The organism is Burkholderia sp. MSHR3999 (assembly GCF_000833595.1).
GTDB lineage: Bacteria > Pseudomonadota > Gammaproteobacteria > Burkholderiales > Burkholderiaceae > Burkholderia > Burkholderia ubonensis.
The window spans coordinates 1,413,575-2,336,320 of record NZ_JRFO01000001.1; the positions used below are offsets into that span (position 1 = coordinate 1,413,575).

The following is a 922,746-nucleotide window of genomic DNA, read 5'->3' on the forward strand; positions in this document are numbered from 1 at the left end:
GGACGATCATGACCATCACCCACGAAAAAAACGAACTCGCCCGTCGCAGAGCACGCACGAAGGTGCTGGGTAAAGCCGCGGAACTCTTCGGCCGCTATGGCTTTCATGCGGTCAGCGTGCGTCAGATTACGCGGGAGGCCGGGGTAGCCTTCCAGTCGATGTACAACAATTTCGAGGGAAGGGAAAGGTTGGCGAAGGAAGTGCTCGAATGGAGGCACCGTGGGGTGATCGAGGAACTCACTGCGCGCATCGCCGCCGAGGACGGTGTCGATACCAAACTGAAGGCGCTTTTCGACTGGCATGAAGAGTGGTTTACGAGCGAGGTCTTCACGGGATGCCTGTTCGAGCGTGCGATCGGCGAATACGGCCTGAGCGAGCCGGAGTTGTCGGAGGTCGCGGTGCGTCACAAGAAGGCGCTTCTCGCCTTGATCGAAGGTGTCTTGCAAGACGAGTTTGACGCCGGTGAAACGAAGCGGCTCGCCGGCGTGATCCTCATGCTGATCGATGGTGCGACAGCTCATGCGCGGGCGTTTCGCGATCCACGTACGGCGCGCCATGCGTGGCGAGCCACGCAAGCGCTATTGGCCGAGGCCCGTCAGCGCTCCGCACATTGAGAGGGGGTGGTGTTCGTTGCCCCTCACAGCGCGCGCAGGAATTCGGCAAGGTCGAGCCGTTCTTCCACGCTCAGATTCAACGGTCGACCGGCCTGCAGGCTGCGGTAATAGACTTCACGATCGATGGCATCTTCGAGCGTCGGCACGCTGCCATCGTGCATGTAGGGTGCTGTGCGCGACACGCCACGTAACGAGGGTGTGCGAAACAGCCCGATATCCGCGGGCTCCAGCGTAACGTTGAAACGTCCAAGCTGTGCTTCGTCGGCATGCGTCGCTACGCGATCCCCGATCGCACCGCCTTGCAGCGAACGTGCGATCACACCTTCGGTGAGCGTGGGGAGATTCGCAGCGATGCCGTCCATGCCGACGCCGGAGCGGTGATAGGCGTGATCGGTGAATGTTGGCGACGCGCCTTCGAGCCGATGGCATTCGGCGCAACCGGCCTTGCCTTGGAAGAGGGCCAGTCCGAGTTGTGCGCGCGGATTCAAAGCGGTGCGATCACCACGACGATAGCGATCGAAGGCGCTTTCAGCCGAGGTCAGCGAATGGACATAGGCAGCGAGCGCGGTGCCAACCTCGTTGGGCGTGAGCGAATCGCCTCCACCGGGAAAGGCTTGCGCGAAGGCTGTGCGGTACACCCTATTGTGAATGATCCGCTGCAACAGTTCAGTTTGATCGTGAAGGCCCATCTCCACGGGATTGGTAAGGGGATCGAGTACCGCTTGTTCGAGCACGGTACGGCGTCCGTCCCAAAAGAAGGTGGATTCGTTCGCGGCGGCGATGTTGAGCAGGCTCGGTGTGTTGCGTGTACCGGCACGCCTGTATGCGCCGACTGCTACCGCTCGCCCATCGGTATAGCTCTTTTCCGGCATGTGGCAAGACGCGCAGCGCACAGTGCCATCGGCGCTCAGCGACGGATCGTTGAAGAGCTGTTTGCCCAACGCGATGCGTTGCGCAAGCAACGACGCATCCGGTGATTCGTGCGCCGTCGGGCGCAACGCGAAAACCGCGAGCGTGCTCGCCAACACACCAATACCGAGCCACCCGAACCAGCGTATACGCGACATCCTGCGCCAAGCTCCTCACACGCTCTGAAGTTACATGGTTACAACGCGCACGGTCGCGCCGCTGGCCTTGAGCGTGCGGGTCACTGCTGCCTGTTCGGATGCATCGCTCACCACCATCACCACGATGCCCTTCAACGCATCCGCTTTCAGTTGCTTGGCGACATCGCTCAGGAAGGCAGAGGTCTGTTTGGGATCGGGGCCGCCCACGATCAGCATGCCGCCGGGCATGAGAATCGGCCCGATGCTGTGCACGACCGAATCAGTTTCGTTTTGGCGACGCGCATTCGCCGCGACGCTATCGCCCGCCGGAATCACGTAGATGTACGGGCGCATCGCCACGTCTTTGCCGTGCAGCTTGCCTTGTTCAGCGAGGTAGTTGCCCCAGGTGTTTTCGTCGGCCGTCACGGCGGGCTTGGCGGGGCCACTTGCTGCCGCTGTGTTGGAGCCGGTCGTGGCGGTCGGCGTGGAAGGGGTGCAGGCAGCGAGCAGTGCTCCCAGCGTGACGGCGAGCGTCAGACGTCCTAAGCGGTACATGGTCCCCTCGTGATGCGATGGATGCGAAGCGCATCGCGTCGACGGAGCTGACCACCGCCGCGAAGCCGCGTCATCAGACCACAACGAAGGGACGTTTGCCTACCGGGAGTTTCTTCACAGACTCTTCACGTCGACTCTGGTGCGATCAGCGCGTGGTTTCACGCCTCGTTCACGCAATGAAAGAGGTGACTGAGTCCAGGGGTTCACACGTCGAGATCAGGCTGGCCGTTTCCCAAGGAGCGGCAGAAAGGACTGTGCAATGGAGTCGCTGGGGAAGGGCGAGGTGGTAGGTGGTGGTGACCAGGATGGATCGGGCGAAAGGAGGCATGTTCAACGCTCGCTCGATCGATGGTTTCGCGCAAGTCTCATTAGACTACTTTGCCTCGTGCTGCTGGCAGGGGGCTTCGTGCATGCGCAGTCCACGCGCTATGTGTACGACGCCAACGGCCGTGTCGTCGCGGTGACCGCGAACAACGGCGCTAGTGTCCAGTACGGGTATGACACGCTGGGCCAGGCTAGCCAGATCAGTGCTCCGCTTTCGTCGGGGCAACTTGCGATCTTCTCCTTCATGCCCACGCATGGCGCAGCCGGCACGCAGGTCATCCTCCAGGGGCAAGGCTTCAGCAGCACGCTGGCCAACAACCGTGTGAGCTTCAACGGTACGCCGGCCACGGTGGTGTCCGCGACGGCGACGCAGCTTGTCACTAGCGTGCCTACAGGTGCCACGACCGGTCCGATCAGTGTGACGGTGGGCACTCAAACGGCAACGAGTGCATCCGCGTTTGTCGTTGATGACGGCAGCCTGCCACCCACGATCTCTCAGGTGAGTCCTGTTGTCGTAGCCGCGGGTAACACAGTGACGGTTGCCGGCACCCATCTCGAACCGTTGCCAGGTCAAACGACGGTCGCTCTCGGTGCGACCCAGTCATCGTTGTCTACCGCGTCAGATACGCAACTGCAATTTGCAGTGCCTAGCAACGCCAGCAGCGGTCCTGTCGTTGTGCAAACCCCGTATGGGCAGGCGATCAGTTCAAGCACGGTGTTGGTGGTGCCCAATGGCATTACGCCCGCCAACGTTGTGAGTACAGGCGTTGCCACGATCGATAGCGCGCCGGTGTCCTTAGCGATAGGCGCGGCGGGGCAGTCAGGTGCGGTGCTGTTCACTGCTTCGGGTAACAGCTGGGTAAGTTTGCAGGCGAGCGGCATCACCACCACGGCCAGCAATCTCAATTACAGCATTTATGCGCCAGGCAATCTTTTGATCGCAAAGGGCTCCGTTTCCGCAACGACGCCCTCCATCCATTTACCGAGGCTGCCGTCCTTTGGCACGTACCTGGCGATATTTACGCCCGACACGGCCGGGGCGCAGTTGACGGTGGGCGTACAGTCGAATGCCACGGTAACGATGAGTGGACCGACCACCGTTACGACGACAACACCCAGTCAGAGTAATCGGGTGGTATTCAACGCCACAGCGGGTCAAACGCTGGCGTTTGACATTCTGAGTACCAGTACGGCGCCTGCCGGCCAAACCGTCAGCTATACCGTTTATCAACCCGAGGGAGGCATTTTCACAAGTGGTGCTGCTTCCACGACGGGATTGATCAATCTGGCCAACCTTCCTGTTTCGGGTACGTATCAGGTCGTGATGGCGCCTGGAACCGGCGTGACGGGAACCGTGCAGGTGCAGATGCGGCCGGGAGAGATTGGCGCGATCACCGTTGGTGGAGCGGCGGTGCCCTATGCGGCTAAAGCCGCGGGCCAGAATATCTATCTATCCTTCGCTGCGAACTCAGGTGCCAATCTGGAGTTGACGTTCAACAACATCAGCATTGCCGGCGCGTCCTACAGTCGATTTGACGTATCGGTTTACACCGCCTCCGGATTGCAGGTGGCGAGCTACTCGTGCTACGGCACCAACCCAGGCGCGAGCTGCACACAACATCTGTGGTCGCTGGCGGGCGGCAACTACACCGTGGTGGCGACGCCTACCTACGGCGGCACGATCAGCTTCAACGCGCTGCTTACACTTGATGTCACGGGGCCGACAGTGGCCGAAGGTGGTACCGCGAACGTGAGCTTGAATGCAGGCCAAGTAGAGCGATTGACCTTCCAAGCAAATGCCGGCGATAACGTGGCGTTGCAGTCATCGGGCATAGCAACCACACCCACCGGGCAAGGCGTGACCTTCCTGGTCTATCGACCCGATGCGGGACCGATCTCGTCGAGTTCCTCGCCGTACACATCGTTCCGTGTGACCGGTACGCAGTTGTTGAATTTGTCGAACCTGCCGGTCAGTGGAACGTACACGGTGATCGCGGCTCCGGACTACGGATTACCGGCCAGTGGGCAGCTCAGCGTGGTCGCAGGCGCTACCGGAACCCTGACGTCAGGAGGGGCGTCGCAAAGCTATGCGGCGAATGCACCTGGCGAGAACATCTATTTATCGTTCACCGCCACGCAAGGCGCGAACCTGGAACTGACGTTCAATAACCTCAACGTAGCCGGTGCGCCATATAACCAGTTTAACGTCTACGTTTACGCCGCGAACGGAACGCAAGTAGCAGGTTTCGCATGCTATGGCACCAACCCCGGAGCGAGCTGCACACAGCACCTGTGGTATCTGACGGCAGGCACGTACACCGCGGTGGCGACCCCCAGCTACGGTGGCACGATCAGCTTCGGCGCGCTGCTTGCACCCGATGTAATAGGTCCGAGCGTGGCCACCGGCGGCACGTCGAGCTTGAGCTTAAATGCAGGTCAGGTAGAGCGGTTGAGCTTCAACGCCAACGCTGGCGATACGGTGGCGTTGCAGATGTCGTCCATAACGACCACGCCGGCGGGGCAGGGCGTGACCTTCCTGGTCTATCGACCGGACGCGGGTGCAATCACATCGAACACCACGGTATACGCGTCGTTCCACATGAGTGGTACGCAGGTGTTGAATTTGTCGAACCTGCCGGTCAGTGGCGTCTATACGGTGATCGCGGCTCCCGATTATGGATTGCCCGTCAGCGGGCAGTTCAGTGTGGTCGCTGGTGCGGCGGGAACGATGACCTCGGGAGGGGCGTCGCAAACCTACGCGGCTAATGCCGCTGGTGAAAACATCTATTTGTCATTCACCGCCACGCAAGGCGCCAACCTGGAACTGACGCTCAACAACATCAACATAACTGGTGCGACGTCCAATCAGTTCTACGTCTATGTTTACACCGCCAACGGCACGCAGGTCGCGGGTTTCTCATGCTACGGCACGAACCCTGGAGCGAGCTGCACACAGCAGCTGTGGTATCTGACGGCGGGCACGTACACCGTCATGGTGAACCCGAATTACGGCGGCACGATTCGCTTCAGCGCGCTGCTCGAACCCGATGTGATGGGACCCACCGTGACCACCGGTGGTGCGGCGAGCCTGAACTTGAGTGCGGGTCAGGTAGAACGGTTGAGTTTCAATGCGAGTGCCGGTGACACCGTAGCGTTGCAGTCGTCAGGAACAGCGACTACACCAGCGGGGCAAGGCGTGACCTTCCTGGTCTATCGGCCGGATGTAGGGGCGATCACGTCGAACACCACGGCCTACACGTCGTTCCACGCGACCGGCACACAGTCGTGGAATGTGTCGAACCTGCCGATCAGCGGTACCTATACGGTGATCGCGGCGCCGGATTACGGATTGCCGGCCAGCGCGCAATTCAGTGTGGTCTCGGACACGGTCGGCCTACCGCCGACCTATGGCACAGCGACATTGCCGTCCAACGGTGTCGCTCAAAACGAAGGCACCACGACAGCGGGTAAGAACGTCACGCTGACGTTCAACGCCGATGCAGGGGATAACCTCGAGCTGACGCTGAGCAATGTCAGTGTGGCCGGGTCCGGCAATAACTATGTCACGGTCAATGCCTACAGCCCGACGGGAGCGGCGGTAATCGCGACCACGTATTGCTACGTGACCACCACGAGCAGTTGCAGAGTGCCGCTCTGGAACTTGGTGGCAGGTACCTACTCCGTGGTCGTCGCACCGCCGGATAACAGCAGCACCATCAGCTTCAATGCCGTGCTGCAACCGGACGTCATCGGGTCCGCGTTGGCGGCGAACTCACCGACGACCGTCACGCTTGGAAGCGGTCAAGTGGAACGGTTGACCTTCAACGCGAACGCGGGCGATACGGTGGCCTTGCAGTTGTCAGGAGTGAGCACGACGCCGACAGGACAGGCCGTGTACGTCAACGTCTACCGTCCTGACACGGGTGCGATCGTCACGACCAACTACTACACATATCTGAATACCACCACGTCGACGATACTGAATCTGCCCAACTTGCCGGCGACAGGTGCCTACACGTTGGTGATGTACACCATCGCGGGTGTGCCAGCGAGCGCGCAGATCACCGAGTTGGTGGGCGTCACGGGTACGATGCCTGCAGATGGCACGACGCAAACCTACAGCGTTCCGGCCAAAGGACAGAATGCCTACCTGACGTTCAACGCCCATACGGGGGACAACCTCGAGCTGACGCTGAGCCATGTCAGCGTGACCGGCTCGGGCAGCAACTATGTCACCGTCAATGCCTACAGCCCGACGGGGGCGGCGGTGGTCGCGACCACGTACTGTTACATCAATACCGCAAGCAGTTGCAGATTACCTCTCTGGAACTTGGCGGCGGGAACTTATTCCGTTGTCATCGCGCCACCGGATAGCAGCAGCACGATGAGCTTCAACACCCTATTGCAACCGGACGTCATCGGTTCCGCGTTGGTGGCGAACACGCCGACGACCGTCACGCTGGGAACCGGTCAAGTGGAACGGTTGAGCTTCAACGCGAACGCAGGTGACACGGTGGCCCTGCAGCTGTCAGGAGTGAGCACGACGCCGGCGGGACAGGCCGTGTACGTCAACGTGTATCGCCCGGACACGGGCGCGATCCTCACGAACAACTACTACACGTATCTGAATGCCACCACGTCGGCCATCGTGAATCTGCCGAATCTACCGGCGACAGGCGCCTACACGCTGGTGATGTACACCATTGCAGGCGTGCCAGCGAACGCGCAGATTACCGCGTTGACGGGCGTCACAGGGACGGTGCCCACCAACGGCACTGCGCAAAGCTACAGCGTTCCGGCTGCAGGCCAGAATGCCTACCTGACGTTCAACGCTCATGCAGGAGACAACCTCGAATTGACGTTGAGCAATGTCAGCGTTAATGGGGCGAGCAGCAACGGCAACTATGTAACGGTGTATGCCTATGACCCGACAGGTGTCGCTGTCCTGGGGAATACCACCTGCTTCGTTGGCACAGCGGCAGGTTGCAGAGCAGCGCTCTGGAACCTGAAAGCAGGCACGTACTCGATCGTGGTGGTGCCGCCCGATACGAACAGCGCCATGAGCTTCAACGTGATGCTGCAGCCGGATGTCATCGGTCCCGCGCTGGCGCTGAATACACCGGCGAACGTCACACTGGGCACAGGTCAGGTGGAGCGGTTGACCTTCAACGCGAGTGCGGGGGACACCGTGGCCTTGCAACTGTCGGGCGTGAGCACGACGCCGACAGGACAGGCTGTCGGCGTCGCGATTTACACCCCGGCGAGTCAAATCGTTCCCAGCACGAGCTACACGTCCCTGTCGACGACAACGTCAACGGTACTGAACGTATCCAACCTGCCGTTGACGGGAACCTACACCGTGGTGGTCTACACGGGGTCGGGTGCGCCTGCGAGCGCACAGGTCACGTTGGTGCCCGCGGCATCCGGCAACGTTTCGACGACGGGCTCCCCAGGCAATTTTGCCGCGTCCGTCGCGGGCCAGAATGTGGCCTTCAACTTCAACGCCAACCCCGGCGATAACCTGGAACTGTCTTTGAATAACGTCAGTGCGGTGGGCGCGAGTACGAATGGTTTTGAAGTGATGGTCTACGGCCCCAATGGCAGCTACGTGACGAGCTTTGCCTGCTACGCCGCCAGCCCTGGATCGAGTTGCTCCCAGCCGTTGTGGAATCTCGCGGGCGGCGGCTACACCGCCATCGCGATACCCACGTGGGGTGGAACGATCAGCTTCACCGCGCAGATCCAACCGGATTTGACCGGCCCTGCCTTGGTGGCCAATACGCCTGCGACCGTGACCCTGGGGGCGGGTCAAGCCGAGCGTTTGACGTTCAACGCGACGGTGGGCGCGAACCTGACATTGCAGCTCTCGAACGTGAGCACGACACCCTCCGGCCAAGCGATGTCGGTAAGAGTGTATCGGCCCGATGTCGGCACCATCACGCCGGCGAACGACTATGCGCAATTCAGCGCTACGGGTTCAAACGCGCTGAGCCTAACGAACCTGCCTGTCACGGGGAGCTACACCGTGGTTGTAAGTATCAGTAACGGGTTGCCCGGTAGCGGACAGCTCACGTTAGTGCAGTAGTGAGCGCACCAAACACGATTTGGCGTTGCAGTGGATCGGCGTAAGCAAGCCTGGACTGTTCAAGGAGTCTGTAATGAAAGCGGGACGGATGGCGTTGGGACGAGTAGGAATGATCGCTCTGATAGGCATGGCTGCATTGAGTGCAGTGGCCTTGTCGTTGTCCCGCATTCCGGTATCCGAGACAGTGACCGTTGCGGGCCATCGTTGGGTCCTTCCTTCCTCGTCGGAAGTCAATCGCACGCTGCTGCCCGACGGTCGTCTTTTTGAGATCCATGGCGCGGATGGCTTTGCCTACGTGATCGACGACACCACGCGCCGGGCGATTCAGCTTCCTGAGATCCGCCGATTTGCATCGGTGACTGTCATGCCGACGGGCCAGGTGTTGCTATGGGGCGGTGTCGACGCACGGGGCGACGTATTGAATACCGGTGAATGGTTTGAGCCGACAACCGAGCGTTTCGTGCGCGCCAACGCACTGGGTTTGCCCGCGCGTGCCGGCCACACACTGACGGTGCTGACGGATGGCCAACTGCTCATGACAGGCGGCTGGTCCGCCAACGGAATACCTGCAACGACGGCGATGCTATGGCAACCGCAGTCGCGTCAGATCACGGTGTTGTCGGGCGAGCCAGATCAGCCGCGCTTGGCAGCAAACGCAGGACTGCTCGCGGATGGCACTGTGCGCATTGATGGCGGTGTGGATGCCAAAGGCCAGTCCGCGCATGCCTCGTGGTACTTCGATCCGACGACCAGTGTGCTGAATACCGGCAAGCCACCGGCATCGATGCACGCCGGCGCCGCGATCAGCGCTACGTTTCCATCCGCCGACGTGACGGCCGCGCCGATTCAAGGGCCGTTCGTGGTGCGTTTCGCCTCGCCCGTAGACATTCACCAGTTGCGTGCACACACAATCACGTTATTGGGACCGGAAGGTGCCGTGCCGGTGCACGTGGTGGGTGCGGAGGGTGGCCGATTGGCCTTTGTGCAGCTACCGGATGATCTCTTTCCCGGTTCGCGTTACACACTATTTGTGCAGGGTCTGCATACGGCAGCGGGCGCCGCCATCCCTTATACGGCGGTCGGTTTCACCACGGCGGGCCTCAGTCAAACGGGTGTGGCGGTGGCGGGTCGAGGGCATCGCCCGACGCCGGATGCAAACGCCGATCAAGCCTCGACATTGCCGCCGCTTTACCTGACGGCAGGCGGCGGTGATGTCGATTGTGCGAATCACAGCGGTCATACGTTATGTCGCGATCGTAGTTTTGTTCGCGAGGGTGCCTGGTATCCCGGTCAGAACAACGTGCCCAACGCTTCCGGCGCACATTGGCGCCTTTACCAGTCGCATCAGAGTCTGCCCGATACGCGCGAACTGGAAGCGAAGCTGACCAAGGGCACCACGGCCTTGATCGGTCAGGTACGCCAAATCGATGAGACGCCCGTTGCCAACGTCGATGTAAGCGTAGGCAACCTTAAAGTGAAAACCGATGCACAGGGCGTGTTTGTGCTCAGCGGGTTGCCGGCCGGAAGGCAGGAGGTGTTCGTCGATGGCCGCTCTGCCAGTCACGGCAATGTCCAGTATGGCCGTTTCCTGGTGGGGTCCGACATCAAAGCCAACACCATCGATCACATGCCCTTCGTGATGTATCTGCCGCGGGTACTTCCACGCGACGAAATTGCGTTGCCGTCACCGACGACACGCGAACTCGTACTGACGCATCCGGAGATGCCCGGTCTTGAATTGCACATTCCCGCAGGCACCGTGTTCAAGGATCACGAAGGGCATGTGTTGACGCATATTGCCATCGTGCCCACGCCCGTCGATCACGCACCGTTCCCGTTGCCCGATAACTTCCCGATGTACTTCACCATTCAGCCCGGTGACGCGGTGGTGCAGGGGCTGACTCCGGAAGCGTCGAAGGGCATACGCGTGGTGTACCCCAACTACGGGCATGAAAAAGCGAACACGCCCGGCAACTTTTGGGTTTACGACATCCAGAAAGGTTGGCAAATGTACGGCGGCGGTCATGTCACCGCCGATGCGCAACACTTGGTGCCTGATCCGGGGGTATCTCTGGTGTGGGCGATCGGTGCAGGAGCCTCGCTCGCAAGCGGCAATGGTTCCAATGACATGACGCTCTGCAATGAATCGCGATCGCAACCTGTCGATTTGCAGACCGGCACTTTTTTTCACGAATGGGACGATTTCTCCATTCGCGATGTTATGCCATTGACATTGGTGCGCGCTTATAACTCGGCGGATGCGAATTCGCATATGTTTGGCGTGGGTGGCAACACCAATTACGGCATTCACCTCTATAGCGCCAATGGATTCATCACCCCGCAACTGGTGCTGCCTTGCGGTCAGGGTGTCGCCTTCAATCTGGCGAGCGGCATCCCGAACAACCTCAACGGCGATGTTTGGGTGCATACCGGTACGAACTCGGCTTTCTTTGGGGCGACGTTGCAGCACTTCAGTACCTCGATCGGTGAATACTGGCAGATCACACGGAAGGACGGCACAGCGTACGGCTTCCAGAGCGATTCACCGAACTTTCTCCTGTGGGTACAGGATCATTTTGGCAACCAGATGCAGATGACCTACAACGGTGGTCTGCTTGAACGGGTGACGTCACCCAGCGGCCGTTCCATCACGTTCAATTATGGCAGCGGCAACAGCGTCACCAGCGCCGTGGACAACACGGGCCGCACGATCAGTTACGCCTACAACAGCACCGGAACGCTGAGCACGGTGACCTATCCTGATCAGACGACCGAACACTACACCTACGACAGCGCTAACCGACTGCTGACCATGCAGGACCGGCGTGGCCATGTATGGGTCACCAACCAGTACGACGCCAATGGTCGCGTGACCAAGCAGACCCTCGCGGATCAGAGCTACTACCAGTTCGCCTATACGACGGATAGCGGGAACAACGTAACGGCCGCGACCGTGACTGATCCGAATGGTAATCAGGAGCGTATGGCGTTCGATCCAGTCAGCAAGTATCCATCCAGCGATACTTACGCCTACGGCACTTCGCTGGCACAAACCACGACGTATGTTCGTGAGCCGTCGGGATTGGTCGATTCGCAATCGGATGCTCTGGGGCGTACCACGGCCTACACCCATGATGCGTTGGGTAATGTCACGAGCGTCACTCGCCTGTCCGGCACGTCCAATGCCGTCACGACGCAATTCACCTACACCAGCGACTATAACCAGCTCGCGTCGGTGACCGATCCGCTGGGGCATGTCACCAGTTTAAGTTACACCAATGGCTGTCTGACCCAGGTCACCGATCCTTTAGGCCATAGCACCGCGATTCAGTGCAACGCGGCCGGCCAGCCGATCGCTGTGCAGGATGCCTTGAGCAACACCGTGAGCTTCGCCTATCAAGGTTACGACCTGCAAAGCATCACCGATCCGCTCAGTCGCACCACCAACTATGTAGTGGATACACTCGGCCGCCGTATCGCCACGCGCGACGCGCTGGGCAACGTCACGCTCACCCAGTACGACACCAACGATCGCGTGGTTTCCGCCACCGATGCGTTCAACCAGACCACCACCCTCAACTATGACGGCAACGGCAACCTGCTGAGCGTGGCGCTGCCCAACAAGGGCGTGATCAATTACACCTACGACAACCGTAACCGGCTGATTACCCGCACAGACGCAATGAATCAGAGTGAGTCGTGGACGTATAACGGCATGGGTCAGGTGCTCACCCATGCCGATCGCAAAGGGCAGGTGATCGACGTCAGCTACGACGCGCTCAACCGGCGCAGCCTAGTGTCTTATGCAGATGGTTCCGGCATCCAGGCCAGCTACGACGCTGGCAACCGCATCACGAGCTTGGTGGACTCCACCAGCGGCACACTGAGTTGGGGCTACGATGGTCTCGACAGAGTGACGAGCACGAGCACTCCACAAGGCAACGTTAGCTACACCTATGACGCGGCAGGGCGGCGCACCAGTATGACCGCGGCTGCCCAGGCGACTGTCAATTACACCTTCGACAATACGAACCGGCTCACGGCAATCACGCAAGGCAGCGAGACGGTGCAACTGGCGTATGACGCCGACAACCGTCGGACCACACTCACGTTGCCCAATGGCATTTCGGTTAACTACGGCTATGACAACGCGAGTGAGCTGACGGGGCTGACTTACACGCGGAGCAATGGCAATGCGCTAGGCAACCTGGCTTACGGTTACGACGCCGACGGCCGGATCATCAGCAAGAGCGGAACCTTCGCGACGGATGTGTTGCCGACCGCCACCACGCAGCCGGCGACGTTCGACCTCAATGATAGAAAGACGAGCTTCAATGGTCAGGCATTGACGTATGACGCGAATGGCAACCTGACCGACGATGGCACGAACACGTACACGTGGAATGCCAGGAACCAGCTCACTCAAGTGAGCCAGAACGGTGTGGCTCAGCTCAGTTATACCTATGACGCGCTTGGTCGTAGAACGAGTAAGACGGTGCAAGGCGGAACACCGACGCAGTATCTCTACGATCGCTTTAATGCGGTGCAGGAGACACAGGGCAGTGGGATTAACCCGATCCTCAATGGTCTCGCTATCGATGAACGTTTTGCACGCAATGACGTGACGGGAAGGACGTATTTCCTCGCGGATGGATTAGGAAGCACGATTGCGCTGACCGATCCGACAGGTGCGATCCGGGAGCAATACAGCTATGACCCGTATGGCAATGTAACGCCGAGTGACACCACAACAGGGTTCACGAATCCGTACCAGTACACAGGGCGAGAGGCGGACACGGCAGGTCTCTACTACTACCGTGCGCGCTACTACAGCCCAATGATGGCTGGCTTTATTAGTGAAGATCCGATCGGATTTGGCGGTGGTCAGTTGAGTTTTTACGCCGGCTTCGGTGGGGATCCGATCATGTATCGTGATCCGCAGGGACGCGAACTTGGCTTGGCACTCATAGGCGGAGTGATAGGTGGTGCTTGGGGGCTTTATAACGGGTACGTATCTGGTGATAGTGACTGGAAAACACTCGGGCTTGATTTCCTAGCTGGAGCAGGCACAGGAGCTTTGGCTGGACTAACCAATGGAGCATCGCTCCTCGAAACAGAGGGTGGAGCGATGGCAGCACGTGCAATCTTGAGCGCGGGTATTGAAGCCACTCACCAAATTGTGAACGCATCCTTGCCTTGCCATCACTGGGATGAAATTAATTACGTTGATATCGCTGCTGCCGGCGCAGGTAGTGTGTTTGGAGATGGATTGTCGGGCGGTGCAGAGGGAGCAGGTCTAAACAAGTACGTTTCCGGTGCGCTGGGAAGTGCGTTTGGGGGCTCGTGGGGGTTGCCAAACTCTGAAGTAAAAGGTGGGCAAGGGGCTGATGATGAGAGCTGCGGGTGTCAGGCCCAATAGGACATAAAAGGTGAAAGTTCTGAAGAGGCTGGCTAAGGGTGTCCCTCTGAAGCATATTTAGGGTAGTTGGAAGGGTATAAGTGCCCTCCAACCCTTACAAAAGTTGGGTGTGCACTGATATAGGCGGTGACTGATGAAAACGGCTTTTGTTTACATTATGACGTCGTTGACGCTTGGGATCATTCTCGCGGTGGCACGTTCAAAAGGGCACGAAGTCAGTAAAGGAATTGATGTTTTTAGATATCAGCCAGGTTTGTTATGGGTGTTGTTTGGGTGTTCATTCATACCAATTTTGGCGGCGTTTTTTATCTATCAGGTGGCTGTTCCGAGGCCGGATGGAAGCGCTCAGATCGTTCTTTTTTCGATCGGATTTTTAATGTCAGTTGGTGTGATGGCTGCGTATGCTCATCTGCGTAGTGTTCGCTATGAGATTGGCGACAATTTTATTGCCTTTGTGAAAAAGCGAGGCAGTTTGAAAGTGAGGTGCGAGGACATCGGGAGAGTTAAATACTCAACAGCTGGACGTGATAGCGGATCAATTAGAATCTACGCGACCGATGGAAAACAACTGATGTACGTACCAGGGACTTTTCAAGATCTGGACGTAATGGCGTCTCTTTTAAGAGCGCGATCGATGAAATACGGATTTAGTTATGTTGACGGTTGAAGGTAGCCAAAGCCTTTGCTGGAGGCGCGGCAGCCGCTAGCGCTGCGGAAGCGGCCGGAGAACTGACGACCGTAGACCTAGGTGTTCTTCAGGGAACAGGAACGGCAGCGAGTCAAGCAATGAAGCGCGCAATAAAGGATAAAGGTATGACAATAGGAAGTGAGTGCGAGTGTGCTTATGAGGCTCAATATGAAAAAAATACTGTTTCCGTTAGCGGTCTGTCTCTTGGCGGCTGTCTTCGGTAGTGCGCTCACAATGGTCTATCTGCGTCCAAATGATCGCTGGTGGGAAACTTTGTTTGGGGGTTTAGTTGGGCTGTTCGTATCGCTTTCATTTTTCGTTGATAACTGGACACGCAGCCCGGTTAAACGAACGTTGGTCAATGCTCTGCTGGGTATTTTTGCTGGTATCGGAGTGTTTTTTATTTCAAGATTTCCGGGGCATGCAATTTATTATTTTGCTGTATTTGGCATGATTCTTGGTGTTCTAATTGGTCGCTACAAAAATCATGTGAGTTTTTAGAGGCGTTGTCTAATTTCCAGATGGCGTAGCAAGGTTGGTGGAAATTTGAAGGAGGCGTAGTCTTCCTGCTCGGAAAAGCACCAACAAGCCGGGGTAGTCAGCAAGCTGCATTCCAGCTAGCAACCGGGATAGGCGCAGTGCCGGGTGCAGTGCAGTTAACACCTCATATGAACGGACACAGCCAGAGCAGCAGTGTCAGTGCCAGAATTAGTCGGGGATATTCATGAATCTGTTTGTATTAGGGCCTCTGGCGATCGGTTTGATTTTAACTTTATTGAGGATGGTGATTCCAAGCGGTTCATCTGCCGCATCGGCTAATTATCGATACGACCCAGTAATAGCTTCGATGATATTGGTAATGTCGCTCATATTGCTTTCTTTGCCGATGTGGCTTCCGTACGCTCAACCCGGCAAAGACAACGAGATCGTCTATGCGGGTGCTGGCTCAATAGCTGCGGTCGGTTTCATAGGGTGCGTTTGGTTATTTAGCTTTCGTGTAATAGTCACGGAGCAATTCATTGAGTACGGTGCAGTGATGCGAAAGAGGTTGTGCTTTACCAAAATACGGCGCATCAAAGTGGGAGGGAGCGATGTAAAAGGTTCGATTGCGGTCTATCCGGATCGGGGGTTAAGGATTGTCTTTACCTGCACGCTACAAAATTATCCAGCCTTGAAATTGGATATCCTGAATAGAGTGCCGCCTACCGTCCGAATTGAATATTGGTGAATGGTAATGATGGGCGAAGTCAAAAAGGCTGAGATGTTGTCCGGCAATTAAAAACCGATGGTAGCCCCAATCGATGCTCCCGTCTTCGCACCATCGCCAACTCCTTGCGAAAGGTGAGCGTTAAGAAGAATCTGTTTCGACACCCAGTAGTTGGCGCCGACGGCCAAAGCCGTCGCGCCGCCGTATGTACCGGCCGCTGCGGCCAACTGAAACTTCCCCTCGGCCCGCGCGTTCGGAATCAATGACGTTGCAGCCATCGCTGTCGCACCCAATGCATCCAGACGTCTATCGAGCATGTTGAATTGCCGATCGGTGTAAGCATTGGCTTGGCTGAGCACCTGCTGATTGTTGGTCCAGACCTGACCGACTGTCGCTGCATCATTCGCTGCCACACCGGGCGCCAGCCCTGTCAACGTGCGTGCACCGTCGGGCCCGGTGATGTCGATGCGCGTCGCGGCATCGCTCTTGCCGATCGTGATCGTCGTGCCAGTCGTTTGCACAAGCCCGGCGTGGCCCGCGACCACGTTGTTGACCGTGGCGTTGGCAGTGATTGCCGTCGTCATCGCACTGTTGGCGACATTCTGTGCTTGGCTCACCGTCTGATTGGTTGCATAAAGCTGGCTGCCGTTGACAGCATCCATGCTGGTCGCTGATAGCGTACCCGCCGCGACGTTGTGAAGAGGTGCGGGTGCTCCACCCGGGTTGAGCGTGACGCTGTCATGCGCGGCAGTGTCGTATTGCACCGCGTTGGCGCTACCGGCGCTGAGGGCCGCCGTCAATTGGCCGACCGTCGCCGCGTCCGTGGCGGCCACGCCAGGCGCGACGTTGTGCAGCACATTGCCGCCGATGTTCACGGCGGAATCGGGAGAGAGTGTCAGGCCCGACGTCGTCACGGACGCGAACGTTGGCGTCGTGCTGGTGGCAATCGTGATCTGCGAGCCGCTTTGCGTGAGGGATACGTTGTGGCCGGCGGTGAGCGTCACGGTCCCGCCGGCTGCCACGTTCTGGGATGCGGCGCCGATGACCTGGCCGTTCCCTGTAGCGGAGGTCGCCAGATTCCAGCCAGCGCCGGCTGTTTGCGTGGCGGCATAGAGTTGCGCGCCAGTCACGGCATCGGTGCTGGTGGCTGACACCGAGCCGGGGGATAGACCTGTCAGCTGACGTGTACCGGCCGTCCCCGCGATATTCACTGCCGTACCGCCGGTCTGTGCGCCCAGTGTCAGTGTCCCATTGCCAGGTGCGCCGCCGGTCTGCTGCAGAAGGCCGATCGTGCCGTCGGCGATGCCAGTCGTGAGATCGACCAACTGCGTACGATTGGTGGTGATCGCGGTATCGGCTGCGGCGAATGCATCGCTGACGGTTGCGTAAGGGGTGCCCTGAACCACGAACGACATGCCAGTGATTTGGCCGTTGGCCGCGTTGTAAATCGTCGATCCACCCAACACGCTCGCCACAGATTGGCCGAGGTTGTCGACGCCTCCCGCAACGGCGTACAACTGGCTCCCGTTGATCGCATCCGTGCTGCTGGCGCTGATGACGCCCGGCGCGACGTTCTGGATTTGCCGCTGAAAGATCATGGAACCACTGGCGGCGCCGACCGAGACGACGCCCGTCGATGTTCCGGCCGCGGTGATGCCGAACAAGGTCGTCGTGCCGGTGTTTGGGGCCGCGGTGATGGCGTTCGCACCGAGCGCCACGTCGAACGGATTCATGGCCTGTGCAAGATGGCCCAGGGCCGTGGAGGCATTGGCTGTCGCAAACGCGTCAATCGCCACGGTGCCGTTGCCACGGGCCGACCCGTTGCCGAGCATGATGGCACTGTCGCCGTTCGCATAGGCGTTGCCACCGATCGCCACGGCCGCGGTGCCCTGCGCAAACGCCGTGCCGATGGCCACCGCGCCCGCACCTGCGCCGGCCGGCGACGAGTTGGCGATGGCGCCGGGGCCGACAGCGACATCGTTGTTGTACGTCGCGACGGCATTGGCACCGATCGCCGTGGCGCCGCTGTTGCTGGCGGTGGCGCCATAACCCAACGCTGTCGCGTCGCCGTTCTGTGGATTCGTGCCATGAGCCACCGCACCGCTGCCGCACGCCGTATCCGTCGCGTAGGTGGCGGAGGCACCGCGGGGCGTGCCACTCGTATCGGTGCACGTGAATTGCGCGAACGCAGGGTGGGCGAGCGGCAAGAGCGCGAGGTTGAGGGCGAGGACCCTGTGCCGGTGGAAAAGCCGCGGCAGACGTGTGCGGCTATGCGCGACGCACGGCGAACGGTGGGCGTGAACCATCATGGCATGCACTCCGGGATCAGGCAGACGAACATCACCGCGTCGCATGCGCGGACGCGTCATGCGGCGGTGGAAGATGCTTCCCAGTACGCCAAAAAGACACCGCTGTTGCGGCGAGAAAACCGCATGCCGTCGCCACCGGCTTTTCGGCACGGCCAGGGTGTGGATCGGATCACCGAGCATTCATGCCGATGTGGCAAGGCCATGCGCTTCGCAGAAAGGCTGCACATGGGGAGATGGCGAAAGAGGGCGCCCCGTGAGGGGCGCTTGAGGAGTTAGAGCAGGCCCGCTTGGGCAAAGGAAAAGGGCTCGCCCTGACCGATGACGAAATGGTCGAGCAACCGGATATCGACCCGTCGGAGCAGGGCCGTCAGTTCGGTGGTCAACGCACGGTCTGCGTCGCTCGGCACCGTAGCGCCCGACGGATGATTGTGGGCCGCGATGAGGGCGGCGCTGTTGAGAAGCAGCGCACGATGCAGGATGACGCGGGGTGCGATCTGCGCGCCATCGATGGTGCCGAAGAACAGCGGCTCCACGGCGATCACGCGATGGCGCGTGTCGAGAAAGACCACCGTGAAAACCTCGCGATCTTCTCGCGTCAGGGTGAGCCGCAGGTAATCGACCACCTCCTGCGGGCGGGTGAGCGCCGGTCCGCGCTGGAACAGACGCCGTTCCAGCACCGCGATGGCATCCTGGATGAGTTGGTGTTCCGCTGACGTCAGGGTGGGTGAGGTCAGCGATGGACGATCGACAAGCGAGAGGGGAGCAAGCATGAGAAACCTCCTGAAGGCAAAGAACGCAGGAGGCCTCGCCCGCATGGGAGAGGAACTCTCCCGCGGTGTGGGACAACAACCATGCTCCGATCGGAGCGATGAAGACCATGCATCGCTCGTTGACCAACGAGTGCCCGCCAGGACGATGCACGCGGGCTGGTGCGGTCACACGGTGCACGCCGTGCGTAGCCTGGAAGACCGCTGGCTACGGGGTATCCGATGAACGGTCGATTCGCGTTCGAGGGCTGACGGTGGCGGACGTGGGCGGCGCTTGGGTGTGTGACGCGTCGGCCAGCCCATCCATCGCCGACAGCAACGCGTCCCCCTCGATGACGCCTTCGAGCACGATGGCCTTGCCTGACGCGTGATCCAGCAGTTTTACCGTCGGTGTCGCCTCAATACCCGCTCGGTGGGCCGCTTCCGCTTGGGCTTGAATGGCTTTGCCGACGTCAGCGTTTGCGAGACATGCCTTGAGTTTCGGCGAGGTCGGGAAGGTCGCCGATGCCGGCAAACCTTCACCGTTCCCGCGTGTGTTCGCATAAATCCACGCCACGGCCTGCCAGAATCCCTCGTTGCCTTTCGTTCGTCCGGCACACTCGGCCCACCACGCGTCACGCGTCGCCGCCGGCTCATGGAGGGCAAGCGGACGGTGTTGCCACTGCCAGTTCACCTCGGGATGCGCATCGATCCATGCTTTCAGCACCGGGAAATACGCCTTGCAATACGGGCATTCGAGATCGGCATACTCGATGAGGGTGTAACGCGCGTGCAGGTTGCCATAGACCCATGGCGGCGTGGCGGTGGAGGGCGATGGCGAACGATGTCGCACGCCGACGAGCGTCACGATCACTGTCAATAAGGCGATCCCCACGACGGTGCTGAGGACGACGCGTCGACGAACGCGCGACGCGTCGTGGCTAGTGTGTGAAAGGGCATGCCAGGGCTTCATGGTGTGAAATCCGCCAGCGTCGGCATGACGATGCCCCGCGCGCGATCGATGCGTTCGGCGACCCGGATCGCGGCGTCCAGCTCGCTGATGCCGTAGTGCTGCATCAGTTGGTAGCGCTCGTTCTTTTCTTCCGGCTCCGTCATCGCGAGCGCGAGATACAGGCTTGGCGGCACCACGCGAAACAACAGCTCCATCGAACGCGAGAGGATGACACCCTCGGTGTACTTGCCTGCTTCCTTGCGCGCCGAGAGCATCAGCGCCTTCTGCGCGGGACTCAGTTCGCGGAAGCGCGCGATCTTTTCCACTTCGTCCGGTGGCATCGACAGGCAGATCCACCACTCGATCATGTTGAGCATCGGCTCGGCGGCCTTCGGCAGGTCGTCGAGGTTTTGCGTCGCCAGCCAGAACCAGGCGCCGAGCTTGCGCCACATCTTGGTGATCTTGACCACGTACGGCGCGAGCAGCGGATTCTTGGTGATGATGTGGCCTTCGTCCGTCACGTTGATGATCGGCCGCCCGCGAAACTGATCGCGCTCGGCGAGGTTGTTGACGGTGTTGATCAGCGAGATATAGGCGATGGAAAGCTGCGCGTTATAACCTTCCCGCGCGAAGGTGGCGAGATCGACGATGGTGATGTCGGCTTCGGGCCAGGGCGTGCCCGGCCGGTCGAACATCTCGCCGTCCACGCCTTGGCAGAACATGTCCATCGCATCGGCCATTTCCAGGAGGCGCGCACGTCGCACCTCGGGCAGCAAGGCATCGCGGCTGCGTTCGCGCAAGGCATCGCGCACGTCGTGTGTGAGCACGGAGCGCTGGTTCTGCGCACAGCGATGCGCCGCATCGAGAATGCACTGGCGGATCAGACTTCGATCGGCGCGCGTCATCCGCGCTTCTTCCTTGTCTTCGCCGCCGGTGATCATCAGCCTCGCGGTGATTTCCAGTTCCCCCAGCACGTCGCGTTGCTCGTCGCCGTCCGGCGCACCCGCCGCGGGTTCGTCCAGCGCATCGACATCGAGCGTCTGCACGTCGCTCGGCGTGTCGACCAGACGGTGCGCATCCGCAAACGGGGCGAGACTCACGCTTGAGCCAGGCGACAGCCGCACCCGATGCACGGTCAAGCCGAGCCGCTGCGCAAAATCGCCGAACAGGCCGAACGAGTTGCCGGCTTCCACGATGAACAGCCGTGGCCGGTAGATCGCCGTGATCTGGACGAGGAGGTTGTTGAGCGTCGCCGACTTGCCCGAACCCGTGGGTCCAAACAGGAACAGGTGCGCGTTCATTTGCCGGTCGAGGCGATTGAGCGGGTCGAAGGTAATCGTGCCGCCGCCGCGATGAAACAGGGTGATGCCGGGATGGCCGGTCCCCTGGCTCCGTCCCCACACCGGTGCCACGTTCGCGAGGTGTTGCGCGAACGTCAGTTGCGTGTACCACTGCCGCCGATCCTTCGCCGGGTCGTAGTTGCACGGCAGCCAGCGTAGGTAGCTATTGAGCGGCGCGACCTCGTCGTCCTCGCGCACCGGCTGCAAGCCGGCACCCAGCATCACGTTGGTGAGTTGCAGGGTGCGTGCATCGAGTTCGGCACGATCGCGTCCGCGCAGGTAGAACGCCACCGCGCCGCGATAGAGCTTGTGGGCGCTGCCGATCAGCGTGCGCGCCTGCTGCACGTCCTGGCGCGTCTGTTCGGACGCGAGCGTTTCGCCGACTGATTTCTTGCTCAGGTAATTGAGATGCGCTTCGAGCGTGTCTTGCGGCGTGACGACCAGCGTCATCGCCATCACCGTGTCTTCCGGCATCTGATCGAACAGCGCGTTGATCGCATCGCCGCTCTTGCGTGTCTCGCCGGTGAGATGGCCGGTCGCGGGCGGCGTGCGCAGCCGGTCGAGCACGATCACGCGGTGTGGCATGCCATCGAACGACCACAGTCCGCTTTGGACGTCCGAACGGGGCGGCGTGAAAAACAGCCGTTGTGCGAAGTCAGTGCCGCTGGCCAGTTCCAGCTCACCATCATCACTATCGTCGGGATAGGCGGCGAGTTGATAGAACCGCTCGCGATCCTCGGCGGTGTCACCGAGCAGCGTGGGATGCGGATGGAACCAACGCAGCAGCCAGGCGTGAATCGCGGCGGCGGACAGGCGTCGCGCTTTCACACCGGCGTTGGCCAGCCCGCCGGTCAGGCGATCGCATACTGACGTGAGCGCGTGTTCGGGCGAGAGACCGCGGCGTGCCGTGCCGTCGGCATCCCGCCGGTACACCACCATGCGCACACGCCGTGACTGTCCGCGCCACGGCAGTTGCGTGACGGTCGTGTCCTGAAACAGCCCGCCGGGTGTTGCGATGGCGCGCAGATGATGCGCGAAGAAGCGCAGGTAGAAGCGGGTGAAGGCGGTCTCTCGTGCGCGAGGTTGCACGTAGGTATCGAGCGTGTCGAGGTACGCCTCCCACGCGGTTTCGTCCTGCGCGTAGAACTGCACCACCCACGGGTGATCGTCCAGCTCATCGAAGGCATCCTGCAACGCGTTTTCCACCGCATCGCGGACCTGCATCAGCCACGCCGGTTCGCGCCCCTCCGTGCCCACTGGTGTGAGCTCAAAAAACGCGGCGACCGACACGCCATCCTCGAGCAGCATGCTCTGCGAGTCGGGCAGATATTCCACCCAGGGCAGCAGTTCGACGAAGGACGGCGCGACGTCGTAGAACGCCTGTTCGTCGGCGACCGTGGCCGGGCGTCGGCCGGTCGATGCGCCCGGTAGGGGAATGCTGTGTGCGCGCAAGCGCGACGCGTAGGTTTCCCACGCATCCGCACTGTCATCGTCGATGCCTGCATGTGGATCGCGACGGGGCAGCAAGCGCTCGCGCAGCGCAGCCAAGCGTGGCAGCCAGCCCATCAGTACGACTCCGTCCGTTCGCCGGGCATCGCGTAATGCACGCGCTCGTAGAACGGAAACACGGTGCTGTATCCGGGTACTGGTGTGGGATGCGTACCCGCCAGATGCGGAAATACGTACATCACCATGTCCGGGTTGGGCAGGCGATGAAAGAGCGACTGGATTTCGTTTTCGGCGGTACGCGTGTAGCTTGCGTTATCACCGGCTGCGGTCGCTTGGTCCGCGGGTGTCAGCGGTCGACGTAGCGCTTCGCGTGCATCCATCACCTGTCGTGTCGCCTCAGCGGCGTTCGCGCCGCCGCCGGTCTGCTGATTCCAGATGTCCAGCATCGTGGCGTCGCCGTGCGGCAACACTTTGTCTTTCGTGGTCGCGCAGCCAGCGAGCAGCACGAGGCAGGCGGCGATCAGGGCGCTAGTCGAGATCTGGCGCATGCGAAGCTCCCGTTCGGTAGTTGACCTTGCGGCCTTTCGGGTCGTAGTCGAGGGTGAGCGGTTGATCGATGTGGACGGCCACCTTGGCGCCGGGCTTCACGTAGATCGCGGCGAAGGCTTGGCCGTAGAGCTTGTTGACCCATTGCGACATCTCCTGCACGCCACCGGCGAGAATGCGGCCCATGGCTTCGTTGCCGGAGATGCCGACGGTGCCGAGCGTGTTGCCGTTGCTCGACACGTAGGAGACGTTGTCGCTGCCCTTGGGAATGAGCGATGCGGCACCGGCGCCCGCCGCGGTGATCAGCGCTTGCGAACCCAGGTATTGCTCGGCGTTGCTGCGCCGCTCGCCTGCGACGCACGGAATGCCATAGGGATCGCTGATCCAGCCCAGGCCGCCTTGCGTAGTTGCGGCGCCGTTGGTGGCGGTGTTTGTGTTGCCTGCCGTGTCGTTATTCGACCCGTGATCGCTCGCGGGCAGCGTGCGAATCGTGCCGTCGCGGAACACGAAGGTGATCGAGCGGATCTGTCCGCGCACGCACGAGAGTGTCCAGTCGCCCGATGCCGAACCGCTCACCACGGCGCCCGCGACATCCGGCAGATCGATACCGTTGGCGGTGAGGTTGTCGGGGCCGATCAGCACCTTGAACGGATACGGATCGTTGACCGTGCCATCGACGGGCACGCGCCCGATCAGTGCGGTCATCGCGATCGAACCGATCAAGGTGGCATTGGCGGGCACGGTGTAGACCGGACGCAGGTGCGGTTTATCAGTCGCTCCATCGCCCGGGTTCGTCGTGTCGTTCGACGGCAGCGTCTGTTGCGCGGGCGCCGTGTCGGCCGCTCCAAAACCGCCGACCGCGCTGGTCGAGGGGGCGGATGATGCACCGTTACGTTTCGTGCCTTGCGGCGTCTTGTCGGCCGGCTCCGTCCATTGCATCTCACCGCCCGCGAAGCCAGCGCCATCGCCCTCGCGCAATCCCAAACCCACCGGCAGATCGGTGCCGTTCTTGTGATCGAGCGTGTCGAGGCGGTGTTCGAGATCCTGCAGCAGACTTTGCGTCTGTTGCTGGTCGCTTTGCGCCTGATTGCGTTCGTCGTGCAGGCGGTCGCGCTCGGCGTTCACCGCGTTCTGGATGCGCTGGTCGATGTCGCTTTCACGCTGATGCAGACGCTCGTTCTCGGCGCGCTGCGCCTGGTTGTCGTTGACCGCCGCCTGGACTTCGCCGCGCAGTGCTTTCACCTGACCGACCAGCGTGGCAACCGTGTCGTGCGGCGTATCGCCTTCGATGCCGAGGGCCTTGAGCTCGGCGGGTGTCAGCGTATCGGACGCGACGTTCGACGCCGCACGCGGCGCGCGGTGTGCTGTCCACGTCTTGATCAGCCCCCATACCGCGAGCACCAATATCGGGATGACCAGCCATTTGAGCAGGCCGTTACTTTTCATCGCCGGCTCCTTCGGTCGTGGACAGTGTCGTCGGATGCACGTCGACCGGGCGGATCGCAGGAAGCAACGAGGCCGCCAGCCCATGACCGCGTGTGACCAGATAGACGACCGTCGTATCGGTGTCGTCGCCGGCCGGCCCCAAGTCGGGATGCTGGAAGGTCGCGGCCACGAAATCGCCCTGCAACGCGCGCGGATCGAGATCGAGGTGGTGCGCGGAGGTGTTGGTCAGTCGGACCGCCGTCACCCATGCGTCATCGAGCCGCCACGCAGCCCAGACCGACGCGCGTACCGGCACGGTGGGGAGCAGACTGTCCAACGGCAGCGTGCGATCGACGGGCACCGATGCGATACCGTCGACCGGTTCCACGGTGCGCAGCGGGGCATACAGGCTTTGCGCAGCGTAGCGCGTGAGCAGGACGGGGACCGGGGTGTCGAGCACCTTGGACGCGTCATCGTTATCGGTATCGTCGTGCGTCGACGTTTGTGCCGGCTTGCTGGATGGTGGATGGTCCACGACGATGAGTACCGGCTCCAGCGGCGCCTCCTTGGGCGCAGCAGGATGGGCGGCGATATCGAGCAGGATCAGCGTGCCGTTGGCGACGTCCTGCAACTGCAGGCGGGTGGGTTCGATCGGTGCGCTGGCGCGCAGGTAGATCGCACCATCGGCACTCTGCACGCGCAGATGATCGGCGATCGCGGCTGGCACGCCGACGCGTACGTCGCGATCGATGAAGACCACACGCTCCTGGCCGACGATCAGTGGCACGGCCAGCGGCAGGCGCTCCCACGGCATCACGTCCACCGCGTGCGCGGGCGCGGTGATCAGACGGGCGAGAACCAGGAGCAGGCCCAGTGAGCGAAACAGTCGTCGTGTCATGGCAGAACTCCGCTGGCGCCCGATGCGGCGGCCGGTGGGGTGGGCGTCGGCAGCGCGAGCCGTTCGGGTGGCGAGGCGTAGCAGTCGAGGCCGAGCCCGAACGGGTTTTTCTCCGGATCGATGTCCATGCGCACGACCTTCAGCCGGTAGCGCACGAGGGCACGTTTGACTTGCTCGGCGCCGTAATACTCATCCGCCGCCAGATCGAGCGTGGCGAGCCAGGCATCGTTCGAAAGCACCTTCACATGAAAGCTGGGATCGTCGCCGTAGCCGTGGCCGGGAATCTCGTAGATGCCGCGTACCCGGTTGCGCAACTCGCCGCTATCGCGCCGGTACGCCACATCGCTGTCCAGAAACGCCTTGCACGAGGGCGTGAGATACGCGGTGAGCGCGCGGAGGTTGCGCGGGTAATCCTCTTCGCCGTTGGTCGGCCAGCGGTTGAGCTGCTGGAACACATAGAAGGCGAACGCGTAAACGGACGAGGGCGGCACTTCCCACCATTTGCGCGTGCTACCTGAGCGCAGGTCCGGTGGAATGTGGATGGTGAGCTGGCGGGGCGCGTTCCACCAGCCGATCGCGAGGGCCAGCATCAGCACGAACAGACCGATGATGACGCGACGCAGGGTGGTCACGTGCGCATCCAGTCGCGCCACTTCGTTACGAAAGCGACTCATCGCACGCCTCCGCGGGTCGTGGGCGTGGTACGGCGAACGGTCCAGGCACCGGAGCGCACGATCAGCGGTCGCGCACCGATCCAGCGCGACACGAACGGCGCATGGCAGTGCAGCCACCATTGCCACTGCCGGTACAGCCACGTATCCGGGCGCCCGCGTTTCTGCCGGCGCAGCAGCGTGCCGCCCGCGACGATGCCGGTCGCGATGCTCGCCATGATCGTCGTCGGCGCCATGGCGATGCTGCGTGTGAGCCACGCGAGTGGAAGGCCGAGCACGATGCCCGCGATCGCGGACAGGCCGACGGTGATCCAGAGTTCGTCAGCGGTGAGTCCCCGCACGATGACGGGCTGCCGGTTCAGGCGATGTGGCAGGAAGGCCACGGTGCCGTCCCGAAGGGTGTCGATCTCGTTCGGCATCGGCGACTCACAAAATGCCGGTGGCCTTGGTGAGCAGCCAGATGCCCACCACCAGCAACAGCGCGCCGACGGCTACCGTCAAACCGAACTGGCCCCAGGTTTTGCGGCCGGTGTGAATCTCCGAATAGGTGCTGTAGGCGTGGTAACACACGCCAATGAACATCGAGGCGATGATGAGTAGCGCCACCAGCATCACGATGTCGTAGCCGTAGTTCTGCAGGGTTTGCAGGATGCCGTTACCGGCACCACGCGAAGGATCTTCGAGCGTGGGCAATCCCGGATAGGCCAGCAAGGGCATCGTGACGAAGGCGGAAACAGCGCCCGTGCACGTGCCACGGACGAGGCGACGTACGAGGGTGCAAGAACGGAGACGCGAATCCATGGGGAACGTCCGAGGTCAGGAAAGCAGAAGGAAGGTCAGCACGACATACATCGCCGCGAAGCGCGCGGCGACACCGAGGAACTGCGCGTTGGAGAGTCGCCGTGCAGCCCAGCCCGCATACGCGGTGCGTAGCGCCCACACGCCCCAGATCAGCACCACGACGAAGACGACGCTGACGAGCAGCACCGAGCAGTCGGTGGGCGAGAAACCACCGTTGCTCTGGAATGCGGTCAATTGATCGCCAGTAAGATTCATGGCGCATCCGTCCTCACGCGGTAATGGCCGACGAGCGTGGACGGATCACGCGGTAGCGGGCGGCGGGGACTCAGGTAGTCCTGGATGCCCTCGCGGACACGGGCGATGTCGGCGTGCAGGCGTGCGTAGTCGAAGTGCTCGTGTGTGGTGCCGCTATCGGGGAGCTGTTCGCTTTGCGTCGCGAGACGGTCGATGGTGTCGAGCTGGCGTTCGATGGCGGCGAGGTGTGCGGATTCGGATGCGGTATCGGCCGCGTAGGCATGCACAACGCGGCCACAGAGGCATATGGCGACGGCAAATGCCAATGCCACTCGCCGCGTTGTCGTGGATGTCGGTCGGGGTGCCATCCCTGTCGTCCTGAGAGTCGAGGATGGCCGCAGGTTGGGGCTTTCGGCTCATGGCGTCAGTCGACAATCCGTGCTGAGCGCGCACCGTTTTTTTAGAGAGCGACTCAGGCTTTGATACCCTTGCGTCGTAAGTCGACTCGCTGGGTCGAGCTTTCACGTTCACGACGACAATCCAAGGAGGAGAAGTGAAGAAAGGCACTGACTGGGAAGACTACGTGCACTATGTCTACAGCACGCTTCTCAATCTGAAAGGCGAACGAATCCAGGTATCGAAACGAACCACCTTCGTTCTCCCGTCGGGGGAAACCTACGAGGTTGACGTGTACTACGAGTTCTGGAAAGCGGGCGTCCGCCATCGTGTCGCGATCGAGTGCAAGGACTGGAAGAGTCCTGTCAGTCAAGGGCAGATCCTTGAGTTCCACCAGAAGATCAAGAACATCGGGAACGATCTCGTCGGAGTCGTTGTTTCACGCAACGGCTATCAGGATGGCGCCGTAAAGGTCGCGGAGCGGCACGGGATGCTGGCGCTGACCGAAGCCACGTTTCCCACCATTCCACAATTGCTCGCCCGGCACATCACGACCAGCTTCATCCATGAACCCGATCTCATCGGTGAGCCCTTCTGGTGCATTGCGGAGCTTCACGCAGGCTCTGATGGGGAGAGCAACGGAACCTACTACGCATTTCCGTGTGGATTCCCATTCAATCTCCCCGTCTTTATCTCCAAGAAGCATGCGGAAGCGTTTCGGCGTTCGTTGCCGGATGGCGATAGGTTTGGTGTGTTTGGCCTGCCGCAGTACAAGCTTCGCGCGTTGATCGCCTTCGCGTACAAGGCCAAGCTCAAACTGGCGATCGTCTACGGTGCACCACTCGTGCCGGGGAGCGTCAAGGCGCTTCCCCTGATCCTGGATGCAAAAACGCTCAAAGAGGACTTCCTGCTCATGGACTTTCCTGCAGAACTGGAGACGTGAGCGATCAAGGCCAAGGACCGCCCATCCATCAAGCCGGCCATGCATCGGATGAGAGAGCCTGCATGGATGCTCTGATCAACGGGGACGCGTTCTCATCGCTGCACTGTGTTCGCCGGCATGCGGCCAAGCGAGGCACAGACGTTGACGCTTACGCTTCATCTGTTTCTTGAACGACAACCGCATCAAAACCAATCGCCGCGAGGAGGGACGCGATGAATTGCTCGGCTTTCGCCTCGGTGGCATCCGGGTACGATTTGGTGTCGATGCGGACGTGTAGTAGCCACGCATGATCTTGGAATGCCGGAAAGAAAAACTCACCCCGGGTGTCTTGATTGGGATAAATATCGAACCAAGTCCCCGCGTCCTTGTTCAAGTTCCAATAGAAGTGCTTGATCACAAAGGGTGCATAGCGTTGCAGGAGCGACGGCTGCTTGGCTTTGGAGGTGGTTCGATGCAACGTTTCCAAGTAGGCGTTGACGCGCCCGATGAGAACCTTTTCATCCTTGGGTGCGCAACGTAGGGCGTAGTAGGTGACTGGTTTCATGCTGGAAAATCCCGGCTTGTGTAGAGGAATCGATTGCCAAGGCACCCACGTGTTTTAGTTTTCCCACAGGATCATGACGGCATGACCGTGGAGGCAGGCGTCCCGCAGGAAAACGCAAAGCGGCTCGTACAGCCAAGCATGTCCGATACCGTGCGGCCCATCGTGAGGAAACAGGTCGATGAAGAAGCGTTCGCCGAGTTGCTCAAGTTGCGAAAGAAACGCGCGCACCGATTCGCTGCTGAGGAAGCAGACGTTCGGATCACCGGTTTCGTCGTACTCGGCATGCCAATCACCGGCGAAGAACTTCGCGGCGGGGTGAGCGATGCTGTCAAGCTTCGATGCCCAGAAGCGAATCTCGTCCTCGGCGTCGAGTTGCGGCGCGCTCTCGATACCCAGCGTGTTCATTGCTTCGTACCAGTCGGCTTTCGCTCGGCACGTGCTCAGCAACTGGCTGGCGCTTTCACTCACTGCGTAGAGCCTTCCCCATCCCATGCCTTGCCTCCTTGTGCCATCCTGTGCGCGTCCATTGAGACTTTCCTCTTTTCGCGACGCTGGATTCAACCTGCCGTCGTGCCGTGCAGGCCGGAATCCAGCGTCTTTGACGTCAGTGGGTCCTCGCGTTGCGGAGCGGAAAACGTCAGTACCGTCTTGCATTTGGAACGCGTCAGTGAAGCGTTTGCTCGAAATGTACCATGTGCCGTTCCTTGCCTCTTGGGCGAGGGGTGGCGCTATGGGGGCTAGAGGTATTTCTTGAATGTGCCCATGGTCACATCGATCGACATGCCGAGCAGCGCGGCGCAGGGAAGAAGCACAAGCAATGGGTTCGCGCTGATCGGCAGCGCGAGATAGACGGTCCACGGAAACACCGCCAGGGGCATCATGGTCGCCTTCGCGCGATGGTGCAGGAAGCCGGATTCGCGCCCCGCACCGAAGCGCCGGATGTCCCGCCGCACCAGTCCATCGACGAATCCGGTGAACGCGGCAACGACGAAGAGCGGCAGCACCATGATCAGCACCAGCAGTCGCACGAGAAACGTTAGGCCCGTGTAGAGCGCGGCGAGCAGATAGGCCTCGAGGTGCACGGCAACGAGGCCCAGGTAGTGACGCAGATCGGTGCCCTTCATGCTGTTGGCATGCGTCTGCGCATCGGCGTCGCGTATCCACGCAAGGAGTCCCGTTTTGACGATAATCATCTGGTAAGCGCCCTCAAGCCAAACTTGCGCCGTATGCGCGGGCTCGTGCACCAGCAGGCTGTCGAAGAAATCCGCGGCGAGCTGCTCCGTCTCGTGATGCAGCATCGCCTGCGCGTGATGCCAGCCCTGATCGTGCCACAGCACTAGCATGCCTACCCATTCGATCAGCACCGCGAGAAAGAGTGAACCAATCAGCACACCAAGAAAGCGAAAGGGCAGCGTGACGATCTGCGCAATTAGACCTTGCTGGTGTACCTGCTGGCGTTGGGCGGTGGTGGCGGGATCGGTCATGGCAGTGATATCGGAACCGTCACGCGGCCGCGTCGACGTCGTTGGCGGTCATCTGCCGGAAATCGTCGACCAGATCGGCCGGGAGCGTGGGTTGTTGCAGGTGCTCGATACCGGTGCTTTCCCACCAGTCGCCCGCATCCGTGTAGTGCTGACGCATCGCACGCGCCATGGCCTGCAGATTCTCCGGCATCGCGTCGTCCGGGTCGGGCACGGGCAACGGCATGCGAATCTTCCAGAGGTTGCCGCCTTCCAACAGCGCGAAACATTGCCCCTTGGGCAACGAAACCACATGCGCTGGTTCGATCATCGGCACAGAGGTAGCGCTGACGCGATCGACCGTGTTGGAGGTGAAGGCGGTTTTCGCCTTCGGATCGGAGCTGTCGGTGGCGCCGCTCACGACCGAAGCCGTATAGACGTCCACCTTCGGTAACTGGCGGGTGAGCAGTTCGGCGGTGGCGGTTTCGCGCACGCGCAGCATGAAGAGGTTGTTGAAGTTGCCGATCACCTGGCCGGCCTTGGCACGGTTGCCGATACGTGCTTCGATGTCCGAGAGGGTTTGCGTGTAGGCCGTCACCTGCACGCCGGCGCCGCCGCCCTTGTTGATCATCGGAATGAATTCGTCGCCCATCAGTTCGTTGAATTCGTCCGCATGCACGTTGATTGGAATCGTGGCGCCGGCCATCGCACTCGGCAGACCATCATCGACCCCGAACTTGTAGATGTGCCCAGCGACCGACACGAGGTCCGAGAACATCGAGTTGCCGACCGCGGCGGCGACTTCGGCATCGGAGAGCGCATCCAGACCCACGTACACGATCGCGCGTTTGCGAATCACCTGCATCCAGTCGAAGATCGGGCGTGGATCGGCGAGGTCGCGATAGTCGGGCGCAAGCAGTTGCGCGATCTTGCCAGTGGTGAGCTTTTCCAGGAGCGGCAGCAGGCTCGCCACGATCTTGTCGAAGTAGGTGCGGTCGTAGCGCACCGCCGAACGCAAGCCATCCAGCACCGGATCGAATACGCGGGCCTGCGACAGATACTGCTCGATCGCGACCACGCGCTTCTCGCGCCCGACCATGTGCCGCGGGATGGTTTTCTCGTTGAGCCGGGCTTCCAGTTGCACGATCACGTCCCACGCCTTGGGCTCGGCCTTGGCGAAGAGGTGCTGGGCATACTCGATGAAGAGCGCATCGATGTTGATCACGTGCCGCTGGATCAGGAGGTAGTCGGGCCGCTGTCCCAGTTCCACCAATGCACGCGCGATGATGTTCACGAAGCGCCAGGCGAACTCACGGAATGCGGCCGAGTTGCCTTCCCCGGACAATTGCCCGGCCACGCGCGTGGCGACTTCCGAGATCCGCCCGAAGCGGCCGATCGCGTTGTAGCGGGCCGAGATATCCGGCCAGCCGAGATGAAAGACGTAGAACTCGCCGTCGCGTCCGGCGCGCTTCGCTTCCACATACATGCGTTTCAACAGATCGGCGTCGCCCTTCGGATCGAACACGATCACGACCTCGTGCTGGCCGTTGCGCACGCGCCGGATGTCTTGCGTGATGAAGAGTTCGGCCAGACGCGTCTTGCCGACGCGGGTGGTGCCGAGCACCAGCGAATGGCCCACGCGTTCGCCCAGTGGCAGCGTGACGTCGATTTCGACCGGCTCGATGCCGTGCAGACGCGGCAGGCCACCGACAGGTGGCAACGGGCGGACAGGATTGAGTGGATGATCCCAGGCGGTGGCGCGTGCGAGCGCCGACAGCGGCAACGGCACGAATTCGCGTTTCGCTTCGAGCCGACGCGCGAGCCGCCAGGCCCGTGTGGGTTCGACGTACTGGCGAAACTCCGGTCGATACGTCTGTGCCAGGCGGTGCGTGTGGTGCGGTTCCCACCGAAAGCCCTTGCCGATGAAGAGCCACTGCTGGCTCACCGGCACATCGCGGCTCGCCATCACGTAACGCGGCAAGCGGCGGATGTGACGGCGGTAGCGCAGGATCACGCGCGCCTGTCGCCAGCGGCGATAACCCAACGCACCGAAGGCGAGCGCCGAGACGAGACCGAAGCGTGGCGTCAGCGCGAGTGACCAGGGTGCCGCCAGGCATAGCGTTGCGCCGAGCGCGCACACGGCCACAGTGTAAAGCTCCACGGCGGGCCGCAACAGTACTTCGACGGCGTGTTCCTGCGCCATGTCATGGTTCGATGCCGGTGGCGGTGACGAGCACGGGGTAGTGCGAGAGGCCCAGGCGAATCGCGATGTCGTCGCCGGAGGTGGGGACCAGCGTGAGACCCGGCGCATCGCGTCGCAGGGCGGCGAGCCCTTCGGCCGAACCGACGTTCACGACCAGACCGATGGCGCCCATCGCACGCAGCGTGTCACTGCGGGCATGCAGCCAGGCGCGCGATGGGCGGTCGTCGCCGATCAGAAAGAAGGGTGGCAGACCCGGCGCGCGAAGCGTGCGAGGTGTCACTCGCCCCGGTGTCAGGCGCGCCGAATGCACGGGCAACAGATCGGCTTCGCGATACGGCGCGTGCGGTGCTGCTGGTACAACCGGTGGCGCAGCCGACACATCGGGCAACAGATTGAGCGCACGGTAATACGGCAGCGCCGACACGCCGCCGTCGTCGCCGACGACGATCAGGTCTTGCGCGGATGCGATGCGTACCAGTCCCAGTAGCGCGACACACACAAAGCGATGAGCAAGCTTCATGATCGACTCCCCATCACGGATAAGCGGCATCGAGCACGCGCGCTAGACGAACAGCCACTTGGCGTCGATAGTGCGAGGCCAATGCACCGCCCGCGGGTCGGTGATACCGCCCCACGGCGACGAGCCAGTCTTCGCCCGCGATGTGTTGTTCGCGCAGGATCGATGCGGCGGCGTCGAGATTGCGATACGGATCGAGGGCGTCGCACGGATCGGCGAAGCGCTCGCGTTGAAAGCCGAGGTTGATCTGCGCGAGTCCAACGTCGACATGCGTGGCGTCCACCATCAGCAACGCCACGCGCAGCGCACGGCACGCGGAAGCACGCGTACGGTAGCGATACGCGCTGCCCGCGATGTTCAAGGTCCACGGCCAGGGGATGAGGCGTCCTTGCAGGCGCGTGCCGCTTTCTTGCAGCGCGACGGCGAACAGTACCACCGATGGCACCCCGGCATCGTGGGCCGCGAGCTGATAGGCGGGGGGCGGCAGCGTGACGGCCGCGGTGGGCATGCTGAGCCAACCGAGCAGGCTGAGCCACGCATGTCGGCGCATCCTACGGGCCAGTGCCCCTCTCATGGCGACCCCGTATCGGACAGCACCGCGGGCAAAGTGCCTTGACCGCCGAGCATCAGCCAACGTCCGGCATCGTGATTCAAGGTGATGGTGCGTGCGCGGACTTTGGCCGGATCGATGCCGATGCGCTGCGCCCATGCACGAATACGCGCATCGTCGCCGCGACTGCCGACCATATAGATGTCGAACGCCGCACCGGATGTTTGAAGTTGTCGCACGCGGGCATCGCAGGTCGGGCAGTCGTCCTTCACGAAGACGGCCAACCGTCCCGTGTGTGCAAGGGATACATCAGGGCGGGAGGGCGACGTCAGCGCATGCACCGGCACCTGATCGGGATACAGCCGTTTCCACGCGGCGTCATAGGCGCGTTGGTACATGAGTTCCTTCTGCACCCGCTGCGATTCGGCGCGCACCTGTAATTCGGCGTAGTGCTGCCGCTCGGCGTCCGAACGGGCCTCGATGCCCAGTGCGGTGAGCGGATCGAGATTCGGTGAGTAGATGCCAAGCGGGCCCTGCATCAACTGCTGGTAGCGGCTCCATTCGGCGGCATCGAGTCCCCACGCATGGGCGCGGGCTTCATCCGATGCGGCCATGGGCGAGGCGCGTTCGATAGCCGTTGCGGAAGAGCTCGCAGCGATGCGGGTTTGCGCCGTCGCTGCGGCTGCGACGCTCATTAGGCATGCGGCGATGCAGGCGAAGCGCCGTGAAACGACACAGGTCATGGCACAGCCTCACCGAACCGGCAACTGCTGGACACGGCCGTCGACCCGGAACATGGCCGTATAGCCGTCCAGCGTTTCGAGCTGCCAGTCGCCCTCGCTGTCACCGGGTTGCAGAAGGTGTACGTCGCCGAGCGCATGCCAGTGCGGTGGCGCGATAGACAAAAATGTCTGACCACCACGCCGTTCTTCGCCCAGGATGGCGAAGGGTGGCATACGTGGCGCGGGCAGTGCGACGGGATGGTGCCGGGAGGTCGCTGCCTTGCTCGCAGCCTGAACCGAGGCGGCCTGGTGCGTTTCAAGCTGATGGACGCGCGCATCGAGCGCGTTGACGGCATCCGCGGTCGCCGTTGTGGCGGAAAGCTGCTCCAGTTTGCTCACTCGTGCGTCGACCGTCTGACGCGTGGCATCGAACGTCGTCTGCGTGACGCTCGCTGGAGCGTGTTGCAAGCGCGTTAGCGCAGCATCGAACGCGTCGAGTCGTTGCTGAAGTACGCGCACATCGGTGTGCGACGCATAGCTCGGCGACGTGCGGGCGAGATGAGCCAGTCGCTGATGATCGACGATCACGAGCGTGGCGATGGCCGCAGTGCTGATCGCCGCGACCATGCAAAACAAGCGCCGTCCGCGGGGTGACACGATCATTGCGGGCCTCCCGAGGGATCGTTGATCGGATCGACATCCATCAGCGGCACCGGATCATCGGGTGATGAGGCGGACGGCGCCGGCGAGGTGGGATGATCGTCCGGCTGCGGCGCGAAGCACACCTCGCGCGTTTCGTCATCGACGAGTAAGGTCCAGCGTGGCCCGGCGAGGCGTTGCAGGGCGTCGCGCAACGTGATGGGTCCCAGATGTTCGTGCGCAGCGGGCAGGGGCAGGGCGTATAGCACGGCGGTGGTGTCTGCGCGCTCGTCGCAGAGTCGATAGCCCGAGTGCCGCAGCACATAGTGAAGGGCATCGCCAACCGTGGCGTTGGCGGCGAAGGGGATGGTGAGATCGATCACCTGCTGCATCAGATCGCGCTGACCGTCGTCCGGCATCAGCTCGATCAGTGTGTAGCGACTGTAGCGGACGACAGGGATGGCCGGAGATGACGCCGGCTCACGTGCCGTGATCGGTGTCGACGGCGGAAGCGTGGTCGGTGGCGCCGACGTGGCGCATGCGGTGACGCATGTCGTCGCGGTGGCGACGGCGATAGCACAAAGCGCATTGCGTGTCACACGGCGGTGAGAGGGTGACGGCATACGATGACCTCGGCATGGCGATGCCGTGACAGTCGTCGTTTACGTGACTGGGTGCACGTGTCAAAACGGATCGATCGAACGCCCGATTGTGTGGGCGAGTCGTATCGATGTGCAGGTTGTTCCGTGCCTGGGCGGTTATTCGTGATGGCGGGAGCGTGCGTGGCGGACGATGACCGGAGGATGCGAGGATGATGCATTTGCCGCGGCGCGCTTCTCCGCCTGAATGCGCCGATAGATTTCATCGCGATGGACGCCGACGTGGGCAGGGGCCTGGATGCCGAGGCGAACCTGATGGCCGTGAATGCTAAGGACGGTGACAGTGATCTCGTCGCCAATGTGCAGCGTTTCTTGCGGATGGCGGTACAAGATAAGCATGCCGCGTGGTGTTCCGGACGATGGCTGCATGAGACCTTCCCTGGACGTTGGTAGGCACGAGGGTATAGAAGGTGCCCGCTCCCGATCAAGGCGCCAAGGGTTCGGTCGCACCCCCCAAGTGGGGATTCGTTTCGATGGTGCACAGGCGGCGTCACCGGCGATGGGCGTACTGACGGGGTCTTCAGATTTACGCGAACGAGCCGTTATACCCAATGGGCGCACAGGCGGGATGTGTGCATCTCCGCCCTGGGCGTATGGCAGACCATCGTGTCGGCCGCGAGGGGCCGGGTGTGCAAGCCATGTATGCAGGCCCCGACCAACAGCTGGGTACCCGCCAACGATGGCGTCACGCGAGCGAGTCGTCACACCGTGCATAAGGAGAAGTGATGTTCAGATGGTTGAAGTGGATCAATGATCGAACCAAGAGGAATGCCGTCGAAGAGTTCTGCAACAAATGGCGATTCCATCTCTACGACGAGTACGGGTTCGTGGTGGATGGATTGCTTGTTTCGGAGTTCGGGTATTTGCTTCGCTACGTAACCTCCGGAAAGCACGACTCCTTCAAGAACTTTGAGGCGATAGCCGATGACTACGCAGCCATCGACGGGGCCATTTTCAAGGAAATGTCGAAAGCCGTACCCAAAGAGGCCGAGGTGAATTTCACGTCGCCGGATGGCGCTCGCAGGAATCTGGAGAACATGCGTTACATCGTCAAAGCGATTACGGAATACGTCGCTCTGGCAAAGACACTTGAGCTTCCGATCAACCCGTTATTGAGTGACGCTTGACCCCAACGCTTTGTACCGTCGGATTGCTCAAAACAGCGCTCTGGTCATGACACCAGGCACGTCCGCCGTGGCAATGCCGTTGCATCCGCGCGGAGCCACCAAGCGACTTTCATGTTGCAACTCATCGACGCGGAGCAAAAAAATGGCCCCACGGTAATGTGGGGCCACAAGTGGACGGACAGCGGTTAGTGTACCAACTGGCGGGCGAGCGCGACTTCCACCGAGTCCCCGTCCTGATTGAGCACATCCAGGCCGGAATCCGGTACGTCACCCGAGGTGCTTTGTGAGACCGCAATCTTCTTCGCCATCAACGCCAAGCAATGCATCTGCGAGGTGTCGGCATAGCCAAGGTAGATCACTTTGACCGGCTGCTTCTGACCGATGCGCCAGGAGCGACGTGCGGCCTGTTGCAGCGTGTAGACGTTATACCCGGACTGCATGAAGACGATGGTCGGGAATTCAAGCAAATCCAGGCCGGTTTTCACGAGATCCGGGTTGGTGATCAGTACGTCGATCCCGCGATCGAGTTGCTCGGCGATCCAGTCTTCGCGGCGGGAGGCGTCCACGCTTGCGCGCAGCACTGCCACCTTGAAGCCTTCCTGCTCGAGCAACGTCTTCAGCCGGGATGTCGTGTCGCGCGTACCCGTATAAACGCTATAGACCAGGGTCTTGCGACCGGCGGTTTTTTCCTGCCGGCAGATGTCGATGAGTTCCCGCTCTTTCGGCATGACGTCCAGATCGCCGAATTGCGCTGACGTGAACGCCAGCATCGCGTGCGTGCGCGGATGCTTCACCGTCTCGGACCGAAAACACGTATCGGGCCAGGCGAGCAGCACGTTGAGGACCACGCCGAGCAAAGTCGTATCGCGTTTGGCGAGCGCCTGCTTGAGATGCATCGTCAACGTGCCCGACAACTGCCGGTAGGCCGAGGCTTGTTCGGGCGTCATCGCGACGTCGCGAAATGCCTCGTCGTACGGTGGCAGGACGTTGCCGCCGATGTCTTTGAGCTTCAGGAACACCGTGAACGGCAGCACGCATCGCAGCACGCCCTTCGGGCCAAACCCCGGTGCTTTGACCGTGCGCACCGTGATCTTCGAGCCCTTGGCCGTCTTGTGCGACGAGCCGGTGCTTTCCGAGTAGATATCTTTCAACACGCCGTGATCGCGCATGAAAGCCATCGCGGCGGATGTCAGACTGCCTTGGCGGTTCGGCCGATACCCATCTTCGATCATGCGTCCGGGCAACGACCGGAACAAAAGATGAAAGAGGTCATCGGCGTAGCCACCCATCAACGTGCCGGTGAGCAACAGCGTCTTGCGCGTCTTCGCAGCGAGCACGCCCATGGCCTGACCTTGTGCGGAGCCCGCGTTCTTGTACTCATGCGCTTCGTCCGCAATCAGCAGGTCGAACGTGCCTTGCGGCAAATAGCGCTTGATGTACTCGGACGGTTGATAGCCACCTTCCCCGAATCCGAACTCCATGTTCGCCATCGCGCGTTCCATGCGCTGGGCCTGACGGTCGGAAAACACCAGCTCACCGTGCTCGTCCATCAGGTTGATGAACTCGAACACGTTGTCGCCGAGCATGGACGCGAGAAACGCCTCACCGAATTGCTTCATCAGCTTCTGTGCGGTCACTTCACCGATGGTCGGAATACGCTTGAGTGCTTTGAGCACGGCGGCCGACTGGTCGTTGGCAGACACCGTACGTGGACGCATCAACGTCCAGAGCGGTGATGCGCAGTGCGCGCACTTGCGACGGATGTCCTCAGCATCGAGTTCGATCGGGTTGATCGGTTCGCCATCGAGGTCGGTGATGATGTCGCCACAGTGCGGACAGGCACCGATGGAGCTATGCACGGTGCGGCGACGCACGAACGCAGGCTTCCAATGGAAACCCATGCGCATGCGCACGCGGCCCAGCACGAAAAACTCTTGGCCCTGTGCCGGCACATGTAGCGCCTCACGCAGCTTCATCAGCTTGACGAGCGTGTCCGGGCCGTTGAGCACCCAGACCTTGGCACCCGCGACCGTTTCGAGAATTTCGCGACGCCACTTGTAGACGAGATGCGGCGGTGAAAGCACGAGCGTGCGGCGATAGCCTTCCGCATGCAGCACCGCTGCGGTGGCGATGCCGACGGTCGTTTTGCCACAGCCCATTTCGCCATTGACGATGGCCGCACGCTCGTTGCGTTCGATCAGGAGTTCCGTGACCGCATGGACGACATCGGCTTGGGCAGGAAACAACTTGCGCTTGAGACCGGCGAGGACCAGCTGGCGGTGAGCGCGAGGCTGGCCGGCGTAGACCGGCGGATTGGCGTGGTTGAGAGCCTCCAGCAGCTCGTCACCGAAATCAGTGACGAAATCCTGCAGAGACAGCGTAAGCGACGAGGCCGCGGCTTCGAGCAGATCACCCTGTTCGGGCGCATCGGAACGTGTATCGAGCGACATGGTGCAGACTCCTTGGAAAAGAAAGGGGCATGCACCGTCCCGGTGGGGCGATGACATGCCCCAGGAGGAACGAAGAGGAACTCAGTATTCCGACGGCAATAGCAGTGTGGTGACGCTGCGATCCCATTCGGTGATGATCCACAGCGTCAGGTCAGGCGTGACCTGATAGGACGACAGCAAACGGTCGCCGTGCGCGAGCGCGGTGTCATTTCTGCGGCGATCGGCGTCGCAAAGTTCGCCCCAGTCAGCACGAAGATGACGACGCAAGTAGGGCAGGGGATTGAGCCGGCCCTGATGGATCAGCGTATCGACGCCGGCCGTCATGGTCAGACGACCGGGAGTGAAGCGCGCGGGCGATAAGGGTTCGAGTGCCATGGAGACCTCCTGTTGCTGAAAGAGGTCACGGCACCCCGGCGGGGTACGGTGACCCCGGTGGGTGGATGAAATCGACGTGTCGTTGGTGGATGACGATCAGCGAATGGTGAGCACGTCGCCGCGCGTCGGCGAGCCCGGTGTCATGTCCCAGGCGCGGATGACCGGCACGAACTTGTCGGTGAGGATGCGTGTTTCGGCGATGGAGCCGTCGTCACGCTCGGTAAACTCCGTCTGCAGCGTCTTCTCCTTGTGGGTATCGCCTTTGACGACCAGCACCTTGCCGGTCCGCGAAGTCACCACGCCAGAGACCGCGCCAGCCGCAAGGGCCAACGCGAGATGCCACTGCGACAACGCCCGTGCCGGCGGACGCAGTGTTTGCTGCGTGGCACCCAGATGCGTCTCGACGGAAGGCCACAACCCTTGCAGGCGCTGCACCTCGTCTTCGAATTGCGCCGGATCGAGCGTGACCCGGTAGAAATGCTCCGGTTCGGCGGACGATAACGGCACGGTGTACGGCGCGAAGGGCCATGCCTCCGGCAGTTCGTCCGCGTCGACATCGCCATGACCGATCGATAGCAGATGGCTGCGTATCGCCTTGTCGCTGTCGGCGGTCTGGTCGCGCTGTCGCACGCGACGACCGAGGATCACCACCTGCTTGAATTGCGTGTCCACTGCACGGTAGATACGCAGATCCGCGAAGTGACGTGTCAACCAACCGACCAGCTCGGCATCGAGGATAGTCTGGGGGACGATGAAGACGAGCACGCCGTCGTATTGCAGCAGCGGTAGCGTACGTTGATAGAACAGTTTCTCGAGGCGCGCACGACCTTGACCCTGGTAGCCCAGGTTGCCGTTCGCATCGCGACTCAAATCACCATAAGGCGGATTGAGCCAGAGCAAGCCGAAGGATTGGCGGCTGATGATGGTGTCCATCAGGTCGCCATGCAGGCAGCGATCGACCAGTTGCCGGGCATGGATGGCGCGTTCGGCGTCGTACTCGACGGCATACGCACGGACCCCGTCACGTCCGAGCGCATGGGCAGCTTCCGCGATGGCGACGCCTTCGCCGGCGCACGGATCGAGGATGCACATCGGTCCCGTCGAGGGAGCCAGTGCCAAGAGCACGCGTTCGAGCGTGCCTTCGTCGGTGGGAAAGTACCCGTTTTTGATGAAATTGCGTGCGAGACGCGGAAACATGAGAGCCATGGGGAAACTCCTGAACAGAAGGATCGATGGGGCACGCCACGGTGCATGCCCGTGGGAGATCAGGCCGCGCACCCCAGCGGTGTCGTGATGGCTGGTTCGGAGGGCGATGCCGTGAGGCGGCCGTCGCGAATGCGCTCGCCGAGCGCTGCGGTCAGCGCGGGCACGTCGATCGCCAGCCGGTAACCGTCGAGCGGTCCGAGGACCAGCGGCAGACGCGTCAGCATGTCGCCGTGTGTGAGCAGTTCGAGCACGATGTCGTGCCAGTGTTCGAGCAGCGGCAAGGGACAGGTATCGCGCACCAGCGACCAGAGCCGTTGGGTGCGTGACTCCGCAGTGCGTGGCAGCAACGCCAGCGCCGTCGCGTTCGCCTTGTCGGGCTTCACGCAACGCCTGTCGAACAGCCACAGGTTCACGAGCGAGCCGAATAGGGTGCGGCGAAATGCGCGCGTGCTGCGCTTGTCCAGTCGTTCGACGTTGCCGACGATGACGGGCACCGATGCGTCCTCTGTGACGAGATGGAAGCGGTCGAGACCCTGTTCGCTTGGGCCGAGCGTGAGACGGGCGAGGAAGGCCTGGATGGCGGTGTCGCGCGCCCAGACAGACAGAAAGACGAGTTCGCCGTGATCGTCACCGACGCAGGCGTCAGCCATCAGATCGGGGCACTCGTCGATGGGGTAAAGCGTGCGCGAAGCAAGAGAGGTGGGCATGGTGATGTCCTTGAGAGGAAAAAAGAGGGGCAACGTCGCCGGGGGGAGCGAGCGGTTGCCCCAAATGGGGAGGAGCGGAACGGGGAAAAGCGATCAGGCGGCGAGGCGGTGCCAATCCTGCGAGAGTGGTGCGAATTCGTAACCCAGCGCGCCGAGGCGATCGCGCTGTTGACGCAGCAGGCGCCGGTCGACGGTGGCATCAAGCTTGACGATGTCAGCGAGTGGCCAGAGTGCGCCGAACAACGTTTCGTCGTCGGCATTGCCGGCACTCGCAGTGTGCTGCGCGGCTGGCGCTTCCGTGCCAAACGGCGTCGTATCGATGAGCGGATCGTGCGCCGCGCCGGCCGAACCCGTGGTGGATACAGCTGGCTTGGCGGACGTTTCCTCGTCGATCGGATCGACTTCCTGCGGACTCAATGCGCTCGCTTCGTCGCGGCTCAATGCGTCCGCGGCGGACAGCGTCATGCCACCGAGTCGTGCACGGATTTCGATGACCATGCGGCCACCGGTGGGATAGGTCCACGGGAAAATCTCCGTGACGAGAAAATCGCCGTCGTACTTGCCTTCGGCGTATTGATCGAGTTCGGCGTTCTTGATGACGAACTCGCCAATGGAGGTCGCAAGGCGTCCGACATTGAAATCGCCGTTGCGTCCGTGGATGGTCTTGATGGCCAACTGGCCGGAGAGCGTGATCATGGGAGGCATCCTCATGAAACGGCGTCGCCATCGATGGCACGATGACGACACCGGGCGGTAAGAGAAGACCCCGGAAATGGACGGGGCCATGCGGTCAGAACGAGGCAGCCATGGCGGGTGCAGAGACGTTCGCGTCGTCGGTGGCAGGGGAATCCACGTTCGGCGTGTCATCCTGCGAGGCGGGAGTGTCCTCACGAGAAGCGTGGTTCGCCGGCTTGGCTTCGGCCTTGTAGACGAGCTGGCCGTCGACCTTGATCCAGCTTACGAAGAGCAGGCGCGCTTTCAGACTCACTCCCGGTTTGCCCTCGTTTTTCCCCTTCGTGTACGTGAAGAGGTCGGACCACAGGTCGCCAAGGCGAAAGCCGATCAGTACCTTGCGTTCGGCCTTGACGGCCTTTTCGCAGCGGCGGATCAGATGTTGCGCATCGGCACCCGAGACGCGCACGTCGAAGTAGCGGTACTCGGGCTCGTTGCTGGGACCGTTGAGCGCGGCAATGTCGCAGGCGAGAAACGCATCGCCTTTGCGCGGTTTGACCTCACGGATGCGGTTGACGTAGCCGAGGCCGGTCACGTGCAGATCGAAGTAGGTCTTGTCGTTGGACGACGTGGTCATGGTGAATCTCCTGATGATTGATGCGGAGACACACCATCCCGCGGGAGGTGTGGTACCCCCGCGTGGGTGAAGGATTGGGATCGCAAGATCCGGATGGACTACCGAGGCATCACCATCGAGGCCGATGGATGTTCGCGCGGGGATGCCGAGAGCGAACGGGCTCGATCAACGGAGTGGAAACCTCCGGTGTCGCCTTGAAGATCGGGGCGACCTGGGCATGTTGCTGACGAAGCAGCGGAACATGTGCGAAGCCTGCGTACAGGCGTAAGCTGTGGCGAGCGAAAAACCGACACGACGCTACTTCGCATTGGGCCATGCGATGAACCATGCGACATCGGAGCGTCCGTATCGGGATCACAACGCGCACGGAGCGCACTCGCCGTGCTATCGCCTACGTTGGCTTTCACATGCATCCGGATAGCAACGATCGCGCATCGGGCCGATGTGATCGACTCATGCATCGTGAGGAGAGCGACATGCCACACGACAAGGTGGATTGGAGACAGGCCCCGAAGTCGGCGGTCTGGTGGGCCATGGATGAAAAGCGGTGCCGCGCATTGGTATTGCGCCCCCGATGTGGCGGCGTTTACGAACTTCTGGTACGCCGACCAGCAGCCCGCGCCATCGTTCGACTACCACGGCGACTACCGCGCAAGCCTGACAGTGCGGTTTGCCGTGCCGTTCAAACCTTCAAGCGTGGGTCGGAGCGGTTAGCGGATCGATGTTGTGCGACCCGCGGACTGCGATCGAGCCGCGTTCCGGTAACGCCGATGTCGCATGGACCCATAACGACGGGAGCAGTTGGGGAAATTCGCCAGAGCCGCAAGACGATGGATGTCTGCGTTCGGCCAGGAAGCGTCATCCGCCGGTACCGTCGCTCAGACGTTCAGATGTCCGCTACGCCCAGCAAATAGCCGTTTCCTGCGAAGCTCGTGCCTGCGCCTGGCTGACACCATATCCAGAACGGGCTTGTCGAAGGTATTCAATTCCGTAGCCACAAGAGGGTCATGCTGCGGGTGGTGCTGGCACTGCGTCACTCGGACAACCTTCTGTTTGGCCTGTATAAGCCATTGGAAACCACAACCACATTAGCAAAAGCCCTCCGCCATTGGGGCCCTGCGCCGTATGTCACACGCACCGCTCCCGATTACAGTCTGCGGCGCAATGGCGCTGGCGGTTCGCGCACGATGATCGACAGTGGCCGGTGTGGTTCGTCGCGCTCGGCCCAGACCGTGATGCGCAGGCGCTCGCGCCACACGCGTTCAGCCAGCCCCGCCAGGTCCTTCTCGCGGCTGGAGAAGCGGCGCTCGCCGTCCTCGGTATCCAGCAGGAAGCCCTCGAAGTCGCCGAAGCAATCGAACACCAGCCCGGCGATCTTGCCCGTGAACGCCCGGCGTGCCTCGGGCCCGCCTTCCTTGCCAGGCAGGTGCCTGCCCTCCCCGGTGGGCGACGGCAGGATGTGCGCCGGATTGCCACCGAATGCACTCACGCGGCCGGCGATGCGCTGCAGGTAGCGGCTAAATACCGGATGCCAGCGGTTGTGATGGGGGATCGCCTCGGCGATCCACAGCAGCACCGAGTAGTCCCGCTCCTCCCGCTTCAGCAGCGTTGCCTTGGCCTTGACCGGGATGGTCAGTTGGAACGCGCCGACCACACGTCGCCATTCGATCTGCGCCGGCTCCACCACGGCCGTCCGGCGGCGTTCGGTGATCGCGGGCGGCGGCGGGGGCGGCGGCGTGCGCCGGCCAAAGGCGTTGGTCACCTGCCTGACGGCAACGGTGTAGGTGTTGCCGTGCGGTAAGTGCTCGGGCACCACCACCGACAGCAGGCCGGCGTAGTTGATGTTGCCGCCCGGCGGCACCGGTACGTAGGTGATGCCACCGGTCTTGCACTGCAGGGTGTGCTCGTCGAGGCGCGTCAGTCGGTGCGAGGTGTACATCTTCGTCGCCATGGCCAGCACGTCGGCCGCCTTCACCGCGGGCAGATAGATCTGGGCCGTGCTGCCCGGCGGCGTGCTGCCCCAGTCGATCATCAACTCGTCGGGCGTCTGCCCCGCGGGCAGGCCCATGGGGGTAGGTCGAATCTCGAACGTGGTCACCGCCTGCGCGGAGCCCACGTCGCTCCACGCGATGTTGCGCTGTGCAAGCTTGTCCCAGTTGGACGGATCCTTGCCAAGCGGGATGGGCGTCGGATCGAAATCGATCTCGGCAATCAGGCACAAATGCAGGTTGCGCGCCAGGGCCTGTTTGAGCGAAACGGGCCGGAAGTTCGGGTTGGGGTCGCCCGGGTCGAACGGCCCGTCTTGCTGCGGCGGCACTTCTACGGGCAGGCGCAGGTCGGGCTGATTGATGTCGAGCCAGCAGCCGTAGAAGTTGTCCACCTCCGGACCGCCAATGGCGGTGAAGCTCTGGATGTTATGGCCATCGGTCTGCTGGTCCATGCTGCTCGTTGTCGAATCGATGCGCCCGTTCGCAAAGCAGGGAACGGTGACGTATTCGTTGCCCTGGATGCCGGCCAGAGCAATCGGCTGGCCATCAGGATTGCTCGACGCGCGCCGGTACTGGCCGCCCGGCGGATAGTCGAAGCCCGCGTACGTGACCTGGGTCTGGCGCAGCCGGAAGAACACCCGCACGTTGGACGCGCCGATCAGGCCGATATAGTGCACCTTGGCCAGCGCGAAGTTGAACACCGGGACGTTGTGCTCATCGTTGGGCTGCAGGTAGAGCTTGGACTTGTCCTCATCGGGTGATAAGACCGCGGGGTCGTCGAATGACTGCCCTCCGGCGGTTCCCTTGCCCGCTGTCAGGTTGTGCATCACCTGCTGGATGAAGCCCGGCGCAGCCGACGCATCCGCGCCCATCGTCGCGCCGAACCACGTCTCGTGGGGCCGCACCGCAAACACGCGCAGATCGATGCTCAACCACGCCGGATCGCCGTGCAGCAGGAACGGGTCGGGCTGCTTGATCAGCGTGAGCAGGGCCGAGGCCGGTACGCCTCCTGCCGTCACGTTTAGGGTGAGATCCTCGGTTGCTCCTGCAAAACCGAACGCACTGTCATCCGGGAAATCGATCGAGTAGTCAAAGGTGAAGCGCTGGATTTGCGTGCCGTAACTGCCGGTGTCCGAAGTGTTGCCGGTGCAGGTGATGGTCATGCCCGCCACGGGCGACGCCACGTTCAGCGTCGAGCCCGGTCCGGCCAGGCCCAGCTCCGCGGCGGTAAAGCCGTCGACCACGACCCGGAATGCGTCCTGCATCGGCAAGTCACCTGTCGTCCGCCGCGCATCGACCTCGTCCTGACCGATCGGGTTGCGGTTGAGAATGAACGCGCAGTGCTCGATGCGCTTTCGTACTGAGAGACAGAACGCAAGGAGACCACACGTGATTTCCTGGATGATGTTCTGCATTTCGCTGTAGGGCGGATGAAACTCCGCTCCCCACTCGAGCGTGTAGGAAATCACCTTCCCCGTGTTGCCATCGGTGAAGTGCCGGCTGTAAGCATAGTCGTCGGATGTTCCCGCTGTCGGATAGAGGTCGAACGCCGACTTGACCGTATAGGCGGTCCCCCGGACTGCCTGAATGCCATCGCGAAAGGTGTTGGCAAGTTGTACGGCGGTCGTCAGATCATCAGACGGAATGTATTCCTTGTACGCATCGCCCGCTACGCCACGCTGCCCGTCATAGGCAGGGTTATGAAAGTTCATGGTCGGGTCGGACGTCTGGTCCTGATCATCGCCCCAGCTATACAGGATGTCCTGGCCGTAGCTGTGCAGGTCGATGAAGAAGCCCACATTCGGGAAGTTGTCGAATATCCATTTCGCGTTGCTGCTCTCCGGCTCGGAAAACGCACTGGGGCCGTGATAAAGCTGGTAATCGCACGGATCGGTGGAATCAACGATCGCAGCACTGGGGCTGAAGTACTCTGGATAGTTCCACAGAAAATCGTAGTTGCGATTAACATCGACTCCCGTGCAAGCTGCTGAATTCGGCGCTGCCGTGCGCCGGTTCTTTCGCCACATGGCATCGACCGTCATGCTGTAGTTGCGGCCGTCGGGATTGGCTTGCGGAAAGACAATGATGTCGAGTGTGTCGACGATGGTCTTGATGTCGGCTGCCGAGAATGTCCTGCTGCCGAAGGTCAAACCCATGCCGCCGTGATACGCCTGTTCGAGTTGTTCGACGAAGTTAATGAGGATGTCCGGGCTGCCCCATTCACGCGAGTGAACACCGCCAAGGAGATAGACGCCCGGGCGGCTCGCGCCGCTGCCGTTGGCAATCTTGATCGCGTGGCACTGGCGGCCTTCCCAGGTGAGGTTCGGCAACGCAATGAGCTGGGTGAAAGTGTCATATGGCGCGGCGGTCGCGGCGGCAAGCGCGGACTCAACTTCGGTCACGTTCAGGTAGGGCATGGCAACTCCAGTTCTTGTTGTTGCGGCAGCGTTCAATGCGGTTCTGAAGGCTTACGCTTGTAGCGGTCTCCTTGCCCGACCTCCTTCTGTCGCTCTTTGCCCAGTTCGTCGACATCTTCGTGCTGTTCGACCTGATAGCCGGCCTGCTTGAGTCTTTCGATGTCCACAGGCTCGGCAAGCGCATCGATGCTGTATCCGGTGGATTCGGAGTAGCGGCTGCCGTGATCGAACACCTGGATCTTGTGTTTGCGGACGAGATCCAGGATGGCCTCCCGGTCCTTGCTCGTGATCGTGATGCGATAACGGGACATCGCAGACTCCCCTTCGTTTGGCGGTTACGCGCGGCCATGTGGTCTGCCCGCACGTAACCGGTCAGTCTTCAAATGGCGTTGGCGGTTCACGCACGATGATCGACAGTGGCCGGTGTGGTTCGTCGCGCTCGGCCCAGACCGTGATGCGCAGGCGCTCGCGCCACACGCGTTCAGCCAGCCCCGCCAGGTCCTTCTCGCGGCTGGAGAAGCGGCGCTCGCCGTCCTCGGTATCCAGCAGGAAGCCCTCGAAGTCGCCGAAGCAATCGAACACCAGCCCGGCGATCTTGCCCGTGAACGCCCGGCGTGCCTCGGGCCCGCCTTCCTTGCCAGGCAGGTGCCTGCCCTCCCCGGTGGGCGACGGCAGGATGTGCGCCGGATTGCCACCGAATGCACTCACGCGGCCGGCGATGCGCTGCAGGTAGCGGCTAAATACCGGATGCCAGCGGTTGTGATGGGGGATCGCCTCGGCGATCCACAGCAGCACCGAGTAGTCCCGCTCCTCCCGCTTCAGCAGCGTTGCCTTGGCCTTGACCGGGATGGTCAGTTGGAACGCGCCGACCACACGTCGCCATTCGATCTGCGCCGGCTCCACCACGGCCGTCCGGCGGCGTTCGGTGATCGCGGGCGGCGGCGGGGGCGGCGGCGTGCGCCGGCCAAAGGCGTTGGTCACCTGCCTGACGGCAACGGTGTAGGTGTTGCCGTGCGGTAAGTGCTCGGGCACCACCACCGACAGCAGGCCGGCGTAGTTGATGTTGCCGCCCGGCGGCACCGGTACGTAGGTGATGCCACCGGTCTTGCACTGCAGGGTGTGCTCGTCGAGGCGCGTCAGTCGGTGCGAGGTGTACATCTTCGTCGCCATGGCCAGCACGTCGGCCGCCTTCACCGCGGGCAGATAGATCTGGGCCGTGCTGCCCGGCGGCGTGCTGCCCCAGTCGATCATCAACTCGTCGGGCGTCTGCCCCGCGGGCAGGCCCATGGGGGTAGGTCGAATCTCGAACGTGGTCACCGCCTGCGCGGAGCCCACGTCGCTCCACGCGATGTTGCGCTGTGCAAGCTTGTCCCAGTTGGACGGATCCTTGCCAAGCGGGATGGGCGTCGGATCGAAATCGATCTCGGCAATCAGGCACAAATGCAGGTTGCGCGCCAGGGCCTGTTTGAGCGAAACGGGCCGGAAGTTCGGGTTGGGGTCGCCCGGGTCGAACGGCCCGTCTTGCTGCGGCGGCACTTCTACGGGCAGGCGCAGGTCGGGCTGATTGATGTCGAGCCAGCAGCCGTAGAAGTTGTCCACCTCCGGACCGCCAATGGCGGTGAAGCTCTGGATGTTATGGCCATCGGTCTGCTGGTCCATGCTGCTCGTTGTCGAATCGATGCGCCCGTTCGCAAAGCAGGGAACGGTGACGTATTCGTTGCCCTGGATGCCGGCCAGAGCAATCGGCTGGCCATCAGGATTGCTCGACGCGCGCCGGTACTGGCCGCCCGGCGGATAGTCGAAGCCCGCGTACGTGACCTGGGTCTGGCGCAGCCGGAAGAACACCCGCACGTTGGACGCGCCGATCAGGCCGATATAGTGCACCTTGGCCAGCGCGAAGTTGAACACCGGGACGTTGTGCTCATCGTTGGGCTGCAGGTAGAGCTTGGACTTGTCCTCATCGGGTGATAAGACCGCGGGGTCGTCGAATGACTGCCCTCCGGCGGTTCCCTTGCCCGCTGTCAGGTTGTGCATCACCTGCTGGATGAAGCCCGGCGCAGCCGACGCATCCGCGCCCATCGTCGCGCCGAACCACGTCTCGTGGGGCCGCACCGCAAACACGCGCAGATCGATGCTCAACCACGCCGGATCGCCGTGCAGCAGGAACGGGTCGGGCTGCTTGATCAGCGTGAGCAGGGCCGAGGCCGGTACGCCTCCTGCCGTCACGTTTAGGGTGAGATCCTCGGTTGCTCCTGCAAAACCGAACGCACTGTCATCCGGGAAATCGATCGAGTAGTCAAAGGTGAAGCGCTGGATTTGCGTGCCGTAACTGCCGGTGTCCGAAGTGTTGCCGGTGCAGGTGATGGTCATGCCCGCCACGGGCGACGCCACGTTCAGCGTCGAGCCCGGTCCGGCCAGGCCCAGCTCCGCGGCGGTAAAGCCGTCGACCACGACCCGGAATGCGTCCTGCATCGGCAAGTCACCTGTCGTCCGCCGCGCATCGACCTCGTCCTGACCGATCGGGTTGCGGTTGAGAATGAACGCGACGTCCTTCTCCTCCACCTTAAAGAAGAACGGGTCCACAGAAGCCTGGATGACGGTTGCACCATCGTTGCCAATCAGCGACGTGCCGCTGGTGTTGCGCTGATACCTGAACGTGCCTCCCCCATTAGGGAAAAAGTTCGCTGGATCCGGCGTGTTCATTGCCGGAAACACGCCATAGAAGTGTGGACCCAGTGCGACCATTCGCGCATAGTCACCGGTGAATGCGGGGCTCGTTGCGGTCCTCGCCAAAAGCGTGTCGTCCCACATCACCCCATCGCTCGTACTCCGGAAATGCGTCTCCATCCGGCCTGCGACGAGTTGCTGATAGAAGAGACCAACCGTACCTTGGCTGTTTATTGCCAAGGTGGCAAGAGCCGCATTATCGGCGACAAGAAGGTCGCCAGACCAGTCGGCACCGCGATTCAGTGAACGCCGCACCCTTAATGTGTATGAGGGCCCGGCGTTGTCACACCAGACGATATAAACGATGTCGCTATTGGTGGGATCAACCGCAACGTTCAGGTCGTTGTCAAGCCGTATACCGCCAAGATTGCCTGGGTCATTGATAACTACGCCGGTCGCAACCAATCTGCCTGCCTTCTCATCACTGGGATCCTTGAGATCGTTGAAGTTGTTTGATCCCCAGTTGTCGTCGCGCGCGACTACGATGTTCGCCGTGACGGATGTCGAGTTCGACGAAGTCCAGCTCTTGTATGCGACGTACACCGTGCCACTGCGGTGAACCGTTGGCCGGATTTCGTAGCTATCTTGCGGGGAGGGTGATCTGGGATCCAGCCGGACTTGTGTAAACGTCGGCGAGCCCGCTGATGCGTCAAGGCAAACATCGACCGTAGCTGATTGCGGAGTGTGTCCGAGGTCGTTATACCCAACGTAAATTCGGTCCTTGCCGTCGTCAGGTCCGCCGACGACACTGGTCGCTTCCATCCACGGTTGATCGATTGATCCGCGCGCATCAAACGAAGAGAACGTGCCTGCTGTTGAGGGATCTGCGGCGCGCAACACATTCATATTGCCGTTATCGCCGCGCAATATTCCCATGTAGAGTTCGCTCGACGTTCTGGCGAAAGCCGGCGATTGATCACTGGTCGTCCCGCCCGGAATGTCGAACCTCAGGCCCCAGTTCTCACCACCGTCGGTGGAAAAGAACAAAGGACCGTTAGAATTACCCGCTTCCGTGGGCGTAAACGCGGTGATCACCATCTCATGGGGATTCACGGGATTGACGGCGATACTGGGCTCTGAGTCGTTGTTCCGCTCGTTGCTGTGATCGTTCGGAACGACGTTCACGATTCGAAAGATCCTCATGGCATCCTCCTGTTCTTATTGGATGCTGGCGAGCAATTTCTTCACTTGCTGCAATTGCGACTCAGGCTGGAAGTCCGTTGGGTCGACCGCTACCAGGCTGCCCGCTTCGAGCATTGCCTCGCTCCTTGTCTTCGCATCCGAACGCGAACGGAGGATAAAGACGCCGCGTTGGCCTTGTTCGAGACGAAGTGCGTTTGTCCACGGCGGCCAATCGGCAGTTGCGAAGTACACCACCGCAGATTTGATTGGCGCTCCTCGAAGCACCGTGTGGATCTTCAACTCGGCAGGCGCCCACCAAGCAGCCTTGCGGTCGTGAATGACCTTATCGGCGGAGCCGACTTTCGTTACTTCAGCGTCGACTACAAGTTCGGCACCCCGAAGCCGTTCAATGAGATGATCTTCAGGCAGCTTCGCGACTGCTTCAGCCACTGTATCGGTTTGCGCTATATCCACATGCATCATCTCGCGCACTGCGATTCCTCGACCGTGTATCCAGCTGTTCGTGAAGAAGACGGCCTGCTGGCCTACGCTAAGGCTCTCCGGGGCCGACGCTACGACCGTGATGAGCTTTCCGCCAAGCTCTCCCAGCACAGGATCCGCGCGTAGCGCTCGATCAACGCGGACAACAACCAGCTTGTCATTCGGCTTGACGGTAGGTACCGAGGACGTACCACGCTCGACAACCGTCCCACTGAAAATCAGGCTGGACGATCGAGTCAGATCAGGTACAGATGGCATACACCGCTCCTTTTGAAAGTGGTTTTGCAGCCTTTCTACACCAAGACGAGCACGCAACTTGATAAACGACGCACTGGAGGGTCAACATCGACACGGCTGCACCCATAGCGCGGTCCGCAGACAGCGAAATCGGCGGGAAAACAAGGTCCGGCGGATATCGACGTTGGATGCGGGCAGCCTGGCAACCTGCGCATTCAACGAAACCGATTCGAAGGAGGCCACCACAGATGCGGCTTTTCCAAAGAGAGCGCGGCAGGGCATAGTCCTCCTCCTTGAACTGGCGCGCTCAGGCGCGGAGTGGTTCCCGCCAGCGCAACATGCAACCACGTCACACAGTCTCGAAAACTTTTTGCTATGAGAGCGTGCCGGTCATTGTCTCGCCAAATCTGTGGCGGGTTGCCGAACGCGAAGAAGGCGAGAAACGTCGCCTGAAGCCCACACTGCGTTACCTTGAGCGCCTAGAGCTGCCGAAGTGCCGGGGCGCTTTTCTTGCAGAACGCTTTGGATTGATCTTTGATTTTTTCACATCCTACCAATTGCAAATCATTCAATAAGGCTAGTAACTGGATGCGGCCAATACATTCAGCACTTTCCCGAGTAACGCCCCCGCTCTGTATGGCATTGATTTTGCCGGCGACTCTTGTCACGATTTTGAAACATTATCGATTGCCGATGCGAAATACGCTTGCCTTAACATGTTCACCGCGCTTCAGTAGTCGCGATAAGAGTCACGTCTGCAAATTGGACACCACCCGCTGTGTGCTTGGCGTGAAGTGGTCATTCCCCAATCGGGACGTTCCATCGGCTGCGAATGATCACAATGACCGATCACTCGTCGTCCGATGCGCCTAGGCGAATGACTCTTGGACCTTGTAAACCGCCGTAGTGTTCGCGCTGGGTCAAAGGGCCGGTTCGGGTCGCCAAGTGCCGGTCGCAGGCGTGCAGACTCCGATGAAAGTGAGGTGGGATGCCGCGATATGCGGCAGGGAACGGAGAGCGGGCTTTCGTCATTCGATGAGAGCCCGCCAGAGTGATGGCCTAGCTGACGCGTCAATCACGCACACCGCTTGCGCGAGGGCTTGGCCAGGATATCGATGCGAATCGCTCTCCAATGTCCGTCATCGATCAGCCGTTCGAGCACTCCGCCGAGCATGTCGACATAGACTTCGTCGACCCGCTCGACCACGGTGCCGTCCCGGCGTAGCTCGATGACGTAAGCGTCGAGCCCGCGGTCGTAGAGCACGGTGACTCGCCCGTCGAATTTCGTCGTGGTGACTGAAAACGCGATCGACGGTGGCGTGGTGTCGTCCGGCGCAGGATCGACGCAGACGAAGTCGCGCGCGCCGGCATCGACCAGCAAATGACTGATACGGCGAAAGCGATCCGGTGCAGGCCATTGCTCCAGTTGTTCGATCAATGCCACCAGTTCCACACAGCGCGGCTTTGGAAGGGGCAACTTAGTCGTCGCGCCACCGAGGATGACGGACTGGACGGTGTAGGTTTGGCCGTCTGTCGTTTGACGGGCTTCTTCGACGGGAGCATCCAGGCGCGTACCGTCGAAGTGATGCCGTGTATACGGCGTGACCGCGACCTTGGCGCCTTCCTCCGGATCGTGGCTCGCCAGTTGGCGATCGACGACGGCGAACTGGGCACGTGCGGTTTGCACGATGATGGCGTGGTCGGTCTTGGCAATGACCTTGCCTTCGAACGGCTGCGGATCGATCAACAAACCCAGCGCGGAAACGGCGGGTTGATTGTCGTAGATGCGAAAGTTGAACGACCGCACGTTGCGAGGAAGGAAGGGGCCGACGAGTGCCGGCAATTGGGTACGAAGGGCAGCATGGTCCATGGGGAAGCTCCTTGAACAAGGGGGAGAAAACCCAGGGACGCCGCCCCGTCGGGGCAGAACGCCCCCAGGCGAGAAACGACGCGAACGCGTCGGGAAAGAAATATGTGTTAAACGCCGTTCAGAAGCCGAACAACGGCAGACCGTCGAGCGGACGCGCTTCGGCATCGAAGATCAGGATGCGCACGTCAGCCTCGCCGGCCTGATGCAACAGATCGATCAGCGTGTCGGGCATGCGCGCTTCACGATGTTCCTTGCGCAGTTCGGCGGCCGTTTGCACGTCCACCGCGCGCAGGTGTTCATCGGTCCACGGTGTCGCGATCAGTTTGCAGCCGATGGCGTGGCTGGCGGGTACGCGAAACGCTTCGAACAGCAAGCCGCTGGGCTGACTGGCATCGGCCAGGCGAGTGAGATAGCGCCAGCCGTCCTCGCTCAGGTGACGGCTGCTGATTTCCCAGCAGCGACTGAAGACGCCGGTGTCGAAACGGATCTGTTCGATCGTGCGCTGTGCTGCTTCGAGTGAATAGACATCGCCGACATGCGCCAGCGCGTCACCGAATCGTCCGGTGATTTCGTAGACGACGTTGCGGGCGATGCCGAATCGCCGACACGGGGTTTCCAGCGCTTCAGCTACCGGGAGCTTATCGGCAACGAGACCATAGTCGTCGCAGAAAATGCAAAGGTTGCCTTGCACATCATCGTCGGACAGGTGCGCCTGCGAAGCATGCAAGGGACGATAGCAGGGCGGACGGTCGTGATCGTCTTCGGTGATGCAAAGCACGCGGCGAATCGTGAGTGCGTGGTAGCCGCGAAGAAAGGGATTGCCGTGATGGGCCATGGGAACCTCCAGGGTGAAAGGTGGATTCCCATCCCCGCATCGGGCACGGAAACCCGACGAGGGAAGAAAGGCCTGCGATCGTCCGCGTGGACGGGCAGGCCGGGGGATGACACGCCACGAGAAGCGGCGCGAAAGCGCCTTACCAGCCGGCGTAATGCAGAAGCAGCGAAGCGATCACCTCACGCCGCTCGGCATCCAGGCCGCCGAGATCGGACAGACCCTGGACACCGACGCGACGCAGCATGGCGCCGCCATCGTGAGCGTCGTAGAAACTCACCAACGCAGCGAGAAAGACTTTTTCGCCAGAACTCATCGGACCGATCGCTTTCTTGATCAGGCCAACGTTGGGGCACAGATCCCACTTGGTGCGGGCGAGATCGAACGCCTCGCGTGTGCCCTGGCCGAAGAACCGCACACCAGCCAGCGCCACGCCGTGCTTCCAGGCGTCGAAGAACGCCTCAGTGGCATGACGTTCACGAACTTCGGCTTCCGCGAGCGTACGAAAGACATCGTGATGGTTCGGATGCATGGATCACCTTGATGGGATGTCAGGGAACAAAGCGCTGGGTCCAGCAACCGGCGACCAGCGCGCGTTCGGCGAGATCGCGTGTCGGGAAATACTCGACGGACTCGCGCGAGATGGGACCTTCGTCATTGGCGGTGCCGATGTAGTAGCCGGCGACGCTGCGAAGGACATGCAGCGGCAATCGCTTGCCGGTGTATCGCCAGGCGAGTGCACCGAAGTGCGGATTCGTCAGCGGGGTGGAGCACGGTGAAACACACGGGGTAGCCATGAAGCACTCCTATCAAGGGGTTGCGGACAGCCACCCATCCCGACGGGATGCAGTGACATCCGGTCGAGGGAACACGAGCATCGTCATCCGGTGGGGATGAGCGTCCGCGGCGAGCGATGCGAAGCGGACTGGCGCAGTCACTGCGATGACACGCAGCGCAGCCTTGAAGACCATCGGCTGCCTGGGCACCGGTCGAGGAATCGACCATGTACGGGTGCACCATGACGCAGGCGCGGCGTTCGCGCGTGGAGGAAACGGCATCGGCGCTTGACCGATTGATAGAGTCCATCCCGTCAGCGATGGCTCGCATGCAATGCGCGCAAAAGCCGTTCGCCGATCCAGCGCACGCACGGCACCGCCATGCTGTTGCCGATCGCGCGGTAGCGCGGAGCGTCGGCCGCGGGTTTGCCGCGATACGACACAAGGGTGTAGTGATCGGGAAAACCTTGCAGCCGTTCGCATTCGATCGGCATCAAGCGACGCACGCGCCAGATCACGTCGCCGTACGCGCTTTGGCCGTCGGCGTCGTAGCGCAGATGGGTGGCGAGTTCCGGCAGCAGGACATGCGGTTTGTCGCTGCCGCCGCCACTCGCGCGCAAGGCATGCGCCGTCTCGCCACCGATTTCCGCTGTCGCGCCGGCTTCGCGTCCGCGCAACGCAACACTGAGCACGGCGGGTTGTCCCTGGCCGGGTTTGCCGCCACCCGTCGACAGTGCGCCCGCGATGCGACCGTCGCCGTTCTCCATGCGCAGTTCGCCGCGACTGTTCTGCGCGATCGCCATCGCCGTGTGCGCAATGATCGGTACGCCGCGCCCGGTGCCATCTTCGCTGCAGCCCTTACCGCCGTTGGCGGTGTTGAGCGCATGACTGATGTGGCCGGTGACGGCCTGGACCGCAAACGTCTCGACATCGAAGTCGCATTTGTGCCCGCGTGCGGTGAGGCAGGCCGCATGGTCGATAGCGCCTTGCGTGTTGCCGCCATCGTAACAGCGCGGCGTAAGCACACCCGGCGCCAGCTGCTGACGCACGGGACCGCCGCTGGAACCGGTGTACAGCGTCGGACTTACGTCGGTAAGTCCGCTGCCATGAGCGCCGATAGCAATGCCTCGGGCAAGGCTTTGTGGCGCTTCGCCGCGCGCCGCAGGATGCCGGCGCATGCTGTCGAACTCAAAAAGTACCGTGGCGGGATCGACGTCGTTTCGAGCACTTGCGACAACGAACACACGTTTGCGTCGTTGGGCGAGACCGAAATATTGAGCGTCCAGTACCCGCCAGGCGATGCGTCGCGCGGGTCCATCGACACAACCAGCGTGCGTCCACCTCGCCCCTGGCGGCTCCAGCGGACGTGTTTCCCCAGCCAGCGCGCCAAGAAAGCATCCAAAGGCGTTGTGCCGGTCCGAGAGCACGCCCGGGACATTTTCCCAGACGAGGATGGCCGCTGGCTGGCGACGCGCGAGACGTGTTTGATCGATGACATGGGCGATCTCCACATAGTGCAGGGTGAGCGCGCCGCGCGGATCGGCAAGACCCTGGCGGCGGCCGGCGATGCTGAAGGACTGGCACGGCGTGCCGCCCACCAGGATGTCAGGAGTGTCCACCGTGCCGGCCCGGATGCGCGGCGCGATGCCGGTCATGTCGCCGAGGTTGGGCACGTGGGGGTAGTGGTGGTCGAGTACGGCGTTGGCGAACGGATCGATCTCGGCGAACCACGCGGGTGCGAGATCGAGCGGTTGCCAGGCGACGCTGACGGCTTCGATGCCGCTGCAGACGCTGCCGTACCGCAAAGCAGGGGTGTTCATGGTCGGGGTGTCCTGTTCAAAGGGGAAGTCGCATGCGCAAGCGCGGCGGTTGAAGCGGGAACAGGAAGCCGGACGCGGATGCATCCGGCGTGGACCAGGCGACCACGATGTCGCGCAACGAGGGCGTGGCTGCCGTAAGCCTGCCGTCATCACCGCGATACACCCGGCTCGTGTCGTGGCGAGAGCCGGTACGTGCTGGCGCACATCCGCGCACAAAGGGAGCCCGTTGGTTCGCCGGTGGGCGCCGGCGGCGATCAGACGCGACCACGACGGGTCGCCTCACGGCACGCTCGGCATGCGGTCAGGGGACCCGTCGACGGGCGAGCCGGAAACAGGATCAACGTCATCCGAGGGATGTCAGACGTGCGTACCTCCGCACGCGAACGGCGTGCGCACACCTTGCGGGAGGTCGGTGGCTAGGGGGAATGCGTGTCAGTCGTCGTGACCGAACGCGCGGCCACGGCGGGATGGACGTGCGGCACGACGTTTCGTCTTGGATGGTTCGACGGGCAAGGTGCCCTTGCAATCGGGATAACGCGTGCAAGACCAGAACGCGCCGTGCTGACTGGTGCGCTGACGCATCGCCGTGCCGCAAAGCGGGCAGGGCGGCGACGGCGGCAACGTGATCGACAGCGTCGTCTGCGCGTACTGCTGCACGAGCTGCGTCACCCACGTCGCTTGACGTGTGACGAACGCATCGAGCGTCATGTCGCCCGCTTCGATGCGCTCGAGCGCCTGTTCCCACACCGCGGTGGTACCGGGATCGGCGATTGCGGCCGGGATCGCGTCGATCAGCGTGAACGCCGTGTCCGACGCACGTACGGCGCGGCCCTTCTTGATCAGATAACGGCGGGCGATGAGGCCCTGGATGATGCTGGCGCGCGTGGCCTCGGTGCCGATACCGGTGGTGTCCTTGAGGATCTGTTTCAAGCGCGGATCGCTGACGAGTTTCGCAACACCCTTCATGGCCTTGATCAGCTCGCCTTGCGTGTAGGGGCGCGGCGGTTGGGTGGTGAGCGCCTTGAGCTCGACCTGTTCGATCGCGCAACGTGTCCCGCTTTCCAGCGGCGGCAAGGTTTGGCTGCGCGGCGGCTCGCTGTCGTCGCCAGTACCCTCGTTCGATGCCGGTTCGTTCAACACGCTGTGCCAGCCGATCACGACGATCTGCTTGCCGGTCGCGTTCAGCCGTTCCGGTCCGCTCGCGAAGTGCGCGACGGTGCGGTCGAATTCATGATGCGGCAGGAACTGCGCCAGATAATGGGCACGGATCAACCGGTAGACGGCCTGTTCCTTCTCGGACATGGCGGTGAGGTTCGCCGGTTCCAGCGTCGGGATGATGCCGTGGTGCGCGGTGATCTTGCCGTCGTTCCACGCGCGCGAACGCTGTGTTGGATCGAGCGTGGCGACTAACGGACGCAACGACGGATCGGTGGCCACCAGTGTGGCGAGGACGGTTGGTACATCCGCCAGCATGCTTTCGGGAAGATAGCCGCAATCGGTGCGGGGGTAGGTCGTCGCCTTGTGCGTCTCGTAGAGGGCTTGGGCGATGTCGAGCGTTTCCTGCACGTCGAGTCCAAGCTGCCGCGAACACGTTTCCTGCAATGTGCCGAGATCGAACGGCAGCGGCGGCGCTTCGCGCACGCGTTCGGTGTCGACGGCGATGACTTCGACATCGCGCGCGTTCCGAAGCGTCGCGAGGGCGCTTTGCGCCACGTGCTGCTGCAGGCAACGTCCGGTGTCATCGGTGCTGCCGTCCGGCGCCTGCCAGTGCGCGGTGAAGCGCTGACCGCTCGAGGCAAGCGTCAGTTCGATGGCCCAGAACGGCACCGGTACGAAGCGCGCGATCTCGCGATCGCGATCGACGACCAGGCGCAAGGTTGGCGTTTGCACGCGGCCGACCGACAGCACGCCGTCGTAACCGGCCTGCCGCCCCAGCACGGTGAAGAGGCGGCTGAGATTCATGCCGACGAGCCAGTCGGCGCGCGAGCGGGCCAGCGCGGCGTGATAGAGCGGCATCGTCTCGGAACCGGGCCGCAGCGCGCCGAGGGCTTGCCGGATCGATGCGTCATTCAATGCCGACAGCCACAAGCGCTGAATGGAACCGCGATAGCGACACAACTCGATGAGTTCGCGAGCGATCATTTCGCCTTCGCGATCGGCATCGGTCGCGATGACGAGTTCGTCGGCCTTCGCGATCAGTGCCTTGACGATCTTGAACTGGGCCGCCGTCTTTGGCTTGATCTCGATGCGCCACGGATTAGGGATGATCGGCAGTGAGTCGAGGGACCAGTGCTTGTACTGCTCGCCGTACGCGTTGGGTTCGGCGGCTTCGATGAGATGCCCGATGCACCAAGTGACCGTGACGCCGTTGCCCTGATAGCAGCCATCGCCTTGTTGCCTGGCGCCGAGGACGCGAGCGATATCTTTGCCCTGGGAGGGCTTTTCACACAGAAAGAGGCGCACTGCGACACCTGTGGAATCGTCATCATGACGGCCATGACGATGGCAGCACAGTGTCCGAGAACGAGGTGGGAATGCATATCGGGCGATGGCCGGATTTAAGCAGAGGTCAGAACGACTGCCCAATTAGTCGATCATCCCTATAGTCAGTCGGCGATCCGCTGTATCCGTCGCCTGCCGAAATTGCCGAGATGGCCGCGCGAGACTTGGAGGGCAATGCCGTGCTTGGGTGCAATGACAAAAGCGCAGCCTTGACTGACCGGTTCATTTCTTATCCACTCCTTCCACCAAGGCATAGGCAGCAGCGCCTGTCCCCGCCGTTGCACACGCCCCGATCACGAAGTAAGAAGCGTGGAACCGGACGTTTGCCTCATAGTCGAGCTTCCTTACATATGCAACCAAATCGGCAAGAGATACATCGGCAGGAGCCTTGTGTCGAAGCCAGACATCAATTTGCTGCGTAATCCAGACTCCTTCGGGTAAGGTCAATTCCCGGGACACTCCGACTGATCCGTCGCGCAGATGATCTTGAGACCTGCATGATACGAAGACACATGTTTTGCCTGCCCTTGCGCAGTCTTCGCCAAGCAAGGGTAGCTCAACTTTTTCACCACCGATGAAGGAGAACTGTCCTAGTTCGTTGTGGCCCGCAATGATGATGAACTGGCTGTGCTCGTGCTTCAAATAACTCTGGAACTCGGCTCGATTCAAAATTCCATGGGTCGTTTTCAAGGCAGCCTGCTTCGCAAGACGTGCGGCCGACTCCAACTCTCGATTGTCAGCGTACGATATTTGATCGGGCGATGTCCCAAAGACTGCGTGATACTCGTCATCACGCAATGGGATTGCCATGATCACGGCACTGGAGGGGGTATGGTGTGCCGTGGTCAGAGGTAGCACTTCAGCCGGCGCTTTCTCAAAGATCATGCCTTCTGTAAAAGGCTCCGCGTGGCTGCCGGACAATGCGCGAAGATTGCCAATGATGCTTGCCGTGCAAGGTCCTCGAAGTTGACTGCCGGATGATTCGTCGGCGGAGGCCAAGTTGCCGGGTAGTAATGTCACGCCTCCGATTAGCACCAACGCAGTACTGATGCGGCGGGCGATGTGCATGGCATCACCTCATCTGGAGGTAGGTTTCAACGATACCCCATCGCGTTTCACTCTTCGGCCCTAGCTTGCGACGGGCGTCGCTTGCTGCATCGGCCGCATGCTTGAAGATGAGAGGGAACGCTGCGCCAAAGACCAGGTAATCTCTAGCGGCGCCGGCATGATCACCGAACCAGACTACCGTCCCGCTGGCTGAGCCAAATATCATCACGAGAACCAGTGCCCAATAAATGGGCGAGCGCATCTGATCTTGGTATTTCTTCTGGTTTAACTTGAATCGTAATTGCCACCAGTACAGTGTTTCTTGCATCGCCGCACCCAGAGCGGCAGGAAGAAAGACGTCAGCTAGCGTACTCATGGCGATCCTCTTTACATAGTCGATTACGGGCGCTTTTCACTCGCGATTGTCGGATGGCATCAACCCGAGAGAGCCTTTTCGATTGCTCCCGGATGTAATCAGAATAGGTGACAGTTTAGTGGGCGACAAGATTGCGGAAGCGCGAAGCGTGCGCTGCGATCAAAATCGAGATACTGGGGGAGCCGCCTGGACAGCATTCTGCACGGTATGGCGGAAATGAGGCGGAGCGTGGCGCTGAGGAGACTGGCGCACGATGAGCGCCGGTGTTTTGGCACGGGCGCTCATGCACGGGGCTATGCGAGTGGCATCAATGCAGTGCGGCGTTAGTCGCCGGTAGGATCGTTAGCGTCGGTGACGCCCCCAGGTTTGGGACTCAGGGTGATCGATTCGATGCGATACGGCAGAACCGCGACACTGCGCGCCTCGATCACGAAGGTCACGCGTGGGTTGTCGTCCTTGTCGGTCCACTTGTCCTGCACGATGCGGCCGTCGACCAGCACGCGCATGCCTTTCTGATAGAGCGTCGCCCAATGCTCGGCCTCGTCGTGCCACAGTTGCACCGGTGCCCAGAAGCCGCCGCGATCCTCGTAACCGTCTTTCACGGGAACGGGGTTGTCGAAATACACGTTCAGGCGCAGCAGACGATCGGGATCGTCATTGCCGTGCGGAAATTCACGAAACTCCGGCGCAGAGCCGATGTTGCCTTCGCCGATAAAGCGGATGCTCATGATGGGTACTCCTTCGAGTGGGTGTGTCGGGCGACACGGTGGTGGTAGTGGTCATCGGCGTGTGCCATCGCGGCGACGCCGGCATGTGCCTGGCGGGCGAGGGTGTGCAGCAGGCTGATCTGCATGTTGAGTGCGATGCGCTGCAGCTCCATCGCGTAGAGATCGTCGATCAGCGCAGCCGGTGTACGCAGATCGTCGAGCAGCGCCTCCCACAGGGCGACGCCCATCGCGGAACGGTCGAGGTTGCGCCAGCGCAGAAAGGTCGTGCCTGCGCCAGTCGTCTGCTGGGCCAGGTAGACCGGCAGTCGATCGAACGGTGGGCGACGCGCCTGCGGCAGAAGGGTGCGTTCGGCCAGTGTGATGAGCGCATCGCGCAGTGCCTCGCATTGGCTGGCCCAGACGTCCAGATCCCCCTTACCTTTAAAAGGTTTTAAAAGGCCTTTTAGGTAGGCCGCGTGTTCCAGCCGCTGGAAGGCTGTCTGTTCCAGCGGCACAAAGCGACGCGTTGCGCCAACGCCCTCGTGCATGGTGCTCACGATGCCTCCGCGTCGCCGGCATGATTGTCATCGTCGGCGGGCATCGCGGACGATGCGTCTGCGGTTGCCGCAGCCGGTTCCGTTGTGATCGCGGTGGATGCCGGACGCTGCGCCAGACTACTGCGACGCACGATCGGTGGTGCAAAGCGCGAGCGGCGCGTGCCTTCGAGCACGTCCTGCGGCAACTCGCCGAACTTTTCCCGCGCGGCGCGCGCTGCGGCATTATTCGCCGCAAAGTCGTCGCGCCGCGTGCCGGAGTAGCGGTATTGCTGGGCCACGCTGAAAAGACTGCGCAGCGCGTGCGCGCCCTCGTTGAGCCAGCGCTCCAGCGTGCGACGATCGATCATCGCGGTGTGGTGCGCCAGGATCAGGCGCCGCGCGAGATCGTCATAATCGGCGAGCAGATACACGGCCATGAAGCCGAGTTGCGCGTTGATGAAAAGCGGCAGCCGTACCGGCTGGATGTTGAGGTTGTCGCCGAGCGTCAACGCCGGCGGCACGTCGGCCAGCGCCTGATCGACCTGTTCGCGCAGGCTTTGCAAGGTGGCCTTGGTCTGCGCGAGCTTGTCCTCGATGCGCAGCATCCAGGCGTCGGAATACGGATCGTCCTGTTCGGCGCCACGCTTCATCTTGTTCATGATGGCGACGAAGCCGTTGAGCCCGATGATGCCGGGCCGTCCTTCGGCAGCGACGCGTCCATGCCAGATACGCGCGGCGTGGTGCGTGTGCAGCGTCAGTTGCATCGCGCTGCGCAGCGCTCCGAGATTCAGTTGCAGGGAGGAGGGTTCGTTCGCCATGGGGACACTCGTCGCGAGGAAGGACGGGTGTCACGATGACGATCGAGGGGAAGGCCGTCAGTGAACAAAGGGCATGGCGCAACGGCCGGATTACGGCGTCCGATGCGAGCGATGGAACGAGCTATACCACTGGTATAGCTCGCGGCCACTATCGATGGATGCGTGCAACGCGCGTTACGCGTCGAAGAGGGAGGGCGTGTCTTCCGCCGGCGTGGAGGGTTGCGTGCTGGACGGTAGACGCACCACCGGCAGTGCGGCGTACAGCTCGCTGACATAGTCGAGTCCGCCCCACTGTTGCGTGTCGCCGATCACGTACAGGCGGCACTTGGCGCGGGTGATGGCGACGTTGAGCAGATTCGGCGCACCGGTTGCCCACGCGCGAGCGCCTGCGCCTTGCTGGCCGGGCGCCGTGCCCAGCACGAGGAAGACGATCGCGGCCTCCTTGCCCTGAAACGTGTGGACGGTGCCGACATCGATGCCGTCGAATTTGCCACGTCGCACGAGATTGCTGCAGGCGTTCGCCACCTTGCGGAACGGTGAGATCACGTAGACGCCGGCCGGCTTGTTGTCCTCACCGCGCGCCGGTTCCCGTCGTAAGGCGGTCAGGCACTGGCGCAGCACGTCCAGCTCGTCCTCCGACACCGGATGGCGCACGCGCGTGGACGCCACGTCGAACCAGGCGCTGTCGCCCAGCACACAGGAAAACGGCGTGGGAAGTGGTTGTCCTGCATCATCGACGCGCCCCTGCACCATCTGTCCGGCGTAGGCGATGCGGTTGGCGACCGAGAACATGGGATCGTCGCAGCGTCGATGCGTGCGCAGCGGCATGCCGGTCCAGATGCGCGTATCGCCCCCGGTGTCGTCGGCCGACGTGCTGACCCAGGAGCCAAACGGCGTGATACGGTCGGTGAGCGTTTGCACCGACTCGTCAGCGGGCGACCAGGCTGAATCGACCTGATGGCGGCGACGCAACGCTTCAGTGAGGCGCAACGGTACGGTGAAGACCGGCTCGACTTGCAGTGGATCGCCGACGATTACCGCGCGACGGCTACGCCAGATCGCGCCGGCCGCCGATTGCGGTGTGGCCTGGCCCGCTTCGTCGATCAGTAGCCAGCCGATGCTGTCCTGTCCCATACCGACGAATAGCCGATCGAACGAGGCGAGCGTCGTGGACACGACGGGCACCACGAAAAAGAGCACGTCCCACAACCGCGGCCGTTGATCGGCGGGCAACTTGTCCTGCAGCGTGTTGGTGAGCATCCCGTTCACGACGCGGAGGTTGCCGATGAACTTGCCGGCGTTGGCGAGGATCGTGGCGCGATGCAGTTCGACGGCAGCAAGAAACAGCCGCGCGCGCAGGTGATCGAGTGCGGCGCTGACCGCGATGCTGGCACGATGACGGATGTCGGAGGGCAAGGACCAGAACGCATCATTCGGAAAGTGTTTCGCACCGGTCGCATAGCCGGCATCGAGCGCCTGCTGGTGGGCGTGACACTGCCGCATCAAGGCGGCGAGTTCACGGGATAGCGCCTGATGCCGTTCACGCTCGCGCCGAAGGGCGGCTTCGGACTGCACGATCTCGCGGCTGAGTGCGCTGAGGGTTGCGGTGGTTTCGCTCAGTGCACGCGTGGGGACCTCGAGTGCCTGGCGTCGCGCGATCATGCGGGGCGTTTCGCGGCCGAGCCATCGCATCAGGCGATCCCAGAGCGAGGGTAGATAGGCTGCTTCGCACTGCGCGAGGACTGCCTGATGGCTCTGCATCAGCGCACGCAGGTCGGTCTGCTGTGCGCGCGACGCGGCCAAGTCCTGTTCACCCGCTGCGATCGTATCCGCGATCGTTTGGATGGATGCTTCAAGTGTTTCCCGCTGTACGCGGCTGCGATCCAGCTCGCGCGCGGCGTGCTCCGCAGCCACCAACACGGCGCGCTGCTTGTCGACCTCGGCGTGCGCATCGAGGAACGCGCGTTTCGCGGCTTTCCATTCGGCCTGATAGCGCGGGTAATTCTCGTTGGCGTTCTCCAGGATCTGCTTCATCGTCGGCGGACGTTCGTCGCGCGGTTCGGCAGGCGGGATCGGATCGTTCGTCGTGGTCGCTTCCGCCGCGTCATCGCCGTCATCGTCCGGCGCATCGGTCGCCGGGGTGGTAGCGTCTGTCGACTGTTTGGCCTTGCGTTCATCACGAAAGAAACCCGTGGCAAACGATCGCCGATTGCCGACATTACCCAGTGCGGCGGCGATGATGCCCCAGCCGTCGATGGGCTGCTTTTCGTCGTCGAGCACTTTCTGTGCGCGGAAGATTTCGCGGATCACCTCGTCGAAGTAAGCGACCGGTTCGAATTCGCGGCTGATCTTGGCACGGGCCGGCAATTCCTGCGTGATGTTCTTGACGGCATTGTTGTTGTTGCTGGTGACGACGATGGAGGTGCCGTCGATCACGGCGCGCTTGAGCGGCGAAAACTTCATACCGGCCATCTGCACCGGCTCTTCGAACAGGGCCGCGGGTTTGTCGAGTGTGGCAATCCGCCTGGCGCGCTCGGTGACGATCTCGGCGATCACGTCGCAGAGCAGTGTGGTTTTGCCGGTGCCTGGCGGGCCGTTTACGCCGAGGATGCCGCTGTCCGGGCTCAGCGTGCGCAACACCTCCGCGACGGCGGCCTGTTGGGCGAGCACCAACGGGTACTTGGAAGGCGCCGGCCAGCGCGCGGACGGCAGGCGCACGGCGCTGACCAACTGCGCCATGGTGGCGTGTTCGGTGAGGATGTCGATCCGTCCTTCGGGCTTGATGGCCGCGCCAAGGTAGCGGGTCAGGGCGGCGCCGAAGGGCAGCTGCTTTTCGGCGCGATCGATCAGGCGGTCGAGATCGTCCAGATAGAACGAATTGAGGAATTCGGTGGCTGCTTCCTGATTGTCCTTGAGCTTGCTGCGCTTGATCCGGATGGTGCGCACGACGACACGCCAGTCGAGCGTGGCTTTTTTCGCGCCCTCGCCGAGCAGTGCGCAGACCACGTCACGCTCGGCCTCGAGGTCCTCCCATCGCAGCGCCGTGCCCGACGAGGATGCCGCGGGGTCGTCACTGCCATTGGCCGGCGCAAGGCGATGGCAGCGCTGCGCGAACTCTTCCTGCGCACGCTGCAGGCGCGCGTTGACGTTCTCCAGCGTACCGGTCTCGCGAAACGCGTCGACGCCGTGCGCGTAGCTCGCCGCCAAGTAGCTGCTGGGCAGCGGCACACCGTGCTCGTTGACGACGAAGGCGGCCAGCCACCCCTGGCCGCTCACGCGCTGAATTTCGCGTTCGCTGAGATCATCGTTGGGCAGGATGCCGCGCAACACCAGGCGGGCCAGGTCCTCCACATCGGCCACGCCCACGTAGACGACATGCAGGAAAGCATGTGGCTCGGTCGGTGCGAATTCTTCGCGATGCCACGGCAGCGTGCTTTGCGGGCCGCGGCGCCGCAGCGTGGTGACCTTGATTTGCGGCGTATTGTCCTTCGCCGTCGGAGTGGTCGGGATATTGAAGATTTCCAGGTCGCGCCAAAACCGCAGGACGCGCAGAGGTTCGTCGTTCGTGTTGTTCAAGGCCTGCCTCGCGAAAATCCGGGGTGGGGCGCGTGGTGACGACAGGCATGAAGACGGAGAGCGCGAAGCGATGTCATGGTGCCTGCCATGGCAACCGGGGCGTCCCCGCTGACGGGGGCATTATGCCAGTACCGGCGAGCGCGCCGACTGGTTTGCGCGGGCAACGTGCGAACGCGTACCGGAACACGCATGGGACGGCAGGGACTGCCTAGCTATACCAGTGGTATAGCCTCTGGCGGATCACGATGGAATGGGCGTTGCGCTGATAGAACGTCGGTGGCGCGAAGGGGCCATGCCGAGCCATCGGCATGGGTGTGCCTCGTCACCCGCAAAGCTATACCAGTGGTATAGCCTCCCATGGTCCGTTATGGAACCCCTGCGAGACGCGACGATCATCCAGCATCGTCCGGCGGCAAACGCAAGAGCGCACGAAGGTGCGCGAGGTGTTGCTGCACGATGTCGGCATCGGCCGGACGCGCGGCCTGCGTTGTGATGGCCGGTGGTGCAGAGGCCGGTGAATGGCTTGATGGTGCGCACCACGCCTGAAACTCGCCACGCAGCGCCTTGCCGATAATGCCGAACAGATAGCCGGCGGGCTTGCGCACGGCGTGTGTATCGAGCCGCGCCTGCCATTCGTCGAGCACCGCTTGGCGTAGTGACGGATCGACCTGTTGCAGCGCCGCCAGCGCGCCGTTTTGCTGCTCGGCGCGCAATGTCGCGAAGCGCGCTGGCAGGCGCAGCGCGTCACGCGCGCGCGGTACAGGAGTAAGTACATCAGAAGAGGGTTTTATACGTACTGTACGGTCCGCGTTCGGATTCCGAAGACGGTCTTTGGGCGCGGGTTTTCGACCGTGTTCGGAATCCGAAGGCCGGTCATCGAGAATCCGAAGACGGCGTGCGTCACCGTCTTCGGATGCGTGCTGTGGATAACTGCGCGCTTGCGGCGCTGTGTCGTTGGCATCGTCGTGCAGACCCTGTTGCGTCAATCGTTGCGTGATGATCTGCAACCGCGTCGGCAGGACGCAACCGGATAGCAGCGGGTCGGTCGTCACTTCTTCGAGAACGTGGTAGCCGACTGATCGGATCGCCTTGCTCGCATGAGTGAGCGCGCGGCCGATGAGGTCGAGGTATTCCACATCGAGCTGGATGGCTTCGAAGGACGAGAGCGGCTCGTCGTGCAGCACGTACAGATTGCCCTGATGGCGCCCGGTCGGTTTGTCGCGGCGACGCTGGACGAGGCTCAGCCATCGCGTCAGTCGCAGGATGGTCAAGGCGCGGGCGACCGTCTCTGACGACGCCTTGGTCGTGCAGGGCATCGACGCGAGATACGGTGCAAGTTCGTCGTAGGTGGGAAACGCGGTGATGCCGTCGCGTTGCAGTTGCAAGCGGATCACCTGCCACGCGTTGCGTTCGAGCGGCGTCAGCCGGCGATCGAGAAAGAGCGCGCGCGGCACGGTCTCATGCCGGTTGCCGCTGAACAGAACGGCGTCACCCAACCGTGCCGCTGGTTCGCCAGACGGGTCGGAGGGGCGTGCCACCATGGTTTATACGAGCCCTTCGGCAATCCATCCCTGCATCACGTTCCAGAGGACCGCCATGGGTAGGCTCAGGGCTTCGGCGGTGTCCATGCACAGGTCCAGCATCGTCCTATCGTCACGCGGATCAACGCCGTCGGCCTCGATGCGCGGTTGCCAGTGTTCCCACACCGCTTTCTCTTGTATCTCACTGAGGACGGGCCAGCGGCCCTTGCGCTTGGGCATGCCGAGCATGTCGCGACGCAGGGCGACTTCCTGATGCGTGAGACCGTAGAATTGACTCACCATCTCTGTGCTCGCGCCGAGCCGGAGCATGCGGTCGACGGTTTCGATTTCCTGTTCGACGTCGCGAGCCTGATGCAGCAGACGGCGTAGCACGTCGCCATTGACCTGGACCTTGCACCAGGCCACCGACGCATTGACCAGGAGACTTACCATCTCCGGGTGCTTCAGCGCTTCGAGCGCGTCGTCGCCAAAGCCCATGGCTTTGCAGCGGCGCAGTTGACCGTGGCGAAGATCATGCAGGGCCTGGGCGATCACGGCCTGGTTCAACGGGTGGGGTGCCGACATCAGGATGCTCCATGCGTGCCTTCCGCTGCGCCGGGTGGAGCGTTGAGATGATCGCGCAGGCGGCGGGCGAGACGTACCAGTCGATACAGTTTCACGAGGGCGGCATCGCTCAGACGCGTCAGCGGATGCGCGACGGTGCCGCCCAGTAGCAAGGGAGCCAGATCGTCGGCCAGGCGCAGACTGGCCAAGGCCGATTCCGCCGAGGTGGTGGGAACGTCCGGGGCCACCACCGTGAGGGCGAGCAGCAGTCCGCGCACCGCGCGTGCGAAGAACGGCAAGGGTGACGTGCGGTGCGCGTGCGTCTCGTCGATGCGGTAGCCGATGCCCTGGTCGGTCGCGACCACACAGGCATCCATGTCGGCTTCGGCGGCGATCTCGCGCGCGAGTTGTGCGATGTGGGTGCGTAAGGGCAGCGGATCGTCGAGCGTGGGCGCGATCGCCCATACGTCCGAAATCGGATAGAGCCCGCCTGCTTGCACGGGCACAGCCTGAATCACCGTCGTGGCGAAATCGGAAGGCGTGTCGTCGCCGGTATGCTCGGCGACCAGTTGTCGGAGCGCTTGCAATCGTCCCGTGTCGGGTGCCGGCGATACCACGTGCTGCTGCACAGACCCGGCATCGTCGTTTGGCACGGACGATGGCTGTGTGTTGGTGGGCGTCGAAGGCGATGGCGCCATCGGTGGTGGCGCGGCAGCATCGCCCGTAGAGGAAACGGCCGTCGTTGAAGGGGGGCTCGCGTCGGGCGACGGTGAGGCTTTTCGGGCGTGGGGCGAAGCGGTGTCCGGTGGTGCGGCCGGTTCCCGGGCGAGGGCACGCTGCCGTGTCTCGAATTCCTCGAGGTCCAGGCTCAGCGCGTCGTAATCCACGCCGAGCCGTTCGGCCATCTGCCCGATCAATTCATCCTGCATGCGCTGCACGGCAAAGCTGCCGACGTCGCCGTCGAAGAGTGCGAGCACCTCCTGGAACACCGCGGCGAACTCCGCGCCCTCGCCGCCGCGCTGCTCCCACGTGCGTGCCGCCGCGCGACGCAAAGCGACGAGCCTTTCGACGTGCGGTCGGCCGAGACCGCCATAGAGCAACGTCGGGATGGCCGGCAGCAGATGACGCACGGCTTCCTGCATGCGGCTAATGTGAGGCTGTGGCGTGGGATAACCATCGCCGGTAAGCCGCCGGGCCAGTTCCGATTGCGAGAGCGGCGTGCCGCTTTCCTGCTCGTACAACTCGCGGGCCTTTTCCACCGCGAGCGCACGTTCGATGAACGTGAGCGCACCGTGCAATTCATTCTCGGCGAGGTGGCCGGTAAGCGCGACGATCTCGCCGCGCGGTGACCACGGACGAAACAGGCACGGGATGCGGAAGAAACGTTCGTCGTGCGTGTCGGTCCACAGCTCGTTCAAGATCGCGAGGCGTGTATTGCCGCCGTTGCGAATGATGTAATGGGCCTCGCCCGGCCGGCGCGTAATCGCCGGTGGCGCATCCAGTCCGCGTTCACGGATCGACGCCTTCAGATCGTCGTAGCGCGGATTGCGCGTCACGCGCGGATTGAGTTCGTAGGGCCGCAACTGCTCCAGCGTCACGATCATGGGTGTGTCCGCGATCGGATCGGTCAACGCGGACGCCACAGGGCCGCTGCGCTCAAAGCCGTCGGCGAGCAGCTTCGCGGCCATGTCGTCGGGCGTGAGCGCGGCCATGGACGTCAGTCCTTGTCCGTGGCGGATTGCGCCAGCCGATTCGCGAGCTGATGGAAGCGCTCGCGCCAGGCAGGAAAGAGCTCGTCGCTCACCGCGTGCATCGTAGCGAGTGCGGAGGACGCGACACGGCCGGACGGTGCGCGATATTCGACACGATGGGCGGGCAGCGCCAGCGTGGACGCGCGCGGATACGCTTCGAGCGCGGGAACGCAGGTGGCGAGCACGCGCACGTCAGTCCGTGCCACGAAGAGGTCGCGCAGCGTTTGCCGGATGAGGCGTGCGTTGCGCGACACGGCCGGCATGCGATTGATCAAGAGATGCAACGGCGGCGGCATGATACCCAGGTGTCGGTACGGCGCGATGTCCTCCAGCAATCGCAGCGTGCCGCGCCGGAATTCGCGGGCGGACAGGAGTTCCGGTGTGACGGGCGACAGCGCGAGGTCCGACGCGAGCAGGGCAGCTTCGAGCAGCACGCTGCGTGCGCCTTGCGTGTCGATCAACATCAAGTCGTAGTGCGGACGGAACGCCGGCAGCAGATGGCGCAGGCGAAGCCGTCCGTCGGCCGCATGTAGCAGCAGCGAACTCAACTGGCCGCGGTCGTCATTGGACAGGATAAGATCGAGCCCAGTGATGGCCGTGCGCGAAATGAGCTGGTCGGTATCCGTTTCGTTGAACGCGAGTAATTCGTAGGCGCCGGCCTCGGCGCGCGCCTTCACGGCGAAGTAGCTCGATAGCGTGGGTTGCACGTCCAGATCGAGCAGCAGCACCCGCAGCCCCGCGTCGGCGGCGAAGCCGCCCAGATTGGCGGCCGTCGTCGTTTTACCGACCCCGCCCTTGGTGGAAATCAGGGAGACGACAAGCATGGCCTATCACCTTGTGCGCGTCGTCAAGCGCGTTGCTGCTTGCGTTCTTCGATCCATTGATCGATTTCCCTCGAGTCCCAGCCGACGGCACGGGCGCCCAGCGGAATCGCTCGGGGAAACTTGCCCTGATGCATGAGGTTGTAGATGTGCGAACGCTTGAAGCCGGTACGGCGTTCGACGTCCTTGCGGCGGAGGATGCAGTGTTCGACGAGTTCGTCGGCGGGCGCATTGGGCTCGATGAGACGCGGCATAGCAGTCACTCCTTGGCGCTCGGTGGCGCGGGTTGGGGGTGACTGGTATGGGAAGGCAAACCGATGCGCGATACCGTCACCAATCCGGAGCGCGGCACGACCCTATAGTGCTGCCGCCGAACGGGAGCACGTGGAGAGGTCCGCAGAGGGATGTGGAGTGGCTATGGATCGATGCGCTGTCGCTCGTAGGCCGGGAGCGAATCATAGCGGGTGCCTGATCTCGCGCGTGACACTGCGGAAATCGGTGGCTCGCTCGTTTGCGCAAGAACGGGGTTCGAATCGATGCGCTTGCCCACACTGTGGGATATGAGCCGGTTAGGAATGCGCGGTCTGATGATCACTGGGACCGCGAGATTGAAAGCCCTCGTATGCTCATGTTTGGTCTTATCCATTTTTCTACCTTCTTGACTTCAGCGATGCACAGATACTCCTTGCCCGACAGGTACGACGCTCATCGAACCCTAGGTATTGCGCGATGCCGACACGGAATGAAGGAAGCGTTTCCAGAGTGGATCATTCTATCTAATTCGCCGATGTTGCGTGCACTGTGAGCGAGTTCAAAGAACGATGACGGAAGACGGCGAAATGCGCGCGAATGGATGTCGAGATGCCATGCATTTCGCTTGGCCTGCACAAGACGTTCACCTGCAATAAACGTAGTGAGGATGACTTGACGAGTATTCGTACTCATGGATCACTCTAGATCCAATGCTCCAATTCTGAGCATCTGGCGTGGGGTACCGAGATGTCGCGGAACGGCCAATGGGTTCCCTTGAGCAATCAATGAGGCCGGTCATTTAAGCGGCCGCTCGCCTTCATCAGCGGCGAGTTGATCACTATTTTCAGGCCCCATCTGTCCGTGCCTGCTCGCGTTTCGGCATGGTCGGACCGAGTGCGGACACTTTCGGCCATTCGACCCCCATGCCGAAAAGTGCTGCACAATCGTGGCTGGCTCCGTTGATGGACTGTCGAAAACAAGCGATGAATTTCACGCCAGACTTTCTTTCCTTCGTGACTCGGTGCGGGGCGTCCGCCCGATACTATGAGATCTGTGTTGAGCATCCGTTGCGGCTTGAGGAGCGCCCGTTGGCAGTGCGAGCCCCAGAAATCGTCGCAGCAGCGGGTGGCCGGATGAACCTTTCCAAGCTCCCAGGACCAGGTACGGTTTTGCAATTGCATGAACTAATGCCTGGCGTGACGCTCCGATTCATCCTTCAGGGGCGACGCAGCGTTGAAACGGACTTCAGCGTTACTTTCGGCGCCGGAACCGAACGAGGAACACTTGCCGTACTGTCGCATGCGGCTGCGTTGTATTCGGGCGCTGAGCCACATCGACCGCCATATCCGCGTCCCGAATTTCATTCAATGGACGAGCTTCTCGCAATTTTCCAGAAGTTGGGAATTCTCGTGAATGACATTGCCAAGCTTCAAGGGATGGAAAGTTGATGGTTGGTTCGCGTTCCCGGACTCGACTCGAGTGACCGCTTTTCGGAAATGCCGGTGCCCCTTGTGGGGCAAACGCGTCCGCCGAGCAACACACGATTTTAGCGTGCCCAACTTTTGCGATGTGGCAGAGAACGTCGGTATCAACCGCCTATACGGATACTTTTTTCAATCTATGCCGCATCGAATCATCGGCCGAGATCCAGCGGAACGTGACCCTCGAATGAAGCGTCTTTGCTTGAGTGCTTGCGATAGCCATTCTCAAATTTTGACAAAACCGCGTTGTGTACCAATCGTCTGAGGTAAAGTAGCAACCCCTCTCATTCAATGGAGTGAATCGATGGGGTTCGCATTTATCCGGGAAGGCGACCGCACATCGCACGGTGGCGTCGTGCAGAAGTGCTCGCGTAACGACATGATGGACGGAAAGCCGATGGCGATGCTGGGGGACATGGTTTCGTGTCCGCGCTGCGGTGGCGTCTTTCCGATTGTCAGCACTAAACCGCTAGGAATGACCTTCGACGGACGTCCGCCGGCGACCGAGGGTGATAAAACGGCATGCGGTGCTCAGCTGATCGCCTCACAGCACAATTCGACGGCCGAGATCACAGGCGGCGCCGGCATTCCAATGGGTGGTACGACGGCGGTCTATGAAAAAGATCCATCGTCGCGCGCGTTTCGTGGCCGTTTTCAAGTGCTGGATTCGGCCACTGGCGCTCCGGCGAAGGGCCATGCCTACACGTTGCGCACATCGAGCGGCGAGATGATGTCCGGTGTGACGGACAGCAATGGCTACACGCAATGGCACCAAGCTGACGAGCCGGCTTCGCTGCTCTTCGGGCACGGCCCGTCGGCATCGTGAGCGATTACGGTAGTGGCGGGGTGTCCGGTGGTATGGCACCGGGCGAAGGCCAGACCACGATCGTTCAACTCGACAACGATCTCACTCCGAAGGATCGGGCCGTTTTGTGTGGGGCCATCTGTCAGTGCAACGACGAGCCCGATGTCGGGCTGAAGGGCCAATCGCTCAAGCAGCAATGCGTGCGTCGCAAGCTCAAGGAGCGCGACGCGGCGATGAACTTTCAAAGCCCCTACAAGCCGGAGATCAACTACAACATGGACGACTCGCCGCCGTCGCCGATTATGAGTTCGTCCAACGCGCTCGAACCGCACGGTTACCTGGCAGGCTGGATCGAGAAATATTGGCCGGGCGGGCGCAAGGGCTACGAGCCGGGTGTTGGCAACATCCGTCGTCCCGATGTGGTGATCGTCAAGGACCCGATGAAGCCGCCGACGCAGGATAATCTTCGATCGGTCGTCGAGATGAAGTTCCCGCCCGATCCGCGCGATGCGGCACAATTGAGGGACTACCGCCGGATCGCGGGACGCAACGCCACGGTGACCGTGCTCGACCCGGCGACGTGCGGATGCAGCAGGAAGCGGGCAGGGGAGGAGGAACCGGCGACGAGTCCGATGTCCGACATGCTGGATTCGCTTGAGCGTCAGATGAAGACGCTCCTGAATCAGCGGCCCGCGCCGGGCACCCCGGGATGGGGCTTGCCGGTGCCACCTATCCCTATCGTTCCCTGACTGACATGGCTGATCCACATTTCATCGAATGGGCACGTGCTCACCAGAAGGATGCGCTCATACAGGGCGCATTGCTGGAGCCGCGCATGCCGCACGACTACATCGGCGCTGTGCTGGTGATCCGCGCCGCATTGTTTTTCCCACATGCGGCCGATCCTGCTGTTCGGAACGAGATCGCACAGTGTTTCGAGGCCTACTCAGCGGTGGCCGGCGATCGACTCACCTGGTTATGGCAGGACGGAAAACGGGAGATGGCGCTCAAGAACGGCAAACTCGATCCCAAGGTGTTCACGGTTGGCAAACCGAATGAGGGGCTGGGCGTCTATGTGACGTCGGGCGAGAAGGCCATCGACGCCAGCTTTTGGGAGTTTCGGGTAAGCGGCTTGACCGCTCGGCAGGAGCAGCATCCCGATTACGGCACGAACGCGCTGACGTTCTCCATGCCGGTGTTGCACGTCGCCGAGCATCCCGCGGTGTTCCAGCAGCTCTTTGTGGAATGTGCGCGGCGCTTGAAGGTTTCAAGCGGATACGCCGGTTACGCGGCGAATCTCAGCTACGCGCAGCCGGAACCCAATACACCGACCGAATATTGGTTATCCACGCGCTTCAGCGGTCTGGATGTGGGGGACCCGATCCAGAATGCCCTGCATCTGCGCGACAAATTGAAGACCGTCAGTTGGCTGACCGCGATCAACCAGCAGATGCTCGAGAAAGTGGGGGGCATCGCAGCGCTGCGCAATGAATTGCCACGCGATTGGTTTGCGTTCTACGACCTGGACGGCGGTGTTGCAATTCAGGCCGGCCCGCGGCCGGAGTCGGGCGCGTCCGTCGAGGAGAAGGGGGCGCCCGTGTTGCCGGCGAACTACGTGATCGCCAACCATGCGCTGAAAGACGTTCGCGTCGATTCGCTATGGCAATTGCAGATTGGTCTCGGCGGTACGCAAGCCGCGCTGTACAAGAGTCCTGCTGCTGGCGACCGCTGGCTGCGTCGATACGATGTGCCATCGGATCAGCTCTTGGCCTACAAGGCCGCAGTGTTGGACCTTCCTGTGTTGACACCGGAAAGTGTGCTTGCGGACCGCCTCTGATCGATGTCATCCATCGCTGCCGTGATTTATTTCGTCGCTCGTATTACCGCCGACGTGGAAGTCGGCGGTAGTTTTCACGATCACGAAACAGCCAATGCTGCGGGCTCGGGAGCAACGGAGTGAAGCGCCACATGACCTGTCACGTAGTCGGCCCAATCTTGCATGAGGTTGGCTCGCTTCATGAACAGATCTCCCCGGGCATACGCGGCTTCGGTCTGGTCTCCGATGACGTGTGCCAAGGCCGCCTCGGATACTTCCCGTGGATAGTCAGTGGTTTCGCGCGCCCAATCCTTGAACGTGGAGCGGAACCCATGCACCGTCAGATCCTCACGTTCCATCCGCTTGAGGAGCTGGAGCATGGCCATGTTCGATAGGTGTGTGCCAGCCCTGCTGGCCGGAAACACGAACTCACCCATACCAGCTTCGAGCAAAGGCCTGATCAGCTTCACTGACTCGGTGGAGAGCGGCACGCGATGTTCCCGCTTCGCCTTCATACGTTCGGCAGGGATGGTCCAGATGCTTGCCGCAAGATCGAATTCCGCGCGACGTGCGCCGATAACTTCGTTCGTGTGACTCGTCTTCGGAATGACCAATTGCAACGCCATGGCCGCGTTCCCTTCAGAAAGTTCGAGAACGTGAAGCACGCTAGACGGGAAACGTCCCTCGATCAAAGGCACTATTTGGTAACACTGGGGTTGCCATGATGGCGAACGTAGACATTGACTCGTTTCGCGAACTTTGCCGCTAAGTCGGCAGATAGCGGGCCACCTTTTAGAGCGTCTAGGTAGTCAGCGTACCATTGCATCATTGCCTTGCGTTGCGGCAGATACATGGCATGGTTGTAATCGCCGGCCACGCCGCCCTCGAGGTGGGAAAGTTGCGTTTCTACGTGGTCGCGGTTCCAGCCGTGTTCTCGCAGCAGCGTGCTTGCGGTATGCCGCGCTCCATGCCCGACCATGCGGCCCTTGTACCCGATTTTTGAAAAAACGAGGTTGATAGTGTTTTCGCTGATGATCTCGTTTTTGGTACCGATGCCGGGGAACAGGTAGCGATGACTGCCTGTGACCCTCTGAAGTTCTTTGAGAGCCTTGATCAATTGTTTGGGAAGGGGCGCGACATGGGCGCGGCGCATCTTCATCTTGGCGGCATTGATGGTCCAAAGACCTCCGTCGAGATCAAGCTCAGTCCATTCGGCGTAACGCACCATACCGGGACGACTCGCGGTCAAGATCGTCATCCACGCTGCAACGCGGGCGACCACCCGGCTAGTGGATAGGTCGAGCGCTTTCAAGAAATTGGGCAGCTCGGGTTCCAGTAGATGAGGATAGGGCTTGGCTTTGGGCGCTTCCTTGGCGATGACTTTCAATTCCGATGCAGGGTTGTACTCGCACTGCCCACGGGCGATGGCTTGACTGAAAATTTCGCGCAACCAACCACGAGCCTTCTTGGCGACGTTGAGCGCGTCTCGTCTCTCGAAGCGCTCTTGAACGCGTACGCAGTCCGCGCGCGTAATGTCGGGCACTCGGTTTTTACCCAGTTCTGGCAGGATGTCCTTGTCGAGATAGGTGCGCATTTTGTCGAGTGTGGAGGCGGAGCGTCCCGCGTCCTGTTTGCCCTTAAACCAGCGCTCGGCTGCAGTGCTGAATGTGTCGTCGTCCGCTGCGCGGTTACTGCCATCACGTGGTCGCTGTACGGAAGGGTCGATGCCGTTTGCAACTTGTGTTCGTGCTGCTCCGGTAAGTTCGCGTGCGCGTTGCAGTGATATATCAGGATACGTACCGAACGAAATGCGTCGCTGCTTCTTGGCGAAGCTGTAGCGGAAGTGCCAACTCTTGATGCCGGTCTGGGCAACGAAGAGGAACAGGCCGTCGCGATCCTTGAGTGTGTACTCTCTGGTCGACGGCTTTGCAGCGTCGACTTCCTTGACGGTTAGCGGCATGCCAGCGCTCCTAGTACATTGGGAACGAACTCGAACTTTCAATGTACTGGCTAATGTACTACTTGGAGGCTGGCTAGAGGTGGTTCTCAGTGGATGCCAGAAAACAGAAGACCCCGGAAACTCGGGGGTTTTCGGGGTTTCTTTGGACTTCAGTGGATCGCGTTGGACCCTATGTTGGTGCCCAGGAGAGGACTCGAACCTCCACGATGTTGCCACCGCTAGGACCTGAACCTAGTGCGTCTACCAATTCCGCCACCTGGGCACGTTTCGCTTGGTGCTGCATCGCGAAAGAATGCAATTATAGCGGGTCCGCAGGGGCTGTCAATACCATTTCGGTGTCGGTGAAAAATATCTGTGCGTGGTTCGAGGATTCGGTGTCGGCCATCGCAACCATCGGGAAGCTGGGCTGGGGCGTTGAGGTGCGATCTCCGTGGAGTCCGGCGCTAAGATGGGGGCTACTACGACGGTGATTACATTCCTGCGTCGACGTTCGAGGCCGGCCTGATCTCCTGAGTCTGAAGGTGGTGGCCGGTAACCAGCAGAACGCTGCGGCGCGAGCGTTGCTCGGCAAGGACTACGTAACGCTCGTCGACATGATCGACGTCCGGGGTAAGGGTGGCGACGAAGACGCGCTGGGTGCAAACGTGAACGAGTACTTCGTGCGTGATATTGCGAACACAGGGCACGGAAATGAAAAAGGCCGGCATATAGCCGGCCTTTCAAAAAACAGATGGTGCCCAGGAGAGGACTCGGTCACGCGGGCGCGACCCCGGCTGCGCTTGCAAGCGCAGCCTTTCGAGTCCTCACGCAAAGCGCGCAGGCGCTTTGCTTCCTGGGCCAGAAATGAAAAAGGCCGGCTAGAAGCCGACCTTTTTGAAAACAGATGGTGCCCAGGAGAGGACTCGAACCTCCACGATGTTGCCACCGCTAGGACCTGAACCTAGTGCGTCTACCAATTCCGCCACCTGGGCACGTTTCGCTTGGTGCTGCATCGCGAAAGAACGCAATTATAGCGCCCCATTTATTCATGTCAACACTTTTTTGCAATGCATCGAACCGGCCCGGCCGGCGGGCGAACGCGACGCGTCCGCATCGTTCGCGACACGGCCGGGTGTTAGAATGGCCGCCAACAATATAGACATGCCTAAATCGGCATGGTCGTATTGATGCCGCGCACCATCAGCCATCGCAACGAGAACAACCATCGACAAGCCCTTGAGCAAATATCCGTACCCCATCCCGAGCCGTGAAGAGATTCTCGGCGTGCTGCGTACGAGCGACGCGCCTCTCGCCGCGAACGACATCGCCGAGGCACTGTCGATCAAGCGCCAGGAGCGCGAAGGGTTCTTCCGGCGCGTCGCCGCGATGGAGCGCGACGGCCAGATCCGGCTCGACAAACGCGGCCATTACCAGTTGACCCATCCGTCGAACTTCGTCGCCGGGCGCGTGCAGGGCCATCGCGACGGCTACGGGTTCGTGATCCGCGACGACGGCCAGGACGACCTGTTCCTGCCGAACGGCGAGATGCAGAAGGTGATGCACAACGACCGCGTGCTCGCGCGGATCGTCGGCTACGACCGGCGCGGCCGGCCGGAAGGCCATGTCGTCGAGGTCACCGACCGCGCGAACAAGCGCGTGATCGGCCGCCTGCTCAACGAGAACGGCGCGCTGATCGTCGCGCCCGAAGACAAGCGCATCGGCCACGACATCCTGATCACGCAGAACGTGAAGAAGGCGAAGGTCGGGCAGGTCGTCGTCGTCGAGCTGACCGACTTCCCGAGCCGGCATTCGCAGCCGCTCGGCCGCGTGGTCGAAGTGCTCGGCGACATCGACGATCCCGGCATGGAGATCGAGATCGCGGTGCGCAAGTACGGCGTGCCGCATGAATTCAGCCAGCCCGCGCTCGACGACGCGGCCGCGCTGCCGGACAAGGTGCGGCCCGCCGACCTGCGGTTCCGCGTCGACCTGCGCGACGTGCCGCTCGTCACGATCGACGGCGAGGACGCGCGCGACTTCGACGATGCGGTCTACTGCGAGCCGGTCAAGGTCGGCCGCGGCGACGGCTTCCGCCTGATCGTCGCGATCGCCGACGTGTCGCATTACGTGCAGCCGGGCAGCGGGCTCGACGGCGACGCGGTCGAGCGCAGCACGTCGGTGTATTTCCCGCGCCGAGTGATTCCGATGCTGCCGGAGAAACTGTCGAACGGGCTGTGCTCGCTGAATCCGCAGGTCGATCGCTGCGTGCTCGCGTGCGATATCGTGATCACCGCGCGCGGCGAGATCAAGGCCTATCAGTTCTACCCGGCCGTGATCCATTCGGCCGCGCGCCTCACGTACACGGAAGTCGCGGCGGTGCTCGCGAACACGAAGGGGCCGGAGGCCGCGCGCCGCGCCGAGCTGCTGCCGCACCTGCAGAACCTGTACGGCGTCTACAAGGCGCTGTTCGCCGCGCGGCAAAAGCGTGGCGCGATCGACTTCGATACGACCGAGACGTACATCGTCTGCAATACGCAGGGCAAGATCGAGCAGATCCTGCCGCGCCAGCGCAACGACGCGCACCGGCTGATCGAGGAGTGCATGCTGGCCGCGAACGTGTGCGCGGCCGACTTCCTGAAGCGCAACAAGCATCCGGGCCTGTACCGCGTGCACGCGGGGCCGACCGCGGAGAAGCTCGAGAACCTGCGCGCGTTCCTGCGCGGCATGGGGCTGACGCTCGGCGGCGGCGACACGCCGCACGCGAGCGACTATGCGGCGCTGATGGCGCATATCCGCGACCGGCCCGATGCGCAGATGCTGCAGCCGATGCTGCTGCGCTCGATGCAGCAGGCGGTCTACAGCCCGGACAACATCGGCCACTTCGGTCTCGCGTACGAAGCCTATGCGCACTTCACGAGCCCGATCCGCCGCTATCCTGACCTGCTCACGCACCGCGCGATCTACGCGATCCTGTCCGGCAAGAAGTACGTGCCGAAGGCGCCGGACGGCGTCGCGCTGAACACCGCGCTGTCGCCGCGCGCCCGCGCGATGCAGCAGGCCGACGACGAGGCGCGCAATCGCTCGCGCACGACGAACACCGCGATCTGGGAAGAGCTCGGGCTGCACTGCTCGGCGAACGAGCGGCGCGCGGACGAGGCGTCGCGCGACGTCGAGGCGTGGCTCAAGTGCTACTTCATGCGCGACAAGCTCGGCGAGGAATACGGCGGGATGGTGAACGGCGTCACGTCGTTCGGCATCTTCGTGCAGCTCGACACGCTGTTCATCGAAGGCCTCGTGCACGTCACGGAGCTCGGCTCGGACTACTTCCAGTACGACGAGATCAAGAACGAGCTGCGCGGCGAGCGCACCGGCATCCGCTATCGCCTGTCGGACCGGGTGCGCGTGCAGGTGAGCCGCGTCGACCTCGACGCGCGCAAGATCGATTTCCGGCTGGTGCGCGACACGCCGGTGAAGGCGCCGCGTCCGGCGGCGGCACCCGTGGCCGCCGGCGCGGATCGCGGCGGCCCGCGCGTGCGCGCGCTGCCGCCGGCCGACGAGCCGGCGCGCGGCAAGAAGGCCGCGAGCGCGCCGAGCGTGGCCGTCAAGGAAGTGCGGGCGGCGCGCGCCGCCGCGAAGAAGAAGGGCGCATCGGCGAAGCCGGCCGCGAAGAAGGCGCGCGCCCGCAAGAAGTACTGAACGACGGGCGGCGCGCGAGCGCCGCCCCGGCGGCATCGAGAGACGCCGCGTGACCGGTCGTGGGCCGGGCGCGCGGCGCTTTCCTTTTCCATGGATTGCGGCCGTGCGCGTCGCGCGGCCGCGCGTTTGATCGAAGGTTGTTCCAGTCATGTCACGTCTGAAGGTTCTTTACGGTTTTCATGCGGTGACCGCACGCTTGCGGCACGATGCGTCGACGGTTGCGGAGGTGCTGTACGACCAGACGCGCCGCGACCGCCGCATGCAGGATTTCCTGCACGCCGCGAAGGAAGCGGGCGTGCGGCTGATCGCGGCCGACGAGACGCGCCTGTGGGGGCTCGCGCACACCGAGCGCCATCAGGGCGTCGTCGCACGCGTCGAGGACATTCCGCTCGCGCAGAACCTGTCCGAGCTGCTCGACGGCATCCAGGGCCCGGCGCTGCTGCTCGTGCTCGACGGCGTCACCGATCCGCACAACCTCGGCGCGTGCCTGCGCGTGGCCGATGCGGCCGGCGCGCACGCGGTGATCGCGCCGCGCGACCGCGCGGTCGGCCTGAACGCGACGGCGGCGAAGGTCGCGAGCGGCGCGGCCGACACGGTGCCGTACATCACGGTGACGAACCTTGCGCGCGCGCTGCGCGAGCTGAAGGAGGCCGGCGTGTGGATCATCGGCACGTCGGACGAAGCGTCGGCAACGCTCTACGATACGAAACTCGACGGCCCGGTCGCGCTCGTGATGGGTGCGGAAGGCGAGGGCATGCGCCGGCTCACGCGCGATACCTGCGACGAAGTGATGAGCATTCCGATGGCCGGCAGCGTCGAAAGCCTGAACGTGTCGGTCGCGAGCGGTGTGTGTTTGTATGAAGCGGTGCGGCAGCGGCGCGTGAAGGCGTGACGTGCTGACGTCCTCGCGTCGACCGCCGGTCGACCCGGCCGGACGACGGGCCTGAAGCGGGCGGCATCGGTGACGATGCCGCCTTTTTTGATGGTCATCCGAAAGGGCCGGTCCGTGTCCGGAGCGGGCCCCTGCGCAATTACGCAGTCTGACCGTGCTCGTCCCGCAGCTCCCGCCGCAGGATCTTGCCGATATTGGACTTCGGCAAGCTGTCGCGGAACTCGATGTACTTCGGCTTCTTGTAGCCCGTGAATTCCTTCTTGCAATAAGCCATCAATGATTCCGTGGTGAGCGCCGGATCGCGTCGCACGACGAACAGCTTCACCGCTTCGCCCGAATTCGAATCCGGCACGCCGACGCACGCGCATTCGACCACGCCCGGATGCGCGGCGACGACGCCTTCGATCTCGTTCGGATACACGTTGAAGCCCGACACGAGGATCATGTCCTTCTTGCGATCGACGATGCGCACGAAGCCGTGCTCGTCCATCACGCCGACGTCGCCCGACTTGAAGAAGCCGTCGGGCGTCATCACTTTCGCGGTTTCGTCGGGGCGGTTCCAGTAGCCGGCCATCACCTGCGGGCCGCGGATCGCGATCTCGCCGGGCTGCCCTTGCGCAACGGGTTCGTCGTTCTCGCCGAGGAGCGCGATGTCGGTCGACGGCACCGGCAGGCCGATCGTGCCGGTGAACGCGTCGAGCGTCGGGGGACTCAGCGTCACGCTGGGCGACGTCTCCGACAGGCCGTAGCCTTCGAGGATCGGGCAGCCGGTCGTCTTCATCCAGCGCGTGCTGACGACCTCCTGCACGGCCATCCCGCCGCCGAGCGTGATTCGCAGTCCGGAAAAATCGAGCGAGGCGAACCCGGGATGATTGAGCAGCGCGTTGAACAGCGTGTTCACGCCCGGGAAGAAATTCACGCGATATCGCGACAGTTCCTTGACGAACCCGTCGACGTCGCGCGGATTCGGAATCAGCAGGTTCATCGCGCCCCAGCGCGCGCCCATCAGCATGCACGCGTTCAGCGCGAGGATGTGATAGAGCGGCAGCGCGCAGACGGTCACGAGCGCGTCGATCTGCGGCGCCTTGCGCAGCGCCGGCTGGCTCCACGCGTCGTTCTGCAGGATGTTCGCGATCACGTTGCGATGCGTGAGCGTCGCGCCTTTCGACACGCCGGTCGTGCCGCCCGTGTATTGCAGGAACGCGACGTCGTCGTGATTCAGCGCGGCGGGCTGGAACGGCTGCCGTGCGCCGTCCCGCAGCGCCGTGCGAAACGGCGTCGCGCCGGGCAGGCGGTACGGCGGCACCAGCTTCTTCACGCGGCGGGCGACGAAGTTGACGGCCATGCCCCGGACCGGGCCGAGCAGGTCGCCCAGCGACGCGACGACGACGTGCCGGACGTCGGTTCGCGCGATCACCTGCTGCAGCGTCGTCGCGAAGTTCTCGAGCACGACGATCGCCTCCGCGCCCGAATCGCGGAGCTGATGCTCGAGTTCGCGCGGCGTATAGAGCGGATTGACGTTGACGACGGTAAAGCCTGCGCGCAGCGCCGCGGCGACCGCGACCGGATACTGCAGCACGTTCGGCATCATCACCGCGACACGCGCGCCTTTGCGCAGCCCGCGCTGTTGAAGCCATGCGCCGAGATGGCGCGAGTACGTGTCGAGTTCCGCGTAGGTCATCGTGCGCCCCATGCACGCATACGCGTTGCGCGCCGCGAACGTCGCGAACGACTCGTCGAGCAGGTGCGCGAGCGATGGGTAGCGATCGGGATCGACGGTCGCGGGAACGCCCTCGGGGTAGGACTTCAGCCAGATTCTTTCCATCGTGGTTCTCTCAGTGTCGCGACGCTCGCGCGTATCGCTTTGTCGGTGTCGGTGTCGGTGTCGGTGTCGGGAGCGCGTCGCTGCGCGTCGGCGGACGCCGATTGTCGCGGGAACGCCTGCCTATGACAAGTCGATGACCTGATCCGGTTCCGTTGACGGGACGCGGCGCGTCTCGTCCGGGACGGCGACTGTGCGCGGCGGACTCGATAGAATGGCGCACGCCGTTCCTCCGGATGCCGATCCATGAGACTTTTCATTCGCGGCGCATTCTGCGCCGGCCTCTGCATGCTGGCCGCGTGCACGTCCCCGTCGCTCGTCGGGCGCGGCACGTACTTCGCCGATACGAGCCATCACGCGCAGGGCGCCGATGCGCGCATCCGCTTTCTCGTGATGCACTACACCGAGAGCGGAGAAGTACAATCGCTGCGCACGCTGACGGGCGACGCGGTCAGCGCGCACTACGTCGTGCCGGCGCAGCCGCGCATCGAATGGGGCAAGCCGGTCGTCTATCAGCTCGTTCCGGAAGCGCAGCGCGCGTGGCATGCGGGCGTCAGCGCATGGCAGGGCGCGACGGAGCTGAATGCGGCGTCGATCGGCATCGAGAACGTCAACGGCGGCCCGATCGACACGCCGCAGGGCCGCACCTGGCAGCCGTATCCGCCCGAGCAGGTCGATGCGCTGATCCGCCTGTCGCAAGACATCGTCGCGCGCTACGCGATTGCGCCGACGCGCGTCGTCGGGCACAGCGACATTGCGCCGCAACGCAAGATCGACCCGGGGCCGGCGTTCCCGTGGCGCGCGCTCGCGCAGGCCGGCGTCGGCGCATGGCCGGACGACGCGACGGTCGCCGCGCGTCTGGCCGGCCGCGATCCGCATGCGGCGGTCGACGTGCGCGGGCTGCAGCTCAAGCTGGCGCGCTACGGCTACGACGTGCCGACGGACGGCGTGCTCGACGAGCGTACGCGCCGCGTGTTCGCCGCGTTCCAGATGCATTTCCGGCCGTCCGACCATGCAGGCAACCCGGACTCGGAGAGCGACGCGATCGCGCAGGCGCTGCTCGACAAGTACTTTCCGGGCCAGGCGCCGGCGGAAGACGGCGCGGCTTCCGGCGCACCCTGAGCGCGTCGCGGCCCGAAACGCGCGAATAGGCGCCCGACTCCGGTAAACTGGCGGTTTTCCGCAATCCAGCAGCATTTTTCTCCCATGACTCAAGACGAACTCAAACGCCTCGTCGGCCAGGCCGCGGCCGATTACGTGATCCAGAACGTGCCGGAGGGTGCGGTGATCGGCGTCGGCACCGGCTCGACCGCCAACTGCTTCATCGACGCGCTGGCCGCCGTCAAGTCGCGCTATCGCGGCGCGGTGTCCAGCTCGGTCGCGACGACCGAGCGCCTGAAGGCGCTCGGCATCACGGTGTTCGACCTGAACGACGTCGAATCGCTGCAGGTGTACGTCGACGGCGCGGACGAGATCGACGCGAGCGGCGCGATGATCAAGGGCGGCGGCGGCGCGCTGACGCGCGAGAAGATCGTCGCGTCGGTGGCCGACACGTTCGTGTGCATCGCCGACGCGAGCAAGCGCGTGCCGGTGCTCGGCGCATTCCCGCTGCCGATCGAAGTGGTGCCGATGGCGCGCACCGCGATCGGCCGGCGCGTGACGGCGGCCGGCGGCGTGCCGGTGCTGCGCGTGACGAAGGACGGCGCGCCGTACGTCACCGACAACGGCAACGAGATCATCGACGTGAAGGGCCTGCAGATCACCGATCCGCGCGGCTTCGAAGCGGAGGTCAACGCATGGCCGGGCGTCGTGACGGTCGGCCTGTTCGCGGCGCGCGGCGCGAACCTGTGCCTGCTCGGCACGGAGAACGGCGTCGAGACTATCGTTTATCCCGACGTTTGTAAGAAATGAAAAGCAGTGCGTAATGCACTGCATGTTCAAATCTTGTTTAAAATCGCGGCCCGGCAAGCGCAGAGCGCTTCCCGGGCTTTTTTGGATGCCTTATAAATCCCCGCCGAAACTAAGAGGGATAACCCTGTCAGGTGTTTACCAGATAGCGTAACGGCCTCGAAACTCATCAACTTATAGATCATAAGAACAGTCGTAACCAGGGCCGGCGGAACTGCGGAGCAGGTATTCGCAAATCGACGCACGGGGAGGTGTCATGGAGCAGGGCAAAGACCGGTCACTGGTCGCCAAAGTGATGGATGGACTTGTCGCGGGCATCGTCGAGGACAAGTACGGCGGCATTTTGCCGCCGCAGGATGTGCTGTCGAAGGAATTCGACGTGAGCCGCACGGTCATGCGTGAGGCATTGTCGATGTTGCTGGCGCGCGACATGCTCGACGTCCGTCCGAAAGTCGGTACGCGCGTTCGGCCCATGCGCGACTGGCGCATGATCGACGAGGACGTCGTGAGCTGGCGGTTTCGGGCGAAACCCGATCCGCAGTTCATGCGCGACGTCATCGAATTCAGGATGCTGATCGAGCCGCGCGCGACCGCGCAGGCGGCCGTGCGCGCGAGCGCGGCCGAGGTCGCCGGCATTCGCGAGGCGTTCGAGGCATTCAAGGTGCTGCAGCCGGGCGACCCCGGCTACGACGCGGCCGACGAACTGCTGCATACGCGGATCGTCCACGCGAGCGGCAATCAGTTCTTTCAGCAAATGGCGGCGATCGTGCGCGGCGCGGTGCGGCTCGTGAATCCGCGGGTCGTGCAGAAGGAGGGCGCGCACGACGTGGCGCTCAAGGCGCACGCGCGCGTGGTCGACGCGATCGAGCGCCGCGATCCGCGCGAGGCCGAGGCGGCGTCGCTCGCGCTGATCGACTTCAGCGCCGACGAAATCTCCCGGGACTTCTCCGTCGACGTGCCGGTGCGAGCCTGACCCGGCGCATTCCGTTCATCCGGTCGGCGGCTTGCCGTTTATCATGACGCCCGGCCGGCATGACGTCGGCCATCGTCTCACGACCGACACGGATGATCCGGATGAAAGACCTCGAATCACGCGCGGTGCGCTTCGGCATCGTCGGCGCAGGCAGCATCGCGCGCCGCTTCGCGCAGAGCCTTGCGCACGTACCGGGCGCCGCGCTGGCAGGCGTCTGGGCGCGTCGCGCCGACGCCGCGGCGGCCTTCTGCGCCACCCATGGCGGCACGCCCGCCGCCAGTCTCGACGCGCTCCTCGCGAGCGATGTCGATGCGATCTACATCGCAACGCTCCATGACAGTCATGCCGAATACGCGCTGGCGTCGCTTGCGGCCGGCAAGGCCGTGCTGTGCGAAAAGCCCGCGACGCTCAATGCCGCGCAGCTCGAGACCGTGCTGCGTGCGGCGCGCGACGCCGGCCGGCTGTTCATGGAGGCGATGAAGCCGCCGTTTTTCCCGCTGTACCGCAAGCTGCGCGCGCATCTGCGCGATGACCCGATCGGCGAGATCCGCCTCGTGAGGGCCGGCTGCGCGTCATCGAGCGTGCCCGGCGACCATCCGGTCTATCGCCTTGAGCAGGCGGGCGGCGCGCTGCTCGACATCGGCATCTACGAGACGTTTCTCGCGGTCGACTGGCTCGGCGCGCCACTCGACGTGCAGACGCTGGGGCGGGTCGGCGCGACGGGCGTCGACGTGTTCGCGAGCCTCAACAGCCGCCACGCGAACGGCGGCATCGCGCAGCTCTTCTGCGGGCTCGACGTGATGGGGCGCGGCGACGCGCTGCTGGCCGCGGCGGGCGGGCACGTGACGATCCACGAGAAATGGTGGAATCCGGCGCGCGCGACGATCTGCTATGCGGACGGCCGGGTGGTCGAGCTCGACGCGCCGTTCGACGGCGGCGGCCTCAACTACGAGACCGCGCATTTCTGCGACCTGCTGCGCGCGGGGCAGACCGAAAGCCCGGTGATGACGCACGATCATTCGCGGCGGATGATCGCGATGACCGATGCGGCGCGCGCCGCGCTCGGCGTACGTTACCCGGGGGAGTAAGGCGGCGGTCCGGCGCGTGATGCGTCAGTGCCGCGCCGGCAGCGACAGCCGCTTTTCGTACCAGCGCTGCACCCATTCGAGGATCTGGCACAGCACCCAGTACACGGCGGCGGCGGCCAGGTACAGCGGCAGCGGCTGGTAGGTCGCGGCGATCACTTCCTGCGCGCTGCGCAGCAGCTCGGTGACGGTGATCACCGACACGAGCGACGTGTCCTTGATCAGGCTGATGAGGCTGTTCGACAGGCTCGGCACGGCGATGCGCAGCGCCTGCGGGCCGATCACGTAGCGCAGCGTCTGCCCCCACGACAGCCCGAGGCTGTACGCGGCGAGCCACTGGCCGCGGTGGATGCCGTTGATCGCGCCGCGCATGCTTTCGGACATGTAGGCGGCGACGTTGGCGGACAGCGCGATGACGCCCGCGGGCGTCGGATCGAGCGAGATGCCGAGGCTCGGCAGCCCGTAATAGATCACGAAGATCTGCACGAGCAGCGGCGTGCCGCGCATCACGCTGACGTAGGCGCGCGCGAGCGCCGCGAGCGTGTTCACGACCACGCGTTCGAAGCCGGAGGTGATGCCGTCGCTTTGCCGGATGCCCATCATCGCCAGCACGACGGCGCCCATCAGGCCGAACACCATCGACAGGACGGCGAACTTGACGGTCAGCACGGCCCCTTGGGCAAGTACCGGCAGCGATTGGACGAGCAGGGAAGTGGTCGACATGGAGTGCTAGGGCCTGTTCCCGTGATTAAAAAAATTCATTCCAGGGGCTGGCCGCCAGAAGGGCCGATCGCCGCGTCATGCTCCTTGCGAATACGTTGAGTATTCGCTGCGTCCCATTCCTCGCGCTCGGCCCTTCTGGCGGCCAGCGCAAGCCCGTTATTAGCGGGAACGGGCCCTAAGCGGGGGCATGCGCGAAAGCGCAATCATAAACCGGGCGAAAAGACAAAGGGCGGCATCGTCGAGGATGCCGCCCTTTCGACCCGCCTTCCGGCGGATATGCTGGCGAGCTTGCCTGGGGGCTTACTTGATCGGCTTCGTCACGTCGATGCCGAACCACTTGTCCGAGATCTTCGTGAAGGTGCCGTCGGCTTCGAGCTGCGCCATCGCGTCGCCGATCGCCTTCTGGAACTTCGGGTTGCCCTTCTTGAACGGAATGCCCGACGGGTTCGCCGAGCCGACGTTCGCGCCCGGGCGCAGCGGCAGCTGCGAATTCTTCGTCAGGTACGCGAGCATCAGGCGGTCGTTGAGCGCCGCGTCGAGACGGCCTGCCGCGAGATCGCGCAGGTATTCGGGCGCGCCCGGGTACGTCTTCACGTCGATGCCCGGCACCGACTTCGCCATGTCCATGTAGTTCGTGCCGAGCGCGACGCCCAGCTTCTTGCCCTTGAGGTCCTCGAGCGACTTGAACTGGCGGGTGTCGTCCTTGCGCTGGATCAGCTGCGCGGACGAGTAGGTGTACGCCGGCGAGAAGTCGAGCGTTTCCTTGCGCTTGTCGGTAATGCCGACCTGGTTGGCGATCACGTCGAACTTGCCCGCCTGCAGGCCCGCGATGATGCCGCTCCATTCGGTCGTGACGAATTCCGGCTTCACGCCGAGCTTGGCCGCGACGGCCTTCGCGATGTCGACGTCGAAACCGACCAGCTCGCCCTGCGGGCTCTTCGAGTTGAACGGCGGGAACGTGCCTTCGAGGCCGACCCGCAGCGTGCCGCGCTGTTTCACTTCGTCGAGGAGGTCGGCCGCGTGCGCGGTCGCGGCGGTGAACGACGCGCCGATCAGGCCGGCGACCAGCAGTTTCTTCAGCAGCGCAATTTTCATCGTGTGTTTCCTTACCCGGTCCGGGTCAATGATTCGGATCGATGATAGCGATAACGCTATCAATGGCGAAATTTAGTTTGCTTATGCCTATATTACGACGCTCGAGCGCCGGCCACTGCCTTCACGCATTCGGCGACGAGCGACGGGCCGCGGTAGATGAAGCCGGTGTAGAGCTGGACGAGCGACGCGCCGGCCGCGAGCTTCGCCTGCGCGTCCGCGCCGGAGAAGATGCCGCCGACCCCGATGATCGGCACCGCGCTGCCGAGTTCGGCGTGCAGCTTGCGAATCACCTCGTTCGACGCCTCGAACACCGGCCGCCCGGACAGGCCGCCGGCTTCGTCCGCGTGCGGCAGGCCCTGCACCGCGGCGCGCGACAGCGTCGTGTTGGTCGCGATCACCGCCTCGATCTTGTGGCGCAGCAGCGTGTCGGCGATCTCCTTGACCTGTTCGTCGTCGAGGTCCGGCGCGATCTTCAGCGCGAGCGGCACGAGCTTGCCGTGCAGGTCGGCGAGGCGCTGCTGCTTGTCCTTGAGCGCCGCGAGCAGGGCGTCCAGCTCGCCCGCGCCCTGCAGCTGGCGCAGGTTCTTCGTGTTCGGCGACGAGATGTTGATCGTCACGTAGCTCGCGAACGGATAGACGCGCTCGAGGCAGTAGAGGTAGTCGTCGGCGGCGCGCTCGATCGGCGTATCGGCGTTCTTGCCGATGTTCAGCCCGAGGATGCCGCGGTAGCGGGCCGCCTGCACGTTCTTCACGAACTGGTCGACGCCGCTGTTGTTGAAGCCCATCCGGTTGATCAGCGCATCGGCCTGCGGCAGCCGGAACATGCGCGGGCGCGGGTTGCCGGGCTGCGGGCGCGGCGTGACCGTGCCGACCTCGATGAAGCCGAAGCCGAGCGCCGCGAGGCCGTCGATCGCCGCGCCGTCCTTGTCGAGGCCGGCCGCGAGGCCGACCGGGTTGCGGAACGTGAGTCCCATCACGGTGCGCGGCGCGTCGGGCACGCGGGCCGACAGCGCGCAGGCGAGGCCGGTGCGGCCGGCCGCGCCGAGCGCGCGCAGCGTGAGGTGGTGAGCATCTTCCGCATCCATCTTGAACAGGGATGCGCGGGCCAGCGGATAGAGGGAACTGAACACGGGAATGGGCGACAGCCGAAAATATGACAACCGGCTATTTTACCGGGAGTTGCGCGTCCGGGGCGGCCTTCGCCTGACGCGCGCCGTGACGGCCGGATCGCGTGACGCGGCGGCGGCGCGGGTGGCGCACGGCGCTGCGCCGCACGCGCGTGTCAGATCGAGCCGGAATGCCCGCCGGGGAGCGGCGCGCGCGCGAGCGCCGCGTCGACGGGCGGCAGGTCGAGCCGTTCCGGATCGAGCACCTTCCAGCGCCCGTCGATCAGCCCTTCGAGCGGATGGAAATTCGCCTTGTACGCCATCTTCGGGCTTTCGCGGATCCAGTAGCCGAGATACACGTAGGGCAGGCCGAGGCTTTTCGCCTGCTCGATCTGCCAGAGGATGTTGTAGGTGCCGTAGCTGGTATGCGGGTCGTCCGGCTCGAAGAACGTGTATACGGACGAGAGTCCGTCGCCGAGGATGTCGATCATGCTGACCATGCGCAGCTGGCCGGGCTCGCCGCCCGGCGCATCGAGGTCGCGGAATTCGACGAGGCGCGAATTGATCCGGCTCTGCAGCAGGAACTGCTCGTACTGGTCGCGGCTGTCGCGGTCCATTCCGCCGCCCGCGTGGCGCGCGGACTGGTAGCGCATGTACAGCGCGTAATGCTCTTCGTCGTAATGCAGCGGCGACACCGTCGCGATCAGCGCGCGGTGCCGTTTCCACATCCGCCGCTGCGTGCGGCTCGGCGTGAACGCCGCGACCGGCACGCGCACCGGCACGCACGCGCGGCAGCCGTCGCAGTACGGCCGGTAGGTGAAGACGCCAGATCGCCGGAAGCCGGCCTTGACGAGTTCGGTGTAGATGTCGGAATTGATCAGGTGGCTCGGCGTCGCGACCTGCGAGCGCGCGACGCGGCCGTCCAGGTAACTGCACGGGTAGGGCGCCGTTGCATAGAATTGCAGCGCCGAAAGCGGTGAAAGCGGCAGCTCAGTCGGGTGAGTCATGGGCAGCTCTCGTGGCAAGGAGGGAGTGCCGCGCTAGCGCTCGCTTCCGGCACGGGCCGCCGGTTCGCCGCGGCCCGCCAGCGTGGCGAGCACGCGCTTGTCGAACTGCCACGGAATCGGCGGTTCGGCCACCGCGCGGCGCACGTGAGCGACGAAGGCCTTGCGTGCGATCTCGCGGCCGCCGAGCGACGCTAGATGCGACGTATTCTGCTGGCAGTCTATCATCTCCAGCCCGTGCTCGCGAAGGTGCGCGACCAGCGTGGCCAGCGCGATCTTCGACGCGTCGGTGACGTCGGCGAACATCGATTCGCCGAAGAACATCCGCCCGAACGCGACGCCGTAGAGCCCGCCGACGCGCCGTCCGTCGTGCCAGGTCTCGATGCTGTGCGCGTTGCCGGTGCGATGGAGCGACGTGTACGCGTCGATGATCTCCGCAGTGATCCAGGTGCCGCGCTGGCCGCGTCGCGGCGCCTGCGCGCAGGCGCGCATCACGCCGGCGAAATCGTGGTCGACCCGCACTTCCCATGTCGGCTCGCGCAGCACGCGCCGCAGCGTCTTCTTCAGCGACGGCGACACCTTGAACTCGGCCGGCACGAGGATCATCCGCGGGTCGGGGCTCCACCACAGCACCGGCTGGCCGTCCGAATACCACGGGAAGATGCCGCGCTGGTAGGCCTCGATGAGGCGCGACGGCAGCAGGTCGGCGCTGGCGGCGAGCAGCCCCGGTGCGCCGGTTGCCGGACCGAGCGCCCGTTCGACGGGCGGAAACGGATCGTCTGGGCCGAGCCAGGGGACCATGGGCGGCGCTCAGCCGTTGCGCAGCGAGCGGAAGATGTCGCCGGTGTGGACGCCGTAGTCGCCGGCGGCACGGTCGGCAAAGAAGAATCGCAGGGTCTGGCTGACGGTCGGGAACGCGATTTCGTCCCACGGAATGTCGGCCTCGTCGAACAGCTTGACCTCGAGGCTTTCCTCGCCGGCCTCGAACGCCGAATCGACCAGACGCGCCAGATAGAAAAGGTGCACCTGATGCACGTGCGGCACGTTGAGCAGCGTAAAGAGATTCTGCACCTCGACCCGCGCGCCGGCTTCCTCCAGCGTTTCGCGCGCGGCGGCCTCGGCGGTCGTCTCGCCCATTTCCATGAAGCCCGCCGGCAGCGTCCAGAAGCCGTAGCGCGGCTCGATCGCACGGCGGCACAGCAGCACCTGCTCGCCCCACACGGGGACCGTGCCGACGACGTTGCGCGGATTCTGGTAGTGGATCGTGCCGCATTGATCGCAGACGAAGCGCTCGCGGTTGTCGCCCGGAGGAATGCGCGCGATGACTTCGTGACCGCAGACGGAGCAGAATTTCATGTCGTGTGGAAGGGACGAGGTGATGCGAGTGTATCACCGGGGCGGCGCATTCTCGAACGGCCGAGTCGAGCGGAGGCCGGCGCGCGGGCGTGGCGCAAAGCGCGCGCGGAAAACAAAAAGCCCGGCGCTTGGGCCGGGCTTCCTGCATGAATCGGGACGCTTGGTTGCGGGGGTAGGATTTGAACCTACGACCTTCGGGTTATGAGCCCGACGAGCTGCCAGACTGCTCCACCCCGCGTCCGTCGAAAGGTTGAATTATAAGGAAGTGTTTCCGGCTGCGCAAGCACTTTCTGACAATCGGCTTATAGGGGCTTCCGGGGCCGGTACGGCGGGCTGTGCGCTAGAATCGAGCGGTTTGTGTCGACTCCCCGGCAGCGGCGCCGCATGCGATGGCAGCGGTCCTGGCTGCGCCTCCTTTTCGCTTTGACGGATTCATGGATATTCCTCTCGATCTGCAGTCGATCGGCGCGCAGGAACAGGCGCTCGTCTTTCCCCGTTTCGACGCTGCCCGCGCATGGGCGCTCGGCAGCCGGCTGCATGCGCTCGCCGCGTCGCGCGGCCATGCGGTCGCGATCGACATCGCCACGTTCGGCCAGACGCTGTTCTTTGCCGCGCTGGCCGGCGCGACGCCCGACAACGCCGACTGGGTGCGCCGCAAGCGCAACGTCGTCGCGCATTTCCGCCGCAGCTCGTATGCGATCGGCCTGCGCATGCAGCAGGCCGGCACGACGCTCGCGGACAAGCACGGGCTGCCGGTGACCGAGTATTCGCCGCACGGCGGCGCGTTTCCGCTGACGGTCGACGGCGCCGGCGTGATCGGCTCGGTGACCGTGTCGGGGCTGCGGCAGCGCGCGGACCACGAGCTGGTCGTCGAGGCGCTCTGCGCGGAACTGGGGCAGGACTACGCGGCGCTCGCGCTGGCGAGGAGCTGAGCAATGCAGCTTCCCGGTTACGCGTGGCTCGCGATCGCGATCGTCGCGGAGGTGATCGGCACGTCCGCGCTGCGCGCGGCGGACGGCTTCACCCGTTTCTGGCCGTCCCTGCTCGTCGTGGCGGGCTACGCCACCGCGTTCTACTGCCTGTCGCTGACGCTCAGGACGATGCCCGTCGGCATCATCTATGCGGTGTGGTCGGGCGCGGGCATCGTGCTGATCACGCTCGTCGCGATGCTGCTTTATCGCCAGGTGCCGGACGTGCCGGCGGTGATCGGCCTGTCGCTGATCGTCGCGGGCGTCGTCGTGCTGAACCTGTTCTCGAAGATGCAGGCGCACTGACCGCGCCTGCGACCAGCCGGATTGCTTTCATGACCGATTCCATCCCCGTCGCTTCCGACCAGCCCGACGTGCGCGCCTATGTGGCGAACCGCATCGGCTTTCTCGAACTGAACCGGCCGAAGGCGCTCAACGCGCTGTCGGTCGGGATGATCCGCACGCTGCACGCGGCACTGGACACCTGGCGCGACGATCCCGAGGTCGTCGCGGTCGTCGTATACAGCCCGCACGCGCGCGCGTTCTGCGCGGGCGGCGACGTGCGCTTCTTCCACGACGCGTGGCAACGCGGCGACCGCGACGCGGTCGACACGTTCTTCATCGACGAATACTCGCTGAACCATGCGATCTTCACCTATCCGAAGCCGTACATCGCGCTGATGCACGGCGTCGTGATGGGCGGCGGCATGGGCATTTCGCAGGCGGCGCGACACACGGGCGGGCTGCGCGTCGTCACCGATTCGACGAAGATGGCGATGCCGGAAACGCGCATCGGCCTGTTCCCCGACGTCGGGATGAGCTGGTTCCTCGCGCGCACGCCCGGCGCGATCGGCCGCTATCTCGCGGTGACCGGCGCGACGCTCGATGCGGCGGGGGCGCTGTACGCGCAGCTCGCCGACGTCTATGTGCCCGACGCGGCGCTGCCGGCATTGCTCGACGCGTTGCGCCACGAACGCTTCGACAGCGGTGCGCAGGCGGTCGAGTGCGTGGCCGCGGCGGCCGCGGCGCACAAGGTCGTGCCGACGCCCGATACGTCGGCGCTTGCGGACGCGCGCGCCGGAATCGATCGCCATTTCGCGCAGCCCGATCTCGTCGCGACGCTCGCGTCGCTCGACGCCGAGCAGGATTGCGCGGCGGTGGAGGGCTGGGTCGAGAAGGCTGCGCACGCGATGCGCAGCCAGCTGTCGCCGCTGTCGATGGCGGTCTCGCTGGAAGTGGTCGAGCGCGCGCGCGGCGCGACGATGGCCGATTGCCTGCGGCGCGACCTCGACCTGACGCGCTCGACGTTCGCGCGCGGTGACGTAATCGAAGGCGTGCGCGCGCTGATCGTCGACAAGGACCAGCAGCCGGCCTGGCGCTTCAAGTCGATTGCGGACGTCGACCGCGCGGACGTGCTGGCGATGTTCGACAGCCCGTGGACGCCCGACACGCATCCGCTGCGGAATCTGCGCGACTGACGGCCGCTTGCGCCATCGGATGAAATAAAACGGCCGCCTGCACATGCAGGCGGCCGCTCGTTTTCAGGCTCGATGCGGGCGAGTGCTTCGGCTTGTCATTCCTCTCGCGCGGCGTCCGACATGAACGCGCGCATGAACACGAGCGCGCCCCAGCCCCACAGCGCATTCGCAGCGAAGCCGACCGCGAGCACTGGCAGCATGTTGCCGGACGGCCAGATGCCGCGCAGCGGATCGATCGCGAACACGCGGGCGGCGGTCAGCACGATCCCGCCGAACACCAGTGCGCCGATCCATGGCGCCTCGCGCTCCGGCGACACGCGCAGCAGCCACGCCATCGGGATGGCACAGCACGCACTGATCAGCGCGTTTGCGACAAATTCAGGAATGCCGAGCGGCGCGAACGGCGCTGTGGAGAAGCCGGCCGCGGCGATCAAGTCCGCGGTGTGAAGCAGCGCGAGCGTCGCCTCACGGAAGAACAGGGCGGCCAGGAAGCCGGACAGGAACGGCAGGATGACTTTCTGCATCGTAAGTGCACCGCGGGCGCGTACGGCCGGGGCCGTCCCCGCGGATTTGTTCGAAATGGTCCGCCATTATAGGGGGTGCCCGGGCGGATATTCGCTCCAGCGTCATGCTAATCACGAAAGCGGAAAACCTAAGCTCAAAAAAATCGTTCCAAAGCCCACCCCCCGTCCCTAGACTGATTTCCCAGAACCCGCCGCGCAACCGCGTACTCGCCCGCCGCGCGGCTGGCCGGCGAGCCATCCCGATTCGAACGCACGCGATGCATGCGCCGCCCGTCCGCGGCGCGAGCAGGGCGGTGCTTTATCTCAATTCTGGCAAGGACAGTCACGCAGGAGCAGCAGATGAATGTGTTCTGGTTTATCCCCACGCATGGCGACAGCCGCTATCTCGGCACCGCTGAAGGCGCGCGCGCCGCGGATTACGACTACTTCAAGCAGGTCGCCGTCGCGGCCGACACACTCGGCTACGAGGGCGTGCTGCTGCCGACCGGCCGCTCCTGCGAGGATGCGTGGGTCGTCGCGTCGAGCCTGATTCCGGCGACGCAGCGGCTGAAGTTCCTCGTCGCGGTGCGGCCCGGCATTGCGTCGCCGGGGCTCGCTGCGCGCATGGCGGCGACGTTCGACCGCCTGTCCGGCGGGCGTCTGCTGATCAACGTCGTGACGGGCGGCGATGCCGCCGAACTCGAAGGCGACGGCCTGTTCGCCGATCACGACACGCGTTATGCGATCACCGACGATTTCCTGCACATCTGGCGCGGCCTGCTCACCGCGTCGCATGACAACGGCGGCTTCGACTATATCGGCAAGCATCTGCAGTCGAAGGGCGGCAAGGCGCTCTATCCGCCGGTGCAGCATCCGCATCCGCCGCTGTGGTTCGGTGGTTCGTCGCCGGCCGCGCATGCGATTGCCGCCGATCACATCGACACCTATCTGACCTGGGGCGAGCCGCCCGAAGCGGTCGCGAAGAAGATCGCCGACGTGCGCGCACGGGCGGCGGAGCGCGGCCGCGAGATCAAGTTCGGCATCCGCCTGCACGTGATCGTGCGCGAGACCGAGGACGAAGCGTGGCGCGACGCCGAGCGCCTGATCAGCCGCCTCGACGACGACACGATCGCGCGTGCGCAGCAGGCGTTCGCGAACATGGATTCGGAAGGCCAGCGCCGCATGGCCGCGCTGCACGGCGGCAAGCGCGGCGGCCGCGAGGCGCTCGAGGTGTACCCGAACCTGTGGGCCGGCGTCGGCCTCGTGCGCGGCGGCGCGGGCACCGCGCTCGTCGGCAATCCGGAACAGGTCGCGGAACGCATGCGCGAATACGCCGAGCTCGGCATCGAGACCTTCATCCTGTCCGGCTATCCGCACCTCGAGGAATCGTATCGCTTCGCCGAACTCGTGTTCCCGCTGATCAAGGGGCCGCGCGCGTCGAAGGCCACCGGCCCGCTGTCCGGCCCGTTCGGCGAGGTCGTCGGCAACAACTATCTGCCGAAGGCGAGCCAGAGCTGAGCGAACGGAGGGCTGCAATGACAACGAAACCGTCGACGGCGGGCGGCGGCATCGCCGCCCGCGCGTGGCGCGGCGCGGCGCCGTGGCTCGTGCCGCTCGCGCTCCTGATCGTCTGGGAAGCCGGCGCGCGCATCGGCTGGCTGTCGACCCGCGTGCTGCCGGAGCCGGTCGCCGTCGTGCGCGCCGCGTGGTCGCTCGTCGCGTCCGGCGAGCTGTGGGCGAACGTGAAGGTCAGCACCTGGCGCGCGCTGCTCGGCTTCGCGCTCGGCGGCGGCGTCGGCCTCGCGCTGGGGCTCGCGACCGGCCTGTCGAAAGCCGCCGAGGTCGCGCTCGATTCGACGATCCAGATGATCCGCAACATCCCCGCGCTCGCGATGATCCCGCTCGTGATCCTGTGGTTCGGCATCGACGAGAAGGCGAAGCTGTTCCTCGTCGCGCTCGGCGTGTTCTTTCCGATCTACATCAACACGTATCACGGGATCCGCTCGGTCGACGCGAACCTGATCGAGATGGCGAAAAGCTACGGCGTGCGCGGCTTCGCGCTCTATCGCGACGTGATCCTGCCCGGCGCGCTGCCGTCGATCCTCGTCGGCGTGCGCTTCGCGCTCGGGCTGATGTGGGTGATGCTGATCGTCGCGGAAACGATTTCCGCGCAGTCCGGCATCGGCTACATGACGATGAACGCGCGCGAATTCCTGCAGACCGATGTCGTGGTGGTCGGCATCCTGCTGTACGCGGTGCTCGGCAAGGTCGCCGACGTGTTCGCGAAGTGGCTCGAGCGCGCGACGCTGCGCTGGCACCCCGCCTATCAATCAGGAGCACAGACATGAATGCGACGATTTCGGCGGCCGGATTCGGGCCGCTTGCCGCCGCGGACCTCGAGGCGGAATTCACACAGGCGCGCATCGCGGACGGCGACGCCCGCGATGCCGCGGTGCTCGAGCGCGACAGCGGCGCCTCGGTCGTGCCGCTCGCGCGACGTCATCGAGGCGGCGCGGCAGGCTCCGCGGCAGACGATGCGGTCACGCTGAGCGGCGTCGGCAAGCGCTTCGGCGCGCGCACCGTCCTCGACAACGTCGATCTCGGCATCGCGCGCGGCAGCTTTGTCGCGATCGTCGGCCGCAGCGGCTGCGGCAAGTCGACGCTGCTGCGGCTCGTCGCGGGCCTCGAGCAGCCGAGCACCGGCGTGCTCACGGCGCGCGGCGAGGGCGGCGGCGCGCTCGACACGCGGATCATGTACCAGGACGCGCGCCTGCTGCCGTGGAAGACCGTGCTGCAGAACGTGATGCTCGGGCTCGGGCGCGGCGCCCGCGACGATGCGCGCGCGGTGCTCGACGAGGTCGGCTTGCTCGAACGCGCCAACGACTGGCCCGCGCAGTTGTCGGGCGGGCAGCGGCAGCGCGTCGCGCTCGCGCGCGCACTCGTGCATCGGCCGCAACTGCTGCTGCTCGACGAACCGCTCGGCGCGCTCGACGCGCTGACCCGCATCGAGATGCATGCGCTGATCGAGCGCCTGTGGCGCGAGCACCGGTTTACGGCGCTGCTCGTCACGCACGACGTGCAGGAAGCCATCGCGCTCGGCGACCGGATCCTGCTGATCGAGCAGGGGCGTGTCGCGCTCGACCAGCCGGTGCCGCTCGACCGGCCGCGCGAGCGCGCGTCGGCCGCGTTCGCGGCGCTCGAGGATCGCGTGCTGAGGCGCGTGCTGGCGGGCGGGCCGGCCGCGCAGCCTGCCCGCGACGCGCAGGGCGCCCGGCCCGCCGGGCGGATTCGCTGGGCCGTCTAACCGGGGCGGCGTCGGCCGCCCGTCTTGAAACTTTTTCTTCGGAGCGATCATCCCGATGAGCATTACTGCAATCAACGTGCGCAACCAGTTCAAAGGCAAGGTGAAGGAGATCATCCGCGGGCCCGTGGTGTCCGAGGTCGACGTCGAAACGCCTTTCGGCATCGTCACGTCGGTGATCACGACCCGCTCGGTCGACGAACTCGAACTGAAGGTCGGCGCGGAAGTCGTTGCGCTCGTGAAGTCCACGGAAGTGTCGATCGCACGGCTCTGAGCGCGACTGAAGGTGCGGAGGCCGTCGGCGGGCACGGCAGCCCGCCGCGGTGTCCGGCGCTGCCCGCTGCGTGATCGCATCGGTGTTCGCCGTCTGGGCGAAGTGCTAGGATGGAACGACACCGACGCGGAGGCAGCGCATGATCCCCATCCTTTCTCCCGAAGCCATCGAGGCGCTGAAATGGATCGACCAGTTCGGCGACAGCCGGCCGGTGCCGGCGGCGTTCAGCGACATCGTCTACGTGCTGCTGAACGAAGGGCTGATCTATCAGGCGGCCGCCGACCGGGTCGATCTCACCGCTGACGGCAAGGCCGTCTTGTCCGACGAATACGACTGAGCGCCCCGTACGGGGCCTCGAGCATCGACGGGGGCGCGATGGAACTGAAAGGCAGCGATCTCGGCGACTACAGCGAGCCGTACCGCGGCTTCGAGATCGAAGTGAAGACCGAGCAGGTGTGGGACGGCGAGCACGTGCACTACCGCGTGCTGCAAGGCGACGCGGTGCGGATCGACTGGCGGCTCGTGAAGGTCGACGGGCTGCTGCTGACCGAGCGCCGGGTGATCGAGCGCGTGCTGAACGAGGCGCGGCGCGCGGTCGATGCGGAGCTTGCCGGCGACGCGGATGCATAGCGCCGGGCGGGCAGGGCGCCGGTTGCGGTAAAATGGCAGGTTGCTTCCTGCGCCGCTCGTTGCCCGAATTCCATGCCCGTTTCGTCTTCGCTTCCTCCCCGCCGCGTGTCCGTGGCGCCCATGCTGGACTGGACCGACCGTCATTGCCGGTCGTTCCACCGGACGCTCACGCGCCATACGTGGCTCTATACGGAAATGATCACGACCGGCGCGCTGCTGTTCGGCGACGCGCAGCGCCACCTCGCGTTCACGCCGAGCGAATCGCCGGTCGCGCTGCAGCTCGGCGGCAGCGAACGGGACGATCTCGCGCGCGCCGCGAAGCTCGGCGAACAGTGGGGCTACGACGAAATCAACCTGAACTGCGGGTGCCCGTCGGAACGGGTGCAGCGCGGCGCGTTCGGCGCGTGCCTGATGAACGAGCCGCAACTCGTCGCGGATTGCGTGAAGGCGATGCGCGACGCCGTGTCGGTGCCGGTGACCGTCAAGCACCGGATCGGCGTCGATGCGGTCGAAGAGTATGCGTTCGTGCGGGATTTCGTCGGCACGGTTGCTGAGGCGGGCTGCGAAGTGTTCGTCGTGCATGCACGCAACGCGATCCTGAAAGGGCTGTCGCCGAAGGAAAACCGCGAGATTCCGCCGCTCAAGTACGACTATGCATATCGGCTGAAACGCGACTTCCCGTCGCTGGAGATCGTGATCAACGGCGGCATCAAGACGCTGGACGAGGTTGCGCAGCATCTCGAACACGTTGACGGCGTGATGCTCGGCCGCGAGGCGTATCACAATCCTTATGTGCTGGCGGGCGTCGATGCGCGGTTCTATGGCGCGAACGACGCGGCGCCGACGCGCGAGGAAGCGGAAGCGCGGTTGATCGAATACTGCGCGGCGGAGCTGAAGCGCGGCACGTACCTCGGTGCGGTCGTGCGCCACGCGCTCGGGCTGTATCGCGGCGTTGCGGGCGCGCGCGGCTGGCGGCGCGTGCTGTCGGACAACAAGAAGCTCGCGCGCGGCGATCTGGCCGTGTTCGACGAGGCGCGGGCGCATCTTTACGCGGCCGAAGAAATTTTTGAAAAAAACGCTTGGCAAGAATAAAAAAGCTCCATATAATTTCACTTCTTCGCTGCTGAACAACAAAGCGACGCAGCAAAGAAGCAAGCGGTATCAGTGGTGGCTGTAGCTCAGTTGGTAGAGTCCAGGATTGTGATTCCTGTTGTCGTGGGTTCGAGTCCCATCAGCCACCCCACAGAATTCCCAGCGGTATCAAAGCTTTAGCGAACGGCACTGAGATTTTATCCAGTGCCGTTTTTGCTTTGGAATTCCCGAAATGGGCATTACATGCCCCTGCGCCTCACGATCTTCGCGCGATCGTAGACGCGCGCGGTCGTCGCCGGATTCGCATGCAGATCCGGCAGTGCACCGCGTTCCGCCTTGTGTCTGGTGACGTAATAGGCGCGCAGGTCGTGGAGCGCGAACCGCTTTCGATCTTCTTCAGCACGAGCGCTTTGCTGATCACCGTCGACCACTCGGTCTTGAAGCCGGCCGGTCTGTGGTGGGTCGCCTACCGGGTCGAGAACATATCCGGCACTCATCCTTGCGGGCGGCGCGCAGGCGCGCGCGAGCAGCTCCGACATCGCCAGCGTGATTTCGATGTGCTCGATACCTCACCGCGCTTCTTTGCACGTTTGACGTGGATCACGCCAGCATCGGACACCAGGCGCTCTGCACCGGCGACGCGCTGCTGCAGTACCTGCTCGACGCGACGAACGGGAAGACCTTCGCGCAGCTCGACGTCGACCGGACGGTAACGCGGCGAACCTTCCGACAAAGCGCGAGCTCCAGTTCTCGAAGGAGGCGACGCCGGACGTGCCGATCGCGCTGGCAGCGCGCGCGAGCGCATCGATCTCGATCGTGTTCGCACCCGTCGCGGTGGCCGGCGGCTCGATGGTCGACGGTGGCACGTGCAACAACATGCCGGTCAACGACCTGCCTGCGCTCGACAGCCTCAGCGGTGCATCGATCGTACGCGTTCCGGCCGGCTACGCGAGCTCATTCGACCGGCATATGCCGGTCGCGACACGCCAGCGCCTCTGCGGCGATGGATAAGCAAAGACGACGGCGGCTCTGCCTGTGGTGGTCGCGCCTTCTCATCAATCCGCCGCTGTTCCGGTCGGCGCGGGCGCCTGAAATGCCGCTGCCGACCATGCGTTGAATCTCCTCCGGAACGGGATCTCGACTATCTGGTTCATTCGATACGCGAGGGCGAACGAGGCCATCAAGAACAATGTTCCTTCGACAAGGTGTGCGGATGGGCTGGTCAGGATGTTGGACGCTGCGCTTAGGAGTGGCCGAAAAATTGCGTGTCCGAGGTATAGGGAATAGGAGAGGGCGCCGAGATATTGCGCGAAGCGCGTCTGAAATAGCCGCGCGACTGGCCCGGTATCTCGACCTAGGGATGCGATCAACACGCCGAACACGATGGGTGCCAGAAACGCCGATCCGCGCACGAGATCAGCGAACATGATGAGCAGCACTGCGGCAACGAACGCGATGGTTTGAACTGACGTGCGCGCCGCGGCGACAACCCAGCAGCGGTCACGGTATTCCGCGATGAGCGCTCCGATGAAGAAGCCAGCGATGCAGCGCGCCCAGCCGTAATCGAACGTCAGATCAAGGCAAAGACGGTGCTCGATGCAGAGTTGCGAGTTCAGCGATGACCAGATCGCGATCGCATATCCCGTCAGGGCGAGGGAGATGAAAGCGGCGATGCGCTGGCGGTTCCGAAGAGCTAGGCAAACGACCCCGAACATCAAGTAGACGTAAAACTCGTCGCTGCTACTCCAACTTACGGCCGTGCCGATGTCGTGGTCGAATAGATGCAGCCCCTGCGTCATGAAAACTATCCCGAGCACTTCGCCGACCGTGGGGAGTGTCGGTTGCGGGATATCCGCATGCATGCTCGTAAGCGCCGCATAAATTGCACTGGGAACCAGGTAGCACAGCACGCTCGCAGTCATATGCGTAGGCCATAGGCGACCGACTCGCCTGACGATGAAACTCGTCAACTGGTTCGGGTTATCGATGCGAGCGCTGTATGCGTTCGCGATCACGAACCCGCTGAGAACGAAAAATAAGTCGACAGCCAGATAGCCGTTACGGGTCACTTCCAGTCCCGGCAGGCTGAAATGCATATGGAATAAAACAACGAATACGGCGGCCGCGCCGCGCAGCCCCTCAAGGCTGAGATTGGTCTTCCGCATCGTTGCTCCCCGACCGCTTTGTTTTTTGGATACGTGCCCTGAGTTATAGGGGGAAACCGCGCCGGGCTCAATGAATCATAGGGAAAGTCGTTACGTCGGTCTCACGGCGTTTCGCCGGCTTCGCATGGCGGGGCGCAGTTCAGAAAGCGGGCTATTTCGATTGCATCGGCGAACCTGTTCGCCTACAATCTCGGCCGCGGGGTGGAGCAGTCTGGCAGCTCGTCGGGCTCATAACCCGAAGGTCATAGGTTCAAATCCTATCCCCGCAACCAACATTGAAGCCCGCTCTGCGAACGCAAGCGGGCTTTTTGCATTGAGCGATCGATATGGGATTCCGCATCCTCGAATCCCGAATGTACAGAGACCCGATATCCGATCAATGCGACGGTCATCCAGCCATCACGACCGAACGTCACACATCGCCAATCCGAACGCCGACATCATTCGCCCGACTTCCCCCACGACTCCGGATCGCCCCCCTGCTGATCATCCGGAGGAGGCAGGTCGAGAACGAGTTTGACGGCGCTCGTGTTGGCCTTGAGCGAAAACACCCGGCCGATGACGAGAAACGTCTGTTGCAAATTCTCGAGCTCGACGAAGTCGCCCGGTTGCGGGAGATGCGCACCCTGGTCGTACGAAAAGCTGGTGCCGGTTTGATCGCCGACCGCGTGCGCGGCCAGTTCGGTGAATTCGATCGTGATGTGCGTGGTCATGCGAAACCTGCCGTGTGTGGGATGAAGTGGTCAGAGGCTTCAATTCTCGCATAGCGGAGCTTAGCCTCTTGGAGTATCAGCAGGATGAACGTCGTGACGCGCCGTAGCCGCATCTCTCCGCGGGTTGTTGACGTCCCCGTGGACCCAGAGGCCACGGGGACCTTTTTCGCTGTGCGGCCGAAACCAATCAGGATCCCGGCCATGCGAACTGTGATGGTTCAACGCAAGCGAAAATGTGCATCCGGCTGCAATCCCCGGACCAGTAAACTTCGAGACGTCTGACCTTACCCGAATGCGTCAAGACCTTCGGTCAGGCACCGTGTCTCTCAACGGTTTTTCACATCCCCACGGTTTCAAGGCCCGTGGGGATTTTTTTCGCGCGAATGCGAAGCCGGGCGGTTCTTCGGCAGCCGCTTCGCTCACGCGCCCTCGACCAGCACCGCGCGATAGCGCCCACCCTTGAAGCGATGCTGGGCGACAGACTGGTATTCGGGGCTGTCATACCATGCGTGCGCCGCCGCCTTCGACGGAAACTCGACGATCACGACGCCTTCCGGGCCTTCGCCCTCGAGCGTCTCCTGATCGCCGTACGCAGCGAGCACCTTCAACGGATGGCCGGCGAGCGTCGCGCCGACCTTGCTCTGGTAGATGTCGAGTTCCTGCTGATCCTGCGTGCTTTCAAGGGTGAAGACGATATAGGTCGCCAAGATGACACTCCTCATGCGGTTCGGAAACGACCCGACGACCGCGGGGCCATCGGGCTGCCTGATGTGATGTTGCGCGACTCGCGACGCGATCGCGGCATCGATCGTACACCGCAGCCGCAGTTGCCGCTCGCACCCGGCACGACCAGTCCTTATTGCGACAGATAGCGCACCTTCCGCTGCCACTTGCCGTTGACCAGGCGCTCGTCGGTGATCGCCATCCTGCCGTCGCCGCGCATGCCATCCTCGATATGCCGTTCCACCGCGACCGGCAGATTCCGCTCGACGCGATAGACGGTCGTCTCGTGATAGCAGCATCCGCTCTTGCCGAGCGTCCGGAGCCGCTTGTTTTTGGTGTCGACGTCGAAGAAACCGAGCGAGGAGCGGGTCAGCTCACTCATCGCGTCATTGAGGATGAACTTGCCGCCGTTCGGATCGAACACGTAGACGTCGTAGCTCGGCCCGCCATAGCTGCCCTCGTTGCCGGTCTGGACGCCGAAATCGTCGTGACCGTCGAAGTTGAAGTCGCCGACATTGATAACGCCCTGATAGTCGTAAAGCCGGGCGGAATTGGCGAGCGGCTTGCCGGATGCCATCAGCGTCGCGAAGATCATCGGCATGTCGATCGTCTGCAGCGGCTTTGCCGCGCCTTTCCGGTAGACGGATATTTGCCCGGGCGCATTGCAGGTCTCGCTGTCCTTGCCCTTCGGGGTCGGGCAATCGGCGTACATCCGCACATTGAAGTCGAACTGCGTGGAGACATCGTCGAGCCGGAATCGGCTGCCGCCCCCGTTTTTCACGGCATCGGGGAAGTCCGGCAAGTCCTGCAGTTCGTCGATCCGCCGTCGATACGCGTCTTTCAGTACGCGCACGTCGATGCGCGCGTTGGGCTGCAGCGATTTCAGCCACGCACGCTGCGTCGTGCGCACGCCGTTTCGCGTTTCGCCGTCGGTCAGGCTGAGCGCAACGCGATAAGTATCGTCGAGCTGTTCATCGAGCCGGGACAATTCCGCGTCGCCGCAGATGGCGCGCTCGACGTCGGTGCGCGCCGCGCGGCAATCGAAACTGGCCGCGACGGCGTGGACGGGCAGCCACGACAAGGCGGCGACGCACAGCGAAGCGGCGAGGCGATGAAGCATGCGCTTCGCGCGCGCTCGACGCCAGCCGGAAATATAGCGCCGACCGGGCCGGCGCGGGCCGGCGAAACCGTCGGCAGATCGCAGCGCCACTGCGCCGAAAAAATTTCAGCCCGGTCTGTCGATTTCGCGTTTGCTCGCCCGTCGTATGGTCGCAGGCGTGCGCATCGCGCGCTGCATTCCGTTTTCCGATCCGACAACCGACTCAAGGAGCCCGCTCATGTCCACGTCCGTCAAACCGATCCCCGAAGGGATGCGCACGCTTACGCCGCACCTGATCTGCGCCGGCGCCGCCGATGCGATCGAGTTCTACCGGCAGGCGTTCAACGCGGTCGAGCGGGTGCGCCTGCCAGCCCCGAACGGCAAGCTGATGCACGCCTGCCTGACGATCGGCGATTCGTCGCTGATGCTCGTCGACGAAATGCCCGAGCACGGCGCGCTCGGACCGAAGGCATTGAAAGGAACGCCCGTGTGCCTGCATCTGTTCGTGCCGGACGTCGACGCGGCGATCGCGCAGGCCGTCGCGGCCGGCGCGAAGGTCACGATGCCGGCGGCCGACATGTTCTGGGGCGATCGCTATGGCCAGGTCGAGGATCCGTTCGGGCATCGCTGGTCGCTCGCAACGCATCAGCGCGACCTGACGCCGGAGCAGATCCGCGACGCAATGGCCAGCGCGCCCGGCTGCGGAGGCTGAGCGGTTCCGGCCAGCCGGGCATGCACGTGTCGGGCGAGGGTCTCGAAGCCACGGCGGTCGATCAACTGCGTGAGATCGTCGGTGGTTGCGAGATGCCGCGCGGCGATCTCGCGTTCGGGCATGCGGGCGAAGTCTTCGAGCGGCGACGGTTCGTCGTGGTCGAGCGAAGGCGGATGTGTGCCGCCCCGTGCGCCGTCCGTCGCGCGTGTACGCGTCGCAGTCCGACTAAAGTCGTTCATTGCGATGCCGTAAACAAAGCGAAGCTATTGTTCAAGATAACGCAACATGGTCCGTCTCCTGTACGCTGGGTATCTCGCTTTTGCGCTCTACATCATCTATCCGATGGTCCAGAACTACCTCGCGGCCGACGAGGCGTGCCTTCGCGGCGCATCGTCGATGAGCGTCGCCGCCGCGGTCACGCCTGCGGCCAGCGACGCACACGCGCGCAAGCGCAACTGCGCGCTGGAGGCGCAGATCAACGTCGTTGCCGGGCGGTCAGGCGAGAGCCATTGAGCGCATCGGCGCAGCGAATCGTTGGCCGTTCGGCAGAGTTGAGCAACGTTCGCCGGTCGCCGATCATCGATCCATGTCGTGCGCGGCGAATCGCGCGGCGGCGCAGTCAGTATGCGGAGCGATACGGCGTGGCTTGGTCGAAGCGGCTTTGCCAGTGCGTGAGATAGCGCGACGCCAGCTGCGGGTTGTTCCACACGACGATGACGTTCTCGGAGTTGCGCGCCGCCGCCGACGCGCTGTAGTTGAACGATCCGGTCTCGACGTGTTCGGCGTCGATCACGAGGTATTTGTCGTGATGGATCGCATACACGTCGATCGTGCGCGTCGGGATGCCCGCATTGACGAGCAGGTTCAGCGCCTGCTTGCTGCTTTTCGCGCGATTGCCCTTGTCGTCGACGACGACCGCCACGTTGACGCCGCGCCGCTTCGCGGCGAGCAGTGCGCGCGTGACGGCGGGCGACGTGAACGAGTAGGCCGCGACACGGATCGAGCTGCGTGCGGCGCCGATTGCCTTCAGCACGAGCGCTTCGGCGCCTGCGTCGGGCGAGAACGCCGACTCGACGACCTGGGTGGCCGGCGCTTCGTGCGTCGGGGCCGGCAACAGGCGCGACACGAAATCGATCGCCTGCTGCAGCAGCGACTCGGTCTGCGTCTTTCCGAATGCCGCGTACGGCGTGACGAGCAAGGAAGAGGCAACGCAAACGGCGGCAAGGCGATTTCGCGACAACATCGTGGACAACGCAGGATTTTGAGACAAAGGGCCGTGAGTGTAACGCAGACGCGCGGTCGCGGCCATGTCCGTGTCCGTGCGGATTGCGTACGATCGTAGCGAGCAGGGGCGTGCCGGCGTGTGCGAGTGCGGCGCGTCGGTGCGCGTCGCGATTCAGCGCGACCGGCTTGCGCCGAAGCAGGCCGGCGCGGCGCGTGCCGGTGCAACCGCGCGCGCGGCGGCAGCCGATTGCATCCGTGCAAGCGGCGCGTGACGCACGGGCTTGCCGCCGCCGTCGCGGGGAATCATTCGCCGGACGCTTCCGTTTCGTGCGACGGCGCCACCCAGCCGGGGCCGGCCTCGGGCTGCACGTCGCGCGGGTCGAGCGGCTCGCCGCAGGCCGAGCACACCGCAACCGCATGCATCAGCTGGCCGCAGGTGCGGTGGCGCAGTTGCAGCGGCGGCCCGGCGCCGTCGTCCTTCCAGCGGTCGCCCCAGGCCATCAGCGCGAGCAGCGCAGGGTACAGGTCGCGGCCCTTCTCGGTCAGCCGGTATTCGAAGCGCGGCGGACGTTCCTGGTATGCGCGCTTGACGAGCACGCCGTCGTCGACGAGGCGCGCGAGACGCTCGGCGAGCACGTGGCGGGTCAGTCCGAGCTGGGCCTGGAACGCATCGAAGCGGCGGCAGCCGAGGAACGCGTTGCGCAGGATCAGCATGGTCCAGCGGTCGCCGAGCACGGCGAGCGTGCGGGCAACCGAACAGTTCAGCGTGCCGATGTCATCCCATTTCATCGTCGAGTCTCGTCAGTCGGTTCAGCGTATTGGCGGGTTCGATTATAGAACTCACCCTCGGAAGGATGGGGCGGACCGGCGTTGACAGCAGGGTTCTCGCCATGAATAATCAGTTCCAATTTGGAACTTACTCGCGCGGCGACGCGCTTTCCATCAGGAGACGAACCGATGAATCCGCTTTCGATGTCCGGTATCGAGTTGTTGCGCGCCGCCGCAGTGGGCGACGTGCCGCTCGCGTCGATTTCCGAGACCATGCCGATGCGGCCGCTCGAGGTCGAACTCGGCTACGTGAAGATGGCGGCGCGCGCGGACGGCCGGCACCTGAACCCGCTCGGCGGCGTGCACGGCGGCTTCGCGGCGACGGTGCTCGATTCGGTCACCGGCTGCGCGGTGCACTCGATGCTCGACGCGGGCGTCGGCTACGGAACCGTCGACCTGCACGTAAAGATGCTGCGGCCGGTGCCGCGCGACGTCGAACTGATCGCGGAAGGGCGTGTGATCCATCTGTCGCGCTCGCTCGGCGTCGCCGAAGGCACGCTGAAGACGCCGGACGACAAGATCGTCGCGCACGCGTCGGCGACCTGCTTCATTCAGCGGCCGCAATGATGCTGCGGCAGCCGTCACCGAAACCTGCCGCGCAGGCCGGATGTAAGCCGCCGCGCGGCCCGTCTGAAGCGAACATTTCAATGTGATAGCGTTCCTGCTTTCCACCGACGCGACAGGAACAGCATGGAATACCGCACACTTGGCGATTCGGGCATCGAAGTCAGCCTGATCGGTCTCGGCACGATGACGTGGGGCGAGCAGAACACGGAGCGCGACGCGCACGCGCAGCTCGACTACGCGATTGCGCAGGGCGTCACGCTGATCGATGCCGCGGAAATGTATCCGGTGCCGCCGAAGCCCGAAACGCAGGGGCGCACCGAGCAGTACATCGGCACGTGGCTCGCGCAGCATCGCGCGCTGCGCGACAGGCTCGTGCTCGCGACGAAGATCGCCGGCCCGGCGCGGCAGCCGCACAATCCGCGTCATATCCGCGGCGAGGGCAACCAGTTCGACCGCAAGAACCTGACCGAGGCGCTCGACGGCAGCCTCAAGCGCTTGCGGACGGATTACGTCGATCTGTACCAGCTCCACTGGCCGGATCGCAGCACGACGACGTTCGGCCGTCCCGCGTATCCGTGGATCGATGACGCATATACGGTGCCGATCGAGGAGACGCTCGCGGTGCTCGCGGATTTCGTGAAAGCGGGCAAGGTGCGCGCGATCGGCGTGTCGAACGAGACGCCGTGGGGCGTCGCGCAATTCCTGCGCGCGGCCGAGCGGCTCGGGCTGCCGCGCATCGCCAGCATCCAGAACCCGTACAGCCTGCTGAACCGGACCTTCGAGAACGGGCTGTCGGAATTCACGCATCGCGAAGGCGTCGGCCTGCTCGCGTATTCGCCGCTCGCGTTCGGCTGGCTGTCCGGCAAATACGAGAACGGCGCCCGTCCGGCCGGCGCGCGCATCACGCTGTTCGAGCGCTTCCAGCGCTACAGCAAGCCGGAGGCGGTCGAGGCGACGTCTCGCTATGTCGCGCTCGCGAAGCGGCACGGCCTGTCGCCGGCGCAGTTCGCGCTCGCGTTCGTCAACAGCCGGCCGTTCCTGACCAGCAACCTCATCGGCGCGACGTCGCTCGAGCAGTTGAAGGAGAACATCGGCAGCGTCGACGTCAAGCTGTCCGACGAGATGCTCGCCGAGATCGACGCGCTGCACGAACGGCAGCCGAACCCCGCGCCGTAAACGACGGACGGCCCGCGCGGCGTGCGCCGCCGCAGCGGGCCGCGAGCGCGTGCAGAGCGTGCAGCGCGTGCCGGTCAGCGCATCCGCAGGCGCGTGCGCGCGACGAACAGCGCCGTGAGGCTCAGCAACGCGCAGCCCATCAGGTAGAGCGCCGGCGACAGGCGATTGCCGGTCGCGCTGATGAGCCACGTGATCACGAACGGCGCGAAGCCGCCGAACAGCGTGACGCCCGTGTTGTAGCTGACCGCGAGGCCGGTCGCGCGCGTCTGCGCGGGGAACAGCTCCGCCATCAGCGCGGGCAGCGCGCCGCAGTACATCGCCTTCAGCAAGCCGATCCAGATCAGCGCGGCGAGGATCGTCGCGAACGACGCGTAACGCGTGAGCCACGCGAACGTCGGCCAGACCGTGACGAGCATCAGCAGCGCCGCGGCCGTCATCACGCGGATGCGCCCCACGCGATCGGACCAGTGGCCGACGAGCGGCGTGAAGAGCGTGAGGATGAAGCCGGTGGCGAGCGTCGCCGCGAAGCCGGTCGACGCGGGGAGGCCGAGCTGCTTGATCGCGTAGGTCGGCATGTACAGCACCATGTAGTTCACCGCGGTCGAGATCACGAGCACGCCGATCGCGAGCAGGACGCGTGTCTTCTGGCCGGCGAACAGCTCGCGCACGGGCGCCTCCGAACGCGCCTGCGTCCGGAACTCGACGCCTTCGTCGACGTAGCGGCGGATGTACAGCCCGACCGGCCCGATCGCGAGCCCGAACAGGAACGGCACGCGCCAGCCCCAGCTCTCGAGCTGCGCGGGCGTCAGCGTGCCCGTCAGCAGCGCGCCGAAACCCGACGCGAGCAGCGTCGCAAGCCCCTGGCTCGCGAACTGCCAGCTCGACATGAAGCCGCGCCGCTGCGGCGCGTGCTCGACGAGGAACGCGGTCGAGCTTGCGAATTCGCCGCCCGCGGAGAAGCCCTGCATCAGCCTCGACAGCATGATCCCGAGCGGCGCGAGCAGGCCGATTGACGCGTAGGTCGGCATCGTCGCGATCAGCAGCGTGCCGCCCATCATCATTCCGATCGACAGCAGCAGCGACGCCTTGCGCCCGGCGCGGTCCGCGTACGCGCCGAGCACGAGGCCGCCGATCGGCCGGATCAGGTACGACAGCCCGAAGGTGCCGAGCGTGAGCAGCAGCGACGTCGCCTCGCTCGTCGCGGGGAAGAACAGCTTCGCGATCGTCACCGCGAAGAAGCCGTAGACGATCAGGTCGAACCATTCGAGCGCATTGCCGATCGACGCCGCGAGGATGAGGCGGCGCATTTTCGCGGCGCCGGGATGAACGGCTTCCGGCGTGGTGAGGGTGGTGGTGTTCATCAGACTTTGCTCCGAGAAACCCTGTCATTGATGGTGGGGAGGAAAGGAGCGCTCTTGACAGGCCGCTTCTTCCACCGGTTAGGATGGTCGACATGATTCTTGTCTACCGATACCGGGTGAAGTCGCTCAACGGACTCCTGAACCAGCAGAGCCGTGCGGTGAACTACGTGTGGAACTTCTGCAACGACACGCAGAAGCACGCGCTCAAGTGGGGCAAGAAGTGGCCGACGGGGTTCGACCTGAACGTGCTCACGACCGGCAGCAGCAAGGCACTCGACATCCACTCCGGCACGGTCAACGCGACGTGCGAGCAATACGCGAAGTCGCGCAGCCAGCACCGCCGACCTTACCTGCGCTATCGCGGCCGAAAGTCGCTGGGCTGGGTGCCGCTGAAGGGCCGCGACCTGAAGCGCGACGGCGACGCGTTTCGCTTTGCCGGCCACACGTTCCGCGTATTCAACAGCCGGCCGCTTCCCGAAGGCAAGATCAAGGACGGCACCAACTTCGCGCAGGATGCGCGCGGCAACTGGTTTCTCAATATCGTGATCGAGATGCCCGAGGTTCCGGCGCGCCCGATCCGTTCCGGCGTCGGCATCGATCTCGGCCTGAAAGACTTCGCCACACTTTCGACCGGCGAGAAGCTGCCCAATGACCAGTTCGGCCGGCGCGCGGCCAATAAGCTGGCAAAGGCGCAACGGGCGCGCAAGCACAAGCGGCATATCGCAAAGCTGCACGCCAAGGTGGCCAATGCCCGTGCCGATTTCCAGCACAAGCTCGCACTCGATCTGGTGCGACGTTTCGATTACATCGTGGTCGGCAACGTGTCGGCCGCGAAACTCGCCAGAACCAGGATGGCGAAAAGCGTCTACGACGCAGCCTGGTCGTCCTTCCGGGACAAGCTCCGTTACAAGGCGATCGCGCACGGAGCCACATTCGAGGAAGTGGACGAAAGCGGTTCGACCCAGTCCTGTTCGTCGTGCGGGTCGAAAGACAGCACGACGCGGCCGAAAGGTATCGCGGGACTGCGAATAAGAGAGTGGGCCTGCAGTGGCTGTGGTGTCGTGCATGATCGAGATACCAACGCTGCGTTGAACATTCTCCGATGCGGACGTGCATCGCCAGTGGTGGGAATCCTTCGCCTTTAGGCGGAGGAGGACGTCAACGTGTGAGCGTGTCCGTTGAAGGTGGGAACGACAGGCGATGCGTGAAGGTTGCGCCGCAGGCGGTGTCGGGCGCCTTGCGGCGCACGGGCGGGGCGGCGTCGCCGAGATCCCAGAACAGCCCGGCCATCATCTGGAGTCCTTCGCGCACGACGCTGGCGAGCAGGTGCTCGTCGGGTGCATGCTGCGCACACGCCGGATACGAGTGCGGCACCCACAGCGTCGGCAAGCCGAGCGTGTCGGCAAACACTTCGTTCGGCAGCGTGCCGCCGAGGTTCGGCAGGATCGCCGGCTTCTTGCCGGTCGTGCGCGCGAGCGACGCGACCGCCCAGCGCACCCACGGGTCGTCGGGCGGCAGCCGTGTCGCGGGCGCGCCGCGCTCGACGTCGATCCCGACGTCGGCGAAGCCGTGCGCGTCGAGGTGCGCGCGCAGGTGGGCGTGCAGCGCTTGCCAGTCGGTGCCGACGACGAAGCGCAACTGGCAGTGCGCATATGCGGCAGGCGGGATCGCGTTGACCGGATGCTCGGGGTTGCCGGCCTTGAACGAGAGGATCTCGAGCGTATTCCAGCCGTACACGCGCTCGGCGGGGCTGAGGCCCGGTTCGCCCCAGTTGGCGTCGAGCGCCGGATCGCCGGGGCCGCCGCCGACGGCGAGATCGGCGAGCGCGTCGCGCACGGCGGCGGGGATCGGCGGTGGGCGCAGGCCGTCGACGCGGATCGCGCCGCGCGCGTCGACGAGGCTCGCGAGCGCATGCGCGATCACGATCGCCGGATTGCGCAGCAGCCCGCCCCAGTTGCCCGAATGATGGGCGCGGTCGCGCGCGCGCAGGCTCAGCTTGAAGTTGACCGCGCCGCGCGAGCCGAGAAATACCGTCGGCCGCTCGGCGGCGATGCGCGGCCCGTCGGATGCGATCAGCACGTCGGCCGCGAGCGCGTCGCGTTCGCGGCGGCACAGCGCGTCGAGACCGGGCGAGCCGGTTTCCTCGCCCATCTCGATCAGCAGCTTCGCGTTGAAGCCGAGCCGGCCGCCGCGCGCGGCCAGCACGCTCGCGAGCGCGGCGAGGTTGATCGAATGCTGCCCCTTGTTGTCGGCGCTGCCGCGACCGTACCAGCGGTCGCCGTCGACGGTCAGCGCCCACGGCGACAGCGGCGCACGCCATTGCGCGTCGTAGCCGCGCACGACGTCGCCGTGGCCGTAGATCAGCACGGTCGGCAGCGCGTCGTCCTCGTGTCGCGACGCGAGCAGGAACGGCCCGCCGCCGTCGACCGGGTTGTCGGCGATGCGGGTGGCGAAGCCGAGGCGCCGGGCCTCGGGCGCGATCTCGTCGGTCAGGTACGCGCGCAGCGCGGCGGCCGAGCTGCTGTCCTGGCTTTCGGTGCGCAGCTCGATGCGGCGGCTCAGTGTGGCGAAGAACGCGCCGGATTCGAACTGGTTCAGCGCGTGCTGGATGGCGGCGGTACGGCTCAAGGCGGGTCTCCTCTGGTCCGATGCAAAGCGGTCGGGCGGCGGGGCGCGCGTACAGGCGACCCGAAGTGCGATCGATTCTAGGAAGCCGATTTTTTTGTCACAATGATCGAATTTCGAACCTTTCTTTGCCAGAAAGGCAAGGCAGAACGGCCGGGATCAGGCCCTGGAGGACCAAACGATGGCGGCGTTCCTGCATGGCCTCGCGCTGCGGTATTTCGTCGAGGTGGCGCGCACCGGCTCGCTCAGTGACGCGGCCGCGCGGCTGCACGTCGCCGTGTCCGCCGTCAGCCGGCAGATCGCGAAGCTCGAGGGCGAGCTGGGTGCGCCGCTGTTCGAGCGCCGTCCGCGCGGGATGGCGCTGTCGGAGGCGGGCGAGCGGCTCCTGAGCTTCGCGCAGCGCAGCCTGCTCGAGGCGGAACACGTGATGAAGGAGATCGGCGGCCTCGACGCGCTGCACGGCAGCCTGCTGAAGATTGCGTGCACGGAAGGCTTCGCGATCGATTTCCTGCCGGGCGTGCTGGCGAGCTTCAAGGCGCGCCACCCGGGCGTCGACTTCTCGCTGTGGGTCGTGTCGCCGGCCGACGCGACACGGCGCGTGCGCGACGGCGATGCGGATCTCGCGCTGACCTTCAGCCTCGCGCCGGAGAAGGGCGTGCGCGTCGAGCACACCGAACGGGCGCCGATCTACGCGCTGGTGCGGCGCGACCACCCGCTCGCGGCGCGCGAAGCGGTGTCGCTTGCCGACGTCGCGCGCCATCCGCACGTGCTGCCCGCGGCGGGCACCACCGTGCGCCAGCTGATCGACATCGCGTGCGCGCTCGACGGGCTGCTGCTCGAGCCCGAGCTGACGAGCAACAACACCGCGGCGATGTACCGCTACGCGCAGCATACGGGCGCGGTGATGTTCGCCGGCCTGCTGTCGGTGCGCGACCGCTGCGAGGCGGACGGCTTCGTCGTCATCCCGCTGACGGACCCTCAACTGGGCGAGCGGAGCATCCAGATCCAGACGATGGCGGGGCGCGACCTGCCGGTGTCGGTGCGCGCGTTTCGCGATCATCTGGTCGACGCGATCACGGCGACGCGCGCCGCGCCGTCTCCCGCGCGACGCCCGCGAAGCCGCCGCGTGAGATAATCGCCCGATCCACCCATCCGCACCGCTGCGGCCCGCCACGCCGGGCCGGGTCGCTTGACGCCAAATTGAAGAACCTGATTGTCACCCTCGATCGCGCCGGCGAGTTCGACGAGATCATCGACGTGCGCACGCCGCTCGAGTTTGCCGAGGACCATATCCCCGGCGCGCTCAACGCGCCCGTGCTCAGCAACGAAGAGCGCGTGCTCGTCGGCACGATGTACCGCCAGGTGTCGCCGTACGAGGCGACGCGCGTCGGCGCGGCGATGGCCGCGCGCAACATCGCGCGCCACCTCGACACGACGTTCGCCGACCGGCCGCGCAACTGGCGGCCGCTGGTTTATTGCTGGCGCGGCGGCAAGCGCTCGGGGTCGATGACCGTGATGTTCAACATGATCGGCTGGCAGGCGCGCCAGCTCGACGGAGGCTACAAGTCGTACCGCCGCGCGGTGTGCGAGGCGCTCGACACGCTGCCGACGCGTTTCGGCTATATCGCGCTCGTCGGCCATACCGGCTGCGGCAAGACGCGTCTGTTGCAGGCGCTGGCCGATGTTGGCGCGCAGACGCTCGATCTCGAGGCGCTCGCGTGCCACCGCGGTTCGCTGCTCGGCGCGCTGCCGGGCGTTCCGCAGCCGTCGCAGAAGATGTTCGACACGCGGCTCGTCGAGACGCTCCGGCGCTTCGATCCGGCGCGGCCTGTCTTCGTCGAATCCGAGAGCCGCAAGATCGGGCTCGTGCAATTGCCGCTCGCGCTGCTGCAGGCATTCCACGCGGGGCCGTGGGTGCAGGTCGACGCGGCGCGCAACGAGCGCATCGCGTTCCTGCTCGACGATTACGGCCATCTGTTCGACACGCCTGACGCGTTCAAGGCGCAGCTCACGCGACTGATCGGCCTGCACAGCCGAGAGCAGGTCGCGCGCTGGGGCGAACTGATCGACGCGAATGCACGTGCCGAATTGTCTGGCGAACTGATCGACCGGCATTACGATCCGGCGTATGCGCGGACCTACGGCGAGCGTTTCGGCAAGCCCGGCCGCGTGCTGACGTTCCGGTTCCGGCCGAACGCCGCCGATGTGCGCGAACAGGCGCATACGTTGCTTGCACGGCTCGCTGAGGCAGGGCTGCCGGCGACAGCTGCCGACACGACCTCCACAACATAACTTCAGACCAGAACATGACAACCACACGCACTCAACCGAATCCGGCGCTCGGCTGGATGACCTTCCTGCTGATCGCGGTCGCGGGCCTGTTCTATGTGAAATGGTTTCCGTACTACAACAAGGCGTTCCTGGCCGCCGAGCATCATTCGATCGGCCAGTCGATCCTGATGGGGGCGGCGTCGGCGCCGCCCGAGCCGTCGCTGAAGGCCGCGCTCGACTACGCGTGGGCGTACGGCAAGGCGATCTGGCAGGCGATGGTGCTCGGCCTGCTGCTCGGCTCGGCGGTGCAGGCGCTGCTGCCCGCGCACTGGGTCGCGCGCGTGCTCGGCAAGACGGGCTTCGGCAGCGTCGCCGCGGGCGGCCTGCTGTCGCTGCCGGGCATGATGTGCACCTGCTGCGCGGCGCCCGTCGTCGCGGGCCTGCGCGAGCGGCATGCGTCGCCGGGCGGCGCGGTGGCGTTCTGGCTCGGCAATACCGTGCTGAACCCGGCCGCGCTGGTGTTCATGGGCTTCGTGCTTGGCTGGCACTGGAGCGCGCTGCGGCTCGTGCTCGGCATCGCGATGGTGTTCGGGATCGGCTATCTGCTGAACCGGCTCGCGCGCCCGGAGGACCGCGGCATCGACGACACGCGGCTCGCCGCGCTGGTGGCCGAGCAGGCCGCGGCCGGCAGCGCGTTCGCGCGCTGGATGAAAATCCTCGCGCGGATGACCGTGCGGCTCGTGCCCGAATATCTCGTGCTCGTGCTGCTGCTCGGCGCGGCGCGTGCATGGCTGTTCCCGCACATCGGCCCGGACATCGGCAACCATGTCGGCTGGATCGTCGCGTTCGCGGTCGCGGGCACGCTGTTCGTGATTCCGACGGCGGGCGAGGTGCCGATCATCCAGGCGATGCTGTCGCTCGGCATGGGCGTCGGCCCGGCCGCCGCGCTGCTGATGACGCTGCCGCCGATCAGCGTGCCGTCGCTTGCGATGCTCGCGCGCTCGTTCCGGCCGGCCACGCTCGCGCTCGTCACGGCGCTCGTCGTCGCGTTCGGCATCGCGAGCGGGCTGCTCGCGATCGCGCTGGGGTTCTGACGGCGCGCCACGCGGGGAGCGCGTGATCGCGCGCACCGCGGGCCTCGCGGGGGCGAAGACGTCCGGCGGCCCTGGCAGTGCGAAGGCGTCGTTCGGTGTCGCGCGCCGGCCCGCATAATCACCTTATTCATCCGGCGTCGCCGCTTCGCGCGGGCGGCGCCATTCACAAGAAGCAATCAGGAACTCGCATGACCCAACCCAAGATTCATCCTCGGCTCGAAAAGGCGCTGACGCGCGGCGATCTCGCGATTCGCCAGGCCAATTCGGCGCGCGCGACCGCCGTGCTGTCCGCGCTCGGCGCGATGATCGTCGAGGCATCCGCCACGATCGGCGTCGAGGCTAGCGTCGACATTCCGCAGGGCGAGCGCATCTACGATCCGATCAACGGCCTGTGGCCGCAGAAGTTGCTCGTGTCGTTCGACGGCCCCGTCGACGAAGCGGACCCGGAAGAGCTGCGCTCGGTCTATCTGCTGGCCGACGATCCGGGCACGCAGTTCCGGGTCGAATGGCATCGCGCGGACGGCAAGCTTGGCCGTCACGAGGGCGGCCCGCTCGCGACCGTCGCATTCCTGACCGACGTCGAGATTCCGTGGAGCGACGAAGACGAGTGACGTCAGTCGCCGCGGCGCGCGACGCGGCGCGCAAGCGCGATTGCCGTGGGGCGGTCGCGCCCCGTGCGTGCGCGGCGTCGCGCGTTCAGCGCATCATCCGCCGGCGGAACAGCCGCGCGGACAGCAGGAAGCTGCCGATCGCATAGGCGGCCAGCACCGCGACGTGCAGGCCGACGTGCGACGCGGGCCGGCCGAGCATCGCGGGCCGGATCAGTTCGACCGCGTGCGCGAGCGGCAGCGCATGCGCCGCGCGCTGCGCGATCTCCGGCAACTGTGTGAGCGGGAAGAACACGCCGGACAGCAGCAGCATCGGCGTCAGTACGAGCGTCTGATAAAACATGAAGAAATCGTATGACGGCGCGAGCGCGGTGACGACCATCGCGGCGCTCGCGAACGCGAGGCCGGCGAGCGCGATCACCGGCAGCGCGGCGAGCATCGACGGAAAGCTCGCATAGCCGAGCAGGCCCGCGACGATCATGATCGCGGAACCCGACAGCATCGCCTTGCTGGCCGCCCAGACGATCTCGCCGAGCACGATGTCGCCGAGCACGAGCGGCGTGTGCATGATCGCTTCCCAGGTGCGCTGCACATGCATCCGCGAGAAGCCCGAATACATCGACTCGAAGCTCGCGGACATCATCACGCTCGACCCGACCGTGCCCGCCGCGAGGAACGCGATGTACGACACGCCGTCGACGCGGCCGACCATCAGCCCCAGCCCGAATCCGAGCCCGAACAGGTAGATCATCGGATCCGCCAGATTGCCGATCATCGAAGCCACCGCGAGCTTGCGCCACACGAGGTAGTTGCGGCGCCACACGGCGGCCCAGTTGGTCGCGTTCGCGGGCATCGCGATCGCAAAGCGCGATTCGCGCGGCGGCGCGGGCGTGGCGGAGGCGGAATAGTTGCGTACGTCCATGAGCGCTCAGTCCTGCATCTCGCGGCCGGTCAGCCGCAGGAACACGTCTTCCAGATTGGCGGGGCGATGCAGATAGCGCAATCCGGCGCGGCCCTTGAGTCGCGCATTGAGCGCATCGGGGTCGCTCACGTAGCAGAACAGCGTCTCACCGCTGATCTCGGTGCGTTCCGCGAAAGCCGCCAGTTCGTCGCGCAGCGCGGCCGGATCGGCGCCGTAGATCTCGATCACGTCGCAGCCGATTTCCGATTCGATCAGCGCATGCGGCGCGCCTTCGGCGATCTTGCGGCCTTCCTCGATCACGCACAGGCGGTCGCACAGGCGCTCGGCTTCTTCCATGAAATGGGTGGTGATCAGGATCGTCTTGCCGTGCGCGAGCAGCGAGCGCAGCCGCTCCCACATCAAGTGCCGCGCCTGCGGGTCGAGGCCGGTCGTCGGCTCGTCGAGCACCAGCACGTCGGGGTCGTTGACGAGTGCGCGCGCGAGCGTCAGCCGCCGCTTCATGCCGCCCGACAGCTCGCTGACCTTCGCGTCCGCCTTGTTCTCGAGCTTCGCGAACGCGAGCAGCGACGGCACCAGCGCGCGGGCGTCGTGCGCCGACACGCCGAAATAGCGGCTGAACACCAGCAAATTCTCGCGGACCGTGAAATCCGGGTCGAGATTGTCGAATTGCGGCACGACGCCGACCCGCTGGCGCGCCCGGCGCGCGCGTGCCGGAACCGGTTCGCCGCATAGCGAGATCGCACCGGCGTCCGGATACGTGACGCCGAGCAGCATTTTCAGCGTCGTGGTCTTGCCGGCGCCGTTCGGCCCGAGCAGGCCGTAGCATTCGCCGGCATGGACGCGAAAGGACAGGCCGTCAACGACGAGCTTGCCGCCATAGCGCTTTTCGACGTTCTGGAAATCGATCGGTGCGACGGACATGGGCAATGTTGTCATTGGATGCGGCGTGGCGGACACGTCCGGCGACCGTGCGCGCCGAAGCCGGGGCGCGAACCGATGCGCCGGTCAATGGTCACGCCGGCATGACGGGAATGCGCAATTCGCGCGCAACCCGCGCGTGACGCGAATGGGCGGCACGACCGGGCCATTCTAGTGCATTGCCTGCACGCCTTCAGCGCGTGTGCGCGCAGCGCGGTGCCGGCGCATGCCGATCATGCACCGCATCATCGCGGATCGGCCCCACGGGGCGAATCAGCGTTTTCCATCCCTTGCGTCCCGAATTGCGGCGCACCATGATGAATGCGTAGGGTTCGATGTCTCGTATGGGAGGGCTCATGGCTAGCTACAACAAGATTCTGCTGTGTTATGACGGCACGCTCGAGGGACGCAAGGCATTGCGTTGCGGCGCCAATCTCGCGCTGGACCTGAAGGCCGAGACGCACCTGCTGTCCGTCGTCGACATGCGTTCGAGCATTGCGCAAAGCGCCGGATTGTTGACCGACGTCGCGTGCGGCCGCTTCGAGGAAACGGCGCGCGAAATCCTGCAGGAAGGCGTGGACTGGCTGCGCGAACGCGGCTTGCAGGCGGAAGGGCATTTCGCGTTCGGCTACCCGATCGACGAGATCGCCAACCTCGCCGCGGAACTGAAGGTGGACCTGATCGTGGTCGGGCACCGCTGCCGCAGCGGATTGTCGAGATGGTGGATGGGCTCGGGCAATACGCAACTGCTCGACCGCGTGAACTGCAGCATCCTGGTTGCGTGCTCGTCCGCCGAAGAGCAGAAGGCCGAAATCGCTCGAGAACGCGACGCGGCTGCCGCCACCGCCAGATAACTGCCTGACTGTCTTATAGCCTGACCGGCGCCGCCTTGTGCGGTGCGCCGGTCGTCCGCCGGCCGCGCACGGCGCCGCCCCGTCGGTTCAGCCGTGCAGGTCGATCGCGGACAGCTTCCACGAAAACAGCCCGACGCGGTGGAGAATCGCCGCGTAGCGCGTCCCATCCGCGTTGCGCTGGTATGTCACGACGAATTCGTCGATGTTCCGGTAGCCGGCGCTCGTTTGTTGCTGCCGCGGCGCGCCGGCCTGCGTCGAAGTGGCTGACGACGGTGCGGCCGGCGCGGGCGTTGCAGCCGGCGCGCTGCCGGCGGCCGCGTTCGGCCCATTCGTCGGCGCGGCGCTGCCGGCCGAATCGGCCGGCAGCGCCGGCCACTCGGGCGGCCGCTCGCCCGGATTGCCCTGTGGCGGCAATCCGCTCATCAGCGCCGCGACGCCTTCGGGAGTCGCGTAGGCGTCAACCAGCGGCCCGATCAACGCTGAACCGATCAACGCGCCGATCACGGCGAACGGATTGTTCTGCCGTTTCGCGTCGATCCGGCGCATCAACTCGTCGGTGACCTGCTGCTTCAGGCTGATGCGCAGCGACGGGAAATCCACATACTCGCTGACCGCCTGCGCATCGCGCGCGTCGATCGCCGACTTCAGGCGGCCGAGCGCGACGTAGGGCGACGCATACGCGTAGCCGATCGCCGCGATGACGACGGCGGCCAGCACGACGATCAACAGGGGTTTGAGCCGCCTGGGGCGGCCCGGTGCGTGATTCACGATGCCTCCGGTGCGGGAATGTTCCGCAATCAGAGACCGCCTTGCGCGAGCGAACGTTCCTCGGCGATGCAGCGATCGATCATCCGGCACACTGCGTCGATCGTCCCGACCATGATCAGGCGCGACGAACCATGATAGACGCGCACCGGCGCGCGACGCGCCGGTTCCGCGTGATTCAGGCCGGCGTTCAGCGATACCCGCGCGAATGCGGGCAGCGCCGACGGCAGCAACGACGCTTGCCGTTCGACTGCTTCTTCTTGACCGGTGGGCGCCGCGGTGGTCAGCGGCGCGCACGGCGTGCGGCCGCGCAGGTGACGCAGGCGACCGAATTGGCGGAAAGGCAGCAGGCGGGCAAGGCGTTCCATGGTGTTCTCCTGAGCGAGACGGATTGTCAGAATTCGCCCGAGCGAATCAGCCCGACGGCGATGCCTTCCAGCGCGAATTCCGCGCTGCCGGCCTTGACGAAGATGTTTTCGTAATCAGGGTTCTCCGCGATCAGCTCGAGGCCGCCGGGCCGGCGCTTCAGGCGCTTGACGGTGACGTCGTCGCCCAGACGCGCGACGATGATCTGGCCGTCCTTCGCTTCCGTGCGCTTCTGCACGGCGAGCAGGTCGCCGTCGAGGATGCCGGCGTCGCGCATCGACAGGCCGCGGACCTTCAGCAGGTAGTCCGGCTTGCTGGAGAACAGCGCGGGATCGCACGCGAAATGCTGCGAGATGTGCTCCTGCGCGAGGATCGGGCTACCTGCCGCAACCCGGCCGACGAGCGGCAGCGACAGCTGCATCAGGGCCGCGTGCGGCAGCGTGAACTGGTGCGGCGCGTCGTCGCCGCCGAGCAGGCGGATGCCGCGCGACGCGCCGGCCGCCAGCTCGATCACGCCCTTGCGCGCCAGCGCGCGCAGGTGCTCCTCGGCCGCATTCGGCGAGCTGAAGCCCAGTTCGGCCGCGATCTCGGCGCGGGTGGGCGGGAAGCCGGAGCGCTCGATCGCGCGGCGGATCAAGTCGAACACTTGCTGCTGGCGTGCGGTGAGTTTGGTCATGGCTCAACTGTATGGATAGACAGTGAGCTGTATTTTTATACAGTACCCCGGGAATTTCAAGTGTTACCTGAGGTTCGTCGCGATCGCGTCGATTCCGGCGCGATCCGGCGACGTCCGGACGACGGTTCGTCCGCTGTAACCGTCGATCCCGTCTGCTTTAGCACTTTTCAATATTAAAAAATGAGGAACGATTATTTTTAATCATGTAACCCGTTCGATAGACTGGCTCGCATCTCGCAATACCGACAACATGACCGACAACACGGGAGAAGCACCGATGGTGAAGCGCAATACGGGGCTGGCGAGCAGGGCGCGCCGCTTGATCGCAACCTTCGCGCTGGGCGCGGCCGCGGCGCTGGGCGTCGTCGCGCAGGCGCACGCAGACGCGACTTTCCTGAACGTGTCGTACGACCCGACGCGCGAGCTGTATCAGGACTTCAACCAGGCGTTCGGCAAGGAATGGAAGGCGAAGACGGGCGAGACCGTCAACTTCAAGCAGTCGCACGGCGGCTCTGGCGCGCAGGCGCGCTCGGTGCTCGACGGGCTGCAGGCGGACGTCGTGACGCTCGCGCTCGCGTACGACATCGACGCGCTCGCGAACAAGGGGCTCGTCAGCAAGGACTGGCAGAAGCGTCTGCCCGACAACGCGTCGCCGTACACGTCGACGATCGTGTTCCTGGTGCGCAAGGGCAATCCGAAGGGCATCAAGGACTGGGACGACCTGACGAAGCCGGGCGTGTCGATCGTCACGCCGAACCCGAAGACCTCGGGCGGCGCGCGCTGGAACTATCTCGCCGCGTGGGCGTACGCGGTGCACAAGCCGGGCGGCAGCGAGCAGGCCGCGAAGGACTTCGTCACGAAGCTCTACAAGAACGCGGGCGTGCTCGACTCGGGCGCGCGAGGCGCGACGACGAGCTTCGTGCAGCGCGGCATCGGCGACGTGCTGATCGCATGGGAGAACGAGGCGTTCCTGTCGATCAAGGAATTCGGCGCCGACAAGTTCGAGATCGTCGTGCCGTCGGTGAGCATCCTGGCCGAGCCGCCGGTCGCGATCGTCGACAAGGTGGTCGACAAGAAGGGCTCGCGCAAGCTCGCCGAGGCGTACCTGAACTACCTGTACAGCCCGCAGGGCCAGGAGATCGCGGCGCGCAACTACTACCGGCCGCGCTCGAAGAACGTGCCGGCGGAGCTGACGAAGCAGTTCCCGAAGCTGAAGCTGTACACGGTCGACGACACGTTCGGCGGCTGGACGAATGCGCAGAAGACGCATTTCGCCGACGGCGGCGTGTTCGATTCGATCTACAAGCCGCAGTGACGACATAACGACAGCGGCGCGCGACAGCAGCGCGCCGCACCCCCGGCGTTCGCGCCGGACCCATGTGATTCGACCCAGCAAGAGCATCCGATGACGACGTACACCTTTCGCAAGCCGAGCGCGCTGCCCGGCTTCGGCGTGACGCTCGGCATCACGGTGGCCTATTTGAGCCTCGTGGTGCTGATTCCGCTTGCCGCCACGTTCCTGAAGACCGCGACGCTCTCGTGGGACCAGTTCATCGCGGCCGTCGCGTCGCCGCGCGTGCTCGCGTCGTACCGGCTGACGTTCTCGGCGGCGCTGGGCGGCGCGCTGATCAACGCGGTGTTCGGCTTTCTCGTCGCGTGGGTGCTCGTGCGCTACACGTTCCCGTTCAAGCGCGTCGTCGATGCGATCGTCGACCTGCCGTTCGCGCTGCCGACGTCGGTCGCCGGCATTTCGCTCGCCGCCGTCTACGCGGCCAACGGCTGGGTCGGCCAGTATCTCGCGCCGTTCGGCATCAAGATCGCGTTCACGCCGCTCGGCGTGCTGGTCGCGCTGACCTTCATCGGGCTGCCGTTCGTCGTGCGCACCGTGCAGCCGGTGCTCGAGGATTTCGAGCGCGAGCAGGAGGAGGCCGCCGCGTGCCTCGGCGCGTCGCGCTGGCTGACGTTCCGCCGCGTCGTGCTGCCGGCCGTGCTGCCGGCGCTCCTGACCGGTTTCGCGCTCGCGTTCGCGCGCGCGCTCGGCGAATACGGCTCGGTGATCTTCATCGCCGGCAACGTGCCGATGAAGTCCGAGATCACGTCGCTCCTGATCATCACGAAGCTCGAGCAGTACGACTACGCGGGCGCGACCGCGCTCGCGGTCGTGATGCTCGTCGTGTCGTTCGTGATGCTGCTGCTGATCAACACGCTGCAGTGGTATCTGCAGCGCCGCACGAGCCGCGCCGCATCGTCCGGCCGCGCCGCGAGCGCGCCCGCGACCGCCGCCACCGCCGCCGCAGGAGGCCAACGATGAGCCAGGAGGCCACCGCCGTGCTGAAACCCCCGTCCACCGCCGCGCGGGCGCGCGCCGCGAAGCGGCTCGACCCGGTCAGCGAGCCGCGCGCCGTGCGCTGGCTGCTCACCGGCATCGCGCTCGCGTTCCTCGCGTTCTTCCTCGTCGTGCCGCTTGCGGCCGTGTTCTTCGAGGCGTTGAGAAAGGGCGCCGGCTTCTATCTCGAATCGCTCGCCGATCCGGACGCATGGTCGGCGATCAAGCTGACGCTGACCGTCGCGGTGATCGCCGTGCCGCTCAACCTCGTATTCGGCGTGTGCGCGTCGTGGGCGATCGCGAAGTTCGAATTCCGCGGCAAGGCGCTGCTGACGACGCTGATCGACCTGCCGTTCTCGGTGTCGCCGGTGATCTCGGGCCTCATCTACGTGCTGCTGTTCGGCGCGCAGGGCTGGCTCGGGCCGTGGCTGCAGGCGCACGACGTGCAGATCATCTTCGCGGTGCCCGGCATCGTGCTCGCGACGATCTTCGTCACGTTCCCGTTCGTCGCGCGCGAGCTGATCCCGCTGATGCAGGCGCAGGGCAGCGACGAGGAGGAGGCCGCGCGCGTGCTCGGCGCGTCGGGCTGGCAGATCTTCCGTCGCGTGACGCTGCCGAACGTGAAGTGGGGCCTGCTGTACGGCGTGATCCTGTGCAACGCGCGCGCGATGGGCGAGTTCGGCGCGGTGTCGGTCGTGTCCGGCCACATCCGCGGCGTGACCGACACGATGCCGCTGCACGTCGAGATCCTGTACAACGAGTACAACTTCGCGGCCGCGTTCGCGGTGGCGTCGGTGCTCGCGCTGCTCGCGCTCGTCACGCTCGCGCTGAAGCTGCTCGCGGAGCGCCATCTCGCGGCCGATCTGGCCGGCGCGCGCGACGCGGTTCCCGCGCATGCCGGCCCCGCCGTCACTTCGTCGAATTCGTAAAGAGGCAACCAGAATGGGCATCACCGTCAGTCATCTGCACAAGCGCTTCGGCGATTTCACGGCGCTCGACAACGTCTCGCTCGACTTTCCGGCGGGCGAGCTCGTCGCGCTGCTCGGGCCGTCGGGCTGCGGCAAGACCACGCTGCTGCGCGTGATCGCGGGCCTCGAGCACGCGGACGCGGGGCAGGTCGTGCTGCAGGGCCAGGACGTCGCGTCGGTCGGCGCGCGCGAGCGCCAGGTCGGCTTCGTGTTCCAGCACTACGCGCTGTTCCGCCACATGACCGTGTTCGAGAACGTCGCGTTCGGGCTGCGCGTGAAGCCGCGCCGCGAGCGGCCGTCGGAGGCCGTGATCCGCGACAAGGTGCACGAGCTGCTGAAGCTCGTGCAGCTCGACTGGCTCGCGCAGCGCTATCCGTCGGAGCTGTCGGGCGGCCAGCGGCAGCGCATCGCGCTCGCCCGCGCGCTCGCGGTCGAGCCGAAGGTGCTGCTGCTCGACGAGCCGTTCGGCGCGCTCGACGCGAAAGTCCGCAAGGAGCTGCGCGGCTGGCTGCGCCGCCTGCACGACGACTTGCACATTTCGACGATCTTCGTCACGCACGACCAGGAGGAGGCGCTGGAAGTCGCGGACCGCATCGTCGTGCTGAACCACGGCCGCGTCGAGCAGGTCGGCAGCCCGCAGGACGTCTACGATCATCCGCAGAGCGCCTTCGTCTACGAATTCCTCGGCGCGGCGAACCGGCTGCCGGGCACGGTCGCCGATCGCGGCTTCGTCGCCGAGGGCGCGGCCGCGCCGATCGCGGTCGACGCCGATTTCGCCGGGCCGGCGCATGCGTACGTGCGCCCGCACGACCTGCAGCTGCGGCCGGCCGGAGACCGGCAGAGCGGCATCGCGGTGGACGTGCGCCGCGTCGTGCCGCTCGGCGGCTCGGTGCGCGTCGAGCTGGAGGCGCGCGCGGGCGGCACGCTCGAGGCGGAACTCGATCGCGACGCGTGGCAGGCGCTCGCGCTGCGGGTGGGTGACGGCGCGACGGCCGTGCCGCGCGCGGTGCGCGTGTTTCCCGCGCGCTGACGCGCGCGTGCAGGGCAGGGGCGGCAACTGTTTCGATTCGACGATTAAACAAAAGACAGCCTAAGAGGCATACCCATGAACTTTCAGCAATTGCGTTTCGTGCGCGAGGCCGTGCGCCAGAACATGAACCTGACCGAAGTCGCCAACGTGCTGTACACGTCGCAGTCGGGCGTATCGAAGCAGATCAAGGATCTCGAGGACGAGCTGGGCGTCGACATCTTCATCCGGCGCGGCAAGCGGCTGACCGGGCTCACCGAGCCCGGCAAGGCGGTGCACCAGCTGATCGAGCGGATGCTGCTCGATGCGGAGAACCTGCGCCGCGTCGCGCGCCAGTTCGCCGACCAGGACAGCGGCCACCTGGTCGTCGCGACCACCCACACGCAGGCGCGCTACGCACTGCCGAAGGTGGTTCGGCAGTTCACCGAAGTGTTTCCGAAGGTGCATCTCGCGCTGCGCCAGGGCAGCCCGCAGCAGATCGCGCAGATGATCCTGAACGGCGAGGCCGATCTCGGCATCTCGACCGAGGCGCTCGACCGCTATCCGGACATCGTCACGTTCCCGTGCTATTCGTGGCATCACACGGTGGTCGTGCCGAAGGGCCATCCGCTCGTCGGCCGCGAGAACCTGTCGCTCGACGACGTCGCCGAGTATCCGATCATCACCTACGACCAGGACTTCACCGGCCGCTCGCATATCGACCAGGCGTTCGCGCAGGCGGGCGCGGTGCCGGACGTCGTGCTGACCGCGATCGACGCGGACGTGATCAAGACCTACGTCGAGCTGGGGATGGGCATCGGCGTCGTCGCGGCGATGGCGTATGACCCGCAGCGCGACACGGGGCTCGTCGCGCTCGACACGCAGCACCTGTTCGAGGCGAGCACGACGCGGGTCGGCCTGCGCAAGGGCGCGTTCCTGCGCGCCTATGCATACCGGCTGATCGAGATGTTCGCGCCGCATCTGAGCGAGGCCGAGATCGCCGGACAACTGCGCGAGCCGGCCTGACGGGCCGCTTCCGGGACGCCCCGTGCGGCGTCCCGTTCCAACCGCGCCGCAATCGCACGCGCGTTCTCGCGCCGGCGGCCGGCGCGCTCCGCATAAACCCTTAAATATTGATCAGACGGGTTGCGCGCGGACAAGAAACGGTCCAGCATACCTCTCACTCCGCCGGCAGCCTGCCGGCGGTTGCGCGTGAACGCATCGCCCGCGCTCCGGCAGTCGGCCCTCTGCCTCGCACCCATTCCGTGGTACCGACAGCTTCGATGGCCATTGCCCGGCTAGTGCGCCGCAAACGTTTGCTCGCATTAAAACAACAGATGCCCCGCGGGGCCCAACGCCAGGAGATGTGTATGAATGTCCGCTTTCGCCGTCGCTTCCTGACCGCCGCCGTTGCCGCGGTCGCGCTCGCCGCCGCGCCGTTCGCCCATGCGGAGACGGCCGGCAAGCCGAAAGTCGCGCTCGTGATGAAGTCGCTCGCCAACGAGTTCTTCCTGACGATGGAAAACGGCGCAAAGGAATACCAGAAGCACAACGCGGCCCAGTTCGATCTCGTCACCAACGGCATCAAGGATGAAACCGACACCGCGAGCCAGATCCGCATCGTCGAGCAAATGATCGTGTCGAAGGTCGACGCGATCGTGCTCGCGCCGGCCGATTCGAAAGCGCTGGTGCCGGTCGTGAAGAAGGCGGTCGACGCCGGCATCGTCGTCGTCAACATCGACAACCGGCTCGATCCGGACGTGCTGAAGGCCAAGCACCTGAACGTGCCGTTCGTCGGCCCCGACAACCGCAAGGGCGCGCGCAAGGTCGGCGACCTGCTCGCGAAGAAGCTGAAGGCGGGCGACCAGGTCGGGATCGTCGAGGGCGTGTCGACGACGACCAACGCGCAGCAGCGCACGGCCGGCTTCCAGGACGCGATGAAGGCGGGCGGGATGAAGGTCGTGTCGGTGCAGTCGGGCGAATGGGAGATCGACAAGGGCAACGCGGTCGCGTCCGCGATGCTCAACGAGTACCCGAACCTGAAGGCGCTCTTGTGCGGCAACGACAACATGGCGATCGGCGCGGTGTCGGCCGTGCGCGCGGCCGGCAAGCAGGGCAAGGTCTACGTGGTCGGCTACGACAACATCAACGCGATCAAGCCGATGCTGAAGGACGGCCGCGTGCTCGCGACCGCCGACCAGTATGCGGCGAAGCAGGCGGTGTTCGGCATCGACACGGCGCTCAAGGCGATCGCCGAGCATCGCAAGCAGGCCGACATGTCCGGCGTGGTCGAGACGCCGGTGGATCTCGTGACGAAGTGACGCCGCCCGGATCACGGCCGCCGCCCTCAAGAATCGGGAGCGGCGGCCGTTATCCGGTGTGAGCGCGATCACGGCCACTGCGTGCCACTTGTGAGCGTCAATGCCGCGTGCCGTCCGCTGCGCGCGGCCGCAACCAGGATCGCGATGGAATCGACCTTCCAACCCTCCCGTACTGCCATCCCCGTGCTGGCCGTCTCCGGCATCGGCAAGACCTATGCCGAGCCGGTGCTCGCGGACGTCTCGCTGACGCTCGCGTCCGGCGAGGCGCTGGCGCTCACCGGCGAGAACGGCGCCGGCAAGAGCACGCTGTCGAAGATCATCGGCGGGCTCGTCGCGCCGACGGCCGGCACGCTGCAGCTCGACGCTCGCGCGTATGCGCCCGCGAGCCGCAAGGACGCCGAAGCACTCGGCGTGCGGATGGTGATGCAGGAGCTGAACCTGCTGCCGACGCTGTCGGTCGCCGAAAACCTGTTCCTGAACCGGCTGCCGCGCCGCTTCGGCATCATCGACCGCCAGCGCCTGCGCGACGACGCGCGCGCCGCGATGGCGCAGGTCGGGCTCGACGACGTCGATCCGGACACGCCCGTCGGCGCGCTCGGCATCGGCCACCAGCAGATGGTCGAGATCGCGCGCAACCTGATCGGCGACTGCCGCGTGCTGATCCTCGACGAGCCGACCGCGATGCTGACCGCGCGCGAGGTCGAGCTGCTGTTCGAGCAGATCGACCGGCTCAAGGCGCGCGGCGTCGCGATCGTCTACATCTCGCACCGGCTCGAGGAGCTCGCGCGGGTTGCCGAGCGGGTCGCCGTGCTGCGCGACGGACGGCTCGTGCATCACGGCGACATGGCCGCGACGACGACCGACCGTCTCGTCACGCTGATGGTCGGGCGCGAGGTCGGGGAGCACATCGACTTCGGCGCACGCAGCTTCGGCGCGCCGCGGCTGGTCGTGTCGGGCATGACGCGCATGCCGGCCGTGCAGGACGTGTCGCTCGAAGTGCGCGCGGGCGAGATCTTCGGCATCTCGGGGCTGATCGGCGCGGGGCGCACGGAGCTGCTGCGGCTGATCTACGGCGCCGACACGCCGGACTCGGGCGTGATCGCGGTCGGCCAGCCGCCCAGGCCGGCCGAGATCCGCTCGCCGGTCGACGCGGTGCGGTACGGCATCGCGCTGATCACCGAGGATCGCAAGGGCGAGGGCCTGCTGCTGTCGCAATCGGTCACGGCGAACGTGTCGCTCGGCCAGCTCGACCGGCTCGCGCGCGCGGGCGTCGTCGACGCGACGCGCGAGACGGCGCTCGCCGAGCGCCAGATCGATGCGCTGCGCATCCGCACGCACGGCGCGTCGCAGCCGGTCGGCGAACTGTCGGGCGGCAACCAGCAGAAGGTCGTGATCGGCCGCTGGCTCGCGCGCGACATGGGCGTGCTGCTGTTCGACGAGCCGACGCGCGGCATCGACGTCGGCGCCAAATTCGAGATCTACACGCTGATGGGCGCGCTCGCGCGGGAAGGGCGCGCGCTCGTCGTCGTGTCGAGCGACCTGCGCGAGCTGATGCTCATTTGCGACCGGATCGGCGTGATGTCGGCCGGCCGCATGACTGCCGTGTTCGAGCGCGGCAACTGGACCCAGGATGCGCTGCTGGCGGCGGCGTTCGCCGGCTTCGGCCGCGACGAGGCCGCGCGCCATCCGGCAGCCGGAGCGGCGCCGCGCGCCGCGTCCGGCGCTTCGACGACAGGACCTTCGCCATGACCCAGCCCCCCGTTACCCCGACCGACGCCAACCCGCCGCAGCCCGTCACGGGGCGCCGCGTGCGCACGCTGTCCGGCACGCGGCTCGGCATCTCGAACTACCTCGGGCTCGCCGGCGCGCTCGCCGCGATGATCGCGCTGTTTTCGGCGCTGAGCTCGCATTTCCTGACCTACGACACGTTCAGCACGATCGCGAACCAGATTCCCGATCTCGTGGTGATGTCGGTCGGCATGACCTTCGTGCTGATCATCGCCGGGATCGACCTGTCGGTCGGCTCGGTGCTCGCGCTCGCCGCGTCGATGGTCAGCGTCGCCGCGCTCAAGTGGCAGTGGGGGCCGCTGCCCGCCGCGCTGATCGGCATCGCGGCCGCGACCGTGACGGGCACGCTGACGGGCGCGGTCACGGTCGGCTGGCGGATTCCGTCGTTCATCGTGTCGCTCGGCGTGCTCGAGGCCGCGCGCGGGCTCGCGTACCAGCTGACGAATTCGCGCACCGCCTACATCGGCGACGCGTTCGACTTCCTGTCGAACCCGCTCGCGCTCGGCATTTCGCCGGCGTTCCTGATAGCGGTCGCGGTGATGATCGTCGCGCAGTTCGTGCTGACGCGCACCGTGTTCGGCCGCTATCTCGTCGGCATCGGCACGAACGAGGAGGCGGTCCGGCTTGCCGGGGTAAACCCTCGGCCGTATAAAATCCTCGTATTCGCGCTGATGGGCGCGCTTGCCGGGCTCGCGTCGCTGTTCCAGATCTCGCGGCTCGAAGCGGCGGACCCGAACGCGGGCAGCGGCCTCGAGCTGCAGGTGATCGCGGCCGTCGTGATCGGCGGCACGAGCCTGATGGGCGGGCGCGGCTCGGTGATCAGCACGTTCTTCGGCGTATTGATCATCTCCGTGCTGGCCGCCGGGCTCGCGCAGATCGGCGCGAACGAGCCGACGAAGCGGATCATCACCGGGGCGGTGATCGTGGTGGCTGTCGTGCTCGACACTTACCGCAGCCGGCGCGCGCGCGCCCGGTAGGAACCGCGCACGGCAAGAACAACAGAGAACGGACCAGAGAGAAACGGGAAATGGCGACGATCAAGGATGTAGCGGCCATGGCGGGCGTATCGTTTACGACCGTGTCGCACGTGGTGAACAATTCGCGGCCGGTGTCCGCGGACGTGCGCGCGAAAGTCGAAGGGGCGATCCGCGAGCTGAATTACGTGCCGTCGGCGGTCGCGCGCTCGCTGAAGGCGCGCGCGACGGCGACCATCGGGCTCGTCGTGCCGAACAGCACGAATCCGTATTTTGCCGAGCTCGCGCGCGGCATCGAGGACCAGTGCGCCGCCAATGGCTACTGCGTGTTCTTCTGCAACTCGGACGACGATCCGGTCAAGCAGCGCAACTACCTGCGCGTGCTGCAGGAAAAGCGCATCGACGGGCTGATCGTTGCATCGGCCGGCGAGGACACGGTGCTCGCGCAGACGCTCGCCGACGCGCATGCGCCGCTCGTGGTCGTCGACCGCAACATCGAGGGGCTCGCCGCCGATCTCGTGCAGATCGACCACGAACGCGGCGCATATCTGGCGACCCGCCACCTGCTGGAGCTCGGGCACGCGAAGATCGGCTGCATCACCGGGCCGACGGACACGGCCGTCAGCGCGATGCGCGTGCACGGCTTCATCCGCGCGATGGCCGAGCGCAGCATCGACATCGTGCCGGGCGCGATCGCGGAAAGCGACTTCTCGTGCCTCGGCGGCTACCACGCGGCGTCGCGGCTGTTCGAATCGGTGCGGCCGAGCGCGATCTTCGCCGGCAACGACCTGATGGGCGTCGGCGCGCTGCGCGCGGCGGCCGAGCGCGGGCTGCGCGTGCCGGACGACTGCTCGATCATCGGCTTCGACGACATCGAATTCTCCCGCTACACGTATCCGGCCTTGTCGACGGTCGGCCAGTCGGTGCGCGCGCTCGGCGAGATGGCCGCGCAAACGCTGATCGAACGGATCGGCGGCGGGGCGAGCGCCGCGCCGAGCCGGCGGCGCGTCGTGTCGCCGCGCCTCGTGCTGCGCGAATCGACCGCCATCTACCGCGAACCGGCGCCGGCCGGCAACCGCGCATGACGGCGCACGTCACATCCGGCGCGCCGCAAGCGGGGCGCGTGACGGTCATCGGCAGTCTCAACATGGATCTCGTCGTGCGCGCGCCGCGGCTGCCGCTGCCCGGCGAAACGCTCGCCGGCCATGCGTTCGCGCAGGCCGCGGGCGGAAAGGGCGGCAATCAGGCGGTCGCTGCCGCGCGGCTCGGCGCGCAGGTCGCGATGATCGGCTGCGTCGGCGCGGATGCGCACGGCGCCGCGCTGCGCGCCGGTCTCGAAGCCGAGGGGATCGACTGCGCGGGGCTCGCGACGAGCGCGACGGCGTCGACCGGGGTCGCGCTGATCGTCGTCGACGACGCGAGCCAGAACGCGATCGTGATCGTCGCCGGCGGCAACGGCGAGGTGACGCCGGACACGATTGCACACCATGACGCAGCAATCGCCGCGGCCGACGTGCTGATCTGCCAGCTCGAGACGCCGGCGGACGCGGTCTTCGCGGCGCTGTCCGCCGGGCGCAAGCTCGGCCGTACGGTCGTGCTCAACCCGGCGCCCGCGATTGCGCCGCTGCCGGCCGGCTGGCTGCCGCTCGTCGATTACCTGATTCCGAACGAGGTCGAGGCGGCCGCGCTGACGGGCCTGCCGATCCGCGACCCCGCCGACGCCGAGGCCGCCGCGCGCGCGCTGCAGGCGGGCGGCGCGCGCAACGTGCTGGTCACGCTCGGCGCGCGCGGCGTGCTGGCGCTGACGGCTGACGGCGCGGCGCGCCACTACCCGGCGAGCGCGGTGCAGGCGGTCGACACGACCGCCGCCGGCGACACCTTCATCGGCGGCTTCGCCGCGCGGCTCGCGGGCGGCGCGGACGTCGACGCCGCGATCCGCTTCGCGCAACGCGCGGCGGCGCTCTCCGTAACGCGCGCAGGCGCTCAGCCGTCGATCCCGACGCTGGCCGAACTGGCCGATTGACTACTCGGCCCGATGTTTCCGGGCCGTTTTCGCGTCATTGCTGACTGATTCGAAATTGACTGACGAATTGTTTGGGAAATTTCGGTAAACACCATCAAGTCGTGCGAATTGTTGTCGTAATTGCATCGAGGGAAGCCCATGCTTCCGGGCGATGGGCGTGGCCCGTCAACGACGACGCAAGACAGGAAAAATGATGGTGTTCAAAGACCTGACGATCCGCGCGCGCATCGGCATCACGATCGCGTTTCTGGCCGGGCTGCTGTGCCTGATCGGTGTGCTGGGGTTGTTCGGCATGGGGCGCGCGAACGATTCGAACCGCGAAATCTTCACGAACCAGATGCCGAGCGCGGTCAACCTGGGGCTCGCCGAGATGTACGCCGCGCGCGAACGCCTCGCGCTCGATCGCGCCGCGCTGCTGGCCGGCACGCCGGAAGCGGCGGCGGCGGTCGAACGCAGCCGCGCGATGCGCGCGCAGTCCGATGCGTGGTGGCAGAAATACCTCGCGCTGCCGCGCGACGGCGAAGAGGACAAGCTCGCGCAGGACGTCGCCGCGAAGCGTCAGGCATTGCAGCGCGAGTGCGACGGCTTCGCGGGCGTCGTGGCGGCGAACGAGCATGACCGGATCGCCGACGGCGCGAAGCAGCTTCAGGTGCGCTACAACGACCTCACGGTATCGGGCGAGGCGCTGCGCAATTTCCAGTTCACCGCCGGGCAGGCCGCGTTCGAGCGGGCCGAGTCGACCTACGCGACGGTGCGGATCGTGTCGATCGTCGCGCTCGTGGCCGGGCTCGTCGCCGCGCTGGTGTCGTACGTGACGCTCAGCCGCGCGATCGGCCGCCCGCTCGCCGACGCGCTCGCGCACTTCGACGCGATCGCCGCGGGCGATCTGCGCCGCCGCATCGTCGTGACGCGCCGCGATGAAATGGGCCAGTTGCTGGAGGGCCTCGGCAAGATGCAGGTCGGGCTCGTCGAAACCGTCAGCACGGTGCGCGGCGGCAGCGAATCGATCGCGACGGCGGCCAAGCAGATCGCTGCCGGCAACATCGACCTGTCGTCGCGCACCGAGGAGCAGGCGTCGGCGCTGCAGGAAACCGCGTCGAGCATGGAGCAGCTGACCGGCACCGTGAAACAGAACGCGGACAATGCGCGCCAGGCGAGCGCGCTGGCCGCGAATGCGTCGGAGATCGCGAACAAGGGCAACGTCGTCGTCGGGCAGGTGGTCGGCACGATGGGCGAAATCAACCAGAGTTCCGCAAAGATCGCGGACATCATCGCGATCATCGAAGGGATCGCGTTCCAGACCAACATTCTTGCGCTGAATGCCGCCGTCGAGGCCGCGCGGGCCGGCGAGGAAGGCCGCGGCTTCGCGGTGGTCGCGGGCGAGGTGCGCAGCCTCGCGCAGCGCTCGTCGGCGGCCGCCAAGGAGATCAAGACGCTGATCGACGCGTCGGTCGAGCGCATCCGTTCCGGCTCGGCGCTCGTCGACGAAGCCGGGCGCACGATGACGGAAGTGATCGGCGCGGTGCAGCGCGTGACCGACATCATGGGCGAGATCGCGGCCGCGTCGGAGGAGCAGAGCGGCGGCATCGACCAGGTCGCGCGCGCGGTCACGCAGATGGACGAGGTGACGCAGCAGAACGCGGCGCTCGTCGAGGAAGCGGCCGCCGCCGCGCAATCGCTCGACGAGCAGGCCGCGCGGCTGCGCGAGACGGTCGCGGTGTTCCAGCTCGACGACGGCGCGGCACAGCGGCGCGCAACCGTGCCGGCCGTGGCGCGTCGCGTGACGCCGGCGCCAGCGCCGGCAGCGCGCGACAGCCACGACGCGCCCGCGCCGCGCGCGGCCGTCGCGCCGCCGGCTCGCCGCGCCGCTCCCGCGCCGTCGCCTGCCGCACCGGCGCCGGTCGCTGCCGGCAACGACGACTGGGAGACCTTCTGATTCCCGGGAATGCGGCATACGTCGCGCATCTATCCCCATTTGCGTGATCCCGAACGCCCGCCTCGCGCGGGCGTTTTTGCATCCGCGGCCGGCGCGGCATGCTCGTGCGCAACCGTCATACGGGTATGTCCGTAAGGGTCGTGCGAAAAAAATTTTGTAACTGCGCGTCGCGCATGTCGTCCGGAACGCGTACTCGAACGTATAGGGATGAAGGGGAGGCGGTGTGGACTTCGCGGCGTCCGGCACGTCCAACGCGCAAGACGTTCCGGTGCTCGACGAGACGCGGCGGATGCTGTTTCGTCGGCTCGGGACATCGATTGTAGAGCGACGAAATGCGTTGTCCAAGTCATGTGTCGTCGATGACGAAAGTTCACACAACGAGTTCGTGAAAAAAAATAAGAAAGGGTTTAGGATGAATTCGAACGCGCTTGCTTCTGCGCAGTCACATGAAGAAGGCAGGCACGTCTTCAGACATAGGCGAGGGAGGTAGCATGGATATTTACAGCAGCTTCGCGAACCGCTTCGAAAAAACGCGAGAGGAAGAGTTCTCGCTGGAGGAGTATCTCGCGCTCTGCAAAAACGATCCATCCGCGTATGCCACGGCCGGCGAACGCATGCTGGCTGCGATCGGGGAACCAGAACACATCGATACCCGCAACGAACCGCGCCTGTCGCGGATCTTTGCGAACAAGGTCATCAAGGTCTATCCCGCGTTCCGCGAGTTCTACGGAATGGAGGAAGTGATCGAGCAGGTGGTCGCGTATTTCCGCCACGCTGCGCAAGGGCTCGAAGAGAAGAAGCAGATTCTCTATCTGCTCGGTCCGGTGGGCGGCGGCAAGTCGTCGATCGCCGAGCGTCTCAAGCAGCTGATGGAGCGCGTGCCGTTCTATGCGCTGAAGGGCTCGCCCGTCAACGAATCGCCGCTCGGGCTGTTCGACTACGACGAGGACGGGCCGATTCTCGAGGAGCAGTACGGCATTCCACGGCGCTATCTGAAGAGCATCCTGAGCCCGTGGGCGGTCAAGCGCCTGCATGAATACAACGGCGACATCCGCCAGTTCCGCGTCGTGCGCCGCTATCCGTCGATCCTGCGGCAGATCGCGATCTCGAAGACCGAGCCGGGCGACGAGAACAACCAGGACATCTCGTCGCTCGTCGGCAAGGTCGACATCCGCAAGCTCGAGCAGTACGCGCAGGACGACGCCGACGCGTACAGCTACTCCGGCGGCCTGTGCCTCGCGAACCAGGGCCTGCTCGAATTCGTCGAAATGTTCAAGGCGCCGATCAAGGTGCTGCACCCGCTGCTGACCGCGACGCAGGAAGGCAACTTCAAGGGCACCGAGGGCTTCGGCGCGATCCCGTTCGACGGGATCATCCTCGCGCACTCGAACGAGTCGGAGTGGAAGGCGTTCAAGAACAACCGCAACAACGAAGCGCTGCTCGACCGGATCTTCGTCGTGAAGGTGCCGTACTGCCTGCGCGTGTCGGAAGAGATCAAGATCTACGAGAAGCTGATCCGCAACTCGTCGCTCGCCGAGGCCGTGTGCGCGCCGGGCACGCTGAAGATGATGTCGCAGTTCTCGGTGCTGTCGCGCCTGCACGAGCCGGAAAACTCGAGCCTGTTCTCGAAGATGCAGGTGTACGACGGCGAGAACCTGAAGGACACTGACCCGAAGGCGAAGTCGTACCAGGAGTATCGCGACTACGCGGGCGTCGACGAGGGCATGACCGGCGTGTCGACGCGCTTCGCGTTCAAGATCCTGTCGCGCGTGTTCAACTTCGATTCGAGCGAAGTGGCGGCGAACCCGGTGCACCTGATGTACGTGCTCGAGCAGCAGATCGAGCGCGAGCAGTTCCCGCCGGAAACCGAGCAGAAGTACCTGTCGTTCGTGAAGGACGTGCTCGCGTCGCGCTACGCGGAATTCATCGGCAAGGAGATCCAGACGGCCTACCTCGAATCGTATTCGGAGTACGGGCAGAACATCTTCGATCGCTACGTCACGTATGCGGACTTCTGGATCCAGGATCAGGAATTCCGCGATCACGACACCGGCGAGAGCTTCGACCGCGCCGCGCTGAACGCGGAGCTGGAGAAGATCGAGAAGCCGGCGGGCATCAGCAATCCGAAGGATTTCCGCAACGAGATCGTGAACTTCGTGTTGCGCGCACGGGCCGCGAACGCCGGCAAGAACCCGGTGTGGACGAGCTACGAGAAGTTGCGCGTCGTGATCGAGAAGAAGATGTTCTCGAATACGGAAGAGCTGCTGCCGGTCATTTCGTTCAACGCGAAGGGGTCGGCGGAGGAGCAGCGCAAGCACGAGGACTTTGTGAACCGGATGGTCGCGAAGGGCTATACGCCGAAGCAGGTCAGGCTGCTTTGCGACTGGTACCTGCGTGTGCGCAAGTCGTCATGACCTGCATCGCGCAGCGCCCGTGCGGCCTGGCCGCACGGGCAACTTCAGAGACGCCGCCCGCATGACGGGAGACGGCATGCGGCGAGCGTCCCGGCATATCGACATTCGAGCGGGAGACCGGGTGTGCTTCATCAAATCATCGACCGCAGGCTAGCCGGCAAGAACAAGAGCATTGCCAACCGCGAACGCTTTCTGCGTCGCGTCAAGAACTACATTCGTCGTGCCGTGTCGGACGCGGTGCGCGATCGTAGCATCAAGGACATCCAGAGCACGCAGAGCATCACGATTCCGCGCAAGGACATCGCGGAACCGACGTTCCGCCACGGCCCGGGCGGGCGCCGCGAGTACGTGCATCCGGGCAACGAGGACTACGTGCGCGGCGACAAGATCCCGCGTCCGCAAGGCGGCGCGGGCGGCGGCGGCAGCCAGGCGAGCAACGAGGGCGAGGGGCAGGACGACTTCGTGTTCGAGCTGTCGCGCGACGAGTTCATGCAGTACTTCTTCGACGATCTCGAACTGCCGCGCCTCGTGAAGACGCACCTGCTGACGGTGCCGAGCTGGAAGAACGTGCGCGCGGGCTGGGCGGCGGAAGGCACGCCGAACAACATCGACATCGTGCGTTCGCTCAGAAGCGCGCTCGGCCGCCGCATCGCGCTCGGCTCGCCGCTCGTCAACGAGCTGCACGAGCTCGAGGCGCAGCTCGAAGCGCTGAAGAGCGATTCCGAAGACCGCCGCGCGGAGATCGCGACGCTGGAAGACCAGATCCACCATCTGAAGGGCCGCATCTGGCGCATCCCGTTCATCGATCCGTTCGACCTGCGCTACATCAATCGCGTGAAGCAGCCGCAGCCGTCGAGCCAGGCCGTGATGTTCTGCCTGATGGACGTGTCCGGCTCGATGGACGAGCAGCGCAAGGATCTCGCGAAGCGTTTCTTCATCCTGCTGTACCTGTTCCTCAAGCGCAACTACGAGCGCATCGAGGTGGTGTTCATCCGCCACCACACGCGCGCGGAGGAAGTCGACGAGGATACGTTCTTCCATTCGACCGAAAGCGGCGGCACGGTCGTGTCGAGCGCGCTCGAGCTGATGCGCAAGGTGATGAACGAGCGCTACTCGCCGACCGAATGGAACATCTACGGCGCACAGGCGTCCGACGGCGACAACTGGACCGACGATTCGCCGAAGTGTCGCAAAATCCTGGAAGAGGATATCCTCACGAAGACGCGTTACTTCGCGTACATCCAGGTCGCGCCCGAAGAGCAGAATCTGTGGCTGGAGTATGCGCAGCTGATGCAGTCGCAACCGCATCTCGCGATGAAAAAAGTGGAATCGGCTGCCGATATCTACCCGGTGTTTCGCGAATTGTTCGAAAAGCAGGTGGAAATGTCATGACGAGCCGCCACCTGCACAGCGAATCGCGCGGCTACCAGCCGCGCCGATCCGGCGACGACACCGCAGGCCATGCCGCGACGCAGCAACGCGGCCACGCCGAACCGTCGACGCCGCCAGCCGACATGCCCGGTGCCGGGCAGAAGGAAGCGCGTATGAACGTTGCCGAACGCAAGCCGCTGCCGTGCCCGTCCGACTGGACCTTCGAACTGCTCGAGGAATACGACACGCACATCGCGCAGGTCGCCGAGCAGTATGAGCTCGACATCTACCCGATCCAGCTCGAGCTGATCAGCGCCGAGCAGATGATGGACGCGTACGCGTCGGTCGGGATGCCGGTCAACTACCGGCACTGGTCGTTCGGCAAGCACTTCCTGTCCACCGAGAAGAGCTACCGCCGCGGCCAGATGGGCCTCGCGTACGAGATCGTCATCAACTCGAATCCGTGCATCGCGTACCTGATGGAAGAGAACACGATGACGATGCAGGCGCTCGTCATCGCGCACGCGGCGTACGGTCACAACTCGTTCTTCAAGGGCAACTACCTGTTCCGGTTGTGGACCGATGCGCACGCGATCATCGACTACCTCGTCTACGCGAAGAACTACGTCGCGGAATGCGAGGAGCGCTACGGCCTCGACCGCGTCGAGGAGCTGCTCGACTCGTGCCACGCGCTGATGAACTACGGCGTCGACCGCTACAAGCGGCCGCAGAAGCCGTCGCTGTCGAAAGAGGCGGCGCTGCGCCGCGAGCGCGAGGCGTACCTGCAGTCGCAGATCAACGAACTGTGGCGCACGCTGCCGCAGAAGAAGCCCGAGCTGGCCGAGGAGCAGGAGGAGCGCTATCCGCCGGAGCCGCAGGAGAACCTGCTGTATTTCGCGGAGAAGAACGCGCCGCTGCTCGAGCCGTGGGAGCGGGAAGTGATCCGCATCGTGCGCAAGATCGGCCAGTACTTCTATCCGCAGCGGCAGACGCAGGTGATGAACGAAGGCTGGGCGTGTTTCTGGCATTACACGCTGCTCAACACGCTGTACAACCAGGGGAAGCTCGCCGACGGCTTCATGATGGAGTTCCTGCATTCGCACAGCAACGTGATCTACCAGCCGCCCGTCACGAAGCCGTACTACAGCGGGATCAACCCGTATGCGCTCGGCTTCTCGATGATGAGCGACATCCGGCGGATCTGCGAAGCGCCGACGGACGAGGACTACAAGTGGTTCCCCGAGCTCGCGGGCAGCCCGTGGCTGCCGGCCATGCACTACGCGATGCGCAACTTCAAGGACGAGAGCTTCATCGCGCAGTACCTGTCGCCGCACCTGATCCGCGAGATGCGCCTGTTCTCGGTGCTCGACGACGACATGCGCGACGCGCTCGAGGTGTCGGCGATCCACGACGACTCCGGCTACCAGTACGTGCGGCAGTCGCTGTCGCGGCAATATGACATCCACCATCGCGAGCCGAACATCCAGGTGTGGTCGGTCAACACGCGCGGCGACCGCAGCCTCACGCTGCGCCATTTCATGACCGACAACCGGCACCTGTCGAACGACAGCGACGAGGTGCTCAAGCACATGGCGCGGCTGTGGCAGTTCGACGTGTACCTGGAAAGCGTCGACGAGGCGGGCACCGTGCGCAAGCGCTACGAGTGCCGCTACACGCCGCCCGAAGTGCGCCTCTGAGCGCGCCCCGTTGCCTTGCATCCGACGCCAGCCTGCGGGCTGGCGTTTTCATTGGATGACCGGGAAACGGGAGAAAAATTTTCTACATCCGGACGAACCCGGACAGTCCCTATCTTTACATTTCGCTAAAATCCGGTTGAGCATCGCGCCGGAACCGGTGCCATGCATGTCCGCTCGCGGCGGTCCTGCGGCCGCCACGCCCAAAAGCACTACAAAGGAACAGACCAACCCATGGACGTCCAGACCGACCAAGCCGTGCCGTCCGCGCACGACACCCGGCGGCGCGTGTTCGCCATTGTCGGCGCCTCGTCGGGCAACCTCGTCGAGTGGTTCGATTTCTACATCTACTCGTTCTGCGCGCTGTACTTCGCGCCGGCGTTCTTCCCGAGCGGCAACACGACGACGCAACTGCTGAACACCGCGGGCGTGTTCGCGGCCGGCTTCCTGATGCGTCCGATCGGCGGCTGGCTGTTCGGCCGCATCGCCGACCGGCACGGCCGCCGTGCCGCGATGATGATCTCGGTGCTGATGATGTGCGGCGGCTCCCTCGTGATCGCGGTGCTGCCGACCTATGCGCAGATCGGCGCATTCGCGCCGCTGCTGCTGCTGATCGCGCGGCTGTTCCAGGGGCTGTCGGTGGGCGGCGAGTACGGCACGAGCGCGACCTACATGAGCGAAGTCGCGCTGAAGGGCCGGCGCGGCTTCTTCGCGTCGTTCCAGTACGTGACGCTGATCGGCGGCCAGCTGTGCGCGCTGCTCGTGCTCGTGATCCTGCAGCAGACGTTGTCGGCCGCCGAGCTGAAGGCGTGGGGCTGGCGCATTCCGTTCGTGGTCGGCGCGGCCGCCGCGCTGATCTCGCTGTACCTGCGCAAGTCGCTCGACGAGACGTCGACGAGCGAGTCGCGCGACAAGAAGGACGCCGGCACGATCCGCGGCGTGTGGCAGCACAAGGGCGCGTTCCTGACGGTGGTCGGCTTCACCGCGGGCGGCTCGCTGATCTTCTACACGTTCACGACGTACATGCAGAAGTACCTCGTGAACACGGCCGGCATGCACGCGAAGACCGCCAGCAACGTGATGACGGTCGCGCTGCTCGTCTACATGCTGCTGCAGCCGGTGTTCGGCGCGCTGTCCGACCGGATCGGCCGCCGCATGTCGATGATCCTGTTCGGTGCATGCTCGGTGATCGGCACGGTGCCGCTGATGCACGCGCTGAAGGACGTGCAGAGCCCCGTCGCGGCGTTCGTGCTGATCACGGTCGCGCTCGCGATCGTCAGCTTCTACACGTCGATCAGCGGCCTCATCAAGGCCGAGATGTTCCCGCCGGAAGTACGCGCGATGGGCGTCGGCCTGTCGTACGCGGTCGCGAACGCGCTGTTCGGCGGCACGGCCGAGTACGTCGCGCTGTGGTTCAAGTCGATCGGCAGCGAGGAGACGTTCTACTGGTACGTGACCGCGCTGTGCGCGGTCTCGCTGATCGTGTCGTACCGGATGCGCGATCCGAGCAAGGAAGGGTATCTGCGTCACGAGCCGTGATCGCGCCGCGCGCGATAAGGATATCGGAATCGCTTCGTTGCCGGCGACGGGCGATCCGCTTAATCTGAACCCGTAGTTCGTGTGACACCTCCTTGACTGGGATTCACGCCCGCTGCTTGCAGCGGGCGTTTTTTTTCGCCGCACCGGACGCACCGTTGCCTCTCCTCATCACGAAACCCGCAGAGCAAAGCAGCATTTGTTGGTTCGAACTCGCACGGCCCGCTGATACGTTAGCGGCTTCACGGCACCACCCGCCGTGGATTTCCTCGAACCGGGCCGTCGCGCGATCCGCGGCGGCCTTCACAACAAATCAGGTCGTGCTCTTGAAAATCCACACTCTCGCTACATGGCTCGTCGGAGTTGCGCTCGTGACGGCGGGCACCGCCGCGCACGCGGACCGCCTCGACGACATCAGGAAGGCCGGCGTGCTGCGCGTCGCGACGTTCGACAGCAACCCGCCGTTCGGCTTCGTCGACGCGAAGACCAATCACATCGTCGGCCTCGACGTCGACTACGCGAAAGCGCTCGCCGACAAGCTCGGCGTGAAGCTGCAACTGCAGCCGACGAACCCGGCGAACCGCATTCCGTTCCTGACGTCCGGCAAGGTCGACCTCGTGCTCGCGAACTTCACGATCACCGACGAGCGCGCGAAGCAGGTCGATTTCAGCATTCCGTATTTCTCGTCGGGCCAGCAGTTCCTCGCGAAGAAGGGCGTGCTGAAGTCCGCCGAGCAGCTGAACGGGCTGCGGGTCGGCGCGGACAAGGGCACGACCAACGAGATCACGCTGCGCGAGAAATATCCGAAGGCGACGATCGTCGCGTACGACGACACGCCGTTCGCGTTCGCCGCGCTGCGCGCCGGCAACGTGCAGGCGATCACGCAGGACGGGCCGAAGCTGATCGGCCTGCTCGCGAACGTGCCCGACAAGCAGAACTACGAGATCCCGGCGTTCGCGATCTCGAACGACTACATGGGCGTCGGCGTGCCGAAGGGCGAGACGCGCCTGCTCGGCTTCGTCAACGACACGCTGAAGGGGCTCGAGGCGAGCGGCCGCGCGACGCAGATCTACGACGCGTGGTTCGGGCCAACGACGAAGACGCCGCTCACGCGCATCTTCCGCATCGGCGACAAGACCTGAGCGCGCGACACGACCCATGACACGCGCGCCGCGATGCGCCGCCGGGCCTGACCGGCGCGTGCATCGCGGCGCATTTCGTTGACTTCCGATCGCGGGCGCCACGCGTTCGCGCCACACGCATGCTCGGGCTGGCTCCCAAATACCTGTCCTGGCTCTGCCAGGGCTTCCTGCTGACGCTCGGCCTGTCGGCCGCGTCGGCGCTCGCCGCGATCGTTGGCGGTCTTGCGCTGTCGATCCTGCGCCATGCGCGCCACCGGGTGCTGCGCGCCGCGGTGGCGGCCTACGTCGTCACGTTCCGCAACACGCCGCTGCTCGTGCAATTGCTGTTCTGGTACTTCGGCGTCGCATCGCTGCTGCCCGACACCTGGGTCGCGTGGCTGAACGCGGGCCATGCATGGCATGCGGGCCCGTTCACGCTCGCGTGGCCGTCGTTCGAGTTCGTCGCCGGCTGGGTCGGGCTGAGCGCGTATACGGCCGCGTTCGTCGCGCAAGAGTGCGAAGCAGGCCTGCGCGGCGTGCCGCTTGCGCAGCGCGACGCGGCCGCGGCGCTCGGCCTCACGCCGCTGCAGGCGCTGCGCTACGTCATCCTGCCGCAGGCGGTGCGCATCGCGTTGCCGCCGCTGTTCGGGCAGACGATGAATCTCGTGAAGAACTCGTCGCTGGCGATGGCGATCGGCGTCGCCGAGCTGTCGTATGCATCGCGGCAGGTCGAGACCGAGACTTTCAAGACCTTCGCCGCGTTCGGCGTCGCGACCGTGCTGTACGTCGCCGCGGCGGCCGCGATCGAGGCGGCCGCGTATGCGGCCGCGCAATGGCGCGACCGGCTAGGTGCGGGGCATTGACGATGGAATTCTCGTTGTTCGCCAACAATCTTCCATACCTGCTCGTCGGCGCGTGCCCGGACGGGCCGCTCGGCGGCGCCGCGCTGTCGCTGGTGCTCGCGATCGCGTCCGCGTGCGCGTCGGCGGTGCTGGGCGTCGCGCTCGGCGTCGCGATGGCGCTCGCGGGCGGCTGGGCGCGCGTGCTGCTGCTCGCGTTCATCGGTTTTTTTCGCGCGATTCCGGTGCTGATGCTGATCTTCTGGACGTATTTCCTGATGCCGATGCTGCTGCACACCGACGTGCCGGGGCTTGCGACGGTCGTGTGCGCGCTCGCGCTGATCGGCGGCGCGTATCTCGCGCACGCGGTGCATGCGGGGATCGTCGCGGCCGGCGCGGGGCAATGGCAGGCAGGGCTGTCGCTCGGCCTCACGCGCTGGCAGACCGTGCGCTACGTGCTGCTGCCGCAGGCGATCCGGATCATGACGCCGTCGTTCGTGAACCAGTGGGTGTCGCTCGTGAAGGACACGTCGCTCGCGTACATCGTCGGCGTGCCGGAGCTGTCGTTCGTCGCGACGCAGGTGAACAACCGGCTGATGGTGTATCCGGCGCCGATCTTCCTGTTCGTCGCCGCGATCTACCTCGTGCTGTGCACGTCGCTCGACGGCGTCGCGCGCTGGCTGCTGTCGCGTCGTCCGCGCGCGGAACGCCACGCGCGCACGGCGGCCGGGCGCGCGCAGCCGGCGCGCGGCGCGACGCGTTGACGCCAGCCGGCGCCGTGCGCGTCAGGACGCGGTGTAGTGCGTGTTGAAGACCGCGCGCAGCGTCGATTTGTCGCTGGCGAAGTCGGCCCACAGCGGGCCGTCGGTCTGTGCGAACGCGAACGGCGCGGTGTTGATCGACGCGAGGCGGAAGCGCCATTCCGCGGCTTCCTGGCGGAACGCGGTGCGCTGCATGTCGGAGAGGCCCGTTTGCGCCTCGGCGAGCGTGACGAGCGGGTCGACCGGCTGGTCGGCGATCCGCACCTCGAAGTGCAGGTGCGGGCCCGTCGCCGCGCCGGTCATGCCGACCGACCCGATGCGCTCGCCCTGCCTGACCCGCTCGCCGACCTTCAGCCCGTGCGCGAACGCGGACAGGTGCGCGTAGTAGGTCGAATAACCGTCGGCGTGATCGACGATCACGTAGCGGCCGTAGCCGCCCGGATCGGTGCCGACGAACGACACGGTGCCGTCGGCCGCCGCGTCGACGCGCGTGCCGGACGGCGCGGCGAGATCGACGCCGGTGTGGAACGCCATCGCCTGCGACAGCGGATGGACACGCTCGCCGAAGAACGAGCTGATGCGGGTCCACTTGACGGGCATCGTGAACGCGGCGGCTTCGAGCGGCGCGCCGTCGAGCGTGTAATACGCGCCCTTGTCGGCGCCCGGCGGCTTGAACCACAGCGCGCCGAACGTGCGGCCCGCGACGCGCAGCTCGAGCGCGGTGAGGCGGGGCGCGCCCTGGGTCGTGTCGAACGCGAGGCGGTAGTAGTCGCCGCGATGCGCGCTTTCGCGCATCGGCACCTTGCCGCTGACGATGTCGCCGAGCTGGATCCGCACTTCCGGCGGCAGGTCGAGACGGTTCAGCGTATCGGACAGCGTCAGCTCGATGTCGCCGGCGCGCAGCCCGTGCTCGGGCTCGGGCGGCGCGAGCGTGAACAGGTTCGCATAGCCGAGCATGTCGTTGCGGTGCGCGCTGAGCGGCGCGAACAGGCCTGGCTGCGCGTTGCGCTCGCCGATCGCCTGGACGAGCTCGTTCGTGATGAAATGCTGCGCGGTGGGGAACGGGGTGTCCGACAGCACGCGTTGCGGCATCGCGGCCGTGTCGGTGTCGACGGCGCCCGGCAATTGCGAGACGGCCGGCAGCGTGACGGCGAGGCCGAGCGTGGCGAGGGCGCCGAGCACGGCGGCCGGCAGCATCGCGCGTACGAGCTGCCACGCGCGCGCGGCACGCGGCGCGGATGAATCAGGAATTGCGGCAGACTTGACCAAGGGTGTCCACATCCAGGAAAACGGTTCGAGGAAAGGGTGTGGGCTGGGGCCGCCGAAAGGAGGGGAGGCGGGCGTGCAACAAAACAGGCCCCGTCAGGGGCCCGTGTCGTTTCCGTCCGACCCAACAGCGCGGGAGGCAACCCGCTTCGAACGGCGGCGCGATTGCCGGGTCAGGACCCGGTTATCACGAAGACGCTAAAAATAGATGACAGCGCCAGTCTACCGATGTTCCGCAAAATGCAGAAAATTTTAAACAGGGTCGGGAATGTTGTTTCGCAGAGCGGAAAATTGGGATGACTTCGGTGTTTTTTGCGTATCCGGACCTCATTCAGGCAATTTTTGCGCGTGTCGCCGGAGCGCGGCGGACGTACGTACTGCGTCGAAGCCGGCATCGAGGATCGCCTCGGCGTCGTTCCACAGATTGCCGCGCAGGCGGTTGGTCCAGATCATCGATGCGAACACGCCTTCGAGCAGCGACACGAGATAGACGGCCGCGAGATGCACGTCGAGCTCGGCCGCGACTTCGCCGCCCGCGGCCGCGCGGCGCAGCAGCGCCTTCGTGATCCGCAGCATCTGCAATTCGAGCAGCAGGCGGCGGCGCAGCAGCGCGCCGTTCTCGTCGCACTGTTCGCATTTCGTATACAGGATCACGAGCACGCGCTGCATCGAGCCCGGCTCGCCGCATTGCTCAAGATAGTGCGACGCGGCGCGCCGCAGCGTGTCGAGCGCGGGTTGCCCGTCGCCGGCCTCGAAGCCCTCGGACGTGCGCGCGAACGCGCGGTCGCACATCGCCAGGCACACCTCCATCTTGTTCTTGTAGTGCCCGTAGACGGCGCCCCGGGACATGCCGGCGGCCTCCGCGAGGTCCGCCATCGCAGTTTGGGCGACGCCTTTCTCGAGCAGCACGAGCTCGGCGGCATCGAGGATCCGGTGCTTGATGGCGAGAGATTCTTCCCGGGTCTTGCGGGCCATGTTGCGAGATTCCTTACGTTTTGCTGTCGCTTTATTGAGACAATGTGGCGGTAAATTTAAATCTGCGTGTATTTAATCAGACATGACTGATTATAATCAGCCACCCTGAGCCGCCGCATTTTACTGGCGGCACACGATCCGAGGTCCACATGAAGAACAACAATCGCTCCCTGACGCGCCGCCGCCGGCTGGCGCCGTTCGCGCTGGCGGCCGCGCTGGCCGTCGCCGGGTGCGGAAAGGGCGAGCGCGACGCCGCGCCGGAGGCCGCGCAGCGCGCGACGGTGGTGACCGTGCGGCCGACCGAGATGCCGCTCTCCGTCGAGCTGCCGGGCCGGCTCGAAGCCTACCGGCAGGCGGAGGTGCGCGCGCGGGTCGCGGGCATCGTCACCGCGCGCACCTACGAGGAAGGGCAGGAGGTGAAGCAGGGCGCGGTGCTGTTCCGCATCGATCCCGCGCCGCTGAAGGCCGCGCGCGACGCGGCGCAGGGCACGCTCGCGAAGGCGCAGGCCGCGGCGCTCGCGGCGACCGACAAGCGCCGCCGCTACGACGATCTCGTGCGCGACCGCGCGGTCAGCGAGCGCGACCACACCGAGGCGGTTGCCGCCGATGCGCAGGCGAAGGCCGAGGTCGCGTCGGCGAAGGCCGAGCTCGCGCGCGCGCAGCTCCAGCTCGACTACGCGACCGTCACCGCGCCGATCGCGGGCCGCGCGCGGCGCGCGCTCGTCACCGAGGGCGCGCTGGTCGGCCAGAACGAGGCGACGCCGCTCACGACCGTCGAGCAGCTCGATCCGATCTACGTGAACTTCTCGCAGCCGGCCGCGGACGTCGACGCGCTGCGCCGCGCGGTGACGAGCGGCCGCGCGACGGGGATCGCGCAGCAGGACATCGCCGTGACGCTGCTGCGCCCGGACGGCACCGCGTATCCGCTGAAGGGCAAGCTGCTGTTCCGCGATCTCGCGGTCGATCCGACCACCGACACCGTCGCGATGCGCGCGCTGTTCCCGAATCCGGATCGCGAGCTGCTGCCCGGCGCGTACGTGAAGATCGCGCTCGACAACGCGGTCGACCGCCAGGCGATCCTCGTGCCGCGCGACGCTTTGCTGCGCACGGCCGACCGCGCGTCGGTGCGGGTGGTCGGCGCCGACGGCAAGGTCAAGGACGTCGAGGTCGCGGCCGACCAGATGAGCGGCCGCGACTGGCGCATCACGCGCGGCCTGAAGGGCGGCGAGCGCGTGATCGTCGACAACGCCGCGCAATTCTCGCCCGATACCGCGGTGCAGCCCGTCGAGCGGGCAGGGCCGGCCAAGGCGGGGCAACCCGCGGCCGCCTCCGCTCCCGGCGCCACCGCCCGCCAAACCTGACCGGTTCGAACCAACATGGCACGTTTCTTCATCGATCGCCCCGTGTTCGCGTGGGTGATCGCCATCTTCATCATGCTGGGCGGCGTGTTCGCGATCCGCGCACTGCCCGTCGCGCAGTACCCGGACATCGCGCCGCCCGTCGTCAGCATCTACGCGACCTATCCGGGCGCGTCCGCGCAGGTCGTCGAGGAGTCCGTCACCGCGCTGATCGAGCGCGAGATGAACGGCGCGCCCGGGCTGTTGTATACGTCCGCGACGAGCAGCGTCGGCATGGCGTCGCTGTACCTGACGTTCAAGCAGGGCGTGAATGCCGATCTCGCCGCGGTCGAGGTGCAGAACCGCCTGAAGACGGTCGAGGCGCGGCTGCCCGAGCCCGTGCGGCGCGACGGCATCCAGGTCGAGAAGGCCGCCGACAACATCCAGCTCGTCGTGTCGCTGACGTCCGAGGACGGCCGGATGAACGCCGTGCAGCTCGGCGAATACGCGTCGGCGAACGTCGTGCAGGCGCTGCGGCGCGTCGAGGGTGTCGGCCGGGTGCAGTTCTGGGGCTCGGAATACGCGATGCGGATCTGGCCCGACCCGGTCAAGATGGCCGGCGACGGGCTCACCGCGTCGGACATCGCGGCGGCCGTGCGCGCGCACAACGCGCGCGTGACGGTGGGCGACATCGGCCGCAGCGCGGTGCCGGACAGCGCGCCGATCGCGGCGACCGTGTTCGCCGACGCGCCGCTGAAGACGCCCGCCGATTTCGGCGCGATCGCGCTGCGCGCGCGGCCGGACGGCTCGGCGCTGTTCCTGCGCGACGTCGCGCGCATCGAGTTCGGCGGCAACGACTACAACTACCCGTCCTACGTGAACGGCAAGGTCGCGACCGGCATGGGCATCAAGCTCGCGCCGGGCTCGAACGCGGTTGCCACCGAGCAGCGCGTGCGCGCGACGATGGACGAGCTGTCGAAGTTCTTCCCGCCGGGCGTCAAGTACCAGATTCCGTACGAGACGTCGTCGTTCGTGCGCGTGTCGATGAACAAGGTCGTCACGACGCTGATCGAGGCGGGCGTGCTGGTGTTCCTCGTGATGTTCCTGTTCATGCAGAACCTGCGCGCGACGCTGATCCCGACGCTCGTCGTGCCGGTCGCGCTCGCGGGCACGTTCGGCGTGATGTTCGCGGCGGGCTTCTCGATCAACGTGCTGACGATGTTCGGGATGGTGCTCGCGATCGGCATCCTCGTCGACGACGCAATCGTCGTCGTCGAGAACGTCGAGCGGCTGATGGTCGAGGAAGGGCTCGCGCCGTACGAGGCGACCGTCAAGGCGATGACGCAGATCAGCGGCGCGATCGTCGGCATCACCGTGGTGCTGACGTCGGTGTTCGTGCCGATGGCGTTCTTCGGCGGCGCGGTCGGCAACATCTACCGGCAGTTCGCGCTGTCGCTCGCGGTGTCGATCGGCTTCTCGGCGTTCCTCGCGCTGTCGCTGACGCCCGCGCTGTGCGCGACGCTGCTCAAGCCGGTCGCCGACGGCCATCACGAGAAGGGCGGCTTCTTCGGCTGGTTCAACCGGTTCGTCGCGCGGGCGACGCAGCGCTATGCGCTGCGCGTCGGCGGCATGCTGAAGAAGCCGGTGCGCTGGCTCGTCGTGTACGGCGCGCTGACCGCGGCCGCCGCGCTGATGCTCACGCAGCTGCCGACCGCGTTCCTGCCGGACGAGGACCAGGGCAACTTCATGGTGATGGTGATCCGGCCGCAGGGCACGCCGCTCGCGGAAACGATGCAGAGCGTGCGCGAGGTCGAGACCTACGTGCGCACGCAGGAGCCGGCCGCGTATACGTTCGCGCTCGGCGGCTTCAACCTGTACGGCGAAGGGCCGAACGGCGGGATGATCTTCGTGACGCTGAAGAACTGGAAGGAGCGCCAGCGCGCGCACGACCAGGTGCAGGCGATCGTCGCGCGCATCAACGCGCGCTTCGCGGCGACGCCGAACACGACGGTGTTCGCGATGAACGCGCCGGCGCTGCCGGATCTCGGCTCGTCGAGCGGCTTCGACTTCCGGCTGCAGAACCGCGGCGGGCTCGACTACGCGGGGTTCGCCGCCGCGCGCGAGCGGCTGCTCGCCGAAGGCGGCAAGCATCCGGCGCTCACCGACCTGATGTTCGCGGGCACGCAGGACGCGCCGCAGCTCAGGCTCGACATCGATCGCGCGAAGGCGTCCGCGCTCGGCGTGTCGATGGAAGAGATCAACACGACGCTCGCGGTGATGTTCGGCTCCGACTACATCGGCGACTTCATGCACGGCACGCAGGTGCGGCGCGTGATCGTGCAGGCGGACGGCCGGCACCGGCTCGATCCGGACGACGTGAAGAAGCTGCGGGTGCGCAATGCGCGCGGCGAGATGGTGCCGCTCGCCGCGTTCGCGACGCTGCACTGGACGCTCGGCCCGCCGCAGCTCACGCGCTACAACGGCTTCCCGTCGTTCACGATCAACGGCTCGGCCGCGCACGGCCACAGCAGCGGCGAGGCGATGGCGGCGATCGAGCGGATCGCGGGCGAGCTGCCGGCCGGCATCGGCTACGCGTGGTCGGGGCAGTCGTTCGAGGAGCGGCTGTCGGGCGCGCAGGCGCCGATGCTGTTCGCGCTGTCGGTGCTCGTCGTGTTCCTTGCGCTCGCGGCGCTGTACGAGAGCTGGTCGATTCCGTTCGCGGTGATGCTGGTCGTGCCGCTCGGCGTGATCGGCGCGGTGCTCGGCGTGACGCTGCGGACGATGCCGAACGACATCTATTTCAAGGTGGGGCTGATCGCGACGATCGGGCTGTCCGCGAAGAACGCGATCCTGATCGTCGAGGTTGCGAAGGATCTCGTCGCGCAGGGGATGTCGCTCGTCGACGCGGCGCTCGAGGCCGCGCGGCTGCGGCTGCGGCCGATCGTGATGACGTCGCTCGCGTTCGGCGTCGGCGTGCTGCCGCTCGCGTTCGCGTCGGGCGCGGCGTCCGGCGCGCAGATGGCGATCGGCACCGGCGTGCTCGGCGGCGTGATCTCGGCGACCGTGCTCGCGGTGTTCCTCGTCCCGCTGTTTTTCGTGATCGTCGGCCGGCTGTTCAACGTCGGCGCGCGCCGCCGCGGCGGTTCGCAACCGGTGACGATGGAGGGTACGTCCTGATGTTTCGCATGACTACACGCTCGGGGCTGAATGCACCGGTCGCATTCGCCGCCGCGCTCGCGCTCGCGGGCTGCTCGCTCGCGCCGCGCTACGAGCGCCCGGCGGCGCCGGTGCCGTCGAGCTATGCGCCGGCCGACGGCGCGCCGTCGGCCGCGCAGCCGTCCAGCCCCGCGCTGCTCGACGACTGGCGCGCGTATTTCACCGATCCGGCGCTGCAGGCGTGGATCGATGCGGCGCTTGCGAACAACCGCGACCTGCGGGTCGCGGCGGGCCGCGTCGAGGAAGCGCGCGCGCTGTACGGCGTGCAGCGCGCGGACCGCCTGCCGTCGCTCGACGCGAACCTCGGCTACGAGCGCACGCGCGTGTACGACCCGGTCGTGCGCCAGAGCGCGGTGAGCGGGCTGTATCGCGCGGGCGTCGGTGTCAGCGCCTACGAACTCGACCTGTTCGGCCGCGTGAAGAGCCTGTCGGACGCGGCGCTCGCCGAGTACTTCGCGACCGCCGAAGCGCAGCGCACGGTGCGGATCGGCGTGATTGCCGAAGTCGCGAACGCGTATGTGGCGGAGCGCTCGCTGCATGAGCAGCTCGCGCTGGCGCAGCGCACGCTCGACGCGCGCGAGCGGATCGCGTCGCTGACACGGCGCCGCTATGCGGCGGGCACGAGCGACGCGATCGAACTGCGCTCCGCCGAGATGCTGGTGGCGGCCGCGCGCGCGTCGCAGGCCGCGCTGCAGCGCGAGCATGCGCAGGCGGTGCGCGCGCTGCAGCTGCTCGCGGGCGATTTCGCGCGCGTGGCGCCCGGCGACGGGCTGACGCTCGACACGCTCGCGATCGCGCCCGTCGCGCCGGGCGCGCCGAGCGCGCTGCTCGAACGGCGGCCGGACATCCGGCAGGCCGAGGCGCGCCTGAAGGCCGCGAACGCGCAGATCGGCGCGGCGCGCGCGGCGTTCTTCCCGCGCATCACGCTGACGACCGACATCGGCTCGGTCAGCGACGCGTTCTCGGGCCTGTTCGCGAGCGGCACCGGCGTGTGGACGTTCGCGCCGCGACTCACGCTGCCGATCTTCGCGGGCGGGCGCAATCGCGCGAACCTTGACGTCGCGACGGCGCGCAAGCACATCGCGGTCGCCGAATACGAGAAGAGCGTGCAGGTCGCGTTCCGCGAAGTGGCGGACGCGTTCGCCGCGCGCGACTGGATCGACGCGCAGCTCGCCGCGCAGCAGGCAGTTTACGAAGCGGACGGCGCGCGGCTGAAGCTCGCCGAGCGCCGCTACGGCAGCGGCGTCGCGACCTATCTCGAACTGCTCGACGCGCAGCGCAGCACGTTCGAATCCGGGCAGGAGCTGATCCGGCTGAAGCAGCTCAGGCTCGGCAACGCGATCACGCTGTACCGTGCGCTCGGCGGCGGCTGGTCGCCGGCGGAAGCCGACGCGTGACGGTGCCGTCCCGCATGCGTGATATCCGGTAATGTGACCGCTGTCGGCGCGCGGTCGTGGCCGCGCGTTGGATACGCTTGTCGACACGACGCAGCGGAGCACGTATGGGAATCGATCCAGCACGGCTGGGAGTGGCGTTCGCCGCCGGCATGGCGTTCGTGGCGGCGCAAGCGGCGCACGCGCAGGTGGCTGACGTCGCGGCAACAAGCCAGCCCGCGCACGCGCAAGCCGACGCGGCGACGATTCCCCCCGGGCCGGCCGCCGCGATGGTGAACGTCGCGGGCGTCGCACTGCCGGTCTTCACCTATCGCCCCGCGCATTGCGCGCCGGCGACGCTGCTCGTCGTATTCCACGGCGTGCAGCGCGACGGCGCCGCCTACCGCGACCACGCGACGCCGCTCGCCGAGCGCATCTGCGCGATCGTCGTCGCGCCGCAGTTCGACGCGGCGCGCTTTCCACGCAACGTTTATCAATATGGCGGCGCGAGCGCCGCGCACGGGTTGTCGCGCGACCCGCGCCAGCCGCGCGCGCTGGTCGCGCCGCTCATCGACTGGGCGCGGCGCGCGTCGGGGATCGCCGCACCCCGCGTCGTGCTGCTCGGCCATTCGGCGGGCGCGCAGTTCCTCGATCGCGTTGCCGCGTACGGCGGCGTGCCCGGCGTCGCGCGCATCGTGATCGCGAATCCGTCGACCTGGGTCATGCCGAGCGTGACCGACGCCGCACCGTTCGGCTTCGGCGGCCTCGGCCCGGCTCATGGCGGGGACGATGCGCTGCGCGCGTATCTCGCGCAACCGGTGACCGTGCTGCTCGGCACCGACGACACCGGCGGCACGCACCTCGTCCATGGCAGCGAAGCGGACGGGCAGGGGGCCAGCCGCTACGCGCGCGGCCTCAATGCCTTTCGCGCCGCCCGGGCCGTGGCCGCGCAACGCGGCTGGACGTTCAACTGGCGCCTCGTCGAGGCGCCCGGCATCGGCCACGACGCCGCCCGCCTGTTCGCATCGCCGGCCGCGCGCCGCGCGGTGCAGGACGACCGCTGATTCCTCTCCTTCTTCCCGCTTTTCAGACCGAGCGCGTGACGGTACGACGCCGTCGCGCGTGCATCGGCCTGGTTCTTCAATTGTCAAATGCGAATTTCAATTCGATTACGTGATTTTGATTATTCGGCGACAAAGTGACGCATGTAAAACGTTAAACTCGATCGCGCAAACGATTGCGCAGAATATGGGTTGAGAGCGAGCCGAAAGTTAATTTCTTGTGGATTGAAAATCGCGGCGCGTTGTCGTTGTGAATCGGCAACGAATGGCGGATTGGTACAGGATTATGGCCTTGCGGTATCGGATCGCCTGAAGCCAGTGCCAGCATGCCTCAGGCGGGTTTTTGGAGGGTGCGCCGGGAAATGTTCTTTATCTTCATACGTTTTTAAAATGTCAATCAGGATTGCAGATCAAGGTAAAAGGATTGTGAACTGATGGGAAACAATCATATGAATGTCGGTAAATCGGACATTGTCAGATTGCATTTAACAATGATTTACAAAAAACTTTCTGATTTATCTCAATAATGCCGCCTCGTGACGGACGGGGCGAGCCAAGCGCTACCGGTTGTGTCCGCCACGTCGTCCCATTCTTTTGCCATTCATACGGAATCGATCATGAAGAAATCCCTCCTGTCCGCCGTCGCCTTCGCAGCGCTGTCCTCGTCGGCCTTCGCTGCCGGCACCGGCACGATCAACTTCACGGGCGAGATCGTCGCGGGCGCATGCGGCATCGACGCGGGCTCGGTCGACCAGACCGTGCGTCTCGGCTTCGTGCCGACGAACGTGTTCAAGCAGGCCGGCGACAAGTCCACGCCGACCAACTTCGACATCAAGCTGACCGACTGCGACACCAGCATCGCGAAGAACGCGTTCTTCACGTTCACGGGCTCGTCGAACGCGAAGCAGCCGAAGCTGATCGCGACCGTCGGCTCGGCGACCAACGTCGGCATCCGCCTGCAAGCCTCGTCGGGCGAATACCTCGACAACGGCGCCGAGCAGAAGGCGCCGGTCGTGCTGCAGAACGGCACGAACGTCGCGCGCTTCGCGGCGATGTACGAAGCGACGGCAGCCGGCGTGACGCCGGGCACCGCCGACGGCGTCGCGAACTTCACGGTCCGCTACCAGTAAGCATCCGCCCCTCGGGGAAGGGTGCGCGCACCCTTCCTCGTATCTTTTTCGTTTCCCGCCCTGTCCAGGAACCCCGGTAGCCTCTCGTGCGAATCAGACATTCCATCCTTTGCGTCTCCGTGCTGGCCGTCGGCAGCCAGAGCCATGCGACGGAATTCAATTCGTCGTTCCTGAGTATCGACGGCGCGAGCAACGTCGACCTGTCGCAGTTCTCGCAGGCCGATTTCACGCTGCCGGGCGAGTACCTGCTCGAAGTGCAGGTCAACGACGTCTTCTTCGGCCTGCAGACGATCGAGTTCGTCGCCGGGGACGCGTCGGGCGCGGGGCGGCCCTGCCTGCCGCCGGAGCTCGTCGCGCAGTTCGGCCTGAAGCCGTCGCTCGCGAAGGACCTGCCGCGCTTCCAGGGCGGCCGCTGCGTCGATCTCGCCGCGATCGAAGGCGTGACCGTGCGCTACCTGAAGGGCGACGGACGCCTCAAGATCTCGATTCCGCAGGCGGCGCTCGAATACACCGACGCGTACTACCTGCCGCCGGAGCGCTGGACCGAGGGCATTCCGGGCGCGCTGCTCGACTACCGCGTGATCGCGAACACCAACCGCAACTTCGGCTCGGCGGGCAGCCAGACGAATTCCGTGCAGGCGTACGGGACGGTCGGCGCGAACTGGGGCGCGTGGCGCTTTCGCGGCGACTACCAGGCGCAATCGAACGCCGGCAACACGGTCTATGCGGACCGCACGTTCCGCTTCAGCCGGCTCTACGCGTTTCGTGCGCTGCCGTCGATCGAATCGACGGTGTCGTTCGGCGACGACTACCTGACCTCGGACATCTTCGACACGTTCGCGCTGACGGGCGCGACGATCCGCAGCGACGACCGCATGCTGCCGCCGTCGATGCGCGGCTATGCGCCGCTGATCTCGGGCGTCGCGCGCACCAACGCGACCGTGACGGTGTCGCAGCAGGGCCGCGTGCTGTACGTGACGCGCGTGTCGCCGGGCGCGTTCGCACTGCAGAACATCAACACGAGCGTGCAGGGCACGCTCGACGTCGCGGTCGAGGAAGAGGACGGCTCGGTGCAGCGCTTCCAGGTGACGACCGCGTCGGTGCCGTTCCTCGCGCGCCAGGGGCAGCTGCGCTACAAGGCTGCGGTCGGCAAGCCGCGCCTGTTCGGCGGCGCCGGCATCACGCCGTTCTTCGGTTTTGCCGAGGCGGCGTACGGCCTGCCGTTCGACGTGACTGTGTATGGCGGCTTCATCGCCGCGTCCGGCTATACGTCGGTCGCGTTCGGCGTCGGCCGCGACCTCGGCCGGTTCGGCGCGGTGTCCGCCGACGTCACGCATGCGAGCGCGCGGCTGTGGTGGAACGGCACGACCCGCAACGGCAACTCGTACCGCTTCAACTATTCGAAGCACTTCGATTCGCTCGACGCGGACGTGCGCTTCTTCGGCTATCGCTTCTCCGAGCGCGACTACACGAACTTCTCGCAGTTCTCGGGCGACCCGACCGCGTACGGCCTCGCGAACAGCAAGCAGCGCTATTCGGCGACGCTGTCGAAGCGCTTCGGCGAAACCTCGACCTATTTCTCGTACGACCAGACGACCTATTGGGCGCGGTCGTCCGACCAGCGCGTCGGCCTCACGCTGACGCGCGCGTTCTCGCTCGGCGCGCTGCGCCGCGTGAACGTCAGCCTGTCCGCGTTCCGCACGCTCGGCGCGGGCGGCAGCGGCAACCAGTTCTCGGTGACGGCGACGCTGCCGATCGGCGACCGCCAGACCGTCACGTCGAGCGTGACGACGGGCGGCGGCAGCACGAGCGCGAGCGCCGGCTACATCTACGACGATCCGGCCGGGCGCACCTACCAGGTTTCCGCCGGCTCGACCGCGGGCCGCGCGTCGGCGAACGCGAGCTTCCGCCAGCGTACGTCGTCGTACCAGCTCACCGCGCAGGCGTCGACGGTCGCGAATTCGTATGCGGCCGCGTCGCTCGAAGTCGACGGCTCGCTGGTCGCGACGCAATACGGCGTCGCCGCGCACGCGAACGGCAACGCGGGCGACGCGCGCCTGCTGGTGTCGACCGACGGCGTGCCGGACGTGCCGCTGTCCGGCTCGCTGTCGCGCACCAACGCGCGGGGCTACGCGGTGCTCGACAGCATCTCGCCGTACAACGTGTACGACGCGACGGTCAACGTCGAGAAGCTGCCGCTCGAAACCCAGGTGTCGAACCCGATCCAGCGGCTGGTGCTGACCGACGGCGCGATCGGCTTCGTCAAGTTCTCCGCCGCGCACGGCCGCAACCTGTTCCTGACGCTGTCGGACACGGGCGGCAAGGCGCTGCCGTTCGGCGCGTCGGTGCAGGATGCGGCGAACGGCAAGGAGCTCGGCATCGTCGGCGAGGACGGCGCCGCGTACCTGACCCAGGTCCAGCCGAAATCGTCGCTGGTGGTGCGCGCGGGCGAACGCACGCTGTGCACGCTCGACGTGCTGCCGGACCAGCTCCAACTCGAAGGCACGCCGATTCCGGTGACGTGCCAGCCGCCCGGCGCGTCGCATGCGGCGACCGGCCGGACCGAACGATGAATCAACGGACATTGCGATGAAACTTCTTTCTTCTCTTTTCCTGCGGCGCGCGACCTGCGCGCTCGCAGCCTTCGGCACGCTGCTGGCGGGCGCCGCGCACGCGTCGATCGTGCCGGACCGCACGCGCGTGATCTTCAACGAAGGCGAGCAGGCGGCGATCGTGACGATCACGAACAAGAGCGCGACCTATCCGTACCTCGTGCAGTCGTGGATCGAGGACGCGAAGGGCAACCGCATCACGTCGCCGCTGATGGTCGTGCCGCCGCTGCAGCGCGTCGAGGCGAACGAGCGCAACGTGCTGCGGATCGCGAAGCTGCCGGGCGCCGCGCTGCCGGCCGATCGCGAGACGGTGTTTTACCTGAACATCCGCGAGGTGCCGCCGAAGACCGACACGCCGAACGCGCTGCAGATCGCGCTGCACACGCAGATGAAGCTGTTCTACCGGCCGAAGGGCGTGCAGCCGTCGCGCGACGAGGACCCGACGCTGCCGATGACGCTGCGCGTCGACGCCGCCGCGCACAAGCTCGTGTTCGACAACCCGACGCCGTTCCATGTGACGGTGGTCGACGTGGCGGCGGGCGCGCAGAAGACGCCGGTGCTGCCCGATCCGGTGATGGTGAGCCCGATGAGCACCGCGGACGTGCCGTTCAAGGGCGCGGCGAGCGCGACGCTGTTCGTCACGCATATCGATGACTACGGCGGTCAAGTCGCGGTGGAGTATGCGTGCGAGGCGGGTGTTTGCAAGAGTGTCAGGAAATGAGGGGGGCGCGACGACAACCGGTGTCGCCGGTGGCGGCGTGGCTGAGGTGGGTCGTGCTCGCGATGCTGGTTGCGGCGGTGCAGCCGGCGTGGGCGCTGCGTTGCCTGACCAACGGCGGGGCCACGTCATTGACCGAGCCGATCGGTGGTGTTGCGTCGTATCCGACCGATGCGCCGGACGGGTACGTGATCTGGATATCGCCGCCGCGGACAACGACCGGGTATTGCTACAAGGACCTTGGCGACGACAAGAGCCTGAGCGTCATCGACAACATTTATTTCTATGCCAATCCGACTCGTACGGACCCGGCTGCGTGGGGGCTCCAGATCGGCATCCGTTACAGGGGCGTCGATTATTTCGACAGGACCAGCAACCCCGGCGGCGGCGTGCCGACCGGGTTGGCCGTGGAGCCCTGCAAGAGATCGGACTTCCTCAGCGGAAATTGCAAGCGGACGCAGATCAGCCTCGACTATCAGGTCGTGGTACGCAAGAAGGGCAAATGGGTGCAGCCGCCGAACGACGTCTATACGGTGTTTCAGTTCGACGGCGAGGGCGGCCTGAATGCGTACAACACGAGCTTCCAGTACCGTCTGAGCGGTCTGCAGAACCTGAAGCCGACACCGTGCCTCGTCGACGTGCTGGTCACGCCCGAGCCGGGCATCGTGAATTTCGGGCAGGTGCAGACGTCCGGCAACGGCTTCTTGCCGGCCGTGCCGCGCAAGCGGTTCTCGATGTCGCTGACGAAGAAATGCAGCATCCCGGTGCGCGTCGACGGCTACTTCGAGGCGACGAAGGGCACCGTGCAGAACGGCTTGCTGGTGCCTGAAAGCAAGAGCAACTTCGGCATCGGCATCGAGGACAGCCAGGGCAGGGCGATCGAATTCAACAAGCAATTCACGCTCACGCAGTTTCCGGCCAACGTCGCCAACCAGAGCGTGATGCTCGACGCGGTGCTGAAGTCGTTCGGACCACCGAAGATCGGGCCGTTCAACGCGTCGGCGACGATCCGGATTTTCCTTTACTGAGTTCGAGACGGTGCGAGCGGCGTGCGTTGCGGCGCAAGCCGCTCGCACCGAATTTCATTGACGGTGTTTCGGGGGAGACGAGATGCAGTTGAGAAGCAGTGTGGTTGCGGCAGTGCTGGCCGCTTCGGCAATGAGCGCGGTTCACGCGCAGACGGTATCGGCGGGTGGATATTCGCTGACCGTGTTCGGCGATCTGGGCGGGCCGCGCGAGGGCCGGAACCATGGTTATGCCGTTAGCGCGGACGGCAAGACGATCGTCGGCGCCAACTCGAACGACGCGCAGCCGGGTCGCAGCACTGCCTTCTCATGGTCGGCCGCGACGGGCTGGCAGCGGCTGGCCGCGCCGGCGAATGCCTACGACTCTTTCGCACAGACGGTGTCGGCCGATGGCCGGGTCGTCGGCGGTTCGATCAGCGCGCTCCAGGCGGACGGCAACCTTGATCGATGGGCGGTGCGCTGGCCCGGCGACGGTCGTGCGCAGGAAATCGTTCCGCGTTCGGCGGGCTGGGGGAGTACGGTCGAAGTCGCGAATCGCGACGGCTCCAGGATGACCGGCAGCTTCGTCACGACCGACGGCCGGAACGCGCGGTTCTTCTGGGACCAGCGCACCGGCTTGCGCGAGTTGCCGCCGGGCGGCAATTACGCCGTTCAATTGTTCGCAATGAACCAGGCCGGCAACGCGGCCGTGGGATACGCCGGCAATGTCGACGGCGTATATGGCTCGCGTGCATTCCTCTGGACGGAGAAATCAGGCGACCGGCTGTTGCCGACGAGCAGCGCGGGCGAGCCGAGGATGGACATGGCCTGGGGCGTGACCGAAGACGGCCAGACGATCGTCGGGAGCATCGGCACTTTGCTGTCCACGCCGGACGGACAGCGGGTCGATTCGGAAGCCGTGCGATGGACGAATGGCGGCAGCAGCATCGAGCGGCTCGGGTTTCTCGAAGGCGACGACACCAGCAGCGCATCGTCGATCAGCGCCGACGGACGCGTCGTGACCGGCGAGTCGAGCAATAGCCGAAGCGGCGAGTCGCGCGTCTACGTCTGGACACGGCAAAGCGGCATGCGCAGTCTCGCCGCGCTGCTCGAAGCCGCCGGCATTTCGGTCGGCACGCTGGACCTGATGCGCGTGATCGGCGTCAGCCCCGACGGACAGACCATCACCGGGCAGGGCTATCGCGTAGACGACCCCAACGGGACGCCACAGTTCTGGCAAGTGCACATCGATGCAGCGACATTGCGCTCGCTGCCGCCGGCGAGCCCGGGTTCCGACACACTGCGCGTGCGGACGTCCCAGTCGAAGCTTGCGTCGCTCAAGTTGTCGTCGAAACAACGCGCGCCGCTGCGCGGCAACGCGTGCGGCACGGGTGCCGGCCGTGCGTGGCTCGTGCAATGCCGGATGCCGATGCAAGCAGCACATTGACCGATACACGCGCCGGGCGGCACTGTCGGCCGCCCGGCGCCTCGTCGCCTTCATCGCACCGGTGATGAGGGCGATCGAAGCGACGTTCGCGATGCGGCTGCGCTTCACCGATCCATCTCCCCAAAAAGCCGGGAACGACTCGTCGGCCCAGGCCCGCAAGCCATCCGTCCATCGGACGCCTCCGCACACCCCGTGCAACGCCGCCTTTATTCATACAAATCCGACCAATCCGAAGGGGTATTTAAGAATCGTATTGAGAATGATTTGCGTTTACGTTAAATTTTGCGGTATCTCAAAATTGGACGGAGCGAATCGATGGCAATGGCGGAAGTGCTCGAACGACCGGTCACGGCGGCGGCGAACCCGTTCCGCGGCAGCCCGTCCGATCGGCCGTCCAGGCCCGCGCCGCAGGCGCGCCGCGCGGCGAGGCCGAGCGCGCAGGGCGCGCTGCTCGACGTGCTCATCGCCCACCGCGCGATGCTCGTCAACGTCGCGCGCAGCTTCGTCGGCTGCGCGAGCCGGGCCGAGGACGTCGTGCACGACGTGTTCGTGAAGCTCGTCGATTTCCCGAACCAGGATGCGGTGCGCCAGCCGGTCGCGTACGTGACGCGGATGGTGCGCAACGCGTCGATCGACGCGTGCCGCCGCCAGAACCTCGAGAGCCTCTATCACGCGGACGAGGACGACGGCTTCGACGTGCCGTCGCCGGCGCCGACGCCCGAAGCGGCGCTGATGACGCGCGACACGCTGCGGCGCGTGTCGGCCGCGCTCGACGACCTGCCGGCGCGCAGCCGCGCGGCGTTCGAGATGGTGCGGCTGCGCGACGAGACGCTGCAGAGCGCGGCGCGCGCGCTGAACGTGTCGCAGACGCTCGTGCATTTCATGGTCCGCGACGCCGAGCGCCATTGCGCCGAGTGCCTCGATGCGTGCCATCGCGGCGTCGCGTGCCCGGTGTTCTGCGGCGGCCGCGCGCGGCGCCGGTAAAAAAGCGCGCCGCCCGATCGTCTATCCGACAGGGGTGGCCGAACCGCTCCGCTTCCTTCAACCGCCTTCAGCGATTTCCGACCGAGTTTCGACCATGACGCAAGCCACGACGCCTTCCGCCGACACCGACGACCTCGTCTACACGGTCGTCATCAACGACGAAGAACAGTATTCGATCTGGCCGACGTTCCGCGCCGTGCCGGCCGGCTGGCGCGAAGTGGGCGTGCGCGGCCCGAAGGCCGACTGTCTCGCGCACATCGAGACCGTCTGGACCGACATGCGGCCCGCGAGCCTGCGCCGCGCGATGGACGGCGAAACCGCGCGGCGCGCGTCGTGAGCGGCGCCGAGGGCCCATCTGAAGAGGACCTTGCATGACCCTGCTTGCCTTGCCGACGCTCGACGACCTGCGGATCGAGCCGGGGCTGCCCACCGTCGTATCCCCGAAGGGCGGGGACGGGATGTCGATCGACGCGCTCGCGCCGCTCGCTCGCGCGATCGCCGCCGACACGCTCGAGCGTGCGGGCGGCGTGCTGTTCACCGGTTTCCACGTGCCGTCGATCGATGCGTTCCAGCAGTTCGCGGCCGCGTTCGGCGATCCGCTGATCGGCTATGAATACGCGTCGACGCCGCGCAGCCAGGTCGAAGGCGCGGTGTATACGTCGACCGAATACCCGCCGCACCGCGCGATCCCGCTGCACAACGAGCAGTCGTACACGCGCGAATGGCCGATGCGGATCTGGTTCCACTGCGCGCTCGCGGCGCCGAAGGGCGGCGCGACGCCGATCGCCGACAGCCGCGCGGTGTATCGCGCGCTCGACCCGGCGCTCGTCGCGCGCTTCGCGCAGCGCGAGCTGCTGTACGTGCGCAATTTCGGGCAGGGGCTCGACCTGCCGTGGCAGCAGGCGTTCGGCACCGACGACGCGCGCGAGGTCGAGCGGATGTGCGCGGCGCGCGGCATCGACTGCGCGTGGCGCACCGGCGACGACGGCGAGCTGCTGCTGCGCACCCGCGAGCGCTGCCAGGCGGTCGCGCGGCATCCGCGCACGGGCGATAAGGTCTGGTTCAACCAAGCGAACCTGTTCCATCTGTCCGCGCTCGACGAGGACATGCAGGAAGCGCTCGTCGACGCGGTCGGGGTCGACAACGTGCCGCGCAACGTCTACTACGGCGACGGCGCGCCGCTCGAAGCCGACGCGCTCGCCGAGATTCGCGCGGTGCTCGACCGGCAGCGGATCATGTTCCCGTGGCAGACCGGCGACGTGCTGATGCTCGACAACATGCTGACCGCGCACGCGCGCGACCCGTTCGAAGGGCCGCGCAAGGTCGTCGTCGCGATGGCGCAGAGCTACACGGTCCCGCGCGGCCGAACGGAGGATCGATGACGCGTCGTACCGCCGCGCTTGCCGCGCGGGGGCTGACGGTGGGCTATCGCGACCATGTCGTGATCGACGGTTTGAACCTGTCGATCACGGCCGGTCGCGTGACCGCGCTGTGCGGCCCGAACGGCTGCGGAAAAAGCACGCTGCTGCGCACGCTCGCGGGCCTGCAGCCGGCGCTGGCCGGCCACGTCGACGTCAACGGCAAGCCGCTCGCGTCGTTCAAGCGGCGCGCGCTCGCGCGCGAGCTGACGATGCTCGCGCAGTTCAACCAGATTCCGTCCGGCCTGACCGTGCGCGAGCTCGTCGCGTACGGGCGCTATGCATACGGCGGCTTCCTGCGCGGCTTGTCGCGCGCCGATCACGTCGCGATCGACGAAGCGCTCGAGACGAGCGGGCTCGCCGGCGACGCGGGCCGCGACGTCGGCGCGCTGTCCGGCGGCGAGCGGCAGCGCGCGTGGATCGCGATGGCGCTCGCGCAGCAGGCGCCGATCGTGCTGCTCGACGAGCCGACCACCTATCTCGACATCCATCACCAGCTCGACATCCTCGACGCGCTGCGCGCGCTGAACCGCGCGCGCGGGCTGACGATCGTGTGGGTGCTGCACGACCTGAACCAGGCCGCCGCGTACAGCGACGAGATCGTGCTGATGCGCGCGGGCCGCGTCGTCGCGCAGGGCGACCCCGACGCGATGCTCGACCCGGCGCGCCTGCGCGCGGCGTTCGGCGTCGAGATGCTGAAGTTCGCGCATCCGCAGACGGGCGCGCCGATGTGCGTGCCGGCGTACGGGCCGTCCGTCGTCCACGCGTCGCCGTCGGCCGCCGTGTTCGACCGGGATCTCGCCACATGACGACATTCGCGATGCGCAGACGCCGCACGGCAACCGTCGGCGGCAACGTAGCGCAGCGAAGCCGCGCCGGCGCGCTGGCGATCGGCATGCTGCTGCTGATCGCGTGCGTCGCCGCGCTGCGCGCCGCGCCCGACCTGCCCGCGTGGTGGGGCGCCGCGCCCGGCAGCGACGCCGACGCGCTCGCGCGCGTGTTCCTGTTCGACCTGAACCTGCCGCGCGTCGCGGCCGCGCTCGTCGCGGGCGGCTGCCTCGGCATCGCCGGCGCGCTGTTCCAGTCGGCGACCCGCAATCCGCTCGCGTCGCCGGACCTGCTCGGCGTGACGGGCGGCGCGCAGCTCGGCCTGCTCGCGGCGATGCTCGTGCCGGCGCTCGCGGGCGTTGCGTCGGTGCCGCTGCTGTTCGTCTGCGGGCTGGCCGCCGCCGCGTGCGCGATGCTCGCGGCGGGCGGCTGGCGCGCGACGCCGCTGCGGCTCGTGCTCGCGGGCAGCGTCTGCATGCTGCTGTTCGCCGCGCTGTCGACGCTGCTGCTCGCGTGCTTCGAGCAGAACATCGCGGGCGCCGCGCTGTGGGCGAACGGCAGCCTCTATCAACCGGGCGCAACCGGCCTGAAGCTCGCGGCGAGCTGGCTCGTGCTGCCGCTCGCCGCGCTGCCGTTCGTGATCCGGCCGCTCGATCCGCTCGCGCTCGGCGACGACGCGGCGGCCGCGGCCGGCGTGCGCGTCGATGCGGCGCGGCTCGCCGCGACGGTCGTCGCGGTCGCGTTCACGAGCGTCGCGGTCAGCATCGCGGGGCCGCTGTCGTATGTCGGCCTCGTCGCGCCGAACCTGCTGCGCCAGATCCGCGGCGCGCGCGCCGCGCGGCTCGCCGCGCTGGTGCCGCTGTCCGCGCTGGCGGGCGGCGCGCTCGTGCTCGTGACCGACAGCGCGGTGCTCGCGTCGGGCCTCGACACGACGCTGTCGACCGGCGTCGCGATCGCGCTCGTCGGCACGCCGCTGATGCTCGCGCTGATCCGTCGCGGCGCCGCGTGGTCCGGCGTGCTGCACGCGGGCCCCGAGCGCGCGGCGTCCGGGCGCGCGACGCGCGTGGTCGGCTGGCTCGACGGGCTGCGCTGGCCATCGCGCACGGTGCTGTTCGCGCTGGCGGGCGCGCTCGTGCTGCTCGCGGGCGCGTCGGCCGGCCCCGAATGGCTGACGCCCGCGCGCTGGCAGGCGGCGCTGTCGGGCGCCGACCCGGTCGCGCGGATGCTGATCGACCTGCGCCTGCCGCGGCTCCTGTGCGCGATGCTGGCCGGCGCGCTGCTTGCCGCGAGCGGCGTCGCGATGCAGAGCGTCGTGCGCAATCCGCTGGCGGGCCCGGAAGTGCTCGGCGTCACGCAGGGCGCAGCGCTCGTCACGCTGTTCGCGCTCACGCGCTGGCCGCTCGCGGGCGGCGGCGTGCTCGCCGGCGCGGCGCTGGCAGGCGGCGGGATCTCGCTGGCGATCACGCTGGCCCTCAATCACCGTCATCGCTACGCGCCGCTTGCGGTCGCGCTCACCGGGATCGTGATCGGCACGCTGTGGACGACGCTGTCCGAATGGCTGATCACGCAGGAAAGCGTGCAGCCCGCGCGCTTCGTCGTGTGGCTCGTCGGCGGCACCTACGGACGCAGTTGGCGCGAAGTCGCGATGCTGCTGCCGTGGTGCGTGCTCGCGGTGCCGGTGTTCGCGTGGCTCGCGCAGCCGCTCGACATGCTCGCGCTCGGCGACGACCAGGCGGCCGCGCTCGGCCTGCCGATCGCCGCGCTGCGGCCGCTCGCGCTCGTGATCGCGACGCTCGCCGCATGCGCGGCGGTCGCGGCGGTCGGGCCGGTCGGCTTCATCGGGCTGATGGCGCCGCATGTCGCGACGATGCTCGGCGCGCGACGGCATCGCACGCGCCTGTGGCTCGCGGCCGCGTGCGGCGCGCTGATCCTCGGGCTCGCGGACGTCGCGGCCCGCACCGCCGTCGCGCCGCGCGAAGTGCCGGCCGGCGTGCTGACCGCGCTGATCGGCGCGCCGTACCTGCTCGGCCTGCTGATCGTCGAGGCGCGCCGCGCGCGGCGCGTGGGGCGATGACGCCGCCGGCCCCCGGCGTGCACCACGCGCGCGCGACGTGCTTCGCGTCGTTCGCGCCGGCTGAATTCGCGCCGTATCTCGACGCGGTGTGGCTCGGCATGCCTGAAGACGCCTGTGCGGCAAGCGCGGCGCTCGTACCCGTGACCGCGCTGCGCGACCATCGCGACGCGCTGCTCGACGCGATGGTCCGCCACTACGGCGGCGATCCGGCCGTGCATGCGCGCGCGCTGCTGTCGCAATGGAGCAAGTACTACTTCGGCCGCGCGGCGCCCGCGGGCGTCGTCGCCGCGCTGCTGCTCGGCCGGCCGCTCGACATGGCGCCCGAACGCACGTTCGTCGTGCTCGACGACGGGATGCCCGCGGGGCTGGTCTTCGCGCACGACGCGCTCGGCGAACCGTGCGACGATCCGGCGCCGCGCTACGCGGGGCTCGTCGCGCATCTCGGCGCGGTGATCGACCTGCTGGCCGGGATGGGCCGCGTCACGCCGCGCGTGCTGTGGAGCAACGCCGGCAATCTGCTCGACTACCTGCTCGACGTCTGCGGCGCGCAGCCGTGCGCGGCCGACCCCGGGCGCGACGCCGCGTGGCTGTTCCGGTCGGCGTGCGTCGACGGCGAATCGAATCCGCTGCGCACGCCGGTGCGCGACGCCGTGCCGCGCTCGCCGCTGCTGCCGACGCCGTTCCGCGCGCGCCGCGTGTGCTGCCTGCGCTACGAAATCCCTGGAGAAACGCAACTGTGTGGAAGCTGCCCCTTGCTATTGACGATGGACGACGCGGCGCTGGCCGGGCAGGACGCGATTCGCTGACGGCGCCCGGCCGGCGGCGGGCGCTTGCGCAGCTCGCCGCGCTTTGCGCGGGCTGGCCGCTGGCCGCGCAGGCCGCAGCGAGTGGCGCCGTGCGCGGACCAGGCGGCGGCATGCCGGCCGGTGCGTCGCTGGCCGGCAATCCGGTCGTCTCGCAGGCGAGCGCGACGATGCCGGCGCGGGCGCAGCGCGTCGTCGCGCTCGAATTCATGTTCGCGGAAACGCTCGCGGCGCTCGACATCACGCCGGCCGGGATGGTCGATACCGCGTTCTATCCGGGCTGGCTCGGCTACGACAATGCGCGCTTCGCGCATGTGGCGGACGTCGGTTCGCGGCAGGAGCCGGGGCTCGAGGCGATTGCGGCGGTCAAGCCCGACCTGATCATCGGCGTCGGCTTCCGGCATGCGCCGATTTTCGCGGCGCTCGACCGGATCGCGCCGACGATCCTGTTCCAGTTCAGCCCGAACGTGAACGAAGGCGGCGTGCCCGTGACCCAGCTCGACTGGACCCGGCAGATCTTCCGCACGATCGGCGCGGTGACGGGGCGCAGCGCGCGTGCGCAGGCGGTCGAAGCGCAGCTCGACGCCGGCATCGCGCGCAACGCGAAACGGCTCGCGGCGGCCGGCAGGCAGCATGAACGCGTCGCGCTGCTGCAGGACCTCGGGCTGCCCGACCGCTACTGGGCGTATACGGGCAACAGCACGGCGGCCGGGCTCGCACGCGCGCTCGGCCTCGATCTGTGGCCGAAGAAGCCGACCCGCGAGGGCACGCTCTACGTGACGTCGGCGGACCTGCTGACGCAGCGCGACCTGGCGGTGCTGTTCGTGACCGCGACCGGGATGGACGTGCCGCTCGACGCGAAACTTGATTCGCCAGTCTGGCAATACGTGCCCGCGCGCAAGGCAAAACGGATCGCGCTCGTCGAGCGCAACATCTGGGGCTTCGGCGGCCCGATGTCGGCGCTGAAGCTGGCGGACGTGATGACCGATACGCTGCTCGGGCTGCCGCGGGTGCGGTGACGCATCCATCTTGCGTGCCGGCCGCGCATCCCGGCGGGTAGGGCGCGTTGCCCGGCACCTTCCCGCGCGCATCCGGCAATGCGCCGGCGCTTCGGCAAGCCGCCGCGCCGGCGCATGACGATTACGCATTCACCTCGTTCACCGCATCGGCCCGCTGCCGCGCGGGCGTCGTATCGCTGACGATCCGCCCGTTGTCGAGCTTCAGCACGCGGTCGGCGAGATCGAAGTAGCGGTCGTCGTGCGTGATCACGACCACCGCCTTGCCGCGCGCGCGCAGCTCGGGCAGCAGTTGTTCGTAGAACACCGCCTTGAACGTCGGGTCCTGGTCGGCGGCCCATTCGTCGAACAGGTAGAACGGCCGGTCTTCCAGATACGCGACGACGAGCGCGAGCCGCTTGCGCTGCCCGGTGGACAGCGCGCGGGTCGAGAACGCGCCGTCGACGACCTTCACCTTGTGGTCGAGCGCGAGCTTCGCGACCAGCGCGTTCGCGCGCGCGTCGGCCTGCGCGCGCGCCGGATCGTCCGGGTCGACGATGCCGAGCAGCGCGTCGAACAGGTGGAAATCGTTGAACACCGCGCTGAAGCGCTGCCGGTACGCGGCGCGCTCGCGCCAGCCGACCGGCCGGCCGTCGACCTCGATCGCGCCTTCCTCGGGTTCGTAGAGCCCCGTGAGCACCTTCGCGAGCGTGGTCTTGCCGCTGCCGTTGCCGCCGACGATGAACACGAGCTCGCCGGGCTTCAGCGTCAGGTCGATCGGCCCGATGCGGAACATCCGCTCGTCGCGCTCGTGGAAATACGAATGCGTGACGCCGCGCAGCGTGACCGCGCCGGCGGGCGCGATGGCGGACACGGCGGCCGGCGCGTCGCTCGCGGGCGGCGCGGTGCGCAGCGCGCCGAATTCGGCCATCACGTCCTCGATGCGCGCGAGCGACACGCGTGCCGCGTTGACGGTCGGCAGATTGTTCAGCAGGCCGTCGAGCGGCACCAGCATGAACAGGAACACGACGACGTAGCCGGCCGTCGCGCCCGGGTCCGCGTGCACGCCGAGCCGCGGCCAGAACGCGGCCGCGCCGAGGAACGCATAGAACAGGAAGATGATCCAGCCGACGCCGACCGCATACGCGCTGAACGCGCGGCGGCGGTGGTCACGCACTTCGCCGATCGCCGCGCCCAACTGGCCGTCGACGAACTGGCGCGCGCGCGCGTCGTGCAGCTTCAGTTCCTTCGCGCCGGAGAACAGCGCGCCGAGATAGCCGAACAGCTTGTCCTGCGCGCGGCCGGCCGCTTCGAGCGACGCGATCGCGCGGCGGTCGCCGGTGTGATAGCCGAGCGAGCCCGCGACGATCGCCGTGAGCGCGAGCACGCACACGGGCCACGACAGCCACGCGAGATAGCCGAGGCAGCCGAACACGATCGAGCCGTGCATCACGAGGTTCGGCAGCGCGAAGAACAGCATCGACACGTTGGTCGCGTCGTCGGTCAGCACCGACTGCACGGGCGCCGCGCCGATGCGCTCGACGTCGCGCAGCTCGGCCGCGCCGACGCGGCGCGCGAGATGCGCGCGCAGCCGCGCCATCGTGTCCTGCGACAGCCGCGCGAACAGCACGCCCGACACGATCCGCGTGACGAGCGCGACCACCGCGCACAGCGCGAAGCGCCACGCGAGCGCGGCGTCGGCCGCGACCGGCTGCGCGAGCGCGCGGTTCAGCGTCGCGACGAGCAGCACGCTCGCGACGCCGTTCAGCACGCAGGCGACGAGCGCGAGCGCGAGCGCGGCGCGGCTTTCGCGCAGCAGCGCGAGGATCAGGCGCGCCGCCGGGCGCGCGGGCGGCGCGGCGTCGGCGGCAGGCGGGCGGGAGGGCGGAGAAGAGGGCTCGTGGGCGGCGGTCATCGGCAACGTCAATTGAGTGAGAACGAACAGCGGAGAACGAACAACGGAGAAACGAACGGCGCGCGGTGCGCCTCCTGCCGAATAGACGAACGAGCCGCCGAAATATTTAGTCATCGGCGGATTGAGCGCAAAACGGTAAAAAACCGGCCGCGCCGTTCGTCACACCAGTGAAGCCGCCCAGCGCGGCGCCGTGAGTTGGCCGTAGCGGCCGGACCTGAAGGACTTCACGCCCATGACGAGTTTCCCGACTGCGTTGCATCACCGAATTCGCGAGCTGGCGCGCCGCGCGCCCGACGCGCCCGCGCTCGCCGTCTCCTTTCCGACCGAAATCCGCCTGACGCGCGGCGCGCTCGATGCGCGCGCGTCGCAGCTCGCGCGGCGGCTGCGCGCGGCGGGCGTCGGCGCCGAGGTGCGGGTCGGCGTGTGCGTCGAGCGCTCGTGCGAGCTGTTCGTCGCGCTGCTGGCCGTGCTGAAGGCGGGCGGCGTGTTCGTGCCGCTCGATCCGCGCCATCCGGCCGCGCGCCTCGACTGGATCGTGCGCGACGCGAACCTGCGCCACGGCATCGTCGACGCGGCGGGGCGCGCGGCGCTCGGCGCGCCGTTCGCGCACGCGTTCGACGTCGCGGAAATCGATGCCGATGCAACGGACGCGTGCGTCGATGAAGGCGATGCGCCGGTCCATCCGCGCGCGGCCGCCTACATGATCTATACGTCCGGCTCGACCGGCACGCCGAAGGCGGTCGTCGTCGAGCACGGGCCGCTCGCCGCGCATTGCGATGCGCTCGCGGCCGCGCTGCCGATCGAGGCCGGCGACCGGCTGCTGCATTTCGCGTCGGTCAATTTCGACGCCGCGCACGAATGCTGGCTCGCGCCGCTCGCGGTCGGCGCGAGCCTCGCGGTCGCGCCGCCGCAGCCGTTTGCGCCGGACGCCGCGCATGCGCTGATGGTGCGCGAGCAGGTCAGTGTCGCCGCGTTTCCGCCCGCCTACCTGCGCGAGTTCGCGGCGCTCGCCGCGCGCGACGGCGTGCCGCCCGCGCTGCGCGTGCTCGCGTTCGGCGGCGAGGCGCTGCCGCAGCAGGCGTTCGAGTTCGTGCGCGACACTTTCCCGGCGGTGCGGCTCGTCAACGGCTACGGGCCGACCGAAGCGGTGATCTCGCCGATGCTGTGGCCGGTCGAGCCGGGCGAGACGCCCGCGCTCGCCGTGGACGACGCGTTCGCGGCGCTGCCGATCGGCCGGCCGATCGGCCCGCGCGTTGCCCGCGTCGACGGTGGCGACGGTGCAGCGGCCGGCGAGTTGCTGCTCGGCGGCGTCTGCCTCGCGCGCGGCTATCACGGCCGCCCGGCGCTGACCGCCGAGCGCTTCGTGCCCGATCCGGAAGGCGCGCCCGGCGCGCGCGTCTATCGCACCGGCGATCTCGCGCGGGTGCGCGGCGACGGCGCGTTCGATTACCTCGGCCGCCTCGACGATCAGGTGCAGGTGCGCGGCGTGCGCGTCGAGCCGGCGGAAATCGCCGCGTGCCTGCGCGCGCATCCGGCCGTCGCCGACGCGGCCGTGATCGCGGAAACCGACGGCGGCCCGACGCGGCTCGTCGCGTGCGTCGCGCTGCGCACGGAGGCCGACGACGCGGCGCTGAAGGCGCACGTCGCCGCGCAGTTGCCGGCCGCCTGGCAGCCGCACCGGTACGTGCGCTGCGACGCGCTGCCGTACACGCTGAACGGCAAGCTCGACCGCGCGGCGCTGCGCGAGCGGATCGCCGCCGACCGTACCGACCGCGCGGACCGCGCAGCCGGCGACGCGCCGCGCACGGACACCGAGCGGCGCACTGCTGAAATCTGGCAGACGCTGCTCGGCCTCGACGCGCCGCCGTCGCGCGACGACCGGTTCCTCTCGCTGGGCGGCGATTCGCTCGCGGCGATGCAATTGCAGGCGGCGATTCGTGCCGAATGGCGCGTCAACCTGCGGCTCGACATGCTGTTCGCGGACCCGGCGCTCGCCGCGCTGGCGGACGCGATCGACCGCGCGGAGCGCGAAACCGGCGCGCCGCTCGTCGCGATCGCGGCGCGCGCCGGCGCGCCGGCCGGCGCACCGTATGCGGAGCGTGCGGCGTCGCTGGCGCAGCAGCGCTTCTGGGTGCTCGCGCAGACGCGCGACGCGAGCGCGGCCTATCACATCGCCGCGCACTGGACGATCGACGGCGCGCTCGACCGCGCCGCGCTGCAGCGCGCGCTCGATCACGTGATCGGCCGGCACGACGCATGGCGCACGACGCTCGTCGAAAACGACGACGGCGTCGTGATGCAGCGGATCCACGCGCGCCTGCCGGTGGCGATCGCCGAAGTCGACCTGCGCGGCCTGCCGCCGGCCGGCCGCGACGCGCAGGCGGCGATCCTCGCCGAGCGGGACGCCGGCGCGCCGTTCGACCTCGCCGAAGGGCCGCTCGTGCGCGCGACGCTCGTCGCGCTCGCCGACGACCGCCACCGGCTGCTGCTGACCGCCCATCACGCGATCACCGACGGCTGGAGCTCGCGCTGCGCATTCGACGAGCTGACGGCGGCCTATTGCGCGTATGCGAACGGCGTCGCGCCGGCGCTGCCCGCGCTGCCGATCCAGTACGCGGACTATGCGGACTGGCAGCGCGACATGCTCGCGGGCGGCGAGGGCGAGCGGCAACTGAACTACTGGCGCGCCGCGCTGCAGGACGCGCCGGGCCCGCTCGCGCTGCCGGTCGACCGGCAGCCGGGCGCGACGCGCACGCTGCACGGCGCGCGCACGTCGCTGCGCCTGCCCGACGCGGTCGCGGCCGACGTGCGCCGGCTCGCGCGCGACGCGCACGCGACGGTCTTCACGGTGCTGATGGCCGCGCTCGACGCGTGGCTGTCGCGGCTGACCGGCGCGACCGACGTCGTGGTCGCGGTGCCGGTCGCGCACCGGCAGCGCCCGGAAACGCGCGCGCTGCTCGGACTGTTCCTGAACACCGTCGCGCTGCGCGTGCGCGTCGCGCCGACGCAGCCGTTCGCCGCGCTGGTCGATGCGGTGCGCGCGGCGGCGCTCGATGCGTATGCGCATCAGGACGTGCCGTTCGAGCGCGTCGTCGACGCGGTGAAGCCGCCGGTGCGGCGCGGCGACGAATGGCTGCGCGTCAAGTTCGCGCAGCAGTTCGACGCGCGGCTCGACAGCGCGCTGCCGGGCGCGACCGCGGTCGCGACGCCGGGGCCGGATCTCGCCGCGCGCTTCGATTTCGCGCTGGATTTCACCGACGATGCGAGCGGCATCGAACTGGTCGCCGCGTATGCGACCGACTGCATCGACGCCGACACCGCGCGCGCGTGGCTCGCCAGCTACGCGGCGCTCGTCGCGGCCGCCGCGCGCGATCCGCAGCGCGTGGTCACGGCGCTGCCGTGCGACGGCGCGCATGGCAAACATGAAGCGGGGCAGCCGCGCGACGGCCGCGTGTTCACACCCGAGCACGCGGATATCGTCGCGGCATTCGCGCGGCAGGCTGCCGCGTATCCGCATCGCGTCGCGCTGGCCGATGCGGCGGCGTCGCTGACGTTCGCGGAACTCGACGACGCGTCGGATCGCGTCGCTCGCGCGCTGCAACGGCGCGGCACGGCGGCCGAGGAACCGGTCGTCGTCTGCATCGAGCGCTCGGCGCGCTTCGTCGTCGGCCTGCTCGGCGCGCTGAAGGCGGGCGCGCTGGCCGTGCTGCTCGATCCGGCGCAGCCGGCCGAGCGGCTCGCGGCGGCCGCCGCCGATTGCCGCGCGCGCTCGGCGCTCGTCGCCGGCGACGCCGCATGGCCGGCCGGCACGCTCGCGCAGGCGCTCGACGTCGACGCGCTCGCGGCCGACGCGACGCTCGCGCAGGCGGGCGCCGCGCGCATCGCGCCGCACCCGGACCAGGGGGCATACCTGATCTATACGTCCGGCTCGACCGGCACGCCGAAAGGCGTCGTCGTGTCGCATCGCGCGCTCGCCGACTACGTGCAGGGCATGCTCGACGAACTCGCGTTCGCGCCGGATGCGTCGTTCGCGATGGTGTCGACGGTTGCCGCCGACCTCGGCCATACGACGCTGTTCGGCGCGCTGTGCGCGGGCCGCACGCTGCATCTGCTGCCGGCGTCGTGCGCGTTCGATCCGGACGCATTCGCCGACGAGATGCGCCGCCGCGACGTCGGCGTGCTGAAGATCGTGCCGAGCCATCTGCAGGCGCTGCTCGAAGCCCGCGCGCCGGCCGACGTGCTGCCGAGCCATGCGCTCGTGACGGGCGGCGAAACGCTCACGTGGGCGCTGGTCGCGCGCATCGCCGCGCTCAAGCCCGCGTGCCGCGTGATCAATCACTACGGCCCGACCGAGGCGACCGTGGGCGCGCTCGCGTGCGACACGGCGTCGATGGCCGACGATGGGCGCGACGGGGCGCGCGGTGTGCCGCTTGGCGGGCCGCTGCCGAACGCGCGCGCGGCCGTGCTCGACGCGTTCGGCGCGTGCGTGCCGGCGGGCGCGACCGGCGAGCTGTATCTCGGCGGGCCGGGCGTCGCGCGCGGCTACTGGGGCCGGCCGGCGGCGACCGCCGAGCGCTTCCTGCCCGATCCGTTCACGCCGGGCGCGCGCGTGTACCGCACCGGCGACCGCGTGCGGCTGCGCACGGACGGCCGCATCGATTTCCTCGGGCGGATCGACGACCAGGTCAAGATCCGCGGCTATCGCGTCGAGCCGGGCGAGGTGAGCGCGGCCGTGCGCGCGGCTGACGGCATCGCGCAGGCGGAAACGCTGGCGGTCGAGCACGACGGCCGGCTGCGGCTCGCCGCGTTCGTCGTCGCGCGCGACGGCGCGGCGTTCGACGAGGCCGCGCTGCGCGCACGGCTCGCGGCGGCGCTGCCGGACTACATGGTGCCGGCGCAGATCGTCGCGCTGCCGCGCCTGCCGGTGACGGCGAACGGCAAGGTCGATCGCGCGGCGCTGCGCGCGCTGGCCGCCGCGCCGGCCGCGAGCACGCAAGGCGACGCGCCGCGAGGCGCGGTCGAGACGACGCTCGCGGAAATCTGGCAGGCGGTGCTGAAGGCGCCGCGCGTGGGCCGCGACGACAACTTCTTCGAACTCGGCGGCGACTCGATCCTCGTGCTGCAGGTGATCGCCCGCGCGCGCAAGCGCGGCGTGCGCTTCACGCCGAAACAGTTGTTCGACGGCCCGACGCTCGCCGAGCTGGCGCGCGTCGCGAAGACGGAAGACGTCGCACAGCCCGCCCCGGTCGCACAGGCCGCGACGACGGCGGCCGCCGCGCGCGTGCTGACGCCCGCGCAGCAGCGTTTCTTCGCGCTCGACGTGCCGCATCCGGGCCACTGGAACCAGGCGGTCGCGTTCGACGTGCGCGGGTCGTTCGACCCCGCCGCGTTCGCGCGCGCGTTCGACGCGCTGCTCACGCATCACGAATCGTTCCGCCGGCGCTTCACGCGCGACGCGCACGGCGCGTGGCAGGCCGACGACGCCCGGCGCCCATACGACGCGCTGCCGTTCGCCGAAGTCACCGCGCGCGACGACGCCGACGCGCTCGCGCGCTTCGATGCGCTGCAGCGCCGCCTCGATCTCGGCCGCGGGCCGCTCGCCTGCGCGTGCGCGGCGCGGCTGCCGGACGGCGCGACGCGGCTGTTCGTCGCGATCCACCACGCGATCGTCGACGGCGTGTCGTGGCGAATCCTGCTCGACGATCTCGACACCGCGTACCGCGCCGCCTGCGAGCAACGGCCGATCCGGCTCGCGCTGCAGGGCCTGTGCGCCGACGCGTGGGCCGCGCGGCTCGCGCGCGCGGCGACCGATCCGGGCTCGCCGTTCGCGAACGAGACCGCGTACTGGACCGGCATGGCGCATGGCGACGACGTCGCACCCGACCATCCGGACGCGCCGGCGACCAACGCGGACGCGGCCGTCGTCGTGCAGACGATCGACGCCGCGCTGACCCGCGCGGCGCTCGCCGACGCGCACGCCGCGTACCGCACGCAGACGATCGAGCTGCTCGCCGCCGCGCTTGCCATGGCGCTGACCGACGGGCGCGACGCGGCGTCGTGCCGCGTCGAACTGGAAGGGCACGGCCGCGAGGCGTTGTTCGACGATGCGGATGCGAGCCGCACGATCGGCTGGCTGACGAGCCATTACCCGGTGTCGCTGCCGGTCGCGGCGAGCGCGCGCGACACGCTGTGCGCGGTCAAGGACGCGCTGCGCGCGGTGCCGCACAAGGGGCTCGGCTTCGGCGTGCTCGCGCACTACGGCGATGCGGCGACGCGCGCGGCGCTGGCCGCGGTGCCGCGTCCGCGCTTGACCTTCAACTATCTCGGCCAGTTCGACGCGCCGCGCGACGCGACGCTCGTGCCGCGCTTCGGCGGCGCCGGCGTCGAGCGCGATCCGCAGGGGCCGCTCGGCAACACGCTCGCGATTCACGCGTATATCGACGAAATGCACGACGAAATGCGCGACGAAAACCACGAAGGCGGACGCACGCTGAAGCTGCACTGGGTGTACGGCGCGCCGCAGTTCGAGCGCGCGACGATCGACGCGTTCGCCGCGCGGTTCGCGGCGGCGCTGCGTGCGCTCGTCGACGCGTGCGCGGCGCGCATCGCCCAGCGCGGCGGCGGCGCGACGCCGGGCGACTTCCCGCTCGCGCACGCGGCGGGCCTCACGCAGGCGGCGATCGAGCGCGCGCCGCTCGACTGGCGCACGATCGACGACGTGTATCCACTGTCGCCGATGCAGCAGGGCATCCTGTTCCACGCGCTGTTCGCGCCGGGCCATGCGAGCTACGTGAACCAGCTCGTCGCGACCGCGACGGCGCTCGACGCCGACCGGCTCGCGGCCGCGTTCGACGCATCGATCGCGCGGCACGACATCCTGCGCACCAGCATCATGCCGGACGAAGCGGCGCCGCTGCAGCGCGTGCACCGGCAGGCGGCGCTGCCGGTCGAGCAGCTCGACTGGCGCACGCGCGGCGCGACGCTCGACGCCGACTTCGACGCTTGGCTCGCGGCCGACCGCGCGCGCGGCTTCGACTGGAACGAGCCGCCGCTGATGCGGCTCACGCTGATCCGCGTGACGGACGACGCGTGGCGCATCGTGTGGACCCGCCATCACGTGCTGCTCGACGGCTGGAGCACCGCGCGGCTGCTCGCCGACGTGCTGCGCGACTACCGCGACCCGGACGCCGTGTCGCCGTTCGCGAGCCGCCCGGCGCTGCGCTACCGCGATTTCATCGCGTGGCTCGGCACGCGCGATCGCGACGCGGACGAACGCTTCTGGACCGGGCGCCTCGCGCGGCTCGACGCGCCGACGCTGATCGCCGAGCGCACCGCCGACCGCGCGGACGCGGCGATGCGCACATGGCGCGCCCGCATCGATGCGGACGCATTCGCACGCGTCGCGCACACGGCGCGCGCGCTGAAGCTGACCGTCAACACGCTGGTGCAGGGCGCGTGGGCGCTCGCGCTGCAGCGGATGACGCACCAGCCGGCGGTCGCGTTCGGCGCGACCGTCGCGGGCCGTCCGGACGCGCTGCCGGACGTCGACGCGGTGCTCGGCCTGTTCATCAACACGGTGCCGGTGATCACCGCGCCCGCGCCGCAGCAGCGCGCGGCCGACTGGCTGCAGGCGCTGCAGCGCGACAACGCGGCGGCGGCCGAGCACGCGCATGCGCCGCTCGCCGACATCCAGCGCTGGGCGCGCGGCGCCGGCGGCGCGCTGTTCGACACGCTGGTCGTGTTCGAGAACTATCCGGTCGACGACACCGCGCACGACGCGGACCCGCGCGCGCTCGCGCTGCGCGACGTGCGCAGCATCGAGGCGACCGATTTCGCGCTGACGCTCGTGATCGAGAGCGGCGCGGCCCTGACGATCGACTACGGCTACGACACCGCGCGCATCGATGCGCGGCAGGTCGAGACCTGGCATCGCGCGTTCGCGTGCGCGCTCGACGCGCTGGCGAGCACGCCCGATGCGCTGCTCGGCGCACTGTCGATCGGCGACGACGCGGCGCGCGACGCGCTCGCCCGGCGCGAAGCGACCGCCCGCGCGTGGCCGGCACATCAGCAATTGCCGCTGCACGCGCAATTCGAAGCGGCGGCCCGCGCGACGCCCGACGCAGTCGCGCTCGAATACGCGGACGCGCACGGCAGCCTGCACCGGATGACCTACGCCGAGCTCGACGCGTGCACGTCGCGGATCGCCGCCGCGTTGCGCCGGCAGGGCGTGCAGCCGGACACGCCGGTCGCGCTGTGCGTCGAGCGCTCGTTCGACATGGTGAGCGCGCTCGTCGGCGTGCTGAAGGCCGGCGCGGCGTATCTGCCGGTCGATCCCGACTATCCGGCCGAGCGCATCGCGTACCTGCTGCGCGATGCGCGGCCCGCGGTCGTGCTGACGCAGGCGCACCTGCGCGCGCAGGTCGAAGCCGCGCTCGGCGACGCCGCCGGCACGCGGCTGCTGACGGTGGCGGAGCTGCTCGCGCAGGACATCGCACCGGACGCGACCGAGCCGGTCGCGGCCGCCGACGCGCAGCTCGCGTACCTGATCTACACGTCCGGCTCGACCGGCAAGCCGAAGGGCGCGGGCAACACGCACGGCGCGCTCGCGAACCGGATCGCGTGGATGCAGCACGCGTACCGGCTCACGCGCGACGACGTCGTGCTGCACAAGACGCCGTTCGGCTTCGACGTGTCGGTGTGGGAGTTCGTCTGGCCGCTGTCGCAGGGCGCGAAGCTCGCGATCGCCGCGCCCGGCGACCATCGCGACCCGGCGCGCCTCGCCGCCGCGATCCTCGCGCACCGCGTGACGGTGCTGCATTTCGTGCCGTCGATGCTGGCCGCGTTCGCCGCGCATCTCGACGATTTCGGCGCGGCCGCGCAATGCGACAGCGTGCGGCTGATCGTCGCGAGCGGCGAGGCGCTTGCGCCCGAACTGGTCGCGAAGGTCGCGCGCCTGTTGCCGCGCGCGACGCTCGTCAACCTGTACGGGCCGACCGAGGCGGCGATCGACGTGTCGCACTGGACTTGCGGCCCGGCCGATGCGCACGCGCACGCGGTGCCGATCGGCCATCCGATCGCGAACCTGCAGCTGCACGTGCTCGACGCCGCCTGGCAGCCGGTGCCGGCGGGCGCGACCGGCGAGCTGTATCTGGCCGGCGCGGGCCTCGCGCGCGGCTACCTCGGCCGGCCGGGGCTGACGGCCGAGCGCTTCGTGCCCGATCCGTTCGTGCCGGGCGCGCGCATGTACCGCACCGGCGATCTCGCACGGCGCCGCGACGATGGGGCACTCGACTACCTCGGCCGCGTCGACGCGCAGGTGAAGCTGCGCGGCCAGCGGATCGAGCCGGGCGAGATCGAGGCGCTGCTGCGCGCGGCGCCGGGCGTGCACGACGCGGTCGTCGTGGTGCGCGACGAGCAGCTGATCGGCTACGTCGCGCGCGGCGACGCGGCCGCGCTCGACCCGGCCGCGCTCCTCGACGCGCTGCGCGCGCAGCTGCCGGCCTACATGGTGCCGTCGCAGCTGATCGCGCTCGACGCGCTGCCGGTCACGCCGAACGGCAAGTGCGACCGCCATGCGCTGCCGGCGCCGGTGCGCGACGCGGCGGCCGCGGCCGAGCTCGCGACCGAAACGGAGCGCGCGCTCGCGGCGATCTGGCAGCGCGTGCTGCGCATCGACGCGATCGGCCGCGACGACGACTTCTTCCTGCTCGGCGGCCATTCGCTGCTCGCGACGCAGGCTCATGCGCAGGCGAACCTGCACTGGGGCCTTGCGCTGCCGCTGCGCACGCTGTTCGACGCCCGCACGCTCGCGCGCTGCGCGCAGGCGCTCGACGCGGCGTGCGCGGCGCGCGGCGCGACCGACGCGGCGAGCGCGATCGACGCCTTGCTCGGCGAACTGGAAATTCAATAAGGACGACGGATGACGACGGTTCAACCCGACTGGCTGGCGCTCGCGACGCGTTTCGCGCAACTGCCCGACGCGCAGCGCGCGGTGTTCATCGACAAGCTCGGCGCGGCCGGCATCGATTTCCGCGTGCTGCCGATTCCGCCGCGCACGCCGCGCAGCGAGTGCGTGCCGGCATCGTTCGCGCAGACGCGGCTGTGGCTCCATCAGCGGCTGATCGACGCGAGCGACGCGTACCACATCACCGAGCGGCTCGCGCTGACGGGCCCGCTCGACGCGCATGCGCTGCGGCTCGCGTGCGACGCGCTGATCGCGCGCCACGAGGCGCTGCGCACGACCTTCGACGAAGCCGCCGACGGCGTCATGCAGACGATCCATCCGCCGCTGCGCTGCCCGTGGCGCGAAACGGACCTGGCCTCGCTCGCCGAGCCGCAGCGCGGCGAGCGCGCCGACGAAGTCGCGGCGGCGGACGAGGCGCAAGCGTTCGACCTCGGCGTCGCGCCGCTGGTGCGCGCGCATCTGATCCGGCTCGACGCGACCCATCACCGGCTCGCGCTGACCGTGCATCACATCGTGTCGGACGGCTGGTCGTCGGGCGTGATGCTCGACGAACTCGCGGCGTTCTATCGCGCGTACGCGACCGACACGCCGGTGCCGCTCGCGCCGCTGCCGATCCAGTACGCGGACTACGCGCTGTGGCAGCGCCGCTGGCTCGACGCCGGCGAGCGCGACCGGCAGCTCGCGTTCTGGCGCGAACGGCTCGACCCGCAGCGCGGCGTGCTGGCGCTGCCCGGCGCCGCCGCGCGGCCGGCCCGGCGCAGCGCGCGCGGCGCGCGCCACGTGTTCGCGCTCGACGCGCCGCTCGCCGCGCGGCTGCGCGCGTTCGCCGCGGCTACCGGCGCCACGCCGTTCGCGGTGCTGCTCGCCGCGCTCGACGCGCTGCTCGCGCGCGCGAGCGGCGACGCGCGAATCTGCGTCGGCGTGCCGGCCGCGAACCGCGAGCGCGCGGAAACGGCCGGGCTGATCGGGTTCTTCGTCAACACGCTGGCGATCGACGTCGACGTGACGCCGGGCGACGGCTTCGCGGCGCTCGTCGCGCGCACGCAGCGCGCGCTCGTCGACGCGCAGATGCACCAGGACGTGCCGTTCGAGCAGGTGGTCGACGCGCTCGGCGTGCCGCGCAGCGCGAGCCACCATCCGCTGTTCCAGGTGATGGCTGCCTACGGCGAGCGCCGCGCGCTGCCGCCGCTCGGCGCACCCGGCAACACGTTGGAAGTGGCCGTGCTGCCGTCCGGCACGCCGTCCGCGAAATTCGACCTGACGCTCGGCGTCGAGGCGACGCCGTCCGGCACGTTCGACGCGGCGTTCGTTTATGCGCTGGACCTGTTCGACGCCGACGCGATCGCGCGGCTCGCGCAGCGCTTCGTCACGCTGCTGGCAGACGCGCTCGCGCGGCCCGACGTGCCGGTCGGCGATCTCGACTGGCTGCCTGAAGCGGAGCGCGCGCAGCTGTTCGCGTGGAACGCATCGCCCGACGCCGGCGACGACGAACCGTTCATTCCCGTGCATGCGCGCATCGCCGCGCATGCGCTGGCGCGGCCGGATGCGCGCGGCGTGGCCGACATCGATCGCGCCCTGACGCGCGGCGAGGTCGATGCGCGCGCGGCGCGGCTCGCGCGCCGGCTGGTCGCGTCCGGCGTGCGCCCGGAAATGCGGGTCGGCGTCGCGCTGCAGCGCTCGGTCGACCTGCTCGTCGCGCTGATCGCGGTGCTGAAGTCCGGCGCGGCATTCGTGCCGCTCGATCCCGCGCATCCGCGCGAGCGGCTCGCGCAGATCGTCGGCGATGCGCGCATCGAACACGTGCTGACCGACGCGCACAGCGCAGCCGCGCTCCCCGAATTGCCGTCGCTGCGGGTGTGGCGCGCGGATGCGATCGACGCGCTCGACGACGCTGCGCACGTCGCGCTGCCGGACGTGCTGCCGGGCCATGCGGCGTATGCGATCTACACGTCCGGCTCGACCGGCGCGCCGAAGGGCGTGATCGTCGACCACGCGTCGTTCGCGCGGCACTGCGCGGCGATCGCCGAACGCTACGGCGCGGGCGAGGACGACGTGTTCCTGCTGTTCCAGTCGGTCAACTTCGACGGCGCGCACGAAGGCTGGTTTTCGCAATACATGTCGGGCGCGGCCGTGTCGGTGACGGCCGACGTGCTGTGGCCGCCCGCGCAGACCTGCGCGATGATGGTGCGCGACGGCGTGACGATGACCTACGTGCCGCCCGGCTGCGCGGCGCAGCTCGCCGAATGGGCGCTCGCGCACGGCGCGCCGCCGACGCTGCGCTCGCTGACGGTGGGCGGCGAGGCGACGTCGCGCGAGGCGTTCGCGATGCTGCGCCGCGCGCTGCCGAACGTGCGGGTGGTCAACGGCTACGGCCCGACCGAGACGGTCGTCACGCCGACGCTGTGGATGTTCCGCCCGGGCGACGACCTCGCGAAGCTCGGCGACGCCGCGTATCTGCCGATCGGCACGCTGGTCGGCGCACGCACCGCGCACGTGCTCGACGCGCGGCTGCATCCGCTGCCGGTCGGCGTGATCGGCGAGCTGTATCTTGGCGGCGAGGGGATCGGCGTCGCGCGCGGCTACCTCGACCGGCCGGCGCTGACCGCCGAGCGCTTCGTGCCCGATCCGTACGGCGCGCCCGGCGCGCGCCTGTATCGCACGGGCGACCTCGTGCGGCGCCGCGCGGACGGCGTGTTCGACTTCATCGGCCGCGTCGATCACCAGGTGAAGCTGCGCGGGTTGCGGATCGAGCTCGGCGAGATCGAGGCGCAGCTTGCCGCGCACGACGCGGTGCGCGAAGCCTGCGCGGTCGTGCACGGGCAGCGCGGCGACGCGCAGCTCGTCGCCTACGTCGAGCTGACCGACGATGCGCGCGCGGCCGCGCAGCCGGTCGATGCGGCGACGCTCGACGCGCACCTGCGCCGCACGTTGCCGGACTACATGGTGCCCGCGCAGATCATCGTGCTCGATGCGCTGCCGCGCAACGCGAACAGCAAGGTCGACCGCGCGCGATTGCCCGCGCCGGTGCGCGTCGAGCGCGCGTATGAGGCGCCGCGCGACGGCGACGAGGCCGCGCTCGTGGCGATCTGGCAGGACGTGCTGAACGTCGCGCGGGTCGGCCGCGGCGACCACTTCTTCGAGCTCGGCGGCCACTCGCTCGCCGCGGTGCGGGTCGCGACGCGCGTCGCCGAGCGGCTCGGCCGCGACGTGCCGGTGCGCGCGCTGTTCGAGGCGCCGGTGCTCGCGCAGTATGCGCGGCAGGTCGCCGACGCGCCGCGCGCGGCGCACGTCGGCGCACGCGCGCCCGGCGCGGCGGCGCTGCGGCCCGACGCGCACGGCGTGTGGCCGCTATCGCCGGCGCAGCTCGGCCTGTGGTTCCTGTGGCGCGCGCAGCCGGACAGCGCCGCCTACGTGATTCCGGTCGCGCTGCGCATGCGCGGCCCGCTCGACGCCGATGCGCTGCGCGCCGCGTTCGCGGACGTGGCGGCGGCCCATCCGGCGCTGCGCACGCGGCTCGTCGCGCGCGACGGCGCGCTGCCCGGGCAGCGGATCGACGCGCCGGCGCCGGTCGCGCTGCCGGTTGTGGACCTGTCGGCTTCGCCCGACGCGCTGGCGCGCGCGACCGCGCTGACCGACGACGACGCGCTGACGCCGTTCGACCTCGGCGCCGCCGCGCCGTTGTGGCGCGCGCGCGTGCTGCGGCTCGCCGCCGACGATCATGTGCTGTCGATTGCGATCCATCACATCGTGTCGGACGGCGAATCGATCGAGCTGTGGCTGGATGCGATCCGGCGGCGCTATGTCGCACGCGTGCGGGGCGACGACATCACGCCGCCAGCCGGCGCGCCGCTCGTGCTGCCGGCGCCGGGCGCGCCCGCGCGGGTCGCGTACTGGCGCGACGCGCTGGCCAACCTGCCGCGGCGCGTGCTGCCCGAGCGCGCCGACGCACCTTCGATTCCGCAATGGCGCGCGACGCGCACCGCGTTCGCATTCGATGCGACGCTGATCCGCGCCGCGCGCGACGCCGCGTCCGCCGCGCACGCGACGCTGCCGATGCTGCTGCACGCGGCGCTCAACGCCGCGCTGTTCCGCGCGACGGGCGCGGCCGACCAGCCGGTCGGCGTGCTCGCGTCGACGCGCGAGCTGACCGGCGACGCCGCGCGCGACGCGCTCGGCCTGTTCATCAATGCGGTGGTCGTGCGCACGCGCCTCGACGCGGCCGACCGCCGCGCGGACGTGCTGGCCCGCGTGCGCGACGCGGCGCTGGCCGCCTATGCGCATGCGGACGTGCCGTTCGCGGACGTCGTCGCCGCGCTCGGCGCGCCGCGCGCGGCGGCCGCGAATCCGCTGTTCCAGGTGATGTTCAACTACCTGCGCCCGACCGGCGCGGCCGCGCGCGACTGGGCGGGCCTGTCGCTCGCCGGATTCGACGACGTGCGGCACCGCGTGGTGTTCACGCTCGAGCTCGACGTCGTCGAGCATCCGGACGGCCGCGTGAGCGCAGCGTTCTCGTATGCGAACGAGCTGCTCGACGGCCGTTTCGTCGATGCGCTCGTCGATACGTACCGCGACGAGGTCGAGCGCTTCGCCGTGGCGGGCGGGATGGCGCTCGGCGGCCCCGACGCGCCGTCCGTCACCGAAGCGGCCCGCGCGCCGGTCCAGGTTTGCGCTTCTCGAACGGCCGGCACGCTCGCGGCGCTGTGGTCCGACACGTTCGCATCGGCCGCACCGGCGGCGGACGTGGACCTGTTCGAAGCCGGCGCGACGTCGTTCGACGTGGTGCGCTTCGTCGATGCCGCGTGCCGCGCCGGTCACGCGCTGACGGTGGCCGACGTGTTCGCCGCGCCGACGCTCGCCGCGCTCGGCGCGCGACTCGACGCACCGGCGGATGCGGGCACGGAGGCGCGCCATGCTGGCTGAAGTGCGCCCGGACGCGCCGCGCGACCACGACCGCGGGCTGCGGATGCTGGTTGGCGAGCCGCGCTGGCGCGGCCCGCACCGCGTCGCCGGCTGGCTGCCGTCGGTCGTCCATTACCTGTTTCTCGACGATCCGCGCACCGAGGCGGTCGGCTGCGCCGTGCCGGCCGGCCATGCGCGCGTCGTCGACCACCTCGCGCGCCACGGCTTCGCGCGGCAGCGCCGGCTGACGCAGGCCGCCGCGCAGCCGCTGTGGATGCGCACGCTGCGCGAGGCGTTCTTCGCCGGCCGTCACATCTGACGCGCCGGTTTCACCGACAAGGGAGCTGAGAGACATGCAGAGAGAAACCGTATTCGACCTGATCGGCGTCGGCTTCGGGCCGTCGAACCTGGCGCTTGCCGTGCGGCTCGCGGAGCGCAGCGGCACGCGCGCGCTCGCGCATTGCTTCGTCGAGCGGCAGCCGGCGTTCGGCTGGCATCGCGGCATGCTGCTCGACGACTGCCGGATGCAGATCTCGTTTCTGAAGGATCTGGTCACGATGCGCGACCCGACGAGCCGCTACACGTTCATCAACTACCTGTTCCAGCGCGGCCGGCTGAACGAGTTCATCAACCTGAAGAACTTCTATCCGACCCGCGTCGAGTTTCACGACTACCTGAGCTGGGTGGCCGACGCGTTCGACGAGCACGTCCATTACGGCGAGACCGTGACCGGCATCGAGCCGGTGCGCGGCGGCGGCGCGCGCGTCGACGCGCTGCGCGTGCTGTCGCGCGATGCCGCCGGACGCGAGCGCCAGCGCGTCACGCGCGCGCTGTCGGTCGGCGTCGGCGGCGCGCCGGCGATCCCCGACGCGTTCGCCGCGCTCGGCCAGGACCGCGTGATCCATTCGTCGACGTACCTGTCCGACATCGGCCGGCTCGCGGACGCGGGCGCCGGCGAGCGCCGCCGCATCGCGGTGATCGGCGCGGGCCAGAGCGCGGCCGAGGTGTTCATCGACCTCGCGCGGCGCTTCCCGCACGTCGACGCGAGCCTCGTGATGCGCGCAGGCGCGCTGAAGCCGGCCGACGACAGCCCGTTCGTCAACGAGATCTTCAGCCCGGCGTTCACCGACGTCGTCTACGCGCAGCCGCAGGACGCGCGCCGCGCGCTGCTCGAACGCTACCGCGACACGAACTACGCGGTGGTCGACCGGCCGCTGATCGAGCAGATCTACGAAATGCTGTACCTGCAGCGCGTCGACGGCGCGCCGCGCCACGCGCTGCTCGCGAACCGCGCGATCGAGGCCGCCGCGCGCACCGCGACCGGCCAGATCGAGCTGACGCTGCGCGACCGCCTGAGCGGCGCCGCGCACACCGAGCGCTTCGACGGCCTCGTGCTCGCGACCGGCTACCGGCGCGACACGCACACGGCGCTGCTCGACGGGCTCGCGCCGCATCTGGGCGACGCGCTCGAGCGCGGCGACGTGACGCGCGACTACCGGCTCGACACGCCGGAGCACTTCGCGCCGCGCATCTATCTGCAGGGCTACTGCGAAGGCAGCCACGGCTTGTCCGACACGCTGCTGTCGGTGCTCGCGCGCCGCGCGGACGAAATCTGCGCGTCGCTCGAAAGCGGGCGCGCGCAGCCGGACGACGACGTCCGGCCGCCACAGACACGACAGGAAATCGGGGTGAGCGCGGGCCGGCTGGCCGTAGCGCTTTGACAAAAAGGGCGGCCGAAAGGCCGCCAAACAAGTGGAGCAACGAAAGATGGAGTGGGTAACAGGGACACGTCGAGGCACGCGTCGAGGCACACATCGGCGTGCGATCGCAGCCGCGGCAGGCGTGGCGTTTTATGCGGCGGCAGGCCAGGCGATGGCCCAGGCGGCGCCGAACCCTGCGGTGAAGGCGGACCCCGCCGCGCAGGCGAACGGCGCGGCGCCGGGCACGCTGCCGGCGATCAGCGTCAACGCGGCGTCGGAAGGCAACGGCACGGTCGGGCTCGTCGCGCGGCGCAGCCGGACCGGCACGAAGACCGACACGCCGATCAGCGAAATCCCGCAGACGATCAACGTCGTCACCGCGCAGCAGATCGAGATGACGGGCGCGACCGACGTGAACCAGGCGCTGCGCTATATCCCGGGTTTCTCGTCGTACGGCTCGGACAACCGTTCCGACTGGTACGCGGCGCTGCGCGGCTTCACGCCGACCGCCTACGTGAACGGGCTGCAGGTGCCGAATACGATCAACCTCGCGAGCTGGCGCGTCGATCCGTACATGATCGACAGCATCACCGTGCTGCGCGGGCCGACGTCGGTGCTGTACGGCGCGGGCGACCCGGGCGCGATCGTCGACGTGCAGACCAAGCTCGCCGACGGCGAGCGCGTGCGTGAAGCCGGCGTCGAGATCGGCAACTATGCGCGCAAGCAGTTCATGTTCGACGTCGGCGACAAGCTCGACGCCGACGGCAAGTACGCGTACCGCTTCGTCGGCGTCGCGCGCGACGGCAACGCGCTGACCGGCACGAACAACGACCAGCGCGTCGCGCTCGCGCCGTCGTTCCGCTGGCGGCCGAACGCGGACACGTCGCTGACGGTCTCCGCGACCTACCTGCAGGACTGGGGCGACATCTCGTCGAACTTCCTGCCCGCGCAGGGCACGGTGCTGGGCAACCCGAACGGGCAACTGTCGAAGGACGTGTACCTGGGCGACCCGGGCTTCAACCATTACCGCAAGAAGCAGTGGTCGCTCGGCTACCAGTTCGAGCACAACCTGAACTCGATCTGGACGGTGCGCCAGAACGTGCGCTGGATGCACCTGTCGCTCGACAACGGCTCGGTGTGGGGCGCGGGCTTCGTCGACGGCAGCACGACCGACGTGTCGCGCTGGGCGGGCCTGTTCCAGATGAACTACAGCCGCTTCGACATCGACAACAACGCACAGGCGCGCTTCGCCACCGGGCCGCTCGAGCACACGCTGCTGCTCGGCTTCCAGTACAACCGGCAGACCTCGACCGACAGCGAATGGATCGCGGCGGCGCCGCCCGTGAATCTCTACAACACCGTGTCGCCGCCGGTGACGACCGCGGTGTTCGCGGATCCGAGCACCACGGGGCGCACCGACACGTACACGACGATGAATACGTTCGGCGTATACGCGCAGGACCAGGTCAAGTGGAACCGCTGGGTGCTGACGCTCGGCGGCCGCGAGGACTGGGTGAACATGCGGCAGGACGACCGCGCGGGCGGCACGCAGTCGAAGGCGGACGTCACCGCGTTCAGCGGGCGCGTGGGCCTCGCGTTCCAGGGCGACTACGGGCTGTCGCCGTACGTCAGCTACGCGACGTCGTTCAACCCGCTGATCGGCGTGAACCTGTTCGGCGGCGGGCTGGCCAAGCCGACGCGCGGCAAGCAGATCGAGCTGGGCCTGCGCTGGCAGCCGCCCGGCAAGAACCTGATGCTGAACGCGGCGATCTACCAGATCAACCAGACCAACGTGATCACGCCGACGCCGACGAATCTCGATCCGGCCGGCACGACGTCGGTGCAGACGGGCGAGGTGCGCTCGCGCGGCATCGAGCTGAGCGCGACCGGCAAGGTGAGCCCGAACCTGTCGATCATCGCGTCGTACGTGTACCAGGACGTGAAGAACATCAAGGCGAACGACGCGTCGCTGAACAACTGGCCGGTCGACATCCCGCGGCCGCGCCAGATGGCGTCGCTGTGGGCCGACTGGACGTGGCACACGGGGCCGCTCGCCGGCTTCGGGCTCGGCGGCGGCGTGCGCTACCAGAGCGCGTCGGCCGGCGCGGCCGACAACTCGCTGTCGGTCGCGAGCTACACGGTGTACGACGCGGCGATCCACTACGACGTGCGCAACTGGCGCTTCGCGGTGAACGCGACGAACCTGTTCAACCGCCACTACATCAGCGGCTGCCAGTCGTATTCGGTCTGCATGTTCGGCAACGAGCGCACCGTGGTCGCCACCGCGAAATACAACTGGTGACGGCGCGCGCCGCGGCGTGCGGGCCGGCCTTCGCGGGCCGGTGCCTGCGCGTCGCGGCGGGCGGCGTCCTTTTCCCATCACGACCCATGCCGAAGAAAAATCTCGTCTACATCCAGTCGCTGCGCAACGGCGCGGCCGATCGCGCCGGACAGCCGGTCGCTTACAAGGGCGGCACGCGCTACATGAAGGCGCCGCTCGAATTCCTCGTCGAGCGGCTCAACGGCTCGGCGCTCGGCGAGCGCTACACGCTCGCGGGCGTGATCGTCGACGACGACGACGGTTCGCCCGCCGACCGCGCGAAGCTCGCCGACTACGGCTTCGCGCGCACGCCCGGGCGGCCGTGGCTGCTGCCGGACGGCCTCACGGTGCAGGGCCGGCCGGTCGACGAACTGTTCTGCGCGATTCCGTCGACGTACCGCCGGCTGCCGCGGGATGTGCACGACGTGCACGCCGTGCGCGAGCGCGCGGCGGGCAAGGCGGCGTTCGAGCGCCGGCTGCTCGAGCGGCTGCTCGAACTGAACGCCGACGTCGTCGTGCTCGACGGGCTGCTCGTGATCCTCGACGAGCTGGTGCGGCCCGGCGCGCGTTTTCACCGGCGCATCGCGAACATCCACCCGGGCATCACCGAGGACGGCTCGCCGTTCCAGCGGCGCGGCGCGTACGCGACGCTCGATGCGCTGCACGGTGCGCGCGGCGAGCGGGTCGACTGGGCGAGCGGCGCGACGTCGGCGATCGAGCCGGTGACGATGACGGGCGCGTCGTTCCACTACGTCGACAACGGCATCGATTCCGGCGAAGTGATCTGCGACGTGCTCGACACGCCGATCGCGCCGGACGACACGATTCTCGAACTGCGCTGGAACAACTTCCAGCGCAGCCTGTTTCCGGCGCTCGAGCGGGGGCTTGGCATCCTCGCGGACCGCCACGACGCGGGGGCCTTGTGATGACCGACACGCTGACGAACCCTGCCGGTCCGGCGGATGCCGTCGATTTCGCCGCGCCTGCGCGCGAGGCGGCATCCGCATCCGCATCCGCGGCGCACGACGCCGATCGCGTCCTCGACGCATGGCGGCCCGACGATCAGCCGGCCGCGCTGCTCGCCGAATTCGCCGCGCTGTTCAACACGGAGACGCCGCGCGCGTCGGCGACGCTCGCCGTGCCGCTCGCGGGCGCCGATCCCGCGGCGGTCGCGGCGTATGTCGGGCGCGCGGTGCGCGAGGGCGTGATCGACGACGCGCGGCCCGTGGACGGCCGGCTGCACCTGAGCGCGTCGCGCGCGACGTTCTGGCAGCATCCGCAGCCGTGGCTGAAGGCGCCGGGCTCGGGCGGCATGCCGCTGCGCTATACGGTGACGAACGAGCGACGCCATCCGGTGCGCGCGCCGAGCGTGCCCGGCGAGATCTACGCGCGCTACATGCCGCAGGTCGGCATGACCTTCAGCCTGCGCACGGTCGACGTCGACGCGCACGCGGACCTGTTCAGCGGCTGGATGAACCTCGATCGCGTCGCGCAGTTCTGGGACCAGCGCGGCACGCGCGACGAGCACGCCGCGTATCTCGCGGAACGGCTCGCCGATCCGCACATGCACCCGATGATCGGCTACTTCGACGACACGCCGTTCGGCTATTTCGAGTTCTACTGGGCGAAGGAGGACCGCCTTGCGCCGTTCTACGACGCGCACGACTACGATCGCGGGCTGCATCTGCTGATCGGCGATTCGCGCTTCCAGAGCGCGGGCAAGCTGCACGCGTGGTGGAGCGGGGTGCTGCATTACATGTTCGTCGACGAGCCGCGCACGCAACGGCTCGTCGGCGAGCCGCGCGTCGATCACGTGCGGCATATCGCGTACATGCACCGGCTCGGCTTCCATACGCTGAAGGAGTTCGATTTCCCGCACAAGCGCGCGGCGCTGGTGATGATCGACCGGGAGACGTTCTTCGAGACGTTCCGGTTGCCGTGACGGGGCGGGGTGCCCGCGTTGGCCGTTCGGCGTATGGACCGCGCGCAGGCAGGCGTGAAAAATGGGGCCTTTCACATGACGAGGGCTGCAGGCTCATGGACAAGGCACTCATTGCGACAGGCTGGCGCACGGCGTCCCGGACGCGGGCATCGATATTGACATATGCTCGCATATGTCTAAAATGGTCGCATCGTTCGCTTCCGGAGTGGATCATGCGCACCGTTTCCATTTTCAAGAATGCCCGCAATCAGGCGATCCGCATCCCGAAGGACATGGAGTTCGAAGGCGTGACGGAACTCGAGATCCGCCGCGAGGGCGACACCTTGCTGCTTCGCCCCGTGCGTCCCACGTGGACGTCGCTCGCGCACGAGCCGCTGGCGGATGCCGATTTCCTCGTCGAGCGCCCGGCCGTCGTCGAATCCGGCCGTTTCGACCTGTCCGGCCCCGACGATGCGCAAACGGAGTCCGGCCGGTGACGAAGCTCTACATGCTCGATACGAACATCTGCTCGTACATCATGCGGGAGCGGCCGCCGGTCGTCCTGTCGCGGCTGCAGTCGTGCGTCGGCGCGCAGCACCGGATCGTCGTGTCGGCCGTGACCTATGCGGAGATGCGCTTCGGCGCGATCGGCCGGAAGGCGTCGCCGAAGCATGCCGACCTCGTGACCGCATTCGTCGCGCGGCTGGACGGCGTGCTGCCGTGGGATGCGGCGGCCGTCGACGCGACGACCGCCGTGCGCGCCGAGCTCGCGGCGCGCGGCACGCCGATCGGCGCGAACGATGCGTCGATCGCGGGGCACGCGATCGCGGCCGGCGCGGTGCTGGTGACCCACAACACGCGCGAATTCGGCCGCGTCGACGGGTTGTCGTTCGAGGATTGGGCCGATTGAGCGGCGACGCCCGCGGACGATGCTTGCATCGTGATAGCCGGCAACCATCGGTTGCCGGGCTGACGACATTTCGTCTATCCGGTTGACGTTCGGCGGACTATCCTTGCCGCACATTCGACACAGGAGACGAACCGTGACGCACAGCGTGATTCCCGCAGGCCTCGCCGACGAAATGACCGCCATCCGGCATCGTATCCATGCCCATCCCGAGCTGGGCTTCGAGGAATTCGCGACGAGCGATCTCGTCGCCGAGCGGCTGCAGGCGTGGGGCTACGCCGTGCATCGCGGGCTCGGCGGCACGGGCGTCGTCGCGCAACTGAAGGTCGGCGATGGCGCGAAGCGTCTCGGCCTGCGCGCGGACATGGACGCGCTGCCGATCCAAGAGGCGACCGGCCTGCCGTACCAGAGCACGATTCCCGGGAAGATGCACGCGTGCGGCCACGACGGCCACACCGCGATGCTGCTCGCGGCGGCGAAGCATCTCGCGCGCGAGCGGTGCTTCTCGGGCACGCTGAACCTGATCTTCCAGCCGGCCGAGGAAGGGCTCGGCGGCGCGAAGAAGATGCTCGACGACGGCCTGTTCGAGCAATTCCCGTGCGATGCGATCTTCGCGATGCACAACATGCCCGGCTTTCCGACGGGCAAGTTCGGCTTCCTGCCGGGGCCGTTCATGGCGTCGTCGGACACCGTGATCGTCGACGTGCAGGGGCGCGGTGGCCACGGCGCGGTGCCGCACAAGGCGATCGATCCGGTCGTCGTGTGCGCGCAGATCGTCGTCGCGCTGCAGACGATCGTGTCGCGCAACGTGTCGCCGCTCGACATGGCGATCGTCACGGTCGGCGCGATTCACGCGGGCGACGCGCCGAACGTGATTCCCGAGCACGCGCAGATGCGCCTGTCGGTGCGCGCGCTGAAGCCGGACGTGCGCGACCTGCTGCAGGCGCGCATCACCGAAGTGATCCACGCGCAGGCCGCGGTGTTCGGCGCGAGCGCGACGATCGACTACCGGCGCCGCTACCCGGTGCTCGTCAACGATGCGCAGATGACCGCGTTCGCGCAGCAGGTCGCGCGCGAGTGGGTCGGCGACGCGAACCTGATCGACGACATGGTGCCGCTGACCGGCAGCGAGGATTTCGCGTTCCTGCTCGAGCAGCGTCCGGGCTGCTACCTGATCATCGGCAACGGCGACGGAGAGGGCGGCTGCATGGTGCACAACCCCGGCTATGACTTCAACGACGCGGTGCTGCCGACGGGGGCGTCGTACTGGGTGAAGCTGACCGAGGCGTTTCTGGTCTGACGGGATGGCGCGGCGCAGGGTGTACCAAATCTTGGTACATGACGGGTATGTTGAAGAGGAGGTCGGTCATGTCGAGCAATACGCCCATTTCGCTTGGCGACCACTTTGCCGAATTCGTCGATGCACAGGTGCGAGCGGGACGGTATGGCTCGGCGAGCGACGTGGTGCGAGCCGGTCTGAGACTGCTCGAATCGCATGAAACGCAGGTCCGTGCATTGCAAGAGGCGCTAAAGGCCGGCGAAACGTCGGGCGCATCCGCGCCATTCAATAGCGACGCTTTCCTGGCGCGGATGCGGGCGAAACATGGCGGTTGAAGGGCGGCCACTCTGGCTGACATGGTGTGACGTGCAGCCGACGACGTTGTCGCCGTCAACGCCCGATCGTGATCGCCGAAATCAGCGCTCAGGTCAAATTGTTCCGCCGCTGAACAGCGCCGCCGCCGCCGCCGGATTCGACGGCCAGTACATGTGCATGTACGTCGCGACGATCGAGCCGGCCCGATACACGGCCTCGCCGCTGCCCGCGCCGCCATCCGGCCGGACTGCGGCCGCGACCGGCTCGAGCGGCGTGTCGAGCCGCGAATAGTGGAACGTATGCCCGCGCATCGGCCCGGTGCGCGTATCGAGCTGCTGCATGCCCAGCGCGGCGAAGCGCCGCTGCATCGTCGCGCGGCCCGGCAGCAGGCCGAGCATCGGCGTCGTCGCGCCGTCGACGTCCGTCAGCGCATCGCACAGATACACCATCCCTCCGCATTCGGCGACGATCGGCTTGCCGGCCGCCGCATGCGCGCGGATCGCGCCCGCGCTCGTCGCGTTCGCCGCGAGCGCCGCCGCATGCAGCTCCGGATAGCCGCCCGGCAGGAACAGCGCGTCGCAGTCGCCGGGCACCGGCTCGTCGGCGAGCGGCGAGAAGAACCGCAACTGCGCGCCGAGCGCGTCGAGCAGCGCGAGATTCGCCGGATAGATGAACGAGAACGCGGCGTCGCGCGCAATCGCGATCCGCTTGCCGGCGAGCGCGCGCGGCAGCGGCCCGGCGGCGTCAGGCTCCGCGAACGCGACCGCAGGCGGCAATTCCGCAAGGGCGGTATTCGCAAGCACGTCGGCCGCGCGATCGAGCCGCGCGTCGAGATCGTCGATGTCGTTCGGCTGATGCAGGCCGAGATGGCGCTCCGGCAGCGCGATGCCGGCGTCGGCGGGCACGTGCCCGAGCCAGCGCAAGTCGCCGGGCAGCGCCTGCCGCAGCAATTCCGCGTGACGCGCGGAGCCGACCCGGTTCGCGAGCACGCCGTGAAACGGCAGGTCCGCGCGAAACCGCGCAAGGCCGAACGCGATCGCGGCGAAGGTCTGCGCCATCGATTTCGCGGAGATCACCGCGACGACCGGCACGCCGAACGCGACGGCCAGATCCGCGCTGCTCGGCGTGCCGTCGAACAGCCCCATCACGCCTTCGATCAGGATCAGGTCGGCGTCGCGCGCGGCGTCGGCGAGCAGCGCGCGGCAGCCGGCTTCACCGACCATGCCGAGATCGAGCGCGTTCACGGGTGCGCCGCTCGCGCGTTCGAGCAGCATCGGATCAAGAAAATCCGGGCCGGTCTTGAACACGCGCACGCGACGGCCGAGCCGGCGGTGCAGCCGCGCGAGGCCGGCCGTCACCGAGGTCTTGCCCTGGCCGGACGCGGGCGCGCTGACGAACAGCGCGGGGCAGGCGGGCATCGTTCAGAACTCCACGCCGCGCTGCGCCTTCACGCCTTGCTCCTTGTACGGATGCTTGACGAGCCGCATCTCGGTGACGAGATCGGCCGCGTCGATCAGCGCGTCGGGCGCGTGGCGGCCCGTCACCACGACGTGCAGCGACGCGGGGCGCGCGGCCAGCGTCGCGAGCACCTCGTCGAGCGGCAGGTATTCGTACTTGAGCACGGTGTTCAGCTCGTCGAGGATCACCATCTGGTAATCGCCGCTCTCGATCATCCGGCGCGCCTCGTCCCAGCCCTTGCGGGCGGTCGCGATGTCGGCGTCGCGGTTCTGCGTGTTCCACGTATAGCCGTCGCCCATCGTCACGAAATCGCAGTGCGCGACCGCGCCGAGGAAATCGCGCTCGGACGTGTGCAGCGCGCCCTTGATGAACTGCACGACGCCGAGCCGCATCCCGTGGCCGAGCACGCGCACGGCCATGCCGAACGCGGCGGTGCTCTTGCCCTTGCCGTTGCCGGTGTGGACCATCAGCAGGCCCTTTTCGTTGACGGCGGCGGCCTGCTTCTTCTCGTGGCCGGCGCGGCGGCGCTCGGTCATCCGCTGATGCGCTTCGGGATCGGTTTTCATCGGGAGTCGTCCTGTCGAAAGAATGGGTTCAAAGCGGGCCGGCGAGCGCAACCGTCACACCGTCCCGCGCGAGTTTCGGGCCGAGCAGCCGGCCGCGCGGCGCGGCGAGCCGCGCGCACGGCTCGGCGACGCCGGCCACGCCGAAGCGGGCGAGCGCGGCGGGTGACGGCGCGCTCTCCGCCAGTTCGGGGTGGGCGGCGAGCTGCGCCGCGTCGAAGGCGACGAGCGGCCAGCCGCGCCGCGCGCAGAGCGTGCGCAGCGCGCGTGCGCGCGATTTGCCGGCGAGCGTCGCGACCACGGCCGGCTGCGCGTGCGGGTGCCGCGCGAGCGCCGCGCGGACCGCGGCGTCGAGCTGTGCGGCGGTGACGCCCGCGCGAAAGCCGAGACCGAGCGCGACCCGCATCATGCGGGCTCCGGCGGCGCAGGTTCGGCCGGCGCGGCCAGCGCGGCCTGTACCGCGGGATCGGCGGCCAGCGCCGCGACACGGCCGACCACGACGATCGCGGGCGAGCCGATGCCGGCCGCGCCGACGCGCTCGACGAGGGTCGCGAGTGTCGCCAGCACGTGCCGCTGCTCGGGCCGCGTCGCCGATTCGATCGCCGCGCACGGCGTGTCGTCCGGCAGGCCGCCCGCGCGCAGCGCGGCGGCGATCGCGGCGAGGCGGCGGATGCCCATGTAGATCACGAGCGTCATGCGGGTCGCGGCGAGCGCGCGCCAGTCGGGCTCGTCATCGCCCGCGCCGTGCCCGGTGACGAAGATCACGCCCTGCGCGTCGCCGCGATGCGTGACCGGGATGCCGAGGGCGGCCGGCGCGGCGATGCCGGCCGTGATGCCGTGCACGACCTCGACCGGAAAGCCCGCCGCGCCGAGCGCGATCAGCTCTTCGCCGCCGCGGCCGAACACGAACGGATCGCCGCCTTTCAGGCGCGCGACGCTGCGGCCCGCGCGCAGGTGCGCGAGCATCGCGGCGACGATCGCGTCCTGCGGCGTCGACGCGTGGCCGCCGCGCTTGCCGACGTGCTCGATGCGCGCATCGGCGCGCGCGTGCCGCAGCACCTCGGGATTCACGAGATCGTCGACGAGCAGCACGTCGGCCGCGCCGATCGCGCGCGCGGCCTTGAGCGTCAGCAGGTCGGCATCGCCGGGGCCCGCGCCGATCAGCCAGGCGCGGCTCATCGGGGGCGGCACGGCGCGAACCGTGGCGAAGACCGGAAAAGCGGCGAACGGGCGGCGCGAAGCCGGCCTGCGGAATGGCGATGCATAGCGGAATGAAAGCAGCCCGCTCGAAGCGGGCATGAGCACACAACACGCGCACGCAGTCCGTCCCCCGCGGACCGGGCGTTCGGCGAGCGCATCGCTCGCCCCTTGCGTCGGCCGGTATCCGGGCTGGCCGCTTGCCAGGCCGCGGCCTTCCCACCCGAAGCAGGCGGGCAGTGGCATCGTGGGCGGCATGGGCGCGCGCGCTGAAAGCGCGTCGCGCGGGCGGCGTACCGTTGCGGGGACAGCACAGGCCGGGCGGATGTCCGCCTCCTGTTTCCCGTTTAACTGCGCCTGCCGGCGGGCAGGCGCGAGCACCGAACGCGGCGCATACGATAGCACAGCGCGACGGCGCAAACGCATGCGGGACGCCTTGGCCGGCCGGCGGCGGCGCGCGGTGCGCGAGCCGTAGAGAATGCCGGTGTCATGCCCCCGAAGCGGGCTGATCCATGCTCGCCCGTTTCCTTCGGCACGCCGCCGCCGTTCCCAGCGCCAAGGCTGCGCAAAGCACGCCTGCCGAGGCCACGCCGCTCCATCCGAAGCGTCCCGCCATGGCCGTGCCCAGCGCCGATCCGGCAGCGCCCCCCAGGAAATAGCAGGTCATGAACACCGTGTTGAGCCGCCCGCGTGCGTGGGGCAGCGCCGCATACAGTCGTGTCTGATTGGCCACGAGGCTGGCGCGGCTGCCCAGGTCGAGGATCACCACGCCCGCGATCAGAAAGCCGATCCCCTGCATCGAACCGGCGACCAACGCGAAAGCCAGCATCACCAGCGCTGCCGCCGATGCCACGACCCGGCGGCCTCCCCAGTGGTCGGTCAACCGGCCGATGGTGGGGGAGGCAAGCATGCCCATCACGCCCACCATCCCGAACAACCCAGCCACCTCGCTGCCGTAGCCGTAGGGCGGCCGCGCCAGCATCAGCGCCAACGAGCCCCATAGGACGTTGAACGCGGCGAACAGCAGGAACCCGGCCAGGCAGGCTTCGCGCAGCAGCGGCTGCTGTTTGAGCAATTGCCCCAGCGAGGCCAGCAACTTCGGATACGACAGGTCGCTGTCCGGTCGGGTGTGCGGCAGGTGGCGCCAGACCAGGGCGATCAGCGCCGCGTCGAGCACGGCAGCCAGCATGAACATGGCGCGCCAGCCTGCGTGCGCCCCGACATAACCGCTGGCCGTGCGTGCCAGCAACGTGCCGGCGAACAAGCCGCTCATCAGCCGCCCGACGGTCTGCCCGCGCAGGGCCGGATCGGCCAGGCCCGAAACCGCCGGGATGATGATCTGTGCGCCGACCGCCGTCAGGCCGACCACGACGCACGCGGCCAGCAACCCGTCCAGGTTGGCCGCTGTTGCGCATAGCGCCAAGCCGACCATGTTCGTCAACAGCAGCGCGGTGATCAACCGGCGGCGGTCGATTCGGTCGCCCAGCGGGCCGAACAGCAGCAAGCCCGCAGCGTAGCCGGCCTGGGTCAGCATGGCGATGGCGCCCTGGGCCGATGCATCCGAGCCGAAGGTTGCCGCCATCTGCGGCAGCAGCGGTTGGCTGTAATACAGGTTGGCGACGGCAAAGCCACAGGCCGCCGACAGTGCTGCCACACTGCGCCCGGACAAGGATGCGGCGGCGCGGAAAGGATGGGACATCGTGCGAACTCCGTTCGTGTGGCCCTATTGCCACACATCCGCGGGGAATGCTAGGCGTGCCGGCATGGCGACAGAACGCCTCGGCGTCGCACAATGGTTTTGCATAAAATGCGGAAATGACGCCCATTCCTTATGCCGAACACTTGCCGGTCTTTGTCGCGGTCGCGCGCGCAGGCAGCTTTTCCGCCGTTGCCGCCCGACAGGGTGTGGCGCCGTCGTCGGTCGTGCGCCAGATCGATGGCCTGGAGGCCGCGCTGGGTGTACGGCTGTTTGCGCGCTCCACGCGCGGACTTGCACTGACCGACGCGGGCGAACTGCTGCTGGCCCGCGTTCCCGCATTGATCGACGAACTGGTGGACTTGCGCGCCGAGGTCGCGTCGCTGGGCGACGAGCCGCGAGGCGTACTCCGTGTGGCCTGCCTGCCGACATTCGGCCGCCACCATGTCCTGCCGCTTCTCCCGGACTTGCTCGCGCGCTACCCGGCGCTGCGCATCGAGCTGGAATTCACCGAGCGGCTGGCCGACCCGGTACGCGAACGCCTCGACGCGGTGATCCGCATCGGTCCGCTCAAGGACAGCCGGCTCTATGCTCAGCGCCTGGCCACGCAGCGTTGGTCCATCTGCGCCAGCCGTGCTTACCTGGACCGGCATGGGCATCCGGCCACCCTGGCCGAGCTGGCCGGCCATCGCTTGCTGGACAAGCGCCATGACCCCGAAGGCCTGGGCTGGCGCGGCCTGCGTGCCGCCGGCCTGATACCCGGAGATGCCGCCGACAGCGTCCTTGCCTGCGACGACTTCGAGGCGCTGCTTCTGGCCGCCATCGCCGGCTTGGGTTTGGCGTACCTGCCCACCTGGGCGACGGAGCAGGCCACTTCCAGCGGACAGTTGGTCACGGTATTCGACAACCCCGCCCAGCGCGAGGACGACGTCCACCTGTTGCGTGCATTGCCGCGGCCGTCCGCCAAGCTGGCTGTTTTTGCCCAGGCACTGCTGGCCGCTCTCGACGCAGGCCAAAACCGGCTTCCCTTGCCGTCCGTCGACAGCCGGCCGCCTCGGCCCGGCACGGCTCGCGCGAACGTACCCGCCGTGAACGGACTGCCCTGATCCGCGGCCCCGCCGTTCGCCTTGACGCTCCCGCCCGCGCCGCCTACACTCGCACGCGTTTCGGTGCTCGCGCGCGCCCGCCGGCGTGCGCAGTTAAACGGGAAACAGGGAGCCTGACTGCACCGCAGTCGCGCCAACCTGTGCTGCCCCCGCAACGGTAAGCGAACGCATTGCGCCCGCCGCGATGCAGCGCCGCTTCGCCGCATGCCTGCCGCGCATGCGGACGACCGCCACTGGACGCGTGATGCGTCCGGGAAGGCGAAGCGGCGTGTTCGTCAGCCCGGATACCGGCCGAGACGAGGGGTTCAGCGCCGCGGGGATGCGGCGCATCGTCCACGGCCGCAGCGGCGGTGCGTCCGGCGCCCGAGCGTCTCCCGTGTCCCGATCCGCCGCGCGCTTCGCGCAGGCCGGCGCGGCATCCGGCGGCGCGCGGGCCCGCGCATCCGGCGCCGGTCGTGTTGGCATTCATCATGTCGACCGTTCGCCAGGGAGCACCATGCTCGACTCGCTTTTCCGCCTGTTCAACGACAGCCCTTCCGGGCTGCGCGGCAAGATCATCGCCATCTATTCACTGCTGATCGCCTTCAACGTCGGCGCGTGGATCTGGGCGTTCATCGCGTTCCACGGCCAGCCGGTGCTGCTCGGCACCGCGCTGCTCGCGTACGTGTTCGGCTTGCGCCACGCGGTCGACGCCGACCACATCGCGGCCATCGACAACGTCACCCGCAAGCTGATGCAGGAAGGCCGCAGCCCGCTCGGCGCCGGCCTGTTCTTCTCGCTCGGCCATTCGACGGTCGTGATCGTGATGTCCGTCGTGGTCGCGCTGACGGCGGCGTCGCTCGCGCGCTTCGAGAGCATGAAGGCGTGGGGCGGCGTCGTCAGCACGTGCGTATCGGCCTTCTTCCTGCTGCTGCTCGCGACCGCGAACCTGCTGATCCTGATCTCCGTGTACCGCACCTTCCGCGCGGCGCGCCGCGGCGAAGCGATCGTCGACGCGGATCTCGACATGCTGCTGAACCAGCGCGGCGTGCTCGCGCGCCTGTTCCGGCCGCTGTTCCGCCTCGTGTCGCGCAGCTGGCACCTGTATCCTGTCGGCTTTCTGTTCGGCTTCGGCTTCGACACCGCGACCGAGATCGCGCTGTTCGGCATCTCCGCGACGCAGGTGCAGGGCGGGCTGTCGTTCTGGTCGGTGATGGCGCTGCCGGCGCTGTTCACCGCGGGCATGACGCTCGTCGACACGACCGACGGCATCCTGATGATGGGCGCGTACCGCTGGGCGTACGTGCGGCCGATCCGCAAGATCTACTACAACATGACGATCACGTTCGTGTCGGTGCTGGTCGCCGCGCTGATCGGCGGCATCGAGGTGCTCGCGCTGCTCGCCGACAAGCTGTCGCTGCAGGGCCCCGTGTGGGCCTTTGCGTCGATGGTGGCGTCGCACTTCGGCATGCTCGGCTACGTCGTGATCGGCCTGTTCATCGCGTGCTGGGTCGTGTCGGCCGCGATCTACCGCCTGAAGCGCTACGACGAGATCGACGTGACGATCTCCGCCTGACTCCCTTTCTCGATACAGGACCTTTCATGACCATGCGCAAGCTGCCCGTCACCATCGTCACGGGCTTTCTCGGCAGCGGCAAGACGACGCTGATGCGCCACATGCTGCAACACGCACAAGGCCGCCGCATCGCGGTGATCGTCAACGAATTCGGCGAGCTCGGCATCGACGGCGAAATCCTCAAGGGCTGCGGCATCGGCTGCGACGACGCGCAGGGCGAGGCGTCCGGCCAGCTCTACGAGCTCGCGAACGGCTGCCTTTGCTGCACCGTGCAGGAGGAGTTCTATCCGGTGATGGAGGCGCTCGTCGAGCGCCGCGCCGACATCGATCACGTGCTGATCGAGACGTCCGGCCTCGCGCTGCCGAAGCCGCTCGTGCAGGCGTTCAACTGGCCGACGATCCGCAACAGCTTCACGGTCGACGCGGTCGTGACCGTCGTCGACGGCCCGGCCGCCGCGAGCGGCCAGTTCGCGGAGAATCCGCAGGCGGTCGACGCGCAGCGCCGCGCCGATCCGAACCTCGACCACGAATCGCCGCTGCACGAGCTGTTCGCCGACCAGCTGTCGGCGGCCGATCTCGTGATCGTCAACAAGGCCGACCTCGTCGACGATACGCAGCTCGCGCAGGTCGAGGCGGCGATCCGCGAGGAAATCCCGCCGCAGGTGAAGATCGTGCGCGCGACGCGCGGCGAGCTGGATCTGGCGATGCTGCTCGGGCTCGAATCGGCGTCCGAGGAAACCATTCACCTGCGCCACGACCACCACGGCTCGGCCGACGACGAGGATCACGATCACCATCACGACGATTTCGACTCGGTCGTCGTCAGCGGCGACGCCGGCTCGCGGGAAGCGACGATCGCGGCGCTCCAGCGCGTCGTCGAGACGCACACGATCTATCGCGCGAAGGGCTTCGCCGCGCTGCCGGACGCGCCGATGCGGCTCGTGATCCAGGGCGTCGGCCGCCGCTTCGACAGCTATTTCGACCGCCGCTGGCAGGACGGCGAAGCGCGCGCGAGCCGCTTCGTGCTGATCGGCGAGGATCTCGACGCGGCCGCGCTGCAGCGCGCGTTCGACGCGGCGCTCGCGGCCGAGCTGCAACAGGCGTAACCGGCGATGCATCTGCTGCGCACCACGCCGGGCGGCTTCGTCGACGATACGCAGGGCGTCGTCCGGATCGACCAGCAGCCCGCCGAGATCGTGATCCTGAGCTCGGCGGACACGACGCTGTCGCTGCTCGCGAGCGTCGTGCCGCGTCTGCCGGCGGGCTTCCCGAGCGTGCGGCTCGCGAACGTGACGTTCCTGCGCCAGCCGGCGTCGGTCGATTTCTACGTCGACGACGTGCTGCAGCATGCGAAGACGGTCGTGATCGACCATCTCGGCGGCGAGGCGTACTGGCCGTACGGGATCGAACAGGCGATGTCGCTCGCGTCGCGTCGCGGGCAGCGGCTCGCGATGTTCTCGGGCGACCTGCAGGAAGATCCGAACCTGATCGCGAAGAGCACGGTTGCGCCCGGGTTGTGCCGCCTGTGGTGGCGCTATCTGCGCGAGGGCGGCGCGCACAACGCCGAGGCGCTCTTGCGCAGCATCGCGTTTCACACGCTCGGCTTCGGCGACGAACCGGCGCCGCCGCGCCCGCTGCCGGCCGCCGCGCTGTATCACCCGGCGCGCGACCCGGCGAGCATCGACGACTGGCTGCCGCGCTGGACGCCCGGCGCGAGCGTCGTCGCGATCCTGTTCTACAAGGCGCACTGGCAGGCCGCGAACACCGCGGTGTTCGACGCGCTCGCCGACGCACTGATCCGCGAAGGGCTGAATCCGCTGCCGATCGCGGTGACGTCGCTGAAGGACGCGGTGAGCCGCGAGGTGATCGCGCGGCTTTGCGACGCGCACGACGTCGCGCTGGTGCTGAACACGACCGCGTTCGCGGCCGGCGCGATCGACGGCCCCGAGCCCGACATCCTCGCGGGCGATGCGCCGGTGCTGCAGGTGATCCTGTCCGGCGGCAACCGCGACGCATGGGTCGCGGACAACCAGGGCCTGCATGCGCGCGACATCGCGATGCACGTCGCGCTGCCCGAGGTCGACGGGCGCATCGTCACGCGCGCGGTGAGCTTCAAGGGGCTCGCGTACCGCTGCGCGCATACCGAGGTCGACGTGGTGCGCTACCAGCCCGACGCGGAGCGCATCGGCTTCGTCGCGGCGCTCGCGCGCGGCTGGTGCCGGCTGCGCACGCTCGACGATGCGGACAAACGCGTCGCGCTGATCCTCGCGAACTATCCGCAAAGCGAAGGCCGGATCGGCAACGGCGTCGGGCTCGACACGCCCGCGTCGGCGCTCGGCGTGCTCGCGATGCTGCGCGACGCGGGCTACCGGGTCGCGGGCCTGCCGGACGACGGCGACGCGCTGATCGCGCGGCTCACCGAAGGCGTGACCAACGACCCGGCGATGCACGCGCTGCGGCCCGCGTTCCAGAGCTTCGCGCTCGCCGATTACCGTACGCATTTCGACCGGCTGCCGGCCGCCGTGCGCGATGCGATGAACGAACGCTGGGGGCCGCCCGAAGCGGACCCGACGCTGCGCCAGGGGCGCTTCACGATCGCGGGCTGGCGCGCGGGCAACGTGTTCGTCGGCATCCAGCCGTCGCGCTCGCGCGGCGAGAACGACTACGCGAGCTATCACGACGCGGACCTCGTGCCGCCGCATGCATATCTCGCGTTCTACTTCTGGCTGCGTCACGCGTTCCGCGTCGACGCGGTGATTCACCTCGGCAAGCACGGCAACCTCGAATGGCTGCCGGGCAAGAGCGTCGCGCTGTCCGATGCATGCTGGCCGGACCTCACGCTCGGGCCGCTGCCGCACCTGTATCCGTTCATCGTCAACGATCCGGGCGAGGGCAGCCAGGCGAAACGGCGCGCGCAGGCGGTGATCGTCGATCACCTGATGCCGCCGCTCACGCGTGCCGAGAACTACGGCCCGCTGCAGGACCTCGAGCGGCAGGTCGACGAATACTACGAAGCGCTGATGGTCGATGCGCGGCGCGCGAAGCTGCTGCGCAAGACCATCCTCGCGACGATCGCCGAGCACCGGCTGCACGACGAGCTGAGCGTCGCGCCGCCGCGCGACGCGAGCGACGAGGATGCATTGCTGACGCGCGTCGACGCGTGGCTGTGCGAGCTGAAGGAAGCGCAGATCCGCGACGGGCTGCACGTGTTCGGCGTGTCGCCGGTCGCGCGCCAGCGGCGCGACACGCTGCTCGCGCTCGCGCGCTTTCCGGTCGGCGACGGCCAGCAGGCGCGCGCCGGGCTGATCGGCGCGCTCGCGCGCGATCTCGCGCTCGGCGACGATTTCGATCCGCTCGCCGCCGACTGGGCCGCGCCGTGGCAGGGGCCGCGCCCGGCGCTGCTGCAGGCGGTCGATGAATCGCCGTGGCGTCATGCGGGCGATACGCGCGAACGGCTCGAACGGTTCGCGCAGGCATGGCTCGATCGTTTGTGCGCGACGGCGCCCGGCGACGCATGCGCGCCGCCGCCCGGCGAGTGGACGCACACGCTGCCGGTGATCGAGCGCATTCGCGCGACGCTGATGCCCGCGCTCGATGCATGCGGCGGCGAGGAATTGCGCCAGCTGCTGCGCGGGCTCGACGGCCGCTTCGTGCCGCCGGGGCCGAGCGGCTCGCCGTCGCGCGGCCGCCCCGACGTGCTGCCGACCGGCCGCAACTTCTACTCGGTCGACACGCGCGCGGTGCCGACGCAGGCCGCGTGGTCGCTCGGCCTGAAATCCGCGCAGCAGCTGATCGAACGGCATCTGCAGGATCACGGCGACTATCCGCGCGCGATCGGCCTGTCGGTGTGGGGCACCGCGACGATGCGCACCGGCGGCGACGACATCGCACAGGCGTTCGCGCTGATCGGCGTGCGGCCGAAATGGGCGCACGGCAGCCACCGCGTGACCGACTTCGAGATCCTGCCGATCGAGATCTTCGAGCGGCCGCGCATCGACGTGACGCTGCGCGTGTCCGGCTTCTTCCGCGACGCGTTCCCGAACCTGATGCATCTGTTCGACGCGGCCGTGCAGGCGGTCGCGGCGCTCGACGAGCCCGAGCATCTGAACCCGATCCGCGCGCGCGTCGAGCGCGAGCGCGCGAAGTGGATCGAGCAAGGCGTGCCGGCCGACGAAGCGCGGCGCCGCGCCGGCTGGCGGGTGTTCGGCGCGCGGCCCGGCAGCTACGGCGCGGGCCTGCAGGACCTGATCGACCAGCGGCGCTGGCAGACCGACGCGGATCTGGCCGACGCCTATCGGCAATGGGGCGGCTACGCATATGCGCAGAACAGCGCGGGCGACGCCGCGCCCGACGTGTTCGGCGAGCGGCTCGCGGCGATCGACGTCGTCGTGCAGAACCAGGACAGCCGCGAGCACGACATCCTCGATTCGAACGACTACTACCAGTTCCAGGGCGGCATGACCGCGGCGGTGCGGCATCTGTCGGGCCGCCAGCCGAGCCTGTATCACGGCGACCACGCGAACCCGGCCGCGCCGAAGATGCGCACGCTGCGCGAGGAAATCGCGCGGGTGATCCGCTCGCGCGTCGTGAACCCGAAATGGCTCGACGGCGTGAAGCGCCACGGCTACAAGGGCGCGGCGGAAATGGCCGCGACGGTCGACTACCTGTACGGCTACGACGCGACCGCGCGCGTGCTCGCCGATCATCAATACGCGCTCGTCGCCGACGCGTACCTGTTCGACGATGCCACGCGCGCATTCCTCGAACGGCACAATCCGCGTGCGCTGCAGGGCATCTGCGAGCGCTTCGTCGAGGCGATGCAGCGCGGCCTGTGGCAGCAGCCGGGCGACTATCGTGAGCGGATCGAGGCGCTCTGGCTCGCGAGCGAACATCATCTGGAAGGAGGTCGGCGATGACCGATCCGACGCACCGCCTGCGCGCGGTGTTTCCGTTCACCGCGCTCGTCGGGCAGGCGGCGCTGCAACAGGCGCTGCTGCTCGCGGCGATCGACCCGTCGCTCGGCGGCGTGCTCGTCAGCGGGCCGCGCGGCACCGCGAAATCCACCGCCGCGCGCGCGCTCGCGGCGCTGCTGCCGGAAGGGCAGTTCGTGACGCTGCCGCTGTCGGCGAGCGACGAGCAGGTGACCGGCTCGCTCGATCTCGCGCATGCGCTCGCGGAGAACGGCGTGCGCTTCCGGCCGGGGCTGCTCGCGCGCGCGCATCGCGGCGTGCTGTACGTCGACGAGGTGAACCTGCTGGCCGACGGGCTCGTCGATACGCTGCTCGACGTCGCCGCGAGCGGCGTCAACATCGTCGAGCGCGATGGCGTGTCGCACGCGCATGACGCGCGCTTCGTGCTGGTCGGCACGATGAATCCGGAGGAAGGCGAGCTGCGGCCGCAACTGCTCGATCGCTTCGGGCTGATGGTCGAGCTCGTGAATTGCTTCGACGCCGCGCAGCGCGAGCAGATCGTGAAGGCGCGGCTCGCGTTCGATCTCGATCCCGAAGCGTTCCGCGCGCGTCACGACGACGCGCAGCGCGCGCTGGCCGGGCGGATTCGCGCGGCGCGTGAGCGCCTGCCGGCGCTGACGTTCGGCGATGCGGTGCATGCGCGGGTCAGCGCGCTGTGCATCGACGCGGCCGTCGACGGCCTGCGCGCCGATCTCGTGATGCTGCGCGCGGCGCGCGCGCTCACGGCGCTCGAAGGCGCGGACGCGGTGACGGTCGAGCATGTCGAACGGGTCGCGGAAGCGGTGCTGCGGCATCGCCGTTCAGCGCATGCGGCGCCGCCTGCGGCGTCGGGGGCGCGCGACGCGGAGCGTGCGCCGTCGCAATCGAATGCGGGCGGTTCGTCCGCCACGCCGCCTGACACGGCGCGGCCGCGCGATGAGGATGCACAAGGCGACTGGGGCTACCTGCCGCCCGAACCCGCCGGCTTGCAGGCGGTGAAGGGCGTGGTGCCGCTGCCGCTAAAAAAACGCTGAGCCATCGAGCAGGCGCCGCCGCGACTTCGCTTCGCGGTCCTCGATGGCAGCAGGGCGCGACCGGGCATACGCCGGGCGTGACACGCGCCGGCGTGGCGGTCGCATGGCCGGCGACGTTCGCGGTCAAGCGCGCCGGGCGATTGCAGGCCGAGCATCTGCGGTTCCGGAAACAGGCGGGCGCGCCGCGCGCGCTGCATTGCTTCGTGCTCGACTGCTCGGCGTCGATGCTGTCGTTCGAGCGGCTCGCGATCGCGAAGGGGCTGATCGTCGCGTACTTCGATCACGCAGCGCGCGCGCGGGCGGAGACGGCGCTGATCTGTTTCGGCGGGACCGGCGCGGAACGCCGGTTCGGGCCGGCGGTGCCGAGGTGGTGGAACGCGCGCTGGCTGGAGCCGGTGGGCGGCGGCGGCGGCACGCCGTTCGCGGACGGGATCGATGCCGCCGCGCGGCTGCTCGCGCGGGAGGCGCGCCGCGAGCCGGACAAGCAGCGGTGGCTGTGGGTGTTGTCGGATGGGCGCACGCGCGAGATGCCGGCGCGGCCGAAGGCGGCGGATCATGTCGTGTTCGTCGACTTTGACGATGCCGCCGTGAGGGTCGGGCGCGGGGCAAGGATCGCGGCCGAGTGGGGCGCGGAGTGGGTGACGGCGGAGGGGGTGGTGGCCTGACCGACGACAGGATCGATCCCATGCTCGCAGGTTGATCGTCGTCGTTTGCCCCAATCCTCCCGCGCTGCTATCGTTACGCGACCCGTAGCCATCGGAGGATTTCGTGTCGCTGACCCAGCTTCTCGTCCCGACCTTCACCCAGTTTCTGCGTGGCCTGTCGTCGTGGCTCGACAAGGCCGCAGCCCATCGGCAGGTGATAGACGCCGAGCCGGATGCGCTGCTGTCGGAGCGGCTTGCGGCGGACATGTTTCCGCTCGCGGCGCAGATCCGCTTCGCCTGCTTTCAAGCGCTTGAGCCCGTCTGCCGGCTGCGCGGCGAACCGCTTCCGGAAGCGCTGCTGGCGGTGCGGCAGGAAGGATGGAATGCCAACGCGCAGCCGGGCACGTGGTCCGATGCGAAGGCGCGCATCGACGACGCGCTTGCGTTGCTCGACGGCCTGTCGCCTAACGCGCTCGACGCAGGCGGCGCACTGCCAATTGCGCTCGAACTGCCCAACGGCGCCGTCTTCGACATGACGGGCGAGCAGTACGCGCGCGACTGGGCGCTGCCGCAGTTCTACTTTCACGTGGTCACCGCGTACGCGATCCTGCGCAACCGGGGCGTCGAACTCGGCAAGGCGGACTACGTGTCGTACATGCTCGCGTATCTGCGGCCCGGCACGATGCCGCAAGGCTGATCGCATCCGGCATGACGCGGGCACTCTTCGTCTGCAGCAGGAACCGGCTGCGAAGCCCGACGGCGGAAGAATGGTTCGCCGCCTGGCCGGGCATCGAAACGGATTCGGCCGGCATCGCGCCCGATGCGGAGTCGATCGTGTCGCGCGAGCAGATCGCGTGGGCCGACATCATCTTCGTGATGGAGCGCTCGCACAAGGCAAAGCTGTCGAAGCAATTCGGCGCGGACTTACGCAACAAGAAGATCATCTGCCTCGACATTCCCGACAAGTACGCGTTCATGCAGCCGGAACTGATCGCGCTGCTCGAGCGCAGGGCCGGGAAATTCCTGCGATCGTGAGCGGCGGGGCATCAGCGATCGTCGTCATGCCATGTATGAGCCTGCTTGCCATCCTTCCGAAGTAGCGCCGACCTCAGCAAGCCGAACCCTTTAAGCCGGAAGAACAGCGCGAAGTAGGCCTGCTCCAGCGCTTCCCAGGTGTCGTAGGATTCCGCGGCGCCCTCCGCGCCGTCGCAATAGAGGTCGCCGTTGGGCTGGCCCGCGAACGGTTTGGATGTCCACGCACCGATCAACGGCGCCTTCCAGAGGTCGCCCTTGATCGACCTGAGCACGGGTTGCGTTCCGGTCGTCTCCGGGGCGAACGCAATCAGTTGGCGCGCGTTGTCGTCGACGTGCAGCCTGGCGCATGACGGGCATTGATAGCAGATGCGCGCATACGAGCGATCGACGTAGCCGCGCGACTGGCTCGCATCGGCAAAGTCCTCCCAATCCTGATTCGCTGTTGGCGTTCGAAGTTTCTGCTAACAGTGTCCGCAGATACCGCTAACGCGTAAACCCACGGCAGCGCCGTCAGCAAAGGCCGAGAGCAATATTCTCCTCGTGTCCGCCGCGATGCGTTCGTGCTGACCTGCCCCCGCGTTTAGTACGGTGACGTTGACGGGCAGCACCTGGACACCGCGGCGTTTCGCATCCTGCAGCAGCTGCGACGGCGTGTAGAAGCCCATCGGCTGGCTGTTGAGCAGCGCGGTCAGGAACACGGCCGGCTCGTGCGGGCGCAGGCAAACGCCCGTGTTTACCCCTGACTGGCTAGCTTGTGAATAATTAAATAACCCCATAAATGCAGACGAATCAGCTGCCGCAAGAAATACCAACAGTCGCAAACGTTAAAAGACAAAAAAACATCTCCGATCACGCGGTGATCAAAATACCAATTCCTCCGCACACACACTTTCAAAATCATTAATCCAGGCAATATTGGGTTAACACGCCCTTGAATACTTACAAATCAGAATATTCAATTGTGAAACGTGATAAAAAATGACCAATGCGATGCCTCGGCCGTGACGAGGCCAATGGGGGTTGACTGATTAACATTGTCGATGTCTGAGCATTGATAGAAGAACAAGTGAGCGGCACCATTCTGCTGCCATGCCATTTAAATAAACGCAGGCGATTGCAAAAATTGATGCACGGGGTTTCAGAATGAGAAAGGTATTTTTGAGTGCCGCCGACGCAATAATGGTCGCGTCCATTATTGGGTATTTTTACTTTAGGGCATTCGAGAGATCCAGTCCAGCGCTCCAACATCATGCCGATCTAAAAACCATACTTTTTTGGCTCACCCTAGCCGGCATGGTGATGCTTCCATTTCGGATTCAACACCATCCGTCGCTCATGCGATTCATATTATTCAATGGTGCCGGGGAAAAGAGAAAAACAATATATATTCCATTGGCATGCTTGATTTTTTTGGTATTCGCGATATTGATTTTTTTTAAGAATCGTTGCAATCGGCTTTGAATCCATCGGGGTGACGAAATGAACTATCTGGAGATGTCCGCTGCGGCCGCAGGATGGTGGGGGGCTAACGATGTGTTGAATGGATCGACTGGCGCCGACACCTTCGATGGGAAGGGGGGCAACGACGTTGAGGTAGGCAATACGGGGGCCGATGCCGCGCTTCAACGCCATTGTTTGGAACTCGGCGCACTTCGGTGAAACGCCTCGCCGGTGGTCCGCCGCTACTCACTTGCGCGACTTGATCTTCGCCGCCCCGCATTAGCGGAATGAACGGACACGATTAGCGCTCTAACGGACGCCATTAGCAGGATCTACGAACTTCAACATCCGCGATCAGATGCGCCTTGCTGGCGAGGAAATCGGTTTGGTCGAAGATGACGGCCCCACAGATGCAGGCGAATTTCACGAGTAGTATCGGTAATGGCTTCGGAAATCGCTTCGGTTGACCGACGTACAGCCCGAACAGCCGGACCGGATGATAGCAGCGCGGTCCCGCGTCGCGCCGAAACGACACCTCACGCACGCATCGCCGGGAAAATCGTCGGCCCATTTATGGCCGGATATAGTCGAGCACCGGAAGGCGGCGATGCGCGGGTTCATGCGCCCCGCGCGTCGCGCCTGACCAGAACAATATTGGCTACGGGTGTAACGACATGAGCGACTTTGACAAGACCACTTCCGGATCGATCGGAGGACTGATCGCGGGCATCGCGATGATTGCCGCCGGCATCGGCGTCGGCGTGTATCCGGCGTTGCGCCAAGCCCCGGCCCGGCTGAGCGAGTTCGTGGCCGTCGGCATCATGATGCTCGGCGCCTTCGTCGTCGTGTATCAAGGCCACGAACTTCGGCGCAAACGATTGCGCTGACGAGCGCCTTCGCGTTTCTCACCGGTGTCGGCGCGCCCGGGCTGCGTCAATACGAGCCGGCGCTCGACAGCAGGTCGTCGACGATGATCTCGCCGGCCGTGCGGCCCGCGCTGAGCGCGTCCAGGCTGTCGGCGAACGGTTGCCCGCGATCGTCCGCGAGCCGCACTGGCGAGAAGAAGATCGACGACGTATGGCCCGCCCGCACCTGGACCACGGCGACGTAGCCGGGGGCCGGCGCGGCCATGTCGGCTGCCTCGGCCGGCTGATGCTCGCAGCGCACTTCGATCGTGTATCCGCGGTAGGTGTACAGGCTCGTCATGTCGGGCTCGCAAAAAGTGACGCGGCGTCACGCGCGCGTCGTGGGTGCAACCGGCTTCCTGCGCACGGCGTCGTCGGGAATCGCGACGCCGGTCGCCGCCGTCCGCGTGCCGGCGGACGGCGTTCGATGAGGGTCCTGGCGGCCGCGCACGTGCGCGGTGTTCCGCACCTGTCGCACGCGAGCCGCTTGCAACAGGCCAATGACGGGCAACCGTCTTTCATCTGACAAATTCGGCATGCCGCTGCCGATGTGGCGATCAATGGCCGCTCTTGCCGGGACGCACGAACACACGTCCGACCGAGCGCTCACCGACCAGCGTTGCCGAAAGAATAGGTTAACTCGTGCGAAATGGTGAGCAAAAGATGCATCGCCATCCGAAACAATGGATGGCGTGCCGCCGCCGCTTCACGAATACCGGTAGATTCCATGTCGCGTCGGCCTGGCATGCCGAACGTGGTGGCGATGCCGCTTGACTGCTGCGTGGCGGTGATGCCGGTGCGGCCTCGCGTGCGGCCGCCGCGGCGCGGGCCGCGACGTCGGCACCGCGCCCTGCGGCAGCGGCGGGGTCTGTACCGCGCCCGGCAGCGGCGCGGGTTGCGCCGGTTGCGCCGCGCCCTGCGGCTGCGTCCCGCCTTCGCCGAATGGATAGGTCTGGGTCTGCGCGTGCGTGACGCTCAGCGTCGCCGCGATCGTCACGGCGGCCAGCAGCAAGCGTTTCATGAAAGCTCCGGATTCGGGACCGTCGGAATGCCAGCTTAGCGAACGGCAGTGCGGCGCGGCAACCGGATCGCGTCTGTCCTCCTCGAGGCTCGGGCAGGGGCGTCGAACCGCGCTCGCTAGCGGCCGGGCCGCGCCGGCGCAGACTGATGCCGACGCGGCCCGGTTCGGGGCACGGGAGCGCCGTTAGCGGCCCGTGCCGACGGCCCGCATGCGCGCCGTCATGACTTCACCCACACGCCGCCCGCGCTCGGCGTATCGCCCTGGGTCCACCATTTCGCGCAGTATTTCGCGCCCTGGTACATCACGCACGCGCCGGCCTGATAGGCGGTGGTCGCCGACCACGCGGGCGTGCCGCCGTTCACGGCCTTCCACACCGACGACTGGCCGGGGATGTCGCCCTTGGTCCACCATTGCGCCTGGTAGGTGACGCCCTGGTACGTGACCGTCGCGCCCGCGTTGTACACCTGGCTCGCGGACCACGGTGCGCCCGGCTGCGGCGTGCCGCCGCCGTCCGAGCCGCCGCCGTAGTTCGGGTCCTGCGTGACGCCGGCGCCCCACTTGCCGTCGAGCTTCTTGAAGATCGACGCGAACGCGTACGGCTGCTGCGTGACGCCCGAGCAGATCGGCGACGCATAGCCGCTGTTGCTGTCGCACTGCTTGTCGCGGGTCGCCGACCAGTAGCTGATGAACCCGTAGCCGTTGTTGACGCCCGCGTTCAGCACGCTTTGCGCATTGTCGAGCGTGAACGTCTCGCCCTGCGTGTCGTTCACGCCGATCATCGGCGTGACGCCCACCATCTGCCACAGCTGCGAGCTGCTCAACGACCGGCCGGCGGACTTGTACGCGGTGTCGAGCTGCGAGTAGAGCCCCTGCGCCGCGCTGATCGCGGCCGCGCCCATGTCGATGCCGGCGGGGCCGTAGTCCATCGTCATCACGTTCACCGCGTCGAGGTTGACCTTGCTCGCGATCGCCGCGTTGAGGACGTTCAGGCCGTCCTGGATGAGCCCGGTCGGCATCACCGGCAGCGTCAGCGTGACGTGCAGCGGCTTGCCCTTCGCCGCATAGTCGGCCTGCAGCTGCGCGACCGCCTGGAAGTTGCGGGCGACGGCCGCCGCGTCCTGCTGCGACGCACCCTCGATGTCGAAGTCGACGTGCGTGAGGCTGTACGTGTCGATCACGGTCTGGAGCGCGGTCTTCAGCGCGGGGACGCTCGTGCACGCCTGCATCAGCGGCGTGCCGCTCGCGCCGCCGAACGACACGGCGACTTCGCCGCCCTTCGCGCGATAGTTCGTGACGGCGGTGCCGATCGACGTGAGCAGGTCGCCGGTCGCGCCGTTGCCGATGGCCTGCACGCCGCCCCACGACGGCGTACAGCCGTTGCCCGCGACGACGAACGCGAGCGTGAATTGCTGGATGCCTTGCTGAACGCCGATGCGATCCACGAGCGGCGTCGGGTAGAGCGTCACGTCGACGTAAGGCGCAAAGGCGCCCGCCGCCTGCGACACGCTCGCGCCGGCGAGCAGGCAGCCCGCGGCGATCGCGCGCGGGACGAGATGCGACAACACGCTGTTTTGCATTGTGTTCTCCATGGTGATGAGCGCTACGCTGGTGTGCGTATCACCGCCGTAATCGGACCGGGCATGGGTTGGACCCGGGCGGCGGCGTGCTCATCTTGGAGGATTGCAGATCAATCGGGAATCCTTGACTGCGCTTTTATTTCGTTTGAATCGAGGTGCGAAATAATTGCGTGCATTCGATACGGCGCCGGGCGCGCGGCCCGGCGCGCATTCAGCGATACCAGCGCGGCGTGTACACCCAATCCCGACCATTGTTGACGGAAAAGCGCCGCGTGGTGGACGAGCCGACGATCACCATCGTGCGCATGTCGACCTGCTCGGCGCGCAACGCGCCGAGCGTCGTGTTGACGAGCGTCGCGCCGGGCCGGCCGATGTCGCGGCCGAGCACGACGACGGTGTCCGGCGCGCGATGCGCGCGCACCACGTCGAGCGCGCGATCGAGCTGCCACGGCCGCGCGCGCGAGATCGGGTTGTAGAACGCCATCACGAGATCGGCCTCGGCCGCGTGCGCGAGGCGCGTCTCGATCACGTCCCACGGCTTCAGGTTGTCCGACAGCGAGATCACGCAGAAGTCGTGGCCGAGCGGCGCGCCGGCCTGCGCGGCGGTCGCGAGCGACGCGGACACGCCGGGCTCGACGCGCAGGTCGACCGCGGCCCAGCGCGGATCGCGCGCATCGTCGAGCGCTTCGAGCACGGCCGCGGCCATCGCGAACACGCCCGGGTCGCCCGACGACACGACCGCGACGCGCCGGCCCTCGGCCGCCAGCTCGAACGCGTGGCGCGCACGCTGCATTTCCTCGCGGTTGTCGGTGCCGTGCACGCGCTGGTCCGCACGGAACGGGCCGGCCATGTTCACGTAGGTCGTGTAGCCGAGGATGTCGGTCGCGTCGGCCAGCGCCGCGCGCGCGGCGGGCGTTAGCCATGCGGCGGCCCCGGGCCCGAGGCCGAGCACGGTGAGGCGGCCGCGCGCGCGGCCGAGCGTCGCCGGATCGACCGGGTGCGCGGCGACCGCGCAGGCGAGCCCGTCGAGCGGCGTGTGCCGCGTGTGCGGCACGCGCAGTGCGCGTTCGAGCACGTCGGACGCCGCCGCATCGGGATCGGCATCGACGAAGCGCAGCGGCGCGCCCAGCGCATCGGCGGCCGCTTCGAGCGCCGCGTCGCCGATCATCGCCGCCGGCGCGACGAGCGCAGCCAGCGCTTGCGGCGCGAGGCCCTGTGCGTCGAGCAACGCGCCGATGCGCGCGTCGAGCGGGGCGGCCTCGCTGGCCGATGACGGCAGACGCGCGCCGATGCCGATCACCACGCTGCGCGGATGGATCACGAGTTCGTCGCGCGCGCCGCGCCATGCAAACGGCGTGACGCGGATCGCATGCGCGGCCGCGTCGTCGCGCGGCAGCGCGACGTCGTCGAGCCACGGCGCGGCGCCGTCGATGCGCGTCGCCGCGCCCGCGAGCAGGTCGGACACGAAGCGCTTGCCTTGCGCGAGATTCGCGAGCGCGTAGCCGTCGGGCGGATTGAGCACGCACGCGCCGAAGCGCAGCTCGCCGCTCGTCGTGATCGCGGGCGCGACGCCGAGCCAGTCGGCCAGCTCGCGCGCGATCAGGTTCACGCCGGTCAGGCCGCCGAGCAGCGGCACGACGGCCGAGCCGTCTTCCGCGACCGCCAGCACCGGCGGCTCGACGCCCTTGTCGGCGAGCGCGGGCGCGATGCAGCGGATCACGATGCCGGCCGCGCACAGCGCGACGATCGGCAGGCCGCGCGCATACAGCTCGCGCAGGTGCGCGCCGAGCTCGTCGAACGGCACGTCGGCGGCGACGCGCGACGCGAGGCCGTGCACCTGCGCGCCCGGATAGCGCGCCTGGATGCGCCGCGCGGTGTCGAGCGCGCCGGCGCCGAGCACCACGATCGCGGGCGGGGTCGTCATCCTTGCCATTTTTCCCCCGGCACGACGAGCAGCGAAAAATACGGCGACGCCATCGGATCGACTGCGTCGAGCGGCACGATGCGCTGGTTCGCCATCGTCGCGCGCTCGACGTACAGCGCGCGCTTCGCGAGGCCGAGTTCGTCGAGCACGCGCCGCACCTTGTCGAAGTTGCGGCCGAGCTTCATGATCACGGCCGCGTCGGCCTGCGCGAGCCGCGCGCGCAGCTCGTCCTCCGGCAGCACGCCGGACAGCACCGACAGGCTCTGGTTGCGATACACGAGCGGCTGGCCGAGCACGGCCGTGCCGCCGAGCATCGAGCACACGCCGGGCACGACCTCGGTGTCGTAGCGCGGCGCGAGGCGGTCGTGCAGATACATGTACGAGCCGTAGAAGAACGGATCGCCTTCGCAGATCACCGCGACGTCGCGGCCCGCGTCGAGATGCGCGGCGACGACGTCGGCGGCCGTGTCGTAGAAGTCGGCGATCACGGTTTCGTAGCAGAGCGGCGGCGGCAGCGCTTCGGTCGTCACCGGATAGACGAGCGGCAACTGCACCTGAGAGTCGAGCAGATGCGCTTCGACGATGCCGAACGCATTGCCTTTCTTGCCCTTCGCGACGAAATACGCGACCACCGGCGCGGCCTGCAGCAGGCGCACCGCCTTCAGCGTCATCAGTTCGGGGTCGCCCGGGCCGACGCCGAGGCCGAACAGGCGTCCGCGCGCGGCCGTCATTCGACCTCCGTCGCGAGCGCGTTGACCGCGGCGGCCGCCATCGCGCTGCCGCCGCGCCGGCCGAGCAGCGCGACGTACGGCACGCCGCGGCTGTCGGCGGCGAGCAGCGCCTTCGATTCGGCCGCGCCGATGAAGCCGACCGGGAAGCCGAGAATCAGCGCGGGGCGCGGCGCGCCCGCGTCGAGCATGTCGAGCAGGTGGAACAGCGCGGTCGGCGCATTGCCGATCACGACGACGCTGCCCGCCAGGTTCGGCCGCCACAGTTCGAGCGCCGCGGCCGAGCGCGTGTTGCCGAGCTGCCGCGCGAGGTCGGGCACCTCGGGCTCGCCGAGCGTGCAGAGCACGCGATTGCCGGCCGGCAGCCGTGCGCGCGTGATGCCTTGCGCGACCATCATCGCGTCGCAGAGGATCGGCGCGCCGGCGGCCAGCGCCGCGCGGCCCGCCGCGCCCGCGCCGGGAGAGAAGCGCAGATCGTCGACGACGTCGACCATCCCGCACGCGTGGATCACGCGCACCGCGAGTTTTTCGAGGTCGGCCGGGATGCGCGACAAGTCGGCCTCGGCGCGGATCGTCGCGAACGACTGGCGGTAGATTTCCTGCCCGTCGCGTATGTAGTCAAGCATCGGTGGTGTCCTGGCTTTGCCGCGGGTTGCCCAGTCGGGCCGCGGCCTGGTCGATCGTCAAGTGGCGCGCGAGCGGGGCGCCGAGGCCTGCTGCGCCTGCTGCATCATCGCGCCGGTAAAGGTCGTAGCGCGCCGGCGCGACCGCGACGAGCGTGTGCGCCGCCGGGTGCGGCAGCGCGCAGTGGCGCTCGCAGCCGGTCAGGTGCGCATCGAGCGCATGGCCGACGCGCGCGGCGAGCGCGAGCGCGTCGTGCTTCGTGTCGGCGCGCGCTTTCGCGCAGCCGGCGCTGCCCGCGCACGCGACGAGCTGCGCGAGCGGATGCGTCGGCTCGCACACGAGGCCGAGCGCGGCGAGCGCGTCGCGCAGCGCGGGCGCGTCGCCGGTAGCGACGCCGTGGACGAACACGCCTTGCCACGGCGTCATCGACAGCGTGCCGTCGCCGTGCGCGTCCGCGAGCGCGGCCAGCTGGTCGAGGCGTTCGGCGTCGAGACGGCCGAGCGCGAATTGCGCGCCGACGCTGCAGCGCGCGGCATCGCGTGATGCGCGCGCGCCGAAGCGCAGCGCGGGCGCGGACGGCGCGCGCCGCCATGCGGCGAGCGCGGGATCGGCGGCAAGCGGAAACGGCAGATACGCCTGCGCGCGTTCGAGCAGCGCGCGTTCGCCGTGCGTCGCGAGCAGCGCGCGCATGCGCGTCGCGTCGGCCGGCGCGAGATCGAGGAACGCGAGCATCAGTGCGCGCACGAGCGCAGCGGCATCGCCGGGCGCGACGTCGGCGCACGCCGGCGCATCGCCGGGGGCGACGGGCGGACAGCCGGCCAGCCCGGCCGCGACGCGCACGGCGCCGTCGCCGCGCCGCCATGCGGAGAGCCAGATGTCGTGCGGATGATCGAGCGCCGCGACGGCCTCGCCGCCGTCGAGCTGGATCGAGAATTTCGGCGACAGCTCGAACCGGCGCGACTCGCGCGCGAGCATGCCGAAGATCGGCGCGGCGAGCGCCGCGCTGTCGATGAGCGCGGCGGGGTCGCGTCCCGCGAGCGGGCTCAGCATCAGATTGCGGACGTCGTCGCTGGCGGCCAGCGCGTCGCCGTCGGCGTCGACGAGCGGGCCGAGGCCGGCGCCGAGCAGCGCGGCGGTGAGCGCGGCCGCTTCGCCGTCGCGGATGCCGCGCAATTGCAGGTTCGCGCGATTGGTCGCTTCGATCACGCCCGAGCCGCGCGCGCGGGCGACGGCGGCGATCGCGCGCGCCTGCCGCGCGTCGAGACGGCCGCCCGGCAGCTTGATCCGGCACAGGCCGCCGTCGGCGGCGGGGACGACACGCACGAGCCCCGGGCAGGCCGATGGGCGCACGACGGGTGAAGCAGACGGAACGGGGACGGAATTCAACGGGGCACCGACGCAGTGTCGCGCCGCGGCCAACGCATCGGTACACCCCGCCCGATGCCGGCTGGCACGCACGCACTTTCAAGCCGGCAGGTCTCCTGGCTGACAGGTCGACGCCCGCTCCAGGCCTTCCCGGACAAGCCAGTGGCGCGAGATGGAGGCGGGCTCGCTGCCTACAGTTGCGGGGGCAGCCACAGCGGCGCGGCACGCGCCCTGTGTTCCCTCTTCGGCCCCGAGGGGCGCCGGCGAACGAACGCTGTATTATGCCTTTTTTCGCAACACAGACATACGCGCGGCCCGCAGGCCGCTTGCGGCAACACTACGGAACGAACGATGGGGAAGGGTGCATGACGGCGTGGCTGACGGTGGTGGGCATCGGCGACGACGGTTACACGGGGCTCGGGCGCGCCGCGCGCCGCGCATTGCTCGACGCGACGCTCGTGGTCGGCGCGCCGCGGCACCTCGACATGCTGCCCGCGCGGCTCGCGGCCGCGCGCGAGGCATGGCCGTCGCCGTTCGATCTCGCGGGCGTGCTCGCGCGTCGCGGGTCGCCCGTCTGCGTGCTCGCGAGCGGCGATCCGATGCTGTTCGGCGTCGGCGCGACGCTCGCGCGCCAGCTTGCGCCCGGCGAATGGCGCGTGCTGCCCGCGCCGTCGTCGCTGTCGCTGGCCGCGGCCCGTCTCGGCTGGGCGTTGCAGGACGTCGGCGCGGTGTCGCTGGTCGGCCGGCCGCTCGCGGCGCTCGCCCGCCATCTATTGCCGGGGCGGCGCCTGTTCGTGCTGAGCGCGGACGGCCGCACGCCCGCCGTCGTCGCGGCCGAGCTGAGCGCGCGTGGCTTCGGGCCGACTCGCATCAGCGTGTTCGAACATCTCGGCGGCCCGCTCGAGCGGCGCATCGATGCGCTCGCGCACGACTGGGCGGTCGACGAGACCGCGGCGCTGAATCTCGTCGCGCTCGACTGCCGCGCGGCGCCCGACGCACCGCGCCGCGCGCTGACGCCCGGCCTGCCGGACGACGCCTACCGCCACGACGGGCAGCTCACCAAGCGCGACATGCGCGCGCTGACGCTCGCGCGGCTCGCGCCCGCGCCGGACGAACTGCTGTGGGACGTCGGCGCGGGCTGCGGGTCGATCGGCATCGAATGGATGCGCGCGCACCCGTCGTGCCGGGCGATCGCGATCGAATCGCACGCGGAACGGCAGCGCTACATCGAACACAATCGCGACGCGCTCGGCGTGCCGGGCCTGCAGCTCGTCGCGGGGCGCGCGCCCGATGCGCTCGCGGGGCTCGCCGCGCCCGACGCGATCTTCATCGGCGGCGGCGCGACCGTGCCGGGCGTGCTCGACGCCTGCTGGTCGGCGCTGAAGCCGGGCGGCCGGCTCGTCGCGAACGCGGTGACGCTGCAGGGCGAGATCGCGCTGGCCGCGTGGCGCGATGCGCACGGCGGCACGCTCACGCGCGTGTCGCTCGCGCACGCGGAGCCGCTCGGCCGCTTCGACACCTGGCGGCAGCCGTTGCCCGTCACGCTGTACGACGTGTGCAAGCCGGCGCAGATGCACGCAACGGCGGCCGCGTGATGCGCGACGAAACCCCCGAGCAACCCGCGCCGCTGCGCTTCGGCTACACGACCGGCAGTTGCGCGACCGCGACGTCGCTGGCCGCCGCGCGGCTGCTGCTGACCGGCGAAGCGGGCGACGCGGTCGAGATCGTGCTGCCGAAGGGGCAGCGCGTCGTGATGCGCGTCGAATTCTGCAGGTTGATAGCCGATGGGCCCGATGGAACCGGCGGCGCGGAGGCCGGCACGATCAAGGACGCCGGCGACGATCCGGACGTCACGCACGGCGCGCTCGTGTTCGCGCGCGTCGCGCTCGCGGCGGCGCCCGGCGTGCGTTTTCATGCAGGGCCGGGCGTCGGCACGGTCACGCGCGCGGGGCTCACGCTGCCGGTCGGCGAGCCGGCGATCAATCCCGTGCCGCGCCAGATGATGACGACGCACCTGAACGCGCTCGCGGCCGAACACGGCCATGCGGGCGGCTTCGACGTGACGATCGGCGTCGAGGGCGGCGAGGCGCTGGCGCTGAAGACGATGAACCCGCGCCTCGGCATCGTCGGCGGGCTGTCGATCCTCGGCACGACCGGGATCGTGCGGCCGTTCTCGTGCTCCGCGTACATCGCGTCGATCCACCAGGGCATCGACGTCGCGCGCGCGAACGGCGTCGCGCACATCGCCGCGTGCACCGGCAACGCCAGCGAGGACGCGATGCGCGCGCACTACCGTCTGCCCGACATGGCGCTGATCGAGATGGGCGATTTCGCGGGCGCGGTGCTGAAGCATCTGCGGCGCGCGCCGGTCGCGCGGCTGTCGATGTGCGGCGGCTTCGGCAAGCTCAGCAAGCTGGCGGCCGGCCATCTCGACCTGCACAGCCGCCATTCGAGCATCGACCTGCCGCTGCTCGCGCAATGGGCCGCGCAAGCGGGCGCGAGCGACGCGCTGCAGGCGGCGATGCTGGCCGCGAATACGAGCCAGGAAGCGCTGAAGCTCGCACAGGCGGACGGCGTGCCGCTCGGCGACATCGTCTGCGCGCACGCGCTCGCCGTCGCGCGCGACATCGTGCCCGCGTCGGTCGCGGTCGAGATGTTCGCGATCGACCGGCAGGGCCGTTTCGTCGGGTGCGCGCGATGAGCCCGCGCATCCTGCTGCTCGGCGGCACCGGCGACGCGTTGAAGATCGCGCGCGCGCTCGGCACGCACCACGTGTACAGTCTCGCGGGGCTCGGCAAGGTGCCCGGCGATCTCGCGTGCGAGGTGCGCGTCGGCGGCTTCGGCGGCGCGCAGGGGCTGGCCGCGTACCTGCGCGAAGCCGGCATCGGCCTCGTGATCGACGCGACCCATCCCTATGCCGCGCGGATCAGCGCGAACGCGGTGGCCGCCGCACACGACGCGGGCGTGCCGGTCTGGGCGCTGCGCCGCGCGCCGTGGCAGCCGCAGCCGGGCGACGACTGGCGGATGGTCGACGACTGGGCCGGCATCGAGGCCGCGCTGGCGCCGTTCCGCCGGCCGCTGTTCACGCTCGGCCGCGAGCCGCTCGCGCATCTCGACGCGATTCCGGTGCACCAGTTCTGGCTCGTGCGCTGCCTCGATCCGCATCCGGGCAACGCGCGCGCGCAGATCGTCGCCGCGCGCGGGCCGTTTACGCTCGACGGCGAACGCGCGCTGTTCGCGCTCGCGGGCATCGACGTCGTCGTCAGCAAGAACAGCGGCGGCGCGGCGACCGAAGCGAAGCTCGACGTCGCGCGCGAACGCCGGCTGCCGGTCGTGATGCTGCGCCGGCCGCCGCTGCCCGACGCCGACCGCGCGTTCGACTCGGCCGCCGCGCTGCTCGACGCGCTCGATCCGGCCGCGCGCGCGTGACGCCGGACGGCGGGTCGTCCCCATGAACTGACGGAGTGTTATCGATGACGGTGTATTTCATCGGCGCGGGTCCCGGCGACCCGGAGCTGATCACGGTGAAGGGCCAGCGCCTCGTGCGCACGTGCCCGGTGATCCTGTATGCGGGGTCGCTCGTGCCCGCGGCGGTGCTCGACGGGCATCGCGCGGAGCAGGTCGTCAACACGGCGGAGCTCGACCTCGACGCGATCGTCGCGCTGCTCGCCGACGCCCATGCGAAAGGGCAGGACGTCGCGCGCGTGCACTCGGGCGACCCGTCGCTATACGGCGCGATCGGCGAGCAGATCCGCCGGCTGAAGGCGCTCGGGATTCCGTATGAAATCGTGCCGGGCGTGACCGCCGCCGCCGCGTGCGCGGCGACCCTCGGCTGCGAGCTGACGCTGCCCGGCATCGCGCAGACGGTGATCCTCACGCGCTTCGCGGGCAAGACGACGATGCCCGAAGGCGAGTCGCTCGGCTCGCTGGCCGCGCACCGCGCGACGCTCGCGATCCACCTCGGCGTGCGGCATCTCGCGCGCATCGTCGACGAGGTGCTGCCGCACTACGGGCCGGATTGCCCGGTCGCGGTGATCTACCGCGCGAGCTGGCCGGACGAGGAACGCGTGACGGGCACGCTCGCGGATATCGTCGCGAAGGTGCAGGGCACGCGCATCGAACGCACCGCGCTGATCCTGATCGGCCGCGTGCTCGATGCGCAAGGGTTCGCCGATTCGACGCTGTACGCGAGCGCGGACTGACGGTGCTTTTCGTTGCGGTTGCTACCTGCCGCTCCCGCGCCTGCGCTCACGCGCGCGCGACGCGACGCGCAACGTGCGGCGCGAAGCCGGACGCCAGCGCGCACAGCACGACGCACAGGCACGCCATCGCGATCCACGCCGGCGTCAGGTCCGCGAGATGCTGGCGCACGATGCCGGCCGCGAACGGGAACAGCCCCGCGATCAGGTAGCCGATGCCCTGCACGAAACCAGTCAGCGACGCGGCATCGGCCGGCGTCGCCGCATGGTCGACCGTGACGATCAGCGACAGCGGGAACAGCGCGCCGATGCCCGCGCCCATCAGCAGCGCGACGGGCAGCGCGAGCCCCTCCGGCGACGCGAGCATCAGCACGAGGCCGACGAACAGCGCCGCGATCGCCGCGAACAGCGCCGCCCGGCGATCGGGCATGCGGTCGATCGTCGCGGACACCGCCAGCCCGGCCACGACTTCCGCGAGCGTCACGCCGCCGAGCAGGCCGCCGGCCGCCGTGGGCGACCAGCCGAGCCGCATGTAGAACGGCGGCAGCCACGCGAGCACGAGCGTGTACGCGCCGGTCGCGATCCCGAAGAACAGCGCGAGCCGCCATGCGCGTGGCGAGCGCGACGGCCGCGCGAGCACCGGCGACGCGGCGGCGACCGGCGCGCCGCCACGGCTCGCGAACGGCCACACGGCCGCCGCGACGACGGCCGGCAGCGTCCAGCACGCGAGCGCCGCGAGCCAGCCCCAGCGCGCGGCGGCCAGCGGCGCCGCGACGCTCGCGAGTACCGCGCCGCCCATGATCGACGTCGAGTAGACGCCCATCACGCCGCCGATGCGCGTCGCGAAGTTGGCCTTCACGAAACCGGGCAGCAGCGCCTGCACCATTGCGATGCCGATGCCCGCGCAGCACGCGCTCGCAAGCAGCAGCCACGCATGCTGCGCGCCGACGCGCGCCGCGCACGCGAGGCCGATCAGCACGATGCCGATTCCGACGCCGCCCGCGATCCCGGGCGAGCGCTGCAGGCGGCGCGCGCGCAGCGCGCCGAGGCCCATCAGCACGATCGGGATCGTCGTCAGCAGGCTGGCGGTGCTGTCGTCGATGCCGGTCGCGCGCTGGATCATGTCGAGCAGCGGGCCGACCGCGGCGAGCGCCGGGCGCAGGTTCAGCCCGACGAGGACGATGGCGGCAAGCCGCCATCCGGGGGAAGTGAAGCGATTCATCGTGTAGCCCTCGGTGACGTGCGCGGCGTCGAGGCGGACGCCGCGCGTTTTTCAGGTAAATTATCTTGACGTCAAGATAAATGCTGATTTATCTCGACGTCAAGATAACTTGTTTGCGAAGGAGGGTTAATGGATCGAAGGGATCGAGCCGCGCACGCGGTCGCGCAATGGCGCGACGAACGCCCGGATCTCGACGCGTCGTCGATGCTCGTGATGGGCAGGCTGCAGGAAGCGGCGCTCGCGATCGGGCGCGACCGTCTCAATCCGCTGTTTGCGCGCTACGGGATGCAGCCGGGCGAATTCGACGTGCTGGCGACACTGCGCCGCGGCGGCGCGCCGTTCGCGCTGACGCCGACGGCGCTGTATGACGCGCTGATGATGTCGTCGGGCGGGATGACCGCGCGCATCGACCGGCTGCAGAAGGCCGGCTGGGTCGAGCGCCGCCCGAATCCGGCCGACGGGCGCGGCACGCTCGTCGCGCTGACGGAGGCCGGCCGCGCGTTGATCGACGAGGCCGTCGTCGCGCACGTCGAGAACCAGCGCGCGATACTGGACGCGCTGTCGGCGTCGGAGCAGGCGCAGCTCGCGCGGCTGCTCGGCAAGCTGCTGGCGGGGTTGGGTGAGGCTGGCGGCGGGGGCGGTTAGTCTCGTCGCACGGCTGGGCGCCGCGCGGCCGCATCGGCCCGCCGCGCGAGGCGGCGGGCTGTCGGGTTGCCGGCGCGATGGAAACGCGCCGGCTGCGCGGATCAGCCGCGGGCCGGGATGTTGAGCCCGCGCGCGACGGCCGGGCGGGCGACGAACGCGTCGAGCGCGCGCGCGACGTGGCGGAATTCGCTGAAGCCGACGAGCTCGCCTGCCTCATAGAAGCCGATCAGGTTGCGCACCCACGGGAAGATCGCGATGTCGGCGATCGTGTAGGTGTCGCCCATCACCCACTTGCGCTCGGCGAGGCGCGCGTCGAGCACGGCGAGCAGCCGCTTCGATTCGGCGACGTAGCGGTCGCGCGGACGCTTGTCCTCGTAGTCGCGGCCGGCGAACTTGTGGAAGAAGCCGACCTGGCCGAACATCGGGCCGATGCCGCCCATCTGGAACATCACCCACTGGATCGTCTCGTAGCGGCCCGCGAGATCCTTCGGGATCAGCTGGCCGGTCTTGTCGGCGAGATAGATCAGGATCGCGCCGGATTCGAACAGCGGCAGCGGCTTGCCGTCCGGGCCGTTCGGATCGATGATCGCCGGAATCTTGTTGTTCGGATTCAGCGACAGGAACGCGGGCGAGAGCTGGTCGTCCGTGTCGAAGCGCACGAGATGCGGCTCGTACGGCAGGCCGGTTTCCTCGAGCATGATCGACACCTTGACGCCGTTCGGCGTCGGCAGCGAGTAGAGCTGGAGGCGGTCGGGATGCTGGGCCGGCCACTTTTGCGTGATCGGGAAGGCGGACAGATCGGGCATGGAGGGGTTCGCTCGTCGAGGTGGGTCATCTGCGGCTCGCTGCGCCGCCGCGCGCGGCCGGCCGTTCACGGCTCGGGAACGGCAGGGCTACGCGGAAGCGGGCGTGGCCGGCCGCGCCAAAGCGCCCACTGTAGCCGATCTGACAAATCGGTGCTGTGGGTGCCCCGGCAGGCTTGCGGAAAGCTTGCCGCCGGGGGCTTCCAGCCAGGCTCCCCGAGCTGGGCGCCCCCAGCTACGCGCCCCGAGCTAGGCGCCCCCCTCAAAAGCTATGCCGCAACCCGATCATCGCCGCCGTCGTCCCGACGCCCGGCGCGACCGGCTGCCCGTAGACGAGCATCTGGTCCATCGTGCCGCGGTTGTTCACATGCCCGACCTGCGCGTAAACCATCGTGCGCTTCGACAGGCTGTAGTCGGCCGCGAGCACGACCGACGTCGATTTGTTCGCCGACCGGTTGCGGTCCTTCAGGTAGTACACGGCCGACGTGACCTGCAGCGCGGGCGTGAAGCGATAGCCGGCGCCCGCCGACATCATGTCGAAATTCGCCTGGTTCGAATGTGCGGGGTTCTTGCCGTTCCCATACGAAGCCGACACCGAGAAATCGTGAATCGTGTACTTCGCGCCGACGTACACGAACCGGTTGTTGTTCACGCCGGTCGGCGTCGAGCCGGGCGCCGGATTCGCGTCATGGCCGTTGTAGTAAACGGCCGCCACGTTCAGCCCATGGTTCGAGTACTTGAGCACGACCGATTCGCGCGTGCCGCCCTGGATCTGCCCGGCGACGCCGCCCGGCGCATATTCGAGCGCGACCGACACGCCGCCGAACGTCGGCGACTGGTAGACGAGCGCATTGCTGTCGTACAGCGCGCCGATCGCGCCGTTGGTGCTCGTGCCGGGCCAGCCCGCCGCGGTGTTGATGCCGAGCCACGCGGTCAGGATGCTGCCGAAGAACTGCGCGTTGCGCACGTCGGTGTCGGCCATCGCGTAGATCATCGGCACGATCTGGCGGCCCGCCGTGACGCTGCCGAACGGGCCCGACACGCCGACCGACGCGATCTGGTTGAAGATCGCGACCGCGCCCGGCGTGTCGCTCAGCTGGAACCGGCCGGTGCCGCTGTCGAACGAGCCCTGCAGCTTGAAGTTGACCTTGTAGCCGCCGCCGATGTCCTCGCTGCCCTTGATCCCCCAGAAGCTCGAATAGATCCCGCCGTCCTTCATCCGGAACACCTTGCCGGTGTTCGGCGCGCTCGGGCTGAACGATGCGGCCGACGTGCTCTGGTACAGCATGCCGGTGTCGATCACGCCGTACAGCGTGACGGAGGATTGCGCGTGCGCGAGCGCCGACCAGGCGGCAAGCGCGGCGAGCGCGGCCAGTTTCGTCTTCATCCGAGTCTCCGGGATCGTGTTGTTCCCGGGCGGGATCGAGCCTGCCCGGGTGATGCGCAAAGACTACGCAACGACGCGCGGCCGCTCCCCCCCACGCGCGGGGGGCAGGGTTGCGGAGAATCGACGGGACGAAGGCGTGCTGCTGCGGCGCGCTACGGCGCGTTTTCAAGCAGGCCGAGCACCAGCGCGCGGCGCACCGCGTGCTTGCGCGAGCTGGCGTCGAGCTTGCCGAACAGGTTCTTCAGGTGCCATTTCACGGTTTCCTCGCCGACGGCGAGCGCGACCGCGATTTCCTTGTTCGACAGGTTGCGCGCGAGCAGCTCGAGGATCGCGCGCTCCTTCGGCGTCAGCACGACGCTCGGCACCGCGCGCGGCCCGGCCGCGCTGCGCGGCGCGGGCGGCACGACGCGCGGCTGCGGCAGCGCGTGGCGGGCCTGGCCCGTCTGGCTCGCGCTCGCGGCGGCCTCGTCGCCGACCCGGCGCGCCCAGTCCGCGACGGCCGGATGCGCGTCGGCGAGCGTGCGCGTGAGGCCGAACACGTCCGCGAGGTTCATCGCCTCGACGAGCCGCGCGCGGCCGCCCTGGCCCGACTGCTCGAGCGCGAACGCGCCGAGCGCCATGATCTCGATGCGCGCGCGGCCGACGTTCATTTCGCGGGCGAGCGCCGCCGCCTCGTCGAGCGCCGCGCACGCGTCCTCCCAGCGGCGCGCGGCCAGCGCCGCGCCGGCATGCGCGGTCGCCTGCAGCAGCACGACGGGGCGCCGCCACAGCGGCCCGTGGGCCGGGAACTCGGCGGCTGCGATCGCATCGATCCGCTCGACCAGCGCATGGCAGGTCGCCTCGCGGTAGCGCGCGGCGTGGATGCGCACCTGTTCGGCGAGGCTCGCGACCGACAGGCGCGGCAGCCGCCGCGCGACGCCCATCGCGTCCAGCGCTTCGAGCAGGTCGATCGCGCGGTGCTCGAGGCCGCGCAGCAACGCGATGCGCGCCGCGGTGCAGTAGCCGAGCAGCACCGTGTCGGGGATGCCCGCGTGCTCGAGCACATCGAGCCGGTTCGCGAGCAGCGCGGCCGCCTGGTCGACGCGATCGGCCTCGTACGCGAGCGCCGCGCACAGCGCCGCGAACATGCAGGTCAGCGGATGGCGGCGGCCGAGATCGGCTTCCGCGCGGGCCAGCGCGGGCGACAGCACGTCGTCCGCGAGCTGCCGCTGCCCCTCGCACAGATAGCTGAAGCCCGTGATCAGCTCGCCCCAGCGCGCGACGTAGCCGAAACCGGCCGCCGTCTCACCTCGCGGCGCGGCCTGCTGGAAGCGGCGCGCCTGCGCCGGCTCGCCGAGGATGATCGCGCGCGCCGACAGCCGGTTCGCGTGCATCTGCGCGAGCCAGGTCGCGGGCGGCGGCGCGAAATCGGCCCACGGTTCGAACAGCTCGACGAAGCGGTCGATCTCGTCCGCGTAATACGCGGCCGCGCTCAGGATCAGCGCGCATTCGTAACGCATCGCGGGCGGCGTGTCGGGCGCGGCGAGGATGCCCGCGATCTGGCGGCGCGCCTCGACGTGCCGCTCGCCGAGCGCGAGCGCCCATGCGACCGCGATCCGTAGCGCCGGGCGCTTGTCGAGCTCCGCGTCGGGCAGGCGCGCGAGCCAGTCGAGCACGTCGTCGATGCGGCCTTCCTTGATCGCGTTCTCCAGGCAGCGCTGCGCGAGCGCATAGGCGAGCTCGAGCTGGCCGGCCGCATACGCGTGGCGGGCCGCTTCGTCCGTCATCCCGTGCGCGTCGAGCCAGCCGGCCGCGCGCGCGTGCAGGACGCCGCGCGCGGCGTCGGGGCCGGCCGCGAGGCGGTCGCGCAGCGCGTCGCGCACGAGCGGATGCAGCCGGCACCAGTCGGAATCGTCCGACGCGATGAAGAGCGGCGTGTCGCGCGCGAGGCGCGCAAGGCGCGCGGACGCGCCGGCGTCGTCGAGCAGCGCGCCGCACAGCGACGGATGGAGGCGATCGACGACGCTCACCCGCGTGAGAAACGCGGTGTCGTCGGCGGACAGGTTCGCGAGCAGCAATTCGACGAGCCGGTCGCGGGTGCCGCCCGCGCGCGCGGCGAGCGCATCGACGGCCTGGCGCGGATCGGCCGCGCGCGCCATCGCGGCCATCGCGAGCTGCAGCCCGAGCGGCCAGCCGTCGACGCGCTCGAACAGCCGCGCGCACGCATCGGCGTCGACGCGCTGCGCGAAGCGCGCGCCGACGAGCGCGATCGTCTCGTCGAGCGTGAAGCGCAGCCAGTCGGGGCCGACCAGCAGGCATTGGCCGCCGGCGAGCAGGTCGGCCGCCGCGTGGTCGAGCCCGCGCCGCGCGGCGACGACGACGCGCAGGTTCGGCGGCGCGTTGTGCAGCACGTAGGTCAGCGCGTCGAGGCCGGCGGCGGGCAGCCGCTCCGCGTCGTCGACGATCAGCAGCGCGTCGATCGACAGTTGCGCGACTTCGGCGAGCCACGCGGTCATTCCTTCGAGCGCGCGTGCCGCATCGGGCGCGCCGCGCGCGATCAGGCGGCCGAAGCCTGGCCTGGCGCACCCGGTCCGCACGGCCTGCACGAGCCCCAGAAGCAGCCGCGGCGCGTCGTCGCGCTCGTCGGCCGACAGCCAGATGACCGCGCGGCCGAGCGCCAGGCATTCGCGGCGCCATTGCGCGAGCAGCGACGTCTTGCCGTAGCCGGCCGGCGCCTGCACGAGCGTGATCGGGCGTTCGTCGAAGCCCGGCGCGGCGAGGCTCAGCCGCGCGCGGGCGAGCAGCTGCGCCGGCACGCGCGGCGCGGTGGTCTTCAGCACCAGCTCGGTGGGGGCAGCGTCGGCGCGATCGGGTGGGTGGGCCATCGGGGGAGCAGGTCGGAATCCCGGCGGTGCCTTGCAGGCCGGCGTCCGGTATGGAACGTGCGGGAAGGATCAGCCGAACACCGTGCGGGCGTCAATCCCCCCCGTCACGAGTGGGGCCGCAACGACCCCGCGTCGATAGCATGGGTGCCGATGAATCACGAATGCGACGAGGAGAGCGCCCATGACGACTGCATCGACCGGCACGCCCGCCAGCGCGTCGCTCGCCGGATAAGCGGAGCCGCGCGATGTATCGCCATCTGCTCGTGACGGTCGACGGCGCGCCCGGCGGCATCGACGCGGTCGGCCATGCGCTGGAGCTCGCGCGGGCCGTGAGCGCGCGGGTCACGTTCGTGCTGTCCGGCACGTCGCCGCACGCGTATTTACCCGGAGCGCGGATGTCGGAGCACGGTGCGAAAGTGGAAGCGGCCGCGCGGGCGCAGGGCGTGTCGTATGCGATTGCGCCCGCCGGCGGCACGCCGCTGCCGGACCTGGCCCGCGTGCTCGGCTGCGACCTGATCTGCGTCGCGGCGCTGCCGCACGGCGCGCCCGCCGGCGCAGGCGCGCAGCGGCGGCGCCTGTTCGCGGCAAGCGGCGTGCCGGTGCTCGTGTGCGCGGCTTCGCACTCGCCGGCCGCGGCGCGCGTGATCGCCCGCTGTCTCGACGCGCATCGCGCGGTGGCCGCGCTGCTGCATGCGTTGCTGCGGCATGCGGCGCACGCGGGCGAACCGGGGCCGGATGCCGTTGCGTGCCGCCGCGTGCTCGCGGATCTCGCCGGCCTGCAGGCGCAGCGTTTCGGCGCGGGCGCGCAAGCGCGGCTGTTCGCGACGCTGCGCGCACGCACCGAGAGCGTCGAGGCCGAGCTGGACGAACTCGAGCGCCAGCATCGGCGCGATGCGCAAGCGCTCGACGCGCTGGCCCGGATGGCCGGCGACGCGCAGTCGGGCGCCGCGTTCGATGCGGCGCTCGCCCGCTACGCACGCGGCGTGTTCGAGCAGATGGGGCGCGAGGAAGGCGTGATTTTCCCGGCGGCGCGGCGCTACCTGAGCGACGCCGACTGGACGGAACTGGATGAAGGCCCGGCGGCGCACGCAGCCGCGACGCAGGGCGCGGACGAACCCGAGGATGCGCGGCGCGCATCCGACTGACTTACCACGGAGAAACACATGGCACATGCAGTGCGATTCCATCAGACCGGCGGCCCGGACGTGCTGCGCTGGGAGACCGTCGAGGTCGGCGACCCGGGGCCCGGCGAAGTGCGCGTGAAGCACGCGGCGGTCGGCCTGAACTTCGCGGACACCTATTTCCGCAGCGGGCTCTACCCGGTGCCGCTGCCGTCCGGCATCGGCGTGGAAGCGGCCGGCGTGGTCGAAGCCGTCGGCGACGGCGTGACGCATGTCGCGGTCGGCGATCGCGTGACCTATACGGGCTTCATCAACACGCTGGGCGCGTACAGCACCGAGCGCCTCGTGCCGGCCGCGCCGCTCATCAAGCTGCCCGACGCGATCGCCTGCGACACCGCGGCCGCGATGACGATGCGCGGCCTCACGTCCGCGTACCTGCTGCGCCGCATCCATGCGTTCAACGCGGGCGACAGCATTCTGCTGCATGCGGCGGCGGGCGGCGTGGGCCTGATCGTGTCGCAGTGGGCGAAGCTGCTCGGGCTGACCGTGATCGGCACGGTGTCGAGCGAAGCGAAGGCGGAAGTCGCGCGGGCGCACGGCTGCGATCACGTGATCCTGTACCGGCACGAAGACATCGCCGGCCGCGTGCGCGAGCTGACGGACGGCAAGGGCGTCGACGCCGTGTTCGACAGCATCGGCAAGGACACCTTCGACGCGTCGCTGGATTCGCTCAAGCGCCGCGGCCTGATGGTGTGCGTAGGCACCGCGTCGGGCCCGATCCCGCCGTTCAATCCGCAACTGCTCGCGATGAAGGGCTCGCTGTACCTGACGCGCCCGGCGCTCGCCGACTACATCGCCGACCCGGCCGAGAAGGCGGCGCTCGCGGGCGAGCTGTTCGATCACGTCGCCGCGGGCCGCATCCGGATCAAGATCCACCAGCGCTACGCGCTCGAGGACGCGGTGCGCGCGCATCGCGACCTGGAAGCGGGCAAGACCACGGGTTCGTCGGTATTCGACGTCTGAGGAGCCGGCCATGCGAGTCGAACCGCTCACCTGCGCGATCGGCGCGGAACTGTCCGGCGTGAGCCTCGCCGACGCCGTGCACGACGACGGCCTGTTCGCCGAGATCCGCGCACTGCTGCTGAAGCACCGCGTGCTGTTCCTGCGTGACCAGGACATCACGCGCGCCGAGCACGTCGCGTTCGCGCGGCGCTTCGGCGAGCTCGAGGACCATCCGGTCGCGGGCAGCGATCCCGAGCATCCGGGCCTCGTGCGGATCTACAAGTCGCCGGATCAGCCGAACGACCGCTACGAGAACGCGTGGCACAGCGACGCGAGCTGGCGCGTGGCGCCGCCATTCGGTTGCGTGCTGCGCTGCGTCGAGTGCCCGCCGGTCGGCGGCGACACGATGTGGGCGAACATGGTGCTCGCGTACGAGAACCTCCCCGAGCACGTGAAGCGGCAGATCGACGGGCTGCGCGCGCGCCACAGCATCGAGGCGAGCTTCGGCGCGGCGATGCCGATCGACAAGCGGCTCGCGCTGAGGGCTCAGTACCCGGACGCCGAGCATCCGGTCGTGCGCACGCATCCGGAGACGGGCGAGAAGATCCTGTACGTGAACGCGTTCACGACGCACTTCACGAACTTCCACACGCCGCAGCGCGTGCGCTTCGGGCAGGACGCGAATCCGGGCGCGGGGCAACTGCTGCAGTACCTGATCAGCCAGGCGTACATCCCCGAATACCAGGTGCGCTGGCGCTGGGCGAAGCACAGCGTCGCGATCTGGGACAACCGCAGCACCCAGCATTACGCGGTGATGGATTACCCGCCGTGCGTGCGCAAGATGGAACGCGCGGGGATCGTCGGCGACGTGCCGTTCTGAGCCCGCATCGACACGAAACACCAGCACAACGATTCAATCTGGAGGACGACATGCAATTTCTCGACGATTCGCTGCACCCGGAGAACCAGGACAAGGTGGTCATCACGGTCGCGCCGTACGGCCCCGAATGGATGCCGGCGGATTTCCCGGAGGACATTCCGGTGACGATGGACGAGCACGTGCAGAAGGCGGTGGACTGCTACAACGCGGGCGCGACGGTGCTGCACCTGCACGTGCGCGAGCCCGACGGCAAGGGCAGCAAGCGGCTGTCGAAATTCAACGAGCTGCTCGGCCGGCTGCGCGACGCGGTGCCCGACATGATCCTGCAGGTCGGCGGCTCGATCTCGTTCGCGCCGGAAGGCGAGGGCGCCGAAGCGAAATGGCTGTCCGACGATACGCGCCACATGCTCGCCGAGCTGAGCCCGAAGCCCGACCAGGTGACGGTTGCGATCAACACGGTGCAGATGAACATCACCGAGCTGATGGATCGCCGGGACATCGCCGGCACGTCGCTGAACGACGCCGCGTACTGGGAAGCGTATCGCGAGATGACCGTGCCGGCCGGGCCCGGCTGGGCCGACGAGCACTTGCGCCGGCTGCAGGCGGCCGGCATCCAGCCGCACTTCCAGCTCACCGGCATGCATGCGCTGGAAACGCTCGAACGGATGATCCGCCGCGGCGTGTACCGCGGCCCGCTGAACGTCACGTGGGTCGGCATCGGCGGCGGCTTCGACGGCCCGAACCCGTACAACTTCATGGAATTCGTGCGGCGCTGCCCGGACGGCGCGTGCATCACGCTCGAATCGCTGATGAAGAACGTGCTGCCGATCAACACGATCGCGATGGCGATGGGCCTGCATCCGCGCTGCGGAATCGAGGACACGATCATCGACCAGAAGGGCAACCGGATGACGTCGGTGCAGCAGGTCGAGCAGTGCGTGCGGATCGCGCGCGAGCTGGGGCGCGAGGTCGCGACCGGCAAGGAGGCGAAGGCGATCTACCGGATCGGCGTGCAGTACGACGGCGTCGACGAGACGCTCGCGCAGCTCGGGATGGCGCCGAACCGCCGGCCGGGCCAGGTGAACGTGCCGCTGCGCGCGGCCTGACGCGGCGCGCCGCCGCTCGCCGATCGCAGATCGCTGTAGCGCGGCGCCCACCCTTGCGCGCGGCGCAAGGCGGATTCCGGGAAGCGGAGCGGGGCCGCGCAAACCGTGCCGACGCGCGATGGCGCGCGGCGCCGGAGGAGACACGCATGCTGATTCATCACGTCGAGCCGTCGATGCAGGACCTGAGCGTGGGCCGCCGCCGCGCGCCCGCGTTCGCATGGCTCGTGTTCGGGCTGACCGTCGGCCTGCTGCTGTCCGACTACATGTCGCGGCAGGTGCTCAATGCGGTGTTTCCGCTGCTGAAACACGCGTGGGGCCTGTCCGACACGCAGCTCGGCTCGCTCAGCGGGATCGTCGCGCTGCTGGTCGGCGTGCTGACGTTCCCGCTGTCGGTGCTCGCCGACCGCTTCGGCCGCGTGCGCAGCATCGTGCTGATGGCCGCGCTGTGGAGCCTCGCGACGCTCGGCTGCGCGCTGTCGACCAATTACGCGGAAATGCTCGCGGCGCGCGGGCTGGTCGGGCTCGGCGAGGCCGCGTACGGCAGCGTCGGCGTCGCGCTGATCCTGAGCATCTTCCCCGCGCACCTGCGCGCGACGCTGACCGGCGCGTTCATGGCCGGCGGCGCGTTCGGCTCGGTGTTCGGGATGGCGCTCGGCGGCCTGGTCGGCGCGCATCTCGGCTGGCGCTGGTCGTTCGGCGTGATGGCCGCGCTCGGGCTCGTGCTGCTCGTCGCGTACCGCTGCGTCGTCACCGAGCGGCGGCTCGCCGCGTATCGGCCGGAACCATGCCGGCGCGACGGCGGCGCGCCGCGCGGGATGCGCGGCAGCCTGCGCGCGCTGATGGCGGGGCTGTTTGCGTCGCGCTCGGTGATCTGCGCGTACGTCGGCAGCGGGCTGCACCTGTTCGTGCCGGGCGCGCTGTTCGCGTGGCTGCCGAGCTACCTGAACCGCGACTACGCGATGGCGCCCGACCGGGCCGCCGTGCTCGCGGCGGGATTCGTGCTGCTCGCCGGCATCGGGATGGTCGGCTGCGGGATCGTCACGGACCGGCTCGGCAAGGCCGATGGGTCGCGCAAATGGCTGACCGCGATCGCCTATTGCCTGCTGACGTGCGGCAGCCTCGCTATCGCGTTCCGGCTGCCGCCCGGGCCGCTGCAGCTCGCGCTGATCGGCGTCGGGATGCTGGTCGGCGCGGGGGCGTCCGGCGCGTCGGGCGCGATGGTCGCGAACCTCACGCCCGCCGCGATCCACGCGTCGGCGTTCGCGACGCTCACGCTCGCGAACAACCTGCTCGGCATGGCGCCCGGGCCGCTGTTGACCGGCTGGGTCGCCGATCACGTCGGGCTCGGCGCGGCGCTGCAATGGATTCCCGTCGTGCCGCTCGCGGCGGCGGCGACGTTCGCGATCGGGCGCGCGAGTTACGCGGCCGATCTCGCGCGCCTCGAACGCGGGCAGCGTGTGCCTGCGCGTTCCTGAACCTTTGTTGGAGACTGCATGACCTTGGCGAACCCACCCACCATCCTGATCGTGCCCGGCTTGCGCGATCACGTCGAAGACCACTGGCAGACGCATCTCGAACGGCGCCTGCCGAATGCGCGCTCGGTCGCGCCGCTGGAGCACGACAAGCTGAGCCGCGCCGCGCGGGTCGCGGCGCTCGACGCGGCGCTGGCGGCGATCGACGGCCCGGTGATCCTCGTCGCGCACAGCGCGGGCGTGATGATCACCGTGCACTGGGCGCGGCAGGCGACGCGCCCGATCCTCGGCGCGGTGCTCGCGACGCCGGCGGATCTCGAAACGCCGATGCCCGCGCAATATCCGTCGATTGACGCGATTCGAGACAACGGCTGGCTGCCGGTTCCGCGCGAACGCCTGCCGTTTCCGAGTCTTGTCGCGGCGAGCCGCAACGATCCGCTCGCGCGCTTCGAGCGCGTCGAGGCAATGGCCGCGCAGTGGGGCAGCCGGTTCGTCGACCTGGGGGAGGTCGGGCATCTGAATCCGGCGTCGGGGTTTGGCGAGTGGCCGGGGGCGCTGGCGCTGATCGGCGAGGTTCAGGCGCTTGGGGCGGGGTGAGTGCTGGTTGCGACGCGATGCGCGCCGCCGGCGCGCCGAACCGGTTCCATCTCTCTATTTATCGATGTCTGATGTCATAACACATCGAATCCTTCTGCCAGACCCCGCGCAAACCGCGCTCTACACATGGATCGATGTACGGCGAACGAGTTTTTGTTAGGGAAACTCCCGCCCTGTTCGCCGTGCTTTTTTGTTGACCGACATCGTATAACAAAGTCATGATTTCCCGAAAGAAAGGTCCCATCCACCCGACCGCAAGAGAGAGGAGACATGAACTCATCCAGGATCGCGCGCCGCGTCCGCCGCATCGCGTTGGCGCTGGGCTTCACGCTGTCGGCCACGGCCGCGGTTGCCGCGCCGGTGTCGATCAACGTCGTCGACGTCGCGGGCAACCTGCAGCTCACGCAGAAGGCGATCGAGGCGTTCAGGGAGAAGAACCCGAACCTCGTCGCGAACTTCACCTTCACCAACGCGCCCGCACCGCAGCTGCCGGGCAAGATCAAGGCGATGCAGGCGGCCGGCCGCTCCGACATCGACCTCGTGCTGACCGGCACCGACGCGCTCGCGGCCGGCATCGAGCAGAACCTGTGGCTCAAGCTCCTGCCCGACAACGCGGGCGCGCTCCCCGGCGTGCTCGACAAATACGCGCCCGGCCCGCGCAAGATGCAGGATCTCGCGCAAGGGTTCGGCCTCGAAGTCACGTACATGCCGGCCGGGCCGCTGCTCGAATACAACCCGGCGAAGGTCGCCGATCCGCCGAAGACGCCCGCGCAGCTGCTCGCGTGGTGCAAAGCACATCCGAACAAGCTGATCTACGCGCGTCCGGCGAACTCGGGCCCGGGCCGCACGTTCCTGATGGGGTTGCCGTACGTGCTCGGCGACAAGAATCCGCAAGACCCGATCAACGGCTGGGACAAGACCTGGGCGTTCCTCAAGCAACTGAACGACTGCGTCCCGTACTACCCGGGCGGCACGTCGGCCGTGATGAAGGAGCTCGGCGAGGGCACGCGCGACATGACGGTGACCGTCACCGGCTGGGACCTGAACCCGCGCGCGCTCGGCATCGTGCCGGCCGATTTCAAAATCCAGGCGTTCGACGACATGACGTGGGTCAACGACGCGCACTACATGGTGATTCCGAAGGGCGTGCCGAAAGAGAAGCTCGACGTGCTGTTCAAGCTGATGAACTTCCTGCTCGAACCCGCGCAGCAGGCGATGACCTACGACGACGGCTACTTCTATCCGGGCCCGTCCGTGAAGGGCGTGACGCTGGAGATGGCGCCCGCGCACAGCCAGGACGTCGTCAGGAAATTCGGCCGCCCCGAGTACGCGAAGCTGCTGGCCGAGCGTCCGCACGTGCAGCCGCTCGGTGCGCAGGCGATGGTCGCCGCGTTCCAGAAGTGGGACCGCGAGATCGGCTCGCAGAAGTCGAAGTAGCCCGCCATCCCGCATGACCCGGCGGGCGCCGCGGCGCCCGCGCCATCGGAGGCCGTCAGGAAGATCGCGATGAAGCACACTTTCGAACAGCTGCGCCTCGACGCGGTATGCCGCAGCTTCACCAATGCGGAAGGCGCGCAGGTCGCCGCGCTGAGCGGGCTCGACCTCGACATCCGGCGCGGCGAGTTCATCGCGCTGCTCGGCCCGTCCGGCTGCGGCAAGTCGACCGCGCTGAACTGCATCGCGGGCCTGCAGCCGCTCACGAGCGGCGGCATCTGGCTCGACGACGAACGCATCGACGTGCTGCCGCCCGAGCGCCGCGGCTTCGGCATGGTGTTCCAAAACTACGCGCTGTTTCCGCACATGTCGGTGCTCGACAACGTCGGCTTCGGCCTCAAGATGCGCGGCGTGCCGAGGCAGGAAACCCGCAAGCGCGCACAGGAAGCGCTCGAGCTCGTGCAGCTCGTCGGCCACGAGGGCAAGCTGCCCGGCCAGCTGTCGGGCGGCCAGCAGCAGCGCGTCGCGATCGCGCGCGCGATCGTGATCGAGCCGCCGCTCGTGCTGATGGACGAGCCGCTGTCGAACCTCGACACCAAGCTGCGCATCGAGATGCGCGCGGAAATCCGCCGCATCCACACGCAGCTCGAACGCGCGACGATCTACGTGACGCACGACCAGGACGAGGCGCTGTCGATGGCCGACCGGATCGTCGTGATGAAGGAGGGCGTCGTCCAGCAGGTCGCGTCGCCGAAGGAAGTCTACACGCGGCCGCGCAACCTGCACGTCGCGCGCTTCATGGGCTATCGCAACGTGCTGCCGTTCACGCTCGAAGGGATGGCGGGCGAGCGCGTGGCGGTCGCCGCTTCAGGTGTGCGGCTCACCGGCGTGCCGATGGCCGGCTTCGATCGCAAGGACGTCGCGGTCGCGCTGCGCCCCGACGATTTCGCGCGCGCCGGCGCCGCCGACGACAATGCGTTCGACGCGACGGTCGAGACCGTCGAGTACGGCGGCCGCGATTCGCTGATCCGCGCGGCCGCGCCGTTCGGCAAGATCTGGGCGCGCGTGGCCGGCGAATTCGGCGAAGGCGAGCGCCTGCGTCTTCGTATCGCCCCGGAGCGCACGCTGGTCTACGCGGGAGAAGCAGCATGAGCACGCTCGTCGCGCCCGGCGCGCCGCGCGACGCGAAAGGCTGGCTCGTCACGCCCGCGCTCGGCTTCATCGTCGCGCTGTTCATCTATCCGTTCGCGTACGGCGTCGTGCTGTCGTTCCAGCCGATGAACGGCGGCGCGCTCGCGAACTACGCGCAGTTCTTCACCGACACCGCGATGTGGCCGACCGTGATCGTCACGCTGAAGCTCGCCGTGCCGGCGACGCTGATCAACGTCGGCGTGTCGCTGCCGGTCGCGTTCGCGCTGCGCCGCCATTCGCCGTACCAGAAGCTCGTGACGACGCTGCTCGTGATTCCGGTCACGCTCGGCACGGTGCTCGTCGCGGACGGGATGCTCACGTACTTCGGCCCGAACGGCTGGTTCCCGCAGGCGCTGCAGGGGCTGCACCTGTACACGGACGAGGTGCGCCTCACGCACAACTACTGGGGCGTGCTGCTGTCGCTGATCGTGTCGGGCTTTCCGTTCGCATTCCTGCTGATGCTGTCGTACGTGAGCGGCATCGACCCGACGCTCGCGCGCGCGGCCGCGACGCTCGGCGCGAACCCGTGGCAGCAGTTCCGGCAGATCTACCTGCCGCTCCTCGTGCCGGGCCTGACGATGGCCGCGTGCCTGTCGTTCGTGCAGGCGTTCTCGGTGTTCCCGTCGGCCGTGCTGCTCGGCGCGCCGGCCGGGCCGACGCGCGTGATCTCGATCGCCGCGGCCGAGGCCGCGTTCGAGAGCTACGACTATTCGCTCGCGTCGGCGATCGCGATCGTGATGGGTTTCGTGCAGCTGGTGGTGGTCGCGTCGATGCTCGGCGCGCGCCGTTTCTTCTATACGGGGCCGGTGACGGGAGGCAAGGGCTGATGGCGACCGACAATCATGCCGCGCGGACGTGGCCGTCGCAGTCCGGCCCGCACGACGCGCGACGCGACGACGGCGCGCGGCCCGTCAACACGATGAAACCGCAGAAGGCGCGCCGCGGCGTGGCCGCCCGCGCATGGCAGGCGCTGGTCTGGGGCGTGATGACGTTCTTCCTGCTGAACGTGATGCTGCTGATCGCAACCGTCGCGGTGAACTCCGTCGCGACGCGCTGGTTCGGCACGCCGCTGCCGCAGGGCTTCACGCTGCACTGGTACGCGAAGGCGTGGGAAGACTTCCAGCTCGCGAGCGTGCTGTGGGTGACGGTCGAGGTGGTCGGCGCGGTCGTGCTGCTGTCGATCGCGCTCGGCGTGCCGGCCGCCTACGCGCTCGCGCGCGCGCGGTTTCCGGGCAAGCGTTTCGCGCTGCTGGTGTTCCTGCTGCCGCTGATGGTGCCGCCCGTCACCTACGGGATTCCGATGGCGACCGTGATGTACAAGGTCGGGCTCGCGGGCACGCTGTCCGGCGTGATCCTCGCGAACCTCGTGCCGGCGCTGCCGTTCGTGATCCTCGTGATGACGCCGTTCATCGAGCAGATCGACCCGAACCTCGAAGCGGCCGCGCGCATCTTCGGCGCGAACACGTGGCGCTATTTCCGCTACGTGCTGCTGCCGCTGCTGGTGCCGGGCATGCTCGCGGCGGGGCTGCTCGTGCTGGTGCGCACGATCGGGATGTTCGAGCTGACCTTCTTCACCGCCGGGCCGAGCACGCAGACGCTCGTCGTCGCGCTGTACTACGCAGTGTTCTCGACCGGCGTGCGCGCGCCGCAGTCGATCGACGCGATGGCGATGATCTACATGGCGATCACGCTCGCGTGGGTCGTGATCGCGCTGCAGTTCGTGAGCCCGACGCAACTCGTGAGCCGCGTGAAGCAGGAGCGGCCGTAGCACGCCGCGCGGGCGCGCCGTGCAATTGGTTACAAATGGATACCGCATACGGGGCGCGAACGTTGCAGACTACGCGGCATACCGGCGCGCGACCGGCGTCCTGCGGGGCGCGGGCTCGGCGCGCTTCCCGTTGCTCACCGGATCACGAATCACATGAAGTTTCACACGCTGCTGACGCTCGGCGTCTCGACGATGCTCGTCGCCGCCTGCAACCTGTTTCACGAGGGCCCCGGCGCGCGCGACATCGACGCGGCCGTGCGGCGTTCGCTCGAAGCCGAAAACCACGGCGGCCTCAACGCGCTGCTCGGCCAGCCGCTGCCGGTGTCGGCCGACGTCGTGTCGGTCAAGCCCGACGGCGACTGCAAGAAGGCCAGCGAGCGCACCTACACGTGCAACGTCGTGTTCACGTGGCGCAACCCCGACAACGCGCCGACGCGCGCGGAGCTGACCTTCGTGCAGGGCGCCGACGGCGCGTGGCAGACGTCGAACGTCGACGCGGCGCTCGCGACCGGCGCGGCGAAATCGATGATCGACCGGATCGGCAAGGCGTGGCCGGGCAGCCCGGCGAGCGCGGCGTCGGACGCGCATTGACGCGTCAACGTGTATTGCGGGTCAGTGGTGGCTGATCAGCATGTCGGCGCCATGCGCCGGCGTCACGCGCGTGCCCGACTGGGCAGCCGCGCCGGCTTCGCTGCCGACGCCCGAGGTTTGCGCGACGCGGGCCTCGGCGGCCTGGATGTCGGCAGGATACTGATTGCGTGACGGCTTGTAGCCGGCTTGTTCGAGTTGCTGCAATTGCGACACGACTTCGGAGCGCGTAACCGGCTCGCCGGCCGGTTGCGATTGCGCGAACGAAGCAACAGGGGCCGCGAACGCGGCGGCAACGAGCAGAGATAGGGCGGATTTCATGATTGGAGCCTCCGAAAGAGATAGCCGGCAGGAGCAAACACACCCGCAACCGACATTTCCATCCTGACGATCCGCACTTAAGCGAATGTTAACGGCGGCCACATGTGCGGGCGGCCCAAGCAGGGACGGACACCACCGTGCACGCGTGCCTCATCCTAGGGAAAACCCTTATTTGAGATATAATATCGACCTCGAAGAAAGGTCGAATCATGCCTGAACGTTTACAAGCCCTTGAAAGAATTGCCTTTTCGCTGGTCTGCATGTCCGCGGTCGTGTGTTCCGCATTCCTCGCCTACGCGCAGCATCCCGAAATCAAGGATGCGCTCCGCCAGGGCGAAGCCCTGATGCGCGAAAGCGCCAAGTACTCGGCGATCTGCTCGCCGAGCAAGGTCGATCCCTGCGCCGAAATGTCCGCGTATTGAACCGGACGGCGTGATGCCTGCGCACGGGGCCTCGAACCCGTCGCGCGTTAGATCCGCCGTTTCCCCTGCGGCGCCGTTCCGGGCGCCCAATCCTCCTCCAGCCCCCGCTTCCCCGAGCCGCTGCCGCACCGCTCAACCCGCGGTCACGACCGAGCGCGCGGGTCGAGGCTGTGCGTGGTGAAGCTCGATGACGCGTGGGCGACGCGCACGCTGTGGGTCGGCGTGAAGGCGGGCAGCGTGCTGACGAGCGATATCGCGAAGCTGTTCGACTTCATGTCGGCGCGCTGACAGGGCGGCGACCGAAGGTCGTCGCCCCAAGTGCTCACTGCAATCCCGAGATCTTGCGGGTGAATTCGGCCGTCACGTTGTGACCCGTCGCGATGCCGAACACCGGATACACGGTCGTCGGCCCGCTCGCGGTCAGGCCCATGTAATCGCCGAGGAAATGGCCACGCGCCACGGGAGCGTCAAGTATGTTGAACGAGGCCGTGGTCAGTCGCTGCTCGTTGCCCCAGTTGGCAGGGTTCGTGCATGCGGTCGCGGTCGAGCAGAAGAGCGCGAAATAGTCGGTGCCCTCGAAGCCGACAGGCGTGTTCGTGTCGTTACGAAAGTCGTAGTAGGTCACCACGACCGTCTTGCCGTCGCCCGACGCCACCACGGCAGGAATGAACGCCTGCTGCCGGCACCGGTTCGCGGCGTTCGCCGGCGTCTTGTTGATCATCACCGGCTTCGACCAGGTCGCCCCGCCGTCATCCGACTCGCTGAAAGCGATCCCGTCGACCGGGATCGAGCCGGTGGGCGTGGTGCAGGCGGCGGTCGAAAAACGATCGTCCTGCCACGCGAGATAGATTGCTCCCGTCGCCGGGTTCACTGCGACGCTGTAGAGAATGGCGGCATCGCGTATCCGCTGGCCGGAGTCCGGCGTGACCACGCCGACCACCCGAATATCGCTGGCGAACGCCGGCCCCGTCCAGCTTCCGCCCTTGTCCGTCGACTTGATATAGCCGATGTTGAGCACTTGCGGCGTGACGTTGATCGCCGTGAAGAAATCGAGCAGGGTGCCATCGGGCAATGCGCGGACGATATTGTCGATCGTCTGCTTGTTCGTCCCCGGCTGGTAGATCGGGGCGGCCGTGCTCCAGGTCACGCCGTTGTCGGTGGACCGTGAGAAGAAGGTCGGGCCGGTAAAGTTGAACTTGAAGGACGGGGCGCCGCCCTTGCACGGCGGACTCGTGAACGGCTCGCATACCGACGATGCGCCCGCCGTGGAATTGAGCAGTTGGCGCGCGATCGCGACGCCGTCGTTGCCCGCGAGCAGCTGTGCAGCGTCTTTGCTCGGCGGGAAAACGCTCAACTGATCCCACACCGCATAGACGTAGCCGTTCGCGGTCGGATCGGCGGTGAGCGAGTTCTTGTCGTTCAGCACGTGCGACGAGCTGTTGTGGATCAACTCGACGGGAGCCTGCCACGTTGCGCCGTGATCGACGGAGCGGCTGACCAGCATCGCGCTGCTTCGTGCGCCGAATGGGGTCGTCGGCTGCATGGGGTCCAGCACCAGCGAGAAGAAGAAGGCCGTGCCGTCTTGCGCAAAGTCGACCCAGGGGTCGGAGGCGCGACGGAATTTGCCGCCGGTGCACTCGCTCACGCCGGTCGGGATCGAATTGGCCCAGCTGCTGCCCGCATCGCTGGAGACGACGCCGACGAGCCCGCGTGAGCCGCCGTCGCTCCAGCGGTCCTGCTGGTGGCCGGCGAGAAGGCGGGATGCGTTGGTCGGGTCGGCCGCCACCCACGGCTCGATCGACGTCGCGGGATAAAGGACGCTCCCGAGCGAGGTCTCTTGCGCATGCACCTGGTCGGCGGTGCATCCGCTGAATGGGTCGCCCGCGGCCACCTGGACGAGTGGGCCGAGCACCTGCGCGTGCACGCCCGGGCCGAGCGTGGATGCGAGCGCGATGACGCCGCCGGCCGCGAGACTATGGGAAACGGAGCGGGACAGGCGTCTGCAAATGGAATTCATCTTGTACCTCCGATAAGCCGTACAACGCCTTTGCACTGCCGGCCGTACCTGGCCGGCATCCTGACTCTCGCACGTGAAATCCATCCAGGTGCGAAAGCGACTTCCCCCGACAAAACCAACGCTTGCGGCGCAAATATGTCCGATGGCAGGATTCGCCGCTTCAGAGCCAGCGGCAACGACATTCAGCGTCGCAAACGCATCTCACGCGTCGAGCGCGTGATCAGTCTCGTTTGATACGTGCAATGTGGCGGGAGATGTCCCTGACAACCGTCAACCTCGGAGCCGGCCGGGCGATCGGGCGCGAAACCGTCGCTTCAGGATTCGAGACCAATTCCAGATGGAACGTGGTGAGCGTCATATGCAGCGGCACGTCACCGAGTGCAGCGGCGATGTCGGCCGTGCGCAGCAGGCCGGATTCCACGATGTCGACGTTCATCGACTCGATCCCCGTGTCGAGATCGACATCGATCCGCACGCGGCGAACTTTCGCGCCGCGATTTGCCAGGCAGCGCCATATCGACGGTGCCTGAAGCTTGCCCAAGGCAGCCAGGATCGAGAGCCTTTGTACGACCATTTTGGTTACCTGTCGTCGTGTCCGCCTTGGCCAAGAGAAGACAGTACCAAGCATATGTCGGAAAGGTGGAAACGTACATGAGCGAGCGTGTTCGTATATTCAGCTTTGCGAACAGGAACGGTGCTTGCAGGGGGCCTGCGATATCGTCGGACTCTTCGCTTTCGAGAGACGTTGACAGCGCATCGAACTGGACGAGTCAACGACGTCGCGACGGATCGCGTCAGACGATTCGGCGGACAGGTTGCCGGGCGCGTTCATATAAGAGCCGACAAAAGCGGGGCGCTCGCGCAGCGCGTACCGCTGCGCCGCCGAGCGCCCCTGATCCAAATCGAATCAAATCGGATTGATCTCATCCTGACCCGGGAATGCCCGTCGCGGCCCCTCATGCGGCGTGAGCACCCGCGCTCAGCCCGACGGCGTGAACGCGGCGCCATGAAACACCCGCACCGGATTACCGCGTTCCAGCGCGAAATGCTGCATGCGCCGCTGCTCGCGCGCATGCCCGGCTTCCCGGTCGGCCTGCTCCCGCAGGCGCGCGTGCAGCAGTTGCAGCGCCAGCCGCTTGTTCGCGTGCTGGCTGCGTTCGCTTTCCACGCGCACCGACGTGCCGGTCGCGAGATGCGTCGCACGAATCGCCGAGCTGGTCTTGTTGACGTGCTGCCCGCCGGGGCCGCGCGCACGCATCGCTTCGAATTTCACTGCGCCGTCCGGCAATGGCGGTGCGTCGGCGCAGCGGGTGACGCCCACGAACCAGTTCTTGCGCGGATGACGCAACCGGTAAGGGCTCGCGCAGATCCACTGCAGCGTGCCGGCCCAGCGGTCCGCGAGCGCGGTGGCGTCGGCCCCGTCGAGATCGAGCAGCACGGAGCGCACCGTGCCCGGGCGCTCGCCCGGTTGCACGTCCAGCACCGTCAGCGCGACGCGGCACGCGTCGGCTTCGGCCTGCAGGCGCTGCAGCGCCTTCGCCGCGGCGAGCTGGCACTCCGCCGGGCCGTGTGCGGAAGAAATCTGGAGCAGCATCAGCAACACTCCCCGGACGTCTTGTAGGTCAGCACCGGCGTGAGCCGCGCGAGCTTGCGCAGCAGGCCCGCCGCTTCGAGCGCATCGACGACGCTGTCGATCGGCTTGTACGCCTGCGGCGCCTCCTCGTACAGCAGCTCGCGATTCTCGCAGACGACCTGGCTGCCGAGCCGCGTGCGGATCAGCTGCCACGGCGCGAAGCGCCGTTCGAGCCGGCCCTTGCAGTCGGCGCGCGACCACTTGCGCCCGGCGCCGTGCGCGAGCGACGCGAGACTCGCCGCGTCGTCGCGCGGCAGCGGCTCGACGAGATAGCTGTAGTCGCCGCGCGAGCCCGGAATCACGACCGGCCCCGCGTCGGCGGGCGTCGCGCCCTTGCGATGCAGCCAGCCCGGCACGCCGTCGACGACGGCGCGGCTGACCAGGTTGTGATTCACGTCGAGCACGCGCTGGCCGCTGCTGCGCCATCGCGCGAGCATGCGGCGCGCGATCAGGTCGCGATTGGCGACCGCATAGCGCAGCGCTTCGTCGTGACGCTGCAGGTAGGCCGCGCACTCGGCGTGCGTGTCGTCGAGGGCGTTGTAGCCGTGCGCGGCCATGTGCCGCTCGAGGATCGACTGGCCGAAGCCGCGCGAGCCGCTGTGCACGAGCAACTGCAGCCGGCCGCGATCGAGGCCGAGCGCCTGCACGGCCTCGGCGTCGTACACGGTGTCGAGCTTCTGCAGTTCGGCGAAGTGATTGCCGCTGCCGATCGTGCCGAGCGACGCAGCGAACGCGTGCCCGGCCAGCCCGGCGTCGGCGATCGACGCTTGCCAGCTGTCGTCGAGACGCGCGTCGATCGAGCCGAGCTGGCCGACGAGCCGCACCGCGCTCGCGCGCCGCGCGTCGAGCGCGGTTTGCCACAGCGCCATCCCGCAGCCGATGTCGCCGCCGATCAGCGCCGGATACAGGCAGCCGGTCGAGAAGAACGCGGCGCCGACCGGATAGCCGCGCCCGGGGTGAAGATCCGGCATGCCGGCGACGCGCCGCATGCCGGGAAGGGTGGCAGCCAGTTGCAGCTGCCGGATCGCTTCACCTTCGATCCAGGTGTCGGCGGATGCGCACAGCGTGACGCGGTCCGCCAGATATTGCAGGGAATTGCCCATGGAATAGTCCGTTCAATGCAGAAAGGGAACGGCGGGCCATGGCACGGGCAGCGCGCGCGAATGCACTGCCTGACATCGGATGTCGGGAGAACGGCAGACCGAATCGGGTCAGGACGACCCGCAGCATCGCCGGAACGACGATGCAATCGACTGCGATGCGTGAACGATGAAACGAACGGACGCGATGAACCCGAACTACGACCCGCGACGGGAGGAGAGCTGGCGTGACGTCATGTTTTTTTCTCCTTGCGGTGAGTGGGTGAATCGGAATGGCGGCGACTCTAGCATGCGGCGAACGGAATTCGCAAGAGGGCGGTGTTGCGTGTCGGCACGGATGCGACAGCGGTGGCTCCGGCCGGCCGCATTTCCGTTCCATGCGTCATCACGCGCGAAAGCAGGAATCCTGAGCATTTGCGATGCGGCAGCCGGGTCGCCGCAATCGCTTGACAATGTCGAACGCCTTTCGTAGCATCCGCCTCGTTTGCCTCCCAACCCTCATCGAACCGGTGATCCAAGTGCCCGTAGTCATTCGTCAATTCGCCTGATACGCCGACGACTGTCGTCCTGGTCGCGCGCCGTCCTGCCCGTTTCCGCCATTCGCTCATGCGAGCCGGCGACGCATCGCGCAGGTCCGCGTCCGGGAACGCACTGCACACCGCAACGCTTTTCATATCGTTCGTTCACGTCGTCGGCTCTTCCCACCTTGCTGGAGAAAGACCATGACGCTGGATTTCCGCGCCTACGCGCAATCGCTCGACCTCGCCCGTTATCCCCGCACGCCGCATCTCGAAGGCTCGCGGTTGCAGGACGGAGACGAGGGCGACGCCCACATTCCGTATCGCGCCCTTGCGGGCACGCATATCGTCGTCGAGGAAAAACTCGACGGTGCGAACACGGGCATCAGTTTCAGCGCGGCCGGTGAACTGCTGCTGCAGTCGCGCGGCCACTACCTGGCCGGCGGCGGCCGCGAACGCCAGTTCAGCTTCGTGAAGGCGTGGGCGTCCGCGCACGCGGACTGGCTGCTCGAACGCCTCGGGGATCGCTACGTGATGTACGGCGAGACGATGAGCAAGAAGCATGCGGTCTTCTACGACGCGCTGCCGCATCACTTCTTCGAATTCGACGTGCTGGACCGCGTCACCGGCCGATTCCTGTCGACGCCGGCCCGCCGCGCGTTGCTCGCGGGCGGCCCGGTGCTGTCGGTGCCGGTCCTGTACGAAGGCGTCGCGCCGGTCAGGCTGGCGGATCTGAAGGCGCTGCTCAAGCCGTCGCTCGCGAAGACGCCGGACTGGCGGCATGCGTTCGAGCAGACCGTGCGGCGGCAGGGCCTCGATCTCACGCGCGCGTGGCGGCAGTGCGACAAGTCGAACCTGTCGGAAGGGCTCTACGTGAAGATCGAAGCCGATGACGCGACGACCGGACGCCTGAAATGGGTCCGCCGCGACTTCGTGCAGGCGATCATCGAATCGGACCGGCATCACTCGGAGCAGCCGTTCATCCCGAACCTGCTGGCGCCCGGCGTGGATATGTATGCACCGCAGCCGGCAGTCACGTGGGCGACGCTCGGCACGCAGGACAACGCGGCCAGCCGCTGATGAATGCCGCGGGGCGCAGGAAGGCAAGACGACGCATCCGCGCCGCCGCTCGAAAGAGGAACGAATATGAAATACGAACAGTTGCAGGCGCTGGTGCCTGCGCCCGGCCAAGCGCCGGATTATCAAGCGTGCCTGGCGGCTTTTCCGGCACTCGAGCATGCGAAGACGACGCCGCAGGCGCCGGCGCATCACGGCGAAGGCGACGTCTGGACGCACACGACGATGGTCGTGGACGCGCTGCTCGCGCTGCCGGACTATCAGGCCGCGTCACGTGCCGATCAGGAGATCGTGTTCCTGGCCGCGCTGCTGCACGACATCGCGAAGTACAGCACGACGACGATCGATCCCGAAACCGGCGCGATCGGCCATCCCGGGCATTCGCGCAAGGGCGCGATCGACGCGCGGATCGCGTTGTGGGACGCGGGCGTGCCGTTCGACACCCGCGAGGCGATCTGCCGCCTCATCGGCGTCCACCAGGTGCCGTTCTTCGCGATCCGCGGGGCGCGCCGGGGATCGCCCGAATTCCTCGCGCGCGAGCTGTCGTGGCAGGTGAGCCTTCCGCTGCTGTGCCTGCTCGCGGAGGCCGACATGCGCGGCCGCATCTGCGACGACGCGCCCCGCGTGCTCGACGACATCGAGCTGTTCCGGGAGCTCGCGAGGGAGGAGGGCTGTTACGGCCGGCCACGCGCGTTTGCCGATGCGCACACGGCGCTCAGCTACTTCCGCGGCGCGGACGTGCATCCGGACTACCCGTTGTTCCAGCCGCCCGGCTCGAAGGTCATCGTGATGTCGGGGCTGCCGGCGTCGGGCAAGAACACGTGGGTCGCGCAACACCACCCGGACCTGCCGGTCGTTTCGTTCGACGATGCGCGCGACGCGCTCGGATTGCGCCACGGCCAGAACGAGGGGCGCGTCGCGCATCGCGCGATCGACAGCGCGAAGGCGCTGCTGCGCGACGGCAGGCCGTTCGTCTGGAATGCGACGAATCTTTCGGCGCTGATGCGCAAGAAGACGCTGGACCTGCTGTTCGCGTACCACGCGGAAGTCACGCTCGTCTATCTGGAGCAGCCGCGCGCGACGCTGCTGCGCCGCAACGCCCGGCGCGACACGTCGCTGTCGAACCGGGCGCTCGAAGGGATGCTGCTGCGCTGGGATCTGCCGCTGCCGACCGAAGCGCACGCGGTGATCTACGGCGGCTGACCCGAAGACGGCCACGCTTCGCAAGAGGGCGCCATGGCGCGAGCCGGGGCAAGCCGTCTCGCGCGCATCGACCGGCATCAATGACCGCGATAGAGCGCGTTGCGGCTGCCGGGAATCGCGGGGCGGCCGGATTCGGTTGCGGCGCGCGCACCGCCGCCGAACAACGTGTCGCGGTCGTGCGGCGCGAGCGCGGTGCCCACGCGCAGGCGTTCGGGCAGGTCGGGGTTCGCGACGAACGGGCGGCCGAATGCAATCAGGTCGGCCCAGCCGGCGGCGATCGCTTCGCGCGCGCGTTCCGCGGTGTACTTGCCCGCATAGATCAGCACGCCGGGGTAGGCGGTGCGCAGCTTCTGCTTGAATTCGACCGGCATCAGCGGCGCATCGTCCCAGTCCGCTTCCGCGATGTGCAGGTAGCCGACGCCGAGATCGGCGATCAGTCCCACTCCGGCGCGAGGCCGGCGGGGTCGACTTCGCGGCCGTTGCGCTCGAGTGCGGCGATCTGCGTCATGTCTTCGTCGGTCAGGCGCAGCGTCTGCGCGAGCAGGTTGCTCGCGAGGTTCTCGCGCTTCGTCGACGACGGAATCACCGAGTAGCCGAGTTGCAGCGCCCACGCGAGCGCGACCTGGGCCGGCGTGGCCTGGTGTTTCTGCGCGATCGCGCCGATCACCGCGTTGCCGAGCACCTTGCCGTACGCGAGCGTCATGTACGACGTGACGTGGATGTTCTCGCGCTGCAGGAAAGCGACCAGCTTGCGGTTCTGCAGGTACGGGCTCAGCTCGATCTGGTTGGTCGCGATCTCGCCCTTGCCGACGGCGGCGATCGCCTGCTTCGTCAGCGCGATGTTGAAGTTCGAGATGCCGATCTGGCGCGTCAGGCCCTTCGCCTTCGCGTCGGCGAGCGCGGTCATGAATGCCTCGATCGACACGTCGTTGCCGGGCGCCGGCCAGTGAATCAGCGTCAGGTCGACGTAGTCGGTGCGCAGCTTGTCGAGGCTTTCCTGAAGGCTCGGCACGAGCTTGTCCTTCGCGTAGTGGTCGACCCAGATCTTCGTGGTCAGGAACAGCGCGTCGCGGCGCACGCCGGATGCGGCGATCGCTTCGCCCACTTGCGCTTCGTTGCCGTAGATCTGCGCGGTGTCGATCGCGCGGTAGCCGAGCTCGAGGCCGTTGCGGACCGAATCGATGGCGATCTGGTCTTGCAGGCGGAACGTGCCGAGGCCGAAAGCGGGGATCTTGCTCATGATGGGCTTCCTTGAGTGTATGTGGACCGGGTGGGCCCGAGAGGCATTCTGGCGCCTGCCACTGATGAAATAAACGCCTCTAGAGGACAAAAATATTTGATTTGAAATCAAATACGGTTCATGCGACGGACGCGTCCGCCTGCGCAAGGAATGCCGGCAGGACCTCCGCGGCGATCTCGGCCTGCGTCTCGTCGAGCGGGCGGCGGTTGCGGCGCAAATGCAGGCCGATGTGCTGCACGCCAGCGTCGCGCATCGCCGCCAGCGCCTCGATCAGCGCGATGCGTCCCGCGTGCGCCGTCGCGCAACAGCGCGATCTGGTCAGCGCGGTGAGCAGCGGCGCGCCGATCGCAACGATGAGCGCATAGAGGCTGACGAGCAGGCCCGCGGAGGGCAGGGTGACGGCGAGATCGGCGGCGATCGTCGGGATCAGCCCGACGATCACGAATTCGGTCGTGCCGATGGCGAATGCGCTGATCGTCAGCGCGAGCAGGGCAACGGGCATGATGGGCGCTCCGGGTTCCAGTAACGACGCAGCGCAGCGTGCCCGGCTTATTTTTGCGGAAAAACCGGTCGATTCGCCAAATCGTTTTGATTTGAAGTCAAGAATCGAGGTGGCGCCCGGCCGCCTGCTGCCGCAAGATGACCGCCGGCGGTGAGATATGATCGCTTCTTCTGTTCTGTGTATTGGAAATGCCGCCATGCAAGTGCTGGTCGATGCCGACGCGTGTCCCGTCGTAGTCAAGGACATGTTGTTTCGGGCCGCGCGTCGTGCCGAAGTCCACGTGACGCTGGTCGCGAACCAGTATTTGCGCACGCCGCCGTCCCCCTTCATCAAGGCGCTTCAAGTACCGGCGGGTTTCGATGCCGCCGATGCCCGCATCGTCGAGCTGGTCACTGCCGGCGACCTCGTGATCACCGCGGACATACCGCTTGCGGCCGCCGTCCTCGACAAGGGCGGTCATGCGCTCGACCCGCGCGGCAACTGGTTCAGCCGCGAGAATATCGAGGAGCGCCTCTCGACGCGCGCAATGCTGGATCAACTTCGCAGCACGGGCATCGACACGGGAGGGCCGGCGCCTTACGGCGCGCGGGACGGCAAGGCGTTCGCGGCACAGCTCGACCGGTTCCTAGCGCGTCGCGGCGCGCTGCCCGGCGGAGCCGTTTGAAATCCGCAAGCGACCGCGCCGAAACCACGGGCCGCCGACAGGGAGGCGGATGCCAAGGGTCGCCCCTTGGCATCCGTTGCTTCAACTGCGGACAAACGCGAGCAAATCGGCGTTGATCGTTTCGGCGTTGGACGTGGGCATGCCGTGCGGGAAGCCCTGATAGGTCTTCAGCGTGCCGTTCCTGAGCAGCTTCGCGGACAGCGGGCCGGAGTCCGCGTAAGGCACGATCTGGTCGTCGTCGCCGTGCATCACCAGCACAGGGAGCGAGATCGCCTCGAGGTCCTCGGTGAAGTCGGTCTGCGAGAAAGCGACGATGCCGTCGTAATGGGCCTTCGCGCTGCCCATCATGCCCTGCCGCCACCAGTTCCGGATGACGCCTTCGGACGGCTTGGCGCCGGGACGGTTGTACCCATAGAACGGTCCCGCCGGAATGTCGTGGTAGAACTGCGCCCGGTTCGCCGCAAGCTGCGCCTGCAGATCGTCGAACACTTCCTTGGGCAGGCCGCCCGGATTGCGCTCCGTCTTCACCATGATCGGCGGCACGGCGCTGATGAGGACCGCCTTGGAAACGCGATCCTCGCCGTGGCGGGCGATGTAGCGCGCGACTTCGCCGCCGCCGGTGGAATGGCCGACATGCACGGCGCCCTGGACACCGAGGTGGTTCACGACCGCGGCGACGTCGTCGGCATAGTGATCCATGTCGTGGCCGTCCCAGACCTGGCTGGATCGTCCGTGGCCTCGACGGTCGTGCGCGATGACGCGGTAACCGTGAGCCAGGAAGAAGAGCATCTGGGCATCCCAGTCGTCGGCGCTGAGCGGCCAGCCGTGATGAAAGAAGATGACCGGTGCGTCGCGCGGGCCCCAGTCCTTGTAGAAGATGTCGACACCATCTTTCGTTGTGACGTATCCCATGTCTGCTCCTGTTGGCGGGTTGATCGAAGGGCAATGCGGCCGCCGCGCATTCGTCGGCGACGAACCGAGTCTAGGATTAAAGCCAGGTTTAGTGTCAATCAGGAGACGAGGCAAGCATGAAAACAAGGGCGGTCGCTCGGGCGCCGAATGATTCGAGGATATAACGACGATCGACGTGTTCCTCTATCCGGGCCCTTGACCTTCAAGTCGAGTTCAACCTTAAAGTGCTTGCTGACGGCAGTGAGTCAGCAGGCTTCGGGCGTTGCCTGCCGCGGTCGATCGTCGAGGATGGGCAACGAGCATGGACAGGCGGTTTACACGGGTCGAATTTGGGCCGCACAAGGTCGACGTGCCTGAAGGCGGATACTACGACCGATGTTCGCCCAGCGCCTGTTGCCGCGAGACGTCAAGCTGATGCGGCATGGCGGTCCGCTGAGCCAGTTGCTCGACGGACTCGGCGCATCCACCATCGTGCGCGTCGACGTGGTCAAGGACGCGCAACTGGTCCTGAACCTGCCGACGCCTTTGAAGGCCTTCGATGCACCCGGAAAGCCAAGTCAACGTCGCTGATGACCCTGCCACGCCCGCTCCGAAGGAATCGTCCATGACCACGCCGACCCATGATCTCGTCGTATTTGGCGCCACCAGCTTTGTCGGGCAAATCCTGACCCGCTACCTGTCCGAACACCTGTCGGGCGGCGACGAGACGCTGCGCTGGGCCATCGCCGGCCGCTCGGAAGCGAAGCTCAGGCAGGTCAGGGATTCGCTGGGCGCGGCGGGGCAGTCGTTGCCGATCATCGTCGCCGACGCGGCCGACGAAGCGCAGCTGCAAGCGCTATGTGCGCAAACGCGGGTGGTCGTGTCCACCGTCGGACCCTATGCGCTTTACGGGGAGCCGCTGGTCAGGACGTGCGCGGAAAGCGGCACGGACTACTGCGATCTCACCGGCGAGACCCAGTGGATCAAGCGGATGATCGACAAGTACGAGCCCGCGGCCCGGCAATCGGGGGCGCGCATCGTCCATTGCTGCGGCTTCGATTCGGTTCCGTCGGACATGGGCGTCTTTTTCCTGCAGCAACAGGCAAGGCGGCAGTGGGGCGTGCCGGCCGAGCAGGTGAAGATGCGCGTCAGGACGCTGAAGGGCGGGGCGTCGGGCGGAACGGTGGCGAGCGTGATCAACGTCGTTCGGGAAGCCGCGGCCGACCCTGCGTTGCGCAGGACGCTGCTCGATCCTTATTCGCTGTGCCCGAAAGGCCACGGATTCACGGTGCGGCAGCATGCCGTCAGATCGGCCGAATTCGATCGCGACTGCGATGCGTGGATCGCCCCGTTCGTGATGGCGGCCGTCAACGAGCGTGTCGTGCATCGCTCCAATGCGCTTGCGGGCAACGCCTATGGCGGCCGGTTCACCTATGACGAAGCCGTCATGACGGGCACGGGCCTCAAAGGCCGCCTGGCTGCCCTGACGATCGTGGCCGGCCTGGGTGCGTTCATGGCGGGCGTCGTCATCAAGCCGGTGCGCATCGTGATGGAGCGGTTCCTGCTGCCGAAGCCCGGCGAGGGTCCGAGCGTCGAGGCCCAACTGGCCGGCCGCTACGATCTGCGTTTCTTCGGCCGCACCGGCGACGGGCAGACCTTGCGCGTGAAAGTCACCGGAGATCGCGATCCGGGTTACGGCTCCACCGGCAAGATGCTGGGCCAGGCGGCGATCAGTCTCGCGCTGGATTGCCGCCGGGACGGCGAGAAGACGGGGCGCGGCGGCGGCTTCTGGACGCCCGCCACGATGTTCGGCGAGCGTTTTGTCGAGCGTCTGGTTCGCCATGCCGGGTTGCGTTTCGAGCTGATTTGAGCGCGAGTCGTATCCGAAAGGAATCCGTAGGAAAGTCCGCCGCGTCAAAGGCGTGCGACGACCTGCTCGGCCGTCGCCTTCGACGATTGCGGATTCTGGCCGGTCACCCGATGACCGTCGACGACATTCGACGTGAATGAAGTACGGAATCGTTGCGCCCATGAATTGAATCGCTTTGTATCGGCGGGCGGAGTCGATACATCGCGATACAAGGCAACCGCCCGCGTGCGCTATAACGCAAGGCATGACCTTGATATGGAGCGCCACATGCAACAAGCTCAACAAGCTGCCCGGCACAAAGGGGCCTGCCATTGCGGGGCCGTGAAATTCGAAGTCCGCACCGCCATCACGCCGGCGGCCCGCTGCAACTGCAGCCTGTGCCGCCGCAAGGGCGCGCTGATGAGCCCGATGTTCGACGGCCACGCGCTAAGAATCCTGGCGGGCCGGGATGCGCTGACGGTCTATCAGTTCAACACGCGCGTCGCGAAACACTACTTCTGCAAGCACTGCGGCATCTATCCGTTCCATCAGACGCGCAAGGACCCTGCATGCTGGCGCGTCAACCTCGGCTGTCTCGACGGCGTCGATGCATACGCGCTCGACGCCACCGTCTCCGACGGCGCCAGCCTGTCCGTGGTGGAGGACGCATGAAGCGCTGGCTGACGATCCTCCTGTTCGCCGCGGGCGGATTCGCGACCGAACTCGTTCATCCCGTGCAGTGCTCGCTGCTGACGGAAAGCCGGCTGCGGGCCGACAGGAAAGCGGACCGGCACGGCGACCGGCGGCGGTGAGCGCCGGGGTGCAACGGGTATCGTCCACATCGTTGCGCAACAGCCGGCCCCGGCATGCGACGCGGGTCGGCAATCCAGGTTGCTTCCGATAAGATCGCACGCGATATATAATGCGTGCATTCGCGCGCGATCTTTGCCAAGGAGGCAGCTGATGAAACCGACCCAGACAGCGCCCAGGCTGTCCGACTTCCTGTGCTTCGCCGTCTATTCGGCGAACCTGGCCTTCGGCAAGGCCTACAAGCCCATTCTCGAGGAGCTTGGCCTCACGTACACGCAATACATCACGATCATTGCGCTGTGGGAGGAGGACAACCAGACGGTCGGCAGCCTCGGCGAAAAGCTGTTCCTCGAATCCAATACGCTCACTCCGATCCTGAAAAAGCTCGAAGCGATGGGCTATCTGCAGCGTCAGCGCGATCCCGCCGACGAGCGCCAGGTGCTCGTCAGCCTGACGAAGAGCGGCCGGCGCCTGCGCGAGAAGGGGCTGGGCATGGATCTTGTCGAGGCGACCGGGCTGAAGCCCGACGAGTTCGCGAAGATGCAGAAGGCGATCGTGACGCTGCGCAATAACCTGATCCGTTCGACCGAGGAGCAGGAACAGGCGTGACGGCGGGCAGGCAGGCGGAAGCAGGGAATGCCTCCGCTTTTTTTTTTTCGTGATAAGAAGCGCATACGATTAAATCGCATGCGCTTCTTATTTGAAAATGTAATGGCGTCGATGCGATCGACTCCGGCCGCTTGTTCATTCAATGACCGAAGTAGATCGAACGCTCGGCGCTGCGGATCACGTTGCGGCGACCGGCCTGCGTGGCGGCGTCGGCGTTGCCGCCGTAGCCGGCCGCCGACGTGCCGCCTGCGGCTGCGTCGTTCGCGTGAATGCGTGTCAGGGCCGCCTGCAGGTCGTCCGGGTAGTGCGGGTCGTTGGCGCGGCCGGGCTGGAAGCCCGCCTTCTGCAATTCGGCCAGCTCCGCCCGCACTTGCGCGCGGGTGACAACCGCGCCGGACGGCGAAGTGTCGACGCCGGCGAACGCGGGCGCGGTGAAGGCGGCTGAAACGGCGACGAGCAGGGCAGCGATCAGAGGGGTTTTCATGGTTGGCCTCAAGAAAGGATGTTCAACACGGTTAGGGGCCGATTTCGGGCCGACAGGCCGCAGACATCGGCTGATGCAAAGGCATGCTCAGACCAGATTGATGGCGACGTCGATGTTGCCGCGCGTCGCTTTCGAATACGGGCAGGTCTGGTGCGCGGCATCGACGATGCGTTGCGCGACGTCGCGCTCGAGGCCGGGCACGCTGACGTTCAGCCGCGCCTGAAGGAAATACGCATTGCCGGACGTGCCCAGATCCACTTCGGCGTCGACCGCGAGATCCGCCGGCAGCGTGATCTTCGATGCGCGTGCCGCGAGCTGCATCGCACCGATGAAACACGCCGACCAGCCCGCGGCGAACAGCTGCTCCGGATTGGTGCCGCTGCCCGCGCTGCCCGGCGACGAAAGCTGGAGGTCCAGGCGGCCGTCGGAACTGCGCACCGCGCCGTCGCGGCCGCCGGACGAGGTGTGAGTTTTCCCGGTGTACAGCACTTTTTCGATCTTGCTCATCTTGAACTCCTGATGTGGTGAAGTGGGTGTCTGCTCATGCGATTCGATCGCATGCGATGCATTCTGCGACTGGAATTTCGCCATGTCAAGCGGTATCGATTAAATCGCGTGCGATGTATTCCAATGTATTCGGAGCGATGGGAGACGTATCGCGGAACCGTGTGGCGGCATTTCCCCGCCGCGGGGCGGCGGGGCTCAGGCCGGCGGAATCTGCGCGATCATCACGCAGACCCCATGACGTCACGGCCGGGCACCAGATGGGTCAGGAAAAGATGCGCGTTGCCTTGCTGAAACGTGAAACGTTCGCGCAACACGCGCAGTACCGGCTCGGAACGCTCGCGTTCGTCGACGAGCCCGCGCCACGCGACCACACGCGGCACGAGGAAACGGCGGCGTTCGCGGCGGGCGCCGGGCCACGTCGCGCCGAGCGGCGAGCGCGCAACCGCGCGTTCAGCCCCGCTTGCCCTGCAGCGTCGGAATCTGCTCGAACAGGCTGGAGAGCCAGTCGACGAAAAGCTTGAGCTTGGCCGGCACGTGCCGATTCGGCGGATACAGCACCGAAATCGGCCGCGCCGGTGTATTGAAGCCGGTCAGGACTTCGCGCAATTCGCCCGACTTCAGATAAGGATCGACCAGATACAGCGACGTCTTGATCAGGCCGATTCCCGCGACGCCGCACGCGATATAGGTATCCGCATCGTTGACGGCCACCGTGCCGCACATCTGCATCACGCGCGGTTCGCCGTCGACGACGTATTCCCACGCCCGCGGCCGCCCCGTATCGGCGGAGATGTGGCTGACCGCGACGTGCTGCGCGAGATCCTCCACCGTTTCGGGTTCGCCGAACCGTTCGAGATAGGCGGGGGACGCGCAGGTGCAGGTCGTCAGGCTGCCGATCCGCTTCGCGATCAGGCCGGAGTCGTCGAGCGCGCCGACGCGCACGACGCAATCGACGCCCTCGCCGACGAGATCGATCTGGCGATCGGTCACGCCGAGCTCGATCGTGATGCTCGGGTGCGCGGCCAGGAACGCCGGCAGCGCCGGCACCATGATCTGTTTCGCCATGGCCGGCGGCAGATTCACCTTCAGGCGGCCGCGCGGCGCATTGCGCGCCTGGGACACCGACGCTTCCATGTCGTCGATCTCGCGCAGCACCGCGACGCAGCGTTCGTAGTAGGCCCGCCCGTCCTCGGTCAGCGCGATCCGGCGCGTCGTGCGGTTCAGCAGCCGGCAGCCGAGGTGTTGTTCGAGCGTGCTCAGCAGCGCGGATACGCGCGGCGTCGTGAGCCCTGTCGTGTCCGATGCGCGCGTGAAGCTGCCCGTCTCGACGATGCGCGTAAACACGCGCATCGAAAGCAGTGTATCCATCGTTCGATCCTCTCCAACCCGTGAGTCGTCGGCGCCGGTGCGTGCCGGCGCGCTGTCGTATGTGTGTGTGTGCGCCGCTATGCGTCGATGCGCTTGCGGAGCCCGTCGCCGGCGAACGGCATTTCCCGCATGCGCTGGCCGGTCGCATCGAAGATCGCGTTGGCCAGCGCGCCGGCGGTCGGCCCCATCGACGCCTCCGCCGCGCCGAGGAAGGGCGCGCCGGGACGATTGATCAGATGGACCTTCATGCTCTGCGGCGCTGCCGAGAAGCGCAGGATCGGATAGCTGCTCCAGTCGAAGCTGCGAATGCGCTGTGTATCGTATTGCAGCGCCTCGTACAGCGTCCAGCTCGCGGCCTGCACGATGCCGCCCTCGATCTGGTTGCGAATGCCGTCCGGCGACACGATCTGGCCTGCGTCGACCGCGGCTTCCGCGTGTTCGAGCGTCACGTGGCCCGTTTCCGGCACGACCGAAATCTCGACCGCGAGCGCGACATAGGCCATCAGGTTCTTGTACTTGCCGAACGCGAAGCCGACCCCGCGGTTGCGCGCGCGCGGCGGCCGCGGCCAGCCGAAGCGCGTCGCGACGAGCTGGATCACGTGACGCGCGCGGGGGTCCTGCATGTGACGCAGCCGGAACTCGACCGGATCGACGCCGGCCGCTTGCGCGAGCTCGTCCATGAAGCTCTCGATCGCCCACACGTTCGTGTGCGCGCCGAGCGAGCGCATCGCCGAGGTCTGCAGCGGCATCGTCGGCGAGAAGTGGTTGACGACGTGCAGGTTGGGCAGCGCATACAGCGGGATCGCGTTGCGGTCGCCGCCGCCCTCGGGCTGCAGCATCGGCGTCGACGGCGCAGGCGCGAACGGCGGCTCGAGCATGCGCGCGGGCAGCAGCCGGCCGGCGTTGACGATCCGCTCGTTGTGCGAACTGCTCCACAGCGCGTAGTTCCAGTCGACGATGTGGCCGCTCGCATCGAGCGACGCGCTGAGTTCGGTCACCATCGCCGGCGTGAAGTGGTCCCACGTATGTTCCTGCTCGCGCATCCACTGCACGCGAATCGGCTTGCCGGGCATCGCGGCCGCGATCAGCGCCGCATGCGCGGCCGCGTCGTCCGCGCCGTTGTGCCCGTAGCAGCCCGACCCTTCGGTGTGGATGCACCGCACGCTCGCCTTCGGCATCGACAGCATCTCGGCGAGCGCGTCGCGCAGCGGGTAGACGCCCTGCGAGTGGGTCCACACGGTCAGCATGCCGTTCTCGAGATGGGCGACCGCGCACGACGGCCCGATCGAGCCGTGCAGCAGGTAGTTCTTCAGGAACGTCGCGGTGAGCGTTTTCGTGGCCGGCACGGTCGTCGCATGCGTATTGGCGATCTCGATGCGCTGCGTCGCGATCCGCTTCAGGTCGTCGTGAACCGTCTTGCGATCGGGCAGCGGCCGGCCGGGCGACCAGCGGCAGCCGGCGGCCAGCGCGCGCTGCGCGACGACGGCCTGCCATTCGCCGCGCGCGACGACCGCGAGCATGCTGCCGTTGCGCACGATCCGCACGACGCCGGGCAGCTTCAGGATCGCGGCCTCGTCGAACGCGAGCAGCTTCGCGTCGTAGACGGGCGGCATCACGACGCGCGCATGCAGCATGTCCGGCAGCGTCATGTCCTGCACGTAGCTGGCGCCGCCCGTGACCTTGTTCGGAATGTCGACGCGCGGCAGCGACGTGCCGATCACGGCGAACGTGGCCGGATTCTTCAGCGGCGACGTCGGCGTCGCGCTGCGATGCAGGTCGACGCTGCGCACCGCGTCGCCGTAGCGCATCGTGCGGCCGTCCGGCGCCTTGATCACGGCGTCGGCGGTCGTCAGCAGGCGCGCGTCGACGCCGAACTGCTGCGCCGCCGCGTCGACCAGCAGCCCGCGCACCTGCGCGGCGGCATTCAGCAGCGCGGAGCCGCTGTCCGCCATCGTGTGGCTGCCGGCGGTCAAGCCCTCGTCGGGCGACGCGCCCGTATCGGCGGTCAGGAAGGTGATCAGCGCGGGCTTCATCCCGAGCTCCTCGGCGGCGACCTGCAGCAGCGCGGTGCGCACGCCGGTGCCGAGCTCGACCTTGCCCGTGAACACGGTGACCTTGCCGTCTGGCGTGATCTTGATCCACGCGTCGAGCAGCGGGTTGGTCTTCAGGCTGCCGGCGAGCGTTGCCGTGGCTTTCGACACGTGCACGGCGGCGCCTTCGTCCGCGATCACGACCTGGGCGACGGCGCGGGCGGCCGGCGCGAGGCTGAACGCGACGAACAGCGCGCCGGAAACCATGAAGTGCCTGCGGCTTTCGTCGATGTCGTCGTGAGCGTTCATTACAGTGCCTTGTTGATCATGACAGGGGCGGAGCCGGGCTCCGGCTCGGGCAGGCCCGCGACCTGGCGCACGGCTGCCAGGATCCGCATGTGGGTGCCGCAACGGCACAGATTGGGTTCCATATGCGTGCGCAGCTCGTGCTCGGTCGGCTTCGGATTGCGCTCGAGCAGCGCCTGCGCGCGCATGATCATCCCCGCGATGCAGTAGCCGCACTGCGCGGCCTGGTGATCGATGAACGCGCGCTGCAGCGGGCCCGGATGGTCGGCGGTGCCGAGGCTCTCGATGGTCCTGACGCGGCGCGCGCCGACGGCGGCGACCGGGAGCAGGCACGAGAACATCGGCTTGTCGTCGACGATCACGGTGCAGGCGCCGCATTGTCCAAGGCCGCAGCCGAATTTCGCGCCGTACAGATGCAGGTCGTTGCGCAATGCATAGAGCAGCGGCGTGGACGGATCGATGTCGAGCGTGTGCTGCACGCCGTTCACGTTGAGGGTGATCATCGCGCGCTGTCCTCCTTCCTGAGCTTCGCGGCCATCGCTTCGACGCCGGTCCACGCGGGCCGGTCGGAGTAGGCCGCGCGAATGTACGCGGCAAGGTCCGCGATCTGGGCGTCGTCGTACTGGTCGAGATACGACGGCATGTAATTCAGCGAGTCCTCGCCATGCCAGCCGATCCCGTTGAACATCATCTGGATCGCGTTGCGCGGCGTATCGGCGTTGACGGCCGTGCTGAACGCGAGCGTCGGCCGTTCGCCGATCGCCTGCATCGGCGAGGCGGGCCCGTGGCACTGCGCGCATGACGCCTGGAACAGCACCGCGCCGCGATGTTCGTCGGGCGTCGTCGCGTTGCGCGCGGCGCCGGGAGTCGCGGGCCGTGCGCCGGCCGGTTTCTGGATCGACAGGATGTAGGTGGCGATCGCCTCGACGTCCTCGACCGGCACCGTCGCGAGATCGCGCGTGACGGGGAGCATCGGCCCGGCCGCCGCGCCGTGCTCGCTCGCGCGGCCGGTGCGCAGGTACGTGACGAGCTGCGCCTGCGTCCACGGGCGCGTCGCATGGCCGAGCGTATTGAGCGGCGGCGCTTCCCAGCCGTCGACGAGGCCGCCGTCGAACGCCTTGCCGGCCTGTTCGCCGCCGATCGCGTTCAGCGGCGAATGGCAGGACGCGCAGTGGCCGAGGCCGTCGACGAGCAGCTTGCCGCGGTTCCATTGCGCGGATTGCGACGGATCGGGCTGGTACGAGCCCTTGCGCAGGAACAGGATGTTCCAGAACGCCAGCGGCGGACGGAAGTTGAGCGGGAAGATCAGGTCGTTCGCCGGCGCGGCCGCGCGCACGGGCTCGCGGGTCATCAGGTACGCATAGGCGGCCGCGATGTCGTCGTCGGTCATCCGCGTGAAATGAATATACGGAAATGCCGGGTAGAGCAGGTGGCCGTCGCGGGCGATCCCGCTGCGCAGCGCGCGCGCGAACGCGTCGCGCGACCAGCGGCCGATGCCGGTGTCGGGGTCCGGCGTGATGTTGGTCGCGTAGATCGTGCCGAACGGCGTCGCGAGCGGCAGCCCGCCGGCGAACGGCTGGCCGTCCTTCGCCGTGTGGCAGACGACGCAGTCGCCGAGCGCGACGACGCGCGCGCCCGCGCGCACGAGCTGCGGATCGAACGACGTGCGCGCGGGCGGGTCGATCGGTGCGATCGACGGCTGCACCATGATGCCGATCGCGATCGCCAGGCCGGCGATCGCGATGCCGGCCGCGCCGAACCAGCGTTTTTTGTGCTTCATGCGGGCTCCACGCGGCGGCGGCGATTCGCAATGGGAATCATGTCGTCACTCCAAGGAAGGAGGCCGCGCGCAGGCGATGGCCGGCGCGGCGTTGGGTGCAGGCAGTCTATGCCTGCGCCGACGTCGGATCTTGAAGCGAGGCTGAAACGTTCTGAATCAGGCCGACAGGCCGGGCTACGCCAATCAATCGTCGTGAATCGATGTGCCGAGCCCGAACGATGCGGCGAGCTGCGGCCCTTTCGCGAGCAGCGCCGTCACTTCCGTGCGCCGCTGCGCCGACCAGCGCGCGAGGCGCTCGACGACATCGGCCGCACCGGGCGGCAGCGCTTCGGCGAGCGACACGGCGTCCTGGGCCGCCTTCGACGTGCCCGACGCCGTATGCGGGCGCACGGTGCACGCGGCGTCGCCGACCAGCGCGACGCGGCCGCCGACGAAGTCGGGGCTCATCGCGTCGAAAATCGCCTGGACGAACGGCGCGCGCGTCGCGAGCACCAATTGCGACAGCACGGCCGGCAGCCGCTCGGCGGCCAGTTGCCGCAGCGACGCGGCGCTGTCGTCGGCCAGCCGCCCCGGATGGACCGACGCGTGGTGCACGCGTCCGTCACGATCGGTCAGGTGGCGGCGCAGCGCATCGAGGTCCGTTTCGTTGCGATACCAGAGCCAGTTGAAGCGGCGCGCACCGGGTTCGAGCGAACCGTCGAGCGCGGGAATCAGGAACGCCATGAACAGTTCGCCCGGCGCCTTGTGCAGCGTCATGTTCTCGACCAGCGACGCGATCGCGTCCGCGTCGAACGCGGCTTCGTCGACGATGCCGCGCCACGCGACATAGCCGGCGAACGACGGCACGCAGCCGGGGAAGAGGCGCGTGCGCAGGCTCGATCCCGCGCCGTCGGCCGCGATCAGGAGATCCGCGCGGATGCGTTCGTCTTCGACGTGCACGTCGATGCCGTCGGCGTGCGGGTCGAAACCGGTGATCGCGCGGCCGTAGCGGATCCGTCCCGGCGGCAGCGTATCGCACAGCGAGCGGTAGACGGCGTCCCACGACGAGAACGGCAACATCTCGGGTTCGTCGCGCGTGACGGCGCCTTGACGATCGATCCATCGCCGCCGATGCGTCGGCACGCTGATCATGCGGCGGCAATGCCGGCCATGCCGTTCGAGAAACGCCATCATGCGCCGCAGCACGGCCACACCGCCGCCCTGGCCGCGCAGCGGGTTGGGCGAGCGCTCGTAGACGGCCACGTCGTGCCCGATGCAATCGAGCGTCAGCGCGGCCGCGAGGCCCGCGATCGAGCCTCCTGCAATGACTATCTTCATCGTGCCTGGCCTCGGTTCTTGCGCGCGTTCGATTGTGCACGATCGCTTTGCGGCCGGGCCTTAATTCTTATTAATGGCGATGACGCGACACGTCGGCGTGCGCGAACGAGCCGGCGTGCCGGCCGGTCGCGTCAGCGCACCGTCGCGGCGGATTGCCCGAACAGGATGCTGCGCGATTGCTCGTCGACGACGGGCGTCACGTTGATTTCCTTCGCGCGCTCGTACGCGCGGATCGTCGCCGGCCGCGCGCCGATCCGCTCGAACCACCGAGCCAGATGCGGGAAATCGTCGAGACGCTGACGCTGGCGCTCGTGCGGCACGATCCACGGATAGCACGCGATGTCGGCGATCGAGTAATCGCCCGCGATGTAGTCGCGGCCGTCCGCCAACTGCTTGTCGAGCACGCCGTACAGCCGCGACGTCTCCTTCACGTAGCGATCGATCGCATACGGCAGCGGTTCGGGCGCGTACTGCGCGAAATGATGGTTCTGCCCGGCCATCGGCCCGAGCCCGCCCATCTGCCAGAACAGCCACTGCAGCACGAGATTGCGGCCGCGCAGGTCCTGCGGAATGAAGCGGCGGGTCTTGTCCGCGAGGTACAGCAGGATCGCGCCCGATTCGAAGATCGACAGCGGCTCGCCGCCGTCGGCCGGCGCCCGGTCGACGAGCGCGGGAATCCGATTGTTCGGCGCGATGCGCAGGAAGTCGGGCGCGAACTGCTCGCCGCGGCCGATGTTCACCGGGACGATCCGGTACGGCAGCCCGGCTTCCTCGAGCAACATCGTCACCTTGTGCCCGTTGGGCGTCGTCCAGTAGTAGAGGTCGAGCATGTCACGCTCCGGTTGCTGCGCCGGCCTCGAGCCGCGCGTTCTGCGGCAACATCGCGCGGCGGGCCTCGTCGTCCATCTCGATCTTGAACGCGTGGCGCGCCTTCAGCGCTTCGGCGCGCTGCGCGGCCGGCCGCGCATTGATTTCGTCGAGCAGGCGCTCCACGTGCGGCAACTGTTCCCAGGCGGTTTCGCCGAGCACGAACGGCACCGCGCGCGCCCAGCCCCACACCGCCATGTCGACCAGCGTGTACGTGTCGCCGAGCATGTAGCGCGACGTCGCGAGACGTTCGTCGACGATGCGCCAGTGCCGCCACGCCTCGAAGTCATAACGGTTGATCGCGTACGCGTTCGGCTCCGGCGCGTGATGCTTGAAGTGCACCGCCTGTCCCGCATACGGGCCGATGCCGGTCGCGACGAACATCAGCCACGACAGCATCTCGCCGCGCGCGGCCGGCGTGTCGCCGGGGAGGAACCGGCCGGTCTTTTCCGCGAGGTACAGCAGGATCGCGTTGCTGTCGAACACCGTGGCGTCGCCGTCGACGATCGCGGGCGTCTTCGCGTTCGGGTTGATCGCCCTGAACGCAGCCGAGTGCTGTTCGCCCTTGCGCGGATCGACCGGCACCAACTCGTACGGTAGCCCGGCTTCTTCCAGGAACAGCGCGACCTTGGCGGGATTCGGGGAAGGGTTGTAGTGGAACTGGATCATCGGCGTGATTCCTTCGTTGAAATGGGGTTGAACCAAGGGCTCCAATCTACCGAAATCGATGGGATTGAAAGTTACAATAAGTCCGAAAATCACAACCAATCGTCCCATGCCAGACCGACTCTCCAATCTCATCAGCCGCTTCGACCTGCAAGCGCGCGTGTTCTCCGACCCCAGCGCGTGCGGCGTCGACGATGCCGTCAGCCACGACGGCGCCGGCCATCTGCACCTGTTGCGCGCCGGAAGGATCGTCGTGACCGGGGGCGCGATCGGACGCCAGACGATCGACGCGCCGAGCATGCTGTTCCTGCCGCGCCCCCAGTCCTGCAGGGTTGACGTGGGAGCGCACAACCCTGCCGAACTCGTCTCCGCGAGCATCGCCTTCGGGTCTCGCGACGAGAATCCGTTGCTGCGCAGCATGCCCGACCTGCTGGTCACGCCGCTGAACTGCGTGCCGTCGCTCGACGCGGTCCAGCAACTGCTGTTCGCCGAAGCGCTCGAGCCCGCCTGCGGTCATCACGCGATGGTCAACCGGCTCGTCGAAGTGCTGATGGTCCAGATGCTCCGCCATGCGATGCGCAAGCAGCTCGTCGACACCGGCTCGCTCGCCGGCCTTGCCGATCCGCGGCTCGGCAAGGCGCTGACCGCGCTCCATTCGGACCCGTCGCGCAGCTGGACGCTCGAGGACATGGCCGGGACGGCCGGCATGTCCCGGTCGCGGTTTGCCGCGCATTTCGCGGACATCGTCGGCGTGCCGCCGGGCGAATACCTGCTGCAGTGGCGGATCGGGCTCGCGAAGTCGCTGCTGCGCCGCGGCCGGCCTGTCAAGCTGGTTGCCGCCGAAGTCGGCTACGGCAGCGCCAGCGCGCTCGCGCGGGCGTTTGCGCAAGGCGTCGGGCTGACGCCGACGCAGTGGCTCGCGCAGCAGCGCGGGTAGGCCGACGAGCTGTGGTTATCGAGGCGAGGCGCGACGCGAAGTAGTCAGGCGCGTTTTCGTGGCGATCAGTTTTGCTACAAAATGCACTCGTTAAGATAAGAAAACTTATCCTGACCGCGCCACAAAAATGCAAACCGGATGCATCCGAAATTCACTTTTGGTCGTATTCCGGGATCGCTATCCGGGGCAGGGCGGGGGGACGACGCCGACGCGTGCGCCTGGCGCAGCCCTCGAGAATGCGAGTAGCCGACAGCCGGGCAAGGGCAGTGCATGGTCCGGACAGCCGCCTGGCGCGGCTTCCTCGCCAGGCCGGCGCGCGCGCCGAATGCGAGTTGTTGGGGGCGGGCTACCGCTTATATTCTGATGTCCTCAGGCGGTAACGGCATCGGGCCACCGCCACTGCACGAGAGATCGAACATGACAGACGTCACCCGAACCATGAAGCTCAATCACCTGAGCTTCCCCTCCGCCGACACGCTCGCGACCGCCAGGTTCTTCGAGCGGTATCTGGGTTTCACGATCGCGGGAACCTGGCAACAGTCCTACGTCCTCAAGCGCGCCGGCTTCGACGTGGTCATCGATCACGCCGGCGACGGTGTGCCCGCCTGGCCGAAGGCGTTCCATGCCGGGTTCGAGCTGCCGAGCCTCGATGCCGTTCGCGAGCTGCATCAGCGCTTCAAGGAAGAGGGCGTCGAGATGGAAACGGAGATCTTCAACAACGGACGCGGTTCGCGCTTCTTCTGCCGCGCGCCGGGCGGCGTGATGTTCGAATTGAACACGCGCTCGGACGCCGCACCGGAATACCGCGGCACGTTCGACGACTGAAGTCCGTTATCCGTGCGTTCATCGGCCGATTCCGAACCCGGATGATCAGTTCTACTGCTGATTCCGTGCGGCGGCATGTCATGGCGCGGTTGACACTGCCGCCCCGCGACCGTTACATTCGCGTCGCGGGGCGGTGGGTCAAGCACACCCCCGGAGCAGGTAGTGCATGTTCCAGGACTACGGGGCTACCCCGTGGATGAGATCGACTCCCCGATGCGTCGCAAGAGCCGCGATTGCGCGTTGCGCAAGACCGCTCTCGCAGCACTAGGCACGTTGGCTCATCGTCCCGCCCATCCCTATTCATGCGTTCATCCGTATACGACACCGCGCACACGATCGCCGACGCGATGCTGGCCGGGCCGCCGGACCCCGGCGGCGTGGCCGCCCGCATGGCGGCCGTGCTCGGCGATGCGCCGCCGTGGTTGCACGACGTTGCGCGCGACGCGATCGCGCGCTTCGGCGCGCGCTGGGCCGCCGTCGAGCCCGGCGACCTGACGCGGCTCGTCGCCGAAGCGCCGGGATTTGTCGCAGCGTGGCGCAGCGACAGTCCGCCCGCGATCGTCCGCATCCTGCCGCGCCCCGCGGTGCAGCGGCCGCTGCCGGCGGCGCTCGGCGCGCTCGATTTGCCGCAGTGGCCGACGCCCGGCGCGCTCGCCGGCTGGCTCGGCGTCGCCGTGCCCGACCTCGAATGGCTGGCGGACCGGTGGCGCGTTGCCGCACGCGGCAGCGAGACGCCGCTGCATCACTACACGTACCACGCGTTCGACAAGCGCGACGGCGGGTGCCGCCTGATCGAGATTCCGAAGGGACGCCTGCGCGAAGCGCAACGCAGCATCCTGCACGGGCTGCTCGATCGCGTTCCGCCGCACGATGCCGCACACGGCTTCCGCAAGGGGCGCGGCATCGTGTCGTTCGCCGCGCCGCACGCGGATCGCGCAGTCGTGATCCGGTTCGACCTCGCCGACTTCTTCGCGTCGGTCAGCGCGGCAAAAGTCCATGCGCTGTTCGATACGCTCGGCTATCCGGTCGAGGTCGTCAGGACGCTGACCGCGCTTTGCACCAACCGCGTGCCGTCGGCGCGGCTCCTTGCGCCCGACCTGCGCGACCGGCTCGACTGGTCCGGCCGCCAGCGCTACCGCAACCGGCACCTGCCGCAGGGCGCACCGACGTCGCCCGCGCTGGCCAACCTGTGCGCGTTCCGGCTCGACACGCGGCTTGCCGCGCTCGCGCGCTCGCTCGACGCGACCTACACGCGTTATGCCGACGATCTCGCATTCTCCGGCGGCGCCGTGTTGACGCGCGCGACGGAATGGATGACGGTCAGGGTCGCCGCGATTGCGCTCGAGGAGGGCTTCGCGCTGCAGCTGCGCAAGACACGGGTGATGCGGCGCGGCGTGCGGCAGCGGCTTGCGGGCGTGGTCGTCAATCGGCACCCGAATCTCGCGCGACGAATTCGACACGCTGAAGGCGATACTGACCAACTGCGTGCGACACGGGCCGGCGTCGCAGAATCGGGCCGCGCATCCGGATTTCCGCGGCTATCTCGCCGGGCGCGTCGCGCACGCGACGATGCTGAACGCGGCGCGCGGGATGAAGCTGCAGGCGATCTTCGACGGGATCGCGTGGGACGCGGGCGATAGCGGCGCCTGAGATCCGTCGACGACGGAACAGGAAACTAGCGGGTTCTCCTTGCTCGGAAAGAAATGATGGAGCGCCCCCACCGATGCGCCTGCATGGTGTGCGATCCCGCTCGCATTTTGCGTGATTAAGGTCAACCCGCAATCGCGGTGTTTTTGCGATTGTGTGAATGCCGGGCGTATCGTCCGTCGACTTGAATCCGCGTTCAACGGCTTCGTCATGCGGCGCAGCGCAGCATCACGCTTTCGACCGGCTGATCGATCAGCCGAAGTGTCGTCTGCTTCGTCCGAAGTTCCTCAAACAGGAGTTGCAGCATGTCCGACGTCAACCACGCGGTACCATCCCCGGTTCAGTGCGCGCACGACGCGATCGAATACGGGATCGATGCCTGGCAACGCAGCGTATTGCTGCTGGACGTGCTGCGTGAGCGCGGCAACATCTATCTCGATCATGCGCGGTCCGGCCAGCCTCCTGTTCTGGCGTTCGAGTACGAAGTCATCATGGACGGCCGAGCGCTGCCGCAGCCGGCAAATTATGCACTGGCGCGCATCGTCCCTCCGGACGGATCGCCCGAGACCGATCCGAAGAAACGGCCGTTCATCGTCATCGATCCCCGCGCCGGTCACGGGCCGGGCATCGGCGGCTTCAAGATGGACAGCGAGATCGGCATCGCATTGAAGCAGGGACACCCGTGCTATTTCGTCTTCTTCTTTCCCCACCCGGAACCGAGCCAGACGATCGAATCGGTCACGCGCGCGGAGATCGCCTTTCTCGAATGCGTGGCGCAGCGGCACCCCGACGCCGAAGACAAGCCGTTCCTGATCGGCAACTGCCAAGGCGGATGGGCAGCGCTGATCCTTGCCGCCGCCGCGCCCGAAATGGCCGGGCCGCTGCTGCTCGCGGGCTCGCCGGTGTCCTACTGGGCCGGCGTGGCCGGCAAGAATCCGATGCGCTACACGGGCGGCCTGCTCGGCGGGACATGGCTCGCGTCGTTTGCCGGCGACTGCGGGAATGGAACCTTCGACGGCGCCAACCTGGTCAACAACTTCGAGCAGATGAATCCGTCCAATACGTATTGGACGAAGCTCTACAACGTCTACGCGAACATCGACACCGAGCCTGCCCGCTTCCTGGAATTCGAGCGCTGGTGGGGCGGCCATTTCCTGATGAACAAGGAGGAAATGGAATGGATCACGCAGAACCTCTTTGTCGGCAATCGCCTGTCCGCGGGCGAGGTGGTATCGGCTGACGGCAGCACGCGCATCGATCTGCGCAACATCCGTTCGCCGATCGTCGTCTTCGCATCGTGGGGCGACAACATCACGCCTCCGCAGCAGGCGCTTTACTGGATTCCGGATCTGTACGACAGCGTCGACGCGATCCGCTACAACGAGCAGACGATCGTCTATTGCCTGAACGACAGGATCGGGCATCTGGGGATTTTCGTGTCGGCCGGCGTCGCGAAGAAGGAGCATGCCGAACTCATCAGCGCGCTCGACCTGATCGACGTGTTGCCGCCGGGCTTGTACGAAGCGGTGATCGAGGATACGCACCCCGACCTGCCCGGTCTCGAGTTCGTCGCGGGGCGCTATCTGATTCGCTTCGAGGCCCGGGAGATCAGCGACATTCTCGCGCTCGGCGACGGGCGCGACGGAGAGCGCGCGTTCGAAGTCGTCAAGCGCGTCGCCGAAATCAACCAGGGCGCTTACGACAAGTTCGTTTCGCCGTGGGTGAGGGCTGCATCGAATCCGTGGACTGCGGCATGGGCACGGCTGATGAACCCGGCACGCGTCGAGCGGTGGGCGATTTCGAATCTGAATCCGTGGGCGTTGCCCGTCAAGCTGACCGCGGATGCGGTACGGACCTGGCGGCAGGCGACATCGCCCGAGAACCCGCTGGTCAAAGGCGAAAACCAGGTATCGCGGGCGATCGTGCGAGGTCTGGAAGGCTATCAGGCATGGCGCGACGGCGCCGTCGAGATCCTGTTCAGGACGATCTACGAGTCGCCGTGGCTCGCCTCTCTGGTCGGCCTGAAGGAGGGGTCCGTCCAGCGACGCACGAACGAAACGGCGAGTTGGTTCGAAGAGGAATTCAAGCGGCTCAAGCGACTTGAGCTTGAAACGTGGTTCGAGAACGGCACGCTGCTCGACGGCGCGATGCGCCTGATCATCTACTGCGGACGCGATCTTCGTGTCGTGGATGAGCGCCCGTTCAACGCGATGCGCGAGCTGATGCGCGAATCCGGACTCGATGCGCAGATCCGGCTCTCCGACCTCAAGCAAGTGACCAAGCGTCAGACCTTTCTGGTGCTGCTGGACGAGGAGCGCGCGCTGGCGGGGCTTCCCAAGCTGCTGGTGCGTGAATCCGACCGCCGTCGCGCGCTCGACGTCGCCTATGCGTTGGCGGCCACCGTTGGCGAGATCGCGCCGTTGGAACGGGCTCGATTCGACCGTGTCGCCGAGGTGCTCGGCCTGGCGCCGTGCGCGCGTCGCGCGACGAAGTCGACGGAATCCGCGTGAGGGCCAGTCATGGAACACAAGGGTGAAAAGTACGAGCGCCTGATCGTGCCGATTCTGGTCGGGCCGTCGGCGAGGATCGTTTCGGTCGAGGAAGAGGGCGGCATGCGGCCGCTGTGCGCGAGCGCGGCTGTCGTGCGGCGGCATGGCTCGGCGTGTCGCTCGATCCGTCCTCGAATGCGCGCCATGGGCCACGTATCAGCACGCGCGACAGCCTGGTCTCGGTGCGGGTCATCCCGACCGATGAAGAATGGATGATCGCGTCGCATACCCTTGATCTACTGGGAGCCTGAATGGAGAAGATCCCGAACTTGCCGCTCGAGGGGCGCAAGGCGCTGATCCTCGGCATCGCGAACGAGCATTCGATCGCCTATGGATGCGCGCGAGCATTTCGCGAGCTGGGTGCGGAACTGGCGATCACCTATGCGAATGACAAGACCCGTCCGTATGTCGAGCCGCTTGCGCGTGAACTCGGAGCGGCACTCGTGATGCCGCTCGACGTGTCGAAGCAGGGGGAAATGGACGCATTGTTCGACGCGATTCGCCGGACGTGGGGGCGACTCGACACGGCGGTACATTCGATTGCATTTGCGCCCAAGGCGGATCTCCAGGGCGGTTTGATCAACAGCTCGGCGGAGGGGTTCGCAACGGCCATGGATGTGTCGTGCCACTCGTTCATTCGCATGGCGCGACTCGCCGTACCGTTGATGGATCAGGGCGGAACGCTGTTCGCGATGAGCTATCTGGGTGCCTCCAGGGTCGTGCCGAACTACGATCTGATGGGGCCGGTCAAGGCGGCGCTCGAGGCGACGTGCCGATATCTCGCGCACGAGCTTGGTCCGCGCGGCATTCGCGTTCATCCGATTTCGCCGGGGCCGCTCAAGACGCGTGCCGCGTCGGGGCTCAAGGATTTCGATTTGCTGCTCAATGAAGCGGTTGAGCGGGCGCCGCTTGGCGAACTGGTCGACATCATGGATGTCGGTTTCAGTTGCGCCTATCTCGCCACGCCGTACGCGCGGCGAATTACAGGAAACACCATGTTCATCGACGGCGGCGTCAGCATCATGGGCTAGGTGTCGCGTGCGGCGATCCTGGACACACATAAGATTGCTGGCTAGGTGTTTCGGTACTGCGTTGAAATAAAAGGGAAATTAACTAGGGTCGAATCTGATGGGCTCCGCGATTTGTCAAAGCCATTCTCAAATGTCCGCTTCCTGGCTATTTAGAAATGTCCGGTTTTACGGTTGGTTTGGCTGCCTGTTGTTCCTCGGTTTGAGCGTTACGCCGTGTCGAAGGACGGCGTCTGAACGGGCAGGGCGCTCACGTCTGTGCCACGGTCCTTCGCAGACCGACGGCCTGGTTTGTTCGGTTGCTGCTGTGTCTGTCTGCGTTGAGCCAGATCCACAATCACCTGTTCGACGTCAGCCTGAGTAAACTCACGTTGCTTCTTCTTGCCCGGCTGAGGTTTGTTGCGATCGGTCCTGGTCGAGTCGCCCCGATTTGCTCGGGATGGAGCTTTACCGATTCGGCTGTTATCGCGTTGCGCCTGGATCGCTTGCGCGACTTGCAGCACGTGACTCAAGCGCTTGTGATCGACGACTGCGGCTTGATCGATCTCGGCCAGTCGGTCGTATTGCCTGTAGGGCAACACACGGCCATCGGCCCGTAGTTCGATGCGTCCGTCCGGATACTCCCAGACCTCGATCACTCGATCGATCAGCTTCCGATTCTCCGGCGTGTCGTCCAACAGGTACATGACGCGGTCGTATTGCACCGTCAGCGACTTCGTCACTTTCCGCGGCTCACGCCACGTGAGCACCAGATCCAGGCTCTCGTCAGTCCGCAGCGGCCGGTGCGCGTCAAAGTCGCTCTTCGGCGGCTTCGCGAACCGGGCGTTGTAGGCCGCCATGAAGGAGGGCGCATACGCATTTGCGTCCGCCACCGTGCTGATGCCGCGCAGTCGCAGTTCCTTCACCAACCGGTCCTGCAGCGTCAGATGGGCACGCTCGACGCGCCCCTTGGCCGGGCTGCTGTTCGCGCAGAACGTGTCGATGTTCAGCTCGTACATCGCGCGGCCGAATGGCGTCACGCGATTGCCCGTCTTGCCTGGCGTCGTGACGCGGAACACGCTGGCCTTGTCGCTGTAAAACGCACCGGGCTTGCCGTGGCATTCGATGTACGCGCGCGTCGCCTCGAAGTAGCTGAAGGTCGATTCGGTCGCCGTGAAGTGCAACATCATCAGCCGACTGGTCGCGTCATCGACGTACACCAGCAGCGTGCATTGCGGCGCCCGCTCCTCGAACCATCGATGTTCGCTGCCGTCGATCTGGATCAGCTCGCCCAGGCACGCCCGGCGCGCCCGCGGCTGATAGACCTTCGGCGGGCGCTGCCGGCGCGGCACCCACAAGCCGGCATCCGTCATCAGCCGCCGCACCGTCTCCTTGGCCAGCCGAATGTCGTGGCATTCGTATAGCTTCTCGCAGGCCAGCGTCGGCCCGAAATCGGCGTAGCGATCGCGGATGATCGAGAGTGCCCGGTCGGCTGTCACCGGGTCCAATCGGTTGTTGCTGGGCTTCGCGCGCCGCTGCGACACGAGACCTTGCGGTCCGTGCTCCCGCAGTCGGCCGACCAGTCGCCGAATCTGCCGCGTCGTCAGCCCCAGTCGCTCAGCCGCGCGCCACGGCTTGAGCTTGCCGTCCGCCACGTCCTGAATGACTTTGAATCTGTCCAGCTCGCGCATCGTCATCGTGATCCGTTCTGTCGCAGCCATCGAAGCTCCCGGCGCCGGACAACCGGCGGCCGAATAGCTTACGCGGCACGAAAGCGGACATTTGAACTTAGCCAGAAACGGACATTACAACTTAGCCGCTACACGATTTAATGTTGATAATTGAGATTATGTTAAATCTTGTACACAGGACTGCGGCGAACATAACGAAAGCCTGGCGCACCGCTCTGTGCCGCAGCCAGTGCGCCCGCCACCCGTACCGCATCAATCAATCGTCCGTTCAAGTGCCCCGCATCATCTGCCAGACGCAAGATCGCTGGCGAACCGGTTCGTATAACCAAGGGTGCCAACGCCGCCGATGGAGTTGCACGTCGACGATGCGGCACCGGGTGGACAATCGACGTCACGGTCAAACGACCAGAAGTGGACACCCACGAGCCCGTTCTGTTTCACAAACGCGGCCGTAGTGTCAGCATCCGCAGGCGTGAAAGTTTCACCGGCCACATCGTTGCCGCCAATCATCGGAGTCAGCTCCATCTGACTGTACGGTACGCCCCAGTGATCGTGCAGGTTCATGGCCGCCTGAATGGCCGACTGTCCCATCTGGCAGGTACCGTTCGCGACCACGCAGTTCCCCGGCCCCGCCGAACCGTAGTCCATCGTCATCAGGTTGATCATGTAGTTCTTCAGGCCGTACGTCTGGATAGCCTGCATCACCCAATCACCGTAGATGTTGAAGCTGTCCGGTGCGCTTGCGCCCCACGAACTGGCCATAACCGCTCCCGGCTGCGAAGGGGCAAGTGTCGCCAGCGTGAAGCTGAAACGCAGATTGGGATAATTCTGCTGGGCCACGACCACGCGCTGCACCAGATCGTTAATCACCTGTTGCGTCTGCCCTGCCTCGATATCGAAATCGATTCCGACGAGGTTATTTGATGCGTAACGATTGATGAAAGTCGCCATGCCGGCATCGCTACCGCACGTGAACGAACCCGCTGCGCCGCCTGTCGAAATCACATAATTCACATTGGCCGCGGTGAACAGCGGCACATTTGCGGCGGCCAGCGCGCCACCGTCGACGCCCGCCCAGTTCTCGCTGCCGCATTCGCCGGTTGCAAACGCGAGCGTCAGCGCGCGAACGTTGCTCGGAAGCACCGACAGCACCGGGCTCATCTGGCCCGTGACGTTCGACGAGATGACGTTCGTGTTCCAGTTCATCGAAATCGTCGCGTCCTTGTACGGGCTATACAGGAATGCTGGAGCCACGCCAGTATGTTATTTTTCTTGGCGATTGTTTTAAAATACAAAAACGCCTGCGAGCAACACAAATCGCCGATTTTTTATTCATTAAGATCCGCAACCAGCGTCCGCGCCACGCTACCGCCCACCCGGCGCATCATCGGCCTCATCCGCCTCGGCAGGATACCGATGCTGCCCGAACCGCAGAATCAGCACGCCCACGGCAAGCAGCACGATGCCGAGCGTCGTCATCAGCATGTGTTCCGGGCTGTCCGTCACGCCGCGCAGGATCAGGTCCCGCGCGAGCGACGTCATCGCGATATAGAGCGGGAAGCGCACCGGCAACCGCCCCAGACGCAGGTAGCGCACGGTCATCGCGAGCACTTCCAGATACAGGAACATCAGCAGCAGGTCCGTCAACGAAACCGCGCCGGCCACGACGACCTTCCAGGCTTCCTGCCCCATCGCGAACGAAGTCGCGAGACCGATCACCACGAGCCCGGCAAGTTCGGCCGCATGAAGAAAGCGGTCGAAACGCCGGCGAATGCGGTCTGCCGCGGTGGCCAGCGGCCGAGAGGTATTCAGTGTATTCAAGGTGTTGAACTGCGTAAAAAGTGAATCGGCATCCTTACTTTCCCTATCGGCGACGACATAATCATCGATTCGTTATCCGGATCAACCTGCGCGCCAGCCCGACAGGCTGCCTTGCCCGACCACCGCGACATAACCGCGCATCGCTTCCGGCCGCTTCGTCGTCGCGCCCGTTGCCTGATGGCAGCGGCCCTAATCTACTTCACGCGACGCGCTGCCATCAAGAGCACAGCTGCCGCCGGTCTGTACTCCAATCCGGCGGCAATCAAGCATTCGAATAACAGATCGGCGATTCGTGTTCCAAAGTCGCACCGAAGCTGATAGATTGCTTTCGCATCGATATCCTGCGATGCGGCGCTCGCGCATGTCGCAATCGAGAACAGACGCCTGTCACACTTCTCCGATACGCTTTCGCAAAGCAGCATTTCAACAACCCGCGTATCGTATCGGCACCAATAACACCGACACACCCGATGCAGACAAACCCTCCCTCCCCTCAGAACGTCCACAGCCCGCCGACCCGCAACGCGATCTTCCTCGTCGCGACCCTCCATCCCGGCGCCGACCACGCGGACACGATCCGCGCGTGGTGCGGCGACATCGCCGCCCTCGTCCGCTCGGTCGGCAAGCGCGTGCCGTCCGGCAACCTGTCGTGCGTGTGCGGCTTCGGCGCCGACGCCTGGGATGCGCTGTTCGGCGCGCCGCGGCCCGCGTCGCTGCATCGGTTTCGCGAATTCGGCGCGGGGCAGCGCGTCGCCGTCTCGACGCCCGGCGACATCCTGCTGCACATCCGGGCCGACGCGATGGATCTGTGCTTCGAACTCGCGACCCAGCTGGTCGGGCGCCTCGGCGACGCGGTGCAGTTCGTCGACGAAGTGCACGGCTTCCGCAATTTCGACCAGCGCGCGATGATCGGCTTCGTCGACGGCACCGAAAACCCGGACGGGCGCGAAGCGGTCGACTTCACGGTGATCGGCGACGAGGACCCCGAATTCGCCGGCGGCAGCTACGTGATCGTGCAGAAGTACCTGCACGACATGGCCGGATGGAATGCGCTTCCGGTCGAAACGCAGGAGCGCATCATCGGCCGCACCAAGCTGTCGGACATCGAGCTCGATGCCGCGGTCAAACCGTCGTCGTCGCACAGCTCGCTGACGACGCTGGTCGAGAACGGCGAGGAGGTGAAGATCCTGCGCGACAACATGCCGTTCGGCCGTCCCGGCGCGGGCGAGTTCGGCACCTACTTCATCGGCTATGCGCGCTCGCCCGCTCCGATCGAACAGATGCTCGAGAACATGTTCGTCGGCCGACCGCCCGGCAACTACGACCGGCTGCTCGATTACAGCCGCGCGGTGACGGGGTCGCTGTTCTTCGTGCCGTCGGCCGACCTGCTCGACGCGCTCGCAACGCGCGCCGCACCGGCCGCCGATGCCGTTCCGCCGGCCACCTCCCCGTCGACCGAGCCGGCTTCCAACGGCTCGCTGAAAATCGGATCGCTCAAAGGAACCCACCCGCATGAATAACCTGCACCGCGAACTCGCGCCCATCTCCGCAGCCGCCTGGGCGCAAATCGAAGAGGAAGTGGCCCGCACCTTCAAGCGCTCGGTCGCCGGCCGGCGCGTCGTCGACGTCGAGGAGCCGGGCGGCGTCGAGCTGTCGGGCGTGGGCACGGGCCACCTGCACACCATCGCCGCACCGCGCGAGCGCGTCGGCGCGAAGCTGCGCGAGGTCAAGGCGCTCGTCGAATTCACCGTGCCGTTCGAACTGCGGCGCGATGCAATCGACGCCGTCGAGCGCGGCGCGCGCGACGCCGACTGGCAGCCGGCGAAGGACGCCGCGCAGCGCCTCGCATTCGTCGAGGACAGCGCGATCTTCGACGGCTATTCGGCCGCGGGCATCGTCGGCATCCGCGAAGCGACGTCGAACCGCAAGATCGCGCTGCCGAGCGACGTCGGCGCATACCCGGGCGCGATCGGCGACGCACTCGAGGCGCTGCGGCTCGCGGGCGTCGACGGCCCCTATTCCGTGCTGCTCGGCGCGGACGCGTACACGGCGCTCGCCGAGGCGCGCGAGCATGGCTATCCGGTCCTCGATCACATCAAGCGGATCGTCAGCGGCGAGATCGTGTGGGCGCCCGCGCTCAGCGGCGGCTGCGTGCTGTCGACGCGCGGCGGCGACTTTGCGCTGCATCTCGGTGAAGACGTGTCGATCGGCTACCGTAGCCACAACGACGAAGTCGTGCATCTGTACTTGCGCGAAACGTTCACGTTCCTGATGCTGACGAGCGAAGCATCGGTGGCGGTGGAGCCGCAGCAAGCGGCCGTTTGACGATCAACGGATCGCGCCAGCGGCTCGGCATGAACCGCTGACGCCGACGCCCCCTTCCCGTCCCGCGTTGCCCGGCGTCTCGCCACGGCATCGCGGGCGCGTCCCGGGCCGGGCGGTTGCCCGAGTATCACCGCTTCCCGATGCGGCTGCCGGATCGCCTCCGGACTCGCCCCCTTCCACCCGAGCGCATTCGTCTGTACTCCCATTCAGTGAGGCCGCCCCTTGCACAGGGGTGCAATTCGCGCGCCACGACACTGCCAACTGTGTCTTGGATGGCATCCGTCGATCCGCTATTTTTTGACGCAATCAACGTGATGCAGTGGGCTCCCCGAAGCACTGCCCTGCACTGCACCGTGCCAGAACACGGCGCGCGCGCCCGCACGCGCCGCTGGCGCCGCCCCGCCCTCGCGCGGCGGCGCCGAACCCGGCCGCCACGCGGCCTAACCCGAGCCGCGATCCGGCCTGCCCGGAACGGCTCACGGAGCATTCACATGACAAATCGACGCGAAGTGCCAGGTATCAGGAAGTACGACGGGCCCGCGGGCGGTTGGGGCGCGCTTCGCGCCACGGCCGATGCCGTACGGACGCAGATGGACGCCATCGAGGCGCCGATCATCCTGATGCGGACCAACCAGCCCGACGGCTTCGACTGCCCGGGCTGCGCGTGGCCCGACAAGGAACACAAGTCCACGTTCCAGTTCTGCGAGAACGGCGCGAAGGCCGTCACGTGGGAAGCGACGAGCAAGCGCGTGACGCCCGAGTTCTTCGCGGCGAACACCGTGTCGTCGCTGTTGCGCATGTCGGACTACGAGCTGGAGAACATGGGCCGGCTCACCCATCCGCTCGTCTACGATCGCGCGACCGACACGTTCCGCGCGGTCGAATGGGACGCCGCGTTCGCGCGCATCGGCGAGGTGCTGCGCGGCCTGCCGCCCGAGCAGGTCGAGTTCTATACGTCCGGCCGCGCATCGAACGAGGCGGCGTATCTGTACCAGCTGTTCGCGCGCGAGCTCGGCACCAACAACTTCCCCGACTGCTCGAACATGTGCCACGAGCCGACCAGCGTCGGCCTGCCGCAATCGATCGGGATCGGCAAGGGCACGGTGTCGCTGGAGGACTTCGACAAGTGCGAGCTGATCATCTCGATCGGCCACAATCCCGGCACCAACCACCCGCGGATGATGGGCACGCTGCACGAGTGCTCGCGGCGCAACGTGCCGATCATCGTGTTCAATCCGCTGCGCGAGCGCGCGCTCGAACGCTTCGCGGACCCGCAGGACATGATCGAGATGGCGTCGTTCGGCTCGACCCGGATCGCGTCGACGTACTTCCAGGTCGACGCGGGCGGCGACGCGGCCGCGCTCAAGGGGATCATGAAGGCGCTGCTCGCGCTGGAGGCCGAACGGGGCAACGTGCTGGACCACGCGTTCATCGCCGAGCATACCGAAGGGTTCGACGCGTTCGCGGCGGACCTGGAAGCGACGCCGTGGGACGACATCGAGCGGGCCAGCGGCCTCAGCCAGGCGCAGCTCGAACAGGTCGCGCTCGCGTATGCGAAATCGAACGCGACGATCGTCACGTACGGGATGGGCGTCACCCAGCACAACAAGGGCACGGCCAACGTGCGCCTGATCGCCGACCTGCTGCTGCTGCGCGGCAACTTCGGCAAGCCCGGCGCGGGCATCTGCCCGCTGCGCGGCCACTCGAACGTGCAGGGCAACCGCACCGTCGGCATCACCGAAAAGCCGTCCGAGGAATTCCTGAAGAAGCTCGAGGAGGTGTTCGGCTTCACCCCGCCGCAACACCACGGGCACGATGCGGTCCAGGCGATGCAGTCGATGATCGACGGCACGTCCAAGGCGCTGCTGTGCCTCGGCGGCAATTTCGCGGTGGCGCTGCCCGATCCGGAGCAGTCGTTCCCCGCAATGGGCAAGCTCGACCTGAGCGTCCACGTCGGCACCAAGCTCAACCGCTCGCACCTGCTGGTCGCGAAGGAAACCTACGTGTTCCCGTGCCTCGGCCGCACCGAACTGGACGTCCAGGCGAGCGGCCCGCAATCGGTGACGGTCGAGGATTCGATGTCGATGGTGCATGCGTCGGCCGGCAAGCTGAAGCCTGCGTCCGAGCAGCTGCGCTCGGAACCTGCGATCGTCGCGGGAATCGCGCATGCGACGCTGCCCGACAGCAAGGTCCAGTGGCTCGACGCGATCGCCGACTACGACCGCATCCGCGACATGATCGACCGGACGATTCCGGGCTTCGAGGCGTTCAACGAACGCATCCGCACGCCGGGCGGCTTCCGCATGCCGCTGCCGCCGACCGAGCGCGTGTGGCCGACGCCGACCGGCAAGGCGATGTTCTCGGTGTACAAGGGCGTGAAGGAAGACGCGGACGTGCTCGGCGCCGAGCAGGTGCTGCGGCTGATCACGCTGCGCAGCCACGACCAGTACAACACGACGATCTACGGGCTGGACGATCGATATCGCGGCGTGTTCGGGCGTCGCGACGTGCTGTTCATGAACCCGGCGGACTTCGCGAAGTACGGGCTCGAGCACGGCGACCTGGTCGACATCGAGACGGTCACGCCGTCGGGCCGGACGCGGCGCCTCGAGAAGATCACCGCGATCGAGTACGACATCGCGCCGGGGTCGGTCGGCGCGTACTATCCGGAAGCGAACGTGCTGGTGCCGCTCGACTACATCGACAAGGAAAGCGGCACGCCGTCGTACAAGTCGGTGCCGGTGCGCGTGACGCGCTCGGCTACCGTCTGACGGCGGACGGCTCGCGGCGAGGGTTCATGCCGCGGGCCGCGGACATGATAAATGGCGCGTCAGGTCAGTTCTGACGCGCCATTTTTTCCTTTCGCACACCGCGGGCGGCGATCGCCGCGCGTCAGGTCAGCTGGTAGGCATCCGTCGGCGCGACCTCCTTCGGCAGCTCGGCGCCGCACAGCTCGAGCACCGAGCGCTCGATCGTCCTGGCCATCGCGTCGAGCGCCAGCGCGTTGGGCGCGGTGCTGAACGGCTCGGCGACCTCGTTGGCGATCGCCTCCAGCGCGATCAGCGTATAGGCGATGAACACGCAGATCAGCGGCGTGAAGAATTCCGTCGAATCGACGAGACCGAACGGCAGCAGCACGCAATACGCATAGACGGTGCGGTGCAGCAGCACGCTGTACGCGAACGGGATCGGCGTCGACGCGATCCGCTCGCAGCCGCCGACCGCGTTGCCGAGCCGGTTGATCTGCTCGTCGACCATCCAGCGCGTCGTGCCGGCGTCCGGCGCGCGCGCCAGCATCCGCGCCAGGTTGCCGCGAATCTCGTCGAGCAGCGCAACCGGCTTGTAGACCTTGCCGCTCAGCGCTTCGGTGCGCGCGCGCCCGAGGACGCGCGTCAGGTCGTCGGCCGGATCGGTGTTGCGCAGCTGATGCTTCAATGCATAGACGAATGCGATCAGCAGGTCGATCGTCTGGTTGCGCTCGGCCACGTCGACGTGGTCGGGCAGATAGCGCCGCATCTGCGAGGTCAGCGTGCGCGACGCGATCAGCACGTCGCCCCACAGGTGCCGTGCTTCCTTGAAGCGCTCGAAGCTCGCGTTGTTGCGGAAGGCGAGGAAGATCGCCAGCGCGAGCCCGAACAGCGTGAATGGCGCCGTGTTGAGCGGAATCTTCTCGCCGAAGATGCGGCCGTTCGTGAACACCGCCAGCGTGCTGACGATCGCCATGAAGACGAGCTGCGGAATGATCGATTGCAATACCGAGCCGTTCCACACGAACAGCATCTGCAACCAGTTTTGTCTCGGTCTGACGATCATGATGGTGCCTCTTCGGGTCGCGGTGCGGCCGCGTTGCCCCTGCGTAACGAAAACGGCCCCGCGAGGCGGGGCCGGAGTGCGAGTGTCGCGCGGCCCGGCCGTTGCGACGCGGGTCCCCGTGGCAGTACCTGCGCCTGCCGGGCGTCAGTGGTGGTAGCCGTCCCCTTCCCGCACCTTGCCGCGGAACACGCGGTACTGCAGCCCGTTGTAGACGAGGATGACCGGCAGCACGATCACCGTGCCGACCAGCGCGAACAGTTGGCTCGAATGGCTCGACGACGCGTCCCAGATCGTCAGCGACGGCGGCACGATGTTCGGCCAGATGCTGATGATGAGGCCCGTGTAGCCGAGGAAGCACAGCGCGAGCGTCAGCAGGAACGGCGTCGCCTCGTGCTTGCGGCGCACGGTGTGGAAGATGCCCCACACGCAGACGAGCACCAGCACCGGCACCGGCAGGAACCACACCAGGTCGCCGCTGCCGAACCAGCGATGCGCGACGGCCGGCAGGCCGATCACGGTCCAGAGGCTGACGACGGCCATCGCGCCGAGCAGCACGATCGTCAGCGGCTTCATCAGCACGCGCATCTTGCGCTGCAGCTCGCCGTCGACCTTCAGGATCAGCCAGCCGCAGCCGAGCGCCGCATAGGTCGCGACCACGCCGAGCCCGCAGAACAGGCTGAACGGCGACAGCCAGTCGAACGGGCCGCCGACGAACGTGCCGTTGGCGATCTTGATGCCCTGCAGCAGCGAGCCGAGCACGACGCCCTGGCAGAACGCCGCGAGCGCCGAGCCGCCGATGAACGCGAGATCCCACAGATGCCGGGTGCGCGTTGCCTTCGCGCGCAACTCGAAAGCCGCGCCGCGAAAGATCAGCCCGACGACCATCAGGATCAGCGGCAGGTAATTCGCCGGCAGCAGCGTCGAGTACACGACCGGGAACGCGCCGTACAGCCCCGCTCCGCCGAGCACGAGGAACGTCTCGTTGCCGTCCCACACCGGCGCGACGGTGTCGAGCATCACCTGCCGCTCGGCTTTCGCGTCGAAGAACGGAAACAGCAGGCCGATGCCGAGATCGAAGCCGTCCAGCACCACGTAGATGAACACGCCGAGCCCGATGATCGCGGCCCATACGACAGGAAGATCGATGTGCATCGCTTACTCCGCTTCGGTGACGTTGAGCGGCGTGGACAGCGCGCTCTTGCGCAGCCCGGGATGCCGGTGCAGTTCGATGTACCCGGCGTTCGCGGCCGGCCCGTGCTTCATCAGTTTCAACATGTAGTAGACACCCGTTCCGAATACGAGGAAGTACACCACCACGAAGATCAGCAGCGACACGCCGACCTGCTGCGCGCTGAGCGGCGCGACCGAATCCACGGTTCGCAGCACGCCGTACACCGTCCACGGCTGCCGGCCGACCTCGGTCGTGATCCAGCCGGCGAGCAGCGCGACGATGCCCGACGGCCCCATGCACAACACGAACCACTGGAACCAGCGCGTTTCATAGAGACGGCCCCCCTTTCTGAGCAGCAGGCCGAGCAGCGCGGTGAGCAGCATCAGCATGCCGAGGCCGGCCATGATCCGGAACGTCCAGAAGATGATCGTCGAGTTCGGGCGGTTCTGCGGGGGGAATTCCTTCAACCCGCGGATCTCGCCGCTCCAGCTGTGCGTGAGGATCAGGCTGCCGAGGTGCGGCACCTGTACCGCGTAGCGCGTGACTTCCGCCTTCATGTCGGGCAGGCCGAACAGGTTGAGCGCGGTGCCGCCCTTCTCGGTTTCCCACAGCCCTTCGATCGCCGCGATCTTCGCCGGCTGGTATTCGCGCGTGTTGAGGCCGTGCGCGTCGCCGACGACGATCTGCACCGGCGCGAGCAGCAGGAGCATCCACAGCGCCATCGAGAAGCTGCGCTTGACCGGCTCGTCGCGGCGGCCGCGCAGCAGATGCCACGCGCCGCAGGCGGCCACGATGAAGCCCGCGACGATGAACGCCGCGATCGTCATGTGCGCGAGGCGGTACGGGAACGACGGATTGAACACCACCTTCATCCAGTCGACCGGGACGACGATGCCGTCCCGGATCGCGTAGCCCTGCGGCGTCTGCATGAAGCTGTTCGACGACAGGATCCAGAACGTCGAGATCAGCGTGCCGACCGCGACCATCAGCGTCGCGAAGAAGTGCGCGCGCGGGCTCACGCGGTTCCAGCCGAACAGCATCACGCCGAGGAAGCCGGCTTCGAGGAAGAACGCCGTCAATACCTCGTACGTCAGCAGCGGCCCGGTGATGTTGCCGGCGATCCGGGAAAACCCGCTCCAGTTGGTGCCGAACTCGTAGGCCATCACGACGCCGGACACGACGCCCATCCCGAAGCCGACCGCGAAGATCTTCGACCAGAACTGGAACATCGATTTGTAGGCGGCGTCGCCCGTGGCCAGCCAGCGCCATTCGAGCACGGCGAGAAAGCTCGCCATGCCGATGCTGATCGCGGGGAACACGATATGAAAGGACACCGTGAACGCGAACTGCAGCCGCGCCAGGTGGAATGCATCGAAGATTTCCATGATCGTTGTGTGGTCGTGATTGTGAAGACGTCCGCCCGAAGCAGGAAATCCCCGCGAGGCCCGACAGCCGCCCCTGTGGCCGGCCCGGCGATCGCATGTGAATCGCAGGTGCCGGCATCGAGGCGAAACGACGATATCGCGTTTCGAATGCCGCTCGCAATCACTCACTCGCTGTTGCGAACTGTGCTCGTTGCCCCCTTCGTGAGGTGTGCATGTAAAACCGGGGCGCCTCGCGTCGCGCCCGCCATCTGTACTGCTTTTTCGGTCGCCGGGCTGTGCACGCGCGCCCCGGCCGAACGCCCGTAAGCTGGCAGCGGATTCGGGTTCCGGGCGCTCGGCGCGCTTGCGCGACGGCCGTCGCGGGTCTCGTCATCCATCGGCGCGTCGATCGTTCGGCCGCCTGTCGAAATTCAGGGGATCTTTCATGCAGCCATGCGCCCTTCCAGTCGAGCCGGTCGGCAGCGTCGCGTGCGACGTGACGCGCCATCGTCACGGCGACCTTGCACAGGTCGTCGACCGCGTCGTCGAGGAGTGCCCGGTCGCCCTCGTGTTCAACGATATTTCGCACGCCGTGATGATGGCCACGCCGATCGACCTCGACGTGTTCGGCCTCGGCTTCGCGCTGAGCGAAGGCATCGTCGAGCGCGCGTCGGACGTCTTCGACATCGAGAGCGCGTGCACGGCAAGCGGCGCCGTGGTGCGCCTCACCGTCGCCCAGCAGGCGTTCATGGCGCTGAAGGCGCGACGGCGCGCGCTGGCCGGCCGCACCGGCTGCGGCGTGTGCGGCATCGAGAGCATCGAGCAACTGGACCTGCATCCGTCACGGATCCGTCACGCGGGCGCCGCGGCCGGCATCGGCGCCGACGCGGTCGAGCGCGCGTCTCGCGCGCTGCCTGCGCACCAGGTGCTGATGCGCGACACCGGCGGGATTCACGCGGCCGCGTGGTGCAGCCGCGACGGCGCGGTCATCGACGTCTTCGAGGACGTCGGCCGGCACAACGCGCTCGACAAGCTGATCGGCCAGCTCGCGAAGCGCCGCGCGGACACGCGCGACGGCTTCGTGTTCCTGTCGAGCCGCGCCAGCTACGAGCTCGTCCGCAAGGCCGCGCGCCTCGACATCCCGATGGTCGCGACGATCTCCGCGCCGACCTCGCTCGCGATCGCCGTCGCGCGCGAAGCTGGCATCCGCCTGCTCGGCTTCTGCCGCGGCGACGGCTTCGTCGAATACACCGCCCCGGCCGCTCAGGCCCACTCTCCGGCAGCCCTTGAACAGTAACGCCACGATGACCCGACCGATCGACTTCGAAACCGCCCAGCAACAGTTCGCGCACGCGTTCGCGCGGCCGCTCGCCGCGACGTCCGTGCCGACCGCCGACGCAGCGGGCCGCGTGCTGGCCGCGCCGCTCGTCGCCGTGCTCGACCAGCCGAGCGCCGACCAGAGCGCGATGGACGGTTACGCCGTGCGTCACGCCGAACTCGCGAACGGCACGCCCTTGCCCGTCGCGCAGCGCTGCTATGCGGGCGATGCGCCGTTGCCGCTCGCGCCGCGCACCGCGGCGCGCATCTTCACCGGCAGCCTGATTCCGCCCGGCGCGGATACGGTCGTCATGCAGGAAGACGCGCAGGAACGCGACGGGCACGTGACGTTCGATGCGGACGTGCGTGGCGGCACGCACATCCGCCGCCGCGGCGAGGAACTGCAGGCGGGCCGCGTGCTGATTCCCGCCGGCGTGCGGCTGCGGCCCGCGCATGTCGGGATGATCGCCGCGCAGGGCATCGGTTGCGTCGACGTTCATCCGGCGCTGCGCATCGGCATCCTGACGACCGGCGACGAGCTCGTCGCGTGCGGCCAGCCCCGGCTGCCGCAGCAGATCTACAACAGCAACGCGCCGATGCTGGCCGCGCTGGTCGCGGGCGCCGGCGCGATCGTCGCGGCGAGCACGCATGCGCGCGATACGGCGGACGCGATCGACCGCGCGCTGCGCGACCTGCACGCGCGCTGCGACCTGATCGTGTGCGTCGGCGGCGCGTCCGTCGGCGACCGGGATCTCGTGCGCCCCGCGCTGACCGCGCTCGGCGCGTCGTTCGTGCTGTCCGGCGTGCGCATGAAGCCCGGCAAGCCCGTCGCGCTCGCGCGGCTCGACGGCAAGCCGGTGGTGCTGCTGCCCGGCAATCCGGGCGCCGCGCTGACGGCGTTCGCGCTGCTCGTCACGCCGCTGATCCGCTGCCTGCAGGGGCGCGACGAGCGCCTGCCGCTCGCGCCGTCGCTGCCGATCGGCGCCGACATCGAAGCGGACGACGCGCGCGAGCGCTTCATCCGCGTGCGATGCGGCGTTGCATCGAACGGGCTGCCGATGCTCGATACGCTGCGCCAGCAAGGCGCCGGCACGCTGTGCTCGCTCGCGGACGCGGGCGGCATCGCCCGGCTGCCGGCCGGCCGCGCGATCGCGCGCGGCGACGCGGTGCCGTACTACGATTTCGCGCAATGGCTCGCATGATGGCCGCGGCGCGCATCGTCATGCTGCGGCGCGGCGGCGAACTGTATTCCTGCGATTCGGCCGGGATTGTGTCTCTGCACGGCCATTGCGGCGGACTATCCTCCGGCTTGGCGCCTGTCACGGCCGCCGCGGCGTCGTGTCGACAAGCCGCGCGGGCCGCCGACGGCCCGCCGTTTCCTCTCATCCTGCGCAGGCCAACGGACAGATCGTGAACGTCATCGACTCCGTCACGCCGCCCCTCACCGCGCCGAGCCGCGGCGCGGCGGCGAGCGACCCACCCGGCACCGTCGACACGCTTGCCCGCCCGCTGCGCGACCTGCGGCTGTCCGTGATCGATCAGTGCAATTTCCGCTGCACGTACTGCATGCCGCGCGAAAGCTTCGACGCCGGCTACGCGTTCATGCCGTCGTCGGCGCGCCTGTCGTTCGCGCAGCTGACCCGCATCGCACGCGCGTTCGTCGCGCTCGGCGTCGAGAAGATCCGCCTGACCGGCGGCGAGCCGCTGCTGCGGCGCGGGATCGAAACGCTGATCGAGTCGCTTGCGGCGCTGACGACCCTCGACGGCAAGCCGGTCGAGATCGCGCTGACGACGAACGGGTCGCTGCTCGCCGCGAAGGCGCGCGCGCTGCGCGACGCCGGCCTCGGGCGCGCGACCGTGAGCCTCGATGCGATCGACGACGCGGTGTTCCGCAAGATGAGCGACGTCGACATGCCGGTGTCGCGCATCCTGGCCGGCATCGAGGCCGCGCAGGCGGCCGGGCTCGCACCCGTCAAGGTCAATGCGGTGATCGAGCGCGGCGTCAACGACGGCCAGCTGCTGCCGCTCGTGCGCGCGTTCCGGCACACCGGCGTCGCCGTGCGCTTCATCGAATACATGGACGTCGGCGGCGCGCAATTCTGGTCGACCGACAAGGTCGTCACGACCGCGCAGATGCGCGGGATCATCGAATCCGCATATCCGCTGCTCGCGGACGCCGCCGACGACGACGCGCACGCCGGCACCGCGCTGCGCTATCGGCACGCCGACGGCGCGGGCGAAGTCGGTTTCATCGCAAGCGTCTCGCATCCGTTTTGCGGCACGTGCTCGCGCGCACGCGTGTCGGCCGATGGCCAGCTGTACACCTGCCTGTTCGCGACGCACGGCACGGACCTGCGGCCGTGGCTCGGCGACGCGGCGCCGCTCGATCAGCTCGTCACCGCGATCCGCGGCCGCTGGCTGCGCCGCGACGACCGCTACTCGGAGCTGCGCGCGGCGCACCGCGCCCGGCGGACCGGCAAGACCTACCCGACGGTACGCATGTCGCTCGTCGGCGGCTGATGAACGGCTGACCGCTGCCGCGCGATGCGAGACGAACCGCCCCCCTGGAGAACAGTCATGACGTCACTCATCGATCCGCAAGCCGAGCCGGACCACCCGGCACGTTCCGGCCGCCCTCCCGGCGACGAGCCCGTCGGGCCGCCCCCGCATTCGCCGCCCGCGATCTCCGGCGGCATCGAGGTCCGGGTCCAGTACGAACCGATCGACGTCGACGCGGAGATCACGCCGATCGTGCGCAACCCGCGCGTCGGCGCGGTCGTGAATTTCCTCGGCGTCGTGCGGCAGTCGGGCGACGTCGACGACGTCGTCGCGCTCGACATCGAGCACTATCCGGGCATGACCGAACGGTCGCTGTGGAGCATCGTCGAGGAAGCGTCCGCGCGCTGGCCGCTCGAGGCGGTCAGGATCGTGCACCGCATCGGCCGGATCGCGCTCGGCCATCCGGTCGTGCTGATGGTCGTGGCCGCGCCGCATCGGGCAGCGGCCTTCGACGCGTGCGAGTTCATGATGGATTTCCTGAAGACCCATGCGCCGTTCTGGAAGAAGGAAATCCGCCACGACGGCGTGGCCGAATGGGTCGAGGCCAAGACGCACGACGATCACGCAATGAAGCGCTGGGGCTGACCCGCCCGCCGCACCCTCACTTCCCGCCAACGACCCATCATGAGACTGACGATCAAATATTTCGCGAGCATTCGCGAACAACTCCGCATCGACGAGGAAACCCTGGAGATCGACGCGCCCGAGCTCACCGTGGACGCATTGCGCGGCACGCTCGCCGCGCGCGACGAACGCAGCGCGCAGGCGCTGCGCGACGAGCGGCCGGTGCGCACCGCCGTCAATCACGAGATGGTGACCGGCTCGTTCGTGTTGCGCGAGGATTGTGAAATCGCGTTCTTCCCGCCCGTCACCGGAGGCTGACGCACGGCGCGGCGAACCCGCCGCGCCGTACGCTCCGCCCCGCTCAGCTCAACTCAGCGCGCGCAGATCGCCGCCAGCTTGCCGACCGTGATGACCGCCTGTTCGATCTGGCTCGACCACGGGCTGCTGTAGTTCAGCCGGATGAAGTTCTTGTAGTTGTCCGAAATCGAGAACATGTAGCCGGGGCCGATGGTGATCCCCTGCTCCAGCGCAAGCTGGTACAGCCGCATCGCGTCCACCTTCGCGGGCAGCTCGACCCACAGCACGTAGCCGCCCGCCGGGCTCGAGATGCGCGTGCCTTCGGGGAAGAACCGCGACACGATCGCCCGCATCAGGTTCGCCTGCTGCGCATACGCCTTGCGGACCCGCCGCAGGTGATGCTCGTAGCCGTCGCGTTCGAGGAATTCCGCGATCGCGAGCTGCGGCAGGAGCGGCGTCGTCAGCGTGTTCAGGAACTTCAGCTTCTCGACCTGATCGCGGTAGCGGCCCGGCAGCGCCCAGCCGATCCGGTACGCGGCCGTGAGGCTCTTCGAGAACGACGCGCAGTGCAGCACGAGCCCCTTCCTGTCGAACGATTTCAGCGTGCTCGGATGCGTGTCGCCGAAGTACAGCTCGTTGTACACGCCGTTCTCGATGATCGGCAGCTCCGCCTTCGCCGCGAATTCGACCAGTTCGCGCTTGCGCTCGTCCGGCATCTGGAAGCCGAGCGGATTCTGGAAGTTCGGCATCACCATGCACGCGGCGATCGGCTGCGATTTCATGATCGCCGCGAGCGCGCCGATGTCGATGCCGTATTCCGGATGCGTCGACACCTCGATCGCCTTCATCCCCATCCGCTCGATCGCGTGCAGCATCGCATAGAAGGTCGGCGACTCGACCGCGATCACGTCGCCCGGCTTCGCGACCGCCTGCAGGCACAGGTTGATCGCCTCCGTTGCGCCGACCGTGACGATGATCTCGTTCGGGTCGACCGACATGCCGTTCTCCAGGTAGCGCCGCGCGATCTGCCGCACGAGACGCGGGCTGCCGGGCGGCAGCCCGTCCGTCACGCCCCACAGCGACTTGTCGCGGCCGGCCGCATACGCGTAGCGGTTCAGCTTCTCGAACGGAAACAGGCCCGGATCAGGGTACGGCGAGCCGAGCGGCACCGCGTCGTCGGCGTCGATCGAGCGCAGTGTCGACAGCACGAGCCGGCTGACGTCGACCGACGACGAGATCGCGATCGGCTTCGACGGGCGCAGCTCGTGCACCTGGCCGTTGCCGTCGTCGCGCCGCAGGTTCACGAAGTAGCCGGACTGCGGGCGGCTCTCCAGCAGGCCGCGGCTTTCCAGCAGCAGATACGCGTGCAGGACCGTCGTGATGCTGAGCCGGTGCTGCTGGCTCGCCTGCCGCACCGACGGGATCCGGTCGCCGTGCCGGTACACGCCCTGGCGGACCAGGCGCTCGATGTCGTCCGCGAGCTTCTCGTACAGTTTCATCGTGCGCCTCCCGCCGGGGCGCCGCCCGGGTCGTGATGCGTCGCGCGCTTTCCGTTCGACCTTGCCTTTTCCATCGCTTGACTCTCTGGTGGGGGCATCCGCAGCGTCCCCAAACCTCGGGCGCCGCGGTGCTGTGCTTTTGATGATGGAAGAGTAAAAGGAGAACAGTCAGCCGCGAGCACACACATTCATCGCGCACGCAAGAGTACAGTTCGGGCAATCAGGGTTACTGTGCGCGAACTGTATGTCTTACGAATTCGTGACGGGGAAGTGTCGGGAAGAGCAATCGAATCGCGGAAAGTCAGGGAGCACGAACGGTCCCCGAAGGCAATTCACTGGCGCACGCCCGCTCCTCAGGCGCGCAGCCTGAAAAGGTGCGTCGTGTCGCGCCCGCCGTCGGCCGCCATGACGGCCGACGACGATCGCCCGCGCCGGCTGCCGCTCAAGACGCCATGCCCTGCATCTTGTGCGAGAAATGCGCGCGCTCGGCGGTTTCCATCAGCGACAGGAACTCGTCCTGCGTCATGTGGATCAGCGCTTCGTGGTCGCCGGCCTCGAAATAGACTTCCGGCTGCATCGCCAGATGTTCCTCGAGGAACGTCTGCATGCCGTAGGCCATGCAGACCGGCGGCAGCGCGCCCGCATCGCAGTCCTTGAACAGCTCGCGCAGCTCGAGCTCCTTCGCGAGCACGAGATGCCGGCCGGTCTTCGCCCAAAGATCGGACAGGCGCACCGCGTGCGTCGTCGGCAGCACGGCCGCGACATAGCCGTCGTCGTCTTCGAGCAGCACGGTTTTCGCGAGGCGATCGCCGGGGATATGCGCGGCGGCGGCGGTCTCCATGCTCGTATGGCTATAGGGGTGGTACACGACTTCGTACCGCGAGGACTTCTGCCGCAGGCAGTCCTGCAGGGTCGCAGACATGGACATGGCACACCTCGTCTGAACGAATCGGGCGAACGGCGTTCGCACCGGATTCGTTCAGCATAGGTCGCAATCGCGCGAATGGAAAATCCCGTTGCACCCCATCGTCACGCCGGCTCCAGACCCTTCTCGCGCAGCCATGCGCGGTTGAACAGCCGCGCGCGATAGATGTCGCCGCGATCGCACAGCAGCGTCACGATCGTGTGCCCCGGGCCCATCCGGCGGGCGAGCCAGACCGCCGCCGCGACGTTGATGCCGCTCGATCCGCCGACGTACAGTCCCTCCTCGCGCAGCAGCCGGTAGACCATCGTCACGCACTGCACGTCGTCGATGCGCACCGCATCGTCGATCGGCGCGCCGGCGAGATTCGCGGTGATGCGCGTCGAGCCGATGCCTTCGGTGATCGAGCTGCCTTCCGCCTTGATCTCGCCCGTTTTCACGTGGCTGTACAGGCCGCTGCCGTGCGGATCGGCGAGCACGATCCGGATCTCCGGGTCCTGCTCCTTCAGGTAGCGGCTCACGCCGGCCAGCGTGCCGCCCGTGCCGGTCGCGCACACGAACGCATCGACCGTGCCCGCCGTGTCGCGCCAGATTTCCGGCCCGGTCGTCTCGTAGTGCGCCTGGCGGTTGACGACGTTGTCGAACTGGTTGGCCCACACCGCGTTGTCGAGCTCGTCCGCGAGCCGGCCGGCAATCTTCTGATAATTGTTCGGGTCGCGGTACGGCACCGCCGGCACCGGCCGCACTTCCGCGCCGAGCGTGCGCAGGATTTCCATCTTCTCCGGCGATTGCGTTTCCGGTATCACGATCACGCAGCGATAGCCGCGCGCCGCGCAGATGTGCGCGAGCCCGATGCCGGTGTTGCCCGCCGTCCCTTCGACGACGGTGCCGCCCGGCGTCAGCACGCCGCGCTGCTCGGCGTCGCGGATGATGTAGAGCGCCGCGCGGTCCTTCACGGAGCCGCCCGGATTCATGAATTCCGCCTTGCCCAGGATCTCGCAGCCGGTCTCCGCGCTGAGCTTCGCCAGCCGGATCAGCGGCGTGCGCCCCACGCAGTCGACGAAACCTTGTCGCACGTCCATATCCGCCTCCCGTCGCGCGCCCAACCCGCACACAACGAAGGATAGGACGCCGCGCCGCCGCCCGCTTTCGCCGCCGGCGATCGCGTACTAAGCTTGGAGAGCCCATCCGCGACGCCCGCGCCGCATCGCCCCAGACGAGGTCCGCCATGCTGCAATTGCACACCGTGACCATCCACAAGCCCGAGACGATGAACTTCATTCTCGGCCAGACGCATTTCATCAAGTCCGTCGAGGACATCCACGAGGCGCTCGTCGGCACCGTGCCCGGCATCCGCTTCGGCCTTGCGTTCTGCGAGGCGTCGGGCAAGCGGCTCGTGCGGCGCTCCGGCACCGATGCGGAGCTGGTCGAGCTCGCGTCCCGCAACGCTACCGCGATCGGCGCCGGTCACGCCTTCATCGTGCTGCTCGGCGACGGCTTCTACCCGGTCAACGTGCTGAACGCGATCAAGGCCGTGCCGGAGGTCTGCCGGATCTATTGCGCGAGCGCGAACCCGACCGAGGTGATCGTCGCGGAAACCGCGCAGGGCCGCGGCATCGTCGGCGTCGTCGACGGCTTTGCGCCGCTCGGCGTCGAAAACGACGACGACGTGCGCTGGCGCAAGGAGCTGCTGCGCACCATCGGATACAAGGCGTAGGCGGGATTCGCCGCGAACCCGCGCCGGGCCTGTTGGCTTTGCCGGGCAGGTTCCACGATGACGCGTCAGGATTCGGCGGCGGTGAAAAAGCTCGACCGTTAGTTGCGATTCGTCGGGATGTGCAGTGCGTGTGCCCTATACTTCCCCGCAGGCCGATACCGGGAGCGACGCATGTATTACCAGCTGATCTACGAACTCGTCGACGACTACCTGTCGCGGCGCGAGCCCTTCCGCGCCGAGCATCTCGCGCTCGCGCACGCCGCCACCGAGCGCGGCGAACTGGTGCTCGCGGGCGCGTTCTCAGACCCGGCCGACCAGGCCGTGCTCGTCTTCGAGGGAGACTCGGCCGAAGTGGCCGAATCGTTCGCGCGCGCCGATCCTTACGTGCAGAACGGCCTCGTCAAGTCGTGGCGCGTGCGTCCGTGGCGCGTCGTGGTCGGCAAGCACGCGCCACGCTAGGGCCTGTTCACCAGGCTACAGCCACCCTGCCCGCTTGAAGCGCCACCACAGCGCGAGATCGGCCACGGCCATCACGCCGATGCAGCCGTAGAAGCCATAGGTCCAGTGCAGCTCGGGAATGTTGTTGAAGTTCATCCCGTAGATGCCGGCGATCATCGTCGGAATCGCGAACAGCGCGGCGAACGAGCCGAGCCGCTTGGTCACCTCGTTCTCCGCGAGCGAGATCATCCCGAGATTGACCTGGACGGCCGTCACGACCATCTCGCGCCGCCCCTCGATCGTCCTCACGATCCGCTGCAGGTGGTCGTACACGTCGCGGAAGTAATGCTCCATCCCGCTGCAGACCTGCGGGATGCGCCCGCCCGTCAGCTTCGCGAGCGGCTCGAGCAGCGGCGCCGTGTGCTGATGCAGCATCACGAGCCGGCGCTTCAGCGAATACAGGTCCTCGATGATCGCGCGCGACGCCGCCGGCGTCGCTTTCGCGAAGATGCGGTCCTCGAGCTCCTCGAGCTCGTTGCCGAGCGTTTCGAGGACCGGGAAATAGCGGTCGACGACCTGGTCCATCAGCGCGTAGAACACGAACGCCGAGCCTTCCTGCAGCAGATGCGGCTCGCGCTCGCAGCGCGTGCGCACCGCGCGGAAATCCCGCTCGGTGTGGTTGCGCACCGACAGCACGTAGTTCGGCCCGACGAACACGTTCAGCTCGCCGACGTTGAATTCGCCGTCGCCGTCGAACTCCACCGTGTGCAGCACCGCGAACAGCGAGTCGCCGTATTCCTCGATCTTCGGCCGCTGATGGCCCTTGCGGGCGTCCTCGAGCGCGAGCTCGTGCAGCCCGAACTCCTCGCCCATCAGCTCGAGCTCGGCGGGCGTCGGGTCCTTCAACGCGACCCACACGAAGCACTCGGGCTTCGACACGTAATCGCTGATGGCGTCGATGTCGATGTCGGCCAGCTTGCGGCCGTCCTGGTATGCAGCGCAGTTGATCAGCATGGTGTCCATCATGTTGCGGTTTCATTCGCCAGTTTACCGGTTTGCCGCAGATCCGGTCCGGCTTCGGCGCGGCTTGCGCGGCGCGCCGTTATTGGTCATGATCGGGCTGCGTGCGCCGCAGCATGCGCGGGTACGCACCCGCACGCCCGCCCGCGGCCCGCCTGCGCGGCTTCATTACTTCAGCGTCAAGGAGACGGACCCATGTGGTATTTCTCGTGGATACTCGGCATCGGCGTTGCGCTCGGCTTCGGCATCATCAACGCGATGTGGCTGGAAGCGGAAGTGTATCCGCGCGACCCGAAGCTCAACGGCGCCAACCGGCCCGGATCGGGGAGCACGCCCTCGTGACGCATCTGGTGTTCTTCTGCGGCCACGCCGGCACCGGCAAAACCACGCTCGCGAAACGGCTCATCGGGCCGCTGATGCGCGCAACCGGCGAGGCCTTCTGCCTGCTCGACAAGGATACGCTGTACGGCCGCTACAGCTCGGCGGCGATGGGCGCCCTCACCCACGACCCGAACGACCGCGACAGCCCGCTCTACCTGAAGCATCTGCGCGATCCCGAATACCAGGGCCTGCTCGACACCGCGCGCGAGAACCTCGCGCTCGGCATCGGCGCGCTCGTCGTCGGCCCGCTGTCGCGCGAAGTGCGCGACCGGCGCATCTTCGACCGCGCGTGGCTCGGCATCGGCCCCGAGGTCACGCTGACGGTCGTCTGGGTGCATGTGCCGGAAGACGTCGCGCACCAGCGGATCGTCGCGCGCGGCAACCCGAACGACGCGTACAAGCTCGCGCACTGGGACGAATACCGGCAGCGCCGCTTCGTGCCGACCGGCGCCGAATGCGAAGGGCTCGTGATGTTCGACAACACCGCGCCGACCGACGCGGACGTCGCTGCGCTGCTGGCGCGGATCGTGCCGCCGCCGCGGGCGCCGCTCGTCCCGCCGCTGCCCGCCTGAACTTTCCCGCCGCATGGAAAAAACGCCGGGCGGCGCATCGCGCCCCCGGCGTCGTCATGGCGTCGTGCATCGACGCCAGGCAATTTACATTCAGGCCAGCGCGTGCACGCGCTCCATCGTGCCGCCGTCGTACAGCTTGCCGAAGCGGTTAGCGAGGAACGCCTTCAGCGACACCTTCTCCTGCGGGATGAAGCCGTGCTGCGGCAGCTTCTTCTCGCGGAACAGGTCCAGCACCGCGCACATCGCGCCGGCCGTCGTGATCTGGATCGCGCTCATGTGCATCCCGCACACGTCCTTCGCGAAGATCTTGCGCGTGAACACGTCCTGCACCAGCTGGCCGTCCTTCACGCCCGTCACCGTGACGAACACGAGCACGACGTCCTGCTTGGTCGAGGGCACCGCGCGGCGCATGATCGACTTCAGCGTGTCGCGGTCGGTCGACAGGCGCAGGTCCTCGAGCAGGAACTGCACGAGGTCGCGGTGGCCCGGGTAGCGCACCGACTTGTAGTCGAGCGTCTCGACCTTGCCCGACAGCGTCTCGCACAGCGTGCCGAGGCCGCCCGATGTGTTGAACGCTTCGTATTCGGTGCCGTCGAGCGAGAAGTGCTCGAGGCCTTCGAGCGGCTGCACCCACTGCTTGCGGCCGTCGCGGATCGCCTCGCACGGCTGGCAGTATTCGTTGATCAGGCCGTCGACGCTCCACGTCAGGTTGTACTTCAGCGCGTTGGTCGGGTACTCGGGCAACGCGCCGACGCGCATCTTCACGTCGCGCACCTCGCTGAAGCCGTTCACGAGCTCGTGCGCGGCGATGCCGATGAAGCCCGGCGCGAGGCCGCACTGCGGCATGAACGCGCGATCGGAGCCTTCGGCCAGCTCGCGGATCGCGTGCGTCGCGCGCACGTCCTCGGTCAGGTCGAAGTAATGGACGCCCGCCGCCTTCGCGGCGGCCGCGACGTTGACCGCGAGGTAGTACGGCAGCGCGTTGACGAGCGCATCGAAGCCCTTGACCGCTTCGCGGATCGCATTCGCGTCGGCCGAATCGACACGCTGCGTCGCGATGCCTTCGCGCGACAGCTTCGCGAGCGCATCCGCGTCGCGATCGAACGCGATGACTTCGTAGTCGCCGGTTTCACGCAGCATGTGAGCAATGGTGTGGCCGATCAGACCTGCGCCGACGATGGCGATTTTCATGCGCTTATCTCCTGATGATGGGTTGTGTTGTGTACGGCGTTGAGCCATGCACACAGTCTAGGGATGCGCAAAATCAGTTCCAAGACGAAGAATGATGCGAAACGACGGGTATCTTCGACGTTATGACGATACTTTTCGTCGAAACGACGGAACGACATCCGAAAGCCCCGATCGCCGGCCCGAACCGGGGCATCGGCGTGACGAAAAAATCCGACGCCGGGAAGCCGGCAAGGCAGACGCGACGAATGCGCGCGATGCGCCGGGACATACCCGGTGCGCGCAGCGCAAAGGAATGAAAAGACGGAAGGCCGCACTGCCGGCGTCACCGCGCGCGCAGCGCGGAACCGGCCGTTTCGCTTAGCCGGGCGCGACGGCCGATGCCGCCGCACGACGTCACAGGCGACGCATCACCCGCCGATCGTGCCGCGGTCGATCTTGCGCGACAGGATGATCGACGTCGTCGTGCGCTCGACGCCTTCGAGCGCGCCGATCTGGTCGAGCAGGTCGTTGAGCCGCTCCGGCGAATCGGCGCGCAGCCATGCGACGTAATCGTATTCGCCGCTCACCGCGCACAGCAGCTGCACTTCGGGCATTCGGTCGAGCTTCTTCAGCACGTCCTTGCCGTACTTCGGCGCGAGGATGATGCCGACATACGCGTAGATGCTCGCGTCGAGCACGTCCTGCCCGAGCCGCACGCTGTAGCCCGCGATCACGTTGGTGCGTTCGAGCCGCGCAATGCGCGCGACGACCGTCGTGCGCGCGACGTCGAGCTGGCGCGCGAGATCCGCGACGCTCGCGCGCGCATCGGCTTGCAGCAGCGCGACGAGTTGCCGGTCGAGGTCGTCGAGTTGGTCGAGGCGAGGTGGACGCATGAGGCTTGAGGCACGCGAGCGGAGCGCGTTTCGGATTGGAAGGTGACGGGATGATAGCGCCGAACGCCTGCCCGCCCAACCGGCGCGTCCATCGGCTGCGGCGCACGGCCTCGCCGATTGGTTACGCAACGATATCGATTCGTATCGGATGTAAGCAAGTGTCGCCTTGGCTGAACGCGCGGCGCGCGCCGTGCTACTAATACGTTGCGACGCGAAACCCGCGTGCGCCGCAGAAGCGCCCGCGCCCGCTCGCACGACACTATCCGGAGAGCCACCATGAAGAATATTTCGCTCACCCTCGCTACGCTCATGCTCGCGACCAGCGCATTCGCGCAGACGCAAACGCCGCAACCACCGCAAGCGCCTGCGCAGCCGGCTGCCGCCGCGGCGTCGGCCCCGGCCGCCGCCCGTCACGAAACGCGCCTCGAGGAGCGCATCACGTACCTGCACAGCCAGTTGAAGATCACGCCGGCGCAGGAGCCGCAGTGGAAGACCTTCGCCGACGCGATGCGCGCGAATGGCGAAACGATGGGCCGCCTGTACCGTCAGCGGATGGAAAACCGCAACGCATCGGCGATCGACGACATGAAGCAGTACGCGGAGCTCGCGCAGGCCAACGCCGACGGCGCGAAGAAGCTGGCCGACGCGTTCGGGCCGCTCTATGCGAGCTTCCCGGCCGACCAGAAGGCGCTGGCCGACACGACGTTCCGCAGTTGGCTGCACCACGGCGGCGAGCCCCGCGGCAAGGCCAAGGCGGCGCCCGGCGCGGCCGCGAGCGCGCCCGCGAAGCCCTGACCCGTGACGCGCAGCCGCCCCGCCCTCGCCGGGCCGGACGGCTGCGCGGCTTCCGCCGGCGACCGGCGCCGATTTCACAGCGCGCCGATTTCGGGATAAGCTCCACGCTTTTCCCGCATTTCTTCGCCATGCTAGAACTCAAGCAACTCGATCTCGGCACCGATCCGCAGGCCCGGCGCGTCGTCAAGGACGAGACCGTCGCGGTCGCCTTCGCGGCCGGGGACGGCGAACTGATGAGCCTCGAAGGCCCGAACCGCTACGTGGCCGGCGACGCGCTGATCACCGGCTCGACCGGCGACCGCTGGGTCGTGTCGCGCGCGCGCTTCGACGCGAAATACCTGCCGGCCGATCCGGCGCTCGCGCACGGCGAGCCCGGCGCGTACCGGAACCGGCCGGCGGTCGTCCTTGCGAAACGCATGGACGAGCCGTTCACGATCGCGCGCTCCGCGAACGGCGACACGCTGCGCGGCGTCGCGGGCGACTGGGTGATGCAGTACGCGCCCGGTGACTACGGCGTCGTGCAGGCGCAGCGCTTCGCGCAGGTCTACCGCGACGCCGGCTGACATCCTCAAGGCGCCGGCGACGACACTGCGCTCAAGCGAACTCGTCGTCGAGCGCAATCTCCGCGTCGCGCGACACCGCTTCGCCCGCCGCATGGCGCTCTTCGAGCGAACCCAGCATCGCTTCCACATACGCATGCAGCACCGCGTGGCTGCGCGCGCGCTGCATCGGCCGCATCGCCAGATAGCGCGCGAGCGCGGCCGGCGCGATGCGCACGTCGAGCGTCATCCGTTTCGGCGTCGCGCCGAAACGCATCGCGAGCCAGTGCACGGACAGGAAGCGGCCGCGTTCGTCGCGGCTTTCAACGAAACGGGTCTGCTCCGGGAACAGCTCGCAGATCACGCGCGCGAGCGCGGCGAATTCCGCGCTGTCGCATTCGATCAGATAGTCTTCCATCTCGCGCCTCCCGTCAGGCCGCCGCGCGCGCAGGCCGGCACGTCTTCACCAGTACGCCGATGAGCACCGCGGCCAGCACGAAATACGTGGCCTCGACCCATGCGGCCGACAGCGTGCGGACCTGATACAGCATCGCCGGCACGTCGGCGAGCGCGTGCAGCGCGATCGCGAGCGGCAGCACGCCGCGCCAGCCGGCGCGCATGCCCCGCCACATCAGCACCGACAGCGAGACTTGCAGCACGAACGCCGCGCAGCGCTCGAGCAGCAGCATCGCGATCGACGGCCCCGACAACGTCGCCAGCATCACGTGCAGGCGCAGCACGGCATCGCCCGGCAGCCCCGCGAGCTGCGCGTCGAGCTGGCCGTAATTCGCGAGCCATGCGAGATAGATCCACTGCCCCCAGACGAGCACGCCGACGAACCATGCTTCCGCGCCGCCGTGGCCGAGCCCGTAGCCGATCGCGCGGCCGTCGCCGGCCGTCGCGCCGTAGCGGCGGCTCAGGTAGCGCATCCCGAGATAGCGCCCCACTTCCTCGAACACGCCGGCCGTGAGCGCGCCGTACGCGACGAACGCGAGCGGCTGCGTGAGCCAGCCGCCGGCGGACGCCTGGCTCAGCACGATCCCGTGAAATGCGCGTTCGACGACCATCGCGAACAGCGTGAACGCGGCGACGCCGACGATCGCGTCACGCCTGTCGAGCGACAGCGGCTTGCGCAGGATGCGGTAAAGGACGAGCGGCAGCAGTGCGAGGATCAGCGTGGCGGCGATCAGCAGCGCCAGCGTGAAAGGGGAAACAGTCATGTAAATCCTTGTTCGGGGCAGCGCACCTGACGCGCTGCGTGCCCCGAATGATACTCAGCTTGCGGTCGACGCGCGCGCGATCAGCTCGCCGGGCAGCAGCGCGACGCGCGCGTCGCCCGCCGCGCCATCGATCCGCTCGTGGACGAATTCCACCGCCTTGTAGCCGATCTCGTAGGTCGGCTGACGAATCGTCGTGATGCCGATCAGCTCCGCCCACTCCGGATCGTCGATCGACACCAGCGCCGCCTGCGTCTGCCACGCGGAGCCGAAGCGGGCGCGCAGATGCCGTGCGATCGCGAGCGCGACCGGCGCGTTCGCCGCGAACAGCGCCGCGCGCGTGCCCCGCTGCGCGGCCGCGTCGATCCGCGCATCGACATCGGCGAGCGCGGCGGCCGCGGCCTCGGGTGCATTCAGGTCGAGCACGACGGTCCGGGGCACCGGCCGGCCGTGCGCGGCGAGCGTCGCGCGGAATGCCGCCTCGCGCAGGCGCCGCGAGCTGACCTGCTCGAACGGCTGCACGACGAAGTGGATGGCGTCGAAACCGCGCTCGATCAGGTGCCGCACGCCCATCTCGATCGCGTCGCCGTTGTCGAGGCCGATCAGGTCGGCGTCGAAGCCCTCGACCGTCCGGTCGACCAGCACCGCCGGAATCCCGCCGCCGCGCAGCGGGCGCAGCACGTCCTCCTCGGCGCCGAGCGCGTTGACGATCAGCCCTTCGACGCGATACGTGGTGAGCAGCTGCAGGAAGCGGCGCTCCATCTCGACCTCGTTCGCCGCGTGGCAGATGAGCGGCATGTAGCCGAGCGCGTGGCACGCGGCCTCGACGCCCAGCAGCACCTCGACGGTATAGGGATTGGTCAGGTCGGCCGCGAGCATGCCGAGCAGCCGATTGCGGCCGCGCTTGAGGCCGCGCGCCATCTGGTTCGGCCGGTAGTTCAGCCGCGCGATGGCCGCTTCGATCCGCTGGCGCAGATCCGCGGACAGCACATGGGTCTCGCCGTTCAGGTAGCGCGAGACGCTGGTCTTGCCGGTACCGGCCTCGCGGGCGACGTCGCTGATCGTCGCGGGACGCTGGCTGGTGGGGTGCGATTCGGTCACTGTCGTGCCTCGCGACGTGCGATCCGCTCTGCGACATACGCGGGCGGACGTTTGTTGTTGGATAGGTAAGCCAACTGACGGACTCTCCTGTCGGTCAGCCGCGCCGGACCCGGCGCGGATACGGGTCGCCCGAAGCGGGCGGCAACGGCGCCGGCTTCGAGGCGACGAGCGGGCGATCATAACGCAGCCGACGGGACGGCTCCAAGTCCATCGACTCTAAACGATCGACGCGAAAAACGCCCATCGTGTGCGGCCCCTCCCGGCCGCGCCCGCGCGCTCAGCCGGCGCGTGCGCGGGTCAGCGCGTCCGGATTGACCAGATTGACGCGCAACGTGCCCGCCAGCGCGCCGACCAGGTTTTCCGCCGCGCAGCGCGCCATCGCGTGCCGCGTTTCGTGGGTCGCCGAGCCGATGTGCGGCAGCGCGACGACGTTGTTCATCCGCAGCAGCGGCGAATCGGCCGCGAGCGGCTCCCGCTCGAACACGTCGAGGCCCGCGCCGCGGATCGTGCCCGCGCGCAGCGCGTCGATCAGCGCCGCCTCGTCGACGACCGGCCCGCGCGACGCGTTGATCAGGATCGCGCCGCGCTTCATCTTCGCGAATTCGGCCGCGCCGATCAGGTGGCGCGTCTCGTCCGACAGCGGCACCTGCAGGCACACGAAATCGGACTCGGCGAGCAGCTCGTCGAGCGTCACGCGGCGCGCGCCGTACTGCGCCTCGGCGTCCGGCTGCGCGGAGCGGTTCGTGTACAGCACCCGCATCCGGAAGCCGAGCGCCGCGCGGCGCGCCACCGCCGCGCCGATCCGCCCGAGCCCGACGATGCCGATCGTCTTGCCCTGCACGTCGGTGCCGTACAGGTCCGGGCCGATGCTGTGATGCCAGCGGCCGGCCTTCACCCACTCCGCCAGCTCGACGACGCGCCGGGCCGACGCGAGGATCAGCGAGAACACCGTGTCGGCGGTCGACTCGGTCAGCACGTCCGGCGTGTGCGCGAGCACGATGCCGCGCCGGGTCAGGTCGGCGACGTCGAAATTGTCGTAGCCGACCGAGATCGTCGACCACGCCTTCAGCCGCGGCGCGCGCTCGAGCATCGTCGGCGGGATCTTCAGGCTCGCGCCGATCGCGCCGTTGGCGTCGCCGAGCGCCGCGGCGAGCGCGTCGGCGCCGTCGGCCTGCACGACTTCCGCATGCTCGCGCAGATATGCGAGGACGTCGTCGGGCAGCGGCTTGTAGGCGACGATACGAGGCTTCATTGAGGCATTTTTCCTTGCAGCGGCGCGCCGAGCGGCTGCGCATCGCGCGCCTGGGGTTTGACGGACAGCGTGAGGATCACCGCGGCGACCAGCGCGGCGCTCATGAACGCGTACGACGCGACGGGCGAGCCGGTCGCGCCGTTCAGGTAGCCGACGAAATACGAGCCGACGAACGAGCCGAGCGCGCCCATGCTGTTGATCAGCGCCATCGCGCCGCCCGCGACGTTCTTCGGCAGCAGCTCCGGCACGATCGCGAAGAACGGGCCGTACGGCGCGTACATCGCGGCGCCGGCGACGACGAGCAGCGCATACGAGATCCAGAAGTGCGTCGAGCCGAGCGCATACGATGCGGCGAACGCGGCCGCGCCGATCAGCAGGAACGGCCACACGAAGCCGCGGCGCGAGCCGAGCCGGTCGGACGCCCACGACGCCGCGAGCATCGCGATCGTCGCCGCCAGGTACGGCAGCGCGGACAGCCAGCCGGTCGCGACCATCCCGAGCGCGGACCCGTTCTTGACGATCGACGGCAGCCACAGCACGAAGCCGTACACGCCGATGCTCCAGCAGAAGTACTGCGCGCACAGCTTGATCACGGCCGGCGAGCGGAACGCCTCGCCGTAGTTGCGCATCGGCTTGATCGCCGCCTGCTCGGCCGCGAGCGCGGCGTCGAGGTCGCGCTTTTCCTGCGCGGTGAGCCAGTTGGCCTGCGCGGGCTTGTCCTGCACGAGGAACCACCAGCACACGGCCCAGAGGATCGCCGGCACGCCTTCGGCGATGAACATGTGGCGCCAGCCGAATTCGTGGACGAGATAGCCCGACACCACCGACATCCACAGCACCGTGACCGGGTTGCCGAGGATCAGGAACGTGTTCGCGCGCGAGCGTTCGCGCTTCGTGAACCAGTTGCTGATGTAGATCAGCATCGCCGGCATCACGGCCGCCTCGACGACGCCGAGCAAGAAGCGGATCGCCATCAGCGACGGGATGTTGCTGACGACGCCCGTGAGCGCCGCGCACGCGCCCCACAGCACGAGGCTCCAGAACACCAGCGTCTTGACGCTGCGGCGTTCCGCGTAGATCGCGCCGGGGATCTGGAAGAAGAAGTAGCCGAGGAAGAACAGCGCGCCGATCAGCGACGACAAGCCCTTGCTGATGCCGAGGTCCTGGTTGATGCCGGCCGCCGCCGCGAACCCGTAGTTCGCGCGGTCGAGATAGGCGAGGCTGTAGGTGATGAAGATGATCGGCATGATCATCCACCAGCGTCGAGCGGCGAGATTGGCAGTCATGGATGTGTCTCCTGAGTCGACCGGGGTGCTTCGGCACCGGCTACGGTCCCATGCAAAGCGATGAAATAGCCCGCGATTGTGCCGTGCACGGCATCTCATTGCGCGGCGAAGTTTTCCTCTAAGCGATCGGCCGGATTGCTGACGTTTTCGAGACAGTCGAGCTGCCCGCGGGTCGGCAGCCCTTCCGAGTCGCCGATCACCTGGATCGCCAGCGCACCGATCCGGTTGCCGCGCGCGACCGCCTGCTCGACGCCGCGGCCTTCGAGCAGCGCGCTCACGACGCCGACCGCGAAGCCGTCGCCCGCGCCGACCGTGTCGACGACGCGCTCGACGCGCACGCCGTCGACCGTGCCTTCGCGGCCGTCGGCGGTCAGATAGTACGCGCCTTGCGCGCCCAGCTTGATCACGACGCCGCGCGCGCCCTGCGCGAGATAGAAGCGCGCGATATCGGCCGGCGCGTCGTGCCCGGTCAGCTGCCGCCCTTCCGCGAGGCCCGGCAGCACCCAGTCGGCGAGCGCCGCGAGCGCGTTCAGCGTGCTCGCCATCGCTTCGGCGGACGGCCACAGCGTCGGGCGCAGGTTCGGATCGAACGAGATCGTCTTGCCGGCCGCACGCATCTCGCGGGCCAGGTGGAACGCGAGTTCGCACGACGTCGCCGAAATCGCCGGCGCGACGCCCGTCAGGTGCAGGTGGCGCGCGCCGAGCACGTAGTCGGCCACGTAGTCGTCGCACGACAGGTGGCTCGCCGCCGAGCCCTTGCGGAAATACTCGACGGTCGGATCGCTGCCGTCGTCGTTGCGCGACTTCAACTGGAAGCCGGTCGGGTAGCGGTCGTCGACCGTCACGCACGACGCGTCGATGCGCTCGCGCGCGAGCGTGTCGAGCACGTAGCCGCCGAACGAATCACGCCCGACCCGGCTCACGTAGCCCACGCGGAAGCCGAGCCGGGACAGGCCGATCGCGACGTTCAGGTCGGCGCCCGCGATCCGCTTCGTGAATTGCGACGCGTGCGCGAGGTGGCCGGTCTCGGCGGCGACGAACATCGCCATCGCTTCGCCGTAGGTGACGACATCGAGTTGCTGGTGCATCAGTGAATTCCTCCGGGTCCTTTACGCATTCGTGCGCGCTTCAAGGGGCATCAAGCGGCATCAAGCGGCCTCGAGCCACGCGACGCGATGGCGCGCGTCGCGCCCCAGGTCGGCGGCGTCGAACGGAAACTCGATGCCGCGCGGCGCGTGCCGCGGCAGCGCCGCCAGCACGGCCGTGACGAGCGGGTCGCGCGGCGCCGGCGCGACCGCGAAACGGCGCGCGCCCTCGCCTTCGACCGCCTTGCAGTGAATGTATTCGACATGCGGCGCGAGCGCATCCGCGCACGCGAGCGGCGCTTCGCCCGGCCATTGCCAGTTGCCGATGTCGAAGGTCATGCCGAGCGCGCGCGGCGCGCCGGCCGCGTCGAGCGCGGCGAACAGGCCGCGGAACTGCGCGAGCGAGCCGCCGACCGGCAACTGGCCGTTCTCGACCACGACCCGGGCGCGCGCACCTTGCGACAGCGCGACGATGTCGGCCGCCTGCGCGTTGCCGGCAAAGCCGCCGAGCTGGAATTTCACGAAGCGCGCGCCGAGCGCGTCGGCTTCGGCGAGCGTGTCGCGCAGCGCGTCGGCGTCGAGCGCGCCTGCGTCGGTGTACAGGTTGGCGGGCGTCGAGTAGACCGACCACAAGCCGTGCGCCGCGAGCTGCGCGCCGAGCGCGGCCAGCGCGTCATGCGCCGCGTCCGCGTCGGACGCGAACAGCTCGCGCCGCACCTCGAACCCGGCCGCGCCCGCCTGCGCCACGGTCGCGACGAATGCCCGGTGGCCCTCCTGTCGCACCCGGTCCATGCCGAATGCGCTCGCCACGATCACGATGTCTGCCATGTTTCCCTTTATCACCGGAATGGAACCGGTTCCATTTGCGTGAGACGGATGGTGCGCCTCGTGCCGGGGGCACGCCATAGAGGAAATCCCTAGGATTTTCTCCGTGCGCGCGTCAAACCCCGTTTTGCGCAAGGCTCAACGCCAGGAACTGCGCCGCGACCCGCGACGGCGCGCCGCCGTGCGGCACGAGGATCGAGAAATGACGCGTGAGCGGCGCGGGCGCGAACGAGCGCATCACGAGCGCGGCATCGTCATGCCGCAGCGACATCGCGGACACGAAGCCGACGCCCATTCCCGCCCGCACCGCCTCCTTCACGGCCTCGACGCCGGCGATCTCGAGCGCGACGCGCATCAGCGCGCCCGTGTGCGCGAACGCGCGCTCGACGAGCTGCCGCACGCCCGAGCCCGCCTCGCGCAGCACCAGCGGATGCGCGGCCAGCGCGTCGAGCGACACGCCGCCCACGTGCGCGGGCCCCGCCAGCGGATGCCCGGCGGGCACGATCGCGACGATCTCGTCCTCGTGCCACGCATGCACGGTCGTGCCGGGCGGCAGCGCCTCGCCCGGCGGGCCTTCGATCAGCGCGATGTCGAGCGACGGCAGCGCCGCCACCACTTCGGACGTGTTGCCGCTCATCGTCTGGATCGCGACGCGCGGCGCCGTCTGCTGGAATGCGGCCATCAGGTACGGCAGCAGGTAGCTCGCGGGCGTCGTGCTCGCGCCGATCCGCAGCGTGCCGGCGTCGAGCCCGCGCACCGCGTCGCGAAACGCGCGCGCCTGCGCGAACGTGTCGCGCAGCGCGTTCGCATACTGCGCAAGCTGCTCGCCGGCCGGCGTCAGCCGGATGCCGCGGCCGTCGCGCTGGTACAGCGGCTCGCCGAACTCGTCCTGCAGCAGGCGCAGCTGGCCGGACACCGCCGGCTGCGACAGATGCAGCGCCAGCGCGGCGCGGCTGATGTTCAGGTGCTCAGCGACGGCCGCGAACGTTATCAGTTGATCCGGGGTCATGGAGATGAATTATCGGTTTTCCGGATAGTTTACGTCACAAATCACAATTTTTCATATCGATATAACCAAACTAGGATTAGGGCATTGAAATGACGATCCGATCCGGGTTCCATCATGTCTACTGCTCCGACTCCCCCTCTCAGCCACGCCGCGCCGTCGATGCGCGGCCAATTGAACGGCATCCTGTTCGTCGCGCTGTTTGCCGCGGCCGTGACGAGCCTGTCCGAACTGCCCGCGATCGCCGGGCTCGGCCTCTCCCCGCTGATCGTCGGCATCGTCGCAGGCGCGTTATACGGCAACGCGCTGCGCGACGGCATGCCGGCCAGCTGGGCGGCGGGCGTCAACTTCTCGGCGCGCAAGCTGCTGCGCATCGCGGTCGCGTTCTTCGGGCTGCGCGTGAGCCTGCAGGAAATCGCGCAGGTCGGCCTGCCGGGCCTGACCGTGTCGGTGCTGGTCGTCGTCAGCACGCTCGCGATCGGCACCTGGGCCGGCATGAAGCTGATGAAGCTCGACCGCGATTCCGCGCTGCTGACCGCGGCCGGCAGCGCGATCTGCGGCGCGGCCGCGGTGCTCGCGTTCGAATCCACGCTGCAGTCGAAGCCGCACCAGAGCGCGATGGCGGTCGGCAGCGTCGTGCTGTTCGGCACGCTGTCGATGTTCGTGTACCCGCTCGCGTATCACGCCGGGCTGCTGAACCTCGACGCGGCCGGCCTCGGCCTGTTCTTCGGCGGCACGATCCACGAGGTCGCGCAGGTGGTCGGCGCGGCGAGCGACGTCAGCCCGCAGGTCGCGCACATCGCGACGATCGTCAAGATGACCCGCGTGATGCTGCTCGTGCCGGTGCTGCTCGCGCTCGGCTGGTGGCTCGCCCGCTCGGCCAGCGCCTCGGCCGGCGGCGCGCACGGCAAGCGCGGGATCGCGGTGCCGTGGTTCGCGCTCGGCTTCCTCGGCTTCGTGATCGTCAATTCGCTGAACGTGCTGCCGGCCGACGTCACCCATACGCTCAACGTGCTCGACACGTTCGCGCTGACGATGGCGATGACTGCGCTCGGCATCGAGACCCGCGTGTCGCAGATCCGCGAAGCCGGCCCCCGCGCATTGACGACCGGCCTGATCCTGTACGTGTGGCTGATCGCCGGCGGCTACGGGATCACCTGGGCGGTCCAGCACTGGCTTGGCTGAGCCGCACGCCCGCTCCGCCTCGCGCGCCGCGCCCGCCGGGAAGGTCCCGCGGGCGCGGCGCAGTGCTATGCTTCGCGTCGTTTTCCACGGTCCTCGCTCAGTCGTGCTTTCCTTCCTGCTGAAGCTGCGCACCCGCGCCCAAACGCTGTTCCGCCTGTCGGACGCCCATACGATGCTGATCTGGTCGGTGATCGTCGGGATCGGCGGCGCGTTCGCGACGATCGCGTTCCGTGAAGGCATCGAGCTGGTGCAGCGCGTGGTCTCGGGCGGCAGCGGCAGCTTCGTCGAAATGGCGAAACGCCTGCCGTGGTACGTGCGCTTCTGGCTCCCCGCCGCGGGCGGCTTCCTCGCCGGCTGCGTGCTGCTGCTCGCGACCCGCGGCGGCGCGAAAACGCGCAAGACCGACTACATGGAAGCGGTCGCGCTCGGCAGCGGCGTCGTGCCGGTGCGGCAGAGCCTGTGGCGCAGCGCGTCGTCGCTGCTGACGATCGGCACCGGCGGCTCGATCGGCCGCGAAGGCCCGATGGTGCAGCTCGCCGCGCTCGCCGCGTCGCTCGTCGGCCGCTTCGCGCACTTCGACCCGCCGCGGCTGCGCCTGCTCGTCGCGTGCGGCGCGGCGGCCGGCATCACGTCCGCGTACAACGCGCCGATCGCCGGCGCGTTCTTCGTGTCGGAGATCGTGCTCGGCGCGATCGCGATGGAAAGCTTCGGCCCGATGGTGGTCGCATCGGTCGTCGCGAACATCGTGATGCGCGAATTCGCCGGCTACCGGCCGCCGTACGAGATGCCGGTGTTCCCGGCCGTCGCGGGCCCCGAGGTGCTGCCGTTCGTCGTGCTCGGCCTGCTGTGCGGGGTGCTCGCGCCGCAGTTCCTGCACCTGCTCGACGCGTCGAAGCACCAGTTCAAGCGGTTGCCCGTGCCGCTGCCGGTGCGGCTCGCGCTCGGCGGCCTGATCGTCGGCGTGATCTCGGTGTGGATTCCGGACGTCTGGGGCAACGGCTACAGCGTCGTGAACCAGATCCTGCATTCGCCGTGGACCTGGCAGGCGCTCGTCGCGGTGCTGGTGTTCAAGGTGCTCGCGACGGCGGCCACCGCCGGCTCCGGCGCGATCGGCGGGGTCTTCACGCCGACGCTGTTCGTCGGCGCGGTGCTCGGCTCGCTGTTCGGGCTCGGCATGCAGGCGCTGTGGCCGGGGCACACGTCCGCGTACTTCGCGTACGCGATGGTCGGGATGGGCGCGTTCCTGGCAGGCGCGACGCAGGCGCCGCTGATGGCGATCCTGATGATCTTCGAGATGACGCTCAGCTACCAGGTCGTGCTGCCGCTGATGGTGTCGTGCGTCGTCGCGTATTTCGTCGCGCGCGCGACCGGCACGACGTCGATGTACGAGATCACGCTGCGCCACCACCAGGACGCGCAGGAGCGCCTGCGGATCCGCACCACGCAGATGCGCGAGCTGATCCAGCCCGCGCAGACGGTCGTGCCGCTCACCGCGAGCGTCGCCGACATGACGCGCGTGTTCCTCGAATACCCGGTGAAATACCTGTACGTGACCGACGACGCGGGGCGCTTTCGCGGCGCGGTCGCGCTCAAGGACATCACGTGCGACCTGCTCGACAAGCGCGACACCACCGACAAGACGGCCGCGCACTACGCGCACACGCCGTTTCCGCTCCTCACGCCCGACATGCCGCTCGGCACCGCGCTCGAGCTGTTCATGGGCTTCCAGGGCGAGCGGCTGCCGGTGATCGAGAGCGCGGCGGAGCCGACGCTCGCGGGCGTCGTCTACAAGACGTCGCTGCTCGACGCGTACCGGCGGATGACGGGCGAGCGCTGATTCAGTCCGGCGCGCGCCCCAGCACCGCCCACGAGAAGAACCCCGCGAGCACGGCCTCGGCCGCCTCGGCCGACACGTGCTGCGGGTCGGCCGTGTAGTACGACTGCACGCCGTCGCACAGGCTCATCAGCCCGAGCGCGAGCGTCTCGGCCGGCAGCCGCAGCGGCGTGCCCGAGTGCTCCGAGAACGCACGGATGATGTCGGCCATCCGCGTGCGCGATTCCTGCAGGAACTGGTTGAAGCGCACGCGGAACTTCGCGTCGCGCGCCGCCTGCAGCTTCGCCTCGACCCAGAGCAGGTGGCACCGGTCGTCGATATGCATCCGCCGGTAGTAGGCGAGCGCGGTCGCCTCCATCTGCTCGCGCGAGCCGCCGCCCTCGAAGATCTGCCGCAACTCGGCCTGCACCGACGCGTGATCCCGCTCGAGCAGCTCGAACAGCAGCTCCGCCTTGCTGCGGAAATTCGAGTAGAACGCGCCCCGCGTATAGCCGGCGGCCGCGGCGATGTCCTCGACGCTCGCGGCGACGAAGCCTTTCTCCAGAAAAATCGACTGCGCAGCACTCAGCAGACGCTCGCGCGTCTGGTCCTTGCTCTGCTCCCGGGTCAAGCGCGTTGGTTGTTTCATGCCGCGAAGTCTAGCACCAACCTGGCGCCAACTGGCTTTCAGATTCATCTTTGCATTCAGATACAGCACTGTATTAGAATCCGCAACAGTATCCGAAAGATCTTGTCCGCGCGCATCGTTGCGCGCCGCTCGGGGCAAGCGCCCGCCGCTTGCCGGTTTCGCTCCGTTCTTACCGCCTCTGGGGGTTTCGTGAATCGCTCCGGTTCCCGTGCTGCGCTGCTGGTCGGCGCCGCGCTCGTCGTCGCCGCCTGTCACCCGAAAGAATCCGCACCACCCGCACCCCGCCCCGTCGTTGCCCAGCCGGCCCGCGCCGACGGCGTCGCGGTGTCGCGCACGCTGCCCGGCGAGATCCAGCCGCGCTACGCGACGCCGCTGTCGTTCCGCATTGCCGGCAAGATCGTCGAGCGCAAGGTGCGGCTCGGCGACACCGTGAAGGCCGGCCAGGTCGTGGCGCTGCTCGATCCTTCGGACGTCGAGAAGAACGCCGCGAGCGCGCAGGCGCAGCTCGACGCCGCGTCGCACCGCCTCGCGTTCGCGAAGCAGCAGCTCGACCGCGATCGCGCGCAGGCCCGCGAGAACCTGATCGCGACCGCGCAGCTCGAGCAGACCGAGGACGCGTACACGTCGGCGCTCGCGCAGCGCGACCAGGCGCAGCAGCAGCTCGCGCTCGCGAGGAACCAGCTGCGCTACGCGACGCTCGTCGCCGACCACGCCGGCTACATCACCGCCGAACAGGCCGACACGGGCCAGAACGTGTCCGCCGGGCAGCCCGTCTACCAGCTCGCGTGGGCGGGCGACGTCGACGTCGTCAGCGACGTGCCGGAAGCGGCGCTCGCGGCGCTCGCGCCGGGCCACACGGCAAGCGTCACGCTGCCGTCGCTGCCGGGCCGGCAGTTCGCCGCGAAGGTGCGCGAGGTCGCGCCGGCCGCCGATCCGCAAAGCCGCACCTACCGCGTGAAGCTGTCGCTCGAACGGCCCGACCCGGTGATCCGCCTCGGCATGACGGCCGACGTCGCGTTCGACGGCCTGACGGCCGGCAGCGACGCCGCGACCATCACGCTGCCCGCGACCGCGCTGTTCCATGACGGCCAGCATCCGGCCGTGTGGGTCGTGCGCGCGCAGAACGACACGCTGGAGCTGCGCCGCGTCGACGTCGCGCGCTTCAACGAGCGCACCGTGACCGTGTCGCGCGGGCTGCAGCCGGGCGAGCGCGTCGTGCTGCAGGGCGTGCACACGGTCAGCGCGGGCGAGAAGGTGCGCGCGATCGCGCCGCTGCATCCGGAGGACTTCGCGTCATGAGTTCGTTTCGCGAAGAAAGCCGCTTCAACCTGTCCGCGTGGGCGCTGCGCCACCAGGCGCTGGTCGTCTACCTGATCGTGCTGGCGACGGTCGCGGGCATCCTCGCGTACACGCGCCTCGCGCAATCCGAAGACCCGCCGTTCACGTTCCGCGTGATGGTGATCCGCACGTTCTGGCCGGGCGCGACCGCGCGCCAGGTGCAGGAGCAGGTGACCGACCGGATCGGCCGCAAGCTGCAGGAAACCCCGGCGATCGACTTCCTGCGCAGCTATTCGCGCCCCGGCGAATCGCTGATCTTCTTCACGATGAAGGACTCGGCGCCCGTGAAGGACGTGCCGGAAACCTGGTACCAGATCCGCAAGAAGGTCGGCGACATCGGCTACACGCTGCCGCCCGGCGTGCAGGGCCCGTTCTTCAACGACGAGTTCGGCGACGTCTACACCAACATCTACACGCTCGAAGGCGACGGCTTCTCGCCCGCGCAGTTGCACGACTACGCGGACCAGCTGCGCACGGTGCTGCTGCGCGTGCCGGGCGTCGCCAAGGTCGACTATTTCGGCGATCCGGACCAGCGGATCTTCATCGAGGTCAACAACGCGCAGCTCACGCGCGTCGGCATTTCGCCGCAGCAGCTCGGCCAGGCGCTCAACGCGCAGAACAGCGTGGCGTCGGCCGGCGTGCTGACGACCGCCGACGACCGCGTGTTCATCCGGCCGAGCGGCCAGTACGACAACGTCGCCGCGCTCGCCGACACGCTATTGCGCATCAACGGCCGCACGTTCCGCCTCGGCGACCTCGCGACGGTGAAGCGCGGCTACGACGATCCGCCCGTCACGCAGATGCGCAGCGCCGATGCAGGGCCGAACGGCAAAGGCGCGGCAGGCAAGGCCGTGCTCGGCATCGGCATCACGATGCAGCCGGGCGGCGACGTGATCCGGCTCGGCAAGGCGCTCGACGCGACGTCGCAGGCACTGCGCGCGCAATTGCCCGCCGGCCTCAAGCTGACCGAGGTGTCGAGCATGCCCGATGCGGTGTCGCGCTCGGTCGACGACTTCCTCGAGGCGGTCGCCGAAGCGGTCGCGATCGTGCTGGTCGTGAGCCTCGTGTCGCTCGGGCTGCGTACCGGGATGGTCGTCGTGATCTCGATTCCGGTCGTGCTCGCGGTCACCGCCCTCTTCATGTACCTGTTCGACATCGGCCTGCACAAGGTGTCGCTCGGCACGCTGGTGCTCGCGCTCGGCCTGCTCGTCGACGACGCGATCATCGCGGTCGAGATGATGGCCGTGAAGCTCGAGCAGGGCTACAGCCGCGCGCGCGCCGCCGCGTTCGCGTACACCAGCACCGCGTTCCCGATGCTGACGGGCACGCTCGTCACGGTGTCCGGCTTCCTGCCGATCGCGCTCGCAAAGTCGAGCACCGGCGAATACACGCGCTCGATCTTCGAGGTGTCGGCGATCGCGCTGATCGCGTCGTGGTTCGCGGCCGTCGTGCTGATCCCGCTGCTCGGCTTCCACATGCTGCCCGAGCGCAAGAAGCACGCGCACGAAGCGCACCTGCCCGACGATCACGAGCACGACATCTACGACACGCGCTTCTACACGCGGCTGCGCGGCTGGATCCACTGGTGCATCGAGCGGCGCTTCGTCGTGCTGGCGATCACGGTGGCCCTGTTCGTCGTGTCGCTGCTGGGCTTCTCGCTCGTGCCGCAGCAGTTCTTCCCGAGCTCCGACCGGCCCGAGCTGCTCGTCGACCTGCGCCTGCCCGAAGGCGCGTCGTTCGCGGCGACGCTGCGCGAAACCGAGCGCCTCGAGCAGGCGATCGCCGGGCGCCCCGAGATCGACCACGCGGTCAATTTCGTCGGCAGCGGCGCGCCGCGCTTCTACCTGCCGCTCGACCAACAGCTGCAGCTGCCGAACTTCGCGCAGTTCGTGATCACCGCGAAATCGGTCGAGGATCGCGAAAAGCTCGCGCGCTGGCTCGAAACCACGCTGCGCGAACGGTTTCCGGCGGTGCGCTGGCGGCTGTCGCGGCTCGAGAACGGGCCGCCGGTCGGCTATCCGGTGCAGTTCCGCGTCAGCGGCGACACCATCGCGACCGTGCGCGGCATCGCCGAGCAGGTCGCGGCCACGATGCGCGGCGACGCGCGCACCGTGAACGTGCAGTTCGACTGGGACGAGCCGGCCGAGCGCTCGGTGCGCTTCGAGCTCGACCAGAACAAGGCGCGCGCGCTGAACGTCACGTCGCAGGACGTGTCGAGCTTCCTCGCGATGACGCTGTCGGGCACGACCGTCACGCAATACCGCGAGCGCGACAAGCTGATCGCGGTCGACCTGCGCGCGCCGCGGGCCGACCGCGTCGATCCCGCGAAGCTCGCGGGCCTCGCGCTGCCGACGCCGAACGGCCCCGTGCCGCTCGGCTCGCTCGGCCGCTTCACGCCGTCGCTCGAATACGGCGTGATCTGGGAGCGCGACCGCCAGCCGACCATCACCGTGCAGTCGGACGTGCGCGCCGGCGCCCAGGGCATCGACGTCACGCATGCGATCGACGGCAAGCTGAATGCGCTGCGCGCGCAATTGCCGGTCGGCTACCGGATCGACATCGGCGGGTCGGTCGAGGAAAGCGCGAAAGCGCAGAAGTCGATCAACGCGCAGATGCCGCTGATGGCGATCGCCGTGTTCACGCTTCTGATGATCCAGCTGCAGAGCTTCTCGCGCGTGCTGATGGTCGTGCTGACCGCGCCGCTCGGGCTGATCGGCGTGGTGTCGACGCTGCTGCTGTTCGGCCAGCCGTTCGGCTTCGTCGCGATGCTCGGCGTGATCGCGATGTTCGGGATCATCATGCGCAACTCGGTGATCCTCGTCGACCAGATCGAGCAGGACATCGCGGCCGGCCACGGGCGCTTCGACGCGATCATCGGCGCGACCGTTCGGCGCTTCCGGCCGATCACGCTGACGGCCGCCGCCGCGGTGCTCGCGCTGATCCCGCTGTTGCGCTCGAACTTCTTCGGGCCGATGGCGACCGCGCTGATGGGCGGCATCACGAGCGCGACCGTGCTGACGCTGTTCTACCTGCCGGCGCTGTACGCCGCGTGGTTCCGCGTAAGGAACGACGAGCGCGACCCGCAGGGGGGCCCTTCGCAGGGTGGCCACGCTTCCGGCGACGCCGCGCCGTCGGGAGCCTGATCATGGAGCTGTCGATGAATCTGATGACGAACACCGCGCGCGCGCTCGCGGCCGCGGGCCTCGCCGGCGCGCTCGCGGGCTGCGCGTGGTTCGCGCCGAGCGGCGAGCCGCCGGCGATGCCGTCGCCCGCGCACTACGGCGCGACGCCGCAAGCCGAGCAGACGGTGGCGGCGCAAGGCGTCGCGCAGCATTTCGAAGTCGGCGCGCAGCCGGTGCCCGACTGGTGGACGCAGTACCGCTCCGACGCGCTGAACGCGCTCGTCGACGAAGGGCTGCGCAACAGCCCGACGCTCGGCGCCGCCGTGCACACGCTGAACGCCGCGCGCGAGCAGCTGCGCGCGCAGATCGGCAGCTCGATGCTGCCGTCGATCGACGCGGGCGGCCAGGCCGCGCGCCAGCGCGCGCTCGGCGTGCCGATTCCCGCGCTCGGCGCGCCGACGCTGCTGTACGACACGTTCGTCGGCCAGCTCCAGGCGCGCTACACGATCGACCTGTTCGGCGCGTCGCGCTTCGCGAACCGGGCGCTCGCCAAGCGCGTCGACGTCAGCGCGTTCCAGCTCGAATCCGCACGCCGCGCGCTCGCCGCGAACATCGTCGTCGCGTCGGTCACGAGCTCGGTGCTCGGCGCGCAGATCGACACGACCGAACGGCTCGTCGCGCTCGCCGATGCGCAGGCGCGCGACGCGGAGCGCCGCTATGCGCTCGGCGCCGCGTCGCGCGGCGATGCGCTCAACGCGCGGCAAAGCGCGGAGACGGTTGCGGCCGGCCTGCCCGCGCTGCGCCAGCAGCGCGACTCGGCACGCCATGCGCTCGCGGTGCTGGTCGGTCGCACGCCGGACCAGCCGCCCCCCGACCTCGCGCTCGCCGACCTGCATCTGCCCGCGCAGGTGCCGGTCGTGGTGCCGTCCGACCTGCTGAGGAGCCGCCCCGACATCCGCGCGGCCGACGCGGCGCTGCAGGCCGCCGCGGCCGAGGTCGGCGTCGCGACCGCGCAGCTGTTCCCGCAGCTGTCGCTGTCGGCGTCGATGGGGCAAGGCGGCTTCAACTGGCCGACGATGCTGTCCGGCGCGGGCGCGATCTGGAGCATCGGCGCGTCGCTCAGCCAGCCGATCTTCCACGGCGGCGCGCTGCTCGCGCAGCGCCGCGCGGCGAAGGAAAGCTACGCGGCCGCCGTCGACCAGTACAAGCAGACCGTGCTCACCGCGTTCCAGGACGTCGCCGACTCGCTCGCGGCGCTCGAGCACGACGCGCAGGCGCTCGACGCGTCGGGCCGCGCCGCGCTCGCCGCGCGCGGCGCGTATGACGATGCGGCCGCGCGCGTGCGGCTCGGCGCGCTGCCGCCGTCGGCGTCGCGCGCGAGCGAGCTGCAGTACCGCAACGCGCGGCTCGACGAGATCCGCGCGACGGGCGCGCGGCTCGCGGACACCGCGCGGCTGTATCAGGCGATGGGCACGCCGCCCGTCGAGACGGCGGCCGGCCAGCAGGCCCGCGCCGCCGTGCCGAACGCGCCGCCATCGCCGCAATGAGCCGGCCCGGGCGTCGGGTTCCGCGCCCGACGCCCACTCTTCCGCTTGACCCTCACGTAGCGTAACGTTCGAGACTCCAGCGTGCGCACCAAACGGAGGAACGAATGCGGCTGAAAGTGGGAGAACTGGCGAAACGCAGCGGGCTGACCGTCCGCACGCTTCATCACTATCACGCGATCGGTCTGCTGACGCCTTCGGCGCGCGCCGACAACGGCTACCGGCTGTACGACCGCGACGACATCGCCCGGCTCCACCAGATCCAGGCCCTGCGTCGCTTCGGACTGTCGCTTGCCGAAATCGGCGACTACCTGAACCAGCCCGGCGCCCCGCTCGTCGACCTCGTCGCGAAGCAGATCACGCTGCTCGACCGTCAGATCGAACAGAGCGCGCAGTTGCGCGAGCGGCTCGTGCGCCTGCACGCGCAGCTCGCCGAAGGCACGGAGCCGGAACTGGCCGATTGGCTCACCACACTGGAGTTGATGACCGTGTACGACAAATATTTCTCCGAGGAAGAACTCGCGCGCATGCCGATGTACCGCAAGAGCCAGACCGGCGACGCGGAATGGATCGCGCTCGTTGCCGACGTGCGTGCGCTATACGACGCGGGCGTGCCGCCCGAGGACGAGCGCGTGCGCGCGCTCGCCGACCGCTGGATGACGCTGCTCGTGCGCGACACGAACAACGACCCGCGCCTGCTGGCGAAACTGAACCTGATGCACGAGCGCGAGCCGTCGCTGCAGGCGCAGATCGGCATTTCGACTGCGTTGCGCGACTACGTGCTGCGCGCGGTGGCCGAAACGAAGATGCGGATCTTCGAAAAGTACCTCGCGCCGGACGAAATCCGCTTCATGCGCGCACACTACGGCGAGCGTGCGATGGAATGGCCGCAGCTGATGGCCGACGTGCGCGATGCGATCGACGCGGGCGCGCGGCCCGATTCGCCCGAGGCCCGCGCGCTCGCGCGGCGCTGGCTCGACCTGTTCCGCAGCTATGCGGGCGACGATCCGGCCACGCACGCGAAATTCCGCCGCGCGATGATGAACGAGCCGGCGCTGACGAAGGACGCGTGGGCCGACGAGACGCTGCTCGGCTTCATGCGGCAGACGATGGCGCAGTTGAATCCGCAGCATTGAGCGACGCTCGGCCGGGCCGCATGCGCACCGCATGCGGCCCGGCCGCCTGACAGCCTGACGGAATGCGCGCGATTACGGATAGGCGCGCAGGCTGACGCCGCGCCAATGCTTCGTCATGTAGCGGAGAAACGCGGGATTGGCCTTCAGGTCCGCGTTCGGCACGGGCGGCGCACCGCCGTCCATCACCTTGCCGTTCAGCGTGATGGTTTCCTCGCCGCGCAGCACGTATTTCCTGCCCTGATCGATCAGGAAATACTTGACCTCGTCGGGGCTGACGTCGCCGCGGCAGCCGATCTTGTACGCGAACAGGAACTGCTTGCGGCCGTTGCCGAGCAGGTCGAGCATTTCGACCGATGACGGCACGACGGCGAGAACCTTGTCCAGATCGCATTGCGTCACGTCGTCGCGCACCTTCCAGTCCGGCTGTCCGTTCAGCGTCCCGACGATCCTCAGCTGCGCGCCGTCCGGACGCGGGGTCTCCGTGAACGTGACCGCGTGCGCGCCGGCCGTGTCGGTCCACGTGTACTCGGCCGCATGAACGGCGTGACTGAACAGCATGGCGGCGATCGCGGGCCACGCGTGGCGGAAGCTTGTTTTCATTTTCATTGTGATGGCGAACCTCGGAAAGGACGCGCCATTATCCCGAAGGGCGCACGCCGCCGCCATGCCATCGCGCCGACTCACCACTTGCAGCCGGCATCGCGCACCGCGTCGATCGCGAGCGCCGGAATCGCGAGCAGCCCCATCCCCGCATACGCATTGCGGCAGTCGGCGCGGCGCGCCTCCGACATCCCGCGCGCGAGCGTGGCGTCCGTCGTCGCCCGCCGCGACACGCCCGCGACCGCGCCGGACGAAACCCCCAACCCGCTGATGGTCGCGGCCGCCGGACTGCGCCCGACCGTTCGCGGCGCGCCGATCGCATCCAGCTCGCCCCGCCAGTCGACGCCGGGCGCCGGCGCGTCGGCCGGGCTGCTTTCGGGGGCGCTCACGGCGTCCGCTTTCGGCATTCGGGTCGCCGCTGCGGACGAACGCGCCGGCACGCGTGTCGTCATGCTCGCGTCCCGATCGCGCAACGGGCGTGCACCGCCGGACCCGGCCGCATCCGTCCGGCCACGAACCGGCGCGATCGTCGCCGGCGCGCGCCGCGGCTGCGCCGGCGTCTGCAACGGAATCAGCTCGACGCTCAACGCCCGCCTGGCCGTGTCCGCGGCCGGCAGTCTTGCGGCGCGCTCGGCTATCGACGCCGACCGCAGCGCCAGCCAGCCGAGCAGATGGAGCGACAACGCCACGACGAACGCCAGCACGCCAACGCCCAGCCGCCGCGCATCGATCTTGCCGACTGCGATGCTCCCCGTCATGCCCGAGCCGCGCGTTTGCGCGACGCGTCAGCCCGCGTCGGCGACATCGTCGTCGCTGAATGCGAGCAGATCGCCGGGCTGGCAATCCAGATGACGGCAGATCGCGTCGAGCGTCGCGAAGCGAATCCCCTTGACCTTCCCCTGCTTGAGCAGCGACAGGTTCTGTTCGGTGATGCCGACGGCCGCCGCGAGGTCCTTCGAGCGGACCTTGCGGGTCGCGAGCATCACGTCGAGCTTGACGATGATCGGCATCGCGCGCGCCTCACACGAATTGCCGGTGCTCGGCGTCGAGCGCGCTCGCCTGCCGCAGGATGTGCGCGATCACGAGGATGCAGGCCGCGGTGAACAGCGCGACGACATACGGCATGCCGATGCTGATCGTGACGACACGGTGTCCGGCCGGCTCGCGCATCGTCGCCCACATGCTCAGGAGCGGCTCGCACACGATGCTCAGCAGGACCCACAGACCGACCGCGCGCCCCATCTTGCCGAGGTGCCGGGCGGCGTCCGCCGAGAAATAGTCGCCGCCCGCATAGCGGCGGAACAGCAGGCGCAGATGCCGCAGGCCGCTCGCCAGCGCGACGAGCGGCACGCTCGACAGCACGACGCCGCCGACCTTCTGCCACCACGGAAACGCGGCGACGTCGACGCCGAGCCCGGTGATCAGCGAATCGGTCAGGCCGAAGCCGAGACCCGCGCCGGACGGCGTCGCGTTCAGCGACGGCGCCACCCAGCATGCGGCGTTGAGCAGCATCATCGCGACGATGAACCAGAGCGTGACGGCAGCCATCCGCTGGCTGACACGGGCAATGCGATCGGCAGGCATGCGAATTCCTCGCGGTAGGGAGAACATGCCCGGATTCTAGGTGATCAATTATCGTAAAACAACCATTAATGATTGTCCGAGTTTGAATATTTGTCGCAATGCATGCATGTGCGGCGACGGGATGCCGTCACGCGTCCCGCGTCGCGAGCCCGAGCGCGCGCAGCCGCCGGTACAGCGTGCGCTCGCTCAGCCCGACGCGTTCGGCGAGCGCGCGTCGCGTGCCGCGGAACGTGCGCGCGATGCGCACGAGTTCGTCGTCGGACGGCGCGCGCGACGCGTCCGGCAGCCGCGACGCCGCATCCGCACATGCGATCTCATCAGGCAGGTGCTCGCTGCGGATCGTGCCGTCGTCCGCGAACAGGCAGGCGCGTTCGAGCACGTTGCGCAATTCGCGGATGTTGCCGGGCCATGCATAGGCGTCGAGGCACGCGCGCGCGGCGTCGGTCAGCGTGTGCGGCGCGGCGAGCGCGTCGCCGGCCCCGGCGCGCGCGTTCGCGATCCGCCGCAGGATCGACGCGGCCAGCAGCGCGACGTCGCCGTGCCGCTCGCGCAAGGCCGGCAGGTGGATCGGAAACGCGTTGATCCGGTAATAGAGATCCTGCCGGAACCGGCCGTCGTCGATCATCGCGCGCAGCGGCTTGTGGGTGGCGGCGACCAGCCGGAAATCCGCGCGCAGCGTCTCGACGCCGCCGACGCGCCGGAACGTGCCCGACTCGATCAGCCGCAGCAGCTTCACCTGCATCGGCAGCGGCACGTCGCCGATCTCGTCGAGAAACAACGTGCCGCCCTGCGCGGTTTCGACGAGGCCCGGCTTGCGCGCCGCCGCGCCCGTAAACGCGCCCTTCTCGTAGCCGAACAGTTCGCTTTCGAACAGCGTCTCGGCGATCCCCGAGCAATCGACCACGACGAACGGCCCCATCGCCCGCGCGCTCGCCTCGTGCAGCGCCCGCGCGAACAGTTCCTTGCCGGTGCCCGACTCGCCGAGCAGCAGCACCGGCAGCAGCGACGGCGCGACGCGCTGCAGCGCGCCGAGCGCCGCGTTGAACGCGTCCGAGCCGCCGACGAGCCCTTGCGCGCTCGGCTGCGCGGACGCGCTCTTCAGCGTCGTCAGCCGCTCGACGTACGCGATCACGTCGCCCGCCGCATCGAAGATCGGGCGCAGCTCGACGTCGACGTGCTCGGGGCCGCGCGGCGTGTGATGGATGTGCAGCACGCGGTCGGCGCCGCGCGACTCGAGCGCCTGCTTCATCGGGCAGTGCTCGCCCGCCTGGTCGCACGGCACGTCGTAGTGATGCGACACGCGGTAGCAATGCCGGCCCACGTGCTCGACGCCCGCCACGCCGAACTGCCGCCGGTACGCGCCGTTCGCCGCGAGGATCCGGTAGTCGGGGTCGACCACGATCATCGGCTGCGGATCGTGTTCCAGGTAGGAAACGAGCGCGCCCACGTCGGGCGCGGCGCCGCGCGGCTGGGCGGGAACGATCGGGATGACGTCGTGCTGGCTCATGGTCGGGTTCGGCGGGGTCTGTCATGTGGACTGCCGATTCTGCCATGACACTGCCAAAACTGGCAGCATGCGCGCGCCGGCAGGTTGCGCGCGTCGCCGCCCGCCGCATGCCCGCCGGTAAAAACCCGAACTGAATCAAGCCCCTGGCGCGTTCCCCGGCGCGTCAAGGCCGCCTGGCACGGTTTTTGTAATACCGGACGTCGATTGCAGAACCTGAATGAGGACGATCCCGTGAGCAACCTGCCCGTCATGTCGGTCGAAGGCTTCTTCGACCCGGCGACCAGCACCATCAGTTACCTGCTGCTCGATACGACGAGCCGCGAATGCGCGCTGATCGACAGCGTGCTCGACTACGACCCGAAGTCGGGGTGCACGCGCACCGCCAGCGCCGACCGGCTGCTCGCGCGCGTCGCCGAGCTCGGCGCGACGGTGCGCTGGCTGCTGGAGACGCACGTGCACGCCGACCACCTGTCGGCGGCGCCGTACCTGAAGGCGCGCGTCGGCGGCGCGATCGCGATCGGCGCGCAGGTGCGGCGCGTGCAGCATGTGTTCGGCCGGCTGTTCAATGCGGGCGCCGGCTTCGCGAGCGACGGCAGCCAGTTCGACCGGCTGCTCGACGACGGCGACGTGCTGCCGCTCGGCGCGCTGTCGATCCGCGCGCTGCACACGCCCGGCCACACGCCGGCGTGCATGACCTACTGCGTCGACGACGGTGCGCAACGCGCCGCATTCGTCGGCGACACGCTGTTCATGCCCGACTACGGCACCGCGCGCTGCGACTTCCCCGGCGGCGACGCGCGAACGCTGTACCGGTCGATCGCGCGCGTGCTCGGCCTGCCCGCCGACACGCACCTCTACATGTGCCACGACTACCCGCCCGGCGGCCGCGACGTGCAGTACGTGAGCACCGTCGCCGAGCAGCGGCGCGCGAACGTGCACGTGCGCGACGGCGTGACCGAGGACGACTTCGCCGCGATGCGCACCGCGCGCGACGCGACGCTCGACATGCCGGTGCTGATGCTGCCGTCGGTGCAGGTCAACATGCGCGCGGGCCACCTGCCCGAGCCCGAAGACAACGGCGTGCGCTACCTGAAGATCCCGCTCGACGCGATCTGAGCGCCTCGCCGCCGCCCCAACCGAAGGACCCACACAATGAACATCCGCAAGCTGACCGACACGCTGTCGGTCTCGCCCCAGATCACGGCGGCCGACCTGCCCGCGCTCTCCGCCGCGGGCTTCCGTGCGATCGTCTGCAACCGCCCGGACGGCGAAGGCCCGGACCAGCCGACCGTCGCCGAGATTCGCGCGGCCGCCGCGCCGCTCGGCATCGCCGTGCACGACCTGCCGGTCGATTCCGGCAAGGTCACCGACGATCAGGCCGTGCGCTTCGGCGCGCTCATCGCGTCGCTCGATGCGCCGGTGCTCGCGTACTGCCGCACCGGCACGCGCTCGGCGACGCTGTGGGCGCTGTCGCAGGCGGGCCTGCGGCCGCTGGACGACATCGTCGCGACGGCCGCCGCGGCCGGCTACGACCTGGCCGGCGTCGCGGCGCGCGGCCAGCGCGCGGCGCAGGCCGTCGACGCCAGCCACGACATCGTGATCGTCGGCGCGGGCGCGGCCGGCCTCGCGGTCGCATCGAGCCTGCTCGCGCGCGACCGGTCGCTCGACATCGTCGTGATCGATCCGGCCGACGTGCATTACTACCAGCCCGGCTGGACGATGGTCGGCGCGGGCGTGTTCCGGCCGGAGACGACCGCGCGCCGGATGTCCGACGTGCTGCCGCGCGGCGTGCGCTGGATCCAGGCGGCCGTGGCCGGCTTCGAGCCGGAAGCGCATGCGGTCGTGCTCGACGGCTGCCGGCGGATCGGCTACCGGCAGCTCGTCGTCTGTCCCGGCCTCAAGCTCGACTGGCACGCGATCGACGGCCTCACCGACACGCTCGGCCGCAACGGCGTCACGTCGAACTACCGCTACGATCTCGCGCCGTACACGTGGCAACTCGTCCGCGAATTCCAGGGCGGCCGCGCGCTGTTCACGCAGCCGCCGATGCCGATCAAGTGCGCGGGCGCGCCGCAGAAGGCGATGTATCTCGCGTGCGACCACTGGCTGCGCTCAGGCCGGCTCGGCGCGGCGAACGTCGAGTTCTGCAATGCGGGCGCCGCGCTGTTCGGCGTCGCCGACTACGTGCCCGCGCTGATGGAATACGTGAAGCGCTACGACATCGGGCTGTCGTTCGGCCACGACCTCGTCGCGATCGACGGGCCCGCGCGCCGCGCGACGTTTCGGCGCACGCTGCCCGACGGCGGCGCGGAAACCGTCGAGCGCGAGTTCGACATGATCCACGTCGTGCCGCCGCAGAAGGCGCCCGATTTCGTGCGCGCGAGCCCGCTCGCCGACCCGGCCGGCTGGATCGATGTCGATCCGGCGACACTGCGACACAAGCGCTTTCCGGACGTGTTCGCGCTCGGCGACGCGACCAACACCACCAACGCGAAAACGGCCGCCGCCGCGCGCAAGCAGGCGCCCGTCGTCGCGCACAACGTGCTCGCGGCGCTCGGCAAGGCGCAGGGCGACGCGGCCTACGACGGCTATGGCTCGTGCCCGCTGACCGTCGAGCGCGGCCGGATCGTGCTCGCCGAGTTCCTGTACGGCGGCAAGGTCGCGCCGACCTTTCCCGCGTGGCTGATCGACGGCCGGCGTCCGTCGCGGCTCGCGTGGCTGCTGAAGGAGCGGCTGCTGCCGCCGCTCTACTGGAAGGCGATGCTCAAGGGCCGCGAATGGCTCGCGAAGCCGACCATCGCCGACTGATTGCGCCCGACCGGATGACATCATGCTGATCTCTCTCGTGCTGGGCGGCATCGTCGGCGCCGTGCTCGGGCTCACGGGCGCGGGCGGCGGCATTCTCGCCGTGCCCGCGCTCGTCGTCGGGATGGGCTGGCCGATGCAGCAGGCGACCCCGGTCGCGCTCGTCGCGGTGGCCGGCAGCGCCGCGCTCGGCGCGCTCGAAGGCTTTCGCCGCGGCCTCGTGCGCTATCGCGCGGCGTTCCTGATGGCCGCGGCCGGCGTGCCGCTCACGGCGCTCGGCGTGCGGCTCGCGCACGTGCTGCCGCAACGCGTGCTGCTCGCGCTGTTCGCGGCGACGATGCTGGTCGTCGCCGGCCGGCTGCTGCGGCAGGCGCTGCGCACGCCTGGCGACGCCGTGCAGGCTTCGCCGCTGTGCGTCGGCCGCGTGAACCCCGACACCGGCCGGCTCGTCTGGTCGTGGCCGGCCGGTGTCGCGCTCGCGTCGACCGGCGCGGTGACCGGCCTGATGACGGGCCTGCTCGGCGTCGGCGGCGGCTTTGTGATCGTGCCGATGCTGCGCAAGTTCACCGACGTGTCGATGCATGGGATCGTCGCGACGTCGCTGATGGTGATCGCGCTGGTCGGCACGGGCGGCGTGATCGCGACGCTCGCCGCCGGCACGCACGCGCCGCTCGACGTGACGCTGTGGTTCACCGCGACCACCGCGCTCGGGATGGCGGCCGGCCGCGGCGTGTCGCGCCTCCTGTCCGCGCGGCATGTGCAGGTCGGGTTCGCGGCCGCGCTCGTGTGTGTCGCGCTTGGGTTGCTTGTGAAGGCGGGGTTGGGTGGGTGAGCGGAGGCGGCGGCATCGCGAACGTCGCGGTGCCGCCTCACTGTCCGTCGAAGTGACAACCTCCCTGCGGACATATCGGCCCTACCCGATCTAATACTTGGTCGCGTCGACCTTTACCTCGATCCTCGTATATTCCGGTCCTAGCCACCGCGGCCACGGCCGTCTGGGCGACGCCGGGCAAAAGCTTCGCGTACTGACCTGACCGGCGCGCGTCGCGACGGCGCAATAGAAAACGCCCGGCCCGACTCGTCGTCGGCACCGGGCGTCTTGCGTGGCGTCGGGCGAAACGGCGTCAGGCCATCGCCGCCGCTGCGGCCGTCATCCTGCGCCGCTCCTGGCGCAGCATCACGAAGTTCGCGATCACGACGCCGGCCGTCACCGCGAAGATGAGCAGCGTCGCGAGCGCGTTCATCTCCGGATTCAGGCCGAGCCGCACGCGCGAGAACACGACGAGCGGCAGCGTCGTCGAGCCGGGGCCCGACAGGAATGCCGACAGCACGAGGTCGTCGATCGACAGCGTAAACGACAGCAGCCAGCCGGCGATCAGCGCCTGCGAGATCAGCGGCAGCGTCACAGCGAAGAACACCTTGAGCGGCGTCGCGCCGAGATCGAGCGCAGCCTCCTCGAGCGACGGGTCCAGCTCGCGCACGCGCGACTGCACGATGATCGCGACGTACGAGATGCACAGCATCACGTGGCCGAGCCAGATCGTGAAGATGCCGCGCTCGGCCGGCCAGCCGATCCACTTGCCGAGCTCGATGAACAGCAGCAGCAGCGAGATCCCCTGGATCACTTCCGGAATCACGAGCGGCGCGTTGATCATTCCGCTGAACAGCGCAAAGCCGCGAAAGCGCCCCATCCGCGCGAGCACGAAGCCGGCCCACGTGCCGATCACGACCGACGCGGTGGCGGTCATGAGGCCGATCTTCAGCGACAGCCACGCGGCGGTCAGCAGTTCGTCGTCGTCGACGAGCGCCGAGTACCAGCGGAACGAAAAGCCGGACCAGACCGTGACGAGCTTCGACTCGTTGAATGAATAGACGATCAGGCTGACGATCGGGATGTACAGGAACGCAAAACCGGCAAGGAGCACCGCGAACTGCAGGAAACGATTCGGCTTCATTGACGGCGGCCCTCCTGCTCCTTGGCCTGGAAACGCTGGAACATCGCCATCGGCACGAGCAGCAGCAGCACCATCGCGCAGGTGACCGCGGAAGCCATCGGCCAGTCGGCGTTGTTGAAGAACTCGTTCCACATCACGCGGCCGATCATCAGCGTATTCGCGCCGCCGAGCAACTCCGGAATCACGTATTCGCCGACCGCCGGGATGAACACCAGCAGGCAGCCCGCGATGATCCCGTTCTTCGACAGCGGCAGCGTGATCTGCACGAACGCCTTCCACGGCTTGGCGCCGAGGTCGTACGCGGCCTCGAGCAGGCGCAGGTCCATCTTCACGAGGTGCGCATAGAGCGGCATCACGAGGAATGGCAGGTACGAATACACCATCCCGATGTAGACCGCGTAGTTCGTGCGGTACAGCTCGATCGGCGTATGGATCAGGCCGATCGCCATCAGGAAGTTGTTCAGGAGGCCGTTGTTCTTCAGGATGCCGATCCACGCATACACGCGGATCAGGAACGACGTCCAGAACGGCAGCATCACGCCCATCATCAGGACGTTGCGGGTCGCCGGGTTCGAACGCGCGATGTAGTACGCCATCGGATAGCCGATCAGCAGGCACAGCAGCGTCGTGATCGCGGCGACCAGCACCGAGTTCACGTAGGTCGCGAAGTACAGGCTGTCGGTCAGCAGGAACGCGTAGTGCGACAGGTTCAGCGCGATGTGCACGACGCCGTCGGTGTACGTCGCGAGCTCCGAGTACGGCGGGATGCCGAGCTGCAGCTCCGCGAAGCTGATCTTGACGACCAGCACGAACGGCACGAGGAAGAACAGCACGAGCCACGTGAACGGGCCGGCGACGACCGCGGTGCGGCCGGTGAGGTTGAAGCGCCTCACCGGCCAGTTGAGCAGGGACTTGAACGCGGTCATGACGTCAGCACCACGCCCGCCGATGCGCTCCAGCGCACGTAGATCTCGTCGCCGAGCGACGGCGTCTCGAGCTCCGAGATCGCGAGGCTCGACACGTTCGCGATCACGGTCTTGCCGCCGTCGAGCTTCACGTGATACAGCGAATACCCGCCCATGTACGCGACGTTCGAGATCCGGCCGTGCGCCCAGTTGAACGCGCCTTCGGGCGGCTTGCGCGTCAGCGCGATGCGCTCGGGGCGCACCGACACCGAGACCGGCATGCCGAGCGGGCCGGTGATGCCGTGGTTCACGTACAGCCGGCACGGCAGGCCCGGCGACTCGATGAACACGTGGTCGGGCTCGTCCTCGACGGTGACGCCGTCGAACAGGTTGGTCGAGCCGATGAACTCGGCCGAGAAGCGGGTGTTCGGATACTCGTAGACCTCGTTCGGCGAGCCGATCTGGACGATCTGGCCTTCGCTCATCACCGCGAGCCGGTTCGCCATCGTCATCGCCTCTTCCTGGTCGTGCGTGACCATGATGCAGGTGACGCCGACCTTGTTGAGGATGTTGACGAGCTCGATCTGCGTGCGCTGGCGGATCTGCTTGTCGAGCGCCGACATCGGCTCGTCGAGCAGCAGCAGCTTCGGGCGCTTGACGAGCGAGCGCGCGAGCGCGACGCGCTGCTGCTGGCCGCCCGACAACTGGTGCGGCTTGCGCTTCGCGAACTTGCCCATCTGCACGAGCTCGAGCGCCGCATGCACGCGCTCCTTCAGCTCGGCCTTCGGCACGCCTTCCTGCTTCAGGCCGAACGCGACGTTCGCCTCGACCGTCATGTGCGGGAACAGTGCATACGACTGGAACATCATGTTCACGGGCCGTTTGTACGGCGGCATCTGCGCGAGGTCCTCGCCGTCGATCAGGATCTTGCCCGACGTGATCGTCTCGAGGCCGGCAAGCATCCGCAACAGCGTCGACTTGCCGCAGCCCGAGCTGCCGAGCAGCGCGAACAGCTCGCCTTTGCGCACCGTCAGGTTGACGCTGCGCACCGCTTCGGTCTCGCCGAATTTCTTGACGACGTCGATGATCTGGACAAAGTTTTCGGCGCGCGAACCGGCGCCGGACGAGGAAACGAAGGACGGCGCGCTCGCAACCGGCGCACTCGACTGGCTATTCATGATGTGCTGCTTCTCTCCTGCGTTTGACGAACAAAGCCCCCGGGGGCACCAGGGGCTTCATGACTGCATGTGCGACTCCGGCTCGCTTTGCGTCAGCGTCCCGATTTCAGCTCGGTCCACAGACGCGTCTGCAGACGCTGGATCTCCGGCGGCAGCGGCTTGAGCAGGAACAGCGTCTTCACGACGTCGGCCGGCGGGTAGACGGCCGGATCGTTCGCGACGTCAGGCCGCACGTACTTGCGCGCCTCGGCGTTCGCGCTCGGGTAGTACACCGCGTTCGTGATCGCCGCGTGGACCTTCGGGTCCTCGATGTAGTTGATCCACTGCAGCGCAGCTTCCTTGTTCTTCGCATCCTTCGGGATCGCCATCACGTCGAACCAGACCGGCGCGCCGCCCTTCGGGATGTAGTACTCGACCTTGTAAGGCTTCTTCGCTTCCATCGCGCGATGCTTCGCGATCACGACGTCGCCCGACCAGCCGAACGCGAAGCACAGGTCGCCGCCGACCAGGTCGTTGATGTAGCCCGACGAGTTGAACTGCGTGATGTACGGGCGGATCTTCTTCAGCACCTGCATCGCGGCCTGGTAGTCGGCCGGGTTCGTGCTCATCGGATCCTTGCCGATGTAGTGCAGCGTCGCCGCGAACATCTGGTCGGGTGCGTCGAGCACCGACACGCCGCACGCCTTCAGCTTCGAGATGTTCTCCGGCTTGAACAGGATGTCCCAGTTGTCGAGCGGCACCTTGCCGAGGATCTGCTGGGCCTTGTTCACGTTGTACCCGAGGCCGGTCGTGCCGTACGCCCAGGGCACCGCGAACTTGTTGCCCGGGTCCGCGCCCGCGACGAGCGCCATCAGTTGCGGATCGAGATACTTGAGGTTCGGCAGCTTCGACTTGTCGAGCGGCGTGAAGATGCCGGCCGCGATCTGCTTGCCCGCGTAGTTGCTGGTCGGCACGACGATGTCGTAGCCCGAGCTGCCGGTCAGCAGCTTCGCCTGCAGCGTGTCGTCGCTGTCGTAGTTGTCGTAGCGGACCTTGACGCCGGTCTGCTTCTCGAAGTTCGGGATCGTGTCCTTCGCAATGTAGTCCGACCAGTTGTAGACATTGAGCTGCGTATCCTTCGCCGCTGCCGCCGATGCGCCCACGCACAGCGCCAGCGCTGCGAACCGGCACGCCACCTTTGCTTTCATCCCGTTCTCCCGTCCGGCCGGACGCATGTCCGGCTGTCGCCTGCCTCGCCATGACGGCGCGTGAAAATCCGCGCCGTCCCTTGAAAACCCCGAAAGCTACCATTATTCGCCGCCCGTCACAAAAAAATCGTGCCGGTGTCGCGCAAACGGAACAGATTCCTGTCGCAAACCGGCATCCCGGCGCGCGCAGCGGGGTAATCCGGAGGAAATTCTATCGGGTAATTTCCGTCTGTCCATCCTGAAAATGGACAGGCGAAAGCGTTCGGCCGACAGGCGGCCTCGCCCGGCGTCGCGCCGGGTGCCGGGAGCGGCCGCGCCCGATGCATTAAAATGCCCGCTGACGTTTTCCCCGTGCGAACCTTCCGATGGCCTCCAATCTCCACGACCTGCCCGACAGCCCCTGCATCGGCGTCTGCTCGACCCTCTTCGACGAAGTCTGCAAGGGCTGCGGCCGCACGGCCGCCGAGGTCTCGAACTGGGTGTTCCTGAGCGACGACGAGAAGCGCGCGGTGTGGGAGCGCATTTCGCGCGAAGGCACCGCGATGCGCTTCCAGTACGACAAGCTCTGACGCGACGGCGCGCAAACAAAAAAAAAGCGGCACGCATACCGCCGTGCCGCCAACCCCAACTCTGTTCTTGTTGCGTCTGTTGCGCGTGCTGCGTGATCAGAACTTCATCCCGACGCCCACGCCGACGATCAGCGGATCGATGTGCAGCGTGCCGATCGGCTTGTCGCCGAGCGTCGCGTCGGTGCTCATCCAGATCTTCTTCACGTCGACGTTGACGAACACCTTCTTCGTCACCTGCACGTCGACGCCGAACTGCAGCGCCGGGCCGAAGCTGCTCTTTTCGATCGACACGCCCTGCCCGCCGACGTTGAGTCCGTTGTTGTAGAAGTACGTGTAGTTCAGGCCCGCACCGACATACGGACGCACCTTGCCGGCATGGTTGAAGTGGTACTGCAGCAACAGCGTCGGCGGCAGCACGTTCACGCCGCCGAGGTTGCCGAGGTTCGACGTCATCTGGTGCCGCGACGTGCCGAGAATCAGCTCGACGCCCAGATAGTCGCGGATCATGTACGTGAAATCGAGCTCCGGCACGATCGCGTTCTTCACGCCGACGTTGATCGCGCCCAGCGTGTCGCTGCCGCGCTCGTTCGGCTGAATGCTGATCGCGCGCAGGCGGGCCAGAAAATCGCCCTGGTAAATGCCGTCGCCCTGCGATGCCGCGTGCGACACCGCCGGCATCGCGGCAAGACCCGCAGCGCATGCCGCGGCGGCAACAAATTTTTGAATCGTTTTATGCATCTGTATGGACCCCCAAAGAACGGAATCCATTCTGCCGGCAGGGTCTTGGGTGCGTTTTGATGTTCGTCAAGCCAGCGTAAACGCTGGACGGTTTGTCGCAGGCTCGCCCGCGCTGCCCGTGAGCAGCAGGTCGAGCAGATCGCGCACGCTGCGGATCGCACGGCCGAACGGCAGCGCTTCGCGGCCGCGGAAGAACAGCCCGTTCGCGACGTCGCCGCGCAACGCGGCCGCGAGGCGCGTATCGATGCAGAAGTGCCCGAACTTCTCGATGCCGTCGCGCAGCCCGCACACGCTCAGGCATTCGAGCGCGGCCGGGCAGCGCAGCTTCAGCGCGCCGAGCTTCTCGCGTATGCGCGCCTCGTTGCGCAGGTAGCGCTCGAGCCACGGCGTCTTCACCGCGCGCGCCGGCAGGCCCGTCACGCTGACGAACTCGACGATGTCGTCGGGGCGCGCGTCGGCGAGCACGCGCTTGAAATTCGGATGCGCGTCGCCTTCCGCGGTGACCGCGAACGGCGTGCCGATCTGCACGCCGTTCGCGCCGGCGGCCAGCGCGTCGCGCACCGCGTCGTGGCTGTTGATCCCGCCGGCGACGATCAGCGGAATTTGCTCGCGCTCGAGGCCGAGCGACGCGATCACCTGCGTGGTCTCGTCGAGCACGCGCGCGAAATCGAAGCGCGCGTCGTGCATGTCGTCGAGCTGCGTGACGCCGAGATGGCCGCCCGCGTGCGCGGGATGCTCGATCACGATCGCATCCGGCAGCCGGCCCTTCCTCATCCACTTCTTCAGCACGAGCGCGATGCCGCGGCTGTCCGACAGGATCGGAACCAGCGCGATGTCGCGGCCGTGCGTCAGGTCCGGCAGGTCGAGCGGCAGGCCCGCGCCCATCACGATCGCGTCCGCGCCTTCGTCGCAGGCGACGCGCACGTAGTCCGCATGCGCGCGGACCGCCTTCATCACGTTGACGGCGATCATCCCGCGCCCTTCGCCATAGGTTTTCGCGAGACGGATCTCGCGCGCGAGCGCCTCGAGATTCGCGGCCTCGAGCGTGGCGCGGTCCGGTTGCGCGCGGCAGCGCGCGAGCAGGTCCGCATGATGATGCCGCAGGTCGATGCTCGCGATCGTGCCGAGCGCGCCTTCGCGCGCGACGCTGCCGGCGAGGCGATGCGCGGACACGCCGACGCCCATGCCGCCTTGCACGATCGGCAGCAGCGAACGGCCGCGAATCACGAGCGGCGGGAAGGAAGTGCGTGCGGACATCGGGTACCTCGTCGAACATCGGGAAATGCGATGATCGGCGCGTCCGCCGACGCGCACCTTGAGCCGCGTCAAGAAAAAACGGCACGCGCGGTGCGTGCCGTTTTCAGAAATCGCGCGTCGTGCCGTTCAGGCGGGCTTCGCCGGCTTCAGCTGCATCGACTTGTATTCGAGGTATTCCTCGAGTCCGTAGACGCCGTTCTCGCGCCCGTGGCCCGACTGCTTGAAGCCGCCGAACGGCGCGGCCATGTTCCACGTGCCGCCGTTGATGTCGACCTGCCCGGTGCGCATGCGCCGCGCGACGCGCAGCGCGCGCTCGTCGCTGCCCGCCCAAACCGCGCCGCCGAGGCCGTACGGCGAGTCGTTCGCGATGCGGACCGCTTCCTCCTCGTCGCGATACGTGATGATCGACAGCACGGGCCCGAAGATTTCCTCCTGCGCGATCGTCGATTTCGGATCGACGCGGCCGAACACGGTCGGCTTCACGAAGAAGCCCTTCTCGATGCCGTCCGGCAGGCCGACGCCGCCCGTCACGAGCTCGGCGCCTTCGTCGATGCCGCGCTGGATGTACGACTGCACGCGCTGCTGCTGCGCCGCCGACGCGAGCGCGCCGAGGCGCGTCGACTCCTGCCGCGGGTCGCCGGCGACGTACGCTTCGGCCGCGGTCTTCGCCAGCGCCCGCGCCTCGTCGTAACGCGCCTGCGGCACGAGCATCCGCGTGTGTGCCGAACAGGTCTGCCCGGCGTTCAGGTAGCACGCGTTGACCGTGCCCTTCACCGCCGCCGCGAAGTCGGCGTCGTCGAGGATCACCGACGCCGACTTGCCGCCCAGCTCGAGCGCGACGCGCTTGACGCTCGCGGCGGCCAGCTCGGCCACGCGCTTGCCCGCGCGCGTCGAGCCGGTGAACGACACCATGTCGACGTCGGGGTCGGTCGCGAGCACTTCGCCGACGACGGGCCCGTAGCCGCACACGAGGTTGAATACGCCGGCCGGCAGCCCCGCGGCATCGATCGCCTCGGCGAGCATGAACGCGTTGAGCGGCGCGATTTCGGACGGCTTGAGGACCACCGTGCAGCCGGCCGCGAGCGCCGGCGCGACCTTCAGCGTGATCTGGTTGAGCGGGTAGTTCCACGGCGTGATCGCCGCGACGACGCCGACCGGCTCGCGCACGACGAGCGAATTGCCCACTCGCGCGTCGAACTCGAACGACTCCGCGAGCTTCGCATACGCGTTCCAGTTGTAGATCGGCCCGCCGACCTGGATCGCGCGCGACAGCTTGATCGGCATCCCGACTTCGCCCGTGATCGACTGCGCCAGCTCCTCGCTGCGCGCCTGCAGATGCTCGGCGATCTTGCGCAGGTATGCGGCGCGGGTCGCGGGCGGGGTCGCGGCCCAACCGTCGAACGCGGCGCGCGCGGCGCGGACCGCCGCCTGCGCGTCGGCCGGCTGCCCTTCCGGAATCCGGCCGATCACGGCCTCGGTGCCCGAGTCGATCACGTCGATCGTGCCGGCGCCCGCCGGTTGGCGCCAGGCGCCGTCGATATAGAACTGGTCGTAGGTTTTCATCGTCGTGTTCCGTCTCCGTGGAAACGATCATTTTAGCGAGCGCGGGACGCGCGTGACGGCACGCGGCGCCGGCACGGCGACCGGCGGTGCGCGATGACGTCCCGCCCGCCATGCGCCCCCATCCGCACCAGTCCGGGTGCGCGGCATGGTCCGCATCGTGCTATGTTTTTACTATCGGCACCGGTGCCTTGCGCCCGGCCGCCACCCGGAATCGACGCCTTTCGTGAGCGCTGCCATGACCGACGCCCGCCCCACCCTCGGCTCGCACGACCGCCTGGAGCTCCTCTGCTGGCTCACCTGCGGCAATCTCGGCGCGTACTACCTCAATGAGGCATGGCCGGATTCCGCGTTCCAGGTACAGGCCGCGCACCGCTGGCTCGACCGCCACCACCGCATGGCCGACTGGCTGGCGATCGCGAAGCTGTCCGCGCTCGCGCAGGACATCGCGAAACGCCATGCCGGCTTCGTCGACGCGGCCTGGGCGCGCGACGCGGTCGAGGAGATCGTCGACACCGACGACCTGAACTATCAGGCGCGGCTCGTGCAATGGGTGTACGACGACTGCTGCAAGGCGCTCGCGGACCAGCGGCTGGCGGATTGACGACGAGGCGGACATGCGGCGCACGGATCGATGCTCGGGCGCCGTGCCCGCGGACCCACTGAACCTCGAACTTGCACGGATGATCGCGTGACACGCGCATACCGATTTCTGCTGACCGCCGGCGCCTTCGCCGTGCTTGCCGCCTCGGCCGGCGCGGCCACCCCGGCGGCACCCGCCAGCGCATGCCCGTCGCCATCGTTCGACCGGTACCCGGCTCGCACCGTGCGCGCGCCGCGCGCGCTGCCCGACGCACCCCGGCTGCGCAGCAAGGAAGCCCGCCTCTACCGTACCGTCATTCGAGGCGAATTCACGGAACCCGCCAATTTTGCCGGTCACTATCGCGTCGCCGTGTGGGGTTGCGGAACGGACTGCCGGAATTTCGCGATCGTCGACAAGTACACGGGAACGACCTACACGATGCCCGGCGTGCAGGAGATCTCGGGGGTGATGGGCAACGGCGACGAGCGGCTCGATTTCCGTGCCGGCAGCACGTTGCTGATCGTATCCGGCTGCTTCAACGACGACTGCGGCCACGGCAACGCGAAGGCGGCCCGGTTCTTTTACGAATGGACCGGCACGCGGTTGCGCCTTGCCGGCACGTGCCCGCTGGACATCGAGCCGGCCGAGTGACGTCGGCCCGGGCCTCGCGCCGTCGCCCATCGCGGTCGAACCTCTGCAGTTCGCCGCCTTTCTCCCCTCGGATACCTCCACTTGGCGTTACGGCCCGCGCAACGCCGAAGCGCATTGTTGCAGCGTCGTCCATGCGCGCCTTTTCCCGAGCGCCCAAATCTTTTGCTCGGGGGGAAATTTTTGATATTCCGCAGATCAATGCGATCTGATATTCTGCGCGGCATCCGGCGATACCGCGTCGCGCCTCGTCACCGGGGTGCCGCATGCGCCGCTGCAGCGCAGCGATTCGGGCCAGGCAGAACAATCGTGAGAAGTCGGTAAATCAGACCGGTCGCGTAGAACGCGAATTGACACAGCGACCGAAAGACAATCGAAAGCTTGATGTCGGATCGCAATCCGCAACGCCTGCACGTATCCACCATGCTGCCCCGACCATCCGCACTTGCCGACGCGCACATTCTTGTCGTCGACGACCAGCCGGACCAGCTTCACCTGTTGATCGCCATCCTGCGCCGTGCCGGCTTCCGGATCAGCATCGCATTCGATGGATCACAGGCGTATCAGCGGGCGCTGGCGATCTCGCCCGACCTGATCCTGATGGACGTCCGGATGCCGCGCATGGATGGCTTCGCGGCCTGCCGACTGCTTGCCGAAACGCCCGGCACGTGCGCGATTCCAATCATTTTCCTGACGGTGGCCGGCGACCTCGACGAGCGTCTCGAGGGGCTGGGGATCGGCGGCGTCGACTACGTGCTGAAGCCGTTCGAACCTGCCGAGGTCCTTGCGCGGATTCGCGTCCACCTCGGCCGCGCGAAAGGCGGCCGGCATGCCGAAGCCGATCCGGCTGAGTCGGATCCCACCGGCAACGACGCCATCGTTCGCGCGGCCATTCGGCATCTTTCGCAAAGACTGAGCGACCCGCCCACGGTCGAACGGCTCGCCCGCCTGGTCGGCACCCATGAAAAGCGGCTGACGCGCGCATTCCGGGACACCCTCGGCCAGACCGTATTCGAGTATCTGCGCAACGAACGCTTGCGGATTGCTCAAGGCCTGCTGAGCCGCACGCCGTTGAGCATCGCGCAGATTGCCGAAGAAATCGGCTTTTCGAGCCCCGCGAATTTCGCCACGGCGTTTCGCGAGCGATTTGGCGTCACGCCGTCGGCTTACCGGGACGAATGTCGCACGTGCCGCTTGCAGGAGCCGGCCGGCATCCTGGAGCCCGATCTTGATCTCGGCTAGCGCCGCGACAACGATCGTCATGTGGCGCCGGTTGTTCTTGCTGTTCCTGTGCCTCTGCGGGTGGGCGTCGTGCGCCTTTGCCGTGCTGCCCGATGTGGCCGCCCAACCGATCCCGCAGCGTGCTTCGCTGGACCGGATTCAGGTATTCGAAGACGTGTCGGGCCGGATGCGGCTGGACGACGTGCTCGCGCTGCCGACCGAACGCCCGGGCGGGTTTCGCTCCGTCCGGCAGGACGGCTTGAAGCCCGGCTTCTCGCATTCGGCGTGGTGGCTGCGCGTGACCGTGACCAACCGCGGCACGACGGAATCGTCGCTCGTCCTTGCGCTCATGGAGCCGCGCCTCGTGCACGTGGACTTCCATATCGGACGCGACGGCCATCGTACACCTGACGGCATCGATTCCACCGCGGCGCCGGCAGCGCGGCCATCGGTATCCCGCAATCCATTGACGCGATTCACCCTCGGTCCCGGCGAGCAGGCCGTCATCCTGATTCGCGTGGCGGGCGATACCGCGCTCGCGCTCGAGCCGAAGCTGTATGCGGCGGCGGAGTATGAAGCGCTCGAGAAGCGCGCGGCGCTTTGGGGCGGCGGCCTGATCGGCGGCGTCCTGGCGCTCGGATGGTGCGCGCTGCTGATCGCCTGTTTCTCGCGCAGCGTCTCGTTCCTCGTGCTCGCGGCCGTCTGTTTCATGACGGCATCGTATGAAGCCGCCTTGCGCGGTTATACGAAAGTCTATCTATGGCCGCACGCAGTCGAATGGAGCGCCCGCAGCGTTTCGGTGTTCGGCTGCGTCAGCGTGCTGCTGTTCATCGTCTTCATCCTGCGCATCGCCTACGGCGAGCGAACCATGCTCCCCGCGCGCCGCGTGCTGTCCGGATTCGCGGTACTGGAGTGCGTCACCGCGGCAGGCGCCGCGTTCGGGAATCTGTACGTTTTCGCCCAGGTCAGCCTGGCCGTCAACGGAGTGTTCGGCATCGTCGAAGTGGGCGTTGCCGCCGTGCTCTCGCGCCAGGCGACGCCCACCGCGCGGATCATGCTGATCACGGTCGGCTTCGGGTTGTTCAACTTTGCGTTGCACCTGGTCGAGACGCTCGGCTTCCTGCCGGCCGGCCTGGGATGGCTGAATGCCGACATTCGTCCGAACCCCGTCATCGCCGTGATTGGCTTGGCCACCCATCTCGTCGTGCTCGCCGCATGGATCAACCATGTCGGGAAACAGCGGCAGGAGGCGCGGGAGGAACTTGCCGACTGGCAGCGAAGCGAGCACGAACGGCTGCGGCACGAGGTTGCGCAGCGCACGGCGGCATTGAACGCGGCCTTGCTCGACGCGGAAGAGAAAAACCAGCAGAAGATCGAAACCCTCGGCTATGTGAGTCACGACCTTCGCGCGCCGCTTGCGACGATTGCCGGCTATGCCGGACTGCTGCTGGACGCGGCCGATTCGAAGCAGGCACACCTGATCCGCGCGATCGAGCGCAGCGTGAGCTATCAACTCGGCCTGATCGACGAGCTGATCGGGTATGCGAAAGCCGAGCTGCAGCCGCTGGACATCGCCCCGGCGCCAACGGACCTGCTCGCGCTGCTGAACGACATCGCCGAATACGCGATCGCACTCTGTACGCCACTGAACAACCAGTTCCACCATCAGGCGCTGACGTCATTGCCTCGCCGGGTGGCGATCGATGGCCGCCGGCTGCAGCAGGTGCTGCTCAACCTGCTGTCCAACGCGTCCAAATTCACCCGTGACGGCATCGTCATGATGACCGTGCGAGCGCGCCGGCAGGACGACCGCTGGCTGATCGGATTCGACGTCGCGGATACCGGCATCGGGATCGGCATCGAGCAACAGTCGAGCCTCTTTTCGGCATTCCGCCAGATGCAGTCGATGAACGGCACCACGGGCCTCGGGCTGTTCATTGCGCAGCGCATCGTCGCCACGATGGGCGGCGATCTGCGCGTGTCGAGCGCGCCTGCTCGCGGCACCTCGTTTTCGTTCGAGATCGTCGTGGACGCCGCGGAGGCTGGCGCTGCGGCGACGTCGAACGTCATCCCCTATTCGTCCTTCGGTTCCGCCGACATACACGTGCGACGCGATCGCCACACGGCGATTGCCGTTCCGCCCGAAAGCGACCGCCGGGAACTGGCGGTTCTCGCGAAAGACGGACGCCTGACCGATATCGAGCAATGGATCGACAGCGCGAGCCGCGTTCATCCCGCGGCCACGGCGTTTTTGGCTGAGATCCGGCTCAGTCTCGACGCACTGGATTTCTCGGGCATCGAAGCGCTCGCGCTGGCGCCTCATGATCATCCGGTATATTGAAAAAACCGAAGGCCCGCTACCGGCAAATTGCCGATGCGGGCCTTGGGGGGATTCCGATGGCGTCGGCCTACGCGCTCGACCCCAAGTTTCTCGACGACATTACTGGCACGACAACACCACAACGCCGCCAACTCCCGACTTAGACTGCGAAGTCGAGTAGCCGAGGGCCACCAACGGCTGCTTCGCGTCATGGCCGACGACAACCGTTTGTACGGACAGGCTCCCTTCGGTCGAAACGCCATCCAACGGCGTCTGTGCCTTCGTCAACGTATATTGACCATTCAAGTCGTGAATCGTCATGCTCAGGTTGTTCAGCGTATGCGTACCGAGATCCAGCGTAGCCGAAGCCGTTCCAAGCGTGCCGGTCGGGCCACTGAAATCGTTTGCGACCGAATCCGCGATCAGTTGCGTGCAGGCAAGCGTTCCGCTCGCCACGGGTAACGAAAGGGGCGTGCCCACCGCGTAGTGAAGGCCCTGGTCCATGGTATAGGTATTGCCATCCGTGTCCTTGGCCATGTTCCAGCGGCCAATCGCGACATCGCTGCCGACGCCCTGGATTTCCGACACCATTCCGTGATCGAGTCCCAGGCAGTCGGTCGCGGAATCCGAAGAAGCCAGCGTTGTAAACGCGCCGCTCGCTTGTTGCAACAGGCTCGACGCGGGTACAGCCGAGGCGGTGAAATTCCGGTTCAACTGATATTCCTTGGGCATACTGGGCACGACCACCACGGCCAGCTTGCCGTTATTGTCCTTGACCTGAGAGGCTGAACCGGAATAGGTGAAATTACCGTTCGGCCGGCACGCTGCCTGAACGGCCGGCTGTGGGGATGAGGGCGTGGCGGATGATGCCGGAGGCGCGGATGTTCCTGTGCCGGACGTATTGACATCGTCTCCACCGCCACATGCCGAAAGCGCTGTCGTGATGAGTGCAACTGCGAAGAGGCAGGACGAGCGGGAAGATTGTTTCATTGGATTGGTCTCCAGATTTTCCCAATATTGTTGGGAGATGGTTTTCGGACGAGTTGCTTTACCTCGTGGGTGATTGGGCGAGCGCGATGTGCGCTGCGATGACGTGCCGGATATGCCTGAAATTCTCCTGCCAATTGAACACTCAAAACTGCCCCGTCAACTGAAATCCGACCGTCACGCATGCGGTCGGAAATCCGGACGGCTTGTAGACCGGCGTGCCCGCGAACAGGTCATAGCCGTACGCGCCCAAGCGCGTGCCGATACTGCCCTTGATGCCGATCACCGCGCCGGCCAGTTGCGTGCCGACCAGCGCAACCGGCTGCGGTCCCCATACATGGCCGTAGTCGAGTCCCGCGTAAAGGGCCTGCCCCGTCTGCCCGATCGGCATCTGCAATTCGTTGCGCCAGTAGAAGCCGCGCGCCGCCGCCAGCATCGTTTCGCCGTCGAAGCCGCGTACCGTGTACCGGCTGCCGATCGTCAGATCATCGATGTAGTACAGCGTGTTGCCGGTGTACTGACCATGGAATGTGGTCACGTAACGGAACGGCTGCTGCGCGATTGCAAAAGGTACCGACAGGTTCGCATCGACCACGGCCATCTTGTAGCGGTACGTCGGACCGCCGCCGGCCGCGAGCACGTCGTCTTGCGCGCCGAATCCACCAATGCCCTGCCGGTACGCGAGAGAACCGTCGAACTGCGCGCCACCGAAATAATGCCGATCGGTCAGGCCGAGTTCGATCAGCGTGTTGTTACGGCGCTGCTGCGAGATTTCCGTATCTTCGATGAAGCTCTGACCGAAGCGGCGCGACAAGCGGACATAGCCGCCGAATACATCGTTCTGGCTACGCGCGAGCACACGGGCGAGCTTGAAATCGATCGTCTTTGAATTACCGCTTGCGACGAACGTTTAATTAACGCCTGCGATCTGCTGGTAGTAGGTGTTCGTGTACGCCGAAAGGGTCGCAGTCCAGTAGCCCCACGGAATGGAATAGAACGCATTCCAGCCGTGTGAACCGAGGCGCTTGTCGCCAAATTCAAGGTCTTGACTCGCGCCAACGTTGAACACGTCGTTCAGCCCAAACGGATTGTCGATCCCGAGCGAAATATTGCCCTGCAATTTGCCGGTCGCGCGCGTGCCCGAATTGTCGATCGACGCGACGACGGTCCAAGGCTTGCCGCGCTTCACGTCAAGTACAACGTCGCTGTCGCCCGGCACGTCGCCGGGCACGATCTGCATCGATACGTCCTGACTCGATACGCGCTTCGTCTGTTCCAGACCTTGCTCAAGGTCACGCAGATTCAACAGTTCACCATCGCGCGTCGGAAACGCGGTTTTCCATGTGCCCCGCAGCTTTTCGTCAGCGAAATGCACGCGGCGAATCACGCCGGGAATCAACGACACTTTCAACGCGCCAGACGACAAATCCTGTTCGGGCAGCAGCACACGCGTCGTGATATAGCCACGCGACAGAATGTCTTGCGACAGCGCCTTGACGAGTACATCAAGCCCTTGCTTGCCGACACACTGCCCCGTGTAGTGTTCGAGCCATTCACGCGCGAATGCGAAGCGATCCATCGGCAGCGCGGACGCGCCCTTTGCTTTCACGCCATCCGGCAATGAGTCTGGAACGTCGACCACGAAATGATCAACGCGGAAGCATGGTGTTTCGGTTGGAAGCGTCGGATAGCCTGCACTTGCCGCAACGCTCGAACGCACCCCCGGCGCGGAAACGGTTCGTTCACGCTCACGGGTTTCTTCCTGCTGTCGAACCTGTTGGTCATTACCAACCGATTGAACCGACTGTGCCATCGCGCAGGTCGATGCAAAAAGCAACGATCCGGCGATAAAGCTACCCCCTCGGATTTTCTTCTTCATGTATTTGATTCTCGATTACACATGCCCTGCGACCATCCGAAATCAAAGCAGGATAACAATCGCACCGACCGCATGCACTAGTCGAAAAAGATGTTTGTGCAGCGCCGTGAACGGTAAAATCACATTTATGAAGATCGCCGCCACTTTCACTGATCCAACAGTAGCAGCGATCGGATTAAGAAATGTCGCCAACCTCTTGATCAACTACGCACACTTCCGCAACTCATCTCTCGCGGAATTAACTGCCCCCATAAAATCATCGAGACTGAATTTCATTTTTACACTGTCTGGCAGGATGTACAAATCAACCAAAAACTCAATCTGCATACTGTCATTTCCGCCCTCCCTGTCGATAACGCACAGTCTTTGCCCCTCAAAGCTGAGTTCCGCCATAAGGTGCTCGCGACCCATTTCACCAACAAAATCAATATTAAATTTCGTCACACCATTCACCTTATTACGTACTCGTACTTACAAGCAAATTTTGCCATCATCACCCACATCCGACCTGGCAATTAAATCGAAACATCCGCCCTTTAGCGAATTTACTCCCAACCCACTCCCTTAGCCAGTCGAATTTTCATTGACATATTTTTTAATCCCACAATCCAAAACTCCGAGTGCACCCACACTTGGCCAGCGCTCAAATTCATCCGGATATGAACTATATATTTTCCACCAAAGAACTGAGTCAGCGCCCAATTTTCAATCCCTACCAAAAACATTAAATACACAAACTCAACTTCACCACATCATTCACCACTACCTTCTCGCACATAGGTCACAAATTTATTCCTCCCCGCCTCCTCTAAGTGCAACCTACCGCATGACGGGCAGCGATACACTGTAATCTCCTTCCCTCTTAATTTTTCATAAAATGCCTCACCATCAATCGCCTGACCACCGTCCAATAAATCCACGATATCTTCCAGAGCTTTTTCCGGAATCAGCCTCCATTCGTCCTTACTCGGAGAAACAATCAAATTTATAACATGTCCGCACTTACAAGAAAATTTTGCCATTATCACCCACCTCCAACCGGACGATCAAACCGAAATATCCGCCCTTTAGAATTCTGAAAGAATATAGTATTAAATCCACAGCCATTGGGCTTACCCCACGTCCGCGCAGCAATAGAGACCATATCAGCATTGGACAAATCCGCCTGCACAATAACACCGTTGGCTTGATCGAATTTTCCTTCAATGTTACGAACAATGCTATTCGGATTAATGTTTTCAGGCGTATACACGTCAATTTGACCAACGCCCTTCACTGACAAGTCCGCAGTTCGAACACCGTCGACACCCTTCTGTGAAGCAGTAGGCTGATGACTTACATCATATCCCGCGTTCGCCAAACCTCGCCCTGCGCTAGTTTCGTTCGAATCCGGTGTGGCACCGGGCTCAACGGAAACTTTACCCTTAACGCTATCACTGTTATTAAGCGTCGCATTACCGGGAGCATATAAAGGAACGCCAGCTCCGGTTATCGAAGTAGCAACTTGACCGGCCGACGAGTCTACCAGCACCTGCCCCGGACTCGCCGCCGGCGGCTTACCGCCGCCCAACCCGATAACCGCGTTCAGCCCGTTGGCTATACCCTGCAATACCAGATCGAGCGCTGTCGTCTTCTTCCGGGGCGTGCCTTGTCCACTGGCCTCTTCAAGCGTGTCCGTATCCGTGTGGTTCCATTGGTTATACAGATTCACATTCGAAGCTGTAGCTGCGCCCGCTGTTCCGCCAACGAGCCAACCTAGCGCACCGACGAGCACATTGCCTGACACCTTCCCGGCAAGCGTCGAATCCGTCGCGCCAGCCACCTCCTTTGCAGCCTGCGCTGTCTGATCGGCCAGCAATGCTGCCAATCCCGCTCCAGCCGCCCCCTGCGCCGCGCTCCCGACTCCACCGCCGCCCAAGCCGCCGATGAGCGCTCCACCCGCAATATGCAGATAAACTCGGTTAGTTCCGCCTTCGGCCCACGAATCGGCCTCGGCTTGATAGGCGGCCTGCGCCGTCGTGTCGCCCGACGCCTTGGCGGCATCGGCTGCGCGTTGAGCCTCTTTTTGCTTCGTATCGGCATAAGCCCCGATGCCTTGCGCAACGACCTGACCTGCCGCCTGCGTCGCATTCATCAGGTCAGCCTGCTGATCCAGCAGGTGTTGCACGTCCGGCGTCTTCGAAACGCTTCCGTTCAGATTCGACGTGTCGCGGCTCAGGTTCGCCACGTCCTGCGTTTGACCCGCCGCGTTCGTGATATTGATCGCGCCCGCGCTGACACCACTACGCGTGGTCGCATGCTCGTTGCCGCTGTCCGATTGCGAAATCATCGGCGTCACGCCACCCGAACCGCTGACCGATCCTGGCCCGATTGCCTTGCCGGTGACGCCGACGCCGGCACCTGCGCTAAGGCCGCTGCTGTCCGCGTTGTAGGTCGAATGGTTTTCGATATCGCGATACGTCAGCGTGCCTGTCGTCAGCGTGTTCTTCGACGGATCGGCCGTGCTGGCGATCGCCGCGCCCGTCAGGTCGGTATTACCCTTGACGTTCACGTTGAAGCCGCCTTCACCAGCCTGAATTCCGGCCTGTTCGTTCACCCCTGCGTAATCGCCGTTTGCGTTGCCGTGGGACGAACTGAAGCTGGCGCTGCCACCGCCCATCGTACTGACACTGATACCGCCGCCAACACTGCTTTGATGCGCGCTGCTGACGGTCGTGTCCTGCACGCTGCGCATGTTCAGGTTGCCGCCGACGTCAGCGGTAACATTGCGGCCGGATACGTTCGAGCCGATCACATTCGTATCGCCGCCGCTGATCATCGTGACGCTGTTCGCGCCGGTCACGTGCGAATTGTTCTGCATCGCCGCGTCGCTGTTGCCGTCACCGTGTGCACGCGACATCGACGCCGAAACCCCGATGCCATTCGTGCCGATCGAGACACCGACGCTGCTGCCCGACGACGAATTCGAACTGCGCGTCGAATCGGTGTTCGTCGTGTTTTGCAGATCAATCTGATTCTTCGCAGCCAACAGCACATCGTTGCCAGATACGTTCGAACCAGCAACCGTAATATTGCCGCTGCCCGGTGTTCCGTTACCCGTCGCAATCAACGCAGTCGTACCACCAGCCGTCACACTCGATCCGCGCTGCGTCGTCTGGTTTTCCGACGTGTCAAGACGGCTATGGCTCGATCCGACGCTGACTTGAACGCCGATGCTCGGCGTACCGCCGCCGGCCAACGCGCCGCCGGTCAGTCCAGCCACACCCATCGCAGCATTACCAGCCGCCGCAATCGCGTGCAGGGCTGTCGCACGGCTATCGCCGGCACCGCTCTTTGCCGCCTGCGCCTGTTGATACGCGCCATTAATGGCATCGCCGATGCTGCCCGACAAACCAAGCGTGACACCACTGCTGCTTGTCGTCTGGCTATGCGTCCTGTTTCCAGTATCGGTTGCGGAATCGATGACGACATTTGCAGCCTTGCCCGTCAGGTCTTTTCCTGCAACCAGATCGCTTCCTGTCACGTGCAGGGTATTTCCGGTGCTGATACTCAGGTTGCCGTTGATCGAGCCGACTGCGCTTGCATTGTTCGTGACGCTCGATGCCTGATCCGTGGTCGCGAGTTTGTTGTTGCCGAACGAAACCGTCAGACCGCTCGTCATCAAGCCCGATTGCTGCTTCTGATAGTAGCTGGACGATTGCGTTGTATCTTGCGAGGTCTTGATATTGACATCGTGCGCCGCATTCAGCGCTACGTCGTTGGTACCGACGATCGTGCTGCCCGCGACGTTGATGTCTTTCCCGCTGGCGATATTTACACCATCGGCCGAGATCGTACTGCCGCTGCTGATCGTCGTAGTCTGGTCGATTCCGCTTGCGATCTTCGTTCCGCTCAACACGCCGCTACGGCTATGCGTTTCGTGCGAACTGTATTCGTGCGTCTCCGTCGCCGCGCCGACGTTCACATCGTCGGCCGCCAGCAGATTCGCGTTGCCCTTGTCGAGACTGATCGTGCTACCGGAAAGCGTAATGTCCTTGCCCGACACGATATTGACCGTGTCACCGCCTTTCAACGTCGTGCCGGTCACACTTTCATTCACGGCATGCAAAGTCGCCGCGGAACTGCGACCACGACTGCTGCTGGAACTATTGCTGTCGATGGTGGACGTTGCGCTCGCTGCACCAAGCGACACATCGCCCTTTACGGCCACCGTGCCACCTTGCCCAAGATCGATCTGCGTGCCCTTCGCCGTCAGGTCGCCGCCGACACCGATTTGCGACACGCCGCCGACCTTCACCGAACTGCCGACCGCCTGATTGACGTCCACGTCCGACACACCATTTGCGCGATGCACGACCGTGTGCTCGCCGGTTCGCTGCGCACCGAGATTCCAGTTGCCCCTGACCTGCATCCCCAAATTGCCGCCGACGTTCAGGTCTCCCGCGTTCTGCTGGAAATTCCCTCCAGTCACGATCGCCGCATTGCCCGCGACATCGATTTTCGCCTGCGGCCCGAGCGTCGTCGTGATGCGCGTTGCGCCCGTGTCGTTGACCTGTTTGACGGTTTTCGTTGCGGTATCGAGAATCAGGTCTTTCCCGGCGTCCAGCTGCAAGCTACCGGCCTTCACGTTCGCGGATGTCAGATCGACGTCGCCCGTCGTCGTCAGCTTCATCAAGCCGCCGCTTTGCAGCGCGCCGAATGCGTTGTCGATCTGCTTGCCTTCCACCGACAGCGTATTCGCCGCCTTCATCGTGCCGCTGTTCGTGAACGTTTGTGCGTTCTTGAGATCGATGTCGTTCGCCGCGATCAGCGGACCATTCCAGTTTTCCTGACTGGCTTTTGCCAGATAGACGACCGGCACCAAGACCGACTGTCCGCCAACGACGCGCGTCTCCATCAGGATCACGTTGCTCGTCAGTTGCGAAACCTGTTCAGGCGACAGGCTCATGCCGAGCGGAAGCTCGAGCGACTTCGACAGCGATGCACCGGCCGCCATCAGCGATTCGTACATCGACTGCGTATCCGTGTACGGTCCCAACACGGCCTTGCCCGTCAACGACGTAATTTCGTTGCGTACCAACTGCTGTTCGTAAAAGCCGTCGCCGAGCCGCTTCGGAATGTGCGTCAGGTCAACGCCGATCTGCTGGAAGAAATAATCGCTCGAAATGAAATTCTTTTGGTTCGTGAACGCCGGATTGGTCTCGATGACATACGGTGCATTCGGCGTAATGGTCGGCTTGAACAGCCCGCCTTGCGCAAGGGTGAGATTGTTCAGGACGTTGAGCGCAGTCGCGCTCGCGATGATCGGATTGACCATCGTCGGCGTGGTGCCGTGCACCGCGCCGGAATTGACGGGCAACGACTGACCGGCCACCAGTCCAAGCGACGGAATCGACGCGTTGCCTGCGGTGTTGTTGATGCTCGCGCCCGTACCTGACAACGTGCCATTCGTGACGAGCGTCGATTGATAATCGGGAATCTTGAATTCCTTCACGTCGGCCGGACCATTACATCATTTATCGCAGAATGAATATGTCCAGTCGTGTTCACTGTTGTCGTAGTTGTTGTAGTGATAATGCCCCGAATAGGTGACTGTCAGACCTGGTGCTTGCTGCCCCGATGCTTTCCAGCCGTCCGCATCGTAATTCGCCGGCATTTGGATGCCATTGACAGCGGCAATATTGCTCCAATAGTTTTGAAGCGTGCCAACCGACGATGCTCCGAGTTTGCCGCCCGAAACAATTTGGCCAGCAGGACTGATGTCTTTTACCGTATTCGCAGTCGCGACACCTGTATAGGTCGTGCGTTGATACCTGCTATTCCATTGGCCTTCATGGGGCGGATCAATAAAGATGCCGCCGATTTGCTTCCTCAATTGTTCGATGACGGAAGGATCAGCCTTTGCAAGATCAATCCCCGGAACATCATATGCGCCGTTGCATGCGTCCGTGAAATAGGCGGCGCAACCGGACATGCTGATCCCAAGCTGTTGCAACCACGCCGGATCGACGTTGCTGGTATAGCCGGTCGTCGTCATCACGCGACGCGTGTTCGTCACCTGATCGGCATGCAATTCCATGTCACCACCGGACTGGATCAATGCCGACTGGTTACGGATCAGTGCTGCATTCGTGTAATTCCCGTTCGCATCCTTGCCACCTGCCAGCACGACCTTGCCCAATCCGTAAATCGCCGTCTGCGCCATCGTGTCCGTCGCAGTCGTATCGTCCCGGTTTTCGATATCCCGCGATAGCAGTTCGAGCGTGCCGTTGCTATCCGATGCGCCAATCAGCGCAGTCGGACCGAGGTTCGACAATGTGCTGTCGGCAACGAGCGAAGCACTGCCACCGACCATCACGCCGGTATTAGTCAGCGTATTCGAATGCGTTTTCAGCAGATTCCCGGCCGCGATTGCGCCGCTGTTCACGATGTCGCCTGCGTGGATGGACAGGTTGTTGACCGATTGCAGGCCCGCACTGTTGGTGAACGTGCCGGGCAACGTGAACGCAAGATCATGACCCGCGCTGAATTGGTATGCGGGCGTGCTCGAAAAATCGCCCTGCAGATTCAGCGACGCATCATGCGCCGCACGGTACGCGCCGCCGCCAAGCAGCGTGCCAGCCGATACCGACAAGTCGTGCGTCGCACCGATTTGCCCGTTCGTGTTCGTAATCGCGCCGGTCGTTGCAACGTCGACATTGCCATCGGCGACGTTGCCGATTTTGCTATCGGTGTTGTCGAGCGTGTCGCTACGCACCTGAACGTTCGCCCCGCTCAGCTGCGCTCCATTCGTATTGACGATCGAAGCAGCTTGCGCGGTCACGTCGCCGTTACCGGTGATCGTGCCTGCGTCATTGACCAGTAGACTGCCGCCCTGGACCGATGTCGCGCCGGTGCCAAAATCCGCAATCAGCCCGCCCGAATTCTGAATCGATGCTGCGTGTACATTCAGCGTGCTCGTATCCGGACGAGCATCGGTGCCCGCTGCAATTTTCCCGTTCCGGTTGTCCAGCCTGCCGCCGCTCGTCAACGACATACCCGCTTGCGAGCGAATCAAGCCTTGCGAGTTCGCCAGATCGCCCGCGATGTTCGCGACAATGCCGTGACGCGCCGCGAAAGTCCCTTGCGCGTTGTTCCATGAACCCGCTTGAACAGCGGCCTGCCCATTGGTAACGACGGAGCCACCGACATTGCTGAAAGCACCTGTGCGGTTGCCCGGCTTCACCATCAGCGTGCCTGATCCGCCATGTGTGATCGTGCCGCCGTCGTTCAGCAATGTAGCCGATGCGAGCGTCAAGTCCGTGCTGTTGGTCTGCAGCGTGCCGCCTTGCGAATTATCGAGCGTGCCGGACACGTTGACCGCGATCGGACCGGTTCCGGTCTGCGTGATGACGCCGTTGTGATTGACAAGATCGGTGCCGTTCAACGCGACCTGTGTCGCCTGTACAGTGCCACCGCTGTTGTCGATCGTGGTGCCGTTCACGGTCGCCGACTGACCGACGATCGTGCCGTTCGCGTTCGACAAACGCGTGCCCGCATCGACCGTCACGGACTGTGCTGCCTTCAGCGAGCCGCCCGAGTTGTCAACGGCTTGCCCGGTCACGTGCAGGTCCGTATTGGCCGTGATGACACCTTGGTTGTCGACAGTACCGCCTTGTACGTTGACGCCACCGTTACCGCCGATCACCCCGCCCTGCGCGCCGGTTGCGGTCGTCCCGGCTGCATTGATCAATTGCCCGGTCGTCGTGATCGACAGGCCGTCGCCGTTCAACGACGTGACGCGCCCCGCACTATTGTCCAACGACGTTCCGGAAATATTCACTCCGCCTGCGCTTTGTATCGTCCCTTGGTTATTCGCGATCGCGCCGCCGTGCACCTGCATCGAGTCTTCCGATACGAGCGTGCCGCCCCGATTGTCGAATTGGCCGGACGACTGCACAGTCAGCGGACCTTGCGTCGATACCTTGCCGCCTTGGTTCGAAATGCTGCGCGCAGCGAGCGTTGCATGACTGCCGCTTGACAGGCTGCCGTGATCATTGATCAACGCACCCGCCGCATTGGCATTGACCGCCCCCTGTGCGCTCGTCGTCGCATTGGAAAGGTTCAGGTCGCCCGCGTTCGCCCTCAGCGAGAGATGGCCGTTTGCAGCCGTTTGACTGCCGGAAAGATTGACGGCGCCACCCGAAATCGACGCGTTGCCGCCTGCGACGTTCCGACCGGTCGCCGTCAGCTGGCCCGTGCTCGACACATTCAGGTCGCCGCCCTTTCCGACAGAACCGTCGTTATTGACGCCTGCGCCGAGCGTTCCCGTCGAATCGATGCTGCCCGCATTGACCGTCGTACTTTCCTGCGCCGCAAGCGTGCCACTGTTCGACATCGCGCCGCCGGTCGATACATTGACGTTCTGCTGTGCATACGTCGTGCCGGTGTTTTGAATACTGTTCGCGGTGGCGATCAGGTTACCGCTCGCAGTCGTCTTGCCGGTCAATACCAGTTGGCCATTCGACTGCAGCGTCAGATCGCCCGCTTGTGCGGCAATCGTTCCGGCGTTTGCGACACCCACGCCGTTCTCGTTCGATACGAGGAGGATGCGGTTGCTATACATCCCGCCGAGTTGGCTCACGTCGATCGCAATGGCGGGTGCAGCGCCCTCGCCGGCGATCGGCGTGGCGGCCAGCGTGTCGTGATTGACCTGATTCGCACCCGCGACGACGTTCAGGTTTTTCGCATACATTGCCGCGTTCGCCTGCACGGCACGGGAAATCAGGTCGACCTGATCGACATTCGCGGCATTGAGGCCCGCCCCTTGCACGGAAATCAGGCCACGGGTTACGTTGAACCCGCCGAGCGAACCATCGGCGCCATAGTACGGCTGGCCCGTCGTCAACGTCGCGCGGCTTGTATTGATGAATCCCCCGCCATCGACGACGATGCCGGACGGGTTCGCCAGGATGACTTCCGCGCGGCTACCCGCGACCTCGACATACCCTCGCAATTGGGACGGGTTCGCGCTGTTGACCTGGTTGACGATGATTCGCGCAGACTGGCCCGGACCAAAGTTCGGGTTGCCGTTGATGTAGCCCGCCTGCTGCGTCTGAACGATCGTAGGCGAGTTGTTCAGAATCGCGCCGTTTTTCTGGACGTCGAACTGGTTGTACGTATTCACGGACACGCCAGCCCCCGAAGGCGCAGCGATATTCACCTGCGGCAGGCCATTTTGCGTCTGGATGACGTGTGTGTTGGTGCCCGGCGTCGGCGCGATTTGCGCGCTACTCGGCAGCGGCACACCAAACAGCAACGCAGCGGCCATCGCGATGGGCCCACATACGACGCGAAATCGTCGCGATTCGAGCAAGGCGATCGATCCATGCGCAATTCCGGCCGCATGTGCCGCATTACCGTTTTCCTGAACGACAATCATCGCGCCCCGCGCGCGATTGAACACCACCCGATAGCGATTCTTGTTCATTCTTCATCCGACGCGGGTCGCGCCTCTGCTTCAGATTGCGATTGAATTCAATGTCCTCTCGGTCGTACGCCGTTAATCTGGACTGCAATGAGAATTAGGAGGACGATATTTTTCCTCATGCATGTCGTCATTGCACGCTTCAGACGCACCGCGTGCAATTGATCTCCTACTTCCATGAAGCGATCGTAGCAGACGCAACGTACTGCGCATTGTCAGAGATGATCAAATCGATGAGCGCAGTCTCGACTTTCCCTGCCTAATCCAGGACGTATACGCAGAAATATTCACGAATTAACTTTTTAAGAAACGTTTTCTAATTGTTAATTCTGAATAGACGTTGGTTTGGCAACCAGCGCCAACGACAAAATTCGGTTCCGAATACAAAAAAGCCCGCTAGGAATAAACCTGGCGGGCTTCTCGGGTACATCAGGATGGATACATCGGGAGGACCGTTACGCCTGCCCCTGGCTCGCGAGGAAGTCCTCGTAATTCCCGCCGAAGTCGGTCAGCGTGCCATGCGTGGTCACTTCGATGATCCGGTTCGCGAGGCCGCTGACGAATTCACGGTCGTGCGACACGAAGATCAGCGTGCCTTCGAACTTCTCGAGCGCGATCTGCAGCGACTCGATCGATTCCATGTCCATGTGGTTGGTCGGCTCGTCCATCAGCAGCACGTTGTGGCGGCCGAGCATCAGCTTGCCCCAGATCATGCGGCCCTTCTCGCCGCCCGACAGCACCTTCACCGACTTCTTGATGTCGTCCGCCGAGAACAGCAGGCGGCCGAGCGTGCCGCGCACCATCGTCTCGTCGTCGCCGTCCTTGCGGTACTGGTCGATCCAGTCCATCAGCGTGACGTCGTTCGGGAACTCTTCGTACGTGTCCTGCGGCATGTAGCCGACGTTCGCGTTCTCAGCCCACTTCACCGTGCCGTGATCGAGCGTCAGGTTGCCGAGCAGCGAACGCAGCAGCGTCGTCTTGCCCGCGCCGTTCTCGCCGATGATCGCGATCCGCTCGCCCGGCTGCACCGACAGGTTGAAGTTCTGGAAGATCGTGCGCTCGTACTTCTTCGTGATCTCTTCCGCGACGACCGCGACGTTGTGCAGCTTCTTCTCGTACTCGAAGCGGATGAACGGGTTCTGGCGCGACGACGGCTTGAATTCCTCGATCTTGATCTTGTCGATCTGCTTCGCACGGCTCGTCGCCTGGCGGGCCTTCGACTTGTTCGCCGAGAAGCGGCGCACGAAGTCCTGCAGTTCGGCCACGCGCTCCTTCGCGCGCGCGTTCGCGGCAGCCTGGCGCTCGCGAGCCTGCGCGGACGCGAGCATGTAGTCGTCATAGTTGCCCGGCCAGACCTTCAGCGTGCCGTAGTCCATGTCGGCCATGTGCGTGCACACCGAGTTCAGGAAGTGACGATCGTGCGAGATGATGATCATCGTCGAGTTGTACTCGTTGAGCGTGTCTTCGAGCCAACGGATCGAGTTGATGTCGAGGTTGTTGGTCGGTTCGTCGAGCAGCAGCACGTCCGGCTTCGAGAACAGCGCCTGCGCGAGCAGCACGCGCAGCTTCCAGCCCGGCGCGACGTCGCTCATCGTGCCGTTGTGGAACTTCTCGTCGATGCCGATGCCGAGCAGCAGCGCGCCCGCGCGCGCCTCGGCGTCATAGCCGCCGTACTCGGCGAACTTGGCCTCGAGCTCGGCCGCATGCATGTAGTCGTCGTCGGTCGCGTCCGGGTTCGCGTAGATCGCGTCGCGCTCGGTCATCGCGGCCCACATCTCGGTGTGGCCCATCATCACGACGTCGAGCACGCGTACGTCCTCGTACGCGAACTGGTCCTGGCGCAGCTTGCCGAGGCGCACGTTCGGCTCGAGCGCGACGTTGCCGCCGCTCGGCTCGAGGTCGCCGCCGAGGATCTTCATGAACGTCGACTTGCCGCAGCCGTTCGCGCCGATCAGGCCATAGCGGTTGCCCTCGCCGAACTTGACCGAGATGTTCTCGAACAGGGGCTTCGGCCCGAATTGCATCGTGATATTGGCAGTAGAAAGCACGGCAGATCCCGTTAGGAGGTAATCGACGGAAAACCGTGTATTTTAGCAGGAGTCGGTGAATCGCTGAGTCACACCGCGTTCGGCTGCCGGATAAACAGGGGCGTGTCGCAATTTTCGCGAGTGCGGCAGCCGGCGTCGCAGGCATCCCGGCCGCCGTGCGCGCCCGTCATTTGCCGACCTTCGCCGACACCTTCGTCGGCGTCTTCAGCTGCGCGAACAGCTCGCTGCACGGCACGTCCTTGTTGTTGCTCGGCGCGATCAGCGGGATCAGCGCGGCCAGCGGATTGATCAGCCCGAGGCCGACCATCGCGCCGGCGCGCAACGCGAGCGCGCCCGCATCGACGCCGACGTCCGGATTCTTGAACGTGCCCTTCACGTACAGCGGCGAGCGCAGCGAGAAGATCCGGAAGCCCTTCGTGTGCGGATGGACCTTCAGGTTCATCGATTCGTCGCGCAGGCTGATCGGGCCGTCGACGTTGATCAGCGCGTCGTCGGTGTCGAGCGCGAACACCTTCGTGTCGAGCACGCCGTTGGTCGCCTGGAAATCGACCGCCGCGCAGTTGATCTTCACGTCGCGGCCGCCGAACAGCTTCTCGTAGACGACGTTCGCGACGTTCAGGCCGGCCGCTTCCATCAGCAGCCGGCTGATCGCGCCGTTGGTCACGATCGCCTTCACCTCGCCGTTCGACGTCGCGGCGAGCGCGGCCGGCGAGTTGCCGGTCGCGGACAACGACGCATCGCCGTTGATCTCGCCGAGCGCCGACTGCATCACCTTCTGGGTCGGGAACAGCTGCTTGAGCTTCAGGTGCCGCGCGGCGACCGTGAAGCGGCCCTTGAGCGGCGCGCCGCTGCCGTCGAGATGCGCGGTCGTCGCGAGCGAGCCGCCCGCGACACCGAACTTCAGCGGCTCGAACGACAGCACGCCGTCCTGCATCACGACGTGCGTGTACAGGTCGGTGATCGGCAGGTCCGCGCTCTTGATCAGCTTGCGGCCGGTGAACTTGACGTCCGCGTCGAGCGCGCGCCAGCGGTCGGTGCGGAACGCCTCGACCGGCAGCACGCGGCCTGCCGGCTGGCGCGTCGTGTCGCCGCGCTGCGCCTTGCTCGCGGCGGTGTCCGCGCCGATCACCGGCGCGAGGTCGGAGAAGCGCAACAGGTTCGACACCAGCTCGCCCGACAGCTGCGGACGCGGCTCGCGCTGCGCGTAGGCGAGCGTGCCGCTCAGGTCGCTGCCACCGACCCGGCCGTTGAAGTTCTCGTAGCGGAACGTGCTCGCGTGCGGCTTGAAATTGCCGATCAGGCGCCCTTCGGTCGCATAGGGCGGCGTGTCAGGCAGCGTGATGCCGGTCAGCGCATACAGGTGCGACATCGTCGTGCCCTGCAGCCACAGACGCAGGTCGATCGCGGCAAGTTGTCTCGGATCGGTCAGCGTGCCGACGATCGCGAGGCGCGTGTCGCCCGCCTTCACGTCGGCCTGCAGCGGGAACGGCCGCGACGCGTCCTCGAGCGCGAGCACGCCGCCGAGCTTGCCGGTGCCGCTGATCGGCACGCCCTTGTAGCGGCCGTCGACCTTCACGCCGAATGCGTACGCGGGGCCGGCCGCCTTGGCGGTCGCGCGGGCGTCGCTCGCGCCGGAAGCCGAGGCGACCGCCGCGGCGGACGAAGCAACCGGCGTGAACGACGCGGCCGCCGCACTCGCCGCGTGCGCAGCAGACGCGCCCGACGCCGCCTCGGCGCTCGCCTTCGCGCTCAACTGCGCGGCGCCATGCTTGCCGACGCGCTGCGCCGACGCCGCACGCGACGTTTGCTCCTGCTCCTTCATCACGTCGCCGAGCGGAATCGGCTGGCCGAGCGTGTCGATCGCGATCGTCAGGTCGGCCTTCGTGATCGCGTCGCGATACGTGACCTTGCCCTTCGCGAAGCCGAAGCTGTCGAGCCGCACCTTCCACGGCGACGGCTGATTCGATTGCTTGAACTGGAAGGTCCACGTGTTGCGGCCGTCGGCGAGCCGTTCGAGATCCACCGCGGGATTGACGACGTCGATCGACGGAATGACGATTTCATGCGCAAGCAGCGGCAGGATCGCGAGATCGAAGCGCGCGGCGTCGAGCGTGACGAACTTCGGCGCCTTCGCCCAGTCGGGGTTGCCGATTTCGATCCGTGTCGCGGAGAGGCTCGGCCACGGCACCCACGCGCGCCAGCCGGTTTCGCCGTCGGGGCGGCGCCAGTCGACCTTGAGATCGCCGTTGATCGCGAATGGGCGGCCGAGCGCCGCGCTCACCTGTTCGTTGACCCACGGTTTCACGTGGTTCCAGTCGAACGTGAAGACGAACACGCCGGCCGCCGCGATCACGACCGCGACGATGCCGGCGATCCATGCAGCCGATTTGCCGATGGCTCGAGTAAGCGTCATGGCGGTTCCGTTGTTGTTCTCGATGCATGTCGCGCCATGCCGGGCCGCTTGCGTGTTGCGTGGACGAACGGCGCACGACACCCGCGCGAGCTTTTCGCTGGGTATTATGACGCACGCCTTCGCGCCGCTTCGGCGCCATTAACGCTTTTTTTCATTTGTGACATGACAGCCATCGGCCTCATCGACGCGCTGGGTGTGACCCGGCGGGACGCCAGAAGCGGCAAGATCCTGCTTGCCCCCACCGATTTCAGCCTGCCCGCGGGCGCGCGCGTTGCGATCACCGGGCCTTCGGGCTCGGGAAAGAGCGTGCTGCTGCGCGCGCTCGCGCTGCTCGACCCGCTCGACGGCGGCCGCGTGCTGTGGCGCGGCAGGCCGATCCGCCGCAGTGCGATTCCGCGCTATCGGCGCAGCGTCGCGTATCTGCGCCAGCGTCCCGCGCAGACGGACGGCACGGTCGAATCGCAATTGCGCTATCCGTATTCGCTCGCGGTCTATCGCGACCTGACGTTCGATCGCGCGCGTGCGGAGCAGCTCGCCGCGCGCGCGGGCCGCGGCGCGGACTTCCTCGACAAGCGCGCGAGCGAGCTGTCGGGCGGCGAGGCGCAGATCGCGGCGCTGCTGCGCGTGCTGCAACTCGATCCCGACGTGCTGCTGCTCGACGAGCCGACCTCCGCGCTCGACCCGGACTCGACGCGCGCGATCGAGGCGCTCGTCGGCGCGTGGTTCGATGCGGCGCCCGACGCACGCGCCTACCTGTGGATCTCGCACGATCCCGCGCAGGCCGCGCGGATCGGCACGCTGCGGGTGACGATGCAGGCGGGCGTGCTGAGCGCCGCACAAGCCATGGAGGTCGCGCGATGAATTCCGTCCTGCAGGATCTGAGCCTCGTCGACGTCGGCATCGCGGCGGCGCTCGTCGCGGTCAACGGCGCGATCTCGGCCGCGCTGTCGCTCGGGCTCGGGCGCCAGCTCGCGCTCGCCGCGGTGCGCACCGTCGTGCAGCTGCTCGCGATCGGCTACGTGCTCGGCTGGGTGTTCGGCCATGCGCACTGGTACGTCGTGCTGCCGCTCACTGCGCTGATGACGCTGATCGCCGGCTTCGCGGGCGCCGGCCGCGGCAAGCGCACCTATCGCGGGCAGCGCGTCGACAGCATCCTGTCGATCTGGGCCAGCAGTTGGATCGTCGCGGCGATCGGCCTGTTCGTCGTGATCCGCATTCATCCGTGGTATGCGCCGCAGTATGCGATCCCGATCCTCGGGATGATCCTCGGCAATACGCTGACCGGCGTGTCGCTCGGCGTCGAGCGGATGACCGAGGAGCTCACCGCGCGCCGCGACCGCGTGGAAACGGCGCTCGCGCTAGGCGCGACGCGCTGGGAAGCCGCGCAGGACGCCGCGCGGCAGGCCGTGCGCGCCGGCATGCTGCCGACGCTGAACCAGATGGCCGTCGTCGGCGTCGTCAGCCTGCCGGGCATGATGACCGGCCAGGTGCTGGCCGGCCAGTCGCCGCTGCAGGCCGTGCGCTATCAGATCGTCATCATGTTCCTGATCGCCGCGGCGTCCGCGCTCGGCACGGTCGGCGCGGTGCTACTGACCTATCGGCGGCTGTTCTCCGCCGATCATCGCTTCCTCGCCGCGCGGCTCGAAGAACGCGCGCATTGACATGCATCGGCGCGCCGCCGCTAACGCGCGCGCCGCTTGCCGAGTGCCTGCCGCAGCGCGGCGAGCACGTCGGCGTCGGGCGCCAGGGCGTCGACCGACGCAACGAGCCGCACCGCGCGCGGCGTCGTCACGTAGGCCTGCGCGCCGACATAGCTGCCGCTGCCGGCCGAGCGCGTCGTCACGACGAGCGCCTGCGGCGCCCGCGCGCCGAGGTCGGCCGTGAACGCGTCGGCGATCGTGCCGTCGCGCGGATGCAGCATGCCTGCCACGTAGTCGTCGGTGTCGAAGCCGGGCGCGGCGTGCGCGCTCGAATACACGCGCACCGCGTAGCTGCCCGTCGAGCACGGCTCGAGCGCGCCGCTCGACACGACGGCCGTCTGTTGCCGCGACGGCAAAGCGACCTTCTTCACGAAGCTGCAGTCGTCGGCCGCATGCGCGGGCGCGGCGACGAGCGCAGCGGAGGCGAGCAGCGCGCGCATTGGGTCTTTCATCGGGATTCCGTTCGGAGGCTGGGGGCATGCCGGGGAGGATAACGTGAAGTCCGCGTGACGTCACGCTGGCGGTCACAAGCGCAGCGTCATGCAACCGTTCCGTGTCACGCCGCGCTGCGCCCACGCACCGTTCAGCGCTTGATCGACACCGCCACCTTCGTGCCGTCGCTCATCGTGACGGTTTTCGATCCGCCGTTGGACGAGATCGTCAACCACTTCACCTGGCTCACCGACACGACGTTCGGGCACAGCAGCGACTTGCCGCCGACCGTCACGCTGCGCGTGCCTTTCGGCGCGGCCGCCTGGAAGCTCATCTGCACGTTCGCCATCCCCTTCGCGTCGATCGACGGCGCGAGCCGGACCTGCGTCTGCCGGACCATCGCGCCGTTCGCGTCGCGCGGCAGGTTGGCGGAATTCGGGCACTCGTCCGGCATCGCGACCGCGCCATCGGGCGGCACCGATTTCCAGTTGAAGTCGTCCGTCTCGCCCGAGCGGATCTTGCGCGTCTCCTGCGTGTTGCCGAACGCCTTCGAATCGACCTTGACGGTGTACTCGAGCTGTCCGGTACCGCCGCCCTTCAGGCTGCCCTTGACCGGCGGCGCCGCGAACACGCTGGCGCTGACGCACGCCGCCGCGATCGCGACCGACCACGATGCGGCGACCGACACACTGCGTTGGCTCATGCTGACCTCCTTGTTTTGCGGCGCTGGCGCGCGCCTCGCGGTTTTCGATGCATGATGCGCTGCCAGTCTACCGCCAAGCGGCCCGCCATGCGCCCCGATCGCATCGGGTGTTACCCCGCTTGCGCTCGCCGCGCGTGCCGTGCGTTCGATGCTGCGCTCAGAAGCCGCTCAGCACCAGCTTGCCGATCGCGCGCCCCGCTTCCAGCAGCCGATGCGCGCGCCGCACGTTGTCCGCGTTGATCGCGCCGAGGTGCTCGCCGAGCGTCGTGCGCAGCACGCCGTCGTCGACGAGCCGCGCGACCTCGGTCAGCAGCTTGTGCTGCTCGATCATGTCCGGCGTCTCGAACATCGCGCGCGTGAACATGAATTCCCAGTGAAACGCGGCGCTCTTCGCCTTCAGCAGCTCGACCGGAATCGGCTTCGCATTCTCGACGATCGTGCAGATGCCGCCCTGCGGCCGGATCACCTCGGCCGCCGCCGGGAAGTGCCGGTCGGTGTCATTGAAGATCAGCACGTAGTCGACCTGCGGGTGGCCCGCGTCGCGCAGCTGCGCGGGCAAGTCGCCGAAGTGGTCGACGGCCTGGTCGGCGCCGAGCGCGCGCACCCACTGCGCCGATTCAGGCCGCGACGCGGTCGCGATCACGTGCAGCTTGCCCAGCGTCTTCGCAAGCTGGATCGCGATCGAGCCGACCCCGCCCGCGCCGCCGATGATCAGCACCGACTTGCCCGCGTCCGCGCCCTGCGGCGACACGCGCAGGCGGTCGAACAGCGCTTCCCACGCGGTCAGCGCGGTAAGCGGCAGCGCGGCAGCCGCCGCGAAGTCGAGCGTGCGCGGCTTCAGCGCGGCGATGCGCTCATCGACCGCGTGGTATTCGCTGTTCGCGCCCGGCCGCGTGATGCTGCCCGCGTAGAACACCTCGTCGCCCGGCCGGAACAGCGTCACGTCCGCGCCGACCGCGACGACCGTGCCGGCGGCGTCCCAGCCGAGCACGCGCGGCGCGGCTTCGACCTGCGGCTTCGGCGCGCGCACCTTGGTGTCGACCGGATTCACGGAAATCGCCTCGACCTTCACGAGCAGGTCGCGCGGGCCCGGAACGGGCTGCGGCAGCTCGACGTCGAGCAACGCCTGCGGATCGTCGATCGGCAGGTAACGGGTCAGTCCAACGGCTTTCATCATGCGGCTCCTTGCAGAGGGGATCGATCGGGCCGCGACGGCGGCCCTGTGACACCGCATCGTAGGCCGCGCGATCCTTCGTGAAAACCGCTATATTTCCTGAAACATTTTCCTGATTTCCCGAAGAATGACATCGGCCCCGACATCAGCCCCCATTCCCGCCCCCGACAAGCCGCTCGACCTGCTCGACGTCGGCCTGTTCGTGCGCGCGGCGCTGCTCGCGAACGTGACCGCCGCCGGCCGCGAATTCGGCGTGTCCGCCGCGGTCGCGAGCGCACGCATCGCGCAACTCGAACGCCAGCTCGGCGCCCGCCTGCTGCATCGCACCACGCGCCGCATCAGCCTCACGCAGGACGGCGAAGTCTTCATGGCGCGCGCCGAGGCGCTGCTCGCCGCCGCCGACGCCGCGCGCGCGTCGGTCGGCCACGGCCGCACCGAGCCGTACGGGCGCCTGAAGGTGTCGATGTCGTCGTCGTTCGGCCGCCAGCACGTCGCGCCGGTGATCCCCGCCTTCCTGCGCCGCTACCCATCGGTGTCGCTCGACCTGCGGCTGTCCGACGAGATCGTCGACCTGGTCGACGAAGGAATCGACGTCGCGATCCGGCTCGGCGCGCTGAAGGATTCGACGCTGGTCGCGCGCAAGCTCGCCGTGAACCGCCGCGTCGTGTGCTGCTCGCCCGCGTATCTCGCCGAGCACGGCGCGCCGCGCCATCCGGCCGATCTCGCGCAGCACGAATGCGTGATCCTCGGCGACCAGCGCGACTGGTCGTTCGTCACGCCGCAGGGGCCGCTCACGGTGCGCGTCGGCGGCCGGCTCGTCGCGAGCAACGGCGAGGCGATCCGCGAAGCGCTCGTCGACGGCTTCGGGATCGCGATCAAGTCGACCTGGGACGTCGCGCCCCAATTGGCGCGCGGCGCGCTCGTCACCGTGCTCGACGACTATCCGCTCGCCGACGAAGTCGCGATCTGGGCCGTCTACCCGAGCCGCGCGCACGTGCCGCTGAAGACGCTCGCGTTCATCTCATTCCTCGCCGGGCATTTCGGCGATCCGCCTTACTGGGATCGGGCGGATGCACGATAGACGGCGCGCGTAGCCGGTGCGGGCCGGCTCCGGGCGCGCGCGTGAATGAGCCCGACTGCCCGCCCGCGATCGCCGCGCGCCGCCGTCCGGCACCCGAGCCGCACCGACCGGCTACAATGTTGCGTTTGCGGCTCAGCCGCCCGCCGCCGGCATCGGGCGGGCCGGTTAGGCGTCGGCAGGCGGCCACAGCCGCCCACGCATTCCATTCGCATTCCAACCCATCCGTCATGATTCAGAATCTCGTCATCCAGAGCGTCGCGCCGTTGTCGGACGCGCATCACAAACCGTTGCTCGCGCTGGCGCGCGGCACCCGCGTCGTGCAGGTCGACGAGCACGCGCTGCGCATCGAGGGCGCCGATCCGGCGCAGCGGCCCGACATCGACGTGTATTGCGGCACGCACGCGCTCGACTTCGCGTTCGTCGATGCCGGCCGCACGCTGCGCGACTTCGGGCTCGTCGTGATGGACATGGATTCAACGCTGATCACGATCGAGTGCATCGACGAAATCGCGGATTTCTGCGGCCTGAAGGCGGAGGTGGCGGCGATCACCGAGGCGTCGATGCGCGGCGAGATCCGCGATTTCAACGAAAGCCTGATGCGCCGCGTCGCGCTGCTCGCCGGCCTCGACGCGCAGGCGCTCGAGCGCGTGTACGACGAGCGGCTGCGGCTGTCGCCGGGAGCGGAAACGATGCTCGCCGGCGCGAAGGCCGCCGGCCTGAAGACGCTGCTCGTGTCGGGCGGCTTCACGTTCTTCACCGAGCGCCTGAAGACGCGGCTCGGCCTCGACTTCGCGCACGCGAACACGCTCGAGATCGTCGACGGCAAGCTGACCGGGAAAGTGATCGGCGAGATCGTCAACGCCGACGTGAAGGCGCGCATGCTGCGCGACACGTGCGCGACGCTCGGCATCGCGCCGAGCCGCGCGATCGCGATGGGCGACGGCTCGAACGACCTCAAGATGATGGCGGAAGCCGGCCTGTCGGTCGCCTTCCGCGCGAAGCCGATCGTGCGCAGCGCGGCGACGGTCGCGTTCGATCACGTCGGCCTCGACGGCCTGCTGCGCCTGTTCTGAAATCAAAACGCCGGCGCGACCTCAGGTCACGCCGGCGCCTAGAGCCTGTTATGAACCTATATGAATGAGGTCGATGATTTTGGGCAGCATTAGACAGGCGAAGGCGAGGAAATGGAATCCGGCCAGCGTGTGAGGTAAGCGTTCATAGTCGCGCGCGAGGCGTCGAAAGCGCGCGGCCCATGCGAAGCTGCGCTCGACCACCCAGCGTCTGGGCAGCAACACGAAACCGCGTTTGGCCTCGGTGTGCTTGACCACCTCCAACTCAATGCCGTGGCTTTGTGCTGCCTGACGAGCCGCTTCGCCGGTATAGCCCTGATCCACGTACGCAAGCGCCACGCTCTGGCCGGTCAATTCTTGTACCGCATGCGCCAATTGCTCGACCTGTTCGCGATCCTGCTCATTGGCCGGTGTCACATGCAGTGCCAGCAACTGACCCAGAGTATCGACCGCCAGATGCACTTTCGAACCCTTGCGGCGCTTCGCGCCGTCGTAGCCGGCGCGTGCACCGGATTCCGGTGTCGATTGCAATGTGCGGCTGTCCAGGATCATGGCACTGGGTTGCGCTTTGCGTCCATCGCACACGCGCAACAGTTCTCGCAGATCATGCACGATCGCCTCGAAACAGCCCGCTCGCATCCAGCGCTGCGTCTGTTGATAGACCGCTTCCCACGGGGGCAGGTCATTAGGCAACATGCGCCACGGCGCGCCGCTTCTGATCAGCCAGCGCAGCGCATTGAAGACCTCGCGAAGCTCGTGGCGGCGTTGTTCACTGTCTTCTCGCACCAGCGCCAGATACGGCACTACGAACGACCATTCTTCGTCGCTTACATCGCTCGGATAAGGCTTGCGGGTTTTCATCCCGACATATTGCCTTATCAGCGGCAAAGTTCATAACATCCTCTAGGGCCTGTCCTGCCTGCCCGCGCGCCGCTCAGCCGAGCGTCGCCTGCATCGCGCGCTCGATGTCCGCGCGCAGGTCGGCCTCGTCCTCGAGGCCGACGTAGAAGCGCACCAGCGTGCCGCGATGCGGCCACGCCGGCCGCATCGACGCGACGTCGTACGGCATCGCGAGGCTGCACGCGCCGCCCCAGCTCCAGCCGATCGCGAACAGCTCCAGCGCCTCGACGAAGCGGTCGACCTGCTCCGCGCTGTAGCGCGCGTCGAAGATCACCGAGAACAGGCCGCCCGCCGCCGGAGCGCCGCCCGCGGTGAAATCGCGAACGAACGACGCATGGCCCGGACAATCCGGCAGTTGCGGATGCAGCACGGTCGCGATTTCGGGCCGCGCCTTCAGCCAGTGCGCGAGCGCGAGCGCGCTCTTGCTGTGCGCGTCGAAGCGCGCCTTCATGCTCGGCAGGCTGCGCAGCACGAGCGAGCAGTCGTCGACCGACACGCCGATCCCGCAGCGCATCCGCGCAAGCTTCAGATGCGCGTGCAGCGCCGCGTCCGCGGTGATCGTCGCGCCCATCAGCAGGTCGCTGCCGCCCGACTGGTATTTGGTCAGCGCTTGCACCGAGATGTCGACGCCGTGCTCGAACGGCTTGAACGCGAGCCCCGCCGAATACGTGTTGTCGATCGCGGTGACGACGCCGCGCTGCTTCGCGACCGCCGTGATCGCCCGGACGTCCGGCACTTCCATCGTCACCGAGCCGGGCGCCTCGAGCCAGATCAGGCGCGTGTTCGGCCGGATCAGGTCCGCAATGCCGGCGCCGACGAGCGGATCATAGAAACGCGCGGTGATGCCGAAATCCTTGGCGAGCCAGTTGCCGAAATCGGCGTTCGGGCCGTAGACGTTGTGCGGGATCAGCACGTCGTCGCCTGCCTTCACCAGGCCGAAGTAGACATTCACGATCGATGCGAGACCCGACGGCTGCAGCAGCGCGTGCGTGCCGCCCTCGATCTCCGCGAGCCGTTGCGCGAGCGCGAGCGAGGTCGGCGTCGCGTGCAGGCCGTAGCGCCACTGGCTGTCCTGGCGCCAGTCGAGGTTGCGCATCGTCGCGAGGTCGGGAAACACGACCGTCGACGCGCGCGCGACCGGCGCGACGAACGAACGGAAGCCTTCCGGAATCACGTCGTCCGGTTGAACGATGCGGGTTTGCAGCGCGCGCTTGGAAGTGGATGCAGTCATGGCGATGAGGCCGGGAGAAAGCCGAACGGTTGCTAAACGGACCGTCAGCATAGTCAAAACGGCCGCGTTTGGCCCGGTACAATGCGCGCCGCGCACACCGAGCCAGCGCGGGACTCAGTCGTCGGCGCGCAGGTCGACGACGCCGCCAACCGTCTCGATCTCCTGCACGCGGCCATCGCGCACCTGCAGCGCCGCGCGCGACCCGCGCGCCGGCCGCAGCACGACCGGCTGCGGGTCCGATTCATCCGAGTTCATCCGGTCCGCCTTCAGGCCGCCCGACGCATCGAAGCGGCCGATCCACACGCCGGTGATGTTGGTGCCGTCGTTCGATTCCTCGATTTCGAGCGTATCGCCGTCGCGGTCGCCGGCCAGCAGGATCACTTCGCCCGTGTCGGCGAACTGGTACTCGCCGTGCACGCCCTCTTCGTTCTCCTTCGGACCGAGACGCACGACGATCGGCCGGCCGCCGAGCGTGCCTTCGTAGCGCGGCAGGCGGGCGAACTCGGGGTTCGGCTTGAGCGGCCGCGCGGGGGCCGAGTCGTCCCGCTGCAGGTCCTGTTGCGGGTCCTGCTGCGCGTCCGGCGCGATGACGTGCGCCGCGAATGCGTGCGGCGTCGCGATGCCCGCCGCCAGCGCGCATGCGACGACGAGTGCCCGTTGCCATCCCGAATATCGACCCACCTTGTGTTGCTCCTTGCTCTCAGATCCGCTCGAAAATCGCGGCGATGCCCTGCCCGCCGCCGATACACATCGTCACGAGCGCGTAACGGCCGCCGATGCGCTGCAGTTCGTACAGCGCCTTCACGGCAATCAACGCGCCCGTCGCGCCGATCGGGTGACCGAGCGAAATGCCCGACCCGTTCGGATTCACCTTCGCCGGGTCCAGCCCCAGCGCCTTCGTCACCGCGCAGGCCTGCGCGGCGAATGCCTCGTTTGCCTCGATCACGTCGAGATCCGCGACCGTCAGCCCTGCGCGCTCGAGCACCTTGCGCGTCGCCGGCACCGGGCCGATTCCCATGTACGCGGGATCGACGCCTGCGTGCGCATATGCGACGAGACGCGCGAGCGGCCGCGCGCCGCGCTGCTCGGCCACGCCGCGCTCCATCAGCAGCACCGCGGCGGCCGCGTCGTTGATGCCCGACGCATTGCCGGCCGTCACCGTGCCGTTTTCCTTGACGAACACCGGGCGCAGCTTCGTGAAGTCATCGGCGCTCGCGTCGTGCCGCACATGCTCGTCGCGGTCGAACATGACCGGCGTGCCCTTCTTCGACCCGATCAGCTCGACCGGCAGGATCTGGTCCTTGAAATAGCCGGCCTGCGCCGCATGCGACGCGCGCCGGTGCGATTCGAGCGCCAGCGCGTCCTGCTCGTCGCGCGAGATCCCGTATTTCGCCGCGACGTTCTCCGCCGTCACGCCCATGTGGATCGACTGGAACGGATCGTTCAGCGCGCCGACCATCATGTCGACGACGCGCATGTCGCCCATCCGCTGGCCGAACCGCGCGGCCTGCATCGAATACGGCGCGCGGCTCATGTTTTCCGCGCCGCCGGCGATCGCGATGTCCGCATCGCCGAGCAGCACGCCCTGCGCGGCCGACACGATCGCCTGCAGGCCCGAGCCGCACAGTCGGTTGACGGTGAACGCGGGTGCGTGCTGCGCGACGCCGCCGTCGATCGCGGCGACCCGCGCGAGGTACATGTCCTTCGGCTCGGTATGCACGACGTTGCCGAACACCACGTGGCCGACCTCGTCGCCCGACACCTGCGCGCGCTGCAGCACTTCGCGCACGACCTTCGCGCCCAGCTCAGTCGGCGGGACATCCTTCAGGCTGCCGCCGAAATCACCGATCGCGGTCCGCACGCCGCTCACCACCACCACTTCACGCTGCATGTTGCCTCCTCATCCTCTATCCGAATGAAACAACCACGTGGACCGGCCGGCGTGCGGCATGCGCGTCAGCCCTGCATCAAGCGCTCCACCGCGTCCCGCCGCGGAATCGGCGCGACCGCGCCGTAGCCCGTCGTCGACAGCGCCGCCGCCGCGTTCGCGTAGCGCGCCGCCGTGAACGGATCGTCGCCCGCGACGATCCGCGCGACGAACGCGCCGCCGAAGCAGTCGCCCGCGCCCGTCGCGTCGATCGCCTCGACCGTGAAGCCCGGCACGACGCGCCGTTCGTGCGGCGTCGCGACATACGCGCCGTCCTTGCCGAGCTTCAGCGCGACGACCTGCGGCCCGAGCTCGAGCATCGCGTCGACGATCGCATCGCGATCGTCCGCGCCCGTGATCGCCGTGACGTCTTCCCAGCTCGGCAGGCAGATGTCCGTCTGGCGCAGCGCTTCGCGCATCACCGCGCGGGCGCGCGGCAGCGGCCACAGCTTCAGGCGCAGGTTCGTGTCGAAGCTGACCTTCGCGCCGTTGCGGCGCGCATGCTCCATCGCCGCGAACGCGGCGTCGCACGCGGCCGTGCCGATCGCGAGGCTGATGCCCGACAGGTGCACGGCCTTCGCGGCGGCGAGCGCGTCGAGCGGCAGGTCGCCGGTCGCGTAGCGGCTCGCGGCCGAGCCGGCGCGCAGGTAGTCGAACTGATGGCCGTTCGGGCCGTGCGTGACGAAGTACACGCCGGTCGGCGCCGCATGGTCGATGCGCACGTACGTCGTGTCGACGCCTTCACTGCGCCACAGGTCGCTCAGCAGCCGGCCGAACGGGTCGTCGCCGACCGCCGACACGAAGCCCGCCGACGCGCCCTGGCGCGCGGCCGCGATGCAGAAGTTCGACGTGTCGCCGCCGAAGCCCTGCAGGAATTCGGGGCGGCCCGGCTGCGACTGGTTGAATTCGACCATCGCCTCGCCGAGCGCGAGGATCTCCGGAAACGGCGCCGCCATTGCTTACACCTCGCCCCACAGATCGTGACCGTCGGCGCCCGTGATCTTCACGGACACGAAATCGCCGACCTTGTAGCGCTTCGACGCCTTCTGCGCCGGCTCGACGTAGACGACGCCGTCGATTTCCGGCGCGTCCGCCGCCGTGCGGCCGATGCCGCCTTCGTCGCTCACTTCGTCGATCAGCACCTTCAGCGTCTTGCCGACCTTGCGCTCGATGCGCTTCGCCGACACCTCCTCGGCCACTTCCATGAAGCGCGCGCGGCGCGCCTCGCGCACGTCGTCGGGCAGCGCGCCGTCCAGTTCGTTCGCGGTCGCGCCTTCGACCGGCGAATACGCGAAGCAGCCGACGCGGTCGAGCTCCGCCTCGCGGATGAAGTCGAGCAGCGTCTCGAACTGCGCCTCGGTCTCGCCGGGGAAGCCCGCGATGAACGTGCTGCGGATCGTCAGGTCCGGGCAGATCTCGCGCCACTTCTGCACGCGCTCGAGCACCTTCTCGGCGTTCGCCGGGCGCTTCATGCGCTTGAGCACTTCCGGATGCGCGTGCTGGAACGGCACGTCGAGGTACGGCAGCACGTGGCCCTTGAACGGACCTTCGGCCATCAGCGGAATGACTTCATCGACGCTCGGATACGGATACACGTAGTGCAGGCGCACCCACGCGCCGTACTGCGCCGCGAGCTCGCCGAGCGCGGCCACCAGGTCGGTCATGCGCGTCTTGATCGGCTTGCCGCTCCAGAAGCCCGTGCGGTATTTGACGTCGACGCCGTAGGCGCTCGTGTCCTGCGAGATCACGAGCAGCTCCTTGACGCCGGACTTGAACAGGTTCTCCGCTTCGAGCATCACTTCGGCGACCGGGCGCGACACGAGGTCGCCGCGCATCGACGGGATGATGCAGAACGTGCAGCGGTGGTTGCAGCCTTCGGAAATCTTCAGGTATGCGTAGTGGCGCGGCGTGAGCTTGATGCCGGCCGCGGGCACGAGGTCGACGAACGGATCGTGCGGCTTCGGCAGGTGCGAATGGACCGCCTGCATCACCTCGCCGACCGCGTGCGGGCCGGTGACCGCGAGCACCTTCGGATGCACTTCCTCGATCAGGCCCGAGCCGCTTGCGCTCTTTTTCGCGCCGAGGCAGCCGGTGACGATCACCTTGCCGTTTTCGGTCAGCGCCTCACCGATCGCGTCGAGGCTCTCCTGCACGGCTTCGTCGATGAAGCCGCAGGTGTTGACGACGACGAGGTCGGCGCCGTCGTAGGTGCCGGAGATTTCATAGCCCTCGGCGCGCAGCTGGGTGATGATTTGTTCGGAGTCGACTAGCGCCTTCGGGCAGCCAAGCGAAACGAAGCCTACTTTCGGGGATTGGGACATCTTGAATGTGGGGGCGTGGCGGCAAAAACGTGAGTTTACAGCCATTTAGGGTTCGGCGAGCCAAAATGAGCGGGCGGAATTCGCGAGCCAAGGGCGACCTGCGTATCGCCCCTTGTTCTTTCATCTGATGTATCGTGGCGCGATGCGCGCGCCGAACAACGGCCGTTGCGTCGCCGCATGCGGCCGGCAAACGGCGCGCCCGCCTCCAAAAACACGAAAGCGAAGGTCGTCCGACACGCAAGCGCGCTCGGCCAAGCCCCTGTCACCTACCCTGAAACCACCGCCATGAAGAAGCTTGTCAACCGCCCGTCCGACGTCGTGCGCGAAATGCTGGAAGGCATCGCGCGGCAGTCGCCGCATCTCGCGATCCTCGGCGACGATCACGTGCTCGTCCGCAAGACGCTTCCCGAACCGTCGCAGCGCGCGGTCGCGGTCCTTTCCGGCGGCGGCAGCGGCCACGAGCCCGCGCACGGTGGCTACGTCGGCGACGGGATGCTGAGCGCGGCCGTCTGCGGCGAGGTGTTCACGTCGCCATCCACCGACGCCGTGCTGGCCGCGATCCGCGCGACCGCCGGCCCGAACGGCGCGTTGCTCGTCGTCAAGAACTACACGGGCGACCGGCTCAATTTCGGGCTCGCCGCCGAACTCGCGCGCGCGGAAGGCATTCCGGTCGAGACGGTCGTCGTCGCCGACGACGTGTCGCTGCGCGAGCGCGTCGAGCGCGGGCAGCGACGCGGGATCGCGGGCACCGTCCTGATCCACAAGCTCGCCGGTGCCGCCGCCGCACGCGGGCTGCCGCTCGCCCGCGTCGCCGCGATCGCGCGCGAGGCCGCGGCCGATCTCGGCACGATGGGCGTCGCGCTCGACGGCTGCACGATTCCGGGCGCCGACAAGTCGGGCTTCCGCCTCGCCGACCACGAAATCGAGCTCGGCCTCGGCATCCATGGCGAAAAAGGCGTCGAACGCACTGCGCCGCTGCCGGCCGACGCGCTGGTCGACACGCTGCTGTCGAGCATCGTCGGCGATCTCGTCCTCGCCGGCGGCGAACGGGTCGCACTGCTCGTCAACGGTCTCGGCGCGACGCCCGACATGGAGCTGGCGATCGTGCTGCGCGCCGCGTACGACAACCTGAGCCGGCGCGGCATCGCCGTCGAACGCGCATGGGCCGGCACGTTCCTGTCGGCGCTCGACATGCCCGGCTGCTCGATTTCCGTGCTGCGGCTGAACGACGAGCGTGCGGCGTTGCTCGACGCGCCGACGCAGGCGCGCGCGTGGCCGGGCGGCGGCGCTGTCAACCCGCAGATCCGGGTGGCCGCCGCGGAAACCCGCGATGCGCCACCCGCAGCGCTCGACGCAACCGGCCGCGCATGGGCCGCGCGCCTGCGGCCGGCACTGCACGCGGTCGCGCGCACGCTGATCGACAACGAAGCGACGCTGGCGGAACTCGACGCGGCGGCCGGCGATGGCGATCTCGGCGCGAGCATGCATCGGGCCGCGCAGGCGATTCTCGAATTGCCCGACGCCGCGTACGGCACGCCGGCCGGCGCGCTCGCGGCGCTGGGCGCCACGTTGCGTCGCGCGATCGCGGGCAGTTCGGGGCCGTTCTATGCGACCGCGCTGCTGCGTGCGTCGCGCCGCCTTGCCGACGTCGCCGAACCATCGGCGCGCGACTGGGCCACGGCGTTCCGCTGTGCGGTGGAGTCGATCGGTGAGCTGGGCGGTGCGCGCGCCGGCGACCGGACGATGCTCGATGCGCTCGTGCCGGCCGTCGACGCGTTCGGCCGTGCGCTTGAAGACGATCGGAACGGCGCCGCCGCATGGGCGGCAGCCGTCGAAGCCGCCGAACGCGGCGCGCAGGAAACGGCCCGCATGACGCCGCGCGCGGGGCGTGCGAGCTATCTGGGCGAACGCGCGATCGGCACGCCCGACGGAGGCGCCGTCGCGGTCGCGCTCTGGTTGCGGGCGTTGCTGCCGCACGTGCAGTGAGCGGCGACTCGGCCGGGCTCGCCAATTGAAGTGGTGTTGCAATAATCAAGTGCGTCGCAGTCGTTGCGCTACTCGACAGCCCCTTCGACCATTGCGTACCGGACAACGATAGAAGCACGGTCTTCGCCACGCTGGACGAACGCAAGGATGACTGACCGCTATCTGTCCGGGCGCACGGTCGCGAAGATGCGTTCGCCCCCTTCTCGCCGGCCACTCAGGCCGGCGTCTAACCCTCCGCAATCATCCTGCCGAAACGAAAGGACGACTCCATGTCATTACGACGTTTGATACGCACAGGGCTCTCGCTATGCCTGTTGATCGCAGGCACGGCGATGGCCCAACCGGTCGAAGTCCCGGGTTTTACCCACGTGCGCTCCCTGGGCGGTATCGACGAATACCGCCTGGACGCCAACGGCCTCACCGTGCTGGCCATGCCCGACCCTGCCGCGACGGTAGTCAGTCTCCAGGTGTTGTACAAGGTGGGTTCACGCAACGAGGTCACCGGCACCACCGGCGGCACCCACCTGCTGGAGCACCTGATGTTCAAGGGAAGCCGGCACTACAACAGGGAACAAGGCAACTCGCTGAACGTCTACATGGAGCGGGTAGGCGCCAGTTTCAACGCCACCACCTCGATGGACCGCACCAACTACTTCGGCACCCTCGGGCGCGATGCGTTGGAAGGCTATATCGCCATCGAGGCCGACCGCATGCGCAACCTGCTGCTGCGCCCGGAAGACCTGGCCAGCGAAATGACGGTGGTGCGCAACGAGTACGAGCAGGGCGAGAACAATCCTTTCCGCGCCTTGTTCCAGCAGGTGCTGGCCACCGCTTACCAGGCGCACCCCTACCATCATCCCACCATCGGCTGGCGTACCGACATCGAGCATGCCAGCGTGAACAAGCTGCGAGCCTTCTACGACACCTACTACTGGCCGGACAATGCGGTGGTCATCCTGGTCGGAGACTTCCGGCCTGAGCAGGCGCTCGGCTGGGTGAAGCAGTACTACGGCGACATCCCGCGCGCACCCACGGCGATCCCGGCGTTGACTACCGAGGAACCGCCGCAGCAGGGGCCGCGACGGCTGGTGCTCAAGCGGGCCGGTGCAACGGGCAATCTGATCATAGCGTTCAAGGCGCCTAACGCGCTGCATCCCGATGCGGCGGCGCTGACCGTGCTGGGCCTCGTATTGAGCCAGGGCAAGAGCAGCCCGCTGTATCGCACGCTGGTGGACACCGCGGTTGCCACGAATGCCGGAGCCAGCTTCTTTGCACTGCGCGATCCCGGTCCGTTTCTGGTCACGATCAGCCTGTCGCCCAACGCCAGACATGCGGACGCCGAGAAAATCGCGTGGGCCGAACTGGAGCGTATCAAGACCCACGGGGTGACCCGCGAGGATATCCAGCGGGTGTTGGGACCTTACCGGGCCGAGCAGATCTACAAGCGCGACGGTGTCAGCATGACCTCCGCTCTGCTGGGCGAGGCGGTCGCGCAGGGTGATTGGACCCGGTTCGTCACCGAGCTGGAACAGTTGGAAAAAGTCACGCCCGCCGATGTGCAGCGAGTGGCCCGCAAGTACCTCGATGAAGACCAGAGCACCACCGGCTGGTTCGTACCGGAGAAATCCACATGATGCGCGTTCGTTTCAACTCCCTGCGGCCGTGGTTGGTGCTGTTCGCCGCGCTGTGGTTGCCTGTCGCGGCTCAGGCGGGCATCGCCGATCGCGTCGTGCGCTCGCGGGCCGGCAGCATCGACCTGTTGGTCTATCCCATGGCGCCGCAGGAGATGGTGTCCGTGTCCGGCGTGATGCCGCTCGGCGATGCCGATGCGGCCAGTAAGGCGGCCAATCCCGCCGTGCCCTTGCTGACCGGCATGTTGCTGCAGGAAGGCAGCGCCCGCCGCGACAAGGTGGCCATCTCCGCGCTGCTGGACAGCCTGGGCGCGCACTTGTCGTTCCGGACCGAGGGAGGCTACGTCGGCATACGCGGGCAAAGCCTGACCAAGGATTTGCCTACGCTGATCGAGTTGATGGCCGAGCAGTTGCGCCTGCCGGCCTTCAAGGCGGAGGAACTCGGCAAGGCCAAGACCCGGCTGGAGGCTCAAGTCCGCCAGAGAGGGGAAAATCCGTCCGCGCAGGCCGCCGAGGCGCTGTATCGAGCCATCTACCCCGACGCGCACCTCAACGCCCCGGTGCCGCGTGAGCGGATGCTCCAGGCCATCGCCTCCGCCACGCTGGACGATATCAAGGCGTTTCATCGGGCCTACTATGGTCCGGCGCATATGACCCTGGTCGTGGTGGGCGGCGCGGACCCTCGCCGCCTGCAGTCCTGGGTGGCCGACGCTTTCGCCGGCTGGAGCGGTGGCATGGCTCTCGTGCGGCAGGGGCCGCCACGCAAGGCGAACCAGGCCGACACGCAGCGCATCGCGATGAAGGACAAGGCGTCCATCAGCGTGATGCTGGGTCAAGCCATCGACGTGCGTGCCAACGACGCCGACTTCCTGCCCTTGAGCGCGGCCGTCAACATCCTCGGCAGCGGCTTCACCGGCCGGCTGATGGCGAGCGTCCGCGACAAGGAAGGCCTGACCTACGGCATCCGTGCCAGCCTGTCGGGCCTCTCCCTCATGGACGGAGGATTCCTCGTCAACACCAGCTTCGCCCCGCCCCTGCTGGACAAGGGCGTCGCAAGCACCCGCCGCGTACTGGAAGCCTGGTGGAAACAGGGCATCACCCAGGCGGAACTGGATGCGCGCAAGGACGGCATGATCGGCCGCCATCAAGTCGCCATGGAAACCACGGGACAGATGGCCGCCATGCTCACTCAGACGGTGCTCCAGGACCGCCCTCTGAGCGACCTGGATACCTATCCCGAGCGCATCCGCGCGCTGACCGTGGACCAGGTCAACGCCGCCATCCGCAAGCATCTGGACCCCAGCAAGATGGTGCTGGTCGAGGCGGGGACGTTTGCGGAGAAATAGCACGCCTGCCGCTTGATCGCTTCACTCCGACCCGGCTTCGCCCGGGTCGTCGCTTTTCGCCAAGATCCGCGCCGCGCTCCCCGGTAATCCGCGACGAACCCGAAAATATGGGGTTCACGAAGAAGTTGAAGCTCAGGCTCGCACGACCTGCCATGTTCCGCTACCGGCATCACGATTGTAAAAATATGAAGCCGAGACGTTAAACAGGAAACCGGAGCCAGGACTGGCGTGGTTGCGGGTGTCCAGAAAGCCGGCGCCGTTATTGAAATCATTTAAAAGATGCAACCGATCTCCGGCGACGAGACTCGGGTTATCGTTGGCATTTGAGTCAATTAAAATGTGCCAGACAGCCGACCCATTACCTGTCGCCACACCGAAATCACCATTGGGCAAAAATGTGTTGCCGAACAGCACCAAACCTGCCTCATTCTTGATAGCCAGAATGGCCACCCGATCGCAGCTTCTAATTATATTCCCATTATCCGTGGCGCCACCGAGCGAAAAAATCACCCATTGCGTTACAGCGTCATAGCCATTTATGGACGAATATGTTCCGACATCGTCGACGGCACCGGCAATGGTCGACCCGCCCCTGCGCCGAGATAGCTACCGCCCTGATAGCCGTTAATGAAACGAACTACATCGCCATATCTAATGTAATCTTCCATTTTCACTCTCTGTGTCGTGACGCATTGGTCAGCGCAGCCATGCAAGGATGGGAACGCACTGAAAACATACCCTTCGCCAAACATCACATCAACCATACCCGGTTACACGGCAGCAAAACAATCAGCCTAATAACAGCAAGAAACAAACACGTCACTCAACAAAATCATGCACCATTCAACAAACGCAAATATCCCGTGCAACTTGCGCAAAGGCCGCCGAGTAGCGTCTTGCCGCGCACCTCCAATGCTCACCTCATCGCGATCTCGCCATTAACTGCCCAGCTCAATATCGCCGACCATTATTCACGACATCCACAACTACCACCAACACACTGAACAATACCTGCCACAATATCGAGAGATCAAATCAATCCGGCCGCTTATCAATCCAGAGAAACGATAAATTAATTTAATTGGAATTGTTCAATGCCAAACCATAATCTCTGTTGCGCACCGCAGCACGGGAACTCTGCAACCGAATTACCAAGCAACACGAAACCCCAGACAACCTTTCAAGACAGATAACCCACATCGGGAAGCCGCAGAACCAAAACGAACTACAAGGTCACAGACGCCGTTTCTCATAAAAACAAACGCCACCTCACCGAGCATCAACCGCGTCAAAAACTACATCATCGATTCACTCATAAAGGAAAAATCGTGAAAAAGATTGCACCGATGCTTTTTACTGCCATGATGCTCGCCTCTTCCTATGCGTCTGCTGATACGCTGTGCAAAGCCGGCAAGATCGACAAGGTCGAAACGGATACCAGCGGCAATCTGGTGGTCGTCATTGCCGACGGCTCCTACGCGTTCAGCACGAAGGAATTTTTCCCGATCATCTATTCCGCCTATAACGACAACCGGAATTTCTTCGTCTACGGCAATGGATGCGCTAACGGAACGGTAGCAACTCGTTTCGCGATTCGATAAGCGCACCTCGCGGTTAGTCGACGGCAACGGCGATTAACTTTTATTTTCATGTCGGCCGCCGGCATTCGCCGGTCGGCCTCTCTTGCGGTTGCCTGACGCCACTTTTTTTCGGCGCACGAAATCCACCCGCATCTGTCGTGCGCGGAAGATCGGGAAACCGGGAGCAACACGCTACGGCAGCGATTCAGGCTTGCTCCGCGCATCGGAGAGCCACGAACCCCGCAGGCGCCGATGCGAACGACCGGCCCCTGGCATCGAACGGCGCCGCCGTCGCAGCGGACCACGAGTCCGCACGACATGCGGCGACCTTGGCGCAATACGACAGACTTGCGTCCATCCCGCGCGACCCCGGCGCGGCGCGTTGCGCGCCCGCACCGCCTATCCGCTTACTTCTTCTCCGGCTCCGAGCCAGGCGGCTTGAACGGAAACGAGCTGAACATCGACTTCGCCTGATTCTGCATCTGCTCCTGCATCTGGACGAACATGTTCTTCGATTGCTCGATGTAGCTCGTCATCATGCCCTGCATCATCGGCGCCTGCATGTTCATGAACTGCGACCAGATCTCCGGATTCATCGCATTGTTCTCATACAGGTTCTTCGACTGGTCCGCGAGCTTGTTCTGGATGTCGATGAACGCCTGGATGTTCTTCTCCAGGTAGGTGCCCATCATCCCCTGCATCGCATGCCCGTAGAAGCGAATGATCTGCGACAGCATCGATGACGAGAACATCGGCACGCCGCCGCTTTCCTCTTCAAGGATGATCTGCAGCAGGATGCTGCGGGTCAGGTCTTCGCTCGATTTCGCGTCGACGACCTTGAAATCCTCCTGGTCCAGCACGAGCTGTTTCACGTCGGTAAGCGTGATGTACGTGCTTGTCTCGGTATCGTAGAGCCGGCGGTTCGGATATTTCTTGATGAGCCGTTCAGCCGTTTTCTTTGTAGTAGTCATGTAACGCCTTTAAGTGCCAGCGCAGCGCAGTGACGATCCCCCGCCGCCCGCAATACGGGCGGCGGGGCCCCTTTGCAAACGCCGAGCCGCGCGGCCACCCGGCCCGCGCGGCTCGGGGGCTCAGCCCATGTGCAGGCCGCCGTTCAGCGAGAAGTCGGCGCCCGTCGCGAAGCCCGAATCGTTCGACGCGAGCCACGCGACGATCGAGCCGATCTCCTCGGGTGCGCCGAGCCGACGCACCGGAATCGTCGCGACGATCTTCTCGAGCACGTCCGGACGGATCGCCTTGACCATGTCGGTGCCGATGTAGCCCGGCGACACGGTGTTGACCGTCACGCCCTTCGTCGCGACTTCCTGCGCGAGCGCCATCGTGAAGCCGTGAATGCCGGCCTTCGCGGTCGAGTAGTTGGTCTGGCCGAACTGGCCCTTCTGGCCGTTCACCGACGAGATGTTGATGATCCGGCCCCAGCCGCGCTCGACCATGCCGTCGATCACCTGTTTCGTCACGTTGAACAGGCTCGTCAGGTTCGTGTCGATGACGGCGGTCCAGTCCTCGCGCGTCATCTTGCGGAACACGACGTCGCGCGTGATGCCCGCGTTGTTGACCAGCACGTCGATCTCGCCGACCTCGGCCTTGACCTTGTCGAACGCTTCCTTGGTCGAGTCCCAGTCGCCGACATTGCCTTCCGATGCGATGAAGTCGAACCCGAGCGCCTTCTGGTCCTCGAGCCACTTCACGCGACGCGGCGAGTTCGGGCCGCAGCCCGCGACCACCTTGAAACCGTCCTTCGACAGGCGCTGGCAGATGCTGGTGCCGATGCCGCCCATGCCGCCCGTTACGTAAGCAATTCGCTGAGACATAAATCCCACTCCATTTTTTTGGTTTCGGGAGCCGCCGGGGCCCCTCTGACTTCACGCGGCGCCGGCCGGACCTCACGGCCGGCGCCGAGAACCGGACAGCGGGATTACGGACGCTCGACCGCGAGCGCGACGCCCATCCCGCCACCGATGCACAGCGACGCCAGCCCGCGCTTCGCGTCGCGCTTGACCATCTCGTGCAGCAGCGTCACCAGGATCCGGCAGCCCGATGCCCCGATCGGATGACCGATCGCGATCGCCCCGCCGTTCACGTTCACCTTCGACGTGTCCCAGCCCATCTGCTTGTGCACCGCCAGCGCCTGCGCCGCGAACGCCTCGTTGATCTCCATCAGGTCCAGGTCGCCCGGCGTCCAGCCCGCGCGCTCCAGACACCGGCGCGACGCCGGCACCGGACCCATCCCCATCACGCTCGGGTCCACCCCCGCGTTCGCGTACGCCTTGATCCGCGCCAGCGGCGTCAGACCCAGCGCCGCCGCCTTCTGCGCCGACATCACCAGCACCGCCGCCGCGCCGTCGTTGATCCCCGACGCGTTCGCCGCCGTCACCGTGCCGTCCTTCGCGAACGCCGGCTTCAGCCCCGCCAGCGCGTCCGCCGTCACGCCGTGACGCACGAACTCGTCGGTCGCGAACTGCAGCGGCTCGCCCTTCTTCTGCGGGATCGCCACCGGCACGATCTCGGCGTCGAAACGCCCGGCCTTCTGCGCCGCTTCCGCCTTGTTCTGCGACAGCGCCGCGAATGCGTCCTGCTCCGCGCGCGTGATCCCGTATTCCTTCGCGACGTTCTCCGCCGTGATCCCCATGTGGTACTGGTTGTACACGTCCCACAGCCCGTCGACGATCATCGTGTCGACCAGCTTCGCGTCGCCCATCCGGAACCCGTCGCGCGAGCCCGGCAGCACGTGCGGCGCCGCGCTCATGTTCTCCTGCCCGCCCGCGACCACGATCTCCGCGTCGCCGGCGATGATCGCGTTCGCCGCCAGCATCACCGCCTTCAGGCCCGAGCCGCACACCTTGTTGATCGTCATCCCCGGCACCGCGCTCGGCAGCCCGGCCTTGATCAGCGACTGCCGCGCCGGGTTCTGGCCCGAGCCGGCCGCCAGCACCTGGCCCATGATCACTTCGCTCACCTGCTCCGGCTTCACGCCGGCGCGCTCCAGCACCGCGCGAATCACCGTCGCGCCCAGCTCCGGCGCCGCGATCTTCGCGAGCGTGCCGCCGAATTTGCCGACCGCGGTCCGCGCGGCCGATACGATCACTACGTCCGTCATTTCCATTTCCTCCGGGCCGGCGCGACACGGCGCATCGCTCCCCGCCCTGTTAAAAAAACTGCGGCGCATTGGACAGCGTGCGCCGCCGTCCGGTTTTCGTCAATCGCGCTGCAACACGTAGCGGCCCGGCGCCGGCTCGATCACCGGGAACTGTGGCGAGCCGAGCTGCGCGCGCGGCGCCACCTTGCGGCCGCCGTACTGATCGAGCCATTCGATCCAGGCCGGCCACCAGCTGCCGGGCTGCTCGGTCGCGCCGGCGAACCAGTCGTCGGCCGATTCGGGCAGGCTGTCGTCGTTGACCCAGTAACTGCGCTTCTTTTTCGCGGGCGGATTGACCACGCCGGCGATATGGCCCGACGCGCCCAGCACGAACTTCAACGGCCCCGTGAGGATCGACGTCGACGCGTAGGCCGTCTGCCACGGCACGATGTGATCCTCGCGCGAGCCGTAGATGAACGTCGGCACGTCGATGCGCGACAGGTCGACCGCTTCGCCGCACACGGTCAGCGCGCCCGGCACGCGCAGCCGGTTCTCGAGATAGGTATTGCGCAGGTACCACGCGTACATCGGGCCGGGCAGGTTCGTCGAGTCGCTGTTCCAGTACAGCAGGTCGAACGGCGCCGGCGTGCGGCCCTTCAGGTAGTTGTCGACGACGTAGTTCCACACGAGATCGTTCGGGCGCAGGAACGAGAACGTATTCGCGAACTCGACGCCGCGCATCAGCCCGGGCGGCGTGCCGTTCTTGCCGCCGATCGTCTGTTCGCGCATCTGCACGTGCGCCTCGTCGACGAACACGTCGACGACGCCCGTATCGGAGAAGTCGAGCATCGCCGTGAGCAGCGTCATCGACGCGGCCGGGTGCTCGCCGCGCGCCGCGAGCACCGCGAGCGCGGTCGCCAGCATCGTGCCGCCGACGCAGAAGCCGAGCGTGTTGATCTGCTCGCGGCCGCTGATCTGCTGCACCGCATCGATCGCGGCCAGCATGCCTTCGTTCATGTAGTCGTCCCAGGTCTTGTGAGCGACCGACGCGTCAGCGTTGCGCCACGACACGAGAAACACCTGGTGGCCGCACGACAGCGCGTGCGCGACGAGCGAATTCTCGGGCTGCAGATCGAGGATGTAGAACTTGTTGATGCACGGCGGCACGATGAGGAGCGGCCTTTCGAACACCGTCTCCGTCGTCGGCTTGTACTGGATCAGCTGGATCAGGTCGTTCTCGTAGACGACCGCGCCCTCGGTGCAGCCGAGGTTCCTGCCGACCACGAACTGCGATTCGTCGGTCTGCGAAATCTTGCCGCGCTGCAAATCGCCGAGCAGGTTCATCATCCCCTGGCGCAGGCTCTCGCCCTGGGTCTCGATGATCGACTTCTGCGCGTCCGGATTGAGCGCGAGGAAGTTGCTCGGCGCGGCGGCGGCCGTCCACTGCTGGACCGTGAAGCGAATCCGCTCGCGCGTCTTCGGATCGGTCTCGAGCGCGTCGGCAAGCTCCTGCAGGTAGCGCGCGTTGAGCAGGTACCACGCCGCGGCGAACGCGTGCGCGGGCGACGCCTTCCATGCGTCGCCGCTGAAGCGGCGATCCTTCAGTTCGGGCGCCTCGGGCTTCGCGGCGCTCGCCTGCTGCATCAGCGTCACGCAGTCGCGCGCATAGTCGGCCTGCAGCTTCTGCAGGCGCTCCGGGGCAATCGCGGCGACCGGCAGCTTCAGGCCCGCGAACGGCGACGCCGCGCCGCCGAAATCGGGCATCGACGGCACCTGGAACGGAAACGACTTGGGAAACTGGAACGTCGCGAACGGATTCGTCGCGGCCGACGCCGTTGCCGCGCGCGCCGGGTCCGCGAAGCCCCGCCACGCGCTCAACCACGCCTCGAACATCTGCTGCATCGGCTGGACTGCCTGATCGAATGCCTGGCGGCCCGTGGAAGTGTCCGCCTGTGCGGACGTCGACGAGTTTTTCGATGCTGTCATTACCTGCCTTACCGGTGATTCCTGAGCGTCAATCGTAGAAATCCTGCTCGCGGCGCGGCGTGCCGGCCGATCGAGCCGGGCCGTCATGCACTGGAGAGGCGCCTCCAGATTCTGCCGCAGTGCGGTATTTTTATCATTATCGTTTTCCCCATGTGAAGCGTTGGATCAAAGCAGCGTCCCGCTCACCGTTATACATCGAGATAATCCGCGCAAAACAGACAGGACAAGGCTTTCGACGAACCCGGAGCATTTTGATTCGCTTGACTTCACATATTTTCTTTTGACTGCGGACGCCGCGGCGCAATGCCGCGCAAATATCGGGATAAACCGATTCCGCATTGCATCAAGTCCGTGCGCGCACCGTGTCAGTCGGCCAGCCAGATCGCCGCGGCCATGCGGCCCGTCACGCGATTGCGCCGGTACGAATAGAAGCGCGAACGCTCGGCGACCGTGCACGCGCCGCCGCCGCTCACGCGCACGACGCCCGCTCGCGCCAGGCGCAAGCGCGCCAGCGCGTACAGATCGGCGAGATACTTGCCGGGCGCGCCTTCGATCGCGACGAATGCGCGGCCGGTTTCATCATGCTCCGACTGCGGGGTCGTGTCGAGAAATGCGTCGCGCACGTCCGCGCCGACCTCGAACGCATCCGGGCCGATCGCCGGCCCGAGGAACGCGTGCAGGCCATCCGTCGCGCCGCCGGCAAGCGCTGCGACGCGCGCGGCGGTCTGCTCGACGATGCCGGCCGCGAGCCCGCGCCAGCCCGCGTGCGCCGCGCCGACTGCGCGCCCCTGCGCATCGCACAGCAGCACCGGCAGACAATCGGCGACCATCACGACGCATACCGCATTCGCGCGATCGGTCACGCTCGCGTCGGCCTGCGCCGGCGCCGCGGATCCGGAATCGGCTGTGATCACCTCGTCGGCACGCACGATCCGCGCGCCGTGAACCTGATCGAGCCATGCGGCGCGCGGCTGGCCCGCGAGCGCGAGCAGTCGTGCGCGGTTCTCGGCGACATGGGCCGGGGCGTCGCCGGTATGCAGGCCGAGATTCATCCCGCCCGGCAGCGCGACGCCGTCCAGCCAGCGCCCGTAAGGGCCCTCGCTGACACCGCCGTTGCGCGTCGTGACCAGCGCACGCACGCGCGGCGACACCTGCCAGTCGGGCTGCACGCAGTCCTGCCACGTCAACGGCGCCAGGTTCGTCATCGCCACTCACTCCTCCTCGTCGTCCAGGTACGGCTCATCGTCGTGATAGTCGCCGCCGAAATCATCGTCGTAGACACCGTCGTCGTCGTCGAATTCCCCATCGTCCTGCCCGAACCCGAGCGCCGCGACGAGCACGTTCATGTCGTCCGGCAGCGGGCAGCGCCATTGCATCGTCTTGCCGCTCACCGGATGCACGAGACCAAGCCGCCACGCATGCAGCGCCTGCCGCGCGAAACCGTCCGGCAGCGGCGTCACCGAGCGCTTGCCGCGCGCGCGCCCGTACACGGGATCGCCGAGCAGCGGATGCCCGGCGTGCGCGCAATGCACGCGGATCTGGTGCGTGCGGCCCGTCTCGAGATCGCACTGGATCGCGGAAACCGGCTGACGTTGCCACAGACATGTGTCAACCGTGCGGAAATGCGTGCGCGCCGGCTTGCCGGACGCACCGGTCACGACCGCCATCCGGGTGCGCTCGCGCGGATCGCGGCCGATCGGCGCGTCGATCGTGCCTTCGTCGGGCATCGTGCCCCAGACGAGCGCGAAATAGCGGCGCTTCACGGTGCGGGCCTGCAGCTGGCGAATCAGGTCGGTCTGCGCGGCAAGCGTGCGCGCGACGACCATCAGGCCCGAGGTTTCCTTGTCGAGGCGGTGGACGATCCCCGCGCGCGGCAGGCCGGCCGCCGCGTCGCCGTAGCGATGCAGCAGGCCGTTGAGGATCGTGCCGCTCCAGTTGCCGGCGGCGGGATGGACGACGAGGCCGGCCGGCTTGTTGATCACGACCAGCGCGTCGTCCTCGTAGACGATGTCGAGCGGCACCGGCTCCGGCGTGAACGCGAGCTGCTCCGGCAGCAGGTCGGGCACGAGCTCGATCGTCGCGCCGAGCGGCACCGGCTGGCGAATCTTCGCGGGCGCGCCGTCGACGCGCACGCGCTGCGCGTCGATCCAGCTCTGCAGCCGGCTGCGCGAGAATTCGGGGAACAGTTGCGCGAGCGCCTTGTCGAGGCGTTCGCCGGCGAGCGACGGCGGGACTTCGACGACACGCGGCGCATCGTCGGCCGTGGTGGACGGCGCGACAGACGACGGCAGCGCATCGCCGATGAGGTCGTCATCGAGCGAATCGCCGGGAGCGGCGTCGGCGGGCCGATCGCTTGGGCTATAATCTTCGCGATTTGACTTGCCCTTCCGGGCATTCAGCGAATTAGAACGGGTCATTTAGACTGGGTCACCGAGACTTGAAGCTAGGACATGCGAGCATGATGAATTCGACCAAACGCGCGGCAATAACCGTCGCCGCCCGGGCAACGGCGGTTGCGGCCGCAGCCCTCATCGCGGGTTGCCACGGCTTGCCGCAGAAGCAGGACGAGACCGCGACCTGGTCGAACAACAAATTATACTCAGAGGCTCAGGATGCCCTGACCGGCGGCGACTGGGGCAAGTGCGCGAAGTACTTCGAAGCGCTGCAGGGCCGCGACCCGTTCGGCCATTTCGCACAGCAGGCGCAGATCAACGTCGCGTACTGCAACTGGAAGGACAACGAACCGGCTGCCGCCGACCAGGCCGTCGACCGCTTCATCCAGCTCCACCCGGATCATCCCGACATCCCGTACGCGTACTACCTGAAGGGCATGATCCACTTCAACGACGATCTCGGTCTGTTCGGCCGCTTCTCCGGCCAGGACATGAGCGAGCGCGACCCGCAGGCGCTGCGCGAATCGTATGACGCATTCAAGGTCGTCGTCGACCGCTTTCCGAAGAGCAAGTACGCGCCCGACGCGGCAGCCCGAATGCGCTACATCGTCAACGCGCTCGCGTCGCACGAAGTGCACGCCGCCGACTACTACTACCGTCGCGGCGCCTATGTCGCGGCGATCAACCGCGCGCAGCTCGCGATCAAGGAATACAAGGGTGCGCCGGCGATCGAGGACGCGCTGCACATCATGATCCTGTCGTACGACAAGCTGCAGCAGCCGCAACTCGCCGAGGACACGAAACGCGTGCTCGCGGGCACGTTCCCGGACAGCCCGTACGTGACGGGCAAGGCCCGCCCCGGCGCGAAGAAGTCGTGGTGGCAGTTCTAAGCCGCCGCTGCGCATGAAGCGACAAAAAAACCCGGCCGATTGGCCGGGTTTTTCATTGGCGTCGCGCCGCTATGCCCGCTTCGCCGCACGCTGCTCGTCGAAGAACTCCTCGACGACTTCGATCTCGCGGGTCCGCTTGAACGGCGGCAGGCTCTGCCAGATCCGCCGCCCATAAGGCTTGTCGACGAGGCGCGTGTCGCAGATCATCAGCACGCCGCGATCGGTTTCCGCGCGAATCAGCCGGCCCGCGCCCTGCTTCAGCGTAATCACCGCCTGCGGCAGCTGGTGCGCGGCGAACGGACTCAAGCCCTTCTTTGCGAGCGCGTCGAGCCGCGCGGCCAGCACCGGATCGTCGGGCGGCGCGAACGGAAGCTTGTCGATCACGACGAGCGACAGCGCGTCGCCGCGCACGTCGACGCCTTCCCAGAAGCTCTGGCTGCCGACGAGGATCGCGTTGCCGTACGCGCGGAACCGATCGAGCAGCTCGGTGCGGCTCGCATCGCCCTGCACGAGAAGCGGCGTGTTCCACCCGCGCGACTCGATCACGTCGCGCAGCTTCGCGGCGATCCGGTCGACAGCGCGCAGCGTCGTGCACAGCATGAACACGCCGCCGCCCGATGCCTCGATGGCAGGCAGCGCGGCGTCGAACACCGCATCCGTGAAGGCGGGCGACGACGGCTGCGGCAGATTGCGCGGCACGTACAGCAGCCCCTGCGCCTGGTAGTCGAACGGGCTCGCGAGCGTCATCGAGCGGCGCGAGCTGAGCCCCATTTGTGCCGCGTAGTGCGTGAAATCGCCGCGCACCGACAGCGTCGCCGACGTGAACACCCAGGCGCGCGGCACGCCCGCGCGCTGCTTCGCGAAGATCGGCGCGACGGACAACGGCGTCTCGTGCAGCTGGACCGTGTGCGAGAACACTTCGACCCAGCGCACCTTCTCGCCGGCGTCGCCGCCCTCGCCGGCCTTAGATTCCACCGTCTCCGCGCTGGCGGCCGCCTGCGCGGCGCCGGGCGCGACCCAGCCGGCGAGCAGGTCCTGCAGCTCGCGCGCGCGCCGCAGGCATGCGCCGAGCGATTCCGCCCGTTCGGCCTGGCTCGCGAGCGCCGATGCAAGCGCGTCGAGCGCCGCCTCCAGCTCGTCGAGTGCGCCGAACAGCGGATGGTCGTCGCCGAGCTGCGCGAGCGACATGCGCACGATCGTGTCGTCCGCGAACGCGAGCCGCAGGTCCCGCGCCGCGCGCTCGAGCGCGCCGCCGAGCTTCACCCATTCGACCGCATCGCGCGCATGGCTCAAGCCCTCCGCGACCGTATCGCGCGCAAGCTCGAGGATCTGCGTCGTCGACAGCGTTTCGCCGAAGAACAGCGTCGCCGTCTCCGGCAACTGGTGCGCTTCGTCGAAGATGATCGTGTTCGCGTTCGGCAGCAGCTCGGCCATGCCGGTGTCGCGCAGCATGATGTCCGCGAAGAACAGGTGATGGTTGACGACGACGATGTCGGCCTGTTGGGCCTCGCGCCGCGCCTGCATCACGAAGCAGTCCTTGTAGTGCGGACACTCCTGGCCGAGGCAGTTGTCGCGCGTCGACGTGACCATCGACCATACGGGCGCGTTCTCCGGCACGCTCGCCAGCTCGGCCTTGTCGCCGCTTCGCGTGACTTTCGCGAAACGGACGATCTCCTGCAGGTACGCGGTGTCCTGCCGCGACGGCAGCCTGCCGTTGTCGGCGGTGCGCTGCAGGTAGTAGTGGCACAGATAGTTCGCGCGACCCTTGAGCATCGCGACCGTGACCGGCACCGCGAGCGCGTCGCGCACGGTCGGGAGATCGCGCAGGAACAGCTGGTCCTGCAGGTGCTTGGTGCCGGTCGACACGATGACCTTGCCGCCCCACAGCATCGCCGGCACGAGATAGGCGTAGGTCTTGCCGGTGCCCGTGCCCGCCTCGACGATCAGCGTATTGTCGCCCGCGTCGCTGTCGGCCTCCGCGGCCGCGGCGCCATCCGCGCCGGGTTCGGCCGCGTTCTCCGCATCGTTCTGCAGACGCCGCGCCGGGCGCTTGCGGGTCTCAAATATCTCGGGTTCGGGCATCCGGCGCGCGGACGCCTCCATCGCGGCCGCGACCGCACGCGCCATCTCGATCTGCGATGCACGGGGTCGGTAGCCGTCGAGCGCTCGCGCGAACAGCCCGCCGTCGCCGAAGATCGCGTCGAGCTCGTCGACGCGCTTGCGGCTCAGCTCAAAGGCGGCTTCAGGCGCACGGGCGCGCCCGGCCGACGAGGTGTCTCGCCGGGCATCGGGGGTGGCATCAAGCGGTGAATTCAAGGCAAGCGTTCCTGTGTCCAGCGCCCGGGCGGCGCCGGCGCTTGCCAGGCCGCGCTCAGGCGCGCTTATCCGGTTCCAGCTGCGATTGCAGCATGATGATTTTGTCTTTGGCCGCCAGCTTCTCTTTCTTCAGTCTGTGCAGCGTAATGTCGTCGATGTCGGACCGCCCTTCCTTCTGCTCGATCTCCCGAGCAAGCTGAGCGTGGAGCTCCTGCAATGAAGCCAACCGGTTGTGCAATTCCTGCTGCTGTTCCGCATGACGGCTTTGCATATGCGCCTCCTCATCGAAGCGGCGCGCCGGCCTGCGCGCCGGTGCGCTCGAGACTGCTTTCCGGATCAACCCAACACGTTACTGCCCCTGCATTTGCTGCTGTTGCTGCCTGGCCTTCTCGGCCGCTTCCTTCTGTCGCTGCTCCACGTCGGCCTTGTGCTGCGCGGCCTCCTTCTGCTTCTGCTCGTAGCGCGCGGCGTTGTCCGCCCGTTCCTGCGCCTTCTGGGCCGCCTGCTGGTGCGCTTCGTCGAGCTTGCGCTGGAAATCGGCCTGCTTCTGGTCGTAGGCCTGCTTGTTCGCCGCGCGCTGCGGGCCTTCCGCGCCGCGCTGCGCCTGCTTCAGCGCATTCTGCTCCTGCTTGTCGCGGAACGCAGCCGCGTTCGCCGCTTCGTTCGCCGCGCGCTGCGGCGCCTCCGCCGCATTCTGCGCCTGTTTCAGCGCGGCTTGCTGGTCACGCTGCTGCGCCCGCACCGCGCGCTGCTCGTCGTCGAGCGCGAGCTGCTCCTGCCGGATGCTCGCGCGCTCCTCGCGCATCTGGTCGCGCGCCTTGCCGAGACAGTAGTTGACGAAGAACTTGCTGTAGCAGTCGTGTTCGGCCACCGCATAACGATAATCGTTTTTGGCCGTGCGTTGATCGAGCACTTTTTGACGTGCGTCGAAGTCGTGCGTGGTCGAGGCCGGGACGGGCGCGGCCGCGTCGGCGGCCGATGCCGCGATGGCGGACGCCTGCGCATGCGCGCCGGCCGCCCCGAAGGACAAAGCCGCGGCAAGCGCTGCGCCGAGCGCGACGAGAGGAAAGCGGGAGGTTGGCAACGTCGTAGGAAAGCTGCGGGACATGTGTCAAATTCTATCACCCCGCGGATGGACGCTCTGCCATTTATGGCAAAATGCCCCGCTTCATTCACCCGCGGCGTCTGGTTCGGCGGGCTCGCCGCGAGCGGCCCGCCAGGCGGGCCTCACCGGCCCGCGCCGCGATTTCAGCAGGCAGAGATCATCCACGACATGACGGAAACCGTAGCACTCAAGATCGTACAGCGCATCGCCACCGAACTGACCGTCCAGCCGCGCCAGGTTGCGGCGGCAGTGCAACTCCTCGACGAAGGCGCCACCGTTCCGTTCATTGCCCGGTATCGCAAGGAAGTGACCGGCAACCTGGACGACACGCAGCTGCGCCAGCTCGAGGAGCGCCTGCTGTACCTGCGCGAGCTCGAGGAGCGCCGCGCCACGATCCTCGCGAGCATCGACGAGCAAGGCAAGCTGACCGACGAACTGCGCGCCGCGATCGACGCCGCCGACAGCAAGCAGGTGCTCGAAGACCTTTATCTGCCGTACAAGCCGAAGCGCCACACGCGCGCGCAGATCGCCCGCGAAGCCGGCCTCGAGCCGCTCGCGCAGGCGCTGCTCGGCAACCCGCTGCTCGACCCGCAGGCCGAAGCGGCCGCCTACGTCGACGCCGACAAGGGCGTCGCCGACGTGAAGGCCGCGCTCGACGGCGCCCGCGACATTCTGTCCGAGCAGTTCGGCGAAACGGCCGAGCTGCTCGGCAAGCTGCGCGACTACCTGCACAACCAGGGCGTCGTGTCGTCGGCGGTCGTCGAAGGCAAGGAGAACGAAGAAGGCGAGAAATTCCGCGATTACTACGACTACGCGGAAACGATCAAGACCGTGCCGTCGCACCGCGCGCTCGCGCTGTTCCGCGGCCGCAACGCCGGCGTGCTGACGGTCAAGCTCGGCCTCGGCGAGGAACTCGACGCGCAGGTGCCGCATCCCGGCGAGGCGATGATCGCGCGCCATTTCGGCATCGCGAACCAGAACCGGCCGGCCGACAAGTGGCTGTCCGACGTCTGCCGCTGGTGCTGGCGCGTGAAGGTGCAGCCGCACATCGAGAACGAATTGCTGACGCAGTTGCGCGAGGACGCCGAGCACGAGGCGATCCGCGTGTTCGCGCGCAACCTGAAGGACCTGCTGCTCGCGGCGCCGGCCGGCCCGAAGGCCGTGATCGGCCTCGACCCCGGCCTGCGCACCGGCGTGAAGGTCGCGGTCGTCGACCGCACCGGCAAGCTGCTCGCGACCGACACGATCTACCCGCACGAGCCGCGCCGCGACTGGGACGGCTCGCTCGCGAAGCTCGCGCGCATTGCCGCGCAAACCCAGGCGGAGCTCGTCAGCATCGGCAACGGCACCGCATCGCGTGAAACCGACAAGCTCGCGAGCGAGCTGATCGCGAAGCACCCCGAACTGCGCCTGCAGAAGATCGTCGTGTCGGAGGCCGGCGCGTCGGTGTACTCGGCGTCCGAACTCGCGGCGAAGGAATTCCCCGAGCTCGACGTGTCGCTGCGCGGCGCCGTGTCGATCGCGCGCCGCCTGCAGGACCCGCTCGCCGAACTCGTCAAGATCGAGCCGAAGGCGATCGGCGTCGGTCAGTATCAGCACGACGTGAACCAGCGCGAACTCGCGCGTTCGCTCGACGCGGTCGTCGAGGATTGCGTGAACGCGGTCGGCGTCGACGCGAACACCGCGTCGGCCGCACTGCTCGCGCGCGTGTCGGGCCTGAACGCGACGCTCGCCCGCAACATCGTCGACTACCGCGACGCGAATGGCCCGTTCCCATCCCGCGAGCACCTGCGCAAGGTGCCGCGCCTCGGCGACAAGACCTTCGAGCAGGCAGCCGGCTTCCTGCGCATCAACGGCGGCGAGAATCCGCTCGACCGCTCGTCGGTGCACCCGGAAGCGTATCCGGTCGTCGAACGCATTCTCGCGAAGATCAGCAAGCGCATCGACGACGTGCTCGGCAGCCGCGAAGCGCTCGCGGGCCTGTCGCCCGCCGAGTTCGTCGACGAGCGCTTCGGCCTGCCGACCGTGCGCGACATCCTGTCGGAACTGGAAAAACCGGGCCGCGACCCGCGTCCGGAATTCAAGACCGCGACGTTCCGCGAAGGCGTCGAGAAGGTGTCGGACCTGGTGCCGGGCATGGTCCTCGAAGGCGTCGTGACGAACGTCGCCGCGTTCGGCGCGTTCGTCGACGTCGGCGTGCACCAGGACGGCCTCGTCCACGTGTCCGCGCTGTCGACGAAGTTCATCAAGGACCCGCACGAAGTCGTGAAGGCCGGCCAGGTGGTCAAGGTCAAGGTGCTCGACGTCGACGTCAAGCGCCAGCGCATCTCGCTGACGATGCGCCTCGACGACGATGCGACCCCGGGCACGGCGGCGCGCGGCGGCCAGGAACGCGGCGGCGCAAGCCGGGGCGGCCAGGCGCGTCCGCCCCGTTCGCGCGAGCCGGAACCGTCCGGCGCGATGGCCGCGGCGTTCGCGAAGCTCAAGCAGCGCTGAGCGCGAGCGTTCCGGAAAAAGGAAAAGCCCCGCCGAATAAGCGGGGCTTTTTTCGTTCCGGTGCAGCCATCGCGGGGCGCGCGCCCCGCAGCCGTCAGATCTCGATCTTCGTGCCGAGCTCGACCACGCGGTTCGCCGGAATCGCGAAGAAATCGGTCGGCTTCGCTGCGTTCTGGTGCATCCACGCGAACACGCGTTCGCGCCAGATCGACATGCCCGGCAGCTGCGTCGGCACGACCGTTTCGCGCGCGAGGAAGAACGACGTGTCCATCAGCTCGAACGTCATGTCGTGGGTGCGGCCGAACTCTTCCAGCACCGCCTTCACGTCCGGCGTTTCGTTGAAGCCGTATTCCGCCGTCACCATGTACAGCCCGCCGCCCGCGTCGCGCGCGGCCAGCCGCTTGTCGTCGCGCACGTACGGGATATCGCGCGTGACGAACGTCAGGAAAATGGTCCGCTCGTGCAGCACCTTGTTGTGCTTCAGGTTGTGCAGCAGGCTGACGGGCACGAGCTTGTCGTTGCCGGTCAGGTAGATCGCCGTGCCCGACACGCGATGCGGCGGATGCGCGAGCAGCCCCTGCAGGAACGGCTCGAGCGGGATGCCGTCGGCCGCCGTGCGCTCCTTCACGATGTGCCGGCCCTTGTACCAGGTCATCAGCAGGAAGAACAGCAGCGCGCCGATCCCGAGCGGCAGCCAGCCGCCCTGCGCGACCTTCAGCAGGTTCGCGCCGAAGAAGCCGAGGTCGACCGCGAGGAAGACCGCGATGATCGCGCCCACCAGCAGCCGGTTCCAGTTCCACACCTTCACCATCACGACCGCGGCGAGCACGGTCGTGATGACCATCGTCGCCGTCACCGCGATACCGTACGCGGCGGCGAGGTTGTCCGAGCTCTTGAAGCCGATCACGATGCAGAGGATCACGAACAGCAGCAGCCAGTTCACGACCGGCACGTAGATCTGGCCGATCGCCAGTTCGGACGTGTGCAGCACCTTCATGCGCGGCACGTAGCCGAGCTGGATCGCCTGCGAGGTCAGCGAATACGCACCCGAGATCACCGCCTGCGACGCGATCACGGTCGCGACCGTCGACAGCACGACGAGCGGCAGCAGCGCCCAGTCGGGCGCGAGCAGGAAGAACGGGTTCTCGATCGCCTTCGGGTTCTGGATCAGCAGCGCGCCCTGCCCGAAGTAGTTGAGCACGAGCGACGGCATCACGAGCCCGTACGCTGCGATCCGGATCGGCTTCGCGCCGAAATGGCCCATGTCCGCGTAGAGCGCTTCGGCGCCCGTCAGCACCAGCACGACCGAGCCGAGCACGACGTAGGCCTGCAGCAGGTGGTCCGACATGAACGACACCGCGTAGTATGGGTTGATCGCCGCGACGATGCCCGGCACGCGCACGATGTGATACACGCCGAGCGCTGCGATCGCGACGAACCACAGCACCATGATCGGGCCGAACAACTTGCCGACCGTCGCGGTGCCGTGGCGCTGGATCCAGAACAGCGCGATCAGGATCACGATCGTGATCGGCAGCACGAGATGCGAAAGATGCGGGGTCGCGATTTCGAGGCCTTCGACCGCCGACATCACCGAGATCGCCGGCGTGATCACCGCGTCGCCGTAGAACATGCACGCGCCGAAGATCCCGAGCGCCATCAGCGCGCCCGTCACGCGGCTCTTCGAATTGAGCGGCCGCAGCGACAGCGCCATCAGCGCCAGCACGCCACCCTCGCCGTTGTTGTCGGCGCGCATCACGAACAGCAGGTATTTGATGCCGACCACGAGAATGATCGCCCAGAACAACAGCGAGATCACGCCGAGGATCGAGCCTTCCGTGAGCGGAATGCCGTGTGCGGGGCTGAACGCCTCCTTGAGCGAATACAGCGGACTCGTGCCGATGTCGCCGAACACCACACCGATCGCGGCGATTGCGAGCGCCTGCAGCGAATGTTGTTGCGTCGACGAATGCGGCGCGTGAATCGCGTCGGTCGCGTGAGTCGTATCGTTCATATGCAGCGAAATAATCGAGTCCGGAGTCGAACAAAACGAGCGCTATTCTACTCGCGCGGGGGTCGAATGCCGTCCTGTCCTGTTGCCGCGAAGCCACGAGGCCCACTGCGCCGATGCAACGCGGCGCGAGCTGTGGCAGGGAGGCCATCATAGCCGTGGCGTCGGCGGTTGCCTACCCGGGTCGCGACGCGCCAATGAAAAGCGGCGCCGCAAGCGGCGCCGTCAGAGAGCGGTTTGGCGATCGGCCGGCAGGCGCTTACGCGCGTGCGGCGTCGCGCTGCGCGTCGCCGCGCTTGATCCAGGCCTCGAGATTGTGCGGACGAACCGTATCCCATTCCTCGAACGGCTGATGGATCCACGGATTCGTCGGCAGGAACTGCGTGTGGTAGTCGGGCTTCACCTTCGAGCAGCCCTTGTACCAGAGCACGGCCGAGCGCACCGCCGTGACGGCCGGATAGCGCTCCTTCAGGTGCTCCTGCACGCGCGCGAGCGTGACGCCGGAGTCGACGAGGTCGTCGACCAGCAGCACGTTGCCGGCGAGATTGCCGCGCGTCATCGTGATGTACTGCGCGATGTCGAGGTTCCCCTGCTCGCGGCCGGCCGCTTCGCGATACGAGCTGGTCGCGAGGATCGCGAGCGGCACGTCGTAGATGCGCGACAGCTGGTCGCCGACGCGCAGGCCGCCGCGCGCGAGGCACAGGATCTGGTCGAACTTCCAGCCGGACTCATGCACCTGGAGCGCGAGCATCTCGATCAGGCGGTGATATTCGTCCCAGCCCACCCACAGGTTCTTGTCGTCGTTGCGCGGATCGGTCATCGCAAGCGTCATCGTGTTCTGCTGCGTCATCGTGCGTTACACCTTGAACGGATGACGGAGCAGGATCGTCTCGTCGCGGTCCGGGCCGGTCGACACCATGTCGATCGGCACGCCGGCCACTTCCTGGACACGGGTCAGGTACGCACGGGCGTTTTCCGGCAGCGCATCCCACGCGTTGATGCCGACGGTGCTTTCCTTCCAGCCGACGAACGTCTCGTACACGGGCTCGCAGCGCGCGACATCGGCCGCGCCGCGCGGCAGGATGTCCGCATCCTTGCCGTCGATCTTGTAGCCGACGCACAGCTTGACCTCGTCGAGGCCGTCGAGCACGTCGAGCTTCGTCATGCACAGGCCCGACACGCCGTTGATCTGGATCGAGCGGCGCAGCGCGGCCGCGTCGAGCCAACCGGTGCGGCGCGGGCGACCCGTGACCGAACCGAACTCCTTGCCGACGTTCGCGAGCGTGACGCCGACCTGATCCTGACGCTTCGGGTTGTCGGCGTCGTACAGCTCGCTCGGGAACGGGCCCGAGCCGACGCGCGTGCAATACGCCTTCGTGATGCCGAGGATGTAGTTGAGCTTCTGCGGACCGACGCCCGCGCCCGCCGCCGCCGCACCGGCAACGCAGTTGCTCGACGTGACGAACGGATAGGTGCCGTGGTCGATGTCGAGCAGCGTGCCTTGCGCGCCTTCGAACAGCAGGTTCTGGCCCGCGTTGTTCGCGTCGTACAGGCGGCGCGACACGTCGGCCACCATCGGCTTCAGGCGGTCCGCATAGCCGAGCATCGTGTCGAGCGTGGCCTGGAAGTCGACTGCCGCGCCGCCCAGGTACTGGGTCAGCACGAAGTTGTGGAAGTCGAGGTTTTCGCGCAGGCGGTCGGCGAAGGTCTTTGCGTCAAACAGGTCCTGCACGCGCAGCGCGCGGCGGCCGACCTTGTCCTCGTACGCCGGGCCGATGCCGCGGCCGGTCGTGCCGATCTTGCCCGCGCCCTTGCGCGCTTCGCGCGCCTGGTCGATCGCGATGTGATACGGCAGGATCAGCGTGGTCGCTTCGGAAATGAACAGTCGGTCGCGGACGTTCAGGCCGGCCTCTTCGAGCTCGCCGATTTCCTTGAACAGTGCCTCGGGGGACAGGACGACGCCGTTGCCGATGTAGCAAGCGACGCCTTCACGCATGATGCCCGACGGAATGAGGCGCAAGATGGTCTTCTTGCCGCCGATGATGAGGGTGTGGCCGGCATTGTGGCCGCCCTGGAAACGCACGACGCCCTGAGCGTGGTCCGTCAGCCAGTCGACGATCTTGCCCTTGCCTTCATCACCCCATTGAGTCCCCACGACGACGACATTTCGCCCGGGAGTCACATTCACTGCGCTGGCAGACATGTTGATTCGTTAGCTGGTTAAAAACGTATTCTACCTAGGTTCGCGGGCGATTCCGAATTTTTCCGTTTCGCTTCAACGATGTGGCACGCCAAAACGCGGCCCGCGAACGCCTTTTAGCGGGGCTCGACCACCCACGCGCCGTTGCGCTCGACGAGCGATCGGTCGCAGGCGAACTCGTCGAGCACATGATCGTGCCCCGGCAGCGCCTGGATCACGACCTCGCCTGCATCGCGCAGCGCCGCGACGGCCGCGCGCAGCGCATCGTCCTGCGCCCACGGCGCGAGGATCGCGGTGCCGCGCGCCTCGACCGGCGAAATTCGCGCGAGCTCGCGCAGGTCGAGCGAGAAGCCCGTCGCCGGGCGGGCGCGGCCGTACGCCTGGCCGACGTGATCGTAGCGGCCGCCGCGCGCGATCGCGTTCGGCACGCCATCGATGTAGGCCGTCAGCATCGCGCCGCTGTGATACGCGTAGCCGCGCAGGTCGGCGAGATCGATCGCGACTTCGACGCCCTTCGCCTGCGCCGCGAGCTGTGCGAGATCGTCGAGCGCCCGCGTGATCTCCGGCAGCGCGGGCAGCCGTGCGCGCGCCTCGTCGAGCACGCTCGCGTCGCCGTACAGATGCGGCAGCGCGCGCAGTGCGGCGCGCGTGTCGGCGCCGAGATCGTCGGTCAGTTCGTTCAGCAGCGGCACGTCCTTGCCCGACAGCGCGTCGTACAGCGCCTCGCCGCGCTCGGCTGCCCGCGCGTCGCGCGCGAGCAGCGCCGCGAGCACGCCCGCGTGGCACAGGTCGAGCCGAATGCGCGACAGGCCCGCGAGATGCAGCGCGTCGAGCATCAGCTGCTGGATTTCGAGATCGGCTTCCAGCCCGGCGTGACCGTAGATTTCGGCGCCGATCTGGATCTGCTCACGGGTGGCGTGCAGGCCGCGCGGGCGCGTGTGCATCACGTGGCCCGCATAGCAAAGGCGCGTCACGCCCTGGCGGTTCAGCAGGTGCGCGTCGATGCGCGCAACCTGCGGCGTGATGTCCGCGCGCAGGCCGAGCGTGCGCCCCGACAGTTGGTCGACCAGCTTGAAGGTGCGCAGGCGCAGATCGTTGCCGCCGCTCGTCAGCAGCGACTCGAGATATTCGAGCAACGGCGGCATCACCATTTCGTAGCCGTACGAACGGAAGCGGTCGAGCAGCCTGCGGCGCAGCTCCTCGATCTTGCGCGCTTCCGACGGCAGCACGTCGGCGATATTCTCGGGAAGTAACCAGGTCGACATCGGTACGGTCCTACGACGGGAAACACGGCGCGCGACACGCGCACCGCGGTGTGAATCGGAATCGGGTTCAGGCAGACGGCCGGATGCGCCGTCCGGATCAGGTGGCGAGCAGCAGCAGTGCGAGCCCGAGCGCCATCACGATCAGCCCGCCGATCCGGATATGATGCGGCGGCCGCTCCGCTATTCTACGAAACGTGTCCCGCCATGCGGACGGAAACACGAAGGGAAATGCGCCCTCGATAATCAGCATCAGCGCAACTGCGAGCAACAACGAGCCAGCCAGATCCATGCGAGCGACGGCGCCGCATGACGCGGCGCCCCAAGGTCAGTGTTTGCGGGGAGCGGGCGCCGCCGGTGCGGCACCGCCCGTCGGGCTGCGCATGAAGCGGAAAAACTCGCTGTCGGGGTCGACGACGATGATGTCGTTGCGCTTGAACGTATTGCGATACGCCTGCAGGCTCGCATAGAACTGGTAGAACTGCGGATCGCGGCCGAACGCGTCGGCGGCGATCGTCGCGGTCTTCGCGTCACCCTCGCCCTTGAGCGTCTGCGCCGACTTGTATGCGTTCGCCAGCACCGCCTGCTGCTCGCGCTCGGCGTCGGCCTTGATCTGCTCGACGTCCGCCGCGCCTTCGGCGCGCACCCGCGCAGCCTGCTCGCGCAGCGCGGCGATCATCCGCTGGTACGCGGCGTCGGTCTGCGCGGCCGGCAGGTCGACGCGCGTGAGCTGCACGTCGACCACGTCCACGCCGAACCCGGATGCCGTCGCCAGCACCGCGCCGCGGGCGGCGTCGGCGATCGCGCGCTGGCCGCCGATCACATCGTCGCGCTCACGCTTGCCGATCGCGTCGCCGAGCGCGCCCTTCAGCGCGACGCTCAGGCGGTCGCCGGCCGCGGCCGGCTCGCCGCCCGTCGCGGCGAAATACTTCATCGGATCGGCAATCCGGTACTTGACCATGTAGCCGACGAGCAGGTCATGCTTGTCCGCGGTCGCGAACTGCAGCGGATCCGCCGATTCGAGCGACTGCAGGCGGGTGTCGATCAGCGTCGCCGTCTGCAACGGCGGCGGCAGCTTGAAATGCACGCCGGGGCCGGCCAGCGTCGGGTCGGCGCCCGAACGGCCCGACAACACGGCCGCATGGCGCGGGTCGACGGTCAGGACGGTCGACGACGCAGCGAAGGCAACGATCACGATTGCGACGACGAGCGCAATGATTCGATTCATGACACGCGCTCCCGTTACTTCAGATCGTCTTCGCGCGACCGGCTGCGAAAAGCTTCGCGCGATCGCAGCACGTCGCTGCCGGATGCCGGTGCGGCCGCCGACGCAGGCACGCTTGCCGACGGCGTCGATGCCGCGGCCGGCGCCGGCACTTCAGCCGCCGATGCGCCGGCGGGTGCAGCGGCCCCCGCCGCACTTTGCCGGCCCTGCTCGACCAGCTTGTCGAGCGGGAGATACAGCACGTTGTTGCCGCCCTTGCTGCCGACGAAGATCTTCGTCGAGTTCGAATAGATTTCCTGCATGGTCTCCAGGTACATCCGTTCGCGGATCACGGCCGGCGCTTTCGAATACTGCGCGTAGACCTGCTTGAAGCGCTCCGCGTCGCCTTCGGCCTGCGTGACGACGCGATCCGCATACGCCTTCGCCTCGTCGATCAGTTTCGCGGCATCGCCCTGCGCCTTCGGCAGCAGGTCGCTCGCATAGGCCTGCGCGGCGCGCTTCGCGGCTTCGCGCTCGTCGCGCGCCTTCGCCACTTCGCCATAGGCGGCCTGCGTCTGCTCGGGCGCCGCGACGCTTTGCATCGTCACGGACGTGACTTCGAGCCCCGCGTGATAACGGTCGAGATCGCGCTGGATCGCTTCGCTCACCTGCTGCCGCAACGCGTCGCGATCCTGATTGAGGATGTCCGCCGCGCTGCGCGTGCCGACGATCGCGCGCACCGCGGCCTGTGCGGCCTGCGTGACGCTGCGCTCCGGATCGACGCTGCGGAACAGGTAATCGGTCGCCGAACGGATCCGGTACTGCACCGCGAAGCGCACGTCGACGATGTCGGCGTCGCGCGTCAGCATCGCGGATTCCTTCACGTTCGCGAGACGCACGACGTTGTTGCGGCCGACCTCGACCGAGCGGCTCTGCGACGTATCGACGATCTCGTGCGTTGCGAACGGATACGGCGCGCGCCAGTGCACGCCCTGCTCGACGGTGCCGGTAAGCCGGCCCATCTGCAGCACGACGCCCGTCTGGCCTTCCGGCACGACGAACAGGCCGCTGCCGGCATAGACCGCGACCAGCACGCCGATCACGATGCCGACGCCGACGCGCGCGGCCCGGCCGTTGTCCGGGCGGAACCCGTTGCCGCCCTTGCCGCCGAACAGGCCGCTCAGGCGCCGGTTGAAATTGCGCCACATTTCGTCGAGATCGGGCGGGCCTTCGCCGTCACCGCCTGGCGGGCGCTTCGATTCGTTCGCGCGGGGCTGCGTCCCGCCATTGCCTTCGCCACGTCCCCAGCGGGGATCGTTGATCGACAGCAAGGCGTGCTTGCGCCGCCCGTTACTCCGCTCGTTGTATTCGTTCACCAGAGTTTGTTCACCAGATTAGACGCCGGCAAACCGGCCGGGACCGGCTAGCGCCCGTGTTCGGAAAGCGTTTGGTCTTCGTGTGATTCCGCGGGCGCGCCGTCGAGCGGCATCGCGCCGTCAAGGTGTTCCGCAGAGGCGATTTCGGCGATGGCGGCGCGCAGCGCGTCCAGCCCTTGACCGGTGCGCGCGCTCAAAAAGACGCGCGAAATATTACCATACTCGTCCCGCTCGACCGCGTCGCCGCGGGCCGCCAGCTCAGGCACGGCGTCGATCTTGTTGAATACCAGGACCTGCCGGATCGTGTCCGCGCCGATCTCGTGCAGCACACCGTTGACCTGCTCGATCTGCTCGAGCCGCACCGCGCTCGACGCATCGACGACATGCAGCAGCAGGTCCGCGTGAATCGTTTCCTCAAGCGTCGCGCGGAACGCCGCGACCAGCTGGTGCGGCAGCTCGCGGATGAACCCGACCGTGTCCGACACGACGATCTGGCCGATCTCGTCGCCGAGATACACACGCCGCGACGTCGTGTCGAGCGTCGCGAACAGCTGGTCGGCCGCATACGCCTGCGCTTTCGTCAGCGCATTGAACAGCGTCGACTTGCCGGCGTTCGTGTAGCCGACGAGCGAGACCGACATCGTGCCGCTGCGCGCCCGCTGGCGACGCTGCGTACTGTGCTGGCGGCGCAGCCGGTCGAGGCGCGACTTCAGCATCTTGATGCGATCGCCGATCAGCCGGCGGTCGGTTTCGAGCTGGGTTTCGCCGGGGCCGCGCAGGCCGATACCGCCCTTTTGCCGCTCGAGGTGGGTCCACGCGCGGATCAGCCGGGTCGACAAATATTGCAGTTGAGCGAGTTCGACCTGCAGCTTGCCTTCGTGGCTGCGTGCGCGCTGCGCGAAGATGTCAAGGATGAGGCTCGTGCGGTCGACGACCCGCCTGTTAAGCGCACGCTCCAGATTGCGTTGCTGGGCCGGCGCCAACGCGTGATTGAAGATGACGATGTCGACGTCGTTGGCTTCGCAGGCGAGCCGCAATTCTTCGGCTTTGCCGCTGCCGACGAACATCGCGGCATCGGGACTGGAGCGGCGGCCGGTCAGGGTGACGGCGGGATGCGCACCCGCGCTGGATGCGAGAAGACTGAGTTCTTCGAGACTGGCCTCGAAATCGGTCTTGCCGAAATCGATGCCGACGAGCGCTGCGTTGGTCAAATTATCAGGTGTCAAGATTTGGCGGCTGGCATCGGTCGCACGCGGCGACCGGATGCCGGCCGCTGCGATAGGTTAGGACGAGGCTTCCGCGTCCGGGTGGAAGTTCACCGGGCGCGCCGGGACGACCGTCGAGATGGCGTGCTTGTAGACCATCTGGGTCACCGTATTACGGAGCAACACGACGTACTGGTCGAACGATTCGATGTTCCCTTGGAGCTTGATGCCGTTGACGAGATAGATCGAAACGGGAACGTGCTCCTTGCGCAGTGCGTTCAAAAACGGGTCTTGTAACAATTGCCCTTTGTTGCTCATGGCGTACTCCATCTTGTTTTGCAGGTTGATCTGGATTGGCGACGAAGAAAAAGAGATCCGCCGCCAATCGCTACACTATAGCCGATTTTGCGTGCCCCGCCCGGGCGTCGGCCATGCGGCCTACCCTTGCGGGACGTGCGTTCAGCTCTTGTCCGCGTACGGGTTGTGCGACGAACGGAACTCTATGCGCAATGGAGTCCCGGCCAGGGAGAAAGTTTCGCGGAAGCGGTTCTCCAGGTAGCGCTTGTAGGTGTCGGTCACCGCATCGAGCGCATTGCCGTGGATCACGATGACCGGCGGATTCTGGCCGCCCTGGTGCGCGTAGCGCAGCTTCGGGCGCACCGGGCCGCGACGGCGCGGCTGCTGGAACTCGACCGCCTCGATCAGCGCACGCGTGAGCTTCGGCGTCGGCAGCTTCGCCATCGCCGCGCCGTACGCGTCGTCGACCGAGCGCATCAGCGGGCCGATGCCGGTCTTTTCCGCTGCGGAAATGAAGTGGAATTTCGCGAATTCGAGGAATTTCAGCTTGCGGGTCAAATCCGCCTTGGTGCGTTCACGCACGTGCGGATCGAGACCGTCCCACTTGTTCACGCCGACCACCAGCGCCCGCCCTTGCTCGACCACGAACCCGGCGATGTGCGCGTCCTGGTCCGAAATGTCCTGCCGCGCATCCAGCAGAAGAATGACGACATTCGCGTCGGCAATCGACTGCAGCGTTTTCACGACCGAGAATTTCTCGATCGCCTCGAACACCTTGCCGCGGCGTCGCAGGCCGGCCGTGTCGATCAGCGTATAAGGCTTGCCGTTGCGCTCGAAATCGACGTAGATCGAATCGCGCGTCGTGCCCGGCATGTCGAACGCGATCACGCGGTCCTCGCCGATCAGCGTGTTAACGAGAGTCGACTTGCCGACGTTCGGCCGGCCGACGATCGCGATCTTGGTGCCGCGCGACGCCTTGTCCTCGTCTTCCTCTTCCGGCTGGCCCGCGTAAGCGACCCCGAGCGCCTCGTTGATCATCTCGGTCACGCCGTCGCCGTGCGCGGCCGAAATCGCGCGCGGATCGCCGAGCCCGAGCTCGTAGAAGTCCGACGCGACGGCCGTGTACTTCATCCCCTCGGACTTGTTGACGACGAGGAAGATCGGCCGGCCCGTCTTGCGCAGGTAGTCGGCGATCGACTTGTCCTGCGGCGCGAGCCCGTTGCGGCCGTCGACGATGAACACGACGACGTCGGCCTCCTCGACCGCCTGCCGCGTCTGGCGCGCCATCTCGTGCAGGATGCCGTCCTTCGCGACCGGCTCGAAGCCGCCCGTGTCGACGACGAGGTACGGCCGCTCGCCGACCCGCCCTTCGCCATAGTGGCGATCGCGCGTCAGGCCCGGCAAGTCGGCTACCAGCGCATCGCGCGAACGCGTGAGCCGGTTGAACAGCGTGGATTTCCCCACATTGGGGCGCCCAACAAGGGCAATGACCGGTTTCATCTGTGTAGTCTACGGTGAGGCGCAGCAGCGGGAGGCCCGCTGCTGCGGGCGGCTGCGCTGAATGAAAATATCACGAATTCGCGCCGCGCCGGATGCGCGCGCCCGGCGCGCGACGCGCGCCGTCCATCTTTCGTCTCGTACTGCCTTCCAAATACCGAACGGCCGGGAGCACCCGGCCGCCTTCAAGTGATGCGCGGCGCGCCGTGCGGCGAACCGCCACGCCCGGCGAGCGCGCCGTCGCGTCGTCAGCGCGGACGGAAGCCGTACAGCCCGCCGTCGTTCGTCTGCACGACGAGCGTGTTGCCCGCGAGGACCGGCGCCGCCGTGATCGGGCTGCCGTCGGTCTTCATCCGTGCGATGAACGAGCCGTCCTCGCGCGACAGGAAATGCACGTAACCCTTGTAGTCGCCCATCACGACCGCATGACCGAGCAGGTACGGCACGCCGACGTCGCGGCTCTTCAGCTTGGTGTTGCGCCACAGCTCGTTGCCGCTCGCCGCGTCATACGCAGTGACGACCGACCAGTCGTCGCCGCCCGCGACCACCGAGTCGTCCTGCGCGATGCCGCTGCGGCTCGAGAACGCCTTCTCCCACACCGGGCGGCCCGAGTTCGCATCGAAGCAGCCGAGCTGCCCCTGGAACGTCACTGCGCACGCTTGCGCGCCGACGAGCGTCGGCGGACCGCTGACGTCGTTGATCCGCTCGACTTCCGTCACGCCTTTCGGAAACGACACCGGCGTCTGCCAGTACGGTTCGCCCGTCTGCAGGTTGATCGCGACGAGGCCGCCGCCCGGGAAGCCCGCGAGCACCGCGGCGTCGCCCGCGAACGTCATGCCCGCCGACACGCGCAGGTTCAGCGGCACCGCGCGGTTGCGGTAGTTCCACTTCTGTTCGCCGGTTTGCGCGGAGAACGCGATCACCTGGCCGTCGATCGTGCGGACGATCACGAGGCCGTTGCCGACGAGCGGCGGCGAAAAGATTTCGCCCTGCACGCTCGTCTTCCACAGCAGCTTGCCGTCCGGGCCGAGCACGAACACGCCGCCCTTCAGCGCGCCGACCGCGGTCAGGTTGCCGTCGCTGCCGACGCCCGCCGACAGGTCCGAGTCGAGCTTGGTGCGCCAGATCCGCTGACCGGTCTTTGCATCGATCTTCTCGACCGAGCCGTTTTCGCCGGCCGCGAAGACCGCGTCGCCCACCGCCACCGGCGAGAACAGGTAGCGGCCGCCCTTGCCGACGCTCGACGACCAGACCTGTTGCACGTCGAGGGCGGGTTTGAACTCGGTCAGCGGCGTCGGCACGCGACGCGCGTCCTTCGTCGACGAGCAGGCCCCCAGTGCCAGGACGGCCGCCGCGCAGGCAACGGGCACAGCGTAACGTTTCAGCAAATTCATCGGTTAGCGAAGCAAAGTTAAGAGGTTGAGGAAGCCGTGGCTCAGCTGCCCAGCGCGTCCAGCTTGAACTGCACGAGCTGGCGCGCCGACATGTCTTCCTTCGGCAGGCTGTCGAGCGCGAGCTTGTACGCGGCGCGCGCATCGTCCGCCTTGCCTTGCGCGGCGAGCAGATCGCCGCGGCGATCGGCCACGAGGCCCTTGAATGCATCGATCGGCGTGCCGGACAGCAGCGCGAGCCCCGCGTCGTACGCCTTCTCGTCGAGCAGCAGCGACGCGAGGCGCAGCTTCGCGATCTGCCTGTACTCGTCGTCCTTCGCGTGATCGACCGCCCATTGCAGCTGCGTCTTCGCGCCCGCGGCGTCGCCCGCCGCGTACAGCACCTTCGCGGCCGCGAGCGCCGTCATCTGCGCATACGGCGTGCCGCCGTACTTGTCTTCCATGTCGGCGGCAGCGCGGGCCATCGTTGCCTTGTCGTTCGACGCGGCGGCCTTCTGCACCTGCTCGTACAGCCCCGATGCCTGCGCGGCCTGGCGACGCTGCCAGAAATTCCAGCCGTTGAAGCCGGCCGCGACAACGAGCGCCGCGAGGACGATCCACGTGGTGAGGTTGCCCCAGCGGGCCCACCACGCCTTGAGGCTTTCAATCGATTCTTGTTCGTCGTGGTAACTCATCGGCGAGCGATTCCTTCCTGTTCAGGCCTTTCTTGTCGAGCGAATGCCAGCGCGATCAGTCGTCGCCGTCTTCGGCGGATGCAACCATCGCATTGATTAGGAATTCGGTCAAGCTTTCGACCGGTACGGTCTGCTGAGCGTTCTTTTCCCCTTCCTCGCCCGTGCCGCGCAGCGCTTTCACGCCCGCCGTGCCGTTCGCGATCTCTTCTTCGCCGAAGATCACCGCGAACGCGGCGCCGCTCGCGTCGGCACGCTTCATCTGCGACTTGAAGCTCGCCGGCGCGCCGTCGGCGCTGCAGTGGAAGATCACGTCGAGGCCCGTGTCGCGCAGACGCTCGGCGGCGATGAACGCCTGCTCGCGCGCCGCCTCGCCCTGGTGCACGACGTACACGTCGACACCGTCCTGCTCGGGTACGAGCTGCTCTTCCTTCAGCAGCTCGAGAATGCGCTCGACGCCCATCGCCCAGCCGCACGCGGCGGTCGGCTTGCCGCCGAGCTGCTCGATCAGCGGATCGTAGCGGCCGCCGGCGGCGACCGTGCCCTGCGCGCCGAGCTTGTCGGTGACCCACTCGAACACGGTCAGGTTGTAGTAGTCGAGGCCGCGCACGAGACGCGGGTTGATCGTGAACGGAATGTTGTTCGCCTTCAGCAGGCGCTGCAGCCCGTCGAAGTGCGCGCGCGAGTGGTCGCCGAGGAAGTCGATCAGCTTCGGCGCGTTCCGCACGATTTCCTGCAGCGCCGGGTTCTTCGTGTCGAGCACGCGCAGCGGGTTCGTATACAGGCGGCGCTGCGCATCGGCGTCGAGCGCGTCGACGTGCTGCTCGAGATACTTGATCAGCTCGACGCGGTGCGCCGCGCGCTCTTCCGCGAGGCCCAGTGAGTTGATCTCGAGCTTGATGCCGGTCAGGCCGAGGTCGTCCCACAGGCGCTGGCACATCATGATGATTTCCGCGTCCGCGTCCGGGCCCGCGAAGCCGAGGGCCTCGACGCCGACCTGGTGGAACTGGCGATAGCGGCCGCGCTGCGGACGCTCGTGACGGAACATCGGGCCGATGTACCACAGGCGCTTCGGGCCGTCGTACAGCATGTTGTGCTCGATCGCCGCGCGCACGACGGCGGCGGTGTTCTCCGGACGCATCGTCAGGTGCTCGCCGTTCAGCGCGTCGGTGAAGCTGTACATCTCCTTCTCGACGATGTCCGTGACTTCGCCGATGCCGCGCGTGAAGAGCTGCGTGTGCTCGACGATCGGCGTGCGGATGTTCTGGTAGCCGTAAGCGCGCAGCAGCGACTTCACGGTGGCTTCGAAGAACTCCCAAAGGCCGGCATCCTGCGGGAGGATGTCGTTCATGCCCTTGACGCCCGCGAGCTTCTCGATCTTGCGTTTCTGTTCAGTCATCGTGTCTGTTACGAATTAGTTCTGGACGGCCGCACGGCCGTAATTGCGTTCGACGTAGTCGCTGACGATCTGCTGGAATTCCTCGGCGATGCGCTCGCCGCGCAGCGTCCTGACCTTCTCGCCGTCGATGAAGACGGGCGCGGCCGGGTTCTCGCCCGAGCCCGGCAGGCTGATGCCGATGTTCGCGTGCTTCGATTCGCCCGGGCCGTTGACGATGCAGCCCATCACCGCGACGTTCATCGTCTCGACGCCCGGATATTCCTTGCGCCAGACCGGCATCTGCTCGCGCAGGTAGGTCTGGATCTGCATCGCGAGCTCCTGGAACAGCGTGCTCGTCGTGCGGCCGCAGCCAGGGCACGCGATCACCATCGGTGCGAACGAGCGCAGGCCCATCGTCTGCAGGATTTCCTGGCCGACGACCACTTCGCCCGTGCGCGATGCGCCCGGCTCCGGCGTCAGCGAAATGCGGATCGTGTCTCCGATCCCTTCCTGCAGCAGCACGCCGAGCGCCGCCGTCGACGCGACGATGCCCTTCGAGCCCATGCCCGCCTCGGTCAGCCCGAGGTGCAGCGCGAAGCCGCAGCGGCGCGCGAGCTCGCGGTAGACGGCGATCAGGTCCTGCACGCCGCTGACCTTGCACGACAGCACGATGCGGTCGCGGCCGAGGCCCAGTTCGACCGCGCGCTCCGCCGAGCCGATCGCGGACTGGATCAGCGCTTCGTACATCACGCTCTGCGCATCCCACGGCTGCGCGCGCGCGCCGTTCTCGTCCATCATGCGCGCGAGCAGGTCCTGGTCGAGGCTGCCCCAGTTCACGCCGATCCGCACCGGCTTGTCGTACTTGATCGCCGCCTCGATCATCTGCGCGAACTGCGTGTCGCGCTTCGCGCCCTGGCCGACGTTGCCGGGGTTGATCCGGTACTTCGACAGCGCCTCCGCGCAGCCCGGATGGTCGCGCAGCAGCAGGTGGCCGTTGTAATGGAAGTCGCCGACGAGCGGCACCGTCACGCCCATCCGGTCGAGCTGCTCGCGGATCGCCGGCACGGCCGCCGCCGCCTCGGCCGTGTTGACCGTAATGCGCACGAGTTCGGAACCCGCGTTCGCGAGCTCCTTGATCTGGATGGCCGTGCCGATCGCGTCCGCGGTGTCGGTATTCGTCATCGACTGCACGCGCACCGGCGAATCACCGCCGATCGTCACCAGCGTTCCGCCCCAGCGGACGTTCACCGCATGCGATACGCGGCGCGGCGCATGCCCGCCGAACACCGGCTCGGTTGAACAAATCTGGCTGCTGCGTGGGGATTGAGCTTCGGATTGCATCGATAGATCCATTTACGCCGAATGCGCCGCGTTGCGGCGCATGAATTGAAAAAGCGCCGTGCCTTCAGGGTCTGTCGACGCACGTCACAGACCCTCGCCACGGCGCTTGCCGTCAGGGCAACGTGAACCGTGCCACGTTACCCCGCGCTGCCGAATATTTTGCCGGATCGACCGGTTTGCCTTCGAACGCGATCGCATCGAGGCCCGCCTTGTTGCCGATCGTGACCTTGAACGGACCGTCACCCGCGACCTGCTTCGTCTCGCCGCCGCGCACCAGCCCCGAGAACAGCTCCTTGCCGCTCTTGTCGCGCACGCTGAACCAGCTGTCCTGCTTGACCTTCAGCTCGACCATCGACTGGCCGGCCGCAACCACGACGCTCGCCGGCTGGGCCGCGGCCGCCACGACCGCGCTTGCCGCAGGCGCTACCGCCGCGGGCTGCGACACCGGCTCGGCCGCGGCCGGCACGGCGGAAGCCACGACTTGCGGCGCGGCTGCCGATGCGACCACCTGCGGCGCCGCTGCCGTCACGGCCGGCGCCGACGCCTCGACTGCGGCCGAGACCGATGCACCGCCCGCGCTCGCCGCGTCGGCGCCCGCCGCCGACGCGACCGGCGCCGATGCGGCGGACGCGCCGCCCTGCACCGCGCCGCTCTTGAAGCGCGCGAGCCAGTTCGACGAATCGCCGCCAGTGTGCCACATCGCCGCCGCGATCAGCACGGCCGCCGCCGCCGCAGTGCCCCACAGCCACGGCCGATGACGCGACGAGCCGCCGAGCGGAATCGACACGCGGCCGCGCGGCAGATCCGTCCCCGACGACGCGGGCATCGACAGATCCACCTCCGGCTCGCCGCGCTCGCGGCGCAGCGCCTGCGCAAACGGTTCCGGATCGACGCCGAGCATCTTCGCGTAGCTGCGCACGACTCCGATCGCGAACGTCACGCCGGGCAAATGGCTGATGTCGCCCGACTCGAGCGCCCGCAGCTTCTGCGGCGCGACCTTGAGCCGCGCCGACACGTCGTCGACCGTCCAGCCCTTCGCCTCCCGAAGCTGCGCCAGCCGTCCCCCGACGGCCGTCAGCGATTCCAGTCCAGCCGTTGCCGGCTTCGCGGCATTCGTCTCTGCGCCGTTTGACGGCTGCGGCTCACTCATCCTATTCCTCGCGTCGATTCTTCTTCACTGGCGGGCGCATCCGGCTCCTGCCGGCGCGGCGCCCGCGCGTCGTCCATACCATGCGCGGCGCACGAGGCGCCGCGTCCGATCGCTATTCGCGTGTTGTACCGCCAAATAGTCCGGGCATTCCGCCTAGGCGGCCCCGTCAAACCGCCCGGACCTCGATTATTTTTCCTGCTGCGCCCGTGCGCTCGGCAAGGCGCGTGCGATCCTTCACCGCACCGGCCAGCTGGCCGCACGCGGCGTCGATATCGTCGCCGCGCGTCTTGCGCACCGTCGTGACGACGCCCGCGTCGATGAGGATCTGTGCGAAGCGCTTGATCTGCTCCGGCTTCGAACGGATGAGCCCCGACTCCGGAAACGGATTGAACGGGATCAGGTTGAACTTGCACGGGACGTCGCGCGTCACCGCCAGCAGTTCGCGCGCATGCGCTTCGGTGTCGTTGACGCCGTCGAGCATGCAGTATTCGAATGTGATGAAGTCGCGCGGCGCCACCTTCAGATAGCGCTGGCACGCGGCCATCAGTTCGCGAAGCGGGTGCTTCTTGTTGAGCGGCACGAGCATGTCGCGCAGCGCATCGTTCGGCGCGTGCAGCGACACGGCGAGCGCCACCGGCAGCTCGGCGCCGAGGCGGTCCATCATCGGCACCACGCCGGACGTCGACAGCGTGACGCGGCGGCGCGACAGCCCGTACGCGTTGTCGTCGAGCATCAGCCGCATCGCCGGCACGACCGCGCTGTAATTCAGCAGCGGCTCGCCCATGCCCATCATCACCACGTTGGTGACCACTCGTTCGGCCTTGCCGTTCGGGCCCGGCGCGCGGCCGAGCGAAGCGCGCAGCGCGAATTCGGCCATGCGCAGCTGGCCGATGATTTCAGCCGTCGACAGGTTGCGGGAGAAACCCTGCTTGCCCGTCGAGCAGAAGCGGCAGTTCACCGCACACCCGGCCTGCGACGACACGCACAGCGTGCCGCGCGTCTCTTCCGGGATGAACACGGTTTCGACCGCATTGCCATTTCCGACGTCGATCAGCCACTTGCGCGTGCCGTCGGTGGAAACGTGGTCGCTGACGATATCCGGCATCACGATCGATGCGCGGCCCTTGAGCTTTTCCCTCAGGGACTTCGCGAGATCGGTCATGCCGTCGAAATCGCCGGCGTTGTATTGGTGGATCCAGCGCTGCAACTGCTTGGCGCGGAACGGCTTCTCGCCGAGGCTGCCGCAATACGCGACAAGGCCCTCGGCGTCGAAGTCGAGAAGATTGACGGAAGTTTCGCTCGTCATGATGTGCTGCCTTGCCGCGTGCGCTGAATCCTGCCTGCCTGAATGCTCAGTCAGTGCTTAACGCGAGTAGACGTTCATTTCCGGGAAGAAGAACGCGATTTCGACGCTTGCCGTTTCCGGTGCGTCCGAGCCGTGCACGGCGTTCGCGTCGATGCTGTCGGCGAAGTCGGCGCGGATCGTGCCCTTTTCCGCCTTCTTCGGGTCCGTCGCGCCCATCAGGTCGCGGTTCTTCAGGATCGCGCCTTCACCTTCCAGAACCTGGATCATCACCGGGCCCGAGATCATGAAATCGACGAGGTCCTTGAAGAACGGACGCGCCGCGTGGACTGCGTAGAACTTCTCTGCATCAGCGCGCGACAGGTGTGCCATGCGCGCTGCGATGACCTTCAGGCCGGCGCCTTCGAAACGGCTGTAGATCTGGCCGATCACGTTCTTTGCCACCGCATCCGGCTTGATGATCGACAGGGTGCGCTCGATTGCCATAAAAACTCCAAGAAATTAAGAAGTTACACTTCCAAATGAATCCGCTATTGTAGCACGATCCCGTGTATCATTGCGATTGAACCCTTACACACGCGAAAGGTTCCAAATCCATGTGTTTTGCGCCGCTCGGCCATTGAAACCTCCCGGCGCGGAACATATCTTAGCCATAGCTGTTCCGGTTTGCTGCGCCGCACACCGCGCGCGCCGAACCGGCCCCGGACGCCCACGCGTTCAATGTTAGGAGAAACCATGAACGACTATCCGTACAATTTCGGCCGCGGTGGCTCCGTCAGCACCGCCGAGGTTCGCAACCGCGTGCTGCGGAACACGTACTGGCTGCTCGCGCTGTCGATGGTGCCGACGGTGCTGGGGGCCTGGGTCGGCGTCGCGACCGGCTTCTCGCTGTTCGCGGCCACCAGCCCGATGATGAGCCTCCTCGCATTCTTCGCGATCGCATTCGGCTTCATGTTCGCGATCGAACGCACGAAGAACAGCGCGGCCGGCGTGTTCGTGCTGCTCGGCTTCACGTTCTTCATGGGCCTGATGCTGTCGCGCCTGCTCAGCTTCATCCTCGGTTTCTCGAACGGCCCGTCGCTGATCATGCTGGCATTCGGCGGCACCGGCATCATCTTCGCGGCAATGGCGACGATCGCCACGGTCAGCAAGCGCGATTTCTCCGGTCTCGGCAAGTGGCTGTTCATGGGCGTGATCGTGATCCTGCTGGCGTCGGTCGCGAACATCTTCCTGCAACTGCCGGCGCTGATGCTGACCGTGTCGGTGCTCGCGATCGCGATCTTCTCCGCGTACATGCTGTTCGACGTCCAGCGCGTCGTGAACGGCGGCGAGACGAACTACATCAGCGCAACGCTCGCGATCTACCTCGACCTGTACAACGTGTTCACGAACCTGCTCGCGCTGCTCGGCATCTTTGGCGGCAACCGCAACTGACGTTCGCCGCGCACCGGCAAAAAACCGGCCCTCGGGCCGGTTTTTTTACGTCCGCCTCCGGCGCGCTCAGTCGCGCTCGAACAGCGCGATCGATTCGACGTGTGACGTATGCGGGAACATGTTGACGACGCCCGCACCCTTCAGCCGGTAGCCGGCCTCGTGCACGAGCAGGCCCGCGTCGCGCGCGAGCGTCGACGGGTTGCACGACACGTAGACGATCCGGCGCGGCAGCGGACCTTCGCCGCTCTGCGCGATGTCCGCGAGCGCCTTCGACACCGCGAGCGCGCCTTCGCGCGGCGGATCGATCAGGAACTTGTCGAACGCGCCCAGCGCGCGGATGTCGTCGGCGCTCACTTCGAACAGGTTCCGGCACGCGAACGTCGTATGGCCGTCGACGCCGTTCTCGCGCGCGTTCGCAAGCGCGCGCGCGTCGTCAGCGTTTCGCTGCCCTCGATGCCCATCACCTCGCGCGCAAGGCGCGCGAGCGGCAGCGTGAAATTGCCGATCCCGCAGAACAGGTCGAGCACGCGATCGTCGCGCGACGGCGCGAGCAGGCGCAGCGCGCGGCCCACCAGCACGCGGTTGATCTGATGGTTGACCTGCGTGAAATCGGTCGGCTTGAACGGCATGCGGATGCCGAACTCGGGCAGCGTATAGTCGAGCGGCACGTCGAGCGGATAGAACGGCGTCACCGTATCCGGGCCCTTCGGCTGCAGCCAGAACTGCACCTTGTGCTCGTCGGCGAACGCGCGCAGCAGCGCTTCGTCGGCCGCGTTGATCGGCTCCAGCACGCGCAGCACGAGCGCCGTGACCTGTGAGCCGACCGCGAGCTCGATCTGCGGCATGCGATCGCGGATCGACAGCCCCTCGACCAGCCGGCGCAGCGGCACGAGCATCGCCGACACGTGCGGCGGCAGCACCTCGCAGCTCGTCATGTCGGCCACATAGCTGCTCTTCCTTTCGTGGAAACCGACCAGCACGCCGCCCTTCTTCACGACGTTGCGCACGGTCAGGCGCGCGCGCGGTAGCGGTAGCCCCACGACGGACCATGGATCGGTGCGAACATCGTCTCCGCGCGCAGCTTCGCGAGATGCAACAGGTTGTCCTCGAGCACGCGCTGCTTGATCGCCACTTGCGCGCGCATGTCGAGATGCTGCATCGAGCAGCCGCCGCAGGTGCCGAAGAACTTGCATTTCGGCTCCGTGCGCATCACGCTCGGGCGCAGAATATCGACAACCAGCGCCTGCTCGTAGCTCGGCTTGCGGCGGTAGCTCGAATAGGTCACGCGCTCGCCGGGCAGCGCGCCCTCGACGAAGATGACCTTGCCGGGCTCGCCATTCTCGGTCGTCATGCGGCCGACACCGCGCGCTTCCATGTCGAGCGATTCGATCTCGAGAACCGGGGCGCTATCGGGCGCGGCGGGCACGCTTTTCAATTTGCGCGCAGAAGTGGGGGCGGCTTCAGACACCAGCTTTTCCTGACAAACGTTGAAAGGCGAGATTGTAGACGAAGCACCGCCTCACCATGGAGATTCGACCATGCGACTGATCGATTGGAACATTCAATGGGGTCGGGACGCGGATGGCGTCGTCGACCTCCCCCGCACCATCGCCGCCGCCCGCGGGCTCGGCGATTTCGACGTGCTGTGCCTGCAGGAAGTCACGCGCGGGTTCGGCGCGCTGGCTGGCCATCCCGGGCCGGACCAGTTCGCGGAGCTCGCCGCGCTGCTGCCCGGCTTCACGGTCGTCGAGGCGATCGGCGCCGACCTGCCGCCCACCGCGCCCGGCGCACCGCGCCGCCAGTTCGGCAACGCGATCGCCAGCCGCCTGCCGGTCGGGCGCGTGATGCGCCGGCTGCTGCCGTGGCCGGCCGACGATGCCGCGCCGTCGATGCCGCGCGTTGCGCTCGAAGTCGAATTGGCAACCGCGTCGGGCCCGCTGCGCGTGACCACCACTCATCTCGAATATTATTCCGCCCGGCAGCGGCTCGCGCAGGTCGATGCGCTGCACGACCGGCATCGGGAAGCGTGCGCGCATGCGGACCGCCCCGCGCGCGCAGAGCATGCGGACAGCCCGTTCAGCGCGACCGCGCAGCCGCGCGACGCGATCGTCTGCGGCGACTTCAACAGCGCATACGACAGCGACGCGTATCGGCGCTTTCTCGAACCGGTCGAAGGCGCGCCGCGCTTCGTCGACGCGTGGGCGGCGCTGCATCCGGGCGTCGCGCCGCCGCCGACGGCCGGCGTCTACGACACCGTGCAATGGTCGGAGGGGCCGCTTGCGTGCGACTTCGTGTTCGTCACCGACACGCTGCTGCCGCGCGTCGCGCGCTGCGAGATCGACGGCGACCTGCGCGCATCCGATCACCAGCCGATCGTGCTCGAGCTGAATTGACGGCGTGCGCTACGCGTCGAAGGCGGCGAGATACTCGGCCCAGTGTGGCGCAAGCTCCTGGGCGAGCGCGTTCTTGACGAGCAGGATCTCGTTCGCGTACTCGTCCGGCGTCAGGCCGCCGCGCATCAGCTGGAACCGGCAGTAGAGCAGATAGGTATTGACGACGTCGGTTTCGCAATAGTTGCGGATCTCCTCGATCCGCCCTTCACGGAACGCGGTCCAGACCTGGCTGCCGTCCATCCCGAGCTTGCCCGGGAAGCCGCACAGCTTCGCGAGCGCGTCGAGCGGCGCGTTCGCGCGCGCCTGATACATCGCGAGCAGATCCATCAGGTCGGTGTGCCGCGAGTGATAGCGCGAGATGTAGTTGTTCCACTTGAAATCGCGGTCGTCCTCGCCGAGATCCCAGTAGCGCGTCGCGGGAATGCCGTGCACGAGCGCGCGGTAATGGAGCACCGGCAGGTCGAAGCCGCCGCCGTTCCACGACACGAGCTGCGGCGTATATTTCTCGATCACGCGGTAGAACGACTGGATCAGCGTTGCTTCGCCGTCCTGCGGCGTGCCGAGCGAGCGCACGCGAAAGCCGTTGGCGTCGCGGAACACGCACGAGATCGCCGCGACGCGCTGCAGATGGTGCGGCAGGAAATCGCTGCCGGTCTTCTCGCGGCGGGCGGCAAACGCGTGTTCGGCTACCGCGGCGTCGTCGAGCGTCGCGGGCAGATCGTCGAGACGGCGAATGCCGTCGACATCGGGAATCGTCTCGATGTCAAAAACCAGAATCGGAGTCATTTACAGAACGGCGTCCTTGCGAACGCCATTGGAGGCGAAGAACCGCTTGAGGCGCACCAGCGCTTCCTGCTGGATCTGCCGCACGCGCTCGCGCGTGAGCCCCATTTCGTCGGCGAGTTCCTCGAGCGTCGCCGGTTCGATGTGGTTCAGGCCGAAGCGACGCTCGATCACGTGCCGGTGCTTGTCGGACAGCCGCGACAGCCACGCGCGCGTGAGCGTCTCGAGCTCGCGGTGCTGCACTTCGGCGTCCGGTGACTGGCTCTGGTCGTCCGGCAGCAGATCGAGCAGGCTGCTCGCCGGATCGAGATCGAGCGGCGCGTCGAGCGACGCGGTGTGCTCGTTCAGCGCAAGGATGTCGGTGACTTCCTCGGCGGTCTTGCCGGTCAGGTAGGCGATGTCGTCGATGCTGGCTTCGCGGCGCTCGGCCGCCTCGCCCGTCGACATCGAGTTCTTTTCGAGGTGGCGCTTCGCGCGCAGCACCTGGTTGAGTTCGCGGATCACGTGCACCGGCAGGCGCACGGTGCGGGCCTGATTCATGATCGCCCGCTCGATGCTCTGCCGGATCCACCACGTCGCATAGGTCGAGAAACGAAAGCCGCGCGTCGGGTCGAACTTCTCGATCGCGTGCATCAGGCCGAGATTGCCTTCCTCGATCAGGTCGAGCAGCGGCACGCCGCGATTCAGGTAACCCTTCGCGATGCTGACGACGAGCCGCAGATTGCGCTCGATCATCACCTGCCGCGCCTCGAATTCGCCGGCCTTCGCGAGGCGCGAATAGCGCTGCTCTTCCTCAACGGTCAACAGCGGCTTGACGCTGATGCGGTTCAGGTAATGCTGGATCGTGTCGGCGGTCAGCTCCGCCTGCAGCATCGCCCGGAAATCGTCCAGTTCGGGCGACGCTTCCGCGCTGCCTTCACGCTCGTCGTCGCCGCCGTCCGCGTCGGCGTCGCGCGACTCGAACTCGCGCTCGTTGTCCGCGACGTCCTCTTCGTCGTCCGTCGAAGCGCCAGTGCGCCCCACCGATGCTTGCGTGGCGCGACTGAGGTTCTCAGACTCGGCTTGCGGCTCGTGGCGCTTCGATTTCGGCATGGTCGTCTCGGTTATTGAGGCGGCAAATACTTCAGCGGATCGACAGGTTTACCCTGACGGCGAACCTCGAAATGCAGCATCACGCGGTCGGCATCGCTATTACCCATCTCGGCGATCTTCTGCCCCTTCGTCACCGCGTCCCCCTCTTTTACCATCAAAGCGCGATTGTGTGCATATGCCGTGAGGTAAGTTGTGTCGTGCTTGATGATAATGAGGTTGCCGTAGCCGCGCAGGCCGTTGCCCGCGTAGACGACGCGACCGTCCGCCGCCGCCTTCACGGTCTCGCCGGACGCGCCGCCGATGTTGACGCCCTTGTTCTTCGCGTCGTCGAAATTGTTCAGCACCGGGCCGCGCGCGGGCCATGCGAACGTGACGGGGCCGCTCGGCGTCGCCGACGTGTCGCTCGACGCCGCCGCGGCAGCGGGCGACGCAGCGGTGGCTGCCGACGCGCCGCGGGCCGGCGTGGCCGGGCCGCTGCTCAGCGGCGCGGTCGCGACGGCGCCGCCCGTGATGGGCGCGGCGCCCGGCGCAACAGCGGCGGCTGCCGCGCCGCCCGGCGGCGCGACGCGCAACAGCTGGTCGACTTCGATCTGATTCGGATTCGCCAGGTTGTTCCACGCGGCGATGTCGCGATAGTTCTGTCCGTTCTCCAGTGCAATCCGGTACAGCGTATCGCCCGGCTTCACACGGTAGTAACCCGGAGGAGGCGGGCCGAGCGGAACCGCCGGCTGCGCAGCGGGCGCCGTGCCGAGCGAGCCGGAGCGGTCGACGACGGGCGCGTTGTCGAGCCGCGTCGCACAGGCGGCCAGTAGCGTGGTGAACGCGGCCACACAGATCGCGCGCTGGGCGAGCGTGAGCGGTTCCTTGGAACGTTTGTTTTGCATCGCGCGCAACATACTCATCGGTTTCAAATTACTCCGGATTTTAAAGGGACAAAGAAAACGCGATCAAGCCGCGACTCCCGCCACTGTGCGGGCGCGACGCGCTCGACGAGCGTGAGCACCTGGGGCTGCCCGCTCTGCCCGCCGACCGGCGCGACGAGCCGCCCGCCGATCGCCAGCTGCTCGAGCAGCGCCTGCGGCACATCGAGCCCGGCCGCGGCGATCACGATCGCGTCGAACGGCGCCGCGGACGGCAGGCCCACACGCCCGTCGCCGTAGTGGAGACGGATGTTCGGCACGCGCAGCGGCCGCAGGTTCAGCTTCGCGCGCTCGTAGAGCGGCTTGATGCGTTCAATCGAATACACGTCGCGCGCCACATGGCTCAGCACGGCGGCCTGGTAGCCGCAGCCGGTGCCGATTTCCAGCACGCGCTCGAGGGTGCGGCCGGCCATCGCGAGTTCAATCATCCGCGCGACGACCGACGGCTTCGAGATCGTCTGCTGGTGGCCGATCGGCAACGCGGAATCCTCGTAGGCCTGCGTCGCGAGCCCGGGATCCACGAACAGGTGGCGCGGCACCGCGGCCATGGCCTCCAGCACGCGGGCGTCAGCGACGCCGTTTGCGCGTAGCCGTTCGACCATCCGTTCGCGCACGCGTTCAGACGTCAGCGCATGCGCGCCGGCGAGCGCGGCATTCTGCATTTGCATCGCGGGCCTGGAGGCAGCCTTCGGCGCAGCAGCCGGCTTGGGCGCAGGCGCCGCGCCCGGCCTGGACGCGCCGGGCGGCTCGGACGCCCGCGGCGTCGCCACCGTCCCGCCTCGCGCGGACGCGCCGGCCGACAACCGCTGGCGCGTGCCGTCGCCCGCAGCATGGCGCTCGCCCGCCCGGCCCTCGGCCTTGCGCGGCGCCCGCTTGAGGTCTTCGAGCGCGAGCGGGAACCGCTTCGCGCGCTCGCCGCTCATGAAGCGCGCCCCCCGGCGCGCACCCAGTCGTGCGTCGCGGGCAGCATGTGCGTATGCGTGAGATCGAGCTGCAGCGGCGTGATCGATACGAAACCGTTTGCGACCGCATGGAAATCGGTGCCTTCGCTCGCATCCAGCGCCGCCCCTGCCGGCCCGATCCAGTAGATCGGCTCGCCGCGCGGGTTGGTCTGGCGGATCACCGGCTGCGACGGATGACGCTTGCCGAGGCGCGTGACCTTCCAGCCTTTCAGCTCGTCGTAAGGCAGGTTCGGGATGTTGACGTTCAGCAACGGCTGGCCCGGCAGCGGATGCGCGAGATAGTGCTGCACGATCTCGGCGGCGACGCGCGCGGCGTCGGCAAGATGCGCCCAGTCCTTGTCGACCAGCGAGAACGCGATCGCGGGCACACCGAACATGATGCCTTCGGTCGCCGCCGCAACTGTCCCCGAATAGAGCGTGTCCTCGCCCATGTTCTGGCCGTTGTTGATCCCCGACACGACGAGGTCCGGTTTCGTATCGAGCATGCCGGTCAGCGCGATGTGCACCGAATCGGTCGGCGTGCCGTTCACATAGAAGAAACCCGTACTCGCGGAGCGCTGGATCGACAGCGGTCGCGACAAGGTCAGGGAATTCGATGCGCCGCTGCAGTTCTGCTCGGGCGCCGTCACCGTGAGTTCGGCCAGCGGCTGCAGCGCGTCGTGAAGCGCCGCGAGACCGGGGGCGAGATAGCCGTCGTCGTTGCTGAGTAGGATTCGCATGCGGCGATTGTAACCGAGGAAAGATGGCGCGAGAGCGACAGTCCGGCCCGCGCAGACGCGTGCTCGCGCGCCATGCGCCGCCGCGTTGCGCGGCGGCCTTCCCGGTCAGATCGCGCCGGCTTCGCGCAGCGCCGCAATCGCCTGCGCGTCATAGCCAAGACCGCGCAGCACCTCGTCGGTATGCTCGCCGAGCTCGGGCCCGAGCCAGCGCGTTTCGCCCGGCGTGCCGGACAGTTTCGGCGTGACGTTCGGCAGCGGAATGTCGGTGCCGTCGGCGAGCTTGAAGCGCTGGATCATCTGCCGCGCAACGAACTGCGGATCGGTGAACATGTCGGCTACGCTGTAGATCCGCCCGGCCGGCACGTCCGCCGCGTTGAGCACCGCGAGCGCTTCGTCGATCGTGCGCGGCGCGAGCCACGCGGCGATCGCGTCGTCGATCTCCTGTGTGCGCGGCACGCGCCCGTCGTTGCGCGCGAGCGCCGGATCGTCGGCGAGGTCGTCGCGCTCGATCGCCTTCATCAGCCGCTTGAAGATCGGGTCGCTGTTGCCGCCGATCACGATGCTGCCGTCGCGGCACGCGTAGGTGTTCGACGGCACGATGCCCGGCAGCGACGCGCCGGTGCGCTCGCGCACCATCCCGTACACGCCGTATTCCGGCACGACGCTTTCCATCATGTTGAACACCGCTTCGTACAGCGCGACGTCGACCACCTGCCCCGCGCCGCCGTTCATGTTGCGATGATGCAGCGCCATCATCGCGCCGATCACGCCATGCAGCGCGGCGATCGAATCGCCGATCGAGATGCCGATGCGCGGCGGCGGCAAGTCGGGGTAGCCGGTGATGTGGCGCAGTCCGCCCATCGATTCGGCGATCGCGCCGAAGCCGGGCCGGTCGCGATACGGGCCGGTCTGCCCGTAGCCGGACAGGCGCACCATCACGAGGCCGGGGTTTTCGGCCGACAGCACGTCGTAGCCGAGCCCGAGCTTCTCGAGCAAGCCCGGGCGGAAATTCTCGATCACGATGTCCGCGTCGCGCGCGAGCTGACGCGCGATCGTCTTGCCGGCGTCCGATTTCAGATTGAGCGTGACCGATTTCTTGTTGCGCGCCTGGACCGACCACCACAGCGACGTGCCGCCCGTCTCCGGATGCAGCTTGCGCCACTTGCGCAGCGGATCGCCGCCGTTCGGATCCTCGATCTTGATGACTTCCGCGCCGAATTCGGCAAAGAGCCGCGACGCGAACGGCCCGGCGATCAGCGTACCGAATTCGAGCACTTTGACGCCCGCGAGCGGGCCCTGGCTGGTGCTCATGTGTCTCCCTGGCATGAGGAACGGCGCCGCCAGATCGGCGGCGGCCGTAGCGTTACATCGTGCGGCGGTCGAGCATCGCGCGCGCGATCGTGCCCGCGTCGACGTATTCCAGCTCCCCGCCGACCGGCACGCCGCGCGCGAGACGCGTCACCGCGAGCCCGCGCGCCTTCAGCGTCTGGCCGAGATAGTGGGCGGTGGCCTCGCCTTCGTTCGTGAAGTTGGTCGCGAGCACGACCTCCTTGACGATGCCGTCGGACGCGCGCCGCACCAGCCGGTCGAAATGGATTTCCTTCGGGCCGATGCCGTCGAGGGGGCTCAACCGCCCCATCAGAACGAAATACAGCCCGCGATAGGTCATCGTCTGTTCGAGCATGATCTGGTCGGCCGGCGTCTCGACGACGCACAGTAGCGTCGGATCACGCTCCGTATCGCTGCAGACCTCGCAGATCTGCGCCTCCGTGAACGTATTGCACTTTTCGCAGTGCTGCAGGTGCTCGGTCGCGAACAGCAGCGAACGGCCGAGCCGCTCCGCCCCCTCCCGATCGTGCTGCATCAGGTGGTACGCCATGCGTTGCGCGGATTTCGGCCCGACGCCGGGCAGCACGCGCAGCGCTTCGACGAGGGCGGACAAGGCGGACGGCTGTTTCATACGTCGACGGATGCCTGGACGGAAGCGCCGCTCAGAACGGCAGCTTGAAGCCCGGCGGCAGCGGCAGGCCGGCCGTCATGCCGCTCATCTTTTCCTGCGACGTCGCTTCGGCCTTGCGCACGGCGTCGTTGAACGCGGCAGCCACGAGATCCTCGAGCATGTCCTTGTCGTCCGCGAGCAGGCTCGGGTCGATCGCCACGCGGCGCACTTCGTTGCGGCAGGTCATCGTCACCTTGACGAGGCCCGCGCCCGACTGCCCTTCGACCTCGATCTGCGCAAGCTGCTCCTGCATCTTCTTCATGTTTTCCTGCATTTGCTGCGCTTGCTTCATCAGTCCGGCGATGTTGCCTTTCAACATGGGAATACTCCTTCTTGATCGTGTGAAAACCGGCACGCGGCGCGTGCCGGCAATGTGCATGGGCGTGATTGTGCCCGTCGCCGCACGGTCCGTTCAATGCAGCGTCGGCGACGCGCCGTCCGCCGATGCGGCGGCATCCGCGAGCGGACGCACCGAGCCGTCGACGATGCGTGCGTCGAAGTCACGCACGAGCTGCTGGACGAACGGATCCGCGTGAATCTCCTGCTCCGCCTCGCGCTGGCGCGCCGCGCGCGCGGCCGCGTCGAGCGCCGCCGCGGTGCGCCGCGCGGGCCCGACCTCGACGGCGACGTCGACCGGCTTGCCGAGCGCATCCGCGAGCGCAGCCTTCAGTTTCGCGACCTGCGCCGCATCCGCGTACTGCGGCACCGGCACGGACAGCTTGAGCGTCGTCGCGTCGACCGCCGTCAGCTCGCTGTTGAACGCGAGCTGGTACGCGACGCCCTTCAGCGGCAGCCGCGCGGCCAGCGCCGGCCACTCGCCGTCGAAACCGATCGGATCGAGCGCGATCGCAGGCGGCAACGGGCGCGTATCGACCGGCGCGGACACGGCCGGCTTCGGCGCGACGCGCACGTCGTCCGACCCGCTGTCGAACACCGGCACGAAGCCGTCGTCGGGCGGACCGCCGAACATCTCGTCCGCGCTGAGCGGCACGTACTCGTCCGGCGGAATGTCTTCCCAAGGCGGCGGCGACTGACGCGTATCAGGCTGCGGTGCGCGAGCCGCGGCGCGCGGCGTCGGCACCTGCACCGCGGGACGCGGCGCAGCCGGTTTCGCTGCGGCCGGCGCGGCCGGTTTCGCCGCCGCGCCGGCGCGCGAGCGATCGGTCGACACGCGCATGCCGGCATTGCGCAGCACATCGAGCGCCGCGGCGGCGCCACCCGAGCGTGCAGCAGAACGCGGGGCGGCGTCCGTCGACGCGGCGCGCGGCGCGGATTCGGCCGGCGCAGCATCCGCCGCATCGGTACGGAATTCGGATTTCGCCGGCGGCGCGGGCGGGTCGTTCTTCACGGCTGCGGCGGGCGCGGCCGCGGACGCATCGGCTGCCGCGACCGGCTGAGCCGCTGCGGTCGGGGCGGGCGTCTCGGTTGTCGCGGGAACGGCCGGCGGCTCGCTCGCGCGTTCGCCGGGTTGGGCAGGCACATCGGCGGCTGGTCGCGCGACCGGCGCGGCAGACGCCGTCGGCGCCGCGGCTGCCGCCGGCTTGCGCGTCGCCTCGGCGGGTGCCGCCGGCTTCGCGGCCGACACGGCCGCACGCGGCCCCGGCACGGCGCGCGGCGCCGAAGCCTGGCCGACCGGCGCACCGCCGGCAGCGCCGGCCGCCGGCTCGAACGCGAGCATCCGCAGCAGCGTCATCGTGAAGCCCGCGTACTCGTCGGGCGCGAGGCCCAGTTCCGCACGACCAACCGTCGCGATCTGGTAGAACAGCTGCACCTGCTCGGGGCTGAGCGTCTGCGCGAACCGGCGCAGGTCGGCCGCTTCCGGCCACTCGTCGAGCACCGAGCCCGGCGCGAACTGCGCCCACGCGATCCGGTGCAGCAGGCTGGCGAGATCCTGCAAGGCGGTCGAGAACGACAGGCTGCGCAGCGACATTTCGTCGGCGATCGCGAGAATCCCGGTGCCGTCGCCGGCCGCGAGCGCGTCGAGCAGGCGCACCATGTAGGTCTGGTCGAGCGCGCCGAGCATCCCCGACACGGCCGTTTCCGTCACTTCGTTCGCCGAATAGGCGATCGCCTGGTCGGTCAGCGACAGCGCATCGCGCATGCTGCCCTGCGCCGCGCGCGCGAGCAGGCGCAGCGCCTGCGGCTCGAACGTGATCCGCTCTTCGCCGAGGATCCGTTCGAGATGCGACACGATGTGCCCGGCCGGCATCTGCTTCAGGTTGAACTGCAGGCAGCGCGACAGCACGGTGACGGGAATCTTCTGCGGGTCGGTGGTCGCGAGGATGAACTTGACGTGCGGCGGCGGCTCCTCGAGCGTCTTCAGCATCGCGTTGAACGCGTGGTTCGTCAGCATGTGCACTTCGTCGATCATATAGACCTTGAAGCGCGCATCGACGGGCGCGTACACCGCGCGCTCGAGCAGCGCGGCCATTTCGTCGACGCCGCGGTTGCTCGCGGCGTCCATTTCGACGTAGTCGACGAAGCGGCCTTCGTCGATCTCGCGGCACGCGCGGCACACGCCGCACGGCTGCGACGTCACGCCGGTTTCACAGTTGAGCGCCTTCGCGAAGATCCGCGACAGCGTCGTCTTGCCGACGCCGCGGGTGCCCGTAAACAGATAGGCGTGATGCAAACGCCCGCCGTCGAGCGCGTGCGTGAGCGCCCTGACGACGTGCTCCTGGCCGACGAGCGAAGCGAAATCCTTCGGACGCCACTTGCGTGCGAGAACTTGATAGGTCATCAGGAAATTGTATCAGCAACGCTGCGTCGCGCCGACACGCGAAACGGTACGGAACACGGATGCGAAAACGTGAAAAGCGCGTGGAGAGCGGAAATAAAAAACGCCCTGCGAACGGGGCGAGAAGGAAGGTGACGAGCCCGACCCTCGGCACTGGCGGAAAACGGCTGTGGCTGCTTCGTTCCCGACCTGACCAGGTTCACCGGCCCACCATGCGAGGAGGCCCGTCACGGCGCATTCTATCACCGCTTTGCGCCGAATGCGATCGTTATTCGAACGAATATGCGAAAGCAGGCGCGTGCAACAGGCGCGACCGCCCTCTTGTATTTTGCGCGCCGGCCTCCACATCCGTGACGCAACGGTCTTCGGCGTACGTGCCCCTACTCGCGAAGCGGCTACTATCGCCGTCAACAGCGGATAGCAATTTAGGCTAATATGACGCCCGAATGACCCGCGAGCCGCGGTACGCAGCGCTTACGCCCTTCTTTTCCGGAGTGCGGAGCTACCTGCCGCAGCGGCCTGCCGCCCGCCGGGCGGCAGGCGCGCCGAGAAGGCGCCATGCAGGCAGTCCCCGAACCGAAAGAGGTATTGACCAAATGAGCGAACAGATCAAACACATCAGCGACGCATCGTTCGAACAGGACGTCGTCAAATCCGACAAGCCGGTGCTCGTCGATTTCTGGGCCGAATGGTGCGGCCCGTGCAAGATGATTGCCCCGATCCTCGACGAAGTCGCGAAGGATTACGGCGACAAGCTGCAGATCGCGAAGATCAACGTCGACGACAACCAGGCGACGCCGGCGAAGTTCGGCGTGCGCGGCATCCCGACGCTGATCCTCTTCAAGAACGGCGCGGCCGCCGCGCAGAAGGTCGGCGCGCTGTCGAAGTCGCAACTGACCGCGTTCCTGGACAGCCACCTGTAAAAGCACCCGCAGGTTCGCGGACGTGTTGTCAACCGGCAACACGTCCGCCGCCAAGCCGCCGATCGGCCGCTCAAGCGCGAATCGGCCTATGCTAGAATTAAAAAACGTCTACAAGACGCATTTAAGCCTCTGAGCGATTCCGCTCGCCCTCCTCCCTTTTTTCTTTCGTCGCTTCTCTTCCCTGGCGGGATTCCCGTATGCATTTATCCGAGCTCAAGTCTCTGCACGTGTCCGAATTGATCGAGATGGCCAACGGCCTGGAGATCGAAAACGCGAACCGCCTGCGCAAGCAGGAGTTGATGTTCGCCATTCTCAAAAAGCGCGCCAAGACGGGAGAGACGATCTTCGGCGACGGCACGCTCGAAGTGCTGCCGGACGGCTTCGGCTTCCTGCGCTCGCCGGAAATGTCGTACCTCGCGAGCACCGACGACATCTACATCAGCCCGTCGCAGATCCGCCGCTTCAACCTGCACACCGGCGACACGATCGAAGGCGAAGTCCGCACGCCGAAGGACGGCGAGCGCTACTTCGCGCTCGTCAAGGTCGACAAAGTCAACGGGCAGCCGCCCGAGGCCTCGAAACACAAGATCATGTTCGAGAACCTCACGCCGCTGCACCCGAACAAGCCGCTGTCGCTCGAGCGCGAAATGCGCGGCGAAGAGAACGTCACGGGCCGCATCATCGACATGATCGCGCCGATCGGCAAGGGCCAGCGCGGCCTGCTCGTTGCGTCGCCGAAGTCGGGCAAGACCGTGATGCTCCAGCACATCGCGCACGCGATCAAGCAGAACCACCCGGACGTGATCCTGTTCGTGCTGCTGATCGACGAGCGCCCTGAAGAAGTGACCGAAATGCAGCGCTCCGTCGCGGGCGAGGTGATCGCGTCGACGTTCGACGAACCGGCCACGCGCCACGTCCAGGTCGCCGAAATGGTGATCGAGAAGGCCAAGCGCCTCGTCGAAATGAAGCACGACGTCGTGATCCTGCTCGACTCGATCACGCGTCTCGCACGCGCGTACAACACCGTGATCCCGGCGTCGGGCAAGGTGCTGACGGGCGGTGTCGACGCGAACGCGCTGCAGCGCCCGAAGCGCTTCTTCGGCGCGGCGCGCAACATCGAGGAAGGCGGCTCGCTGACGATCATCGGCACCGCGCTGATCGAAACCGGCAGCCGCATGGACGACGTGATCTACGAAGAGTTCAAGGGCACCGGCAACATGGAAGTGCACCTCGAGCGCCGCCTCGCGGAAAAGCGCGTCTACCCGTCGATCAACCTGAACAAGTCGGGCACGCGCCGCGAGGAAATGCTGATCAAGCCCGAGATCCTGCAGAAGATCTGGGTGCTGCGCAAATTCATCCACGACATGGACGAAGTCGAGGCAATGGAATTCCTGCTCGACAAGATCCGCCAGACGAAGAGCAACTCCGAGTTCTTCGACCTGATGCGCCGCGGCGGCTGATCGCCCCGGCAGCGGATACGACGGCCGCCCGCGCGTTACGCCCGGCGGCCGTTTTTTCGCGCCAACATGAACGTGAACGTACACGTTGATCTATAATTCTTTCCGCCTCCCCAACCCGCCGACCCCGCCCCGATGACGACCGACACCCCCGCCCTGCTGCTGACCGTGAGCGACGCCGCCGCGCGGCTCGGCGTCACGCCGCGCACGCTGAAGTACTACGAGGAGCGCGGGCTCGTCACGCCGTCGCGCAGCGAAGGCCGCTATCGTCTCTACGACGAAGCCGACCTCGAGCGCTTCGCGCGAATCCTGCGCCTGCGCGCGCTCGGCTTCTCGCTGCAGGGCATCACCGAAATGCTCAAGCGTCCGCTGGAAGAGACGGACGACGGCCGGCGCCGCTACTCGGACGCGTCGCTGCGGGACATCCGCACCGGTCTCGCGGAACAGATCGGCACGCTGGACCGGCGCATCGCGGCGGTCCAGCGCGAGCTGAAGGAAGCGGTGGCGCTGCGCAAGGAACTGCAGCGCGACATCGACTACGTCGAGCGGCGCCTCGCCGGCGAAAGCGCGGATGCGCTGATTGCGCAGCGGCGGGCCGAGGCAAGCGAGCGCCGGTCGCGCAAGAGCCGCGCATGAACGCGACGCCGGGCCGCCCGCCACTGTGGAGCCGCGCAAGCCTGCGCGCCGACCTGTTCCCGTGGGCGCTCGCGCTCGTCACCGGCATCGACTATTTCGACAACGCGACGTTCTCGTTCTTCGCCAGCTACATCGCGGGCGGCATCAACGCGTCGCCGGACGAGCTCGTGTGGTCGTCGAGCGCGTACGCGGTCGCGGCCGTGCTCGGCATCCTCCAGCAGCAATGGTGGATCGACCGCCTCGGGCATCGCCGCTACGTCGCCGGCTGCATGCTGATGTTCTCGCTCGGCGCGATCGCGTCCGCGCTCGCCGATACGTCGCTGGAACTCGCGTTCGCGCGCGGCTTCCAGGGCTATTTCATCGGGCCGATGATGGGTGCATGCCGGATACTGATCCAGATCAGCTTCACGCCGCAGGAACGGCCACCCGCGACGCGCGCGTTCCTGATCATGATCCTGCTCGGCAGTGCGCTCGCGCCGATCGCCGGCGGCCTGCTCGTCGCGCATTCGACGTGGCGCGCGCTGTTCGCGTGCACGGCACCCGCAGGCGTCGCGTTCGCGATCCTCGCGCTGCTGACGCTGCCCGACACCGGCAACCTGCCCGACGACGAACGCGGCACCGGGCATTTCTGGCCATACGTCGTGTTCGCGCTCGCGCAGGGCGCGCTGCAAATCGTGATGCAGCAGGTGCGGTACCAGCTCTACAGCGGCTCGCCGATGCTGATCCTGCTGACGGTCGCGGGCCTCGGCGCGCTCGCGTGGTTCGCGCACCACCAGTGGCACCACCCGACGCCGCTCGTGCGCCTGCACGCGTTCCGCCAGCGGACCTTCCAGGTCGGGCTCCTGCTCTACATGTTCTATTACTACGAGTCGACCGGCTTCAGCTACCTGACCTCCCGCCTTCTCGAATCGGGGCTCGGCTATCCGGTCGAGAACGCCGGGCGCCTGGTCGGCACGATGTCCCTGATCTCCGCGACCGCGCTGTTCGCGTACCTGCGTTACGCGAAGCTGATCACGCACAAGAAATGGATCATCGTGCCGGGCTTCGCGGTCGCCGCGTTCGCCGCGCTGTGGATGACCCGCATGACGCCGCAGGTCGGCGAAGCGGCGCTGATCGTGCCGCTGCTGCTGCGCGGCCTGCTGCTGCTGTTCATCGTGCTGCCGGTCGCGAACCTGACGTTCCGGATCTTCGCGATCGACGAATACACGCACGGCTACCGGCTCAAGAACATCGTCCGCCAACTGACGATCTCGTTCGCAACCGCGTCGGTGATCATCGTCGAACAGCATCGGCAGGCCGTGCACCAGACGCGGCTCGTCGAGCGCGCGAACGTGTTCGACCCGCTGTTCCAGCAGACGGTCGACGCGCTGGCCCGCAGCTACGCGGCCGCCGGCCATGCGCCCGGCGATGCGCACGCGCTCGCAATCTCGTCGATCGCGCGGATGGTCGCGCAGCAGGCGTCGTTCCTGTCGTCGCTCGACGGGTTCTATTTCCTCGCCGGCGTCGCGATATGCGGCGGGATCTTCGCCGCATGGCAAAAAGACATCGATTGAGTTAAAAGTCAGGCTTTGGGATTCACGTTGCCGTTTCCATGCTTTCGAAACTCACCCGCTGGCTCGACCATCGCCGCCGCGACCGCGCGCTGCGCAGCCACCCGATCCCCGACGCGCTGTGGCAGGACACCGTCGCGCGGCTGCCGTTCCTCGACTACCTGCCGCCTGACGACCTCGGCCGGCTGCGCGAGCTGACGAGCCTGTTTATCGCGCACAAGTCGTTTTCGACCGCGCACGGCCTCGAGCTGACCGACGAGATGATCGTCGGCATCGCCGTGCAGGCCTGCGTGCCGGTGCTGAATCTCGATCTGTCGCTTTACGACGGCTGGGTCGGCGTCGTCGTGTATCCAGGCGAATTCGTGATCCGCAAGACCGTGCAGGACGAGGACGGCGTCGTCCACGAGGTCGAGCAGGACGCGAGCGGCGAAGCCTGGGAAGGCGGACCGGTGATCCTGTCGTGGGAAGACGCGCAGATGACCGACGGCCGCGACGCGTACAACGTCGTGATCCACGAGTTCGCGCACAAGATCGACATGATCAACGGCGCGGCCGACGGCTATCCGCCCCTCTTTCGCCGCTGGCATGCGCCGCACCTCGACGCGCAGGCGTGGGCCGACGTGTTCGAGAACGCTTACGACCAGTTCTGCGCGCGCGTCGATGCGGTGCCGGATCGCGCCTGGGCGCGCTTCGAGCGGGAGTCGCTGATCGATCCCTATGCGGCCGACCACCCGTCGGAATTCTTTGCCGTATGCAGCGAGGCGCTGTTCGTGCGGCCGCGTGCGTTCGAGGCCGAGTTCCCCGAGCTCTACCGGCTGCTCGCCCGCTATTACCGGCAGGATCCGGCCCAAACCGGCGCGCTCGACGCGCGCTGAAAATTAATCGCCAACCGTCTGATTTTCTGGCATAATCGCCGTTTTTCGACCTTAGGCAAGTGGCTCGCGCCGGGCTTGACGCCAGCCGACACGCGCAATTCGCGCGGTTCGGAGCGGCAAGCGGCGGGTTGGCTACCGCTCTCACCAAGGAAAATCATGAAACCTGGCATTCACCCGGATTACCGCGAAGTCGTCTTCCAAGACATGTCGAACGGCTTCAAGTTCATCACGCGCTCGACGATCCAGACGCGTGAAACCATCGACTTCGAAGGCAAGACCTACCCGCTCGCCAAGATCGAAGTGTCGTCGGAGTCGCACTCGTTCTACACCGGCCAGCAGAAGATCATGGACACGGCAGGCCGCGTCGAGAAGTTCAAGAACAAGTTCGGTTCGCGCGCCAGCGGCAAGGTCGCGAAGTAAGCTTCGCGACGCATCCGGTGACCGCAACGCACCGGTACCGCACCAAAGGGCAGCCCAGGCTGCCCTTTTTCGTCTCTGCTCGCCCCAGCGCCGTCGGCCGGCGCCCGGGCGCAACCGCTGACGCGCAACGGCCGGCGCGTCTACAATGCCGGATGCTCAAAACCGGCGCGCCGCGCGGCATCGCGCGAGCCGCGCCCAGAACAATTCGCCCATCTGCATGAAGCCTGTCGTTCGCCTCACCGCCTCCGCCACGCGCGCGCTGCCGCGCTGGCTGCTGCTCACGCTCTGCCTCGTCTATGCGGCATTCGGCCTGTTCGGCCGCGACCCGTGGAAAAACGAGGACGCGGCGGGCTTCGGCGTCATGTGGACGATGGCCAAGGGCGGCTGGCACGACTGGCTGCTGCCGAATCTGGTCGGCAAGTTCATCACGACCGACGGACCGCTCGGCTACTGGCTCGGCGCGCTGTCGATCCGCTCGCTCGAGCCGTGGGTCGACGCGAGCAACGCGTCGCGGCTCTCCACCGGCATCCTGTTCTGCATCGCCTGCGCGTTCGTCTGGTACGCCGCGTATCTGCTCGGCCGGCGCGCCGAAGTCCAGCCGTTCAAGTACGCGTTCGGCGGCGAGCCCGAGCCGCGCGACTACGGCCGCACGCTCGCCGACGGCGCCCTGCTGATCCTGCTCGCCTGCTTCGGCCTCGCGGAGCGCGGACACGAAACGACGCCGCAGCTCGCGCAGTTCGCATGGATCGCGATGCTCGTCTACGGGCTCGTGCGCGGCATCGACAAGCCGCTGCAGGGCGCGCTGTGGTGGGGCGCGGCAATCGGCCTCGTCTGCCTGTCCGGCAACCCGGTGCTCGTCGGCGCGCTCGTCGTCGGCACCGCCGTGCTGTGGCTCGTCACGCCCGAGATGCGCAACCTACACCTGCCCGCGATCGGCGTGCCCCTCGCCGCCGCGATCATCGCGCTGTGGGTGTTCGCCGCGCTCGCCGCGGCGCCGGACGACGCCGCGTGGTTCTTCGATCAATGGGTGCGCGGCAGCCTGATGCGCTTTTCCGGCCCGCCGACCGCCGTGCTGATGTACGCGGCGAAGAACCTGCCGATCTTCGCGTGGCCCGCGTGGCCGCTCGCGATCTGGGCGTGGTGGAGCTGGGCCGGCCTGCGCCGGCGCACGCACATCGCGATCCCGCTGTCGGTCGTCGTGCCGCTCGTCGCGCTCGTGATCCTGCAGAGTCAGCAGTCGAACCGCATGTACATGCTGCTGCTGCCGCCGCTCGCGGTGCTCGCGACGTTCGCGCTGCCGACGCTGAAGCGCGGCGCGATCAACGCGATCGACTGGTTCGCGGTGCTGAGCTTCACGATCCTCGGCAGCTTCGTGTGGCTCGTCTGGCTGGCGTCGATGACCGGCTTCCCACACCCGCTCGCGCGCAACCTCGCGCGTCTCCTGCCGGGCTACGAGCCGCACTTCAAGGTGCTGTCGTTCGTCTGCGCGGTCGCGGTGACGGTCTGCTGGTTCCTGCTCGCGAGGTGGCGCGTGTCGCGTCAGCCGAAGGTGCTGTGGCGCAGCGTGGTGCTGTCAGGCGCCGGCACCACGCTGATGTGGGTGCTGCTGATGACGCTGTGGCTGCCGATCGTCAACTACGGCCGGACCTATCGCGACGTCGCGCAGCAGATCGCCGCGCACCTGCCGTCCGATTACGAATGCATTTCGCCGGTGCGGCTCGGCGACGCGCAGATCGCGACGTTCGCCTATTTCGGCAACATGCACTTCGATTACTCCGGCGACTGCGACGTGATCCTGCGCCAGGACCGTGCCGATTTCGGCGAACCGAGCTCGATGTCGCAGTACGTGTGGCGTCTCGTCTGGGAGGGCCGCCGCGTCGCCGACCGCGACGAGCGTTTCCGCCTGTACGAGCGCATCGAGCGGCCGAAGACGCCGGTCAAGCGCCGGCCGCCGCGCCGCAAGGCGGACGATTGACGATGCTGGCCGATATCCGTCGGATCATCGGCCTCGCGTGGCCGGTGCTCGTCGGCCAGCTCGCGATCATTGCGTTCGGCGTGACCGACACCGCGATGGTCGGCCGCTTCTCCGCCACCGATCTCGCCGCGCTCGGGCTCGGCGCATCGATCTACCTGTCGGTCTTCATCGGCCTGACAGGCATCCTGTCCGCGCTGCAGCCGATCACCGGCCAGCTGTACGGTGCGCGGCGCTACGCCGAGATCGGCGAGGAAGTCCGCCAGGCGCTGTGGCTCGCCGCGCTGCTCGCGGTGCCCGGCTTCCTGCTGCTGCATTTCCCCGAACCGCTGCTGCGTCTCGCGCACGCGCCCGCCGCGCTGCACGAGCGCACCGTCGCCTATCTGCGCCTCCTGTCGTTCGGGCTGCCGGCGAGCCTCGTGTTCCGGATCTACGGCGCGCTCACCAACGCGGCCGGCAAGCCGCGCCTCGCGATGATCCTGCAGATCGGCGCGCTCGCGCTCAAGTTTCCGCTGAACGTCTGGTTCATCTTCGGCGGGTTCGGCGTGCCGGCGCTCGGCGGTCCGGGATGCGGGCTCGCGAGCACGGTGATCAACTGGGCGCTCGCGCTGGTCGGCTTCACGTTGCTCGCGAAGCTCGACGTGTTCGCGCCGCTCGCGATCTTCTCGCGCTTCTGCTGGCCGGTCTGGGCGCGCCAGAAGGCGATCCTGAAGCTCGGCGTGCCGATGGGCCTGTCGTACCTGATCGAGGTCACGTCGTTCACCTGCATGGCGCTCTTCATCGCGCAATTCGGCACGACGACGCTCGCCGGGCACCAGATCGCCGCCAACATCAGCGGCGTGCTGTACATGACGCCACTGTCGATCGGCGTCGCGACGTCGACGCTCGTCGCCCGCGCGCTCGGCGCCGGGCAGCCCGACGAAGCCCGGCTGCTCGGCCGCCACGGCGTGACGCTCGCGGGCGGGATCGCCGCGCTGTATGGCCTGCTGGTGTTCGCGCTGCGCCCACTGATCGTCGGCGGCTACACGCCGAACCCGGCAGTCGCCGCGGCCGCGATGCCGCTCGTCGCGATCGTCACCTGCTATCACTTCTTCGACGCGCTGCAGGTCACGTCCGCGTTCGCGCTGCGCGCGTACAAGGTCGCGGCCGTGCCGACCATCATCTACGCGGTCGCGCTGTGGGGCGTCGGGCTCGGCGGCGGCTACCTGCTCGGCTTCGACGTCGGCGGCTACTCGCCCGCCTGGCTGACCGGCGCGCGCGGCTTCTGGTTCGCGAACACGATGAGCCTGATGCTGGCGGGCGCCGGGCTCGCGCTGTACCTGCGGCATGTGAGCCGCGCCGTGAGCCGCGCGCCGGCGCCCTCGCCCGAGCCCGCCTGAAAGCGCGCATGACGGGCACGCGCCGCCCGCGTCAGGCGGCCACCCGAGCTGCCTATGCCGCCACCTCGCCGTCGCGCTGCCGGAACACCTCGTGCGCGGCGAACAGCGCATTCAGCGCGGCCGGAAACCCCGCATAGACGGCCATCTGCATGAACACTTCGACGATCTCGTCGCGCGTGCAGCCGACGTTCAGCGCCGCCTCGATATGCACCTTGAGTTGCGGCTGCGCGTTGCCCAGCGCGGCGAGCGCGGCAATCGTCGCGATCTCGCGCGCCCTCAGGTCGAGCTGCGGCCGGCTGTAGATGTCGCCGAAGCCGAATTCGACCAGCAGCCGGCCGAAATCCGGCGCGATCGGCGCGAGCGCCGCGATCACGCGTTCGCCCACGTCGCCGTCGATTTCCTTCAGTTTGTTCCAGCCGCGCGTGTAGCGGTCGTCAGCGAGTCGTTCCATTGTGCGTGTCCTGTTCCGGTTGTGGGGATGTCGCCTGTCGCCCCGCGTCGCGCTCCGCCGTCTCGTAATAGGCGATCTTCTCGCCGATCACGTCGAGGCTCGCCTGCAGCTCCGCGATATGCGCGCGCACCGCATCGCGATGCGCGACCAGCAGTTCGCGGCGCGCGCCGAGCGTCGGCTCGCCGCGCGCACGCAATGCGGCGAACCGCTGCATCTGCGCGATCGGCATGCCGGTCGCCTTCAGTCGCATCACGAAGCGCAGCCAGTCGAGGTCGGCCGGCGCGTACAGCCGGTGCCCGGCCGGCGTGCGCGCGATCGCGCGCAGCAGGCCCGCCTGCTCGTAGTAGCGCAGCGTGTGCGTCGATACGCCCATCAGTTCGGCAACCAGACCGATCGTCAGGGCGCGTGCGGCGGAAGTCTTCGATACGGGTGACATGACAGACAGGCTCAAGGTTAGGACTTAGAGTTCACTCTAAGTCAACACCCTGTCGACGGCCAGTGCGACGTGAGCGGCGATTCCGTCAAACATCGTCAAAACCGCGGTCCGGCGGGGCCTGCGCCCTTTACAGCAGCGCAAGCGTTCAGCAAGATTCCGGCAGCCTGTCTTAAAAAGGGCACGCACTTGTCCTATGCTTAACGGCGACGCCCGGCCCCGTGCCGCGTGCCGGCCGTTGCAACAGCCATTCATCCGTTCGATCCAGGGAGCCCTTGCCATGCTGAAAAAGCTGCTGATGCTGTTCGTCGCGCTATCGCTGTCGCTGACCGCGGCCTTCGCCGCGGCGGTCGAGGTCAACACGGCCGACCAGGCCGCGCTCGAATCCGTCAAGGGTCTCGGGCCCGTGAAGTCGAAGGCGATCATCGACGAACGCACCAAGAACGGCCCGTTCAAGGATGCTGACGATCTCGCGAACCGCGTGAAGGGCCTCGGCACGAAGTCGGTCGCGCATCTCGAGGAAAACGGCCTGACGATCGGCGGTTCGGCGACGCCGCCGAAAGGCGTGAAGGCGTCGAAGCCCGCCGCGGCGACGGGTACGACGGCTCCGGCGACGAAGCCGGCCGCAACGCCGGCCACGACGGCTCCGGCCACGACGGGCGCCGCGACGACCACCGCGCCCGCGCCGGCCGCAAGCGTGCCGGAAGCGGCGTCGAAGCCGGCCAAGACCAAGCGCGCATCGAAGAAGGACAAGGCCGCCGCGGCCGCCGGCGCATCGGCGCCGGCCTCGGATGCAAGCGCGCCGGCCGACGCGTCGTCCGCGAAGGGTTCGAAAAAGAAGGGCAAGAAAGACAAGGCTGCCTCCGCCGCCGCGGCGTCGGGCGCCTGATGCGCGCCGCGTGCGCAGCAATGCGCGCGCGGCTTCGTTCCACGGGCGCCGCCGTCGCGGCGCCGTTTCATTGAAGGTGAAGAATCATGGGTCTACTCGACATCGTCGGCGGTCTGCTCGGCGGCCAGGCCGGCGGCAATTCGCAAAGCGCGCTGCTGTCGGCCGCGCTCGAATTCATCAACAACCAGCCGGGCGGCCTGAATGGCCTGATCGAGAAGTTCAAGGCCGGCGGCGCCGGCGACATCATCGGCTCGTGGGTCGGCACCGGCGAGAACCAGCCGATCTCGGCCGACACGCTGCAGAACGTGCTCGGCTCCGACGCCATCGGCGCGCTGGCGAGCAAGTTCGGCGTCGATCCGGCGCAGGCATCGGGCATCCTCGCGCAGGTGCTGCCGCACGTCGTCAACCATGCGACGCCGAACGGCGAAGTGCCGGCCGACGGCCAGGTCGACACGTCGAACGTGCTCGGCACGCTGACGCAGCTCGCGGGCCTGTTCGGCGGCAACAAGCAGGCGTGAGCCTCAGCCGGCAGTTGCACGCCGGATGAAAAAAACACCCCGCCTCGCGGCGGGGTGTTTGCTTTTGGCGACCCGGCTTCGCGCTCCGGGCCCGGCGCCGAGGCGCGCTCAGTGAACGACGCGGTCGAACACGAACGTGCCGTCCCGGACGTCGACCGGAATCACGTCCTTCGGACCGAAGCGGCCCGCGAGGATCAGCTTCGCGACCGGGTTCTCGATCTCCTGCTGGATCGCGCGCTTGAGCGGCCGCGCGCCGAACAGCGGATCGTAGCCGACCTTGCCGATCTGCTCGAGCGCCGCTTCCGACACGTCGAGCGCCATGTCGAGCTTCGCGAGCCGGTCGTGCAGGCGGGCGAGCTGGATCTTCGCGATCGACTGGATGTTGGCGCGGTCGAGCGCATGGAACACGACGACGTCGTCGATCCGGTTCAGGAACTCGGGGCGGAAATGCTGCTTCACCTCGAGCCACACCGCGTCCTTGATCTCTTCCTGCGGCGAACCCGCCATCGCCTGGATCACCTGCGAGCCGAGGTTCGACGTCATCACGATCACCGTGTTCTTGAAGTCGACCGTACGCCCCTGCCCGTCCGTCATCCGGCCGTCATCGAGCACCTGCAGCAGCACGTTGAACACGTCCGGATGCGCCTTCTCGATCTCGTCGAGCAGGATCACGCTGTACGGCTTGCGGCGCACGGCTTCCGTCAGGTAGCCGCCTTCCTCGTAGCCGACATAGCCCGGCGGCGCGCCGATCAGCCGCGCGACGCTGTGCTTCTCCATGAACTCGCTCATGTCGATGCGGATCAGGTGCTCTTCCGAGTCGAACAGGAACGCCGCGAGCGCCTTGCACAGTTCGGTCTTGCCGACGCCCGTCGGACCGAGGAACAGGAACGAGCCGTACGGACGGTTCGGATCGGCGAGACCCGCGCGCGAACGGCGGATCGCATCGGCGACCGCGTCGATCGCCTCGTTCTGGCCGACCACGCGCTCGTGCAGCTTCTCCTCGATGTGCAGCAGCTTCTCGCGCTCGCCCTGCATCATCCGCGACACCGGAATGCCGGTGGCGCGCGACACGACTTCCGCGATTTCCTCCGCGCCGACCTGCGTGCGGAGCAACCGCGGACGCGTCGGGTTGTGCTGCTCCCGCTCTTCGGCCTGCGTGACCTGCTTCAACTGCGCATCGAGCTGCGGCAGCTTGCCGTACTGCAGTTCCGCGACCTTCTCGAGCTTGCCTTCGCGCTGCAGGCGCGCGATGTCGGCACGCACCTTCTCGATCTCTTCCTTGAGCTGCGCGCTGCCTTGCACCGCGGCCTTCTCGGCGGTCCAGATCTCCTCGAGGTCCGAGTACTCGCGGCCGAGCCGTTCGATTTCTTCCTCGATCAGCTGCAGGCGCTTCTGCGACGCTTCGTCCTGCTCCTTCTTCACGGCCTCGCGCTCGATCTTCAGCTGGATCAGCCGGCGGTCGAGCTTGTCCATCTCTTCGGGCTTCGAATCGATTTCCATCTTGATCTTCGACGCCGCCTCGTCGATCAGGTCGATCGCCTTGTCCGGCAGGAAGCGGTCCGTGATGTAGCGATGCGACAGCTCGGCCGCGGCGACGATCGCCGGGTCGGTGATGTCGACGCCGTGGTGCAGCTCGTACTTCTCCTGCAGCCCGCGCAGGATCGCGATCGTCGCCTCGACGCTCGGCTCGTCGACGAGCACCTTCTGGAAGCGACGCTCGAGCGCGGCGTCCTTCTCGATGTACTTGCGGTATTCGTCGAGCGTGGTCGCGCCGATGCAGTGCAGCTCGCCGCGCGACAGCGCCGGCTTCAGCATGTTGCCCGCGTCCATTGCGCCTTCGGCCTTGCCCGCGCCGACCATCGTGTGGATTTCGTCGATGAAGACGATCGTCTGCCCTTCGTCCTTCGCGATGTCGTTGAGCACCGCCTTCAGGCGCTCCTCGAATTCGCCGCGATACTTCGCGCCGGCGAGCAGCGCCGCCATGTCGAGCGACAGCACGCGCTTGCCCTTCAGCGTCTCCGGCACCTCGCCGTTGACGATCCGCTGCGCGAGCCCTTCGACGATCGCGGTCTTGCCGACGCCCGGCTCGCCAATCAGCACCGGGTTGTTCTTGGTGCGGCGCTGCAGGATCTGGATCGAGCGGCGGATTTCGTCGTCGCGGCCGATCACCGGATCGAGCTTGCCCGCGCGGGCGCGCTCGGTCAGGTCGATCGTATATTTCTTCAGCGCCTCGCGCTGGCTTTCCGCGTCCTGGCTGTGCACCTGCGAGCCGCCGCGCACCGCGGCGATCGCGGCTTCGAGCGCCTTGCGCGTCAGGCCGTGCTGGCGCGCGAGCCGGCCAACCTCGCCCTTGTCGTCGGCGGCCGCGAGCAGGAACATCTCGCTCGCGATGAACGTGTCGTTGAGCTTCTGTGCTTCCTTGTCCGCCTGGTTCAGCAGGCCGATCAGCTCGCGGCCGAGCTGGATGTCGCCGCCCGTGTCCGTCACTTGCGGCAGGCGCGAGATCGCCTCGTTCAGCGCGCCTTGCAGCGCCTGCACGTGAACGCCCGCGCGCGACATCAGCGAGCGTGCCGAGCCGTCCTGCTGCGCGATCAGCGCGGCCAGTACGTGAACCGGTTCGATGTATTGATTGTCGCGGCCTGCCGCGAGGCTTTGCGCATCCGCCAGCGCTTCCTGGAATTTGGTGGTGAGCTTGTCGATTCTCATTTGGTAGAGACCTCCAATTTTCGATTAACACCAAAATGAGGATGGTTATGCGGCTTTCAAGCGGATTCCTGTTGATTCGGCGCAAAAGTGCTCGCGGACCGTCGCAATCTGCGAACGGGCGGCCGTCAGTGCGCGGCGCGCGCGTCAGTTGGCGAGCGGCGACGGCTCGGCGGGCGCTGCCGCGTCCCGCACGAAGGCGATCGGCTTGATGCCGAGCAGCGCCGCGAGCGGCGACGCAGGCTGCGCGAGCTCGCCGAGCGTGTGCCGGTCGAGTTCCGCGAAGAACGCGTCGCGCGCCGCCGCCAGCACGCCCTTCAGGCGGCAGTGCGGCTCGATGACGCACGCGCGCTGCGACTCTCCGCCGGCAAAGCAGCCGACCAGCGCGAAATCGTTCTCGGTCTCGCGCACGACCTGGCCGACCGTCAGCCGCATCGAGTGCGGGAACAGCCGCAGCCCGCCGTTGCGGCCGCGGACGGTATCGACCCAGCCAAGCTCGCCGAGGCGCTGCACCACCTTCATCAGATGATTCTTCGAGATGCCGTAGGCGTCCGAAATCTCCTGGATCGTCGCGAGCCCGTCGCCGCGCACGGCAAGGTACAGCATGACTCTCAGCGAGTAGTCGGTGTAGTCGGTCAGTCTCATGGATGAAAGCGGTGTTTGATGATCGTGCGCTGATTACGCGCGCCCCCCGGTTGCCGGGACCGCCTGCGCGCAATAAGATGCGGGGCATCAGCACGTTTATCGAGGGGTTGGCCGACGTTATTGTGCGTCAAAATCATGCCGGCGTCCCACCCTTCGCCCGGCCCCTTTATCGTCATGACCGCCACGCCTACCCCGCCCGACGCCGCGCCGAACCGGCCCCGCGACGCGGAACCCACTGAAGACAACATCCGCGCGCTCGTCTACGCGTTCTACGACCGCGTGCGCGCCGATCCGCTGCTCGGGCCCGTGTTCGACGGCAAGCTGGCCGGCCGCTGGGACGCGCACCTGCCGAAGATGGTGACCTTCTGGTCGAGCCTCGTGCTCGGCACCAAGGGCTATCGCGGCAACGTGCAGCAGGCGCACCAGCCGCTCGACGGCCTCGAGCCCACGCATTTCAGCCGCTGGCTGGCGCTGTTCCTGAAGACGGTCGAAGCACGCTACACGCCGCCCGCGGCGGTCCGCTTCATGGAGCCGGCGCTGCGGATCGCGCAAAGCCTGCAGTTGAGCCGCTTCGGCTGGGATTACCGGATTCCGCCCGAACAGCAGGCGCTGCTCGACGCGGTCGCACCGCGCCGCCGCGACGATCCGGATCACCTGCCGTCGCGCACGCGCGGCGAGCCGTTCCCGGCGAAGATCATCGGGCGCGGTTCGTCGGAGGATTGAGCCGCGCGGAGCAGTCGCGCGACGCTTTGACGCAGGCTCCGTCCCGCCGCGACGCAATGACGCGGCCCCTTGGCCCTTACCCTTGGCCGCGCTCAGCGCGGGGCGTTGCCCGATTCGACGCCCCAGCGCGCAAGCGCTGCGTCGTCGGTGCTGCGGGCATCCACCCAGCGCTCGCCGTCGGGCGTCGTTTCCTTCTTCCAGAACGGCGCCTGGGTCTTCAGGTAGTCCATCACGAACTCGCACGACGCGAATGCGTCGCCGCGGTGCGCGGCGACCGTCGCGACCAGCACGATCTGGTCGAGCGGGTAAAGCTTGCCGACCCGGTGCACGATCGCGACGTCGATGCCCGGCCAGCGGCGGCACGCATCGGCGGCGATCTGCTCGAGCGCCTTCTCGGTCATCCCCGGATAGTGCTCGAGCTCCATCGCGGCGACCGAATCGCCGTCGTTCAGGTCGCGCACCGTGCCGACGAAGCAGGCGATCGCGCCGATCTTCGGATTGCGCGCGCGCAGCGCCGCCACCTCGGCATTCAGGTCGAAATCGTCGGCCTGGACTCGCACCGTTGCCATCGCGCCTCCTCAGCCGCCCGTCACCGGCGGAAAGAATGCGACCTCGCAGCCGTCGGTGATCCGCGTGCCGGCGTCTGTCATTTCGTGATTGCAGGCCATGCGCAGCGCGCGGCCTTCCGCGAGCGTGTCGGCCCACGCGCCGCCACGCATGCGCAGCCACGCGCGCACGTCGCCGACGGTCGTCACGCCGTCCGGCACGTCGGCCTGCTCGTCGGAAACGCCCAGCGCCTCGCGGACGCTCGCAAAGAATTTCAGTTGAATCTTCATGTCGAAAGGCGCCGCCCCGTCAGGACAGCAGTTCGGAAAACGGCAGGAAGCGGACGGTCTCGCCCGCGCTGATCGCATGGTGCGGCGGATTGTCGATCAGGCCGTCGCCCCACACCGTCGACGTCAGCACCGCCGAGCTCTGGTTCGGGAACAGGTCGAGGCCGCCCGCCGAGTTGATGCGCGCGCGCAGGAACTCGTTGCGCCGGTCGGACTTGCCCTGCGTGAAGTCGGCGCGCAGCGACAGCGCCCGCGGCGCGACGTCGCGCACGCCGGACAGGCGCAGCAGGAACGGCCGGACGAACAGCAGAAACGTGACGAAGCTCGACACCGGATTGCCGGGCAGCCCGATGAAATGCGCGTCGGGCCGGCTGTCGCCGCGCCGGATCGCACCGAACGCGAGCGGCTTGCCGGGCTTCATCGCGATCTGCCACAGCGCGAGCCGGCCTTCGGCTTCGACCGCGGGCTTCACGTGGTCCTCGTCGCCCACCGACACGCCGCCGCTCGTGAGGATCACGTCGTGGTCGCGCGCGGCCTCGCGCAGCGTGTCGCGGGTCGCGGCGAGCGAATCGGGCACGATCCCGTAATCGGTCACGTGGCAGCCGAGCCGCTCCAGCAGCCCGCGCAGCGTGAAGCGGTTCGAGTTGTAGATCGCGCCAGGCTTGAGCGGCTCGCCGGGCATCGTCAGCTCGTCGCCGGTGAAGAACACCGCGACCTTGATCCGCCGCGCGACCGACAACTGCGCGCAGCCGACCGACGCGGCAAGGCCCAGCGCCTGCGGCGTCAGCCGGGTGCCGGCGGGCAGGATCACCGCGCCGCGCCGGATGTCGGCGCCTTGCGCGGTGATCCATTCACCGGGCTTCGGCGTATGCAGGATCTCGACCGCGTCGGCGTCGGCTTCGGTCTGCTCCTGCATCACGACCGCGTCGGCGCCGGGCGGCACCGTCGCGCCGGTGAAGATGCGCGCCGCGGTGCCGGCCGCGAGGGGCGCTGCCGGATGGCCGGCGGGAATGCGCTGCGACACCGGCAGGCGCCGGTCGCCGTGCATCAGATCGGCAACGCGCACCGCATAGCCGTCCATCGCGCTGGTGTGCATCGGCGGCACGTCGAGCGTCGACTCGACGTCGGCGGCCAGCACGCGCCCGAGCGCATCGAGGGTGGCGACGGATTCGGCGCCTGCCAGCGGCGTCGCGGCGTCGAGCAGCGCGCCGAGCGCTTCGGCGGTCGACAGCATCGGCGCGCGCGGCGCCTCGGGATTCGGATTCGACATCGATTGAATCGGGGATCGTTGGGTGCAATACACCATTGTAGCGACGCCGCCGCATGGGCGCGCGATATGGCGGGCATGCGGGAACTGTGATCGGCGCGGATGCGTGGCGCTGGCGCTTGTTTCGCGCGGCGCCTGGCGGCAGGCACGGCCGGGCGCCGCCAAGCAAAACGGCCGGAACCCCGATCCGTTCGACGAATCGGCGTTCCGGCCGTCCGGCATTGCCGGGCGCTCGGCCCGGCAATGTATTACGCGCCCGTATGCGCGGCGATGAAATCCTTGACCTGCTGCGCGTCGGCCTTCACGACCTCGAAGCGCTGCGGCAGCGCCTCCAGCCCATCGAACGCGGCCGGCCGCTCCGGCTCGCGATCGAGCGCTTCGCGGATCGTCTCGCCGAACTTGATCGGCTGCGCCGTCTCGAGCACCACCATCGGCACGCCCGCATCGAGATGCTCGCGTGCGACCTTCACGCCGTCGGCGGTATGCGTATCGATCGTCGTCGCATAGCGCGCGAACACGTCGCGGATCGTCGCGATCCGGTCCGCATGGTTGCTGCTGCCCGACACGAACCCGAATTCCGCGACGCGCGCGAAATCGCCGCTCGCCGTCAGGTCGAAGCCGCCCTTTTCCTCGACGTCGCGGAACAGCTGCATCACGCGCGCCGGATCGCGGCCGAGCAGGTCGAACACGAAGCGCTCGAAGTTCGACGCCTTCGAGATGTCCATGCTCGGGCTGCTCGTGTGATACGTCTGCTCGGCGCTGCGCACGCGGTATGCGCCGGTGCGGAAGAACTCGTCGAGCACGTCGTTCTCGTTGGTCGCGACGACGAGCTTTGCGATCGGCAGGCCCATCATCCGCGCGATGTGGCCCGCGCATACGTTGCCGAAGTTGCCCGACGGCACCGTGAACGACACGCGCTCGTCGTTGCTCGTCGTCGCGGCGAAGTAGCCCTTGAAGTAGTAGACGACCTGCGCGACGACGCGCGCCCAGTTGATCGAGTTGACCGTGCCGATCTTGTGCTGCGCCTTGAACGCGTGATCGTTGGACACGGCCTTCACGATGTCCTGGCAGTCGTCGAACACGCCTTCGACCGCGAGGTTGAAGATGTTCGGATCCTGCAGGCTGAACATCTGGGCCGTCTGGAACGCGCTCATCTTCCTGTGCGGCGACAGCATGAACACGCGCACGCCGGCCTTGCCGCGCATCGCGTACTCGGCCGCGCTGCCGGTGTCGCCCGACGTCGCGCCGAGGATGTTCAGCGCCTGGCCGTGCTTCGCGAGCGTGTACTCGAACAGGTTGCCGAGCAGCTGCATCGCCATGTCCTTGAACGCGAGCGTCGGGCCGTTCGACAGCTCGAGCAGCGAGATCGGCGCGCCGTTCTCGGTGCCGAGCGTCTTCAGCGGCGTGATGTCGGCTGCGTTCTCGCCGTGGCGCGTATTGCGATAGACATCGGCCGTGTAGGTGCGGCGCGTGATCGCGCGCAGGTCGTCGGCCGGAATGTCGTCGCTGAACTTCGACAGGATCTCGAACGCGAGATCCGCATACGGCAGCGTGCGCCAGCGCGCGAGCTCGTCGGCGGACACCTGCGGATACTCGGCCGGCAGGTAGAGCCCGCCGTCCTTCGCGAGGCCGCCGAGCAGGATGTCGGAGAACGTGTGGCGCTCGCCGATGCCGGCGCCGCGCGTGGAGATGTAGTTCATGTCGCCCTCGATCCTCAGTTCAGCGCTTCCATGCGCAGCTTCGTCACCTTCGACACGACCGTCGCGAGATCCTCGATCCGCGCGATCGCCGCGTTGACGTTCTTCTCGACCGTCACGTGCGTGATCAGGATGATGTCGGTCTCGCCGTTCGCGTCGTCGACCTGCTCCGACTCCTTCTGCAGCAGCGCGTCGATCGAGATGCCCGAATCGGCGAGGATGCGCGTGATGTCCGCGAGCACGCCGGTCTGGTCGGCGACGCGCAGGCGCAGGTAGTAGCCGCTCGTCACTTCGTCGATCGGCAGGATCGGCGTGTTCGACAGGCTGTCCGGCTGGAACGCGAGATGCGGCACGCGATGCTCGGGGTCGGCCGTGTGCAGGCGCGTGACGTCGACGAGATCCGCGACGACCGCCGACGCGGTCGGCTCCGCGCCCGCGCCCTTGCCGTAGTACAGCGTCGTGCCGACCGCGTCGCCGTGCACGACGACCGCGTTCATCGCGCCCTCGACGTTCGCGAGCAGGCGCTTCTCCGGGATCAGCGTCGGGTGCACGCGCAGCTCGATGCCGTTTTCGGCGCGGCGCGTGATGCCGAGCAGCTTGATCCGGTAGCCGAGCTCTTCCGCGTAGCGGATGTCGGTCGCGTCGAGCTTGCTGATGCCCTCGACATACGCGCGGTCGAACTGCACCGGCACGCCGAACGCGATCGCGCTCATGATCGTCGCCTTGTGCGCGGCGTCGACGCCTTCGATGTCGAAGGTCGGGTCGGCTTCCGCATAGCCGAGCTCCTGCGCGGCCTTCAGCGCGGTCGCGAAGTCGAGGCCGCGGTCGCGCATTTCCGACAGGATGTAGTTGGTCGTGCCGTTGATGATGCCGGCGATGTACTGGATGCGGTTCGCGGTCAGGCCTTCGCGCAGCGCCTTGATGATCGGGATGCCGCCGGCGACGGCCGCCTCGAACGCGACCATCACGCCCTTCTCGCGCGCCGCCTCGAAGATCTCGGTGCCGTGCACCGCGAGGAGCGCCTTGTTCGCGGTCACGACGTGCTTGCCGTTCGCGATCGCGCGCAGCACGAGCTCGCGCGCGACGCCGGTGCCGCCGATCATCTCGGCGACGATCGCGATCGACGGATCGTCGACGACCGCGTTGAAGTCATCGGTGATCTGCGCGCTGCCGGCGTCGCCGCCGAGCGCGGCCTGGGCCTTGGCCGGGTTGCGCACCGCGATGCGGACCACCTCGATGCCGCGCCCCGCGCGTCGCTTGATTTCTTCCTGGTTGCGGCGCAGCACCTTGAAGGTGCCGCTGCCTACCGTGCCGAAGCCCAACAGGCCAACTTTGATCGGTTCCATGCTGCGTGTGATCGTGAGTAAAAGTTAAAAACGGATGGCGCGGTGTCGCCCGGCTCAGACCGAATGACGCTTGCGATAGCCGTCGAGGAAGCGCGCGATCCGGTCGATCGAATCGGTCAGGTCGTCGAGATTCGGCAGGAACACGACGCGGAAGTGATCCGGCGTCGGCCAGTTGAAGCCGGTGCCCTGCACGAGCAGCACGCGCTCCTCGAGCAGCAGGTCGAGAATGAACTGCTGGTCGTTCTGGATCGGATAGAGCTTCGGGTCGAGCCGCGGGAACATGTAGAGCGCGGCCTGCGGCTTCACGCAGGTCACGCCCGGAATCGACGTGAGCATGTCGTACGCGAGCTCGCGCTGCTTGTAGAGGCGCCCCGACGGCACGATCAGCTCGTTGATGCTCTGGTAGCCGCCGAGCGCCGTCTGGATCGCGAACTGCCCCGGCACGTTCGCGCACAGCCGCATCGACGACAGGATGCCGAGCCCCTCGAGATAGTCCTTCGCGCGCCGGCGGTTGTCGCCGCCCAGGCCCGACACGGCCATCCAGCCCGCGCGGTAGCCGCACGAGCGGTAGCTCTTCGACAGGCTGTTGAACGTGACGGTGATCACGTCCTCCGACAGCGCGCCCATCGCCGTGTGCTCGCGGCCGTCGTAGACGATCTTGTCGTAGACCTCGTCGGCGAACACGATCAGCCCGTGCCGGCGCGCGATCTCGAGCAGTTCGAGCAGCAATTCGTCCGAATAAAGCGCGCCCGTCGGGTTGTTCGGGTTGATCACGACGATCGCCTTCGTATTCGGCGTGATCTTGCGGCGGATGTCGTCGAGATCGGGCATCCAGTCGTTCTGCTCGTCGCAGACGTAGTGGACCGGCGTGCCGCCCGACAGGCTGACCGCGGCCGTCCACAGCGGGTAGTCGGGCGCCGGCAGCAGCACCTCGTCGCCGTCGTTCAGCAGCGCCTGGGTCGCCATCACGATCAGCTCGGACGCGCCGTTGCCGATGTAGATGTCGTCGAGGCCGACTCCGACCACGCCCTTCTGCTGCGTGTAGTGCATCACCGCCTTGCGCGCCGAGAACACGCCCTTCGAGTCCGAATAGCCCGACGACGTCGGCAGGTTGCGGATCATGTCCTGGATGATCTCGTCCGGCGCGTCGAAGCCGAACGGCGCAAGGTTGCCGATGTTCAGCTTGATGATGCGGTGGCCTTCTTCCTCGAGGCGCTTCGCATGCTCGAGCACCGGGCCACGGATGTCGTAGCAGACGTTGAGCAGCTTGTTCGATTTCTGGATCGGTTTCACGACGACACGGTTCCTGGATAATGCCTGGCGGCCTGGGGACGGGAATCGAAACTGGAGAGCGGCCGGTTTGTGCGCGCTGTCTAGGCTGGACGATTTGCGGCGGCCGGGCGCGGCTTGTGGCGACGCACGACGCGGATGCCGCCCGGGGGCGGCCAAAAAGTTATAATTTAGCGGATTTTGGCCGACTTTCGCAATGCACAAAGCCGCGCCGGGCCCGCGCCGTCGGGCGTCCCGCGCGCGCCGCGCTCGAAATCGGCCTGCCGGGCCCGCGCGGCCCGTCCGGGCCGCCTGATCCGGGAAGCCCCATCCAGGCGGCCCATCTGGACGGCCCCATCGAACACCTATCGGAACTGCGGACATACTGATTTGAAACTGCACCAGGACGCGAGCGGCGCGCTCAACACCGTTACCGGCTATGGCCCCGATTATGTCGACGTGAATCTCGAACGTCACGAACAAAGCGTCATCGTGCTGCCCGGCGGGCCGGTGCTCGCGTGGCCGGTGTCGTCGTTCGACGCGCTCGCGCCCGAGCATTTCGCGATGCTGCTCGAACCGGCGCCCGAGGTCGTGATCTTCGGCAGCGGCGCCCGCCTGCGCTTCCCGCATCCGCGCCTCGTCGCGGCGCTCACCGCGCGGCGCATCGGCGTCGAGACGATGGACTTCCAGGCCGCCTGCCGCACCTACAACATCCTGATGGCCGAAGGCCGCAAAGTCGCCGCCGCGCTCTTAATTGAACGTTAATCCCCGATGCGGTAAAACTCTCGCCGGCGTTCCGGGCCACGCCAGGCCGGGTCCGATCCCCGGTCCGGCGCATGCCCCGTCGCAAGCCGCCAGCGGCACATCACAACAACCAACAGGCTGAAACTTCCATGAACGATACGCCGTCGAGGCTACCGCTCAATCGCACCGCGCTCGCCCTCCTGATCCTCGCGCTCGCCGTCGTCTGGTTCGCGCCGCTCGGCCTGCGCCACCTGATTCCCAGCGACGAAGGCCGCTACGCCGAGATGGCGCGCGAGATGTTCGTCACCGGCGACTGGATCACGCCGCGCTACAACGGCTACAAGTACTTCGAGAAGCCGCCGCTGCAGACCTGGCTCAACGCGCTCACGTTCGCGTGGTTCGGCATCGGCGAGTGGCAGGCGCGCCTCTATACCGCGCTCGCGAGCTTCGCGGGCGTGCTGGTCGTCGGCTTCACCGGCGCGCGCCTGTTCAACCCGCTGTCCGGCTTCCTCGCGGCCGTCGTGCTCGCGAGCTCGCCGTACTGGAACCTGATGGGTCATTTCAACGCGCTCGACATGGGCCTGGCGCTCTGGATGACCATCACGCTCTGCGCGCTGCTGCTCGCGCAGCGACCCGGGCTGCGGCCCGCCGCCGCGCGCGGCTGGATGTGGGCGTGCTGGGCGTCGATGGCGCTCGCGGTGCTGTCCAAGGGCCTCGTCGGCCTGATCCTGCCCGGCGCCGTGCTGGTGCTCTATACGCTGATCGCGCGCGACTGGGCGTTGTGGAAGCGCCTGTACCTCGTCAGCGGGCTCGTGATCTTCTTCGCGATCGTCACGCCGTGGTTCGTGCTGGTCCAGCAGCGCAACCCGGAATTCTTCAATTTCTTCTTCATCGTCCAGCAGTTCCGCCGGTATCTGACCCCGGAACAGAATCGTCCCGGCCCCTTCTACTACTTCGTGCCGGTGCTGCTGGTCGGCTTCCTGCCGTGGCTGTCGGTCGCGTGGCAGAGCCTGCGCCATGCGCTGCGCATGCCGCGCCAGCCGAACGGCTTCGCGCCGATGCTCGTGCTGATGATCTGGAGCGCGTTCATTTTCCTGTTCTTCAGCGCGTCGCATTCGAAGCTGATCTCGTACGTGCTGCCGGTCGCGCCGGCGCTCGCGCTCATGATCGGCGCGTACCTGCCGCTCGTGCCGGCCGAGCGCTTTCGCCGCCACCTGCTCGGCTACCTCGTGTTCCTGGTCGTCGCGGCGTTCGGCATCATCTTCCTCGCCTACCAGGGCGATGCGCGCACGCCGAACGCGCAGTACCGCGCATTCCAGCTGTGGCTGTACGCGGGCCTCGCGGTCGCGGCCGCGCTGACGCTCGCCGCCGCGTGGCTCAACCGCCATGCGCGCGCCGGCGTCGCCGCCGCGATCACCGCGTTCGGCGCCGCGTGGCTTGCGTTCGGCACGATCGGCGGCACCGGCCACGACGAGTTCGGCCGCTACAGCTCGGGCGCGCTGCTCGCGCCCGCGGTGCGCGCCGAACTGGCGAAGCTGCCGGCCGACACGCCGTTCTACTCGATCGAAATGCTCGACCACACGTTCCCGTTCTACGTCGGCCACACGACGATCATGGTCGCGCGCACGGACGAGCTCGCATTCGGCATCTCGGTCGAGCCGGACAAGTGGATCCCGACCGTCGACGAGTGGATCGCCCGCTGGAACAAGGAGCGCTACGCGCTCGCGATCATGCCGGTGAACCGCTACGACGATCTCGCCAAGGCCGGCCTGCCGATGCGCGTGGTCGCGCGCGACAACCGCCGCGTGATCGTCGAAAAGCCGCAATCGTAAGGACGCCGCCCCATGAACCCGATCTCGCTCGTCTGCATCGTCACCGGCGTCATGCTCAACGCCTGCGCGCAACTGCTGCTCAAGGCCGGCGTCAACGCCGTTGGACACTTCGAATTCACCCGTGCGAACATCGTGCCCGTCGGCCTGAAGATCGCGACCCAGTTGCCGATCATCGGCGGCCTCGGGTGCTACGTGCTCAGCGTCGTCGTGTGGATCGTCGGGCTGTCGCGGGTCGACGTGTCGATCGCGTACCCGATGCTGTCGCTCGGCTACGTCGTCAACGCGTTCGCCGCGTGGTACCTGTTCGGCGAGGTGCTGTCCGTCCAGCGGCTCGTCGGCATCGGCATCATCCTGGTCGGGGTGTTCGTGCTCGCGCGCAGCTGAGCCGCCCGGCCGTTAAGCGCCTGCCTACAAAAAATCACGGTACGAATCCGTCAACCGGTGTTTAATGCCGGTTTCGGGCAAGCGCCCGACCCTTTTCACACGCCATTACGAGTCATGCGTTCATGAGCCAGACTACCGTTCCGTTCCTGCCGTTCACGCGCCCGGAAATCGACGAGGAAACGATCCAGGGCGTCGTCGAGGTGCTGCGCTCGGGCTGGATCACCACCGGCCCGCAGAACCAGCGCTTCGAGGCCGCGCTGTCCGAGTACTTCGGCGGCCGCCCGGTGCGCGCGTTCAATTCGGGCACCTGCACGCTCGAGATCGGCCTGCGCATCGCCGGCGTCGGCCCCGGCGACGAGGTGATCACGTCGCCCGCGTCCTGGGTGTCGACCAGCAACGTGATCCTCGAGACCGGCGCGACGCCGGTGTTCGCCGACATCGACCCGGCCACCCGCAACATCGACCTCGACCTGCTCGAAAAGGCGATCACGCCGCGCACGAAGGCGATCATCCCGGTCTACCTGGCCGGCCTGCCGGTCGACATGGACCGCCTGTACGCGATCGCGCGCGCGCACAAGCTGCGCGTGATCGAGGACGCCGCGCAGGCGCTCGGCTCGACGTGGCGCGGCCAGCGCATCGGCGCGATCGGCGACATCGTGTCGTTCAGCTTCCATGCGAACAAGAACCTGACGACGATCGAAGGCGGCGCGCTCGTGCTCAACAACGAGGACGAGGCCATCCTCGCGCAGAAGTACCGGCTGCAGGGCATCACGCGCACCGGCTTCGACGGGATGGACTGCGACGTGCTCGGCGGCAAGTACAACCTGACCGACGTCGCCGCACGCGTCGGCCTCGGCCAGCTGCCGCACCTCGCGCGCTTCACCGCGCAGCGCCATGCGCTCGCCCGCGCGTACTTCGCCGCCTTCGAAGGCGGCGCGGCCGCGAAGCTCGGCCTCGGCCTGCCGCTCGCCGAATTCGAGCACGGCAACTGGCACATGTTCCTCGTCACGCTGCCGCTCGAGCGGCTGACGATCACCCGCGCCGAGTTCATGGCGCAGATGAAGGAGCGCGGCATCGGCACCGGGATCCACTACCCGGCCATCCATCTTTTCTCGCTGTACCGCGCGCGCGGCTTCAAGGAGGGCATGTTCCCCCATGCCGAACGGTACGGCGCGTCGACCGTCACGCTGCCCCTCTTCACGCAGATGACGGAAGGCGACGTGCGTCGCGTCGTCGACGCGATCAACCAGATTTGCGAACAATACGGAAAGTAAGCCTACATGAGTCACCTTGAAGCACGCGCCGGGCATCCGGGCGCCGGACGTCCGGGCGCAGCCAACCCGGAAGTATCGGTCGTCATTCCCGTGTACAACGAGGAAGACGGCCTCGCGGCGCTCTTCGCGCGGCTGTATCCGGCGCTCGACGCGCTCGGCACGTCGTACGAAGTGATCCTGATCAACGACGGCAGCCGCGACCGCTCGGCCGCCATGCTCGCGGACCAGTTCCACGTGCGCCCCGACACGACGCGCGTCGTGCTGCTGAACGGCAACTACGGCCAGCACATGGCGATCCTGGCCGGCTTCGCGCAGTCGCGCGGCGAGATCGTCGTCACGCTCGACGCCGACCTGCAGAACCCGCCGGAGGAAATCGGCAAGCTGATCGCGAAGATGCACGAGGGCTACGACTACGTCGGCTCGATCCGCCAGCAGCGCCAGGACAGCCTGTGGCGACGCAAGGCGTCGGCGATGATGAACCGGCTGCGCGAGCGCATCACGCGCATCAAGATGACCGACCAGGGCTGCATGCTGCGCGCGTACAGCCGCCGCATCATCGACACGATCAACGTGTGCGGCGAGGTCAACACGTTCATTCCGGCGCTCGCCTACACGTTCGCGCAGAAGCCGACCGAAGTCGAGGTCGCGCACGAGGAGCGCTTCGCGGGCGAATCGAAGTACTCGCTGTACAGCCTGATCCGCCTGAATTTCGACCTCGTGACCGGCTTCTCGGTCGTGCCGCTGCAATGGCTGTCGTTCATCGGCGTGATCCTGTCGCTCGGCTCCGCCGCGCTGTTCGTGCTGCTGCTCGTGCGGCGCTTCATCGTCGGCGCGGAAGTGCAAGGCGTGTTCACGCTGTTCGCGATCACGTTCTTCCTGCTCGGCGTGATCATCTTCGCGCTCGGCCTGCTCGGCGAGTACATCGGCCGCATCTACCAGCAGGTGCGCGCGCGGCCGCGCTACCTGATCCAGACCGTGCTCGAGCGGCACGGCAACGTGCAGGATGCGCCGGCCGGCGAAGGCCGCCAGGAGGTCGCGCGATGAAGCCGCGCGCCGTCGTCTTCGCCTATCACAACGTCGGCGTGCGCTGCCTGCAGGTGCTGCTCGCGCGCGGCGTCGACGTCGCGCTGGTCGTCACGCACGAGGACAACCCGAACGAGAACATCTGGTTCGGCAGCGTCGCGTCGGTCGCGGCCGCGCACGGCATCCCGGTCGTCACGCCGGCCGACCCGGCGGACCCCGCGTTGCGCCGCGCGCTCGCCGATGCGCGGCCGGACTTCATCTTCTCGTTCTATTACCGGCACATGCTGCCCGTCGACCTGCTCGCCGTCGCGCCGCGCGGCGCGTACAACATGCACGGGTCGCTGCTGCCGAAATACCGGGGTCGGGTGCCGACCAACTGGGCGGTGCTCAACGGCGAGACCGAAACCGGCGCGACGCTGCACGAAATGGCCGCGAAGCCCGACGCGGGCGCGATCATCGGCCAGACCGCGGTGCCGATCCTGCCGGACGACACGGCCGCGCAGGTGTTCGACAAGGTCACGGTGGCCGCCGAGCAGACGCTCTGGCGCGTGCTCCCCGCGCTGCTCGCGGGCGAGGCGCCGCACCTGCCGAACGATCTCGCGGCCGGCAGCTACTTCGGCGGGCGCAAGCCCGAGGACGGCCGGATCGACTGGTCGAAGCCCGCCGCGCAAGTCTATAACCTGATCCGCGCGGTCGCGCCCCCGTATCCGGGCGCGTTCACCGACCTGAACGGCGCGCGCTTCGTGGTCGCGCGCGCGCGCGTCGCGGCGCCCGGCAGCCCGGCCGCCGCGGCGGCGGCGGATTTGCCGCCCGGCCTGCACGTAAGCGATAATGCGCTATTCGGCGTCTGCGGCGACAGCCGCGCCATATCCATTCTCGAGCTGTGGCAACAGCGCGACGGCAGCGAAACCGTCGTGACGCCCGCGGAATTCGCGCAGTTCATTCATTCTTCCCGTCATTCATGAAAGCAAAAAAAGTCCTGATCCTGGGTGTGAACGGCTTCATCGGCCATCACCTGTCGAAACGCATTCTTGAAACCACCGATTGGGAAGTGTTCGGCATGGACATGCAGACCGATCGGCTCGGCGATCTCGTCAACCACGAGCGGATGCATTTCTTCGAGGGCGACATCACGATCAACAAGGAGTGGGTCGAGTATCACGTGAAGAAGTGCGACGTGATCCTGCCGCTCGTCGCGATCGCGACGCCCGCGACCTACGTGCAGCAGCCGCTGCGCGTGTTCGAGCTCGACTTCGAGGCGAACCTGCCGATCGTGCGTTCGGCCGTGAAGTACGGCAAGCACCTCGTGTTCCCGTCGACCTCCGAGGTCTACGGGATGTGCACGGACGAGCAGTTCGACCCGGACAACTCGGCCCTCACCTACGGCCCGATCAACAAGCCGCGCTGGATCTACGCGTGCTCGAAGCAGCTGATGGACCGCGTGATCTGGGGCTACGGGATGGAAGGCCTGAACTTCACGCTGTTCCGCCCGTTCAACTGGATCGGCCCGGGCCTCGACTCGATCTACACGCCGAAGGAAGGCAGCTCGCGCGTCGTCACGCAGTTCCTCGGCCACATCGTGCGCGGCGAGAACATCAGCCTCGTCGACGGCGGCTCGCAGAAGCGCGCGTTCACCGACATCGACGACGGCATCAGCGCGCTGATGAAGATCATCGAGAACCCGAACGGCGTTGCGTCGGGCAAGATCTACAACATCGGGAATCCGAAGAATAACTTCTCGGTGCGCGAACTCGCGCACAAGATGCTCGAGCTCGCCGCCGAGTTCCCCGAGTACGCCGATTCCGCGAAGAACGTGAATCTCGTCGAGACCACGTCGGGCGCGTACTACGGCAAGGGCTACCAGGACGTGCAGAACCGCGTGCCGAAGATCGACAACACGATGCAGGAGCTCGGCTGGGCGCCGCAATCGACGTTCGACGAAGCGCTGCGCAAGATCTTCGAGGCGTACCGCGGCCACGTCGCCGACGCACGCGCGCTCGTCGAGCAGCAAGGCTGAAGCGGGACGCACGCTTGGCTCGCATCGTCCTCAAGATCGACGTCGACACGCTGCGCGGCACGCGCGAAGGCGTGCCGAACCTCGCGCGCATCTTCGACCGCTTCAGCGCGCGCGCGACCTTCCTCTTCAGCCTCGGGCCCGACCATACCGGCTGGGCGCTGCGGCGCGTGTTCCGCCCCGGGTTCCTGAAGAAGGTGTCGCGCACGTCGGTGGTCGAGCATTACGGCGTGAAGCAGCTGATGTACGGCGTGCTGCTGCCGGGCCCCGACATCGGCCGCCGCGCGATCGCCGACATGCGCGCGATCCACGAGGCCGGCTTCGAATGCGGGATCCACACGTGGGATCACGTGTACTGGCAGGACAACGTGCGCGTGCGCGACCGCGACTGGACTGCGCGTGAGATGCAGAAAAGCCACGCGCGCTTCGTCGAGATCTTCGGCGCGCCGCCCGTCACGCACGGCGCGGCGGGCTGGCAGATGAACGACGCGGCATTCGAGCAGATCGACGCGTGGGGCATGCGCTATGCGTCCGACGGCCGCGGCCATTCGCCGTACCTGCCGGTCGTCGGCGGCAGGACGCTCGCGCACGTGCAGATGCCGACGACGCTGCCGACGCTCGACGAAGTGCTCGGCATCGACGGCGTCGATACGCACAACGTCGCCGCGCATATCCTCAAGTTCACCGAAACCAATCCGCACGACCAGGTCTTCACGCTGCATGCGGAGCTGGAAGGCCAGAAGCTTGCGCCGGTGTTCGAGCAGCTGCTCGCCGGCTGGCGTGCGCAAGGCCATACGTTCGCGACGATGGGCGACTATCACGCGACGCTGGACCGCGACACGCTGCCATCGTACCCTGTCACGTGGGGCGAGATTCCGGGCCGGTCGGGCGAGCTGATCGTCCAGCCCGACTGACCCACGCGGGCAGGCGACGCCATGCGCCTGCCCGTCGGCGCGTCCTTCCCTGCGCGCCGACGCAATCGCGTCGGCGCATAACGCGCCGTCACCCACGCGCGCCGTTGCCAAGGCGCCCTCCCATAACAACAGGAGAAACACGTGTCCGTCGAAGTTGACCGTCAAGTTCCCGATTTCACCGCACCGGCCACCGGCGGCGATCTTTCGCTGTCCGACCTGCGGGGCAAGAAGCTCGTGCTGTATTTCTATCCGAAGGACAACACGCCCGGCTGCACGACCGAGGGGCTGCAGTTCCGCGATCTCTATCCGAAGTTCAAGAAGGCCGGCGCGGAAATCGTCGGCGTGTCGCGCGACAGCCTGCGCTCGCATGACAATTTCAAGGCAAAGCTCGAGCTGCCGTTCGCATTGATTTCCGATGCCGACGAAGCGCTGTGCACGCTGTTCGATGTCATCAAGATGAAGAAAATGTATGGCAAGGAAGTGCGCGGCATCGAGCGCTCGACGTTCCTGATCGACGCCGACGGCGTGCTTCGCCAGGCATGGCGCGGCATCAAGGTGCCGGGTCACGTGGACGACGTGCTAGGTGCTGTACAAGCGCTTTGAGGCGCGTTATATTGGGCCGCAATGAATGCCAGTCCGCCCCATATTTCTCGTAGCTGCGCCGGTGCTCGTAGCAATGCTTTCCGGCACCTGACGCGCATCACGACGGTATCAGCCGAGCCGCATGTCCCGGTCGACGGGGCAGCGGCTTTTTTTATGGTCTGCGCGCCGGCACTCGGTCCGGCCCTTCACCCGTCAAGGAGTTGACCGACACTTAGGCGAACCGGCTAAACGAAATTCATGTGCGCCACCGCGCGCAAACCGCACGCGTGTTCGTCACGCAGCAGGATGCGATCAGCGGCGCACCCCAGCGACACGATTCCTCCCGAGGGACACCATGCCTTTGCCTACCCCCCCCAGCAAGCTCGGCAGCCTGCTGCCGCCCGACGAATACAAGGCGAAAGCGCGGCCGACGAAAGCCGCAAAGAAATCCGCCGAAGGGGACGTTTCCACGGCCGCTGACTACGGCCCGGCTAGCGTGGCCCAACCGATGACGCCAGCCGCCAACACCGCCGCACAGCTGCGTGCGGTCGCGTCGGCGCCGGAAGCCGCGAGCGCGCCCGCGCGCAGCCGCAAGACCAAGCAGACGGCCGCGCTGCTGCAGCCCGTGCCGGCGCCCGCGGAGCCCGCCGCGCCGCTCGCGCGCGCAGAGAAACCCGCCGCCGCAAAACCGGCCGCGGCCGCCGCGAGAGAAGCCGGCGCGGCAACCAGGTCGCGCGGCCGCAAGGCCGCCGAGGCCGAGATGCAGAAGCTGTTCGTGCTCGACACGAACGTGCTGATGCACGACCCGAGCAGCCTCTTCCGCTTCGAGGAACACGACGTCTATCTGCCGATGATGACGCTCGAGGAACTCGACAATCACAAGAAGGGGATGTCGGAAGTCGCGCGCAACGCGCGCCAGGTGAGCCGCACGCTCGATGCGCTCGTCGCCGACGCGGGCCCGATCACGAACGGCATTCCGCTGGCGCGCCTCGGCAGCCGCGAAGCGCTCGGCCGCCTGTACTTCCAGACGACGCTCACCAACATTCCGCCCGTCGAAGGCCTGCCGCAAGGCAAGGCCGACAACCAGATCCTCGGCGTCGTGCGCGCGCTGCAGCGCGACCGGCCGGACCGCCAGGTCGTGCTGGTGTCGAAAGACATCAACATGCGGATCAAGGCGCATGCGCTCGGCCTGCCCGCGGAAGACTACTTCAACGACCAGGTGCTCGAGGACAAGGATCTCCTCTACACCGGCGTGCGCGAGCTGCCGCAGGATTTCTGGACCCGGCACGCGAAGGGCATGGAAAGCTGGCAGGACACGAAGACGGGCACCACGTACTACCGCGTGACCGGCCCGCTCGTCACGTCGATGCTGGTCAACGAGTTCGTCTATCTCGAGCCGCAGAACGGCGAGCCGACGTTCCATGCGCTGGTGCGCGAACTGAACGGCAAGACGGCGCTCCTGCAGACGCTGCGCGACTACAGCCACCACAAGAACAACGTGTGGGGGATCACCGCGCGCAACCGCGAGCAGAACTTCGCGCTGAACCTGCTGATGAATCCGGAGATCGACTTCGTCACGCTGCTCGGCCAGGCCGGCACCGGCAAGACGCTCGTCGCGCTCGCGGCGGGCCTTGCGCAGGTGCTCGACGACAAGCGCTACAACGAGATCATCGTGACGCGCGCGACCGTGCCGGTCGGCGAGGACATCGGCTTCCTGCCCGGCACCGAGGAAGAGAAGATGCAGCCGTGGATGGGCGCATTCGACGACAACCTCGAGGTGCTGCAGAAGACCGACGACGCAGCCGGCGAATGGGGCCGCGCGGCGACGCAGGAACTGATCCGCTCGCGCCTGAAGGTCAAGAGCATGAACTTCATGCGCGGCCGCACGTTCGTCGACAAGTACCTGATCATCGACGAGGCGCAGAACCTGACGCCGAAGCAGATGAAGACGCTCGTCACGCGCGCGGGCCCCGGCACGAAGATCGTCTGCCTCGGCAACATCGCGCAGATCGATACGCCGTACCTGACGGAAGGCAGCTCGGGCCTCACCTATGTCGTCGACCGCTTCAAGGGCTGGGGACACAGCGGCCACGTGACGCTCGCGCGCGGCGAACGCTCGCGGCTCGCCGACTACGCGTCCGACATCCTGTAACGCAGCCTGCCGGCCGATTCAGGCCGGTTCGCGAAAGCACACGGCGCTCCCGAAACGGAGCGCCGTTTTTCTTTTTGGGGTCGAAGCCAGTGCTTGACTGTGTCACGCAACCACGACGCATTACGCGCGAAACTTCAAGTAAATTCTCAAGAATTGTTGCCTAAGCCCCGTCGGAGCGACTACCATCGGGTCTGTCTGTTGTCATACGATTGTCGAGCGCGCCGCGCTCGCCCGCCTGTCATGCTTCGAATCTGGCTTCCCGTCGCCGTCGTCTCGCTGCTTGCGGCCTGTTCCAGCGTGCCGCCGCAGTCGGCTTCGCGCTCGTCGGGCATGAAGATCACGACGCCCCGCGCCTTCGCCCCGCCCGCCAATTTCCCGAAATTCGTCGACCACAGCGTCGGCCAGGAAGAAATCTCGATCCAGGCGATGAGCCTCGTCGGCGTCCCGTACCGCTGGGGCGGCAATACGCCGGACAGCGGCTTCGACTGCAGCGGGCTCGTGCGCTACGTGGTCGGTCGCGCAGTGGACGTGAACCTGCCGCGCACGACCGCCGACATGAGCAGCCGCGGCATGTCGATCGACCCCGAACAGGTCGCGCCGGGCGACCTGATCTTCTTCAACACGACCGGCCGGCCGCACTCGCACGTCGGCATCTATGTCGGCAAGCTGCGCTTCGTCAACGCGCCGTCGACCGGCGGCACCGTGCGGCTCGACTACCTGACGAACCCGTACTGGGCGAAGCGCTTCGACGGGATTCGCCGCGTCGCGCCGCCGAAGTCGCAACCGACGCCGTTCGATGCGCCGACTTATGAAGCGCGTCGCGACGACGTGCCGCGTGTGCAGCCGGCGGCGCCCGCGCCTGTCGTAACGGCAGCAGCGCCGCGGCAGCCCGCTTCTGCGGCTGCGCAGCCGAGCGTGTCGCCGGCGCCGGCGCCGATCGTGCCTGTCGCAACAGCCGCGTCGGCGGCGCCTGCCGATGCGTACGAACCGCCGCCGCCGCGCATGGCCGTGGCCCAGCAACAGGCGGCATCCGTGGGCGGCGGCGCCGCCCAGACGGCAAACGCGGCGCCGGTTGGCGCACCGGAAGTCGGCACGCCGATTCCGACGACGGCGCTGACGGCCGCCGAGGCCGCCGCATTCGATGCGGAACCGCCGCCCGCCGCCGCGCCCCGTCAAGCGCGCGTCGCCGAGTCCGGCGCCGTGCAGGTGCTGCGCGCGTCGACGCGATCCGCGCCCGTCGGCGCGCGCACCGGCACGGCCGATGATCCGATTGCACGGTTCGCCAACGGAAATGATTGATTCGCGCGGCGTTGGCGCCGCGCTGCGTTCTCATTGCGGGCAAGCTCCGCCTGATTGCGCTCCGCACTTGCGGAGATAGGCACATCGAACGGCAAACGGTCGCCGTAGCTCGACTCGACACCCCGTCCTTTTCCCGCACACTCGGCATTCCAGCCCGCCCGACCAAACAAATCTATGGTCAGCCCGATTTTTGCAAGCGAGGCAGTGTTGACCTAAAGTGGACTTGCTCGAATCTATCCGGGGTCGCGGATGGGAATGATCCCGCCCCATGATGGGAGCCGCGCCGGGCAAACCTCAAAAAGCGCTCAGCATCGAGATGCTGTTTTTGTTGTCAGGTTACTTGCCCGGCCGTTGAGTCGTTTATGCCTTCACGTATCTCGCGTCGCAAAACCAGGTGTGACGACTGAAGCCGTAAGCGATCGGAAGCGTCAGGCCGCAAGAGCCGCCGGCGCGCTTCTGTAGTGTGTCCCTTTGGCGAGGATGGCCCACGCGATCCTCGCCAATTTATTGGCCAGCGCGCAAGCCACTACGTTCGAGTGCCGTCGCGCCAACAGGCTGCGGACCCAGGTGCCCAAGGAATCCGTTCGGCGCTCGATACCCAGCATGATGACCCGCGCGCATTGCACCAGCAGCCGTCGCAGTTCCTTGTCGCCGCGCTTGCTGATGCCCAGTAGCGTTGGTTTGCCGCCGGTGCTGTACTGTCGAGGCACCAGACCGATCGAAGCGGCAAACTGCCTTGCCGAACCATATTGATGGGCGTCGCCCAATTCCGACATCAACACGCTGGCGGTGATTGGCCCGATGCCGGGAATCTCCAGCAGCCGTTCGCTGCGCTCGTCCTCGTGCAATTGCGTGAGCAGCTCGTGTTCGAGCTGGCCGATCTGCTCGTCCAGATACTTGAAATGCGCCTGCAGCCGTTCGAGCACGGCCACCAGCCTGGGCGGCAACGCTTGCGTCTCCAGTACGGCCGGCAGTCTGCGGATCACCGCCATGCCACGCGGCAGGCTGATACCGAACTCCAGCAGAAATGCGTGAATCTGGTTGATCGTACCGGTGCGCTCCCGCACCAGCGCCTCGCGCACGCGGTGCAAGGCTGATACGACCTGCTGCGCTTCGTTACGCGGACTCACGAAGCGCATGCTCGGGCGCGAAGCGGCTTCACAGATCGCCTGCGCATCCGCGAAGTCGTTCTTGTTGCCTTGCCGGAACGGCTTGACGAAGTGGGGAGAAATTAGCTTGGCCTCGTGGCCCAGCGCTTGAAGTCGGCGGGCGATCCAGTGAGCACCGGCGCAGGCCTCCATGACCACGGTACAACTCGGAAAATTGCCCAGCAGCGCGAACATCTGGCTGCGCGTGAGCTTCTTGCGGAACACCATCCTGCCTGACGCGTCTTGCGCATGCAGGTGGAAGCAGTGCTTGCCCAGATCGATGCCGACTAGCGATACCGTGTCCATGATGGCCCTCCAGAAGGACAAAATCCTCACTCAGCGTAGTCCGCTGGGTGAGGATCGGGCTGACCATCCTATTAAGCGCCGCAGCCTGTCGGCATGCGGCGCTTTCGACGTGAAGCGTCCTTCGGGTGCGATCAGAAGATCCGATGGCCGAGCCACCAGCCGCCCGCCGCGAACAGCGCGGACGCCGGCAGCGTCAGCACCCACGCCCACACGATGTTGCCGGCGACTCCCCAGCGCACGGCCGACAGCTTCTGCGTCGCGCCGACGCCGACGATCGCGCCGGTGATCGTATGGGTCGTCGACACCGGAATGCCGAGGAACGACGCGATGAACAGCGTCATTGCGCCGCCCGTCTCCGCGCAGAACCCGCCGACCGGCTTCAGCTTGGTGATCTTCTGGCCCATCGTGCGCACGATCCGCCAGCCGCCGAACAGCGTGCCGAGGCCCATCGACAGGTAGCACGCACCGATCACCCATGCCGGCGGCGCGTCGGCGCCCGCCGACGCGTAGCCGGTCGCGATCAGCAGCATCCAGATGATGCCGATCGTCTTCTGCGCGTCGTTGCCGCCGTGGCCGAGGCTGTACAGCCCGGCCGACAGCAGCTGCAGGCGACGGAACCGCCGGTCGACCTTGCTCGGCGCGGTGCGGAAGTACAGCCACGACACGCCGAGCATGAACAGCGAGCCGAGGATGAAGCCGAGCAGCGGCGAGATGAAGATGAACGCGATCGTCTTCATCAGCCCGTCGATGTTCAGCGATCCCCAGCCCGACTTCGCGAGCGCCGAGCCGACGAGGCCGCCGATCAGCGCGTGCGACGAGCTCGACGGGATCCCGTAGTACCAGGTGATCACGTTCCAGGCGATCGCGCCGACGAGCGCGCCGAACACGACATAGTGGTCGACGATCCCGGGATCGATCGTGCCTTTGCCGACGGTCTGCGCGACCTTCAGGTGGAAGATGAAATACGCGATGACGTTGAACGCGGCGGCAAATGCCACCGCCTGCTGCGGCTTCAGCACCCCGGTGGACACGACGGTGGCGATCGAGTTCGCCGCGTCGTGGAAGCCGTTCATGAAGTCGAATACGAGCGCGACGAGCACCAGCGCCGCGACCATCCATAGGGCAAGTTGTATCGAATGCATCGTGTTCCGCTCAGGCGTTTTCCAGCACGATGCCTTCGATGATGTTCGCGACGTCCTCGCATTTGTCGGTGATCTCTTCGAGCAGCTCGTAGATCGCCTTCAGCTTGATGAGGTTCTTCACGTCGTTCTCTTCGCGGAACAGCTTCGACATCGCCGCACGCAGCACGCGGTCCGCCTCCGACTCCCAGCGGTCGATCTCCTCGCACGCCTTGAGGATCTGCGCGGACTGCTTCATGTCCGACAGCAGCGCGACGGCCTGCTGCACGTGCTGCGCCGACTGCGTGACGATATGCGCGAGCTGGCTCGCCTCGGACGTCACCGCCTGCACATCGTACAGCGACACGGCGGTCGCGACGTCCTCCATCAGGTCGAGGATGTCGTCCATCGTCGTGATCAGCTTGTGGATCTCGTCGCGGTCGAGCGGCGTGATGAACGTCTTGTGGAGCAGATCGATCGCTTCGTGCGTCAGCTTGTCAGCGGCCTTCTCGGCCAGCTGCACGTTCTGCTTGTGAATCTCGGCGTCGGCGAGATTGTCGATCAGCAGTTCGAGTTCGCGGCCACCGGAAACGATGTACTTCGCGTGCGCGTTGAAGATTTCGAAGAACTTGCCCTCGGTGGGCATGAATCGACCGAACATGGAATTCCTGAAAGATGGTCAAACGGCTGTCACAAAAATCGGCGACATTGTACCGTTTCCCGTCCGGCGCGCACATGAAGCGTGCGCGCGCACCGAGACGGGATACAACGTTTCGTGAAATAGGGGTTTACAAGCGGCGTTACTCGCCGTAGAAGTTCTGTGCACCTGCAAAGTTGTCGAACTTCGTGTATTGCCCCAGGAACGTGAGTCGAACGGGCCCGATCGGGCCGTTACGCTGCTTGCCGATGATGATTTCGGCAGTGCCCTTGTCGGGGCTGTCCGGGTTGTAGACTTCGTCCCGGTAGATGAACAGGATCACGTCAGCGTCCTGTTCGATTGCGCCCGATTCCCGCAGGTCCGACATCACCGGACGCTTGTTCGGACGCTGTTCGAGGCCGCGGTTGAGCTGCGACAGCGCGATCACCGGCACGTCCAGCTCCTTCGCGAGACTCTTCAGCGAGCGGGAGATTTCCGAGATTTCGGTCGCGCGGTTCTCGCCCTGCGACGAGCCCGTCATCAGCTGCAGGTAGTCGACGATGATGAGGCCGAGCTTGCCGCACTGGCGCGCGAGCCGGCGCGCCCGCGAACGCAATTCCATCGGGTTCAGGCCGCCCGTCTCGTCGATGAACAGCTGTGCCTCGCTCATCTTCTGCACCGCGTGGGTCAGCTTCGGCCAATCCTCGTCGGTCAGCCGCCCGGTCCGCATCCGGTGCTGGTCGAGCCGCCCGACCGAACCGAGCATACGCATCACGAGCTGCGTGCCCGGCATTTCCATCGAGAACACCGCGACCGGCAGCCCGTACTCGACCGCGACGTATTCGCCGATGTTCATCGAGAAGGCCGTTTTACCCATCGACGGGCGGCCGGCGACGATGATCAGCTCGCCGCCGTGCATCCCCGACGTCATCCGGTCGAGGTCGACGAAGCCCGTCGGCGTGCCGGTGACGTCGCTCGGATTCGCGGTGTGATACAGCGTGTCGATGCGCTCGACGACCTGCGTGAGCAGCGGCCCGATCTCGAGGAAGCCCTGGTTGCCGCGCGCGCCCTCTTCGGCGATCGAGAACACCTTCGCCTCCGCCGCGTCGAGCAGCTGGCGGACTTCCTTGCCCTGCGGGTTGAACGCATCGGCGGAAATCTCGTCGGCCACCGACACGAGCCGGCGCAGCACCGCGCGGTCGCGCACGATTTCCGCATAGCGGCGGATGTTCGCGGCGCTCGGCGTATTCTGCGCAAGCGCGTTCAGGTACGCGAGCCCGCCGACGTCGTCCGCCTTGCCCGACGTGGTCAGCGCTTCGTACACGGTCACCACGTCGGCCGGACGCGTCGACGCAATCAGCCTGCCGATGTGCTCGAAGATGATCCGGTGGTCGTAGCGGTAGAAATCGCCCTGCGACAGATAGTCGGCGATCCGGTCCCACGCCGCATTGTCGAGCAACAGGCCGCCCAGCACCGACTGCTCGGCTTCGACCGAGTGCGGCGGGACTTTCAGCGATTCGATTTGAGGATCTTGCGGCGCGTTCATGGGTTGGGATTATCGCGAATTGGGCGCGGAGATGCCAGCGCGGCCGCCGGCTGCCGGGCAACAAAAAAGGCAGGCCCCGGTTGCCCGGGCACCTGCCCTTCATCCGGGCGGCGGGAGCCGCCCGGCGAGACTGCCTGTCGCTTACGCGTGGTCGCCGATCACGTTGATCGTGACGTCGACGACGACGTCCGTGTGCAGCGCGACCTGAACGCCGTGCTCGCCGATCATCTTCAGCGGGCCTTCCGGCATGCGAACCTGCGCCTTCTCGACGTCGTAGCCTGCCTTCTTCAGCAGTTCAGCCACGTCACCGTTCGTGACCGAGCCGAACAGACGGCCGTCGACGCCCGACTTCTGCGTGATTTCGAACGACTGGCCTGCCAGCTTCTCGCCGACTGCCTGCGAAGCCGCCAGCTTTTCAGCGGCGACCTTTTCCAGCTCTGCGCGACGCACTTCGAATTCAGCGATCGCTTCCTTCGTTGCACGGCGAGCCTTGCGGTTCGGGATCAGGAAGTTGCGAGCGTAACCGTCCTTGACCTTGACGATGTCGCCGAGGTTGCCCAGATTGGCGACTTTTTCCAACAGAATGATTTGCATTCGAATTCTCCTTATTGCGTCGCCTGATTACGCCTTGTGCTGATCGGTGTACGGCAGCAGCGCGAGGAAACGCGCGCGCTTGATCGCCGTGTCCAGCTGACGCTGATAGTGCGCCTTCGTGCCCGTCAGGCGAGCCGGCGTGATCTTGCCGTTTTCGCCGATGAAGTCCTTCAGCGTTTCCGTGTCCTTGTAGTCGATCTGCTCGACGCCGGCCGCGGTGAAACGGCAGAACTTCTTGCGCTTGAAGAGCGGGTTTTGTTGCTGACGACGCTTGTCGAATTTCTTACCAGTGGGGCGGGCCATGTTCAGTCCTTTCCAATGTCCTGCAATGCTGTGATGTGAAACACCAAGGTGCGCGCGTTGCGGCTTTTCTTCGCCAGGAAGCCCGTGAACAGCGTCTCGACGCCCATTTCACAGCCTTCCAGCCTGCCGCTCGCCTCGCCGGCCGCCACCGCCTCGATCGTCATCTCGACCTGACGGGGAATGCCTGCCTCGACGACTTCCGCGCGGTGCTGCAACGTGGCGCTTGCGATCGGAACGCCGGCGGGCGTGTACCGCACCGCTGCGCGCTCGACGACGCTCGCCGTCAATTGCAACCTGTTCACGTGAGTCGCGTGCTCCTTGATGGCTTAAAGGTGACGAGCTTAAGCCTGCGCTTCGGTCGGCTGAGCAGCAGCCGCCTTCTTGGCTTCTTCGCGCTGAACTTCCTTCATCATCGGCGACGGGCCGGTCTCGGCCTTCTTCATCTTGACGATGAGGTGACGCAGCACGGCATCGTTGAACTTGAACGCGTGTTCGAGTTCGTCGAGCGTCGTCTGGTCGCACTCGATGTTCATGCAGACGTAGTGAGCCTTCGCGAGTTTCTCGATCATGTAGGCCAGCTGGCGACGGCCCCAGTCTTCGACACGGTGGATCTGGCCGCCGTGCGACGTGATCGTGGTCTTGTAACGCTCGATCATCGCGGGCACTTGCTCGCTCTGATCGGGGTGCACGATGAAGACGATTTCGTAATGACGCATTACACACTCCTTGTGGATTGAAGCCACCCGGGCGTCTGAACCGGTGTGGCAAGTGAGAAGCCAGAGATTTTAACCCGGATATGGGTCGCATGCAAGGCGAACCGTTGATTCGCCGCGCGAATCGGCCATGTTTTCAACGACTTGAGCCCGGCCGGCAGCCGCAGCCCCCGCAGATCGTGATGGGGCCGCATCGCGCGGCCCGCCGTCACTCGGTGCGCGGCGCGGCAAGGCGCGCGTTCAGCGCCGTCTTGAATGCCGCAAGCGCCGCCGGCTCGGCGTCCGTCACCGCCCACCACGTCATGCCGGCCGCGTCCCAGCGGTCGAGCGCATAGCCCTGCGACACGGTCGCATATGGCGCCGTCGCCCCGCCCTCGCCGGCCGGCCGCACATAGACGTCGATCACGTGCTGCCGGTAGCGGTAGACGAGCACCGCGACGCGACGCTGCCCGACGTAGTCGAGCCGGCCGCCCGCGAGCGGGAAGCCGCTCGCGCCCAGGTCCTCGACCGGCGGCGCGTAGTCGAGCCGCCCGTTGAACCACGGCTTGACCGTGTGGCGGTCCGTCGAGATCACGTCGATGTCGCGCGCCGACAGGCCGGCCCGCACGTGGCTCGCGACGAGCTCGTCGACGGTGCGCTCCGTCGCCGCGCGGTGCGCGGACAGCGTCAGCCCCGCCGCCGCGGCCAGCGCGATCACGAGCGCAACACCCCAGCCGAGGCCCGACAGCGCAACGGCGCCCGGACGCGGCCGAACCGCCGCCGGGCCGCGCGGCGCGCCCCGCAGGCCGAGCCGCTCCAGCCAGCCGGGCCCGCGCGCGGCCGCCCGGGGTTCGGCGTCCGCCGCCGGCAGCCCCGCGAGAATGCGCGCGCGCAGCGCATCCGGCGCGCGATGGTATTCCGCCTGCCGGACTGCCTGGCCGAGCGCGACGATCCGGTCGCGCTCGCGCCGGCACGCGTCGCAGGCGTCGACGTGCCGCTGGATCCGCATCGCATCGGGCGCCGGCAACTCGCGGTCGACGTCCGCGCCGAGCAGTTCGCGCGCTTCGTTACAGTCCATCGATGGCCTCCGATGCGGTTCCGGCCGCCGGCGCGCCGCCCGACGCGGCGCCGGCCTGCGGCGCTTCCTTGCGGGCCGCGCCGCGCGCACCGCCGCCGAGCAGCGCGGCGAGGCGGCGGCGGCCGCGCGCGAGCCGCGACATCACGGTGCCCACCGGCACGTCCGCGATCGCCGCGATCTCGCGGTAGCTCAAATCCTCCATTTCGCGCAGCACGAGCACTTCCCGATATTCGGCCGGCAGTTTCGCGAGCGCGGCGTTCACGAGCCGGGCGTCCTCGCCGCGCAGCAACTGCGCGAGCGGATCTTCCGCCTCCGGGTGCCAGTCGTCGGCCGACTCCGTTCCATCGAGCGTGTCGGGCACCGCCACTTCGTGCGCGTGCGTGCGCCGCCGCCATTCCGTGTACCAGGTATGGCGCACGATCGTCAGCAGCCACGGCCGCGCGTTGCCGCCGTGGCAGCCGTCGACGAAGCGCAGCGCACGCACGCACGCCTCCTGGACGACGTCCTCGGCGTCGCTCGCGTTGCCGCTCAGCCAGCGCGCGAGGTTGTACGCGGCGTCCAGATGCGGCAACACGAGCGTGCGAAAGCGTTCGCCGCGTGCCGCCGCGCCGCCGTCGTCCACCGCCCGTTCGTCGACCCTCCGGCCGGATTGCCCCACGTCGCCTCCTCGTTGATCCGCGCGGCCGCGGCCGCCTCCGTCCGGCGTGCGGCGCCCGGACAGACTGGCGATACGCACGCGGTCGAAGATATCTACCGCCCGTGAATCGAGTTTATTCCCGCCGAACACGCCGGGAGGCGAAAAATAATCCGGGAATGGCGGCCATGCGGGGGCGGTATCACAGGCAAACGCCTTCGTCATCATCCGCACCGGTGCCGCCATGCCATACGCTCTCGCCTTTCCGAAGCACCCCGATTCGCGCGCGGCCGGCCGCGCCCGCCGCGGCGAACTCCGCGCCCCCGCGCCGCCCGCCGCCGCGCCCGGTCGTGCCCCGGCCGCCGCCGCGTCGCGCGCGCCTACGGCGTGCCGCTCCAGTAGCCGGCGCGCGCGTACGCATCGCGCAGGTAGTCGATGAAATAGCGCACGCGCGCCGGCACGTAGCGCTGCTGCGGGTAGACGGCGAGGATGTCGTAGTCGGGCAGCGCATAGTCGTCGAGGACGGTCTCGAGCTCGCCCGTCTCGAGCTGCGCGGCGATCTCCCAGGTCGAGCGCCAGCCGAGCCCGAGCCCTTCCGACGCCCAGCGGTGCAGCAGTTCGCCGTCGTTGCAGTCGAGGTTGCCCGTCACGCGCATCGTGACGATCTTGCCGTTGCGCTGGAAGTACCAGCCGCGGTTCTGGCCGCCCTGCAGGTTGAACGCGAGGCAGTTGTGCTTCAGCAGGTCGTCGAGCGTCTTCGGGCGGCCGTGCCGGCGGAAATAATCCGGCGTGCCGCAGACGACGCGCCGGTTCGACGCGAGCTTCACCGCGACGAAGTTCGGATCGACCGCGCCGCCGATCCGGATCGACAGGTCGTAGCCTTCGCGCACGAGGTCGACGACCCGGTCGGTCAGGTTGAACGACAGCTGCATGTCCGGCTTGTCGGCGAGAAAGCCCGGCGCGTGCGGCGCGACGTGCTTGCGGCCGAACGCGGCCGGCGCGGACACGATCAGGTGGCCGCTCACCGCGCGCCGCCCGGCGGCCAGCTCGTTCTCGGCCTGGTCCCATTCGGCGAGCAGGCCGCGGCAGCGCTCGAGAAACGCCGCGCCCTCCTCGCTCACGACGAGCCGCCGCGTCGAGCGGTACATCAGCTTCACGCCGAGACGCTTCTCCAGCGCGTCGATGCGCCGGCCGAGCACGACCGGCGACACCCCCTCCTCGAGCGCCGCGGCCGCGAGGCTGCCCGCGTCCGCGACCCGCACGAACGTCTCGATCTGCTTGAAGCGGTCCATCCCGTGTCTCCTGCATGACGGCCGGCCAACGCCCGACCCGCCGTCATTCGATACTTTTAGTTTCGAAAAAAGCGACTCCGGCTGATCTTATCAAACCTTTGATGCATCCCTAAAGTGTCTCCAACAGACCGATTCGCAAGATCCGCAAACATTCAAGGAGACATTCATGGCCAAGATGAGAGCCGTCGACGCCGCCGTGCTCGTGCTCGAGAAGGAAGGCATCCAGACCGCGTTCGGCGTGCCGGGCGCCGCGATCAACCCGTTCTATTCCGCGATGCGCAAATCGGGCGGCATCAGCCACGTGCTGGCCCGCCACGTCGAGGGCGCGTCGCACATGGCCGAAGGCTATACGCGCGCCGCTCCAGGCAACATCGGCGTATGCATCGGCACGTCGGGCCCCGCCGGCACCGACATGATCACGGGCCTCTACTCGGCGTCGGCCGACTCGATTCCGATCCTCGCGATCACCGGCCAGGCGCCGCGCGCGCGCCTCTACAAGGAGGACTTCCAGGCGGTCGACATCGAGTCGATCGCGAAGCCGGTCACCAAGTGGGCCGTCACCGTGCGCGAGCCGGCGCTCGTGCCGCGGGTGTTCCAGCAGGCGTTCCACCTGATGCGCTCGGGCCGCCCGGGCCCGGTGCTGGTCGACCTGCCGATCGACGTGCAGCTCGCCGAGATCGAATTCGACATCGACACCTACGAGCCGTTGCCCGTCTACAAGCCCGCGGCGACCCGCGCGCAGATCGAGAAGGCGCTCGCGATGCTCAACGACGCGGACAAGCCGCTGATCGTGTCGGGCGGTGGCGTGCTCAACGCGGCGGCCGAGGAGCTGCTCGTCGCGTTCGCGGAAACCGTCGGCGTGCCGGTGATCCCGACGCTGATGTCGTGGGGCGCGATTCCGGACGACCATCCGCTGATGGCCGGCATGGTCGGCCTGCAGACCTCGCACCGCTACGGCAACGCGACGCTGCTCGCGTCCGACTTCGTGCTCGGCATCGGCAACCGCTGGGCGAACCGCCACACGGGCAGCATCGACGTCTACACGAAGGGCCGCAAGTTCGTCCACGTCGACATCGAGCCGACCCAGATCGGCCGCGTGTTCGGCCCGGATCTGGGGATCGTGTCCGACGCGAAGGCCGCGCTCGAGCTGTTCGTCACCGTCGCGCAGGAATGGAAGGCCGCCGGCAAGCTGAAGGACCGCGGCGCGTGGGTGGCCGAATGCCAGCAGCGCAAGCGCACGCTGCAGCGCAAGACGCATTTCGACAACGTGCCCGTCAAGCCGCAGCGCGTGTACGAGGAGATGAACAAGGTGTTCGGCCGCGACACGTGCTACGTGAGCACGATCGGCCTGTCGCAGATCGCCGCCGCGCAGTTCCTGCACGTGTTCAAGGCGCGCAACTGGATCAACTGCGGCCAGGCCGGCCCGCTCGGCTGGACGATCCCCGCCGCGCTGGGCGTGCGCGCGGCCGATCCGCAACGGCCGATCGTCGCGCTGTCGGGTGACTACGACTTCCAGTTCATGATCGAGGAGCTCGCCGCCGGCGCGCAGTTCAAGCTGCCGTACGTGCACGTCGTCGTGAACAACTCGTACCTCGGGCTGATCCGCCAGGCGCAGCGCGCGTTCGACATGGACTACTGCGTGCAGCTCGCGTTCGACAACGTCAACGCGCCGGAGTTGAACGGCTATGGCGTCGATCACGTCGCGGTGGCCGAAGGCCTCGGCTGCAAGGCGCTGCGCGTGTCCAGGCCGGAAGAGATCGAGCCGGCGCTGAAGCAGGCGCAGGCGCTCGCGGAAGAGTTCAGCGTGCCGGTGATCGTCGAAGTGATCCTCGAGCGCGTGACCAACATCTCGATGGGCGCCGAGATCGACGCGATCAACGAGTTCGAGGATCTCGCCGACAAAGCCGAACACGCGCCGACCGCGATCTCGCTGCTCGACTGACCCGCCCCATTCCTACTGACCGACCGAAGAGGCTTAGCTCATGCCGAAGTTTGCAGCCAACCTGACCATGCTGTTCAACGAAGTGCCGTTCCTCGACCGCTTCAAGGCGGCCGCCGACGCGGGCTTCGACGCCGTCGAGTTCCTGTTCCCGTATCCGTACGCGAAAGAGGAACTCGCCGAGCGGCTCGAGACGCACCGCCTGCGCCTCGTGCTGCACAACCTGCCCGCCGGCAACTGGGACCAGGGCGAGCGCGGCATCGCGTGCCTGCCCGATCGCGTCGGCGAGTTCCAGGAAGGCGTCGGCCGCGCGATCGAGTATGCGAAGGCGCTGAAGGTGCCGCAGCTGAACTGCCTGGTCGGCATCCCGTCGGCGAGCACGGCGCGCGACACGACCTTCGTCACGATCGTCGACAACCTGCGCTTCGCCGCCGATGCGCTGAAGCGCGAAGGCATCCGCCTGCTCGTCGAGCCGTGCAATTCGTTCGACATCCCGGGCTTCGCGCTGAACCGCTCGGCCGAAGGGCTCGACGTGATCCGCGCGGTCGGCTCGGACAACCTGTTCCTGCAGTACGACATCTATCACATGCAGCGCATGGAAGGCGAACTGGCCGCGACGATCGAGCGCAACCTCGCGTCGATCGGCCACGTCCAGCTCGCGGACAACCCGGGCCGCAACGAGCCGGGCACCGGCGAGATCAACTACGCGTTCCTGTTCGCGCTGCTCGACCGGCTCGGCTATGCGGGCTACGTCGGCTGCGAATACAAGCCCCGCACCACCACGACCGAAGGGCTCGGCTGGCTGCAACGCATCGCCGGGTGTGCGCCAGGCTCGGCGCGCCGCGCCGCCTGAGCCTCGCCCGTTCCGTCATCGCCCCTACAAGGAGACACTCATATGGCAACCATCGGTTTCATCGGCCTCGGCATCATGGGCGCGCACATGGCGCGCAACCTGCTCAAGGGCGATCATCAGCTCGTCGTGAACGGCGCGTTTCCGGTGCCGGACGACCTGCGGGCGAGCGCGAAGGTCGTCGCGAACTCGACCGAAGTCGCGAAGCACGCGGACATCATCATCTCGATGGTTCCGGACACGCCCGACGTGCGCAATGTGCTGTTCGCCGACGACGGCGTCGCGAAGGGCCTCACCGCCGGCAAGCTCGTGATCGACATGAGCTCGATCTCGCCGCTCGACACGCAGGCATTCGCGAAGGACATCAACGCGCTCGGCTGCGACTACCTCGACGCGCCGGTGTCCGGCGGCGAAGTCGGTGCGCGCGAGGCGACGCTGACGATCATGGTCGGCGGCCCGGAGCAGGCCTTCGAACGCGCGAAGCCGCTGTTCGAGCGGATGGGCAGGAACATCACGCTCGTCGGCGACAACGGCGCGGGCCAGACCTGCAAGGTCGCGAACCAGATCATCGTCGCGCTGAACATCGAGGCCGTCGGCGAAGCGCTGCTGTTCGCCGCCCGCTCGGGCGCCGATCCGGAGCGCGTGCGCCAGGCGCTGATGGGCGGCTTCGCCGCCTCGCGCATCCTCGAAGTGCACGGCGCGCGGATGACGAAGCGCACGTTCGATCCGGGCTTCCGCATCGAGCTGCACCAGAAGGACCTGAATCTCGCGCTCGACGGCGCGCGCAAGCTCGGCCTCGCGCTGCCGCACACCGCGAGCGCGCAGCAATTGTTCAGCGTCTGCGCATCGCACGGCGGCAAGGCCTGGGATCACTCGGCGCTCGTGCGCGCGCTCGAGATCATGTCGAACTTCGAGATCGCGCAGCCGCACGCGCACGCCAAGGTCGCCTGACGCAATCGCGCGCCGTCCGCGGTCATCGCGGACGCGCGCACACGCCACACTTGCGGTTCCGCGTGCCGGACCGCATCGATGCGCGCGTCGTCGCGCATCTCCGTGGGGCGCCCCGCCACGCATCGCAGCTCGCGTGCGACGGGGCGAAAAACGCCGCTCTGGGCTGAGAGCGGCGAGGTGGGGTCCGCAGCGGCACCCGGCGACGCCGGGGAAGCCTTGGTCGGTCAGACGTCGTCGTCGGGTGTCCGTCTGTCGGATTTCACGTCTTACACTTCTTTACGTTCACGCGTGCAATAAGTCATGCAATCGTCGCCGTGAACGCCTACACTTTCGCCACGCCTTTCGAGAAAACCGCCGCGCGCGCATTCGTGCCAGCGCGGTGTTTTTTTCGCCACTTCACGGCGCGTTTTCTTTTCAACCACCTAGGGAGTGCAGCGATGGGTCTTCTTTCCTTTATCAAAGAGGCGGGTGAAAAACTGCTGGGTCACGCCGACGCGCAAGCGGCGGAAGATCCGAATGCCGCGAACCAGACCGCGGCCGATGCGATCAAGCATTACATCGACACGCAGGGCCTCGACACGTCGAACCTGACTGTCGCGTTCGACGGCGCGTCGCGCACCGTGACGCTGTCGGGCAGCGTCGCCGATCTCGACACGAAGGCCAAGGTCAAGGTCGCGGCCGGCAACGTGCAGGGCGTCGCGGGCGTCAACGACGACGACCTCCAGCCGGACGATCCGGAAGTCCAGTACCACGACGTCGTGTCCGGCGACAATCTGTGGAAGATCGCCGAGAAGTACTACGGCGACGGCACGAAGAACACCGCGATCTTCGAAGCGAACAAGCCGATGCTGTCGAGCCCCGACCGCATCTATCCGGGCCAGAAGCTCGTGATCCCGCCGCAGTCCTGATCGCTCGCTCAGGATCGCAAAAACGAAAAGGCAGGCCGATCGGCCTGCCTTTTGCATTGACGCCGGACGCAACGCGTCCGGTCAGTAAGTGTCGAACAAGCGCTGCAGGTCGTCGCGCGCGCCGATTCCGTTCGCGAGCGCGAGCATCAGCAGCACGCGCGCCTTGAACGGGTTCAGCGAGCCCGCGCTCACGAAGCCGAGCGCGTCGTCGCAGGCGGCGCCGTTCTTCATCACGTGCCCGGAGCCGACCCGCGACGCGCGGACCACGGCGACGCCCTGCTTCACCGCATCGGCGAGCGCCGCCTGCAGCGTCGCATGGATCGAGCCGTTGCCGGTGCCCGCGACGACGAGCCCGCGCACGCCGGCCGCGACGAGCGCATCGACGGCGGTGCGCGTGGCCCCTGAATAGCTGGCGACAACCTCGACCGCCGGCCATGCATTAAGCATCGCCAGTTGCGAATCGTGCGGACGCGTCACGCGCCGCGCGAATTCGACGCGGCCGTCCTGCACCCAGCCGAGCGCGCCGAGTTCCGGCGACTGGAACGCGTCGACCGCATACGTGCTCGTCTTCACGACGTCGCGCGCGCCATGGATCCGGTTGTTGAATGCGACCAGCACGCCCTGCCCGCGCGCGGCCGGGTGAGCCGCGACCGTCACCGCGTTGAGCAGGTTGAGCGGGCCGTCGGACGACAGCGCGGTCGCCGGGCGCATCGCCGCGGTCAGCACGACCGGCTTGTCGCCCCGCACGGTCAGGTGCAGCGCGTAGGCGGTTTCCTCGAGTGTGTCGGTGCCGTGCGTGATCACGATGCCGTCGACGGCGTCGTCGGCCATCAGCGCGTCGATGCGCGCGGCCAGCGTGTTCCAAAGCGGCAGCGCGAGATCCTTGCTGTCGATGCTGGCGACCTGTTCAGCGTCGATGCGCGCGACGGATGCGAGCGCCGGCACTGCATCGAGCAGGAAGTTGACGCCGAGCGCGCCGGCCTGGTAGCCGGCCGTGCTGGCGGCGTCGGGCGCGGCCCCGGCGATGGTGCCGCCGGTGGCGAGGACGGCGATGCGCGGCAGGGCCGGCGGCGAAACGGAAGCGAAGTGCGGAGTATTCATGGGCGCGATTGTAATGGCTCGCGATCCGGGCACGATAGTCCGGCCGCGCCCGGCGCGTGCGCATCATGGTTTGTCCCGATCGTCCGCCTGCGTTTTTCGTCAACGCCGGTCCGGTCCGCCACGTTATAGAAAGTGCTGTTTTGGTGTTTTCACATTGATTCGCCATAATCGGAGCGCGCGGCGCGATGCGTCCCCGCTATGTGTCCCGCTTCGCGATGGCGTCAATAAAACGCAGTTCACCCCATGGGAGTGTCAAATGAAAATTCAATCGCTCGTAGCCGCACTGCTCGTCGGCGGCATGCTCGCTTCTCCCGCATTCGCGGCGAACAGCCAGCAGGACAAGATGAAGGCCTGTAACACCCAGGCAGCCGGCAAGACGGGCGACGAACGCAAGGCATTCATGAAGGACTGCCTGTCGGCGAAGCCGGCGAAGGCGATGTCGCAGCAGGACAAGATGAAGGCCTGCAACAAGGACGCCGCCGGCAAGAAGGGCGACGAGCGCAAGGCGTTCATGAAGAGCTGCCTGAGCGGCCAGCCGGCCGCCTGATTCCGGCCTCGCCCATCATCAATGCCGCGCACCGTTTCGACGGGCGCGGCATTGTTGTTTTCGTTGCACGCGCATCGACTCCGGTCGCACGGATGACGGGCTCGCCGCCGGCCGGCGGCCGCGCGCGGCCCTCCTGACGACGGCTTTCCGTGCCCGCGCCCGCCCACCGCGCACGCCCCGCACAGGATGCGGCAATTCGCCGCGTTTTCTTCTATGATGGCTGCAATGCGGCCCATCCAAGCATAAGAAGCGCCATCGGGCCGCCCTCGACATGGACGCGCACGCCGCGTCAAACGGAGGCTTGGATGGCATGGAGACAACACCGCTGGTTCCGCCGCTGGGTGATCGTGATCGTGTTCTGGGCCGTCCCCGTCGCGATCGTCGCCGTGCGCGAGATCCGCGAGGAAATGGCCTACAACAAGGCGGACCTGCAGCTCGCGCTGACCACCTGGCAGCTCACCGATGCGCAGCGCGCCGCCGGCGCCGCCGCGCGCTGTCACGGCGCCCCTGACGAAGCGCGCGCGGCCGGCTGCCCCGCCGACGTGCTCGCCGCCAATGCCCCCCGCCAGCAGGCCGCGCGCGACGAGTACGTGGTGCGCCGCAACACGCTCGCGAGCTACCTGTGGCATGCGTTCGTCGGCTACTGGGTCGTGCCGGCCGCGTTCCTGTTCGCATGCGGCGTCGTCATCGCGCTGATCCGTCGCGCGCTGCGACGGCCGCCGATCAAGCCGCCGGTGCCGCACTGACGCGCGCATCGCCGCACCGCGCCCGTCGCCCTCCCCTTGGCCTGCAAGCCGCCGGCGCATGCGCCGCGCCGGCGAGCGCGTGCGCGCCATTCGTCGGCGGATAGCGACACAACTTGACGATTTGACGCTTTTTCATTTCTCGATGAAAAGCCTCCCGTAATCCGCTGTGATATAACTGCCGACGTGATCCGCCCCTTGAACGGTGCGACTCACCCTGTACATCACCCGATGGAGAAGAACGATGCAAAAACGGAATCTCGCACTGAAAGCCGCCGCCGCGCTCATCGTCGGCAGCCTCGCGCTCGCCGGTTGCACCACGACCCCCGACAAGCCCGACACCGCCGCGACCAATGCGTCGAAGCGCCAGGCGATCGATTCGAGCGTCGACGCGACGTTGTCGCGCCTGTATTCCACGGTCAAGGGCTCGCGCGAGCTCGTCGCGAAATCGCGCGGCGTGCTGGTGTTCCCTGAAGTGCTCCAGGCCGGCTTCATCGTCGGCGGCCAGTCCGGCAACGGCGCGCTGCGCGTCGGCGGCAGCACGGTCGGCTACTACAACACGTCGTCGCTGTCGGTCGGCCTGCAGGCGGGCGCGCAATCGAAGGCGATCGTGTTCCTGTTCATGACGCAGGAATCGCTCAACGAATTCCGCGGCTCGGACGGCTGGGCCGCCGGCGCGGGCGCGTCGGTCGCGCTGGTGAAGATGGGCGCGAACGGCGCGGTCGACACCAACACGGCCACCGCGCCGGTGCAGGTGTTCGTGCTGACGAACGCCGGCCTGATGGGCGACGTGTCGATCAACGGCACGAAGGTTACCAAGCTGAAGATCTGACGCACGCTGCCCGCGCCCCGCGCGGGCAGTCCATGTGCAAACGGCGATGCCCTCACGGGCATCGCCGTTTTTTGCGCCTGCGCGACACGCGTCAGGTCGTCGAATCGATCACCTTGAAACGCGCGCGCTTCTGCGCGCGGATCAGCGACTGATAGACGTCGACGTACTGCTGCGCCATCCGGCGCGACGTGAAGCGCTCCTCGAAGCGCTGCCGCACGCGTGCGCGCGGCAGCAGGCGCAGCCGGTTGACGGCCGCGACCGCGCTGATCTCGTCCTCGACGATGAAGCCCGACACGCCCTCGTCCAGCACCTCCGGCACCGAGCCGCGATTGAACGCGATCACCGGCGTGCCGCACGCCATCGCCTCGACCATCACGAGGCCGAACGGCTCCGGCCAGTCGATCGGGAACAGCAGCGCATGCGCGCCCGACAGGAATTCCGCTTTCTGGTGATCGGCGATCTCGCCGATGTATTCGACATGCGGCAGCGCGAACAGCGGCTTGATCTCGCGTTCGAAATACTCCTGGTCGGCCGCGTCGATCTTGGCGGCGACCTTGATCGGCAGCCCGCACTGCTGCGCGATGCGGATCGCCGTGTCGACGCGCTTTTCCGGCGAGATGCGGCCGAGGAACGCGAGATAGCGCGGCTCGACCGGCTGCGGCGTGTAGAGCGTCTCCGGCAGCCCGTGATAGACCGTCGTCAGCCATTTCGCCTGCGGCAGCGGCTGGCGCTGCGCGTTCGAGATCGAGATCACCGGCGCCGTGTTGAACGTGTCGAACACCGGCTGCTGCTCGGGCAGGTCGAGCCGGCCGTGCAGCGTCGTCACGTACGGCACTTCCTGGCGGTTGAAGACCGAGAACGAGTAATAGTCCATGTGGAAATGCAGGACGTCGAAGTCCTTCGCGCGGCGCGCGACCGTTTCCATCAGCAGCATGTGCGGCGCGATCCGGTCGCGGATCGACGAGTCGAGCCGCAGCGCGCGCGGCCACACCGGCTCGAGCTTCGCGCGCGTCGTCGAATCGCCGCTCGCGAACAGCGTCACGTCGTGACCGAGGTCGACGAGCGCCTCGGTGATGTACGACACGACGCGCTCCGTGCCGCCGTACAGCTTCGGCGGCACCGACTCGGTCAGCGGGGCGATCTGGGCAATTCTCATGATCCACGTCTCCAAAGGGTCGGCGCAGCGCCGCCCGAATATTTCATTATTGGCGATCCGGCCGGGACGCACCGAGGGTCTTGCATTTTATGGGTGTTGTTACAGGCCGGATACACTCGGCCACGCTGCCGATACAGGGGTCGGAGCTACGGCGGACAACGCGCCGCGCGTCAGCGCGACGGCCATTTCCACGGCGGCAGGTCCCGCGTGTCGGCATCGACGAGCCCGGTCGCGCCGAGCCGCTTGTCGAGCACGAGCGACTCGCAGCCGGCCTCGCGCTCGAGCGTCGCGATCAGCCGCGCCGCATGCGACACGACGATCACCTGCGAATGCCGCGCCGCCTGCGCGATCAGGCGGCCGAGCGCCGGCAGCAGGTCCGGATGCAGGCTCGTCTCCGGTTCGTTCAGCACCATCAGCGCGGGCGGCCGCGGCGTCAGGAGCGCCGCCGCGAGCAGCAGGTAGCGCAGCGTGCCGTCCGACAGCTCGGCGGCCGCCAGCGGGCGCAGCAGCCCCGGCTGGCGCATCAGCACCTCGAAGCGGCCGCGGGCGCCCGGATTGTCGATCTCGACCGACGCGCCCGGAAACGCATCGTCGATCGCCGCGTCGAGCGCCGCGCCGTCGCCGATCTCGCGAATCGTCCGCAGCGCGGCGGCAAGGTCGGCGCCGTCGTCCGCGAGCACGGCAGTGTGGGTGCCGATGTGCGACTGCCGCGCAGGCGCCTGCGCGTCGGTGCGGAAATGATCGTAGAAGCGCCACGAGCGGATCCGCTCGCGCACCGCGATCATCTCCGGCGCGCCGCGCGGGTCGGCGAACTCCGTCATCATGCTGTCGAAGCTCGCGACCGGCTGCGGGACGGTCGACCAGTCGCCCGACGCATCGCGCGCGCGAATCTGCGCGCCCTGCCGGTCGACCAGCAGCGTCGACGGCCGCAATGTCGGCCCGCTCCAGATGCATTCGCGCTTGACGACCGGATCGAGCCCGAACATCGAATCGTCGTTCTTCACCGGCAGGCCGAGGTCGATCGCGTAGCCGAAATCGTCGCACGCGAACCCGAGCTTGAGGCTCACCGGCCCGTTGCGTACCGTGCCGGTAACGGGCGCATCGCCCGCCAGCATCGACCGCGAAAACCGCTCGGGGCCGGCCCACAGCGTCGACGGCAGCCCGCCCTCGCGGGCCAGCGACGGGATCACGCGGCCCTGCGCGGTGTCGGCGAGCAGCCGCAGCGCGCGGTACACGCTCGACTTGCCGCTGCCGTTCGGCCCCGTCACGACGTTCAGCGCCGCGAGCGGCACGATCAGCTCGCGCAGCGAGCGATAGTTGGCAATGGCGAGCGTATGGAGTGCCGTCATGATCGGGGGCGGATCAGCGTCCGTCGACGGCCTGCGGATCGGCCGCGGTGTTCGCCGCCGTGCTGGCGGCAGGCGCGCGTTCGTGCGGGCGTGCAGGATTCGGCGCGTCCGGCGCCGAGGCGTGCGGAAACAGTTCGGTGCGGCTGCGCGGCAGGCACTGCGGGTAATGCGACTGGATGTACGCGATCAGCCCCTCGCGCACGCGGCAGCGCAAGTCGAAGCACAGCGACGAATCCGCCGCGCTGACGAGCGCGCGCAACTGCATCGTGCGCTCGGTCGCGTCGGTCACCTGCAGCACCTGCACGCGGCCGTCCCATTCGGGCGCGTGCTGGACGAGCCGCGCGAGCTCCTCGCGCAGCGGCGCGAGCGGCGTCCGGTAGTCGACGGACAGGAACACCGTACCAATGATTTCGGCGCTGTTGCGCGTCCAGTTCGCGAACGGATTCTCGATGAACCATTGCAGCGGCACGACGAGCCGCCGCTGGTCCCACAGGCGCACCGACACGTAGGTGCCGGTGATTTCCTCGATGCGCCCCCACTCGCCCTGGATCACGACGACGTCGTCGAGCCGGATCGGCTGCGTCAGCGCGATCTGCAGGCCTGCGATCAGGTTGCCGAGCACCGGGCGCGCGGCGATGCCGGCGACGAGGCCCGCGACCCCGGCCGACGCGAGCAGGCTCGCGCCGACCTGGCGCACGTTCGGGAACGTCATCAGCGCGGCGCCGGTGCCGACGATCACGATCAGCACCATCACGGTCCGCGACAGCACGCGCGCCTGCGTATGGATGCGACGCGCCTGCAGGTTGTCCGCCGTGTCCAGCGGATGGGCCTGGATGATCGCCTCGCAGACCGCGGCCGCGAGCCGCACGAGCAGCCAGGTCAGCGCCACGATCGTGCCGACGGCCGCCGCGGTGCGCATGCCGCGCACGAACGGCACGCCGTCGTCGGCCTGCAGCCAGACGAATTCGAGCGCGAGCAGCGCGAGCGTGACGAGCGACGGCTTGTCGATGTAGCGCAATTCCACGCTCAGCATCGGATAGGGGCGCGCGATGCGCTTGACGACGCGCGCGCCGATCCGGTGCGCGGCCGCGCCGACCAGCAGGATGACGGCCGACACGATCAGCGTGCCGAGCCACGAATGCAATGGCGCATCGGCGATGCGCCGCAGTTCCTCGAGTGAAATCATCGACGCCTGAGCCTCTTCGGTTCAGGAGGCGCATCATGCGCCTCGTCCTGGATGCATCGGCGACGCCCGGGCGCGGCACGCGCCCGGACACGGCTTCAGTTCAGTTGCCGCCCCTGCAGGGAAACGCCTTGCCGAGACCGAGCGACACCGCGGTGCTCGCGTTGTAGTCGGCCAGCTTCGGATTTTCCGCGATGTACTTGCGCACCGCGTCGGTCATCTGCTGCGCCTTGATGTCGGGCGGCAGGCAGAAATACTGGCCGACGCGCGGCCCGGTGGTGCCGCCGATCGCGTCGATCGTGTTGTAGACGCCGTCGGCGGCGCCTTCGATGTAGGCCGCGCACGACGCCCGCGATTTCACGTCCGTCTTCGCGCACAGCCGATCGAGATCCGCGCCCGTGAAAGCCGCCGCCGACAACGGCACGGCGAACGCCGCGGCACAAAACATAGCCCGCAACATGGTGTTCCTTATGTCAATGCGATCCGTGGCCGCCGGCCGCGCCTGACCGGCGCGCGCCTGGCCGGCCGCGCTCAAAACCGTTATTTTGCACTCTTTTGGGCATTGCCCGGCGTTGCCGCCCCGATGCGCTCGGTGCGCTTGCTCAGGATGTCGATCGCATCCGGCGCCTTGTAGTGCTTCGCGAACTCCAGCGCGGTGATGCCGAGCTGGTTCTTCACCTGCGGATCGGCGCCCTGGTCGAGCAGCAGATTCACCGTCGACGCGTGGTTGCCGCGCGCCGCCATCATCAGCGGCGTCGTGCCGTTCGGCGATGCCGTATCGATGTACGCGTCATGGTCGAGGAGCACCTTGACGACCGCATCCTGGCCATTGGTGGCCGCGTAGTGCAGCGGCGCCCAGCCCTTCTTGCTGACCTCCGCGCCCTTGTCGATCAGGAGCTTCACGAGACCGACGTCGCCGTTCAGCGACGCGAGCATCAGCGCGTTCTCACCCGCCTTGTCTTCCTTCTCGAGGTCGACGTTCGGCGCCGCGGCGAGCGCCGCCGCCACCTTGTCGGACTTCTCGCGCGCGGCGATCACGATGAGCGGATCGCCGTTCGGCGCGAGCGTGTTCGGATCAAGGCCGTTCTTCAACTGCTTGCCGATGTCGGCAATGTCGTCGAACTTGACCGCCTTGACGATCGCTTCGAGCGACTCCGAGTGCGCGCCGGCGGCCGCGAACAGCCCGCCCGCGACCAGCGCGGCGGCGGCGAGCGCACGTTTCGGCAGATGTTTGATCGGCTTGGTCATTGTTGTGGGCTCCTTCCCCTGGGTTGTCGGCTGCGTCGCGCCGCCGTCAGCGGGCGATCTTGAACAGCCGGAAAAAGTTCTGCGTCGTCGCGTCGGCCAGCGCCTCGACGGCGATGCCGCGCTCGGATGCGATAAAGCGTCCGACATGGCTGACGTACGCAGGTTCATTCGGCTTGCCGCGATACGGCACCGGCGCGAGGTACGGCGAATCGGTCTCGATCAGCAGCCGGTCGAGCGGCACGCGGCGCGCGACGTCCTGCACGTCGGTCGCGTTCTTGAACGTGACGATCCCCGACAGTGAGATGTGGAAGCCCTGCGCGAGCGCCTGCTCGGCGACCGGCCACGGCTCGGTGAAGCAGTGCATCACGCCGCCCGGCACCGCCGCGCGCTCCTCGGCCATGATCCGCAGCGTGTCCTCCGACGACGACCGCGTGTGAATGATCAACGGCTTCAGCGTCGCGTGCGCGGCGCGAATGTGCGTGCGGAAGCGCTCGCGCTGCCATTCCATGTCGGCGATCGAGCGGCCTTCGAGGCGGTAGTAGTCGAGGCCCGTCTCGCCGATCGCGACGACCTTCGGGTGCGCGGCCAGCTCGATCAGCTCGGCGAGCGTCGGCTCCTGCGCGTCCTCGTGATCGGGGTGCACGCCGACTGACGCATAGACGTTGTCGTGCGCCTCCGCGATCGCGAGCACCTCGGCCAAGGTCTCGAAATCGACGGACACGCACAGCGCGTGCGTGACGTCGTGCTCGCGCATGTTCTCGAGCACCGCCGGCAGGCGGTCCGCGAGACCCTTGAAATTGATGTGGCAGTGAGAATCGACGAACATCGTGTTTCCTGAATCCTGGTGACGGGCGGCCGCTCGGGCCGCGCGCCGCCGGTTATGCGCCCCGTGCGCAATCGAGCCGCTTGCCGGGGCTCACTCGAACATTTCACGATATCCGAGGAACAGTTCCTCGAATACCAGCCGCGCATTGAGCGGATGGTTCTCGACCATCCGCTGGCGCGTCACGGTCTTCATGAAGCGCGCGAACGCATTCGCGTCGAGCGCGTCCGCGCAGCGCGCGAGCGCGGCGGCATGGACCGGGAAATAGCGCGGCGCGCCCGCCATCCGCTGCGCGAGCAGGTCGTACAGCCAGCGCTGCAGCCAGCCGAGCACGAGCGGCACCGGCAGCTTCTGCAGCGCCTCGCCGCACGCGAACGGGTCGCACCCCGCGCCGGCCGCGAGCTGGCCGAGCGTGAAGTCGCGCAGCGGCCGGTTCTCGTCGCTCGCCAGCGCCAGCGCCGCGAGCGGCGCGCCGCCCGCCTCGGCCAGCAGCGCCGGCGCGTCCGCGACGCCCTGCGCGGCCAGCCACGCGGCGGCCTCGTCCGGCGCCGGCACCGTCATCGGCCATTGCCGGCAGCGGCTGATGATGGTCGGCAGCAGGCGGTCGATGCGCGCCGACACGAGCAGGAACACGACGCCCGCCGGCGGCTCCTCCAGCGTCTTCAGCAGCGCGTTCGACGCGGCGACGTTCAGCGCCTCGGCCGGATACAGCACGACGACGCGCGCCCCGCCGCGGTGCGAGCCGACTCCGCAGAAATCCAGCAGCGCGCGCACCTGCTCGATCTTGATTTCCTTGCTCGGCGCGCGGGTCTTCTTGCCGCCTTCGTCGGCATCCGCCGGCTTGGCGTCATCCGCTGCGCCCGGCGCTTCGCCGGCGAGCGCTTCCGGCAGCACGATCCGGTAGTCGGGATGGTTGCCCTGCGCGAACCACGTGCAGGCCGCGCACGCGCCGCACGGCTCGCCATTCGCCTGCGGGGATTCGCACAGGAAGCCCTGCGCGAGATGCTGCGCGAACTGCAGCTTGCCGATCCCGGCCTGGCCGTGCAGCAGCAGCGCATGCGGCCATTGCGCGCGCAGTTGCTGCAGGCGGTTCCAGTCGTCGGTCTGCCACGGATAGATCATGTGTGTTCCAAAGGTAAGCGAAGCGGCCGTCCGGAATTACAGCGCGGCGAGCACGCCTTCGAGCTGCCTGCGGATCTCGGGGATCGAGTGCGTCGCATCGACGATCGCGAAGCGGTGCGGCGCCTCGGCCGCTCGCCGCAGGTATTCGCCGCGCGTGCGCGCGAAAAACGCGTCGGATTCGCTCTCGAACTTGTCGGGCATCCGCGCCGCGCCGCGCCGCTCGCTCGCGACCTGCGGCGCGACGTCGAACAGCACGGTCAGGTCCGGCTGGAAGCCGCCCTGCACCCAGCGCTCGAGCGCCTCGAGCTTGTCGCGCGGCAGCCCGCGGCCGCCGCCCTGGTACGCGAACGTCGCGTCGGTGAAGCGGTCGGACACGACCCAGTCGCCGCGCGCGAGCGCGGGCTCGATCACGAGCGCGAGGTGCTCGCGCCGTGCGGCGAACATCAGCAGCGCCTCGGTCTCGAGGTCCATCGGCTGGTTCAGCAGGATCTCGCGCAGCTTCTCGCCGAGCTGCGTGCCGCCCGGCTCGCGCGTGACGACGACCTGCCGGCCGGCGCCGGCCAGCTTGTCCTGGAGCCGTTCGCAAAACCATTCGAGGTGGGTGGTCTTCCCCGCCCCGTCGATGCCTTCGAACGTGATAAATCTACCGCGCGCCATCATTGACCTCGTATGTATTTGTCCACGGCCTTGTTGTGGTCGTTGAGCGAGTCGGAAAACACGCTCGTGCCGTCGCCCTTCGCGACGAAGTAGAGCGCGCTCGTCGCCGCCGGATTGATCGCCGCCTGCAGCGCCGCGACGCCGGGCAGTGCGATCGGCGTCGGCGGCAGCCCGCGCCGGGTGTACGTATTGTAGGGAGTGTCGGCCTGCAGGTCGCGCTTGCGCAGGCGGCCGTCGTACGCGTCGCCGAGCCCGTAGATCACCGACGGATCGGTCTGCAGCGGCATGCCGATGCGCAGCCGGTTCGCGAACACCGCCGCGACGAACGCGCGGTCCGCCGCATGCCCGGTTTCCTTCTCGACGATCGACGCGATCGTCAGCGCTTCGTAAGGCGTCTTGTACGGCAGGCCCGGCGCGCGCGCCGCCCACGCCTCGTCGAGACGCGTCTGCATCAGGCGGTACGCGCGCCGGTAGATGTTCAGGTCGACCGTGCCCTTGTCGAACAGGTAGGTATCGGGAAAGAACAGCCCTTCGCCGCTGCCCCGCTTGACCGCGCTGTCCGGCGCGCCGATCGCGCGCAGCAGGTCGGCGTCGCTCATGCCGGCGGTCGTGTGCACGAGATCCGGGTTTCCGTCGAGTTCCGCGCGCATCCGCTTGAAGGTCCAGCCTTCGATCACGGTCGCGACGTATTCGTTGACGTCGCCGCGCGCGATCTTCTGCAGCACGTCGTACGGCGTGATGCCGCTCTTGAATTCGTAGTTGCCGGATTTGAGCTGGCTGGACAGGCCGAGCACGCGCGTCATCGCGACGAACGCGAACGGCTCGACGGGCACGCCGCCGCGCTTGAGCTGCTGCGCGACGCTCTTCACGCTGCTGCGCGGCTTGATCGTGACGTCGAGCGGCGCGGCGCCGAGCAGCAGCGGGCGGGTTGCCCAGTAATACGCGCCGCCCGCGCCGGCGGCGACCACAACGACGGCCAGCGCCGCGACGGTTGCGGCGCATTTCTTCAGTAGGGACATGGAAACGTGACTCAGGTAAGACCCATATAATACTTGCTCGCCTCCGTCAAAGTCAGGGTTGACTGTTCCCTCATTCCATGAGCACACCGTTCGCTTCACCGGCTGCCCAGGCCGCACCCGCCTCGCTTCCCGTGTTCCCCCGTCCGCCGGCCGCCGATTTCGACGCGGCGGGCGCGTACATGCCGCTGCCGCAGTTCGGCGTGATCGACGTCGCCGGCGACGATGCCGCGACGTTCCTGCACACCCAGCTGACCAACGACATCGAGCACCTCGACCCCGCGAGCGCGCGGCTCGCCGGCTACTGCTCGCCGAAGGGGCGCCTGCTCGCGTCGTTCCTCGCATGGCGGTCCGGCCACGACGTGCGCCTGCTGGTCTCGAAGGACGTGCAGGCCGCGGCGCAGAAGCGGCTGTCGATGTTCGTGCTGCGCGCGAAGGCGAAGCTCGCGGACGCCAGCGACGCGCTTGCCGTGGTCGGCTTCGCCGGCGACGTGCGCGCCGCGCTGTCGGGCATCTTCGACGCGCTGCCGGACGGCGTGCACGTGAAGGTCGACGGCCCCGCCGGCGCGCTGATCCGCATGCCGGACGCCGCCGGCAAGCGGCGCTACCTGTGGATCGGGCCGCGCGCGGAAGTCGACGCGCGGCTCGCCGCGCTCGACGGCAAGCTGCCCGCCGTGTCGCCGGCCGTGTGGGACTGGCTCGACATCCGCGCGGGCGAGCCGCGCGTCACGCAGCCGGCCGTCGAGCAGTTCGTGCCGCAGATGATCAATTTCGACGTGATCGGCGCGGTGAATTTCCGCAAGGGCTGCTATCCGGGCCAGGAAATCGTCGCCCGCAGCCAGTATCGCGGCACGATCAAGCGGCGCACCGCGCTCGCGCACGCCGCGGGTGACACCGACACAGTGCGCGCCGGCATCGAGCTGTTCCACAGCGACGACCCCGGCCAGCCGTGCGGGATGGTCGTGAACGCGGCGGCCGCACCGGCCGGCGGCGTCGACGCACTCGTCGAGATCAAGCTCGCCGCGCTGGAAAGCGGCAGCGTGCATCTCGGCGCGGCTGACGGCCCGGCGCTCGCGTTCGAGCCGCTGCCCTACGCATGGCCGACGGAGGCTTGAGCGGCCATCCCAATGTTCAGGCGCCGGCCCGCGCGGTGCGGCCGGCGGCCGAGGTTCGAAGCGAGAGATTTGCCCGATGTGTCTGATTGCCTTCGACTGGCAGCCCGATGCCGCCGCCGGTCCCGTATTCACCCTGGCCGCCAACCGCGACGAGTTCTTCCGTCGCACCAGTGCGCCGCTGTCATGGTGGGAGGATGTGCCCGGCCTGCTGGCCGGCCGCGATCTCGAAGCGGGCGGCACGTGGCTCGGCGTGTCGCGCGACGGCCGCTTCGCGGCGCTCACGAACTATCGCGCGCCGTTCGACATCCGCGCGGGCGCGCCGACCCGCGGCAAGCTCGTGTCCGATTACCTCGGCGGGCAGCCGGTCGCGCCGCTCGACTACCTCGCGCGGCTCGCCGAGCATGCCGCGGTGTACAACGGCTTCAACCTGCTGGTCGGCGACTGGAAGCGGCGCGAGCTCGCGTGGTTCTGCAACCGCGCGGCGGAAGACGCGGCCGGCGTCGACGCGCCCGTTCTCGTGCCGGCCGGCGTGCATGCGCTGTCGAATGGGCGGCTCGACACGCCCTGGCCGAAAGTGGTGCGCAAGCGCGCCGAACTCGGCACGCTGCTGACCGACGACCCGACACCCCCGCTCGACGACCTGATCGCGCTGATGCGCGACCCGCACATCGCCGCGGACGACGCGCTGCCGCACACGGGCATCCCGCTCGAGCGCGAGCGCGCGCTGTCCGCCGCGTTCATCGAGACGCCCGAATACGGCACGCGCGGCACCACCGCGCTGCGGGTCACGATGAAGGAAGGCGTGCGGCTGACGGTGGAAATCAAGGAACGCTGCGACGACGACGGCTCGCACCGCATCGTCCGTCCCGGCGCGTTCGAACGCGCGTTCACGTTCGACATCGACGCGACGCAGGCGCGTTGACGCGCGCGACGGTCGTCGCGTCGGCTGACGCCGCCGCGACGCTCACGGCGCGCGCGTCATCTCGACGTGCCGCACGCCGGCCTCGACGAACCACTCACCGATCGTCGAGAAGCCATGCCGCACATAGAACGGCACGGCCGTCTCCTGCGCATAGAGCCGCACGGCAGGCTCGCCGCGGCGCCGCGCCTCGTCCAGCAGCGCCTGCAGCACCGCCGAGCCGGCGCCCTGCCCGCGCGCGTCGGCCAGCACCGAGACGCGGCCGATCGTGCCCGACGGCAGCAGCCGCCCGGTCGCGATCGCGCGGCGCGCGCCCGTCGCCGCGTCGATCCGGTACGCGACGGCATGGCGCGACAGCGGATCGTCGTCGTCGAGCTCCCACTCCGGCGGAATGCGCTGCTCGCGCACGAACACTGCGTCGCGAATGCGCGCGGCGTCGCCGCCCAGCGTCGTCCAGTCGCCCGTCTCCACCTCGCAGTTCGTCATTGCGCATCCTCCGCGCGGCCGCGCCGCCGTCAAAGGTCGTCAATCGTCGTCGAATGCCGCCTTCAGCGCCGCGACCGCATCCGCATGCGCGGCGAGCACTTCGGGCACGTAGCCGCCCATCTTGAAGAATTCGTGAATCATCCCCGCGTAGCAGGTCAGCGTGACCGCATTGCCGGCCGCGCGCAGCTTGTCCGCATACGCGACGCCCTCGTCGCTCAGCGGATCGTATTCGGCGGTCGCGATCCACGCCGGCGCGACGCCCGCGAACGACGGCGCGCCGCGCGTGCCGTCGAGCGGCGCGAAACGCCAGTCGTCGCGATCGGACGGATCGCGCACGTATTGCGAGAAGAACCACTGGATCGTGTCCTGCGACAGCAGATAGCCGTTCGCGAGCCGCGCATGCGAATCGGTCTGCTGGTGGCCGGTCACGCCGGGATAGATCAGCAGCTGCAGCGCGAGCCGGATGCCCGCGTCGCGCGCGAGCACCGCGCAGACGGTCGCGAGCGTGCCGCCCGCGCTGTCGCCGCCGACCGCGAGCCGCGCCGCGTCGATGCCGAACGCGCCCGCCTCGCGATGCAGCCAGCGCAGCGCGTCGTCCGCATCGTTCGCCGCGGTCGGAAACTTGTGCTCCGGCGCGAGCCGGTAGCCGACCGACAGCACCGCGCATTGCGCGTCGCGCGCGAACATCCGGCACAGCGCGTCATGCGTGTCGATGCTGCCGACCGTGAAGCCGCCGCCGTGGTAGTACACGAGCGCCGGCAGCGGCTCCGCGAGGCTCGGCGCGACCGGCAGGTACAGGCGCGCGCCGATCGAACGGCCATCGCGCGTCGGCACGACGCAGTCCTCGACCGAGTGCATCGGCGCCGGCGCGACGTCGAGGATCGGCGCGCTCTTCTCGTAAGCCGCGCGCGCCTGCTGCGGCGTCTGATGATGATAGGACGGACGTCTGGCCCGCTCGACCATGTCGAGTATCTGGGCGATCTTCGGATTCAGCGGCATCGGCAAGCGGGCGCGGGAACGGCGCGGGAACGGTCGACAAGCGCCGTATCATGCCACGCCCGCGTCATACGAGCTGCACGAGCTGCTTGCCGAAGTTGCGGCCTTTCAGCATCCCGAGGAACGCTTCGGGCGCGCGCTCGAGCCCGTATGCGATCGACTCGCGGTAATGCAGGTGTTTCGACGCGACGAGCTCGGTCAGCTCCGCGAGCGCGGGCGGCCACGCGTCCGGATGCTCGAACACGATGAAGCCCTGCATTTTCAGCCGCGAGCGCAGGATCAGCGCCGGCGCCGCCAACGGCGCGCTCGCGCCGTCGTACGCGGCGATCATCCCGCACACGGCGATGCGGCCGAACGCATTCATCCGCGCCATCGTCGCGTCGAGCACCGCGCCGCCGACGTTCTCGAAGCACCCGTCGACGCCGTCGGGCGTCGCGGCCGCGAGGTCGTCGACGAGCCGGCCTGCCTTGTAGTCGACGCACGCGTCGAAGCCGAGCGCCTCGACGACGTAGCGGCACTTGTCCGGACCGCCCGCGATGCCGACCGCGCGGCACCCGGCGCGCTTCGCGAGCTGCCCGACGACGCTGCCGACCGCGCCGCTCGCCGCGCTCACGACGACCGTTTCGCCGGCCTTCGGCACGATGATCCGGTTCAGCCCGTACCACGCGGTGACGCCCGGCATCCCGGTCACGCCGAGGCTCGCCGACAGCGGCACGCGCGACGTGTCGACCTTGCGCAGCCCGTGGCCGTTCGACGTGCCGTATTCCTGCCAGCCGAGCGTGCCGACCACGCGATCGCCGACCGCGAACCCGGGGTGCCGCGACTCGATCACCTCGCCCGCGGTGCCGCCGATCATCACTTCGTTCAGCGGCTGCGGCGGCGCATACGACTTCGCGTCGTTCATGCGGCCGCGCATGTACGGATCGAGCGACAGGAAGTGATTGCGCACCCGCACTTCGCCGTTGGCGAGCGGCGCGAGCGGGGTCTCGACGAGCCGGAAGTTGTCGACGCTCGCCGCGCCCTGCGGACGCGACACGAGCAGGATCTGACGATTGACGATGCTCATCGCTGCCTCCAGTCCCATGCCTCGCGGCCGCGCGGGATGCGCGCCGCAAGAAAAAACGGCCCTGCCGGACAGGCAGGGCCGCACGTCGCCGCGCTTACGCGTCGCTCGGGCCGGGGTGCGCGTCCGGCGCGGTGCGGTTGCGTTGCCGGCGGATGTCGCGGCCCACCGCGAGCCGCTTCATGTACTTGAACGTGCCGAGCGCCTTCGCGACGAAGTGCCCTTCGCTGTCGCGCACCTCGCCTTCGCAGTACGCCATCGTCGTCGAGCGGTGCATCACGCGCCCGTATGCGCGCAACTCGCCACGCCCCGGCTGCATGAAGTTCACCTTCATCTCGACCGTGACGACGCCGACGCCGTCGTCGGTCAGGCTGCGCGCGGCCATCGCGAGCGCGACGTCCGCGAGCGTCATCGTCACGCCGCCGTGCGCGATGCTCCACGTGTTCATGTGCCGTTCGTCGAGCGGCAACAGGATCTCGCTGTTGCCGTCCTTCGCGGACACGAGCTGCACGCCGAGCATGTCGACGAACGGGCTCTCGATCTGCGGGCCGCCCGCGTGCCGTGCCGCGCCGCTCATCATGCCGCGTCGACGAGGTAGTCGATGCACTGGCGCGCTTCGCGCACCGCGCCGACGAATTTCTTCACTTCCTCGTGCACCGGATGCACCTGGTACGCATCGAGCGCCGCCTGGTCGACGAAGTCGGACACCAGCACGACGTCGTAGGTCGCTTCGAGGCCCGGCGTCGCGAGACCGACTTCGAGATGAAGGACGCCCGGCACGATGTCACGGCACGCTTCGAGCTTCTCCTTCAGCCTGAGCGCGTTCTGCGCGCGCGTCGCGCCTTCCGCGGTTTCCTTCAGTTTCCACATGACGATATGTCGGATCACTTCGTTCGCTCCAGTTTCAGGTCGTGATGGTTTACCATTGTGGCCCAAACCTCGTCGACCGGGAATCCTGCCCCACCCGGCTCGCCAGCCGGATGGACGGGCAGGCGCGAGCCTGCATCTTCCGCGCCGGTTGGCTACACTGCCGGCTTGTCCCCGCTATACGAAACGCACGCCATGAATCGCCCGCCCTATCTCGCGCACGCCGCGCTGCTGGAACTGGCCCGCCAATCGGCCGCCGTGTCGTCGTCGTGCACGTGCACGAAAACGCCGCTGGACGGATGGACGAGCCTGCCGCTGTCGCTGCCGGAGGATCAACTGGAAGCGGTCGGAACGCTCGTGGCGCCGGACGAGACCGACGAACCGACCTTCGACGAATATCATCCGGCCGGAACGCGCTACTGGTCGGCGGATGCGCCGATCGCCGCGCGTCATTTCCCGTACAACCGCAGCAACGTCTGCCGGTGCCGGCCATGCGGGCGCGTGTACCTGCGCTACCAGGAGGGCGGCGGCTACTTCATCGATCAGCGGATTCGCGCACTGAACCCGGAGCTGATCGTCGATGCGGGCGGTTGACGCTTTCGCATCGCGCCATCACGTGACCCGGCCCAATCGCCGTCAATGCGCGACGACGCGATTGCGCCCTTCGCGCTTCGCCTGATACAGCCGCTCGTCCACCGCGCGCAGCAGCGCGTCGACCGTGCTGCCGTCGATCCCGTACTGCGCGACGCCGACGCTGACCGTCACCTGCACCCGCTTGAAATCGAGCCCGAACGGCGCACTCGCGATCGACGAGCGCAGGCGCTCGGCCGTCATCCGCGCGCCCTCGAGCGGCATCTCCGGCAACAGCGCCATGAACTCCTCGCCGCCGACCCGCGCAATCCCGCCCGCCGGCCGGACCACGAACTCGTCGCCACCGCCCCGCGCGGTCCCGCTCCCCGGCCGAATCGCCTCGATGCATTGCCGCACGACGCCGCGCAGCACCTCGTCGCCGATCTGGTGCCCGTACGCGTCGTTGATGTTCTTGAAGTTGTCGAGATCGAACGCGAGCAGCGAGAACGGCGTGCCGTCGCGTTCCGCGCGCTGGATCTCGCGTTCGACGAGGCCGATGAACTGGCGGCGGTTCGACGCGCCCGTCAGCGGGTCGGTCGCGGCCAGGTATTCGAGTTTCTGGTTGGTGCGCCGCAGTTCCTGCAACGCGCTCTCGGTGCGCGACATCGATTCCGACAGCCGGCTCATCAGGTCTTCCTGGCTGTAGATCGCCGAAAAAGAACGCGTGGTCTGCAGCGCCTGCACGACGCCGTAGCTCAGCAGGAAGAACCCGCCCGCGAAGATCGCATGCGCGAGCCACCACATGTGGTTCCACGGCTTGCCGAGAATGAACGCGAGCGACGACAGCGCGAACGCCGTGATCGACATCCCGTAGATCGCCATCAGCGGCGAGCGGATGCGACGCGCGAGCAGCACGCCGACGTTGAGCATCGAGAACACCATCGCGCCGCCCTCCATCGACAGGCGGGTGCCGAGCGCGCCGGCGACAGGCGAATACGCGATATACGCAACCGCTGCATCGACGGCGACGAAGAACACGACCCACGGCAGCCAGGTGCGCAGGCTCGTGCGCCGGTCAACGCGATCGGACGGCCGCGAATACGACATCAGGCCGGTCAGCAGCAGGATCGCCATCACGAGCCGCGACGCCGGCCCGTACAACAGGAACAGCCAGATGTTGTAATGCGCCATCCCGGTGAAGAGGCCGTGCAGCGCATAGATCATCGCGAAGCCGAGAAAGCCGAGCGTCAGCCAGCGCAGCAGCGGTTCGCCGGACGAGCGGTAGCACACCCACGTCACGTACGTGACGAAGGCGCCCTCGAGCGTCGCCGCGGCAATCGCGAGTTCATGGAACGCGTGGCTCTCGAACGTCAGGTGCGGATCGCCGAAGAACCACAGGTATGCGATGAGATAGGCCGGCAGCAGCGCGAACCCGATCAGCAGGCACTTCGCGTAGATTTTCGCGACGGCGCTGACGGCGCGCGGCGGCTCGCTTGCGGTGTATGTCGTGCTCAATTCGGCCCCCGATCGATCCGCTGCGTTGTTCGAATACGAAAGACGCCGGACCACGACACACCGCCCGCCCCCCGCTTACGGGGCATGCGCGGCGACCGTCCGCGCGACGCGCTATCCGGCCCCTAATACCGAAAGGCAAATGTCAGAGGCTAGTATAGGTGGGGCGAATCGTTTGACAAGTAAGGGGAAACGGCATCGGTGCAGCCACGCGGATTGATTCGCATCCGTATCGGATCGCGCGGATCGGACTCATTGCCGCAGGTGGGTCGAGGCTCCCCCGGGCGGCTGTGCAGTCGGCGTGCGAACGACGCACGCCGGCCGCGCCATGGTCAGACGATTTCGAACAGGCCGGCCGCGCCCTGCCCGCCGCCGATGCACATCGTCACGACCGCATATTTCACGCCGCGCCGCTTGCCTTCGATCAGCGCGTGGCCGGTCAGGCGCGCGCCCGACACGCCGTACGGATGCCCGACCGCGATCGCGCCGCCGTTCACGTTGAGCCGGTCCTCGGGAATGCCGAGCGTGTCGCGGCAATACAGCACCTGCACCGCGAACGCCTCGTTGAGCTCCCACAGGCCGATGTCCTCGACCTTCAGCCCGGCCTGCTTCAGCAGCTTCGGCACCGCGAACACCGGGCCGATGCCCATCTCGTCCGGCTCACAGCCGGCGACCGCGAAGCCGCGGAACACGCCGAGCGGCCGCAGGCCTTCCTTCTGGGCGATGTCGGCGCTCATCACCACGCACGCGGACGCGCCGTCGGAAAACTGGCTCGCGTTGCCGGCGGTGATCACGCCGCCCGGCACGGCCGAGCGGATCTTCGACACGCCGTCGAGCGTCGTGTCCGGCCGGATGCCTTCGTCGGCCGACACCGTCACGTCCTTCGTGAAGAGCCGTCCGGTCGCCTTGTCGGCAATGCCGGCGCGCACGGTGATCGGCACGATCTCGGCATCGAAGCGCCCCGCCGCCTGCGCGGCCGCCGCCCTCAGCTGCGACTGCACGCCGTATTCGTCCTGCCGCTCCTTCGAGATCCCGTAGCGCTTCGCGACGTTCTCGGCGGTCTGAAGCATGTTCCAGTAGATCTCCGGCTTGTGTTCGAGCAGCCAGCCCTCGTGCACCATGTGCCGGTTCATTTCGTTCTGCACGCACGAGATCGACTCGACGCCGCCCGCCACGTATACATCGCCTTCGCCCGCGATGATCCGCTGCGCGGCAAGCGCGATCGTCTGCAGCCCGGACGAGCAGAAGCGGTTCACCGTCATGCCCGGCACGCTCACCGGCAGCCCCGCGCGCAGCGCGATCTGGCGCGCGATATTGGCGCCCGTCGCGCCTTCCGGGTTCGCACAGCCCATGATCACGTCCTCGACGCGCGCGGGGTCGAGCCCGGTGCGTTCGAGCGCGGCGGAAACCACGTGGCCGCCGAGCGTCGCGCCGTGCGTCATGTTGAAGGCCCCACGCCACGATTTCGCCAGCGGCGTGCGCGCAGTCGATACGATTACGGCTTCGGTCATGCGAGTCTCCTTCCTGTTCCTGCTTCCTGGATGAATGAGTGAATGCGCTACGCCGCCGGGCGCGCGCCGGCCGACGTGACCCGCGTCACGCCCGCCGCCTGCAGCTGTTGCCATGCGTTCGCGAGCGACCCGTTCAGGTCGATCGCGCGGCATGCGTCGTCGATCACCGCTGCGTCGAAGCCCGCCGCCCGCGCGTCGAGCGCCGACCACGCGACGCAATAGTCGGTCGCGAGCCCGCAGCACCACACGCGCTTCGCGCCGAGTTCGCGCAGGTAGCCGGCGAGGCCCGTGCGCGTCGTGCGATCGGCTTCGACGAAAGCCGAATAGCTGTCGACCTGCGCGTCGCCGCCCTTACGGATCACGAGGCGCGCGTGCGGAACGTCGAGGTCGCGATGCAGCGCCGCGCCGTCGGTGCCCTGCACGCAGTGCACGGGCCACAGCACCTGCTCGCCGTACGGCAGCGCGAGCGTCGAGAACGGCTCGCGCCCCGGATGGTTCGCCGCGAACGACACGTGGTCGCGCGGATGCCAGTCCTGCGTCAGCACCACCTGGTCGAAACGCGCGGCGAGCGCATTGATGACCGGCACGACCGCATCGCCGTCCGGCACCGCGAGCGCGCCGCCGGGCATGAAGTCGTATTGCACGTCGATCACGAGCAGAATGTCGTCGGTGTGTTTCATCGCGTTTCTCCCAAAGGCGCCGCGCGGCAGCACGGCAGCGCCGTCAGCCGTTGAAGCCGCGTCCGGCCTGCGCGAGTTCGGCGATCGACGGCGCGAGCTGCCACGCGTCGCCGTTCGCGGCGGCCGCATAGCGGCGGATCGCCCGCTCGACCTTGTAGAGGCCGACCGTGTCCGCATACAGCATCGGGCCGCCGCGCCACAGCGGGAAGCCGTAGCCGGTCAGGTACACCATGTCGATGTCGGACGCCTTCGACGCGATCTTCTCCTCGAGAATCTTCGCGCCTTCGTTGACGAGCGCGAACACGAGCCGCTCGACGATCTCGTCGTCGCCGATCTTGCGCCGCTCGACGCCGCGCTCCTGCGAATACGCGACGATCATCTCGTCGACGAGCGCCGACGGCTTCGCCTTGCGCTCGCCCGGCGCGTAGTCGTACCAGCCCGCGCCGGTCTTCTGGCCGAAGCGGCCCTGCTCGCACAGGCGATCGGCGATCTTCGAGTAGTGGAGGTCCGGCTTCTCGACGTAGCGGCGCTTGCGGATCGCCCAGCCGATGTCGTTGCCGGCGAGGTCGCTCATCCGGAACGGGCCCATCGCGAAGCCGAACTTCTCGATCGCGCGGTCGACCTGCGCGGGCAGCGCGCCTTCCTCGAGCAGGAACAGCGCCTGGCGGATGTACTGCTCGATCATCCGGTTGCCGATGAAGCCGTCGCACACGCCCGACACCACCGCGGTCTTGCGGATCTTCTTCGCGATCGCCATCACCGTCGCGAGCACGTCCTTCGCGGTCGCCTCGCCGCGCACGACCTCGAGCAGCTTCATCACGTTCGCCGGGCTGAAGAAGTGCATGCCGACGACGTCCTGCGGCCGCTTCGTGAACGCGGCGATCCTGTTCACGTCGAGCGTCGACGTGTTCGACGCGAGGATCGCGCCCGGCTTCGCGGCTTCGTCGAGCTGGCGGAACACCTGCTCCTTCACGCCGAGCTCCTCGAACACGGCCTCGATGATCAGGTCGGCGTCCTTCAGGTCGGCGTAGGACAGCGTCGGCGTGATCAGCGCCATGCGCGCATCGAGCTTCTCCTGCGTGAGCTTGCCCTTCTTCACCTGCGCGTCGTAGTTCTTGCGGATCGTCGCGAGCCCGCGCTCGAGCACGTCCTGCTTCGTTTCGAGCAGCACGACGGGCAGGCCCGCGTTCACGAAGTTCATCGCGATGCCGCCGCCCATCGTGCCCGCGCCGATCACCGCGACCCGGCGGACCTCGCGCACCGGCGTGTCGGCCGGCACGTCGGGAATCTTGCTCGCCGCGCGCTCGCCGAAGAACGCATGCCGCAGCGCGCGGCTTTCCGGCGTCATCATCAGCGCGACGAAGCCGTCGCGCTCCGCGATGACACCGTGATCGAAGCCGTGCAGCACGCCCGCCTCGATCGCGTCGATGCACTTGTGCGGCGCGGGGAAGTTCGGCGCGGCGGCCTTCGCCGAGTTGCGCGCGAACTGGATGAAGCCCGCGGCGTTCACGTGGACGATCTTGCGATCACGCACGCGCGGATGCGGCCCCGCCTGCGCGCCGACCTTGCGGGCGAACGCGACGGCCGCGTCGAGCAGGTCGCCCTCGGCCATCGCGTCGAACAGCCCGCTCTTCGCGAGCTGCTCGGACGGCACCGGCGCGCCCGACACGATCATGTTCAGCGCGGTCTCGAGCCCGACCGCGCGCGGCAGGCGCTGCGTGCCGCCCGCGCCCGGCAGCAGGCCGAGCTTGACCTCCGGCAGCGCGATCTGCGCGCCGGGCGCCGCGATCCGGTAATGCGCGCCGAGCGCGAGCTCGAGGCCGCCGCCCATTGCGACGCTGTGGATCGCGACGACGACCGGCTTCGCGCTCGCTTCCACCGTGCGGATCACGGTGTGCAGCGTCGGCTCCTGCAGCGCCTTCGGGGTATTGAATTCAGTGATGTCGGCGCCGCCCGAGAAGGCGCGGCCCGCGCCCGTCAGCACGATCGCGGCGACCGCCGGATCCTGCGCGGCGCGATCGAGCCCTTCCATGATGCCGAGCCGGGTCGACAGACCGAGCCCGTTGACGGGCGGATTGTTGAGCGTGATGACGGCGACGCCGTCGCGAATCGAGTAATCCACTGCCATCTGTCTGCCTCCATGCGTCGCGCGCCGGGGTGGCTGCGCTTCATTGTGCGCGGGTGAACAGCCGCTTGTCCAAGACGAACGGAGGCAGCATACAACGAAAAAGCACGGTCGTTCAATTTGAATTTGAACGCGATTCGGGGGAGGAACAACTGCTAGCAGCTCGCCGTCGGCAGCGTGTAATCCCGGAACATCTCGCGCAGCTTCAGCTTCTGCAGCTTGCCCGTGGCGGTATGCGGCAGCGCGTCGACGAACACGACGTCATCGGGAATCCACCATTTCGCAACCTTGCCGTCATAGAACGCGAGCAGTTCCTCGCGGCTCACGTCGGCGCCATCCCGCAGGACGACGACCAGCAGCGGCCGCTCGGTCCACTTCGGATGCGCGCACGCGATGCAGGCGGCCTCGGCGACCGCCGGATGCGCGACCGCGACGTTCTCGATGTCGATCGAGCTGATCCACTCGCCGCCCGACTTGATCACGTCCTTGCTGCGGTCGGTGATCTGCAGGAAGCCGTCCGGATCGATCGTCGCGACGTCGCCGGTCGGGAACCAGCCGTCCGCGAGCGGCGACGCGTCGCTGCGGAAGTAGTGGTCGACCACCCATGGCCCGCGCACCTGCAGCTCGCCGAACGCGACGCCGTCCCACGGCAACTCGCGGCCGTCGTCGCCGACGATCCGCATGTCGACGCCGCAGATCACGCGCCCCTGCTTCTCGAGCACCTTGCGCTGCGCGTCGAGCGGACGCTGCGACTGCGCCCAGGTCAGCTTCGCGAGCGTGCCGAGCGGCGACATCTCGGTCATGCCCCACGCGTGGATCACGCGCACGTCGTACTCGTCCTCGAACGTGCGCAGCATCGCCGGCGGGCACGCGGAGCCGCCGATCACGGTGCGCTCGAGCGTCGAGAAGCGCACGCCCGCTTCGCGCATGTAGTCGAGCAGCCCGAGCCACACGGTCGGCACGCCCGCCGAGAAGGTCACGCGCTCGGCCTCCATCAACGTGTACAGCGACTTGCCGTCGAGGTCCTTGCCGGGCAGCACGAGCTTGCCGCCCGTGAGCGGCACCGAGTAAGGCAGCCCCCATGCGTTGACATGGAACATCGGCACGACGGGCAGCACCGCGTCCATCGCGGACAGGTTCATTGCGTCGGGCAGCGCCGCGCCGTACGCGTGCAGCACGGTCGAGCGATGCGAATACAGCACGCCCTTCGGGTTGCCGGTCGTGCCCGACGTGTAGCAGAGCCCCGACGCCTGCTGCTCGTCGAGGCGCGGCCAGTCGTAGCGGCCGTCCTCCGCTTCGACGAGCGTCTCGTAGCACAGGAACGGCGTCGCGCCGGCAGGCAGGTGCGCGGTGTCGGTCATCGCGATCCAGCCCCGCACGTGCGGGCATTGCGGCGCGAGCGCGTCGACGAGCGGCGCGAAATTGATGTCGAAGAAGACGTAGCGGTCTTCCGCGTGGTTGACGATATAGGCGATCTGCTCGGGAAACAGGCGCGGATTGATCGTGTGGCAGACGGCGCCCATGCCGCTGATCCCGTAGTACGCCTCCAGATGCCGGTAGCCGTTCCATGCGAGCGTGCCGACGCGCTCGCCCGCTGCGACGCCGAGCCGCGCGAGCGCCTGCGCGAGCTGCTTCGCGCGCCGTTCGCAGTCGCGATACGTGTAGCGATGCAGGTCGCCCTCGATCCGCTTCGACACGATCTCGACCGCGCCCGCGTGACGCGCGGCATGCGTGATCAACGAGGACACCAGGAGCGGCATGTCCATCATCTGGCCCAGCAACGGCTTACCCATCGTCTTGTTCTCCCGGAAGGACGCGAATCGGTGTACGGCCTCGGGCCGGTGCCGCGGCCCGGCGCGCCGCCATGCGGGCGGCGCGGCGCCGCCTTACAATATCGGCTAAACCAGAGGCGCTCAACATGTCGTTTTCCCGAAGCGCAGCCGATCCGGCTGACACCCTGCCCAACCTCCCCGATCTTGCCGCCACGCTCGGCGCGCCCGCCGACGGCGCATTCGTGCGGCTCGGCGCGGCATTTCACACGCGCCTGCCGGCCGCGCCGCTGCCCGCCCCCTACGTGGTCGGCTTCTCCGACGAAGTCGCGCGGCTGCTCGGGCTGCCGTCGACGCTCGCCGGCCATCCGCAGTTCGCCGCGCTGTTCGCCGGCAATCCGACCCGCGACTGGCCCGCGGAGGCAATGTCGTACGCGTCGGTCTATTCGGGCCACCAGTTCGGCGTATGGGCCGGCCAGCTCGGCGACGGCCGCGCGCTGACCATCGGCGAGCTCGACGGCACGGACGGCCGCCGCTACGAGCTGCAGCTGAAGGGCAGCGGCCGCACGCCGTACTCGCGAATGGGCGACGGACGCGCGGTGCTGCGCTCGTCGATCCGCGAGTTCCTGTGCTCCGAGGCGATGCATCACCTCGGCATCCCGACCACGCGCGCGCTGACCGTGATCGGCTCCGACGCGCCGGTGGTCCGCGAGGAAATCGAAACGTCGGCCGTCGTCACGCGCGTGTCCGAAAGCTTCGTGCGTTTCGGCCACTTCGAGCACTTCTTCTCGAACGACCGCCCCGACCTGCTGCGCACGCTCGCCGATCACGTGATCGAGCGCTTCTACCCGGCCTGCCGCGACGCGGACGATCCGTACCTCGCGCTGCTCGAAGCGGCGACGCTGCGCACCGCCGACCTCGTCGCGCAATGGCAGGCGGTCGGCTTCTGCCACGGCGTGATGAACACCGACAACATGTCGATCCTCGGCGTGACGATCGACTACGGCCCGTTCGGCTTCGTCGACGCGTTCGATGCGAACCACATCTGCAACCACTCCGACACGCACGGCCGCTACGCGTACCGGATGCAGCCGCGCATCGCGCACTGGAACTGCTACTGCCTCGCGCAGGCGCTGCTGCCGCTGATCGGGCTACAGCACGACATCGCCGACGACGACGCGCGCGCCGAACGCGCGGTCGAGGACGCGCAGGCCGTGCTCGCGAAGTTTCCGGAGCGCTTCGGACCCGCGCTCGAACGCCTGATGCGCGCGAAGCTCGGCCTCGAGGTCGAACGCGACGGCGACGCCGCGCTCGCGAACCGGCTGCTCGAAGTCATGCACGCGAGCCATGCGGACTTCACGCTGACGTTCCGCCATCTGTCGCAACTGTCGAAGCACGACGCGAGCCGCGATGCGCCGGTGCGCGACCTGTTCATCGACCGCGACGCGTTCGACGCATGGGCGAACCTCTACCGCGCGCGCCTGTCCGAGGAAGCACGCGACGATGTGGCGCGCGCCGCCGCGATGAATCGCGTGAATCCGAAGTACGTGCTGCGCAACCATCTGGCCGAGATCGCGATCCGGCACGCGAAGGAAAAGGATTTTTCCGAAGTCGAACGGCTCGCGCAGGTGCTGCGCCGGCCGTTCGACGAACAGCCCGAATACGCGTCGTACGCGGCGCTTCCGCCCGACTGGGCCGGCTCGCTCGAAGTGAGCTGCTCGTCGTGACGCCCGCGTCCCGACCGTTCCATCAGGAGAAACGACCCATGTCCCACGATTCAGACGACAAGTCCTATCCGTACCAGAAAGACGACGCGGAACTGCGCCGCCGGCTCACGCCGATGCAGTACGAGGTCACGCAGCATGCGGCGACCGAGCGCGCGTTCACCGGCGAATACACCGACACGGAAGACCCCGGCATCTACAAGTGCGTCGTATGCAGCACGCCGCTGTTCGAATCCGGCGCGAAATTCCATTCCGGCTGCGGCTGGCCCAGCTACTTCAAGCCGCTCAACAGCGAAGTGATCGAGGAAGTGATGGACTACACGCACGGGATGGTGCGCGTCGAGGTCCGCTGCAACCACTGCGGCGCGCACCTCGGCCACGTGTTCGAGGACGGCCCGCGCGACCAGACCGGCTTGCGGTACTGCATCAATTCGGCTGCGTTAAACTTCGACTCCCGACCCGAAGACCAATGAGCGGCGCGCGGGCGGATCGGCCGGACATACCCTGCGATTCGCGACCGCGACGCCGCGCGGGCCCCTACAACGGTGAAAGGCCGCGCAAGCGGCCTTTCACGCAGCTGCGATCATCATGAAATTTTTGTTCGATCTGTTTCCGATCATCCTGTTTTTCGCCGCCTTCAAGGTGTGGGATATCTTCACCGCGACCGCCGTGGCGATCGTCGCGACGCTCGTTCAAGTCGCGTGGGTGGCGTTCCGGCACCGGAAGGTCGACACGCTGCAGTGGGTCAGCCTCGGACTGATCGTCGTGTTCGGCGGCGCGACGCTCGTGCTGCACAACCAGAAATTCATTCAGTGGAAATTGACGGTGCTTTACTGGCTATTTGCAATCGGCCTGCTCGCCGCGCGCTACGCGTTCGGCAACAACCTGATCGAGAAAATGATGGGCAAGCAGCTCACGCTGCCGCACCCCGTCTGGGACAGGCTCAACGTCGCGTGGTCGCTGTTCTTCGCGGCGCTCGGCGCGGTCAACCTGTACGTGATGCGCAACTTCACCGAGTCGCAGTGGGTGAACTTCAAGCTGTTCGGCACGACGGGCGCGATGGTCGTGTTCCTCATCCTGCAGAGCCTCTGGCTCGCGAAATACCTGAAGGACGAATGACATGAGCGATGCCTTCCTGAACGCATCGCCCGACGCGCGCATCGCGCTGATCGAGGCGCGCCTCACCGCCGCGCTCGCGCCCGTGTCGCTCACGGTGCGCGACGACAGCGCGCAGCACGCGGGCCACGCGGGCGCGGCCGCCGGCGGCCACTACACGGTCACGATCGTGTCCGCTGCATTCGCCGGCAAGGCGCGCGTCGCCCGGCACCGGCTGGTGTATGATGCGCTCGCTGATGCGATGCAGCGCGGCATTCACGCGCTCGCGATCGTCGCGTACACGCCCGAAGAATTCAACGAATCTTCAATCTAGTCGTCTCATTAGGAATTCCCGATGATCCTGAAATCCCCCCGCCTGTGGGCCGCAGCGGCCGCTCTCGCAGCAGCGCCGGCCTTCGCCCAGAACATCGCCGTCGTCAACGGCACGCCGATTCCGAAGTCGCGCGCCGACGCGATGGTCGCGCAGCTGGTCCAGCAAGGCCAGCCCGACAGCCCGCAGATGCAGCAGGCCGTGCGCCAGGAACTCGTGAACCGCGAAATCCTGATGCAGGAAGCCATTCGCCGCGGCATCCCGAACCGTCCGGACGTGAAGGCGCAAGTCGCCGTCGCGCAGCAGACCGTCGTGCTGCGCGCGCTGATCGAAGACTTCCTGAAGAAGAACCAGCCGACCGACGCCGAAGTGAAGGCGCGCTACGACGAACTGGTGAAGGGCGTCGCGAACCGCGAATTCCACCTGCACCACATCCTCGTCGACAACGAGCAGCAGGCGAAGGACCTGATCGCGAAGATCAAGGCCGGCGCGAAGTTCGAGGATCTCGCGAAGCAGTACTCGAAGGACCCGGGTTCGGGCAAGAACGGCGGCGATCTCGACTGGGCCGACCCGAAGGCGTACGTGCCGGAATTCGCGGCGGCCGCGACGAAGCTGCAGAAAGGCCAGATGACCGACGAGCCGGTGAAGACCCAGTTCGGCTGGCACATCATCCGCGTCGACGACGTCCGCGCAGTCGCGCCGCCCCCGTTCGACCAGGTCAAGCCGCAGATCGCGCAACAGATGGTCCAGCAGAAGCTGCAGGCGTTCGAGGAAAGCCTGCGGCAGCAGGCCAAGGTGCAGTAACGCCACGCTGCGCCGCATACGAAAAAGCCGCTCCACGGAGCGGCTTTTTCTTTTGGCCAGCGGCGATGCGCAGTGCCGCTACGCGTGGAAAGACGCGTGATACCGCACTTCACCCACCGGACGTGGCGCGGCGGCATCGAACGGCAGCACCATCAGGTATTCCGGCGGCGCCTGCGGAAACACGATGTCGCCTGCGGGCCCGAAGCCGAAGCGCGCGTAATAGGCGGGCTCGCCGAGCACGACGCAGCCGCGCGCGCCGAGCCGCCGCAGCGCATCGAGACCGGTGCGCACGAGCCCGGCGCCAACGCTTTGCCGCTGGCAGTCGGGCAGCACCGCGAGCGGCGCGAGCCCGTACCAGCCCGATTCACCGCCGTCGCCGATCGTCCCGATCGTCACCGGGGAAAACGCGACGTGCCCGATGATGCGCTCGTCGCGCTCCGCGACGAGCGACACGCTCAGGCAGCCGTCCGCACGCAGCGCGTCGACGATCCGTTGCTCGAACTGCCCGTGCTGCGGCGCAGCCGCGAACGCCGCGGCGATCACCCGGGCAACCGCCGCGACGTCGCTCGCGCGCTCGTCGCGCAGCGTGACGACGTCGACCGGCGCATGCGGATCGAACATCGCGTCAGCCGATCCAGCGGCGCGCGTTGCGGAACACGCGCAGCCACGGGCTCGCCTCGCCCCAGCCTTCCGGGTGCCAGCTCATCGTGACCGTACGGTGCACACGCTCCATGTGCGGCATCAGCACCGTGAAGCGGCCGTCGGCGGTCGTCACCGACGTGATGCCGGCGGGCGACCCGTTCGGGTTGAACGGATAGCTCTCGGTCGCGTTGCCGCGATGGTCGACGTAGCGCATCGCGACCGCGACGCGATCGATGTCGCCCTGCTGCGAGAAGTCCGCATAGCCTTCGCCGTGCGCGACCGCAACCGGAATCCGCGAGCCTTCCATCCCCGCGAAGAAGATCGACGGCGACGACTGGACCTCGACGAACGAGAAGCGCGCCTCGAACTGCTCGGACTTGTTGCGCGTGAACTTCGGCCATGCATCCGCACCCGGGATCATCGACGCGAGGCTCGACAGCATCTGGCAGCCGTTGCAGATGCCGAGCGCGAACGTGTCCTGCCGCGCGAAGAACGCCGAGAACATGTCGGCGAGGTTCGCGTTGAAGCGGATCGTCTTCGCCCAGCCCTCGCCCGCGCCCAGCACGTCGCCGTACGAGAAGCCGCCGCACGCGACCGCGCCGGTGAAGTCGGCAAGCGTCGCGCGGCCCGCGAGCAGGTCGCTCATGTGCACGTCGTGCGCGTCGAAGCCCGCGCGGTCGAACGCATACGCGGTTTCGAGGTGCGAGTTCACGCCCTGCTCGCGCAGGATCGCGACGCGCGGACGCGCGCCCGTCGCGATGTACGGCGCGGCGATGTCGTCGGCCGGCTCGAACGTCAGCACCGGCGAGATGCCCGGGTCGGCCGCGTCGAGCAGCGCGTCGTATTCGGCATCCGCGCAGGCCGGGTTGTCGCGCAGGCGCGCGATGCGCCAGCTCACCTCGCTCCACGCGCGATGCAGCTCGGCGCGCGGTGCGTCGTAGATCTTCTTCGCGTCGCGGTACACCTCGATCACGTCGCGCTCGTTGACCGAGCCGATCACGTGCGAGCACGTCGACAGCCCGAACTCGCGCAGCGCGCCGAGCACCGCGTCGCGGTCCGTCGCGCGCACCTGCACGACGGCGCCGAGCTCTTCCGAGAACAGCGCGCGCAGCGTGCGGTCGTCGCGGCGGCCGCTCGTCTGCTTCGCCCAGTCCTTCGCGTCGCCGTAGTCGGATTCGTGATTGGCGTCGAGCGTCAGCATGTCGACGTTCAGCGACACGCCCGCGTGGCCCGCGAACGCCATTTCGCAGACCGTCGCCCACAGGCCGCCGTCCGAGCGGTCGTGGTACGCGAGCAGCAAGCCTCGCGCATTCAGCGACTGGATCGCGTCGAAGAAGCGCTTCAGGTCTTGCGGATCGTCGACGTCCGGCGTCGCGTCGCCGACCTGCTGCGTGACCTGCGCGAAGATGCTGCCGGCCATCCGGTTCTTGCCGCGGCCGAGGTCGATCGCGATCAGCACGCTGTCGCCGGCGTCGGCGACGCGCTGCAGCTGCGGCGTCAGGTGGCGGCGCACGTCTTCGACCGGCGCGAATGCGGAGATGATCAGCGAGACCGGCGCGACCACTTCCTTCGCGACGCCCTGCTCGTCCCACTTCGTCTTCATCGACAGCGAGTCCTTGCCGACCGGGATGCCGATGCCGAGGGCCGGGCACAGCTCCATGCCGATCGCCTTCACCGTGTCGAAAAGCGCGGCGTCTTCGCCGGCGGTGCCGCACGCGGCCATCCAGTTCGCGGACAGCTTCAGCTTGTCGAGCGACGCGATCGGCGCGCTCGCGATGTTGGTGATCGCCTCGCCGACCGCCATGCGGCCCGACGCCGGCGCGTCGATCACGGCGAGCGGCGTGCGCTCGGCCATCGTCATCGCCTCGCCCTTGAAGCCCGCGTAGTCGAGTGCCGTCACCGCGCAGTCGGCCACCGGCACCTGCCACGGGCCGACCATCTGGTCGCGCACCGACGTGCCGCCGACCGAGCGGTCGCCGATCGTGATCAGGAACGACTTGCTCGCGACCGTCGGGTGCTTCAGCACGTCGACAGCGACCTGCGCGAGCGCGACGCCCGTGACGTCGACCGGCGCGCGTTCGGTGCTCACGCGCGTGACGTCGCGGTGCATGCGCGGCGGCTTGCCGAGCAGCACTTCCATCGGCATGTCGACCGGGTATTCGTCAGCGCCCGTCGCCTCGTCGTCGACGAGCCGCAGCTGGCGCTCGTCCGTCGCGACGCCGACCACCGAGAATGGGCAACGCTCGCGCGCGCAGATCGCCTCGAAGCGCGGCAGGTCGGCCGGCGCGATCGCCAGCACGTAGCGCTCCTGCGCCTCGTTCGACCAGATCTCGCGCGGCGACAGGCCCGACTCCTCGAGCGCGACCTTGCGCAGCTCGAAGCGCGCGCCCTTGCCCGCGCCGTCGACGATCTCGGGGAACGCGTTCGACAGGCCGCCCGCGCCGACGTCGTGAATGCTCAGGATCGGGTTCTCGTCGCCGAGCTGCCAGCAGCCGTTGATCACTTCCTGCGCGCGCCGCTCGATTTCCGGGTTGCCGCGCTGCACCGAGTCGAAGTCGAGCTCGGCCGTGTTCGCGCCGGTCGCCATCGAGCTCGCCGCGCCGCCGCCCATGCCGATCCGCATGCCGGGGCCGCCGATCTGGATCAGCAGGGAGCCGGCCGGCACGTCGTGCTTGTGCGTGTGCGCGTCGGAGATGTTGCCGAGGCCGCCCGCGATCATGATCGGCTTGTGATAGCCGCGCACCTGGCCGCCGACGTTCTGCTCGTACACGCGGAAGTAGCCGCCAAGGTTCGGGCGGCCGAATTCGTTGTTGAACGCGGCGCCGCCGAGCGGGCCGTCGATCATGATCTGCAGCGGCGACGCGATGCGGTCCGGGCGGCCGTACGGGCCGTGCTGCTCGTTCGGGTTGCGCTCGGCCACCGGCTGCGCGGCGTCGCGCGCGTTTTCCCACGGCTGGCGCGCGCCGGGCAGGTCGAGGTTCGACACCGTGAAGCCCGTCAGGCCCGCCTTCGGACGCGCGCCGCGGCCCGTCGCGCCTTCGTCGCGGATCTCGCCGCCCGCGCCGGTCGCCGCGCCCGGGAACGGCGAGATCGCCGTCGGGTGGTTGTGCGTCTCGACCTTCATCAGCGTGTGCGTGAGCTCGGTGTGGCGGCCGTAGCGCTCGCCGGGCTCGCCGGCCGCGCCCGCGCCGCGCGGGAACCAGCGCTCCGCTTGCGCACCCATCATGATCGACGAGTTGTCCGAATACGCGACGATCGTGCCTTGCGGGCTCAGCTTCTCGGTGTTGCGGATCATCGCGAACAGCGACATGTCCTGCGCTTCGCCGTCGATCGTCCACTGCGCATTGAAGATCTTGTGGCGGCAGTGCTCGCTGTTCGCCTGCGCGAACATCATCAGCTCGACGTCGGTCGGGTTGCGCTCGAGCTTGCGGAACGCGTCGACCAGGTAGTCGATCTCGTCGTCGGCGAGCGCGAGGCCCAGCTCGACGTTCGCGCGCTCGAGCGCGCCGCGGCCCTGCGCGAGCACGTCGACCGTCGCGAGCGGCTTGGCCGGCAGCTCGTCGAACAGGTGCTTGGCGTCGTCGCGCGACGCGACCGCGCTTTCGGTCATCCGGTCGTGCAGCGCGGCCGCGACCGCGGCGCGCGCGTCGTCGGACAGCGCCTTCTTGCCGCCGAGCAGGCCCGACTTCAGCGTGACCGTGTACTCGACGCCGCGCTCGATGCGGCGCACGTGCGTGAGGCCGCAGTGCTGCGCGATGTCGGTCGCCTTGCTCGCCCACGGCGAGACCGTGCCGAAGCGCGGCAGCACGACGAAAGTCTCGACCGCGCCCTTCTCGGCCGCCGCCTCGAACGGCGCGCCGTAGTGCATCAGCGCGTCGATGCGTGCGCTGTCATCGGCCGACAGCGGCTCGGCGGCATTGACGAAGTGCAGGTACTGGCCGCGCACCGCGACGATGTTGGCGTCGATTTGCCTGAGCGTATCGAGCAGACGGGTTTGACGGAAATCGGAGAGGGCCGAAGCGCCGGGAAAACACGAGAAGTGAGCCATGGGCTGGACTGACGTCGATGAGTCGCGCAAGGTGGCGACGTGGGGCAAAAGGAAGGCCGTAATTATACCCGGAAGTCGGGCGCCCAAGCCCGTCCGCGGCGCGTGCCGGGCGTGCCCGAACCGGTCGCGGGCCGCGCGCCGCCGGTTTGGCGCTATCATTGCCGGTTCACCGGGCCCCGCGGCCCGTCACGCGAATCACCCACCGGGCGGCCGGACGGCCGCCCGTCATCGAAGCAATCCATGGATGTCATCGTCATCGGCGGCGGAATCAGCGGCGTCGCCACCGCCTACCAGCTGCGCGCGGCCGGCCATCGCGTGTGCGTGGTCGAACGCCACGCGACCGTCGCGCAAGGCGCGACCTACGGCGATGGCGGCACGCTGCTGCCGAGTCCGCTCGACGTCTGGTTCGGGCCGACCTTCATGCGCCAGCGCCAGCCGCGCGACAGCGGCATCGTCTACAAGCCGGGGCTGAACGGAGGCGTGCGCCGCTTCGTGAAGCGGCTCGGCGAGCTGCGCGAGCCCGACGCGTTCGCCACCCAGTACGCACGGCTGCGCCCGCTGGTCGACGCGTCGCGCGACACGCTCGCCGACATCGAAGCCCGCTTCGATCTCGACTTCGAGCAGAAGACCGGCGTGCTGCACGTCGTGCGCGACGCCGGCGACTGGGACGCCGCGCAGCCCGCGCTCGAGCTGCTGCGCACGCTCGACCTGCCGCACCGCGTGCTGACGGCCGCCGAATGCGCGGCGCTCGAGCCGTCGGTGCCCGCCGAGCCCGGCTTCGCCGGCGGCGTGCTGCTCGAGAGCGAGCGCACCGCGAACTGCCCGCTGTTCACGAAGCTGGTCAAGCAGGTGCTCGACGAGCACGGCGTGCAGTTCCGCTTCGGCGCCGATGTCGCCGCGATCCGCGCGGACGCCGGCCGCGCCGCGGTCGAGCTCGCGCCGCCGGGCGGCGACCGGCGCGCGTCGAAGGCGCGCGAGGTCGACGTGATTTCCGCCGACGCGATCGTGGTCGCCGCCGGCGCGAGCAGCCTCGCGCTGCTCGAGCGGCTCGGCATGCGCGTGCCGCTGCATCCGATGCGCGTCCACACGCTGACCGCGCCGGTCGCCTACGTCGAACACGCGCCGCACCTGGCCGTCGTCGATTCGATCAAGCGCATCTCGATGACCCGCACCCACCAGCGGCTGCGCGTCGGCGGCGGCGCGGTGCTGCAGAGCCTGCAGGACACCGCGCGGCCGCTCGCCGCGCCGTTGTCGGAGGCCGCGCTCGCGCTGCTCGGCCAGGCCGTCCACGACTGGGTGCCCGGCGCCGCGAAGATCTCCGCGGCACTGTCGTGGCAAGGCACGCAGCTGCTGTCGCCGGACGGCCTGCCGGTCGTCGGTCCGACCTCGCATCCGCGCGTGTTCGCCAATTTCGGGCACGGCCCGGCCGGTTGGGGGCTCGCATGCGGGTCTGCTAAAGTGGTGGCGGATTACATCGGCGGCGCCACGCAGCACTGGCCCGCCGACACGCTCGCCGCGCTGCGCGCCGAGCGCTTCTCGCCCTGACCGGCCGCGCGGGCTCGCCCGGCGGCGCCGACCCTCCTGCCGCCATGACGCTCGCCCACCCCGCCCACCCGCTTCCCGCCCCTGAACCGATTGCGCTGCTGCGCGTCGCCGACCTGCGCGCCGCGGAAACCGCCGCGGCCGCGGCGCTGCCGCCGCACACGCTGATGGCGCGCGCCGGCGCCGCCGCCGCGCGCTGGCTGTCCGAACGCGTGGGCGGCGACGACCGCCCCGTCTGGTTCGCGGTCGGCCCCGGCAACAACGGCGGCGACGCGCTCGTCGCGGCGGCGGAACTGCAGCGGCTCGGCGTCGCGACGCACGCGTGGATGCCCGTCGCGGTGAAGCCCGACGACGCGCAATGGGCGCTCGGCGTCGCCCGCGCCGCCGGCGTGCCGGTCTCGGCGGAGCCGCCCGACTCGCTCGACGGCTACGCATGGGTCGTCGACGGCCTGTTCGGCATCGGTCTCGGCCGTGTGCTCGACGGCGCGTTCGCGGACCTCGCCGGGCGCATCGCCACCCGCGCGCGCACCGTCGGCCGCGTGCTCGCGCTCGACGTGCCGAGCGGGCTCGACAGCGATACCGGCCGGATCGTCGGCGCGGGCGCCGCGGTCGCCGCGACGCATACGCTGACCTTCATCGGCGCGAAGCCGGGCCTCTACATGGGCGAGGGCCGCGATCTCGCCGGCGAGATCGCCGTCGCGTCGCTCGACGTCCCGCCTCCGGCCGCGCCCGCGGTGACGCTGAATGCCCCGGCACGGTTCGCCGCCGCGCTGCCCGCGCGCGCGTTCGCGTCGCACAAGGGCACGTTCGGCAGCCTGGCCGTGATCGGCGGCGACACCGGCATGTGCGGCGCGCCGATCCTCGCCGCGCGCGCCGCGCTGTTCGCCGGCGCGGGCAAGGTGCACGTCGGCTTCCTGGGCGCCGGCGCGCCGCCTTACGACCCGCCGTTTCCCGAGCTGATGCTGCATCCGGCCGACGCGCTGGATCTCGACGCGATGACCGCGGTCGCGGCCGGCTGCGGCCTCGGCACGCGCGAAGCCGCGGCGACGCTCGTGCGCGACCTGCTGGCGCACGACGCGCCCACGCTGCTCGACGCCGATGCGCTGAACCTGGTCGCCGCGCACGCCGATCTCGCGGCCGCGCTCGCGGCGCGCGGCGCGCACGGCCGCGCATGCGTCCTGACCCCGCATCCGCTCGAGGCGGCCCGGCTGCTCGGCTGCGACACCGCGGCCGTGCAGCGCGACCGCCTCGACGCCGCGCACGCGCTCGCCGCGCGCTTCGCGAGCGTCGTCGTGCTGAAGGGCGCCGGCACCGTGATCGCCGCGCCCGACGGCCGCCTGACGGTCAATCCGACCGGCAACGCGGCGCTCGCGTCAGGCGGCACCGGCGACGTGCTCGGCGGCCTGATCGGCGCGCTGCTCTCGCAGCGCGTCGGCCCTTACGCCGCCGCGCTCGCGGGCGTCTACCTGCACGGCCTCGCGGCCGACACGCTGGTCGCGAACGGCACGGGCCCGGCCGGCCTGACGGCGGGCGAACTCGCGCCGACGGTGCGCACGCTGATCAATCGCCTTTTTTACCCGTCGACGCGCGCGGACACATAACGCCGCTATACTGAGTCCCCCGCCGCGCGGCGGGCCACTCGTCCGCCGGCAGTCCGTCTCCGACTCGCCGGCGCGGCATTCCTCCGATTCACGCCTCACTCGAACCGCCATGACGCTGAAATCGTTCCCCGCCTGGACTGCCCTGCAAAACCACTTCGAACAGATCCGCAACGCCCGGTTGCGCGACTGGTTTGCCCCGGAAAACGATCCCGCGCCCACCCGCGCCGAGCGCTTCACGCTCTCGGGCGGCGGCCTCGCCGCCGACTTCTCGAAGAACCGCATCACCGACGAGACCGTGCGCCTGCTCGCGCAGCTCGCGCGCGACGCCGGCGTCGAGGCGCGCCGCGACGCGATGTTCGCGGGCGACGTCGTCAACCCGACCGAAGGCCGCGCGGCGCTGCACACCGCGCTGCGCGCAACCGATCCGCTTGCGCCGTTCCATGCGCAGGTCAGTGCCGAGCGCGCGAAGATGGCGACGTTCGCGCGCGCCGTGCGCAGCGGCGCGTGGACCGGCTACACCGGCAAGCGCATCCGCCACGTGATCAACATCGGCATCGGCGGCTCGGACCTCGGCCCGAAGATGGTCGTGCACGCGCTGCACCACGTCGCGACGCCCGAGATCTCGACCCACTTCGTGTCGAACGTCGACGGCGCCGATCTCGCGCGCGTGCTCGAGCAGGTCGATCCGGAAGAGACGCTCGCGATCATCGTGTCGAAGACCTTCACGACGCTCGAGACGATGACGAACGCGCGCTCGCTGCGCGACTGGTTCGTCGCGAAGGGCTGCCCGGAGGATGCGCTGTCGAAGCACTTCGTCGGCGTGTCGGCGAACCCCGCCGAGGTCGTCCGGTTCGGCATCGACGAGAACAACGTGTTCGAGATGTGGGACTGGGTCGGCGGCCGCTACTCGCTGTGGTCGGCGGTCGGCCTGTCGATCATGATCGCGATCGGCCCGGAACAGTTCGACGAGCTGCTCGCGGGCGCCAACGACATGGACCGCCATTTCCGCGAAGCGCCGCTCGAGCGCAACCTGCCGGTGCTGCTCGGGATGATCGGCATCTGGTATCGCAACTTCTTCGGCTCGCAGAGCTACCTCGTCGCGCCGTATTCGGAAGCGCTGCATTACCTGCCGTCGTACCTGCAGCAGCTCGAGATGGAGAGCAACGGCAAGTCCGCGCGCCTCGACGGCACGTTCGTCGACTACCCGACGTCCGCCGTGACCTGGGGCGAGCCGGGCACCAACGGCCAGCATGCATTCTTCCAGATGCTGCACCAGGGGCCGACGATCGTGCCGATCGACTTCGTCGCGGTGCTGACGCCCGAGCATCCGCTCGCGAGCCATCATCCGAAGCTGCTCGCGAACTGCTTTGCGCAGAGCGAGGCATTGATGCTCGGCCGCACGCTCGACGAAGCGCGCAAGGTCGCCGGGCCCGGCAACGAGGCGCTCGCGCCGCACCTGACGTTCCCCGGCAACCGCCCGACGACGACGCTGCTCGTCGACGCGCTGACGCCCCGTTCGCTCGGCGCGCTGATCGCGCTCTACGAGCACAAGGTGCTGGTGCAGGCGTCGGTGTGGCAGATCAATCCGTTCGACCAGTGGGGCGTCGAGCTCGGCAAGATCCTCGGCAAGGTGGTCGAGGCCGACCTGGCCGCCGAGGCGGTCGATCCGGCAAAGCACGATTCGTCGACCACCGCGCTGATCGCACGCGCACGCGCCGCGCTCAAGCGCTGACGCGCAACCGGCCGCGCGTGCACGCGCGGCCGGGCCGTCGACGATCCGTCAGGCGCCGTGCTGTGCTGCGCGCGGCGCCACGATCCGCCCCGCGTCGAGCGTCACCGTCGTCGCGCAGCGGCGCGCGAGCTCCGGATCGTGCGTGACGAGCACGAGCGTCGAGCCGTGCGTGCGATTGAGTTCGAACATCAGGTCGATGACCGCGTGACCGGTCGCCGCGTCGAGGCTGCCGGTCGGCTCGTCGGCGAACAGGATCGACGGCCGGGTGACGAACGCGCGCGCGAGCGCGACGCGCTGCTGCTCGCCGCCGGACAGCAGCTTCGGATAGTGGGTGGTGCGTTCGCCGAGCCCGACCTGCACGAGCAGCGCCCGCGCGCGGTCGGCCGCGTCACGCGCGCTGACGCCGCCTTGCAGCTCGAGCGGCAGCATCACGTTTTCGAGCGCGGTCAGATGCGGCATCAGCTGGAACGACTGGAACACGAACCCGACCGCGCCGTTGCGCAGTGCCGCGCGCCCGTCCTCGTCGAGCTGGTCGAGCGGCTGGCCGAGCAGCCGAACCGTGCCGCTCGTCGCGCTGTCCAACCCCGCAAGCAGGCCGAGCAGCGTCGATTTGCCGGACCCCGACGCGCCGACGATCGCGAGGCTGCTGCCGGAGCGCACCGTCAGGTCGATGCCGTCGAGGATCGTCAGCTCGCCCGTCGCATCGGCGACACGCTTGCATACGTGATGGACTTCGATGATCGGATCGCTAATCTTGAGCATGGATACGACAACTCGCAGGAATAGACGCGCGGCGCTGGCCGCACTGCTGAGCGGCGTGCTCGCCGCAACCGCGGCCGGCCTCGCTTGCGCCGCGACGCCGCCGGCCGCCCCGCCGGGCCAGCCGGTGATCGTCGTGCTGGGCGACAGCTTGTCGGCCGAATACGGGCTGCCGCGCGATACCGGATGGGTCGCACTGCTGCGGCAACGGCTCGCCACCGAGCGGATCGATTATAGCGTCGCCAACGCGAGCGTCAGCGGCGACACCACGAGCGGCGGGCGCGCCCGCCTGCCCGCCGTCCTCGCGCGGCTCAAGCCCGCGATCGTCGTCGTCGAGCTCGGCGCGAACGACGCACTGCGCGGCGTGCCGCTCGCGACGACCGAACGCAACCTGCGCGAGATCGTCGCCGACGCGCAGCGCGCGCGCGCGCGAAGGTCGTGCTGGTCGGCATGTTCGTCCCACCCAACTACGGCCCCGACTACACACAGAAGTTCCACGGCATCTATACGCGGCTGTCGAAGGATCTCGGCGTCCCGCTCGTGCCGTTCCTGCTGGCCGGCATCGAGAACCGGCCCGACATGTTCCAGGCCGACCAGATCCATCCGACCCGGCAGGCGCAGGGCGTGCTGCTCGACAACGTGTGGCCGTCGCTGAAGCCGCTGCTCGGCAAACCGCGCGGCTGAACACGCGCCGCGCCGGCAGCGTGCACGCGCACGGCCAACAAAAAGCCCCGCTCGATGGCGGGGCTTTTTGCTGTCGACGCGGCGGAGATCAGTTCCCGCCGTCCTGCGCGGCATTCGCGGTCGAACCGTACAGCTTCACCTTCGATCGATCGCGCAGCGCGGCGAGATAGGCTTCGCCTTCGCTCTGCGCGTCGACCTGCGCCATCTGCTGCTGCGCGGCCGCGAGCTGCTGCGGATCGACCGCGGAGCCCGGGATCACCGAATTCACGCGGTAGATCGCATAACCGTCCGCGCCGAGATCGACGCCGACGTAGGCCGGCAGTGCCTTTGCGTCGACCTTGTAGACCGCGCTCAGCGCCGCGGGCGTCAGGCCGTGCGACTGCGTGCGCGAGACGGTTGCCGCCGGCGCGAAGCCCGCGGTCGCCTTGGACTTCTGCAGCTCGGCGAGCTTTGCCGCACCGTCCTTCTTCGCGAGTTCCGCCGCCTGCTCGGCGATCACCTTCTGGCGCACCGCATCCTTGATCGTGTCGAGCGCAGGCACGGCGGCCGGCTTGTAGTCGGTCACACGCGCCGAGATCAGCGTGTTGTTGCCGATGTCGATCGCCTGCGTGTTGTTCCGGCTCTTCACCGAGTCGGTCGCGAACACCGCAGCCAGGAACTTCGCGTTGTTCAGCGGGCTCGTGGGCGGCAGCGCGGGGTTCGGCGTCGGCGTGACGGTGGCCGTCTGGATCGTCAGCTTGTACTTGTCCGCGGCCGGCTGCAGGCTCTTCGCCTTCTCGTAGACGGTCGACGTGAAGCCTTCCGCGTTGTCCGAGAACGCCTTCGACGCATACTGCTGCTTCAGCTCCACGGCGATCGCATCCTTCACTTCCGCGAACGGCTTCACGGCCGCCGGCTTCACTTCGGTCGCCTTCAGGATGTGGAAGCCCAGATCCGATTGCACGATGCCGCTCACGTCGCCCTGCTTCAGCGCGAACGCGGCATCGTCGAACGCCTTGCCGCCCGCGGTCGAGCCGCGCGTGATGAAGCCGAGGTCGCCGCCCTTTGCCGCCGACGGCGCGTCCTGCGAGCTCTTCTGTGCGATCTGCGCGAACTGGTCCGGATGCGCCTTCACGTCGGCGAGCAGCTGCTCGGCCTTCGCCTTCGCGGCCGCCTTGTCCGCGGCGCTTGCGTCGCCGGCCGCCGCGATGAAGATGTGGCTCACGCGCACCTGCGCTTCGGTGCGGAAATGCGTCGGGTTGTCGTCGTAGAACTTCTTGATGTCCGCGTCGGTCGGCTGCGCGTTCGCCGCGGCTGCCGCCGGCGAATAGACGAGATACTGGATCGTCGCGGTCTCCGGCGTCGCGAAGCTCTGCTTGTGCGTGTCGTAATAGGCCGCGAGCTGCGCGTCGGTCGGCTGCACCTTCGACGCGTAGTCGCTCGTCTTCAGCACGAGCGCCTGCACTTCACGCTGCTGCGCGGCGAGTTCGGACAGCCGCTGCGCGAGGCTCTTCGGCGTGAACGCGCTCGACACGATGCTGGCCGGAATCTGCTGCAGCGCCAGGCTGTAGCGCACGCGCTCCTGGTACTGCTCGGGCGTCATGCCCTGGAACGACAGCAGTTGCGCATAGCGCTCGACGTCGATCGAGCCGTCCGGCTTCTTCAGCGACGCGATCATCGGGTCGCTCAGCAGCGCCTCGCGCACCGCGTTGTCGGACGCGGTCAGGTGCAGGCGCTGCGTCTCGTCGGCCAGCACGCGCTGCTGAATCAGGCCGTCGAGCACTTCCTTGCGGTGCTCGGGCGTGTCGAACGACTTCAGGTCGAACTGCGCGCCGAGCGCCTGACGCGCGCGATCGATCTGCTGACGGTACGTTCCGTCGAATTCGACTCGCGTGATCTTGTGCCCGTTGACCGCCGCGACGTTCGCGCTTTCATCGAAGAAGCCGCGGAAGCCTTGGATCCCGACGAAACCCAGCCCCGGCAACACGATCAGGAGCAGGAGCGCCATCATCAGGCGCTGGTGATTACGGAAGAAATCGAGCATGCGTGACGGGGTGTGTATTGGACAAAACGCCCGATATTACAACAGCGGGCAGGAAAAAAGGCGAAACGGGAGGCGTCGGCCTGGCGGCGCCGGCGTTGCTGCAGCGCAAACAAAAATGCCCGCACGAGGCGGGCATTTATTGTCTTGGCGGAGCGGACGGGACTCGAACCCGCGACCCCCGGCGTGACAGGCCGGTATTCTAACCGACTGAACTACCGCTCCTTGGTCTGGCTGAATCGCGAAACTGGTGGGTGCTGAGAGGCTCGAACTCCCGACCTACGCCTTGTAAGGGCGCCGCTCTACCAACTGAGCTAAGCACCCGTTCCGGATTCAATCTGGCTGCGATCTGCATTTCGGCATCAACAACCAGCGAGCCCGCTAGTTTAATCCACCCTTCAGAACTTTACCAGCCCTGAATCGCGAAATTTTTGCAGCGCCGATTTCGATCGGCGCGCCGCGCATAAAAAACCCGCGGACACGCCGCGGATTTCGTGAACAACCGTCACATCAGACTCAGTGCTTGACGACTTCCGTCGAGCCGGCATCCTTCGCCGTTTCCGCGACGGGCGCCGCAGCCTTCGCCTCTTCTTCCGGCGGCAGCGGGGTCGGCGTCCGCTCGAGCGCGAGTTCGAGCACCTTGTCGATCCAGCGGACCGGCACGATCTCGATCGCGTTCTTCACGTTGTCCGGAATCTCCGCGAGATCCTTCACGTTCTCTTCCGGAATCAGCACGAGCTTGATGCCGCCGCGATGTGCGGCCAGCAGCTTCTCCTTCAGGCCGCCGATCGGCAGGACTTCGCCTCGCAACGTGATCTCACCCGTCATCGCGACGTCGGCGCGCACCGGAATGCCCGTCAGCACCGACACCAGCGCGGTCGTCATCGCACCGCCGGCGGACGGACCGTCCTTCGGCGTCGCGCCTTCCGGCACGTGGATGTGGATGTCCTGCTTCTCGAACGCTTCGTCCTTGATGCCCAGACGCCGCGAACGCGAACGCACGACCGAACGCGCTGCCTCGACCGACTCCTTCATTACGTCGCCGAGCGAACCGGTGCGAATCACGTTGCCCTTGCCCGGCATCACCGCGGCTTCGATCGTCAGCAGGTCGCCGCCGACTTCCGTCCATGCGAGGCCCGTCACCTGACCGACCTGGTTTTCCTTCGCCGCGAGGCCGAAGTCGTACTTGCGCACGCCGAGGAACGTGTCGAGGTTCTCGCCGTCGACCTTGATCGCGCCCGTTGCCTTCTTCAGCAGCAGCATCTTCACCACCTTGCGGCAGATCTTCGACACTTCCCGCTCGAGCGAACGCACACCGGCTTCGCGCGTGTAGTAGCGGATGATGTCGCGGATCGCCTGCTCGGTGACCTCGATCTCGCCTTCCTTCAGGCCGTTGTTCTTCTTCTGCTTCGGCAGCAGGTAACGCTGCGCGATGCTGACCTTCTCGTCTTCCGTATAGCCCGACAGACGGATCACTTCCATCCGGTCGAGCAGCGGCGGCGGGATGTTCAGCGAGTTCGACGTCGCGACGAACATCACGTCCGACAGGTCGAAGTCGACCTCGATGTAGTGATCGGCGAACGTGTGGTTCTGTTCCGGATCGAGCACTTCGAGCAGCGCCGACGACGGATCGCCGCGGAAATCCATGCCCATCTTGTCGACTTCGTCGAGCAGGAAGAGCGGATTGCGCACGCCGACCTTCGTGAGGCTCTGCAGGATCTTGCCCGGCATCGAACCGATGTACGTGCGACGGTGGCCGCGGATCTCGGCCTCGTCACGCACGCCGCCCAGCGCCATGCGGACGAACTTGCGGTTCGTCGCGCGGGCGATCGACTGGCCGAGCGAGGTCTTGCCGACGCCCGGGGGCCCGACGAGGCACAGGATCGGCGCCTTGACCTTGTCGACGCGTTGCTGCACCGCGAGATACTCGAGGATGCGTTCCTTGACCTTCTCGAGGCCGAAGTGATCCTCGTCGAGCACCTGCTCGGCGTTCGACAGGTCGTTGTTGACCTTGCTCTTCTTGCGCCACGGCAGGCCGATCAGCGTGTCGATGTAGTTGCGCACGACCGTCGCTTCGGCCGACATCGGCGACATCAGCTTCAGCTTCTTCAGCTCCGCGTCGGCCTTCTTCTTCGCTTCCTTCGGCATGCGCGCGGCGTTGATGCGCTTCTCGAGCTCCTCGAGGTCCGCACCCTCTTCGCCTTCGCCCAGCTCCTTCTGGATCGCCTTGACCTGTTCGTTCAGGTAGTACTCGCGCTGGCTCTTCTCCATCTGGCGCTTCACGCGCCCGCGGATGCGCTTTTCGACCTGCAGGATGTCGATCTCGGCTTCGAGCTGCGCGAGCAGGTGCTCGAGGCGCTCGACGACCGGGAACATCTCGAGGATGTGCTGCTTCTGGTCGAGCTTGAGCGGCAGGTGCGCGGCGATCGTATCCGCGAGCCGGCCCGCCTCGTCGATGCCCGACAGCGACGTGAGGATCTCCGGCGGGATCTTCTTGTTCAGCTTCACGTACTGGTCGAACTGCGACACGATCGCGCGGCGCAGCGCTTCCGTTTCCGCGCTGTCCGCGTGGTCCGGCTCGAGCGGCATCACCTCGCAGGAGAACTGCGTCTCCTGTTCCTCGATCGACAATGCCTGCGCGCGCTGCAGGCCTTCGACCAGCACCTTCACGGTGCCGTCCGGCAGCTTCAGCATCTGCAGGATGTTGGCGACGCAACCGACCTCGTACATGTCCTTTTCGGTCGGCTCGTCCTTGGCCGCGGTCTTCTGGGCGACCAGCATGATGTGCTTGCCGCCTTCCATCGCTGCTTCGAGGGCCTTGATCGATTTCGGCCGGCCCACGAAGAGCGGAATCACCATGTGCGGGAAAACGACGACGTCCCGCAGCGGCAGCAGCGGGAGCGTGATGCGTTCCGGCGGGAGAAGTTGGGTGCCTGACATTTCATTTCCCCATGAGTGGAATCAATTGTTCGGTAATTGAGGCCGGCGCATCCGATTGCAAGGCCTCCCAGCGTGGGAAATATTCGGTAAGAAAGTAACCGCCGCGTGTTGAGTCAGATTACCCACAAGATAAACGAAAAAAAGCCGTTCACGCTTCGATGAACGGCCTTTTTTGTCTGAACATCGCCGTCAAGCCGGTCAATTCGAACCCGCCACCTTCGGCGTGTCCTCGTAGATCAACAGCGGCTTGCCGTCCCCATCGATGACGTTCTCGTCGATGATGACCTTGCTGACCCCTTTCATCGTCGGCAATTCGTACATCACGTCGAGCAGCGCCTGCTCGATGATCGAACGCAGACCGCGCGCGCCCGTCTTGCGACGGATCGCCTTGCGGGCCACCGCCTGCAGCGCGGCCGGGCGAATTTCCAGCTCGACGCGCTCCATCGCGAACAACTTGTGATACTGCTTGACGAGCGCGTTCTTCGGCTCGACCAGGATCTTCATCAGCGCGGCCTCGTCCAGCTTGCCGAGCGTCGCGACCACCGGCAGACGGCCGATCAATTCGGGGATCAAACCGAATTTGATCAGGTCCTCCGGCTCGACCTCGCGCAGCACCTCGCCGGCATCGCGCTCCTGCTTGCTCTTGACCGTCGCGCCGAAGCCGATGCCCGTCTTCTCGGTACGATCGGTGATCACCTTCTCCAGGCCGTCGAACGCACCGCCGCAAATGAACAGGATGTTGGTCGTGTCGACCTGGATGAAGTCCTGGTTCGGATGCTTGCGGCCGCCCTGCGGCGGCACCGACGCCATCGTGCCCTCGACGAGCTTCAGCAGCGCCTGCTGGACGCCCTCGCCCGACACGTCGCGGGTGATCGACGGGTTGTCCGACTTGCGGCTGATCTTGTCGATTTCGTCGATGTAGACGATCCCGCGCTGGGCCTTCTCGACCTCGTAGTTGCAGTTCTGCAACAGCTTCTGGATGATGTTCTCGACGTCCTCGCCGACGTAGCCGGCTTCGGTCAGCGTCGTCGCATCCGCGATCACGAACGGCACGTTCAACAGGCGCGCCAGCGTCTGCGCGAGCAGCGTCTTGCCGGAGCCCGTCGGGCCGATCAGCAGGATGTTGCTCTTCGACAGCTCGACGTCGTCCTTCTTGTCGAGATGCTTGAGACGCTTGTAGTGGTTGTAGACGGCCACCGCGAGGATTTTCTTCGCGCGCTCCTGCCCGATCACGTACTGATCGAGGATGTCGCGAATTTCCTGCGGGCTCGGCAGATCCGACCGGGACAGGCTGGCCTCGACGCCCGCGGCTGCCGCCTCGTCACGAATGATCTCGTTGCACAGGTCGATGCACTCATCGCAGATGAAGACCGACGGGCCGGCAATGAGCTTTTTCACCTCATGCTGACTCTTGCCGCAAAACGAGCAATACAACAGCTTCTCGCTGTTCGAACCTTTTTTGTCCGCCATGAATGTATGAGCCTCCGGACAGGTAAATGACATGATACGCCGAATGCTCCGCGCGCCACGACCTAGGGCGCGACCTGAGCCGGCTGGATGCGCTTGCCGAAGTTGCTCGGGGCGTATCGGGCGTGCCGCCGCTAATGGGGCGGCACCCCACTAAGTTCACGGACGCTTCAGCAGCACCTGATCGATCAGCCCGTACGCCTTCGCGTCCTCGCTCGACATGAAGTTGTCGCGGTCGGTGTCGCGCGCGATGCGCTCGACGTCTTGGCCCGTGTGCTGCGCCAGCAGCTGATTGAGCCGCTCCTTCAGGTAGAGGATCTCGCGCGCCTGGATCTCGATGTCCGACGCCTGGCCACGCGCGCCGCCGAGCGGCTGGTGGATCATCACGCGCGAGTTCGGCAGCGCGAAACGCTTGCCCTTCGCGCCCGATGCGAGCAGGAACGCGCCCATGCTCGCGGCGAGGCCCATGCACAGCGTCGACACGTCCGGCTTGATGAACTGCATCGTGTCGTAGATCGCCATGCCGGCCGACACCGAGCCGCCCGGGCTGTTGATGTACAGGCTGATGTCCTTGTCCGGGTTCTCGCTCTCGAGGAACAGCAGCTGCGCGACCACGAGGTTGGCGGTCTGGTCGTTCACTTCGCCGACCATGAACACCAGGCGCTCCTTCAGGAGACGCGAATAGATGTCGTACGAACGCTCGCCGCGGCCGCTCGTTTCGACGACGATCGGAACCAGCCCCAGCGCCTGGGCCTCGAAACCCTGCGGCGCGTTCGAAGCAAGCATGTCCAGCAATTCAGCGCGAGTGATCATTCAATGAACCTTGTTCGAATGGGAAATTGAACGGATGGAAGCCGCCCGCTCAATCGCCATATTAATGGCAACCGTGCGCCTGACGTAAAAACGGCGTGCGGGCCGTCGCTCCGACAGCCGGCACGCCGCTAGAGCGACACTTACGCTTGCGCCGATGCGCTCGCGAGTGCCTCGAAGCTCACTTCCTTGTCCGTCACCTTCGCCTTGCCCAGCACGAAATCGACGACGTTGCTTTCAACGACGAACGCTTCCATCTCGGCGAGGCGCTGCTGGTTCGAATAATACCAGCGGACCACTTCCTTCGGGTCTTCGTAGCTCTTCGCGAACTCGTCGACTTCCGCGCGGATCTGCTCCGGCTTCGCTTCCAGGCCGTTCGCCTTCACCAGCTCGGCGAGCACGAGGCCCAGCTTCACGCGGCGCTCGGCCTGCTCGGCGAACATCTCGGCCGGGATCGGCGCGTCCTTCGCGTTCGGCACGCCGCGCTGCGCGAGATCCTGGCGCGCCATTTCGACGAGGCGCTGCTGATCCTGCTCGATCAGCGCCTTCGGCACGTCCAGCTCGGAAATCTTCAGCAGCGCGTCCATCACCTGGTTCTTGACGATCGCCTGCGTGCGGCGCTTTGCCTCACGCTCGAGGTTTTCCTTGATCTCGGCGCGCATCTTGGCCAGATCGCCGTCTTCGATGCCGAGCGACTTCGCGAAGTCGGCGTCGATTTCCGGCAGGTGCGGCCATTCGATCTTCTTCATCGTGACCGTGAACTGGGCCGTCTTGCCGGCCACGTCCTTGCCGTGGTAGTCGTCCGGGAACTTCAGGTCGAATTCGCGCGCTTCGCCGGCCTTCAGGCCCAGCGCGGCCGTTTCGAATTCCGGCAGCATGCGGCCTTCGCCGAGCACGAACGGGAAGTCTTCCGCGGTGCCGCCCTGGAACGCGACGCCGTCGATCTTGCCGACGAAGTCGACCGTCACGCGGTCGCCGTTCTTGGCTGCCGTGTCCGCGCCGCCGTCGCCGTGCTCGCCGGCTTCGCCGCGTGCGTGGAAGTGCACGCGCTGCTTGCGCAGGATGTCGAGCGTGCGGTCGATTTCCGCGTCGCCGATCGACGTCGTCGAGCGCTCGACTTCAGCCGTCGCCAGGTCGCCGATCTTCACTTCCGGATAGACCTCGAACGTCGCGTCGAACGCATATGCGTCTTCCGCCTGCTCCTGCTTCGGCGCGAAGCTCGGCTGGCCCGCGACGCGCAGGTTCTCGGCACGGCTGATCGTGAAGAACTCCTGGCCGATCTTGTCGCTCAGGACTTCCGCCTCGACCTGACCCGCGTATTGCTGCGCGACCATCTTCAGCGGCACCTTGCCCGGGCGGAAACCCGGCATGCGCACGTTCTTCGCGAGTTTCTGGATACGGGCGTCGATTTCCTTCCGCACCGTGTCTTTCGGCAGGGAAATCGTCACGCGGCGTTCAAGCTTGCCGAGGTTTTCAACAACGTTAGCCATGGCTTCAATCGTCCTAAAATTATTCGAGCGAATCGGGTTTTCCTTGCCGTGCCTGCCTGGCGGCGTCATACGCCGCGCCGGGACGCCACGCCATCCTTGCATGCGCCGGGAGGGCTGGCGCAAGCGGCTCGGAGCACGGCTTTGGCCGGAAGAATCGACTATTCTAGCAAACAATTTTCCCTGCACCGCCAGAACCGGCCACGCGCGTGCGCGGCCGTTGCGCGACGGCCGCCGATGCGCATGGATCGCCGATATGCCGCCGCGCATATCCACGCCCGCCCCCGCATCCTGTAAGCTGCTTCGAAAGCGCATGCGCCGCCGCACGGCGGCCAATCGTCCGACCAATCACGCCAACCGGAGACACCATGCCGCATCACCCGTCCGCGCCCGTCGTCGCGCCCGTCGTGGTCATCGCGCCCGATTCGTTCAAAGGCTCGCTTTCCGCCGCGCAGGTCGCGGACGCGATCGCCGCCGGCATCCGCCGCGCGCGCCCCGATGCCGTCGTGCGCTGCTGCCCGATGGCCGACGGCGGCGAAGGCACGCTCGACGCGATGCTCGCCGGCGGCGGCACGCGGCGCAGCGTGACGGTGGCCGGCGCGTCGCTCGCGGCGCGCGACGCCGCCGTTGGCGTCATCGATGCGCGCACCGCGATCGTCGAGACGGCCGAGATCGTCGGCATCACCGATCCGGCCGGGATGAGCGTCCCGGTCGACGCGCGCAGCACGCGCGGGATGGGCGAAGCGATCCGCCGGCTGCTCGACGCAGGCGTGCGCCGGTTCTTCGTCGCGCTCGGCGGCAGCAGCACCAACGATGCCGGCGCGGGGCTCCTCGCCGGGCTTGGGCTGCGCTGCCTCGACGCCGCCGGCCAGCCGGTCGAGCCGGTGCCGGCGCGGCTCGCCGAGATCGCGCGGATCGACGCGTCGGGGCTCGACCCGCGCATCGCCAACGCCGAGTTCATCGGCATGTCGGACGTCGACAACCCGCTGACGGGCGCGCATGGCGCGACCGCGGTGTTCGGCCCGCAAAAGGGCGTGACGCCCGAGCAGGTTGCGACCCTCGACGCAGCGCTCGGCCATTTCGCCGACCTGCTCGAAGCGGCGCTCGACCGGCGCGCCCGCGACCTGCCGGGCGCCGGCGCGGCGGGCGGCCTCGGCTTCGCGCTGCACATGCTCGGCGCGCGCTTCGAGGCGGGTGCGGAAGTCGTTGCGCGGCAGGTCGGCCTCGACGCGGCGCTCGCGGGCGCGGACTGGCTGATCACCGGCGAAGGCCGCTCGGACGTGCAGACGCTGCACGGCAAGGCGCCGTTCATCGCGTGCCGTCATGCGCAGGCGGCAGGCGTGCCGGCGTCGCTGCTGTCGGGCGCCGTCGATCCGGCCGCGCTGCCGCGCCTTGCCGAACATTTTTCCGGGTGCTTCTCGCCCGCGCCGGGCCCGATCACGCTCGACGTCGCGATCCGCGACGCCGCCAGCCTGCTCGCGAACGAGGCGGAGCAGCTGACGCGCCTGAAATACGGCGCGCGCTGACCGTTGACCCGAGCGCGCGATACGGGAACAATCGGGCCCGCCCTTTATCATCAGGATTCGACATGAAAGGCCGTCCAGCCGGGCTCGATCAGTTTTTGACCTACCGCCTCCACGTGCTCACGAAGCGCTCCGACCGCGGCATCGGCGAGGTTTACCGCGACAAGCTCGGCATCTCGCTGCCCGAGGCGCGCGTGATCGCGGCCGTCGGCGCGTTCGGCCCGTTCTCGATCATGGATCTCGCGCGCCACACCAACCTCGACAAGAGCCAGGCGAGCCGCGCGGCCGAGGCGCTGCTGCAGCAGGGCCTGCTCGAACGCAGCGCGAGCGAGGCGGATGGCCGGATCGTGCTGATCGCGCTGACGCCGGACGGCCGCGCGCTGCATCGCAAGATCATGCCGATCGTGCGCAAGTGGAACGACGGGCTGCTCGCCTGCCTGTCCGACAGCGAGCGCAACACGTTCGAACGGCTGCTCGAGAAAGTGCTCAGCCACGCGCTCGAGCGCGACGACTGAGCCGCGGGGCGGCCGCCCCGCTCACCCCGCCTGCAGTCCGCTGTTCGCGGCGCGCTGGCGCAACAGGCCGAGCACCGCGTCGCAATACGGCGTCGGCACGTCCAGCTTGCGCCCCAGCTCCGGAAACACGCCGAGGATCGGCCCGATCTCGAGCGAGCGCCCCGCTTCGAAATCCTGCAGCATCGACGTCCTGAACGCGCCGAGCCTGCGGGTCACCGCCATGCGCTCCGGCGCGCTCACGCCGGTATCCAGGCCGAGCTTCGCGCCGATCGCGGCCGCCTCCTCCATCATCCGCAGCGCGAGCGCGTGCGTGCAAGGATCGTCGAGCAGGCGGTCGGCCGTCGAGCCCGTCAGCGCGCTCAGCGGATTCATGTTCATGTTGCCCCACAGCTTCGCCCAGATTTCGGTGCGGATCTGCGGCGTCGTCTCGACGTCGAAGCCGCCCGCGGCCAGCGCCGCCGCGAAGCGCGACGCAGCCGCATCGCGCGCCGGATCGGGCGCGCCGACGATCAGGCGATTGCCGCGCCCGCGCCGCACGATGCCCGGCGCGTCGGTGCTCGACGACAGGTGCACGACGCAGCCGATCGCCTGCGCCGGCGGCAGCGCCGCGGACACCGCGCCGCCCGGATCGACCGCCTCGAGCGGCACGCCGTCGAGCGGCCCGGCCAGCCCGTGCGTGAACCACCACGGCAGGCCGTTCATCGCCGCGACGAGCACCGTGCGCGGCCCGACGAGCGGCGCGAGGCGCGCGGCCAGATCCGGCAGCGCCTGCGCCTTCAGCGCGATCACCACGTAGTCCTGCACGCCGAGCGCGGCCGCGTCGTCGCTGGCGTCGAGCGGGAGCGACGACATCGCGCCCGTTTCGTCGAGCACGCGCACGCCGTGCGCCTTCAGCGCGTCGAGCGTCGCGCCGCGCGCGTAGGCGCTCACGCGCATGCCGGCTCGCGCGAGCGCTGCCGCAAGCAGTCCGCCGATCGCGCCGACGCCGACGACCGCTGCGCGCACCTGCCCTGAATTCGTGTCGTTCATGATGGAATTCCGTCTCCCGGAAGCCGACGAGCATAGCGCGACATGGTTGCACACACAACCATCTCGATGCTGCACGGTCGTCGACGAGATCACCAACCGCTGCGCGACAGCCCGATGGGCTTCTGCCTGCTCGCGAACATCGCGATCGAGGCCGCGCGCGTGATGCACCGGCCCTTGCGCGATCCGTGCGGATGCGGTTTCCTGTGAGTTTGCATGAACAAGGCCACGAGCCGCATCCTTCCGATGAAACCCACCCCGCGCGAGCATGCGCGCCGCAGGCCGTCGAACCTGACGCTGAATATCGCCGCCATCCTGGTCGGCCTCGTGACGTTCGCGATCGGCGCGAGCTGGCTGATCTACAGCTGGATCGTCGACCGCGAAGCGCAGTATTTCGCCATTCCGCTGGTGTTCTCGGTGCCGGTGATCGTCGCGGTCGCGGTGCGCAGCTTCTGGGATTAGCGTCCCGGCAAGGCACGCAAATGCCTGCGCGTCATTCGACGACGGAACGGCCCACGGCGCCGAACGCCAGCCGCGCAGGCTGCTCGCGCAGCACGCGGCGGCGCCGGCAATCGATCTCGGCCAGCGTCGGCCGCTGCCGCGGCGGCACGGCGCGGCGAATGCCGAAGATCTCCGCGAGATTCGCCTGCGGCTCATGCAGCGGCATCAGCACGTCGGCGGGACCGGTCAGCAGCGGCGTCACGCCGGGGCCATGGCCGCTGACCGTGCTGTCGCCGTGCACGATGACGCCGATGGTCACGCGGCCCGCGCGATAGAGCGGGCCGCGCCGCGTGTCGGCGTCGGTAATCGCGACCATGTCGCCGAAACGCAGGCTGCCCAGCCGATAGCGCTCGCGCGTGAGCCGATCGGCAAGCTGGATGTCGTAGTCGCCGCGCCACGCGGTGTTCTTCCCGAGGCCCGAGCCCATCAGGCGCGCCGGCACGAGGTGCGTGACCGGCACGTGCAGGCGTCCGTCGCGCGCCACGATGCCCCAACGGCGCAGCAGGCGCGGCGCGCAGTTCAGCACCTCGACGCGCGCGCAGTCCGGCAGGCGCAGCCCCAGGCCGTGCGCAACGATCTGCACGCGGTCGCCGATCCGCAGTTGCATCAGCACCTCGCTCGGGAAGTCCACCAGCACGTGATTGACGCCGCCGTGCTTGCCGGTGACCAGCCCGACCTTGCCGCTGCAGGGCCCGCTGATCACGCGGGCCAGATTGCCGACGCACGCGGACGTGATCAGCGCGTTGTTGGGGCCGTCGCGCGGGCCGGTCACCTCGCGGCCGTTGTTGTGCAGCGCGACGCCGGGCTCCACGTGATCGCCGGCGAGGCCGACGCACAGATCGCCGATCCGCTTGTTCAGCGCGATGCCGCCGGTGCCGGGCAGCACCCGCGCGACACCGTCGTAGCCGATGCGATACGCCGACGCCTGGCCGACCGGATGCGCGATCTGGCCGGCGACCACGGTGGCGACCAGTTGGCCGGCATTGACACGTGGCCCGTTGCGGCCATCAGGTTGCGTGGACAGGCTGCGGCTCATCACGACTCTCCGATTGTGCGCGCCGGCGCGCCGCGCGGCGATCCCGGCCCGAGGCGGCACGGCGTTGTCGCTTACAGGTAGTACCACCATGCGCGCACGTCGTCCCACGGGTTCGCGGCATCGATCCGGGGCGCCGGCGCCAGCCCCTCTTCCGCGCGCGGCGGGACATGCGCCGCCGCCGCGACCATCGCCGGCACGACGTTCACGTGCAGCGCAACGAGCGGCGGGAGCTCCTGCGCCAGACTCGCCAGCCCCGCCGCCGCCAGCGCGTCGAGCAGCAACGCGCGCTCGGCGGCGAACAGCGACGCGGACCGCTCGGCCGGCAACGGATCGAGCAGCCGCGCGGGACGCCCGAGGCGCGCGAGCGCCTGCACCGGCCAGGGCTCGCGCTGGGCGACCGACGCCGTCAGCACCAGTGCGCCTTCCAGCGCCGCCGACAACGCGAGCGCGTCGACGCTGGCCTCGCGGGGACGCCAGCGCGACGGCCAGATGCCGGACACCGGGTCCTCGTCGAGCCGCAACCGTGCGGCCAGCGCTTCGGCCAATGCTTCGTAATGCATCACGATCCCCGAGGCGACGGCGCCATCCAGCTGCGATTCGGCGAGGTTGTCGCCGATCCAGCGCAACGGCCACGCGCTCGCATCGGTCGCGTCGCGCAGCGCGATCCACGCCTGCAGCACGTCCGCGAGCGGCCACTGTGCGTCGATATCGTCGTTTGGCGCCCCGGCCGCCAGGCCGGGCAGCAGCAGTTCGCTCGCGTCGATCACCTGCCAGAAGCTGCGCGTGAGCCACGGCTCCAGCACCCGTGACAGCCGCAACGCGAACGCCAGCCCGACGCGCGAGCCGAGCACCAGCGCGGGATCGAGCACGCAAGCAAGCTTGCGGCTTCGCACCGAGACCAGCATGTCGTCCGCGCGCATGGCCGCTCACCCGCGCACCGCGTCAGGCGCCGATCGCCTGCGGAACGCCCAGCACGCTCTTCAGCGCCGGGGTCACGCCGGGGAAGCCGCGCCCTTCCGGCGTCATCCGGTAGGCCGCGAGCCAGGCCTCGGCGTGCGCGCCCATCGGACGCACGACGTTCTGGAACAGGATCGGGTCGATCGCGGTCTTGAAGTCGTTGTCCGCGACGAACTGCAGCATCCGCCGCCCGCTCTCAGCCATCTTGGCGCGCTGCGACGGTTCGGCGACCCCGCCGAGATAGCGGTTCGACACGATCTCGACGACGTCCCACTTGGTGTTCGCGTCGAACGCCTTCTTGATGTCCGGCGAATCCAGCAGCTTGAGCACCTGGATCAGGTAATGCCCGGTCTCCATCGCCAGCGCGAAGATGTTGCCGTAGGTCGAGCGGTCCAGCGCGTAGCGCAGGTCCAGGCCGATGCGCTGGATCGTGCCGACGCTGCCGAACGGCCGCTGGTCGATCAGCTGGCCGCCGCGAATCACCTCGCCGATCAGCAGGTCGCGGAAGTACTGGCCGATGGCGACCACGAAGCCGACCATCTGCCGATGGAAATTGCGGTTGACGACCGCGCCGGCCGGCGCCTGCGCGTTGCCGTAGTTGAACGCGCGGCGATACGCGATCATCCGGTCGCTCTTCTTGTAGCGGATCGGCTGCCACTTCTCCAGCAGATACAGGCCGCGCGCGCCGGGGCCCCGCTGGATGCGCATCTTGCCGAGCCGGAACAGCCGCAGCAGGGTCTCCACCACCTCGAAGATCTTCATCCGTTCGTGCTGGTAGATGTAGTACAGCTCGGCCGCCGCGTGCAACTGGCTGGGCACGATGGAATCGTCGAAATCCGGCTGCACGCGCGGATAGGCGATCTTGTCGAAGCCCACTTCGCCCTGGGGGCCGAGGCCCAGCAGGTCGAAGAACCCCGCATCGCCGCCGCCGTTCGGCTTGCCCAGCAGTTCGCCGAAGCGCTGTTCGAACTGGTTGGAGAAGGCTTCCCGCTGATCGGGCGGCAAGCTCGCCAGCTGTTCCTGCAGGAACGTGTCCCACAGGCGCTGGATCGTCTCGTTGGTCTGGAAGTTCATGGCCTACTCCTGTGAGCGAAGTCGATGCGCGGGACGGGTGACGGGTGGCGCATGCGGACGCTGCGGCTGCGACGACGGCTCGATGTTCCCAACGTTGCGCTGCGCGCTTGTCGGTCGACCGGCGGCACCGGCAACGCCGGCGCCGCCAGCGGCGAGCGCCTGCGATCACTCCTTCTTGTACAGCCGCAGCACCTCGGAATTGATGCGGGCGATTTCGGCAAACGAGGTCTCGACATCCTGCGGAATGCGCGGAACAGGCGGATTCAGCCGATCGACGTGCGCGCCCTTGTCCACGAGCCACAGGCCGCCATGCTGGAAGGCCGCGAGCACGCCGAGACTGGTGGTATCGACGTGGTCTCCCGAGAGCAATTGCATCAGGTTTGGATGCGGGTTCCCCACGGTTGCCTCCATGCCGCCGAAAACCTGGCTGATCGGCACGCAGCCGGACGCCATCTGCTCGACGATCGGCCGCCAGTTCTCGTCGGTCTGCACTTGCAACGCCAGTTCATGACGGAGTCGCGCTCGCGCTCCTGGCGGCACCGAGATCCCGGTGCTGTCCGACCAGTTGCCGGAACCGAGCTCCCAGTAAGCAGAAAACCGGTTGGCGCCGCCGCCCTGCGGGATCAGCAACGCCTGCAGGTCGTCAAGTTGCTGGTCGACCCGCAACGTTTGCTCCGCACGCGTGGCGTTATCGTCGAACGAGCCGAGGTAAGTCAGCGCCGTAGGTGATTTGGCCCAGCTCCCCGGGTTCCTCGCCGCGTAAATCAGCAGGCCGCACGCCGCCGCACGCAACTCCGGATCCCCGAAGTCCTTCTCCCCGATCGCGTAGAGATCGATCGCGCGATCGATGTCGAACAGGATCTTGTCGAGGACGATCTGCGCCCTGACCACGTCGTCGCTGCACATGCAGCGCGTCAGGCAGTCGATCGTGGACGCGAACTGGCCGCGCCGGTTGACCAGCTCGATCAGGCGGTTGTCCGCACCGGACAACTGGGTCGAGCCGTAGAGACCGTACAGCAGCACCGTCGGCCGCGAAATGCGCAGCAGGCGGAATCCGCCGGAATGGTTGAAGCCGTCGATGAACAGCTGCAGCGCCTCCTGGAACGCGGCGAGGGCCGGCGACTGCGGGCTCACCGCATGCAGCGTGATCTGCACGAAGCGCTCGAAGCGGTTGAGCGGCGCCCAGGCGGTCGCGCCGACGCGCCGCATGCCGCTCGTCGAGCCGCCGCCGGCCGCCTGCACGAGGTCGTCCATCGCCCGCGCCAGTTCGACCTCCGACAGCAGCGACCGGAGTTCGAACTGGCCGCGATTCTCGAGCATGCTGTACAACTGCCGATAGGCATCGAGGCCGCGCGGCCACGTGCTCTGGTTGAGCGACTGCTGCGCGCCGCCGGACAGGTTGCGCAACGCCACCAGCACCGCATCGCGACGCGCCTGCAACTCGGAGAACGGCACCTGCAGCAGATAGCGTCCGCCCGCGAAGCCGTTGTTGGCCAGCGCTTCGCCCATCATCACCAGCAGCACCGCGCAGACTTCGTCCAGGCTCTGCGCGAGATTGCGGTAGTCCTCGTTGAGTTCCGGCGTCAGCGCGCCGATCAGCCGTGCGAGGCGCGCATACTCGCCGAGCTGGCGGCGCATCGCGAACGCCCGGTCGCGGCTGTACGCGTCGAGTCCCTGCAGCGCCGAGTTGACGCCGTCGTCGACCAGATCGTTGATCGCCTGCTGCCAGCCTTCCAGCTCGGGGCGCACGTCCTTCGCGAGATTGCTGCTCAACAGCTCGGCAAGATCCTGGTTGAGGTCGCTCCTGGCCTGATCGAGATCGAGACCGGTCGCGGTCGGCGCGGCCGGCGCGCCGACCGGCAGCGACGGCGTATTCAGGAACGGCAGCCCGTCGGCCTCGCCGCTGATCGCCCGCGCGCGCGGGTCGCCCTGGTAACGGTCCAGCAGCGCCCGGGCGACCTGCGCCGGGTCGGCGGGATCGCCCACTTTCAATTCGCGCCGGATGAGATTGTCGAAAGCGATGCGCTGCGCGCCCGCCGTCGCCGGCGCGCTCGTCCCGTCGGACTGCGGCCAGCCGGTGTAGGCAAGATTGGCGGGGATGGACATGGCGGTACCTCGCTGGAAAAGGCTTGGCTAGTGTGGATGCTTCGTCGGCTTCCCGGCATTCAGGCGGCCAGCCGCAGCCGCGGCGGCGCGGCCGGCTGCGGCGGCAGATGGGCGGTGAGCATCGCGATCACGCATTGCGCCAGCCGCTGCGGCGCGATGCCGCCGCCCTCCAGCGCGTAATGCGCGGCGCTGACGAGATGCCGCGGCGCCAGCTCCGGGTCGCGCCCGGCGGCGAGCCGGCGGGCGCCGTCGCGGATGGCCGCCTCGTCGTCCGGGCGAAAGGGCATGATGTCGACGAGCGCGCGCTGCGCCAGGTTGCGGCGCGTCTGGAACGCGATCTCGTCCACCACCTCGGGAATCAGTCGCGGCGCGCTCGCCATCAGCGGCGCCGGAATGCGATGGCCAGTGTTCGCGCGATAGAGGCCCTGCCATACGCGCAGCAGCTTCGTCGCGTCGGCGCCGAAGCCGAGGCGGCGCAGCATTTCCGCGAGCAGATAGACGCGCAGATAGGCCGTCGGATGCGCGCCGCCCGGCCGGTAGGTCATGGTCCGCGGTTGCGGATGCGCGAGGAAGTCGGCCATGCCCCACGCCGCGGCCGGCCCGCCGAGCAGGATCGCCGCCAGGTCCGCGAAGATCTCCTTGTGCCAGCGGCCATAGATGCCGGCCAGGAACGGACTGTGCGCGCTGCCCATGATGCGCTTCAGCACGGCCTGGCGGTTTTCCTGCCAGATGCCGAGATCGGCCTGCAGGTTATGCGCGACCTCGTGCAGGAACACCGATTGCCAAGGCTGGTCCCGGTCCCACGGAATGCGAATGAGCGGAAACGGATTTTGCTCGCCGAGCAGACGCGACAATTGCACGCCGCGCCGCATCGTCGCGGGCGAGTAGCCGTGCTCCATGTAGCAGACTGGCTTCAGCAGCGGGCCGTCGAAGATGCGCGGCGCCGCCTGGCGGATCGCCTGGTAGCAATCCTCGGCGATCGCGTCGTGGGCCGCCAGCGCGGGACCGAAGCTGGTCCCGCGCTGCGCGAAGACCTCGTAGAACATGCCGAACAGGCGCCGGGCCCGGTCGAGCTCGCGCTCGACCAGCGCGATGTCGATCAGCACCCGCTGCGGCGCGCGCCGGTCCCAGTCCCGCAGGCCGGCAAAGCGTGCGCGGATGCGCCGCTCGACTCGCGCAAGGCGTGCGTTCGCCGCTTCGAAATGACGGGTCGACGGCGAGTAGCGCATGTCCTGCGGGCGCAGGCCGACGAACGCGTTGTCGATCCGCGCCAGCCGCGACAGGCGGGCGGACAGCCCGCTGATTTTCGCTTGCAGGAAGCGGTGCAGGTTCATGGCCGGCTCCGTGTGCGTCGATGGCGGGGCGTCAACGCGCGCCGGTGATGGTGATCGTCACCGGGCCGCGCAGGCGCAAGTGCCGCACGCCGCAGTGCGGGCACCCGCCGCCGGCCGCGCCGGGCACGTACCGCCCGCCGGTGGCGGCCACGCGGCGCGCCATGGGCGCGATCGTTCGCGCGATCGTCCTGGCGCCCTGGCCGCGCGGCGTCGCGCGGCGCGCGGCCGGCACCAGCGGGCGCGCCAGCCGGCGTATCGCCTGCGGCCGGCGTGCGACCTGCTGCGCGACGCGCCGCACGATCTGCGCAGCCGCACGCGGCGCGACGCGCTGACGCTGCGCGATGCGTCGCGTCGCGCGCACCGCGCGAGCGACCGCGCGGGCGGCCGGCGGCCCTTGCCGTCGCGTGGCCGTGCGAACCGCCCGGGCGACGCTGCGAACCGCCGCGCGCCTGACCTGCGGCGCGGCGCGCGCGATGGCCGGCAGCGCCCGGCGCACCACCATGCCGGCCAGCACGGGCGCTGCCGCGTCGATCCCGTCCTCGTCGAGGCCGTCGATCATCTCGTCGAACACCTCGAACTCGTCGGCGCCGTCGGCCAGCAGACGGCCGGCGACGTTGGCGATGCGGCCGATCATCTGCGCCTGCGGAATCGGAATCATGCTGGCGAGCGGTCCGACCACGCGCGCCGCGCTGCCGATGCCGCGCCCGACGCTGCGCGCGACGCGCGCCAGCCGGCGAAAGAATTCGTCGCCGTCGGCCGCGTCGAGCGCGTCGGCAACGAGTTCGTCCATCGCGTCGAGCTCGTCGGCGCCATCCCATTCGCCGGCCGCGTCGAACTCGTCGCCTTCGTCCGCTTCGTCCGCGAACTCGAATCCGTCGCCTTCGTCGTATTCGTCGAAACCGGCGCCGCCGCCCGCGAGACCCGCGACGACATTGCCGATCCCGCCCAATACCCGGCTGAGGAATTCGTCATCGCCCTCGTCGCCGTAGTCGCCCTCGTCGAAACCGTCTTCGTCGAACTCGTCGTAGGCATGCGCCGAAGCGCGGGCCGGACCTTCTGCGGCTTCGTACATCAGGTCGTCCATTGCATCCGTTTCGAATCGGTCCATGGTGTGCTCCTTTCAGCGCCAAGCGTCAGTGAGAGGTGATCGTCAGCGTGACCGGGCCGTCGATATGGAAACTTCGGCTCCGGCCGATGCGCTCGCTCCGCAACCCGTGTCCCATGTCCGCGGGACACACGAGCGGGCGCGGGGCGCCCCGCTGGACCGCGCTGCGGATCAGGCGCGGATTCTGTGCGAGCTGCCGGGCGGCGCGCGGCAGCTCGCGACGGACGAGCCGCACGGCTTGCTGCGGCGTCGGCAGCCGGCGTTGCGCCGCCGCGGCCGCGGAGTGCGTCAGGCGCGGCAACGCGCGCACTGCATGCGGCCAGCGCGACCTCGCCAGCTCGCGCGCCGCGGCCGCGACGCCTCGCACCAGCGCGCGGCGCGCAGCGGCCGACAGTTGCGCGGCGTTTCGAAAGCCCAGCCCGCGCACAGCGGCGCGAGCCGCCAGGCCGATCATCGCGGGCAAGGCTTCGTCGACGCCGTCGTCGACGTAGAGGTCGGCCAGCGCATCGAAGGCTTCGTCCGCGCCTGCGCTGCGGCTCAGCAACTGGCTGATCTGCCCGAACAGGCCCTGAACCCCGCCCGCCGCCTGGCCGAGCGCGCCGGCCGCACGCCGGGTCCGACGCGCGGCGCGACCGACACGTCGCGCGACTTGCCCGGCATGGCCGAGCATGTCAGCCGCGGCTGGCGCCCCTGCGACGCGCGCCAGCCTCGCCAGCGCAACGGCCGCCGGCGAGACGGCGTCCGCGACGCTGCCGATCCGGCCCGCGACGTCGTCCGTGCGCCGGGCGAGCGCGCCGACCTGCCCTGCGACACCTGCCGCCCTGCCCAGCCCGCGGCCGACCACGCCGGCCGCACGCCCGATGCCGCCCAGCAATCGTCCGATGAATTCATCGTCGTCCGCCGCATCGAGTCCGTCGGCCAGCTCTTCTTCGAATGCGTTCCAGAGCGCCATGTCGTCGACGCCATCCACGTCGTCGGCCAGGTCCTCGCCCGCATCGCTCTCTTGCGCATCGACGGCGAAGTCGCCGCTTTCGTCGAACGATTCGTCGCCGAATGACGCGTCGGCGCTCTGCTCGTCGAAACGCTCGAATGCATCCGTCTCGTCGGTCGTGTCGGCTTCGTCCGCCACGTCGCCATCGAAGGGCTCATCCATTGCATTGCTCCGCGATCGATTCGGGACAGCAGGAAATCCGGCGTGCAGTGCAACCGGCGCACGGTCGACCGGCACGTTGACCCCACTCTAGTGGAGCGCCTGCGTACGCGAATCGCCCGTTGCGGTCGATTCGATCGCATTCGCCTCGTCACGCTGACTCGCGCGGACAAGCGTATTAAGGCGACGCCGAAGAAGTACGTACGAACGCTCGCCATTCACCGGCTTGACCCATTTGGGGTAGCGCGTTTGTGGCGCGATGCCGGCCTTGAATTTCATCTGACCTTGTGCCACAACGGAGAGGTCGCAGCCGCGGCGGACAAGTGCATCGCAACAGCGAAAACCGTCGCGCGTTCGAGGCTCCATCGACGGAAGGCCGAACGGGTCGCGGGCGACCGACCACGGATCGTTTCCGCTTGCCCGTTGCTCAGGACCGCGAATTCCGGAGACTGCGCCGCGCCTCTCGCGAGGACGCGCCGACACGGCAGATCGGGTGACGAATGCAGTGCTTCACGGGTTGCGCAGAGTCATGCGGCGGCGGGCCCGGCAAACAACGTGGGGGAGCCATTCCGTGCCGGTATCTCAACCCGATGACGAGCGGTTGCCCGACGCGAGCAGGCTCTGGATCGACCGGCCGGCAGCCGGGGCGCAACGGCCGTTCGCCGGCCGGGAGATCGGCGAAGTCGAACTCGCGGGACGCAAGTGCCGTGTGCTGCTCGCCGACGGTGCCGGGCCAGTCGATTGCGATATCGACGAGACGAACGGCATGCGCTCGGCCGGTGCGGAAGGTGAAATCGTCCGCTTCGAATTCGAGGGGCACCGCTACGTGCTGGTGGCCGAAGCACGCCGCCGCCGGGATGCCGCGCCGCCCGGCGACAATCCGTCCGGCATCGACATCGGCCGGCTGTTGAGCAGCCGTGAAATGCAGGTGGTTCAGTTGGTCTGCATGGGTTTCCTGACCAAACAGATTGCCGATCGCCTGCATATCAGCGAGTTCACCGTGCGCTCTTATCTGAAAACGATCTACGCGAAGCTGGGGGTGCGGTCACGCGCCGCATTGGTGTTTCGCTTCATGAAGACGTTCGATGCGGACGCGCCGTTCAGGGAGTGAAAATGAAAAAACCCGCGAGGCGTCGGCTGTCGCGGGTTTTTTGCATGTTCCGGGGCGGGGCGGAACTGTGTGTGGTGCGTGAGGCCGGACTCTAACTGCAGTTCGGACTAAAACCGGGGGCAGGTCACAGTGTCTCGAACTGGCCGGCAGCCGACCGATAGGCAAACTTCGCGCTTGCCCGTCAGGGCCACTGGTAAACTCGAATAGCCAAAGCACCTTTGAGGTTGACAACAACGCAAGAAAGGACGCTTGGCAGCGTCCCAATGCCCCGCTCGACTTCGGTCACCTAACTTCGTCTTGACGCGAGCAACTCTCGCTCCAATTCCGACCATATCGACTTGAAGAACAGTCGGCACATGGCCCGCCACACACAACCGGTAGCGCGATAGTAGGCCGAAGACTGCTGCTGTGCGAGCCAGCCGCTGATATCCCGCAGCACTTGGTCCCCGTCAAATCCGGTCCACACGGCGGGTGCCGGCGACAATCCGTTACCGCCCAATACGGGGGCCACCTCGTCGAAGTAGGTTCGCTTCAACTCCGCATCCGTCATGTTCGGACAATGCTGAACCAGTGAGTTTGCGATGCCCCTATAGTCCACCTCGTTATCGACGAACAAGTCCGACATCGTGAGCCAGCAATTCTGTCGCTCGATTGTGTCTATCGAATCTGCCATTTCATGAACTCTCGCAACTCTTCCTGATACAGCTCATTTCCCTTTTCCGCCAAGTGTGCGCCTGCAAGACTACCAGCGGCAATCAACACGAACGCACAAATCGGCGCACCGGGACCGCAAACCATCGACACGGCTGCGCCCGTGAGTGCGCCGCCAAGCAATGAGCCACCAACAATCGAGCCCTGCCGGTTGATCTCCTGAACTTTGTCATCCGATGTCGCGACCTTATAAAGGGCCAGAATTGCAGTCATGGCCGTGAACACCTTACCGGTTGCCGCGAGTTTGGTGGCCAATCCGCTGAACTTGACACTGTCCCGGCCACTTGCATCAATGATCGCGTAGTACACCTTCGCGCGCTGCTCCGCATTCAATCGATCGAATGCACTTGGCAAGCGCCCTTCGACGATATTAGTCACATATTGCTTCAACTCGAACACCGACATTTTCTTTGCCGCCGGTTCAGTCTGCAGGACGCTATACCGCTCTAGCAGAAATCGCTCAGAAAGCCCCTCCTTCTTGTGGCGCTCGGCCACCGCGAGGGTGCCAGCAGACGTTGCTGCGCGAGTCTCCTTCATAATCTGGTTGCGCAGCGTTTGAGCGAACCGAACGCCCTCCTCGAGGCCGACACGGCCTGCGGCTACCTCCGCACGTACCAATTTCGGAACCTCGGCAATTTGGCGCATGTACTCTTGGCGGAATTTCGCATCCTGAATGAAGTCAACGGCAATCTTCTGCGCCGCCGCTTCGAACTGTTGAAGTGATTTCTCGAGCAACCCATCTAGTTGGTGTTGCTGATTCACTGGATAGGATCCGGTGTAGTGAATCGAATCGTCGTCGTTCCGCGCGATTGCAGGATATTCGAGGGGCATATCGGGCCTCTTATGTTGTCAGGGTATCGGCGTAGGAGTCGAAGAACGTGCCACTCGACTCATCGGCATCTGCCGACACCGTGACCCGCTGACATACCTTGCCCGACGGGTTCTCGAAACGCACCGTATTTTGATGATCGAAGGTACCGGTCGCAGTTGTGCCGTCATCGAAATGGGCCACGCATCGCAGCCCTTCCAGCGAACCGATATCGTTTGCCTTGAATGCAATGTACGACCATTGCTCGATAGGTAGCGCTGCCAAGCTGGGTGCAAAACCCATGCTGGAAAGCCCATCGCCGTCATATTGCTCGAACATCATGCTCTGCGAGGCAAGCATGACCGGCATCGGCTGACAGCCACACGCTACCTTGTCCCCTCCAGGGCGACCTTCTGTCCCATCCAGCCATCCGGCCAACGCGGGCCGACTGGCACGATATGCCCCACCGATTTGCATGCCGGACACGCGACCGTAGCCCCAAGATGGGTCATCTGTTGACCATTGATTGACGTATTCGGGATTCCGGCGGTCACGACCCCGCCAGAAGTCGACTTGTCGCCGACGAGCAAGTAGCTCCTTTTCACTTCCGATTGCCCTCATTTTTTTGATTGGGCCGTTGATACCGTATCTTCATATGATTGTCGAGAGGCAGCGCCATGTAACTCTTCAATTGCTGTCAATTTCTGCAGGCGACCTCTCAGTGCACTGGTAGCGGCGAGCGCTCGTCAATACCCCCCGCACCATTGCGTCCCGCGGTTTCCGGCGCTGATATCAACACCGATCCTTGGCTCCTAGAAGAGTCCGACCGGCTCCGCCGCGTCATCCCAGCCGAAGATGATCAGTGCGTTCCGCTCGACGCCCCTCCCACCTCCGACCGTGTACTGAATCGGAACGGTCTCGATGTGAGATCACGTCGAGGAACGCGACGCGGTTCTTGCCGCCAGCCGCTGCGATATCGATTCGGGCAATGTCACTTCTCCCCAAACAGATGCTTCGCGTTCCGACGCAACTGCACCTCCAGATACTGCGATCCGATGATGCCGAGCGCGCTACCGAGGCCGAGCGGCGCGATACCGGCAACCATCTACGCCGCCGAACCCAACAATGCCCGGTCGGCAACGAGCCGAAACGTCAGTTACTCGCTGCCGACCAACACCTTCGCGACACCAATCAATCCGCCCATGATGATCACCTCCAGAATCGTCTTTTCGTGATCTTGCACCCCACCCCTGTTGAAAAAAGAAAAGCCGCCCGAGTTACCTCGATACGGCATCCGGAACATTAAACAGAATTCGAGAAAATTCCAGTTTATTAATCAATCATCCCAAACAGAAATCCCGGTCGTAAAACAAAAAAGCACCAAACCAGCGATACACATCTTAATTGGCGGTTTACATCCAGAAGATCAAGACCTACCATCAAAATTCCAATGCGATCTCGATCAGATGTTTTTTCATCCAGCACTTATCGATCGCCTTGGATCAAGCCATCACACGCGCAAATTTCCATCTCATTCATATCGGAGGAAAAAATGGCTCGAATCATTTGGGGAAGCATTAACAGCGACGGGACCATCCGCAATGGAAGCGGCGACTTCAGCGTCGAGAACACCGAAGCAGGCAAGTATGCAATCTCCTTCAACCCCGGATTTTCGGCAACACCCGGAGTAGTCGCAACTCAAAATAACTACGGCGATACCGGACAAAGCAATCTGGACGGAGTAGTCGTCCCTTTCGTCAACAATAGCTACTGCCAAATCAATACCGGGAACAATTCAAACAAATTCCAAAACAGAAGCTTTGCATTCATCGCGATTGGCAACTAGCAAGTCAAATGCATTACCGAGCCGGCTCTTGCCCAAGAATCCGCCAAAGCCTGATTTTCGAATTCGCGGCGAACTATCGAGTAAGAGCCGGAAGCAAAACGGCAAAACACTGAACGCGTCGTCAACGCTGCGTGAGGTGACTACCTAGAGAACTATGAAGCGGGAAAACTCGCGCAACACCCACTGAACACTACCCCGGCGCTGGAACTACGAGGTTGATTTTCTTCCCCGGCTTCTTGCCGTGCCCAGATTTCGCCTTACCCTTGTTTCCGGCGTTCAACTCGACCGACGTCTCCCAACTGCGGCCAGCGTACGTGTGCTTCACCGACTCGACCAGAAACTCGCGGTTGGCCTCCTGCTTCACCGTCTTCTCGGCCGCGATATCCGTCCGTCCACGCATGCCCAGGACGCTCTTCGCGATATTCGCGAGCACGTCGCCGACCGTATGAGTCTTGCTACCCTGTCCGGTAGCAATCGACCGCAACTCAGTTTCGCGCTTGAGCGCCCACGCCTCGGCTTTCGTATCGCGGACGGCCGAGTCTGGGACGCCCTTTACGCTTGTGCGCGCCAACCGCCAGTTGCGGTCATTCTGAACGACACCATGCTTAACCCCCCTGCGTAATTTCTGCGCAGCGAGGCGGAATTTAGTGTGTTTTCGTATGGTGATTTGGAGGGGTCGGCAACCAGAAAAATCAACGCAAGTCATTGAAAAAAAATGCGTTATGGTGCCTTGCGGTGCCGCGCGAAGATGCTTGATGGTGCGTGAGGCCGGACTCGAACCGGCACACCCTTGCGGGCGTCAGGACCTAAACCTGGTGCGTCTACCAATTTCGCCACTCACGCGTGTCTCTATCACCTGCCAGCGCATTGCGCACCGGCCCCGGGCCGTCGCGCCGACATGCAAAACCGGCGCGCCCGATCAGGCGAGCGCGAGATTCTACCCGATCCGCGCGGCATTGTCTGCATCGACCGGCGAGGTTCACGCGCCGGTGCTAGAATGCCGCGCTTGATGCTTCCGGCGGTGCGCAACCGCACATCCCCCGATACCGCCCCCGACCCGATTCCGCACGTGAATTTCGACGACTACTGTCAGCAGAAAGCCGCGCCCGCCGGCTCCAGTGTCTACTACGCGTTGCGGCAGGCGCCGTTCGCCGTCCAGCCGCGCCTCACGGCCCTCTTCGCGCTGCGCCGCGAACTCGAGGAGACCGTCAAGGAAACCAGCGACCCGACCGTCGGCCACACCAAGCTCGCATGGTGGCACAAGGAACTGGCGGCGCTGGCCGCCGGGGAGCCGTCGCATCCGGTGACGAAGGCGCTCGCGCAGCACCATCCGTCGATCGCGGCCGAAACCGACGCGCTGCGCGCACTGGTCAGCGGCTACGGAATGGATCTCGAACAGGCGCGCTACCTCGATTTCGCGAACCTGCGGCGCTACATCGCACAGGTGGGCGGCGGCTTCGCGTCGCTCGTCGCGCGGGCGAGCGCCGCGCGTCCGGCCGAGCCGCAGCCGTGGGCCGATGAAGTCGGCCACGCACTGATGCTCGCGCAATTCGTGCAGGAGCTCGGCAACGACGCGCGGCACGGCCGCATCTACCTGCCGATCGACGAGCTGCAACGCTACAACGTGACGGCCGCGGACCTGCTGAACCGGCGCTACAGCCCGGCGTTCACCGAACTGCTGACGTTCCAGACCGCTCGGGCGCGCGACGCGCTCGCGGCCGCCGACGCGGCAATTCCCGCCGCCGAGCGCCGCGCGCAGCGCACGCTGCGCGCGCAACTCGCGCTTGCCCGCGCGCTGCTCGTCGAGATCGAGCGCGACGGCTACCAGGTCCTGCACCAGCGCATCGCGCTGACGCCGATCCGCAAGCTTTGGATCGCGTGGCGCGCCGCGCGCCGCCGTTGACGTTCCGCTACGCCCTCAACAGCGGCAGCGGCTCGAATCGCTGCTGCAGCACGCGCGTCGCATCAAGCCCCCACCATGGCCCGAGCACCGTCGCATAGAGCCGGCGGAAGTCGACCTCGACCGGCAGGTTGCCGTTGCCGTCGAGCCGCCCGAGCGCGGGCGGCGCACCGTACAGCCCGCCGGCCACACGCCCGCCCATCACGAAATGCGCCGCAGCCGTGCCGTGGTCGGTGCCGTTGCTCTGGTTCTCGCGCACGCGCCGCCCGAACTCCGCATACGTCATCACGAGCGTCTCGTTCCAGCGCCCGAGCTCGACCAGCGCGCCGCGCATCGCGCTCATCCCTTCAGCGAACTGCTTGAGCAGCGCCGCCTGCTGGCCTGGCTGGTTTTGGTGCGTGTCGAAGCCGTTGAGCGTGAGCCGCAGCACCGCAACCCCGTCCTGCGCGGCCGGCCCCGACGCGTCGCACGCGGCGAGCACCTGCATCGCTGTCTTCACCGCGGTGCCGAACGCGCCGCCCGGAAACGCCGTCTTGAAGTCCCGCATCCCGCCGCGCGGACGCAGCCGGTCCGCGGCCTTCACGATGTCGTTCTCGACGTCGATGATGTGCGCGAGCGCCGGGTTCTGCTCGCGCAGCGACACGGGCTCGGCGAGCCGCGCGGCGCGGATGAACTGCGCCGGATTGACGAGCGCGATCGCGCGCGCGCCGTTCGCGAGCGGCCCCATCTCGGCGCTGCCGAGCACCACGCCGTCCGCCGCGAAGCCGGGCGGCACCGGCGCCTGCGCAAACGTGCGCGTGAGCCAGCCTTCGCGCAGATACTGATCGGAACGCGACGCGGTATCCCAGATCTCGATCGAGCGGAAATGCGACAGGTTCGGCTGCGGATAGCCGACGCCCTGCACGATCGCGACCTGCCGATCGCGCCATAGCGGCATCAGCGCCGCGAGCGACGGATGCAGCCCGGTGCGCTCGTCGAGTTGGAGCACCTGCTCGCGCTTGATGCCGATGCTGCGGCGGAACGCGTAGTACAGCGGGTCCGCATAGGGCACGACGGTATTGAGGCCGTCGTTGCCGCCCTTCAGCTCGACGAGGATCAGCACGTTCGCATAGCCCGCGCGCACCTTCGTCGCGGCAAGCGGAGCCGCCAGCGCGCCGGGTTGCCAGAGCGACACGCCCGCCGTCGCGGCAGCGCCGGTAAGCGTGAGGAAATCGCGTCGGTTCATCGTGAATCCTTTGCCGGGAGCAGCGCATGCGTGGCGCGCCGGCGACTCGTCGTCATTTCAATTGATAGGCCGGGTCCATCAGCAGCGCCTCGAGATACGCGCTGCCGGTCGATCCGGTGTCGATCGCCGCGACGGGCGGCACCGGCAGCACCGCATGCTGCAGCTGAAGTTCGGTCGACAGCCCGGCAGGCGCCTGCGGCCGCGCGCGGTATTGCGCGAGCCAGCGTTCGAGATCGAAACGCAGGCCGCCGCGCGCGGGCATCGCACGCGGGTTGCCGCTGGCCATCGCGGCCACCCCGCCGGGACTTGCCCCGGCCTTCGCCGCCATCGCGCCGGCGCTTCCACCGAGCGTCGCGGGACGCATGCCGGCGGTCTCGGTCGCGCGGAACAACTGCTCGACGAACTGCTTGCGCGCGAGCAGCGTCGAGCTGTTGATCCAGATCGCGCCGCCCGGCCAGCCCTTGACGTTCGGCGGATAGAACAGGTTCTGCCCGAGCGTGCGCACGGTGTTCGCGAGCATCTGCGGATCGCCGTAGCCGACGTCGAATAGCCGCACCGACCCGACGACGAATTCCGCCGGCGACTTGACCAGCACGCCGCGATTGCGCGGATCCCAGAACGCGTCGGTCGACCACAGTGCGGCGAGCGCCGCGCGAATCTCGTAGCCGCTCGCGCGAAAGCGCTCGGCGACCACCTCCAGTTCGCCTGCGTCCGGCGTATCGGACACGAACTCGCGCCACAGCTTGCCCGCGATGAAACGCGCGGTCTCCGGACGCTTCAGCAGGATGTCGAGGAAGCCGTCGCCATCGAACGGCCCCGTCTCACCGAGGATAGTCTTGTCCCCGGCGTCGTGCCACTCGGTCCGCACGGCAAAGCGCAGCGTGTCGGGATCGATCGTCCAGCCGGTCATCGCGCGCGCGGCTTCGGTCACGTCGCGCTGCGTGTAATGCCCTTCGCCGAGCGTGAACAGCTCCATCACCTCGCGCGCGAAATTCTCGTTCGGGCGCCCCTTGCGGTTACTCGCGCCGTCGAGATACTGCAGCATCGCCGGGTCCTTCGCGATCGCATGCAGCAGCGTGCCGAAATTGCCGAGCGCCTCGCGGCGCAGCAGCGCATTCTGCGCGGCCATCGTTTGCGGAAACGGCACCTTGTCCTGGCCCGACGTGAAATGCCCATGCCAGAACAGCGTCATGCGCTCGGTCAGCGGCGACGGCGTCGCGATCATCTCGTTGACCCAGGCCGCGCGCAATGCGTCGTAGCGCTGGTTGCGCATGCGCTGCTCGTCCCGCCGCTGGTCCGGCGTCTGCGCCTGCCGCTCGGCGCGCGTCGGCGGCAGTTCGGCGAGCCAGTCGGGCCACGTCGCGGCCGGCTCGCGCCGGACGTTGCCGAGCGCGTCGGCCACCGCCTGCGCACGCGTCAGGCCGACGAGGCGCGCCACGTCGGCGGGCGCCGGCGTAAAGCCGGTGCGACTCAGGAAGAACTGCGCATCATCCGCCTCGAGGGGCGTTTGCATCGCAGGCGGCAGCGCCTGCGCAGCGGCGTTCGCTCGACTCATCGTGAAGGACTCCCGAAACGCGCAATGCGCGCATGTGCCGGTTAAACGGCATCCGGTGAGCGAAAGTTGACTGCAAAATTGCTACGGAATTTTTCCGGCGACGGGCTTCCGGCGGCGGGCGGAAACAGCGCGAATCAGCGCTTGTACAGTTCGCGGACGGCGTCCTCGATGTGCTGGCGCAGCAAGTGGCGCTCCTCGGGCGTCATGTGACCGTCGCGGCGGCGCTGTTCGAGATCGGGAGGCACGGCGGAGCGGGCAATGGCATCGGCACGGTCGGCCTGCTGCGCCGCCTTGCCGCGGGGCAGCTTGCGCGACGAAGCGCCCGGCTCGGGGCGTTGCGCATATGCGAAGTTCGACGCACACGGACCGGCGAGCGCGATCGTCAGCATCAGTGCAATCCGGGCAGATCGCATGACCGTCCTCGCTTCTTTGGTCGATTTGTTCCCTACGTCACGCGGCAACCGGCTACCTCTGGTACTTGAAAAACCCTGCGGAAATCGGGCGTGCAAACCATGAAAGATTAAGTGCAGCGAGTATCCACCGAATTTCGTCTTCGAGTAAAGGAATCTCTATAGCGTGCCTTTACTCCGCGCCACACCACGGGTAAATTTTGTAACTGACTGTAACGTGCCAAAATCCCCGGCCGCGCGCCATTTCCCATTCGCGATAAGATGCCGTACATGGAAACGAAAAACCCCTCCAAGATTCTCGTCGTCGACGACGACCCGCGCCTGCGCGATCTGCTGCGCCGCTATCTGGGCGAGCAGGGCTTCAATGTGTACGTCGCGGAAAACGCGACCGCGATGAACAAGCTGTGGGTGCGGGAGCGTTTCGACCTGCTCGTGCTCGACCTGATGCTGCCCGGCGAGGACGGCCTGTCGATCTGCCGCCGCCTGCGCGGCAGCAACGACCGCACGCCGATCATCATGCTGACCGCCAAGGGCGAGGACGTCGACCGCATCGTCGGCCTCGAGATGGGCGCCGACGACTACCTGCCGAAGCCGTTCAACCCGCGCGAGCTCGTCGCGCGCATCCACGCGGTGCTGCGCCGCCAGGCGCCGGCCGAGCTGCCGGGCGCGCCGTCGGAAACGACCGAGGTGTTCGAGTTCGGCGAGTTCTCGCTGAATCTCGCGACCCGCACGCTGACGAAGTCCGGCCAGGAAATTCCGCTGACGACCGGCGAATTCTCGGTGCTGAAGGTGTTCGCGCGCCATCCGCGCCAGCCGCTGTCGCGCGAGAAGCTGATGGAGCTCGCGCGCGGCCGCGAATACGAAGTGTTCGATCGCAGCCTCGACGTGCAGATCTCGCGCCTGCGCAAGCTGATCGAACCGGACCCGGGCAGCCCGCGCTTCATCCAGACCGTCTGGGGCCTCGGTTACGTGTTCATCCCGGACGGCGCGGCCTGACCTTCCCTTCTTCCGGCATCGCCTGTCCACGGCCCGTCCCATGCGTATCGACCGGCGCCTTGTGCAGCTCGCCTTCGGCGGGCTGTTCTGGCGCACCTTCCTGCTGATCGCGCTGCTGATCTCGGTCAGTCTCGCGGCATGGTTCCAGAGCTTTCGCGTGATCGAGCGCGAGCCGCGCGCGCAGCGCGTCGCGCTCCAGCTCGTCGCGATCGTCAAGCTCACGCGCACCGCGCTGCTCTATTCCGATCCCGACCTGCGCCGGGCACTGCTGCAGGATCTCGAAAGCAACGAAGGCGTGCGCGTGTATCCGCGCGAGAAGACCGACAAGTTCAGGCTGCAGCCCGACGAGTCACTGAACCGCCTGATCGAGCACGACATCCGCAGCCGGCTCGGCGACGATACCGTGATCGCGCAGACGGTCAACGACATCCCCGGCGTGTGGATCAGCTTCAAGATCGACGACGACGACTACTGGGTCGCACTCGACCGCGAGCAGCTCGACACCGTCACGGGGCTGCAGTGGGCCGGCTGGGGGCTGTTCGCGCTCGCGCTGTCGCTGTTCGGCTCCGCGTTCATCACGAGCCTCGTGAACCGGCCGTTCTCGCGGCTCGCGCTCGCCGCGCGCCAGGTCGGCTCCGGCCAGGCGCCCGAGCGGCTGCCGGAGCGCGGCATGGGCGTCGCAGCCGACACCAACCGCAGCTTCAACCAGATGGTGCGCGACCTCGAACAGCTCGAGGCCGACCGCGCGCTGATGCTCGCGGGCATCTCGCACGACCTGCGCACGCCGCTCGCGCGGCTGCGCCTCGAAACCGAGATGAGCCCGTCCGACCAGGCGACCAAGGACGCGATGGTCGACGACATCGAGCAGATGGACCGCATCATCGCCGCGTTCATCGACTACGCGCGCCCGACGCAGCGCCGGCCCGAGCCCGTCGACCTGTCGACGATCGTGCAGGAAGTCGCCGCGCGCATCTCGGGCGAGGACGGCGTGCAGATCCAGACGCGGCTCGCGCCCACCGCCGTCATCGAGGCCGACGAGACCGACATGCGGCGCGTGATCGGCAACCTCGTCGAGAACGCGCGCAAGTACGGCCAGAGCCGGCAGGACGGCGTCGCGCGGATCACGCTCGAGACGCGCGTGTCGCACGCGCGGGTCGAGCTGTCGGTCAGCGACGAAGGCCCCGGCATCCCGGAGGACCAGCTGCCGCTCGTGATGCGGCCGTTCTACCGCGTCGACACCGCCCGCACCAAGGCGGACGGCACGGGCCTCGGGATGGCCATCGTGCAGCGCCTCGTCGGCCGCTATCGCGGCGCGTTGCGCCTGCGCAACCGCAGCCCGGAACCCGGGCTCGAAGTCACGCTCGAATTCCCCGGCGGCAAGGCGCGTGCGACTGCGTGACGCGCACGGGCACGCGTATTGCGCCGCACACTATCGACCCGGTTGACAAAATCTATGAAGGTCGTTAGTCAAAACCTATTGAAGCGTTCATTCAATAGTGTTATAGTCTTTCCCATGCTGTCACATCACCGTTGCAGCACCGAGGTAGCTTGACTCAAGTCTTCTTCCCAACTCATTCATACAGGAGTAGCCGCATGAAAACCGTGGGCGATAAACTCGAAGCTTTCACCGTCGTAGCCGCGAAGCCGGGCTTCAACCACCACGAGGAAAACGGCCAGTCGGCGTTCGAGACCATCACCGAAGCGTCGTTCCCGGGCAAGTGGAAGATCATCTACTTCTATCCGAAGGATTTCACGTTCGTGTGCCCGACGGAAATCGTCGAGTTCGCGAAGCTGACGAAGCAGTTCGAAGAGCGCGACGCCATCCTGCTGGGCGGCAGCTCGGACAACGAATTCGTCAAGCTCGCATGGCGCCGTGAGCACAAGGACCTGAACAAGCTGAACCACTACTCGTTCGGCGACGTCAAGGGCGAGCTGATCGACCAGCTCGGCGTGCGCGACAAGGAAGCCGGCGTGGCGCTGCGCGCGACGTTCATCGTCGATCCGGACAACACGATCCAGCACGTTTCGATCAACAACCTGAACGTCGGCCGTAACACGGACGAAATCCTGCGCATTCTGGACGGCCTGCAAACGGACGAACTGTGCCCGTGCAACCGCTCTGTCGGTGGCGCAACGCTGTAAGCGCATCGATGCACGAAGCCCGTGGCGCACTTGCTGCCTGCGGGCTTTTTTAACGGCCAACCCATAGGAGATATCAATGGAATTCATCGACTCGATTAAGGCACGTATCCCCGACTACGCGAAGGACATTCGCCTGAACCTCGACGGCACGATCTCGCGCTCGTCGCTCGAAGGCACCGACGCGGTCGGCGTCGCGCTGGCGGCGGCGTTCGCGGCCAAGAGCACGGCGATCGTGAAGACGATTCGCGAAGCCGGCGTGCTGTCGCCCGAGGAAACCAACGCGGCGCTGACTGCGGCCGCGCTGATGGGGATGAACAACGCCTGGTATCCGTATGTCGAGATGGCCGACGACGCCGACCTGAAGACCCAGCGCGCCGAGCTGCGGATGGGCGCGTATGCGTCGCACGGCGGCGTCGACAAGCGCAAGTTCGAGATGTATGCGCTCGCCGCGTCGATCGTCGGCAAGTGCCACTTCTGCGTGAAGTCGCACTATGCGCTGCTGAAGAACGAACAAGGCATGACCGTCACGCAACTGCGCGACGTCGGCCGCATCGCGTCGGTGATCAACGCCGCCGCGCAGGTGATCGCCGCCGAAGGCGAATAATCAGCGCCGCGCGAGCCGCACGGCGCGCGCAACACGCAAAAACGCCACGCGGGCCGGCCTCGAGTGGCGTTTTTCATTTCCGCAAGCGATTGCAGCGCGGGCTGCGTCGCCGCGCTGCCGCGCGAGCCAGCCCCGCCGCGGCCCGTCAGCCGCCCTGCTTCACCAGCAGCGCGGCGGCCTGCGCCTCGATGCCCTCGCCGCGGCCGAGATAGCCGAGCTTCTCGTTGGTCTTCGCCTTCACGTTCACGCGCTCGAGCGGCAGGCCGAGATCCTCGGCGATGTTCGCGCGCATCCCGTCGATATGCGGCGCGAGCTTCGGCGCCTGCGCGATCACGGTGCTGTCGACGTTCTGGATCGCGAAGCCCGCGGCCTTCACGCGCGCCGCGCATTCGCGCAGCAGCACGCGGCTGTCCGCGCCCTTGAAGGCCGCGTCGGTGTCGGAGAAGTGGCGGCCGATGTCGCCGAGCGCCGCCGCGCCGAACAGCGCGTCGGTGATCGCGTGCAGCAGCACGTCCGCGTCCGAGTGGCCGAGCAGGCCGCGCTCGTACGGAATCGTCACGCCGCCGATGATGAGGGGGCGCCCCGGGACGAGCTGGTGCACGTCGTAGCCTTGTCCGATTCTGAAATCCATGCGTGTTCCGATTGTGATTGAGTGGGGGTCAGGTGGATTGCGGGGCGCGCGCGAGGATCGCTTCCGCCAGCGCGAAGTCTTCCGGATACGTGACCTTGAAGTTGCGCAGGCTGCCCTGCACGACGCGCGGCGTATGGCCGGCCCATTCGATCGCGCTCGCCTCGTCGGTCAGGTCGTGCCCTTCCCGCTGCGCCTTCAGGATCGCTTCGCGCAGCATGCCGATGCGGAACATCTGCGGGGTCTGCGCCTGCCACAGCGCGTCGCGCGACTCGGTGCGCGCGATCGCGTCGCCGCCGGCCGGCACGCGCTTCAACGTATCCGCGACCGGCAGCGCGACGATCCCGCCGACCGGGTCGTCCTTCAGCGTCGCGACCAATGTGCGGATCAGCTGCGGCGTGATGCCGGGGCGCGCGGCGTCGTGCACGAGCACCCAGTCGTGGTCGGTTGCGCCGAATTCGGTCAGCTCCAAGAGGCCGTTCAGCACCGACGCCTGCCGGGACGCGCCGCCGCAGCGGCGCACCGCGAAGCGCAGGCCGGCAAAGCGGCGCGCGTCGAAGTGCGTGTCGTCGGGCGCGAGGACGACGAGCGTCTGCGCGAACTCGCTGCACCCGTCGAACGCGGCGAGCGTGTAATGCAGGAGCGCGCGCCCGGCGAGCGTGCGGTATTGCTTCGGCACGGCCGAGCCGGAACGGCTGCCCGTGCCGGCACAGGGAATCAGGGCAAAGAGTCGGGGAGTCACGAAATGAAACGCCGGAAAGGTGAAATCAAGAAGCGGATTTTATAATAGGTCTTTCGTCTCGACCGGCGCACCGCGATGCGCCTCGCGCCCGCTACCCTGCCGTCCCTATGCCAGACAACGCTTCCAACCCGTTCGCGTCGCCCGTCGCACGCGTCAAGCCCGGCCAGCGCTTCGCCTTCGACGGCGCCCACGGCTCCGCCGATGCGCTCGCCATCGCCCGCTATCTTGCCGACAACCGCCACGACCTGCCGCTGCTCGCGGTGATCTGCGCGAACGCGGTCGACGCGCAGCGCCTCGCGCAGGAGATCCGCTACTTCTCCCCCGACGCGCGCGTGCGCCTGCTGCCGGACTGGGAAACGCTGCCGTACGACACGTTCTCGCCGCACCAGGACCTCGTGTCCGAGCGGCTCGCCACGCTGCACGACCTCGGCGAAGGACGCTGCGACGTGCTGCTCGTGCCGGCGACGACCGCGCTGTACCGGATGCCGCCCGCGTCGTTCATGGCGGCCTATACGTTCGCGTTCGCGCAGGGCGAGCGGCTCGACGAGGCGAAGCTGAAGGCGCAGCTCACGCTCGCCGGCTACGAGCACGTGAGCCAGGTCGTGCGGCCCGGCGAATACTGCGTGCGCGGCTCGCTGATCGACCTGTTCCCGATGGGCTCGCCGCTGCCGTACCGGATCGACCTGTTCGACGACCAGGTCGACTCGATCCGCGCGTTCGACCCGGACACGCAGCGCAGCCTCTATCCGGTGCGCGACGTGCGCCTGCTGCCGGGCCGCGAATTCCCGTTCGACGAGGCCGCGCGCACCGCGTTCCGCAGCCGCTGGCGCGAGACCTTCGAAGGCGACCCGAGCCGCGCGCCGATCTACAAGGACATCGGCAACGGCGTGCCGTCGGCCGGCATCGAGTACTACCTGCCGCTGTTCTTCGACGAAACGGCGACGCTGTTCCACTACCTGCCGCAGGACGCGCACCTCGTGTTCACGGGCGACCTCGACGCGGCGATCCGCCGCTTCACCGCCGACACGAAGCAGCGCCACGCGTTCCTGTCGCACGACCGCGAGCGGCCGATCCTCGAGCCGCAGCGCCTGTTCCTGTCGGACGAGGATTTCTTCGCGTTCGCGAAGCCGTTCGCGCGCGTCGTGCTGCCCGCGCAGCCGGCGGGCGGCTGGGCGACCGGCCTGCCCGAGCTCACGGTCGACCGCCATGCCGACGATCCGCTCGCCGCGCTGCGCACGTTCATCGACACGTCGGGCAAGCGCGTGCTGCTGACCGTCGAATCGGCCGGCCGCCGCGAAACGATCCTGCAGCTGCTCGCCGAGCACCATCTGCGGCCGGCGTCGAACGACCACTTCGCCGGCTGGCTCGCGAGCGACGACCGCTTCGCGCTCGGCGTCGCGCCGCTGTCGAGCGGCTTCGCGGTGCCGGGCGAAGGCTACGCGATCGTCACCGAGACCGAGCTGTACGGCGCGCTCGGCCGCCGCGCGGGGCGCCGCCGCCAGGAGCAGGCGAGCAACGTCGACGCGATGGTGCGCGACCTGTCCGAGCTGAAGGTGGGCGACCCGGTCGTGCACGCGCAGCACGGCATCGGCCGCTACATGGGCCTCGTGTCGATGGACCTCGGCGAAGGCGAGACGGAATTCCTGCATCTCGAATACGCGGGCGACAGCAAGCTCTACGTGCCGGTCGCGCAATTGCACGTGATCTCGCGCTACAGCGGCGCCGATCCGGACAGCGCGCCGCTGCACGCGCTCGGCTCGGGCCAGTGGGAGCGCGCGAAGCGCAAGGCCGCACAGCAGATCCGCGACACCGCGGCCGAGCTGCTGAACCTGTACGCGCGCCGCGCGGCACGCGAGGGCCACGCGTTCGCGCTCGACCCGCGCGACTACGTGAAATTCGCGGAGAGCTTCGGTTTCGAGGAGACGCCGGACCAGGCCGCGGCGATCGCGGCCGTGATCGGCGACATGACGAGCGGCAAGCCGATGGACCGCCTCGTGTGCGGCGACGTCGGCTTCGGCAAGACGGAAGTCGCGCTGCGCGCCGCGTTCATCGCGGTGCTGGGCGGCAAGCAGGTCGCGCTGCTGTCGCCGACCACGCTGCTCGCCGAGCAGCACACGCAGACCTTCGCGGACCGCTTCGCCGACTGGCCGGTGCGGATCGTCGAGCTGTCGCGCTTCAAGACCGCGAAGGAAGTCAACGCGGCGATCGCGCAGATCAACGAAGGCAGCGTCGACATCGTGATCGGTACGCACAAGCTGCTGTCGTCGGACGTGCAGTTCAAGCGCCTCGGCCTCGTGATCATCGACGAGGAGCACCGCTTCGGCGTGCGCCAGAAGGAAGCGCTGAAGGCGCTGCGCGCGGAAGTCGACGTGCTGACGCTGACCGCGACGCCGATTCCCCGCACGCTCGGGATGGCGCTCGAGGGCCTGCGCGACTTCTCGGTGATCGCCACGGCGCCGCAGAAGCGGCTCGCGATCAAGACCTTCGTGCGCCGCGAGGAGGAAAGCGTGATCCGCGAGGCGATGCTGCGCGAGCTGAAGCGCGGCGGCCAGGTGTACTTCCTGCACAACGAGGTCGAGACGATCGAGAACCGCAAGGCGATGCTGGAGGAGCTGGTGCCCGAGGCGCGCATCGCGATCGCGCACGGCCAGATGCACGAGCGCGAGCTCGAGCGCGTGATGCGCGATTTCGTCGCGCAGCGCGCGAACGTGCTGCTGTGCACGACGATCATCGAGACGGGCATCGACGTGCCGAGCGCGAACACGATCATCATGCACCGCTCGGACAAGTTCGGCCTCGCGCAGCTGCACCAGCTGCGCGGCCGCGTCGGCCGCTCGCACCACCAGGCGTATGCGTACCTGCTCGTCCACGATCCCCAGGCGCTGACCAAGCAGGCGCTGCGCCGGCTGGAAGCGATCCAGCAGATGGAGGAGCTCGGTTCGGGCTTCTACCTCGCGATGCACGACCTCGAGATCCGCGGCACCGGCGAGGTGCTCGGCGACAAGCAGTCGGGCGAGATCCACGAGATCGGCTTCCAGTTGTACACGGAGATGCTGAACGACGCGGTGAAGGCGCTGAAGAACGGCAAGGAGCCCGACCTCACCGCCCCGCTCGCCGCGACGACCGAGATCAACCTGCACGCGCCCGCGATCCTGCCGGCCGACTACTGCGCGGACGTGCAGGAGCGGCTGTCGCTGTACAAGCGTCTCGCGAACTGCGAGCACGGCGACGCGATCGACGGCATCCAGGAAGAGCTGATCGACCGCTTCGGCAAGATGCCGCCGCAGGCGCACGCGCTCGTCGAGACGCACCGGCTGCGGCTCGCCGCGAAGCCGCTCGGGATCACGAAGATCGATGCGAGCGAGGTGGCGATCGGGCTGCAGTTCGTGCCGAATCCGCCGATCGATCCGATGCGGATCATCGAGATGGTGCAGAAGCATCGCCACATCAAGCTCGCGGGGCAGGACAAGCTGCGGATCGAGACGCGCTCGCCGGATCTCGCGGTGCGCGTGTCGACGATCAAGGAGACGCTGCGCGCGCTCGGTCATTCGAACCGGCAGGACGCGGCCGCCGCGTCGCGCTGAGCGGCCGCTTCGGCGGCCCGCCGCCCCGAAAAGCGCCGCGTTGCTGCAGCGCATCGCGGCCCGCGAGAGCGGGCCGCAGCGTTTTTGAGTATGATTTTCGCATTCATCCGACGGAGTTGAGCCATGCCCACCCTCGACGCGACGGCGCCGGCCGCTGCCGACCATGTCGACCACGACGACGCATCGCTCGCCAGCCTGCCGTGGATCAGGCAGCTCGTTTCGATGGACACGACGAGCCGCGTGCCGAACCTCGGCCTGATCGAAACGGTGCGCGACGCGCTCGCCGCGCAGGGCATCGCGTCCGTGATCACGCACGATCCGCGCGAAGGATGGGCCAACCTGTTCGCGACCGTCCCCGCGCATGACGGCGCGACCGACGGCGGCATCGTGCTGTCCGGGCACACCGACGTCGTGCCGGTCGACGGCCAGCAGTGGGACAGCGACCCGTTCCGGCCCGAACTCCGCGACGGCCGCCTGTACGGCCGCGGCACCTGCGACATGAAGGGCTTCATCGGCGCGGCGCTCGCGCTGCTGCCCGAGATGCAGGCGACGAAGCTCGCGAAGCCGATCCATTTCGCGCTGTCCTACGACGAGGAAATCGGCTGCGCGGGCGCGCCGCTGATGATCGCGGACCTGGTCAAGCGCGGCGTGAAACCGTCCGGCTGCATCGTCGGCGAGCCGACCGGCATGCGCCCGATCATCGCGCACAAGGGCATCAACGCGTACCGCTGCTGCGTGCGCGGCCACGCGGCGCACTCGTCGCTGACGCCGAAGGGGCTGAACGCGATCGAATACGCGGCGCGCCTCATCTGCCACATCCGCGACGTCGCCGACCGATTCCGCGCCGAAGGCCCGTTCGACGCGCTCTACGACGTGCCGTTCTCGACCGCGCAGACGAGCATGATCCAGGGCGGCAACGCGATCAACACGGTGCCGGCCGAATGCCGTTTCGATTTCGAGTTCCGCAACCTGCCGACGCTCGATCCGGAGCCGATCTTCGCGCGCATCGAAGCCTATGCGCAGGAAACGCTGCTGCCGCAGATGCGGCGCGAGCATCCGAACGCCGCGATCGAATTCTCGAAGATCGCCGCGGCGCCCGGTTTCGACGCGACCGAGCAGGCGGCGATCACGCAGCTCGTGCGCGCGCTGACCGCCGACCAGGACAAGCGCAAGGTCGCGTACGGCACCGAGGCCGGCCTGTTCGAACGCGTGGGCATCCCGAGCGTCGTGTGCGGGCCCGGCTACATCGAGCAGGCGCACAAGCCGAACGAATACGTCGAGCTCGCGCAACTGGCCGAATGCGAGCAGTTCCTGCGCAAGCTCATCCGCAGCATGTCGGTCGACGCGCACTGACCGTTTCCCGCCACGCCGGCTCGCGTGGGCGGGCCGGTTCACTCCCCCATCCGCCAGGCCATGTCGACATCACAACAGGGCACCGCCCACACGATCGACGGCGAGCCGATCCCGACGCTCGACGAAATCGCCGCACAGCACTTCGCGCTGTCGCCGTGGGTTTCGCGCACGCCGGTGTTCGAGCGCGCCGACCTGCCTTCGCTCGAAGGCACGCACGTCAACTTCAAGTTCGAACTGCTACAGGCCAGCGGCAGCTTCAAGGCGCGCGGCGCGTTCACGCACCTGCTCGCGCTCGACGAGGCGCACCGCAATGCCGGGGTCACCTGCGTGTCGGCCGGCAACCATGCGGCGGCGGTCGCGTATGCGGCGATGCGGCTCGGCAGCAGCGCGAAGGTCGTGATGTTCCATACCGCGAGCCCGACGCGCATCGCGCAATGCAAGCAGTACCGCGCGGAGGTCGTGCTGGCGGCGAGCGCGTCGCAGGCGTTCGATCTGGTGCGCCGGATCGAGGCCGAGGAAGGCCGCTTCTTCATCCATCCGTTCAACGGCTATCACACGATTCTCGGCACCGCGACGCTCGGCTACGAATGGGCGACGCAGACACCCGACCTCGACGCGGTGATCGTGCCGATCGGCGGCGGCGGGCTCGCGGCCGGCGTGTCGACCGCGCTGCGGCTCGCGAATCCGCGCGTGCACGTGTATGGCGTCGAGCCTGACGGCGCCGACGCGATGAGCCGCAGCTTCGCGGCCAATCACACGGTCAAGATGGCCGCGATGCACACGATCGCCGATTCGCTGATGGCGCCGCACACCGAGGAATACAGCTACCAGCTGTGCCGCCGCCACATCGACAGCATCGTCACCGTCTCCGACGACGCGCTGCGCACGGCGATGCTGTACCTGTTCTCGCACCTGAAGGTCGCCGTCGAGCCGGCCTGCGCGGCGGCGACGGCCGCCCTGCTCGGCCCGTTGCGCGAGACGCTGCACGGCAAGCGGGTCGGCGTGCTGCTGTCGGGCACCAACACCGATCCGGTCACGCTCGGCATGCACCTCGCGCACGCAAAGCTGCTGCGCTGACGCCGCGCCGGGTTATCCACGGTTCGTGTTGAAGAGCCTGTTGAAAAGTTTCTGGAAACTGCGCCAACGCGTTGATCGGACTGGGCTTTCCCCGCGCGATGCGGTTTGCGGCAGCGGCCGCGCGCGGCCCGTCGCGCAGCTAAGGGTTATCCCCAGTTTTTGTTGACAGGACTGTGGAGAACTCACCGACAAGCGACCCAAGGCATTGTTTTTATTGAGAAAGCAAACATTGCCCCCGGGTACGCCGCCGATTGGGCAATGTTCGCCGTCACCGCAGGTTATCCACAATTTCTGTTGACAGGCATGTTGATAAGGGCGGGATCGGCGCGCCAAGTCGTTGATGCGCAAGGGTTCGTGCGGCGCGCCCGTCACGCGGGCCGGCGGCAGCGGCACGTCCCTCCTTCATCGCAATAAAAAACGGCGGTCGCATCGCGCGGCCGCCGTTCGTCGTGTCGTCGCCGGGCGCTGCCGCGCCCGCCGTCGTCGATCAGGGCTTGTTGCTCTCGAACATGTCCATGATCTGCTGCTTCTCCTGCGCGGTCACGGGCGGCGGCGCCAGGCCCGCCGCGCCGGCCGAGCCGAGCGCGTCGTTCGCGCTCATCGCATTGGCCGCCGGGTTGATGTCGACGCTCGCGACGAAGCCGGCGCCCGGCGTGCGATCCGCGTAGTACAGCTCGCCGTCGATCGTCGTCAGCCCGTCGGGCATCGGCATCGGCTGCTCGGGCACGCCCTGCAGCGCGGTGCGCATGTAGCTCACCCAGATCGGCAGCGCGAGCTGCGCGCCGAATTCGCGGCTGCCGAGGCTCTTCGGCTGGTCGAAGCCCATCCATGCGACCGCGACGAGCGACTGCTGATAGCCGGCGAACCAGCCGTCCTTCGCGTCGTTGGTCGTACCCGTCTTGCCCTGCAGGTCGCCGCGACCCAGCACGTTGGAGCCGGCGCCCGTGCCGGCCGTCGCGACCGTGTGCAGCAGGCTGTTCATCACGTACGCGTTGCGGCCTTCGATCGTGCGCGGCGCGGTGCCGCCGGCGATCACCGGCTGCGCCTTCTGCAGCGGCTGGCCGCGCGCGTCGTCGACTTCGGCGATCAGGTACGGGTCGACCTTGTAGCCGCCGTTCGCGAACACCGCGTAGCCGGTCGCGAGCTGCAGCGGCGTGACGAGCCCCGCGCCGAGCGCCATCGGCAGGTACGGCGGCGTCTTCGCCGGATCGAAGCCGAAGCGCTGCGTCACGTACTCCTGCGCGTACTGCGTGCCGATCGACGCGAGAATGCGGATCGACACGAGGTTCTTCGAACGCTGCAGGCCGGTGCGCATCGACATCGGGCCGTCCGGCTGGTCGTCGTCCTTCGGCTCCCACGCGGTGCCGCCCGGCACGCTCGGCGGGAAATACAGCGGCGCGTCGTTGATGATCGTCGCCGGCCCGAGCCCCTTGTCGAGCGACGCCGAATAGACGAACGGCTTGAACGACGAGCCCGGCTGCCGCCACGCCTGCGTCACGTGGTTGAACTTGCTCTTGTTGTAGTCGAAGCCGCCGACGAGCGAGCGGATCGCGCCGTCCTGCGGCGCGATCGCGACGAGCGCGCCCTCGACCTGCGGCAATTGCACGATCTGCCAGCCCGTCTTCGCGTCCTTCAGCACGCGCACGATCGAGCCGGGCTTGATCTTCAGCGCGCTGTTCGCGCGCGGCCCGAGCGCCGCCGCGACGAAGCGCAGCCCGCCCGCGCCGATCGTCGTCGTCGCGCCGCCGACGAACTGCACCTCGACCGCGTTCGGCGCGGCGGCCAGCACCACCGCCGACTGCAGGTCGCCGTTGTCCGGATGGTCGGCGAGCGCGTCGTCGATCGCCTCGTCGCGGTCGTCGCCGGCCGCCGGCAGCGTGATGAAGCCTTCCGGCCCGCGGTAGCCGTGGCGGCGCTCGTAATCGAGAATGCCGCGCCGCACCGCCTGGTACGCCGCTTCCTGGTCCGCCGCATTGATCGTCGTCGTGACCGTCAGGCCGCGCGTATACGTCTCGTCCTTGTACTGCGCGTACATCATCTGCCGCACCATCTCGGCGACGTACTCGGCATGCACCGCGTACTGGTTGCCCGGGGTGCGCACGTGGATCTCTTCCTTGATCGCCTGGTCATACTGCGGCTGCGTGATGTAGCCGACCTCGCGCATCCGCTTCAGGATGTATTCCTGGCGCACCTTCGCGCGCTTCGGATTGACGACCGGGTTGTACGCGGACGGCGCCTTCGGCAGGCCGGCCAGCATCGCGGCTTCCGCCAGCGTGATGTCCTTCAGGTCCTTGCCGAAGTAAACCCGGGCGGCCGCGGCGAAACCGTACGCGCGCTGGCCGAGATAGATCTGGTTCATGTACAGCTCGAGGATCTGGTCCTTCGTCAGGGCCTTCTCGATCTTGTACGCGAGCAGCATTTCGTAGATCTTGCGCGTGTAGGTCTTCTCGCTCGACAGGAAGAAGTTGCGCGCGACCTGCATCGTGATCGTGCTCGCGCCCTGGCGCGCGCCGCCGTGCATCAGGTCGGCGACGCCGGCACGCAGGATGCCGAGGAAATCGACGCCGCCGTGTTCGTAGAAGCGGTAGTCCTCGATCGCGAGCACCGCCTTCTTCATCACGTCGGGAATCTCCTGGAAGCGCACGAGGCTGCGGCGCTCCTCGCCGAATTCGCCGATCAGCACGTGATCGGCGGAGTAGACGCGCAGCGGCACCTTCGGCTGGTAGTTCGTCAGCGCATCGAGCGACGGCAGCTGCGGCGCCATCACGACGAGCGCATAGCCGACGATCAGCGCGCCGACGACGGCCAGCGTGGCGAACAGGCCGACGAACCACAGCGCGACGCGCGAGCGAAACGAGCGGCGGCGGCCCCCGCCGCCGTCATGCTGCGGCTCGCGGTGCGCATCGCGGTCGTCGTCATCGGTGTAATAGGCTCCAGCAGGCGAACGGCGCAGCGTGTAATGAGGTTCTTTCCTGGCGGAAGAAGAAGGCGGTCGTTTGATAATTGGCATGTCGGAATGGCGGGCGCGCATCGCGCCCTCGGACGCATGCGGAATGCAAGCGGATGAATCGAGAGAGAGTGCATCGTGACACATTCGTCACGTCGACAGACCGCGTCGCGCGGCGATCCGTTCCCGCGACGTGACAGCGCATTTTAATGAAATCAATCGAGTGGCTTCGCGATTTTTTGTAAAAATTCCCGCGCCGCGGCGCTGCGCGCGCCATTTTGCCCGCCTGCCCGGCCTATCATGAACACGAAACCCGCGCGCCCGAGCTTTCAATCATGAAAGACTCGGCGCGCGGTTTTCCGGCCCGCAATTCGCATCGCTTGAACTTGCGCGTTTAAGCCGTATTTAAGTGATCCGGTGGTGTAATATCCGCCGGCAATCGCGGGCCGGAACCGGCACCGCCGAGGGCCACGCCGCCACGACGCGGCGCATTTCACACACGGAGGATTTCATGTCGCTTTTCGACTCTATTTCGCGCACGCTCAAGGGCTTGCTGAACGACGCGGCCGACTCGGTGCAGGACCCGTCGCGCGACGCACGGCAGATCGTGCGAGAGCTCGACGACAGCATCGGCCGCGCCGAGAACTCGCTGATCGAGATCGAGGCGCAGGTCGCGACCCAGCGCAGCAAGCGCGATGCGGCCGACGACAAGGTGAAGAAGTACGAGGACGGCGCCAAGCGCGCGCTGCAGTCGGGCGACGAGTCGCTCGCGCGCGAAGCGCTCGGCGCGCAGGCGAACGCCGAGGCGGAGCGCGACGCGCTCGCCGCCGAACTCGCGACGCTCGAGCCGTCGGTCGACAAGCTGAAGGGGCAGATCGCCGAGATGCGCCAGCGCCGCAACGACCTGAACGCCCGCTCGAACATCCTGCAGGCGAAGCAGGAAATCGCGCAGGCGAAGGACGTCGCGGCCACCGCGCTCGGCGGCATCGGCGGCAAGAACCTGTCGGAAGATTTCCAGAAGCTCGAGGACAAGGTCGCGCTGCAGAACGCACGTTCGGACGCCCGCCTCAATTCGGCCGACACGTCGAGCGGCAAGGCGCTCGACGACAAGCTCGCCGCGCTGAACAAGGGCCCGTCGGTCGAGGATCGACTCGCTGCACTGAAGAAGCAGCTCGATACGCCCGCGCAGTAACCGGCGCGCGCCGCCCGGGGTGCCGGCGCGGCGCGCATCGATCGCAAGGAGACGGGCGCGCGCGCCCGGTTCGATCATGAAGAAATCCCTCGCCGCTCTCGGCTTCGCGCTGCTGGCGCTGTCGACCGCCGCGTTTGCGGTACCGTCGCTGCAGCAGGTCGAACAGTCGATCGCGCAGCGCGACTGGCAGCGCGCCGACACGCAGCTGTCGCAAGTCATCGACGCGCATCCGAACAACGCCCACGCGCACTACCTGTATGCCCAGGTGCTCGATCGCGAAGGCCGCGCGTCCGACGCGCTCGCGCAGCTGCAACGCGCGAAGACGCTCGATCCGCAGTTGCGGTTCACCGATCCTTCGCGCTTCGCGCAGACGGAAGCGCGCATCCGCGCGGACGCCGGCCGCGTGAGCAACGCGCCGGCCATGAGCAACGCGCCGTCGGCAAGCGCCCGGAGCGGCACGCTGCAGTCGTCGCTCGCGCCCGCCGCGGCGCCCGCCGAAAAGCACGGGCCGTCGGTCGGCATGTGGATCGGCCTTGGCCTGATCGTCGCGGTGATCGCGCTGGTGCTGCGCTGGACGCTGCGGCGCGCGCGCTCGGCCGGCGACACGCGCGCCGACGACGAACGCCGCGCGCAGTTGAAGCGCGCGACCGACGTGCTCAACGACATCCGCCCGCTCAAGCTCGACGCGCGCCTGTCGACGGCGCCCGGCGCCGCCGCGCTGACGAGCGAGCTCGAGGGGATCGAGACCGACGCGCGCGAACTCGTCGAGGCGCTGTCGAACGGCAAGAACCCGGTGCCGCCGTACCGCGTCGACGAGCTCGAGAAACGCCACGCGAGCGCGAAGGCGCGTGTCGAAGGCCGGCCCGATCCGGCCGCGCCGGCGAGCGCGCCGGCCGGCGGCAGCGGCTCGGTGTTCGCGCAGGAAGCGGACCGCCTGAGCGGCGCGCAGGGCCAGCCGTACCCGCCGCAGCAGGTTCCGCCCCCCTACCCGTCGCAATACCCGCCGCAGCAGCAACCGCCCGTCGTGATCCAGCAAGGCGGCGGCGGCTTCGGTGGCGGCATGGGCGGACTCCTGACCGGCGTGCTGCTCGGCCAGGCGATGTCCGGCGGCCGCGACCGCGTGATCGAACGCGAGGTGATCGTCGACGACGAGCACCGCCGGCGCGAAGCCGATCCGGGCTTCGACCTCGGCCGCGGCGACGATACGAACTGGGACGACGGCAGCAGCGGCGGCAGCGGCGGCGTCGATCTCGGCAGCAACGACGACGGCTGGACGGACACCTGATCGTCACGACCCGGGGCGCCGCCGCATCGCGCGCCGGCGTCCCGCGCGAGCGGGCTCCGCAATGCCGCAACCCGCTCGCGGCGCCGATTTGTCAATCATTTCAAGATGGGCTATCGGCAATGGGGCACGTTCGCTATCATGCGGCCATCGGCGTGCCACCGACCCTGAATTCGACGCAACGCGTCGCGGCACGCCTTCCTTTGCCCCAACCAGGAGAAAGCCGCTCATGAGCATCATCAAGGAATTCAAGGAGTTCGCCGTCAAGGGCAACGTGATGGATCTCGCCGTCGGCGTGATCATCGGCGGCGCGTTCTCGAAGATCGTCGACTCGATCGTGAAGGACCTGATCATGCCGGTCATCGGCGTCCTGACGGGCGGCCTGGATTTCTCGAACAAGTTCGTACTGCTCGGCACGATCCCGCCGTCGTTCAAGGGTAATCCCGATTCGTTCAAGGACCTTCAGGCCGCGGGCGTCGCGACGTTCGGCTACGGCTCGTTCATCACCGTGCTGATCAACTTCATCATCCTCGCGTTCATCATTTTCCTGATGGTGAAATTCATCAACAAGCTGCGCAAGCCCGTGGAAGCGGAAGCCGCGCCGGCCGCGACGCCGGAAGACATCGTGCTGCTGCGCGAGATCCGCGATTCGCTCAAGCAGCGCTGAGCCACCGCCCGCCGCCGTCAGCCAGGCCCGCCGCGTGCGGGCCTTTTTGTTGGTGCGCGCCATGCGGGACGCGGCGCCGGCGCCTCGCATTTTTTTGTGACGAGCGGATGCACGCGCCGGGAAACCGGGTCTATCATGGAGACTAAACGACAGTACAGGCGCCAAGCGCTGACTGTGTCGATCGTGGCGAGCAGGTCGACGGGAGACATCGATCGTCGCACTGCACGAGCGCAGCATTTTCGTGTGCTATAAAGGATCGACATGCGGCGTACATAGCCGGGAGTGGGTCGCATGAAAATGCCGCATTTCTTGCAATTGTTTTTGAGGCGAGTGTTTATGTCCTTCCCGAAGAAACGTCGACGCGCGCAGCAGGATGGCCAGGAATCGTTCCTCGCGGTATTGCGCCACTCGAAACCGTTCGCCCAGCTCGACACCAAGATCGCGCGCGCCCGCGCGCAGGACGAACCGGTGCTGTACGCGCATGTGCTTCCCGGCCTGGACGTGCTCCTGTGCAGCGTGCGCGGCGCACAGCCGCCGTACCCGGCAATCGCCGAGTTGCGCAAGCGCTGCATCGAGTCGATCGCCAACGCGCTGGAACAGCCGCTCGACGGCCTCGAAAACGGCGGCTACTGGTACGAATCCAACGGCTTCGGCTTCCTCGTGTTCGCGAGCCGCGCCCGCGTGCGCATCCTGCCCGAATTTGGCGCGGGCACGAAAGCGAGCCTGCGCAGCGGGCTCGGGCGACAGAACGCCGGGGATACGACGCCCCGCTCGCTCGGCTGATTCAGCGCCGGTTTTCGATGGGCCGCCTTCGGGCGGCCCATCTGTCATTCGCGCGTCGCAGTCATGCCTCTCGGCGCCCGTTCCCCGGCCTGACGATATCGATGAACGCGGCGAAGTCCGCGTCGGCGAGCCCCATCGCCGCGCCGAGCCGCAGCACCTGCTGCACGGTGGCCGACACCGGCATCACCGCGCCCGTGTCGCGCGCCGCATCGGCAATCGTGTCGACGTCCTTCTGAAACGTGCCGAGCGCGCCGATCGGCGAATGGCCACTCGAAGTCATGCGCGGCACGAACGTCTGCAGCAGTACCGAATCCGCCCAGCCGCCGGCAAGCGCTTGCGCGAGGCGCGCGGCGTCGATGCCGCTCGCCTGCGCGAGACCCACCGCCTCGGCGATCGCGGTGACGGTCGCGGTGACGATCGCCTGGTTGCACAGCTTCGCGGTCTGGCCCGCGCCCGCGTCGCCCATGTGCGTGATGCGCGCGGCGTACGCATCGATCAGCGGCCGCACCGCGTCGAGATCCTCCGCGCGGCCGCCCGCCATCACCGCGAGCGTGCCGGCCTGCGCGCCGGGCACGCCGCCCGACACCGGCGCGTCGACCCAGCCGACGCCGAGGTCCGCCGCGCGCTTCGCATAATCGCGCGTCACGCCGGGCGGAATGCTCGAGTGGTCGACGATGCGCCGCACGCGGCGCGCCGCCGCGTCGCCGGACAACAGGCCGTCCGGGCCGAACACGACGTCGCCGACCGCGCGCGCGTCCAGCACGCACATCAGCACCGTTTCGACCTGCTCCGCCAGCGCGCGCGGCGTGTCGACGACCCGCGCGCCGTCGGCCGCGAGCGCCTCCGATTTCGCGCGCGTGCGATTCCACACGCCGACGCGGTGGCCCGCCGCCAGCAGATGCCGAATCATCGGCGCGCCCATCAGTCCCGGTCCGCAAAATCCGACTTCCACGATACGCCTCGTCTCCGATATGGGTTGAACTTGCCGCCCATCATACCTATCACTCAAGAAGCCGGACGCATTCCGCACGTGGCGGCGCTTGTGCGCTGCGCCCGCGGCGGAACCCGACACGACAGGGAGCGCATCATGAGCGACCACATTTATAAGCTGATCGAACTGACCGGCTCGTCGCGGGAATCGAGCGACGACGCGATCCGCAATGCCATCGCGAAAGCCGCGGCGACGCTGCACAACCTGCACTGGTTCCAGGTGACCGAGACGCGCGGCCACATCGAAGGCAACCAGGTGATTCACTGGCAGGTGACGCTGAAAGTCGGACTGCGCATCGACGACTGACGCGAGCCAGCCGCATCACGCACCATGCCACCCCGGATGCGCACCCGCGCATCCGCGCCCTTCATGCGCCCCGCGCCTGCCGCGGTCGCTGCCGTGCCGGCGGCCCCGTGCGGGTATCCATTGCTTGACGCTCTTTTTCGTTCATATTAAAAACCATATACCCCATCCACCTCTCGATCAGCCCGGGCATATAAACGGAGAAATCATGAGTCAGCAACGCGAGGCGATCGACACGTACCTCTTGCGCGTCTTGCACACCCTGTTGATGGAGCGCAGCGTCACGCGCGCGGCCGTCAAACTGAACCAGTCGCAACCGGCGATCAGCGCGGCGCTGCGGCGCCTGCGCGACATCACCGGCGACCCGCTGCTCGTGCGCGGCAAGTCCGGCATGGTGCCGACCGAATACGGGCTGCGCCTGCTGGAGCCCGTGCAGAACGCGCTGCGCGAGATCGAGCGGATCAAGTTCCAGCAGCACAGCTTCGATCCGGCGACGTCGATCCGCTGCTACCGGATCGGCTGCCCCGACTACCTGAACGTGCTGTTCGTGCCGACCGTCGTCGAGCGCTTCCGCCAGGCCGCGCCGAACGCGACGCTCGAGTTCCACTCGCTCGGCCCCGCGTTCGACTACGAGCTCGCGCTCGAGGACGGCAAGCTCGACATCGTGGTCGGCAACTGGCCGGAGCCGCCGGAGCAACTGCACCTGTCGAACCTGTTCGTCGACGAGATCGTCTGCCTGATGAGCAATACGCATCCGTTCGCGAAGCGCGGCGGCCTCACGCTCGACCAGTACCTGAACGCACCGCATCTCGCGCCGACGCCCTACTCGGTCGGCCAGCGCGGCGCGATCGACGTGCACCTCGCGCGCGAGCGGCTGAAGCGCCACGTGGTCGTCACGCTGCCGTACTTCAACCTCGCGCCGTACGTGCTCGTGAAGTCCGACCTGATCTTCACGACGACGCGCCTGTTCGCCGATCACTACGCGAAGTTCCTGCCGCTGTCGGTCGTGCCGGCGCCGCTCGACTTCCCGCCGATGCAGTACTACCAGCTCTGGCACGAGCGCTGCCATTACTCCGACGAAGTGCGCTGGCTGCGCGGCCTCGTCGCCGAGGCCACCCGCACGCTGATCGAGGCGTAACGGCACGCGCGCGCTGCCGCCGGCCCGCCGCCGCGCACCATGACGGCGCGTGGCGGCGGCTAGCCGCGGCGTCAGCGCGACGCGTCGACGAGCGCCTGCGCGAGCGCGTTGTGGCGCGCGATGACGGGCGGCAGGTCGAGCGTCGCCAGGCGTCCTTCTCGCACGACGACCCTGCCGTTCACGACCGTATACGCCGCCTGCGACGGCGCGCAGAACACCAGCGCCGCGACCGGATCGTGCAGCGCGCCCGCGAACTGCGGCTGGCGCAGGTCGAACGCGGCGAAGTCGGCCGCCATCCCCGGCGCGAGCGCGCCGATGTCGTCGCGGTTCAGCACCTTCGCGCCGCCCAGCGTCGCGATTTCGAGCGCCTCGCGCGCGGTCATCGCATCCGGCCCGAAGCCGACGCGCTGCAGCAGCAGCGCCTGGCGCACTTCCGCGACCATCTGCGCGCCGTCGTTGGACGCCGAACCGTCGACCCCGAGCCCGACCGGCACGCCCGCGAGCCGCATCTTCTTCACCGGCGCGATGCCCGACGCGAGCCGCATGTTCGAGCACGGACAGTGCGCGACGCCCGTGCCCGTGCGCGCGAACAGGCCGATGCCGGCATCGTCGAGCTGCACGCAGTGCGCGTGCCATACGTCACGCCCGACCCAGCCGAGATCCTCCGCGTATTCGGCCGGCGTCATCCCGAACTTCTCGCGGCTGTACGCGACGTCGTTGACGTTTTCCGCGAGGTGCGTGTGCAGCGACACCCCATGCTCGCGCGCGAGCACGGCGGCGTCGCGCATCAGCTCGCGGCTCACCGAGAACGGCGAGCACGGCGCGACGACCACCCGCAGCATCGCGTAGCGCCCGTCGTCGTGGTAGGTCTCGATCAGCCGCTGCGCGTCGCGCAGGATGTCCGGCTCGCGCTCGACGACCGAATCGGGCGGCAGGCCGCCATCGCGCTGGCCGACGCTCATCGCGCCGCGGCTTGCGTGAAAGCGCATGCCGATCCGCTGCGCGGCCGCGATGCTGTCGTCGAGCCGGCTGCCGTTCGGATAGATGTACAGATGATCGCTCGACGTCGTGCAGCCGGACTGCAGCAGCTCGGCCATCGCGGTCAGCGTCGACACCTCGATCATCTCCGGCGTCAGGTGCGCCCAGATCCGGTACAGGTTCGTGAGCCAGCCGAACAGCTCGGCGTTCTGCGCGGCCGGAATCGCGCGCGTCAGGCTCTGGTACATGTGGTGGTGCGTGTTCACGAGCCCCGGGATCACGAGATGCCCGCGCAGGTCGAGCACCTCGTCGGCCGTGTCGGGCAGCTCGGCGCTCGGGCCGACCGCGACGATCCGGTTGTCTTCGATGTAGAGCCCCGCGTCGCGCAGCTCGCGGCGCGCGCCGTCCATGGTCGCCAGCACGTCGGCGTGCTTGACCAGCAGGGTCTTCGGGCGGGATGGGGAATCGTGCGGCGCGCGGGCGGGCGCGCCGGAGTGCTGCTCGAGGTTCATGCGTTCTCCGCGTCGGTCTGCCCCAGGGCGGTTCCTGTGGGCGGTCACAAAGCCGTTCGAACGCTGATTCGCGGCACGCCCGGTGCCCGCGTCCGTTCGAACGCCATGGCCCGGTTACCCGGCGTGCTCGCCGTCTTCGGGGTGCGCGCCGGCCGGAGCCGACGCGCACGGCGGGAGGATCGCGCATGCGCGTGCGGCACACAATGCGCGATCCCGAATACCCGGGTTTACGGTTCCGATATGGTACGCGCGCAGCCGGTGCGCGGGGGCGTCCGGCCGCGGGCGGGACGGCGTTGAAGCGGCGCTGGAATGGCGGTTTTTCGCGCCGTCGACAGCCGTTCATGCGCGGCGCATTATCTTTGCTATCGCTCGCGGTTTTGCATGGCGAACCTTCTTAAAATGCCTGCACGGCGCTCGTTTCAACTCGCCGACGGGTATGTAGCCACGTGACGTGGAGCCTCGATCCGCCGCACGTTCATTGGATCGAGTCGCCGCCGAACCTCGCATTCACACAAGGAAAATTGCGAATGGGAAAGCTCACTACCCACGTACTCGATACGGCGCACGGTCGTCCCGGCGCTGCGCTCAAGGTGGACCTCTACGCGCTGGACGGCGAATCGCGCCGTGCGATCAAGACCGTGCTGACCAATAGCGACGGCCGCTGCGACGCGCCGCTGCTCGAAGGCGACGCGCTCGCCGCCGGCGAATACGAACTCGTGTTCCATGCCGGCGACTACTTCGCGTCGCTCGGCGTGAAGGTGCCCGAACCCCGTTTCGTCGATCGCGTCGTGCTGCGTTTCGGCATCGCCGACCCGGGCGCGCACTACCACGTGCCGCTGCTCGTGTCGCCGTGGTCGTACAGCACCTATCGCGGCAGCTGACACCGTATCGGCCGTCCGCAACAAGACAACGATCTGAGTCTGGAGGAGTTTCATGGAAGGCTTCATCACCGACTGGCTGAACCTCGCGCTGCGATGGCTGCACGTCATCGTCGCCATTGCGTGGATCGGCGAGTCGTTCTACTTCGTCGCGCTCGACAACAGCCTGAAGCCGCCGACCGACCCGAACCAGCGCAAGCGCGGCGTGTTCGGCGAGCTGTGGCACGTCCACGGCGGCGGTTTCTACAACATGCAGAAATACACGGTCGCCCCGCCGGAAATGCCGGATGACCTGCACTGGTCGAAGTGGCCGTCGTACACGACCTGGCTGTCGGGCTTCTCGCTGTTCTTCGTGCTGTACCTGCTCGCGCCGAACACGTACCTGATCGACAAGAGCGTGCTCGACATGGGCCCGGTGGTCGCCGTCGCGTCCGCGCTCGGCTTCCTCGCGGCCGGCTGGATCGTCTACGACTCGCTGTGCCGCATCCTCGGCACCAACGACCGCGTGCTCGGCATCTGCGTCGGCATCTACGTCGTCGCCGCCGCGTACCTCGCGTGCCACATCTTCGCGGGCCGCGCCGCGTACCTGATCGTCGGCGCGATGCTCGCGACGATCATGTCGGCGAACGTGTTCTTCGTGATCATCCCCGGCCAGCGCAAGATGGTCGACAAGATGCTCAAGGGCGAGGAGCCGAACCCGATCTACGGCAAGCGCGGCAAGCAGCGCTCGGTGCACAACACGTACTTCACGCTGCCCGTCGTGTTCGCGATGCTGTCGAACCACTACGCGATGACGTACACGAACAGGTTCAACTGGGTCGTGCTCGTGCTGATCATGCTGGCCGGCGCGCTGATCCGCCAGTTCTTCGTGATGCGTCACCGCGGCAAGCAGCTGTGGTACCTGCCGATCGGCGGTGTCGCACTGCTGTCGGGCGCGCTGGTGTGGACGATGCCGAAGCCCGTCGCGCCGGAAGCCCAGGCCGCGAACGCGCCGAAGATCGCGATCAACGACATCATGCCGATCCTGCAGCAGCGCTGCATCGAGTGCCACTCGTCGAAGCCGACGCTGATGGGCAGCGCGCCCGCCGGCGTGATGTTCGACACGCCGGACGAAGTGTCGAAGAACGCGCAGCGCATCTACGAACAGGCCGTGCGCCTGAAGGCGATGCCGATCGGCAACGTCACGCACATGACCGACGACGAGCGCACCAAGCTCGCCGCCTGGTTCGAGGGTGGCGCGGCCAAGTAAGCCGCCATGCGCCGGTTGCCGGCGCAGTCCTCTCCGTTCGCGGGCCCGGTGACGGGCCCGTTTTCTTTGGGTGTTCCGAATGCGTCGTGTGCTAGCCGCGCATCGCGTCGCGCTGCAGTGCGACGAGCGCGTCGAGCGCGCGCGGGCCGTCGTCGAACGGCACGAAGATGTGATCGTGATACGCGGCGGCCATCACGTTGCAGCTGATGCCGGCCGCACCGAGCGCCCGCGCGAATGCCGCGGTGAGGCCGACGGCCGCGAGATCGGAATGCACGGTCAGCGTGATCCATGCGGCGCGAAACAGCACGGGCCAGCCGCGGCGCGCGGCTGCCGCCTCGTCGACCACGACTGTCAGCCCTTCCGCTTCGCGGAACGTCGCGATCGTTTCGGATAACGATACGTCTGCTTCGGTCGACAGCGATACGAACGCGAATGCGCCAGGATGCAGTTCAGGTCGCATCGTGCGCAGCAGGATTGCGAGGTCGTTTTCAGGTTGGCTCATCGGAGGAACACGTCCGGCACCGGACGTCGGGTCGTGGCGATGCGGGCACGATAGCACGCGCCATGACCACTTCGTCCGCGAGCCAGTCGCGTAACGCGACGATGCGCGGATCGTCCTGCGCTCCGGATACACGACGCGACACGCGCAAGGCCTTGGCGGCCTGAATCGCGCGGAAGCGGCGGCACATAAAAAACCCGCGCAAGTTGCGCGGGTTTCGACAAACGACGGCAGAAACGCCGGCGACGACTCAGGCCGTCAGCGCGTGCAGCGCCTCGTCGGTGAGCCACAGCGATTCCTGCAGGTCCTGCTCGTTGAGGTTCAGCCCATCCCCGCCGCGATCGACGACGATGAAATCGCTGACGTCGCCGAGCGCGATCAGCGGATGATGCCACACGCCCTTCGCATAGTTGACGCCCTGCCAGCCGCTCGTCACGAACGCCCGGATCCGCGCCGGATCGAGCTCGCCCGCTGGCGCGACGACGACGAGATACGGCTTGTCGTTCAGCGGCACGAACGCCTGGCTGCCGAGCGGATGCCGCTCGAGCATCTTCACCTCGAACGGCAGCGTGCGCGGCTGGCCGCGAAACAGGTTGACGAGCGTGCGACCGCCCTCGTCGTCGACATCGACCTTCGCAAGATCGTGAAAGCGGATCGTCGTGCCGAGGTTGATCGGGATCTGCTTCGCGCCCTCCGTCTCGATCACGTCGCCGAACGGCGCGAACGCTTCGCGGGTCAGTGGTTCGATGATGAGCGTCTTCATTTGTCGAGCGTCCCGAAGAGGCGCAGGCGCGACACGCCGCCGTCCGGAATGATGTTCAGGCGCACGTGCGTGACAGGCCCAAGCGACGCGATCTCATGTTCGAAATAGTGCTGCTTGTCCATCTGCAGCTTCTGCTCGTCGAGCAGCACCGGCCAGAACATCGACTGCGTGACCAGCGAGCTGTCGGTGCCGCCCGTCACGTACGCGGCCTGGATCGAGCAGCGGTCCGGATAATTGCCCTTGAAGAACGCGGTGTCGACTTCGATCTTGCGGATCACGCCCGGCTGCGCGAGCGCGATGATCGCCCAGTCGTTGCCCGGCTCGCGGCGGCGGCGGGTTTCCCAGCCGTCGCCCATGTTCACGCCGCGGCCCGGCAGCAGCAGGTTCGACGCGAGGCCGAAGTGCTGGTTGTTCGCGGCGACCACGTAGCCGCCGTTTTCCGTCGCGGCGAGATCGAACAGCTCGGTCGCGCTCGCGCCGGCCCAGTCGAGCTGCGGCTGGCCGTACACGCGCAGGCGCGCGATGCCGCCGTCCGGGTAGATGTTCACGCGCAGGTGCGTGAACGCGCGCGCATCGCTCGCGTCGACGTAGTGGTGGCTGTTGCCCTGCAGCGTCGTCGCGGGCACGATCTCGACCCACTCGGTCGCCTGCGTCGGCGCGCCGTCGGCCACGTGCGCGGCCTCGATCGACGCGGCCGGCGGGAAGTTGCCGGTGAAGTGGCTCGTGTCGATGTCGAAGCCCTTGATCACGCCCGGGCGCGCGAGCTTGACGATGCACCAGTCGTAGCCGGTCGTGCGCTTGCGGCGCGTTTCCCAGCCGTCCATCCACTTGCCGTGGTCGTCGTACTTGCCGGGGATGAACACCGCCGGCTCCGGGTTCAGCATGCGCTCCTTCGGCGCGAAGAAATCGTCGCTGGCCTCGAGCGCCTGCGCACCGAGACGCGGGTCGGCGAGATTCACGTAGCGCCGCGTGAAATCGGGTGCGTCAGGGTCGAGAAGCGGGATTGCCATGGTGTGTCCTTGTCAGTATTGCGAAGCGGCCGCTGCGATGCAGCAGGCCGTATTGTGGTGTCACGCGTCGATCAGGTCGTGGAGCCGGAAGCGCGCGATCCGGTAGATCTGGTCGAGGCTCGCGCGCAATTCTTCGGTGCGCGAATGATTCACGCGCGACTCGAAGTTCGCGATGACGCCGTGCCGATCGTAGCCGCGCACCGCGAGGATGAACGGGAAGCCGAACTTCTCGCGATAGGTGCGGTTCAGCGTCAGCAACTTGTCGAATTCTTCCTGCGTGCACTGGTCGAGGCCCGCGCCGCTCTGCTCGCGCGTCGATTCGGCGGTCAGCTCGCCGCGCACCGCGGCCTTGCCCGCGAGTTCCGGGTGCGCGTTGATCAGCGCGAGCTGGCGCACTTCGCCTGCCGCCTCCACCGCGCCCGACATCGTCTCGTGCAGCGCGTCGATGCTCGCATACGGCCGCGCGCCCGCGGCCGCCTCGGCGACCCACGGCGAATGCTCGAAGATCCCCGACAGCGCCGCGACGAATGCGCCCGGCGCCATCGTGTTCAGTTGCTCCAACGTGTAACGCATCGCCTTCATGCCTTTCCTTCGTTCCGTTGATTGGGCTGATACGGATGATGTTCACGCCAGTGGCGCGCGATGTCGACACGCCGCGTCACCCATACGCGATCGTGCTGCTCGATGTGGTCGAGGAACCGCTGCAGCGCGCGGAACCGGCCCGGCCGGCCGAGCAGCCGGCAGTGCATGCCGATCGACAGCATCTTCGGCGCCTCGTCGCCCTCCTCGTACAGCACGTCGAACGCGTCGCGCAGGTAATGGAAGAAGTGATCCGCGGTGTTGAAGCCCTGCGGCGTCGCGAAGCGCATGTCGTTGGTGTCGAGCGTGTACGGGACGATCAGCTGCGGCGTCGTGCCGCCGCCCGACACGGCGACGTCCATCCAGAACGGCAGGTCGTCGCCGTAGTAGTCCGAGTCGTACAGGAAGCCGCCGTATTCGGCGACGAGCCGGTGCGTGTTCGGGCTGTCGCGGCCGGTGTACCAGCCGAGCGGCCGCTCGCCGGTCACGCGCTCGATCGCCTCCATGCCGAGCCGCATGTGCTCGGCCTCGAGCTCGGGCGTCATGTTCTGGTAGTGAATCCAGCGCCAGCCGTGGCACGCGATTTCATGGCCGAGCTCGACGAACGCGCGCGCGAGCTCCGGATGCCGCTCGATCGCCATGCCGACGCCGAACACGGTCAGCGGCAGGCCGCGCTTCTCGAACTCGCGCAGGATGCGCCACACGCCGGCCCGCGATCCGTATTCGTAGATCGACTCCATGCTCATGTGGCGGTCCGGATACGCGGCCGCGCCGACGATTTCCGACAGGAACTGCTCGGAGCCGGGGTCGCCGTGCAGCACGCAGTTCTCGCCGCCCTCTTCGTAGTTCAGCACGAACTGCACCGCGATGCGCGCCCGCCCGGGCCAGTTCGCCTGCACCGGATGGCGGCCGTAGCCGATCAGATCGCGTGGATAGTTGGGATCGAGTGACATGGTTCGATGTGCGACGAAAGCTTGCTGAATGATGGGTATCGATCGGCCCGGCCGGCGGGCCGCCGCGCTCGCACCGGCTGCGCGGCGCCCCCGCGAGCCGATGCGAACGATGGCCCAGTGTAGCGAAAACGCCCATATGCGCCCATACGGCGGCGCAGATAGTGCGTGTCAGACGGTGTGTATGTGCGGGTGCGGCAAAGCGGCGGCGCCCGGCCGGCCCGGCGCCGGGTCCGCCGCGTCCCCCGGCGGGCTGAAGCGCGCGAACTCGCCGTCGTAGCGCTTCGGCAGCGGGCGGGCGTAGTCGCCGCGCTTCGCGGTCGCGAGCCGCAGCGCGACGAGCGCCTCGGCCCATTTCACCGCCGCCGTGACGCCTTCGACCACCGGCGCGCCGATCTGCTGCTCGATCTCGTGCGCGAATTCGGCCATCCCCGCGCAGCCGAGCACGATCGCGTCGGCGCCGTCCTCGTCGAGCGCGCGCCGGCATTCGTCGACGATGATCCGGCGCGCGGCCGAGCCGGGCCGGTCGAGTTCGAGCACCGCGACGTCGGTCGCACGCACGTTGCGGCAGAACCGCTTCATCCCGTAGCGCTCCGCGAGATGCCACGCCATCCCGCAGGTGCGCGCGAGCGTCGTGACGACCGAGAAGCCGGGCGCGAGCACGCTCGCCGCATGCATCGCCGCCTCGGCGATGCCGATCACGGGCCCGCGCGCGAGCTCGCGCGCCGCGTACAGCCCCGGATCGCCGAAGCATGCGATCACGTATGCGTCGAAGCCGTCGCGCTCGCCCTGCGCGATCTCGGCCAGCAGCCCGGGCGTCGCGAGCGCCTCGTCGTAATAGCCTTCGATCGACGGCGGGCCCAGCGGCGGGCTGACCGCCACCACCGCGGTGCCGGCGCCCGCGACCTCGCGCGCGCAGCGGCCCATCGCGTCGGTCATCCGCCGCGTCGTGTTCGGATTGATCAGCTTGATCTTCATCGCGCGCCCCTCAGGCCTTGCCGTTCGCCAGCAGTCGGTAGAACGCGAACCCGAGCGCCGCGCCGATGAACCACGAGAAGTTCGCGACGCCCTGCCAGCCCGGCATCATCACGCAGACGATCGCGATCAGCGCGGCCGGCAGCAGCGCGGCGAGCGCGCGGCGATTGACGCCGCCCGTGTACCAGTACGCGCCGCGCTCGGACATCGTGTACAGGTCGTCGCGCACGAGCCGGCCGCGCTTGACGAGGTAGAAGTCGGCGATCAGCACGCCGTACAGCGGGCCGATGAACGCGCCGAGCACGTCGAGCGTGTAATGGATCACGGCCGGGTTGTTGAACAGGTTCCACGGCGTGATGAAGATCGACGCGACCGCCGCGAGCATCCCGCCCGCGCGCCAGCTGATGAGCCGCGGCGCGACGTTCGAGAAGTCGAACGCGGGCGACACGAAGTTCGCGACGATGTTGATGCCGATCGTCGCGATCGTGAACGTCAGCGCGCCGAGGATCACCGCGGTCGGATGATCGATGCGCCCGACCGTCTCGACCGGATCGGTGATCAGCTCGCCGAACACCGGCAGCGTCGCGGCGGTCGTGATCACCGTGACGAGCGAGAACGCGAGGAAGTTGACCGGCAAGCCCCAGAAGTTGCCGCGCTTCACGTCGCCGAAGCTGCGGCAATAGCGCGAGAAGTCGCCGAAATTCAGCATCGGCCCGGAGAAGTACGACACGACGAGCGAGATCGCGGTGATCATCACCGGGATCACCTCGGCGCCGTGATACCTGACGCCGCCGAGATTGATGCCGATGTTGCGCCAGCCCGCGCGCCACACCATGTAGCCGGCGAGGATGAACATCACGACGTAGACGGCCGGGCCCGCGAAGTCGATGAACTTCTTGATCGTCTCCATCCCGTTCCAGAACACGAATGCCTGCAGCACCCACAACAGCATGAAGCCCGCCCAGCCGAGCGCCGACAGCCCGAGAAAGCCATAGCGATGCACGTCCGCATACGGCAGCCACTGCGGGAAGAACTTCAGCACGACGATCACGAGCGCGCTCGATGCGAGATAGGTCTGGATCCCGTACCACGCGATCGCGATCAGCCCGCGGATCACGGCCGGCACGTTCGCGCCGAGCACGCCGAAGGTCGCGCGGCACGCGACCGGATACGGCACGCCGATCTGCTGGCTCGGCCGCGCGATCAGGTTGCACAGCACGTTGACGAGGCCGATGCCGACGATCAGCGCGATCAGCACCTGCCAGCTCGTCAGCCCGAGCGCGAACAGGCTGCCCGCGAACACGTAGCCGCCGACGCTGTGCACGTCCGACATCCAGAATGCGAAGATGTTGTACGAGCCCCATGTCTGATTTTTAAGGGGTGCCAAATCTTCGTTATACAGACGTTCGCTGAAACCGCCCGGCAATGGCGGGCCGCTCCCTTCGCCGCCGCCCTCCGCCGGATATGCGCCGTCGTGCGCCACACTGAACTGAGCCATGACCTCTCCTTGACCGCGGCCGCACGGCCGCTTCATCGTCGTCGAAATCGCCCCGGGCCGTCGTCCCGGGGTCGGACCTGCGGCCGCGGCGCTTGCCGCGTGCCGGCATTGCTTCAGTTCAGTGGGTGCGCAAGCAGGGTTCCGTCGCCGCTTACGCGGCGCCGCCGAACACTTCGCGCAAATCGACCGCCCCAGGCGCGGGCCGGTCCAGCATTTTCAACTCGACGTGCTGCAGGTGGTGCGCCATCAGTTCCGCCGCGCGCTTCGCGTCCCCCGCTTCCAGCGCGACGAGGATCGCGCCGTGATCGTCGAACGAACACGGGCTGCGCCCGTGCGATTCGTACAGCGCCGACATCAGCGTCGAGCGCGCGACGAGGCCGTCGAGGCACGCGCTGAGCGTCGCATTGCCCATCAGCGCGGCGAGCGCCGTATGGAACTCGCCCGACAGGCGGATCCACGCCGGGACGTCGCGCCGCTCGAACGCCTTGCGCTCCTTGTCGATCAGCGCCGCGACGCCCTTCAGGCGTTTCGCGCCCGGCCCGGTCGCGAGCCGTTCGACCACCGCCAGCTCGATGATCCGGCGCATCTCGAACACCTCGTGCACGTCCTGCAGCGTCGGGCTCGCGACGAACGCGCCGCGATTCGGCTCCAGGTCGACCAGCCGGTCGGTCGCGAGCAGCGCGAGCGCCTGGCGGATCGCCCCGCGCTTGACGCCGAACACGTCGCACAGCTGCGCCTCGGTCAGCTTCGCGCCGGGCGCGAGCCGGTGCTCGAGGATCGCCGTCCGGATACGCTCGGCGATCGCTTCGGGTCCGGGCGCGCCGGACGGGACGGATTCGGGCTCGTTCATGATCTGCATCGTCTGATGGTCCTCATCGTAGAACGGACATAAAGATTGTCAACAATTCTTTTCATCGATTTTGCACAATCGGCGCGCATCGCGGCGAACCAGCATGGTGCAACGCGCGCAAAATCCATGCAGGACAAGCCTGAATCGCCCATTGCAGCGATCCTCGTCCGTATTGGGGCGGGATATTTTGTTGACAAAACTGGTGCACGACGGAAGCGGCACCGTATTGCGCGAGGCTCGAATACTTGATCGTTAGTTGCGCGACAGCATAAAGAAAAAGGCGGAAGACCCGCCCTTTCGATCGTGCGTCCCGGCATCAGCCGAGATGCGGATAGTCCGACAGTGTGAGCCGGAAGCCGTGCGCGTTCGCGACGAGCTGCGCCCGTGCGCCGAACGGCAGCGTCACCAGGTCCGGCACGTGACCGAACTGCAGCCCCGTGACGACCGGAATGCCGATCACCGCGCGCACCTGCTCGATCATCGCCTGCATGTCGTAGCCATTGTCGTATTCGAACGGCCGCGCGCCGGTGAACTGGCCGAGCACGAGCGCCTGCTGGCGCGCGAGCAGCCCCGACAGGTGCAGCTGGTAGATCATCCGCTCGATGCGGAACGGCTGCTCGTTGACGTCCTCGATGAACAGAATGCCGCCCTCGATATCGGGCATGTACGGCGTGCCGACGAGCGACGTGAGGATCGCGAGGTTGCCGCCCCACAGCGTGCCGGACACGTTGACGCTCTGCGCCTGCGGCGCATCGGCCACGATCGTCGTGGACGGCTGCGTGATCGTCCGCCAGAAGTGGCTCATCGTGAAGTCGCTGGACGTCTGCGCGCCGAAGTCGGCCGACAGCATCGGGCCGCCGAACGTCTTGATCCGTGCCTTTGCATACAGCGCGAGCTGGATCGCGGTGAAATCGCTGTGACCGACCAGCGCGATCGGCCGGTCGCGCAGCCGGTGCTCGAGCCCCCGATAGTCGAGCCCGTGCAGGATGCGCGCGGCGCCGTAGCCGCCGCGCACCGCGAGCCCGATGTCGGGCAGCGGCCGCGCGGGATCGGCGAGCCGGTTCAGGTCCCCCGCCCGTTCGCCGTCGGTGCCGCCGAAACGCTGGTAGCGCCGCTGCGTCGCCTCGATGTTCTCGATGCGGTGCTTCGCATTGCTCAGGCGCTCGAGCGCGCGATTGATCGCGTCGGGATCGTGCGGATAGCCGGACGGCGCCAGCAGGCGGATCGAATAGGATGCAGTGGACGAAGCGGACATGGGCGAGACGTGTCGGTGATCAAACCAGCTTAGAGGGCCCGAACCGCGCCGGGTTCACGACGTGCCGGACGCCAGGTCGCGAGCGATGCGCGCCTCGCGCAGTGCGCGGCGGCGCTCGGCGAAGAACGACTTCAGCGCCGCGCCGCACTCGTCGGCCAGCACGCCGCCGACGACTTCGGTGTGGTGATTGAGCTGCGGATTCGCGAACGCGTCGATCACGCTGCCGCATGCGCCCGTCTTCGGGTCCGCCGCGCCGTACACGACGCGCGCGATCCGCGCGTGCATGATCGCGCCCGCGCACATCAGGCACGGCTCAAGTGTCACGTACAGCTCGCAGCCGGGCATCCGGTAGTTCTGCAGATGCTGGGCCGCCATCCGCAGCGCGGCCATTTCGGCATGGGCCGACGGGTCGTGTCCGCCGATCGGGTGATTGAAGCCGCGCGCGATCACTTCGTCGCCGCGCACCAGCACCGCGCCCACCGGCACTTCGCCGGCCGCACGCGCCTCTTCGGCGGCGGCCTGCGCGAGCCGCATGAAATGCGTGTCGCGCGCCGACACCGGCGCGGCGGCGGGCTCGGGAGAATCGGTCGCGGGTTCGGCAGGCACGCCCGGCAGCACGTCGGGCGTCACATCGGCCCCGCTTGCGCAGGCCCGTCGTCGTCGAGCCCGCGCTCGCACAGGCGTTCGGCGATGCGGCGGCAGTATTCGCGGGGCACCGTCATCGGGCCGCCGCGCAGCGATTCGAGCGCCATGTCGAGCGCCAGCATCTTCGCCTGCAGTTGGCAACGCGCCGCGCGGTCGCTGACCGCGCGCAGTTCGTCCTGCAGATTGCGCAGCGCGCGCAATTGCTCGACGGCTGGCGGCACGAAGCCCGCATTCTTCAGGATACGGTTGGCCACCCGCACCTCCTCGGGTACGAGCAGGTCGTCGTCCAGCGCCTGTGGCGCGCCGGTACCCGGCAAATCGTCGAACGCGCCCCGCGCGGCGGCGGCGGCAATACGCTGTTCGACCAGGGCGTCAAGCAATCTCATTGGTCAATCGAAACAATGCGGCAGCCGAATTCTAGCAGGGTGACGCGCGTATGACAGGCCCTTCGAGAGAATGCTCGATATTGCGTCGGCGACGGGATTGTGCTGGGCCGGCGCGTGCGCCGTTCTTCCCCCTTTTTATGACGATGCGCGGCGTGCGGCATCGCATAATCGCACCGCATCGCCGCGCGTTGCCCAGTCTGCGCAGCCGATAGACGCGACCACCTGCGCCGCCCGACGGTCGCGCCGTTGGCTATTGACCGCCCTCGTAAAGCTGGTTCAGGCGTTCCAGTTCACCCAACTTCTGCGCGCGCAGCAGTTCCTGCTTGACCTGCGCCCGGGTCAGGCCGGCCGGGCTGCCCGCCTGCGTACCGGCGGCGGGCATGCTGCCCACTGCCGTCGCGCTGACCGCGGCGTCGGACGGCGACGCCGGTGCGCTTCCCTCCTGCGCCCGGGCGAGTCCTGCTGCACAACGCGGCCAGCATCCGGATGCCGGCGCTTGCGACCGGCGAGCCGCTCGCGTTCTACCGCGACGACCGCGTGCCGGACTGGCTCGCGCCGCTGCTGACGAACGTCAGCCGGATCTGGCGAGGCCCCCCCGCGCCGCCCGCCACGCTGGAGCGCTGCACCACCGCGGGCCGCTTCCGCTTCAAGGCGTATCGCTTCGCCGACGCCGGCGCGATGCGACGCAAATTCGCGATCGTGATCTACATCGAGCACTTCCCGCCGCTCGAACTGGAGATCGAGCGGCTCGGCTTCCGGCTCGGCCTCACCGAACGCCAGCGCGAACTCTGCACGCAACTCGTGCTCGGCCGCTCGCACTGCGAGATCGCGCGCTGTCTCGCATTGCGCGACAGCACGGTCGTCGATCACGTCCGCAAGATCTATCGCAAGCTCGACGTCCACAACCACGACGAGCTGCGCAGCGTGTTTCGTCTCGGCGCGCTGGGGTAGCCGCCGCCGGCATCGGGCGATCCTTCGGAAACGGCGGAGCTATCGAAACCCGCGCACGCCGGTCCGGAAGAATCTTCAGTCGTTCAGGCGCGAATCTCGGCGGACGGCCTGCGGCGGCAGGCCGAACCCGCGCACGAAGGCTTCGCGCATGTGACGGCGATCGCGAAAGCCGGTCTCCCTCGCGATGACGTCGAGCGGATGCCGGCTCTGTTCGATCATCAGCCGCGCGGCCTCCAGCCGCAGCCTTTCGATGGCCTTGGCCGGAGACTGTCCGGTTTCGAGCGTGAACACACGGCTGAACTGGCGCGGGCTCAGGTGAACCGTCTCTGCGAGTTCCTCCACCGTCAGCGAGCGGCCCAGATTCCGGCGCGCATAGTTAAGCGCATTCTGGATGCGGTCCGATTTCGGCGCGAGCTCCAGCATTTCGGAGTGCTGAGACTGGCCACCTGCCCGCCGCTGGTGCATGACCAGCTTGTGCGCGACCGAACGGGCCGCCTCCGGCCCCAGATCCTTTTCCACCATCGCGAGCGCGAGGTCGAGGCCGGCCGTCATGCCGGCGGACGTCCAGATCGGACCGTCGACGATATAGATCCGGTCGTCCTCGACGCGGATGTCGGGAAAGCGCTTCTGCATGTCGCGCCCGAACGCCCAATGCGTCGTCGCGCGCCGCTGCGCCAGCAGGCCCGCCTCCGCGAGCACGAATGCGCCGGTGCAGATCCCCGCGATGCGCCTCGCGCGATGGCCCGCGCGGCGCAGGTACGCCAGCAGCTTCTCCGGGGCCGGCGATTCGAGCGGATCATTGACCCCGGCGACGATCCACGTGTCCACGTCGATCTTCCCGCGCAACGACCGCGTGCCCACCGCCATGCCGAGCGACGAGCGCACCTCGCCGCCGTCTGCGGAGAAGTTCTCGAGCGCGTAGAACGCCTCGCCCGCCACCATGTTCGCGTACTCGAACACCGATTGCGACGCGAGCGCCATGATCTGAAAACCGTCGCTGATCAGAAAGCCGATCCGGTGCATGTCCGTTCTCCAGTGTCGGTCGACGCTGCCACGCCATGTCCTGAATCATACCCATATACGTCATTTCCGTCGCACCGGATCGAAGCCAGAATGGACTCACGCATTTCCCCTCCCCCTACGAAACGGAGTGACATCATGGCTCAAGCACATCAAGGTACGGCTGTCGTGACCGGCGCGTCGACGGGCATCGGCGCAATCTACGCCGACCGGCTGGCGCGCCGCGGCTACGACCTGATCCTGGTCGCGCGCAACCGCGACCGGCTGGCGGCCCTCGCCGAGCGCATCACGAACGACACACGCCGCAGCGTCGAGATCATCGCCGCGGACCTCAACGACCGCGCCGAGCTCGCCGGCGTCGAAGCGAAGCTGAAGCAGGATGCCAGCATCACGCTGCTGGTCAACAACGCGGGCGTGGGCACGCATACGCCGCTCATCGACAGCGACGTCGACGCGATGACGCGGCTGATCGACCTGAACGTCACCGCCCTCACCCGCCTCACGTATGCGGCCGTCCCGGGTTTCGTCGCGCGCGGCAAGGGCGCCGTGATCAACATCTCGTCGATCGTCGCGATCTCGCCGGAAACGCTCAACGGCGTCTACGGCGGCAGCAAGGCGTTCGTGCTCGCGTTCAGCCAGTCGCTGCATCACGAGCTCGCCGACAAGGGCGTGCAGGTGCAAGCGGTGCTGCCCGGCGCGACCGCCACCGATTTCTGGGAGACCGGCGGCCTCCCGCTCGAGCACCTGCCCAAGGCCATCGTCATGTCGGCCGCCGACATGGTCGACGCCGCGTTGACGGGCTTCGACCGTCGCGAACTCGTGACGATCCCGTCGCTGCATGCCGGCGAAGAGTGGGACGCCTATGAAGCCGCGCGGCGAACGATGGCCCCGCATCTGTCGACCGACACGCCTGCACCGCGTTACGCGACGGCGCGGTAAGTCCGACATTTCGAGCCTGTCGTCGATCCCGTTCGATAAGGAATTCTGATCATGAAACTCAGCGGAAACACCATCTTCATCACCGGCGGCACGTCGGGCATCGGTCGCGCGCTGGCGGGAGCCTTCAGTCAGCGCGGCAACAAGGTCATCGTTGCAGGTCGGCGCAAGGCGTTGCTCGACGAGATCGCGAAGCTGAATCCCGGCATCGACACCGTCGAGCTCGACATCGGCGACGCCGCGCGGATTCAGGAGGTCGCCGCGCAGTTGATCGAACGTTATCCGGCCTTGAACGTCGTGATCAACAACGCGGACGTCATGCCGTTCGACGACGCCGGCGGCCCGTTCGACGACGACCAGGCCCGCCGTCTCGTCGACACGAACCTGCTCGGCCCCGTGCGCGTGAGCGCCGCGTTCGTCGAGCAATTCAACCGGCTCATCGTCGACAACCCGATTCCTGTCGCATGACGGTCGCGCGCGGCACGGCGGCTGACGTCACCGGAGCTCACATCATGACTGCAACGCTTGAAGAGAAGAACACAGCGCTCGTCCTCGACGCACTCGACACACTGTTCAACCGCAAGGACTACGCGAAGGCCGCGCAGTTCTGGTCCGACTCGTATGTCCAGCACAGCCGGCATGTTCCCGCCGGACGCGACGGGCTGTTCGGCCTGGTCCGCACGCTTGGCGATCTGCGTTTCGAATACGACCGGGTGATCGCCAAGGACGACTTCGTCTGGGTGCACAGTCGCTACACCAGCTCGGCGGGCCCGGCCGCGCTGATCGGCGTCGACATCCTGCGGATCGAGGACGGCAAGCTCGTCGAGCATTGGGACGTGTTGCAGGACGAGGCAACGCGCGGCGAATCCGCCGGCGGGTATCCGATGTTTGGGGACACATTTGCGGGCGAGCGGTGACGCGCGCCACCATCTTATGAGGTCGGACAGGCATTCGCGCCGAACGCTGCGGGTTCGACGATTCGCTTGCTCCACAGCCATTCCAGAAGCCGTCGTGCGCTGGCGGGTTCCATCGATCCCCCGAGCGACCCGATCAGCTCGAGCGGAAGCGCCGCCCGCGTCAACGCGCCGAGCAGCGGAACGAGCGCGACGCCGTCCCAGAACGCGACAGGGCGATCGAGATTCGGGTGCTGCAAGGCGGGATGCGCGATGACTCGATCGCCCGTCGCGCATGGCACCACGACAATTTCGGCATCCCGAGCAAAGCGGATCGGATCGTGCATGGGCAATCGGGGAGCGGAATCACCGGACGGCGGGCGAACGACTGCGATCTGCGCCCATTCGGCTTGCAGCGCTAGTGTCAAGTCGGCAACACGCGCGGCGCGCGTATCGTCGGGCGCCAGGCCCGACGTCAACGTTGGCGTCGAGCGCCCGCGCCAGAAAGGCGATTCGCCACACCATGCCTGGCGATAGTATCCGGCACTCCATGCGAAATGACGCGCTGCGCTTTCCACCAGACGCGACTCGTAAAAGCGCCGAGCCAGCGCTTGCTCCATGGCATTGCTCGCCCGGCACCAGGTGTTGAGCGCGATGACGGCCTGGAGCGAGAATCGCATCGCCTTTTCGACGCCCGACGACGAAATCGGATCGAGCGCGAACGCGGCGTCCCCGAGCTTGACCCGCCCCTCTTGCCAGGCAAGCGCGTCGATGTAGGGTGTCGATGCGCACATGCTCGGCGCATTGCACCAAGGCAGGCCGGCCATCTCCTCGAACAGCGCGCTGCGCGCGCAAGCCCGCCGCAACAGCGTTTCCGGCTCGCGCGCCGGCGCATCGCCGCGCATGGACGGATCGAAGGTGAACATGATGCGGTAGCGGCCGCTCGGCAGCGCCGCGCCCCACATCCATCCGTCGGGGAGCGCATCCACGCGAGTGGCCCGATCGGCGCCCGGCCCCCGCGCCGAGGCCGGGATCTCGGCCCACAGCGTCGACAAGCGCGCCGCGCGCAGGCGTTGCGGTTCGCGCCGGCTTTGCCGGCCCTGCGCATCGAGCACGGCCGTCGCGTCGACCTGCAGCAAGCCTTCGGACGTCGCGATTTGCACCCGCCAGCTCCCCGGCCTGCCGTCGACGCGAACCAGGCTCGCCGGCCGCAGCACGGCCACGCCCCGCGCCTGGGCCAGGCGCACGAGCGCCGCATCGAACGCGGCGCGATCGACGACGGCGCCGTCGTGCGCCACCGTCTCGATCGCCTCGCTCGTCCAGCGCAAGCGCGTGGGCTTGCCGGCGAGGATGGGCACGGTCTCCAGCGCATCGTTCGCGTCGAGCAAGTCGATGATGTTCCGCACGCCGGGCGTCAGCGCCTCCCCGATCTGCGGACGAGGCCATGACCTGCTTCGCTCGACGAGCAGCACGCGATGCCCGAGCTGGTTCAGGCGCAGCGCCGCGCACAGGCCCGCGGGCCCGGCACCGACCACCACCATGTCGAAGGTGCGATTCACGCGCCGCCCGCGGCGTCGGCCGGCGTCTCGCGCGGACCGGCGAACCAGTCGGGCGCATGGCGCGCCAGCCGGCCGTGCGCGCCGATCACATAATGCAGCCATCCGCGGATGTAGTCACATGCGCTGCGCCCACGCGCAAGGACTTCATGGTGGCACCCGCCACCGCACAGATAGCGCGCCCAACAGGTGTGACAAGGCTGTTGCCGGTGTACGTGACGCTCGGCCAGCCAGGTCGTCTGGCGTACGCGATCGACGCCGGTGGCGAGATGCCCCATGGTGCCCGCCTCATCTCCCACGAAACGGTGGCAGGCCGCCAGCTCGCCGTCGGCGGATACGCCGAAATATCCCGCGCCGGCGCCGCATGGATAGGGCCGGTGCGTGCCGCGCTGAATTTCATGCAAGGCGTTCTGCATGTTCAGGAACGGGTAGCGCTCGCCGCGCATCACCTTTTGCTCGAACGCGAGCCCGCAAGCGATCATCCCTTGCAGCATGTCCGCCATGTCGGCGGGCCCCATTTCCGCGCGGCCGTTCGCGGCGCGCAGCAGCGGCGAAAACCCGACACTGTGAAACCCCATGTCGATGAACGTATCGAGCGTGTCCGGCAAATCGAGATTGAACGGTGTGACGGTCACGCGCGCGGAGACCTGCATGCGCCGCTGACGCGCGAGGAGCGGCGCCAAACGCTCGACGATGTGATCGAAGGATCCCCTGCCCCCTTTGAACGGACGCAATCGGTTATGCACGGGCGCCGGTCCGTCGAGGCTGACCGTGACCGCGAAACCGTGCTCCTCGAAGAATTCGGCGTCGTCTTTCTGCAGGAGACTGCCGTTGGTCGTGACCGAAAAATGGCAGCGTATGCCGCGCAAGCCGGCGCGCTCGCGCGCATGGGCGGTCGCCGCGCGCAGCACGGCTCGATTGGCGAGTGGCTCTCCGCCCATGAATGCCAGATTGATCTTGTCGCCGTCGCCAGCCCCGTCGATCAGCAGGTCGACGGCCGCGAGCGCGGTCTCCAACGGCATGTTCTTCGCCTTGCCGCCGAATTCCCCCTGCTGGGCATAGCAATAGGTGCAGCCGAGGTTGCATTTCTGCGCGACCGCGAGCGACAGCGCATGTATCGGCACGTCGACCAAAGGGGCGTCGTCGATCACGGGCATCAGCCCCAGCCCGTAGCGCGCCACCAGCGAAGCGACGGCCCCCTCCTCCCCGCCCGGCAGCCCCGCGAGCAATTCGTCACGCAGACGGGGCGGCACATGGAAGAGCCGGCTTCCGTTGACTAGCAGCAGTTGCGCGCCCTGCGCATCCTCGACCAGATGGATTTCGGGATGCTGCGGGCGCGACTGCTCGACGATGCGTGCGGCCATTGCCGTCGCCACGGCGGCGAGCGGCGCGCCCGCCTGATGGTTCCGCACCGGGCGATCCGTGGCGGCAGGCTCGGCCTGCGGATCACGTTTCATCGGCATCCTTGCCCCGTATCACGAACCGGAGATCCTCCTGCCACGACTTGAACAGATCGTCGTAGGACCACAGCCGCGAGTCGACGCGATTATCCGGTACGTAGGTGCCCGTGCGGCGCTTGGACAGCCACATGTCGCCGCGAGCCAGCCCGTCGTCGCCCGGCTCGACGTTGACGAAGTCGGGGCGCGAGGCGGCCCAGTAGTAGCACGCGCATTCGCGGTAGTCGTTCTGCCACGGCGCGCAGAGGCCTTGCGTCAGCTCGCCCGGCTCGAGCATCTGCAGGTTGAAGCTGGCCGTATCGCCATCGAAGAAGCGCCTGAGTACGAGCGTCTCCTTCAAGGTCTCCTTGTGGGTGTCGACCAGCACTTCGTCCGTGGCGTTCTGGTAGGCCGTGAATTCGCATTCGACCGCCTGCCCCTGCAAATGCACGATGCGGGCGATGGAGTTGGACCACTCCATGAACGACACCGCGTTGGGGTTGGGCGCGCTGGCAAGCGGGACCGAATCCGCGTTCGGCCGCACCGGGCCTTTCGTCGCGACCATCGTGCCGACCTCCAGCCCGGCAAAGCGAAGCAGGCGGCGCGTCTTGAGGTGCTCGTAGCCCTTCTCCGCGTCGATCACGTAGTTGTTGTTCTCGACCAGCGTGATGCCTTCGAACGCGCGCCGCCAGAGGTTGCGGAAATCGAATTCCAGACCGGGAAAGCAATTCGAAATCGCGCTGCGCGGCAGCACCGACGCCGGGTTGCCTACGCCGCGGTGATGAATCTGCGCGGTCAGATTGGCGGCGCGGATGGCCGTGTCCCCGGCCGGCTTCGGGTCCTGCGGATGATTGGGATCGTTAGCCGACATGCTGGTCTCCCTTCGAACTCGGTTGTCCGAACATCGCGTCTCGAGCCGCCTTGATCACGAGATTGATATGGCGGCGCGTGAGCGTCAGGCTGCGACCATCGGCGCCGCGCATCAAGGCCGGCATCTTGCGCAGCCCTTCGGCGGATAGGTCGCCGATCTCCTCGGGCTGGCGCAGAACCTTGGCGAACCACGGCGCGCCGCCCGCCGACAAGGCGCTAAACACGCGCTCGTGCAGTGCGCGCAGCGCGAGATTGTCGACGATCGATTCGGCGGCGATGGGCTCGTAATAGCGCTCGAAGTCGGCAGCGTTCTGACGCACCATGGTGCTCGCGATGTCGAGCCGGCCATTGACGGGATTGCCGTTCATGACGGCCGTGTTCATCAGGCGGATGGTTTCCAGCGCGCGCAGGACGATCTCCGTGGCTTCGTCGATCGATACGCTCTCCTGCTCGACATCCGTGCCGTAGAGAATCTGCTCCATCTCGTCGGACACCACGCGCACGGGCAGCGTATCGGGCGCATAGGCGGGCGGCCCCGCACCGATATAGCCGTGAGCACGCAGCGTGGAACCGTCCTGCCTGGTCAGCACGACTTGAACGTGGCCGTCGCATTCGTCGTCGAGGTAGCCCCAGCTGACCTGATTGCCGTCCTTGCCGGCGTAGCCGGCATAGATCTGGGCGGGATTGGTCAGCGTGGGGCCCGTGCTTTCCGTATAGCCGAGCCAGTCGCCGCGCGTCTCGTCATAGAGCACGAGCTCGTCGCGATCGATGATGGGATCGTCCTGCAGCGCCACGTCCTCGTCCGACAGGCGGCGCTTCATGCGTGTCCCGTACACGATGCCGGCCGCGGGCGTATAGCGCAGACGGATCTCGGGATGCCGCTGCGTCGGCTTGATGAACTGGACGTGACCCAGCGGCAGGTGCCGCCCGGTGCGAAAGTTCTCGCAATGGCCTTCCATCGCATGCCGCCGGTGGTCCTTGAGGCCGGTCAGGCGCGCGTGGATCTTGTCGTTCGGATTGTTCGTGCGCCGGTAAATCTTGATGTTCCCCAGCTGGACGTCCCAATGCAAGGCGCCGGTGTCCAGCTGTTCCGCGGCCAGCAGCTGGAGCGTGAGCGGCTGCAACTGGTCCGGCGCTTCGCTCGTGCGCGCATAGACCTCGAGGAAAGGCGCCACCGGGCGCACCTTCCTGTCCTCGTCCTTGAAGCGGATCTTGTCGGGCACGTAGGCCCGCACGATTTCACCGCTTTCCTGGTCTACCTCCAATGTCGTACACGGCACGATGCGGCGAAAGTCGAGCGGCTTGTCGGGATCGACGGCGAGGTCGAACGCTTCGAGCGGCGTCGCCGCGGCGCCCAGCCTGCCGACTGCAATTGGCGGCAGAATCCGGAGTTCCAGTATCGGCATGTTTGGCTCCTAGGGTCTGTTTACATACGGAACACGCATGCGTTGCGACGAGAACGGCCGCTCGCGAGGCGCGCGACGCCGCGAATACTGGACGTATTCGCAAGGAGCGCAACGCGGCGAGCGGCCGTTCTCGTCGCAACCCCAAATTTCGAAAAAACCATTCCACGGGAATGCCCGAAATCGCCCGTATGGCGGCGTCGCTCGTCGCTTGTTTGGCACGGCCAAACGGCGCTCCTCCCTCCTTGCCCTACGAGCGATTTCGGGCATTCGCATGCGTGTTCCGTATGTAAACAGACCCTAAAGTAACGCCGGATCGACGTCGCCGGACAAGATGCGCTTGGCGATAGCGACCATGCTCTTGTCGGCTTCGCGCAGGCTGAGCAGATACGGACGGTGTGCGGCATCGATGCGGGCCAGCAAGGCCGTCGTCAGGTTGTCCGATGCCGCCAGCAGATCGAGGTGGCCGCGCCACCGGTTCGCCTCGCCCAACGGGCTGTCGAGCGTATACGGCACCTGGAACGGCGGCCCGGCGAGCGGTGCATCCGGCCTGTTCGACACGCGCGACTGCATCAGGATCTCGGCGAGGGCGCGCAGGTTGTACATTTCGCCGAACGCGGCATTGACGATCGCGCCGCGCGGCGTCACCGTGCCTGCCGCATTGAGCCCGCCGTAGAGCGTGAAGCTGTGGATCAGATACTGCAGCAACATGCGATAGCGCAGATTGGATAGCGACGCCCACAAGGCCGTCACCGGCTCGGTGATGGGCGTCACCGGCGCGCCGTCCTGCTCGGGCTCGAGCTGAGGATCGAGCAACACGTATGGGTTGACCGCGACCGGGCGCGAAGGCTGCCAAGCATCGTGCGCGCCCGTCGTGGCCGCGACGCTCTCGCTCAACGCGGCGAGTGCTGCCGGATAGGCCGCCTGCCATGCCGCTTCGAGGTAATCGTCCGGACGTGCGTCGCCCCAGACATCGACGCCGCACAGCTCCCCTTCAAGGACCCTGCGCATTTCAATGTAGATCCGCAGGAACCGCACGAAATGCGAGGGCTGCGTGCCATGCGTGGCCTCGCCTTGCTGTGCAATCGCCTTCAGCGCGTCGACGGCGTCGTCGCGTGACGTGGCGGGCTTCACCAGCACGTCCGGCGTGCTTTTGAGCGACGCGTGGCCGCTGCTGCCGCGCTGGCCGCCCTGGTACCCGCGTCCCCACTCCGCGAAATCCGCCTGGCAGCGGTAGGTGTCGGCCTGAAAGACCTCGTCGGGCAGGTAGTCCGGATCGTTGACGAGCGGAATCAGCGCGTCGAACAATTCCGCGACCTGGTGCGGATTGGAAGCCTGTGCCTCGACGCGCGCACGGATTTCTTCGCCCAATGCGCCGCCTTTCCAGCCGACGGGTGCTTCCGCGTAGACGTATTTCGCGAGCGAATCGAGCGTCAGCGGTTCGAGCATGAAAGGAAACGGATAGAACGGCGTATCCCACGGATAATCGTCACGCTCGAAATGCAATGGCGAACCGATCAGGCGCAGTACGTTCTGCACCGTGATCAAATGACCCATTTCCTCCTTTGCGATGCCGAGAATGGCTTCTTGCCAAATGCGCACGGTATCGTGAAATTGTGGCGGCACCTGCGGGCCGCCCAGCGAATAGGCGGCATATAAATACTGCACCATCAGGCAATGCTCGATTTCCGCATCGATGGACAGCAGGTAGGTCACGTAATCGCGCGGGGAGAACTCGCTTATGAGTGGCGGCGCCGCTACACCGCCTTTGGCAGTCGGCCCGCGCGGCGTCAGCTCGGCGGGTTGTTGACCGATAGGCGCAAGATGGCGCCAAAGTCTGAGAGATTGCATTGCCGCTCCTTATTGCCCACGTCATCAAGAAAAGAGTCGCGCGGAACTGCAGGAAAAGGCCGGTATTGCGGGAAAGCGGGGATCGCACAAGCACGCTGTCGAGCGTGTCATTGCGCAGGCGTGATTTGAATCGATGCGATGGACGGTGTTTGGTCGCCCGTGAATATTGTCATTTCATTATTGCACGCAGCGCTGACGAGACAAGTCTGTCAAGTTTGACAGCTCGGGAAAACACCATGTCCGGCATGCACAATTGCCCGTGCATGCCCCCGCCCGCTCCCGATCGCGAAAAAAAGGGGCGCCTCAAGGGCGCCCCGCATGTTCAGCCGGTTGCGTACAACTCACTCCCACTCGATCGTCGCCGGCGGCTTCCCCGAGATGTCATACACGACCCGGTTGATCCCGCGCACCTCGTTGATGATCCGGTTCGACGCGCGGCCGAGCAGCGCGTACGGCAGGTGCGCCCAGTGCGCGGTCATGAAGTCGGTCGTCTGCACCGCGCGCAGCGACGTCACGTAGTCGTACGTGCGGCCGTCGCCCATCACGCCGACCGACTTCACCGGCAGGAACACCGCGAACGCCTGGCTCGTGAGGTCGTACCAGCTCTTGCCGACGTCGGCTTCGCCGCACAGGCCCGCCGCCGCATCCTGTGCGGTCGCGGTCGTGCTGCGCAGCTCCTCGATGAAGATCGCGTCCGCGCGGCGCAGCAGGTCCGCGTACTCGCGCTTCACCTCGCCGAGAATCCGCACGCCGAGGCCCGGGCCCGGGAACGGATGGCGATACACCATTTCCGGCGGCAGGCCGAGCGCAACGCCCAGCTCGCGCACCTCGTCCTTGAACAGGTCGCGCAGCGGCTCGAGCAGCTTCAGGCCGAGCGTCTCCGGCAGGCCGCCGACGTTGTGGTGGCTCTTGATCGTCGTCGCCTTCTTCGTCTTCGTGCCGCCCGATTCGACCACGTCCGGATAGATCGTGCCCTGTGCGAGCCACTTCGCCTTCGACAGCTTCTTCGCCTCGGCCTGGAACACCTCGACGAACTCGCGGCCGATGATCTTGCGCTTGGCTTCCGGATCGGTCACGCCGGCCAGATGGCCGAGGAACTGCTCCGATGCGTCGACGTGCACGACCTTCGCATGCAGGCGGCCCTCGAACATGTCGAGCACCATCTGGCCTTCGTTCAGGCGCAGCAGGCCGTGGTCGACGAACACGCAGGTGAGCTGGTCGCCGATCGCGCGATGGATCAGCGCGGCCGCGACGCTCGAATCGACGCCGCCCGACAGGCCGAGGATCACTTCCTCGTCGCCGACCTGCTCACGGATGCGCGCCACGGCTTCCTCGATGTGATCGCGCATGATCCAGTCCGGCTCCGCGCCGGCGATGTCGAGCACGAAGCGCTCGAGCATCTGGCGGCCCTTCACGGTGTGCGTGACTTCCGGGTGGAACTGCACCGCGTAGTAGCCGCGCGCCTCGTCGGCCATGCCGGCGATCGGGCAGCTCGGCGTCGACGCCATCAGCTTGAAGCCCGGCGGCAGCTCGGTAACCTTGTCGCCGTGGCTCATCCAGACCTTCAGCATGCCGTGGCCTTCGGCCGTCGTGAAATCCTCGATGCCGTCGAGCAGGCGCGTATGGCCGTGCGCGCGCATTTCCGCATAGCCGAATTCGCGTTGGTCGCTCCACTCGACCTTGCCGCCGAGCTGCACGGCCATCGTCTGCATGCCGTAGCAGATGCCGAGCACCGGCACGCCGAGATCCCACACGGCCTGCGGCGCGCGCAGCTGATGGTCTTCGTACGTGCTCGCATGGCTGCCCGACAGGATCACGGCCTTCGGCGCGAACTCGCGGACGAAGTCGTCGGACACGTCGTTCGGGTGAATCTCGCAATAGACGTGCGATTCGCGCACGCGCCGCGCGATCAGTTGGGTGACTTGCGAACCGAAGTCGAGAATCAGGATTTTGTCGTGCATGGCTGCGGACGGGATGAAGAACAAACGGATAAGAAAAGCAGCGCATCGCGCGCTGCGTCAAAAGCATGGACGGCGGCGTCGGGCGAAACGGGCGCGCGACGCACGGCCGGTCATTCCTGCATCGGCGGGCGCTCGTCCAGCGCGACGTCGCTTGACGCCTTGCCGGACGCGGCAGGCGCGCCGGACGACGCTGCGGTGGACGAAGCTGCGGCGGACGTGGCCGCCGGGCGGGCAACGAGCGGCTCGGCCCGCTGCGGCGACACCGCCGCCGGCTCGGCCGGCCGCTGCGCGGCTCGGCCTTCGAGCGCCTGCGCCCGCTCGCGCCGCCGCACCGCCGAAGCCAGCCGCACGCCGCCGAGGCCGAGCACGAACAGCACGACGCCGACCGCCGCGGACAGCAACTGGCCGGCCGCCGCCAGCGCCGGACCGTGCGAGCCGATCGCCCACACGATCGTCAGCATGCCGGTCAGCCAGTTCACGTGGCCGACCGCGCGCGCGACCGGCGCCGTCAGGTCGCCGTTGACCGCCGCGTGCGCCGCGAGCCACGCAAGGCCGAGCAGCGCGATGCCGAACGCCTGGCCGAGCATCGCCGGCTCGACGTTCGCAAGCTGCAGCGCGTTGAACAGCGCATGCCACGGCGTCAGCACGAACAGCAGGCCGAACGCCGCCAGCAGCACGGCATCGACGACCAGCACGGCTCGCAGCAACGGTTTCATCGGCGCTTAGTCCACGTGGTAGTTCGGCGCTTCCTTCGTGATCTGCACGTCGTGCACGTGCGACTCGCGCATGCCCGCCGCGGTGATCTGGACGAATTCGGCCTTCTCGTGCAGCTCGGCAATCGTCTTGCAGCCGCAGTAGCCCATGCTCGCGCGCACGCCGCCGATCAGCTGGAAGATGATGGCGTTGACCGAACCCTTGTACGCGACGCGGCCTTCGATGCCTTCCGGCACGAGCTTGTCGATGTTTGCGGAGTTGTCCTGGAAGTAGCGGTCCGCCGCGCCGTCCTTCATCGCGCCGACGGAGCCCATGCCGCGGTACGACTTGTACTGGCGGCCCTGGTACAGGAACACGTCGCCCGGCGCCTCCTCGGTGCCGGCGAACATGCTGCCCATCATCACCGCGTTCGCGCCGGCGGCGAGCGCCTTCGACACGTCGCCCGAGAAGCGGATGCCGCCGTCGGCGATGCACGGCACGCCGGTGCCGCGCAGCGCTTCCGACACGTTCGCGATCGCGCTGATCTGCGGCACGCCGACGCCCGCGACGATCCGCGTCGTGCAGATCGAGCCGGGGCCGATGCCGACCTTCACCGCGTCCGCACCGTACTCGACCAGCGCCTTCGCGGCCGCGGCCGTCGCGATGTTGCCGCCGATCACCTCGACGTGCGGGAAGTTCTGCTTGACCCAGCGCACGCGCTCAAGCACGCCCTTGCTGTGACCGTGCGCGGTATCGACGACGATCACGTCGACGCCCGCCTGCACCAGCAGCTCGACGCGCTCTTCGTTGTCCGGACCGACGCCGACCGCCGCGCCTGCGCGCAGCTTGCCGTGCTCGTCCTTGCACGCGTCCGGGTGCTCGGTCTGCTTGGTGATGTCCTTGACGGTCATCAGGCCGCGCAGCTCGAACGCATCGTTGACGACCAGCACGCGCTCGAGGCGGTGGCTGTGCATCAGCGCCTTCGCTTCGGCGAGCGGGGTGCCTTCCTTGACCGTCACGAGGCGCTCGCGCGGCGTCATGATCGACTTGACCGGCTCGTCGAGGCGGGTTTCGAAGCGCAGGTCGCGGTTCGTGACGATGCCGACGAGTTGCGGGCCCTCGACGACCGGGAAACCCGAAATGCCATGCTGGCGCGACAGCGCGATCACGTCGCGCACCTTCATCTGCGGCGGCACCGTGATCGGGTCGCGGACGACGCCGGACTCGAAGCGCTTGACCTTCGCGACTTCGCGGGCCTGCTCGGCGGGCGTGAGGTTCTTGTGGATGATGCCGACGCCGCCTTGCTGCGCCATCGCGATCGCGAGGCGACCTTCGGTGACCGTGTCCATCGCGGCGGACACGAGCGGCATGTTCAGGGAGATGTTGCGGGTCAGCTGGGTTTTGAGGCTGGTGTCGCGCGGCAGAACGTCGGAGAAGGCCGGGACGAGGAGCACGTCATCGAAAGTGAGTGCTTTTTGGATCAGACGCATGGCAAATCCTATGGGCGCAAAATGGAATTATACGCGATGTGCGGCTGAATTTCACAACACGAACAAAGGCTTAGCCGTTTTCCGGCGGTTGGGGCCCCGAATCGTTCGCATCCCCGTTCGAGTCGTTTTCGATCCGGTTTCGTTTTGGGTGCCGGCGTGTCCGTTCGCGCGTGCCCTCACGCCAGCCCGGCCGCGCGTGCGATCACCGATGCGCCGGCCCGACAGCCCGCGCCGTGCGGGGGTGTGGTGCTAGATTAGTGCCGGGCCACGAACGGCAGGAGTGACAAGTGTGTCGGGATTCGGATGGATTCGCTGATTACGGCCGCAGCTCGCGCGCTCGCCGCGGGTGACCCGCTCGGCGCGCTGAACCGGGTCGCGCTGCGCGACGACGCGCCCGCGCTCGCGCTGCGCGGCATCGCGATGGCGCAACTCGGCGACTTCGAGCGCGCGAAGGCGCTCGTGCGCAGTGCGGCGCGCGCGTTCGGCCCGAAGGAGACCGTGGCCCGCGCGCGCTGCGTCGTCGCGCAAGCCGAGATCGCGCTCGCGTCGCGCGAGCTCGGCTGGCCGACCCGTGCGCTCGACGCCGCGCGCACCACGCTCGAAGCGCACGGCGATCACGTCAATGCGGCGCACGCACGCCATCTCGAAGTGCGCCGGCTGCTGCTGATCGGGCGCCTCGACGACGCCGAGCGCGCGCTCGCCGGCCTTGATCCGGCGCCGCTGCCGGCGGCGTCGCGCGCCGTGCACGAGCTCGTCGCCGCGGGCATCGCGATGCGGCGCGTGCGGCCCGGCGCCGCGCGCGCGGCCCTCGCCCGCGCACGCCAGGCCGCGCAAGACGCCGGAATTGCCGCGCTGACGGCCGAGATCGACTGCGCGCGCGGCATCCTCGACGCGCCGGCCGCCCGCCGGATCGCGCCCGGCGGTGCGCGGCTCCTGCTGCTCGACGAAGTGGAAGCGCTGCTGGCGTCGGACGCCGTCGTCGTGGATGCGTGCCGCCATGTCGTGCGCGCCGCGCGCACGACGATCCCGCTCGCGCGGCGGCCGGTGCTGTTCGCGCTGGCGCGTGCGCTCGGCGAGGCGTGGCCGGCGGACGTGCCGAGGGACACGCTCATCGCCCACGCGTTTCGCGCACGGCACGCGGACGAATCGCATCGCGCGCGCCTGCGCGTCGAGATCGGCCGGCTGCGCGCGATGCTCCAACCGCTCGCGGACGTGACCGCGACCGCGCGCGGCTTCGCGCTCGAGCCGCACGGCGCGCGCGAGGTCGTCGTGCTCGCGCGCCCGGTCGACGAAAAGCATGCGGCAGTGCTCGCCCTCCTCGCCGACGGCGAAGCGTGGTCGAGCTCCGCGCTGGCCCTCGCGCTCGGCGCGAGCCAGCGCACCGTGCAGCGCGCGCTCGACGCGCTCGCGCAGGCAGGCAAGGTGCAGACGTTCGGCCGCGGGCGGGCGCGTCGCTGGACGACGCCGCCCATGCCGGGATTCGCGACGATCTTGTTACTCCCCGCGCCGCTGCCGGGCGACTAGGATGGCGTTACCGAACGCACTGAACGACGAGGACGGCGACATGAAACGATCCGCGGCAGACATCATCCGGGAATACGGCCCCTTTCCCGGCGTCGACGGCGTGCACGGCGTCACGTTCGACGGCCAACAGGTCTGGTTCGCGTCCGGCGACCGGCTGAACGCGCTCGACCCGGACAGCGGCGAGACGCTGCGCACGCTCGACGTCGCCGCGCATGCGGGCACGGCCTTCGACGGCCGGCACCTGTTCCAGATCGTCGAGGACCGCATCGAGAAAATCGATCCGCAGACCGGCCGCGTGCTCGCGACGATCCCCGCGCCCGGCGGCGGCGGCGATTCGGGACTCGCGTGGGCCGAAGGGACGTTGTGGGTCGGCCAGTATCGCGAACGGAAGATTCATCAGATCGATCCGCAGACCGGCGCGGTGCTGCGCACGATCGAATCGAACCGTTTCGTCACCGGCGTGACCTGGGTCGACGGCGAGCTCTGGCACGGCACCTGGGAAGGCGACGCAAGCGAGCTGCGGCGGGTCGATCCGCAATCGGGTCAAGTGCTCGAACGGCTCGACATGCCGCCGGGCGCCGGCGTGTCGGGGCTCGAATCCGACGGCGGCGACCGCTTCTTCTGCGGCGGCGGCAACAGCGGGAAGATTCGGGTCGTGCGTCGCCCCGCACGCGGCGCGACGGCTTCGGCCGATTCGACGGATCAATAGGCCAAGTCTCCCCTGCCGACGACACGCGCGGCGTTCGCCAACGCCGCGCCGCTTCCCGCCGAGTGCAGGAATGAACAAGACGCCTTTGCGCCGACACCGCTAAGATGCGCGCTCGTCAGTGATTCAGCCGGAGAAGTCGATGCAGCGCGGTGTGGTGTACGGAGTGTTGGCGGGCGCCCTGTGGGGCATGGTGTTCATGGTTCCGCGGCTGTTGACCGACTTCTCGCCGCTGCTGCTGAGCGCCGGCCGGTACGCGATGTACGGCCTCGTGTCGCTCGCGGCCGCGCTGCCGGTCGCGCGCTCGCTGCTCGCGCGCCTGACCCGCGAGGATTTCATCGCGCTCGCGAAGCTCGCGCTGGTCGGCAACGTGGCCTACTACATGCTGCTGTCCGGCGCGGTGCACCTGATCGGCATCGCGCCCAGCTCGCTGATCGTCGGCGTGCTGCCCGTGACCGTCACGCTCGCCGGCCTCGGCGACCAAGGCGCGGTGCCGCTCAGGCGGCTGGCCGGCCCGCTCGCGCTCGTCGTCGCCGGCATCGCGTGCATCAACGTCGACCTGTTCACGTCCGAAGCCGCGCACGCGACGACGCTCGCGCAGAAACTCGCCGGCATCGCGTGCGCGGCGGGCGCGCTCGCGAGCTGGACCTGGTATGCGGTCGCGAATGCCCGTTACCTGCAGCGGCATCATCATTTCAGCGGCAACGAATGGTCGGTGCTGTGGGGCGTCGTGACGGGCCTGATCGGCGCCGTGTGCTGGCTCGGCGTCCTCGCGGCGCCCGCCGGCACGCTGCAGGCGGCGCTGCCCGCGTCGCGCTGGCAGCTGTTCTGGCTGCTGAACCTCGGTCTCGCGATCGGCGCGTCGTGGCTCGGCAACGGGCTGTGGAACGCCGCGTCGAAGCGCCTGCCGCTGACGCTGTCGGGCCAGCTGATCGTGTTCGAGACCGTGTTCGCGCTGCTGTACGCGTTCGTCTACGACCACCGGCTGCCGCGCGTGTTCGAAATCGCGGCGCTCGTGCTGCTGCTCGCGGGCGTCTACGGCTCGGTGCGCCGGCACGGCGACACGCACACGAAGAACGATCCGATGAATGCGAACCTCACCGCGCACTGAGCGCGGCGGGGTTTGATCCGACGAATCGGATAAATCAGCGTCGGATCGCGCGAATCAGCGCGAATCCTTGTGCTGCCACTTGCGGCCCTCGACGGAGCCTTCGCGACGCGATTTCTCGACACGGCGCTGGCGTGCGACCTTCGGATCGACGATCAGCGGCCGGTAGATCTCGACGCGGTCGTGGTCGGCGAGCGGCGCGTCGAGCGGCACGAGCTTGCCGAACACGCCGGTTTTCGCGTGTTCGAGATCGATCTCCGGATGCAGCGCGAGCACGCCGCTCGCGTCGATCGCCGCGCGCACGGTCGCGCCGTCCGGCAACGTGACCGGAATCAGCGTCTGGCGCTCCGGCAGCGCGTAGCAGACTTCGATCGACAGCATCGCGTCACCCCTTCCCGTAGCGCTGGTCGGCGCGCTTGACGAACGAATCGACGAACGTGTTCGCGATATGGCTGAACACCGGCCCGATGATCTTCTCGAGCAGGATGTTCGAGAACTCGTAATGCAGCGAGAATTCGATCTTGCACGCATCGGCGCGCAGCGCCGTGAAGCGCCACGAGCCGGTAAATTTCTTGAACGGGCCGTCCGCGAACTCCATGTCGATGCGCGTCGGGCGCTGCTGCGTGTTGCGGGTCGCGAAATGCTGCTTGATGCCCTTGAAGTTGATGTCGATGCGCGCCTCCATCCCGTTCTCGTCCTGGCGGCGGATCTCGATGCCGCCGCACCAGGGCAGGAAATTGGGGTAATCGGCAACGTCGGTGACGAGGTCGAACATCTGTTCCGCCGAATGACGGATCAATACGGTTTTCTGGACATCTGCCATAAATCGCGCGGCATCGCAAAGGTGGGAACGCAAGCCGGGCGATTCTCGCCCCGCTTTGCTAAAATTGTGATTTTAAACGAGTTGGCCCGATCCTTTCATGAGCATCATCGACAACAGGAAAGCGCACTTCGATTACCACATCGAGGAACGCTACGAGGCGGGGCTCGTGCTCGAGGGCTGGGAAGTCAAGGCGCTGCGCGCCGGGCGCGGCCAGATCAAGGAAGGCTACGTGATCGTGAAGAACGCCGAGATCTTCCTGATCGGCACGCACATCAGCCCGCTGCCCGAGGCCTCGACGCACATCAAGCCCGATCCGCTGCGCACCCGCAAGCTGCTGCTGCATGCCGAGGAAATCAAGAAACTGATCGGCAAGGTCGAGCAGCGCGGCTACACGCTCGTGCCGCTGAACTTCCACTACAAGGGCGGGCGCGTGAAGTGCGACATCGGCCTCGCGAAAGGCAAGAAGCTGCACGACAAGCGCGAAACCGAGAAGAAGCGCGACTGGGAGCGCGAGAAGGCACGCATCATGCGCGCCGGCACCTGACGCGCCGTTACCTCGCATGAAAAGGCCCGCTCGAAGCGGGCCTTTGTCCTGTGGGGGAAGCGTGACGAGCCGGCGGGCGGCCGGACGCGCACTTCATCGCACTTCGTCGCGGCAATCCGCCGCACGCCCGGCGCACGATACAGCCGCGGCAAGACCGCCGCGGCGACACCACTCAGGCCTTGCCGCCCGGCGTGCCGGCTCCCGCCGGCCCCGCATGCCTGACGATCGACAGCGCCGACGCGATCGCGGTGCCGAGATCCGACAGGTTCGACGGCACGATCAGCGTATTGCCCTGCTTCGCGAGATTCGAGAACGCGCCGACGTACTGCTCGGCGACCTTCAGGTTCACCGCATCCATCCCGCCCTGCGACTGGATCGCGTTCGCGATCTTCTGGATCGCCTGCGCGTTCGCCTCGGCGACCGCGAGAATCGCCGCCGCCTCGCCCTGCGCCTGGTTGATCGCCGCCTGCCGCTCGCCCTCCGACTTCTGGATCGCGGCTTCGCGCGCGCCCGACGCGAGGTTGATCTGCTCCTGCTTGCGGCCTTCCGACGCGGCGATCAGCGCGCGCTTCTCGCGCTCCGCGGTGATCTGCGCCTGCATCGCGTGCAGGATCTCCTTCGGCGGCGTGAGGTCCTTGATCTCGTAGCGCAGCACCTTCACGCCCCAGTTCGCCGCGGCCTGGTCGAGCGCCGAGACGATGTTGTGGTTGATGAAGTCGCGCTCCTCGAAGGTCTTGTCGAGCTCGAGCTTGCCGACCACCGAACGCAGCGTCGTCTGCGCGAGCTGCGTGATCGCGAGCACGAAGTTGCTCGACCCGTACGACGCCTTCATCGGATCGGTCACCTGGAAGTACAGCACGCCGTCGACCTGCAGCTGCGTGTTGTCGCGCGTGATGCAGACCTGGCTCGGCACGTCGAGCGGAATTTCCTTCAGCACGTGCCGGTACGCGATGCGGTCGACGAACGGCAGCACGATGTTCAGGCCCGGCGACAGCGTCGCGTGATAGCGCCCGAAGCGTTCGAGCACCCACGCGTGCTGCTGCGGCACGATCTTCACCGTCTTCGACACGATCACGACGGCAATGACGAGCAGGACGACCCAGATGATCAGCGAGTCCATGAAGCGTTCCCTCCTTGTTGTCAGCGGACGATCAGCCCGCGGGTTTCGCTACGACCACGAGACAGTTGCCGCGCACGGCGTGCACCTGGTAGAGGCGCGCGTCGTCGCGCTCGCCGTCGGCCAGCTCGACGTCCCATTCGGCGCCCCGGTACAGGACGCGCGCGCGCCGGTCGCGCCACGCGTCGACCGTGAGGGTCGCGCCGATGTCGAGATTGATGTCCGGATTGGCCGACGCGTCGCGCTTCTGCCTGCGCCCCAGCCCCGAACGGCGCAGCACGATCATCGCGCCGATCGCGACCAGCGCGGCCGCCCCGAACTGCACGTGCGGCGCGAAGCCGGCCACCTGCAGCAGGCCGCCCACGAGAAACCCGAGCGCGATCATCAGCAGATTGAACGTGCCGGTCAGCAGTTCGCCGACGACCAGCACGCCCACCCCGATCCACCAGAACAAGTGCCCCGACATCATGTGGTCTCCAGAAAAAACGACCCCCAAGCTCACTGCGTTCGCTGCCCCCCGAGGGGGTGGCCGGCACTCTTGGGGCGGCCCGGCGAGTGCCCGCAAACGAAAACACCCCGGTGCTACCGGGGTGTTTATAGCATGAAGCTTGCGTATTGCCTTCATCCGGCAGGCGGACGCGCCGCCCGCCTGCCGGAGGACCGTTGCCGATCTTACTTGCGGTTGGCGAGCGCCTGCCACGTGTCGATGATCGTGTCCGGGTTCAGCGAGATCGACACGATGCCTTCATCGGTCAGCCATTGCGCGAAGTCCGGGTGATCGGACGGGCCCTGGCCGCAGATGCCGACGTACTTGCCCATCTTGCGGCAGGTGTCGATCGCGCGCTTCAGCAGGAACTTGACCGCCGGGTCGCGCTCGTCGAAATCGACCGCGAGCAGCTCCATGCCCGAGTCGCGATCGAGGCCGAGCGTGAGCTGCGTGAGGTCGTTCGAGCCGATCGAGAAGCCGTCGAAGTGCTGCAGGAACTCTTCGGCGAGGATCGCGTTGGTCGGCACTTCGCACATCATGATCAGGCGCAGGTCGTTCTCGCCGCGCTTCAGGCCGAACTTCGCGAGCAGGTTCACGACGCGCTCCGCCTGCTTCACGGTCCGCACGAACGGCACCATGATCTCGACGTTGGACAGGCCCATCTCATCACGCACGCGCTTGAGCGCGAGGCACTCCATCTCGAACGCCTGCGCGAAATCGTCGGCGATGTAGCGCGACGCGCCGCGGAAGCCCAGCATCGGGTTTTCCTCGTCCGGCTCGTAGCGCGAACCGCCGATCAGCTTCTTGTACTCGTTCGACTTGAAGTCGGACATCCGCACGATCACGGGCTTCGGGTAGAACGCCGCGGCGATCGTCGCGATGCCTTCCGTCAGCTTGTCGACGTAGAACGCACGCGGCGACGCATGGCCGCGCGCGACGCTCTCGACCGCCTTCTTCAGATCCTGGTCGATGTTCGGGTACTCGAGGATCGCCTTCGGGTGCACGCCGATGTTGTTGTTGATGATGAACTCGAGACGCGCGAGGCCGACGCCGGCGTTCGGCAGCTGCGAGAAGTCGAATGCGAGCTGCGGGTTGCCGACGTTCATCATGATCTTCACCGGGATTTCCGGCAGTTCGCCGCGCTGCACTTCGGTGACTTCCGTCTCGAGCAGCCCGTCGTAGATCTTGCCTTCGTCGCCTTCCGCGCACGACACCGTGACGAGCGCGCCGTCCTTCAGCACGTCGGTCGCGTCGCCGCAGCCGACGACCGCCGGCACGCCGAGCTCACGCGCGATGATCGCCGCGTGGCAGGTACGGCCGCCGCGGTTCGTGACGATCGCGGCCGCGCGCTTCATCACCGGCTCCCAGTTCGGGTCGGTCATGTCCGCGACCAGCACGTCGCCCGGCTGCACACGCTCCATTTCCGACGGGTCCTGGATCACGCGCACGGGGCCCGCGCCGATCTTCTGGCCGATCGCGCGGCCCGTCGCCAGCACCTGCGACTGGCCCTTCAGCTTGAAGCGCTGCTCGGCCTTGCCGCTCGCCTGGCTCTTCACCGTTTCCGGGCGCGCCTGCAGGATGAAGATCTTGCCGTCGCGGCCGTCCTTGCCCCACTCGATGTCCATCGGACGCTGGTAGTGCTTCTCGATGATCACCGCGTACTTTGCCAGCTCGATCACGTCCTCGTCGGTGATCGAGTAGCGGTTGCGCTGCTCGTGCGGCACGTCGACCGTCTTCACGCGGCCCGGCTCGCCCGGCTGCGTGAACTCCATCTTGATCAGCTTCGAGCCGATCGAGCGGCGGATGATCGGGTACTTGTCCTGCGCGAGCGTGGTCTTGAACACGTAGAACTCGTCCGGGTTCACCGCGCCCTGCACGACGGTTTCGCCCAGGCCGTAGCTCGACGTGATGAACACGGCGTCCTTGAAGCCCGACTCGGTGTCGATCGTGAACATCACGCCGGCCGCGCCGACGTCCGAGCGGACCATGCGCTGCACGCCGGCCGACAGCGCCACTTCGGCGTGCGTGAAGCCCTTGTGCACGCGGTACGAGATCGCGCGGTCGTTATACAGCGACGCGAACACGTGCTTCATGCGATCGAGCACGTCGTCGATGCCGACGACGTTCAGGTACGACTCCTGCTGGCCCGCGAACGATGCGTCGGGCAGGTCTTCCGCGGTCGCGGACGAGCGCACGGCGAACGACAGCTCGCCCGGCGAGCCGTTCTGCAGGACTTCGAACTGCGCGCGGATTTCCTGCTCGAGGCGCGGCTGCATCGGCGCGTCGACGATCCACTTGCGGATCTCCGCACCGGCTTCGGCGAGCGCCTTCACGTCGTCGATGTCGAGCGACTCGAGACGCTTCGCGATGCGGTCGGTCAGGTCGTTGTGCTTGAGGAAATCGCGGAATGCGAGCGCGGTCGTGGCAAAACCGGTGGGTACGCGCACGCCTGCCGACGCAAGCTGGCTGATCATCTCGCCGAGCGACGCATTCTTGCCGCCGACGATCTCCACATCGGTCATCCGCAACTGCTCGAACGGAATTACATACGCCTGGTCCTTTGCGACGTTTGCTGCGTTAGTCATACAAGCCCCTAAGTGTGAAAAAAATGCTCGATCGCGCAAGTGGGCTTGAACGCGGGCGCTTGCAAAAAGGCGCGGCGCGTCTTGTGCAACCTGTTAGATAAACAATCGCCGAGCCCGAATATCTTCCGACCCGATTTGCAAAAATCCCGGCAGAAGGGCGAAATTTTCAACTGTTTCGCCGAACTTGCCGGGAATTTTCAATCGCTTACGGCAAGCGCGCTGCGCGCGTCGCGCACGGCCCCCGCAATTGCTTATCCAACAGGTTGCCGCTATTCTACCGTGCCGGCTGCCGGATGTGCGCGACCTCGTCACTGCGCCTGGAGAGCGACCTCCAGCCGCCCGCGCCGCCCGCCCTTCACGTTCGACGTCCAGATTCATGCTGCCTACCGTTTTCATCGTCTCCGACGGCACCGGGATCACTGCCGAGACCTTCGCGCATTCGATCCTCTCCCAGTTCGACCAGAAATTCCGCCTCGTGCGCGTGCCGTTCGTCGATTCGCTCGACAAGGCGTACGCGACCGTCGAGAAGATCGACGAAGCCGCCGTGCATGACGGCCGCCGCTCGATCGTGTTCACGACGCTCGTCGACAGCGAGTCGAACGAGATCGTCAAGCGCTCGAACGCGCTCGTGCTCGACATGTTCCAGCGCTTCGTCGAGCCGCTCGAGCAGGAACTGCAGCTGAAGTCGAGCCATGCGATGGGCCGCGGCCACCAGAACGCGGACACCGAGGAATACAAGACGCGGATCGAGGCGATCAACTTCTCGCTCGCGCACGACGACGGCCAGTCGAACCGCAACCTGTCGGAGGCGGACGTGATCCTCGTCGGCGTGTCGCGCAGCGGCAAGACGCCGACGAGCCTGTACCTCGCGATGCAGTACGGCGTGAAGGCCGCGAACTATCCGCTGATTCCGGAAGACTTCGAGCGCGGCAAGCTGCCGTCCGCGCTCAGCGCGCACCGCGACAAGCTGTTCGGGCTGTCGATCGATCCGCAGCGCCTGTCCGAGATCCGCAACGAGCGCCGGCCGGGCAGCAAGTACGCGGCGCCCGAGAATTGCCGCTACGAGATCAACGAAGCCGAGGCGATGATGCGCCGCGAAGGCATCAAGTGGCTGTCGTCGACGCACAAGTCGATCGAGGAGATCGCGACGACGATCCTGCAGGAAGTCCGCCTCGACCGGCAATCGTACTGACGCGGCGCGGGCGCGCCGCCCTTCCCGCCCCGAAAAATGCAAAAGGCCGCGTGCGACACGCGGCCTTTTTCGTTTCGCAGCACCGGGGCGCGACTGCCCTGCCGCCCCGCACCGTCACGTGCGGCGCTGTTGCCGCACCTGCTCGAACAGGCAGACCGCGGCCGCGGCCGCGACGTTCAGCGACTCCATCCCGCCCGGCTGCGGAATCGTCACGCGATGCGTCGCCGCGTCGCGCCAGAACGCCGACACGCCGGCGCCCTCGTTGCCGAACACCCAGACGACCGGCCCGGCCAGGTCGCAATCGTAGATCGCCTGCGCGCCGTGCGAATCCGTCAGCGCGACCGGCACGCCGATCCGCTCGGCGAGCGCGCCCGCCTCGACGTCCTCGTGGATCGACAGCAGAAAATGCGCGCCCATGCCCGAGCGCAGCACCTTCGACGACCACGCGTACGCGGTGCCCGGCGCGCAGAACACGTGCTTCACGCCCGCCGCTGCTGCGCTGCGCAGGATCGAGCCGACGTTGCCGGCATCCTGCACGCCGTCGAGCACGACCGACGTGCCGGTCACGCGCGCGGGCAGCGGATGGGACGGGCGGTCGACGAGCAGCAGGAAGCCGACGCCGTTGACGACGTTCGACAGCTGGCCGAACAGCGCGTCGGGCAGCGTGACGAGCCGGTGCGCGTCGACGCGCGCGACGATCGCCTGCGCCTCGTCGTGGCGCAGCGCGCCTTCGGTCGCGACGCACAGTTCGGGGATCGCGCCGGTGTCGAGATACGCGCTCGCGAGATGGAATCCTTCGAGCAGCGCCTGGCCGCTGCGGCGCTGATGCGACGTCGAACCCGCGAGCGCCTTCAGGCGCTTGTACAGCGGGTTGTCGCGGGAGGTAATGACTTTCATCGAATCAGATCGAGCGCCGCACGCACCGGCGCGAACGAGCGGCGATGCGCTTCGCACGGCCCATGCTCGCGCAGCGCGGCAAGGTGTTTCGCGGTGCCGTAGCCTGCATGCACGTTGAATCCGTAGACCGGGAAGCGTTCGTGCAGGTCGACCAGCATGCGGTCGCGCGTGACCTTCGCGAGGATCGACGCCGCCGAGATGCTCGGCACCAGCGCATCGCCGCTGACGATCGCCTCGGCGCGCACCGACAGCGTCGGGCAGCGGTTGCCGTCGATCTGCGCGAGCGTCGGCATGACCGCGAGCCCTTCGACGGCCCGCTTCATCGCGAGCATCGTCGCGTGCAGGATGTTCAGCGTGTCGATTTCCTCGACGCTCGCCGACGCGATGCAGTACGCGTGCGAACGCGCGACGATCAGCTCGTACAGCGCGTCGCGCTTCTTCGCGGACAGCGCCTTCGAATCGTCGAGCCCGTCGATCGGCTGCGCGGGATCGAGAATCACCGCGGCGGCCACGACCGGGCCCGCGAGCGGGCCGCGCCCGGCTTCGTCGACGCCGCAGACGATCTCGTCGGGGCGGCTGAAATCGAAGCCGCCCTGCGCGTCGGCCGGCGCGCGGCGACGCGATGTGCGTGCTGCCGTCATGCGCGCCGCCCCTTACGCTGTTCGATCACGCGCACGACCGCTTCGGCGGCCTTCGCGGCCGTGTTCTGCCGCAGGGAAAGATGCATTTCGGTAAAGATTTCGGTGAGCGTGCGGCGGTTCGCGTCATCGCGCAACTGCGTCAGCGTCGCGTCGGCCAGCGCCTCCGGCGTCGCAAAATGCTGCAGCAGTTCCGGCACGACGAAGCGTCCGGCGAGGATGTTCGGCAGGCCGACGTACGGCAGGTAACCCTGCCGGCGCATGATCTGCCCGGTCAGCCAGGGCACCTTGTACGAGATCACCATCGGCTTCTTCAGCAGCGCGGCTTCCAGCGTCACGGTGCCGCTCTTGACGAGGATCGCGTCCGCCGCCGTCATCGCGACCTGCGAACGGCCTTCGGTGATCGTCAGCGCGAGTTGCGGATGCGCGTCGACGAGCGGCTGCAGCAGCGCGCGCAGCGCCGGCGTCGCCGCCGGCATCACGAAGCGCACGCCCGGCTCGCGCTGCTGCATCAGCGCCATCGCCGCGAAGAACGTCGGGCCGATCAGCGCGATTTCCGAGCGCCGGCTGCCGGGCAGCACGGCGATCACCGGGCCGTCGGCCGGTAGGCCCAGCGCGATCCGCGCGCCGTGCGTGTCGGGCTCGAGCGGGATCTCGTCGGCGAGCGGATGGCCCACGTAGGTCGACGCGACGCCCGCCTTGTCAAGCAATGCCGGCTCGAACGGAAACAGGCACAGCATGTGGTCGACCGACTTGACGATCGTCTTGATCCGGCCGCCGCGCCACGCCCAGATCGACGGGCACACGAAGTGGATCGACGGAATGCCCGCTTCGCGAACGGCCTGCTCGACGTTGAAGTTGAAGTCCGGCGCGTCGACGCCGATGAACGCGTCCGGCCGGTCGGCGAGCAGCTGGCGCTTCAGTTCGCCGCGAATCCGCAGGATCTCCGGAATCTGGCCGAGCGCCTCGACGTAGCCGCGCACCGTCAGCTTGTCCATCTGCCAGTGCGAGTCGAAGCCGTGCGCGATCATCCGCTGGCCGCCGATCCCGTAATAGCGGGCCGACGCCGGCAGCCGCTCGTGCAGCCCGCCGAGCAGCGATGCCGCGAGCAGGTCGCCCGACGGCTCGCCCGCCACCATTGCAAGCCGGAGCTGGTTGGTCGGGAGCGACATCGCTTAGCGGATGATGCCGCGCTGGGACGCGTCGATGAACGCGACGAGCGCCTTGACCGGCGCGTCGCCGTCGCCGCCGGCTCCCGCCAGCTCGCGCAGCTGCACCTTTGCTTCCTCGAGCGACAGGCCGTTCTTGTACAGCAGACGGTATGCGCTGCGCAGCGCCGAGATCGCATCGGGCGAGAAGCCGCGGCGGCGCAAGCCTTCGACATTGATTCCGTGCGGCTCGGCCTTGTTGCCGGCCGCGATCACGAACGGCGGCACGTCCTGCACGAGCGCCGACGCGCCGCCGAGCATCGCGTGCGCGCCGATGCGCACGAACTGGTGCACGCCGGACATGCCGCCGACGATCGCCCAGTCGCCGATCTCGACGTGGCCCGCCATCTGCGCGTTGCTCGACAGGATCACGTGATTGCCGACGCGGCAGTCGTGGCCGATGTGCACATAGGCCATGATCCAGTTGTCGTCGCCGAGCGTCGTGACGCCGGCGTCCTGCACGGTGCCGGTGTGGATCGTCGTGAATTCGCGGATCGTGTTGCGATTGCCGATCACGAGCCGGGTCGGCTCGTCCTGGTACTTCATGTCCTGCGGCCGGCCGCCGACCGACGCGTAATGGCCGATGCGGTTGTCCTCGCCGATTGTCGTGTGACCTTCGATCACGCTGTGCGAACCGATCGTGGTGCGCGCGCCGATCGTGACGTGCGGGCCGACGATCGCGTACGGGCCGATCTCGACCGATTCGTCGATCTGCGCGCCCGGCTCGACGATCGCCGTGGGATGAATCCTGGTCATGCGCGGTTGCCTCTCAATATGATGTGTCGCGTTGCGTTGCCATGCGTGCCGCGTCGCTCAGGGCGCCGCGTCGGCCGTCTTGACCGTGCACATCAGCTCGGCTTCCGCCGCGACCTTGCCGTCCACTTCCGCCACTGCCTTGAACTTCCAGATGCCGCGGATATAACGTTCGAACGTCACGTTCAGGATCAGCTGGTCGCCCGGCTCGACCACGCGCTTGAAGCGCGCGCCGTCGATGCCGACGAAGTAGTACAGCGTGTTTTCCGGGTCCTTCGGCTGCTCTTCCGCGAACGTCAGCAGCGCGGCCGCCTGCGCGAGCGCCTCGAGAATCAGCACGCCCGGCATCACCGGCCGCTTCGGGAAATGCCCCTGGAAGAACGGCTCGTTGATCGACACGTTCTTCAGCGCCTTGATGCCCTTGTGCGGCTCGAGCTCGAGCACGCGGTCGACGAGCAGAATCGGGTAGCGATGCGGCAGCAGCGTGAGGATCTTGTGGATGTCGAGATTGATTTTTTCAGTGCTCATGATGGTTCGTCTCACGCAGAGGCTGCGCGGTGGTGAAGCAAGTGCTGATGCGGGCCGGTGCCCGGCCCTGTCGGTCGAACCGGGCGGCACATGCAGTCCCTGCCCGGTTCATGATGTCGCATGGTATGGGTTACGCGTCCGCGCCGCCGCCCTGGGCGGCCAATGCGGTCTCGAGCGCCTTGATGCGGTCGCGCAGCTTGTCGAGATTGCGCACGAGCGCTGCGCTCTTGTTCCAGTCGCCGTGGTCGACGGCCGGGAATGCGCTCGTGTAGATGCCGGCCTTCGGCAGCGATTTCGATACGCCCGACTTCGCGGTGATGATCACGTAATCGCCGAGCGTCACGTGGCCCGCGATGCCGGCCGCGCCGCCGATCATGCAGTGGCGGCCGATCGTCGTGCTGCCCGCGATCCCCGCACTCCCGGCGATCACCGTGTAGGCGCCGATCCGGCAGTTGTGGCCGATCTGGACCAGGTTGTCGATCTTCACGCATTCCTCGATGACGGTGTCCGCCATCGCGCCGCGGTCGATCGTCGTATTCGCGCCGATTTCGACGTCCGGGCCGATCGCCACGCCGCCGACCTGCGGGATCTTGACCCAGCTGCCGGTGCGAGCGTCGCCGTCGCCGACGAAGTCCGGCGCGAAGCCGAAGCCGTCCGAGCCGATCACCGCGCCCGAATGCACGATCGCGCGCGGGCCGATCCGGCAGCCGTGGTAGACCGACACGTTCGGATACAGGTGGGAACCGGCGCCGATCTTCGTGCCGCGGCCGACGAACACGTTCGCGTCGAGCTGCACGCCGTCCTCGATCACCGCGCCCGCGTCGATCGTCACGTGCGGACCGATCACCGCGGTCGCGGCGACCTGCGCGGCCGGATCGATCGTCGCGCTCGGATGCACGCCCGCAGCGCGCGGCGGCGCGGCGAGGTCGATGAACATCTGTGCGACGCGCGCGAAGTACGCGTACGGATTCGGCGTCACGATAAAGCTGCGACCGGTAGCGGCCGCGCCCAGCTTCTCCAGATCCTTCGGCGCGATCAGCACCGCGCCTGCCCGGGTCGTCTCGACCTGCGACAGGTATTTCGGGTTCGCGAGGAACGCGAGCTGCTGGGGGCCGGCCTGGTCGAGCGGCGCGAGGCCGCCGACCTGGCACTGGCGGTCACCGACGATCTCGCCGCCGAACCGCTTTACGAGTGCCTCAAGCGTCAATGCCATTCGTCATCCGCTCCGTTCAGTTCACCGAGCCGGACGCGAGCGCCTTGAGCACCTTGTCGGTGATGTCGATGCGCGGGCTGACGTACACGGCTTCCTGCACGATCAGGTCGTAGTTCTGCTGCTCGGCGATCTGCTTGATGACCTTGTTCGCGCGCTCGAGCACCGCCGCCAGCTCTTCATTGCGGCGCTGGTTGAGATCCTCGCGGAATTCGCGCTGCTTGCGCTGGAAGTCGGTATCGAGCTGCGCGAGGTCGCGCTGCTTCTGCGCGCGATCGCCCGGCGACAGCGACGCGCCGTTCTTGTCCAGCGAGTCCGACATCGACTTCAGGCGCTGCGCCATGTCCTGCAGGTCCTTGTCGCGCTTCGCGAACTCGGCTTCGAGCTTCGTCTGCGCCGCCTTCGCGGGCACGGACTCGCGCAGGATCCGATCCGAATTGACCGCCGCGATGCGGGCGACGTCCTGTGCGTGCACCGTCGCGGCGCCCAGGGCCAGCGCAACGGTCAGCGCGCACATCACTCGTTTCGAAAACTTACCGGTTAGCAAAATTACCCTCTCGTTGCTGTTGTCATGAGCGTTCGATCAGAACGCCGTCCCGATCTGGAACTGGAATTTCTGGTACTTGTCGCCTTCGTGCTTCTGGATCGGGAAGCCGAGGCTCAGCTTGAGCGGCCCGATCGGCGAGATCCACGCGAGGCCGACGCCGTAGCCGTAACGCAAGCCGTTCGCGCCCGTGCTGTTGCCGCCCGGCGCATTGCCCCACACGTTGCCGCCGTCGACGAACGTGAACACGCGCAGCGTGCGGTCGTAGCCGGTGCCCGGCAGCGGGAACGTCAGCTCGATGTTGCCGACGACCATCTTCGAGCCGCCGATCGGATCGCCCGTCTTCGAGTCGCGCGGGCCCAGCGAGCTCGGCTCGTAGCCGCGCACGGAGCCGATACCGCCCGCGTAGTAGTTCTTGAAGATCGGGTACGGGTTGCCGATGCCGTTGCCGTAGCCGCCTTGCAGGTTCATGCCGAGGATGAAGCCGCGCGAGAACGAATAGTAGTACTGCGCCTGCAGGTCCGCCTTGTAGTACTGGATCTTGCCGACCGGCACGCCGTACTCCATGTTCGCCTGCGTGAAGTAGCCGCGGCTCGGGATCAGCGCGCTGTCACGCGCGTCGCGCGACCACGCGACCGTCAGCGGCACCGTGTTCGACACGCGGCCGAACTCGTGGACGTAGTCCTGGTAGCTCTGCGGCGTGTTCGAATCGACGTCGAGGCGGTTCTGCTCGAAGCCCGCGCCGAAGTACACGGTGTCGACTTCCGAGAACGGGATGCCGAACTTCAGGTTGCCGCCCGCGCTGACGATCTTGAAGCTCGAGTTCGTCGAATAGTAGAGCGGCTGGTACGTGCGGTAGTAGACGTCCGTGATCCGCTTGATGCCGTCGACCGTGAAGTACGGGTCGACCTGCGTGACGGTCAGCGTCCGGTAGCTCTTCGCGGTGTTGACGTTCACCGCAAGACTCGTGCCCGAACCGAACACGTTGTCCTGCGACACGCCCGCCGACAGCACGACCTTGTCCGTCGACGAGAAACCCGCGCCCAGCGTGATCGCGCCGGTCGGCTTCTCGGCGACCTTCACGTTCACGTCGACCTGGTCGTTCGTGCCTTCGACCGGCACCGTCGCCACGTCGACGTCCGTGAAGTAGCCGAGACGGTTCACGCGGTCCTTCGACAGCGCGAGACGGCTCGAGTCGAACCACGAGCTTTCGAGCTGGCGCATTTCGCGGCGCACGACCTCGTCGCGGGTGCGCGTGTTGCCGACGATGTTGATGCGGCGCACGTACACGCGGCGGCTCGGATCGACGACGAGCGTCAGGTTCACCTTGTGGTTCGCCTGGTCGATGTCCGGCTGCGCGTTGACGGCCGCGAACGCGTAGCCGTATTCGCCGAGCTTGTCGACGATCGCCTTCGTCGTCTGCTGCAGCTTCTCGGCCGAGAAACGGTCGCCCGGCTTGATCTTGATCAGCTTGTTCAGCTCGGCCTCGCGGTCGAGCAGGTTGCCCGCGAGCTTGATGCCGGACACCGTATACGGCTCGCCTTCGTGCAGCGTCACCGTCAGGTACATGTCCTTCTTGTCCGGCGAGATCGACACCTGGGTCGACTCGATGTTGAACTCGAGGTAGCCGCGGTTCAGGTAGTACGAGCGCACCGCCTCGAGGTCACCGGTCAGCTTTTCCTTCGAGTACAGGTCGTTCTTCGTGTACCAGGAGAACCAGTTCGGCGTCGACAGCTGCATCTCGTCGCGCAGCGTGCTGGTCTTGAACGCCTTGTTGCCGATGAAGTTGATCTGGCGGATCTTCGCGCTCGGGCCTTCGGCAACCGCGAACAGGATCGACACGCGGTTCGCGTCGACCGGCGTGACCGTGGTCTTGACCTCGGCTGCGTAGAAGCCGCGCGTCAGGTACTGGCGCTTGAGCTCCTGCTCCGCCTTGTCGACGAGCGCCTTGTCGTAGTAGCGGCCGTCCGCGAGACCGACCGCGCGCAGCGCCTTCGTCAGGTTGTCCTTGTCGAATTCCTTCGTGCCGGTGAAGTCGATCGACGCAATCGCCGGACGCTCCTGCACCTGCACGATCACGACGTTGCCCTGGGTGGCGATGCGCACGTCGTTGAAGAAGCCCGTCGCGTACAGCGCGCGAATTGCTTCGGATGCCTTGTCGTCCGTGAAGGTATCGCCTTGCTTGATCGGCAGGTACGCGAACACGGAGCCCGGTTCGACGCGCTGCAAGCCCTCGATCTTGATGTCTTGCACCACGAACGGTGCGGCTGCATGCGCCGCGAGTCCGTGCGCGGCGAGCGCCGCCGCTGCCATTGTCTTAGGTACAAAGCGATGAGGTTTGAACAACATGCATCCCCAATATTTAGCTGCATCAAATCAGGCGGCTGCCCGCGGCCGCCGCCCGACGCTTCAGAAATGGATTAGCCGAGCCAGATCGTTGAACAGCGCGATCGCCGACAATGCGACGATGCAGATCAACCCGGCTCTTTGCAGAATCAGTTGCCAGCGTTCCGAAACGGCTTTCCCGGTCGCGGCTTCAACCAGATAATATAACAGATGCCCCCCGTCCAAAACGGGAATCGGCAACAAGTTCAGTACGCCAAGGCTAATGCTGACAAGGGCGAGGAACGACAGGAACGCCGACGGACCCAGCCGCGCGCTCTTGCCTGCGTAGTCGGCGATCGTGACCGGACCCGACAGGTTTTTCAGCGAAGCGTCCCCGGTGATCATCCGCCCGAACATCCGCAGCGAGTACACCGCGATGTCCCACGTGCGGCGCGCGCCCAGCTTCAGGCTGTCGATCGGCCCGTAGCGCACGTCTACGCCCGGCGTCTGCATCGACAGCGCCGCGCCGATGCGGCCGACCTGGCGCCCGGTTTCGTCGTCCGGCTGCGCCTGCGGCACGATCGTGACCGTCTGTGCGACGCCGCCGCGCTCGATCTTCATCGCCAGCGTCTTGCCCGCATGGTGCTTGATTGCGTCGATGAAGCGCGACGCGCCGCCGATCCGCTCGCCGTCGAGCGCAAGCAGCTTGTCGCCGCTCTTCAGTCCCGCCTGCTGCGCCGCGCTGCCCGGCTGCACCGACGCGACCGACAGCGTGCCGCCGCCCGGCTCGAAGCCCAGCCGCGTCATGAAATCGTCGTCGATGTCGCCTTCCGCGATATTGCGCAAATCGACGCGGAAATCGAACGTCGACGCACCGCCGTCGCGCGCGCCGAGCACGACCTCACGGTGATCGAACGCCGCCGCGAGGAGCTTCCAGCGCAAGTCCGGCCACGAGCGCACCGGCTGCGCGTCGCCTGCGGGCACATCACGGATCGACACGATCGTCTCGTTGCCGTCGAAGCCCGCACGGGCCGCCACCGTGCCGGCCGCCGGCGGCGCGATGATCGCCGCGGGCTCGGTCACGCCGGACGCGAAAACGGCTGAGAACAGCAGGATTGCCAACAGGAAGTTGGCAATCGGCCCCGCCGCGACGATCGCGATGCGCTTGCCGACCGGCTGGCGGTTGAACGCCTGTCCGAGTTCCTCCGGCTTCACGCCGGGGCCCGGTTCGCGTTCGTCGAGCATCTTCACGTAGCCGCCGAGCGGCAGCGCGGACAGCGTCCACTCGGTGCCGGTCTTCTTGCTGACCCAGCGCGCAACCGGCTGGCCGAAGCCGATCGAGAAGCGGAGCACCTTCACGCCGCACCAGCGCGCGACGCGATAATGACCGTACTCATGCACGACGACCAGCACCCCGATCGCCACCGCAAACGCGACCAGTTCGACCAGCACGTTCATGAGCACCTCATTCAGGCAGTGCGCTCCACGCGTGGCGCAGGCGCTTTCGCAATGATCTCGGCGGCGAGGCGGCGTGCCTCGGCATCCGCCGCCAGGACGTCGTCGAGCCCGTTCGGCACGCGGTTCGGCAGCGCATTGAGCACCGCGTCGACCGTCGCCGCGATTGCCATGAAGCCGATCCGGCGCTCGAGAAACGCTTCGACCGCGATTTCGTTCGCCGCGTTCAACGCGGCGCTCGCGATGCCGCCTTCAGCCAGCGCCTTCAGCGCGAGCGCGAGGCACGGGAAGCGCGCGTAGTCGGGCCTCTCGAACGACAGCTGCGCGATCTGCGCGAGGTCGAGCTGCTCGACGCCCGCGTCGACGCGGTCCGGATAGGCGAGCGCATGCGCGATCGGCGTGCGCATGTCGGGGTTGCCGAGCTGCGCGAGCACCGAGCCGTCGCGGTACGACACGAGCGAATGGATCACGCTCTGCGGATGGATCAGCACGTCGATCCGGTCGCCCGGCAGCCCGAAGATCCAGTGCGCCTCGATCACTTCGAGGCCCTTGTTCATCATCGTCGCGGAATCGACCGAGATCTTCCGGCCCATCACCCAGTTCGGGTGCTTGCACGCCTCGTCGGGCGTCACGTCGACGAGCGTTGCCGGTTCGCGCGTGCGGAACGGGCCGCCCGATGCGGTCAGGATGATCTTCGCGATCCCGCCGTGCTCGGCCGCGTCGCGCGGCATGCACTGGAAGATCGCGTTGTGCTCGCTGTCGACCGGCAGCAGGATCGCGCCATGGTCGCGCACCGCGTCCATGAAGATCTCGCCCGACATCACGAGCGATTCCTTGTTCGCGAGCAGGATGCGCTTGCCGGCACGCGCGGCCGCGAGGCTCGGCGCGAGGCCCGCCGCGCCGACGATCGCCGCGACGACGGTGTCGCACTGGTCGCTCTTCGACACGTCGACGAGCGCCTGCGGCCCGTAGGCGACCTGCGTCTTGCTGCCGGCCGCGCGCAACTGCGCTTCGACGTGCGCGGCCGTCTGCGCGTCGCCGACCACCGCGACCTCGGGCGCAAAGCGCAGGCACTGGGCGACCAGCTTGTCGCCGTTGCGATGCGCGGTCAGCGCATAAACCGAGAAGCGCTCCGGATGGCGCGCGACCACGTCGAGCGTGCTGTCTCCGATCGAGCCCGTCGAACCGAGCAATGTCAGGCGTTTTTGCATAACTGAAGTGTAGGGGTTAACCGTGAAACAGCAGCATCGCGAGCGGCAGCACGGGCAGCAATGCGTCCACGCGGTCGAGCACGCCGCCGTGCCCCGGCAGCAGACCGCTCGAATCCTTCACGCCGGCCTGGCGCTTCAGCAGCGACTCGAACAGGTCGCCGATCACGCTGTACGCGACGAGCAGCGTCAGCGCCGCCCAGGCGCCCGGCCCGCCGAACTGCGCGGCGAAAGCAGAAAAAAGGGTCGGCTCGAACAGGTGCGCGGCCATCGCGACGCTCGCGACGATCATCACGGCGAGCCAGCCGCCCACCGCCCCTTCCCAGCTCTTCCCGGGGCTGATCGTGACCGCCAGTTTACGCTTCCCGAAGGCCTTGCCCGCGAAATATGCGCCGATATCGGCCAGCCAGACGACGAGCAGCAGCGACAGCACGAACGGCACGCCCTGCGCGCGCGCCGTGACGAGCGCGTGCCAGCAGGCGGCGAAGATCACGAGGCCGGCCGCGAGCAGGAATGGCCGCCACACGCCCCCGGCGAGCACGGGCTTGCGCCGCAGCGCGAACGGGCCGACCAGCAGCCAGAACACGCCGGCCGCCGCAAAAAGGGGGCGGGATGAAGAGGTGCCGATGCCAACGCGCGTAGTCGCCAGCAGCGCCAGCGCCGCGACGATCGCGTAGACGACCGGGCCGGCGCCGCCGAGCTTCAGCAGGCGCGCCCATTCCCAGGCGGCGAACACGAGCACGACGCCGATCAGCGCGCCGAACGCGCTCAACGGCGCGAACAGGGTCACCGGCAGCAGCACCGCCAGCAGCACGACCGCCGTGATCACACGGGTTTTCAGCATGAAAGGGAATCGGCGTTCTGGGATTGCGGCTCGAGCTGGGCACTCGTGCGGCCGAAGCGGCGTTCGCGATCGGTGTACGACGCCAGCGCATCGGTCAGCGCCGCGCCGTCGAAGTCCGGCCAGAATTTGTCGGTGAAATAGAATTCGGTGTACGCGAGCTGCCACAGCAGGAAGTTGCTGATGCGCTGTTCGCCGCCGGTGCGGATGAACAGGTCGGGCTCCGGCGCATAGGCCATCGCCAGGTGGGGCGCGAAGCTGTCTTCGCTGACTTCCACCTCGCGGCCCTCGCGCGCGGCCTGCTCGACGAGCTTGCGGGTCGCTTGCAGGATGTCCCACCGGCCGCCGTAGTTCGCGGCGATGGTGAGCGTGAGGCGCGTGTTGCGCGCCGTCTTGGTTTCGGCGCGGCGGATCAGCGCCTGGATCCGCGGCTCGAAGCGGTCGAGATCGCCGACGACACGCAGGCGGATCCCGTTCGCATGCAGCTTGCCGACCTCGCGCTCCAGCGCGGTGATGAACAGCCGCATCAGGAACGACACTTCCTCGGTCGGCCGCCGCCAGTTCTCCGAGCTGAACGCGAACAGCGTCAGGTATTCGACGCCGACGCGCGCGCAGCCCTCGACCACCGCCCGCACCGCGTCGACGCCGCGTGTATGCCCCGCGACGCGGGGCAGGCGGCGTTCGGTCGCCCAACGGCCATTGCCGTCCATGATGATCGCGATGTGACGCGGCACGGCGCCGACGTCAGGCACGCGAACGGTAGAGCTGGTATAAGTCATGGCCGTTGAGACAGTAATGCGGGAAGAAGGCGGGACGCGAGAACGACGGTCAGACCGTCATGATCTCCGCTTCCTTGCTCTGCACGAGCTTGTCGATTTCGGTCACGTGCTTGTCGGTCAGCTTCTGCACGTCGTCGCCCGCGCGGCGCTCGTCGTCTTCCGAGATTTCCTTGTCCTTGACCAGCTTCTTCAGCTGCTCGTTCGCGTCGCGGCGCAGGTTGCGGATCGCCACCTTCGCGGTCTCGCCTTCGCTCTTGACGACCTTCGTCAGCTCGCGGCGGCGCTCTTCCGTCAGCGGCGGCATCGGCACGCGGATCAGGTCGCCGGACGTCGCCGGGTTCAGGCCCAGGTCGGCTTCGCGGATCGCCTTCTCGACCTTCGCGACCATGTTCTTTTCCCACGGCTGCACGCCGATCGTGCGCGCGTCGACGAGCGTCAGGTTGGCCACCTGCGAAATCGGCACCATCGAGCCGTAGTAGTCGACCTGCACGTGATCGAGCAGGCCCGTGTGCGCACGGCCCGTGCGGATCTTCGCCAGATCGTTCTTGAACGCTTCGATCGAGCGCTGCATCTTCTGCTCTACGCCCTTCTTGACATCAGCGACACTCATTTCAACCTCCGAACCTTCAAATCTTCAATGAACGCGGACTCGTCGCGTGCGCAGCGGCGCCGCGCGGGCGTCCCAACCGGTCGCCCGGCCGGTCGCCCGCATCCGCGGGAGTTTACACGTGGACGAGCGTACCCTCGTCCTCGCCCAGCACGATGCGCTTGAGCGCACCCGGCTTGTTGATCGAAAACACGCGAATCGGCAGCTTCTGGTCGCGGCACAGCGCGAACGCGGTCGCGTCCATCACCTGCAGGTTGCGGCTGATCGCCTCGTCGAAGCTGATCGTCGTGTAGCGCGTGGCCGACGGATCCTTCTTCGGATCGGCGGAATACACGCCGTCGACCTTCGTCGCCTTCAGCACCACCTCGGCGCCCACTTCCGAGCCGCGCAGCGCGGCGGCCGTGTCGGTCGTGAAGAACGGGTTGCCGGTGCCGGCGGCAAAGATCACGACACGGCCCTCCTCGAGCTGGCGGATCGCACGCGGGCGGATGTACGGCTCGACGACCTGATCCATCCGCAGCGCGGACTGCACGCGCGCCTCGATGCCGGCGTGGCGCATCGCGTCCTGCAGCGCCAGCGCGTTCATCATCGTCGCCAGCATCCCCATGTAGTCCGCCGTCGCGCGGTCCATGCCGGCCGCGCCGCCCGCCACGCCGCGGAAAATATTACCGCCGCCGATCACCACCGCGAGCTGCGTGCCGAGACGCACGACTTCGGCGATATCGGCCACCATCCGTTCAATCGTAGCGCGATTGATGCCGAAGGCATCGTCGCCCATCAGCGCTTCGCCGGAAAGTTTGAGGAGGACGCGTTTATAGGCATTGGACATAGGGGCTTCCGAGCGACGAGAGGATGACAACCACGAACTGTAGGGGCGAAATACTGATTCGGGCAAGCGCCGCCGGCCAGACCGGACCTTCCGGCCGGCCCGGCGACGCCGCCGGCCGCGGCGGAGCGGACGCCCGCCGCGGGTGCTGCCGGACTGCTTACTGCTGCTTTGCTGCTGCGACCTGGGCGGCCACTTCGGCCGCGAAGTCGTCCTGACGCTTCTCGATGCCTTCGCCGACGACGAACAGCGCGAACTTCTGCACTGCGGCATTCGCTGCCTTCAGCATCTGCTCGATCGTCTGCTTGTCGTTCTTCACGAACGACTGGTTCAGCAGCGACACTTCCTTCAGGTACTTCTGGACGCTGCCGTCGACCATCTTCGCAACGATTTCGGCCGGCTTGCCCGATTCCGCAGCCTTCTGCTCGGCCACGCGGCGCTCCGTCTCGATCAGCTCGGCCGGCACGTCATCCGACGACAGCGCGACCGGCTTCATCGCCGCGATGTGCATCGCGACGTCCTTGCCGACCTGCTCGTCCGCGCCCGTGTACTCGACGATCACGCCGATGCGCGCGCCGTGCAGGTAGGTCGCGATCTTGTTCGCGGTTTCGAAACGGACGAAACGGCGGATCGACACGTTCTCGCCGATCTTGCCGATCAGCGCCAGGCGCACTGCGTCGACCGTCGAGCCGTCGAGCGGCAGCGCCGACAGCGCAGCCACGTCGGCCGGGTTCTGCGTCGCGACGAGTTCCGCGACGGTCTTCGAGAACGCGAGGAAGTCGTCGTTCTTCGCGACGAAGTCGGTTTCGCAGTTCAGTTCGACCAGCGCGCCTGCATTGCCGCCGACGAACGATGCGACGACGCCTTCGGCCGTCACGCGCGATGCCGCCTTGCTCGCCTTGTTGCCGAGCTTGACGCGCAGCAGCTCTTCAGCCTTGGCCAGGTCGCCGTCTGCTTCCGTCAGCGCCTTCTTGCACTCCATCATCGGTGCGTCGGTCTTTGCGCGCAGTTCTGCCACCATGCTTGCGGTAATTGCCGCCATCATTCGCTCCTTGAGTCTGTATTCACAACGCCGCCCGCTTGGACGCGAACGGCCGAGATTCGTTTCCGGACCCGCGCCGATTCGGCGCGATCAGGTCCGGCGCACAAGCTTAAAAAAAGGGGGCCTGTTGAGAGCCCCCTTTTTGCGCCGGCTCGGGGCCAGTTACGCGTTTTCCTCGACGTACTCGTCGTCGCCGCCGCGCACTGCCTGGACCACTTCGTTGACCGCGTTCGCACGGCCTTCGAGGATCGCGTCGGCCACGCCTTCCGCGTACAGCGCGACTGCCTTGCTCGAGTCGTCGTTACCCGGGATCACGTAGTCCACACCTTCCGGCGAGTGGTTCGTATCGACCACGGCGATGACCGGCACGCCCAGCTTGTTCGCTTCGGTGACGGCAATCTTGTGGTAGCCGACGTCGACGACGAAGATCGCGTCCGGAATGCCGCCCATGTCCTTCACGCCGCCGATCGACTTCTGCAGCTTGGCGATTTCACGCTCGAACAGCAGCGCTTCCTTCTTGCTCATCTTCTCGAGCTCGCCTGCCTCGACCGCCGCTTCCATGTCCTTCAGGCGCTTGATCGAAACCTTCAGCGTCTTGAAGTTGGTCATCATGCCGCCGAGCCAGCGTGCGTTGACGTACGGCATGCCTGCGCGCTGCGCTTCCTGCGCGATCGTGTCGCGCGACTGGCGCTTCGTGCCGACGAACAGGATCGTGCCGCGGTTCGCCGCCAGTTGACGCACGTACTTCTGTGCGTCGTTGAACATCGGCAGCGTCTTTTCGAGGTTGATGATGTGAATCTTGTTGCGGTGACCGAAAATGAACGGTGCCATCTTCGGGTTCCAGAAACGGGTCTGGTGACCGAAGTGGACACCCGCTTCCAGCATTTGGCGCATCGTAACTGCCATGTAAATTCTCCACGAGGGTTGGGTCTTAAGCCGGCTGCCGTACCGCCGCACGAACGGGTCCGCATGCTTTCCGTTTCGCGCGGCCGGCACCCTGGTTGCGCCGGCTTGCGATTCGGCACATGCAAAACGAAGATGCACGTGCCGCAAGCCTTTCACTGCAAACGCCGCCCCAGCTTGGGACATGCGACGCATTTGAGTGTCGACTTAGCCAAAGAGTATAGCATGCCGAGCGGTCCGCCCTCAAGTCGCCCGACACTTTGCCGGGCCGGCGGCGGTGCCCGCGGCAATCCGCAAAAACCCGCATCCGCGCGGCCGCCGGGGCTGCGACGCCCGGCATAAGGTGCGATAATCCATTAATTCACCGCTTTCCAGGCACACCCCGATGGCTATTACGCTCAAAAACGAACACGATATCGCGCAGATGCGCGTCGCCTGCCGTCTGGCGAGCGAAGTGCTCGACTACCTCACCCCGCACGTCGTCGCGGGCATCACGACCGCCGAACTCGACCGCCTCTGCCACAACTACATGGTCGACGTGCAGGGCACGGTTCCCGCGACGCTGAACTACCAGCCGCCCGGCTACCCGCCCTACCCGGCGTCCTGCTGCATTTCCGTCAACGACGTGATCTGCCACGGCATCCCGGGCGACAAGGTGCTCAAGAACGGCGACGCGCTGAACATCGACGTCACCGTGATCAAGGATGGCTACTTCGGCGACACGAGCCGGATGTTCATCGTCGGCGAGGGCTCGATCCTCGCGAAGCGCCTCGTGCAGACCACCTACGAGTGCATGTGGCTCGGCATCGACCAGGTCAAGCCCGGCGCGCATCTCGGCGACATCGGCCACGCGATCCAGAAGCACGCGGAAGCGCAGGGCTACAGCGTCGTGCGCGAGTACTGCGGCCACGGCATCGGCACGGTGTTCCACGAGGATCCGCAGGTCGTCCACTACGGCCGCCCGGGCACCGGCGTCGAACTGAAGCCGGGCATGATCTTCACGATCGAGCCGATGATCAACGCCGGCAAGCGCGACATCCGCACGATGCCCGACCAGTGGACGGTCAAGACGCGCGACCGCAGCCTGTCCGCGCAGTGGGAGCACACCGTGCTCGTCACCGACACCGGCTACGACGTGCTGACCGTGTCCGCCGGCTCGCCCGAGCGCCCCGTCTTCGCCCATTCGACCCCGGCGGCGTGAGCGCGTCCGCGCCTGCCCGCTGCTGATCCGCCGCCCATGAGCGCTCACGCCGCCCCCTCGACCGAAGCGCTCTCGCGGCGCGCCGAATTCAAGGCCGCGAAGGCCGACCTGCTCGCGCGCTTTCGCAACGCGACCAACGTCGCGTCGCTGATGCACGCGCTGTCGAAAGCCACCGACGATGCGCTCAAGCGGGTCTGGGACGACTCCGGGCTGCCCGCGACGCTCGCGCTCGTCGCGGTCGGCGGCTACGGGCGCGGTGAGCTGGCCCCCTATTCCGACGTCGACATCCTCGTGCTGCTGCCCGACGGGCATGCCGCCGAACTCGACGCCCGGATCGAGCGCTTCATCGGCATGGCCTGGGATCTCGGCCTCGAGATCGGCAGCAGCGTGCGCACGGTCGCGCAATGCATCGAAGAGGCGTCACAGGACGTCACGGTGCAGACCTCGCTGCTGGAAGCGCGCCGCATCGTCGGCAGCACCGCGCTGTTCGAGCGCTTCACGGTGCGCTACCACGAGGCGCTCGACGCGCGCGCGTTCTTCACCGCGAAGGTGCTCGAGATGCGCCAGCGCCACGCGAAGAGCCAGGACACGCCGTACAGCCTCGAGCCGAACGTGAAGGAAAGCCCGGGCGGGCTGCGCGACCTGCAGACGATCCTGTGGATCGCGCGCGCGGCCGGCTTCGGCAGCAGCTGGCGCGAGCTCGACACGCGCGGCCTCATCACCGAGCGCGAAGCGCGCGAGCTGCGCCGCAACGAAGGCTTCCTGAAGACGCTGCGCGCGCGGCTGCACGTGATCGCCGGGCGCCGCCAGGACATGCTCGTGTTCGACCTGCAGACCCAGGCGGCCGAAAGCTTCGGCTACCGGCCGACGCCCGCGAAGCGCGCGAGCGAGCAGCTGATGCGCCGCTACTACTGGGCCGCGAAGGCCGTCACGCAACTCGCGACGATCCTGATCCAGAACATCGAGGCCCAGCTGTTCCCGGCCACGAGCGGCATCACGCGCGTGCTGTCGCCCGAGCGCTTCGTCGAGAAGCAGGGGATGCTCGAGATCGTCGACGACGACGTGTTCGAGCGCCATCCGGACGCGATCCTCGAGGCGTTCCTGCTCTACGAAACGACGCGCGGCGTGAAGGGCCTGTCCGCGCGCACGCTGCGGGCGCTGTACAACTCGCGCGAGATCATGAACAACGCGTGGCGGCGCGATCCGCAGAACCGCCGCACGTTCATGCAGATCCTGCAGCAGCCCGAAGGCATCACGCACGCGTTCCGGCTGATGAACCAGACGAGCGTGCTCGGCCGCTATCTGCTGAACTTCCGCCGCATCGTCGGCCAGATGCAGCACGACCTGTATCACGTGTACACGGTCGACCAGCACATCCTGATGGTGCTGCGCAACATCCGCCGCTTCGCGGTCGCCGAGCATGCGCACGAATATCCGTTCTGCAGCCAGTTGATCGGCAATTTCGAGCGGCCGTGGGTGTTGTACATCGCGGCGCTGTTCCACGACATCGCGAAGGGCCGCGGCGGCGATCACTCGACGCTCGGGATGGCCGACGCGCGGCGCTTCTGCCGCGAGCACGGCGTCGCCGGCGACGACGCCGCGCTGATCGTCTGGCTGGTCCAGCATCACCTGACGATGAGCCAGGTCGCGCAGAAGCAGGACACGAGCGACCCGGAAGTCGTCAAGCGCTTCGCCGATCTCGTCGGCAGCGAGCGCCGGCTGACGGCGCTCTACCTGCTGACCGTCGCCGACATCCGCGGCACCAGCCCGAAGGTCTGGAACACGTGGAAAGGCAAGCTGCTCGAAGACCTGTACCGCACGGCGCTCGCGGTGCTCGGCGGCGCGCAACCCGACACGCATTCCGAACTGAAGTCGCGCCAGGAAGAGGCGCTCGCGCTGCTGCGCCTCGAGACCGTGCCCACCGATGCGCACCGCGCGCTGTGGGACCAGCTCGACGTCGGCTTCTTTCTGCGCCACGACGCGGCCGACATCGCCTGGCAGACCCGCGTGCTGTACCGGCACGTGAACGCCGAGACCGCGATCGTGCGCGCGCGGCCGTCTCCCGTCGGCGACGCGCTGCAGGTGCTCGTCTACGTGAAGGACCGCGCGGACCTGTTCGCGGGCATCTGCGCGTACTTCGACCGCAACGGGCTGTCGGTGCTCGACGCGCGCGTCAGCACGACGCGGCACGGCTATGCGCTCGACAACTTCATCGTCACGCAGACCGAGCACGACGTGCAGTACCGCGACATCGCGAACCTCGTCGAGCAGCAGCTGGCGACGCGCCTCGCCGAGGCCGCGCCGCTGCCGGAACCGTCCAAGGGCCGGCTGTCGCGGCTGTCGCGGACGTTTCCGATCACGCCGCGCGTCGACCTGCGGGCCGACGAGCGCGGCCAGTACTACATCCTGTCCGTGTCCGCCAACGACCGGCCGGGCCTTCTCTATTCGATCGCGCGCGTGCTGGCCGAGCACCGGGTCGGCGTCCACGCGGCGCGGATCAATACGCTCGGCGAACGCGTCGAGGACATCTTCCTGCTCGACGGCGCCGGCCTCTCCGGCAACCGTCTGCAGATTCAGGTGGAAACCGAGTTGCTGCGCGCGATCGCAGTCTGAAACAGTCTGAAAGTATCCCAGCGTTTATGCGCACCAAATTGACCGTCAAGAATCCGCGGCCGGCGTCGCCGACCCGCGCCCCCGTCCGTTCCGGCAGCCTCGTCGCCCGCAAGCCGGTGCGCGCCGCTGCGCCGGATGCGGCAGCCAAGCCGGCCCGCCCGAAGCAGGCGCCCGCGCCGGCGGCCGCCGGCGAGCGTGCGTTCAAGCCGCGCGCCGCCGGCGGCGCGGACCGTCCGGGCGCGGATCGCGCACCGGCGAAACGTCCGCCGCGTGACGGCAGCGCCGAGCGCAGCTATCGCGGCGGCGATGCGAAGCCCACCGGCCGCACCGAACAACGTGGCGCGGGCCGCCCCGGCGATAGCCGCCCGTATCGCAGCGCGGAAGGCAAGCCCGCCGCGCGTGGCGAGCGCGGCGAATCGCGCCCGTATCGCGACAGGGATGCGAAACCCGCAGGACGCACCGAACGCGGCGAGCGCCGCCCCGGCGAAAACCGTCCGTATCGCAACGCGGAAGGCAAGCCCGCCGCGCGTGGCGAACGCGGCGAATCCCGCCCGTACCGCGGCACGGACGCGAAACCTGCGGGCCGCACCGAGCGCGGCGAACGTGGCGAATCGCGCTATCGCGACAAAGACGCAAAATTCGCAGGACGCGCCGAACGCGGTGAAGGCCGCCCGTACCGCAGCGCGGAGGGCAAGCCAGCCGCACGCGGCGAGCGCAGCGACACCCGCCCGTATCGGAGCACGGATGCGAATCCCGCAGGCGAGCGCCGCAGCGCCGACGGCAAGTTCAGCCGAGGCAAACCCGACGCGCGCCCGGCCCGCCGCGGCGACGACGATGCGCGGCCCCGTCGTGCGAGCGCCGGCGCCGAAGGCGGCAAGCGCCCCTATCGCGACACGACAGGCGGCGAAGGCGCGAAGCGCAGCTTCGGCGAACGCCGCACGTCGTCCGACCGCCCGGCCCGCGCGCCGCGCGACGGCGATCGCGCCGCGCGCGGCCCGAACGCCCCCGCCAAGCGCGGCGCTGCCGAACGGCCGTCGTCCGGCGCGGGCTTCAAGACCGCGCAACCGGTGAAGCGCCGGGCAGCCGACGTGGATCGCGGCGACGAGTCCGGCCTGATGCGCCTGTCGAAGCGGATGTCGGAACTGGGCCTGTGCTCGCGCCGCGAAGCCGACGAATGGATCGAGAAAGGCTGGGTGCTGGTCGACGGCGAACGCATCGACACGCTCGGCACCAAGGTGCGCGCCGACCAGCGCATCGAAATCGACGAACGCGCCAGCGCGGCACAAGCGGCGCAGGTGACGATCCTGCTGCACAAGCCGGTCGGCTACGTGTCGGGCCAGGCGGAAGACGGCTACGAGCCCGCGACCGTGCTGATCACGCGCGAGAACCACTGGAGCGGCGACCGCTCGGCGCTGCGCTTCTCGCCGCAGCATCTGCACTCGCTCGCGCCGGCCGGCCGGCTCGACATCGATTCGACCGGCCTGCTCGTGCTGACGCAGAACGGCCGGATCGCGAAACAGCTGATCGGCGAGCAGTCGGACATCGACAAGGAATACCTGGTGCGCGTGCGCTTCGGCGAGCGCCTGATCGACATCGACCAGCACTTCCCGGCTGAATCGCTCGCGAAGCTGCGCCACGGCCTCGAGCTCGACGGCGTCGCGCTGAAGCCCGCGATGGTGAGCTGGCAGAACGGCGAGCAGTTGCGCTTCGTGCTGCGCGAAGGGAAGAAGCGCCAGATCCGCCGCATGTGCGAGCTGGTCGGCCTCGAGGTGGTCGGCCTCAAGCGCGTGCGCATGGGCCGCGTGATGCTCGGCGCGCTGCCGCAGGGGCAATGGCGCTACCTGTCGGCCGACGAGACGTTCTGACGGCAGTTCCGACGGCCCTACGCGGCGCGTCTGCGCACGTTACGAAAAAGCCCGCCGTGTTTTTCCGGCGGGCTTTTCTCATTCCGGCGGGCAACGCGAGCGATCGCGCCCGTCCCGCATCAGTCGTCCGTCGCGTCGAGCCCCGGAAACAGCACGTCGGTAAACCCGAAGCGCGTGAAATCGGTGATCCGCATCGGGTACAGCTTGCCGATCAGGTGATCGTATTCATGCTGGACGACCCGCGCGTGAAACCCTTCGGCAACGCGGTCGATCTTCGCGCCGAACTGGTCGAAGCCGCTGTAGCGGATCTTCGCGTAGCGGCTGACGACGCCGCGCATGCCCGGCACCGACAGGCAGCCTTCCCAGCCCTCCTCCATGTCCGGCGGCATGTACTCGATCTTCGGGTTGATCAGCACCGTCTCGGGCACGGGCGGCGCTTCCGGGTAGCGGTTGTTGTTGCCGAAGCCGAAGATGATGACCTGCAGGCCGACGCCGATCTGCGGCGCGGCCAGTCCCGCGCCGTTCGCGTGATGCATCGTCTCGAACATGTCCGCGACCAGTTCGTGCAGCGCCGGCGTGTCGAAGCGCTCGACCGGCTGGGCGATCTCGAGCAGGCGGGGATCGCCCATCTTCAGAATCTCGCGAATCATGGCGCATGGCCCTCCAGAAGTTGGTGTAATCCGTCTTCGTCCAGCACGGGGATGCCGAGCTCCTCGGCCTTCGCGAGCTTGCTGCCCGCCTCCGCGCCCGCGACGACATAATCCGTCTTCTTCGACACCGAGCCGGCGACCTTCGCGCCGGCCGCCTCGAGCATCTCCTTCGCCGCATCGCGCGTGAGGTTCGGCAGCGTGCCCGTCAGCACGACGGTCTTGCCGGCCAGCACGCCCTGCGGCGCCTTCGGCGCGGGCGGCCCTTCGGGCCACGTGACCTTGCCCGGCGCGCGCAGCTGCTCGATCACCGTGCGGTTATGCTCCTCCGCGAAGAACTGGTGGATCGACTCGGCGACGATCGGCCCGACGTCGTTGACTTCGAGCAATTCCTCGACCGTCGCATCCATGATCGGATTCAGCGAGCCGAAATGCTTCGCGAGATCCTTCGCGGTCGATTCGCCGACGTGGCGGATGCCGAGCCCGTAGATGAAGCGTGCCAGCGTCGTGTGCTTGGCCTTCTCGAGCGAATCGAGCAGGTTCTGCGCGGACTTCTCCGCGAACCGGTCGAGTTCCGCGAGCGTCGCGAAGCCGAGGTTGAACAGGTCGGCCGGCGTGCGCACGAGGTTCTGCTCGACCAGCTGGTCGATGATCTTCTCGCCGAGCCCGTCGATGTCGAGCGCGCGCCGCTGCGCGAAGTGCCACAGCGCCTGCTTGCGCTGCGCCGGGCAGAACAGGCCGCCCGTGCAGCGGGCGATCGCCTCGTCCGGCAGCCGCTCGATGCGCGAGCCGCACACCGGGCACTCGGTCGGCATCACGAACTCCGGTGCCGGGTCCGGCCGCCGGTCGAGCACCGCGCCGACCACTTCCGGAATCACGTCGCCCGCACGCCGCACGATCACCGTGTCGCCGATGCGGATGTCCTTGCGGCGCACCTCGTCCTCGTTGTGCAGCGTCGCGTTGGTCACGGTCGCGCCGCCGACGAACACCGGCTCGAGCCGCGCGACCGGCGTGATCGCGCCGGTGCGCCCGACCTGCACGTCGATCGCGACGAGCGTCGTCAGCGCTTCCTGCGCGGGGAACTTGTGCGCGAGCGCGAAGCGCGGCGCGCGCGACACGAAGCCGAGCCGCTCCTGTTCGTCGCGGCGGTTCACCTTGTAGACGACGCCGTCGATGTCGTACGGCAGCGACTCGCGCTGCTCGCCGATCTTGCGGAAGAACCCGAGCAGCCCGTCAGCGCCGCGCACGACCGCGCGCTCGCGGTTCACCGGCAGGCCGAGCGTCTCGTACCAGTCGAGCAGCGCGCTGTGCGTGTCGGGCATCGGCGCGCCGTCGAGCACGCCGATCCCGTACGCAAAGAACGACAGCGGGCGCTGCGCGGTGATCTTCGGATCGAGCTGGCGCAGGCTGCCGGCCGCGGCATTGCGCGGGTTCGCGAATTCGCGCTGCCCGGCCGCGCGCTGGCGTTCGTTCAGGCGCGCGAAATCGCGCTTGAACATCAGCACCTCGCCGCGCACGTCGAGCACGGCCGGCAGGTTCTTGCCCTTCAGCTTCAGCGGCAGCGAGCGGATCGTGCGGACGTTCTGCGTCACGTCCTCGCCGGTCGTGCCGTCGCCGCGCGTCGACGCCTGCACGAACGTGCCGTTTTCGTAACGCAGCGAGATGGCGAGGCCGTCGAATTTCAGCTCGCACGCGTATTCGACGGGGTCGGTCACCGACCCGGCGAGATCGACGGCCTTGTCGAGCGCGTCGGCGATGCGCTTGTCGAACGCGACGATGTCCTCATCCTCGAAGCCGTTGTTGAGCGACAGCATCGGCGCGTCGTGGACGACCGGCGTAAAGCCGCCCGCGACCGCGCCGCCGACGCGCTGCGTCGGCGAGTCGGGCGTCACGAGTTCGGGGTGGTCCGCCTCGATCTGTTGCAGTTCGAGAAACAGTCGGTCGTATTCGGCGTCGGGCAGGTCCGGCTGGTCGAGCACGTAATAGGCGTGGTTCGCCCGCTCGAGTTGGTCGCGCAGCCACGCGGCGCGCGCGTCGGGCTGGCTGGCTGGCGGTTCGGCTTGGGTTCGGGCCATGCTGGCGGCAGATTCTTTCTGAGACAATCGAATGCCAGATTATCTCAGTTTGGCGCCGCGCCGGGGGCCGGAAACGGCGTGGCGCGCGATGCTGCCGACAGCCCGCCGGCAGCGGGTCGCGGCGGCATCGCGCGCCGCGACCGGTGGTTCGCGTTACTGGCTGAACAGCCGCCGCGTGACCGGCGAGCCGGCCGGAATGCCGGCTTCCTCGAGCTTCGCGTACAGCTTCATCAGCTGCTGCTCGATCGCGAGCAGCGTCGATTCCGGCAGCGGCCGGCGCTGGTCGTCGACCACCCGCGCGCCGATCCGCTCGGACAGCGACTTCGCGTAGTCGCACATCAGCCGGAACGGCAGGATGTCCTCTTCCGCGACCGGCACGTCGAGCACCAGCGTGATCATGTTGCCGCCCTTGTAGGTCAGGTCGTCGCGCAGGAAGTTGGTGTCGCCGAACTGCAGCATGAACACCGGATTCTGCTTCGCGTCGAGCTTGACGAAGCGCGTGCCGTCGCGCGACAGCAGCAGCCCGTCCTGCGACGCCACCGCCTGCACGTAGTTGGCCGACCACGGCGCGCCGTCCGACATCACGTTGATCGACAGCTGCGCGTCGCATTGCGCGGCGAAGCCGTCGAGCTCGCGCGCCATCGACACCGTCTCCATCATGTCCGGGAATTCGGGCGCGCCGTCGATCGCGTCGGCGAACTGCTGGACGCCGGTCACGAATTCCGAGAACTCCAGCTCGTTCAGCGGGCCGCCGCGGTTCGCGAGCTGCGCGGCCGCGCGCAGCTCGTCGTAGCGCACGCCGTTCTGCAGCAGCTCCCAGTTGCCGCCTTCCGGCTTGCCTTCGATGTGCACCGGCTTGCTCCCCGCGCGGCGCAGGCGCTGCGCGACCGGCAGGATCTTGTCGCCCGGCAGCGGCGATGCGAGGCGGATCGGCACGATGCAATCGATCCGGCGATCGACGACCGCGGGCGGCGCCGCGGAGATCGTCGTCGCGGCCGGCAGCACCGGCTCGGCAGGCTTAACCGGCTCGACCGGCTCGCTCGCGCCGCTTTCGTCGGCCGTCCCGGCGACCGGCAGGTCGGCCGACGTCGCCTCGGCCTGCAGGTCCGCCGGCATGTCGGCAGGCGCCGCGCCGCCCAAGGCGGCCCCGCCTAAGGTGGCCCCGCCGAACGTCGGCTCGACGCGTGCCGCCTCGGCCGACGCGCCCGCTGCAGCCTCGGCGTCCGGCGCCGCCGACTCGCGGCGCGCCGGCTGGCGCACGGGCTCGATGAACGGCAGCTCGTCGTCGCGTTCCGGACGATGCATCGCGTCCGCCGTCTCCTGCGGCATCGGACGCGGCATCTTGCGCCGCACCTTCGCGCCCTGCCACGCGTTGTAGACCACGACGCCGCCCACCACGACCGCGCCTGCGCCGATCAAACCGAGTGTCAACTCGTCCATGCACGCTCCATCACAATTCTTTTTCGTTGGGCTCGCAAGCGGGGCGCCATTGCGCCGGGCGGCTCCGTGCCGCACGCCCGCGAACCCGGTTCGTAAACGTCAATTCTGGGCAAAACCCGCGGCGGTTTCCATGTCCACCGCGACGATCCGCGACACGCCCTGCTCCTGCATCGTCACGCCGATCAGCTGCTGCGCCATCTCCATCGCGATCTTGTTGTGCGAGATGAAGAGGAACTGCGTCTTGTCCGACATCGCGCGCACGAGGTTCGCGAAACGCTCGGTGTTCGCGTCGTCGAGCGGTGCGTCGACCTCGTCCAGCAGACAGAACGGGGCCGGGTTCAGCTGGAACATCGCGAACACCAGCGCGGTCGCGGTCAGCGCCTTCTCGCCGCCGGACAGCAGGTGAATCGTCGCGTTCTTCTTGCCGGGCGGCTGCGCCATCACCTGCACGCCGGCGTCGAGGATCTCGTCGCCCGTCATGATCAGCTTCGCCTGGCCGCCGCCGAACAGGCGCGGGAACAGGTCGCTGAAGTGACGATTGACTTCGTCGAAGGTTCCCTGCAGCAGCGTGCGGGTTTCCTGGTCGATCTTGTGGATCGCGTCCTCGAGGGTCGTGATCGCGTCGTTCAGGTCGGCCGACTGCGCGTCGAGGAACACCTTGCGCTCGTTCGCGGCCTTCAGTTCGTCGAGCGCCGCCATGTTCACGGGGCCGAGCGCGTTGATCGCATTGTTGATCCGCGTGACCTCGCCCTGCAGGTACGACGGCTTCAGGTCCGGCGTCAGCTTCTCGCGCAGCGCGGCCTCGTCGACCTCGGCCGTCGCGAGCTGCTCGGCGAACTGCTCGACCGCCAGGCGCGCCGCCTGCTCCTTCAGCTGCAGCTCGGTGATGCGGTCGCGCAGCGGCTGCAGCGAACGCTCGGCGACGAGACGCTGCTCGTCCGACGCGCGCAGCTTCGCGGTCAGGTCGTCGAGCTCGATGCGCGCGGCCTGCAGCGCCTCTTCCTTCACCGCGCGGATTTCGAGCGCGTCCTGCAGGCCCGTATGCGCGGTCTGCTCGTTGATCGTCTCGAGTTCGGCGCGCGCGTCTTCCAGCGACGCGGCGACGCGCTCGCTCTGCTCGTGCGCGACCTGGATGCTGCGCTTGAGCTCGTCGATCCGGGTCGCCGCGTTGCGCGCGGCGAAGCGCGCGTCGTTCGCGCCGCGCTCCAGATCGCGCGCCGCCTGGCGCGCCTGCGACAGCGATTCGTCGAGCGACTCGAACGCGAGCTGGTTGTCCTCGAAGCGCGCCTGCAGTTCCGCGAGCTCGCCGTCGAAGCGCTCGAAATTCGCTTCCGACTCCGCACGCAGCGCACGCTGCTCCTCGACCTGCGCGCCGATTTCCTCGAGCTCCTCGCGAATCTGCGTGCTGCGCTGCGTATAGCGCTCGTGCGCCTGTGCGAGCTTCAGCACGTCCATCTGCAGCGCGTGCACCCGCTGCGTCGCGCGCTCGGCCTGCGCGCGCACGTCGGCGAGCGCCTGCGTCGCCTGCGTGTGCGCGGCTTCCGCGCGCACCACGGCCGACTTCGCTTCGTCCGCGAGCAGCGCCTGCGCGCGCACCTGGCGCGTCAGGTTCTCGATTTCCTGCTGGCGGGCGAGCATCCCCGCCTGTTCCGAATCGGCCGCGTACAGCTGCACGCCGACGCGCGTGACGAGATGGCCCGCCTTGACGACGAACGCGCCGCCGGCCGGCAGCTGCGTGCGCGTCGCGAGCGCCTGCGCGACGTCGTCCGCGACGTACACGTTGCCGAGCCAGTCGTTCAGCACCGCGCGGATGCCCGCGTCGTCGATGCGCACGAGCGACAGCACCGGGCGCAGCCCGGCCGCCGCCACGGGCGGCTCGCCGGCCGGCGGCGGCGCGTAGAACGCGAGCTTCGCGGGCGGCGCGTCGGTCGCGAACGCCTTTACCCAGTCGAGATTCGACACTTCGAGCGCGGCGAGCCGCTCGCGCAACACGGCCTCGAGCGCCGTTTCCCAGCCCGGCTCGACATGCAGCTTCTTCCACAGCCGCGGCAGCGTGCCGAGCTCGTGCTTGTCGAGCCACGGCTGCACCTTGCCCTCGGTCTGCACGTTCTCCTGCAGCTGCTTGAGCGCGGCGAGGCGCGCCTCGAGCTGATGGATCTGCGCGCTTTCGGCCTGCACGCGCTCGTGCGCGGCGCGGCGCTCGGCGTCGAGGCGCGGCACGGTTTCCTGCGCGTCGGCGAGCCGCGCCTGCGCGTCGGAGAGGATTTCTTCCTGTTCGGCCAGCTGCATGCGCAGCTCCTCGAGCTGCGCCTCGTCCGGCGCGTCGAGGCCGCCCGCTTCCGCCTTCAGGCGTTCCTGCCGCTGCTGCAGCTGCTGCAGCTGCTGGTCGGCGTTGCGCTGGTGCGCGGCCTCGAGCTTCAGCGACTGCTCGGTCTGCGCGATCCGCGCGCGCTCGTCGTTGAGCTGCGCCTGCGCATCGCGCCAGGTCGCCTCGAGCGCCGGCAGCGCGTCGTGCTTCGCCGCGGCGTCATCCTCGGCGAGCGCGGCCTTCTCGTCGGCGATCGCGCGCGCCTCCTCGGCGTCCGCGAGCTCGTCCTGCGCCTTCTCGGCCTGCGCGCGCCACTGCTCGCGCTGCGCGTCGAGCGCGGCGATCTGCGCCTGCACGCGGTTGCGCGATTCGACGATGAACTTGATCTCGGCTTCCAGCCGGCTCACCTCGGCGTTCGCCTCGTAGAGCGAGCCCTGCGCGCCCTGCATCGCGTCGCTCGCCGCGTAGTGCGCGACGCGCAGCGTCTCGAGCTGCGACTCGACCTCGCGCAGCTTCGCGGTCTGCGCCTCCAGGTCGATCTGCGCCTGCTCGATCGCGCGCTGCTGCTTCTGCTGCTCGCCGCCGGCCTCGTTCTTGCGCAGCAGCCACAGCAGGCGCTGCTTTTCCTCGCCGTCGGCGACGAGCTCCTTGTACTTGGTCGCGACGACCGCCTGCGCCTCGAGCTTCTCGAGGTTCGCGGTGAGTTCGCGGACGATGTCCTCGACGCGGGTCAGGTTCTCGCGCGTGTCGTGCAGGCGGTTCTCGGTCTCGCGGCGGCGTTCCTTGTACTTCGACACGCCCGCGGCTTCCTCGAGGAACACGCGCAGCTCTTCGGGCTTCGCCTCGATGATCCGCGCGATCATGCCCTGCCCGATGATCGCGTACGCGCGCGGGCCGAGGCCGGTGCCGAGGAAGATGTCCTGGATGTCGCGGCGGCGCGCCGGCAGGTTGTTGATGTAGTAGCTCGACGTGCCGTCGCGCGTCAGCACGCGCTTCACGGCGATCTCGCCGTACTGGCCCCACTGCCCGGCCGCGCGGCCGTCGGAGTTGTCGAAGATCAGCTCGACGCTCGCCCGGCTGCCAGGCTTGCGGGCGGTCGAGCCGTTGAAGATCACGTCCTGCATCGACTCGCCGCGCAGCTCGGACGCGCGCGACTCGCCGAGCACCCAGCGCACGGCGTCGATGATGTTGGACTTGCCGCACCCGTTCGGGCCTACCACGCCGACAAGCTGGCCCGGAACCTGGAAATGCGTGGGATCGACAAAGGATTTGAAGCCAGCGAGTTTGATCGAGCTCAGACGCACGGCGGTATCGGATGTGAAGAATGTGTGAAACGGACGACGACACGCCGCGCCGGACCAGCCGGCCCTTGCGCGCGGCGCGCCTCGGAATTCAAAAACGGGGCCGCGCTCTCGAGCGTCGGGCCCCGCAAACGGCACCCATCATACCATCGCGCGTGCGCCGTCCCGCCCGTTCCCGGGTTTGTCCTGCACGGCGCGCGGCCGGTGGACCCGGCTCGACAGCAGCGTCGCGAGCACGATGCAGGCGCCGCCCGCCCACTCCCGCGCGCCCGGCAGCTCGTTGGCGAACACCCACGCCGACAGCGCGGTGATGACGATCTCGAACAGCATGATGATCGACGCCCGGTTCGCCGGCACGCGCGCGAGCCCGTACTGCACCAGCAGGTTGTTGGACGCCATCGTCACGCCGATGCCCGCGACCAGCAGCGCCGCCACGCCCAGGTTGCCGCCCGCCGGCACGGGCGGCAGCCCCTCGAACAGGGACGCGATCGCGCCGAACACAGCCGCGCCGCCGAACAGCGTGGCGGTGCGCATCTCGGCCCGCATCTGCGGCAGCTCGCGGCTCGCCTTGACGACCAGCACGTTGCTCATCGCGAAGCTCAGCCCGGCCGCGAGCCCCGCCCATTCGGCCGGGTTGGCCGGCAGCGGCACGCCGAGCCGCGGCGACCACAGCATCAGCATCGCGCCGCCGATCGACAGCGCGGCAAGCCCCGCGCCCGCCCAGCTGAGCCGCTCGCGCAGCAGGAAGTGCGCGTAGATCGCAGTCCATGCGGGGGTCAGATAGAACAGCAGCATCACACGCAGCACCTCGCCGTGGATCGTGCCCCACACGAAGCCGAGGTTGGTGATCCCGGCCGTCACCGCGATGCCCGGCAGCACCCAGTGCCAGCGCAGCGTCGCGATCGCGCGGTGCCGCGCGACGACCACGAACAGGAACGCGACGACGCTCGTCAGCGCGCTCGCCGCGGTGCCCGTCAGGCCCAGCGACGCCAGGATCCGCAACGGATACCAGATCAGGCCCCACACCGACGCGCCGATCAGGATCGCCAGCGTCGGCAGGCTGCCGCGTACTGCGTTGTTCATCTTGTTCGATACCCTTTATCTTTCGTTGTCCGGCCGGCGCTCCGGCCCGCCGTGACTGCATTCCGTCACGCTATAATCGTCGGCTGCGAAACGCGCTGCCGCTCCCGGCGGCGCCGCTTCGCCGCCGCGCGGCGCGAGCGCCGCCCCTTTCGCTTCAACCGGCCGCGATGGCCGCTTCGCCCGTGAACCCTCGACTCGACTCGCTCCAGCCCTATCCCTTCGAAAAGCTGCGCGCCCTGTTCAAGGACGTGACGCCCGCCGCCGGCCTGAAACCGATCAGCTTCGGCATCGGCGAGCCCAAGCACCCGACCCCGGCGCTGATCCGCGACGCCGCGGTGGCCGCGCTCGACGGCCTCGCCGCGTATCCGCCCACGGCCGGCTCGGACGCGCTGCGCACGTCGATCGCGCGCTGGCTCGAGCGCCGCTACGGGCTGCCGGCAATTGATCCGGCGACGCAGGTGCTGCCCGCGTCCGGCTCGCGCGAAGCGCTGTTCTCGCTCGCGCAGACGGTGATCGACGCGAGCCGCTCCACCGGCGGCGAGAAGGCGATCGTACTCTGTCCGAATCCGTTCTATCAAATTTACGAAGGCGCGGCGCTGCTGGCCGGCGCCGAGCCGTATTTCGCGAACAGCGACCCGGCCCGCAACTACGCGTGCGACTATGCGGCCGTGCCGGACGACGTGTGGGCGCGCACCCAGCTGCTGTACGTGTGCTCGCCGGGCAACCCGACCGGCGCGGTGCTCACGCTCGACGACTGGCGCGAGCTGTTCGCGCTGTCCGACCGCCACGGGTTCGTGATCGCGTCCGACGAATGCTATTCGGAGATCTACTTCGACGAGTCGAAGCCGCCGCTCGGCGGGCTCGAGGCCGCGCATCGCCTCGGCCGCGGCTTCGAGCGGCTCGTGATGCTGTCGAGCCTGTCGAAGCGCTCGAACGTGCCGGGCATGCGCTCGGGCTTCGTGGCCGGCGACGCCGCGCTGCTGAAGAAGTTCCTGCTGTACCGCACGTACCACGGCTCGGCGCTGTCGCCCGTCTGGCAGCAGGCGAGCATCGCCGCATGGAACGACGAGGCGCACGTGCGCGAGAATCGCGCGCTGTACGTGCAGAAGTTCAACGCGGTGACGCCGATGCTCGCCGACGTGATCGACGTGAAGCTGCCCGACGCCGCGTTCTACCTGTGGGCCAACGTCGCGCGCACCGGCCTGTCGGACACCGAGTTCGCCCGGCGCCTGTACGCCGACTATAATGTGACGGTTCTGCCCGGCTCGTATCTCGCGCGCGACGCGCACGGCACGAATCCGGGCCGCGATTTCATCCGGATCGCGCTCGTCGCGGGCACCCCCGAATGCGTCGAGGGCGCGCAACGCATCGTCGACTTCTGCCGCGGCCTCGCCCGGTAACCGACCCTCCCGATCAATTCCTTCATCTCCTGCGAAAACGAACATGTCGCAACAACTTCAGCAAATCATCGATACCGCCTGGGACAACCGCGCCGAGCTGTCGCCGAAGGCCGCGCCCGCCGAAGTCCGTGACGCCGTCGCGCACGCGATCGAGCAGCTCGACAAAGGCGCGCTGCGCGTCGCCGAGAAGATCGACGGCAGCTGGACCGTGCATCAGTGGCTGAAGAAGGCCGTGCTGCTGTCGTTCCGCCTGGAGGACAACGCGCCGATGCCGGCCGGCGGCTACTCGCAGTTCTACGACAAGGTGCCGTCGAAGTTCGCGAACTACACCGCCGAAGACTTCGCCGCGGGCGGCTTCCGCGTCGTGCCGCCGGCGATCGCGCGCCGCGGCTCGTTCATCGCGAAGAACGTCGTGCTGATGCCGTCGTACACGAACATCGGCGCGTACGTCGACGAAGGCACGATGGTCGACACGTGGGCCACGGTCGGCTCGTGCGCGCAGATCGGCAAGAACGTGCACCTGTCGGGCGGCGTCGGCATCGGCGGCGTGCTCGAGCCGCTGCAGGCGAACCCGGTCATCATCGAGGACAACTGCTTCATCGGCGCGCGCTCGGAAGTCGTCGAAGGCGTGATCGTCGAGGAAAACTCGGTGATCTCGATGGGCGTGTACCTCGGCCAGAGCACCAAGATCTACGACCGCGAAACCGGCGAAGTCAGCTACGGCCGCATCCCGGCCGGCTCGGTCGTCGTCGCGGGCAACCTGCCGTCGAAGGACGGCTCGCACAGCCTGTACTGCGCGGTGATCGTGAAGAAGGTCGACGCGAAGACCCGCGCGAAGGTCGGCCTGAACGAACTGCTGCGAGGCGACTGATGGCGAAGCCGCGCACCGTGGTCGTCTACGGCATTCCGAACTGCGACACCGTGAAGAAAGCCCGCGTGTGGCTCGACGACCACGGCGTCGAATTCGAGTTTCACGACTTCAAGAAGGCCGGCGTCAGCGTGCCTCTGGTCGAAGACTGGCTGAAGGACGTGTCGCTCGACGCGCTCGTGAACAAGCGCGGCACCACGTGGCGCGGCCTCGACGACGCCATGAAGGCGGCCGCGGAAACGCAGGCCGGCGCGGTCGCGCTGATGATCCACAAGCCGTCGGTCATCAAGCGCCCCGTGCTCGTCGTCAACGGCCGCGTGAAATCGCTCGGCTTCGCGGCCGACCAGTACGCGGCACTGTTCGCCGCTTAGGGCCTCGCCGGCCTGCTGCCGCCGCACGGCGCCCGAACACCTCGCTGCCGGCCACCGCGCCGGCATTTTTTATCGAAAGTGGTCCGAACCATGTCCGCCACCCTAGCCCTTACCGAACAGCTGATCGCGCGCGCGTCCGTCACGCCCGACGACCAGCACTGCCAGCAGATCATGACCGAGCGCCTCGCCGCGCTCGGCTTCGACATCGAGACCATCGCGTCGCACGGCGTGACCAACCTGTGGGCCGTCAAGCGCGGCGCCGCCGGCCGCGACGGCAAGCTGCTCGCGTTCGCGGGCCACACCGACGTCGTGCCGACCGGCCCGCTCGAGCAATGGACGTCGCCGCCGTTCATTCCCGCGCATCGCGACGGCAAGCTGTACGGCCGCGGCGCGGCCGACATGAAGACCTCGCTCGCGGGCTTCGTCGTCGCGACCGAGGAATTCGTCGCCGCGCACCCGAACCACCGCGGCTCGATCGCATTCCTGATCACGAGCGACGAGGAAGGCCCCGCGACCGACGGCACCGTGAAGGTCGTCGAGCTGCTCGAAACGCGCGGCGAGCGCGTCGACTACTGCATCGTCGGCGAGCCGACGTCGACCGCCGAACTCGGCGACGTCGTGAAGAACGGCCGCCGCGGCTCGATGTCCGGCGAGCTGATCGTCAAGGGCGTGCAGGGCCACATTGCGTACCCGCACCTCGCGAAGAACCCGATCCACCTGCTCGCGCCGGCGCTCGCCGAGCTCGCCGCCGAACAGTGGGACGAAGGCAACGAATACTTCCCGCCGACCACCTGGCAGGTATCGAACCTGCATGCGGGCACCGGCGCGACCAACGTGATCCCGGGCCATATCGACCTGCTGTTCAACTTCCGCTTCTCGACGGCGAGCACCGTCGAAGGCCTGCAGGCGCGCGTGCACGCGATCCTCGACAAGCACGGGCTCGACTACGAACTCAACTGGTCGATCAGCGGCCTGCCGTTCCTGACGCCGCGCGGCGAGCTGTCGAATGCGCTCGAGACGGCGATCCGCGCCGAAACCGGCCTCACGACCGAGCTGTCGACGACGGGCGGCACGTCGGATGGCCGCTTCATCGCGCGCATCTGCCCGCAGGTGATCGAGTTCGGCCCGCCGAACGGCAGCATCCACAAGATCGACGAGCACATCGAGGTGCGCTTCATCGATCCGCTGAAGAACGTGTACCGCCGCGTGCTCGAACAACTGATCGCCTGATGGAGTCCCGCATGACGACACCTTTTGCAACAGTTCGCGACCTGCTGCGCTACGCGGTCACGCGTTTCTCGAAGGCGAAGCTCGCGTTCGGCCACGGCTCGGACAATGCATACGACGAAGCGGCCTATCTGGTGCTGCGCACGCTCGACCTGCCGCTCGACACGCTCGAGCCGTTCCTCGACGCGCGCCTGCTGCCGGACGAAATCGACGCCGTGCTGACCGTGATCGAGCGGCGCGCGACCGAGCGCGTGCCCGCCGCCTATCTGACGCACGAGGCGTGGATGCACGGCCACCGCTTCTACGTCGACGAGCGCGTGATCGTGCCGCGCTCGTTCATCGGCGAGCTGCTCGACGACGGCCTGCAGCCGTACGTCGCCGATCCCGAGCAGGTCGGCGCGGTGCTCGAGCTGTGCACCGGCTCCGGCTGCCTCGCGATCCTCGCGGCGAGCGCGTTCCCGAACGCCGAGATCGATGCGGTCGACCTGTCCGACAAGGCACTCGAAGTCGCGGAGATCAACGTGCGCGACTACGGGCTCGAGGACCGCATCTCGCTGCACCGCGGCGACCTCTACGCGCCGCTGCCGATGTTCCGCTCGTCCGAGCCGGGCGCGCGCTACGACGTGATCCTGACGAACCCGCCGTACGTCAACGCGGCTTCGATGGCCGCGCTGCCGCCCGAATACCGGCACGAGCCCGAGATGGCGCTCGCCGGCGGCGAGGACGGGATGGACGTCGTGCGCCGCATCATCGGCGAGGCGCGCAACTGGCTGCACGACGACGGCGTGCTCGTCGTCGAGATCGGCAACGAGCGCGAGCACGTCGAAGCGGCATTCGGCGGCCTCGAGCTGACGTGGCTGTCGACCAGCGCCGGCGAAGACAGCGTGTTCCTGATCCAGGCGTCGGATCTCCCGCAGAAGCCCTGACGCCCCGCCAGCCCGAGCCGCGCGGCGCCCCGCTGCGCCGCGCGGTTCGGTAAGATGCGCGTAAGCGGCCGCGATGCCGCGCTTCAGGAGTCCGCCACGCGCTTATGACACTCGACTGGCTACACCTCGGCACGCTCATCCTGGCCATCCACGTGCTCGGAATCGTCGCGGCCTGCCACGCCATCCTCAACACGCGCACGTCGCAAGGCGCGATCGCGTGGGCCGTGTCGCTTGCGGCGATGCCCTACCTGACGCTGATCCCGTATCTGTTCCTCGGCCGCAGCAAGTTCTCCGGCTACGTCGACGCGCGCCGCCACGAGACCGAAGCGCTGCGCACGCATACGCACCCCGTTCCGTGGGCCGCCGCCGATTCGACCGACGGCGCGGCCGCGAGCGCACTCGGCCAGCCTGCGGTGCATGCGCTCACGCGGCTCGGCGGCATGCCGTTTCTCGCCGGCAATGCGGTGCGCACGCTCGTCAACGGCGAAGCGACGTTCGCGGCGATCCTGTCGGCGATCGACGACGCGCGCGACTACGTGATCGTCCAGTTCTTCATCGTCCGCGACGACGCGCTCGGCCAGATGCTGCGCGACGCGCTGCTCGCGCGCGCAGCCGCGGGCGTGCGCTGCTACCTGCTGTACGACAGCATCGGCAGCTTCGACCTGCCGCACGGCTACGTCGACGCACTGCGCGCGGGCGGCGTCGAAGTCCATCCGTTCGCGACCAAGCGCCAGTTCGTCAACCGTTTCCAGCTCAACTTCCGCAATCACCGCAAGATCGTCGTCGTCGACGGCAATTGCGCGTTCGTCGGCGGACACAACGTCGGCGTCGAGTATCTCGGCGCGAAGCCCCGGCTGTCGCCGTGGCGCGACACGCACATCGAGCTGCGCGGCCCCGTCGTCGCGAGCATCCAGTACGTGTTCGCGGAAGACTGGCACTGGGCGACGCAGAAGCTGCCGCCGCTCGCGCCGCCGCCCGCCGCGCTGCCGCACGCCGACATGCACTGCCTCGCGGTGCCGATGGGGCCGGCCGACAAGCAGGAAACCGGCTCGCTGTTCTTCGTCGAGACGATCAACGCGGCGCGCGAGCGGATCTGGATCACGACGCCGTATCTCGTCCCCGACGAAGCGGTGATCGCCGCGCTCAAGCTCGCGGTGATGCGCGGAGTCGACGTGCGCATCCTGATCCCGAGCCGGCGCGACCACGTCGTCGTGTTCGAAGCGTCGAAGCTGTACGCGCGCGACCTAGCCGACGCGGGCGTCAAGGTGTTCCGCTACCGGCCGGGCTTCCTGCACCAGAAGGTGGTGCTGATCGACCGCAGCGCAGCCGCGATCGGCAGCGCGAACCTCGACAACCGCTCGTTCCGCCTGAACTTCGAGATCATGGTGCTGACCGTCGATCGCGCATTCGCCGACGAGGTCGAGGCGATGCTCACGGCCGACTTCGCGCTGGCCTATGAAGTCGACGCGAGCGAATATCGCCGCTCGCCCGCGTGGCGGCGGGTCGCGATGCACATCGCGCGGCTGTTCGCGCCGATTCTGTGAGCGGCCTCCCGATGCCACGGCGACCCGCGCCGGCCGCGTCGGGCGTCACAGCAGCTTTTCGACGTCGGCGGCGATTTCGTCGGGCTTGGTCGACGGCGCGTAGCGCTTGACGATCCGGCCGTCGCGGTCGACCAGGAACTTCGTGAAGTTCCACTTGATCGCCTTGAGCCCGAGGATGCCGGGCGCTTCGTCGGTCAGGTAGCGGTACAGCGGATGCGCATTGTCGCCCTTCACGTCGATCTTCGCGAACATCGGGAACGTCACCCCGTAGTTGCGCTCGCAAAATGCGCCGATCTGCGCGGCGTCGCCCGGCTCCTGCTTGCCGAACTGGTTGCACGGGAAGCCGAGCACGAAGAAGCCGCGCGACGCGTACTGGTCGTAGAGCTTCTGCAGGCCGGCATACTGCGGCGTGAATCCGCACTCGCTCGCCGTGTTGACGATCAGCAGCACCTTGCCGCGATACGCATCGAGCGACGCCGGCGCACCGGCGAGCGTCTCCGCGCTGAAGGAATACAGTGTGGACATCGTGCCCCCTTTCGAATTCGAACCGACGTGAAGTCTAGGCGAAAAACGCGCGGAAACGGCATCTCCCGAACGGCCAATGCCCGGTGCGCGGCCCGCAGTCTAGAATAGCGGTTTTGCCCAGCCATTTCCGTCGTGATCCGTTTCAATCAGTTCAGCCTTGCGCGCGGCACCAAGCCGCTGTTCGACGCGGCGTCGTTCGTGCTCAATCCCGGCGAGAAGGCCGGCCTGATCGGCGCGAACGGCGCCGGCAAGTCGACGCTGTTCGCGGTCCTGCGCGGCGAGCTGCACGCCGACGCGGGCGATTTCTCGATGCCGCCGTCGTGGCGGATCGCCCACGTGTCGCAGGAAACGCCGGCCGTCGAGCGCTCGGCGCTCGACTACACGCTCGACGGCGACGCCGCGCTGCGCGAGATCGAAGCGCGCATCGCCGCCGCCTCGGCCGCGCATGACGGCTCGGCGGAAGCGGAGGCCCATGCGGCATTCGCCGACGCCGACGGCTACACCGCGCCGGCGCGCGCGGAAGCGCTGCTGCTCGGCCTCGGCTTCACGCTCGCGCAGACGCGCGAGCCGGTCTCGAGCTTCTCCGGCGGCTGGCGCATGCGCCTGAACCTCGCGCAGGCGCTGATGTGCCGCTCCGACCTGCTGCTGCTCGACGAACCGACCAACCACCTCGACCTCGACGCGATCGTCTGGCTCGAAGACTGGCTGCACCGCTACCCCGGCACGCTCGTCGTGATCTCGCACGACCGCGAATTTCTCGACTCCATCTGCAACGTCACGCTGCACCTCGAGAATCGGCAGGTGAAGCGCTACGGCGGCAACTACTCGCAATTCGAAGTGTTGCGCGCGCAGCAGCTCGCGCTGCAGCAAAGCGCGTACGAAAAGCAGCAGAAGACGGTCGCGCACCTGCAGAGCTTCATCGACCGCTTCAAGGCCAAGGCCACCAAGGCCCGCCAGGCGCAGAGCCGGATGAAGGCACTCGAGAAGATGGAGCTGATCGCGCCGGCGCACGTCGCGTCGCCGTTCACGTTCGAATTCCGCACGCCCGACGCCGCGCCGAACCCGATGATGGTGATGGAAGACGTTCGCTGCGGCTACCACGGCGACGACGGCGCCGAGATCCCGATCGTCGAGCGCGTGTCGCTGTCGATCCAGAACGGCCAGCGCATCGGCCTGCTCGGCGCGAACGGCCAGGGCAAGTCGACGCTGATCAAGACGCTCGCGGCGACGCTCGAACCGCTGTCCGGCCATGTGCGCGAAGGCAAGGGGCTGACGATCGGCTATTTCGCGCAGCATCAGCTCGAAACGCTGCGCGAGGACGATTCGCCGCTCGCGCACCTCGCACGGCTCGCGCCCGACACGCGCGAACAGGAGCTGCGCGACTTCCTCGGCGGCTTCAATTTCTCGGGCGACATGGCGACCAGCCCGGTCGCTCCGTTCTCGGGCGGCGAGAAAGCGCGCCTCGCGCTCGCGCTGATCATCTGGCAGAAGCCGAACCTGCTGCTGCTCGACGAGCCGACCAACCACCTCGACCTCGAGACGCGCCACGCGCTGACGATGGCGCTCGCGCAATTCGAAGGCACGCTGATCCTGGTCTCGCACGACCGGCACCTGCTGCGCGCGACGACCGACCAGTTCATGCTCGTCGCGAAGCACCGGCTGCAGCCGTTCGACGGCGACCTCGACGACTACCGCGACTGGCTGCTGCAGCACGCGGCCGAGCAGCGCGCGGCCGCGAAGGCCGACAGCGCAGCCGCGGCGGGCGCGGAGCCGGCCGTCAACCGCAAGGACCAGAAGCGTCAGGAAGCCGAGGCACGGCAGCGGCTGTCGCACCTGAGAAGGCCGCTGCAGACGCGCATCACGAAGCTGGAAAAGGAAATGGAAGCGCTGCACGCGGAGAAGGCCCGCCTCGACGCATTCGTCGCCGATCCGGCGAGCTACGAAGCGGAGCGCAAGACCGAACTGACCGACGCGATCCGCAAGCTGGGCGATGTCAACGCGCGGCTCGAATCCGTCGAGGGCGACTGGCTCGCCGCGCAGGAAGAGCTCGAGCAGATCGGCTGACCGCCGCGCGGCCCGGCCCGGCGGGCCGCCCGCTCAGCGCCGCGGCAGTGTATCCCGCGGCATCTGCTCGTCGTCGCGCATCAGGTGGCGGCGCCCTTCTGTCGGCCGCCGGATCACCTCGACGACTTCCGCTTCCGTCACGTCCTCCGCCACGACCCGTCGCGCGAGACGCCCTTCCGCGTCGATCCATTCGACGATTCGGCACCCGCCGCCCCACGGCTGGCGGATCGGCTCCGACACGCGGCAACCGCGCAGGTTGTAAGCGCCTCGGTCCAGCGCTTGCCCGTACTGTTTCAACATAGATCCCTTTCGCCTTGCACGGTTCGACTGTCCGCAAAAGGATAGGGAAAAGCGATGTCCGCCGGGTTACACAACCCTACAAAACATTTACAGCGAATTACGCGACAGATCGCCGGGGAGTTGCCCCCGGCGCGCGGCGGCGCTCATTCGAGCCCGCGCACCCGGTCGATCGCCTGTTCGATCCGCTCGACCGCCATCACCTCCAGCCCGTCGATCGGCTGTTTCGGCGCGTTCGCCTTCGGGATCAGCGCGGTCGTGAAGCCGAGCTTCGCGGCCTCGCGCAGGCGCTCCTGCCCGCGCGGCGACGGCCGGATCTCGCCGGCCAGCCCGACCTCGCCGAACACGATCAGGCCCTTCGGCAGCGCCTTGTTGCGCATCGACGAATGAATCGCGAGCAGCACCGCGAGGTCGGCGGCGGGCTCGGCGATCTTCACGCCGCCCACCGCATTGAGGAACACGTCCTGGTCGAAGCACGCGATGCCCGCATGGCGGTGCAGCACCGCGAGCAGCATCGCGAGCCGGTTCTGCTCGAGCCCGACCGCGAGCCGGCGCGGGTTCGGCACGTGCGCGGTGTCGACGAGCGCCTGGATCTCGACGAGCAGCGGGCGCGTGCCCTCCTGCGTGACGAGCACGCACGAGCCGGGCACGACCTGCTCGTGCTGCGACAGGAACAGCGCGGACGGATTGGCGACGCCGCGCAGGCCGCGCTCGGTCATCGCGAACACGCCCAGTTCGTTCACCGCGCCGAAGCGGTTCTTGAACGCGCGCACGAGGCGGAACGACGAATGGGTGTCGCCTTCGAAGTACAGCACCGTGTCGACGATGTGCTCGAGCACGCGCGGGCCGGCCAGGTTGCCCTCCTTCGTCACGTGCCCGACCATGATGATCGCGGTGCCGGACTGCTTCGCGATCCGCGTGAGCTGCGCCGCGCACTCGCGCACCTGAGCGACCGAGCCGGGCGCCGACGTGAGCGCTTCCGAATAGACGGTCTGGATCGAGTCGACGACCGCGACGTCCGGCCGCTCCGCGTCGATCGCCGCCTGGATCTTCTCGAGCTGGATCTCCGCGAGCAGCTTCAATTCGGCCGCCGGCACGCCGCCATCGAGCAGCGCGAGCCGCTGCGCGCGCAACGCGATCTGCGCGGCCGACTCCTCGCCGCTGATATAGAGCGTGCGCCGTTCGCTCGCGATGCCCGCGAGCGACTGCAGCAGCAGCGTCGACTTGCCGATGCCCGGATCGCCGCCGATCAGCACCACGCCGCCCGCGACCAGCCCGCCGCCGAGCACGCGGTCGAATTCGCCGATGCCGGTCGAGAAGCGCGGCACGTCGGCCGCCTCGATGTCGACGAGGCGCTGCACCGGCGCGCGCTTCGCGAGCGACTGGAAGCGATGCGCGGACGGCGCTTCGGCGACCGATTCGACCAGCGTGTTCCAGGCCTGGCACGACGGGCACTGCCCCTGCCACTTCGGGGACTGACCGCCGCACTCGCTGCAGACGTAAACCGTTTTCTGTTTAGCCACGCGGTGCGCCCTTATTCCGCGCGCACCGGCACGCGGGCCGCGACCGCGCACATCAGTTCATAGCCGATCGTCCCGCAGTGGCGCGCCACGTCGTCGATCGGCAGTTCGTTGCCCCACAGCTCGACCCGCGAACCGACGCCGGCCTGCGGGCACGGGGTCAGGTCGACCGTGATCATGTCCATCGACACGCGGCCGACGATCCGCGTGCGGATGCCGTCGACGATCACCGGCGTGCCCTCGGGCGCGACGCGCGGATAGCCGTCCGCATAGCCGCACGCGACGACGCCGATGCGCATCTGCGCCTGCGCGGAAAACGTCGAGCCATAGCCGATCGACTGCCCCTTCGCGATCGTCTGCACCGCGATCAGCTCGGACGCGAGCGTCATCGTCGGCTTGAGCCCCGTGTCGGCGATGTCGCCGAAGCGCCCGGACGGCGACGCGCCGTACAGCATGATGCCCGGGCGCACCCAGTCGAAATGCGTGCCCGGGTGCCAGAGCACCGCCGCCGAATTCGCGAGGCTGCGCGCGCCGGCGATGTGCTCGGCGCCGCGCTCGAACGCGGCCAGCTGCTCGGTGACGCCGCGCTCGCTGTCCGCGTCCGAAAAATGGGTCATCAACGTGATCTGGCCGATGCCGTGGCAGGCGCGCGCGCGCTCCCACGCGGCGCGATATTTCTCGGGCGTGTAGCCGAGCCGGTTCATCCCGCTGTTCATCTTCAGCTGGACGTTGACGGGCTTCGACAGCCGCGCCGTTTCCAGCATCCGCATCTGCTCGTCGTTGTGGACGGTCGTGGTCAGGCTGTAGCGGTCGATCACGTCGATGTCGGTCGAACGGAAGAACCCTTCGAGCAGCAGGATCGGGCCGGCCCAGCCGAGCTCGCGCAGCTTGACGGCCTCGTCGAGATCGAGCAGCCCGAAGCCGTCGGTGCCGCGCAGGCCGGGAAACGCACGCGCGAGGCCGTGCCCGTACGCGTTGGCCTTGACGACCGCCCAGACCTTGGACTGGCCGGCGTAGCGTCGGACGACGGAGAGATTGTTGGCGAGAGCGGCGGTATGGATGGTGGCGGAGATCGGGCGCGGCATGGGAAATTTACGTAAAGACGCTTGCGAATCATCAGCTTACCGCGCCTTTTGGGCGCCGAAGCCGACAACTTGCGGAACGATCGGGGAATCTTGCTAGTCCGAATCGCTGTATTTTCGTGTTATAAAGCCGTGCGCACAACCCATTTCGAACGGAATAAGCCGATCGCATACCTGGCGGCCTACGCGGCCGGGCCGCAGCGACGAACGCATCGCATCAGATGAAAAAAGGTTTTTACACCATCATGGCCGCGCAGTTTTTCTCGTCGCTGGCCGACAATGCGCTCCTCATCGCCGCCATCGCTCTGCTGAAAGACCTCCACGCCCCGAACTGGATGACACCGCTGCTCAAGCTGTTCTTCGTGTTGTCCTATGTGGTGCTGGCGGCATTCGTCGGCGCCTTCGCGGATTCACGCCCGAAGGGCCGCGTGATGTTCATCACCAACTCGATCAAGGTCGTCGGCTGCCTGATCATGCTGTTCGGCGCCCATCCGCTGATCGCGTATGGCATCGTCGGCTTTGGCGCCGCGGCCTACTCGCCCGCCAAGTACGGGATTCTTACCGAGCTGCTGCCGGCCGACCGGCTCGTCGCGGCGAACGGCTGGATCGAAGGCACGACCGTGAGCTCGATCATCCTCGGCACCGTGCTCGGCGGCGCGCTGATCAGTCCGCACATCGCGTCGCACGTGATCGCTCACACGCCTGCGTGGATCAACACGCCCGCCGAATCGGCGATGGCCGTCATCATGGCGATCTACGTCGTCGCCGCGCTGTTCAACTTGCGCATCCCCGATACCGGCGCGCGGTACCCGCGACAGGAACACGGCCCAGTCAAACTCGTCACCGATTTCGCGGACTGTTTCATGGTGCTCTGGCGCGACAAGCTCGGCCAGATCTCGCTCGCGGTCACGACGCTGTTCTGGGGCGCTGGCGCGACGCTGCAGTTCATCGTGCTGAAATGGGCCGAGGTATCGCTCGGCATGTCGCTGTCCGAAGGCGCGCTGCTGCAGGCGGTCGTCGCATTCGGCGTCGCGGCCGGCGCGATCGCCGCGGCCAGCCGAATTCCGCTGAAGAAATCGCTGACCGTGCTGCCCGTCGGCATCATCATGGGCATCGCGGTGATGCTGATGGCGTTCTACACGCGCGACCTGATCCCGTCGAACTGGATCGTCCATCTCGGCCACTTCCGGCTGCCGGTCTACCTGATCATCGCCTACATCTTCCTGATGTGCGTCGGCGCGCTGTCCGGCTACTTCGTCGTGCCGATGAACGCGCTCCTGCAGCACCGCGGCCACGTGCTGCTGTCGGCCGGCCACTCGATCGCGGTGCAGAACTTCAACGAGAACCTGTCGGTGCTCGTGATGCTGTGCCTGTACGCGGTGCTCGTGTGGCTCGACGTGCCGGTCGGCGTCGTCATCGTGCTGTTCGGCACGTTCGTCTGCCTGACGATGTGGCTCGTGATGCGCCGCCACCAGGCGAACCAGCGCCAGTTCGATTCGGTCGCGCTGATCGGCGAGGCGAAGCACTGACGCGCCCGCTCCCGTTCCCGCATGCCCGCGCCGGTTGCCGAACCGGCGCTTTGCCAACATGACGCATCCGATCCCCAACGTGCTGACGATCGCCGGCTCCGACTCCGGCGGCGGCGCAGGCATCCAGGCCGACCTGAAGTCCTTCTCCGCGCTCGGCGCGTACGGCGCGAGCGTGATCACCGCGCTGACCGCGCAGAACACGCGCGGCGTGACCGGCGTGCACGCGCCCGACGCCGCGTTCGTGACCGCCCAGCTCGACGCGGTGTTCGGCGACATCCGCATCGACGCGGTGAAGATCGGCATGCTGGCGAACGCGGCGATCGTGCACGCGGTCGCCGACGCGCTGCGCCGTTACGCGCCCCGCTACATCGTGCTCGACACGGTGATGATCTCGAAGAGTTCGCACGCGCTGCTCGCGCCGGATGCGGTCGACGCGCTGCGCGGCGAGCTGCTGCCGCTCGCCACCGTCGTCACGCCGAACCTGCCCGAGGCGGCCGCGCTGCTCGGCGACGCGCCGGCGACGACCGAAGACGACATGGTCCGGCAGGGCCAGGCGCTCGTGGCGGCAGGCGCGCACGCGGTGCTGATGAAGGGCGGCCACCTGCCGAACGCCGACGCGAGCCCCGACTGGCTCGTCGACGCGGCTCGCACCGTGCGCTTCGACGGCCCGCGCGTGCGTGCGAACAATACGCACGGCACCGGCTGCACGCTGTCGTCCGCAATTGCCGCGTTGCTGCCGCGGCATCCCGATCTGGAAAGCGCCGTGCGTGACGCGAAGGCCTACCTCACCGGCGCGATCGCCGCCAGTGACCGCCTCGACGTGGGCCGCGGCGTCGGCCCCGTGCATCACTTCCACCGCTGGTGGTGAGCGGCGGCTGACGCCGCGTCAGTCCGCCTTCGCCGCGAACGCCCGCGCCCGCTCCGGCCAGTCGTCCGGCACGACGAAGCCGCGCGCGGTCTCGCGCCACGCGCCGTCGGCGGCCGGCCCGTAGACGCCGATCAGCGCCGGCGCCTGCCGCTCCGACAGCCCTGCCGGCAACGCATGCGCGGGCGCCAGCGGCTCGGGCGCGCCGGCGCCCGCCGCGATGCGGCGCGGCGCGAGCCACGCGAGCCGCGGCAGCACCGCCCATCCGGCGTCGGGCGGCTGCGCGGCCGCCCACGCGGCCCACTGCGCGTGGGTCAGCCAGAAGCCGCGCGGATGATCCGGCGCGATTTCCCCGTCGAGCCGCGGCAGCGGCGCGCCGTGCGGATAGAACAGCCATCCCTTGATGAACACCTGCGCGTCGGACGGCGCGCCGTAGCCGAGCAGCGCGAATCCGTCGCGCCCGCTCAGGCGCAGCTGGTGATCGATCAGGCGGGCGCGCTTGCGATCGAAACGGTCGACCAGATTCGGCCCGACGAAGTCGGCAAGCGACGCCGCGTCGCCGTCGCACTTGGGTGCGCACAAATAGCACTTCACGGCCAGTTCCCAATGCAGGCGCCGACCGCCGGGCGTATCGACGAGGAAGTCCACCTCGCCGAGCGTCCGGCCGTTGATGCGCAGCGCGAGGTTGGCCGCGACGAGCCGCAGCGCGGGCCCGTGCGTGAGGAAGAATTCGAGCAGGCACTCGGCATAGCGGCCGAGACGCACCGGCCGCAGCCCTTCGAGCGCGCGGTGCAGCGCTTCGGGTGCGGCGTCGAGCGCGGCCAGCCACGCTTGCGCGGCCGCCCGCTCGGCGGCATCGGACCACGGCTGCGCCAGCGGCGCGCCGGGCGCCGCTGCGAGCAGGCTCGGGCTCGCCAGCAGCCATGCCAGATCGCGTACCGCGGCGTCGTGCAGCGTTTCGACGAACGAAGACGCCGCGCCGGCTGTCATTGTGCGGACCGCTCGACTGCCCCGGGGATGGCCGCCCCACGGAAGGTATCGCGCGCAAGGCACAGGTCTGCCCAGGCCTTCGACTTGTCCTGCAGGCTGCGCAGCAGATAGGCCGGGTGGTAGGTGACGATCACCGGCACGCCTTCGTAGGCATGAACGCGACCACGCAGCGACGCGATGCTCGCGTCGGTCTTCAGCAGCGTCTGCGCGGCGAAGCGCCCGAGCGCCACGATCAGCTTCGGCTTCACGAGCGCGACCTGGCGCTGCAGATACGGCTCGCAGCGCGCGACCTCGTCCGGCTCCGGGTTGCGGTTGCCCGGCGGGCGGCACTTGATCACGTTGGCGATGTACACGTTGGCGCCGCGCTCGAGCGACAACGACTGCAGCATGTTGTCGAGCAGCTTGCCCGCCTGGCCGACGAACGGCTCGCCCTGCTTGTCCTCGTTTTCGCCCGGCGCCTCGCCGATCAGCATCCAGTCCGCTTCGCGATCGCCGACGCCGAACACGGTGTTGGTGCGCTTCTCGCAAAGCCGGCAGCGCGTGCAGTCGGCCACGCGCGCGGCGAGCGCGTCCCAGTCGAGTTCGGCGACCGGCGTCTCGGCCACGCGCAGCTCGGCGACCGGCGCGGGATCGGCCGGCGGCGCGGCGTCGAACCACGCGAAATCGTCTTCTTCGGCCGGCCGCGCATCGGCCGGCGGCGCAACATCGCCCGTGCGCGCGGCTTGGCGGGATGCGCTGCGCTCGCCCGCGGCGGACGGGGCATGTGCTTCGGGCGGCTGCGTCGCGGCCGGTGCCGCGCCGGCGTCGGACGCTTGCTTCGGTGCATCCGCCCGCGCGGATGCCGGCAGCGGGCGTGTCGGCGCATCGCCCGCCTGCGTGACGGCCACGGATGCCGCCGGCTCCGATGCAATGGCGCCTGCGCGCGCCGCGCCCCCCTCGCCTGCCTGACCCACCGGAGCCGCCTCCGGCGCTTTCGTCACGGAATCCTGCGCGGCGGCCGCCGGCGCATCGGCCGCGTGCAGCCCGCGCCGCACCCAGATCTGCGCCAGCCCCATTTCCTCGAGTGCCGCTTCAGCCCACGCCATGCGCGCCTCCGTCCTTGTTCAGCGTCAGACGCATCACGATCGCGTCCTCCCGGCCGCGATGCCGCGCCGGATAGTAGTTCTTGCGCCGCCCGATCGTTACGAAACCGAAGCGCTCGTACAGGTGGATCGCGCGCGGATTGGACGGCCTCACTTCGAGCAGCATGCCGTCGAGCCGCTCCGCCCGCGCGATGCGCACCGCCTCGCGCAGCAGCGCGAGGCCCGCACCCGTGCATTGCGCGGCCGGCGCGACGCACAGGTTCAGCAGGTGCATCTCGTCGATCACGGGCATCAGCACGCAATAGCCGACGAGCGCCCCCGTCACGTGACGCAGGCACACGCCGAAATAGCCGTTGCGCAGCGAATCCTCGAAGTTGCCGCGGCTCCACGGGAATTCGTAGGCGGCATGCTCGATCGCGACGACTTCGTCGAGATCGGCGTCCGTCATCGGCGACAGATACCGGTCGCTCAGCAGCACACCCGTCATTCCCGCGCTCCGCCCGGTTGAGCCGCGCGCGCCGCCATCCGTTCGGCGGTGGTCTGCGCGACCTTGTCGCGCACGTATTCGGGCGCGGCCTGGTCGGCCGGCACCGTGCGCCCGGCCCGGAACGCGCGCAATGCCGCGTGCGCGACCGCCAGCGCATGCGGCATTGCATCGCCGTCGATCACGGCTGCCCGCGCGACGGCCGGCAGCTGCGCGCCGAACGCGGCGGCCGCGTTGCCCGCGAGCGTGAACGGCGCGTCGGGCACGCCGACCGCGGCAGGCGCGTCGAGCGCGGCCGGATGCAGCGTGCGCCAGTCGCCGGCGCCGTCGTCCCACGCGAACTCGGCCCAGTAGACCTCGTCCATCCGCGCGTCGAGCGCGGCCAGCACGCGCGCGGTGCCGGGCGCGCGCAACCGCGCATGCTCGGCGCACGCGAGCAGCGTGCCGACCGGCACGACCGGCAGCCCGCGCCCGAACGCGAGGCCCTGCGCGATCCCGGTCGCGGTGCGCAGGCCCGTGAACGAGCCGGGACCCGCGCCGAACGCGATCGCATCGCAGTCGGCGAGCGTCAGCCCGGATTCGGCGAAGAGTTCCTGGACGGCCGGCAGCACGCGCGTGCTCGACACGGCGCCCGTCAGTTCGTGGCGGACCCAGCTTTGCAGGGAGGAAGCGGCGGATTCGGCCATGGCCGAGCGCAGCAGCGCGACCGAGCAGTATTCGGTCGACGTATCGATGGCGAGGAGCACTGTTTGCGTCATGGCCGACATTGTAATGCGGCGCCCCGCTCCCACGGGCGACACGCGGCGGATCGCGCCGCACCGCGGACACGCGCGGCGGTTTGGAAGGATCGCTCGACCCGCCGCGGCGGCGCGCTTGCTAAGATCGCCCGACTTGAAACTTCCACGGAGACACCCGATGAGCGACATCACCGCGCAGTTCAACCAGGCCCAGGAAGACGTGAAGCAACTGTCCGAGCGTCCGGGCAACCTTACGCTGCTGCGCCTCTACGCGCTCTTCAAGCAGGCGACCGACGGCGACGTGCACGGCGACAAGCCGGGCTTCACCGACATCGTCGGCAAGTACAAGTACGACGCGTGGGGCGCGCTGAAGGGCACGTCGCAGGATGCCGCGAAGCAGCAATACGTCGAGCTCGTCGAATCGCTGAAGAACGGCACCGCATCCTGATCGCGGCTCGCGGTCAAATCGGCAGTGGCGCAGCGCAGCAAATATCTCTATAATGCCGGCTGCGTCACTTCCGCGCTCGGCCCACTGGCCGAACCGGCCGGACGCCTCGTAGCGTTAAGCTCCAATCCGGTTTAGAACCTGTCCCCTTCCTGCTTCGGCTCTAGCGGCCGTCAATTATCAGGCTGGCGGCAACGCGTCTCAGCACGCCGCACCCAAAACAGCTTCTAGCCTCATCCGCCTCGTGACCGGCGGATTGCACCCGTTTTCCGATTTGCTCGTTGAATCCGACAACTTGGGCATGCGCGATTGGCGCCGACGTTTCACCCACTGTGTTTCAAGGATTGTTATGACTTCGAGCATTTCCACCAGCCCCCTCAACGCGACCGCCGACAAGGCGCTCGGTCTCGACGGCGCCGCGCAGCCCGCGGCGCCGGCTGCCGACGAGCCCACGTTCGCGTCGCTCGGGCTGTCGCCGGAGATCGTCTCCGCGCTGCAGGCCGCCGGCTACGAAAAGCCGACGCCGGTCCAGCAGCGTGCGATTCCGGCCGGCATCGCCGGCCGCGACCTGCTGGTGTCGAGCCCGACCGGTTCGGGCAAGACCGCCGCGTTCATGCTGCCCGCGATCGAGCGCTTCGCGCAGCTCCAGAAGGCGCAGGCGCAGCAGCCGCGCCCGCCGCGCGAGCCGAACAACGGGGACCGCCGCGCCCGCCGCCCGCAGCCGGTCGCGCGCCCGGGCCTCCTCGTGCTGACGCCGACCCGCGAACTCGCGATGCAGGTGACGACCGCCGCATCGACCTACGGCAAGCACCTGCGCCGGCTGCGCACGGTCAGCATCCTCGGCGGCGTCGCCTACGGCCAGCAGCTGATGCTGCTCGCGAAGAACCCGGAAATCCTCGTCGCAACCCCGGGCCGCCTGCTCGACCATCTGGAGCGCGGCCGCATCGACCTGTCCGAGCTGAAGATGCTCGTGCTCGACGAAGCCGACCGCATGCTCGATATGGGCTTCATCGAGGACATCGAGACGATCGTCGACGCGACGCCGGAATCGCGCCAGACGATGCTGTTCTCGGCCACGCTCGACGGCAAGATCGGTTCGCTGACGAGCCGCCTGCTGAAGGACCCGGAGCGCATCGAGATCCAGCAGCGCCTCGAGTCGCGCGCGAACATCGCGCAGACCGTGCACTACGTCGACGACCGCGATCACAAGGATCGCCTGCTCGATCACCTGCTGCGCGACAACGCGCTCGACCAGGCGATCATCTTCACGGCGACCAAGATCGACGCCGACCAGCTCGCCGGCCGCCTCGCGGACGCAGGCTTCGAATCGGCCGCGCTGCACGGCGACCTGCCGCAGGGCGCCCGCAACCGCACGATCCGCGCGCTGCGCGAGCGCCGCGTGCGCGTGCTCGTCGCGACCGACGTCGCGGCGCGCGGCATCGACATCCCGGGCATCACGCACGTGTTCAACTACGACCTGCCGAAGTTCGCGGAAGACTACGTGCACCGTATCGGCCGTACCGGCCGCGCGGGCCGCTCGGGCATCGCGGTCAGCCTCGTGCATCATGCCGAGCAAGGCGCGCTGAAGCGCATCGAGCGTTTCGTGCGCTCGCCGCTGCCGGTCAACGTGATCGAAGGCTTCGAGCCGCGCAAGGCGCCGCCGCGCAACGATCGCGGCAACGGCGGCCGCGGCCGTCCGGGCGGCGGTAACGGCGGCCGTCGTTTCGGCGGCAAGCCGGGCGGCGGTCACGGCAACGGCGGCCGCGGCGGTTACGGCGGCGGCAACGGCGGCTGGAGCGGCAAGCCGGGCGGCAGCCGCGACGGCGGCAACCGCCGCAGCGACGGCCAGCGCGGCGGCCCGCGACGCAGCAATTCGGCGTCGTAACGGCGCGCGGGCGGCCTCATCGGCCGCCCGTATCCGCCCCGCAGCACGCAACCGGCGCACCCGCGCCGGTTTTTTTCGCCCTCATCGATATTTCACGATGCGAAAAATTTTTTTGTGTCGTAAAAAATCATGCTGCGTGGCACAACACGCGGCATTGCAGGATGGAAAAAAGCATTTCTTATCTCGAAATAAGAATGACAAGCAATTGATTTATAACGATAAAAAATTTCCACCCTTCCTGAACGAGCCCCTGTTTCGCAACCTGCGATTTGCCTAGACTCTTATACAAGACTTCGCGAAACGGAACACCCCACTTCCCGCCTCGCGAATTGCATCACCTCGTTCGATTCATCCCGATTCAGGCAAGGTCACGTCAAGGAGCACATCATGTCGCGTCAGCAACAGGCACAGGAACTGCAAAAGCAATGGGAAACCGATCCGCGCTGGAAGGGCATCAAGCGCACCTATACGGCTGAGGACGTGGTCCGCCTGCGTGGCTCGCTGCAGGTCGAGCACACGATCGCGAAGCGCGGCGCGGAAAAGCTCTGGACCCTGATCAACAACGAGCCGTTCGTCAACGCGCTCGGCGCGCTGACCGGCAACCAGGCGATGCAGCAGGTGAAGGCCGGCCTCAAGGCGATCTACCTGTCCGGCTGGCAGGTCGCGGGCGACGCGAACGTCGCCGGCGAAATGTACCCGGACCAGTCGCTGTACCCGGCGAACTCGGTGCCGCAGGTCGTGAAGCGCATCAACAACACGCTGACGCGCGCCGACCAGATCCAGTGGTCGGAAGGCAAGGACCCGGGCGACGAAGGCTACGTCGACTTCTTCGCGCCGATCGTCGCTGACGCGGAAGCCGGCTTCGGCGGCGTGCTGAACGCGTTCGAGCTGATGAAGGCGATGATCGAGGCCGGCGCATCGGGCGTCCACTTCGAAGACCAGCTCGCGTCGGTGAAGAAGTGTGGCCATATGGGCGGCAAGGTGCTCGTGCCGACGCGTGAAGCGGTCGCTAAGCTCGCGGCGGCGCGTCTCGCGGCCGACATGATGGGCACGCCGACCGTGCTGGTCGCCCGCACCGACGCGGAAGCGGCGGACCTGATCACGTCGGACATCGACGACAACGACAAGCCGTTCCTGACGGGCGAGCGCACGGTCGAAGGCTTCTTCCGCACCAAGCCGGGCCTCGAGCAGGCGATCTCGCGCGGCCTCGCGTATGCGCCGTACGCCGACCTGATCTGGTGCGAAACGGGCAAGCCGGATCTCGAGTACGCGAAGAAGTTCGCGGAGGCGATCCACAAGCAGTTCCCGGGCAAGCTGCTGTCGTACAACTGCTCGCCGTCGTTCAACTGGAAGAAGAACCTCGACGACGCAACGATCGCGAAATTCCAGAAGGAACTCGGCGCGATGGGCTACAAGTTCCAGTTCATCACGCTGGCCGGCTTCCACGCGCTGAACTACTCGATGTTCAATCTCGCGCACGGCTATGCCCGGACGCAGATGAGCGCGTTCGTCGAACTGCAGCAGGCCGAGTTCGCGGCAGCCGACAAGGGCTTCACCGCGGTCAAGCACCAGCGCGAAGTCGGCACCGGCTACTTCGACGCGGTCACGCAGACGGTCGAGCGCGAAGCGTCGACGACCGCGCTGCACGGCTCGACCGAAGACGAGCAGTTCTTCGACGGCAAGAAGGTCGCGTAACACGCGTCGGCGCCCGAACCGCGAAGGCGCAACAGGGGGAGGAGACGGCATGCGCGCGGCGGCAGACGCGCGACGTGCCGCACGGCCTGCGGGCCGCATACGACAAGGCGCGCGCCGGCCCTGCCCGGCGCGCACTGCTTTGCGCGTCGGCCGACCAGCCTTTGCCCGCCGGTTGCCGCGCCTACCGATAAACGATCACCGGAATTTTCGTATGGGTCAGTACGCGCTGCGTCTCGCTGCCGATCAGCAGGCTGCCGAGCCCGCGGCGCCCGTGCGACGCCATGAAGATCACGTCGCAGCCGCCGCGTTCGGCCGCCTCGATAATGCCGAGATACGGCGACGGATGCACGCTCGTCCAGGTATCGCAGTCGACCCCCGCCTCCCGCGCGGCGGACTCGACCTCGTCGAGATGCGAGCGCGCCTCGCGTTCGCTGCGCGCCCTGAAATCGGCGGGCGGCTCGATGATCACTTCGGAGAACGGCGAGTACGGATACTGCGGCAGGCACGCATACGCGGTCACGCGCGCGCCGACCGCCCGGGCGAGATCGATCGCGCCGTCAATGGCCTTCTTCGACAGGTCGGACCCGTCGGTCGGAACGAGGATGTGCTTGAACATCGCGCCCTCCATCGCCAATCGCACCCCGTGCGCCGCGCGCCCGGCGTGCCTGTTTCGATTGTAGTGTGCGAAAGCCGGCCGCCGGCCCCGGCAGCGGGTTCGCCCTCATATCGGAAACGCGCGGGCGGCGCAAGCGCCGACGAGCGGCGCATCCTACCCCCAATACCCGGGCCGCTCGTAGGTGTGTTTCAGGTAATCGAGGAACAGCCGCACGCGCAACGGCAAATGCCGGCGCTGCGGGAACACCGCGTGAATGCCGATCGGCGGCGCCGCGAACGCGTCCAGCACGCTGACGAGGCGGCCGGCCGCGACGTCGTCGCCGACCTCCCACCACGAGCGCCACGCGAGGCCGTGCCCCGCCAGGCACCACTCGTGCAGGACCGCGCCGTCCGAGCATTCCATCGTGCCGCTCACGCGGATCGACACGACCTTGCCGTCCTCCAGGAACGACCAGCCGCGCTGCTGGTTCGCGTTCGCGGCGAGCGCGAGGCAGTTGTGCCGCGCGAGCTCCGCAAGCGTGGCCGGCGTGCCGCGCCGCGCGAGATAGGCGGGCGACGCGACGCACACGCGGCGGTTCTCGCCGAGCTTCAGCGACACCAGCGACGAGTCGGGCAGCTCGCCGAGCCGCACCGCGCAATCGAAGCCCTCGTTGACGAGGTCGACCATCCGGTCGGACAGGTCGAGCGTGACCGACACGTCCGGATGCGCGCTGCTGAATTCGGGCACGAGCGGCGCGACGTGCCGCCGGCCGAAGCCGGCCGGCGCGGAGATCCGCAGGTGGCCGCTCGCCTTCACGCCGCCCGCGGACACGCTCGCCTCCGCGTTCTGCATGTCGTTGATGACGCGCTGGCAATCCTCGAGGAAGGCCGAGCCCTCGAAGGTCAGCGTGAGCTTGCGCGTCGTGCGCACCAGCAGCTTGACGCCGAGCCGCTCTTCGAGCGCATCAAGGCGGCGGCCGATGATCGCGGGCGCGACCCCTTCCGCGTGCGCAGCCGCCGACAGGCTGCCTTTCGCCGCGACCGCGACGAACGTTTCGATCTGTTTGAACCGGTCCATGAATCGGGAGAACGGCCTCGACCGTCCTTCACGTTGACTGAAGCGGCTCCAGATTAGGTATATGAAAGTAAAAGATCAAGTGATGTTTAGCGTCTTTTTTGGTACTGACGATCACGAATAAAATCGTTTCCGACCTCTGAAACTGGAGCGCAAGGCTATGTCGGCCACAACGACACTCTCTCCCAACGCCATCCTCTTCGACGCCTACGGCACGCTGTTCGACGTGCACGCGGTCGTGGCCGCGGCAGAGCAGATGTTCCCCGGCCACGGGGAACGGCTGTCGCAGCTGTGGCGGCGCAAGCAAATCGAATACACGCAGCTGCGCACGCTCGCCGATCCGGCCGGCGCGCGCTACCGCCCGTTCTGGGACATCACGCACGACGCGTTGCGGTTCGCCGCGCGTGCGCTCGGCCTCACGCTCAACAGCGCCGCCGAGAAGCGCCTGATGGACGAATACGCGTGCCTGTCCACCTACCCCGACACGGTGCCCGCGCTGCGCAAGCTGCGCGCGCTCGACCCGCGTCCGCAGCTCGTGATCCTGTCGAACGGCAACCCGCAGATGCTCGACATCGCGGTGAAGAGCGCCGGCATGACCGGCCTGTTCGATCGCGTGCTGTCGGTCGACGCGGTGCGCGCGTACAAGCCGTGCCCGGCCGCGTACGCGCTCGGCACCGATGCGTTCGGGCCGAACCCGCGCGACCTCGTGTTCGTGTCGTCGAACGGCTGGGACGTGACGGGCGCGGCCTGGTTCGGCTACACGACGTTCTGGCTCAACCGCACGGGCGCCCCCGCCGAGGAGCTCGGCGCGCCGCCCGACGGCACCGGCGCCGACATGGCCGACCTGCTCGCTTTCCTCGCCACCCCGGCTCCGTCCGGCAGAAGCGCCAGCCGCGCGCGCCCCGGCCCGGGCGCGTAACGCTGGCATCGATGCCGGCCACCTTCCCCTTTACCGAAACCGCAACTGACCGACCAAGGAGATGAGACTCATGACCACCACGCTCACGCTGCCGCAAGGCATGGCGATTACCGGCGAGATCCGCCCGGGCTACGAAGCCATCCTGACGCCCGCGGCACTCGAACTCGTCGCGGCGCTGCACCGCACGTTCGAGCCGCGTCGCCAGGCCCTGCTGCAGGCGCGCGTCGAACGCACGAAGCGCCTCGACGCCGGCGAGCGCCCCGACTTCCTGGCCGAGACGAAGGCGATCCGCGAAGGCGACTGGAAGGTCGCGCCGCTGCCCGCCGACCTGCAATGCCGCCGCGTCGAGATCACCGGCCCCGTCGAGCGCAAGATGATCATCAACGCGCTGAACTCGGGCGCCGATTCGTACATGACGGACTTCGAGGATTCGAACGCGCCGAGCTGGACGAACCAGATCGACGGCCAGATCAACCTGAAGGACGCGATCCGCCGCACGATCTCGCTCGAACAGAACGGCAAGTCGTACCAGCTCAACGACAAGGTCGCGACGCTGATCGTGCGTCCGCGCGGCTGGCACCTCGACGAAAAGCACGTGACGGTCGACGGCCAGCGCGTGTCGGGCGGCGTCTTCGACTTCGCGCTGTTCCTGTTCCACAACGCGAAGGAGCTGATCGCGCGCGGCTCGGGCCCGTACTTCTATCTGCCGAAGATGGAAAGCCATCTCGAGGCGCGCCTGTGGAACGACATCTTCGTCGCCGCGCAGGAACAGGTCGGCATCCCGCGCGGCACGATCCGCGCGACCGTGCTGATCGAGACGATCCTCGCCGCGTTCGAGATGGACGAAATCCTGTACGAACTGCGCGAGCACAGCTCGGGCCTGAACGCCGGCCGCTGGGACTACATCTTCTCGGCGATCAAGAAGTTCAAGAACGACCGCGACTTCTGCCTGGCCGACCGTTCGAAGATCACGATGACGGTGCCGTTCATGCGCGCTTACGCGCTGCTGCTGCTGAAGACCTGCCACAAGCGCAACGCGCCGGCGATCGGCGGGATGAGCGCGCTGATCCCGATCAAGAACGATCCGGAAGCGAACGACAAGGCGATGGGCGGCGTGCGCTCGGACAAGCAGCGCGACGCGACCGACGGCTACGACGGCGGCTGGGTCGCGCACCCGGGGCTCGTGCCGATCGCGATGGAGGAATTCGTGAAGGTGCTCGGCGACAAGCCGAACCAGATCGCGAAGCAGCGCGACGACGTGCAGATCGAAGGCAAGAACCTGCTCGACTTCCAGCCGGAAGCGCCGATTACCGAAGCCGGCCTGCGCAACAACATCAACGTCGGCATCCACTACCTCGGCGCGTGGCTCGACGGCAACGGTTGCGTGCCGATCCACAACCTGATGGAAGACGCGGCGACGGCCGAGATCTCCCGCTCGCAGGTGTGGCAGTGGATCCGCTCGCCGAAGGGGGTGCTCGACGATGGCCGCAAGGTGACGGCGGAACTGGTGCGCGACTACGCGAAGGCCGAGCTGGAGAACGTGAAGCGATCGGTCGGCGGCAATACGCAGCCGTACGAGCGTGCCGCGGCGATCTTCGAGCAGATGTCGACGTCGGAAGGCTTCACCGAATTCCTGACGCTGCCGCTGTACGAGGAAATCTGACCGCGTCGCGACCGCATGAAAACAGCCCGATCAGCGCAAGCCGATCGGGCTGCTTCGGTCAGGCCGCCCATCCGGTTCAAGCGCCCCGCGGGGCGCTTTTTCTTGGGTGCGACGCGCGCCCGCTCAGGCGGCTTCGCGTTCGCGCCGATGCTGGACCCAGTCGCCCGACGCGATGCGCGGCTTGTCCGACACCGCATGCGCGGCGACCGGGTAATACAGGCACGCGTACTGCCGGCCGCCGAGTTCGACGCTCGTCGCTTCCTGCCTGAACAGAGTGTCGACGCCCGGATACACGCGCTCGATCTCGTCGAGCACGGGGACGAGCCGCTCGTCGACTTCATAGACGTCGCCCCAGACGAGCGTCTTCCCGTCCGCCACCGCGACCATGCCCGGATACGTGCCGAAATCGTACAGTTCGCCCGGCAGCGCGGCCGCACCCACAAGCGTCGGCGCCGCGATGCCGTGCCGGGCAGCCGCATGGCCGATATCGTTGGCCTCTCCCGCTCTCAACGTGCCGTAGACGAATACGTGGCGCATCGTGTTTCTCCTTCTTCGATTCGTGTGTTGCCGTGTCAGGTCAGCGACGTCGCGCTGACGAGCACGCCGTCCTCGTCGGCGTAGATCCATTCGCCGGGGGCGATTCGCGTGCCGAGCACCGTGACGGGAACGTCCCGTTCACCGGCCCCGCGTTTGTCGCTCTTGCGCGGATGCGTCGCGAGCGCGAGCACGCCGACGTTGCACGCGCGCAACTCAGCCGAATCGCGCACGCATCCATAGACCACGATACCGGCCCAATGGTTCTTCTCGGCGAGCGCGCCGAGGTTGCCGCCGACGAGCGCGCAACGCCGGCTGCCGCCGCCGTCGACGACCAGCACGCGCCCGGCGCCGTCCTGCTCGAGCGCGGCGCGCACGAGCGTGTTGTCCTCGAACAGCTTGAGCGTCGCCGCGGGCCCCGCGAAACGCGCCGCACCGCCGTACGGGCGCAGCGCCGGCTCGAGCACGCGCAGGGCGCCGGCCGCGAGCTGGTCTTCGTGGGCGTCGCAGAGGTCGGTTGTTGCAAACGTCGTCATGTCATCGTCTCCGGTCGCATGCAAGGTTCAATCGAACGTTGCATTATCGACTGAAAAAAAGCCGCCACGCGCAGGTGTGCGAGCCTTCTAAAATGACGGCATCGCTGCCGCACCATCCGAATTGCCCATGAATCCGTCCGCCCGCGCCGACGAGCCTGCTCATCGCGACACCATCGACATTCCGCCGGAATTCGCGCCGACGCCGGTGCACCCGATGCGCGTGCGTGCGCGGCCGGTGCCCGCCGGCGCGCGCATACCGCGTCACACGCACGCATGGGCGCAGCTCGCCTATGCGTCGCGCGGCGTGCTGCGCATGGCGACGACGGGAACCACGTGGATGGTGCCGCCGTCGCGGGCAGTCTGGGTGCCGCCGCACGTGACGCATGAGGTCTTGATCGTCGAGGACGCGTACCTGCGCACGCTGTACATCGACGAGTCGATCGTGCCGGGCGGGCTCGACGCATGCCGCGTCGTCGAAGTGACAGGACTGTTGCGCGAGCTGATCGTCGCGCTCGACGCGCGCGACCTGGGCGCGGCCCGCGAACGCCTGCTCTGCGCACTGGTGCTCGACGAACTGAGCCACGCCGAACCGCTACCGCTGTCGGTGCCGATGCCCGACGAGAAACGGCTGCGCACGCTGTGCGAAGCGGTGCTCGCGCAGCCCGCGCAGGCGGAATCGCTGGAACACTGGGCGGGCGAGGTCGGCGCGAGCACGCGCACGATTTCACGGCTGTTCAAGCAGGAACTGGGCGTGAGCTTTTCGCAATGGCGGCAGCAGGCGCTGCTCGCGCGCGCGATTCCGCTGCTGAACCAGGGGCGTCCGCTGTCGCATATCGCGCGCGAGCTCGGCTACCAGAGCCAGAGCGCGTTTTCTGCGATGTTCCGGCGCGCCTTCGGCGAAAGCCCGCGCGCGTTCATGCTGCGCGGCCACGCGCACGAGGCCGCGGAAGGCATGACGGGAAGCGACGGACGACCGCACGGCGACACGGCGGAGCCCCAACCGTGACGGCAGTGCGCGGCCGTCAGACCGGCCGCACCATGTGCCGGATCGCGCCGAGTTGCGCGAACCGCGACCCGGTCACGCGATAGCCCATGCGCAGATAGAGCCGCGCGGCGGGATTGTCGACGAACACGCGCAACTGGAGCTCGCTCAGCCCGCGCGCCCTCGCCCAGCGATGCGACATCTCGAGCAGGTAGGTGCCGGCGCCGTGTCCGCGATGGCCGGCCGCGATCTGCACGTCGCGGATGTGCAGCGAATCGCCCTCTTCCGTGACGCGGAGCACGCCGATCCGCTCGCCGTCGGCTTCGAGGATGAAGTTCTCGGACTCGCGCCAGCTCGCGTAGAACAGGTCACTGCGCCACACGAGCCCGTGGCGCTTGTAATAGCCGCCCATGTTGCCGTGCGTCAGTGCTTCGGCAAACGGAAAATCGCAGGGCTCCGCGGGGCGGAGCTGATACAGGAGTCGCAGGTCGGTGGGATCGAGCATCGCGCGATGATCAAGGACGCATCTCGCCACGATAGCGCAGTCCGGTGCGGATGCAATCGTGATTTGCTCGTATCGCGCTGAGGGGATGTCTAACGTCAAGCGCCCGCCAACGGGCGCAACCGGAAACGCAAATGAAAAAGCCCGCTCAAGGCGGGCTTCTTCATTTTTTGGCGGAGCGGACGGGACTCGAACCCGCGACCCCCGGCGTGACAGGCCGGTATTCTAACCGACTGAACTACCGCTCCAGTCTTGCTGCTTGCCTAGCAGGCGTCGGTTGCTTCCTGCCGGCGCATCGTTTGTTCGAACGACGCCGAAATCTGGCGTCCCCTAGGGGATTCGAACCCCTGTACTCACCGTGAAAGGGTGATGTCCTAGGCCTCTAGACGAAGGGGACAACGTACTGCTTACATCCTTAATACAAAAGCCCGCTCAAATAACGACTTGAACGGGCTTCGTTCTGGCGGAGCGGACGGGGCTCGAACCCGCGACCCCCGGCGTGACAGGCCGGTATTCTAACCAACTGAACTACCGCTCCAGCTTTCTTCACCCTGGCCCGCAGACGTCATTGACACTCTGCAAGCCTTGCGGCACTTCCAACGAAACGCCGCTGAATCTGGCGTCCCCTAGGGGATTCGAACCCCTGTACTCACCGTGAAAGGGTGATGTCCTAGGCCTCTAGACGAAGGGGACAACGGACTGCTTACACCTTTAATACAAAAGCCCGCTCAAAAACGTCTTGAACGGGCTTCGTTCTGGCGGAGCGGACGGGACTCGAACCCGCGACCCCCGGCGTGACAGGCCGGTATTCTAACCGACTGAACTACCGCTCCAACTTCCTTAACCCTAACCCGCAGGACGTCGGTTACGTTCCTGCAGGCTTCGCGACACTTCCATCGAAACGCCGCTGAATCTGGCGTCCCCTAGGGGATTCGAACCCCTGTACTCACCGTGAAAGGGTGATGTCCTAGGCCTCTAGACGAAGGGGACAAAATCTTTTCAGATCTGTCTGGCTTCCGTTATTAATTTTTCATCAACAACGAAGGCCGAAATTCTAACTGCTTTAAATCGTTTTGTGAAGCATTTTTTAACTACCCTGCTTCGCGAATCGATTGGTTTGTTCTGTTGGTGGAGGTAAGCGGGATCGAACCGCTGACCTCTTGCATGCCATGCAAGCGCTCTCCCAGCTGAGCTATACCCCCTTGCAGAACAGAAATGAGATTATATGGACCAACTTTGCGCTTGTAAATACCCTTTTTGCGATTCGAGCAAAATTTTTTGCGAAGCCGCCGATCGACGGCTTCGCGAATGCTCGAACCTCAGGCCAGCGCGCCCTCGATGCGCGACACGACAGCATCACGGCCGAACAGCATCAGCACCGCGTCGATCGACGGCGTATGCGTCGTGCCCGCGACCAGCAGGCGCACCGGCATCGCGAGCTGCGGCATCTTCAGCTTGTGCGCGGCCAGCGTCGCCTTCAGCGCGGCCGAGATCGCCTCCTTGCTCCACTCGACCGTCTTCAGCGCCGCCGCGAGTTCGGCCAGCGCCGGGCGCACCGCGTCGGTCACGTGCTGCGCGAGCGCTTCGGCATCCGGCGCCGGCACGCGGTAGAACATCGCCGCGCCCTCTGCGATTTCCTTGAGCGTCGACGCACGATCCTTCATCAGGCCGATCACCGCCTCGAGGGCCGGGCCGCTCGCGAGCGCCGCATCGTCGATGCCGAGCGCCTCGAAGAACGGCTTAGACAGCGCGGCGAGACGCGCGTTGTCCGCTTCCTTGATGTAGTGGTTGTTCAGCCAGTTCAGCTTGTTGTGGTCATACTGCGCCGGCGACTTGCCGAGATGCTCGAGGTCGAACCACTCGACGAACTGCTCGCGCGAGAAGATTTCGGCGTCGCCGTGCGACCAGCCGAGGCGCGCCAGGTAGTTCACGACCGCTTCCGGCAGATAGCCCGCGTCGCGGTACGCCATCACGCTCATCGCGCCGTGACGCTTGCTCATCTTCTCGCCCTGCTCGTTGAGCACGGTCGGCAGGTGCGCATAGACCGGCACTTCGCCGCCGAGCGCGCGCAGGATGTTGATCTGGCGCGGCGTGTTGTTCACGTGGTCGTCGCCGCGGATCACATGCGTGATCCCCATGTCGAGGTCGTCGACCACCACGCAGAAGTTGTACATCGGCGTGCCGTCCGGACGCGCGATCACGAGGTCGTCGAGCTCTTCGTTCGAGATCTCGACACGGCCCTTCACGGCATCGTCCCATGCGACGGTGCCCGTCAGCGGGTTGCGGAAACGCAGCACCGGCTTCACGCCCGCAGGCGGCTCGGGCAGCACCTTGCCCGGCTCCGGACGCCACGTGCCGTCATAGCGGGGCTTCAGGCCGGCTTCGCGCTGGCGCTCGCGCAGCGCGTCGAGCTCCTCGGTCGACATGTAGCACGGGTACGCGAGGCCCTCTTCGAGCATCTTCGCGAGCACCTCGCGATAGCGGTCCATCCGCTGCATCTGGTAGAACGGGCCTTCGTCGAAATCGAGGTCGAGCCACCGCATCCCTTCGAGGATCGCGTCGACCGCTTCCGGCGACGAACGCTCGACGTCGGTATCCTCGATGCGCAGCACGAACGTGCCTTGCATCTTGCGGGCGAACGCCCACGGATAGAGTGCGGAGCGGATGTTGCCGAGATGGATGAAGCCGGTGGGGCTCGGCGCGAAGCGGGTACGGACAGGACGGGTCATAAACGGTAACTCGAACGCCTGGGGCGCGTGAATGATTCGACGCGGGGTCGGCAGCGGCTGCCCGGAGAACTACGGGACCGGCGACGCCCGGAACGGAAAAGAAGCCGAAATTATACCCGTGCCGGACATCGCGCCAAGCGCGGCGCTTGCTTTATGATGTGCGCGCCGCGGCCGCCTTGCCGGCGCCGCGCCGCCCCGACCTACCGACGCAGCGGGCCCGTCGCCTGCTGCCCGACGCTGGAGAACCTTCGATGTCGTCCCCTCGCCTGTCGCGCCGCCAGTTCACGATCGCGTGCGCTTCCGCCAGCCTCGCCGCCTGCACGTCGCCCGGCGGCAAGAGCCGCCCCGACAACGCCCCCGCAGCCCAGTCGCACGACAAGCCGGTGAAGATCGCCATCGCGCTCGGCGGCGGCGCGGCGCGCGGCTTCGCGCACATCGGCGTGCTGAAAGGACTCGAGGCGCGCGGCATCCCGATCGAGATCGTCGCCGGCACGAGCGCCGGCTCGGTGGTCGGCGCGCTCTATGCGTCCGGCATGAACGCGCTGCAGCTCAACAAGCTCGCGCTCGAGATGGACCAGTCCGCGATCAGCGACTGGGCGCTGCCGTTCCGCTCGCGCGGCCTGCTGCAGGGCGTCGCGCTGCAGAACTTCATCAACAAGACGCTGAACAACCGGCCGATCGAGAAGATGGCGAAGCCGCTCGGCATCGTCGCGACGGATCTGCAGAACGGCCAGCCGATCCTGTTCCAGCAGGGCAATACGGGGCTCGCGGTGCGCGCGTCGAGCAGCGTGCCGTCGGTGTTCGAGCCGGTGAAGATCGGCAGCCGCGAGTATGTGGACGGCGGCCTCGTGAGCCCGGTGCCCGCGTCCTACGCGCGCAAGATGGGCGCGACCTTCGTGATCGCGGTCGACATCTCCGCGCGCCCGGACGGCGCGGCGACCGGCAACCCGATCGAGATGCTGCTGCAGACGTTCACGATCATGGGCCAGACGATCAAGACCTACGAGCTCGACAAGTACGCCGACGTCGTGATCCGCCCGAGCCTCAACGCGATGGGCGGCAGCGACTTCAGCCAGCGCAACGCGGCGATCCTCGCCGGCGAGGAAGCGGTCGCGCGCATCATGCCCGAGCTGCAGCGCAAGCTCGCGGCGGCGCGCGGGACCGCCGCGACTGCCGCGACCGCCACATAAGGCAGCGCCCGGCGCCGACTGCCCCAAAAGCAAAAAACCCTGCCGCCTTTCGGGCGACAGGGTTTTCGATCCGGCTGTCGGGGAACGCTCAGTTGCTGCCGTTCGCCGCGTCGTCGCCGATCGTCGCGCGCACGCGCTGGCGCAGATCGTCGGCCTTCATCGGGAACTGCGACTCGATCCGGCGCGCGCCGTTGAAGCGCTTTTCCCAGTAGGTGCTGTCGAGATCGTCGACGCGAACCGTGCTGCCCGTCGACGGCGAATGCACGAACTTGTTGTCGCCGATGTAGATGCCGACGTGCGAGAACGTGCGGCGCATCGTATTGAAGAACACCAGGTCGCCCGGCTTCAGCTCGCTCACGCGCACCTTCTCGCCGACCCGGCTCATCTCTTCCGCGCGGCGCGGCAGCGACATGCCGAGCGTGTCCTGGAACACGTAGCGCACGAAGCCGCTGCAGTCGAGCCCCGAATCCGGCGTGTTGCCGCCCCAGCGATAGCGGACGCCGATCATGTTCAGCGCGCCGACGACGACGTCGCCCGCCTTGCCCGCCATGCCGGACAGGAACGACTTCGCGCCGCCGCTCGACGACGATGCGTTGGCTTGGGAATTCTGGGAGGAAGCCGACCCGGATTGAGTCGAATTCGCGGCATTCTGATTAAAACTGCTGACTTCGTCGGCGAACGCGCCGGAAGTTGCAGCGAACAGGACGCCGATAAACATCCCGGCGACGGCGCGCGCGCATGCCTGGGTCAGGGATCGGTGCTGCATTGGTCGATGGATTGTGCTTAAAAATCAGCTGATTGGCGGAAAATTTCGGTCGATACTAGCCAGCGCGTATCCGTTTGTCAAAACAAATTAAAAAATACAATCGAGATGGTCAGACCATTGGCGCCCTATCACGCTTTCCAGACTGCTTTCAACAGCTTTTGTGTGTAAGGATGTGACGGTTTGGTGAAGATGTCGGCGACCTCGCCGGCCTCCACGATCGCCCCGTCCTGCATCACCGCGACGCGGTGCGCCATCGCGCCGATCACGTCCAGGTCGTGGCTGATGAACAGATAGCCGAGGTTGTATTTCTGTTGCAAATTCGCGAGCAGCTTCAGCACCTGCTGCTGGATCGACACGTCGAGCGCCGACGTCGGCTCGTCGAGGATCAGGATGCGCGGCTCGAGCACGAGCGCGCGGGCGATCGCGATCCGCTGGCGCTGCCCGCCGGAGAACTCGTGCGGATAGCGATGCATCACCGTGCGGTCGAGGCCGACCTCGCGCAGCACCGCGAGCGACTTCGCGCGCCGCGCGTCGGCCGACAGGTCCGGGCGGTGCAGCTCGAGCCCTTCGCCGACGATCCGCTCGATCGTGTGGCGCGGCGACAGCGAACTGAAAGGATCCTGAAACACGACCTGCATGTTCGAGCGCAGCGCGGCCTGCTCGCGGCCGCGGTAGCTCGACAGCGCGCGCCCCTGGAATTCGATCTCGCCGTGCGCGGTCTTCTGCAGCCCGAGCAGGGCCATCGCGAGCGTCGACTTGCCGGAGCCGGACTCGCCGACCACGCCGAGCGTCTCGCCCTGCCGCACCGACACGGACACGTCCGACACCGCCGCCACCGGCACGGACTTGAACCAGCCCGCGAGGCCCGGGCGCTTGCGCGCGAACTGCACGGTCACGTGGCGCGCGTCGAGCAGCACCGGCGCGATCGGCAACACCGGCACGACCGCGCGCTGCGGCCGGCTGTTCAGCAGGCGCTGCGTATACGGGTGCTCGGGCGCGGCGAAGATCCGCTCGACCGCCCCGCTCTCGACGAGCCGGCCTCGCTCCATCACCGCGATGCGGTCGGCGAAGTGCCGCACGAGGTTCAGGTCGTGCGTGATCAGCAGGATCGCCATCCCGCGCTTTTCAGCTTCCTCGCGCTGCAGCTCCAGCAGCAGCTCGACGATCTGCGCGCGGATCGTCACGTCGAGCGCGGTGGTCGGCTCGTCGGCGAGCAGCAGGCGCGGCCGGCACGCGAGCGCCATCGCGATCATCGCGCGCTGCCGCTGGCCGCCCGACAGCTGGTGCGGATAGCTGTCGACGCGCCGCTCCGGTTCCGCGATGCCGGTACGCGCGAGCAGTGCGATCGCCCGCTTTCTCGCGTCGCCGGCCGTCACGCCGTCGTGCAGCTGAATCGTCTCGCCGATCTGCGCGCCGATCGTATACAGCGGGTTGAGCGCCGTCATCGGCTCCTGGAAGATCATCGCGATGTCGGAGCCGCGCAGCCCGCGCATCTCGCGCTCGCTCTTGGCGACGAGGTCCTGGCCCGCGAAGCGGATCGTGCCGCCGACCTCCGCGTCGCGCAACAGGCGCAGGATCGCCAGCGCGGTCACGCTCTTGCCCGAGCCCGACTCGCCGACGAGCGCGACCCGCTCGCCGCGGCCGATCGCGAGCGTCACGTCGTCGACGGCCACCGTGTCGCCGAAGCGCACGTGCAGACGTTCGAGCGACAGCAGCGGCTCGGCCGGCTGCGTCACGATCGCGGTGCTCATCGCTGGCCTCCCGCCGCCCGCACGGAATCGGCGATCCGCGTGTCGAGCGCGTTGCGCAGCGCGTCGCCCATGAAGGTCAGCAGCAGCAGCGTCGCGACCAGCACGCCGAACGTCGACAGCGAGATCCACCACGCGTCGAGGTTGCCCTTGCCCTGCGCGAGCAGCTCGCCGAGGCTCGGCGTCGGCGGCGGCACGCCGAGCCCGAGGAAGTCGAGGCTCGTGAGCGCGAGAATCGCGCCGCTCATCCGGAACGGCAGGAACGTGATCACCGGCGTCAGGCTGTTCGGCAGCACGTGGCGCCAGATGATCTGCCAGTTCGTGAGCCCCATCGCGCGCGCCGCGCGCACGTAGTCCTGCGTCCGGTTGCGCAGGAACTCGGCGCGCACATAGTCGGCAAGGCCGATCCAGCCGAACAGCGACAGCAGCACGATCAGCAGCAGAAAGCTCGGCTCGAAGATCGACGCGAAGATGATCAGCAGGTACAGCTCGGGCAGCGAGCTCCAGATCTCGATCAGCCGCTGCCCGACGATGTCGATGCGGCCGCCGAAGAAGCCCTGCACCGCGCCCGCGGCAATGCCGAGCAGCGTGCCGATCAGCGTCAGCACCAGCCCGAATTCGACCGACACGCGAAACCCGTAGACGAGCCGGGCAAGCAGGTCGCGCCCCTGCGCGTCCGTGCCGAGCCAGTTCTCGCGCGACGGCGGCGCGGGATTCGGCACGCGCGAGAAGTAGTTCAGCGTGTCGTAGTGGTAGCGGTTCGGCGGATAGACGACGAAATTGCCGGGCGCCTCGAGGCGCTTGCGGATGTACGGGTCGAGATAGTCGGCGGGCGTCGGGAAATCGCCGCCGAAGGTCGTCTCCGGATACGCGTTGAACATCGGGAAGTAATAGTGGCCGTCATAGCGGACGACGAGCGGCTTGTCGTTCGACCACAGCGGTGCGGCCAGGCTCGCGGCGAACGCGACGACGAAGATCACGAAGCTCCAGTAGCCGAGGCGCTGCTGCGTGAAGCGCCGCCACACGCGGCGCGCGGGCGACGGCGACACGCGCGCGCGCGCGGCGTCGAGGCGGGACGATGCGGCGGCCTGGCTCATGCGCGCCCTCCGCGGGCGGCGCGGCGCGCGCCGGTGTCGCCGTCGAAACGCGGCGGGAAATGCGAGCGTGGGGGGCGTGCCAGCCTCCGCCGGGCCGCCCCAAGGAGGCTGGCCGCCCCCTCGGGGGGCAGCGAGCAAAGCGAGCGTGGGGGTCGTTTCATCTCAGCGCTCCAGGTTTTCGAATTGAATGCGCGGGTCGACCCACACGTAGCAGAGGTCGGAGATCAGCTTGGTCGCGAGGCCGATCAGCGTGAACAGGTACAGCGTGCCGAGCACGACCGGGTAATCGCGACGCACGACCGACTCGTACGACAGCAGCCCGAGGCCGTCGAGCGTGAACAGCGTCTCGATCAGCAGGCTGCCGGTGAAGAACGCGCCGATGAACGCGGCCGGAAAGCCGACGATGAGCGGCAGCATCGCGTTGCGGAACACGTGCTTCCACAGCACGCGGCGCTCGGACAACCCCTTCGCGCGCGCGGTCAGCACGTATTGCCGGCGGATCTCGTCGAGGAACGCGTTCTTCGTGAGCATCGTGACGACCGCGAAGCTGCCGACGACCGACGCGGTGATCGGCAGCGCGATGTGCCACAGATAGTCGAGGACTTTGCCGGCCGTCGACAGCGCCGCGAAGTTGTCCGACGTGAGCCCGCGCAGCGGGAACAGCTGCCAGAACGAGCCGCCGCCGAACAGCACGAGCAGCAGCACGCCGAGCACGAAGCCGGGAATCGCATAGCCGACGAGCACGACGAGGCTCGTCGCGACGTCGAACGGCGAGCCGTTGCGCACGGCCTTCGCGATGCCGAGCGGCACCGAGATCAGGTAGGTGAGGAAGAACGTCCACAAGCCGATGCTGATCGACACCGGCAGCTTCTGCACGATCAGCGACCACACGCTCTGGTGGCGGAAGTAGCTGTCGCCGAGATCGAAGCGCGCGAAGTGCTTCAGCATCAGCACGTAGCGCTCGAGCGGCGGCTTGTCGAAGCCGTACAGCGCCTTGAGCTGCGCGATCTGCTGCGGATCGACGCCGGTGCGCGAGCGCATCCCGAACGGCGCCGCGCCCTGCTCCGTCGCGCCCTTGCGCAGTTCCTGCACGGCCTGCTCGACCGGGCCGCCCGGCACGAACTGGATCACGACGAAGGTCAGCGTCAGCACGCCGACGAGCGTCGGGATCATCAGCAGCAGGCGTTTGAGGATGTAGCTCCACATAAGCGTCGACTCGCGATCGATTGACAACGGTTTGGACGGCGGGCGGGACGCACGGCGCTCAGCTGCCCGGCTTGACCCACCAGGTCGACACGACCCAGCCCTCCGCCGAATAGTACAGCGGCAGCGTCTGCGGATAGCCCAGCGTGCGCTTGTACGCGACCCGGTGCGTCGTGCTGTACCACTGCGGGATCGCGTAGTAGCCGTGCATCAGCACGCGGTCGAGCGCACGCGCCGCATCGACCAGTTGCTCGCGGGTCTGCGCGGCGCCGAGCGCCTGCAGCAGCGCGTCGACGGCTGGCGACTTGAGCCCGATGACGTTGTCCGAACCCGGCTCGTCCGCGAACTTGCTGCTGTAGCGCGAGAACTGCTCGGCGCCCGGCACCTGCACCCCGAGGTAGCGGATCGTCGTCATGTCGTAGTCGAAGGCGTCCATGCGCTTTTGCAGCAGCGCGTAGTCGGCGGTGCGGAACCTCGCGTCGATGCCGAGCTTCGCGAGATTGCGCTGGTACGCGGCCACGACCGGCTCGAACGCGGAACCCGCGTCGTCGAGGATCTCGAACGTGAACGGCTCGCCCTGCGCGTTGCGCAGCGCGCCGTCGCGATACGTCCAGCCGGCCTGCGCGAGCAGCGCGCGCGCCTTCAGCAGGTTCGCGCGCAGCGAGTTGGGCGGATCGGTGTTCGGCTGGACGACCATCGGCCCGAACACCGCCGGGTCGAGGTGTGCGCGCAGCGGCTCGAGCAGCGCAAGCTCGCCCGGCCCCGGCATGCCGGTCGCCTGCAGGTCGGTGTCGGCGAAGTAGCTGTCGAGGCGCGTATAGCCGCCGTAGAACAGCTGGCGGTTCAGCCACTCGAAGTCGAACGCGAGGTCGAGCGCCTGGCGCACCCGCACGTCGCGGAACTGCGGCCGGCGCAGGTTCAACATGAAGCCCTGCATGCCCGCGCCGTTGTGCTGCCGGAATTCGCGCTTGATCAGCTCGCCGCTGTCGAAGCGCTTGCCGACGTCGTGCCGCACCCAGTTTCGCGCGATGTTCTCGACGAGCACGTCGTACTCGCCCGCCTTGAACCCCTGGAGGCGCGTGACGCCGTCGCCGTACAGCTTGTAGACGATCCGCTCGAAGTTGTGAGTGCCGACCCGCACCGGCAGGTCGGCGCCCCAGTACGCGGGGTTGCGCCGGTACGTGATGTTGCGGCCGTTGTCGTAGCGCTCGATCAGGTACGGCCCGCTGCCGATCGGCTGCTCGAACGCGAGCTGGTCGAACGGGATGCGCGTGCCGTCCGCGCGCAGCCCCCATTTGCGCGAGAACACCGGCACCGCGGCCGCGATCAGCGGCAACTCGCGGTTGCTCCGGCGGAATTCGAAACGCACCGTGGCCGGGTCGACGATCGCCGCGCGCGCGATGTCGCCGAAGTACGCAGCGAACTGGGGCGCCGCCTGCTTGCTCTTCAGCGTGTCGAATGAATGCTTGACGTCGGCTGCCGTCACCGGGTCGCCGTTCGAGAAGCGCGCGCGCGGGTTCAGGTGGAACGTGACCGACAGGCGGTCCGGCGCGACGGCGATATCGTCGGCAAGCAGGCCGTACGCGGACGCGGGCTCGTCCAGGCTGCCCGTCGCCAGGCTCTCGAACAGCATCTCGATGCCGGGCGCGGCATTGCCGCGCATCGTAAACGGGTTGAACTTGTCGAACGACGTCAGCCGGGTCGGGTTCGCGAGCACGAGCGTGCCGCCCTTCGGCGCATCCGGATTCACATAGTCGAAATGCGCGAAGCCCGGCGGATATTTCGGCTCGCCGTACTGGGCGATCGCGTGGGCGGCATGCGCGACGCTCGCGGCAAGCACGGCCTGCATCAGCAGCGCCGCCGCCGCGCGGCCGGCAACCCGCACCGCGCCGGAACGGGCACGCGCGGCGGCGGTCCGGGGCAAACCCTTCGTCATAAAGTCCTGTCGATCGATTGAGGGTGGCAACGTCCGCGCATTCTACCCATTCGGATCGGTCTGACACCATTCGGCATTTGCCCATGTTTTCGGCCCAAGCCGGAAACACAAGCAAAAACCCCACGCTCTTCGACAAGCGTGGGGTTCGTCGGCAGTCGGAACAGCCCCGGCGGCGGCCTGCAGATCAGCGCCAGCCGTTGTGGCGGCCGCGATCGTGATCCCAGTGGCCGCGGTCGTCCCAGTCGCGATGGTGGCGATACCACTCGTCACGCCCCCAGTAGCGGCGGCCGTCCCAGTAGCGATCGCCGTGCCAGCCGATCACGATGGCCGGCGCAGGCGCTGCGTACACGGGCGCGCCATACACCGGCGCCGGCTGGTAGACGACCGGCGGCGGAGGCGGCGGCACATACACCGGCGCGGGCGCGACGTAGACCGGCGCCGGCACGCCGACGTTGATCCCGACATTGACACCCGCCATTGCTGCGCCCGACAGGAGCAACGCCGCGGTACCTGTGATGAGCGACGCAACACGCAAGGTCTTCATGGATTCCTCTTCTGGTTGTTTCGTGGGTGATTGGACTATAGCGGCATGCAACGCACGCGCATATTTCAAGTTTGTAAGAACTGATGCGCAGGATCGCAACCCGGAGGCGCGCTAACGTCTTGTAACATTCACACCCCCTGCCGCATCGGTGCGGCCCGCGCGGCGGCGCAAACGCGCCGCGCGCGGACGGGCAATAAAAAAGAGCGGCACATGGCGTGCCGCTCTTCTTTTTTCGGGAACCGCCGCCGCGTTACCGCGACATCATGTTCATGCTGACGTTGTGCATCACCCACAGCGTGCCGACGATCAGGATCGCCGCGGTCAGCACCGTGTAGCTGAACGCCATCACGTTCCAGCGCTGCCCCGACGAGCTGTTCATGTGCAGGAAGTACACGAGGTGCACGACGATCTGCACGAGCGCGAGCACCGCGAGCGCGATCAGCGACGCATGCGGCGACAGCACGCCGCCGAGCACGAGACCGAACGACGCGGCCGTGAGCAGCACCGACAGGACGAAACCGGCGATGTAGCCGCCGACGCTGCCGTGCCCTTCTTCGAGTTGAGACGAATGCGAATGGGCCATTTAGATCACGCTCGCGAGATAGACAAAGGAAAACACGCAGATCCACACGATGTCGAGGAAGTGCCAGAACAGGCTCAGGCACGTCAGGCGCCGGATGTCGCGCTCGGTCAGCTCGCGGCCGAACGCGATCTGCGCGGCCAGCACGATCATCCACAACAGGCCGGCGGTTACGTGCAGCCCGTGGGTGCCGACCAGCGTGAAGAACGCCGACAGGAACGCGCTGCGCTGCGGGCCCGCGCCTTCCGCGATCAGGTGCGAGAACTCGCGCAGCTCCATCGCGAGGAACGCGACGCCGAGCACGAACGTCACCGCGAGCCAGACCAGCGTCGCGCCGCGCTTGCCGCGGTGCGCGCCGAGCATCGCGAAGCCGTACGTGATGCTGGAGAGCAGCAGCGCGGCGGTTTCGACCGCGACGCCCGGGATGTCGAACAGGTCCTTCGCGGTCGGGCCGCCGGCGTACTGGTTGCCGAGCACCGCGAAGGTCGCGAACAGCGCCGCGAAGATCACGCAGTCGGTCATCAGGTACAGCCAGAAGCCGAACACCGAATGCGACGGCGGATGGTCGTGGTCGTCCGCGTGGCCGACCAGGTTTGTGCTCAAGGTTTTCTGCAACATCAGTTGGCCTCCAGTTCCACGTCGTCGACGCGCGGCGCAGTCGTGCGCGCGGCGTGTCGCGGCTCTTCGATTCGCCGCACCGTGGAGGCGGGAATGAAATAACCGTCGTTATTGCGCGAGCTGTAGATCACGAGCGTCGCGACGATGCCGGCCAGCCCGGCGATCGCGAGCCACCAGATGTGCCACACGAGCGCGAAGCCGAGCGCAAGGCTGAAGACACCGACGAACAGGCCTGCGCTCGTGTTCGACGGCATGTGGATGTCGCGGTACGCCGCGCGCTTGCCCTGCCCTTCGCCGCGCGCCTTCATGTCGGCGAACGCGTCGAGCGTGCGCACCTGCGGGATCGTCGCGAAGTTGTACGCCGGCGGCGGCGACGTCGTCGCCCATTCCAGCGTGCGGCCGCCCCACGGGTCGCCCGTCGTGTCGCGGGATTGCGGCAGGTTGCGGTTGCGGATGCTGACCACGAGCTGCAGCAGCTGGCACGCGATGCCGATCGCGATCAGCACGGCGCCGAACGCGGCGACCAGCAGCCACGGGTGCCACGCCGGGTTGTCGTAGTGGTTCAGGCGGCGCGTCATGCCCATGAAGCCGAGCACGTACAGCGGCACGAACGCGATGTAGAAGCCGACCTGCCAGAACCAGAACGCGGCCTTGCCGAGCTTCTCGTTCAGCTTGAAGCCGAACGCCTTCGGGAACCAGTAGTTGAAGCCCGCGAGATAGCCGAACAGCACGCCGCCGATGATCACGTTGTGGAAGTGCGCGATCAGGAACAGGCTGTTGTGCAGCACGAAGTCCGCGCCGGGAATCGCCATCATCACGCCGGTCATCCCGCCGAGCGTGAACGTGACCATGAAGCCGATCGTCCACAGCACCGGCGTCGAGAATTCGATCCGGCCGCGGTACATCGTAAACAGCCAGTTGAACACCTTCACGCCGGTCGGGATCGCGATGATCATCGTCATGATCCCGAAGAACGCGTTGACGTTCGCGCCGGAGCCCATCGTGAAGAAGTGATGCAGCCACACGAGGAACGACAGCACCATGATCGCGCAGGTCGCGTACACCATCGTCTTGTAGCCGAACAGCGGCTTCTTCGCGAACGTCGCGATGACTTCCGAGAAGATCCCGAACGCCGGCAGGATCAGGATGTACACCTCCGGATGCCCCCACGCCCAGATCAGGTTCAGGTACAGCATCGCGTTGCCGCCGGCTTCGTTCGTGAAGAAGTGCATGCCGAGGTAGCGGTCGAGGCCGAGCAGCGCGAGCGTCGCGGTCAGGATCGGGAACGACGCCATGATCAGCACGTTCGTGCAGAGCGCCGTCCACGTGAACACCGGCATCTTCATCAGCGACATGCCCGGCGCGCGCATCTTGATGATCGTCACGAAGAAGTTGACGCCCGTCAGCAGCGTGCCGACGCCGGAAATCTGCAGCGCCCACAGGTAGTAGTCGACGCCGACACCCGGGCTGTACTGCAGCTCGGAGAGCGGCGGATACGCGAGCCAGCCCGTCTGCGCGAACTCGCCGATCACCAGCGAAATGTTGATCAGGATCGCGCTGACCGCCGTCATCCAGAACGAGAGCGAGTTGATGAACGGGAACGCGACGTCGCGCGCGCCGATCTGCAGCGGCACGATCAGGTTCATCAGGCCGACCATGAACACCATCGCCATGAAGAAGATCATGATCACGCCGTGCGCGGTGAAGATCTGGTCGTAGTGATGCGGCGGCAGGAAGCCGGGCGCGTTGTACGAGAGCGCGAGCTGCATGCGCATCATGATCGCGTCCGCGAAGCCGCGCAGCAGCATGATGAATGCGACGATGATGTACATCACGCCGATCTTCTTGTGATCGACCGACGTCAGCCATTCGCTCCACAGCCATTTCCACCGGCCGGTGATCGTCAGTGCGGCGAGAATGCCCAGCACGACGAGCCCCATGAAGGCGCCCGCCCCCATGATGATGGGCTGATCGAACGGGATCGCCGAAAGTGTCAGTTTGCCGAACATGCGTTACCCCTTCGTGCCGCAGGCGGCGTCCTTCAGGTCGAGGACGTGGCCATCGTTGTATTTCGCGATGATGTTGTGGAACAGCTTCGGATCGACCGACGAGAAGTAGCGCACCGGCGCCTTCTCGCTCGGCTGCGCGACCGTGCCGTACGCGGTCATGTCGAGCCGGTCGGACGACGCCCTCACCTTCTGCACCCATGCATCGAACTGCTCGCGCGGCTCGGCGAGCGTGCGGAATTTCATGTCGGAGAAGCCGCGGCCGCTGAAGTTGGCGGACGTGCCCGCGTAATCGCCCGCTTCGTCGGCGATCAGGTGCAGGCGCGTCTGCATGCCGGCCATCGCGTAGACCTGGCCGCCGAGCTGCGGGATGAAGAACGAGTTCATCACCGAGTCCGACGTGATGCGGAAATTCACCGGCGTACCCACGGGAATCGCGAGCTGGTTGACCGACGCGATGCCGAGCTCCGGATAGATGAACAGCCACTTCCAGTCGAGCGCGACGACTTCGACGTCGATCGGCTTGACCGACGACTCGAGCGGCTTGTACGGGTCGAGCTCGTGGGTGGTCTTCCACGTGAGGATGCCGAGGAACAGGATGATCAGCGTCGGCACGGTCCAGATCACGACCTCGATCGCGGTCGAGTGCGACCAGTCCGGCGCATACGTCGCGTTGCGGTTCGACGCGCGATAGCGCCATGCGAAGTACAGCGTCAGCAGGATCACCGGCACGACGACGATCAGCATCGCCCACGTCGACGTCGCGATCAGCGCTTTCTCGGCAGCGCCGATGCTGCCTTTCGGATTCAGCACGTCGAGGTTGCAGCCGGACAAACTCAAGGTCACGGCGAGCGGCAGCAGCCTCGACGCGCCTTTCAAAGCCTTTCTTTTCATTACACAGCCTGGTTGTCTATGAATCCATCCACGCCCGATGCGCATTCGATCCACGAAAGTGGCGGCATCTTACGGCGACTGGATTTGCTGAAAATCAACAAATGCGGCAAATGACCATTGCAGAATTTGCTGTGTGTCAGATTGTCGCGGGGCATGCGACGCATGCGCGCAAGCAGCGCCCGACACACGAGCGTCACGGCGATCAGCCGTGCACCGACGCCACGACCGAAGACCGCGCGGGCGTCGTGCCCTCCGCGTCCGGCACCTTCGATTGGCCGGCCTCGCCGATCAGGCGCGCGACCGTCGGATCGATCGCGTCGGTGAACGGCTTCGGATCGACGCCGACCATCAGCACGATCAGCGCGAGCGACGCGAACACCACGATCTCGCGGCGGTTCAGGTCGACGAGCTGCGCGATGCGCGGGCTCGCGACCTTGCCGAACACGACCCGCTTGAGCATCCACAGCGTGTACGACGCGCTCAGAATCAGCGTCAGTGCCGCCAGCGCGCCGATCCAGAAGTTGAAGCGGATCGCGCCCATGATGATCATGAACTCGCCGACGAACCCCGACGTGCCGGGCAGCCCCACGTTCGCCATCGAGAACAGCAGCGCGAACGTCGCGAAGCGCGGCATCACGTTCGCGACGCCGCCGTACTCCGCGATCGCGCGCGTGTTCGTGCGGTCGGACAGCACGCTCACGCAGAGCAGCATCGCGCCCGCGACGAAGCCGTACGACACAAGCTGCACGATCGCGCCTTCGACGCCGATCCGGTTGAACAGGAACAGCCCGAGCGTGACGAGCCCCATGTGCGCGACCGTCGAATACGCGAGCAGCTTGCCGAGATCGGTTTGCGCGAGCGCGAGCAGGCTCGCGTAGACGATCGCGAACAGCGACAGCGCAATCACGGCCGGTGCGAAGAAATGACTCGCGTCCGGCGTGATCGGCAGCGCGAAGCGCAGGAAGCCGTAGCCGCCGAGCTTCAGCATGCCGAGCATCAGCGCGGCGCCGGTCGGGCCGTCCGAGTAGACGTCGCGCAGCCACGTATGAACCGGCCACATCGGCACCTTGACCGCGAAGGCCGCGAAGAAGCCGAGGAACACCAGCAGCTGCGGCGCGAAGCCGAGCTGCAGCGTGCGCCACACGCTCATGTCGAACGTGTGCGACTTCGCGTACAGGTACAGCATCGCCATCAGCAGCAGCAACGAGCCCGCGAACGAGATGAAGAAGAACTTCACCGCCGCATGCACGCGGTTTTCGCGGCCCCACGTGCCGATCAGCAGATAGAGCGGGATCAGCGTCGCCTCGAAGAAGATGAAGAACAGCAGGCCGTCCTGCGCCGCGAACACGCCCACCATCAGTCCCGACAAGATCAGGAACGACGCGAGGTATTGCGCGACGCGCACCGTGACGGACTCCCACGACGCGACGACGATCACGAGCGTCGTGAAGGCGGTCAGCACGACGAGCCATAGCGACGCGCCGTCGATCCCGAGGCGCCAGCCCGCACCGAATGCCGCGAGCCAGTCGCGGTGCTCAACGAACTGCATCGCGGCCGAATGCTTGTCGAAGCCCGCGACCAGCGGCACGACGGCCGCGAGCCCGGCGAGCGCGCCGGCGAGCGCGATCAGCCGCGTGCGGCGCGGATGACGGTCGGAACCGGCGCGCAGCAGGAACGCGCCGAACAGGATCGGAACCCAGATGGCCAGGCTCAGAATGGGGAAAGCTTGCATGTCAGTAAAGCCCTGAGAGTGCCGCGCGCTGGATCGGGGACAGGCGCAACGAAAGAAACGAAATAGACGTGAAAGGTATATTTCGTGGATCACCGGTGTCGGGCAAATGTAAAGCGGCATCCTGCGAAAGCTTGATGCCGGTCAAGCGCAGCCGGGTTAACCAGCATAAAGCGGTTGATTATTTTTTGCATCGCAGCAAGTGTGCGCTGCAAGAACCCGCGACAAATCGTTGATTTTCTTGTATTTATTTGTGCGAAGCAGCAGCAGCAATGCACTCGATCATGGCCGGGATACGGCATTTTTGAGACGAGGAGTCGTCAGCGTATCCGGCAGATTGCGCTTGGTGAAATTCATCGCATCAAAATTCGGGCCGCGTTTTCTTACATCGATATTTTCATTTTTATTACACATTGGCCGGACGGAAGGTTCCTTTCGCCGCATTCATTCCCGGCCGCGCCGGTTGCTGCGCGGCGCCTGCGCAGTCAACTCCGCCGCAGCAACACGACGAAGAACAGGCTGCCGAACAACGCGGTCACCACGCCGATCGGCAGATCCTCCGGCGCCGCGAGCGTGCGCGCGGCCACGTCGGCCCACACCAGCAGGATCGCGCCCGTCAGCGCGGCGACGGGCAGCAGGCGGCCATGCTCCGCGCCGACGATGCGCCGGCACAGATGCGGCGTCACCAGCCCGACGAAGCCGATCGCGCCGCTCACCGCGACCATCGCGCCCGTCGCGAACGATGCGATCACGAACACCTCACGGCGCATGCGCGCGCTCGGCACGCCGAGCGCCGCCGCCGCGACGTCGCCCGACATCAGCGCGTTGAGTTCGCGGCGCCTTGCAATCAGCGCGCCGCCGGCCAGCACCGCACACACGCCCGGGACCGGCAACAGGTCCCAGCGCGCGAGGCCAACGCCGCCGAGCATCCAGAACAGCACCGACGCCGTCGCGCGCGGATCGCCGAGATACAGCATCAGATTGCCGAGCGCGGCCATCATGAACGACACCGACACGCCCGCGAGCAGCAGCCGGTCCGGTTCGAGCCGGCCGCGCCGGTACGCGAGCGCGATCACGCAGGCCGTCGCGGCGAGCGCGCCCGCGAACGCGGCCATCGACAGCGTGAACGGCCCGAACGCGGCGCCGAAGCCGACCGTCGCGGCGACCGCGCCGAGCATCGCGCCGGCGCTGACGCCGAGCAGGTGCGGATCCGCGAGGCGATTCGCGGTCGCCGCCTGCAGCGCGACGCCGACGCTCGCGAGCGTCGCGCCGACGAGCGCCGCGAGCAGCGCGCGCGGGATCCGGATCAGCCAGACGATGCTGTCGTCGCCAAGGTTCCCGCCGGGCTGCGCATCGAGCGACGCCGCATGGCCGAGCGCGGCCGCGACGTGCGCGACGACGATCCGCGCGACCTGCGCGGGAGCGATCGACGCTGCCCCGAACGCGGCCGACAGCACGACCGACACCGCCAGCAGCACGGCGAGCAGCGGCAACGCGATGCCCGCGCGCAGCCGCGCGGCCCGGACCGGCGCGCTCATCGCGGCGCGCGCGCGAACGCGGCCGGATACAGCGCGCGCGCAATCGTCTCGACGGCCGCGACGTTCTCCGGGCCCGGCGTCGCCGCGTCGTACGGAATCACGACGAAGCGCCGGTCGCGGATCGCGGCGACGCGCGCCAACGCCGGCTGGCTCATGAGGAAGCGCATCTTCTGCTCGGCGGTCACGGCCGAATAGTCGACGATCACGATCGCCTGCGGATCGCGCTCGACGACGCTCTCCCAGCTCACCTGCGTCCAGCTGCGCGGCACGTCGTCCATCACGTTGCGCGCGCCCGCCGCGGCCAGCAGCGCGGTCGGCATCGCGAGGCTGCCCGCCGTCGTCGGCTTGTCGGTGCCGCTGTCGTAGACGAACACCCGCGGCGGCGGCCCGGCGGTGGCGACTGCGCGCGCGACCGCCGCGAGCCGCTTGCGCATCGCGTCGACGACCTGCCCGGCGCGCGCCTCCACCGCGAAGATGCGTCCGAGGTTGTGCAGGTCGCGGAACACGTCGTCGAACGACGCGGGCGGCCGCGACATCACGTGCGAGCACGACTCGGTCAGCTCATACGTGCGGATGCCGAACGGCGCGAGCGTGTCGGGCGTCACCGGGCCGCCGACGTGCATCCCGTAGCCCCACCCGGCGAGGTAGAAATCGGCGCGCGCCGCGACCAGCACCTCGAGCGACGGATACTGGCTCGCGAGCTCGGGCACGCCGGCGAGCGCGGCGCGCAGCCGCCCGTTGCCGGTTTTCCAGCCGCCGATGCCCGTGTATCCGGCGAGCCGGTCTTTCAGGCCGAGCGCGAGCATCATTCCGGTCAGGTTGGCGTCGTTGCTCACCGCGCGGGCCGGTGCGCGGTCGAACGTCACGTCGCGGCCGCAGCTGCGCACCGTGACGGGATAGGCGCTTGCGTGCGCGGCGGCGCAGCCCAGCGCGACGACGGCGAACAGGCGCCGCAGGACGGGGATCGGCATGTGGGTCATTCCGGATGAAGGGGCGTGATGCGCGGCCGGCCCGTGACCGGATGGCGGTCGACGAGCGCGGCGACGCCGAACACGTCGCGCAACCTGTCTTCCGTCAGCACGTCGTCCGGCGCACCGGACGCGACCACCCTGCCGTGCGCGAGCACGTAGAGCCGGTCGCAGTACGCAGCCGCGAGGTTGAGATCGTGAATCGTCGCGAGCGTGGGGATGCCGAGGCGCCGCACCCGCGCGAGCAGTTCGAGCTGATGGCGCAGGTCGAGATGGTTCGTCGGCTCGTCGAGCAACAGCAGTTCCGGCTGCTGGACGAGCGCGCGGGCCAGCAGCGCCCGCTGCTTTTCGCCGCCCGACAGCGACGCGAACGGCTGCGCGCGCCGCGCCAGCAAGCCGACGTCGCGCAGCGCGCGCTCGACGATTCGCGCGTCGTCGGCCGTGTCCGCGTCGAACAGCCCCTTGTGCGGCGTGCGCCCCATCCACGCGAGCTCGTCGACGGTCAGCCCGAAGTCGTCGGGCGTTTCCTGCTGCAGCACGGCAACCCGCCGCGCGACCGCGCGCGGCCGCATGCGCCAGACGTCCTGCGCGTCGAGCGCGACGCTGCCGCCGTCGGGCCGCGTGTAGCGGAACACGCAGCGCAGCAGGCTCGTCTTGCCGCTGCCGTTCGGGCCGACGAGCCCGACGAACTCGCCCGCGCCGACCGCAAGCGACACCGTGTCGAGCACGGTCGGCACGCCGGTAGGCGACCAGCTCACGCGATCGATCGACAGCATCGGCGTCGGCGTGCGCACCGTCATTGCTAGAAGCGCAGCGTCGCGACGAGCTCCGCCGAGCGCGCGGGGCCGAGCAGCCATTGCTCGCCGCCGTTCGACGTCGTCATCGCATACGTGCGGTTCGCCAGGTTGCGCAGATAGAGCGCGAGATCGACGCGCGGCGTCGCACGCCACAGCAGCGACGCGTCGAACACCGTGTACGACGGGATCGACACGCGATTCGCATCGTCGCCGTAGGTGCGGCCGACGTAGCGCACGCCGGCGTTCGCCTGCCAGCCCTGCGTGAACGCCCAGCCGAGCCACAGATTCGCGGTCTGCTGCGGCACGTTGGCCGGCACGCTGCCGGCCCGCGAAACCGCGACGCCGCCGATCGTCTGGTTGAACTCGTCGTAGCGCGCGCGCAGCAGCGCGACGTTCGCGTCGACCGTCCAGCCGTGCGGCAGCCGCGCGCCGCCCGTCAGTTCGACGCCGCGCGACGACTGGCGGCCGACCTGCCGGCGCAGCGCCGGATTGAACGGATCGGTGCTGAGCAGGTTGCGCTTCGTGATGTCGTATACGGCGAACGTCCAGTACGCGCGGCCGTCGGCGAGCGTCTGCTTGGCGCCCGCCTCCCATTGCTCGCCCGTCGCGAGCCGGTAGTTCGCCTGCGACGCCGACAGCGTCACGAGCGAGCCGAGCCCCTCCGCGCCCGTCGTGTATTGCGCGTACGCGGACAGCGTCGGCGTGACCTCGAACACGAAACCGGTGCGCCAGCCGACGTTCGCAAAGCGCTTGTCGAAGCCGGCGCCGGTGGCCGCCTGCTCGCGGCGGTACGCGACATGGTCGTAGCGCAGCCCGCTCACCCACGCGACGCGCGGCAGCACTTCGAGACGGTTCTCCGCGAAGATCGCGGCCTGGCGCGTGCGCGTGCTGAATTGCGGCACGGTCGGGTCCGGGCTCGCGAACACGCCGGGATCGAAGCCGTGTGCGTTCACGGTCGATTCGCCGCGGTACGGCGAATTGTTGCTGCCGTCGAACGTGATCTGGTTGAATTCCGCGCCGATCACGAAGCGGTTCGCGCGGCCCAGCAGCCGGCCGTCGAGCCGCGCGCTGATGCGATCGCCGATCTGTCGCTGGTGATGGCCGATCTCGAGGTAGTCGCTGCGCGTCACGCGGCTTGCCGACGCGTCGAGTGCATAGGACTCCGCATTGCGCCAGTGGCGATTGGACGTCAGATAGTAGAACTGGTTGTCGATTCGCACGCCGGCCGTCGGCCGGTACGTGGCCGACAGCCGCGTCCACTGGTCGTAGTAGGAAATCGTCGCATCGCCGACGTTGTAGTTCAGCTTGCGCAGCGTCGAATCGAGCACGCCGTTCGGGGCCGGCACGCCGTAGTAGGTCGCCGGCTTCTGGCGACCGTAGTCATAGTCGAGCGTCAGCGTCAACTGCGGGCTCGCGTCGAATTTCAGCGCGCCGCCGAACGCCGTCGTGTGGGTATCGGCCCGCGCGGCGAGCCCGTTCGCACGCGCGTCGCTCGCGTAGAACCGGTACGACAGCCGCGAACCGAGCGCGCCCGTCGTGTCGAACGCGACGCGCTTGCCGCCGCCGGTGTCGACGCCCGTCTGCAGTGTCGTCTCGCGGACGGACTGCGGCCGCTTCGGCACCACGTTCACGACGCCGCCGATCGCGCCTTCGCCGTACAGCACCGACGCCGGACCGCGCAGTACCTCGATGCGGTCGACCGACCACGCATCGAACGGAAACGTGATCGTGCCCGCGGCGGGAAGGAGTCGTACGCCGTCGAGCAGCGTCATGACCGACTCCTGGCCGTCGAAGCCGCGCACGCTGAGCGCAGTGCCGCCGTTGCCGGGCGCGGCCGCGCTCGAAAAGCCGGTCGCGCGGGTCACCGCGTCGAGCACCGTGTGGTCGCCGCGCGTCGCGATCGCCTCTGCCGTGACGGTCTCGATGCTCGCCGGCGTGTCGAGACTCGACAGGCCGAGCCGCGAACCGGTATCGAGCACGCGCGACAGCGGATCGAGCGGCGCGCCTCGCGCGGTGACGTTGATCGTCGGCAGCGCGTGCGGCGCGGCATCGGCTGCCGCGGCCTGCGCTGCAAGCGCGCCGGAAGTGGTCATCGCGCAGGTCAGCATCGTCGTGCAACCGCGCCGCGAGTGTGCCAGCCACGCCCCGCGTCGGCGCGGCGGGCTGCGTCGACGCGCCGGTGATGGTGTTGTTCTCGTCACTTCGTATCGATCTTCGTGTGGTCTCGCCGCGCGCGAAACCACGCACCGGCAGCTGGCGCGCCGGTCGGCACGCAATCTTTGAATGATACATTATATCGTTGCCCACTGTCAGGCAATTGTCAGCTGGACGGCACCGGCGAGACCATGAGCAAAGGAGCGGCTGCGGGAAGCAAATGGAGGACGAGTGAAGAAGCTTGGCCCATTCGGCCAGCCGGAAAAAGAAAAGCCCCACAAGTCCGAAAACTTGCGGGGCTTGTTCCGCCATTTCTGGCGGAGACGGAGGGATTCGAACCCTCGATCCAGGTTTTGGCCCAGATGCTCCCTTAGCAGGGGAGTGCCTTCGACCTCTCGGCCACGTCTCCCAAACTTTCGCTCGCACCAGGGAGGCAGTGCGACGAGAAGAAGATAATATAGGGTTTCGAGCCGCAGGTCAATTTCTTTGATGCATTTTCTTCAATGCATCACGAAAATTTCATTACGCCTGTTCGAGTTCGAATGCTTTGTGCAGCGCGCGGACGGCCAGCTCCATGTACTTCTCGTCGATCAGCACCGAAATCTTGATTTCGGACGTCGAGATCATCTGGATGTTGATGCCCTCTTCCGACAGCGTGCGGAACATCTTGCTCGCGACGCCCACGTGCGAACGCATGCCGACGCCGACGACCGACACCTTCGACACCTTCGGGTCGCCCTGCACCTGCTCGGCGCTCACGTGGCCCTTCACCTGGTTGGTCAGGATGTCCATCGCCTTCTGGTAGTCGCCGCGGCCGACCGTGAACGTAAAGTCCGTCTTGCCCTCGACGCTCTGGTTCTGGATGATCATGTCGACGTCGATGTTCGCGTCCGCGACCGGGCCCAGAATCTGATACGCGATGCCAGGCTTGTCGGGCACGCCCATCACCGCAATGCGTGCTTCGTCGCGCTGGAACGCGATGCCGGAAATGACTGCCTTTTCCATGGTCTCGTCTTCTTCAAAAGTAATCAGGGTGCCCGAGCGCATTTCCACGTCGAGCGCAATCAGCGGATCGGTCAGGCTCGACAGCACACGCGTCTTCACCTGGTATTTGCCGGCGAATTCGACCGAGCGGATCTGCAGGACCTTCGAGCCGAGGCTCGCCATTTCCAGCATTTCCTCGAACGTCACGCGATCGAGGCGGCGCGCCTCTTCGACGACGCGCGGATCGGTCGTGTAGACGCCGTCGACGTCCGTGTAGATCAGGCACTCTTCTGCATCGAGCGCGGCCGCGACCGCCACCGCCGACGTGTCCGAGCCGCCGCGGCCGAGCGTCGTGATGTGGCCGTCCGGGTCGACGCCCTGGAAGCCCGTGATGATCACGACCTTGCCGGCGTTCAGGTCGGCCTTCACGCGCTCGTCGTCGATCGAGTGGATGCGCGCCTTCGTGTATGCGCTGTCGGTCTTGATCGGCACCTGCCAGCCGGCATAGCTCACGGCCTCGACGCCGATCTCCTGCAGCGCGATCGACAGCAGGCCGACGCTGACCTGCTCGCCGGTCGACGCGATCATGTCGAGCTCACGCGGGCTCGGCTGGCTCGAAATCTCTTTCGCGAGACCGAGCAGACGGTTGGTTTCGCCGGACATCGCCGACGGCACGACCACCATCTGGTGCCCGGCCTGATGCCATTTTGCGACGCGTTTCGCGACGTTCTTGATGCGCTCGACCGAGCCCATCGAAGTGCCGCCGTATTTATGTACGATGAGTGCCATTGTCGTTCTGAACTGGAGGAGAAGCCGCACGGGCGCGCTGGACAGGCCGCGTTGCCGTTCGGTCACGCGGCTTGTGGCTGTGGACGGACGACGAGGGGGACGGCTGGGACGCAACGCGCAAGCGTGACGGATTTTGCCCGGAAGGCCGATCAGGCCGCGCAAACCGGGTACGTCACGCGGAAAACCTGCACAAAACGCTCAAAAATCGAGCCGAGCAAACAACCGAGCGTACCCGATCGATGTCCGATTGACAAGCCGGACGCCGTACCGGCGGCCGCTCCGGCGCTGTTTACCAAATAGTGAAAATCGGCGCAGCATCGCCCCTCGCCCGGGCACTTTTCATGCGATCAGCAGGTCGGGCCGCCATTCGATCCGGCGCCATGCGCCTCCGCCATCGACGTCCCCGCCCTCGCGGTTCACGCCGAGCCGCGGCACGAAGAGCAGCCGGTCGCCCGCGAACAGCAGCGGCACGTCGCGCTGCCACGAAGGTACGCCGCGCTCCTGAAACAGGTTCTTCAGCGTGCGGCCCGGCCCGCCGGGCGCCGTGCGCATCCGCTCGCCGCCCGCGCGGGCGCGCGCAGCGAGCGGCGCGGCGCGCAGCAGCGCGTCGGGCACCGCGTCCGCGTCGCCGGGCGCGGCCGGCGCGAACACGAACGTGCCGCGCCACGCCGGCAGATGCCAGACCTCCTGCCCGCTCCACGTGCACGTGCATTCGGGGCGCGGCGCGCCGCTGCCGTCGTCGGCCGGGTCGCCGCTGTCGCCCGCTTCCCAGGAGACGGCATCGCGATACAGCCGCAGGCACTGCCCCGCGTGATCGACGCGCAGCGCATGCGCGTCGTGCGCGTCGCGCAACTGCCGCATCATGTCGGCGAGCCGCGCAGCCGACGCGCCCGGCAGGCCGAGCCTGCGCATCCAGAAACGCAGCAGGTTCGCGCCCCGCGCATCGTCGAGCGCGACCAGCGCGCTGCGCGACAGCGCGCGCCCGTCGTCGCGCGCGGCGCCGGCGAAATCCAGTTCCGCCAGATCGTCGAGCAGGCGCTGCGCCGACGCCGCATGCTGCGCGGCCCGGCCGAGCGCATCGCGAAAGCCCGGAAAGTGCACGGCGAGCGCCGGCAGCACGTCGACCCGCAGCGCATTGCGCGCAAAGCGCGTGTCCTGGTTCGATTCGTCGTCGATCCACGCGAGCTCGTGCTGCGCCGCATAGCGCTCGAGCTGCGCGCGCAGCAGCCGCAGCAGCGGACGCACGCGCTCGACGCGCGCCGCCGCTGGACGGTAGCGCGGCGCCATCGCGGCGATCCCGGCGATGCCCGCGCCGCGCAGCAGCTGCAGCAGCACCGTCTCGGCCTGATCGTCGGCGTGCTGCGCCAGCCACAGCACGGCCGCGCCGTGCCGCTCGCACATTGCGTCGAGCGCCGCGTAGCGGCTCTCCCGCGCGCTCGCCTCGATCCCGGCGCCGCTGTTGCGCGGCACGTCGACGCGCATCGAATCGAATGCGACGCCGAGCTTCGCGGCGCTCGCCGCCGCGTGCGCGGCCCACGCGTCGGCATTCGCGCTCAGCCCATGGTGGACATGCAGCGCGATGCAGCGCGACGCGCCCGCGACGCGCACGGCCGCGTCCAGCAACACCGACGAGTCGAGCCCGCCGCTGTACGCAATCGCGATGCGTGCGCCGGACGGCGCATCGGCAAGCGCAACGCCGACCGCATCGAGGACGACGCGGTCGGCGGAAAATTCGCTCGGTGGGATCACGATGGAAAAGCGCGCACGCGGGCGCGCTGCGATGGACGCACGCGGGTCATGCGCCCGGCGTGGTTTCCTTGAACTTGCCGTAGGCCATCAGGCGTTCGAAGCGGCGCTCGCGCAGCGCATCGATGCTCATGCCCTGGAACTGGCGCAGCGAATCGGCGAGCGCACGGCGCAGCAGCGCGGCCATGCCCTTCGGATCGCGATGCGCGCCGCCGAGCGGCTCGTTGATGATCTTGTCGATCAGGCCGAGCGCCTTCAGGCGGTGCGCGGTCAAGCCAAGCGCCTCGGCCGCCTCGGGCGCCTTCGCTGCGCTCTTCCACAGGATCGACGCGCAGCCTTCCGGCGAGATCACCGAATAGGTCGAGAACTGCAGCATCATCACGGTGTCGGCCACGGCGATCGCGAGCGCGCCGCCCGAGCCGCCCTCGCCGATCACGGTCGTGATGATCGGCGTCTTCAGCTCGGCCATCACGTACAGGTTGCGGCCGATCGCTTCCGACTGGCCGCGCTCTTCCGCGCCGATGCCCGGATACGCGCCCGGCGTATCGACGAACGTGAAGATCGGCAGGCCGAATTTCTCGGCGAGCCGCATCAGGCGCTCGGCCTTGCGATAGCCTTCCGGACGCGGCATCCCGAAGTTGCGCGCCGCGCGCTCCTTCGTGTCGCGCCCCTTCTGGTGGCCGATCACCATGCACGGATGGCCGCCGAAGCGCGCGAGGCCGCCGACGATCGACAGGTCGTCCGCGAATGCGCGGTCGCCATGCAGCTCGTGAAAATCAGTAAACAGCTCCGCGACGTAGTCGAGCGTGTACGGACGCTGCGGATGCCGCGCGATCTGCGACACCTGCCACGGCGACAGGTTCGCGTACAGGTCCTTCGTCAGTTGCTGGCTCTTCTTCGACAGCCGCTCGATTTCTTCCGAAATATCGACAGCCGAATCGTCCTGCACGAAGCGCAGCTCTTCGATCTTGGCCTCGAGTTCGGCGATCGGCTGTTCGAAATCCAGAAACGTGGTTTTCATGTGTTCGAATCCTTGGGTCTTGCGGCAGCGCGTATTCTACCCGCGCGCGCGATGCTCAAAACCGGTTCTCAACTATTGATATTTAAAACCCGATAGCCCCGATCAGGCCCCGGTGTCCGGCGAGTCCAGGCTGCGCCACATGTACCAGGTCGCGACGGTGCGCCACGGCTCCCAGTTGGCCGCCACTTCCCGCGCCTCGCTGCGCGTGACCGGCTCCCCGCTGAAATAATTGACGCTGATCGCGCGGATCAGGCCGGGATCGTCGAGCGGCAGCACGTCCGGACGCGACAGGTTGAAGATCAGGAACATCTCCGCCGTCCAGCGGCTGATGCCGCGGATCTGCGTGAGTTCCGCGATCACGTCCTCGTCTTCCATCGACGTCCACTTGTCGACGTGCAGCGCGCCCGACACGAAGTGCTGCGCGACGTCGAGAATGTATTCCGTCTTGCGCTTCGACAACCCGCACGCGATCAGCTTGTCCGGACCGAGCTTGATCACCTGCTGCGGCGCGAGCTTCGGACTGGCCGCCTCGATGCTCGCCCACACCGACTGCGCGGACGCCACCGAGATCTGCTGGCCGACCACCGAGCGCGCGAGCGTGACGAACGGATCGCCGCGCTTGACGAGATGCGCGGGGCCGAACTTCGGGATCAGCTTCTTCATGATGCGGTCGCGCTTGACGAGATCCGCGCATGCCTTGTCCCAGTATGCGGGTCGCACGACGACGTCGACGCCGTCGATCTGCGCCGGCTTCGCCGCCGGCGGCTGCGTGTGACCGTTGAGCGAGGCGCCGTTCGGCGCGACGCGCTTCGCGTCCGCCTTCGCCGCCGGCGCACGCTTGGCTGCCGGACGCGCAGCGACGTGCGTCGCGCGCTTGACCGGCGCTTTTCTGGCCGTTGCCATCTTGCCTCCTACCTGACGAATCGGTCAGTGGAACGCTGCGCGCTCATACGCGACGCCATTCGGTCGACCCGCCCGGTTTGTCTTCAAGCGCGACACCGGCTTCGAGCAGTTCCGCCCGGATCCGGTCCGCTTCGGCATAGTCCTTCGCACGTTTCGCCGCGCCGCGCGCGGCGATCCTCGCTTCGATCTCGTCGGCCGCCAGCGCGCCTTCCTGCGCGGCGCCAGCCGCCTGCTGCAGGAACGCGCGCGGCTCGCGGCCGAGCAATCCCAACAGTGCCGCCAGTTGCTTCAGCTGGCGCGCCAGCGCCGCGTCGCGCGTGCGGTTCACTTCACCCGCCAGCTCGAACAGCACGGACACCGCGAGCGACGTGTTGAAATCGTCGTTCATCGCGGCCGCGAAGCGCTGCGCGTGCGGCTCGTTCCAGTCGAGCGCCGCCGCATCCGGCACGACGTCCTTCAAGGCGGTATAGAGCCGCGTCAGCGCCGCGCGCGCATCGTCGAGATGCACGTCGCTGTAGTTGAGCGGCGAACGGTAATGCGTGCGCACGATGAAGAAGCGCACGACTTCGGCGTCGTACTGCTCCAGCACGTCGCGGATCGTGAAGAAGTTGCCGAGCGACTTCGACATCTTCTCGTTGTCGACCTGCACGAAGCCGTTGTGAATCCAGTAGTTGACGAACGTCTGGCCGGTCGCGCCTTCGCTCTGCGCAATCTCGTTCTCGTGGTGCGGGAACTGCAGGTCCTGCCCGCCGCCGTGGATGTCGAAATGGTCGCCGAGCAGCGTGCAGCCCATCGCCGAGCACTCGATGTGCCAGCCGGGCCGGCCCGCGCCGTACTTCGAATCCCACGACGCGCCTTCCGGGTCCTCCGGCTTCGCGCGCTTCCACAGCACGAAATCGAGCGGGTCTTCCTTCGCGTCGTTCGCGGCGACGCGCTCGCCCGCGCGCAGATCGTCGAGCGACTTGCCCGACAGCTTCCCGTAGTTAGCGAACTTGCGCACCGAATAGTTGACGTCGCCGTCATTCGCCTGATACGCGTAGCCGTTCGCCTCGAGCGTCTCGATCATCCCGAGCATCTGCGGAATGAAGTGGGTCGCGCGCGGCTCGATGTCCGGGCGCTGGATGCCGAGCGCATCCTCGTCCTCGTGCATCGCGGCGATGAAACGGTCGGTCAGCGACTTGATCGTCTCGCCGTTCTCGACCGCGCGGCGGATGATCTTGTCGTCGATGTCGGTGATGTTGCGCACGTACGTGACCCGGTAGCCGATCGCACGCAGCCAGCGCTGCACGAGGTCGAACACGACCAGCATGCGCGCATGGCCCACGTGACAATAGTCGTAGACGGTGATTCCGCATACGTACATCCGCACCTCGCCGGGCTGGCGCGGCACGAAAACTTGCTTGTCACGCGCGAGCGTGTTGTAGATGCGCAGTGATTCCATAGAGATGAACCGTGAGCCGAAGGGAACCGCCATGGCGATACTCGCCCTGCATGCGAAACGATCGAGCCGCCGCCGCGGCATCGTGCCGCGCGTCCTCGATATCACATGGAGCGGTCAGGCTGCAAGCACAGCGGTGACGGCCACGAGAGGCAAAAGAAAGACTATCTGCGGCTCGCCGGAACGCGCAGACGTTTTGTTAGAATGGCTCGGAGTATAACATTCCGATTTACGCCTATGAAATCTCCCCGCGGCCGCGCGCAGAGCGCTGCGACCCTCGTTGCGACCGCCGTCATGGGCGTCGCGCTGACGTTTCTGCCTGCCGCCGCGGCCCACGCGCAGAAGGGCCCGCCCACGGCCGACGGCACCCCCGAGATCGACTCGTCGATCGCCGGCAAGCAGTGGAAACAGGCGCTCGCGCAGCTCGACGCGCGCATCGCCGCGAACCCGCACGACGTGCAGGCCCAGTTCAAGCGCGGCACCGTGCTCGCGCGCCTGAACCGCGACGACGACGCGATCCAGCAATTCGTCGCGATCACCCAGGCCTACCCCGAACTGCCCGAGCCGTACAACAATCTCGCGGCGCTCTATGCGAAGCACGGCCGCTACGACGAAGCGCGCTCGGCGCTCGTCACCGCGACCCAGGCCAACCCGAGCTACACGCTCGCGTACGAGAATCTCGGCGACCTGTACCTGCGCCTCGCGGCCGAATCGTACAAGCGCGCGCAATCGCTCGGCCGCACGAGCGGCCCGACCGCGCAGCGCCTCGCCGACCTGCAGAAGATCATCACGCCGCCGAAGGCTGCCCCGGGCGCCCGCGCCGCCGCACCGTCGACGCGCGCGTACTCCGACCGCGCGGCCGCGAACGTGACCACCACCACGCTGCCGCTGTCGCCGACGTTCCAGTTCGGCGGCCCGTCCGGCGCGATGACGGCACCCTACGTCGCGCCGTCGCAGTAAGCGGCACGCGGCGCTCCACCCACCCTGGCACTCCACCCATCCAACCAGAGGATCGCAATGAAACGTCTGTTGCTGGCGCTTGGCGGCGCCGCCCTCCTCGCGACCGCACCCGCGTTCGCGCAAACGGCCACTGCGCACCCCGTCGTGCAGCTGAAGACCTCGCAGGGCGACATTCGCGTCGAGCTGTACCCGGAGAAGGCGCCGAAAACGGTCGCCAACTTCCTCGATTACGTGAAGGCCGGCCAGTACAACGGCACGATCTTCCATCGCGTGATCAAGGGCTTCATGATCCAGGGCGGCGGCTACAAGGCGAACTTCGACGAGAAGCCGACGCGCGCGCCGATCCCGCTCGAGAGCCGCAATGGTCTGAAGAACACGCTGGGCACGATCGCGATGGCGCGCACGAGCGACCCGAATTCGGCGACCGCGCAGTTCTTCATCAATACGGTGGACAACGGCGGCCTCGACTACCCGAACCCGGACGGCAACGGCTACGCGGTGTTCGGCAAGGTCGTGTCGGGCCTCGACGTCGTGAAGAAGATCGAAGCGGTGCCGACGACGGTGCGCGGCCCGATGCGCGACGTGCCGGAGCAGGCCGTCCTGATCGAATCGGCGAGCGTCGTCTCGAAGTAAATCCGGCCGGACCCCGTTCCGGCGACTCACGCGGCCGCGTCGCACGACCGGCCGCGTGCCATTTAAACCGCCCTATCGAAGGAATTCATCATGGTTGAACTGCACACGAACCACGGCGTGATCAAGCTCGAACTCGACGCCGAAAAAGCGCCGAAGACGGTCGAGAACTTCCTGAACTACGTGAAGAAGGGCCACTATGACGGCACGGTGTTCCACCGCGTGATCAACGGCTTCATGATCCAGGGCGGCGGCTTCGAGCCGGGCCTGAAGCAGAAGCCGACGGACGCGCCGATCGACAACGAGGCGAACAACGGCCTGAAGAACGACACGTACACGATCGCGATGGCGCGCACCAACGATCCGCACTCGGCAACCGCCCAGTTCTTCATCAACGTGAACGACAACGATTTCCTGAACCACTCGTCGCCGACGCCGCAGGGCTGGGGCTACGCGGTGTTCGGCAAGGTCGTCGAAGGCCAGGACGTGGTCGACAAGATCAAGGCCGTGAAGACGGGCAACGCAGGCTTCCATCAAGACGTCCCGACCGACGACGTCGTGATCGAGAAGGCCGTCGTCGTCTGACGAGCGTATACGGAGGCACTTCGATGTTGCAGGAGACTCCGCCGCGAAGCGTCTCCGCGGGCGTGCCGGGCGAGCGCGAATACGCGCAGGCCGCACGCCCGTTCCTGTTCCTGTCCGATCTGCATCTGAGCGACGCGATCCCGAAGACGGTCGCAGCGTTCGAGCATTTCGTGACATACACCGCGGACAGCGCCGACTCGGTCTTCATTCTCGGCGACCTGTTCGAATACTGGATCGGCGACGACATGCTCGACGACGATCCGTTCGTCAAGCGCATGGCCGCACTGCTGCATACGCTCTCCGCGCGCGGCATCGCGCTCTACGTGATGCACGGCAACCGCGACTTCCTGCTCGGCAAGCGCTTCATGAAGGCGGCCGGCGCGATGCTGCTGCCCGATCCGGCGCTGATCATGGCGTTCGGCCAGCGCATCGTGCTCGCGCACGGCGACGCGCAGTGCACCGCCGACGTCGGCTATCAGGTGTTCCGGCGCTTCGCGCGCAACCGCCTCGCGCAGTGGCTGTTTCTCGCGTGGCCGTTTCGCTGGCGCCGCGCGCTCGCGCAACGCATGCGCGCAAAGAGCGAAGCCGGCCGGATGCGCCCCGCCTCGCCGATCTACGACGTCACGCGCGAAGGCGTGGCCGCGCTGTTCAGGCAGAGCCGCGCGAGCGTCATGATCCACGGCCATACGCATCGCCCTGCGCGCCATCTCGAACCCAACGGCGTGCGCTGGGTGCTGCCGGACTGGGATCTCGATCACGGGATGCCGCGCGGCGGCTATCTGCGCGTCGATGCCGAAGGCATCCACGCGATGCCGCTCGACTGACGGCCGCACGCCCGGCAGGCCGCCGCCCGCGGCAACACCCCGCCGCTCAGGACTCGCGCTCGACCGCCTTGCCTTCCAGCACCGCCGACAGGCGGCGCAGGTCGAGGCGCGCCGCATCGGCGCCCTGCAGCGTTTCCAGATGCGTGCCGAGCCGCTCGAGCGCCGCGACGATTTCGTCGACGCGCCGGCTTTCCTTCGCCGCGTGATCGATCAGCCCGTGTATCGCGAGCGACATCGGATCATCCGCATTCGGCGTGATGCCGTACGCGCAGAAGGCCGCGCGCTCGGGTTGCGGCTTCGGCTGCGCCGGCATCACGACGCGCGCCGGGTTGCCGACCGCCGTGCCGCCCGCCGGCACCGGCTTCACGACCACCGCGTTCGAGCCGATCTTCGCGCCCGCGCCGATCGTGAAACCGCCGAGCACTTTCGCGCCCGCACCGACGATAACGCCGGCCTCGAGCGTCGGGTGACGCTTCGCGCCGCGCGTGAGCGACGTGCCGCCCAGCGTCACGCCCTGGTAGATCGTGCAGTCGTCGCCGACGATCGCCGTCTCGCCGATCACGACGCCCATCCCGTGATCGATGAACACGCGCCGGCCGATCGTCGCGCCGGGGTGGATCTCGATGCCGGTCAGGAACCGGCCGACCTGCGACGCGAAACGCGCGAGCCAGTAGCGCCTCGCGCGCCAGCACGCGTGCGCGAAGCGGTGCAGCATCAGCGCATGCAGCCCCGGATAACAGGTCAGCACTTCCCAGGCACTGCGAGCGGCGGGGTCCCGCTCGCGAATCGTCGCAACGTCTTCGCGCAGTCTCGTGAACATGGTCTGATCTGGGGAAAGGGCCGGCGCGCACCGCCGGCAATGGCCGGCTTTATCGCGCCGGCTGCTTTGTATATGACGTTCGGCGATTTTAGGGCGAGTCGCGCACGCCCGCACGACGTCGCGCGTTTCTCCCCGGCGCCGGCGCGGGTATTCGCGCGGCGGCCCCGCGGCGCGTCAGGCGTCGCGGTCCGGCGTGCGCGATTTCAACAGGATGTGCTTTGCGATGCCGCGCAGGATGTTCACCTCCTCCCGCTCCAGCCCGGTGCGCGCGAACAGGCGCCGCAGCCGCGGCATCAATTTCTTCGGATTGCGCGGGTCGAGAAAATCGAGCGCGATCAACGCATTCTCGAGGTGCACGTACATCCGCTCGATTTCGTCGCTCTGCGCGAGCGTGCCGGCTTCCGGTTGCGGCAACGATGCGTTCGCGCGTTCGAGGAACGCGATCCGCAACTCGTAGGCCAGCACCTGCACCGCCTGCGCGAGGTTGAGCGAGCTGTACGCCGGATTCGCCGGAATATGCGCGAGCGCGCTGCACTGGTCGACGTGCTCGTTCGCGAGGCCGGTGCGCTCGTTGCCGAACACGAGCGCAATGTCGCCCGTGCCGACCTGCGCGCAGGCCTGCTCGGCGGCCGCGCGCGGCGCGAGCCGCGGCGGGCCGTACTCGCGCGTGCGCGCGGTCAGCGCGATCGACCAGTGGACGCCGGACAGCGCGTCGCCGAGCGTCGACACGACATGCGCGGACGCGAGCACGTCGTCCGCGCCGCTCGCCATTGCGATCGCCTCGGGGTCGCTCTGCACGTGCGGCACCCGCGGCGCGACCAGCACGAGCCGCGAGAAGCCCATCGTCTTCAGCGCGCGCGCGGCGGCGCCGACGTTGCCGGGATGGCTCGGCTCGACGAGCACGAAGCGGGTTGACGTAAAGCCGCCGCGCAGCGGCCCCGACGGCTGTGCCGCGCCCGATGCGCACGGCGCGGTGTTCTCCAAGGTTTCCAACACGGTACGACTCGATAATCAGAATGGCCGTATGGTATCGCCAACGCGGGGCCAAACCCACCTGTCCGGACGGCCAGTGGGGTTTCCCCGCACTCGCGTCGCCTAAACGGGCCGAAAGTCGGGTAAAATCATGTCTTTACGCGCCGCCCAGGCGGCGCGGGTCGTGCCCGCTCTTTGTCAATTCGCGTCTCACCTCGCCCACGCGCGCCTGCGCCGTTGCGGGCGGGTTGTTCCACTTTCGTGGCGGCCACCTGCCGCCGGCTACAGGATCCAGGCTCATGCATCCCATGCTCAACATCGCTGTCAAGGCTGCGCGCCGCGCCGGACAGATCATCAATCGCGCCTCCCTCGATCTCGACCTGATCGAGATCCGCAAGAAGCAGCAGAACGACTTCGTCACCGAAGTGGACAAGGCCGCCGAAGACGCGATCATCGAGACGCTGAAGACCGCCTACCCCGATCACGCGATCCTCGCGGAAGAATCGGGCGAATCCGACAACGAATCCGAATTCCAGTGGATCATCGATCCGCTCGACGGCACGACCAACTTCATCCACGGCTTCCCGTACTACTGCGTGTCGATCGCGCTCGCACACAAGGGCGTCGTCACGCAGGCCGTCGTCTACGACCCCAATAAAAACGACCTGTTCACCGCCACGCGCGGCCGCGGCGCGTACCTGAACGACCGCCGCATCCGGGTCGGCCGCCGCGACCGCCTGTCGGATTCACTGATCGGCACCGGCTTCCCGTTCCGCGAGAAGGACGGCCTCGACGCGTACGCGCGCCTGTTCACCGAGATGACGCAGGCCTGCACGGGCCTGCGCCGCCCGGGCGCCGCCGCGCTCGACCTCGCGAACGTCGCCGCCGGCCGCCTCGACGGCTTCTTCGAGCAGGGCATCAACGTGTGGGACATGGCGGCCGGCAGCCTGCTGATCACCGAAGCCGGCGGTCTCGTCGGCAACTACATGGGTGAAGCCGACTTCCTGCATCGTCACGAGATCGTCGCGGCGAACCCGAAGGTCTACGCCCAGATGATCCCGATCCTGAACCGCTACAGCCGCCTGCAGCCGGCCGCGGAATAACGGCGCCCGCGCGCCGCAGACGGCCCGGGTCCGCCCTGCGCGGGCCCGGGCCGTTTTCCATTCCGGGCCGGCCGAAACGCTACGCGAGCGAGCGGATGAAGCCCGCCGCGAGCACGCAGTAGAACAGTCCGCAGAAAAGGCCGAACGGCTTGCGCGTGCGTGCGAAGAACGGCCCCGCCGAATGCGACGAGAACGCGAGCGCATACGTCGTGAACACGATGAAGCCGAGTGTCGCGCAGCCGGCGACGAGCACGAAGCTCGTCCACGCCGACGCGTTCGCCGACAGCCCCAGCGTCGTCACGGTCAGCCACGACAGGATCGCCTTGGGGTTGGTCAGGTGGATGCCGAGCCCCTGCAGATAGAACCTCGCCAGGCTGCCGCGCCGCGCCTGCGCATCGGCCGTCAGCGGATCGCGCGTCGAGTATGCGGCGCGCACCGCCTTGTACGCGAGCCACAGCAGATAGCCTGCGCCGAGGATCTTGAGCCACATGAGCAGCACACCGGACGACAGCAGCATCGCGGACACGCCGGCCGCCGCCGTCACGCCCCAGCAGAGCGAGCCGGACATCACGCCGGCGGCCATCGCCAGGCCGGGCGTGCGCCCGTGGTTCAGCGACGCGTTCGCGATCGACAGGTTGGCCGGCCCCGGCGTTGCCGTGCCGATCAGGTAGACGGCGAACGCGACGCCGAAGCCGGAGAAGTGGGCGAGGTTCATATCAGCGAGCACCCGCATGCAGACGGCGCCGATGCGCCGATCTTGTTTGCCGAACAGTCGACCGAGACTGATGAAGCATCGTCGCGAAGATTCCCGTCATTCATGTGGACGCCCGGATCAGGAACATCGTCCGATCGCGGCCGGCAATCCACCGGGGTTCCCGCCCACGCCCGCTCCAGGCGGCGGCGGATGCCGGGTCGCGATACTTTGCAATCGCCGGAGCACGACGCCTGATTCCTGGCTTTCAGATCGTCATAAGTCGGCATGTGGTTTCCTCCGGATCAAAGTGTGTTCGCTACCGCTTTGCGCCATTACCGTCCCAGCGACAGCACGCGCCCCCTTGCCGCTCGTCTCGACCATCGCATTTCCGAGAAACGGTGGCCCCGATTATTCGACTAGAATCCGTGCGAGGGAATGAACAGAACCGAACAATCACCTCCAAAGTGTTCAGCCGTTTTCACTGAACACTTTGGCCGAAGTTCTTGACGGTGGCGTCCGATGAAACTCGCGCTCGACACGACGACCGGCGTTCCGCTGACCGAACAGCTGGTCGACCAGATCGAACGGATGATCCGTTCGCGGCAATTGCGCGGCGGCGTGAAACTGCCGTCGATCCGCAAGATGGCGGCCGATCAGCAGATCAGCCGCTTCCCGGTCATCGAGGCATACGACCTGCTCGCTGCCCGCGGCCTGATCCGGCCGCGCCACGGCTCCGGCTTCTACGTGACCGACCGGCTCGACGCCGGCGCGCTCCCGGGCGGCACGGACCCGCGCGTTGCCGAGGAGGAAACGAGCCACATCCTCAGGCAGTTCGCGTCGCTGGACGATCGCGTGAAACTGTCGAGCGGCTTCGTGCCGGCCGCGTGGCGCGACGTCGACGGCATCGCGCAGGCGGTGCGACACGTCGTGCGCGGCGACACGGCGAACCTCGTCGACTACGCGCAGCCGCAGGGCGATCCGCTGTTGCGCCGGCAGCTGTGCCGGCACCTCGCGCCGCTCGGCATCGACACCCAGCCGCAGCAGATCCTCGTCACGCACAGCGCGAGCCAGGCGCTCGATCTTGTCGTGCGCCTGATGCTGAAGCCGGGCGACACGGTGTTCGTCGAGGATCCCGGCTATTTCAACCTGTTCGGTTTGCTGAAGCTGCACGGCGTGAAGCCCGTCGGCGTGCCGCGCCGCGAGACGGGGCCTGACATCGAGGCGGCCGAGGCGCTGCTGCGCGAACACCGACCGAAGCTGTTCTTCGTCTCGACCGTGCTCCATAACCCGACTGCGACGAACATTGCACCGCCGATCATGTTCCGGCTGCTGCAGCTCGCGCACCAGCATGGCTTCACGATCGTCGAGGACGATGTCTACGGCGATTTCGAGGCGACGCCGTCGCAGCGGCTCGCGACGCTCGACCAGCTCGAACGCGTGATCTATGTCGGCGGGTTCTCGAAGACGCTGTCGTCGTCGCTGCGGGTCGGCTACCTGGCCGCGCGGCCCGACCTGATCAAGCATCTCATCGACCTGAAGGCCCTCACCAGCATGGGCGGCGCACGGATCGTGGAAAGCATCGTCGCGCTGCTGCTCGAGCGCGGCACGCACCGCAAGCACGTGGAGCGGCTGCGCCGGCGCCTCGCGCAGGCGTCGGCGCACACGGTCGCGCGATTGCGGCAGGCGGGCTGGCAGGTGTACGCGCAACCGAACGGCGGGATGTTCGTGTGGGCATGCGTGCCGGGCGTCGACGATTCCGCGCGGCTCGTCGAACTCGCGCGCACGCTCGGGCTCGATCTCGCGCCGGGGCGCGACTACCGGCCGAACGGCGACGCCACGCCGTGGGTCCGGCTCAACGTGGCGGCGGCGAGCGATCCGCAGGCGGCGGCGTTCATCGACGCGGCGGGAAGCCTGGGCGGGTGAGCTGGCCGGTGCTTGACCGATCAGTAGCCGGTCCATAGGATGGCCGCGACCGATGCGACTCGCGGATCGCGGATCGCGGATCGCGGATCGCCATGTCACAACAAGATTCCTATCGTTCCCTGCTGAACATCCCGGGTTTGTCGCCTTTACTCGTCGCGGCGACCTGCTCGCGCCTTGCCGGGCGGATGTTCGTTCTTTCGGTGGTCCTGTTTGTCCTGGAGCGGTTTTCGTCGCCCGAGCTTGCCGGATGGTTGATGTTCGCTGCAATCGTGCCCGGCTTGGTCGTCAGCCCCGTTGCGGGCGCGATCCTCGGCAACTCGGCCGGGTCATGTCCATCTCGATGAGCCTGAATGCGGCGGGGTTTCCAATCGGATCGGCCATCGCCGGAACGTTGATCGCCACTTCATCTTCGGTAGCGCTGATGATGGCCAGAATCGCATCCGTGATGGCTGCACTCGCGACTTCGGCAATCCCGCACGATCTCACTCGGGCCCGAACCGGGAAAGAGTCCGGTTAGCCATCGTCAGCGCCCGATCGAATCGGGATGCCGCGCGTGCCTGCGCCATATCTGACAAGGCTCTGCCCGAATTCACTCGAACTTGCCGAAATCCACTTCTTCTTTGACGAACTTCCCCGTCAACAGGAGCGCTCGTTCGATGTCCGCGACTATGGACAAGTTGTTGATCGACGCGGTGACGAACAACGCCCAGATGTCGTCGTCTATTTCATAGTGGCCCCGCGCATACGTCCAATAGCTGAAATAGCGATCCTGAAACAACGCGACCCGGGATTCATCAAGGCCGTCAGGATGCGGTATTCGGACGGAATGCAGTGCATCTTGCAGGATCGCAGCGACGTTTGGAAAATGATCCGTGCGATGGTCTTCCAGTACCTCGACCAGAAGATCGCTACCGTGATATACCGGCCGAACCCGGAATCGAATCAGGTTTGTCATGGCTCCCTTTCTGTTTCTGTGCACTGGTGTAGAACGACCACTTGTGGCCGGCAGAGGACGACTCGGACAATCAACGTGTTGCCTTAGCGAACAAATATCCGCCAAACTGGGTATGGCACGCGTTCTCCATAAGCTCATTCCCGACCGACCGAACTATCGGCCCGTATGGGAGAGCATCGTCCGTCTCATGTAGACAACGATACGACCAGCTCCTTATGCCATAGAGCTTCCAGAGTCATACCATCACCAATCCATTGAAGGCACCATGAAAAAAATCATTTATTTAGTGTTTTTATTGCTACCCGCGACTTCATTTGCTGAAGCGTGCATCAGCGGCATGAATGTATACGACGATTTATCTTGCACACTCCACGCCCTCGATAAATCAAAAAAAGATCTCAATGCAATTTATCAGAAAATATATGCATCCACACAATACAAGGATGAGCTGGAGAAATCACAGAAGGCCTGGCTCAATTACAGAGAAAAGCAGTGCAATGGCTATATTGCAGCCGAGGCCTCGCAATCCCAAGGCGCCGGCCTGATTACAAAAGACTGTCTCGTCACGATCACCAAGCAGCGAGTTGACTATTTGAAAACTCTTCTCGAAAAATAGCAGACCGAAAATGAAGTCAGCAATCCGCATCGAGATCCGGCTCGTCGAGCACGATCTCCTGCCCGCATTCGCGGATCTGCAAGTGTGAGACCGGCGTGGTCGTCCGCGCCGCCATCTGCCATTAGAACAGACCCACTGGCTGCGCCGCATCATCCCGGCTGGAACGGACAACTCGTTCCGGTCGACGCCCTTTTATGACCTCCAGCAACCGTATATTGGAGCGGCATGGCCTCGATGTGGACGCGCCGGAGCCAAGGTGATCATCGAGGTAGAGCAGCGTATGAGGGCGATCATGCTGCCTACCTTCAAGCCTTCCCGACCTCGCGCGAACGCCCGTCGTCCGGCCCTTGCGAACCACCCATCCCGACGTTGGTCGATCGGATAGCAGCCCGCAACGCACGCGCCATGTAAACTATCGCCTATTGCGCACTCCGGCTCCAACTGGCCGGTCACGATCATATCGAGGGTTCGGCGCCGCCGCTTTCACGAATCCGGCCGATTCACGACAAGCAACCGGCGGCCCCCCGATTGAACCCCGAACGTACGCGGGACGAACGTTATCCCGCCCAAAACCAACCGATTACGCTCATTTTTGATGGAAAACACGCCCGTCAGCAACGAAACTCCAATGGACTCGCAATCGCTCAAGGGCACGCCCGCCGTGGCCGCGAGCGATACGCAGTCGTCCGCGGCCCGCGCCGTCGCCGGGCTCGGAAACCACACGCCGATGATGCAGCAATACCTGCGCATCAAGGCCGACCACCCCGACACGCTCGTCTTCTACCGGATGGGCGACTTCTACGAGCTGTTCTTCGAGGATGCGGAAAAAGCCGCGCGCCTGCTCGACCTGACCCTGACGCAGCGCGGCGCATCGGGCGGCAACCCGATCCGGATGGCCGGCGTGCCGCACCATGCGGTCGAACAGTACCTCGCGAAGCTCGTCAAGATGGGCGAATCGGTCGCGATCTGCGAACAGATCGGCGATCCGGCCACGTCGAAGGGCCCCGTCGAACGCAAGGTCGTGCGCGTCGTCACGCCGGGCACGCTGACCGACGCCGCGCTGCTGTCCGACAAGACCGACGTCTACCTGCTCGCGATGTGCACGGGCCACAACAAGCGCGGCGTCGCGGTCAACATCGGCCTCGCATGGCTCAACCTCGCCAGCGGCGCGCTGCGCCTCGCGGAGATAGAACCCGACCAGCTCGGCGCCGCGCTGGAACGCATCCGCCCGGCCGAGATTCTCGCGGCCGACGCATCGGCCGACGCGATGCCCGCCGGCGCGGGTGCGCTCAAGCGCGTGCCGGCCTGGCATTTCGACATCGCGGCGGGCACGCAGCGCCTGTGCGACCAGCTCGACGTCGCGAGCCTCGACGGCTTCGGCGCGCACTCGCTGACGAGCGCCTGCGGCGCCGCGGGCGCGCTGCTCCTGTATGCGGCGGCCACGCAAGGCCAGCAGTTGCGGCACGTGCGCAGCCTGAAGGTCGAGAACGAAACCGAATACATCGGGCTCGATCCGTCCACGCGCCGCAACCTCGAGCTGACCGAAACGCTGCGCGGCACCGAGTCGCCGACGCTGTATTCGCTGCTCGATACCTGCTGCACGACGATGGGCAGCCGCCTGCTGCGCCACTGGCTGCACCACCCGCCGCGCGCGTCCGTCGCCGCGCAGTCGCGCCAGCAGGCGATCGGCGCGCTGCTGGACGCGCCCGCGAACGCGAGCCTCGATGCGCTGCGCAGCGCGCTGCGCCAGATCGCCGACGTCGAACGGATCACCGGCCGCCTCGCGCTGCTCTCCGCGCGGCCGCGCGACCTGTCGAGCCTGCGCGACACGTTCGCCGCGCTGCCGGCGCTGCGCGAGCGCATCAGCCCGGTCGCCGGCAACGCGGACGCGCTCACCCGCCTCGATGCCGCGCTGGCGCCGCCCGCCGAATGCCTGGACCTGCTGACGAACGCGATCGCCCCCGAGCCGGCGGCGATGGTGCGCGACGGCGGCGTGATCGCGCGCGGCTACGATGCGGAGCTCGACGAGCTGCGCGACATCTCGGAAAACTGCGGCCAGTTCCTGATCGACCTCGAAGCACGCGAACGCGCCCGCACCGGCATCGCGAACCTGCGGGTCGAGTACAACAAGGTGCACGGCTTCTACATCGAAGTCACGCGCGGGCAGACCGACAAGGTGCCGGACGACTACCGCCGCCGCCAGACGCTGAAGAACGCCGAGCGCTACATCACGCCCGAGCTGAAGACCTTCGAGGACAAGGCGCTGTCCGCGCAGGAACGGGCGCTCGCGCGCGAGCGCGCGCTGTACGACGCGGTGCTGCAGGCGCTGCTGCCGTTCATTCCCGAATGCCAGCGCGTCGCGTCCGCACTCGCGGAACTCGACCTGCTCGCCGCGTTCGCCGAGCGCGCCCGCGCGCTCGACTGGGTCGCCCCCACGTTCACCGACGAGATCGGCATCGACATCGAGCAAGGCCGGCATCCGGTCGTCGAGGCGCAGGTCGAGCAGTTCATCGCGAACGACTGCAAGCTCGGCACGGAGCGCAAGCTGCTGCTGATCACCGGCCCGAACATGGGCGGTAAGTCGACGTTCATGAGGCAGACCGCGCTGATCGCGCTGATGGCCTATGTCGGCAGCTACGTGCCGGCGAAGTCCGCGTGCTTCGGCCCGATCGACCGAATCTTCACGCGCATCGGCGCAGCGGACGATCTCGCCGGCGGCCGCTCGACGTTCATGGTCGAGATGACCGAGGCGGCGGCGATCCTCAACGACGCGACGCCGCAAAGCCTCGTGCTGATGGACGAAATCGGCCGCGGCACGTCGACGTTCGACGGCCTCGCGCTCGCGTGGGCGATCGCGCGGCACCTGCTCGCGCACAACGGCTGCTACACGCTGTTCGCGACGCACTACTTCGAACTGACGCAGCTGCCGGCCGAGTTCCCGCATGCGGCCAATGTCCACCTGTCGGCGGTCGAACACGGTCACGGCATCGTGTTCCTGCACGCGGTCAACGAAGGTCCCGCCAACCAGAGCTACGGGCTGCAGGTCGCGCAGCTTGCAGGCGTTCCGGCGCCGGTGATCCGCGCGGCGCGCAAACATCTCGCGTACCTCGAGCAGCAGTCGGCCGCTCAGCACACGCCGCAGCTCGACCTGTTCAGCATGCAGCCGGCTGCCGACGATCTCGAATGCGCGGACGCGCCGGCCACGCCGAGCGCGCCCCACCCCGCGCTCGAAAAACTGCGCGACATCGACCCCGACGACCTGAAACCACGCGAAGCGCTCGACCTGCTGTACGAGCTGCGCGCGCTCGCCCAATCGCACGATGCCGACGGGCACGCGTAAGCGCGCGGCGGCCGGCCGGCTCGTGCACGCAGCCGTCGCGCTCGCCGCGGCGGCTGCGCTCGCGCTTTCCGGCACGCTCGCCCAGGCGGCGCCCGCGAAGCGCGCCGGCGCGCCCTATTCGTTCGCGGTCGTCTCCGGCGTGATCGCGTCGCCTGCCGACGAGGTCGCCGCACAGCGGATGCTCGAGGCGATGGCGCGCGAGCGCAACCTCGCGTTCGTCGTGTACGCGGGGGATCTCAAGGGAGCCAGGGAAGCATGCCGCGATGCGCTGTACACGCAGCGCGGCGCGATTCTCGACGCATCGCGCGTGCCGCTCGTGTTCGTGCCCGGCCGCGACGACTGGGTCACCTGCAACACGGCGGCGGGAGGCGGCTACGATCCGGTCGAACGGCTCGACTTCCTGCGGCAGACGCTGCTCGCCGGTGCGGCGCTGCCCGATCCGGGCGCGCTGCAGATCACGCGCGAGAGCGAAGTCGCGCGTTTCCGGCCGTATCGCGAGAACGCGCGATGGGTGCGCGACGACATCGTGTTCGTCGTGCTCAACGCCCCCGCGCCGAACAATTACTTCCTGACGGCCGGCGGCCGTAACGGCGAGTTCGAGGATCGCATCGTCGCGAACGGCTTCTGGATCGACCATGCGGCCGAATACGCGAAGCGGCGCGACGCGCGCGCGCTGGTCGTGATCTTCGAAGGCGACCCGAAGTTCGACCGCTACGAACGCGCCGAACGCTTCGCGTGGCTGCGCTTCAACCGCCCGCGCGTGCGCGACGGTTTCCGCGAACTGAAGCGTTCCCTGGTCAAGGCGGCCGCCACCTTTCGCGGCCCGATACTCGTGATGCACGCGAGCGGCGAACCGCTGGCGAACGGCTTCGCCATCGATCGTCCGCTGCGTACCGACAATGGGGAACTCGTAGGCAACCTGACGCGCGTCGCGATCGGACCGCGGCGGCCTGCCAGTCAATGGGTGAAGGTCGGTGTGTCGCCGGCGCGGCAGACGCCGTTCAACGTCAGCCTGCAGGACGTGCCGAATAACCTGCCGGTGCCGCCGGCCTTGCCGGCCGCACCGCACGACGATGTCCCGCTTCCGCAGATGCCGGAGATTCCGGCCCTGCCGGCGCTACCGGACGCCTCGTCGGTCGCGCCACCGCTGCCGGGCGACAGCAGGGCGCCGAATGACGCATCAGGCCCCGCGCCGGCGCCCTACTTCACGGCTCCGACGCAAGGCGCGCCCGCCAGCTCAGTGCAGCGTGCGCCCTGACGGCTCGCCGTCCTCGTCGTCCTCATCCTCGTCGACGATTTCGAGCCCTTCCGCACCGTGCGCGTGCTCATGCTCGATTTCGTCCTCGGTGGCTTCGCGCACGTCCTTCACGGTCAGCGAGAAACGCAGCGCCATGCCGGCGAGCGGATGGTTGCCGTCGAGCACGACCTTGTCTTCGGCGATGTCGGTCACCGTGTAGATCAGCGAGTCGATCTCTTCGTCGCCGTCCTCCGGCGTGCCTTCGAACTGCATGCCTACTTCGATCGGCTCGGGAAAACGGTCGCGCGGCTCGATCTTCACGAGCTCGGGGTCGTAGTCGCCGAACGCGTCCTGCGGCTCCAGCTGGATCTGCGCCTGGTAACCCGGCTCCTGGCCGTCGAGCTGTTCCTCGATCTTGGGGAACGTGCCATCATAGCCGCCGTGCAGATAGACCATCGGCTCGTCGCTTTCCTCAATCAGATTGCCTTGCGCATCCGACAGCTTGTAAGCGACCGACACGACGGTGTTTTTTGCGATTTTCATCCAATTCTCCCAAATACAACTCTCATTATACGATGCGCAAACGGTCTCAAGCCGAACCGCTGGATGGCGCAGCCGCCGCGGTCGGCGCGCCGCCACCCGATCTTCCCACGCCGCTGCTCGGCGGCCTCACCCCGGCGCAATTCATGCGCCGCTACTGGCAGAAGAAACCGCTGCTGATCCGCCAGGCGATCCCCGGCGTGACGCCCCCCGTCTCGCGCGACGCGCTGTTCGAGCTGGCGGGCGACTACGACGCCGAATCGCGCCTGATCACGCACTTTCGTAACAAGTGGCAACTGGCGCACGGCCCGTTCGACGACGACGCGCTGCCGCCCGTCACGCGCAAGGCCTGGACCCTGCTGGTGCAGGGGCTCGACCTCCACGTCGACGCCGCGCGCGCGCTGCTCGACCGCTTCCGCTTCATCCCGGACGCGCGCCTCGACGACCTGATGATCTCGTACGCGACCGACGGCGGCGGCGTCGGCCCCCATTTCGATTCGTACGACGTATTCCTGCTGCAGGTCGAGGGCAAGCGCCGCTGGCGCATCGGCGCGCAGCGGGACCTGTCGCTGCAGCCCGGCGTGCCGCTCAAGATCCTCGAGCATTTCGAGCCGAGCGACGAATGGGTGCTCGAGCCCGGCGACATGCTCTACCTGCCGCCGCACATCGCGCACGACGGCGTCGCCGAAGGCGAATGCATGACCTGCTCGATCGGCTTCCGGGCCCCGTCCGCCGGCGAACTGGGCGCCCAATTCCTGTATTACCTCGCGGAGCGCGGCGGCTTGCGCAGCGGCGCCCGCAGCGACGACCTCTACCGCGATCCGAAGCAGCCCGCCGTCGAGACGCCGGCGCACCTGCCGCCGGCGATGGTCGAACGGGTCGCGGCGATCGTCAACGGCATCAAGTGGCGCGAGCAGGACGTCGCCGAATTCCTCGGCTGCTACCTGAGCGAGCCCAAATCGAACGTCGTGTTCGACCCGCCCGCACGCGTACTTTCCGAGGCGGCGTTCGCCGCGCAGGCCGCGCGGCGCGGCGTATGTCTCGACAGACGCGCCGCATTGATGTATAACGCGCGCTCGTACTTCATCAACGGCGAGGAAGGACCACTCGATCAGGCCGCCAAATGGCTGCCCGAGCTGGCCAATCAGCGTCGGATGGAGGCGAAACGGTTTGTAACACTATCCCGGGATCCCTCCATGACAGCATTACTGCACGAGTGGTATCGTGCGGGCTGGATACGGGTCGGAAGCCGGGATTAGTGTGAGTTGACCCGTAGCCCACGCAAATCAAAATTTGTATGGGAAAGACAACGTATTGACCCCGCATTTGTCGACGGTCGATAGGAAAGTGCATATAATTTCCGCCCAAGCCGTAGGGAAGATTCACGCTCTAGAAGTGCGTCTCCACCAGCGGCCCAGGTCGGTGTTGGAGCACATTACCGGTATTGTTTCGCGCTGTTGCTTACCCTTTAACCATAAAAGGACGTGATCATGAAGAAATCCCTCCTCGTAGCTTCCCTGCTGGCTGCTGTTGCACTGGCTGCTTGCAACAAGAGCGCAGACCAAGCTGCTGCGCCGGCTGCTAGCGACGCTGCTGCTGCCGCTTCGTCGGCTGCTTCGGCAGTTGCTGGTGCTGCGAGCGACGCAACGGCTGCTGCTTCGTCGGCAACGGCTGCTGCGAGCGACGCAGCTGCTGCTGTGGCGTCGGCTGCTTCGGCAGCGACGGCTGCTCCGGCTTCGGGCGCAAGCCAGTAAGCCTCAGCATCAGCTGAAAAAAAACCGGCCCTCGGGCCGGTTTTTTTACGCCTGCACGTTTCGACAGGCGCAGGCGTCCGCTCCGGGCCGCAGGCCCGCCCTCCTAGGTCAACACCAGCCAGTCGAAGCCCGTTTCCTGCGTGGCGACAACCACGTCGCTCCCATCCGTGCCCAGCACGCCCGCAAACCCCTGACGGGCCAGTTCCGGCCTGTTGTTCTGCTGGCTCAGGTGAGCCGCCACGAGATGCTGCAGGCGGCTGCGTTCAAGCGACGCGAGGATGTCCGCCGCCGCGTCGTTGCTCAGGTGCCCGTGACTGCCGCCGATCCGCGCCTTCAGCGACTGCGGATAGCGGCTCGCAGCCAGCATCGCGGTATCGTGGTTCGATTCCAGCACCAGCGCATCGCAGCCGCTCAGGACGGCCGTGATGTGCGGCGTGGCCCCGCCCACGTCGGTCAGCACGCCGAGGCGGTGGCAGCCGTCCAGGAACACGAACTGGAGCGGCTCCCGCGCGTCGTGCGGGACCGTGTACGGCAAGACTGCCAGATCGCGTATCCGGGCCGTCTCGTCGCCCCACAGTACGTGGAGCTCGACGTCCGCTTCGTCCGCGCCGACCGCGCGCGCGGTGCCCCAACTCATGTAGAGCGGCAGAGACGCGCGCCGGGCGAGCGTCAACGCGCTGCCGACATGGTCGCTGTGTTCGTGGGTAATGAGGATCGCATCGAGATCGTCGATGCCGAGATGCAGACGGCCGAGCCGGCGCTCGACCTCCTTGGCGGAAAAGCCGCAGTCGAGCAGCACGCGGGTGGTGGTCGCGCCGCTCGCGGCTTCGACCACCAGTGCGTTGCCTTCGCTGCCGCTTCCGAGGCTGGCGAATCGCACGCGCTTAGTTCAATTGCGCGTGAAGCAGCGAGATGATCCGCTGGGCGTCCGACGAGTTGTCGATCTGGCCGTTCGCGTCGACCACCGCGACCTGCGTGCCGCCATTGCCCTGCGCACGCACGTTGACGACGAATTCCTTGCCCGGCTTCGCCGCCGACGGGCCGCCGTAGAACAGCTTGCCGAACAGGCCGTCGCGCTTCAGCTCTTCCATCGAATTCGCGTAGCGCACGAAGTACATGCCCTTCTCGCGGTCGCGGTTGTCGACCGTGAAGTTGGTGCGATCGAGCGCAAGGCCGACGCGCAGCCACGCGCGATCGAACGATTCGGCAAGCTGCAGCGTCGCCGTGCCGGCGCTCGCGGCGCTGACCTGCGCGGGCGCCGTCGCTGGCCGCGCGTCGGTCAGCAGTTGCTTCGCCTGCGTTTCGGACAGGCCGAACTTCTGCATCAGCTTCGCCAGGAACACCGCCTCCAGCACCGGATTGCGCGGACGCTCCTCCCAGCGCGACGACGTGCCGCCCTGCGGGCCAACCATCATTTCCTCCATCGCGCTGTGCGTGATCGAGATGTCGGTGTTGCCGTCCGCCGTACGGTTCACGAGCGTGCGGAAGCGGTCGCGCGTGCCGGACGAATACACGAAATCGACGACCCTGCCGATCGTGCGGCGGAACCAGTCGTCAGGAATGTTCGCGCGGTTCTCCGCCCAGTCGGTGGCCATGATCCCCGTCGACGGCGCGTCGGTCTTCAGCGAAAAGCCGTTGTCCTGCCAGAAATCCTTCAGGAGCGGCCAGAGCTGCTCCGGCGTGCGGCCGTCGACGACCAGCCAGCGGCGGTCGCCGTCGCGCTCGACGTGCATGCCGAGCGGATCCTGCGCGGTCGGCACGCCGTCCGTCGCGGTGCCGGCTGCCGTCGTCGCGCGCGGCGGCAGCGTGCCGAGGCCGGCATTGGCCGGCGGCGCGACGAACTGCTGGCTCGTCGGCACCGGCTTCAGGTCGCTCGGCACCGCGAGCGGCGGCGCCGAACCGGTGTTCTTGTAGTTGACCTTGTCGGGAGCCAGATAGTCGTTCAGCGTATCGCAGCCGGCGAGCGCGCCCAGCGCAAGCGCCACCACCGAAACCTGGATGGCGCGAGAGGAAAAGGCGAAACGTTTCATGAAATCCTTCGTCTTGCTAGAACGCTCGTCAGGAGCGGCGCCGGACGGAGCCGGCCGGTGCGGGTTGATCAGGGAATGAACCGGCGGACGGTGCCCCGTCCGCCGCGACATCAGGCCAGGACGCCGGCTTCGACGAGCGCCGAGCGCACCGCGTCGTGGCAACGTTCGTCGAGCGGCGTGAGCGGCAGGCGGATGCCGCCCTGCATCTTGCCCATCGCCTGCAGCGCCCACTTCACCGGAATCGGGTTCGCCTCGATGAACAGGTTCTTGTGCAGCGACAGCAGCTGCATGTGCAGCTCGCGCGCCGTCTTCACGTCGCCGGCCAGCGCCGCGCGGCACAGCGCGCTCATCGCGCGCGGCGCGACGTTCGCCGTCACCGAGATGTTGCCGTGACCGCCCAGCAGCATCAGCGCGATCGCGGTCGGATCGTCACCGCTGTAGATCGCGAAACGCGCCGGCGCGGCCTTGATCAGCTGCGCGGCACGGTCGATGTTGCCGGTCGCTTCCTTCACGCCCACGATGCCCGGCACCTGCGCGAGACGCAGCATCGTCTCGTTCGACATGTCCGCGACCGTGCGGCCCGGCACGTTGTACAGGATCACCGGCAGGTCGATCGCCTCGGCGATCGCCTTGAAGTGCCGATACATTCCTTCCTGCGTCGGCTTGTTGTAGTACGGCACGACCTGCAGCGTCGCGTCCGCGCCGACCGCCTTCGCATGCTTCGTCAGCTCGATCGCCTCGGCGGTCGAATTGCCGCCCGCGCCGGCGATGATCGGAATGCGCTTCGCCGCGTGCTCGACCGCGGTGCGAATCATCAGGATGTGTTCTTCGACGTTGAGCGTCGCCGACTCGCCACTCGTCCCGACCACGACCAGCGCGTCGGTGCCTTCTTCGATGTGCCAGTCGATCAGCTTGCGAAACGCCGGCAGATCGAGACTGCCGTCTTCGAGCATCGGGGTGACGATCGCGGGGATGCTGCCGCGGATTTGAATGCCGTCTTGGGTGCCGTTAGCCATGAAACGCGATTGAGTATGAATCGGTAAACGTTGAGATTGTAGCGGATTAGCCGGGCAGTTCGTAACGCGGAATACCCGCCTCCGACCCCGTGGCCGCGCCCTCGCGCACCGCGCAGATGCGCTGGACGAACGCCGCGCGCGGCGCAGCGACGAAGCCGTCTTCGTACCCCACCACGCGCAGGCGGCCGCGCACTGCCTCGAGCAGTTCGCCCGGCGCGAGCAGGAACGCGGGGTTCGACGGTTTGCCGACCGTTTCGTTTCCTCGCGCGAAGGTTTCGTAGACGAGCACGCCGCCCGGCGCGAGCGCATCGAGCAGATGGGGCCAGAGCGGGCGGTGCAAGTAATTCGTGACGACCACGGCCGCGAACCGCTCACCGGCCGGCAGCGGCCACGGTGCGCCTTCCAGGTCGGCATCGCGGGCGTCCACGCCGGGAATCGCGCGCAATGCGGCGAGCGCGGCCGGATCGCGTTCGAGCGCGACCACCGGATGCCCGCGCGCCGCAAACCAGCGCGCATGCCGCCCGTCGCCCGCGGCAACGTCCAGCACCGCGCCGCCGGCCGCGATCAGCGGCGTCCAGCCGGCGACCCAGCGCGACGGCTCGGTCGACACGCCGTGCCCGCCGCCGACGGACACGGCCGGCTCATGCCTGTCGCTCACGTGTACGACAGGCCCATTGCGTCGCGCACGTCGCGCATCGTCTCCGTCGCGTACTTGCGCGCCTTGTCGCAGCCGTCGGCGACGATCGCGCGCAGCAGCGACGGGTCGTCCATATACTTCTGCGCGCGCTCGAGCATCGGCTGCTGTTCGCGCAGGATGCCTTCGACCACCGGCTGCTTGCAGTCGAGGCAGCCGATGCCCGCCGAGCGGCAGCCCTTCTGCACCCACTCGTGGGTCGCCTCGTCCGTATAGACCTGGTGCAGCTGCCATACCGGGCACTTGTCCGGATCGCCCGGATCGGTGCGGCGCACGCGCGCAGGATCGGTCGGCATCGTGCGGACCTTCTTCGTGATCGTCTCCGCGTCCTCGCGCAGGCCGATCGTGTTGCCGTACGACTTCGACATCTTCTGACCGTCGAGGCCCGGCATGCGGGACGCCTCGGTCAGCAGCGCCTGCGGCTCGACGAGGATGATCTTGCGCGCGCCTTCGAGATAGCCGAACAGGCGCTCGCGGTCGCTCATCGACAGGCTCTGCGATTCCTGCAGCATCGCGCGCGCCTGCTCGAGCGCCTCGTCGTCGCCCTCCTGCTGGTACGCGTTGCGCAGCTCGTGATACAGCTTCGCGCGCTTGCCGCCCAGCTTCTTCGCGGCCTCGAGCGCCTTCTCCTCGAAGCCCGGCTCGCGGCCGTACAGGTAGTTGAAGCGGCGCGCGATCTCGCGCGTCATCTCGACGTGCGGCACCTGGTCCTCGCCGACCGGCACGAGCGAGCCGCGGTACAGCAGGATATCCGCCGCCATCAGCACCGGATAGCCGAGGAAGCCGTAGGTCGACAGGTCCTTGTCCCTCAGCTTCTCGATCTGCTCCTTGTAGGTCGGCACGCGTTCGAGCCAGCCGAGCGGCGTGCTCATGCCGAGCAGCAGCGCAAGCTCCGCATGCTCGGGCACCTTGCTCTGGATGAACAGCGTCGCCTGCGCCGGGTCGATGCCGGATGCGAGCCAGTCGATCAGCACGTCCCACACGTTCTTCTCGATCACCTCGGGCGTCTCGTAGTGCGTCGTCAGCGCATGCCAGTCGACGACGCAGAAGAAGCACGGGTACTCGGACTGCAGCTTCACCCAGTTTTTCAGCACGCCGTGGTAGTGGCCGAGGTGCAGCGACCCGGTGGGCCGCATGCCGGAGAAAATACGATCTGGGAACATGATTGTCGTTAGAAAAGCGAGGCGAAAGGAGTCAGGATGGCCGCCACGACGCGATAACCCACGTTGACGAGCGGACGCAGCCAGAAATTCGTCAGCACGCCCGTCGCGACCAGCAACAGGACGATGATGAAACCGTACGGCTCGATGCGCGACAGCGCGATCGACTGCTTCGGCGGCAGCAGCGCCGCCAGGATGCGGCCGCCGTCGAGCGGCGGCAGCGGGAACAGGTTCAACACGCCGAGCACGAGGTTCACGCTGACGCCGGCAAGCGCCATGCGCGCGAAGAACGGCTCGTCGACATGCGCGGCGGCGAGCACGATGGTCAGCACGCCCCACAGCAGCGCCTGCGCAAAATTGCACGCGGGGCCGGCCAGCGACACCCACAGGCTGCCCCAGCGCGGATCGCGCAGGTTGCGGAACGCCACCGGCACCGGCTTCGCATAGCCGAACAGGAACGCGCCGCCGGTCAGGAAATACATCACGAGCGGAATCGCGATCGTGCCGATCGGGTCGATGTGGCGCATCGGATTGAACGACACGCGCCCCATCATGTAGGCGGTGTTGTCGCCCAGAAGGCGTGCGGCATAGCCGTGCGCGGCCTCGTGCAGCGTGATCGCGAAGATCACGGGCAGCGCGTAGACGGCGATGGTCTGTATCAGGTTAGCGTCCATATCGCGTTATTGTAACAAGCGCAATCGCACGGACACGGAAGGAACGGCGCGGGTTCACGCCGCCGTCAGCCCGAACGGCTCGAGCGGCCCGCGGCCCGCGCGCACGAGTTGCGGCTCGTCGGCCGTCAGGTCGAGCACCGTCGACGGCTCGCGCGGGCACGCGCCGCCGTCGATCACGAGATCGACCTGCCTCTCGAGCCGCGCGCGGATGTCCTCCGGATCGTTGAGCGGCTCCTCCTCGGGCGGCAGGATCAGTGTCGTGCCGAGCAGCGGCTGGCCGAGCGATTCGAGCAGCGCAAGCGTGATCGCATGCTCCGGCACCCGCAGCCCGATCGTCTTGCGCGACGGATGCGACAGCCGCCGCGGCACCTCCTTCGTCGCCTGCAGAATGAACACGTACGGGCCGGGCGTCACCGACTTGATCAGCCGGTATTGCCGGTTGTCCACCATTGCGAAGTTCGCGAGTTCGGACAGGTCGCGCACCAGCAGCGACAGATGCTGCTTCTCGTCGAGGCCGCGGATGCGGCGCACGCGCTCGACTGCATCCTTGTCGTCGAGGTGGCACGCGAGCGCATAGCTGGAGTCGGTCGGCATCGCGATCACGCCACCCTTGTTGACGATCTCCACTGCCTGCTTGATCAGGCGCGGCTGCGGATTATCCGGATGAATCCTGAAGAACTGGGACATGGGGATGGATAAAGAGGGAATGAACGGGGGCGCGCCGCAGCGGCGACGCGCGCGGCCGGCCCGCCGTGGGGCGTCAGAGCCAGCGTTCCCAGACCGGCTTCAGGTCGGACGGCAGCGGCGGCAGGCTGCCCAGCTCGACGCGGCCTTCTCCGGGCGCGTGGAAATCCGAGCCGCACGATACTTCGAAGCCGAAGCGGCGTGCGACGTCCGCATATTCGCGATACTGGTCCGGCGTATGGCTGCCGGTCACGACCTCGATTGCGCGGCCGCCGAGGTCGATGAATTCGCCGAAGAACGCGTCGAACTCGACCGGTGTGTAGCGATAGCGGCCCGGATGCGCGACGACCGCCTCGCCGCCCGCGCCGCGGATCCACTGCACGGCATCGGACAGCTTCGCCCAGCGATGCGGCACGAAGCCGGGCTTGCCGTCGCCGAGCAAGCGGTCGAAGACGTCCGACGTCGATTCCGCATGCCCGTTCTCGACCAGGAAGCGCGCGAAATGTGTGCGCGAGATCAGGTCGGGATTCGACACGTATTTCAGTGCGCCGTCGTAGGCGCCCGGAATGCCGAGCGTCTCGAGCTGCGCGCCGATCGCCTGCGCGCGGGCCGCACGGCCGTGGCGCGTGCGGTACAGGCCGTCGACGAGCGCCGGGTTTGCCGGATCGATGTTCAGGCCGACGATGTGCACCGTGCGCGACGCCCAGGTCACGGAAATCTCGACGCCGCTCAGGTAGCGCATGCCGAGCGCCTCCGCTTCGCTGCGCGCCGCCGCCTGGCCGCCCACCTCGTCGTGATCGGTGAGCGCCCAGAGGGTCACGCCGCCGGCATGGGCGCGGCGCGCGACGTCGACAGGCGACAGCAATCCGTCGGAGACATTCGAATGGCAGTGGAGATCAGCGTTCATCGTAGGCATCGGAGGTGAAGCTTCATTCTACTGCAATGCGGCATTCCGCCGCCGCGCCTCCCCCTTCCCGTCCCGCTGCGCGCCGGCCGCAAACGCTACGCGCAGAACGCCTCGATCAGCGCCGCGATCTGCTCCGGCTGGTCGTGGTGAACCATGTGGCCGGCGTCGTCGACGAGCTTTTCGCGCCAGTCCGGGAACGCCCTGAAGCGCGCCTTGAACTCCGGCAGCGGGATGCCGCCGGCCAGATAGGCGAGCGTCGGCGAATCGACCGCCTCGACGTGCAGCACTTTCGCGCGCACCTGTGCCCAGGTCGCCATCACCTCGTCGAGCCGGTACAGCAGCGGCCCGACCAACTTGTGCGCGGGATCGGCCAGCAGATGGAAGCGTCCGTCGTCGCCCCGCTTCGACCAGTGCGCGGCCAGAAACGCCGCGCGGTGCGGCTCGAGGCGGGGATTGGTCTTGATCAGGCGGGCGGCCACCTCGTCGAGCGACGCGTAGGGCTTCAGCGCCGACGGCTCGCGCAGGCCGTCGAGCCAGTTGCGCAGCCGGCCCGGCGCCTGCTCGGGCCGCGCCGGGGCCAGGCCGAAACCCTCGAGGTCGACGACGCGCCGCACACGCTCCGGCCGCGCGCCGGCATACAGACACACGACGTTCGCGCCCATGCTGTGCCCGACCAGGTTGACCTGGCCGGCCGGCGCATAGTGGTCCAGCAGCGCATCGAGATCGCCGAGATATTCATGGAACCAGTAGTGACCGCCGCCCTGCCGCGCCACCGGCCAGTCGGACAGCCCGAAACCGCGCGCGTCCGGCGCGATCACCTGCCAGTCGCCCGCCAGCGCATCGACGACGAACTGGAACGACGCCGCGACGTCCATCCAGCCATGCAGCATGAACAGCGTCGGCGCATCCGGCCGGCCCCAGCGCCGGACATGCAGCCGGACGCCGCGAACCGTGACGAAATCGGAAACAGAACTCGTGGCAGTCATTGCAGCGGTCAAAAAAGAATGGTCGTTCGATTATAACGATGCCGCCGCGCGGGCGCGTGCCGCGATCGTCACGCGTGTCGAGGCACTCCTCTAGGCGCCGCCGCCCTGCCTGACGGGTCATGCTGTCGATCAGGCCCCTTCCCGCGTCGCGGCGGCGTCCTGCGCCGCGAGCGCGTCCAGCTCGGCGGGCTCGAAGCCGGCGCTGCGACGCGCATCGAAATTGAACGGGCCGCGCAGGCGCGGCGCCTGGTACTGTTCGGCCAGTTGCCGGTAGGTCGGCAGCGGGTCACGGCCGGCCTCGTCACACAAATGGCGGAACCAGTGGTTGCCGATCGCGACGTGGCCGATTTCGTCGTGCAGGATCACGTCGAGGATCGCGGCCGACGCGTGGTCGCCCGCCTGCGCGAGCCGCGCACGGATCGGCGGCGACGCGTCGAGGCCACGCGCCTCGAGCGTGCGCGGCACGAGCGCCATGCGGGCAAGCACGTCGCCCGCCGTGCGCTCGCACATTTCCCACAGCCCGTTGTGCGCGGGGAAATCGCCGTACGCATGACCGAATTCGGCGAGCCGGCCGGCCAGCAACGAAAAGTGATACGCCTCTTCAGCGGCGACCTTCAGCCAGTCCGCATAGAACGCGTCCGGCTGGCCGCCAAAGCGCCACACCGCATCGAGCGCCAGATTGATGGCGTTGAATTCGATATGCGCGAGCGCGTGCAGCAGCACCGCCCGGCCCTCCGGCGAGCGCATGCTGCGCCGCTCCAGCTGGCGCGGCTCGACCAGCGCGGGACGCGCCGGACGCCCCGGCAGCCCGGCCGGCTCCGGCAGGACGAGCGACGGATCGATCGTCGCCTGCCCGGCCAGCAGCGCGTCGTACAGCGTGCGCACCCGGGCAGCCTTCGCGGCCGGCTCGGGCGTGCGCAGGGCGTCGAGCGCGGCGCGGCGCACGCAGGTCGACGCGTCGGAATCGACGGATGAGGAAGGCACCATGTTCATGACCAGGGGCACCGTTGAATGCGCGTCGGGAGCCGCCGCGCGCAACCGTTTACAATACGCGCTTGTACTGCTGCGGCAGGCGCGGCGCGAAACGCGTCATTCTACCGACGCCTGCCGAACGATACCGCTTTGCATGAGACCGGACTCGGCGCTCAAGCGCCGGGGCCGATCGACAAAGGAGACAATGTGACGATCTACAAGCTGGGCGACACGGCCCCGACCATCCACGAAAGCGTGTTCGTCGCCGATACGGCGGCCATCATCGGCAAGGTCGTGCTCGAGGAGAACGCGAGCGTGTGGTTCGGCGCGACGCTGCGCGGCGACAACGAGCCGATCACGGTCGGCGCGGGCAGCAACGTGCAGGAAGGTGCGGTGCTGCACACCGACCCCGGCTATCCGCTGACGATCGCCGCGAACGTGACGATCGGGCACCAGGCGATGCTGCACGGCTGCACGGTCGGCGAGGGCTCGCTGATCGGAATTCAGGCGGTGGTCTTGAATGGTGCGGTGATCGGCCGCAACTGTCTGGTCGGCGCCGGCGCGGTCGTGACGGAGGGCAAGACGTTTCCGGACAACTCGCTGATTCTCGGCGCCCCCGCGAAAGCGGTGCGCGAGCTGTCGGCCGAAGACGTCGCGCGGCTGCGCGCGAATGCGAAGACGTACGTCGAGCGGCGTGCGCACTTCAAGGAGCAACTCGTGCGGATCGGCTGATCCGCACGGAATTCAAGGAAGAAGAGTGAGCGACCAGTTACAGAAATTCATGTTCAACGCGGCGCCCGTGCGCGGCGAAATCGTTTCGCTGCGCAACACGTGGCAGGAGGTGCTGACCCGCCGCGACTACCCGGCCCCCGTGCGCACGGTGCTCGGCGAGATGATGGCCGCGTGCGCGCTGCTGTCGGCGAACCTGAAATTTCACGGCACCCTCGTCATGCAGATCCTCGGCGACGGGCCGGTGAAAATGCTGGTCGTGCAGTGCAGCTCGGATCTGTCGATGCGCGCGACCGCGAAGTTCTCCGGCGACGTCGCCCAGACGATCGGGGACGACACCCGCTTCGCGGAGCTCGTCAACGCGAGCGGCCATGGGCGCTGCGTGATCACGCTCGACCCGGCCGACAAGCAGCCGGGCCAGCAGCCGTACCAGGGCATCGTGCCGCTCAACGGCGAACACGGGCCGCTGGAGTCGGTCGCGCAGGTGCTCGAGCATTACATGCATCACTCGGAGCAGCTCGATACGCGGCTGTGGCTCGCCGCCGATAGCGACCGCGCGGTCGGCATGCTGCTGCAGAAGCTGCCGGGCGACGGCGGCATCGTGCCGCGCGCCGCGGAAACCGATGCCGATACATGGGAGCGCGTGTGCACGCTGGGCGGCACGCTGTCCGCCAAGGAACTGCTCGAGGTCGAGCCGGACGTCGTGTTCCGCCGGCTGTTCTGGCAGGAGAACGTCCAGCATTTCGACCCGGCCGGCACGCGCTTCGCGTGCACGTGCTCGCGCGAAAAGGTCGGCGCGATGCTGAAGATGCTCGGCCAGGAGGAAGTCGACAGCGTGATCGTCGAACGCGGCCACGTCGAAATCCATTGCGAGTTCTGCAACCAGCGCTACGAATTCGATCCCGTCGACGTCGCGCAGCTGTTTGCCGCGCCCGAACTCGCGAGCGGCGTGACGCCTGCCGCCGAGCAACGTCACTGAGCCGCACGAGCACGCACCCGCTGGCGCGCGGGCGCATAATGAACGGCGCACGAGCGTCGAGCGCGCGCCCCCCGCCGCCGGTCGCCGGCGCGCTGCTGGAGAAGGACATGAATCGCCTGTTTCGCCCCCTGTTGCTGACGAGCGCCGCAGCCGCCCTGCTCGTCCTCGCCGGTTGCGCGGTGCAGCCGGCCTCCACGATCCTGAGCCGCCTGCCCGAACAACGCGCGTCCGGCCAGCCGGTGACGTTGACGCCTGCCGAGCGCAAGCGCTACGACGAGATCGACCGGCAGGTGCTGCGCGAACAGGACGACGCGATCGCGACCGAAGCCGCGATTCGCGCGTGGTCGTACTACACGCCGCCGCCCGTCACGTACTATGGCGGCTACTACGGCGGCGGTTGGGGGCACGGCTGGGGCACGGGTTTCAGCTACGGCTATCCGGGCTGGTGGTGGTAAGCCCTTCAACGGCTCGATTGCCGACCGGCAGGAAATAAAAAAGCGCGGCATTGAATTGGCTGCGCTTTTTCAACAGGCTCGCATCACCGCAATCAGTGGTGAGGCTGCTTCCCCTTCTCGCCGCCGTGATGCCGCGACGGCTTGGCCGTCGACTGCGGATTCGGCACGACGCGCACCGGCGCCGCGGACACTTCGCCGCGCGTCGACGTGCTCGACAGCGTGTTGGCAACGGGCGCCGCCTGCGCGGCCTGCGCGTTCGGCGATACGAACTGCACGAACACCTCGCCGTCCTTCACCATGCCCATCTCGTAGCGCGCGCGTTCCTCGATGGCCGCCGTGCCGCCCTGCAGATCCTGCACTTCGCCCGCGGTCCGCTCGTTGCGCAGCTTCTCGTCGGCGTTCTTCTGCAACTGGCTGTCGAGCTGCTGACGCAGCTCGTGCACACGCAGCCAGCCGCCATGCCCCCACCATAGGGGGTACTGAATAAGCGCCAGCAAGGCAATCAGGACGACAGTGACGAGCCGCATGTAGGAGACGCAGATATAAGAAGCGCCGCTCCACGCATCACGCAGAGCGGCGTCGAAGCAAACCAGCCCGATAGTAGCGCGTTAGCGCAGGTTATAGAACGCTGACTTGCCCGGGTAGCTCGCGATATCGCCGAGATCTTCCTCGATGCGCAGCAACTGGTTGTACTTCGAGATGCGATCGCTGCGCGACAGCGAACCCGTCTTGATCTGGCCGGCGTTCAGGCCGACCGCGATGTCCGCGATCGTCGAATCTTCCGTTTCGCCCGAGCGGTGCGAGATCACGGCCGTGTAGCCTGCGCGCTTCGCCATCTCGATCGCCGCGAACGTTTCGGTCAGCGTGCCGATCTGGTTGATCTTGATGAGGATCGAGTTCGCGATGCCCTTCTCGATGCCTTCCTTCAGGATGCGCGTGTTGGTGACGAACAGGTCGTCGCCGACCAGCTGCACCTTCTTGCCGAGACGGTCGGTCAGCAGCTTCCAGCCGTCCCAGTCGCTTTCGTGCATGCCATCCTCGATCGACACGATCGGGAATTTGTCGGCGAGCGTCGCGAGGTAATCGGTGAACTCGGCCGACGACAGTTGCAGGCCTTCGCCCGCGAGCTGGTACTTGCCGTCGTGGTAGAACTCGGATGCCGCGCAGTCGAGCGCGAGCAGCACGTCTTCGCCCGCACGGTAGCCGGCCTTCTCGATTGCCTGCAGGATCGTCGACAGGCACTCGTCGTTGCTGCCGAAGTTCGGCGCGAAGCCGCCTTCGTCGCCCACCGCCGTGCTCATGCCGCGGTCGCTCAGGATCTTCTTCAGCGCGTGGAACACTTCCGCGCCGCAACGCAGGGCTTCACGGAACGTCGGCTGGCTGACCGGGACGATCATGAATTCCTGGATGTCGAGGCTGTTGTTCGCGTGCGCGCCGCCGTTGACGATGTTCATCATCGGCACCGGCAGCTGCATCGCGCCCGAGCCGCCGAAGTAGCGGTACAGCGGCAGGCCGGCCTCTTCGGCGGCAGCCTTCGCGACGGCCATCGACACGGCCAGCATCGCGTTCGCGCCGAGGCGCGACTTGTTGTCGGTGCCGTCGAGCTCGAGCAGCGTCTTGTCGAGGAACGCCTGTTCCGACGCGTCGAGGCCCATGATGGCTTCAGAGATCTCGGTGTTGATGTGCTCGACCGCCTTCAGCACGCCCTTGCCGTTGTAGCGGCCGGCTTCGCCGTCGCGCAGTTCGATCGCTTCACGCGAGCCGGTGGACGCGCCCGACGGCACCGCCGCGCGGCCCATCGTGCCCGATTCGAGCAGCACGTCGCATTCGACGGTGGGGTTGCCGCGCGAATCCAGAATCTCGCGGCCGATGATATCTACGATTGCACTCATGGGTTTCCTCTGAGAATGACGATGGATTCTTCACCCTGCGACGGCGCGTGCGCGAAAGCCGCTTTCGCTACAGACGCGCGAAACCGCCGCAGGTTCATACGTTCTTAGTTGAAATCGTTTTCCAGGAACGGGGTGCGCTTCACAGCCTGGTCCAGCGTGACGAGCGTCTCCAGCAGCGCGCCCATCCGGTTGAGCGGCACCGCGTTCGGGCCGTCCGACTTTGCTTCGGCCGGCTTCGGGTGCGTTTCCATGAACAGGCCCGCGACGCCCGTGGCGACCGCCGCGCGCGCGAGCACCGGCACGAATTCGCGTTGGCCGCCCGAGCTCGTGCCCTGCCCGCCCGGCAGCTGCACCGAGTGGGTCGCGTCGAACACGACGGGTGCGCCCGTCTCGCGCATGATCGCGAGCGAACGCATGTCCGACACGAGGTTGTTGTAGCCGAACGAGACGCCGCGCTCGCACGCCATGAAGCGGTCTTCCGATAGCCCCGCTTCGCGGGCCGCTTCACGCGCCTTGTCGATCACGTTCTTCATGTCGTGCGGCGCGAGGAACTGGCCCTTCTTGATGTTGACAGGCTTGCCCGAGCGCGCGCACGCATGGATGAAGTCGGTCTGGCGGCACAGGAACGCGGGCGTCTGCAGCACGTCGACGACCGACGCGACCTGCTCGATCTCCTCGATCGAATGCACGTCGGTCAGCACCGGCAGGCCGAGCTGGCGCTTCACCTCGGACAGGATGCGCAGCCCCTCGTCCATTCCGAGGCCGCGGAACGACTTGCCCGAGCTGCGGTTCGCCTTGTCATAGGACGACTTGTAGATGAACGGGATGTTCAGCTTCTCGCAGATTTCCTTCAGGCGGCCGGCGGTATCGATCGTCATCTGTTCGGATTCGACGACACAGGTGCCCGCAATCAGGAAGAAAGGCTTGTCGAGACCGACCTCGAAATCGCACAGCTTCATGCTTTCACTCCGGCGCGCGCCTGCTGACCGGCCAGCGCGGCTTCGACGAACGACTTGAACAGAGGATGGCCGTCACGCGGCGTGGACGTGAATTCCGGGTGGAACTGCACGCCGACGAACCACGGGTGCATCGAGCGCGGCAGCTCCATCATTTCCGGCAGGTCCTCGCTCGGGGTACGCGCGCTGATGATAAGGCCGCCGCTTTCGAGCTGGGGCACGAAGCGGTTATTGACTTCATAACGGTGGCGGTGACGTTCGTTCACGTCCTTGCCGTAAATCTCTTCCGCGAGCGTGCCGGGCTTGATCGGGCAGCGCTGCGAGCCGAGACGCATCGTGCCGCCGAGATCGGACTCCTCGGTGCGCTTCTCGACCTTGCCTTCGCGGTCGTACCACTCGGTGATCAGCGCGACGACGCGTTCCGGCGTCTCCTGGTCGAATTCGGTGCTGTTCGCCTGCTTCAGGCCGACGACGTCGCGCGCGAACTCGATCACCGCGAGCTGCATGCCGAGGCAGATGCCGAGGTACGGCACCTTCGCCTCGCGCGCATAGCGGATCGCCGCGATCTTGCCTTCCGTGCCGCGACGGCCGAAGCCGCCGGGCACCAGCACCGCATCCAGGTGCTTCAGGCTGTCGACGCCGTTCGCCTCGATCTCTTCCGAGTCGATGTACTCGATGTTGACCTTCGTCGACGTGTGGATCGACGCATGACGCAGCGCTTCGATCAGCGACTTGTACGACTCGGTCAGGTCGACGTACTTGCCGACCATGCCGATCGTCACTTCGTGCTTCGGGTGCTCCAGCTTCTCGACGAGCTCGGACCACATCGCGAGGTCGGCGTCGTGCGGCGACAGCTTCAGCTCGTCGCAGATGATCTTGTCGAGGCCCTGATCGTGCAGCATCTGCGGAATCTTGTAGATGCTGTCGGCGTCCCACACCGAGATCACGGCGTCTTCCGGCACGTTCGAGAACATCGAGATCTTCTTCGATTCGTCGTCCGGAATGCGGCGATCCGCGCGGCACAGCAGTACGTGCGGCAGGATGCCGATCTCGCGCAGCTTCTGCACGCTGTGCTGGGTCGGCTTCGTCTTCAGCTCGCCGGCCGTCGCGACGTACGGCACGAGCGTCAGGTGCACGAAGCACGCGCTGTTGCGGCCGAGGCGCAGGCTCATCTGGCGCGCTGCCTCGAGGAACGGCAGCGACTCGATGTCGCCGACCGTGCCGCCGATCTCGACGATCGCGACGTCCGGCTCGCCGCAGGTGGCCGACGCGGCCCCGCGCTCGATGAACGCCTGGATCTCGTTCGTGATGTGCGGAATCACCTGCACGGTCTTGCCGAGATAGTCGCCGCGGCGTTCCTTGCGGATCACCGATTCGTAGATCTGGCCGGTCGTGAAGTTGTTGGCCTTGCGCATCTTCGTGCTGATGAAGCGCTCATAGTGGCCGAGGTCGAGATCCGTCTCCGCGCCGTCTTCCGTCACGAACACTTCGCCGTGCTGGAACGGGCTCATCGTGCCGGGGTCGACGTTGATGTAGGGATCGAGTTTGAGGAGGGTGACTTTCAGACCGCGCGATTCGAGGATCGCGGCGAGAGAGGCGGCGGCAATACCCTTGCCAAGGGAAGAAACTACGCCGCCGGTGACGAAAACATATTTGGTCATCGCTGGATGCTCGCGGGAAAAACGGATTATACCGTAAAGCCCGCGCTTCTCTCAGCAATTGACGCGATGATTGCGCCCTTTCGCGCTGTGCCGCGCCGGCCGAGCCTGACGCGTCGGATGTGGGCGGCCGGGCCGCGTTTCAGGCGTCGTGCGCGGACCCGGCGCCCCCTTCTTCCGCGCGCAGCGTATTCAGCATCCGCTGCAATGCGCGCGCCGTCTCCAGCGGCCGCTCCATCGGGAACAGGTGACTGCCCTCGAGCCATTCGATGCGCCCGCGAGCCGCGCGGCGCGTGGCGTCGAGCCCGACCTGGCGCACCTCGCGCGAGTGCGTGCCGGCGAGAAAACCGAGCGGCACCGGCGTGCCGTGCGCGAGCCGCGGGCCGAGCGTATGCGGCAAGGTCCGGTAGATCAGGTATTCGACCTGCCGGTCGAACGCGAGCGCGCGCTCGCCGTCGACGGCCGCCGGCGGAATGCCGTAGTCGATGTAGTCGGCCAGCATCCGCTCGTCCCAGCGCGCGAACGCCGGCTTCTCGCGGAAATGCCGCCAGGCTTCGTCGCGGCTCGCCCAGCGCGTGCGCCGGTTGCGCGTCGCCGCGGCCGGCGACAGCCGCTCGTCGAGCCCCGCCCACTGGCTGGCGCGCAATGCGCCGCTGCGCCAGCCGGCGATGATCGGCGAATCCAGCATCACCACGCCGCGCACCCACTGCGGCTTCTTCAACGCGGCCATCAGCGACAGATAACCGCCGAGCGAATGGCCGACGAGCCACACCGGCCGCTCGTAGCGTCCGCCGATGTCGTCGAGCAGCTGCTCGACGAGGTGCGGCCAGTCGCGCGTGACCGGGTAGCGCCGGTCGTGCCCGATCCGCTCGATGTAGCGCAGCTCGTAGTCGTCGGCCAGTTCGGCGAAGATCGTCCGGTACGTCGACGCCGGAAAGCCGTTCGCGTGCGAAAAATGAATGATGTCCTTCAAACGCCGGTGTCTCCTTTGTGGACCCGAGCTGGCGCTTCAGCGCCGACTCAGCTCCCATGCAAAGCCGTCATCCCGCCAGGCGCGTCACCGGTCCATCCAGTAGCGGCGCTGCGCATCGCGGTGAAGCTCGAGCGCGAACCTTCCATCCGCCGGCGCGACGTCGAACCGCACGGCGCCGTCGCGATCGGTGCGCGGCAACGGGATCCCGCGCGCCGCGAAGCGCGCGAGGACGGTCCGGTGCGGATGCCCGAATCGGTTGCGATAGCCTACAGGAAATACCGCGACGCGCGGCCCGACCGAATCGAGGAAAGGCTCGACCGACGACGTGCGGCTGCCGTGATGCGCGACGACCAGGATCTGCGCGGCGAGCGCGTCGCGATCCGTGTCGACGAGCCGGCGTTCGACGCGCGCGTCGATGTCTCCCGTCAGCAGCGCGGACGTGCCGCCCGCGTCGACGCGCAGCACGCACGACTGCGCGTTCGTCGCGCCGCCGCTGGGGCCGCCCTGCGGCCAGAGCATCGTGAACGTCACGCCGTCCCAGCGCCAGCGCTGCCCCGCCGCGCAAGGCACGCGGCTCGCGACGCCGGCCGCCTGCGCGTCGCGCCACAGCCGGTTGCCGGCCGGCATCCCTCCCAGCAGCTGACGCACCTCGACCGCCGCATAGACGGCGGGGGCGCCGCCGGTGTGATCCGCATCCGCGTGGCTCAACACGAGCGTGTCGAGATCCCGGATGCCGCGGGCGCGCAGGAACGGCGCGACGATCCGTTCGCCCGCATGGGTCGACTCCGCGCCCGGCCCGGCGTCGAACAGCAGCGTCCGGTGCGCGGTCTCGACCAGCACCGCTGCGCCCTGCCCGACGTCGATCACGGTCAGCCTGAACCCGCCTTCCGGCGGCCGGTCCGGCACCGGCGCGACGAGCGGCAGCCAGGTGAGCGGCGCTGCCCAGCGCAGCGGCCAGCCGCGCGGCAGCAGCACCCAAACAACGCCCACGCAGGCGAGCGTCAGCACCGGCCAGTCTGGCATCGGCAGCCAGAACACGCTGCGCGGCCAGTCCGCGAGCCGTTCGAGCGCCACCATCATCGGATCGAGCGACATGCGCGCGAGCCGGAAAGCGGCGGCGTCGAGCGGCGCGGGCAGCGCGATGCCCGCAAGCACGATCGGCGTGACGACGCTGCTGACCCACGGAATCGCGAATGCGTTCGCGAGCGGCCCCGATACGGAGATCTGCGCGAACCATGCGGCCGTCAGCGGCGCGAGCCCGATCGTGACCGCGTATTGCACCCGCGATGCTTCGGCCACGCGGCGGACGACCCGCCGGCGCCATGCGCGCAGCCGCTCGCCGAACCCGGCGCCGTCCGGCTCGGCGCCGGGCTCCTGTACGGCGCGCCAGCCCGACACGGCCAGCAGGATGACGGCGACCGCGCCGAACGACAGCCAGAAACCGGCCGACAGCACCGCCCACGGATCGGCCAGCAGCACGGCGCCCAGCGCCGCGCACAGCACCGACGACGCCGGCACGCTGCGCCCCGCCAGATATGCGACGCCGCCCGCCGCGATCATCCACCACGACCGCTGCGCCGGCACGTTGAAACCGGCCAGCGCCGCATAGCCGAGCGCCCCCGTCAGCGCCGCGAGCGCGGCGACCCAGGGGGCCGGCACGACGAGCACGGCGGCGCGGCCCCGCCAGCGAAGCCGGCGCCAGACGGCCGACGCGAGCCAGCCGGCGATCCCGCCGACCAGCCCGACGTGCAGGCCCGAGATCGCCACCAGATGGCTGGTGCCGGTGTTGCGCAGCACGCGCCAGTCGTCGTCGCCGATGCCGGACTGATCGCCGATCGCGAGTGCGGCGACGATGCCGCGATGATCCGCGTGCTGCCCGAGCGTCGCGACGATGCGCGTCCGCAACCGGTCGCGCAGGCGATCGACCGACGCCTGGATGCCGCGCGCCCGCGCATCGAGCAGCGCCGCGCGCTGCGGCGCGCTAACGTAGCCGAGCGCGCGAATCCCCGCACCGAGCCACGCCGCCTCGCTGTCGCGCACGCCGGGATTCGCTTCGCCGTGCGGCCGCTTCAGCCGCACCGTCAGGCGCCAGCGCTGCGCGGCGCGCAGGTCCGGAGCCGCCGCCGGTTCCGCGCGCGCCCCGTAGGTGCGCCATGACAGCCGGATCAGCGGCGGGAAACGGGTCAGGCCGGCATCGTTCGATTCGACGGCGAACAGGAACCGTGCGCCTGCGTCGTCGACGACAGGCAGCCCCTTGATCACACCCGTGACCGTGATGTCGCGCCCTTCCCATTCGGCGGGCAACGCGTCGCGCAGCCGCCACTCCGCCCGCCCGGCCGCGTACCCGAACCCCACGACGCAGGCCGCCGCGGCCCACAACGTCCAGCCGAGCGCGGCAGTCGCCCGCGTCCGCGGCCGGCGTCGCGCGCACCCGATGCCGGCCGCCGCGAGCGCCGCCAGCACGGCCGCGCCGCCCAGCCAATGCGCCACGCCCGGCAGCGCCGCCTGCCGCTGCAGCACGGCGACGCCGAACGCGAACGCCACCCACCACACGCGCATGCCGCCTCCTCGCCGACCCGGCGACGCCGTCGAGAATCGGGCGCCTTCGGGAAACGATTATGCGGACGAAAGCGCGAGCCGGGGCAACGCGGCACGCGCGTTAGCCGAAGTGCATAGGGCAAGCTCGGCCGCGTCGATGCCGCGCAGTTCGGCAAGCACGTCGCCGATGCGCGGCACCTGGGCCGGCGTGTTGCGGGATTGGTACGCCCACTCGGGCGCGATGTCGGGCGCATCCGTTTCGACGACGAGCGCATCGACCGGCAACTGCGTCGCGAGCCGCCGGATCTGCAGCGCGCGCGTGAACGTGACGTTGCCGCCGAAGCCGAGATGCAGGCCCTGCGCGAGATACGCGTCGGCCTGCTGGAAACTGCCGTTGAACGCGTGCGCGATGCCGCGCCGCACGCCGAAACGGCGCAGCCCCGCGAGCACGCGGTCCTGCGACTTGCGCACGTGGCAGAGCACCGGCAGGTCGAACTCGCGCGCGAGCTTCAATTGGCCCTGATAGAAGAACTGCTGCCGGTCTTCGTCGAGCCCGGGCACGAAGTAGTCGAGACCGATCTCGCCGATCGCGACGAAGCGCGGATCGTCGAGACTCGCTTCGATTTCCATGCGCAGCCGGTCGAGATCGCCGTCGTGCGCATGCGGCGTATACATCGGATGGATGCCGAGCGCATAGACCGCGCCCGGCGTGCGATGCGCGAGCTCGCGCACCGTCGCGAAGTTGTCGCGCCCGACGCTCGGGATCACGATGCGCGCCACGCCCGCGTCGCGCGCCGCCTGCGCGACCGCGTCGCGGTCGGCATCGAATTCGGCGGCATCGAGATGGCAGTGCGTATCGATCCACATGTCAGCGTTCGCCAGACCGCTCCCGGCACCCGCGCCGCCCGTCGGGCAGCGGCGCGCGCGAGGAGCGCGGGTTCATGTCAGACCGGCAGGGCCGGCTCTTCGTGCAGCACGCCGTCGCGCAGCCGCATGATGCGGTCGCAGCGCGCGGCGAGATCGGGATCGTGCGTGACGATCACGAAGCTCGTGTTCAACGTCTCCGACAGTTCGAGCATCAGGTTGAACACCGTATCGGCGGTCCCGCCGTCGAGGTTGCCGGTCGGCTCGTCGGCGAGCACGCACGCGGGCTTCGTCACCAGCGCGCGCGCGATCGCGACGCGCTGCCGCTCGCCGCCTGACAGCTCGCCCGGACGATGCTTCGCGCGCGCGCCGAGGCCGACGCGCTCGAGCATCGCCTGCGCGTCGCGGCGCGCGTCCTCGGCCGTCATCCGGCGGATGCGCAGCGGCATCGCGACGTTGTCGAGCGCGCTGAATTCCGGCAGCAGGTGGTGAAACTGGTAGACGAACCCGAGCGCGCGGTTGCGCAGGTCGTTGCGCTCGCGCTCGCCGAGCTGCGTGAACGGCTTGCCGAGCAGCGACACCTCGCCCGCGCTCGGCTCGTCGAGGCCGCCGAGCACGTGCAGCAGCGTGCTCTTGCCGGAGCCCGACGCGCCGACGACCGCGAGCTTCTCGCCGCGCCGCACCGACAGCTCGGTATTGTTGAGCACCTGCACGTTGAAACCGCCCTGCACGAACGCCTTCGTGATGCCGCGCGCCTGAAGCACGTAGTCCTGCATACCTGCCGAATCCTGGTTGTTGTAATGGGGTCGGGAAGCCGCGACGGCGGCGGCGCGGTCATTCATAGCGCAGCGCCTCCGCCGGCTTGACCTTCGCGCCGCGCCAGCTCGGGTAGAGCGTTGCGACGGCCGACAGCGCGAACGCGATCACGCCGATCCGGATCACGTCGCTCGCGACGAGCTCGGACGGCAGCTCGCTGATGAAGTACACCGACGACGGCAGGAACTGCACGCCGAGCGCATGCTCGATCATCGGGATCAGCCACGGGATGCTCCACGCGATCAGGCAGCCGAGCGCGATGCCGAGCGCGGTGCCGGAGAAGCCGATCGTCACGCCCTGCACGACGAAGATCTTCATGATCGAGCCCGGCTGCGCGCCGAGCGTGCGCAGGATCGCGATGTCGGCCTGCTTGTTGGTCACCGTCATCACGAGCGACGACACGAGGTTGAACGCCGCCACCGCGATGATCAGCGTCAGGATGATGAACATCATCCGCTTCTCGATCTTCACCGCCGAGAACCAGGTCTTGTTCTGCTGGGTCCAGTCGCGGATGTACAGGCTGCCGGACAGCGAATGCGACAGCTCGACCGCCACGTCCGGCGCCTTCTGCATGTCCTTCACCCGCAGCCGCACGCCGGTCGGCGCGCTCAGGCGGAACAGCGCCTCGGCGTCGCGGATGTCGATCATCGCGAGCGTGCTGTCGTATTCGTAGTGCCCCGACTCGAACACGCCGACGACCGTGAACTGCTTCAGCCGCGGCAGCATCCCGGCCGGCGTGATCGTGCCTTCGGGCGCGACCAGCGTGACCTTGTCGCCGACCGTCACGCCGAGATTGCCGGCCAGCGCATCGCCGAGCACGATGCCGAACTGGCCGGGCACGAGCGCGGTGAGCTGGCCCGCCTTCATGTCCTTGCCGATTTCCGACACCTGCGGCTCGAGCGACGGCTCGATGCCGCGCAGCATCACGCCGCTCACCGCGTCCTGGCGCGTGAGCAGCGCCTGCGCGTCGACGTACGGCGCCGCGCCGGTCACCGACGGGTTGCGGCGCGCCTCCTGCGCGGTCAGCTGCCAGTCGGGCATCTGGCCCGTCGGCGAGAACACCTCGACGTGCGCGAGCACCGACAGCATCCGGTCGCGCACCTCCTTCTGGAAGCCGTTCATCACCGACAGCACGACGATCAGCGCCGCGACGCCGAGCGCGATGCCGAGCATCGACACGAGCGCGATGAAGGAAATGAAGCCGTTGCCGGTCGTGCGTTTGCCGGCGCGCGTGTAGCGCCAGCCGATCTGCCATTCGTACGGAAGTTTCAAGCGAATCCTTTCTGCTGGTTGCGGCATCGGGGCGGCCCGAGCGTCGGGTCGCCGCCCGCCCGGGCGGGGGCAAAACCGGCCGCCGGACGCGAGCCGGCCGTCGGCCCGCCCGAACACGCGCGCAGTTTGCCATACAATGCGCACCATCATGCACGACCGACGCCTCCATTTTCTCGTTCCGTTCGCGCTGCCGTCGGCGGCCGATGCGGCCTCGTCCCTGCACACGCTGGACAGTCCCGCGCTCGAAAAGTTGCTGTCGCGCGCGAGCCTCGTCGAACGCGTGGCCGGCGAGGACTTCCAGCGCACGCTGCCGCACGAGCGCTGGCTCGCCCGCCAGTTCGGCGCGGCCCAGGGCAACGCCGCCGACGAGGCGCCGCTCGCGCCCTACATGCTGCTCGCCGACGGCGGCGACCCGGGCGACCAGGCCTGGGCCTGCGTGGAACCCGTGCACGTCGAGATCGCGCACGACCATCTCGTGCTCGTCGATCCGGCCGCGCTCGAGCTGGAAGACGGCGAGGCGGCCGCGCTGCTCGCGGTCGCACGCCCGCTGATCGAGGAGCTCGGGGTCCGGCTCGAAGCGCCCAGCCCGCACCGCTGGTACCTGTCGAGCGAACAGTTCCGCCACCTGGCCGGCGCCGCGCCGCTGCGCGCGAGCGGCCGCAACATCGAAATCTGGCTGCCGCACGAGGCGCACACCGGCGAACGCTCGCGGATCTGGATGAAGCTGCAGAACGAAGTGCAGATGGCCTGGTTCCAGCATCCGGTCAACGAAGCGCGCGAGGCGCGCGGCCTGCTCGCCGTGAATTCGATCTGGTTCCACGCGCAGGGCGCGCTGAAGCCCGTCGGCCGGCCGTTCGCGCGGGTGCTGTCCACCGCGCCCGCGGCGCTCGGCCTCGCGCGCGCGGCCCGGGCCGACGCCGGCGCGCCGCCCGCCGCGTTCGACCAGCTCGCCGCCGCCGACGGCGCGACGCTCGTCGAGCTGTCGGCGCTCACGACCCCATTCATCGAACAGGACTGGGCGAGCTGGCACGACGCGCTCGGCACGATGGAGCGCGACTGGTTCGCGCCCGTCCTCGCCGCGCTGCAGCGCGGCGAACTGGCGCGCGTCGACGTCACGCTGTGCGGCGACACCGGCTCGGCGACCCTGCGCGCGACGCGCGGCGACCTGCGCAAGTTCTGGCGCCGCCGCCGCGCGCTCGCGTCCCTGTTCGAATAAAACCACCTCATGACCCGTATCGTTACCCGCCCCGTCGCGCCCGCCGACGCCGAAGCGCTCGCGCGCCACGGCCTGCACCCGGTGCTCGCGCGCCTGTACGCCTCGCGCGGCGTGCAATCCCCGTCCGACATCGAGACCGCGCTCGCACGCCTCGTGCCGCCCACCGAGCTGAAAGGCTGCGCCGACGCGGCCGCGCTGCTCGCCGACGCGATCGCCGACAAGCGGCGCCTGCTCGTCGTCGCCGACTACGACTGCGACGGCGCGACCGCCTGCGCGGTCGCAGTGCGCGGGCTGCGGATGTTCGGCGCGCAGATCGACTATCTGGTGCCGAACCGCTTCGAGTACGGCTACGGCCTCACGCCCGAGATCGTCGAGCTGGCGGCCGCGCGCAAGCCGGACCTGCTGATCACCGTCGACAACGGCATCGCGAGCGTCGCGGGCGTCGAAGCCGCGAACGCGCGCGGGATCGACGTGCTGGTCACCGACCACCACCTGCCCGGCGACGCGCTGCCCGCCGCGCGCGCGATCGTCAACCCGAACCAGCCGGGCTGCGCGTTCCCGAGCAAGCACATCGCCGGCGTCGGCGTGATGTTCTACGTGCTGCTCGCGCTGCGCGCCGAGCTGCGCCGCCGCGGCGCGTTCGCCAGCAAGGAGGCCGAGCCGCGCCTCGACGGCCTGCTCGACCTCGTCGCGCTCGGCACCGTCGCCGACGTCGTGCGGCTCGACGGCAACAACCGCGTGCTGGTCGCGCAGGGGCTGCAGCGCATCCGCAACGGCCGGATGCAGCCGGGCGTCGCCGCGCTGTTCCGCGCGGCCGCCCGCGATGCGCGCACCGCATCGGGCTTCGATCTCGGCTTCGGCCTCGGGCCGCGGCTGAACGCGGCCGGCCGGCTGTCCGACATGTCGCTCGGCATCGAGTGCCTGATCACCGACGACGTCGGCCGCGCGTGGGAGCTCGCGCAGCAGCTCGACACGATGAACCGCGAGCGCCGTGAAATCGAGGCCGGGATGCAGCAGCAGGCGCTCGCCGATCTCGCCGACGTCGATCCGGCCGACGCGTGCACGATCACCCTCTTCAATCCCGAATGGCACCAGGGCGTGATCGGCATCGTCGCCGGACGCCTGAAGGAAAAATTCCACCGGCCGTCGTTCACGTTCGCGCACGCGGACGAGCACGGCGCGCGCGTCAAGGGTTCCGGGCGATCGATCCCCGGCTTCCACCTGCGCGACGCGCTCGACCTGGTGTCGAAGCGCGAGCCGGACCTGATCGTCGCGTTCGGCGGCCACGCGATGGCGGCCGGCGTCACGCTCGACACCGCGAACGTGCCGCGCTTCGCGGCCGCGTTCGAGGCGGTCGCGCGCGAATGGCTGTCGGACGACGCGCTCGCCCGCGTGATCGAGACCGACGGCGAGCTCGAGGACGCCTACTTCACGCCACAGTTCGTCGGGCTGCTCGACGAGGCCGTCTGGGGCCAGGGCTTTCCGGCCCCGCTGTTTTCGGGCGAATTCGACGTCGTGTCGCAATCCCTCGTGAAGGACAAGCACCTGAAGCTGCAGCTCGCGCGCGGCCGCCAGCGCTTCAACGCGATCTGGTTCAACCGCACGGAGCCGCTGCCGGCGAGCGCGCTCATCGCATACCGCCTCGTCGCCGACACGTGGAACGGCGTCACGCGCGTGCAGCTGATCGTCGAGCACGCGGGCGGCTGAGTGGGTACCTGAGCGCGCCCCGTACCGCGCGCCGCCTCGTCCGGCGGGGCGCGGACGAGCGTGCGCCCCCCTGCCGGCGTCACCGGGAGGCCCTGCCGATCGGCTATAATTCCGCTTTTTTACGAAGCACGAAAAGCGAAACGATCATGGAAGCGGAACGTCTCAACGCGATCGAAAGCTCCCTGCTCGACCTGCGCAACCGCGCGGGCGAGCTTCGGGGGTATCTTTGACTACGACGCCAAAGCTGCGCGTCTGACCGAAGTCAACAAGGCACTCGAAGACCCGAACGTCTGGAACGACTCGAAGAACGCCCAGGCGCTCGGCCGCGAAAAGAAGCTGCTCGAAGGCGTCGTCATGACGCTGACGGCGCTCGATAGCGACCTGCGCGATGCGCTCGACCTGTTCGAGATGGCCCGCGAGGAAAACGACGAAGACACCCTCGTCGCATCGGAAGAAGACGCCGCGAAGCTCGAGGCGCGCGTCGGCGACATCGAGTTCCGCCGGATGTTCTCGAACCCGGCCGACCCGAACAATTGCTTCATCGACATCCAGGCCGGCGCCGGCGGCACCGAGGCATGCGACTGGGCGTCGATGCTGCTGCGCCAGTACCTGCGCTACTGCGAGCGCAAGGGCTTCAAGGCCGAGGTGCTGGAAGAATCCGACGGCGACGTCGCCGGCATCAAGAACGCGACGGTCAAGGTCTCGGGCGAATACGCATACGGCTTCCTGCGCACCGAAACGGGCATCCACCGCCTCGTGCGCAAGTCGCCGTTCGACTCGTCGGGCGGCCGCCACACGTCGTTCTCGTCGGTGTTCGTGTATCCGGAAATCGACGACTCGATCGAAGTCGAGGTCAACCCGGCCGACCTGCGCATCGACACGTACCGCGCATCGGGCGCGGGCGGCCAGCACATCAACAAGACCGACTCGGCAGTGCGGATCACGCACATGCCGACCGGCATCGTCGTGCAGTGCCAGAACGACCGCTCGCAGCACCGCAACCGCGCCGAAGCGATGGCGATGCTGAAGTCGCGCCTGTACGAAGCCGAGATGCGCAAGCGCCAGGCCGAGCAGGACAAGCTCGAGTCGAGCAAGACCGACGTGGGCTGGGGCCACCAGATCCGCTCGTACGTGCTCGACCAGAGCCGCGTGAAGGACCTGCGCACGAACGTCGAAATGAGCAACACGAAAGCTGTGCTCGACGGCGATCTCGACGACTTCATCAGCGCGAGCCTCAAACAGGGCGTGTAAGCGCCGCGGCGCGACCCGGCCGGGTCGCGCCACCCTTGCCCTCCCCGTTTGCGTTGCCGCACCCACCCCGAATTCCGACCATCATGACCGAACCGACCCAAACGCAGCCCGCCGTCGCGGCGGACGAAAACCAGATCATCGCCGAGCGCCGCGAGAAGCTGCGCGCATTGCGCGAGCAAGGCGTCGCCTATCCGAACGATTTCCAGCCGACGCACCACGCGGCCGACCTGCAGGCCAAATTCGCCGACTCGGACAAGGCCGCGCTCGAAGCGAACCCGGTCGAGGTGGCGGTCGCCGGCCGCATGATGCTCAAGCGCGTGATGGGCAAGGCGAGCTTCGCGACGGTGCAGGACGGTTCGGGTCAGATCCAGTTCTTCGTGACGCCGAACGACGTCGGCGCGGAAACCTACGACGCGTTCAAGAAGTGGGACCTCGGCGACATCGTCGCCGCGCGCGGCGTGCTGTTCCGCACCAACAAGGGCGAGCTGTCGGTCCAGTGCAAGGAACTGCGCCTGCTGTCGAAGGCGCTGCGCCCGCTGCCGGACAAGTTCCATGGTCTCGCCGACCAGGAAATGCGCTACCGCCAGCGCTACGTCGACCTGATCGTCACGCCGGAAACGCGCGACACGTTCCGCGCGCGCACCAAGACGATCGCATCGATCCGCAAGTTCATGGACACGGCCGACTTCATGGAAGTCGAGACGCCGATGCTGCACCCGATCCCGGGCGGCGCGGCCGCGAAGCCGTTCGTCACGCACCACAACGCGCTCGACATGCAGATGTTCCTGCGCATCGCGCCGGAGCTGTACCTGAAGCGCCTGATCGTCGGCGGTTTCGAGCGCGTGTTCGAAATCAACCGCAATTTCCGGAACGAAGGCGTGTCGCCGCGCCACAACCCGGAATTCACGATGATGGAGTTCTACGCCGCGTACACCGACTACCGCTGGCTGATGGACTTCACCGAGCAGCTGATCCGCCAGGCGGCGATCGATGCGCTCGGCACCGCGACGATCCAGTACCAGGGCCGCGAGCTCGACCTCGCGAAGCCGTTCCACCGCCTGACGATCACGCAGGCGATCCAGAAGTACGCGCCGCAGTACACCGACGGCCAGCTGTCGGACGACGCGTTCCTGCGCAGCGAACTGAAGCGCCTCGGCGTCGACGTCACGCAGCCGGCGTTCCTGAACGCGGGCATCGGCGCACTGCAGCTCGCGCTGTTCGAGGAAACCGCCGAAGCGCAGCTGTGGGAGCCGACGTACATCATCGACTACCCGGTCGAAGTGTCGCCGCTCGCACGCGCGTCGGACACGGTGCCGGGCATCACCGAGCGCTTCGAGCTGTTCATGACCGGCCGCGAAATCGCGAACGGCTTCTCCGAGCTGAACGATCCGGAAGACCAGGCCGCGCGTTTCAAGAAGCAGGTCGAGCAGAAGGACGCCGGCGACGAGGAAGCGATGTTCTTCGACGCGGACTACATCCGCGCGCTCGAATACGGGATGCCTCCGACGGGCGGCTGCGGGATCGGCATCGACCGTCTCGTGATGCTGCTGACCGACAGCCCGACGATCCGCGACGTGCTGCTGTTCCCCCACCTGCGCCGCGAAGACTGACCCGCCTCGCCTGCGCGCCCTGCGGCGCGCAGGCGACAGCTTTGTAACCGCGCGTAAATCCCGCCTGCCGGCGTCCGCCGGCAATCGCTCCCTCCCCCTTTTATCTCGGCCTCACGCCGGCTTTTGCCCGGTCTGGTGCACGCCCGTCCGCAAACTCCGGCAGCGAATCGTTACAACTTGATACGGCGGCCGTCCTGTGCCTGGACGACACTCCTTTTGCAAAACAACGCACGATTGCGTGCGAGGAGAGCAAAAATGGACAACCAGAATCAAACCACGCCGCAAAAGCAACGCCTCCACCCGCTCGTCGCGACCGCGGCGGGCGCCGTCATCATCGCGAGCCTCGCGGCGACGGCGGCCGTCACCGGCCTGTTCCCGAAGGCCACCAGCAGCGACGCGCAGAACGGCCAGACGCAGGCAGCATTGATTGCCTCGCAGCCGGCCGTCGATACGGCGGCGGCAGCCAGCGCGGCACGCGCTGCGCAAGCGCAGCAGCTCGCGGCCGAGCAAGCCGCGCAACAACAGCAGGCGCCGGTCGCCCAGACCCAGCCTCAACCGGCTCCGCGCCCGGCGCCGACGCACCATCGCCGCCATACGTCGACGGCGCCGCGGCCGCCTGAGTACGCGCAGCAGGGCGGCGGCTACGCGCAGCCTTCTTCGTCCTATTGCCAGACCTGCGGCACGGTCGTCGCGATCAACCAGATGCGCACGCCGGGCCAAAGCACCGGTATCGGCGCAGTGGGCGGCGCGGCGGCGGGCGGCCTGCTCGGCAACCAGTTCGGCCGCGGCAACGGCCGCACCGCGATGACGCTGCTCGGCGCACTCGGCGGCGGCCTCGCGGGCAACCAGGTCGAGAAGCAGGTGCGCGCGGAAACTGACTACCAGGTGCAAGTGCAGATGGAAAACGGCACCACGCGCACGTTCACGTACCACAACCCGCCGCCGTTCGGCCAGGGCCAGCGCGTGCGGATCGAGAACGGTACGCTGGTCGGCGCGTAACCGGCCTCGGCCCCCTGCCCGCGTGTCATGCGCGGGCAGCGTGACCCGGAAACGAAAACGGCTCGTGATCGCTCGCGAGCCGTATTTTCATCCCGAGCCGCTTGCGCCATCCGGCGCCCGCCGTGCTCAGTCTTCTTCGTCGAAGTCGGATTCGTCGATCCAGTGCGCCTGGATCGCTTCGAGGATCTTCTCGCCGGAATGCTTCGGGTCATCGTCGAAGCCGTCGAGTTCGAGCACCCACTGGCGCAGGTCGACGAAATTGATCCGCTGCGGATCGATGTCCGGATGCTTGTCCGCCAGCGCGATCGCGATCTCGCGCGAATCGGTCCATTTCATCGCCTGCCTCCTGTTCCTGTCAGTGATTTTCCTTCGCGTGGTTGATCGAGTACTTCGGAATCTCGACCACCAGGTCCGAATCTTCCTGCACGATCGCCTGGCACGACAGGCGCGACGTCGGCTCGAGGCCCCACGCCTTGTCGAGCAGGTCGTCCTCGTCCTCCTCGGACGGCTCCAGATCGTTGAAGCCCTCGCGGATCACCACGTGGCACGTCGTGCAGGCGCACGACTTCTCGCATGCGTGCTCGATCTCGATGCCGTTGTCGAGCAGGTTGTCGCAGATACTCTTGCCGGGCGTCGCGTCGATCACCGCGCCTTCCGGGCACAGTTCGACGTGAGGCAGCACCACCAGTTGAGGCATGTCCGTTCCGTCAGTCAGGTGCGGCAGCTTGCGCCGCACGATTCATCATAACGCCGGCCGTCGACGGCCGGCGTGCAAGTCCTTCGTTCAGATCTCGTCGAGCCTGCGACCCGCCAGCGCGCGCTTGATGCTCTTGTCCATCCGGCGCGCCGCGAATTCGTCGGTGCCTTCGGCCAGCGCCTTGATCGCCGCTTCGATCGCGTCGGTATCGTCGCCCTGCGCAACCGTGCGCAGCGCCGCCACGCGCGCATCGACTTCCGCGCGCTCCGCGGCGTCGAGCAGCTCGCCATCGGCCGCGAGCGCGGCTTCGGTCGCCTCGATCATCCGCTCGGCCTCGACCTGCGCCTCGCGCAACGCGCGCGCCCGCATGTCGATCTCGGCGGTCTTGAAGCTTTCCTCGAGCATCTTCGCGATGTCGTCGTCGGCGAGACCGTACGACGGCTTCACGACGACCGACGCCTCGACGCCCGAATGCTGCTCGCGCGCGAACACCGACAGCAGGCCGTCCGCGTCGACCTGATAGGTCACGCGAATCCGCGCCGCGCCGGCCGTCATCGGCGGGATGCCGCGCAGCTCGAAACGCGCGAGCGACCGGCAGTCGGCGACGAGCTCGCGCTCGCCCTGCACGACGTGGATCGCCATCGCGGTCTGGCCGTCCTTGAAGGTCGTGAATTCCTGCGCGCGCGCGATCGGGATCGTCGAATTGCGCGGGATGATCTTCTCGACGAGGCCGCCCATCGTCTCGACGCCGAGCGACAGCGGAATCACGTCGAGCAGCAGCCAGTCGTCGCCGCCGCCGCGATTGCCGGCGAGCAGGTCGGCCTGGATCGCCGCGCCGAGCGCGACGACCTGATCCGGATCGAGATTCACGAGCGGCGGCTGGCCGAAATGCTTCGCGACCGCGTCGCGGATCACCGGCATGCGCGTCGCGCCGCCGACGAGCACCACGCCCTTGATGTCGGCCGGCGTGACCTGCGCGTCGCGCAGCGCCTTGCGGGTCGGCGTCAGCGTGCGCTGCACGAGCGGCTCGACGAGCGCGGCGAACGCATCGTGCGTGACCGTCTGCACGAGGTGCGCGCCGCTCGACAGCGTCACGTCGAGCGACGCCTGCGGCGCCGCGGACAGCGCTTCCTTGAGCAGCCGCACGCGGTCGAGCAGCAGGCGCACGTCCTCGGGCGCGAGCGTGTTCGCGTCGATCCCGGCCTGCGCGAGCACGTGGCCGAACAGCGCATGATCGAAATCGTCGCCGCCGAGCGCCGAATCGCCGCCCGCTGCGAGCACTTCGAACACGCCCTTCGTCAGCTTCAGGATCGACAGGTCGAACGTGCCGCCGCCGAGGTCGTAGACCGCGTACAGGCCTTCGGCGGCATTATCGAGGCCGTAGGCGATCGCCGCCGCGGTCGGCTCGTTCAACAGGCGCAGCACGTTCAGGCCCGCGAGACGCGCGGCGTCCTTGGTCGCCTGGCGCTGCGCGTCGTCGAAGTACGCGGGCACCGTGATCACCGCGCCGACCAGCTCGTCGCCGAGCGTATCTTCCGCGCGATAGCGCAGCGTCGCGAGAATCTCGGCCGACACCTCGACCGGGCTCTTCACGCCGTCGACGGTGCGGATCTGCACCATGCCCGGCGCGTCGACGAATTCGTACGGCGCGTTCGCCGCGCCTTCGACTTCGGCCTTGCCGCGGCCCATGAAGCGCTTGACCGACACGATCGTGTTGCGCGGGTCGGTCGCGGCCTGTTCCTTCGCGTCGTGGCCGATGCGGCGGCCGCCCTTCTCGAGGTAACGCACCACCGACGGCAGCAGCACGCGGCCCGCTTCGTCCGGCAGCACTTCGGGCACGCTGTTGCGCACGGCCGCGACGAGCGAATTCGTCGTGCCGAGATCGATCCCGACGGCGAGCCGCCGCTGGTGCGGCGCCGGCGCCATGCCCGGTTCGGAAATTTGCAGTAAAGCCATCTTGGTTCGTTCGGGCGCTCGGCCCGTTTGCTGCGCGTGCCGCGAGGCACGCGGTTAAGTTTCGAGACGCTCGATCTGCGCGCCCACTTCCGACGCGACCCGCTCGATGAACATCAGCTGGCGCACCGCCTCGGCGGCGGCCTGGTCGGCGCCGCTGTCGAGCAGCGCGCCGAGGCGCTCGACGCGCGCGCGCTTCTCGTCGCGCAGCTCGGCGAGCAGCGCATCGAGCGCGTCGACGTTGCGCGCGGCCGCGGCATCCTCGATGCCTTCGCGCCACTCCATCTGCTGCATCAGGAATGCCGGTTCCATCGCGGTGTTGTTTTCCGCGCCGATATCCACGCCGCGCAGCGACAGCAGGTAGGTGGCGCGTTTCAGCGGATCGCGCAGCGTCCGGTATGCCTCGTTCGCCCGCGTCGCCCACTGCATCGCGATGCGCTTTTGCGCGTCGCCGGCCGCCGCGAAGCGGTCGGGATGCACCTGCGTCTGCACGGTCCGGTAAGCGGCGTCGAGCGCCGCGTCATCGAGCGCGAACTGCGCCGGCAGGTGAAACAGGTCGAAGTGGCTGTCTTTCAGCGAGACCATCGTCGCGTTCAATTCCGATTCGTCGCGCGGGCATTCGCCGCGCATTAAAAAGGCGGCACGCGCCGCCTGTTGCCCGCTTCGCGCGGCACCCCGCGTCACACGCGGAACGATTCGCCGCAGCCGCACTCGTCCTTCACGTTCGGGTTGTTGAACTTGAACCCTTCGTTCAGGCCCTCGCGCGCGAAATCGAGTTCGGTGCCGTCGATGTACGCAAGGCTCTTCGGATCGACGACGACCTTCACGCCATGGCTTTCGAACACCTGATCCTCGGGCGCAAGGTCATCGACATACTCGAGCTTGTACGCGAGGCCCGAGCACCCGGTCGTGCGAACGCCGAGCCGCAGGCCCAGCCCCTTGCCGCGCCGGACCAGATACTTCTGGACGTGCTGCGCTGCTTTTTCGGTCAGTGTAATTGCCATGATGTCCTTGCCGCCGCGCGCCGATCGCGGTGCGCGGCGTTCCAGCTGGTCGCTCGATTCCGCTCAGGCGGCTGCCTGATCGCCTTCCTTGACGTCGTGACGCTTCTTGTAGTCAGCCACGGCCGCCTTGATCGCGTCTTCCGCGAGGATCGAACAGTGAATCTTCACCGGCGGCAGCGCCAGTTCCTCGGCGATCTGCGTGTTCTTGATCGAAAGCGCCTCGTCGAGCGTCTTGCCCTTCACCCATTCGGTCACGAGCGAGCTCGACGCGATCGCCGAGCCGCAACCGTAGGTCTTGAACTTCGCGTCTTCGATCACGCCGTCCGCGCCGACGCGAATCTGCAGCTTCATCACGTCGCCGCAGGCCGGCGCGCCCACCATGCCGGTGCCGACCGCGTCGTCGTCCTTCGCGAACGAGCCGACGTTACGCGGGTTTTCGTAGTGATCCAGAACCTTGTTGCTGTAAGACATGACTCAGACTCCTTGACTCGTTACGTCTGCGTGCGCCAATCCGCCCGCGTGTGCATTCAATGCGGTATTCAGTGCGCGGCCCATTCGATCGTCGACAGATCGATGCCTTCCTGGTGCATTTCCCAAAGCGGCGACAGTTCGCGCAGCTTCGCGATCTTGCTGTTCAGCAGATTGACCACGTAGTCCACCTCCTGCTCCGTCGTGAAGCGGCCGACCGTGAAGCGAATCGAGCTGTGCGCGAGCTCGTCGTTGCGGCCGAGCGCGCGCAGCACGTACGACGGCTCCAGCGACGCCGACGTGCACGCGGAGCCCGACGACACCGCGACGTCCTTGATCGCCATGATCAGCGACTCGCCTTCGACGAAGTTGAAGCTGATGTTCAGGTTATGCGGGATACGGTGCTCCATGTCACCGTTCACATACGTTTCCTCGATCTGCGACAGGCCGCGCAGCAGCTTGTCGCGCAGCATGCGCACGCGCTCGTTCTCGGTCGCCATTTCTTCGCGGGCGATGCGGAACGCCTCACCCATGCCGACGATCTGGTGCGTCGGCAGCGTGCCCGAGCGCATCCCGCGCTCATGGCCGCCGCCGTGCATCTGCGCCTCGATGCGCACGCGCGGCTTGCGGCGCACGTACAGCGCGCCGATGCCCTTCGGGCCGTAGGTCTTGTGCGCCGAGAACGACATCAGGTCGACCTTCAGCTTCGCGAGGTCGATCTCGACCTTGCCGGTCGCCTGAGCGGCGTCGACGTGGAAGACGATGCCCTTCTCGCGGCAGATCTCGCCGATCGTCTCGATGTCCTGGATCACGCCGATCTCGTTGTTCACGTGCATCACCGACACGAGGATCGTGTCCGGGCGCAGCGCGGCCTTGAACACGTCGAGGTCGACCAGGCCGTCTTCCTTCACGTCCAGATAGGTGACTTCGAAGCCGTCGCGCTCGAGCTCGCGGCAGGTGTCGAGCACGGCCTTGTGCTCGGTCTTCACCGTGACGATGTGCTTGCCCTTGCCCTTGTAGAAATTCGCGGCGCCCTTGATCGCGAGGTTGTCCGATTCGGTCGCGCCGGACGTCCAGATGATCTCGCGCGGATCGGCGTTCACGAGTGCGGCCACCTGCTCGCGCGCCTCTTCGACTGCGCGCTCCGCGTCCCAGCCGTATGCGTGGCTGCGCGACGCCGGGTTGCCGAACTGCTCGCGCAGGTACGGCACCATCTTGTCGACCACGCGCGGATCGACCGGCGTCGTCGCGCTGTAATCCATGTAGATGGGCAGGTGGAGAGTCTCTTGGGTCATCTGTCGCTCCGGGTATTCTGTGCAGGGACTATGCGTTATAGGGTGTCGGCGGGTTGGCTTCTCGCTCACGAGCTTGCGATGTTGAACACCGAATTCGGGCCGAGCGGCATCGTGCGCACCGGCTCGGCGGGCGCGGCGACGGGCTCCGGCGCGCGCCGGTCGCGCAGCACCGCGGGCGCGCCTTCGCGCGTGCGCTGCTGATCGACGAGATCCTGCAGCGATACCGAATCGAGGTATTCGACCATTTTCTGGTTGAGCGTCGCCCACAGCTCGTGCGTCATGCAGTGGCCGTCGGGCTGCTTCGAGCCGTCGCACGTGCCCTTGCCGCCGCACTGCGTGGCATCGAGCGGCTCGTCGACCGCAATGATGATGTCGGCGACGGTGACGTCCTGCGCGCGGCGCGCGAGGTTGTAGCCGCCGCCCGGCCCGCGCACGGACTCGACGATTTCGTGTCTGCGCAGCTTGCCGAACAGCTGTTCGAGGTACGAGAGCGAAATCCGCTGGCGCTGGCTGATGCCTGCAAGCGTCACCGGGCCCTGCTCCTGGCGCAGTGCCAAGTCAATCATCGCCGTGACGGCGAAACGGCCTTTGGTGGTGAGTCTCATGGTGGTGTCAGGGGACTGCAATCTTGACGATTTTGGTCAAGTATAAATATTTGACGATTTTAGTCAAGTATCCCTGTCTTCGACAGGGTATTCGCGAAACGGTTAATGAAAACCGGCCGAAGTCAGCGCGGCACGCGCTGGCGCAGGGTGTCCAGCAAGCCGCGGCACGCGGCCTCACATTGGTCGAGCACTTGCTCGAAGCCTTGCGCGCCGCCGAAATAAGGGTCGGCGACCTCGGACGCCGTCGCGCCGGACGCGAATTCCATCAACAGCCGCACCTTGTCGCGATGCTGCACGGGGCAGCGCCGGCGCAATTCCGCGAGATTGGCCTCGTCCATCGCCAGCAGCAGGTCGAAGCGCTCGAAATCGGCTGCGCTCACCTGGCGCGCGCGCAGCGCCGACAGGTCGTAGCCGCGCGTGCGTGCCGCCGCCTGGGCACGGACGTCGGGCGGCTCGCCCACGTGCCAGTCGCCGGTGCCGGCCGAATCGACGTCGATCCGGTCCGCCAGCCCGGCGGCTTCCACCTGATGGCGCATCACGCCCTCGGCGGTCGGGGAGCGGCAGATGTTGCCGAGACAGACGAAACAGATCGCAACGCGGGTCATCGCACTACCGGAAGGCCGCGGCGGACCGCGTAAACGAAGAACGTGCCATTATACAAAGGCGCCCGGAATCGCGCCGTCGCGCCACGCGACGGCGACCTGCGTCAAAGCGCCTTGGGTGCGGCGAGCACGACACCGCCGGCTGCGGCGGGCAACGGCTTCGCCACGTCGTCGACGAGCCCGAACGACACGGCGCGCGCCAGCTCGGCGGATGCCTGGTGCACTGCGAGCGGCCCCCGCGACGGCGCGTCGCCGACGGCGTGCAGATAAGCGGCAGCCGCGAGCGGCACGACGATCGCCAACGGCCAGTACATCGATATTGTCTTTTTCATGATGCGACCTCCTTGACCTGACGTCCCCGGAACCCTCTCCCGGAGACTACAGGCCAGATTCTATAGGCCGCATCTATCAGGATAAATACGTAAATAGTGAACTCAGTGTTGCCGCCGGATGAACAGTCGCGCGGCGTTCAGCCGAGATGGCTGCGCGACGCGGCGTACAGCTCGCGGAACGTGCGCCCGGTCGGCACCGGCAGGTCGCGAGTTTCCATCCAGCCGCCCATCATCGGCAGGCGCCGCAGCATGCCGCCCCCGCCGCCGAGCCGCTCGAGGATGCGCACCGCGAGTTTCGTCGTCAGCGCATAAAGCGTCGGGCGGCGCGCGACGAAGCCCCACGCGGCCAGCGCCGCGCGTTCGCGCCACGGCCGCAGGCGGCGCTCGACCTGCTTCTCGCGCAGCGTGCGCAGCAGGTGCGACAGCGGGATCCCGACCGGGCAGACGCTGTCGCACTCGCCGCACAGCGTCGCCGCCTGCGGCAGGTCGAGCGTGCGATCGAGGCCGACGTAGCTCGGCGTCAGCACCGACCCCATCGGCCCCGGATAGACCCAGCCGTAGGTGTGGCCGCCGACTTTCTGATACACCGGGCAATGATTCATGCAGGCGCCGCAGCGGATGCAGCGCAGCATCTCCTGGAACTCGCCGCCGATGAGGCCGGTGCGGCCGCCGTCGACGAGCACCACGTACATGTGCTCCGGACCGTCCTCGTCGCCCGGCCCGCGCGGCCCGGTCAGCAGCGAGAAGTAGTTCGACGTCTTCTGGCCGGTCGCCGAGCGCGGCAGCAGGCGCATCGCGGTCGCGAGATCCTCGAGCGTCGGCAGCACCTTCTCGATGCCGGTCACCGCGACGTGCACGCGCGGCATCACCGTGCACATCCCCTCGTTGCCCTCGTTCGTGACGAGCGCGACCGAGCCCGTCTCGGCAATCACGAAATTGCCGCCCGTCACGCCCATGTCGGCCGACAGGAAGTGCGGACGCAGCACCTCGCGCGCCTCGCGCGTCATGTCGGGAATCTCGGTGAGGCGCTCGCGGTGATGGGTGCGCGCGAACAGGTCGGCGATCTCGTCCTTGTCCTTGTGCACGACGGGCGCGATGATGTGGCTCGGCGGCTCGTTGTCGTTGATCTGCAGGATGTATTCGCCGAGATCGGTCTCGATCGACTGCACGCCCATCTGGCCGAGCACCTCGTTCAGGCGCATCTCCTCCGACACCATCGACTTGGTCTTGATCACCTTCTTCACGTCGTGACGGCGCGCGATGTCGGCGACGAGGCGCGCCGCGTCGGCCGTCGTGTCCGCGAACAGCACCGTCGTGCCGCGCCGGGTCGCCTCGCGCTCGAACGCCTCGAGCCACGCGTCGAGGTTCTCGAGCGCGCGATTGCGGCGCGCCTTGAGCGCCGCGCGCGTCGCCGGGAAGTCGATCTGCGTCATCGCGTCGGCCCGTGCGGACACGAACTTCGTCGACAGCTTCTTCAGGTTCTGCTGCAGGCGCTGGTCGGCCAGCTTCTGGCCGGCGCGCGCCTTGAAATGCATCGATTGGACTTGCATCGCGGTATCGGGGGAGAAAGTGAGCGGACCCGGGCGTCAGACGTCGCCCGCCAGCACCTGCGCGATGTGCAGCACGCGCGTGTCGCGGTCGCCCGTGCGGCGCAACCGCCCTTCGATGTTCAGCATGCAGCCGAGATCGCCGAGCACGACGGCGCCCGCGCCCGATGCGCGCACGTTCGCGCATTTCTCGTCCGCGATCGCCGCCGAGATGTCGCCGTACTTGACCGCGAACGTGCCGCCGAAGCCGCAGCAGTGCTCGCAGTCCTTCATCTCGGTGACCGCGACGCCGCGCTGCGCGAGCAGCGCGCGCGGCTGCGCCTTCACGCCGAGCTCGCGCAGCCCCGAGCACGAATCGTGGTACGTGACCGGCCCCGCGAATTCGCCGCGCTCGAGCGTGACCTTCGCGACGTTCACGAGGAAGTCGGTCAGTTCATAGACCTTCTGCTGGAATCGGGAATAGCGGCCCATCAATTCGGGATCGTCGCGGAACAGGTCGCCGTAGTGCGTACGGATCATCCCGCCGCACGAGCCCGACGGCGCGACGACGTAGTCGAACTGCTCGAACTCGCGCAGCGTCTTCTCGGCGAGATCGCGCGCGAGCGCGCGGTCGCCGGAGTTGTAGGCCGGCTGGCCGCAGCAGGTTTGTGCGGGCGGCACGATCACTTCGAAGCCCGCGTCGCGAATCAGCTTGAGCGCGGAAAAACCGATTTCGGGACGCATCAGATCGACCAGACAGGTCACGAACAAACCGACTCGCATAGGCGCTCCTTCGAGAAAACGGCTCTCATTATCCGCCGTTTGCCCGGCAGGACCAACGCCGCCGCGCGCGGCGCGGGCGCCATGAACCGATGCGAGGACTTCCTCGAACGCCGTTCGCTTTTTTCACGATACGAGATACAATCGGCGCAACAGCGCATGACGCAGCAACCGATTCCCCAACATGACCAACCCGACCCCGGATTCCAAAACGTCGATCCAGGTGATCGAACGCATGATGCGGCTGCTGGACGCGCTCGCCGCGCACAGCGACCCCGTCAGCCTGAAAGAACTGGCGCAGCGCACCGAGCTGCATCCGTCGACCGCGCACCGCATCCTCAACGACATGGTGACCTGCCGCCTGGTCGACCGCTCCGATCCGGGCACGTACCGTCTCGGGATGCGGCTGCTCGAGCTCGGCAACCTCGTGAAGGCGCGCCTGTCGGTGCGCGACGCGGCGCTGATGCCGATGCGCGAGCTGCACCGCCTCACCGGGCAGACGGTCAACCTGTCGGTGCGGCAAGGCGACGAGATCGTCTACATCGAGCGGGCCTATTCGGAGCGCTCCGGGATGCAGGTCGTGCGCGCGATCGGCGGGCGCGCGCCGCTGCACCTGACGTCGGTCGGCAAGCTGTTCCTCGCGGCCGACGAAACGTCGCGGGTGCGCGCGTATGCGACGCGCACGGGGCTCGCCGGCCACACGCAGAACAGCATCACCGACATCGCGAAGCTCGAGCGTGAGCTGACGATCGTCCGCCAGCAATCATGTGCGCGCGACAACGAGGAACTGGAGCTGGGCGTGCGCTGCATCGCGGCGGGCATCTACGACGACTCGGGCAAGCTGGTCGCGGGCCTGTCGCTGTCGGCGCCGGCCGATCGCCTGCAGGACGCATGGCTCGGCCAGTTGAGCCGCACCGCGCTGACCATCTCGGAATCGCTCGGCTACCGGCCGGAAAACGCGAAGGAACTGGACGGCCTGCAGCGGCAAGCCTGAACCGCCGCCGCGCGATTCATTGGACGAAAAAAAGCCCCGCGACGCGGGGCTTTTTGCTGGCTGCGGCTTATCAGGTCCCGCCGTTCGACGCGTTGGCCGCCGTCAGGCGCTCGCCGCCGCCGGCGTCGAGCCAGTTGCGCAGCCGCGCCGCATCGGCGAAGCGCGAATACTTGCCGAACGAATCCAGCAGCACGATCACCATCGGTCGGTCGTGAATCGTCGCCTGCATCACGAGGCACTCGCCGGCCTCGTTGATGAACCCGGTCTTCTGCAGGCCGATGTCCCACGAGTTGTTGCCGCGAATCAGCGCGTTCGTGCTGTTGTAGGCCAGGTTCCGCTTGCCCGTATTCACCTCGTAGCTGCGATCGGTCGAGAACTTGCGGATCAGCGGATACTGGTACGCCGCGTTGACCATCTTCACGAGGTCGCGCGCGCTCGACACGTTCTGGCTCGACAGCCCGGTTGCATTCTCGAAGTGCGTATCGGCCATGCCGAGCGCCTTCGCCTTTGCGTTCATCGCGGCGACGAACGCCGGACGGCCGCCCGGGTAGTAGCGCGACATCGACGCCGCGGCGCGGTTCTCGGACGCCATCAGCGCGATGTGCAGCATGTCTTCGCGCGACAGCACCGAGCCGACCGACAGGCGCGAGCCGGTGCCCTTCTCGTAGTCGCGATCCTCGTCGGTGACTTCGATCTGGTCGGTCAGCGGCAGCTTCGAGTCGAGCACGACCATCGCCGTCATCAGCTTCGTGATCGACGCGATCGGCACGACCGCATGCGAATTCTTGTCGAACAGCGGCTCCCCACTGTTCTGGTCGACGACGTATGCGACGCTCGAGCGCAGCGCGAGCGCATCGGGCGTGTCGTGCAGCCCGAACGCCTGGCCGACGGACGGCTGGCGCGGCTGGAACGCAACCCGGCGCACCGCGCCGTGGTGGCGCACGTTCGCGGCAAGCGTCGCGCGCTTGCGTGCCGATTTCGCGCGCGGCGCGTCGTCGGCGGACGCCGATTTCACCGACTTCTTCGCGGACGAAGCAGTCGCTTTCTTCTTGGCGGCTTGGTGGGTCTTCGCAGTGGCGGCAAAAGCGTCAGCAGGCGTCATGGTGGCAGTGGCCGCCAGCAAGGCGACGGCAACCGACACCGCCGTGCCGAGCGCCATGCTCTGCAACATTCTGCGCGGTGAAAACGATTCGGCTTTCATTGGGGTCTGGACAAAGCGGCGGGAGGTTTCCGCAAGTGTAGTTAAGGCTGAAAAAATAAGCAATATTAGGCACTTACCGATCGTCTTTAAACCGGATTGTAAGCGTCGTTGAAGCTTCGATCGATCGACGCCCCCGCCCCCATCAAAAAAAATCATGACGGGTGCACAGCCCCACAGTGCTCGTATCCCGATTACCCCTCGGTTAATTGAGATAACGTCACTTTTGGAGCGATTTAAAGCGGGGAAACTACGTATCCGGCGCTCGGAGCGCCAAACTGCGCGCGTGTCGGGCCCTGGCGAAGGCACTTCGCCCCGAGCCGCACGAAACGGCGCGCTTTTCGACAAGAACAAGAGCACAACGTTCCACCCCCCTGTCAGGTTTACCTGCGCGCGATCCTGGTGCGGCCGACGTGCGCGCGGTGCGTGCGCACCATGTGGGAAAGCGCGTGGAACCGTTTCCTTAGCGCGACGATAACTCGTTGTTTTGTCGATAAATTGTCGCGATTGTGCGACGCACAAAAAGTGCTTGACATTGGCTTCTTCTGCCCTAAAATAGGTTCCATTGCTGCGTTGCACAAAGCACGCGCATCCGTGGTTCCCCTTCGTAGTGCCCTTTATCCTTGCGATCGTCGCGATCGCCTTTCAGGAGCTTGACATGTCTTTGCTGACCCCCGAGCAAATCGCTGCCGCACAGAAAGCCAACCTCGAAAGCCTGTTCGGTCTGACCACGACGGCGTTCGAAGGCATCGAGAAGCTGATCGAACTGAACGTGCAAGTCGTGAAGTCGACGCTCGCCGAGACGCAGGAAAACGCGCAGCGCCTGCTGTCGGTGAAGGATGCACAGGAACTGATCGCGCTGCAGGCGAGCCTCACGCAGCCGGTCGCGGAAAAGGTGCTGGCATACGGCCGCCACGTGTATGAAATCGCGTCGGCCACGCAGGCTGAATTCGCGAAGGTCGCGGAAGCGCAGTATGAAGAGCAGAACAAGAAGGTCCAGGCACTCGTCGACAACGTCGCGAAGAACGCGCCGGCCGGTTCGGAAACGGCCGTCGCCGCGCTGAAGTCGGCGCTGAACGCCGCGAGCACGACGTACGAAACCGTGCAGAAGGCTGCGAAGCAAGCGGTCGAGATCGCCGAAACGAACTTCAACGCCGCCGCCGCCGTTGCAACGAAGGCTGCCAGCGCCGCTGCATCGCGCCGCGCAACCAAGCCGGCTGCGTAAGCCAGCGCTTCCGTCGCTCCGGAAAGGCCGCGCCCAGCGCGGCTTTTCTTTTTTGGGGCGCGACCGACGCGGCTGCGGGAGCTCGACGGTCCTGTCGGCTCCGCTGCATCCGGTCCTTGCCGATCATCCGGACAGCGCCGCCCCGCCCCCCCGACCGAACAAACGCAAAAAAACGGCGCTTCCCCGATTTGCGGGAAGCGCCGTTTTGCGGTGCCGGCGCGCGATGGCGCCGGCGGCATTGCAGCGAGGCGTTACTTCTTGCGCTGCGGCGGCAAGTCCGTGCAGACGCCTTCGTACAGCTCGGCCGCCATGCCGATCGATTCGCCGAGCGTCGGGTGCGGGTGGATCGTCTTGCCGATGTCTTCCGCGTCCGCGCCCATCTCGACGGCCAGGCACACTTCGCTGATCAGGTCGCCCGCGTTCAGGCCGACGATGCCGCCGCCGATCACGCGATGGGTTTCCTCGTCGAAGATCAGCTTCGTGAAGCCTTCGTCGCGGCCGTTCGCGATCGCGCGGCCCGACGCGGCCCACGGGAACACCGCCTTGCCGTACTTGATGCCCTCGGCCTTGCACTGCTCTTCCGTCTTGCCGGCCCACGCCACTTCCGGATCGGTGTACGCGACCGACGGGATCTGCAGCGCATCGAAGTAGGCCTTCTCGCCGTGCGCCGCTTCCGCCGCGACGTGGCCTTCGTGCACGGCCTTGTGCGCGAGCATCGGCTGACCGACGACGTCGCCGATCGCGAAGATGTGCGGCACGTTGGTGCGCATCTGCTTGTCGACGTCGATGAAGCCGCGATCCGTGACGGCGACGCCCGCCTTGTCGGCGCCGATCTTCTTGCCGTTCGGGCTGCGGCCGACTGCGACCAGCACGAGGTCGTAGCGCTGCGGCTCGGCCGGCGCCTTTTCGCCCTCGAACTTCACGTAGATGCCGTCTTCCTTCGCTTCCGCGCCAACCGTCTTGGTCTTCAGCATCACGTTGCCGAAGCGCTTCGCGTTGTACTTTTCCCAGACCTTGACGAGGTCGCGGTCCGCGCCGTTCATCAGGTTGTCAAGCATTTCGACGACGTCGATCTCGGCGCCGAGCGTCGCGTAGACGGTGGCCATTTCGAGGCCGATGATGCCGCCGCCGATCACGAGCATCCGCTTCGGCTGCTGGCGCAGCTCGAGCGCGCCGGTCGAATCGACGATGCGCGGATCATCCGGCAGGAACGGCAGCTTCACCGACTCCGAGCCGGCCGCGATGATCGCCTGCTTGAACTTCACGACCTTCTTGCCGCCGTCGCCCTGCACTTCCATGTGATACGGATCGACGAACGCGCCGACGCCCGTCACGACCTCGACCTTGCGCGCCTTCGCCATGCCGGCGAGGCCCGTCGTCAGTTTCTTCACGACGCCGGACTTGAAGTCGCGCAGCTTGTCGAGGTCGATTTCCGGCTTGCCGAACGAGATGCCGTGCGACGCGAGCGCTTCCGCTTCGTCGATCACGAGCGCGGTGTGCAGCAGCGCTTTCGACGGAATGCAGCCGACGTTCAGGCACACGCCGCCGAGCGTCGAATAGCGCTCGACGAGCACGGTCTTCATGCCGAGATCGGCCGCGCGGAACGCGGCCGAGTAGCCACCGGGGCCGGCGCCGAGCACGAGCATGTCGCACTCGATGTCGGCGGCGCCGGCATAGCTGCCTGCCTGCGGCGCGGCCGCCGGAGCGGCTGCGGGCGCGGCCGGCGCTGCGGGCTTGGCCGGCTCGGCGGCCTTCGCGGGCGCCGCGGCTGCGGCTGCGGCTGCCGCTTCGACGAGCGCGATCACGGTGCCTTGCGAGACCTTGTCGCCGGCCTTGACCTTGATTTCCTTGACGGTGCCGGCGACGTCGCTCGGCACTTCCATGGACGCCTTGTCGGATTCGAGCGTGAGGAGCGTCTGCTCCTTTTCGATCACGTCGCCCGGCTTGATGTTGACTTCGATGACATCGACGCCGCTGAAATCGCCGATATCCGGAACCTTGACTTCGATGAGACTCATTACTGTCCCCTTCTTGATTAACTGCAGACAGAGAGAGGGAGAAACTCGCGAGTGAACTACGGCCTGACTGGAGAACGGGGGCATGGGCAGGACCACCTTTGCCGTCCGCCCAAGGACGCGCCTTTCTTTTGGTTACTTTTCTTTGGCAAGACAAAGAAAAGTGACCGCCGCCCCGCGCAGGGGCGACGCATGCAGACCGTCATGAAAGCAAGTTCAACGACGAGGCGCGGATAACCGACAGAAAACCCACGCCCCCGCGAGAAACGCCCACGCTCATCAAAGAATCACTCGACGGAAGTCGCCCAGGAGCGCGCCGAGATACGCATTGAACCGCGCGGCTTCCGCGCCGTCGATCACGCGATGGTCGTACGACAGCGACAGCGGCAGCGTGAGACGCGGCACGAACTGCTTGCCGTCCCACACCGGCTTCATCTGGCCGCGCGACAAACCGAGGATCGCCACTTCCGGCGCGTTGATGATCGGCGTGAAGTGGGTGCCGCCGATCCCGCCGAGCGACGAGATCGAGAAGCAGCCGCCCTGCATCTGGTCCGGCTTCAGCTTGCCTTCGCGCGCGGCCTTCGACAGCTCGGCCATTTCCTTCGCGATCTCGACGAGGCCCTTCTTGTCCGCATCGCGGATCACCGGCACGACGAGGCCGTTCGGCGTGTCCGCGGCAAAACCGATGTGGTAGTACTGCTTGAACACGAGGTTGTCGCCGTCGAGGCTCGCATTGAAGGTCGGGAACTTCTTCAGCGCGGCGACGACCGCCTTGATCACGAACGCGAGCATCGTGAACTTCACGCCCGCCTTCTCGTGCTCCTTGTTCAGCTGCACGCGCAGCGCTTCGAGGTCGGTGATGTCCGCTTCGTCGTTGTTCGTGACGTGCGGGATCATCACCCAGTTGCGATGCAGGTTCGCGCCCGAGATCTTCTTGATGCGCGACAGCGGCTTCGCCTCGAACGGGCCGAACTTCGCGAAGTCGACCTTCGGCCACGGCAGCAGGTTCAGCTCGCCGCCGCCTGCCGGCGCGGCCGCTGCAACCGGCGCCGCGCGCTGGCCGGTCATCACGCCCTTCACGAAGTTCGTGACGTCTTCCTTCGTGATGCGGGCCTTCGGACCACTGCCCTGCACGCGCGCCACGTCGACGCCGAGCTCGCGCGCGAACTTGCGCACCGACGGCGACGCGTGGCTGGCGCGGTATTCGCCAGCCGGCGCGGCGGCCGGTGCGGGTGCCGCAGCCGGTGCCGGCGCAGCCTTCGGCGCGGGCGCCGCTGCGGCCGGGGCCGGAGCGGCTGCGGCCGCCGGCGCGCTCGCCTGCGGCGCCGCTGCGGCGGCCGGCGCACCGGCGGCCTCGAGCAGCACGATCAGCGTGCCTTCCGACACCGCGTCGCCGACCTTCACCTTGATGTCCTTCACGACGCCGGCGGCCGGGCTCGGCACGTCCATCGTCGCCTTGTCGGACTCGAGCGTGACGAGCGACTGTTCCTTCTCGACCGTGTCGCCGACCTTCACGCCGATCTCGATCACCGGCACGTCCTTGTAGTCGCCGATGTCCGGCACCTTCACTTCGAGCACGCCGCCGGCTGCGGCCGGCGCGGCTGCCGGCGCCGGAGCGGGCGCTGCCGCCGCCGGGGCCGCGGCGGGCGCGGCCGCGCCGTTCGGCTGCGCGGCGGCGCCGCCTTCGAGCAGGATGATCAGCGAGCCTTCCGACACCGCATCACCCACCTTCACCTTCACTTCCTTGACCGTGCCGGCCGACGGGCTCGGCACGTCCATCGTCGCCTTGTCCGATTCGAGCGTGACGAGCGACTGCTCGGGCTCGACCGTGTCGCCCGCCTTCACGAGCACCTCGATGACGGGCACATCCTTGTAATCGCCGATATCCGGCACCTTCACTTCGATCGCTTGACTCATCTTTTTGTGTCTCCAGAGCCGCGCGCGCCCCTCCCGGAAGCGGCGCGCGGCATCACACGGCGCGTGTGCGTTAAACGGTCATCGGGTTGGGCTTCGACGGATCGAGGTTGTACTTCGCGATCGCATCGGCGACGACCTTGCGGTCGATCGTGCCTTCGTCCGCGAGCGCGTTGAGCGCCGCGACCGTGACCCAGTAGCGGTCGACTTCGAAGAAGTGACGCAGGTTCGCGCGGGTGTCCGAGCGGCCGTAGCCGTCGGTGCCCAGCACGACGAAGCGGCGATCGATCTGGCCGCGGATCTGGTCGACCAGCGCGCGCACGTAGTCGGTCGACGCGATGACCGGGCCCTGCGTGTCCTTCAGGCACTTCTGCACGTGCGACAGGCGGCGCTCGTCGGTCGGATGCAGCAGGTTCCAGCGCTCGACTTCATGGCCTTCGCGCGCGAGCTCGGTGAAGCTCGGCACGCTCCACAGGTCGGCGGCGACGCCCCAGTCCTTCTCCAGCAGGTCGGCGGCGGCGATCACTTCGTTGAAGATCGTGCCCGCGCCGAGCAGTTGCACGCGCGGCGCCTTCTTGCCGGCGTCGGCCTTCCTGAACGCGTACATGCCCTTGATGATGTCGGCCGCCACGTGCTCGCCCTGCGGAATCGCCGGGTGCTCGTAGTTCTCGTTCATCACCGTGATGTAGTAGTACACGTCTTCCTGGTCCTGCACCATGCGGCGCAGGCCGTCCTGGATGATCACCGCGAGCTCGTAGCCGAAGGTCGGGTCGTAGCTCACGCAGTTCGGCACCGACGCCGCCCACAGCAGCGAGTGGCCGTCTTCGTGCTGCAGGCCTTCGCCGTTCAGCGTCGTGCGGCCCGCGGTGCCGCCGAGCAGGAAGCCGCGCGAGCGCATGTCGCCCGCCGCCCATGCCAGATCGCCGATCCGCTGGAAGCCGAACATCGAGTAGAAGATGTAGAACGGCACCATGATCTCGCCGTGCGTCGAGTACGACGTCGCCGCCGCGATCCAGTCGCACATGCCGCCCGCTTCGTTGATGCCTTCCTGCAGGATCTGGCCGGTTTCCGATTCCTTGTAGAACATCAGCTGATCGGAATCTTCCGGCACGTACTTCTGGCCTTCCTGGTTCCAGATGCCGATCTGGCGGAACAGACCTTCCATGCCGAACGTGCGCGACTCGTCCGGGACGATCGGCACGACGCGCTTGCCGAGCGCCTTGTCCTTCAGCAGGATGTTCAGGATCCGCACGAACGCCATCGTCGTCGAGATCTCGCGGCCTTCACCGGTGCCCTTCAGCAGCGGCTCGAACGCGTCGAGCGCCGGCACCGGCAGCGACGTCGCCTTCTGGCGGCGCTGCGGCAGGTAGCCGCCGAGGTCCATGCGCTGCTTGCGCATGTACTCGAGTTCCTTCGAGCCTTCCTCGAACTTGATGTACGGCACGTCGGCGATCTGCTCGTCCGTGATCGGCAGGCGGAACTGGTCGCGGAACTTCTTCAGTTGCTCGACCGGCAGCTTCTTCTGCTGGTGCGTGATGTTCATCGCCTGACCGGACTCGCCCATCCCGTAGCCCTTGATGGTCTTCGCGAGGATGACGGTCGGCGCGCCCTTCGTGTTGCTGGCTTCGTGGAACGCCGCGTAGATCTTGTGCGGATCGTGGCCGCCGCGGTTCAGCGCCCAGATGTCGTCGTCGGACCAGTCGGCGACGAGCGCCTTCAGTTCCGGCGAATTGAAGAAGTGCTCGCGGACGAACGCGCCCGATTCCGACTTGTACGTCTGGTACTCGCCGTCGACGACTTCCATCATGCGGCGCATCAGCGCGCCCGTCTTGTCGCGCGCGAACAGCGCATCCCAGCGGCTGCCCCAGATCACCTTGATCACGTTCCAGCCGGCGCCGCGGAATTCCGATTCCAGTTCCTGGATGATCTTGCCGTTGCCGCGCACCGGGCCGTCGAGACGCTGCAGGTTGCAGTTGATCACGAACACGAGGTTGTCGAGCTTCTCGCGGCTCGCCATGCCGATCGCGCCGAGCGATTCCGGCTCGTCGGTCTCGCCGTCGCCGAGGAACGCCCAGACCTTGCGGCCTTGCGTCTTCGCGATGCCGCGCGCTTCGATGTACTTCATGAAGCGCGCCTGGTAGATCGCCATGATCGGGCCGAGGCCCATCGACACGGTCGGGAACTGCCAGAAATCCGGCATCAGCCACGGGTGCGGGTACGACGAGATGCCGTTGCCGCCGACTTCCTGGCGGAAGTTGTCGAGCTGGTCTTCGGACAGGCGGCCGAGCAGGAACGCGCGCGAATACACGCCCGGCGACGAGTGGCCCTGCACGAACACGAGATCGCCGCCGTGCTGATCGGACGGCGCATGCCAGAAGTGGTTGTAGCCGACGTCATAGAGCGTCGCGGCCGATGCGAACGATGCGATGTGGCCGCCGACGTTGGTGTCCTTGCCCGCGCGCAGCACCATGGCCAGCGCGTTCCAGCGCGTGTACGAGCGGATCTTGTGCTCGATTTCCTGGTCGCCGGGAATCTTCGCCTGGGCTTCGACCGGAATCGTGTTGATGTACGGGGTGTTCGCGGAGAACGGCAGATGCTCGCCGCGCGTGCGCGCGAACTCGATCTGCTTCTCGATCAGGTAGTGCGCACGACCGGTGCCGACGGAGGAGATCACACCGTCGAGCGCCTCGAGCCATTCAACGGTTTCCTGCGGATCGTCGTCACGCTCGGCGGCGACATACTTCATCACTTCGTTAGGTACAGCGGACATTCTCGTCTCCTGGTCCGGAAATGTGAGGATCGCTCTTCGTGCAGACGACGCGGCGCGACCGGCTGCGGGCAAGCTCCAGCGGATTGTAATGAGCCCGTACGGCCGCGCGCAACAAAATTTTCGAATTATGAGATCATTTCCCGCTATACGAAATATTGCTGCGGCGCACCCATGCTTCGGGGCTCCGCGGCACGTCGCCGTGCAGTAAATCCGTTTCCGTTCAACATATCCGGTATAGGTTTTCCATATATAGCGCTGCGCTACAATCCTGCCATGTTGACCGATCGGCTTTTCGCACGCTCGGCGCGACCGTCGGGCCCGCCGGCAGAGTCGCAGCCGTCCCGTTGGCACCACGGACCGTGGTGGTCCAACTCCTATTTGCTGACGCCCCTCCTGTCGATCCTCGTGTTCCTGGTGGTGATGAGCCTCATTCTATGGAGCCTCAACCGCCGCGAGCAGCAGCAGCAGGAAGACACGCTGTTCCGCAACGTCGCGTGGGCGCAGCAGCAGATCCGCCTGTCGATGACGGGCGCGCAGGAGCAGCTCCAGGCGCTGTCGCGCGACCTCGCGTCCGGCCGGCTCGACCAGAACGGGTTCCAGATGGCGGTCGCGGACGTGATGCAGACGCATCCCGAAATCCTCTACCTGAACTGGTACACGGCGCCGGGCACGCAGCGCTGGCCGGCCGTGCATCCGCCCGTGCTCGGCCAGCGGCTCGCGCGGCCGGGCGACGCGCAGATGCAGGACGCGGTGCGCGGCGCGTACGACGAGGCGCGCAGCTCGCGCCGCCAGGCCTATTCGCCGCTCGCCTACGACGACTTCGGCAACGGCTACATCACGCTGCAGACGCCCGTGATGCGCGGCGATCGCGAGTACCTCGGCTCGATCGCCGCCGTGTTCTCGGTCGAAGGGATCCTGAAGCACGACATCCCGCAGGAGCTGTCGTCGAAATACAAGATCTCGATCACCGACGCGAACAACCGCGAGCTGTCGTCGACGTCGTCGCGCCCGCGCCTGCCGCGCGACTCGCACTACGACCTGCCGCTCGATCCGCCCGGCCAGGGCCTGACCGTGCGCGTCTACGCGTTCCCGCAGCTCACCAACCTGACCAACAATACGCTCGTCTGGCTCGTCGCGGGGCTGTCGTGCTTCGTGCTGTGGAGCCTCTGGAGCCTGTGGAAGCACACCCGCCAGCGCTTCGAGGCGCAGCAGGCGCTGTACGCCGAGGCGTTCTTCCGCCGCGCGATGGAGAACTCGGTGCTGATCGGCATGCGCGTGCTCGACATGCACGGCCGCATCACGCACGTGAACCCGGCGTTCTGCCGGATGACCGGCTGGGACGAGAGCGACCTCGTCGGCAAGGTCGCGCCGTTCCCGTACTGGCCGCGCGATTCCTACCCGGAGATGCAGCGCCAGCTCGACATGACGCTGCGCGGCAAGGCGCCGAGCTCCGGCTTCGAGCTGCGCGTGCGGCGCAAGAACGGCACGCTGTTCCATGCGCGCCTGTACGTGTCGCCGCTGATCGACAGCGCCGGCCGCCAGACCGGCTGGATGTCGTCGATGACGGACATCACCGAGCCGAAGCGCGCGCGAGAAGAGCTTGCCGCCGCGCACGAGCGCTTCACGACGGTGCTCGAGAGCCTCGACGCCGCGGTGTCGGTGCTCGCCGCCGACGAAGCCGAGCTGCTGTTCGCGAACCGCTATTACCGGCACCTGTTCGGCATCCGCCCGGACGGCCACCTCGAGCTGTCCGGCGGCGGCTTCGACCGCGCGCAGGCGTCGTCCGACTCGATCGACATGGTCGACACCTTCGCCGGCCTGCCGGCCGCCGCGCTGACCGGCAGCACCGCGGACGCGCAGGAGGTCTACGTCGAGAGCATCCAGAAATGGTTCGAGGTGCGCCGCCAGTACATCCAGTGGGTCGACGGCCACCTCGCGCAGATGCAGATCGCGACCGACATCACGACCCGCAAGAAGGCGCAGGAGCTCGCGCACCAGCAGGAAGAGAAGCTGCAGTTCACGAGCCGATTGATGACGATGGGCGAAATGGCGTCGTCGATTGCTCACGAATTGAACCAGCCGCTCGCGGCGATCAACAACTACTGCTCGGGCACGCTCGCGATGGTCAAGAGCGGCCGCGCGACCAACGAAATGCTGGCGCCCGCGCTCGAGAAGACCGCGCAGCAGGCGCTGCGCGCGGGGATGATCGTCAAGCGGATCCGCGAATTCGTGAAGCGCAGCGAGCCGAAGCGCCAACCGGCGCGGGTCGCGGACATCGTCGCCGACGCGGTCGGGCTCGCCGAAATCGAGGCCAGGAAGCGCAGGATCCGGATCGTCACGGAAATCCTCGCAAGAATGCCTATTATTTATGTCGACCCCGTGCTGATCGAGCAGGTGCTCGTGAACCTGATGAAGAACGCGGCCGAAGCGATGGCCGACGTGAAGCCGGCATCGGCCGACGGCGTGATCCGCGTCGTCGCCGATCTGGAGGCGGGCTTCGTCGACATCCGCGTGATCGACCAGGGTCCGGGCGTCGACGAAGCGACCGCCGAGCGCCTGTTCGAGCCGTTCTACAGCACCAAGTCCGACGGCATGGGCATGGGGCTGAACATCTGCCGCTCGATCATCGAATCGCATCGCGGGCGTCTGTGGGTGGTCAACAATGTCGAGGCGGATGGCCGCATCTCCGGCGCGACGTTCCACTGCAGCCTGCCCATTGGGGAACCCGCTGATCTCGGCCGAGGGGGGTCCGAGGCATCGGCATCACATACCGTTACGGGAGAATTATGAATAGCCCTGTCACCACCACTCAGGAAACCGTCTTTGTCGTCGACGACGACGAGGCCGTGCGCGACTCGCTGCGCTGGCTGCTGGAGGCGAACGGCTATCGCGTGCAATGCTTCTCGAGCGCCGAGCAGTTCCTCGATGCGTACCAGCCCGCCCAGCAGGCCGGCCAGATCGCGTGCCTGATCCTCGACGTGCGGATGTCCGGCATGAGCGGCCTCGAGCTGCAGGAACGCCTGATCGCCGACAATGCCGCGCTGCCGATCATCTTCGTCACCGGTCACGGCGACGTGCCGATGGCCGTGTCGACGATGAAAAAGGGTGCGATGGACTTTATCGAGAAGCCGTTCGACGAGGCGGAGTTGCGCAAGCTCGTCGAGCGGATGCTCGACAAGGCCCGAAGCGAAAGCAAGAGCGTCCAGGAACAGCGCGCCGCGAGCGAGCGTCTGTCGAAGCTGACCGCCCGCGAGCAGCAGGTGCTCGAGCGGATCATCGCCGGGCGCCTGAACAAGCAGATCGCCGACGACCTCGGCATCAGCATCAAGACGGTCGAAGCGCACCGCGCGAACATCATGGAAAAGCTCAACGTCAACACGGTGGCCGACCTGCTGCGCCTCGCGCTGTCGAAGAAACAGGCGTGAGCCCCGTCGCGGCCCGGCCGAGCCTGCCGGGCCCGCGCGCCGCCCCGCCCCGACGCGGCCTGAGCGCGGGGCGGCGACTTCACGTTCGGGCGGCGGGCGATCCTGCGGCCCGCCGATGACGCTTCCCGCGCATTCGCTGTCGGACGGCGGCAGGCGGACGGTATAATTCTCTGCTTTGCTGCGGCGCACCCCGACGCGCCGCACGCCCGCATTCCAACTTCCGCAGAACCCACCACCATGACAGCCCTCCTCATCGACGGCAACGCCCTTTCGAAGACCTTGCGCGCCCAGGCCGCCGAACGCGCCGCAGCACTCACCGCCCGTGGCCACCAGCCCGGCCTCGCGGTGATCCTCGTCGGCGACAATCCGGCCAGCGAAGTCTATGTGCGCAACAAGATCAAGGCGTGCGAGGACAACGGCTTCTTCTCGCTGAAGGATCGCTACCCGGCATCGCTGTCCGAAGCGGACCTGCTCGCGCGCATCGACGCGCTGAACCGCGATCCGAAGATCCACGGAATCCTCGTCCAGCTGCCGCTGCCGAAGCACATCGACAGCCACAAGGTGCTCGAGGCGATCGCGCCGGAGAAGGACGTCGACGGCTTCCACGTCGCGAACGCGGGCGCGCTGATGACCGGCAAGCCGCTGTTCCGCCCGTGCACGCCGTACGGCGTGATGAAGATGTTCGAGGCTCACGACATCCCGCTGCAGGGCGCGAACGCGGTCGTGATCGGCCGCTCGAACATCGTCGGCAAGCCGATGGCGATGCTGCTGCTCGAAGCGGGCGCGACCGTGACGATCTGCCACAGCAAGACGCGCGACCTCGCCGCGCATACGCGGCAGGCCGACATCGTCGTCGCCGCGGTCGGCAAGCGCAACATCCTGACGGCCGACATGGTGAAGCCGGGCGCGACCGTGATCGACGTCGGCATGAACCGCGACGACGCCGGCAAGCTGTGCGGCGACGTCGACTTCGCGGGCGTGAAGGAAGTGGCCGGCCACATCACGCCGGTGCCGGGCGGCGTTGGCCCGATGACCATCACGATGCTGCTGATCAACACGATCGAAGCCGCCGAGCGCGCCGCCGCGGCCGCTTGACCACCCCCCCTCCCGCCGGCGCGCGTCCGCGTGCCGGCATCCGGCCGGCCGCCGTCGGGCGTGTTCCGGCCCCGCCCCAATCGCGCCGTTAGAAACTATCGATTGGAAAGCGCGCGATGCGCCCCAATAATGTCGATATCGGGCGCTCCGCCGCGCCCTCCCCTCCATCACCCCGGTTCATCCGGCAACAGACAGGGAGTCTTATGTCCGCAAGCGCCAATACCAATCCGCTCCTCGACTTCTCCGGCCTGCCCCGTTTCGGCGAGATCCGCCCGGAACACGTCACGCCCGCGCTCGACACGCTGCTCGCCGATGCCAATCGCGCCGTCGACGCCGCGAGCGCGAGCGCGACGCCGGCGACCTGGGCGGACGTCGTCGAGGCGGTCGAGCGCGCGACGGAGCCGCTCGGTCGCGCCTGGGGCGTCGTCGGCCACCTGAACGCGGTCGCCGACACGCCCGAGTTGCGCGCCGCATACGGCGAGAACCTGCCGCGCGTGACCGAGTTCTGGTCGAGCGTCGGCCAGAACCTCGCGCTGTACGAGAAGTACAAGGCGATCGCGGCAAGCGCCGAATACGCGACGCTGTCGGTCGAGCGCAAGAAGATCCTCGACAACGCGCTGCGCGACTTCCGCCTGTCGGGCGCGGAGTTGCCGGAAGACCAGAAGCCGCGCTTCGCCGAACTGCAGGAGCAGCAGGCCGCGCTGTCGAAGGCGTTTTCCGATCACGTGCTCGATGCGACCAATGCGTACGCGTATGTCGCGCAGGACGAGGCCGAACTGGCGGGCCTGCCCGGCGACGCGATCGAGGCGGCTCGCGAAGCCGCGCAGAAGGACGGCAAGGACGGCTGGAAATTCACGCTGCATTTCCCGTCCTACTTCCCGGTGCTGCAGTACGCGGACAACCGCGCGCTGCGCGAGACGCTCTATCGCGCATATGCGACGCGCGCGTCCGAACTCGGCCCGCAATACGGCGGCGGCAACGCCGAGTGGGACAACACGGCGATCGTCGCCGACGAGCTGAAGCTGCGCCGCGAAGAGGCGCAGATGCTCGGCTATCGCAACTTCGCCGAAGTGTCGCTCGCGCCGAAGATGGCCGAGTCGCCGCAGCAGGTCGTCGCATTCCTCGAGGATCTCGCGACGCGCGCGCGCCCGCACGCGGACCAGGACTGGGACGAGCTGCGCGCGTTCGCCGCGAAGGAACTCGGCCTGGCCGAGCTCGCGCCGTGGGACGTCGCGTATGCGGCCGAGAAGCTGCGCCAGCAGCGCTACGCGTTCTCGGAAAACGAGGTCAAGCAGTACTTCCCGGAACCGGCCGTGCTGAAGGGCCTGTTCACCGTCACCGAAACGCTGTTCGGCGTGCGGATCAAGGCGGACGACGCGCCGGTCTGGCACAAGGACGTGCGCTTCTTCCGCGTCGAGAATCGCGACGGCTCGCTCGTCGCGCAGTTCTATCTCGACCTGTACGCGCGTGAAGGCAAGCGCGGCGGCGCATGGATGGACGATGCGCGCTCGCGCGCGAAGCGCGGCAGCAGCGTGCAGACGCCGGTCGCGTACCTGACCTGCAACTTCTCCGCGCCGGTCGGCGGCAAGCCCGCGTGCTTCACGCACGACGAGGTGATCACGCTGTTCCACGAGTTCGGCCACGGCCTGCATCACATGCTCACGCGCGTCGACGAGCTCGGCGTGTCGGGCATCAACGGCGTCGAATGGGATGCGGTCGAGCTGCCGTCGCAGTTCATGGAGAACTTCTGCTGGGAATGGGACGTGCTGTCGTCGATGTCGTCGCACGTCGACACGGGCGCGACGCTGCCGCGCGCGCTGTTCGACAAGATGATCGCCGCGAAGAACTTCCAGAGCGGCCTCGGCACGCTGCGGCAGATCGTGTTCTCGATGTTCGACATGCTGCTGCACGTCGATTTCGATCCGGCGGGCGCGATCGGCGTGAACGACTTCGCGCGCGAGATCAACGAGCGCTACCACGTGATCCCGCAAGCGCCGTTCTCGCGCTGGCCGAACACGTTCAGCCACATCTTCGCGGGGGGCTACGCGGCCGGCTACTACAGCTACAAGTGGGCCGAAGTGCTGTCCGCGGATGCGTACGCGGCGTTCGAGGAAGCCGCCGCAGCCGGCGGCAGCGTGCTCGATGCGGCGACCGGCACACGCTATCGCCGCGAGATCCTCGAGGTCGGCGGCAGCCGTCCGGCGATGGATTCGTTCAAGGCGTTCCGCGGCCGCGAACCGCAGATCGACGCGCTGCTGCGCCACAACGGGATGGCCGCGCCCGCGCACTGAGCGCCCCGCCCGTTTTGCACGCATCGATGACGACGGCACCGCATTGCGCGGTGCCGTTTTTCATGGCGCCGGCGGCTCGGGTTCGAACAGCGCGATCTGCCCGTGCCGCTCGGCGGTGTCTTCGTCGATGCGCACGCCGACGCCGAGCAGCCGCACCGGCTGCGCGCGCCGCGTCAAGCCCTTCGCGAGCAGCGCGACGGCCGTCTCCGCGTTCGTCGCATCGGCGACGCATTCGACCGTCGTGCGCTGGAAATCGGCGAAGCGGATCTTCACGTACAGCTTGCGGATCGACCGCGCGGCGCCCGCGCGCGCGATGCGCGCGTCGAGCTGGTCGGTCAGCTTGCGAATCTCGGCCGCGCATTGGTCGAGCGTCGTCAGGTCGGTCACGTAGGTCGTCTCGACGCTGACCGACTTGCGCTCCTGGTCCGCCTGCACCGGCCGCGCGTCGATGCCGCGCGACAGCTCGTAGAGGCGCCGCCCGAACGCGCCGAATTCGCGATGCAGATCGATCAGCGACCATTCGCGCAGTTGCGCGCAGGTCTGGATGCCGAGCCGGTCGAGGCGCGCGGCCGTCACCTTGCCGACGCCGTGCAGCTTGCGTACGGGCAGCGCCGCGACGAACGCGTCGACTTCGTGCGGGCGCACGACGAACAGGCCGTCGGGCTTGTTCCAGTCCGACGCGATCTTCGCGATGAACTTGTTCGGCGCGACGCCCGCCGACACCGTGACGCCGACCGTTTCGAACACCCGCCGGCGGATCTCGCGGGCGATCAGCGTCGCGCTGCCCTGGCAGCGCTCGGAACCGCTGACGTCGAGATACGCCTCGTCGAGCGACAGCGGCTCGACGTCGGCCGTGTAGTCGCGATAGATCGCCATGATCTGGCGCGACGCGGCGCGGTACTTGTCCATCGCCGACGGCAGGATCAGCAGGTCCGGGCACTTGCGCATCGCGAGCGCCGACGACATCGCCGAATGCACGCCGTAGCGCCGCGCCTCGTAATTGCAGGTCGCGATCACGCCGCGCTGATCCGGGCGGCCGCCGACCGCGAGCGGACGCCCGCGCAGCGACGGGTCGTCGCGCATTTCCACCGACGCGTAGAAGCAGTCGCAGTCGCAGTGGATGATCTTGCGCACGCGCGGCGGCGCCTCGGCCGGTGGCGGCGCGCTCGGTTCGGCTGGCGGAATGGTGGTCGGGCTCACGGTGCCGATACTGTACAAAAACACAGTGCCGGTTTCAACTGCCCCGTGCTGCCACGCACGGCCGCTCCGTACCGGCCGGCTTCGCGCGAAGCGTATCGCCGGGCGCTCGCTCGCGCACCTATACTCGCGGCGATACGGTAAACGGGGAAGTCGCGGATGAAGACGATCGGACTGATCGGCGGGATGAGCTGGGAATCGTCGGCGGAATACTATCGGATGCTGAACCGGTATTCGAAGGCGCTGCACGGCGGGCATCACAACGCGAAGAGCGTGATGGTGACGGTCGATTTCGCGGAAATCGAAGCGTTGCAGCGCGTGCACGACTGGCCCGCGCTCGGTGCGCACATGGCCGCCGCCGCGCGGCAGCTCGAAGCGGCAGGCGCTGACCTGATCGTGCTCACGACCAACACGATGCATCGCGTGCACGACGCGATCGAGGCGGCGGTTGCGCTCCCTTTCCTGCACATCGCCGATCCGACCGGCGAAGCACTGCTTGCGGCGGGCGTCTCGCGCGTCGGCCTGCTCGGCACGCGCTATACGATGGAACTGCCGTTCTATGCGGAGCGGCTGCGCGGGAAGTTCGGGCTCGACGTGCTCGTGCCGGATGAACGCGGGCGTGATGACGTGCATCGGATCATCTACGACGAGCTGTGTCACGGTGTGGTCGACGCGGGGTCGCGCGCGACGTATGCGAGGATCATCGAAGGACTTGCGAAGCGTGGCGCGCAGGCCGTGATCCTCGGCTGCACGGAAATCACGCTGCTGATCGGCGCGGAGGATTCGCCGTTGCCGGTGTTCGATACGACTGCGCTGCATGCGCAGGCGGCGGTCGAATGGGCGGCGCGTTGACGCATACGCACCCATACGCTGCTCGCGCGAGACACGCGCAGAAAACAAAAAACCCGGCATCGAGCCGGGTTCTTGTTGGCGAGGTGCGCATCGGTCACTTGCGCTGCACATCGCCAGATGTGCTTGGTTGCGGGGGTAGGATTTGAACCTACGACCTTCGGGTTATGAGCCCGACGAGCTGCCAGACTGCTCCACCCCGCGTCAGAGAAATAAATTATAGGGGCACTGCGATCACACGTCAAAGGTTTATTGCAAATTCTTGACGGCCGCGCCGATCGAACTAGTTCTTCCGCCGCGCAAAGCGCCCGCGCGCCGTTCTCCCGGCGAATAGGCGCGCACCCGCCGGCTCCTTACGCTGGGGACGTTTCTTCGTTTCGAGAGAACGTCCATGGCTGCCTCCCCTCCTTCCATCGATCGGCACGCAATACCGGTGCTGATCTCCAACACGTTCGCGTTCACGGTCTGCTTCGCCGTCTGGATGATGTTCGCGATCCTCGGCATCCCGCTCAAGCAAACGCTCGGCCTCAACGACACCGAATTCGGCCTGATCGCCGCGATGCCGGTGTTGAGCGGCTCGCTGATCCGCGTGCCGCTCGGCATCTGGACGGATCGCTACGGCGGACGCGTCGTGTTCGTCGCGCTGATGCTCGCCACGGTCGTGCCGGTCTGGCTCGTCGCCGATGCGACGCAGCTCTGGCAATTCCTGCTGCTGGGGCTGTGCGTCGGCCTCGCCGGCGGCTCGTTCTCGGTCGGCACGCCGTACGTCGCGCGCTGGTTCCCGAAGGCGCGGCAAGGACTCGCGATGGGCGTATTCGGCGCCGGCAACGCGGGCGCCGCGCTCAACAAGTTCGTCGCGCCCGCGCTGATCGCGGCGGCCGGCACCTGGACGATCGTGCCGCGCGTCTATGCGCTTGCGCTGCTCGTCACCGCCGCGATCTTCTGGCTCGGCTCGGCCACGAACCCCGCCCACCACGGCAGCGGCGACATCACGCTGCGCGAGCAATTGCGCGTGCTGCGCGACCCGCGCGTGTGGCGCTACGCGCAGTACTACTCGGTCGTGTTCGGCGGCTACGTCGGCCTGTCGCTGTGGATGACGCAGTACTACGTCGGCGAGTACGGCTTCACGATGCAGGCCGCCGCGTTTCTCGCCGCCTGCTTCTCGCTGCCCGGCGGCGTGCTGCGCGCGATCGGCGGCTGGCTGTCGGACCGCTACGGCGCGTATCGCACGACGTGGTGGGTCATGTGGGCCTGCTGGCTTGCCTTCTTCGTGCTCAGCTATCCGCCGACCGACTTCGTCGTGCGCGGCGCGCACGGCCCGCTCGCGTTCCATCTCGGCCTGTCGCCGGCGGCCTTCACCGTGCTGATGTTCGGCGTCGGCATCGCCATGGCGGTCGGCAAGGCGTCGGTCTTCAAGTTCATCGCCGACGAATTCCCCGACCGGATGGGCGCAGTGTCGGGCGTCGTGGGCCTCGCCGGCGGCCTCGCGGGCTTCCTGCTGCCGATCCTGTTCGGCGCGCTCGCGGACCTGACCGGCGTGCGCTCGACCTGCTTCATGCTGCTTTACGGCGCCGTCAGCGTCAGCCTCGTCTGGATGCACTTCAGCTTCCGCGCCGAACGGGCCGCGCACGACCAGCTCGTGCTCGCCGCCCGCCGGTCCTGACCGTTTCCCCCTCTCCCCCCGTTTCACGGAGCACATCATGTCCACGCCTGTCCTTGTCCGCTGGGATCCCGAAGATCCCGCCTTCTGGCGCACCCAGGGCCGCCCTGTCGCCTGGCGCAACCTGCTGATCTCGATCCCGGCGCTGGCGCTCGCCTTCGCGGTGTGGTCGCTCTGGAGCGTCGTCGTCGTCAACCTCGATCGCGCCGGCTTCCATTTCAGCAAGAACCAGCTGTTCTGGCTCACCGCGCTGCCCGCGCTGTCCGGCGCGACGCTGCGGATCTTCTACTCGTTCCTCGTGCCGATGTTCGGCGGACGCCGCTTCACCGCGATCTCGACGGCCAGCCTGCTGATCCCCGCGATCGGCATGGGCGTCGCGCTGCGCGACCCGTCGACCGGCTATCCGACGCTCCTCATGCTCGCGCTGCTCTGCGGGTTCGGCGGCGCGAACTTCAGCTCGTCGATGGCGAACATCAGCTTCTTCTTCCCGAAAGCCGAAAAGGGGCTCGCGACCGGCCTGAACGCCGGCATCGGCAACCTCGGCGTGTCGGTCGTGCAGTTCGTCACGCCGCTCGTGATCTCGGTCGGCCTGTTCGGCGCGCTGGCCGGCGCGCCGCAAGGCGGGGCCGTCGACGGCGGCGGACCACCGGTCTGGCTGCAGAACGCCGGCTTCGTCTGGGTGCCGTTCATCGTCGTCGCGACGCTGGCCGCGTGGTTCGGGATGAACGACATCGCGGACGCCCGCGCATCGTTCGCCGAGCAGGCCGTGATCTTCCGCAGGCGGCACAACTGGCTGATGTGCTGGCTCTACGTCGGCACGTTCGGCTCGTTCATCGGCTTCTCCGCCGGCTTCGCGCTGCTGACGAAGGCGCTGTTCCCGGGCGTCGACGCGGCCGCCTACGCGTTCCTCGGGCCGCTCGCGGGCGCGCTCACGCGCCCCGTCGGCGGCTGGATCTCCGACCGTCTCGGCGGCGCGCGCGTCACGCTGTGGACCTTCGCCGGCATGATCGCCGCGGTCGCGGGCGTGATCGCGTGCCTGCCGTCCGCCGGCAACGCGGGCAATTTCGCGGGATTTCTCGCGCTGTTCGTCGCGCTGTTCGCGCTGACCGGCATCGGCAACGGCTCCACGTTCCGGATGATTCCGGTGATCTTCCTCACCGAGCGGCAGCGCGCCGCGCAAGGCGGCACCGAGGCCGACCGCCGCCAGGCGGTGGTCGACGCCGGCCGGGAGTCGGCGGCGGTGCTCGGCTTCGCCGGCGCGATCGGCGCATACGGCGGCTTCTTCATCCCGAAGACCTTCGGCACGTCGCTCGACTGGACCGGCTCGGCCGTGCCCGCGCTCGCGTGCTTCATCGCGTTCTACGCGACCTGCGTCGCGATCACCTGGTGGTTCTATGCGCGCCGCCGCGCACCGATGCCCTGTTGACCGGCGTCAAGACCACGCGCCGCGCGCCCGCCGTCCGGCGCCGCAGCGGCGGGCCTGCGACATCGCGTCCTGGTTCGTCCGAACTAGGCCGTCTCCCGCACGCCGCCACGCCCGACGGCGAATGGGCGCCGCGCCGCGCGACGCCTAAGCTGGACGCCGTCCCCTGATACCGGCCCGCGCATCGTGATCGCGCGGGCCACCGGAGAAACACGCATGAGTCATTTTCTGGATCGACTGAAATTCATGTCGCGCGTGAAGTCGACGTTCGCCGACGGCCACGGCGCCGTGGTGGACGAAGACCGCCGCTGGGAAGACGGCTATCGCAGCCGCTGGCAGCACGACAAGATCGTCCGCTCGACGCACGGCGTCAACTGCACCGGCTCCTGCTCGTGGAAGGTCTACGTGAAGAACGGCCTCATCACGTGGGAAACGCAGCAGACGGACTACCCGCGCACCCGCCCGGACCTGCCGAACCACGAGCCGCGCGGCTGCCCGCGCGGCGCGTCGTACAGCTGGTACGTGTATTCCGCGCAGCGCATCAAGTACCCGATGATCCGCGGGCGCCTGATGGAAATGTGGCGCGACGCGCGCAGGACGATGGACCCGATCGCCGCCTGGGAGTCGATCAGCCAGGACCCGGACAAGGCCGCCCACTACAAGTCGGTGCGCGGCCTCGGCGGCTTCGTGCGCGCCGACTGGGACACCGCGACCGAGATCGTCGCCGCCGCGAACGCATACACGATCAAGCGCTACGGCCCCGACCGCATCATCGGCTTCTCGCCGATTCCCGCGATGTCGATGGTCTCCTACGCGGCGGGCGCGCGCTACCTGAGCCTGATCGGCGGCACCTGCCTGTCGTTCTACGACTGGTACTGCGACCTGCCGCCGGCGAGCCCGCAGGTGTGGGGCGAGCAGACCGACGTGCCGGAATCCGCCGACTGGTACAACGCCGGCTACCTGATGGTCTGGGGCTCGAACGTGCCGCAAACGCGCACGCCCGACGCGCACTTCTATACGGAGGTGCGCTACAAGGGCACGAAGACGGTCGCGATCTCGTCCGACTACGGGGAGATGGTGAAATTCGGCGACATCTGGCTCGCGCCGAAGCAAGGCACCGACGCGGCGCTCGCGATGGCGATGGGTCACGTCGTGCTGACGGAGTTCCATGCGAACGGCCGCTCCGCGTATTTCCGAGACTACGTGAAGCAATACACCGACATGCCGATGCTCGTGATGCTGCGCGATCGCGACGGCGTGCCGGTGCCCGACCACTTCCTGCGCGCGTCGCATCTCGCCGGCGCGCTCAACGAGGCGAACCATCCGGAATGGAAGACGCTCGCGATCGACGCGTCGAGCGGCGACATCGTCGCGCCGAACGGCTCGATCGGCTTTCGCTGGGGCGAGGCCGCGCACGACGGCGGCGCGAAGGTCGGCCGCTGGAACCTCGAGATGAAGGACGGCGGCAGCGGCCGCGCGATCGATCCGCTGCTCACGCTCGTCGACGCGCACGACGAGATCGTCGACGTCGGCTTCCCGTACTTCGGCGGCGAGCACGACGCGCTGCTCGCGCGGCGCGTGCCCGTCAGGCGCGTCACGCTCGCGGACGGCACGACCGTGCGCGTCGCGACGGTCTACGACCTGCAGATGGCGAACTACGGCGTCGACCGCGGCCTCGGCGGCGCGCACGTCGCGGCGAGCTTCGACGACGACGTGCCCTGCACGCCCGCGTGGCAGGAAAAGCATACCGGCGTGCCGCGCCACCTCGTCGTGCAGGTCGCGCGCGAATTCGCGGACAACGCGGACCGCACGCGCGGCAAGAGCATGATCATCGTCGGCGCGGCGCTCAATCACTGGTACCACAACGACATGATCTACCGCGGCATCATCAACCTGCTGATGATGTGCGGCTGCATCGGCCAGAGCGGCGGCGGCTGGGCGCATTACGTCGGCCAGGAAAAGCTGCGTCCGCAGTTCGGCTGGGCGCCGCTCGCGTTCGGCCTCGACTGGTCGCGCCCGCCGCGCCAGATGAACGGCACGTCGTTCTTCTACAACCATACGAGCCAGTGGCGTCACGAGAAGCTCGCGGTCGGCGAGATCCTCGGGCCGACCGCCGACGCGTCGCGCTACGACGGCCTCACGCTGCTCGACCTCAACGCGCGGTCGGAGCGCATGGGCTGGCTGCCGTCCGCGCCGCAGCTCGGCCGCAATCCGCTCGACGTCGTCGACGAAGCGGCGCGCGCGGGCCGCGAGCCGGTCGCGTATGCGGTCGAGCTGCTCAAGTCCGGCGCGCTCGATTTCGCGTGCGACGATCCGGACAACCCCGCGAACTTCCCGCGCAACATGTTCGTGTGGCGCTCGAACATCCTCGGCAGCTCCGGCAAGGGGCACGAGTATTTCCTCAGGTACCTGCTCGGCACCCAGCATGCGCTGTTCAGCGACGAGGCCGACGCGCTGAAGCCGTCGGAGGTCCGGGTGCGCGACGCGGCCGAAGGCAAGCTCGACCTGCTCACGGTGCTCGACTTCCGGATGAGCACGACGTGCCTGTACGGCGACGTCGTGCTGCCGACGGCGACGTGGTACGAGAAGGACGACCTGAACACGTCGGACATGCATCCGTTCATCCATCCGCTGTCCGAAGCCGTGCAGCCGCTGTGGGAAAGCAGGACCGACTGGGAGATCTACAAGGCGATCGCGAAAAAATTCAGCGAGCTGGCCGGCCCCTACCTCGGCACGCGCCGCGACCTCGTCCTCACGCCGCTGATGCACGACACGCCGGGCGAGCTCGGTCAGCCGTTCGAGCCGAAGGACTGGCGGCGCGGCGAATGCGACCTGATTCCCGGCAAGACGGCGCCGTCGATGACGGTCGTCGAGCGGAACTACGCGGACATCTACCGGAAGTTCACGTCGATCGGCCCGCTGCTCGACACGCTCGGCAACGGCGGCAAGGGCATCGGCTGGGACACGCGGCACGAAGTAGCCGAAATCGCCGCGCTCGGCGGGACGGTCGCCGAGCCGGGCGTCAGCGAGGGACGGCCGCGGCTCGACAGCGCGATCGACGCCGCCGAGATGATCCTCACGTTCGCGCCCGAAACCAACGGCCATGTCGCGGTGAAGGCGTGGCAAGCGCTGTCGAAGATCACCGGCCGCGACCACGCGCATCTCGCGGCAGGCCGCGAGCACGACAAGATCCGCTTCCGCGACGTGCAGGCGCAGCCGCGCAAGATCATCTCCGCGCCGACCTGGTCGGGGCTCGAATCGGACGAAGTCAGCTACAACGCGGGCTACACGAACGTGCACGAGCTGATCCCGTGGCGCACGCTGACGGGCCGCCAGCAGTTCTACCAGGACCATCGCTGGATGCTCGATTTCGGCGAAGGCGCGTGCGTGTACAAGCCCGCGATCGACACGAAGAGCGTCGCGCCGCTGCACCGGCGCATCCCGAACGGCCAGCCGGAGCTCGTGCTGAACTGGATCACGCCGCACCAGAAATGGGGCATCCACTCGACCTACTCCGACAACCTGCGGATGCTGACGCTGTCGCGCGGCGGCCCGCACGTGTGGCTGTCCGAAGCCGAGGCGCGCGACGCGGGCATCCGCGACAACGACTGGGTCGAGGTGTTCAACGTGAACGGCACGCTGACCGCGCGCGCGGTCGTGTCGCAGCGCGTGCCGGCCGGCATGTGCCTGATGTATCACGCGCAGGAAAAGATCGTGAACGTGCCCGGCGCGGAAACGAGCGGCAAGCGCGGCGGCATCCACAACTCGGTCACGCGCACCGTGACCAAGCCGACGCACATGATCGGCGGCTATGCGCAGCAGTCGTATGGCTTCAACTACTACGGCACGGTCGGCAGCAATCGCGACGAGTTCGTGATCGTGCGCAAGATGAATCGCGTCGACTGGCTCGACGCCCCGCTCACCGAAGGAGAAGCGCAATGAAGATCCGCGCGCAAGTCGCGATGGTCCTGAACCTCGACAAGTGCATCGGCTGCCACACCTGCTCGGTGACCTGCAAGAACGTCTGGACGTCGCGCGAAGGCGTCGAATATGCGTGGTTCAACAACGTCGAAACCAAGCCCGGCATCGGCTATCCGCGCGAGTGGGAAAACCAGGACAAGTGGCAAGGCGGATGGCGCCTGAACCCGAAAGGCCGGCTCGAGCCGCGCCAGGGCGGCAAGCTGAAGATCCTCGCGAACCTGCTCGCGAACCCGAACCTGCCCGCGATCGACGAATACTACGAGCCGTTCACCTACGACTACGCGCATCTGCAGCACGCGCCGCTGCTGCAGACGCCGCCGACCGCGCGCCCGGTGTCCGCGCTGACCGGCCGGAAGATGGACAAGATCGAATGGGGGCCGAACTGGGAGGACGACCTCGGCGGCGAATTCGCGTCGCGCAGCCGCGACCGGCTGTTCGACCAGGTGCAGAAGGACATGTACGCGACGTTCGAGAACACGTTCATGATGTACCTGCCGCGCCTGTGCGAGCACTGCCTGAATCCCGCGTGCGTCGCGTCGTGCCCGTCCGGCTCGGTGTACAAGCGCGACGACGACGGCATCGTCCTCGTCGACCAGGACAAGTGCCGCGGCTGGCGTATGTGCGTGTCCGGCTGCCCGTACAAGAAGATCTACTTCAACTGGCAGTCGGGCAAGGCGGAGAAATGCGTGTTCTGCTTTCCGCGCATCGAGGCCGGGCAGCCGACCGTCTGCTCCGAAACCTGCGTCGGCCGGATCCGCTATCTCGGCGTGATGCTGTACGACGCGGACCGCATCGAGGCGGCCGCGTCCGTCGAGCATCCGCAATCGCTGTACGACGCGCAGCTCGGCCTGTTCATGGACCCGAACGACCCGGCCGTGCGCGCGCAGGCGCTCGCCGACGGCGTGCCGGCGAGCTGGATCGACGCCGCGCAACGCTCGCCCGTCTACCGGATGGCGTGCGAATGGAAGATCGCGTTTCCGCTGCATCCCGAATACCGGACGCTGCCGATGGTCTGGTACGTGCCGCCGCTGTCGCCGATCCAGAGCGCCGCGCAGGCGGGCCACATGGGAATGAACGGCATCATCCCCGACGTGCGCAGCCTGCGCATCCCGATGCGCTATCTGGCGAACCTGCTGACGGCCGGCGACGAAGCGCCGGTGGCCGCCGCGCTCGACAGGATGCTCGCGATGCGCGCGTACAAGCGCGCGCAGACCGTGCACGGCGAGCACGACGCGGAGGTCCTCGCGCAGGTCGGCCTGCGCGCCGACCAGGTCGAGGCGATGTACGCGCTGCTCGCGATCGCGAACTACGAGGACCGCTTCGTGATCCCGTCGTCGCACAAAGAGATGGTCGAAGCCAGCTTCGACGAGAAAGGCCGTTGCGGCTTCTCGTTCGGCAACGGCTGCTCGGGCGGCACGTCGAACGGCACGCTGTTCGGCAGGAAGCGCGCCGAGCCGGGCGTCGCGTATGCAGCGCTGCCGACCACGCGCAAGCAAGCCGGCGCCGCCTGAAACCGAACCGGAGAACCTGATGTCGCCCTATCCGCTGCTGTCCGTGCTGCTCACCTATCCCGACGCAGACCTGCTCGACGCGCTGCCCGACGTTCGCGCGGCGCTCGAACGCGATCCCGGCGCGCGCGATGCGCTCGCGCCGCTCGTCGACCACCTCGCGCAAACGCCGCTGATCGCGCTGCAGGAAGCCTACGTCGCGACGTTCGACCGCACGCCCGCGCATTCGCTGCACCTGTTCGAGCACGTGCACGGCGAAAGCCGCGCGCGCGGCCAGGCGCTCGTCGACCTGCTCGACGAATACCGCCGCTTCGGCTTCGAGCCGGCGACGAACGAGCTGCCCGACTACCTGCCGCTGTTCGTCGAATTCCTGGGCGCGATCGCGGCCGACGGTCACGTGGCCGACGCGCGCCGCCTGCTCGGCGACGCGATCGACGTGATCGCCGCGCTCGGCGAGCGCCTCGAACGCGCGCAGAGCCCGTACGCGGGCGCGTTCGCGGTGCTGCACGCGCTGTCGCCGGTCGCGCCGCAACCGGTCGCCGAGCCGCCGCCGCGCACGATGGACGAGGCGCTCGAGCGCTTCGGACCGGGCGCGGACGGCGTCGAGCCGCTGCCGGGCGCGACGTCCGCCGGCGTCCAGCCGATCCGCTTTCATCCGCGCCACGCGCGACCGTGACGCATCCGCTCCTGTCCAGCCAGAAGGCTTCGCCATGTCTTACCTGAACACCTTTCTCTTCGGGATCTATCCGTACCTCGCCGCCGCGCTGTTCCTGTTCGGCAGCCTCGCGCGCTTCGAGCGCGAGCAATACACGTGGAAGACCGACAGCTCGCAACTGCTGCACCGCGGTGCGCTGCGCACCGGCAACATCCTGTTCCACGTCGGCGTGCTCGGCCTCTTCTTCGGGCACCTCGTCGGCCTGCTCACGCCCGTGGCCGTGTGGGACGCGCTCGGCGTCCCGCATCACGCGAAGCAGCTCTTCGCGATGACGGCGGGCGGCATCATGGGCGCGATCTGCGCCGCCGGGCTCGCGATCCTGCTGCATCGCCGGCTCACGCACCCGCGCATCGCGGCGGTGACCCGCACCGGCGACAAGGTGCTGCTCGCGTGGCTGCTCGTCACGCTGCTGCTCGGCCTGGCGACGATCGTCGCGTCGGCGTCGCACACGGACGGCGCGCTGATGGTCAGCCTGATGACGTGGGCGCAGCACGTCGTCACGTTCCGCGGCGACGCCGCCGCGCACGTCGCGCAAGCGCCGCTCGTGTTCAAGGCGCATCTGCTGATGGGCATCACGCTGTTCGCGATCTTCCCGTTCACGCGCCTCGTGCACGTGTGGAGCGGCTTCGCGTCGGTCGCGTATCTCGGGCGCGCGTGGCAGCTCGTGCGGGTGCGGCGATAAGCCTCACGCGCCGCCGTGTCGCAGCCGCCGCGTGCGCGCGCGCCCGATAATCGACCGGATCCCCCAACCGTTGCGTCCGCCATGCAGCCGACCGACCACCCGCCCGGCGCGCCGTTGCGCCATCGCCTGTCGACCCGCATCGTCGCGCTGTCGGCAGGCGCGCTCGCGCTCGTGCTCGCGATGATCGGCGGCACGCTGTGGCTGTCGTGGCAGCTCGAGGGCGCAGGCGCCGCGATCAACGACGCGGGCAGCCTGCGGATGCGCGCGACGCGCGTCTACGTCGATCTCGACCAGTACCGGCGCACCGGCCGCGCGCAGGCCCTCGACAGCGAATTCGCCGCGATCGACGGCACGCTCGCGCGGCTGCGGCGCGGCGATCCTTCGCGTCCGCTGTTCCTGCCCGCCACCGAACCGATCCGGCGGCAGCTCGACGCGGTCGCGGCGCGCTGGACGTCCGGGCTGAAGCCGCTGGCCACGGCCGCGGCCCGCCCCGCCGCCCCGGATGCGCTGCGCACGGCCTACGCGGACGCGCTCCCCGCGTTCATCGACGACGCCGACCGGCTCGTCGGCGAGATCGAGCGCGACAACGCGCGCAAGACGACGCTCCTGCGGCTGTCGCAGGCCGGGCTCGGCATGCTCGCGTGCGCGGGCGCCGTCGCCGCGGTCTACCTGCTCTACCTGTGGATCATCCTGCCCGTGATCCGGCTGCGCGACGGGCTCACGCGCATCGCGTCGCGCGAGTTCGGCGCGCGCCTGTCGGTGGACACGCGCGACGAATTCGGCGATCTCGCGCGCGGCTTCAACCGGATGGCGAACGAATTGCAGGAAGCCTACGCGGGCCTGGAAGCGCGCGTGCAGGAGAAGACCGCGCGGCTTGCATCGCAGAACCGCGAGCTGGCGGCGCTCTACGAAACGGCCGCGTTCCTGAACCGTCCGCAAACGGTGGACGACATGTGCCGCGGCTTCCTGCAACGCGCGATCCGGCAATTCGACGCCGACTCGGGCACGATCCGCGTGACTGCCCCGGACGGCAGGAAGCTGCATCTCGTGTCGGCCGAGGGCTTTCCCGAAGCGCTCGCCGACGCCGAGCGCTGCATGCCGGTCGGCGACTGCCATTGCGGCGCGGCCGCGCGCGACGAGACGGCCGTGCTGCGCGACATGCGCGGCAGCGCGACGCCGTGCGCGCGCGAGGGACTGATGGGCGTCGCGGTGTTTCGCATCGTCACGCAGGACGCGACGCTCGGCACCTTCTCGCTGCACTTTCGCGATGCGTCGCGCCTGCCGGCCGCCGAGCGGCGCGTGCTCGACACGCTCGGCCGGCATCTGGGCATCGCGCTCGATCATGCGCGGCTTTCCGCCAGCGCGCGCCAGCTTGCCGTCGCCGAAGAACGCAACCTCGTCGCGCAAGGCCTGCACGACAGCATCGCGCAAAGCCTCAACTTCGTGAACCTGCAGGCGCAGATGCTCGCCGACGCGATCGCGCACGACCACCTCGCCGATGCGCGGGAGATCCTGCCGATGCTGCGCCAGGGCATCGAGCAGAGCTACGCCGACGTGCGCGAGCTGCTCGTCAATTTCCGCACCCGCCTGTCGCACGGCGAGCTGCGCGCGGCGATCGCCGAGACGGTCGCGCGCTTCGAATCGCAAACCGGCATCGACACGACGCTCGACGACCGCGACGACGGCGGCGCGCCGCTGCCGCCGGACCAGCAGCTGCAGGTGCTGTTCATCCTGCAGGAAGCGCTGTCGAACGTGCGCAAGCACGCGCGCGCGCGGCACGTCGCCGTCACCGTCGAAAACGGCGCGGCGTTCCGCCTGCACGTCGCCGACGACGGCCGCGGCTACGACCCCGCGGCGCTCGATGCGCACGGCCACACGCAGGTCGGGCTCGCGATCATGCGCGAGCGCGCGGCGCGCCTGCGCGCGACGCTCACGCTGTCCGGCGCGCCGGGGCAAGGCGCGCGGGTCGACCTGTCGTTGCCCGCCGGCATGCGGCAAACCGCCTGAGGAAGCGCCACCATGACGATCCGAGTACTCCTGATCGACGATCACACGCTGTTTCGCAGCGGCCTCAAGCTGCTGCTGCAGCGCCAGCCCGATTTCGAGATCGTCGACGACGCGCCGGACGGCGTCGAAGGGCTCAAGCGCGCGAAGCAGCATCAGCCCGACGTGATCCTGCTCGACCTGAACATGCCCGGCCTGTCCGGCCTCGAAACGCTGCAGTTGCTCGTGCAGGACGTGCCGGGCGCGGCGGTCGTGATCCTGACCGTCTCCGAGGATGCGGAGGAACTGACCGCCGCGTTGCGCGACGGCGCATGCGGCTATCTCGTGAAGAACGTCGACGCGGACACGCTCGTCGCGGGCATCCGCAAGGCGGCCGCGCACGAACCGGTGATCGCGGACAGCATGACCGTGAAATGGATCGCGAGCCTGCGCGCGGCGCCCGCCGCGCCGCCGGCCGCTGCCGCGTCGCCGTCGGCCGGCGCCCCCGCTGCGCTGACGCCGCGCGAGCACGACATCGTGCGCGCGATCGCGCGTGGCGCCAGCAACAAGGAGATCGCGCGCGAGTTCGACGTGGCGGAGAGCACCGTGAAAATCCACGTGCAGAACGTCCTGAAGAAGCTGAATCTGTCGAGCCGCGTGCAGATCGCCGTCTATGCGGTCGAACAGGGCCTCGCCGGCATGCAGCCGTCCGACGGCTGACGCCGGCCCGCGGGTTCTCCGGGCCGGCCCGGTGCGCTCGCGGTAAGATGGCGGCCTCATGCACTCTCGCCGCCTCCATCGATGAAGATCGCCACCTGGAACGTCAACTCGCTCAACGTCCGCAAGCAGCACGTGCTCGACTGGCTCGCGCAAAGCGGCGCCGACGTACTGTGCCTGCAGGAGCTGAAGCTGCCGGACGACAAATTCCCGCGCGCCGATCTCGAGGCCGCCGGCTATCGCAGCTGGTTCACCGGCCAGAAGACCTACAACGGCGTCGCGATCCTCGCGCGCGACACCCTGCCGTTCGACGAATCGGACATCACCCGCAACGTCCCCGGCTTCGACGATCCGCAACAGCGCGTGATCGCGGTGACGATCGACGGCACGCGCATCATCTCCGCGTATTTCCCGAACGGCCAGGCGCCCGACTCCGACAAATTCGTCTACAAGATGCAGTGGCTCGATGCGCTGAACGCGTGGCTGCGCAGCGAACTGCGGCGCTACCCGAAGCTCGCGCTGCTCGGCGACTACAACATCGCGCCGGAAGACCGCGACGTGCACGATCCCGCGAAATGGGAGGGCCAGAATCTCGTGTCGCCGCAGGAGCGCGCGCACTTCGCGGGCCTGATCGAACTCGGGCTCGTCGACGCGTTCCGCCGCTTCGAGCAGCCCGAAAAGACCTTCACGTGGTGGGACTACCGGATGATGGCGTTCCGCCGCAACGCGGGGCTGCGCATCGACCACATCCTGCTGTCGCCGGCGCTCGCCGAAACCTGCACGTCGTGCGTCGTCGATCGCACGCCGCGCACGTGGGAGCAGCCGTCCGACCATACGCCCGTGGTCGCGGTCGTCGGCTGAGCACGCTGCCCGCGCGCGGTCAGTGACGCGCGGTCAGCGACGCGCGGTCAGCGACGCGCGGGAGCGGGCCCGAGATGGGCCCACAGGAAACCGAATTCGGCCGCGTCGGATTCGGCGCGCTCCAGATCGTCGGCGCTGCCGTGGCCGCCGTCGGTGTTCTCCCAGTACCACACCCGTTCGTGGCCGAGCGCGTGCATGCGCGCGGCCATCTTGCGCGCATGCGCGGGATGCACGCGATCGTCGCGCGTCGACGTCGTCAGCAGCAGCGGCGGATACGCGACGCCTTCGCGCACCCGGTGATACGGCGAGTACGCGGCCAGCGCCGCGCCCTCGCGCGGGTCGTCCGGGTCGCCGTACTCGTCCAGCCATGCGGCGCCCGCGTGCAGCTTCGGATAGCGTCGCATGTCGAGCAGCGGCACCCGGCAGAGCACCGCGCCGAACAGCTCCGGCCGCTGCACCATGCACGCGGCGACCAGCAGCCCGCCGTTGCTGCCGCCCTCGATGCCGAGCTGCGCGGCCGTCGTCACGCCCGTTGCGATCAGATCCTCGGCCACCGCGATGAAATCGTCGAACGAGCGCTGCCGGTGCTCGCGCTGCGCGTCGACGTGCCAGCGCGGCCCGAACTCGCCGCCGCCGCGGATGTGCGCGAACGCCGCGACGCCGCCGCGCTCGAGCCACGCGATGCCGAGCGCATCGCTGTAGCCCGGCAGGTTCGGCAACGCGAAGCCGCCGTAGCCGGACAGCAGGCACGGCCGCGCGACACGCGCGCCGCCGCCGGGCGCATCCAGCGCATCGCGCGGCCCGATCAGCGTGTACGGCACCACGGTGCCGTCGCGCGAGCGCGCATTCGCGCGACGCACGACGAGCCCGGCCGGGTCGAACTGCACCGGCGGCCGGTCGAGCAGCACGCGGCGCGACGGCGCATCGGCCGCACGATCGGCAAGATCGGCCAGCCAGCATTCGGGCGGATCGAGATAGGTGTCGACGTCCACGTACACGTCGTCGTTCACCGTCGCCTCGACGGGCTCGACGTCGATCTGCGCGTCGCCCGGCCAGTCGAACGGCCGCGCGTCCCACGTCCACGCGCCGTCGTCGGCCTGCCGCGGCTGCCACAGCAGCGTCCGGTTGTTCACGTCGTCGAGCCAGCTCGCGATCAGCGTGTGGCGCGTGTGCGTCCACGTGCACGCCGACGTCGTCGGCCCCGGCTCGAACAGCGTGTCGAACGCGCGCGAACCGGCAAGAAACGCCTCCTCGCGGATCGCGAGCAGCGAGCCGCCCGCGTGGCGCACGCCGTCGCATTCCCAGTCGAGCCGCGGCTCCATCATGAGCCAGCCCTGCCAGAATCCGACCTCGACGTGCGTCGGCACGTCGTAGCGCGCCCACTCGCCTTCGGCGGTCAGCCGGTACGAATGCAGATCGAAGAAATCGACGCTGCGCGATGCGAAGTGGCGGCCTTCGACGGGGTCGTACCACGCGCCCGCGCTAACGTCGTCGGGCTCGCCGCGGAACACGACGGGCGCATCGGCGAGCGGCGTGCCGCGCACCCAGCGCCGCGCTTCGTACGGATAGCCTGCCGCGGTCGCATGCGCTTCGCCGCGATCCCAGCTCACGTAGACGGTGTCGCGATCGATCCAGCCGATCGTATGATGGCCCGGCTCGTCGATCGTGAAACCCGCGTCGACGAAGCGGCGCTCGACGAGATCGAACTCGCGCACGACGACCGCGTCGGCGCCGCCCGGCGACAGCGACAGCAGCGCGCGATCGCCGTCCGGATACAGGATCGCGTCGTGCTCGAACACCCACGACTCGCCCTCTTCCACGCCGAGCGCGTCGACGTCGAGCAGCGTTTCCCACGCGGGCCGGCCCGCGCGCCAGTCGTCCCAGCGCGCGCGGCGCCACAGTCCCTTCGGATGAAGGTCGTCCTGCCACAGGTCGTACGCCCAGTCGCGCCAGCGGGCCGGAATCACCGGGCGCTCGCGCGGCAGGTAGGCTTGCGCGAGGCGCGCCACGAGCGCGCGATACGCGTCGTCGTCGCGCAGCGCGACGCGCGTGCGCGCGTTCTGCTCGTCGACCCACGCGCGGGCGCGCGCGCTGTCGAGCGCTTCGAGAAAACGGAACGGGTCGGCCCCGGCGGGCCAGCGGAAGGAATCGGACATGGCGGATCGACTTGGCAGCACACTGCGGTCAAACCGCGATTATGTCCGATCGCGGCATGCGCGGCGCCCGCGCATGCCGCACTGCGCGCTTACGGCTCCAGATGCAGTTCCTGGATCTTGCGCGTGATCGTGTTGCGGCCGATGCCGAGCCGCTCCGCCGCCTCGACCTTGCGGCCGCGCGTGAAGTCGAGCGCCTCGCGGATCACCGCGGCCTCGAAGCGGCGCGCGAGTTCGTCCATCACGTCGGCCGAATTCTCGCGCAACAGGCGCGCGACCTCGGTGCGCAGCCCGTGCTCCCACATTGGATAGCCGGCCGGCGCGCCGCCGTTCGGCGCCGCGGCGGCCGGCGCGCCCGTCACGCCGGCGATCGGCGGCAACGCGCTCGCGTCGCTGCCTGCCGCCTGCGCGTCGGCCGCGTCACCCATCGCGACGACGGCCGCGCCGGACGGCACGAGATCGGGCGGCAGGTCCTTGATCTCGACCGTCTGCGCGGGCGCCATCACGGTCAGCCAGTTCGCGAGGTTCTCGAGCTGCCGCACGTTGCCGGGGAACGGCAGCGACGTCAGGTACGCGAGCGCCTCGTCCGACACGCGCTTCGGCTCGACGCCGAGATCGCGCGCGCTCTTCTGCAGGAAGTGGCGTGTGAGCAGCGCGATGTCCTCGCTGCGTTCGCGCAGCGGCGGCAGGCGCAGCCGGATCACGTTGAGCCGGTGATACAGATCCTCGCGGAACAGCCCCTGCCGCACGCGCGACTCGAGGTTCTGGTGGGTCGCTGCGATCACGCGCACGTTCGCGCGCAGCGGGCTGTGGCCGCCGACGCGATAGAACTGGCCGTCCGACAGCACGCGCAGCAGGCGCGTCTGCAGGTCGAACGGCATGTCGCCGATTTCGTCGAGGAACAGCGTGCCGTTCTCGGCCTGCTCGAAGCGGCCCTGGCGCGTGGTCTGTGCGCCGGTGAACGCGCCGCGCTCGTGGCCGAACAGCTCCGATTCGAGCAGGTCCTTCGGAATCGCCGCGGTGTTCAGCGCGATGAACGGCCCGTTCGCGCGCGGACTGTGACGGTGCAGCGCCCGCGCGACGAGCTCCTTGCCGGTGCCCGACTCGCCGGTGATCAGCACGGTCGCGGCCGAATGCGACAGGCGGCCGATCGCGCGGAACATGTCCTGCATCGCGGGGGCCTGGCCGAGCATCTCGGGCGCCTCGGCGACGCGGTCGTCCTGCGGCGCGCCGCTGCGCAGGCTCTCCTCGACCGCGCGGCGGATCAGCTCGACGGCCTTGTCGACGTCGAACGGCTTCGCGAGGTATTCGAACGCGCCGCCCTGGAACGCCGCGACGGCGCTGTCGAGATCGGAGAACGCGGTCATGATGATCACCGGCAGGTCCGGCATCCGCTCGTGCACCGCCTGCAGCAGCTCGAGGCCCGAGCCGCCCGGCATCCGGATGTCGGACACCAGCACCTGCGGCGTCTCGTGGTCGAGCGCGCCGAGCGCGTCGCGCACGTTCGAGAAGCTCTTGGTCGCGAAGCTGTCGCGCGCGAGTGCCTTTTCGAGCACCCAGCGGATCGATTGGTCGTCGTCTACTATCCAGATCGGCTTCATAGGTCGGTCAGATATCTCGGTGAATCGCGGGTCGCCGCTCAGTGATCGAGCGGCAGCAAAATCTGAAATTCGGTGCGACCGGGCCGGCTTTCGACCTCGATCATCCCTTCGTGCTGCTGCACGAACGTCTGCGCGAGCGTGAGGCCGAGGCCGCTGCCGTCCTCGCGCCCGGACACGAGCGGGTAGAAGATCCGGTCGCGGATCTCGTCCGGAATGCCCGGCCCGTTGTCGATCACGTGCAAGTCCAGTGCCAGCTTGTACAGGCGCTTCGCGATCGTGATCTTGCGCGCGACCCGCGTGCGCAGCTCGATGCGCGCATCGCCCTGCGCGATCCGCTCGCGCAGCGCCTGCGCCGCGTTGCGCACGATGTTCAGCAGCGCCTGGATCAGCTGCTCCTTGTCGCCGCGCAGGTCCGGCACGCTGACGTCGTAGTCGCGCTCGATCGACAGCCCGCGCGGGAACTCGGCAAGCATCACCGCGCGCACGCGCTCGCACACTTCGTGGATGTTCACGTCGCCGACGATGTGCGGATGCCGGTGCGGCTCGAGCAGCCGGTCGACGAGCGTCTGCAGGCGATCGGACTCCTTGATGATCACCTGCGTGTATTCGCGCAGCTCGCCGCGCTCGCGCTCGCCGAGCTCGAATTCGAGCAGCTGCGCGGCGCCGCGGATCCCGCCGAGCGGGTTCTTGATCTCGTGCGCGAGATTGCGGATCAACTGCTTGTTGACCGCGGTCAGGTCGTGGATGCGCTCCTCGCGGTCGGTGCGCGACTGGCGCTCGTTCTCGAACAGCTCGACGAGCACGAAATCCTGCGCGCTCTCGAGAAAGCCGACGATCGCGTGCACGTGCAGCGGCTCGCGGCCGGGCCGGTCGAGCACGGTGTCGAGGTGCGTCGCGTGAAAGCGTTCCTCGCCGATCGCGGTGATCGTCGACGCGAGCTCGTTCGCGTTCGGAAAGATCTCGCCCCACGGCCGCTGCGCGAGCTGGCGGCGCGAGATGTCGAGCATCGCCTCCGCGGACGGATTCGCGAACGCGATCTTCAGCGTCTTGCGGTCGAGCACCAGCACGACCGTCGGCAGCGCCTCCAGCCCGGCGAGCAGCCCCGAACGTGCGAGCCGCTCGTCATCCGACAGACGCTCAGGCTGCCCCGTCTTCGCCTTGATCAGATTCTTCAGAACCATCTTGCGTGCTTATCGAGCCCAGGATGCGCAAAAAATGTGAATGCCGCGGAACAAAAAAGGGACGGCTGGGCGCCGTCCCCTTTTCAGATTCCGCTGCTCGCGCCGGGAGTTGCGCGGCGCGAGCGAACCGGCGTGGCGGCGCTTCGCCCGCTGAAGCGTCGAAGCGCCATCGCCGCTTACAGCGAGTAGTACATCTCGAACTCGATCGGATGCGTCGTCATGCGGAACTTCGCGAGCTCCTGCTCCTTCAGCGCGAGGTACGCATCGATCATGCCGTCCGTAAACACGCCGCCGCGCGTCAGGAACTCGCGATCCTTGTCGAGTGCTTCGAGCGCCTGGTCGAGGCCCGCGCAGACGGTCGGGATCTTTGCATCCTCTTCCGGCGGCAGGTCGTACAGGTTCTTGTCGGCGGCTTCGCCCGGGTGGATCTTGTTCTGCACGCCGTCGAGGCCCGCCATCATCAGCGCCGTGAAGCACAGGTACGGGTTGGCCATCGGGTCCGGGAAGCGCGTCTCGATGCGGCGGCCCTTCGGGTTCGACACGTGCGGAATGCGGATCGATGCCGAACGGTTGCGTGCCGAGTATGCGAGCTTGACCGGCGCCTCGAAGTGCGGGACGAGACGCTTGTACGAGTTCGTCGTCGGGTTCGTGATCGCGTTCAGCGCACGGGCGTGCTTGATGATGCCGCCGATGTAGAACAGCGCGAATTCCGACAGGCCGGCATAGCCGTTGCCCGCGAACAGGTTCTGGCCGTCCTTCCAGATCGACTGGTGGACGTGCATGCCCGAACCGTTGTCACCGACGACCGGCTTCGGCATGAACGTCGCCGTCTTGCCGTACGAGTGCGCGACGTTGTGGATGATGTACTTCGACCATTGCGTCCAGTCGGCGCGCTGCACGAGCGTCGAGAACTTCGTGCCGATTTCGTTCTGGCCCTGGCCCGCCACTTCGTGGTGGTGCACTTCGACCGGGATGCCGAGCTGTTCGAGCAGCAGGCACATTTCCGAACGCATGTCCTGGAACGTGTCGACCGGCGCGACCGGGAAGTAGCCGCCCTTCGTGCCCGGACGGTGGCCCGTGTTGCCGCCTTCGAATTCCTTGGCCGACGACCACGGCGCTTCTTCCGAGTTGATCTTCACGAAGCAGCCCGACATGTCCGTGTTCCACTGGACCGAGTCGAAAATGAAGAATTCCGGCTCCGGACCGAAGTACGCGGTGTCGCCCAGGCCCGTGCTCTTCAGGTATGCCTCGCCGCGCTTCGCGAGCGAACGCGGGTCGCGCTCGTAGCCCTTGCCGTCGGCCGGCTCGACCACGTCGCAGGTCAGCACCAGCGTCGACTCTTCGTAGAACGGGTCGACGAACGCGGCGCTCGGGTCCGGCATGAGCAGCATGTCCGACGCCTCGATGCCCTTCCAGCCAGCGATCGACGAGCCGTCGAACGCGTGACCGTTCTCGAACTTGTCTTCGTCAAACGCCGACACCGGCACCGACACGTGCTGCTCCTTGCCGCGCGTATCGGTGAAGCGGAAATCGACAAACTTGACGTCCTCGTCCTTCACGAGCTGCATGACGTCGGCGACGGTTTTACTCATAACCTCTTCTCCTGATTGAACAATACCGGCGGACTGGGACCGCCTCGTTTATCGAGCTGCTCGGAGCTTGGCTTTGGCGCAGCGTGCCCCGATTCGACCGGATTCAATAAAGCAGCTTCCGTGCCATGTTTGCGCGGGGCGGGCGCAAATCGCGCCGTGGCTCGCCGCGACGAGGCTACGCCGCGCAATTTCGGGGCCTTGCCGGTTCGTCGCAGGCACCCCGATGGTGCACTCCATCGTGTGCGGCATCACGAATGAATCATTATGGTGCATTTCACGCATTTTGCACCCTTTTGGTGAGCACGCGCGCCGTGCACGGGCCGCGTGGCGCACGGGCATCGCGCGGCAGGCGGCGCGCTAGAATGTTCGTTTGATCGATAGGGAGACCTCCTGCCATGAGTACGCTCGAACAGCTTTACGCGAAGGCCGACGAACGCCGCGCCCAAGGCGCGCTGAACTATGCCGGCGCGCTGCTGCCGGCCGAGGCATTCGAACTGCTGCAGCTCGACCCGTCGGCGCGCCTCGTGGACGTGCGCACCCGCGCCGAGCTGGACTGGGTCGGCCGCCCGCTCGTCGGCGACGGCCAGTACCTGCATCTCGAATGGGCCCGCTACCCGGGCGGCGTGCCGAATGCCGAATTCGTCGACCAACTGAAGGCGGCCGTCGAACCCGGCGCACCGGTGCTGTTCCTGTGCCGCAGCGCCGCGCGCTCGAAACTCGCCGCGCTCGCCGCCACGCAGGCCGGCTACACGAAGGCGTTCGACCTGCTCGAAGGCTTCGAGGGCGCGAAGGACGCCGAAGGCCACCGCAAGACGGTCGAAGGCTGGTGCTTCCGGAAACTGCCGTGGATCGGCGCCTGACGGCGCACGCGCGCCGTCTGCGTCATCGTCGAGCCGGGCGATGACATCCCGATGACGGGCCGCGTTGGTGAACGACTGCGGCCCGTTGCGTTCTCGCTTACGACGCGCGCGTCACTTCGGGTTCGACGACGTCGCCGCCGAGCAGGTGCACGCCTTCGCGCAGCTTCACGAACGCGGCCGCGACCGCTTCCGGTTCGCCCTTCACGCCGAGGTCGATATGGCGGCGCGCGTAGATCCCGCCCCGCTCCGCATCGCCGACGCTCGGCAGGCTGAACACCCGCACGCCCGGAAAATCGCGCTCGATCTTCTCCATCAGCGGCGTGAGCGTCGATTCCGGCAGCTCGAACACGTACAGCGAGCGCTCCGCGTGCGGCGTCGCGTGGTGCAGGTGCGCATAGCGCGTGTCGAGCACCCACTCGATCATCGGCCACGCCATCACCGGGAAGCCCGGCACGAAGTGGACGTCGCCGACCGAGAAGCCCGGAATCCGGTTGTAGCCGTTCGGGATGATCGTCGCGCCGCGCGGAAACACGCCCATGTTGAGCCGGTGCCGGTTTTCCGGCGAGTCGAAATCGATCGGCTGGTCCGGGTCGGTGTGCGTCTCGCGGATGCGCTCCTGGATCAGCAGCTTCGCGTCCGGATGCAGTTCGAGCGGCACGCCGAGCGCCGCGGCCGCGCACTGGCGCGTATGGTCGTCCGGCGTCGCGCCGATGCCGCCCGTCGAGAACACGATGTCGCCCGCCGCGAACGCGCGGGCGAGCGTCGCGGTGATCCGCGCCGGATCGTCGCCGACGTACTCGGCCCAGTCGAGCGCGAGGCCGCGCGCGCCGAGCAGCTCGATGAGCTTCGCGAGATGCTTGTCCTGCCGGCGGCCGGAAAGGATTTCGTCGCCGATGATGATGATGCCGATACTCATGCCTGCCCCATGTCGATGGTGGTGGCGCGCGGCGTCGCGCGCAGGTCCTCCAGCGCGCGCAGGCAGTAATGGCCGAACCACAGCGCCGAAAAAACCAGAATGAACGCGTAAACCCAGATCATCGCCGCCGCGACGAACGGAAACAACACCATCATCCAGACGGACGACACCCAGATGAGGGTCGGCAGCGTGCCGAGAAAGCCGGTCGCGACGCCGATGCCGATCAGCGGCCAGCGGTGCCGCTGCACGAGCGCGCGGCGTTCGTCGCGGCTCGCGTGCTCCGCGAGCGCGTCGTAGGTCATCACCCGATACGTGATCCAGCCCCCGATCACCGGCGGCAGCAGCGCGAAGAACGGCGGGATCAGCCACAGCGGCAGCGTGACGACGAACGCCACGATGCCGGCGAACGCCGTCCACAACGCATTGAACATGCTGCCGACGAAGGTGCCGCCGCGCTTCATCTCGAGCGCGGCGAACTGGCGGCTCGACAGGTACTTGACCACGACCGGCATCGAGATCGACGCGATCAGCAGCAGCACCGTCAGCACGATCAGCGGCACCGCGAGCGCCACGACGACGAACGGCGCGACGACCGCATGCAGCTGCGACAGCCCGATCAGGTCGAACACCCGGTAGAGCGCCGTCGTCAGCGCGAAGCCGTCGAGCGCGCCGCGCGCGGCGTCGACGAGCGTCTGCCACGCAAACCACAGCAGGACGCCCCAGAACAACGCGGAGACGACGAACGGCATCAGGGTGAGCCAGAGCATCCGCGGGTGCAGCGCGCTCGCGAGTGCCCGGACGAAGGAACGCAGCAAGTCGTTCATGCGGGCCTGGGTCGACGAAGAAAAACGGGGAAAGGATAAACCACGCGGCCCGTCTGCGCCAAAACGCAGACGGGCCGCGGGAAAGGAACGCCCGGCGCAGGAACGGGCATCGCCGGACGCAGAGGAATGACGGGCGCCGCGCTCAGGCCGACGCCGCGCCGCGCTTCGCGGGGACGAGGCGCCGGAAGATCCGCACGAACGCGAGACCGTGCTGCGCCCAGAAGCCTTCGCCGTACGACACGCCCTCGATCTGCTCGCGGATGCCGGTCGGCTCGACCGTGCGGTTCCACGACGCAGTGCCGAACATCATGTCCCACCACGGGAACAGCACGCCGAAGTTGCAGCCGTACTTGGTGCCTTCGTGGCCGTAGCCGACCGCGTGGTGGCGGCGGTGGAACGTCGGGCTGACGAGCAGGCGCTCGCCGAGCCAGCCGAACGACAGCCGCGCATTGGTGTGCTGGATGCTCTGCGCGAAGTTGGTGAGCGCGGTCAGCACGACGAACTGCGACGGCGACACGCCGATCACGAGCGCGATCGCCGCGAAGAAGCACGACTGGATCACGTCGTCGAGCAGGTGGTTGCGGTCGTCGCACCACAGCGACATCTGCCGCTGGCTGTGATGCACCGCGTGCAGCTCCCACCAGATGCCGATCTTGTGCTGCCAGCGGTGATACCAGTAGCCGGCGAAGTCGAGCACGACGACGTAGATCGCGAACGTGACGATCGGCTGCGACGTGACGCCCGGCCACAGGTAGTCGAGGTTGAAGTTCGCGATGCCGTGCAGGCGCAGCCACGCCTGGAAGTTGTCGAACAGCGGCTGCAGCGCGAAGAAGAAGAACAGCGAGTAGATGCCGAGCTTCGCGATCAGCGTGTAGATCACGTCGACCCGCACCGCCTTGCGGTTCGTCCATTTCTCGACCGGCCGCAGCGCCTCGAGCGGGCGCAGCAGCACGAACATCGCGACGATCTGCAGCGCGCCGACGATCACCCAGTAGAGCGCGTCGTAAGTATCCTCGTCGTAGTCCATCAGGTTGAACTTGAAGAGGAGCGGCTGCACGACGTCGACGTACAGCCAGGTCTGGATGTCCGACACGAATGCGTCGATCAGGTGCAGCATCGTTTGCTCCCGAGCGTCACGCGCCGTTCGCCGCCTTCCACGGCGCGCGGTCGTAGAAGTAGATCCCGTGCGGCGAGCGGCCGACGGCGATCGTCTGCACCAGCTTGCGCGACGCCAGGTCGATGATGCCGACCTTCTTCGCGAAGCGGAACGTCACCCACAGCGTCTTCTTGTCGGCGGACAGCTCCATGTCGTCGGGGCCGGGCAACAGGCCCGTGATGTCGCCGACGTTGGTGAGCGTGTTCTCGTCGATGATGCTGATCGTGTTCGCGACCCGATTCGTGATCGCGACGTGCGTGCCGTCGGCGAGCGAGCGGAAGTTGTGCGCGCCCTTGCCGGTCGTGATCGTCTTCACGACCTTCTGGTTGCGCCAGTCGACGACCGCGACGTAGTCCGCGCCCGTCATCCCGACCAGCAGGTACTTGTCGTCCGGCGTCAGCCACAGGCCCGCCGGCACCTTGCCGACCGGCATCTTCCACTTGACCGTCTGCGTCGCGAGGTCGACCGCCGCGATCTCGCCGGACACCTGCAGCGACACCAGCACCGTCTTGCTGTCCTTCGTGAACGCGAGGTGGCTCGGCATCACCGCGAGCGGCACGCGCTTCGCGATCTTCAGGTCATGGCCGTCGTAGCTGTAGATGTCGAGGCGATCGAGGCGCAGCCCGGTCGACACGAACCACTTGTGATCGGGCGAGAAGCCGAGCTGGTAAGGATCCTCGATGCCTTCGACCGTGCGCTGCAGCTTGCCCGTCTTCGGATCGACGAACATCAGGCTGTTCGACACCGAATTCGCGACGATCAGCGATCCGTTGTCGGGCGTCGCCATCAGGTGGTGCGGTTCCTTGCCGGTCGGCATCGTGCCGACGACCTGGCGGCTCTGCTGGTCGATCAGGGAAAGCGTCGCTTCGGCCGAATTGAGGACGATGACGTTGTTCGCGTGTGCGGCGGGCGCCAGCACGGCTGCGGCCAGCGCGAGCGCGCGGCCGAGGGAAAGGAAAGTGCGCATGAAGACTCACGTCGTAGATCGGGCGTCATTGTAAAACGGACGACCGCCCCCGCCGGTTGACGGAAACGGACGTTGCGCCACTTCGACGCAGGGCCGGCGGCGGCGTTCCCGCGCGCGCGAAAGATTCCCGCGCGGGGCGCGCCGCCGGCCGGGGCCGCGCCGGCCCTAGCGTTGCATCGACTCCCAGACCTTGTGCAGCCGCTTGACCGACACCGGCATCGGCGTGCGCAGCTCCTGCGCGAACAGCGAGATCCGCAGCTCCTCGAGCAGCCAGCGGAACTCCGCGAGGCGCGCATCGGCGACGCCGCCGCGCTGCGACACCGCGCGCTGGTATTGCTGGACGAGCGGCTGCAGGTCGCCGAACTGCTTCGCGTCCCGGGCCGGATCGGCCTTCAGCTTGTCGATCCGCAGCGCGATCCCCTTCAGGTAGCGCGGGAAGTGCGCAAGCTGAACGTAAGGCGTGTCGATCACGAAGCGCTTGCCGACCAGCGCGGCGAGCTGCTGCTGCAGGTCCGCGTGCGCCTGCGCGAACGGCTTCGCCTGCGCGAGCTTCTTCGCGAGCCCCGCGTATTCGGCGAGGATCTGCCCGACGAGCCGCGCGATCTCCTGCGCGAGCAGGTTCAGCCGGCTCCTGCCCTCGTCGCGGCGCGCGTGGAAGCTCGCGTCGTCGACGGGCAGCGGATCCTGCAGGCACGCGCGGTCGAGCGCGGTGTCGATCAGCTGGTCGCGCAGCTCGTCCTGCGTGCCGAGCGACATGTACTGCATCGCCATCTCGCGCAGGCCCGGCAGGTTCTTCTCCAGATACTTGATCGGCTCCTTCAGCTGCAGCGCGAACAGCCGCCGCAGCCCCGCGCGATGGATGCGCGCGGCTTCCTCCGGCGAATCGAACACCTCGACGTCGCAATGCGCGCCGCGGTCGACGAGCGCCGGGTAGCCGAACAGCGTCTGCCCGCGCCGGCGGATTTCCAGCAGCTCGGGCAGCTTGCCGAAATTCCAGGTCGTCAGGTTCTCGTAGAGCGCCGTCGCACCGGCTTGCGCCGGGGCGGCGGTCTGCGGCGGTGCGCCCTTCCCGATCTTGCCGCCGCTCTTGCCGCCCTGCGCGGCGCCCGCGCCGGCGGACGGGGCCGCATCGGCGTCGCCGCCGGCCGTGATCGTCGCCGCCGCGGCGATCTTCTGGAACTGCTGCTGCGCCTGCGCGCCGAGTTCGCTGCGCAGCTGCGCGAGATTGCGCCCCATCGCGAGCTGGCGGCCGTGCTCGTCGATCACCTTGAAGTTCATGAACAGGTGCGCGGGCAGCGTTTCGAGCTTGAAGTCGCCCGTCTTCATCATGACCTGCGTCTGCGCGCGCACGTCGGCGATCAGCGCCTCGACGAGCCCGCCCGCACCGAAGCGCTCGCGCCCCATGCGCTCGACGAAGCCGGCCGCGAATTCCGGCAGCGGCACGCAGTGCCGGCGCAGCTTCTGCGGCAGCGACTTCAGCAGCAACTGCACCTTCTCCTTCAGCATCCCCGGCACGAGCCACTCGCAGCGGCGCGCGTCGACCTGGTTCAGCGCGTAGAGCGGCACCGCGAGCGTCACGCCGTCGCGCGGCGCGCCCGGCTCGAAGTGATACGTGAGCGCCATCTCGACGCCCGCCATCGTCGCGCGCTTCGGGAACAGCTCGGTCGTCACGCCCGCCGCCTCGTGGCGCATCAGGTCGTCGCGCGACAGGTACAGCAGGCGCAGCTTGTCTTCCGGCTGGCCGCCCTTCTTCACCTCGTCGCGATACCAGCGCTCGAACGCGGCGCCCGTGTGGATGCCTTCCGGAAGCGCCTGGTCGTAGAACGCGTAGATCAGCTCGTCGTCGACCAGCACGTCCTGCCGGCGCGACTTGTGCTCGAGCTGCTCGATGTCGGCGAGCAGCTTGCGGTTGTGCGCGAAGAACGCGAGCTTCGTGTCGAACTCGCCTTCGACGAGCGCGCCGCGGATGAACAGCTCGCGCGCGCGCGCCGGGTCCTGCCTGCCGAACGCGACGCGCCGCCGGTGGTAGACCGGCAAGCCGTACAGCGTCGCGCGCTCGAATGCGCTCACCTGCGCCGGGCGCTTTTCCCAGTGCGGCTCCGACAGCGCCTTCTTCAGCAGATGCGCGCCGACCTTCTCGATCCATTCCGGCTCGATCTTCGCGAGGCAGCGCGCGTACAGCCGGCTCGTCTCGACCAGCTCGGCCGCCATCACCCAGCGTCCCGCCTTCTTCGCGAGCGCCGAGCCCGGCCACAGGAAGAATTTGATCCCGCGCGCGCCGAGATAGTGCGGCTCGTCGTCGGCCTTCAACCCGAGGTTGCCGAGCAGGCCCGTCATCAGGGCCAGATGGATCTGCTCGTAGGTCGCTTCCGCGTCGTTCAGCCGCCAGCCGTGCTCGCGCACGACGGTCAGGAGCTGCGAATGGACGTCACGCCATTCGCGCAGGCGCAGGTGCGACAGGAAATTCTGGCGGCACGCGTCGATCAGCTGGCGGTTCGACTTCTTGTGCGCGACCGCTTCCTCGAACCACGCCCAGATCTTCAGCCATTGCAGGAATTCCGAGCGCTCGTCGGCGAAGCGGCGGTGCGCCTGGTCGGCCTGCTCCTGCGCGTCGATCGGCCGGTCGCGCGGGTCCTGCACCGACAGCGCGCTCGCGATGATCAGCACTTCGCGCAGCGCCTGCTGGTCGCGCGCGCCGAGGATCATCCGGCCGACCCGCGGATCGAGCGGCAGCCGCGCGAGCTCGCGGCCGAGCGGCGTCAGCGCGTTGTCGTCGTCGACCGCGCCGAGCTCGTTGAGCAGCTGGTAGCCGTCCGCGATCGCGCGGCCCGGCGGCGGCTCGAGGAACGGGAACATCTCGATCGCCGTCAGGTGCAGCGACTTCATCCGCAGGATCACCGACGCGAGCGACGAGCGCAGGATTTCCGGATCGGTGAAGCGCGGCCGCGCCTGGTAGTCGGTTTCCTCGTACAGGCGGATGCAGATGCCGTCCGCGACCCGGCCGCAGCGGCCCGCGCGCTGGTTCGCGGCGGCCTGCGAGATCGACTCGACCTGCAGCTGCTCGACCTTGTTCCGGTACGAATAGCGCTTCACGCGCGCGAGGCCGGTGTCGACGACGTAGCGGATGCCCGGCACCGTCAGCGAGGTCTCGGCGACGTTCGTCGCGAGCACGATGCGGCGCGCGTTCGACGGCTTGAACACCTTGTCCTGCTCGGCCGCCGACAGGCGCGCGAACAGCGGCAGGATCTCGGTGTGCGGCGGGTGATGCTTGCGCAGCGCCTCCGCGGCCTCGCGGATCTCGCGCTCGCCGGGCAGGAACACCAGCACGTCGCCCGAGCCTTCGCGGCACAGCTCGTCGACCGCGTCGACGATCGCGTCCATCTGGTCCCGCTCGGCCTCGCGCGCGGTCTTCACGCGGTCACGGCTCGCGGTGCCCTCGGCGTGCTTCACGGCCGGGCGATCCTCGGCCACCGGGCGGTAGCGCATCTCGACCGGATACAGGCGCCCGCTCACCTCGATCACCGGCGCCGGCCGTTCGTCGCTGCCGAAATGGCGCGCGAAGCGGTCCGCGTCGATCGTCGCCGACGTGACGATCAGCTTCAGGTCCGGGCGCTTCGGCAGGATCTGCTTCAGGTAGCCGAGCAGGAAGTCGATGTTCAGGCTGCGCTCGTGCGCCTCGTCGATGATCAGCGTGTCGTATGCCTTCAAGAGCGGATCGGTCTGCGTCTCGGCGAGCAGGATGCCGTCCGTCATCAGCTTGACGGACGCGCCGGGCGCGAGATTGTCGGTGAAGCGCACCTTGTAGCCGACCACTTCGCCGAACGGCGTGCCGAGCTCCTCGGCAATGCGGCGGCCGGTCGACGACGCGGCGAGCCGGCGCGGCTGCGTGTGGCCGATCAGGCCGGTGCCGCCCGCGCCGAGGCCGCGGCCGAGTTCGAGGCAGATCTTCGGGAGCTGCGTGGTCTTGCCCGAGCCCGTCTCGCCGCAGACGATCACGACCTGATGGCCGGCGATCGCACGCGCGATCTCGTCGCGCTTGCCCGACACGGGCAGGCTTTCGGGGTACGTGATCGGCGGGACCGGATTGGGCGTGACGGCGGCACGCGGCGCGCGCTCGCGTTGCGGCCCGCGCTGCGGATTGCCCGTCGGCGCGCGTGGCGTCCGGCCCTCGGGCTGGCGCGCGTCGCCCGCACCATCCGGGTGCTCGGCCGACGGCGCGTTGGCCCGCGTCGGCGCGGGACTTTTAGGTACATTCGACATGGGGGCGCATTATAATCCCGCCCATGAATTCCCAAACCGACCTCCCCCACGCCCAGTCCGGCGCCGCGAACCCGCCGGCCGCCGACGATTCGGCCGCCAGCCACGCGCAGTTCGTCGACTGGATGCGCTCCGTCGCGCCCTATATCCACAAGTTCCGCAACAACACATTCGTCGTGGGATTCGGCGGCGAGGTCGTCCAGCAGGGACTCCTCAGCGCACTGGTGTCCGACATCGCGCTGCTGCAGGCGATGGGCATCCAGATCGTGCTCGTGCACGGCTCGCGGCCTCAGGTCGAGGAGCAGTTGAACCTGCACGGTGTCGAATCCGAGTTTTCGCACGGGCTGCGCATCACCGATGCGCGCGCGCTCGAATCCGCGAAGGAAGCGGCCGGCGAAGTGCGCCTCGACATCGAGGCCGCGATCAGCCAGGGCCTGCCGAACTCGCCGATGGCGCACGCGCACATCAGCGTCGTGTCGGGCAACTTCGTGACGGCGCGGCCGGTCGGTATCCTCGACGGAGTCGATTTCGCGCATACGGGCGTGGTGCGCAAGATCGACGCCGAATCGATCCGCCATTCGCTCGCGAGCCGCAAGCTGGTGCTGCTGTCGCCGCTCGGCTTCTCGCCGACCGGCGAGGCGTTCAACCTGTCGATGGAGGACGTCGCGTCCGCGGCGGCGATCGCGCTGCGCGCCGACAAGATCATCTTCCTGACCGAGGCGCCCGGCATCGTCGACGACGAAGGCGAGCTGGTCCGCGAAATGTCGCTCGACGCAGCCGCCGAGCTGCTCGACTCGGGCAACGTCCAGGGCGACGACGCGTTCTTCCTGAAGCACGCGATCCGCGCGTGCCGCGGCGGCGTGACCCGTGCGCACCTGATCCCGCAGTCGCTCGACGGCAGCATGCTGCTCGAGCTGTTCCTGCACGACGGCGTCGGCACGATGATCTCGTACGAGAACCTCGAGAGCCTGCGCGAAGCGACGCCGGACGACGTCGGCGGCATCCTGTCGCTGATCGAGCCGCTCGAGACGGACGGCACGCTGGTGCGGCGCGGGCGCCACCAGATCGAGCGCGACATCGACCACTTCTCGGTGATCGAGCACGACGGCGTGCTGTTCGGCTGCGCGGCGCTGTACCCTTACCAGCAGGAAAAGATCGGCGAGATGGCGTGCCTGACCGTCGCGCCCGAGGCGCAAGGCTCCGGCGACGGCGAGCGGCTGCTCAAGCGCATCGAGCAGCGCGCGCGGGCGCGCGGCCTCACGCACATCTTCGTGCTCACGACGCGCACCGAGCACTGGTTCCTCAAGCGCGGCTTCGTGAAGGTGAGCGTCGACGACCTGCCGGAAGACCGCCGCAAACTCTATAACTGGCAGCGCAAGTCGCTCGTGCTGATGAAGCAGCTCTGAGCGCAGGCACGGCTGCCCTCCCCCAGACCGATTACAGGAGAAGTACACGATGGCTCGAATGATCCAATGCGCGAAGCTCGGCAAGGAAGCCGAAGGTCTCGATTTCCCGCCGCTGCCGGGCGAACTCGGCAAGCGCATTTACGAAAGCGTGTCGAAGGAAGCGTGGCAGGGCTGGCTCAAGCAGCAGACGATGCTGATCAACGAGAACCGCCTGAACATGGCCGACCCGCGCGCGCGCCAGTACCTGATGAAGCAGACCGAGAAGTACTTCTTCGGCGAAGGTGCGGACCAGGCGTCCGGCTACGTGCCGCCGACGGAAGGCTGACGCGAGTCGCGCGGCCGGCTTCCGCCGGTCTTGCACCGATATCGAAAGCGGCACCGTGCGACGCGCGGTGCCGTTTTCGTTTTGGGGGGCGACTTCCGGCGGCGACAGCGCGCGCCGCGCCGCTCACCCCGCCGGCTTCAGCGCGCCGCCCTCGCTGGCCTGCTCCAGCCCGCCAGCCGCGTTGTCGGCGCCCCATTCCGCCGCATCGCTGCGCTCGGCGCTCGACAGCTCGTCCGCGCGATGGCCCGTGCGGTTCAGCAGCGCCAGCATGCAGACGAGCGACACGCACGCGTAGAGCCCCGACGCGATCGCGACGCCGACGATGCTGCCCGTCGCGTTGAGGATCGCCTGCGCGAGCACCGGCGTGCCGCCGCCGACGACGAGCGCGCTCAACTGGTACGCGAGCGACAGCCCCGTATAGCGGACGTTCGCCGGAAACACGCGCGCGAGCACGCCGCCGACCGCGCCGTAGAACATCGCCGACGGAATCGTCGACACGCACATGCCGGCGACGGCGATCCAGTACGAGCGGGTCGCGAGCGCGTGGAACATCACCGGCATCAGCACGATCTCCGGAATCAGGATCCAGCACATCGCGCGCCGCATGTCGATCTTCGACACGAGCCATGCGCCGACGGGTTGCATCAGGAACTGCACGACGAGCGACATCGACAGGATTCCGAGGAACGTCCCCTGCGCGTAGCCGAGCTCCCGGGTCGCCCACGACAGCGCGAACGTGCTGCGGAAATACGTGACGTTGATGACGGGCAGCGTGCCCGCCGCGAGCAGCACGACCGGCCAGTGATCGCGCACCACGTCGCGCAGCGGCAGCTTCACCGTGCGCTTGCGCTGCAGCACGCGCTGCATGTCGGCCGACTCCTCGAGCTTCAGGCGGATCACCATGCCGACGACCACGAGCACCGCCGACAGCAGGAACGGGATGCGCCAGCCCCACATCAGGAACGCGGGCGTCGGCAGCGCGCTCAGCGCGAAGAACGCGCCGGTCGCGAGCAGGTTGCCGGTGGGCGAGCCCTGCTGTGCGAACGCCGCGTACAAGATGCTCCGGTGCTTCGGCGCGTTTTCGCTCGCGATCAGCACCGCGCCGCCCCACTCGCCGCCGACCGCGACGCCCTGCAGCACGCGCAGCACGACGAGCCCGGCCGGCGCCCATGCGCCGATCTGCGCGTAGCTCGGCAACAGGCCGATGCCGGTGGTCGCGAGCCCCATCATCACCAGCGTGATCACGAGCGCGGTCTTGCGGCCGACGCGGTCGCCGAGATGGCCGAACACGATCCCGCCGAGCGGACGCGCCGCGAAGCCGGCCCAGAACGTGACGAACGCGAGCAGCGTCGCGACGCCGGGATTCATCGTGCTCGCAAAGAACACCTTGCCGAACACGAGCGCGGCGGCCGTGCCGTAGATATAGAAGTCGTACCACTCGATCGTCGTGCCGACGAACGCGGCAAGCGCGGCGCGGCCCGGCCGCGGGTTCGCGGCGGGTTGGGGATGCGGACGGGTCATCGATGTCTCCGTGTCAGTAGTCGGTGGCGCGACTGCCGCGCGCCTTGTCCGGTTTGGCCGGGCTGTGCCGCCGGCCGGCGGCCTCGCGTCAGTCGGGCGCCTTCAGCACGCCGGCGTCGAGCAATTGCTGCTGCAGCGCCGGATCGACCCCGAGACGGTCGAGCACCGCGCGCGTGTCGCGGCCCAGCGCCGGCGGCGACGAGCGGTAGGTCGCCGGCGTGCGCGACAGCTTCACGGGCGACGCGATGCCGCGATACGCGCCGATCTCGACGAACAAGTCGCGGTGCCACGCATGCGGATCGCGCACGACGTCGGCGACCGTCTGCACCGGGCCGCACGGCACGCCGGCCGCCATCAGGTCGCGCGCGAGCGGCAAGCATGCATGCGGCGCCAGCAACGCTTCCAGCGCGGCCTTCAGCTCGGGCCGGTGCGCGCAGCGGCTACGGTTGTCGACGAAGCGCGGATCGTCCACCAGTTCCGGCGCGCCGAGATGCGCGGCGAGCCGCGCGAACTGCCGGTCGTTGCCGACCGCCAGGAAGATCGGCACGGTCGCGGTGCGGTAGCCGTCGTACGGCGCGATGTTCGGATGCGCGTTGCCGCTGCGTTCCGGCGTGCGCCCGGAGCCGAAGAAGTTCGGCAGATGCGGATGCAGCAGCGACACGCCGCAGTCGTAGAGCGCGATGTCGATCGACTGCCCGTGCCCGCTCCTTTCGCGCTCGGCCAGCGCGAGCAGGATCCCGGCGAGCGCGTTGAGCCCCGTCACCATGTCGACGATCGGCAGGCCGATGCGCATCGCGTCGCCGTCGCGCTCGCCGTTGACGCTCATCAGCCCGGCCATCGCCTGGATCACCGCGTCGTAGCCGGGCAGCCCGCCGAGCGGACCGTCGGCGCCGAAGCCCGTCACCGCGCAGTGGATCAGCCGCGGAAAGCGCGGCCGCAGGTCGCGCGCGTAGTCCATGCCCCAGCGCGCGAGCGTGCCCGGCTTGAAGTTCTCGACCAGCACGTCGGCCTCCTCGAGCAGACGCCACAGGATCGCGCGGCCCTCGTCGCACGACAGGTCGAGCGCGAGCCCCTCCTTGTTGCGGTTGACGCCGATGAAGTACCACGCGGTGTCGTCGAGAAACGGCGGCCCCCAGCCGCGCGTCTCGTCGCCCGCCGGCGGTTCGATCTTGATCACCTGCGCGCCGTGGTCGGCGAGCGCCTGCGTGCAGTACGGGCCGCCGAGCACGCGGCTCAGGTCGACGACCTTCAGGCCGGCCAGTGCGCCTTGCGTCCCGTTCATCGCTCGACCTCCGGCAGCAGGTCGAGCGCTGCGGCCAGCGACACCGGCGCGCCGCGCAGCAGCGCGTCGACCGTCGCCGCCTCGTCGCGGCGCTCGCGGCGCGACGGCGGCGCGAGCGGATCGACGGGCAGCAGCTTCTCGCGCACGATCAGGTGCGCGAGCGCGAGACGGCGATGGTCCGGCGCCGTGCATACGCCCTCGCACGCCATCAGGATCGCCGCGCTCGCGTAGTACAGCGCGGACGCGGCCTGGCGCACGCCTGCGTCGTCGCCGCTCGCCGCGACCTGCGCGAGCGCATCGGTTGCGCGCGCGAGCACGCGCGTGAACACGGTGCGGCTCGCGTCCGGCAACGGCGCCTGGCCGAGCCGGTCGGCGAGGAACGCATGCAGCGCGTCGAGCGCGCGCTCGCGCTGCGCGGCGCGCGCGACGTCGAGCGCGACGATGTTGCTCGTGCCCTCCCAGATCGAGCCGAGATGCGCATCGCGCACGAGCCGCGCGTCGCTCCATTCCTCGATGTAGCCGGTGCCGCCGCGCACTTCCATCGCGTCGCCCGTCACGCGGCGCGCGTCGCGGCACGCGCGGAACTTGATCAGCGGCGTCAGGATGCGCACGCAGCGCGCGGCCTCGGCATCGCCGGCGTCGGCTTGCTGCAGCAGCAGCGCGATCCGGATGAACATGGTGCGCGCGGCCTCGGTCGGCAGCAGCATCTTCATCAGCTGCCGCTGCATCAGCGGCAGCTCGATCAGCGTGCGGCCGAACGCCTCGCGATGCATGGCGACGTGCAGCGCCTCGTTCATCGCGCGCCGCATCAAGCCCGCCGCGCGGACGCCGTTCGACAGCCGCGACATGTTGATCATGTCCGCCATCTGGTGGAAGCCGCGGCCGATCTCTCCGATCAGGTATGCGTGCGCGCCTTCGAGCGCGATCTCGCCGCTCGCCATCGACCGGCTGCCGAGCTTGTCCTTCAGCCGCACGATCCGGTAGTGGTTGCGCGTGCCGTCCGGCAGCGTCTTCGGCAGCAGGAACAGCGCCAGCCCCTTGATGCCGTCCGGCGCGCCGTCGGGCCGCGCGAGCACCATCGCGAGATCGGCGTCGGCGTTCGAGCAGAACCACTTGTCGCCGTACAGGCGCCACACCGTGTCGCCGTGCGCGTCCGTGTCGCGCGCCGCGCGCGTCGCGATCCGGCCGACGTCGGAGCCCGCCGCCTGCTCGGTCATGAACATCGCGCCCTGGTACAGCGTGTCGAAGTCGCGCGACGCGAGCATCGGCAGATAGCGCGCGACGAGCTCCGGCTCGCCGAAGCGGCGCAGCGTGCGGGTCAGCGAGTCGGTCATGCTGACCGGGCAGCACAGCCCGAACTCCGCCTGCACGAACAGGAAGGTCAGCGCGTACTTGACGAGCGGCGATGCAGGCGCGCGCTGGTGGCTCAGCGACGCGAGCCCGAGCTCCGCATACGCGACGCGCTCGAGCGCGACATACGCGGGATGCTTGTCGATCCGCTGCACGGGCTCGCCGCGCCGGTTGCGATGCTCGAGCACCGGCGGATGCTTGTCCGCGCATGCGGCCCATTCGTCGAGCTCGCCGCTGACGCGCGCGCCGAGCGCGTGCAGCTGCGGTTCGAGTTCCGCATATCGCGCATCGCCGAGATGGAGCCTCAGCAGCACGCCCAGATCCGGATCCGCGGTGAAGAAATTGATGCCCCGGGTGTCGGGGATATTGGAAGCGCCGGTGGTCGGCGCGCGATCGATGTCGTTCAAGTCGGTGTCTCCTGCCCATGCCAAGCGGTCCGATCAGCGTAGGCGCGGGACCGATAAGCGTCCAATACAGGATTTATCCGGTACGATAGACGGCGCTTATCGATGCCGAAGCCAGGGGAAAGAGGCGATGGAACTGAAGCAGCTTCGATATTTCGTCGCGGTGGCCGATGAGCTGCATTTCGGGCGCGCCGCCAAGCGGCTGTTCATCTCGCAGCCGGCGCTGAGCTTCGACATCCGCAAGTTCGAGGACGCGCTCGGCGTGCAGCTGTTTGCGCGCACCAGCAAGTCGGTCGCGCTGACCAATGCCGGCGAGGTGCTGCTCGGCGAGGCGCGCCGGCTGCTGCTGCAGGCGGCCGAGGCCGAGCGCCTGACGGTCCGCTCGGCGTCGGGGTACGCGGGGCGGCTGCGGGTCGGCTTCGTCCATTCGATGCTGTATCGCGGGCTGCCCGACGCGGTGCGGCGCTTCGAGGCCGACCACCCGGGCGTCGAGATCGTGCTCTCGGAAATGAACACGCAGGCGCAGGTGCAGGCCATCCAGCGCGGCCAGATCGACCTCGGCTACGCGCACTGGGGCCACTTCCCGCCCGAGGTCGATTCGACGCCGATCCATGCGGAGCCGTTCGTCTGCTGCCTGCCGGCCGGACATCCGCTCGCGCGGCGCCGGCAGGTTGCGCTCGCCGCGCTCGCGAACGAGCCCTTCATCCTGTTTCCGCGCGACGCGGCCCCGCACTATCACGACCTGATCATCGCGCAATGCGTGAATGCGGGCTTCAGCCCGCTGATCCGTCACGAGGCGCGGCTGTGGCAGACCATCCTGTCGATGATCGAGTTCGGGATGGGCGTCGCGCTCGTGCCGCGCGTGCTGCAGCAGGTGAAGAGCGACCGGCTCGCGTTCCGGCCGCTGAAGGATGCGCCGCTCGAATCGCGCACGCTCGAGCTGAAGCGCAGCGGGAGCGCCGAACCGGTCGCGCTGCGCTTTGCCGACTATCTGCGCGCGTCGATCGAAGCGCTGCCGGCGCTCGCGGGATGAGCCGCGCCGGTGTCGCGACGGCGTGCCGGCTGGCGTTCGTCACGAACTTCGAGGCCGTCCACGACACGAATGTGCGTGCCCGTAAAAAAATTTGCAGAAAGTGCTTTACGAACCCGAAAAAGCCTGACATAATTTCATCTTCTTTGGGCGGTTAGCTCAGCGGTAGAGCACTGCCTTCACACGGCAGGGGTCACTGGTTCGATCCCAGTACCGCCCACCAAGGATTCATCGGTGTGTGAAGCCCGAAGAACAAAGGCCCTCAGGCGTAAGCCGAGGGCCTTTTTCTTTGCGGCCGAACTTGGCGAATTTAGCCTTTTGGCGCAGAAGTGGCGCACTCAGACAATAAGCCCAGACGCAACAAGAACCACATAGTCTGGAGCATCGATGGCATCGATCTGGAAGCGCGGGAACTACTGGCGGGCGGCAGTTCGTCGTCAAGGCTATCCCGAACAAACTCGTACGTTCGACACCAAGGGCGACGCTGAAGCATGGGCTCGCCGACTGGAGTCGGAAATGGACCGGGGCCTCTTCGTAGACCGGACAGAGGCTGAACGCAACACCCTGGGCGATCTGCTCAACCGGTATGCAGCCGAGGTATCACCGCAGAAGAAAGGCGGTGCCGTCGAAATATTGCGAATCAGAAAGCTCCGGAAAGACGCGCTCGCTCAATACAAGATCACTGCCCTCAGTAGCAAAGTCCTCGCCGACTATCGCGATCGCCGCTTGACTGAAGTATCGCCATCAAGTGTGAATCGCGACCTCAATTTGATCAGTCACGTGCTGAACGTGGCGAGATGCGAATGGTCTGTCCACTTCGAAACCAACCCCGTATCTGTCATTCGTCGCCCACGCGAAAATCGCGCACGGAGCCGACGACTGTCGCCGGGCGAAGAACGCCGATTGCTTGACGAGCTTCTGCCTAGTCCACGGGACAACGAAGGCCGATTTGAGCCAGGGGGCTGCCGAAACCGCTGGGTACACCCGGTAGTCGCCATAGCACTCGAAACCGCGATGCGGCGCAGTGAAATCCTTTCTCTGCGGTGGTCAGATGTCTTTCTCGACGCCAGCTACGTCAGGCTGCACGACACGAAAAATGGAGAGGCACGTGACGTACCGCTATCCAGCCGTGCCGTCGCCATATTGTCCGCGCTGCCCCGCGACATAAGCGGACGCGTATTTCCGATCTCGCCCGAAGCGCTAAAGAAAGCATTCACACGCGCGTGTGCGCGTGCCGGAATCGAGAACCTCCATTTTCACGACCTCCGGCACGAAGCGACGAGTCGGATCAGCGAACGCCTCGATAACGTTTTGGAACTATCGGCGGTGACTGGCCATAAGACGGTCCAAATGCTGAAGCGCTACTACCACCCGAGGGCAACAGACCTTGCGAGAAAGCTCGGGTGACCGCGAGGGACACCCCAATCCGATACGCGACGAATAAGCAAACGCCGGCTTCGCACCCGGCACTTGGCCTCATCCGAATCAAGCACAAACTCTAAAGCGGCGCAGCCGGCCGGCAGCCACCGACCGGCTACGCCTGACCAAAACCGATCTGAAAGGAGATCGATCATGGCTACCGCCATTGTCGCCGCTCGTCGGCACCCCCTGCAAACGCTCTCAGCGGACAGTGACCTCGCGCTGGTGCTTGAGCTTGAAGACCCGATGCTAATGAGCGAGCAACGGCTCGAGGACCTGCTACAGGCGTGCAGACCCGGCGATAGCGTCGAGCCCGAACTGTGGGGCTACCTCCAGGGGCTGCTAGATCAGCGACGCTACGGGAGGCGCGCATGAAAGCCGCCATTGCGTTCGCTGCGCTGCTCGCTGCGCCATCTCTGACAGTGGCCCAGACGTCGCCGTCCGACCCGCTCGCCGTCGAGCCGCCTGGTACGCCTCCGGACATCGTGGCTGCCTGGGAGCAGTACTACAACGAGCAGACCATGGAGGTGCAGGTCGTCAACGGCATCTGCGTGGAAACTCCCATGACACGGCGACAGTGGCTGACGCTGCATCGCGCGAGGTAATCAATGAGCCCCAACCACTTGCTGGATACAACCGCGCGGCCGGCACACGGCACGCACCAAACGGGCTGCGCACGAAGGAAAGGCCGGCTCACCAGAATACTGATTGGCTCTCGTGATCGGCAACGGGGCTATTACGACCTGTTGTCGCTCGGCATTGGAGCGAGCATAGCAATCGCGTTCGCGACCGTTGGCCTGTGGCAGAAGCGCGAAGAGATGCTGTCACAGCAAATGGCCGCGCAGGGCGATGTACTCGCCGAAATCGGCAACAGCATTAACGGCAAATACCTGTCCATCTACTACTCGAATCTGGTCAATGGCACAGCCATTCCCGGCGTTGCGAACGAATACGCACCAACGATGGCTGAGCTTGAAGCAATCAATGTCATCCCCGCCGGCTATTCAACGACGAGCGTGTATGGGGCACCGTACGTCATATCCCTTGCGAAAACTCCCGCCGGGTGCGTCGCCCCCCGTTGTGACATCGCCGGCATGGTGTATATCGATGGTGCCCTTACTGATCCCTCGACCGGCCGCCCATTGACTCTCGATGATGGGGCGGCCGCGATCGGTGGTGACGGCGGCTATTCCGATATCGTGACGCCCGCCATCATTGCGGGCCCAGATGGCGCCTGGTCACTGCCAAATCCGAAAGGCAACGTCGCAGGTGTACTTGCGATGCGTGTCGGTTACGGGTCGAGCGGATGGTCCGCGTTTGTTCGTCGCGATGGTTCGCTTCCGATGGAAGGCGACCTGAACTTCAAAGGCACGACCGGAACGCTGCACAACATCACCAACGGGAACTCGATTACGTCCCAGAGCCTGCAGACTCTCGCGGACGGTGCGTTCGGCGCGCCGTCCGTGTCTTTGGCCAATGGCAAAGTAATCGCCTTCAACCAAGTTCCGGAGGGCGGAGTGCTCGGCCTCGTAGGTGCCAATGGCCAAGCCGTTTATTTGCAGAGTTCAAACGGCAGATTCCGTCTAGTAAACGGCTCCTGGAACGGAGAGCTGTTTTCCGTTGATCAGGCAGGCAACGTGACTGCCAACGGAAACGTACAGATCAACGGCAACACTACGATGGGTGCCAACACCCAAATCTACAACCCCGGCACTCAGTACATTGAGACAGGCGGCGGCAACCTGTACCTGAAGCCATGGAACGGCTCGGGAGCAACAATTGTCGGCGGCGGTGGCGGAAGCGGCCAACTGATCACGACGGGGCGGTTTACCTCGAACGAATATATCCAGCCCAACGGATGGGCGGCACCAGGCGGAGCCTGCTCTCCCAACGGGTTGATAGCCAATTCTGGAACTGGCCCATTGTTTTGCCAATCCGGTATCTGGATAACGGCGGGCGACGGCGTGGCCTGGAGATGCATTCAATACGATTCGTTCTGGGCCTCAGGAATCTTGCAAAACCACTACTTCAACGTCTTCAACTCCCCTTCCGATGTTTCGGGCGGCAGCGAGGGCAATGGGTGGGTCACTGTTTGCCGACAAAGCTAGAAGCGATGCCATGAAACTCAACCTCCGTCATTTCACACACGTGATCGCGGCCATTCCCGGTGCGATCCGCCGTCGCCGGGCACGGGGCCGCCTGACCCGCGAGCAATTCAAAGACGCGTGCCTGATCGTCCAGATCTGCGTACTCGTGCATTGCTTCGCGCTCGCCTCTTTATGGTGGGCGCGCAGCCACGACGGTGAGGCCGGAAGCTGGATGAACTGGGTCGGTGTCGCAATGGCCATCGCGTGGGTCGTCTGTTTCTGGGGGGTCCTCTTGAAACAGGCGCACATAGCGGCCGAGAACGCAGTCAAGCGAGAGATCCAACGATGAGCACCACATCGAAGAAAACGTTGACCGGTCGCCGCTTGGCTCGGACCGAAATGTGCTGCGACGCCGCCATTTCGCACAGCCGAAGCAAGCAAGCCGCCGTCGCACTGGCGATCTTGCTTGGCTCGGCAACGTCGTTTGCACAGTCGCCCGTGTCCATGGGGGACATTCAAAACGCAGCGAACCGCGGCGGCGACAAGTCCATGTCGTTGCTGGAACTCGTCTACGGGTCCGTGGTACACAACCCGCTCGCAGCCGGCGGTGGATCGGGCGGCATGATCGCGCAACTGTTCCTGGTAGTGAACGCGTGCATGCTCGCTGTCGGTGCGATATGGGCCATGTATCACTTTGGCTCCGCAATGATCGCAACCGGGCAGGATGGCGAGTTCATGGGACAAAAAAAGTCCTCGCCGTGGTTCATCATACGCATGAGTGTCGGCTTCGCCGGCCTCGTTCCTGTCTTCGGCGGTTACTGTGGCGCGCAGATGGCGATGCTCTGGGGAACGATGCTCGGCGTGGGAATTGCGAACCTATCGCTCGACGCTGCTGTGTCCGTGCTCAACAGCGGCGGATCGATGATCGCAACGCCAGCCTCGCCGCAGGCGACCACACTCGCGAAGGCTCTCTTTGAAGCGAACCTCTGCGCGCAAGCAGCTAACACGGCGATAGCCAACATGCCGAATGAAAGCGGCGTGTCTGTCGATGCAGGCGAAAATTTCAACGCGATCACGACGAGCAACAAGGTCGTGCTCATGAACCAGCGAGGACTTTCGTGCGGCGGAGCGGAGATCAACATTACGCAACCGCCGACACTACCGTCGTATGACGGTATGGCCGTCTATTCGCTCGACCCCGGATCGATCTACTCGCAGATGCTTGGCGCGCACCACAACGCGCTGACCGCGCTTCAGTCCACGTTGTCGTCCGCTGCGCAGGCTTACGTGTCTTCCGTGAATGGGCAGGCTCAGCCGGCAGATCCTCAGAACACGATCAATCGGGCCGCGCTCCAGTACGAGAAGACCGTTTCAGATGCGATCTCGAATTCCTCGAACGCGATCAACGGATTGGCAAGCGTAATACAGTCGAACCTGCAACGCGACGGCTGGATCATGATCGGGGCGTGGTATCAAACTTTTGCTCAGGCGAACTCGCAGGTAACGAGCCTCGCCAACGCGACGGCCGCCGCGGTACCAGGTACCGATCCCGACTACATGCCCTACCCGCAGCTATACCGAAGAGTAAGTGCGGCGTATTTGCAGCAAAACCAGCAGGACGCGTCTGTGTCCACTGCACAAAATGCCAACGGTATGTTCGGAAGCGGCGTTAGCGGCCTGACGGATGCGAAGAGCATTCTTGGGAAGATCTTCAACGGCCAAGGCATAGTGAAATGGGCGGTCAACCTCAACTCCGGCCAAGGCCCTGGAGGCACGACTAATCCACTGATCGGCATGAAGAATCTGGGCGACTATATCCTTGACGCCGGTTGGGTCGGTCTCGCCGGGTATGCAGCGTTGGAAGGGATGGCTGAGGCGAAGGAGACCACTGCAGGCAAGATCGCGTCGGCCGCTGCTGATGTCGCCACCTTGGGCATGTCCGATGTCATTGCAGGTGCAGCGAAAGGGATTCTAAAAGCGCTCGCGCCGTTCGTAGTTATCACGATCATCTCGCTATTCTTCTTCGGCGCGATGCTGTCGATCTACATCCCGATGCTTCCGTTCATCATTTGGTTCAGCGGCGTCGTGTCCTGGTACGCCGTCGTCGGGGAGTCGATGGTCGCTTCGCCGTTATGGGCGATGACACACCTTGATGGCGAAGGTGAAGGGTTGGGACAACGACCTACACATGGCTACATCTTCCTGCTGAACGTCATGTTCCGACCGGTCTTCATGGAAATCGGCTTCGTCCTAGCTGGAGCGGGCATTGTGGTGCTCGGGACGCTGCTCAACTCGATGTTCGGCGTTGCCATGCAAAACGCCCAATACGACTCCACGACAGGCCTCGTGAGCATCATTGGCTACATCGTTCTCTACGTCGGTATGTGCCAAACGCTATGCAACAGCACGTTCAGCTTGATACACATCGTGCCTGACCAGGTGTTCTCATGGGTGGGCGGTCAGATGGCGTCGCGCATGCCGGAATTAGAGGATCGTGTGAATCGCCTGTTCGGCGCGGGTATCGGGCATGGCGGCAACACCGGTCGGAGTCAAGTTCCTTCTGTACTCGGGCGCGGGGATGGAGACCCGCCGAGGTCTATCGGTCCATCAGGGGACGTAGGCCGAGACTTAGGCTGATTGAGAGCTGGTTTGAAAGCGCCTTTTCGTATGCGCTACGCGGCGCGACGATTGCCACAGATCACAGCATCGAACTGCTCATCAAACAGCCGTTGTCGGTTATGTTGAGCCGTCAAAAAATGGGAGGGGTCAGCCTTGGCTAGTTCACGAATTGCGATTTCCTTGAGCACTTTGTGACCGGCAAGGTTGGCCTGGGCAACCAAAAGTTGCTGCTCAAGTTTTTTCGCATACGCCTTCCAGTCTGCCGCATTCCGCTCGGCAGCGAACGCTCTGCCAAGCGCGGCCCCGTTGTCGCTCATTCTCCCCTCTCCTTTGGGTTTGCTTCACGCTTCAATATATCGGTAACGCATCGCCCCTCGCAAGAGCCGTTTTTGCGCGATGCGTCTGCACCCACAATACGACCTGCGTCTCGATCGACATATGCGGGCTGGATACCTTTCATTTCCAGTTCGCGTACAGCCTTGGCGATAGCAGCGTTCGCGCGCGCCAGAAACTCGGGGCTTGTCATGAAACGACCTAGTTTGTCGGCAGGCATTGCGTACTCTCCTTTGCTATAAGCATACGCCGACTCCTAGGCCCTTGAAGCGACGTTTTCACCGCCAGTATCGCGCGGGGCGCGACCAAATAACCTCACCGCACCCTGAACGAAATTTGCCACGGCGTCGGCATCGCTTGGAATTACACCCCGCCTCGGGTGACTGTAGCCGAGCGGGATATGGAAGACCTGCGGGCATGGCACCAGTTGCTTAGCGTCGAATCCTGGCGCTGCTATGGGGCCAAGATGGATATCGACTAGTGCCTGCAACGTGTGCGGACACGTTGAGGTCACGGCTCGCCGGCGGCACGCGCGACCAAATAACCCCCCCATGCGGCCGCCGCTGCTGCGCTCAACACGGAGGGATTCTTGCGATGCACCACCGTGGTCCGAATCATCATTACGCACAACGTCATCTTTATGACGATAAAGCCACGAAATCTGACATAAGCGCTATTATGTCCGATTGTTTACGCGTGAAACAACGATCACCGTCGCCAGCGCTCTGCAAGCGTAGTAGATTCGCGAGCGCCGTCTTGCGGAGCAACGGCTCATTCCGGCGGCGTTGCCCAAAGCTCTTCCAAGTTGACATCATCACTGCTTGGCCGATGCTCCTTGAGCAGAGGGTCAATCTTCAGGATCATAGGCAAATCAAACGCCGTCCCAGTAACGACGCAGCAGCCTTTCGCAAGTGTCGGTATCAAGGCTTTCGAAGACGAGTCAAGGGTGCTGATGGTGTTATCCAACAGCATGAGATCCCGCTCATTCACCAAGCGATGAATGAAGAAATTGTGTATCTGAGAAACAATGGTCGGAGAGATGTCGGCTGGTCGCTGACTGGATAAGGTGAGATAGACTCCATACTTTCGGCCTTCCTTGATAATTTCCTCAAAAAGCTCCAGCCGGTAGTCCTTCCATATTTCGTGCTCGCGCGTAGATTGCTCGGATAGGATATTATGTGCCTCATCAATTATGAGGTGAAGAGTACGGGTAGGCGGACTCTTCAAATTCTCTGAATCCTTGTGATTAATGTAAAAATTCTTTGCTATCAGGAGCGGCAGAATTTTCTTGATTTCGTTCTTGCATTTTTTGAGCGATATGACATGCAATAGATGTGGAGGCTGCGGAAAATCTACAATTTCAATAACATTGCGAAGAGCCGAGATCGAGGACCTTGCTCGCGATAGTACCGGCTGAATATGTTCATATTGAGCATAACCCAGAACAACATCGGAACACAGTTGGAGATAGCACCTCAGGATGAGTTCAGTGAACTGATCCATGCCATCGACGTCAATATGCTCATCCAGCAATGGCTTCAAGTGCGCCTTGAAGCCGCTATTATCAGAATTGTAGTAATTGTTATCCGCATCCCTGAAATATTTATTTTTAGCGTTATATGTAATTCCTTTTAAGTGGCCCTGCAATGGCTCGCAGTCAAGGATTCTAGCGATTTCTCGACTTAGCTCTAGGGCGTCAGGCTTTGGCTCGCTTGCGCTAAAAGCTTTCTCAAAAGTTTTCTCAATGTACCGCTCAAGCGGAACATCCTTGAACCTATCCTTACCACTGAGGACCCTCCTCAAGAAGGGTTGCTGTGTGTTCGTAGTTGCCTGGAATAATAAACTCAGGGTTTCCACATCCCAAAAGTGCGAGGCTTCAATTTTGAACTTGTGCCCTCCTTTTTTGGAATCGAGAACTGTAATTTTCTTCTGTTTAGCCGGAAGAATCTGCCCCTCAGTATATTCACCATTAAAATCAATGATCACGAATTGACTCTTCAATTTGAGCGCATTTATTTTTTCGTTGAAGAGGGTCGTGTAGAGCTTTGCGAGGGTATTGGACTTACCACTACCCGTGTTGCCAAAAATCCCAAGGTGGTTGTTGAAAATGCGTGTCCACGGCAGGTTGATGGGAACATTCTCCTTAAGCATGGTTCCGATCGAAAACTTAGTCTTATTCTCCGTGCCATAAATTCTGCCAATCATAGGCTCACTGAGAAGGGATGCCTTGTCCCTGATCATGGGCATGTACTTCACACCCTCATAGAACCTCTCGTCTACAATGTAGCCGATGGGGCGCACGTCTACCTTGCGAATGTAGAGCGTCTTTTCGGCGTCGGTATCTATTTTTCGCTCATCAAGGTATTCGCCTTCTACTAAGCAGACGATATCAATGAACCCACGCTGAATCGAAACGTGCTCTCTTAGCGAAACGCCTCGGTACTTGACCCCATCATAAAAAATGGTTTCCTGACTGGAGTCTTCAAAGATTCGCAGTGATATGCGTATTCCCGATACAGCGATGACTTCGCCAACGACGATGCTCACAAGTCGCCTCCATCGTCTCCATCAGGAGCTACATATACTTCAGGTTTGAGAGAAAAGACATACTTATTGAAGTTTGTAAAATCCAGCCTTTCGCCATCCGGCGGCCCAATGACGGTGACGTTCTTCCAAAGCTTAAATTCCTCCCGCATGCTTTCAGCACCACTTTGACTAAAACAGCAGATAAAGGTCTGAAGCTGAGGATTGGACAGCGAACGTTGCACAAGCTTGCGAATGTGCTCATCGGCAAAAGAAAAACCAAATGTGATAAGAATCGAGTTTGGCTTTTCAAGCTCATAGCTCAGAAATCTGAGCATCTGATAGTAGTGCTCTTCAAAGACTGTCTCGTGAAACTTCCATTTTGTGGGGTTCACGATAGGAAGCTTATTGTACTCCGTCCAAAATCTATCCATCTGTTGACGGGTAAAGGTCACTGCTGGAATGTTGACTGTCGTGCCGCCTTTATTCTCGAGAAGATAGGTAGAGAACTTCTTTATCTTACCAATGGTTCGAGGACTTAACAGATTTTTAAAATCGTTGCCATATTTTACCTCAATCTTGTCACCACTCTTCGCCCAGAATACAGACCCATGAAGATGGATAATGTTGAGCTGCGGGATGCCATAATTGCTTCGCTCAAAGACACCTGTCTGGCATTGAAACGTGTTAAAATTTTTAGCATGCAAGTATTTTTTGTGAAAGCCCGCCGTTCCATCATTAACCACAAAATCATGAGATCCCTTCATGAGGATGTTATCGGCACTGTGGGCTAAACAGCCGTCATAGTTTGTTGTAAAGATATTAATCTTTCGATTCAAATCTTTTCTTCTGTCGAGCAATCCAAGAAGCGTCTTAAGGAATATTTCATAATTCTTGAGATTGATCAATCCTTTTTCCGACTTCACTTCAGTCGGGGAAAAAGTCTGCACCGGAAAAATGCATGTATTGTAGTAATGCATAAACAAGGCAGTTCGCTTTTCCGGCCAAGTCTCGAATTTTGTCGCCAGCGTCTCGACCGTCTCCCATTCACCTTTAGTATTTTTTATCGCGAGAGCCAACGTTGGAAACAAGTCTGCAGAAGCACCTGAGCCAACGAGGATGTTAATATTTTTATTGTAAGCGTCTAGCGGCTCAATTGATTCAAACATTGCTGCTCCCGTAATTTTATTAGTCAGCTTCGTTGATTATATCCAATATTCGAAGAGACTCCCTTTGCGCAACGCGTCCTCAGTGATCGTCAGCCTTTGACGCTGAAGCCTTCGGGCTGGCATCGATCAGTATGATTTCCCTGCAGTCGGTCAGCTTCAACCGCTTGATGATGTTATTGACTCGCTGCAATTCGGAGTCATTGAAGTACATGATAACTTTGATTGACGTCTTCGCGTCGCTGGCTTTTTCATAAATTGCGACTTGATGTTGTAGATTTTTTTCCAAAGCCGTGTTCTTGGCGAGCTTAAACTCGACTAGGTTTGAGTTTCTCTTGCCCTTGGATACCTTAAAGTCCACCGGGCCACGTCCGTTGTTGACTTCGGCGTTCAGGTCGAGGTTGGCGGAGTTGTCGAACCATGTGAGCCGGAACATCACGTGCAGATCAATCTCGCGTTGAATCGGCTGCCCGTTCACGTAGAACAGTCGATGCCCGCCTTGGTCTTCGATGACGTGTTTCAAGTACAAGACTCGCTTCATGCTCTGCTCGTACGACGAGTCGTACGTGTAGAACTCTGTGCCCGCTAGATGTTCGCTGACCAAAGCCTTGATGTTTTCGACGAATTGCTGTTGCGTCTCATACACCTTAGCATTAGCCGATCGATGGGCCTCAGAGCCGTGCTCTTCCTTCCAAAGGATGTAATAGTCAAGCAGTTCATGGAACTGCTCAATGGTTTTCATGGCCGCTGCCCGCTTTTCCTTTGCCTTCGTCCGCCGGTCGATCTGCTTGTAAAAGTGATCGTTTACCTGCGCCCGCAAATCTTCGTCAGGAAGTGAGACACAGATGTCGTAGAAGCGATCGAGCATGTCGGTTTGATTGATCCAGGCCTCATCGCGCGTCAGGATTTCCTTCGGCGTCAGAATGACGTAGTCCCCGTTGGCGACAGGCAACTCGAAGTAATCGGCCTGCCATCGCTTGGTGTCGTAGTCGAACCGGACGCGCTCGACGCGGAAACGTGCTCGCTGGTCCGGCTGAACGTGTGCGAGAGCGAAGGTCTGCGTGTACTCCAATAAGTAGCTCTTGATTAGGTTTGTAGTGAAGTCGCTGAGGTGATCACGACCTACGCCGCCGCTGAGTAAGCCTAGCTTTTCCAAGTGGCTGCTGTGCGAGATCGTCTCCTTGCCGAAGTCCTTGAAAGCGGTAGTGAGGTTACGGGCGAGGGCGCGCGCGAAGTCGGGTCCAAGTCCGGTGCCGACGTTGCCTGTTTTGCTGAATCCAAGCCAGTTCTGCTTAATCTCTTTGAACACCAGCCACTGCGAAATAGAACCTGGCGTCAACTCGCCCGCGACCGCCCGATCTCGGAGAAAGCAAAGATACGTGATGATTTGGTCGTGCAGTTCTCGGTAGACGGGGTTTTTGCTATCGTAAAGCAGGAAGGGATCAACAAATAGTGGCAGGTCGTTAACCAACGCAACGTTGAACGCACCGTATTCTTCGAAGATTTCCGGCCGCACGCTGAAGACATCCGAGAAGTAGATCTTCGGAATTCCATTTCCTCCGCCCATATGAGCGCCCCTGAGGTTGTAACAATTACCTTATAACATACCCCGAACAGTAGCTTCCTCGGTGGGAACACGCCGATGCGACTACGCTCGTCGACAGAACGGGGCCGGGGCTGGCCTTGGCCATAGTTCGGCCCTGCAGCTGATTACGACCTTCTGCGTTGGAGCAACCGGCCAGCCACCGCAATTTATTGGCTTGATTACTTAATTACTTCACGGCAACTCGTCGTACCCGGTAATGCATCGAAACGACGCACCTTCGACGTAAGTGTCGCGGCCATGTGGCCATTAGCATCTCCTGCGCGACAGAAACGACGCACTTTCGACGCAGAAACGACGCATTGGCGATAGCCCAAGCGCCGGTCATCCAAGTTTGGGACCGCGCCGCTTTGCACTCGCGATTTTGAATCGAGCCAAACGGTCAACCTTCGGCGAATGCTTGACTGGCCGTGCCGTATGTACGAACAGCGTCGTGACACGTTCGCCCCGACCTTTTCGGCCGTGAACGGCATGGCCGTACCTCCCAATGCTGTAATCGCTCAAATGTCCCATAACCTTCGCTGCGTGTTCTAACGATACGTTGGGATCAGCTTTCATGTCGGACGCCACCTGGTGGCGGAAGCAATTCGGGCTGACGCGCGTCCGCAATTTTGGGAACCTGCTTTTCCCGAGTTGCACGACGCTGTTGTACAAATAATCCTTGTCGTGCGTGATCGTGAGTTGGGCCGTTCCTTCGGCGGCATCTCGACCAACTAGGGCATGCAGGAATTTCAATGCCGGGTTGGCATTCGCATCTATCGCAAAACCTACTGATCGCGTGGGCTGCCCGCGCTCGCGTCCACCAGCATCGACGCATTTGGCGCCATTGATTACGATCGCGAGCTGGTCTCCGCGTACGATGACACGCGCGCCGGTTGCGAGTTCTGCTGAGCGGCATCCTGTGAGCCAGAGCACAGCAAGAGCGGGGAGCAGTTGCGGCCTAGAATGCCGCCATTGCGGTTGGGATGCCTGCTCCCATAAGGCTTCGCGCCAATCAGCTGGAAGCAACTTGAGGGTAGGTTTCTTAGCTTTTCCCATTGTTCACGTCCGTCGTTAAGTTTCCGTCGCCATATGATTTCCCTCTTAGCCGAGTCCCGTAGAGGAAGATTTCTGAAGGGTTAGAAATCGGCTGAAACCACCCCCGAGTCGCTACGCGCCTCGACCCCTGAGGGGTTGGGGCTCGCGCTGTTTCAGCCACAACTCGCCATGTCTTCGCATGTCGTTGTTGTGGCTGAAACAGCGCGAGCCCCCTCTTGTCCGACATGCTGTCCGGACAAGAGACCGACACGATTTCGGCACGTTGGAAATCAGGATCTGCGTGTGTTCGGTTGAGGAGGATTCGCACGAATCGTGGCGTCCGCAGTTGGGTCCCGGCGGGGCCGTTTGCTGCCCGCAAACCGGCGTTGTGCCGCTTCTATCGTCGTTCCCGCGCCCGCCCGTGGACGGCTGCGCTGCCCACCCCGCGAGGGCGTGGACAGCGCCGGCTCGTTGGCCGGCGTTCCGCAGCCGCCCCCCGGCTCCCCGCGAACTCGCCCTTCGGGCCTGACGCGGCCCTGACGGGCCTTTGCCCCAAAGAGAGATAACCGCAAACGGAGGGAGAAGCCGCTCCAAGACGCGTTCGAGCCACAATCGCTCGCTTGTGCTGACACCCTCTTCCTGCAAAACCTTTCCCACGTTGGCAGGCCGACGGCTCTTCACCGCGCCATGTTGGGAAGCGGCGCAGCCGCCGAGCCGGTAGGGGCCGGTCCGGTAGGACTCGACCGCCCGTACGGCGGACGACCCCGTAGCCCGGCGAGCCAATGGCGCGGACCACCGACGTTTGCGGAACATTCCGGTTGGGTGGCCGACTACCCCATACAAGCGAACGGCACTGCCCTTCGCATCGAGGGCCCTCTCTTCTGAGCGTCGGACTTGTCCACAAAGGCGACTGGTAGAAATAAGGTAGGAGAAAGGTAGAAGGCGAAAAGGAGTCGAAAAAACTAATGCGGACAATGAGTTACAAAGGTAGTGCGCGACGTAACCCCGAGAAAGCGCGATGTAACCCCGACGAGCCGCGACGTAACCCCGACGACGGGGCGACGTAACCCCGATTACCCTCATAGTTTTGTCCACACCGTCTGCGGTCGCCCCTTCGTACTGGTCTCGATCCGACCGCCCACGATAATTTCTAGGCGCTCCAGTTCGCGCATGGCGCGATTGAGCGCGTCGACGAAATCGCGCATCCTCCCCGTGTATTCCAGCTTGCGCTTTAGCCACTCCAGAGGGTTCCTTTGCACCTGATCGTTAGACGTCGCGACGAGCCGTTGCAGCGCCTTCGCCATGTCCTGCCTCGGCCCAAACCGCAACCGCTTATTCCAATCGATCAGCGCGAATTCGCGATTCTCGAACATCAATCGCCAACGCGGATCGATTCGCAGCGTGTAGGATTCGGTCTCCTCGTCGTAGTCGAAGCCATCAATTAGGTGCAAAGCACGCTTCTTACCAATCTCGTATTTCGGTTGGCCGTTTTTTGTCACGTCGATCACCAGCATGGCGAACGTCAGCGCCTCAAATGTGCGAAGCAGCCACTTGTACTCGTAGTTCCCGACGTGTCGACCGATGGAGCGCAGGAACCGGGCGCGCTTGACAATCACGGGCGTACCTAGCGAGTGGTTGCTCGCCTCGTGGATTGCCTGCATCCAAACGTCAGCCTGTGCCTCGTCCAACTGTTCGCCCCAAAACTTGATGACGGCATCGGCGCGACTGACTAGCACTGCGTCCTTGAGTATCTTCTTGCGACCTCGTGCCACAGGCGCGAACAGGCTAGACCGAGCAATATGATTCGGCATCGCACGCATGAATTCGTCTATGCCTGGCAGGAAAAGCTGTGTCGGTGCTTCCTGCACACGTCGCGCCTCTGTACGTGCCAGCGCCTCCGCCTCACGTTGCCGAAGGAGATCGAGCGTGCCGATGGACGCGCCCGACTCACCGCGCGCCATACCGGTCGAGCCATCGGACATCACGTTAGCGGTCACAGGTGAGTCAACCGTAATCAAGGCGCGCATTCGATTGCTTTGCGACGACGCCCGCGGCGCGGGGTATCCATTCCCTGTTCGGTCAAGACAGCGTGATTAACCGTCAAACCGTTGAGCCACCCGCGTACATCTGCCGTGCGCCATCGCACATAGCGGTTCTGGCGCATGACGGGCGGAGGGAACTCGCCGCGCATGTCGCGCTGGTAGAAAGCGTTGGTGGTGATACCCAACAAGCTCGCGAATTCAGCGGGACTGATCAAGGCGCAGGCATCGAAATTGGCGAAGACAACTCGGAAGTCGACGTCTTTTTCTCGCTGCTGCAATCGCATCTTTCATCCTCTTCAGTTCAGTTGACCTGAGAGGAAATTTTCAGTAGCGTCGAAGCCTACGCATAAGGCTAAATTTATAAGGTTCGCTCATGGCCCAAGCACGAACGGATAGCACGCAAAAGGCGCTTGAAAAGCAAGCTCAATGCTCCGTGCTGACGAAGGTTCTGCTGACGAGTGGAAAACACTTGTCCGTGCTCGAGCAGGAGCTGGGATTGGTTTTCAGCGACACGGCTAACGGTGTCGTCCCGACTGGAGACAGGTTCAGGAAGCTACTCAATCCCAAGCGGAGTCCGATGCGGCGCACGAAGTTTGTCGATGTTGTCCGCCGAGCATATTCGAAAGGCTGGCTCACCGGGAGCGACGTTTTCGAACTTGGACTGGAGCAGGCCATCAGCAGCCCGTATGCTGCTGACGTCTTCGATGACCGAGACGCCGCGCACACCATTTTCAAGAAGGGAGTCGAGCGAATGTCGGCAGGACTGCTCCCTCTCAGTTCTGCCGGGAAACAAGGTGGCACACCTCGACGCCCTCGCGACCATGCGGAAGCACTTGAAGGGTACGAAGCTTGGGTGAGAGAAATTCGCAAACTCGGCTGCTGGGTTGCAAACACCGCCGACTGGATGGAGTGGTACGAATCGACGCATCATCCGTATCGGCCCTCCGGCACGTCGATATTCAGCGCCCGATCGATGGACCCGGCGCCACTCACCCCGAAGGTGGACGACGATTGCTGGCAGCCCCATCAGATTGACGCGGAGGAGGCGCTCCCCAAGTACCACCCATTGCTTGTCAAAGATCTCATCCTGATATGCGATGGCGGTTTGCCGTACGCCCGTCATCCAGAGCCGCTCGATCGGCGGGAACTGGTCAGGGCCGAACAACTCCGAGAACGCGAGGAGCGGGAGTGGCGGGAGTTTATCCACGCTATCGAGCATCGGCGGGGTCGAAGTCAGACCGCCGACTAGTCGGTCGACGGCGCAAAATGGGCGCACTGCCGATTCATCGACGTAGAAAGATGAAGATGACTGAGCAAGGAAAAAACCCTTTTAAAATCAGCACACTCGAAGTAAGATGACGGCGGTCAAGTAGACCGATCAGGGGCTTGTTTCTGATTCACACGGCAGGGGTCACTGGTTCGATCCCAGTACCGCCCACCAAAGAATTCGCCGGTTGTGGCGACGCGTCAAACGCTGGATCGAGCAGTTCTCTCCGGCGCCAGCGCAAAACCACTAGGCAAAGAAAAAGCCCTGTACTCGCAGGGCTTTTTTTTCGCTCATCGGCATCATTATTGCGACTTACATGCCGCCTGCTCAACGTAGTGGATAAGCGAATCCGGACCTATCTGCCCCGCCGGGGTCTGAACGCCGGGACTAAAGATCGCCTCACCTCTTAACAAAAATGTCTCGGCGAGAAACACGGCCGTGTCATTGGCGCAATCAATGTCAACGCGCACAACCTCACGATCATAATTTCCAATCGGCGCGCTTTGCGGTTGATCGTAGGTTACGCGATACCAGACAACCACATTCGAACCACGATACTTGGTGGTCGCGGTTTCATATTCCAGCAAACCGGACTGCGTGCGCACTATCGGCGTCCAATTTGACGCACTAGCAGCTGTCGCCAACAACGCTAGTCCCGCCCCCACAAGAAATATTGTAGTTCTCACTTTGCCCCCGCTGGGTTTCCCTTCAGTCTGGCCACTATTGCCGAGCGTGCTTCACGTTCAGAATCTCCACCACGTCCGCATCAATGCTGTACACGACAATGTAGTTGTGGTGCACCACCATTTCCCTCGTTCCGGATACGCGCCCCGCTCGGTACAACCTCGGGTGAACCTTCAACCCCTCCGCCTTTTCACGAATCGTATGCACCAGGGCTAATGCTGCATCCGGATCGTCCTCCACGATAAACTCCAGGATACCCAACAGGTCTTCCTCGGCCAACGGCCGCCACTTAAGTCTTAGCACGCTTCCCCTTTCTCATCGCTTCGACGCGGACCAGAGCCTTTTTCATCACGTCCTCATGCTCGATGCTCGGGCGCGGGTCGTCGATCGACGCCTGCACCTGCTCGCGCAACCATTTGTCATAGGCCGCCGCATTCGCGTGCGTCTGCTTCATCGCAGCTGCACGATCCGGACGGCTTGAACGCTCGATCTCGACCTCATCCGGTCGCCATGCTTCGAGCGAGAAACGCCCCGACTGCAACCCAAGCTCGCGAATTACCTCAAGCGCCTTGACCGGGTTCCGAAACGCACGCGGCCGACGATTGTTCGACGTGACCAGCACGGCCGTTCCAGCCGTCCGTGTCTCCAGCTCGACGTAAAATGAACCGCCCTCAGCTTTGAGAACAGCCGACAGGACACCGCCCGCATGTGCGGCGGCAGCAGCCTGAGACACATCTAACGTTTTCATGGCACAACCTTTAGTAGATAACGGCACGATCTATAATACATCGTGCCACACTCAATAGCATTCCGCCCCCTTTATTTGACGTAAAACCCCAACCAGTCGTCGGCGCCTCACGCCTCGGCGTAAAGCAGGGTCACTGGTTCGATCCCAGTACCGCCACCAAAGAATTCACGGACCTGCATCTCACGACGCAGGTCCTTTTCGTTTTCGTGATGCAGCTTTTCGCACGCGCCGATCGCCCCACCCGCTCAGCCGATCCCCACCCGCTCCACCGTCGCATCGAACGCCCGCTTCGCCTTCTCGACGATCTCGTCGACCTCGGCCTCGCCGACCACCAGCGGCGGCGACAGCAGCATCCGGTCGCCGGTCGCGCGCATGATCAGGTTGCCGTTGAAGCAGAAGTCGCGGCAAATCGTGCCGACCTCCCCGCCACGCTCGAAGCGCACGCGCCGCGCCGGCTCGCGCGCGAGCTGAACGCCCGCGACGAGCCCCGCGCCGGCAATCTCGCCGACGATCGGATGCCCGCCCAGCGCGTCGCGCAACCGGCGCTGGAAATACGGACCGATGTCGCGCTTCACGCGCGCGACGATCCCCTCGTCGCGCAGCAGCTTCAGGTTCGCGACCGCGACCGCCGCCGCCACCGGATGGCCCGAGTAGGTGAGGCCGTGGTTGAATTCGCCGTTGTCGATGATCGGCCGCGCGACGCGCTCGTGGATGCCCACCGCGCCCATCGGGACGTAGCCGCTCGTCAGCCCTTTCGCGAGCGTCATCAGGTCCGGCTCGAAGCCGAAGTGCTGGTGCGCGAACCATTCGCCGATGCGCCCGAAGCCGCCGATCACCTCGTCGGCGACGAGCAGGATGTCGTACTTGCGGCAGATCCGCTGGATCTCCGGCCAGTACGTCGACGGCGGGAAGATCACGCCGCCCGCGCCCTGGAACGGCTCGCCGATGAACGCGGCGACGTTCTCCGCGCCGAGTTCGAGAATCTTCGCTTCGAGCTGCTGCGCACGCGCGAGGCCGAACGCCTCGGGCGTCTCGCCGGCTTGCGCTTCGCCGAAGAAGTACGGCTGGTCGATGTGCACGATGTGCTCGACCTTCGACGGCATCTGCTCGTGCATGTAGCTCATCCCGCCGAGCGTGCCGCCCGCGATCGTCGAGCCGTGATAGCCGTTGCGACGCGAGATCACGTACTTCCTCTGCGGCTGGCCCTGCACGCGCCAGTACTGGTGCACGACGCGCAGCACGGTGTCGTTGCCTTCCGAGCCGCTGTTGCAGTAGAAGAAGTGGTTGAAGCCCGGCGGCGTGACTTCGGCGAGCAGCTTCGACAGTTCGATCACCGGCGGGTGCGTGGTCTTGAAGAACGTGTTGTAGAACGGCAGTTCCTGCAGTTGCCGGTAGGCGGCGTCGGCGAGTTCCTTGCGGCCGTAGCCGACGTTCACGCACCACAGGCCCGCCATCCCGTCGATGATCCTGTTGCCGTCCGAATCCCACAGGTAGACGCCGTCCGCCTTCACGATCACGCGGCTGCCCGCGCGATTGAGCGTGCCCATGTCGGAGAACGGGTGGATGTGGTGCGCGGCGTCGAGCGCGCGGTATTCGGCGGTGGTGCGGGCCGTGGGCGCGGCGGGCTCGATCCGGGCCGGTTCGTTGCGATCGGTCATGTGTCCTCCGGAGTGCGGTGGTGCGCGCTCACACGTGCAGCAGCAGATGCCGGCGCTCCCATGAACTGATCACGCGGAAGAACGCCTCGTATTCGGTTTCCTTCAGCGCGAGATACGCCTTCACGAACTTGTCGCCGAGAATCTCCGCGAGCGGCGTGCACGCAGCCATCGTCGAGATGCCTTCCTCGAGATTGCGCGGCAGCTGGTAAGGCAGGTCGTAGCCGTCGGACGCAAGCGGCTGGGTCGGCTCGAGCCGCTGCGCGATGCCGAGATAGCCGGCGGCGAGCGTCGCCGCGAACGCCAGGTACGGGTTGCAGTCGACGCCCGGAATGCGGTTCTCGATGCGGCGCGCGAGCGGGCTCGACTGTGGAATGCGGAAGCCGACCGTGCGGTTGTCGTAGCCCCACTGCACGTTGATCGGCGCGGCCATGAAGCGCGACAGCCGGCGGTACGAGTTGATGTACGGCGCGAAGATCGGCATCAGCGCCGGCGTGTACGTCTGCAATCCGGCGAGATAGCCACGAAACAGCGGCGTCACGTCGCCTTTCGCATCGGCGAACAGGTTGCGGCCGGTTTGCGGATCCGCGAGGCTTTGGTGAATGTGCATCGCGGAGCCGGGCTCGCCTTCCATCGGCTTCGCCATGAACGTCGCGTACATGTTGTGCCGCAGCGCCGCTTCGCGCACCGTGCGCTTGAACAGGAACACCTGATCGGCAAGCGACAGCGCGTCGCCGTGCATGAAGTTGATCTCCATCTGCGCGGCGCCGACCTCGTGGATCAGCGTCTCGATGTCGAGCCCCTGCATTTCGCAGTACTCGTAGATGTCCTCGAACAGCGGATCGAATTCATTGACTGCCTCGATCGAATACGACTGGCGGCCCGTCTCCGCGCGCCCGGTGCGGCCGACCGGCGGACGCAGCGGCAAGTCGGGATCGGCGTTCATGTCGACCAGGTAGAACTCGAGCTCGGGCGCGACCACCGGCTTCCAGCCCTTCGCCTTGTACAGGTCGAGCACGCGGCGCAGCACGTAGCGCGGCGAGATCTCGACCGGCGAGCCGTCGAAGTGCACGCAGTCGTGGATCACCTGCGCGGTCGGGTCGACCGCCCACGGGATCAGGCAGATCGTCGACGGGTCGGGCACGCACACCATGTCGGGATCGGTCACGCCGGTCAGCGAGCCGTCTTCCGGATATTCGCCGGTGACGGTCTGCACCATCACCGCCTGCGGCAGCCGCATCGATTCGCCGGACTCGAACTTGTTGCGCGGGATGATCTTGCCGCGCGCGATGCCGGCCATGTCGGGAATGATCGCCTCGACCTCGGTGATGCGATGCTGCCTGAGGAATTCGTCCAGTGCGGGTTGCATGATCGGCCTCTTTCAGTCCACGACATGTGCGTCCGGCGGCGCGGTTTCGCCGTCGACGGCCGCACGGATACGGTGCGTCATGTGCGCGCGGCACGCCGCGCCGAATGCCGCGAAGATATCGCGCGACAGCGGCTGCTCCGCGAACCGCCATTCGGGATGCCACTGCACGCCGAGCGCGAACGCGCGCGCGCCGCGCACGCTCACGGCCTCGATCAGGCCGTCGGGCGCGCTCGCCTCGACGACGAGCCCCGCGCCGACGCGCGCGATGCCCTGGCCATGCAGCGAATTGACCGTCGCTTCGCACGCGCCGCGCGCGATCCGCTGCAGCAGGCCGCCCGGCGCGAAGCGCACGACGTGTGCGGGACCGTATTGCGCGTCGAGCGGATCGGACGGCGTCTCGCGATGGTCGGCGAACCCCGCGGTCGCATGCAGCCGCTGATGCAGCGTGCCGCCATACGCGACGTTCATTTCCTGCATCCCGCGGCAGATCGCGAGCACCGGCACGCCGGCGTCGATCGCCGCGCGCATCAGCGGCAGCGCGGTCGCGTCGCGCGCCGGATCGTGCAGCGTGCCGGGCGCGCTCGCGTGCCCGCCGTAACGATGCGGCTCGACGTTCGAATGGCTGCCGGTGAACAGCAGGCCGTCGACCGCCGCGACGAGCGCGTCGACCGGCTGGCGCATGCCGAGCGCGGGCAGCACGAACGCGAGCACGCCCGCGCCGTCGACGAGCGCGGCAAGGTACTTCTCCCCCGCCGCATGCGCCGGATGCGCGCCGCACATCATGCGGTCGGCGGTCACGGCGACGATCGCGCGCGCCCTCATGATCGCGTCTCCCGAAGCATCGTCGCGCGCACGCGCAACGACGCGCCGCATGCGTCGCGCTGCGGTATGCGGTGCGGCCCGGAACGGATGAGGCAAACGGCGCTAGGGCAACAACGACGCGCTGCCGTCGCACTGAATCGCGCTGAACGCGCGCGTGGTCACGAGATTGAAGCGGCGCAGGCCGCGATGGGACACGGCGGTGAGGCAAGGCTCGCTGGACAGGGCGGAATGCGTGCCGCGATCGGCATGCCGGAGCGGACCGGCACGACGCGGCGCGCCCGCCGACGGACTTCGCGTCCGCTGGATCGAAGGGCTGGCGGCTTTCACGATCGTACTCGACTGACGGATGAACGCTGAACACGTGTCGCATTGCAGCGCGCGGTTCGACCCGTGCAGCGACACGCAAGCAAGCCGTCGTTTGTGACGGCTTCCTGACATTCAGCTTATATCACCTAAAAATTGCGTCAAATTTTCAAGCGTTCGCGTCGGTATTAACCCTGACAAAAACAATGGCGGCATCGATTCGCAGAATCGATGCCGCCTCGTGCAATGCGTCGCCGGTCGCGTTCAGCGATACGCGAGCGCGGTCTCGGCGAGCGTCTGCAGCAGCGGCGACACCCGCGCGGCGCGCGCTTCGTCGTACGCGTACGGACGCGTCTCTTCCATGTACGTGATCTGCGCGAGTTCGAGCTGCACGGCCTGCACGCCCGTCTCGGGCACGCCGTAATGACGCGTGATGTAGCCGCCCTTGAAGCGGCCGTTCGCGACCGCCGTGTAGCCGCCATGCGCGATCACGCGCTCGGCCAGCGCCTCCGCGAGGCCGGGCGCGGCGCTCGCGCCGTTCGCGGTGCCGAAGTTGAAGTCCGGCAGCCGCCCGTCGAAGAAGCGCGGCACGTGCGAGCGGATCGAATGCGCCTCCCACACCAGCACGCGGCCGTGCTCGCGCTTCACGCGTGCGATCTCGCCCTGCAGCGCTTCGTGGTACGGCCGCCAGTAGCGGTCGCGGCGGCGCAGGATCTCGTCGTTGCCGGGCAGCGCGCCGGCCGGATAGAGCGGCGCCTTGTCGAACGTGTCGACCGGCACGAGGCCCGTCGTGTCCTGCCCCGGATACAGGTTCTCGTTGTCGGGCGGCCGGTTCAGGTCGACGACGTAGCGCGCATGCGACGGCACCAGCACCGATGCGCCGAGCGCGACGGCGAAGCCGTACAGGCGCTCGAGGTGCCAGTCGCAATCGTCGACGAAGCGCGCGTCGGGCGTCATCGTCGCGGCGATGTCGTCTGGAATGAACGTGCCCGCGTGGGGAATCGAGATCAGCAGCGGCAGCGTGCCCTGCTTCAGCGTGAATACAGCCGGTTGGTCGGTCATGTCGGTCCCGTGTCGGTCGGACGGCGCGCGCCCCGCGGCGCGCGCCGGTTGCCGCGCATCAGCGCAGCAGTTGCGCCAGCGCGGCGCGGTAAGCGGCATACGCGGCGGCTTCGTCGCGATGGCGGCGTTCGCGCACGACGCATTCGCCGCCCGTGTAGACGTCGCGCACCGGCGTGTCGCCGTGCTCGGCGAACACCGCGCCGGACAGCCACGCCGCGCCGTCGTGCTCGGCAATCGCCGGGTGATCGGGATCGAGGACGAGCCAGTCGGCGCGGCAGCCCGCGCGCAGCGCGCCGATCCGCCGCCCGCTCGCCTGCGCGCCGCCGGCCAGCGCCGCGTCGAACAGGCGATCCGCGACGCAAGGCTGCGCGTCGCTCGCGAGCACGTTGCGCGCGCGATGCACGAGCCGCTGCCCGTATTCGAGCAGGCGCAATTCGGCGCGCCAGTCGACCGACGCATGGCTGTCGGAGCCGATGCCGATCACGCCGCCGTGCGCGAGATAGTCGACGGCCGGGAACACGCCGTCGCCGAGGTTCGCTTCGGTCGTCAGGCACAGGCCGGCGACCGCGCGACGCTGCGCGAGCGCCGCGGTCTCGGCCGCGTCGACGTGCGTCGCGTGCACGAGGCACCAGCGCGCATCGACGTCGAAGCGGTCGAGCAGCCACTGCACGGGGCGCGCGCCATAGGCGCGCACGCAGTCGTCGACCTCGGCCGTCTGTTCGGCGATGTGGATATGCACGGGCGCATCATCGGACAACCCGTCGAGCAGCGTGCGCAAGCCCGCTTCGGACACCGCGCGCAGCGAGTGCGGCGCGACGCCGTAGCGCAGCGCGCCGCACTCGGGCGCGGCGCGGCGCATCGCGTCGAGCAGTTCGAGTAGGCCGTCGGGCGTGTTGATGAAGCGGCGCTGGTCGTCGCGCGGCGGCTTGTTGCCGAAGCCCGCGAACTGGTACGACACGGGCAGCATCGTGATGCCGATGCCGGCCGCGCGCGCGGCGTCGATCACGCGCACGCCGAGCTCGGCGAGCTGCGGATAGCGCGAGCCGTCCTGCGCGTGATGCACGTAGTGGAATTCGCACACCGACGTGTAGCCGCATTTCAGCATCTCGACGTACAGCCAGCGTGCGATCGCCGCAAGCGCGTCGGGCGTGATCTTCAGCGCGAAGCGGTACATCAGGTCGCGCCAGCTCCAGAAGCTGTCGGACGGGTTCGCGCGGTATTCGGTGAGCCCCGCCATCGCGCGCTGGAACGCGTGCGAGTGCAGGTTCGGCATGCCGGGCAGCACCGGCCCCGCCGCGCGCGCGACGCCCGCCGGCGCATCGGTGTCGGGCGTCACCTCGGTCAGCGTGCCGGCCGCGTCCCAGCGCAGCAGCACGTTGCGGCGCCAGCCTTCAGGCAGGTAGGCGTGCGCCGCGAACAACGTCGTGTCGGTCATCGTGGGTCCCATCATCCGTTCGTGCGGCGAAACACGGTCGTCCCGCCGCGCACGACCTGCTCGCACAGCGGGCGGCCGATCCAGTAGGCGAGCTCCGCGAGCGAGCCGACCGACCACACCGCGAAATCGGCCTGGCGGCCGACCTCGAGCGCGCCGTGGCGGCCTGCGCGGCCGAGCGCCGCCGCCGCATGGCGCGTGACGCCCTGCAGCACTTCCGGCACCGTCATCCGGAACAGCGTGCAGCCGAGGTTCATCGTCAGCAGCAGCGATTCGAGCGGCGACGTGCCCGGGTTGTGATCGGTCGCGAGCGCGATCGGCACGCCATGCTTGCGCAGCAGGTCGAGCGGCGGCAGTTGCGTCTCGCGTATGAAGTAGTACGCGCCGGGCAACAGCACGGCGGCCGTGCCGGCCGCCTTCATCGCCTCGATGCCGGCTTCGTCGAGAAATTCGAGGTGATCGGCGGACAGCGCGCGATAGCGCGCGGCAAGCGCGGTGCCGCCCGCGTTCGACAGTTGCTCCGCGTGCAGCTTGACCGGCAGCGCGCGCCGCGTCGCGGCCTCGAACACGCGCTCGGTCTGCGCGAGCGAGAAGCCGATCCGCTCGCAGAACACGTCGACCGCGTCGACGAGCCCTTCGTCGGCAAGCGCCGGCAGCATCCGTTCGCACACTTCGTCGATGTACGCGTCCGCGCGGCCCGCGTATTCGGGCGGCAGCGCGTGCGCGCCGAGGAAGGTCGTGTAGACGCTCACCGGGAAGCGCTCGCCGAGCTGCCGCGCGACGCGCAGCATCTTGCGCTCGCTCGCGAGGTCGAGCCCGTAGCCCGACTTGATCTCGATCGCGGTCACGCCTTCGGCGAGCAGCGGCTGCAGGCGCGCGGCGGCCTGCACGAACAGCGTCGTCTCGTCGGCCGCGCGCGTCGCGCGCACCGTCGACACGATCCCGCCGCCCTGCCGCGCGATTTCTTCATAGCTGACGCCCGCGAGCCGCTGCGCGAATTCGTCCGCGCGCGTGCCGCCGTACACGAGGTGCGTATGGCAGTCGACGAGCCCCGGCGTCACCCACGCGCCGTGCAGGTCTTCGCGCGCCCAGTGCGCATAGCCGTGCGGCAGCGCGGAGAACGCGCCGAGCCAGACGATCGCGCCGGTTTCGTCGACGGCGATCGCCGCGTCGTCGATCGTCTCGTCGGGATGGCCGTGCGGACACAGCCTCAGGTGATGCCAGACAGTCGATTTCATGCGATCAGTTCGTATCGGTAGCGTCGAGCGACACGGCGAGCAGCGCGCCGTCGCCGCTCACCGCGACGTCGAGCGCACGCTGCAGCCCGTCGAGCCGCAGCGTGTCCAGTTCTTCCAGCGTGCAAGTTGCGCCGTCGAGCGCGACCTGCACCGTCCCGTTCGCGCAGAACAGCAGCACGGTGTCCGCGCGCGCGATGCGATGCGTGCCGGCGCGCCACGCGGCGACCGACCCGCGCGTCGTCGCGCGGCGCGTCATCAGGTTGAAGTCGCGCGTCGGGCCCTCGTGCAGCGTCGCATCGATCGCCGTCTCGCCCGCGAAATCCGCGCGCGCGAGCGGCGCATCGAGCACGTGGCGCGCGCCGTCTGCCGCCGCGAGCGTCATGCCCGCGCCGGACAGCAGCACCAGCGTGCGGTCGATGCCTTCGAAGTGCGAGAACGGCCCCGCCGCGGCGACGTCCGCGACGCTCACGCGCCACGCGAACGCGTCAAGCGCGGCGCCGGGCGGCGCCCCGAAGGAAGTCCCCTTGGGGAAATGCGCGGCGATCTCGCGCGTCACGCCGCCGCCGTTCTTCCACGGCGACGCGACGAGATCCGCCGCGCGGATCAGCGCGGCGGCCAGCGTCGCGTTCACCGGCGCCTGGTCGTGCGCCGTCATGCTCAGCGGCCGAGCATCGGCAGCTTCAGGCCGGCTTCGCGGGCCGTCTGCTGCGCGAGTTCGTAGCCGGCGTCCGCATGGCGCATCACGCCCGTGGCCGGGTCGTTCAGCAGCACGCGGCCGAGACGCTCGTGCGCTTCGGCGGTGCCGTCCGCGACGATCACGACGCCCGAGTGCTGCGAGAAGCCCATGCCCACGCCGCCGCCGTGGTGCAGCGACACCCACGACGCGCCGCCTGCCGTGTTCAGCAGCGCGTTGAGCAGCGGCCAGTCGCTGACCGCGTCCGAGCCGTCCTTCATCGATTCCGTCTCGCGGTTCGGGCTCGCGACCGAACCCGTGTCGAGGTGATCGCGGCCGATCACGATCGGCGCCTTCAGCTCGCCGTTCTTCACCATCTCGTTGAACGCCTGGCCGAGGCGGTAGCGATCCTTCACGCCGACCCAGCAGATCCGCGCGGGCAGGCCCTGGAACGCGATGCGCTCGCGCGCCATGTCGAGCCAGTTGTGCAGGTGCGGATCGTCGGGGATCAGCTCCTTCACCTTCTGGTCGGTCTTGTAGATATCCTCAGGATCGCCGGACAGCGCGACCCAGCGGAACGGGCCCTTGCCTTCGCAGAACAGCGGCCGGATATACGCCGGCACGAAGCCCGGGAAGTCGAACGCGTTCTCGACGCCCATTTCCAGCGCCATCTGGCGGATGTTGTTGCCGTAGTCGAGCGTCGCCGCGCCGCGCTGCTGCAGCGCCAGCATCGCGCGCACCTGCACCGCCATCGACTGCTTCGCGACCTTCACGATGCTCTGCGGATCGACCTTCTGCGCCTCGCGCCACTGCGCGACGGTCCAGCCCTGCGGCAGGTAGCCGTTGATCGGGTCGTGCGCGCTCGTCTGGTCGGTCACGCAATCCGGCGTGATGCCGCGCTCGACGAGCTCCGTGAACACGTCGGCCGCGTTGCCGAGCAGGCCGATCGACACCGGCTTGCCTGCGCGCTTCGCTTCCTCGATCATGCCGAGCGCCTCGTCGAGGCTCGTCGCCTTCTTGTCGACGTAGCGGGTCTTCAGGCGGAAGTCGATGCGCGTCTCGTCGCACTCGACCGCGATCATCGAGAAGCCGGCCATCGTCGCCGCGAGCGGCTGCGCGCCGCCCATCCCGCCCAGGCCGCCCGTCAGGATCCAGCGGCCCGACGGGTCGCCGTTGAAGTGCTGGTTCGCGACCGCGAAGAAGGTTTCATAGGTACCCTGAACGATGCCCTGGCTGCCGATGTAGATCCAGCTGCCGGCCGTCATCTGGCCGTACATCATCAGGCCCTTGCGGTCGAGCTCGTTGAAGTGGTCCCAGGTCGCCCAGTGCGGCACCAGGTTCGAGTTCGCGAGCAGCACGCGCGGCGCGTCCTTGTGCGTGCGGAACACACCGACCGGCTTGCCCGACTGGACCAGCAGCGTCTCGTCCTCGTTCAGGTCCTTCAGCGATGCGAGGATCTGGTCGTAGCATTCCCAGTTGCGCGCCGCGCGGCCGATGCCGCCGTACACGACGAGCGCGTGCGGGTGCTCGGCGACTTCCGGGTCCAGGTTGTTCTGGATCATCCGGTACGCGGCTTCCGCGAGCCAGGTCTTGCAGGTTTTCTCGCTGCCGCGCGGCGCGCGGATCGTGCGCGTCGGATCGAGACGGGGATCGATGTGTTTCGGATGGTTCATGACGACTGCTCCCGAGGGAAATGGAAAATCAACAGATTCAGAAATGCCCGGTGAAGCGATAACGGCTGCCGGGATGCCACAGATTCGCCACCGAGGCGACGACGCCCTGCGACCAGGTGCGCCGATGTAAAACCAGACACGGTTCGACGTCGTCCATCCGAAGCTGCTCGCGCCGCTCCGGCGCGGGTGCGGCCGCTTCGATCCGGTACTCGACGCGCTGCAGCGGCGCCGCGCGCATCAGGTACTGGTTCGGCGTCGTGTTCGTGAAATCCTGCTCGGCGTAATCCGGCGCGACCGCCGGATTCACCCATCGCTCTTCGAGCTGCACCGGCTCGTCGTTCTCGAAATGCAGCACCTGCGAATGAAACAGCTTCGCGCGCACCGCGACCTGCATCTCGTCCGCGAGCGCCTCGTCGGCCCTCACGGTCTCGAGGCCGAGCACGCTCGCGCGATGCGCGTGGCCGCGCGCCGCCACCTCTTCCGAGATGCTGCGGATCGCCACCAGGGTCGACTCGTACTTCGGCCGCGCGACGTAGGTGCCCGCGCCCTTCAGGCGCGTGAGCACCTGCTCGGCCGTCAGCTCGCGCAGCGCGCGGTTGACGGTCATCCGCGCGACGCTGAACTCGCGGGCCAGCTCGTTCTCGGACGGCACCTGATCGCCCTCCGCCCACTCGCCGGCGTGAATGCGGGCCAGGATGAAGTCCTTGATCTCCTGGTAGACCGGTGCGCTCATCGCGTTACTGTTCCGATGCGAACGAGAACGGGCTGTGCTTCGCGAACGCACGCTCGCCGACCAGCTTCGCGATCACCGCGATGTCCGGCGCGAAGTAGTGGTCGAGCTCGTAGTGCGCGACCTTGCCGCGGATCGTCTCCATCACGGGCGCGAGCTTCGGGCTCGTGTGATGCGGCGCGCGCAGGTCGACGCCCTGCGCGGCGGCCAGCAGTTCGATCGCGAGGATGTGCTTCGTGTTGTCCGCGATGTCGGCGAGCTTGCGCGCGGCGAAGGTCGCCATCGACACGTGGTCTTCCTGGTTCGCCGAAGTCGGCAGCGAGTCGACCGACGCCGGGTGCGCGAGCGTCTTGTTTTCCGACGCCAAGGCGGCCGCCGTCACGTGCGCGATCATGAAGCCCGAGTTCACGCCGCCGTCCTTCACGAGGAACGGGGGCAGGCCCGACAGCGTCGCGTCGATCAGGAGCGCGATGCGGCGCTCGGCCAGCGCGCCGATTTCCGATGCGGCGAGCGCGAGGTTGTCGGCCGCGAACGCGACGGGTTCCGCGTGGAAGTTGCCGCCCGACAGCACTTCGCCGGTGTCCGGGAAGATCAGCGGGTTGTCCGACACGGCGTTCGCCTCGACCAGCAGCACGTCGGCTGCATGGCGCATCTGGTCCAGGCACGCGCCCATCACCTGCGGCTGGCAGCGCAGGCTGTACGGGTCCTGCACCTTGTCGCAGTCGCGGTGCGACTGGTTGATCGGCGAGCCTTCCAGCAGGTCGCGGTAGGACGCGGCCGCGTCGATCTGGCCTTGATGGCCGCGCAGCTCGTGGATGCGCGCGTCGAACGGCTTCACCGAGCCGGCCGCCGCGTCGACCGACAGCGCGCCCGCAACCAGCGCGGTGCGGTACAGGTCTTCGATCGCGAACATGTTGTCGAGCGCCAGCGCCGTCGACGCCTGCGTGCCGTTCAGCAGCGCGAGGCCTTCCTTCGCCTGCAGCGTGAGCGGCGCGAGGCCCGCGACGCGCAGCCCCTCGACCGCGCTCGCGCGCTCGCCGCGGATGAACACTTCGCCGACGCCGAGCAGCACGGCCGACATGTGCGCGAGCGGCGCGAGGTCGCCCGACGCGCCGACCGAGCCCTTCACCGGGATCAGCGGCAGCACGTCCGCGTTGAACAGCTTGATCAGCGCGTCCATCACTTCGCGACGGATGCCCGAGTGGCCGCGGCCGAGGCTCGACAGCTTCAGCGCCATCAGGAGGCGCACCGACGAGCGCGCCATCGGCTCGCCGACGCCGACCGCGTGCGACAGCACGAGGTTCTTCTGCAGCAGTTCGAGCTGGTCGTGCGGGATGTGCGTGCTCGCCAGGCGGCCGAAGCCCGTGTTGATGCCGTAGGCCGGGTCGCCCTTCGCGGCGATGTCGGCCACCGCCTTCGCGCCGGCGTCGATCTTCGCGAAGCTGGCCGGGTCGAGCACGAGCTGCACCGGTTCGCGGGCGATCTTGCGCAGTTGCGGGAGGGTCAGGTGGCCGGGGGTCAGCGTAATCATGTGAGCAATCCTGTCTAGACAAGTTCGAGATGGATGCAGTGTAGCCATCCGAACTTGTCTAGACAACCCGTTTTCCCCCGATTTCGACTCGGGAGTTTCCCTGATGCCCGGAATCGTCCACAGGCCGGCGCACGCTGGGTCGGTATTTATCACATGTTGCGATTATTTTTGTCTTGGCAACATACGATTCATACCATCCGCTGTGGAGAGGCCGCCATGAACACCCCGTCCCGTTCGTCCCCTTTGTCCGCTTTCACCGCCCTGCTCGCCCGCTGCACGTTCGCCGCCGCCTGCGCCGCGGCCTGCGCGCCGCTCGCCGCGGAGCCGCTCGCCGGCACGCTCGCGAAGATCCAGCAAAGCAACGTGATCGCGATCGGCCATCGCGAAACCTCGGTGCCGTTCTCGTACGTCGACGCGAGCGGCAAGGTGATCGGCTTCTCGCAGGACCTGTGCGACCGCGTGATCGCCACGGTCAGGGCGCGCACCGGCAAGCCGGACCTGCAGGTGCGCTTCATTCCGGTCACGTCGCAGAACCGCATGCCGCTCGTGCAGAACGGCACGGTCGACCTCGAATGCGGCGTGACGACGAATCTCGCCGCGCGTCATGCGCAGGTCGCGTTCTCGACCACCTTCTTCGTCGCGACGACGCGCCTGCTCACGCGCACGACGTCCGGCATCCGCGACTTCCCCGACCTGGCCGGCAAGACCGTCGTGACGAACCAGGGCACGACGTCCGAGCGGCTGCTGCGCAGGATGAACGAGGAAAAGAAGATGAACATGCAGATCATCAGCGCGAAGGACTACGGCGAGGGGCGCCTCACGCTCGAATCGGGCCGCGCGGTCGCGTACATGATGGACGATGTGCTGCTCGCGGGCGTGCGCCAGCTCGCCGCGAAACCGGCGGACTGGACGATCGTCGGCACGCCGCAATCGTCGGAGGCCTACGGCTTCATGCTGCGCAAGGACGATCCGCAGTTCAAGGCGCTCGTCGACGGCGTGCTCGCGCAGGCGATGAAGAGCGGCGAGATCAATGCGCTGTACGACAAATGGTTCATGAAGCCGGTGCCGCCGAAGGGTCTGTCGTTCGACTTCCCGATGAGCGACGTGATCAAGGCGCGCTACGCGGCGCCGAACGACACGCCGCTCGAATGAACGGCGCTCACGCGCGCGTCCACGCGACGCACGCCGCGTAGCCGGGCGCCGCGTCGAGCCACGCCGCGTCGAAGCCGGCCACGCCGGCCGCGGGCGCGGCGGGCGAGACGACCTCCACCGCCGGCGTCGCCGCATCGCGCGGCGGCACCACCGCGAACGCCCGCAGCCCGCCGCCGATGCCGGTGCCGAGCGCCTTGAGCAGCGCCTCCTTCGCGGACCACACGTGCATGAACGCGTCCGCGCGCGCGGGGTCCGGCAGCGCGTCGAGATAGGCGGCTTCGCCGGGCGCGCACACTTCGCGCGTCAGCCCGCGCCAGTCGGTCGCGCGGTCGCAGCGCTCGATGTCGACGCCGACCCGGCAGCCGGCCGACCACGCGATCAGCGCGTGATCGCCCGCGTGCGACACGTTGAAATCGAGCGACGGATGATGCGGGTGATGTGCGGGATCGAGCGCCGGCCGGCCGGCTTCGCCGACGACGAGCGCCACCGCCTGCGGCGCGATGCCGAGCTGCGCGCCAAGCACGTCGCGCAGCGCGACGCGCGTGCCCGCGCTGCGCACCGCGTCCTGCGAACGCAGAAAGCGGCCCGCCCGTGCGCGTTCGGCGTCGCTCAACGCCGCATACGCGGGCGACGCGAGCGGCACCTGCCAGTCGAAATCGACGCGCACGACCTGCACGCCCGCGCGGCGCGCGGCCGCCGGCACGTGGAGCGGATGCGCACGATAGGCGCGATGCGCGGCGTGCGCGTCGCAGGCGGAATCGGGAGCGGACGGGAGGGTCATCGACGCGGGACCGGCAGGACGAAAGGTCCGATGTTAATCGATCGCCGTGCGCGCGGCGCGGTTCGACCGCGCACGACCGTGCCCGCCGGCGCATGCCGCGCCCGCGCCGCCGCGTGGCGCGCATGGACGACGCCCGGCGCGCCGGCCGTGTCGCTCGAATTCGCCATCATGCCTCCTCGCGCGGGCCGCCCCGGCCGAACTTGACGCATCGCGCAAACTCGACCAATCTTGCTGCTTCGTTCGCATGAATCCAACGCATGTCAACGCCACTCGTCCGTCTCCCGTCGCTGGACCTCGTGCGCGGCTTCGTCGCCGTCGGCCGCCGCATGAGCATTACGCTCGCCGCGCAGGATCTGTGCGTGACGCAATCCGCGGTCAGCCGCCAGGTGCATGCGCTCGAAGCGCATCTCGGCGTCGCGCTGCTGCAGCGCGGCTACCGCAAGATCGCGTTCACGCCGGAAGGCGAGCGCCTGTTCCGCATCGCCGACGCCGCGCTGCACAGCCTGCAGGACGCCGTCGGCACGCTCACCGCCGCGCGCGAGCGCCAGCCGGTCACGATCACCGCGAGCATCGGCGTCACGGCGCTGTGGCTGCTGCCGCGGCTCGGCGGGCTGCAGGCGCGCCATCCGGAGATCGACCTGCGCGTCGCCGCGAACGACAAGGTGCTCGACTTGCGCGCCGAAGGCATCGACCTCGGAATCCGCTACGCGCCCCTCGACCGTGCGCCGGAAGGCGCGCTGCACCTGTTCGACGAGACGGTGGTGCCGGTCGCGCACCCGGCGCATGCAGCGCGGCCGATCGCGGATGCCGCCGCGCTCGCGGGCCACGTGCTGCTCGAATTCGACGGGCAGCCGCAGACGCAGCTGCAGTGGCACGACCACCTGCGCGCGGTCGGGCTCGGCGATGCGCGCCCGAAGAGCGTGCTGCGCTTCAACCAGTACGACCAGGTGATCCAGGCGGCGATCGCCGGCCAGGGCATCGCGCTCGGGCGGCTCGCGCTCGTCGCGCCGATGCTCGCGGACGGACGGCTGACGGTGCTCGGGCCGCACCGGCCTGCCCCGCAGAACGGCTACGCGTACTGGCTGTACCAGCGCGACCCGACGCCGCGGCGCGAGGTGGCCGAGGTGCGCGACTGGATTCGCGCGGAAGCGGCCGAATGCGACGCGGCCGTGCGCGCGCAGGCCGCCGTGCAGGGGTAGCGCTCACCTGCGTGCGGCCGAACGCGACGCGACGTCAGTCCAGCCGGAACGCCGCCTCGAAGCGCGCGACGAACGCGTCGAATTCCGCTTCCGGCAGATGGTTGATGCCGGCGGCGCGCCTGCGCCCGCCGCCGGTCGGGAAGGCGCGGCAGAAGTCGTCGGCGCCGAGCGGTCGGCCGTCGGGCACGCGCACGCTGACGCAGAGCCCGCCGTCCGCGCGCGGCGACAGCACCGCGAGCGCGGCGCCGGGCGCATTGCGCATGCGTTCGTTCGCGAGCATGCCCGTCGCGCGCCGCGCCCACGCCTGATCGGGCATCCGGATCAGCGTCGCGCCCGGCATCTCGCGCAGCGGCGCCAGCGCGCGGGCGCGCGCCAGGTCGTCGCGGCAGCCGTCGCGCAGCGCGGTGAACACCGGCGTGCCGCGCACGAAGTCGAGCGGATCGGCGCACGGCAGCATCGCGTCGGCCAGCGCCGCGGGATCGAAATGCAGGTCGCCGACGCAGTCGCCGTATGCGTTGTAGTTCAGGTAGCGCCCGAGCTCCGCGAACGTGCGCGCATGCGCCGCGTCGATGCCGTGCGCGTGCGCGAGCACGTCGCCGAGCGCCGGCAGCTCGTCGCCGAACGCCGCGACGATCGCCCAGCGCACGTGGCGGCCGCCGAGGTAGCGGTTCACGAGCACGCTCGTGCACACGTCCGCCGCCGTGTCGATGTGCGCGTCGAAACGCGGATCGTCCGGCAGCGCGCCCGCGAAGTGATGATCGAAATAGCGGATCGCGACACCGTCGCTCAGCAGCCGGGCGACGGCGTCGCGATTCTGGTCGTGCGATACGTCCAGCACGGTGACCCGGTCGCCCGCGCGCGCATCGACCCGCGCCAGCAGGCGCACGTCGCGCTTCACGCCGGTGACGAGCGCGCCCCGCTCGCCCTCGGCGAGCCGCAGTTGCTGAAGCGCGCACAGGCCGTCCGCGTCGCCGTTGAAGGCGAAGAAGTGGCGTCCGCCGTCGAGTGCCTGCATCGTCCGTTTCCCTGTTCTGCAACGCGGCATGGCGCTGGAGCCGCTGCCGGTCGCGTCGATCACCCGATATTCTGACGCGACGGCGAGCGCGGCCGTCAATACCGCGCCGCAGGTGCAGCGGCAATCGGGCGCCGACAGGCCAACCATGTCATACGTCATCAGATATCAAGTCCACGCTTCCAAGCCGGCTCGAATCCATAAATCAACAACTTCCCGGGTAAACCCGCGCCCCCGGCGAGCGTGCCCGCGCGTAACATGTCATATGACGACGTACTACATGACCTCGCCGCGCGAGCGTCCGAAACGCCTGCCGCCCCGACCGGAGACACCCTTGAACACGCCCTCGCCCGCCCGATCCGGACGCGACCCGCTCGCGTCCGCCGTCTCCAAAGTGAAATGGTACGTGCTGCCGCTCGTGCTGATCATGTTCATCGCGAACTACATCGACCGCGTCAACGTCGGCTTCGTCGACCGCCATCTCGAGGCGTCGATCGGCATCGGCGCGGCCGCCTACGGGCTCGGCGCCGGGCTGTTCTTCGTCGGCTACGCGCTGTTCGAGGTCCCGTCGAACCTGCTGATGCAGCGCTACGGCGCGCGCATATGGCTCGCGCGCATCATGGCGACGTGGGGCATCGTCGCGGCGTCGATGGCGTTCGTGTGGAACGACACGTCGTTCTACGTGCTGCGCTTCCTGCTCGGCGCGGCCGAGGCCGGCTTCTTCCCCGGCGTCGTGCTGTACCTGACGCAATGGCTGCCGCCGCAGGAACGCGGCAAGGCGATGGCGATCTTCCTGGGCGGCTCGGCGTTCGCGTCGGTGCTGTCCGGCCCGGTCACGGGCGCGCTGCTGTCGGTTCGCGGCCTCGGCTTGCAGGGCTGGCAGTGGATGTTCCTGATCGAAGGGCTGTTCTCGGTCGTGCTGTGCGGCGCGAGCTGGCTGCTGCTGAAGTCGCACGTCCGCGACGCGACGTGGCTCACGCCGGACGAGCGCAGCGCGCTCGAACGCGCGCTCGACGACGAGCGCGCGACGCGCGACGTGCGTTCGCGCGTGCACGTGCCGGCGCTCGCGCTGCTGAAGGACCCGCAGATCGCGCTGTTCTGCTTCCTCTACTTCTCGATCCAGCTCACGATCTACGCGGCGACCTTCTGGCTGCCGACGATCATCCGCAGGATGGGCGGCCTCACCGACTTCCAGGTCGGGCTGTACAACACGATTCCGTGGATGATCGCGATCGGCGCGATGTACGGCTTCGCGGTGCTGTCCGCGAAATGGAAGCATCCGCAGCGCTGGCTCGCGTGCGCGCTCGTGCTGGCCGCGTGCGGGCTGTTCGCGTCGACGTCGCACGATCCGGTGTGGTCGTTCGCGTCGATCTGCTTCGCCGCGCTCGGCTTCAAGGCCGCGTCGTCGCTGTTCTGGCCGATCCCGCAGGGCTACCTCGACACGCGCGTCGCCGCGGCCGTGATCGCGCTGATCAACTCGATCGGCAACCTCGGCGGCTTCGTCGCGCCGACGGCGTTCGGCTATCTGAAGCAACATACGGGTTCGATCACGGGCGGCCTGTATGCGCTCGCGATCGCGTCGCTCGTCGCCGCGCTCGCCGCGCTGTTCGCCCGCACGCACCGGCGCGGCGACCCGTCGCGCGGCCTGCCGGCCGACGAACCGCTCACGTCCTCCACGATGCTCCGCCATGCCGAACACTGACCGCCTGACCGTCATCGTCTCGAACGCCGTCGACGGCGATCTCGCCACCTACTCCCTGGACGCCGGCGGCACGCTCGCGCCGCTCGGCCGGCATCCGGCCGGCGACGCCGTGATGCCGCTCGCGTGCAGCGCCGACGGTTCGCGGCTGTACGCGGCGACGCGCGGCGAGCGGCCGTCGATCGTCGCGTTCGACGTCGATCCGGGCGGCGGCGCGCTCACGCGCGTCGCGTCGGCCGCGATCGACGCGAGCCTCGCGTACCTGACGCTCGACGGCAGCGGCCAGTGGCTCTTCGGCGCGTCGTACGGCGGACACGCGCTGAGCGTCTACGACGCCGCGCGCGTGCGCGACGGCGACGGCGTGCCGCTGCAGGTGATCGGCGGCATCCCGAACGCGCATGCGGCGATCGTGTCCGCGGACGACCGTTTCGCGTACGTCAGCTCGCTCGGCTCGGACCGGATCTTCTGCTTCGAGCTGGCCCACGACATGCGCGGCCTGCGCGCGATCGAGCGCGGCGAGGCGCGCATCGAACGCGGCTTCGGGCCGCGCCACCTGCGGCTGTCGCGCGACGGCCGCACGCTCGTCGCGGTCGGCGAGTTCGAGGCCCGGCTCGCCGTGTTCGCGCGCGACCCCGACAGCGGCCGGCTCGGCGACGCGCACGTCACGCCGCGCCCGGCGATGCTCGCGCCACTCGCGCCGGGCCACCCGCGGCCGCCGGCGCCGGCCGAGCCGGCCGTCTGGGCGGCCGACCTGCACCTGAGCCCGGACGAGCGCTTCGCGTACGTGTCGGAGCGCACGACGAGCCGGCTCATCTGCTATCGCCGCCATGCGGACGGCGCGTTCGAAGCCGTGCACGCGACCGACACCGAAGCGCAGCCGCGCGGCTTCGCGATCGATCCGTCGGGGCGGTTCCTCGTCGCGTGCGGCGAGCGCTCGGAGCATGTGTCGGTGTATGCGATCGAGCCCGAGAGCGGCGTGCTGTCGCTGCGCGCGCGCGTGCCCGGCGGACGCGGCGCGAACTGGATCGCGATCGTGTGACGCGGCGCGCCACCCGTCATCGCTCAGCGCCGCTCGCTCGGCGCGACGCCCGTCCAGCGCTCGAACGCGCGCGTGACATTCGCGCGGTCCGTATCGCCGCCGCGCGCGGCGATCTCGCCGACCGGCCGGACGATCACCACACGTCGAGGCGGCGGGCAATCGCGCGGGCCGCGTCGACATCGCCGTTGCGATAGGCGGCGCGAACGGCCGCCGCGGTGGCCGCCCATTCTTCCGGGGATGGATTGGCGCGCAACCGCACGGCAACGCGCGGCAATGGGGCAAGCTGTTCCCGCAGGCGTACGATCAGCTGGCAGCAAGGAGAGGCCGCCAAAGCCGCCGCAGGGTTCAACGCAGCCTCGGCGAGCGCGGTCACCCAGCTGACCGCCGCGTCGTGCCGCGCCGCTTCGAGGTGCGGCAGATAACGCGCATCGCCCGACAGTGCCGCCAGCAGCGCGGCCCAATGCCTGCCCCGCCAGCCGAAGTGCCGGGTCAGGTCAGCGAGAAGCGCATCGTTCAACGCGGACAGACTTTGCCGGCACACGTAGTGGAAATCGAGGGGCGCGTACCGCACGCGCGGATAGTCGCGCAGCATGTGCGCGAGTTCGGCGCCGGCCTCGACGACGTCCGTCAGCAACGATTGAGCCGAAGCGGGCCGATTCAACCGGAGCGATGGAACGTGCAAGAGCAGACGGGCGACGTCGTCGTACAGGTAGTGCATGGCGGATCTCATTGTCACGGGAGCCGGAGTCGGCACGTTCGCGCGCGCGAATCGCTGGGGGTCGTATCTCCCGGCGCGCGACGCGCAGGCCGACTTGTAACAGAAACCGTAACGAGTGGTAATTCCTGCTCGTTCATACGAAATCCGCAGCATGCGGCGCGACGCACCGGCATCGTGCGGCATCGCGCTTTTCCGCGCCCAATCCTCCGTTCTTACATGCTGTTACGCGACATACATTTCGTTACCTTGGTAAAAATCCTGTTCGGTTAAAGTCGGTCCTCAATTGATTTAAATCATCCGATTTAATTATCAATTTGCCTTATCAATAACAATCTTGCTCTCTCCAACAGCCCGGCGCGCGGCGATTGCGTGCGACGGCGGAGAGTTGGCGGCGTCCAAAGCCGCCACGCGTTCGGCTCTGTCGGTGTCACGGCAGGCCCGTCGAACGTCGCTTGCTGATCCCCTGATTGCAGCTCCGCACCCTCACGGGCGCCGCGTCGTCGCGCGCGCCGTTTCGTCGCGGCGTTGTGTCGGGGGGCGTCCTCCGGTTGCGCGCAACCGGCCTCCGCACCACATTGAACAGGAATCAACCGATGCGAAAGATTGCCCCGTTGGCTCTCTCCCTGCTCCTCCCCGTCATGCTGGCCGCCTGCGGCGGCGACGACGGCGGCACCCAATCCGCCAGCGCCCTGAAGTGGAACGGCGGCTGGGGCGGTTCGAGCTCCACGTCGTCGACGGGCTCGACCTCCACGACGTCCACGTCGACGTCGACCTCGTCCGGCACGACCTCCGGCTCCACGACGACCACGACCGCGACGAGCGGCCCCGGATTCCCGGTTTCCGGCCCGTGGATGACGTACTACGGCGACGCGTCCGGCCTCGACCTGAACCGCGCGGCCACCACGTACCGCGTGATGGACATCGACCTCGATCCGGGCGTCGGCAACTTCACCGCCGCGCAGGTCGCGACGCTGAAGAACAACGGCCAGAACAAGGTGCTGAGCTACCTGAACCTCGGCTCGTGCGAGCACTGGCGCGACTACTGGAACAGCGCACCGAGCGGCTTCGTGTCGTGCGGCGCGAACACGGCCGCACAACGCGGCGCGTACCAGGGCTATTCGGACGAGACGTGGATGAACGTCGGCAACGCCGACTACCAGAACCTGATCCTCAACTACGTCGCGCCGCGCCTCGTCGCGCAGGGCGCGGACGGCTTCTATCTCGACAACATGGAAATCGTCGAGCACGGCACGTCGACCAGCAACGGCCCGTGCGACGCGTCGTGCAGCCAGGGCGGCCTCGACCTCGTGCGCAAGCTGCGCCAGAAGTATCCGAAGCTGCTGATCGTGATGCAGAACGCAACCGGCGACGTGACGCGCCTGGGCACCACCGGCGGCGTGAAGTACGCGAGCCTGCTCGACGGCGTCGCGCACGAAGAGGTGTACAAGCCGAGCTACGACCAGGGCGCGGAGCAGCAACTGCTGAACTGGAAGAGCATGAACCTCGCGCCGGGCGGCCATCCGTTCTGGATCGCGACCGTCGACTACGTCGGCTCGTGCACGAACACCGCCGACGCGTCGAGCGCGTACACGTCGGCCCGTTCGCACGGCTTCTCGCCGTACGTGTCGGACGCGAGCGCCGGCCAGGGCACGGTCTGCTACTGGGGCCTCTGATCCGCCATGATGCGTCGCGCGCGCCACGCGCGTGACGCGCCGCAGGCCGGGCGCCCCGCCCGCCTCCGGCTTCGCACCTCCATGCGGCGCCCGTCCGGGCGCCGCTTGCACGCTACGACCGCGCGCGCCGCTCGCCGGACCCGACGACGGGCGTCAGCAACTGCCGCACCAGCCCCTGCGCGACGCTCGTCGCCGCATCGCGGCTCCAGCCCGTGCGGCTCGCGGTGCCGCTCCACACCACCGCGCCGGTCTGCAGGTCGATGATCTGCAGCGCGATGCCGATCGCCGGCTCGCCGTCGACCCCGACCTTGTAACGCCACTCGTTCACCGCGCCCGTCAGCCCGTAGCGCAGGTGGTTGTCGGTCGCCCACTTCTTCGCCTTGCCGACGTCCGTGCCGGTCCAGTCGACGAACATCCCGTCGTCGCCGGGCGCGCGATACTCGCGCACGTCGGTGTAGCCCTGCGCGCGCAGGAAGCCCGCGACGATCGACGCCGCGCGCTGCCCGGCGTTCGCGGTCTCGGTGTTGTTCTCGATCGGCAGCACGGCCCAGCCGGTGTTCGCCATGCGCAGGTCGCTGTGGCCGCCGTTCGCCTCGAACGGCGACACGGGGCCGCTGTCGACCTGCGCGCAGCCGGCGAGCAGCGCGCCCGCCGCGGCCAGCGCCAGCCACCAGCGGCGGGCGGTCCTTGCGTGCCGCGCCGGCTTGTCCGCCGCATGCGGCGATGCGCTCTCGTTCATTTCGCTCTCCTTGCTTGACGGGTCAATACATCCAGCGATAGCGGATGCCGACTTCGGTGAAGGGCGTCGACTGGTTCGCCGACGCGCTGGCATGGGTGACGTAGAGGCCGAGCTGGTCGTGGCCGAGCACGCTGCCGACGGCGCCCGCCGTCACGCGCTCGCCCCACTTCGCATTCGAGTCGTACAGCGGACCGACCTCGAGGAACGGCCGCCAGCGGCGCGAATAGCCGTCGAGCAGCCCGTTGCCGAAGCCGCCGAGCAGCGCGACCTGCGTGAAGTTTCGCGGCACGAACAGCGGCGACGTCAGCGGCACGCCGTTCGGCGCCATCTGCCGCAGCAGCGCGCCCGGCGTGCCGTTCGCGGTGTAGTCGCCGCGCGTGACGGCGACGCGCACCGTGAAGTCCGGATACGCGACGCGCAGCTTGTAGCCGCCGTCCGCGGTGATCAGCGTGCCGTGGCCGAGGTACGAGCGGTCCTGCCCGAAGAAGCGCGCGTATTCGACACGTGCCCGCGTGAACACGTGCGGGTCGGGCTGGAACGCGACCGCGCCGACCACGTCGTCCTTCACGCCGCCGACCTGCAGCTGCGCCGATTCCGTCGCTTCCTGGTTGCGCCCGAGCGAATAGCTGAAGCTCAGCGGCCGGCCCTCGAACAGCGCGCCTTCGATGCGCACCGTCGTGAAGTCGCGCAGCGCATTGCGGCGGCCGAGCACGAGCGCTTCGCGATCGATCGTGCCGTAGCGGCGCAGCACGCCCTCGAAGTTGCGGTCCTTGCCTGGCACGCCGGGCAGCGACGCGTCGCCGTGCTGCGCGCGGTCGACGTAGCGGAACGCGAACGCGAGCGTCGGCGTGATGCGCACGCCCGCGCCGATGCTGGTCTCGTAGAACAGCAGCGGCCCCGTATGCAGATACCGGAAGCCCGGCGCGATCGCCTGCGCGGTCGGCATCACCGCATCGACGTAGGTCGCATGCATCGCGTCGTTGTCCGGCAGCAGGTTCTGCGCCTGCGCCGCATCCTGCTGCGCCGCTTCGACGCGGCCCACGCGCTGCTCAATGGCGATCTTCGTCGCGACCGGCATCGGATCGGCCGGATCGTCGAGCATCTGCGACAGCGTCGCGGCATCGTCGTCCGCGAGCGCGAGCGCGGCCTTCGCGTACGACGGCTGCGACAGGTGCTGCGTGTAGCGCCACGCGAGCCAGTCGCGCTCGAAATCGTACGCGTCGTGCGACTGGCTCCACGCGAGCAGCGCTTCGTTCGCGATCGCCGAATAGCGCTCGTCGCGGCGGGTCAGCGACTGCGCGGTCGCCGGCGGCAGCATCGACAGGTCGCCGAGATCCGCCGCCGCCTTCGACGCCGCCGCCGCACCCGCCTGCTCGTCGCGGCGCAGCAGCTCGATCAGCAGCCGCTTCGACGCGTCGCCGCCCGCGAAGCGGTCGGTGAGCGCGATGAAGCGCACGCGCGCCATGTCGTATTCGTCCGGCGTCATCCGCGGCGGCCGGCGCTGGTCGATCCGCTCGCGATGCAGCTTCTTCCATGCGGTGCGCCGGATCTGCCACGCCTCGTCGGTCTGCCCGTCGAGCTCCAGCGCATCGGCGACCGTCAGCCGCCACAGCATGTCGTCGCGATGCGACGGCAGGTTCAGCCGCAGGAAATGCAACGCGGCGCGCGCATCGCCGAGCTGCAGGTAGGCCGCCGCATACGCGGCCGCGAGCGGCGTGTCGGCGCTCGCGCGCGACCGGTACGCGCGCAGCGCGGCGCGCAGTTCGCTCGCGCTGCCCGCGTCGTTCAGCAGCCAGATCAGCGCGACCTGCGCGTTCGCGTTGTCGGGCTGGATGCGCAGCACCGCGCGCACGTCGTCGATCGCCCGCGCAGGCTCGCCGACGAGCCGCCAGTATTGCGAGCGCGCCATCAGGTATTCCGGATCGCGTTCCGCGGCGGCCGCCTGCGCGGGCGTCAGCGAATTCAGCAGCGTCGCGATGCGCTCGTACGCGCGGGCGCGCGTGTAGTAGTACACCGCGCGCCGCAGGTCGCGCAGCTCGCCGGTGCGGCGGTACGCAAATTCGGCGACGCGGCCCGCGTCGAGCGGTTGATCGTCGAGCGCGTCGATCATCTGCTCGAGGTCGCCCGGCGTTTCGCGGCCGCCCTTCAGCAGGTGCCGCGAGCCCTCGACGACCACGTCCGGCTTGCCGGCCAGCTTGCCGAGCGTCGCATACAGCCGCCAGTACGCGTCGGCGTTCGGCGCCGTGTCCGCCGCAGGCTTCGCCTTCTCCAGCGCCGCGAGCGCCTCCGCATAGCGATGCTGGCCGTACAGCGCCACCGCGATCTTCGTCGCATACGCCGGGTTCGGGCCGTAGTCATGCTCGAGCGTCTGCCAGGTGCGCAACGCCAGCGCGTCGTCGCCGGTGCGCTCCGCGAGCGCCGCGGTGCGTTCCAGCACCGGCTGGCGCAGCGCGCCGTGCGCCTGCATCGCGAGGAAGCGGATCGCCGCGCCCGGGTCGGCGCGCCCCTCCTGGATCGCGACGTACGCATCGATCCATTCGAGCTGCTTGCGGCGATCGACCTTCGCGCCGCCGCGCTCGAGCTCGTGCTGCATCGCGGCCAGCAGCGCGCGATCGTCGCGCAGCGCGGGCGCGAGCCGCAGCACCTGCTGCCACGACGCTTCGTCGTTGCGCGTCTTCGCGAGCCACATGTATGCATCGAGCGCGACGCGCGGCCGGTTGTTCCAGGTCGCGACCTGCGCGAGCCGCTCGTGCCACACGACGGAATTCGGGTCGCGCGCGAGCGCGTGGCGCGCGACCTCCTCCGCTTCGCGCAGCTTGCTGTTCTGCAGGTAGACCTTGAACGCGAGTTCCTCGTCGGACGGCGCGGCCTCGTCGGCCGATTCGTCCGGCGCCTTCGCCGCCTGCGCAACACGCACGACATGCGGCTCGTCGCTCCAGCGCCATACCGCGAGCGTGAGGCGCGGCGCGTCGGCCGCGTCACTGCGCGCCGCCGACGGCGTCGCGTCCGCGCGCTTGCCCGCGCCGTGCAGGTTCATGAGCTGGCTCGTGTAGTCGGAGGCCAGGTCGGGGCGGCCCGCCGCCATCGCCAGCGTGATCAGGAAGCGCAGCGTGCGCGCATCGGTCGCGAGCTCGCCGACGTGCTCGCGCGCGGCGAGCATCGCGTCGCCGAGCAGGTTGCCGCCCTGCAGCGCGCGCAGCCCCGCGAAGAACAGCGCGCGCCGCTCGGCTTTCGACGTCGCGCGCTCGCTCGCCGCGAACGCCGCGTCGGCGGCCTCGCGGTAGTGCCCGCCCGCGAGCTGCGCGGCCGATTCCTTGTTGAGCCAGAAGATCGCGCGCGCCGGCTCGCGCATCGCGAGGCGATGGTAGCAGCGCGCGGCGAGCCCGCCGTCGTTCAGCGCGGTCGCCTTGACCGCGAGCATCTGCAGCTGCGCCGGCGACAACGGCGCGTTGAGCGCATCGTTGAGCAGCGCATCGAGCCGCGCAATGCGGCCGATGCGCTCGGGCGCGCCTTCCGGCAGTGCATAGAGCCGCTGCTCGGCGAGGCCGATGCCGGACAGCAGCGCGCGCAGCCTGACGTCGGCATCCGGCGACGCGCGCAGTTGCGCGACGAGCCGCTCCGCATCGTCGTAGCGGCCTTCGGCGATGTATTCGTGCGCGAGTTGCTCGACGGCATGCGCGTTGTTCGGGTCGGCGCGCAGCCACGCGCGCAGATACGCGACGGTGAGCATGTCGGTCTCGCGGCTGTCGAGCAGCGCGCGTTCGAGCGTGCCGCGCGGAAACACCGCGATGAGCGACAGCGCGACGGCCGCGCCGAAGCCCGCGATGCCGAGCGGCGAAACGAGTCGTTTGCGGTCAGATTGCACGGTCGGCCCCCATGTCGACGAATGGCGCGGGACCGGCCGCCGGCGCAGCGTCGCGGCGTTGCGCGCGCACGGCCTCGCGCGCCGCGAGCGCCGACGCGCGCAGCCCCTGCGCGAACGCGCCGACGCCGACGACGTCGAGCGCCGGCCCGGTCACGTACGGAATCACGCCGGCCGCGCGGATCCGCGCCGCGGTGTCGCGCGCGCACGCGTCGTCAGCCGGCGGGCAATAGTCGATCGACACCACCGGCAGGCCGTACGCCTTCGCGGCGCCCACCTGCAGCATCAGCCACGCGCGATCGGCCGGCGTCACTTCGGTATAGCGCTGCTGCGCCTGGCTCCAGCCGCGATAGAGCGACTCGAACGCGACCGCATACACGCTCGCATGCACGCGCGGCAGCAGCTCGAAGCCGCGGTTCAGGATCAGCCGCGCGGACGGAAAGCGCGCCTTGATCGCGTCTATCACCGCGACCACGCCCGCTTGCTGACGCGCGCGCTCGGCATCGGTCTTCGCGATGATCTGATAGGAGTCCAGCGTATCGAGGAAGAAGCCGCGAAAGCCGCGCGCCCACAGCGGCGCGATCACGTGCTCGACATAGAATGCCGGCCATTTCGGCATCGACTGGTCGACCACCGCCGAGCCCCACGCGCGATTCTCGCCACGCAGCCATGCCTTCGGGATGTCCTTGAAATACCTGCGCGCGGCCGTCACTTCGCCGACGCTCACGTAGGCGAGCCACGTCGTGCGCGACGTGTCGGCCGCACCCGGATCGAAGTCGCTGTCGGGCTCGACGACGACGCTGTCGAATGACGACAGCGCGACGACCGGCACATGCGCGCCGTAGAAGAACGCGAAGGTGGGCAGCGGCGCGACGGCCGCGCCCGCGCGCGCTTCGCCCGCGTCGGCCGTGGCAAGCGGCGCCGCGAACGTGGTGGTGGAATCGGCTGGAAGCGAAGCCGTGTCGAGAGAAGCGGCCTGCGCCGACGCCGACAGCGGCGCGAGACACGCAATGAGCGCCCTCGCGCCGACCAGGCGACGTCGAATCCTCCCCAACATGACCATGCCCCCCGGGCCCAACGGCCGTTGGCTTTGCACTGCGAACCCCTGTGCTGTCATTCTTGCGTCGCGGCGCGCCCTCCCTGTTTCCGTGTCTCGTCTGCACACGAACGCGTCGCGCTATCGAATCGATCACGCATGAAAGCGCGATGCCTTCGATGAAGAAATAGACCAAGACATTTCGAAGATCAAGGCGCGAACCCGGCAGGAACACGAAACGTCGGGGCGGACTTTCCCGTAGTGCACGCGGGCGACGCGAACCCTTTCAGTACGCTGTTGCACATCTGTTACGCGCCACCGCAAACTGGCCTGCGCCGTGCGCCGACGGCCGGCGTCGACGGCAATGCGCGATCCCGTTGCACGCGCACCCGGCAGATGCCGCCCCACATGTGCGCGGCAAGTCGCGCCGGCCCGCGGTGCACCGATATCGGTTCCGATGTATCAGCCATGAAACGAAATTCGGCCGATTCAGCGTGTTCGACGCCGCGGCGCGTGGGCCGTCCACCCATGCGCAAGGTAGCCCGATCACTGGTACGTTATTTGCGTCTCCGCGAGGGACAGCATCGACGGCGCGGGCCGTCACCCTATCGGGGACCGGCGTCGGCTACGACGCCGGCGTCGAGACCTGCGGCGGCCAGCCGAATCCCGGCATCGCGCTGCCCATGGGCGGCGCGTTGCCGATTCCTGACCCGGCATCGTGAGGCCCGGGATGACGGCAGGCACACGGCCCACACGGCCGCGACACACGACAACGATCCGGATGCGCGAGGTAAGCGATGGCGATCGACTCCAAATCGACACGACTCGGCGCGGGCATGAACGCGCAGGCCGACGCGCCGACGCGCAGGCCTCGCCCCGGCCTGCGCGCGCGCTTGCTGCGGCGTGCGTCGGCCGCGCGTTTCGCGTCGCTGCTGCCGCGTGATCACGCAGCGGCGTATGTCGCGCTCGAAACGCTCGTGCTGTTCGTCGCCGTCTTCGCGCTGTGCCGCGTGCTGTCCCCCGCCGATCCGCTGCTGATCGGCAAGGCGTTCCCATGGATGTGGCTGCTGCCGCTGTTCGTCGCGCTGCGCTACGGCACCGTCGCCGGCCTCGGCGGCGGCGTGCTGCTGGGCGTCGCGTGGGGCGTGTTCTATGCGCGCCTGCCGCTCGCCGACGTGTTTCCGCGCGACTTCTTCGTCGGCGGCTTCATCACGATGCTGATCGCCGGCCAGTTCAGCGACACGTGGGCCGCGCGGCTGTCGCAGGCACGCGTGTCGAACGACTACCTGAGCGAACGCCTGTCCGTGCTGACGAACAACCAGTACCTGCTGCGGCTGTCGCACGACCAGCTCGAACAGGACTTGCTCGTTCGGCCGTCGACGCTGCGCGACGCGCTCGCGCGGCTGCGCGAGATGATGCTGCACGACGCCGCCGGCGCGCACGCGGCGCTGCCCGGCGCGCAGCGCTTTCTCGACACCGTTGCGCAGGCGTGCCAGATCGAGGCCGCGCAGATCCACGCGCTGCACGACGGCGTACCGGCCGCCGCGCCCGTCGCCGCGACCGGTGCGCCGTTCGATTTCGACGCCGGCGATCCGCTCGTCGTCGCCGCGCTCGACGAGCTCGCGCTCGCGCACCTGCAGTCGCTCGACGCGCGCGACCGCGCACACACCCGCTATGTCGCGTGCGCGCCGCTGATCGGCGCCGGCGACGAAGTCATCGGCGTGCTCGTCGTGTCGCAGCTGCCGTTCCTCGCGCTGACCGCAGAGAACCTGCAGCTGATGTTCGTGATGGGCAGCTACTACGCGAACGGCGTGCATCACGCAGCCGTCACGCGCGACGTGCTGCAGGCGTTCCCGGATTGCCCCTACGACTTCGCGCTCGAATATGCACGGCTCGCCGACCTGCAGCGCACGAGCGGCATCGCGTCGTCCGTGGTGCGGCTGCAGTTCGGCGCGAGCCGCCAGGCGCGGGCGATCTTCGATCACGTCGAGCGGACCAATCTCGACTTTCACGTGCAGTGGGTCGTGCGTGCCGGCGGCACGTGCGCGCTGGTGTTCCTGATGCCGCTGTGCGACGAGGCCGCCGTCGACGCGCAGCTGCAGCGGATCGAAACCGACGTGCGCAACCGCTTCGGCCTCGGCTTTGCGGACGCGCGCATCGTCGCGCGCTGGGCACCGCTCGCCGGCGCGCCGCCCGACGGCACGCTGCGCCAAATCCTGGCCGACCGTGATGACCTCGCGTGACCCTGCCTCGCGTGCGTCGCGCAATGCCCGCGCCCACACCACCCGCGCCGCGCCGCTGCGACCAAGACCGACGTGGCCGGGCGGGCGGGCGCTGCTCGCGACGTGCGAGGCCGGCCGCTTCGTGGCCGACGCGATCGTGCGCCTCGCCGTGCGCCTGCACGCGTTCGCGTTTCCGCATCTCGACGAAGGTGCGCTGATCGCGTTCGTGCGCGAGCCGCAGTTCGCGCCGCACCTGCTCGCGACGCTCTCGTATGCGCGAGAACACCAGGTGAAGGAAGGCCTGCTGAACCGGCAGGCGGCGGTCGGACGCCGCGTGACCGCGCTCGTCGCGATGCAGACGATGCCGGTGCGCGCCGCCAGCCCGATCCTGCACGGGCTGCTGAACGATCCGGCCGACGACGTGCGCCTGCTTGCATACGGCATGCTCGACAAGAGCGAGAAGCGCGTCACGCAGCAGATCGACGTCGAACGTGCACGGCTCGCGCAGCGCCTGTCCGACGACGAACGCTGCCGCGTCGAAAAGACGCTCGCCGAACTGTATTGCGAGCTGGTCTATGCGCGCCTCGTCGAAGGCGACCTCTATCGCAACGCAATCGAGCAGGGCGACGCGCACGCGGTGCGCGCGCTGCGCCACCGGCCGCTCGACGGCGCACTGTGGCGGCTGCGCGGCCGCCTTGCGTTCGAGACCGGCCGCCTCGACGACGCCGACGCGATGCTGAAAAAAGCGATCGATTGCGGCTTTCCGCGCATGCGGGTGCTGCCCTATCTCGCCGAGATCGCCTACCTGCGGCGCGACTACGCGGCGGTGCGGCGCTGCCTCGACGGCCTGCCGGCGGTGCCGCCTCATCGGCTCGCGCCGATCGCCGACTACTGGAATACGTGACGAGGAACGTCCACCATGATGCGCGACTCCGGTCTCGACACGCGCCCCGGCAACCGGCCGGCCACCGTCACCGATGCACTCGGCAACGTGCTGCCGCGCGCGGCGTGCGCGGACATCGGGCTGCTGCTCGAGGGCACCTATCCGTACGTGAGCGGCGGCGTGTCGTCGTGGGTGCACGACATCATCCGCGCGTTTCCCGAGTACACTTTCGGCCTGTGCTTTCTCGGCAGCAAGCCGGACGACTATCCGAAGATGTCCTACCCGCTGCCGGCCAACGTCGCCCACCTCGAGGTTCATTACCTGTACGACGCCGATCCGCCGTCCGGGCCGGTGCGCAGCGTGCCCGGCAACCGCGACGCGTTCGAGCGGATCGCGCTGCTGCACGAACAGCTCCGGCGGCCCGCCGACGCGCCGCTCGACAACCGGCTCGTGCGGCGCGTCGTCGACGACCTGACCGAAGAGCACCGGCTCGACGAGGCGCAGTTCCTGTACAGCCAGGAAGCGTGGACGTTCCTGACCGACCAGTATCGCGCGTACTGCAGCGACCCGTCGTTCTCCGACTATTTCTGGTCCGTGCGCCTGATGCACCGGCCGCTGTGGCAGCTCGCGCGCATCGCCGAGCAGTTGATCCCGATGCGCCTGTATCACGCGGTGTCGACCGGCTACGCGGGCTTTCTCGGCGCGTTGCTGCGGCACCGCCAGGGGCGGCCGCTGCTGATTTCCGAGCACGGCATCTACACGAAGGAACGCAAGATCGAGCTGTTCCAGAGCCAGTGGATCCGCGACAACCGCAACCTGATCGAATACGACGCGTCGCATATCGGCTACTTCCACGAGATGTGGGCCCGCTTCTTCGAGGCGCTCGGCAAGATGACCTACGCGGCCGCCGACGACATCGTCGCGCTGTACGAAGGCAACCGGCGCCGCCAGATCGTCGACGGCGCGCCGCCGCCTAAGACGCACACGATTCCGAACGGCGTCGACCTGCGCCGCCTCGCGCCGCTGCGCCGGCTGCGGCCGGCCAGCACGCCTAAGGTGCTGTGCCTGATCGGGCGCGTCGTGCCGATCAAGGACGTGAAGACCTTCATCCGCGCGATGCTGACCGTGGTGCGGGCGATGCCGGACGCCGAGGCCTGGATCGCCGGGCCGGAAAGCGAAGACCCGTCGTACGCGGCCGAGTGCCGCGAACTGATCGACCGCCTCGGCCTCGCGGGCAAGGTGACGCTGCTCGGCATGCAGCGCATCGACGAGCTGCTGCCGAAGATCGGCGTGCTGGTGTTGAGCTCGATCTCGGAGGCGCTGCCGCTCGTGATCCTCGAGGCGTTCGCCGCGGGCGTGCCGGTCGTCACGACCGACGTCGGCGCGTGCTGCGAGCTGATCCACGGCTCGGACGCCGACGACGCCGCGCTCGGCGCCGCGGGCCGGCTCGTGCCGATCGCGGACCCGGTCGCGCTCGCGCACGAGGCGCTCGCGCTGCTCGCCGACGACCACGCGTGGCGCACGGCGCAAGCGGCCGGCATCGCGCGCGTCGAGCGCTTCTATTCGCAGGAGCGGATGGTCGGCGCCTATCGCGCGCTGTACACGATGCTGGCCGGCGCGCCGGACCGGCACATGCCGGATGCGGGACGCGCAGCCGGCGCCGCGTCGGCGTGTCCGTACGCGGGCACGCGGCCAGCGGCGCGCGGCTAGCGGCGCACGGCTAGCGGCGCGCGGCCAGCGGCGCGCGGCGAGTGGCAGGCGGCGCGCGACAAGCGCCGCGAACGAAGGGCTTGCGCCAGTCGCCGGCGCGCCGCCGCGAGCGACGGCAACCGGCCCGGGACGAAGGAGCGATCGATGTCCGCCATCGGAATCAAGCTGCGCCGGCTCGCCCGGCACAATTCGCTGCTCGGCATCATGCGCGCGTATACGTATGCCGGGCTGGTCGGCGCCGGGCCGTGGATATGGTCGATCGTCGGCATGCTGCTGGTCGGGCTGCTCGGCGCGTCGCCGCTGTTGCCGAACGCGATGGTGTCGGATTTCCAGGTGTCCGCGACCTACCTGATCGGCGCAAGCCTAATCGTCACCGGCCCGATGCAGCTCACGCTCACCCGCTTCACGAGCGACCGCCTGTTCGACCGGCAGCTCGACGCGATCCTGCCGAACTTCACCGGCGCGCTGCTCGCGGTCACGGCCGGCGCGATCATGCTGGGCCTGCTCGCCGCCGGCTTCGCGTTCGACGCGCAAAGCGCGCTGTACCGCGCGCTGATGGTCGCCGGCTTCGCGCTGCTGTGCGACATCTGGATCGCCAGCGTGTTTCTCGCGGGGCTCAAGCAATACACCGGCATCCTGCGCGCGTTCTTCGTCGGCTACGCGGTGACGACGGTGGCCGCGGTCGGGCTGAAGCGCTTCGGCCTCGAAGGGCTGCTGTACGGCTTCGTGCTCGGCCAGACGCTGTTGCTGCTGTTGCTGCTAATCCGCGTCTACGGCGGCTTCTCGGCGTCGCGCGTGGTCTCGTTCGACCTGCTGCGGCGCGCGCATCACTATCCGGCGCTGTTGCTGATCGGCTTGCTGTACAACCTCGGCATCTGGATCGACAAGATCATGTTCTGGTATTCGCCGAGCTCCGGGCAGGCCGTGATCGGATCGTTGCATGCGTCGGTCATCTACGACATCCCGATCTTCCTCGCGTATCTCGCGATCACGCCGGGCATGGCGGTGTTCATGCTGCGCGTCGAGACCGAGTTCGCGGCGCATTACCGCGCGTTCAACACCGCGATCCGCGAAGGCGGCTCGCTGCAGCAGATCGAGTACGCGCACGACGCGATGGCGCAGTCGCTGCGCAGCGCGCTGTTCGACATCGTCAAGGTGCAGGCGCTGACCGTGCTGGTCGTGCTCGCGACCGGCCCGCTGCTGCTCGACGCGATGGGCATCTCGCGGCTCTACATGCCGCTGCTGTCGGTGCAGGTGATCGCGACCAGCCTGCAGATGGTGTTCCTCGCGATCATGAACAGCTTCATCTATCTCGACCGGCAGCGGCCGGCGCTCGCGCTGATCGCGATGTTCTGCGTGCTGAACGGGTGCCTGACCGCGGCATCGCTCGCCGCCGGCCCGGTGTTCTACGGGTACGGATTCGCGATCGCGCTGCTCGTCGTGGTGCTCGTCGGGATAAGCTGGCTGGACCGGAAGCTCGATACGCTCGAATACGAGATCTTCATGCTGCAGTAAGCGGCGCGCACGCGCCGCGAACTGCCATCCACGCCAGACATCACGCGTCACGCGTCGATCGGCGGCATCGGCCCCTGCCCGCGAATCCACGCCCAGTTCGCGCGCTCGGCCATCTCCTTGTCGCCGCGGCTGTCGCCATACGCGAACAGCTGCCGCGGCGGATGCTCGCCCCACCACGCGCTCAGCCGCGCCACCTTCTGCGGCCCCCAGCAGTTCTCGCCGTCGAGCCGGCCGGCGAACGCGCCGCGCTCGAACGCGAGCCGCGTCGCGAGCACCGCGTCGAAGCCGGCCGTCTTCGCCCACTTCTCCAGGTACAGCGACGGCGACGCGCTGACCAGCACGAGTTCGTGGCCGCGCGCGCGATGCTCGCGAATCCGCTCGAGCATTTCGGGGCGCACGAGCCGCGGCAGGTCCGTCGCGACGAAGCGGCACGCTGCCGCCTCCAGCGCGTCCTCGCGCATCGGCCCGAACGCGAACCACGCGAACTTCGCCTTCGCGTCGCCGCGCGACAGCCGCCCCGCCTTCATCGCGACGATCCACGGCAGCGCGCGCAGCCCCGCCCACGCGAAGCGCGGCGTGCCGATCGCGGAGCGGACGAAATGGCGGAAGCTGTCGGAGGTGGTGATGGTGCCGTCGAAATCGAACGCGGCAACGATGCGGTCGGTCATGAAAATCGGTCGGGAAGTCGTTCGGAAGCCCCCGAAGATAACAGAGACTTCGCCGCGCGCGCCGATCCGCCGCGCGTCACCGCAATCCGGACCGCTGCTGCCCCGGCAGATACCCGCCGAACCCGGACAGGCTCGGCGCGCTGGCCGCCGTCGCGGGCGCGGCCGGCGCCGCATCGCCGGCCGGCATCGCCAGGCCCGGCGCGAGGTAAAGGAACTTCCACTTCGCGTAGGTCTCCTCGCCGTCGAAATCCGCGTATTGCCGCGGAAAGCCCGCACGCTTGACGGTGGCCCGGTCGACGCTGCTGTAGACGCCGTAGAAGCGGTCGGCTCGCCACAGGAACATCCAGTCGGCCCGGCCGGTCAGCGGGTCCGGATACGCGCGCCGCAGATGATGCCGCGGCGTCGGGAAACGCGTGTCGTCCACCAGATCGTCGACGCTCGCCGGGTACGCGCGGGCCAGGCCGTAGTAGCGCACGATCGCCCTGCGATACTGGTCGCCGGCGAACAGCAGCTGCTTCTCGTCTTCGCGGCGCCGTTGCAGCGCCCAGACGTCCAGCGCGCCGGCCAGCGCGATCGACATCAGCATCAGCGCGATCAGCAGCGCGAGCAGCACGAGCCCGCGCTGACGCGCGGCATGCGCCCGGCGCACGGCCCGGCCGGCCGCGCTCATCGCGCCGCTCCCGCCGCGTGCGGCGGCTCGCCCTGCGCGCTGCTCGCGGGCGCCACGTCGTAGACCCCCGGCTTGGTCTCGTCCGGCGACGCGATCACCGCCCATTTGTCGTCGCCGTTCACGGGATCGACCGGGACCACGCGCAGGTAATGCCTCGCGACCAGTTCGTCGAGCGTCTCGGGATACTGGCCGTTGTCGCCGAAGTACTGGTCGATCGCGTTGCGCATCACCGCGATGTTCTGCTGCCGGACCTGCTCCTTGCCGCGTTCGATGCTGTGCAGGTAGCGCGGCACCGCCAGCGTCAGGAGCAGGCCGATGATGGCCATCACGACCACGATTTCGATCAGCGTGAAGCCGTGCGATCCGTGCATGCGAGCGGGTTTCATGATGGGTGCACCGTCACCATTGTCTGTACGGGATGCCGTTGATGCCGACGCGCGCGGATTTCGACGTCACGTCGAACACGTCCTTGCCGGCCGCGTCGTTCGCGGACGAATCGCCTGCCGCCCCGCCGGCCGCCTGATCCGGCGGCTGGCCGTAGGCGCGCACGTTCCAGGTCTCCTCGGCCGGCGTATCCGGGTCGCCGGTGAAGAACGGATCGCGCGGCACGCGGCGCAGGAACATCAGCAGGCCGCCCTTCGGGTCCCGCGCGTCCTTCACGCCCGTCACGAGCACGCCCAGCGACGGCGGATAGCCGGACGCCTCCGCGTCCTTTTCGATCTTCCCCGCGTCGCTCGCGTCCTTGTACGCATCGAGCGCGGTGCGGATCTCGCGCAGCGCGGCGCTCAGCTCCTGCTCCTTCTGCCGCTGCACGACCAGCTCGGAAAACGGCATGATCGCGAGCGCGAGGATGCCCACGAGCGCGAGCGTGATCACCATCTCGATCAGCGTGAAGCCGCGCCGGGCGTGACGCCCCGTGCCGTTCCGGGTGGCCACGGCTCAGTTCCCGTTCTGGATCGGATGCAGCGGGTTTTCGTTCGGGATGTCGCCCGCCGGCATCTGCAGCGTCGACGGCGGCGGCGCGGCGGCCGGCGCGGCGGCCGGCGCCGCGGCGGGCGCCGGGGGTGCCGGCGGTGCGGCAGGCGCCGGCGGCGCGACCGGCGTCACGGTGGCGCCCGGGGCCGGTTCCGCTTCGTTGCCCGCCGGCTCGGCCGCCTGCGCCGCGCCCTGCGCGGGCTCCGCCGCCTTCGCGGGCGCCGTCGCCGGCGCGGGCTGCTGTCGCGAGAAACGCCCGCCGTACGGTTCCGGCGGCGGCGTCGTGCGCGGTGCGGCCGGCATCTGCCCGAACGCGCCGCTCTCCGGCGACGGCAGCGCGCGGGTCGCCGCCGCGCCCAACGCCGAAGCCGCGCTCGCGCCCGACGTGCCGCCGCCGACGCTGCCGGGCACCGGCCGCGCCTTGGGCCGCGCGGCCGGCTCCGCGGGCGCTTCCGCGTTCAGCGCCACGGGATCGAGCCGCAGCTCGTCGGCGTGCACGTTGACGTCGGTGCCCGACCATACTTCCTGCGTGTCCGCGTCCGCCGCGACCTGCGGCCGGACGATGTGCGGCGTGATCTGCAGCACGATCTCGGTCTTCTTGTGATCGCCTTCGTGATCCGAGAACAGGCGGCCGAGCAGCGGCAACTGCCCGAGCCCCGGCACCTTGTTCGCGTTGCGGCGGTCCTCGTCCGAGATCAGCCCGCCCATGATCTGGGTTTCGCCGTCCCGCAGCCGCAGGCTCGTCGACGCGCTGCGCGTGCCGATCTGATACGCGAGCGAGCTGAGCCCCTGCGAATTGCCGCTCTGGATCGTATTGGTGATGTTGCTGACCTCGAGATTGAGCTTGATGCCGACGTCGCCGTCGCGATAGACCTGCGGCTCCACTTCGAGCTTGATGCCGACGTCGAGGTACTGGATCATCTGCGTGAACGACGGCCCGCTCGTGCTCGGCGTGCTCGAGCTCGAAATCACCGGCACCTTGTCGCCGATCATGATGCGCGCCTTCTCCTTGTTGCGCGTGCGGATGCGCGGGCTCGCGAGCAGGTTCGCATCGGTGTCCGTGAGCTTGAAGTCCGCCGTGGCGGACAGGCCGCTGACGTTCAGCGCATTGACCGGCAGATGATGCAGCGCGCCCCAGGTATTCACCGTGCTCGGCGTCGACACGGTGAACGAGTTTGGCCAGTTGATGCCGAGCTGCGACATCCGCTCGTGCGACACTTCCAGCACCTCGACTTCGAGCATCACCTCCGGCTCCGGCAAGTCCTGCGCGGCGATCATCTCGTCGGCCACCTTGATCATGTCCGGCGTGCCGCGAATCGTCACGGTGTTCGCGCGCTCGTCGATCACGACTTCCTTCACTTTCAGCAGGCTCTTCAGCAGCGACTGGATCTGCTTCGCGTCGACGTTCGACAACTGGAACGTGCGCACCTTGAGCTCCTGGTATTCGAGCTCCTTCGCCGGCGTCGCCGGGTAGATGAACAGCGTGTTCGCGTTCATCTGCTTCTTGTCGAGCTGGTTCTGCAACAGGATCATGTCGACCGTGTCCTGCAGCGACGCGTTCTGCACGAAGATCGTCGTCTTCAGGTCGGCCCGCACGTCGCGGTCGAAGATCACGTTCAGTCCGGACGTGCGCGACAGCGCCTCGAATACCATCCGCACGTTCGCGTCGCGGAACTGCAGCGACACCGGCGTGCGCATGATCGACGAAGCGGCGAGCTTGTCGTCGCGTTCCGCGTGCTGCTGCCGGCGCTTTTCGTCGAGCTCGCGCTGCATCCGCAGCGCCATCGCATTGGCCGGGTTCTCGACCAGCACGCGGTGCACGCGATCGGCCGCCTGCGCATACGAGCCGCGCTTCATCATCCGGTCGGCTTCCTGCAGGATCGCCAGGTGCTTGCGGTCCTGCTCGATCATCGCGCCGATCCTGCGCGCACGCTCGCTGCGCGGATCGAGCTCGGTCGCCATATAAACGGAGCGGGACGCGGCGTCGAACTGGTTGTCCTGGCGAAGCCGGTCGGCGTTGTCGAGGAGTTCGTTGATTTCGGCGTCGCGGTCGTGCATCGCATCGATCTTCACCTGCGCGTTGGTCGGATCGTCGTGGAGGTTCGGCACGTGTGCGCAACCGCCGCATGCGAGCACCGCCGCGGCGATCGCCAGCGCGCGTTTCGTCGCGATCCGGCTCGCCGGCGCGCAACGGGAATCGAACGGGGTGACAGGCGCGACGCATGTCGATCGACCGCTGTTCCCGTCGCGGCGCGCCCCCCGTGTGCGTGAGGTTTTCATCACTTTGCCTCCACTGGAATGGACACCACCTGCGTCTGGTTCAGCGGCAGATAAGTCAGCACCACGTTCGACGCCGACACGGCGTCGACACGGTACTGGCCATCGATCACGTCGCCGGGCGACACGATCAGCAACTGATCGCCGTTGCTGAGAAACACCTGCGGCTTGTCCGCCTTCGCATCGAGTTCGCCGACGTAGGTGAACGGCACCGGGGGCGCCGTCGGCGGCGCCGGGCGCGCGGTGGGCAGCGGCGCCTCGACGGGCGGCGGCGGCAGCCACGACGATGCGGTGAACGGATCGTTCGCCGATTCGACGGACACCGGCGCGCGCAACGCGGCGAGTTTCTCCCGCGGCGTCGCCGCCGGCGTGGGCGTATCGACCTGTGCGCTCGACGCCGCAGCCGCCGCGGACGCCGCTTGCGCGATTGCTCGAGACGGCGGCGCGCGATGCCCGGCAACCGGCCGCGCGGGCGCGCCATCGCGGTGCAGGTGGCCGAACGCCGCGCGCGGCGACGGCGCCGGCGACGCCGCGACCAGCATCCGATACCCGGCGACGCCGGCGACGATGCAGCACACCGCCAGCGCGATGCGCATGACGGCGGCGGGTTTCACGGCGACCGGCTTCATGGCTGCGCGCTCCGGTAGACAAGCTCGAAACGCACGCGCGCGTCGAGCACGTTGCCGTTCACGGCGGGGCGCGCGACGTGGATTTCCTGCAGCGCCGCATTCGGCACGTTGTTGAGCACCCGCGCGACGAACTGACGGATCGCGCCGTACTGATCCTTGACGGGCAGCAGCACCTGATAGCGCGCGAAGCGCGCGCCCGAGTCGGTCGTCACCTGATACTCGGCGGCCCCGAGCGTCAGGTGGCTGTCGCGCGCCTGCGCGAAGATCGCGGCGATGTCGTCCGCGCTCTGCGAAAAGCGCGGGAACAGGTCGGGCAGCGCGTCGAGCGCGACCGCTTCCGCCGCCGCGTGGCGCTCGCCCGCCGGATGGCTGCGCGCCGCCCGCGCGAGCCCCGCCGGGTCCCGCATCGCGCGCGTGTCGGCTTCCACGTTCGCGACGGCCGCGTACAGGACAGCCGCCGCGCCGAGCATCAGCACGCCGGCGAGCCCCGGCAGGCCGAACGCGCGCCGCAGTTCGTAGCGCACCGTGAGCAGCGCGTCGCGCAACCGGGCCGCGTTCATGATTTTCTCCACACGGCCGTGACCTGGAAACGCACCGGCTTGCCCGGCACGTTGTCCTCGATCACGTGTCCGTTGAGCACCGCTTCGCGCAGCAGCACGCTCGCCTGCAGATACTTCAGGTAGACGACCATCGCGTCGAGGTTCTTCGCCTCGGCGGTGATGCGGATCTGGCTCTGCGCCGGGTTCTGGTCGATGCCGATCAGCGCGACGTCGTGGTCCGGATAGTCCTCGACGATCGAAAAGAGGTCCTGCCATGGCACCGTCAGTTCGCGCAGGATCGCCTGGCCCTGCTTCTCCGCGAGCTTCGCCGCCGGAGTCGGCGGCGGCTTCGCGACGTGCCGCTGCGCGAACGTCCGATGGCGGACGGCCTCCACCGCCGCCTGCGCGCGATCGTTTTCCGCATACGCGTGCCACAGCCGCGCGCCGCACGCGATCAGCAGCACGGCGGCGACGGCCAGCAGGATCATGCCGCCCGGCGCGGCGCGCGCGCGCGGCGCCGGCCGAAATCGATGTCGACGAGCGGAATCATTGCGCCACCTCCATCAGCCGGCGCGCGAGCGACCCGTCGAGGGCCGGCTGCGGCGGGCGGATCGCCGCCGCGAAACGTTCGGCGAACGGCGCGGGGTCCATGTCGATGCCGCACAGGTAGATCCGGCAGTCCTCGCGCCTCAGGCCCGCCCGCGTCGCCGAACGCTCGAACAGTTGCCCGGCGAGTTCGGCGAGCCGCGACGCGTCGCCCGCATCGCCCGCGAACAGGCGCTGCGCGTCATAGGCGGTCCAGCCGCCGCGCTCGATCATCACCGCCTGCATCAGCTCGCCCGCGACGAACAGCAGCAGCGCATCGCCTTCGCACCCCGCCGCGATCCGGTTCAGCAGCTGCGGAAGACACGCCCGCAGGCTGCGGATGCGAATCGCGCCGGCGGCGCACGCTTCGTGCATGCCGTCGTGCAGCGCGCGCGGCATCGCGCTCGCGAACAGCGCGCGGCCGCCGTGCTGCACGCACAGGCGCACGACCAGCGCATCGCCGTCGATCCCGCAGGTGTCCGAAAAATGCGCGCGCGCGACGGCTTCGAGCTCGCGCGCGCGCAACGTGCGGAAGTCGCCGCGCAGGATCGCGTGGTTGCACCAGAAATCGTCGAGCACGACGTATGCACTGCGTATCATTGGCGCCGCGGCCGGCGCCGCCCCGCCCTGCTGCCCGGCGCCGGGCAGGGCGCCGAGCGCCGCGCGCAGCGCGTCGAGCACGCCCGGCCCGGTGCCGAACTGCGCGTCGGGAATCGCGACGCTGACCGGCTCGGCGGCCGGCGCCCGCTTGCGCAGGTACCACCGTCCGCGCGTGCGGGCGCCGACGACGACCTCGCGCGCGCCGACGCCGATCGCAACCGGACTATTCAACCATCGTGACACGGTTGATCTCCTCGAGTGTCGTTTCGCCGCGCCTGACCAGCTCGATCGCCGCCGAGCGAAGCGTCGTCATCCCGCCGCGCAGCGCCGCCGCCTTGATGTGCCCGAGCGGCGCGCGCTCCGACAGCAGTTGCCGCAGCTCGTCGTTCATGCGCAGCGCCTCCGCGATCGCACGCCGCCCGCGATAGCCGCTGCCGCGGCACATCGCGCAGCCGGCGCCGCGGCGAAACAGGTAGCTGCCGGCCGCGTCCGGGTCGATGCCGGAGCGCGCGAGCGCGTCCGCGTCGACCGTGTCCTCGGCCAGGCAGTCCGGGCAGCACTGGCGCAACAGCCGCTGCGCGATCACGCCGTTGAGCGCGGACACGAAGCTGTACGGATCGACCTCCATGTTGGTGAAGCGGCCGATCACGTCGAACACGTTGTTCGCATGCACGGTCGTGAACACCTGGTGCCCGGTCAGCGCGGCCTGCACGGCGATCTGCGCGGTTTCGGGATCGCGGATCTCGCCGACCATGATCTTGTCCGGGTCGTGCCGCAGGATCGAGCGCAGCCCGCGCGCGAACGTCAGCCCCTTCGCTTCGTTCACCGGAATCTGCAGGATTTCGCCGAGCTGGTATTCGACCGGGTCCTCGATCGTCACGATCTTCTCGAGGCCGTTGTTGATCTCGGTGAGAATCGCGTAGAGCGTCGTGGTCTTGCCGCTGCCGGTCGGCCCCGTGACGAGCAGCATCCCGTACGGCATCGACGCGATCGCGCGCATGAAGCGCGTGTCGGCCGGCTGGAAGCCGAGCGCCTCGAGCGTCAGGCCGCCCGCGGCCTGCGACAGCTGGTAGCGGTCGAGAATCCGCAGCACCGCGTCCTCGCCGAACTGGTTCGGCATGATCGACACGCGGAAATCGATCTCGCGCCCCGCGTACAGCGCCTTGAAGCGCCCGTCCTGCGGCACGCGGCGCTCCGCGATATCCAGCTCGGAAATCACCTTCACGCGCGACAGCACCTGGTCCGCGACGTCGCGCCCGTCGATGCGGCCGACCACGGTGAGCACGCCGTCGACGCGGCACTTGATCATCAGCCCGTTCGCGCGGCATTCGAGGTGGATGTCGCTCGCCAGCATCTTGAGCGCGTCGTAGATCGTCGAGTTGAGCAGCCGCACCACCGGGCTGTCGTCGCTGCTGATGCCCTGCAGCGTCAGCGCGAGCGACGCCGGATCGGCGGTGCGCTGGATCGGATCGTCGAACGCGAGCGAGTCCATCGCGCGCACGTCCTTCTCGCGCACGGTCAGGTACGCGTTGAGGTCGCCCGCGCTCGCGAGCGCCCAGCCGTAAGGCACCGCCGGCCGCGCGCGCATCCGGTGCTCGACCCAGCCGCGGGTGCGCGCATCGAGCGGATCGGCGACGGCGAACAGCAGCGCGTTGCCGTTGTCCGGGTGGCGGAAGCACACGCACAGCCGCGCCGTCGCGTCGACGAACGGCACCACGTCGAAATCCGGTTCGAGCCGGCTCAGCTCGCGCATGCCGATCGGCTTCATCCGGAATTGCGCGGCGAGCTGCGTGCGCAGCTCGTCCGCGCCGAGCGACGTGCGCGCCATCAGCTCCTCGAGCGCGCGAATGCCGGAACCGTGCCGCTCGGCGAGCGCGCGCAGCGTGTCGCGCAGGTCGGCGCCCGCGTCGGGAAGTGCTTCCGATGGTGTGGTCACGGTATCCACGTGCGTGCCCCAGGCGGTCTACTGAATGCTCGACGCGATCTCGAAGATCGGCAGGTACATCAGCACGACGATCCCGCCGATGACCACGCCGATCACGATCATCATCGCGGGCTCGATCAGCCGCGAGATCAGGTCGATCGTGCGCGCGACCTGCGCTTCCTGGAACGCGGCGATCCGGTCGAGCACGCGGCCGAGGCCGCCGGTCTTCTCGGCCACCGTCAGCAGCCGGTACGCGATCGCGTTCGCGAGGCCGGCCTGCTGGAATGCGTCGGAAATCCGGGCGCCGTTGCGCACCTGCTGCAGCGCGAGCGCGAGCGCGGCCCGGTCCGCGCCGCCGACCAGGCCGCGCGCGAGGTCGAACGCGCGCACGGCGGGAATGCCGCCGTCGACCAGCATCGCCGTCGTGCGATAGAACTGCGACTGGCGAAACACGCGGAAGTGCTGCCCGATGCCGGGCAGCGCCAGCAGGCGATCGGCGATCCAGATCCGCAGCGCCGGCCGGCGCAACGCGAGGGCCGTCGCCACGGCCAGCACCGCGAGGCCGATGCCCAGCCCGGCGCCGTGCGCGTGCACCATGCCGCCCCACGCCATCAGCAGGCGCGACATCAGCGGCAGTTCGCGCCCGCTGTGTTCGAGCAGCGTCGCGAACCGGGGCACGACGAAGCCGAGCAGGAACAGCACGACGGCCGCGCCGACGAACAGCAGGACCGTCGGATAGATCGCCGCCGACACCACGCGCGCGCGCAGCTCGTGGAGCGTCGCGCTGTTGCGCGAATAGCGCGTCAGGCTGCCGGCGAGCCCGCCGGTCTGCTCGCTCGCCTTCACGCACGCGACCAGCACCGGCGGGAAGACGTCGCTCGCATGCTCGAGCGCCGCGGACAGCGACTGCCCCTCTTCCAGTTGCCGCAGCAAGTCGCGATACACCTGCGCGGACGCCTCGCGCCGCTCGTTGCCGCCGAGCGTGCGCAGCGCGTCGACGACGCCGACGCCCGCGTCGAGCAGCGCCGCGAGCTCGCGCGCGAACAGCTCGACGTTGAAACGCGCGCCCGGCATGCCGAGCCGGTTCGCGCCGCGCCGCTGCCGCCGCGCGTCCGCGCTCACCGACACGACGCGAAAGCCGCGCGAGCGCGCGAGCGCGCTCGCGCTCGCCGGCGAATCGCTGTCGACGCGAACCGTCTGGACCGAGCCACTCGTATCGAAGACACGCAGCACGAACTTCACGTCGACTCTCCTTGCCAGCCTGCTCACGGCAGGCGCGAGCACCGCGCCTGCCCCCTACCACGACGAGATCGTCGCGTTCTCGCCGGTGCCGCCGCCGCGCCCGTCCTTGCCGAGCGAGAACAGGTCGTAGTCGCCATGCTCGCCGGGCGAACGATACTGGTACGGCCGATCCCACGGGTCCACCGGCACGGCCTTCTGCAGATACGGGCCGCTCCACCGCTGCGCGTTCTGCGGCTTGTTCACGAGCGCGTCGAGACCTTCCTCGGTCGTCGGATAGGCGCCGACGTCGAGCCGGTACTGATCGAGGGCCTGGCCGAGCGACACGATCTGCGCGCGCGCGATCTTCACGTTCGACTTGCCGACCTGTTCGAAATACCGCGGCGCGACGAGTCCCGCGAGCAAGCCGATGATGACCATCACGACGAGCAGTTCGAGCAACGTGAAGCCGCGGCTTGCGCACGCGCGGCAAAGCGGCGCGGCGCCACGCCGCACGTGCCCCGGCACGCCGGGCTGGATCGAGGACGATTCGTCGCGCACGGCTGCCTCCCTGTAGCGACCCGCCGCTTCAGCAGCGCTGAAGCCCCTGAATGCATTCTTGTTCAGGTCGATACGGGCCAGAAGTAGGGAGTGCCGTCCATCGGCATGGGTAAAGCCCCCCCAGTTGCTCCACCCGTTTTTGGCGGGTTTTCACACCCGGTCGTCGTCGCTCAGCGCGAGCACGCCGATGTCGATCGCGAAGTGGACGAGGCCGGCGAGGTTCGCGATGCCGAGCTTGCGCATCAGGTTCGCGCGATGCTTTTCCACCGTCTTCGGGCTGAGCTTCAGGCACTCGCCGACCTGCCGGCTCGTATGACCTTCGACGACGAGCCGCAGCACCATGCGTTCGCGGCCGGTCAGCGCATTCCACAGCCGCGCCTTGTGCGCCGAATCGTCGCGCAAGCCCTGCGCGCATGCGCGGGATCGATACGCGTCGAGACTGACCACGCACTTGCCCTGCATCACGAAACGCATCTCGCGGACCAGATCGGCGAACGACGCATCCTTGACCACGTAGGCGGCCGCCCCGGCGGCGAACGACTCCTGCACGTGACCTTCGCTGCGGTGAACGGTGAGCACGATGATGCGCGCATGCGGCGCATCGCGCCTGATCGCCGCGATCGCCTCGAAGCCGCTGCCGCCCGGCATCGACAGGTCCATCAGGATCAGGTCGGGCTGCATGAGCGCGGCGAGGCGGCAGGCCTCGTACCCGCCGCTCGCCTCGCCCACGATGCAGTAGTCGTCCAGCTCGGAAACCATGCGGCACAGGCCGACGCGCAACAGATGCTGGTCCTCGACCACCAGCACGCGAGTCTTCTTGTCCAATTTCGTCGCTCCTTGCCGGACGCGCGCGGCTAGTCCGACGCGACGACGTCGCGATAGGCCGCGAGCAGTTCCGACGGCGTCGCGAAGCCGTCGATGCGCATCCATTGCCTGCCTGGCGCTGCGCGCAGGAATGCCACCGGTGCGTGATTCATCTTGTCGCCGCGGTACACGTTGAACGCGCGCTGCGCGGCGATGCTCGCGTCGACCGTGCCGGTGTAGTGCTGCCACTCGGGGCCGGCGTCGAATCTCGCCGCATAGGCCCGCAGCCGCGCGGGCGTGTCTTCTTCCGGGTCGATCGAGATCGACACGATGTGCACCTTGTCGCGGTCGCTGCCGAGCTCGCCCTGCAGCCGCTCGAGCGTCTGGCTGATCATCGGGCAGATGGTCGTGCAACTGGTGTAGATGAACGTCAGGATCACCGGCCGGCCGTCGTTCAGCTCGTCGACCAGCGACACGGTCTTGCCGTCGTCCCGCACGAGCTCCACCGGCGGCAATGCATAGTCGGCCATCGAGTGCGTCGTGCCGGGCGCGACAGCGTGATGCATGTGCATGTCCGCGGTTTCGGTGGCGCTTTCCGCAGCGCTTTCGGTGGCGCCTTCGGCAGCGTTCCCGACGGCGTTGTCGATCGCGCTCTCGGCGGCCTCGCCGGCCGCCTTTCCGCCGGTGTTCGCCGGAGCAGCCTCGGGCGCCTGCTCGGCCGGCGTCTCCATCATGCTCCCGGCATCGTTCTCGTTGGCGCTGCCGGCAGCGTTCCGTTGAGCATCCTCGGCCGCGTCGCGGGTCGCATTCCCGGCGGCGCTCGGCGCCGCGCTCTCGGTCGCGCTTCCGGTCGCGTTCTCCATGACGCTCCCGGCGGCGCTCTCTTCAGGCGCGCCCCACGCCGCAGCCGCGGCAAGCGCGGCGCCCGCGAGCAAGAATGCGCCCGCCGTCGATTTCGCAGTCCCTTTCATATCCGTCTCCCTGGCGATAAGCGAGGCCGCGAGGGCTTCTCCACCTCGCCCGTGCAGTGTCCGGAATCTGTCCGCAACGGTCATTGGATGACGCCCCCCAAAGGCCGGTAGGGTAAGTCCGCTTGGTGGATTACCCGTCGTCCGCAGCCGGGATGCCCCCCACGCCGCGCACCCGCATTCACCCGATTGCTGGATGTGCCGGTCGCGGCCTAGAATCACAGCGCCATTACGGTTTCCTGATAACGCAGCATCGGGGGCTCTCATGCGTGAACGCCAGCCCGAAGGACCGCAGATCAGGCTGCTCGACCTGATCGACGCGATGCGCAAGCTTCGCAGCGCGGTCCGTCCAGGCGATCGCGGCGCCGGCATCGTCACCGATGCGCGCGGGGCGGCGCTTGCCATTCTCACGCCCGACGGCGTCTTCGTCTGCGTGAATCGCAGCGCCGCGGCGCTGCTCGGCTACTCGAACGACGATCTCGTCGGCAAGCATCTCGCCGACCTCGCGCCCGACGACACCCATGCCGAATTGACGGACGAATTGTCGACGAGCGCCCGCAGTCCGTTTCACTCGTTCAGCGCGGCGCTCTGCGGGCGCACCGGCCATCCCGTGCCGCTCCTGCTGCATCAGCAGCCGCTCCCCGCCGGGGACGCGGGCGCCGGCATGCTGCTGACGCTGTTCGAGGAACCGCTGAGCTTCGAGATGAAGCCGCACGGCCCGTCCGAATCGCTCGACGCCGATGCGCGCGCTTGCCAGACCTGGCTGATGCTGGGTCAGCAGAAGGAGCGCCACCGGCTGAGCTCGGAACTGCATGACGGCATCGGCCAGGCCTTGACGCTCGTCAAGCTGATGAACGAGGACGCGCTCATGCGCCTGCGCCGCGGCGACGTCGACGAGGCCGCGAGCCTGCTCGACGCCACGGTTCAGCGCATCCGCGAAACGATCGGCGACGTGCGGCAGATATGCGGGGAACTGCGGCCGCTGATGCTCGACCAGCTCGGCCTGCCCGCGGCATTGGCTTCGTTGTGCCGGCGCATCGAGCGCGACACGGAGACGCTGTCGGTCACGTTCAATTGCGACGTCGACGACGACGACGTGCCCGAGCATCTGAAAGCGGACATGTTCCGGGTCGCGCAGGAGGCGCTCAACAACATCGTCAAGCACGCGCAAGCCAGCGAAATCTCGCTCGGCCTGCAGCACGTCGCGGGCGGCCTGCTGCTGACGATCCAGGACGACGGCGTCGGCTACGAGCACCGCCCGCTGGCGACGGAGGACGCGCGCATGACCGGGCTCGGCCTGATCGGCATGCAGTACCGCGTCGAGTCGCACGGCGGCACGTTCTCGATCCGATCGTCGGCCACGAGCGGCACGCTCGTCTCGGCGACCTGGAGGCTGTGACGCGACGCGCGCGTCGCGCTCAGCCGTCCCGCTCAGCCGTCCGCCTCGCCGAGCGGATATTCGCGCAACGGCGCCCTCGCATCGGCGTCGCCCGCCTGACTGCCGTGGCCGGTCGAGTGAGCGGGCACGTCGTTCGCGTTGGGCTCCGCGCACTTCGCCGCCAGCGACGTCAGCAGCCCCATGTTCATCGCGACGAGCACCAGCTCCGTCAGGTTCGCGATATGGAGCTTGTGCATCATGCTGGCGCGATACTTCTCGATCGTCTTCGGACTCAGGTTCAGGTACTGGCCGACCTGCCGGTTGGTGCGCCCTTCGGCGATCAGCTTCAGCACGCTGCGCTCGCGCGCGGTCAGGATGTCCCAGGCCGTCTTCGGCGCGGGCATTTCGCGGCCGGTCACGAACGAATCGACCATATACCCGTACACGTCCGCGCTCAGGTGCTTCTTGCCCTGCATGACCGTGCGCATCGCCAGCAGCAGCTCGTCGAACGAGACGTCCTTGAGCACGTAGCCGTCGACGCCCGCACGCAGCGCTTCCCGCACATACTCCTCGCTCTGGTGCACCGTCAGCGCAACGATGCGCACCTGCGGCGAGCGCCGCTTGATCGTTGCACTGGCATCGATGCCGTTCATCCCGCGCATCGACAGATCGATCAGCATCAGGTCCGGGGCAAGCGCGAGCGCCTGCTGGCACGCCTCCTTGCCGTCCCTCGCCTCGCCGACCACCTCGTAATCGCCTTGCGCGCACAGCATCGAGCGCAGGCCGCTTCTCAGCAGATCATGGTCTTCTGCAATTACCACGCGACATTTGGTGTTCACGTCTTCCACTCCCGGTTGCCCCCCTACCCGGTCGCTGCGGAACGTTCGATATGGCCATGTCGTATCCGCAGGGCCGGCAACGCTCTCTGGGTATCGTTCCCAGTCCTGATTTATCCATGCATTTGCCTCCGCAACCGACTGTCATGTCGCTCGATTGAGCAAGGTTCGCGCCACGGCCCGGCCTGCCAGCCCCAGCCGGGGCCCGGGCGCGGCACGGCCGCCCGGAAACGGCCGGGGTTCGTCCCGTGTGTTTCAGGAATGAATCCTTTTGGCGCCTTTCGCCGGATTAGTGCGACTACGGATAGCGGAATTACCACTCGTTTTTCGCGGCCGGCGAAAATGATTGAATCGCGACAACATAAAAGCCGGAATAAACCGGATGGCGCACCGCAAGAAATGTAATCGGCGCCGCTCGATTTTCATTACCGCCGATTACCGATGTAACAATCTTGCACAACCCGTCACGTCCGGCGATACGTGCATCGAAGTGTAGGGAGGCGCCCCATTGCAGCACGGATTTTTCGTACACCACAATTCAGGTGCAGGAGATCCGGAAGATGCACCACTGCCTTTCATCCCGCCTGGGAAACGCCATCGTCGCCGCATGCGTGGGGCTCGGCGCCGCATGGCCGTGCGGCGCATGCGCGGAGATATTCGGTGCGGTCACGAGCAGCGGCGTCATCGTGTTGACGAACGAGCCCGGCAACGCCGGTCTGAAGGTGATCGTCGCGGGCCCGCCGGCCGCCGGGCCGGACGCGCCGCGCGCGTCGTCGAGACCGGCCGACGGCGCCGTGCTGTCGCGGTTCGCGGACGTGATCGAAGAAGCGAGCCACGCGTTTCGCGTTCGCCCCGAACTCCTGCGCGCGGTGATCGACGTCGAGTCCGGCTACAACCCGAAGGCGGTGTCGGACAGAGGCGCGCTCGGACTCATGCAGTTGATGCCCGGCACCGCGCGACGCTTTTCGCGCGGAGACATGCTCAATCCGCGCGAGAACGTGCTGGCCGGCGCGCAATACCTGAGATTCCTGCTCGACCTGTTCAAGGAGAACGTCGAGCTCACGCTGGCCGCATACAACGCCGGAGAGAGCGCGGTGATCCGCGCCGGCTATCGCATCCCGGCGTTTGCGCAGACGCGCCTTTACGTGCCGCGCGTGCTCGCGCGCTACAAGCAGCTGCTGGCCGCGAACTAGCCGATGCCGATGCTCGCACCGCGCATCGCGAGGCAGCGCACGCCGTGCGAACGGTAGCGTCGGCCCGGCCAGCCGCTCAAGGAAACGCGGGAATGGTCGGGTCCTCGCCCTCGAGGTGCGCCTCCGCGTGGTGAAGCTTGATCAGGTCTTCGATTTCATGCACGCGGTCCTTCGCGACGTCGATCATCATCAGCAGCTCGCCGCGCTCGATCCCTTCCTCGAACCGCTTCAGCCGCGTATTCGGCACGTCGACGCCGATCATCGACGCCGCCCATGCGCCGAAGCCGGCGCCGGACAACGTGATCGTCACCACGGCGCCGCCGGCGATCGGCAGGCCCGCCGGCGGAAAGGCCAGGGCGAGCAGCGCCATCACCATTCCGGTCGCACAGCCGACGGCCGTGCCGCGCGCCAGCGACGGCAGCAGGTCGCTGCGCTGCGCCAGCGTCGCGGTCGGCAAGCCGTCAAGCACGGTGTGGCGGTTTGCAACGACATGGATGTGCCGCCACTCGACCCGTTGCAGCAGAAGCTCGTTCACGATCAGATGCGCGCACTGCGGCGTCGGCAACAGAAAATAGATGCGTCTCACGGCCCCTCCCCCTACCTTGCTTCACGCATGCACGGATGCACCCGATGACATTCTCGTCCGGCGCGCCGCCCGCTTGAAGTAGGAACACTCGCCGACATGCATGGGTAGAACACGGTAGACGGCGCCATGCGCGCCGCGTCAAAGCTGCCCGTAGCTGTGCAGCCCCGACAGGAACATGTTGACCCCGAGGAATGCGAACGTCGTGACGATCAGGCCCGTCAGCGCCCACCACGCGGCGGCCGTGCCGCGCAGGCCCTTCATCAGCCGCATGTGCAGCCACGCCGCGTAGTTCAGCCACACGATCAGCGCCCAGGTCTCCTTCGGGTCCCAGCTCCAGTAGCCGCCCCACGCCTCGGCCGCCCACAGCGCGCCCAGAATCGTCGCGATCGTGAAGAACGCGAAGCCGACCGCGATCGACTTGTACATCACGTCGTCGAGCACCTCGAGCGCCGGCAGGCGATCGCCGAGCACGCCCCGCTCCTTCATCAGGTACGCGACCGACACCATCGCCGACAGCGCGAAGCTGCCGTAGCCGATGAAGTTCGCCGGCACGTGGATCTTCATCCACCAGCTCTGCAGCGCCGGCACGAGCGGCTGGATCTGCTGCGCGTCGCGCGCGATCGAATACCACATCAGGAAGCCGACCGCCGCGCTGATGATCAGCAGCACGAACGCGCCGAGCGCGCGCGTGCCGTAGTGGCCTTCGTAATACAGGTAGAGCAGCGCGGTGATCAGGCTGAACAGCACGAACACTTCATACAGGTTCGACACCGGGATATGGCCGACGTCGGCGCCGATCAGGTACGACTCGTACCAGCGCGCCATCATCCCGGCGAAGCCCATCAGCACCGCGACCCACGTGAGCTTCTGGCCGATCGCGGCGGCGGACGCCGAGCGCGCGAGCGTGCCGATCCAGTAGAACACCGTCGCGAGCACGAACAGCGCGCTCATCCACAGGATCGCCGACTGGCTCGACAGGAAGTACTTGAGGAAGAACGCCGAGTCCGCGCGCGCCAGGTCGCCCTGGTAGATCCGGATCGACAGCAGCGCCAGCACCGCGATCGACGCCATCAGCAGCCGGGCCGGCTTCCAGCGCCAGCCGAGCGTGACGAGCGCCGGGACGGTGCCGATCAGCACCGCCTTGTCGTAGCCGTTCATGAACGCGGCGTAGCGCGTCAGTGCGAACGCTGCGCCTGCGACCATCGCGAGCGCGAACAGCCAGTCGACGATGTCGAGACGCAGCAGGAACGGGCGCGCGCCGTGCGGCGCAAGCAGCGGCTCGGCAGCCCGCCGCCGCTGCCGCGGCTGGCGGACCAGCGCCGCGCCGCCGCGAGAGGATTGCATGATCTTCATCGTCGTCACCGTGACGGAACCGCTTAACTCAGGAATAAAAAGCAGCGCCCCGCCCCGGGGGGAGACGAAGCGCTGAAATGTTCAGCGATCCTCGGGCGGACTTGCCGGCGCCTCGGCCTCCGGCGGGAACGCCTCGACGTACGCCGCCACCGCGCGCATGTCATGCTCCGACATGTTCGCGCACACCTCCTTCATGACCGTGCCGCGCGGCCGGGTGTCCGTTTCGCGGAAGATCCTGAGCTGCTTGACCACGTAGTCCGCATGCTGGCCGGCGAGACGGGGAAACCGCTCGACGCCCTCGCCGTGCTGGCCGTGACATCCGATGCACGCCGACACGCCCTTGTCCGGCAGGCCCGACTCGAAGATCGACTTGCCCGCGCTGATCAGCGCGAGATCGCCGATGTCGCCCAGCGTCGTGCTCTGGCTGGAGAAATACGTGGCAAGCTCGTCGATCTGCGCGTCGGTCAGGTGCGTGAAGCCCCACATGTACCGCTTCGCGTTCGGATCGGCCCGCGTGTGAAGCTTGAAGTCCGTCAGCTGATCGACGAGGTATTCCTTGCGCTGCCCGGCGAGCTTCGGAAACATCGGCGACACCGACACGCCGGTCGCGCCGTGGCAGTTCGAGCACACCTGCAGCGCGATGGTCTTGCCCGCCACGGCCGGGTTGTCGACTTGCCGCGAGCGCTCCAGGTTATGGCACGCCGACCCGGCCAGCAGCATCGCAAGCGACACGAGATGGGCCATCTTGTTCATGTCAGGGACCTCCTTGACGCAATTTCCGCCGCCCTCTGAAACGATTCCGTTCTGCGACGGTGCGCATGCGCACCGACACGCGATGCGAGATGCGCGCCGCCCTCCCGCTGCGCGTGCTCCAGTCGGCCACGCGCACGGGAAATGCCGGACGGAAGGTCAGAACGAAGCGACCCATAGGTACAGGAACAGCGTGTCGTTGTCCCTCGCGTTGCGCCCGTTTCCGTCGTAATTGGTCGTCGCGCCGAGGAACTTGGTGAAGTGCGTGTACTGCAGGCCGACGCGCACGTATTGCACCGGTATCCAGAAGATCTCCGGCGTCCAGCCCTGCGTGTTCGGATGGAAGTTCGCGCTGGCCGCGTACAGCGTGCTGTCCGGCGTGCCCGTCGTGTTGAAGAACGACAGACTGACGCCGTATTTGTTCTGGTAGATGTACGACGCCTTGAGCCGCAGCGAGTTGAGGTTCGCCGCCGTGTTGTCGCTCACCACGAAGTTGTTCGGGTCGTGAATGTTCTCGCGCACGTAGCGCGCCTGCGCGGTGATCGTGTGCGGCTCCAGCAGGTATTGGTACTGCGTGTCGAAGCCATAGTCGCGATAGCGCGTGACGCCCGCGCCGAAGATCGGGAAACTGTTCGGGTCGTTCGGATAGATGTTGACGCTGAACCCGAACGCGCCAACCATCAGGCTGTGAGGGCCCCAGTCGTGCGTCAGCGCGATGCGCGCATACGGGTTGTAGCCGCGCAGATAGACCTGCGGATGGTCCGGGTTCCCCGCTTTGCTCCCGTGGCTCAGGAACGACCAGATGCCGTCGGCCGTGCTGTACGCGGTCAGCTCTGCATAGACCGTCTTGTTCCAGTACAGGTACGCGCCCGTGCCGACGGCCTGCATCGCGAGGGCCCCTTCGATCACCGGCGTGACCGGCACGCCGGCAACCGGGCTGATCGCCGACCCGATGTACGGGTAGCTCCAGGCCGGCGCGGTGTTGAAGACGTCCTGCACGGTCGGATTGTTGTGCAGCGTCAGGCCGAGGATCAGGTCGTTCGCGGGGGACATGATCCGGTCGACGAAGCGGAAGTCGGTGTTGTCCGACGCCCACCAGCCTTTCCATTTGCCGCTGGCGTCCTGGTGATCGTAGTTCGCATAGGTGAACTGCGCGAAGCCGCCGATATGGTCGGTGATCTTCCCGGCGAGGAACACGCTCGCGAAATCGAAGATCGGCAGGCCGTTCTTCGGCGTGATCGGATTGCCGTTGGCGTCGCTGTTCGCGCGCGTCTTGGTCAGGTCGCCGACGGCCATCGCGGCGAGCGGAATCGTGCGCTCGCCAAGCGTATAGCCGTTCAGCTTGAACAGGCGCCCGTACGGCGTGAGCTCCGGAAATTGCCCGCCGGCATGACAGGCGACGCAGCTTTGCCCGGTCTGCCGCGCGAAGATCGGCAGCGCCTGTGCGGCGGAAAACTGCAGCAGCGCGAGTGCCGCGAGCGCGATCGTCCAGCCTCGACGAAGCCAGTGATGACGCGCGCCACGGCCGACAAGAAAGTTCGTCATCGCTATTCTCCCCAACGCCCTGTATCGCCCCGCTCCGGCGCGACAAGCGAACGTCGCGCGCTGTCTTCATTGTGCAAAGCGCCAAGCGAAACCGGCATGGGGCAACCCCCTCTTGTCGCGTGCTGATCTCTACCCGATCGCGATGCGGCGGCCGCTCAGGGGACGATCCAGCCGCCGTCCGCGGAGAGCTTCATGCGATCCGGCCCGGCGAACCGGACGATATAGCCGCCCTTCGACGCGAAGCGCTGCCCGGGGGCAAGCGTCAGGCGCGGGTAATAGCCCGTGAGGATGCGGCGCTCGAGCATGTCCTGGATGCGCTCGACGAGGTATTCCCGCACGAACGCGTCGACCAGGTGGCTGAGCGTCTCGGCGAGCAGCCCGCAGGCGAGATACGTGTCCGCCTGCACTTGCGGCGCGACCATCGGAATCTGCCGGATCGTGAACCAGCCGAACGCATAATCGACGCGCACGCGCCGCCCCTCCGGCAAGTCGAACGGGTACGCGATGCGCGTCACGCCGCGCCAGCGCGTCGGCAGCGGCGTGTCGTCGAGCCCGCCGAGCAGCCCCGACATGAAGACCGTGTCCGACGCGGGCGGCACGTGATCGAGCGCCGCGATGTCGGGCGGCCGCAGCCACAGCACGAGCACGTCGTCGCGCGGCATCCGCTGCAGCGCGTGCGCGACGCCGTCGCCGGGCGCAAGCGCGCGGTTCGACACCGCGAAGCCGCGCGCTTTCAGCGCGGCGGCCAGCGCTTGCGCGCCCCGCTCGCCGTTGTCGCCCGCGCGATAGACCTGCCACACCGTCTTCACCGCTTTCGCAGCCGGCCTCGCCCCGGCCTCGTCCAGAATGCGCTTCGCGATCAGCTCCGACTCGAGCAGCACGCCCTTCGAGAAGTACACCGAATAAAAGTCGTGCTCCGTTTCGATCGGCACCTCGACGTTCGGAAAGAGGCAAGGCACGGCCTCCTGCTCGCAGAAATCATGGACCGGCGCCCAGTTCCTGCCGCCGAGCCCCGACACCACGGCCAGCACCGGCTGCCGCGCGAGATCCTGTCGCAGTTGTTCACGCCACGTGTCCGGCGGTCCCTTGAGTTCCCACACATGCAGCTCCCAGCGGCGATTGACCATGAACATCATCTTGCGCGTCGAGCGCAGCGGCGGCGTCGCGCCGAATGGAAACGCGTTCTTGTCCGCGAAGTAGTGCCGCAGGACGTCGAGCATGCCCGCGCGCTTCACCGGGTCCGCGTCCGGCGTGATGATCGTCGCGAAATGCAGCACCGTGTCCGCCGCGCCCGACGGCCTGCGCTGGTCGAGGCGCTTCAGGTAGCCGGTCAACGCGGCCATGTCGGCGTCGCCGAGCGCGTACCGCGGCATCAGGCTGCCGAGCGGCTTGCCTTCGGAATCGATCCCGTCGCGCACGGCTCTCGCGAGCAGTGCCTCCGTGTACGGCTCGCGATCGGCGCGCATGCCGGCGACATAGGGGATGTCGAGATCCTCGGCGGTTCGCGCGCGCGGATGGACCAGGTAGCGCCACGTGATCGGGGGGATCGTGTTGTTGCCTTCCTTCGAGCCCAGGCCGCTGCGCCGATGACAATTGATGCATGCGGCGGCGGCGCCTTGCAGGCGCACGCCGTCCTTGTGCACCGCTTCGAGCGGCTCGCCCGAGCCCAGGAGGCCGCGCTGGAAGATCGCCTGTCCCGCGTCCGCCGCCGGCTCGCCGCAGCGCGCAGCGCCCGCCGGCACGATCAGCGCGACCAGCAGCGCGGCCAGCTGCGCGCCCCGCGCGAGCATGCGCGACGCGCGCGCGCCAGGCCGCGCGAGGGCGCGCAGCCGCCCCCGGACGCCGTTCATGGCCGTGGCGTCGGCCGACCGGTGCGCGACTGCCGCGGCGTCACGTCGGCATCGATCGAAACCGGACGGCGCCGGTCCGTCGAGACCGGCCTGGCGAAGATCGCATCGTCGAGCGGCGGGTTCAGCGACACCTTGTCGATGACCAGCGTGTCCTTGTTCGGCGACGACGCCGATCCGGTGACGATCCTGAGCGGAATCCGCAGGCCGTCGATGGTCCGGTAGTCGCTGTAGTTCACGTCGACGGTCACCGCGCCGCGCGGCCCGCGCACCTCGCGGTCGGTCTTCACGTCGAGGAACGTCTGCGCGTCGATCCACACATGGCGCAGCGCGCCGGAGGGCAGCTTCACCGCCAGGCGATACACGTTGCGCCCGTCGATCCGGTCGACGCCGTCGAGCGCCACGCCGACGCCCTTCGCGTCATGGTCGATCAGCGGCCCGTCGATCACCTGCTCGTCGCGCGCGGACACCAGCTCGTCCATCGTGTAAGGCCGCACGCTCGCGCTGCCGCCTGCGTTCGCGCCGAGCTTCCAGCCTTCGTGGCCATCGAATGCGCGCACGCCCGTCTGGCCGAACACGGTGATCTCGAAGCGCGTCTTGTTCGGCCGTTTCATCGCGAGGATGAACGGCATGTCCCGCACCGGCGCATTCGCACTGTCCACATGGCCGGACCAGACCATCGTCCGGACCTTGCGCCATGCGTCGAGCCCGCCGCGCGCCGCGGCGTTCTTCTCGACGATCTGCTCCGCCGTCAGGCCTTTCCCCGGCATTTGCTCGCACGCGCACAAGGCCGCCGTCACGCAGCCGGCGAACACCCACGCTTCGATTCGTCTCATGGCCTCCTCCCCCCTCCGTTCGGATGCCTGACCAGTGGCTGCCGGCTAACGGCTCGCCGCCTTCGCGACGGTGAGCGGCGGCTTGCCGAACATCGCGTCGTCGGCCGGCTGGTTCAGCGCGACATGGTCGATCGTGATCTTGCGCGTCTCCTTGACGCCGCTCACGACGGTCTCGAGCGTATGCGGCACGACGACGCCGCTCTCCTTCTTGTAATCGCGATAGAAGATCGCGACGCTGTGCGGCCGGCCGTCGAGCACGCGCGGCTCGCCGTCGATCTTCAGTTCGAGAAACGTAGCCGCATCGATCCACACGCGGCGCTCCGCCCGCTCTTTCGTCGTCACCTTCAGCACGTACGCGCGATGCCCCTCCACCGTTTCCGTGCCAAGCATCTGGACCGTGCTGCCCTTGCTCGCGTAATCGACGAGCGGCCCGTCCAGTTCCGCGGACTGCGCCGCCGATTTCGCCTCGGCGGGCGTATAGGGCTCGACTTCGTTTCGGCCGAGAAACGGCCTGACTTTCCAGCCTTGCGCGCCGTCATAGACCTGCAACGCGGTCTGCGCGTTGAAGCGGACTTCGAAGCGGCTCTTGTGCGGGCGCTTCATCGTCATCACGAACGGCAGCGCGGTGTTCTTCGTGCCGCCCGCCTCCATCAGCCCCGACAGCGTCAACGTATTGACCGCGCGCCAGGCTTGCAGCCCGCCGCGCGCCGCCACGTTGCGCTCGACGATCTGCGCGGCGCTCATGCGCCCCGCCGATGCGGCCCTGGCCTGCGCGGTCCCCGCCGCCGAGGCCGCGAGCGCGTCGGGGGTCGACGCGAGCAAACCCGCCAGCGAGGCCGCCCCAATCACTGTCGAAAGAAACCGGCTCATGTGTCTTCTCCTCTCCCTGTGCCGCGCATCGCGGCCGCATCGTCATTCGACCACCAGCCCGTCGATATGCAACGATCCTATGATCACGTTCACGCGCTCGCCGGACTTCACGACGTTGCCCTTGTTCGAGAACACCATCCAGTATTCCCGGCCGGCCTCGATGCTGCCGCTTTGCCGCAGCTGGCCGACCTTGTCCATCACCGGCACCTCCAGCAGCGCGTGACTCGTCTGTCCGTACAGATACGGCGTCGCGCTCCTGTCGGCGAGCCGCTTCGCGGCGACGGGATCGGTCACGCGGTAGCTGAAGCGGATCAGGTTGTCCGATGCGATGCGGTGCACCTTCAGGTTGTCGATCCCTCTCGTCATCATGTAATAGGTTCTCGCGCGCCGCGTGAGGTCCGGCCGGTACGGCGAATGCCTCGCACCGGCGGCGGGCGCCGCCTTCGTGCCCGCCGCCGGCGCGCCCTGCTGCGCCGCGGCCGGCTCAGCGGCGGCCGCGGCGGCCAGGCACGCGGCGACCGCGTAAAGCGCTGCTCGCCTGCGCAGCACACGTGAACGGTTCATGGCGCCCCTCCCTCAAGGCAGGGTCGGCAACGTGCCGAGCCCCAGCGGATCGATCGGCAGGCCGCCCAGGATGCCGGACGGCAGGAATTCGACCGCACCGATGTCGTACTTCCCCTGTTGCGGGCGCGTCGTGCCGAAGAAATCATGATTCGGCGCACCCGTTGGCGTTCCATTGTTGATCGCGGGCGAACCCGAGCGCAGCGAGTAGTTGCCGAGCAGCACGCCATACCCGGCGCTGCCTGACGTGATCGACATGTTGAACAGCGACAACGGGCCATACGACATGTTGATCCACTGATTGCCCTCATCGGGCACCGCCGACGGCAGCAGGCTGAACAGCGGGTTCGGCAGGATCGTGTCCGAGATGCCGGGCGGCACCGCGAAGCCGTTTCCGCCGCCCTCCGGCGGCACGCGCGCCCCGTTGCAGTACTGGCTCACCACCGACGGGTTGGACCCGCTGTTGTTCGCGCCCGGGTAGTCGCCCGCATCGGTCAGGATCGAGTACTGCGGGTTCAGCGTGAGCCCCGACTGATGGTTGCCCGGGCCCGTGTCGCCATACGCGCCGATGTCCCAATAGACCGCGTTCGGATCGCAATAGCCCGTCGGATGCCCGGCCTGGTTCAACGTCGGATTCAGCGCGACCGTGTTCTGCAGCCCGGGGATGCTCGGATTCAATCCGGCCACCGTGATGAAGAACGTGCGGTTCTGCCAGAACACGTTGTTGGTCAGGACCGGGTTCGAGAACGTCGTGCAGTTCGGCTGCCCAGCCGGACACGCGACGCCGGGGGCCGTGAACGCGGCGATGAAGTTCGCCGTGTGCCGCGCGGTCTCGAGCCCGGCCGGCTGGTACGTCGACGTCGTGATCGGGTTGCACGTCGTTTGCGCGCCGACCGTGGTGCAGTTCGGCGGCCCGACGTTCGCCTGGCTGGCCGCATCCGTGTTGAACAGCACGCCGGCGGACGCCGTCGCGTCGTTCGACATCACGGTGTTGTTGACGAAGCTCACGCGCACCGCGTCCTGCAACGACACGCCGCCGCCGCCCCAGCCCGCGACGTTGTTCGCGATGATGTTGTTGATGACGCTAACCGTGTACCAATTCGCCGTGTTGTTGGGGCTGCGCTGCACGTCCGTGCCGTTCACCTGCTGCAGCCGCAACCCGCCGCCCTTGCCGCTCTCCGCCGTGTTGCCCATGATCAGGTTCCCGTCGATCACGAGCTGCGGCCCGATGCCGTCGGACAATTGCGGTGCGCAGTCCACGTCGACCGTCGTGTTTTCGCAGAAGGTGCCGTCCGGCGGCACGCCCTGGGCGATGATGCCGCCGCCGTAGGTGGGCAGTGTCGGGTTGTTGCTCTGGTTGAACAGCACCCAGTTGTGCGAGATATCGCCGGCGTAGCTGAACCCGAAGTGCGCGACGCCTCCGCCGTCGCCGCTGCTCAGGTTGCCGCACACCCAGTTGTAGTTGAAGTGATAGTTGTCGGCGCCCGTGCAGAATACGACGCCTCCGGCCGACGACGGCGTGCTCGAATTGATCTCGTCGCCGTACGACGCGTTCGACGTCACCGAATTGTGGTGCACGTTCACGGCCTTGTTGAAGCCGAACGGAAGCTCGGTCACGCCATCGGCCGCGATCGTGCCGTCCGGCACCTCGACCTGGCCGACCGAGATGCCGCCCGTGAGCGTGCCGGAGTTCGAGAACACACGGTTGTTCGACACCTCCATCAGATGATTCCAGCCGTGCAGGAAAATCCCGCCGCCGCCCTGCGAGCTGTTCGTGACCGTGATGCCGTCGATGCGCGACGGATTGCACAGGAAGTTGCTCGGATTATTCGCGCAATCCGGCGGGTTCGGCTGCGACTTGGTCGGGCCCGTGAGCGGCGTGCAGATGCCGTTCGCGGTGCAGTTCGGGTCGGGCTGCGGCACGCCATTCACCAGCACGTCTTTCACGCCCTTGCCGAGCACCGTGATGCCGGCGCCTTCGTAGGCGCCCATCAGCGTCGGCTCGAGCAGCATTTCGCCGAGGTTGCCGTTCAGGTTCGCGTCCCACCCCACGGTCGGCTCGAACGGGATCGGGTCGACCTTGCGCTGCATCGCCGTCGGACATGTATAGGTTCCGGTCGGATCGAACGGGTTCGATGCCGAGATCATCGCGCCGTTCATCGCGACGCCGAACAGGCAGTCGACCTCCCTGCGCCACGCGTCGAGCTTGCCCGACGGATGCGTGTTCGCGTTGATCACCACCGACGGCGCGCCGACGCCCTGCAGCCGCACCGGCTTCCACATCACGACCATTTCGTTGTACACGCCGGGACCGACGACGATCAGGTCGCCCGGGGTCGCCTTGTCGATCGCGGTCTGGATCGCGTTGTTCGTCGCGTTCTCGCCGTTCACGTACGTCGGCGCCTTGCCGCCCACCGTCACGGTGACCGTGTCGATCGTGCGCTTGCCGCTTGCGGTCGTGACGACGAGTTCGCCGCAGGACGCCGGCGTCGCCACGCCGATTTGCGGAATCGTGCAGCTCGAGAAGTTCAGCGGCGTCACGACGACGTGGATCTCCGAGTCGGTCCACGACTGCACCGACGCCACCTTGCCGCCGATCGTGACCTTCCCTTGCGTCGCACCGAAGCCATAGTGGCGCTTGACGAACTTCTGGTTGAACGGCGCCGCGGTCGCGGCCGGCCCGTCGTACGCATGGTTCGGCACGACCTGATCCCCGAGCGCCTTGATCGTCAGTTGGTGACCGACCGCGCTGACCCACGGGCCTGCCCCTCCGCCGCTCGCGTCGCCGGTCACGCTGGCGATCGCGGGCGTGCCGTCCGGGTACGCACAGTCAGGCGGGTTGTAGCCAGACGCAAACGCCTGGACCGGCACCACCGGCGTGTCCATGTACTGGGTCTGCCCGGGCATGAACGGAATCTCGTAGCAGAACTGGCTGTAGGCCGGGTTGAACAGCGGATCGCGGATCGTCTGGCCCGGATGCGCCGGGTCGGGCATGTCCGGATCGTTCATGCAGGCGACCATCATCGTCGGCGCGTAGCCGGTCGGATTCGGCGGGTTGACCTGCCACGTCGAATAGTTCAGCCCGTTGAAGATGCCCCACGAATCCGAATACGTGCGCGCAACTTCATTGCCGGCGAAGTCCTTCATCGAGATCGGCACGTTCGGCACCGCGAACTTCTCGCCGAACTGCGGCGAATACGGATCGAACTCGGCGGAGAAGTCGTCGAGCATGAAGCCCGTGTAGTGCGCGGCGACGTGCGTCGAGCTGAACAGCCAGAACTTCGCGAGCACCGACATCTCGTTCGTGAGCGTGACCTCCTTGCGGTCGCACAGGTGCCGCGAGGCGCCCGCGAACGGCGCGACCTCCTTCGAGCCCGGGAACAGGCTGATGTAGTCCGGCACGATACGCAGCGCGCCGACGCACGGCCAGAACGTCTCGACACTGCCCGTGTCGCCTTCGTGCCGCGGCGTCGAGCCCAGGTCCGTCGTCGGGTTCTGCACACTGTTCCGGTTGAAGGTCGAATTCATCGCCGCCTGGTCGGGCAGGATGAAGATATTGCCGAGGCCGCCGAACTGTTGCGTCACCGGCGCGATGTAGTTGTCGCCGATCAGGATGTTCTTGTCCTCCTCCTTCACGAGCTCGTAGCCCGGCGGCACCACCACTTCGACGACGTACTTCCCGGCCGGCAGCATCTGCGTGCCGTCGCCCGACGGATTCGGCACGCAGATCGTGCAATTCGTGCTCGTCGGCAGGCCCGTCGACGGGTTGCGCGCGGTCACGCTCGGGAACTGGTACATCCCGTCGTAGGGCGCCGGCTGCACCTGGTTGAACGCGTGCATGCCGTCATAGCACTTGAACTGCGAATTCGCAGGCAGCGCGCGATGCGTCGGGTCGAGCCACTGCGGGCTGTTCTTCAACGTATAGAAGAACGGGTCGCTCGTCTCCTGCCCCGGGCAGTTCATGTTCGGAATGCCGTCGGAGCGGAAGCCCTGCGCCCAGTCGTCCCAGCTGCTCGTCTTCGTCGTATCGACGAGCACGAGCGTCGTCGTGCCGTCCGCGGCCGTGCCCTCCTGGTACAGGTTGACCGTCACGTTCGGGATGTTCGGCGTCCAGCTCGTGTGAATCAGCAGCGCGGGATCGTCGAACGGCCGCGTCGACGCGTAGATCACCTCGCCCTTGATGCCGCCGTTCTCGGTCGGCAGGTACGGCTTCTTGCCGAACTCGATGAACGAATTCTGGCCCGAGAAGCCCTGCCAGCCTTCGGTCGTCACCCAGGGCGGATCGATCCGCGCGGTCGACGGGTTCGTGCCGGACTGGTCGACGCAGTCCGCGTCGTTGCAATACCTGGCGCCCGGCACGCGCAGGTTCGCCGGCAGATGCGCGGTCGACGATTCGATCGTGTTGGCGAAGTTTGCCGCGATGTTCGAGCTGCCTCCGCCGGTCGTGCCGTCGACCGGGCCGCCCGCGTCATAGACCACGTGCACGCCCGTCTGCTTGTAGCGCGTCGTGTCGGCCTCGACCACATACCAGTTGAACAGCGGGAACACTTCGTTGAACGCGGCGAAGCCGTTCAGGTCCGTGTTGTTGAAATTCGAATAGCTGCCGTCGCGGAAACGGATGTTGGTCGGCACGAGCGTGAGCCCCGGCTCGCTGTCCTGCGAGACGCCGTCGCCGTTCTGGTCGAAGTAGGTCCGCGTGTACAGGTTCGTATGCCACTGCAGCACGGGAATGTCGCCGAGGTCCTTCGACTGTCCGCCCTTCAACTGCGTCGCCGTCGCCAGTCCGTCGACGATCTGGTCGTTCCATTGGTCGAAGACCGTGATGCGGAACGTGCCGTCGGGCAGGCCGCTGACCGTGAACGTGCCGTCGGCATTGCACTTCGTAAAGGCGATGTCCTCCCCGTCGGTGTCGCCGACGCTCACGTAGCACTGCGTGAAGCCCAGCGAGTCGCGCGAGCCCGAGCTGTACAGGTTCTCGTTCGGCGGGCGGCTGTAGTGCAGGTTCGTGATCCGGCCGGAGAGCGAGTTGTTGCACGTCGCGCCGGCGCACACCACCGGCAGCCGGTCGTTGATGATCTTCGGATTCGCGAAGCCGATCGACACGTGGAAGCCCGCGGGTCCGAACTCCTGGAAGTACGACGGACCGCCGACCTTGATGAATGCGTCGTGCGCCTTCTGCCCGTCCAGCGTGTTGGTCTGCAGCCATTCCTCGCCGCGGCCGATCCGGTCGGCGCCCGGCGTCGCGACGACGCCATAGCGGCCCGGCATCATGTTCGCGATGACCGCCTGGCCGACGAGGGGCGACAGCGTCTTGCCGTCGGACTCGTATTTCGGGCAGGTCGGGATCATGCCGACGAGGCCGTCGGTCGTCGTCGAAATCGGGCACGCGTTCAGGCCCGTGGCAGGATCGATGGTGCCCTGCAGCGAGTTCGACAGCGGCATGTTGAACATGTCGTAGCTCATCTGCCCGGTGGCGTCGCCGGTGCCGCCCGCGTCGTCGAACAGCTTGATCTCGAACCCGCCGAGACCCGGCTCATGCGCGGTGCCGAAGCCGTCGCTGCCGCCGGTCACGTCCACTTCGCCGTTGACGGGCGCATCGTCCTCGAACACGAATACCGAGATCTTCGCGGTCTGCAACGGCGTCTCCTGCACGAGCACGTTGACGCTCTTCTGGGCCGGCGCGATCGGCGCGCCGCCCATCGTGTGGCCGCAGGCGCCCGTGCCCGGCGCGAAATCCGCCCCGCCGGGGCCAGACGGGCAATCCTTCGAGATGTCGAACTGCCGCTTCGGCCCGGTGGGGTTGTTCGGGTCGACGGGCTGCGGGCCGCCGCCGCCGTTCGAGAAACTGTTGCCCGCGTCGCCCGGCAGGATCGAGATGTAGTAGTGCTTGGTCGGATCGAGCGACACCTGGCTCGGGTCGACCGCCACCTGCTGCGATGCGCTCGTGCGGCACGCGCCGTCGCCGACGTCGCATACCGTGGGCACGTGCGTGTTGGTGGCGGGATCGAACACCGTCTGCCCCGACTCGCACGCCACCTTGCCCACGCAACCCGCCGCGATCACCGGCATATAGCTCGAATGGAAGCTCGTGCCGAGGCTCGGCACCGGCAGCGGCGGACAGTTCGCGGGACGCGGCGTCGTGTTCACCTGGCAGGCCGGGTCGATCTGGAACGTGCGGTCTTCCTCGATGATCCACCGATAGTCGGTGAGCTGCACCGGCGTCTTGCCCGGCGCCGTGCTCGGCGCGTCCAGCACCTTCACGGCGAGCCCGCTGCCGCCCTTGAACGTGACGGCAACGTTCGCGGGTGCGCTCGGCGTGTTCTGCGAATTGACCGCCGTGTACTTGAAGGTCACGCCCGCGGTCGCGGCGCCGACGGGCGGCGCGGCCGGCGTCACGACGAACGAACCATCCGCGTTCAGCGTGACGGTGCCGCCGCTGACGCTGCCCGGCACCACGGCCGCGGTGAGCGGCAGGCCGCCGGGGTCCGTGTCGTTGCCGAGCACGCCCGGCGCGCCGATCTGCAGCCGCGACGCGACGTTGCTCGTGTAGCTGTCGTCGTGGGCGACCGGCGGACCGGACAGGCAGCCGGCCGCTTGCGTGCAGGCGGCCAGCGTCACCGTCGCGGTGATCGCCGGATTGCCGTTCGCCTGATACACGAAGCTGTCCGAAGTCGCGCCGGCATTGGGCACGTAGCTGAACGTGCCGTCCGGGTTCAGCGTCACCGTGCCGTTGGCCGGCTTGGTCACGAGCTGCACGCCATAGACGCCGACGTCGTTGGCGATCACCCCTTTCGCCGGGTCCGCCACGGTCAGCGTATTGCCCGCCACGAGGAAGTACTTGTCGGGATTGGCGACGACGTTCTGGCCGCCGCCCGCCGAAGGAAGCGCGCCGTTATTGACGCTGAGATACGCCTGCATGCCGCCGTCGCGCTGGTTGTTGGTGGACAGGCTCAATTGCCGGTCGAACACCGGCAGCGCGGCTGCGTTCAGCGCGGGCGCGTTCATCAGCACGTCGTAGGTCTTGCCGGCCGCCAGGAACACCGTTGACTGCACGCGCGGGTTGCCGGGCAGCGGATTGCCGTCCTCCGCGACGAGCGCGAACCCGGACACCGCCGGATTGCCGGTCTGCGCGCCGACCACCGACGGCACGTGCATCCGCAGGCCCGCGTTCACGAAGCGCAGGAGCACCCGGCCGGTCGACGCGGGCGCACTCGCGGGGAACGACGACAGGTTCGGATGCGTGCGATCGAACGCGACGCCGTTGATCAGGTAATAGCGCGGATCGTAGTTCACCGCCGGCGGATAGCAGGTGCCGAACGATGCGGAATGCGAGTCCCCGCAGCCGCCCGACAGACCCGACCATACCTTGGTCTCGCTGAAGCCGGCAGTCGCCACGGCTGCGGCGACCGCGGCGTTCTGCACCGGATCGATTTCGCTCAGCACGAGCGGGACGTCGGCATCGTAGCCGACGCCCGGATAGGCAATCGCCTGCGACGTCGCGGAAGCCGGCGTGCGCACCACGAGTACGCCGTAGAGGCCCATCGGCCCCTGGATCGACGGATGGGAGCCCGATTCGATCAGATAGGTGCCGGGCCGCAGGTTGTTCCACGTCAGCGCCGTCGTCGCGCCGTGCGCCACCTCCGTCGAGAACGACTGGACCCGGGGGCCTTGCGCGGGCGGCGTAAACGTTGCGCCGCTGCCGGTGCCGGCGATCGGCCAGGTCGTCGCGGTCTGCGTCGCATGCACCGGGCTCGCGGTCGACGTCGCCGTCTTGCCGAGACCCCCGCCGAGCTGGCCGACGATCACGAGCGAGGTCGGCACGGTGGCCGGCAGACTGTTCGTGAGGTTGATCGTCAGCGACGCGCCGGACGGCACGGTGATGACCACCGGCGACCAGTTCGCCCCGGCGCCGGGATTGGCCGCCGCGCAGGTCGCCGGCGCCACCGCGGCGGCCGAGCACGTATAGCCCCACATCGGCACGATCTGGCCGTCGGGCATCATGGCCGTCGTGGCCTTCGCCGTCAGGCTCACGCTCTGGGCGAGGGATGCCTCGCTCGCTGCCAGGAGCATGGACGCGGCGAGGCCCGCCTTGACCAGGTGGAGGAGCGTCACCTTGAACTGGTTGAATCTCATGGCCGGTCTCCCCGCCTCTAGTTGCCTTCGTTGATCACGAAGGCTTGTGGATCAACGAGCATCATCATCATCATTCCGCCCGGGAAGATGTTGTTCGTGGTGATCTCGCGTTCATTGTGCGAATGCCACATGAAGGCAAAGCCCGCTTCGCTTCCCGGCGGATTCGCGATCGTGCCGCTCGGCGGCGTCGTGCCTGTCGGCGACGTCGCGCGTATCGTCGCGTCCGGTCCGAGATAGGGGCTGCCGCCATACCACGCACCGTTCGTGAGGATGTGCGAGTCGGGCAGCGTGACCGGTCCGCCGCTGCCGACGTTCCCGAACGGATGCGCTTCGAGCGCCTTGTAGTGGTCCGCGCACCATTCGTAGTAATTCGGCGCCGTCGGGTCTGCCGTGTAGTAGCCGTTCGCGTCCGGAATGCACACGCTGCCGTCGCCCGGCTTGTGCCCGTAGACGTCCCAGTTCAGGCCCTTGCCGGTCCAGTAGAAGATGCCGTCCATGGTTTGGCCCGGCGTCGTGGTCGTGGTGAACAGCAGCGGCCCCGCGACCTTGGTCGCGTCCGTCTTGGCGAGCAGCAGGTTCCCGTCGCGCGCGAGCACGCGGACGTGATTGCCGTGTTCGTGGAACGGATGCTGCCAGCGGCCCGTGCCGATGATGCGCAACAGCACCAGTTCGCCGGGGTGCATGTGCGGATTGCCGTTGTAGGGCTGATGCGGATACTGGAACGAATAGTTCGGGTCCATGTCGTCCGGCATCGAGCGGCCGTTGATCATGAAGTACGCGGGGTGATAGGGCTCGGTCGCGACGGTCATGCAGCCCGTCGGCAGCGTGCACGTCTTCGTGGCCTCCTGCTCGGCCTGCGTATGGATGCGCGGATCCATTTCGGAGAACTGAAACAGGTACTCGCGGTCGTAGCACGCCGAGACGTGGTTGTACGCCGCTGCCGCGTTGCGGTAGTCCGGCTGGCCGTCGGGCAGCGTCGCCGCGACGGCGCGGCACCCCTGCGGCAACGCGAGCACGCCCGGCGCCGACGTCGGCAACACGATGATCGCGCCGTAGAGGCCCATTTCGATCTGCAGGTCGCCGCGTGTGCCGCTGTAGTACGCGTGCGTGCCGGGCGTCGCCGCGACGAAGCTGTAGGTGACCGTGTTGCCGTGCGTCGCTTCGCGCGTGAGCAGCCCGGGCACGCCGGTGAGCGTGGCGGGACACGCGCCGTTCTGGTCGAGCGCCGCCGCGCACACCTGGAATCCCTGAAACAGGATCGACGTGTTGCCCGCGGCCGCCGGCAGATTGTTCGTGAGCGTCACCGTGATCACGTCGCCCTGCTTCACGATCAGTGTCGGCCCGGGAATCTGCATGCTCGGGCAGTTCGCGCCGGTGATGCCCGCCGGCGAGAATCCCGCCGGCGCCGTGCGGCAGCCATAGCCCCATGAATAGACGCTCGTGCCGTCCGGCTGGCTGATGCGACTCGCCTCCGCGCTCAGGTCGAAGTGCGTGCCGGTGATGCCCGGCGCCGCGGCCTGCACCGGCACGCAGAGCAACGCGGCAAGCATCGCCACGGCAAGCCGCACGAGCCGTCCGGCGCCCGTGCGCGTTGCAATCCAGATTTGATCAGTGAAGTGACCCACGATATTTCTCCTAGATGCAGGACTTCGTGGCCGGGTTCAACGCACCGGAGCAGATGCGGACTTCCGTCATCAAGCCCCCGAAGTTCTCGGCGTCGTTCGACAGGTGATCGAGGTTCGGCGTGTAGAGGTAATAGACCGAACCTGGCGCGTACTTCGTCGTGTCGCTCGCATCGAGAATCACGTCAATGGATTCGCCCCCGCCGAGCGTGATCGAGTTCGTGTAGTAAGTCAGGTCGTTGCCGGCCATGTCGCGCAGCAACCGGGCGTTGACGCCGATCACGTGCATCGGGACGCCGAGCGACGCGAGCGTCTGGAATTCGGTGACGTCGAGGTCGGAAATCCTGAGCAGCGCGCGGCCGCCGGCCGGAATATTGATGATGGTCGGCAGCGGCTGCGAATAATGCGGCGTGCCGTCCGCCACCGGGGTCTGCATCGCGCCGCTGGTCACGGTGTCCGGATAGCTGCGCCCGTTCAGCATGAAGTACTTGTCCTTCATGTCGGTGAACGGTTCCGGATTGAACGTCATCCCGACGAAGTGGAAGTTCGGATCGAAGCCGTGTATCTGCACCGGATACTCGACGTCATACGCGGTCGAACCGTCGCCGTCGTTGTATGCATACAGCGTCGGCTTGCCGCTCTTGTCGTTGGCATGCAGCGCGGTGTTCGCAGGCGGCAGCGGCGTCGAGCACAGAATGTCGTTGCCGCACCGGGTGCGAAGATCGCCCTGCTGCGTCACCAGCGCGTTGTACAGCGACGCGCCGGCCGGTACCCGGTTCTGGCGCGGCCGCACGAAGATCTGGCCGACCATGCCCATCTGCAGGTGCTCGGGCGGCGTGATGTGGCAGTGCCAGAAGTAGGTGCCGGCATCGGGCGCGAGATAGTAGTAGGTAAAGCTGCCGCCGATGTTGATCGCCACCGACGCATCCGGCACGCCGTCATAGAACGACGACGCATTCGGGTAGCCGTGGAAGTGCACCGTATGCTGCTCGAACAGGTCGGGGCGCATGATCATGCCGACGTTGGTGAGCGTCAGGAAGAACTCGTCGTCCTCGTCGATCGCCATCGCGGGTGCCGGCATGTTGCCGTTCATTACGCCGATGTCCATGATCGGACGCGGATCCACGTGGCCGGTCAACTGGCCCGGCGGCGAGGACTCCGGGTCGGGCACGAGGCCGACCGCGCCGTTGTAGGTCGGGTCCGTTCTCGGATCGCCGACCGTGTTGAACACTGACGCGAACTCCGTACCGGGGCGGCCCGCCTGGATGTCGGCAATGCCGGACAGCGGACCGAAGGAAAACAGATAGGTCTGCGTACCGTCGGCCATCGTTGCATACCCGTCGCCGCCCGAGATCTGCTGGCACTTGATGGCGCCGTTGACGACGCCCGTCGGCGTGGAGTTTTGCCCGGTGAAGGACGGCCGGGTATAGGCGGGTTCCGCCGCACCGGGTGGCAGCGCCGTCGGATGGGACGGCGTGGTGAACGGGCATTGGACGCGAAACGACTGGGCGAACGACGGAACGGCGGACAGCAGGAGCAGCAGTGCCGCCACACTGCTGCAACACATGCGGGTGCTGAACATATGACCTCCATCCTTGGGGTCAACCAGCGATACGCGCTGGACGTCATGCTCGGTTGCAAACGCGGGCTGGCGACGTCTTCGCAATGACCCGTAGCTGGATTGTGCAGAGGCGCACGCAGGCCCGGGATGGGTCACCCCCCTACTTTTCGGGTAGGGGGGACCCAGCGCGTCCGATGGGTTGTGTTGTCCCGGACGAAGGTTGGCGCGCGCTCCGGTGGCCGCAGGTGGTCAGTCGCGCGCGACGGATGCGTCGGCGGGATACCGGCGCGGCTGCTTTCGTCTTTACTTCAGGAGAATGGGCGTCGCGCCGGCCGGCACGCGCCCGGTGCGGCGTGTAGGGATGCGAGTGGCGCCCGGGCCGGCGCCCGCCCCTCGCCGCTCAGCCGCGCGGCCGCGCCGCGGCCGCCGCCGGCAACACCACGTTCATCAGGTGATCGGCGCGCGACAGCAGGTCGGTCACCCGCTCGTCGAGCCCGCGCAGCAGCGCCGGCTGCATGCGGATCTGCTGGACCGCCTGCCCGACGATGTTGCGGCGGTCGAACAGCGTGCGTTCGAGCCCGGGGTCGTCGGGCGCGCGCACGACGTCCGCGACCGCGCTCAGCGCCGCGAGCACGACGACGAGGCTTTCGTCCGCGTGCCGGACCTTCGCGGCGAGCGCCTCGGTCCGGCGCGGGAAGAAGCCGAGCGACTGCTTGAGCGCGCCGAGCGCCGCGCGGTAATCGACGTGGCCGGACGACGGGCGGAACCAGCGGTCGAGCATGCCGGCCTTGCGCGTGGCCTGCGCGAGCAGGTCCGCCATCAGGTCGGCCGCGCCGAGTTCGTTGAATTCGCGCGTCGTGGCCGCGACGGCCTCGACGAGATTGCCCGCGCTTTCGAGCGCGGTGTCGCCGATCGTCGCCACGCTCGCGAGCTTGAGCGGCACCAGTTGCCGGATGTGCCGCTCGACGCGCGGCGCGCAGTCGGGATAGAGGTTCGGGAAACGCGCCTGCGCGGCGCGGAAGCACTGTTCGAGCAGCGGATGATCCGATTCGCCGAACAGCGCGCGGCCGACCGCGTCGGCCGGCGCCGCGCGCGCGGGCCGCTCGGGCGCCGGCCCCAGGTCGAGCGCCTTCGGCGCGGGCCGGTCGGCCGGCCGTGATGCGTCGGCCGGCGGCGCATCGAACGCGAGCCGGCCCGGCGTGCGCGCGGGCGCGCCGTCGAAATCGAGCGGCTTCGGCTCGTCAGGCTGGCGGGTCATCGGTGCATCCCGCCCGGCGCGCCGGTGGTCCGTGCGCCGGGCTGCGGCGAGTCAGACCACGCCGCCGTAGGCGCGGACGAAATCGCCGAGGCCGCGGTTGTAGCCCGCGCCGACCGCCTTGAACATGAATTGGCCGTCGCGCCGGTAGAAGCTGCCGACCTGCACCGACGTCTCCATCGAGAAGTCCTCTTCGAGCGCATACTTCGCGATCACGGCGCCCGTCACCTCGTCGGCGATCTGGATGTAGCTGTTGCGCACCTGCCCGAAGTTCTGGCGGCGCGCTTCGGCCTGGTCGATCGTGACGACCACCGAGATTTCCTCGATGTCCGCCGCGAGCTTCGTCACGTCGATGAAGATCACCTCGTCGTCCCCGTCGCCGCTGCCGGTGCGGTTGTCGCCGCTATGGACGACGCCGAGGCACTTCGACGCCGGCATCCCGCGCTTCGGGAAATCGTCGCCGGGCTGGATGAAGGTGTCCTTGCGCTCCATCGTGCGCACTTCGCTGTTGTAGAACACGAAGTGCTGATCGGAGATCAGCTTCGGATTGTTCTGCGCGTCGTACTTGCACAGGAACACCGACACGTCGAGATCGAAATCCGTGCCCGTGTCCGTCGCGTTCGCATCCCAGCCGAGGCCGATGCGGAATTTCTGCGTGCCGGGCGCCTCTTTCGACAGGTTGAGGCGGCCGCCCTTCGACAAATTGATCATCTGAACATCTCCTGCTGGAATCCGCCGACCACCGGCGGTAACCCGGGCTGCCCGCGGCAGCCCCTCGTCAATCGGTGCCGCGCACCGTCACTTGCCGCCGGCCGTCGCGCGGTCTTCCTTGCGTTGCGCGATGATCGACGACCACACGGCCGCGCCGATCGTCGCCGCGCCGATCAGCCCCGTCACGACCTCGGGAATCTCCAGCTTCACGCCGAGGAACATGATCGCCGCGAGCGCGCCGATCGCCCAGAACGCGCCGTGCTCCAGATAGCGGTATTGCGCGAGCGTGCCCTTCTTCAGCAGCACGAGCGTCATTTCCCGGATGTAGGCCGCGCCGACGCCGAGGCCGAGCGCGATCAGGAAAATGTTGTTCGACAGCGCGAATGCGCCGATCACGCCGTCGAAGCTGAACGACGAATCGAGCACTTCGAGATACATGAAGCCCGCGACGCCTTCGCGCACCACGCGCGAGCCGGTGTCCTCGCCGCCGATCAGGTCGCCGATGCCGTGCGCGATCACGAAGCTGATCACGCCGAACGCGCCCGCCAGCAGGAAGCTCACCTGCTCGGCCGACGGCACGTACAGCGACGCGACGATCACGATCGCGAGCGTCAGTGCGACCTCGAGCGCGGTGATCCGGCCGAGATGCCGCATCGGGCCTTCGAAGATGCCGATCCAGTGCTCGTCCTTCTCGGTGTCGAGCATGAACTTGAAGAACACCATCAGCAGGAACGCGCCGCCGAACGCCGACACCTGGTGATGCGCGGACGTCAGGATCGCCGCGTACTTGTCCGGCGCGTCGATCGCGAGCGTCAGCGCCTCCCACATGCCGATGTGGCCGATCACCGCGACGATCAGGAGCGGGAACACGAGCCGCATGCCGAACACGGCCACCGGCAGGCCGAACACCATGAAGCGGTTGCGCCACTTCTCCGACCAGTTCTTGAGCACGGATGCGTTGACGACCGCGTTGTCGAGCGACAGCGAAATCTCGAGCACGCACAGGACGGCGACGATGAGCATGTCCTTGACGCCGCCGAGCCAGTACGCGACGACGAGCGCCAGCACCGTGAGCGACAGCGGGATCTTGAAATCTTTCAGCATGATGGGAATGTGACTCTGTTCGAAAAAGGGATGCCGTGCGGGCCCGCGCTTACTTCGCGCGCACCCAGTCGCAGAATTCCTGCGTGATCAGTTGTTCGTAGATCTGCTCGTCGGAGACGTCGAGCGACTCGAGATGCAGGAAGCCGACGTTCGGCATTTCGTCGGCGACTTCCTCGAGGAAGTCGAATTCGCTCGGGTCGCCGACGCCGACGAGCGACCAGTACAGCGGGTAATGCCGCGACTCGGCCAGCAGCTGGCGCACGCGCTTGCGATCGTTCTTCGGGTTCTGGCCGTCGGTGACGAACAGCACCCAGGCCGGCAGGTGGCCGTTCGCCGACACGGGCGCGCTCGGCGGCGCGGGCGCGTCGTCCGCGCCGCCGAACAGCCGGCTCAGGAAGCCGCGCTTGGCTTCGCGCTTGCGCTCCGGCTCCGGCGCGCGGAAGAAGAAGTCGACGATGTCGTGCATCACCGGCGCGTACTGCGTGCCGCCCCACTTGTCGATGTCGCCGTTCAGCACGAAATCGGTGATGTACGCGCCGTAGTTGTCCGGCGTCGCGGTCGGCAGGCGGTCGAAGCCTTCGGTGAAGGTCCACGTGTCGACTTCGCCGTTGTCGTCGAACTTCAGCGCGATGCCGAGGATCCGGTCGTGCGTCTCCTGGATCACGCCCGACTTGTAGAGCGCCTTCGCGGAGCCCGAGATGTCGAGCGCCGCGCCGACGCGCACCACGGGCGGCTTCAGGATCTGGCGTTTTTCGAGGACGATCGCGACCTTCGCCGCGCGTTTCTCAAGCGTAATCATGCGTGAACCTCAGTTGTGCTTCGGGGCGAATCGGGTGATCAGGTCCTGTTCGAGCTGGCGCAGCCGCGGCGCGTCCTGCTCGCGCTGCCGCTTGCCTTCGGCGATGATCTGCGTGACGTCGTCGAACGCGCCGAACAGTTGCTGCTGCGCGTATTCGAACGTGTCGGTCGAGATCACCGGGCGCTGCGCGAGCTTCGCGACCTCCTGCGCATTCGCGCGGTTGAGGTCCGCCTGCGCGCGGATCGCCTCGTCAGCCGCGTCGTAGGTCGCGTTCGCGAGCGCCGCCGCGCGCTTCGTGCCGAGCTGTTCGAGGTAGAGCGCGAACGCGTTGGTCCACGCGGGGATCAGCACGGTCTTGATCGTCATGAACTTCGACGTCAGCGTGCGCTTCTGGTCCTGCTCCATCCGGATCTGCGGCGCGAGCTGCTTCGACATCAGCATCGCGCGGTCGAGATCGTCGAGCTTGCTTTCGAGTGCGTCGACCTTGCGCTTCACGTCGAGCAGCCGCTGCGCGCCGAACGCGTCGTCGGCTTGCTGGCCGGCCGCGAGATGCGCGCGCAGCGTCGCGAGCGCCGCTTCGCCGTGCGTCTTCGCCAGCGCGATCTCCTGGTGCAGCGCGTAGTTGTCGTCGTACATCCGCTCGAGTTCGTCGATGCCGGCCTTCTGCCGCTGCGCATGGCTCTCGAGCTCGACGACGAGCGTGTCCATCCGCTTGCTGACCGACTCGTATTGCGACAGCAGCTTTTCCTTCGTCGAACGGAACAGCCGCGCGACCTGCGTGAGCAGCCCGCCCTTGTCGGCGCCGCGCGGGTCCAGCCCCTTCGCGGTTGCAATCAGTTCGTTGAGCTTGTCGCCGAACTGGTCCGCGTCCGATGCGCGCACGCTCGCGAGAATCTGCTGCGAGAAGGCGGCGATCCGGCCGCCCTGCGTCGCGCCGAGCTGGTCGATCTCGTCGACGGTGATCAGGCGCGCCGCGTCGGCCGCCGGCGGCATGGCGACGGCGGGCGACGTAACGACGGGAGACGAGGACGGGGTGGAAGGACGATCGCTGACCGCGTCGGATTTCTTGTCATCGAACAGCGGCTTCATGTGGCTACCACGTTTCCTTTTCTGCTTCTGCTGCGGGTTGTCGTGCCCCAATGACGGGCATCCGCGATTTCCGGCCGTGCTCTCTCACGGCGGCGGCAGACGGACAATAAATGGGGTGAATGCCCTGCGTCAAGAGAATGCTTTCATTTTGCATTCATTGACGAAGCGGAACGTCGGGAACCGTGAAGGGAGAAGAAGTTTCTTCCGGCGGGAAGCAGGCCCGGCGGGCTTGTGACAAGGGCGTGACGGCTTGCGGCGATCGGCACGATTGAAAGCGAGTTGAAAGATTGCGGGCGCTGCGCGTCGATCGGCCATTACGGATCACTGACCGCGTGACGCGGGGCTGCGGGGCGACATGTTTTGAAGGACGGCTGGATCGACGGCATTCGCCGCGCATTCCCAAAGCCGTCGTCGGCCTTTATATTCTCGCGAATTCGCGAAATTTGTACGGGACAAAAAATGAACGGTTGGGTTGTTGCGCTGGCCGGCGTCGTCATCCTCTACGTGCTGCTGCGCATGCTCAGGCGGCCGCAGGCGCCGCGGGCGACCGAAGCGGCAAAGCCCGCCGCGGACGATACCGCGCCACCATCGTTGCCTGCTCAACTGAAGCAGACGCTGGCCGGCCAGCCGGACGTCGCTTCGATCGATCGTGTCGTGGTCAACGCCACGGTCGATGTGGCTGCGCTTCGGCGCGACATGACTGCGCCGCTCGTCGAATGCGGCGCGCTCGACCCGCGCGTTCGCGACGAGAACGAGCGCCTCCTGCCCGAGTCGCCGGACCTGGTGATCAGCGTCCCGTTGCGCGCAATTCCGAGCGCCCTGATCGCCCGGCTATGGGATAACCCGGTCGACAACCTGCAGTTCCACGCACACGTGACCTGGCGCAATCGCGGATACGTCCACGGTGCCTACGGGAATATCGCCGCTCTCGAGCAGGCATTCGACGCATGGCTGGACGCCGCGCCGGGATGGCACGACGTCTGCCAGGAACGGGGCAGCTATATCGACGGCGCGTTCTTCACCGACGAGGTCGTGCTGCATATGGAGCGCGATTATCTCGACACCTCCGTCGCCATCGACGTCGTATCGCGCGACGTATTGAGGCGCGACGTGCGCAAACAACTTGCAGAATTGCGTGCGCACCTGAGCAATCACTCCACGGTCGACGCGAACCGGCTCGCCCCGTAACCGCGCTCACGCATGGGTCCGTCGCTGCACCGAACCCGACGATCAGGCCCGAACCGCAGGCGGTTCCACGCCGCCGAGCAGCCGTTCCAGCGAAAGTCCGATCGCGAGCACGTCCCGGTCTCCGCCCGGCAGCCCGGCGAACTCGATCCCGACCGGCATGCCGTCGTCCGCACGTCCGGCGGGCAGCACGATGCTCGCCATGCCGGCGCAACTGCCGAGCCCGACGTTGCGGCCCAGTGCGTCGAACGCGTCGATCGTGCGCCCGCCGTCGATCGTCACGCCGGTTTCCTCGCCGATCCGGGGCGCACGCACCATGGCAACCGGAAACGCGAGCACGTCCGCGCGATGCTCGCGCATGCGGGCGGCAACGCTCGCCGCGAGCGCATTCCGCTCGCGCAACGCCGCCTCGTACGCTTCGCGCGTGGGCGTGTGCGGCGGCAGGACCATCGCATCCATCAGGTTCTTCGTATTCGACCCGAGCGTCGCATACAGATCGTCGAAAGCAACCCCCGCATCGTGGCGTCGAAGGAAATCCGCGACGCTGCCGCGCAGTTCGGCGGCCACGATCGTCCCGACGATGCCGGCCGCGCGTGCCACCTCGTTCAGCGAGCCGGCGACTTCCACGACGGATACGCCCGCTTCGCGCAGGCGCGCCAGCGCATGCCGCGCGACCCGCTCGACTTCGGGATCGAGCTCCGCCCAGAGCGCCGCCGGGACGGCGACGCGCATCTCGGTCACGAGGCGCGGCTCGATCGCACGCGCATCGCGCGCGGCAATCCGATCGAACAGGACGAGATCCTCGACGCAGCGGGCAAGCGGGCCGACCTGATCGAAGTGGCGGCTCAACGGCATGATGCCGTCGTCCGGATAGCGTCCTCGGCTCGGGCGAAAACCCTCGATCCCGCAGAAGGACGCCGGCAGGCGAATCGATCCCCACGTATCCTCGGCCACCGCGAGCGGCGCCATCCGGGCCGACACCGCGGCGGCCGAGCCGCCGCTGCTGCCGCCCGGGCTGCGCGCGAGATCGTACGGATTACGAACTGCCCCGAAGGTTTCGTTGTTGCTGGTCCAGCCGAACGACAGCTCGTGCAGATTGGTCTTGCCCATGACGATCGCCCCTTCCTCGCCGAGCAGGCCGATCACGCCGGCGTCGGCGGACGGCCGGAAGCCCGACAGAGACAGCGTGCCGTTCGACGTCGGCAGCGCGCGCGTATTCACGCTGTCCTTCACCGGAACCGGCAAGCCATGGAGCCGGCCGAGCGCACCGCCGCGCCTGCGCCGTTCGTCGGCCGCGCGGGCCGCCTGCAGCACCGCATCGCGATCCAGCGTGCGAAATGCATTGAGCGTGCTCCAGCGCTCGACTTGCTCGAGCAGCGCCGTCGCGTACCGTTCCGCAGTGAAATCGCCACGCTGCATCGCGGCGACGGCCGCGGCCGCGCCGAGGCCGAGCAACGCGGCGTCGCCCGACGATGCGGCCTGCGTGAAGCCCTCTGCATTGTCCTTGTCCATCTCTTTCTTCTCCGTCGATTGTTCGGAAATCCGATTCCGGCGCCGCCGGCGCGGCGCTGAAATCCCCCCGTTCAATGCGCGGCCCGTCCGGCCACGCGGCGATCGCTCCGATGCCGCACGATCGCGAGCACCAGTCCCGCCAGCACCAGCAGCATCAATGCGCCGCCATAGAAATTGGCGACCGTCAGCAGCCCGAGCCGCGGCGTCATGTAGCCCGCGAGAATCGCCGGCAGGCAGTTCGCGAGATAGCTTTCCACATAGAAGGCCGCCATCAGCCCCGCGCGTTCGTGCGGCTGCGCGAGCGGCATCACGCTGCGCACCGCGCCGAGAAAACCCGCACCGAAGCCGATCCCGGCGATCACCGAGCCGACCAGCAGAATCGCCGTCACGCCCAGATCGGCGCCCGCGAGGATCGCGGGAATGCCGATGAGCAGCGCCAGCGCGCCGACGATCAGCACCGGCAGCGGCTTGCGCAGGCGCGCGACCAGGACGGCCGCACCGCCGCTCAACGTCAGCGCCGCGACGCTCAGCCCGCCGAACCAGACCGATGCCGCGCCGGTCACCTTGCCGATCAGCGACGGCATCAACGACAGATAGAAGCCACCGAGCGCCCACACCGCTACGTTGATCGGCGTGATCGCCAGCAGCTCGGCCAGGGCGGCCGGCGGCACCGAAATGCTCGGCCGCAGCGACTTCAGTGCGCCGGGCCGGCCGCCTGCCGTTTCCGGCGTGCGCCACGTCTGCAACAGCTGAAACGCGAACAGCGCCAGCAGCAGGACGAATGCGAGATGCAACGGCGCCGGCGCCAGTTGGGCCAGCGCGGTCGATCCGAGCACCCCGAGCGACATGCCGCCCATCGGCGCCAGCCCGTTGGTGAACGCGCCCCGCTCCCGGTCGAGGTCGATGAGGGCGGCCGCCACGGACGCGGTGGCGAGCCCGGTCGCCACGCCCTGCAGCACGCGCGCGGCGATGAGCCAGCCCGGGCCGGCCGCCGCCAGAAACAGCCCCATCGCGCCCATTTCAAGCACGAGCGCCGCGCTGATCACCGGACGCCGGCCGATATAATCGGACAGCGCTCCCGCCACGATCAGCGCGGACAGCAGCGACAGCGCATACACGCCGAAGATCAACGTCAGCAGCATCGGCGAGAAATGCCATTGCGCCTGATAAAGCCGATAGAGCGGCGTCGGCACGCTCGACGCGGCCAGATAGCCCACCAGCGTGATCGTGTGGGTCGTCATCGCGGAAGCGGTCGCAGCGGGCGCCGCTCCGGCGGGTGCTTCGGTTTGGGTGATGTTCGACATGGGCCAGCCGGCTCACTAAAGCAAAGAATGTGCTTTAAGATAGCGATGATCGGGCACAAATGCAAATATTTTGCTTTAGCAGCGTTCGTTGCTGGATGTGTTGCATGAAGGAATTGAATCGACCATGACGACGAGAAAGGGATTGAGGCCGGGTGGTCGCAGCGCGCGCGTGCAGGAAGCCGTGCATCGCGCAGTCCGGGGCCTCCAGCAGGAACACGGCCGGGACGGGCTGACCGTGCCGGCCATTGCGGCGCGCGCCGGCGTGACGCCGTCCACCATCTACCGGCGCTGGGGCGACCTGCCGCAGCTGCTTTCCGACGTGGCGGTCGAGCATCTCCTGCCCGACAGTCTTCCGCCGGACACGGGTTCGTTTCGACAGGACATGGAGCACTGGCTGGCCCAGTATCTCGAGGAGATGTCGTCCGAGGTCGGCCGGACGCTGCTGCGCGACGTGCTGAGCTGCGCCGATCCGCTCAATGCGGGGCAATGCGCGCGCTGCATCGAGGAACAGTTGGACCGCATGCGCGAGCAGGCGCTTGCGCGCGGGGAGACGCCGCCGGCCTGCCGGACCCTGATGGATTACGTCATCGCGCCGCTGGTCTACCGGATCCTGTTCGCGGCGGAAGCGCCGGCGTATGCGTTTGCGCAGACGTTGCTGGATCGGGTGCTGGCGCGGGTCGTCGAGATCGAGGCGTGAGGCGGGAAGCCGATTTAAACCCTACAATACGCAAGCAATAAACCGGCCGTCCGGACAACGGGTTTCATCAGGCATCCCGTCCGGCATTTACGCAGTTCCGCTGTATAACAATATTCAATGCGGCATTCATGAAAAGAAGACATTTTCTCGCGCTGTCCATCGCGACGGCGTCCGGTCTGACGGCCGGGTGCAAGGGTATCGGCCCGATCACCGACCGGTGGCTCGAGGATTCGAAATACGACGAAACGCTGTCTGCATTCCTGATTACCCAGGACGGCAAGAAACTTGTCGTGCTCGGCAAGCAGTACCACTACATCTTCGACATGCCGCCGCAATTGCGCGCGGTGATGACTGCGCCGTACCGGCAGAAGCTGGACACGGAGTTCATCGGTTTCGAGGCGCAGGGCGACACGATTTCGGGCCGCTATCGGATGACCTTGTCGAGAGCAGATGCGCCACCGGACAGCGATGCCCGCGCGCGTGCGCTCGCGGACGGCTTCAAGGACGAAGGCCATCGCCTCACCGAACGCGGCACGATCAGCGGCACGCGCTACCTGCCGAGCAACCTCGACGGCGCGCAGATACCGCAGGCGTTCAATTCCGCGTATCGCGTGGACGTGACGGAAAAGCCGTCCGCCGTCGGCAAGGCCATCAAGCTGGCGCTGTCGCCGGTCGCGGTGGCCGCGGATGGCGGGCTGGCCGTGATGCAGCTTGCCCTCTTCCCGATCGGCTTTCCGATTCTGTTGATCGCCATGCAGCGGAGCGCGTCGTCTGGCGGCTCGATGCATCCTGCCAAGACCGAGGGGAATGGGGACTCGCGATAGCGGTAAGCCGAGCAATCAACTTTTGATAGCCGATTTGCGAGCCGCAAAACAAAAATCCCCGCAAGTCACTGACTCAACGGGGATTTCGGCTTGAATTCTGGCGGAGAGAGGGGGATTCGAACCCCCGATAGGCTTTCACCTATACACGCTTTCCAGGCGTGCGACTTAAACCACTCATCCATCTCTCCGGGAAGAGCGAGAGTATAGCAAACTCTTGCGGCGCCCCGCCACTCCCTCGTGCACACCCGTCACGGATGGCGAATGTAGTCGACGAGCGCACGCGTGTAATCGTCCGGCCGGCGGTCGAGCAGGCTGACGACGATCGCGACCGCAAACCCCGCCGGCACGCCGAACACGCCCGAGCTGATCGGCTCGATCCCGAACCACGTCGGCCCAGCGAAGCCGGTCAGCTGCGCGAAGTACGGATACGTCGACACGATGTAATACACGCACACCACGAGCCCCGTCACCATCCCGGCGATCGCGCCGCGCGTCGTCGTGCGCTTCCAGAACACGCCCAGCACGAGCACCGGAAAGAAACTCGACGCCGCGAGCGAGAACGCCGCGCCGACGAGGAACAGGATCTTCCCCGTATTGAGCGACGCGACATACGACGCGAACAGCGCGACCCCGAGCAGCAGCACCTTCGAGATCGTCACCCGCCGCTGGCTCGACGCGTCGGGCGCGACCATGTGGTAGTAGATGTCGTGCGACAGCGCGTTCGCGATCGTCAGCAGCAGGCCGTCCGCGGTCGACAGCGCGGCCGCGAGCGCACCCGCCGCGATCAGCCCCGACACGACGTACGGCAGCCCGGCGATTTCCGGCGCGGCCAGCACGACCATGTCCGGCTGCATCTGGATTTCGGACCAGTGCACGATGCCGTCGCGAATCTCGTCGACGACGCCGATCAGGTCCGGCTCGAAGTGATGCCACTGCGTGACCCACGCCGGCAGCGCCGCGAACGGCCGCCCGACGAGGTTCGCGAGGATCTCGTACTTGATCATCACCGCGAGCACCGGCACGCTCAGATAGAACAGCGCGATGAAGAACAGCGTCCAGCCGACCGAACGGCGCGCGGACGCGACCGACGTCGTCGTGTTGTAGCGCGTCAGGATGTGCGGCAGGCTCGCGGTGCCGAGCGACAGGCACAGCAGCAGCGCGAGGAAGTTCCGTTCACGCGGCCGCCGCTCGTCGTCGCTCGCCGCCGGAAACGGCTCGTGCATCGGCACCGGCGGCGCCGCGCGCGCGAGCAGGTCGTCGCGCGCCTGCGACCACACCACGCGCGCCGCCGCCGGGTCGCGCGGGAACTCCGCGAGCGCGCGCTCGCGCTGGCTGATCTCGCGCAGCGGCCCGTTGTGGCGGCGCAGGTCGGCCAGCTGGTCGACGAGCCGCCCCCGCTCCTGCGCATACGACGCGGGCAGCCGGTCGAGCTGCGTCTGGATGTGCGCGGCCTGCCGGCGATAGGCGTCGCGCACCCGCTGCTCGTCGCGCGAATCGCGCACCTGCGCTTCGCGCGCGGCGACGCGCTCCATCAACTGCCCGTAGCCGAATTGCGGCACCGGCCCGAGCCCGTTCTTCATCGCGATCAGCGACACGGGAATCAGGATCGCGCTGATCAGGATGATGTACTGCGCGACCTGCGTCCACGTCACCGCGCGCATCCCGCCGAGGAACGAGCAGACGAGTATGCCCGCGAGCCCGCAGAAGATGCCGATCGCGAAATCGACGCCGATGAAGCGCGTCGCGATCAGCCCGATGCCCTGGATCTGCGCGACCAGATAGACGAACGAGCACAGGATCGCCGCGCCCGCCGCGAGCGCGCGCACCGCGGTGCTCGAGAAGCGCGTGCCGAGAAAGTCGGGAATCGTGTAGCGGGCGAGCTTGCGCACGTACGGCGCGAGCAGGAACGCGACGAGGCAGAAGCCGCCGGTCCAGCCCATCAGGTACGCGAGCGCGTCGTAGCCGGTCGCGTACAGCGATCCGGCGAGGCCGATGAACGACGCGGCCGACAGCCAGTCGGCGGCGGTCGCCATCCCGTTGAACGCGGACGGCACGCGCCGCCCGGCGACGTAGTACTCGACGAGGTCGGACGTGCGCGACAGCAGCCCGATCACCGCATAGACGGCGATCGGCACGAACAGGAACACGTAGCCGATCCACACGCCGGAACCGGCCGCGCGCTCGATCCGGCCCAGCAGCAGCACGAACCCGAGAAAGCCGAGCGTGTACAGCGCATACGCGCGGATCAGGCGACGCGTCAGCATCCGTCAGCGCCCGCCACGCGTGTCGCCGGCCTGCGCCGCGTACGCGTCGTACGTGCGGCGCAGGATGCGGTCGGCGCGTTGCATCAGCCCGATGTAGATCACGATCAGCACGAGATAGACGAGGATCGCGCCTTGCGCGCCGACGTAGAACGGCAGGCTGAACCCGGCGAAATGCACACCCGCGAGCGCGGGCGCGAAGAACGGAACGACGAACGACACCGCGAAGCCGGTCGCCATCAGCACGGCGATCAGCGCGACGTTGAAGCGCCAGTAGCGCGCATGCGCGCGCGCGAGCGGCGCGGGAACGGGCGGCGGCGCGACAGGCGCGGGACGGGACGGAGCGGTCATGCCCTTGTGTAGCAAAAAGCCCCTGCGCGGGCAATCGGGATTGCCGCGCAGGAGCGCATGCCGCGGCGCCGGGTCAGCGCACTTCGGCGAGCTGGTCGAGGATCGCGGGGTTCTCGAGCGTCGACGTATCCTGCGTGATCGTCTCGCCCTTCGCGAGCGAGCGCAGCAGGCGGCGCATGATCTTGCCGGAGCGCGTCTTCGGCAGGTTGTCGCCGAAGCGGATGTCCTTCGGCTTCGCGATCGGCCCGATCTGCTTGCCGACCCAGTCGCGCAGCTCCTTCGCGAGCTTCGCGGCCTCTTCGCCTTCCGGACGCGCACGCTTGAGCACGACGAACGCGACGACCGCCTCGCCCGTCGTCTCGTCCGGACGCCCGACCACGGCCGCCTCGGCGACGAGCTCGTGCGCGACCAGCGCCGACTCGATCTCCATCGTGCCGAGCCGGTGGCCCGACACGTTCAGCACGTCGTCGATCCGGCCCATGATCGTGAAGTAGCCGGTGCCCTTGTCGCGCACGGTGCCGTCACCGGCGAGATAGAGCCGGCCGCCGAGCTCGTCGGGGTAGTAGCTTTTCTTGAAACGCTCCGGGTCGCCCCAGATCGTGCGGATCATCGACGGCCACGGGCGCTTGACGACCAGAATCCCGCCCTGCCCGTTCGGCACGTCCTGCCCCGTCTCGTCGACCACGGCCGCGATGATGCCCGGCAGCGGCAGCGTGCACGAGCCCGGCACGGTGGGCGTCGCGCCCGGCAGCGGCGAGATCATGTGGCCGCCCGTCTCGGTCTGCCACCACGTGTCGACGATCGGGCAACGCTCCTGGCCGACGTGCTTGTGATACCACATCCACGCTTCCGGGTTGATCGGCTCGCCGACCGTGCCGATGATGCGCAGGCTCGACAGGTCGTAGCTCTTCGGATGGACCTTGTCGTCGGCCTCGGCCGCCTTGATCAGCGAACGGATCGCGGTCGGCGCGGTGTAGAACACGCTGACGTGGTGATCCGCGATCATCTTCCAGAAGCGTCCGGCGTCCGGATAGGTCGGCACGCCCTCGAACACGACCTGCGTCGCGCCGCACGCGAGCGGGCCGTACGTGATGTACGTGTGGCCGGTGATCCAGCCGATGTCGGCGGTGCACCAGAACACGTCGGCGGGCTTCCAGTCGAACGCCCACTTCATCGTCAGCGCGGCCCACAGCAGATAGCCGCCGGTGCTGTGCTGCACGCCCTTGGGCTTGCCGGTCGAGCCCGACGTATACAGGATGAACAGCGGATGCTCGGCGCCGACCCATTCCGGCTCGCACGTATCGGCAACGCCTGCGGTCAGCTCGTGCATCCACAGGTCGCGGTCCGCATGCCAGTCGATCTTGCCGCCGGTGCGGCGATAGACGATCACGCTCTTCACGGCGTCGCAGCCGCCCATCGCGAGCGCCTCGTCGGCGATGCTCTTGAGCGGCAGCGTCTTGCCGCCGCGCAGCTGCTCGTCGGCGGTGACGAGCGCGCTTGCGCCGACGTCGACGAGCCGTTCGTTGAGCGACTTCGCGGAGAAGCCGCCGAACACGACCGAATGCGTCGCGCCGATGCGCGCGCAGGCCTGCATCGCGACGATCGCCTCGACCGACATCGGCATGTAGATGACGACGCGATCGCCGCGGCCGATGCCGCGCTGCTTCAGCGCGTTCGCGAAGCGCGACACGCGCGCGAGCAGGTCGGCATAGGTGACGCGGGTGACGGCGCCGTCGTCGGCTTCGAAGATCACCGCGACGCGCTCGCCGTTGCCGGCTGCGACGTGGCGGTCGAGGCAGTTGTACGACGCGTTGAGCTCGCCGTCGTCGAACCACTTGTAGAACGGCGCTTCGGACTCGTCGAGCACCTTCGTGAACGGCTTGTGCCACGCGAGCGTGTCGCGGGCCTGGCGGGCCCAGAAGCCTTCGTAATCACGCTCGGCCTCGTCGGCCAGCGCGCGATAGGCTTGCATGCCGGAAATGGCCGCCGCCTTCACGAGCGCCTCGGGCGGCTCAAACTGGCGGCTTTCGTGAAGAACCGATTCAATCGTGGACATCGACTACCCCTTGGTGAACATGAATCCTCTGATTGCCGGCGCGTGTCATGCGCGCCGCGTCTTGATCGGCGCAAGCGCGCCGCTGTCTCCCACCTCACCCGCACGCGGCCCGGGGGCTGCGCGCGATGCTGCGCCGCACCACTTCGCACGACGGCAAGCGCGTGGCCCGGCGCTTCCAAGATAAGCGCGTCAACTTACCCGTCACTTACGGACAAAAACGGACAAATTCGGCGACACCACCGGCGGCACGCCATGCGGCGCGCTTTGCGCTGTTACGACCACGACCCTACAATCCTAACTGAACTCGCCTCACGGATTCCAGCTTGAATCGCTACGCACTTTTCCTCATCGTGTCGATGCTGCTCGTCGGCAGCAACGTCGGCATCGGCAAATCGATCGTCGTCTTCGTTCCCGTCGCCATTCTCGCCACGCTACGCTTCGTGATCGCGATCGGCGTGCTGTGGCCGCTGTTCCGTCCGGTCAAGATGCGCGCGGTCAGGCGCGGCGAATGGCTGAACCTGTTCCTGCAGGCGTTCTTCGGCACCTTCATGTTTACGCTGCTGATGCTGAACGGCGTGCAGCGCACGAGCGCGGTCGCGGCCGGCGTCATCACGAGCACGATCCCCGCCGTCGTCGCGCTGTTCGCATGGCTGATCCTGCGCGAAAAACCGAACGGCCGTGCGCTCGTATCGATCGCGCTGGCGATCGTCGGCGTCGTGACGATCAACTTCGCGAACGGCGGCGCGACCGCGAGCGGCGCGACGGCCGGCTCGCTGAGGGGCAACCTGCTGATGCTCGGCGCGGTGTGCTGCGAGTCGATCTACGTGATCCTGTCGCGCCGCCTCACGCAGACGCTCGCGCCGATCGACATTTGCGCATACACCCACCTGTTCGGCCTGCTGCTGATGCTGCCGCTCGGCGCGGGCGCGATGTGGCATTTCAATTACGCGAGCGTGCCGGCGAGCATCTGGGCGCTCGTCGTCTGGTACGGCCTGTCGGCCAGCATCTTCTCGTTCTGGATGTGGATGAAGGGCATCCGCCACGTGCCGGGCAGCCTCGCCGGCGTGTTCAGCGCGGTGCTGCCGGTCGCCGCGGCCGTCTACGGGATCGCGTTCCTCGGCGAACGGCCGACGCTCGCGCACGGCTTCGCGCTCGCGTGCGTCGTCACCGGCATCGTGCTCGCGAGCCTGCGCGTGAAACGCACGCCGCCCGTCACGCCCTGATCCGTCCCCGGCGCCCCGCCCGGCCGCGGGGCGCGTCGCTGCAGCCGAACAGGCCGACGCGCTACAATAGCGCGCCTTTCCGAATTACTACCCCCCGATACACGCCCCCGTTCGCCCATCATGTCCGCCTCGCAGACCGACCCGCATTCGCCCGTCCGTCCCGTCGTCCGCCGCATGCGTCCGCTGCCCAGACTGATCTTCATGAGCCGCTGGCTCCAGGTTCCGCTGTATCTCGGCCTGATCGTCGCGCAGGGCGTCTATGCGTTCCTGTTCCTGCACGAGGTATGGCACCTGCTGTCGCACGCGGCCAGCCTCGACGAGATCGGCGTGATGCTCGCGGTGCTCGGCCTGATCGACGTGGTGATGATCTCGAACCTGCTGATCATGGTGATCGTCGGCGGCTACGAGACGTTCGTGTCGCGGCTCGGCGTCGAGGGGCATCCGGACGAGCCTGAATGGCTCGACCACGTGAACGCGGGCGTGCTGAAGGTCAAGCTGTCGATGGCGCTGATCAGCATTTCGTCGATCCACCTGCTGAAGACCTTCATCAACCCGGACCAGCACACCACCCACGCGATCATGTGGCAGGTGCTGATCCACGTGTCGTTCCTCGTGTCGGCGCTCGTGATGGCGTGGGTCGACCGCCTGACGACCCACACGCATCCCGCGCATTTCCACGAGACGCGCGCCCCAGCCGCCGCGTCCCGCAAGCCGGCGGAACATGCCGCCGGCAACGCATTCCCCACAGTCCTCACAGAGTCTCAGCCATGACCGTCATCAAACAGGAAGACCTGATCCAGAGCATCGCGGATTCGCTGCAGTACATCAGCTATTACCACCCGCTCGACTACATCCAGGCCCTCGGCCGCGCGTACGAGCTCGAGGAAAGCCCGGCCGCGAAGGACGCGATCGCGCAGATCCTCACGAACAGCCGCATGTGCGCGGAAGGCCGCCGCCCGATCTGCCAGGACACGGGGATCGTCACGGTGTTCGTGAAGGTCGGCATGGACGTGCGCTGGGACGGCGCGACGATGGGCGTCACCGACATGATCAACGAAGGCGTGCGCCGCGGCTACACGCATCCGGACAACGTGCTGCGCGCGTCGATCGTCAATCCGCCCGAAGGCGGCCGCAAGAACACGAAGGACAACACGCCGGCGGTGATCCACTACGAGATCGTGCCGGGCGACAAGGTCGACGTGCAGGTCGCCGCGAAGGGCGGCGGCTCGGAGAACAAGTCGAAGTTCGTGATGCTGAACCCGTCGGACTCGATCGTCGACTGGGTGCTGAAGACCGTGCCGACGATGGGCGCGGGCTGGTGCCCGCCGGGCATGCTCGGCATCGGCATCGGCGGCACCGCCGAGAAGGCGATGGTGATGGCGAAGGAATCGCTGATGGAGCCGATCGACATCCAGGAGATCATCGCGCGCGGCCCGAAGGACTGGGTCGAAGAGCTGCGCGTCGAGCTGCACGAGAAGGTCAACGCGCTCGGCATCGGCGCGCAGGGCCTCGGCGGCCTCGCGACCGTGCTCGACGTGAAGATCATGGCCGCGCCGACGCATGCGGCGTCGAAGCCGGTCGCGATGATCCCGAACTGCGCGGCGACGCGCCACGCGCACTTCGTGCTCGACGGCTCGGGCCCGGCGAAGCTCGAGGCGCCGTCGCTCGACGCATGGCCGAAGGTCCAGTGGGAACCGAACACGGAAACCAGCAAGCGCGTCGACCTGAACACGCTGACGCCGGAAGAAGTCGCGAGCTGGACGCCGGGCCAGACGCTGCTGCTGTCGGGCAAGATGCTGACGGGCCGCGACGCGGCGCACAAGCGCATCGCCGACATGCTCGCGAAGGGCGAGAAGCTGCCGGTCGACTTCACGAATCGCGTGATCTACTACGTCGGCCCGGTCGATCCGGTGCGTGACGAAGTGGTCGGCCCGGCCGGCCCGACGACGGCCACGCGGATGGACAAGTTCACCGAGACGATGCTCGCGCAGACGGGCCTCATCTCGATGGTGGGCAAGGCCGAACGCGGCCCGGTCGCGATCGACGCGATCAAGAAGCACAAGGCGGCCTACCTGATGGCGGTCGGCGGTGCGGCGTACCTGGTGTCGAAGGCGATCCGAGGCGCGAAGGTGCTCGCGTTCGAAGACCTCGGCATGGAAGCGATCTACGAGTTCGACGTGCAGGACATGCCGGTGACGGTTGCCGTCGATTCGTCGGGCACGTCGGTGCACCAGACCGGTCCGAAGGAGTGGCAGGCGAAGATCGGCAAGATCCCGGTCGCCGCAGCGTAAGCGCGGACGCCCGAAAGGCCGGACACCTGTCCGGCCTCGGCGGCCCCACCTTTTTGCTTCTCATTCTCATCCCGCTGCGTTGGCCACTCGGACGAGCGCCGGAAACTTGGCATTTCGCTTTCGAGCGATTATCGTTCGGGTTCTGAAGCCCCACCATCAAGAAGGACACAAGCCATGCAAGGCGACAAGAAAGTCATCGAATACCTGAACGCCCAGTTGAAGAACGAGCTGACGGCGATCAACCAGTACTTCCTGCATGCCCGCATGTACAAGCACTGGGGACTCGAGAAGCTCGGCAAGCACGAATACGACGAGTCGATCGGCGAGATGAAGCATGCGGACTGGCTCATCGAGCGCGTGTTCATGCTCGACGGCCTGCCGAACCTGCAGGATCTGCACAAGCTGCTCGTCGGCGAGGAGACCGAAGAGATCCTGAAGTGCGACCTGAAGCTCGAGCAGATCTCGCAGGCGACCTGCAAGGAAGCGATCGCCTATTGCGAGTCGGTTCGTGACTACGTGTCGCGCGAAATCTTCGAAAAGATCCTCGACGACACCGAAGAGCACATCGACTGGCTGGAAACGCAGATCGACCTGATCGGCAAGGTCGGCATCCAGAACTACCAGCAGACGATGATGGGTTCGCCCGAGTAAGCGCATTCTCCCGCCCTTCCCCGCCATTGCAGACTGCCTGAGCATGTCGACGCCTTCCGTCATCGCCGCGACGGCCGCCGCGGGCGCGCCCGTCGGCGTCTTCGATTCCGGGCTGGGCGGCCTGTCGGTGCTGCGCGCCGTGCGCGCGCAACTGCCCGACGAATCGTTCGTCTACGTCGCCGATTCGCGCAACGCGCCCTACGGCCCGCGCGACGAGGCGTTCATCACGGAGCGCACGCTGGCGATCGGCGAATGGCTCGCGCGCGAGGGCGCGAAAGCGCTGGTCGTCGCGTGCAACACCGCGACGGCGCAGTCGATCGCGGCCATTCGCGAACGTCTCGCGATCCCGCTCGTCGGCGTCGAGCCGGGCATCAAGCCCGCGGCAGCCTTGTCCGCGAGCGGCATCGCGGGCGTCCTCGCGACCCAGTCGACGCTCGCCAGCGCGCGCTTCCAGGCGCTGCTCGACCGCTACGGCGCCGGCCGCCGCTTCATCTGCCAGCCCGGGCACGGGCTCGTCGAGGCGGTCGAACGCGGCGACACGCACTCGCCTGCGCTGCGCGCGCTGCTCGACGGCTACCTGCAGCCGATGCTCGATGCCGGCGCAGATACCCTCGTGCTCGGCTGCACGCACTACCCGTTCTTCACGGAAACGATTCGTGACCTTGTCGGCGACCGCCTGACGATCGTCGACACCAGCGACGCGATCGCCCGCCAGCTCGCGCGCGTCCTCGACGAACGCGGCCTGCGCGCGCCGGCCGGCACCCGTGCCGCGCCGCCGCGCTTCTGCTCGACCAGCGACGGCCGGCAGCTGCGCGCGCTCGCGTCGACCCTGCTCGGTCTCGACGCGCCGGTCGAATCCGTCGCCATTTCCTCGCCGAACGCACACGCTTGCACGGCCGCCTGATGCCCTCATCCGGCCCCCTTCTCCGTCAGCAACCCCTCTAAGTCAGCAACCCCTCTAAGGGTCTGGTTTTGTTACAAAAAAGCCGGATGCGGGCTTGTCAACGCCAGCAAATTTAATGATAATAATTCGCATTAACGTTAGCTATCGCACTCATCATGATCGTCTGCGTGTGCAAGTCTGTATCCGATCGCACGATTCGCGCATCCCTCGCGGAAGGCGTGGATTCCTTCGATGAACTCCAGTTCGAACTCGGCGTGGCCACCTGCTGCGGCAAGTGCGAGGAGTCCGTGCGGGACATCATGGCCGAGCAAGGCGTCTGCGCGAGCCGGTGCGGTGTCGAGCATCATGCTCACCCGATTCCCGTGACGTTCTACGAGCGCAAGGCGGCCTGACCCGCGCCGAGTGCGCGTGCGGCCTAGGCCGCATTTTTTGTTTTACCCGTCAGCAAGCCGGCATCAGCGCGAGCCAACGGCCTACCTGTCAAGGAGCCTGTCATGGAATTGCTGATCGGATTTGTTACCACCGTGTGCATCTCGTTGCTGATCTTCCGCAAGTGATGCTGCGTCACCCGCTGCACGTCGCGTGCGGCGCCGTTCTTTCAAGCTAACATGCAGGCTTCGCATTCCGCTCCAGCCGGCGCCTGGCCGGCGGCCCCCCGTATGAATCCCCGAGTGATCGCCGCCGCGGTCGGCGTGCTCGCCGCGCACGCGGTCCTGCTGACCGCGGCCTGGCTCCATCGCAACGCACCGCCGGCGAAAAACGTCGAGGTCCAGTCGATCACCGCGCAACTGATCACGCCTGCGCCGATCGCGCAGCAGGTCGCGGCCGAGTCGATCCCGCAACCGGCCCCGCCGAAGCCCACGCCGCGCGTGAAGCCCAAGGTCGAGCCGAAGCCAGTGCCGAAGGTGTCGAAGCCGACGCCGCAGCCGGTTGCGCCGTCGCCCGTGCCGTCGCCGACACCCGCCCCCGCGGCCGACCCGACGCCTGCGCCCGCGCCTGCCGCACCGGCTGCCGCCGCGCCGTCGGCCGCGCCCGGCCCCGCGCGCGAGACGATGGACGTCAGCGCGCCGAAGAATGTCCCGACGCTCCAATGCGCGTTCGTGAAGCCCGACTATCCGTCGATGTCGCGCCGCCGCGGCGAATCGGGCACCGCGTACGTGCATTTCGTCGTCGGCGTGACGGGCAAGGTCGAGAGCGTCGAGCTGCAGAAGAGCAGCGGCTATCCGCGCCTCGACGAGGCCGCCCTCGCCGCGATGCGCGCGTCGACGTGCCGTCCCTATATCGAGAACGGTCAGGCGATCCGCGCTGCCCGTACCCAGCCCTACAATTTCGGGCTCACCGACTAACACTGCCTCATCCGGAAGATTCGAAAGGAATAAAAATGCAAAGCTACGGTATCGCGCACGTCTGGGCGCAAGGTGATTTCGTCACACGCTTCATCGCAGTCGCGTTGCTCGTGATGTCGGTCCTGTCGTGGATGGTGATCGTCATCAAGGGCTGGAACGTGATTCGCCTGAACCGCCTCACGAAGAACGCCGAGCAGGCGTTCTGGCATTCGGACGACTTCGACGACGGCATCAAGAAGCTCGGCCAGGCCGCGTCGACGCCGAGCGACAACCCGTTCCTCGCGCTCGCGCTCGCCGGCAAGGAAGCCGCCGACCATCATCACCAGACGCAGCCGCATCTGCATGACCGGATGGACGTGTCCGACTGGATCACGCGCTGCCTGAAGGACACGATGGACGAAGGCATCGCGCGCATGCAGGGCGGCCTCGCGATCCTCGCGTCGATCGGCAGCACCGCCCCGTTCGTCGGGCTGTTCGGCACGGTCTGGGGGATCTACCACGCGCTGCTCGTGATCGGCGCGACCGGCCAGACGTCGATCGACCAGGTGGCGGGCCCGGTCGGCGAATCGCTGATCATGACGGCCTTCGGCCTGTTCGTCGCGATTCCGGCGGTGCTCGGCTACAACGCACTCACCCGCGCGAACAAGGGCGTCGTCAGCAAGCTGCGCCGCTTCGCGCACGGCCTGCATGCGTACTTCGTGACGGGCGCGCGTCTCGCGTCGTCGTCCACTCGCGACGGCCTGCGTCTCGCGGCCCGCGCCAGCTGAAGCGGGGTGAACGATGGCAATGAACACCGGTTTCAGCGACGATGACGACGACAGCGTGATGAGCGAGATCAACATGACGCCACTCGTCGACGTCATGCTCGTACTCCTGATCATTTTCCTGGTGACGATCCCGGCGATGCAGCACGCCGTGAAGATCGACCTTCCGCATGCGAGCAGCCAGCCGGTCGAAGACAAGCCGCAGACCGTCGACGTCGCGATCCAGGGCAACGGCACGATCCTGTGGGACGATCAGACGGTGACGCGCGAACAGCTGCAGGCGCGCATTGCCGAGGCCGCGCAACGCAAGCCGCAACCCGAGTTGCACCTGCGCGCGGATCGCAAGGTCGCCTACGAGCGGGTGGCCGAGGTGATGTCCGATGCGCAGGCCGGCGGCCTGACGAAGCTCGGCTTCGTGACGGAGCCAAAGGCAAAATCAAAGTAACCGCGCGTTGTGACCCTCGCCGGCCGCGCCTAGCCGGCCGCACCTCGCCGGCCGCGCCCAAAAGTAAAAGGCCTTCATCGCCAGATGAAGGCCTTTTTTCATGCGCACGCGGGCGCCTTCGGGCGGCGGGCTCTTCGGCGGTATCGGTTGCGCCTCGAGCAACGCAAATGCGGCTACCGTGGTCTGCACGGACTGCGCTTCCTGCCCTATCTGGCTCGCAACATATGCGGCCACCGTCTTCCGCTCAGAACATCCTTCGCGAAATGGGATTCCAATATAGGCCCGCCGGCGCGCGCATTCAAGACTTCACCGATTGAAACTTGCGATTGCAAGCGACGCTTCAATGACAAAACAAATTTGCAGTGCTTGAAGGTCCGTGTCACGCGGCCGATGCATCCTCCGCCATCTGTTTCGCACGCTCCGGGCAGCCCGGCTGCTGATATTTCCCGTGGTCGAGCTTCTCGACCAGATAGTCGACGAACGAGCGCACCGCCGGCGGCATCCCCTGCCGCGAAACGAACACCGCATAAAGCTGCGGCACCGGCAGCGTCCAGCCCGGCATCACCGGCGAAAGCTGCCCGGCGCGCAGCGCGTTGCCGTACATCATTTCCGGCAGCGCCGCGATCCCGACGCCGTCGAGCACGGCCTCGCGGATCGTCATCAGGTCGGCCGTCACGAGGCGCGGATCGTGTTCGTGTACGTGCTTCGTCCCGTCCGGCGCGATCAGGTTGAACACGTGCCGCCCGTCGACGCTCGGCGTATCGAGCGTCTCGAAATGGGCGAGATCATCCGGCACCAGCGGCGGCGCGTTCTGGCTCAGAAGGTTCGGCGCGCCGACCAGCATCTGTTCGGTCCGCCACAGCGGCCGCACGATGATGTTCGCGTTCTCCGGCGGCTCGGAGCGCACCCGCAGCGCGACGTCGATCGAATCCTCGAACAGGTCGATCACGCGATTCGTCACGCGAACGTGCACCTTCACTTCCGGGTAGCGATGCAGGAATTCGGGCAGGATCCGCGACAGCATCGTCTGCGACACCGTGACCGGCACGCTGACCCGCACCGAACCGCGCGGCGACGCGCGCAACTGCTGCACCGCGTTCATCGCGGCCTGCGCCTCGGCGAGCATCGCCTGACAGTGCTGATAGAACAGCTCGCCCGCCTCGGTCAGCGCCAGCTTGCGGGTCGAGCGCTGCAGCAGGCGCACGCCCAGCGACGCCTCGAGCTCGGTCAGGCGCCGCGACAGGCGCGACTTCGAGATCCCCAGCACACGTTCGGCCGCCGAGAAGCCGCCGTGCTCGACGACCTGCGAAAAGTACATCAGGTCGTTCAGGTTATGTGCGTCGATATTCATGTCATCGTTCCAATTCCAGAACAATCCATTGCGAACTGAGCTGAATTAATAGGCAAACCGGCCAATATAATAGCGCTACGTTTCAAAAATGGCGCTATTCCATCTTTCCGAGGCCTGCCGCATGACGACCGATCGCTCCCTTGACCGCACCTACCCCGCCCTTCGCACGACCGAAGGCGGCGGCTTCGTGGTCCACCGGCCGTTTCCGACCCGGCTGCTGATGGATTTCGATCCGTTCCTGCTGCTCGACGAAATGGGCCCGGTCGACTACGGCCCGGACGAGGCCAAAGGCGCGCCCGACCATCCGCATCGCGGCTTCGAGACGGTGACCTACGTGCTCGACGGACGCTTCCGGCACCGCGATTCCGCCGGTCACGCGGGCGCGCTCGGCCCGGGCGACGTGCAGTGGATGACGGCCGGCGCCGGCGTCGTGCACAGCGAGATGCCGGACCCGGCGTTCGCCCGCACCGGCGGCCGCTCGCACGGCTTCCAGCTGTGGGTCAACCTGCCGCGGCGCGACAAGCTGATCGCGCCGCGCTACCAGGAGATCACGGCCGACCGTATTCCCACCGCGACGTCGCCGGACGGCCGCGCACGCGTCCGGGTGATCGCCGGCGAAGCGTTCGGCGTCAAGGCGGCCATCGAGACGCGCACGCCGATCCTCTACCAGCATTTCACGCTCGAACCGGGCGCGACGGTCACTCAACCGGTGCCCGCCGGCTATCGCGTATTCGCGTATCCGATAGCCGGCACCGGCCTCTATGGGCCTGACCGGCAGGCAATCGACGCCCGCCACATGGTCACCTATCGCTGCGACGGCGACGCGGTCACGTTTTCCGCCGGCACGGAGCCGCTCGACCTGCTGCTGATCGGCGGCGTGCCGCTCAACGAGCCGGTCGTGCGCTACGGTCCCTTCGTGATGAGCACCGAGGATGAGATCCGGCAGGCCGTGGCCGACTACCAGAGCGGACGCATGGGCCGCATTGCATCCTGACCGTGTCGATTCGGGGACGCAGGTGCCGCGATCGCGCGGAATTTGCGTCACAATAGGTTCTTGAACCACGTGGCGCCCGCCACCACCAGGAACCCGTCCCCTTGAACTTCGAACACCTGATCCAGATCAACGCCGACGATCCGGCCGTGCCCACCCTGACCCGCGACCAGCTGTGGGAAGGGCTCGTGCTGCGCGCCGAGCAGCCGCAACTGTTCGTGATCGGTCTCGACAGCTGCGTCGTCCACGAACGGACCGAGACGACGCTCGAGCGCGAACTGCACTTCGGCAACGCGACCGTGCGTGACCGCGTGACGTTCACGCCGAACCAGCAAGTCCGCTACGACATCCACGCCGCGGATGGCGAGATCGGCGGCTCGCTGACGATGACGATCGAGGAACGCGAAGACCAGCAGCTCTTCCTGCGTTTCGAGTACCGTACGACGCTGGCTGTCAGCAACGACACCGAAGATGCGCGGCAGACCCACGAGATCGTCAAGGAAGCGTATCGCACGTCGGATATCGACACCGTGCGGCTGATCCGCGAATACGCGCAGGGACGCAAGGATCCCGATCCCCTGCACTGATGCGACGGCGGCCGCCTCATGCGGCCGCCTCTTTGATTCGTCCTATCAGATTCAAGGTTTCGATCAATAAAGAGTTTTGGTAAATGGGAATGGTTATCATTTAGAATTCATTCCATCGCATCGACATTGACCGATCAACCGAATGACCGACACCACTCGCTCGAGCACGCTGACCTTGCGTCGTACCACCGGCGCCCCAGGCGGCAGCCGCCAGAAGACGGCAGCGGTCACGACGCCGGCGAAGCCCGTCGTCACAAGCCGCGACGCCGGCACGCGAGTCGTCAGCAGCGATGCGTTGCTGCAGGGCCGCAGCCACGTCAGCATCGCGCACAACGGGGAAACCTATCAGTTGCGCGCCACGCGGCTCGGCAAGTTGATCCTGACGAAATAGTACGCAGTACAGAGTATTGTGGGGACCACCTCCCTGAGAGGTGTTGGGCATTAGCCAGCGTAACGGCTTGCACGCGAGATCTAGACCCCTTCGTGCAAACACACTCAAGCAGCCGTTGCAGCAAGCCAAGCCACTTTTTTGGTTCTCGCAGCAAAGACAAAAGCGACACGTCGAAGGACGTGTCGCTTTTTCATTTCATGCGCGGCATGCGGCGCGGCGGTCTGCGCACACGCCTGATTCGGTCATCTTTGGTCAGAAACGCGCGAAGCCCCAGAACATCAGCCACCACGCGCTGTCGATGACGGCGAGCGCAACGGCAAACCATGCGAATGCCGCCGCGCGGCGCGGCCAGGCCGCATAACGCCCCGTCACCTGCCACGCCAGCCACGCGCTCCATGCGTTTGCCGCGACCAGGATCGCGATGCGCACGTCCGACGCCCAGCCGAGCGGCACGTGTTCGGCACGCAGCAGCGACAGCGTCGTCGCCGACAGGCCGAGGAACACGCCCGCACCCGCGATCGGGATCAGCGACTGCGCGAGATGGTGGACCCGCACGCGATCGAAGCGGCCCAGCATCAGCGTCGCGCAGGCCAGCACGACGAGCAGCGCCGTGCCGTACACGAGCCCCGTGCCGACGATGTAGCTGACGATGAGCCCGCCGTCGAGCCACGAGAACACGTCGTTGCGTTCCGGATAGTGCGTGAGCAGGAACCACGGCGCGTTGGTTTCGAGCGGCCACGTGATATCGCGATCGATCAGCCAGCCCGCGAGCCATTGCTTGATCTGCACGAACCATGGGCTGACGGTCCAGTGGAACGCGCCGATCGCGACGCCGAGCAGGCCGTACAGGATCAGCGCGGTGTCCCACGGGTTCGCCTGCTGCGCGCCGAGCTTCACGACCTCCTCGGACGGCGAGCGCCACGACAGCGAGATCGCGTCGCGGTGCCCGCTGCAGCGGCCGCACATATGGCACGCCGCCGCGCCCTTCATGTTGCGCAACGGCACGAGCGGCGCGCAATTGATCGGAATCACGCGATGCCCGTGCTCGCCGTTCTTGTACGAACGGCGCCATGCGTCCTCGTCGACCTTGTAGCGCATCGGCGCGAGCCGCGCGAGCAGCCCGAACACGCCGTTGACCGGGCACAGGTACTTGCACCACACGCGCTTCTCGCGGCCGTACAGCACGCCGATCACGATCGCGCCGACGGTCGAGCCGCCGAGCACGAACAGCACCGCCAGCGGATACTGGTACACGCTGACCATCTGCCCGTAGATCGTCGTGAGCCCGAACGCGACGAACGGCCAGCCGCCCCACCGCATCCAGCGCGGAATCGCGCCGCCGCGGCCGAACTTGCTCGCGTATTCGGTGAGCGCGCCCTCCGGACACAGCACGCCGCACCAGACGCGGCCGAGCATCACCATCGACAGCAGCACGAACGGCCACCAGATGCCCCAGAACACGAATTCCGCGGCGAGCGTGAGGTTGCTCCACAGATGCGCGGAATCGTCAGGCAGCGGCATGATCGCCGGCACGATGATGAGAAACGCATAAACGGCCACGACGCCCCACTGGACGCCGCGGATCAGCGCGCCGTGACGCTGCATCCATTGGCCGGCCCGGGCGAGCCAGCCTGGTCTTGCGCCGGCGACGGTACTCATGCGGCGCGCCCCGCGGCCGCGGCCGGACGCCGGCTCGCGCGCTTGAGCAGCAGCCAGACGGCCGCCCAGTAAATCGCGTACGCGATCAGGTTCATCAGCGCCGGATGCGCGCGATAGCCGGTCAGCGTCGCGACCAGCGAACCGAACGTGCCGGAATCGTCGAGGATGGCCGACGTATCCCACACCTGCGACATGCCGAGCGGCAGGATTTCCTTGTCGATCAGCTTGTCGACGCCAGTCTGGAACAGGCCCGCGCCGAGGAATAGCAGCATCACTTCAGTGACGCGGAAGAAATGCCGCCACGAGAAGTACTTGCCGCCGAGCTGCAGCAGATAGAACGTCAGGAACGCGAGACCGAGACCGATCACGACCGCGAGCATCTGGCTGCCGTCGACATGGCCCGACTGGCCGAACCCGAGGCCGTACAGGAAGATCACCGTTTCGCTGCCTTCGCGCGCGATCGCGAGCGCGACCAGCACCGCGACGCCCCACCAGTTCGAATCGCGCGTGCTCTGCTGCAGCGACTGCTCCATGTCGCGCTTCAGCGTGCGGCCGTGCTGGCGCATCCACAGCACCATCTGCACGATCAGCACGCACGCGATGAGCACCATCGCCGTCTGGAAATAGTCCTGCGCGTCGCCGGACAGCACCTCGGTGAACCCGACGAGCGCGGCGCCGAGCCCGACGGCCATCAGCAGCCCGACCGCGACGCCTGTCCACAGATATGGAATACCGCGACGCGCGTCGTCGTCGCCGTTCTTCAGCCACGCATAGAGAATGCCGACGACGAGCAGCGCCTCGACGCTCTCCCGCCAGACGATGAACAAGATCTGACCCATCGATACCTCCCTGACATGCAGGACACTCAAACGCCCGCATGCAGACAAAACTGCATTACTTCGCGACGATCACGCCCTGCGCCTGCTGGTGGAAATCGTCGAAAAACTTGTATTCACCCGGCGAAAGCGGTGCGACGACCACGAACGAGTCGGCGCCCGGCGCGAGCACCTTCTCCTTGCGCAATTGCACGCTTTCGAATTCCGCGGCGCCCTTGCCGGTGTTCCTGATCTCGATCTTGAAGCGCTGGCCGGCCGGCACCTCGATGCGCGCCGGATTCAGCTTGCCGTCCGCCATCTCGAGCTTGAACGTCGGCAGATCGGCGGCCTGCGCGGCGCCGGCGAGCAACAGCGCGGCGGCCGCGACGACGAATTTCTGGGGGAATTTCATTCTGGTTTCTCTACGACGACGGCGCGCCCGAGGCGCGCCGTCCGTTATTCCACCGATCAGTAACCGCCCTTCTTGCCGATGCCGGCGAACGGGAAGTCGTATTCGAGCGTGATGGGCTTGAACCACTGGCCCACGCCGGTTTCCTTGTCGACATGGCGGCCGAAGGCCATGTGGCCCGTCTGCATCGGCGCCTTGACGACCATCGTCAGGTGGTACTTGCCCGGGCCGTTCAGCTTCACGTTGTCGCCGTAGTGCGGGCCGTCGCTCGCGACCATGCCCATCAGGTCGCCTTCCGCCTTCCACTTCGCATCGCCCTGCTTCGTCAGCTTGTAGGTGACCTGCAGGTACGGCATCCAGTCGCCTTCGGCGAAGCCGGTCGGGTTGTTCTTGACCGCATGGATGTCGGCCTCGAGGTGGATGTCCGAATCCGATGCCTTGCGCATCATCCCTTCCGGATCCATCGTGATCGGCTGCAGGTAAACCGCGCCGATTTCCATCCCGCCCTGGATCTGCTGCTTGCCGATCGGATATTCGGCGGCGGATGCCGACATGGCGGCCAGCGCCGCCGCTACCGCAACCGAAGTGCGGATGAACGAAGAACCCAACATGGACACTCCTTGTTTTTATCTGACACAAGTGCGGCCGCCCGGCTGGTCGGCCCACCGACAAACACTAACGCGATGAAGAACGTTAATGCGAACAATTCTCAATAATGGCGAAGTTTAGCACCGAACGCGTACTGGGACAAACCGGCAACCGCGTAAAACCCTGATATGACAAGGCTTACAGGCAGGTTACCGGCCGTCTTTGGCAACAGTTGGAGAGATTTACCGGACGCCGCTCACGTGGTCGCCGACGTTCGCGCCGAACACGCGCTCGCGCAGCAGCGCAAGCTGATCGCGCGTGGCAGCCGCCTTTTCGAACTCGAGGTTCTTCGCGTAATCGGCCATCTGCTTCTCGAGGCGCTTGATTTCCTTCGCGATCTGCTTCTCGGACATGTCCTCGAACTTCGCGCGCTGCTGCGCTTCCTTGAGTTCCGCGCGCGCGCGTCGTCGGCGTTGTAGACGCCGTCGATGATGTCCTTGATGCGCTTCACGACACCGCGTGGCGTGATGCCCATCTGCTCGTTGTACGCGATCTGCTTCGCACGGCGCCGCTCGGTTTCGCCGATCGCGCGCTTCATCGATTCGGTCATCGTGTCCGCGTAGAGGATCGCCTTGCCGTTCACGTTGCGCGCCGCGCGGCCGATCGTCTGGATCAGCGAGCGCTCGGCGCGCAGGAAGCCCTCCTTGTCCGCGTCGAGGATCGCGACGAGCGACACTTCCGGAATGTCGAGCCCTTCGCGCAGCAGGTTGATCCCGACCAGCACGTCGAACGTGCCGAGCCGCAGGTCGCGGATGATTTCGACGCGCTCGACCGTATCGATGTCGCTGTGCAGGTAGCGCACCTTGACGCCGTGATCGGCGAGGAATTCGGTGAGCTGCTCGGCCATCCGCTTCGTCAGCACGGTGATCAGCACGCGCTCCTCGGCCTTCACGCGCGCGTTGATCTCGGTCAGCACGTCGTCGACCTGCGAGCTCGCCGGCCGCACCTCGATCTCCGGATCGACGAGCCCGGTCGGCCGCACGACCTGCTCCGCGATCTGCCCGGTCACGCGCTTCTCGTAGTCGGCCGGCGTCGCCGACACGAAGACCACCTGGCGCATCTTGCGCTCGAATTCGTGGAACTTGAGCGGCCGGTTGTCGAGCGCCGACGGCAGCCGGAACCCGTAGTTGACGAGGTTCTCCTTGCGCGCGCGGTCGCCGTTGTACATGCCGTTCAGCTGGCCGATCAGCACGTGCGACTCGTCGAGCAGCATCAGCGCGTCGGGCGGCAGGTAGTCGACGAGCGTCGGCGGCGGCTCGCCCGGCGCGGCGCCGGAAAAGTGCCGCGAGTAGTTCTCGATGCCCTTGCAGAAACCGAGCTCCTGCAGCATCTCGAGGTCGAACCGGGTGCGCTGCTCGAGGCGCTGCGCCTCGACGAGCTTGTTGTCGGCGTGGAAGAACTCGAGGCGTTCGCGCAGCTCGTCCTTGATCGTCTCGACCGCGCGCATCACCGTATCGCGCGGCGTCACGTAGTGCGACGACGGATACACGGTGAAGCGCGGAATCTTCTGCCGCACGCGGCCCGTCAGCGGGTCGAACAGCTGCAGCGTCTCGACCTCGTCGTCGAACAGCTCGACGCGCACGGCCATCTCCGCGTGCTCGGCCGGGAAGATGTCGATCGTATCGCCGCGCACGCGGAACGTGCCGCGCTGGAAATCCTGCTCGTTGCGCGTGTACTGCATCGCGATCAGCCGGGCGATCACTTCGCGCTGGCCGAGCTTGTCGCCCGTGCGCAGCGTCAGGATCATCTGGTGGTATTCGGACGGGTTGCCGATACCGTAGATCGCCGACACCGTCGCGACGATCACCACGTCGCGACGCTCCATCAGGCTCTTCGTCGCCGACAGCCGCATCTGCTCGATGTGCTCGTTGATCGACGAGTCCTTCTCGATGAACAGGTCGCGCTGCGGCACGTACGCTTCCGGCTGGTAGTAGTCGTAGTACGACACGAAGTACTCGACCGCATTGCGCGGGAAGAACTCGCGGAACTCCGCGTAGAGCTGCGCGGCGAGCGTCTTGTTCGGCGCGAACACGATCGCCGGGCGGCCGAGCCGCGCGATCGTGTTCGCCATCGTGTAGGTCTTGCCGGAACCGGTCACGCCAAGCAGCGTCTGGAACGAGAGGCCGTCCTCGATGCCTTCGACGAGCGTCGCGATCGCGGTCGGCTGGTCGCCGGCAGGCGGATACGGTTGATACAGCTGGAACGGCGACCCTTCGAAGGTCACGAATTTCGATTCGTCGAGCGCGTCGCCGACGTCGGCATGATGTTCGGACATGGAATGCGGCCGGAACCAGGACAAAAGAGCATTCTAGCGCTTCGCGGACGCGCGGACTGCTGCCGGCTCCTGACGCGCGCGGACGGCCGCCGATTGCCGATCGGCGCGTCACGATGCGAAAAAGTGGCCGCGAATTCGCTACAATGTCGAACTGCTGCGCTTTCGGCGTCGTGCCTGTCCGCGCGCGGCCTGCCGCGCCCCCGCCCGATGAAAGCCTGACCCTCTTTTCACTACTGCCGAACCATCATGTCGCTCTTCTCCGCTGTCCAGCTTGCTCCCCGCGACCCGATCCTGGGCCTGAACGAAGCCTTCAACGCCGATACCCGCTCGACCAAGGTCAATCTCGGCGTCGGCGTGTACACGAACGAGGAAGGCAAGATTCCGCTGCTGCGCGCGGTCCGTGAAGCGGAGAAGGCGCGCGTCGACGCCGGCCTGCCGCGCGGCTACCTGCCGATCGACGGCATCGCCGCGTACGACGCCGCCGTGCAGAAGCTGCTGCTCGGCAACGATTCGCCGCTGATCGCCGCAGGTCGCGTGGTCACGGCGCAGGCGCTGGGCGGCACGGGCGCGCTGAAGATCGGCGCCGATTTCCTGCGCACGCTGAACCCGAACGCGAAGGTCGCAATCAGCGATCCGAGCTGGGAAAACCACCGCGCACTGTTCGAAGCGGCCGGCTTCGAAGTCGTCGCGTACCCGTACTACGACGCGAAGACCAACGGCGTGAACTTCGAAGGCATGCTGTCGGCGCTCAACGACTATGAGCCGGGCACGATCGTCGTGCTGCACGCGTGCTGCCACAACCCAACCGGCGTGGACCTGAACGACGCGCAATGGCAGCAGGTCGTCGACGTCGTCAAGGCGCGCAACCTCGTGCCGTTCCTCGATATCGCATACCAGGGCTTCGGCGACAGCATCGACGCCGATGCGGCCGCCGTGCGACTGTTCGCCGCAGCCGACCTGAACGCATTCGTGTCGTCGTCGTTCTCGAAGTCGTTCTCGCTGTATGGCGAGCGTGTCGGCGCGCTGTCGATCATCACGTCGAGCAAGGACGAAGGCGCGCGCGTGCTGTCGCAGCTCAAGCGCGTGATCCGCACGAACTACTCGAACCCGCCGACGCACGGTGGCGCGGTGGTCGCCGCGGTGCTCGCGTCGCCGGAACTGCACGCATCGTGGGTGCAGGAACTCGGCGAAATGCGCGACCGCATCCGCGCGATGCGCAATGGCCTCGTCGAGCGCCTGAAGGCGAGCGGCGTCGACCGCGACTTCAGCTTCATCAATGCGCAACGCGGGATGTTCTCGTACTCGGGCCTGACGTCGGCACAAGTCGACCGTCTGCGCGACGAGTTCGGCATCTACGCGGTCGGCACGGGCCGGATCTGCGTCGCCGCGCTGAACACGCGCAACCTCGACGTCGTCGCCAACGCGGTCGCGGCCGTCCTGAAGTAATTCGCCGGCACGCAGACGGCATCTTTCGGTGCCGTCCCGCCGACGTGAAAAACGCGCTCCACGGAGCGCGTTTTCTTTTGCGGCTTACTGCATGAACCAGCCGTGGCTGACGACGACGGACTGGCCGGTCAGCGCGGCGCTCGGGAACGCCGACAGGAACAGCACCGTCTGCGCGACGTCCTGCACCGTCGTGAACACGCCGTCCACCGTGTTGCCGAGCATCACCTTCTTCACCACTTCGTCCTCGCTGATCCCGAGCTCCTTCGCCTGCTCCGGAATCTGCTTGTCGACGAGCGGCGTGCGCACGAAGCCCGGGCACACGACGTGCGAGCGCACGTTGTGCTTCGCGCCCTCCTTCGCCAGCACGCGCGCGAGCCCCAGCAGCCCGTGCTTCGCGGTCACGTACGCGGACTTCAGCGGCGACGCCTCGTGCGAGTGCACCGAGCCCATGTAGATCACGACGCCGCCGCGATCGTCCTTGTACATGTGCTTGAGCGCCGCCTTGGTGGTCAGGAACGCGCCGTCGACGTGGATCGCCTGCATCTTCTTCCAGTCGGCGAACGAATAGTTCTCGATCGGGTTGACGATCTGGATACCCGCATTCGACACGAGGATGTCGATCGAGCCGAACGTTTCGGCCACCTTGTCGATGCCGCTGTTGACGGCGTCCTCGTTGGTCACGTCCATCGCGACGCCGATCGCCTTGCCGCCCGCCTGCTTGATTTCCTCGGCCACGGCGTTCGCGCCGTCCTGGTTCAGGTCGGCGATCGCCACCGCCGCGCCCGCCTTCGCCAGCTCCAGCGCGATTTCCTTGCCGATGCCGCTTGCGGCGCCCGTCACCACCGCCACCTTGCCGCTCAAATCCGCTGCCATGCACGTCTCCTTCGATCTTGGGTCAATAAAGCGCCGGTCCGCCGCGCGGGTGCGCGATCGTCGGCGGGCAAGCCGCTATTGTGCATGATCCGCTTCCGCCATTCGCGCCCAAAGCGTCTAAGCTTAAGGTCGGTCCTGCACGCAGGAGGCACGCATGAACTATCGACGACTCGGCCGCGCCGGGCTGCGGATCAGCGAGCTTTCGCTCGGCTCATGGGTCACGTACGGCAACCAGGTGGACCAGCGCGCGGCGCGCGAGTGCCTTGCGGCGGCACGCGATGCCGGCGTCAATTTCTTCGACAATGCCGAGGTCTATGCCGGCGGCGCATCCGAGGAAATCATGGGACATGCGCTCAAGTCGCTCGGCTGGCCGCGCGTCAGCTACGTCGTATCGACGAAGTTCTTCTGGGGGCTCGCAGAGGCGCCGAACCAGTACCACACGCTGAACCGGAAATATCTGCTGAACGCGATCGACGGGTCGCTGCAACGGCTGCAGCTCGACTACGTCGACCTTGTCTACTGCCACCGTCCGGACCCGCAGACGCCGATCGAGGAAACCGTCTGGGCGATGAGCGACATGATCGCGCGCGGCAAGGCGCTGTACTGGGGCACGTCCGAATGGAGCGCGGACGAGATCCGCGCGGCGTGCGAGATCGCCGAACGGCATCACCTGCGCAAGCCGGTCGTCGAGCAGCCGCAATACAACCTGTTCCATCGGACGCGGGTCGAGCAGGAATATGCACGCCTCTACGACGATTACGGCCTCGGCCTCACGACCTGGAGCCCGCTGGCGTCGGGCCTCCTGACCGGCAAGTATCGACACGGAGTGCCGCCCGGCAGCCGCGCGCAAGTGCAAGGCTACGACTGGCTGCGCGAGAGGCTGATCGACCCGGCCCGCAACGATATCGTCGAAAGGCTTGGCAGTGTCGCCGCGGAGCTCGGCTGCAGCGTCGGCCAGCTGGCGATCGCATGGGTGCTCGCCAACCCGCACGTGAGCTCGGTCATCACCGGCGCGTCGCGGATCGAGCAGATCGCGGACAACATGCACGCGCTCGACGTCGTGGCAAAGCTGACGCCGGACGTCCTGCAGCGCATCGAGGATCTGGTCGGCAACGCGTACGAATAAAGGGCGATCGTCGGCCATTCGCGTACAATACGCGGCCGCATCGACGCCCGCCTCGCCGGCCGCACCTTGCTGGCCACACCTTGCCGGCCGCACCCGATCAACAGGTTTTCATCGATTCACTTCCGTTCCAGGCAGCCCGCCATGCTCAGTTATCGTCACGGTTTTCACGCAGGCAATCACGCAGACGTGCTCAAGCACGCCGTCGTCGTCCAGTTGCTGCGCTATCTCAACAAGAAAGACAAATCGTACTGGTATGTCGATACGCACGCGGGCGCGGGCGTGTATTCGCTCCGCGAAGGCTATGCGGCCAAGACCTCGGAATTCGACACCGGCATCGGTCGCCTGTGGAATGACAAGAATCTGCCGCCGGTGCTGGCCGAGTACCTCGACGAAGTACGGGCACTGAACGACGACGGCGAATTGCGCTACTACCCCGGCTCGCCGTATCTCGCCTGGCGGCTGATGCGCGAACAGGACCGGATGCGGCTGTTCGAGATGCACAGCACCGAAATCGACGTGCTGCGCCACAATTTTCGTGACGCCGGCCGGCGCGCGATGATCTTTTCGGGCGACGGATTCGAGGGCATCAAGGCGTTGCTGCCGCCGGCGCCGCGCCGCGCGCTCGTGCTGATCGATCCGTCCTACGAGGACAAGAAGGATTACGTGCGCACGCTGGCATGCGTCACGGAATGCCTGAAGCGATTCGCGACAGGATGCTATGCGATCTGGTATCCACAGGTCGCCCGCGCGGAATCCCAGCGTTTTGCCGAACAGCTGAAACGGCTGCAGCCGGACAACTGGCTGCACCTGACGCTGACGGTGTCGAATCCGCCGGCGGACGGGCTGGGCCTGTATGGCAGCGGGATGTTCATCCTAAATCCGCCTTTTACCCTCGCCGCGAATATGAGGGAAACGCTGCCCTACCTGGTCGAAGCGCTGGGGCAAGATGGCGGCGCCCGGTGCGAGATCGAGCACCGGGGCAACTGAGCGACGCGCCGACCGGCTACGGCTGGCGCGGCTGGGGTTGCGGCAACGGAAGTGGCTGACCGGCCGGCGGCGCACTCCATCCCGGGACGTTGATGTACGGTGCGACGAACACCGGAATCGACGAATTCGGCGCTTGCTCGGCTGGCGTCCGCATTCTCGCGGGCTCGACGATCGGTTCGCGCGACAACGGCGCGGTCTGCAAGATGAGTCCGCCCTTTCCGTCCTGGATCCCGCGTTGCGTGTCGAGAATCAGCGGCTGCGAGGCCGTCGCGGCAAAACCGGCCAGTGCGTGAATGAACAATGCGCCGGCCAGACCAACGCGCGCAAGTGATACTCCGTACCCGTCAGCGATACGCAAGCGCATGATTTTGCCCTTCAGGTTGTAAAACAGGCCCATACCATAACGCCATGCGGCCGGCTTCACCAGATACATCGCACAAAAAAACAAAGCCCCGTCGATACGGGGCTTGCTTTATGTACGGCGCCATCGGCGCCTGATGGCGACTCCGATTACAGCGAGTAGCCATTCGTTTCCAGCGAGCGGATACGATGCTCGAGCTGGACGATGTCCGACGACGTCGCGAGATAGGCCTCACGGCGCTCGCGCTCTGCGGATTCGAACCAGGTGCTCAGCTTTTCAACGATGTAGGCAATCATGATGTTCTCCAAGGAAGGGGGAACCCTGGCGAATCAGACTTCAGGGGTTTCCCGTATAGGGTTATCCCTGATTATAGCGATGCCGCACCAAGATGCTAGTGAAATGGTTGCATGGCAGTCATTCCAAATTGGAATGATTCGCAGGGGATGCGACGCAACCCATTGATTTCAATGAAATTGCAACATCTCCCCTGTTCGCCCCCTTGAGGCCATGCACTATTCTGGTTCGGAAACGGGGGCAGCAAGGCGCGCCAAAATCGGGCATTCCGGCCGATCGTCGCCACTGCAGTGCGCGGCCAGGTCGACCAGCGTATTGCGCATGTCGGTCAATTCCGCGATGCGCTCGTCGAGTTCGGCGACGTGTCCAAGCGCAATCGACTTCACCTCTGCACTGGCGCGGGACCGGTCTTGCCAGAGCGCCAGCAATTTGCGGATATCTTCGACGAGAAAGCCGAGGTGTCTGGCCTGACGGATGAAACGCAGGACATGGATTTCGTCTGCGCCGTAGATCCGATAACCGGAGTCGCTCCGCTTGGCCGGCATGAGAAGACCGACCTGCTCGTAATAGCGGATCATTTTTGTGCTGACCCCGGATGCGCGCGAGGCGTCGCCGATGTTCATTCCACACCCTCTCGTCGAGTACGCGTTTCGATTCGCGAAGCACCGCCCTGTGTGTTCCCGGCGGCATCCTGATCGTATCAAATCATGCCGGTTCGTTCCGGGCAGGGGCCGCTCCATGGACGTTAGAGGGGGCACCGTGCCATTTCCGCCGCTGGAAATGCAAAAACCCCCGCCGGTTGGGCGGGGGTTTCTGGCTTGAGGGAGCCTGACGATTACCTACTTTCACACGGGAATCCGCACTATCATCGGCGTAGAGTCGTTTCACGGTCCTGTTCGGGATGGGAAGGGGTGGGACCGACTCGCTATGGTCATCAGGCAAAGAGGGTTGTTCTGCTGGCTTGGCCAGCAGAACCAATCTGGGAAGAAGCAGTAATCCTGGGTTGTGCGTATCGCACATCGCGGTCATTCAACCGCTCTAAAACAGCCTTGTTATAGGATCAAGCCTTACGGGCAATTAGTATCGGTTAGCTGAACGCATTACTGCGCTTACACACCCGACCTATCAACGTCCTGGTCTCGAACGACCCTTCAAGGGGATCAAGTCCCCAGGGATATCTCATCTTAAGGCGAGTTTCCCGCTTAGATGCTTTCAGCGGTTATCTCTTCCGAACATAGCTACCCGGCGATGCGACTGGCGTCACAACCGGTACACCAGAGGTTCGTCCACTCCGGTCCTCTCGTACTAGGAGCAGCCCCCTTCAAATATCCAACGCCCACGGCAGATAGGGACCAAACTGTCTCACGACGTTTTAAACCCAGCTCACGTACCTCTTTAAATGGCGAACAGCCATACCCTTGGGACCGGCTACAGCCCCAGGATGAGATGAGCCGACATCGAGGTGCCAAACACCGCCGTCGATATGAACTCTTGGGCGGTATCAGCCTGTTATCCCCAGAGTACCTTTTATCCGTTGAGCGATGGCCCTTCCATACAGAACCACCGGATCACTATGACCTGCTTTCGCACCTGCTCGACTTGTCGGTCTCGCAGTTAAGCACGCTTATGCCATTGCACTATCAGCACGATTTCCGACCGTACCTAGCGTACCTTCGTACTCCTCCGTTACGCTTTGGGAGGAGACCGCCCCAGTCAAACTGCCTACCATGCACTGTCCCCGACCCGGATCACGGGCCAAGGTTAGAACCTCAAACAAACCAGGGTGGTATTTCAAGGACGGCTCCACCGAAACTGGCGTTCCGGTTTCATAGCCTCCCACCTATCCTACACAGATCGGTTCAAAGTCCA

The 922,746-nt window shown here is 67.1% G+C and carries 808 protein-coding genes, 19 tRNA genes, 2 rRNA genes, 1 other RNA gene, 18 pseudogenes and 3 riboswitches (2 of these 851 only partly in view); of the genes and pseudogenes, 340 read left to right on the forward strand and 508 right to left on the reverse strand.

Annotated features, from left to right (window positions below; translation table 11 throughout):
* Positions 1-73, forward strand: partial view of an iron-containing redox enzyme family protein gene (locus KY49_RS06670; RefSeq protein WP_042583881.1) — the 3' end only. 1,094 nt of this gene lie to the left of the window's left edge; 73 of the gene's 1,167 nt are visible here — the last part of the coding sequence; its start codon lies off the left edge, out of view; its stop codon occupies positions 71-73.
* Complete coding sequence (locus KY49_RS06675; protein ID WP_231636345.1) at positions 9-614, forward strand: TetR/AcrR family transcriptional regulator; 606 nt, start codon at positions 9-11, stop codon at positions 612-614. The genes KY49_RS06670 and KY49_RS06675 overlap by 65 nt, the downstream gene beginning before the upstream one ends.
* Before the next feature lie 23 nt (positions 615-637).
* Here KY49_RS06675 and KY49_RS06680 read toward each other — a convergent pair whose 3' ends face one another.
* A complete protein-coding gene (locus KY49_RS06680) occupies positions 638-1,681 on the reverse strand; it encodes a cytochrome-c peroxidase (protein ID WP_052495619.1) in 1,044 nt (347 codons plus the stop codon).
* Positions 1,682-1,711: 30 nt separating this feature from the next.
* Positions 1,712-2,215: a hypothetical protein gene (locus KY49_RS38435; protein ID WP_231636346.1), complete on the reverse strand. Its 504-nt coding sequence runs from the start codon at positions 2,213-2,215 to the stop codon at positions 1,712-1,714.
* Positions 2,216-2,474: 259 nt separating this feature from the next.
* Here KY49_RS38435 and KY49_RS34425 point away from each other — a divergent pair, with 259 nt between their 5' ends.
* The 5 genes from KY49_RS34425 to KY49_RS36925 all read left to right on the forward strand — a co-directional run bounded on the left by KY49_RS34425 (position 2,475) and on the right by KY49_RS36925 (position 15,959).
* On the forward strand, positions 2,475-8,624 hold the full coding sequence (locus KY49_RS34425; RefSeq protein WP_082062307.1) for an IPT/TIG domain-containing protein: 6,150 nt from the start codon (positions 2,475-2,477) through the stop codon (positions 8,622-8,624).
* 109 nt (positions 8,625-8,733) lie between these two features.
* Entirely contained in the window at positions 8,734-14,043 is a 5,310-nt protein-coding gene (locus KY49_RS06700) for an RHS repeat-associated core domain-containing protein (protein WP_231636347.1), read from the forward strand.
* Positions 14,044-14,176: 133 nt separating this feature from the next.
* Entirely contained in the window at positions 14,177-14,710 is a 534-nt protein-coding gene (locus tag KY49_RS36915; protein WP_156162439.1) for a hypothetical protein, read from the forward strand.
* A 189-nt stretch (positions 14,711-14,899) separates the two neighbouring features.
* Complete coding sequence (locus tag KY49_RS36920; RefSeq protein ID WP_156162440.1) at positions 14,900-15,232, forward strand: hypothetical protein; 333 nt, start codon at positions 14,900-14,902, stop codon at positions 15,230-15,232.
* A gap of 223 nt (positions 15,233-15,455) precedes the next feature.
* On the forward strand, positions 15,456-15,959 hold the full coding sequence (locus KY49_RS36925) for a hypothetical protein (protein WP_156162441.1): 504 nt from the start codon (positions 15,456-15,458) through the stop codon (positions 15,957-15,959).
* A gap of 47 nt (positions 15,960-16,006) precedes the next feature.
* Here KY49_RS36925 and KY49_RS06705 read toward each other — a convergent pair whose 3' ends face one another.
* The 12 genes from KY49_RS06705 to KY49_RS06760 all read right to left on the reverse strand — a co-directional run bounded on the left by KY49_RS06705 (position 16,007) and on the right by KY49_RS06760 (position 27,641).
* Positions 16,007-18,247: a beta strand repeat-containing protein gene (locus KY49_RS06705; protein ID WP_042583884.1), complete on the reverse strand. Its 2,241-nt coding sequence runs from the start codon at positions 18,245-18,247 to the stop codon at positions 16,007-16,009.
* 272 nt (positions 18,248-18,519) lie between these two features.
* Positions 18,520-19,017, reverse strand: a complete 498-nt coding sequence (locus KY49_RS06710) for a JAB domain-containing protein (protein WP_042584601.1) — start codon at positions 19,015-19,017, stop codon at positions 18,520-18,522.
* Between the two features lie 205 nt (positions 19,018-19,222).
* Positions 19,223-19,966 (reverse strand): DsbA family protein, encoded by a 744-nt coding sequence (locus tag KY49_RS06715; protein WP_042583885.1) that lies wholly within the window; start codon positions 19,964-19,966, stop codon positions 19,223-19,225.
* Positions 19,963-22,851, reverse strand: coding sequence for a conjugative transfer ATPase (locus tag KY49_RS06720; RefSeq protein WP_156162442.1), 2,889 nt, complete (start codon positions 22,849-22,851; stop codon positions 19,963-19,965). The genes KY49_RS06715 and KY49_RS06720 overlap by 4 nt, the downstream gene beginning before the upstream one ends.
* On the reverse strand, positions 22,851-23,282 hold the full coding sequence (locus tag KY49_RS06725; RefSeq protein WP_042583886.1) for a TIGR03751 family conjugal transfer lipoprotein: 432 nt from the start codon (positions 23,280-23,282) through the stop codon (positions 22,851-22,853). Before KY49_RS06725 ends, KY49_RS06720 begins: the two co-directional genes overlap by 1 nt.
* On the reverse strand, positions 23,263-24,726 hold the full coding sequence (locus tag KY49_RS06730; RefSeq protein WP_042583887.1) for a TIGR03752 family integrating conjugative element protein: 1,464 nt from the start codon (positions 24,724-24,726) through the stop codon (positions 23,263-23,265). The genes KY49_RS06725 and KY49_RS06730 overlap by 20 nt, the downstream gene beginning before the upstream one ends.
* The gene (locus KY49_RS06735; protein WP_042583888.1) at positions 24,716-25,603 is read right to left on the reverse strand and encodes a TIGR03749 family integrating conjugative element protein; all 888 of its coding nucleotides are present in this window, start codon (positions 25,601-25,603) and stop codon (positions 24,716-24,718) included. Before KY49_RS06735 ends, KY49_RS06730 begins: the two co-directional genes overlap by 11 nt.
* Entirely contained in the window at positions 25,600-26,277 is a 678-nt protein-coding gene (locus KY49_RS06740) for a PFL_4703 family integrating conjugative element protein (RefSeq protein ID WP_042583889.1), read from the reverse strand. Before KY49_RS06740 ends, KY49_RS06735 begins: the two co-directional genes overlap by 4 nt.
* Complete coding sequence (locus tag KY49_RS06745; protein WP_042583890.1) at positions 26,274-26,693, reverse strand: TIGR03750 family conjugal transfer protein; 420 nt, start codon at positions 26,691-26,693, stop codon at positions 26,274-26,276. Before KY49_RS06745 ends, KY49_RS06740 begins: the two co-directional genes overlap by 4 nt.
* Positions 26,694-26,700: 7 nt before the next feature.
* Positions 26,701-27,075, reverse strand: a complete 375-nt coding sequence (locus tag KY49_RS38055) for a TIGR03745 family integrating conjugative element membrane protein (RefSeq protein WP_042583891.1) — start codon at positions 27,073-27,075, stop codon at positions 26,701-26,703.
* 15 nt (positions 27,076-27,090) lie between these two features.
* Complete coding sequence (locus KY49_RS38060) at positions 27,091-27,330, reverse strand: TIGR03758 family integrating conjugative element protein (protein ID WP_042583892.1); 240 nt, start codon at positions 27,328-27,330, stop codon at positions 27,091-27,093.
* Positions 27,327-27,641, reverse strand: coding sequence for an integrative conjugative element protein, RAQPRD family (locus KY49_RS06760; RefSeq protein ID WP_231636348.1), 315 nt, complete (start codon positions 27,639-27,641; stop codon positions 27,327-27,329). Before KY49_RS06760 ends, KY49_RS38060 begins: the two co-directional genes overlap by 4 nt.
* A 221-nt stretch (positions 27,642-27,862) precedes the next feature.
* Here KY49_RS06760 and KY49_RS06765 point away from each other — a divergent pair, with 221 nt between their 5' ends.
* Positions 27,863-28,648, forward strand: coding sequence for a restriction endonuclease (locus KY49_RS06765; protein ID WP_042583894.1), 786 nt, complete (start codon positions 27,863-27,865; stop codon positions 28,646-28,648).
* A gap of 148 nt (positions 28,649-28,796) precedes the next feature.
* On the opposite strand, the gene KY49_RS06770 is transcribed toward KY49_RS06765, so the two are convergent.
* The 10 genes from KY49_RS06770 to csrA form a co-directional block, all read right to left on the reverse strand.
* The gene (locus KY49_RS06770; protein WP_042583895.1) at positions 28,797-29,192 is read right to left on the reverse strand and encodes a hypothetical protein; all 396 of its coding nucleotides are present in this window, start codon (positions 29,190-29,192) and stop codon (positions 28,797-28,799) included.
* Between the two features lie 54 nt (positions 29,193-29,246).
* Positions 29,247-29,597, reverse strand: a complete 351-nt coding sequence (locus KY49_RS06775; RefSeq protein ID WP_156162443.1) for a hypothetical protein — start codon at positions 29,595-29,597, stop codon at positions 29,247-29,249.
* 332 nt (positions 29,598-29,929) lie between these two features.
* Positions 29,930-30,676, reverse strand: coding sequence for a TIGR03747 family integrating conjugative element membrane protein (locus KY49_RS06780; protein WP_042583897.1), 747 nt, complete (start codon positions 30,674-30,676; stop codon positions 29,930-29,932).
* A 19-nt stretch (positions 30,677-30,695) separates the two neighbouring features.
* Positions 30,696-32,855: a type IV conjugative transfer system coupling protein TraD gene (gene traD, locus KY49_RS06785; RefSeq protein WP_042583898.1), complete on the reverse strand. Its 2,160-nt coding sequence runs from the start codon at positions 32,853-32,855 to the stop codon at positions 30,696-30,698.
* A gap of 1 nt (position 32,856) precedes the next feature.
* Positions 32,857-33,375 (reverse strand): integrating conjugative element protein, encoded by a 519-nt coding sequence (locus KY49_RS06790; protein WP_042583899.1) that lies wholly within the window; start codon positions 33,373-33,375, stop codon positions 32,857-32,859.
* Between the two features lie 13 nt (positions 33,376-33,388).
* Entirely contained in the window at positions 33,389-33,922 is a 534-nt protein-coding gene (locus tag KY49_RS06795) for a lytic transglycosylase (RefSeq protein WP_052495621.1), read from the reverse strand.
* Positions 33,923-33,942: 20 nt separating this feature from the next.
* Complete coding sequence (locus KY49_RS06800) at positions 33,943-34,665, reverse strand: TIGR03759 family integrating conjugative element protein (protein WP_042583900.1); 723 nt, start codon at positions 34,663-34,665, stop codon at positions 33,943-33,945.
* Between the two features lie 9 nt (positions 34,666-34,674).
* Positions 34,675-35,307 carry a hypothetical protein gene (locus tag KY49_RS06805; protein ID WP_156162444.1) on the reverse strand — a complete coding sequence of 211 codons (633 nt, stop codon included), beginning with the start codon at positions 35,305-35,307 and terminating at the stop codon, positions 34,675-34,677.
* On the reverse strand, positions 35,304-35,906 hold the full coding sequence (gene pilL2, locus KY49_RS06810; protein WP_042583901.1) for a PFGI-1 class ICE element type IV pilus protein PilL2: 603 nt from the start codon (positions 35,904-35,906) through the stop codon (positions 35,304-35,306). Before pilL2 ends, KY49_RS06805 begins: the two co-directional genes overlap by 4 nt.
* A gap of 135 nt (positions 35,907-36,041) precedes the next feature.
* Entirely contained in the window at positions 36,042-36,311 is a 270-nt protein-coding gene (gene csrA / locus KY49_RS06815) for a carbon storage regulator CsrA (RefSeq protein ID WP_442854607.1), read from the reverse strand.
* Positions 36,312-36,667: 356 nt separating this feature from the next.
* On the opposite strand from csrA, the gene KY49_RS06820 reads away from it, so the two are divergent.
* The gene (locus tag KY49_RS06820) at positions 36,668-37,069 is read left to right on the forward strand and encodes a hypothetical protein (RefSeq protein WP_042583903.1); all 402 of its coding nucleotides are present in this window, start codon (positions 36,668-36,670) and stop codon (positions 37,067-37,069) included.
* A 185-nt stretch (positions 37,070-37,254) separates the two neighbouring features.
* Here the strand turns inward: KY49_RS06820 and KY49_RS06825 are convergent, their stop codons facing one another.
* The 10 genes from KY49_RS06825 to KY49_RS36940 form a co-directional block, all read right to left on the reverse strand.
* The gene (locus KY49_RS06825) at positions 37,255-39,519 is read right to left on the reverse strand and encodes a helicase-related protein (RefSeq protein ID WP_042583904.1); all 2,265 of its coding nucleotides are present in this window, start codon (positions 39,517-39,519) and stop codon (positions 37,255-37,257) included.
* An 81-nt stretch (positions 39,520-39,600) separates the two neighbouring features.
* On the reverse strand, positions 39,601-39,894 hold the full coding sequence (locus KY49_RS06830) for a hypothetical protein (protein WP_042583905.1): 294 nt from the start codon (positions 39,892-39,894) through the stop codon (positions 39,601-39,603).
* A 96-nt stretch (positions 39,895-39,990) separates the two neighbouring features.
* Positions 39,991-41,100 carry a DUF6094 domain-containing protein gene (locus tag KY49_RS06835; RefSeq protein ID WP_042583906.1) on the reverse strand — a complete coding sequence of 370 codons (1,110 nt, stop codon included), beginning with the start codon at positions 41,098-41,100 and terminating at the stop codon, positions 39,991-39,993.
* A 59-nt stretch (positions 41,101-41,159) separates the two neighbouring features.
* Positions 41,160-41,807 (reverse strand): hypothetical protein, encoded by a 648-nt coding sequence (locus tag KY49_RS06840; RefSeq protein WP_042583907.1) that lies wholly within the window; start codon positions 41,805-41,807, stop codon positions 41,160-41,162.
* A gap of 93 nt (positions 41,808-41,900) precedes the next feature.
* Positions 41,901-42,503 carry a DUF3275 family protein gene (locus KY49_RS06845; protein ID WP_042583908.1) on the reverse strand — a complete coding sequence of 201 codons (603 nt, stop codon included), beginning with the start codon at positions 42,501-42,503 and terminating at the stop codon, positions 41,901-41,903.
* Between the two features lie 94 nt (positions 42,504-42,597).
* On the reverse strand, positions 42,598-43,116 hold the full coding sequence (locus tag KY49_RS06850) for an STY4534 family ICE replication protein (RefSeq protein ID WP_042583909.1): 519 nt from the start codon (positions 43,114-43,116) through the stop codon (positions 42,598-42,600).
* A 1,147-nt stretch (positions 43,117-44,263) separates the two neighbouring features.
* Complete coding sequence (locus tag KY49_RS34765) at positions 44,264-47,521, reverse strand: M14 family metallopeptidase (protein ID WP_063840471.1); 3,258 nt, start codon at positions 47,519-47,521, stop codon at positions 44,264-44,266.
* 32 nt (positions 47,522-47,553) lie between these two features.
* The gene (locus tag KY49_RS38440; RefSeq protein ID WP_063840472.1) at positions 47,554-47,832 is read right to left on the reverse strand and encodes a hypothetical protein; all 279 of its coding nucleotides are present in this window, start codon (positions 47,830-47,832) and stop codon (positions 47,554-47,556) included.
* A 61-nt stretch (positions 47,833-47,893) separates the two neighbouring features.
* Entirely contained in the window at positions 47,894-51,391 is a 3,498-nt protein-coding gene (locus KY49_RS36935; RefSeq protein ID WP_156162445.1) for a hypothetical protein, read from the reverse strand.
* Between the two features lie 15 nt (positions 51,392-51,406).
* Complete coding sequence (locus KY49_RS36940) at positions 51,407-52,129, reverse strand: hypothetical protein (protein ID WP_156162446.1); 723 nt, start codon at positions 52,127-52,129, stop codon at positions 51,407-51,409.
* Between the two features lie 317 nt (positions 52,130-52,446).
* Between KY49_RS36940 and KY49_RS36945 the strand changes: the two genes are divergently transcribed.
* Positions 52,447-52,683, forward strand: a complete 237-nt coding sequence (locus KY49_RS36945) for a hypothetical protein (protein ID WP_156162447.1) — start codon at positions 52,447-52,449, stop codon at positions 52,681-52,683.
* Between the two features lie 500 nt (positions 52,684-53,183).
* On the opposite strand, the gene KY49_RS06870 is transcribed toward KY49_RS36945, so the two are convergent.
* The 17 genes from KY49_RS06870 to KY49_RS06945 all read right to left on the reverse strand — a co-directional run bounded on the left by KY49_RS06870 (position 53,184) and on the right by KY49_RS06945 (position 71,878).
* Positions 53,184-53,978, reverse strand: a complete 795-nt coding sequence (locus tag KY49_RS06870; protein ID WP_042583912.1) for a hypothetical protein — start codon at positions 53,976-53,978, stop codon at positions 53,184-53,186.
* Positions 53,979-54,096: 118 nt separating this feature from the next.
* Complete coding sequence (locus tag KY49_RS06875) at positions 54,097-54,813, reverse strand: DUF5983 family protein (protein WP_042583913.1); 717 nt, start codon at positions 54,811-54,813, stop codon at positions 54,097-54,099.
* A gap of 139 nt (positions 54,814-54,952) precedes the next feature.
* On the reverse strand, positions 54,953-55,342 hold the full coding sequence (locus KY49_RS06880; RefSeq protein ID WP_042583914.1) for a hypothetical protein: 390 nt from the start codon (positions 55,340-55,342) through the stop codon (positions 54,953-54,955).
* A gap of 19 nt (positions 55,343-55,361) precedes the next feature.
* Positions 55,362-55,607, reverse strand: a complete 246-nt coding sequence (locus tag KY49_RS06885; protein ID WP_042583915.1) for a hypothetical protein — start codon at positions 55,605-55,607, stop codon at positions 55,362-55,364.
* 293 nt (positions 55,608-55,900) lie between these two features.
* Entirely contained in the window at positions 55,901-57,406 is a 1,506-nt protein-coding gene (locus KY49_RS06890) for a DNA cytosine methyltransferase (protein WP_042583916.1), read from the reverse strand.
* Positions 57,407-57,838: 432 nt separating this feature from the next.
* Positions 57,839-59,869, reverse strand: a complete 2,031-nt coding sequence (locus KY49_RS06895; RefSeq protein WP_042583917.1) for a DNA topoisomerase III — start codon at positions 59,867-59,869, stop codon at positions 57,839-57,841.
* 261 nt (positions 59,870-60,130) lie between these two features.
* Positions 60,131-60,976, reverse strand: a complete 846-nt coding sequence (locus tag KY49_RS36950; protein WP_156162448.1) for a hypothetical protein — start codon at positions 60,974-60,976, stop codon at positions 60,131-60,133.
* A gap of 4 nt (positions 60,977-60,980) precedes the next feature.
* A complete protein-coding gene (locus KY49_RS06900) occupies positions 60,981-61,331 on the reverse strand; it encodes a hypothetical protein (protein ID WP_042583918.1) in 351 nt (116 codons plus the stop codon).
* 323 nt (positions 61,332-61,654) lie between these two features.
* Positions 61,655-62,059, reverse strand: coding sequence for a single-stranded DNA-binding protein (locus KY49_RS06905; protein ID WP_042583919.1), 405 nt, complete (start codon positions 62,057-62,059; stop codon positions 61,655-61,657).
* A complete protein-coding gene (locus KY49_RS06910; RefSeq protein WP_042584605.1) occupies positions 62,056-62,586 on the reverse strand; it encodes a DUF3158 family protein in 531 nt (176 codons plus the stop codon). Before KY49_RS06910 ends, KY49_RS06905 begins: the two co-directional genes overlap by 4 nt.
* 5 nt (positions 62,587-62,591) lie before the next feature.
* Positions 62,592-63,392 carry a PFL_4669 family integrating conjugative element protein gene (locus tag KY49_RS06915; RefSeq protein WP_042583920.1) on the reverse strand — a complete coding sequence of 267 codons (801 nt, stop codon included), beginning with the start codon at positions 63,390-63,392 and terminating at the stop codon, positions 62,592-62,594.
* A 174-nt stretch (positions 63,393-63,566) separates the two neighbouring features.
* Entirely contained in the window at positions 63,567-66,968 is a 3,402-nt protein-coding gene (locus tag KY49_RS06920; protein WP_042583921.1) for a DEAD/DEAH box helicase, read from the reverse strand.
* Positions 66,969-67,360: 392 nt separating this feature from the next.
* Positions 67,361-68,509: an STY4528 family pathogenicity island replication protein gene (locus tag KY49_RS06925; protein WP_042583922.1), complete on the reverse strand. Its 1,149-nt coding sequence runs from the start codon at positions 68,507-68,509 to the stop codon at positions 67,361-67,363.
* Between the two features lie 3 nt (positions 68,510-68,512).
* Positions 68,513-69,073 (reverse strand): DUF2857 domain-containing protein, encoded by a 561-nt coding sequence (locus KY49_RS06930; protein WP_042583923.1) that lies wholly within the window; start codon positions 69,071-69,073, stop codon positions 68,513-68,515.
* Positions 69,073-70,764, reverse strand: a complete 1,692-nt coding sequence (locus tag KY49_RS06935; RefSeq protein ID WP_042583924.1) for a ParB family protein — start codon at positions 70,762-70,764, stop codon at positions 69,073-69,075. The genes KY49_RS06930 and KY49_RS06935 overlap by 1 nt, the downstream gene beginning before the upstream one ends.
* Before the next feature lie 5 nt (positions 70,765-70,769).
* Entirely contained in the window at positions 70,770-71,627 is an 858-nt protein-coding gene (locus KY49_RS06940; RefSeq protein WP_042583925.1) for a ParA family protein, read from the reverse strand.
* 23 nt (positions 71,628-71,650) lie between these two features.
* On the reverse strand, positions 71,651-71,878 hold the full coding sequence (locus KY49_RS06945; protein ID WP_015601714.1) for a helix-turn-helix transcriptional regulator: 228 nt from the start codon (positions 71,876-71,878) through the stop codon (positions 71,651-71,653).
* Between the two features lie 981 nt (positions 71,879-72,859).
* Between KY49_RS06945 and KY49_RS36955 the strand changes: the two genes are divergently transcribed.
* The 4 genes from KY49_RS36955 to KY49_RS06960 all read left to right on the forward strand — a co-directional run bounded on the left by KY49_RS36955 (position 72,860) and on the right by KY49_RS06960 (position 75,999).
* The gene (locus tag KY49_RS36955; RefSeq protein WP_156162449.1) at positions 72,860-73,324 is read left to right on the forward strand and encodes a hypothetical protein; all 465 of its coding nucleotides are present in this window, start codon (positions 72,860-72,862) and stop codon (positions 73,322-73,324) included.
* 337 nt (positions 73,325-73,661) lie between these two features.
* A complete protein-coding gene (locus KY49_RS06950; RefSeq protein WP_042583926.1) occupies positions 73,662-74,183 on the forward strand; it encodes a PAAR domain-containing protein in 522 nt (173 codons plus the stop codon).
* Between the two features lie 32 nt (positions 74,184-74,215).
* Positions 74,216-74,911, forward strand: coding sequence for a VRR-NUC domain-containing protein (locus tag KY49_RS06955; protein WP_042583927.1), 696 nt, complete (start codon positions 74,216-74,218; stop codon positions 74,909-74,911).
* Positions 74,912-74,916: 5 nt separating this feature from the next.
* Positions 74,917-75,999 carry a type VI immunity family protein gene (locus tag KY49_RS06960; RefSeq protein ID WP_042583928.1) on the forward strand — a complete coding sequence of 361 codons (1,083 nt, stop codon included), beginning with the start codon at positions 74,917-74,919 and terminating at the stop codon, positions 75,997-75,999.
* A gap of 80 nt (positions 76,000-76,079) precedes the next feature.
* Here KY49_RS06960 and KY49_RS06965 read toward each other — a convergent pair whose 3' ends face one another.
* The 5 genes from KY49_RS06965 to KY49_RS06985 all read right to left on the reverse strand — a co-directional run bounded on the left by KY49_RS06965 (position 76,080) and on the right by KY49_RS06985 (position 78,909).
* Positions 76,080-76,604 (reverse strand): tyrosine-type recombinase/integrase, encoded by a 525-nt coding sequence (locus KY49_RS06965; RefSeq protein ID WP_231636351.1) that lies wholly within the window; start codon positions 76,602-76,604, stop codon positions 76,080-76,082.
* A gap of 71 nt (positions 76,605-76,675) precedes the next feature.
* Positions 76,676-77,938 (reverse strand): tyrosine-type recombinase/integrase, encoded by a 1,263-nt coding sequence (locus KY49_RS06970; RefSeq protein WP_042583929.1) that lies wholly within the window; start codon positions 77,936-77,938, stop codon positions 76,676-76,678.
* Between the two features lie 175 nt (positions 77,939-78,113).
* A tRNA-Leu gene (locus KY49_RS06975) sits at positions 78,114-78,200 on the reverse strand.
* A gap of 208 nt (positions 78,201-78,408) precedes the next feature.
* On the reverse strand, positions 78,409-78,645 hold the full coding sequence (locus KY49_RS38445; protein ID WP_042583930.1) for a hypothetical protein: 237 nt from the start codon (positions 78,643-78,645) through the stop codon (positions 78,409-78,411).
* Between the two features lie 177 nt (positions 78,646-78,822).
* Positions 78,823-78,909, reverse strand: a tRNA-Leu gene (locus KY49_RS06985).
* A gap of 244 nt (positions 78,910-79,153) precedes the next feature.
* Between KY49_RS06985 and rnr the strand changes: the two genes are divergently transcribed.
* Positions 79,154-81,610 carry a ribonuclease R gene (gene rnr / locus KY49_RS06990; RefSeq protein WP_042583931.1) on the forward strand — a complete coding sequence of 819 codons (2,457 nt, stop codon included), beginning with the start codon at positions 79,154-79,156 and terminating at the stop codon, positions 81,608-81,610.
* A 148-nt stretch (positions 81,611-81,758) separates the two neighbouring features.
* A complete protein-coding gene (rlmB, locus tag KY49_RS06995) occupies positions 81,759-82,502 on the forward strand; it encodes a 23S rRNA (guanosine(2251)-2'-O)-methyltransferase RlmB (RefSeq protein WP_010098287.1) in 744 nt (247 codons plus the stop codon).
* 139 nt (positions 82,503-82,641) lie between these two features.
* Here the strand turns inward: rlmB and KY49_RS07000 are convergent, their stop codons facing one another.
* A complete protein-coding gene (locus KY49_RS07000) occupies positions 82,642-84,327 on the reverse strand; it encodes a long-chain-fatty-acid--CoA ligase (RefSeq protein ID WP_042583932.1) in 1,686 nt (561 codons plus the stop codon).
* A gap of 243 nt (positions 84,328-84,570) precedes the next feature.
* Here KY49_RS07000 and KY49_RS07005 point away from each other — a divergent pair, with 243 nt between their 5' ends.
* The 4 genes from KY49_RS07005 to KY49_RS07020 all read left to right on the forward strand — a co-directional run bounded on the left by KY49_RS07005 (position 84,571) and on the right by KY49_RS07020 (position 88,293).
* On the forward strand, positions 84,571-85,446 hold the full coding sequence (locus KY49_RS07005; protein WP_042583933.1) for an N-acetylmuramoyl-L-alanine amidase: 876 nt from the start codon (positions 84,571-84,573) through the stop codon (positions 85,444-85,446).
* Positions 85,447-85,530: 84 nt separating this feature from the next.
* Positions 85,531-86,235 carry a ribose-5-phosphate isomerase RpiA gene (gene rpiA, locus KY49_RS07010; RefSeq protein WP_042583934.1) on the forward strand — a complete coding sequence of 235 codons (705 nt, stop codon included), beginning with the start codon at positions 85,531-85,533 and terminating at the stop codon, positions 86,233-86,235.
* 253 nt (positions 86,236-86,488) lie between these two features.
* A complete protein-coding gene (locus tag KY49_RS07015; protein WP_042583935.1) occupies positions 86,489-87,205 on the forward strand; it encodes a FadR/GntR family transcriptional regulator in 717 nt (238 codons plus the stop codon).
* A 101-nt stretch (positions 87,206-87,306) separates the two neighbouring features.
* The gene (locus KY49_RS07020; protein WP_042584607.1) at positions 87,307-88,293 is read left to right on the forward strand and encodes a Gfo/Idh/MocA family protein; all 987 of its coding nucleotides are present in this window, start codon (positions 87,307-87,309) and stop codon (positions 88,291-88,293) included.
* Positions 88,294-88,317: 24 nt separating this feature from the next.
* On the opposite strand, the gene KY49_RS07025 is transcribed toward KY49_RS07020, so the two are convergent.
* From KY49_RS07025 to KY49_RS07055, 7 genes are all read right to left on the reverse strand, one after another.
* Positions 88,318-89,013 carry an amino acid ABC transporter permease gene (locus KY49_RS07025; protein WP_042583936.1) on the reverse strand — a complete coding sequence of 232 codons (696 nt, stop codon included), beginning with the start codon at positions 89,011-89,013 and terminating at the stop codon, positions 88,318-88,320.
* Between the two features lie 300 nt (positions 89,014-89,313).
* Positions 89,314-90,108: a cystine ABC transporter substrate-binding protein gene (locus KY49_RS07030; protein WP_010092489.1), complete on the reverse strand. Its 795-nt coding sequence runs from the start codon at positions 90,106-90,108 to the stop codon at positions 89,314-89,316.
* A gap of 92 nt (positions 90,109-90,200) precedes the next feature.
* Positions 90,201-91,238, reverse strand: coding sequence for a quinone-dependent dihydroorotate dehydrogenase (locus tag KY49_RS07035; protein ID WP_042583937.1), 1,038 nt, complete (start codon positions 91,236-91,238; stop codon positions 90,201-90,203).
* A gap of 152 nt (positions 91,239-91,390) precedes the next feature.
* Positions 91,391-92,221 (reverse strand): arginyltransferase, encoded by an 831-nt coding sequence (locus tag KY49_RS07040; protein WP_042583938.1) that lies wholly within the window; start codon positions 92,219-92,221, stop codon positions 91,391-91,393.
* A gap of 33 nt (positions 92,222-92,254) precedes the next feature.
* Positions 92,255-93,019, reverse strand: coding sequence for a leucyl/phenylalanyl-tRNA--protein transferase (gene aat / locus KY49_RS07045; protein WP_042583939.1), 765 nt, complete (start codon positions 93,017-93,019; stop codon positions 92,255-92,257).
* A gap of 9 nt (positions 93,020-93,028) precedes the next feature.
* Positions 93,029-93,574 (reverse strand): NUDIX hydrolase, encoded by a 546-nt coding sequence (locus KY49_RS07050; protein ID WP_042583940.1) that lies wholly within the window; start codon positions 93,572-93,574, stop codon positions 93,029-93,031.
* Positions 93,575-93,735: 161 nt separating this feature from the next.
* Positions 93,736-93,812 (reverse strand) — tRNA-Met (locus tag KY49_RS07055).
* Between the two features lie 196 nt (positions 93,813-94,008).
* On the opposite strand from KY49_RS07055, the gene KY49_RS07060 reads away from it, so the two are divergent.
* Genes KY49_RS07060 through KY49_RS07070 form a run of 3 tightly spaced genes read left to right on the forward strand, consistent with a single transcriptional unit; the run spans position 94,009 to position 96,020 of the window.
* Positions 94,009-94,506 carry a heme-degrading domain-containing protein gene (locus tag KY49_RS07060; RefSeq protein WP_042583941.1) on the forward strand — a complete coding sequence of 166 codons (498 nt, stop codon included), beginning with the start codon at positions 94,009-94,011 and terminating at the stop codon, positions 94,504-94,506.
* A gap of 3 nt (positions 94,507-94,509) precedes the next feature.
* Positions 94,510-94,848, forward strand: a complete 339-nt coding sequence (locus KY49_RS07065; protein WP_010092483.1) for a DMT family transporter — start codon at positions 94,510-94,512, stop codon at positions 94,846-94,848.
* 29 nt (positions 94,849-94,877) lie between these two features.
* Positions 94,878-96,020: an enoyl-CoA hydratase/isomerase family protein gene (locus tag KY49_RS07070; RefSeq protein ID WP_042583942.1), complete on the forward strand. Its 1,143-nt coding sequence runs from the start codon at positions 94,878-94,880 to the stop codon at positions 96,018-96,020.
* A gap of 95 nt (positions 96,021-96,115) precedes the next feature.
* Here the strand turns inward: KY49_RS07070 and KY49_RS07075 are convergent, their stop codons facing one another.
* Positions 96,116-96,544: a hypothetical protein gene (locus KY49_RS07075; protein WP_010092481.1), complete on the reverse strand. Its 429-nt coding sequence runs from the start codon at positions 96,542-96,544 to the stop codon at positions 96,116-96,118.
* Positions 96,545-96,883: 339 nt separating this feature from the next.
* Between KY49_RS07075 and ssuD the strand changes: the two genes are divergently transcribed.
* The 8 genes from ssuD to KY49_RS07115 all read left to right on the forward strand — a co-directional run bounded on the left by ssuD (position 96,884) and on the right by KY49_RS07115 (position 101,971).
* Positions 96,884-98,041: an FMNH2-dependent alkanesulfonate monooxygenase gene (gene ssuD / locus KY49_RS07080; protein ID WP_042583943.1), complete on the forward strand. Its 1,158-nt coding sequence runs from the start codon at positions 96,884-96,886 to the stop codon at positions 98,039-98,041.
* A gap of 17 nt (positions 98,042-98,058) precedes the next feature.
* On the forward strand, positions 98,059-98,871 hold the full coding sequence (ssuC, locus tag KY49_RS07085) for an aliphatic sulfonate ABC transporter permease SsuC (protein ID WP_042583944.1): 813 nt from the start codon (positions 98,059-98,061) through the stop codon (positions 98,869-98,871).
* The gene (locus tag KY49_RS07090) at positions 98,868-99,827 is read left to right on the forward strand and encodes an ATP-binding cassette domain-containing protein (protein ID WP_042583945.1); all 960 of its coding nucleotides are present in this window, start codon (positions 98,868-98,870) and stop codon (positions 99,825-99,827) included. The genes ssuC and KY49_RS07090 overlap by 4 nt, the downstream gene beginning before the upstream one ends.
* Before the next feature lie 55 nt (positions 99,828-99,882).
* Entirely contained in the window at positions 99,883-100,098 is a 216-nt protein-coding gene (locus KY49_RS07095; protein WP_006400187.1) for a TOBE domain-containing protein, read from the forward strand.
* 139 nt (positions 100,099-100,237) lie between these two features.
* Complete coding sequence (locus KY49_RS07100; protein ID WP_042583946.1) at positions 100,238-100,435, forward strand: hypothetical protein; 198 nt, start codon at positions 100,238-100,240, stop codon at positions 100,433-100,435.
* Positions 100,436-100,473: 38 nt separating this feature from the next.
* The gene (locus KY49_RS07105; protein ID WP_042583947.1) at positions 100,474-100,728 is read left to right on the forward strand and encodes a hypothetical protein; all 255 of its coding nucleotides are present in this window, start codon (positions 100,474-100,476) and stop codon (positions 100,726-100,728) included.
* A 72-nt stretch (positions 100,729-100,800) separates the two neighbouring features.
* On the forward strand, positions 100,801-101,820 hold the full coding sequence (dusA, locus tag KY49_RS07110) for a tRNA dihydrouridine(20/20a) synthase DusA (RefSeq protein ID WP_071734106.1): 1,020 nt from the start codon (positions 100,801-100,803) through the stop codon (positions 101,818-101,820).
* A 75-nt stretch (positions 101,821-101,895) separates the two neighbouring features.
* Positions 101,896-101,971, forward strand: a tRNA-His gene (locus KY49_RS07115).
* An 88-nt stretch (positions 101,972-102,059) separates the two neighbouring features.
* Here KY49_RS07115 and KY49_RS07120 read toward each other — a convergent pair.
* Complete coding sequence (locus KY49_RS07120; RefSeq protein WP_177313330.1) at positions 102,060-102,359, reverse strand: hypothetical protein; 300 nt, start codon at positions 102,357-102,359, stop codon at positions 102,060-102,062.
* A gap of 88 nt (positions 102,360-102,447) precedes the next feature.
* Here KY49_RS07120 and KY49_RS35205 point away from each other — a divergent pair, with 88 nt between their 5' ends.
* Positions 102,448-102,831 carry a patatin-like phospholipase family protein gene (locus KY49_RS35205; RefSeq protein ID WP_088502984.1) on the forward strand — a complete coding sequence of 128 codons (384 nt, stop codon included), beginning with the start codon at positions 102,448-102,450 and terminating at the stop codon, positions 102,829-102,831.
* A gap of 44 nt (positions 102,832-102,875) precedes the next feature.
* Here KY49_RS35205 and KY49_RS07130 read toward each other — a convergent pair whose 3' ends face one another.
* A complete protein-coding gene (locus tag KY49_RS07130) occupies positions 102,876-103,985 on the reverse strand; it encodes an acyltransferase family protein (protein ID WP_042583949.1) in 1,110 nt (369 codons plus the stop codon).
* Between the two features lie 195 nt (positions 103,986-104,180).
* Here KY49_RS07130 and KY49_RS07135 point away from each other — a divergent pair.
* Positions 104,181-104,257: transfer RNA gene (locus KY49_RS07135), tRNA-Met, on the forward strand.
* A gap of 168 nt (positions 104,258-104,425) precedes the next feature.
* On the opposite strand, the gene KY49_RS07140 is transcribed toward KY49_RS07135, so the two are convergent.
* The 3 genes from KY49_RS07140 to KY49_RS34435 all read right to left on the reverse strand — a co-directional run bounded on the left by KY49_RS07140 (position 104,426) and on the right by KY49_RS34435 (position 106,541).
* On the reverse strand, positions 104,426-104,698 hold the full coding sequence (locus KY49_RS07140) for a hypothetical protein (RefSeq protein ID WP_042583950.1): 273 nt from the start codon (positions 104,696-104,698) through the stop codon (positions 104,426-104,428).
* 419 nt (positions 104,699-105,117) lie between these two features.
* Entirely contained in the window at positions 105,118-105,405 is a 288-nt protein-coding gene (locus KY49_RS07150; protein ID WP_042583952.1) for a DUF1330 domain-containing protein, read from the reverse strand.
* A 149-nt stretch (positions 105,406-105,554) separates the two neighbouring features.
* Positions 105,555-106,541, reverse strand: coding sequence for a lysozyme inhibitor LprI family protein (locus tag KY49_RS34435; RefSeq protein WP_156162450.1), 987 nt, complete (start codon positions 106,539-106,541; stop codon positions 105,555-105,557).
* Positions 106,542-106,758: 217 nt separating this feature from the next.
* On the opposite strand from KY49_RS34435, the gene KY49_RS07160 reads away from it, so the two are divergent.
* Both KY49_RS07160 and KY49_RS07165 read left to right on the forward strand, forming a co-directional pair.
* A complete protein-coding gene (locus tag KY49_RS07160; RefSeq protein WP_042584609.1) occupies positions 106,759-107,232 on the forward strand; it encodes a VOC family protein in 474 nt (157 codons plus the stop codon).
* 285 nt (positions 107,233-107,517) lie between these two features.
* Positions 107,518-107,745 (forward strand): hypothetical protein, encoded by a 228-nt coding sequence (locus KY49_RS07165; protein ID WP_042583953.1) that lies wholly within the window; start codon positions 107,518-107,520, stop codon positions 107,743-107,745.
* Positions 107,746-107,851: 106 nt separating this feature from the next.
* On the opposite strand, the gene KY49_RS07170 is transcribed toward KY49_RS07165, so the two are convergent.
* A complete protein-coding gene (locus KY49_RS07170; RefSeq protein ID WP_042583954.1) occupies positions 107,852-108,475 on the reverse strand; it encodes a phospholipase D family nuclease in 624 nt (207 codons plus the stop codon).
* Positions 108,476-108,539: 64 nt separating this feature from the next.
* On the opposite strand from KY49_RS07170, the gene KY49_RS07175 reads away from it, so the two are divergent.
* On the forward strand, positions 108,540-108,728 hold the full coding sequence (locus KY49_RS07175; protein ID WP_042583955.1) for a hypothetical protein: 189 nt from the start codon (positions 108,540-108,542) through the stop codon (positions 108,726-108,728).
* Between the two features lie 31 nt (positions 108,729-108,759).
* Here KY49_RS07175 and KY49_RS07180 read toward each other — a convergent pair whose 3' ends face one another.
* Positions 108,760-109,245 carry a winged helix-turn-helix transcriptional regulator gene (locus KY49_RS07180; protein ID WP_042583956.1) on the reverse strand — a complete coding sequence of 162 codons (486 nt, stop codon included), beginning with the start codon at positions 109,243-109,245 and terminating at the stop codon, positions 108,760-108,762.
* 168 nt (positions 109,246-109,413) lie between these two features.
* Here KY49_RS07180 and KY49_RS07185 point away from each other — a divergent pair, with 168 nt between their 5' ends.
* Together KY49_RS07185 and KY49_RS07190 are read left to right on the forward strand one after the other, a co-directional pair.
* Positions 109,414-109,851 carry a PaaI family thioesterase gene (locus KY49_RS07185; protein WP_042583957.1) on the forward strand — a complete coding sequence of 146 codons (438 nt, stop codon included), beginning with the start codon at positions 109,414-109,416 and terminating at the stop codon, positions 109,849-109,851.
* Between the two features lie 123 nt (positions 109,852-109,974).
* Positions 109,975-111,027, forward strand: a complete 1,053-nt coding sequence (locus tag KY49_RS07190) for an NADP(H)-dependent aldo-keto reductase (RefSeq protein ID WP_042583958.1) — start codon at positions 109,975-109,977, stop codon at positions 111,025-111,027.
* Between the two features lie 74 nt (positions 111,028-111,101).
* On the opposite strand, the gene KY49_RS07195 is transcribed toward KY49_RS07190, so the two are convergent.
* Complete coding sequence (locus KY49_RS07195) at positions 111,102-112,388, reverse strand: MFS transporter (RefSeq protein ID WP_042583959.1); 1,287 nt, start codon at positions 112,386-112,388, stop codon at positions 111,102-111,104.
* 92 nt (positions 112,389-112,480) lie between these two features.
* On the opposite strand from KY49_RS07195, the gene KY49_RS07200 reads away from it, so the two are divergent.
* Positions 112,481-113,533 (forward strand): RNA-guided endonuclease InsQ/TnpB family protein, encoded by a 1,053-nt coding sequence (locus KY49_RS07200; protein ID WP_042584610.1) that lies wholly within the window; start codon positions 112,481-112,483, stop codon positions 113,531-113,533.
* 13 nt (positions 113,534-113,546) lie between these two features.
* Here KY49_RS07200 and KY49_RS07205 read toward each other — a convergent pair whose 3' ends face one another.
* Positions 113,547-115,016 carry a M20 family metallopeptidase gene (locus tag KY49_RS07205; protein ID WP_042583960.1) on the reverse strand — a complete coding sequence of 490 codons (1,470 nt, stop codon included), beginning with the start codon at positions 115,014-115,016 and terminating at the stop codon, positions 113,547-113,549.
* A 178-nt stretch (positions 115,017-115,194) separates the two neighbouring features.
* Here KY49_RS07205 and KY49_RS07210 point away from each other — a divergent pair, with 178 nt between their 5' ends.
* From KY49_RS07210 to KY49_RS07225, 4 genes are all read left to right on the forward strand, one after another.
* Positions 115,195-116,148 carry a LysR substrate-binding domain-containing protein gene (locus KY49_RS07210; RefSeq protein ID WP_042583961.1) on the forward strand — a complete coding sequence of 318 codons (954 nt, stop codon included), beginning with the start codon at positions 115,195-115,197 and terminating at the stop codon, positions 116,146-116,148.
* Between the two features lie 65 nt (positions 116,149-116,213).
* Positions 116,214-117,305 (forward strand): tRNA 2-selenouridine(34) synthase MnmH, encoded by a 1,092-nt coding sequence (gene mnmH, locus KY49_RS07215; protein WP_042583962.1) that lies wholly within the window; start codon positions 116,214-116,216, stop codon positions 117,303-117,305.
* Between the two features lie 14 nt (positions 117,306-117,319).
* A complete protein-coding gene (locus KY49_RS07220) occupies positions 117,320-118,378 on the forward strand; it encodes a permease (protein WP_042583963.1) in 1,059 nt (352 codons plus the stop codon).
* Between the two features lie 188 nt (positions 118,379-118,566).
* On the forward strand, positions 118,567-118,989 hold the full coding sequence (locus KY49_RS07225) for a hypothetical protein (RefSeq protein WP_042583964.1): 423 nt from the start codon (positions 118,567-118,569) through the stop codon (positions 118,987-118,989).
* 85 nt (positions 118,990-119,074) lie between these two features.
* Here KY49_RS07225 and KY49_RS07230 read toward each other — a convergent pair whose 3' ends face one another.
* Both KY49_RS07230 and nodI read right to left on the reverse strand, forming a co-directional pair.
* On the reverse strand, positions 119,075-119,908 hold the full coding sequence (locus tag KY49_RS07230) for an ABC transporter permease (protein ID WP_042583965.1): 834 nt from the start codon (positions 119,906-119,908) through the stop codon (positions 119,075-119,077).
* A 6-nt stretch (positions 119,909-119,914) separates the two neighbouring features.
* A complete protein-coding gene (gene nodI / locus KY49_RS07235; protein WP_042583966.1) occupies positions 119,915-120,829 on the reverse strand; it encodes a nodulation factor ABC transporter ATP-binding protein NodI in 915 nt (304 codons plus the stop codon).
* Between the two features lie 353 nt (positions 120,830-121,182).
* Here nodI and KY49_RS07240 point away from each other — a divergent pair, with 353 nt between their 5' ends.
* Positions 121,183-121,680: a universal stress protein gene (locus KY49_RS07240; protein ID WP_042583967.1), complete on the forward strand. Its 498-nt coding sequence runs from the start codon at positions 121,183-121,185 to the stop codon at positions 121,678-121,680.
* Between the two features lie 87 nt (positions 121,681-121,767).
* Here the strand turns inward: KY49_RS07240 and KY49_RS07245 are convergent, their stop codons facing one another.
* From KY49_RS07245 to lexA, 3 genes are read right to left on the reverse strand one after another with little or no spacing between them, the layout of a single operon-like run.
* Positions 121,768-122,448: a DUF2939 domain-containing protein gene (locus KY49_RS07245; protein WP_042583968.1), complete on the reverse strand. Its 681-nt coding sequence runs from the start codon at positions 122,446-122,448 to the stop codon at positions 121,768-121,770.
* A gap of 29 nt (positions 122,449-122,477) precedes the next feature.
* Positions 122,478-122,813: a hypothetical protein gene (locus KY49_RS07250; protein WP_042583969.1), complete on the reverse strand. Its 336-nt coding sequence runs from the start codon at positions 122,811-122,813 to the stop codon at positions 122,478-122,480.
* Positions 122,814-122,839: 26 nt separating this feature from the next.
* On the reverse strand, positions 122,840-123,487 hold the full coding sequence (gene lexA, locus KY49_RS07255) for a transcriptional repressor LexA (protein ID WP_010092466.1): 648 nt from the start codon (positions 123,485-123,487) through the stop codon (positions 122,840-122,842).
* Positions 123,488-123,764: 277 nt separating this feature from the next.
* Here lexA and KY49_RS07260 point away from each other — a divergent pair, with 277 nt between their 5' ends.
* The 18 genes from KY49_RS07260 (at position 123,765) to KY49_RS07345 (ending at position 146,568) form a co-directional block, all read left to right on the forward strand.
* Entirely contained in the window at positions 123,765-124,802 is a 1,038-nt protein-coding gene (locus KY49_RS07260) for a sulfate ABC transporter substrate-binding protein (RefSeq protein WP_042584611.1), read from the forward strand.
* A gap of 90 nt (positions 124,803-124,892) precedes the next feature.
* Positions 124,893-125,798 carry a sulfate ABC transporter permease subunit CysT gene (cysT, locus tag KY49_RS07265; protein ID WP_042583970.1) on the forward strand — a complete coding sequence of 302 codons (906 nt, stop codon included), beginning with the start codon at positions 124,893-124,895 and terminating at the stop codon, positions 125,796-125,798.
* Positions 125,795-126,742: a sulfate ABC transporter permease subunit CysW gene (gene cysW / locus KY49_RS07270; RefSeq protein WP_042583971.1), complete on the forward strand. Its 948-nt coding sequence runs from the start codon at positions 125,795-125,797 to the stop codon at positions 126,740-126,742. Before cysT ends, cysW begins: the two co-directional genes overlap by 4 nt.
* A 13-nt stretch (positions 126,743-126,755) precedes the next feature.
* On the forward strand, positions 126,756-127,811 hold the full coding sequence (locus KY49_RS07275) for a sulfate/molybdate ABC transporter ATP-binding protein (RefSeq protein ID WP_042583972.1): 1,056 nt from the start codon (positions 126,756-126,758) through the stop codon (positions 127,809-127,811).
* Between the two features lie 75 nt (positions 127,812-127,886).
* Complete coding sequence (locus KY49_RS07280) at positions 127,887-128,813, forward strand: CysB family HTH-type transcriptional regulator (protein WP_010092461.1); 927 nt, start codon at positions 127,887-127,889, stop codon at positions 128,811-128,813.
* 344 nt (positions 128,814-129,157) lie between these two features.
* The gene (locus tag KY49_RS07285; RefSeq protein ID WP_042583973.1) at positions 129,158-130,108 is read left to right on the forward strand and encodes a sugar ABC transporter substrate-binding protein; all 951 of its coding nucleotides are present in this window, start codon (positions 129,158-129,160) and stop codon (positions 130,106-130,108) included.
* Positions 130,109-130,252: 144 nt separating this feature from the next.
* A complete protein-coding gene (locus tag KY49_RS07290; protein ID WP_042584612.1) occupies positions 130,253-131,857 on the forward strand; it encodes a sugar ABC transporter ATP-binding protein in 1,605 nt (534 codons plus the stop codon).
* Complete coding sequence (locus KY49_RS07295; protein ID WP_042583974.1) at positions 131,854-132,873, forward strand: ABC transporter permease; 1,020 nt, start codon at positions 131,854-131,856, stop codon at positions 132,871-132,873. The genes KY49_RS07290 and KY49_RS07295 overlap by 4 nt, the downstream gene beginning before the upstream one ends.
* A 50-nt stretch (positions 132,874-132,923) precedes the next feature.
* Positions 132,924-133,955 (forward strand): LacI family DNA-binding transcriptional regulator, encoded by a 1,032-nt coding sequence (locus tag KY49_RS07300; RefSeq protein ID WP_042583975.1) that lies wholly within the window; start codon positions 132,924-132,926, stop codon positions 133,953-133,955.
* Entirely contained in the window at positions 133,952-134,893 is a 942-nt protein-coding gene (gene rbsK, locus KY49_RS07305; protein ID WP_042583976.1) for a ribokinase, read from the forward strand. Before KY49_RS07300 ends, rbsK begins: the two co-directional genes overlap by 4 nt.
* A gap of 193 nt (positions 134,894-135,086) precedes the next feature.
* A complete protein-coding gene (locus KY49_RS07310; protein WP_042584613.1) occupies positions 135,087-136,829 on the forward strand; it encodes a methyl-accepting chemotaxis protein in 1,743 nt (580 codons plus the stop codon).
* A 491-nt stretch (positions 136,830-137,320) separates the two neighbouring features.
* Positions 137,321-139,243 carry a PrkA family serine protein kinase gene (locus tag KY49_RS07315; protein WP_042583977.1) on the forward strand — a complete coding sequence of 641 codons (1,923 nt, stop codon included), beginning with the start codon at positions 137,321-137,323 and terminating at the stop codon, positions 139,241-139,243.
* A 123-nt stretch (positions 139,244-139,366) separates the two neighbouring features.
* Entirely contained in the window at positions 139,367-140,635 is a 1,269-nt protein-coding gene (locus KY49_RS07320) for a YeaH/YhbH family protein (RefSeq protein WP_042583978.1), read from the forward strand.
* Positions 140,632-142,311: a SpoVR family protein gene (locus KY49_RS07325; RefSeq protein ID WP_010092450.1), complete on the forward strand. Its 1,680-nt coding sequence runs from the start codon at positions 140,632-140,634 to the stop codon at positions 142,309-142,311. The genes KY49_RS07320 and KY49_RS07325 overlap by 4 nt, the downstream gene beginning before the upstream one ends.
* A 231-nt stretch (positions 142,312-142,542) precedes the next feature.
* Positions 142,543-143,847, forward strand: a complete 1,305-nt coding sequence (locus KY49_RS07330; protein WP_042583979.1) for an MFS family transporter — start codon at positions 142,543-142,545, stop codon at positions 143,845-143,847.
* A 323-nt stretch (positions 143,848-144,170) separates the two neighbouring features.
* Positions 144,171-144,986 (forward strand): ABC transporter substrate-binding protein, encoded by an 816-nt coding sequence (locus KY49_RS07335; RefSeq protein WP_042583980.1) that lies wholly within the window; start codon positions 144,171-144,173, stop codon positions 144,984-144,986.
* 119 nt (positions 144,987-145,105) lie between these two features.
* A complete protein-coding gene (locus KY49_RS07340) occupies positions 145,106-145,828 on the forward strand; it encodes an amino acid ABC transporter permease (protein ID WP_042583981.1) in 723 nt (240 codons plus the stop codon).
* A gap of 2 nt (positions 145,829-145,830) precedes the next feature.
* On the forward strand, positions 145,831-146,568 hold the full coding sequence (locus KY49_RS07345) for an amino acid ABC transporter permease (protein WP_042583982.1): 738 nt from the start codon (positions 145,831-145,833) through the stop codon (positions 146,566-146,568).
* Between the two features lie 21 nt (positions 146,569-146,589).
* On the opposite strand, the gene KY49_RS07350 is transcribed toward KY49_RS07345, so the two are convergent.
* Positions 146,590-147,846, reverse strand: a complete 1,257-nt coding sequence (locus tag KY49_RS07350) for a M23 family metallopeptidase (RefSeq protein ID WP_232456443.1) — start codon at positions 147,844-147,846, stop codon at positions 146,590-146,592.
* A gap of 312 nt (positions 147,847-148,158) precedes the next feature.
* Entirely contained in the window at positions 148,159-148,806 is a 648-nt protein-coding gene (locus KY49_RS07355; protein ID WP_042583984.1) for a TetR family transcriptional regulator, read from the reverse strand.
* 149 nt (positions 148,807-148,955) lie between these two features.
* On the opposite strand from KY49_RS07355, the gene KY49_RS07360 reads away from it, so the two are divergent.
* The 16 genes from KY49_RS07360 to KY49_RS07435 all read left to right on the forward strand — a co-directional run bounded on the left by KY49_RS07360 (position 148,956) and on the right by KY49_RS07435 (position 169,830).
* On the forward strand, positions 148,956-150,167 hold the full coding sequence (locus tag KY49_RS07360) for a MexX/AxyX family multidrug efflux RND transporter periplasmic adaptor subunit (protein ID WP_042583985.1): 1,212 nt from the start codon (positions 148,956-148,958) through the stop codon (positions 150,165-150,167).
* Between the two features lie 15 nt (positions 150,168-150,182).
* Positions 150,183-153,320, forward strand: coding sequence for a multidrug efflux RND transporter permease subunit (locus tag KY49_RS07365; RefSeq protein WP_042583986.1), 3,138 nt, complete (start codon positions 150,183-150,185; stop codon positions 153,318-153,320).
* Positions 153,321-153,328: 8 nt separating this feature from the next.
* Positions 153,329-154,756 carry an efflux transporter outer membrane subunit gene (locus KY49_RS07370; protein ID WP_442854608.1) on the forward strand — a complete coding sequence of 476 codons (1,428 nt, stop codon included), beginning with the start codon at positions 153,329-153,331 and terminating at the stop codon, positions 154,754-154,756.
* Between the two features lie 104 nt (positions 154,757-154,860).
* The gene (locus KY49_RS07375; RefSeq protein WP_042583988.1) at positions 154,861-155,796 is read left to right on the forward strand and encodes a hypothetical protein; all 936 of its coding nucleotides are present in this window, start codon (positions 154,861-154,863) and stop codon (positions 155,794-155,796) included.
* A 614-nt stretch (positions 155,797-156,410) separates the two neighbouring features.
* The gene (locus KY49_RS07380; protein WP_042583989.1) at positions 156,411-156,923 is read left to right on the forward strand and encodes a fimbrial protein; all 513 of its coding nucleotides are present in this window, start codon (positions 156,411-156,413) and stop codon (positions 156,921-156,923) included.
* Positions 156,924-157,042: 119 nt separating this feature from the next.
* Positions 157,043-159,496 (forward strand): fimbria/pilus outer membrane usher protein, encoded by a 2,454-nt coding sequence (locus KY49_RS07385; protein WP_176728730.1) that lies wholly within the window; start codon positions 157,043-157,045, stop codon positions 159,494-159,496.
* Between the two features lie 16 nt (positions 159,497-159,512).
* Positions 159,513-160,256, forward strand: a complete 744-nt coding sequence (locus KY49_RS07390; RefSeq protein ID WP_042583991.1) for a fimbrial biogenesis chaperone — start codon at positions 159,513-159,515, stop codon at positions 160,254-160,256.
* Complete coding sequence (locus KY49_RS07395; RefSeq protein ID WP_042583992.1) at positions 160,253-161,281, forward strand: fimbrial protein; 1,029 nt, start codon at positions 160,253-160,255, stop codon at positions 161,279-161,281. The genes KY49_RS07390 and KY49_RS07395 overlap by 4 nt, the downstream gene beginning before the upstream one ends.
* 130 nt (positions 161,282-161,411) lie before the next feature.
* Positions 161,412-162,704 carry a calcium-binding protein gene (locus KY49_RS07400; RefSeq protein ID WP_231636352.1) on the forward strand — a complete coding sequence of 431 codons (1,293 nt, stop codon included), beginning with the start codon at positions 161,412-161,414 and terminating at the stop codon, positions 162,702-162,704.
* Between the two features lie 315 nt (positions 162,705-163,019).
* The gene (locus KY49_RS07405; protein ID WP_042583994.1) at positions 163,020-163,688 is read left to right on the forward strand and encodes an RNA polymerase factor sigma-70; all 669 of its coding nucleotides are present in this window, start codon (positions 163,020-163,022) and stop codon (positions 163,686-163,688) included.
* A 94-nt stretch (positions 163,689-163,782) separates the two neighbouring features.
* Positions 163,783-164,025, forward strand: coding sequence for an MbtH family protein (locus KY49_RS07410; RefSeq protein ID WP_010092426.1), 243 nt, complete (start codon positions 163,783-163,785; stop codon positions 164,023-164,025).
* Between the two features lie 34 nt (positions 164,026-164,059).
* A complete protein-coding gene (locus KY49_RS07415; protein WP_042583995.1) occupies positions 164,060-165,070 on the forward strand; it encodes a TauD/TfdA family dioxygenase in 1,011 nt (336 codons plus the stop codon).
* Positions 165,067-165,915, forward strand: a complete 849-nt coding sequence (locus KY49_RS07420) for an ABC transporter ATP-binding protein (RefSeq protein ID WP_042583996.1) — start codon at positions 165,067-165,069, stop codon at positions 165,913-165,915. Before KY49_RS07415 ends, KY49_RS07420 begins: the two co-directional genes overlap by 4 nt.
* Complete coding sequence (fhuB, locus tag KY49_RS07425) at positions 165,912-168,008, forward strand: Fe(3+)-hydroxamate ABC transporter permease FhuB (protein WP_042583997.1); 2,097 nt, start codon at positions 165,912-165,914, stop codon at positions 168,006-168,008. The genes KY49_RS07420 and fhuB overlap by 4 nt, the downstream gene beginning before the upstream one ends.
* Positions 168,005-168,814, forward strand: coding sequence for a siderophore-iron reductase FhuF (gene fhuF, locus KY49_RS07430; RefSeq protein ID WP_042583998.1), 810 nt, complete (start codon positions 168,005-168,007; stop codon positions 168,812-168,814). Before fhuB ends, fhuF begins: the two co-directional genes overlap by 4 nt.
* Positions 168,811-169,830 carry an ABC transporter substrate-binding protein gene (locus KY49_RS07435; protein WP_042584614.1) on the forward strand — a complete coding sequence of 340 codons (1,020 nt, stop codon included), beginning with the start codon at positions 168,811-168,813 and terminating at the stop codon, positions 169,828-169,830. The genes fhuF and KY49_RS07435 overlap by 4 nt, the downstream gene beginning before the upstream one ends.
* Before the next feature lie 121 nt (positions 169,831-169,951).
* On the opposite strand, the gene KY49_RS07440 is transcribed toward KY49_RS07435, so the two are convergent.
* Positions 169,952-171,721: a cyclic peptide export ABC transporter gene (locus KY49_RS07440; RefSeq protein WP_042583999.1), complete on the reverse strand. Its 1,770-nt coding sequence runs from the start codon at positions 171,719-171,721 to the stop codon at positions 169,952-169,954.
* Between the two features lie 232 nt (positions 171,722-171,953).
* Between KY49_RS07440 and KY49_RS07445 the strand changes: the two genes are divergently transcribed.
* From KY49_RS07445 to KY49_RS35225, 11 genes and pseudogenes are all read left to right on the forward strand, one after another.
* Positions 171,954-181,631 carry a non-ribosomal peptide synthetase gene (locus tag KY49_RS07445; RefSeq protein WP_042584000.1) on the forward strand — a complete coding sequence of 3,226 codons (9,678 nt, stop codon included), beginning with the start codon at positions 171,954-171,956 and terminating at the stop codon, positions 181,629-181,631.
* 9 nt (positions 181,632-181,640) lie between these two features.
* A complete protein-coding gene (locus tag KY49_RS07450) occupies positions 181,641-186,605 on the forward strand; it encodes a non-ribosomal peptide synthetase (RefSeq protein ID WP_042584001.1) in 4,965 nt (1,654 codons plus the stop codon).
* A 13-nt stretch (positions 186,606-186,618) separates the two neighbouring features.
* A pseudogene (locus tag KY49_RS07455) lies at positions 186,619-186,903 on the forward strand (GNAT family N-acetyltransferase); the annotation flags it as partial.
* 34 nt (positions 186,904-186,937) lie between these two features.
* Positions 186,938-188,305: a lysine N(6)-hydroxylase/L-ornithine N(5)-oxygenase family protein gene (locus tag KY49_RS07460; RefSeq protein WP_042584003.1), complete on the forward strand. Its 1,368-nt coding sequence runs from the start codon at positions 186,938-186,940 to the stop codon at positions 188,303-188,305.
* 46 nt (positions 188,306-188,351) lie between these two features.
* Positions 188,352-190,586, forward strand: a complete 2,235-nt coding sequence (locus KY49_RS07465) for a TonB-dependent siderophore receptor (protein WP_042584004.1) — start codon at positions 188,352-188,354, stop codon at positions 190,584-190,586.
* An 86-nt stretch (positions 190,587-190,672) separates the two neighbouring features.
* Positions 190,673-191,530: a formyltransferase family protein gene (locus tag KY49_RS07470; protein ID WP_042584005.1), complete on the forward strand. Its 858-nt coding sequence runs from the start codon at positions 190,673-190,675 to the stop codon at positions 191,528-191,530.
* Positions 191,530-192,546 carry a GNAT family N-acetyltransferase gene (locus KY49_RS07475; protein WP_042584006.1) on the forward strand — a complete coding sequence of 339 codons (1,017 nt, stop codon included), beginning with the start codon at positions 191,530-191,532 and terminating at the stop codon, positions 192,544-192,546. Before KY49_RS07470 ends, KY49_RS07475 begins: the two co-directional genes overlap by 1 nt.
* 212 nt (positions 192,547-192,758) lie before the next feature.
* Positions 192,759-193,022, forward strand: coding sequence for a type II toxin-antitoxin system VapB family antitoxin (gene vapB, locus KY49_RS07480; RefSeq protein WP_010092407.1), 264 nt, complete (start codon positions 192,759-192,761; stop codon positions 193,020-193,022).
* The gene (locus KY49_RS07485) at positions 193,019-193,435 is read left to right on the forward strand and encodes a PIN domain-containing protein (RefSeq protein WP_010092406.1); all 417 of its coding nucleotides are present in this window, start codon (positions 193,019-193,021) and stop codon (positions 193,433-193,435) included. The genes vapB and KY49_RS07485 overlap by 4 nt, the downstream gene beginning before the upstream one ends.
* Positions 193,436-193,568: 133 nt before the next feature.
* The gene (locus tag KY49_RS07490; RefSeq protein WP_042584007.1) at positions 193,569-194,732 is read left to right on the forward strand and encodes a M20 aminoacylase family protein; all 1,164 of its coding nucleotides are present in this window, start codon (positions 193,569-193,571) and stop codon (positions 194,730-194,732) included.
* 68 nt (positions 194,733-194,800) lie between these two features.
* On the forward strand, positions 194,801-195,046 hold the full coding sequence (locus KY49_RS35225; protein WP_059777985.1) for a type II toxin-antitoxin system ParD family antitoxin: 246 nt from the start codon (positions 194,801-194,803) through the stop codon (positions 195,044-195,046).
* Between the two features lie 93 nt (positions 195,047-195,139).
* Here KY49_RS35225 and KY49_RS07495 read toward each other — a convergent pair whose 3' ends face one another.
* The 5 genes from KY49_RS07495 to KY49_RS07515 all read right to left on the reverse strand — a co-directional run bounded on the left by KY49_RS07495 (position 195,140) and on the right by KY49_RS07515 (position 199,943).
* Positions 195,140-196,444, reverse strand: coding sequence for a cobyrinate a,c-diamide synthase (locus tag KY49_RS07495; protein WP_042584008.1), 1,305 nt, complete (start codon positions 196,442-196,444; stop codon positions 195,140-195,142).
* A gap of 3 nt (positions 196,445-196,447) precedes the next feature.
* Positions 196,448-197,050 (reverse strand): cob(I)yrinic acid a,c-diamide adenosyltransferase, encoded by a 603-nt coding sequence (gene cobO, locus KY49_RS07500; protein WP_010092402.1) that lies wholly within the window; start codon positions 197,048-197,050, stop codon positions 196,448-196,450.
* Positions 197,051-197,078: 28 nt separating this feature from the next.
* Positions 197,079-197,456 carry a cobalamin biosynthesis protein gene (locus KY49_RS07505; RefSeq protein ID WP_042584009.1) on the reverse strand — a complete coding sequence of 126 codons (378 nt, stop codon included), beginning with the start codon at positions 197,454-197,456 and terminating at the stop codon, positions 197,079-197,081.
* A complete protein-coding gene (cobA, locus tag KY49_RS07510; protein WP_042584010.1) occupies positions 197,453-198,226 on the reverse strand; it encodes a uroporphyrinogen-III C-methyltransferase in 774 nt (257 codons plus the stop codon). The genes KY49_RS07505 and cobA overlap by 4 nt, the downstream gene beginning before the upstream one ends.
* Before the next feature lie 179 nt (positions 198,227-198,405).
* Positions 198,406-198,645: riboswitch (cobalamin riboswitch) on the reverse strand.
* Positions 198,646-198,731: 86 nt separating this feature from the next.
* The gene (locus KY49_RS07515) at positions 198,732-199,943 is read right to left on the reverse strand and encodes an MFS transporter (protein WP_042584011.1); all 1,212 of its coding nucleotides are present in this window, start codon (positions 199,941-199,943) and stop codon (positions 198,732-198,734) included.
* A 116-nt stretch (positions 199,944-200,059) separates the two neighbouring features.
* Between KY49_RS07515 and KY49_RS07520 the strand changes: the two genes are divergently transcribed.
* The 8 genes from KY49_RS07520 (at position 200,060) to KY49_RS07555 (ending at position 210,263) form a co-directional block, all read left to right on the forward strand.
* The gene (locus KY49_RS07520; RefSeq protein WP_042584012.1) at positions 200,060-201,046 is read left to right on the forward strand and encodes a LysR family transcriptional regulator; all 987 of its coding nucleotides are present in this window, start codon (positions 200,060-200,062) and stop codon (positions 201,044-201,046) included.
* A gap of 44 nt (positions 201,047-201,090) precedes the next feature.
* A riboswitch (cobalamin riboswitch) is annotated at positions 201,091-201,356 on the forward strand.
* A gap of 186 nt (positions 201,357-201,542) precedes the next feature.
* Positions 201,543-202,601 (forward strand): HoxN/HupN/NixA family nickel/cobalt transporter, encoded by a 1,059-nt coding sequence (locus tag KY49_RS07525; RefSeq protein WP_042584013.1) that lies wholly within the window; start codon positions 201,543-201,545, stop codon positions 202,599-202,601.
* A 26-nt stretch (positions 202,602-202,627) separates the two neighbouring features.
* Positions 202,628-203,707 carry a cobalamin biosynthesis protein CobW gene (cobW, locus tag KY49_RS07530; protein ID WP_042584014.1) on the forward strand — a complete coding sequence of 360 codons (1,080 nt, stop codon included), beginning with the start codon at positions 202,628-202,630 and terminating at the stop codon, positions 203,705-203,707.
* A 6-nt stretch (positions 203,708-203,713) separates the two neighbouring features.
* Entirely contained in the window at positions 203,714-207,517 is a 3,804-nt protein-coding gene (cobN, locus tag KY49_RS07535) for a cobaltochelatase subunit CobN (protein ID WP_042584015.1), read from the forward strand.
* Complete coding sequence (locus KY49_RS07540; protein WP_042584016.1) at positions 207,514-208,584, forward strand: ATP-binding protein; 1,071 nt, start codon at positions 207,514-207,516, stop codon at positions 208,582-208,584. The genes cobN and KY49_RS07540 overlap by 4 nt, the downstream gene beginning before the upstream one ends.
* 92 nt (positions 208,585-208,676) lie before the next feature.
* Positions 208,677-209,249: a vWA domain-containing protein gene (locus KY49_RS07545; protein ID WP_231636353.1), complete on the forward strand. Its 573-nt coding sequence runs from the start codon at positions 208,677-208,679 to the stop codon at positions 209,247-209,249.
* A 103-nt stretch (positions 209,250-209,352) separates the two neighbouring features.
* Positions 209,353-209,925, forward strand: coding sequence for a DUF1993 domain-containing protein (locus tag KY49_RS07550; RefSeq protein ID WP_042584018.1), 573 nt, complete (start codon positions 209,353-209,355; stop codon positions 209,923-209,925).
* 11 nt (positions 209,926-209,936) lie between these two features.
* Positions 209,937-210,263: a low molecular weight protein tyrosine phosphatase family protein gene (locus KY49_RS07555; protein WP_042584019.1), complete on the forward strand. Its 327-nt coding sequence runs from the start codon at positions 209,937-209,939 to the stop codon at positions 210,261-210,263.
* 11 nt (positions 210,264-210,274) lie between these two features.
* Here the strand turns inward: KY49_RS07555 and KY49_RS07560 are convergent, their stop codons facing one another.
* The 3 genes from KY49_RS07560 to KY49_RS36960 form a co-directional block, all read right to left on the reverse strand.
* Positions 210,275-210,535, reverse strand: a complete 261-nt coding sequence (locus KY49_RS07560; RefSeq protein WP_042584020.1) for a hypothetical protein — start codon at positions 210,533-210,535, stop codon at positions 210,275-210,277.
* Positions 210,536-210,724: 189 nt separating this feature from the next.
* The gene (locus KY49_RS07565; RefSeq protein WP_059827042.1) at positions 210,725-210,961 is read right to left on the reverse strand and encodes a hypothetical protein; all 237 of its coding nucleotides are present in this window, start codon (positions 210,959-210,961) and stop codon (positions 210,725-210,727) included.
* Positions 210,962-211,610: 649 nt separating this feature from the next.
* A complete protein-coding gene (locus tag KY49_RS36960; RefSeq protein WP_156162452.1) occupies positions 211,611-211,895 on the reverse strand; it encodes a hypothetical protein in 285 nt (94 codons plus the stop codon).
* Between the two features lie 482 nt (positions 211,896-212,377).
* On the opposite strand from KY49_RS36960, the gene KY49_RS07570 reads away from it, so the two are divergent.
* A complete protein-coding gene (locus KY49_RS07570; protein WP_010092392.1) occupies positions 212,378-212,590 on the forward strand; it encodes a hypothetical protein in 213 nt (70 codons plus the stop codon).
* A 46-nt stretch (positions 212,591-212,636) separates the two neighbouring features.
* On the opposite strand, the gene KY49_RS07575 is transcribed toward KY49_RS07570, so the two are convergent.
* From KY49_RS07575 to cobG, 7 genes are all read right to left on the reverse strand, one after another.
* Positions 212,637-212,909, reverse strand: coding sequence for a hypothetical protein (locus KY49_RS07575; protein ID WP_042584022.1), 273 nt, complete (start codon positions 212,907-212,909; stop codon positions 212,637-212,639).
* 405 nt (positions 212,910-213,314) lie between these two features.
* On the reverse strand, positions 213,315-213,629 hold the full coding sequence (locus KY49_RS07580) for a hypothetical protein (RefSeq protein ID WP_042584023.1): 315 nt from the start codon (positions 213,627-213,629) through the stop codon (positions 213,315-213,317).
* Positions 213,630-213,847: 218 nt separating this feature from the next.
* Positions 213,848-215,206 (reverse strand): chitinase, encoded by a 1,359-nt coding sequence (locus KY49_RS07585; protein ID WP_042584024.1) that lies wholly within the window; start codon positions 215,204-215,206, stop codon positions 213,848-213,850.
* A 211-nt stretch (positions 215,207-215,417) separates the two neighbouring features.
* Positions 215,418-217,130 carry a precorrin-3B C(17)-methyltransferase gene (gene cobJ / locus KY49_RS07590; protein ID WP_042584025.1) on the reverse strand — a complete coding sequence of 571 codons (1,713 nt, stop codon included), beginning with the start codon at positions 217,128-217,130 and terminating at the stop codon, positions 215,418-215,420.
* The gene (locus KY49_RS07595) at positions 217,127-217,861 is read right to left on the reverse strand and encodes a precorrin-2 C(20)-methyltransferase (protein ID WP_042584026.1); all 735 of its coding nucleotides are present in this window, start codon (positions 217,859-217,861) and stop codon (positions 217,127-217,129) included. Before KY49_RS07595 ends, cobJ begins: the two co-directional genes overlap by 4 nt.
* Positions 217,858-218,484: a precorrin-8X methylmutase gene (locus KY49_RS07600; RefSeq protein WP_042584027.1), complete on the reverse strand. Its 627-nt coding sequence runs from the start codon at positions 218,482-218,484 to the stop codon at positions 217,858-217,860. The genes KY49_RS07595 and KY49_RS07600 overlap by 4 nt, the downstream gene beginning before the upstream one ends.
* The gene (gene cobG / locus KY49_RS07605; protein ID WP_331456543.1) at positions 218,477-219,832 is read right to left on the reverse strand and encodes a precorrin-3B synthase; all 1,356 of its coding nucleotides are present in this window, start codon (positions 219,830-219,832) and stop codon (positions 218,477-218,479) included. Before cobG ends, KY49_RS07600 begins: the two co-directional genes overlap by 8 nt.
* A 104-nt stretch (positions 219,833-219,936) precedes the next feature.
* Positions 219,937-220,127: riboswitch (cobalamin riboswitch) on the reverse strand.
* 85 nt (positions 220,128-220,212) lie between these two features.
* Between cobG and KY49_RS07610 the strand changes: the two genes are divergently transcribed.
* Genes KY49_RS07610 through cobM form a run of 4 tightly spaced genes read left to right on the forward strand, consistent with a single transcriptional unit; the run spans position 220,213 to position 224,049 of the window.
* Complete coding sequence (locus KY49_RS07610) at positions 220,213-221,442, forward strand: bifunctional cobalt-precorrin-7 (C(5))-methyltransferase/cobalt-precorrin-6B (C(15))-methyltransferase (RefSeq protein WP_042584029.1); 1,230 nt, start codon at positions 220,213-220,215, stop codon at positions 221,440-221,442.
* Positions 221,442-222,548 (forward strand): cobalt-precorrin-5B (C(1))-methyltransferase, encoded by a 1,107-nt coding sequence (locus KY49_RS07615; RefSeq protein WP_042584615.1) that lies wholly within the window; start codon positions 221,442-221,444, stop codon positions 222,546-222,548. Before KY49_RS07610 ends, KY49_RS07615 begins: the two co-directional genes overlap by 1 nt.
* Entirely contained in the window at positions 222,545-223,276 is a 732-nt protein-coding gene (locus tag KY49_RS07620) for a cobalt-precorrin-6A reductase (protein WP_042584616.1), read from the forward strand. Before KY49_RS07615 ends, KY49_RS07620 begins: the two co-directional genes overlap by 4 nt.
* A gap of 44 nt (positions 223,277-223,320) precedes the next feature.
* Entirely contained in the window at positions 223,321-224,049 is a 729-nt protein-coding gene (gene cobM / locus KY49_RS07625; RefSeq protein WP_010092378.1) for a precorrin-4 C(11)-methyltransferase, read from the forward strand.
* Between the two features lie 46 nt (positions 224,050-224,095).
* Here cobM and KY49_RS07630 read toward each other — a convergent pair whose 3' ends face one another.
* Positions 224,096-225,268 carry an MFS transporter gene (locus KY49_RS07630; protein WP_042584030.1) on the reverse strand — a complete coding sequence of 391 codons (1,173 nt, stop codon included), beginning with the start codon at positions 225,266-225,268 and terminating at the stop codon, positions 224,096-224,098.
* 129 nt (positions 225,269-225,397) lie between these two features.
* Here KY49_RS07630 and KY49_RS07635 point away from each other — a divergent pair, with 129 nt between their 5' ends.
* Positions 225,398-225,913: a MarR family winged helix-turn-helix transcriptional regulator gene (locus KY49_RS07635; RefSeq protein ID WP_042584031.1), complete on the forward strand. Its 516-nt coding sequence runs from the start codon at positions 225,398-225,400 to the stop codon at positions 225,911-225,913.
* 101 nt (positions 225,914-226,014) lie between these two features.
* On the opposite strand, the gene KY49_RS07640 is transcribed toward KY49_RS07635, so the two are convergent.
* From KY49_RS07640 to KY49_RS07650, 3 genes are all read right to left on the reverse strand, one after another.
* Positions 226,015-226,719, reverse strand: coding sequence for a glutathione S-transferase N-terminal domain-containing protein (locus KY49_RS07640; RefSeq protein WP_042584032.1), 705 nt, complete (start codon positions 226,717-226,719; stop codon positions 226,015-226,017).
* 259 nt (positions 226,720-226,978) lie between these two features.
* Positions 226,979-228,103 carry a porin gene (locus KY49_RS07645; protein WP_042584033.1) on the reverse strand — a complete coding sequence of 375 codons (1,125 nt, stop codon included), beginning with the start codon at positions 228,101-228,103 and terminating at the stop codon, positions 226,979-226,981.
* A 152-nt stretch (positions 228,104-228,255) separates the two neighbouring features.
* Positions 228,256-230,967, reverse strand: a complete 2,712-nt coding sequence (locus KY49_RS07650; protein ID WP_042584034.1) for a LuxR C-terminal-related transcriptional regulator — start codon at positions 230,965-230,967, stop codon at positions 228,256-228,258.
* 245 nt (positions 230,968-231,212) lie between these two features.
* On the opposite strand from KY49_RS07650, the gene KY49_RS07655 reads away from it, so the two are divergent.
* From KY49_RS07655 to KY49_RS07705, 11 genes are all read left to right on the forward strand, one after another.
* Complete coding sequence (locus KY49_RS07655) at positions 231,213-232,112, forward strand: hemerythrin domain-containing protein (RefSeq protein ID WP_042584035.1); 900 nt, start codon at positions 231,213-231,215, stop codon at positions 232,110-232,112.
* 18 nt (positions 232,113-232,130) lie between these two features.
* A complete protein-coding gene (locus tag KY49_RS07660) occupies positions 232,131-233,111 on the forward strand; it encodes a quinone oxidoreductase family protein (protein ID WP_042584036.1) in 981 nt (326 codons plus the stop codon).
* A 10-nt stretch (positions 233,112-233,121) separates the two neighbouring features.
* Positions 233,122-233,970 carry a TauD/TfdA dioxygenase family protein gene (locus KY49_RS07665; RefSeq protein ID WP_042584037.1) on the forward strand — a complete coding sequence of 283 codons (849 nt, stop codon included), beginning with the start codon at positions 233,122-233,124 and terminating at the stop codon, positions 233,968-233,970.
* A gap of 50 nt (positions 233,971-234,020) precedes the next feature.
* Positions 234,021-235,076, forward strand: a complete 1,056-nt coding sequence (locus KY49_RS07670; RefSeq protein WP_010094445.1) for a 3-keto-5-aminohexanoate cleavage protein — start codon at positions 234,021-234,023, stop codon at positions 235,074-235,076.
* A 146-nt stretch (positions 235,077-235,222) separates the two neighbouring features.
* Positions 235,223-236,551 (forward strand): MFS transporter, encoded by a 1,329-nt coding sequence (locus KY49_RS07675; protein WP_042584617.1) that lies wholly within the window; start codon positions 235,223-235,225, stop codon positions 236,549-236,551.
* A gap of 18 nt (positions 236,552-236,569) precedes the next feature.
* On the forward strand, positions 236,570-237,145 hold the full coding sequence (locus KY49_RS07680) for an RBBP9/YdeN family alpha/beta hydrolase (protein ID WP_042584038.1): 576 nt from the start codon (positions 236,570-236,572) through the stop codon (positions 237,143-237,145).
* Positions 237,146-237,415: 270 nt separating this feature from the next.
* A complete protein-coding gene (locus KY49_RS07685) occupies positions 237,416-238,582 on the forward strand; it encodes an extracellular solute-binding protein (RefSeq protein ID WP_042584039.1) in 1,167 nt (388 codons plus the stop codon).
* Positions 238,583-238,651: 69 nt separating this feature from the next.
* Positions 238,652-239,731 (forward strand): ABC transporter ATP-binding protein, encoded by a 1,080-nt coding sequence (locus KY49_RS07690; RefSeq protein ID WP_042584040.1) that lies wholly within the window; start codon positions 238,652-238,654, stop codon positions 239,729-239,731.
* Positions 239,728-240,597 (forward strand): ABC transporter permease, encoded by an 870-nt coding sequence (locus KY49_RS07695; protein WP_042584041.1) that lies wholly within the window; start codon positions 239,728-239,730, stop codon positions 240,595-240,597. The genes KY49_RS07690 and KY49_RS07695 overlap by 4 nt, the downstream gene beginning before the upstream one ends.
* A complete protein-coding gene (locus KY49_RS07700; RefSeq protein ID WP_042584042.1) occupies positions 240,597-241,538 on the forward strand; it encodes an ABC transporter permease in 942 nt (313 codons plus the stop codon). The genes KY49_RS07695 and KY49_RS07700 overlap by 1 nt, the downstream gene beginning before the upstream one ends.
* A 153-nt stretch (positions 241,539-241,691) precedes the next feature.
* The gene (locus KY49_RS07705) at positions 241,692-242,129 is read left to right on the forward strand and encodes a hypothetical protein (RefSeq protein WP_042584043.1); all 438 of its coding nucleotides are present in this window, start codon (positions 241,692-241,694) and stop codon (positions 242,127-242,129) included.
* Between the two features lie 21 nt (positions 242,130-242,150).
* Here the strand turns inward: KY49_RS07705 and KY49_RS07710 are convergent, their stop codons facing one another.
* On the reverse strand, positions 242,151-242,447 hold the full coding sequence (locus KY49_RS07710; RefSeq protein WP_042584044.1) for a DUF4148 domain-containing protein: 297 nt from the start codon (positions 242,445-242,447) through the stop codon (positions 242,151-242,153).
* A gap of 209 nt (positions 242,448-242,656) precedes the next feature.
* On the opposite strand from KY49_RS07710, the gene KY49_RS07715 reads away from it, so the two are divergent.
* Both KY49_RS07715 and KY49_RS36965 read left to right on the forward strand, forming a co-directional pair.
* On the forward strand, positions 242,657-242,869 hold the full coding sequence (locus tag KY49_RS07715) for a hypothetical protein (RefSeq protein WP_042584045.1): 213 nt from the start codon (positions 242,657-242,659) through the stop codon (positions 242,867-242,869).
* A 156-nt stretch (positions 242,870-243,025) separates the two neighbouring features.
* Positions 243,026-243,157: pseudogene (locus KY49_RS36965) on the forward strand (GntR family transcriptional regulator); the annotation flags it as partial.
* Positions 243,158-243,191: 34 nt separating this feature from the next.
* Here KY49_RS36965 and KY49_RS07720 read toward each other — a convergent pair.
* The 4 genes from KY49_RS07720 to KY49_RS07735 form a co-directional block, all read right to left on the reverse strand.
* A complete protein-coding gene (locus KY49_RS07720) occupies positions 243,192-244,886 on the reverse strand; it encodes a sialidase family protein (protein ID WP_042584046.1) in 1,695 nt (564 codons plus the stop codon).
* A gap of 220 nt (positions 244,887-245,106) precedes the next feature.
* Complete coding sequence (locus tag KY49_RS07725; protein ID WP_059743112.1) at positions 245,107-245,460, reverse strand: hypothetical protein; 354 nt, start codon at positions 245,458-245,460, stop codon at positions 245,107-245,109.
* 405 nt (positions 245,461-245,865) lie between these two features.
* Complete coding sequence (gene prfH, locus KY49_RS07730; protein WP_080403930.1) at positions 245,866-246,480, reverse strand: peptide chain release factor H; 615 nt, start codon at positions 246,478-246,480, stop codon at positions 245,866-245,868.
* Positions 246,480-247,622, reverse strand: coding sequence for an RNA ligase RtcB family protein (locus KY49_RS07735; protein ID WP_042584048.1), 1,143 nt, complete (start codon positions 247,620-247,622; stop codon positions 246,480-246,482). The genes prfH and KY49_RS07735 overlap by 1 nt, the downstream gene beginning before the upstream one ends.
* A 719-nt stretch (positions 247,623-248,341) precedes the next feature.
* On the opposite strand from KY49_RS07735, the gene KY49_RS07740 reads away from it, so the two are divergent.
* Both KY49_RS07740 and KY49_RS07745 read left to right on the forward strand, forming a co-directional pair.
* Positions 248,342-249,217, forward strand: a complete 876-nt coding sequence (locus KY49_RS07740) for an RNA ligase family protein (RefSeq protein WP_042584049.1) — start codon at positions 248,342-248,344, stop codon at positions 249,215-249,217.
* Positions 249,218-249,283: 66 nt separating this feature from the next.
* On the forward strand, positions 249,284-250,417 hold the full coding sequence (locus KY49_RS07745) for an AAA family ATPase (protein WP_042584050.1): 1,134 nt from the start codon (positions 249,284-249,286) through the stop codon (positions 250,415-250,417).
* 77 nt (positions 250,418-250,494) lie between these two features.
* On the opposite strand, the pseudogene KY49_RS07750 reads toward KY49_RS07745, so the two are convergent.
* From KY49_RS07750 to KY49_RS38455, 3 genes and pseudogenes are all read right to left on the reverse strand, one after another.
* Positions 250,495-250,848: pseudogene (locus tag KY49_RS07750) on the reverse strand (oxidoreductase); the annotation flags it as partial.
* A 2-nt stretch (positions 250,849-250,850) separates the two neighbouring features.
* A complete protein-coding gene (gene dkgB / locus KY49_RS07755; RefSeq protein ID WP_042584052.1) occupies positions 250,851-251,657 on the reverse strand; it encodes a 2,5-didehydrogluconate reductase DkgB in 807 nt (268 codons plus the stop codon).
* Positions 251,658-251,895: 238 nt separating this feature from the next.
* Positions 251,896-252,159: pseudogene (locus KY49_RS38455) on the reverse strand (MFS transporter); the annotation flags it as partial.
* 196 nt (positions 252,160-252,355) lie between these two features.
* On the opposite strand from KY49_RS38455, the gene KY49_RS07765 reads away from it, so the two are divergent.
* A complete protein-coding gene (locus tag KY49_RS07765) occupies positions 252,356-252,823 on the forward strand; it encodes a YaiI/YqxD family protein (protein WP_042584054.1) in 468 nt (155 codons plus the stop codon).
* Between the two features lie 81 nt (positions 252,824-252,904).
* Here KY49_RS07765 and KY49_RS07770 read toward each other — a convergent pair whose 3' ends face one another.
* Positions 252,905-253,735, reverse strand: a complete 831-nt coding sequence (locus KY49_RS07770) for an alpha/beta fold hydrolase (RefSeq protein WP_042584055.1) — start codon at positions 253,733-253,735, stop codon at positions 252,905-252,907.
* A 378-nt stretch (positions 253,736-254,113) separates the two neighbouring features.
* Between KY49_RS07770 and KY49_RS35235 the strand changes: the two are divergent.
* Positions 254,114-254,305: pseudogene (locus tag KY49_RS35235) on the forward strand (acetoacetate decarboxylase); the annotation flags it as partial.
* A 34-nt stretch (positions 254,306-254,339) separates the two neighbouring features.
* Positions 254,340-255,584, forward strand: a complete 1,245-nt coding sequence (locus tag KY49_RS07780; RefSeq protein ID WP_042584057.1) for a saccharopine dehydrogenase family protein — start codon at positions 254,340-254,342, stop codon at positions 255,582-255,584.
* 44 nt (positions 255,585-255,628) lie between these two features.
* Here KY49_RS07780 and KY49_RS39195 read toward each other — a convergent pair.
* A pseudogene (locus tag KY49_RS39195) lies at positions 255,629-255,724 on the reverse strand (type 1 glutamine amidotransferase domain-containing protein); the annotation flags it as partial.
* 127 nt (positions 255,725-255,851) lie between these two features.
* Here KY49_RS39195 and KY49_RS07785 point away from each other — a divergent pair.
* From KY49_RS07785 to KY49_RS07790, 3 genes are all read left to right on the forward strand, one after another.
* Positions 255,852-256,235, forward strand: a complete 384-nt coding sequence (locus KY49_RS07785) for a GFA family protein (protein WP_042584619.1) — start codon at positions 255,852-255,854, stop codon at positions 256,233-256,235.
* Entirely contained in the window at positions 256,232-256,375 is a 144-nt protein-coding gene (locus KY49_RS38070) for a hypothetical protein (RefSeq protein WP_175551943.1), read from the forward strand. The genes KY49_RS07785 and KY49_RS38070 overlap by 4 nt, the downstream gene beginning before the upstream one ends.
* Before the next feature lie 151 nt (positions 256,376-256,526).
* On the forward strand, positions 256,527-256,982 hold the full coding sequence (locus KY49_RS07790) for a MarR family winged helix-turn-helix transcriptional regulator (RefSeq protein ID WP_042584058.1): 456 nt from the start codon (positions 256,527-256,529) through the stop codon (positions 256,980-256,982).
* Positions 256,983-257,121: 139 nt separating this feature from the next.
* Here the strand turns inward: KY49_RS07790 and KY49_RS07795 are convergent, their stop codons facing one another.
* The 10 genes from KY49_RS07795 to KY49_RS07835 form a co-directional block, all read right to left on the reverse strand.
* Positions 257,122-257,466, reverse strand: coding sequence for a DUF4148 domain-containing protein (locus tag KY49_RS07795; protein WP_042584059.1), 345 nt, complete (start codon positions 257,464-257,466; stop codon positions 257,122-257,124).
* Between the two features lie 87 nt (positions 257,467-257,553).
* Complete coding sequence (locus tag KY49_RS07800; RefSeq protein ID WP_042584620.1) at positions 257,554-257,973, reverse strand: organic hydroperoxide resistance protein; 420 nt, start codon at positions 257,971-257,973, stop codon at positions 257,554-257,556.
* A 221-nt stretch (positions 257,974-258,194) separates the two neighbouring features.
* The gene (locus KY49_RS36975) at positions 258,195-258,344 is read right to left on the reverse strand and encodes an FAD binding domain-containing protein (RefSeq protein ID WP_156162454.1); all 150 of its coding nucleotides are present in this window, start codon (positions 258,342-258,344) and stop codon (positions 258,195-258,197) included.
* Between the two features lie 79 nt (positions 258,345-258,423).
* Positions 258,424-259,341: a LysR family transcriptional regulator gene (locus KY49_RS07805; protein WP_042584060.1), complete on the reverse strand. Its 918-nt coding sequence runs from the start codon at positions 259,339-259,341 to the stop codon at positions 258,424-258,426.
* A gap of 77 nt (positions 259,342-259,418) precedes the next feature.
* Complete coding sequence (locus KY49_RS07810; protein WP_042584061.1) at positions 259,419-261,680, reverse strand: xanthine dehydrogenase family protein molybdopterin-binding subunit; 2,262 nt, start codon at positions 261,678-261,680, stop codon at positions 259,419-259,421.
* Positions 261,680-262,180: a (2Fe-2S)-binding protein gene (locus tag KY49_RS07815; protein ID WP_042584062.1), complete on the reverse strand. Its 501-nt coding sequence runs from the start codon at positions 262,178-262,180 to the stop codon at positions 261,680-261,682. Before KY49_RS07815 ends, KY49_RS07810 begins: the two co-directional genes overlap by 1 nt.
* Complete coding sequence (locus KY49_RS07820) at positions 262,177-263,457, reverse strand: c-type cytochrome (protein WP_042584063.1); 1,281 nt, start codon at positions 263,455-263,457, stop codon at positions 262,177-262,179. The genes KY49_RS07815 and KY49_RS07820 overlap by 4 nt, the downstream gene beginning before the upstream one ends.
* Positions 263,458-263,640: 183 nt before the next feature.
* A complete protein-coding gene (locus tag KY49_RS07825) occupies positions 263,641-264,774 on the reverse strand; it encodes an FAD binding domain-containing protein (RefSeq protein ID WP_042584064.1) in 1,134 nt (377 codons plus the stop codon).
* 131 nt (positions 264,775-264,905) lie between these two features.
* The gene (locus tag KY49_RS07830) at positions 264,906-265,604 is read right to left on the reverse strand and encodes a glutathione S-transferase N-terminal domain-containing protein (RefSeq protein WP_042584065.1); all 699 of its coding nucleotides are present in this window, start codon (positions 265,602-265,604) and stop codon (positions 264,906-264,908) included.
* A 1-nt stretch (position 265,605) separates the two neighbouring features.
* Positions 265,606-266,310, reverse strand: a complete 705-nt coding sequence (locus tag KY49_RS07835; protein WP_042584066.1) for a glutathione S-transferase family protein — start codon at positions 266,308-266,310, stop codon at positions 265,606-265,608.
* A gap of 106 nt (positions 266,311-266,416) precedes the next feature.
* Between KY49_RS07835 and KY49_RS07840 the strand changes: the two genes are divergently transcribed.
* The 6 genes and pseudogenes from KY49_RS07840 (at position 266,417) to fabI (ending at position 273,296) form a co-directional block, all read left to right on the forward strand.
* Entirely contained in the window at positions 266,417-267,244 is an 828-nt protein-coding gene (locus KY49_RS07840) for an AraC family transcriptional regulator (RefSeq protein WP_042584067.1), read from the forward strand.
* Positions 267,245-267,661: 417 nt separating this feature from the next.
* Entirely contained in the window at positions 267,662-268,069 is a 408-nt protein-coding gene (locus KY49_RS07845; RefSeq protein ID WP_197083554.1) for a VOC family protein, read from the forward strand.
* Positions 268,070-268,371: 302 nt separating this feature from the next.
* Positions 268,372-269,719, forward strand: a pseudogene (locus KY49_RS07850) (reverse transcriptase family protein).
* Between the two features lie 302 nt (positions 269,720-270,021).
* A complete protein-coding gene (locus KY49_RS07855; protein ID WP_042584069.1) occupies positions 270,022-272,226 on the forward strand; it encodes a DUF3141 domain-containing protein in 2,205 nt (734 codons plus the stop codon).
* 92 nt (positions 272,227-272,318) lie between these two features.
* A pseudogene (locus KY49_RS35240) lies at positions 272,319-272,516 on the forward strand (acetate/propionate family kinase); the annotation flags it as partial.
* Positions 272,517-273,296 (forward strand): enoyl-ACP reductase FabI, encoded by a 780-nt coding sequence (gene fabI, locus KY49_RS07860; protein ID WP_042584070.1) that lies wholly within the window; start codon positions 272,517-272,519, stop codon positions 273,294-273,296.
* Between the two features lie 206 nt (positions 273,297-273,502).
* Here the strand turns inward: fabI and KY49_RS07865 are convergent, their stop codons facing one another.
* The 3 genes from KY49_RS07865 to KY49_RS07875 form a co-directional block, all read right to left on the reverse strand.
* A complete protein-coding gene (locus tag KY49_RS07865; protein ID WP_042584071.1) occupies positions 273,503-274,993 on the reverse strand; it encodes an ISNCY family transposase in 1,491 nt (496 codons plus the stop codon).
* 252 nt (positions 274,994-275,245) lie between these two features.
* Entirely contained in the window at positions 275,246-276,169 is a 924-nt protein-coding gene (locus KY49_RS07870) for a glycosyl hydrolase (protein ID WP_231636355.1), read from the reverse strand.
* A 159-nt stretch (positions 276,170-276,328) separates the two neighbouring features.
* Positions 276,329-276,775: a phosphate-starvation-inducible protein PsiE gene (locus KY49_RS07875; RefSeq protein ID WP_042584621.1), complete on the reverse strand. Its 447-nt coding sequence runs from the start codon at positions 276,773-276,775 to the stop codon at positions 276,329-276,331.
* 479 nt (positions 276,776-277,254) lie between these two features.
* Between KY49_RS07875 and KY49_RS07880 the strand changes: the two genes are divergently transcribed.
* From KY49_RS07880 to KY49_RS07890, 3 genes are all read left to right on the forward strand, one after another.
* Entirely contained in the window at positions 277,255-278,304 is a 1,050-nt protein-coding gene (locus KY49_RS07880; RefSeq protein WP_042584073.1) for a Dyp-type peroxidase, read from the forward strand.
* A complete protein-coding gene (locus tag KY49_RS07885; protein WP_042584074.1) occupies positions 278,297-279,109 on the forward strand; it encodes a family 1 encapsulin nanocompartment shell protein in 813 nt (270 codons plus the stop codon). Before KY49_RS07880 ends, KY49_RS07885 begins: the two co-directional genes overlap by 8 nt.
* 491 nt (positions 279,110-279,600) lie before the next feature.
* On the forward strand, positions 279,601-281,880 hold the full coding sequence (locus KY49_RS07890) for an FdhF/YdeP family oxidoreductase (RefSeq protein ID WP_042584075.1): 2,280 nt from the start codon (positions 279,601-279,603) through the stop codon (positions 281,878-281,880).
* A gap of 121 nt (positions 281,881-282,001) precedes the next feature.
* Here the strand turns inward: KY49_RS07890 and KY49_RS07895 are convergent, their stop codons facing one another.
* The 3 genes from KY49_RS07895 to KY49_RS07905 form a co-directional block, all read right to left on the reverse strand.
* Positions 282,002-282,922, reverse strand: a complete 921-nt coding sequence (locus tag KY49_RS07895) for a bestrophin family protein (protein WP_042584076.1) — start codon at positions 282,920-282,922, stop codon at positions 282,002-282,004.
* Positions 282,923-283,066: 144 nt separating this feature from the next.
* Positions 283,067-284,074, reverse strand: coding sequence for a cytochrome d ubiquinol oxidase subunit II (gene cydB, locus KY49_RS07900; RefSeq protein WP_042584077.1), 1,008 nt, complete (start codon positions 284,072-284,074; stop codon positions 283,067-283,069).
* Positions 284,075-284,077: 3 nt separating this feature from the next.
* Entirely contained in the window at positions 284,078-285,478 is a 1,401-nt protein-coding gene (locus KY49_RS07905) for a cytochrome ubiquinol oxidase subunit I (protein WP_042584078.1), read from the reverse strand.
* Between the two features lie 424 nt (positions 285,479-285,902).
* On the opposite strand from KY49_RS07905, the gene fdhD reads away from it, so the two are divergent.
* The 5 genes from fdhD (at position 285,903) to moaD (KY49_RS07935) (ending at position 290,215) form a co-directional block, all read left to right on the forward strand.
* Entirely contained in the window at positions 285,903-286,754 is an 852-nt protein-coding gene (gene fdhD, locus KY49_RS07910; RefSeq protein ID WP_042584079.1) for a formate dehydrogenase accessory sulfurtransferase FdhD, read from the forward strand.
* 7 nt (positions 286,755-286,761) lie between these two features.
* Positions 286,762-287,976 (forward strand): molybdopterin molybdotransferase MoeA, encoded by a 1,215-nt coding sequence (locus tag KY49_RS07915; protein WP_042584080.1) that lies wholly within the window; start codon positions 286,762-286,764, stop codon positions 287,974-287,976.
* 208 nt (positions 287,977-288,184) lie between these two features.
* Positions 288,185-289,294, forward strand: coding sequence for a GTP 3',8-cyclase MoaA (gene moaA / locus KY49_RS07925; protein WP_042584082.1), 1,110 nt, complete (start codon positions 288,185-288,187; stop codon positions 289,292-289,294).
* A gap of 57 nt (positions 289,295-289,351) precedes the next feature.
* Positions 289,352-289,918, forward strand: a complete 567-nt coding sequence (locus KY49_RS07930; protein WP_042584083.1) for a molybdenum cofactor biosynthesis protein MoaE — start codon at positions 289,352-289,354, stop codon at positions 289,916-289,918.
* 39 nt (positions 289,919-289,957) lie between these two features.
* Entirely contained in the window at positions 289,958-290,215 is a 258-nt protein-coding gene (moaD, locus tag KY49_RS07935; protein ID WP_010092341.1) for a molybdopterin converting factor subunit 1, read from the forward strand.
* A 53-nt stretch (positions 290,216-290,268) separates the two neighbouring features.
* Here moaD (KY49_RS07935) and KY49_RS07940 read toward each other — a convergent pair whose 3' ends face one another.
* From KY49_RS07940 to KY49_RS07950, 3 genes are all read right to left on the reverse strand, one after another.
* On the reverse strand, positions 290,269-291,693 hold the full coding sequence (locus KY49_RS07940) for an aminotransferase-like domain-containing protein (RefSeq protein WP_042584084.1): 1,425 nt from the start codon (positions 291,691-291,693) through the stop codon (positions 290,269-290,271).
* 442 nt (positions 291,694-292,135) lie between these two features.
* The gene (locus KY49_RS07945) at positions 292,136-292,621 is read right to left on the reverse strand and encodes an aminoacyl-tRNA deacylase (protein WP_010092339.1); all 486 of its coding nucleotides are present in this window, start codon (positions 292,619-292,621) and stop codon (positions 292,136-292,138) included.
* A gap of 101 nt (positions 292,622-292,722) precedes the next feature.
* A complete protein-coding gene (locus tag KY49_RS07950) occupies positions 292,723-293,697 on the reverse strand; it encodes a cysteine synthase A (RefSeq protein WP_042584085.1) in 975 nt (324 codons plus the stop codon).
* 146 nt (positions 293,698-293,843) lie between these two features.
* Between KY49_RS07950 and KY49_RS07955 the strand changes: the two genes are divergently transcribed.
* Positions 293,844-294,332 (forward strand): adenosine-specific kinase, encoded by a 489-nt coding sequence (locus KY49_RS07955; RefSeq protein ID WP_088500791.1) that lies wholly within the window; start codon positions 293,844-293,846, stop codon positions 294,330-294,332.
* A gap of 171 nt (positions 294,333-294,503) precedes the next feature.
* The gene (locus tag KY49_RS07960; protein WP_010092335.1) at positions 294,504-294,791 is read left to right on the forward strand and encodes a YciI-like protein; all 288 of its coding nucleotides are present in this window, start codon (positions 294,504-294,506) and stop codon (positions 294,789-294,791) included.
* A gap of 15 nt (positions 294,792-294,806) precedes the next feature.
* On the opposite strand, the gene corA is transcribed toward KY49_RS07960, so the two are convergent.
* Positions 294,807-295,784: a magnesium/cobalt transporter CorA gene (corA, locus tag KY49_RS07965; RefSeq protein WP_042584623.1), complete on the reverse strand. Its 978-nt coding sequence runs from the start codon at positions 295,782-295,784 to the stop codon at positions 294,807-294,809.
* Between the two features lie 201 nt (positions 295,785-295,985).
* On the opposite strand from corA, the gene cydX reads away from it, so the two are divergent.
* Together cydX and KY49_RS07975 are read left to right on the forward strand one after the other, a co-directional pair.
* Entirely contained in the window at positions 295,986-296,132 is a 147-nt protein-coding gene (gene cydX / locus KY49_RS34775; protein WP_042584086.1) for a cytochrome bd-I oxidase subunit CydX, read from the forward strand.
* Complete coding sequence (locus tag KY49_RS07975; protein WP_042584087.1) at positions 296,129-296,743, forward strand: AAA family ATPase; 615 nt, start codon at positions 296,129-296,131, stop codon at positions 296,741-296,743. Before cydX ends, KY49_RS07975 begins: the two co-directional genes overlap by 4 nt.
* Before the next feature lie 90 nt (positions 296,744-296,833).
* Here the strand turns inward: KY49_RS07975 and KY49_RS07980 are convergent, their stop codons facing one another.
* Both KY49_RS07980 and KY49_RS07985 read right to left on the reverse strand, forming a co-directional pair.
* Positions 296,834-297,934, reverse strand: a complete 1,101-nt coding sequence (locus KY49_RS07980) for a saccharopine dehydrogenase family protein (RefSeq protein WP_042584088.1) — start codon at positions 297,932-297,934, stop codon at positions 296,834-296,836.
* Positions 297,935-298,341: 407 nt separating this feature from the next.
* Positions 298,342-298,806 (reverse strand): Lrp/AsnC family transcriptional regulator, encoded by a 465-nt coding sequence (locus KY49_RS07985; protein WP_042584089.1) that lies wholly within the window; start codon positions 298,804-298,806, stop codon positions 298,342-298,344.
* Between the two features lie 276 nt (positions 298,807-299,082).
* On the opposite strand from KY49_RS07985, the gene KY49_RS07990 reads away from it, so the two are divergent.
* Complete coding sequence (locus tag KY49_RS07990; RefSeq protein ID WP_042584090.1) at positions 299,083-299,601, forward strand: Spy/CpxP family protein refolding chaperone; 519 nt, start codon at positions 299,083-299,085, stop codon at positions 299,599-299,601.
* Between the two features lie 128 nt (positions 299,602-299,729).
* On the forward strand, positions 299,730-300,164 hold the full coding sequence (locus tag KY49_RS07995; protein WP_042584091.1) for a PGDYG domain-containing protein: 435 nt from the start codon (positions 299,730-299,732) through the stop codon (positions 300,162-300,164).
* 31 nt (positions 300,165-300,195) lie between these two features.
* Here KY49_RS07995 and KY49_RS08000 read toward each other — a convergent pair whose 3' ends face one another.
* The 8 genes from KY49_RS08000 to KY49_RS08035 form a co-directional block, all read right to left on the reverse strand.
* Complete coding sequence (locus tag KY49_RS08000) at positions 300,196-300,558, reverse strand: DUF3022 domain-containing protein (protein ID WP_042584092.1); 363 nt, start codon at positions 300,556-300,558, stop codon at positions 300,196-300,198.
* Positions 300,559-300,571: 13 nt separating this feature from the next.
* The gene (locus KY49_RS08005; RefSeq protein WP_042584093.1) at positions 300,572-301,360 is read right to left on the reverse strand and encodes a YhfC family intramembrane metalloprotease; all 789 of its coding nucleotides are present in this window, start codon (positions 301,358-301,360) and stop codon (positions 300,572-300,574) included.
* A 54-nt stretch (positions 301,361-301,414) separates the two neighbouring features.
* Positions 301,415-302,458, reverse strand: coding sequence for a LacI family DNA-binding transcriptional regulator (locus KY49_RS08010; protein ID WP_042584094.1), 1,044 nt, complete (start codon positions 302,456-302,458; stop codon positions 301,415-301,417).
* Between the two features lie 277 nt (positions 302,459-302,735).
* Positions 302,736-303,710, reverse strand: coding sequence for a 2-hydroxyacid dehydrogenase (locus KY49_RS08015; protein WP_042584095.1), 975 nt, complete (start codon positions 303,708-303,710; stop codon positions 302,736-302,738).
* Entirely contained in the window at positions 303,707-304,996 is a 1,290-nt protein-coding gene (locus KY49_RS08020; protein ID WP_042584096.1) for an MFS transporter, read from the reverse strand. Before KY49_RS08020 ends, KY49_RS08015 begins: the two co-directional genes overlap by 4 nt.
* A 95-nt stretch (positions 304,997-305,091) precedes the next feature.
* Positions 305,092-306,084, reverse strand: coding sequence for a sugar kinase (locus KY49_RS08025; RefSeq protein WP_042584097.1), 993 nt, complete (start codon positions 306,082-306,084; stop codon positions 305,092-305,094).
* Positions 306,085-306,144: 60 nt separating this feature from the next.
* Positions 306,145-306,909 carry a TIM barrel protein gene (locus KY49_RS08030; protein WP_042584098.1) on the reverse strand — a complete coding sequence of 255 codons (765 nt, stop codon included), beginning with the start codon at positions 306,907-306,909 and terminating at the stop codon, positions 306,145-306,147.
* A 112-nt stretch (positions 306,910-307,021) separates the two neighbouring features.
* On the reverse strand, positions 307,022-307,915 hold the full coding sequence (locus KY49_RS08035) for a LysR family transcriptional regulator (RefSeq protein ID WP_042584099.1): 894 nt from the start codon (positions 307,913-307,915) through the stop codon (positions 307,022-307,024).
* Positions 307,916-308,029: 114 nt separating this feature from the next.
* Between KY49_RS08035 and KY49_RS08040 the strand changes: the two genes are divergently transcribed.
* Positions 308,030-309,097, forward strand: coding sequence for a YeiH family protein (locus KY49_RS08040; RefSeq protein ID WP_082062312.1), 1,068 nt, complete (start codon positions 308,030-308,032; stop codon positions 309,095-309,097).
* A gap of 103 nt (positions 309,098-309,200) precedes the next feature.
* Positions 309,201-310,934 carry a ClcB-like voltage-gated chloride channel protein gene (locus KY49_RS08045; RefSeq protein WP_197083555.1) on the forward strand — a complete coding sequence of 578 codons (1,734 nt, stop codon included), beginning with the start codon at positions 309,201-309,203 and terminating at the stop codon, positions 310,932-310,934.
* Between the two features lies 1 nt (position 310,935).
* On the opposite strand, the gene KY49_RS08050 is transcribed toward KY49_RS08045, so the two are convergent.
* Positions 310,936-311,559: a TetR/AcrR family transcriptional regulator gene (locus KY49_RS08050; protein WP_042584102.1), complete on the reverse strand. Its 624-nt coding sequence runs from the start codon at positions 311,557-311,559 to the stop codon at positions 310,936-310,938.
* Between the two features lie 189 nt (positions 311,560-311,748).
* Between KY49_RS08050 and KY49_RS08055 the strand changes: the two genes are divergently transcribed.
* The 4 genes from KY49_RS08055 to KY49_RS08070 all read left to right on the forward strand — a co-directional run bounded on the left by KY49_RS08055 (position 311,749) and on the right by KY49_RS08070 (position 318,699).
* Positions 311,749-312,858, forward strand: coding sequence for an efflux RND transporter periplasmic adaptor subunit (locus tag KY49_RS08055; protein WP_042584103.1), 1,110 nt, complete (start codon positions 311,749-311,751; stop codon positions 312,856-312,858).
* Positions 312,855-316,040 carry an efflux RND transporter permease subunit gene (locus tag KY49_RS08060; protein WP_042584104.1) on the forward strand — a complete coding sequence of 1,062 codons (3,186 nt, stop codon included), beginning with the start codon at positions 312,855-312,857 and terminating at the stop codon, positions 316,038-316,040. Before KY49_RS08055 ends, KY49_RS08060 begins: the two co-directional genes overlap by 4 nt.
* A gap of 2 nt (positions 316,041-316,042) precedes the next feature.
* Positions 316,043-317,566 (forward strand): efflux transporter outer membrane subunit, encoded by a 1,524-nt coding sequence (locus KY49_RS08065; RefSeq protein WP_042584105.1) that lies wholly within the window; start codon positions 316,043-316,045, stop codon positions 317,564-317,566.
* Positions 317,567-317,670: 104 nt separating this feature from the next.
* Positions 317,671-318,699 carry a MerR family transcriptional regulator gene (locus KY49_RS08070; RefSeq protein ID WP_042584106.1) on the forward strand — a complete coding sequence of 343 codons (1,029 nt, stop codon included), beginning with the start codon at positions 317,671-317,673 and terminating at the stop codon, positions 318,697-318,699.
* Positions 318,700-318,771: 72 nt separating this feature from the next.
* On the opposite strand, the gene KY49_RS08075 is transcribed toward KY49_RS08070, so the two are convergent.
* The 5 genes from KY49_RS08075 to KY49_RS08095 form a co-directional block, all read right to left on the reverse strand.
* Complete coding sequence (locus KY49_RS08075; RefSeq protein ID WP_042584107.1) at positions 318,772-319,299, reverse strand: M949_RS01915 family surface polysaccharide biosynthesis protein; 528 nt, start codon at positions 319,297-319,299, stop codon at positions 318,772-318,774.
* Positions 319,300-319,379: 80 nt separating this feature from the next.
* Entirely contained in the window at positions 319,380-320,057 is a 678-nt protein-coding gene (locus KY49_RS08080) for a hypothetical protein (RefSeq protein ID WP_042584108.1), read from the reverse strand.
* 27 nt (positions 320,058-320,084) lie between these two features.
* Positions 320,085-320,309, reverse strand: coding sequence for a helix-turn-helix domain-containing protein (locus KY49_RS08085; protein WP_042584109.1), 225 nt, complete (start codon positions 320,307-320,309; stop codon positions 320,085-320,087).
* Positions 320,310-320,319: 10 nt separating this feature from the next.
* Positions 320,320-320,883, reverse strand: a complete 564-nt coding sequence (locus tag KY49_RS08090) for a DUF2975 domain-containing protein (RefSeq protein ID WP_042584110.1) — start codon at positions 320,881-320,883, stop codon at positions 320,320-320,322.
* Positions 320,884-321,010: 127 nt separating this feature from the next.
* Positions 321,011-322,288: a sigma-54 interaction domain-containing protein gene (locus tag KY49_RS08095; RefSeq protein WP_370445477.1), complete on the reverse strand. Its 1,278-nt coding sequence runs from the start codon at positions 322,286-322,288 to the stop codon at positions 321,011-321,013.
* Between the two features lie 351 nt (positions 322,289-322,639).
* On the opposite strand from KY49_RS08095, the gene KY49_RS08100 reads away from it, so the two are divergent.
* From KY49_RS08100 to KY49_RS08110, 3 genes are read left to right on the forward strand one after another with little or no spacing between them, the layout of a single operon-like run.
* Complete coding sequence (locus KY49_RS08100; RefSeq protein ID WP_442854615.1) at positions 322,640-323,506, forward strand: MBL fold metallo-hydrolase; 867 nt, start codon at positions 322,640-322,642, stop codon at positions 323,504-323,506.
* A 36-nt stretch (positions 323,507-323,542) separates the two neighbouring features.
* Positions 323,543-325,198 carry a bifunctional protein tyrosine phosphatase family protein/NAD(P)/FAD-dependent oxidoreductase gene (locus tag KY49_RS08105; protein ID WP_042584112.1) on the forward strand — a complete coding sequence of 552 codons (1,656 nt, stop codon included), beginning with the start codon at positions 323,543-323,545 and terminating at the stop codon, positions 325,196-325,198.
* 22 nt (positions 325,199-325,220) lie between these two features.
* On the forward strand, positions 325,221-326,027 hold the full coding sequence (locus KY49_RS08110) for a sulfite exporter TauE/SafE family protein (protein ID WP_042584113.1): 807 nt from the start codon (positions 325,221-325,223) through the stop codon (positions 326,025-326,027).
* A 292-nt stretch (positions 326,028-326,319) separates the two neighbouring features.
* On the opposite strand, the gene KY49_RS08115 is transcribed toward KY49_RS08110, so the two are convergent.
* The 4 genes from KY49_RS08115 to KY49_RS08130 form a co-directional block, all read right to left on the reverse strand.
* Complete coding sequence (locus KY49_RS08115; protein WP_042584114.1) at positions 326,320-327,150, reverse strand: ABC transporter permease subunit; 831 nt, start codon at positions 327,148-327,150, stop codon at positions 326,320-326,322.
* Positions 327,147-328,076 carry an ABC transporter permease subunit gene (locus KY49_RS08120; protein ID WP_010097788.1) on the reverse strand — a complete coding sequence of 310 codons (930 nt, stop codon included), beginning with the start codon at positions 328,074-328,076 and terminating at the stop codon, positions 327,147-327,149. The genes KY49_RS08115 and KY49_RS08120 overlap by 4 nt, the downstream gene beginning before the upstream one ends.
* Positions 328,073-329,233, reverse strand: a complete 1,161-nt coding sequence (locus KY49_RS08125) for an ABC transporter ATP-binding protein (protein WP_042584115.1) — start codon at positions 329,231-329,233, stop codon at positions 328,073-328,075. Before KY49_RS08125 ends, KY49_RS08120 begins: the two co-directional genes overlap by 4 nt.
* Positions 329,234-329,325: 92 nt before the next feature.
* The gene (locus KY49_RS08130; protein ID WP_042584625.1) at positions 329,326-330,420 is read right to left on the reverse strand and encodes a polyamine ABC transporter substrate-binding protein; all 1,095 of its coding nucleotides are present in this window, start codon (positions 330,418-330,420) and stop codon (positions 329,326-329,328) included.
* A 365-nt stretch (positions 330,421-330,785) separates the two neighbouring features.
* Between KY49_RS08130 and KY49_RS08135 the strand changes: the two genes are divergently transcribed.
* Positions 330,786-330,989 (forward strand): DUF1289 domain-containing protein, encoded by a 204-nt coding sequence (locus tag KY49_RS08135; protein WP_010095552.1) that lies wholly within the window; start codon positions 330,786-330,788, stop codon positions 330,987-330,989.
* A gap of 96 nt (positions 330,990-331,085) precedes the next feature.
* Here KY49_RS08135 and KY49_RS08140 read toward each other — a convergent pair whose 3' ends face one another.
* The 3 genes from KY49_RS08140 to KY49_RS08150 all read right to left on the reverse strand — a co-directional run bounded on the left by KY49_RS08140 (position 331,086) and on the right by KY49_RS08150 (position 334,547).
* A complete protein-coding gene (locus tag KY49_RS08140; RefSeq protein ID WP_042584116.1) occupies positions 331,086-331,727 on the reverse strand; it encodes an OmpW/AlkL family protein in 642 nt (213 codons plus the stop codon).
* A 66-nt stretch (positions 331,728-331,793) separates the two neighbouring features.
* Complete coding sequence (locus KY49_RS08145) at positions 331,794-332,984, reverse strand: NAD(P)H-dependent flavin oxidoreductase (protein ID WP_042584117.1); 1,191 nt, start codon at positions 332,982-332,984, stop codon at positions 331,794-331,796.
* Between the two features lie 126 nt (positions 332,985-333,110).
* Positions 333,111-334,547: an aldehyde dehydrogenase family protein gene (locus tag KY49_RS08150; RefSeq protein ID WP_042584118.1), complete on the reverse strand. Its 1,437-nt coding sequence runs from the start codon at positions 334,545-334,547 to the stop codon at positions 333,111-333,113.
* A gap of 235 nt (positions 334,548-334,782) precedes the next feature.
* Here KY49_RS08150 and KY49_RS08155 point away from each other — a divergent pair, with 235 nt between their 5' ends.
* The 4 genes from KY49_RS08155 (at position 334,783) to KY49_RS08170 (ending at position 339,337) form a co-directional block, all read left to right on the forward strand.
* Complete coding sequence (locus KY49_RS08155; protein WP_029226536.1) at positions 334,783-335,148, forward strand: hypothetical protein; 366 nt, start codon at positions 334,783-334,785, stop codon at positions 335,146-335,148.
* A gap of 87 nt (positions 335,149-335,235) precedes the next feature.
* Entirely contained in the window at positions 335,236-335,778 is a 543-nt protein-coding gene (locus KY49_RS08160) for a hypothetical protein (RefSeq protein ID WP_042584119.1), read from the forward strand.
* A 420-nt stretch (positions 335,779-336,198) separates the two neighbouring features.
* Positions 336,199-337,017 (forward strand): response regulator transcription factor, encoded by an 819-nt coding sequence (locus KY49_RS08165; RefSeq protein ID WP_042584626.1) that lies wholly within the window; start codon positions 336,199-336,201, stop codon positions 337,015-337,017.
* Entirely contained in the window at positions 337,004-339,337 is a 2,334-nt protein-coding gene (locus KY49_RS08170) for a sensor histidine kinase (protein ID WP_269433274.1), read from the forward strand. Before KY49_RS08165 ends, KY49_RS08170 begins: the two co-directional genes overlap by 14 nt.
* 99 nt (positions 339,338-339,436) lie before the next feature.
* Here the strand turns inward: KY49_RS08170 and KY49_RS38075 are convergent, their stop codons facing one another.
* From KY49_RS38075 to KY49_RS08200, 8 genes and pseudogenes are all read right to left on the reverse strand, one after another.
* Positions 339,437-340,306 carry a hypothetical protein gene (locus KY49_RS38075; protein WP_042584121.1) on the reverse strand — a complete coding sequence of 290 codons (870 nt, stop codon included), beginning with the start codon at positions 340,304-340,306 and terminating at the stop codon, positions 339,437-339,439.
* A 142-nt stretch (positions 340,307-340,448) separates the two neighbouring features.
* Positions 340,449-342,116 (reverse strand): annotated as a pseudogene (locus KY49_RS08180) (ShlB/FhaC/HecB family hemolysin secretion/activation protein).
* Between the two features lie 270 nt (positions 342,117-342,386).
* Entirely contained in the window at positions 342,387-342,626 is a 240-nt protein-coding gene (locus tag KY49_RS08185; RefSeq protein WP_231636356.1) for a hypothetical protein, read from the reverse strand.
* A gap of 308 nt (positions 342,627-342,934) precedes the next feature.
* On the reverse strand, positions 342,935-343,204 hold the full coding sequence (locus tag KY49_RS35250) for a hypothetical protein (protein WP_010092295.1): 270 nt from the start codon (positions 343,202-343,204) through the stop codon (positions 342,935-342,937).
* A gap of 2 nt (positions 343,205-343,206) precedes the next feature.
* Complete coding sequence (locus tag KY49_RS39200; protein ID WP_442854609.1) at positions 343,207-347,676, reverse strand: hemagglutinin repeat-containing protein; 4,470 nt, start codon at positions 347,674-347,676, stop codon at positions 343,207-343,209.
* A gap of 18 nt (positions 347,677-347,694) precedes the next feature.
* The gene (locus KY49_RS39205; protein ID WP_442854610.1) at positions 347,695-351,651 is read right to left on the reverse strand and encodes a two-partner secretion domain-containing protein; all 3,957 of its coding nucleotides are present in this window, start codon (positions 351,649-351,651) and stop codon (positions 347,695-347,697) included.
* 452 nt (positions 351,652-352,103) lie between these two features.
* Entirely contained in the window at positions 352,104-353,696 is a 1,593-nt protein-coding gene (locus KY49_RS08195) for an ABC-F family ATPase (RefSeq protein ID WP_042584123.1), read from the reverse strand.
* 166 nt (positions 353,697-353,862) lie between these two features.
* Positions 353,863-356,109, reverse strand: a complete 2,247-nt coding sequence (locus KY49_RS08200) for an AsmA family protein (RefSeq protein ID WP_042584124.1) — start codon at positions 356,107-356,109, stop codon at positions 353,863-353,865.
* Between the two features lie 162 nt (positions 356,110-356,271).
* Between KY49_RS08200 and KY49_RS08205 the strand changes: the two genes are divergently transcribed.
* A complete protein-coding gene (locus KY49_RS08205; protein WP_042584125.1) occupies positions 356,272-356,970 on the forward strand; it encodes an ABC transporter ATP-binding protein in 699 nt (232 codons plus the stop codon).
* Positions 356,967-357,770: an ABC transporter permease gene (locus KY49_RS08210; RefSeq protein WP_042584126.1), complete on the forward strand. Its 804-nt coding sequence runs from the start codon at positions 356,967-356,969 to the stop codon at positions 357,768-357,770. Before KY49_RS08205 ends, KY49_RS08210 begins: the two co-directional genes overlap by 4 nt.
* Before the next feature lie 20 nt (positions 357,771-357,790).
* Here the strand turns inward: KY49_RS08210 and KY49_RS08215 are convergent, their stop codons facing one another.
* The 3 genes from KY49_RS08215 to KY49_RS08225 all read right to left on the reverse strand — a co-directional run bounded on the left by KY49_RS08215 (position 357,791) and on the right by KY49_RS08225 (position 360,118).
* Positions 357,791-358,261, reverse strand: coding sequence for a PliI family lysozyme inhibitor of I-type lysozyme (locus tag KY49_RS08215; protein ID WP_042584127.1), 471 nt, complete (start codon positions 358,259-358,261; stop codon positions 357,791-357,793).
* Between the two features lie 131 nt (positions 358,262-358,392).
* Positions 358,393-358,944: a DUF6013 family protein gene (locus KY49_RS08220; protein ID WP_042584128.1), complete on the reverse strand. Its 552-nt coding sequence runs from the start codon at positions 358,942-358,944 to the stop codon at positions 358,393-358,395.
* A gap of 157 nt (positions 358,945-359,101) precedes the next feature.
* A complete protein-coding gene (locus KY49_RS08225; RefSeq protein WP_042584627.1) occupies positions 359,102-360,118 on the reverse strand; it encodes a zinc-binding alcohol dehydrogenase family protein in 1,017 nt (338 codons plus the stop codon).
* A 127-nt stretch (positions 360,119-360,245) separates the two neighbouring features.
* Here KY49_RS08225 and KY49_RS08230 point away from each other — a divergent pair, with 127 nt between their 5' ends.
* Positions 360,246-361,199 (forward strand): LysR family transcriptional regulator, encoded by a 954-nt coding sequence (locus KY49_RS08230; RefSeq protein WP_042584129.1) that lies wholly within the window; start codon positions 360,246-360,248, stop codon positions 361,197-361,199.
* Between the two features lie 227 nt (positions 361,200-361,426).
* Positions 361,427-362,272: a phosphoserine phosphatase SerB gene (gene serB / locus KY49_RS08235; protein ID WP_042584130.1), complete on the forward strand. Its 846-nt coding sequence runs from the start codon at positions 361,427-361,429 to the stop codon at positions 362,270-362,272.
* A 48-nt stretch (positions 362,273-362,320) separates the two neighbouring features.
* On the opposite strand, the gene KY49_RS08240 is transcribed toward serB, so the two are convergent.
* The 6 genes from KY49_RS08240 to rimO all read right to left on the reverse strand — a co-directional run bounded on the left by KY49_RS08240 (position 362,321) and on the right by rimO (position 368,648).
* A complete protein-coding gene (locus KY49_RS08240) occupies positions 362,321-363,130 on the reverse strand; it encodes an IS5 family transposase (RefSeq protein ID WP_042584131.1) in 810 nt (269 codons plus the stop codon).
* Positions 363,131-363,203: 73 nt separating this feature from the next.
* On the reverse strand, positions 363,204-364,400 hold the full coding sequence (locus KY49_RS08245) for a cystathionine beta-lyase (protein WP_042584132.1): 1,197 nt from the start codon (positions 364,398-364,400) through the stop codon (positions 363,204-363,206).
* A 114-nt stretch (positions 364,401-364,514) separates the two neighbouring features.
* Entirely contained in the window at positions 364,515-365,081 is a 567-nt protein-coding gene (locus KY49_RS08250) for a hypothetical protein (RefSeq protein WP_010092283.1), read from the reverse strand.
* Between the two features lie 19 nt (positions 365,082-365,100).
* Positions 365,101-366,291: a beta-ketothiolase BktB gene (gene bktB / locus KY49_RS08255; RefSeq protein WP_042584133.1), complete on the reverse strand. Its 1,191-nt coding sequence runs from the start codon at positions 366,289-366,291 to the stop codon at positions 365,101-365,103.
* A gap of 65 nt (positions 366,292-366,356) precedes the next feature.
* The gene (locus tag KY49_RS08260; RefSeq protein WP_042584134.1) at positions 366,357-367,283 is read right to left on the reverse strand and encodes a sugar kinase; all 927 of its coding nucleotides are present in this window, start codon (positions 367,281-367,283) and stop codon (positions 366,357-366,359) included.
* A gap of 3 nt (positions 367,284-367,286) precedes the next feature.
* The gene (rimO, locus tag KY49_RS08265) at positions 367,287-368,648 is read right to left on the reverse strand and encodes a 30S ribosomal protein S12 methylthiotransferase RimO (RefSeq protein ID WP_042584135.1); all 1,362 of its coding nucleotides are present in this window, start codon (positions 368,646-368,648) and stop codon (positions 367,287-367,289) included.
* 285 nt (positions 368,649-368,933) lie between these two features.
* On the opposite strand from rimO, the gene KY49_RS08270 reads away from it, so the two are divergent.
* The 3 genes from KY49_RS08270 (at position 368,934) to KY49_RS08280 (ending at position 373,611) form a co-directional block, all read left to right on the forward strand.
* Positions 368,934-370,634, forward strand: a complete 1,701-nt coding sequence (locus KY49_RS08270) for a dihydroxyacetone kinase family protein (RefSeq protein WP_042584136.1) — start codon at positions 368,934-368,936, stop codon at positions 370,632-370,634.
* A gap of 269 nt (positions 370,635-370,903) precedes the next feature.
* On the forward strand, positions 370,904-372,268 hold the full coding sequence (locus KY49_RS08275; protein WP_080414230.1) for a M16 family metallopeptidase: 1,365 nt from the start codon (positions 370,904-370,906) through the stop codon (positions 372,266-372,268).
* Positions 372,265-373,611, forward strand: a complete 1,347-nt coding sequence (locus KY49_RS08280; RefSeq protein WP_042584137.1) for a M16 family metallopeptidase — start codon at positions 372,265-372,267, stop codon at positions 373,609-373,611. Before KY49_RS08275 ends, KY49_RS08280 begins: the two co-directional genes overlap by 4 nt.
* A gap of 132 nt (positions 373,612-373,743) precedes the next feature.
* Here KY49_RS08280 and KY49_RS36990 read toward each other — a convergent pair whose 3' ends face one another.
* A complete protein-coding gene (locus KY49_RS36990) occupies positions 373,744-374,061 on the reverse strand; it encodes a hypothetical protein (protein ID WP_156162456.1) in 318 nt (105 codons plus the stop codon).
* Positions 374,062-374,939: 878 nt separating this feature from the next.
* On the opposite strand from KY49_RS36990, the gene KY49_RS08285 reads away from it, so the two are divergent.
* A complete protein-coding gene (locus KY49_RS08285; RefSeq protein WP_042584138.1) occupies positions 374,940-375,212 on the forward strand; it encodes a hypothetical protein in 273 nt (90 codons plus the stop codon).
* Positions 375,213-375,598: 386 nt separating this feature from the next.
* Here the strand turns inward: KY49_RS08285 and phaR are convergent, their stop codons facing one another.
* From phaR to KY49_RS08315, 6 genes are all read right to left on the reverse strand, one after another.
* Positions 375,599-376,162: a polyhydroxyalkanoate synthesis repressor PhaR gene (gene phaR, locus KY49_RS08290; protein ID WP_010092275.1), complete on the reverse strand. Its 564-nt coding sequence runs from the start codon at positions 376,160-376,162 to the stop codon at positions 375,599-375,601.
* A gap of 120 nt (positions 376,163-376,282) precedes the next feature.
* A complete protein-coding gene (locus KY49_RS08295) occupies positions 376,283-377,023 on the reverse strand; it encodes a 3-ketoacyl-ACP reductase (RefSeq protein ID WP_042584139.1) in 741 nt (246 codons plus the stop codon).
* 104 nt (positions 377,024-377,127) lie between these two features.
* Complete coding sequence (locus KY49_RS08300) at positions 377,128-378,309, reverse strand: acetyl-CoA C-acetyltransferase (protein ID WP_042584629.1); 1,182 nt, start codon at positions 378,307-378,309, stop codon at positions 377,128-377,130.
* Between the two features lie 99 nt (positions 378,310-378,408).
* Positions 378,409-380,274 carry a class I poly(R)-hydroxyalkanoic acid synthase gene (gene phaC, locus KY49_RS08305; RefSeq protein WP_042584140.1) on the reverse strand — a complete coding sequence of 622 codons (1,866 nt, stop codon included), beginning with the start codon at positions 380,272-380,274 and terminating at the stop codon, positions 378,409-378,411.
* Between the two features lie 365 nt (positions 380,275-380,639).
* Complete coding sequence (pgeF, locus tag KY49_RS08310; RefSeq protein ID WP_042584630.1) at positions 380,640-381,479, reverse strand: peptidoglycan editing factor PgeF; 840 nt, start codon at positions 381,477-381,479, stop codon at positions 380,640-380,642.
* 6 nt (positions 381,480-381,485) lie between these two features.
* On the reverse strand, positions 381,486-382,691 hold the full coding sequence (locus KY49_RS08315) for an RluA family pseudouridine synthase (RefSeq protein WP_042584141.1): 1,206 nt from the start codon (positions 382,689-382,691) through the stop codon (positions 381,486-381,488).
* Between the two features lie 41 nt (positions 382,692-382,732).
* On the opposite strand from KY49_RS08315, the gene KY49_RS08320 reads away from it, so the two are divergent.
* Positions 382,733-383,557 (forward strand): outer membrane protein assembly factor BamD, encoded by an 825-nt coding sequence (locus KY49_RS08320; protein WP_042584142.1) that lies wholly within the window; start codon positions 382,733-382,735, stop codon positions 383,555-383,557.
* A 69-nt stretch (positions 383,558-383,626) separates the two neighbouring features.
* Here KY49_RS08320 and KY49_RS08325 read toward each other — a convergent pair whose 3' ends face one another.
* The 3 genes from KY49_RS08325 to KY49_RS08335 form a co-directional block, all read right to left on the reverse strand.
* Positions 383,627-385,873, reverse strand: coding sequence for an ATP-dependent DNA helicase (locus tag KY49_RS08325; protein WP_042584143.1), 2,247 nt, complete (start codon positions 385,871-385,873; stop codon positions 383,627-383,629).
* 55 nt (positions 385,874-385,928) lie between these two features.
* On the reverse strand, positions 385,929-386,144 hold the full coding sequence (locus tag KY49_RS08330) for a YdcH family protein (protein ID WP_010092269.1): 216 nt from the start codon (positions 386,142-386,144) through the stop codon (positions 385,929-385,931).
* A gap of 78 nt (positions 386,145-386,222) precedes the next feature.
* The gene (locus KY49_RS08335) at positions 386,223-386,981 is read right to left on the reverse strand and encodes a hypothetical protein (protein WP_042584144.1); all 759 of its coding nucleotides are present in this window, start codon (positions 386,979-386,981) and stop codon (positions 386,223-386,225) included.
* 165 nt (positions 386,982-387,146) lie between these two features.
* On the opposite strand from KY49_RS08335, the gene KY49_RS08340 reads away from it, so the two are divergent.
* Positions 387,147-389,474 (forward strand): Tex family protein, encoded by a 2,328-nt coding sequence (locus KY49_RS08340; protein WP_042584145.1) that lies wholly within the window; start codon positions 387,147-387,149, stop codon positions 389,472-389,474.
* A gap of 94 nt (positions 389,475-389,568) precedes the next feature.
* On the opposite strand, the gene KY49_RS08345 is transcribed toward KY49_RS08340, so the two are convergent.
* The 17 genes from KY49_RS08345 to ndk form a co-directional block, all read right to left on the reverse strand.
* Positions 389,569-391,488 carry a potassium transporter Kup gene (locus KY49_RS08345; protein WP_042584146.1) on the reverse strand — a complete coding sequence of 640 codons (1,920 nt, stop codon included), beginning with the start codon at positions 391,486-391,488 and terminating at the stop codon, positions 389,569-389,571.
* Positions 391,489-391,744: 256 nt separating this feature from the next.
* Complete coding sequence (locus KY49_RS08350; protein WP_042584147.1) at positions 391,745-392,335, reverse strand: phosphoribosyltransferase; 591 nt, start codon at positions 392,333-392,335, stop codon at positions 391,745-391,747.
* A 6-nt stretch (positions 392,336-392,341) separates the two neighbouring features.
* A complete protein-coding gene (locus tag KY49_RS08355) occupies positions 392,342-393,688 on the reverse strand; it encodes an adenylosuccinate synthase (RefSeq protein WP_042584148.1) in 1,347 nt (448 codons plus the stop codon).
* A gap of 113 nt (positions 393,689-393,801) precedes the next feature.
* Complete coding sequence (locus KY49_RS08360; RefSeq protein WP_042584149.1) at positions 393,802-394,950, reverse strand: ATP phosphoribosyltransferase regulatory subunit; 1,149 nt, start codon at positions 394,948-394,950, stop codon at positions 393,802-393,804.
* Positions 394,951-395,047: 97 nt separating this feature from the next.
* Complete coding sequence (locus tag KY49_RS08365; protein WP_010092260.1) at positions 395,048-395,239, reverse strand: DUF2065 domain-containing protein; 192 nt, start codon at positions 395,237-395,239, stop codon at positions 395,048-395,050.
* A gap of 36 nt (positions 395,240-395,275) precedes the next feature.
* Positions 395,276-396,175 carry a protease modulator HflC gene (gene hflC, locus KY49_RS08370; RefSeq protein ID WP_042584150.1) on the reverse strand — a complete coding sequence of 300 codons (900 nt, stop codon included), beginning with the start codon at positions 396,173-396,175 and terminating at the stop codon, positions 395,276-395,278.
* A gap of 14 nt (positions 396,176-396,189) precedes the next feature.
* A complete protein-coding gene (gene hflK, locus KY49_RS08375) occupies positions 396,190-397,527 on the reverse strand; it encodes an FtsH protease activity modulator HflK (protein WP_042584151.1) in 1,338 nt (445 codons plus the stop codon).
* Between the two features lie 47 nt (positions 397,528-397,574).
* Complete coding sequence (hflX, locus tag KY49_RS08380) at positions 397,575-398,738, reverse strand: GTPase HflX (RefSeq protein ID WP_177313128.1); 1,164 nt, start codon at positions 398,736-398,738, stop codon at positions 397,575-397,577.
* Positions 398,739-398,810: 72 nt separating this feature from the next.
* The gene (gene hfq, locus KY49_RS08385) at positions 398,811-399,050 is read right to left on the reverse strand and encodes an RNA chaperone Hfq (RefSeq protein ID WP_006399927.1); all 240 of its coding nucleotides are present in this window, start codon (positions 399,048-399,050) and stop codon (positions 398,811-398,813) included.
* A 141-nt stretch (positions 399,051-399,191) separates the two neighbouring features.
* Positions 399,192-400,529: a ribosome biogenesis GTPase Der gene (gene der, locus KY49_RS08390; protein WP_042584153.1), complete on the reverse strand. Its 1,338-nt coding sequence runs from the start codon at positions 400,527-400,529 to the stop codon at positions 399,192-399,194.
* Positions 400,530-400,774: 245 nt separating this feature from the next.
* Positions 400,775-401,920 carry an outer membrane protein assembly factor BamB gene (gene bamB / locus KY49_RS08395; RefSeq protein ID WP_042584154.1) on the reverse strand — a complete coding sequence of 382 codons (1,146 nt, stop codon included), beginning with the start codon at positions 401,918-401,920 and terminating at the stop codon, positions 400,775-400,777.
* A 41-nt stretch (positions 401,921-401,961) separates the two neighbouring features.
* Entirely contained in the window at positions 401,962-402,591 is a 630-nt protein-coding gene (locus KY49_RS08400; protein ID WP_042584155.1) for a tetratricopeptide repeat protein, read from the reverse strand.
* A 55-nt stretch (positions 402,592-402,646) separates the two neighbouring features.
* A complete protein-coding gene (hisS, locus tag KY49_RS08405; RefSeq protein ID WP_042584156.1) occupies positions 402,647-403,987 on the reverse strand; it encodes a histidine--tRNA ligase in 1,341 nt (446 codons plus the stop codon).
* Between the two features lie 15 nt (positions 403,988-404,002).
* Entirely contained in the window at positions 404,003-405,307 is a 1,305-nt protein-coding gene (gene ispG, locus KY49_RS08410; protein WP_042584631.1) for a flavodoxin-dependent (E)-4-hydroxy-3-methylbut-2-enyl-diphosphate synthase, read from the reverse strand.
* A 112-nt stretch (positions 405,308-405,419) separates the two neighbouring features.
* A complete protein-coding gene (locus tag KY49_RS08415) occupies positions 405,420-406,457 on the reverse strand; it encodes a helix-turn-helix domain-containing protein (protein ID WP_042584157.1) in 1,038 nt (345 codons plus the stop codon).
* A 166-nt stretch (positions 406,458-406,623) separates the two neighbouring features.
* Positions 406,624-407,763: a 23S rRNA (adenine(2503)-C(2))-methyltransferase RlmN gene (gene rlmN, locus KY49_RS08420; protein ID WP_010092248.1), complete on the reverse strand. Its 1,140-nt coding sequence runs from the start codon at positions 407,761-407,763 to the stop codon at positions 406,624-406,626.
* A 57-nt stretch (positions 407,764-407,820) separates the two neighbouring features.
* On the reverse strand, positions 407,821-408,246 hold the full coding sequence (ndk, locus tag KY49_RS08425; protein WP_010092247.1) for a nucleoside-diphosphate kinase: 426 nt from the start codon (positions 408,244-408,246) through the stop codon (positions 407,821-407,823).
* Between the two features lie 249 nt (positions 408,247-408,495).
* On the opposite strand from ndk, the gene KY49_RS08430 reads away from it, so the two are divergent.
* Complete coding sequence (locus KY49_RS08430; RefSeq protein WP_006761414.1) at positions 408,496-409,194, forward strand: Bax inhibitor-1/YccA family protein; 699 nt, start codon at positions 408,496-408,498, stop codon at positions 409,192-409,194.
* A 66-nt stretch (positions 409,195-409,260) separates the two neighbouring features.
* On the opposite strand, the pseudogene rlmD reads toward KY49_RS08430, so the two are convergent.
* Positions 409,261-410,662 (reverse strand): annotated as a pseudogene (rlmD, locus tag KY49_RS08435) (23S rRNA (uracil(1939)-C(5))-methyltransferase RlmD).
* A gap of 70 nt (positions 410,663-410,732) precedes the next feature.
* Here rlmD and KY49_RS08440 point away from each other — a divergent pair.
* Entirely contained in the window at positions 410,733-411,587 is an 855-nt protein-coding gene (locus tag KY49_RS08440) for an endonuclease/exonuclease/phosphatase family protein (RefSeq protein ID WP_042584158.1), read from the forward strand.
* Positions 411,588-411,596: 9 nt separating this feature from the next.
* On the opposite strand, the gene KY49_RS08445 is transcribed toward KY49_RS08440, so the two are convergent.
* The 10 genes from KY49_RS08445 to ffs all read right to left on the reverse strand — a co-directional run bounded on the left by KY49_RS08445 (position 411,597) and on the right by ffs (position 421,028).
* Positions 411,597-412,373 carry a 3'-5' exonuclease gene (locus KY49_RS08445; protein ID WP_010092242.1) on the reverse strand — a complete coding sequence of 259 codons (777 nt, stop codon included), beginning with the start codon at positions 412,371-412,373 and terminating at the stop codon, positions 411,597-411,599.
* Positions 412,374-413,462 carry an RNA polymerase sigma factor RpoS gene (gene rpoS / locus KY49_RS08450; protein WP_042584159.1) on the reverse strand — a complete coding sequence of 363 codons (1,089 nt, stop codon included), beginning with the start codon at positions 413,460-413,462 and terminating at the stop codon, positions 412,374-412,376. It abuts the gene before it with no gap.
* 11 nt (positions 413,463-413,473) lie between these two features.
* Positions 413,474-414,364 carry a peptidoglycan DD-metalloendopeptidase family protein gene (locus tag KY49_RS08455; RefSeq protein WP_042584160.1) on the reverse strand — a complete coding sequence of 297 codons (891 nt, stop codon included), beginning with the start codon at positions 414,362-414,364 and terminating at the stop codon, positions 413,474-413,476.
* A gap of 5 nt (positions 414,365-414,369) precedes the next feature.
* Positions 414,370-415,305, reverse strand: a complete 936-nt coding sequence (locus KY49_RS08460; RefSeq protein ID WP_042584161.1) for a protein-L-isoaspartate(D-aspartate) O-methyltransferase — start codon at positions 415,303-415,305, stop codon at positions 414,370-414,372.
* Positions 415,302-416,063: a 5'/3'-nucleotidase SurE gene (gene surE / locus KY49_RS08465; RefSeq protein ID WP_042584162.1), complete on the reverse strand. Its 762-nt coding sequence runs from the start codon at positions 416,061-416,063 to the stop codon at positions 415,302-415,304. Before surE ends, KY49_RS08460 begins: the two co-directional genes overlap by 4 nt.
* Positions 416,064-416,168: 105 nt before the next feature.
* Entirely contained in the window at positions 416,169-417,374 is a 1,206-nt protein-coding gene (locus KY49_RS08470; protein WP_042584163.1) for a CaiB/BaiF CoA transferase family protein, read from the reverse strand.
* Positions 417,375-417,426: 52 nt separating this feature from the next.
* Positions 417,427-418,023 (reverse strand): recombination mediator RecR, encoded by a 597-nt coding sequence (gene recR, locus KY49_RS08475; protein WP_010092235.1) that lies wholly within the window; start codon positions 418,021-418,023, stop codon positions 417,427-417,429.
* Between the two features lie 31 nt (positions 418,024-418,054).
* Positions 418,055-418,381, reverse strand: a complete 327-nt coding sequence (locus tag KY49_RS08480; protein ID WP_042584164.1) for a YbaB/EbfC family nucleoid-associated protein — start codon at positions 418,379-418,381, stop codon at positions 418,055-418,057.
* Positions 418,382-418,474: 93 nt separating this feature from the next.
* Positions 418,475-420,802 carry a DNA polymerase III subunit gamma/tau gene (gene dnaX / locus KY49_RS08485; protein ID WP_042584165.1) on the reverse strand — a complete coding sequence of 776 codons (2,328 nt, stop codon included), beginning with the start codon at positions 420,800-420,802 and terminating at the stop codon, positions 418,475-418,477.
* A gap of 127 nt (positions 420,803-420,929) precedes the next feature.
* An RNA gene (gene ffs, locus KY49_RS34780) (signal recognition particle sRNA small type) lies at positions 420,930-421,028 on the reverse strand.
* Between the two features lie 367 nt (positions 421,029-421,395).
* Here ffs and trxA point away from each other — a divergent pair.
* The 8 genes from trxA (at position 421,396) to KY49_RS08525 (ending at position 430,011) form a co-directional block, all read left to right on the forward strand.
* Positions 421,396-421,722: a thioredoxin TrxA gene (trxA, locus tag KY49_RS08490; protein WP_006402348.1), complete on the forward strand. Its 327-nt coding sequence runs from the start codon at positions 421,396-421,398 to the stop codon at positions 421,720-421,722.
* Positions 421,723-421,919: 197 nt separating this feature from the next.
* Positions 421,920-423,182, forward strand: coding sequence for a transcription termination factor Rho (gene rho, locus KY49_RS08495; RefSeq protein ID WP_006478662.1), 1,263 nt, complete (start codon positions 421,920-421,922; stop codon positions 423,180-423,182).
* 132 nt (positions 423,183-423,314) lie between these two features.
* Positions 423,315-423,815, forward strand: a complete 501-nt coding sequence (locus KY49_RS08500; protein WP_042584166.1) for a MerR family transcriptional regulator — start codon at positions 423,315-423,317, stop codon at positions 423,813-423,815.
* Positions 423,812-425,368, forward strand: coding sequence for an MFS transporter (locus KY49_RS08505; protein WP_042584167.1), 1,557 nt, complete (start codon positions 423,812-423,814; stop codon positions 425,366-425,368). Before KY49_RS08500 ends, KY49_RS08505 begins: the two co-directional genes overlap by 4 nt.
* A 38-nt stretch (positions 425,369-425,406) precedes the next feature.
* Positions 425,407-426,240, forward strand: coding sequence for a M90 family metallopeptidase (locus tag KY49_RS08510; RefSeq protein ID WP_010092227.1), 834 nt, complete (start codon positions 425,407-425,409; stop codon positions 426,238-426,240).
* A 156-nt stretch (positions 426,241-426,396) separates the two neighbouring features.
* Positions 426,397-426,660, forward strand: a complete 264-nt coding sequence (locus KY49_RS08515; RefSeq protein ID WP_010092226.1) for a type B 50S ribosomal protein L31 — start codon at positions 426,397-426,399, stop codon at positions 426,658-426,660.
* A gap of 145 nt (positions 426,661-426,805) precedes the next feature.
* A complete protein-coding gene (locus tag KY49_RS08520) occupies positions 426,806-428,635 on the forward strand; it encodes an ArnT family glycosyltransferase (RefSeq protein WP_088501772.1) in 1,830 nt (609 codons plus the stop codon).
* A 2-nt stretch (positions 428,636-428,637) separates the two neighbouring features.
* Positions 428,638-430,011, forward strand: a complete 1,374-nt coding sequence (locus KY49_RS08525) for an MATE family efflux transporter (RefSeq protein WP_042584169.1) — start codon at positions 428,638-428,640, stop codon at positions 430,009-430,011.
* A gap of 52 nt (positions 430,012-430,063) precedes the next feature.
* Here the strand turns inward: KY49_RS08525 and KY49_RS08530 are convergent, their stop codons facing one another.
* Positions 430,064-430,462, reverse strand: coding sequence for a carboxymuconolactone decarboxylase family protein (locus KY49_RS08530; protein WP_042584170.1), 399 nt, complete (start codon positions 430,460-430,462; stop codon positions 430,064-430,066).
* Positions 430,446-430,898: a MerR family transcriptional regulator gene (locus KY49_RS08535; protein ID WP_042584171.1), complete on the reverse strand. Its 453-nt coding sequence runs from the start codon at positions 430,896-430,898 to the stop codon at positions 430,446-430,448. Before KY49_RS08535 ends, KY49_RS08530 begins: the two co-directional genes overlap by 17 nt.
* 277 nt (positions 430,899-431,175) lie before the next feature.
* On the opposite strand from KY49_RS08535, the gene KY49_RS08540 reads away from it, so the two are divergent.
* Both KY49_RS08540 and KY49_RS08545 read left to right on the forward strand, forming a co-directional pair.
* A complete protein-coding gene (locus KY49_RS08540) occupies positions 431,176-431,784 on the forward strand; it encodes a ComEA family DNA-binding protein (protein WP_042584172.1) in 609 nt (202 codons plus the stop codon).
* Between the two features lie 86 nt (positions 431,785-431,870).
* The gene (locus tag KY49_RS08545; RefSeq protein WP_042584173.1) at positions 431,871-432,302 is read left to right on the forward strand and encodes a YidB family protein; all 432 of its coding nucleotides are present in this window, start codon (positions 431,871-431,873) and stop codon (positions 432,300-432,302) included.
* A gap of 108 nt (positions 432,303-432,410) precedes the next feature.
* On the opposite strand, the gene clpB is transcribed toward KY49_RS08545, so the two are convergent.
* Both clpB and KY49_RS08555 read right to left on the reverse strand, forming a co-directional pair.
* The gene (gene clpB, locus KY49_RS08550) at positions 432,411-435,008 is read right to left on the reverse strand and encodes an ATP-dependent chaperone ClpB (protein WP_042584174.1); all 2,598 of its coding nucleotides are present in this window, start codon (positions 435,006-435,008) and stop codon (positions 432,411-432,413) included.
* Positions 435,009-435,152: 144 nt separating this feature from the next.
* The gene (locus tag KY49_RS08555) at positions 435,153-435,650 is read right to left on the reverse strand and encodes an Rrf2 family transcriptional regulator (protein ID WP_042584175.1); all 498 of its coding nucleotides are present in this window, start codon (positions 435,648-435,650) and stop codon (positions 435,153-435,155) included.
* A gap of 174 nt (positions 435,651-435,824) precedes the next feature.
* Between KY49_RS08555 and KY49_RS08560 the strand changes: the two genes are divergently transcribed.
* The gene (locus KY49_RS08560; protein ID WP_042584176.1) at positions 435,825-436,373 is read left to right on the forward strand and encodes a group III truncated hemoglobin; all 549 of its coding nucleotides are present in this window, start codon (positions 435,825-435,827) and stop codon (positions 436,371-436,373) included.
* 92 nt (positions 436,374-436,465) lie between these two features.
* Here KY49_RS08560 and moaE read toward each other — a convergent pair whose 3' ends face one another.
* The 6 genes from moaE to KY49_RS08590 form a co-directional block, all read right to left on the reverse strand.
* Positions 436,466-436,942, reverse strand: a complete 477-nt coding sequence (gene moaE, locus KY49_RS08565; RefSeq protein WP_042584177.1) for a molybdopterin synthase catalytic subunit MoaE — start codon at positions 436,940-436,942, stop codon at positions 436,466-436,468.
* A gap of 9 nt (positions 436,943-436,951) precedes the next feature.
* Complete coding sequence (gene moaD / locus KY49_RS08570) at positions 436,952-437,209, reverse strand: molybdopterin converting factor subunit 1 (RefSeq protein WP_010092214.1); 258 nt, start codon at positions 437,207-437,209, stop codon at positions 436,952-436,954.
* A gap of 19 nt (positions 437,210-437,228) precedes the next feature.
* The gene (locus tag KY49_RS08575; RefSeq protein ID WP_042584178.1) at positions 437,229-438,476 is read right to left on the reverse strand and encodes a molybdopterin molybdotransferase MoeA; all 1,248 of its coding nucleotides are present in this window, start codon (positions 438,474-438,476) and stop codon (positions 437,229-437,231) included.
* Between the two features lie 245 nt (positions 438,477-438,721).
* Positions 438,722-440,173: a threonine synthase gene (gene thrC / locus KY49_RS08580; RefSeq protein WP_042584179.1), complete on the reverse strand. Its 1,452-nt coding sequence runs from the start codon at positions 440,171-440,173 to the stop codon at positions 438,722-438,724.
* A gap of 14 nt (positions 440,174-440,187) precedes the next feature.
* The gene (locus KY49_RS08585) at positions 440,188-441,516 is read right to left on the reverse strand and encodes a homoserine dehydrogenase (protein WP_042584180.1); all 1,329 of its coding nucleotides are present in this window, start codon (positions 441,514-441,516) and stop codon (positions 440,188-440,190) included.
* Between the two features lie 54 nt (positions 441,517-441,570).
* Entirely contained in the window at positions 441,571-442,809 is a 1,239-nt protein-coding gene (locus KY49_RS08590) for a pyridoxal phosphate-dependent aminotransferase (protein ID WP_042584181.1), read from the reverse strand.
* A gap of 366 nt (positions 442,810-443,175) precedes the next feature.
* On the opposite strand from KY49_RS08590, the gene KY49_RS08595 reads away from it, so the two are divergent.
* The 11 genes from KY49_RS08595 to KY49_RS08645 all read left to right on the forward strand — a co-directional run bounded on the left by KY49_RS08595 (position 443,176) and on the right by KY49_RS08645 (position 455,003).
* Entirely contained in the window at positions 443,176-443,550 is a 375-nt protein-coding gene (locus KY49_RS08595) for an Mth938-like domain-containing protein (RefSeq protein ID WP_042584182.1), read from the forward strand.
* 128 nt (positions 443,551-443,678) lie between these two features.
* Positions 443,679-445,361 carry a glycosyltransferase family 39 protein gene (locus KY49_RS08600; protein WP_042584183.1) on the forward strand — a complete coding sequence of 561 codons (1,683 nt, stop codon included), beginning with the start codon at positions 443,679-443,681 and terminating at the stop codon, positions 445,359-445,361.
* A gap of 12 nt (positions 445,362-445,373) precedes the next feature.
* A complete protein-coding gene (locus KY49_RS08605) occupies positions 445,374-445,745 on the forward strand; it encodes an EamA family transporter (RefSeq protein WP_010092207.1) in 372 nt (123 codons plus the stop codon).
* Between the two features lie 122 nt (positions 445,746-445,867).
* On the forward strand, positions 445,868-447,019 hold the full coding sequence (locus tag KY49_RS08610; protein ID WP_042584184.1) for a DegT/DnrJ/EryC1/StrS family aminotransferase: 1,152 nt from the start codon (positions 445,868-445,870) through the stop codon (positions 447,017-447,019).
* A gap of 6 nt (positions 447,020-447,025) precedes the next feature.
* Positions 447,026-448,063, forward strand: a complete 1,038-nt coding sequence (locus KY49_RS08615; RefSeq protein WP_029226520.1) for a glycosyltransferase — start codon at positions 447,026-447,028, stop codon at positions 448,061-448,063.
* Positions 448,060-449,007: a formyltransferase gene (locus tag KY49_RS08620; RefSeq protein ID WP_042584185.1), complete on the forward strand. Its 948-nt coding sequence runs from the start codon at positions 448,060-448,062 to the stop codon at positions 449,005-449,007. The genes KY49_RS08615 and KY49_RS08620 overlap by 4 nt, the downstream gene beginning before the upstream one ends.
* Positions 449,004-450,059: a bifunctional UDP-4-keto-pentose/UDP-xylose synthase gene (locus KY49_RS08625; RefSeq protein ID WP_059527577.1), complete on the forward strand. Its 1,056-nt coding sequence runs from the start codon at positions 449,004-449,006 to the stop codon at positions 450,057-450,059. Before KY49_RS08620 ends, KY49_RS08625 begins: the two co-directional genes overlap by 4 nt.
* Before the next feature lie 14 nt (positions 450,060-450,073).
* Positions 450,074-450,970, forward strand: a complete 897-nt coding sequence (locus KY49_RS08630) for a polysaccharide deacetylase family protein (RefSeq protein WP_042584186.1) — start codon at positions 450,074-450,076, stop codon at positions 450,968-450,970.
* Between the two features lie 141 nt (positions 450,971-451,111).
* Positions 451,112-451,573 carry a peroxiredoxin gene (locus KY49_RS08635; protein ID WP_010092200.1) on the forward strand — a complete coding sequence of 154 codons (462 nt, stop codon included), beginning with the start codon at positions 451,112-451,114 and terminating at the stop codon, positions 451,571-451,573.
* A gap of 334 nt (positions 451,574-451,907) precedes the next feature.
* Positions 451,908-453,704 (forward strand): PhoH family protein, encoded by a 1,797-nt coding sequence (locus KY49_RS08640; protein WP_042584187.1) that lies wholly within the window; start codon positions 451,908-451,910, stop codon positions 453,702-453,704.
* Between the two features lie 240 nt (positions 453,705-453,944).
* On the forward strand, positions 453,945-455,003 hold the full coding sequence (locus tag KY49_RS08645) for a C40 family peptidase (RefSeq protein WP_042584188.1): 1,059 nt from the start codon (positions 453,945-453,947) through the stop codon (positions 455,001-455,003).
* Positions 455,004-455,431: 428 nt separating this feature from the next.
* Here KY49_RS08645 and KY49_RS08650 read toward each other — a convergent pair whose 3' ends face one another.
* From KY49_RS08650 to KY49_RS08700, 11 genes are all read right to left on the reverse strand, one after another.
* On the reverse strand, positions 455,432-456,457 hold the full coding sequence (locus tag KY49_RS08650; protein WP_042584526.1) for an IS110 family transposase: 1,026 nt from the start codon (positions 456,455-456,457) through the stop codon (positions 455,432-455,434).
* A gap of 131 nt (positions 456,458-456,588) precedes the next feature.
* A complete protein-coding gene (locus KY49_RS08655) occupies positions 456,589-457,599 on the reverse strand; it encodes an inorganic phosphate transporter (RefSeq protein WP_042584189.1) in 1,011 nt (336 codons plus the stop codon).
* Between the two features lie 10 nt (positions 457,600-457,609).
* Positions 457,610-458,236 (reverse strand): DUF47 domain-containing protein, encoded by a 627-nt coding sequence (locus KY49_RS08660; RefSeq protein ID WP_010092194.1) that lies wholly within the window; start codon positions 458,234-458,236, stop codon positions 457,610-457,612.
* Positions 458,237-458,375: 139 nt separating this feature from the next.
* Positions 458,376-459,758, reverse strand: a complete 1,383-nt coding sequence (locus KY49_RS08665; protein WP_010092193.1) for a replicative DNA helicase — start codon at positions 459,756-459,758, stop codon at positions 458,376-458,378.
* Positions 459,759-459,899: 141 nt separating this feature from the next.
* Positions 459,900-460,352 (reverse strand): 50S ribosomal protein L9, encoded by a 453-nt coding sequence (gene rplI / locus KY49_RS08670; RefSeq protein WP_010092192.1) that lies wholly within the window; start codon positions 460,350-460,352, stop codon positions 459,900-459,902.
* Positions 460,353-460,379: 27 nt separating this feature from the next.
* Positions 460,380-460,655 carry a 30S ribosomal protein S18 gene (rpsR, locus tag KY49_RS08675; protein WP_004193360.1) on the reverse strand — a complete coding sequence of 92 codons (276 nt, stop codon included), beginning with the start codon at positions 460,653-460,655 and terminating at the stop codon, positions 460,380-460,382.
* 2 nt (positions 460,656-460,657) lie between these two features.
* Positions 460,658-460,957, reverse strand: coding sequence for a primosomal replication protein N (gene priB / locus KY49_RS08680; RefSeq protein WP_042584190.1), 300 nt, complete (start codon positions 460,955-460,957; stop codon positions 460,658-460,660).
* 39 nt (positions 460,958-460,996) lie between these two features.
* On the reverse strand, positions 460,997-461,371 hold the full coding sequence (rpsF, locus tag KY49_RS08685; protein WP_006402295.1) for a 30S ribosomal protein S6: 375 nt from the start codon (positions 461,369-461,371) through the stop codon (positions 460,997-460,999).
* Positions 461,372-461,576: 205 nt separating this feature from the next.
* Positions 461,577-462,425, reverse strand: coding sequence for an anti-sigma factor family protein (locus tag KY49_RS08690; protein WP_042584191.1), 849 nt, complete (start codon positions 462,423-462,425; stop codon positions 461,577-461,579).
* Positions 462,415-463,083, reverse strand: a complete 669-nt coding sequence (locus tag KY49_RS08695; RefSeq protein WP_042584192.1) for an RNA polymerase sigma factor — start codon at positions 463,081-463,083, stop codon at positions 462,415-462,417. The genes KY49_RS08690 and KY49_RS08695 overlap by 11 nt, the downstream gene beginning before the upstream one ends.
* 356 nt (positions 463,084-463,439) lie before the next feature.
* Positions 463,440-464,351, reverse strand: coding sequence for a LysR family transcriptional regulator (locus tag KY49_RS08700; protein WP_010092188.1), 912 nt, complete (start codon positions 464,349-464,351; stop codon positions 463,440-463,442).
* A 166-nt stretch (positions 464,352-464,517) separates the two neighbouring features.
* On the opposite strand from KY49_RS08700, the gene gcl reads away from it, so the two are divergent.
* From gcl to lysM, 4 genes are all read left to right on the forward strand, one after another.
* A complete protein-coding gene (gcl, locus tag KY49_RS08705; RefSeq protein WP_042584193.1) occupies positions 464,518-466,293 on the forward strand; it encodes a glyoxylate carboligase in 1,776 nt (591 codons plus the stop codon).
* Between the two features lie 40 nt (positions 466,294-466,333).
* A complete protein-coding gene (hyi, locus tag KY49_RS08710; protein WP_042584194.1) occupies positions 466,334-467,143 on the forward strand; it encodes a hydroxypyruvate isomerase in 810 nt (269 codons plus the stop codon).
* A gap of 42 nt (positions 467,144-467,185) precedes the next feature.
* Positions 467,186-468,091, forward strand: coding sequence for a 2-hydroxy-3-oxopropionate reductase (locus KY49_RS08715; protein ID WP_042584195.1), 906 nt, complete (start codon positions 467,186-467,188; stop codon positions 468,089-468,091).
* 437 nt (positions 468,092-468,528) lie between these two features.
* Complete coding sequence (gene lysM / locus KY49_RS08720; RefSeq protein WP_010092184.1) at positions 468,529-468,999, forward strand: peptidoglycan-binding protein LysM; 471 nt, start codon at positions 468,529-468,531, stop codon at positions 468,997-468,999.
* A gap of 81 nt (positions 469,000-469,080) precedes the next feature.
* Here lysM and KY49_RS08725 read toward each other — a convergent pair whose 3' ends face one another.
* Positions 469,081-470,100, reverse strand: a complete 1,020-nt coding sequence (locus tag KY49_RS08725) for an asparaginase (RefSeq protein WP_042584196.1) — start codon at positions 470,098-470,100, stop codon at positions 469,081-469,083.
* Between the two features lie 256 nt (positions 470,101-470,356).
* Here KY49_RS08725 and KY49_RS08730 point away from each other — a divergent pair, with 256 nt between their 5' ends.
* The 3 genes from KY49_RS08730 (at position 470,357) to KY49_RS08740 (ending at position 472,222) form a co-directional block, all read left to right on the forward strand.
* A complete protein-coding gene (locus tag KY49_RS08730) occupies positions 470,357-470,647 on the forward strand; it encodes a PsiF family protein (RefSeq protein ID WP_010092182.1) in 291 nt (96 codons plus the stop codon).
* Between the two features lie 305 nt (positions 470,648-470,952).
* Positions 470,953-471,393: a membrane protein gene (locus KY49_RS08735; protein ID WP_042584197.1), complete on the forward strand. Its 441-nt coding sequence runs from the start codon at positions 470,953-470,955 to the stop codon at positions 471,391-471,393.
* Positions 471,394-471,634: 241 nt separating this feature from the next.
* Complete coding sequence (locus KY49_RS08740; protein ID WP_042584198.1) at positions 471,635-472,222, forward strand: BPSL1445 family SYLF domain-containing lipoprotein; 588 nt, start codon at positions 471,635-471,637, stop codon at positions 472,220-472,222.
* Positions 472,223-472,313: 91 nt separating this feature from the next.
* On the opposite strand, the gene KY49_RS08745 is transcribed toward KY49_RS08740, so the two are convergent.
* The 9 genes from KY49_RS08745 to mltG all read right to left on the reverse strand — a co-directional run bounded on the left by KY49_RS08745 (position 472,314) and on the right by mltG (position 480,779).
* Positions 472,314-473,378 carry a glycosyltransferase family 4 protein gene (locus tag KY49_RS08745; RefSeq protein WP_042584633.1) on the reverse strand — a complete coding sequence of 355 codons (1,065 nt, stop codon included), beginning with the start codon at positions 473,376-473,378 and terminating at the stop codon, positions 472,314-472,316.
* A 170-nt stretch (positions 473,379-473,548) separates the two neighbouring features.
* Positions 473,549-474,727 carry an AAA family ATPase gene (locus KY49_RS08750; RefSeq protein WP_042584199.1) on the reverse strand — a complete coding sequence of 393 codons (1,179 nt, stop codon included), beginning with the start codon at positions 474,725-474,727 and terminating at the stop codon, positions 473,549-473,551.
* A gap of 13 nt (positions 474,728-474,740) precedes the next feature.
* A complete protein-coding gene (locus KY49_RS08755; protein ID WP_042584200.1) occupies positions 474,741-475,913 on the reverse strand; it encodes a mechanosensitive ion channel family protein in 1,173 nt (390 codons plus the stop codon).
* A gap of 100 nt (positions 475,914-476,013) precedes the next feature.
* Complete coding sequence (locus tag KY49_RS08760) at positions 476,014-476,370, reverse strand: Rap1a/Tai family immunity protein (RefSeq protein WP_029226518.1); 357 nt, start codon at positions 476,368-476,370, stop codon at positions 476,014-476,016.
* Positions 476,371-476,450: 80 nt separating this feature from the next.
* Positions 476,451-477,158: an ankyrin repeat domain-containing protein gene (locus tag KY49_RS08765; RefSeq protein ID WP_042584201.1), complete on the reverse strand. Its 708-nt coding sequence runs from the start codon at positions 477,156-477,158 to the stop codon at positions 476,451-476,453.
* Positions 477,159-477,204: 46 nt separating this feature from the next.
* The gene (locus KY49_RS08770; RefSeq protein WP_042584202.1) at positions 477,205-477,984 is read right to left on the reverse strand and encodes a TatD family hydrolase; all 780 of its coding nucleotides are present in this window, start codon (positions 477,982-477,984) and stop codon (positions 477,205-477,207) included.
* A gap of 90 nt (positions 477,985-478,074) precedes the next feature.
* Positions 478,075-479,103, reverse strand: a complete 1,029-nt coding sequence (locus KY49_RS08775; RefSeq protein ID WP_042584203.1) for a DNA polymerase III subunit delta' — start codon at positions 479,101-479,103, stop codon at positions 478,075-478,077.
* A gap of 36 nt (positions 479,104-479,139) precedes the next feature.
* Positions 479,140-479,760, reverse strand: coding sequence for a dTMP kinase (tmk, locus tag KY49_RS08780; RefSeq protein ID WP_042584204.1), 621 nt, complete (start codon positions 479,758-479,760; stop codon positions 479,140-479,142).
* Positions 479,760-480,779 carry an endolytic transglycosylase MltG gene (mltG, locus tag KY49_RS08785; RefSeq protein WP_042584205.1) on the reverse strand — a complete coding sequence of 340 codons (1,020 nt, stop codon included), beginning with the start codon at positions 480,777-480,779 and terminating at the stop codon, positions 479,760-479,762. The genes tmk and mltG overlap by 1 nt, the downstream gene beginning before the upstream one ends.
* 77 nt (positions 480,780-480,856) lie before the next feature.
* On the opposite strand from mltG, the gene ygfZ reads away from it, so the two are divergent.
* Positions 480,857-481,891, forward strand: coding sequence for a CAF17-like 4Fe-4S cluster assembly/insertion protein YgfZ (gene ygfZ, locus KY49_RS08790; protein WP_042584206.1), 1,035 nt, complete (start codon positions 480,857-480,859; stop codon positions 481,889-481,891).
* Positions 481,892-481,967: 76 nt separating this feature from the next.
* Complete coding sequence (locus KY49_RS08795; protein WP_042584207.1) at positions 481,968-482,813, forward strand: NRDE family protein; 846 nt, start codon at positions 481,968-481,970, stop codon at positions 482,811-482,813.
* A gap of 42 nt (positions 482,814-482,855) precedes the next feature.
* Here the strand turns inward: KY49_RS08795 and KY49_RS08800 are convergent, their stop codons facing one another.
* The 5 genes from KY49_RS08800 to KY49_RS08820 all read right to left on the reverse strand — a co-directional run bounded on the left by KY49_RS08800 (position 482,856) and on the right by KY49_RS08820 (position 486,243).
* The gene (locus KY49_RS08800) at positions 482,856-483,296 is read right to left on the reverse strand and encodes a GNAT family N-acetyltransferase (protein WP_010092166.1); all 441 of its coding nucleotides are present in this window, start codon (positions 483,294-483,296) and stop codon (positions 482,856-482,858) included.
* A gap of 39 nt (positions 483,297-483,335) precedes the next feature.
* Positions 483,336-484,295 (reverse strand): alpha/beta hydrolase, encoded by a 960-nt coding sequence (locus KY49_RS08805; protein ID WP_042584208.1) that lies wholly within the window; start codon positions 484,293-484,295, stop codon positions 483,336-483,338.
* 64 nt (positions 484,296-484,359) lie between these two features.
* Positions 484,360-485,358, reverse strand: a complete 999-nt coding sequence (locus KY49_RS08810; protein ID WP_042584209.1) for an NADP-dependent oxidoreductase — start codon at positions 485,356-485,358, stop codon at positions 484,360-484,362.
* A gap of 94 nt (positions 485,359-485,452) precedes the next feature.
* The gene (locus tag KY49_RS08815) at positions 485,453-485,932 is read right to left on the reverse strand and encodes a PaaI family thioesterase (RefSeq protein WP_042584634.1); all 480 of its coding nucleotides are present in this window, start codon (positions 485,930-485,932) and stop codon (positions 485,453-485,455) included.
* Positions 485,932-486,243, reverse strand: a complete 312-nt coding sequence (locus KY49_RS08820; RefSeq protein ID WP_042584210.1) for a Dabb family protein — start codon at positions 486,241-486,243, stop codon at positions 485,932-485,934. The genes KY49_RS08815 and KY49_RS08820 overlap by 1 nt, the downstream gene beginning before the upstream one ends.
* 174 nt (positions 486,244-486,417) lie before the next feature.
* On the opposite strand from KY49_RS08820, the gene KY49_RS08825 reads away from it, so the two are divergent.
* Entirely contained in the window at positions 486,418-486,816 is a 399-nt protein-coding gene (locus KY49_RS08825) for a hypothetical protein (RefSeq protein WP_042584211.1), read from the forward strand.
* A 42-nt stretch (positions 486,817-486,858) separates the two neighbouring features.
* Here the strand turns inward: KY49_RS08825 and KY49_RS08830 are convergent, their stop codons facing one another.
* The 5 genes from KY49_RS08830 to KY49_RS08850 form a co-directional block, all read right to left on the reverse strand.
* Complete coding sequence (locus KY49_RS08830; protein ID WP_042584212.1) at positions 486,859-488,307, reverse strand: sensor domain-containing diguanylate cyclase; 1,449 nt, start codon at positions 488,305-488,307, stop codon at positions 486,859-486,861.
* A gap of 329 nt (positions 488,308-488,636) precedes the next feature.
* Positions 488,637-489,815 carry an acetyl-CoA C-acyltransferase gene (locus KY49_RS08835; protein ID WP_042584213.1) on the reverse strand — a complete coding sequence of 393 codons (1,179 nt, stop codon included), beginning with the start codon at positions 489,813-489,815 and terminating at the stop codon, positions 488,637-488,639.
* Between the two features lie 47 nt (positions 489,816-489,862).
* Positions 489,863-490,495 carry a bifunctional nicotinamidase/pyrazinamidase gene (pncA, locus tag KY49_RS08840; RefSeq protein ID WP_042584214.1) on the reverse strand — a complete coding sequence of 211 codons (633 nt, stop codon included), beginning with the start codon at positions 490,493-490,495 and terminating at the stop codon, positions 489,863-489,865.
* 43 nt (positions 490,496-490,538) lie between these two features.
* Positions 490,539-492,623: a 3-hydroxyacyl-CoA dehydrogenase NAD-binding domain-containing protein gene (locus KY49_RS08845; protein WP_042584215.1), complete on the reverse strand. Its 2,085-nt coding sequence runs from the start codon at positions 492,621-492,623 to the stop codon at positions 490,539-490,541.
* Positions 492,624-492,775: 152 nt separating this feature from the next.
* Entirely contained in the window at positions 492,776-494,413 is a 1,638-nt protein-coding gene (locus tag KY49_RS08850; RefSeq protein WP_042584216.1) for a 3-(methylthio)propionyl-CoA ligase, read from the reverse strand.
* A 125-nt stretch (positions 494,414-494,538) separates the two neighbouring features.
* Between KY49_RS08850 and KY49_RS08855 the strand changes: the two genes are divergently transcribed.
* The 5 genes from KY49_RS08855 (at position 494,539) to KY49_RS08875 (ending at position 498,343) form a co-directional block, all read left to right on the forward strand.
* A complete protein-coding gene (locus KY49_RS08855) occupies positions 494,539-496,116 on the forward strand; it encodes a protein adenylyltransferase SelO (RefSeq protein ID WP_042584217.1) in 1,578 nt (525 codons plus the stop codon).
* Between the two features lie 38 nt (positions 496,117-496,154).
* Positions 496,155-496,586: a peptide-methionine (R)-S-oxide reductase MsrB gene (gene msrB, locus KY49_RS08860; RefSeq protein WP_042584218.1), complete on the forward strand. Its 432-nt coding sequence runs from the start codon at positions 496,155-496,157 to the stop codon at positions 496,584-496,586.
* 115 nt (positions 496,587-496,701) lie between these two features.
* A complete protein-coding gene (locus KY49_RS08865; protein WP_042584219.1) occupies positions 496,702-497,232 on the forward strand; it encodes a septation protein A in 531 nt (176 codons plus the stop codon).
* Between the two features lies 1 nt (position 497,233).
* The gene (locus tag KY49_RS08870; RefSeq protein ID WP_042584220.1) at positions 497,234-497,542 is read left to right on the forward strand and encodes a BolA family protein; all 309 of its coding nucleotides are present in this window, start codon (positions 497,234-497,236) and stop codon (positions 497,540-497,542) included.
* 21 nt (positions 497,543-497,563) lie between these two features.
* Positions 497,564-498,343 carry a peptidylprolyl isomerase gene (locus KY49_RS08875; protein WP_042584221.1) on the forward strand — a complete coding sequence of 260 codons (780 nt, stop codon included), beginning with the start codon at positions 497,564-497,566 and terminating at the stop codon, positions 498,341-498,343.
* 78 nt (positions 498,344-498,421) lie between these two features.
* Here the strand turns inward: KY49_RS08875 and KY49_RS08880 are convergent, their stop codons facing one another.
* Together KY49_RS08880 and purL are read right to left on the reverse strand one after the other, a co-directional pair.
* The gene (locus tag KY49_RS08880; RefSeq protein WP_042584222.1) at positions 498,422-498,964 is read right to left on the reverse strand and encodes a GNAT family N-acetyltransferase; all 543 of its coding nucleotides are present in this window, start codon (positions 498,962-498,964) and stop codon (positions 498,422-498,424) included.
* Between the two features lie 4 nt (positions 498,965-498,968).
* Positions 498,969-503,033 carry a phosphoribosylformylglycinamidine synthase gene (purL, locus tag KY49_RS08885; RefSeq protein ID WP_042584223.1) on the reverse strand — a complete coding sequence of 1,355 codons (4,065 nt, stop codon included), beginning with the start codon at positions 503,031-503,033 and terminating at the stop codon, positions 498,969-498,971.
* Positions 503,034-503,273: 240 nt separating this feature from the next.
* Here purL and KY49_RS08890 point away from each other — a divergent pair, with 240 nt between their 5' ends.
* The 3 genes from KY49_RS08890 to pgi all read left to right on the forward strand — a co-directional run bounded on the left by KY49_RS08890 (position 503,274) and on the right by pgi (position 507,908).
* Complete coding sequence (locus tag KY49_RS08890; RefSeq protein WP_042584224.1) at positions 503,274-504,578, forward strand: FAD-dependent oxidoreductase; 1,305 nt, start codon at positions 503,274-503,276, stop codon at positions 504,576-504,578.
* Between the two features lie 44 nt (positions 504,579-504,622).
* A complete protein-coding gene (locus KY49_RS08895; protein ID WP_042584225.1) occupies positions 504,623-506,176 on the forward strand; it encodes an NAD(P)H-hydrate dehydratase in 1,554 nt (517 codons plus the stop codon).
* 109 nt (positions 506,177-506,285) lie between these two features.
* Positions 506,286-507,908, forward strand: coding sequence for a glucose-6-phosphate isomerase (gene pgi, locus KY49_RS08900; protein WP_042584226.1), 1,623 nt, complete (start codon positions 506,286-506,288; stop codon positions 507,906-507,908).
* Positions 507,909-507,956: 48 nt separating this feature from the next.
* On the opposite strand, the gene KY49_RS08905 is transcribed toward pgi, so the two are convergent.
* Complete coding sequence (locus tag KY49_RS08905) at positions 507,957-508,670, reverse strand: ABC transporter ATP-binding protein (RefSeq protein WP_042584227.1); 714 nt, start codon at positions 508,668-508,670, stop codon at positions 507,957-507,959.
* On the opposite strand from KY49_RS08905, the pseudogene KY49_RS08910 reads away from it, so the two are divergent.
* Positions 508,669-509,351 (forward strand): annotated as a pseudogene (locus tag KY49_RS08910) (arylesterase). The gene KY49_RS08905 and the pseudogene KY49_RS08910 sit on opposite strands and share 2 nt — an antisense overlap.
* Before the next feature lie 88 nt (positions 509,352-509,439).
* On the opposite strand, the gene KY49_RS08915 reads toward KY49_RS08910, so the two are convergent.
* The 7 genes from KY49_RS08915 to tig all read right to left on the reverse strand — a co-directional run bounded on the left by KY49_RS08915 (position 509,440) and on the right by tig (position 518,078).
* Entirely contained in the window at positions 509,440-511,374 is a 1,935-nt protein-coding gene (locus KY49_RS08915; RefSeq protein WP_042584228.1) for a SurA N-terminal domain-containing protein, read from the reverse strand.
* 145 nt (positions 511,375-511,519) lie between these two features.
* A tRNA-Asp gene (locus KY49_RS08920) sits at positions 511,520-511,596 on the reverse strand.
* A gap of 23 nt (positions 511,597-511,619) precedes the next feature.
* A tRNA-Val gene (locus KY49_RS08925) sits at positions 511,620-511,695 on the reverse strand.
* 192 nt (positions 511,696-511,887) lie between these two features.
* Positions 511,888-514,311: an endopeptidase La gene (lon, locus tag KY49_RS08930; RefSeq protein WP_042584229.1), complete on the reverse strand. Its 2,424-nt coding sequence runs from the start codon at positions 514,309-514,311 to the stop codon at positions 511,888-511,890.
* Between the two features lie 198 nt (positions 514,312-514,509).
* Complete coding sequence (clpX, locus tag KY49_RS08935) at positions 514,510-515,781, reverse strand: ATP-dependent Clp protease ATP-binding subunit ClpX (RefSeq protein WP_010092138.1); 1,272 nt, start codon at positions 515,779-515,781, stop codon at positions 514,510-514,512.
* Between the two features lie 156 nt (positions 515,782-515,937).
* Positions 515,938-516,591 carry an ATP-dependent Clp endopeptidase proteolytic subunit ClpP gene (gene clpP, locus KY49_RS08940; RefSeq protein ID WP_010092137.1) on the reverse strand — a complete coding sequence of 218 codons (654 nt, stop codon included), beginning with the start codon at positions 516,589-516,591 and terminating at the stop codon, positions 515,938-515,940.
* Between the two features lie 140 nt (positions 516,592-516,731).
* Positions 516,732-518,078 (reverse strand): trigger factor, encoded by a 1,347-nt coding sequence (gene tig, locus KY49_RS08945; protein ID WP_042584230.1) that lies wholly within the window; start codon positions 518,076-518,078, stop codon positions 516,732-516,734.
* Between the two features lie 365 nt (positions 518,079-518,443).
* On the opposite strand from tig, the gene KY49_RS08950 reads away from it, so the two are divergent.
* Both KY49_RS08950 and KY49_RS08955 read left to right on the forward strand, forming a co-directional pair.
* Positions 518,444-519,601 (forward strand): glycerate kinase, encoded by a 1,158-nt coding sequence (locus tag KY49_RS08950; RefSeq protein ID WP_042584231.1) that lies wholly within the window; start codon positions 518,444-518,446, stop codon positions 519,599-519,601.
* Positions 519,602-519,663: 62 nt separating this feature from the next.
* Positions 519,664-520,113 carry a MarR family winged helix-turn-helix transcriptional regulator gene (locus tag KY49_RS08955; RefSeq protein ID WP_042584232.1) on the forward strand — a complete coding sequence of 150 codons (450 nt, stop codon included), beginning with the start codon at positions 519,664-519,666 and terminating at the stop codon, positions 520,111-520,113.
* 21 nt (positions 520,114-520,134) lie between these two features.
* Here KY49_RS08955 and KY49_RS08960 read toward each other — a convergent pair whose 3' ends face one another.
* Complete coding sequence (locus KY49_RS08960; RefSeq protein WP_042584233.1) at positions 520,135-521,142, reverse strand: 2-dehydropantoate 2-reductase; 1,008 nt, start codon at positions 521,140-521,142, stop codon at positions 520,135-520,137.
* Positions 521,143-521,184: 42 nt separating this feature from the next.
* On the opposite strand from KY49_RS08960, the gene KY49_RS37000 reads away from it, so the two are divergent.
* Complete coding sequence (locus KY49_RS37000; protein WP_156162457.1) at positions 521,185-521,349, forward strand: hypothetical protein; 165 nt, start codon at positions 521,185-521,187, stop codon at positions 521,347-521,349.
* Between the two features lie 36 nt (positions 521,350-521,385).
* On the forward strand, positions 521,386-521,601 hold the full coding sequence (locus KY49_RS08965; protein WP_029227107.1) for a hypothetical protein: 216 nt from the start codon (positions 521,386-521,388) through the stop codon (positions 521,599-521,601).
* Positions 521,602-521,632: 31 nt separating this feature from the next.
* On the opposite strand, the gene KY49_RS08970 is transcribed toward KY49_RS08965, so the two are convergent.
* From KY49_RS08970 to KY49_RS37005, 8 genes are all read right to left on the reverse strand, one after another.
* A complete protein-coding gene (locus KY49_RS08970; protein WP_042584234.1) occupies positions 521,633-522,676 on the reverse strand; it encodes a DUF4438 domain-containing protein in 1,044 nt (347 codons plus the stop codon).
* A 71-nt stretch (positions 522,677-522,747) separates the two neighbouring features.
* Positions 522,748-523,596: a hypothetical protein gene (locus KY49_RS08975; RefSeq protein WP_042584235.1), complete on the reverse strand. Its 849-nt coding sequence runs from the start codon at positions 523,594-523,596 to the stop codon at positions 522,748-522,750.
* Positions 523,597-523,618: 22 nt separating this feature from the next.
* A complete protein-coding gene (locus tag KY49_RS08980; RefSeq protein ID WP_042584236.1) occupies positions 523,619-524,707 on the reverse strand; it encodes a hypothetical protein in 1,089 nt (362 codons plus the stop codon).
* A gap of 165 nt (positions 524,708-524,872) precedes the next feature.
* Positions 524,873-526,813 (reverse strand): hypothetical protein, encoded by a 1,941-nt coding sequence (locus KY49_RS08985; RefSeq protein WP_042584237.1) that lies wholly within the window; start codon positions 526,811-526,813, stop codon positions 524,873-524,875.
* Between the two features lie 59 nt (positions 526,814-526,872).
* Complete coding sequence (locus KY49_RS08990; protein ID WP_042584238.1) at positions 526,873-528,147, reverse strand: hypothetical protein; 1,275 nt, start codon at positions 528,145-528,147, stop codon at positions 526,873-526,875.
* A 31-nt stretch (positions 528,148-528,178) separates the two neighbouring features.
* The gene (locus tag KY49_RS08995; protein WP_042584239.1) at positions 528,179-529,255 is read right to left on the reverse strand and encodes a hypothetical protein; all 1,077 of its coding nucleotides are present in this window, start codon (positions 529,253-529,255) and stop codon (positions 528,179-528,181) included.
* 25 nt (positions 529,256-529,280) lie between these two features.
* Positions 529,281-530,480, reverse strand: coding sequence for a hypothetical protein (locus KY49_RS09000; RefSeq protein WP_156162458.1), 1,200 nt, complete (start codon positions 530,478-530,480; stop codon positions 529,281-529,283).
* Positions 530,481-530,492: 12 nt separating this feature from the next.
* Positions 530,493-530,681, reverse strand: a complete 189-nt coding sequence (locus tag KY49_RS37005) for a hypothetical protein (RefSeq protein ID WP_010100210.1) — start codon at positions 530,679-530,681, stop codon at positions 530,493-530,495.
* Positions 530,682-530,973: 292 nt separating this feature from the next.
* Here KY49_RS37005 and KY49_RS09005 point away from each other — a divergent pair, with 292 nt between their 5' ends.
* Positions 530,974-531,513, forward strand: a complete 540-nt coding sequence (locus tag KY49_RS09005; RefSeq protein WP_231636357.1) for a helix-turn-helix transcriptional regulator — start codon at positions 530,974-530,976, stop codon at positions 531,511-531,513.
* A 286-nt stretch (positions 531,514-531,799) separates the two neighbouring features.
* Here KY49_RS09005 and KY49_RS39210 read toward each other — a convergent pair whose 3' ends face one another.
* The 5 genes and pseudogenes from KY49_RS39210 to KY49_RS39115 all read right to left on the reverse strand — a co-directional run.
* Positions 531,800-532,186, reverse strand: coding sequence for a DUF7079 family protein (locus KY49_RS39210; protein ID WP_439822963.1), 387 nt, complete (start codon positions 532,184-532,186; stop codon positions 531,800-531,802).
* A complete protein-coding gene (locus KY49_RS09015; RefSeq protein ID WP_156162459.1) occupies positions 532,171-533,055 on the reverse strand; it encodes a hypothetical protein in 885 nt (294 codons plus the stop codon). Before KY49_RS09015 ends, KY49_RS39210 begins: the two co-directional genes overlap by 16 nt.
* Positions 533,056-533,065: 10 nt before the next feature.
* On the reverse strand, positions 533,066-533,392 hold the full coding sequence (locus tag KY49_RS34445) for a hypothetical protein (protein ID WP_156162460.1): 327 nt from the start codon (positions 533,390-533,392) through the stop codon (positions 533,066-533,068).
* Positions 533,393-533,418: 26 nt separating this feature from the next.
* Complete coding sequence (locus tag KY49_RS39215; RefSeq protein WP_080421966.1) at positions 533,419-533,637, reverse strand: PAAR domain-containing protein; 219 nt, start codon at positions 533,635-533,637, stop codon at positions 533,419-533,421.
* 207 nt (positions 533,638-533,844) lie between these two features.
* Positions 533,845-533,958: pseudogene (locus KY49_RS39115) on the reverse strand (DNA adenine methylase); the annotation flags it as partial.
* A gap of 62 nt (positions 533,959-534,020) precedes the next feature.
* Here KY49_RS39115 and KY49_RS38080 point away from each other — a divergent pair.
* Together KY49_RS38080 and KY49_RS37010 are read left to right on the forward strand one after the other, a co-directional pair.
* On the forward strand, positions 534,021-534,338 hold the full coding sequence (locus KY49_RS38080) for a hypothetical protein (RefSeq protein WP_197083556.1): 318 nt from the start codon (positions 534,021-534,023) through the stop codon (positions 534,336-534,338).
* Positions 534,339-534,584: 246 nt separating this feature from the next.
* The gene (locus KY49_RS37010) at positions 534,585-534,878 is read left to right on the forward strand and encodes a hypothetical protein (RefSeq protein WP_071750406.1); all 294 of its coding nucleotides are present in this window, start codon (positions 534,585-534,587) and stop codon (positions 534,876-534,878) included.
* Between the two features lie 190 nt (positions 534,879-535,068).
* On the opposite strand, the gene KY49_RS39220 is transcribed toward KY49_RS37010, so the two are convergent.
* Both KY49_RS39220 and KY49_RS09035 read right to left on the reverse strand, forming a co-directional pair.
* The gene (locus tag KY49_RS39220; protein ID WP_442854611.1) at positions 535,069-535,584 is read right to left on the reverse strand and encodes a hypothetical protein; all 516 of its coding nucleotides are present in this window, start codon (positions 535,582-535,584) and stop codon (positions 535,069-535,071) included.
* A 50-nt stretch (positions 535,585-535,634) separates the two neighbouring features.
* Positions 535,635-535,721: transfer RNA gene (locus tag KY49_RS09035), tRNA-Leu, on the reverse strand.
* Positions 535,722-535,947: 226 nt separating this feature from the next.
* On the opposite strand from KY49_RS09035, the gene hpnD reads away from it, so the two are divergent.
* Entirely contained in the window at positions 535,948-536,781 is an 834-nt protein-coding gene (gene hpnD / locus KY49_RS09040; protein WP_042584637.1) for a presqualene diphosphate synthase HpnD, read from the forward strand.
* 7 nt (positions 536,782-536,788) lie between these two features.
* Here the strand turns inward: hpnD and KY49_RS09045 are convergent, their stop codons facing one another.
* From KY49_RS09045 to KY49_RS09055, 3 genes are all read right to left on the reverse strand, one after another.
* Positions 536,789-538,003, reverse strand: a complete 1,215-nt coding sequence (locus KY49_RS09045; protein ID WP_042584244.1) for a DUF1501 domain-containing protein — start codon at positions 538,001-538,003, stop codon at positions 536,789-536,791.
* 52 nt (positions 538,004-538,055) lie between these two features.
* Positions 538,056-539,558: a DUF1800 domain-containing protein gene (locus KY49_RS09050; RefSeq protein ID WP_042584245.1), complete on the reverse strand. Its 1,503-nt coding sequence runs from the start codon at positions 539,556-539,558 to the stop codon at positions 538,056-538,058.
* A 134-nt stretch (positions 539,559-539,692) separates the two neighbouring features.
* Complete coding sequence (locus KY49_RS09055; RefSeq protein WP_042584246.1) at positions 539,693-539,971, reverse strand: hypothetical protein; 279 nt, start codon at positions 539,969-539,971, stop codon at positions 539,693-539,695.
* Between the two features lie 258 nt (positions 539,972-540,229).
* Between KY49_RS09055 and ompR the strand changes: the two genes are divergently transcribed.
* The 4 genes from ompR to KY49_RS09075 all read left to right on the forward strand — a co-directional run bounded on the left by ompR (position 540,230) and on the right by KY49_RS09075 (position 543,710).
* Positions 540,230-540,964 (forward strand): osmolarity response regulator transcription factor OmpR, encoded by a 735-nt coding sequence (ompR, locus tag KY49_RS09060; RefSeq protein ID WP_029226513.1) that lies wholly within the window; start codon positions 540,230-540,232, stop codon positions 540,962-540,964.
* Between the two features lie 40 nt (positions 540,965-541,004).
* Positions 541,005-542,363 carry an ATP-binding protein gene (locus KY49_RS09065; RefSeq protein WP_010092129.1) on the forward strand — a complete coding sequence of 453 codons (1,359 nt, stop codon included), beginning with the start codon at positions 541,005-541,007 and terminating at the stop codon, positions 542,361-542,363.
* A gap of 194 nt (positions 542,364-542,557) precedes the next feature.
* The gene (locus KY49_RS09070) at positions 542,558-543,106 is read left to right on the forward strand and encodes a peroxiredoxin (protein WP_042584247.1); all 549 of its coding nucleotides are present in this window, start codon (positions 542,558-542,560) and stop codon (positions 543,104-543,106) included.
* Between the two features lie 76 nt (positions 543,107-543,182).
* Complete coding sequence (locus KY49_RS09075) at positions 543,183-543,710, forward strand: carboxymuconolactone decarboxylase family protein (protein ID WP_042584248.1); 528 nt, start codon at positions 543,183-543,185, stop codon at positions 543,708-543,710.
* A gap of 145 nt (positions 543,711-543,855) precedes the next feature.
* On the opposite strand, the gene ispF is transcribed toward KY49_RS09075, so the two are convergent.
* Together ispF and ispD are read right to left on the reverse strand one after the other, a co-directional pair.
* Positions 543,856-544,341, reverse strand: coding sequence for a 2-C-methyl-D-erythritol 2,4-cyclodiphosphate synthase (gene ispF, locus KY49_RS09080; protein ID WP_042584249.1), 486 nt, complete (start codon positions 544,339-544,341; stop codon positions 543,856-543,858).
* A gap of 28 nt (positions 544,342-544,369) precedes the next feature.
* On the reverse strand, positions 544,370-545,080 hold the full coding sequence (gene ispD / locus KY49_RS09085; protein ID WP_010092124.1) for a 2-C-methyl-D-erythritol 4-phosphate cytidylyltransferase: 711 nt from the start codon (positions 545,078-545,080) through the stop codon (positions 544,370-544,372).
* Positions 545,081-545,187: 107 nt separating this feature from the next.
* On the opposite strand from ispD, the gene mfd reads away from it, so the two are divergent.
* The 3 genes from mfd (at position 545,188) to KY49_RS09100 (ending at position 551,094) form a co-directional block, all read left to right on the forward strand.
* Positions 545,188-548,664: a transcription-repair coupling factor gene (mfd, locus tag KY49_RS09090; RefSeq protein ID WP_042584250.1), complete on the forward strand. Its 3,477-nt coding sequence runs from the start codon at positions 545,188-545,190 to the stop codon at positions 548,662-548,664.
* Positions 548,665-548,787: 123 nt separating this feature from the next.
* Positions 548,788-550,017, forward strand: coding sequence for an acetylornithine deacetylase (gene argE, locus KY49_RS09095; RefSeq protein WP_042584251.1), 1,230 nt, complete (start codon positions 548,788-548,790; stop codon positions 550,015-550,017).
* A gap of 60 nt (positions 550,018-550,077) precedes the next feature.
* A complete protein-coding gene (locus KY49_RS09100; RefSeq protein ID WP_042584252.1) occupies positions 550,078-551,094 on the forward strand; it encodes a threonine/serine dehydratase in 1,017 nt (338 codons plus the stop codon).
* Between the two features lie 487 nt (positions 551,095-551,581).
* Here KY49_RS09100 and KY49_RS09105 read toward each other — a convergent pair whose 3' ends face one another.
* On the reverse strand, positions 551,582-554,104 hold the full coding sequence (locus tag KY49_RS09105) for a penicillin-binding protein 1A (RefSeq protein WP_042584638.1): 2,523 nt from the start codon (positions 554,102-554,104) through the stop codon (positions 551,582-551,584).
* 448 nt (positions 554,105-554,552) lie between these two features.
* Here KY49_RS09105 and KY49_RS09110 point away from each other — a divergent pair, with 448 nt between their 5' ends.
* From KY49_RS09110 to KY49_RS09125, 4 genes are all read left to right on the forward strand, one after another.
* Positions 554,553-555,233, forward strand: a complete 681-nt coding sequence (locus KY49_RS09110) for a PspA/IM30 family protein (protein ID WP_042584253.1) — start codon at positions 554,553-554,555, stop codon at positions 555,231-555,233.
* A gap of 76 nt (positions 555,234-555,309) precedes the next feature.
* Positions 555,310-556,518: a tetratricopeptide repeat protein gene (locus KY49_RS09115; protein WP_042584254.1), complete on the forward strand. Its 1,209-nt coding sequence runs from the start codon at positions 555,310-555,312 to the stop codon at positions 556,516-556,518.
* A gap of 226 nt (positions 556,519-556,744) precedes the next feature.
* Entirely contained in the window at positions 556,745-557,182 is a 438-nt protein-coding gene (gene mscL / locus KY49_RS09120) for a large conductance mechanosensitive channel protein MscL (RefSeq protein ID WP_042584255.1), read from the forward strand.
* A gap of 336 nt (positions 557,183-557,518) precedes the next feature.
* Positions 557,519-557,965 (forward strand): hypothetical protein, encoded by a 447-nt coding sequence (locus KY49_RS09125; RefSeq protein WP_060244710.1) that lies wholly within the window; start codon positions 557,519-557,521, stop codon positions 557,963-557,965.
* Between the two features lie 61 nt (positions 557,966-558,026).
* Here the strand turns inward: KY49_RS09125 and KY49_RS09130 are convergent, their stop codons facing one another.
* Entirely contained in the window at positions 558,027-558,917 is an 891-nt protein-coding gene (locus KY49_RS09130) for an NAD(P)-dependent oxidoreductase (protein WP_042584257.1), read from the reverse strand.
* A 135-nt stretch (positions 558,918-559,052) separates the two neighbouring features.
* On the opposite strand from KY49_RS09130, the gene KY49_RS09135 reads away from it, so the two are divergent.
* Both KY49_RS09135 and KY49_RS09140 read left to right on the forward strand, forming a co-directional pair.
* The gene (locus tag KY49_RS09135) at positions 559,053-559,262 is read left to right on the forward strand and encodes a dodecin (RefSeq protein WP_042584258.1); all 210 of its coding nucleotides are present in this window, start codon (positions 559,053-559,055) and stop codon (positions 559,260-559,262) included.
* A gap of 205 nt (positions 559,263-559,467) precedes the next feature.
* Positions 559,468-560,397 (forward strand): LysR substrate-binding domain-containing protein, encoded by a 930-nt coding sequence (locus KY49_RS09140; protein WP_010092110.1) that lies wholly within the window; start codon positions 559,468-559,470, stop codon positions 560,395-560,397.
* 71 nt (positions 560,398-560,468) lie between these two features.
* Here KY49_RS09140 and KY49_RS09145 read toward each other — a convergent pair whose 3' ends face one another.
* On the reverse strand, positions 560,469-561,887 hold the full coding sequence (locus tag KY49_RS09145) for an 8-oxoguanine deaminase (protein ID WP_042584259.1): 1,419 nt from the start codon (positions 561,885-561,887) through the stop codon (positions 560,469-560,471).
* Between the two features lie 527 nt (positions 561,888-562,414).
* On the opposite strand from KY49_RS09145, the gene uraH reads away from it, so the two are divergent.
* Both uraH and KY49_RS09155 read left to right on the forward strand, forming a co-directional pair.
* Positions 562,415-562,768 (forward strand): hydroxyisourate hydrolase, encoded by a 354-nt coding sequence (uraH, locus tag KY49_RS09150; protein ID WP_010092108.1) that lies wholly within the window; start codon positions 562,415-562,417, stop codon positions 562,766-562,768.
* 52 nt (positions 562,769-562,820) lie between these two features.
* The gene (locus KY49_RS09155) at positions 562,821-564,014 is read left to right on the forward strand and encodes a urate hydroxylase PuuD (RefSeq protein WP_042584260.1); all 1,194 of its coding nucleotides are present in this window, start codon (positions 562,821-562,823) and stop codon (positions 564,012-564,014) included.
* A 91-nt stretch (positions 564,015-564,105) separates the two neighbouring features.
* Here KY49_RS09155 and KY49_RS09160 read toward each other — a convergent pair whose 3' ends face one another.
* The 8 genes from KY49_RS09160 to KY49_RS09195 all read right to left on the reverse strand — a co-directional run bounded on the left by KY49_RS09160 (position 564,106) and on the right by KY49_RS09195 (position 571,147).
* On the reverse strand, positions 564,106-564,516 hold the full coding sequence (locus tag KY49_RS09160) for an ACT domain-containing protein (RefSeq protein WP_042584261.1): 411 nt from the start codon (positions 564,514-564,516) through the stop codon (positions 564,106-564,108).
* Between the two features lie 247 nt (positions 564,517-564,763).
* The gene (locus tag KY49_RS09165) at positions 564,764-565,276 is read right to left on the reverse strand and encodes an ureidoglycolate lyase (RefSeq protein WP_042584262.1); all 513 of its coding nucleotides are present in this window, start codon (positions 565,274-565,276) and stop codon (positions 564,764-564,766) included.
* Entirely contained in the window at positions 565,273-566,286 is a 1,014-nt protein-coding gene (gene alc, locus KY49_RS09170) for an allantoicase (RefSeq protein WP_042584263.1), read from the reverse strand. The genes KY49_RS09165 and alc overlap by 4 nt, the downstream gene beginning before the upstream one ends.
* Before the next feature lie 60 nt (positions 566,287-566,346).
* Entirely contained in the window at positions 566,347-566,868 is a 522-nt protein-coding gene (gene uraD, locus KY49_RS09175; protein ID WP_042584264.1) for a 2-oxo-4-hydroxy-4-carboxy-5-ureidoimidazoline decarboxylase, read from the reverse strand.
* On the reverse strand, positions 566,865-567,818 hold the full coding sequence (gene puuE / locus KY49_RS09180; protein WP_042584265.1) for an allantoinase PuuE: 954 nt from the start codon (positions 567,816-567,818) through the stop codon (positions 566,865-566,867). Before puuE ends, uraD begins: the two co-directional genes overlap by 4 nt.
* Before the next feature lie 168 nt (positions 567,819-567,986).
* Positions 567,987-568,793 carry an aspartate/glutamate racemase family protein gene (locus KY49_RS09185; protein WP_042584266.1) on the reverse strand — a complete coding sequence of 269 codons (807 nt, stop codon included), beginning with the start codon at positions 568,791-568,793 and terminating at the stop codon, positions 567,987-567,989.
* A 10-nt stretch (positions 568,794-568,803) separates the two neighbouring features.
* Positions 568,804-570,288 carry an NCS1 family nucleobase:cation symporter-1 gene (locus KY49_RS09190; RefSeq protein WP_042584639.1) on the reverse strand — a complete coding sequence of 495 codons (1,485 nt, stop codon included), beginning with the start codon at positions 570,286-570,288 and terminating at the stop codon, positions 568,804-568,806.
* 151 nt (positions 570,289-570,439) lie between these two features.
* The gene (locus KY49_RS09195) at positions 570,440-571,147 is read right to left on the reverse strand and encodes a GntR family transcriptional regulator (protein ID WP_042584267.1); all 708 of its coding nucleotides are present in this window, start codon (positions 571,145-571,147) and stop codon (positions 570,440-570,442) included.
* A gap of 36 nt (positions 571,148-571,183) precedes the next feature.
* Between KY49_RS09195 and KY49_RS37020 the strand changes: the two genes are divergently transcribed.
* Positions 571,184-571,387, forward strand: coding sequence for a hypothetical protein (locus tag KY49_RS37020; protein WP_143136269.1), 204 nt, complete (start codon positions 571,184-571,186; stop codon positions 571,385-571,387).
* Between the two features lie 67 nt (positions 571,388-571,454).
* Here KY49_RS37020 and ldcA read toward each other — a convergent pair whose 3' ends face one another.
* The 4 genes from ldcA to KY49_RS38460 all read right to left on the reverse strand — a co-directional run bounded on the left by ldcA (position 571,455) and on the right by KY49_RS38460 (position 573,806).
* A complete protein-coding gene (gene ldcA, locus KY49_RS09200) occupies positions 571,455-572,393 on the reverse strand; it encodes a muramoyltetrapeptide carboxypeptidase (protein ID WP_042584268.1) in 939 nt (312 codons plus the stop codon).
* 54 nt (positions 572,394-572,447) lie between these two features.
* On the reverse strand, positions 572,448-573,023 hold the full coding sequence (tadA, locus tag KY49_RS09205) for a tRNA adenosine(34) deaminase TadA (RefSeq protein ID WP_042584269.1): 576 nt from the start codon (positions 573,021-573,023) through the stop codon (positions 572,448-572,450).
* The gene (locus KY49_RS09210; RefSeq protein ID WP_042584270.1) at positions 573,020-573,424 is read right to left on the reverse strand and encodes a DnaJ family domain-containing protein; all 405 of its coding nucleotides are present in this window, start codon (positions 573,422-573,424) and stop codon (positions 573,020-573,022) included. The genes tadA and KY49_RS09210 overlap by 4 nt, the downstream gene beginning before the upstream one ends.
* A gap of 250 nt (positions 573,425-573,674) precedes the next feature.
* Positions 573,675-573,806, reverse strand: coding sequence for a DUF4148 domain-containing protein (locus KY49_RS38460; RefSeq protein ID WP_231636358.1), 132 nt, complete (start codon positions 573,804-573,806; stop codon positions 573,675-573,677).
* Between the two features lie 47 nt (positions 573,807-573,853).
* On the opposite strand from KY49_RS38460, the gene KY49_RS09220 reads away from it, so the two are divergent.
* A complete protein-coding gene (locus KY49_RS09220) occupies positions 573,854-574,375 on the forward strand; it encodes a helix-turn-helix transcriptional regulator (protein WP_231636359.1) in 522 nt (173 codons plus the stop codon).
* 75 nt (positions 574,376-574,450) lie between these two features.
* Here KY49_RS09220 and KY49_RS09225 read toward each other — a convergent pair whose 3' ends face one another.
* Entirely contained in the window at positions 574,451-575,398 is a 948-nt protein-coding gene (locus tag KY49_RS09225) for a GlxA family transcriptional regulator (RefSeq protein WP_042584271.1), read from the reverse strand.
* A gap of 135 nt (positions 575,399-575,533) precedes the next feature.
* Between KY49_RS09225 and KY49_RS09230 the strand changes: the two genes are divergently transcribed.
* The 3 genes and pseudogenes from KY49_RS09230 to KY49_RS09240 all read left to right on the forward strand — a co-directional run bounded on the left by KY49_RS09230 (position 575,534) and on the right by KY49_RS09240 (position 577,248).
* On the forward strand, positions 575,534-576,334 hold the full coding sequence (locus KY49_RS09230; protein ID WP_042584272.1) for an SDR family NAD(P)-dependent oxidoreductase: 801 nt from the start codon (positions 575,534-575,536) through the stop codon (positions 576,332-576,334).
* 51 nt (positions 576,335-576,385) lie between these two features.
* Positions 576,386-576,766: pseudogene (locus KY49_RS09235) on the forward strand (SDR family NAD(P)-dependent oxidoreductase); the annotation flags it as partial.
* 29 nt (positions 576,767-576,795) lie between these two features.
* On the forward strand, positions 576,796-577,248 hold the full coding sequence (locus KY49_RS09240) for a nuclear transport factor 2 family protein (protein WP_231636360.1): 453 nt from the start codon (positions 576,796-576,798) through the stop codon (positions 577,246-577,248).
* A gap of 14 nt (positions 577,249-577,262) precedes the next feature.
* Here KY49_RS09240 and qhpG read toward each other — a convergent pair whose 3' ends face one another.
* From qhpG to guaB, 8 genes are all read right to left on the reverse strand, one after another.
* Positions 577,263-578,783: a flavin-dependent monooxygenase QhpG gene (gene qhpG / locus KY49_RS09245; protein WP_197083557.1), complete on the reverse strand. Its 1,521-nt coding sequence runs from the start codon at positions 578,781-578,783 to the stop codon at positions 577,263-577,265.
* Positions 578,780-580,237, reverse strand: a complete 1,458-nt coding sequence (locus KY49_RS09250) for a radical SAM/SPASM domain-containing protein (protein WP_231636361.1) — start codon at positions 580,235-580,237, stop codon at positions 578,780-578,782. The genes qhpG and KY49_RS09250 overlap by 4 nt, the downstream gene beginning before the upstream one ends.
* Entirely contained in the window at positions 580,227-581,087 is an 861-nt protein-coding gene (locus tag KY49_RS09255) for a hypothetical protein (RefSeq protein WP_042584274.1), read from the reverse strand. Before KY49_RS09255 ends, KY49_RS09250 begins: the two co-directional genes overlap by 11 nt.
* Entirely contained in the window at positions 581,077-582,492 is a 1,416-nt protein-coding gene (locus KY49_RS09260) for a hypothetical protein (RefSeq protein WP_052495630.1), read from the reverse strand. Before KY49_RS09260 ends, KY49_RS09255 begins: the two co-directional genes overlap by 11 nt.
* A 297-nt stretch (positions 582,493-582,789) precedes the next feature.
* Positions 582,790-584,205, reverse strand: a complete 1,416-nt coding sequence (locus KY49_RS09265) for a ferritin-like protein (RefSeq protein WP_231636362.1) — start codon at positions 584,203-584,205, stop codon at positions 582,790-582,792.
* Positions 584,206-584,681: 476 nt separating this feature from the next.
* A complete protein-coding gene (gene guaA, locus KY49_RS09270; protein WP_042584276.1) occupies positions 584,682-586,301 on the reverse strand; it encodes a glutamine-hydrolyzing GMP synthase in 1,620 nt (539 codons plus the stop codon).
* 110 nt (positions 586,302-586,411) lie between these two features.
* Positions 586,412-587,017 carry a hypothetical protein gene (locus tag KY49_RS09275; protein ID WP_042584277.1) on the reverse strand — a complete coding sequence of 202 codons (606 nt, stop codon included), beginning with the start codon at positions 587,015-587,017 and terminating at the stop codon, positions 586,412-586,414.
* 6 nt (positions 587,018-587,023) lie between these two features.
* Positions 587,024-588,484, reverse strand: a complete 1,461-nt coding sequence (gene guaB, locus KY49_RS09280) for an IMP dehydrogenase (RefSeq protein ID WP_042584278.1) — start codon at positions 588,482-588,484, stop codon at positions 587,024-587,026.
* A 303-nt stretch (positions 588,485-588,787) separates the two neighbouring features.
* On the opposite strand from guaB, the gene KY49_RS09285 reads away from it, so the two are divergent.
* The 3 genes from KY49_RS09285 to KY49_RS09295 all read left to right on the forward strand — a co-directional run bounded on the left by KY49_RS09285 (position 588,788) and on the right by KY49_RS09295 (position 591,825).
* Entirely contained in the window at positions 588,788-590,008 is a 1,221-nt protein-coding gene (locus KY49_RS09285) for a winged helix-turn-helix transcriptional regulator (RefSeq protein ID WP_042584279.1), read from the forward strand.
* Between the two features lie 40 nt (positions 590,009-590,048).
* Positions 590,049-590,717, forward strand: coding sequence for a Vgb family protein (locus KY49_RS09290; protein WP_042584645.1), 669 nt, complete (start codon positions 590,049-590,051; stop codon positions 590,715-590,717).
* Positions 590,718-590,856: 139 nt separating this feature from the next.
* Entirely contained in the window at positions 590,857-591,825 is a 969-nt protein-coding gene (locus KY49_RS09295) for a DMT family transporter (RefSeq protein WP_042584646.1), read from the forward strand.
* A gap of 54 nt (positions 591,826-591,879) precedes the next feature.
* Here KY49_RS09295 and KY49_RS09300 read toward each other — a convergent pair whose 3' ends face one another.
* Together KY49_RS09300 and KY49_RS09305 are read right to left on the reverse strand one after the other, a co-directional pair.
* Entirely contained in the window at positions 591,880-592,203 is a 324-nt protein-coding gene (locus tag KY49_RS09300) for an RnfH family protein (RefSeq protein ID WP_010092084.1), read from the reverse strand.
* Positions 592,204-592,207: 4 nt separating this feature from the next.
* A complete protein-coding gene (locus KY49_RS09305; RefSeq protein WP_010092083.1) occupies positions 592,208-592,645 on the reverse strand; it encodes a type II toxin-antitoxin system RatA family toxin in 438 nt (145 codons plus the stop codon).
* Between the two features lie 97 nt (positions 592,646-592,742).
* On the opposite strand from KY49_RS09305, the gene smpB reads away from it, so the two are divergent.
* Entirely contained in the window at positions 592,743-593,189 is a 447-nt protein-coding gene (gene smpB, locus KY49_RS09310; protein ID WP_042584280.1) for an SsrA-binding protein SmpB, read from the forward strand.
* A 172-nt stretch (positions 593,190-593,361) separates the two neighbouring features.
* On the opposite strand, the gene KY49_RS09315 is transcribed toward smpB, so the two are convergent.
* From KY49_RS09315 to ppsA, 3 genes are all read right to left on the reverse strand, one after another.
* Positions 593,362-594,309 (reverse strand): SPFH domain-containing protein, encoded by a 948-nt coding sequence (locus tag KY49_RS09315; RefSeq protein ID WP_042584281.1) that lies wholly within the window; start codon positions 594,307-594,309, stop codon positions 593,362-593,364.
* Positions 594,310-594,340: 31 nt separating this feature from the next.
* Complete coding sequence (locus tag KY49_RS09320; RefSeq protein WP_042584282.1) at positions 594,341-594,775, reverse strand: NfeD family protein; 435 nt, start codon at positions 594,773-594,775, stop codon at positions 594,341-594,343.
* Positions 594,776-594,978: 203 nt separating this feature from the next.
* Positions 594,979-597,378 (reverse strand): phosphoenolpyruvate synthase, encoded by a 2,400-nt coding sequence (ppsA, locus tag KY49_RS09325; RefSeq protein ID WP_042584283.1) that lies wholly within the window; start codon positions 597,376-597,378, stop codon positions 594,979-594,981.
* Between the two features lie 376 nt (positions 597,379-597,754).
* On the opposite strand from ppsA, the gene ppsR reads away from it, so the two are divergent.
* Entirely contained in the window at positions 597,755-598,570 is an 816-nt protein-coding gene (gene ppsR, locus KY49_RS09330; RefSeq protein WP_010092077.1) for a posphoenolpyruvate synthetase regulatory kinase/phosphorylase PpsR, read from the forward strand.
* 114 nt (positions 598,571-598,684) lie between these two features.
* Here the strand turns inward: ppsR and KY49_RS09335 are convergent, their stop codons facing one another.
* The 16 genes from KY49_RS09335 to rpsB all read right to left on the reverse strand — a co-directional run bounded on the left by KY49_RS09335 (position 598,685) and on the right by rpsB (position 614,337).
* Positions 598,685-599,467, reverse strand: coding sequence for a TrmH family RNA methyltransferase (locus KY49_RS09335; RefSeq protein WP_042584284.1), 783 nt, complete (start codon positions 599,465-599,467; stop codon positions 598,685-598,687).
* Positions 599,464-600,108, reverse strand: coding sequence for a ribonuclease HII (gene rnhB / locus KY49_RS09340; RefSeq protein ID WP_042584285.1), 645 nt, complete (start codon positions 600,106-600,108; stop codon positions 599,464-599,466). The genes KY49_RS09335 and rnhB overlap by 4 nt, the downstream gene beginning before the upstream one ends.
* The gene (gene lpxB / locus KY49_RS09345) at positions 600,105-601,277 is read right to left on the reverse strand and encodes a lipid-A-disaccharide synthase (protein ID WP_042584286.1); all 1,173 of its coding nucleotides are present in this window, start codon (positions 601,275-601,277) and stop codon (positions 600,105-600,107) included. The genes rnhB and lpxB overlap by 4 nt, the downstream gene beginning before the upstream one ends.
* A 3-nt stretch (positions 601,278-601,280) precedes the next feature.
* Complete coding sequence (gene lpxA, locus KY49_RS09350) at positions 601,281-602,069, reverse strand: acyl-ACP--UDP-N-acetylglucosamine O-acyltransferase (protein ID WP_042584287.1); 789 nt, start codon at positions 602,067-602,069, stop codon at positions 601,281-601,283.
* A gap of 57 nt (positions 602,070-602,126) precedes the next feature.
* Complete coding sequence (fabZ, locus tag KY49_RS09355) at positions 602,127-602,594, reverse strand: 3-hydroxyacyl-ACP dehydratase FabZ (protein WP_006495559.1); 468 nt, start codon at positions 602,592-602,594, stop codon at positions 602,127-602,129.
* 130 nt (positions 602,595-602,724) lie between these two features.
* Complete coding sequence (lpxD, locus tag KY49_RS09360; protein WP_042584288.1) at positions 602,725-603,807, reverse strand: UDP-3-O-(3-hydroxymyristoyl)glucosamine N-acyltransferase; 1,083 nt, start codon at positions 603,805-603,807, stop codon at positions 602,725-602,727.
* Between the two features lie 16 nt (positions 603,808-603,823).
* Positions 603,824-604,321 carry an OmpH family outer membrane protein gene (locus tag KY49_RS09365; RefSeq protein ID WP_010092070.1) on the reverse strand — a complete coding sequence of 166 codons (498 nt, stop codon included), beginning with the start codon at positions 604,319-604,321 and terminating at the stop codon, positions 603,824-603,826.
* A 66-nt stretch (positions 604,322-604,387) separates the two neighbouring features.
* Positions 604,388-606,697, reverse strand: coding sequence for an outer membrane protein assembly factor BamA (gene bamA / locus KY49_RS09370; protein WP_042584289.1), 2,310 nt, complete (start codon positions 606,695-606,697; stop codon positions 604,388-604,390).
* A gap of 60 nt (positions 606,698-606,757) precedes the next feature.
* Positions 606,758-608,131 (reverse strand): RIP metalloprotease RseP, encoded by a 1,374-nt coding sequence (gene rseP / locus KY49_RS09375; protein WP_042584290.1) that lies wholly within the window; start codon positions 608,129-608,131, stop codon positions 606,758-606,760.
* Positions 608,132-608,142: 11 nt separating this feature from the next.
* Positions 608,143-609,339: a 1-deoxy-D-xylulose-5-phosphate reductoisomerase gene (locus tag KY49_RS09380; RefSeq protein ID WP_042584291.1), complete on the reverse strand. Its 1,197-nt coding sequence runs from the start codon at positions 609,337-609,339 to the stop codon at positions 608,143-608,145.
* 16 nt (positions 609,340-609,355) lie between these two features.
* A complete protein-coding gene (locus tag KY49_RS09385) occupies positions 609,356-610,180 on the reverse strand; it encodes a phosphatidate cytidylyltransferase (RefSeq protein WP_042584292.1) in 825 nt (274 codons plus the stop codon).
* The gene (gene uppS, locus KY49_RS09390; protein ID WP_042584293.1) at positions 610,174-610,956 is read right to left on the reverse strand and encodes a polyprenyl diphosphate synthase; all 783 of its coding nucleotides are present in this window, start codon (positions 610,954-610,956) and stop codon (positions 610,174-610,176) included. The genes KY49_RS09385 and uppS overlap by 7 nt, the downstream gene beginning before the upstream one ends.
* Positions 610,957-611,005: 49 nt before the next feature.
* Positions 611,006-611,566 carry a ribosome recycling factor gene (gene frr, locus KY49_RS09395; RefSeq protein WP_010092064.1) on the reverse strand — a complete coding sequence of 187 codons (561 nt, stop codon included), beginning with the start codon at positions 611,564-611,566 and terminating at the stop codon, positions 611,006-611,008.
* A gap of 112 nt (positions 611,567-611,678) precedes the next feature.
* Entirely contained in the window at positions 611,679-612,392 is a 714-nt protein-coding gene (pyrH, locus tag KY49_RS09400) for a UMP kinase (protein ID WP_006402648.1), read from the reverse strand.
* Positions 612,393-612,549: 157 nt separating this feature from the next.
* Positions 612,550-613,431: a translation elongation factor Ts gene (gene tsf, locus KY49_RS09405; protein ID WP_010092063.1), complete on the reverse strand. Its 882-nt coding sequence runs from the start codon at positions 613,429-613,431 to the stop codon at positions 612,550-612,552.
* A gap of 162 nt (positions 613,432-613,593) precedes the next feature.
* Positions 613,594-614,337 (reverse strand): 30S ribosomal protein S2, encoded by a 744-nt coding sequence (gene rpsB, locus KY49_RS09410; RefSeq protein WP_010092062.1) that lies wholly within the window; start codon positions 614,335-614,337, stop codon positions 613,594-613,596.
* Between the two features lie 382 nt (positions 614,338-614,719).
* On the opposite strand from rpsB, the gene map reads away from it, so the two are divergent.
* Genes map through KY49_RS35305 form a run of 3 tightly spaced genes read left to right on the forward strand, consistent with a single transcriptional unit; the run spans position 614,720 to position 620,013 of the window.
* Positions 614,720-615,535: a type I methionyl aminopeptidase gene (gene map / locus KY49_RS09415; protein ID WP_010092061.1), complete on the forward strand. Its 816-nt coding sequence runs from the start codon at positions 614,720-614,722 to the stop codon at positions 615,533-615,535.
* 36 nt (positions 615,536-615,571) lie between these two features.
* Positions 615,572-618,148 (forward strand): [protein-PII] uridylyltransferase, encoded by a 2,577-nt coding sequence (locus tag KY49_RS09420; RefSeq protein ID WP_042584294.1) that lies wholly within the window; start codon positions 615,572-615,574, stop codon positions 618,146-618,148.
* A 26-nt stretch (positions 618,149-618,174) separates the two neighbouring features.
* Positions 618,175-620,013, forward strand: a complete 1,839-nt coding sequence (locus tag KY49_RS35305; RefSeq protein WP_082062314.1) for a pseudouridine synthase — start codon at positions 618,175-618,177, stop codon at positions 620,011-620,013.
* 119 nt (positions 620,014-620,132) lie between these two features.
* Here the strand turns inward: KY49_RS35305 and def are convergent, their stop codons facing one another.
* From def to KY49_RS09450, 5 genes are all read right to left on the reverse strand, one after another.
* Positions 620,133-620,663, reverse strand: a complete 531-nt coding sequence (gene def, locus KY49_RS09430) for a peptide deformylase (protein ID WP_042584295.1) — start codon at positions 620,661-620,663, stop codon at positions 620,133-620,135.
* A complete protein-coding gene (ligA, locus tag KY49_RS09435) occupies positions 620,660-622,735 on the reverse strand; it encodes an NAD-dependent DNA ligase LigA (protein WP_042584296.1) in 2,076 nt (691 codons plus the stop codon). The genes def and ligA overlap by 4 nt, the downstream gene beginning before the upstream one ends.
* 153 nt (positions 622,736-622,888) lie before the next feature.
* Positions 622,889-624,175, reverse strand: a complete 1,287-nt coding sequence (locus tag KY49_RS09440) for a cell division protein ZipA C-terminal FtsZ-binding domain-containing protein (protein WP_042584297.1) — start codon at positions 624,173-624,175, stop codon at positions 622,889-622,891.
* A gap of 99 nt (positions 624,176-624,274) precedes the next feature.
* Positions 624,275-627,787, reverse strand: coding sequence for a chromosome segregation protein SMC (smc, locus tag KY49_RS09445; protein WP_042584298.1), 3,513 nt, complete (start codon positions 627,785-627,787; stop codon positions 624,275-624,277).
* 138 nt (positions 627,788-627,925) lie between these two features.
* The gene (locus tag KY49_RS09450; protein WP_042584299.1) at positions 627,926-628,867 is read right to left on the reverse strand and encodes a DMT family transporter; all 942 of its coding nucleotides are present in this window, start codon (positions 628,865-628,867) and stop codon (positions 627,926-627,928) included.
* A 167-nt stretch (positions 628,868-629,034) separates the two neighbouring features.
* Between KY49_RS09450 and dapC the strand changes: the two genes are divergently transcribed.
* The 6 genes from dapC to cls all read left to right on the forward strand — a co-directional run bounded on the left by dapC (position 629,035) and on the right by cls (position 635,203).
* Positions 629,035-630,267, forward strand: a complete 1,233-nt coding sequence (gene dapC, locus KY49_RS09455) for a succinyldiaminopimelate transaminase (RefSeq protein ID WP_042584300.1) — start codon at positions 629,035-629,037, stop codon at positions 630,265-630,267.
* A 43-nt stretch (positions 630,268-630,310) separates the two neighbouring features.
* A complete protein-coding gene (dapD, locus tag KY49_RS09460; RefSeq protein WP_010092049.1) occupies positions 630,311-631,138 on the forward strand; it encodes a 2,3,4,5-tetrahydropyridine-2,6-dicarboxylate N-succinyltransferase in 828 nt (275 codons plus the stop codon).
* Positions 631,138-631,506, forward strand: coding sequence for an ArsC family reductase (locus KY49_RS09465; protein ID WP_042584301.1), 369 nt, complete (start codon positions 631,138-631,140; stop codon positions 631,504-631,506). The genes dapD and KY49_RS09465 overlap by 1 nt, the downstream gene beginning before the upstream one ends.
* A 90-nt stretch (positions 631,507-631,596) precedes the next feature.
* On the forward strand, positions 631,597-632,736 hold the full coding sequence (dapE, locus tag KY49_RS09470; protein WP_042584302.1) for a succinyl-diaminopimelate desuccinylase: 1,140 nt from the start codon (positions 631,597-631,599) through the stop codon (positions 632,734-632,736).
* Between the two features lie 11 nt (positions 632,737-632,747).
* Positions 632,748-633,659 carry a 50S ribosomal protein L3 N(5)-glutamine methyltransferase gene (prmB, locus tag KY49_RS09475; RefSeq protein WP_042584303.1) on the forward strand — a complete coding sequence of 304 codons (912 nt, stop codon included), beginning with the start codon at positions 632,748-632,750 and terminating at the stop codon, positions 633,657-633,659.
* Positions 633,660-633,763: 104 nt separating this feature from the next.
* A complete protein-coding gene (cls, locus tag KY49_RS09480; protein WP_042584304.1) occupies positions 633,764-635,203 on the forward strand; it encodes a cardiolipin synthase in 1,440 nt (479 codons plus the stop codon).
* 45 nt (positions 635,204-635,248) lie between these two features.
* Here the strand turns inward: cls and KY49_RS09485 are convergent, their stop codons facing one another.
* Complete coding sequence (locus KY49_RS09485) at positions 635,249-635,728, reverse strand: glutathione peroxidase (protein ID WP_042584305.1); 480 nt, start codon at positions 635,726-635,728, stop codon at positions 635,249-635,251.
* Positions 635,729-635,860: 132 nt separating this feature from the next.
* On the opposite strand from KY49_RS09485, the gene KY49_RS09490 reads away from it, so the two are divergent.
* On the forward strand, positions 635,861-637,792 hold the full coding sequence (locus KY49_RS09490) for an ATP-binding cassette domain-containing protein (protein WP_042584306.1): 1,932 nt from the start codon (positions 635,861-635,863) through the stop codon (positions 637,790-637,792).
* Between the two features lie 33 nt (positions 637,793-637,825).
* Here the strand turns inward: KY49_RS09490 and KY49_RS09495 are convergent, their stop codons facing one another.
* The 3 genes from KY49_RS09495 to alr form a co-directional block, all read right to left on the reverse strand.
* Positions 637,826-638,092 carry a DUF2866 domain-containing protein gene (locus KY49_RS09495; protein ID WP_042584307.1) on the reverse strand — a complete coding sequence of 89 codons (267 nt, stop codon included), beginning with the start codon at positions 638,090-638,092 and terminating at the stop codon, positions 637,826-637,828.
* Positions 638,093-638,235: 143 nt separating this feature from the next.
* Positions 638,236-639,612, reverse strand: a complete 1,377-nt coding sequence (gene radA, locus KY49_RS09500) for a DNA repair protein RadA (protein WP_010092041.1) — start codon at positions 639,610-639,612, stop codon at positions 638,236-638,238.
* An 11-nt stretch (positions 639,613-639,623) separates the two neighbouring features.
* Positions 639,624-640,694 carry an alanine racemase gene (gene alr, locus KY49_RS09505; RefSeq protein ID WP_042584308.1) on the reverse strand — a complete coding sequence of 357 codons (1,071 nt, stop codon included), beginning with the start codon at positions 640,692-640,694 and terminating at the stop codon, positions 639,624-639,626.
* Between the two features lie 218 nt (positions 640,695-640,912).
* Here alr and lplT point away from each other — a divergent pair, with 218 nt between their 5' ends.
* Positions 640,913-642,220: a lysophospholipid transporter LplT gene (lplT, locus tag KY49_RS09510; protein WP_042584309.1), complete on the forward strand. Its 1,308-nt coding sequence runs from the start codon at positions 640,913-640,915 to the stop codon at positions 642,218-642,220.
* Positions 642,221-642,278: 58 nt separating this feature from the next.
* Positions 642,279-643,088 (forward strand): bifunctional hydroxymethylpyrimidine kinase/phosphomethylpyrimidine kinase, encoded by an 810-nt coding sequence (gene thiD / locus KY49_RS09515; protein ID WP_042584648.1) that lies wholly within the window; start codon positions 642,279-642,281, stop codon positions 643,086-643,088.
* An 18-nt stretch (positions 643,089-643,106) separates the two neighbouring features.
* Here thiD and KY49_RS09520 read toward each other — a convergent pair whose 3' ends face one another.
* From KY49_RS09520 to tsaB, 4 genes are read right to left on the reverse strand one after another with little or no spacing between them, the layout of a single operon-like run.
* Positions 643,107-644,075, reverse strand: a complete 969-nt coding sequence (locus KY49_RS09520; RefSeq protein WP_042584310.1) for a DUF1853 family protein — start codon at positions 644,073-644,075, stop codon at positions 643,107-643,109.
* Positions 644,072-645,160 (reverse strand): uracil-DNA glycosylase, encoded by a 1,089-nt coding sequence (locus tag KY49_RS09525; protein WP_042584311.1) that lies wholly within the window; start codon positions 645,158-645,160, stop codon positions 644,072-644,074. Before KY49_RS09525 ends, KY49_RS09520 begins: the two co-directional genes overlap by 4 nt.
* Complete coding sequence (gene rimI, locus KY49_RS09530) at positions 645,147-645,644, reverse strand: ribosomal protein S18-alanine N-acetyltransferase (RefSeq protein ID WP_042584312.1); 498 nt, start codon at positions 645,642-645,644, stop codon at positions 645,147-645,149. The genes KY49_RS09525 and rimI overlap by 14 nt, the downstream gene beginning before the upstream one ends.
* Positions 645,641-646,408, reverse strand: a complete 768-nt coding sequence (gene tsaB, locus KY49_RS09535) for a tRNA (adenosine(37)-N6)-threonylcarbamoyltransferase complex dimerization subunit type 1 TsaB (RefSeq protein ID WP_042584313.1) — start codon at positions 646,406-646,408, stop codon at positions 645,641-645,643. Before tsaB ends, rimI begins: the two co-directional genes overlap by 4 nt.
* Before the next feature lie 148 nt (positions 646,409-646,556).
* On the opposite strand from tsaB, the gene KY49_RS09540 reads away from it, so the two are divergent.
* From KY49_RS09540 to aceA, 3 genes are all read left to right on the forward strand, one after another.
* Complete coding sequence (locus tag KY49_RS09540; RefSeq protein WP_042584314.1) at positions 646,557-646,826, forward strand: acyl-CoA-binding protein; 270 nt, start codon at positions 646,557-646,559, stop codon at positions 646,824-646,826.
* Between the two features lie 346 nt (positions 646,827-647,172).
* Positions 647,173-648,708, forward strand: a complete 1,536-nt coding sequence (locus KY49_RS09545; protein ID WP_042584315.1) for a DEAD/DEAH box helicase — start codon at positions 647,173-647,175, stop codon at positions 648,706-648,708.
* A gap of 387 nt (positions 648,709-649,095) precedes the next feature.
* Positions 649,096-650,403, forward strand: a complete 1,308-nt coding sequence (gene aceA / locus KY49_RS09550; RefSeq protein WP_042584316.1) for an isocitrate lyase — start codon at positions 649,096-649,098, stop codon at positions 650,401-650,403.
* A 181-nt stretch (positions 650,404-650,584) separates the two neighbouring features.
* Here the strand turns inward: aceA and KY49_RS09555 are convergent, their stop codons facing one another.
* Both KY49_RS09555 and KY49_RS09560 read right to left on the reverse strand, forming a co-directional pair.
* Entirely contained in the window at positions 650,585-651,019 is a 435-nt protein-coding gene (locus tag KY49_RS09555; protein WP_010092028.1) for a universal stress protein, read from the reverse strand.
* A 153-nt stretch (positions 651,020-651,172) separates the two neighbouring features.
* Complete coding sequence (locus KY49_RS09560) at positions 651,173-652,075, reverse strand: LysR family transcriptional regulator (protein WP_042584317.1); 903 nt, start codon at positions 652,073-652,075, stop codon at positions 651,173-651,175.
* A 157-nt stretch (positions 652,076-652,232) separates the two neighbouring features.
* On the opposite strand from KY49_RS09560, the gene KY49_RS09565 reads away from it, so the two are divergent.
* Positions 652,233-652,991, forward strand: coding sequence for a haloacid dehalogenase type II (locus tag KY49_RS09565; protein WP_042584318.1), 759 nt, complete (start codon positions 652,233-652,235; stop codon positions 652,989-652,991).
* A gap of 70 nt (positions 652,992-653,061) precedes the next feature.
* A complete protein-coding gene (aceB, locus tag KY49_RS09570; protein ID WP_042584649.1) occupies positions 653,062-654,654 on the forward strand; it encodes a malate synthase A in 1,593 nt (530 codons plus the stop codon).
* Positions 654,655-654,777: 123 nt separating this feature from the next.
* On the opposite strand, the gene KY49_RS09575 is transcribed toward aceB, so the two are convergent.
* Positions 654,778-655,191 (reverse strand): gamma-glutamylcyclotransferase family protein, encoded by a 414-nt coding sequence (locus KY49_RS09575; protein WP_042584319.1) that lies wholly within the window; start codon positions 655,189-655,191, stop codon positions 654,778-654,780.
* A 35-nt stretch (positions 655,192-655,226) separates the two neighbouring features.
* Positions 655,227-655,724, reverse strand: a complete 498-nt coding sequence (rraA, locus tag KY49_RS09580) for a ribonuclease E activity regulator RraA (RefSeq protein ID WP_042584320.1) — start codon at positions 655,722-655,724, stop codon at positions 655,227-655,229.
* A gap of 127 nt (positions 655,725-655,851) precedes the next feature.
* Between rraA and KY49_RS09585 the strand changes: the two genes are divergently transcribed.
* Entirely contained in the window at positions 655,852-656,730 is an 879-nt protein-coding gene (locus KY49_RS09585) for an AraC family transcriptional regulator (RefSeq protein WP_042584321.1), read from the forward strand.
* Between the two features lie 16 nt (positions 656,731-656,746).
* Here KY49_RS09585 and KY49_RS09590 read toward each other — a convergent pair whose 3' ends face one another.
* The 9 genes from KY49_RS09590 to gltX form a co-directional block, all read right to left on the reverse strand.
* Positions 656,747-657,211, reverse strand: coding sequence for a GNAT family N-acetyltransferase (locus tag KY49_RS09590; protein WP_010092021.1), 465 nt, complete (start codon positions 657,209-657,211; stop codon positions 656,747-656,749).
* A gap of 168 nt (positions 657,212-657,379) precedes the next feature.
* Positions 657,380-657,456 (reverse strand) — tRNA-Asp (locus KY49_RS09595).
* Positions 657,457-657,529: 73 nt separating this feature from the next.
* A tRNA-Glu gene (locus KY49_RS09600) sits at positions 657,530-657,605 on the reverse strand.
* A gap of 64 nt (positions 657,606-657,669) precedes the next feature.
* Positions 657,670-657,746: transfer RNA gene (locus tag KY49_RS09605), tRNA-Asp, on the reverse strand.
* A 79-nt stretch (positions 657,747-657,825) separates the two neighbouring features.
* Positions 657,826-657,901: transfer RNA gene (locus tag KY49_RS09610), tRNA-Glu, on the reverse strand.
* A 63-nt stretch (positions 657,902-657,964) separates the two neighbouring features.
* Positions 657,965-658,041: transfer RNA gene (locus tag KY49_RS09615), tRNA-Asp, on the reverse strand.
* An 81-nt stretch (positions 658,042-658,122) separates the two neighbouring features.
* Positions 658,123-658,198 (reverse strand) — tRNA-Glu (locus tag KY49_RS09620).
* 136 nt (positions 658,199-658,334) lie between these two features.
* Positions 658,335-658,410, reverse strand: a tRNA-Ala gene (locus tag KY49_RS09625).
* A 117-nt stretch (positions 658,411-658,527) separates the two neighbouring features.
* The gene (gene gltX / locus KY49_RS09630; protein WP_042584322.1) at positions 658,528-659,937 is read right to left on the reverse strand and encodes a glutamate--tRNA ligase; all 1,410 of its coding nucleotides are present in this window, start codon (positions 659,935-659,937) and stop codon (positions 658,528-658,530) included.
* 251 nt (positions 659,938-660,188) lie between these two features.
* Here gltX and KY49_RS09635 point away from each other — a divergent pair, with 251 nt between their 5' ends.
* Positions 660,189-661,127, forward strand: coding sequence for a patatin-like phospholipase family protein (locus KY49_RS09635; protein ID WP_042584323.1), 939 nt, complete (start codon positions 660,189-660,191; stop codon positions 661,125-661,127).
* 88 nt (positions 661,128-661,215) lie between these two features.
* On the opposite strand, the gene KY49_RS09640 is transcribed toward KY49_RS09635, so the two are convergent.
* The 17 genes from KY49_RS09640 to KY49_RS09720 form a co-directional block, all read right to left on the reverse strand.
* Entirely contained in the window at positions 661,216-661,893 is a 678-nt protein-coding gene (locus KY49_RS09640; protein ID WP_042584324.1) for a C40 family peptidase, read from the reverse strand.
* A gap of 128 nt (positions 661,894-662,021) precedes the next feature.
* Positions 662,022-663,644 (reverse strand): ABC transporter ATP-binding protein, encoded by a 1,623-nt coding sequence (locus KY49_RS09645; RefSeq protein ID WP_042584325.1) that lies wholly within the window; start codon positions 663,642-663,644, stop codon positions 662,022-662,024.
* Positions 663,641-664,738 carry an ABC transporter permease gene (locus KY49_RS09650; RefSeq protein WP_042584326.1) on the reverse strand — a complete coding sequence of 366 codons (1,098 nt, stop codon included), beginning with the start codon at positions 664,736-664,738 and terminating at the stop codon, positions 663,641-663,643. The genes KY49_RS09645 and KY49_RS09650 overlap by 4 nt, the downstream gene beginning before the upstream one ends.
* A 162-nt stretch (positions 664,739-664,900) precedes the next feature.
* Positions 664,901-665,944 (reverse strand): microcin C ABC transporter permease YejB, encoded by a 1,044-nt coding sequence (locus KY49_RS09655; RefSeq protein WP_042584327.1) that lies wholly within the window; start codon positions 665,942-665,944, stop codon positions 664,901-664,903.
* Between the two features lie 58 nt (positions 665,945-666,002).
* On the reverse strand, positions 666,003-667,877 hold the full coding sequence (locus KY49_RS09660) for an extracellular solute-binding protein (protein ID WP_042584328.1): 1,875 nt from the start codon (positions 667,875-667,877) through the stop codon (positions 666,003-666,005).
* Positions 667,878-668,061: 184 nt separating this feature from the next.
* On the reverse strand, positions 668,062-668,421 hold the full coding sequence (locus KY49_RS09665; protein WP_042584329.1) for a hypothetical protein: 360 nt from the start codon (positions 668,419-668,421) through the stop codon (positions 668,062-668,064).
* A 250-nt stretch (positions 668,422-668,671) separates the two neighbouring features.
* Positions 668,672-669,004, reverse strand: coding sequence for a cytochrome o ubiquinol oxidase subunit IV (gene cyoD / locus KY49_RS09670; RefSeq protein ID WP_042584330.1), 333 nt, complete (start codon positions 669,002-669,004; stop codon positions 668,672-668,674).
* Positions 669,005-669,619, reverse strand: coding sequence for a cytochrome o ubiquinol oxidase subunit III (gene cyoC / locus KY49_RS09675; RefSeq protein ID WP_042584331.1), 615 nt, complete (start codon positions 669,617-669,619; stop codon positions 669,005-669,007). It abuts the gene before it with no gap.
* Positions 669,619-671,628 (reverse strand): cytochrome o ubiquinol oxidase subunit I, encoded by a 2,010-nt coding sequence (cyoB, locus tag KY49_RS09680; protein ID WP_042584332.1) that lies wholly within the window; start codon positions 671,626-671,628, stop codon positions 669,619-669,621. The genes cyoC and cyoB overlap by 1 nt, the downstream gene beginning before the upstream one ends.
* Positions 671,629-671,631: 3 nt before the next feature.
* Positions 671,632-672,519 carry a ubiquinol oxidase subunit II gene (gene cyoA / locus KY49_RS09685; protein WP_042584333.1) on the reverse strand — a complete coding sequence of 296 codons (888 nt, stop codon included), beginning with the start codon at positions 672,517-672,519 and terminating at the stop codon, positions 671,632-671,634.
* 202 nt (positions 672,520-672,721) lie between these two features.
* Positions 672,722-674,251: a complex I subunit 4 family protein gene (locus KY49_RS09690; RefSeq protein ID WP_042584334.1), complete on the reverse strand. Its 1,530-nt coding sequence runs from the start codon at positions 674,249-674,251 to the stop codon at positions 672,722-672,724.
* Between the two features lie 482 nt (positions 674,252-674,733).
* Positions 674,734-675,786, reverse strand: coding sequence for a FecCD family ABC transporter permease (locus KY49_RS09695; protein ID WP_042584335.1), 1,053 nt, complete (start codon positions 675,784-675,786; stop codon positions 674,734-674,736).
* The gene (locus KY49_RS09700) at positions 675,783-676,757 is read right to left on the reverse strand and encodes an ABC transporter substrate-binding protein (RefSeq protein ID WP_231636363.1); all 975 of its coding nucleotides are present in this window, start codon (positions 676,755-676,757) and stop codon (positions 675,783-675,785) included. Before KY49_RS09700 ends, KY49_RS09695 begins: the two co-directional genes overlap by 4 nt.
* 5 nt (positions 676,758-676,762) lie before the next feature.
* Positions 676,763-677,554 carry an ABC transporter ATP-binding protein gene (locus KY49_RS09705; RefSeq protein ID WP_042584337.1) on the reverse strand — a complete coding sequence of 264 codons (792 nt, stop codon included), beginning with the start codon at positions 677,552-677,554 and terminating at the stop codon, positions 676,763-676,765.
* Between the two features lie 2 nt (positions 677,555-677,556).
* Positions 677,557-679,752 carry a TonB-dependent receptor gene (locus tag KY49_RS09710; protein ID WP_442854612.1) on the reverse strand — a complete coding sequence of 732 codons (2,196 nt, stop codon included), beginning with the start codon at positions 679,750-679,752 and terminating at the stop codon, positions 677,557-677,559.
* Positions 679,753-680,020: 268 nt separating this feature from the next.
* Positions 680,021-680,114: transfer RNA gene (locus KY49_RS09715), tRNA-Ser, on the reverse strand.
* Positions 680,115-680,227: 113 nt separating this feature from the next.
* A complete protein-coding gene (locus tag KY49_RS09720) occupies positions 680,228-681,478 on the reverse strand; it encodes an aspartate kinase (RefSeq protein WP_010099099.1) in 1,251 nt (416 codons plus the stop codon).
* On the opposite strand from KY49_RS09720, the pseudogene KY49_RS39225 reads away from it, so the two are divergent.
* Positions 681,461-681,698, forward strand: a pseudogene (locus tag KY49_RS39225) (hypothetical protein); the annotation flags it as partial. The gene KY49_RS09720 and the pseudogene KY49_RS39225 overlap by 18 nt on opposite strands.
* 119 nt (positions 681,699-681,817) lie before the next feature.
* Here KY49_RS39225 and tilS read toward each other — a convergent pair.
* The 4 genes from tilS to cysS all read right to left on the reverse strand — a co-directional run bounded on the left by tilS (position 681,818) and on the right by cysS (position 686,589).
* Positions 681,818-683,227, reverse strand: a complete 1,410-nt coding sequence (tilS, locus tag KY49_RS09725; RefSeq protein WP_042584338.1) for a tRNA lysidine(34) synthetase TilS — start codon at positions 683,225-683,227, stop codon at positions 681,818-681,820.
* Positions 683,228-683,273: 46 nt separating this feature from the next.
* On the reverse strand, positions 683,274-684,245 hold the full coding sequence (locus KY49_RS09730) for an acetyl-CoA carboxylase carboxyltransferase subunit alpha (RefSeq protein ID WP_006478433.1): 972 nt from the start codon (positions 684,243-684,245) through the stop codon (positions 683,274-683,276).
* A 102-nt stretch (positions 684,246-684,347) separates the two neighbouring features.
* Complete coding sequence (locus KY49_RS09735; RefSeq protein WP_042584339.1) at positions 684,348-685,148, reverse strand: DNA-3-methyladenine glycosylase family protein; 801 nt, start codon at positions 685,146-685,148, stop codon at positions 684,348-684,350.
* 43 nt (positions 685,149-685,191) lie between these two features.
* A complete protein-coding gene (cysS, locus tag KY49_RS09740; RefSeq protein WP_042584340.1) occupies positions 685,192-686,589 on the reverse strand; it encodes a cysteine--tRNA ligase in 1,398 nt (465 codons plus the stop codon).
* Positions 686,590-686,823: 234 nt separating this feature from the next.
* Between cysS and KY49_RS09745 the strand changes: the two genes are divergently transcribed.
* The 4 genes from KY49_RS09745 (at position 686,824) to KY49_RS09760 (ending at position 689,585) form a co-directional block, all read left to right on the forward strand.
* Positions 686,824-687,546 (forward strand): tetratricopeptide repeat protein, encoded by a 723-nt coding sequence (locus tag KY49_RS09745; RefSeq protein ID WP_042584341.1) that lies wholly within the window; start codon positions 686,824-686,826, stop codon positions 687,544-687,546.
* Between the two features lie 57 nt (positions 687,547-687,603).
* On the forward strand, positions 687,604-688,179 hold the full coding sequence (locus tag KY49_RS09750) for a peptidylprolyl isomerase (protein WP_042584342.1): 576 nt from the start codon (positions 687,604-687,606) through the stop codon (positions 688,177-688,179).
* Positions 688,180-688,269: 90 nt separating this feature from the next.
* Positions 688,270-688,761, forward strand: coding sequence for a peptidylprolyl isomerase (locus tag KY49_RS09755; RefSeq protein WP_010092005.1), 492 nt, complete (start codon positions 688,270-688,272; stop codon positions 688,759-688,761).
* Positions 688,762-688,784: 23 nt separating this feature from the next.
* On the forward strand, positions 688,785-689,585 hold the full coding sequence (locus tag KY49_RS09760; RefSeq protein WP_042584343.1) for a UDP-2,3-diacylglucosamine diphosphatase: 801 nt from the start codon (positions 688,785-688,787) through the stop codon (positions 689,583-689,585).
* Positions 689,586-689,631: 46 nt separating this feature from the next.
* Here the strand turns inward: KY49_RS09760 and cysE are convergent, their stop codons facing one another.
* Together cysE and KY49_RS09770 are read right to left on the reverse strand one after the other, a co-directional pair.
* Positions 689,632-690,405 (reverse strand): serine O-acetyltransferase, encoded by a 774-nt coding sequence (cysE, locus tag KY49_RS09765; RefSeq protein WP_010092003.1) that lies wholly within the window; start codon positions 690,403-690,405, stop codon positions 689,632-689,634.
* A gap of 174 nt (positions 690,406-690,579) precedes the next feature.
* Entirely contained in the window at positions 690,580-691,398 is an 819-nt protein-coding gene (locus tag KY49_RS09770; protein ID WP_042584344.1) for an RNA methyltransferase, read from the reverse strand.
* A 278-nt stretch (positions 691,399-691,676) separates the two neighbouring features.
* On the opposite strand from KY49_RS09770, the gene KY49_RS09775 reads away from it, so the two are divergent.
* Positions 691,677-692,480 (forward strand): inositol monophosphatase family protein, encoded by an 804-nt coding sequence (locus tag KY49_RS09775; RefSeq protein WP_042584345.1) that lies wholly within the window; start codon positions 691,677-691,679, stop codon positions 692,478-692,480.
* Between the two features lie 79 nt (positions 692,481-692,559).
* Here the strand turns inward: KY49_RS09775 and KY49_RS09780 are convergent, their stop codons facing one another.
* Positions 692,560-693,195 (reverse strand): LysE family translocator, encoded by a 636-nt coding sequence (locus KY49_RS09780; protein ID WP_042584346.1) that lies wholly within the window; start codon positions 693,193-693,195, stop codon positions 692,560-692,562.
* 100 nt (positions 693,196-693,295) lie between these two features.
* Positions 693,296-693,406, reverse strand: a pseudogene (locus KY49_RS35310) (H-NS family nucleoid-associated regulatory protein); the annotation flags it as partial.
* Positions 693,407-693,693: 287 nt separating this feature from the next.
* Here KY49_RS35310 and KY49_RS09785 point away from each other — a divergent pair.
* Both KY49_RS09785 and KY49_RS37025 read left to right on the forward strand, forming a co-directional pair.
* Positions 693,694-695,097, forward strand: coding sequence for an aminotransferase-like domain-containing protein (locus KY49_RS09785; RefSeq protein ID WP_042584347.1), 1,404 nt, complete (start codon positions 693,694-693,696; stop codon positions 695,095-695,097).
* A gap of 92 nt (positions 695,098-695,189) precedes the next feature.
* Positions 695,190-695,441, forward strand: a complete 252-nt coding sequence (locus tag KY49_RS37025; RefSeq protein ID WP_156162461.1) for a hypothetical protein — start codon at positions 695,190-695,192, stop codon at positions 695,439-695,441.
* A gap of 245 nt (positions 695,442-695,686) precedes the next feature.
* Here the strand turns inward: KY49_RS37025 and KY49_RS09790 are convergent, their stop codons facing one another.
* The gene (locus KY49_RS09790; RefSeq protein WP_042584348.1) at positions 695,687-696,052 is read right to left on the reverse strand and encodes a hypothetical protein; all 366 of its coding nucleotides are present in this window, start codon (positions 696,050-696,052) and stop codon (positions 695,687-695,689) included.
* 265 nt (positions 696,053-696,317) lie between these two features.
* Here KY49_RS09790 and KY49_RS35320 point away from each other — a divergent pair, with 265 nt between their 5' ends.
* The 3 genes from KY49_RS35320 (at position 696,318) to KY49_RS09800 (ending at position 701,266) form a co-directional block, all read left to right on the forward strand.
* Positions 696,318-696,668, forward strand: a complete 351-nt coding sequence (locus tag KY49_RS35320) for a lysozyme inhibitor LprI family protein (RefSeq protein WP_080413090.1) — start codon at positions 696,318-696,320, stop codon at positions 696,666-696,668.
* 727 nt (positions 696,669-697,395) lie between these two features.
* Positions 697,396-700,008 (forward strand): DNA mismatch repair protein MutS, encoded by a 2,613-nt coding sequence (gene mutS, locus KY49_RS09795; RefSeq protein ID WP_042584651.1) that lies wholly within the window; start codon positions 697,396-697,398, stop codon positions 700,006-700,008.
* Positions 699,989-701,266, forward strand: a complete 1,278-nt coding sequence (locus KY49_RS09800) for a membrane protein (protein WP_042584349.1) — start codon at positions 699,989-699,991, stop codon at positions 701,264-701,266. Before mutS ends, KY49_RS09800 begins: the two co-directional genes overlap by 20 nt.
* Here KY49_RS09800 and KY49_RS09805 read toward each other — a convergent pair.
* Positions 701,246-701,788, reverse strand: coding sequence for an FKBP-type peptidyl-prolyl cis-trans isomerase (locus tag KY49_RS09805; RefSeq protein WP_042584350.1), 543 nt, complete (start codon positions 701,786-701,788; stop codon positions 701,246-701,248). The two genes, KY49_RS09800 and KY49_RS09805, sit on opposite strands and share 21 nt — an antisense overlap.
* 32 nt (positions 701,789-701,820) lie before the next feature.
* Between KY49_RS09805 and KY49_RS09810 the strand changes: the two genes are divergently transcribed.
* Positions 701,821-703,044 (forward strand): cupin domain-containing protein, encoded by a 1,224-nt coding sequence (locus KY49_RS09810; protein WP_042584351.1) that lies wholly within the window; start codon positions 701,821-701,823, stop codon positions 703,042-703,044.
* A gap of 322 nt (positions 703,045-703,366) precedes the next feature.
* Here the strand turns inward: KY49_RS09810 and KY49_RS38085 are convergent, their stop codons facing one another.
* The 11 genes from KY49_RS38085 to KY49_RS09860 form a co-directional block, all read right to left on the reverse strand.
* Entirely contained in the window at positions 703,367-703,549 is a 183-nt protein-coding gene (locus KY49_RS38085; RefSeq protein WP_162296965.1) for a hypothetical protein, read from the reverse strand.
* A gap of 93 nt (positions 703,550-703,642) precedes the next feature.
* A complete protein-coding gene (locus tag KY49_RS09815) occupies positions 703,643-704,419 on the reverse strand; it encodes an MBL fold metallo-hydrolase (RefSeq protein ID WP_042584352.1) in 777 nt (258 codons plus the stop codon).
* A gap of 4 nt (positions 704,420-704,423) precedes the next feature.
* A complete protein-coding gene (bamC, locus tag KY49_RS09820) occupies positions 704,424-705,569 on the reverse strand; it encodes an outer membrane protein assembly factor BamC (protein WP_042584353.1) in 1,146 nt (381 codons plus the stop codon).
* Positions 705,570-705,679: 110 nt separating this feature from the next.
* Entirely contained in the window at positions 705,680-706,585 is a 906-nt protein-coding gene (gene dapA, locus KY49_RS09825; RefSeq protein ID WP_042584354.1) for a 4-hydroxy-tetrahydrodipicolinate synthase, read from the reverse strand.
* A 46-nt stretch (positions 706,586-706,631) separates the two neighbouring features.
* Positions 706,632-707,243, reverse strand: coding sequence for a class I SAM-dependent methyltransferase (locus tag KY49_RS09830; protein ID WP_042584355.1), 612 nt, complete (start codon positions 707,241-707,243; stop codon positions 706,632-706,634).
* Positions 707,240-708,442, reverse strand: coding sequence for a tryptophan--tRNA ligase (locus tag KY49_RS09835; protein WP_010091982.1), 1,203 nt, complete (start codon positions 708,440-708,442; stop codon positions 707,240-707,242). Before KY49_RS09835 ends, KY49_RS09830 begins: the two co-directional genes overlap by 4 nt.
* A gap of 8 nt (positions 708,443-708,450) precedes the next feature.
* Positions 708,451-709,113: a site-2 protease family protein gene (locus KY49_RS09840; protein ID WP_042584356.1), complete on the reverse strand. Its 663-nt coding sequence runs from the start codon at positions 709,111-709,113 to the stop codon at positions 708,451-708,453.
* Positions 709,114-709,167: 54 nt separating this feature from the next.
* Positions 709,168-709,800 (reverse strand): L-threonylcarbamoyladenylate synthase, encoded by a 633-nt coding sequence (locus KY49_RS09845; RefSeq protein ID WP_042584357.1) that lies wholly within the window; start codon positions 709,798-709,800, stop codon positions 709,168-709,170.
* Between the two features lie 73 nt (positions 709,801-709,873).
* A complete protein-coding gene (locus tag KY49_RS09850) occupies positions 709,874-710,704 on the reverse strand; it encodes a 3',5'-nucleoside bisphosphate phosphatase (RefSeq protein WP_042584358.1) in 831 nt (276 codons plus the stop codon).
* A 95-nt stretch (positions 710,705-710,799) separates the two neighbouring features.
* Positions 710,800-711,690: an alpha/beta fold hydrolase gene (locus tag KY49_RS09855; protein ID WP_042584359.1), complete on the reverse strand. Its 891-nt coding sequence runs from the start codon at positions 711,688-711,690 to the stop codon at positions 710,800-710,802.
* 129 nt (positions 711,691-711,819) lie between these two features.
* Positions 711,820-712,683, reverse strand: coding sequence for a ferritin-like domain-containing protein (locus KY49_RS09860; RefSeq protein ID WP_231636364.1), 864 nt, complete (start codon positions 712,681-712,683; stop codon positions 711,820-711,822).
* Between the two features lie 186 nt (positions 712,684-712,869).
* Here KY49_RS09860 and KY49_RS09865 point away from each other — a divergent pair, with 186 nt between their 5' ends.
* The 3 genes from KY49_RS09865 to KY49_RS09875 all read left to right on the forward strand — a co-directional run bounded on the left by KY49_RS09865 (position 712,870) and on the right by KY49_RS09875 (position 714,825).
* Positions 712,870-713,394: a gamma carbonic anhydrase family protein gene (locus tag KY49_RS09865; RefSeq protein ID WP_042584360.1), complete on the forward strand. Its 525-nt coding sequence runs from the start codon at positions 712,870-712,872 to the stop codon at positions 713,392-713,394.
* 25 nt (positions 713,395-713,419) lie between these two features.
* Positions 713,420-714,370: an Hsp33 family molecular chaperone HslO gene (hslO, locus tag KY49_RS09870; protein ID WP_042584361.1), complete on the forward strand. Its 951-nt coding sequence runs from the start codon at positions 713,420-713,422 to the stop codon at positions 714,368-714,370.
* A 107-nt stretch (positions 714,371-714,477) separates the two neighbouring features.
* Positions 714,478-714,825, forward strand: a complete 348-nt coding sequence (locus KY49_RS09875; protein WP_042584653.1) for a hypothetical protein — start codon at positions 714,478-714,480, stop codon at positions 714,823-714,825.
* Between the two features lie 92 nt (positions 714,826-714,917).
* Here KY49_RS09875 and ftsB read toward each other — a convergent pair whose 3' ends face one another.
* The 9 genes from ftsB to KY49_RS09920 all read right to left on the reverse strand — a co-directional run bounded on the left by ftsB (position 714,918) and on the right by KY49_RS09920 (position 725,794).
* The gene (gene ftsB / locus KY49_RS09880) at positions 714,918-715,352 is read right to left on the reverse strand and encodes a cell division protein FtsB (RefSeq protein WP_042584362.1); all 435 of its coding nucleotides are present in this window, start codon (positions 715,350-715,352) and stop codon (positions 714,918-714,920) included.
* Positions 715,353-715,433: 81 nt separating this feature from the next.
* The gene (gene eno, locus KY49_RS09885; RefSeq protein ID WP_006478406.1) at positions 715,434-716,717 is read right to left on the reverse strand and encodes a phosphopyruvate hydratase; all 1,284 of its coding nucleotides are present in this window, start codon (positions 716,715-716,717) and stop codon (positions 715,434-715,436) included.
* Positions 716,718-716,821: 104 nt separating this feature from the next.
* On the reverse strand, positions 716,822-717,676 hold the full coding sequence (gene kdsA, locus KY49_RS09890; protein WP_010091972.1) for a 3-deoxy-8-phosphooctulonate synthase: 855 nt from the start codon (positions 717,674-717,676) through the stop codon (positions 716,822-716,824).
* Complete coding sequence (locus tag KY49_RS09895; protein WP_010091971.1) at positions 717,673-719,334, reverse strand: CTP synthase; 1,662 nt, start codon at positions 719,332-719,334, stop codon at positions 717,673-717,675. Before KY49_RS09895 ends, kdsA begins: the two co-directional genes overlap by 4 nt.
* Positions 719,335-719,473: 139 nt before the next feature.
* Entirely contained in the window at positions 719,474-720,304 is an 831-nt protein-coding gene (locus tag KY49_RS09900; protein WP_042584363.1) for an alpha/beta fold hydrolase, read from the reverse strand.
* A gap of 84 nt (positions 720,305-720,388) precedes the next feature.
* Positions 720,389-722,863, reverse strand: a complete 2,475-nt coding sequence (locus tag KY49_RS09905; RefSeq protein WP_042584364.1) for a DNA internalization-related competence protein ComEC/Rec2 — start codon at positions 722,861-722,863, stop codon at positions 720,389-720,391.
* A 57-nt stretch (positions 722,864-722,920) separates the two neighbouring features.
* Complete coding sequence (locus tag KY49_RS09910; RefSeq protein ID WP_042584365.1) at positions 722,921-723,709, reverse strand: TatD family hydrolase; 789 nt, start codon at positions 723,707-723,709, stop codon at positions 722,921-722,923.
* Between the two features lie 77 nt (positions 723,710-723,786).
* A complete protein-coding gene (gene lolD / locus KY49_RS09915; protein ID WP_080402766.1) occupies positions 723,787-724,548 on the reverse strand; it encodes a lipoprotein-releasing ABC transporter ATP-binding protein LolD in 762 nt (253 codons plus the stop codon).
* The gene (locus tag KY49_RS09920; RefSeq protein ID WP_042584367.1) at positions 724,541-725,794 is read right to left on the reverse strand and encodes a lipoprotein-releasing ABC transporter permease subunit; all 1,254 of its coding nucleotides are present in this window, start codon (positions 725,792-725,794) and stop codon (positions 724,541-724,543) included. Before KY49_RS09920 ends, lolD begins: the two co-directional genes overlap by 8 nt.
* A 148-nt stretch (positions 725,795-725,942) precedes the next feature.
* Here KY49_RS09920 and KY49_RS09925 point away from each other — a divergent pair, with 148 nt between their 5' ends.
* The 5 genes from KY49_RS09925 (at position 725,943) to KY49_RS09955 (ending at position 732,577) form a co-directional block, all read left to right on the forward strand.
* On the forward strand, positions 725,943-727,010 hold the full coding sequence (locus KY49_RS09925; RefSeq protein WP_156162462.1) for a regulator: 1,068 nt from the start codon (positions 725,943-725,945) through the stop codon (positions 727,008-727,010).
* A 9-nt stretch (positions 727,011-727,019) separates the two neighbouring features.
* A complete protein-coding gene (gene recJ / locus KY49_RS09930; protein ID WP_042584369.1) occupies positions 727,020-728,717 on the forward strand; it encodes a single-stranded-DNA-specific exonuclease RecJ in 1,698 nt (565 codons plus the stop codon).
* Between the two features lie 146 nt (positions 728,718-728,863).
* A protein-coding gene (prfB, locus tag KY49_RS37035; RefSeq protein ID WP_096059334.1) for a peptide chain release factor 2 occupies positions 728,864-729,968 on the forward strand; the annotation gives its coding sequence in 2 pieces (ribosomal slippage) (positions 728,864-728,944 and positions 728,946-729,968; 1,104 coding nt in all).
* An 83-nt stretch (positions 729,969-730,051) separates the two neighbouring features.
* Positions 730,052-731,578 carry a lysine--tRNA ligase gene (gene lysS, locus KY49_RS09950; protein WP_010091959.1) on the forward strand — a complete coding sequence of 509 codons (1,527 nt, stop codon included), beginning with the start codon at positions 730,052-730,054 and terminating at the stop codon, positions 731,576-731,578.
* A 255-nt stretch (positions 731,579-731,833) separates the two neighbouring features.
* A complete protein-coding gene (locus KY49_RS09955) occupies positions 731,834-732,577 on the forward strand; it encodes a glycine zipper 2TM domain-containing protein (protein ID WP_042584370.1) in 744 nt (247 codons plus the stop codon).
* A 126-nt stretch (positions 732,578-732,703) separates the two neighbouring features.
* On the opposite strand, the gene iscX is transcribed toward KY49_RS09955, so the two are convergent.
* The 12 genes from iscX to KY49_RS10015 all read right to left on the reverse strand — a co-directional run bounded on the left by iscX (position 732,704) and on the right by KY49_RS10015 (position 741,842).
* A complete protein-coding gene (gene iscX / locus KY49_RS09960) occupies positions 732,704-732,913 on the reverse strand; it encodes a Fe-S cluster assembly protein IscX (protein WP_010091957.1) in 210 nt (69 codons plus the stop codon).
* Positions 732,914-732,932: 19 nt separating this feature from the next.
* On the reverse strand, positions 732,933-733,274 hold the full coding sequence (fdx, locus tag KY49_RS09965) for an ISC system 2Fe-2S type ferredoxin (RefSeq protein ID WP_010091956.1): 342 nt from the start codon (positions 733,272-733,274) through the stop codon (positions 732,933-732,935).
* A gap of 87 nt (positions 733,275-733,361) precedes the next feature.
* The gene (hscA, locus tag KY49_RS09970) at positions 733,362-735,230 is read right to left on the reverse strand and encodes a Fe-S protein assembly chaperone HscA (protein ID WP_042584371.1); all 1,869 of its coding nucleotides are present in this window, start codon (positions 735,228-735,230) and stop codon (positions 733,362-733,364) included.
* A gap of 54 nt (positions 735,231-735,284) precedes the next feature.
* Positions 735,285-735,812 (reverse strand): Fe-S protein assembly co-chaperone HscB, encoded by a 528-nt coding sequence (gene hscB, locus KY49_RS09975; protein WP_042584654.1) that lies wholly within the window; start codon positions 735,810-735,812, stop codon positions 735,285-735,287.
* 95 nt (positions 735,813-735,907) lie between these two features.
* Positions 735,908-736,231 carry an iron-sulfur cluster assembly protein IscA gene (iscA, locus tag KY49_RS09980; protein ID WP_010091953.1) on the reverse strand — a complete coding sequence of 108 codons (324 nt, stop codon included), beginning with the start codon at positions 736,229-736,231 and terminating at the stop codon, positions 735,908-735,910.
* Positions 736,232-736,294: 63 nt separating this feature from the next.
* Positions 736,295-736,702 carry a Fe-S cluster assembly scaffold IscU gene (gene iscU, locus KY49_RS09985; protein ID WP_010091952.1) on the reverse strand — a complete coding sequence of 136 codons (408 nt, stop codon included), beginning with the start codon at positions 736,700-736,702 and terminating at the stop codon, positions 736,295-736,297.
* 68 nt (positions 736,703-736,770) lie between these two features.
* Positions 736,771-737,994, reverse strand: coding sequence for an IscS subfamily cysteine desulfurase (locus KY49_RS09990; RefSeq protein WP_010091951.1), 1,224 nt, complete (start codon positions 737,992-737,994; stop codon positions 736,771-736,773).
* 65 nt (positions 737,995-738,059) lie between these two features.
* Entirely contained in the window at positions 738,060-738,599 is a 540-nt protein-coding gene (gene iscR, locus KY49_RS09995) for a Fe-S cluster assembly transcriptional regulator IscR (RefSeq protein WP_042584372.1), read from the reverse strand.
* A 122-nt stretch (positions 738,600-738,721) separates the two neighbouring features.
* Positions 738,722-739,204: a low molecular weight protein-tyrosine-phosphatase gene (locus KY49_RS10000; protein ID WP_042584373.1), complete on the reverse strand. Its 483-nt coding sequence runs from the start codon at positions 739,202-739,204 to the stop codon at positions 738,722-738,724.
* Positions 739,205-739,305: 101 nt separating this feature from the next.
* On the reverse strand, positions 739,306-739,533 hold the full coding sequence (locus KY49_RS10005) for a hypothetical protein (RefSeq protein WP_042584374.1): 228 nt from the start codon (positions 739,531-739,533) through the stop codon (positions 739,306-739,308).
* Between the two features lie 137 nt (positions 739,534-739,670).
* Complete coding sequence (locus tag KY49_RS10010; RefSeq protein WP_042584375.1) at positions 739,671-741,083, reverse strand: lactate utilization protein B; 1,413 nt, start codon at positions 741,081-741,083, stop codon at positions 739,671-739,673.
* A gap of 36 nt (positions 741,084-741,119) precedes the next feature.
* Entirely contained in the window at positions 741,120-741,842 is a 723-nt protein-coding gene (locus KY49_RS10015; protein WP_042584376.1) for a (Fe-S)-binding protein, read from the reverse strand.
* A gap of 181 nt (positions 741,843-742,023) precedes the next feature.
* On the opposite strand from KY49_RS10015, the gene KY49_RS10020 reads away from it, so the two are divergent.
* Positions 742,024-742,833, forward strand: a complete 810-nt coding sequence (locus KY49_RS10020) for an IclR family transcriptional regulator (RefSeq protein WP_010091944.1) — start codon at positions 742,024-742,026, stop codon at positions 742,831-742,833.
* A 70-nt stretch (positions 742,834-742,903) separates the two neighbouring features.
* On the opposite strand, the gene pbpG is transcribed toward KY49_RS10020, so the two are convergent.
* Positions 742,904-744,034, reverse strand: coding sequence for a D-alanyl-D-alanine endopeptidase (gene pbpG / locus KY49_RS10025; RefSeq protein WP_042584377.1), 1,131 nt, complete (start codon positions 744,032-744,034; stop codon positions 742,904-742,906).
* Positions 744,035-744,689: 655 nt separating this feature from the next.
* Here pbpG and KY49_RS10030 point away from each other — a divergent pair.
* On the forward strand, positions 744,690-745,256 hold the full coding sequence (locus KY49_RS10030) for a phasin family protein (RefSeq protein WP_042584655.1): 567 nt from the start codon (positions 744,690-744,692) through the stop codon (positions 745,254-745,256).
* Positions 745,257-745,507: 251 nt separating this feature from the next.
* Here KY49_RS10030 and lpdA read toward each other — a convergent pair whose 3' ends face one another.
* The 4 genes and pseudogenes from lpdA to aceE form a co-directional block, all read right to left on the reverse strand.
* Positions 745,508-747,274 carry a dihydrolipoyl dehydrogenase gene (lpdA, locus tag KY49_RS10035; RefSeq protein ID WP_042584378.1) on the reverse strand — a complete coding sequence of 589 codons (1,767 nt, stop codon included), beginning with the start codon at positions 747,272-747,274 and terminating at the stop codon, positions 745,508-745,510.
* A gap of 116 nt (positions 747,275-747,390) precedes the next feature.
* Positions 747,391-747,477, reverse strand: a pseudogene (locus KY49_RS39125) (ion transporter); the annotation flags it as partial.
* A gap of 73 nt (positions 747,478-747,550) precedes the next feature.
* Positions 747,551-749,188 (reverse strand): dihydrolipoyllysine-residue acetyltransferase, encoded by a 1,638-nt coding sequence (gene aceF / locus KY49_RS10040; protein ID WP_042584379.1) that lies wholly within the window; start codon positions 749,186-749,188, stop codon positions 747,551-747,553.
* Between the two features lie 70 nt (positions 749,189-749,258).
* Entirely contained in the window at positions 749,259-751,955 is a 2,697-nt protein-coding gene (gene aceE, locus KY49_RS10045; protein WP_042584380.1) for a pyruvate dehydrogenase (acetyl-transferring), homodimeric type, read from the reverse strand.
* A gap of 273 nt (positions 751,956-752,228) precedes the next feature.
* Here aceE and fixL point away from each other — a divergent pair, with 273 nt between their 5' ends.
* The 4 genes from fixL (at position 752,229) to KY49_RS10065 (ending at position 758,766) form a co-directional block, all read left to right on the forward strand.
* Positions 752,229-754,745, forward strand: coding sequence for an oxygen sensor histidine kinase FixL (fixL, locus tag KY49_RS10050; protein WP_042584381.1), 2,517 nt, complete (start codon positions 752,229-752,231; stop codon positions 754,743-754,745).
* Positions 754,742-755,380, forward strand: a complete 639-nt coding sequence (fixJ, locus tag KY49_RS10055; RefSeq protein ID WP_006493245.1) for an oxygen response regulator transcription factor FixJ — start codon at positions 754,742-754,744, stop codon at positions 755,378-755,380. The genes fixL and fixJ overlap by 4 nt, the downstream gene beginning before the upstream one ends.
* A gap of 237 nt (positions 755,381-755,617) precedes the next feature.
* Entirely contained in the window at positions 755,618-756,475 is an 858-nt protein-coding gene (gene folD, locus KY49_RS10060; protein WP_010091935.1) for a bifunctional methylenetetrahydrofolate dehydrogenase/methenyltetrahydrofolate cyclohydrolase FolD, read from the forward strand.
* Between the two features lie 203 nt (positions 756,476-756,678).
* Entirely contained in the window at positions 756,679-758,766 is a 2,088-nt protein-coding gene (locus tag KY49_RS10065) for a M3 family metallopeptidase (RefSeq protein WP_042584382.1), read from the forward strand.
* 60 nt (positions 758,767-758,826) lie between these two features.
* Here the strand turns inward: KY49_RS10065 and dinB are convergent, their stop codons facing one another.
* The gene (gene dinB / locus KY49_RS10070; protein ID WP_042584383.1) at positions 758,827-759,990 is read right to left on the reverse strand and encodes a DNA polymerase IV; all 1,164 of its coding nucleotides are present in this window, start codon (positions 759,988-759,990) and stop codon (positions 758,827-758,829) included.
* A gap of 132 nt (positions 759,991-760,122) precedes the next feature.
* Between dinB and KY49_RS10075 the strand changes: the two genes are divergently transcribed.
* Entirely contained in the window at positions 760,123-760,815 is a 693-nt protein-coding gene (locus tag KY49_RS10075) for an aspartate/glutamate racemase family protein (RefSeq protein WP_042584384.1), read from the forward strand.
* A 124-nt stretch (positions 760,816-760,939) separates the two neighbouring features.
* On the opposite strand, the gene KY49_RS10080 is transcribed toward KY49_RS10075, so the two are convergent.
* Positions 760,940-761,016: transfer RNA gene (locus tag KY49_RS10080), tRNA-Met, on the reverse strand.
* A 187-nt stretch (positions 761,017-761,203) separates the two neighbouring features.
* Between KY49_RS10080 and KY49_RS10085 the strand changes: the two genes are divergently transcribed.
* From KY49_RS10085 to xth, 9 genes are all read left to right on the forward strand, one after another.
* Positions 761,204-762,475, forward strand: a complete 1,272-nt coding sequence (locus tag KY49_RS10085) for an MFS transporter (RefSeq protein ID WP_042584385.1) — start codon at positions 761,204-761,206, stop codon at positions 762,473-762,475.
* Between the two features lie 37 nt (positions 762,476-762,512).
* Entirely contained in the window at positions 762,513-763,898 is a 1,386-nt protein-coding gene (locus KY49_RS10090; protein ID WP_042584386.1) for a NarK family nitrate/nitrite MFS transporter, read from the forward strand.
* 213 nt (positions 763,899-764,111) lie between these two features.
* Positions 764,112-767,837, forward strand: coding sequence for a nitrate reductase subunit alpha (locus KY49_RS10095; RefSeq protein ID WP_042584387.1), 3,726 nt, complete (start codon positions 764,112-764,114; stop codon positions 767,835-767,837).
* Entirely contained in the window at positions 767,834-769,387 is a 1,554-nt protein-coding gene (narH, locus tag KY49_RS10100; RefSeq protein WP_042584388.1) for a nitrate reductase subunit beta, read from the forward strand. The genes KY49_RS10095 and narH overlap by 4 nt, the downstream gene beginning before the upstream one ends.
* A 19-nt stretch (positions 769,388-769,406) precedes the next feature.
* Positions 769,407-770,060: a nitrate reductase molybdenum cofactor assembly chaperone gene (gene narJ / locus KY49_RS10105; protein WP_042584656.1), complete on the forward strand. Its 654-nt coding sequence runs from the start codon at positions 769,407-769,409 to the stop codon at positions 770,058-770,060.
* Between the two features lie 34 nt (positions 770,061-770,094).
* Positions 770,095-770,781 (forward strand): respiratory nitrate reductase subunit gamma, encoded by a 687-nt coding sequence (narI, locus tag KY49_RS10110; protein WP_042584389.1) that lies wholly within the window; start codon positions 770,095-770,097, stop codon positions 770,779-770,781.
* 81 nt (positions 770,782-770,862) lie between these two features.
* On the forward strand, positions 770,863-772,788 hold the full coding sequence (locus KY49_RS10115; protein ID WP_042584390.1) for a type IV pili methyl-accepting chemotaxis transducer N-terminal domain-containing protein: 1,926 nt from the start codon (positions 770,863-770,865) through the stop codon (positions 772,786-772,788).
* 12 nt (positions 772,789-772,800) lie between these two features.
* The gene (locus KY49_RS10120) at positions 772,801-773,484 is read left to right on the forward strand and encodes a response regulator (protein ID WP_042584391.1); all 684 of its coding nucleotides are present in this window, start codon (positions 772,801-772,803) and stop codon (positions 773,482-773,484) included.
* A gap of 81 nt (positions 773,485-773,565) precedes the next feature.
* Positions 773,566-774,342 (forward strand): exodeoxyribonuclease III, encoded by a 777-nt coding sequence (gene xth / locus KY49_RS10125; protein WP_042584392.1) that lies wholly within the window; start codon positions 773,566-773,568, stop codon positions 774,340-774,342.
* 47 nt (positions 774,343-774,389) lie between these two features.
* Here xth and KY49_RS10130 read toward each other — a convergent pair whose 3' ends face one another.
* From KY49_RS10130 to glnA, 4 genes are all read right to left on the reverse strand, one after another.
* Complete coding sequence (locus KY49_RS10130; RefSeq protein WP_042584393.1) at positions 774,390-776,498, reverse strand: prolyl oligopeptidase family serine peptidase; 2,109 nt, start codon at positions 776,496-776,498, stop codon at positions 774,390-774,392.
* An 89-nt stretch (positions 776,499-776,587) separates the two neighbouring features.
* Positions 776,588-778,096 carry a nitrogen regulation protein NR(I) gene (gene ntrC, locus KY49_RS10135; protein ID WP_042584394.1) on the reverse strand — a complete coding sequence of 503 codons (1,509 nt, stop codon included), beginning with the start codon at positions 778,094-778,096 and terminating at the stop codon, positions 776,588-776,590.
* Between the two features lie 38 nt (positions 778,097-778,134).
* Positions 778,135-779,277 carry a nitrogen regulation protein NR(II) gene (gene glnL / locus KY49_RS10140; RefSeq protein WP_042584395.1) on the reverse strand — a complete coding sequence of 381 codons (1,143 nt, stop codon included), beginning with the start codon at positions 779,275-779,277 and terminating at the stop codon, positions 778,135-778,137.
* 176 nt (positions 779,278-779,453) lie between these two features.
* Positions 779,454-780,869, reverse strand: coding sequence for a type I glutamate--ammonia ligase (gene glnA / locus KY49_RS10145; protein WP_029226484.1), 1,416 nt, complete (start codon positions 780,867-780,869; stop codon positions 779,454-779,456).
* A gap of 395 nt (positions 780,870-781,264) precedes the next feature.
* Between glnA and KY49_RS10150 the strand changes: the two genes are divergently transcribed.
* Positions 781,265-781,729, forward strand: a complete 465-nt coding sequence (locus KY49_RS10150; protein ID WP_042584396.1) for a rhodanese-like domain-containing protein — start codon at positions 781,265-781,267, stop codon at positions 781,727-781,729.
* A gap of 97 nt (positions 781,730-781,826) precedes the next feature.
* Here the strand turns inward: KY49_RS10150 and KY49_RS10155 are convergent, their stop codons facing one another.
* The 5 genes from KY49_RS10155 to hrpA form a co-directional block, all read right to left on the reverse strand.
* Complete coding sequence (locus KY49_RS10155) at positions 781,827-782,645, reverse strand: competence/damage-inducible protein A (RefSeq protein ID WP_042584397.1); 819 nt, start codon at positions 782,643-782,645, stop codon at positions 781,827-781,829.
* Entirely contained in the window at positions 782,642-783,469 is an 828-nt protein-coding gene (locus tag KY49_RS10160) for an EI24 domain-containing protein (protein WP_042584398.1), read from the reverse strand. Before KY49_RS10160 ends, KY49_RS10155 begins: the two co-directional genes overlap by 4 nt.
* A 142-nt stretch (positions 783,470-783,611) precedes the next feature.
* Positions 783,612-784,586: a sterol desaturase family protein gene (locus tag KY49_RS10165; RefSeq protein WP_042584399.1), complete on the reverse strand. Its 975-nt coding sequence runs from the start codon at positions 784,584-784,586 to the stop codon at positions 783,612-783,614.
* Positions 784,587-784,602: 16 nt separating this feature from the next.
* Positions 784,603-785,592 (reverse strand): YVTN family beta-propeller repeat protein, encoded by a 990-nt coding sequence (locus tag KY49_RS10170; RefSeq protein WP_042584400.1) that lies wholly within the window; start codon positions 785,590-785,592, stop codon positions 784,603-784,605.
* A gap of 165 nt (positions 785,593-785,757) precedes the next feature.
* On the reverse strand, positions 785,758-789,852 hold the full coding sequence (gene hrpA, locus KY49_RS10175) for an ATP-dependent RNA helicase HrpA (protein ID WP_042584401.1): 4,095 nt from the start codon (positions 789,850-789,852) through the stop codon (positions 785,758-785,760).
* Positions 789,853-789,875: 23 nt separating this feature from the next.
* On the opposite strand from hrpA, the gene argA reads away from it, so the two are divergent.
* Together argA and KY49_RS10185 are read left to right on the forward strand one after the other, a co-directional pair.
* Complete coding sequence (gene argA / locus KY49_RS10180; protein WP_042584402.1) at positions 789,876-791,255, forward strand: amino-acid N-acetyltransferase; 1,380 nt, start codon at positions 789,876-789,878, stop codon at positions 791,253-791,255.
* A 49-nt stretch (positions 791,256-791,304) separates the two neighbouring features.
* Positions 791,305-791,580, forward strand: coding sequence for an oxidative damage protection protein (locus KY49_RS10185; protein ID WP_009692666.1), 276 nt, complete (start codon positions 791,305-791,307; stop codon positions 791,578-791,580).
* A gap of 123 nt (positions 791,581-791,703) precedes the next feature.
* Here KY49_RS10185 and KY49_RS10190 read toward each other — a convergent pair whose 3' ends face one another.
* From KY49_RS10190 to KY49_RS10200, 3 genes are all read right to left on the reverse strand, one after another.
* Positions 791,704-793,101 carry an MFS transporter gene (locus tag KY49_RS10190; RefSeq protein WP_042584403.1) on the reverse strand — a complete coding sequence of 466 codons (1,398 nt, stop codon included), beginning with the start codon at positions 793,099-793,101 and terminating at the stop codon, positions 791,704-791,706.
* An 88-nt stretch (positions 793,102-793,189) separates the two neighbouring features.
* Positions 793,190-794,383, reverse strand: coding sequence for a CaiB/BaiF CoA transferase family protein (locus KY49_RS10195; RefSeq protein WP_042584404.1), 1,194 nt, complete (start codon positions 794,381-794,383; stop codon positions 793,190-793,192).
* The gene (locus tag KY49_RS10200; RefSeq protein WP_042584405.1) at positions 794,380-796,140 is read right to left on the reverse strand and encodes an acyl-CoA dehydrogenase family protein; all 1,761 of its coding nucleotides are present in this window, start codon (positions 796,138-796,140) and stop codon (positions 794,380-794,382) included. The genes KY49_RS10195 and KY49_RS10200 overlap by 4 nt, the downstream gene beginning before the upstream one ends.
* A 127-nt stretch (positions 796,141-796,267) precedes the next feature.
* Here KY49_RS10200 and KY49_RS10205 point away from each other — a divergent pair, with 127 nt between their 5' ends.
* The 8 genes from KY49_RS10205 (at position 796,268) to KY49_RS10230 (ending at position 803,310) form a co-directional block, all read left to right on the forward strand.
* Positions 796,268-797,170, forward strand: coding sequence for a LysR family transcriptional regulator (locus tag KY49_RS10205; protein WP_042584406.1), 903 nt, complete (start codon positions 796,268-796,270; stop codon positions 797,168-797,170).
* A gap of 145 nt (positions 797,171-797,315) precedes the next feature.
* Positions 797,316-797,390, forward strand: a tRNA-Val gene (locus KY49_RS10210).
* Between the two features lie 164 nt (positions 797,391-797,554).
* Positions 797,555-798,574: a site-specific integrase gene (locus KY49_RS35335; RefSeq protein WP_082062315.1), complete on the forward strand. Its 1,020-nt coding sequence runs from the start codon at positions 797,555-797,557 to the stop codon at positions 798,572-798,574.
* 165 nt (positions 798,575-798,739) lie between these two features.
* Positions 798,740-798,961 (forward strand): hypothetical protein, encoded by a 222-nt coding sequence (locus tag KY49_RS10215; protein ID WP_052495631.1) that lies wholly within the window; start codon positions 798,740-798,742, stop codon positions 798,959-798,961.
* Positions 798,958-799,191 carry a hypothetical protein gene (locus KY49_RS10220; RefSeq protein WP_042584408.1) on the forward strand — a complete coding sequence of 78 codons (234 nt, stop codon included), beginning with the start codon at positions 798,958-798,960 and terminating at the stop codon, positions 799,189-799,191. Before KY49_RS10215 ends, KY49_RS10220 begins: the two co-directional genes overlap by 4 nt.
* Positions 799,192-799,194: 3 nt before the next feature.
* A complete protein-coding gene (locus tag KY49_RS37040) occupies positions 799,195-800,694 on the forward strand; it encodes a hypothetical protein (protein ID WP_156162463.1) in 1,500 nt (499 codons plus the stop codon).
* 10 nt (positions 800,695-800,704) lie between these two features.
* Positions 800,705-801,022 carry a hypothetical protein gene (locus KY49_RS10225; protein ID WP_042584657.1) on the forward strand — a complete coding sequence of 106 codons (318 nt, stop codon included), beginning with the start codon at positions 800,705-800,707 and terminating at the stop codon, positions 801,020-801,022.
* Entirely contained in the window at positions 801,019-803,310 is a 2,292-nt protein-coding gene (locus KY49_RS10230) for a DotA/TraY family protein (RefSeq protein WP_231636365.1), read from the forward strand. The genes KY49_RS10225 and KY49_RS10230 overlap by 4 nt, the downstream gene beginning before the upstream one ends.
* A 35-nt stretch (positions 803,311-803,345) precedes the next feature.
* Here the strand turns inward: KY49_RS10230 and KY49_RS10235 are convergent, their stop codons facing one another.
* The 8 genes from KY49_RS10235 to KY49_RS10260 all read right to left on the reverse strand — a co-directional run bounded on the left by KY49_RS10235 (position 803,346) and on the right by KY49_RS10260 (position 812,260).
* Positions 803,346-803,609: a hypothetical protein gene (locus KY49_RS10235; RefSeq protein ID WP_042584409.1), complete on the reverse strand. Its 264-nt coding sequence runs from the start codon at positions 803,607-803,609 to the stop codon at positions 803,346-803,348.
* The gene (locus tag KY49_RS35340; RefSeq protein ID WP_082062316.1) at positions 803,606-803,845 is read right to left on the reverse strand and encodes a hypothetical protein; all 240 of its coding nucleotides are present in this window, start codon (positions 803,843-803,845) and stop codon (positions 803,606-803,608) included. The genes KY49_RS10235 and KY49_RS35340 overlap by 4 nt, the downstream gene beginning before the upstream one ends.
* Before the next feature lie 551 nt (positions 803,846-804,396).
* A complete protein-coding gene (locus KY49_RS10240; protein ID WP_042584410.1) occupies positions 804,397-806,172 on the reverse strand; it encodes an ATP-binding protein in 1,776 nt (591 codons plus the stop codon).
* On the reverse strand, positions 806,169-807,317 hold the full coding sequence (locus tag KY49_RS10245; RefSeq protein WP_042584411.1) for an SIR2 family protein: 1,149 nt from the start codon (positions 807,315-807,317) through the stop codon (positions 806,169-806,171). The genes KY49_RS10240 and KY49_RS10245 overlap by 4 nt, the downstream gene beginning before the upstream one ends.
* A gap of 79 nt (positions 807,318-807,396) precedes the next feature.
* Positions 807,397-808,881 carry a hypothetical protein gene (locus KY49_RS10250; RefSeq protein WP_042584412.1) on the reverse strand — a complete coding sequence of 495 codons (1,485 nt, stop codon included), beginning with the start codon at positions 808,879-808,881 and terminating at the stop codon, positions 807,397-807,399.
* Positions 808,882-809,241: 360 nt separating this feature from the next.
* The gene (locus KY49_RS35345; protein ID WP_197083558.1) at positions 809,242-809,955 is read right to left on the reverse strand and encodes a site-specific integrase; all 714 of its coding nucleotides are present in this window, start codon (positions 809,953-809,955) and stop codon (positions 809,242-809,244) included.
* A 1,058-nt stretch (positions 809,956-811,013) separates the two neighbouring features.
* Complete coding sequence (locus KY49_RS10255) at positions 811,014-811,961, reverse strand: plasmid-related transcriptional repressor protein (RefSeq protein ID WP_231636366.1); 948 nt, start codon at positions 811,959-811,961, stop codon at positions 811,014-811,016.
* The gene (locus KY49_RS10260; protein ID WP_042584413.1) at positions 811,949-812,260 is read right to left on the reverse strand and encodes a helix-turn-helix transcriptional regulator; all 312 of its coding nucleotides are present in this window, start codon (positions 812,258-812,260) and stop codon (positions 811,949-811,951) included. Before KY49_RS10260 ends, KY49_RS10255 begins: the two co-directional genes overlap by 13 nt.
* A gap of 89 nt (positions 812,261-812,349) precedes the next feature.
* Between KY49_RS10260 and KY49_RS10265 the strand changes: the two genes are divergently transcribed.
* A complete protein-coding gene (locus tag KY49_RS10265) occupies positions 812,350-813,225 on the forward strand; it encodes a hypothetical protein (protein ID WP_042584414.1) in 876 nt (291 codons plus the stop codon).
* A gap of 320 nt (positions 813,226-813,545) precedes the next feature.
* Here the strand turns inward: KY49_RS10265 and KY49_RS37045 are convergent, their stop codons facing one another.
* The 14 genes from KY49_RS37045 to hutH all read right to left on the reverse strand — a co-directional run bounded on the left by KY49_RS37045 (position 813,546) and on the right by hutH (position 827,163).
* Positions 813,546-813,848: a surface-adhesin E family protein gene (locus KY49_RS37045; RefSeq protein WP_197083559.1), complete on the reverse strand. Its 303-nt coding sequence runs from the start codon at positions 813,846-813,848 to the stop codon at positions 813,546-813,548.
* Positions 813,849-813,963: 115 nt separating this feature from the next.
* The gene (locus KY49_RS10270; protein ID WP_042584415.1) at positions 813,964-814,206 is read right to left on the reverse strand and encodes a type II toxin-antitoxin system RelE/ParE family toxin; all 243 of its coding nucleotides are present in this window, start codon (positions 814,204-814,206) and stop codon (positions 813,964-813,966) included.
* 10 nt (positions 814,207-814,216) lie between these two features.
* A complete protein-coding gene (gene relB, locus KY49_RS10275) occupies positions 814,217-814,675 on the reverse strand; it encodes a type II toxin-antitoxin system RelB family antitoxin (RefSeq protein ID WP_042584416.1) in 459 nt (152 codons plus the stop codon).
* Between the two features lie 245 nt (positions 814,676-814,920).
* Positions 814,921-816,333 (reverse strand): aspartate aminotransferase family protein, encoded by a 1,413-nt coding sequence (locus tag KY49_RS10280; RefSeq protein ID WP_042584417.1) that lies wholly within the window; start codon positions 816,331-816,333, stop codon positions 814,921-814,923.
* A gap of 28 nt (positions 816,334-816,361) precedes the next feature.
* On the reverse strand, positions 816,362-817,699 hold the full coding sequence (locus KY49_RS10285) for a glutamine synthetase family protein (RefSeq protein WP_042584418.1): 1,338 nt from the start codon (positions 817,697-817,699) through the stop codon (positions 816,362-816,364).
* Between the two features lie 12 nt (positions 817,700-817,711).
* Positions 817,712-818,521: a gamma-glutamyl-gamma-aminobutyrate hydrolase family protein gene (locus KY49_RS10290; protein WP_042584660.1), complete on the reverse strand. Its 810-nt coding sequence runs from the start codon at positions 818,519-818,521 to the stop codon at positions 817,712-817,714.
* 102 nt (positions 818,522-818,623) lie between these two features.
* The gene (locus tag KY49_RS10295; protein WP_042584661.1) at positions 818,624-818,848 is read right to left on the reverse strand and encodes a hypothetical protein; all 225 of its coding nucleotides are present in this window, start codon (positions 818,846-818,848) and stop codon (positions 818,624-818,626) included.
* Between the two features lie 240 nt (positions 818,849-819,088).
* Positions 819,089-819,886, reverse strand: a complete 798-nt coding sequence (gene hutG, locus KY49_RS10300) for an N-formylglutamate deformylase (RefSeq protein ID WP_042584662.1) — start codon at positions 819,884-819,886, stop codon at positions 819,089-819,091.
* Positions 819,887-819,944: 58 nt separating this feature from the next.
* On the reverse strand, positions 819,945-821,321 hold the full coding sequence (locus KY49_RS10305) for a formimidoylglutamate deiminase (RefSeq protein WP_042584419.1): 1,377 nt from the start codon (positions 821,319-821,321) through the stop codon (positions 819,945-819,947).
* 11 nt (positions 821,322-821,332) lie between these two features.
* The gene (gene hutI / locus KY49_RS10310) at positions 821,333-822,556 is read right to left on the reverse strand and encodes an imidazolonepropionase (RefSeq protein WP_042584420.1); all 1,224 of its coding nucleotides are present in this window, start codon (positions 822,554-822,556) and stop codon (positions 821,333-821,335) included.
* Between the two features lie 4 nt (positions 822,557-822,560).
* Positions 822,561-823,211, reverse strand: a complete 651-nt coding sequence (locus KY49_RS10315; protein ID WP_042584421.1) for a HutD/Ves family protein — start codon at positions 823,209-823,211, stop codon at positions 822,561-822,563.
* A gap of 2 nt (positions 823,212-823,213) precedes the next feature.
* Positions 823,214-824,902, reverse strand: coding sequence for a urocanate hydratase (hutU, locus tag KY49_RS10320; RefSeq protein ID WP_042584422.1), 1,689 nt, complete (start codon positions 824,900-824,902; stop codon positions 823,214-823,216).
* Positions 824,903-824,939: 37 nt separating this feature from the next.
* Complete coding sequence (gene hutC, locus KY49_RS10325) at positions 824,940-825,635, reverse strand: histidine utilization repressor (RefSeq protein ID WP_042584423.1); 696 nt, start codon at positions 825,633-825,635, stop codon at positions 824,940-824,942.
* A 4-nt stretch (positions 825,636-825,639) separates the two neighbouring features.
* Positions 825,640-827,163 carry a histidine ammonia-lyase gene (hutH, locus tag KY49_RS10330; RefSeq protein ID WP_042584424.1) on the reverse strand — a complete coding sequence of 508 codons (1,524 nt, stop codon included), beginning with the start codon at positions 827,161-827,163 and terminating at the stop codon, positions 825,640-825,642.
* 216 nt (positions 827,164-827,379) lie between these two features.
* Here hutH and KY49_RS10335 point away from each other — a divergent pair, with 216 nt between their 5' ends.
* Positions 827,380-828,315 (forward strand): glutamate/aspartate ABC transporter substrate-binding protein, encoded by a 936-nt coding sequence (locus tag KY49_RS10335; protein ID WP_042584425.1) that lies wholly within the window; start codon positions 827,380-827,382, stop codon positions 828,313-828,315.
* A gap of 7 nt (positions 828,316-828,322) precedes the next feature.
* Here the strand turns inward: KY49_RS10335 and KY49_RS10340 are convergent, their stop codons facing one another.
* Positions 828,323-829,096 (reverse strand): 4'-phosphopantetheinyl transferase family protein, encoded by a 774-nt coding sequence (locus tag KY49_RS10340; RefSeq protein WP_042584426.1) that lies wholly within the window; start codon positions 829,094-829,096, stop codon positions 828,323-828,325.
* A gap of 257 nt (positions 829,097-829,353) precedes the next feature.
* Here KY49_RS10340 and KY49_RS10345 point away from each other — a divergent pair, with 257 nt between their 5' ends.
* Positions 829,354-830,295 carry a LysR substrate-binding domain-containing protein gene (locus KY49_RS10345; protein ID WP_042584427.1) on the forward strand — a complete coding sequence of 314 codons (942 nt, stop codon included), beginning with the start codon at positions 829,354-829,356 and terminating at the stop codon, positions 830,293-830,295.
* Positions 830,296-830,329: 34 nt separating this feature from the next.
* Here KY49_RS10345 and KY49_RS10350 read toward each other — a convergent pair whose 3' ends face one another.
* Positions 830,330-831,310, reverse strand: a complete 981-nt coding sequence (locus KY49_RS10350; protein WP_042584663.1) for an acetyltransferase — start codon at positions 831,308-831,310, stop codon at positions 830,330-830,332.
* 331 nt (positions 831,311-831,641) lie between these two features.
* On the opposite strand from KY49_RS10350, the gene KY49_RS10355 reads away from it, so the two are divergent.
* Together KY49_RS10355 and KY49_RS10360 are read left to right on the forward strand one after the other, a co-directional pair.
* Positions 831,642-833,009, forward strand: a complete 1,368-nt coding sequence (locus KY49_RS10355) for an MFS transporter (RefSeq protein WP_042584428.1) — start codon at positions 831,642-831,644, stop codon at positions 833,007-833,009.
* Positions 832,996-834,045, forward strand: coding sequence for a lactonase family protein (locus tag KY49_RS10360; protein ID WP_042584429.1), 1,050 nt, complete (start codon positions 832,996-832,998; stop codon positions 834,043-834,045). Before KY49_RS10355 ends, KY49_RS10360 begins: the two co-directional genes overlap by 14 nt.
* Positions 834,046-834,178: 133 nt before the next feature.
* Here the strand turns inward: KY49_RS10360 and KY49_RS10365 are convergent, their stop codons facing one another.
* Positions 834,179-834,763 carry a hypothetical protein gene (locus tag KY49_RS10365; protein WP_042584664.1) on the reverse strand — a complete coding sequence of 195 codons (585 nt, stop codon included), beginning with the start codon at positions 834,761-834,763 and terminating at the stop codon, positions 834,179-834,181.
* Between the two features lie 593 nt (positions 834,764-835,356).
* On the opposite strand from KY49_RS10365, the gene KY49_RS10375 reads away from it, so the two are divergent.
* Complete coding sequence (locus tag KY49_RS10375) at positions 835,357-836,436, forward strand: endo alpha-1,4 polygalactosaminidase (RefSeq protein ID WP_231636367.1); 1,080 nt, start codon at positions 835,357-835,359, stop codon at positions 836,434-836,436.
* Between the two features lie 112 nt (positions 836,437-836,548).
* Here the strand turns inward: KY49_RS10375 and KY49_RS10380 are convergent, their stop codons facing one another.
* The 3 genes from KY49_RS10380 to KY49_RS10390 are packed head-to-tail and all read right to left on the reverse strand — an operon-like array spanning position 836,549 to position 842,094.
* Complete coding sequence (locus tag KY49_RS10380) at positions 836,549-837,175, reverse strand: hypothetical protein (RefSeq protein WP_042584432.1); 627 nt, start codon at positions 837,173-837,175, stop codon at positions 836,549-836,551.
* Positions 837,176-837,197: 22 nt separating this feature from the next.
* A complete protein-coding gene (locus KY49_RS10385) occupies positions 837,198-841,040 on the reverse strand; it encodes a tetratricopeptide repeat protein (protein ID WP_042584433.1) in 3,843 nt (1,280 codons plus the stop codon).
* Positions 841,030-842,094, reverse strand: coding sequence for an endo alpha-1,4 polygalactosaminidase (locus tag KY49_RS10390; RefSeq protein WP_415860910.1), 1,065 nt, complete (start codon positions 842,092-842,094; stop codon positions 841,030-841,032). The genes KY49_RS10385 and KY49_RS10390 overlap by 11 nt, the downstream gene beginning before the upstream one ends.
* Before the next feature lie 776 nt (positions 842,095-842,870).
* On the opposite strand from KY49_RS10390, the gene KY49_RS10395 reads away from it, so the two are divergent.
* From KY49_RS10395 to pelG, 4 genes are all read left to right on the forward strand, one after another.
* Positions 842,871-844,316, forward strand: coding sequence for a PelD GGDEF domain-containing protein (locus tag KY49_RS10395; RefSeq protein WP_082062318.1), 1,446 nt, complete (start codon positions 842,871-842,873; stop codon positions 844,314-844,316).
* Positions 844,303-845,199, forward strand: a complete 897-nt coding sequence (locus tag KY49_RS10400) for a hypothetical protein (RefSeq protein WP_052495634.1) — start codon at positions 844,303-844,305, stop codon at positions 845,197-845,199. Before KY49_RS10395 ends, KY49_RS10400 begins: the two co-directional genes overlap by 14 nt.
* Before the next feature lie 15 nt (positions 845,200-845,214).
* Positions 845,215-846,888, forward strand: a complete 1,674-nt coding sequence (gene pelF / locus KY49_RS10405; protein ID WP_442854613.1) for a GT4 family glycosyltransferase PelF — start codon at positions 845,215-845,217, stop codon at positions 846,886-846,888.
* Between the two features lie 144 nt (positions 846,889-847,032).
* Positions 847,033-848,403, forward strand: a complete 1,371-nt coding sequence (gene pelG / locus KY49_RS10410) for an exopolysaccharide Pel transporter PelG (RefSeq protein WP_042584435.1) — start codon at positions 847,033-847,035, stop codon at positions 848,401-848,403.
* 47 nt (positions 848,404-848,450) lie between these two features.
* On the opposite strand, the gene KY49_RS10415 is transcribed toward pelG, so the two are convergent.
* The 14 genes and pseudogenes from KY49_RS10415 to KY49_RS10480 form a co-directional block, all read right to left on the reverse strand.
* Positions 848,451-849,071 (reverse strand): HAD family hydrolase, encoded by a 621-nt coding sequence (locus KY49_RS10415; protein WP_042584436.1) that lies wholly within the window; start codon positions 849,069-849,071, stop codon positions 848,451-848,453.
* Positions 849,072-849,147: 76 nt separating this feature from the next.
* Entirely contained in the window at positions 849,148-849,741 is a 594-nt protein-coding gene (locus KY49_RS10420; RefSeq protein ID WP_042584437.1) for a type II secretion system protein, read from the reverse strand.
* Complete coding sequence (locus KY49_RS10425; protein ID WP_042584438.1) at positions 849,738-850,127, reverse strand: type II secretion system protein; 390 nt, start codon at positions 850,125-850,127, stop codon at positions 849,738-849,740. Before KY49_RS10425 ends, KY49_RS10420 begins: the two co-directional genes overlap by 4 nt.
* 13 nt (positions 850,128-850,140) lie before the next feature.
* A complete protein-coding gene (locus KY49_RS10430; protein WP_071733764.1) occupies positions 850,141-850,677 on the reverse strand; it encodes a type II secretion system protein in 537 nt (178 codons plus the stop codon).
* Positions 850,678-850,680: 3 nt separating this feature from the next.
* Complete coding sequence (locus KY49_RS10435; RefSeq protein WP_042584439.1) at positions 850,681-852,996, reverse strand: type IV pilus secretin PilQ; 2,316 nt, start codon at positions 852,994-852,996, stop codon at positions 850,681-850,683.
* The gene (locus tag KY49_RS10440) at positions 852,996-853,622 is read right to left on the reverse strand and encodes a hypothetical protein (protein WP_042584440.1); all 627 of its coding nucleotides are present in this window, start codon (positions 853,620-853,622) and stop codon (positions 852,996-852,998) included. Before KY49_RS10440 ends, KY49_RS10435 begins: the two co-directional genes overlap by 1 nt.
* Complete coding sequence (locus KY49_RS10445; RefSeq protein ID WP_042584441.1) at positions 853,619-854,182, reverse strand: hypothetical protein; 564 nt, start codon at positions 854,180-854,182, stop codon at positions 853,619-853,621. The genes KY49_RS10440 and KY49_RS10445 overlap by 4 nt, the downstream gene beginning before the upstream one ends.
* Positions 854,179-854,711 (reverse strand): annotated as a pseudogene (locus tag KY49_RS10450) (hypothetical protein). The gene KY49_RS10445 and the pseudogene KY49_RS10450 overlap by 4 nt, the downstream one beginning before the upstream one ends.
* Positions 854,708-855,589 carry a hypothetical protein gene (locus tag KY49_RS10455; RefSeq protein ID WP_042584442.1) on the reverse strand — a complete coding sequence of 294 codons (882 nt, stop codon included), beginning with the start codon at positions 855,587-855,589 and terminating at the stop codon, positions 854,708-854,710. The pseudogene KY49_RS10450 and the gene KY49_RS10455 overlap by 4 nt, the downstream one beginning before the upstream one ends.
* Positions 855,570-857,291, reverse strand: a complete 1,722-nt coding sequence (locus tag KY49_RS10460; protein WP_042584443.1) for a GspE/PulE family protein — start codon at positions 857,289-857,291, stop codon at positions 855,570-855,572. Before KY49_RS10460 ends, KY49_RS10455 begins: the two co-directional genes overlap by 20 nt.
* Before the next feature lie 18 nt (positions 857,292-857,309).
* Positions 857,310-858,512, reverse strand: coding sequence for a type II secretion system F family protein (locus KY49_RS10465; RefSeq protein WP_042584444.1), 1,203 nt, complete (start codon positions 858,510-858,512; stop codon positions 857,310-857,312).
* 54 nt (positions 858,513-858,566) lie between these two features.
* Positions 858,567-859,016, reverse strand: coding sequence for a type II secretion system major pseudopilin GspG (gene gspG, locus KY49_RS10470; RefSeq protein WP_042584669.1), 450 nt, complete (start codon positions 859,014-859,016; stop codon positions 858,567-858,569).
* Between the two features lie 183 nt (positions 859,017-859,199).
* On the reverse strand, positions 859,200-859,874 hold the full coding sequence (locus KY49_RS10475) for a response regulator (protein ID WP_042584445.1): 675 nt from the start codon (positions 859,872-859,874) through the stop codon (positions 859,200-859,202).
* Positions 859,875-859,903: 29 nt separating this feature from the next.
* Positions 859,904-860,500, reverse strand: a complete 597-nt coding sequence (locus tag KY49_RS10480; RefSeq protein ID WP_415869218.1) for an SCO family protein — start codon at positions 860,498-860,500, stop codon at positions 859,904-859,906.
* A 586-nt stretch (positions 860,501-861,086) separates the two neighbouring features.
* Between KY49_RS10480 and KY49_RS10485 the strand changes: the two genes are divergently transcribed.
* Complete coding sequence (locus tag KY49_RS10485) at positions 861,087-862,220, forward strand: sensor histidine kinase (protein ID WP_042584447.1); 1,134 nt, start codon at positions 861,087-861,089, stop codon at positions 862,218-862,220.
* Between the two features lie 32 nt (positions 862,221-862,252).
* On the opposite strand, the gene KY49_RS10490 is transcribed toward KY49_RS10485, so the two are convergent.
* Together KY49_RS10490 and KY49_RS37050 are read right to left on the reverse strand one after the other, a co-directional pair.
* A complete protein-coding gene (locus KY49_RS10490; protein ID WP_230380777.1) occupies positions 862,253-863,038 on the reverse strand; it encodes a response regulator in 786 nt (261 codons plus the stop codon).
* Positions 863,039-863,348: 310 nt separating this feature from the next.
* Positions 863,349-863,552, reverse strand: coding sequence for a hypothetical protein (locus tag KY49_RS37050; RefSeq protein WP_143136121.1), 204 nt, complete (start codon positions 863,550-863,552; stop codon positions 863,349-863,351).
* A gap of 43 nt (positions 863,553-863,595) precedes the next feature.
* Between KY49_RS37050 and KY49_RS10495 the strand changes: the two genes are divergently transcribed.
* Entirely contained in the window at positions 863,596-864,228 is a 633-nt protein-coding gene (locus KY49_RS10495; RefSeq protein WP_052495642.1) for a lytic transglycosylase domain-containing protein, read from the forward strand.
* A 76-nt stretch (positions 864,229-864,304) separates the two neighbouring features.
* Here the strand turns inward: KY49_RS10495 and KY49_RS10500 are convergent, their stop codons facing one another.
* From KY49_RS10500 to KY49_RS10575, 16 genes are all read right to left on the reverse strand, one after another.
* Positions 864,305-864,814, reverse strand: a complete 510-nt coding sequence (locus tag KY49_RS10500) for a hypothetical protein (RefSeq protein ID WP_042584448.1) — start codon at positions 864,812-864,814, stop codon at positions 864,305-864,307.
* Between the two features lie 138 nt (positions 864,815-864,952).
* Positions 864,953-866,158 (reverse strand): c-type cytochrome biogenesis protein CcsB, encoded by a 1,206-nt coding sequence (ccsB, locus tag KY49_RS10505; RefSeq protein WP_156162465.1) that lies wholly within the window; start codon positions 866,156-866,158, stop codon positions 864,953-864,955.
* Between the two features lie 90 nt (positions 866,159-866,248).
* On the reverse strand, positions 866,249-866,920 hold the full coding sequence (locus KY49_RS10510) for a c-type cytochrome (protein ID WP_042584449.1): 672 nt from the start codon (positions 866,918-866,920) through the stop codon (positions 866,249-866,251).
* A 156-nt stretch (positions 866,921-867,076) separates the two neighbouring features.
* Positions 867,077-868,462: a hypothetical protein gene (locus KY49_RS10515; protein ID WP_052495636.1), complete on the reverse strand. Its 1,386-nt coding sequence runs from the start codon at positions 868,460-868,462 to the stop codon at positions 867,077-867,079.
* Positions 868,463-868,617: 155 nt separating this feature from the next.
* On the reverse strand, positions 868,618-870,312 hold the full coding sequence (locus KY49_RS10520; RefSeq protein WP_156162466.1) for a c-type cytochrome: 1,695 nt from the start codon (positions 870,310-870,312) through the stop codon (positions 868,618-868,620).
* Positions 870,309-871,145, reverse strand: a complete 837-nt coding sequence (locus KY49_RS10525; RefSeq protein ID WP_042584450.1) for a hypothetical protein — start codon at positions 871,143-871,145, stop codon at positions 870,309-870,311. The genes KY49_RS10520 and KY49_RS10525 overlap by 4 nt, the downstream gene beginning before the upstream one ends.
* A 45-nt stretch (positions 871,146-871,190) precedes the next feature.
* On the reverse strand, positions 871,191-872,015 hold the full coding sequence (locus KY49_RS10530; RefSeq protein WP_042584451.1) for an outer membrane lipoprotein-sorting protein: 825 nt from the start codon (positions 872,013-872,015) through the stop codon (positions 871,191-871,193).
* A 42-nt stretch (positions 872,016-872,057) separates the two neighbouring features.
* Positions 872,058-872,579, reverse strand: a complete 522-nt coding sequence (locus KY49_RS10535) for a hypothetical protein (protein ID WP_231636368.1) — start codon at positions 872,577-872,579, stop codon at positions 872,058-872,060.
* Positions 872,580-872,591: 12 nt separating this feature from the next.
* Positions 872,592-880,709 (reverse strand): Ig-like domain-containing protein, encoded by an 8,118-nt coding sequence (locus tag KY49_RS10540; protein WP_042584452.1) that lies wholly within the window; start codon positions 880,707-880,709, stop codon positions 872,592-872,594.
* 17 nt (positions 880,710-880,726) lie between these two features.
* Positions 880,727-882,259, reverse strand: coding sequence for a multicopper oxidase family protein (locus KY49_RS10545; RefSeq protein ID WP_042584676.1), 1,533 nt, complete (start codon positions 882,257-882,259; stop codon positions 880,727-880,729).
* A gap of 85 nt (positions 882,260-882,344) precedes the next feature.
* Entirely contained in the window at positions 882,345-883,913 is a 1,569-nt protein-coding gene (locus KY49_RS10550; RefSeq protein WP_042584453.1) for a multicopper oxidase domain-containing protein, read from the reverse strand.
* 379 nt (positions 883,914-884,292) lie between these two features.
* Positions 884,293-885,150 (reverse strand): hypothetical protein, encoded by an 858-nt coding sequence (locus KY49_RS10555; RefSeq protein WP_042584454.1) that lies wholly within the window; start codon positions 885,148-885,150, stop codon positions 884,293-884,295.
* A gap of 51 nt (positions 885,151-885,201) precedes the next feature.
* Positions 885,202-885,858 (reverse strand): TerD family protein, encoded by a 657-nt coding sequence (locus KY49_RS10560; protein ID WP_042584455.1) that lies wholly within the window; start codon positions 885,856-885,858, stop codon positions 885,202-885,204.
* A gap of 87 nt (positions 885,859-885,945) precedes the next feature.
* Complete coding sequence (locus KY49_RS10565; RefSeq protein WP_042584456.1) at positions 885,946-886,962, reverse strand: DUF475 domain-containing protein; 1,017 nt, start codon at positions 886,960-886,962, stop codon at positions 885,946-885,948.
* Between the two features lie 49 nt (positions 886,963-887,011).
* The gene (locus tag KY49_RS10570; protein ID WP_042584457.1) at positions 887,012-887,761 is read right to left on the reverse strand and encodes a VWA domain-containing protein; all 750 of its coding nucleotides are present in this window, start codon (positions 887,759-887,761) and stop codon (positions 887,012-887,014) included.
* A gap of 9 nt (positions 887,762-887,770) precedes the next feature.
* Positions 887,771-888,850, reverse strand: coding sequence for a toxic anion resistance protein (locus tag KY49_RS10575; protein WP_042584458.1), 1,080 nt, complete (start codon positions 888,848-888,850; stop codon positions 887,771-887,773).
* A gap of 360 nt (positions 888,851-889,210) precedes the next feature.
* On the opposite strand from KY49_RS10575, the gene KY49_RS37055 reads away from it, so the two are divergent.
* Complete coding sequence (locus KY49_RS37055; RefSeq protein WP_231636369.1) at positions 889,211-890,038, forward strand: hypothetical protein; 828 nt, start codon at positions 889,211-889,213, stop codon at positions 890,036-890,038.
* A 42-nt stretch (positions 890,039-890,080) separates the two neighbouring features.
* On the opposite strand, the gene KY49_RS10585 is transcribed toward KY49_RS37055, so the two are convergent.
* Both KY49_RS10585 and KY49_RS10590 read right to left on the reverse strand, forming a co-directional pair.
* Positions 890,081-891,547 (reverse strand): amidase family protein, encoded by a 1,467-nt coding sequence (locus KY49_RS10585; protein WP_042584460.1) that lies wholly within the window; start codon positions 891,545-891,547, stop codon positions 890,081-890,083.
* A 71-nt stretch (positions 891,548-891,618) separates the two neighbouring features.
* Positions 891,619-892,851 (reverse strand): MFS transporter, encoded by a 1,233-nt coding sequence (locus KY49_RS10590; protein WP_082062319.1) that lies wholly within the window; start codon positions 892,849-892,851, stop codon positions 891,619-891,621.
* Between the two features lie 97 nt (positions 892,852-892,948).
* Between KY49_RS10590 and KY49_RS10595 the strand changes: the two genes are divergently transcribed.
* Together KY49_RS10595 and KY49_RS10600 are read left to right on the forward strand one after the other, a co-directional pair.
* Positions 892,949-893,548: a TetR/AcrR family transcriptional regulator gene (locus tag KY49_RS10595; protein ID WP_231636375.1), complete on the forward strand. Its 600-nt coding sequence runs from the start codon at positions 892,949-892,951 to the stop codon at positions 893,546-893,548.
* 128 nt (positions 893,549-893,676) lie between these two features.
* On the forward strand, positions 893,677-894,372 hold the full coding sequence (locus KY49_RS10600) for a hypothetical protein (protein WP_042584462.1): 696 nt from the start codon (positions 893,677-893,679) through the stop codon (positions 894,370-894,372).
* Between the two features lie 98 nt (positions 894,373-894,470).
* Here KY49_RS10600 and KY49_RS10605 read toward each other — a convergent pair.
* From KY49_RS10605 to acs, 4 genes are all read right to left on the reverse strand, one after another.
* A tRNA-Ser gene (locus KY49_RS10605) sits at positions 894,471-894,560 on the reverse strand.
* A gap of 60 nt (positions 894,561-894,620) precedes the next feature.
* Positions 894,621-896,636, reverse strand: coding sequence for a sodium:solute symporter family protein (locus KY49_RS10610; RefSeq protein WP_010095815.1), 2,016 nt, complete (start codon positions 896,634-896,636; stop codon positions 894,621-894,623).
* Positions 896,637-896,639: 3 nt separating this feature from the next.
* The gene (locus tag KY49_RS10615) at positions 896,640-896,984 is read right to left on the reverse strand and encodes a DUF4212 domain-containing protein (RefSeq protein WP_042584463.1); all 345 of its coding nucleotides are present in this window, start codon (positions 896,982-896,984) and stop codon (positions 896,640-896,642) included.
* A 73-nt stretch (positions 896,985-897,057) separates the two neighbouring features.
* Entirely contained in the window at positions 897,058-899,040 is a 1,983-nt protein-coding gene (gene acs, locus KY49_RS10620; RefSeq protein WP_042584464.1) for an acetate--CoA ligase, read from the reverse strand.
* Between the two features lie 323 nt (positions 899,041-899,363).
* Between acs and KY49_RS10625 the strand changes: the two genes are divergently transcribed.
* The 9 genes from KY49_RS10625 (at position 899,364) to KY49_RS10665 (ending at position 906,664) form a co-directional block, all read left to right on the forward strand.
* Positions 899,364-900,263: a DMT family transporter gene (locus KY49_RS10625; protein WP_042584465.1), complete on the forward strand. Its 900-nt coding sequence runs from the start codon at positions 899,364-899,366 to the stop codon at positions 900,261-900,263.
* A 120-nt stretch (positions 900,264-900,383) separates the two neighbouring features.
* The gene (locus KY49_RS10630; RefSeq protein ID WP_042584466.1) at positions 900,384-901,034 is read left to right on the forward strand and encodes a TIGR00645 family protein; all 651 of its coding nucleotides are present in this window, start codon (positions 900,384-900,386) and stop codon (positions 901,032-901,034) included.
* Positions 901,031-902,554, forward strand: coding sequence for a fumarate hydratase (locus KY49_RS10635; RefSeq protein WP_010095806.1), 1,524 nt, complete (start codon positions 901,031-901,033; stop codon positions 902,552-902,554). Before KY49_RS10630 ends, KY49_RS10635 begins: the two co-directional genes overlap by 4 nt.
* A 174-nt stretch (positions 902,555-902,728) precedes the next feature.
* The gene (bfr, locus tag KY49_RS10640) at positions 902,729-903,205 is read left to right on the forward strand and encodes a bacterioferritin (RefSeq protein ID WP_010095804.1); all 477 of its coding nucleotides are present in this window, start codon (positions 902,729-902,731) and stop codon (positions 903,203-903,205) included.
* 43 nt (positions 903,206-903,248) lie between these two features.
* The gene (murI, locus tag KY49_RS10645) at positions 903,249-904,109 is read left to right on the forward strand and encodes a glutamate racemase (protein WP_042584467.1); all 861 of its coding nucleotides are present in this window, start codon (positions 903,249-903,251) and stop codon (positions 904,107-904,109) included.
* A 155-nt stretch (positions 904,110-904,264) separates the two neighbouring features.
* On the forward strand, positions 904,265-904,501 hold the full coding sequence (locus KY49_RS10650; protein ID WP_010090012.1) for a (2Fe-2S)-binding protein: 237 nt from the start codon (positions 904,265-904,267) through the stop codon (positions 904,499-904,501).
* Positions 904,502-904,717: 216 nt separating this feature from the next.
* Positions 904,718-905,455, forward strand: a complete 738-nt coding sequence (locus KY49_RS10655) for an energy transducer TonB (protein ID WP_042584468.1) — start codon at positions 904,718-904,720, stop codon at positions 905,453-905,455.
* A 35-nt stretch (positions 905,456-905,490) separates the two neighbouring features.
* Entirely contained in the window at positions 905,491-906,222 is a 732-nt protein-coding gene (locus KY49_RS10660; protein ID WP_042584469.1) for a MotA/TolQ/ExbB proton channel family protein, read from the forward strand.
* 13 nt (positions 906,223-906,235) lie between these two features.
* Positions 906,236-906,664 carry an ExbD/TolR family protein gene (locus KY49_RS10665; RefSeq protein ID WP_042584470.1) on the forward strand — a complete coding sequence of 143 codons (429 nt, stop codon included), beginning with the start codon at positions 906,236-906,238 and terminating at the stop codon, positions 906,662-906,664.
* A 379-nt stretch (positions 906,665-907,043) separates the two neighbouring features.
* Here KY49_RS10665 and KY49_RS10670 read toward each other — a convergent pair whose 3' ends face one another.
* The gene (locus tag KY49_RS10670) at positions 907,044-908,015 is read right to left on the reverse strand and encodes a LysR family transcriptional regulator (RefSeq protein ID WP_042584678.1); all 972 of its coding nucleotides are present in this window, start codon (positions 908,013-908,015) and stop codon (positions 907,044-907,046) included.
* 121 nt (positions 908,016-908,136) lie between these two features.
* Here KY49_RS10670 and KY49_RS10675 point away from each other — a divergent pair, with 121 nt between their 5' ends.
* From KY49_RS10675 to hemP, 3 genes are all read left to right on the forward strand, one after another.
* Positions 908,137-909,009, forward strand: coding sequence for a pirin family protein (locus tag KY49_RS10675; RefSeq protein ID WP_042584471.1), 873 nt, complete (start codon positions 908,137-908,139; stop codon positions 909,007-909,009).
* Positions 909,010-909,110: 101 nt separating this feature from the next.
* On the forward strand, positions 909,111-909,593 hold the full coding sequence (locus tag KY49_RS10680) for an SRPBCC family protein (protein ID WP_010090020.1): 483 nt from the start codon (positions 909,111-909,113) through the stop codon (positions 909,591-909,593).
* A 142-nt stretch (positions 909,594-909,735) separates the two neighbouring features.
* Positions 909,736-909,984 carry a hemin uptake protein HemP gene (gene hemP, locus KY49_RS10685; RefSeq protein ID WP_042584472.1) on the forward strand — a complete coding sequence of 83 codons (249 nt, stop codon included), beginning with the start codon at positions 909,736-909,738 and terminating at the stop codon, positions 909,982-909,984.
* Between the two features lie 252 nt (positions 909,985-910,236).
* Here the strand turns inward: hemP and KY49_RS10690 are convergent, their stop codons facing one another.
* From KY49_RS10690 to uvrB, 5 genes and pseudogenes are all read right to left on the reverse strand, one after another.
* Complete coding sequence (locus KY49_RS10690; protein ID WP_042584473.1) at positions 910,237-911,643, reverse strand: 4Fe-4S binding protein; 1,407 nt, start codon at positions 911,641-911,643, stop codon at positions 910,237-910,239.
* Entirely contained in the window at positions 911,640-912,482 is an 843-nt protein-coding gene (locus KY49_RS10695) for an FTR1 family iron permease (protein WP_042584474.1), read from the reverse strand. The genes KY49_RS10690 and KY49_RS10695 overlap by 4 nt, the downstream gene beginning before the upstream one ends.
* Before the next feature lie 55 nt (positions 912,483-912,537).
* Positions 912,538-912,870 (reverse strand): cupredoxin domain-containing protein, encoded by a 333-nt coding sequence (locus KY49_RS10700; RefSeq protein WP_042584475.1) that lies wholly within the window; start codon positions 912,868-912,870, stop codon positions 912,538-912,540.
* A 56-nt stretch (positions 912,871-912,926) separates the two neighbouring features.
* Positions 912,927-913,478: an iron transporter gene (locus KY49_RS10705; RefSeq protein ID WP_029226248.1), complete on the reverse strand. Its 552-nt coding sequence runs from the start codon at positions 913,476-913,478 to the stop codon at positions 912,927-912,929.
* 219 nt (positions 913,479-913,697) lie between these two features.
* Positions 913,698-915,790, reverse strand: a pseudogene (gene uvrB, locus KY49_RS10710) (excinuclease ABC subunit UvrB).
* A 246-nt stretch (positions 915,791-916,036) separates the two neighbouring features.
* Here uvrB and KY49_RS10715 point away from each other — a divergent pair.
* Complete coding sequence (locus KY49_RS10715; protein WP_042584476.1) at positions 916,037-917,236, forward strand: amino acid aminotransferase; 1,200 nt, start codon at positions 916,037-916,039, stop codon at positions 917,234-917,236.
* Between the two features lie 84 nt (positions 917,237-917,320).
* Here KY49_RS10715 and KY49_RS10720 read toward each other — a convergent pair whose 3' ends face one another.
* A complete protein-coding gene (locus KY49_RS10720) occupies positions 917,321-918,109 on the reverse strand; it encodes a 3-hydroxybutyrate dehydrogenase (protein WP_042584477.1) in 789 nt (262 codons plus the stop codon).
* Between the two features lie 154 nt (positions 918,110-918,263).
* On the opposite strand from KY49_RS10720, the gene KY49_RS10725 reads away from it, so the two are divergent.
* Positions 918,264-919,235, forward strand: coding sequence for a potassium channel beta subunit family protein (locus KY49_RS10725; protein WP_042584478.1), 972 nt, complete (start codon positions 918,264-918,266; stop codon positions 919,233-919,235).
* 141 nt (positions 919,236-919,376) lie between these two features.
* Positions 919,377-920,222, forward strand: a complete 846-nt coding sequence (locus KY49_RS10730; RefSeq protein WP_042584479.1) for a 23S rRNA (adenine(2030)-N(6))-methyltransferase RlmJ — start codon at positions 919,377-919,379, stop codon at positions 920,220-920,222.
* A 16-nt stretch (positions 920,223-920,238) separates the two neighbouring features.
* Here KY49_RS10730 and KY49_RS10735 read toward each other — a convergent pair whose 3' ends face one another.
* The 5 genes from KY49_RS10735 to KY49_RS10750 form a co-directional block, all read right to left on the reverse strand.
* Positions 920,239-920,619 (reverse strand): hypothetical protein, encoded by a 381-nt coding sequence (locus KY49_RS10735; protein WP_042584679.1) that lies wholly within the window; start codon positions 920,617-920,619, stop codon positions 920,239-920,241.
* A gap of 113 nt (positions 920,620-920,732) precedes the next feature.
* Positions 920,733-920,879 (reverse strand): DUF3563 family protein, encoded by a 147-nt coding sequence (locus KY49_RS35360; RefSeq protein ID WP_010090032.1) that lies wholly within the window; start codon positions 920,877-920,879, stop codon positions 920,733-920,735.
* Between the two features lie 216 nt (positions 920,880-921,095).
* A complete protein-coding gene (gene cueR, locus KY49_RS10740) occupies positions 921,096-921,500 on the reverse strand; it encodes a Cu(I)-responsive transcriptional regulator (RefSeq protein WP_042584480.1) in 405 nt (134 codons plus the stop codon).
* 203 nt (positions 921,501-921,703) lie between these two features.
* A 5S ribosomal RNA gene (gene rrf, locus KY49_RS10745) occupies positions 921,704-921,816 on the reverse strand.
* A gap of 117 nt (positions 921,817-921,933) precedes the next feature.
* A 23S ribosomal RNA gene (locus tag KY49_RS10750) occupies positions 921,934-922,746 on the reverse strand; it runs 2,063 nt beyond the window's last position.

Coding starts and splice junctions, on each gene's coding strand:
- KY49_RS07230 (WP_042583965.1), bottom strand. CDS start 119,908: ATGGACGTACGCAACTATTCCGCCTCCGCCACGCCCGCGCCGCCGCGC.
- KY49_RS08800 (WP_010092166.1), bottom strand. CDS start 483,296: ATGACGAACTGCGAGGTGGAGACGGGCGACTGGACGACGCTGGGCGGC.
- KY49_RS07805 (WP_042584060.1), bottom strand. CDS start 259,341: ATGGATACACTGCTTTCGATGCGCGTGTTTACGCGCATCGTCGAGACG.
- KY49_RS09165 (WP_042584262.1), bottom strand. CDS start 565,276: ATGAAGACGCTCATCATCGAACCACTGACCCGCGAAGCGTTCGCGCCG.
- KY49_RS07835 (WP_042584066.1), bottom strand. CDS start 266,310: ATGATCCAGTTCCACTACAACCCTTCCCCGAATCCCGCCAAGGTCGCG.
- KY49_RS07400 (WP_231636352.1), top strand. CDS start 161,412: ATGAGCGCGGTTCACGCGCAGACGGTATCGGCGGGTGGATATTCGCTG.
- puuE (WP_042584265.1), bottom strand. CDS start 567,818: ATGTCACTCGATCCCAACTATCCACGCGATCTGATCGGCTACGGCCGC.
- KY49_RS09700 (WP_231636363.1), bottom strand. CDS start 676,757: ATGCCGATCCCCGTCCTGCGGCGCCTGTTCGCCGTCGTCGCGCTGGGC.
- KY49_RS08035 (WP_042584099.1), bottom strand. CDS start 307,915: ATGACCCCGGATCAACTGATAACGTTCGCGGCCGTCGCTGAGCACCTG.
- KY49_RS38085 (WP_162296965.1), bottom strand. CDS start 703,549: ATGCTGAGGCTTACTGGCTTGCGCCCGAAGCCGGAGCAGCCGTCGCTG.
- rho (WP_006478662.1), top strand. CDS start 421,920: ATGCATTTATCCGAGCTCAAGTCTCTGCACGTGTCCGAATTGATCGAG.
- KY49_RS07620 (WP_042584616.1), top strand. CDS start 222,545: ATGAGCCCGCGCATCCTGCTGCTCGGCGGCACCGGCGACGCGTTGAAG.
- KY49_RS09775 (WP_042584345.1), top strand. CDS start 691,677: ATGCATCCCATGCTCAACATCGCTGTCAAGGCTGCGCGCCGCGCCGGA.
- KY49_RS08660 (WP_010092194.1), bottom strand. CDS start 458,236: ATGTTCGGTCGATTCATGCCCACCGAGGGCAAGTTCTTCGAAATCTTC.
- KY49_RS10380 (WP_042584432.1), bottom strand. CDS start 837,175: ATGAACGAGAGCGCATCGCCGCATGCGGCGGACAAGCCGGCGCGGCAC.
- KY49_RS07390 (WP_042583991.1), top strand. CDS start 159,513: ATGAAACTTCTTTCTTCTCTTTTCCTGCGGCGCGCGACCTGCGCGCTC.
- KY49_RS09315 (WP_042584281.1), bottom strand. CDS start 594,309: ATGGACTCGCTGATCATCTGGGTCGTCCTGCTCGTCATTGCCGTCGTG.
- bamC (WP_042584353.1), bottom strand. CDS start 705,569: ATGAAACGTTTCGCCTTTTCCTCTCGCGCCATCCAGGTTTCGGTGGTG.
- KY49_RS08555 (WP_042584175.1), bottom strand. CDS start 435,650: ATGAGACTGACCGACTACACCGACTACTCGCTGAGAGTCATGCTGTAC.
- KY49_RS09190 (WP_042584639.1), bottom strand. CDS start 570,288: ATGGCTCAGTTCAGTGTGGCGCACGACGGCGCATATCCGGCGGAGGGC.
- KY49_RS10065 (WP_042584382.1), top strand. CDS start 756,679: ATGTCCGCAAGCGCCAATACCAATCCGCTCCTCGACTTCTCCGGCCTG.
- KY49_RS10550 (WP_042584453.1), bottom strand. CDS start 883,913: ATGTTCAGCACCCGCATGTGTTGCAGCAGTGTGGCGGCACTGCTGCTC.
- KY49_RS07105 (WP_042583947.1), top strand. CDS start 100,474: ATGGAACTGAAAGGCAGCGATCTCGGCGACTACAGCGAGCCGTACCGC.
- ssuD (WP_042583943.1), top strand. CDS start 96,884: ATGAATGTGTTCTGGTTTATCCCCACGCATGGCGACAGCCGCTATCTC.
- KY49_RS35320 (WP_080413090.1), top strand. CDS start 696,318: ATGAAAAAAATCATTTATTTAGTGTTTTTATTGCTACCCGCGACTTCA.
- KY49_RS09910 (WP_042584365.1), bottom strand. CDS start 723,709: ATGTGGATCGATACGCACTGCCATCTCGATGCCGCCGAATTCGATGCC.
- moaE (WP_042584177.1), bottom strand. CDS start 436,942: ATGGCAACGGTGCGAGTCCAGGCCGACGATTTCGACCTGAATGCCGAG.
- KY49_RS07610 (WP_042584029.1), top strand. CDS start 220,213: ATGACGGCGTGGCTGACGGTGGTGGGCATCGGCGACGACGGTTACACG.
- KY49_RS09140 (WP_010092110.1), top strand. CDS start 559,468: ATGAGTCAGCAACGCGAGGCGATCGACACGTACCTCTTGCGCGTCTTG.
- KY49_RS08545 (WP_042584173.1), top strand. CDS start 431,871: ATGGGTCTACTCGACATCGTCGGCGGTCTGCTCGGCGGCCAGGCCGGC.
- KY49_RS10120 (WP_042584391.1), top strand. CDS start 772,801: ATGACGATCCGAGTACTCCTGATCGACGATCACACGCTGTTTCGCAGC.
- KY49_RS09250 (WP_231636361.1), bottom strand. CDS start 580,237: ATGAAACGTGATCCGCAGGCCGAGCCTGCCGCCACGGATCGCCCGGTG.
- moaD (WP_010092214.1), bottom strand. CDS start 437,209: ATGAAGATTCAACTGAAATTCTTTGCGAGCGTCCGCGAGGCGCTGGGC.
- cysT (WP_042583970.1), top strand. CDS start 124,893: ATGACGACGTACACCTTTCGCAAGCCGAGCGCGCTGCCCGGCTTCGGC.
- KY49_RS06725 (WP_042583886.1), bottom strand. CDS start 23,282: ATGCGCCAGATCTCGACTAGCGCCCTGATCGCCGCCTGCCTCGTGCTG.
- KY49_RS10520 (WP_156162466.1), bottom strand. CDS start 870,312: ATGAACGGCGTCCGGGGGCGGCTGCGCGCCCTCGCGCGGCCTGGCGCG.
- iscX (WP_010091957.1), bottom strand. CDS start 732,913: ATGAAATGGACCGATTCGCGCGAGATCGCGATCGCGCTGGCGGACAAG.
- dusA (WP_071734106.1), top strand. CDS start 100,801: ATGCCCGTTTCGTCTTCGCTTCCTCCCCGCCGCGTGTCCGTGGCGCCC.
- KY49_RS10015 (WP_042584376.1), bottom strand. CDS start 741,842: ATGCGAGTCGGTTTGTTCGTGACCTGTCTGGTCGATCTGATGCGTCCC.
- KY49_RS10155 (WP_042584397.1), bottom strand. CDS start 782,645: ATGAGTATCGGCATCATCATCATCGGCGACGAAATCCTTTCCGGCCGC.
- KY49_RS10390 (WP_415860910.1), bottom strand. CDS start 842,094: ATGTTGGGGAGGATTCGACGTCGCCTGGTCGGCGCGAGGGCGCTCATT.
- lpxA (WP_042584287.1), bottom strand. CDS start 602,069: ATGACCAGGATTCATCCCACGGCGATCGTCGAGCCGGGCGCGCAGATC.
- KY49_RS36940 (WP_156162446.1), bottom strand. CDS start 52,129: ATGCCATCTGTACCTGATCTGACTCGATCGTCCAGCCTGATTTTCAGT.
- KY49_RS10725 (WP_042584478.1), top strand. CDS start 918,264: ATGAACTATCGACGACTCGGCCGCGCCGGGCTGCGGATCAGCGAGCTT.
- cyoD (WP_042584330.1), bottom strand. CDS start 669,004: ATGGCCCATTCGCATTCGTCTCAACTCGAAGAAGGGCACGGCAGCGTC.
- dnaX (WP_042584165.1), bottom strand. CDS start 420,802: ATGACCTATCAAGTTCTCGCACGCAAGTGGCGTCCGAAGGATTTCGCT.
- ppsA (WP_042584283.1), bottom strand. CDS start 597,378: ATGACTAACGCAGCAAACGTCGCAAAGGACCAGGCGTATGTAATTCCG.
- KY49_RS08075 (WP_042584107.1), bottom strand. CDS start 319,299: ATGAAAACAAGCTTCCGCCACGCGTGGCCCGCGATCGCCGCCATGCTG.
- KY49_RS07415 (WP_042583995.1), top strand. CDS start 164,060: ATGACCCTGCTTGCCTTGCCGACGCTCGACGACCTGCGGATCGAGCCG.
- KY49_RS09305 (WP_010092083.1), bottom strand. CDS start 592,645: ATGGCAGATGTCCAGAAAACCGTATTGATCCGTCATTCGGCGGAACAG.
- KY49_RS37040 (WP_156162463.1), top strand. CDS start 799,195: ATGAGCCCCAACCACTTGCTGGATACAACCGCGCGGCCGGCACACGGC.
- KY49_RS06710 (WP_042584601.1), bottom strand. CDS start 19,017: ATGCTTGCTCCCCTCTCGCTTGTCGATCGTCCATCGCTGACCTCACCC.
- KY49_RS06850 (WP_042583909.1), bottom strand. CDS start 43,116: ATGACCACGTCGTCCAACGACAAGACCTACTTCGATCTGCACGTGACC.
- KY49_RS07095 (WP_006400187.1), top strand. CDS start 99,883: ATGAGCATTACTGCAATCAACGTGCGCAACCAGTTCAAAGGCAAGGTG.
- cobJ (WP_042584025.1), bottom strand. CDS start 217,130: ATGACGACCCCGCCCGCGATCGTGGTGCTCGGCGCCGGCGCGCTCGAC.
- phaC (WP_042584140.1), bottom strand. CDS start 380,274: ATGACAGCATCGAAAAACTCGTCGACGTCCGCACAGGCGGACACTTCC.
- KY49_RS08950 (WP_042584231.1), top strand. CDS start 518,444: ATGCCGCATCACCCGTCCGCGCCCGTCGTCGCGCCCGTCGTGGTCATC.
- KY49_RS08130 (WP_042584625.1), bottom strand. CDS start 330,420: ATGAAAGCAAAGGTGGCGTGCCGGTTCGCAGCGCTGGCGCTGTGCGTG.
- KY49_RS35225 (WP_059777985.1), top strand. CDS start 194,801: ATGTCGAGCAATACGCCCATTTCGCTTGGCGACCACTTTGCCGAATTC.
- KY49_RS08500 (WP_042584166.1), top strand. CDS start 423,315: ATGACGACCGACACCCCCGCCCTGCTGCTGACCGTGAGCGACGCCGCC.
- KY49_RS07180 (WP_042583956.1), bottom strand. CDS start 109,245: ATGAAATGGGATGACATCGGCACGCTGAACTGTTCGGTTGCCCGCACG.
- KY49_RS06945 (WP_015601714.1), bottom strand. CDS start 71,878: ATGCCGCGTCTCATCGAGCCCAATGCGCCCGCCGACGAACTCGTCGAA.
- KY49_RS08005 (WP_042584093.1), bottom strand. CDS start 301,360: ATGACTGTTTCCCCTTTCACGCTGGCGCTGCTGATCGCCGCCACGCTG.
- guaA (WP_042584276.1), bottom strand. CDS start 586,301: ATGCACGACAAAATCCTGATTCTCGACTTCGGTTCGCAAGTCACCCAA.
- KY49_RS07690 (WP_042584040.1), top strand. CDS start 238,652: ATGAAGCACACTTTCGAACAGCTGCGCCTCGACGCGGTATGCCGCAGC.
- der (WP_042584153.1), bottom strand. CDS start 400,529: ATGAAACCGGTCATTGCCCTTGTTGGGCGCCCCAATGTGGGGAAATCC.
- ppsR (WP_010092077.1), top strand. CDS start 597,755: ATGCTGCCTACCGTTTTCATCGTCTCCGACGGCACCGGGATCACTGCC.
- KY49_RS07165 (WP_042583953.1), top strand. CDS start 107,518: ATGGTCCGTCTCCTGTACGCTGGGTATCTCGCTTTTGCGCTCTACATC.
- KY49_RS07990 (WP_042584090.1), top strand. CDS start 299,083: ATGAAGAATATTTCGCTCACCCTCGCTACGCTCATGCTCGCGACCAGC.
- KY49_RS10690 (WP_042584473.1), bottom strand. CDS start 911,643: ATGAGTACCGTCGCCGGCGCAAGACCAGGCTGGCTCGCCCGGGCCGGC.
- tsf (WP_010092063.1), bottom strand. CDS start 613,431: ATGGCGGCAATTACCGCAAGCATGGTGGCAGAACTGCGCGCAAAGACC.
- KY49_RS08715 (WP_042584195.1), top strand. CDS start 467,186: ATGGCAACCATCGGTTTCATCGGCCTCGGCATCATGGGCGCGCACATG.
- KY49_RS08355 (WP_042584148.1), bottom strand. CDS start 393,688: ATGTCTGCCAGCGCAGTGAATGTGACTCCCGGGCGAAATGTCGTCGTC.
- KY49_RS09255 (WP_042584274.1), bottom strand. CDS start 581,087: ATGTCGGCTAACGATCCCAATCATCCGCAGGACCCGAAGCCGGCCGGG.
- cysS (WP_042584340.1), bottom strand. CDS start 686,589: ATGGAATCACTGCGCATCTACAACACGCTCGCGCGTGACAAGCAAGTT.
- KY49_RS09540 (WP_042584314.1), top strand. CDS start 646,557: ATGAGCGACATCACCGCGCAGTTCAACCAGGCCCAGGAAGACGTGAAG.
- KY49_RS07700 (WP_042584042.1), top strand. CDS start 240,597: ATGGCGACCGACAATCATGCCGCGCGGACGTGGCCGTCGCAGTCCGGC.
- KY49_RS10695 (WP_042584474.1), bottom strand. CDS start 912,482: ATGGGTCAGATCTTGTTCATCGTCTGGCGGGAGAGCGTCGAGGCGCTG.
- KY49_RS07330 (WP_042583979.1), top strand. CDS start 142,543: ATGGACGTCCAGACCGACCAAGCCGTGCCGTCCGCGCACGACACCCGG.
- KY49_RS10250 (WP_042584412.1), bottom strand. CDS start 808,881: ATGGGCGGAGGAAATGGAATTCCGAAGATCTACTTCTCGGATGTCTTC.
- KY49_RS10150 (WP_042584396.1), top strand. CDS start 781,265: ATGAGTACGCTCGAACAGCTTTACGCGAAGGCCGACGAACGCCGCGCC.
- KY49_RS07405 (WP_042583994.1), top strand. CDS start 163,020: ATGGCAATGGCGGAAGTGCTCGAACGACCGGTCACGGCGGCGGCGAAC.
- KY49_RS08575 (WP_042584178.1), bottom strand. CDS start 438,476: ATGTCGAATCCGAATCCCGAGGCGCCGCGCGCGCCGATGCTGTCGACC.
- KY49_RS08145 (WP_042584117.1), bottom strand. CDS start 332,984: ATGTCCGCACGCACTTCCTTCCCGCCGCTCGTGATTCGCGGCCGTTCG.
- KY49_RS07985 (WP_042584089.1), bottom strand. CDS start 298,806: ATGCGTCCACCTCGCCTCGACCAACTCGACGACCTCGACCGGCAACTC.
- KY49_RS08770 (WP_042584202.1), bottom strand. CDS start 477,984: ATGTTCGTCGATTCTCACTGCCACATCAATTTCAAGGGTCTCGCGGAC.
- KY49_RS36950 (WP_156162448.1), bottom strand. CDS start 60,976: ATGCACATCGCCCGCCGCATCAGTACTGCGTTGGTGCTAATCGGAGGC.
- argA (WP_042584402.1), top strand. CDS start 789,876: ATGAATTCCCAAACCGACCTCCCCCACGCCCAGTCCGGCGCCGCGAAC.
- KY49_RS10220 (WP_042584408.1), top strand. CDS start 798,958: ATGAAAGCCGCCATTGCGTTCGCTGCGCTGCTCGCTGCGCCATCTCTG.
- KY49_RS08870 (WP_042584220.1), top strand. CDS start 497,234: ATGAGCGATGCCTTCCTGAACGCATCGCCCGACGCGCGCATCGCGCTG.
- KY49_RS07600 (WP_042584027.1), bottom strand. CDS start 218,484: ATGCTTGACTACATACGCGACGGGCAGGAAATCTACCGCCAGTCGTTC.
- KY49_RS10615 (WP_042584463.1), bottom strand. CDS start 896,984: ATGACCGCTCCGTCCCGTCCCGCGCCTGTCGCGCCGCCGCCCGTTCCC.
- KY49_RS07675 (WP_042584617.1), top strand. CDS start 235,223: ATGCTGATTCATCACGTCGAGCCGTCGATGCAGGACCTGAGCGTGGGC.
- rplI (WP_010092192.1), bottom strand. CDS start 460,352: ATGCAAATCATTCTGTTGGAAAAAGTCGCCAATCTGGGCAACCTCGGC.
- clpP (WP_010092137.1), bottom strand. CDS start 516,591: ATGATCACTCGCGCTGAATTGCTGGACATGCTTGCTTCGAACGCGCCG.
- KY49_RS08985 (WP_042584237.1), bottom strand. CDS start 526,813: ATGTCCATCCCCGCCAATCTTGCCTACACCGGCTGGCCGCAGTCCGAC.
- KY49_RS09840 (WP_042584356.1), bottom strand. CDS start 709,113: ATGGACGCTAACCTGATACAGACCATCGCCGTCTACGCGCTGCCCGTG.
- KY49_RS10665 (WP_042584470.1), top strand. CDS start 906,236: ATGGCAATGAACACCGGTTTCAGCGACGATGACGACGACAGCGTGATG.
- KY49_RS07995 (WP_042584091.1), top strand. CDS start 299,730: ATGCTAGAACTCAAGCAACTCGATCTCGGCACCGATCCGCAGGCCCGG.
- KY49_RS08895 (WP_042584225.1), top strand. CDS start 504,623: ATGACGCTCGCCCACCCCGCCCACCCGCTTCCCGCCCCTGAACCGATT.
- KY49_RS10720 (WP_042584477.1), bottom strand. CDS start 918,109: ATGGCAGCGGATTTGAGCGGCAAGGTGGCGGTGGTGACGGGCGCCGCA.
- bamB (WP_042584154.1), bottom strand. CDS start 401,920: ATGAATTTGCTGAAACGTTACGCTGTGCCCGTTGCCTGCGCGGCGGCC.
- KY49_RS10650 (WP_010090012.1), top strand. CDS start 904,265: ATGATCGTCTGCGTGTGCAAGTCTGTATCCGATCGCACGATTCGCGCA.
- KY49_RS07800 (WP_042584620.1), bottom strand. CDS start 257,973: ATGAGCAAGATCGAAAAAGTGCTGTACACCGGGAAAACTCACACCTCG.
- recR (WP_010092235.1), bottom strand. CDS start 418,023: ATGAAACAGCCGTCCGCCTTGTCCGCCCTCGTCGAAGCGCTGCGCGTG.
- KY49_RS08280 (WP_042584137.1), top strand. CDS start 372,265: ATGATGCGCGTTCGTTTCAACTCCCTGCGGCCGTGGTTGGTGCTGTTC.
- KY49_RS10335 (WP_042584425.1), top strand. CDS start 827,380: ATGAACACCCCGTCCCGTTCGTCCCCTTTGTCCGCTTTCACCGCCCTG.
- KY49_RS06830 (WP_042583905.1), bottom strand. CDS start 39,894: ATGGCACTCGAACCCTTATCGCCCGCGCGCTTCACTCCCGGTCGTCTG.
- KY49_RS06770 (WP_042583895.1), bottom strand. CDS start 29,192: ATGAAACCAGTCACCTACTACGCCCTACGTTGCGCACCCAAGGATGAA.
- KY49_RS08665 (WP_010092193.1), bottom strand. CDS start 459,758: ATGAACGCGCCGCAAGATCCTCAAATCGAATCGCTGAAAGTCCCGCCG.
- KY49_RS06910 (WP_042584605.1), bottom strand. CDS start 62,586: ATGCACGAGGGCGTTGGCGCAACGCGTCGCTTTGTGCCGCTGGAACAG.
- KY49_RS08295 (WP_042584139.1), bottom strand. CDS start 377,023: ATGTCTCAGCGAATTGCTTACGTAACGGGCGGCATGGGCGGCATCGGC.
- pilL2 (WP_042583901.1), bottom strand. CDS start 35,906: ATGCCGTCACCCTCTCACCGCCGTGTGACACGCAATGCGCTTTGTGCT.
- cysW (WP_042583971.1), top strand. CDS start 125,795: ATGAGCCAGGAGGCCACCGCCGTGCTGAAACCCCCGTCCACCGCCGCG.
- dapD (WP_010092049.1), top strand. CDS start 630,311: ATGTCGCAACAACTTCAGCAAATCATCGATACCGCCTGGGACAACCGC.
- KY49_RS07210 (WP_042583961.1), top strand. CDS start 115,195: ATGGCGGCGTTCCTGCATGGCCTCGCGCTGCGGTATTTCGTCGAGGTG.
- pbpG (WP_042584377.1), bottom strand. CDS start 744,034: ATGAAAGCCGAATCGTTTTCACCGCGCAGAATGTTGCAGAGCATGGCG.
- ntrC (WP_042584394.1), bottom strand. CDS start 778,096: ATGAAGCCGATCTGGATAGTAGACGACGACCAATCGATCCGCTGGGTG.
- fabI (WP_042584070.1), top strand. CDS start 272,517: ATGGAGAAGATCCCGAACTTGCCGCTCGAGGGGCGCAAGGCGCTGATC.
- KY49_RS09290 (WP_042584645.1), top strand. CDS start 590,049: ATGAAACGATCCGCGGCAGACATCATCCGGGAATACGGCCCCTTTCCC.
- KY49_RS10090 (WP_042584386.1), top strand. CDS start 762,513: ATGTCCACGCCTGTCCTTGTCCGCTGGGATCCCGAAGATCCCGCCTTC.
- serB (WP_042584130.1), top strand. CDS start 361,427: ATGATTCAGAATCTCGTCATCCAGAGCGTCGCGCCGTTGTCGGACGCG.
- KY49_RS09100 (WP_042584252.1), top strand. CDS start 550,078: ATGTCGACATCACAACAGGGCACCGCCCACACGATCGACGGCGAGCCG.
- KY49_RS08415 (WP_042584157.1), bottom strand. CDS start 406,457: ATGAGTGAGCCGCAGCCGTCAAACGGCGCAGAGACGAATGCCGCGAAG.
- KY49_RS10400 (WP_052495634.1), top strand. CDS start 844,303: ATGACCTCGCGTGACCCTGCCTCGCGTGCGTCGCGCAATGCCCGCGCC.
- gltX (WP_042584322.1), bottom strand. CDS start 659,937: ATGACCCGTCCTGTCCGTACCCGCTTCGCGCCGAGCCCCACCGGCTTC.
- KY49_RS10610 (WP_010095815.1), bottom strand. CDS start 896,636: ATGCTGACGCGTCGCCTGATCCGCGCGTATGCGCTGTACACGCTCGGC.
- rraA (WP_042584320.1), bottom strand. CDS start 655,724: ATGACGACGTTTGCAACAACCGACCTCTGCGACGCCCACGAAGACCAG.
- aceA (WP_042584316.1), top strand. CDS start 649,096: ATGTCGCGTCAGCAACAGGCACAGGAACTGCAAAAGCAATGGGAAACC.
- KY49_RS09545 (WP_042584315.1), top strand. CDS start 647,173: ATGACTTCGAGCATTTCCACCAGCCCCCTCAACGCGACCGCCGACAAG.
- KY49_RS07635 (WP_042584031.1), top strand. CDS start 225,398: ATGGATCGAAGGGATCGAGCCGCGCACGCGGTCGCGCAATGGCGCGAC.
- ligA (WP_042584296.1), bottom strand. CDS start 622,735: ATGGCCCGAACCCAAGCCGAACCGCCAGCCAGCCAGCCCGACGCGCGC.
- KY49_RS08655 (WP_042584189.1), bottom strand. CDS start 457,599: ATGCATTCGATACAACTTGCCCTATGGATGGTCGCGGCGCTGGTGCTC.
- KY49_RS08560 (WP_042584176.1), top strand. CDS start 435,825: ATGACCGCCACGCCTACCCCGCCCGACGCCGCGCCGAACCGGCCCCGC.
- KY49_RS07960 (WP_010092335.1), top strand. CDS start 294,504: ATGTATTACCAGCTGATCTACGAACTCGTCGACGACTACCTGTCGCGG.
- cysE (WP_010092003.1), bottom strand. CDS start 690,405: ATGTTCACGAGACTGCGCGAAGACGTTGCGACGATTCGCGAGCGGGAC.
- KY49_RS07190 (WP_042583958.1), top strand. CDS start 109,975: ATGGAATACCGCACACTTGGCGATTCGGGCATCGAAGTCAGCCTGATC.
- KY49_RS07915 (WP_042584080.1), top strand. CDS start 286,762: ATGACCCGACCGATCGACTTCGAAACCGCCCAGCAACAGTTCGCGCAC.
- KY49_RS09050 (WP_042584245.1), bottom strand. CDS start 539,558: ATGAGTCGAGCGAACGCCGCTGCGCAGGCGCTGCCGCCTGCGATGCAA.
- KY49_RS08455 (WP_042584160.1), bottom strand. CDS start 414,364: ATGAGTATGTTGCGCGCGATGCAAAACAAACGTTCCAAGGAACCGCTC.
- KY49_RS07745 (WP_042584050.1), top strand. CDS start 249,284: ATGAAATACGAACAGTTGCAGGCGCTGGTGCCTGCGCCCGGCCAAGCG.
- aceF (WP_042584379.1), bottom strand. CDS start 749,188: ATGAGTCAAGCGATCGAAGTGAAGGTGCCGGATATCGGCGATTACAAG.
- KY49_RS38070 (WP_175551943.1), top strand. CDS start 256,232: ATGAAGCGCTGGCTGACGATCCTCCTGTTCGCCGCGGGCGGATTCGCG.
- KY49_RS06960 (WP_042583928.1), top strand. CDS start 74,917: ATGGCTGATCCACATTTCATCGAATGGGCACGTGCTCACCAGAAGGAT.
- clpB (WP_042584174.1), bottom strand. CDS start 435,008: ATGAGAATCGACAAGCTCACCACCAAATTCCAGGAAGCGCTGGCGGAT.
- KY49_RS10260 (WP_042584413.1), bottom strand. CDS start 812,260: ATGCGATTGCAGCAGCGAGAAAAAGACGTCGACTTCCGAGTTGTCTTC.
- KY49_RS07075 (WP_010092481.1), bottom strand. CDS start 96,544: ATGCAGAAAGTCATCCTGCCGTTCCTGTCCGGCTTCCTGGCCGCCCTG.
- KY49_RS08725 (WP_042584196.1), bottom strand. CDS start 470,100: ATGAATACTCCGCACTTCGCTTCCGTTTCGCCGCCGGCCCTGCCGCGC.
- KY49_RS07160 (WP_042584609.1), top strand. CDS start 106,759: ATGTCCACGTCCGTCAAACCGATCCCCGAAGGGATGCGCACGCTTACG.
- cobM (WP_010092378.1), top strand. CDS start 223,321: ATGACGGTGTATTTCATCGGCGCGGGTCCCGGCGACCCGGAGCTGATC.
- KY49_RS09385 (WP_042584292.1), bottom strand. CDS start 610,180: ATGCTGAAAACCCGTGTGATCACGGCGGTCGTGCTGCTGGCGGTGCTG.
- KY49_RS07100 (WP_042583946.1), top strand. CDS start 100,238: ATGATCCCCATCCTTTCTCCCGAAGCCATCGAGGCGCTGAAATGGATC.
- KY49_RS08990 (WP_042584238.1), bottom strand. CDS start 528,147: ATGAACCTGCACCGCTTCCTGCAAGCGAAAATCAGCGGGCTGTCCGCC.
- KY49_RS10115 (WP_042584390.1), top strand. CDS start 770,863: ATGCAGCCGACCGACCACCCGCCCGGCGCGCCGTTGCGCCATCGCCTG.
- KY49_RS09160 (WP_042584261.1), bottom strand. CDS start 564,516: ATGAGCCAACCTGAAAACGACCTCGCAATCCTGCTGCGCACGATGCGA.
- rpsF (WP_006402295.1), bottom strand. CDS start 461,371: ATGCGTCATTACGAAATCGTCTTCATCGTGCACCCCGATCAGAGCGAG.
- pncA (WP_042584214.1), bottom strand. CDS start 490,495: ATGAAACACACCGACGACATTCTGCTCGTGATCGACGTGCAATACGAC.
- KY49_RS09075 (WP_042584248.1), top strand. CDS start 543,183: ATGGAATTCATCGACTCGATTAAGGCACGTATCCCCGACTACGCGAAG.
- KY49_RS07240 (WP_042583967.1), top strand. CDS start 121,183: ATGGCTAGCTACAACAAGATTCTGCTGTGTTATGACGGCACGCTCGAG.
- alr (WP_042584308.1), bottom strand. CDS start 640,694: ATGCCGCGCCCGATCTCCGCCACCATCCATACCGCCGCTCTCGCCAAC.
- KY49_RS07275 (WP_042583972.1), top strand. CDS start 126,756: ATGGGCATCACCGTCAGTCATCTGCACAAGCGCTTCGGCGATTTCACG.
- KY49_RS09655 (WP_042584327.1), bottom strand. CDS start 665,944: ATGTGGAGCTACATCCTCAAACGCCTGCTGCTGATGATCCCGACGCTC.
- KY49_RS36945 (WP_156162447.1), top strand. CDS start 52,447: ATGCAACCACGTCACACAGTCTCGAAAACTTTTTGCTATGAGAGCGTG.
- KY49_RS08060 (WP_042584104.1), top strand. CDS start 312,855: ATGAGTTCGTTTCGCGAAGAAAGCCGCTTCAACCTGTCCGCGTGGGCG.
- KY49_RS09045 (WP_042584244.1), bottom strand. CDS start 538,003: ATGAACCGACGCGATTTCCTCACGCTTACCGGCGCTGCCGCGACGGCG.
- KY49_RS06835 (WP_042583906.1), bottom strand. CDS start 41,100: ATGGCTCTCATGTTTCCGCGTCTCGCACGCAATTTCATCAAAAACGGG.
- KY49_RS06715 (WP_042583885.1), bottom strand. CDS start 19,966: ATGAAGCCCTGGCATGCCCTTTCACACACTAGCCACGACGCGTCGCGC.
- KY49_RS08320 (WP_042584142.1), top strand. CDS start 382,733: ATGATGAATTCGACCAAACGCGCGGCAATAACCGTCGCCGCCCGGGCA.
- KY49_RS09210 (WP_042584270.1), bottom strand. CDS start 573,424: ATGAGATTGCTTGACGCCCTGGTCGAACAGCGTATTGCCGCCGCCGCC.
- KY49_RS07365 (WP_042583986.1), top strand. CDS start 150,183: ATGGCACGTTTCTTCATCGATCGCCCCGTGTTCGCGTGGGTGATCGCC.
- hscB (WP_042584654.1), bottom strand. CDS start 735,812: ATGGTCTCGCTGAAAGACAGCCACTTCGACCTGTTTCACCTGCCGGCG.
- KY49_RS09525 (WP_042584311.1), bottom strand. CDS start 645,160: ATGGCGTGGGCTGAAGCGGCACTCGAGGAAATGGGGCTGGCGCAGATC.
- KY49_RS34425 (WP_082062307.1), top strand. CDS start 2,475: ATGGAGTCGCTGGGGAAGGGCGAGGTGGTAGGTGGTGGTGACCAGGAT.
- KY49_RS09575 (WP_042584319.1), bottom strand. CDS start 655,191: ATGCGCCACGTATTCGTCTACGGCACGTTGAGAGCGGGAGAGGCCAAC.
- KY49_RS07285 (WP_042583973.1), top strand. CDS start 129,158: ATGAATGTCCGCTTTCGCCGTCGCTTCCTGACCGCCGCCGTTGCCGCG.
- KY49_RS09730 (WP_006478433.1), bottom strand. CDS start 684,245: ATGAAAACCACGTTTCTGGATTTCGAACAGCCGATCGCCGAACTCGAG.
- KY49_RS10485 (WP_042584447.1), top strand. CDS start 861,087: ATGCGTGAACGCCAGCCCGAAGGACCGCAGATCAGGCTGCTCGACCTG.
- pelF (WP_442854613.1), top strand. CDS start 845,215: ATGATGCGCGACTCCGGTCTCGACACGCGCCCCGGCAACCGGCCGGCC.
- KY49_RS07780 (WP_042584057.1), top strand. CDS start 254,340: ATGACCACGCCGACCCATGATCTCGTCGTATTTGGCGCCACCAGCTTT.
- KY49_RS10245 (WP_042584411.1), bottom strand. CDS start 807,317: ATGTTTGAATCAATTGAGCCGCTAGACGCTTACAATAAAAATATTAAC.
- KY49_RS08745 (WP_042584633.1), bottom strand. CDS start 473,378: ATGAGAATTGCCCAGATCGCCCCGCTGACCGAGTCGGTGCCGCCGAAG.
- KY49_RS08440 (WP_042584158.1), top strand. CDS start 410,733: ATGCGACTGATCGATTGGAACATTCAATGGGGTCGGGACGCGGATGGC.
- KY49_RS10445 (WP_042584441.1), bottom strand. CDS start 854,182: ATGAACGCGGCCCGGTTGCGCGACGCGCTGCTCACGGTGCGCTACGAA.
- KY49_RS08760 (WP_029226518.1), bottom strand. CDS start 476,370: ATGTTGCGGGCTATGTTTTGTGCCGCGGCGTTCGCCGTGCCGTTGTCG.
- KY49_RS09230 (WP_042584272.1), top strand. CDS start 575,534: ATGGCTCAAGCACATCAAGGTACGGCTGTCGTGACCGGCGCGTCGACG.
- KY49_RS08845 (WP_042584215.1), bottom strand. CDS start 492,623: ATGGCAGTGGATTACTCGATTCGCGACGGCGTCGCCGTCATCACGCTC.
- KY49_RS09660 (WP_042584328.1), bottom strand. CDS start 667,877: ATGACGAAGGGTTTGCCCCGGACCGCCGCCGCGCGTGCCCGTTCCGGC.
- rlmB (WP_010098287.1), top strand. CDS start 81,759: ATGTCACGTCTGAAGGTTCTTTACGGTTTTCATGCGGTGACCGCACGC.
- KY49_RS10530 (WP_042584451.1), bottom strand. CDS start 872,015: ATGAGCCGGTTTCTTTCGACAGTGATTGGGGCGGCCTCGCTGGCGGGT.
- KY49_RS07525 (WP_042584013.1), top strand. CDS start 201,543: ATGCTCGACTCGCTTTTCCGCCTGTTCAACGACAGCCCTTCCGGGCTG.
- mutS (WP_042584651.1), top strand. CDS start 697,396: ATGATGCAGCAATACCTGCGCATCAAGGCCGACCACCCCGACACGCTC.
- KY49_RS09145 (WP_042584259.1), bottom strand. CDS start 561,887: ATGAACCTCGAGCAGCACTCCGGCGCGCCCGCCCGCGCGCCGCACGAT.
- KY49_RS06940 (WP_042583925.1), bottom strand. CDS start 71,627: ATGCTTGTCGTCTCCCTGATTTCCACCAAGGGCGGGGTCGGTAAAACG.
- KY49_RS38060 (WP_042583892.1), bottom strand. CDS start 27,330: ATGAATCTTACTGGCGATCAATTGACCGCATTCCAGAGCAACGGTGGT.
- KY49_RS09015 (WP_156162459.1), bottom strand. CDS start 533,055: ATGCCCCTCGAATATCCTGCAATCGCGCGGAACGACGACGATTCGATT.
- KY49_RS09895 (WP_010091971.1), bottom strand. CDS start 719,334: ATGACCAAATATGTTTTCGTCACCGGCGGCGTAGTTTCTTCCCTTGGC.
- uraD (WP_042584264.1), bottom strand. CDS start 566,868: ATGAAGGCGATGCGTTACACGTTGGAGCAACTGAACACGATGGCGCCG.
- KY49_RS08330 (WP_010092269.1), bottom strand. CDS start 386,144: ATGCAAAGCCGTCATGCGGAACAGCAGCAGGAATTGCACAACCGGTTG.
- KY49_RS08345 (WP_042584146.1), bottom strand. CDS start 391,488: ATGAACGATACGACTCACGCGACCGACGCGATTCACGCGCCGCATTCG.
- cyoA (WP_042584333.1), bottom strand. CDS start 672,519: ATGAAAAGAAAGGCTTTGAAAGGCGCGTCGAGGCTGCTGCCGCTCGCC.
- KY49_RS10515 (WP_052495636.1), bottom strand. CDS start 868,462: ATGACGAACTTTCTTGTCGGCCGTGGCGCGCGTCATCACTGGCTTCGT.
- KY49_RS10130 (WP_042584393.1), bottom strand. CDS start 776,498: ATGTCCGATTCCTTCCGCTGGCCCGCCGGGGCCGACCCGTTCCGTTTT.
- KY49_RS08105 (WP_042584112.1), top strand. CDS start 323,543: ATGAACATCCGCAAGCTGACCGACACGCTGTCGGTCTCGCCCCAGATC.
- KY49_RS07825 (WP_042584064.1), bottom strand. CDS start 264,774: ATGAAGATAGTCATTGCAGGAGGCTCGATCGCGGGCCTCGCGGCCGCG.
- KY49_RS07280 (WP_010092461.1), top strand. CDS start 127,887: ATGAACTTTCAGCAATTGCGTTTCGTGCGCGAGGCCGTGCGCCAGAAC.
- KY49_RS39205 (WP_442854610.1), bottom strand. CDS start 351,651: ATGAACAAGAATCGCTATCGGGTGGTGTTCAATCGCGCGCGGGGCGCG.
- KY49_RS06900 (WP_042583918.1), bottom strand. CDS start 61,331: ATGAGTACGCTAGCTGACGTCTTTCTTCCTGCCGCTCTGGGTGCGGCG.
- hscA (WP_042584371.1), bottom strand. CDS start 735,230: ATGGCTTTACTGCAAATTTCCGAACCGGGCATGGCGCCGGCGCCGCAC.
- KY49_RS39220 (WP_442854611.1), bottom strand. CDS start 535,584: ATGACTTGCGTTGATTTTTCTGGTTGCCGACCCCTCCAAATCACCATA.
- KY49_RS07260 (WP_042584611.1), top strand. CDS start 123,765: ATGGTGAAGCGCAATACGGGGCTGGCGAGCAGGGCGCGCCGCTTGATC.
- dapA (WP_042584354.1), bottom strand. CDS start 706,585: ATGGCTAACGGCACCCAAGACGGCATTCAAATCCGCGGCAGCATCCCC.
- KY49_RS08795 (WP_042584207.1), top strand. CDS start 481,968: ATGTGTCTGATTGCCTTCGACTGGCAGCCCGATGCCGCCGCCGGTCCC.
- KY49_RS07120 (WP_177313330.1), bottom strand. CDS start 102,359: ATGTCGGAGCTGCTCGCGCGCGCCTGCGCGCCGCCCGCAAGGATGAGT.
- cobN (WP_042584015.1), top strand. CDS start 203,714: ATGCATCTGCTGCGCACCACGCCGGGCGGCTTCGTCGACGATACGCAG.
- KY49_RS07720 (WP_042584046.1), bottom strand. CDS start 244,886: ATGAATTCCATTTGCAGACGCCTGTCCCGCTCCGTTTCCCATAGTCTC.
- frr (WP_010092064.1), bottom strand. CDS start 611,566: ATGAGTGTCGCTGATGTCAAGAAGGGCGTAGAGCAGAAGATGCAGCGC.
- lpdA (WP_042584378.1), bottom strand. CDS start 747,274: ATGAGTCTCATCGAAGTCAAGGTTCCGGATATCGGCGATTTCAGCGGC.
- KY49_RS10575 (WP_042584458.1), bottom strand. CDS start 888,850: ATGAAGCCGCTGTTCGATGACAAGAAATCCGACGCGGTCAGCGATCGT.
- aat (WP_042583939.1), bottom strand. CDS start 93,019: ATGGTCCCCTGGCTCGGCCCAGACGATCCGTTTCCGCCCGTCGAACGG.
- KY49_RS07290 (WP_042584612.1), top strand. CDS start 130,253: ATGGAATCGACCTTCCAACCCTCCCGTACTGCCATCCCCGTGCTGGCC.
- KY49_RS09365 (WP_010092070.1), bottom strand. CDS start 604,321: ATGTGCGCGCTGACCGTTGCGCTGGCCCTGGGCGCCGCGACGGTGCAC.
- KY49_RS07520 (WP_042584012.1), top strand. CDS start 200,060: ATGACGCCCATTCCTTATGCCGAACACTTGCCGGTCTTTGTCGCGGTC.
- KY49_RS08150 (WP_042584118.1), bottom strand. CDS start 334,547: ATGAAAACCTACGACCAGTTCTATATCGACGGCGCCTGGCGCCAACCG.
- hutH (WP_042584424.1), bottom strand. CDS start 827,163: ATGATTACGCTGACCCCCGGCCACCTGACCCTCCCGCAACTGCGCAAG.
- KY49_RS08205 (WP_042584125.1), top strand. CDS start 356,272: ATGACAGCCATCGGCCTCATCGACGCGCTGGGTGTGACCCGGCGGGAC.
- KY49_RS07225 (WP_042583964.1), top strand. CDS start 118,567: ATGACCCAACCCAAGATTCATCCTCGGCTCGAAAAGGCGCTGACGCGC.
- KY49_RS08225 (WP_042584627.1), bottom strand. CDS start 360,118: ATGAAAGCCGTTGGACTGACCCGTTACCTGCCGATCGACGATCCGCAG.
- KY49_RS07345 (WP_042583982.1), top strand. CDS start 145,831: ATGGAATTCTCGTTGTTCGCCAACAATCTTCCATACCTGCTCGTCGGC.
- KY49_RS09790 (WP_042584348.1), bottom strand. CDS start 696,052: ATGACAAACCTGATTCGATTCCGGGTTCGGCCGGTATATCACGGTAGC.
- KY49_RS09585 (WP_042584321.1), top strand. CDS start 655,852: ATGAATCCGTCCGCCCGCGCCGACGAGCCTGCTCATCGCGACACCATC.
- KY49_RS07650 (WP_042584034.1), bottom strand. CDS start 230,967: ATGGCCCACCCACCCGATCGCGCCGACGCTGCCCCCACCGAGCTGGTG.
- tig (WP_042584230.1), bottom strand. CDS start 518,078: ATGGCTAACGTTGTTGAAAACCTCGGCAAGCTTGAACGCCGCGTGACG.
- KY49_RS08650 (WP_042584526.1), bottom strand. CDS start 456,457: ATGGACACGGTATCGCTAGTCGGCATCGATCTGGGCAAGCACTGCTTC.
- KY49_RS07020 (WP_042584607.1), top strand. CDS start 87,307: ATGAAAGACCTCGAATCACGCGCGGTGCGCTTCGGCATCGTCGGCGCA.
- KY49_RS08835 (WP_042584213.1), bottom strand. CDS start 489,815: ATGACCGAAGCCGTAATCGTATCGACTGCGCGCACGCCGCTGGCGAAA.
- lplT (WP_042584309.1), top strand. CDS start 640,913: ATGAAAAAAGGTTTTTACACCATCATGGCCGCGCAGTTTTTCTCGTCG.
- KY49_RS08505 (WP_042584167.1), top strand. CDS start 423,812: ATGAACGCGACGCCGGGCCGCCCGCCACTGTGGAGCCGCGCAAGCCTG.
- KY49_RS07765 (WP_042584054.1), top strand. CDS start 252,356: ATGCAAGTGCTGGTCGATGCCGACGCGTGTCCCGTCGTAGTCAAGGAC.
- KY49_RS09850 (WP_042584358.1), bottom strand. CDS start 710,704: ATGAACGCTGATCTCCACTGCCATTCGAATGTCTCCGACGGATTGCTG.
- KY49_RS10365 (WP_042584664.1), bottom strand. CDS start 834,763: ATGCACTACCTGTACGACGACGTCGCCCGTCTGCTCTTGCACGTTCCA.
- bfr (WP_010095804.1), top strand. CDS start 902,729: ATGCAAGGCGACAAGAAAGTCATCGAATACCTGAACGCCCAGTTGAAG.
- KY49_RS08535 (WP_042584171.1), bottom strand. CDS start 430,898: ATGTCACCCGTATCGAAGACTTCCGCCGCACGCGCCCTGACGATCGGT.
- glnL (WP_042584395.1), bottom strand. CDS start 779,277: ATGGTTCTGAAGAATCTGATCAAGGCGAAGACGGGGCAGCCTGAGCGT.
- hyi (WP_042584194.1), top strand. CDS start 466,334: ATGCCGAAGTTTGCAGCCAACCTGACCATGCTGTTCAACGAAGTGCCG.
- KY49_RS08525 (WP_042584169.1), top strand. CDS start 428,638: ATGCTGGCCGATATCCGTCGGATCATCGGCCTCGCGTGGCCGGTGCTC.
- KY49_RS08100 (WP_442854615.1), top strand. CDS start 322,640: ATGTCGGTCGAAGGCTTCTTCGACCCGGCGACCAGCACCATCAGTTAC.
- prmB (WP_042584303.1), top strand. CDS start 632,748: ATGACGACACCTTTTGCAACAGTTCGCGACCTGCTGCGCTACGCGGTC.
- KY49_RS08865 (WP_042584219.1), top strand. CDS start 496,702: ATGAAATTTTTGTTCGATCTGTTTCCGATCATCCTGTTTTTCGCCGCC.
- KY49_RS07810 (WP_042584061.1), bottom strand. CDS start 261,680: ATGAACGCTCACGACGACATCGACGAAAGCCGCAGGCACTTCATGGTT.
- kdsA (WP_010091972.1), bottom strand. CDS start 717,676: ATGAAGCTGTGCGATTTCGAGGTCGGTCTCGACAAGCCTTTCTTCCTG.
- KY49_RS08605 (WP_010092207.1), top strand. CDS start 445,374: ATGAACCCGATCTCGCTCGTCTGCATCGTCACCGGCGTCATGCTCAAC.
- KY49_RS07470 (WP_042584005.1), top strand. CDS start 190,673: ATGCCGAAGAAAAATCTCGTCTACATCCAGTCGCTGCGCAACGGCGCG.
- rpsR (WP_004193360.1), bottom strand. CDS start 460,655: ATGGCCCGCCCCACTGGTAAGAAATTCGACAAGCGTCGTCAGCAACAA.
- KY49_RS10630 (WP_042584466.1), top strand. CDS start 900,384: ATGTCCGCCTCGCAGACCGACCCGCATTCGCCCGTCCGTCCCGTCGTC.
- fdx (WP_010091956.1), bottom strand. CDS start 733,274: ATGCCTCAACTGGTGGTGCTGCCTCACGTCGAACTGTGCCCGGAAGGC.
- rlmN (WP_010092248.1), bottom strand. CDS start 407,763: ATGACGAGCGAAACTTCCGTCAATCTTCTCGACTTCGACGCCGAGGGC.
- hutU (WP_042584422.1), bottom strand. CDS start 824,902: ATGAACCATCCGAAACACATCGATCCCCGTCTCGATCCGACGCGCACG.
- KY49_RS07015 (WP_042583935.1), top strand. CDS start 86,489: ATGGAGCAGGGCAAAGACCGGTCACTGGTCGCCAAAGTGATGGATGGA.
- ispG (WP_042584631.1), bottom strand. CDS start 405,307: ATGCAATCCGAAGCTCAATCCCCACGCAGCAGCCAGATTTGTTCAACC.
- KY49_RS07395 (WP_042583992.1), top strand. CDS start 160,253: ATGAGGGGGGCGCGACGACAACCGGTGTCGCCGGTGGCGGCGTGGCTG.
- KY49_RS08600 (WP_042584183.1), top strand. CDS start 443,679: ATGAACGATACGCCGTCGAGGCTACCGCTCAATCGCACCGCGCTCGCC.
- KY49_RS10715 (WP_042584476.1), top strand. CDS start 916,037: ATGTCGCTCTTCTCCGCTGTCCAGCTTGCTCCCCGCGACCCGATCCTG.
- KY49_RS39210 (WP_439822963.1), bottom strand. CDS start 532,186: ATGGCAGATTCGATAGACACAATCGAGCGACAGAATTGCTGGCTCACG.
- KY49_RS08445 (WP_010092242.1), bottom strand. CDS start 412,373: ATGACTCCGATTCTGGTTTTTGACATCGAGACGATTCCCGATGTCGAC.
- rimI (WP_042584312.1), bottom strand. CDS start 645,644: ATGACGGGTGTGCTGCTGAGCGACCGGTATCTGTCGCCGATGACGGAC.
- thiD (WP_042584648.1), top strand. CDS start 642,279: ATGACGCATCCGATCCCCAACGTGCTGACGATCGCCGGCTCCGACTCC.
- KY49_RS07495 (WP_042584008.1), bottom strand. CDS start 196,444: ATGCCCGCCTGCCCCGCGCTGTTCGTCAGCGCGCCCGCGTCCGGCCAG.
- KY49_RS08540 (WP_042584172.1), top strand. CDS start 431,176: ATGCTGAAAAAGCTGCTGATGCTGTTCGTCGCGCTATCGCTGTCGCTG.
- KY49_RS08915 (WP_042584228.1), bottom strand. CDS start 511,374: ATGCTCGATTTCTTCCGTAATCACCAGCGCCTGATGATGGCGCTCCTG.
- KY49_RS10075 (WP_042584384.1), top strand. CDS start 760,123: ATGAAGACGATCGGACTGATCGGCGGGATGAGCTGGGAATCGTCGGCG.
- traD (WP_042583898.1), bottom strand. CDS start 32,855: ATGGCGCAGGAACACGCCGTCGAAGTACTGTTGCGGCCCGCCGTGGAG.
- ccsB (WP_156162465.1), bottom strand. CDS start 866,158: ATGCAATCCTCTCGCGGCGGCGCGGCGCTGGTCCGCCAGCCGCGGCAG.
- KY49_RS06705 (WP_042583884.1), bottom strand. CDS start 18,247: ATGATGGTTCACGCCCACCGTTCGCCGTGCGTCGCGCATAGCCGCACA.
- nodI (WP_042583966.1), bottom strand. CDS start 120,829: ATGTCCGTCGCACCGATCGATTTCCAGAACGTCGAAAAGCGCTATGGC.
- KY49_RS06965 (WP_231636351.1), bottom strand. CDS start 76,604: ATGGCGTTGCAATTGGTCATTCCGAAGACGAGTCACACGAACGAAGTT.
- vapB (WP_010092407.1), top strand. CDS start 192,759: ATGCGCACCGTTTCCATTTTCAAGAATGCCCGCAATCAGGCGATCCGC.
- KY49_RS10255 (WP_231636366.1), bottom strand. CDS start 811,961: ATGCGCGCCTTGATTACGGTTGACTCACCTGTGACCGCTAACGTGATG.
- KY49_RS07175 (WP_042583955.1), top strand. CDS start 108,540: ATGTCCGTGTCCGTGCGGATTGCGTACGATCGTAGCGAGCAGGGGCGT.
- KY49_RS38435 (WP_231636346.1), bottom strand. CDS start 2,215: ATGTACCGCTTAGGACGTCTGACGCTCGCCGTCACGCTGGGAGCACTG.
- KY49_RS06915 (WP_042583920.1), bottom strand. CDS start 63,392: ATGGCGAACGAACCCTCCTCCCTGCAACTGAATCTCGGAGCGCTGCGC.
- KY49_RS07655 (WP_042584035.1), top strand. CDS start 231,213: ATGTATCGCCATCTGCTCGTGACGGTCGACGGCGCGCCCGGCGGCATC.
- KY49_RS10345 (WP_042584427.1), top strand. CDS start 829,354: ATGTCAACGCCACTCGTCCGTCTCCCGTCGCTGGACCTCGTGCGCGGC.
- KY49_RS07830 (WP_042584065.1), bottom strand. CDS start 265,604: ATGCTCGACCTCTACTACTGGACGACGCCCAACGGGCACAAGGTGACG.
- KY49_RS09590 (WP_010092021.1), bottom strand. CDS start 657,211: ATGCTCGATCCCACCGACCTGCGACTCCTGTATCAGCTCCGCCCCGCG.
- KY49_RS08360 (WP_042584149.1), bottom strand. CDS start 394,950: ATGTCGACCTGGTTACTTCCCGAGAATATCGCCGACGTGCTGCCGTCG.
- KY49_RS07185 (WP_042583957.1), top strand. CDS start 109,414: ATGAATCCGCTTTCGATGTCCGGTATCGAGTTGTTGCGCGCCGCCGCA.
- KY49_RS07050 (WP_042583940.1), bottom strand. CDS start 93,574: ATGAAATTCTGCTCCGTCTGCGGTCACGAAGTCATCGCGCGCATTCCT.
- KY49_RS08040 (WP_082062312.1), top strand. CDS start 308,030: ATGTCTACTGCTCCGACTCCCCCTCTCAGCCACGCCGCGCCGTCGATG.
- dapE (WP_042584302.1), top strand. CDS start 631,597: ATGTCCGCCACCCTAGCCCTTACCGAACAGCTGATCGCGCGCGCGTCC.
- KY49_RS09125 (WP_060244710.1), top strand. CDS start 557,519: ATGTCCTTCCCGAAGAAACGTCGACGCGCGCAGCAGGATGGCCAGGAA.
- KY49_RS06955 (WP_042583927.1), top strand. CDS start 74,216: ATGGCACCGGGCGAAGGCCAGACCACGATCGTTCAACTCGACAACGAT.
- KY49_RS08430 (WP_006761414.1), top strand. CDS start 408,496: ATGAACGACTATCCGTACAATTTCGGCCGCGGTGGCTCCGTCAGCACC.
- KY49_RS07420 (WP_042583996.1), top strand. CDS start 165,067: ATGACGCGTCGTACCGCCGCGCTTGCCGCGCGGGGGCTGACGGTGGGC.
- KY49_RS08955 (WP_042584232.1), top strand. CDS start 519,664: ATGAAAGGCCGTCCAGCCGGGCTCGATCAGTTTTTGACCTACCGCCTC.
- def (WP_042584295.1), bottom strand. CDS start 620,663: ATGATTCGCGAGATTCTGAAGATGGGCGATCCCCGCCTGCTCGAGATC.
- KY49_RS35340 (WP_082062316.1), bottom strand. CDS start 803,845: ATGCCTGCCGACAAACTAGGTCGTTTCATGACAAGCCCCGAGTTTCTG.
- KY49_RS34445 (WP_156162460.1), bottom strand. CDS start 533,392: ATGCTTGCCTCGCAGAGCATGATGTTCGAGCAATATGACGGCGATGGG.
- rpiA (WP_042583934.1), top strand. CDS start 85,531: ATGACTCAAGACGAACTCAAACGCCTCGTCGGCCAGGCCGCGGCCGAT.
- KY49_RS10350 (WP_042584663.1), bottom strand. CDS start 831,310: ATGCAGGCACTCGACGGCGGACGCCACTTCTTCGCCTTCAACGGCGAC.
- KY49_RS08020 (WP_042584096.1), bottom strand. CDS start 304,996: ATGACTGCCAATCTCGCCGCTCGACGCTGGTGGATGATCATGCCGATC.
- KY49_RS06775 (WP_156162443.1), bottom strand. CDS start 29,597: ATGAACACGCTGGGTATCGAGAGCGCGCCGCAACTCGACGCCGAGGAC.
- KY49_RS09755 (WP_010092005.1), top strand. CDS start 688,270: ATGGTTGAACTGCACACGAACCACGGCGTGATCAAGCTCGAACTCGAC.
- hutC (WP_042584423.1), bottom strand. CDS start 825,635: ATGAGCGCACCGGTCTACCAGGAGATCAAGGACTTCATCCTGGCCCGC.
- KY49_RS08625 (WP_059527577.1), top strand. CDS start 449,004: ATGAAAGCAAAAAAAGTCCTGATCCTGGGTGTGAACGGCTTCATCGGC.
- lysM (WP_010092184.1), top strand. CDS start 468,529: ATGGGTCTTCTTTCCTTTATCAAAGAGGCGGGTGAAAAACTGCTGGGT.
- KY49_RS09105 (WP_042584638.1), bottom strand. CDS start 554,104: ATGCCAATTATCAAACGACCGCCTTCTTCTTCCGCCAGGAAAGAACCT.
- KY49_RS10700 (WP_042584475.1), bottom strand. CDS start 912,870: ATGAAATTCCCCCAGAAATTCGTCGTCGCGGCCGCCGCGCTGTTGCTC.
- hutG (WP_042584662.1), bottom strand. CDS start 819,886: ATGACCGACCAACCGGCTGTATTCACGCTGAAGCAGGGCACGCTGCCG.
- ftsB (WP_042584362.1), bottom strand. CDS start 715,352: ATGCGGCTCGTCACTGTCGTCCTGATTGCCTTGCTGGCGCTTATTCAG.
- KY49_RS10225 (WP_042584657.1), top strand. CDS start 800,705: ATGAAACTCAACCTCCGTCATTTCACACACGTGATCGCGGCCATTCCC.
- KY49_RS08080 (WP_042584108.1), bottom strand. CDS start 320,057: ATGACGGGGAGCATCGCAGTCGGCAAGATCGATGCGCGGCGGCTGGGC.
- csrA (WP_442854607.1), bottom strand. CDS start 36,311: ATGCAGCCATCGTCCGGAACACCACGCGGCATGCTTATCTTGTACCGC.
- KY49_RS07440 (WP_042583999.1), bottom strand. CDS start 171,721: ATGACCGCCGCCCACGAGCCCTCTTCTCCGCCCTCCCGCCCGCCTGCC.
- KY49_RS07845 (WP_197083554.1), top strand. CDS start 267,662: ATGACAGACGTCACCCGAACCATGAAGCTCAATCACCTGAGCTTCCCC.
- KY49_RS07375 (WP_042583988.1), top strand. CDS start 154,861: ATGGGAATCGATCCAGCACGGCTGGGAGTGGCGTTCGCCGCCGGCATG.
- KY49_RS35345 (WP_197083558.1), bottom strand. CDS start 809,955: ATGGGAAAAGCTAAGAAACCTACCCTCAAGTTGCTTCCAGCTGATTGG.
- KY49_RS10265 (WP_042584414.1), top strand. CDS start 812,350: ATGGCCCAAGCACGAACGGATAGCACGCAAAAGGCGCTTGAAAAGCAA.
- KY49_RS07445 (WP_042584000.1), top strand. CDS start 171,954: ATGACGAGTTTCCCGACTGCGTTGCATCACCGAATTCGCGAGCTGGCG.
- KY49_RS07630 (WP_042584030.1), bottom strand. CDS start 225,268: ATGAATCGCTTCACTTCCCCCGGATGGCGGCTTGCCGCCATCGTCCTC.
- KY49_RS09760 (WP_042584343.1), top strand. CDS start 688,785: ATGTTGCAGGAGACTCCGCCGCGAAGCGTCTCCGCGGGCGTGCCGGGC.
- KY49_RS08085 (WP_042584109.1), bottom strand. CDS start 320,309: ATGCCGATCATCGTCAAGCTCGACGTGATGCTCGCGACCCGCAAGGTC.
- KY49_RS09650 (WP_042584326.1), bottom strand. CDS start 664,738: ATGAGCCAGGCCGCCGCATCGTCCCGCCTCGACGCCGCGCGCGCGCGC.
- argE (WP_042584251.1), top strand. CDS start 548,788: ATGCCCACCCTCGACGCGACGGCGCCGGCCGCTGCCGACCATGTCGAC.
- trxA (WP_006402348.1), top strand. CDS start 421,396: ATGAGCGAACAGATCAAACACATCAGCGACGCATCGTTCGAACAGGAC.
- KY49_RS10030 (WP_042584655.1), top strand. CDS start 744,690: ATGTCTTTGCTGACCCCCGAGCAAATCGCTGCCGCACAGAAAGCCAAC.
- KY49_RS09155 (WP_042584260.1), top strand. CDS start 562,821: ATGGAAGGCTTCATCACCGACTGGCTGAACCTCGCGCTGCGATGGCTG.
- KY49_RS08025 (WP_042584097.1), bottom strand. CDS start 306,084: ATGCACCAGCAACTCGATGTCGTCACCTACGGCGAAGCGATGGCGATG.
- KY49_RS09645 (WP_042584325.1), bottom strand. CDS start 663,644: ATGAGCACCGCGATCGTGACGCAGCCGGCCGAGCCGCTGCTGTCGCTC.
- KY49_RS10535 (WP_231636368.1), bottom strand. CDS start 872,579: ATGAACCGTTCACGTGTGCTGCGCAGGCGAGCAGCGCTTTACGCGGTC.
- KY49_RS08610 (WP_042584184.1), top strand. CDS start 445,868: ATGAGCCAGACTACCGTTCCGTTCCTGCCGTTCACGCGCCCGGAAATC.
- KY49_RS08070 (WP_042584106.1), top strand. CDS start 317,671: ATGCGGCTGAAAGTGGGAGAACTGGCGAAACGCAGCGGGCTGACCGTC.
- KY49_RS09495 (WP_042584307.1), bottom strand. CDS start 638,092: ATGTTGAAACAGTACGGGCAAGCGCTGGACCGAGGCGCTTACAACCTG.
- KY49_RS07685 (WP_042584039.1), top strand. CDS start 237,416: ATGAACTCATCCAGGATCGCGCGCCGCGTCCGCCGCATCGCGTTGGCG.
- KY49_RS07680 (WP_042584038.1), top strand. CDS start 236,570: ATGACCTTGGCGAACCCACCCACCATCCTGATCGTGCCCGGCTTGCGC.
- KY49_RS07735 (WP_042584048.1), bottom strand. CDS start 247,622: ATGGGCAATTCCCTGCAATATCTGGCGGACCGCGTCACGCTGTGCGCA.
- KY49_RS06700 (WP_231636347.1), top strand. CDS start 8,734: ATGATCGCTCTGATAGGCATGGCTGCATTGAGTGCAGTGGCCTTGTCG.
- thrC (WP_042584179.1), bottom strand. CDS start 440,173: ATGAACTACATCTCCACGCGCGGCGCCGGCATCGGCGAGCGCCACACG.
- dkgB (WP_042584052.1), bottom strand. CDS start 251,657: ATGAGCAAGATCCCCGCTTTCGGCCTCGGCACGTTCCGCCTGCAAGAC.
- KY49_RS08240 (WP_042584131.1), bottom strand. CDS start 363,130: ATGAAAACCCGCAAGCCTTATCCGAGCGATGTAAGCGACGAAGAATGG.
- KY49_RS09115 (WP_042584254.1), top strand. CDS start 555,310: ATGAAGAAATCCCTCGCCGCTCTCGGCTTCGCGCTGCTGGCGCTGTCG.
- KY49_RS08335 (WP_042584144.1), bottom strand. CDS start 386,981: ATGTCCCGCAGCTTTCCTACGACGTTGCCAACCTCCCGCTTTCCTCTC.
- lolD (WP_080402766.1), bottom strand. CDS start 724,548: ATGAATGACCGCGCCGCCGCCGTCGCGGCTTCCCGACCCCATTACAAC.
- KY49_RS08470 (WP_042584163.1), bottom strand. CDS start 417,374: ATGAGCACCAGCCAGGGCCCGCTCGCGGGCGTCAAAGTGCTCGAATTC.
- KY49_RS09860 (WP_231636364.1), bottom strand. CDS start 712,683: ATGAACATGGTGCCTTCCTCATCCGTCGATTCCGACGCGTCGACCTGC.
- KY49_RS07340 (WP_042583981.1), top strand. CDS start 145,106: ATGCTCGGGCTGGCTCCCAAATACCTGTCCTGGCTCTGCCAGGGCTTC.
- KY49_RS08735 (WP_042584197.1), top strand. CDS start 470,953: ATGGCATGGAGACAACACCGCTGGTTCCGCCGCTGGGTGATCGTGATC.
- KY49_RS07640 (WP_042584032.1), bottom strand. CDS start 226,719: ATGCCCGATCTGTCCGCCTTCCCGATCACGCAAAAGTGGCCGGCCCAG.
- KY49_RS38445 (WP_042583930.1), bottom strand. CDS start 78,645: ATGCCGGCCTTTTTCATTTCCGTGCCCTGTGTTCGCAATATCACGCAC.
- ldcA (WP_042584268.1), bottom strand. CDS start 572,393: ATGTCCGCTTCGTCCACTGCATCCTATTCGATCCGCCTGCTGGCGCCG.
- ygfZ (WP_042584206.1), top strand. CDS start 480,857: ATGAGCACACCGTTCGCTTCACCGGCTGCCCAGGCCGCACCCGCCTCG.
- KY49_RS07710 (WP_042584044.1), bottom strand. CDS start 242,447: ATGAAATCCGCCCTATCTCTGCTCGTTGCCGCCGCGTTCGCGGCCCCT.
- rimO (WP_042584135.1), bottom strand. CDS start 368,648: ATGTCCCAATCCCCGAAAGTAGGCTTCGTTTCGCTTGGCTGCCCGAAG.
- KY49_RS06740 (WP_042583889.1), bottom strand. CDS start 26,277: ATGAGTCGCTTTCGTAACGAAGTGGCGCGACTGGATGCGCACGTGACC.
- KY49_RS07790 (WP_042584058.1), top strand. CDS start 256,527: ATGAAACCGACCCAGACAGCGCCCAGGCTGTCCGACTTCCTGTGCTTC.
- KY49_RS09640 (WP_042584324.1), bottom strand. CDS start 661,893: ATGCAGCACCGATCCCTGACCCAGGCATGCGCGCGCGCCGTCGCCGGG.
- KY49_RS09320 (WP_042584282.1), bottom strand. CDS start 594,775: ATGATGTCGGGGCACTTGTTCTGGTGGATCGGGGTGGGCGTGCTGGTC.
- KY49_RS09785 (WP_042584347.1), top strand. CDS start 693,694: ATGAAACTCGCGCTCGACACGACGACCGGCGTTCCGCTGACCGAACAG.
- KY49_RS07585 (WP_042584024.1), bottom strand. CDS start 215,206: ATGCAAAACAGCGTGTTGTCGCATCTCGTCCCGCGCGCGATCGCCGCG.
- KY49_RS07705 (WP_042584043.1), top strand. CDS start 241,692: ATGAAGTTTCACACGCTGCTGACGCTCGGCGTCTCGACGATGCTCGTC.
- cls (WP_042584304.1), top strand. CDS start 633,764: ATGACACTCGACTGGCTACACCTCGGCACGCTCATCCTGGCCATCCAC.
- KY49_RS10540 (WP_042584452.1), bottom strand. CDS start 880,709: ATGAGATTCAACCAGTTCAAGGTGACGCTCCTCCACCTGGTCAAGGCG.
- KY49_RS08245 (WP_042584132.1), bottom strand. CDS start 364,400: ATGACTGCATCCACTTCCAAGCGCGCGCTGCAAACCCGCATCGTTCAA.
- KY49_RS09855 (WP_042584359.1), bottom strand. CDS start 711,690: ATGACTGCCACGAGTTCTGTTTCCGATTTCGTCACGGTTCGCGGCGTC.
- KY49_RS07695 (WP_042584041.1), top strand. CDS start 239,728: ATGAGCACGCTCGTCGCGCCCGGCGCGCCGCGCGACGCGAAAGGCTGG.
- KY49_RS09555 (WP_010092028.1), bottom strand. CDS start 651,019: ATGTTCAAGCACATCCTCGTTCCGACCGACGGGTCCGACCTGTCGAAG.
- KY49_RS10585 (WP_042584460.1), bottom strand. CDS start 891,547: ATGGACAAGGACAATGCAGAGGGCTTCACGCAGGCCGCATCGTCGGGC.
- KY49_RS08855 (WP_042584217.1), top strand. CDS start 494,539: ATGTCGTTTTCCCGAAGCGCAGCCGATCCGGCTGACACCCTGCCCAAC.
- KY49_RS06720 (WP_156162442.1), bottom strand. CDS start 22,851: ATGGGCTGGCTGCCACGCTTGGCTGCGCTGCGCGAGCGCTTGCTGCCC.
- tmk (WP_042584204.1), bottom strand. CDS start 479,760: ATGGCGCGCGGTAGATTTATCACGTTCGAAGGCATCGACGGGGCGGGG.
- KY49_RS10675 (WP_042584471.1), top strand. CDS start 908,137: ATGACGACCGATCGCTCCCTTGACCGCACCTACCCCGCCCTTCGCACG.
- KY49_RS07865 (WP_042584071.1), bottom strand. CDS start 274,993: ATGGCTGCGACAGAACGGATCACGATGACGATGCGCGAGCTGGACAGA.
- KY49_RS36955 (WP_156162449.1), top strand. CDS start 72,860: ATGAATTTCACGCCAGACTTTCTTTCCTTCGTGACTCGGTGCGGGGCG.
- KY49_RS36920 (WP_156162440.1), top strand. CDS start 14,900: ATGAAAAAAATACTGTTTCCGTTAGCGGTCTGTCTCTTGGCGGCTGTC.
- KY49_RS08155 (WP_029226536.1), top strand. CDS start 334,783: ATGACCGACGCCCGCCCCACCCTCGGCTCGCACGACCGCCTGGAGCTC.
- hemP (WP_042584472.1), top strand. CDS start 909,736: ATGACCGACACCACTCGCTCGAGCACGCTGACCTTGCGTCGTACCACC.
- cobW (WP_042584014.1), top strand. CDS start 202,628: ATGACCATGCGCAAGCTGCCCGTCACCATCGTCACGGGCTTTCTCGGC.
- KY49_RS08805 (WP_042584208.1), bottom strand. CDS start 484,295: ATGCCGCTGAATCCGAAGATCGCCCAGATACTCGACATGGTCGAGCGG.
- KY49_RS08740 (WP_042584198.1), top strand. CDS start 471,635: ATGCAAAAACGGAATCTCGCACTGAAAGCCGCCGCCGCGCTCATCGTC.
- KY49_RS07930 (WP_042584083.1), top strand. CDS start 289,352: ATGACGTCACTCATCGATCCGCAAGCCGAGCCGGACCACCCGGCACGT.
- KY49_RS09720 (WP_010099099.1), bottom strand. CDS start 681,478: ATGGCACTCATCGTACATAAATACGGCGGCACTTCGATGGGCTCGGTC.
- KY49_RS08640 (WP_042584187.1), top strand. CDS start 451,908: ATGCCTTTGCCTACCCCCCCCAGCAAGCTCGGCAGCCTGCTGCCGCCC.
- xth (WP_042584392.1), top strand. CDS start 773,566: ATGAAGATCGCCACCTGGAACGTCAACTCGCTCAACGTCCGCAAGCAG.
- KY49_RS08875 (WP_042584221.1), top strand. CDS start 497,564: ATGATCCTGAAATCCCCCCGCCTGTGGGCCGCAGCGGCCGCTCTCGCA.
- KY49_RS07325 (WP_010092450.1), top strand. CDS start 140,632: ATGACGAGCCGCCACCTGCACAGCGAATCGCGCGGCTACCAGCCGCGC.
- moaD (WP_010092341.1), top strand. CDS start 289,958: ATGAGACTGACGATCAAATATTTCGCGAGCATTCGCGAACAACTCCGC.
- KY49_RS08965 (WP_029227107.1), top strand. CDS start 521,386: ATGAAACCCACCCCGCGCGAGCATGCGCGCCGCAGGCCGTCGAACCTG.
- KY49_RS34765 (WP_063840471.1), bottom strand. CDS start 47,521: ATGCCCTACCTGAACGTGACCGAAGTTGAGTCCGCGCTTGCCGCCGCG.
- KY49_RS36935 (WP_156162445.1), bottom strand. CDS start 51,391: ATGAGGATCTTTCGAATCGTGAACGTCGTTCCGAACGATCACAGCAAC.
- KY49_RS10205 (WP_042584406.1), top strand. CDS start 796,268: ATGGAACTGAAGCAGCTTCGATATTTCGTCGCGGTGGCCGATGAGCTG.
- cyoB (WP_042584332.1), bottom strand. CDS start 671,628: ATGTTCGGCAAACTGACACTTTCGGCGATCCCGTTCGATCAGCCCATC.
- KY49_RS06905 (WP_042583919.1), bottom strand. CDS start 62,059: ATGAGCATCCGCTTTATCGGCGAAGGCAACATCGGCTCTGCGCCGGAG.
- KY49_RS10425 (WP_042584438.1), bottom strand. CDS start 850,127: ATGAAACCCGCTCGCATGCACGGATCGCACGGCTTCACGCTGATCGAA.
- KY49_RS06790 (WP_042583899.1), bottom strand. CDS start 33,375: ATGAAGCTTGCTCATCGCTTTGTGTGTGTCGCGCTACTGGGACTGGTA.
- KY49_RS09520 (WP_042584310.1), bottom strand. CDS start 644,075: ATGACAGCCGGCGCGGCGTCTTCGTTCGTCGAAACGCTGCACGACGCC.
- KY49_RS09450 (WP_042584299.1), bottom strand. CDS start 628,867: ATGAACAACGCAGTACGCGGCAGCCTGCCGACGCTGGCGATCCTGATC.
- KY49_RS07450 (WP_042584001.1), top strand. CDS start 181,641: ATGACGACGGTTCAACCCGACTGGCTGGCGCTCGCGACGCGTTTCGCG.
- KY49_RS08400 (WP_042584155.1), bottom strand. CDS start 402,591: ATGAGTTACCACGACGAACAAGAATCGATTGAAAGCCTCAAGGCGTGG.
- KY49_RS08365 (WP_010092260.1), bottom strand. CDS start 395,239: ATGGATCTGGCTGGCTCGTTGTTGCTCGCAGTTGCGCTGATGCTGATT.
- KY49_RS06930 (WP_042583923.1), bottom strand. CDS start 69,073: ATGTCGGCACCCCACCCGTTGAACCAGGCCGTGATCGCCCAGGCCCTG.
- KY49_RS07785 (WP_042584619.1), top strand. CDS start 255,852: ATGCAACAAGCTCAACAAGCTGCCCGGCACAAAGGGGCCTGCCATTGC.
- KY49_RS06730 (WP_042583887.1), bottom strand. CDS start 24,726: ATGAAAAGTAACGGCCTGCTCAAATGGCTGGTCATCCCGATATTGGTG.
- recJ (WP_042584369.1), top strand. CDS start 727,020: ATGACCCGTATCGTTACCCGCCCCGTCGCGCCCGCCGACGCCGAAGCG.
- KY49_RS38075 (WP_042584121.1), bottom strand. CDS start 340,306: ATGAAACAATCTTCCCGCTCGTCCTGCCTCTTCGCAGTTGCACTCATC.
- KY49_RS09805 (WP_042584350.1), bottom strand. CDS start 701,788: ATGAAAATCGCAAAAAACACCGTCGTGTCGGTCGCTTACAAGCTGTCG.
- KY49_RS10340 (WP_042584426.1), bottom strand. CDS start 829,096: ATGACCCTCCCGTCCGCTCCCGATTCCGCCTGCGACGCGCACGCCGCG.
- lexA (WP_010092466.1), bottom strand. CDS start 123,487: ATGACCAAACTCACCGCACGCCAGCAGCAAGTGTTCGACTTGATCCGC.
- KY49_RS07670 (WP_010094445.1), top strand. CDS start 234,021: ATGCAATTTCTCGACGATTCGCTGCACCCGGAGAACCAGGACAAGGTG.
- KY49_RS07060 (WP_042583941.1), top strand. CDS start 94,009: ATGGATATTCCTCTCGATCTGCAGTCGATCGGCGCGCAGGAACAGGCG.
- KY49_RS09135 (WP_042584258.1), top strand. CDS start 559,053: ATGAGCGACCACATTTATAAGCTGATCGAACTGACCGGCTCGTCGCGG.
- KY49_RS07250 (WP_042583969.1), bottom strand. CDS start 122,813: ATGGAACGCCTTGCCCGCCTGCTGCCTTTCCGCCAATTCGGTCGCCTG.
- KY49_RS09665 (WP_042584329.1), bottom strand. CDS start 668,421: ATGAAGACCTTGCGTGTTGCGTCGCTCATCACAGGTACCGCGGCGTTG.
- KY49_RS10415 (WP_042584436.1), bottom strand. CDS start 849,071: ATGACCGACCGCATCGTTGCCGCGTTCGATTTCGACGGCACCATCACC.
- KY49_RS08700 (WP_010092188.1), bottom strand. CDS start 464,351: ATGGACCGCTTCAAGCAGATCGAGACGTTCGTGCGGGTCGCGGACGCG.
- KY49_RS10190 (WP_042584403.1), bottom strand. CDS start 793,101: ATGACCCGTCCGCATCCCCAACCCGCCGCGAACCCGCGGCCGGGCCGC.
- KY49_RS07000 (WP_042583932.1), bottom strand. CDS start 84,327: ATGGAAAGAATCTGGCTGAAGTCCTACCCCGAGGGCGTTCCCGCGACC.
- KY49_RS07665 (WP_042584037.1), top strand. CDS start 233,122: ATGCGAGTCGAACCGCTCACCTGCGCGATCGGCGCGGAACTGTCCGGC.
- KY49_RS08090 (WP_042584110.1), bottom strand. CDS start 320,883: ATGCCTGCCGATCGCATTGCCCGTGTCAGCCAGCGGATGGCTGCCGTC.
- murI (WP_042584467.1), top strand. CDS start 903,249: ATGTCGACGCCTTCCGTCATCGCCGCGACGGCCGCCGCGGGCGCGCCC.
- KY49_RS35335 (WP_082062315.1), top strand. CDS start 797,555: ATGGCATCGATCTGGAAGCGCGGGAACTACTGGCGGGCGGCAGTTCGT.
- KY49_RS08995 (WP_042584239.1), bottom strand. CDS start 529,255: ATGGACCGATTCGAAACGGATGCAATGGACGACCTGATGTACGAAGCC.
- KY49_RS08530 (WP_042584170.1), bottom strand. CDS start 430,462: ATGGAACGACTCGCTGACGACCGCTACACGCGCGGCTGGAACAAACTG.
- bamA (WP_042584289.1), bottom strand. CDS start 606,697: ATGTTGTTCAAACCTCATCGCTTTGTACCTAAGACAATGGCAGCGGCG.
- KY49_RS10565 (WP_042584456.1), bottom strand. CDS start 886,962: ATGCTGAAAGATTTCAAGATCCCGCTGTCGCTCACGGTGCTGGCGCTC.
- KY49_RS06870 (WP_042583912.1), bottom strand. CDS start 53,978: ATGGACCATGCTGCCCTTCGTACCCAATTGCCGGCACTCGTCGGCCCC.
- KY49_RS09335 (WP_042584284.1), bottom strand. CDS start 599,467: ATGAAAGTCATTACCTCCCGCGACAACCCGCTGTACAAGCGCCTGAAG.
- KY49_RS38440 (WP_063840472.1), bottom strand. CDS start 47,832: ATGTCCCGTTATCGCATCACGATCACGAGCAAGGACCGGGAGGCCATC.
- KY49_RS09745 (WP_042584341.1), top strand. CDS start 686,824: ATGAAATCTCCCCGCGGCCGCGCGCAGAGCGCTGCGACCCTCGTTGCG.
- KY49_RS07660 (WP_042584036.1), top strand. CDS start 232,131: ATGGCACATGCAGTGCGATTCCATCAGACCGGCGGCCCGGACGTGCTG.
- phaR (WP_010092275.1), bottom strand. CDS start 376,162: ATGACTACTACAAAGAAAACGGCTGAACGGCTCATCAAGAAATATCCG.
- cydX (WP_042584086.1), top strand. CDS start 295,986: ATGTGGTATTTCTCGTGGATACTCGGCATCGGCGTTGCGCTCGGCTTC.
- KY49_RS09750 (WP_042584342.1), top strand. CDS start 687,604: ATGAAACGTCTGTTGCTGGCGCTTGGCGGCGCCGCCCTCCTCGCGACC.
- KY49_RS34435 (WP_156162450.1), bottom strand. CDS start 106,541: ATGCTTCATCGCCTCGCCGCTTCGCTGTGCGTCGCCGCCTTGTCGTGG.
- KY49_RS07870 (WP_231636355.1), bottom strand. CDS start 276,169: ATGAACTGGAACACGAACGTCATCTCGTCGAACGTCACGGGCCAGATG.
- iscU (WP_010091952.1), bottom strand. CDS start 736,702: ATGTCTTACAGCAACAAGGTTCTGGATCACTACGAAAACCCGCGTAAC.
- KY49_RS09990 (WP_010091951.1), bottom strand. CDS start 737,994: ATGACCCAAGAGACTCTCCACCTGCCCATCTACATGGATTACAGCGCG.
- narJ (WP_042584656.1), top strand. CDS start 769,407: ATGTCGCCCTATCCGCTGCTGTCCGTGCTGCTCACCTATCCCGACGCA.
- KY49_RS10730 (WP_042584479.1), top strand. CDS start 919,377: ATGCTCAGTTATCGTCACGGTTTTCACGCAGGCAATCACGCAGACGTG.
- surE (WP_042584162.1), bottom strand. CDS start 416,063: ATGCGAATCCTACTCAGCAACGACGACGGCTATCTCGCCCCCGGTCTC.
- KY49_RS08905 (WP_042584227.1), bottom strand. CDS start 508,670: ATGCTCAAGATTAGCGATCCGATCATCGAAGTCCATCACGTATGCAAG.
- KY49_RS07065 (WP_010092483.1), top strand. CDS start 94,510: ATGCAGCTTCCCGGTTACGCGTGGCTCGCGATCGCGATCGTCGCGGAG.
- KY49_RS07890 (WP_042584075.1), top strand. CDS start 279,601: ATGACAAATCGACGCGAAGTGCCAGGTATCAGGAAGTACGACGGGCCC.
- KY49_RS10290 (WP_042584660.1), bottom strand. CDS start 818,521: ATGAGGGCGCGCGCGATCGTCGCCGTGACCGCCGACCGCATGATGTGC.
- narI (WP_042584389.1), top strand. CDS start 770,095: ATGTCTTACCTGAACACCTTTCTCTTCGGGATCTATCCGTACCTCGCC.
- KY49_RS07070 (WP_042583942.1), top strand. CDS start 94,878: ATGACCGATTCCATCCCCGTCGCTTCCGACCAGCCCGACGTGCGCGCC.
- KY49_RS08960 (WP_042584233.1), bottom strand. CDS start 521,142: ATGAACGACACGAATTCAGGGCAGGTGCGCGCAGCGGTCGTCGGCGTC.
- KY49_RS06675 (WP_231636345.1), top strand. CDS start 9: ATGACCATCACCCACGAAAAAAACGAACTCGCCCGTCGCAGAGCACGC.
- KY49_RS10420 (WP_042584437.1), bottom strand. CDS start 849,741: ATGAGCGCGGCCGGCCGGGCCGTGCGCCGGGCGCATGCCGCGCGTCAG.
- mscL (WP_042584255.1), top strand. CDS start 556,745: ATGAGCATCATCAAGGAATTCAAGGAGTTCGCCGTCAAGGGCAACGTG.
- KY49_RS09925 (WP_156162462.1), top strand. CDS start 725,943: ATGCACGACCGACGCCTCCATTTTCTCGTTCCGTTCGCGCTGCCGTCG.
- hfq (WP_006399927.1), bottom strand. CDS start 399,050: ATGAGCAACAAAGGGCAATTGTTACAAGACCCGTTTTTGAACGCACTG.
- cobO (WP_010092402.1), bottom strand. CDS start 197,050: ATGAAAACCGATCCCGAAGCGCATCAGCGGATGACCGAGCGCCGCCGC.
- KY49_RS08350 (WP_042584147.1), bottom strand. CDS start 392,335: ATGACGCAGCAGAACACGATGACGCTTGCGATGACCGATCCGCGCAAC.
- KY49_RS07725 (WP_059743112.1), bottom strand. CDS start 245,460: ATGGTCGTACAAAGGCTCTCGATCCTGGCTGCCTTGGGCAAGCTTCAG.
- KY49_RS10085 (WP_042584385.1), top strand. CDS start 761,204: ATGGCTGCCTCCCCTCCTTCCATCGATCGGCACGCAATACCGGTGCTG.
- KY49_RS09835 (WP_010091982.1), bottom strand. CDS start 708,442: ATGTTCCCAGATCGTATTTTCTCCGGCATGCGGCCCACCGGGTCGCTG.
- KY49_RS09185 (WP_042584266.1), bottom strand. CDS start 568,793: ATGAAGATCAAGCTGATCAATCCGAACACGACGCGGCGGATGACCGAC.
- KY49_RS08645 (WP_042584188.1), top strand. CDS start 453,945: ATGCTTCGAATCTGGCTTCCCGTCGCCGTCGTCTCGCTGCTTGCGGCC.
- KY49_RS08110 (WP_042584113.1), top strand. CDS start 325,221: ATGCTGATCTCTCTCGTGCTGGGCGGCATCGTCGGCGCCGTGCTCGGG.
- KY49_RS10635 (WP_010095806.1), top strand. CDS start 901,031: ATGACCGTCATCAAACAGGAAGACCTGATCCAGAGCATCGCGGATTCG.
- pgeF (WP_042584630.1), bottom strand. CDS start 381,479: ATGACGAACCTGGCGCCGTTGACGTGGCAGGACTGCGTGCAGCCCGAC.
- KY49_RS07715 (WP_042584045.1), top strand. CDS start 242,657: ATGCCTGAACGTTTACAAGCCCTTGAAAGAATTGCCTTTTCGCTGGTC.
- KY49_RS08980 (WP_042584236.1), bottom strand. CDS start 524,707: ATGAACTTCCAGACCAACGAGACGATCCAGCGCCTGTGGGACACGTTC.
- KY49_RS07540 (WP_042584016.1), top strand. CDS start 207,514: ATGACCGATCCGACGCACCGCCTGCGCGCGGTGTTTCCGTTCACCGCG.
- KY49_RS10705 (WP_029226248.1), bottom strand. CDS start 913,478: ATGTTGGGTTCTTCGTTCATCCGCACTTCGGTTGCGGTAGCGGCGGCG.
- KY49_RS07570 (WP_010092392.1), top strand. CDS start 212,378: ATGAGCGACTTTGACAAGACCACTTCCGGATCGATCGGAGGACTGATC.
- KY49_RS09260 (WP_052495630.1), bottom strand. CDS start 582,492: ATGCCGATACTGGAACTCCGGATTCTGCCGCCAATTGCAGTCGGCAGG.
- KY49_RS08260 (WP_042584134.1), bottom strand. CDS start 367,283: ATGGCGGCGCCGTTTCCGGAGATCCTCGCGCTCGGCGAGGCGATGGTC.
- KY49_RS07820 (WP_042584063.1), bottom strand. CDS start 263,457: ATGAAGCACAAAAAACGCTGGTTCGGCGCGGCCGGCATCGCGATCGCC.
- cobA (WP_042584010.1), bottom strand. CDS start 198,226: ATGAGCCGCGCCTGGCTGATCGGCGCGGGCCCCGGCGATGCCGACCTG.
- KY49_RS36960 (WP_156162452.1), bottom strand. CDS start 211,895: ATGGCGTTGAAGCGCGGCATCGGCCCCCGTATTGCCTACCTCAACGTC.
- KY49_RS06745 (WP_042583890.1), bottom strand. CDS start 26,693: ATGCCGAACGAGATCGACACCCTTCGGGACGGCACCGTGGCCTTCCTG.
- KY49_RS09240 (WP_231636360.1), top strand. CDS start 576,796: ATGACGGTCGCGCGCGGCACGGCGGCTGACGTCACCGGAGCTCACATC.
- KY49_RS07595 (WP_042584026.1), bottom strand. CDS start 217,861: ATGACGGCCGCGCGCGGACGCCTGTTCGGCCTCGGCGTCGGCCCGGGC.
- KY49_RS07945 (WP_010092339.1), bottom strand. CDS start 292,621: ATGTCCATGTCTGCGACCCTGCAGGACTGCCTGCGGCAGAAGTCCTCG.
- fixJ (WP_006493245.1), top strand. CDS start 754,742: ATGAATAGCCCTGTCACCACCACTCAGGAAACCGTCTTTGTCGTCGAC.
- KY49_RS07475 (WP_042584006.1), top strand. CDS start 191,530: ATGACCGACACGCTGACGAACCCTGCCGGTCCGGCGGATGCCGTCGAT.
- relB (WP_042584416.1), bottom strand. CDS start 814,675: ATGAAAACGTTAGATGTGTCTCAGGCTGCTGCCGCCGCACATGCGGGC.
- KY49_RS07140 (WP_042583950.1), bottom strand. CDS start 104,698: ATGACCACGCACATCACGATCGAATTCACCGAACTGGCCGCGCACGCG.
- KY49_RS07350 (WP_232456443.1), bottom strand. CDS start 147,846: ATGTGGACACCCTTGGTCAAGTCTGCCGCAATTCCTGATTCATCCGCG.
- KY49_RS09955 (WP_042584370.1), top strand. CDS start 731,834: ATGGACAACCAGAATCAAACCACGCCGCAAAAGCAACGCCTCCACCCG.
- KY49_RS08165 (WP_042584626.1), top strand. CDS start 336,199: ATGCTGCCCCGACCATCCGCACTTGCCGACGCGCACATTCTTGTCGTC.
- KY49_RS10315 (WP_042584421.1), bottom strand. CDS start 823,211: ATGACGGCGCACGACCAGGCGCCGGTGAACGCGACGCTGGCCGCCGCG.
- KY49_RS07465 (WP_042584004.1), top strand. CDS start 188,352: ATGGAGTGGGTAACAGGGACACGTCGAGGCACGCGTCGAGGCACACAT.
- KY49_RS08880 (WP_042584222.1), bottom strand. CDS start 498,964: ATGTTCGATCCGCATGCGCCGGTCGACGTCGTCACGCTGCGCGACGAG.
- lon (WP_042584229.1), bottom strand. CDS start 514,311: ATGTCAGGCACCCAACTTCTCCCGCCGGAACGCATCACGCTCCCGCTG.
- KY49_RS10570 (WP_042584457.1), bottom strand. CDS start 887,761: ATGATTACGCTTGAGAAACGCGCGGCGAAGGTCGCGATCGTCCTCGAA.
- KY49_RS09110 (WP_042584253.1), top strand. CDS start 554,553: ATGTCGCTTTTCGACTCTATTTCGCGCACGCTCAAGGGCTTGCTGAAC.
- ndk (WP_010092247.1), bottom strand. CDS start 408,246: ATGGCAATCGAGCGCACCCTGTCGATCATCAAGCCGGATGCGGTGGCA.
- KY49_RS06885 (WP_042583915.1), bottom strand. CDS start 55,607: ATGGCTACCCCGTGTGTTTCACCGTGCTCCACCCCGCTGACGAATCCG.
- KY49_RS08215 (WP_042584127.1), bottom strand. CDS start 358,261: ATGAAAGACCCAATGCGCGCGCTGCTCGCCTCCGCTGCGCTCGTCGCC.
- KY49_RS07980 (WP_042584088.1), bottom strand. CDS start 297,934: ATGAAAATCGCCATCGTCGGCGCAGGTCTGATCGGCCACACCATTGCT.
- KY49_RS08480 (WP_042584164.1), bottom strand. CDS start 418,381: ATGTTGAAAGGCAACATCGCCGGACTGATGAAGCAAGCGCAGCAAATG.
- KY49_RS07315 (WP_042583977.1), top strand. CDS start 137,321: ATGGATATTTACAGCAGCTTCGCGAACCGCTTCGAAAAAACGCGAGAG.
- KY49_RS08775 (WP_042584203.1), bottom strand. CDS start 479,103: ATGATCTATCCGTGGCAGACCGACGACTGGAACCGCCTGCAGCAACTG.
- KY49_RS07220 (WP_042583963.1), top strand. CDS start 117,320: ATGACAACCACACGCACTCAACCGAATCCGGCGCTCGGCTGGATGACC.
- KY49_RS07950 (WP_042584085.1), bottom strand. CDS start 293,697: ATGGACGTGCGACAAGGTTTCGTCGACTGCGTGGGGCGCACGCCGCTG.
- KY49_RS08340 (WP_042584145.1), top strand. CDS start 387,147: ATGACGGAAACCGTAGCACTCAAGATCGTACAGCGCATCGCCACCGAA.
- KY49_RS10020 (WP_010091944.1), top strand. CDS start 742,024: ATGACCAACCCGACCCCGGATTCCAAAACGTCGATCCAGGTGATCGAA.
- KY49_RS09440 (WP_042584297.1), bottom strand. CDS start 624,175: ATGGACGAGTTGACACTCGGTTTGATCGGCGCAGGCGCGGTCGTGGTG.
- KY49_RS06805 (WP_156162444.1), bottom strand. CDS start 35,307: ATGATCGTGTCACCCCGCGGACGGCGCTTGTTTTGCATGGTCGCGGCG.
- bktB (WP_042584133.1), bottom strand. CDS start 366,291: ATGCAGCGTGAAGTGGTGGTGGTGAGCGGCGTGCGGACCGCGATCGGT.
- KY49_RS08975 (WP_042584235.1), bottom strand. CDS start 523,596: ATGCGCGCGGACGACATGCTGGTCTCGGTGCGAAGCCGCAAGCTTGCT.
- KY49_RS09065 (WP_010092129.1), top strand. CDS start 541,005: ATGCGTATCGACCGGCGCCTTGTGCAGCTCGCCTTCGGCGGGCTGTTC.
- KY49_RS08510 (WP_010092227.1), top strand. CDS start 425,407: ATGCTTTCGAAACTCACCCGCTGGCTCGACCATCGCCGCCGCGACCGC.
- rpoS (WP_042584159.1), bottom strand. CDS start 413,462: ATGCCGAAATCGAAGCGCCACGAGCCGCAAGCCGAGTCTGAGAACCTC.
- KY49_RS08210 (WP_042584126.1), top strand. CDS start 356,967: ATGAATTCCGTCCTGCAGGATCTGAGCCTCGTCGACGTCGGCATCGCG.
- KY49_RS07295 (WP_042583974.1), top strand. CDS start 131,854: ATGACCCAGCCCCCCGTTACCCCGACCGACGCCAACCCGCCGCAGCCC.
- purL (WP_042584223.1), bottom strand. CDS start 503,033: ATGGCTCACTTCTCGTGTTTTCCCGGCGCTTCGGCCCTCTCCGATTTC.
- KY49_RS09565 (WP_042584318.1), top strand. CDS start 652,233: ATGTCGGCCACAACGACACTCTCTCCCAACGCCATCCTCTTCGACGCC.
- KY49_RS09295 (WP_042584646.1), top strand. CDS start 590,857: ATGCAGCGCGGTGTGGTGTACGGAGTGTTGGCGGGCGCCCTGTGGGGC.
- folD (WP_010091935.1), top strand. CDS start 755,618: ATGACAGCCCTCCTCATCGACGGCAACGCCCTTTCGAAGACCTTGCGC.
- KY49_RS07905 (WP_042584078.1), bottom strand. CDS start 285,478: ATGGAAATCTTCGATGCATTCCACCTGGCGCGGCTGCAGTTCGCGTTC.
- KY49_RS10170 (WP_042584400.1), bottom strand. CDS start 785,592: ATGCGCACTTTCCTTTCCCTCGGCCGCGCGCTCGCGCTGGCCGCAGCC.
- KY49_RS08750 (WP_042584199.1), bottom strand. CDS start 474,727: ATGACGGCACTCCATACGCTCGCCATTGCCAACTATCGCTCGCTGCGC.
- alc (WP_042584263.1), bottom strand. CDS start 566,286: ATGGCAATCCCGCTTCTCGACCCTGACGCACCCGATTTCACGCGGCGC.
- KY49_RS08300 (WP_042584629.1), bottom strand. CDS start 378,309: ATGACGGACGTAGTGATCGTATCGGCCGCGCGGACCGCGGTCGGCAAA.
- KY49_RS09905 (WP_042584364.1), bottom strand. CDS start 722,863: ATGCGCGTGTGGTGGGTGGCGTTCGCGTTCGGCGTCGCCGTGCTGCAG.
- uraH (WP_010092108.1), top strand. CDS start 562,415: ATGGGAAAGCTCACTACCCACGTACTCGATACGGCGCACGGTCGTCCC.
- KY49_RS10600 (WP_042584462.1), top strand. CDS start 893,677: ATGAAAAGAAGACATTTTCTCGCGCTGTCCATCGCGACGGCGTCCGGT.
- KY49_RS10215 (WP_052495631.1), top strand. CDS start 798,740: ATGGCTACCGCCATTGTCGCCGCTCGTCGGCACCCCCTGCAAACGCTC.
- KY49_RS10235 (WP_042584409.1), bottom strand. CDS start 803,609: ATGAGCGACAACGGGGCCGCGCTTGGCAGAGCGTTCGCTGCCGAGCGG.
- hflC (WP_042584150.1), bottom strand. CDS start 396,175: ATGAATCGAATCATTGCGCTCGTCGTCGCAATCGTGATCGTTGCCTTC.
- KY49_RS08015 (WP_042584095.1), bottom strand. CDS start 303,710: ATGAAGCCTCGTATCGTCGCCTACAAGCCGCTGCCCGACGACGTCCTC.
- iscA (WP_010091953.1), bottom strand. CDS start 736,231: ATGGCAATTACACTGACCGAAAAAGCAGCGCAGCACGTCCAGAAGTAT.
- KY49_RS10095 (WP_042584387.1), top strand. CDS start 764,112: ATGAGTCATTTTCTGGATCGACTGAAATTCATGTCGCGCGTGAAGTCG.
- KY49_RS10230 (WP_231636365.1), top strand. CDS start 801,019: ATGAGCACCACATCGAAGAAAACGTTGACCGGTCGCCGCTTGGCTCGG.
- KY49_RS08095 (WP_370445477.1), bottom strand. CDS start 322,288: ATGATCGTGGTCGACCCCGACTACCGGATCCTCGCGGCGAACGGCGCG.
- KY49_RS07940 (WP_042584084.1), bottom strand. CDS start 291,693: ATGAAACTGTACGAGAAGCTCGCGGACGACATCGAGCGCCTGGTCCGC.
- KY49_RS06840 (WP_042583907.1), bottom strand. CDS start 41,807: ATGCCCACCTCTCTTGCTTCGCGCACGCTTTACCCCATCGACGAGTGC.
- KY49_RS07030 (WP_010092489.1), bottom strand. CDS start 90,108: ATGAAAATTGCGCTGCTGAAGAAACTGCTGGTCGCCGGCCTGATCGGC.
- rbsK (WP_042583976.1), top strand. CDS start 133,952: ATGACGGCGCACGTCACATCCGGCGCGCCGCAAGCGGGGCGCGTGACG.
- KY49_RS10005 (WP_042584374.1), bottom strand. CDS start 739,533: ATGAAAAAGACAATATCGATGTACTGGCCGTTGGCGATCGTCGTGCCG.
- fabZ (WP_006495559.1), bottom strand. CDS start 602,594: ATGAGCACTGAAAAAATCAATCTCGACATCCACAAGATCCTCACGCTG.
- gcl (WP_042584193.1), top strand. CDS start 464,518: ATGGCCAAGATGAGAGCCGTCGACGCCGCCGTGCTCGTGCTCGAGAAG.
- KY49_RS07855 (WP_042584069.1), top strand. CDS start 270,022: ATGTCCGACGTCAACCACGCGGTACCATCCCCGGTTCAGTGCGCGCAC.
- KY49_RS10555 (WP_042584454.1), bottom strand. CDS start 885,150: ATGACCCGCCAGCCTGACGAGCCGAAGCCGCTCGATTTCGACGGCGCG.
- KY49_RS07555 (WP_042584019.1), top strand. CDS start 209,937: ATGACGCGGGCACTCTTCGTCTGCAGCAGGAACCGGCTGCGAAGCCCG.
- KY49_RS10560 (WP_042584455.1), bottom strand. CDS start 885,858: ATGATCAATTTGTCGAAGGGCGGCCGCCTCAACCTGTCGAAAGAGGCG.
- KY49_RS09485 (WP_042584305.1), bottom strand. CDS start 635,728: ATGTCCACACTGTATTCCTTCAGCGCGGAGACGCTCGCCGGTGCGCCG.
- fdhD (WP_042584079.1), top strand. CDS start 285,903: ATGCAGCCATGCGCCCTTCCAGTCGAGCCGGTCGGCAGCGTCGCGTGC.
- KY49_RS10590 (WP_082062319.1), bottom strand. CDS start 892,851: ATGTCGAACATCACCCAAACCGAAGCACCCGCCGGAGCGGCGCCCGCT.
- KY49_RS07355 (WP_042583984.1), bottom strand. CDS start 148,806: ATGGCCCGCAAGACCCGGGAAGAATCTCTCGCCATCAAGCACCGGATC.
- KY49_RS07770 (WP_042584055.1), bottom strand. CDS start 253,735: ATGGGATACGTCACAACGAAAGATGGTGTCGACATCTTCTACAAGGAC.
- KY49_RS06735 (WP_042583888.1), bottom strand. CDS start 25,603: ATGACACGACGACTGTTTCGCTCACTGGGCCTGCTCCTGGTTCTCGCC.
- cyoC (WP_042584331.1), bottom strand. CDS start 669,619: ATGTTGCAGAAAACCTTGAGCACAAACCTGGTCGGCCACGCGGACGAC.
- KY49_RS10305 (WP_042584419.1), bottom strand. CDS start 821,321: ATGACCGACACGACGTTGTTCGCGGCGCACGCCTACCTGCCTGAAGGC.
- KY49_RS10440 (WP_042584440.1), bottom strand. CDS start 853,622: ATGAAGCCGGTCGCCGTGAAACCCGCCGCCGTCATGCGCATCGCGCTG.
- KY49_RS08620 (WP_042584185.1), top strand. CDS start 448,060: ATGAAGCCGCGCGCCGTCGTCTTCGCCTATCACAACGTCGGCGTGCGC.
- KY49_RS09560 (WP_042584317.1), bottom strand. CDS start 652,075: ATGGACCGGTTCAAACAGATCGAAACGTTCGTCGCGGTCGCGGCGAAA.
- uppS (WP_042584293.1), bottom strand. CDS start 610,956: ATGACTTATACCAGCTCTACCGTTCGCGTGCCTGACGTCGGCGCCGTG.
- aceB (WP_042584649.1), top strand. CDS start 653,062: ATGACCACCACGCTCACGCTGCCGCAAGGCATGGCGATTACCGGCGAG.
- KY49_RS09195 (WP_042584267.1), bottom strand. CDS start 571,147: ATGCAGATCATGAACGAGCCCGAATCCGTCCCGTCCGGCGCGCCCGGA.
- KY49_RS07380 (WP_042583989.1), top strand. CDS start 156,411: ATGAAGAAATCCCTCCTGTCCGCCGTCGCCTTCGCAGCGCTGTCCTCG.
- KY49_RS08275 (WP_080414230.1), top strand. CDS start 370,904: ATGTCATTACGACGTTTGATACGCACAGGGCTCTCGCTATGCCTGTTG.
- KY49_RS09810 (WP_042584351.1), top strand. CDS start 701,821: ATGCGCAAACGGTCTCAAGCCGAACCGCTGGATGGCGCAGCCGCCGCG.
- clpX (WP_010092138.1), bottom strand. CDS start 515,781: ATGGCGGACAAAAAAGGTTCGAACAGCGAGAAGCTGTTGTATTGCTCG.
- KY49_RS07645 (WP_042584033.1), bottom strand. CDS start 228,103: ATGAAGACGAAACTGGCCGCGCTCGCCGCGCTTGCCGCCTGGTCGGCG.
- KY49_RS08270 (WP_042584136.1), top strand. CDS start 368,934: ATGAAGAAGCTTGTCAACCGCCCGTCCGACGTCGTGCGCGAAATGCTG.
- KY49_RS38460 (WP_231636358.1), bottom strand. CDS start 573,806: ATGCCCGCCGCCGGTACGCAGGCGGGCAGCCCGGCCGGCCTGACCCGG.
- KY49_RS07580 (WP_042584023.1), bottom strand. CDS start 213,629: ATGAAACGCTTGCTGCTGGCCGCCGTGACGATCGCGGCGACGCTGAGC.
- KY49_RS07815 (WP_042584062.1), bottom strand. CDS start 262,180: ATGATCACCCTCAACGTGAACGGCGTGCAGCACACGCTCGACATCGAT.
- KY49_RS06820 (WP_042583903.1), top strand. CDS start 36,668: ATGTTCAGATGGTTGAAGTGGATCAATGATCGAACCAAGAGGAATGCC.
- pyrH (WP_006402648.1), bottom strand. CDS start 612,392: ATGTCCAATGCCTATAAACGCGTCCTCCTCAAACTTTCCGGCGAAGCG.
- KY49_RS10735 (WP_042584679.1), bottom strand. CDS start 920,619: ATGGGCCTGTTTTACAACCTGAAGGGCAAAATCATGCGCTTGCGTATC.
- KY49_RS07310 (WP_042584613.1), top strand. CDS start 135,087: ATGGTGTTCAAAGACCTGACGATCCGCGCGCGCATCGGCATCACGATC.
- narH (WP_042584388.1), top strand. CDS start 767,834: ATGAAGATCCGCGCGCAAGTCGCGATGGTCCTGAACCTCGACAAGTGC.
- KY49_RS07090 (WP_042583945.1), top strand. CDS start 98,868: ATGAATGCGACGATTTCGGCGGCCGGATTCGGGCCGCTTGCCGCCGCG.
- KY49_RS07005 (WP_042583933.1), top strand. CDS start 84,571: ATGAGACTTTTCATTCGCGGCGCATTCTGCGCCGGCCTCTGCATGCTG.
- KY49_RS37005 (WP_010100210.1), bottom strand. CDS start 530,681: ATGAAATTCAAGGCCGGCATCGCGCCACAAACGCGCTACCCCAAATGG.
- KY49_RS08230 (WP_042584129.1), top strand. CDS start 360,246: ATGACATCGGCCCCGACATCAGCCCCCATTCCCGCCCCCGACAAGCCG.
- KY49_RS07895 (WP_042584076.1), bottom strand. CDS start 282,922: ATGATCGTCAGACCGAGACAAAACTGGTTGCAGATGCTGTTCGTGTGG.
- KY49_RS10010 (WP_042584375.1), bottom strand. CDS start 741,083: ATGCAAGTCCAATCGATGCATTTCAAGGCGCGCGCCGGCCAGAAGCTG.
- prfH (WP_080403930.1), bottom strand. CDS start 246,480: ATGCTGCTCCAGATTTCTTCCGCACACGGCCCGGCGGAGTGCCAGCTC.
- KY49_RS06780 (WP_042583897.1), bottom strand. CDS start 30,676: ATGACCGATCCCGCCACCACCGCCCAACGCCAGCAGGTACACCAGCAA.
- KY49_RS10195 (WP_042584404.1), bottom strand. CDS start 794,383: ATGAACGGGACGCAAGGCGCACTGGCCGGCCTGAAGGTCGTCGACCTG.
- KY49_RS37025 (WP_156162461.1), top strand. CDS start 695,190: ATGTCACAACAAGATTCCTATCGTTCCCTGCTGAACATCCCGGGTTTG.
- KY49_RS08615 (WP_029226520.1), top strand. CDS start 447,026: ATGAGTCACCTTGAAGCACGCGCCGGGCATCCGGGCGCCGGACGTCCG.
- KY49_RS10165 (WP_042584399.1), bottom strand. CDS start 784,586: ATGCTGCACCTGATCGACGCATTCGTGTCGGACATCCAGACCTGGCTG.
- KY49_RS06845 (WP_042583908.1), bottom strand. CDS start 42,503: ATGATCACGCTCTCCGGCCAGTTGGCCATCAAGACCATCCACGGACGC.
- KY49_RS09285 (WP_042584279.1), top strand. CDS start 588,788: ATGGATTCGCTGATTACGGCCGCAGCTCGCGCGCTCGCCGCGGGTGAC.
- KY49_RS09300 (WP_010092084.1), bottom strand. CDS start 592,203: ATGCTGTCGATCGAAGTCTGCTACGCGCTGCCGGAGCGCCAGACGCTG.
- KY49_RS07300 (WP_042583975.1), top strand. CDS start 132,924: ATGGCGACGATCAAGGATGTAGCGGCCATGGCGGGCGTATCGTTTACG.
- KY49_RS07195 (WP_042583959.1), bottom strand. CDS start 112,388: ATGAACACCACCACCCTCACCACGCCGGAAGCCGTTCATCCCGGCGCC.
- KY49_RS38080 (WP_197083556.1), top strand. CDS start 534,021: ATGTCACTTCTCCCCAAACAGATGCTTCGCGTTCCGACGCAACTGCAC.
- KY49_RS06925 (WP_042583922.1), bottom strand. CDS start 68,509: ATGGTGGCACGCCCCTCCGACCCGTCTGGCGAACCAGCGGCACGGTTG.
- KY49_RS08000 (WP_042584092.1), bottom strand. CDS start 300,558: ATGGAAGACTATCTGATCGAATGCGACAGCGCGGAATTCGCCGCGCTC.
- KY49_RS08115 (WP_042584114.1), bottom strand. CDS start 327,150: ATGAAGCCGAATCGTTTCCTGCAGTTCGCGGTGCTCCTTGCCGGTTTT.
- KY49_RS07740 (WP_042584049.1), top strand. CDS start 248,342: ATGACGCTGGATTTCCGCGCCTACGCGCAATCGCTCGACCTCGCCCGT.
- KY49_RS07025 (WP_042583936.1), bottom strand. CDS start 89,013: ATGTCGACCACTTCCCTGCTCGTCCAATCGCTGCCGGTACTTGCCCAA.
- KY49_RS07505 (WP_042584009.1), bottom strand. CDS start 197,456: ATGATGCGGGTCGCGCTCGGTCTCGGCTTTCGCGCGGGCGTCACCGCC.
- rnhB (WP_042584285.1), bottom strand. CDS start 600,108: ATGACGGCAGCACGCACATCGCGTCGCCGCGCGCCGGCCGACGCGCAG.
- KY49_RS09275 (WP_042584277.1), bottom strand. CDS start 587,017: ATGAAACCGTTGCTGCGAGCCGTGCTGGTCGTCGATGCCGTGCTGCTG.
- KY49_RS07955 (WP_088500791.1), top strand. CDS start 293,844: ATGCTGCAATTGCACACCGTGACCATCCACAAGCCCGAGACGATGAAC.
- aceE (WP_042584380.1), bottom strand. CDS start 751,955: ATGTCCGCTGTACCTAACGAAGTGATGAAGTATGTCGCCGCCGAGCGT.
- KY49_RS08140 (WP_042584116.1), bottom strand. CDS start 331,727: ATGCATAAAACGATTCAAAAATTTGTTGCCGCCGCGGCATGCGCTGCG.
- KY49_RS09875 (WP_042584653.1), top strand. CDS start 714,478: ATGAATCGCCTGTTTCGCCCCCTGTTGCTGACGAGCGCCGCAGCCGCC.
- rpsB (WP_010092062.1), bottom strand. CDS start 614,337: ATGGCAGTTACGATGCGCCAAATGCTGGAAGCGGGTGTCCACTTCGGT.
- KY49_RS07575 (WP_042584022.1), bottom strand. CDS start 212,909: ATGACGAGCCTGTACACCTACCGCGGATACACGATCGAAGTGCGCTGC.
- KY49_RS10525 (WP_042584450.1), bottom strand. CDS start 871,145: ATGAGACGAATCGAAGCGTGGGTGTTCGCCGGCTGCGTGACGGCGGCC.
- lpxD (WP_042584288.1), bottom strand. CDS start 603,807: ATGGCATTGACGCTTGAGGCACTCGTAAAGCGGTTCGGCGGCGAGATC.
- KY49_RS08515 (WP_010092226.1), top strand. CDS start 426,397: ATGAAACCTGGCATTCACCCGGATTACCGCGAAGTCGTCTTCCAAGAC.
- KY49_RS08460 (WP_042584161.1), bottom strand. CDS start 415,305: ATGAGCGGCGAGCGCGCGAAGCGGTTCCCGCTCGCGCTCGAAGACCTC.
- KY49_RS10360 (WP_042584429.1), top strand. CDS start 832,996: ATGCCGAACACTGACCGCCTGACCGTCATCGTCTCGAACGCCGTCGAC.
- cydB (WP_042584077.1), bottom strand. CDS start 284,074: ATGCACATCGATCTTCCTGTCGTATGGGCCGCGATCATCGGGCTCGGC.
- KY49_RS08125 (WP_042584115.1), bottom strand. CDS start 329,233: ATGAATAGCCAGTCGAGTGCGCCGGTTGCGAGCGCGCCGTCCTTCGTT.
- lysS (WP_010091959.1), top strand. CDS start 730,052: ATGACCGAACCGACCCAAACGCAGCCCGCCGTCGCGGCGGACGAAAAC.
- hutI (WP_042584420.1), bottom strand. CDS start 822,556: ATGAAATCGACTGTCTGGCATCACCTGAGGCTGTGTCCGCACGGCCAT.
- KY49_RS07170 (WP_042583954.1), bottom strand. CDS start 108,475: ATGTTGTCGCGAAATCGCCTTGCCGCCGTTTGCGTTGCCTCTTCCTTG.
- glnA (WP_029226484.1), bottom strand. CDS start 780,869: ATGAGTAAAACCGTCGCCGACGTCATGCAGCTCGTGAAGGACGAGGAC.
- KY49_RS08850 (WP_042584216.1), bottom strand. CDS start 494,413: ATGGGTAAGCCGTTGCTGGGCCAGATGATGGACATGCCGCTCCTGGTG.
- KY49_RS07130 (WP_042583949.1), bottom strand. CDS start 103,985: ATGCGGAAGACCAATCTCAGCCTTGAGGGGCTGCGCGGCGCGGCCGCC.
- pgi (WP_042584226.1), top strand. CDS start 506,286: ATGACGCTGAAATCGTTCCCCGCCTGGACTGCCCTGCAAAACCACTTC.
- KY49_RS09845 (WP_042584357.1), bottom strand. CDS start 709,800: ATGTCCCAGTTCTTCAGGATTCATCCGGATAATCCGCAGCCGCGCCTG.
- KY49_RS08970 (WP_042584234.1), bottom strand. CDS start 522,676: ATGAGCCGCAGCCTGTCCACGCAACCTGATGGCCGCAACGGGCCACGT.
- msrB (WP_042584218.1), top strand. CDS start 496,155: ATGTCCCACGATTCAGACGACAAGTCCTATCCGTACCAGAAAGACGAC.
- KY49_RS09055 (WP_042584246.1), bottom strand. CDS start 539,971: ATGCGATCTGCCCGGATTGCACTGATGCTGACGATCGCGCTCGCCGGT.
- KY49_RS36925 (WP_156162441.1), top strand. CDS start 15,456: ATGAATCTGTTTGTATTAGGGCCTCTGGCGATCGGTTTGATTTTAACT.
- corA (WP_042584623.1), bottom strand. CDS start 295,784: ATGCTGATCAACTGCGCTGCATACCAGGACGGCCGCAAGCTGGCCGAC.
- rseP (WP_042584290.1), bottom strand. CDS start 608,131: ATGAACGTGCTGGTCGAACTGGTCGCGTTTGCGGTGGCGATCGGGGTG.
- fixL (WP_042584381.1), top strand. CDS start 752,229: ATGTTGACCGATCGGCTTTTCGCACGCTCGGCGCGACCGTCGGGCCCG.
- ompR (WP_029226513.1), top strand. CDS start 540,230: ATGCCGTACATGGAAACGAAAAACCCCTCCAAGATTCTCGTCGTCGAC.
- KY49_RS10285 (WP_042584418.1), bottom strand. CDS start 817,699: ATGCAACCCGCACTGGACGAATTCCTCAGGCAGCATCGCATCACCGAG.
- KY49_RS10185 (WP_009692666.1), top strand. CDS start 791,305: ATGGCTCGAATGATCCAATGCGCGAAGCTCGGCAAGGAAGCCGAAGGT.
- KY49_RS10670 (WP_042584678.1), bottom strand. CDS start 908,015: ATGAATATCGACGCACATAACCTGAACGACCTGATGTACTTTTCGCAG.
- KY49_RS07200 (WP_042584610.1), top strand. CDS start 112,481: ATGATTCTTGTCTACCGATACCGGGTGAAGTCGCTCAACGGACTCCTG.
- KY49_RS06950 (WP_042583926.1), top strand. CDS start 73,662: ATGGGGTTCGCATTTATCCGGGAAGGCGACCGCACATCGCACGGTGGC.
- KY49_RS07515 (WP_042584011.1), bottom strand. CDS start 199,943: ATGTCCCATCCTTTCCGCGCCGCCGCATCCTTGTCCGGGCGCAGTGTG.
- KY49_RS09780 (WP_042584346.1), bottom strand. CDS start 693,195: ATGAACCTCGCCCACTTCTCCGGCTTCGGCGTCGCGTTCGCCGTCTAC.
- smpB (WP_042584280.1), top strand. CDS start 592,743: ATGAGCATCATCGACAACAGGAAAGCGCACTTCGATTACCACATCGAG.
- mfd (WP_042584250.1), top strand. CDS start 545,188: ATGCCAGACAACGCTTCCAACCCGTTCGCGTCGCCCGTCGCACGCGTC.
- KY49_RS07615 (WP_042584615.1), top strand. CDS start 221,442: ATGCGCGACGAAACCCCCGAGCAACCCGCGCCGCTGCGCTTCGGCTAC.
- KY49_RS08315 (WP_042584141.1), bottom strand. CDS start 382,691: ATGACCCGTTCTAATTCGCTGAATGCCCGGAAGGGCAAGTCAAATCGC.
- KY49_RS08200 (WP_042584124.1), bottom strand. CDS start 356,109: ATGACGCTTACTCGAGCCATCGGCAAATCGGCTGCATGGATCGCCGGC.
- KY49_RS08220 (WP_042584128.1), bottom strand. CDS start 358,944: ATGAGCCAACGCAGTGTGTCGGTCGCCGCATCGTGGTCGGTCGCGATC.
- KY49_RS08890 (WP_042584224.1), top strand. CDS start 503,274: ATGGATGTCATCGTCATCGGCGGCGGAATCAGCGGCGTCGCCACCGCC.
- acs (WP_042584464.1), bottom strand. CDS start 899,040: ATGTCCACGATTGAATCGGTTCTTCACGAAAGCCGCCAGTTTGAGCCG.
- KY49_RS07410 (WP_010092426.1), top strand. CDS start 163,783: ATGACGCAAGCCACGACGCCTTCCGCCGACACCGACGACCTCGTCTAC.
- KY49_RS10160 (WP_042584398.1), bottom strand. CDS start 783,469: ATGAACGACTTGCTGCGTTCCTTCGTCCGGGCACTCGCGAGCGCGCTG.
- fhuF (WP_042583998.1), top strand. CDS start 168,005: ATGACGCCGCCGGCCCCCGGCGTGCACCACGCGCGCGCGACGTGCTTC.
- KY49_RS35250 (WP_010092295.1), bottom strand. CDS start 343,204: ATGGCAAAATTTTCTTGTAAGTGCGGACATGTTATAAATTTGATTGTT.
- lpxB (WP_042584286.1), bottom strand. CDS start 601,277: ATGTCGCTCCCGACCAACCAGCTCCGGCTTGCAATGGTGGCGGGCGAG.
- iscR (WP_042584372.1), bottom strand. CDS start 738,599: ATGAGACTCACCACCAAAGGCCGTTTCGCCGTCACGGCGATGATTGAC.
- KY49_RS09225 (WP_042584271.1), bottom strand. CDS start 575,398: ATGCACCGGATCGGCTTTCTGATCAGCGACGGTTTTCAGATCATGGCG.
- KY49_RS10660 (WP_042584469.1), top strand. CDS start 905,491: ATGCAAAGCTACGGTATCGCGCACGTCTGGGCGCAAGGTGATTTCGTC.
- KY49_RS08050 (WP_042584102.1), bottom strand. CDS start 311,559: ATGAAACAACCAACGCGCTTGACCCGGGAGCAGAGCAAGGACCAGACG.
- KY49_RS09465 (WP_042584301.1), top strand. CDS start 631,138: ATGGCGAAGCCGCGCACCGTGGTCGTCTACGGCATTCCGAACTGCGAC.
- KY49_RS09635 (WP_042584323.1), top strand. CDS start 660,189: ATGTCGTCCCCTCGCCTGTCGCGCCGCCAGTTCACGATCGCGTGCGCT.
- KY49_RS08065 (WP_042584105.1), top strand. CDS start 316,043: ATGGAGCTGTCGATGAATCTGATGACGAACACCGCGCGCGCGCTCGCG.
- KY49_RS06800 (WP_042583900.1), bottom strand. CDS start 34,665: ATGACCTGTGTCGTTTCACGGCGCTTCGCCTGCATCGCCGCATGCCTA.
- map (WP_010092061.1), top strand. CDS start 614,720: ATGGCTATTACGCTCAAAAACGAACACGATATCGCGCAGATGCGCGTC.
- KY49_RS08520 (WP_088501772.1), top strand. CDS start 426,806: ATGCCGGATGCTCAAAACCGGCGCGCCGCGCGGCATCGCGCGAGCCGC.
- KY49_RS06880 (WP_042583914.1), bottom strand. CDS start 55,342: ATGCATCCGAACCATCACGATGTCTTTCGTACGCTCGCGGAAGCCGAA.
- KY49_RS10545 (WP_042584676.1), bottom strand. CDS start 882,259: ATGCTTGCCGCGTTGCTCTGCGTGCCGGTGCAGGCCGCGGCGCCGGGC.
- KY49_RS06825 (WP_042583904.1), bottom strand. CDS start 39,519: ATGTCGCTCGATACACGTTCCGATGCGCCCGAACAGGGTGATCTGCTC.
- guaB (WP_042584278.1), bottom strand. CDS start 588,484: ATGCGTCTGATCCAAAAAGCACTCACTTTCGATGACGTGCTCCTCGTC.
- KY49_RS09800 (WP_042584349.1), top strand. CDS start 699,989: ATGCCGACGGGCACGCGTAAGCGCGCGGCGGCCGGCCGGCTCGTGCAC.
- KY49_RS06875 (WP_042583913.1), bottom strand. CDS start 54,813: ATGGCCCATCACGGCAATCCCTTTCTTCGCGGCTACCACGCACTCACG.
- KY49_RS35305 (WP_082062314.1), top strand. CDS start 618,175: ATGCGCACCAAATTGACCGTCAAGAATCCGCGGCCGGCGTCGCCGACC.
- KY49_RS37010 (WP_071750406.1), top strand. CDS start 534,585: ATGGCTCGAATCATTTGGGGAAGCATTAACAGCGACGGGACCATCCGC.
- KY49_RS07360 (WP_042583985.1), top strand. CDS start 148,956: ATGAAGAACAACAATCGCTCCCTGACGCGCCGCCGCCGGCTGGCGCCG.
- KY49_RS08755 (WP_042584200.1), bottom strand. CDS start 475,913: ATGATTTCACTCGAGGAACTGCGGCGCATCGCCGATGCGCCATTGCAT.
- KY49_RS09420 (WP_042584294.1), top strand. CDS start 615,572: ATGAGCGCTCACGCCGCCCCCTCGACCGAAGCGCTCTCGCGGCGCGCC.
- KY49_RS08135 (WP_010095552.1), top strand. CDS start 330,786: ATGGCCTCCAATCTCCACGACCTGCCCGACAGCCCCTGCATCGGCGTC.
- pelG (WP_042584435.1), top strand. CDS start 847,033: ATGTCCGCCATCGGAATCAAGCTGCGCCGGCTCGCCCGGCACAATTCG.
- KY49_RS10495 (WP_052495642.1), top strand. CDS start 863,596: ATGCACCACTGCCTTTCATCCCGCCTGGGAAACGCCATCGTCGCCGCA.
- KY49_RS10435 (WP_042584439.1), bottom strand. CDS start 852,996: ATGAAAACCTCACGCACACGGGGGGCGCGCCGCGACGGGAACAGCGGT.
- KY49_RS06970 (WP_042583929.1), bottom strand. CDS start 77,938: ATGCCGCTAACCGTCAAGGAAGTCGACGCTGCAAAGCCGTCGACCAGA.
- KY49_RS08585 (WP_042584180.1), bottom strand. CDS start 441,516: ATGGAACCGATCAAAGTTGGCCTGTTGGGCTTCGGCACGGTAGGCAGC.
- KY49_RS09380 (WP_042584291.1), bottom strand. CDS start 609,339: ATGCAAAAACGCCTGACATTGCTCGGTTCGACGGGCTCGATCGGAGAC.
- eno (WP_006478406.1), bottom strand. CDS start 716,717: ATGAGTGCAATCGTAGATATCATCGGCCGCGAGATTCTGGATTCGCGC.
- KY49_RS10375 (WP_231636367.1), top strand. CDS start 835,357: ATGCGAAAGATTGCCCCGTTGGCTCTCTCCCTGCTCCTCCCCGTCATG.
- KY49_RS07795 (WP_042584059.1), bottom strand. CDS start 257,466: ATGAAAACCCCTCTGATCGCTGCCCTGCTCGTCGCCGTTTCAGCCGCC.
- KY49_RS08815 (WP_042584634.1), bottom strand. CDS start 485,932: ATGAGCGGCGCGGCACGGCACGCGGGCGGCCCGCAGATCGAGAGCCCG.
- KY49_RS08765 (WP_042584201.1), bottom strand. CDS start 477,158: ATGACCAAGCCGATCAAACATCTGCCGAAACGTGCGCTCGCCGCCGCC.
- KY49_RS06680 (WP_052495619.1), bottom strand. CDS start 1,681: ATGTCGCGTATACGCTGGTTCGGGTGGCTCGGTATTGGTGTGTTGGCG.
- hrpA (WP_042584401.1), bottom strand. CDS start 789,852: ATGTCGAATGTACCTAAAAGTCCCGCGCCGACGCGGGCCAACGCGCCG.
- KY49_RS06890 (WP_042583916.1), bottom strand. CDS start 57,406: ATGAACACCCCTGCTTTGCGGTACGGCAGCGTCTGCAGCGGCATCGAA.
- KY49_RS08730 (WP_010092182.1), top strand. CDS start 470,357: ATGAAAATTCAATCGCTCGTAGCCGCACTGCTCGTCGGCGGCATGCTC.
- KY49_RS37000 (WP_156162457.1), top strand. CDS start 521,185: ATGGTTGCACACACAACCATCTCGATGCTGCACGGTCGTCGACGAGAT.
- KY49_RS36915 (WP_156162439.1), top strand. CDS start 14,177: ATGAAAACGGCTTTTGTTTACATTATGACGTCGTTGACGCTTGGGATC.
- KY49_RS09070 (WP_042584247.1), top strand. CDS start 542,558: ATGAAAACCGTGGGCGATAAACTCGAAGCTTTCACCGTCGTAGCCGCG.
- KY49_RS10510 (WP_042584449.1), bottom strand. CDS start 866,920: ATGAACAAGATGGCCCATCTCGTGTCGCTTGCGATGCTGCTGGCCGGG.
- cueR (WP_042584480.1), bottom strand. CDS start 921,500: ATGAACATCGGCGACGCCTCGCGCGCATCCGGGGTCAGCACAAAAATG.
- KY49_RS07370 (WP_442854608.1), top strand. CDS start 153,329: ATGACTACACGCTCGGGGCTGAATGCACCGGTCGCATTCGCCGCCGCG.
- KY49_RS38055 (WP_042583891.1), bottom strand. CDS start 27,075: ATGGATTCGCGTCTCCGTTCTTGCACCCTCGTACGTCGCCTCGTCCGT.
- hisS (WP_042584156.1), bottom strand. CDS start 403,987: ATGACTGAACAGAAACGCAAGATCGAGAAGCTCGCGGGCGTCAAGGGC.
- KY49_RS06935 (WP_042583924.1), bottom strand. CDS start 70,764: ATGGCCGCGCTCACGCCCGACGACATGGCCGCGAAGCTGCTCGCCGAC.
- KY49_RS07840 (WP_042584067.1), top strand. CDS start 266,417: ATGCCAGACCGACTCTCCAATCTCATCAGCCGCTTCGACCTGCAAGCG.
- KY49_RS10000 (WP_042584373.1), bottom strand. CDS start 739,204: ATGACCCGCGTTGCGATCTGTTTCGTCTGTCTCGGCAACATCTGCCGC.
- KY49_RS07885 (WP_042584074.1), top strand. CDS start 278,297: ATGAATAACCTGCACCGCGAACTCGCGCCCATCTCCGCAGCCGCCTGG.
- KY49_RS35360 (WP_010090032.1), bottom strand. CDS start 920,879: ATGATTGCCTACATCGTTGAAAAGCTGAGCACCTGGTTCGAATCCGCA.
- KY49_RS07040 (WP_042583938.1), bottom strand. CDS start 92,221: ATGACTCACCCGACTGAGCTGCCGCTTTCACCGCTTTCGGCGCTGCAA.
- KY49_RS08825 (WP_042584211.1), top strand. CDS start 486,418: ATGAATCGCCCGCCCTATCTCGCGCACGCCGCGCTGCTGGAACTGGCC.
- KY49_RS07460 (WP_042584003.1), top strand. CDS start 186,938: ATGCAGAGAGAAACCGTATTCGACCTGATCGGCGTCGGCTTCGGGCCG.
- KY49_RS08030 (WP_042584098.1), bottom strand. CDS start 306,909: ATGGCAGACATCGTGATCGTGGCGAGCGCATTCGGCATGGACCGGGTG.
- fhuB (WP_042583997.1), top strand. CDS start 165,912: ATGACGACATTCGCGATGCGCAGACGCCGCACGGCAACCGTCGGCGGC.
- KY49_RS09690 (WP_042584334.1), bottom strand. CDS start 674,251: ATGCAAGCTTTCCCCATTCTGAGCCTGGCCATCTGGGTTCCGATCCTG.
- KY49_RS10280 (WP_042584417.1), bottom strand. CDS start 816,333: ATGACCGATCGCAACGAACCGGCCCGGATCGAGCCCGCCGCGCCCACG.
- KY49_RS08810 (WP_042584209.1), bottom strand. CDS start 485,358: ATGAGCATCGTCAATCGTCAGATCCTGCTCGTGTCGCGTCCGCAGGGC.
- ssuC (WP_042583944.1), top strand. CDS start 98,059: ATGACAACGAAACCGTCGACGGCGGGCGGCGGCATCGCCGCCCGCGCG.
- tsaB (WP_042584313.1), bottom strand. CDS start 646,408: ATGTCGGCCATGACGCAAACAGTGCTCCTCGCCATCGATACGTCGACC.
- KY49_RS10395 (WP_082062318.1), top strand. CDS start 842,871: ATGGCGATCGACTCCAAATCGACACGACTCGGCGCGGGCATGAACGCG.
- KY49_RS10655 (WP_042584468.1), top strand. CDS start 904,718: ATGCAGGCTTCGCATTCCGCTCCAGCCGGCGCCTGGCCGGCGGCCCCC.
- KY49_RS08120 (WP_010097788.1), bottom strand. CDS start 328,076: ATGACCGCGTTCAAGTCCCTGCTCAACTGGCCGGTGAGGCGCTTCAAC.
- dapC (WP_042584300.1), top strand. CDS start 629,035: ATGGCCGCTTCGCCCGTGAACCCTCGACTCGACTCGCTCCAGCCCTAT.
- KY49_RS09705 (WP_042584337.1), bottom strand. CDS start 677,554: ATGACGGTGCGCACGCCGACGCCGATGCTGTCGATCGATCGCGTGAGC.
- KY49_RS09695 (WP_042584335.1), bottom strand. CDS start 675,786: ATGAGCGCGCCGGTCCGGGCCGCGCGGCTGCGCGCGGGCATCGCGTTG.
- KY49_RS08690 (WP_042584191.1), bottom strand. CDS start 462,425: ATGGACTGTAACGAAGCGCGCGAACTGCTCGGCGCGGACGTCGACCGC.
- KY49_RS09735 (WP_042584339.1), bottom strand. CDS start 685,148: ATGGCAACGGCCAGAAAAGCGCCGGTCAAGCGCGCGACGCACGTCGCT.
- mltG (WP_042584205.1), bottom strand. CDS start 480,779: ATGTCCCTACTGAAGAAATGCGCCGCAACCGTCGCGGCGCTGGCCGTC.
- KY49_RS06795 (WP_052495621.1), bottom strand. CDS start 33,922: ATGCGCCGACATGCGTGGCTCAGCCTGCTCGGTTGGCTCAGCATGCCC.
- KY49_RS07880 (WP_042584073.1), top strand. CDS start 277,255: ATGCAGACAAACCCTCCCTCCCCTCAGAACGTCCACAGCCCGCCGACC.
- ispF (WP_042584249.1), bottom strand. CDS start 544,341: ATGGATTTCAGAATCGGACAAGGCTACGACGTGCACCAGCTCGTCCCG.